The 922,746-nt window shown below is 73.2% G+C and carries 762 protein-coding genes, 12 tRNA genes, 9 pseudogenes and 4 riboswitches (2 of these 787 only partly in view); of the genes and pseudogenes, 485 read left to right on the top strand and 298 right to left on the bottom strand.

Features of this window, described 5'->3' with window-relative positions:
- The 3 genes from OG689_RS19105 to OG689_RS19095 all read right to left on the bottom strand — a co-directional run.
- Positions 1 to 442, bottom strand: partial view of a trypsin-like peptidase domain-containing protein gene (locus tag OG689_RS19105; protein WP_266321922.1) — the start only. 770 nt of this gene lie to the left of the window's left edge; 442 of the gene's 1,212 nt are visible here — the first part of the coding sequence; the start codon lies at positions 440 to 442; its stop codon lies beyond the left edge, outside the window.
- 101 nt (positions 443 to 543) lie between these two features.
- Complete coding sequence (locus OG689_RS19100; protein WP_266321921.1) at positions 544 to 1,587, bottom strand: LacI family DNA-binding transcriptional regulator; 1,044 nt, start codon at positions 1,585 to 1,587, stop codon at positions 544 to 546.
- Between the two features lie 134 nt (positions 1,588 to 1,721).
- Positions 1,722 to 2,453: a response regulator transcription factor gene (locus OG689_RS19095; RefSeq protein ID WP_266321920.1), complete on the bottom strand. Its 732-nt coding sequence runs from the start codon at positions 2,451 to 2,453 to the stop codon at positions 1,722 to 1,724.
- A gap of 726 nt (positions 2,454 to 3,179) precedes the next feature.
- On the opposite strand from OG689_RS19095, the gene OG689_RS19090 reads away from it, so the two are divergent.
- The 6 genes from OG689_RS19090 to OG689_RS19070 all read left to right on the top strand — a co-directional run bounded on the left by OG689_RS19090 (position 3,180) and on the right by OG689_RS19070 (position 7,281).
- Positions 3,180 to 3,488: a MoaD/ThiS family protein gene (locus tag OG689_RS19090; RefSeq protein ID WP_073926626.1), complete on the top strand. Its 309-nt coding sequence runs from the start codon at positions 3,180 to 3,182 to the stop codon at positions 3,486 to 3,488.
- Positions 3,489 to 3,493: 5 nt separating this feature from the next.
- Entirely contained in the window at positions 3,494 to 4,720 is a 1,227-nt protein-coding gene (locus OG689_RS19085) for a hypothetical protein (RefSeq protein WP_266321919.1), read from the top strand.
- Positions 4,721 to 4,847: 127 nt separating this feature from the next.
- Complete coding sequence (locus tag OG689_RS19080) at positions 4,848 to 5,561, top strand: DUF2993 domain-containing protein (protein ID WP_266321918.1); 714 nt, start codon at positions 4,848 to 4,850, stop codon at positions 5,559 to 5,561.
- 246 nt (positions 5,562 to 5,807) lie between these two features.
- A complete protein-coding gene (locus OG689_RS45045; protein ID WP_353652343.1) occupies positions 5,808 to 5,888 on the top strand; it encodes an Ms5788A family Cys-rich leader peptide in 81 nt (26 codons plus the stop codon).
- Positions 5,889 to 6,105: 217 nt separating this feature from the next.
- Positions 6,106 to 6,939, top strand: coding sequence for a sulfurtransferase (locus tag OG689_RS19075; protein WP_266321917.1), 834 nt, complete (start codon positions 6,106 to 6,108; stop codon positions 6,937 to 6,939).
- A gap of 51 nt (positions 6,940 to 6,990) precedes the next feature.
- Positions 6,991 to 7,281, top strand: coding sequence for a DUF1416 domain-containing protein (locus OG689_RS19070; protein ID WP_073926623.1), 291 nt, complete (start codon positions 6,991 to 6,993; stop codon positions 7,279 to 7,281).
- A gap of 90 nt (positions 7,282 to 7,371) precedes the next feature.
- On the opposite strand, the gene OG689_RS19065 is transcribed toward OG689_RS19070, so the two are convergent.
- On the bottom strand, positions 7,372 to 7,602 hold the full coding sequence (locus OG689_RS19065; RefSeq protein ID WP_266321914.1) for a DUF397 domain-containing protein: 231 nt from the start codon (positions 7,600 to 7,602) through the stop codon (positions 7,372 to 7,374).
- Complete coding sequence (locus OG689_RS19060; RefSeq protein WP_266321912.1) at positions 7,599 to 8,465, bottom strand: helix-turn-helix transcriptional regulator; 867 nt, start codon at positions 8,463 to 8,465, stop codon at positions 7,599 to 7,601. The genes OG689_RS19065 and OG689_RS19060 overlap by 4 nt, the downstream gene beginning before the upstream one ends.
- A 274-nt stretch (positions 8,466 to 8,739) precedes the next feature.
- Between OG689_RS19060 and OG689_RS19055 the strand changes: the two genes are divergently transcribed.
- Genes OG689_RS19055 through OG689_RS19045 form a run of 3 tightly spaced genes read left to right on the top strand, consistent with a single transcriptional unit; the run spans position 8,740 to position 9,735 of the window.
- Positions 8,740 to 9,207, top strand: coding sequence for an ATP-binding protein (locus OG689_RS19055; protein ID WP_266321910.1), 468 nt, complete (start codon positions 8,740 to 8,742; stop codon positions 9,205 to 9,207).
- Positions 9,204 to 9,431 (top strand): hypothetical protein, encoded by a 228-nt coding sequence (locus OG689_RS19050; protein WP_266321908.1) that lies wholly within the window; start codon positions 9,204 to 9,206, stop codon positions 9,429 to 9,431. The genes OG689_RS19055 and OG689_RS19050 overlap by 4 nt, the downstream gene beginning before the upstream one ends.
- 31 nt (positions 9,432 to 9,462) lie before the next feature.
- Positions 9,463 to 9,735: a DUF3099 domain-containing protein gene (locus OG689_RS19045; RefSeq protein WP_266321906.1), complete on the top strand. Its 273-nt coding sequence runs from the start codon at positions 9,463 to 9,465 to the stop codon at positions 9,733 to 9,735.
- Between the two features lie 36 nt (positions 9,736 to 9,771).
- On the opposite strand, the gene OG689_RS19040 is transcribed toward OG689_RS19045, so the two are convergent.
- Complete coding sequence (locus OG689_RS19040; protein ID WP_073926621.1) at positions 9,772 to 10,134, bottom strand: DsrE family protein; 363 nt, start codon at positions 10,132 to 10,134, stop codon at positions 9,772 to 9,774.
- Between the two features lie 289 nt (positions 10,135 to 10,423).
- Here OG689_RS19040 and OG689_RS19035 point away from each other — a divergent pair, with 289 nt between their 5' ends.
- The 3 genes from OG689_RS19035 to OG689_RS19025 all read left to right on the top strand — a co-directional run bounded on the left by OG689_RS19035 (position 10,424) and on the right by OG689_RS19025 (position 12,589).
- A complete protein-coding gene (locus OG689_RS19035) occupies positions 10,424 to 11,008 on the top strand; it encodes an FABP family protein (RefSeq protein WP_266327265.1) in 585 nt (194 codons plus the stop codon).
- Between the two features lie 121 nt (positions 11,009 to 11,129).
- Positions 11,130 to 11,594 (top strand): Fur family transcriptional regulator, encoded by a 465-nt coding sequence (locus OG689_RS19030; RefSeq protein WP_191290569.1) that lies wholly within the window; start codon positions 11,130 to 11,132, stop codon positions 11,592 to 11,594.
- 32 nt (positions 11,595 to 11,626) lie between these two features.
- Positions 11,627 to 12,589: a glycine cleavage T C-terminal barrel domain-containing protein gene (locus OG689_RS19025; RefSeq protein WP_266321902.1), complete on the top strand. Its 963-nt coding sequence runs from the start codon at positions 11,627 to 11,629 to the stop codon at positions 12,587 to 12,589.
- A gap of 13 nt (positions 12,590 to 12,602) precedes the next feature.
- Here the strand turns inward: OG689_RS19025 and dtd are convergent, their stop codons facing one another.
- The gene (gene dtd / locus OG689_RS19020; protein ID WP_266321900.1) at positions 12,603 to 13,049 is read right to left on the bottom strand and encodes a D-aminoacyl-tRNA deacylase; all 447 of its coding nucleotides are present in this window, start codon (positions 13,047 to 13,049) and stop codon (positions 12,603 to 12,605) included.
- Between the two features lie 440 nt (positions 13,050 to 13,489).
- On the opposite strand from dtd, the gene OG689_RS19015 reads away from it, so the two are divergent.
- From OG689_RS19015 to OG689_RS19005, 3 genes are all read left to right on the top strand, one after another.
- Positions 13,490 to 14,356: a hypothetical protein gene (locus OG689_RS19015; protein ID WP_266321899.1), complete on the top strand. Its 867-nt coding sequence runs from the start codon at positions 13,490 to 13,492 to the stop codon at positions 14,354 to 14,356.
- Positions 14,357 to 14,425: 69 nt separating this feature from the next.
- A complete protein-coding gene (locus tag OG689_RS19010) occupies positions 14,426 to 15,385 on the top strand; it encodes an asparaginase (RefSeq protein WP_266321897.1) in 960 nt (319 codons plus the stop codon).
- Positions 15,386 to 15,524: 139 nt separating this feature from the next.
- The gene (locus tag OG689_RS19005) at positions 15,525 to 15,740 is read left to right on the top strand and encodes a dodecin (RefSeq protein WP_266321895.1); all 216 of its coding nucleotides are present in this window, start codon (positions 15,525 to 15,527) and stop codon (positions 15,738 to 15,740) included.
- A gap of 88 nt (positions 15,741 to 15,828) precedes the next feature.
- Here the strand turns inward: OG689_RS19005 and OG689_RS19000 are convergent, their stop codons facing one another.
- Genes OG689_RS19000 through OG689_RS18990 form a run of 3 tightly spaced genes read right to left on the bottom strand, consistent with a single transcriptional unit; the run spans position 15,829 to position 18,676 of the window.
- On the bottom strand, positions 15,829 to 16,644 hold the full coding sequence (locus OG689_RS19000; protein ID WP_266321893.1) for a heme ABC transporter ATP-binding protein: 816 nt from the start codon (positions 16,642 to 16,644) through the stop codon (positions 15,829 to 15,831).
- Positions 16,641 to 17,732 carry an iron ABC transporter permease gene (locus OG689_RS18995; RefSeq protein ID WP_266321891.1) on the bottom strand — a complete coding sequence of 364 codons (1,092 nt, stop codon included), beginning with the start codon at positions 17,730 to 17,732 and terminating at the stop codon, positions 16,641 to 16,643. The genes OG689_RS19000 and OG689_RS18995 overlap by 4 nt, the downstream gene beginning before the upstream one ends.
- Entirely contained in the window at positions 17,729 to 18,676 is a 948-nt protein-coding gene (locus tag OG689_RS18990) for an ABC transporter substrate-binding protein (protein WP_266327263.1), read from the bottom strand. The genes OG689_RS18995 and OG689_RS18990 overlap by 4 nt, the downstream gene beginning before the upstream one ends.
- Positions 18,677 to 18,911: 235 nt before the next feature.
- Here OG689_RS18990 and OG689_RS18985 point away from each other — a divergent pair, with 235 nt between their 5' ends.
- Positions 18,912 to 20,486: an HtaA domain-containing protein gene (locus tag OG689_RS18985; protein ID WP_266321889.1), complete on the top strand. Its 1,575-nt coding sequence runs from the start codon at positions 18,912 to 18,914 to the stop codon at positions 20,484 to 20,486.
- Positions 20,487 to 20,528: 42 nt separating this feature from the next.
- Positions 20,529 to 22,136 (top strand): HtaA domain-containing protein, encoded by a 1,608-nt coding sequence (locus tag OG689_RS18980; protein WP_266321887.1) that lies wholly within the window; start codon positions 20,529 to 20,531, stop codon positions 22,134 to 22,136.
- A gap of 263 nt (positions 22,137 to 22,399) precedes the next feature.
- On the opposite strand, the gene OG689_RS18975 is transcribed toward OG689_RS18980, so the two are convergent.
- Both OG689_RS18975 and OG689_RS18970 read right to left on the bottom strand, forming a co-directional pair.
- Positions 22,400 to 23,071, bottom strand: a complete 672-nt coding sequence (locus tag OG689_RS18975; RefSeq protein ID WP_266321886.1) for a biliverdin-producing heme oxygenase — start codon at positions 23,069 to 23,071, stop codon at positions 22,400 to 22,402.
- A 295-nt stretch (positions 23,072 to 23,366) separates the two neighbouring features.
- Positions 23,367 to 23,858: an inorganic diphosphatase gene (locus tag OG689_RS18970; RefSeq protein ID WP_073926608.1), complete on the bottom strand. Its 492-nt coding sequence runs from the start codon at positions 23,856 to 23,858 to the stop codon at positions 23,367 to 23,369.
- A 76-nt stretch (positions 23,859 to 23,934) separates the two neighbouring features.
- Here OG689_RS18970 and dacB point away from each other — a divergent pair, with 76 nt between their 5' ends.
- From dacB to folE, 6 genes are all read left to right on the top strand, one after another.
- Positions 23,935 to 25,545 carry a D-alanyl-D-alanine carboxypeptidase/D-alanyl-D-alanine-endopeptidase gene (gene dacB, locus OG689_RS18965; RefSeq protein ID WP_266321883.1) on the top strand — a complete coding sequence of 537 codons (1,611 nt, stop codon included), beginning with the start codon at positions 23,935 to 23,937 and terminating at the stop codon, positions 25,543 to 25,545.
- 218 nt (positions 25,546 to 25,763) lie between these two features.
- Complete coding sequence (locus OG689_RS18960; RefSeq protein ID WP_266321881.1) at positions 25,764 to 26,942, top strand: zinc-dependent metalloprotease; 1,179 nt, start codon at positions 25,764 to 25,766, stop codon at positions 26,940 to 26,942.
- A 331-nt stretch (positions 26,943 to 27,273) separates the two neighbouring features.
- Complete coding sequence (tilS, locus tag OG689_RS18955) at positions 27,274 to 28,410, top strand: tRNA lysidine(34) synthetase TilS (protein WP_266321879.1); 1,137 nt, start codon at positions 27,274 to 27,276, stop codon at positions 28,408 to 28,410.
- Between the two features lie 73 nt (positions 28,411 to 28,483).
- Positions 28,484 to 29,038: a hypoxanthine phosphoribosyltransferase gene (gene hpt / locus OG689_RS18950; RefSeq protein ID WP_073926604.1), complete on the top strand. Its 555-nt coding sequence runs from the start codon at positions 28,484 to 28,486 to the stop codon at positions 29,036 to 29,038.
- A 226-nt stretch (positions 29,039 to 29,264) separates the two neighbouring features.
- Positions 29,265 to 31,322: an ATP-dependent zinc metalloprotease FtsH gene (gene ftsH, locus OG689_RS18945; protein ID WP_266321876.1), complete on the top strand. Its 2,058-nt coding sequence runs from the start codon at positions 29,265 to 29,267 to the stop codon at positions 31,320 to 31,322.
- Positions 31,323 to 31,449: 127 nt separating this feature from the next.
- Complete coding sequence (gene folE, locus OG689_RS18940; protein ID WP_266321874.1) at positions 31,450 to 32,055, top strand: GTP cyclohydrolase I FolE; 606 nt, start codon at positions 31,450 to 31,452, stop codon at positions 32,053 to 32,055.
- Positions 32,056 to 32,127: 72 nt separating this feature from the next.
- Here folE and OG689_RS18935 read toward each other — a convergent pair whose 3' ends face one another.
- Complete coding sequence (locus OG689_RS18935) at positions 32,128 to 32,913, bottom strand: ferritin-like domain-containing protein (RefSeq protein ID WP_266321872.1); 786 nt, start codon at positions 32,911 to 32,913, stop codon at positions 32,128 to 32,130.
- 196 nt (positions 32,914 to 33,109) lie between these two features.
- Positions 33,110 to 34,291 (bottom strand): alpha/beta hydrolase-fold protein, encoded by a 1,182-nt coding sequence (locus OG689_RS18930; protein ID WP_266321870.1) that lies wholly within the window; start codon positions 34,289 to 34,291, stop codon positions 33,110 to 33,112.
- 374 nt (positions 34,292 to 34,665) lie between these two features.
- Between OG689_RS18930 and OG689_RS18925 the strand changes: the two genes are divergently transcribed.
- The 7 genes from OG689_RS18925 to OG689_RS18895 all read left to right on the top strand — a co-directional run bounded on the left by OG689_RS18925 (position 34,666) and on the right by OG689_RS18895 (position 41,308).
- A complete protein-coding gene (locus OG689_RS18925; protein WP_266321869.1) occupies positions 34,666 to 36,516 on the top strand; it encodes a phosphatidylglycerol lysyltransferase domain-containing protein in 1,851 nt (616 codons plus the stop codon).
- A gap of 70 nt (positions 36,517 to 36,586) precedes the next feature.
- Positions 36,587 to 37,459, top strand: a complete 873-nt coding sequence (gene folP, locus OG689_RS18920) for a dihydropteroate synthase (RefSeq protein ID WP_266321868.1) — start codon at positions 36,587 to 36,589, stop codon at positions 37,457 to 37,459.
- 39 nt (positions 37,460 to 37,498) lie between these two features.
- Positions 37,499 to 37,981, top strand: coding sequence for a nuclear transport factor 2 family protein (locus OG689_RS18915; RefSeq protein ID WP_266321866.1), 483 nt, complete (start codon positions 37,499 to 37,501; stop codon positions 37,979 to 37,981).
- 220 nt (positions 37,982 to 38,201) lie between these two features.
- Entirely contained in the window at positions 38,202 to 38,561 is a 360-nt protein-coding gene (folB, locus tag OG689_RS18910) for a dihydroneopterin aldolase (protein WP_266327261.1), read from the top strand.
- A gap of 42 nt (positions 38,562 to 38,603) precedes the next feature.
- Positions 38,604 to 39,203: a 2-amino-4-hydroxy-6-hydroxymethyldihydropteridine diphosphokinase gene (gene folK, locus OG689_RS18905; RefSeq protein ID WP_266321864.1), complete on the top strand. Its 600-nt coding sequence runs from the start codon at positions 38,604 to 38,606 to the stop codon at positions 39,201 to 39,203.
- 213 nt (positions 39,204 to 39,416) lie between these two features.
- A complete protein-coding gene (locus tag OG689_RS18900; protein ID WP_266321862.1) occupies positions 39,417 to 39,905 on the top strand; it encodes a DUF3180 domain-containing protein in 489 nt (162 codons plus the stop codon).
- A 128-nt stretch (positions 39,906 to 40,033) separates the two neighbouring features.
- Positions 40,034 to 41,308: a hypothetical protein gene (locus OG689_RS18895; protein WP_266321860.1), complete on the top strand. Its 1,275-nt coding sequence runs from the start codon at positions 40,034 to 40,036 to the stop codon at positions 41,306 to 41,308.
- Positions 41,309 to 41,403: 95 nt separating this feature from the next.
- Here the strand turns inward: OG689_RS18895 and OG689_RS18890 are convergent, their stop codons facing one another.
- Positions 41,404 to 41,979: a TerD family protein gene (locus OG689_RS18890; RefSeq protein WP_266321858.1), complete on the bottom strand. Its 576-nt coding sequence runs from the start codon at positions 41,977 to 41,979 to the stop codon at positions 41,404 to 41,406.
- Positions 41,980 to 42,166: 187 nt separating this feature from the next.
- Positions 42,167 to 42,664 (bottom strand): hypothetical protein, encoded by a 498-nt coding sequence (locus OG689_RS18885; RefSeq protein ID WP_266321857.1) that lies wholly within the window; start codon positions 42,662 to 42,664, stop codon positions 42,167 to 42,169.
- A 125-nt stretch (positions 42,665 to 42,789) separates the two neighbouring features.
- Between OG689_RS18885 and arfB the strand changes: the two genes are divergently transcribed.
- Positions 42,790 to 43,221: an alternative ribosome rescue aminoacyl-tRNA hydrolase ArfB gene (gene arfB, locus OG689_RS18880; protein ID WP_266321856.1), complete on the top strand. Its 432-nt coding sequence runs from the start codon at positions 42,790 to 42,792 to the stop codon at positions 43,219 to 43,221.
- A gap of 59 nt (positions 43,222 to 43,280) precedes the next feature.
- On the opposite strand, the gene OG689_RS18875 is transcribed toward arfB, so the two are convergent.
- The gene (locus OG689_RS18875; protein WP_266321855.1) at positions 43,281 to 43,817 is read right to left on the bottom strand and encodes a flavin reductase family protein; all 537 of its coding nucleotides are present in this window, start codon (positions 43,815 to 43,817) and stop codon (positions 43,281 to 43,283) included.
- A gap of 399 nt (positions 43,818 to 44,216) precedes the next feature.
- On the opposite strand from OG689_RS18875, the gene OG689_RS18870 reads away from it, so the two are divergent.
- Both OG689_RS18870 and OG689_RS18865 read left to right on the top strand, forming a co-directional pair.
- Positions 44,217 to 46,061, top strand: a complete 1,845-nt coding sequence (locus OG689_RS18870; RefSeq protein WP_266321853.1) for a diguanylate cyclase — start codon at positions 44,217 to 44,219, stop codon at positions 46,059 to 46,061.
- A gap of 185 nt (positions 46,062 to 46,246) precedes the next feature.
- On the top strand, positions 46,247 to 47,206 hold the full coding sequence (locus tag OG689_RS18865) for a carbohydrate-binding protein (RefSeq protein ID WP_266321851.1): 960 nt from the start codon (positions 46,247 to 46,249) through the stop codon (positions 47,204 to 47,206).
- A 70-nt stretch (positions 47,207 to 47,276) separates the two neighbouring features.
- Here the strand turns inward: OG689_RS18865 and nagA are convergent, their stop codons facing one another.
- Positions 47,277 to 48,476, bottom strand: a complete 1,200-nt coding sequence (gene nagA, locus OG689_RS18860) for an N-acetylglucosamine-6-phosphate deacetylase (RefSeq protein ID WP_266321850.1) — start codon at positions 48,474 to 48,476, stop codon at positions 47,277 to 47,279.
- A gap of 151 nt (positions 48,477 to 48,627) precedes the next feature.
- On the bottom strand, positions 48,628 to 49,584 hold the full coding sequence (locus OG689_RS18855; protein WP_266321849.1) for an ROK family protein: 957 nt from the start codon (positions 49,582 to 49,584) through the stop codon (positions 48,628 to 48,630).
- Between the two features lie 323 nt (positions 49,585 to 49,907).
- On the opposite strand from OG689_RS18855, the gene OG689_RS18850 reads away from it, so the two are divergent.
- Together OG689_RS18850 and OG689_RS18845 are read left to right on the top strand one after the other, a co-directional pair.
- Positions 49,908 to 50,702: a DeoR/GlpR family DNA-binding transcription regulator gene (locus OG689_RS18850; protein WP_266321847.1), complete on the top strand. Its 795-nt coding sequence runs from the start codon at positions 49,908 to 49,910 to the stop codon at positions 50,700 to 50,702.
- A 189-nt stretch (positions 50,703 to 50,891) separates the two neighbouring features.
- Entirely contained in the window at positions 50,892 to 52,160 is a 1,269-nt protein-coding gene (locus OG689_RS18845; protein ID WP_266321845.1) for an extracellular solute-binding protein, read from the top strand.
- A 137-nt stretch (positions 52,161 to 52,297) separates the two neighbouring features.
- Here the strand turns inward: OG689_RS18845 and OG689_RS18840 are convergent, their stop codons facing one another.
- Entirely contained in the window at positions 52,298 to 52,645 is a 348-nt protein-coding gene (locus OG689_RS18840) for a cupin domain-containing protein (RefSeq protein WP_266321843.1), read from the bottom strand.
- A gap of 123 nt (positions 52,646 to 52,768) precedes the next feature.
- Here OG689_RS18840 and OG689_RS18835 point away from each other — a divergent pair, with 123 nt between their 5' ends.
- Complete coding sequence (locus tag OG689_RS18835) at positions 52,769 to 52,996, top strand: DUF3263 domain-containing protein (protein WP_266321841.1); 228 nt, start codon at positions 52,769 to 52,771, stop codon at positions 52,994 to 52,996.
- A 77-nt stretch (positions 52,997 to 53,073) separates the two neighbouring features.
- Positions 53,074 to 53,952, top strand: coding sequence for a trehalose-phosphatase (gene otsB / locus OG689_RS18830; protein ID WP_266321839.1), 879 nt, complete (start codon positions 53,074 to 53,076; stop codon positions 53,950 to 53,952).
- On the opposite strand, the gene OG689_RS18825 is transcribed toward otsB, so the two are convergent.
- Positions 53,936 to 55,405: a trehalose-6-phosphate synthase gene (locus OG689_RS18825; RefSeq protein ID WP_266321837.1), complete on the bottom strand. Its 1,470-nt coding sequence runs from the start codon at positions 55,403 to 55,405 to the stop codon at positions 53,936 to 53,938. The genes otsB and OG689_RS18825 overlap by 17 nt on opposite strands.
- Before the next feature lie 49 nt (positions 55,406 to 55,454).
- Positions 55,455 to 56,486 carry a glucosyl-3-phosphoglycerate synthase gene (locus OG689_RS18820; protein ID WP_266321836.1) on the bottom strand — a complete coding sequence of 344 codons (1,032 nt, stop codon included), beginning with the start codon at positions 56,484 to 56,486 and terminating at the stop codon, positions 55,455 to 55,457.
- Between the two features lie 180 nt (positions 56,487 to 56,666).
- A riboswitch (SAM riboswitch) is annotated at positions 56,667 to 56,800 on the top strand.
- Between the two features lie 17 nt (positions 56,801 to 56,817).
- Here OG689_RS18820 and thrC (OG689_RS18815) point away from each other — a divergent pair.
- From thrC (OG689_RS18815) to OG689_RS18795, 5 genes are all read left to right on the top strand, one after another.
- Complete coding sequence (thrC, locus tag OG689_RS18815) at positions 56,818 to 58,119, top strand: threonine synthase (protein WP_266321834.1); 1,302 nt, start codon at positions 56,818 to 56,820, stop codon at positions 58,117 to 58,119.
- Positions 58,120 to 58,149: 30 nt separating this feature from the next.
- Positions 58,150 to 58,428 carry a MoaD/ThiS family protein gene (locus OG689_RS18810; RefSeq protein ID WP_073924017.1) on the top strand — a complete coding sequence of 93 codons (279 nt, stop codon included), beginning with the start codon at positions 58,150 to 58,152 and terminating at the stop codon, positions 58,426 to 58,428.
- 613 nt (positions 58,429 to 59,041) lie between these two features.
- On the top strand, positions 59,042 to 59,245 hold the full coding sequence (locus tag OG689_RS18805; protein ID WP_030289665.1) for a cold-shock protein: 204 nt from the start codon (positions 59,042 to 59,044) through the stop codon (positions 59,243 to 59,245).
- Between the two features lie 393 nt (positions 59,246 to 59,638).
- The gene (gene groL, locus OG689_RS18800) at positions 59,639 to 61,261 is read left to right on the top strand and encodes a chaperonin GroEL (RefSeq protein ID WP_073924018.1); all 1,623 of its coding nucleotides are present in this window, start codon (positions 59,639 to 59,641) and stop codon (positions 61,259 to 61,261) included.
- A 158-nt stretch (positions 61,262 to 61,419) separates the two neighbouring features.
- Positions 61,420 to 61,776: a hypothetical protein gene (locus OG689_RS18795; RefSeq protein WP_266321831.1), complete on the top strand. Its 357-nt coding sequence runs from the start codon at positions 61,420 to 61,422 to the stop codon at positions 61,774 to 61,776.
- Between the two features lie 55 nt (positions 61,777 to 61,831).
- Here OG689_RS18795 and OG689_RS18790 read toward each other — a convergent pair whose 3' ends face one another.
- A complete protein-coding gene (locus OG689_RS18790) occupies positions 61,832 to 62,467 on the bottom strand; it encodes an HD domain-containing protein (RefSeq protein WP_266321830.1) in 636 nt (211 codons plus the stop codon).
- 122 nt (positions 62,468 to 62,589) lie between these two features.
- On the opposite strand from OG689_RS18790, the gene OG689_RS18785 reads away from it, so the two are divergent.
- From OG689_RS18785 to OG689_RS18775, 3 genes are all read left to right on the top strand, one after another.
- Complete coding sequence (locus OG689_RS18785) at positions 62,590 to 62,937, top strand: PadR family transcriptional regulator (RefSeq protein ID WP_266321828.1); 348 nt, start codon at positions 62,590 to 62,592, stop codon at positions 62,935 to 62,937.
- Positions 62,934 to 63,875, top strand: a complete 942-nt coding sequence (locus OG689_RS18780) for a hypothetical protein (RefSeq protein WP_266321826.1) — start codon at positions 62,934 to 62,936, stop codon at positions 63,873 to 63,875. The genes OG689_RS18785 and OG689_RS18780 overlap by 4 nt, the downstream gene beginning before the upstream one ends.
- A gap of 112 nt (positions 63,876 to 63,987) precedes the next feature.
- Entirely contained in the window at positions 63,988 to 64,674 is a 687-nt protein-coding gene (locus OG689_RS18775) for a copper homeostasis protein CutC (protein WP_266321824.1), read from the top strand.
- Positions 64,675 to 64,756: 82 nt separating this feature from the next.
- Here OG689_RS18775 and OG689_RS18770 read toward each other — a convergent pair whose 3' ends face one another.
- Positions 64,757 to 66,826: an ATP-binding domain-containing protein gene (locus OG689_RS18770; protein ID WP_266321822.1), complete on the bottom strand. Its 2,070-nt coding sequence runs from the start codon at positions 66,824 to 66,826 to the stop codon at positions 64,757 to 64,759.
- A gap of 298 nt (positions 66,827 to 67,124) precedes the next feature.
- Between OG689_RS18770 and OG689_RS18765 the strand changes: the two genes are divergently transcribed.
- Positions 67,125 to 67,337, top strand: a complete 213-nt coding sequence (locus OG689_RS18765) for a hypothetical protein (protein WP_266321820.1) — start codon at positions 67,125 to 67,127, stop codon at positions 67,335 to 67,337.
- A gap of 82 nt (positions 67,338 to 67,419) precedes the next feature.
- On the opposite strand, the gene OG689_RS18760 is transcribed toward OG689_RS18765, so the two are convergent.
- Together OG689_RS18760 and OG689_RS18755 are read right to left on the bottom strand one after the other, a co-directional pair.
- Positions 67,420 to 69,057 (bottom strand): DNA repair helicase XPB, encoded by a 1,638-nt coding sequence (locus OG689_RS18760; protein WP_190212794.1) that lies wholly within the window; start codon positions 69,055 to 69,057, stop codon positions 67,420 to 67,422.
- Positions 69,058 to 69,257: 200 nt separating this feature from the next.
- Positions 69,258 to 69,689 (bottom strand): hypothetical protein, encoded by a 432-nt coding sequence (locus tag OG689_RS18755; protein ID WP_266321817.1) that lies wholly within the window; start codon positions 69,687 to 69,689, stop codon positions 69,258 to 69,260.
- A gap of 513 nt (positions 69,690 to 70,202) precedes the next feature.
- Between OG689_RS18755 and OG689_RS18750 the strand changes: the two are divergent.
- Both OG689_RS18750 and OG689_RS18745 read left to right on the top strand, forming a co-directional pair.
- Positions 70,203 to 70,886 (top strand): annotated as a pseudogene (locus tag OG689_RS18750) (ice-binding family protein); the annotation flags it as partial.
- A gap of 1,721 nt (positions 70,887 to 72,607) precedes the next feature.
- Complete coding sequence (locus OG689_RS18745) at positions 72,608 to 72,874, top strand: hypothetical protein (protein WP_073924028.1); 267 nt, start codon at positions 72,608 to 72,610, stop codon at positions 72,872 to 72,874.
- Between the two features lie 45 nt (positions 72,875 to 72,919).
- Here the strand turns inward: OG689_RS18745 and OG689_RS18740 are convergent, their stop codons facing one another.
- The gene (locus OG689_RS18740; protein WP_266321814.1) at positions 72,920 to 73,318 is read right to left on the bottom strand and encodes a hypothetical protein; all 399 of its coding nucleotides are present in this window, start codon (positions 73,316 to 73,318) and stop codon (positions 72,920 to 72,922) included.
- A 115-nt stretch (positions 73,319 to 73,433) separates the two neighbouring features.
- Positions 73,434 to 75,980 carry a helicase C-terminal domain-containing protein gene (locus OG689_RS18735; protein ID WP_266321812.1) on the bottom strand — a complete coding sequence of 849 codons (2,547 nt, stop codon included), beginning with the start codon at positions 75,978 to 75,980 and terminating at the stop codon, positions 73,434 to 73,436.
- Positions 75,981 to 76,114: 134 nt separating this feature from the next.
- Between OG689_RS18735 and OG689_RS18730 the strand changes: the two genes are divergently transcribed.
- The gene (locus tag OG689_RS18730; protein ID WP_266321810.1) at positions 76,115 to 76,990 is read left to right on the top strand and encodes a hypothetical protein; all 876 of its coding nucleotides are present in this window, start codon (positions 76,115 to 76,117) and stop codon (positions 76,988 to 76,990) included.
- Positions 76,991 to 77,084: 94 nt separating this feature from the next.
- Here OG689_RS18730 and OG689_RS18725 read toward each other — a convergent pair whose 3' ends face one another.
- The 3 genes from OG689_RS18725 to OG689_RS18715 all read right to left on the bottom strand — a co-directional run bounded on the left by OG689_RS18725 (position 77,085) and on the right by OG689_RS18715 (position 78,731).
- Positions 77,085 to 77,519: a hypothetical protein gene (locus OG689_RS18725; protein ID WP_266321808.1), complete on the bottom strand. Its 435-nt coding sequence runs from the start codon at positions 77,517 to 77,519 to the stop codon at positions 77,085 to 77,087.
- Between the two features lie 152 nt (positions 77,520 to 77,671).
- Complete coding sequence (locus tag OG689_RS18720) at positions 77,672 to 77,875, bottom strand: DUF397 domain-containing protein (RefSeq protein ID WP_266321806.1); 204 nt, start codon at positions 77,873 to 77,875, stop codon at positions 77,672 to 77,674.
- Positions 77,868 to 78,731 carry a helix-turn-helix transcriptional regulator gene (locus tag OG689_RS18715; protein WP_266321804.1) on the bottom strand — a complete coding sequence of 288 codons (864 nt, stop codon included), beginning with the start codon at positions 78,729 to 78,731 and terminating at the stop codon, positions 77,868 to 77,870. Before OG689_RS18715 ends, OG689_RS18720 begins: the two co-directional genes overlap by 8 nt.
- A gap of 283 nt (positions 78,732 to 79,014) precedes the next feature.
- Between OG689_RS18715 and OG689_RS18710 the strand changes: the two genes are divergently transcribed.
- Genes OG689_RS18710 through OG689_RS18700 form a run of 3 tightly spaced genes read left to right on the top strand, consistent with a single transcriptional unit; the run spans position 79,015 to position 80,025 of the window.
- Positions 79,015 to 79,419, top strand: a complete 405-nt coding sequence (locus tag OG689_RS18710) for an ATP-binding protein (protein ID WP_266321802.1) — start codon at positions 79,015 to 79,017, stop codon at positions 79,417 to 79,419.
- A gap of 49 nt (positions 79,420 to 79,468) precedes the next feature.
- Positions 79,469 to 79,708, top strand: a complete 240-nt coding sequence (locus OG689_RS18705) for a hypothetical protein (protein WP_266321800.1) — start codon at positions 79,469 to 79,471, stop codon at positions 79,706 to 79,708.
- Positions 79,705 to 80,025 (top strand): hypothetical protein, encoded by a 321-nt coding sequence (locus OG689_RS18700; protein WP_266321798.1) that lies wholly within the window; start codon positions 79,705 to 79,707, stop codon positions 80,023 to 80,025. Before OG689_RS18705 ends, OG689_RS18700 begins: the two co-directional genes overlap by 4 nt.
- Positions 80,026 to 80,114: 89 nt before the next feature.
- Here the strand turns inward: OG689_RS18700 and OG689_RS18695 are convergent, their stop codons facing one another.
- The 6 genes from OG689_RS18695 to OG689_RS18670 form a co-directional block, all read right to left on the bottom strand.
- Positions 80,115 to 80,744, bottom strand: a complete 630-nt coding sequence (locus tag OG689_RS18695) for a hypothetical protein (RefSeq protein ID WP_266321796.1) — start codon at positions 80,742 to 80,744, stop codon at positions 80,115 to 80,117.
- Positions 80,741 to 82,165: an AAA family ATPase gene (locus OG689_RS18690; protein ID WP_266321795.1), complete on the bottom strand. Its 1,425-nt coding sequence runs from the start codon at positions 82,163 to 82,165 to the stop codon at positions 80,741 to 80,743. Before OG689_RS18690 ends, OG689_RS18695 begins: the two co-directional genes overlap by 4 nt.
- Positions 82,166 to 82,275: 110 nt before the next feature.
- Positions 82,276 to 83,178 carry an iron-siderophore ABC transporter substrate-binding protein gene (locus OG689_RS18685; RefSeq protein ID WP_266321794.1) on the bottom strand — a complete coding sequence of 301 codons (903 nt, stop codon included), beginning with the start codon at positions 83,176 to 83,178 and terminating at the stop codon, positions 82,276 to 82,278.
- Between the two features lie 48 nt (positions 83,179 to 83,226).
- Complete coding sequence (locus OG689_RS18680; RefSeq protein ID WP_266321792.1) at positions 83,227 to 84,078, bottom strand: ABC transporter ATP-binding protein; 852 nt, start codon at positions 84,076 to 84,078, stop codon at positions 83,227 to 83,229.
- Positions 84,078 to 85,127: an iron ABC transporter permease gene (locus OG689_RS18675; protein ID WP_266321790.1), complete on the bottom strand. Its 1,050-nt coding sequence runs from the start codon at positions 85,125 to 85,127 to the stop codon at positions 84,078 to 84,080. Before OG689_RS18675 ends, OG689_RS18680 begins: the two co-directional genes overlap by 1 nt.
- The gene (locus OG689_RS18670; protein WP_266321788.1) at positions 85,124 to 86,152 is read right to left on the bottom strand and encodes an iron ABC transporter permease; all 1,029 of its coding nucleotides are present in this window, start codon (positions 86,150 to 86,152) and stop codon (positions 85,124 to 85,126) included. The genes OG689_RS18675 and OG689_RS18670 overlap by 4 nt, the downstream gene beginning before the upstream one ends.
- Before the next feature lie 182 nt (positions 86,153 to 86,334).
- Here OG689_RS18670 and OG689_RS18665 point away from each other — a divergent pair, with 182 nt between their 5' ends.
- Positions 86,335 to 87,033 (top strand): HAD family hydrolase, encoded by a 699-nt coding sequence (locus OG689_RS18665; protein ID WP_266321786.1) that lies wholly within the window; start codon positions 86,335 to 86,337, stop codon positions 87,031 to 87,033.
- Between the two features lie 42 nt (positions 87,034 to 87,075).
- Here the strand turns inward: OG689_RS18665 and OG689_RS18660 are convergent, their stop codons facing one another.
- A complete protein-coding gene (locus tag OG689_RS18660) occupies positions 87,076 to 87,312 on the bottom strand; it encodes a hypothetical protein (RefSeq protein ID WP_266321783.1) in 237 nt (78 codons plus the stop codon).
- A 535-nt stretch (positions 87,313 to 87,847) separates the two neighbouring features.
- On the opposite strand from OG689_RS18660, the gene OG689_RS18655 reads away from it, so the two are divergent.
- Positions 87,848 to 88,231 carry a cold-shock protein gene (locus tag OG689_RS18655; RefSeq protein ID WP_073924044.1) on the top strand — a complete coding sequence of 128 codons (384 nt, stop codon included), beginning with the start codon at positions 87,848 to 87,850 and terminating at the stop codon, positions 88,229 to 88,231.
- Positions 88,232 to 88,258: 27 nt separating this feature from the next.
- Here OG689_RS18655 and OG689_RS18650 read toward each other — a convergent pair whose 3' ends face one another.
- The 4 genes from OG689_RS18650 to OG689_RS18635 form a co-directional block, all read right to left on the bottom strand.
- Positions 88,259 to 89,104: a 1,4-dihydroxy-6-naphthoate synthase gene (locus tag OG689_RS18650; protein WP_266321781.1), complete on the bottom strand. Its 846-nt coding sequence runs from the start codon at positions 89,102 to 89,104 to the stop codon at positions 88,259 to 88,261.
- The gene (locus tag OG689_RS18645) at positions 89,097 to 89,864 is read right to left on the bottom strand and encodes a futalosine hydrolase (RefSeq protein ID WP_266321779.1); all 768 of its coding nucleotides are present in this window, start codon (positions 89,862 to 89,864) and stop codon (positions 89,097 to 89,099) included. Before OG689_RS18645 ends, OG689_RS18650 begins: the two co-directional genes overlap by 8 nt.
- A gap of 11 nt (positions 89,865 to 89,875) precedes the next feature.
- Positions 89,876 to 90,400, bottom strand: coding sequence for a hypothetical protein (locus OG689_RS18640; protein ID WP_266321777.1), 525 nt, complete (start codon positions 90,398 to 90,400; stop codon positions 89,876 to 89,878).
- Positions 90,401 to 90,517: 117 nt separating this feature from the next.
- Positions 90,518 to 91,831: an MFS transporter gene (locus OG689_RS18635; protein ID WP_266327259.1), complete on the bottom strand. Its 1,314-nt coding sequence runs from the start codon at positions 91,829 to 91,831 to the stop codon at positions 90,518 to 90,520.
- Between the two features lie 713 nt (positions 91,832 to 92,544).
- Here OG689_RS18635 and OG689_RS18630 point away from each other — a divergent pair.
- Both OG689_RS18630 and OG689_RS18625 read left to right on the top strand, forming a co-directional pair.
- A complete protein-coding gene (locus tag OG689_RS18630) occupies positions 92,545 to 93,426 on the top strand; it encodes a DUF3027 domain-containing protein (protein ID WP_266327257.1) in 882 nt (293 codons plus the stop codon).
- A 503-nt stretch (positions 93,427 to 93,929) separates the two neighbouring features.
- On the top strand, positions 93,930 to 97,262 hold the full coding sequence (locus OG689_RS18625) for a sacsin N-terminal ATP-binding-like domain-containing protein (protein ID WP_266321775.1): 3,333 nt from the start codon (positions 93,930 to 93,932) through the stop codon (positions 97,260 to 97,262).
- Positions 97,263 to 97,675: 413 nt separating this feature from the next.
- Here the strand turns inward: OG689_RS18625 and OG689_RS18620 are convergent, their stop codons facing one another.
- Positions 97,676 to 100,219: an HAD-IC family P-type ATPase gene (locus tag OG689_RS18620; RefSeq protein ID WP_266321773.1), complete on the bottom strand. Its 2,544-nt coding sequence runs from the start codon at positions 100,217 to 100,219 to the stop codon at positions 97,676 to 97,678.
- Positions 100,220 to 100,447: 228 nt separating this feature from the next.
- A complete protein-coding gene (locus OG689_RS18615; protein ID WP_266321772.1) occupies positions 100,448 to 100,759 on the bottom strand; it encodes a DUF2530 domain-containing protein in 312 nt (103 codons plus the stop codon).
- A gap of 267 nt (positions 100,760 to 101,026) precedes the next feature.
- On the opposite strand from OG689_RS18615, the gene OG689_RS18610 reads away from it, so the two are divergent.
- Both OG689_RS18610 and sigJ read left to right on the top strand, forming a co-directional pair.
- On the top strand, positions 101,027 to 102,484 hold the full coding sequence (locus OG689_RS18610; RefSeq protein WP_266321770.1) for an NCS2 family permease: 1,458 nt from the start codon (positions 101,027 to 101,029) through the stop codon (positions 102,482 to 102,484).
- Between the two features lie 216 nt (positions 102,485 to 102,700).
- Entirely contained in the window at positions 102,701 to 103,585 is an 885-nt protein-coding gene (sigJ, locus tag OG689_RS18605) for an RNA polymerase sigma factor SigJ (protein ID WP_266321768.1), read from the top strand.
- 80 nt (positions 103,586 to 103,665) lie between these two features.
- Here the strand turns inward: sigJ and OG689_RS18600 are convergent, their stop codons facing one another.
- The gene (locus tag OG689_RS18600; protein ID WP_266321767.1) at positions 103,666 to 104,430 is read right to left on the bottom strand and encodes a CDP-alcohol phosphatidyltransferase family protein; all 765 of its coding nucleotides are present in this window, start codon (positions 104,428 to 104,430) and stop codon (positions 103,666 to 103,668) included.
- A 287-nt stretch (positions 104,431 to 104,717) separates the two neighbouring features.
- Between OG689_RS18600 and OG689_RS18595 the strand changes: the two genes are divergently transcribed.
- Positions 104,718 to 105,641 carry a DUF4231 domain-containing protein gene (locus OG689_RS18595; protein ID WP_266321766.1) on the top strand — a complete coding sequence of 308 codons (924 nt, stop codon included), beginning with the start codon at positions 104,718 to 104,720 and terminating at the stop codon, positions 105,639 to 105,641.
- Positions 105,642 to 105,981: 340 nt separating this feature from the next.
- Complete coding sequence (locus OG689_RS18590; RefSeq protein WP_266321764.1) at positions 105,982 to 107,694, top strand: enoyl-CoA hydratase-related protein; 1,713 nt, start codon at positions 105,982 to 105,984, stop codon at positions 107,692 to 107,694.
- A gap of 138 nt (positions 107,695 to 107,832) precedes the next feature.
- Here the strand turns inward: OG689_RS18590 and OG689_RS18585 are convergent, their stop codons facing one another.
- On the bottom strand, positions 107,833 to 108,645 hold the full coding sequence (locus tag OG689_RS18585; RefSeq protein WP_266321762.1) for an MHYT domain-containing protein: 813 nt from the start codon (positions 108,643 to 108,645) through the stop codon (positions 107,833 to 107,835).
- A 424-nt stretch (positions 108,646 to 109,069) separates the two neighbouring features.
- Complete coding sequence (locus tag OG689_RS18580; protein ID WP_229912815.1) at positions 109,070 to 109,468, bottom strand: VOC family protein; 399 nt, start codon at positions 109,466 to 109,468, stop codon at positions 109,070 to 109,072.
- Between the two features lie 316 nt (positions 109,469 to 109,784).
- Here OG689_RS18580 and OG689_RS18575 point away from each other — a divergent pair, with 316 nt between their 5' ends.
- Together OG689_RS18575 and OG689_RS18570 are read left to right on the top strand one after the other, a co-directional pair.
- Positions 109,785 to 110,219, top strand: a complete 435-nt coding sequence (locus OG689_RS18575) for a MarR family winged helix-turn-helix transcriptional regulator (RefSeq protein ID WP_073924059.1) — start codon at positions 109,785 to 109,787, stop codon at positions 110,217 to 110,219.
- Positions 110,220 to 110,378: 159 nt separating this feature from the next.
- Positions 110,379 to 111,965 carry an MFS transporter gene (locus tag OG689_RS18570; protein WP_266321756.1) on the top strand — a complete coding sequence of 529 codons (1,587 nt, stop codon included), beginning with the start codon at positions 110,379 to 110,381 and terminating at the stop codon, positions 111,963 to 111,965.
- Positions 111,966 to 112,070: 105 nt separating this feature from the next.
- Here the strand turns inward: OG689_RS18570 and OG689_RS18565 are convergent, their stop codons facing one another.
- Positions 112,071 to 112,586, bottom strand: a complete 516-nt coding sequence (locus tag OG689_RS18565) for a GNAT family N-acetyltransferase (protein WP_266321754.1) — start codon at positions 112,584 to 112,586, stop codon at positions 112,071 to 112,073.
- A 44-nt stretch (positions 112,587 to 112,630) separates the two neighbouring features.
- Between OG689_RS18565 and thpR the strand changes: the two genes are divergently transcribed.
- Positions 112,631 to 113,263: an RNA 2',3'-cyclic phosphodiesterase gene (gene thpR / locus OG689_RS18560; RefSeq protein ID WP_266321752.1), complete on the top strand. Its 633-nt coding sequence runs from the start codon at positions 112,631 to 112,633 to the stop codon at positions 113,261 to 113,263.
- On the opposite strand, the gene OG689_RS18555 is transcribed toward thpR, so the two are convergent.
- The 3 genes from OG689_RS18555 to OG689_RS18545 all read right to left on the bottom strand — a co-directional run bounded on the left by OG689_RS18555 (position 113,260) and on the right by OG689_RS18545 (position 116,108).
- Complete coding sequence (locus OG689_RS18555; protein ID WP_266321750.1) at positions 113,260 to 113,382, bottom strand: hypothetical protein; 123 nt, start codon at positions 113,380 to 113,382, stop codon at positions 113,260 to 113,262. The genes thpR and OG689_RS18555 overlap by 4 nt on opposite strands.
- Positions 113,383 to 113,690: 308 nt before the next feature.
- Complete coding sequence (serC, locus tag OG689_RS18550; protein WP_266321749.1) at positions 113,691 to 114,809, bottom strand: phosphoserine transaminase; 1,119 nt, start codon at positions 114,807 to 114,809, stop codon at positions 113,691 to 113,693.
- A gap of 198 nt (positions 114,810 to 115,007) precedes the next feature.
- Complete coding sequence (locus OG689_RS18545) at positions 115,008 to 116,108, bottom strand: citrate synthase 2 (RefSeq protein ID WP_266321748.1); 1,101 nt, start codon at positions 116,106 to 116,108, stop codon at positions 115,008 to 115,010.
- A 385-nt stretch (positions 116,109 to 116,493) separates the two neighbouring features.
- Between OG689_RS18545 and pdxH the strand changes: the two genes are divergently transcribed.
- The 11 genes from pdxH to OG689_RS18490 all read left to right on the top strand — a co-directional run bounded on the left by pdxH (position 116,494) and on the right by OG689_RS18490 (position 134,953).
- Positions 116,494 to 117,117 carry a pyridoxamine 5'-phosphate oxidase gene (pdxH, locus tag OG689_RS18540; protein ID WP_266327255.1) on the top strand — a complete coding sequence of 208 codons (624 nt, stop codon included), beginning with the start codon at positions 116,494 to 116,496 and terminating at the stop codon, positions 117,115 to 117,117.
- Between the two features lie 378 nt (positions 117,118 to 117,495).
- On the top strand, positions 117,496 to 118,812 hold the full coding sequence (locus OG689_RS18535; protein WP_266321746.1) for a TIR-like protein FxsC: 1,317 nt from the start codon (positions 117,496 to 117,498) through the stop codon (positions 118,810 to 118,812).
- Complete coding sequence (gene fxsT, locus OG689_RS18530) at positions 118,809 to 122,897, top strand: FxSxx-COOH system tetratricopeptide repeat protein (RefSeq protein WP_266321744.1); 4,089 nt, start codon at positions 118,809 to 118,811, stop codon at positions 122,895 to 122,897. Before OG689_RS18535 ends, fxsT (OG689_RS18530) begins: the two co-directional genes overlap by 4 nt.
- A 225-nt stretch (positions 122,898 to 123,122) precedes the next feature.
- A complete protein-coding gene (locus OG689_RS18525) occupies positions 123,123 to 123,305 on the top strand; it encodes a hypothetical protein (protein ID WP_266321742.1) in 183 nt (60 codons plus the stop codon).
- A 41-nt stretch (positions 123,306 to 123,346) separates the two neighbouring features.
- Complete coding sequence (locus OG689_RS18520) at positions 123,347 to 125,779, top strand: FxsB family cyclophane-forming radical SAM/SPASM peptide maturase (RefSeq protein ID WP_266321740.1); 2,433 nt, start codon at positions 123,347 to 123,349, stop codon at positions 125,777 to 125,779.
- A 217-nt stretch (positions 125,780 to 125,996) separates the two neighbouring features.
- Positions 125,997 to 126,758: an AAC(3) family N-acetyltransferase gene (locus OG689_RS18515; protein ID WP_266321739.1), complete on the top strand. Its 762-nt coding sequence runs from the start codon at positions 125,997 to 125,999 to the stop codon at positions 126,756 to 126,758.
- Positions 126,759 to 126,946: 188 nt separating this feature from the next.
- On the top strand, positions 126,947 to 128,320 hold the full coding sequence (locus OG689_RS18510; protein ID WP_266321738.1) for a TIR-like protein FxsC: 1,374 nt from the start codon (positions 126,947 to 126,949) through the stop codon (positions 128,318 to 128,320).
- A 125-nt stretch (positions 128,321 to 128,445) separates the two neighbouring features.
- Positions 128,446 to 132,300, top strand: a complete 3,855-nt coding sequence (fxsT, locus tag OG689_RS18505; RefSeq protein WP_323189383.1) for an FxSxx-COOH system tetratricopeptide repeat protein — start codon at positions 128,446 to 128,448, stop codon at positions 132,298 to 132,300.
- 61 nt (positions 132,301 to 132,361) lie between these two features.
- Positions 132,362 to 133,333 (top strand): D-glycerate dehydrogenase, encoded by a 972-nt coding sequence (locus OG689_RS18500; protein ID WP_266321736.1) that lies wholly within the window; start codon positions 132,362 to 132,364, stop codon positions 133,331 to 133,333.
- Positions 133,334 to 133,608: 275 nt separating this feature from the next.
- Positions 133,609 to 133,953: a hypothetical protein gene (locus tag OG689_RS18495; protein ID WP_266321735.1), complete on the top strand. Its 345-nt coding sequence runs from the start codon at positions 133,609 to 133,611 to the stop codon at positions 133,951 to 133,953.
- Position 133,954: 1 nt separating this feature from the next.
- Positions 133,955 to 134,953: a tyrosinase family protein gene (locus OG689_RS18490; RefSeq protein WP_266321733.1), complete on the top strand. Its 999-nt coding sequence runs from the start codon at positions 133,955 to 133,957 to the stop codon at positions 134,951 to 134,953.
- Between the two features lie 55 nt (positions 134,954 to 135,008).
- Here OG689_RS18490 and OG689_RS18485 read toward each other — a convergent pair whose 3' ends face one another.
- From OG689_RS18485 to OG689_RS18475, 3 genes are all read right to left on the bottom strand, one after another.
- The gene (locus tag OG689_RS18485) at positions 135,009 to 135,875 is read right to left on the bottom strand and encodes an alpha/beta fold hydrolase (protein ID WP_266321731.1); all 867 of its coding nucleotides are present in this window, start codon (positions 135,873 to 135,875) and stop codon (positions 135,009 to 135,011) included.
- Positions 135,876 to 135,961: 86 nt separating this feature from the next.
- On the bottom strand, positions 135,962 to 136,882 hold the full coding sequence (locus OG689_RS18480) for a DUF4231 domain-containing protein (protein WP_266321730.1): 921 nt from the start codon (positions 136,880 to 136,882) through the stop codon (positions 135,962 to 135,964).
- A 143-nt stretch (positions 136,883 to 137,025) separates the two neighbouring features.
- Positions 137,026 to 137,775, bottom strand: coding sequence for an SIS domain-containing protein (locus OG689_RS18475; protein ID WP_266321728.1), 750 nt, complete (start codon positions 137,773 to 137,775; stop codon positions 137,026 to 137,028).
- 220 nt (positions 137,776 to 137,995) lie between these two features.
- Between OG689_RS18475 and OG689_RS18470 the strand changes: the two genes are divergently transcribed.
- Entirely contained in the window at positions 137,996 to 138,688 is a 693-nt protein-coding gene (locus tag OG689_RS18470) for a metal-dependent transcriptional regulator (RefSeq protein ID WP_266321726.1), read from the top strand.
- A gap of 606 nt (positions 138,689 to 139,294) precedes the next feature.
- Here OG689_RS18470 and OG689_RS18465 read toward each other — a convergent pair.
- On the bottom strand, positions 139,295 to 140,011 hold the full coding sequence (locus tag OG689_RS18465; RefSeq protein ID WP_266321724.1) for a bifunctional DNA primase/polymerase: 717 nt from the start codon (positions 140,009 to 140,011) through the stop codon (positions 139,295 to 139,297).
- Between the two features lie 307 nt (positions 140,012 to 140,318).
- On the opposite strand from OG689_RS18465, the gene OG689_RS18460 reads away from it, so the two are divergent.
- The gene (locus tag OG689_RS18460; protein ID WP_191290669.1) at positions 140,319 to 141,695 is read left to right on the top strand and encodes a transcriptional regulator; all 1,377 of its coding nucleotides are present in this window, start codon (positions 140,319 to 140,321) and stop codon (positions 141,693 to 141,695) included.
- Positions 141,696 to 142,219: 524 nt separating this feature from the next.
- On the top strand, positions 142,220 to 143,371 hold the full coding sequence (locus tag OG689_RS18455; RefSeq protein ID WP_266321722.1) for a hypothetical protein: 1,152 nt from the start codon (positions 142,220 to 142,222) through the stop codon (positions 143,369 to 143,371).
- 166 nt (positions 143,372 to 143,537) lie between these two features.
- Here the strand turns inward: OG689_RS18455 and OG689_RS18450 are convergent, their stop codons facing one another.
- Positions 143,538 to 144,890 (bottom strand): ABC transporter substrate-binding protein, encoded by a 1,353-nt coding sequence (locus OG689_RS18450; protein WP_266321720.1) that lies wholly within the window; start codon positions 144,888 to 144,890, stop codon positions 143,538 to 143,540.
- 244 nt (positions 144,891 to 145,134) lie between these two features.
- Here OG689_RS18450 and OG689_RS18445 point away from each other — a divergent pair, with 244 nt between their 5' ends.
- Both OG689_RS18445 and purU read left to right on the top strand, forming a co-directional pair.
- Positions 145,135 to 145,578 carry a hypothetical protein gene (locus OG689_RS18445; protein WP_266321718.1) on the top strand — a complete coding sequence of 148 codons (444 nt, stop codon included), beginning with the start codon at positions 145,135 to 145,137 and terminating at the stop codon, positions 145,576 to 145,578.
- A 187-nt stretch (positions 145,579 to 145,765) separates the two neighbouring features.
- Complete coding sequence (gene purU, locus OG689_RS18440) at positions 145,766 to 146,632, top strand: formyltetrahydrofolate deformylase (RefSeq protein ID WP_073924083.1); 867 nt, start codon at positions 145,766 to 145,768, stop codon at positions 146,630 to 146,632.
- Positions 146,633 to 146,743: 111 nt separating this feature from the next.
- Here the strand turns inward: purU and OG689_RS18435 are convergent, their stop codons facing one another.
- The 3 genes and pseudogenes from OG689_RS18435 to OG689_RS18425 all read right to left on the bottom strand — a co-directional run.
- The gene (locus OG689_RS18435) at positions 146,744 to 148,009 is read right to left on the bottom strand and encodes a zf-HC2 domain-containing protein (RefSeq protein ID WP_266327254.1); all 1,266 of its coding nucleotides are present in this window, start codon (positions 148,007 to 148,009) and stop codon (positions 146,744 to 146,746) included.
- Positions 148,006 to 148,314, bottom strand: a complete 309-nt coding sequence (locus OG689_RS18430; RefSeq protein WP_266327253.1) for a sigma factor-like helix-turn-helix DNA-binding protein — start codon at positions 148,312 to 148,314, stop codon at positions 148,006 to 148,008. Before OG689_RS18430 ends, OG689_RS18435 begins: the two co-directional genes overlap by 4 nt.
- A gap of 202 nt (positions 148,315 to 148,516) precedes the next feature.
- Positions 148,517 to 148,795: pseudogene (locus OG689_RS18425) on the bottom strand (sigma factor); the annotation flags it as partial.
- Between the two features lie 566 nt (positions 148,796 to 149,361).
- Here OG689_RS18425 and OG689_RS18420 point away from each other — a divergent pair.
- Entirely contained in the window at positions 149,362 to 149,892 is a 531-nt protein-coding gene (locus OG689_RS18420; RefSeq protein WP_266321716.1) for an ATP-binding protein, read from the top strand.
- 511 nt (positions 149,893 to 150,403) lie between these two features.
- Here the strand turns inward: OG689_RS18420 and OG689_RS18415 are convergent.
- Positions 150,404 to 151,411, bottom strand: a complete 1,008-nt coding sequence (locus OG689_RS18415; RefSeq protein ID WP_266321715.1) for a helix-turn-helix domain-containing protein — start codon at positions 151,409 to 151,411, stop codon at positions 150,404 to 150,406.
- Positions 151,412 to 151,717: 306 nt separating this feature from the next.
- Between OG689_RS18415 and OG689_RS18410 the strand changes: the two genes are divergently transcribed.
- From OG689_RS18410 to OG689_RS18395, 4 genes are all read left to right on the top strand, one after another.
- Entirely contained in the window at positions 151,718 to 152,956 is a 1,239-nt protein-coding gene (locus OG689_RS18410) for an MFS transporter (protein ID WP_266327251.1), read from the top strand.
- Between the two features lie 102 nt (positions 152,957 to 153,058).
- A complete protein-coding gene (locus OG689_RS18405) occupies positions 153,059 to 153,592 on the top strand; it encodes a GNAT family N-acetyltransferase (protein ID WP_266321713.1) in 534 nt (177 codons plus the stop codon).
- 106 nt (positions 153,593 to 153,698) lie between these two features.
- Complete coding sequence (locus OG689_RS18400) at positions 153,699 to 154,139, top strand: DUF4229 domain-containing protein (protein WP_266321711.1); 441 nt, start codon at positions 153,699 to 153,701, stop codon at positions 154,137 to 154,139.
- 77 nt (positions 154,140 to 154,216) lie between these two features.
- Positions 154,217 to 155,188 carry a LacI family DNA-binding transcriptional regulator gene (locus tag OG689_RS18395; protein WP_266321709.1) on the top strand — a complete coding sequence of 324 codons (972 nt, stop codon included), beginning with the start codon at positions 154,217 to 154,219 and terminating at the stop codon, positions 155,186 to 155,188.
- Positions 155,189 to 155,233: 45 nt separating this feature from the next.
- On the opposite strand, the gene OG689_RS18390 is transcribed toward OG689_RS18395, so the two are convergent.
- Together OG689_RS18390 and OG689_RS18385 are read right to left on the bottom strand one after the other, a co-directional pair.
- Positions 155,234 to 157,483 (bottom strand): transglycosylase domain-containing protein, encoded by a 2,250-nt coding sequence (locus OG689_RS18390; RefSeq protein ID WP_266321707.1) that lies wholly within the window; start codon positions 157,481 to 157,483, stop codon positions 155,234 to 155,236.
- Positions 157,484 to 157,653: 170 nt separating this feature from the next.
- Positions 157,654 to 158,859, bottom strand: coding sequence for an MFS transporter (locus OG689_RS18385; protein ID WP_266321705.1), 1,206 nt, complete (start codon positions 158,857 to 158,859; stop codon positions 157,654 to 157,656).
- Positions 158,860 to 159,257: 398 nt separating this feature from the next.
- Here OG689_RS18385 and OG689_RS18380 point away from each other — a divergent pair, with 398 nt between their 5' ends.
- Positions 159,258 to 160,601 carry a dicarboxylate/amino acid:cation symporter gene (locus OG689_RS18380; protein WP_266321703.1) on the top strand — a complete coding sequence of 448 codons (1,344 nt, stop codon included), beginning with the start codon at positions 159,258 to 159,260 and terminating at the stop codon, positions 160,599 to 160,601.
- 242 nt (positions 160,602 to 160,843) lie between these two features.
- Here OG689_RS18380 and OG689_RS18375 read toward each other — a convergent pair whose 3' ends face one another.
- The gene (locus OG689_RS18375) at positions 160,844 to 161,047 is read right to left on the bottom strand and encodes a cold-shock protein (protein WP_057227626.1); all 204 of its coding nucleotides are present in this window, start codon (positions 161,045 to 161,047) and stop codon (positions 160,844 to 160,846) included.
- A gap of 321 nt (positions 161,048 to 161,368) precedes the next feature.
- Between OG689_RS18375 and OG689_RS18370 the strand changes: the two genes are divergently transcribed.
- The 9 genes from OG689_RS18370 to OG689_RS18330 all read left to right on the top strand — a co-directional run bounded on the left by OG689_RS18370 (position 161,369) and on the right by OG689_RS18330 (position 170,990).
- Positions 161,369 to 162,262 carry a menaquinone biosynthesis protein gene (locus tag OG689_RS18370; RefSeq protein WP_266321695.1) on the top strand — a complete coding sequence of 298 codons (894 nt, stop codon included), beginning with the start codon at positions 161,369 to 161,371 and terminating at the stop codon, positions 162,260 to 162,262.
- Positions 162,263 to 162,447: 185 nt separating this feature from the next.
- On the top strand, positions 162,448 to 164,193 hold the full coding sequence (locus OG689_RS18365; protein WP_266321693.1) for a serine/threonine-protein kinase: 1,746 nt from the start codon (positions 162,448 to 162,450) through the stop codon (positions 164,191 to 164,193).
- Positions 164,194 to 164,307: 114 nt separating this feature from the next.
- Entirely contained in the window at positions 164,308 to 165,528 is a 1,221-nt protein-coding gene (gene mqnC / locus OG689_RS18360) for a cyclic dehypoxanthinyl futalosine synthase (RefSeq protein ID WP_266321691.1), read from the top strand.
- 15 nt (positions 165,529 to 165,543) lie between these two features.
- Positions 165,544 to 166,173, top strand: a complete 630-nt coding sequence (locus tag OG689_RS18355) for a hypothetical protein (protein ID WP_266321690.1) — start codon at positions 165,544 to 165,546, stop codon at positions 166,171 to 166,173.
- A 345-nt stretch (positions 166,174 to 166,518) separates the two neighbouring features.
- Positions 166,519 to 167,112, top strand: a complete 594-nt coding sequence (locus OG689_RS18350; protein ID WP_266321688.1) for a hypothetical protein — start codon at positions 166,519 to 166,521, stop codon at positions 167,110 to 167,112.
- Positions 167,113 to 167,213: 101 nt separating this feature from the next.
- The gene (locus OG689_RS18345; protein ID WP_266321687.1) at positions 167,214 to 167,906 is read left to right on the top strand and encodes a demethylmenaquinone methyltransferase; all 693 of its coding nucleotides are present in this window, start codon (positions 167,214 to 167,216) and stop codon (positions 167,904 to 167,906) included.
- A 169-nt stretch (positions 167,907 to 168,075) separates the two neighbouring features.
- Entirely contained in the window at positions 168,076 to 169,365 is a 1,290-nt protein-coding gene (locus OG689_RS18340) for a geranylgeranyl reductase family protein (protein ID WP_266327249.1), read from the top strand.
- A 132-nt stretch (positions 169,366 to 169,497) separates the two neighbouring features.
- Complete coding sequence (locus OG689_RS18335) at positions 169,498 to 170,064, top strand: hypothetical protein (protein WP_266321685.1); 567 nt, start codon at positions 169,498 to 169,500, stop codon at positions 170,062 to 170,064.
- A gap of 107 nt (positions 170,065 to 170,171) precedes the next feature.
- Entirely contained in the window at positions 170,172 to 170,990 is an 819-nt protein-coding gene (locus OG689_RS18330) for a transglutaminase family protein (RefSeq protein WP_266321683.1), read from the top strand.
- A 23-nt stretch (positions 170,991 to 171,013) separates the two neighbouring features.
- Here the strand turns inward: OG689_RS18330 and OG689_RS18325 are convergent, their stop codons facing one another.
- The 4 genes from OG689_RS18325 to OG689_RS18310 all read right to left on the bottom strand — a co-directional run bounded on the left by OG689_RS18325 (position 171,014) and on the right by OG689_RS18310 (position 174,464).
- Positions 171,014 to 171,223 (bottom strand): DUF397 domain-containing protein, encoded by a 210-nt coding sequence (locus OG689_RS18325; RefSeq protein ID WP_266321681.1) that lies wholly within the window; start codon positions 171,221 to 171,223, stop codon positions 171,014 to 171,016.
- 188 nt (positions 171,224 to 171,411) lie between these two features.
- The gene (locus tag OG689_RS18320) at positions 171,412 to 172,050 is read right to left on the bottom strand and encodes a GNAT family N-acetyltransferase (protein WP_266321679.1); all 639 of its coding nucleotides are present in this window, start codon (positions 172,048 to 172,050) and stop codon (positions 171,412 to 171,414) included.
- Positions 172,051 to 172,203: 153 nt separating this feature from the next.
- Positions 172,204 to 172,593 carry a hypothetical protein gene (locus OG689_RS18315; RefSeq protein WP_266321677.1) on the bottom strand — a complete coding sequence of 130 codons (390 nt, stop codon included), beginning with the start codon at positions 172,591 to 172,593 and terminating at the stop codon, positions 172,204 to 172,206.
- Between the two features lie 341 nt (positions 172,594 to 172,934).
- Positions 172,935 to 174,464 carry an MFS transporter gene (locus OG689_RS18310; protein ID WP_266321675.1) on the bottom strand — a complete coding sequence of 510 codons (1,530 nt, stop codon included), beginning with the start codon at positions 174,462 to 174,464 and terminating at the stop codon, positions 172,935 to 172,937.
- Between the two features lie 136 nt (positions 174,465 to 174,600).
- On the opposite strand from OG689_RS18310, the gene OG689_RS18305 reads away from it, so the two are divergent.
- A complete protein-coding gene (locus tag OG689_RS18305) occupies positions 174,601 to 175,626 on the top strand; it encodes an AsnC family transcriptional regulator (RefSeq protein ID WP_266321673.1) in 1,026 nt (341 codons plus the stop codon).
- A 246-nt stretch (positions 175,627 to 175,872) separates the two neighbouring features.
- Positions 175,873 to 178,662, top strand: a complete 2,790-nt coding sequence (locus tag OG689_RS18300; RefSeq protein WP_266321671.1) for a PKD domain-containing protein — start codon at positions 175,873 to 175,875, stop codon at positions 178,660 to 178,662.
- Positions 178,663 to 178,744: 82 nt separating this feature from the next.
- On the opposite strand, the gene OG689_RS18295 is transcribed toward OG689_RS18300, so the two are convergent.
- Positions 178,745 to 179,443, bottom strand: coding sequence for a peptidylprolyl isomerase (locus OG689_RS18295; RefSeq protein WP_266321670.1), 699 nt, complete (start codon positions 179,441 to 179,443; stop codon positions 178,745 to 178,747).
- A gap of 135 nt (positions 179,444 to 179,578) precedes the next feature.
- On the opposite strand from OG689_RS18295, the gene OG689_RS18290 reads away from it, so the two are divergent.
- Positions 179,579 to 180,142, top strand: a complete 564-nt coding sequence (locus OG689_RS18290) for a GNAT family N-acetyltransferase (RefSeq protein ID WP_266321668.1) — start codon at positions 179,579 to 179,581, stop codon at positions 180,140 to 180,142.
- Between the two features lie 24 nt (positions 180,143 to 180,166).
- Here OG689_RS18290 and OG689_RS18285 read toward each other — a convergent pair whose 3' ends face one another.
- A complete protein-coding gene (locus OG689_RS18285; RefSeq protein WP_266321666.1) occupies positions 180,167 to 180,904 on the bottom strand; it encodes a DUF2278 family protein in 738 nt (245 codons plus the stop codon).
- 265 nt (positions 180,905 to 181,169) lie between these two features.
- Here OG689_RS18285 and OG689_RS18280 point away from each other — a divergent pair, with 265 nt between their 5' ends.
- From OG689_RS18280 to OG689_RS18190, 19 genes are all read left to right on the top strand, one after another.
- Positions 181,170 to 182,138, top strand: a complete 969-nt coding sequence (locus tag OG689_RS18280; RefSeq protein ID WP_266321664.1) for a DMT family transporter — start codon at positions 181,170 to 181,172, stop codon at positions 182,136 to 182,138.
- Positions 182,139 to 182,772: 634 nt separating this feature from the next.
- Complete coding sequence (locus OG689_RS18275) at positions 182,773 to 183,132, top strand: NADH-quinone oxidoreductase subunit A (protein WP_095873518.1); 360 nt, start codon at positions 182,773 to 182,775, stop codon at positions 183,130 to 183,132.
- 57 nt (positions 183,133 to 183,189) lie between these two features.
- Positions 183,190 to 183,744, top strand: coding sequence for an NADH-quinone oxidoreductase subunit B family protein (locus OG689_RS18270; protein ID WP_073924110.1), 555 nt, complete (start codon positions 183,190 to 183,192; stop codon positions 183,742 to 183,744).
- The gene (locus tag OG689_RS18265; protein ID WP_266321659.1) at positions 183,741 to 184,481 is read left to right on the top strand and encodes an NADH-quinone oxidoreductase subunit C; all 741 of its coding nucleotides are present in this window, start codon (positions 183,741 to 183,743) and stop codon (positions 184,479 to 184,481) included. The genes OG689_RS18270 and OG689_RS18265 overlap by 4 nt, the downstream gene beginning before the upstream one ends.
- Positions 184,481 to 185,809: an NADH-quinone oxidoreductase subunit D gene (locus OG689_RS18260; protein ID WP_266321658.1), complete on the top strand. Its 1,329-nt coding sequence runs from the start codon at positions 184,481 to 184,483 to the stop codon at positions 185,807 to 185,809. Before OG689_RS18265 ends, OG689_RS18260 begins: the two co-directional genes overlap by 1 nt.
- A gap of 32 nt (positions 185,810 to 185,841) precedes the next feature.
- The gene (gene nuoE, locus OG689_RS18255; protein WP_266327247.1) at positions 185,842 to 186,561 is read left to right on the top strand and encodes an NADH-quinone oxidoreductase subunit NuoE; all 720 of its coding nucleotides are present in this window, start codon (positions 185,842 to 185,844) and stop codon (positions 186,559 to 186,561) included.
- Positions 186,561 to 187,922, top strand: a complete 1,362-nt coding sequence (nuoF, locus tag OG689_RS18250; RefSeq protein WP_266321657.1) for an NADH-quinone oxidoreductase subunit NuoF — start codon at positions 186,561 to 186,563, stop codon at positions 187,920 to 187,922. The genes nuoE and nuoF overlap by 1 nt, the downstream gene beginning before the upstream one ends.
- Positions 187,919 to 190,420 (top strand): NADH-quinone oxidoreductase subunit G, encoded by a 2,502-nt coding sequence (locus OG689_RS18245; RefSeq protein ID WP_266321655.1) that lies wholly within the window; start codon positions 187,919 to 187,921, stop codon positions 190,418 to 190,420. The genes nuoF and OG689_RS18245 overlap by 4 nt, the downstream gene beginning before the upstream one ends.
- Entirely contained in the window at positions 190,417 to 191,757 is a 1,341-nt protein-coding gene (nuoH, locus tag OG689_RS18240) for an NADH-quinone oxidoreductase subunit NuoH (protein ID WP_266321653.1), read from the top strand. The genes OG689_RS18245 and nuoH overlap by 4 nt, the downstream gene beginning before the upstream one ends.
- A gap of 6 nt (positions 191,758 to 191,763) precedes the next feature.
- Entirely contained in the window at positions 191,764 to 192,354 is a 591-nt protein-coding gene (nuoI, locus tag OG689_RS18235) for an NADH-quinone oxidoreductase subunit NuoI (protein ID WP_266321652.1), read from the top strand.
- Positions 192,351 to 193,244, top strand: a complete 894-nt coding sequence (locus OG689_RS18230; RefSeq protein WP_266321651.1) for an NADH-quinone oxidoreductase subunit J — start codon at positions 192,351 to 192,353, stop codon at positions 193,242 to 193,244. The genes nuoI and OG689_RS18230 overlap by 4 nt, the downstream gene beginning before the upstream one ends.
- The gene (gene nuoK, locus OG689_RS18225) at positions 193,241 to 193,540 is read left to right on the top strand and encodes an NADH-quinone oxidoreductase subunit NuoK (protein ID WP_073924119.1); all 300 of its coding nucleotides are present in this window, start codon (positions 193,241 to 193,243) and stop codon (positions 193,538 to 193,540) included. The genes OG689_RS18230 and nuoK overlap by 4 nt, the downstream gene beginning before the upstream one ends.
- A gap of 14 nt (positions 193,541 to 193,554) precedes the next feature.
- Positions 193,555 to 195,468, top strand: a complete 1,914-nt coding sequence (nuoL, locus tag OG689_RS18220; protein WP_266321646.1) for an NADH-quinone oxidoreductase subunit L — start codon at positions 193,555 to 193,557, stop codon at positions 195,466 to 195,468.
- A gap of 43 nt (positions 195,469 to 195,511) precedes the next feature.
- Positions 195,512 to 197,143 carry an NADH-quinone oxidoreductase subunit M gene (locus tag OG689_RS18215; protein WP_266321644.1) on the top strand — a complete coding sequence of 544 codons (1,632 nt, stop codon included), beginning with the start codon at positions 195,512 to 195,514 and terminating at the stop codon, positions 197,141 to 197,143.
- Complete coding sequence (gene nuoN, locus OG689_RS18210; protein ID WP_266321643.1) at positions 197,143 to 198,774, top strand: NADH-quinone oxidoreductase subunit NuoN; 1,632 nt, start codon at positions 197,143 to 197,145, stop codon at positions 198,772 to 198,774. The genes OG689_RS18215 and nuoN overlap by 1 nt, the downstream gene beginning before the upstream one ends.
- 217 nt (positions 198,775 to 198,991) lie before the next feature.
- Complete coding sequence (locus OG689_RS18205) at positions 198,992 to 200,002, top strand: polyprenyl synthetase family protein (RefSeq protein WP_266321641.1); 1,011 nt, start codon at positions 198,992 to 198,994, stop codon at positions 200,000 to 200,002.
- A 125-nt stretch (positions 200,003 to 200,127) separates the two neighbouring features.
- Positions 200,128 to 200,790 carry a response regulator transcription factor gene (locus OG689_RS18200; protein ID WP_266321639.1) on the top strand — a complete coding sequence of 221 codons (663 nt, stop codon included), beginning with the start codon at positions 200,128 to 200,130 and terminating at the stop codon, positions 200,788 to 200,790.
- 255 nt (positions 200,791 to 201,045) lie between these two features.
- Positions 201,046 to 203,043, top strand: a complete 1,998-nt coding sequence (locus tag OG689_RS18195) for a 2-oxoacid:acceptor oxidoreductase subunit alpha (RefSeq protein ID WP_266321637.1) — start codon at positions 201,046 to 201,048, stop codon at positions 203,041 to 203,043.
- Positions 203,036 to 204,115, top strand: coding sequence for a 2-oxoacid:ferredoxin oxidoreductase subunit beta (locus OG689_RS18190; RefSeq protein ID WP_266321636.1), 1,080 nt, complete (start codon positions 203,036 to 203,038; stop codon positions 204,113 to 204,115). The genes OG689_RS18195 and OG689_RS18190 overlap by 8 nt, the downstream gene beginning before the upstream one ends.
- Before the next feature lie 34 nt (positions 204,116 to 204,149).
- Here OG689_RS18190 and OG689_RS18185 read toward each other — a convergent pair whose 3' ends face one another.
- Both OG689_RS18185 and OG689_RS18180 read right to left on the bottom strand, forming a co-directional pair.
- Complete coding sequence (locus OG689_RS18185; RefSeq protein WP_266321634.1) at positions 204,150 to 204,620, bottom strand: DUF5701 family protein; 471 nt, start codon at positions 204,618 to 204,620, stop codon at positions 204,150 to 204,152.
- A gap of 99 nt (positions 204,621 to 204,719) precedes the next feature.
- Positions 204,720 to 205,112, bottom strand: coding sequence for a helix-turn-helix domain-containing protein (locus tag OG689_RS18180; RefSeq protein ID WP_266321632.1), 393 nt, complete (start codon positions 205,110 to 205,112; stop codon positions 204,720 to 204,722).
- A 112-nt stretch (positions 205,113 to 205,224) separates the two neighbouring features.
- Between OG689_RS18180 and OG689_RS18175 the strand changes: the two genes are divergently transcribed.
- Positions 205,225 to 206,079: an NAD(P)H-binding protein gene (locus OG689_RS18175; protein ID WP_266321630.1), complete on the top strand. Its 855-nt coding sequence runs from the start codon at positions 205,225 to 205,227 to the stop codon at positions 206,077 to 206,079.
- Between the two features lie 109 nt (positions 206,080 to 206,188).
- On the top strand, positions 206,189 to 207,166 hold the full coding sequence (gene rarD, locus OG689_RS18170) for an EamA family transporter RarD (protein ID WP_266321628.1): 978 nt from the start codon (positions 206,189 to 206,191) through the stop codon (positions 207,164 to 207,166).
- Between the two features lie 42 nt (positions 207,167 to 207,208).
- Here rarD and OG689_RS18165 read toward each other — a convergent pair whose 3' ends face one another.
- Genes OG689_RS18165 through OG689_RS18155 form a run of 3 tightly spaced genes read right to left on the bottom strand, consistent with a single transcriptional unit; the run spans position 207,209 to position 210,439 of the window.
- The gene (locus OG689_RS18165; protein ID WP_266321627.1) at positions 207,209 to 208,117 is read right to left on the bottom strand and encodes an ABC transporter permease subunit; all 909 of its coding nucleotides are present in this window, start codon (positions 208,115 to 208,117) and stop codon (positions 207,209 to 207,211) included.
- On the bottom strand, positions 208,104 to 209,189 hold the full coding sequence (locus OG689_RS18160; RefSeq protein WP_266321626.1) for an ABC transporter ATP-binding protein: 1,086 nt from the start codon (positions 209,187 to 209,189) through the stop codon (positions 208,104 to 208,106). The genes OG689_RS18165 and OG689_RS18160 overlap by 14 nt, the downstream gene beginning before the upstream one ends.
- Positions 209,189 to 210,439 (bottom strand): DUF2092 domain-containing protein, encoded by a 1,251-nt coding sequence (locus tag OG689_RS18155; RefSeq protein ID WP_266321625.1) that lies wholly within the window; start codon positions 210,437 to 210,439, stop codon positions 209,189 to 209,191. Before OG689_RS18155 ends, OG689_RS18160 begins: the two co-directional genes overlap by 1 nt.
- Before the next feature lie 193 nt (positions 210,440 to 210,632).
- On the opposite strand from OG689_RS18155, the gene OG689_RS18150 reads away from it, so the two are divergent.
- Complete coding sequence (locus OG689_RS18150) at positions 210,633 to 213,221, top strand: bifunctional FO biosynthesis protein CofGH (RefSeq protein WP_266321624.1); 2,589 nt, start codon at positions 210,633 to 210,635, stop codon at positions 213,219 to 213,221.
- Positions 213,222 to 213,317: 96 nt separating this feature from the next.
- Here the strand turns inward: OG689_RS18150 and OG689_RS18145 are convergent, their stop codons facing one another.
- Positions 213,318 to 214,436, bottom strand: a complete 1,119-nt coding sequence (locus OG689_RS18145; protein ID WP_266321622.1) for a tyrosine-protein phosphatase — start codon at positions 214,434 to 214,436, stop codon at positions 213,318 to 213,320.
- A 245-nt stretch (positions 214,437 to 214,681) separates the two neighbouring features.
- Here OG689_RS18145 and OG689_RS18140 point away from each other — a divergent pair, with 245 nt between their 5' ends.
- The gene (locus OG689_RS18140) at positions 214,682 to 215,797 is read left to right on the top strand and encodes an ADP-ribosylglycohydrolase family protein (protein WP_266321620.1); all 1,116 of its coding nucleotides are present in this window, start codon (positions 214,682 to 214,684) and stop codon (positions 215,795 to 215,797) included.
- Between the two features lie 109 nt (positions 215,798 to 215,906).
- Here OG689_RS18140 and OG689_RS18135 read toward each other — a convergent pair whose 3' ends face one another.
- The 3 genes from OG689_RS18135 to OG689_RS18125 all read right to left on the bottom strand — a co-directional run bounded on the left by OG689_RS18135 (position 215,907) and on the right by OG689_RS18125 (position 218,032).
- Entirely contained in the window at positions 215,907 to 216,116 is a 210-nt protein-coding gene (locus tag OG689_RS18135; protein WP_266321618.1) for a DUF397 domain-containing protein, read from the bottom strand.
- Positions 216,113 to 216,970, bottom strand: a complete 858-nt coding sequence (locus OG689_RS18130; protein WP_266321616.1) for a helix-turn-helix transcriptional regulator — start codon at positions 216,968 to 216,970, stop codon at positions 216,113 to 216,115. The genes OG689_RS18135 and OG689_RS18130 overlap by 4 nt, the downstream gene beginning before the upstream one ends.
- A 336-nt stretch (positions 216,971 to 217,306) precedes the next feature.
- Positions 217,307 to 218,032, bottom strand: coding sequence for a GPP34 family phosphoprotein (locus OG689_RS18125; RefSeq protein ID WP_266321614.1), 726 nt, complete (start codon positions 218,030 to 218,032; stop codon positions 217,307 to 217,309).
- A gap of 300 nt (positions 218,033 to 218,332) precedes the next feature.
- On the opposite strand from OG689_RS18125, the gene OG689_RS18120 reads away from it, so the two are divergent.
- On the top strand, positions 218,333 to 220,867 hold the full coding sequence (locus tag OG689_RS18120) for a hypothetical protein (protein WP_266321613.1): 2,535 nt from the start codon (positions 218,333 to 218,335) through the stop codon (positions 220,865 to 220,867).
- Between the two features lie 362 nt (positions 220,868 to 221,229).
- Here the strand turns inward: OG689_RS18120 and OG689_RS18115 are convergent, their stop codons facing one another.
- From OG689_RS18115 to OG689_RS18105, 3 genes are all read right to left on the bottom strand, one after another.
- Entirely contained in the window at positions 221,230 to 222,738 is a 1,509-nt protein-coding gene (locus OG689_RS18115) for a glycosyltransferase family 39 protein (protein WP_266321611.1), read from the bottom strand.
- A gap of 440 nt (positions 222,739 to 223,178) precedes the next feature.
- Positions 223,179 to 224,315: a LysR family transcriptional regulator gene (locus OG689_RS18110; RefSeq protein ID WP_266321609.1), complete on the bottom strand. Its 1,137-nt coding sequence runs from the start codon at positions 224,313 to 224,315 to the stop codon at positions 223,179 to 223,181.
- A 118-nt stretch (positions 224,316 to 224,433) separates the two neighbouring features.
- Positions 224,434 to 224,979, bottom strand: coding sequence for a carboxymuconolactone decarboxylase family protein (locus OG689_RS18105; RefSeq protein WP_266321608.1), 546 nt, complete (start codon positions 224,977 to 224,979; stop codon positions 224,434 to 224,436).
- A 123-nt stretch (positions 224,980 to 225,102) separates the two neighbouring features.
- Between OG689_RS18105 and OG689_RS18100 the strand changes: the two genes are divergently transcribed.
- Positions 225,103 to 225,708: a TetR/AcrR family transcriptional regulator gene (locus tag OG689_RS18100; RefSeq protein ID WP_266321606.1), complete on the top strand. Its 606-nt coding sequence runs from the start codon at positions 225,103 to 225,105 to the stop codon at positions 225,706 to 225,708.
- Between the two features lie 117 nt (positions 225,709 to 225,825).
- Here the strand turns inward: OG689_RS18100 and OG689_RS18095 are convergent, their stop codons facing one another.
- The 6 genes from OG689_RS18095 to OG689_RS18070 all read right to left on the bottom strand — a co-directional run bounded on the left by OG689_RS18095 (position 225,826) and on the right by OG689_RS18070 (position 230,294).
- Complete coding sequence (locus OG689_RS18095) at positions 225,826 to 226,398, bottom strand: HPP family protein (protein WP_266321604.1); 573 nt, start codon at positions 226,396 to 226,398, stop codon at positions 225,826 to 225,828.
- Between the two features lie 597 nt (positions 226,399 to 226,995).
- Positions 226,996 to 227,068, bottom strand: a tRNA-Arg gene (locus OG689_RS18090).
- 503 nt (positions 227,069 to 227,571) lie between these two features.
- A complete protein-coding gene (locus OG689_RS18085) occupies positions 227,572 to 227,766 on the bottom strand; it encodes a hypothetical protein (protein ID WP_266321602.1) in 195 nt (64 codons plus the stop codon).
- Positions 227,767 to 227,856: 90 nt separating this feature from the next.
- Entirely contained in the window at positions 227,857 to 228,390 is a 534-nt protein-coding gene (locus OG689_RS18080) for a GNAT family N-acetyltransferase (RefSeq protein WP_266321600.1), read from the bottom strand.
- Positions 228,391 to 228,481: 91 nt separating this feature from the next.
- Positions 228,482 to 229,396, bottom strand: a complete 915-nt coding sequence (locus OG689_RS18075; protein ID WP_266321599.1) for a carbon-nitrogen hydrolase family protein — start codon at positions 229,394 to 229,396, stop codon at positions 228,482 to 228,484.
- Between the two features lie 133 nt (positions 229,397 to 229,529).
- The gene (locus OG689_RS18070) at positions 229,530 to 230,294 is read right to left on the bottom strand and encodes a phosphatase PAP2 family protein (protein WP_266321597.1); all 765 of its coding nucleotides are present in this window, start codon (positions 230,292 to 230,294) and stop codon (positions 229,530 to 229,532) included.
- Positions 230,295 to 230,763: 469 nt separating this feature from the next.
- Between OG689_RS18070 and OG689_RS18065 the strand changes: the two genes are divergently transcribed.
- Together OG689_RS18065 and OG689_RS18060 are read left to right on the top strand one after the other, a co-directional pair.
- Positions 230,764 to 231,735, top strand: coding sequence for a sigma-70 family RNA polymerase sigma factor (locus OG689_RS18065; protein ID WP_266321595.1), 972 nt, complete (start codon positions 230,764 to 230,766; stop codon positions 231,733 to 231,735).
- A gap of 279 nt (positions 231,736 to 232,014) precedes the next feature.
- Positions 232,015 to 232,308 carry a hypothetical protein gene (locus tag OG689_RS18060; RefSeq protein WP_266327785.1) on the top strand — a complete coding sequence of 98 codons (294 nt, stop codon included), beginning with the start codon at positions 232,015 to 232,017 and terminating at the stop codon, positions 232,306 to 232,308.
- A 12-nt stretch (positions 232,309 to 232,320) separates the two neighbouring features.
- Here the strand turns inward: OG689_RS18060 and OG689_RS18055 are convergent, their stop codons facing one another.
- The 4 genes from OG689_RS18055 to OG689_RS18040 all read right to left on the bottom strand — a co-directional run bounded on the left by OG689_RS18055 (position 232,321) and on the right by OG689_RS18040 (position 237,124).
- Positions 232,321 to 232,776: a hypothetical protein gene (locus tag OG689_RS18055; protein ID WP_266321593.1), complete on the bottom strand. Its 456-nt coding sequence runs from the start codon at positions 232,774 to 232,776 to the stop codon at positions 232,321 to 232,323.
- A gap of 482 nt (positions 232,777 to 233,258) precedes the next feature.
- A complete protein-coding gene (locus OG689_RS18050; protein ID WP_266321592.1) occupies positions 233,259 to 233,600 on the bottom strand; it encodes an FmdB family zinc ribbon protein in 342 nt (113 codons plus the stop codon).
- A gap of 249 nt (positions 233,601 to 233,849) precedes the next feature.
- A complete protein-coding gene (locus tag OG689_RS18045; RefSeq protein WP_266321590.1) occupies positions 233,850 to 235,229 on the bottom strand; it encodes an MFS transporter in 1,380 nt (459 codons plus the stop codon).
- A gap of 410 nt (positions 235,230 to 235,639) precedes the next feature.
- Positions 235,640 to 237,124, bottom strand: a complete 1,485-nt coding sequence (locus tag OG689_RS18040; RefSeq protein WP_266321588.1) for a potassium/proton antiporter — start codon at positions 237,122 to 237,124, stop codon at positions 235,640 to 235,642.
- A 511-nt stretch (positions 237,125 to 237,635) separates the two neighbouring features.
- On the opposite strand from OG689_RS18040, the gene OG689_RS18035 reads away from it, so the two are divergent.
- Positions 237,636 to 240,356, top strand: coding sequence for a penicillin acylase family protein (locus OG689_RS18035; protein WP_266321586.1), 2,721 nt, complete (start codon positions 237,636 to 237,638; stop codon positions 240,354 to 240,356).
- Positions 240,357 to 240,380: 24 nt separating this feature from the next.
- Here OG689_RS18035 and OG689_RS18030 read toward each other — a convergent pair whose 3' ends face one another.
- Positions 240,381 to 240,992 carry a 5-formyltetrahydrofolate cyclo-ligase gene (locus tag OG689_RS18030; protein WP_266321584.1) on the bottom strand — a complete coding sequence of 204 codons (612 nt, stop codon included), beginning with the start codon at positions 240,990 to 240,992 and terminating at the stop codon, positions 240,381 to 240,383.
- Positions 240,993 to 241,054: 62 nt separating this feature from the next.
- On the opposite strand from OG689_RS18030, the gene OG689_RS18025 reads away from it, so the two are divergent.
- The 8 genes from OG689_RS18025 (at position 241,055) to OG689_RS17990 (ending at position 247,959) form a co-directional block, all read left to right on the top strand.
- Complete coding sequence (locus OG689_RS18025) at positions 241,055 to 242,041, top strand: GGDEF domain-containing protein (protein ID WP_266321583.1); 987 nt, start codon at positions 241,055 to 241,057, stop codon at positions 242,039 to 242,041.
- A gap of 53 nt (positions 242,042 to 242,094) precedes the next feature.
- Positions 242,095 to 243,012, top strand: a complete 918-nt coding sequence (gene galU / locus OG689_RS18020; protein ID WP_266321581.1) for a UTP--glucose-1-phosphate uridylyltransferase GalU — start codon at positions 242,095 to 242,097, stop codon at positions 243,010 to 243,012.
- A 112-nt stretch (positions 243,013 to 243,124) separates the two neighbouring features.
- Entirely contained in the window at positions 243,125 to 244,387 is a 1,263-nt protein-coding gene (gene glp / locus OG689_RS18015; protein ID WP_266327245.1) for a gephyrin-like molybdotransferase Glp, read from the top strand.
- Positions 244,388 to 244,649: 262 nt separating this feature from the next.
- Complete coding sequence (gene moaC, locus OG689_RS18010; protein WP_266327243.1) at positions 244,650 to 245,105, top strand: cyclic pyranopterin monophosphate synthase MoaC; 456 nt, start codon at positions 244,650 to 244,652, stop codon at positions 245,103 to 245,105.
- On the top strand, positions 245,102 to 245,686 hold the full coding sequence (locus OG689_RS18005; RefSeq protein ID WP_266321580.1) for a MogA/MoaB family molybdenum cofactor biosynthesis protein: 585 nt from the start codon (positions 245,102 to 245,104) through the stop codon (positions 245,684 to 245,686). Before moaC ends, OG689_RS18005 begins: the two co-directional genes overlap by 4 nt.
- Positions 245,683 to 246,309, top strand: coding sequence for a GNAT family N-acetyltransferase (locus tag OG689_RS18000; protein ID WP_266327241.1), 627 nt, complete (start codon positions 245,683 to 245,685; stop codon positions 246,307 to 246,309). The genes OG689_RS18005 and OG689_RS18000 overlap by 4 nt, the downstream gene beginning before the upstream one ends.
- Before the next feature lie 150 nt (positions 246,310 to 246,459).
- Positions 246,460 to 247,794 (top strand): gephyrin-like molybdotransferase receptor GlpR, encoded by a 1,335-nt coding sequence (gene glpR, locus OG689_RS17995; protein ID WP_266321578.1) that lies wholly within the window; start codon positions 246,460 to 246,462, stop codon positions 247,792 to 247,794.
- A 91-nt stretch (positions 247,795 to 247,885) separates the two neighbouring features.
- Positions 247,886 to 247,959, top strand: a tRNA-Ala gene (locus OG689_RS17990).
- 260 nt (positions 247,960 to 248,219) lie between these two features.
- On the opposite strand, the gene OG689_RS17985 is transcribed toward OG689_RS17990, so the two are convergent.
- Both OG689_RS17985 and OG689_RS17980 read right to left on the bottom strand, forming a co-directional pair.
- Positions 248,220 to 250,013: a hypothetical protein gene (locus OG689_RS17985; RefSeq protein WP_266321577.1), complete on the bottom strand. Its 1,794-nt coding sequence runs from the start codon at positions 250,011 to 250,013 to the stop codon at positions 248,220 to 248,222.
- Positions 250,010 to 250,936, bottom strand: a complete 927-nt coding sequence (locus OG689_RS17980) for a hypothetical protein (RefSeq protein WP_266321576.1) — start codon at positions 250,934 to 250,936, stop codon at positions 250,010 to 250,012. The genes OG689_RS17985 and OG689_RS17980 overlap by 4 nt, the downstream gene beginning before the upstream one ends.
- Positions 250,937 to 251,008: 72 nt before the next feature.
- Between OG689_RS17980 and OG689_RS17975 the strand changes: the two genes are divergently transcribed.
- The gene (locus tag OG689_RS17975) at positions 251,009 to 251,368 is read left to right on the top strand and encodes a helix-turn-helix transcriptional regulator (protein ID WP_266327239.1); all 360 of its coding nucleotides are present in this window, start codon (positions 251,009 to 251,011) and stop codon (positions 251,366 to 251,368) included.
- A 163-nt stretch (positions 251,369 to 251,531) separates the two neighbouring features.
- Here the strand turns inward: OG689_RS17975 and OG689_RS17970 are convergent, their stop codons facing one another.
- Both OG689_RS17970 and OG689_RS44825 read right to left on the bottom strand, forming a co-directional pair.
- Positions 251,532 to 252,146 (bottom strand): hypothetical protein, encoded by a 615-nt coding sequence (locus tag OG689_RS17970; RefSeq protein WP_266321574.1) that lies wholly within the window; start codon positions 252,144 to 252,146, stop codon positions 251,532 to 251,534.
- Positions 252,147 to 252,448: 302 nt separating this feature from the next.
- Positions 252,449 to 253,276, bottom strand: a complete 828-nt coding sequence (locus OG689_RS44825; protein ID WP_323189307.1) for a DUF4240 domain-containing protein — start codon at positions 253,274 to 253,276, stop codon at positions 252,449 to 252,451.
- Positions 253,277 to 253,972: 696 nt separating this feature from the next.
- On the opposite strand from OG689_RS44825, the gene OG689_RS17955 reads away from it, so the two are divergent.
- Positions 253,973 to 257,965, top strand: a complete 3,993-nt coding sequence (locus tag OG689_RS17955) for a hypothetical protein (RefSeq protein WP_266321572.1) — start codon at positions 253,973 to 253,975, stop codon at positions 257,963 to 257,965.
- 139 nt (positions 257,966 to 258,104) lie between these two features.
- Here the strand turns inward: OG689_RS17955 and OG689_RS17950 are convergent, their stop codons facing one another.
- Positions 258,105 to 258,602, bottom strand: coding sequence for a MarR family transcriptional regulator (locus OG689_RS17950; RefSeq protein WP_266321571.1), 498 nt, complete (start codon positions 258,600 to 258,602; stop codon positions 258,105 to 258,107).
- 45 nt (positions 258,603 to 258,647) lie between these two features.
- Between OG689_RS17950 and OG689_RS17945 the strand changes: the two genes are divergently transcribed.
- The 6 genes and pseudogenes from OG689_RS17945 to OG689_RS17920 all read left to right on the top strand — a co-directional run.
- Positions 258,648 to 259,634, top strand: coding sequence for an EamA family transporter (locus OG689_RS17945; RefSeq protein WP_266321570.1), 987 nt, complete (start codon positions 258,648 to 258,650; stop codon positions 259,632 to 259,634).
- Between the two features lie 67 nt (positions 259,635 to 259,701).
- On the top strand, positions 259,702 to 260,340 hold the full coding sequence (locus OG689_RS17940; RefSeq protein ID WP_266321568.1) for an NAD(P)H-binding protein: 639 nt from the start codon (positions 259,702 to 259,704) through the stop codon (positions 260,338 to 260,340).
- Positions 260,341 to 260,620: 280 nt separating this feature from the next.
- Positions 260,621 to 261,532, top strand: a complete 912-nt coding sequence (locus OG689_RS17935) for an LAETG motif-containing sortase-dependent surface protein (protein WP_266321567.1) — start codon at positions 260,621 to 260,623, stop codon at positions 261,530 to 261,532.
- A 138-nt stretch (positions 261,533 to 261,670) separates the two neighbouring features.
- A pseudogene (locus tag OG689_RS17930) lies at positions 261,671 to 262,444 on the top strand (IS30 family transposase); the annotation flags it as partial.
- A 671-nt stretch (positions 262,445 to 263,115) separates the two neighbouring features.
- On the top strand, positions 263,116 to 264,927 hold the full coding sequence (gene ltrA / locus OG689_RS17925) for a group II intron reverse transcriptase/maturase (protein WP_323189265.1): 1,812 nt from the start codon (positions 263,116 to 263,118) through the stop codon (positions 264,925 to 264,927).
- A 73-nt stretch (positions 264,928 to 265,000) separates the two neighbouring features.
- Positions 265,001 to 265,441 (top strand): annotated as a pseudogene (locus OG689_RS17920) (IS30 family transposase); the annotation flags it as partial.
- A gap of 2 nt (positions 265,442 to 265,443) precedes the next feature.
- On the opposite strand, the gene OG689_RS17915 reads toward OG689_RS17920, so the two are convergent.
- The 3 genes from OG689_RS17915 to OG689_RS17905 form a co-directional block, all read right to left on the bottom strand.
- Positions 265,444 to 266,175, bottom strand: coding sequence for a hypothetical protein (locus tag OG689_RS17915; protein ID WP_266321565.1), 732 nt, complete (start codon positions 266,173 to 266,175; stop codon positions 265,444 to 265,446).
- Between the two features lie 255 nt (positions 266,176 to 266,430).
- Positions 266,431 to 267,357 (bottom strand): peptidase, encoded by a 927-nt coding sequence (locus OG689_RS17910; RefSeq protein ID WP_266321563.1) that lies wholly within the window; start codon positions 267,355 to 267,357, stop codon positions 266,431 to 266,433.
- A 2-nt stretch (positions 267,358 to 267,359) separates the two neighbouring features.
- Positions 267,360 to 268,685: a VWA domain-containing protein gene (locus tag OG689_RS17905; RefSeq protein WP_266321561.1), complete on the bottom strand. Its 1,326-nt coding sequence runs from the start codon at positions 268,683 to 268,685 to the stop codon at positions 267,360 to 267,362.
- A 109-nt stretch (positions 268,686 to 268,794) separates the two neighbouring features.
- Between OG689_RS17905 and OG689_RS17900 the strand changes: the two genes are divergently transcribed.
- The 7 genes from OG689_RS17900 to OG689_RS17870 all read left to right on the top strand — a co-directional run bounded on the left by OG689_RS17900 (position 268,795) and on the right by OG689_RS17870 (position 277,431).
- Positions 268,795 to 269,730, top strand: a complete 936-nt coding sequence (locus OG689_RS17900; RefSeq protein WP_266321559.1) for an ATP-binding cassette domain-containing protein — start codon at positions 268,795 to 268,797, stop codon at positions 269,728 to 269,730.
- A complete protein-coding gene (locus OG689_RS17895; protein ID WP_266321557.1) occupies positions 269,727 to 270,500 on the top strand; it encodes an ABC transporter in 774 nt (257 codons plus the stop codon). Before OG689_RS17900 ends, OG689_RS17895 begins: the two co-directional genes overlap by 4 nt.
- Before the next feature lie 84 nt (positions 270,501 to 270,584).
- Complete coding sequence (locus OG689_RS17890; RefSeq protein ID WP_266321555.1) at positions 270,585 to 271,091, top strand: DUF1269 domain-containing protein; 507 nt, start codon at positions 270,585 to 270,587, stop codon at positions 271,089 to 271,091.
- Between the two features lie 136 nt (positions 271,092 to 271,227).
- Entirely contained in the window at positions 271,228 to 272,580 is a 1,353-nt protein-coding gene (locus OG689_RS17885) for an FtsW/RodA/SpoVE family cell cycle protein (protein WP_266321553.1), read from the top strand.
- A complete protein-coding gene (locus OG689_RS17880) occupies positions 272,580 to 274,097 on the top strand; it encodes a penicillin-binding transpeptidase domain-containing protein (protein WP_266321551.1) in 1,518 nt (505 codons plus the stop codon). Before OG689_RS17885 ends, OG689_RS17880 begins: the two co-directional genes overlap by 1 nt.
- A 237-nt stretch (positions 274,098 to 274,334) precedes the next feature.
- Positions 274,335 to 275,819, top strand: coding sequence for an amino acid permease (locus tag OG689_RS17875; protein ID WP_266321550.1), 1,485 nt, complete (start codon positions 274,335 to 274,337; stop codon positions 275,817 to 275,819).
- Positions 275,820 to 275,991: 172 nt separating this feature from the next.
- Positions 275,992 to 277,431: a glycosyltransferase 87 family protein gene (locus tag OG689_RS17870; protein WP_266321548.1), complete on the top strand. Its 1,440-nt coding sequence runs from the start codon at positions 275,992 to 275,994 to the stop codon at positions 277,429 to 277,431.
- A 93-nt stretch (positions 277,432 to 277,524) separates the two neighbouring features.
- Here OG689_RS17870 and OG689_RS17865 read toward each other — a convergent pair whose 3' ends face one another.
- Complete coding sequence (locus OG689_RS17865) at positions 277,525 to 279,258, bottom strand: penicillin-binding transpeptidase domain-containing protein (protein ID WP_266321546.1); 1,734 nt, start codon at positions 279,256 to 279,258, stop codon at positions 277,525 to 277,527.
- 155 nt (positions 279,259 to 279,413) lie between these two features.
- On the bottom strand, positions 279,414 to 281,195 hold the full coding sequence (locus OG689_RS17860; RefSeq protein WP_266327235.1) for a phospholipid carrier-dependent glycosyltransferase: 1,782 nt from the start codon (positions 281,193 to 281,195) through the stop codon (positions 279,414 to 279,416).
- A 213-nt stretch (positions 281,196 to 281,408) separates the two neighbouring features.
- Here OG689_RS17860 and rsmI point away from each other — a divergent pair, with 213 nt between their 5' ends.
- The 8 genes from rsmI to OG689_RS17820 all read left to right on the top strand — a co-directional run bounded on the left by rsmI (position 281,409) and on the right by OG689_RS17820 (position 291,690).
- Positions 281,409 to 282,266, top strand: coding sequence for a 16S rRNA (cytidine(1402)-2'-O)-methyltransferase (rsmI, locus tag OG689_RS17855; protein WP_266321544.1), 858 nt, complete (start codon positions 281,409 to 281,411; stop codon positions 282,264 to 282,266).
- 213 nt (positions 282,267 to 282,479) lie between these two features.
- On the top strand, positions 282,480 to 282,905 hold the full coding sequence (locus OG689_RS17850) for a hypothetical protein (RefSeq protein ID WP_266321543.1): 426 nt from the start codon (positions 282,480 to 282,482) through the stop codon (positions 282,903 to 282,905).
- Positions 282,906 to 283,117: 212 nt separating this feature from the next.
- Complete coding sequence (gene metG / locus OG689_RS17845) at positions 283,118 to 284,737, top strand: methionine--tRNA ligase (RefSeq protein WP_266321542.1); 1,620 nt, start codon at positions 283,118 to 283,120, stop codon at positions 284,735 to 284,737.
- Positions 284,737 to 285,615, top strand: coding sequence for a TatD family hydrolase (locus tag OG689_RS17840; protein ID WP_266321541.1), 879 nt, complete (start codon positions 284,737 to 284,739; stop codon positions 285,613 to 285,615). Before metG ends, OG689_RS17840 begins: the two co-directional genes overlap by 1 nt.
- 137 nt (positions 285,616 to 285,752) lie before the next feature.
- The gene (locus OG689_RS17835) at positions 285,753 to 287,864 is read left to right on the top strand and encodes a serine/threonine-protein kinase (protein ID WP_266321540.1); all 2,112 of its coding nucleotides are present in this window, start codon (positions 285,753 to 285,755) and stop codon (positions 287,862 to 287,864) included.
- 104 nt (positions 287,865 to 287,968) lie between these two features.
- The gene (gene rsmA, locus OG689_RS17830; RefSeq protein ID WP_266321539.1) at positions 287,969 to 288,868 is read left to right on the top strand and encodes a 16S rRNA (adenine(1518)-N(6)/adenine(1519)-N(6))-dimethyltransferase RsmA; all 900 of its coding nucleotides are present in this window, start codon (positions 287,969 to 287,971) and stop codon (positions 288,866 to 288,868) included.
- The gene (locus tag OG689_RS17825; RefSeq protein ID WP_266321537.1) at positions 288,865 to 289,794 is read left to right on the top strand and encodes a 4-(cytidine 5'-diphospho)-2-C-methyl-D-erythritol kinase; all 930 of its coding nucleotides are present in this window, start codon (positions 288,865 to 288,867) and stop codon (positions 289,792 to 289,794) included. Before rsmA ends, OG689_RS17825 begins: the two co-directional genes overlap by 4 nt.
- 102 nt (positions 289,795 to 289,896) lie before the next feature.
- Complete coding sequence (locus OG689_RS17820; RefSeq protein ID WP_266321536.1) at positions 289,897 to 291,690, top strand: ABC-F family ATP-binding cassette domain-containing protein; 1,794 nt, start codon at positions 289,897 to 289,899, stop codon at positions 291,688 to 291,690.
- Positions 291,691 to 291,778: 88 nt separating this feature from the next.
- Here OG689_RS17820 and OG689_RS17815 read toward each other — a convergent pair whose 3' ends face one another.
- Positions 291,779 to 293,740: an FUSC family protein gene (locus tag OG689_RS17815; RefSeq protein ID WP_266321534.1), complete on the bottom strand. Its 1,962-nt coding sequence runs from the start codon at positions 293,738 to 293,740 to the stop codon at positions 291,779 to 291,781.
- A gap of 633 nt (positions 293,741 to 294,373) precedes the next feature.
- Between OG689_RS17815 and OG689_RS17810 the strand changes: the two genes are divergently transcribed.
- The 5 genes from OG689_RS17810 (at position 294,374) to OG689_RS17790 (ending at position 300,936) form a co-directional block, all read left to right on the top strand.
- Entirely contained in the window at positions 294,374 to 294,937 is a 564-nt protein-coding gene (locus OG689_RS17810) for a hypothetical protein (RefSeq protein ID WP_266321533.1), read from the top strand.
- Positions 294,938 to 294,971: 34 nt separating this feature from the next.
- Positions 294,972 to 296,654: a WXG100 family type VII secretion target gene (locus OG689_RS17805; RefSeq protein WP_266321531.1), complete on the top strand. Its 1,683-nt coding sequence runs from the start codon at positions 294,972 to 294,974 to the stop codon at positions 296,652 to 296,654.
- Positions 296,655 to 296,690: 36 nt separating this feature from the next.
- On the top strand, positions 296,691 to 298,271 hold the full coding sequence (mycP, locus tag OG689_RS17800) for a type VII secretion-associated serine protease mycosin (protein WP_266321530.1): 1,581 nt from the start codon (positions 296,691 to 296,693) through the stop codon (positions 298,269 to 298,271).
- Positions 298,272 to 298,370: 99 nt separating this feature from the next.
- Complete coding sequence (locus OG689_RS17795) at positions 298,371 to 298,793, top strand: hypothetical protein (protein WP_266321528.1); 423 nt, start codon at positions 298,371 to 298,373, stop codon at positions 298,791 to 298,793.
- 277 nt (positions 298,794 to 299,070) lie between these two features.
- Positions 299,071 to 300,936 (top strand): ATP-binding protein, encoded by a 1,866-nt coding sequence (locus OG689_RS17790; protein WP_266321527.1) that lies wholly within the window; start codon positions 299,071 to 299,073, stop codon positions 300,934 to 300,936.
- A gap of 358 nt (positions 300,937 to 301,294) precedes the next feature.
- Here OG689_RS17790 and OG689_RS17785 read toward each other — a convergent pair whose 3' ends face one another.
- Complete coding sequence (locus OG689_RS17785; protein WP_266321525.1) at positions 301,295 to 301,906, bottom strand: flavodoxin family protein; 612 nt, start codon at positions 301,904 to 301,906, stop codon at positions 301,295 to 301,297.
- Positions 301,907 to 302,043: 137 nt separating this feature from the next.
- Between OG689_RS17785 and OG689_RS17780 the strand changes: the two genes are divergently transcribed.
- The 5 genes from OG689_RS17780 (at position 302,044) to OG689_RS17760 (ending at position 306,353) form a co-directional block, all read left to right on the top strand.
- On the top strand, positions 302,044 to 302,622 hold the full coding sequence (locus OG689_RS17780) for a helix-turn-helix domain-containing protein (protein WP_266321523.1): 579 nt from the start codon (positions 302,044 to 302,046) through the stop codon (positions 302,620 to 302,622).
- A 69-nt stretch (positions 302,623 to 302,691) separates the two neighbouring features.
- Positions 302,692 to 302,764, top strand: a tRNA-Thr gene (locus tag OG689_RS17775).
- A 217-nt stretch (positions 302,765 to 302,981) separates the two neighbouring features.
- Positions 302,982 to 303,650, top strand: a complete 669-nt coding sequence (locus OG689_RS17770) for a LuxR C-terminal-related transcriptional regulator (RefSeq protein ID WP_266321522.1) — start codon at positions 302,982 to 302,984, stop codon at positions 303,648 to 303,650.
- Between the two features lie 472 nt (positions 303,651 to 304,122).
- On the top strand, positions 304,123 to 305,097 hold the full coding sequence (gene galE, locus OG689_RS17765) for a UDP-glucose 4-epimerase GalE (RefSeq protein WP_266321520.1): 975 nt from the start codon (positions 304,123 to 304,125) through the stop codon (positions 305,095 to 305,097).
- Between the two features lie 215 nt (positions 305,098 to 305,312).
- A complete protein-coding gene (locus tag OG689_RS17760; protein WP_266321518.1) occupies positions 305,313 to 306,353 on the top strand; it encodes a LuxR C-terminal-related transcriptional regulator in 1,041 nt (346 codons plus the stop codon).
- Positions 306,354 to 306,487: 134 nt separating this feature from the next.
- Here OG689_RS17760 and OG689_RS17755 read toward each other — a convergent pair whose 3' ends face one another.
- Entirely contained in the window at positions 306,488 to 306,985 is a 498-nt protein-coding gene (locus OG689_RS17755; RefSeq protein ID WP_073924928.1) for a MarR family winged helix-turn-helix transcriptional regulator, read from the bottom strand.
- 110 nt (positions 306,986 to 307,095) lie between these two features.
- Here OG689_RS17755 and OG689_RS17750 point away from each other — a divergent pair, with 110 nt between their 5' ends.
- On the top strand, positions 307,096 to 307,917 hold the full coding sequence (locus OG689_RS17750) for a methyltransferase domain-containing protein (protein WP_266321516.1): 822 nt from the start codon (positions 307,096 to 307,098) through the stop codon (positions 307,915 to 307,917).
- A gap of 47 nt (positions 307,918 to 307,964) precedes the next feature.
- Here OG689_RS17750 and OG689_RS17745 read toward each other — a convergent pair whose 3' ends face one another.
- Together OG689_RS17745 and OG689_RS17740 are read right to left on the bottom strand one after the other, a co-directional pair.
- Entirely contained in the window at positions 307,965 to 308,693 is a 729-nt protein-coding gene (locus tag OG689_RS17745; RefSeq protein WP_266321514.1) for a TetR/AcrR family transcriptional regulator, read from the bottom strand.
- Between the two features lie 26 nt (positions 308,694 to 308,719).
- On the bottom strand, positions 308,720 to 309,685 hold the full coding sequence (locus tag OG689_RS17740; RefSeq protein ID WP_266321512.1) for a fatty acid desaturase: 966 nt from the start codon (positions 309,683 to 309,685) through the stop codon (positions 308,720 to 308,722).
- Positions 309,686 to 309,873: 188 nt separating this feature from the next.
- Between OG689_RS17740 and OG689_RS17735 the strand changes: the two genes are divergently transcribed.
- From OG689_RS17735 to OG689_RS17705, 7 genes are all read left to right on the top strand, one after another.
- On the top strand, positions 309,874 to 310,563 hold the full coding sequence (locus tag OG689_RS17735; protein WP_266321510.1) for a hypothetical protein: 690 nt from the start codon (positions 309,874 to 309,876) through the stop codon (positions 310,561 to 310,563).
- Positions 310,564 to 310,576: 13 nt separating this feature from the next.
- A tRNA-Gln gene (locus tag OG689_RS17730) sits at positions 310,577 to 310,651 on the top strand.
- A gap of 141 nt (positions 310,652 to 310,792) precedes the next feature.
- Complete coding sequence (gene glmU / locus OG689_RS17725) at positions 310,793 to 312,268, top strand: bifunctional UDP-N-acetylglucosamine diphosphorylase/glucosamine-1-phosphate N-acetyltransferase GlmU (RefSeq protein WP_266321508.1); 1,476 nt, start codon at positions 310,793 to 310,795, stop codon at positions 312,266 to 312,268.
- A gap of 203 nt (positions 312,269 to 312,471) precedes the next feature.
- On the top strand, positions 312,472 to 313,449 hold the full coding sequence (locus OG689_RS17720) for a ribose-phosphate diphosphokinase (RefSeq protein ID WP_266321506.1): 978 nt from the start codon (positions 312,472 to 312,474) through the stop codon (positions 313,447 to 313,449).
- 357 nt (positions 313,450 to 313,806) lie between these two features.
- A complete protein-coding gene (locus OG689_RS17715; RefSeq protein ID WP_266321505.1) occupies positions 313,807 to 314,400 on the top strand; it encodes a 50S ribosomal protein L25/general stress protein Ctc in 594 nt (197 codons plus the stop codon).
- Between the two features lie 108 nt (positions 314,401 to 314,508).
- Positions 314,509 to 315,090, top strand: coding sequence for an aminoacyl-tRNA hydrolase (pth, locus tag OG689_RS17710; protein ID WP_266321504.1), 582 nt, complete (start codon positions 314,509 to 314,511; stop codon positions 315,088 to 315,090).
- 250 nt (positions 315,091 to 315,340) lie between these two features.
- Positions 315,341 to 315,661 (top strand): hypothetical protein, encoded by a 321-nt coding sequence (locus OG689_RS17705; protein WP_266321503.1) that lies wholly within the window; start codon positions 315,341 to 315,343, stop codon positions 315,659 to 315,661.
- 243 nt (positions 315,662 to 315,904) lie between these two features.
- Here the strand turns inward: OG689_RS17705 and ppc are convergent, their stop codons facing one another.
- Complete coding sequence (ppc, locus tag OG689_RS17700; protein ID WP_266327233.1) at positions 315,905 to 318,658, bottom strand: phosphoenolpyruvate carboxylase; 2,754 nt, start codon at positions 318,656 to 318,658, stop codon at positions 315,905 to 315,907.
- A gap of 347 nt (positions 318,659 to 319,005) precedes the next feature.
- On the opposite strand from ppc, the gene OG689_RS17695 reads away from it, so the two are divergent.
- On the top strand, positions 319,006 to 320,298 hold the full coding sequence (locus OG689_RS17695) for a histidine kinase (protein WP_266321502.1): 1,293 nt from the start codon (positions 319,006 to 319,008) through the stop codon (positions 320,296 to 320,298).
- Positions 320,299 to 320,367: 69 nt separating this feature from the next.
- Here OG689_RS17695 and OG689_RS17690 read toward each other — a convergent pair whose 3' ends face one another.
- Positions 320,368 to 320,865 carry an SUKH-3 domain-containing protein gene (locus OG689_RS17690; protein ID WP_266327231.1) on the bottom strand — a complete coding sequence of 166 codons (498 nt, stop codon included), beginning with the start codon at positions 320,863 to 320,865 and terminating at the stop codon, positions 320,368 to 320,370.
- A gap of 77 nt (positions 320,866 to 320,942) precedes the next feature.
- Positions 320,943 to 321,410, bottom strand: coding sequence for a YwqJ-related putative deaminase (locus OG689_RS17685; RefSeq protein WP_266321501.1), 468 nt, complete (start codon positions 321,408 to 321,410; stop codon positions 320,943 to 320,945).
- Between the two features lie 739 nt (positions 321,411 to 322,149).
- Between OG689_RS17685 and OG689_RS17680 the strand changes: the two genes are divergently transcribed.
- The 3 genes from OG689_RS17680 (at position 322,150) to OG689_RS17670 (ending at position 327,445) form a co-directional block, all read left to right on the top strand.
- Entirely contained in the window at positions 322,150 to 323,151 is a 1,002-nt protein-coding gene (locus tag OG689_RS17680) for an SMI1/KNR4 family protein (protein ID WP_266321500.1), read from the top strand.
- 63 nt (positions 323,152 to 323,214) lie between these two features.
- Entirely contained in the window at positions 323,215 to 325,656 is a 2,442-nt protein-coding gene (locus OG689_RS17675) for an SUKH-4 family immunity protein (protein WP_266321499.1), read from the top strand.
- Between the two features lie 199 nt (positions 325,657 to 325,855).
- On the top strand, positions 325,856 to 327,445 hold the full coding sequence (locus OG689_RS17670; RefSeq protein WP_266321497.1) for a hypothetical protein: 1,590 nt from the start codon (positions 325,856 to 325,858) through the stop codon (positions 327,443 to 327,445).
- Between the two features lie 84 nt (positions 327,446 to 327,529).
- Here OG689_RS17670 and OG689_RS17665 read toward each other — a convergent pair whose 3' ends face one another.
- Complete coding sequence (locus OG689_RS17665; protein ID WP_266321495.1) at positions 327,530 to 328,933, bottom strand: nucleotide sugar dehydrogenase; 1,404 nt, start codon at positions 328,931 to 328,933, stop codon at positions 327,530 to 327,532.
- A 647-nt stretch (positions 328,934 to 329,580) separates the two neighbouring features.
- Here OG689_RS17665 and mfd point away from each other — a divergent pair.
- Positions 329,581 to 333,237: a transcription-repair coupling factor gene (mfd, locus tag OG689_RS17660; RefSeq protein WP_266321494.1), complete on the top strand. Its 3,657-nt coding sequence runs from the start codon at positions 329,581 to 329,583 to the stop codon at positions 333,235 to 333,237.
- A 144-nt stretch (positions 333,238 to 333,381) separates the two neighbouring features.
- Here mfd and OG689_RS17655 read toward each other — a convergent pair whose 3' ends face one another.
- Entirely contained in the window at positions 333,382 to 334,119 is a 738-nt protein-coding gene (locus OG689_RS17655; protein ID WP_266321492.1) for an SDR family oxidoreductase, read from the bottom strand.
- Positions 334,120 to 334,211: 92 nt separating this feature from the next.
- Between OG689_RS17655 and OG689_RS17650 the strand changes: the two genes are divergently transcribed.
- Positions 334,212 to 335,108 (top strand): LysR family transcriptional regulator, encoded by an 897-nt coding sequence (locus OG689_RS17650; protein ID WP_266321491.1) that lies wholly within the window; start codon positions 334,212 to 334,214, stop codon positions 335,106 to 335,108.
- A gap of 76 nt (positions 335,109 to 335,184) precedes the next feature.
- Here OG689_RS17650 and OG689_RS17645 read toward each other — a convergent pair whose 3' ends face one another.
- Both OG689_RS17645 and OG689_RS17640 read right to left on the bottom strand, forming a co-directional pair.
- Positions 335,185 to 335,388 (bottom strand): DUF397 domain-containing protein, encoded by a 204-nt coding sequence (locus OG689_RS17645; protein WP_266321490.1) that lies wholly within the window; start codon positions 335,386 to 335,388, stop codon positions 335,185 to 335,187.
- A gap of 12 nt (positions 335,389 to 335,400) precedes the next feature.
- Complete coding sequence (locus tag OG689_RS17640) at positions 335,401 to 336,252, bottom strand: helix-turn-helix transcriptional regulator (protein WP_266321488.1); 852 nt, start codon at positions 336,250 to 336,252, stop codon at positions 335,401 to 335,403.
- Between the two features lie 236 nt (positions 336,253 to 336,488).
- On the opposite strand from OG689_RS17640, the gene OG689_RS17635 reads away from it, so the two are divergent.
- From OG689_RS17635 to OG689_RS17625, 3 genes are all read left to right on the top strand, one after another.
- Positions 336,489 to 336,926, top strand: a complete 438-nt coding sequence (locus tag OG689_RS17635) for an ATP-binding protein (protein ID WP_266321486.1) — start codon at positions 336,489 to 336,491, stop codon at positions 336,924 to 336,926.
- A gap of 80 nt (positions 336,927 to 337,006) precedes the next feature.
- A complete protein-coding gene (locus OG689_RS17630; protein WP_266321485.1) occupies positions 337,007 to 337,804 on the top strand; it encodes a hypothetical protein in 798 nt (265 codons plus the stop codon).
- Between the two features lie 34 nt (positions 337,805 to 337,838).
- On the top strand, positions 337,839 to 338,642 hold the full coding sequence (locus OG689_RS17625) for a DUF5984 family protein (RefSeq protein WP_266321483.1): 804 nt from the start codon (positions 337,839 to 337,841) through the stop codon (positions 338,640 to 338,642).
- A gap of 107 nt (positions 338,643 to 338,749) precedes the next feature.
- On the opposite strand, the gene OG689_RS17620 is transcribed toward OG689_RS17625, so the two are convergent.
- Positions 338,750 to 340,090, bottom strand: a complete 1,341-nt coding sequence (locus tag OG689_RS17620) for a DUF4157 domain-containing protein (protein ID WP_266321482.1) — start codon at positions 340,088 to 340,090, stop codon at positions 338,750 to 338,752.
- Between the two features lie 142 nt (positions 340,091 to 340,232).
- Positions 340,233 to 340,835 (bottom strand): DUF4352 domain-containing protein, encoded by a 603-nt coding sequence (locus OG689_RS17615; RefSeq protein WP_266321480.1) that lies wholly within the window; start codon positions 340,833 to 340,835, stop codon positions 340,233 to 340,235.
- A 287-nt stretch (positions 340,836 to 341,122) separates the two neighbouring features.
- Here OG689_RS17615 and OG689_RS17610 point away from each other — a divergent pair, with 287 nt between their 5' ends.
- The 5 genes from OG689_RS17610 to OG689_RS17590 all read left to right on the top strand — a co-directional run bounded on the left by OG689_RS17610 (position 341,123) and on the right by OG689_RS17590 (position 348,153).
- Positions 341,123 to 343,351, top strand: a complete 2,229-nt coding sequence (locus tag OG689_RS17610; protein WP_266321479.1) for an N-6 DNA methylase — start codon at positions 341,123 to 341,125, stop codon at positions 343,349 to 343,351.
- Between the two features lie 144 nt (positions 343,352 to 343,495).
- Positions 343,496 to 344,179, top strand: a complete 684-nt coding sequence (locus OG689_RS17605) for a hypothetical protein (RefSeq protein WP_266321477.1) — start codon at positions 343,496 to 343,498, stop codon at positions 344,177 to 344,179.
- The gene (locus OG689_RS17600) at positions 344,176 to 346,113 is read left to right on the top strand and encodes a serine/threonine-protein kinase (RefSeq protein ID WP_266321475.1); all 1,938 of its coding nucleotides are present in this window, start codon (positions 344,176 to 344,178) and stop codon (positions 346,111 to 346,113) included. The genes OG689_RS17605 and OG689_RS17600 overlap by 4 nt, the downstream gene beginning before the upstream one ends.
- Positions 346,114 to 346,399: 286 nt before the next feature.
- Positions 346,400 to 347,023 (top strand): hypothetical protein, encoded by a 624-nt coding sequence (locus OG689_RS17595; protein WP_266321473.1) that lies wholly within the window; start codon positions 346,400 to 346,402, stop codon positions 347,021 to 347,023.
- A gap of 188 nt (positions 347,024 to 347,211) precedes the next feature.
- A complete protein-coding gene (locus OG689_RS17590) occupies positions 347,212 to 348,153 on the top strand; it encodes a MazG family protein (RefSeq protein ID WP_266327229.1) in 942 nt (313 codons plus the stop codon).
- Between the two features lie 108 nt (positions 348,154 to 348,261).
- Here the strand turns inward: OG689_RS17590 and OG689_RS17585 are convergent, their stop codons facing one another.
- A complete protein-coding gene (locus tag OG689_RS17585; protein ID WP_266321471.1) occupies positions 348,262 to 348,705 on the bottom strand; it encodes an SDR family NAD(P)-dependent oxidoreductase in 444 nt (147 codons plus the stop codon).
- Positions 348,706 to 348,852: 147 nt separating this feature from the next.
- On the opposite strand from OG689_RS17585, the gene OG689_RS17580 reads away from it, so the two are divergent.
- From OG689_RS17580 to OG689_RS17545, 7 genes are all read left to right on the top strand, one after another.
- On the top strand, positions 348,853 to 350,106 hold the full coding sequence (locus tag OG689_RS17580; protein ID WP_266321469.1) for a cytochrome P450: 1,254 nt from the start codon (positions 348,853 to 348,855) through the stop codon (positions 350,104 to 350,106).
- Positions 350,107 to 350,336: 230 nt separating this feature from the next.
- Positions 350,337 to 350,508, top strand: a riboswitch (cyclic di-AMP (ydaO/yuaA leader).
- Between the two features lie 5 nt (positions 350,509 to 350,513).
- Complete coding sequence (locus OG689_RS44820) at positions 350,514 to 351,446, top strand: transglycosylase family protein (RefSeq protein WP_323189306.1); 933 nt, start codon at positions 350,514 to 350,516, stop codon at positions 351,444 to 351,446.
- Between the two features lie 245 nt (positions 351,447 to 351,691).
- Complete coding sequence (gene eno, locus OG689_RS17565) at positions 351,692 to 352,978, top strand: phosphopyruvate hydratase (protein ID WP_266321467.1); 1,287 nt, start codon at positions 351,692 to 351,694, stop codon at positions 352,976 to 352,978.
- Positions 352,979 to 353,122: 144 nt separating this feature from the next.
- Positions 353,123 to 353,605, top strand: coding sequence for a septum formation initiator family protein (locus tag OG689_RS17560; protein ID WP_266321465.1), 483 nt, complete (start codon positions 353,123 to 353,125; stop codon positions 353,603 to 353,605).
- Positions 353,595 to 354,260 carry a DUF501 domain-containing protein gene (locus tag OG689_RS17555; protein ID WP_266321463.1) on the top strand — a complete coding sequence of 222 codons (666 nt, stop codon included), beginning with the start codon at positions 353,595 to 353,597 and terminating at the stop codon, positions 354,258 to 354,260. Before OG689_RS17560 ends, OG689_RS17555 begins: the two co-directional genes overlap by 11 nt.
- A complete protein-coding gene (locus tag OG689_RS17550; RefSeq protein ID WP_266321462.1) occupies positions 354,257 to 355,201 on the top strand; it encodes a Ppx/GppA phosphatase family protein in 945 nt (314 codons plus the stop codon). The genes OG689_RS17555 and OG689_RS17550 overlap by 4 nt, the downstream gene beginning before the upstream one ends.
- Before the next feature lie 522 nt (positions 355,202 to 355,723).
- Positions 355,724 to 357,091, top strand: a complete 1,368-nt coding sequence (locus OG689_RS17545; RefSeq protein ID WP_266321460.1) for an NAD(P)/FAD-dependent oxidoreductase — start codon at positions 355,724 to 355,726, stop codon at positions 357,089 to 357,091.
- A gap of 401 nt (positions 357,092 to 357,492) precedes the next feature.
- Here OG689_RS17545 and OG689_RS17540 read toward each other — a convergent pair whose 3' ends face one another.
- On the bottom strand, positions 357,493 to 360,054 hold the full coding sequence (locus tag OG689_RS17540; protein WP_266321459.1) for an FtsX-like permease family protein: 2,562 nt from the start codon (positions 360,052 to 360,054) through the stop codon (positions 357,493 to 357,495).
- Between the two features lie 60 nt (positions 360,055 to 360,114).
- The gene (locus OG689_RS17535; RefSeq protein WP_266321458.1) at positions 360,115 to 360,888 is read right to left on the bottom strand and encodes an ABC transporter ATP-binding protein; all 774 of its coding nucleotides are present in this window, start codon (positions 360,886 to 360,888) and stop codon (positions 360,115 to 360,117) included.
- A gap of 337 nt (positions 360,889 to 361,225) precedes the next feature.
- Here OG689_RS17535 and OG689_RS17530 point away from each other — a divergent pair.
- The 3 genes from OG689_RS17530 (at position 361,226) to OG689_RS17520 (ending at position 362,926) form a co-directional block, all read left to right on the top strand.
- Positions 361,226 to 361,310 (top strand) — tRNA-Leu (locus tag OG689_RS17530).
- A gap of 140 nt (positions 361,311 to 361,450) precedes the next feature.
- Complete coding sequence (locus tag OG689_RS17525; protein WP_266321456.1) at positions 361,451 to 362,374, top strand: Bax inhibitor-1/YccA family protein; 924 nt, start codon at positions 361,451 to 361,453, stop codon at positions 362,372 to 362,374.
- Between the two features lie 162 nt (positions 362,375 to 362,536).
- On the top strand, positions 362,537 to 362,926 hold the full coding sequence (locus OG689_RS17520; protein WP_266321455.1) for a hypothetical protein: 390 nt from the start codon (positions 362,537 to 362,539) through the stop codon (positions 362,924 to 362,926).
- A gap of 209 nt (positions 362,927 to 363,135) precedes the next feature.
- Here the strand turns inward: OG689_RS17520 and OG689_RS17515 are convergent, their stop codons facing one another.
- From OG689_RS17515 to OG689_RS17505, 3 genes are all read right to left on the bottom strand, one after another.
- Positions 363,136 to 364,083 carry a hypothetical protein gene (locus OG689_RS17515; RefSeq protein ID WP_266321454.1) on the bottom strand — a complete coding sequence of 316 codons (948 nt, stop codon included), beginning with the start codon at positions 364,081 to 364,083 and terminating at the stop codon, positions 363,136 to 363,138.
- A gap of 287 nt (positions 364,084 to 364,370) precedes the next feature.
- Positions 364,371 to 365,591 carry an acetyl-CoA C-acetyltransferase gene (locus OG689_RS17510; protein WP_266321453.1) on the bottom strand — a complete coding sequence of 407 codons (1,221 nt, stop codon included), beginning with the start codon at positions 365,589 to 365,591 and terminating at the stop codon, positions 364,371 to 364,373.
- A 96-nt stretch (positions 365,592 to 365,687) separates the two neighbouring features.
- A complete protein-coding gene (locus OG689_RS17505) occupies positions 365,688 to 366,854 on the bottom strand; it encodes an SGNH/GDSL hydrolase family protein (protein ID WP_266321452.1) in 1,167 nt (388 codons plus the stop codon).
- Between the two features lie 166 nt (positions 366,855 to 367,020).
- Between OG689_RS17505 and OG689_RS17500 the strand changes: the two genes are divergently transcribed.
- The 5 genes from OG689_RS17500 to OG689_RS17480 all read left to right on the top strand — a co-directional run bounded on the left by OG689_RS17500 (position 367,021) and on the right by OG689_RS17480 (position 372,386).
- Positions 367,021 to 368,421, top strand: a complete 1,401-nt coding sequence (locus OG689_RS17500; protein ID WP_266321450.1) for a cystathionine beta-synthase — start codon at positions 367,021 to 367,023, stop codon at positions 368,419 to 368,421.
- A gap of 566 nt (positions 368,422 to 368,987) precedes the next feature.
- Positions 368,988 to 369,332 (top strand): hypothetical protein, encoded by a 345-nt coding sequence (locus OG689_RS17495; protein WP_266321449.1) that lies wholly within the window; start codon positions 368,988 to 368,990, stop codon positions 369,330 to 369,332.
- Positions 369,333 to 369,542: 210 nt separating this feature from the next.
- On the top strand, positions 369,543 to 370,835 hold the full coding sequence (locus OG689_RS17490) for an Ig-like domain-containing protein (protein WP_266321448.1): 1,293 nt from the start codon (positions 369,543 to 369,545) through the stop codon (positions 370,833 to 370,835).
- Between the two features lie 76 nt (positions 370,836 to 370,911).
- Complete coding sequence (locus OG689_RS17485) at positions 370,912 to 371,847, top strand: MerR family transcriptional regulator (RefSeq protein ID WP_266321447.1); 936 nt, start codon at positions 370,912 to 370,914, stop codon at positions 371,845 to 371,847.
- 47 nt (positions 371,848 to 371,894) lie between these two features.
- Positions 371,895 to 372,386 carry a DUF1203 domain-containing protein gene (locus tag OG689_RS17480; protein WP_266321445.1) on the top strand — a complete coding sequence of 164 codons (492 nt, stop codon included), beginning with the start codon at positions 371,895 to 371,897 and terminating at the stop codon, positions 372,384 to 372,386.
- 66 nt (positions 372,387 to 372,452) lie between these two features.
- On the opposite strand, the gene OG689_RS17475 is transcribed toward OG689_RS17480, so the two are convergent.
- Together OG689_RS17475 and msrA are read right to left on the bottom strand one after the other, a co-directional pair.
- Positions 372,453 to 372,815, bottom strand: a complete 363-nt coding sequence (locus OG689_RS17475; protein ID WP_266321443.1) for a cupin domain-containing protein — start codon at positions 372,813 to 372,815, stop codon at positions 372,453 to 372,455.
- A gap of 317 nt (positions 372,816 to 373,132) precedes the next feature.
- Positions 373,133 to 373,798: a peptide-methionine (S)-S-oxide reductase MsrA gene (gene msrA / locus OG689_RS17470; protein ID WP_266321441.1), complete on the bottom strand. Its 666-nt coding sequence runs from the start codon at positions 373,796 to 373,798 to the stop codon at positions 373,133 to 373,135.
- Between the two features lie 200 nt (positions 373,799 to 373,998).
- Between msrA and OG689_RS17465 the strand changes: the two genes are divergently transcribed.
- Positions 373,999 to 375,156, top strand: coding sequence for a cystathionine gamma-synthase (locus OG689_RS17465; RefSeq protein WP_266321439.1), 1,158 nt, complete (start codon positions 373,999 to 374,001; stop codon positions 375,154 to 375,156).
- Positions 375,157 to 375,268: 112 nt separating this feature from the next.
- Here OG689_RS17465 and OG689_RS17460 read toward each other — a convergent pair whose 3' ends face one another.
- Positions 375,269 to 375,760, bottom strand: coding sequence for a MarR family transcriptional regulator (locus OG689_RS17460; RefSeq protein WP_266321437.1), 492 nt, complete (start codon positions 375,758 to 375,760; stop codon positions 375,269 to 375,271).
- 214 nt (positions 375,761 to 375,974) lie between these two features.
- On the opposite strand from OG689_RS17460, the gene ilvA reads away from it, so the two are divergent.
- The 3 genes from ilvA to OG689_RS17445 all read left to right on the top strand — a co-directional run bounded on the left by ilvA (position 375,975) and on the right by OG689_RS17445 (position 379,491).
- A complete protein-coding gene (ilvA, locus tag OG689_RS17455; RefSeq protein WP_266321436.1) occupies positions 375,975 to 377,186 on the top strand; it encodes a threonine ammonia-lyase in 1,212 nt (403 codons plus the stop codon).
- A 408-nt stretch (positions 377,187 to 377,594) separates the two neighbouring features.
- Entirely contained in the window at positions 377,595 to 378,632 is a 1,038-nt protein-coding gene (locus OG689_RS17450; protein ID WP_266321435.1) for an ATP-binding cassette domain-containing protein, read from the top strand.
- 1 nt (position 378,633) lies between these two features.
- Positions 378,634 to 379,491 (top strand): ABC transporter permease, encoded by an 858-nt coding sequence (locus tag OG689_RS17445; protein ID WP_266321434.1) that lies wholly within the window; start codon positions 378,634 to 378,636, stop codon positions 379,489 to 379,491.
- Positions 379,492 to 379,626: 135 nt separating this feature from the next.
- On the opposite strand, the gene greA is transcribed toward OG689_RS17445, so the two are convergent.
- On the bottom strand, positions 379,627 to 380,121 hold the full coding sequence (gene greA, locus OG689_RS17440; RefSeq protein WP_266321433.1) for a transcription elongation factor GreA: 495 nt from the start codon (positions 380,119 to 380,121) through the stop codon (positions 379,627 to 379,629).
- A 330-nt stretch (positions 380,122 to 380,451) separates the two neighbouring features.
- On the bottom strand, positions 380,452 to 380,865 hold the full coding sequence (locus tag OG689_RS17435; protein WP_266321431.1) for a DUF4307 domain-containing protein: 414 nt from the start codon (positions 380,863 to 380,865) through the stop codon (positions 380,452 to 380,454).
- 226 nt (positions 380,866 to 381,091) lie between these two features.
- Here OG689_RS17435 and mca point away from each other — a divergent pair, with 226 nt between their 5' ends.
- Positions 381,092 to 381,988, top strand: a complete 897-nt coding sequence (gene mca, locus OG689_RS17430; protein ID WP_266321429.1) for a mycothiol conjugate amidase Mca — start codon at positions 381,092 to 381,094, stop codon at positions 381,986 to 381,988.
- 66 nt (positions 381,989 to 382,054) lie between these two features.
- Complete coding sequence (locus tag OG689_RS17425; RefSeq protein WP_266321427.1) at positions 382,055 to 382,246, top strand: hypothetical protein; 192 nt, start codon at positions 382,055 to 382,057, stop codon at positions 382,244 to 382,246.
- A 128-nt stretch (positions 382,247 to 382,374) separates the two neighbouring features.
- On the opposite strand, the gene OG689_RS17420 is transcribed toward OG689_RS17425, so the two are convergent.
- Both OG689_RS17420 and OG689_RS17415 read right to left on the bottom strand, forming a co-directional pair.
- The gene (locus tag OG689_RS17420; protein WP_266321425.1) at positions 382,375 to 383,775 is read right to left on the bottom strand and encodes an MFS transporter; all 1,401 of its coding nucleotides are present in this window, start codon (positions 383,773 to 383,775) and stop codon (positions 382,375 to 382,377) included.
- Positions 383,772 to 385,202, bottom strand: a complete 1,431-nt coding sequence (locus tag OG689_RS17415) for an FAD-binding oxidoreductase (RefSeq protein WP_266321423.1) — start codon at positions 385,200 to 385,202, stop codon at positions 383,772 to 383,774. The genes OG689_RS17420 and OG689_RS17415 overlap by 4 nt, the downstream gene beginning before the upstream one ends.
- Before the next feature lie 250 nt (positions 385,203 to 385,452).
- On the opposite strand from OG689_RS17415, the gene OG689_RS17410 reads away from it, so the two are divergent.
- Positions 385,453 to 386,595, top strand: a complete 1,143-nt coding sequence (locus tag OG689_RS17410; RefSeq protein WP_266321422.1) for a helix-turn-helix transcriptional regulator — start codon at positions 385,453 to 385,455, stop codon at positions 386,593 to 386,595.
- A 136-nt stretch (positions 386,596 to 386,731) separates the two neighbouring features.
- Positions 386,732 to 386,888 (top strand): annotated as a pseudogene (locus OG689_RS17405) (DUF255 domain-containing protein); the annotation flags it as partial.
- A gap of 33 nt (positions 386,889 to 386,921) precedes the next feature.
- Here the strand turns inward: OG689_RS17405 and OG689_RS17400 are convergent.
- Positions 386,922 to 387,170 (bottom strand): annotated as a pseudogene (locus tag OG689_RS17400) (DNA-binding protein); the annotation flags it as partial.
- A gap of 144 nt (positions 387,171 to 387,314) precedes the next feature.
- On the opposite strand from OG689_RS17400, the gene OG689_RS17395 reads away from it, so the two are divergent.
- Both OG689_RS17395 and OG689_RS17390 read left to right on the top strand, forming a co-directional pair.
- Positions 387,315 to 389,363: a thioredoxin domain-containing protein gene (locus OG689_RS17395; RefSeq protein WP_266321421.1), complete on the top strand. Its 2,049-nt coding sequence runs from the start codon at positions 387,315 to 387,317 to the stop codon at positions 389,361 to 389,363.
- A gap of 43 nt (positions 389,364 to 389,406) precedes the next feature.
- A complete protein-coding gene (locus OG689_RS17390) occupies positions 389,407 to 390,324 on the top strand; it encodes a GNAT family N-acetyltransferase (protein WP_266321419.1) in 918 nt (305 codons plus the stop codon).
- A 58-nt stretch (positions 390,325 to 390,382) separates the two neighbouring features.
- Here the strand turns inward: OG689_RS17390 and OG689_RS17385 are convergent, their stop codons facing one another.
- Positions 390,383 to 391,330, bottom strand: a complete 948-nt coding sequence (locus tag OG689_RS17385; protein ID WP_266321417.1) for a hypothetical protein — start codon at positions 391,328 to 391,330, stop codon at positions 390,383 to 390,385.
- Between the two features lie 291 nt (positions 391,331 to 391,621).
- On the opposite strand from OG689_RS17385, the gene OG689_RS17380 reads away from it, so the two are divergent.
- Positions 391,622 to 392,281 (top strand): papain-like cysteine protease family protein, encoded by a 660-nt coding sequence (locus tag OG689_RS17380; protein WP_266321416.1) that lies wholly within the window; start codon positions 391,622 to 391,624, stop codon positions 392,279 to 392,281.
- Between the two features lie 8 nt (positions 392,282 to 392,289).
- Positions 392,290 to 393,156: a hypothetical protein gene (locus OG689_RS17375; RefSeq protein WP_266321414.1), complete on the top strand. Its 867-nt coding sequence runs from the start codon at positions 392,290 to 392,292 to the stop codon at positions 393,154 to 393,156.
- A 763-nt stretch (positions 393,157 to 393,919) separates the two neighbouring features.
- Here the strand turns inward: OG689_RS17375 and OG689_RS17370 are convergent.
- Positions 393,920 to 394,609, bottom strand: coding sequence for a hemolysin III family protein (locus tag OG689_RS17370; RefSeq protein WP_266321412.1), 690 nt, complete (start codon positions 394,607 to 394,609; stop codon positions 393,920 to 393,922).
- A 269-nt stretch (positions 394,610 to 394,878) separates the two neighbouring features.
- Here OG689_RS17370 and OG689_RS17365 point away from each other — a divergent pair, with 269 nt between their 5' ends.
- Positions 394,879 to 396,720, top strand: coding sequence for a phosphoenolpyruvate carboxykinase (GTP) (locus OG689_RS17365; RefSeq protein WP_266321410.1), 1,842 nt, complete (start codon positions 394,879 to 394,881; stop codon positions 396,718 to 396,720).
- Between the two features lie 208 nt (positions 396,721 to 396,928).
- Here OG689_RS17365 and OG689_RS17360 read toward each other — a convergent pair whose 3' ends face one another.
- Both OG689_RS17360 and OG689_RS17355 read right to left on the bottom strand, forming a co-directional pair.
- The gene (locus tag OG689_RS17360) at positions 396,929 to 398,143 is read right to left on the bottom strand and encodes a pyridoxal phosphate-dependent aminotransferase (RefSeq protein WP_266321408.1); all 1,215 of its coding nucleotides are present in this window, start codon (positions 398,141 to 398,143) and stop codon (positions 396,929 to 396,931) included.
- A 169-nt stretch (positions 398,144 to 398,312) separates the two neighbouring features.
- Positions 398,313 to 399,014 (bottom strand): hypothetical protein, encoded by a 702-nt coding sequence (locus tag OG689_RS17355; protein ID WP_266321406.1) that lies wholly within the window; start codon positions 399,012 to 399,014, stop codon positions 398,313 to 398,315.
- Between the two features lie 140 nt (positions 399,015 to 399,154).
- On the opposite strand from OG689_RS17355, the gene OG689_RS17350 reads away from it, so the two are divergent.
- Entirely contained in the window at positions 399,155 to 399,874 is a 720-nt protein-coding gene (locus OG689_RS17350) for a prepilin peptidase (protein ID WP_266321405.1), read from the top strand.
- A gap of 206 nt (positions 399,875 to 400,080) precedes the next feature.
- On the opposite strand, the gene OG689_RS17345 is transcribed toward OG689_RS17350, so the two are convergent.
- Entirely contained in the window at positions 400,081 to 401,682 is a 1,602-nt protein-coding gene (locus OG689_RS17345) for a glycosyl hydrolase family 18 protein (RefSeq protein ID WP_266321404.1), read from the bottom strand.
- Between the two features lie 380 nt (positions 401,683 to 402,062).
- Between OG689_RS17345 and OG689_RS17340 the strand changes: the two genes are divergently transcribed.
- The 4 genes from OG689_RS17340 to OG689_RS17325 all read left to right on the top strand — a co-directional run bounded on the left by OG689_RS17340 (position 402,063) and on the right by OG689_RS17325 (position 407,699).
- Positions 402,063 to 402,857 carry an isoprenyl transferase gene (locus tag OG689_RS17340; protein WP_073925253.1) on the top strand — a complete coding sequence of 265 codons (795 nt, stop codon included), beginning with the start codon at positions 402,063 to 402,065 and terminating at the stop codon, positions 402,855 to 402,857.
- Positions 402,858 to 403,154: 297 nt separating this feature from the next.
- Positions 403,155 to 404,489, top strand: coding sequence for a PhoH family protein (locus OG689_RS17335; RefSeq protein ID WP_266321402.1), 1,335 nt, complete (start codon positions 403,155 to 403,157; stop codon positions 404,487 to 404,489).
- 541 nt (positions 404,490 to 405,030) lie between these two features.
- Positions 405,031 to 405,750, top strand: coding sequence for a transglycosylase SLT domain-containing protein (locus tag OG689_RS17330; protein ID WP_266321400.1), 720 nt, complete (start codon positions 405,031 to 405,033; stop codon positions 405,748 to 405,750).
- A 542-nt stretch (positions 405,751 to 406,292) separates the two neighbouring features.
- Positions 406,293 to 407,699, top strand: a complete 1,407-nt coding sequence (locus tag OG689_RS17325; RefSeq protein ID WP_266321398.1) for an AI-2E family transporter — start codon at positions 406,293 to 406,295, stop codon at positions 407,697 to 407,699.
- A 125-nt stretch (positions 407,700 to 407,824) separates the two neighbouring features.
- Here the strand turns inward: OG689_RS17325 and OG689_RS17320 are convergent, their stop codons facing one another.
- The 3 genes from OG689_RS17320 to OG689_RS17310 all read right to left on the bottom strand — a co-directional run bounded on the left by OG689_RS17320 (position 407,825) and on the right by OG689_RS17310 (position 409,485).
- Positions 407,825 to 408,271, bottom strand: coding sequence for a type VII secretion target (locus tag OG689_RS17320; protein ID WP_266321396.1), 447 nt, complete (start codon positions 408,269 to 408,271; stop codon positions 407,825 to 407,827).
- Between the two features lie 116 nt (positions 408,272 to 408,387).
- The gene (locus OG689_RS17315) at positions 408,388 to 408,930 is read right to left on the bottom strand and encodes an alkyl hydroperoxide reductase (protein WP_190214530.1); all 543 of its coding nucleotides are present in this window, start codon (positions 408,928 to 408,930) and stop codon (positions 408,388 to 408,390) included.
- A gap of 3 nt (positions 408,931 to 408,933) precedes the next feature.
- Positions 408,934 to 409,485: a peroxiredoxin gene (locus OG689_RS17310; RefSeq protein WP_266321395.1), complete on the bottom strand. Its 552-nt coding sequence runs from the start codon at positions 409,483 to 409,485 to the stop codon at positions 408,934 to 408,936.
- Positions 409,486 to 409,684: 199 nt separating this feature from the next.
- Here OG689_RS17310 and OG689_RS17305 point away from each other — a divergent pair, with 199 nt between their 5' ends.
- Complete coding sequence (locus OG689_RS17305; RefSeq protein WP_266321394.1) at positions 409,685 to 410,650, top strand: LysR substrate-binding domain-containing protein; 966 nt, start codon at positions 409,685 to 409,687, stop codon at positions 410,648 to 410,650.
- Between the two features lie 169 nt (positions 410,651 to 410,819).
- On the opposite strand, the gene OG689_RS17300 is transcribed toward OG689_RS17305, so the two are convergent.
- On the bottom strand, positions 410,820 to 411,320 hold the full coding sequence (locus OG689_RS17300; RefSeq protein ID WP_266321393.1) for an SgcJ/EcaC family oxidoreductase: 501 nt from the start codon (positions 411,318 to 411,320) through the stop codon (positions 410,820 to 410,822).
- Positions 411,321 to 411,409: 89 nt separating this feature from the next.
- On the opposite strand from OG689_RS17300, the gene OG689_RS17295 reads away from it, so the two are divergent.
- Positions 411,410 to 411,886 (top strand): MarR family transcriptional regulator, encoded by a 477-nt coding sequence (locus tag OG689_RS17295; protein WP_266321392.1) that lies wholly within the window; start codon positions 411,410 to 411,412, stop codon positions 411,884 to 411,886.
- Between the two features lie 121 nt (positions 411,887 to 412,007).
- Here OG689_RS17295 and OG689_RS17290 read toward each other — a convergent pair whose 3' ends face one another.
- From OG689_RS17290 to OG689_RS17280, 3 genes are all read right to left on the bottom strand, one after another.
- Positions 412,008 to 413,906, bottom strand: coding sequence for an ATP-binding SpoIIE family protein phosphatase (locus tag OG689_RS17290; protein ID WP_266321391.1), 1,899 nt, complete (start codon positions 413,904 to 413,906; stop codon positions 412,008 to 412,010).
- Between the two features lie 77 nt (positions 413,907 to 413,983).
- Positions 413,984 to 414,667 (bottom strand): class I SAM-dependent methyltransferase, encoded by a 684-nt coding sequence (locus OG689_RS17285; protein WP_266327226.1) that lies wholly within the window; start codon positions 414,665 to 414,667, stop codon positions 413,984 to 413,986.
- Between the two features lie 708 nt (positions 414,668 to 415,375).
- Positions 415,376 to 418,354 (bottom strand): AfsR/SARP family transcriptional regulator, encoded by a 2,979-nt coding sequence (locus tag OG689_RS17280; RefSeq protein ID WP_266321390.1) that lies wholly within the window; start codon positions 418,352 to 418,354, stop codon positions 415,376 to 415,378.
- A gap of 216 nt (positions 418,355 to 418,570) precedes the next feature.
- Here OG689_RS17280 and OG689_RS17275 point away from each other — a divergent pair, with 216 nt between their 5' ends.
- A complete protein-coding gene (locus OG689_RS17275) occupies positions 418,571 to 418,792 on the top strand; it encodes a hypothetical protein (RefSeq protein WP_199881700.1) in 222 nt (73 codons plus the stop codon).
- Between the two features lie 111 nt (positions 418,793 to 418,903).
- Here OG689_RS17275 and OG689_RS17270 read toward each other — a convergent pair whose 3' ends face one another.
- Positions 418,904 to 420,592 carry a fumarate hydratase gene (locus OG689_RS17270; protein ID WP_266321388.1) on the bottom strand — a complete coding sequence of 563 codons (1,689 nt, stop codon included), beginning with the start codon at positions 420,590 to 420,592 and terminating at the stop codon, positions 418,904 to 418,906.
- Between the two features lie 223 nt (positions 420,593 to 420,815).
- Here OG689_RS17270 and OG689_RS17265 point away from each other — a divergent pair, with 223 nt between their 5' ends.
- Together OG689_RS17265 and OG689_RS17260 are read left to right on the top strand one after the other, a co-directional pair.
- Complete coding sequence (locus OG689_RS17265) at positions 420,816 to 421,493, top strand: DUF1707 domain-containing protein (RefSeq protein ID WP_266327224.1); 678 nt, start codon at positions 420,816 to 420,818, stop codon at positions 421,491 to 421,493.
- 443 nt (positions 421,494 to 421,936) lie between these two features.
- Positions 421,937 to 422,290 carry a WhiB family transcriptional regulator gene (locus OG689_RS17260; protein WP_266327222.1) on the top strand — a complete coding sequence of 118 codons (354 nt, stop codon included), beginning with the start codon at positions 421,937 to 421,939 and terminating at the stop codon, positions 422,288 to 422,290.
- A gap of 213 nt (positions 422,291 to 422,503) precedes the next feature.
- Here the strand turns inward: OG689_RS17260 and glpX are convergent, their stop codons facing one another.
- Positions 422,504 to 423,559 carry a class II fructose-bisphosphatase gene (glpX, locus tag OG689_RS17255; protein ID WP_073926308.1) on the bottom strand — a complete coding sequence of 352 codons (1,056 nt, stop codon included), beginning with the start codon at positions 423,557 to 423,559 and terminating at the stop codon, positions 422,504 to 422,506.
- Between the two features lie 214 nt (positions 423,560 to 423,773).
- On the opposite strand from glpX, the gene OG689_RS17250 reads away from it, so the two are divergent.
- On the top strand, positions 423,774 to 424,307 hold the full coding sequence (locus OG689_RS17250) for a DUF4245 domain-containing protein (RefSeq protein ID WP_266321386.1): 534 nt from the start codon (positions 423,774 to 423,776) through the stop codon (positions 424,305 to 424,307).
- Positions 424,308 to 424,408: 101 nt separating this feature from the next.
- Here the strand turns inward: OG689_RS17250 and OG689_RS17245 are convergent, their stop codons facing one another.
- The 4 genes from OG689_RS17245 to OG689_RS17230 all read right to left on the bottom strand — a co-directional run bounded on the left by OG689_RS17245 (position 424,409) and on the right by OG689_RS17230 (position 428,128).
- Positions 424,409 to 425,020, bottom strand: a complete 612-nt coding sequence (locus OG689_RS17245) for a malonic semialdehyde reductase (protein ID WP_266321384.1) — start codon at positions 425,018 to 425,020, stop codon at positions 424,409 to 424,411.
- A gap of 146 nt (positions 425,021 to 425,166) precedes the next feature.
- A complete protein-coding gene (locus OG689_RS17240; protein WP_266321383.1) occupies positions 425,167 to 425,421 on the bottom strand; it encodes an exodeoxyribonuclease VII small subunit in 255 nt (84 codons plus the stop codon).
- Between the two features lie 129 nt (positions 425,422 to 425,550).
- On the bottom strand, positions 425,551 to 426,765 hold the full coding sequence (gene xseA / locus OG689_RS17235) for an exodeoxyribonuclease VII large subunit (protein WP_266321381.1): 1,215 nt from the start codon (positions 426,763 to 426,765) through the stop codon (positions 425,551 to 425,553).
- A 10-nt stretch (positions 426,766 to 426,775) separates the two neighbouring features.
- Positions 426,776 to 428,128 (bottom strand): APC family permease, encoded by a 1,353-nt coding sequence (locus tag OG689_RS17230; protein ID WP_266321380.1) that lies wholly within the window; start codon positions 428,126 to 428,128, stop codon positions 426,776 to 426,778.
- 79 nt (positions 428,129 to 428,207) lie between these two features.
- Here OG689_RS17230 and OG689_RS17225 point away from each other — a divergent pair, with 79 nt between their 5' ends.
- Both OG689_RS17225 and ppgK read left to right on the top strand, forming a co-directional pair.
- Positions 428,208 to 429,191 carry a 4-hydroxy-3-methylbut-2-enyl diphosphate reductase gene (locus OG689_RS17225; RefSeq protein WP_266321379.1) on the top strand — a complete coding sequence of 328 codons (984 nt, stop codon included), beginning with the start codon at positions 428,208 to 428,210 and terminating at the stop codon, positions 429,189 to 429,191.
- Between the two features lie 160 nt (positions 429,192 to 429,351).
- The gene (gene ppgK / locus OG689_RS17220; protein ID WP_266321378.1) at positions 429,352 to 430,098 is read left to right on the top strand and encodes a polyphosphate--glucose phosphotransferase; all 747 of its coding nucleotides are present in this window, start codon (positions 429,352 to 429,354) and stop codon (positions 430,096 to 430,098) included.
- Positions 430,099 to 430,262: 164 nt separating this feature from the next.
- Here ppgK and OG689_RS17215 read toward each other — a convergent pair whose 3' ends face one another.
- Positions 430,263 to 430,883, bottom strand: coding sequence for a DUF6542 domain-containing protein (locus tag OG689_RS17215; protein ID WP_266321377.1), 621 nt, complete (start codon positions 430,881 to 430,883; stop codon positions 430,263 to 430,265).
- A gap of 119 nt (positions 430,884 to 431,002) precedes the next feature.
- On the opposite strand from OG689_RS17215, the gene OG689_RS17210 reads away from it, so the two are divergent.
- On the top strand, positions 431,003 to 431,386 hold the full coding sequence (locus tag OG689_RS17210) for a glyoxalase (protein WP_266321376.1): 384 nt from the start codon (positions 431,003 to 431,005) through the stop codon (positions 431,384 to 431,386).
- A gap of 76 nt (positions 431,387 to 431,462) precedes the next feature.
- Positions 431,463 to 432,536, top strand: a complete 1,074-nt coding sequence (gene ychF, locus OG689_RS17205) for a redox-regulated ATPase YchF (protein WP_266321375.1) — start codon at positions 431,463 to 431,465, stop codon at positions 432,534 to 432,536.
- 390 nt (positions 432,537 to 432,926) lie between these two features.
- Here ychF and cutA read toward each other — a convergent pair whose 3' ends face one another.
- The gene (gene cutA, locus OG689_RS17200) at positions 432,927 to 433,250 is read right to left on the bottom strand and encodes a divalent-cation tolerance protein CutA (protein WP_266321374.1); all 324 of its coding nucleotides are present in this window, start codon (positions 433,248 to 433,250) and stop codon (positions 432,927 to 432,929) included.
- Between the two features lie 354 nt (positions 433,251 to 433,604).
- Here cutA and OG689_RS17195 point away from each other — a divergent pair, with 354 nt between their 5' ends.
- Positions 433,605 to 436,463, top strand: a complete 2,859-nt coding sequence (locus OG689_RS17195; RefSeq protein WP_266321372.1) for an SCO7613 C-terminal domain-containing membrane protein — start codon at positions 433,605 to 433,607, stop codon at positions 436,461 to 436,463.
- Between the two features lie 43 nt (positions 436,464 to 436,506).
- On the opposite strand, the gene OG689_RS17190 is transcribed toward OG689_RS17195, so the two are convergent.
- Genes OG689_RS17190 through OG689_RS44810 form a run of 3 tightly spaced genes read right to left on the bottom strand, consistent with a single transcriptional unit; the run spans position 436,507 to position 438,361 of the window.
- Positions 436,507 to 437,166, bottom strand: a complete 660-nt coding sequence (locus OG689_RS17190; protein ID WP_266321370.1) for an HAD-IA family hydrolase — start codon at positions 437,164 to 437,166, stop codon at positions 436,507 to 436,509.
- Between the two features lie 50 nt (positions 437,167 to 437,216).
- Positions 437,217 to 437,678, bottom strand: a complete 462-nt coding sequence (locus OG689_RS44815; RefSeq protein WP_323189305.1) for a dCMP deaminase — start codon at positions 437,676 to 437,678, stop codon at positions 437,217 to 437,219.
- On the bottom strand, positions 437,675 to 438,361 hold the full coding sequence (locus OG689_RS44810; protein ID WP_323189304.1) for a RibD family protein: 687 nt from the start codon (positions 438,359 to 438,361) through the stop codon (positions 437,675 to 437,677). The genes OG689_RS44815 and OG689_RS44810 overlap by 4 nt, the downstream gene beginning before the upstream one ends.
- Before the next feature lie 334 nt (positions 438,362 to 438,695).
- On the opposite strand from OG689_RS44810, the gene OG689_RS17180 reads away from it, so the two are divergent.
- Positions 438,696 to 440,042, top strand: a complete 1,347-nt coding sequence (locus tag OG689_RS17180; protein ID WP_266327220.1) for a DUF3616 domain-containing protein — start codon at positions 438,696 to 438,698, stop codon at positions 440,040 to 440,042.
- A gap of 108 nt (positions 440,043 to 440,150) precedes the next feature.
- Here the strand turns inward: OG689_RS17180 and OG689_RS17175 are convergent, their stop codons facing one another.
- Positions 440,151 to 440,738 carry a pyridoxamine 5'-phosphate oxidase family protein gene (locus OG689_RS17175; protein WP_266321368.1) on the bottom strand — a complete coding sequence of 196 codons (588 nt, stop codon included), beginning with the start codon at positions 440,736 to 440,738 and terminating at the stop codon, positions 440,151 to 440,153.
- A gap of 145 nt (positions 440,739 to 440,883) precedes the next feature.
- On the opposite strand from OG689_RS17175, the gene OG689_RS17170 reads away from it, so the two are divergent.
- The 24 genes and pseudogenes from OG689_RS17170 to OG689_RS17055 all read left to right on the top strand — a co-directional run bounded on the left by OG689_RS17170 (position 440,884) and on the right by OG689_RS17055 (position 473,774).
- Positions 440,884 to 441,696, top strand: coding sequence for a methyltransferase domain-containing protein (locus tag OG689_RS17170; RefSeq protein WP_266321366.1), 813 nt, complete (start codon positions 440,884 to 440,886; stop codon positions 441,694 to 441,696).
- Positions 441,697 to 441,824: 128 nt separating this feature from the next.
- Entirely contained in the window at positions 441,825 to 443,300 is a 1,476-nt protein-coding gene (locus OG689_RS17165; protein ID WP_266321365.1) for a DUF4190 domain-containing protein, read from the top strand.
- A 204-nt stretch (positions 443,301 to 443,504) separates the two neighbouring features.
- On the top strand, positions 443,505 to 443,657 hold the full coding sequence (locus tag OG689_RS17160; RefSeq protein ID WP_266321364.1) for an SPOR domain-containing protein: 153 nt from the start codon (positions 443,505 to 443,507) through the stop codon (positions 443,655 to 443,657).
- 10 nt (positions 443,658 to 443,667) lie between these two features.
- The gene (locus OG689_RS17155; protein ID WP_266321363.1) at positions 443,668 to 444,063 is read left to right on the top strand and encodes an NUDIX domain-containing protein; all 396 of its coding nucleotides are present in this window, start codon (positions 443,668 to 443,670) and stop codon (positions 444,061 to 444,063) included.
- Between the two features lie 437 nt (positions 444,064 to 444,500).
- Positions 444,501 to 447,203 carry a SpoIIE family protein phosphatase gene (locus tag OG689_RS17150; protein WP_266321362.1) on the top strand — a complete coding sequence of 901 codons (2,703 nt, stop codon included), beginning with the start codon at positions 444,501 to 444,503 and terminating at the stop codon, positions 447,201 to 447,203.
- Between the two features lie 299 nt (positions 447,204 to 447,502).
- Positions 447,503 to 449,986 (top strand): SpoIIE family protein phosphatase, encoded by a 2,484-nt coding sequence (locus tag OG689_RS17145; RefSeq protein WP_266327218.1) that lies wholly within the window; start codon positions 447,503 to 447,505, stop codon positions 449,984 to 449,986.
- Positions 449,987 to 450,153: 167 nt separating this feature from the next.
- Positions 450,154 to 452,019 carry an ABC transporter family substrate-binding protein gene (locus OG689_RS17140; RefSeq protein WP_266321361.1) on the top strand — a complete coding sequence of 622 codons (1,866 nt, stop codon included), beginning with the start codon at positions 450,154 to 450,156 and terminating at the stop codon, positions 452,017 to 452,019.
- Between the two features lie 86 nt (positions 452,020 to 452,105).
- Positions 452,106 to 452,686, top strand: a pseudogene (locus OG689_RS17135) (Uma2 family endonuclease).
- Between the two features lie 294 nt (positions 452,687 to 452,980).
- Positions 452,981 to 454,849, top strand: a complete 1,869-nt coding sequence (gene typA, locus OG689_RS17130) for a translational GTPase TypA (protein WP_266321360.1) — start codon at positions 452,981 to 452,983, stop codon at positions 454,847 to 454,849.
- Between the two features lie 676 nt (positions 454,850 to 455,525).
- Positions 455,526 to 457,157: an ABC transporter substrate-binding protein gene (locus tag OG689_RS17125; RefSeq protein WP_266321359.1), complete on the top strand. Its 1,632-nt coding sequence runs from the start codon at positions 455,526 to 455,528 to the stop codon at positions 457,155 to 457,157.
- 143 nt (positions 457,158 to 457,300) lie between these two features.
- Entirely contained in the window at positions 457,301 to 458,227 is a 927-nt protein-coding gene (locus tag OG689_RS17120; protein WP_266321358.1) for an ABC transporter permease, read from the top strand.
- Positions 458,220 to 459,158 (top strand): ABC transporter permease, encoded by a 939-nt coding sequence (locus OG689_RS17115; RefSeq protein WP_266321356.1) that lies wholly within the window; start codon positions 458,220 to 458,222, stop codon positions 459,156 to 459,158. Before OG689_RS17120 ends, OG689_RS17115 begins: the two co-directional genes overlap by 8 nt.
- 16 nt (positions 459,159 to 459,174) lie before the next feature.
- Positions 459,175 to 460,230, top strand: coding sequence for an ABC transporter ATP-binding protein (locus tag OG689_RS17110; RefSeq protein ID WP_266321355.1), 1,056 nt, complete (start codon positions 459,175 to 459,177; stop codon positions 460,228 to 460,230).
- Positions 460,223 to 461,239 (top strand): dipeptide ABC transporter ATP-binding protein, encoded by a 1,017-nt coding sequence (locus OG689_RS17105; RefSeq protein ID WP_266321354.1) that lies wholly within the window; start codon positions 460,223 to 460,225, stop codon positions 461,237 to 461,239. Before OG689_RS17110 ends, OG689_RS17105 begins: the two co-directional genes overlap by 8 nt.
- A 199-nt stretch (positions 461,240 to 461,438) precedes the next feature.
- A complete protein-coding gene (locus OG689_RS17100) occupies positions 461,439 to 463,061 on the top strand; it encodes an ABC transporter substrate-binding protein (protein ID WP_266321352.1) in 1,623 nt (540 codons plus the stop codon).
- A gap of 136 nt (positions 463,062 to 463,197) precedes the next feature.
- Complete coding sequence (locus OG689_RS17095; protein WP_266321350.1) at positions 463,198 to 464,124, top strand: ABC transporter permease; 927 nt, start codon at positions 463,198 to 463,200, stop codon at positions 464,122 to 464,124.
- Complete coding sequence (locus OG689_RS17090) at positions 464,117 to 465,115, top strand: ABC transporter permease (RefSeq protein WP_266321348.1); 999 nt, start codon at positions 464,117 to 464,119, stop codon at positions 465,113 to 465,115. The genes OG689_RS17095 and OG689_RS17090 overlap by 8 nt, the downstream gene beginning before the upstream one ends.
- A gap of 14 nt (positions 465,116 to 465,129) precedes the next feature.
- The gene (locus OG689_RS17085; protein ID WP_266321346.1) at positions 465,130 to 466,188 is read left to right on the top strand and encodes an ABC transporter ATP-binding protein; all 1,059 of its coding nucleotides are present in this window, start codon (positions 465,130 to 465,132) and stop codon (positions 466,186 to 466,188) included.
- Positions 466,172 to 467,500, top strand: a complete 1,329-nt coding sequence (locus tag OG689_RS17080) for a dipeptide ABC transporter ATP-binding protein (protein ID WP_266321345.1) — start codon at positions 466,172 to 466,174, stop codon at positions 467,498 to 467,500. Before OG689_RS17085 ends, OG689_RS17080 begins: the two co-directional genes overlap by 17 nt.
- A 417-nt stretch (positions 467,501 to 467,917) precedes the next feature.
- A complete protein-coding gene (locus tag OG689_RS17075; RefSeq protein ID WP_266321344.1) occupies positions 467,918 to 469,564 on the top strand; it encodes an ABC transporter substrate-binding protein in 1,647 nt (548 codons plus the stop codon).
- A 92-nt stretch (positions 469,565 to 469,656) separates the two neighbouring features.
- Positions 469,657 to 470,601, top strand: a complete 945-nt coding sequence (locus OG689_RS17070; RefSeq protein WP_266321343.1) for an ABC transporter permease — start codon at positions 469,657 to 469,659, stop codon at positions 470,599 to 470,601.
- Complete coding sequence (locus OG689_RS17065) at positions 470,594 to 471,628, top strand: ABC transporter permease (RefSeq protein ID WP_266321342.1); 1,035 nt, start codon at positions 470,594 to 470,596, stop codon at positions 471,626 to 471,628. The genes OG689_RS17070 and OG689_RS17065 overlap by 8 nt, the downstream gene beginning before the upstream one ends.
- 96 nt (positions 471,629 to 471,724) lie before the next feature.
- On the top strand, positions 471,725 to 472,762 hold the full coding sequence (locus OG689_RS17060; RefSeq protein ID WP_266327216.1) for an ABC transporter ATP-binding protein: 1,038 nt from the start codon (positions 471,725 to 471,727) through the stop codon (positions 472,760 to 472,762).
- A complete protein-coding gene (locus tag OG689_RS17055) occupies positions 472,755 to 473,774 on the top strand; it encodes a dipeptide ABC transporter ATP-binding protein (protein WP_266321341.1) in 1,020 nt (339 codons plus the stop codon). The genes OG689_RS17060 and OG689_RS17055 overlap by 8 nt, the downstream gene beginning before the upstream one ends.
- A gap of 185 nt (positions 473,775 to 473,959) precedes the next feature.
- On the opposite strand, the gene OG689_RS17050 is transcribed toward OG689_RS17055, so the two are convergent.
- The 9 genes from OG689_RS17050 to OG689_RS17010 form a co-directional block, all read right to left on the bottom strand.
- Positions 473,960 to 475,066 carry a dipeptide ABC transporter ATP-binding protein gene (locus tag OG689_RS17050; protein ID WP_266321339.1) on the bottom strand — a complete coding sequence of 369 codons (1,107 nt, stop codon included), beginning with the start codon at positions 475,064 to 475,066 and terminating at the stop codon, positions 473,960 to 473,962.
- Between the two features lie 19 nt (positions 475,067 to 475,085).
- Positions 475,086 to 476,153 carry an ABC transporter ATP-binding protein gene (locus OG689_RS17045; protein WP_266321337.1) on the bottom strand — a complete coding sequence of 356 codons (1,068 nt, stop codon included), beginning with the start codon at positions 476,151 to 476,153 and terminating at the stop codon, positions 475,086 to 475,088.
- A 49-nt stretch (positions 476,154 to 476,202) separates the two neighbouring features.
- On the bottom strand, positions 476,203 to 477,183 hold the full coding sequence (locus OG689_RS17040) for an ABC transporter permease (protein ID WP_266321335.1): 981 nt from the start codon (positions 477,181 to 477,183) through the stop codon (positions 476,203 to 476,205).
- 175 nt (positions 477,184 to 477,358) lie between these two features.
- Entirely contained in the window at positions 477,359 to 479,131 is a 1,773-nt protein-coding gene (locus OG689_RS17035; protein WP_266321334.1) for an ABC transporter substrate-binding protein, read from the bottom strand.
- A 110-nt stretch (positions 479,132 to 479,241) separates the two neighbouring features.
- The gene (locus OG689_RS17030) at positions 479,242 to 480,270 is read right to left on the bottom strand and encodes an ABC transporter permease (RefSeq protein WP_190209570.1); all 1,029 of its coding nucleotides are present in this window, start codon (positions 480,268 to 480,270) and stop codon (positions 479,242 to 479,244) included.
- Positions 480,271 to 480,775: 505 nt separating this feature from the next.
- The gene (locus tag OG689_RS17025; protein WP_266321333.1) at positions 480,776 to 483,151 is read right to left on the bottom strand and encodes a peptidoglycan binding domain-containing protein; all 2,376 of its coding nucleotides are present in this window, start codon (positions 483,149 to 483,151) and stop codon (positions 480,776 to 480,778) included.
- Between the two features lie 351 nt (positions 483,152 to 483,502).
- Entirely contained in the window at positions 483,503 to 483,979 is a 477-nt protein-coding gene (locus OG689_RS17020; protein WP_266321332.1) for a DUF6113 family protein, read from the bottom strand.
- Entirely contained in the window at positions 483,976 to 484,923 is a 948-nt protein-coding gene (gene mshB, locus OG689_RS17015; RefSeq protein WP_266321330.1) for an N-acetyl-1-D-myo-inositol-2-amino-2-deoxy-alpha-D-glucopyranoside deacetylase, read from the bottom strand. The genes OG689_RS17020 and mshB overlap by 4 nt, the downstream gene beginning before the upstream one ends.
- Before the next feature lie 47 nt (positions 484,924 to 484,970).
- Positions 484,971 to 485,165, bottom strand: a complete 195-nt coding sequence (locus OG689_RS17010) for a DUF2304 family protein (protein ID WP_073926270.1) — start codon at positions 485,163 to 485,165, stop codon at positions 484,971 to 484,973.
- Positions 485,166 to 485,482: 317 nt separating this feature from the next.
- On the opposite strand from OG689_RS17010, the gene OG689_RS17005 reads away from it, so the two are divergent.
- From OG689_RS17005 to OG689_RS16985, 5 genes are all read left to right on the top strand, one after another.
- Positions 485,483 to 487,636 carry an alpha/beta fold hydrolase gene (locus tag OG689_RS17005; protein ID WP_266321328.1) on the top strand — a complete coding sequence of 718 codons (2,154 nt, stop codon included), beginning with the start codon at positions 485,483 to 485,485 and terminating at the stop codon, positions 487,634 to 487,636.
- Positions 487,637 to 487,797: 161 nt separating this feature from the next.
- Entirely contained in the window at positions 487,798 to 488,811 is a 1,014-nt protein-coding gene (locus tag OG689_RS17000; RefSeq protein ID WP_266321326.1) for an ABC transporter ATP-binding protein, read from the top strand.
- Complete coding sequence (locus tag OG689_RS16995; protein ID WP_266321325.1) at positions 488,808 to 489,530, top strand: ABC transporter permease; 723 nt, start codon at positions 488,808 to 488,810, stop codon at positions 489,528 to 489,530. Before OG689_RS17000 ends, OG689_RS16995 begins: the two co-directional genes overlap by 4 nt.
- Positions 489,531 to 489,538: 8 nt before the next feature.
- Positions 489,539 to 490,786 (top strand): sensor histidine kinase, encoded by a 1,248-nt coding sequence (locus tag OG689_RS16990; RefSeq protein WP_266321324.1) that lies wholly within the window; start codon positions 489,539 to 489,541, stop codon positions 490,784 to 490,786.
- A 57-nt stretch (positions 490,787 to 490,843) separates the two neighbouring features.
- Positions 490,844 to 491,476 carry a response regulator transcription factor gene (locus OG689_RS16985; RefSeq protein WP_266321323.1) on the top strand — a complete coding sequence of 211 codons (633 nt, stop codon included), beginning with the start codon at positions 490,844 to 490,846 and terminating at the stop codon, positions 491,474 to 491,476.
- 360 nt (positions 491,477 to 491,836) lie between these two features.
- On the opposite strand, the gene OG689_RS16980 is transcribed toward OG689_RS16985, so the two are convergent.
- Positions 491,837 to 492,715 (bottom strand): transglutaminase-like domain-containing protein, encoded by an 879-nt coding sequence (locus OG689_RS16980; protein ID WP_266321322.1) that lies wholly within the window; start codon positions 492,713 to 492,715, stop codon positions 491,837 to 491,839.
- A 39-nt stretch (positions 492,716 to 492,754) separates the two neighbouring features.
- Complete coding sequence (locus OG689_RS16975) at positions 492,755 to 493,660, bottom strand: GNAT family N-acetyltransferase (RefSeq protein ID WP_323189303.1); 906 nt, start codon at positions 493,658 to 493,660, stop codon at positions 492,755 to 492,757.
- 262 nt (positions 493,661 to 493,922) lie between these two features.
- On the opposite strand from OG689_RS16975, the gene fdxA reads away from it, so the two are divergent.
- Together fdxA and dapC are read left to right on the top strand one after the other, a co-directional pair.
- Positions 493,923 to 494,249, top strand: a complete 327-nt coding sequence (gene fdxA / locus OG689_RS16970) for a ferredoxin (RefSeq protein WP_030061559.1) — start codon at positions 493,923 to 493,925, stop codon at positions 494,247 to 494,249.
- Positions 494,250 to 494,329: 80 nt separating this feature from the next.
- Positions 494,330 to 495,427 (top strand): succinyldiaminopimelate transaminase, encoded by a 1,098-nt coding sequence (gene dapC / locus OG689_RS16965; RefSeq protein ID WP_266327214.1) that lies wholly within the window; start codon positions 494,330 to 494,332, stop codon positions 495,425 to 495,427.
- A gap of 112 nt (positions 495,428 to 495,539) precedes the next feature.
- Here dapC and OG689_RS16960 read toward each other — a convergent pair whose 3' ends face one another.
- Together OG689_RS16960 and OG689_RS16955 are read right to left on the bottom strand one after the other, a co-directional pair.
- Complete coding sequence (locus tag OG689_RS16960; RefSeq protein ID WP_266321320.1) at positions 495,540 to 496,280, bottom strand: hypothetical protein; 741 nt, start codon at positions 496,278 to 496,280, stop codon at positions 495,540 to 495,542.
- Positions 496,281 to 496,632: 352 nt separating this feature from the next.
- Complete coding sequence (locus tag OG689_RS16955) at positions 496,633 to 497,652, bottom strand: hypothetical protein (RefSeq protein ID WP_266321319.1); 1,020 nt, start codon at positions 497,650 to 497,652, stop codon at positions 496,633 to 496,635.
- A gap of 138 nt (positions 497,653 to 497,790) precedes the next feature.
- Here OG689_RS16955 and dapE point away from each other — a divergent pair, with 138 nt between their 5' ends.
- Both dapE and OG689_RS16945 read left to right on the top strand, forming a co-directional pair.
- Positions 497,791 to 498,864: a succinyl-diaminopimelate desuccinylase gene (dapE, locus tag OG689_RS16950; protein WP_266321318.1), complete on the top strand. Its 1,074-nt coding sequence runs from the start codon at positions 497,791 to 497,793 to the stop codon at positions 498,862 to 498,864.
- Positions 498,865 to 499,009: 145 nt separating this feature from the next.
- Positions 499,010 to 499,819 (top strand): TIGR00730 family Rossman fold protein, encoded by an 810-nt coding sequence (locus tag OG689_RS16945; RefSeq protein WP_073926260.1) that lies wholly within the window; start codon positions 499,010 to 499,012, stop codon positions 499,817 to 499,819.
- Between the two features lie 333 nt (positions 499,820 to 500,152).
- On the opposite strand, the gene folP (OG689_RS16940) is transcribed toward OG689_RS16945, so the two are convergent.
- A complete protein-coding gene (gene folP, locus OG689_RS16940) occupies positions 500,153 to 500,965 on the bottom strand; it encodes a dihydropteroate synthase (RefSeq protein WP_073926382.1) in 813 nt (270 codons plus the stop codon).
- Positions 500,966 to 501,139: 174 nt separating this feature from the next.
- On the opposite strand from folP (OG689_RS16940), the gene OG689_RS16935 reads away from it, so the two are divergent.
- Positions 501,140 to 501,583, top strand: coding sequence for a DivIVA domain-containing protein (locus OG689_RS16935; RefSeq protein ID WP_266321317.1), 444 nt, complete (start codon positions 501,140 to 501,142; stop codon positions 501,581 to 501,583).
- Positions 501,580 to 502,164, top strand: a complete 585-nt coding sequence (locus OG689_RS16930; protein ID WP_323189302.1) for a DNA-3-methyladenine glycosylase I — start codon at positions 501,580 to 501,582, stop codon at positions 502,162 to 502,164. The genes OG689_RS16935 and OG689_RS16930 overlap by 4 nt, the downstream gene beginning before the upstream one ends.
- A gap of 164 nt (positions 502,165 to 502,328) precedes the next feature.
- Here the strand turns inward: OG689_RS16930 and OG689_RS16925 are convergent, their stop codons facing one another.
- Positions 502,329 to 503,129 carry an enoyl-CoA hydratase-related protein gene (locus OG689_RS16925; protein ID WP_266321316.1) on the bottom strand — a complete coding sequence of 267 codons (801 nt, stop codon included), beginning with the start codon at positions 503,127 to 503,129 and terminating at the stop codon, positions 502,329 to 502,331.
- Positions 503,130 to 503,438: 309 nt separating this feature from the next.
- Between OG689_RS16925 and OG689_RS16920 the strand changes: the two genes are divergently transcribed.
- Positions 503,439 to 503,606: a DUF3117 domain-containing protein gene (locus tag OG689_RS16920; protein ID WP_014137929.1), complete on the top strand. Its 168-nt coding sequence runs from the start codon at positions 503,439 to 503,441 to the stop codon at positions 503,604 to 503,606.
- 124 nt (positions 503,607 to 503,730) lie between these two features.
- Here OG689_RS16920 and OG689_RS16915 read toward each other — a convergent pair whose 3' ends face one another.
- A complete protein-coding gene (locus tag OG689_RS16915) occupies positions 503,731 to 504,363 on the bottom strand; it encodes an O-methyltransferase (RefSeq protein ID WP_266327210.1) in 633 nt (210 codons plus the stop codon).
- Between the two features lie 335 nt (positions 504,364 to 504,698).
- On the opposite strand from OG689_RS16915, the gene sigE reads away from it, so the two are divergent.
- The 4 genes from sigE to OG689_RS16895 all read left to right on the top strand — a co-directional run bounded on the left by sigE (position 504,699) and on the right by OG689_RS16895 (position 507,994).
- Positions 504,699 to 505,415 carry an RNA polymerase sigma factor SigE gene (sigE, locus tag OG689_RS16910; protein WP_266327208.1) on the top strand — a complete coding sequence of 239 codons (717 nt, stop codon included), beginning with the start codon at positions 504,699 to 504,701 and terminating at the stop codon, positions 505,413 to 505,415.
- Positions 505,412 to 506,530, top strand: coding sequence for a zf-HC2 domain-containing protein (locus tag OG689_RS16905; protein WP_266321308.1), 1,119 nt, complete (start codon positions 505,412 to 505,414; stop codon positions 506,528 to 506,530). The genes sigE and OG689_RS16905 overlap by 4 nt, the downstream gene beginning before the upstream one ends.
- A 114-nt stretch (positions 506,531 to 506,644) precedes the next feature.
- A complete protein-coding gene (locus OG689_RS16900; RefSeq protein WP_266321307.1) occupies positions 506,645 to 507,085 on the top strand; it encodes a sec-independent translocase in 441 nt (146 codons plus the stop codon).
- A gap of 390 nt (positions 507,086 to 507,475) precedes the next feature.
- On the top strand, positions 507,476 to 507,994 hold the full coding sequence (locus tag OG689_RS16895) for a hypothetical protein (protein WP_266327207.1): 519 nt from the start codon (positions 507,476 to 507,478) through the stop codon (positions 507,992 to 507,994).
- Positions 507,995 to 508,103: 109 nt separating this feature from the next.
- Here OG689_RS16895 and OG689_RS16890 read toward each other — a convergent pair whose 3' ends face one another.
- The 4 genes from OG689_RS16890 to OG689_RS16875 form a co-directional block, all read right to left on the bottom strand.
- Positions 508,104 to 509,264, bottom strand: a complete 1,161-nt coding sequence (locus OG689_RS16890) for an Mrp/NBP35 family ATP-binding protein (protein WP_266321306.1) — start codon at positions 509,262 to 509,264, stop codon at positions 508,104 to 508,106.
- A 57-nt stretch (positions 509,265 to 509,321) separates the two neighbouring features.
- Positions 509,322 to 509,843, bottom strand: coding sequence for a DUF1003 domain-containing protein (locus OG689_RS16885; protein WP_266327205.1), 522 nt, complete (start codon positions 509,841 to 509,843; stop codon positions 509,322 to 509,324).
- A 100-nt stretch (positions 509,844 to 509,943) separates the two neighbouring features.
- Positions 509,944 to 511,281 carry a CBS domain-containing protein gene (locus OG689_RS16880; protein ID WP_266321305.1) on the bottom strand — a complete coding sequence of 446 codons (1,338 nt, stop codon included), beginning with the start codon at positions 511,279 to 511,281 and terminating at the stop codon, positions 509,944 to 509,946.
- Between the two features lie 231 nt (positions 511,282 to 511,512).
- The gene (locus OG689_RS16875; RefSeq protein WP_266321304.1) at positions 511,513 to 512,073 is read right to left on the bottom strand and encodes a hypothetical protein; all 561 of its coding nucleotides are present in this window, start codon (positions 512,071 to 512,073) and stop codon (positions 511,513 to 511,515) included.
- 234 nt (positions 512,074 to 512,307) lie between these two features.
- Here OG689_RS16875 and OG689_RS16870 point away from each other — a divergent pair, with 234 nt between their 5' ends.
- Complete coding sequence (locus tag OG689_RS16870; protein WP_266327203.1) at positions 512,308 to 513,168, top strand: DMT family transporter; 861 nt, start codon at positions 512,308 to 512,310, stop codon at positions 513,166 to 513,168.
- Between the two features lie 95 nt (positions 513,169 to 513,263).
- On the opposite strand, the gene corA is transcribed toward OG689_RS16870, so the two are convergent.
- Positions 513,264 to 514,397 (bottom strand): magnesium/cobalt transporter CorA, encoded by a 1,134-nt coding sequence (gene corA / locus OG689_RS16865; protein ID WP_266321303.1) that lies wholly within the window; start codon positions 514,395 to 514,397, stop codon positions 513,264 to 513,266.
- A 420-nt stretch (positions 514,398 to 514,817) separates the two neighbouring features.
- On the opposite strand from corA, the gene OG689_RS16860 reads away from it, so the two are divergent.
- On the top strand, positions 514,818 to 515,465 hold the full coding sequence (locus OG689_RS16860; protein ID WP_266321302.1) for a suppressor of fused domain protein: 648 nt from the start codon (positions 514,818 to 514,820) through the stop codon (positions 515,463 to 515,465).
- A 31-nt stretch (positions 515,466 to 515,496) separates the two neighbouring features.
- On the opposite strand, the gene OG689_RS16855 is transcribed toward OG689_RS16860, so the two are convergent.
- From OG689_RS16855 to OG689_RS16830, 6 genes are all read right to left on the bottom strand, one after another.
- A complete protein-coding gene (locus tag OG689_RS16855; RefSeq protein ID WP_266321301.1) occupies positions 515,497 to 516,111 on the bottom strand; it encodes a MarC family protein in 615 nt (204 codons plus the stop codon).
- Positions 516,112 to 516,267: 156 nt separating this feature from the next.
- Positions 516,268 to 517,128, bottom strand: a complete 861-nt coding sequence (locus OG689_RS16850) for a PHP domain-containing protein (RefSeq protein ID WP_266321300.1) — start codon at positions 517,126 to 517,128, stop codon at positions 516,268 to 516,270.
- Between the two features lie 144 nt (positions 517,129 to 517,272).
- Positions 517,273 to 517,911 (bottom strand): DUF6758 family protein, encoded by a 639-nt coding sequence (locus OG689_RS16845; RefSeq protein ID WP_266321298.1) that lies wholly within the window; start codon positions 517,909 to 517,911, stop codon positions 517,273 to 517,275.
- A gap of 302 nt (positions 517,912 to 518,213) precedes the next feature.
- A complete protein-coding gene (locus OG689_RS16840) occupies positions 518,214 to 518,360 on the bottom strand; it encodes a hypothetical protein (protein ID WP_190209534.1) in 147 nt (48 codons plus the stop codon).
- Between the two features lie 427 nt (positions 518,361 to 518,787).
- Positions 518,788 to 519,654: an alpha/beta fold hydrolase gene (locus tag OG689_RS16835; protein ID WP_266321297.1), complete on the bottom strand. Its 867-nt coding sequence runs from the start codon at positions 519,652 to 519,654 to the stop codon at positions 518,788 to 518,790.
- 289 nt (positions 519,655 to 519,943) lie between these two features.
- The gene (locus tag OG689_RS16830; RefSeq protein ID WP_323189301.1) at positions 519,944 to 521,590 is read right to left on the bottom strand and encodes a DEAD/DEAH box helicase; all 1,647 of its coding nucleotides are present in this window, start codon (positions 521,588 to 521,590) and stop codon (positions 519,944 to 519,946) included.
- A gap of 794 nt (positions 521,591 to 522,384) precedes the next feature.
- On the opposite strand from OG689_RS16830, the gene OG689_RS16825 reads away from it, so the two are divergent.
- Positions 522,385 to 523,113 (top strand): ferritin-like fold-containing protein, encoded by a 729-nt coding sequence (locus OG689_RS16825; protein WP_266321295.1) that lies wholly within the window; start codon positions 522,385 to 522,387, stop codon positions 523,111 to 523,113.
- A 70-nt stretch (positions 523,114 to 523,183) separates the two neighbouring features.
- On the opposite strand, the gene OG689_RS16820 is transcribed toward OG689_RS16825, so the two are convergent.
- The 3 genes from OG689_RS16820 to OG689_RS16810 form a co-directional block, all read right to left on the bottom strand.
- A complete protein-coding gene (locus OG689_RS16820) occupies positions 523,184 to 523,495 on the bottom strand; it encodes a hypothetical protein (protein WP_266321293.1) in 312 nt (103 codons plus the stop codon).
- Between the two features lie 179 nt (positions 523,496 to 523,674).
- Positions 523,675 to 523,902 carry a DUF3107 domain-containing protein gene (locus OG689_RS16815; RefSeq protein WP_073926244.1) on the bottom strand — a complete coding sequence of 76 codons (228 nt, stop codon included), beginning with the start codon at positions 523,900 to 523,902 and terminating at the stop codon, positions 523,675 to 523,677.
- Positions 523,903 to 524,039: 137 nt separating this feature from the next.
- Entirely contained in the window at positions 524,040 to 524,708 is a 669-nt protein-coding gene (locus OG689_RS16810) for a TetR/AcrR family transcriptional regulator (RefSeq protein ID WP_266321290.1), read from the bottom strand.
- Positions 524,709 to 524,929: 221 nt separating this feature from the next.
- Here OG689_RS16810 and OG689_RS16805 point away from each other — a divergent pair, with 221 nt between their 5' ends.
- The 5 genes from OG689_RS16805 (at position 524,930) to moeZ (ending at position 532,258) form a co-directional block, all read left to right on the top strand.
- Positions 524,930 to 525,997, top strand: a complete 1,068-nt coding sequence (locus OG689_RS16805; protein WP_266321289.1) for an alpha/beta fold hydrolase — start codon at positions 524,930 to 524,932, stop codon at positions 525,995 to 525,997.
- 318 nt (positions 525,998 to 526,315) lie between these two features.
- Positions 526,316 to 527,962 (top strand): DUF3492 domain-containing protein, encoded by a 1,647-nt coding sequence (locus tag OG689_RS16800; protein WP_266321288.1) that lies wholly within the window; start codon positions 526,316 to 526,318, stop codon positions 527,960 to 527,962.
- Positions 527,963 to 528,195: 233 nt separating this feature from the next.
- Positions 528,196 to 529,440, top strand: a complete 1,245-nt coding sequence (locus OG689_RS16795) for a hypothetical protein (RefSeq protein ID WP_266321287.1) — start codon at positions 528,196 to 528,198, stop codon at positions 529,438 to 529,440.
- A gap of 296 nt (positions 529,441 to 529,736) precedes the next feature.
- Complete coding sequence (locus tag OG689_RS16790; RefSeq protein ID WP_266321286.1) at positions 529,737 to 530,750, top strand: NAD-dependent epimerase/dehydratase family protein; 1,014 nt, start codon at positions 529,737 to 529,739, stop codon at positions 530,748 to 530,750.
- A 329-nt stretch (positions 530,751 to 531,079) separates the two neighbouring features.
- The gene (gene moeZ / locus OG689_RS16785) at positions 531,080 to 532,258 is read left to right on the top strand and encodes an adenylyltransferase/sulfurtransferase MoeZ (RefSeq protein ID WP_266321285.1); all 1,179 of its coding nucleotides are present in this window, start codon (positions 531,080 to 531,082) and stop codon (positions 532,256 to 532,258) included.
- Positions 532,259 to 532,395: 137 nt separating this feature from the next.
- On the opposite strand, the gene OG689_RS16780 is transcribed toward moeZ, so the two are convergent.
- A complete protein-coding gene (locus tag OG689_RS16780; RefSeq protein ID WP_266321284.1) occupies positions 532,396 to 535,206 on the bottom strand; it encodes a lysylphosphatidylglycerol synthase transmembrane domain-containing protein in 2,811 nt (936 codons plus the stop codon).
- Between the two features lie 143 nt (positions 535,207 to 535,349).
- Here OG689_RS16780 and OG689_RS16775 point away from each other — a divergent pair, with 143 nt between their 5' ends.
- From OG689_RS16775 to OG689_RS16760, 4 genes are all read left to right on the top strand, one after another.
- Positions 535,350 to 535,721 (top strand): MGMT family protein, encoded by a 372-nt coding sequence (locus tag OG689_RS16775; RefSeq protein ID WP_323189300.1) that lies wholly within the window; start codon positions 535,350 to 535,352, stop codon positions 535,719 to 535,721.
- A 300-nt stretch (positions 535,722 to 536,021) separates the two neighbouring features.
- The gene (locus OG689_RS16770) at positions 536,022 to 539,600 is read left to right on the top strand and encodes an ATP-dependent DNA helicase (RefSeq protein ID WP_266321282.1); all 3,579 of its coding nucleotides are present in this window, start codon (positions 536,022 to 536,024) and stop codon (positions 539,598 to 539,600) included.
- Between the two features lie 100 nt (positions 539,601 to 539,700).
- Positions 539,701 to 542,934 (top strand): ATP-dependent DNA helicase, encoded by a 3,234-nt coding sequence (locus OG689_RS16765; RefSeq protein WP_266321280.1) that lies wholly within the window; start codon positions 539,701 to 539,703, stop codon positions 542,932 to 542,934.
- 191 nt (positions 542,935 to 543,125) lie between these two features.
- Positions 543,126 to 544,310, top strand: a complete 1,185-nt coding sequence (locus tag OG689_RS16760; RefSeq protein WP_266321278.1) for a PP2C family protein-serine/threonine phosphatase — start codon at positions 543,126 to 543,128, stop codon at positions 544,308 to 544,310.
- Between the two features lie 30 nt (positions 544,311 to 544,340).
- On the opposite strand, the gene OG689_RS16755 is transcribed toward OG689_RS16760, so the two are convergent.
- A complete protein-coding gene (locus OG689_RS16755) occupies positions 544,341 to 545,309 on the bottom strand; it encodes an endonuclease/exonuclease/phosphatase family protein (protein ID WP_266321276.1) in 969 nt (322 codons plus the stop codon).
- A gap of 180 nt (positions 545,310 to 545,489) precedes the next feature.
- Here OG689_RS16755 and OG689_RS16750 point away from each other — a divergent pair, with 180 nt between their 5' ends.
- The 6 genes from OG689_RS16750 to OG689_RS16725 all read left to right on the top strand — a co-directional run bounded on the left by OG689_RS16750 (position 545,490) and on the right by OG689_RS16725 (position 554,070).
- Positions 545,490 to 546,140 (top strand): PadR family transcriptional regulator, encoded by a 651-nt coding sequence (locus OG689_RS16750; protein ID WP_266321274.1) that lies wholly within the window; start codon positions 545,490 to 545,492, stop codon positions 546,138 to 546,140.
- Between the two features lie 344 nt (positions 546,141 to 546,484).
- On the top strand, positions 546,485 to 547,255 hold the full coding sequence (locus OG689_RS16745) for an ABC transporter ATP-binding protein (RefSeq protein ID WP_266321272.1): 771 nt from the start codon (positions 546,485 to 546,487) through the stop codon (positions 547,253 to 547,255).
- On the top strand, positions 547,252 to 550,299 hold the full coding sequence (locus tag OG689_RS16740; RefSeq protein ID WP_266321270.1) for an FtsX-like permease family protein: 3,048 nt from the start codon (positions 547,252 to 547,254) through the stop codon (positions 550,297 to 550,299). The genes OG689_RS16745 and OG689_RS16740 overlap by 4 nt, the downstream gene beginning before the upstream one ends.
- Before the next feature lie 135 nt (positions 550,300 to 550,434).
- The gene (locus tag OG689_RS16735) at positions 550,435 to 551,847 is read left to right on the top strand and encodes a dipeptidase (RefSeq protein WP_266321268.1); all 1,413 of its coding nucleotides are present in this window, start codon (positions 550,435 to 550,437) and stop codon (positions 551,845 to 551,847) included.
- 38 nt (positions 551,848 to 551,885) lie between these two features.
- On the top strand, positions 551,886 to 552,827 hold the full coding sequence (nudC, locus tag OG689_RS16730) for an NAD(+) diphosphatase (protein WP_266321266.1): 942 nt from the start codon (positions 551,886 to 551,888) through the stop codon (positions 552,825 to 552,827).
- 373 nt (positions 552,828 to 553,200) lie between these two features.
- Positions 553,201 to 554,070 (top strand): GntR family transcriptional regulator, encoded by an 870-nt coding sequence (locus tag OG689_RS16725; protein WP_266321264.1) that lies wholly within the window; start codon positions 553,201 to 553,203, stop codon positions 554,068 to 554,070.
- Positions 554,071 to 554,193: 123 nt separating this feature from the next.
- Here the strand turns inward: OG689_RS16725 and OG689_RS16720 are convergent, their stop codons facing one another.
- The gene (locus OG689_RS16720) at positions 554,194 to 554,451 is read right to left on the bottom strand and encodes a mycoredoxin (RefSeq protein WP_266321263.1); all 258 of its coding nucleotides are present in this window, start codon (positions 554,449 to 554,451) and stop codon (positions 554,194 to 554,196) included.
- Positions 554,452 to 554,695: 244 nt separating this feature from the next.
- Here OG689_RS16720 and OG689_RS16715 point away from each other — a divergent pair, with 244 nt between their 5' ends.
- From OG689_RS16715 to OG689_RS16700, 4 genes and pseudogenes are all read left to right on the top strand, one after another.
- Positions 554,696 to 556,945 (top strand): ATP-dependent DNA helicase UvrD2, encoded by a 2,250-nt coding sequence (locus OG689_RS16715; RefSeq protein WP_266321262.1) that lies wholly within the window; start codon positions 554,696 to 554,698, stop codon positions 556,943 to 556,945.
- A gap of 264 nt (positions 556,946 to 557,209) precedes the next feature.
- Positions 557,210 to 557,653: a hypothetical protein gene (locus OG689_RS16710; protein WP_266321260.1), complete on the top strand. Its 444-nt coding sequence runs from the start codon at positions 557,210 to 557,212 to the stop codon at positions 557,651 to 557,653.
- A gap of 267 nt (positions 557,654 to 557,920) precedes the next feature.
- Positions 557,921 to 558,190: pseudogene (locus tag OG689_RS16705) on the top strand (WhiB family transcriptional regulator); the annotation flags it as partial.
- Positions 558,187 to 558,585, top strand: a complete 399-nt coding sequence (locus OG689_RS16700; protein WP_266321257.1) for a hypothetical protein — start codon at positions 558,187 to 558,189, stop codon at positions 558,583 to 558,585. The pseudogene OG689_RS16705 and the gene OG689_RS16700, both read left to right, overlap by 4 nt.
- Before the next feature lie 103 nt (positions 558,586 to 558,688).
- Here the strand turns inward: OG689_RS16700 and OG689_RS16695 are convergent, their stop codons facing one another.
- Positions 558,689 to 560,059 (bottom strand): AarF/ABC1/UbiB kinase family protein, encoded by a 1,371-nt coding sequence (locus OG689_RS16695; protein ID WP_266321255.1) that lies wholly within the window; start codon positions 560,057 to 560,059, stop codon positions 558,689 to 558,691.
- Between the two features lie 412 nt (positions 560,060 to 560,471).
- Positions 560,472 to 561,563, bottom strand: a complete 1,092-nt coding sequence (locus OG689_RS16690) for a ThiF family adenylyltransferase (protein ID WP_266321254.1) — start codon at positions 561,561 to 561,563, stop codon at positions 560,472 to 560,474.
- A gap of 460 nt (positions 561,564 to 562,023) precedes the next feature.
- Here OG689_RS16690 and OG689_RS16685 point away from each other — a divergent pair, with 460 nt between their 5' ends.
- The 4 genes from OG689_RS16685 to OG689_RS16670 all read left to right on the top strand — a co-directional run bounded on the left by OG689_RS16685 (position 562,024) and on the right by OG689_RS16670 (position 565,590).
- Entirely contained in the window at positions 562,024 to 562,689 is a 666-nt protein-coding gene (locus OG689_RS16685) for a M48 family metallopeptidase (protein WP_266327201.1), read from the top strand.
- A 121-nt stretch (positions 562,690 to 562,810) separates the two neighbouring features.
- Entirely contained in the window at positions 562,811 to 564,166 is a 1,356-nt protein-coding gene (locus OG689_RS16680) for a TerD family protein (protein ID WP_266321252.1), read from the top strand.
- A gap of 35 nt (positions 564,167 to 564,201) precedes the next feature.
- Positions 564,202 to 564,894: an AIM24 family protein gene (locus tag OG689_RS16675; protein ID WP_191289424.1), complete on the top strand. Its 693-nt coding sequence runs from the start codon at positions 564,202 to 564,204 to the stop codon at positions 564,892 to 564,894.
- A gap of 12 nt (positions 564,895 to 564,906) precedes the next feature.
- A complete protein-coding gene (locus tag OG689_RS16670; RefSeq protein ID WP_266321250.1) occupies positions 564,907 to 565,590 on the top strand; it encodes an AIM24 family protein in 684 nt (227 codons plus the stop codon).
- A 114-nt stretch (positions 565,591 to 565,704) separates the two neighbouring features.
- Here the strand turns inward: OG689_RS16670 and OG689_RS16665 are convergent, their stop codons facing one another.
- Complete coding sequence (locus OG689_RS16665; protein ID WP_266321249.1) at positions 565,705 to 566,292, bottom strand: NUDIX domain-containing protein; 588 nt, start codon at positions 566,290 to 566,292, stop codon at positions 565,705 to 565,707.
- A complete protein-coding gene (locus OG689_RS16660) occupies positions 566,289 to 567,833 on the bottom strand; it encodes a zinc-dependent metalloprotease (RefSeq protein ID WP_266327199.1) in 1,545 nt (514 codons plus the stop codon). Before OG689_RS16660 ends, OG689_RS16665 begins: the two co-directional genes overlap by 4 nt.
- Positions 567,834 to 568,144: 311 nt before the next feature.
- On the opposite strand from OG689_RS16660, the gene OG689_RS16655 reads away from it, so the two are divergent.
- From OG689_RS16655 to OG689_RS16640, 4 genes are all read left to right on the top strand, one after another.
- Positions 568,145 to 569,194, top strand: a complete 1,050-nt coding sequence (locus OG689_RS16655; protein WP_266327197.1) for an NAD-dependent epimerase/dehydratase family protein — start codon at positions 568,145 to 568,147, stop codon at positions 569,192 to 569,194.
- Between the two features lie 319 nt (positions 569,195 to 569,513).
- Positions 569,514 to 569,954, top strand: coding sequence for a molybdenum cofactor biosynthesis protein MoaE (locus OG689_RS16650; RefSeq protein ID WP_266321248.1), 441 nt, complete (start codon positions 569,514 to 569,516; stop codon positions 569,952 to 569,954).
- A gap of 258 nt (positions 569,955 to 570,212) precedes the next feature.
- Complete coding sequence (locus OG689_RS16645; RefSeq protein WP_266321246.1) at positions 570,213 to 570,389, top strand: hypothetical protein; 177 nt, start codon at positions 570,213 to 570,215, stop codon at positions 570,387 to 570,389.
- Positions 570,390 to 570,431: 42 nt separating this feature from the next.
- The gene (locus OG689_RS16640) at positions 570,432 to 571,514 is read left to right on the top strand and encodes a PDZ domain-containing protein (protein WP_266321244.1); all 1,083 of its coding nucleotides are present in this window, start codon (positions 570,432 to 570,434) and stop codon (positions 571,512 to 571,514) included.
- A gap of 156 nt (positions 571,515 to 571,670) precedes the next feature.
- Here OG689_RS16640 and OG689_RS16635 read toward each other — a convergent pair whose 3' ends face one another.
- The gene (locus OG689_RS16635) at positions 571,671 to 572,234 is read right to left on the bottom strand and encodes a PPA1309 family protein (protein WP_266321243.1); all 564 of its coding nucleotides are present in this window, start codon (positions 572,232 to 572,234) and stop codon (positions 571,671 to 571,673) included.
- Positions 572,235 to 572,428: 194 nt separating this feature from the next.
- On the opposite strand from OG689_RS16635, the gene OG689_RS16630 reads away from it, so the two are divergent.
- The 3 genes from OG689_RS16630 (at position 572,429) to OG689_RS16620 (ending at position 578,042) form a co-directional block, all read left to right on the top strand.
- Entirely contained in the window at positions 572,429 to 575,392 is a 2,964-nt protein-coding gene (locus OG689_RS16630; RefSeq protein ID WP_266327195.1) for a UPF0182 family protein, read from the top strand.
- Between the two features lie 111 nt (positions 575,393 to 575,503).
- Positions 575,504 to 575,577 (top strand) — tRNA-Met (locus OG689_RS16625).
- Between the two features lie 479 nt (positions 575,578 to 576,056).
- On the top strand, positions 576,057 to 578,042 hold the full coding sequence (locus OG689_RS16620; RefSeq protein ID WP_266321241.1) for a sel1 repeat family protein: 1,986 nt from the start codon (positions 576,057 to 576,059) through the stop codon (positions 578,040 to 578,042).
- A gap of 160 nt (positions 578,043 to 578,202) precedes the next feature.
- Here the strand turns inward: OG689_RS16620 and OG689_RS16615 are convergent, their stop codons facing one another.
- Positions 578,203 to 578,613: a Fur family transcriptional regulator gene (locus OG689_RS16615; protein ID WP_266321239.1), complete on the bottom strand. Its 411-nt coding sequence runs from the start codon at positions 578,611 to 578,613 to the stop codon at positions 578,203 to 578,205.
- A gap of 124 nt (positions 578,614 to 578,737) precedes the next feature.
- Here OG689_RS16615 and OG689_RS16610 point away from each other — a divergent pair, with 124 nt between their 5' ends.
- The gene (locus OG689_RS16610; RefSeq protein ID WP_266321238.1) at positions 578,738 to 580,216 is read left to right on the top strand and encodes a catalase; all 1,479 of its coding nucleotides are present in this window, start codon (positions 578,738 to 578,740) and stop codon (positions 580,214 to 580,216) included.
- Between the two features lie 119 nt (positions 580,217 to 580,335).
- Here OG689_RS16610 and OG689_RS16605 read toward each other — a convergent pair whose 3' ends face one another.
- The 7 genes from OG689_RS16605 to OG689_RS16575 all read right to left on the bottom strand — a co-directional run bounded on the left by OG689_RS16605 (position 580,336) and on the right by OG689_RS16575 (position 587,480).
- Entirely contained in the window at positions 580,336 to 580,695 is a 360-nt protein-coding gene (locus OG689_RS16605; RefSeq protein WP_266321236.1) for a DUF742 domain-containing protein, read from the bottom strand.
- Positions 580,692 to 582,608 (bottom strand): ATP-binding protein, encoded by a 1,917-nt coding sequence (locus OG689_RS16600; RefSeq protein ID WP_266321235.1) that lies wholly within the window; start codon positions 582,606 to 582,608, stop codon positions 580,692 to 580,694. Before OG689_RS16600 ends, OG689_RS16605 begins: the two co-directional genes overlap by 4 nt.
- Positions 582,609 to 582,871: 263 nt before the next feature.
- A complete protein-coding gene (gene hisN / locus OG689_RS16595) occupies positions 582,872 to 583,669 on the bottom strand; it encodes a histidinol-phosphatase (RefSeq protein WP_266321233.1) in 798 nt (265 codons plus the stop codon).
- 103 nt (positions 583,670 to 583,772) lie between these two features.
- Entirely contained in the window at positions 583,773 to 584,096 is a 324-nt protein-coding gene (locus OG689_RS16590; RefSeq protein WP_266321232.1) for a multidrug efflux SMR transporter, read from the bottom strand.
- 210 nt (positions 584,097 to 584,306) lie between these two features.
- Positions 584,307 to 585,362, bottom strand: a complete 1,056-nt coding sequence (rsgA, locus tag OG689_RS16585; RefSeq protein ID WP_266321230.1) for a ribosome small subunit-dependent GTPase A — start codon at positions 585,360 to 585,362, stop codon at positions 584,307 to 584,309.
- Between the two features lie 16 nt (positions 585,363 to 585,378).
- Entirely contained in the window at positions 585,379 to 586,710 is a 1,332-nt protein-coding gene (gene aroA / locus OG689_RS16580) for a 3-phosphoshikimate 1-carboxyvinyltransferase (protein WP_266321228.1), read from the bottom strand.
- A 41-nt stretch (positions 586,711 to 586,751) separates the two neighbouring features.
- A complete protein-coding gene (locus OG689_RS16575) occupies positions 586,752 to 587,480 on the bottom strand; it encodes a M50 family metallopeptidase (protein WP_266321226.1) in 729 nt (242 codons plus the stop codon).
- Between the two features lie 186 nt (positions 587,481 to 587,666).
- Between OG689_RS16575 and OG689_RS16570 the strand changes: the two genes are divergently transcribed.
- From OG689_RS16570 to def, 8 genes are all read left to right on the top strand, one after another.
- Positions 587,667 to 588,419 (top strand): SOS response-associated peptidase, encoded by a 753-nt coding sequence (locus OG689_RS16570; protein ID WP_266321224.1) that lies wholly within the window; start codon positions 587,667 to 587,669, stop codon positions 588,417 to 588,419.
- A 180-nt stretch (positions 588,420 to 588,599) separates the two neighbouring features.
- Complete coding sequence (locus tag OG689_RS16565; protein WP_266321222.1) at positions 588,600 to 589,259, top strand: alpha/beta family hydrolase; 660 nt, start codon at positions 588,600 to 588,602, stop codon at positions 589,257 to 589,259.
- A 350-nt stretch (positions 589,260 to 589,609) separates the two neighbouring features.
- The gene (locus OG689_RS16560; RefSeq protein WP_079198137.1) at positions 589,610 to 590,353 is read left to right on the top strand and encodes a sigma-70 family RNA polymerase sigma factor; all 744 of its coding nucleotides are present in this window, start codon (positions 589,610 to 589,612) and stop codon (positions 590,351 to 590,353) included.
- Complete coding sequence (rsrA, locus tag OG689_RS16555; protein WP_266321220.1) at positions 590,350 to 590,739, top strand: mycothiol system anti-sigma-R factor; 390 nt, start codon at positions 590,350 to 590,352, stop codon at positions 590,737 to 590,739. Before OG689_RS16560 ends, rsrA begins: the two co-directional genes overlap by 4 nt.
- 310 nt (positions 590,740 to 591,049) lie before the next feature.
- Positions 591,050 to 592,798 (top strand): HD-GYP domain-containing protein, encoded by a 1,749-nt coding sequence (locus tag OG689_RS16550; protein ID WP_266321219.1) that lies wholly within the window; start codon positions 591,050 to 591,052, stop codon positions 592,796 to 592,798.
- A 218-nt stretch (positions 592,799 to 593,016) separates the two neighbouring features.
- On the top strand, positions 593,017 to 594,324 hold the full coding sequence (locus tag OG689_RS16545; RefSeq protein WP_266321217.1) for an HD domain-containing phosphohydrolase: 1,308 nt from the start codon (positions 593,017 to 593,019) through the stop codon (positions 594,322 to 594,324).
- Positions 594,325 to 594,572: 248 nt separating this feature from the next.
- Positions 594,573 to 595,562, top strand: a complete 990-nt coding sequence (locus OG689_RS16540; protein WP_266321215.1) for a hypothetical protein — start codon at positions 594,573 to 594,575, stop codon at positions 595,560 to 595,562.
- 168 nt (positions 595,563 to 595,730) lie between these two features.
- Entirely contained in the window at positions 595,731 to 596,369 is a 639-nt protein-coding gene (def, locus tag OG689_RS16535; protein ID WP_266321213.1) for a peptide deformylase, read from the top strand.
- A gap of 143 nt (positions 596,370 to 596,512) precedes the next feature.
- Here def and OG689_RS16530 read toward each other — a convergent pair whose 3' ends face one another.
- Positions 596,513 to 597,508, bottom strand: coding sequence for a ribonucleotide-diphosphate reductase subunit beta (locus OG689_RS16530; protein WP_266327193.1), 996 nt, complete (start codon positions 597,506 to 597,508; stop codon positions 596,513 to 596,515).
- A 44-nt stretch (positions 597,509 to 597,552) separates the two neighbouring features.
- Positions 597,553 to 599,970, bottom strand: a complete 2,418-nt coding sequence (locus OG689_RS16525; RefSeq protein WP_266327191.1) for a ribonucleoside-diphosphate reductase subunit alpha — start codon at positions 599,968 to 599,970, stop codon at positions 597,553 to 597,555.
- A gap of 184 nt (positions 599,971 to 600,154) precedes the next feature.
- Positions 600,155 to 600,312, bottom strand: a riboswitch (cobalamin riboswitch).
- Positions 600,313 to 600,452: 140 nt separating this feature from the next.
- Here OG689_RS16525 and OG689_RS16520 point away from each other — a divergent pair.
- The 5 genes from OG689_RS16520 (at position 600,453) to OG689_RS16500 (ending at position 608,919) form a co-directional block, all read left to right on the top strand.
- Positions 600,453 to 601,481 carry a hypothetical protein gene (locus tag OG689_RS16520; RefSeq protein ID WP_266321211.1) on the top strand — a complete coding sequence of 343 codons (1,029 nt, stop codon included), beginning with the start codon at positions 600,453 to 600,455 and terminating at the stop codon, positions 601,479 to 601,481.
- Between the two features lie 502 nt (positions 601,482 to 601,983).
- On the top strand, positions 601,984 to 603,441 hold the full coding sequence (locus tag OG689_RS16515) for a glycosyltransferase family 2 protein (RefSeq protein WP_266327189.1): 1,458 nt from the start codon (positions 601,984 to 601,986) through the stop codon (positions 603,439 to 603,441).
- Entirely contained in the window at positions 603,438 to 604,502 is a 1,065-nt protein-coding gene (locus OG689_RS16510) for a glycosyl hydrolase (RefSeq protein ID WP_266321209.1), read from the top strand. Before OG689_RS16515 ends, OG689_RS16510 begins: the two co-directional genes overlap by 4 nt.
- Positions 604,502 to 606,901 carry a glycosyltransferase family 39 protein gene (locus OG689_RS16505; protein WP_266321207.1) on the top strand — a complete coding sequence of 800 codons (2,400 nt, stop codon included), beginning with the start codon at positions 604,502 to 604,504 and terminating at the stop codon, positions 606,899 to 606,901. The genes OG689_RS16510 and OG689_RS16505 overlap by 1 nt, the downstream gene beginning before the upstream one ends.
- Positions 606,902 to 607,254: 353 nt before the next feature.
- Positions 607,255 to 608,919, top strand: coding sequence for a glycosyltransferase family 39 protein (locus OG689_RS16500; protein ID WP_266321205.1), 1,665 nt, complete (start codon positions 607,255 to 607,257; stop codon positions 608,917 to 608,919).
- 75 nt (positions 608,920 to 608,994) lie between these two features.
- Here OG689_RS16500 and OG689_RS16495 read toward each other — a convergent pair whose 3' ends face one another.
- Positions 608,995 to 609,489, bottom strand: coding sequence for a GNAT family N-acetyltransferase (locus tag OG689_RS16495; RefSeq protein WP_266321203.1), 495 nt, complete (start codon positions 609,487 to 609,489; stop codon positions 608,995 to 608,997).
- Between the two features lie 337 nt (positions 609,490 to 609,826).
- Here OG689_RS16495 and OG689_RS16490 point away from each other — a divergent pair, with 337 nt between their 5' ends.
- Positions 609,827 to 610,801: a helix-turn-helix domain-containing protein gene (locus tag OG689_RS16490; RefSeq protein ID WP_266321202.1), complete on the top strand. Its 975-nt coding sequence runs from the start codon at positions 609,827 to 609,829 to the stop codon at positions 610,799 to 610,801.
- A gap of 70 nt (positions 610,802 to 610,871) precedes the next feature.
- Here OG689_RS16490 and OG689_RS16485 read toward each other — a convergent pair whose 3' ends face one another.
- From OG689_RS16485 to OG689_RS16470, 4 genes are all read right to left on the bottom strand, one after another.
- On the bottom strand, positions 610,872 to 611,624 hold the full coding sequence (locus OG689_RS16485) for a histidine phosphatase family protein (RefSeq protein WP_266321200.1): 753 nt from the start codon (positions 611,622 to 611,624) through the stop codon (positions 610,872 to 610,874).
- A 116-nt stretch (positions 611,625 to 611,740) separates the two neighbouring features.
- On the bottom strand, positions 611,741 to 613,357 hold the full coding sequence (gene mctP / locus OG689_RS16480) for a monocarboxylate uptake permease MctP (protein WP_266321199.1): 1,617 nt from the start codon (positions 613,355 to 613,357) through the stop codon (positions 611,741 to 611,743).
- Positions 613,354 to 613,647: a DUF3311 domain-containing protein gene (locus OG689_RS16475; protein WP_266321198.1), complete on the bottom strand. Its 294-nt coding sequence runs from the start codon at positions 613,645 to 613,647 to the stop codon at positions 613,354 to 613,356. The genes mctP and OG689_RS16475 overlap by 4 nt, the downstream gene beginning before the upstream one ends.
- 393 nt (positions 613,648 to 614,040) lie before the next feature.
- Positions 614,041 to 614,829 carry a GntR family transcriptional regulator gene (locus OG689_RS16470; RefSeq protein ID WP_266321196.1) on the bottom strand — a complete coding sequence of 263 codons (789 nt, stop codon included), beginning with the start codon at positions 614,827 to 614,829 and terminating at the stop codon, positions 614,041 to 614,043.
- Between the two features lie 335 nt (positions 614,830 to 615,164).
- Between OG689_RS16470 and OG689_RS16465 the strand changes: the two genes are divergently transcribed.
- From OG689_RS16465 to OG689_RS16435, 7 genes are all read left to right on the top strand, one after another.
- On the top strand, positions 615,165 to 616,433 hold the full coding sequence (locus tag OG689_RS16465; RefSeq protein ID WP_266321195.1) for an extracellular solute-binding protein: 1,269 nt from the start codon (positions 615,165 to 615,167) through the stop codon (positions 616,431 to 616,433).
- Positions 616,434 to 616,579: 146 nt separating this feature from the next.
- Entirely contained in the window at positions 616,580 to 617,545 is a 966-nt protein-coding gene (locus tag OG689_RS16460) for a carbohydrate ABC transporter permease (protein WP_266321194.1), read from the top strand.
- The gene (locus tag OG689_RS16455; protein WP_266321193.1) at positions 617,542 to 618,369 is read left to right on the top strand and encodes a carbohydrate ABC transporter permease; all 828 of its coding nucleotides are present in this window, start codon (positions 617,542 to 617,544) and stop codon (positions 618,367 to 618,369) included. The genes OG689_RS16460 and OG689_RS16455 overlap by 4 nt, the downstream gene beginning before the upstream one ends.
- A gap of 5 nt (positions 618,370 to 618,374) precedes the next feature.
- The gene (locus tag OG689_RS16450; protein WP_266321191.1) at positions 618,375 to 619,928 is read left to right on the top strand and encodes a glycoside hydrolase family 3 protein; all 1,554 of its coding nucleotides are present in this window, start codon (positions 618,375 to 618,377) and stop codon (positions 619,926 to 619,928) included.
- Between the two features lie 386 nt (positions 619,929 to 620,314).
- The gene (locus OG689_RS16445; RefSeq protein WP_266321190.1) at positions 620,315 to 621,625 is read left to right on the top strand and encodes an extracellular solute-binding protein; all 1,311 of its coding nucleotides are present in this window, start codon (positions 620,315 to 620,317) and stop codon (positions 621,623 to 621,625) included.
- Positions 621,626 to 621,848: 223 nt separating this feature from the next.
- The gene (locus tag OG689_RS16440) at positions 621,849 to 622,910 is read left to right on the top strand and encodes an SIS domain-containing protein (protein ID WP_266321188.1); all 1,062 of its coding nucleotides are present in this window, start codon (positions 621,849 to 621,851) and stop codon (positions 622,908 to 622,910) included.
- Positions 622,911 to 623,292: 382 nt separating this feature from the next.
- The gene (locus tag OG689_RS16435; RefSeq protein ID WP_266321186.1) at positions 623,293 to 624,813 is read left to right on the top strand and encodes a PAS domain-containing sensor histidine kinase; all 1,521 of its coding nucleotides are present in this window, start codon (positions 623,293 to 623,295) and stop codon (positions 624,811 to 624,813) included.
- A gap of 458 nt (positions 624,814 to 625,271) precedes the next feature.
- On the opposite strand, the gene OG689_RS16430 is transcribed toward OG689_RS16435, so the two are convergent.
- A complete protein-coding gene (locus OG689_RS16430) occupies positions 625,272 to 625,523 on the bottom strand; it encodes a WhiB family transcriptional regulator (protein ID WP_014138019.1) in 252 nt (83 codons plus the stop codon).
- Positions 625,524 to 625,895: 372 nt separating this feature from the next.
- Complete coding sequence (locus tag OG689_RS16425; protein WP_266321184.1) at positions 625,896 to 626,867, bottom strand: diacylglycerol kinase family protein; 972 nt, start codon at positions 626,865 to 626,867, stop codon at positions 625,896 to 625,898.
- A gap of 50 nt (positions 626,868 to 626,917) precedes the next feature.
- On the opposite strand from OG689_RS16425, the gene OG689_RS16420 reads away from it, so the two are divergent.
- Positions 626,918 to 627,343, top strand: a complete 426-nt coding sequence (locus OG689_RS16420; RefSeq protein ID WP_266321182.1) for a hypothetical protein — start codon at positions 626,918 to 626,920, stop codon at positions 627,341 to 627,343.
- Positions 627,344 to 627,430: 87 nt separating this feature from the next.
- Here OG689_RS16420 and OG689_RS16415 read toward each other — a convergent pair whose 3' ends face one another.
- The 5 genes from OG689_RS16415 to sodN form a co-directional block, all read right to left on the bottom strand.
- Positions 627,431 to 628,558 carry an RNA polymerase sigma factor SigF gene (locus OG689_RS16415; RefSeq protein ID WP_266321180.1) on the bottom strand — a complete coding sequence of 376 codons (1,128 nt, stop codon included), beginning with the start codon at positions 628,556 to 628,558 and terminating at the stop codon, positions 627,431 to 627,433.
- A gap of 174 nt (positions 628,559 to 628,732) precedes the next feature.
- Positions 628,733 to 629,146, bottom strand: a complete 414-nt coding sequence (locus OG689_RS16410) for an anti-sigma regulatory factor (protein ID WP_266321178.1) — start codon at positions 629,144 to 629,146, stop codon at positions 628,733 to 628,735.
- A gap of 313 nt (positions 629,147 to 629,459) precedes the next feature.
- The gene (locus OG689_RS16405) at positions 629,460 to 629,936 is read right to left on the bottom strand and encodes a GNAT family N-acetyltransferase (RefSeq protein ID WP_266321176.1); all 477 of its coding nucleotides are present in this window, start codon (positions 629,934 to 629,936) and stop codon (positions 629,460 to 629,462) included.
- Positions 629,937 to 630,002: 66 nt separating this feature from the next.
- Positions 630,003 to 630,377, bottom strand: a complete 375-nt coding sequence (locus tag OG689_RS16400; protein ID WP_266321174.1) for a nuclear transport factor 2 family protein — start codon at positions 630,375 to 630,377, stop codon at positions 630,003 to 630,005.
- A gap of 987 nt (positions 630,378 to 631,364) precedes the next feature.
- Positions 631,365 to 631,760: a superoxide dismutase, Ni gene (gene sodN, locus OG689_RS16395; protein ID WP_266321172.1), complete on the bottom strand. Its 396-nt coding sequence runs from the start codon at positions 631,758 to 631,760 to the stop codon at positions 631,365 to 631,367.
- Positions 631,761 to 631,944: 184 nt separating this feature from the next.
- On the opposite strand from sodN, the gene sodX reads away from it, so the two are divergent.
- Positions 631,945 to 632,385 carry a nickel-type superoxide dismutase maturation protease gene (gene sodX / locus OG689_RS16390; protein ID WP_266327187.1) on the top strand — a complete coding sequence of 147 codons (441 nt, stop codon included), beginning with the start codon at positions 631,945 to 631,947 and terminating at the stop codon, positions 632,383 to 632,385.
- 50 nt (positions 632,386 to 632,435) lie between these two features.
- Here sodX and OG689_RS16385 read toward each other — a convergent pair whose 3' ends face one another.
- The 5 genes from OG689_RS16385 to OG689_RS16365 all read right to left on the bottom strand — a co-directional run bounded on the left by OG689_RS16385 (position 632,436) and on the right by OG689_RS16365 (position 637,315).
- Positions 632,436 to 633,023, bottom strand: a complete 588-nt coding sequence (locus OG689_RS16385) for a CGNR zinc finger domain-containing protein (RefSeq protein WP_266321159.1) — start codon at positions 633,021 to 633,023, stop codon at positions 632,436 to 632,438.
- A 134-nt stretch (positions 633,024 to 633,157) separates the two neighbouring features.
- Positions 633,158 to 633,958: an amino acid ABC transporter ATP-binding protein gene (locus OG689_RS16380; protein WP_323189299.1), complete on the bottom strand. Its 801-nt coding sequence runs from the start codon at positions 633,956 to 633,958 to the stop codon at positions 633,158 to 633,160.
- A complete protein-coding gene (locus OG689_RS16375) occupies positions 633,955 to 634,944 on the bottom strand; it encodes an amino acid ABC transporter permease (RefSeq protein WP_266321157.1) in 990 nt (329 codons plus the stop codon). The genes OG689_RS16380 and OG689_RS16375 overlap by 4 nt, the downstream gene beginning before the upstream one ends.
- A 46-nt stretch (positions 634,945 to 634,990) precedes the next feature.
- Positions 634,991 to 635,929 carry an ABC transporter substrate-binding protein gene (locus tag OG689_RS16370; protein WP_266321155.1) on the bottom strand — a complete coding sequence of 313 codons (939 nt, stop codon included), beginning with the start codon at positions 635,927 to 635,929 and terminating at the stop codon, positions 634,991 to 634,993.
- Between the two features lie 453 nt (positions 635,930 to 636,382).
- A complete protein-coding gene (locus OG689_RS16365; RefSeq protein WP_266321154.1) occupies positions 636,383 to 637,315 on the bottom strand; it encodes an ABC transporter substrate-binding protein in 933 nt (310 codons plus the stop codon).
- A 578-nt stretch (positions 637,316 to 637,893) separates the two neighbouring features.
- Between OG689_RS16365 and OG689_RS16360 the strand changes: the two genes are divergently transcribed.
- A complete protein-coding gene (locus tag OG689_RS16360) occupies positions 637,894 to 639,090 on the top strand; it encodes an NADP-dependent malic enzyme (RefSeq protein WP_323189298.1) in 1,197 nt (398 codons plus the stop codon).
- 119 nt (positions 639,091 to 639,209) lie between these two features.
- Positions 639,210 to 640,172: a zinc-binding dehydrogenase gene (locus tag OG689_RS16355; RefSeq protein WP_266321152.1), complete on the top strand. Its 963-nt coding sequence runs from the start codon at positions 639,210 to 639,212 to the stop codon at positions 640,170 to 640,172.
- Positions 640,173 to 640,315: 143 nt separating this feature from the next.
- On the opposite strand, the gene OG689_RS16350 is transcribed toward OG689_RS16355, so the two are convergent.
- The 7 genes from OG689_RS16350 to OG689_RS16320 form a co-directional block, all read right to left on the bottom strand.
- Positions 640,316 to 641,374 carry a PadR family transcriptional regulator gene (locus tag OG689_RS16350; RefSeq protein ID WP_266321150.1) on the bottom strand — a complete coding sequence of 353 codons (1,059 nt, stop codon included), beginning with the start codon at positions 641,372 to 641,374 and terminating at the stop codon, positions 640,316 to 640,318.
- A gap of 1 nt (position 641,375) precedes the next feature.
- Positions 641,376 to 642,272, bottom strand: a complete 897-nt coding sequence (locus tag OG689_RS16345; RefSeq protein ID WP_266321148.1) for a DUF4097 family beta strand repeat-containing protein — start codon at positions 642,270 to 642,272, stop codon at positions 641,376 to 641,378.
- Positions 642,273 to 642,565: 293 nt separating this feature from the next.
- Positions 642,566 to 642,745 carry a DUF6104 family protein gene (locus tag OG689_RS16340; RefSeq protein WP_073926358.1) on the bottom strand — a complete coding sequence of 60 codons (180 nt, stop codon included), beginning with the start codon at positions 642,743 to 642,745 and terminating at the stop codon, positions 642,566 to 642,568.
- 78 nt (positions 642,746 to 642,823) lie between these two features.
- Entirely contained in the window at positions 642,824 to 644,779 is a 1,956-nt protein-coding gene (locus OG689_RS16335; protein WP_266321145.1) for a serine/threonine-protein kinase, read from the bottom strand.
- A 223-nt stretch (positions 644,780 to 645,002) separates the two neighbouring features.
- On the bottom strand, positions 645,003 to 648,758 hold the full coding sequence (locus OG689_RS16330; protein ID WP_266321143.1) for a multifunctional oxoglutarate decarboxylase/oxoglutarate dehydrogenase thiamine pyrophosphate-binding subunit/dihydrolipoyllysine-residue succinyltransferase subunit: 3,756 nt from the start codon (positions 648,756 to 648,758) through the stop codon (positions 645,003 to 645,005).
- Between the two features lie 339 nt (positions 648,759 to 649,097).
- Positions 649,098 to 650,228, bottom strand: a complete 1,131-nt coding sequence (locus OG689_RS16325) for a HAMP domain-containing sensor histidine kinase (protein ID WP_266321141.1) — start codon at positions 650,226 to 650,228, stop codon at positions 649,098 to 649,100.
- An 89-nt stretch (positions 650,229 to 650,317) separates the two neighbouring features.
- Positions 650,318 to 651,052: a response regulator transcription factor gene (locus OG689_RS16320; RefSeq protein ID WP_190209456.1), complete on the bottom strand. Its 735-nt coding sequence runs from the start codon at positions 651,050 to 651,052 to the stop codon at positions 650,318 to 650,320.
- Positions 651,053 to 651,556: 504 nt separating this feature from the next.
- On the opposite strand from OG689_RS16320, the gene OG689_RS16315 reads away from it, so the two are divergent.
- The 5 genes from OG689_RS16315 to OG689_RS16295 all read left to right on the top strand — a co-directional run bounded on the left by OG689_RS16315 (position 651,557) and on the right by OG689_RS16295 (position 658,660).
- Positions 651,557 to 652,399, top strand: coding sequence for a rhomboid-like protein (locus tag OG689_RS16315; RefSeq protein ID WP_266321140.1), 843 nt, complete (start codon positions 651,557 to 651,559; stop codon positions 652,397 to 652,399).
- Between the two features lie 159 nt (positions 652,400 to 652,558).
- Complete coding sequence (gene lon, locus OG689_RS16310; protein ID WP_266321139.1) at positions 652,559 to 654,952, top strand: endopeptidase La; 2,394 nt, start codon at positions 652,559 to 652,561, stop codon at positions 654,950 to 654,952.
- A 331-nt stretch (positions 654,953 to 655,283) separates the two neighbouring features.
- On the top strand, positions 655,284 to 656,750 hold the full coding sequence (locus OG689_RS16305) for a hypothetical protein (RefSeq protein ID WP_266321138.1): 1,467 nt from the start codon (positions 655,284 to 655,286) through the stop codon (positions 656,748 to 656,750).
- A gap of 135 nt (positions 656,751 to 656,885) precedes the next feature.
- The gene (locus tag OG689_RS16300) at positions 656,886 to 657,413 is read left to right on the top strand and encodes a GtrA family protein (RefSeq protein WP_266321136.1); all 528 of its coding nucleotides are present in this window, start codon (positions 656,886 to 656,888) and stop codon (positions 657,411 to 657,413) included.
- A 14-nt stretch (positions 657,414 to 657,427) separates the two neighbouring features.
- Positions 657,428 to 658,660: an ROK family protein gene (locus OG689_RS16295; protein ID WP_266321135.1), complete on the top strand. Its 1,233-nt coding sequence runs from the start codon at positions 657,428 to 657,430 to the stop codon at positions 658,658 to 658,660.
- A 143-nt stretch (positions 658,661 to 658,803) separates the two neighbouring features.
- Here the strand turns inward: OG689_RS16295 and OG689_RS16290 are convergent, their stop codons facing one another.
- Positions 658,804 to 659,859: a DUF3533 domain-containing protein gene (locus OG689_RS16290; protein WP_323189297.1), complete on the bottom strand. Its 1,056-nt coding sequence runs from the start codon at positions 659,857 to 659,859 to the stop codon at positions 658,804 to 658,806.
- A gap of 99 nt (positions 659,860 to 659,958) precedes the next feature.
- Between OG689_RS16290 and OG689_RS16285 the strand changes: the two genes are divergently transcribed.
- A complete protein-coding gene (locus tag OG689_RS16285) occupies positions 659,959 to 660,408 on the top strand; it encodes a MarR family transcriptional regulator (protein WP_266321131.1) in 450 nt (149 codons plus the stop codon).
- 254 nt (positions 660,409 to 660,662) lie between these two features.
- Complete coding sequence (locus OG689_RS16280; RefSeq protein WP_266321130.1) at positions 660,663 to 662,219, top strand: MDR family MFS transporter; 1,557 nt, start codon at positions 660,663 to 660,665, stop codon at positions 662,217 to 662,219.
- A 379-nt stretch (positions 662,220 to 662,598) separates the two neighbouring features.
- Here the strand turns inward: OG689_RS16280 and OG689_RS16275 are convergent, their stop codons facing one another.
- Positions 662,599 to 662,844 carry a hypothetical protein gene (locus OG689_RS16275; protein WP_266321128.1) on the bottom strand — a complete coding sequence of 82 codons (246 nt, stop codon included), beginning with the start codon at positions 662,842 to 662,844 and terminating at the stop codon, positions 662,599 to 662,601.
- 11 nt (positions 662,845 to 662,855) lie between these two features.
- Entirely contained in the window at positions 662,856 to 664,028 is a 1,173-nt protein-coding gene (locus OG689_RS16270; RefSeq protein WP_266321127.1) for an inorganic phosphate transporter, read from the bottom strand.
- Positions 664,029 to 664,413: 385 nt separating this feature from the next.
- Between OG689_RS16270 and OG689_RS16265 the strand changes: the two genes are divergently transcribed.
- A complete protein-coding gene (locus OG689_RS16265; protein WP_266321125.1) occupies positions 664,414 to 665,976 on the top strand; it encodes an NlpC/P60 family protein in 1,563 nt (520 codons plus the stop codon).
- Positions 665,977 to 666,045: 69 nt separating this feature from the next.
- On the opposite strand, the gene OG689_RS16260 is transcribed toward OG689_RS16265, so the two are convergent.
- A complete protein-coding gene (locus tag OG689_RS16260; RefSeq protein WP_266321123.1) occupies positions 666,046 to 668,349 on the bottom strand; it encodes an FdhF/YdeP family oxidoreductase in 2,304 nt (767 codons plus the stop codon).
- 317 nt (positions 668,350 to 668,666) lie between these two features.
- On the opposite strand from OG689_RS16260, the gene OG689_RS16255 reads away from it, so the two are divergent.
- A complete protein-coding gene (locus OG689_RS16255; protein WP_266321121.1) occupies positions 668,667 to 669,545 on the top strand; it encodes a hypothetical protein in 879 nt (292 codons plus the stop codon).
- A 37-nt stretch (positions 669,546 to 669,582) separates the two neighbouring features.
- Here the strand turns inward: OG689_RS16255 and OG689_RS16250 are convergent, their stop codons facing one another.
- Both OG689_RS16250 and OG689_RS16245 read right to left on the bottom strand, forming a co-directional pair.
- Positions 669,583 to 671,544 carry an FAD/NAD(P)-binding protein gene (locus OG689_RS16250; RefSeq protein ID WP_266321120.1) on the bottom strand — a complete coding sequence of 654 codons (1,962 nt, stop codon included), beginning with the start codon at positions 671,542 to 671,544 and terminating at the stop codon, positions 669,583 to 669,585.
- A complete protein-coding gene (locus OG689_RS16245; protein WP_266321118.1) occupies positions 671,541 to 672,617 on the bottom strand; it encodes an amino acid ABC transporter permease in 1,077 nt (358 codons plus the stop codon). The genes OG689_RS16250 and OG689_RS16245 overlap by 4 nt, the downstream gene beginning before the upstream one ends.
- 815 nt (positions 672,618 to 673,432) lie before the next feature.
- On the opposite strand from OG689_RS16245, the gene OG689_RS16240 reads away from it, so the two are divergent.
- The 5 genes from OG689_RS16240 (at position 673,433) to OG689_RS16220 (ending at position 678,508) form a co-directional block, all read left to right on the top strand.
- Positions 673,433 to 674,599, top strand: a complete 1,167-nt coding sequence (locus OG689_RS16240; RefSeq protein ID WP_266321116.1) for an LLM class flavin-dependent oxidoreductase — start codon at positions 673,433 to 673,435, stop codon at positions 674,597 to 674,599.
- Positions 674,600 to 674,722: 123 nt separating this feature from the next.
- Positions 674,723 to 675,667 (top strand): ABC transporter substrate-binding protein, encoded by a 945-nt coding sequence (locus OG689_RS16235; protein ID WP_266321114.1) that lies wholly within the window; start codon positions 674,723 to 674,725, stop codon positions 675,665 to 675,667.
- Positions 675,668 to 675,698: 31 nt separating this feature from the next.
- Positions 675,699 to 676,784, top strand: a complete 1,086-nt coding sequence (locus OG689_RS16230) for an amino acid ABC transporter permease (protein WP_266321113.1) — start codon at positions 675,699 to 675,701, stop codon at positions 676,782 to 676,784.
- The gene (locus tag OG689_RS16225; protein WP_323189296.1) at positions 676,781 to 677,557 is read left to right on the top strand and encodes an amino acid ABC transporter ATP-binding protein; all 777 of its coding nucleotides are present in this window, start codon (positions 676,781 to 676,783) and stop codon (positions 677,555 to 677,557) included. The genes OG689_RS16230 and OG689_RS16225 overlap by 4 nt, the downstream gene beginning before the upstream one ends.
- A 57-nt stretch (positions 677,558 to 677,614) precedes the next feature.
- A complete protein-coding gene (locus OG689_RS16220) occupies positions 677,615 to 678,508 on the top strand; it encodes an IS982 family transposase (protein WP_266321112.1) in 894 nt (297 codons plus the stop codon).
- Positions 678,509 to 678,529: 21 nt separating this feature from the next.
- Here the strand turns inward: OG689_RS16220 and OG689_RS16215 are convergent, their stop codons facing one another.
- On the bottom strand, positions 678,530 to 678,916 hold the full coding sequence (locus tag OG689_RS16215; RefSeq protein WP_266321110.1) for a hypothetical protein: 387 nt from the start codon (positions 678,914 to 678,916) through the stop codon (positions 678,530 to 678,532).
- Between the two features lie 152 nt (positions 678,917 to 679,068).
- Between OG689_RS16215 and OG689_RS16210 the strand changes: the two genes are divergently transcribed.
- On the top strand, positions 679,069 to 680,058 hold the full coding sequence (locus OG689_RS16210) for an ABC transporter substrate-binding protein (RefSeq protein ID WP_266321108.1): 990 nt from the start codon (positions 679,069 to 679,071) through the stop codon (positions 680,056 to 680,058).
- A gap of 120 nt (positions 680,059 to 680,178) precedes the next feature.
- The gene (locus OG689_RS16205) at positions 680,179 to 681,447 is read left to right on the top strand and encodes a serine/threonine-protein kinase (protein WP_266321106.1); all 1,269 of its coding nucleotides are present in this window, start codon (positions 680,179 to 680,181) and stop codon (positions 681,445 to 681,447) included.
- Between the two features lie 33 nt (positions 681,448 to 681,480).
- On the opposite strand, the gene OG689_RS16200 is transcribed toward OG689_RS16205, so the two are convergent.
- From OG689_RS16200 to OG689_RS16180, 5 genes are all read right to left on the bottom strand, one after another.
- Positions 681,481 to 682,326, bottom strand: a complete 846-nt coding sequence (locus tag OG689_RS16200; protein WP_266327179.1) for an STM4011 family radical SAM protein — start codon at positions 682,324 to 682,326, stop codon at positions 681,481 to 681,483.
- 92 nt (positions 682,327 to 682,418) lie between these two features.
- The gene (locus OG689_RS16195) at positions 682,419 to 683,768 is read right to left on the bottom strand and encodes an STM4012 family radical SAM protein (protein ID WP_266321104.1); all 1,350 of its coding nucleotides are present in this window, start codon (positions 683,766 to 683,768) and stop codon (positions 682,419 to 682,421) included.
- A complete protein-coding gene (locus OG689_RS16190) occupies positions 683,765 to 684,613 on the bottom strand; it encodes an STM4013/SEN3800 family hydrolase (protein WP_266327177.1) in 849 nt (282 codons plus the stop codon). The genes OG689_RS16195 and OG689_RS16190 overlap by 4 nt, the downstream gene beginning before the upstream one ends.
- Before the next feature lie 47 nt (positions 684,614 to 684,660).
- Complete coding sequence (locus tag OG689_RS16185) at positions 684,661 to 685,926, bottom strand: STM4014 family protein (RefSeq protein ID WP_266321102.1); 1,266 nt, start codon at positions 685,924 to 685,926, stop codon at positions 684,661 to 684,663.
- Between the two features lie 40 nt (positions 685,927 to 685,966).
- Positions 685,967 to 686,929 carry an STM4015 family protein gene (locus OG689_RS16180; protein WP_266321100.1) on the bottom strand — a complete coding sequence of 321 codons (963 nt, stop codon included), beginning with the start codon at positions 686,927 to 686,929 and terminating at the stop codon, positions 685,967 to 685,969.
- A gap of 170 nt (positions 686,930 to 687,099) precedes the next feature.
- On the opposite strand from OG689_RS16180, the gene OG689_RS16175 reads away from it, so the two are divergent.
- The 3 genes and pseudogenes from OG689_RS16175 (at position 687,100) to OG689_RS16165 (ending at position 689,917) form a co-directional block, all read left to right on the top strand.
- Positions 687,100 to 687,426 (top strand): hypothetical protein, encoded by a 327-nt coding sequence (locus OG689_RS16175; protein ID WP_266321099.1) that lies wholly within the window; start codon positions 687,100 to 687,102, stop codon positions 687,424 to 687,426.
- Positions 687,427 to 687,745: 319 nt separating this feature from the next.
- Positions 687,746 to 688,794: pseudogene (locus tag OG689_RS16170) on the top strand (DUF6745 domain-containing protein).
- A gap of 271 nt (positions 688,795 to 689,065) precedes the next feature.
- The gene (locus OG689_RS16165) at positions 689,066 to 689,917 is read left to right on the top strand and encodes a fumarylacetoacetate hydrolase family protein (protein WP_266321097.1); all 852 of its coding nucleotides are present in this window, start codon (positions 689,066 to 689,068) and stop codon (positions 689,915 to 689,917) included.
- Between the two features lie 300 nt (positions 689,918 to 690,217).
- Here OG689_RS16165 and OG689_RS16160 read toward each other — a convergent pair whose 3' ends face one another.
- Entirely contained in the window at positions 690,218 to 690,976 is a 759-nt protein-coding gene (locus OG689_RS16160) for a TetR/AcrR family transcriptional regulator (RefSeq protein WP_266321095.1), read from the bottom strand.
- 161 nt (positions 690,977 to 691,137) lie between these two features.
- Between OG689_RS16160 and OG689_RS16155 the strand changes: the two genes are divergently transcribed.
- From OG689_RS16155 to OG689_RS16130, 6 genes are all read left to right on the top strand, one after another.
- On the top strand, positions 691,138 to 692,850 hold the full coding sequence (locus OG689_RS16155; RefSeq protein WP_266321094.1) for a DUF885 domain-containing protein: 1,713 nt from the start codon (positions 691,138 to 691,140) through the stop codon (positions 692,848 to 692,850).
- Positions 692,851 to 693,087: 237 nt separating this feature from the next.
- The gene (locus OG689_RS16150) at positions 693,088 to 694,749 is read left to right on the top strand and encodes an MFS transporter (RefSeq protein ID WP_266321092.1); all 1,662 of its coding nucleotides are present in this window, start codon (positions 693,088 to 693,090) and stop codon (positions 694,747 to 694,749) included.
- A gap of 211 nt (positions 694,750 to 694,960) precedes the next feature.
- Positions 694,961 to 695,878: a carbohydrate kinase family protein gene (locus OG689_RS16145; RefSeq protein ID WP_266321090.1), complete on the top strand. Its 918-nt coding sequence runs from the start codon at positions 694,961 to 694,963 to the stop codon at positions 695,876 to 695,878.
- 144 nt (positions 695,879 to 696,022) lie between these two features.
- Complete coding sequence (locus tag OG689_RS16140) at positions 696,023 to 696,994, top strand: serine protease (protein ID WP_266321088.1); 972 nt, start codon at positions 696,023 to 696,025, stop codon at positions 696,992 to 696,994.
- A 234-nt stretch (positions 696,995 to 697,228) separates the two neighbouring features.
- Positions 697,229 to 697,384: a hypothetical protein gene (locus OG689_RS16135; protein ID WP_266321086.1), complete on the top strand. Its 156-nt coding sequence runs from the start codon at positions 697,229 to 697,231 to the stop codon at positions 697,382 to 697,384.
- 92 nt (positions 697,385 to 697,476) lie between these two features.
- On the top strand, positions 697,477 to 697,887 hold the full coding sequence (locus tag OG689_RS16130; RefSeq protein ID WP_266321084.1) for a PPOX class F420-dependent oxidoreductase: 411 nt from the start codon (positions 697,477 to 697,479) through the stop codon (positions 697,885 to 697,887).
- 142 nt (positions 697,888 to 698,029) lie between these two features.
- Here OG689_RS16130 and OG689_RS16125 read toward each other — a convergent pair whose 3' ends face one another.
- From OG689_RS16125 to OG689_RS16115, 3 genes are all read right to left on the bottom strand, one after another.
- Entirely contained in the window at positions 698,030 to 698,857 is an 828-nt protein-coding gene (locus OG689_RS16125; RefSeq protein WP_266321083.1) for a hypothetical protein, read from the bottom strand.
- A 373-nt stretch (positions 698,858 to 699,230) separates the two neighbouring features.
- Entirely contained in the window at positions 699,231 to 699,545 is a 315-nt protein-coding gene (locus OG689_RS16120; RefSeq protein ID WP_266321081.1) for a hypothetical protein, read from the bottom strand.
- Between the two features lie 509 nt (positions 699,546 to 700,054).
- Positions 700,055 to 700,126 (bottom strand) — tRNA-Arg (locus tag OG689_RS16115).
- 163 nt (positions 700,127 to 700,289) lie between these two features.
- Here OG689_RS16115 and OG689_RS16110 point away from each other — a divergent pair.
- The 27 genes from OG689_RS16110 (at position 700,290) to OG689_RS15980 (ending at position 729,332) form a co-directional block, all read left to right on the top strand.
- Positions 700,290 to 700,883 carry a response regulator gene (locus OG689_RS16110; RefSeq protein ID WP_266321079.1) on the top strand — a complete coding sequence of 198 codons (594 nt, stop codon included), beginning with the start codon at positions 700,290 to 700,292 and terminating at the stop codon, positions 700,881 to 700,883.
- 141 nt (positions 700,884 to 701,024) lie between these two features.
- Positions 701,025 to 702,686 carry an arginine--tRNA ligase gene (gene argS / locus OG689_RS16105; protein WP_266321077.1) on the top strand — a complete coding sequence of 554 codons (1,662 nt, stop codon included), beginning with the start codon at positions 701,025 to 701,027 and terminating at the stop codon, positions 702,684 to 702,686.
- 134 nt (positions 702,687 to 702,820) lie between these two features.
- Positions 702,821 to 704,212, top strand: coding sequence for a diaminopimelate decarboxylase (gene lysA, locus OG689_RS16100; protein ID WP_266321075.1), 1,392 nt, complete (start codon positions 702,821 to 702,823; stop codon positions 704,210 to 704,212).
- A gap of 132 nt (positions 704,213 to 704,344) precedes the next feature.
- The gene (locus OG689_RS16095; protein ID WP_266321073.1) at positions 704,345 to 705,637 is read left to right on the top strand and encodes a homoserine dehydrogenase; all 1,293 of its coding nucleotides are present in this window, start codon (positions 704,345 to 704,347) and stop codon (positions 705,635 to 705,637) included.
- Between the two features lie 8 nt (positions 705,638 to 705,645).
- The gene (gene thrC / locus OG689_RS16090) at positions 705,646 to 706,734 is read left to right on the top strand and encodes a threonine synthase (RefSeq protein WP_266321071.1); all 1,089 of its coding nucleotides are present in this window, start codon (positions 705,646 to 705,648) and stop codon (positions 706,732 to 706,734) included.
- A 423-nt stretch (positions 706,735 to 707,157) separates the two neighbouring features.
- On the top strand, positions 707,158 to 708,075 hold the full coding sequence (gene thrB, locus OG689_RS16085; protein WP_266321069.1) for a homoserine kinase: 918 nt from the start codon (positions 707,158 to 707,160) through the stop codon (positions 708,073 to 708,075).
- Positions 708,076 to 708,679: 604 nt separating this feature from the next.
- A complete protein-coding gene (gene rho, locus OG689_RS16080) occupies positions 708,680 to 710,821 on the top strand; it encodes a transcription termination factor Rho (RefSeq protein WP_266321068.1) in 2,142 nt (713 codons plus the stop codon).
- A gap of 190 nt (positions 710,822 to 711,011) precedes the next feature.
- Positions 711,012 to 712,205 carry an LCP family protein gene (locus tag OG689_RS16075; protein ID WP_266321067.1) on the top strand — a complete coding sequence of 398 codons (1,194 nt, stop codon included), beginning with the start codon at positions 711,012 to 711,014 and terminating at the stop codon, positions 712,203 to 712,205.
- Between the two features lie 147 nt (positions 712,206 to 712,352).
- The gene (rpmE, locus tag OG689_RS16070; RefSeq protein WP_266321066.1) at positions 712,353 to 712,577 is read left to right on the top strand and encodes a 50S ribosomal protein L31; all 225 of its coding nucleotides are present in this window, start codon (positions 712,353 to 712,355) and stop codon (positions 712,575 to 712,577) included.
- 147 nt (positions 712,578 to 712,724) lie between these two features.
- A complete protein-coding gene (gene prfA, locus OG689_RS16065) occupies positions 712,725 to 713,801 on the top strand; it encodes a peptide chain release factor 1 (protein WP_266321065.1) in 1,077 nt (358 codons plus the stop codon).
- A gap of 52 nt (positions 713,802 to 713,853) precedes the next feature.
- Complete coding sequence (gene prmC, locus OG689_RS16060; protein WP_073926126.1) at positions 713,854 to 714,720, top strand: peptide chain release factor N(5)-glutamine methyltransferase; 867 nt, start codon at positions 713,854 to 713,856, stop codon at positions 714,718 to 714,720.
- A gap of 136 nt (positions 714,721 to 714,856) precedes the next feature.
- Positions 714,857 to 715,504: an L-threonylcarbamoyladenylate synthase gene (locus tag OG689_RS16055; protein WP_266321063.1), complete on the top strand. Its 648-nt coding sequence runs from the start codon at positions 714,857 to 714,859 to the stop codon at positions 715,502 to 715,504.
- 29 nt (positions 715,505 to 715,533) lie between these two features.
- Positions 715,534 to 716,175, top strand: a complete 642-nt coding sequence (locus tag OG689_RS16050; RefSeq protein WP_073926347.1) for a protein-tyrosine-phosphatase — start codon at positions 715,534 to 715,536, stop codon at positions 716,173 to 716,175.
- A 158-nt stretch (positions 716,176 to 716,333) separates the two neighbouring features.
- On the top strand, positions 716,334 to 717,719 hold the full coding sequence (gene glyA, locus OG689_RS16045; RefSeq protein WP_266321061.1) for a serine hydroxymethyltransferase: 1,386 nt from the start codon (positions 716,334 to 716,336) through the stop codon (positions 717,717 to 717,719).
- Positions 717,720 to 717,912: 193 nt separating this feature from the next.
- Positions 717,913 to 719,379, top strand: a complete 1,467-nt coding sequence (locus OG689_RS16040) for an MraY family glycosyltransferase (protein WP_266321059.1) — start codon at positions 717,913 to 717,915, stop codon at positions 719,377 to 719,379.
- 301 nt (positions 719,380 to 719,680) lie between these two features.
- A complete protein-coding gene (locus tag OG689_RS16035; RefSeq protein ID WP_266321057.1) occupies positions 719,681 to 720,124 on the top strand; it encodes a hypothetical protein in 444 nt (147 codons plus the stop codon).
- A gap of 282 nt (positions 720,125 to 720,406) precedes the next feature.
- On the top strand, positions 720,407 to 721,228 hold the full coding sequence (gene atpB, locus OG689_RS16030; protein WP_266321056.1) for a F0F1 ATP synthase subunit A: 822 nt from the start codon (positions 720,407 to 720,409) through the stop codon (positions 721,226 to 721,228).
- Positions 721,229 to 721,307: 79 nt separating this feature from the next.
- Complete coding sequence (gene atpE / locus OG689_RS16025) at positions 721,308 to 721,544, top strand: ATP synthase F0 subunit C (RefSeq protein WP_266321055.1); 237 nt, start codon at positions 721,308 to 721,310, stop codon at positions 721,542 to 721,544.
- 36 nt (positions 721,545 to 721,580) lie between these two features.
- Positions 721,581 to 722,138, top strand: coding sequence for a F0F1 ATP synthase subunit B (locus tag OG689_RS16020; RefSeq protein WP_266321053.1), 558 nt, complete (start codon positions 721,581 to 721,583; stop codon positions 722,136 to 722,138).
- Positions 722,135 to 722,950: a F0F1 ATP synthase subunit delta gene (locus OG689_RS16015; protein ID WP_266321051.1), complete on the top strand. Its 816-nt coding sequence runs from the start codon at positions 722,135 to 722,137 to the stop codon at positions 722,948 to 722,950. Before OG689_RS16020 ends, OG689_RS16015 begins: the two co-directional genes overlap by 4 nt.
- A 226-nt stretch (positions 722,951 to 723,176) precedes the next feature.
- The gene (gene atpA / locus OG689_RS16010) at positions 723,177 to 724,751 is read left to right on the top strand and encodes a F0F1 ATP synthase subunit alpha (RefSeq protein ID WP_266321049.1); all 1,575 of its coding nucleotides are present in this window, start codon (positions 723,177 to 723,179) and stop codon (positions 724,749 to 724,751) included.
- Positions 724,752 to 724,783: 32 nt separating this feature from the next.
- Positions 724,784 to 725,698: a F0F1 ATP synthase subunit gamma gene (locus tag OG689_RS16005; RefSeq protein ID WP_266321047.1), complete on the top strand. Its 915-nt coding sequence runs from the start codon at positions 724,784 to 724,786 to the stop codon at positions 725,696 to 725,698.
- A gap of 3 nt (positions 725,699 to 725,701) precedes the next feature.
- On the top strand, positions 725,702 to 727,144 hold the full coding sequence (gene atpD / locus OG689_RS16000) for a F0F1 ATP synthase subunit beta (RefSeq protein ID WP_190209410.1): 1,443 nt from the start codon (positions 725,702 to 725,704) through the stop codon (positions 727,142 to 727,144).
- A 188-nt stretch (positions 727,145 to 727,332) separates the two neighbouring features.
- Entirely contained in the window at positions 727,333 to 727,713 is a 381-nt protein-coding gene (locus tag OG689_RS15995) for a F0F1 ATP synthase subunit epsilon (protein ID WP_190209409.1), read from the top strand.
- A 129-nt stretch (positions 727,714 to 727,842) separates the two neighbouring features.
- Positions 727,843 to 728,343 carry a DUF2550 domain-containing protein gene (locus tag OG689_RS15990; RefSeq protein ID WP_073926115.1) on the top strand — a complete coding sequence of 167 codons (501 nt, stop codon included), beginning with the start codon at positions 727,843 to 727,845 and terminating at the stop codon, positions 728,341 to 728,343.
- Positions 728,344 to 728,571: 228 nt separating this feature from the next.
- Positions 728,572 to 728,745 carry a hypothetical protein gene (locus tag OG689_RS15985; RefSeq protein WP_266321043.1) on the top strand — a complete coding sequence of 58 codons (174 nt, stop codon included), beginning with the start codon at positions 728,572 to 728,574 and terminating at the stop codon, positions 728,743 to 728,745.
- Between the two features lie 14 nt (positions 728,746 to 728,759).
- On the top strand, positions 728,760 to 729,332 hold the full coding sequence (locus OG689_RS15980) for a cob(I)yrinic acid a,c-diamide adenosyltransferase (RefSeq protein ID WP_266321040.1): 573 nt from the start codon (positions 728,760 to 728,762) through the stop codon (positions 729,330 to 729,332).
- A gap of 19 nt (positions 729,333 to 729,351) precedes the next feature.
- On the opposite strand, the gene OG689_RS15975 is transcribed toward OG689_RS15980, so the two are convergent.
- Positions 729,352 to 729,885, bottom strand: coding sequence for a hypothetical protein (locus tag OG689_RS15975; protein ID WP_266321038.1), 534 nt, complete (start codon positions 729,883 to 729,885; stop codon positions 729,352 to 729,354).
- 158 nt (positions 729,886 to 730,043) lie between these two features.
- Between OG689_RS15975 and OG689_RS15970 the strand changes: the two genes are divergently transcribed.
- Entirely contained in the window at positions 730,044 to 731,258 is a 1,215-nt protein-coding gene (locus OG689_RS15970; protein WP_266321036.1) for a histidine kinase, read from the top strand.
- A complete protein-coding gene (locus tag OG689_RS15965) occupies positions 731,255 to 731,908 on the top strand; it encodes a response regulator transcription factor (RefSeq protein ID WP_266321034.1) in 654 nt (217 codons plus the stop codon). The genes OG689_RS15970 and OG689_RS15965 overlap by 4 nt, the downstream gene beginning before the upstream one ends.
- Positions 731,909 to 731,954: 46 nt before the next feature.
- Here the strand turns inward: OG689_RS15965 and OG689_RS15960 are convergent, their stop codons facing one another.
- On the bottom strand, positions 731,955 to 732,260 hold the full coding sequence (locus tag OG689_RS15960) for a hypothetical protein (RefSeq protein WP_266321033.1): 306 nt from the start codon (positions 732,258 to 732,260) through the stop codon (positions 731,955 to 731,957).
- 215 nt (positions 732,261 to 732,475) lie between these two features.
- Between OG689_RS15960 and OG689_RS15955 the strand changes: the two genes are divergently transcribed.
- From OG689_RS15955 to OG689_RS15945, 3 genes are all read left to right on the top strand, one after another.
- On the top strand, positions 732,476 to 733,345 hold the full coding sequence (locus OG689_RS15955; RefSeq protein ID WP_266321031.1) for a 3-hydroxyacyl-CoA dehydrogenase family protein: 870 nt from the start codon (positions 732,476 to 732,478) through the stop codon (positions 733,343 to 733,345).
- 477 nt (positions 733,346 to 733,822) lie between these two features.
- Entirely contained in the window at positions 733,823 to 734,194 is a 372-nt protein-coding gene (locus tag OG689_RS15950) for an STAS domain-containing protein (protein WP_266321029.1), read from the top strand.
- Positions 734,195 to 734,636: 442 nt separating this feature from the next.
- Positions 734,637 to 736,871, top strand: coding sequence for an ATP-binding protein (locus tag OG689_RS15945; protein ID WP_266321027.1), 2,235 nt, complete (start codon positions 734,637 to 734,639; stop codon positions 736,869 to 736,871).
- 11 nt (positions 736,872 to 736,882) lie between these two features.
- Here OG689_RS15945 and nucS read toward each other — a convergent pair whose 3' ends face one another.
- Positions 736,883 to 737,542, bottom strand: coding sequence for an endonuclease NucS (gene nucS / locus OG689_RS15940; protein ID WP_266321025.1), 660 nt, complete (start codon positions 737,540 to 737,542; stop codon positions 736,883 to 736,885).
- A gap of 758 nt (positions 737,543 to 738,300) precedes the next feature.
- On the opposite strand from nucS, the gene OG689_RS15935 reads away from it, so the two are divergent.
- The gene (locus OG689_RS15935; protein WP_266321023.1) at positions 738,301 to 738,693 is read left to right on the top strand and encodes an SCO5389 family protein; all 393 of its coding nucleotides are present in this window, start codon (positions 738,301 to 738,303) and stop codon (positions 738,691 to 738,693) included.
- Positions 738,694 to 738,797: 104 nt separating this feature from the next.
- Here the strand turns inward: OG689_RS15935 and OG689_RS15930 are convergent, their stop codons facing one another.
- Entirely contained in the window at positions 738,798 to 739,979 is a 1,182-nt protein-coding gene (locus OG689_RS15930) for an LLM class flavin-dependent oxidoreductase (protein ID WP_266327174.1), read from the bottom strand.
- 416 nt (positions 739,980 to 740,395) lie between these two features.
- On the opposite strand from OG689_RS15930, the gene OG689_RS15925 reads away from it, so the two are divergent.
- Positions 740,396 to 740,692, top strand: coding sequence for an ATP/GTP-binding protein (locus OG689_RS15925; RefSeq protein ID WP_266327172.1), 297 nt, complete (start codon positions 740,396 to 740,398; stop codon positions 740,690 to 740,692).
- A 48-nt stretch (positions 740,693 to 740,740) separates the two neighbouring features.
- Here the strand turns inward: OG689_RS15925 and OG689_RS15920 are convergent, their stop codons facing one another.
- Complete coding sequence (locus OG689_RS15920; protein WP_266321021.1) at positions 740,741 to 741,508, bottom strand: ABC transporter permease subunit; 768 nt, start codon at positions 741,506 to 741,508, stop codon at positions 740,741 to 740,743.
- A gap of 1 nt (position 741,509) precedes the next feature.
- Positions 741,510 to 742,568, bottom strand: a complete 1,059-nt coding sequence (locus OG689_RS15915; RefSeq protein ID WP_266321020.1) for an ABC transporter ATP-binding protein — start codon at positions 742,566 to 742,568, stop codon at positions 741,510 to 741,512.
- 91 nt (positions 742,569 to 742,659) lie between these two features.
- On the opposite strand from OG689_RS15915, the gene OG689_RS15910 reads away from it, so the two are divergent.
- Both OG689_RS15910 and OG689_RS15905 read left to right on the top strand, forming a co-directional pair.
- Positions 742,660 to 743,454, top strand: coding sequence for an alpha/beta fold hydrolase (locus OG689_RS15910; protein WP_266321018.1), 795 nt, complete (start codon positions 742,660 to 742,662; stop codon positions 743,452 to 743,454).
- A 68-nt stretch (positions 743,455 to 743,522) separates the two neighbouring features.
- On the top strand, positions 743,523 to 743,903 hold the full coding sequence (locus tag OG689_RS15905; protein ID WP_266321016.1) for a hypothetical protein: 381 nt from the start codon (positions 743,523 to 743,525) through the stop codon (positions 743,901 to 743,903).
- 162 nt (positions 743,904 to 744,065) lie between these two features.
- On the opposite strand, the gene OG689_RS15900 is transcribed toward OG689_RS15905, so the two are convergent.
- From OG689_RS15900 to mce, 3 genes are all read right to left on the bottom strand, one after another.
- A complete protein-coding gene (locus OG689_RS15900) occupies positions 744,066 to 744,995 on the bottom strand; it encodes a cellulose-binding protein (RefSeq protein WP_073926101.1) in 930 nt (309 codons plus the stop codon).
- Positions 744,996 to 745,102: 107 nt separating this feature from the next.
- On the bottom strand, positions 745,103 to 749,572 hold the full coding sequence (locus tag OG689_RS15895) for a hypothetical protein (RefSeq protein ID WP_266321014.1): 4,470 nt from the start codon (positions 749,570 to 749,572) through the stop codon (positions 745,103 to 745,105).
- 649 nt (positions 749,573 to 750,221) lie between these two features.
- Positions 750,222 to 750,653: a methylmalonyl-CoA epimerase gene (gene mce / locus OG689_RS15890; protein WP_266321013.1), complete on the bottom strand. Its 432-nt coding sequence runs from the start codon at positions 750,651 to 750,653 to the stop codon at positions 750,222 to 750,224.
- Between the two features lie 309 nt (positions 750,654 to 750,962).
- Here mce and OG689_RS15885 point away from each other — a divergent pair, with 309 nt between their 5' ends.
- On the top strand, positions 750,963 to 752,171 hold the full coding sequence (locus OG689_RS15885; protein ID WP_266321011.1) for an acetyl-CoA C-acetyltransferase: 1,209 nt from the start codon (positions 750,963 to 750,965) through the stop codon (positions 752,169 to 752,171).
- A 139-nt stretch (positions 752,172 to 752,310) separates the two neighbouring features.
- Complete coding sequence (gene meaB, locus OG689_RS15880; protein ID WP_266321009.1) at positions 752,311 to 753,267, top strand: methylmalonyl Co-A mutase-associated GTPase MeaB; 957 nt, start codon at positions 752,311 to 752,313, stop codon at positions 753,265 to 753,267.
- 375 nt (positions 753,268 to 753,642) lie between these two features.
- Here meaB and OG689_RS15875 read toward each other — a convergent pair whose 3' ends face one another.
- The 5 genes from OG689_RS15875 to OG689_RS15855 all read right to left on the bottom strand — a co-directional run bounded on the left by OG689_RS15875 (position 753,643) and on the right by OG689_RS15855 (position 757,450).
- A complete protein-coding gene (locus OG689_RS15875) occupies positions 753,643 to 754,167 on the bottom strand; it encodes a MarR family transcriptional regulator (protein ID WP_266321007.1) in 525 nt (174 codons plus the stop codon).
- 39 nt (positions 754,168 to 754,206) lie between these two features.
- Positions 754,207 to 755,022 carry an AIM24 family protein gene (locus tag OG689_RS15870; RefSeq protein WP_266327170.1) on the bottom strand — a complete coding sequence of 272 codons (816 nt, stop codon included), beginning with the start codon at positions 755,020 to 755,022 and terminating at the stop codon, positions 754,207 to 754,209.
- Between the two features lie 257 nt (positions 755,023 to 755,279).
- Positions 755,280 to 755,930 carry an AIM24 family protein gene (locus OG689_RS15865; RefSeq protein WP_266321006.1) on the bottom strand — a complete coding sequence of 217 codons (651 nt, stop codon included), beginning with the start codon at positions 755,928 to 755,930 and terminating at the stop codon, positions 755,280 to 755,282.
- Complete coding sequence (locus tag OG689_RS15860) at positions 755,930 to 756,568, bottom strand: AIM24 family protein (protein ID WP_073926094.1); 639 nt, start codon at positions 756,566 to 756,568, stop codon at positions 755,930 to 755,932. Before OG689_RS15860 ends, OG689_RS15865 begins: the two co-directional genes overlap by 1 nt.
- Before the next feature lie 93 nt (positions 756,569 to 756,661).
- Positions 756,662 to 757,450, bottom strand: a complete 789-nt coding sequence (locus OG689_RS15855; RefSeq protein WP_266321004.1) for a DUF2127 domain-containing protein — start codon at positions 757,448 to 757,450, stop codon at positions 756,662 to 756,664.
- 289 nt (positions 757,451 to 757,739) lie between these two features.
- Here OG689_RS15855 and OG689_RS15850 point away from each other — a divergent pair, with 289 nt between their 5' ends.
- Positions 757,740 to 758,078, top strand: coding sequence for a DUF3817 domain-containing protein (locus OG689_RS15850; protein ID WP_266321002.1), 339 nt, complete (start codon positions 757,740 to 757,742; stop codon positions 758,076 to 758,078).
- 69 nt (positions 758,079 to 758,147) lie between these two features.
- Here the strand turns inward: OG689_RS15850 and OG689_RS15845 are convergent, their stop codons facing one another.
- Positions 758,148 to 759,785, bottom strand: coding sequence for a M4 family metallopeptidase (locus OG689_RS15845; RefSeq protein WP_266321000.1), 1,638 nt, complete (start codon positions 759,783 to 759,785; stop codon positions 758,148 to 758,150).
- Between the two features lie 483 nt (positions 759,786 to 760,268).
- On the opposite strand from OG689_RS15845, the gene OG689_RS15840 reads away from it, so the two are divergent.
- The 3 genes from OG689_RS15840 (at position 760,269) to OG689_RS15830 (ending at position 763,297) form a co-directional block, all read left to right on the top strand.
- Positions 760,269 to 760,796, top strand: a complete 528-nt coding sequence (locus OG689_RS15840) for a MarR family transcriptional regulator (RefSeq protein WP_266320998.1) — start codon at positions 760,269 to 760,271, stop codon at positions 760,794 to 760,796.
- Positions 760,797 to 760,955: 159 nt separating this feature from the next.
- Positions 760,956 to 761,294: a DUF3817 domain-containing protein gene (locus OG689_RS15835; RefSeq protein ID WP_266320996.1), complete on the top strand. Its 339-nt coding sequence runs from the start codon at positions 760,956 to 760,958 to the stop codon at positions 761,292 to 761,294.
- Between the two features lie 287 nt (positions 761,295 to 761,581).
- Positions 761,582 to 763,297 (top strand): methylmalonyl-CoA mutase family protein, encoded by a 1,716-nt coding sequence (locus OG689_RS15830; protein WP_266320994.1) that lies wholly within the window; start codon positions 761,582 to 761,584, stop codon positions 763,295 to 763,297.
- Between the two features lie 166 nt (positions 763,298 to 763,463).
- On the opposite strand, the gene OG689_RS15825 is transcribed toward OG689_RS15830, so the two are convergent.
- Positions 763,464 to 764,033, bottom strand: a complete 570-nt coding sequence (locus OG689_RS15825; RefSeq protein WP_266327168.1) for a TetR/AcrR family transcriptional regulator — start codon at positions 764,031 to 764,033, stop codon at positions 763,464 to 763,466.
- A 689-nt stretch (positions 764,034 to 764,722) separates the two neighbouring features.
- Between OG689_RS15825 and OG689_RS15820 the strand changes: the two genes are divergently transcribed.
- The 4 genes from OG689_RS15820 (at position 764,723) to OG689_RS15805 (ending at position 769,209) form a co-directional block, all read left to right on the top strand.
- A complete protein-coding gene (locus tag OG689_RS15820; protein WP_266320992.1) occupies positions 764,723 to 765,718 on the top strand; it encodes a tetratricopeptide repeat protein in 996 nt (331 codons plus the stop codon).
- Between the two features lie 707 nt (positions 765,719 to 766,425).
- Positions 766,426 to 767,088, top strand: coding sequence for a DUF6230 family protein (locus tag OG689_RS15815; RefSeq protein WP_266320990.1), 663 nt, complete (start codon positions 766,426 to 766,428; stop codon positions 767,086 to 767,088).
- A gap of 133 nt (positions 767,089 to 767,221) precedes the next feature.
- Positions 767,222 to 767,818 carry a DUF6114 domain-containing protein gene (locus OG689_RS15810; protein WP_266320989.1) on the top strand — a complete coding sequence of 199 codons (597 nt, stop codon included), beginning with the start codon at positions 767,222 to 767,224 and terminating at the stop codon, positions 767,816 to 767,818.
- A complete protein-coding gene (locus OG689_RS15805) occupies positions 767,815 to 769,209 on the top strand; it encodes a hypothetical protein (protein WP_266320988.1) in 1,395 nt (464 codons plus the stop codon). Before OG689_RS15810 ends, OG689_RS15805 begins: the two co-directional genes overlap by 4 nt.
- A gap of 247 nt (positions 769,210 to 769,456) precedes the next feature.
- On the opposite strand, the gene pyk is transcribed toward OG689_RS15805, so the two are convergent.
- The 3 genes from pyk to pta all read right to left on the bottom strand — a co-directional run bounded on the left by pyk (position 769,457) and on the right by pta (position 774,401).
- On the bottom strand, positions 769,457 to 770,887 hold the full coding sequence (pyk, locus tag OG689_RS15800; protein WP_266320986.1) for a pyruvate kinase: 1,431 nt from the start codon (positions 770,885 to 770,887) through the stop codon (positions 769,457 to 769,459).
- A gap of 107 nt (positions 770,888 to 770,994) precedes the next feature.
- Positions 770,995 to 772,221, bottom strand: coding sequence for an acetate kinase (locus OG689_RS15795; RefSeq protein ID WP_266320985.1), 1,227 nt, complete (start codon positions 772,219 to 772,221; stop codon positions 770,995 to 770,997).
- Positions 772,218 to 774,401, bottom strand: a complete 2,184-nt coding sequence (pta, locus tag OG689_RS15790) for a phosphate acetyltransferase (protein WP_266320983.1) — start codon at positions 774,399 to 774,401, stop codon at positions 772,218 to 772,220. Before pta ends, OG689_RS15795 begins: the two co-directional genes overlap by 4 nt.
- Before the next feature lie 202 nt (positions 774,402 to 774,603).
- On the opposite strand from pta, the gene OG689_RS15785 reads away from it, so the two are divergent.
- Both OG689_RS15785 and OG689_RS15780 read left to right on the top strand, forming a co-directional pair.
- Complete coding sequence (locus OG689_RS15785; RefSeq protein ID WP_266320981.1) at positions 774,604 to 774,894, top strand: DUF1778 domain-containing protein; 291 nt, start codon at positions 774,604 to 774,606, stop codon at positions 774,892 to 774,894.
- Positions 774,891 to 775,310, top strand: coding sequence for a hypothetical protein (locus OG689_RS15780; protein ID WP_266320980.1), 420 nt, complete (start codon positions 774,891 to 774,893; stop codon positions 775,308 to 775,310). Before OG689_RS15785 ends, OG689_RS15780 begins: the two co-directional genes overlap by 4 nt.
- Before the next feature lie 32 nt (positions 775,311 to 775,342).
- Here the strand turns inward: OG689_RS15780 and glgB are convergent, their stop codons facing one another.
- The 4 genes from glgB to OG689_RS15760 all read right to left on the bottom strand — a co-directional run bounded on the left by glgB (position 775,343) and on the right by OG689_RS15760 (position 783,353).
- Entirely contained in the window at positions 775,343 to 777,832 is a 2,490-nt protein-coding gene (glgB, locus tag OG689_RS15775) for a 1,4-alpha-glucan branching enzyme (RefSeq protein ID WP_266320979.1), read from the bottom strand.
- 111 nt (positions 777,833 to 777,943) lie between these two features.
- A complete protein-coding gene (locus OG689_RS15770) occupies positions 777,944 to 779,332 on the bottom strand; it encodes a phosphotransferase (protein ID WP_266320978.1) in 1,389 nt (462 codons plus the stop codon).
- A gap of 338 nt (positions 779,333 to 779,670) precedes the next feature.
- The gene (gene treS, locus OG689_RS15765; protein WP_266320977.1) at positions 779,671 to 781,401 is read right to left on the bottom strand and encodes a maltose alpha-D-glucosyltransferase; all 1,731 of its coding nucleotides are present in this window, start codon (positions 781,399 to 781,401) and stop codon (positions 779,671 to 779,673) included.
- On the bottom strand, positions 781,398 to 783,353 hold the full coding sequence (locus OG689_RS15760; RefSeq protein WP_266327166.1) for an alpha-1,4-glucan--maltose-1-phosphate maltosyltransferase: 1,956 nt from the start codon (positions 783,351 to 783,353) through the stop codon (positions 781,398 to 781,400). The genes treS and OG689_RS15760 overlap by 4 nt, the downstream gene beginning before the upstream one ends.
- A gap of 1,024 nt (positions 783,354 to 784,377) precedes the next feature.
- On the opposite strand from OG689_RS15760, the gene glgP reads away from it, so the two are divergent.
- The gene (glgP, locus tag OG689_RS15755; RefSeq protein WP_266320976.1) at positions 784,378 to 787,071 is read left to right on the top strand and encodes an alpha-glucan family phosphorylase; all 2,694 of its coding nucleotides are present in this window, start codon (positions 784,378 to 784,380) and stop codon (positions 787,069 to 787,071) included.
- Between the two features lie 117 nt (positions 787,072 to 787,188).
- Here glgP and OG689_RS15750 read toward each other — a convergent pair whose 3' ends face one another.
- From OG689_RS15750 to glgX, 3 genes are all read right to left on the bottom strand, one after another.
- Positions 787,189 to 789,060 carry an ABC transporter ATP-binding protein gene (locus OG689_RS15750; protein WP_266320975.1) on the bottom strand — a complete coding sequence of 624 codons (1,872 nt, stop codon included), beginning with the start codon at positions 789,058 to 789,060 and terminating at the stop codon, positions 787,189 to 787,191.
- Positions 789,057 to 790,967, bottom strand: a complete 1,911-nt coding sequence (locus OG689_RS15745; protein WP_266320974.1) for an ABC transporter ATP-binding protein — start codon at positions 790,965 to 790,967, stop codon at positions 789,057 to 789,059. Before OG689_RS15745 ends, OG689_RS15750 begins: the two co-directional genes overlap by 4 nt.
- Positions 790,968 to 791,212: 245 nt before the next feature.
- Positions 791,213 to 793,492 (bottom strand): glycogen debranching protein GlgX, encoded by a 2,280-nt coding sequence (glgX, locus tag OG689_RS15740; RefSeq protein WP_266320973.1) that lies wholly within the window; start codon positions 793,490 to 793,492, stop codon positions 791,213 to 791,215.
- A 305-nt stretch (positions 793,493 to 793,797) separates the two neighbouring features.
- Here glgX and OG689_RS15735 point away from each other — a divergent pair, with 305 nt between their 5' ends.
- The 7 genes from OG689_RS15735 (at position 793,798) to OG689_RS15705 (ending at position 801,902) form a co-directional block, all read left to right on the top strand.
- Complete coding sequence (locus tag OG689_RS15735) at positions 793,798 to 795,198, top strand: Ig-like domain-containing protein (protein ID WP_266320972.1); 1,401 nt, start codon at positions 793,798 to 793,800, stop codon at positions 795,196 to 795,198.
- 244 nt (positions 795,199 to 795,442) lie between these two features.
- On the top strand, positions 795,443 to 796,630 hold the full coding sequence (locus OG689_RS15730) for an Ig-like domain-containing protein (RefSeq protein WP_266327164.1): 1,188 nt from the start codon (positions 795,443 to 795,445) through the stop codon (positions 796,628 to 796,630).
- 248 nt (positions 796,631 to 796,878) lie between these two features.
- Positions 796,879 to 798,135, top strand: coding sequence for an Ig-like domain-containing protein (locus OG689_RS15725; RefSeq protein WP_266320971.1), 1,257 nt, complete (start codon positions 796,879 to 796,881; stop codon positions 798,133 to 798,135).
- Positions 798,136 to 798,425: 290 nt separating this feature from the next.
- A complete protein-coding gene (locus OG689_RS15720; RefSeq protein WP_266320970.1) occupies positions 798,426 to 798,821 on the top strand; it encodes an ATP-binding protein in 396 nt (131 codons plus the stop codon).
- A 551-nt stretch (positions 798,822 to 799,372) separates the two neighbouring features.
- Positions 799,373 to 799,678: a hypothetical protein gene (locus OG689_RS15715; RefSeq protein ID WP_266320968.1), complete on the top strand. Its 306-nt coding sequence runs from the start codon at positions 799,373 to 799,375 to the stop codon at positions 799,676 to 799,678.
- A complete protein-coding gene (locus tag OG689_RS15710; protein WP_266320967.1) occupies positions 799,675 to 801,318 on the top strand; it encodes an alpha/beta hydrolase in 1,644 nt (547 codons plus the stop codon). The genes OG689_RS15715 and OG689_RS15710 overlap by 4 nt, the downstream gene beginning before the upstream one ends.
- A gap of 131 nt (positions 801,319 to 801,449) precedes the next feature.
- Positions 801,450 to 801,902 carry a hypothetical protein gene (locus tag OG689_RS15705; protein WP_266320966.1) on the top strand — a complete coding sequence of 151 codons (453 nt, stop codon included), beginning with the start codon at positions 801,450 to 801,452 and terminating at the stop codon, positions 801,900 to 801,902.
- A gap of 197 nt (positions 801,903 to 802,099) precedes the next feature.
- Here OG689_RS15705 and OG689_RS15700 read toward each other — a convergent pair whose 3' ends face one another.
- A complete protein-coding gene (locus OG689_RS15700) occupies positions 802,100 to 802,429 on the bottom strand; it encodes a hypothetical protein (protein WP_266320965.1) in 330 nt (109 codons plus the stop codon).
- Positions 802,426 to 802,896 (bottom strand): ATP-binding protein, encoded by a 471-nt coding sequence (locus OG689_RS15695; RefSeq protein WP_266320964.1) that lies wholly within the window; start codon positions 802,894 to 802,896, stop codon positions 802,426 to 802,428. Before OG689_RS15695 ends, OG689_RS15700 begins: the two co-directional genes overlap by 4 nt.
- Before the next feature lie 238 nt (positions 802,897 to 803,134).
- Here OG689_RS15695 and OG689_RS15690 point away from each other — a divergent pair, with 238 nt between their 5' ends.
- Positions 803,135 to 803,992: a helix-turn-helix transcriptional regulator gene (locus tag OG689_RS15690; protein WP_266320963.1), complete on the top strand. Its 858-nt coding sequence runs from the start codon at positions 803,135 to 803,137 to the stop codon at positions 803,990 to 803,992.
- Between the two features lie 29 nt (positions 803,993 to 804,021).
- Positions 804,022 to 804,231 (top strand): DUF397 domain-containing protein, encoded by a 210-nt coding sequence (locus OG689_RS15685; RefSeq protein WP_266320962.1) that lies wholly within the window; start codon positions 804,022 to 804,024, stop codon positions 804,229 to 804,231.
- 93 nt (positions 804,232 to 804,324) lie between these two features.
- Here OG689_RS15685 and OG689_RS15680 read toward each other — a convergent pair whose 3' ends face one another.
- The 4 genes from OG689_RS15680 to gcvT all read right to left on the bottom strand — a co-directional run bounded on the left by OG689_RS15680 (position 804,325) and on the right by gcvT (position 808,959).
- On the bottom strand, positions 804,325 to 805,707 hold the full coding sequence (locus OG689_RS15680) for an L-serine ammonia-lyase (RefSeq protein ID WP_266320960.1): 1,383 nt from the start codon (positions 805,705 to 805,707) through the stop codon (positions 804,325 to 804,327).
- A 176-nt stretch (positions 805,708 to 805,883) separates the two neighbouring features.
- The gene (glyA, locus tag OG689_RS15675; RefSeq protein ID WP_266320958.1) at positions 805,884 to 807,152 is read right to left on the bottom strand and encodes a serine hydroxymethyltransferase; all 1,269 of its coding nucleotides are present in this window, start codon (positions 807,150 to 807,152) and stop codon (positions 805,884 to 805,886) included.
- Between the two features lie 130 nt (positions 807,153 to 807,282).
- Positions 807,283 to 807,660 (bottom strand): glycine cleavage system protein GcvH, encoded by a 378-nt coding sequence (gene gcvH / locus OG689_RS15670; protein WP_266320956.1) that lies wholly within the window; start codon positions 807,658 to 807,660, stop codon positions 807,283 to 807,285.
- Positions 807,661 to 807,837: 177 nt separating this feature from the next.
- Positions 807,838 to 808,959 (bottom strand): glycine cleavage system aminomethyltransferase GcvT, encoded by a 1,122-nt coding sequence (gene gcvT, locus OG689_RS15665; RefSeq protein ID WP_266320954.1) that lies wholly within the window; start codon positions 808,957 to 808,959, stop codon positions 807,838 to 807,840.
- 209 nt (positions 808,960 to 809,168) lie between these two features.
- Positions 809,169 to 809,270, bottom strand: a riboswitch (glycine riboswitch).
- Between the two features lie 377 nt (positions 809,271 to 809,647).
- Here gcvT and OG689_RS15660 point away from each other — a divergent pair.
- The 7 genes from OG689_RS15660 to OG689_RS15630 all read left to right on the top strand — a co-directional run bounded on the left by OG689_RS15660 (position 809,648) and on the right by OG689_RS15630 (position 818,220).
- Positions 809,648 to 810,445: an enhanced serine sensitivity protein SseB gene (locus tag OG689_RS15660; RefSeq protein WP_266320952.1), complete on the top strand. Its 798-nt coding sequence runs from the start codon at positions 809,648 to 809,650 to the stop codon at positions 810,443 to 810,445.
- Positions 810,446 to 810,773: 328 nt separating this feature from the next.
- Positions 810,774 to 811,544, top strand: a complete 771-nt coding sequence (locus OG689_RS15655; protein WP_229912628.1) for an enhanced serine sensitivity protein SseB C-terminal domain-containing protein — start codon at positions 810,774 to 810,776, stop codon at positions 811,542 to 811,544.
- A 538-nt stretch (positions 811,545 to 812,082) separates the two neighbouring features.
- Positions 812,083 to 813,081, top strand: a complete 999-nt coding sequence (locus tag OG689_RS15650; protein ID WP_266320950.1) for an ABC transporter permease — start codon at positions 812,083 to 812,085, stop codon at positions 813,079 to 813,081.
- 89 nt (positions 813,082 to 813,170) lie between these two features.
- A complete protein-coding gene (locus OG689_RS15645) occupies positions 813,171 to 814,937 on the top strand; it encodes an ABC transporter substrate-binding protein (protein ID WP_266320948.1) in 1,767 nt (588 codons plus the stop codon).
- 118 nt (positions 814,938 to 815,055) lie between these two features.
- A complete protein-coding gene (locus OG689_RS15640; RefSeq protein ID WP_266320947.1) occupies positions 815,056 to 816,054 on the top strand; it encodes an ABC transporter permease in 999 nt (332 codons plus the stop codon).
- Positions 816,051 to 817,133, top strand: a complete 1,083-nt coding sequence (locus tag OG689_RS15635) for an ABC transporter ATP-binding protein (RefSeq protein WP_266320946.1) — start codon at positions 816,051 to 816,053, stop codon at positions 817,131 to 817,133. The genes OG689_RS15640 and OG689_RS15635 overlap by 4 nt, the downstream gene beginning before the upstream one ends.
- 28 nt (positions 817,134 to 817,161) lie before the next feature.
- Positions 817,162 to 818,220 carry a dipeptide ABC transporter ATP-binding protein gene (locus OG689_RS15630; RefSeq protein ID WP_266320945.1) on the top strand — a complete coding sequence of 353 codons (1,059 nt, stop codon included), beginning with the start codon at positions 817,162 to 817,164 and terminating at the stop codon, positions 818,218 to 818,220.
- Positions 818,221 to 818,318: 98 nt separating this feature from the next.
- Here the strand turns inward: OG689_RS15630 and OG689_RS15625 are convergent, their stop codons facing one another.
- A complete protein-coding gene (locus tag OG689_RS15625; RefSeq protein ID WP_266320944.1) occupies positions 818,319 to 818,672 on the bottom strand; it encodes a VOC family protein in 354 nt (117 codons plus the stop codon).
- 119 nt (positions 818,673 to 818,791) lie between these two features.
- Here OG689_RS15625 and OG689_RS15620 point away from each other — a divergent pair, with 119 nt between their 5' ends.
- Positions 818,792 to 819,481: a trimeric intracellular cation channel family protein gene (locus OG689_RS15620; RefSeq protein WP_266320943.1), complete on the top strand. Its 690-nt coding sequence runs from the start codon at positions 818,792 to 818,794 to the stop codon at positions 819,479 to 819,481.
- Here OG689_RS15620 and OG689_RS15615 read toward each other — a convergent pair.
- Complete coding sequence (locus tag OG689_RS15615) at positions 819,417 to 820,265, bottom strand: IclR family transcriptional regulator (protein WP_266320942.1); 849 nt, start codon at positions 820,263 to 820,265, stop codon at positions 819,417 to 819,419. The genes OG689_RS15620 and OG689_RS15615 overlap by 65 nt on opposite strands.
- A gap of 287 nt (positions 820,266 to 820,552) precedes the next feature.
- On the opposite strand from OG689_RS15615, the gene OG689_RS15610 reads away from it, so the two are divergent.
- From OG689_RS15610 to OG689_RS15515, 20 genes are all read left to right on the top strand, one after another.
- The gene (locus OG689_RS15610; protein ID WP_266320941.1) at positions 820,553 to 821,737 is read left to right on the top strand and encodes a cysteine desulfurase family protein; all 1,185 of its coding nucleotides are present in this window, start codon (positions 820,553 to 820,555) and stop codon (positions 821,735 to 821,737) included.
- Between the two features lie 196 nt (positions 821,738 to 821,933).
- The gene (mnmA, locus tag OG689_RS15605) at positions 821,934 to 823,088 is read left to right on the top strand and encodes a tRNA 2-thiouridine(34) synthase MnmA (RefSeq protein ID WP_266320940.1); all 1,155 of its coding nucleotides are present in this window, start codon (positions 821,934 to 821,936) and stop codon (positions 823,086 to 823,088) included.
- 92 nt (positions 823,089 to 823,180) lie between these two features.
- A complete protein-coding gene (locus OG689_RS15600; protein WP_266320939.1) occupies positions 823,181 to 823,711 on the top strand; it encodes a TIGR00730 family Rossman fold protein in 531 nt (176 codons plus the stop codon).
- 13 nt (positions 823,712 to 823,724) lie between these two features.
- Entirely contained in the window at positions 823,725 to 824,414 is a 690-nt protein-coding gene (locus OG689_RS15595; RefSeq protein WP_266320938.1) for an SDR family oxidoreductase, read from the top strand.
- Between the two features lie 100 nt (positions 824,415 to 824,514).
- Positions 824,515 to 825,597, top strand: coding sequence for a methionine synthase (locus tag OG689_RS15590; RefSeq protein WP_266320936.1), 1,083 nt, complete (start codon positions 824,515 to 824,517; stop codon positions 825,595 to 825,597).
- 18 nt (positions 825,598 to 825,615) lie between these two features.
- Positions 825,616 to 828,045: an NAD-dependent DNA ligase LigA gene (gene ligA / locus OG689_RS15585; RefSeq protein ID WP_266320935.1), complete on the top strand. Its 2,430-nt coding sequence runs from the start codon at positions 825,616 to 825,618 to the stop codon at positions 828,043 to 828,045.
- Positions 828,046 to 828,342: 297 nt separating this feature from the next.
- The gene (locus OG689_RS15580) at positions 828,343 to 830,121 is read left to right on the top strand and encodes a bifunctional diguanylate cyclase/phosphodiesterase (RefSeq protein WP_266320933.1); all 1,779 of its coding nucleotides are present in this window, start codon (positions 828,343 to 828,345) and stop codon (positions 830,119 to 830,121) included.
- 160 nt (positions 830,122 to 830,281) lie between these two features.
- Positions 830,282 to 830,578: an Asp-tRNA(Asn)/Glu-tRNA(Gln) amidotransferase subunit GatC gene (gatC, locus tag OG689_RS15575; protein ID WP_073926050.1), complete on the top strand. Its 297-nt coding sequence runs from the start codon at positions 830,282 to 830,284 to the stop codon at positions 830,576 to 830,578.
- A gap of 5 nt (positions 830,579 to 830,583) precedes the next feature.
- Positions 830,584 to 832,077 carry an Asp-tRNA(Asn)/Glu-tRNA(Gln) amidotransferase subunit GatA gene (gene gatA, locus OG689_RS15570; protein ID WP_266320931.1) on the top strand — a complete coding sequence of 498 codons (1,494 nt, stop codon included), beginning with the start codon at positions 830,584 to 830,586 and terminating at the stop codon, positions 832,075 to 832,077.
- Positions 832,074 to 832,313 (top strand): hypothetical protein, encoded by a 240-nt coding sequence (locus OG689_RS15565; RefSeq protein ID WP_266320929.1) that lies wholly within the window; start codon positions 832,074 to 832,076, stop codon positions 832,311 to 832,313. Before gatA ends, OG689_RS15565 begins: the two co-directional genes overlap by 4 nt.
- Before the next feature lie 78 nt (positions 832,314 to 832,391).
- Positions 832,392 to 833,903 carry an Asp-tRNA(Asn)/Glu-tRNA(Gln) amidotransferase subunit GatB gene (gene gatB / locus OG689_RS15560; RefSeq protein ID WP_266320928.1) on the top strand — a complete coding sequence of 504 codons (1,512 nt, stop codon included), beginning with the start codon at positions 832,392 to 832,394 and terminating at the stop codon, positions 833,901 to 833,903.
- Positions 833,904 to 834,148: 245 nt separating this feature from the next.
- Entirely contained in the window at positions 834,149 to 834,367 is a 219-nt protein-coding gene (locus tag OG689_RS15555) for a hypothetical protein (protein ID WP_266320927.1), read from the top strand.
- 143 nt (positions 834,368 to 834,510) lie between these two features.
- Positions 834,511 to 837,624 carry a helix-turn-helix transcriptional regulator gene (locus OG689_RS15550; RefSeq protein ID WP_266320926.1) on the top strand — a complete coding sequence of 1,038 codons (3,114 nt, stop codon included), beginning with the start codon at positions 834,511 to 834,513 and terminating at the stop codon, positions 837,622 to 837,624.
- A 533-nt stretch (positions 837,625 to 838,157) separates the two neighbouring features.
- Positions 838,158 to 841,106 carry an EAL domain-containing protein gene (locus tag OG689_RS15545; protein ID WP_266327161.1) on the top strand — a complete coding sequence of 983 codons (2,949 nt, stop codon included), beginning with the start codon at positions 838,158 to 838,160 and terminating at the stop codon, positions 841,104 to 841,106.
- A gap of 337 nt (positions 841,107 to 841,443) precedes the next feature.
- Positions 841,444 to 843,297: an acetolactate synthase large subunit gene (locus tag OG689_RS15540; RefSeq protein ID WP_266320925.1), complete on the top strand. Its 1,854-nt coding sequence runs from the start codon at positions 841,444 to 841,446 to the stop codon at positions 843,295 to 843,297.
- 33 nt (positions 843,298 to 843,330) lie between these two features.
- A complete protein-coding gene (gene ilvN / locus OG689_RS15535) occupies positions 843,331 to 843,855 on the top strand; it encodes an acetolactate synthase small subunit (protein WP_266320924.1) in 525 nt (174 codons plus the stop codon).
- 129 nt (positions 843,856 to 843,984) lie between these two features.
- Positions 843,985 to 844,983: a ketol-acid reductoisomerase gene (ilvC, locus tag OG689_RS15530; protein ID WP_073926043.1), complete on the top strand. Its 999-nt coding sequence runs from the start codon at positions 843,985 to 843,987 to the stop codon at positions 844,981 to 844,983.
- 302 nt (positions 844,984 to 845,285) lie between these two features.
- Positions 845,286 to 846,872, top strand: a complete 1,587-nt coding sequence (gene serA, locus OG689_RS15525; protein ID WP_266327159.1) for a phosphoglycerate dehydrogenase — start codon at positions 845,286 to 845,288, stop codon at positions 846,870 to 846,872.
- Positions 846,873 to 847,254: 382 nt separating this feature from the next.
- Positions 847,255 to 847,428, top strand: coding sequence for a hypothetical protein (locus OG689_RS15520; RefSeq protein WP_266320923.1), 174 nt, complete (start codon positions 847,255 to 847,257; stop codon positions 847,426 to 847,428).
- A 203-nt stretch (positions 847,429 to 847,631) separates the two neighbouring features.
- On the top strand, positions 847,632 to 851,012 hold the full coding sequence (locus OG689_RS15515; RefSeq protein WP_266320921.1) for a S8 family serine peptidase: 3,381 nt from the start codon (positions 847,632 to 847,634) through the stop codon (positions 851,010 to 851,012).
- Between the two features lie 73 nt (positions 851,013 to 851,085).
- On the opposite strand, the gene OG689_RS15510 is transcribed toward OG689_RS15515, so the two are convergent.
- Entirely contained in the window at positions 851,086 to 853,650 is a 2,565-nt protein-coding gene (locus tag OG689_RS15510) for a YfhO family protein (protein ID WP_266320920.1), read from the bottom strand.
- Between the two features lie 164 nt (positions 853,651 to 853,814).
- Between OG689_RS15510 and OG689_RS15505 the strand changes: the two genes are divergently transcribed.
- The 4 genes from OG689_RS15505 to cimA all read left to right on the top strand — a co-directional run bounded on the left by OG689_RS15505 (position 853,815) and on the right by cimA (position 858,946).
- Entirely contained in the window at positions 853,815 to 854,378 is a 564-nt protein-coding gene (locus OG689_RS15505; protein WP_266320919.1) for a Uma2 family endonuclease, read from the top strand.
- 88 nt (positions 854,379 to 854,466) lie between these two features.
- Positions 854,467 to 855,504 carry a 3-isopropylmalate dehydrogenase gene (locus tag OG689_RS15500; RefSeq protein ID WP_266320917.1) on the top strand — a complete coding sequence of 346 codons (1,038 nt, stop codon included), beginning with the start codon at positions 854,467 to 854,469 and terminating at the stop codon, positions 855,502 to 855,504.
- Positions 855,505 to 855,657: 153 nt separating this feature from the next.
- Entirely contained in the window at positions 855,658 to 856,770 is a 1,113-nt protein-coding gene (locus tag OG689_RS15495; RefSeq protein ID WP_266320915.1) for a branched-chain amino acid aminotransferase, read from the top strand.
- A gap of 550 nt (positions 856,771 to 857,320) precedes the next feature.
- A complete protein-coding gene (gene cimA, locus OG689_RS15490; protein WP_266320913.1) occupies positions 857,321 to 858,946 on the top strand; it encodes a citramalate synthase in 1,626 nt (541 codons plus the stop codon).
- A 118-nt stretch (positions 858,947 to 859,064) separates the two neighbouring features.
- On the opposite strand, the gene OG689_RS15485 is transcribed toward cimA, so the two are convergent.
- From OG689_RS15485 to OG689_RS15450, 8 genes are all read right to left on the bottom strand, one after another.
- Positions 859,065 to 859,649: an ATP/GTP-binding protein gene (locus tag OG689_RS15485; protein WP_073926033.1), complete on the bottom strand. Its 585-nt coding sequence runs from the start codon at positions 859,647 to 859,649 to the stop codon at positions 859,065 to 859,067.
- A complete protein-coding gene (locus OG689_RS15480; protein WP_266320912.1) occupies positions 859,630 to 860,316 on the bottom strand; it encodes a DUF742 domain-containing protein in 687 nt (228 codons plus the stop codon). The genes OG689_RS15485 and OG689_RS15480 overlap by 20 nt, the downstream gene beginning before the upstream one ends.
- A gap of 160 nt (positions 860,317 to 860,476) precedes the next feature.
- Positions 860,477 to 860,890, bottom strand: a complete 414-nt coding sequence (locus OG689_RS15475; protein ID WP_073926035.1) for a roadblock/LC7 domain-containing protein — start codon at positions 860,888 to 860,890, stop codon at positions 860,477 to 860,479.
- Between the two features lie 10 nt (positions 860,891 to 860,900).
- A complete protein-coding gene (locus tag OG689_RS15470; protein ID WP_266320910.1) occupies positions 860,901 to 864,404 on the bottom strand; it encodes a nitrate- and nitrite sensing domain-containing protein in 3,504 nt (1,167 codons plus the stop codon).
- Positions 864,405 to 864,766: 362 nt separating this feature from the next.
- The gene (locus OG689_RS15465) at positions 864,767 to 865,351 is read right to left on the bottom strand and encodes an ATP/GTP-binding protein (RefSeq protein WP_073926033.1); all 585 of its coding nucleotides are present in this window, start codon (positions 865,349 to 865,351) and stop codon (positions 864,767 to 864,769) included.
- Positions 865,332 to 865,754, bottom strand: coding sequence for a DUF742 domain-containing protein (locus OG689_RS15460; protein WP_073926032.1), 423 nt, complete (start codon positions 865,752 to 865,754; stop codon positions 865,332 to 865,334). The genes OG689_RS15465 and OG689_RS15460 overlap by 20 nt, the downstream gene beginning before the upstream one ends.
- Before the next feature lie 156 nt (positions 865,755 to 865,910).
- Positions 865,911 to 866,324: a roadblock/LC7 domain-containing protein gene (locus tag OG689_RS15455; protein WP_073926031.1), complete on the bottom strand. Its 414-nt coding sequence runs from the start codon at positions 866,322 to 866,324 to the stop codon at positions 865,911 to 865,913.
- Between the two features lie 10 nt (positions 866,325 to 866,334).
- A complete protein-coding gene (locus tag OG689_RS15450) occupies positions 866,335 to 870,009 on the bottom strand; it encodes a sensor histidine kinase (RefSeq protein ID WP_266320907.1) in 3,675 nt (1,224 codons plus the stop codon).
- A gap of 688 nt (positions 870,010 to 870,697) precedes the next feature.
- Here OG689_RS15450 and OG689_RS15445 point away from each other — a divergent pair.
- From OG689_RS15445 to OG689_RS15410, 8 genes are all read left to right on the top strand, one after another.
- On the top strand, positions 870,698 to 870,922 hold the full coding sequence (locus tag OG689_RS15445) for a hypothetical protein (protein WP_266320906.1): 225 nt from the start codon (positions 870,698 to 870,700) through the stop codon (positions 870,920 to 870,922).
- Between the two features lie 347 nt (positions 870,923 to 871,269).
- Positions 871,270 to 872,046 carry a fumarylacetoacetate hydrolase family protein gene (locus OG689_RS15440; RefSeq protein ID WP_323189295.1) on the top strand — a complete coding sequence of 259 codons (777 nt, stop codon included), beginning with the start codon at positions 871,270 to 871,272 and terminating at the stop codon, positions 872,044 to 872,046.
- A complete protein-coding gene (gene gltX, locus OG689_RS15435) occupies positions 872,039 to 873,550 on the top strand; it encodes a glutamate--tRNA ligase (protein WP_266320903.1) in 1,512 nt (503 codons plus the stop codon). The genes OG689_RS15440 and gltX overlap by 8 nt, the downstream gene beginning before the upstream one ends.
- A 249-nt stretch (positions 873,551 to 873,799) precedes the next feature.
- Positions 873,800 to 873,871: transfer RNA gene (locus OG689_RS15430), tRNA-Gln, on the top strand.
- 27 nt (positions 873,872 to 873,898) lie between these two features.
- Positions 873,899 to 873,971, top strand: a tRNA-Glu gene (locus OG689_RS15425).
- A gap of 61 nt (positions 873,972 to 874,032) precedes the next feature.
- Positions 874,033 to 874,108 (top strand) — tRNA-Glu (locus tag OG689_RS15420).
- 70 nt (positions 874,109 to 874,178) lie between these two features.
- A tRNA-Glu gene (locus OG689_RS15415) sits at positions 874,179 to 874,254 on the top strand.
- A 44-nt stretch (positions 874,255 to 874,298) separates the two neighbouring features.
- Positions 874,299 to 874,373 (top strand) — tRNA-Gln (locus OG689_RS15410).
- Between the two features lie 477 nt (positions 874,374 to 874,850).
- Here OG689_RS15410 and ndgR read toward each other — a convergent pair.
- Positions 874,851 to 875,564 (bottom strand): IclR family transcriptional regulator NdgR, encoded by a 714-nt coding sequence (ndgR, locus tag OG689_RS15405; protein WP_266320902.1) that lies wholly within the window; start codon positions 875,562 to 875,564, stop codon positions 874,851 to 874,853.
- 231 nt (positions 875,565 to 875,795) lie between these two features.
- On the opposite strand from ndgR, the gene leuC reads away from it, so the two are divergent.
- From leuC to OG689_RS15385, 4 genes are all read left to right on the top strand, one after another.
- Positions 875,796 to 877,217 (top strand): 3-isopropylmalate dehydratase large subunit, encoded by a 1,422-nt coding sequence (leuC, locus tag OG689_RS15400; RefSeq protein ID WP_266320901.1) that lies wholly within the window; start codon positions 875,796 to 875,798, stop codon positions 877,215 to 877,217.
- Between the two features lie 5 nt (positions 877,218 to 877,222).
- The gene (leuD, locus tag OG689_RS15395; protein ID WP_266320899.1) at positions 877,223 to 877,819 is read left to right on the top strand and encodes a 3-isopropylmalate dehydratase small subunit; all 597 of its coding nucleotides are present in this window, start codon (positions 877,223 to 877,225) and stop codon (positions 877,817 to 877,819) included.
- 271 nt (positions 877,820 to 878,090) lie between these two features.
- Entirely contained in the window at positions 878,091 to 878,318 is a 228-nt protein-coding gene (locus OG689_RS15390) for a hypothetical protein (protein WP_073926024.1), read from the top strand.
- A gap of 133 nt (positions 878,319 to 878,451) precedes the next feature.
- Entirely contained in the window at positions 878,452 to 879,162 is a 711-nt protein-coding gene (locus OG689_RS15385; protein ID WP_266320897.1) for an HU family DNA-binding protein, read from the top strand.
- Positions 879,163 to 879,370: 208 nt separating this feature from the next.
- Here OG689_RS15385 and OG689_RS15380 read toward each other — a convergent pair whose 3' ends face one another.
- Positions 879,371 to 880,132 (bottom strand): GntR family transcriptional regulator, encoded by a 762-nt coding sequence (locus OG689_RS15380; RefSeq protein ID WP_266320895.1) that lies wholly within the window; start codon positions 880,130 to 880,132, stop codon positions 879,371 to 879,373.
- A gap of 137 nt (positions 880,133 to 880,269) precedes the next feature.
- Here OG689_RS15380 and OG689_RS15375 point away from each other — a divergent pair, with 137 nt between their 5' ends.
- Both OG689_RS15375 and OG689_RS15370 read left to right on the top strand, forming a co-directional pair.
- Positions 880,270 to 880,521, top strand: coding sequence for a hypothetical protein (locus tag OG689_RS15375; protein ID WP_266320893.1), 252 nt, complete (start codon positions 880,270 to 880,272; stop codon positions 880,519 to 880,521).
- Positions 880,518 to 880,838, top strand: a complete 321-nt coding sequence (locus OG689_RS15370) for a hypothetical protein (protein WP_266320891.1) — start codon at positions 880,518 to 880,520, stop codon at positions 880,836 to 880,838. Before OG689_RS15375 ends, OG689_RS15370 begins: the two co-directional genes overlap by 4 nt.
- A gap of 139 nt (positions 880,839 to 880,977) precedes the next feature.
- Here the strand turns inward: OG689_RS15370 and OG689_RS15365 are convergent, their stop codons facing one another.
- Together OG689_RS15365 and cofC are read right to left on the bottom strand one after the other, a co-directional pair.
- A complete protein-coding gene (locus tag OG689_RS15365) occupies positions 880,978 to 881,196 on the bottom strand; it encodes a hypothetical protein (protein ID WP_266320890.1) in 219 nt (72 codons plus the stop codon).
- A gap of 160 nt (positions 881,197 to 881,356) precedes the next feature.
- Positions 881,357 to 882,034: a 2-phospho-L-lactate guanylyltransferase gene (cofC, locus tag OG689_RS15360; protein WP_266320888.1), complete on the bottom strand. Its 678-nt coding sequence runs from the start codon at positions 882,032 to 882,034 to the stop codon at positions 881,357 to 881,359.
- Positions 882,035 to 882,265: 231 nt separating this feature from the next.
- On the opposite strand from cofC, the gene OG689_RS15355 reads away from it, so the two are divergent.
- The 3 genes from OG689_RS15355 to OG689_RS15345 all read left to right on the top strand — a co-directional run bounded on the left by OG689_RS15355 (position 882,266) and on the right by OG689_RS15345 (position 885,386).
- On the top strand, positions 882,266 to 883,132 hold the full coding sequence (locus OG689_RS15355; protein WP_266320886.1) for a lysophospholipid acyltransferase family protein: 867 nt from the start codon (positions 882,266 to 882,268) through the stop codon (positions 883,130 to 883,132).
- Positions 883,129 to 884,130: an NAD(P)H-dependent glycerol-3-phosphate dehydrogenase gene (locus OG689_RS15350; protein WP_266320884.1), complete on the top strand. Its 1,002-nt coding sequence runs from the start codon at positions 883,129 to 883,131 to the stop codon at positions 884,128 to 884,130. Before OG689_RS15355 ends, OG689_RS15350 begins: the two co-directional genes overlap by 4 nt.
- A gap of 104 nt (positions 884,131 to 884,234) precedes the next feature.
- Positions 884,235 to 885,386: a D-alanine--D-alanine ligase family protein gene (locus OG689_RS15345; RefSeq protein WP_266320883.1), complete on the top strand. Its 1,152-nt coding sequence runs from the start codon at positions 884,235 to 884,237 to the stop codon at positions 885,384 to 885,386.
- Between the two features lie 67 nt (positions 885,387 to 885,453).
- Here OG689_RS15345 and OG689_RS15340 read toward each other — a convergent pair whose 3' ends face one another.
- Positions 885,454 to 886,008 carry a DUF3515 domain-containing protein gene (locus OG689_RS15340; RefSeq protein ID WP_266320881.1) on the bottom strand — a complete coding sequence of 185 codons (555 nt, stop codon included), beginning with the start codon at positions 886,006 to 886,008 and terminating at the stop codon, positions 885,454 to 885,456.
- Positions 886,009 to 886,056: 48 nt separating this feature from the next.
- The gene (locus OG689_RS15335; RefSeq protein WP_073926015.1) at positions 886,057 to 886,290 is read right to left on the bottom strand and encodes an Lrp/AsnC family transcriptional regulator; all 234 of its coding nucleotides are present in this window, start codon (positions 886,288 to 886,290) and stop codon (positions 886,057 to 886,059) included.
- Between the two features lie 242 nt (positions 886,291 to 886,532).
- On the opposite strand from OG689_RS15335, the gene OG689_RS15330 reads away from it, so the two are divergent.
- The 3 genes from OG689_RS15330 (at position 886,533) to thiD (ending at position 889,630) form a co-directional block, all read left to right on the top strand.
- Positions 886,533 to 887,498, top strand: coding sequence for a thiamine-phosphate kinase (locus tag OG689_RS15330; RefSeq protein WP_073926014.1), 966 nt, complete (start codon positions 886,533 to 886,535; stop codon positions 887,496 to 887,498).
- Between the two features lie 187 nt (positions 887,499 to 887,685).
- Complete coding sequence (locus OG689_RS15325) at positions 887,686 to 888,711, top strand: 6-phosphofructokinase (RefSeq protein WP_266320880.1); 1,026 nt, start codon at positions 887,686 to 887,688, stop codon at positions 888,709 to 888,711.
- A gap of 97 nt (positions 888,712 to 888,808) precedes the next feature.
- Complete coding sequence (thiD, locus tag OG689_RS15320) at positions 888,809 to 889,630, top strand: bifunctional hydroxymethylpyrimidine kinase/phosphomethylpyrimidine kinase (RefSeq protein ID WP_266320878.1); 822 nt, start codon at positions 888,809 to 888,811, stop codon at positions 889,628 to 889,630.
- Positions 889,631 to 889,873: 243 nt separating this feature from the next.
- Here thiD and rpmB read toward each other — a convergent pair whose 3' ends face one another.
- On the bottom strand, positions 889,874 to 890,059 hold the full coding sequence (rpmB, locus tag OG689_RS15315; protein ID WP_014138233.1) for a 50S ribosomal protein L28: 186 nt from the start codon (positions 890,057 to 890,059) through the stop codon (positions 889,874 to 889,876).
- A 355-nt stretch (positions 890,060 to 890,414) separates the two neighbouring features.
- On the opposite strand from rpmB, the gene OG689_RS15310 reads away from it, so the two are divergent.
- The 9 genes from OG689_RS15310 to mutM all read left to right on the top strand — a co-directional run bounded on the left by OG689_RS15310 (position 890,415) and on the right by mutM (position 899,818).
- Positions 890,415 to 892,079, top strand: coding sequence for a DAK2 domain-containing protein (locus OG689_RS15310; RefSeq protein ID WP_266320873.1), 1,665 nt, complete (start codon positions 890,415 to 890,417; stop codon positions 892,077 to 892,079).
- A gap of 94 nt (positions 892,080 to 892,173) precedes the next feature.
- The gene (gene recG / locus OG689_RS15305) at positions 892,174 to 894,396 is read left to right on the top strand and encodes an ATP-dependent DNA helicase RecG (protein ID WP_266320871.1); all 2,223 of its coding nucleotides are present in this window, start codon (positions 892,174 to 892,176) and stop codon (positions 894,394 to 894,396) included.
- 110 nt (positions 894,397 to 894,506) lie between these two features.
- Entirely contained in the window at positions 894,507 to 895,091 is a 585-nt protein-coding gene (gene rsmD / locus OG689_RS15300; RefSeq protein WP_266320869.1) for a 16S rRNA (guanine(966)-N(2))-methyltransferase RsmD, read from the top strand.
- A gap of 46 nt (positions 895,092 to 895,137) precedes the next feature.
- Positions 895,138 to 895,626, top strand: coding sequence for a pantetheine-phosphate adenylyltransferase (coaD, locus tag OG689_RS15295; RefSeq protein ID WP_266320867.1), 489 nt, complete (start codon positions 895,138 to 895,140; stop codon positions 895,624 to 895,626).
- Between the two features lie 185 nt (positions 895,627 to 895,811).
- Positions 895,812 to 897,059 (top strand): ATP synthase F0 subunit B, encoded by a 1,248-nt coding sequence (locus OG689_RS15290; protein WP_266320865.1) that lies wholly within the window; start codon positions 895,812 to 895,814, stop codon positions 897,057 to 897,059.
- A 201-nt stretch (positions 897,060 to 897,260) separates the two neighbouring features.
- Entirely contained in the window at positions 897,261 to 897,908 is a 648-nt protein-coding gene (locus tag OG689_RS15285) for a DUF177 domain-containing protein (RefSeq protein ID WP_266320864.1), read from the top strand.
- 2 nt (positions 897,909 to 897,910) lie between these two features.
- On the top strand, positions 897,911 to 898,084 hold the full coding sequence (gene rpmF / locus OG689_RS15280; protein ID WP_030056747.1) for a 50S ribosomal protein L32: 174 nt from the start codon (positions 897,911 to 897,913) through the stop codon (positions 898,082 to 898,084).
- A 20-nt stretch (positions 898,085 to 898,104) separates the two neighbouring features.
- The gene (gene rnc / locus OG689_RS15275; protein ID WP_266320862.1) at positions 898,105 to 898,881 is read left to right on the top strand and encodes a ribonuclease III; all 777 of its coding nucleotides are present in this window, start codon (positions 898,105 to 898,107) and stop codon (positions 898,879 to 898,881) included.
- 55 nt (positions 898,882 to 898,936) lie between these two features.
- On the top strand, positions 898,937 to 899,818 hold the full coding sequence (mutM, locus tag OG689_RS15270; protein ID WP_266320861.1) for a bifunctional DNA-formamidopyrimidine glycosylase/DNA-(apurinic or apyrimidinic site) lyase: 882 nt from the start codon (positions 898,937 to 898,939) through the stop codon (positions 899,816 to 899,818).
- 91 nt (positions 899,819 to 899,909) lie between these two features.
- Here the strand turns inward: mutM and OG689_RS15265 are convergent, their stop codons facing one another.
- Entirely contained in the window at positions 899,910 to 900,827 is a 918-nt protein-coding gene (locus tag OG689_RS15265) for a hypothetical protein (protein ID WP_266320859.1), read from the bottom strand.
- A 260-nt stretch (positions 900,828 to 901,087) separates the two neighbouring features.
- On the opposite strand from OG689_RS15265, the gene OG689_RS15260 reads away from it, so the two are divergent.
- Positions 901,088 to 902,422 carry a hypothetical protein gene (locus OG689_RS15260; protein ID WP_266320857.1) on the top strand — a complete coding sequence of 445 codons (1,335 nt, stop codon included), beginning with the start codon at positions 901,088 to 901,090 and terminating at the stop codon, positions 902,420 to 902,422.
- Positions 902,423 to 902,494: 72 nt separating this feature from the next.
- Here OG689_RS15260 and OG689_RS15255 read toward each other — a convergent pair whose 3' ends face one another.
- Positions 902,495 to 903,382: a CAP domain-containing protein gene (locus OG689_RS15255; RefSeq protein ID WP_266320856.1), complete on the bottom strand. Its 888-nt coding sequence runs from the start codon at positions 903,380 to 903,382 to the stop codon at positions 902,495 to 902,497.
- Between the two features lie 150 nt (positions 903,383 to 903,532).
- On the opposite strand from OG689_RS15255, the gene OG689_RS15250 reads away from it, so the two are divergent.
- The 4 genes from OG689_RS15250 to ftsY all read left to right on the top strand — a co-directional run bounded on the left by OG689_RS15250 (position 903,533) and on the right by ftsY (position 910,031).
- Positions 903,533 to 903,826, top strand: coding sequence for an acylphosphatase (locus OG689_RS15250; RefSeq protein WP_266320855.1), 294 nt, complete (start codon positions 903,533 to 903,535; stop codon positions 903,824 to 903,826).
- Between the two features lie 470 nt (positions 903,827 to 904,296).
- On the top strand, positions 904,297 to 904,500 hold the full coding sequence (locus OG689_RS15245) for a hypothetical protein (RefSeq protein WP_073925999.1): 204 nt from the start codon (positions 904,297 to 904,299) through the stop codon (positions 904,498 to 904,500).
- 215 nt (positions 904,501 to 904,715) lie between these two features.
- Positions 904,716 to 908,384: a chromosome segregation protein SMC gene (smc, locus tag OG689_RS15240; RefSeq protein ID WP_266320853.1), complete on the top strand. Its 3,669-nt coding sequence runs from the start codon at positions 904,716 to 904,718 to the stop codon at positions 908,382 to 908,384.
- 450 nt (positions 908,385 to 908,834) lie between these two features.
- Positions 908,835 to 910,031 (top strand): signal recognition particle-docking protein FtsY, encoded by a 1,197-nt coding sequence (gene ftsY, locus OG689_RS15235; RefSeq protein ID WP_266320851.1) that lies wholly within the window; start codon positions 908,835 to 908,837, stop codon positions 910,029 to 910,031.
- Between the two features lie 244 nt (positions 910,032 to 910,275).
- On the opposite strand, the gene OG689_RS15230 is transcribed toward ftsY, so the two are convergent.
- Complete coding sequence (locus tag OG689_RS15230) at positions 910,276 to 910,935, bottom strand: bifunctional DNA primase/polymerase (RefSeq protein ID WP_266320849.1); 660 nt, start codon at positions 910,933 to 910,935, stop codon at positions 910,276 to 910,278.
- 701 nt (positions 910,936 to 911,636) lie between these two features.
- On the opposite strand from OG689_RS15230, the gene OG689_RS15225 reads away from it, so the two are divergent.
- From OG689_RS15225 to OG689_RS15210, 4 genes are all read left to right on the top strand, one after another.
- Positions 911,637 to 913,091, top strand: coding sequence for a hypothetical protein (locus tag OG689_RS15225; protein WP_266320848.1), 1,455 nt, complete (start codon positions 911,637 to 911,639; stop codon positions 913,089 to 913,091).
- Between the two features lie 505 nt (positions 913,092 to 913,596).
- Positions 913,597 to 914,937, top strand: a complete 1,341-nt coding sequence (locus OG689_RS15220) for an ammonium transporter (RefSeq protein WP_266320847.1) — start codon at positions 913,597 to 913,599, stop codon at positions 914,935 to 914,937.
- Entirely contained in the window at positions 914,937 to 915,275 is a 339-nt protein-coding gene (locus tag OG689_RS15215) for a P-II family nitrogen regulator (RefSeq protein WP_073925993.1), read from the top strand. Before OG689_RS15220 ends, OG689_RS15215 begins: the two co-directional genes overlap by 1 nt.
- A gap of 106 nt (positions 915,276 to 915,381) precedes the next feature.
- Positions 915,382 to 917,838, top strand: a complete 2,457-nt coding sequence (locus OG689_RS15210; protein ID WP_266320845.1) for a [protein-PII] uridylyltransferase — start codon at positions 915,382 to 915,384, stop codon at positions 917,836 to 917,838.
- Between the two features lie 121 nt (positions 917,839 to 917,959).
- On the opposite strand, the gene OG689_RS15205 is transcribed toward OG689_RS15210, so the two are convergent.
- The 3 genes from OG689_RS15205 to OG689_RS15195 all read right to left on the bottom strand — a co-directional run.
- The gene (locus OG689_RS15205) at positions 917,960 to 918,250 is read right to left on the bottom strand and encodes a CPCC family cysteine-rich protein (protein ID WP_266320843.1); all 291 of its coding nucleotides are present in this window, start codon (positions 918,248 to 918,250) and stop codon (positions 917,960 to 917,962) included.
- Positions 918,251 to 918,443: 193 nt separating this feature from the next.
- On the bottom strand, positions 918,444 to 919,697 hold the full coding sequence (locus OG689_RS15200) for a pentapeptide repeat-containing protein (protein WP_266320842.1): 1,254 nt from the start codon (positions 919,695 to 919,697) through the stop codon (positions 918,444 to 918,446).
- Positions 919,698 to 919,713: 16 nt separating this feature from the next.
- Positions 919,714 to 922,746: the 3' portion of a putative T7SS-secreted protein gene (locus tag OG689_RS15195; RefSeq protein WP_266320841.1), read on the bottom strand. 1,779 nt of this gene lie beyond the right edge of the window; only the last 3,033 of its 4,812 coding nucleotides appear in the window; the start codon falls outside the window, past its right edge; it ends in the stop codon at positions 919,714 to 919,716.

Raw genomic sequence — 922,746 nt, 5'->3', positions numbered from 1 at the left:
GGCTGGCGATGGTCGCCGACGAGGAGGAGGAGCCGGTGCGCTCCCCGACGGCTATCGCGCCACCGGTGACTCCGCCGAGGACGGCGGCGACGGCCGCGACGGCGGTGACGAGTGCGAGCCGCCCGCGCAGCAGGCCGCGCCGGGCGTGGCTGCCGGAGGGCGGGGGTGTCCCGGGCGAGGCCGTGCCGTCCCAGGGGGTGCCGGGCGGCGGCGCCGGCGGGCCGTCGAAGGCGCCGCCGGAGTGGTCCTCGACGTGGCCGTGGGAGACGACGGTGCCCTCGACGACCTGCGGCCGGCTCTCGGGCCACCCGCCGCCCGCGGGGTACGCGGTGCTCTCCGTGGCGGGCGTGATGGGCGGCTGCCCGGGCATCGGCGGGGTCCAGCCCGCGTAGCCGTGCGAAGGGGTGCCGCCGGTCTCGGTGCTGCGCTGCTGGTCGCTCATGTGACCAACGTCCGCCCGCCGGATGAAGGTTTGATGAGAGGCGGCTCAGAACGGCCAGAGAAGCCCGTTGACTTCTCATAAAGGCTGGTCAGGCCACGAAGTTACGCCTTCTCGGGTGTTCCGCAGCCGCACGAGCGGCGAACGACCAGGCGGGAGGGGAACTTGCGGACCCGCTCGGTGTCCGAGCCGGGCACCATCAGCGAGTCGTCGAGGACGAGCTCGACGGCGGCCCGGGCCATCGCGTCGCGGTCGGAGGCGACGGTGGTCAGCGGCGGGTCGGCGAGGGCGGCCTCGGGGACGTCGTCGAAGCCGGCCACCGCGAGGTCCTCGGGGACCCGCAGGCCGACCTCGCGGGCGGCCCGCAGGACGCCGATCGCCTGGTCGTCGGTGGAGCAGAAGATGGCCGGCGGCCGCTGGGGGGAGCGCAGCAACCGCACCGCGACCTCGTACGCGCCGTAGCGGTGGAAGGGCGCGTCGATCAGGTGCTGGGCGGTGGGCAGGCCGTGCGCGTCCATCGCCCGCTGCCAGCCCTCGACGTGGTCGATGACCGGGTCGCCGGGGGCGGGGGACTCGACCGGGCCGCCGAAGCAGGCCACGTACGGGGCCTGGTGCACCTCCAGCAGGTGGCGGACGGCCAGCTCGGCGCCGCCGACGTCGTCGGTGACCACCGCGACGTCGTCGATCGCCTCGGGGCGGCGGTGCAGCAGCACCACCTTGGCGCCCTCCATGGCGGCGAACTCCTCGGCGGCGCGCTGCGAGGGGCCCTGGCTGACCAGGATCAGGCCGGAGACCCGCATCCCGAGGAAGGCGCGGACGTAGTGCACCTCGCGGTCGTCCACGTAGTCGGAGTTGCCGATCAGCACGAGCTTGCCGCGGTCCGAGGCGGCGCGTTCCACGGCGTGCGCCATCTCGGCGAAGAACGGCTGGCGGGCGTCGGGGACGACCATGCCGATCAGGTTGGTGCGGCGGGAGGCCATCGCCTGGGCGACGCTGTTCGGCCGGTAGCCGAGCTGCTCGATCGCCGCGAGCACCTTCTCCTTGGTCGCGGGCGCGACAGGGCGCGGCCCGTTGTTGATGACGTAGCTGACGACCGCGGTCGAGGTCCCAGCCAGTCGGGCTACATCGTCGCGCGTCACTTTGGCCACGTGCGGAGTCTACGCGGGTGGCGTCCCCCAGGCACGGGGGGTGCGGCCTACCGGCGGGTACCTTCGCGCGGCCGACGGCGCGGCCCCCGGTGGTTTCCGGACAAGCCGGGCGGGGAGGCCCGCCCGGCTCGTGGTCAGGCCTCCAGCGCGGCCGTGGAGCGCTGCTCCAGGCCGGGGCGTTCGCCCTTGTCCGGCTTCTCGGGCACCACGAAGCGGTAGCCGACGTTGCGGACGGTGCCGATCAGCTGCTCGTGCTCCACGCCGAGCTTGGCGCGCAGGCGCCGGACGTGGACGTCCACGGTCCGGGTGCCGCCGAAGTAGTCGTAGCCCCAGACCTCCTGCAGCAGCTGCGCCCGGGTGAAGACCCGGCCGGGGTGCTGCGCGAGGTACTTGAGGAGCTCGAACTCCTTGAAGGTCAGGTCGAGGACCCGGCCCTTGAGCTTGGCGGAGTAGGTCGCCTCGTCGACGGAGAGGTCGCCGTTGCGGATCTCCATCGGGCTGTCGTCGGAGACCACCTGGAGCCGGCCCATGGCGAGCCGCAGCCGGGCCTCGACCTCGGCCGGTCCGGCGGTGTCGAGCAGGACGTCGTCGATGCCCCACTCGGCGGTGACGGCGGCCAGGCCGCCCTCGGTGACGACGAGGATGAGCGGGCTGCCGATGCCGGTGGAGCGCAGCAGCTGGCAGAGGCTGCGGATCTGCGGCAGGTCCCGTCGGCCGTCGACGAGTATGACGTCGGCGTTCGGGGTGTCGACCAGGGCCGATCCTTCGGCCGGTGCCACCCGGACGGTGTGCAGCAGCAGGCCCAGCGCGGGCAGTACCTCAGCGGAGGGCTGCAGCGCGTTGGTGAGAAGAAGAAGAGAACTCATACCCGGTAGTCCCCTTTCCGGGTCGTCGCGGTCGCGTTGCGGCTGCCGCCACAGCCGGATGGCGCATGTGCAGGGAGGTTTCCGTACGCCGCGCGCCCCGGGTTGGGGGGTGCCGGGCGACGGGTGGGAGCGGGAGCGTTCGCCAGGGTCGATCCGGAGGATTCGCCGGCGTGCACGGCGCTACGGGGCGTGCGCCAGGAGTCCCGCAACCCCTGATGCTCCGTTTCTGCCCTGCTCATCCCGCGAACCTTCCGGTCTGTTCCGGTCCGGGCGGCGGCCCGGTGCCGGTTCCGACGCCCCGTCCGACGGCTCGCACATCGTTGTGCGGCTGCGGCGGGGCGGTCCTGCGAGTCCGGCGGGGGTGGGCCGTCGGCACTCGCAGACGCGTCCGTACTGGCGTTCTGAAAGCACAAAAGGACCCGGGGGCGACTCTGCCCGGATCCCTTACGCCACGAGAATAGCCGACCACGTCCCGCATCGGGAGGCCCCGGGAGAGCCTGTTCCGCCACTTCGGGCAACGGGCGGGTGACTCCGGCCACAGCCGGGAGCCCGCCCGGGAGGGGGCCGGCCAGGGCGATTGCCGCTCGGGCCGGCGGACAGGCCATCATGGAAAGGACATCGGCCGCACCGCACGCGTACACCCTTTCGGGTGGGTGACAGGCCGGCCCCGACGGGGACCGGGGCCGGGACGACCGAACCGTTCGAGCACCACGAGGAGGGGTTGCCATGGCTGCGACCACCGAGCCCGCCAGCGGCCCGGTCCCGACCGGGACACCGGTCGGCGGGACGATCCGCTACTGGGCGGCCGCGAAGGCGGCGGCCCAGGTGGCCGAGGAGCCCTACCGGGCCGCGACCCTGGCCGAGGCGCTGGCCGGCGTCCGGCAGCGGCACGCCGACCTGCCCCGTCTGATCCAGGTGCTCGGGCACAGCTCCTTCCTGGTGGACGGCGCTCCGGTGGGCGGCCGCGACCATGCGTCCGTCGCCCTGACCGAGGGCGGCACCGTCGAGGTTCTCCCCCCGTTCGCGGGCGGGTGAGCGGCGTGAGCGAGGCCTACCCCAACGGCACCCCCCAGCAGCAGCCGGCCCCGCAGGGCCGGCCGGAGCAGCAGCCGCCGACCGCCGAGCAGGTGTACGGGCAGCAGGCGTACCCGCAGCAGCAGTACGGCCAGCAGCCGTACCAGCAGCCCGGGCCGTACCAGCAGCCCGGGCCGTACCAGCAGCAGGCGGAGCCGTACGCCCAGCCGGGCCAGTACGAGCAGGGCCAGTACGAGCAGCAGTACGCCCCGCCCCACGAGCAGCCCCACGAGCAGCCCTACCGGCAGCCCCACGAGCAGCCCTACGCCGGGCCGGCCGAGCCGCCGCAGGCGTCGTACCCGCAGCCGCCGGCCGTCGAGCATGTGTACGGGCAGCAGCAGCCGTACCCGCAACAGCAGCAGGTGCTGCAGCACGCCGGGCAGCCGTTCCAGCAGCCGCTGCCGCACCCGTTCCCCGCCGCGCCGCCGGCGGGTCCCCTGGTGCCGCCGCAGTCCGGGGCGCCCGCAGCCGGGGCGCCGCTGCGGACCGGGTCCCCGATCATCGAGCCGGGTCTGCAGCCCGCGCTGATCACGGCCGGGGTGGCGGCGCTGCTGGCCGGCGGTGCAGCGCTGGGCAGTGTCCCGCTGGCGCTGACGGTGGTGCTGCTCCAGGTGCTGACCGCAGCCGGGTGGTTCCGGCTGAACGGCATGTGGCCGGCCCGGCAGGGCATCGCGCTGGCGGCGCTGGCCGGTTTCACCGCCGACGCGGCGGTGCTGCTGGCGCACGGGGACGCCAAGGCGGCCGCCGTGGTCGGCACGCTCGGCGGGTTCTTCCTGCTGGTGCTGGTGCTGCAGACGTTCCGCCCGTCCGACCCGGCGGAGCGGTTCTACGCGTTGACCGTGCTCGGGTCGGCGACCGTGGTGACGGTGCTGTGCGCTGCCCTGCTGTTCGCGCAGTGGGTGCCGGCCGCGATGGCCGCCGTGGCGCTGGCGACCGTGCTGGCGGCGCTGCCGCTGCCGGCGCCGAAGGTGGTAGCGCCGGTGTTGGGGCTGCTGGTCGCCGCCGGTTTCGGACTGCTGGTCGGCGCGCCCGCCGCGTTGGGGGCGCTCGCCGGTGTCGGCGCGCTGGTCGGGCGCCGGGTGGCCGCGTACGACTGGCCGTCCCGGTTCGTGCACATGACGGCGGGCGTGGCGCTGCCGCTGGCGGTGGCCTCGCCGCTGGTGTGGATCGGCAGCCGGCTGCTCGCGGGGTGACCGCCCCGGGGCCCCGGGCGGGGCGTCCCGTCCGGGGCCGGTGCGGAACCATGGCACCCGGCCGTACGTCCGTATGGCCGTACGTCCGAGTGGCCGTGGGTCCGTGGCGGGTGGAGGGGGAGCGACGATGCGTGGCTGGCTGAAGCTGACGATCGGGCTGGTGGTGGTCTCGGGCCTGCTGGTGGGCGCGGACCGGATCGCCGTCGGCGTGGCCGAGGACGAGGCCGCCGACCAGCTGGTCAAGAGCGGCCGGCTGAGCCAGCGCCCGCAGGTGTCGATCGAGGGCTTCCCGTTCCTCACCCAGGTGCTGTCGATGAAGCTGGACGACGTCCGGCTCTCGGCGGAGGACCTCGTCGTCGGGGACGGCCGGCAGCAGGTCGCCCTGCACTCCTTCAAGGCGAAGCTGTCGGGCGTCGCGGTGAGCGACAGCTTCACCGACGCCACCGTGGCCGAGGGCAGCGGCGACGGCCTGATCACCTACGCGGACCTCTCCAAGCTGCTGCCCGAGGCCTCCAAGCTGGTGCCCGGCGCGAGCAGGGTCATTCCCGGCGGCACCCGGCTCTCGCTCTCCTACGGCGGGCCGGGCAAGGTCAAGGCCTCGCTGGGCCCGATGGCGGTCGGCGAGGGCGCCGTGCACAGCGACGGCAGCACCGTCACGGCGGACGGATTCCAGCTCAGCGGCGTCGCCTCGATGCTGAACGGGGTCACCAACCAGGCGATCGGTCCGATGAGCTTCACGCTGGACAACCTGCCGGCCGGGTTGAAGCTGGGCAGTGCGGTGCCGCAGCCCGACGGCCTGCGGCTGACCTTCACCGGCACCCGGCTCAAGCTGATCGGCTGAGCCGCCGCCTTTCGGGGCCGCTCCTTCCGTACGGTCACCCATGCTGTTCCCCGTACCGCTCCGCGAGACGCGCTGTCCAAGGCAGCCACGCGGAGCGGTTTTGTTTGTCCCCGTGAGCGGTTCGGAACGGCCCTCGCGCGGCCTCGGTAGGCCATGGAAGCCTCAAATCTCAGGATTCGAACTAATTCGTCTCAGCATTCGACACGCTAATGACATCAGGGGTCCCGTGTCCCTAGCATCGTCTGCATGAAGCGACAGACGGACCTCACGAAGCGGCGGGCGGTAGACCTGTGCCGCGTGTCCGCCTGTCTGTGTCGAATGCGCTAACTGGGCGGTCTTGTCGGGCAGTTCCCGCCCGTCGCCCCTCTCCGGTGACCTGGCCCGGCACAATGACGCCGGCCGTCCCCCTTCGCACCCCGCAGTCCAGAGTCCGGTACGACCTGCCCGTCGTTCTGTCCCACTATTCGGACAAGAATTCGGACCGGTCGGGTCGGGCCGCCCCGAACCACCTTCCGCAAACCGCCCTCGGATGGAGATCATCACCATGAGCCGCAGTGACGTCCTGGTAGACGCCGACTGGGTCCAGGCCCACCTGGACGACCCGAAGGTTGTCATCGTCGAGGTCGACGAGGACACCACCGCGTACGAGAAGAACCACATCCGCAACGCCGTTCGGATCGACTGGACGAAGGACCTGCAGGACCCGGTCCGTCGTGACTTCGTCGACCAGGAAGCCTTCGAGAAGCTCCTCTCGGCCAAGGGCATCGCGAACGACGACACCGTCGTCTTCTACGGCGGCAACAACAACTGGTTCGCCTCGTACGCCTTCTGGTACTTCAAGCTCTACGGTCACGGTGACGCCCGTCTGCTCGACGGCGGCCGCAAGAAGTGGGAGCTCGACTCCCGCGACCTGGTCGCCGAGGTGCCGGTCCGCGCCGCCACCGACTACAAGGCCAAGGCCCAGGACACCTCGATCCGCGCCTTCCGCGACGACGTCCTCGCCGCGATCGGCACCCTGAACCTGGTCGACGTCCGTTCGCCCGACGAGTTCTCCGGCCGCCTGCTCGCCCCGGCCCACCTCCCGCAGGAGCAGTCGCAGCGCCCGGGCCACGTCCCGACCGCCGCGAACATCCCGTGGGCGAAGAACGCCAACGACGACGGCACCTTCAAGAGCGACGACGAGCTGCGCGCGCTCTACCAGGCCGAGGGCGTGGACCTGGACAAGGACACCATCGCCTACTGCCGTATCGGCGAGCGCTCCGCGCTCACCTGGTTCGTGCTGCACCAGCTGCTCGGCCAGACCAACGTCAAGAACTACGACGGCTCCTGGACCGAGTACGGCAGCCTCGTCGGCGTGCCGATCGAGCTCGGTAACTGAGCACCGGCCCCACCAGCAGTGCCCTCTTCTGGGCTGTAAGGAGAATCAGACATGTGTGGTGCGAAGGCCGGCGGCCCGGACCTGGCAGGAGTTGACGTGGCAAACGAGACGATCATCCAGGGTTCGGTGACCCGCGACGGAGAGCCGGTCAACGGCTATGTCCGTCTGCTCGACGAGGGCGGCGAGTTCACCGCCGAGGTTCCGACCTCGGCCACCGGGCAGTTCCGCTTCTTCGCCCGCCCGGGCAAGTGGACGCTGCGCGCGCTCGTCCCCGGCGCGACCGTCGACCGCGTGGTGGTCGCCTCCCAGGGCGCCTTCACCGAGGTCGCGATCGCGGTCTGAGACCGCTGAACCGCCCGAGGGCCCTCCCCGTCCGGCAACCGCCGGACGGGGAGGGCCCTCGCCGTGCTTGGCGCTGCGGCGCGCGGCCGTTCAGGCGGCGGGGAGCTCGCCGGCCTTGACCGCGTCGACGAAGGCGCTCCAGGCGTTGGCGGTGAAGACGAGCGGGGCGCCGTGGGGGTCCTTCGAGTCCCGGACGGGGACGAGGGCGGGGTAGCCGTCGGCGACCTCGATGCACTCGCTGTTGCTCTCGCCGCCGCTGTGGGTCGACTTCCGCCAGCACGCTGTCGACAGATCGGGGCGATGTGCCTGGGACCGGCTCACTGGTTGCTCTCCTTGATGGACGTGATCAATCGCCTGGATTCGACCGGCGAGAGCGCCTTCGTGCGGGCGTTGTTCCAGAGCGCCTGGTAGGTCTCGACCTCCGGTGACCTTTCCAGCCAGGTGGAACCGGTGGGAGTGTCCAGCAGGACGAGATCGAGGGCGCCTGTGGCTGGGAATCGCAGGATGACGTACGGCCCGGCCATGCTGGCGTGAGCGCCGGCGCTGAAGGGGATCACCTGCACGGTGACGTTGGGGCGCTCGGACATCAGCTCAAGATGAGTGAGTTGGTCGCGCATGACGTCCGGCCCACCGACCTGTTGGCGAAGAACGGCCTCGGACAGGACGGTCCAGATCTGGAGCGGCTCGTCGGCGGTGAGTCTTTCCTGCCGGGCGAGGCGTACGGAAGTGAACTGTTCGATCTCCTCCGGCCGTGTCCATCCGTGGCTGGCCACCGCGAGTGCGCGGGTGTAGCTGGGGAGCTGCAGCAGTGCCGGGATTCGCTGGCTCTGGAAGGTGTGCACGGCTGAAGCGACCGCTTCGAGCGAGATGTAGTCGCGGTACGTCTCGCCGATGATGTTCCCGTACTCGTTCCACCAGCCCGAGCGCCGACGTTGGTTGGCGGAGCGGGCGAGGTCGGAGAACCGGGCGATGGCGTCTGCGTCCTCGGCGCCGTACAGCCGGAGCATGGCTGCCAGGTCGGGCGACCGGAGGGCCACGCGGCCGTTCTCGATCCGCGAGATCTTGCCCTTGGTGCAGTCGAGGACTTCGGCGACCTCCGAGGTCGACAGTCCGGAGGCTTCGCGCAGGCTGCGCAGTTCTTCGCCGAGTTGACGGCCGAGCACGGTGGAGGCTCCGGCGGGCATCCGAGGAAGTGTCATCCGGCCCCCTTCGAGTCACCGTCAGTTTGCACCCTGGCACGCTGGTTGGGCAACGAAGATCCAGGTTCACCCTTTGTTTTGGAAACGTTGCTGATGATCTACGAAACCCGTCATGCTACGTGCAGTAGTCGGATGGGTCGCCTGAGTGATTGGCGCGAGGTCCGTTGCCCGGGCATCCCTTTGCCCGTTCCGGCCCGTGTCGCAGGCGTGGCACCGGGCCGCCCATCGGTGATCACCCGTACCGGGAGGTGGCTTCATCATGTGCGTTGCCAGGAGCAGGGAAGAGTTCGAGCGGATGCCCGTCGCGCAGGCCGGCGCGGTGTGGACCTTCACGTGTCACCCGGAGTCGGCGTCCAGGGCGCGCCAGGTCCTCCGGGCGTACCTGCTGGTCTGGGGCGGCGAACAGTACGGGGACGACGGGGAGTTGGTGCTCGGCGAGCTGTTCGCCAATGCGGTCGGCCATGCCCGTTCTGCCGCTGGCGACGGCCGGATCCGGCTGCATCTGGACCTGTCCGCGCGGGGCCTGCTGATCGAGGTGTCGGACGCCGACGGGCAGCGCCACCCGGTGCCCTGTCGACGGCACGAACTGGCCGACGGCGGCAGAGGGCTGGCGATCGTGGCGGCGCTGGCCCGGTGGGGCTGGCGGCCGGCCGGGCCGGGATCGGGCAAGACCGTCTGGGCGCTGCTGCCCGCGCCGCTGCCCGGCCCGGCCGGAGCGGCCCGGTGAACGGCCGTCCCGTCCTCGTCCCGGTGTTCGTACCCCGTAGTACGGACGAGCTGGTCGGCGCGCTGCGCGGCTACCTGCGGTGGGTGGTGCTGAACGGCGGACCGTACGAGGGGCACCAGGCGCTCACCCTGCTGATCGACCGGGTGGACGGAGCCGCCGTCCGGGTCGCGGTCGAGATCGACGCGTCCGCGACCCCCTCGGCCGCGGCGGCGCCGGGCTGCTGACCGGACGGGCGTCCGGTCGTACCGTGGAGGGGTGCAGGCACACCGGCGGCATGTCCGCTACTTCGTGATGATGGGCGTCTGCCTGGCGCTGTTCGTCCTGGCCTGGGGAGTGGTGCGCTTCGTGTCCGTCCCGGCGGCGATCGCCATGTGCGTCGTCGCGATGGTGATCCCGCCGGCCGCCGCCGTCTTCGCGAACAAGCGCGACCCGGAGGACGACTGGTGGAACGACCCGCGCTGGGACGACCCGAAGTGGGACGACCCGGGGCACGGCCGCGACACGCCCGACCACGAACAGCGTCCGTAGCGGGCGGCGGGCCTGGGTGGCCGGGTGCGGACCAGGTCAGTAGACGAGCGCCTGCACGCCGTCCGCCATGATCTCGCTGACGAAGACCTGGGCGCCGGCGATCCGCACCCCTTCGACGGTGTCCTTCTGTTCGATGCCGCGCCGCGCCGCGCACTGGGTGCAGAGGGTGACCGAACCGGCCGCCAGGATCGACTCCAGCAGGTCCGGCAGGGGCGCCGCGTGCGGCAGCTCGAACTCCGCCGCGCGGCCCGGCAGCGCGAACCAGGAGGACTCCCCGGTGAGCCAGAGCGACACCTCCACACCGCTCGCGACGGCGACCGCCGCCACCGTGAACGCCTGCGAGCAGCGCTCGGGCGCGTCCGCTCCCGCCGTGACCTTGATGACCAGCTTCTTCGCCATGCCGACACCCTAGGCCTTGTCCCGGCGGCGACGTGGTGGGCCTCACCGAGACCGCCCCGGGGGCGGCGGATAGACTCGCGGGGTCGTATCCGTGCTGTCGCCACATGTCACCGCAATGGGAGCGCCCCGTGTCCGGTCTGGAAATCTTCTTCGACTCCCTGCTGGCCCTGATGGCCGTGCTGATCACCTGGTTCGCCATCTTCTCCGTGATGAAGCTCTACCAGGGCCAGCGCTGACCTCTCTGCCGTACGGTTGACGAGTCCCCACACCGCCGACAGTGACCAGGAACATGATCGAGATCCCCTCTGACCTCCACAAGGACGTCGTTCCGCTCGCCTTCCTCCTCGGTACCTGGGAAGGCGCGGGAGTCTTCGACTTCCCCGGCGCCGAGAAGTGCAACTTCGGCCAGGAGATCGTCTTCCGGCACGACGGCCGCCCCTTCCTGGAGTTCCGCTCCCGTACCTGGGTGCTGGACAACGAGGGTGAGAAGGTCCGGCCGCTGGAGAACGAGCACTCCTTCTGGCGGATCACCAGCAACCCGCACGGCGCCGGCGGCGCCCGCGGGGTCGAGATCTCCTCGGTCCGCGACGACGGCACCGTGGAGATCTGGTACGGCGAGCTGGCCGACGGCAAGCCGCAGGTCGAGGTGAGCACCGACGCGGTCGCCCGCATCGAGGGCTCGGCCCCGTACTCGGGCGGCAAGCGCCTGTACGGCTTCGTCAAGGAGGAGCTGCTCTGGGTCGGCGAGAAGGCCGCCCCCGAGGTGCCGCTGCGCCCGTACATGTCGGCGCAGCTGAAGAAGGTGCTGAGCCCGGCGCAGCTGATCAAGGACATCAACGACCTGCCGGACGACGGCATCGCGTTCTTCCGCTGACCGCACCGGCCGGACCCGGCGGGACGGGCCGGACGGGCGGGACGGGCGTACCGAGGTAGGGACCGATCGGTGATCGGTCCCTACACTTGTCCCAGGACCTCTATCTGGCAGGGACAGCACCGTGGCGGACACCGGCACCACCGACTGGCAGCTCTCCGGCGACTGGAAGGCCGACCTGCGTGAGCGCGGGTACCGGCTGACCCCGCAGCGACAGCTGGTGCTGGAGGCCGTCGACGTGCTCGACCACGCCACCCCGGACGCGATCCTCGCCCATGTCCGGCTGACCGCCAGCGGCGTCAACATCTCCACCGTCTACCGGACGCTGGAGCTGCTGGAGGAGCTCGGCCTGGTCTCCCACGCGCACCTGGGCCACGGCGCGCCGACGTACCACCTGGCGGGCCGCCACCACCATCTGCACCTGGTCTGCCGGGACTGCGACAAAGTCACCGAGACCGACACCGCGATCGCCGCGCCGCTGATCGACAGCCTGCGCGCCAAGCACGGTTTCGACACCGACCTGAAGCACTTCGCCATCTTCGGCCGCTGCGCCGACTGCACCGCCAAGCTGCCCGGGGCGCAGTCGTAAGGTGCCCGGCGGGCAGTCGTAAGCTGACCGGTATGAAGAGCCCGCTGCTTTCGCTGCCCGGTGCCGTCCCCGCCGAGGGAACCGACGAGGGCGTCGCCGCCCACTACGGCGACATCTTCCGCGAGCAACGGAACCTGGCGCGGGGCACCGGCTTCGTCGACCTGTCGCACCGGGGCGTGCTGACCGTGACCGGCGACGACCGGCTGAGCTGGCTGCACCTGCTGCTCACCCAGCACGTGAGCGCGCTCGCGCCGCAGCAGGCCACCGAGGCGCTGGTGCTCTCCCCGAACGGCCACGTCGAGCACGCCCTCTACCTGGTCGACGACGGCGCCACCACCTGGGCGCACGTCGAGCCGGGCACCCAGCAGGCGCTGATCGCCTACCTGGAGAGCATGAAGTTCTTCTACCGGGTGGAGGTCGCCGACGCGACCGCCGACTTCGCGGTCGTCCACCTGCCGGCCGGGTCCACCGCGTCCGCCGAGGGCGCCGCCGCGGTGCGTGAACTCTCCTACGGCCGGGACTTGTTCCTGCCGCGCGCGGAGCTGGCGGCGCTGACCGCCGGGTACGGTCCGGCGGCCGGGGTGTGGGCGTACGAGGCGCTGCGGATCGAGGGGCACCGGCCGCGGCTGGGCTTCGAGACGGACCACCGGACCATCCCGCACGAGGTCGACTGGCTGTCCACCGCCGTCCACCTGAACAAGGGCTGCTACCGGGGGCAGGAGACCGTCGCCCGGGTGCACAACCTGGGCCGTCCGCCCCGCCGGCTGGTCTTCCTGCACCTGGACGGGACCGAGGAGGTGCTGCCGCCGCACGGGACGGAGGTGCATCTGGCCTCGGACCCGCAGGGGCGGTCGCTGGGCATCGTGACCTCCTCGGCGCGCCACCACGAGCTGGGCCCGATCGCGCTGGCCGTGGTCAAGCGCAACGTGCCGGTGGACGCCCCGCTGCTGGCCGGCACGGTGGCGGCCGGCCAGGAGGTCGTGGTCCCGCAGTAGCGCGGGGCCGCGCTCAGATCTCCACGAGGACGGTGAACGGGCCGTCGTTGACCAGGGCCACCCGCATGTCCGCGCCGAACCGCCCGGTCTCGACCTTGGCGCCGAGCGCCCGCAGCTGGGCGACCACCTCGTCGACCAGCGGTTCGGCGACCGGGCCGGGCGCGGCGGCGTTCCAGGTCGGGCGGCGGCCCTTGCGCGCGTCGCCGTAGAGGGTGAACTGGCTGATCACCAGCAGCGGCGCCGCCAGGTCGGAGCAGGAGGCCTCGACGCCGCCGGAGTCGGGCGGCCCCTCCAGGATCCGCAGCGTCCAGAGCTTGCGGGCCAGCTGGGCGGCCTTCTCGGGGGTGTCCTCGTGGGTGACGCCGACCAGGACGCACAGGCCCGGGCCCTCGATCGATCCGACGGTCTCGCCGGCCACGGTCACCCTGGCCTCGGTCACTCGCTGCACCACTGCTCGCATGGGCCCATTCTGCCGGAGGCGCGGGAACGCTCAGCAGGCGCGTGGTGGCCTGGCGCGCGCCGGGTGGTGTGCGTGCGCGCCCCCTTTGCTGTCGATCTCTCAGCTGAATGCGCTGGTCGTATCAGCCACCCCTGTTCGCCAGGGGGCCGTTCGGGTGGCCGGGCGGTGCGCGGGCGCCGGGCGGGGTGGCACGCTGGTGTTCGGTAGGACGGCCCGGGGCGCCACGGCTCGCCGCGACGGGCCGGTTCGGTCGGGCGGTCGAGCCAGTCGGGCAGCCGTTCTGGTGGTGTCGCCCCGGAGAGTGGCACCGGCGTCCGGCCGGAACTCTCGGGGGCGCCCGCGCGTGCTGGCAGACAGCACGCCAGGGACGGGACCGAACACGTGGCACACGAGAAGTGGCGCGAGCGGGCGGGATCAGGACAACGGCAGGTGGTTGGTTGATGGACGCGAGCAGCGCGGTGCACGGTCGGTCCGGGGCGGCGCCGGGTGGCGCGCCGGACGGGGACCCCTCTGGGCAGCCGGCCCCCGGACCGCACGACGCCGGACCGCACGACGCCGGACCGTACGACGCCGACCGGCCGGCCGCCGGGCCGCCGGCGCCCGGACTCCGAACACCCGGCCCGGACGGACCGGCCGGTCCCGCCGCTCCGGACGCACCATCCGTTCGGAACGTCCCGGACGGACCGCCCGCATCGCCCGCATCGGCCGTACCGGCGGCACCGAATGCACCGGCCGTACCGGCCGTACCGGACGTCCCGAACGCCCCCGCCGCCCCGGGCCTGCTCGGCGGCCTCGGCCTGGAGGAGCTGCGGATCCTGCGGCGCGACGCCCAGGAGCAGGAGGCGGACCTCTCCTACCTCCGCCGCCTGCTGCACGGCCGGATGGACATCCTCCGGGCCGAACTCGACGGCCGCCCGGCGGCCGGACTGCTCGCCACCGCCCTCGGCGGGGCGGGCGGGGACGCCGGGGCCCTGCTGGACCGCCTGCCGGCCATCCTCACCGACGCGCCCTCCACGGTGCGCAGCTCGGCCCGGCACGTCACGCTGGGCCCGCCGCGCGGGGAGCAGTACCAGGTGGAGGCGGACGCCCTGATGGGTGACGTCCGGCTGGCGGATCTGGCCGCGCACCCCGCCGAGGACCTGCTCGCCGCGCTGGAGCGGCTGCGGGCGCACGAGCGCGAGGTGTCCGGGCGGCGGCAGATCCTGCAGCGCACGGCCGACGACTGCAGCGGCGAGATCACCCGCAGGTACCGTGAGGGTGAAGCACGGGTCGACGACCTGCTCACGGGTGGTTCCCTGGCCGAGTGACGGGCCGTGGTGGAGGGCGCCCGGGGGCGGCGGCGCCCGGCCACCCTCACCCGGAAGGCACCCACCCTCATGTCGCAGTCTGCCCCCCTCGCCGTCCTCGCCGAGGTCATACGCTCCGGCTTCACCGAGGGCCGGCACCACGGCTCGCTGGTGCTGCTCGCCGCGGACGGCTCGGTGGAGTACGCGCTCGGCTCGCCCGACGCCCCGGTCTTCCCGCGTTCCTGTGCCAAGCCGTTCCAGGCCGTCGCCACCCTGCGGGCCGGGCTGGAGCTCGACGGCGAGCTGCTCGCGCTGGCCGCCTCCAGCCATTCCGCGGAGGCCTTCCACCGGGACGGGGTGCGCCGGATCCTGGCCTCCGCGGGCCTGGACGAGAGCGCCCTGCGGACCCCGGCCGACCTGCCGCTGGACGAGACCGAGGCCGAGCTGCACCTGCGGGCCGGCGGCGAGCGGGCGCCGATCCTGATGGACTGCTCCGGCAAGCACGCCGGCTGGCTGGCCGCCTGCGTGGCCAACGGCTGGGACACCGAGAGCTACCTGGACCCCGCCCACCCGATCCAGCGGCTGGCCCGGGAGGCCCTGGAGGAGGGCACCGGCGGCCCGGCCGCGCACGCCGGTGTGGACGGGTGCGGCGCCCCGCTGCTGGCCGTCCCGCTGACGGCCCTGGCCCGCGCCTACCGCTCGCTGGTGCTGGCCGCCCCCGGGACGGCGCAGCGCCGGGTCGCCGACGCGATGCGGGCCCACCCGGATTACGTCGGCGGCACCCGGCGCGCGGACACCTGGCTGATGCGGGCGGTGCCGGGCGCGCTGTCGAAGATGGGCGCCGAGGCCGTCCAGGTGGTGGCGCTGGCCGACGGCCGGGCCCTGGCCTTCAAGATCGACGACGGTGCGGAGCGGGCCCGCGGCCCGGTCCTGGCGGCGGCGCTGCGCCGACTGGGTGTCACCACCGCGGACGGCACCGTGGAGCGGATCGGTGAGGCCCCGCTGCTGGGTGGCGGCGTGCCGGTGGGCGAGATCCGCGCGCTGGTCTGACCGGGCCCTTTGGGCGTGCGGACGGCCGCGCCAGGGTGCACGGTGGACGGTGGGTCGTCGCCCACCGTCCCGGCCCGCACCCCAGCCCTGTGCACCCAGCACACCGTGCCCACCCACCGCGCACCTCACGGAGGCCGTCATGAGCGACCACATCTACCGCGTCACCGAGATCGTCGGATCGTCGACCGAGGGGATCGACCAGGCGATCCGCAACGGCGTCGACCGGGCCGGCCGCACGCTTCGCAATCTCGACTGGTTCGAGGTGGCGCAGATCCGTGGGCACATCGAGGACGGGCACGTGGCGCACTACCAGGTCGGCCTCAAGGTCGGCTTCCGGCTGGACGACGAGGGCTGAGCCCACCCCGAGGGCCCCGTGGCCGCCCGCGCAACCGCGGGCGGCCACCCGTACGGCCGGGTACGGGCACCGCTCCCGGCTCACCCGCTCACCCGCGGACCGGTAGCACCAGCGGGCTGCCGGTCCGCGGGTGCGCCAGCACCTCCACCGGGTGGCCGTACACCTCGCTGAGCAGCGGCCCGCGCAGCACCTCGGCCACCGGGCCGTCCGCCACCGTCGCCCCGTCGGCGAGCAGGACCACCCGGTCCGCGTACGCCGCCGCCAGCGACAGGTCGTGCAGCACCACCACGACGGCATCCCCGGCGGCGGCCCGCTCTCGGGCCACCCGCAGGACCAGCTCCTGGTGGCGCAGGTCGAGTGCGGCCGTCGGCTCGTCCAGCAGCAGCAGCGGTGCGCGCTGGGCGAGCACCCGGGCCAGCGCGACCCGGGCCCGCTCGCCGCCGGACAGCGCGGTGAACGGGCGCCCGGCGAACCGCGTGCAGTCGGTGGCCGCCATCGCCTGGGCCACCGCCGAGTCGTCCTGCGCGGCCGCCGCGGTGCCGGACCACGGGGCCCGGCCCATCCGCACCACCTCGCCCGCCGCGAACGGGAAGGACAGCGCCGAGGACTGCGGCAGGAGCGCCCGGTGCAGGGCCAGTTCGGCCGTCCGGTAGGAGTCCGGCGGCCGCCCGCGCAGCAGGACCGTGCCGGCGGCCGGCGGCAGGTCGCCGGCCAGCACGGACAGCAGGGTGGACTTGCCGGCGCCGTTCGGCCCGAGCAGGGCCAGTACCTCGCCGGCCCGGACGGACAGGTCCACCCCGGACAGCAGATCGCGGCCGCCGAGGGTCAGCCGGACGCCCTGGGCGCTGAGCAACTCCTCGCCGGGGTAGGGGAGTTCGGGGATCTGTCGGGTACGCAGCCTCATGCCCAGCCGCCCTGCTTGGTCCGGGTCCGGCGCAGCAGCCAGAAGAAGAACGGGCTGCCGATCAGCGCGGTCAGCCCACCGAGCGGCAGTTCGGCGGGCTGGGCGAGGGTGCGGGCCGCGAGGTCGCCGGCCACCAGCACCAGGGCGCCGCCGAGCGCGCTCCCGGGCAGCAGGAAGCGGTGGCCGGGGCCGGCCGCCATCCGCAGCAGGTGTGGGACGACCAGGCCGACGAAGCCGATGATGCCGCTGACCGCGACGGCCGCGGCGGTGAGCAGCGCGACCACGGTGATCAGCACCAGCCGCATCCGCTCGACGTCCACGCCGAGGTGGCGGGCCGGGCGCTCGCCGAGGGCCAGCAGGTCCAGCTTGCGGGCGTACGCGGGGGCCGCGGCCAGCCCGATCAGCGCGAACGGCAGCACGCCGAGCACCTTGCCCCAGGTGGCCTGGGAGAGCGAGCCGAGCTGCCAGAAGGTGACCTGGTTGATCGCGGCGCTGTCGGCGGTGAACAGGAAGATACCGATCAGCGCACCGCAGAAGGCGTTCACCGCGACTCCGGTCAGCACCAGCGTGACCACCTCGGTGCGCCCGCCCGAGCGGGACATCGCGTACACCGCGAAGACCGTCAACAGGCCGGTGGCGAAGGCGAAGACGGTGATCGTCCAACTGCCGAGCGAGTCCAGGCCGAGCACGATGCAGCCGACCGCGCCGACCGCGCCGCCGGAGGAGACCCCGATCACGCCGGGCTCGGCCAGCGGGTTGCCGAACATGCCCTGCATCAGGGCGCCCGCGCAGCCCAGCGAGGCGCCGACCAGCAGCGCCAGCACCACCCGGGGCAGCCGGACGTTCCACAGCACGGACTCCGGCACCCGGTCGAGCGGGTGGCCGCCGAGGCCCAGCCGGTGGCCGGCCGAGGCGAGGATGTCGCCGGTCGGGATCCGGTACGCGCCGACGCCCGCCGCGAGCAGGGCAGCGAGCAGCAGGGCGGCGGCGAGGCCCGTGGTGATCAGCGCGGTCCGGCTGCGACGCGGGCCCGCCGCAGGCGGCGTGCTGGTGGCCGACTCTACGGAGGTGGTGGCGGCGGCTGTCACCGGGCGGCCTCGCCGGTGCCCGCGTACAGCTGCGCGGTGATGCTGCGCAGCACCTCCGGGGTGCGGGGGCCGTAGCTGAGCAGCTTGCCGTCCTCGACCGAGACGATCCGGCGGTCCAGGCCGGCCGGAGTCTGCGCGACGCCCGGGAGCTTCAGCAGGCCGTCCACCCCGCCGACCGACTCCAGGCCCTTGCTCATCACCAGGATCGCGTCCGGTGCGGCCTTGACCAGGGCTTCGCTGGTGAGCGGGGTGAAGTCGCCGGTCAGCCCGGCGGCCTTGCCGGCGTCCTCGCCGCCGACGGCCTCGATCAGCGAGCCGGCGCCGGAGTCGGCGCCGCCGAGCAGGAAGACCGAGGCGCTGCCGCGCAGGTAGAGGAAGGCGACCTTGGGCCGGCGGGCGGCCGGCTTGAGCTCGCCCTCGGCCTGCCGGAGCCGCTCGTCGGTACGGGCTTTCAACTGCGCGCCGGCGGCGGGGACTCCGAGCGCCGCGGCGACGGTGTCGATCCGCGGGCCGATGTCGGCGAGCTGCTTGGCGTCGTCCAGGACGAGCAGCGGGACGCCGGCGGCGCGGATCTGCTCCACCGCCTCGGCCGGGCCGGTGGAGCGGTCCGCGAGGACGACGGTGGGGTGCAGCGAGAGCACGCCCTCGGCCGAGACGTCGTGCGCCTGGGTGATCACCGGGAGGGCGGCGGCCTGCTGGAAGGTGGTGGAGACGTCCCGGGCGACCACCCGGGGGCCGAGGCCCAGGCTGAAGACCAGCTCGGCCAGGCTGCCGTTCAGCGGGACGATCCGATCGGCGCTGGCCACCGTGACCGCCCGGCCGTCGGCCGAGGCGGCGGTGGCCGGCAGCAGCGGGACGGGCGGCGGGCTCAGCGGTTCGACGACGTCCGGGGCGGCGGAGGGGCCGGCCGCGGCCGGGGAGCCGGCGGCGCCTTGGCAGCCCACGGCCGTGAGCAGCAGGGCTGCGGCGATCAGCAGGCCGGCGGGCCGCCGCACCGCCCGGTGTCCGATGGTCCTGCTCAACTGCGGCCCCTTCGATGGCTGTTGGCGCCGGGGTACCGCTGGGGGCAGGGGTGACCTGCGGCGCTCTTGACTCTTATATTAGGTTAGCCTTACCTAGCTTTCGCAAGGGGGGCGATTGCGCCGACCCCTTCCCCGCCATGCCGAGGAGCGCCCAGTCATGCCCGTGCCGCGACGGCTCCGCCGAATCGCCGCCACCCTGGTGGCCGCCCTCGCCGCCCTGCTGGCAGTGTCGCTGCTGCCGTTCCAGGCGGCCGCGGCCGAGGGCCGGGTCTCCGGCGGGCGGCTCGACTGGGGGATCAAACAGTCCTTCCTGACGTACGTCACCGGGCCCATCGCCAAGGGGAGTTGGAGCCTGACCGGCGGTGCGGCCACGGTCGGCGGGAGCGGCTTCCGGTTCCACTCCGCCGCCGGCACGTACGACCCGGAGACCGGTGCCCTGAGCGCCGCCTTCTCCGGCGGGGTCCGGTTCACCGGCCATCAGGAGAACGGTGTGAACGCGCTCGACATGAGCGTCGGCCGGCTCACCCTGCGGGCCGGCGCCGGCGGCGACGCCGGGCTCTACGCCGACATCAGCAGCAAGTCCAAGGACACCGGGAAGGTCACCGCCGTCGGCCAGGCCCGGCTCGCCGACCTCTCGCTCGCCGGACTCGACCTGCGCGGCGCCGCCGGCACCCTGACGCTCAGCAACGTGCCCGCCACCCTGACCGGCGCCGGGGCGAGCGCCTTCGGCGGCTTCTACGCCGCCGGCACCGCCCTCGACCCGCTCACCCTCTCGGTCAACCTCCCGCCGGCGGCGAAGGATTCGCCGCCGGTCGCCGAGAAGCCCGCCGCCGCCGAGCCGGCCGGGACCCCTGCGGCCCCCGTCACCGGCGCGCCGGCCGGGGAGAGCCTGGCCCCGGCCGCCCCGGCCGCCCCGGCCGCCCCGGCCGCCCCGGCCGCCCCGGCGCGCGCCGAGTTCACCGCGGGCGCGCTCGACTGGGGCGTCCGCCGGACCTTCCGCGACTACGTCACCGGCTCGATCGCCCAGGGCGGCTGGCAGGTCACCGGCGGAGCGGCGGACGGCGGGGCGTTCTTCCGCTGGACCCCGGCCAGGGGCGGCTGCGACCCGGCGACCGGAGCCCTCACCGCCGCCTTCGCCGGCAGCGTGCACTTCACCGGCCTGAAGACCGGTGAAACCTACGGCTTGGACCTCGTCCTCGCCAACCCCGCCGTCACCGTCGCCGACGGCCACGGCAGGCTCACCGCCGACGTCTCGGGCCGGACGCCGGACGGCGCCGTCCAGCAGGCGCCCGGCGTCGAGCTGGCCACCTTCGAGGCGGCCGACCTCAAGCCCGAGGCCGGCCTGCTCAAGGGCGTCGAACTCCCGCTCAGGCTCAGCGAGTCGGGCGCGAGGACGTTCGGCGGCCTGTACCCCGCCGGCACCGCGATGGACCCGCTGAGCTTCGCCGTCGCGCTCGACCCGGCGGCCGTCCTGCCCCCGCTGCCGGACATCGGCAGCGCCCCGGCCGCGGCGCCCACCCCGGCCGCCGCCGGCCCCGCTCCGGCCGCCGCACCCGTCGCCGCCGAGGCCGGCCAGGGGGCCGGGTGGCCGGTCGTGGCGATCGTCGGCGCCCTGTTGGCCCTCACCCTCGCCACGGCCGGGGGATTGCTCGCCCGCCGCCGCCGCACGGCCGCCGCCGGGCCCGCCACCACCCCCGCAACCACCGACGAGGACGCCCGGCCCACCGCCTGACGTGTCGTCATATTCCCGTCCTCACAAGGAGCGTTCGAAGCCATGCCGCGTACCACTGCCAAGCGCCCCGGTCGGCGCAACCGCACCTCCCTGGCGGCCCTCGGTGCTGCGACCGCCGGCCTCGCCCTGGCCGCCCTCGGCGCCCCCGCGCTCGCGTTCGGCGCGGGCCCCACCGAGGTCACGTACGACACCGGTTCGCTCGACTGGGGCGTCAAGCAGAGCTTCCGCAGCTACGTGACCGGCCCGGCCGGCCAGGGCAGCATCGAGCTGACCGGCGGGGCGACCCGCAACGCCGACGGGACCTTCCGTTTCGGCTTCGGCAGCGCCCGCTACGACCTCACCTCGCACACCCTGTCCGCCGCGTTCACCGGCGGCGTGCGCTTCCTCGCCCACGAGGGCCAGTTGGACGTCGGGCTGAGCGACCTGAAGCTCACCACCTCGGGCACCACCGGCACCCTGACGGCCGACACCGCCGCCAAGGAGCAGGTCGGCGCCCCGCAGGCCACCGAGCGCCAGGACGTCCCGCTGGCCACCTTCACGGTCGGCCGCGACACCACGACGGGCGCCGCGACCGCGGCCAGGCTGACCGAGGAGGGCGCCAAGGTCTTCGCCGGCTTCTACCCGGCTGGCTCCGACCTGGACCCGCTGTCGCTGCTGCTGGCCCAGACCCCGGCCCCGTCGCCCTCGCCCTCCACGCCGGCCTCCCCGTCCGCCTCGGCCTCGCCGTCGGTCACGGGTTCGCCGGGCGCGACCGCATCGCCGACCGCCACCGGCTCCCCGTCCGCCACCGGTTCGCCGACCGCGACGGGCTCCCCCTCGGCCACCGGTTCGCCGTCGGCCACGGGCTCGCCGGGCGCGACCGCATCGCCGACCGCCACCGCCACCGCCCCCGCGACCGGTGAACTCGCCGTCGTGGAAGGCCGCCTGGACTGGACGGTCAAGGAGAGCTTCCGCAGGTACCTGGCCGGCCCGGTGGCCAACGGCAAGGTGGAGTTCGGCGCCGGCGCGGCCGACTACCGCTTCGGCGGCGCCACCGGGACGTACAACACCGGCACCCACGCGGTCTCGGCCGGCTTCGCCGGGTCGGTGCGCTTCCTCGGGCACCCCGCGGGCGGCGGGTACGCGCTGGACACCACCCGCGACCACTTCGGCCTGCGGATCGACCAGGACGGCGCCTTCCTCACCGCCGACGTCGACGCCAAGTCCCCGGACGGGAGGACGTCCGTGCTGACCGGCGCCCGGATCGCGAAGCTCGACCTCTCCAGGGCGGCCCTCGACCCCGTCGGCGGCCTGGTCACGCTGACCGCCGTACCCGCCACGCTGACCGCCGAGGGCGTGCCGGCCTTCGGCAACTACCCCGCGGGTGAGGCCCTGGACGCGGTCACCGTCTTGCTGGCCTTCGACAAGAGCGCCCAGCTCCCGACCGGCCCCGGCACCGGCTCGACCGGTACCGGCAGCACCGGGGCCGGCGCCGGCAGTGGTACCGGCACGGGTGCCTCGGTGACCAGCACCGGCTTCGGCGCCACGCTGGCCTCCACGGGCTCCGACACCCCGGTGGTGCCGATGCTCGCGACGGCCGCCGGCCTGCTCCTCGCCGGCGGCAGCGCTACCGTGCTGGTCCGCCGCCGCACCGGGGCGACCGAGGCCTGACCCCCTCTTCGTACCCGCCGGGCCACCGCCCGGCCCGGCGGGTCCGCCCCGGCGCCACGGTCCGGCGCCGGAGCCACGGCGTCGGCCCCCGGTGAGCAGCTGCTCGCCGGGGGCCGACGTTTCGTCCGGTGCCCGGTGCCCGGTGCCCGGTGCCCGGTGCCCGGTGCCCGGTGCCCGGTGCCCGGTGCCCGGTGCCCGGTGTCCTGTGCCCGGCTCGGGCCGGGCCGGGCTCGGGGCCGGGCCGGGCGGTGGTGCCGGGCCGGTCAGGCGCTCAGCGGGTAACGGGCGTCCAGGTCACGGAAGATGGCGCCGTTGAGGGTGAAGGCCCGCTTGCACTCCTCGACCACCCGGCGGCGCTCGATCTCGTCCAGGGCGAGCCCGGCGGCGTCCAGCTTGGCCCGGTAGTCGCGCTTGAAGGCCGCGGGGTTGGCGACGTCCTCGAAGACGTAGAAGTGCACGCCGTCGCCCTTGCGCTCGAAGCCCCAGGTCTTCTCGGCGATGCCGCGGATGATCTGGCCGCCGGAGAGGTCGCCGAGGTAGCGGGTGTAGTGGTGGGCGAGGTAGCCGGCGGGCCAGGTGGCGGCGAGCTCCTCGACCCGGGCGACGTAGGCGGCGGTGGCGGGCAGCGGCTCCAGGCCGGTGCGCCAGTCGGGGCCGCGCAGGTGCCGCAGGTCGCGCTCGATGGCGGCGGTCCGCAGCAGGGCGGGGTCGATGAACGGGCCGGCCACCGGGTGGTCCGCGAGTTCGGCGTTGCGGCCCTCCAGTGCGCGGTAGACGAACCAGAGCTGGCCGGTCAGGTCGGCGTAGGCCTCGACGCCGAGCCGCCCGCCGAGCAGATGGCTCATGAAGGAGGACTGCTCGGCCGCCTCGTGTTCCTCGCTGCTGGCGGTGCGGAGCACGGTGGAGAACGGGGTGGGCTGCTCGGGGCTGGGCACGTGGGCCTCCAGTGGTCGGGAACAGTCCGATTGTTGTGGTTAGCCTTACCTAAGTCAATGTCGTTCCGACAGTCTGTCGGCAAACGTTCCGACACCTCGTCGGTAAAACCGTGCCCAGGACGCCCCGCCGCCAAGCGCGGTCGAGGGCCCGAGCATCGGAGGGCCCCGCCGGTCCGCCGCGCGAGCGGTCGGCAGGCGGGGTACGGCAGCAGCGGGTACGGCAAAGGCCGGGGTGCACGGATCGCTCCGCCCACCCCGGCCCCACGGCTCGCGTACGAGACCGGGCGTCCGCGGCTCAGTGGCCGCCGGAGTCCGCCAGGCGCTTGATCGACGCGGTGACCTCGGCCTCGGCCTCGGCGCGGCCGACCCAGTCGGCGCCCTCGACGGACTTGCCGGGCTCCAGGTCCTTGTAGACCTCGAAGAAGTGCTGGATCTCCAGGCGGTCGAACTCCGACACGTGGTGGATGTCCTTGAGGTGCTCCCAGCGCGGGTCCGTCGCCGGGACGCAGAGCAGCTTGTCGTCGCCGCCGGCCTCGTCCGTCATCTTGAACATGCCGATGGCGCGGCACTTGATGAGGCAGCCGGGGAAGGTCGGCTCGTCCAGGATGACCAGGGCGTCCAGCGGGTCGCCGTCGTCCGCGAGGGTGCCCTCGACGTAGCCGTAGTCGGCCGGGTAACGGGTCGAGGTGAAGAGCATCCGGTCGAGGCGAAGGCGACCGGTCTCGTGGTCGACCTCGTACTTGTTCCGCGAGCCCTTCGGGATCTCGATCAGGACGTCGAACTCCACGCGTTCCTCCAAGGTAGGGACTGACAGAATCCAAGTGTCTCCTACGGGAGTGAGTGCTCAGGAAAGGGGCCGGTCGGTGGGAGCAGGTACGGGGGCGGGGCGTCGGCACGGTGTCGCGACGGCGCGGTTGCTGGGGGCGGCGCTGCTGACCGGCGGCGTGGTGCTGGGCGGGGGCGGGGCGTACGCCGCGCCGTCCCCCTCGCCGAGCGCGCACGGCACGGGGCACGACGACGGACACGGCGGCAAGGGCGACGGGCACGGCGGCCGCCGCGGGGACGACCGGACGCCCTCGCCCGGTGCGTCCTCCACGTCGGCCAGGCCCGCCGGCAACCCCGGCGGCGCCCCCGCGGGCACGCCGGCCGGGGTCGCCGGCTCGGCGGCCCCGGCGAAGGCCCGCAAGCCAGGCCCGCCGCCGGCCGGCCTGGTGCTGCAGCCGGCGGACGGCGCCGCGGTCGGCATCCCCACCGCGGCCGGCCTGCGGCAGGCGCTCGCCGGAGTCCTGCAGGACAAGTCGCTGGGCACCGTCACCTTCGCCGTCGCGGACGCCACCAGCGGCCAGATCCTCTACGGCGCCGGGGAGAACACCCCCGCGACACCCGCCTCGACCACCAAGCTGGCGACCTCGCTGGCGGCCCTGACGCTGATCCCGGCCGACACCCGGATCGCCACCAAGGTGGTCGCGGGCGCCGGCCCCGCCGACATCACCCTGGTGGGTGGCGGCGACCCGACCCTCACCGCGCTGCCCGCCGACCAGGTGCAGATCGACGGCGCCCCGGCCGACGCCGACTCCGCGCCCGCCTCGTTGGAGCTGCTCGCCGCGCGCACGGCCGCCGCCCTCACCGCGGCCGGCACCAGCACCGTCCGGCTCGGCTACGACGTCTCGCTGTACACCGGCAGCCCGCAGCACGCCGACTACGACGCGACCAACATCCCGCTGATGACCTCGCTGATGGTGGACGAGGCCAAGGCGGACCCGCGCAGCCGCGAGGAGGCGCCGGCGCGGGTGGCCGACCCGGCGGGCCAGGCCGCCGAGCAGTTCGCCGCGCTGCTGAAGGCCCACGGCATCACCGTGGAGGGCAAGGCCAAGCAGACCGCGCCGGCCGCCCCGGCCGGGGCGGCGGTGCTCGCCCAGGTGACCTCGCCGACCGTCGCCCGGCTGGTCGAGCGGCTGCTCACCACCTCCGACAACACCCTGGCCGAGGCGATCGCCCGGCAGGTGGCGCTGGCCGCGCACAAGCCGGCCGGCTTCGACGGCGCGGCCACCGCCGTCACCGAGACGCTGTCCGGGCTGGGCGTCCAGCAGACCGGGGTGGTCCTGCACGACGGCAGCGGGCTGCACGCGGGCAACACCATCCCGCCCGCGGTGCTGGTCCAGCTGCTGGGCCTGGCCTCCTCCCCGGACCATCCGGAGCTGCGGCCGGTGCTGACCGGCCTGCCGGTCGCGGGCTTCACCGGCACGCTGGGCAAGCGCTTCGGCGCGGGCTCGGGGGCGGCGGAGGCCGCCGGCCTGGTCCGGGCCAAGACCGGCACCCGGAGCGGGGTGAACACGCTGGCCGGCACCGTGGTGGACGCCGACGGCCGGCTGCTCTCCTTCGCCGTGATGACCAGGACCACCGCCGCCGCGGACACCGCCCGGGCCGCGATGGACCGGATCGTCGCCCGGTTGGCGGCCTGCGGCTGCCACTGAGAGCCGCCTGGGGCGGCCGTCCGGGCGGGGGCCGCCGCCGGGCCGGCCGCCCGGACCGCGTTGTCGTCGGTCGCCGCGGCTCCGCCGTTGCTCCTTCCTCCGCCTCGCCGGACTCGGCCCGCACGCCGCTCCTTCATCCGCCCACCGCGGACCGGTCGCTCTTAGCACGTCGGCGCATGCGACTCCCCCCGGTGCGGCGGAGCACGTACGGTGAGGGCATGACGAGCGCGAGCGGCGGTGCTGACATGGTCGACTGGAATCTCGCGGTCGCGACTGCGACCAGGCTGGTCCGGCCGGGCCCGGAGGTGACCCGGGCACAGGCGGCCGAGGTGGTGGCCGAGTTGCGCCGGCACGCGCTGGAGGCCGAGGAGCACGTCCGGGAATTCACCGGCATGCGCTCCAGCAGCCTGACCGCGGCGACCGCGACCCCGGTGCTGATCGTGGACCGGCCGGGCTGGGTGCGGGCGAACGTGGCGGGCTTCCGCACCATCGTCCAGCCGCTGGTGGAGAAGCTGCAGGCGCGCCGCTCGACCTCGGCCGCCGCGGGCGTCTTCGGCACGGTGGGGGAGAAGGCCACCGGCATCGAGGTGGGCGCCCTGCTGGCCTTCCTGTCGGCCAAGGTGCTCGGGCAGTACGAGACCTTCGCGCCGGCCGAGCCCTCGGTGGAGACCCCGGACAGCCCGGCGGCGCTCTTCGACAAGCCCCGGCTCGGCCCGGCCGGCCCGGGTCCGGGCCGGCTGCTGCTGGTGGCGCCGAACATCGTCCAGGTGGAGCGCGAGCTGGAGGTGAACCCGGCGGACTTCCGGCTCTGGGTCTGCCTGCACGAGGAGACCCACCGGACCCAGTTCACCGCCGTGCCCTGGCTGCGCGACCACATCCAGTCCGAGGTGCAGTCCTTCCTCGCCGAGACGGACGTGGACCCGGGCGCGCTGCTGGAGCGGGTACGGGAGGCGGCCGGGTCGGTCGGCGGCGGCCTGACCGGGCTCGGCACCCGCGGCGACGGCTCGCCGTCGGCAGGGCTGCTGGAGGTCGTCCAGTCGCCCGCCCAGCGTGAGATCCTCGGCCGGCTGACGGCCGTGATGTCGCTGCTGGAGGGCCATGCGGACGTGGTGATGGACGGCGTCGGCCCGGCCGTGGTGCCGAGCGTGGCCGAGATCCGCGAGAAGTTCCAGCAGCGCCGGGACCGCGGGGCGAACCGGCTCGACCTGGTGCTGCGCCGGCTGCTGGGGATGGACGCCAAGCTGCGGCAGTACCAGGACGGCGCGGTCTTCGTGCGCGGGGTGGTGGACCGGATCGGGATGGACGGCTTCAACCGGGTCTGGACCTCGCCGAACACGCTCCCCACCAAGGAGGAGATCCACAATCCGGCGGCCTGGGTGGCCCGGGTCGGTCGCTGACCCGATCGCCGGCGGCACAGCCGGCCCCACGGCCGGTACTGCGGCCGGCCCCACGGCCGGTCGGGCGGCCGGCCCGACAGTCGTCCGGGCGGCGCCCCGTCGTGGCCGGACGCGCTCGCACGAGTGGTCCAATCGTGCAGACGGCGGGTGGAGATACGTTTCTTCATTCACCCGTACGTGGGACGGTGGTCGTACTGGTGGCGCGGGTGGCGTAGCCGGCGGCTCATTTCTGCCACCATCTGTGAGCGCCCGGTAACAAGGCGCTCACAGTCGCGCGGTTCCCCGCCGCGTCCCGTCGCCGTCTGTCCCCTCCGCCAAGGAGTGCTCTGCCGTGGGCCCACACCCCGCCGTCGCCGCGATACGCCTGGCCGTACGCCGCACGCTCGCCGACCTCGCCGCCGAGGCCGGAACCACCTTCACCGCACCGGCCCGTGCCCCGCACGGACGCCCGGGCGGCGCCCTGGTCAACGCCGGCGCGAACACCGGCGCCGCCACCACGCTGATCGGCAACGCCCACCGTCACCCGTCCGGGCTGCCCCGCACGCCCGCCGCCCCCGGCTCCCCGCTGGTCCTGGTCGCGGTCAGCGGCGGCGCGGACTCCATGGCGCTGGCCACCGCCACCGCCTTCGAAGCCCCCAAGCTCGGCCTGCGGGTCGGCGCCGTCACGGTCGACCACGGCCTGCAGGCCGGCTCGGCCGAGCGGGCCGCGCTGGTCGCCGAGCGGCTGCGCTCGCTCGGCCTGGACCCGGTCGAGGCGGTGCCCGTCCGGGTCGGCCGCCAGGGCGGGCCGGAAGCCGCCGCCCGGGACGCCCGCTACGCGGCGCTGGACGCGGCCGCCGAACGCCACCAGGCGCTCGCCGTCCTGCTCGGCCACACCCGCGACGACCAGGCCGAGACCGTCCTGCTCGGCCTGGCCCGGGGCTCCGGCTCCCGCTCGCTGGCCGGCATGCCCGCCCACAAGGGCCGCTACCGCCGGCCGCTGCTCGAACTCGACCGGGCCGCGACCCGGCAGGCCTGCACCGCCCAGGCCATCCCGGTCTGGGACGACCCGCACAACTGTGACCCTGCCTACACCCGCTCCCGGGTGCGGCACGAGGTGCTCCCGGTGCTGGAGAAGCACCTGGGCGGCGGGGTGGTCGAGGCGCTCGCCCGGACCGCCCGGCTGTTCCGCGACGACGCCGACGCGCTCGACCAGTGGGCGGCCCTCGCCGAACGCGACCTCCGTACGGGCGAAGGGGCGCTGGACGTCCCGAAGCTCGCCGAACTGCCTCCGGCGGTACGCCGCCGGGTGCTCCGCCGGGCCGCGCTGCGGGCGGGCTGCCCGGCCGGCGACCTGTTCGCCCGGCACCTCGAAACGGTCGACCTGCTGGTCACCGGCTGGCGCGGCCAGGGACCCCTGCACCTACCCGGCGGCGTCGAGGCCACCCGCAGGTGTGGCACGCTGGTCTTCCGGCGACAGGGCGACTGACGGGCAGGCATGGCCCCGGGGCAGCCTGGCCGCCGCCGACACAGACCCCCGAACGCTTGAGGACGTATCCCCGGTGGACGACAAGGACATGGGCGCCGACCTGGCGAAGGTGCTCATCAGCAAGGACGAGATCGACGCCAAGCTCCTGGAGCTGGCCGAGCGGATCGACCGGGACTACGCCGGACGTGATCTGCTGATCGTCGGCGTCCTCAAGGGTGCGGTGATGGTCATGGCCGACCTCGCCCGCGCGCTGCACTCCCAGGTGACGATGGACTGGATGGCCGTCTCCTCGTACGGGATGGGCACCAAGTCCTCCGGCGTGGTGCGTATCCTCAAGGACCTCGACACCGACATCGCCGGCCGGGACGTCCTGATCGTCGAGGACATCATCGACTCCGGCCTGACGCTGTCCTGGCTGCTCGGCAACCTGGGCTCGCGCCGCCCGGCCTCCCTGGAGGTCTGCACGCTGCTGCGCAAGCCCGACGCGGCCAAGGTCGAGATCGACGTCAAGTACGTCGGCTTCGACATCCCCAACGAGTTCGTGGTCGGTTACGGCCTGGACTACGCGGAGAAGCTGCGCAACCTGCCGTTCATCGGCACCCTGGCCCCGCACGTCTACGGCGGCTGACACCCCGTTCGGACGACGGGCGGGAACAGTACGCCGTTCCCGCCCGTTGGGTCGGGGGACAAGAAAACAGGTCGTACCGCCGTGCTCCCGCCTAGAGGGGGACGGACTGCGGTACGGTCCAATAAAACCGCTCTTCACATGAGCACAGACCCGGATGCGCCGGCGGCCAACGGCCGCACTGCGCCGTTGAGTGGCAGGAGGGACGGGGCGGCAACGCCCCGCATGGATGGACGTCAAGCGATACTTCCGTGCGCCGATCATGTGGATCGTGCTGGCCGTCCTCGCCGTCATTGTGCTGATGCAGGTCGTTTCGGACTCGAACGGCTACAAGACGGTGGACACCGGGCAGGTCGTCGCGGCGATCAATGCCGGCGAGGTCAAATCGGCGCAGATCACCACTGGTGATTCGAATACTGTCAAGATCCAGCTGAAGGACGGCGCGACGCTCCCGACTTCCGGGACGGGCAAGACGCCTTCGGGCAGCAAGTTCCAGGCCTCCTACATCGGGGACCAGGGCAAGGACATCGCGGCGCGGCTGCAGACGCAGATCGACGACAAGGATGCCAACACCCTGCCCGAGGGCTACACCATCAGCCCCGAGAAGCAGAGCACCTTCGTCAGCCTGCTGCTGTCGATGCTGCCGATCGTCATCATCGTGCTGGTCTTCCTCTTCCTGATGAACCAGATGCAGGGTGGCGGCTCGCGGGTCATGCAGTTCGGCAAGTCCAAGGCCAAGCTGCTGACCAAGGACACCCCCAAGACGACCTTCGCGGACGTCGCCGGTGCGGACGAGGCGGTGGAGGAGCTCCACGAGATCAAGGAGTTCCTGCAGGAGCCGGCCAAGTTCCAGGCCGTCGGCGCCAAGATCCCCAAGGGTGTGCTGCTCTACGGCCCGCCCGGGACCGGCAAGACCCTGCTCGCCCGCGCGGTCGCGGGTGAGGCCGGCGTGCCGTTCTACTCGATCTCCGGCTCCGACTTCGTCGAGATGTTCGTGGGTGTCGGCGCGAGCCGGGTCCGCGACCTCTTCGAGCAGGCCAAGGCGAACGCCCCGGCGATCGTCTTCGTCGACGAGATCGACGCCGTCGGCCGGCACCGTGGTGCGGGTCTCGGCGGCGGCCACGACGAGCGCGAGCAGACTCTCAACCAGCTGCTGGTCGAGATGGACGGCTTCGACGTCAAGGGCGGCGTCATCCTGATCGCGGCCACCAACCGCCCGGACATCCTGGACCCGGCGCTGCTGCGCCCGGGCCGCTTCGACCGGCAGATCGCGGTCGAGCGCCCGGACCTGCAGGGCCGGCTGGACATCCTCAAGGTGCACCAGAAGGGCAAGCCGGTCGCTCCGGACGTCGACCTCAAGGCCGTCGCCAAGCGCACCCCCGGCTTCACCGGTGCCGACCTGGCGAACGTGCTCAACGAGGCAGCGCTGCTGACGGCCCGCTCCGACAAGAAGCTGGTCGACAACTTCACCCTCGACGAGGCGATCGACCGGGTCGTGGCCGGCCCGCAGAAGCGGACCCGGATCATGTCCGAGAAGGAGAAGAAGATCACCGCGTACCACGAGGGCGGTCACGCCCTGGTCGCGGCGGCCTCCCCCAACGCGGACCCGGTCCACAAGATCACCATCCTGTCCCGCGGGCGGGCCCTCGGCTACACCATGGTGCTGCCGGAGGAGGACAAGTACTCCACCACCCGCAACGAGATGCTCGACCAGCTCGCGTACATGCTGGGCGGGCGCGCGGCGGAGGAGCTGGTCTTCCACGACCCGACCACCGGCGCCTCGAACGACATCGAGAAGGCCACGGCCACCGCCCGCGCGATGGTCACGCAGTACGGCATGACCGAGCGGCTGGGTGCGATCAAGTTCGGTTCGAGCGAGTCCGAGCCGTTCCTGGGCCGTGAGATGGGCCACCAGCGCGACTACTCGGAAGAGGTCGCCGGGCTGGTCGACGAAGAGGTCAAGAAGCTCATCGAGAACGCGCACAACGAGGCCTGGGAGATCCTGGTCGAGAACCGCGACGTGCTCGACAACCTGGTCCTGGAGCTCCTGGAGAAGGAGACCCTCAACAAGGAGCAGATCGCCGAGATCTTCGCGCCGATCGTCAAGCGCCCGGCCCGGCCGGCCTGGACGGGCTCGTCCCGTCGCACGCCGTCCACCCGTCCGCCGGTGCAGTCCCCGAAGGAGCTGGCGCTCACCAACGGCGCCGCCGCCCTGACGGAGGCCGCCCCTGTGGTGGACACCGTGAAGGTGCCGCCCGTTCCCGGCGACGCCCCCGCGGAGGGCTGAGCCGCACAGCAGGACGGAATGGATGCCGCGCCACCGGGGTTTGTACCCTGGAGGCGCGGCATCCGTCGTACCCGGCCATGCCGCGATCGTTGTACCCATCCGCCATCCACGAACGAGCGAGGCCTGCATGATCGACCCGGTCACCTTCGACGGTCCGTCCAACGTCGGGGTCTTCGACCAGAAGCGGGCCGAGAACGCCGTCCGGGAGCTCCTGCTGGCCGTGGGGGAGGACCCGGACCGCGAGGGGCTCCTGGAGACCCCGGCCCGGGTGGCCCGCGCCTACAAGGAGATATTCGCCGGTCTCTGGCAGGAGCCGGAGGAAGTCCTCACCACCACCTTCGACCTCGGCCACGACGAGATGGTGCTGGTCAAGGACATCGAGCTGACCTCGGTCTGCGAGCACCACCTGGTGCCGTTCCGCGGTGTCGCGCACGTCGGGTACATCCCGTCGGCCAGCGGCAAGATCACCGGCCTGTCCAAGCTGGCCCGGCTGGTGGACGTCTACGCCCGCCGCCCGCAGGTGCAGGAGCGGCTCACCAGCCAGGTCGCCGACGCGCTGATGCGGATCCTGGAGCCGCGCGGGGCGATCGTCGTCGTCGAGTGCGAGCACATGTGCATGTCGATGCGGGGCATCCGCAAGCCCGGCGCCAAGACGATCACGTCCTGCGTGCGCGGCCAGCTGCGCGACCCCGCGACCCGCGCCGAGGCGATGAGCCTGATCATCGGGCGCTAGCGGCCACGCCGGCACCCGGGTCACCGCTCGCCCCGGCCACCGCTCGCCGCCCCGGCACCGGCCGGTGCCGGCTCAGTGCGGCAGCTCGGCGTGCGGCGGGGCCGGGGTCCCCAGCGCGTTGCGGCGCGCGGGCATCCGCAGCCGCACCATCCGCCGCCACCCGAGGGTGGCCTCGTACAGGTAGAGGCCGTAGAGGCCGGCGGCCAGCAGCACCCGCCGGGGGAGGGGCCAGCCGAGGATCCGGCCCATCGCGGCCATCACGGTGAGGCCGACGTCCCGGTGGGTGCGGATCTCGCCCTTGGCGATGTGCTCCAGGGTGTGCCGGATGTACGGGCCGTGGCCGGCGGCGGACAGCCGGAGCAGCTCCTCGTGGCAGTACGCGAGGTGGTTGTCCTCGTCCGCGGAGATCATCTGCATCGCCCGGCCCAGGTCCGGGTTGTCCTGGTAGGCCTTCATCAGCTGACGCATCTGCTCCGAGGCACGCTGCTCGGTGACCCGGCTGTGCGCCAGGTAGGTGATGATCTCCCGCTCGGCCAGCGGCACGTCGGACTTCAGCCGTTCGTGGGCCAGGCCGATGCCCTGGCGCTCCAGCAGCATGCAGTAGTCGGCCCTCGGCGGCACCGGCACCTTGTCGAGCCCGCGCTTGTGCAGCAGCTGGGTGAAGATCCGGCCGTGCTTGCGCTCGTCGGCGCCGTGCCGGGCGATCTTGGGGGCCAGCACCGGATCCTGCGCCAGCGAGTGGATCCGCTCGTTCTCCCAGCCGCCCTGGTCCTCGCCCCCGGCGGCGATGCTGCAGAACAGCTGGTACGCCTCGTCGTTCAGGTAGATCTCGTTGAAGAGAGATCGGGTGGTCAGCACAATGCCTCCTGTACGGGCCCGACGTACGTCCGGCGGACGGTCCTGATGCGTTCCCCCGGCGGGGGTGACGGTTGCGGCGGGTGGGGCGGGATTCACCCGGTCGCGTGAAGTCCGGCGGCGGGCGGGCCCGGCCGGTCGCGGGTTCGCCGGCCGTTCCACCGCCCGGCGTACGGGCTCCCACCGCCGGCCGGCGGGGTCACTGGCGGGGCTCACGGTCCTGCGGGGTCGCCAGGTGGTCGCTCATCCACTCCAGCGAGGCGGGCAGCTCGCGCCGCCAGCTGTCGAAGTTGTGGCCGCCGTCGTCGAGGAAGAGCGAGTCGACCTTCAGCTCGGGGTGGGCGGCCGAGGCCTGCTGGGCGACGCCGAGGAAGGTCTGGGTGGCGGCGTAGTCCTCCTCCTTCCGGGTGCTCACCAGCAGCAGCGAGACGTCCGGGACGGGCAGGTTGTTCAGCCGCCAGGTGAGGTCGCTGTGGTTGAGCAGGGTGCGGTCGCCGCCGAACAGGTTGCCTCCGGTCGAGTAGTCCTCGGGCACCGCGAAGTCGGCGTGCAGTCCGGCCGCGCTGCCGAAGACGTCGGAGTAGCGCATGGTCAGCCGCAGTGCGCAGCCGCCGCCGGTGGAGTAGCCGAAGATCCCCCAGGAGGAGGCCTCGCGTCCGAGCCGGTAGGTGGAGCGCAGCGCGGCCGGGACGTCCTTGGCGAACCAGGTCTCGGTCTGCGGTCCGTTCGGCACGTTGACGCATTCGGTGTTGCGGGGCTCCGCGACCGTCGGCCGGGCCATCACGATCACGGTGGGGGCCATCTGCCCGGTCCGCTGGAGCTCCCAGGCGGTCTGCGGCAGGCGCAGTTCGGACAGCAGGTGCAGGGCGGTGCCGGGGTAGCCGGCCAGGGCGACGAGGACAGGGAAGCGCACCCGGGCGTACTTCGGGTTGAAGTACTCGGGCGGAAGGTAGATGAACATCTGGTCGGACAGGCCGGACTCCTTGCCCGTCACCCGGATCGACTCGACCTTGCCGACCTCCTCCGGGGTCCCCTTCGGGAGGTCGGTGACGCCCTCCAGGCCGCCCTCGGAGCTCGGGGTCACCAGGGCCTCGGTGGCCGGTACGGCACTCTTGGGATGCCCGGAGGCGGTCAGCGACAGCGCCGCGCCGCCCGGGTGGAGCAGGCCGTCCCAGGAGGTGTAGAAGCCGAACGAGTTGTTCACCGACACCGCGAGCACGGCCAGCACCGTGGCCTGAGTGACTGTCAGCAGGGCGATCCGGCCGAGCATCGGGAGCGGGCGCTGCCTGGCCAGCCGGGGCCAGAGCCAGAGGGTCAGGAGCAGCGACAGGGAGCCCGCCGCGAGCAGCGTGTTCACCAGTGCATCGCTGGTCAGTTCCATCCCGTCGCCTTCCGGTGGATCACTGTCGGTTCAGGATTCATCGTGTGACAGGGCGTCAGATCGGGCCATCGGGGCTAGGCTGACCGGGCAGCGGGCCGCGGTGCGAAGACGGTCGCGGTGGCTGCAACCGACGCCCTGCAACGCGGCGTCCACCGTACGTACCGCGTGCGCGCGCAGCCCTGAGCGCCGCGCGGCGCCAAGGGCAGTCCCCACCCATGGCCCAACCGACGCGCGGGAGCGGAAGCGGGTTTTACCTCCGTTTTTCCGTCATTTGGTGCGCGCATTGTGTGATTGAGGAAATGACATGAAGGTCCATCACAAGTCCCCCTCCCGGGGGATCGGACAGCGCCCCGAAGCCTCTACGCTGAGCACCCATGAGCGTTCCCGTGTCCGTTGAGCCGCCGCCGCCCCCGCCGCCCCGCCGCAGCGGGTTCCAGACGCTTCGTACCCAAGCGGCCTCCGTGCCGCGGGCCTGGCTGCCCGGCGCGGTCGGGTACGCCTGTCTGCTGATCGGACTGCTCGACGTCGCGAGCGCGGTGTTCCCCAAGCTCCGCCGGACCCGGATGCACTCCTTCGCCGGGCAGCTGCCCGGTGGGACGACCACCCTCGCCGCCGTCGGCACCCTGATGGTCGGCCTGCTGCTGGTGCTGCTCGCGCACGCCCTGCGCCGGCGCAAGCAGCGCGCCTGGCGGGCCGTCTGCGTCCTGCTGCCGATCGGCGCCGCCCTGCACATCCTGCGCTGGCACCAGGTCGGCCCCGCGGTCGTCTCGCTGGTGCTGCTCGCGGTGATGCTGGTGCACCGCGGTGAGTTCTACGCCAAGGCCGACCCGCGCACCCGCTGGCGGGCCGTCGCCAACCTGATCGTCATGGGCGCCGTCAGCATGCTGCTCGGCCTGCTGATCGTCAGCGTCCGCTGGAAGGCCGAGATCCACGACCCGAGCATGCTGGACCGCCTCCAGCACGTGGTCTACGGGCTGTTCGGGTTCGAAGGGCCGATCGACTACAACTCCGACCGGATCTCCGACCTGGTCGCCTACCTGCTCGGCGCGCTCGGCCTGCTCACCGCCGGCACCACCACGTACCTCGCGCTGCGCCCGGAGAAGCCCGAACCCGAGCTGACCGCCGAGGACGAGGAGAAGGTCCGGGCGCTGCTCGCCCGGCACGGCGATCGGGACTCGCTCGGCTACTTCGCCCTGCGCCGGGACAAGAGCGTGCTCTTCTCGCCGACCGGCAAGGCCGCGATCTCCTACCGGGTGGTCTCCGGCGTGATGCTCGCCTCCGGCGACCCGGTCGGCGACGTCGAGGCCTGGCCCGGCGCGATCAAGGTCTTCATGGCCGAGGCCCGCGAGCACGCCTGGGTGCCGGCCGTGATGGGCTGCAGCGAGACCGGCGGCGAGGTCTGGACCCGCGAGGCGGGCCTGGACGCGCTGGAGCTCGGCGACGAGGCGATCGTCGACGCCACCACCTTCTCGCTCGCCGGGCGCGCCATGCGCAACGTCCGCCAGATGGTCAAGCGGATCGAGCGCAACGGGTACTCGTGCAAGGTCCGCCGGGTCTCCGAGCTCGACCCGGAGGAGAAGTTCCGGATCGCCGAGGCCGCCGCCCGCTGGCGCGGCACCGACACCGAGCGCGGCTTCTCGATGGCCCTGGGCCGCTTCGGCGACCCGGGCGACGACGACTGCGTGGTCGTGACCGCCCACAAGGCGCCCGAGGAGGACGGCCTCGGGGACACCCCCGAGGACGACCTGAAGGCCGTCCTGCACTTCGTCCCGTGGGGGCCGGACGGCATCTCGCTGGAGCTGATGCGCCGCGACCGGGCCGCCGACCCCGGCCTCAACGAGCTGCTGATCGTGGCCGCCCTGCAGGCCGTCCCCGCCTTGGGCGTGCGCCGGGTCTCGCTGAACTTCGCGATGTTCCGCTCCGCGCTGGCCCGCGGGGAGCGGATCGGGGCCGGCCCGGTGCTGCGGGCCTGGCGCGGGCTGCTGGTCTTCTCCTCGCGCTGGTTCCAGATCGAGTCGCTGTACAAGTTCAACGCCAAGTTCCAGCCCGCCTGGGAGCCGCGCTTCCTGGTCTACCCGCAGACCAGGGACCTGCCCCGGATCGGCTTCGCGGCGATGCAGGCGGAGGCCTTCATCACCCTCGGCATGCCGAAGTTCGGCCGCAAGCGCCAGCGCCAGGGCCTGATGCCCGCCCCGGCCCGCCCGCAGGTGACCGAGGCGGCCTGAGCGCCGTCCGCCCGCGAGCCGGGCTCCTCCCGACCACCGGTCGGGAGGAGCCCGGCTCGATAATGGGGGCATGAACAACCCGCGCTCCCGCTCCCTGCCGGCCGGCCTTCCGGACCTCGACCGCTGCGCCGTGATGGGCGTGGTCAACGTGACCCCCGACTCCTTCTCGGACGGCGGCCTGTGGCACGACCCGGCGCGCGCCATCGCCCACGGGCTCGCACTGCGGGCCAAGGGCGCGGACCTGGTCGACGTCGGCGGCGAGTCCACCCGTCCGGGCGCCCGGCGGGTGACCGAGAAGGAGGAGCTGGAGCGGGTCCTGCCGGTGGTCCGGGAGCTCGCCGGGGCCGGCGTGGTGGTCAGCATCGACACCATGCGGGCGAGCGTCGCCGAACAGGCGGTCGCGGCCGGCGCCCGGCTGGTCAACGACGTCTCCGGCGGCCTCGCCGACCCGGAGATGGCCGCGGTGGTCGCCGCCACCGGCGCGCCCTTCGTGGTGATGCACTGGCGCGGCCAGTCCGCCGACATGGAGCGCCTCGCGGTGTACGGGGACGTGGTCGCCGACGTGGTCGCGGAGCTGACCGGGCGGATGGAGGCGCTGCTGGCGGCCGGTGTCCAGGAGCAGCAGCTGATCCTCGACCCCGGTCTCGGCTTCGCCAAGACCACCGAGCACAACTGGGCCCTGCTCGGCCGACTGGACGCCCTCACCGCCCTGGGCAGGCCGGTGCTGGTGGCCGCTTCGCGCAAGCGGTTCCTGGGTACGCTGCTGGCCAACCCGGAAACCGGGGAGCTGCGCCCGGCCCGGGAGCGCGACGACGCGACCGCCGCGGTGTCGGTACTGTCGGCCGGTGCCGGCGCCTGGGCGGTCCGGGTGCACGACGTGGCCGGGACGGCGGACGCCGTGCGGGTGGTCGCGGCCTGGCAGCGCGCGGCCCGGCAGGGGTGAGGGCCATGAATGGGAGGGTCTGTGGCAGGTGACGGCAGGTTGAGCGGCGGAACATCGGACCAGCAGGCGGCGGAGGCCGACCGGGACGCCGTCCTGGCGGCGAACCAGGCGCTGTACGAGGCGCTGGAGAACGGTGACCTGGAGGCGGTCGAGCAGGCCTGGCTCGGGGCCGGGGAGGCCGACGACAAGGGCGGCGTGGTGTGCGTGCACCCCGGCTGGCCGGTCCTGCGCGGCCGGGCCCAGGTCACCAGGTCCTACATGCTGATCATGATGAACACGGAGTACATCCAGTTCTTCCTGACCGATGTGGAGGCCGAGGTGCAGGGCGATGTGGCCCTTGTCACCTGCACCGAGAACATCCTGTCCGGCGGCGAGGCGGAGGAGGAGGGCGAGCTGGGTCCGCTGGTCGGGGGCAAGGTCGTCTCCACCAACCTGTTCCGGCGCACCGGCGACGGCTGGAAGCTCTGGTCGCACCACGGTTCACCCGTGCTGACCAGCGGGGACGACGAGGAAGAGGACTGACCCCGGCAGGCCTCGCGGTTGTGCTCCGGGAATCCCGGGACCGGCACCGAACGTTCACGTCAATCGCCACAGTGGCGTGCGTGACGCCGTGCCGTGCCGGGTAGGACGGTCTGGCGTTGTCCGTGCTCGCAGGTAGATTCGAAGACCGGCGGGCGACGATGCCCGCCTTCGCCCTGCCCAGGCAGGGCGGCCCGTCCGACTGGGAGCAGTGATTCGTTTGCTGGACCGCGTCACCCTTCGGGGTCTGCGTGCCCGGGGCCACCACGGCGTCTTCGAGCGTGAGCGCGTCGAGGGCCAGACCTTCGTGGTCGACCTCGTGCTGTTCCTGGACACCCGTCCGGCCGCGTCCGGCGACGACCTCACCCGCACGGCCCACTACGGCGTGATCGCCGAGGAGGTCACCGCGGTCATCGCGGGCGAGCCCGTCGACCTGATCGAGACGCTTGCGCAGCGCATCGCCGACCAGTGCCTCAAGCACGAACCGGTCGAGGAGGTCGAGGTGACCGTGCACAAGCCCGACGCCCCGATCACCGTGCCGTTCGACGACGTCACCGTCACCATCCACCGGGGCCGCGCATGACCTGCGCGCCTAGTCCCGCCGCCCAGCCGCAGAGGGAATCCGATGAGCACCAGTGACCCGACCGCCTCGCCGACCACGTTCGACCTGGAGCGCAGGGTCGACTCGGCGGACACCACCCTGCACAACCCGCGCTACGCCGTGATCGCCCTCGGCAGCAACCTCGGCAACCGGCTGGAGACCCTCCAGGGGGCCGTGGACGCCCTCGCCGACACCCCCGGGCTGCGCATCAAGGCCGTCTCCGCCGTCTACGAGACGGAGGCCCTCGGCGGCCCCGAGGAGCAGCCGAACTACTACAACGCGGTGGTCGTGCTCCGCACCACCCTGCCGCCGCACTCCCTGCTGGAGCGGGGCAACGCGGTCGAGGACGCCTTCGGCCGGGTCCGCACCGTCCGCTGGGGCCCGCGCACGCTGGACGTCGACATCCTCGCGTACGAGGGCGTCACCAGCGACGACCCCGAGCTGCTGCTGCCGCACCCGCGCTCGCACGAGCGGGCCTTCGTGCTCGCCCCGTGGTTGGACGCCGACCCCAAGGCGGAGCTGCCGGGCCTGGGCCTGGTCGCCGACCTGCTCGACGACCTCGGCGGGGAGGACTCCCAGGGCGTCCGCCGGCGCGACGACATCAACCTGCGGCTGCCCGAGTAGGACACCGCCCTCCGGCCGCGGCGGACAGGCGTCCGCCCGGCCGGGACCGGCGTGCCGCGACGGCCGGCTTCGGCCCGGCAGGAACTAGGGAGGGCTCCCGGCCGTACGAGTAGGTGTCCGCACGGCCGGGCCCGATACGGTGGCCTGGCGCCGCCGCCGCGCCCCCCGGTGCGGCCGCCCCTCTCTCCGGCATCCGGGAAGGACCTCGTCCGAGTGAAGCTGCTCCGCATCCGTCTGCTGGCCGCCATCACCGCTGTCACGACGGCGCTGTCCTGGGCCGGTGCCAGGTTGTGGGCCTCGTTGGACACCCTGCCCGGCGTACCCGCGGCGGCGCCCCTGGTCCTGGCGGCGGTCGCGGTGGTGCTGCTGGCCACCGCGATCTCGCTGCGCTCCCGGCTGAAGGCGGCCCGCGAGCGGCAGCCCGGCGCCAAGGGCGTCGACCCGCTGGGCGCCGCCCGGGCCCTGGTCCTGGGGCAGGCGAGCGCACTGGTCTCGGCCGTCGTGACCGGGGTCTACGCCGGGATGGGCATCGAGCTGCTGACCGAGCTGGACGTCGCCGCCCGCCGGGCGCAGGCGGTCACCGCGGGCTTCGCGGTGCTCGCCGGGGTGGCCGTGATGGCGGCCGCGCTCTGGCTGCAGCACATCTGCCGGCTGCCCGAGGATCACGACGATCCGACCGCCCGGGCGGCCTCGCCGCGCTGACGGGTGCCCCGCCGGCCGCCCCGCGCGGTGCCCCGCCGCGGTGTCCGCGGGGCCCGGGTGGAGGCCCGTGCCGCCGTTAACGGCACCCTGGGCTGACACGGCCCCAATTCGCACGCTAGTTTCTTGGCATGTCTCGCGGACGTCATCGTCATTCCTCCGTCCTCGGCCGGGCCGTTCCCCCCACCGCCGCCGCCGTTCTCGTCGTGGCCGCCGTGACCGCACTGGTATTCAGTCAGGACCCGCTCCTGGTCAGGTCGGTGGGCGTGGCCGCCGTGCTCGCCGCACTGGGGATCGCGCTCCTGCTGCGCCAGCGCGACCGCGCGGCCCGGGCCGCCGCCGACGTGGCCGCCGCCCAACGACTGCGGGCGGAGGAGCGGTTCGAGGAACAGCTCGCCGAGACCGAGTACGCGGCCGAGGTCGCCGAGGAGCGGGCCACCCGCTTCGGGCGCCGGCTGACGGCGGAGAAGTCCCGGCTGGCCAAGGCCGAGACCGAGATCGCCCGGCTGCTGCGCGAGCGCGCCGTGGCCGTGGCCGAGCAGGCCCTCAAGGAGGCCGAGGCGACCCAGCGGGCCCTCGCCGCGGCCCGCCCCAAGTACCCGGCCAGCCCGGCCGCCTACGTCCGCGCCGCGTCCGTCCTGCGGCACCTGGAGCGGCGGGCGGCGGCCGCCGAGGCCCAGCGCGAGCGCGCGGAGCGGGCGCGGCCCGTACTGCGGGCGCGCAGCCTGCCCGCCGCGCCCGCGCCCACGCCGGCCGTGCCCGCCCCCTCGCTGGCCCGCACGCTCGCTGCCGCCGCGGCGGCAGCCGCTCCGGCGCCCTCGCCGGTGGTGCCCGCGCAGCCCGTTCCGGAGGCCGCTGTGCCTGCCGTGCAGCCCGCGCGGGGCCCGGAGGAGGCCCAGGCCGCACCGGCCGCCGAACGGCCCGCCACGGGCGTCCGGGCGGTCGGGGCGGCGCCCGTCCGGCCGGTGCTCACCGCGACCGTGGAGCAGCTGGGCGGCGCTCCGACGACGGCGGTCGTCCGCGCCGAGCGCCAGCGGCCGCGCACCCCGCAGGCCGGGGCCGGCCGGGGCCAGAACTTCAGCTTCTTCGGCCGCGGCGGCGCGGCCGTGCGCGCAGCGGCCCCGGCGCCGGCCGTGGGCAGCGTCTCCGAGCTGGGCGACCGGACCGACCTGGCGGACGTGCTGGGGGACGAGGCGATCGCCGCGGGCGCCGGCTTCGGCACCCGGCCGGCGACCGGCGGGGAGGCGCCCGCCGAGGTGACCGCCGCCGACGCCACGGCCGCCGAGGCGGCCGGCACCGGCGACGGGCGGCAGGCCGCGGACGGGCGCCGGCCCGGGGTGGTCGACCTGTCGGCGGAGGACGAGACGGAGTACATCGAGCTGCCGGAGCTGCGCGCCAGTCGCTGAGCCCGGGACGTGAGACGCCGGAGGCCCGGCCCCCCAGGAAACCTCTGGGGGGCCGGGCCTCCGGCGTGCCGGCCCCGATCCGGGCCGGAGCCGGGTCAGAGCTGGACGCCGAAGTCCTGGGCGATCCCGGCCAGGCCGGAGGCGTAGCCCTGGCCGACGGCGCGGAACTTCCACTCGGCGCCGTTGCGGTAGAGCTCGCCGAAGATCATGGCGGTCTCGGTGGCCGCGTCCTCGGAGAGGTCGTAGCGGGCGATCTCGGCGCCGCCGGCCGCGTTGAGCACGCGGATGTAGGCGTTGCGGACCTGGCCGAAGCTCTGCGAGCGGGCCACCGCGTCGTAGATCGAGACCGGGAAGGTGATCTTCGTGGCCTCGGCGGGCAGGCCCGCGAGGTTGACGTTGATCGCCTCGTCGTCGCCCGCGCCCTCGCCGGTGCGGTTGTCACCGGTGTGCACCACGGTGCTGTCCGGGGTGCTGGTGTTGTTGAAGAACACGAAGTGGCTGTTGGACAGGACCTTGCCGTCCGCGTTCAGCACGATCGCGCTGGCGTCCAGGTCGAATTCCGCGCCGGTCGTGGTCCGGACGTCCCAGCCGAGGCCGACGGTGACCGCGGACAGGCCGGGGGCCTCCTTGGTCAGCGAGACGTTGCCACCCTTGGAGAGGCTCACTGGCATGGTGATTGCTGTCCCTTCGTTGCTTTGCCGGAGATAACGCGAGAGTAGCGGGGCTTGGTTCCGCAGCCGGGCTTCTAAATTCTTCTGGTCGAATGAAGTTTGAGCAATGGGCAGATCAATCACCGGTGTCGGAGGCCGGTCGCGCCGGTTCGGCCGGGCGATTTCCTTCGTGCCCGGGCGGTTCTCCTCAGACCCGCGGGAAGCGCCCCTGGACGGTCCAGATGTTCGGATTGTCGGCCAGTTCGGGGTGCATGTCGAAGAGGTCGGCGAGGGTGTCCTGGAGAAAGTCCCTGGCCTCGCGTCGCAACTCGGAGTGCCGGACCACCACCGGTGCCTGGTCGGGCAGCCAGGTCGCGCCGACCTCCACCCAGTTGAAGCGGCGGGCGAACCGGAGCAGTTCGGTGTTCTGGGTGAAGTCCAGGTCGGCGCTCTGCACCCGGGCGGCCCGGTTCCCGTCGGGGTCGCGGTCCAGTTCCTCGGCGATGTCGCAGAGCGCCCAGGCGAAGTCGAGCACCGGCACCCATCCCCAGGCTGTGGACAACTCCCCGTCGTCGGCGTCGAGGAAGACGTCGCCGCAGAACAGGTCGTACCGCAGGGTCCGCACGGATGCGTTGCGGTAGTCCGTCTGCGGGGGGTCGGGGAAGCGGTTGGACAGGGAGTAGCCGAGCTCGATCACGTACGCCATTGTCGGGGCTGCGGAGGGCTGTGGATAACCCGGTGGCCGTCGGCCCCGGCCCGGGGCGTCCGGCGCGGTCCGGCCGGCCGGATAACCGGGTGACCACGGGCCGCCGGGCGCGGGATGATGGCCCCATGCCTGAGCCCATCCGCGTACGGGGATCGGTGGTCGTCCCCGACGCCGAGCTCGTCTGGCGCTTCTCCCGCTCCTCCGGCCCCGGAGGACAGCACGTCAACACCTCGGACACCCAGGTCGAGCTGCGCTACGACCTGGCGGCCTCGACGGTCCTGCCCGAGGTGTGGAAGCAGCGCGCCCTGGAGCGGCTCGCGAGCCGGCTGGTGGACGGCAGGGTGCTGGTGGTGAAGGCTTCCGAGCACCGCTCGCAGTGGCGCAACCGGGAGGTCGCGGCCGCCCGGCTGGCCTCGCTGCTGGGGGAGGCCACCGCCCCGCCGCCGAAGACCCGGCGGGCGACGAAGCCCAGCAAGGGCATGGTCGAGCGGCGGCTGTTCAACAAACGGCACCGCTCCGAGCTGAAGCAGGGCCGGCGCTCGCAGCGCGGCGAGTAGGCCCGCGCCGTCCCGGCCGTACCGGTCTGCGGCCGTGCGGCGCGGTCGCGGCCGGGGTCTCAGCCGAGCCGGCGGTAGCCGCCCCGGAAGTACAGCAGTGGGTTGCCGCCGGGGTCGGGCACGCGTGCCTCCAGGACCCGGCCGAGCAGCAGCGTGTGGTCGCCGGCGGCTATCCGCTGCTCGGTGCGGCACTCGACGGTGGCCAGCGCCCGGTCGACCAGCGGCGCGCCGCTGAGCGGGCCGCGCCGGTGCGGGGTGTCCGCGAACAGCAGCCGGTCGCTGAGCCGGCCCTTCATGGCGAAGCGCGAGCCGAGGGTCTTGTGCTCCTCGCCGAGCAGCGAGACGGCCCAGGTGTCGACCCGGGAGAGCACCTCGTCCATCCGGGAGTCCTCACGGACCGAGATCAGCACGAGCGGCGGTTCCAGGGACACGGAGAGGAACGACGTCGCGGTCATGCCGACGTCCTCGCCGTTGGCCCCTTCCTCGGGGTCGTGGACGGTCACCAGCGTCACGCCGGCGGCGAGCTGGGACAGGGCGGCCCGGAACTCGTCGGGCGTCGCGAGGGGGGCAGCGGCGGGCTGCGGGGACGAGTACACGTACCGCACGGTAGCCGCCGGCCGGCCGCGGCGGCATCGGGCCCTGGTCGTAGGACCATCGGCCCGGGCCCCGCCGGACGACGGCGGATCGGGACCGGCGGGGCGGCGCGTTCACCCCCAGGGGTGAACGGGAGGGCCTGCCGGCCGCCGGGGGGCTTCAGGGGCCGGGCCGGGCGACCGACCATCTGAAAGGTCGCGAAAGGTCGCGATGTAGGGATATGTCCGGTTATTGGGCGGATGAACTGAATAAGGGCGCATAACTATCGTGTGATTTGGGTCACAAGTGGCAGCCTATTGCTGACCGAGAGTGCCGATCGTTGTGCTCCCTGTGATTCAGTTCTTCTGGCAATCGGACGATAACCAATCAAGAACTATCCGAAGCAGCCGGGGAGCCCCCGCATGGAAGCCGAGTCGGAGCCGTACGTCCGCCTGGCGACCCTCCGCACCTTGCACCGGGTCGTGGCGGACCTCAATGCTGCCCGCAGCCTGGCGGGCACCTTGCAGGCCGTGGTCGAGGGCGCGGTGCACGGGCTCGGCTTCGACGCGGCCGCGGTGAGCCTGGTGCGCCCCGACGGGGACCTGGTGGTGGCGGCCGTCTGGGAGCTGGAGGAGAGCGCCCTCGGCGGTCCGGCCGTGCTGCTCGGCCAGGTCGGCTCCCGGGAGTCCTGGGACCGCCTGCTCGGCGTCAGCGACCACTGGGGCACCCTGCGCTTCCTGCCGCACGACCGCGGCTGGGCCGTCGGCAGCGACATCCCGCGCTGGACCGGCGACGGCCCGCTGCCCGTCTACACCAACGACTGGCACCCCAGCGACGGCCTGCTCGCCCCGATGTACAGCGCCGGCGGCGACCTCCTCGGCGTCCTGTCGGTCGACCGCCCGCGCAGCGGGAAGCGGCCCGGCGCCTGGACCCGCGAGGCACTGGAGATGTTCTCCCTGCAGGCCTCCATCGCGATCGGCAACGCCCGCCTGCGGGCCGAGATGCAGCGCGCGCTGGCCCGGCTGGAGAAGGAGCAGCAGGCGCTGAGAGCCAGCGAGGAGAGCTTCCGGCAGGCCTTCGAGTACGCGCCCAGCGGGATGGCCATCACCGAGCTGCACGGCGTCGGCCGGGGCCAGCTGACCCGGGTCAACGACGCGCTCTGCCGGCTGCTCGGCCGCCCCCGCGCGGTGCTGCGCCAACAGAGCTTCGCCGACCTGGTGCACCCCGAGGATCGCGGCCTGCTGGAGCGCACCAGCGCCGAGAGCGGCCGCGCCGAGCTGCGGCTGTCCCGGCGGGACGGCGGCTACCAGTGGGTCTGCCTGCGCAACTCGGTGGTCGCCGACGCGGCCGAGGGACCGAGCTTCCTGCTGACCCACGTCGAGGACATCGAGGAACGCAAGCGGCACGAGTTCCAGCTGGCCCACCGGGCCAGCCACGACGCGCTGACCGGCCTGCCCAACGGCGCCGAGCTGAAGGCCCGGCTCGGCCGCCGGCTGTGCGGCCTCCCGCAGGCGCCGGTCGGCCCGCCCGCGCACGGCGCGCCGGCCTACAGCGGCGCGGGCGCGATCGAGCCGGGGTACGCCGGGGTGGCCGGCGCCGGCTCCTACAGCGCGCACACCGCCTTCGACGGCCTGGAGGGCCTCGGCGCCGGCCCCGCGCCGGCCCACGGCTACGGGCTGCCCGAGAGCCAGGGCCACCACGGCCGCGGGGAGCACGCGGCGGGCCGGCCCGGCGGCCGCGGCGTGGCGCCGGACCACGCGCACGCGGTGGTGCCGGCCGACCAGGGCTCCTCCGGCGACCTGTGGAGCGGGGCGCTGCGCCCCGGGGCCGCGGCGGCCGGGGACAAGGGCCTGGCGGTGCTCTTCTGCGACCTGGACGGCTTCAAGTCGATCAACGACCGGTTCGGCCACAACGCCGGCGACGCAGTGCTGGTCGAGGTGGCCCGCCGGCTGCAGCAGGTCGTCCGGGAGGGTGACACGGTGGCGCGGCTGGGCGGCGACGAGTTCGTGGTGCTCGCGGACGGCATCGGGCGCGAGGAGGCCAAGGACCTGTCCAACCGGCTCCGGACGGCGATCATCCCGCCGATGCGGATCGACGGCCGGGCGATGCGGGTCGGGGTCAGCCTCGGGATCGGCTGGGCGGGCTGCGGGATGAGCATCGAAGAGGTGCTGCACACCGCCGACGAGCGGATGTACGACGAGAAGCGGGCCCGCGGCGGCGCCGTCCGGGGAGCCCGCGGGGAGCGCTCGCACCGCAGGGCGGGCTGAGCACGGGGCGGGTGTCGCGGGAGGGGCCGTGGGGTGTGCCCGGACGGCCCGGTCGCGGCAGGGGTCGGCGACCGCCCCGCCGGGGGCTTTTCCCCGGGTCACGCGAGGCAGGTAGGGTTCCCGGGTACGAGCGTCCAACTTTGCGCGTACGGCGTGCCTGCCGTGCGAGGCACTGCGATGGGGAGTTGACCACCGTGACGAGCGCCGGCAACAACGGATTGCCCGAGGGTCCCGACAGCGGTGCCCCGCAGGACGACGACCCGTTCGGCTACCTCTACCGGCCGGCGGAGGGCGCCCCCGCCCAGCAGGGCCAGCAGAGCGGCCAGCAGCCGGGTGTCCCGCGCACGTCGTACAACCGGCCGGTCGAGGTCGGCCGCACCCAGTACGGCCAGCCCGCCCACCGGCCGCAGCCCCAGCCCCGCCAGCAGCCCGAACCGGGCCCGCAGGGGCAGTACCAGGGCGGCCGGCCGCCGCACGGCGAGCTCCCCACCCAGCAGAACCGGTACGCCGAGCGCTCCCGCCCGCAGCCGGGCGAGGAACGCCCGAGCGGTGGGCGCAGCAAGGGCGCCGTGATCGGCGCGGTGGCCGTGGTCGCCGCGATCGCGGTCGGCGCCGGTATCGCGCTGTCCTCCGGCGATCCCGGGGACACCAAGGCCACGGGCGGGCAGACCAGCGCTCCGGCGTCCCCGACCGCCACCTCCGCCGGGTCGGCGAGCGCCTCGCCGACCGCCGCCGCCACCGTGGCCGGCCCGACCACCGCGGACGCCGCCCAGCTCCAGGGCCAGAACGCCCCGCTGGCCAACGCCGTGAAGGGCGCGAAGTCCGCGGACGGCAGCTACCTGACGCTGCAGCCGGGCTCCTCGGTGACCTGGAAGGGCGAGGTGCCGACGGCGGGCACCTACAAGTTCCTGGTGCGCTTCAACAACGCGGGCTCCGACCTCAAGGGGACGGTGAACGTCAACGGCAAGGACCGTGACGGCGGGCTGGACTTCAAGAACTACGCGCCGGGCAACGACGCGACGCAGTCCTGGTACAGCACCTACATCCTGCCGCAGCTGACGGCCGGGCCGAACACGATCACGGTGTCCGCCCCGGCCGGGGGCACGGTCCTGGTCGACCAGATCACGGTCTCCCCGAGCAGCTGAACCTGCAGCCGGCTGAACCGCAGACCTGCGGATCTGCTGACCGGCAGATCGGCAGACCCGCTGAACCGGCTCAGCCGGTGCCGACCGCGGTGAAGCGGTCGGCACCGGAGACCCATGCGCCGCGGCGCATCACCGCGACCAGCTGGTAGCTCTCGGAGTCGAGCACGACCAGGTCGGCGCTCTTGCCGGTCTCCAGCGAGCCGATGGAGTCGGCGAGGCCGAGCAGGCGGGCGGGGACGGTGGAGAGCGACTCGACGGCCTGGTTGAGGCTGAGGCCGTTGAGGGTGACCGAGCGGCGGAAGGCGACGTCCAGGGTGAGGGTGGAGCCCGCGATGGAGCCGCCCTCGACCAGCCGGGCGACGCCGTCCTCGACGCGGACCTGCAGCGGGCCGAGCGGGTAGAGGCCGTCGCCCATGCCGGCCGCGCCCATGGCGTCGGTGATCAGCGCGACCCGGGAGGCGCCGGCGGTGCCGTAGGCGAGGTCCAGCACCGAGGGGTGCAGGTGGATGCCGTCGTTGATGAGTTCGACGGTGACGCGTTCGTCCTCCAGGAGGGCGACGATGGGGCCGGGTGCGCGGTGCTGGATGCCGGGCATCGCGTTGAACAGGTGGGTGGCGACGGTGGCGCCGGCCTCGATGGCTTCGAGGGTCTTGGCGTAGTCGGAGTCGGTGTGGCCGACGGCGGCGATGACGCCGAGGTCGGCGAGCATCCGGACGGATTCGAGTCCGCCGGGCAGCTCGGGGGCGAGGGTGACCATCTTGGCGTGGCCGCGGGCGGCGTCGACCAGTTTGCGCACGAGTGCGGGGTCGGGGTCGCGGAGCAGGTCGGGGCGGTGGGCGCCGCACCGGTTGTGGGAGATGAAGGGGCCCTCGAAGTGGACGCCGGCGAGGATGCCGTCCTCGACGAGTTCGGAGAGGACGGCGGCCTGGCGGCAGACTTCGTCGATCTCGCCGGTGACGGTGCTGGCGACGGTGGTGGTGGTGCCGTGGGTCAGGTGGGTGCGGGCGGCGGTGAGGGCCTCCTCGGCGATGCCGGAGGCGTAGGAGCCGCCGCCGCCGCCGTGCACGTGCAGGTCGACGAAGCCGGGGACGACGGTGTGGCCCGTCAGGTCCAGGTCGCCCGGCTGCCGGTCGCCGCCGAAGGCCGACAGGGTCGTCCCCTTGACGGTGAGCCGGCCGTCCTCGACGACGCCGCCGGGCAGGACCAGTCGGGCACCGGCCAGTGCGGCACCCCGCGGCAGAGCCGCCGATTCGTTCCGCGCGGCAGTCACGCGGTCACCTCCATTAGTCGGGACTTCAGATCCCTGTGTTCGAATGCGCGAAGCGCCGTGCTGCCGCTGCCGGCCCGCCCGGGAGCGGGCCGCGGAGCCCCGCCGCCGGGGGGCGCCGCGGGCGTGTCCGGGACCCCTCCCACGCGCGGTCTCACGCGCGGGTGGAGGGAGGGGTGGCCGAGAGCAGGTCCCAGGCGAGGAGGCCGGCGCCGAGGGAGGCCGCCGTGTCCTTGAGCATGGCCGGGACGACCACCGGGGGCATCTGGAAGGTCAGCCGCTCGGTCACCGCCGCGCGGAGCGGGGCGAAGAGCGTGTCGCCGGCCTCGGCCAGTCCGCCGCCGACGATCACGGTGGACGGGTCGAGCAGGCTCTGGGCCAGCACGATGCCGTCGGCGAGGGCGTCGACCGCGAGCTGCCAGACCTCGACGGCGCGCTTGTCCCCGGCGTCCACGGCGTCGGCGCAGGCCGCGGCGTCGGCCTGCGGGTCGCCGCTGGCGGCGGCCCAGGCCCGGGAGACGGCGGAGGCCGACGCGAGGGTCTCCAGACACCCCCGGGCGCCGCAGCCGCAGGCGGGGCCGCCGGGCCGGACCACCACGTGACCGATCTCGCCGCCGTAGCCGTGCGCGCCGGCCTCGATCCGTCCGCCGATGCCGATGGCGCCGGCGATGCCGGTGCCGAGCGCGATGAACAGAAAGCGGTCGACGCCGCGGCCGGCGCCGAGCCGGCCCTCGGCCAATCCGCCGGAGCGGACGTCGTGGCCGAGGGCGACCGGCATGGGGGTGCCGTCCTTCCCGGCCAGGCGCTCGCCGAGAAGCCTGCGCAGCGGTAGGTCGCGCCAACCGAGGTTGGCGGAGAACACCGCGATCCCGTTCTTCTCGTCGAGCGTCCCCGGGACGGCGACGCCCGCGGCGAGGGGGTCGCTGCCGAATCGGCCGCGCCCCTCGTCCGCCAGGTCGGCGGCGAAGTCGAGGATGGCGGTGACCACGGCGTCCGTGCCGTGCTCCCGCCCGGTCGGTCGGCGTGCTTCGAACAGCACGGAGCCGTCCTGGGCGAGCAGCGCGGCCTTCATGCCGGTGCCGCCTACATCGAGTGCGATGACGTGCTTCACGGTGGACAGTTTCCTTGGTCAGGTCGGAGAGGTCTAGTCCAGTTGGGCTATTGGTCAGCCCCTGGACCAGTGAGATTTGTCGCTCTGCGGGCAGCTCGGGTGATTTGTGGTGAGTTGCACGGCACCTGGTCGTACCCCCGCGAACCTCTGTGTACCCCCGCGAACACCGTCGAGCCCCCCCGTGAGCCCCCGCGTCCCGGCGGCCGCCCGGGGTTGCCCGGGAGTCCGCACGGCAGGACAGGTCCGGCCGGCGGCGGAATGTGCGAGGCTGACCCCGCCCGCGTGATCGCGCGCGGCACGGGACGGAGGAGGGGCTGCGGCGCGTGTCCAGGTACGAGCGGTGGAACTCACTGTTGGAGCTGCTGGCGGAGCACGGCCGGCTGGACGTCGAGGAGGCCGCGCAGACGCTGGACGTCTCGGCCGCCACCATCCGCCGTGACCTCGACGAGCTGGCCCGCCAGCAGATGGTCACCCGGACACGGGGCGGCGCCGTGGCGCACAACGTCTCCTACGACCTGCCGCTGCGCTACAAGACCGCCCGGCACGCCGGCGCCAAGCAGCGGATCGGCGCGGCCGCCGCCGCCCTGATCGCCCCCGGCGAGGTGGTCGGTCTCAACGGCGGGACGACCACCACCGAGGTGGCCCGGGCCCTGGCGGTGCGGCCCGAACTGGTCGAGCGCGCGGAGGGAGCGCCGGGCCGGCTGCTGACCATCGTCACCAACGCCTTGAACATCGCCAACGAGTTGACGGTCCGTCCGCAGGTGAAGATCGTCGTCACCGGCGGGGTGGCCCGGCCGCAGTCCTACGAGCTGATCGGCCCGCTGGCCAACGCCGTCCTGGACGAACTGACCCTCGACGTCACGGTGTTGGGCGTCGACGCGGTTGACGTGGTGCACGGTGCGACCGCCCATCACGAGGGTGAGGCGAGCGTCAACCGGCTGCTGGCCGAGCGGGCCCGCCGGGTGGTGGTGGTCGCCGACTCCTCCAAGCTCGGTCGCCGGGTCTTCGCCCGGATCTGCGGACTGGACCGGATCTCCACCCTGGTCACCGACACCGAGGTGGACGAGGAGCTGGCCGCCGCCTTCACGGAGGCCGGCGTACAGGTGATCACGGCCTGAACGCGGCGAGATGACCATTCGAACCCCGAACGGACGGACGGGTGTTCTGTCCCGAATCACCTGATTGCCATTGCGCGTGCTGCAACGTGATCCGGCACTTCGATAACTACCTCCGTGAGGTCTGGACCTCCGGGAGTCCGCTTTGGGAGTGTTACCGCCAATCTCCCCCCAAGAAGGCGGTACATCGCAGTGAACAGGCGTGCCCACGGGTCCCTCCGGCTGATCGGTTCGGCGGTCGTCGGCGCGCTGCTGCTGACCGGCTGCGGCGGGGCCTCGGGCTCCGACGTGACGCTGAAGCTGGTCGCTGCCGACTACGGCGACGACGAGGCGACCAGTTCCCGGCCCTACTGGGAGGATCTGGCCCGGCGCTTCGAGGCCGCCAACCCCAAGATCAAGGTCAAGGTCGAGGTGGTGAGCTGGAACGACATCGACAAGCGGGTCGCCGAGCTGATCAGGAGCGGCTCCTCGCCCGACCTCGTGCAGACCGGCGGCTTCGCCGACCAGGTCGCGGCCAAGCGGCTCTACCCCGCCGCCGACGTGCTCTCGATGGAGACCCAGGCCAACATCAGCGAGGGCTTCGCCCACGCCGGGCAGGTGCTCGGCACCCAGTACGGCATCCCCTTCGTCTCCTCCTCGCGGGTGTTCTTCTACAACAAGACGATCTTTCAGAAGGCGGGCATCACCGCGCCGCCGGCCACCTGGTCCGAGCTCAAGGCGGACGCCGACAAGATCAAGGCCAAGGTGCCGGGGGTGACCCCGTACGCGCTGCCGCTCGGGCCCGAGGAGGCCCAGGGCGAGTCGATGATGTGGGCGATGAGCGGCGGCGGCGCGCTCTCCGACGACGTCGGCAACTACAGCATCGACAGTCCGCAGAACCTCGCCACCTTCGGCTGGCTGCGCTCCAACCTGGTCGAGGCCCATCTGACCTACCCCGACCCCGGCACGGTCGACCGCAAGACCGCCTTCAACGACTTCGCGACCGGCAAGGTGGCGATGCTCAACGGCCACCCCTCGCTGCTGGGCAAGGCCACCGCCGCGAAGATCGACTTCGGTACGGCGGCCATCCCGCGCAAGGACGGCGTGGGGAAGACCGGCACCCTCGGGGTGGCCGACTGGATGATGGCGTTCAAGGCGAACGGTCACAAGCTGGAGATCAAGCAGCTCCTCAACTTCGTGTACGCGAAGCAGAACACGCTCGCGTTCGACGAGAAGTACAACCTGCTGCCGGTCACCCAGGACACGCTGGCGGAGATGAGCAGCAACGGGAAGCACGAGGACCTCAAGCAGTTCCTCGCGGTGCTGCCGAACGCCAGCTTCTACCCGCTCGGCGACCCCGCCTGGGAGCAGGTCAGCAGCAAGATCAAGAAGGAGATCGCGCAGGCGGTCACCGGCGACGCCAAGCAGGTGCTGGGCGGCCTGCAGGAGGCGGCGGTCGCGGAGGCCAAGCGGGTCCGCTGACCACGGCGGCCGGCCCGGGCCCCGGGATCGGGGTCCGGGCCGGCCGGTCGGTCTGCGCCGGTCGGTCCGCGCCGGTCGGTCTGCGCCGGCGTTCCGTGCGGGCTCCATGCGGTCGGACGCGGGATCAGGCGCGGGGATCAGGCGAGAGTCAGGGCGTACGCCTTGCGGAGCGTCTCGTGCACCGTCCAGGTGGTCCGGTCGCCGGCGTGCAGCACCGCGGCGTCGCCGGGGCCCACCTCCAGCGTCGGGCCGCCCTCGAAGGCGATGGTGGCCCGGCCGCTGAGCACCACGAAGAGCTCGTCGGCCTCGGTGTCGGTGACCACCCCCGGGGTGATCTGCCAGATCCCGCGCAGCTGGCGGCCGTCCTCGGACTCCCAGAGCACCCTTCCGGACACCTCGGGGGTGCCGGAGACGATCTGGGCGGGGTCGAGCGGGTCGGGTTCGAGCTCGGCGCTCGGGATGTGCACGGCGAAGCTGTCGGTCATGCCCCGACGCTAACCCGGCCGCGCCCGCCGACGGGGGCGCCACAGTGTGTCGGACCGCCGGGGGAGAATGACACCTCGTAGGGCCCGGACGGGGCCCGGCCGACGGATGCGGAGGTGGCGGCGGTGCCCGAACTCGGAGCGCGCGACCTGGCCGTCCTGGCCCTGGAGGCCAGGCCCTGGCGGACGGCCGGCGCCAAGGAGCGGGCGATCCGCGAGGAGCTCGGCCTGTCGAGCACCCGCTACTACCAGCTGCTGAACGCCCTGCTCGACCGCCCGGAGGCGCTCGCCCGCGACCCGCTGCTGGTCAACCGGCTGCGCCGGATCCGCGAGCGCAAGCGCGAGGCGCGCTGACCGTCCCCGGCGGCCCGCCCTGGGAGCGCCCGCGCGCGGCGCGGTGTGCCGCGCGGGGCCCTGGGTAGGGTCGGGGCATGGCCATCATCGAGTTGCCGGAGCCGGTTACCGCTGCTGGACGCGAGGGGCTGGCGGCGCTGCTCGCCGACCCCGGCGGGGCCGTCGCGGCCTTCGACTTCGACGGGACGCTGGCCCCGATCGTCCCCGACCCCGCCGCCGCCCGCGCCCACCCCCGGGCGGCCGCCGCCCTGACGGCCCTGGCGCCGCTGGTGGGATCGCTGGTGGTGGTGACCGGCCGGCCGGCGGCGCTGGCGGTCGAGTACGGCGACCTCGCGCGGGTGCCCGGTCTGGTCGTGCTGGGCCAGTACGGCGTGGAGCGCTGGGACGCCGGCAGCGGCGAGGTACGGGCGCCCGCGCCGCACCCGGGCGTGGCGCAGGTCCGGGAGCTGCTGCCGGGCCGGCTGGAGTCGCTGGGCGCCGGCGCCGGCACCTGGGTGGAGGACAAGGGCCGGGCGCTGGCCGTGCACACCCGCCGGGCGGACGCCCCCGAAGAGGTCCTGGAGCTGCTCCGGGAGCCGATGGCCGCGCTGGCCGCCGAGCACGGGCTGATGGTGGAGCCCGGCCGGCTGGTGCTGGAGCTGCGCCCGCCGGGCGTCGACAAGGGCGCGGCGCTGAGCGCCTTCCTGCGCGAGCGGGCCGCCCGCGGCGTCCTGTACGCCGGGGACGACCTGGGCGACCTGGCGGCCTTCGCGGCGGTGGAGAAGGGCCGTACCGAGGGGGTGCCGGGCCTGCTGGTCTGCAGCGGCGCGGTCGGCGACGCCCCCGTGCGCGCCCTCGCCGACCGGGCGGACCTGGTCGTCCCGGGCCCGGCCGGCGTGGTGGCACTGCTGGAGGCGCTGGTGGAGCGGCTGTCGGCCGGTCGGCCGGGCGGCCCGGGGGTCAGCCCAGCGCGGTGAGCTGGTCGAGGAACCACTGCTGCGGCGGCAGCGCGGTGGCCGCCGCGGCCAGCCGCTTGGTGCGCTCGGTGCGCTCGGCGGCGGGCATGGTGAGGGCGCTGTGCAGGGCCTCGGCGGTGGCGATCACGTCGTACGGGTTGACGGCGACGGCGTCCTCGCCGAGTTCGGCGAAGGCGCCGGCCTCCCGGGAGAGCACCAGCGCGCAGCCCGCGTCGGACACCACCGGGACCTCCTTGGCGACCAGGTTCATGCCGTCCCGGATCGGGTTGACCAGCGCCACGTCGGCCAGCCGGTAGGCCGCCAGCGACCGCGGGAAGTCGTCGTTGACGTGCAGGATCAGCGGCTGCCAGTCCTCGGTGCCGAACTCCTCGTTGATCTCGCCGGCGATCCGCTCCACCGAGGCCGTGTACGCGCGGTACTCGGCCAGGTCGGTCCGCGAGGGGTAGGCGAAGGCGACGTGGACGACCCGGTCGTGCCACTCGGGGCGGGTCCGCAGCAGGTGCCGGTAGGCCAGCAGCCCGCGGACGATGTTCTTGCTCAGCTCGGTGCGGTCCACCCGGACGATCGTGCGGCGCTCGCCCACGGCCTCCCGCAGGGCGGCCAGCCGCTCCTCGACGTCGGGGCGGTGCGAGCGCTCGCGCAGGAAGTCGGCGTCGGCGCCCAGCGCGTGCACGCCCAGTGCGGTGGTGCGCCCGGCGTGGGTGACGGTGAGCGCCTCGCGGTCGACCTCGGCGCCGAGCACGTCCGCGCAGCAGTCCGCGAAGGCGAGCGCCCATCGGCGGGTCAGGAAGCCGGCCCGGTCGGCGCCCAGGATGCCGGTCAGCACCGCCTCGGCGACGTCGTCCGGCAGCATCCGGTAGTAGTCCGGCGGTGCCCACGGGGTGTGCGAGAAGTGGCCGATCCGCAGGTCGGGGCGGCGGGCCCGGAGCAGTGCGGGCACCAGCGACAGGTGGTAGTCCTGCACCAGCACGGCGGCGCCATGGGCGGCCTCGGCGGCGAGCGCGTCGGCGAAGGCGGCGTTGTAGGTCTCGTAGGCCTGCCACTCGGTGCGGAAGCCCGCGTCGAAGGCGGGCTCGGTCGGGGTGGCGTAGAGCAGGTGGTGGACGAACCACAGGGTGGAGTTGGCCACCCCGTTGTAGGCCCGGGCGAAGGTCTCGGGGTCGATGTCCAGCATCCGGACGGCCTGTCCTCCGACCTCGTGCCCGGCGCGGTCCAGCCTGCCGTCCGGGGCCTGTCGGGCCGCCTCCCGGTCGGCCTCGCCGAGCGCCGCGCAGACCCAGACCGCGGACGGGTCGTCGATGGCGGAGAGCCCGGAGACCAGGCCGCCGCCGCCCCGGCGCAGGGCCAGGGTGCCGTCCTCCTGGTGGCTGAAGGACACCGGACCACGATTGGAGGCCACCAGGACGGGGGCGCTGCCGGTCGGACTCGAACGTGCCGTCGTGAGATCGCCCATGATGGGAACCTTGCCGGGGTCCGGCACCGCCAAACTTCCTGGAGACGGGCTAGTACCCGCTGTGACGGCTCACATACTCGGGGACGGTGTGCATCGGCGGCCGCTCCAGCGCGCCGACCGGGTGGGTGCGGGCGGTGAAGCCCGCGCCGGTCCGGGTGAACTGGGTCAGCAGCGGGTGCACCAGGTCGGCGGAGGCCTTGAGCCGGTGGGTGCGGTCCAGCCGCTCCAGGGCGGTGCGGTAGATGGTCGCGGCCATCCGGCCGAGCGCCTGGCTGTCCTGGTGGCGGTGGTGGCGCACCCCCACGTCCACCTGGGCGAGCGCGTCCAGGCCGGCCGTCTCCAGGGCGTCCACCAGCAGGCCGAGCTCCACGCCGTAGCCGGTGGGGAACGGCAGCCGCTCCAGCAGCGAGCGGCGGGCCGCGTACTCGCCGCCCAGCGGCTGGACGAAACCGGCGAGTTCCGGCCAGTGCAGGTTGAGCAGCGGGCGGGCGACCAGCTCGGTGACCCGGCCGCCGCCGACCGGGTCGATGGTGGCGTCCCCGTCGGCGCCGGCCCCCGGCAGCTCGTACGGCCGGTCGTACATCGCCTTGACCAGCTGGATGCCCGGATCGGTCAGCAGCGGGCCGACGATGCCCGAGACGAAGGCCGGGTCGAACTCGCGCAGGTCGGCGTCCACGAAGCAGACGATCTCGCCGGAGGTGGCCAGCAGGGAGCGCCAGAGCACCTCGCCCTTGCCGGGCTCGGCGGGCAACCGGGGCAGTATCGCGTCCCGGTGCACGACCCGCGCGCCGGCCTCGGCGGCCACCTCGGCGGTGCGGTCCGCCGAGCCCGAGTCGACCACCACCAGTTCGTCGACCAGCGGCAGACGCTCCATCAGCTCCCGGCGGATCACCGAGACGATGGCTCCGACGGTCGACTCCTCGTCCAGGGCGGGCAGCACCACGCTGATCGTCCCGGCCGGGCCGGCCGCCTCCTTGGCGGCGAGCAGGCTGTGCACCGGTCGGTCGGCCGCGCTCCAGGACCGGCGGCGCAGCCAGGACGCCACCTCCGGGAGAAGCGCGGGGGGCAGCTCGGCAGGCACGGCACACTCCTTGCTGGGGCGCCTCGGCGGCGCGGGTCGGGTGAGGCGGTTCCACTCGCCGGGGCATCTCGCTTGGCGGACGGACCGCTTGGCGGTTGACGCCTTCGGATACAGTCTTCGTACAGCGCATAGACCTTCGCACGCCGGGGTTGCCCGCTGCGCAGGACCACAACTTCACAGAGCTCATCCAGAGGGACTGAGGGAACGGCCCGTCGACGTCCCGGCAACCTTCTCGCACGGCAGCTTCGGCGACTGTGGCGGGACAGGTGCCAATTCCGTCCTGTGGCGCGCCCGCGTCATGGGGAAGATGAGGAGAGAGGCCTCCGCCATCATGGCTACCACCGCGACCACCGCTCCCGGCGCCGCAGACGTGACCGCTTCCGTCGACCTCGGCCCCGCCACCGCACTGTCCTGTCGGGAGTGCGGCACCCGGTTCCCGCTCGGCCCGAGCTTCGCGTGCCTGGAGTGTTTCGGCCCGCTGGAGATCGCGTACGACTTCGGTTCCGCCGAGGCGGCCGACCTGCGCAAGCGGATCGAGGCCGGCCCGGCGTCGATCTGGCGCTACGCCCCGCTGCTGCCCGTCCCCGCGGACGTCGCCTCCAAGCCCAATCTGAACCCGGGCTGGACCCCGCTGGTGAAGGCCGACAACCTGGGCCGCGAGCTGGGTTTCACCGCCCAGCTGCACGTCAAGGACGACTCGGGCAACCCGACCCACTCCTTCAAGGACCGCGTGGTGGCCTGCGCCATCGAGGCGGCCCGCGCGTTCGGTTTCACCACCCTCTCCTGCTCCTCGACCGGCAACCTGGCCGGTGCGGTGGGCGCGGCGGCCGCCCGGGCCGGTTTCAAGTCCTGCGTGTTCATCCCGCACGACCTGGAGCAGGGCAAGATCGTCATGGCCGGGGTGTACGGCGGCGAGCTGGTCGGCATCGAGGGCAACTACGACGACGTGAACCGCTTCTGCTCGGAGCTGATCGGCGACCCGGCCGGCGAGGGCTGGGGCTTCGTCAACGTCAACCTGCGGCCGTACTACGGCGAGGGCTCCAAGACCCTGGCCTACGAGATCTGCGAGCAGCTGGGCTGGCGCCTGCCGGAGCAGATCGTGATCCCGATCGCCTCGGGCTCCCAGCTCACCAAGATCGACAAGGGTCTGCAGGAGCTGATCAAGCTCGGCCTGGTCGAGGACCGGCCCTACCGGATCTTCGGCGCCCAGGCGGAGGGCTGCTCCCCGGTCTCCGCCGCCTTCAAGGCGGGCCGGGACGTGATCCGCCCGGTCAAGCCGGACACCATCGCCAAGTCGCTGGCCATCGGCAACCCGGCGGACGGCCCGTACGTGCTGGACATCGCCCGCCGCACCGGCGGCGCCGTCGAGGATGTCACGGACGCCGAGGTGGTCGAGGCGATCAAGCTGCTGGCCCGCACCGAGGGCATCTTCGCGGAGACCGCCGGCGGGGTGACCATCGGCGTGCTCAAGAAGCTGGTCGAGACCGGGCAGCTGGACCCGGCGAAGGAGACCGTCGCGATCAACACCGGCGACGGCCTCAAGACCCTGGACGCGGTGGCCGATGCCGGTCTGACCGCGACCATCCGCCCGACGCTGGAGTCCTTCCGGTCGGCCGGTCTCGCGTCCGCCTGATCCCCCCACCCCGCTAGGAGAGCCACCGCCATGAGCGCCAACGTCCGCATCCCGACCATCCTGCGCACCTACACCGGCGGCGCCGCCGAGGTGGCAGCCGAGGGCGCGACCCTCGCCGAGGTCATCGCCGACCTGGAGAAGAACCACGCCGGCATCGCCGCCCGGGTGCTCGACGACACGGGCAAGCTGCGCCGCTTCGTCAACATCTACGTGAACGACGACGACGTGCGCTTCGCCGAGGGCCTGGCGACCGAGATCAAGGACGGCGCCAGCGTCTCGATCATCCCCGCGGTGGCCGGCGGCTGCTGAGCCCGATCGGCCGCGCGCCGAGCCCGCCCGGGTCGCCCGGGCGGGGTCCCGCACCCACGAGCCGCCTTCACGTCCGGAATTCCATTTTCCGGTCGGGGAGGCGGCTCGCCGCACTTGGGTGGGAATTCGGCCGCCCGCGGCGGAGTAAAGTGTGCGACAGCCGATGATCGGGCCCCCTCCCCCGCCGGCGGATCTCCGCCCCCGCGGGCGCCCCGTACGACCTTGCCAGCTCGGCCACTGAGACCGGCGCTTGTGTCGTGCCTGTGAAACATGTCAGGCAGGTGTCAGAATTCCTGCTGCGATTTGCGCAATTCGTCCGGTATGCCCGGCGTGAAATGCCGAATTTCTCCACATTCATCCTGGACTGCCCCCCGCCGAGTGCTGTGAATTCCCAGCAGTGGGGCCTGTTGCAGAGGGCGTTGATACGGATACATTCAGCCGCGGTCGACGCATTCACCCGCTCGAAGGGCCACCGTCCGGTGGCTCGGGAACGGGCGACTGCGGCGTGCACGGCTGCGCTCAGGGGGGGTTCCCCGGGCCGGCCTCTAACCAGACCCGGGCCCGCGACCTGCGGGATCCGTGAAGGGCCAGCACAGCACTAGGGGAGTTCGGAATGGCTCAGGGCACCGTCAAGTGGTTCAACGCGGAGAAGGGCTACGGCTTCATCGCGGTCGACGGTGGTGCGGACGTGTTCGTCCACTACAGCGCGATCCAGATGGACGGCTACCGCACCCTCGAGGAGGGCCAGCGGGTCGAGTTCGAGATCTCCCAGGGACAGAAGGGCCCGCAGGCGGACATGGTCCGCGCGGCGGTCTGACCTTTCCGGACCCCGGAGCCTCGGCTCGGCCCACGGGCTGGTGATCCGCTTCGACCGGCGGGCCCGTACGACTCACGTCGTGCGGGCCCGCCGGCATGTCCGGCCCCGGCGGCGCGGACCGGATGGTGCGTACCGGAGCCGTCGGTGCCGGTCCGGCCCCCCGGGAGTGCTGCGGGAGGGGGGACGCGACCGGCCGGATCCTCGACGGGGCTTGCACTCGCCATGCCGGAGTGCTAATCATTGGCGTTAGCACTCACAGCTTGAGAGTGACAACGGACCGGGTCGGTGAGGCCCCCGGGAGCGGTAGGGGAAAGGACCCCCGCACACCAGGGCCGTCCGTCGCGGGCACCTTCCGGTCCGAGCATTCACCGCCGTCTCGGAGGACCACTTCACATGGCAAAGATCATCGCGTTTGACGAGGAAGCTCGCCGCGGCCTTGAGCGCGGGATGAACCAGCTTGCCGACGCTGTCAAGGTGACGCTCGGCCCCAAGGGCCGCAACGTCGTCCTTGAGAAGAAGTGGGGCGCCCCCACGATCACCAACGACGGTGTCTCCATCGCCAAGGAGATCGAGCTCGAGGACCCCTACGAGAAGATCGGTGCCGAGCTCGTCAAGGAGGTCGCCAAGAAGACGGACGACGTCGCTGGCGACGGCACCACCACCGCCACCGTCCTGGCCCAGGCCCTGGTCAAGGAAGGCCTGCGCAACGTTGCCGCCGGTGCCAACCCGATGGCCCTGAAGCGCGGTATCGAGAAGGCCGTCAAGGCCGTCTCCGACCAGCTGCTCGCCCAGGCCAAGGACGTGGAGACCAAGGAGCAGATCGCCTCCACCGCCTCCATCTCCGCCGCCGACACCCAGATCGGCGAGCTCATCGCCGAGGCGATGGACAAGGTCGGCAAGGAAGGCGTCATCACCGTCGAGGAGAGCAACACCTTCGGTCTTGAGCTCGAGCTCACCGAGGGCATGCGCTTCGACAAGGGCTACATCTCGGCGTACTTCGCCACCGACCTGGAGCGGATGGAGGCCTCGTTCGAGGACCCCTACATCCTGATCGCCAACTCCAAGATCGGCTCGGTCAAGGACCTCCTCCCGCTGCTGGAGAAGGTCATGCAGAGCGGCAAGCCGCTGGTCATCATCGCCGAGGACGTCGAGGGCGAGGCCCTGTCGACCCTGGTCGTGAACAAGATCCGTGGCACCTTCAAGTCCGTCGCCGTCAAGGCCCCGGGCTTCGGTGACCGCCGCAAGGCCATGCTCGGCGACATCGCCATCCTCACCGGTGGCACCGTCATCTCCGAGGAGGTCGGCCTCAAGCTGGAGAACGCCGGCGTCGACCTGCTGGGCACCGCCCGCAAGGTGGTCATCACCAAGGACGAGACCACCATCGTCGACGGTGGCGGCGACAGCGACCAGGTCGCCGGTCGGGTCAACCAGATCCGCGCCGAGATCGAGAACAGCGACTCGGACTACGACCGCGAGAAGCTCCAGGAGCGCCTCGCCAAGCTGGCCGGCGGCGTGGCCGTCATCAAGGCCGGCGCGGCGACCGAGGTGGAGCTCAAGGAGCGCAAGCACCGCATCGAGGACGCCGTCCGCAACGCGAAGGCCGCCGTCGAGGAGGGCATCGTCGCCGGTGGTGGCGTCGCGCTGCTGCAGGCCGGTGTCGCGTTCGACAAGCTGGAGCTGGAGGGCGACGAGGCCACCGGTGCCAACATCGTCCGCGTGGCGCTGGAGGCCCCGATCAAGCAGATCGCGGTCAACGCCGGCCTCGAGGGCGGTGTCGTGGTGGAGAAGGTGCGCAACCTCCCCGCCGGTCACGGTCTGAACGCCGCCACCAACGAGTACGTCGACCTCATCGCCGCGGGCATCATCGACCCGGCGAAGGTCACCCGCTCGGCGCTGCAGAACGCCGCCTCCATCGCGGCGCTCTTCCTCACCACCGAGGCCGTCATCGCCGACAAGCCCGAGAAGGCCGGTGCCCCCGCGGGCGGCGGCATGCCGGGTGGCGACATGGACTTCTGATCCTTCCGAGGGTCAGTCGGTTCTGATCGCGAGGGCGGTCCCCTTCGGGGGGCCGCCCTCGCGGCGTTCCCCGGCGCTGCCCGGCGTTCCCCGGCGCTGCCCGGCGTTCGCCGTCCGCCCGGCGCCGGGGCGAGCGGCCGGTGCGGGACAATGGGCGGATGTCCAGCCCTGAAATCGAAGCAGCCCTGCACAGCGCGAGGGCGCTGATCCTCGCCGACCTCAGCGCCCGGGACGTGGCGGAAGCCGCCGTCGTCTCGCTGGTCGAGGACGCCGTCACGCACCGCCGGTGGTGGCTGGAGCAGTGGCCGGACGGCACCGGGTTCGTGCTCGGGCTGGTCGCCCAGGACGTCCAGGACGCGCTGCTGGAGGCCTACGGCCGCTGGCCGCTCTGCTCGGCCTGCGCACTGGACGGGGACCCGCACGCGCTGAGCGTGGAGCCCGAGCTGGGGCCCGACCCGCACTGGGTGTGCGGCAAGGAGGCCGCTGTGGTCGCGCCGGTCGGGCAGCTGGGCTGATCGCCTCCGGGCCCCTTCCGGCCGGGCCCGCCCGCCTGGTGCCGCGCCCGGCCGCTCAGCCTTCCAGCCGCCCGAGCTCCGCGGCCAGGTTCGCCCGGGCGGCCGCGTCGAAGCGCTCCAGGGCGGCCGGGGTCCGGTAGAGCGCCGGCAGCGCGAGCAGCCCGCGCAGAATCTCCGCGCGCCCGGCCCGGAAGGCCTCGTCCGGCACGAAGGCGTACTCCTCCCGGACGGCGGCCGCGTAGGCGGCGTACGCCTCGGGCGGGCCGCCGAGGACGGCCAGGTCGGCGTCGCAGAGCACCTCGCCGTCCCGGTCGCCGGGCTCGGGGTGGTGGGTGACGGTGAGCCGGACCAGCCGGGCGACCTCGGCCACCTGCCGCTCGGGCAGCCCGGCCTCGGCCAGCGCCCGGACGGCGAGGGCCGCACTGCGTTCCTCGTTCTCGGAGCGGTCCGGCTTGTAGACGGCGTCGTGGAACCAGGCCGCCAGCCGGACGGTGTCCGGGTCGTCGGCGTGCCCGGCGAGGGTGTCGATGTGGTCCAGCACGGCCCGCAGGTGCTCGGTGGTGTGGTACCTGCGCTGCGGCTCGGCCCAGCGCCGCAGCAGCTCGCGCCCGTAGGGCTCGGGGTCGACGCCCGCGCCGCAGCGGCGCAGCAGGGCGGACCAGCGGTCGGTGAGGGTTTCGGGCGACGGCATGGGGACATTGTGGCGTGGCGGCCGGCCGGGCCGTCGGGCGCCCCGGCGGGCCGCGCCGGGGGAGCGGCCCGGCTACTGATTCCAGTGGACAGCATATGTAGTTCGCCGATATATATAGACCCATGACAGAACGCTCCATGCAGGAGCCGACGCTGCTTCTGCTCACTGCTCTCGCCGATGCCCCCAGGCACGGCTACGCGCTCATCCAGGAGATCGCCGCGATCTCCGGCGGCCGGGTCCGGATGCGCACCGGCACGCTCTACGGCGCCCTCGACCGGCTGCTCCAGCAAGGCCTGATCAGGGTCGAGAGCGAGGCGGTCGTGGACGGCCGGGCCCGCCGCACCTACGCGCTCGCCGACGCCGGCCGCACCGCGCTCGCCGCCGAGGCCGACCGGCTGCGCGCGGTGGTCGCGGAGGCGGACCGCCGGCTGACCGTCATCCGTCCGAGGATCAAGGGGGCCTTCGCATGACCATCTCCGACACGGTGCTGCGGGCCGCACTGCGGCTCTACCCGGCCGGCTACCGCCGCGAGCGCGGCGAGGAGCTGGCCGACGTCTTCACCGACTCCACCGCCGGCGCGGGGCGCACGGCGACCCTGCGGGAGGCCTTCGACCTGGGCGCCTACGGGCTGCGGCTGCGCACCGGGCTGACCTCCGCCGGGCTGCCCGGCCGGGCGCTGGCCATGGTCGCGCCGTTCGCGGTCGGTGCGGCGGCCGGCCACGCGGGGCTGGTCCTGGTGATCACGGCCTTCGAGGGGCTGCCCGACCCCCGCGCCGGCGGCGGGACGTGGCTGCTGCTGACCCTGCTCTCGGTGCTGCCGGTGGTGGCGGTGCTGGGCGTGCTGTTCGGCAGCTGGAAGCCGGCCCGGATGCTGGCGGTGCCGGCCGTCGTCGTGGCGCCGGTCGCGCTGGTGCTCGGGTACTGGGCGGCCACCCGGGAGATGCCGAACCTCTCGCTGCTCGCCAGGATGTCGGCCTTCTCGGTGCCGGCCGCGCTCTGGGGGCTCAGCGTGCCGGCCGCGCCGGTGGACCTGCTGGGCCGGGTGACCTGGGGCCGGCGCCTGCTCGTCCTGGCGGGATTCCTGTTCGGCGTGGTGCAGAGCGTGCTGCCGGGCCGGGCCTACTTCGGGACGGCCGGCGTCGTCGCGCCGCTTCCGCTGCTGGCGGCGGCGGTGGCCGTGGTGGCGTTCGTCGGGGTCCGGCGCGGGCAGGTGCTGCCGCTCGCGCTGCTGGTCGCGTTGGCGCCGTCGGCGCTGGGGATCTTCGCCGTCGCGGCGGGCGACGCCCTGGGGACGGGCGGGATCATGCTGCCGTTCGCGCTGCTGGTGGCGGCGGGGGTGGTCGTCGTCCTGCGGCTGACCCGGCCGAAGGGGCCGGGGGCGGGGGGTCCGCGGCCGGTGGCGGAGTGAGGGGCCCGCGGCCGGTGGCCGAGTAAGGGGCGGCACCCGTCCCGGGGGGAGTGGCGGATCCGTCGCGGCGGGGGGCTCGCCGCCGGGCGGGGTGATGTGGCAGGCTACCGATATGTCTAGACCAATCTTCGAAGTCATCGCGCTGACCGCCCAGGATGCCCAGGCCGCCGAAGCCGGCGGAGCCGACCGGCTCGAACTGGTCACGGACATGGCCGCCGACGGGCTGACCCCCTCGGTGGAGGACTTCGCCAAGATCCGCGCCGCCGTGGACCTGCCGCTGCGGGTCATGCTGCGGATCCAGGACGGCTTCGCGCCCGGCGGATTGGACGAACTGCTGGCCCGCGCCGCCGAGCTGCGCGCCGAGGGCGCGGACGAGTTCGTGTTCGGCTTCCTGGCCGCCGACGGCAGCGTCGACCTGGCCGCCACCGAGGCGGTGGCCGAGGCCGTCGCGGGCTGCCGCTGGACCTTCCACCGGGCGCTCGACCACAGCGCCGACCGGGCCGCCGTCAGGGCCGCCGTCGGCGCCCTGCCTGGCCTGGACACCTTCCTCACCTCCGGCGCGCCCGCCGGGGTCGACGCGGGCCGGGAGCTCCTCGCCGCCGAACTCGCCCGGGCCGGCGAGCCCGGCTACGCCCAGCGGATCCTGATCGGCGGCGGCCTGCGCGCCGAGCACGTGCCCGGTCTGCGGGCGGCCGGCTTCGACGCGTTCCACGTCGGCGGCGCCGTCCGGGTCGCCGGCTGGGACTCCCCGGTGGACCCGGCCAGGGTCGCCGAGTGGCGGGCCCTGATCGACGCCTGACCAGCACCGGCGCTCCCCGTACGCGAGGCGGGCCGGGCGCTGTCGGAGAGGGGCGGCCGGCACGTCGGCCGCCCCTGCGGCGTCAGCCCACGGCTGCCGGTACGGCCGCCAACTGCTCCGGCAGCGGCTGCGAGTGCAGCACCGTCAGGCCGGAGACGGCACGGGTCAGCGCCACGTACAGCCGGCGCAGGCCGGTCCGCTCGTCCGGCTCGCCGGCGACCACGGCGGCGGGCTCGTCCAGCACCACGTAGTCGTACTCCAGACCCTTGGCGAGCGAGGCGGGGACGAGCGTCAGCCGGGCCGTCGAGGTGGTCTCGGTGCCGGGCACCAGGTGGCCGAGGCCGGCCGCGTCCAGCGCCTCGGCCAGGGCCGGGATCCGGGCGTCGGCCGCGATCAGGCCGGTCGAGCCCTCGTGGGCGAGCGCCTCGCGGCAGGCCGCGACCACGGCGGCGTCGAGGTCGTCCTCGACCCGGTCGACGGTCAGCGAGCCGGGTGCGTCACGCACCGAGGTGGCCGGCGCCAGGCCGGGCGCGATCGCGGGCAGCAGCCGGGAGGCGTACGCGATCACCTCCTCGGGGACGCGGAAGCCCTTGGTGAGCTCCTCGATGTGGGCCCCGGGCTTGCCCAGGTGGTGCAGGGCCTGCGGCCAGTCGGCGGTGGCCCACGGGGTGGTGCCCTGGGCGATGTCCCCGAGGACGGTGGCCGAGCCGGTGCTGCAGCGGCGCCCGACCGCCCGGTACTGCATGGGGGAGAGGTCCTGGGCCTCGTCCAGCACGACATGGCCGAGCGAGGCGGTGCGCTGCACTAGGTCGGTCGCCTCGTCGACCAGGACGGCGTCCGCCGGCGTCCAGGGGGCGGTCTTCACCGAACGGCCGGGCTTGGCCCGGAGCACCGCGCGCTGCTCCTCCTCGTCCAGGAGGCCGTCCGCGCAGGCGGCCAGGAACTCCGGCTCGTTGACCAGCCGGTGCACCAGCTTCGCCGGGTCCACCGGCGGCCAGCAGGCCTTCACCACGGCCTTGACCTGGGCGTTCCTTGCCACGGCGTCCTGCACCCGGTCGTCCGGGGCCTCGCCGCCCTGCTCCATCTTGAGCAGCACGGCGTGCGCGATCCGCTGCGGCATGGCCTCCCGCGCCGCGCCGTAGCGGATGTCGCGGGCCTTCAGCTCCTCGACGATCCCGGTGAGCTCGTGCACCGGCACCCGCCAGCGGCGCGAGCCGCGCACCACCACGCACGGCTCGGTGGGCAGGGCGATCCCGGCGCGGACGGCCCGGCGCAGCACCTCGGCCATCCGGGCGTCGCCCTTCAGCCTGGCGGCCTCGGGGTCGTCCTCGGCTCGCACCTCCACGTGCGCCACCAGCTGCTGCACGGTGGACTGCGCCACCGCCAGCTCGCCGAGCGCCGGGAGCACCTGCTCGATGTACGAGAGGAAGGCGTCGTTGGGGCCGATCACCAGGGTGCCGGTGCGGGCCAGCCGCTCGCGGTGCGCGTACAGCAGGTAGGCGACCCGGTGCAGGCCGACGGCGGTCTTCCCGGTGCCGGGGGCGCCCTGGACGCAGACGGTGCCACCGACGTCGGCCCGGACGATCTCGTCCTGCTCGGGCTGGATGGTGGCCACGATGTCCCGCATCGGGCCGACGCGCGGCTTCTCGATCTCGGCGGCCAGCAGCGCCGAGGCGGCGTCGGTCTCCGCCGGGTCGGTCAGGTGCTCGTCCTCGTACGCGGTCAGCTCGCCGCCGGTGTAGCCGAAGCGGCGGCGGCGCTCGACGTCCTGCGGGTCGGTCCGGCTGGCGCGGTAGAACGGCTGCGAGACGGGGGCCCGCCAGTCGATCACCATCGGGTCGCCGGCCGCGTCGTGCACGTGCCGGCGGCCGATGTAGAAGCTCTCGCCGGTGGCGCCCTCGGCCAGCTCTTCGCTGATCGCGTGCAGGTAGTCCAGGCGGCCGAAGAACAGCGGGGTGTGGGCGAGGTCGGCCAGCGCGGCGATCCTGGCCTCGATCTGCTTGTTCAGGACGATCGCGGTGACCCAGGTGCCGGTCACGTCGGTGGTGTCCAGCGATTCGACGTCCTCGCGCATCACGCGCAGGGCGGTGCGGGAGGCGGCGAGGTGGTCGCGCTCGCGCTGGAGGGGGTCGGTGGAGGAGGTGGCGGGCACAGCGGACCTTCCCGGCTGACCCGTAGGGGGCAGCGGACTCGTGAAGCGCACGTGTGGGGGACAGCCGGCCGGTTACCAAGCGGCAGGCGCCTCCCCCGGCTGCCTGCGCAAGTCAGCGGGCACCACGGTTCGGGAGGGGGCAGACGAAGAATCCTAGACCCGCCGGCCTCAGGGTGCTAACCGAATAAACCCCGGTCGTCCCTGAGATCCCCGTACACCTGGAGGACGACCGAAGTCCTGCCGGAGAGGGCCTTCCGGGTGATGCGCCGGGGGTGTCCGAAAACCTACCGTTGATGGCATGAGCACCGGTCACGGAACGGCGCCCCGGGCAGCGGCCAAGGCCCCCCGGGCGCGCACAGCCAGAAGCAACAGGACCACGCCCGGCGGCGCGACGGCGGCCGGGCCCGGACGCCGCCGCAACCCGCTGGCGCGGGCCGTGCGCAACGTCGGCATCGCGCTCGACACCGTCGCCCGGGTGACGCTGCTGGGCCGCGACGGCGTCCGGTACTGAACCCCGTCCGTCCCGAACCTCGTCCGTCCCGAACCCCGTCCGTCCCGAACAGCGCCGCCCCGGGCCGCCGCGATCCCCTCGGTTACAGCACGTCGTCCGCGTCGATGATGCGGTACGCGTAGCCCTGCTCGGCCAGGAAGCGCTGGCGGTGGGCCGCGAAGTCCTGGTCCACGGTGTCCCGGGCCACCACCGAGTAGAAGTGGGCCGAGTGGCCGTCCGCCTTCGGCCGCAGGACGCGCCCGAGCCGCTGGGCCTCCTCCTGGCGGGAGCCGAAGGTCCCGGAGACCTGGATGGCGACGGTCGCCTCCGGCAGGTCGATCGAGAAGTTGGCGACCTTGGAGACCACCAGGACGCTGATCTCCTTGGTGCGGAACGCCTCGAAGAGCTTCTCGCGCTGGGCGTTGCTGGTCTCGCCCTTGATGACGGGGGCGTCCAGCACCTCGCCCAGCTCGTCGAGCTGGTCGATGTACTGGCCGATGATCAGCGTCTGGTCCTTCTCGTGCTTCTTGACCAGCGCCTCCACCACCCGCCGCTTGGTCGCGGTGGTGGCGCAGAACCGGTACCGCTCCTCCGGCTCGGCGGTGGCGTACGAGAGGCGCTCCGAGTCGGTCAGCGTCACCCGGACCTCGCAGCAGTCGGCGGGCGCGATGTAGCCCTGCGCCTCGATCTCCTTCCACGGCGCGTCGAACCGCTTCGGGCCGATCAGCGAGAACACGTCGCCCTCGCGGCCGTCCTCGCGCACCAGGGTCGCGGTCAGGCCGAGCCGGCGGCGGGCCTGCAGGTCGGCGGTGAACTTGAAGACCGGCGCGGGCAGCAGGTGCACCTCGTCGTAGACCACCAGGCCCCAGTTGCGGGCGTCGAACAGTTCCAGGTGCGCGTAGGTGCCCTTCCGCTTGGTCGTCATCACCTGGTAGGTGGCGATGGTGACCGGGCGGATCTCCTTGCGGGTGCCGCTGTACTCGCCGATCTCGTCCTCGGTCAGCGTGGTGCGCTTGACCAGCTCGTGCTTCCACTGGCGGGCCGAGACGGTGTTGGTGACCAGGATCAGCGTGGTCGACTTGGCCTCGGCCATCGCCGCCGCGCCGACCAGCGTCTTGCCGGCGCCGCAGGGCAGCACGACCACGCCGGAGCCGCCGTGCCAGAAGCCCTCGACGGCCTGCTGCTGGTACGGGCGCAGCGTCCAGCCGTCCTGCTCCAGCTCGATCGGGTGCGCCTCGCCGTCCACGTACCCGGCGAAGTCCTCGGCCGGCCAGCCGAGTTTGAGCAGCACCTGCTTGATCTGGCCGCGCTCGGAGGGGTGCACCACGACGGTGTCCGGGTCGACCCGGGCGCCGACCAGCGGGATGATCTTCTTCGAGCGCAGCACCTCCTCCAGCACCGGGCGGTCGGTGGTGGTGAGCACCAGGCCGTGGGTGGGGTGCTTGCTGAGCTTCAGCCGCCCGTAGCGGGCCATGGTGTCGGCGATGTCCACCAGCAGGGCGTGCGGGACGGGGTAGCGCGAGTAGTTCACCAGGGCGTCGACGACCTGCTCGGCGTCGTGCCCGGCGGCGCGCGCGTTCCACAGGCCGAGCGGGGTGACCCGGTAGGTGTGGACGTGCTCGGGCGCGCGCTCCAGCTCCGCGAACGGGGCGATCACCCGGCGGCAGTCGGCGGCCTTGGGGTGGTCGATCTCCAGCAGGAGCGTTTTGTCGCTTTGGACGATCAGCGGTCCGTCGTTCACGCGGGGAGGCCCTCCGTCGGTTCGGCTGCTCCGGCCGGTTCGGTGCAGACCCTCCAGTGTCGCGCACTCCGGTGGATGCCCGCCCCGCCGGTGACCTCGCCCACGGTGTCGGCCGTAGCAGCTGGGGGAGACGTCGGTCGCTGTCACCGGGAGCCCCTACGCCCGTGGGACAGCGACCGACGCTCTCACGGGTCGGTGGCTCAGAGTCCGAGGATCTCCCGGATGAGGCCGAGCTTGCGATCCGGGGACAGGTCGTTGGGGCGGTCGGCGAGCAGCCCGTTCAGCACGGTGGGGACGTCGGAGCCGTCGGGCGCCTGGATGGCGTCGATGACCTGGGACCGGAGGCCCCCGTCCCGGAGGAACACCCACAGCTCGTGCTCCTTGCGCGGTTCGCTGTTCTCCCTGGGCGACAGCCGCCAGGCCGGAAACCAGCCGAGCCCCTCCGCGATCAGGGTCTCGGCCACTTCGTCCAGGACGTACTTGCCGAGTCTCCGGTAGCCGAGTTCATCGCGCAGGTCGCCGAGTGTGACTCTGAGCAGGCCGCCGGCGAGGCGGCAGCGCTCGGCCACGGTCCCGGCATTGCCTTCGATCGGCGCGAGCACCCCGCCCTGCGCATTCGTTGGGTTGTTCATATTCGGACCAACGAATCACGTCCACCGGGCGATACGTTTTTTCACCACCCTGGGCGCATCCGAGGGGAGGATCGGTGCGGCTGAGGCGTTGGTGGCAGCGGGCCGTGGCGGCCAGGTCGACGGGCTCCACCGCAGACGATGCCGGGTTCCGCAGGCATGGCCGGATCAGACGGAGCCGACCGGAGCCGAACCGTCGGCCGTATACGTAGCTTGAGTGCGTAGACAAACGACACGCCGGGACAAAGGCAGAAATGCCCGATCGGCTTCAGTATGTCACCCCTTTGCATCTTTATGATTCTTTCCTTTCTATGTTGTTGTTGCACGGTGTATTGAGTTGGTGACGGTGCATCACCACCCCTGGTGGGCTAACACTCTGTGGTCCTCCCCGGGGAGACGCCCGTGGCGCCCTGGCGTCCGTACGAGGGCTTGTGGTCCGACCAGAACCCACCATCAGCGCTCCGGCGCCCTCTTCCGGGTGACGGAGCTCAAGGCGACAAGAAAGGGTCCTGTCCTATGGCAGTCGATGCCATTCCGCTCGCCCCACCGGGGAGAGGGCGTAGCCGCTCTCGACTCACAGGGGCGCTTGTCCTGCTGTCCGGATTGACGTTGCTGGCGACGGCCGGTCTGGTCCCGGGCCCCGCCCACGCAGCAGCGGCACCGGTGACGCTGGGGACCGACACCAGCTACGCGGTGCTGGGCGCCACTACGGTCACCAACACCAACCCCAGCGTGATCAACGGCGACCTGGGGCTCAGCCCGGGCACCAGCGTGACGGGCTTTCCGCCCGGGATCGTGAACGGGGTCCAGCACGTCAACGACGCCCAGGCCGCACAGGCTCAGTCCGACCTGGTCATCGCCTACAACGACGCCGCAGGCCGGGCCCCCACGGCCAGCCTGACGTCTCCGGGCGACATCGGCGGACTGACGCTGACGCCCGGCGTCTACAAGGCCACGTCGTCGCTGAACCTCACCGGGACCGTCACCCTGGACGCCCTGGGCGATCCCAGCGCCGTCTTCATCTTCCAGATCGCCTCCACCCTGATCACGGCCCCGTCGAGCGTCGTGAGCCTGGTCAACGGGGCGCAGGCCTGCAATGTGTTCTGGCAGGTGGGCAGCTCCGCCACCATCGACGTCAACTCCTTTTTCAAGGGCAACATCCTGGCCCTCGCGTCCATCACGGTGAACCACGCGGCGGTGATCGAAGGGCGGGCCCTGGCACGTACGGGAGCCGTCACGCTGGACGACAACACCATCACGAGGGCGGCCTGCACCGTCGGCCCGCCCGGACCGAGTGGCCCGCCCGGACCGAGCGGGCCGGCGGGCCCGAGTGGTCCTGCCGGTCCGAGTGGTCCTGCCGGTCCGAGCGGTCCTGCCGGCCCCGGTGGGCCTGCTGGTGCTCCTGGCGCGGCTGGGTCTCCGGGCGCCCCGGGTGCTCCGGGCCCCAACGGTGCTTCCGGCGTGGCCGGTGCTCCGGGTGCTCCGGGTGCTCCGGGCCCCAACGGTGCCCCGGGCGCTCCGGGTGTTCCCGGTGCTCCGGGCCCCAACGGCGCTCCGGGTGCTCCTGGCGCGGCTGGGTCTCCGGGTGCTCCGGGTGCTCCGGGCCCCAACGGTGCTCCGGGTGCTCCTGGCGCGGCTGGGTCTCCGGGCGCTCCGGGTGCTCCGGGCCCCAACGGTGCTCCGGGTGCTCCGGGTGCCAATGGCTCGCCGGGCGCTAACGGTCTCCCCGGTGCCAATGGTTCGCCGGGCGCCAATGGCCTGCCCGGCGCTAACGGCTCGCCGGGTGCCAACGGTTCGCCGGGCGCTCCGGGTGCTAACGGTCTCCCCGGTGCCAATGGTTCGCCGGGTGCTAACGGCTCGCCGGGTGCCAACGGTTCGCCGGGTGCCAACGGTTCGCCTGGCGCTCCGGGTGCTAACGGTCTCCCCGGTGCCAATGGCTCGCCGGGTGCTAGCGGCCTGCCCGGCGCTAACGGCTCGCCGGGTGCCAACGGTTCGCCGGGTGCCAACGGCCTGCCAGGTGCCAATGGTTCGCCTGGTGCCAACGGTTCGCCTGGTGCCAACGGCCTCCCCGGAGCTAATGGCTCCCCGGGTGCCAACGGCCTGCCCGGTGCTAACGGTTCGCCGGGTGCCAACGGTTCGCCGGGCGCTCCGGGTGCTAATGGTTCGCCGGGTGCTAACGGCCTGCCCGGCGCTAACGGCTCCCCGGGTGCCAATGGTTCGCCCGGTGCACCCGGGCCTGCGGGCCCGGCCGGCCCCGCTGGTCCGGCAGGCCCGGCAGGCCCGGCAGGCCCGCCCCAGTCTCCAGGCGGTCATGGTGACCAGGTGTACGGCGGCCCGGTGCAGGGCGGCCCGGTGCAAGGTGATCACGGGAACGGCCAAGGCGACCACGGCAGCGTGCCGGGCGGTCACGAGGAGGCCGGTCCTGTTCAACAGCCGCAGGGGTCGGATCAGGCACTCGCCGCCACCGGCTCGGACGGATCGATCGGCATCATGGTCGGCTCGGCGGCCGCCATCGCCCTGGGAGGTGTACTCGTCTTCCTCATGAGGCGAAGCGGACGAGCCGCCGCCCGCCGACGGCACTAACCCCACGGCAGGGGACACCGGTGGCGAGGCCAGGGGCCCGTTGAGGGTCGTTGTCAGCAATCGGTCTTCACCGGTCGCGGCGCGCCGGAGGACTCACAACGACGGCCGCGGGACTGGCCGGAGCCGATCGTGACCACCCGGAACGCCTGACGACGCATGGCACCGGCCCGCGCCCCTTGGGACGCGGGCCGGTGCAGTCGTTGAGGCCGACTGCGGCGTTGACGCCCCTTGGGTTCGGCCGCGTCGGCTGGTCCGGCGCAGACCCTCCGGTGTCGCGCACTCCGGTGAATGCCCGCGGCGCCGGTGACCTCCGACCCGTCGGGGTCGTTGGGCAGCGCATGAACACGTCCAAGCGCGCCCTCCTCGCCCTCACCCTCGCCGGTGCCGCCCTCTCCGCCGCCGCCGGCTCCGCCCACGCCGTCGACGAGCAGCAGGCCTCCGAGCTGAGCAAGTCCGCGATGCCGGACATCAGCAAGGCCGGCGGGCCGCTTGGCCAGGTCGGCTCCGGCGCCGCGCTCACCATGGCCGGCCTGCTCGGCGGAGTGCCGGTGGGACCGGACTCGATCGGCAAGCTGGCCGACGGGGCGATGAAGGCCAAGGGCTGATCCACCGGGCGGATCGGGGCCCGTCCCGGTGGGACGGGCCGGGGGTTACTTCCACTCCCAGAACTTCGCGACGCCCTTCCCGCTGCCGTCGGTGTCGTACTCGAACACGCCGACCGCGGAGTTGAGCCGGGCGAACCGCTCCGACGAGGTGTCGAAGAAGATCGCGCCCCGCCAGCTCATCGCACCCGGCGCGGTGCCGGTGAACCGGCCGATGCCGTTGCCGTGCCAGACCACCACGTCGCCGTCCGCGGTCATGGTCACGCCCTGGCCCTCACCTACCAGGACGCCGTTGGCGTCCATCGTGGACTCGTAGGTCGCGATCTCGGTGGTCGCGACGCCCAGGAGCTCCCCTTCGGCCTCGTAGGAGACCTCGACATCGCCGCCGGGGAGAACCCGCTTCGCGGTCTCCCGGCTGTGCACCTCGCCCAATTGGTCGCCGAGCATCATGACTCCCTTCCCGGATCCCCCCGGTACCCCGTCCTTCCGGACTACGCCGGGGCGGGGGCGACGTCAACCGGGGGAGACGCCGCGCGGTCCGGGAGATGCGGGGCGGCCGGGCTCAGGCGGTGTCCTCCAGCTCGGCGACGCCGGTGATCCGGTGCAGGGCGAAGGTCCGCAGCTCGTCCGAGTGGTGGTCGAAGGCCGTGACGAAGCCGCCCTCCACCTTCACCGGGTCGATCACCCGCTGGGAGGCCAGGCCCTCGGCGTTGATGTAGCCGATCCACATCCGCTCGCCGAGCAGCACCGCCGTCTGCAGCGCGGCCAGCGTGTCCGCCGCCTGCGAGCGGGGCAGCTGCCGGGTGTCGGTGCGGGCCGGGCCGTCCTGGTGCGGGGTGGCGGCCGGGCCGGTGACGGTCTCCCGGCGGACGGCGGTGGCCGCCCGGTCGCCGGCCCGGACGGCCTTGACCGCCGCGCCGAGCAGCGCGTCGTCCGGGACGGGCGGGCCGTCCGGCACGGGGGTGGGCGCGGTGCGCGGCGGGGTGCGGTGGCTGCCCGGGCGGGAGATCAGCACGTCGCCCTCGGCCGACTCGGCGGCCGGCGCGTAGCCCATCTGGCGCAGGGCGGTCAGCAGCGCCTCGGGGCCCGCCTGGGCGGCCAGCACGGTGGGTGCCAGCAGCCGCAGCCGCAGGTCGGCGGAGCGGCGGTCGGCCAGCACCTCGGCGAGCAGCGCCGGGTCGTCGCAGCGCAGGTACGAGGAGGCGGCGCCGACCCGCAGCACGCCGTGCCGGCGGGCCACGTCGTCGACCAGGTAGCTGAGCGGCTGCGGGACGGGCGTGCGGGAGTGCTGCTCCAGGAAGGCGTGCAGGTCGGCGGCGCTGCGCCCGGCGTCCAGGGCCCGCCGGACGGACTCGGTGGTGAAGCGGTAGACCGTCGCGCCGCCCTTGGACTCCACGTCGGCGCAGAGGGCGAGGGCCTGGGCGAGCGGGGCGAGCAGCGGGCCCGGGGCGATGGCGGTGAGGTCCGGCTGGAGGATCACGTGGTCCAGCGGGCGGGGGAGCAGCGGGGCCAGCACGGCGGCCGCGTCCCGGCCCTCCAGCAGGGCGCGGGCCTGCGAGGACAGGGCGCCGCGGCCGGTGACGCCGAGCTGCTCGGCCTCGGTGAGGGTCCAGTCGGTGAGTTCGTCGCGCAGGTCGCGGCCCTCGGCGGTGGCCGGGCCGCCGCGCAGCGGGCGGTGCCAGCGCATGGCGGGGAGCAGGCCTTCGGCGGTGGAGGTGGAGCCCGGCGGCAGGCCGGCCAGCGCGGTGAGGGCGGCGCGGCGCACGGTCGGCGCCAGGGTGCGGTCGAGTTCGGGGCCGAGCGCGGCCCGGGCCTTGCCCTTGCCGTCCGGGGTGCCGGTGAGGGCGGCGACCCGGGTGCCGGCGAGCCAGGTGCGGGCGAGCAGGGCCCAGCGCTCGGCGGTGGGCTGCTGGAGCCAGGTGTCGTAGGCGGGGGTCGGGGCCCAGCGTTCGTCGGCCTCGCCGTCGGGGGCCAGCAGCCCGGCGCCGTAGGCGAGTTCCAGCCAGAACGCGGTGACCGGCTCGCTGCTGTCGAGGGCCTGCGCGGCGCGCTTGAGGTCGCGGACGCCGACGCCGCCGGCCCGCAGGGTGGCGGGCGGCTGCAGGCCCCAGAGGTCCAGCAGCTCCTCGACGGTGGTCACGGCGGTGTGGGCCTGGCCGGCCGCCGCGCTGTCCACAGCCTGTGGATCGCGGACGGCGGGCCCCGCGAGCGCCGCCGGCGGGACGGGCTCCACGCTGCGGTGGCTGCGGCCGCCGCGCAGGTGCAGGGCCAGCTCGCGGGGCAGCACGACGCTGCCGGGCGAGGAGGGCAGCAGCAGGCCGCGGGCGATCAGCCACTCGACGGGGCTGCGGGCGTCCTCGGCGGTGACCGGCCGGGTGGCGTCCGGGACGGTGCCGTTGGGCGGCCCCCAGACCAGCCGGTCCAGCAGGCGCAGCGAGGGCTCCGGCGCCTGGTCGAGCAGTGCGGCGCAGCGCTTGCGGTCGGCCAGCAGGGCGGCCAGCGCCGCCACGGCGGTGACCGGGTCGGGGGTCGGCGGCAGTCCGGCCGAGGCCAGCAACTGCTGGAGCCGGGCCGGTGACATCCCGACGGTGGCCTCGGCGAGGGTCGGCCCGAGGCCGGTCCGGCCGGGGTTGGCGGCGCTGGGCGCCAGCGCCTCGCGGGCCGCGATCACCAGGTGCAGCGCCGTGTCGGGGCCCCAGAGCAGGGCCCGCTCGCGCAGGGTGGCCAGGGCGCCGGGGAGGGCTTCGGTGACGGCGGCGCGTTCGGCCGGGCCGAGCGGGGTGGCGCCGGGGTGGGGCCTGACCCGGGCCGGACCGGTGAGCAGGTTCCGTACGGCGGTCAGCGGGCTGCCGTCGGGGAGGGCGGCCAGGGCCTCGGCGGCCTGCAGGGTGAAGCGGTCCAGGCGCTCCAGGGCGCGCAGGGCGGAGGCCCGGGAGGAGAGCCGGGCGGAAAGCTGGGTGAGGTCGCCCGGCACCGGGTTGAGCAGGTCGGGACGGGACCGGAGCAGGGCGGCGAGGGCCACGTCGGGGCGGCTGCGGAGCTCCTCGGCGAGGGTGCGCGGGCCTGCGGCGGCGGCTCCGGGGCGTTGTTCGCCCTGCTGTGCGGTCATCCGGCCTAGGTTAGTCGGCTTCGGGCGGGGGTGGCGGCGTCGGGAGCCCGGGGTCTTGGCGGGTGGTGGTGGGAGGCGCCGGGTGGGTAGCGTCGCGGTGGGCGGGATCAGGCGGGTGACCGGGGTGGTGGGCGATGGTGGACGGCGAGTGGTGGCGGCTGAACGGGCCGCGGCGGGGCGACGGTGGCGAGCGGGCGCCGGAGGGGCCGGAGGAGCCGGTCGAGGGCGTGTACCTGCCGCCGGCCGCTGCCGTCCCGGCTCCCGCGCCCCCGGCGGATCCACCGGCCGCGCGGGTGCCCTCGCCGCCGTCGTCCTCGCCGTCACCCTCGTCACCCTCATCGCCGCCCTCGCCGGCGTCCGCCGGTCCGTCGGCCCGCCGGGGCGGGGTGCAGTGGCAGGCCGGCGGTGGGTTCGCCGACTGGGACGCCGTGCACATCGACTTCTCGGCCGTCGACGAGCCCGAGGCCGCGACCGTGCCGGAACCCCGGGACGGCGACGCGGCACCGGGCGCGGCCGGTGCGGCTGCGGCGAAGGACGGCGCGGCGGGGAAGGCGAGCGGGGAGCAGGCGACTGCCGCGCCCCCGGCCGGCCGGGGGCGCGCCGCACGCAAGGCGGCCAAGGAGCAGGCGGCCCAGGACGGCACCGCACCGGCCGCCCGACCCGGCCTGATGGCCGGCCGCCGGCCGGCACCGCTGCTGCTGCTCGCCTCGGCCCTGCTGGTGGGCGGCGCGGTGACCAGGACGGTGCTGGTGATGCTGGTGGGCTGGGCGCTGGCCTACCTCTCCCGCGGACTCGGGGACCGCAGCCGGAAGTTCGCCGTGCTGGGGATCCCGTTGCTGGCCGTCACCGGGCTGGTGCTCTGGTTCTGGGGCCGGGGCCAGGGAAAGTGGGGCCCGGCCCTGCAACCGGGCGAGCAACTCTGGGGCGCGGCGCCGGGGGTGCTGAGGCTGGCGGCGGTCCTCTCCGCCGCGTACCTGCTGGTGGTGACGATGCGGCGGCGCGGGCAGTGAGCGATCCGGCCCCCGGCGGTGCGGACGACGGGCGGCACCGCCGGCCTGGCCGGTGATGCCGCCCTGGCCCTGGCGGAGGGGGTACGGGTGAGTCCTACTCGTGGAACTGGAAGCGCCACGCCTGGTTGAGCTGCCCCGGCTCCAACGGCCGCAGCGCCGTCATCGGGGGGAAGATCCGGAGCAGGCTGAGGTCCACCGCCAGCTCGACGCCGTCGACCGGGCCGCCGGGGACGACGACATGGAAGGTGAACGGCTCGGCGGACTGCCGGAGCTGCCACTCGGTGGCCTGCGAGGAGCCGCGGAGCATCTTGTTGATCTCGGGCACGCCGTCGAAGCTGAGGTACGTCTCGTGCCGCAGGTTCTTGATGGTGACGTTGCCGTTGGAGAGGCCCTCGACGTGCCACTCCTGCTCACCGGGCTGACCGGTCGGCGGCAGGACGACGGCGGGGGCCTTCGAGTCCTGGAGCGTCAGCAACTGCTCGCCGCGCTTGGCGATTCCGTAGGGGCCGTTGGGGATCGGTGCTGCCATGAAAGCTGTCTCCTCGGGTGGGGAAGTCGTCGGTGCACTGCTCCGGCCGGAGCGCACACGGACGATCCTTGCGGTGAGACGTCTGTAGGCGTGACGGACTCGCCCGGCGGTCGCCCGATCGGGTGACGGGCCGCGGCGGTGGGCCGCTGTGATCAGGCGCCGAAGTCGGCGTGGTGGTCGAACTCGCCAGCCTTGACGCCCTGGAGGAACTTGGCGAACTTGGCGCGGGTGGTGCGGACGACTATGTCGCCGTCGTCGGACTCGCGGAGTTCGATCACCCCCTCGACGGTGCGGACCTCCACGCAGTCATTGTTCGCACCGGAGTAGCTGGATTTCTGCCACTCGGAGCTACCCATGTTCGCGTCCCATTTCCTTCTGGATCGATCGGATGAAGTCCCGGGACTCCTCCTCGGGCAGAGCGGTCGACGCCATCTGGGCGAGGATGGCTCGGAACCTCGCCATATGGGCCGGTGCGTCGAAAAGTTGGCAGCCCGGCCCGGTATCAGTCTGGGCGGTGTCCAACTCCGGCACGGGGCCTTCGGCGAAGGTGAAGTTCTCGATCGGGCTGGGGACGGCGTCGATGGCGAACGGCACCACGCGCAGCGAGATGGTCGGCCGCTCCGAATCCTCGATGAGGGCATCGAGCTGTTCGGTGAGCACCTTCGGCCCGCTGAACTGCATCCGCAGAGCTGCCTCGTGGATGAAGGCGGAGTAATGGATTCGCCCGGACCTGACGACTCGCTGTCGCTGCATCCTGAAGGCCGTCCGGAGGTCGACCTCATGTCGGGGCAAGGGCGGGAATGCATGGCCGAACACGGCAGATGCGTAGGCGCCGGTCTGCAGCAGGCCTGGAACGAACGTGATCGTGTAGGTGGCGAGCCTGCGCGCGTGCCCTTCGAGCTCCGCGACCTCGACGAAGTCCGTGGCGAGGGTGTCGCGGTACTCCTCCCACCAGCCGGGCTTTTCGCGGGCGGTGATGATGTCGGCCAGGGCGTTGATCAACGGCTCGTTGACGCACATGCACGTTGCGGCGATCGTCCGCAGACGCTCCACGCTGATGCCGATCTTCCCCGACTCCATCTGTGTCACCTGGGCGGGGTTCATCCCGACGGCGCGGCCGAGCTGACTGCCTCCGAAGCCTGCCTGCTCGCGCATCCTTCGCAGCTCCGAGCCCAGCCTGCGCTGACGGAGTGTGGGGTTCGTCCGGGCCATGGGTTCCTTCCGGGGCAAGGGTGGCCCCAGTCTGCCGCGTTGGCCGGACGGCGGTCCATCTGAGGCGGAATTACCACGAACGGGGGAACATCTCCGATCCATGGAAAATTTACCATGAACGTGCGATACGGTCATTTTGGTTGATCAGACGGATCGTCAGTAACGCTTGATCCCATGGCAGTAGGCGCCTGCTGCCCGCACCGAAGAGCAGCCATGTCCGGCCTGGCTCACGGTGACGAACCCGCCGACGCGTACCTCACCCCATTCCGCACGGAGGTCTCCCATGCGTGCCCGAAACTTGCCCGAACCGCCACTGCCGCCCCGGTCGCCCGAGCCGCCCGACTGGTCGGCCGCCCGCGAGGAACTTCGGGAGGCGATGACCCTGGCCGGGTGGCCGCCCGACGCGGTCCAGGACGCCGACCTCGCCCTCTGCGAGCTGTACGTCAACGCCTGGAAGCACGGGGGCAGTCCGGCCCCGGTCGTGGTGGTGGTCGTGCTGGCCGACCGCACCCTGCGGGTCTCCGTCTCCGACGACAGCCCGGAACTCCCCGAGGAGCGGCCCTGTTCCGACCCGTACGAGCTGTCCGGCCGGGGCCTCCACCTGGTCCGCAGCCTCACCCACCGCTTCGGCGCCGCGCCCCGGAAGGCCGGCAAGTGCATCTGGTTCGAGCTGGATGCCGCCGCATGACCGACCGACACCGCCCTGTCCCTCCCCGCCGCGCGGACCGAGGTGGACCATGGGGGTCCTGATCCCGCTGGTGCCGCAGGGGCCGCAGGTGGCCCGAACCACCGTGCCCTACCTGACCGTCGAGCGCGTTCCGGACGCGGCCGTCCAACTCCGCTGCGCCGTCGATCTCGACATCAGCCTGGGGCCCGGTGAGCAGCTCGCCCTCCCGCTCACCCGCGACCAGGCCGAGGAACTCCTCCAGGCCCTCGCCGCCCATCTCGGCACCCGCGTCATCCGGCTGCACCGATGAGGAGCGGGACGGCCAGTTTCCTGATCGGTGCGGCCCTGGTCACCCTCCTGGCGCTCGCACTCGTCACGGTGGCCCTCGGCGTCCTCGCGACGCTGCGCGCCCCGTACCCCGACGAATCCCCGGCCGCCCCGCCGCCCCCGATCACCCGCCACGGCCGCTGGGAGCTGCGCCGACTCCCCGACGGCAGCAGCGAGTACGCCTGGATCGCCCGCCAGGCGGGCCATTTCGGCCCCGAGACCCGCGCTCCCGAGACCGCCGTCCCCGCCGCCCGGCCCCGGCCCGGTCGCCACCGCAAGCACCAGGGAATACCCGGCTGACCGCGAACGCGGGTGGCGCCGGGCCCGGTGGCCCCTGGCCCGCCCCGGCCAGGGGGTCGGAGGCAGCCCGTCCCCGTGGAGGGTTGGTGCTACGGCCGGTTCGTGAGAGCGTCGGTGAGATCGGCGACGAACCGGCACCAGGACGGAACCTGGCCCACCGGCCCGTTCTGGTCGAGCAGTTCGAAGAGCCGGTGGCGATTGCGGGGGAATCGCTTCTGGAGTTCGGCCAGGCGGCGCCCCTTGGCTCCGCTCGCCACCGCCAGGGTGTCCTTCAACTGCTGTTTGGGGTCGGGGATCCGCTCGACCGTCGACGGGCGGGGCAGTTGCAGGCCCATCCGCCCGTTCGGATTGCCGGCCACCTGCCGGATCGACTGCTCGTCCAGGAGCAGCCACGCCTCCAGCATCCGGACCGGAACGACCGGCATGTGAGCGAGTCCGGGCCACTCGGCGCGCACGGCGGCGGCGATCTCGTCCCGTCTGTCCTGGTCCGGACCGCGATCGGCATCACGCTGCAGGACGGCCAGGTCGTACGAGTCACTGAGTCCTCGGACCGCCCGCAACTTGTCAGCCACGCTGTGGCCGACCGCCGGAGTGATCCAGTCGAGGGCGGGCGAACTGACCGCGACGGGCACGTCGAGTTCCGCTGCGATCCTCTCGATGTGCGGCACCAGCCCCTCGTCGCTGGAGCCTTCGCCCAGGAAGAGAACACGCAGTGTCACGCGAAGCTCCCCGCGATGGTGAGCTGGGCGCCTGGGGGAGTCTCCAGGTACGGCAGGATGTCCCCCTTCGTCACGTACTCCGCGGACTCCCGCGCCCGCCAGGTGCCGGCGAGCGGTCGCAGTCGCAGCCGACGGGTGATCTTTCCGTCCGGGCCTCTGACGGCGGAGGTGTCGGCGAACAGCAGGTCCGCAGGGTCCACGAGTTGGACGACTCCGGGGGAGTGGGTGTTGATCAGCACCTGCCGGAAGGGGTTCTCCGGCCCGGGCCCCTCGTCCGCGTCCACGGCGAGGTCCCGGACCAGTTCGACCATGGCGGGGAGGTTGGCGGGATGGATCCCGTTCTCCGGCTCCTCCATGCAGACCAGCCCGCGTACTTCGGGGTCTTCGAGCAGCACGCAGAGCGCGAGGAAGCGAAGGGTGCCCTCGGACAGGCTCCGGGCGGGAAGGATCATGCCGTCGATCTCGTGCAGGCGGATGGTGAGGAGCTCCCGTACGTCGTCCTCCTGGACGTCCAGGGTGCGCACCTGGAGACCCGAGAGGTCGGACAGGCGCCCGGCGACCCGCGCGTACACCCGGGCCGGATCCTGCTCCTCCGCCGGGCCGTGCAGGGCGATACGGAACAGCGCACCGGGAAGGTGAAGCCCGTTGGAGCCGATGGAGCGCGGATCCGTGTACTGGTCGGAGCTCCGCAGGGCCGAAGGCTCAAGGGCGAGTCGCCGCCAGGACTGCATCTCCCGTCGGGCGGCCAGGATGGTCGGGTCGTCGCTGGAGGTGACGGTCGAGACCACGGTGGCGCGCGCCCGGGAGGCGGCGGCGGGCCGGGGCTGGCCGCGACTGCCCCCGTCCTGGTGGATCCGGATGATCGGGTCGCCGGCCTCCAGGGAGGTCGAGATGAAGGAGGTGCCGTACCGCTTGCTCCTGATCATCGGGTCCCGGAACCGGGGCTTGCTGTGGGGGAAGCGCAGGCGGGCGGGAGCGTCGCCCTTGCGGATGTAGCCGAGGCTTTCGTGCAGCAGGGCCAGCCGGCCGATCTTCTCGGCGCCGGCGGGCGGCTGGTACCCGAGTTCCAGCTCGTACCGGAGGAAGGAGGAGGTCGGCGGTTCGGAGAGCCGCCCGAAGTCGTCCTCCGTCGGCTCCGGTGCCACGATCATCTCGGCGGCGAACCGCATCCGGTGCCCCCCGGACGCGTAGCCGTTCCAGAACAGGTCCCGAGCGTCGCCGTGGCGTTCGCCGTGAGTCCCCCGTACCTCCTGGGCCGCCTCCATCAACGAACGGTCGGCCAGCAGGCTCAGGAACTGGATGGCGTCGAAGACATTCGACTTGCCGGTGCCGTTCGCGCCCGCGATGCAGGTGAAGGGGCCCAGCTCGACGGCCAGGTCGAGAAGGTTCTTGAACCCGTCGACCTCAAGCCGTGTGAGCATCTGTCCTCCAGCGTGCAACCGGGCCGCCCGGCGCGGTCAGGGTTCCAGTGCAGGATATGCCGAGGAGTCAGCCGTCGTGGACGGTACTCGACCGCTCCGGCGCGTGCCGGTCACGCCCCCAGCAGGTGCTGCAGCTCGTCCAGGACGGCGTTGGCGCCGGTGTAGCCGATGCCCTGGAACCACAGCTGGTCGGAGACCGGGAAGGCGCGGTGGGCCTTGACCGCGGCGAGCGCCTGCCAGCCGGGGCTCGCCAGGGTCGCGGTGGCGCCGGCCGCCTCGGGGTCGCCGTAGACGGCGTAGAGCAGGACGTCGCCGTCGGCCCGGGCGATCTGGTCGGCCGGGATCTCGACCGCGAACTGGGCGGCGTTCTGCTGGTCGGGCCGGGCCAGCTGGACGTCGTCGAGCAGGGTGGCGAGGAAGTTCTGCCGGGCGTACAGCCGGATCGGGGCGTTCTCGACGAAGCGGACCAGGCTGATCCGTCGCCCGGCCTGGCCGAGCGCCTGGGCGACCTGGCCGGCGTGCCGCTGGTAGGCGGCGGTCACCGCGTCGGCGGCGGCCTGCCGGCCGAGCGCCTGGGCGTGCTGCTGGAAGTTGGCCTTCCAGGGGTGGCCGGTGGCCGGGGTGAGGACGGTCGGCGCGATCCGGCTCAGGGTCTCGAAGTGGGCGGCGTCCCGGACCTGGTTGCCGAGGATGAGATCCGGCTTCAGACGCCGGATCACCGCGGTGTCGGGGGAGCCGATCTCTCCGACGACGGTGATCCCGGCGAGTCGGGAGGCGGGCCAGTAGTCGGGCAGGCCGCCGTCCGCCGGGGCCCGGGCGGCGCCGACCGGGGTGATGCCGAGGGTCATCGCCGAGTCGAGTTCGGCGGTGTCGAGGGTGACCACGCGCGGGCCGGCCGGCGGCGGGGTGTCGGTGGCGCTGTCGGTGGTCGGCGTGCCGGGGCCGGCGCAGGCGCCGAGGGCTGCTCCGCCGAGCCCGGTGAACAGGGCCCGGCGGGTGATCTGAGGCGGCATCGGGACCTCTCGGACATGGTCGACGGTTCGTCGATTATGTCCGGAATGTCACCGTGCTTCGGTCTTTCCCGCCCAGGGCGCGCCCGGCACCACCAGCGGTGTTCCGGTGACCGGGTCCGGGACGACCACCGATTCCAGGCCGAAGACCTCGCGGACCAGCTCGGCGGTGACGATCTCGGTCGGCGGGCCCTGCGCGACGATCCGCCCGCCGCGCATCGCGACCAGGTGGTCGGCGTACCGGGCGGCCTGGTTGAGGTCGTGCAGCACGGCGACCACCGTCCGGCCCTTCTCCACGTTCAGCCGCCGGACCAGGTCCAGCACCTCCACCTGGTGGGCGATGTCCAGGAAGGTGGTCGGCTCGTCCAGCAGCAGGATGTCGGTGCCCTGGGCGAGGGCCATCGCGATCCAGGCCCGCTGGCGCTGCCCGCCGGACAGCTCGTCCACGCTGCGGTCCGCCAGCTCGGTGGTGGAGGTGCGCAGCAGCGCCTCGGTGACCGCCTCCTCGTCCTCGGCCGACCACTGCTGCCACCAGCTCTGGTGCGGCTGGCGCCCGCGCGAGACCAGGTCGGCGACCGAGATGCCCTCGGGGGCCACCGGCGACTGCGGCAGCAGGCCGATCCGCCGGGCGATCTGCCTGGTGGGGATCCGGGCCAGCTCGGCGCCGTCCAGCAGGACGGCTCCGCGGGCCGGCTTCAGCAGCCGCCCGAGGGCCCGCAGCAGGGTGGACTTGCCGCAGGCGTTCGGGCCGACGATGACGGTGACCCGCCCGTCGGGGACGGTCAGGTCCAGCCCTTCGACGACCGTCCGGGCCTCGTAGGCGAGGGTCAGCCCGCGGGCCTCCAGGCGGTCGGCGGTCGTGGTGCGCGGGGTCCGCGTGTCCGGTGTGTTCTGCGCGGTCATCAGGAGCCTCCACGGCGGGATCGGAGCAGCAGCCACATCAGGTACGGCGCGCCGACCAGGCCGGTGACCACACCGACCGGCAGTTCGACGGGCGCGAGCATCCGGCGGGCCAGCAGGTCGGCGAGGACGACCACCACCGCCCCGGTGAGGGCCGAGCAGAGCAGCGGGATCTGCGCCGACCGGGCCAGCCGGACGGCGATCTGCGGAGCCATCAGCGCGACGAAGTCCACCGGCCCGGTGGCGCCCGCCGCGCAGGAGGCCAGCACGATGCCGAGCAGCGCCATGCCGGCCCGGGTGCGGTTCAGCCGCAGGCCGAGGCCGACCGCGCTGGCGTCGTCGAAGGAGATGCTGCGCTGGGCCCGGGCCGCCCAGAGCGCCACCGGCAGGGCCGCCAGCAGCACCCAGGACAGCCAGCCGGACTGGGCCTGGCCGGCGCCGTTCAGGCTGCCGGTCATCCAGACCTTCGCCTGCTGGGCCTGCAGGCCGTCGCCCTTGGTCAGGAAGACGGTGGTGAGCGAGGACAGCGCGACGCTGATCCCGATGCCGATCAGCACGAAGCGCTGCGCGTGCAGGCCGCCGCGCCAGGCCAGCGAATACACCAGCAGCCCGGCGAGCAGCCCGCCGCCGACCGCCGCGTACGGCACCTGGCCGGTGGAGCCGACCACCCCGTACGCCAGCAGGCCCACCACCAGGGCGGCCGCGCCGTGCGAGACGCCGACGACGTCCGGGCTGGCCAGCGGGTTGCGGGCGACGGTCTGGATCAGCGCGCCGGCCAGCCCGAGGGCCAGGCCCACCAGCAGCCCGACCTGCACCCGGGGCAGCCGGAACTCGCCGACCACCAGCTCGTGCGGGCTGGGGCGGCCGGTGACGACCTTGAGCACCTCGGCCGGCGACACGGTGGACTCGCCCAGGCAGAGCGAGGCGACCACGGCGGCGGCGAGCAGCAGCAGCAGGCCGCAGGCGGCCAGCGCCGAGCGCCGGTGCAGCAGGAAGGACGCCGGGCCGGCCCGCAGCACGCGGTAGCCGGCGGGCACGACGGCGGCGCTCACGCGGCCACCACCTTGCGGCGACGGACCAGCACGACCAGGACGGGGACGCCGACCAGGGCGGTCATCACCCCGGCGGGCACCTCGGACGGCGGGAAGAGCACCCGGCCCAGGGCGTCCGCGAGCAGCAGCAGCGCGGGCCCGAGCACGGCGGAGAGGGTGAGCACCCAGCGGTGGTCGGCGCCGACCAGGGCGCGGGCCGCGTGCGGCACGGCCAGGCCGACGAAGGCGATCGGACCGGCGGCGGCGACCGCCGAGCCGGTCAGCACGGTCGCGCCGAGCGCGCCGGTGGCCCGGACCAGTCCCGTCTTCGCCCCGAGGCCCTTGGCGGTGTCCTCGCCGAGCGCCAGCGCGTCCAGGCCGCGGGCGACCGCGAACACCAGCAGCAGGCCGACCAGCAGGAAGGGCATCAGCTGCCAGGCGACGTCGGCGGTCCGCCCGGAGAGCGAGCCGACCTGCCAGAATCGGAACTGGTCCATGGTGGCGGAGTCGGTGGTGAGCACCAGGGTGTTGAGCGAGGCGATGAAGGCGGACATCGCGGCCCCGGCCAGGGCCAGCTTGACCGGCGTCGCGCCGCCCCGGCCGCGCCCGGCCAGGGTGTGCACCAGCACGGCGGCCAGCGCCGCGCCGGCGAAGCCGAACCAGACGTACCCGGTGAGCGAGCCCACCCCGAAGGCGGAGATCGCGACCACCACGCCGGCCGCCGCGCCCTGGCTGACGCCGAGGATGCCGGGGTCGGCGATCGGGTTGCGGGTGATGCCCTGCATCACGGTGCCTGCCAGCCCGAGCGCCGCGCCGACCGCCAGGCCGACCACGGTGCGCGGCACCCGCAGCTCGCGGACGACCACGGCGTCGGTGGTGTCCCCGCCGTGCAGCAGGGCGGCGACGGTCTCGCCGAGCGGGATGCCGCGGCTGCCGACGGTCAGGCTCAGCAGCACGGCGGCGGCCAGCACGGCCAGCGCGGCGGCGAGCCAGAGTATGCGCCGGCGCAGCAGCCGCAGCCTGCCGGGCGCGGTGGTCTCGGTCATGGGTCCCTTCCTGCTCCTCCCCGGGGCTTCGTCCAGGGGCTTCCCCGGCGACCGGCCGGGGTGGCCCCGCCCGGGCGTGGGGCTCGGGGGAGAGGGACCGCGAACAGCTTAGGCAACGCTAAGTTCCGGGTCGGCAACGGGGCAGATCCGGCCCCCGAGCAGCTGTGGATTAGCCTGGCGGCATGCCCTCGACGCCCGCCGCAGCCCCTGCCGCCAGCCCTGCCGTGAGCCCTGCGGTGACGCCCGCCACCGCCGCCGCGGCGCCGCCCGCGCGCCCGCTGACCGTCGGGTTCGACCTCGACATGACGCTGCTGGACACCCGGCCCGGCATCAAGGCCACCTACCAGGCGCTGTCGGCCGAGACCGGCACATACGTCGACGGCGACCTGGTGACCACCCGGCTCGGCCCGCCGCTGACCCACGAGCTGCGCAACTGGTTCCCGGAGGCGGACGTACCGGCCGTCGCCGACCGCTACCGGGAGCTGTACCGGGAGCTGGCCTTCGCCCCGACGGTGGCGCTGCCCGGCGCCCACGCGGCGATCGAGGCGGTCCGCGCGGCCGGCGGCCGGGTCGCCGTGATCACCGGGAAGTACGAGCCGAACGCCCTGCTGCACCTGGAGCACGCGGCCCTGCACGCCGACGTGCTGGTCGGCGACCTCTGGGCGGAGAGCAAGGGCGACGCGCTGCGCGAGCACGGCGCCACCGTGTACGTCGGGGACCACCTGGGCGACGTCCGCGGCGCGATCCGGGCCGGGGCGGTGGCGGTCGGCGTGGCCACCGGCCCGTACACGGCGGAGGAACTGCTGGCGGCCGGCGCCGACGTGGTGCTGGCGGACCTCACGGAGTTCCCCGGCTGGCTGGCCGGGCACCTCGGCCGGTAGCCGCCGGTAGCGCCCTGAAGGGCCGCCGGGAGGGCCGGCCCGTCAGTCGGTCGCGGCGGCCCGGCGGCGCTGGGAGCGGGCCGAGCTGAGCATCCCCACCAGGGCCAGCAGGAAGCCGAGCGGCATCAGCATGCTGAGCCAGTACGCGGCGGTCGGCAGCGGCGTCAGGTCGAAGAACAGCGGGACGAAGGTCACCAGGGTGGAGACCGCCCCCAGCGCGAAGACGATCGCGCCCACCCGGACGTAACGGTCGCCACGGTCGGCGGGCTGGCTGCTCACTGGTGCGCTCCTCGGACGGGACGTGGTGTTCCGCCCCAGTCTCGCAGAGCGGCCGGGGCGCCCCGGCGGCACCCGGGGCGGGCCGCGCCGGACGCCGGGAAGCGGCGCGGGGAGAGGCCCGTCACGTTGCGCAGTTTCACGGGCGCTGGGAGTTTTGATCGCTGCTGGGCGGGGGTATGCAGCCACTGCACGGGGCGCGTCAGGTGTGCCCCGCTTTCCGGCCGGGGGTGTGAGCCAGTGGACAGCGCCATGTCGCGGTCCGGCCAGGCCGGGCCCGGTCCGGCCCCGTCCGCCAGATTCGCGTCGGGGCCCGCGGTACGAGAACGGGCCCACGCCGCGGACCCGAGGCCGTGACAGACCGTTAGTCTGCTCCGGCGGGGCGCCGGACGCGGGTTGCGCGCGGTACGGGCCGATCCCGGCCCGCCGTCACCCGGAGCCGTCCGCAGCGATCACCCAGACTGTTCGTCCAGAGCCATCCACCCAGGTATCCCCGGCGCGCCGGGGTCCTTCACACCCACCCCGAGGACTGTTCGAGATGCCCACCGGCCAGGTCAAGTGGTTCAACGAGACGAAGGGCTACGGCTTCCTGTCGCGCGACGACGGCGGCGAGGTCTTCGTCCACACCAAGGCGCTGCCCACCGGTGTCACCGTGCTCAAGCCGGGCCAGCGGGTGGAGTTCGGCGTGGTCGCCGGCCACCGCGGCGACCAGGCGATGTCCGTCACGCTGCTGGAGGCGCTGCCGTCGGTGGCCGCCGCCCAGCGCAAGAGCGCCGACGACATGGCGCCGATCGTCCAGGACCTCATCACCACCCTGGACGCGGTGCTCCCGGGCCTCCAGCACGGGCGCTACCCGGCGAAGCCGACCGGCCAGAAGCTGGCGGCGCTGCTGCGCGCGGTCGCCGACCAGTTCGACGTCTGACCGCCGGTCCGGCGGCCGACCCGGGGCTCAGAACTCCAGCGCACCCGGGCCCAGCGGGGGGACGAGTCCCTCGGCGGCGGCCCGGGTGAGCAGCCCGCGCACGGCGGCGTAGCCCTCCTCGCCGAGGTCCGCGGTGAACTCGTTGACGTACAGCCCGATGTGCTGGTCGGCGACGGCCGGGTCCATCTCCTGGGAGTGCGCCAGCACGTACCCGCGGCTGGCGGAAGGATCCGCCCAGGCCTGCCGGACGGACGCCCGGACGGTCTCCGAGATCTCCCGCAGCCGCTGCGCGCCGAGCGAGCGGCGGGCGACGATCGCGCCGAGCGGGATCGGCAGGCCGGTCTCCTGCTCCCAGGCCTCGCCCATGTCGGCGAGCTTGCGCAGGCCGTAGCCCTGGTAGGTGAAGCGGGCCTCGTGGATCACCAGGCCGGCGTCCACCCGGCCGTCCCGCACGGCGGGCATGATCTCGTCGAACGGCAGCACCACGACCTCGCCGAGCCCGCCCGGCACCGCCCGCGCGGCCCAGAGCCGGAACAGCAGGTAGGCCGTGGAGCGCTCGGACGGTACCGCGACGCTCTTGCCACTCAGGTCGTCCGGCGCCTCCGGGCGGGTGAGCACCAGCGGGCCGCAGCCCCGTCCCAGCGCCCCGCCGCAGGGCAGCAGCGCGTACTCGTCCAGCACCCAGGGCAGCGCGCCGTAGCTGATCTTCAGCACGTCGAGCTCTCCGCGCGCGGCCAGGCCGTTGGTGATGTCGATGTCCGCGAAGGTCACCTCGGGCGCGTCCGCGCCGGGCACCAGGCCGTGCGCCCAGGCGTGGAAGACGAAAGTGTCGTTCGGGCACGGGGAGTAGGCGATACGCAGGGGCTCAGCCACGGTGGACCTCCTTGAGCAGCTCCGGGTACGGCAGGGCGGCGAACACCCCGGCCAGCGCGGCCAGCGCCTCGCCGATCCGCCAGGCCGAGCGGTCGCGCGGGCCCACCGCGTTGGAGACGGTACGGACCTCCAACACCGGCAGGCCGTGCCGGGCGGCGGCCTCGGCCACGCCGAAGCCCTCCATCGCCTCGGCGGCCGCGCCGGGGTGCCGGGCGGCCAGCTCCTCGGCCCGCCCGGCACTGCCGGTGACGGTCGAGACGGTGAGCACGGCGCCGGTGGCGACGGCCAGGCCGGCGGCCCGCAGCGCCTCGGCGGCCGCCCGGGCGGCGGCCGGCGGCGGGGCGTGCCGGACGGTGCCGAAGCCCAGCGCCGTGACGTCGGCGAAGCCCTCGGGCGTCTCGGCGCCCAGGTCGGCGGCGACGATCGCGTCCGCGACCACCACCGAGCCGATCGGGGCGTGCGGCGCGAAGCCGCCGGCGATCCCGGCCGAGACCACCAGGTCGTAGCGGTGCAGCGCGAGGGCGGTGGCGGCGCCGGCGGCGGCCGCGGCGGGCCCCACCCCGGCGGCCAGCACGTCGACCCCGGTACCGGCCCGCACCGCGCGGTGCAGGACGCCCCCGGGCAGTGGCAGTGGCAGCGGCCGGGCGTCGTCACCGAGGCCCCGCAGCACCGCCTCGGCCTCGGCGGGTACCGCGACCACGACGAGCAGCCGGGCCTGCGGGAGGCCCGGCTGCTCGGTGTCGCTCGTTCGGGTGGTCACCGAGGGCGCGGTCAGGCGTCCTTGGTCGTCAGCTGGAAGTACCAGACGGCGTAGATGTCCTGGGTCTTCGGGTCCGACTGGACCACAGTCAGCAGGGTCTTGCCGGTCGCCGAGAGCGCCGTCGAGGCGGGCACCGAGCCGGACCAGGTCTGGCCGGTGCCGGCGGTCGCCAGGCTGAACTGGCCCTGCTGGCCGCCGTTGGTGAAGGCGAACCAGCCCTTGTCGGCGACCTCCGGGGTCACGCCGACGCCGATCCGGTCGCTGGCGACCACGTCGGAGGACGGGATCTTGCCGTCGGCCAGGGCCTCCTTGGCCTTGGTCTGGCAGTCCGCCTGCTCGTTCTCCGTCATGGCGGTGCCGGTGCCGCCGCAGAACGGGCGGTCGATCTCCTGCGAGGAGCGGCCGACGGTCACGGTGACGCGATTGTCACTGGGCTTGTCCTGACCGGTCGCGTACGCGATGGACCCGCCGACCGTGCCGGCGCCGATCACGACGACGGCGCCGACTGCGGCGATGACACGGGTGCTGAGGCTCATGGCAGAGAGGCTACCGGGCTTTGCCGATCACGCTACGCCGGGGTCGGCCACCGCGTGTTGTCCCGCCGCCCCGGCCGTCGCGGGCCGGCCCGGGCACCCACGCGGCAGCGGGCCCGCTCAGGCCACCTTGGCGGTCGCCGGCCGGCGCCGCAGCCCGACCCTGAACAGTGCCCGGACGGTCCACAGCAGCATCAGGCCGACCACGCCCGTGGCCACCCACAGGCCCAGCGCGCCGTCCAGCGGCAGGGTGATACCGAGCGCGCCGCCGGCCACCCAGCTCAGCTGGAGCAGGGTCTCCGAACGGGCGAACGCGGAGGTCCGGACGGCCTCCGGGACGTCCCGCTGGATCAGCGCGTCCAGCGCCAGCTTGCCCAGCGAGGCCGCCATCCCGGCCGCCCCGGCGACCACCACGACCGTCAGCACCCCGTACCAGAGCGCGGCGGCGCCGGCCGCCAGCGTGGCCACCAGCAGCATCGCGGTGACGATCGCCTCCGACCGCCGGGTGCGCAGCCAGGAGCCCAGCACCGAGCCGAGGGCGTTGCCGGCGCCGGCCGCCACCGCCACCAGGCCCAGCGCGACGGTCGGCTGCAGTCCGCCGATCGGGTCGTCCCGGAGCAGGAAGGCCAGGAACATCACCAGGAAGCCCACCAGCCAGCGGAGCGTGGCCACCGCTCGCAGGGCGAGGATCACCGACGGGCCGACCGTGCGCAGGGTGGCCTTGGGCGGCTGGGCCGGCGGCGGGTGCAGGTGCAGGTGGCCGTGCGGCTGGTCGTCCGCGTGCAGGACGGCCCGCTGCTCGCCCTTCGCCGAGTCCACCTTGTGCGGCAGGTGGAAGGCCATCAGGGTGCCGACCACGAACACCAGGAAGGCTCCGCGCAGCGGCCAGCCCGGGCCGATCAGGTGCAGCCCCGCGCCGATCGGCGCGCCGACGAAGGTGGCCAGCAGCCCCGCCAGGGTGACCCGGGAGTTCGCCTTCACCAGGGAGAGCCGGCTCGGCAGCAGCCGGGGCACCACGACGCTGCGCACGACCCCGTACGCCTTGGACGCCACCAGGACGCCGAGCGCCTCCGGGTACAGCGCGATGCCGCCGTCGACCACGGTGCCCGCCATCGTCCAGGCCAGCACGGCGCGGGCCAGCATCGAGGTGGCCATGGCGGCCCGGCGGCCGTGCGGCAGCCGGTCCAGCAGCGGGCCGATCACCGGGGCCAGCAGGGCGAACGGCGCCATGGTGATCAGCAGGTAGAGCGCGACCCGGCCGCGGGCCTCGCCGGTGGGCACCGAGAAGAAGATCGTGGACGCCAGCGCGATGGTGATCAGCATGTCGCCGAAGGAGTTCAGCGCGTGCAGCTCGATCAGTTTGGCGAGCCCCGACTCGCCGGCGCCCTCGGCCGAGGTGGCCTTGCGGATCCGGCGGCCGGTGCCGTGCACCACCCGGCCGGTCCGCAGTCCGGCGGCGGAGGCGCCGCGGACCAGGAAGTTGCGGGTGTCGGAGAGTTCGTCCTCGTCGCGGTCGAAGCCGGGCCCGGCCGCCGCCCCGGCCGCCCCGGCCGCGCTCTCGGAACCCGCGCCCTCGGCACCCGAGCCGTCCGCACCGATGCCCTCGGCGGCCGGTCGATCCGCTCGATCCGCGCCCGCGCTGTCGGTACCCGCGCCGACCGACGGCGGATCGCCCGCCGGCTGCGGCTCGTCGCCGTCCGCAGGGAGGACCTGGGGCTGTTGTCGCGGCACGGCGGCCGACTCGTCGGGGCTGCCGGCCTGCGAGGCGTGCCGTGCGTGCTGCGACGGGTCTTCTTCCGCCACATAGGCCATCCTGCCCGAGAAACCCGGCCGGGACGAGGGATTGGGCTTCGTTCGGCGCGGCCCGCGCACCCGCCCGGGTGTCCGACGGCCGGACGGCTCGGGCCCCGGGCTGTCCCCGGTGGCTGACCGACGGGTAGCCTGCCCTGAGCGTCACCACCCTGGGCGTCACCACACGTACCGCAGGGCCGCCGAGGGGGGAACCGGGCGAGGCGAGCGGCGCGGTCGGTACCCGGAGGGGCTCGCGGTCGCGCAGAATGGACGAGAGAACCCGAGCCGCGACGGAACAGGCAACACGCCGTAGGCAACAGAAGAACTGGGAGAGAATCGACGCCGTGAGTGCTGCGATGCGAAGCCGTACCCCCGATCGGCTCTGTGCCGAGGCCGTCGAACTCGCCCGGCAGGCAGCGGCCGAGGCGGTCGGAGCGGAAACCGTGGGGGCACACCTCGGCGCCCAGGCGGACGCCGAGCGGGTCGTCACCCACACCTTCGAGTGTCTGGACGCCGCCTACCGGGGCTGGCACTGGGCCGTCACCGTGGCCCGCGCCCCGCGCGCCAAGAACGTCACCCTGGACGAGGTCGTCCTGCTGCCCGGCGACGACGCCGTCCTCGCCCCGCAGTGGGTGCCGTGGAGCGAGCGGCTGCGCCCCGGGGACATGGGCCCCGGCGACCTGCTGCCCACCGACGCCGACGACCTGCGCCTGGAGCCGGGCTGGACGGGCGAGGACGAGCCCGCGCCCAACTCGGTCGCGGCCCTCGCCGACGCCGACGACCTGGAGATCACCGACCCGAGCATCCAGCCCGCCCCCGCGCGGGCCCGGATCGGCGCGATCGCCGAGGAGCTGGGCCTGGGCCGCCCCCGGGTGCTCTCCCGGCTCGGCCTGCACCTGGCCGCCGACCGCTGGGAGCAGGCCCACGGCCCGCAGACCCCGATGGCGCAGGCCGCTCCGGCGTCCTGCAACAGCTGCGGGTTCCTGATCCCGATCGGCGGCTCGCTGGGCCAGGCCTTCGGTGTCTGCGGCAACGAGTTCGGCCCGGCGGACGGGCAGATCGTGTCCTTCGCGTACGGCTGCGGCGGACATTCCGAGGCCGCGGTCATCCCGGCGCCGCCGGCGCCGTCCGAGCTGATCCTCGACGAACTGGTCATCGAGCCGCTCCAGCTCCACCCGGACCGCACCAGCGGCTCGGTCGAGCCCGACGCCCCCGCCGAGGAGCTCGGTCACTCCTGATCGGTCAGACCGGATCGGCCACTTCCGAGCGGCCGGTCCGGACCGGCCTTTCCTGAGCGAACCGGCCCTCCCGGGCACCATCACCCCCGAGGCCGCCGGGGGCCGTCACGGCCCCCGGCGGCCTCCGGGCTGTCCGCCCCCGGTCCGGCCCCCGCTCCGTTCCGCGCGCGTCCCGTCCGGGGCACGTCACCGTCCCGAGCACGCTGCCGCCCGGCGACCGCCTGGCGGAGGATCAACTCCCGTCGGCGCCGCGGTGCGGGCCCGCCCTGGCCCCGCCGTACGAGTACGGTCCGTACCCTCGCCGACACACGGTGGAACCCCTGCGGGCGGTGCCCGCGCGGTGACCGGAGCGGCCCCGGGGCGAGGGTCCGGAGCACCGCCGGGGCACCCCGCCGGGTGACCGCCCGGGCCCGGCCGCCGCCCCTGGTCCGCCGCCCGGTCCGGCGCAGGGAAGAATGCCCTCGTACGAAGGACGAAGTACAGGGCGGCGGAAGGCAGGTCCAGTGGAGCCTCGCATCATCGGCAGCGGTTCGGACGAGCAGGCCGCGGACCCGTTCGGCACCACGGCGCTGCGGCGGCGGGTGCTGGACGCCTGGGCGGCCTCGCCGGCCCGGTTCCGGGAAGACGCCAACGCCGAGGAGGAGCTGGCGCTCGGCGGCTACCGCGACCGGCTGGTGGTCGAGCTGGCGCAGAACGCCGCCGACGCGGCAGCCCGGGCCGGCAGCACCCCCGGGCGGCTGCGGCTGACCCTGCAGGGCGGCGTGCTCGCCGCCGCCAACACCGGCGCGCCGCTGGACGCCGCGGCGGTGGAGTCGCTCTCCACCCTGCGCGCCTCCTCCAAGCGCGCCGACGGCACGCCGACCGTCGGCCGGTTCGGCGTCGGCTTCGCCGCCGTGCTCGCCGTCACCGACGAGCCGGCCGTGCTCGGCGCCGCCGGCGGCGTGCGCTGGTCGCTGGCCGAGGCGCACGCGCTCGCCGGGGCCGAGCCCGCGCTCGCCGAGGAGCTGCGCCGCCGCGACGGCCATGTGCCGCTGCTCCGGCTGCCGTTCGCGGCCGAGGGCGAGGCCCCCGCCGACTACGACACGGTCGTGGTGCTGCCGCTGCGCGACGCCGCCGCCGAGGACCTCGCCCGCCGTCTGCTCACCGAGATCGACGACGCCCTGCTGCTCACCCTGCCGGGCCTCGCCGAGATCGTCGTCGAGACCCCGGACGGCCTGCGCACCCTGACCCGTTCGGCCGGCGAGCAGCTGCCCGAAGGCTCCCCCGGCGTCCCGCCGGGCGGCGCCCCCACCGTCGTCACCCTCACCGACGAGACCGGCGGGCAGCGCACCAGCACCACCTGGCAGCTCGCCGGCGCGTCCGGCACCCTCACCGCCGACCTGCTCGCCGACCGCCCCACCGAGGAGCGGGCCCGCCCGTACTGGACGGTGACCTGGGCCGTCCCGGTCAGCGCCACCGGCGCCCCGCAGTCGCTGCGCACCACCCCCGTGGTGCACGCCCCGACCCCCAGCGACGAGCCGCTCGGCGTACCCGCGCTGCTGATCGCCTCGTACCCGCTGGACCCGACCCGCCGGCACGTCGCGCCCGGCCCGCTCACCGACTTCCTCACCGAGCGCGCCGCCGACACCTACGCCGAACTGCTCCGCGCCCGGGGCGGCGACCTCGGCTCGCTCGGCCTGGTGCCCGGTCCGCTCGGCCAGGGCGCGCTCGACAACGCCGTCCGCGCGGCGGTGCTCGGCCGGCTGCCCGGCATCCCCTTCCTGCCGCACCCCGCGCCGGTCGAGGAGGGCACCCCCGCGCTGCGCCCCCGGGACGCCACGCTGCTGGAGGGCGCCGACACCTCGGTGGTCGAGGCCCTCGCGCCGATCTTCCCCGGCCTGCTGCCGGCCGGGCTGGAGCGCCGCAGCGAACTGCGGGTGCTGAACGTCCGCCGGATCCCGCTCGCCGAGGTGGTCGACCAGCTCGGCGGCCTGGAGCGGGAGCCCGCCTGGTGGCGCAACCTGTACGCGGCGCTGGCCGCCGCCGACCCGGAGTCGCTGGGCGCGCTGCCCGTCCCGCTCGCCGACGGCCGGACGGTGACCGGCCCGCGCCGTGTCCTGCTGCCCTCCGACGCCGCCGACTGGGCCGCCTACCCGGGCTACCCCGACACGCTGGCCGAGGCGCTCGCCCTGCTCGACCTGCGCCTCGCCCACCCGGAGGCCGCGCACCCGCTGCTGGCCAAGCTGGGCGCCGGCACCGCCACCCCCGCCGGGGTGCTGGACACGCCCGAGGTGCGGGCCGCCGTGGCCCGCTCCTACGACCTCGCCGAGGACGACCTGGACGCCGCCGTGGACCTGGCGGACGCCGTCCTGGCACTGGTCAAGGCCGCCGGCACGACCCCCGGCGAGCACCCCTGGCTGTCCCGTCTGGCCCTGCTGGACGACGAGGGCGAGGCCAGCCGGGCCGGCGAGCTGGTGCTGCCGGACAGTCCGCTGGCCGAGCTGGCCCGCGAGGACGACGCCGGCTACCCGGACGAGGACCTGCTGGAGCGCTGGGGCCCGGAGGTGCTGGCCGCCGTCGGCGTGCTCAGCGCCTTCGTGCTGGTCCGCGCCGAGGACGTCCCGCTCGACCCGGACGACCTGGAGCGGCTCGACCCGACCGTCCCCGCCGACCGCGCCGCCGGCGGCGCCCCCACCGGCCTGATCGACGAGGCCCCGGACGGCCTCGCCGAGTGGTGCGAGGACGCGCTCGAAGCCCTGCACGCCGACGACGACGGCGAACTGGGCGTACCGCCGGTCGCCGCCGAACTGCTCGCCGTCCGCGACCTGGACCTGGTGGACGACCGGGCCTGGCCCGAGGCGCTCGCCCTGCTGGCCCGGCCGCCCTACCGGGAGGCCGTGGTCAACCCGGTGCGCACACTGCTGCCGGACGGCGGCTACGTCGACCTGCCGCCCTACACCGCCTGGTGGCTGCGGGACCACCCGGTGCTGGACGGCCGGGAGCCCGCCGGCCTGCGCGCGGCCGGCGCCGACCCGCTGCTGCGCGGCCTCTACGACGAGGCCAGGACCACCCTGGACGAGCAGTTCCTGCACGCCCTCGGGGTCCGCACCACGCTCGCCGCGCTGCTGGCGGAGCCGCACGGCCCGGACGAGCTGCTGGACCGCCTCACCGACCCGGCCTCGATCGTCGGCCACCGCCAGCTGCACGGCATCCACAGCGCCCTGGCCGGGGTGGACCCCGAGCGGATCGAGCCGCTGGACGTGGTCCGCGCGGTGCCGCCGATGGACCCGGAGACCGGCCGCCGCCCGGCCGGCACCGTCCTGGTGGACGCCACCGAGGCGGTCGTCGCCGACGCCCCCGACCTGGTCCAGCTGCTCCACCCCTACCCGCTGCTGCCGGTCGCCCCGGCGCTGGCCGCCGCGCTGGCCGAGCGGCTGCACGTCTCGCTGGCCAGCGAGGTGGCCGGCGGGCGGGTGCTCTCCGAGGGCACCCTGCACCGGGTCCCCGCCGTGGTCCGGGAGCTGCTGCCCGGCTGCCCGGTCGCCTACGAGGAGCACGAGGAGCTGCTGGTGGTCGGCCCCGACGGCGAGGAGGCCGGCGTCGACTGGCGCTGGGACACCTCGGCCGAGACCCCGGAGGCGCCGTACGACCCCGAGACGGCCGAGGAGGCCGACGAGGACGACGAGTTCGAGGTGCCGCCGGTCCCCGGCCTGCTGCACGCGGCCACCCCGGAGGGGCTGGCCGCCGGACTCGCCTGGTCGGTCGGTCAGTGGCACCGCCGCTTCGAGGTGCTGGCCGCCCTCGCCGAGCCGGACCGCGCCTACGAGCTGTCGGCCGCCCGGGACTTCGAGGGCTGATGCCGGGCGCGCCCGGTCGGGCGGTGCCTACGGGCGCCGGTCGGCCGGGGGCGCCGGCCGCTGCCGGCCGCGGATCAGGCAGCCGGCCTGGAAGCGGCTCCTGGCGCGGATCCTCGACAACCTCGCCGGGCCGGCCTTCCCCTTCCCTGGCGCGCAGTTGCGCGGCGGCCGGGACGTGCGGTCATCGCGGTCGGGCCGGCCTCCCGTCCGACCCTGACCCGCGGCCGGATCGCGGACGACTACGCCGACACCGGCCGGGTCGGCCGGCTTCCGGATGCACACGCTCGGGCACTCCTTCCTGCCGCCGGCGACGCACACGGGCGGCCTCCGGGCGCACGGGATCGGCCGGCTGATCAGCCGTACGGTCGAGGACAAGCTGATCGAGCCGGTGGCCGTCGCGCAGACCCGGTACGTCAGGCGCTCTCCTGTCCGCGCCCGACGTACCGCCACACCACTTCCAGCGCCACCCCGGCGATCATCGCGATCGCGACCCCCACCCACGGGTCGCGGGTGCCGGCCAGCGAGAGCTGGAAGAAGTCCGAGAGCCACGGCACCAGCAGGACCAGCGCGAACGCCCCGCCCATCGCGGCGATCAGCAGCAGCCGCCACCAGTTGTAGGGCCGGGCGACGATCGCCAGCACCCAGATCGCCACCAGGAACAGCGTCAGGGTGGCCACGCTGGTGTCCGCCTCCAGGTCGGTGGTGTGGTTGGCGCGGGCCAGCGCGTACGCGGTGAAGGTCGCGGTGCCCGCGATCAGCCCGCCGGGCACGGCCAGACGCAGCACCCGCCGCACGAAGCCCCGCCGGGCCCGCTCGTTGTTGGGGGCCAGCGCCAGGAAGAAGGCCGGCACGCCGATGGTCAGGGTGGAGAGCACCGTGGAGTGCCGGGGCAGGAACGGGTACGGCGAGTGGGTGCAGATCACCAGGATCGCCAGCAGCACCGAGTAGACCGTCTTCACCAGGAAGAGGGTCGCCACCCGCTCGATGTTGCCGATCACCCGGCGGCCCTCGGCGACCACCGAGGGCAGGGTGGCGAAACTGTCGTCCAGCAGCACGATCTGCGCGACCGCCCGGGTCGCCTCGCTGCCCGAGCCCATCGCCACGCCGATGTCGGCGTCCTTGAGGGCGAGCACGTCGTTGACGCCGTCGCCGGTCATCGCGACGGTGTGCCCGCGCGCCTGCAGGGCGCCGACCAGTTCCCGCTTCTGCTGCGGGGTGACCCGGCCGAAGACGGACGTCCGGTCGGCGGTGTCGGCCAGCTCCTCGGGATCGGTGGGCAGCGTCCGGGCGTCCACCGGGTGCTCCGCGCCGGGCAGGCCCAGGTTGGCGGCCACCGCGCCGACCGCGACGGCCGCGTCGCCGGAGATCACTTTTGCCCGGACCTGCTGGCTCTCGAAGTAGCGCAGGGTGTCGGCCGCGTCGTCGCGCAGCCGCTGCTCCAGCACCACCAGCGCGAGCGGCCGCAGGCCAGCGGCCGGGTCGGGAGCGTCCAGCGGGACGAGGGTCCGGCCGAGCAGCAGCACCCGCAGGCCCTTGGAGCCGAGCTCGTCGACCTCGGCGAGCGCCGGGTGCCCCTCGGCCAGCAGGACGTCGGGCGCGCCGAGCAGCCAGCTGGCCTCGGCGCCCTGCGGTTCCAGCAGCTGCACCCCGCTCCACTTGCGGGCCGAGGAGAACGGCATCGCCTCGATCACCCGCCACTCGCCGTCGGACCCGGCGGCGCTGCCGTACGCGTCGATGATGGCCTGCATGCTGGGGTTCGGCCGGGCGTCCGCCCCGGCCAGCACGCCGAGTGCGGTGCGCAGCACGGCCGGGTCCACCGGCCCGCCGGCGCCGCCCGTGCCCGGCGGGCCCTCCGTCCCGGGGACTTCGTCCGCCCCGGGCCCGCCGCCGGCCCATGAGCCGCCGTCATTCCGCCCGTGCCCGGGCAGCGGCCGCAGCTCGACCACGTCCATGCCGCCCTCGGTGAGGGTGCCGGTCTTGTCCAGACAGACGGTGTCGACCCGGGCCAGCCCCTCGATCGCGGGCAGCTCCTGCACCAGGCACTGCTTGCGGCCGAGCCGCACCACGCCGATCGCGAAGGCCACCGAGGTCAGCAGCACCAGCCCCTCGGGCACCATCGGCACGATCCCGGCAACCATCCGGCGGACCGCCTCGCGCCAGTCGCTGCCCTCCACCGCGAGCTGGCTGATGATCAGGCCGATCGCGGTGGGGATCAGCAGCCAGGTGATGAACTTCAGGATGCTGTCGATGCCGCTGCGCAGCTCCGAGCTGACCAGGGTGAACCGGCTGGCCTCCTCGGCGAGCTGGGCGGCGTACGCCTCGCGGCCGACCCGGGTGGCACGGAAGGCGCCGGCGCCGGCCACCACGAAGCTGCCCGACATCACCTGGGCGCCGGGCTGCTTGAGGACGGGGTCGGGCTCGCCGGTCAGCAGCGACTCGTCGATCTCCAGGCCGTCCGCCTCGGTCACCTCGCCGTCGACGATCACCTTGTCGCCGATGCCGAGCAGCACGGTGTCGTCCAGCACGAGCCCGGCGACCGCCACCTGTTCGACCCGGCCGTCCCGGCGGACCTGCGGCTTGGCCTCGCCGATCAGCGCGAGGCCGTCCAGGGTCCGCTTGGCGCGCATCTCCTGGATGATCCCGATCGCCGTGTTGGCCACGATGACCAGCCCGAAGAGACCGTCCTGGATCGGTCCGACCACCAGGATGATGGCGAACATGACGCCGATGATCGCGTTGAACCGGGTGAAGACGTTCGCCCGGACGATCTCCTTCACCGAACGGCTGGACCGGACCGGCACGTCGTTGACGGCACCGCGGGCGACCCGCTCGGCGACCTCGGCCGCGGTCAGCCCGCCGCGCCGGCCGGGGACGAGCCCGAGCGGATGGGCGCCGGGGGCGGAGTCCGGTGTGTCGCCGCTCCCGTTGTCGGCCGTGTCTTCCGCGGGGTGCGTCATGGCACCGACTTTACGGGCGCGTTATGTCCGGTGCGTGGTGGTAAAGACTGATTCGGGCCGACCGGGTGGCCGGCGTCCGGCGCCCGCTCGGCGGCTCCCGTCCGGCGGGTCCCACGGCCGGTCGCGGCTGCCGTCACGGCTCCCGGGCGGCTCCGACACGGGCCGATCGGGGGCGTGGGTCGGGTCGGCCGGCCGCCCGGGCGCCCGCCCGGTCAGCCGCCCGCCCGGTCAGCCGTTGGTCGGGCTCTGGCCGTTCGTCTCGCGCTCCGGGCCGTCGGCGGTCGTGGCGTCGGCGGCGGCCGCGCGGTCGCGGGCGATGGCCGCCCGCCGGGCCCGGCAGTACCAGAGGCCGATCAGGCCCAGGCCGGCGCCGGCCAGGCAGATCCACTGCCAGTCGCCGCGCCCCTGGCTGGCGAGCGTGCTGTGGAAGGGGAGCAGCGCCAGGAAGGCGACGAACCACAAGACCGTGCCGCCGCCGACGATGGCGACGTCGTTCGCCTCCAGGGGCGGGGGGGAGGGGCGCAGCGCGGTCTTCGGCATGGGCCCTAGAGTACGGCGGGCGTGGCGGTGGTGTGCAGCGCCCACACGGCAGAGGATGATCGGAGGAGTGGCAGGGCCGACCGAACCAGGTCCGTCGGATGTGCGTTCTACGCGCGAAGATAGCGCGTGCACGACCAAGGTCCTCATACTTGGATCTCCGGCCGGCCCCGGCGTGTCGCCTTGACCACCCCCAGGTCCGCCCGGATCGCCCGGCCGCCGATGCTCGGGTGCACACCCTCTCCTCCGCCCCCACCCGAGGATGCACGTATGCCAGTGGCCCAGCCGACCACCGAGTCGCCCGAGCCTTCCCCGACGACGCCGACCCCCTCCGGCGCGCTCGACCGTTTCTTCAAGATCTCCGAGCGGGGCTCCAGCCTCGGCCGCGAGGTCCGGGGCGGTGTCGCCACCTTCTTCACGATGGCGTACATCCTGGTCCTGAACCCGATCATCCTGTCGAGCGCCGTCGACATGAACGGGCAGCACCTCGACAGCGCCCAGCTGGTCACCGCGACCGCCCTCACCGCGGCGCTGACCACCCTGCTGATGGGCGTGATCGGCAACGTCCCGATCGCCCTGGCCGCCGGTCTCGGCGTCAACACCATCGTCGCCCTCCAGCTCGCCCCCAGGATGACCTGGCCGGACGCGATGGGCATGGTCGTCCTGGCCGGCTTCGCGATCATGCTGCTGGTCGCCACCGGGCTCCGCGAGCGGGTCATGAACGCCGTGCCGCTCGGCCTGCGCAAGGCCATCGCCATCGGTATCGGCCTCTTCATCGTGCTGGTCGGCCTGGTCGACTCCGGCTTCGTCAGCCGGATCCCGGACGCCGCCCACACCACCGTCCCGCTGCAGCTCGGCAGCAACGGCCACCTCAACGGCTGGCCCGTGCTGGTCTTCGTCCTCGGCCTGCTGCTGACCCTCGTCCTGCTGGTCCGCAAGGTGCCCGGCGCGATCCTGATCAGCATCGTGGTGATGACCGGCGTCGCCCTGGTGATCGACAAGCTCGCCGACATCCCCGCGATGAGCTGGGGCCTGACCGTCCCCGCCTGGCCGGGCAACCCGGTCGCCGCACCCGACTTCGGGCTGGTCGGCGAGGTCAGCCTGTTCGGCGGCTTCGGCAAGGTCGGCGTCCTCACCGGCATCCTGTTCGTCTTCACCGTCCTGATGAGCTGCTTCTTCGACGCGATGGGCACCATCCTCGGCGTCGCCGACGAGGCGCACCTGCTGGACCGCAACGGCGACCTGCCGGGCATCAACAAGATCCTGATGGTCGACGGCATCGCCACCGCCGCCGGCGGCGCCACCTCCGCCTCCGCCAACACCTGCTTCGTCGAGTCCACCGCCGGCGTCGGCGAGGGAGCCCGCACCGGCTTCGCCTCGATCGTCACCGGCGGCCTCTTCGCCGTGGCCCTGTTCCTCACCCCGCTGGCCACCATGGTCCCCGCCCAGGCCGCCACCCCGGCGCTGGTCACGGTCGGCTTCCTGATCCTCGCGAACTCCATCCGCGAGATCGACTGGAGCGACTACACCATCGCCATCCCGGCCTTCCTCACCATGGTGATGATGCCGTTCACCTACTCCATCACCAACGGCCTGGGCATCGGCTTCATCACCTTCTGCGTGCTGCGGGTGGCCGTCGGCCGGGGCCGTGAGGTCCCGGTGGCGATGTACGGCGTGGCGGCGGTCTTCGCCTTCTACTACCTGATGCCGGCCCTCGGGCTGCTCTGACCCACCCCGCCGCGCCCGGGCCGCCCCGGCGCCCGGCCGGAACCCAGGACGGGCCCCACCGCGTGTGCGCAGCGGTGGGGCCCGTCCTGCGTCCGGGGCCCGTCCGGGTCCTGCGGCCGGGGCCACCCGGCGACCGGGCAAGTGCGCGAACTCCCGGTCGTCGCCGACCTTCCGGTGATCTACTGCAAGGACCCTCAGGCGGAAGGAACGCGACAGGTGGACGAGAGCGACGTGCTGGCCGGCCGGTTCGAGGAGCACCGGTCGCATCTGCGGGCGGTGGCCTACCGGATGCTCGGCTCCCTCGGCGAGGCCGACGACGCCGTCCAGGAGACCTGGCTGCGGCTCGCCCGGACCGACGTGTCCGAGGTGCAGAACCTGGGCGGCTGGCTGACCACGGTGGTGGCGCGGATCTGTCTGAGCGGACTGCGCCGTCGTGCGCAGCGCCGCGAGGACCCGCTGGAGGTGCGGATGCCGGATCCGATCGTCGACCGTGCGGACGTGGTGGACCCGGAGCACGAGGTGCTGCTGGCCGACTCGGTCGGGCTGGCCCTGCTGGTGGTGCTGGACTCGCTGACGCCGGCCGAGCGGATCGCCTTCGTGCTGCACGACATGTTCGCCGTGCCCTTCGACGAGATCGCCCCGATGATCGAGAAGTCGTCGGCCGCGACCAGGCAGCTCGCTAGCCGGGCCCGCCGCCGGGTGCAGGGGCAGGCCCCCGCGCCGGATCCCGACCGGGCCCGGCAGCGCGAGGTGGTCGCCGCGTTCTTCGCCGCCTCCCGGGACGGCGACTTCGACGCGCTGGTCGCGGTGCTCGACCCGGACGTGGTGCTGCGGTCGGACGGCGGCGCGCTCGGGGCCCGCCGGACGGTGGTGCTGGGCGGCGCGCGGACGGTGGCCTCGCAGGCGCTCACGTTCCGGAAGCTGTCCCCGTACGTCCGCCCGGCGCTGATCAACGGGGTGGCCGGGGTGGTGGTGGCCACGGCCGGCCGGGCGATGTCCGTGATGGCGTTCACCGTCACCGGCGGGCGGATCGTGGCCATCGACGTGATCGCGGACCCGGACCGGCTCGGCAAGCTCGACCTCGCGGGCCTGGAAGCCTGAGGCCGTACACCCACCGGAACGCCGCCGGGCCCCGCAGCAGCGGGGCCCGGCGGTGGTCGGGCCCGGGGGCCCGTACGGCGTTACTTCTTGAGTCGCGAGGAGGCGACGATCGAGACGATGTGCGCCGGGACCAGCACCCACACGATCGCGGTGACGGCCGCGACGGCGATCTTCGTGGCCGTCAGGTCGCCGAGCGCGAGGTCGACCAGCGCCGCCACGAGCAGCAGCAGGGTGCACTCGATCCCGTTGCAGAGGCGGTGGATCCCCACGGCCGAGGCGAGCCGGCGGACCCGGGCCAGGCCGGAGGAGCGCGGGACGACCGAGGCGTCGGTGGCCTTCGCCAGGCCGCTGTCGGCCCGGGCCACGTGGACCAGGTCGGAGGAGGCCTTGAGGATCAGGACGCCGATCGCCGCGGCCAGGCCGGCCACCAGGTAGGGGCCGAGGTGCAGCGAGGAGGCCCGGCAGCCCATGCCGATCATCACGGCGGCGTCCGCGAGGTAGGCGCCGAGGCGGTCCAGGTAGACGCCGAGCGGGCTGTACTGCTTGCGCCACCTGGCGACCTCGCCGTCCACGCAGTCCAGCAGCAGGTAGAGCTGCATGAACAGCACGGACAGCACCGCCCCGCCCGGCCCGGGGACCAGCAGGGCGGCCCCGGAGAGCACGCCCGCCACGACCATCACGCCGGTGATCTGGTTCGGCGACCAGCGGGTGTCGAGCAGGAGGCGGGTGATCCGCAGTGAGACGGAGCGCATGTAGAGGCGGCCGGCCCAGTGCTCCGCCCGGCTGTCGAGCTTGCCGGGCGGGTGGACGACCGCGCGAAGTTCTTCGAGTTGGACCCTGGTCATGCTGTCTCCGTGGCTGGCTCGGGCGCACCCGTGCGGCTGATTCGGCCGGGTGTGCGATCACACGCAAGCGCACCGGGCGGCGTGAGCGCAACCGAGAGCGACCGGCCGGCGGCGGGCGGGCCCGCCGCAGGTCGGGCCGGTGCCGGGGCGGCGCGCTCGCCGGCGGTCGGCCCAGGCGGCGCGGCGCCGCCGCCAGGCCCTCGGCGCCGATCTCCAACCAAGGTTCTGTGTAGCCCAGTTGGTGGTGGGCATACTGCCTGGACGGGAGACGGGGAGGGGCTTTCGCGATGGTCCAAGAGGATCCACCGGGAACGGACGAGGCGCGGCTGCTGCCGGAGCCGTTCTGGACGGCGGACAAGGCGTCGCTGCAGGGGCAGCGGCAGACACTGCGCTGGTACCGGGGGCAGATCGTGATGCTGGTGGTCGCGGCGGTGGTGAGCACCGTGCCGGGGCCCAGCCACCGCGGGGACGCGGACGTCACGCCGCTGTTCTCGGTCGCGGCGTTCCTGGCGGCCGGCTACTTCTGGTTCCGGCTGCGCCAGAGCAACCCGCAGGGGCGCTGGTACGAGGCACGGGCGGCGGCCGAGTCGGTGAAGACGCTGACGTGGAAGTACACGGTGCGGGCCCGGCCGTTCGACGGGCCGGCGGACTCCGCCGAGGTGGAGCGCGGCTACCTGCTGCAGGTCGCCGACGTGCTGAAGGCCTTCGAGGACCCCTCCGTGGTCCCGCCGGGGACGGTGCCCGAGATCACCCCGGAGATGCGCCGGGTACGGGCGGCCGGGCTGACCGAGCGTCGCACCCTGTACCTGCGGGCCCGGGTGGAGGGCCAGCGGACCTGGTACCGGGCCCGGGCGGACGCCTGCGAGTCGCAGTCGGTGTCCTGGGGGCTGGCCACCGCCGCGCTGATCATCGTCGGCGGGGCGGCGGCGGTGGCGCAGGCGATGGGCGCGCTGCCGGTGCACATCTTCGGGGCCTGTTCGGCGGCGGCCGCGTCGGTGATCGCCTGGACCCAGCTGAAGCAGCTCCGGCCGCTGGCCTCCGCGTACCAGCTGGCCGCCCGTGAGCTGGAGAACGTCGGGAACCAGCTCTCCGACCTGGACCTGAAGCTCCCGGACGCCGAGACCCACTGGGCCGCGCTGGCGGCCGAGGCCGAGGACGCGGTCTCCCGCGAGCACACCACCTGGCGGGCCCGGCGGGCCTTCCCGCGCTGAGTCGACGCCCCCCACGGGGCCGGCTCGGTGCGGAAGGCCCGCCGTCCGGTGGCGGTACGGGGGAGATTCGGCAGGCGGCGCGGGTGTTTGGTCGTGCCCGTGTGCAGGGTGCGTGAGAGTCGGGCGAGGGTGTACTTCCGGCCACCCTTGCGTGTGCATGCCCATGGTTGGATCGGGGCGGTCGGGCCCGGAACCACCGGGATGCCCCGACCCGTGCCGGGGGGCATGGCCGTTCACGGGCCTCGCCACCGGCCTCCGCCGTGGCGGGCACCGTGCGCACCCACCGGCCGGCCCCTCACGCGACCGCGACAGCATCTCAGGTACCTGGCCGGAGGGCACCTTGCGCATTCTTCTGATCGCCAGCGCGTTCAACAGCCTGACCCAGCGCCTCCACACCGAACTACGCGAGCGCGGCCACACGGTGGCCGTCGAGCTGGCCCTGGGCGACGACGCGGTGCGCGCGGCCGTCGCCCGGACCGACCCCGACCTGATCGTCTGCCCGATGCTCACCAGGGCCGTTCCGCAGGACGTCTGGTCGACCAGGACCGTCCTGATCGTGCACCCCGGGCCCAAGGGCGACCGGGGCCCGTCCTCGCTCGACTGGGCGATCCACGAGGACGCCGAGGAGTGGGGCGTCACCGTCCTGCAGGCCGTCGAGGAGATGGACGCCGGCGACATCTGGGCGTCCGTGGACTTCGCCGTCGAGCGCTGCGGAAAGAGCGAGCTGTACCGCGGCGAGGTCGCCGACGCGGCCGTCGACGCCGTCCTGCTGGCCGTGCAGCGCCACGCGGGCGGGCTGTTCACCCCCGACCCGCTGGACTACGACCGCCCGGACGTCCGGGGACGCCTGCGGCCCTACCACGCCCAGGAGTTCCGCCGGATCGACTGGACCACCGACGACACCGCCACCGTGCTGCGCAAACTGCGCTCCGCCGACTCGCAGCCCGGCGTCCTGGACGAGATGTACGGCCGGGAGTACTTCCTGCACGGGGGCCACCCCGAGGACCGGCTGCGCGGCTCCAGGCCCGGCGCCGTGATCGCCACCCGGGACGGCGCGATCTGCCGGGCCACCACCGACGGCGCGGTCTGGATCCCGCAACTGCGTCCGCGCCGCACCCCGGGCGGCCCGGCCACCTACAAGCTGCCCGCCGCGACGGTGCTCCGCGACCACCTGACGGCCGTCCGCGAGGTGCCGGTGAGCCCGGCCGACGCGGCCGGCCGGGAGACCTGGTCGGAGATCCGCTACCGGGAGGAGGGCGACGCCGGATTCCTCGAATTCGCCTTCGCCGGGGGCGCGATGAGCACGGACCAGTGCCGCCGGCTGCTGGTGGCCTACCAGGAGGCGGCCGAGCGGCCCACCTCGGTGCTGGTCCTCGGCGCCGCCCGGGACTTCTTCTCCAACGGCATCCACCTCAACGTGATCGAGGCCGCGCCGTTCCCCGCGCTGGAGTCCTGGGACAACATCAACGCGATGGACGACCTGGTCGAGGCGGTGCTCACCACCACCGACAAGATCACCGTCTCGGCGCTGGCCGGCAACGCGGCGGCGGGCGGGCTGATGCTGGCCGTCGCCGCCGACGAGGTCTGGTGCCGCGACTCGGCCGTGCTCAACCCGCACTACCGGCTGATGGGCCTGCACGGCTCCGAGTACTGGACGTACACCCTGCCGCGCCGGGTCGGCGCCGAGCAGGCCGACCGGCTGACCTCGGCCGCGCTGCCGGTCGGCGCCGCCGAGGCCGCCCGGCTGGGCCTGGTCGACCGGACGGCCGGCGGGGACGCGGCCGGGTTCCGCCGCTGGGTGCTCGGGGAGGCCACCGCGATGGCCGGCTCGGCCGAACTGACCGGGCGGCTGGTGGAGAAGAAGCGCCGCCGGGCCGAGGACGAGGAGGCCAAGCCGCTCGCCGGGTACCGGGCCGAGGAACTGCGGGAGATGCACCGCAACTTCTACGGCCGCGGCGAGGCGTACCACGAGCTGCGCCGCGCCTTCGTGCACAAGGTCTGCCCGGTGCGGACGCCCGAGCACCTGACCGGACTCGTCGGCCGGGAGTCCTGACCGGCCGGACTCCCGGCCCTGCTCCGGTTTCCGACCCGGGGTCGGGCGGCCGGGGCCGGCCGGACGAGGGTCCTCCTGACGACAGGCCGCCGCCCCCGCCGGGACTTCACGTCCCGCCGGGGGCGGCGGCCTGCCCGCTCAGCGGCCGGCGGCCGCCCGCTGCCTCGGCACCAGGCGCGGCGCCGGACCGGCGATCACGGGCTGCGCCGGGCGCGAGCGGCCCGCGGCGCCGGGCTTGCTGGGCGCCGCCGCGAAGGCCAGCGCGCTGAAGAACACGTAGCAGCCCAGGCCGACGGCCAGCGGGAAGACGAACTGCAGGGCCAGCACGCCGCCGTGGGACTCCTTGGCGCCGCTGAGGTGCACCGAGACGGCCGCCATGCCGGTGTAGTGCATCGCGCAGACCGCGACGCCCATCACCGGGGCCGCGGCCAGCACCGCGAGGGTGCCCTTGATGTTCAGCGCGGCCCAGAGCGCCGCCGTCGCGGCCAGCACGGCGATCACCACGGACGCGCCCACGGTGGCCTGGTGGTAGGCGATGTGGCCGGGCACCTCGACCGCGGCCATGCCCATGTAGTGCATGGCCGCCACGCCCAGGCCGGTGGCCGTGCCGCCGACCAGCAGCGACCCGGTCCGGTTCCGGCTGTAGCCGACCACGAAGATGCCGAGGCCGACCACCGCGATCGCGACGATCAGGCTGAGCACGGTGAGCGGCACGTCGTAGCGGATCTCGACGCCGGCGACGGAGAAGCCCAGCATCGCGATGAAGTGCATGGACCAGATGCCGGCGCCCAGCGACATCGACGCGAACAGCAGCCAGTTGGCCTTGGTGCGCCCCTCGGAGAGCAGCGCCCAGCGGGTGCCGCGCAGGGCGACGAAGGCTCCCAGACAGGCGGTGAAGTACGAGAGGGCCGGTGTCACCCAGCCGTAGACGGCATGGTGGATCTCACCCAAGAGGATCTCCCTGGACGGAATGGGGAGCAGCGGTCTGCCAGGTCTCGGGCGGCCGGGCCGGCGGGTGAGAGGACGCTCGGCAGGTGCGTCAAGCGTGGAGGGAGGCGCGGGGTTCGCGCGAGCGGGCCGGGCCCGGGCGGGGAGCCTGGCTGCGGTGCCCCTGACAAGAGGGACAGTAGCCACTACCGATGGGTCGCACAACGGCCCTGTTCGGGGAGAAACGCCTGGTCAGAGGGTTCCTTCACGGGAGGATCAAGATGTCGGCACCAAGCTCTGACGCCGCCTCCGCAGCGCCCCCGTCCGATCCGGACGGGGGCGGGTGATCGCGGGGAGGCCGTGCGGAGGCCTCGCGGAGGTCCCACGGAGGCTTCGCGCCGGGCCCTTCGCCGGCGGCCGGGCTGGTGGTCGCGGTCGATGGGTGCGGTCAGCGGTCCAGCGGCGCGAGCCCGAAGGGGTGGCCGGCCGGGTCGATCAGCACCTTGAGCTGCCGGCCGTGCTGGTACGCGGGTTCGGTGGCGCCGAGGGCGATCGCCCGGTCGGTGGCGTCGGTGAGGTCGTCGACGTAGAAGTCGAGGTGGAAGTGCTTGCTGCCGTCCGGGTTTCCGGGTGGCGGCGGTTCGTACCCCTCGACCCGGCCGAAGGCCAGCGGGGTGCCGCCCTCGGGGTTGTCCAGGATCGCGAAGCGGTCGTCGACGTGCCGGGGCTCCCAGCCGAGCAGTCCGCCGTAGAAGGCGGCCAGCGCGGCCGGGTCGGCGCAGTCGATGGTGACCATGGCGAGGCGGGCGAAGCCGTCGGCGTTCTGCTCGGACGGGAGGTCGGACATGCGATCGGCCCTTCTCTGCTGGCTCGGGTCTCTGCCGGCCCGGTGGTGCTGACGGGACTGGTGGTGCCGGTGGTGCCCTGTGCCGCGGTCGTCGAGTACCCCTGGTGTCCCTCCAGCATCTCGTGCGGTGTCCCGTTCGGCGCTGCCAAGCTGCCCGTTCCGGCCCGGCGTGTCTCCCCGGGCCCTCCGTGGCGGGGACGGATGCCGTCCGGTGCCGGGCCCTCGCGGCCGGGCCGGGGCCCTGGTGACAGAGGGTGTGCGTGGGACGTGCGGTAACCAATTTTCCTTAGCGAGAGTAATGACATAGTCTAAGGACATGCCCGAAACCTCCGAGCAGGACCTCGCGGCGATCAGCCAGCTGCGGTCGTCCACCATGCGCCTGGCCCGCCGACTGCGACACCAGCGGGTCGAGGAGTCACTGAGCCCCACCGAGATGGGGGTGCTCGGCACCCTCGCCCGCTGCGGCCAGGCCACACCCGGCGAGCTGGCCCGGCGTGAGCACGTCCAGCCGCCGTCCATGACCAGGATCGTCGCGATGCTGGAGGAGAAGGGCCTGGTACGGCGGGAGCCGCACCCGGAGGACCGCCGCCAGGTGGTCGTCAGCAGTACCGAGCAGGCCGAGACGATCCTCGCCGAGAGCCGGCGCCGCCGGAACGCCTGGCTCGCCGAGCTGGCCGAAGGGCTGAGCGAGGAGGAGTGGGCCGTCCTGCGGGAGGCCGCACCGGTGCTCTACAAGCTCGCGCACCTCTGACCACGGCGGAGCGCGGCGGGCCGCCCGCCCGCGACACCGGCACCACCCGCACGAGCGCACGAGCGCAGGACCGCAGGACCGCACCAAAGGCACCGCCCACCGCACCACCACGCCCTGCCCGCACCGCAGAAGGAGTACCGCATCACCGCAGCACCGATCATGCACACCAGTAGCGCGACGGCAGCCCAGCCGGTCGTCGTGCGCCGAGGGGAGACCACAGTGACACCGCCGGCCGCAGCCGCCGCCGCCATCCGTACCGACGACCCGAGCACCGACCCGGCGGCATCCGCCGCCGCCCCCGCCGAGAGCCACGCGCCCACCCCCACGGGCCTGCCGGGCACCGGCGACGACGACCCCGAGGAACGCACCGCGGCGGCCTCCCCCGCCGCGTCGGACCCGGGCCGTGCAGGCCCGGCCGCCGGCCCCACGGGTGCGCAGTTCACCCGCCCCGGCGGGATGTTCTCCTCCTTGCGGGTCCGCAACTACCGCTACTTCTTCCTGGGACAGGTCGTCTCCAACACGGGGACGTGGATGCAGCGGATCGCCCAGGACTGGCTGGTCCTCAGCCTCACCGGCAGCCCGCTGGCCGTCGGGATCACCACCGCCATGCAGTTCCTGCCGATGCTCCTGCTGGGCCTGTTCGGCGGCGTCCTCGCCGACCGGATGCCCAAGCGCCGGCTGCTGATCGCCACTCAGGGCGCGATGGGCCTGCTCGCCGCGGGCCTCGCCGCGATGACCATCGGCGGCGTCGTGACGCCGACTTTCGTCTACGCCTTCGCCCTGCTGCTCGGCCTGGTGACCGTCGTCGACAACCCGACCCGGCAGGCCTTCGTCTCCGAGATGGTCGGCCCGAAGGACCTCGCCAACGCGGTCAGCCTGAACGCCGCCAACTTCCAGACCGCCCGGCTGGTCGGCCCCGCCGTGGCCGGCCTGCTGATCGCGGCCGTCGGCAGCGGCTGGGCCTTCGCCGTCAACGCGCTGTCCTTCGCCGCCGTGATCGGCGGACTGCTGGCGATGCGGACCTCCGAGCTGCGCCCGACCGCGCCGATCGCCCGCGAGAAGGGCCAGCTCCGCGAGGGGCTGCGGTATGTCAAGGAGCGCCCGGAGCTGCTCTGGCCGATGGTGCTGGCCGGCTTCATCGGCACCTTCGGCTTCAACTTCCCGACGCTGCTGTCCGGTTTCGCGTACGACACCTTCAAGGTCGGCGCCGGGCAGTACGGGCTGCTGAACACCGCGATGGCGGTCGGCTCGCTGGCCGGCGCGCTGCTCGCGGCCCGGCGCGGCGCGCCCCGGCTGCGCCGGCTGGTCGCGGCGGCCCTCGGCTTCGGTGTGCTGGAGGTACTGGCCGCGTTCGCCCCCGGCTACTGGACCTTCGCCCTGCTGCTGACCCTGATCGGGATCTTCGGTCTGAGCTTCAACACCTCGGTCAACTCGATGCTGCAGCTGGCCACCGACCCCGCCATGCGGGGCCGGGTGATGGGCCTGCTGGTGCTGGTCTTCACCGGCGGCACCCCGATCGGCGCACCGGTGGTCGGCTGGGTCACCGATGTGTACGGTCCCCGGCTGGGCCTGCTCGCCTGCGGCGCGGTGTCCGCGCTGGCGGCCCTGGTGGTCGGTCTGGTGCTGGCCCGCAGCGCCGACCTGCGGGTGCGGTTCGACCTGCACCCCGGTCGCGGCGGCCGGGTGGTGGCCTTCGTGCCGCGTACCGCCGCCCGCGCGAAGTCGGAGCTGGCCGCCGCCTGCTGACGGTCCGCCGCCCCGGCGGTCCGGCCCGGTTGACCGTCCGGGCCGGGCGGCCGGGGCGTGATGCCGTCCGGCCCCGCTCCCGGCGGGTCGGCGGACGGCGGTCGGTCAGAGCCGGATCTCCAGGATCTGGCCCGGCCACGGCCCGGCCGGCTGCTCGACCTCGAAGGCCTCCGTCTCGGTGAAGCCCAGGGCGCGGTACTGGCCCACCAGCCGCCGGTCGTCGCCCGCGTAGCAGTCCACCCGGAGCAGGCCGATGCCCCGCCGCCGGGCCTCCTCCAGGGCGTCCGCGATCAGCGCGGCGCCGATGCCGGAGCCCGAGCGGGCCCGGTCGGTCACCAGGTTGCGGACGTACAGCTCGCGTTCGGCGACCGGGGTGGCGTACCCGGGCGGGACTTCGGCCAGCACGCAGGCACCCACCGTCCTGCCCTCGGCGTCCTCGGCGATCCGGACCAGATGGTCGCGGGCGTAGTCGTGGATCCGTTGCACCGCGGCCGGGCGGGCGGACCACGGTCGGTCGCCCCACTGGCCGGTGCGGCCCCGGGCGGTGAGCCAGGCGATGGCGGAGTCGAGCAGGTCGATGATGGCGGCCGCGTCCTCGGGCCCACCGGTGCGGATCTTCATAGAACCCTTCTAGTCCGGCGCGGCCCGCGGGGGAAGATGGCCCCATGAGGCTCTTTGTGGCGGTGCTGCCGCCGGTGGAAGCGGTGCAGGAGCTGGTCGACGCCGTCGCGCCGCTGCGGGAGCTGCCGGGCGCGGACCGGCTGCGCTGGACGGGCGTCGACGGCTGGCACCTCACGCTGGCCTTCCTGGGCGAGGTGCCGGCCGAGCGGCTCCCCGAGCTGGAGGGCGCGCTCGCCGCGGCCGTCGAGGGCAACGGCGCGCACCGGTTGCGGCTGGCCGGCGCCGGCCGGTTCGGCGACAAGGTGTTCTGGGCCGGTGTGGAGGGCGAGACCTGGGCGCTGCGCCGGCTCGCCGAGGCGGTCACCGGGGCGGCGGCCGGGCTGCTCGGTGAGGGGGACGCCTTCCGCTTCCACCCGCACCTGACGCTGGCCCGGGCCGGGTCGGCGCACGGGCGGCGCCGGGCGGTGCGGCGGCACGCGGTGGGGGAGCTGGAGGGACTCGAAGCGGCGCTGGCGCAGTTCCGCGGCGTCGAGTGGGAGGCTGCCGAGGTGCACCTGATGAAGAGCGAGCTGGACGGCGGATTCGCGCACTACGAGAGCGTGCGCAGCTGGCCGTTGGCCCGCTGGGCGCGGGGCTCGGGCGAGGGCGGCGGGGCCTCGGAGCGCGCCTCCGGCTAGGTCGGGCTGTTGTTGCCGACGTTGCTGCTGCCGGTCACGGCGGTGCGGACGTGGGCACCGGCGCGGGCCGGGCGAGACGTGGTGGGCTTCCTGGCGTCCGACGACGCCTGCTGGGTCACCGGGCAGGATCCGGAGGCGTCCGGGGGCTCGATGCCTGGCGTCCGGGCGCCGGCCGGGCGGCCCGCACGCCGCACCGCGCCGGGCCGGGAGTACGCTCGTTGACCGTGGACCCCAAGACTCGCATGCGTATCGTGACCGGCGCCCTGGTGCTGCTGCTGGCCGTCGTGGTGATCAGCTCGCTGGTCACCAGGTAGCGCCGGCCGGGCCGGCGGAACAGCACGAAGGACCGGCGGAACAGCACAAAGGGAAGGGCCACCGCCCGCGGGCGGTGGCCCTTCCCTTCAGCTTGCGAGCTCGCGACCCGGGGTCAGAGCTGGCCGACGACGTGGTCGATGCAGGCGGTGAGCGCCTCGACGTCCGCCGGGTCGATCGCCGGGAACATCGCGATGCGCAGCTGGTTGCGGCCCAGCTTGCGGTACGGCTCGGTGTCGACGATGCCGTTGGCACGCAGTGCCTTGGCGATCGCGGCGGCGTCGATCGACTCGTCGAAGTCGATCGTGCCGACCACCTGCGAGCGCTCGGCCGGGTTGACCACGAACGGCTGCGCGAAGGAGGACTTCTCGGCCCAGGTGTACAGGCGGGACGAGGAATCAGCCGTACGGGCGACTGCCCAGTCGAGGCCGCCGTTGCCGTTCAGCCACTCCAGCTGGTCGGCCAGCAGGAACAGCGTCGAGATCGACGGGGTGTTGTACGTCTGGTCCTTCGACGAGTTGTCGATGGCCGTCGGCAGGTCGAAGAACGGCGGGATGTAGCGGCCGGAGGCGGCGATCTCGGCGGCACGCTCCAGGGCGGCCGGGGAGAAGGACGCCAGCCAGAGGCCGCCCTCGGAGGCGAAGGACTTCTGCGGCGCGAAGTAGTAGACGTCCGTCTCGGTGATGTCCACCGGCAGGCCGCCGGCGCCCGAGGTCGCGTCGACCAGCACCAGGGAGCCCTCGTCGCCGCCGACCGGGCGGTTGATCGGCATCGCGACGCCGGTCGAGGTCTCGTTGTGGGTGAGCGCGTAGACGTCCACGCCCGCCTCGGCGACCGACAGCGGGTGGGTGCCCGGCTCCGTCTTGATCACCGACGGGTCGGCCAGCCACGGGGCGGCCTTCACCGAGGAGGCGAACTTGGAGGAGAACTCGCCGAAGTTCAGGTGCTGCGACTTCTCGCGCACCAGGCCGAATGCCGCGATGTCCCAGAAGGCGGTGGAGCCGCCGTTGCCGAGCACCACCTCGTACCCCTCGGGGAGGGAGAAGAGGCTGCTCACGCCCTCGCGCACACGCTTCACCAGGTCCTTGACAGGAGCCTGGCGGTGCGAGGTGCCGAGCAGGGCGGAGCCGGTCGCGGCGAGGGCACTGAGGGCCTCGGGGCGCACCTTGGACGGGCCGCAGCCGAAACGGCCGTCTGCGGGCTTGATGTCAGCGGGGATCTGGATCTGGGCCACAGGCGCAGCCTACTGGCTCGGATTGCGGAGTTGTTACGGTCGTCCGCCCGCTGAGATGTGATCTTTGCGGCGAAGGGCCTGCGCCGCAGCGCGAACGGGCCCGGGGAGCATCGCTCCCCGGGCCCGCCCGGCGTGTCGGCGGGGCGGCGGCCGCCCGCGCCCGAAGGCGCCGGCCGCGGCCGCCGCCCGGTGGGTCCGTCAGTGCGCGATCGAGCCGTAGCCCTCGACCTCGCGCGGGCTGCGCGGGGCGGGGCCGATGTAGCGGGCGGCCGGGCGGACCAGGCGGCCGGTGCGCTTCTGCTCCAGGATGTGCGCCGACCAGCCGGCCGTCCGGGCACAGGTGAACATCGAGGTGAACATGTGCGCGGGGACCTCGGCGAAGTCCAGCATGATCGCGGCCCAGAACTCCACGTTGGTGGCCAGCACGCGGTCGGGGCGGCGGTTGTGCAGCTCCTCCAGCGCGGCCTTCTCCAGCGCCTCGGCGATCTCGAAGCGCGGCGCGCCGAGCTCCTTGGCGGTGCGCCGCAGCACGCGGGCACGCGGGTCCTCGGCGCGGTAGACGCGGTGGCCGAAGCCCATCAGGCGCTCGCCCTTGTCCAGCGCCTGCTTGACCCAGGCGGTGGCGTCGCCGGTGCGCTCGATCTCCTCGATCATGCCGAGCACGCGGGACGGCGCGCCGCCGTGCAGCGGGCCGGACATCGCGCCGACCGCGCCCGACAGGGCGGCCGCGACGTCGGCGCCGGTGGAGGCGATGACGCGGGCGGTGAAGGTGGAGGCGTTCATGCCGTGCTCGGCGGCGGACGTCCAGTAGGCGTCGATGGCCTTGACGTGCTTCGGGTCGGGCTCGCCGCGCCAGCGGATCATGAAGCGCTCGACGACCGTCTCGGCCTTGTCGATCTCGCTCTGCGGCACCATCGGCAGACCCTGGCCGCGGGCGGACTGCGCCACGTACGACAGGGCCATCACGGCGGCGCGGGCGAGGTCGTCACGGGCCTGCTCGGCGGAGATGTCCAGCAGCGGCTTGAGGCCCCAGACCGGCGCCAGCATGGCCAGCGCGGACTGCACGTCGACGCGGATGTCGCCGGAGTGCACCGGGATCGGGAAGGGCTCGGCGGCGGGCAGGCCGGGGTTGAACTTGCCGTCCACCAGCAGGCCCCACACGTGGCCGAAGGAGACGTGGCCGACCAGCTCGTCGATGTCGACGCCGCGGTACCGCAGGGCGCCGCCTTCCCGGTCGGGCTCGGCGATCTCGCTCTCGAAAGCGACGACTCCCTCAAGCCCGGGTACGAAGTCGGACATGCGACGGCTCCTTCAGTTCTGCGATCGGCGGCGGCCGTGGTGGGGCAGCACGCCAGTGACCGATGGTGGTTGGCACTCGGTGCCAGCGTCTCAGGCACCGGGTGCATTGCGCCATACACCACCGAGGTGATGTTTCCCGAAGGCCGCCCCGATGGCGCTCGTTCTTGGTCCGGACGACCGGTGCGGCCGTGATTCCTGCGGAACCAACCGGTCCGATCCGGACATTCCCCCGGAGGACGGGCGGTGAAGCGGTGGCGAGACACCTTATCTCCCACCGGGGTTTGTCCGGACGTAGCAGTGCTCGTTGCTTGTCGTACGGGATGATGTTGCCGTGCAGACCCCGGAAAGCGACCACCCCACGCCCCCGAGCCCGGATCTCGCCGCGATGCGCGAGCACTACGCCCACGAGGGCCTGGCCGAGGCGGACCTCGCCGACGACCCGGTGACCCAGTTCACCCGCTGGTTCCACGAAGCGGGCCGGGCCGGGGCGGCCGAGCCCAACGCGATGGTGCTGTCCACCGCGGACGCCGAGGGCCGGCCCAGCTCGCGGACGGTCCTGCTGAAGGGCTACGACCGGCGCGGATTCGTCTTTTACACGAACTACGGCTCCCGCAAGGGGGCGGAGATCGCCGCCAACCCGTACGCCGCGCTGCTCTTCCCGTGGATCACGCTGGCCCGCCAGGTGATCGTCCAGGGCCGGGTGGAGAAGGTCGGCCGGGACGAGACCGCCGCGTACTTCCGCACCCGCCCGCACGGCTCCCAGCTGGGCGCCTGGGCCAGCGAGCAGTCCAGCCCGGTCGACGGACGCGAGGTGCTGGAGCAGCGGTACGCCGAACTGGAACGCCGCTACCCCGAGGGCGAGGGCGTCCCCGTGCCGCCCTTCTGGGGCGGCTACCGGGTCGTCCCGGAGGTCGTGGAGTTCTGGCAGGGCCGCGCGAACCGGCTGCACGACCGGCTGCGGTACGTCGCCGAGAGCGCCGGCTGGCGGGTGGAGCGGCTCTGCCCGTGAGGGGAGGCGGCGAGGAGCCCCGCCGTCGGCAGCCGAGCCGTTGTCAGGAGCGCTCGTCAGGTGGACGGCGGATGCCCACCTTCGACGACCTGGCCCCCGACCCCGCCGTGCTCCGGGGCCGCTCCGCTCCTCGCCGCCCGGTCGGCCTGCCGCGCCGCCGTCGGCCGACCTGCCCGTGCTGGTGCGGCGGGCGGTGCGGGCCCCGGCTGCTCCCGCCGTGCCGGTGGGTGAGGTTCCAGTCCTCGATCTGACCGCTCCGGCCCGAGGGTTGTCCTCCTTTCATCACACTGCCCGTCAACTGCCCGCTACATTTGGACGAGTTGGCGAAGACCCGGGGTGGCGGAGCGGAGGTCGCGCCGGACGGGCCCTGGGGGTGCGGTGCGGCCGTATTTTTTCTTCAGCTACGCGCGGCGGGACCATGAGACGGGCCGGGCCTTCGTCGACCAGTTCTTCACCGACCTCCGTGACGAGCTGGCCCGGATCGAGCCCGCCGCGGGGCCGGGCGAACTGGCCTACCGGGACACCGAGTCGCTGCGCCTGGGGGACGACTGGGAACGGCAGCTGTCCCGGATGCTCGGCGCCAGCCGCGCCATGGTGGCGCTCTACTCCCCGGAGTACTTCGCCAGCCTGTACTGCGGCAAGGAGTGGACGGCCTTCCACGACCGGATGCGCCGGCACGAGGACGAGAGTGGTGAGTCCGTCCCCGCTCTGATACCGGTGCTCTGGGCGCCGCCCCCGGAGGGACTGCCGCCGGAGGTCAAGAAGATCCAGTACGTCCAGCGGGACATGGGCGAGACCTATGCCCGGGCGGGCCTGCGGGACCTGCTCCGCACGGATCCGCACGGGCCCGAGTACACCCGGGTGGTGCAGGTCGTCGCCGAGCGGGTGCGGGACGTGGCCGGGCGCCCCGTCGGCGAGTCGCGGGAGCTGGACCTGGCGACGGTGCGCGGCTGCTTCCCGGCCTCCGCCCCGGTGGCCGGGGCACCCGCCACGACCGGCCTGGTCCGGCTGTTCGTCGCCGCGGGCCGGGCCGGCCAGGACGTCCCGGCGCCGCCCGACGACGGGCCGAGGGGCGGGTGGTACGGCGCCCGGCCGTGGGACTGGGCGCCCTACCACCCGCCCACCCGGCCCTCGCTGGTGGTGCGGGCCCAGCGGGCGATCACCCAGGCCGGGCACAGCACCACACTCGACGAGATCGGCCCCGATCTCGGCGCCCGCCTGGACCGCGCCCGCGAGGACAACCAGGTCAGTGTGCTGCTGGTGGACCCGTGGGCCGCCGGCGCGGGAGCGTACCGGCAGACGCTGAGCCACTTCGACGGCCGGAACCATCCGGTCACCGGAGTGCTGGTGCCGACCGGGACCGACGACCCGCCCGAGGGCCCGGCGTACACCCGGCTGTGGGCCGGCGTGCGCCAGGTCTTCCCCCGCAACTGGCTGCACCGCACCGGACCCGAACCGCTGTTCAGGGTCCGCGTGTCCCGGGAACGCTTCGAGGACGAGCTCCTCACCATGGTGACCGTCGCCCAGAACAAGCTGCTGGACGACGAGGCCACCGATCCGGCCGGTGTCAGGGCGGCCTTCGGGCTGGGGCCCGGCGGCCCGGCGATGCCCGGCCTGGCCGCTGCGGCCTGGCCACCCGCCGACCGCGCCGCCGCGCCGGCGGGCCCGTCGCACGAGGGAGACACCGAACGATGACCGCCGAGCCCGTCGCCCTGCCGACCGCCGAGCCCGCGACCCTGTCGGCGTCCGGTACCGGATCGGTCGCCACCTTCTACTCGTACAAGGGCGGTACCGGCCGCACCATGGCTCTGGCCAACGTCGGCTGGATCCTGGCGAGCCAGGGCATGCGGGTCCTGCTGGTCGACTGGGACCTGGAGGCGCCCGGGCTGCACCGCTACTTCCATCCGCTCCTGATCGATCCGGAACTGCACGCCACCGACGGGCTGATCGACCTGCTGCGGGCCTACGTGGGCCAAGCCCTGCCGGGGCCGGACGACGCACCGGCGCTGGGCCCCCGGCGGTGGCTCGCCGAAACGGGACGGCTGGATTCCTACGTCTGCGGCCTCGCCCTGGATCTTCCGGCCGGCGGCCGGCTCGACCTGATGCCGGCCGGGCGGCAGAACGCCGCCTATTCGGCGGCCGTCACCAGTTTCAACTGGCGCAGCTTCTACAACCGGAGCGACATCCGGGGCGCCGAGTTCCTGTATGCGCTGCGGGAGCAGTGGACCCGCTCCTACGACTATGTGCTGATCGACAGTCGGACCGGCGTCAGCGACACCTCCGGCATCTGCACCGTGCTCATGCCGGACACGGTGGTCGACTGCTTCACCCTGGGTGCCCAGAGCATCCGCGGCGGTGTCGACGCGGCCCGCGCCATCGTGAACGCCGAGGAGCGCGACATCCGGGTGCTGCCCGTGCCGATGCGGGTCGAGGGTTCCGAGCGGGCCGGCCTCCAGGCCGGTCGTGACCTCGCCCACGATTCCTTCGCCCCCTACCTCGACCGCTGGTTGAGCCCGGACCGCCGCGGCGAGTACTGGCGGGACGTGGAGGTGCCGTACCGGCCCTTCTACGCCTACGAGGAGATCCCCGCCACCGTGGTGGAACGGCCGCAGCAGGGATACGGCCTGCTGGGCGCGTTCGAGCGGCTGGCGGCCTGGCTCACCGACGGTCGGGTCCGCGCCCTGGACCCCGTTCCCGAGCGGGCCCGCCACCGGCTGTACGCGGCCTACCTGCGCACCGACCGGTCCAGGTCCCGGCAGGTGTACGTCAGTTACGCGCCCGGGGAGCGCGTCTGGGCGGAGTGGGCCGCCGCCGAACTGGCCGGCTTCGGCTACCTCGCCTCGCTGCACAGTGCCGCCGAGCCGCTCGACGACGCCGTCCCGTCCGACGCCGTCCCCTCCGATGCCGACGTGCAGGAGGCCGACGTTCCGGAGGCCGCCGGGCCCGCGGCCGGCGACGGCCGGGTGCTGGCCCTGCTGTCGCCCGAGTACAGCGCGCTGCCCCGGGCCGGCGAGCTCTGGCGCCGGCTGCCCCCGGCCGGCCACGACGGCGGACCGGAGCGGCTGCTGGCCCTGCGGATCGGGCCGGCGGCCGGCCGGCCCGCCGCGCCGTTCGCCGGGCGCGACGTCCCCGATCTGATCCGCACCTCCGCCGAGGAAGCGCGGTCGCAGCTCTTCGAGCTGCTCGGCCCGGCGCCCGGGGCCGGACGCTGGCTCGACGGCGCCGACGAGCCGGCGCCCGACCCCGTCCGGTTCCCGGGGTACCGGCCGTCGGTCCAGGGCATCCCGCCGCGCAACGCCGCCTTCACCGGCCGCGACCGGATCCTCGAAGTCCTGAGGGACCGCTTCGACGCGGGCCCGGCCGCCGTGCCCGTCCAAGTCCTGCACGGGCTCGGCGGGGTGGGGAAGTCGCAGACCGCCGCCGAGTACGCGCACCGGTTCGGCGGCGGCTACGACGTGGTGTGGTGGGTGTCCGCCGACGACCCGGCCGGGATCCCGCAGCGGCTTGCCGAGCTCGCCCCCGGCCTGGGTCTGCGGAGCGGCGACGACGTCGGGCGCACCGCCACCGCGGTACTGGACGCGCTGCGCCTGGGCCGGCCGTACCGGCGCTGGCTGCTGGTCTACGACAACGCGGAGGACCCCGAGTCCCTGGCGCCCTGGCTTCCGGCGGGCAGCCTCGGCGGCCACGTGATCGTCACCTCCCGCAACCGGAACTGGGCCGGGCATGCCGGGCGGGCCGAGATCGACGTCTTCGCCCGCGAGGAGAGCGTCCGACTGCTCTCGCGGACGGCGGGTGTCCGGAGCGACGAGGGGCAGCGCATCGCTGAACTGCTCGGCGACCTGCCGCTCGCCGTCGGCCAGGCCGCGGCCTGGCTCCGGGAGACCCCGATGCCGGCGGCGACCTACCTGGAGCTGCTGGAGGAGACGCTCACCGAACTGCTGGACCGGACCGGACCGGGGCCGGACCACTACCCGCACTCGACGGCCGCCACCCTGCGGATCGCCGTGCAGGACCTGGCCAGGGCGAACACTCCCGCCGCGCGGATGCTGGAAACCTGCGCCTTCTTCGGTCCGGACGCCATCCCGGCCAGGCTGCTCTACAGCCGGCCCGTCATCGGGACGCTGGGTCTGCCCGAGAGCGCCCGCCACGACCTGCTCACGATCGGGGAGCTCCTGCGCGCGGTGAACCGCTTCGGGCTGGCCCGGTTCGACCAGGCCGCCGGGACCATCGACGTGCACCGGCTCGTCCGGGCCGTGCTGCACGACCAGGTGGACGAGGCGGACGGGGCCGTGATCCGCGCCGCCGTGCACAGCGCGCTCGCGGCCGACGCCCCGGACGACCCGGACACCCCCGCCAACTGGCCGCGCTACGCCGAACTCCTGCCGCACCTGTGGCCCTCCGGAGCGGTCGACAGCCCCGACCCGCGGGTGCGGCGCTGGATCGTCGACTCCGTCCGCGCCCAGTGGCAGCGAGGCCTGCACGCCTCCGGCCGGGACCTCGCCGAACGGATTCTGGAGCGCTGGCGCCGGGACGCCACCGCAGCGGGCACGGAGCCCACCGGGAAGGCCGTGGGGGACGACGCCTGGATCCTGCAGCTGCGCACCCAGCTCGGCAACATCCAGCGCTCCCAGGGCGCCCTGCTGGAGGCCTACGAGACCGATCTGGACGTGCTGGAACGGTTGCGCGCCACGGTCGGGCCCGGCCATCTGCACACCCTGGCCGTGGCCGGCAGCCTCGGCGGCGACCTGCGCCTGCTCGGTCGCTACCGGGAGGCCCGTGACCTCGACGAACGTACCCTGGCCACCGCGCGGAACACCCTCGGGCCCGAGCATCCGCGCACCCTCATGATCGCCAACAACCTGGCCATCTCCGAATTCCTCGCGGGGGACCTGCCCGCCGCGCTCCGGCGCCACCGGCTGGCCCACCAGGTCCAGCAGGAGGTCCTCGGGGCCCGGCACCCCTACACCCTCTCCTCGGCCGCCAACTACGGCTGCGACCTGCGGGAGGCCGGCCGGCTCCAGGAGGCCCTCGACGTGCTGGAGGCGACCGTCCGCAGCTTCCGGGAGACCATCGGCGACGACCATCGCGAGACCCTCCGCACCCGCCGGCACCTCGGTGTCACGCTGCGCCGGCTCGGCCGCGGCCGGGAGGCCCTGCGGGGCGACGAGGACGTCCACCGGCGCTGCCTCGACCTCAGCGGTGCCCGGCACCCGGACACCGCCGCCGCGGCCGTCAGTCTCGCGGGTGACGTCGCGGCGCTGGGTGACACCGACCGCGCCGTCCGGTTGTGCGAGGACGCACTCGCCTACTACCGCGACGGCTTCGGCGAACTGCACCCCACCACGCTGGCCGTCACCGGGAACCTTGCCGCACTGCTGCGCCGGGCCGGGCGCACCGCGGAGGCAGGCGCGCTGTCCGAAGGCGCCCTCGAACACCTGCGCCCGCAACTGGGCGACCGGCATCCCTACGTCCTGGTGACGACGGCGAACCGGGCCAACCACCTGGTGGCGGCCGGTGCGGGCGAGGCCGCGGCGGCGCTGGAGGAACGGGCCGTCCCGCTGCTGGCCGAGGTCCTCGGTGCGGACCACCACGACACCGTCGCCGCCACGTCCAACCTGGCGCTGTCCCTGGCCGCCCGGGGCGAGGGCGACCGGGCCGCGCGGCTGACGGCGGACAGCCTCCGTCGGGCCCGGCAGACGCTGGGTGCGACCCATCCGATCACGGCGGCGGTCGAGGCGGGGGAACGACTGGACTTCGACATCGACCCGCCGTGGGTGTGAGGGGGCGGGGCGGGGGAACGACTTCCGTGCGCCACGCCGGTGCCCTTGTGCGACCGCCAGGAGAGTGAACTTTCGGCGAGAATCCGCAGTCCGGGCCGGTATCGGCCGAAGCAGTGCCAGGAACAGTACGGCGATGGCTGTGCGGGCCGGATACGCTTCTTGTGGACCGGGTGGTATACCCGGCATCCTGCTCTCTCTAACCCCCTTCGTGGAAGAGATTCGAACATGACACCCGCACTGGACACCAGGCCCAGCAGTGAACTGATCGACCGTCAGGCGACTGACCGGCCGACTCTGGCCGATCTGGCCTCACTCGGCGCGGAGGAGCTGTCCGCCCGGCTCCGACGCGCCCTGCCTGGTTCCGATTCAGGGCTGGTGCCGGTGGCGGCATTCAATTCCTCCATCTGATCAGTCAGTAATTCAGAGGCTCCGGCTGAATCCGGTAGACAATGGACAGAATTCCACTGCCTTTCACGCAATTCGTGGTGAAGGTGCACAGTCGATGTGATCTTGCCTGCGACCATTGCTATGTCTACGAACATGCGGACACGAGCTGGCGCACGCGTCCGAAGGTCATCGGCGACGAGGTGCTGGCCGGAGCCGCCGGCAGGGTCGGCGAGCACGCGGCCGCCCATCGGTTGACCGCCGTCCGGGTCGTCCTGCACGGGGGGGAACCCTTGCTCGCCGGCCCGGACCGGCTCCGCCGCGCAGCCGAGGCCTTCCGGTCGGCCCTGCCCCCCGGCTGCGCCCTCGACCTGCGGATCCACACCAACGGCGTGCTGCTCGACCGTGCCTTCTGCAAGCTGTTCGACGAGGTGGGGGTCAAGGTCGGCATCTCGTTGGACGGAGATCGCGCGGCCAACGACCGGCACCGGCGGTACGCCGACGGCCGCAGCAGTCACCCCCAGGTCCTGCGGGCGGTGGGACTGCTGCGCGAGCCGGAGTTCCGGCACCTGTTCGCCGGGCTGCTGTGCACGATCGACGTCGAGAACGATCCGGTCGCGGTCTATCGCGCACTGGCCGAGCTCGAACCCCCCGCGGTCGACTTCCTGTTGCCCCATGCCACCTGGCAGCAGCCCCCGAAGCGCCCGGCCGACGGGGGGGAAACCCCTTACGCGGATTGGCTGTTGAACGTCTACGACCAGTGGGAGGCGGCCGGCCGGCCGTTCGCCGTCCGCACCTTCGACTCGGTGCACCGCACCCTGCGCGGCCTGTCCAGCCTCACCGAGTCGCTGGGCCTGGACCCCGCCGACGTGGTGGTGCTGGAGACCGACGGCAGCTTCGAGCAGGCCGACAGCCTCAAGACCGCCTTCGACGGCGCGCCCGCCACCGGTATGGACGTCTTCACCCACGACCTCGACCAGGTCGCCCGCCACCCGGGAATGGCCCGACGACAGTCCGGCCTCGCGGGCCTCAGCGCCACCTGCCGCTCCTGCCCCGTCGTCCGGTCCTGCGGCGGCGGCCTCTACGCGCACCGCTACCGCGCCGACGCCCAGGGCGGCGGCTTCGACAATCCCTCCGTCTACTGCGGGGACCTCTTGACGCTCATCAGCGGTGTCGCCGACCGCGGCGGCCCGGAACCCATCCCTCGCGTACCGGCCCAGGCCGCCGAGCCCGTGGGGCCGCCCGCCCTGACCGACCGGCACCTGGGCGAGTTGGCCCGCGGCCACGGCGGCGCGGAGACCGTCGGAGCCCTGGCCCGCTCACAACTCGCCGTCACCCGGGCGATGCTGGCCGCGGTGCGGAGCAGCTCCGGCCTGCGCAGCTCGGCCGCGTGGGACGTGCTGTCGGCCCTGGACGCGGCCGCGCCCGCCGCCCTGGACGCCGTGCTCGGCCACCCGTACGTCCGGGCGTGGGCGGCCCGGCGACTCGCGGGCGACCCCGCCGCAGGGCTCGGGCCGATGGCGGAACTGGCCGCCGCGGCGGCCGTGCGGGCCAAGGCCGACGCGACGCTGGTGGTGCCCGTCCGCGGCGGCGCGCTGCACCTGCCGACCCTGGGCCGACTCATGGCGGCCGACGGCGAGGCCCGGGTCACCGGGACGCCGGAGGGCTTCACCGTCCGGACGGCCGACGGCGGCGTCGTGACGGTGACCGGCCGGGACGCCGCCGGGGGACGCTGGCAGCCGGTCCGCCGGATCCGGCTCGCCGACGGCTGGACGGTGGCGCTGGAGGACACCGATCCGCAGCGCGACAGCCACCAGTGGCCGGTCGAGGACCGTCTCGCCGATCCCGAACTGCACGGCTGGACAGGTGCCCTGCGTGAGGCCTGGGAACTGCTCGGCCGGGACCTGCCCGACTACGCGGCCGGCATCCGGGCGGGCCTGAGCACCGTCACCCCGCTGCGGGCGGGGCCGGCCGGGCGGGACGTCAGCGCCGCCGCCCGGCAGGCCTTCGGCGCGGTCGGGATCGCCCGGCCCGCCACCGCGCCGGTCCTCGGACTGCTCCTCGCCCACGAGTTCCAGCACGTCAAACTGGGTGCCGTGCTCGACCTCATGGACCTCTACGACCCGTCGGACACCGCGCTGTACCACGCCCCGTGGCGGCCCGACCCGCGGCCGATCGAGGGCCTGCTGCAGGGCACGTACGCCCATCTGGCGGTGACCGAGTTCTGGGGCACCAGGACGCTCGCCTACGACGGCCTGCCGGGGGGGACGGCGGACCACACCCGGGCGCAGTTCGCACTCTGGCGGCGGTACACCTCGGAGGCGGTCGAGCGGCTGGCCGGCTCCGGTTCGCTCACCGCCCTCGGGATGCGGTTCGCGGACGGAATGCGGGAGTCCGTGCGGCCGTGGCTGGAGATGCGGCTGCCGGACGCGGCCGAGGACGCCGCCGGGCGGGCGCGGCGGGCGGCGGCGCCGGAGAGGACGGTGGCCGGTAGTTGACCGATCGTCACATTCCGTCTGTATCCTCGCCTGCGACCCGTCGTAGCCCCGGAACGACCGGGGCCCACCAATCCCGGGAACCGTCATCCTCACCGAATCCCGTACCGGCACCGCCGCCGGCGCCCTGAGCCCCTCCGCCGGCCCCGGGCGGCCGGACCAGCCGCCGACCACGCCCCTCACCCGGGCCGAACTCGCCGGGCACTTCACCGACCTCGGTGTGCGCCCGGGCGAAGTGCTGCTGGTCCAGGCCTCGTTGCGCAGTCTCGGGCCGGTCGAGGGCGGCGCCGCCACGGTCGTCGACGCCCTGCTGGACGCGCTCGGCGGGCCGGAGCTGGGCACCTTGGTCGCCTACACCGCGACCCCGGAGAACTCCTCCACCTCCCGGTTGGCCGCCACCCTGACAGCGGGCTGGTCCGCCGAGCGGATCGCCGAATGGCGCGCCAAAATGCCCCCGTTCGATCCGGCGACCACCCGCAGTTCGCCGACCATGGGCAGGCTCTCCGAGGAGGTTCGCCGCCGCCCGGAGGCCCTGCGCAGCAATCACCCGCAGACCTCCTTCGCGGCCGTCGGCGAGCGGGCGAAGGAGATCACGGAGGTGCACGAGCTCGCCTGCCACCTCGGCCGCGAGTCGCCGCTCGGGCGGCTGTTCGAGATCGGGGCCCGGGCGCTCACCATCGGGGTGCCGCTGGACCGGTTCACCGTCTTCCACCTGGCGGACCTGCGGATGCCGGACCTGCCGACGCGCCACTACGGGTGCGTGGTGAAGGACGGCGACGGCAGCCGGTGGGTCCACTTCGACGCGCCCTTCCTGGACGACCTGCACTTCGCCGAGCTGGGCAAGGACGTCCTGCGCGAGGCGCGGGGGATCAAGGAGGCGGTGGTGGGTCGGGCGCACTGCCGACTGGTGCCGATCCGCGAGTCGGTGGAACTCGCGGTGCGCAGTCTGCGCCGCGGCCGCGGACTGCCCGCGGAGGAGTGAAAGCCGCCGGTGGGCGGGCCGTCCGCACGGCCGGGACGGTCCCCCGCAAGGCCCGTACGCCTGCGATCGTCCGGGACATGACGAGCGATCAACCCCGTTGCGCTATTCCATTGGAGTGCAAGTCGTTCTTACACTGAAGCCCCCGTGCGTGTGGGGACCGGTGGTGGACGGGCCAGGGGGAGGCGCGTGTGTACGACCCTGGGGGCTGGGACGAGGACGCGTCCCGTCCTTACTTCTTCCTCAGCTACGCCCATACGCCGAAGGCCGGCGCGCGCGGCGCCGGGGACCCGAACCACTGGGTCCGCCAGCTCTACCGTGACCTGTGCGAGGCGGTGCTGCAGCTCACCGCGCTGCCGGCCGGGGCCCCGGTCGGGTTCATGGACGAGAGCATGCACCAGGGCGAGCTGTGGGCCGACCGGCTCTCGCAGGAGCTGGCCGCCTGCCGGGTGTTCGTGCCGCTGTACTCGCCGCGCTACTTCAGCAGTCTCGCCTGCGGGCAGGAGTGGCACTCGTTCACCCAGCGGCCGGTCTACCCCGCCAACCGCGACTCGGAGCGGACCAGCGGCGTCGTCCCGGTGCTCTGGGTGGCGATGGGCCAGTACAAGCTGCCCGAGGTGGCCAGCCAACTCCAGTTCAACCACGCCAGTTTCGGGCCCGACTACGCGGCCGAGGGCCTGTACGCGCTGATGAAGCTCAGCTACTTCCGGTCGGCCTACGAGCTGGCCGTGCACCGGCTGGCCCGGCGGATCGTCGAGGTCGCCGAGGACACCGTGATCCCGGTCGGGCGCAAGCTCGACTTCCAGGCCCAGCCGAGCGCGTTCAACGTGGTGGCGCCCACCAAGCAGCTGCGGATCTCGGTGCTCTCGTACCACCGGGCGGAGCTGCCGCCGGGCCGCAACGCCGACTACTACGGCGCCCGGCGCACCGACTGGCACCCGTACCGGCCGGCCGCCGAGCGGCCGCTGGCCGAGCACGCGGTGCGGCTGGCGAAGCAGTTGGGGTTCCAGCCGAGCGTGCACGAGTTCGACGAGGAGGTCGAGGAGCTGACCGGCGGCGGGCAGCCCAGCGCCCCCGGCCTGCTGCTGCTCGACCGCTGGGCGCTGCGGGACGAGCACCGCCGGGAGCTGGTCCGCCGGTTCGACCGCAGCAACACCGGCTGGGTCGGCGTGCTGGAGCCGTGGAACCAGGACGACCCCGACTGTGTCGAGCACGAGGGCCCGATGGGCGAACTCAGCGACCAGGCCCTGCGGCTCACCCACCGGGTGGCCCGCCCCAGCTTCCAGGGCCTGGCCGCCGGGCCGACCGGGCTCGCCAGCCTGGAGGACTTCGACGACGCCCTGCCCAGGGCGGCGATGAAGGCCAAGTACGCCTTCGAGGACCGGACCAGAACGGGGGCGGGCGACACCGCCACGCCCCGGCCCAGCCTGCGTGACGCGTTCCGCGGCGGGCGCGGACGCGAAGCGGCGGGCCTCGTACCGCCGCAGACGGACGACGACCACCCAGCCAGCGCCGAAGGCGACAGCCCGCACGACGGGGCCGAGCCCGGGGGAGGATACGCATGAGCGAGAGCCGGACCAGGAACCTCCGGGTGGCGGGCCGTGAGGCAGCGCCCAGGCCGCAGGCGGAGGAGGACCGCAACGGCCGGATCGTCACCTTCTACTCGTACAAGGGCGGCACCGGCCGGACGATGGCGCTCGCCAACACCGCCTGGATCCTGGCCGCCAACGGTTTCCGGGTGCTCACCGTCGACTGGGACCTGGAGGCGCCGGGCCTCGCCAAGTTCTTCCACCCGTTCATCGACCAGGCGGTGCTGGCCGGCACCACCGGCATGATGGACCTGATCGCCGAGTACCGGGAGGAGGCCCTGCGGCCGGTCGAGCACGCCCCCGACTGGCATCTCGACTTCGCCCGGGTGCACCCGCACGCCCTCTCGCTGGCGTGGCCGCTGTTCCCCAGCGGCGGCAGCCTCGACTTCCTCTCGGCCGGGCAGTTCAACCGGGACTACTCGGAGGCGGTCGGCCGCCTGGACTGGGACATCTTCTACGACCGGTTCGACGGCGGGCAGTTCTTCGACGCGCTCCGCGCCGACATGCGCAAGCGCTACGACTACGTCCTGATCGACAGCCGGACGGGCCTGTCGGACATCGCCGAGATCTGCACCGTGCAGATGCCCGACGACCTGGTGGTCTGCTTCACCCTCAGCGACCAGTCGATCGACGGCGCCTCCCGGATCGCCCAGCACATCCATGACCGCTACCGCGACCGCGGCATCCGGATCCTGCCGGTGCCGATGCGCATCGACGAGGGCGAGAAGGAGAAGGCGGACGCCGGCCGGGCGCTGGCCCGGATCCGCTTCGACGGCCTGCCCGCCGGCCTCGGCGGCGACGAACTCGCCCACTACTGGGGCTCGGTGGAGATCCCGTACCGGCCGTTCTACGCGTACGAGGAGATCCTCGCCACCTTCGGCGACCAGGGCGGCAGCCCCACCTCGATGCTGGCCGCCTGCGAGCGGCTCACCGGCATGCTCACCGAGGGCCGGGCCAGCTCGCTGCCGCCGGTCGACGAGGAGGTCCGGCTGCGGTACGTGGACGCCTTCACCCGGCGCCGTCCGTCCGTGCCCGCCGACCTCTACCTGTCCTACGTGCCCGAGGACCGGATGTGGGCCGACTGGATCGAGTCGGTCCTCAGCCGGGCCGGGTTCCGGGTCCTGCCACGGGACTTGAGCGCCGGCTCGGACCCCCGGCACGAGACCGAGCGGGGCATCGACGCGGCGTACCGCACCGTCGCCGTGCTCTCGCCCGCCTACCTGCGCTCGCCGCAGGCCCGGGCGCTCTGGGAGTCCGTGGTCAGCTCCGACCCCTCCGGCACCCGGCGCCAGCTGGTGCCGGTCCGGGTCGGCGACGTGCGCCTCACCGCGCCGTTCAGCAACCGCAACCCGGTCGACCTGGTCGGCCGCGACGAGGCGCAGTCCGTGCAGACCCTGCTGCGGGCGCTCGGCCGCGGCGAGATCCCGCTGGAGGAGGCCTCCGGCACCGGCCCGCGGTTCCCCGGCAGCAAGCCGCAGGTCTGGGACGTCCCGCCGCGCAACCCCTCCTTCACCGGCCGGGCCACCGTGCTGGAGCAGCTGCGCAACCAGCTGCGCGGCGGGATGGCCGCGGTACTGCCCACCCCGCAGACCCTGTACGGCCTCGGCGGTGTCGGCAAGACCCAGGTGGCGCTGGAGTACGCGCACCGCTTCATGTCCGACTACGACCTGGTCTGGTGGATCGACGCCGAGCAGACCGAACTGGTCGCCCCGGCGCTGGCCGAACTGGCCCGCCGGCTGGGCCTGCGGGTCGGCGACTCGGTCACCGAGGCGGCCGAGGCGGCCCGCGAGGCGCTCCGGCGCGGCACCCCGACCTCGCGCTGGCTGCTGATCTTCGACAACGCGGACGAGCCGTCCGAGATCCGCCGGTTCTTCCCCGGCGGCTCCGGCCACATCCTGGTCACCTCCCGCAACCAGGCCTGGTCCGGCCACGCCGAGGCGCTGGAGGTGGACGTCTTCACCCGCGGCGAGAGCATCGAGCACCTCTGCCGCCGGGCCCGCGGGCTGTCCCGGACCGACGCCGACCGGGTCGCGGACGCAGTCGGCGACCTGCCGCTCGCGGTCGAGGTCGCGGCCGCCTGGCTGGACACCACCGGCACGCCCGTCGACACCTACGTCTCCCAGCTGCAGGCGGAGGCCGCCCGCGCCCTGGCGGTGGCCCGGCCGACCGACTACCCGACGCCGGTCGGCGCGACCTGGAACGTGTCGATCGCCCGGCTGCGGGTGCAGTCCCCGGCGGCGGTACGGCTGTTGCAGCTCTGCGCGTTCTTCGCGCCGGAGCCGATCTCGATGAACCTCTTCTACAGCGACCAGATGATCCGCGCGCTGGTGAAGTACGACGAGGACCTCAACGACAAGTTCATGCTGGGCAAGGTCATCCAGGCGATCGGGCGGTACGCGCTGGCCAAGGTCGACGCCGGCAGCAACAGCTTCCAGGTGCACCGGCTCGTCCAGGCGGTGATCCGCTCCGAGATGTCCCCGGACGACCAGGAGATCGCGGTGCACGAGGTGCACCGCATCCTGACCGGCGCCCGGCCCGTCCTCGGAGACACCGACGACCCGGCCAACTGGCCCGCGTTCGACGAGATCTGGCCGCACCTCACGCCCTCCAAGGCGCACAACTGCGACGAGCCGGACACCCGGCAGCTGCTCATCGACCGGGTCCGTTACCTCTGGAAGCGCGGTGAGCTGGAGCGCGCCCGCGACCTCGGCCACGCCCTGGACGAGGCCTGGACCGGCAAGCTCGGCGAGGACGACCGGCAGACCCTGCTGCTGCGCTTCCAGCTCGCCAACGTGCTCCGCTCCCAGGGGTCGTACGCCGAAGCGCTGGCGCTGGACGAGTCCACGCTGGCCCGCCAGCGGCGGCTGCTCGGGGAGCACCACCCGTACACGCTGATGACGGCCGGCTCGCTCGGGGCGGACCGCCGAGCCCTCGGGCTGTTCCAGTCCGCGCTCGACATGGACCGCGAAATCCTGGAGCAGTTCCGGGAGTTGTTCGGCGACGAGCACCCGCGCACGCTCTCGATGGCGAACAACCTGGCGATCGACTACCGGCTGGTCGGCGACAGCGAGGCCGCCCGCGACCTCGACCAGGAGACCCTGGACCGCCGCACCTCGGTCCTCGGCCCCAAGCACCCCTACACCCTCTCCACCAAGTCCGCGCTCGCCCGCGACCTGCGCGAACTCGGGGACTACAAGGGCTCGGCGGAACTCGCCCGCGAGGTCATGAACGACCTCATGGACGTCCTCGAACCCGACCTGCCGGAGAACCTGCGCAACGCCAAGTCGCTCGCCGTCTCGCTGCGCAAGGCCGGCAACCTGGCCGAGGCCCGCCGGATCACCAAGGAGACGTACGAGCGCTACCTGGAGCGCTACGGGGCCGACGCTCCCGACGCGCTGGCCTGCGCCCTCAACCTGGCCGCCGACTACAGCGCGTCCGGCGACAAGGAGGCCGCCCGCGACCTCGCCGTCACCGTCTACGACGGCCACCGGCGGCTGTTCGGCGCCGAGCACCCCTTCACCCTCGCCTGCGCCAACAACCTGGGCATCTACCTTCGAGGCAGCGGCGACGTCCAGGCGGCGATCGCCCGCGGCCGGGACACCGTCGAGGCGCTGCACCGGACGGTCGGCGGCGAGCACCCGTTCACCCTCAGCGCGATGATCAACCTGGCCAACGCCTACGGCGACGACGGCCAGTACGACCAGGCCGAGGCGCTGGAGCGCGCCGCCCACACCGGGCTCTGCAACCGCTACAGCTCCCGCCACCCCGACGCCGTCGCCTGCGAGGCCAACCTCGCGGTCACCCTGCGCGGCGCCGGCCGGCACACCCAGGCCGCCGAACTGCGGGCCCGGGCGGTCGCCGAACTGATCCGCCAGCTCGGCGAGGAGCACCCCAACACGGTCTCCGCCCGGGGCTGGAAGCGGATCAACCGCGACCTCGAACCGCAGCCCGTCTGAGCCGCCACGAGCCGGGTGCGCCCCGCCCGTCAGGCCCGCCGCGGGGTACGCTGCGGGCCTGATGAGCGACACGCACCTGCCTCCCGTCCTGGTCACCCGCCGGCTCGCCCCGGGGGTGACCGAGCGGCTCGCGCCGTCCTGCGGCGTCACCCTGCACGACGACGTCCGGCCGATGGAGCGGGCCGCGCTGCTGACGGCCGTGCACGGCCGGGCAGCCGTGATCACCACCCTGGACGACGTGGTGGACGACGAGTTCCTGGACGCGGCCGGGCCGTCGCTGCGGATCGTCGCCAACCACGCGGTGGGCACCCACAACATCGACCTGGCCGCCTGCGCCGCGCGCGGCGTGCCGGTCAGCAACACCCCCGGCGTGCTCACCGCGGCCACCGCCGACATGGCCTGGGCCCTGCTGCTGGCCGCCACCCGGCGGCTCGGCGAGGGCGAGCGGCTGCTGCGCTCGGGGCAGCCCTGGGCCTGGGCGCCGACCTTCCTGCTCGGCATGGAGCTGGCCGGCGCCCCGCTGGGCATCCTCGGGATGGGCCGGATCGGGCAGGCGGTGGCCCGCCGGGCCGCCGCCTTCGACATGCCCGTCAGCTACCACAACCGCACCCGGCTCCCGGCGGAGTCCGAGGGTGGCTCCCGCTGGCTGCCGCTGGACGAACTGCTGGCCGGGTCCGCCGTCCTGGTGGTCACCTGCCCGCTGTCGGCCGGCACCCGCCACCTGCTGGACGCCCGACGCCTCGCCCTGCTGCCGGCCGGCGCGGTGGTGGTCAGCATGACGGCCGGTGTGGTCGACGAGCGGGCGCTGGCGGCCGCCCTGGAGTCCGGCGCGCTGTCGGCCGCCGCGGTCGACAACTTCGAGCACGAGCCGGCCGTGCCGGCGGAGCTGCTGGCGCAGGAGCGGGCCGTCCTGGCGCCGCACCTCGGCAGCGCGACCGTCCGCACCCGGCAGGCGATGGGCGGCCTGGCCGTGGACAACGTCCTCGCGGTGCTGGCGGGCGGGGCGCCCCTGACGCCGGTCCTGACGCGCTGACGCCGGGTCACCCGCAGGTGGGCCCGGAGCCGCGGTGACGCCGAACCGCAGCGACCCCTGACGCACCCGCGCGAGTCCCGCCACCCCGTCGGGCGACGGGCCGCCCACCGGTCACCGTGCGTCCAACTGCGCTGCTCCGGACGGCCTGTTCGTCGCGCTGCGTGGCCGGCGGGCCGCTCCGGCTGCGGGGCGGGGCCGTCGGCGGGATGGTGGGAGGTGGACGGCGTCCGCAGTCCGGCGGCGCGCCGCAGCCGCGACCTTCCCGGGATGCAGACATGGATCCGACCATCACTTCGGCAGACCTGACCGCCGCCGCCGACCCGGAGACGTTCGGGAGATACCTCGCGAGCCTGGCGCCCCCGCCCGGCCACATGGGTATGGACCATCACGCCGGCCACTCGACCTCCGTGCGCACGGCGGAGTTCGAGGGCCATCAGATCAAGATCGTCACCAGCTACGAGGTCACCGTGGACGGCCGTCCGCTGGCGGCCGGGCTCGACGTGGACGACGACGGGATGCTGTCCTGCCACGGCCTGCCCGCCTACCAGTTCCGCTCGGCGCTGGACACCGTCCGGGAGCTGGTCCGCAAGTTCCCGCGACACTTCCGGAAGGACCACTGAGATGTCTGTCGTCCGGAGGAACATCCTCACCGACGCGGCCGCGCGGGACGACTTCGTCGAGGGCGTCCTCGCCCTCAAGCAGGAGCCGACCGCGTTCACCACCGAGCAGCTCGGCGTCCCCGGGACCCCCGCCCCGGTCCACACCTACGACCAGTTCGTGATCTGGCACTGCTGGACGATGATGACCCCGATCCCGCCCGGGGGGAACCCGCGGATCCGCAACGCCGCCCACCGCGGCCCCATCTTCCTGCCCTGGCACCGGGTGATGCTCGGTCTGCTGGAGACGAAGATCCAGAACATCCTGGGCAAACCCGACTTCGCCCTCCCCTACTGGGACTGGTCTGCCGACGGCGACCTGGGATCGCCCACCGACGCCCTGGTGTTCACCGAGGACTACCTGGGTGGGGACGGCGACCCGGTCGCGGACGGGAGGTTCGCCTTCCATCCCGGGGACCCGGCGACCTTCGCCGTCCGGATCGAGAGCGACCCCGGCGGGATGCCCGTCCAGGCCGACCCCGTACGCGGTCTGGTCCGGGCCTTCGCCCAGGACTGGCCCACGCTTCCGACCGGCGCGGAGGTCAAGAACGCCCTGGCCCACACGCCGCCGGCCGGTGCCGACCCGGTCGACCGGTACGACACCCTGGCCTTCAACGCCTCCTCGGAAGGCTTCCGCAACCTGCTCGAAGGCTGGATCCCGAAGGACCCGGCCCGGCCGGTCCACATGCACAACCAGGTCCATGTCTGGATCAGCGGCGACATGGCACCCGGCACCTCCCCCAACGACCCGGTGTTCTTCCTGCACCACTGCAACGTGGACCGGATCTGGGAGGGCTGGATGAACCGCTTCGGCCGGATCTACGCACCCGGCATGGACCTCCCGGCGGCCGTCTACGAGGGCGAGCGGATCGGCGACGCGATCGTCTCCCCGCTCGGGGCCTCCGCGACGCCGGGGTCCGTGCTCGACATCTCGGCGGTCTACACCTACGACGTGCTGCCGTAGGCACCCGTGGCGGCCGCGCGTTCCGTCCGGCGGCCGCCCGGCCAGGGGCGGCCACTCAGCCGGCCGCCCACTTCATCGCGGCCGTCATCACCCGCAGCGCGCCGAAGTGCGCGGCGCCCGGCTCCAGGATCAGGGTGGCGTCGGGGATCCGGTCGGCCAGCCAGCGGGAGTGCTCGACCGGCGAGAACTGGTCGTCCGCGCCGTGCCAGAGCCAGGTGGGTACGGCGATGTCGCCGACCTTGAACCCCCAGTCGGCGGTGAACGCCAGCACGTCGTCGATCCAGCCGTCCGCGTTGTGCCGGAACGCCTCGCGGAAGTTGCTCTGCAGCATCCGGCGGATCCCCGCGTCGGCGACCACGATCCGGTCGGTGGCGGGCAGTTCCGGCGCCAGTCCCTTGAGCAGCCGGATCGGGTCGTCCTTGATCTGGCGGGACCTGAACTCCATGCTGTCGGCGATCCGGTGGTGCCCGCGCTCGGCCTCCTGGTAGGCGTGCACGTTGGACGCCGTCATGCCCGCGTACCAGTCGAGGCCGGAGGCGGCCCGGGGAGCCAGGCTGACCAGTGCGGCGGCCCGGCGCACCCGGCCGGGCAGCAGCGCGGCGCAGGCCAGCGCGTGCGGGCCGCCGCCGGAGCGGCCGAGCACGGCGAACTCGGCCAGCCCGAACTCGTCCGCGATCGTCCGCACGTCCACGGCCGCCGCCGCGACCGGCCGGCCGGGCAGCCGGTCGGAGTCGCCGTAGCCGGGCCGGTCGAAGGCGATCAGTCGCACGCCGAGGCGGTACAGCACGGTGCTGCGCGGCGCCGGTCCGAACCGGCTGCCGGGGGTGCCGTGCAGCAGGAACACCGGGCGCCCTCGCGGGTCGCCGTAGGTCTCGACCGCCAGTGCGCGGCCGTCCGCCGCCTTCACCACGCGTGAAGCCACGCGGATCCTCCCGTTGTCGGGGTCATGGGGTTCGCCCGTCCGGTGCGGGCCGGGGCCGGCCCGTGCGGGGCGGTGCGGGGCGGTGCTCAGTGCTCGTGGCCGCGCACCTCCCGGCGGGCCTGCCAGGTGGTGTGCTCGCGGGAGACCGCGTCCTCCGCGTCCCGGGCCAGCCGGGCCCAGAGCTCCTCGGCGTCCGGCGAGCGCACGTCCAGCTGGGTCAGCTGGCGCCGGATCAGTTCCAGTTCGTCGGCGGCCAGCGCGTACGCGGCGGCCAGCGGCCGGTACTGCCGCAGCTGGGCCCAGGCCGCGACCGAGGCCGCGACCGCCGAGACGGTGCCCAGCGCGTCGTAGTCGAAGCCGCCCAGCGCCCGCAGCACGGCGAGGACCAGGCCGAGCGCCGGCAGCACGATGCCCAGCACGCCCGTCCAGAAGCCGGCCCGGGCGCAGCGGCGGGCCTTGGTGGCGTACCAGTCGTGCTGGACCTTCACCCGCTCCTGCAGGTACACCTCGCGGCGTACGCTCAGCGGTTGCTCGCGCAGGCCCCGCATCGCCTCGGTGACCTCGGCGGTGGCCCCGCCGCGCACCGCGCGGCTGTCCCGGAAGGCCTGCAGCACCCGGGCCAGCTGGAAGCGGTAGAGGCCCTCGGCGTCCGGCAGGGTGGTGGGCGGCGGCTGGTAGGCGTCGGCCCGGACGGCGAACTTCCAGGCGAGCGTCTTGACCGATTCGGCGGCGGCCCGGCCCTCGTACCAGAGGCCCTGCGGGTTCTGCCGGCCGGAGATCACCGCGAAGCAGATCGCGCCCAGGTACGCGGCCGCCGCCGGCCAGGCCCACACCGGGCCGTCGGCGGAGCCGGTGGCGGCGGCCACGACGAGCAGGATCAGCTCCCAGCGGGACAGCGCCACCGAGCGCCGCTGCCCCTGCTGGGAGGCGGAGTCGGCGGCCCAGAACAGCTCGGGCAGCAGCTCGTCCTCCCGGACCCGCCCCATCGAACCCGCCCCCGTCGCCATGCTCGGCCCCCACCCGTCGCCCAGGTCGCAGGGCTGTCCTGCCCCGGCCCGCCGACCGGTACGCCTGCCTCCGGGCCGGTATGGCCAAGAAGCCCCGAAGGTTGTCTCAGACCGGCCCGGGCGCCCGGCCACCGGCGGGTCGCTCAGAAGGTGTAGAAGATCCGGTCCGCGTTGTCCGCCATCAGCTTGGCGTTCCACTCCGTCCCGCCGTCGACGTTGCCGGAACGGAACAGCGGCGGCTCGATGCCCCGCTCCGCCAGCCGGCCGACCGCCGACGCGACCACGGCCTGCATCAGCGCGCTGGTGACGATGGTGGAGACCGGCCCGAAGGTGGTCGCCGCACCGGGGTGGGTGAGCTCGCCGTCGCCGACCGCGATCTTGTTGTCCAGCACCACGTCGCAGTGGTCCTTCAGGTACGTGCCGGAGGGGTGCTGGGAGCTCACCTCCGCCGGGTAGGCCAGCGAGGTCAGGCCGATCACCCGGATGCCCCGGGAGCGGGCGTGCGCGGCCAGCTCGACCGGCATCACCTGGCGGCCGGAGAGCGAGATGACGAACAGCAGGTCGCCGGCCCGGGCCGGGGTGTGGTCCAGGGTGGTGGTGGCCAGGCCGGAGACCCGCTCCAGGGCGCTGGCGAGCGGGGCCGGGCGCACCGTGACGCCGGCCATCCCGGGGACGTCCAGCAGGTTCACCGGGACGAGTCCGCCCGCCCGGTAGACCACATCCTGGGCAGCCAGTGAAGAATGTCCGGCGCCGTAGGTGAAGACCCGCTGCCCGCCGGCGAGGGCGTCCGCGAGCAGTTCCGCGGCGCGCTCGATGTTCCCGGCCTCCTCGGCCCGGACCCGCTGCAGGTGGCCGATCGCGGCGTCGAAGTACTGTCCGACCAGGTCACTCATCGGGGCCTGCGCTCTCTGCCGGGTCGGGGCGCCCGGCCGCTGGGGCGGCCGGGTGGTCCAGACCGCCAGTGGAGAAAGCTACGGCGAGCACCGTGGTGCCTGGAGCGTGCGGCTGTCAACAGGAACGAAAAGGGCCCGGCAACACCACCGGCTGGATCCGGTTGCCATCCCGGTAGGTCAGAATTGGCGGTGAGGACACCGAGGAACGGAGCCAGCGGCGATGTCTGGGCTGATCGACACGACCGAGATGTACCTTCGCACCATTCTGGAGCTGGAGGAAGAAGGCATCACCCCGATGCGCGCCCGGATCGCCGAGCGTCTGGAGCAGAGCGGCCCCACCGTCAGCCAGACCGTCGGCCGGATGGAGCGTGACGGCCTGCTGCAGGTCGCCGGCGACCGGCACCTCGAACTCACCGAGGAGGGCCGCCGGCTCGCCGTGCGGGTGATGCGCAAGCACCGCATCGCCGAGTGCCTGCTGGTCGACGTGATCGGCCTGGAGTGGGAGCAGGTGCACGAGGAGGCCTGTCGCTGGGAGCACGTGATGAGCGAGACGGTCGAGCGCAAGGTGCTCGCCATGCTCGGCCACCCCACGCAGTCCCCGTACGGCAACCCGATCCCCGGGCTCGACGAGCTGGGCGACACCAAGGCGGAGGGGGAGGGCTTCGACGCCGCCCTGGTCACCCTGGACGCGCTCCAGCCCGGTGACGGCGGGGCCAGCGTGGTCGTCCGCCGGATCGGCGAGCCGATCCAGACCGACGGCGACCTGATGCGTACGCTGCGCCGCGCGGGCATCCGCCCCGGCGCGACCGTGCAGGTGGCCACCGGCCCCGGCGGCGTCCGGGTGGGCACCGGCGAGGACGCGGCGGAGCTGGGCAGGGAGATCGCCGCGCACGTGTTCGTGGCGCTGGCCTGACCCCCGGGGCGGCCCGCTTCGGCGGCGGCCGGGGAGAAGAGTTGCGAGGGCCCGGTACGTCCCCACGTACCGGGCCCTCGCGTTCCCACCCCGTCCCTCCCTGCCCCCTGGTCCCGCCCCGTCCCCCCACTTCGTGCCACCTGGCCACCCCGAGCCCGGCCGGTGCCACGCCCCCCGCTCCCTCCCTGTCCCCGCCCTGTTCCCCTCCGGGCCTCCCGGCCCCTCCCCGATCGCCGCGCCCGGCTTCCCCGTCCGAGCGCCCCTCCCGGCAGTTCCCCGCTCACCGCTTCCCCGTGCGGTCTTCCGCTCCTCGGCCCTGTCCCCGGCCCCGCTGCTCCCTTCCGTCCGGCGGCGTCCCCTCTCGGAGGAAATCCTCCCCTCGGCAGATCTTGGCAATCCTTGAGCGTTGTCACTCGTACGAGGGGCTTTCGCCGTTGACCAGCGGGTACACCGGTCCTTTATCCGGACATGCGTCTGACGGGCCCTGTCCCCGGTGGGGGGCAAGGCCCGTCAGTCGCGCGCGGGGTGTCGCGCGTCGCACACCCTCACCCGATAGGCGTAGGGCGGCCGTTCGAGGGGGCGCCGGACAGCACCCGGACGGGTGACTCAGGAGTGCTGGTGCACCGCCGTCCGGCCCTGCCGGGCCGCCACCGCGGGGGCCTCGCGGCCGCAGGCGTAGGCCAGCGGGTTGATCAGCTCGGCGGCGTCCGGCAGCAGCCACCGGTTGGTGGAGGACGGCGGCCGGGCCCACTGGGCGAAGCTGTAAGGGCCCACCCGGGAGGGCGGGGCCACGATCCAGTCGCCCTCGCCGCGCGCCACCAGGTCGAGCCGGCCGGGCGCCCAGCCCAGCCTGCGGAGCATCTCGGGGAGCTTGGCCAGCACGCCGGGCAGCACCAGGAAGAGCAGCCGCCGACCGACCTGACCGGACGCGGCGGGCACCGCGACCACCGGGCCGAGCTGCAGGCCCATCCGCTCCATCCGGGCCAGCGCCAGGCAGCCGGCCACCTCCGGCACGTCCAGCACGTCGAAGGAGCGCCCGGTCGGCAGCAGGATCGAGGCCTGCGGGGTCTCCGTCCACCACCGGCGCACCACACCCGGGCCCGCGCTGGCCTTGCCGCGCCAGTCGTCGCCGACCGGGTGCGCGCCCGGGGCTCCGCAGCCGAGGTCGCCGCACGAGCAGCGGGCCGGTCCGTCGCCGTCGATCAGCCAGGCGCCGGGGGCGACCTCCCAGTGGCGTTCCTCGGCGTAGCTGACGGCTTCGATGAGCAGGGCGGGCAGCTCGCTGTCGCTGCTCCGCCCGGGGGCTCCTGGGGTGTCTTCCACGCGCTGCTCAACTACCGTCCGTGAGGCTGGTTACGGCCCGACGGGAGGCGGTGTGCCCGTGGGGCGCAATGTCACCCGAACCGGTGAGTGCTCCCCGCCGGAGCAGGGGCGGGCCGGGCGCAGTGGGGGCGCACGGGGGCATTCTCCCGGGCGCGCGGGGGGTGAGGACCGTCACCGTGGGTATCCCGCTGGCGTTGCTGATCGCTAACCTGGTGTCAGATTCCTTGGACGGTCGGACAGTCGGCAACAGATCAGCAGAATCGTCGTCCGCCGGCCGGGACCGGAGGGCGTTGGGGAGGCGAAGCCCATGGCCGCGAGACCACTTGTCGCACGACAGCCCAACGAGCGCCTGCAGCAACTCATCCAGGAGGCGAGCTGCTCGAACGCGGGCCTCGCCCGCAGGGTGAACCTGTGCGGCGCCGAGCACGGCCTCGACCTGCGGTACGACAAGACCTCGGTCGCCCGCTGGCTGCGTGGCCAGCAACCGCGCGGCCAGGCACCGGCGGTGATCGCCGAGGCGATCGGCCGCAAACTCGGCCGGGGGGTCTCGGTCGAGGAGATCGGGATGGCCGACGGCAAGAACCTCAGCTCCGGCATCGGGCTGCAGTTCTCGGCCACCCTCAGCGGCGCCCTGGAGCAGGTCTGCGAGTTGTGGCGCAGCGACGTCGGCCGGCGGGACTTCCTGACCGGCGCGGCCGTGGCCGCCTCGGCCCTGGTCGAGCCCAGCCGGGACTGGCTGATCACCCCGCCCGACCCGGTGGTCGCCCGCAGCGGCGCCGTCCGGGTCGGCCCCTCCGACGTCGCGGCGATCAAGGCCACCACGCAGATGCTGGTGGACCTCGACCACCGCTTCGGCAGCGGTCATGTCCGTCCGGTCGTCGTGCACTACCTCAACAGTGTCGTCTCCGGCCTGCTCAGCGGCGGGTACCGGGACGAGACCGGCCGGCAGCTGTTCGCGGCGGTCGCCCGGCTGACCGAACTGGCCGGCTACATGGCGGTCGACACCGGGCAGCCCGGTCTCGCCCAGCGCTACTACATCCAGGCGCTGCGGCTGGCCCAGGCCGCCGACGACCGCGGCTACGGCGGGTACGTGCTGGCCGCCTCGATGAGCCACCTCGCGGCGACCCTCGGCAACCCCCGGGAGATCGCCCAACTCGCCCGCGCCGCACAGGAGGGGGCCCGCTCGGTCGCCACCCCGACCGCGATGGCGATGTTCTACGCGGCCGAGGCGCGCGGCCACGCCCTGCTGGGGGACGCCCGCGCCTGCGAGGCGGTGGCGGCCAAGGCGCTGGCCGCGATGGAGCGCCGCAACCCCGAGGACGACCCGGACTGGATCGTCCACTTCGACGACGCCTACCTCGCCGACGAACTGGCGCACTGTCACCGGGACCTGGAGCAGGCCGGCCAGGCCGAGAAGTACGCCCGCCGGGCACTCGACCTGCACCCGCCGACCCGGGTGCGCCGCCGCGCGGTGGACCTCGTCCTGCTGGCCACCGCCCAGTTGCAGCAGCGCGAGGTCGAACGGGCCTGCGAGACGGGCACCCAGGCCGTCCGGCTGCTCAGCGGGCTGCGTTCCAACCGGGGCGTGGAGTACCTGGACGAGTTCCGGCGCCGGCTGGAGCCGTACCGGGAGCAGCGGGTGGTCCGCGAGTTCCAGGCCAGGGCGGAGGCGGAGGCGGCCTGACACCGGCCCGGGGCCGGGGGCGTGGCCGCCGGCCCGGGCGCGGTCCGGTCCGGCCTCTCGCGCCCCGGCCTGCCCGGCGCCGTTCGCCCGCCCTGCGCGGCCTGTGCCGGCCTGCCGTGTGCCGGCCCGCCCTGCGCCGGTCCGTCGTGCCCGGGCCCGCCCGACCCTCGTCCGCCCGCTGCAGGCCCGTCCGGCGCCGGGCGGGACACTGCTCGGTCCTGCCCGGCAGCGGGCAGGAGAGGGCCGTTCGCGCTGCTCGCCGCCGCTGCCGGCCGCCCGGATCCGGGCAAGCGGCACTCCGCATGGTCACCCGTGACGGTGAACCGGTACCGTGGGCGCGACGTTCACGGGCAATTGACGCCCAGGAGAACCGCCCAGATGTGGTCCGCCGTCAACGAGGGCGCGGAACAACCGAGGAAGGCCCGGGTGCGCGTACGGGAGACAGGGGACGGGTGGCCGCCGGCCACTCGATCGCTGTCGGCTGTCCCGGCGGGCCCGGTGTCACGCACAGGTGAGGAATCGCGTTGAACCAGCGCCGCTCGTATCCCAACTCCGGTGACTTCAATCTGGATGACCTCTTCCGGCCGGAGCCCGGCCAGCAGCAGGGGCAGCCGGATCAGCAGCAGGGCCAGCTGCCCGGTCAGCAGCAGGGTCAGCCCGGCCTGCCGTCCCAGCCCGGACAGCCCGAGTACCTGGGCGGCGGCCCGGGCCAGCCCGCGCCGGCCCCCGGCGGCAGCTGGGGCGGCCAGCAGCAGTACGCGCCCCCGCAGGCGGCCGCCCCGGCGCCCGAGACCCAGTACCTGCCGCCGTACCCCACCGCCGACCCGCAGGGCGGCGGCTACCCCGCCCAGGGCGGCCCGCAGGGCTACCCGCCCCCGCCGCAGGCCGCCTACGGCTCCGCCGACCAGGGCTACGCCCCGGCGGACCACGGCTACCAGCAGCCCGGGTACCCGGCGGCCGCGCCGGCCTCGCCCGGCTACGCGGCGCAGGCCGACACGACCTTCACGCCCGCCCGCTCCTCGGCCGGCGCCGGCGGTCGGCGGCCGTCCTCCAAGCTGATCATCGGGGGTGTGGTGGCAGGCTGCGCCGCCGCCGGGATCCTGGTCGCCGTGCTGGTGAGCAACGGCGACTCCACCGACAACGGCCGGCAGAACCCGGGTACGCCGGTGGCGGCGGGCAGCAGCGCCGCCGGCAGCGGCAGCGCCGGGGCGACCGCGGGCGCGATGAGCGCGGCGGCCAAGGAGCAGGCCAAGGGGCTCTCCGACCTGCTGGGCACCGCCAACGACAGCCGCCAGGCGGTGATCGGGGCGGTCGCCTCCGTGCAGAAGTGCGACAAGCTCCCCGAGTCGCAGCAGGCGCTGACCGCCGCGGCCGGCCAGCGCAGGGATCTCAAGACCAAGCTGGCGGCGCTGAAGACGGACCAGCTGCCCACCGGTCCGCAGCTGGTCGAGCAGCTCAACCAGGCCTGGGAGGCGTCGGCCACCGCCGACACGGAGTACGCGGCCTGGGCCGGCGACGCCCAGGCGGGCTGTGACCCGAAGAAGGACAACGCGCACTACAAGGCGGCGGTGGCGGCCAGCGGCACGGCCACCACGGCCAAGAAGCAGGCCTCGGCGCTGTGGAACGCGATCGCCGGCCAGGCCGGCCTGGCCACCAAGAGCGACGGGGACCTCTAGGGCTCGCGTGCGGCCCCCTCGGCGGGCCCGTGCCCGGCCGCCCTGGCCGGGCGGCGGGGTGGCGGGGCCGCGCCTGTCACGGGCCCGGGCCGTGCCCGGAACGGGAAGGCGGGCCGGGCCCCACCGGCCCGGCCCGCCTTCGTGCACCGCACCCCGCGGTCGGCTGCTACGGCTTCTTGCCCCCGGTCAGCACCCAGCGCACGTCCACGAAGCCGGGCTGCTGGAGGGTGAGCCGTCCGGAGCTCGCCTGCTGGTAGGTGACCCAGGTGTTCACCAGCCGCGGCGACTCCGCGCTGGCCAGCATGTTGGTGGCGCCCCAGGCCAGTGGCGGGGTCAGGCCGACGGTGTCGATCGGGTCGCCGCTGTCCAGCACCGCGGTCAGCGCCTTGGTGTTGATCGGGCGGCCGGCCGCCCTGAGCCGCTCGCCGACCTGGCGCAGCACCTCGTACGCGACCCAGGTGGTCTGCACGCCGGAGTCGGCGACGTCGACCATCTTGCCGTCGGCGGAGTTGGCCCGGATCACCGAGCGCAGTGCGTCCCAGACGCCCGAGGACTCCGGCGGGTACCAGCCGGCGACGTACGCGCCGGCCAGCGGGCCGCTGTCGCCACCGGTGGAGTCGACCACCGACTGCTGGACGCTGCCGATCACCGAGGCGAGCCTGGTGTTCTTCGGGCCGAGGCGGCGGTAGGAGTCGAGCAGGTTGCCGGTCGGCTCGGTGCCCAGGGCGACGGTCACGCAGTTGCCGGCGTCGTCCTTGCCGATGGCCTTGCGGGCGACCTCGGTGTAGTCGCTGGACTTCTCCGGTGCCTTGACGTCGACCAGCTTGACGCCGGCCGGCTTGAGCGCGTTGGCGAGGTAGCCCAGCAGGCTGTCGCCGGCCGGGGTGTCCGGGCGGACCAGGGCGACCGAGCGGCAGCCGCTGTCGACCAGCTGGCGGCCGCTGCCGGCGATCAGCGCCGGCATGCCGCCCGCCACGGGGTAGGACAGCGGGCTGCTGAACTCGGCGCCGGAGAGGCCGTAGCCGCCGAGGTACGGGATGCCGGCCCGCTCCAGGGTGGTCATGAAGCTCTCGCCGAACTGGCTGTACGAGCCGACCACGGCGATCGCCTTGGCGTCCACCGCCTGCTGGGCGCACTTGGCGGCGCCGGCGGCCTCGTTGTGCTCGTTGCAGGTCAGCACCCGCACCCGGTGGCCGCCCAGGCCGCCCTTGGCGTTGATGTCGCGGCCGACGGCCTCGGCCAGGGCCGTCATGCCGGGCCGGTCGGTGGACCCGGTGCCGGACGGCGCCCAGGTCATCACGGTGAGTTCGGCGCCGCCGGTCGATGCGTCGGCCGGGCCGCCGCAGGCCGAGGCGGCGAACAGTGCCGGCAGCATGGCCACCGCCATGGCTGTGCTCACCACGGTCCGGCGGCCTGGGGAGCGCCGTCCGGGTCGGCCCGCCGCGTCGTCACGGCGCCCGGCCGGCTGCTGCTCTCCCGCCGACTGCTGGTCCTCGGGCGATGCGGTCTGCCTGAACATGGCTTTCCCTCCCTGGGCAACCCTGTTGCTCACTGGCACCAGCCAAGCCGCCATGCCACAAGCACAGAGGGCAGAAAAGCGAACGGACGGCCAACGCGGGCGGAACACCGGGTGGGGGAGGTCGGGGACGCGTGTAGAACGCGAACGGTGGGGGAACGTACGATCACTCCCCATGTCCGCCAGCACAGATTCTTCGTATCGGTCTGCCCGAAACCCTTCTCGTCCGGGGCACCGCTCCAGCACGATGGGCGGCATGCCGCTCAACGACCTGCCCTGGTGGCGCTGGCGCGCCCGACTGCGCTCGGCGCTGCACATGCTGTCCGACCCCGCCTTCCAGCAGGAGACCTGGCTGGCCGGCCGGGACGGCTTCGGCGACGTGACCGATGCCGTGTACCGCCTGGTGGAGGACACCTGGCTGGACCGCTGGTCCGCCGAGAAGTACGTCGGCACGATCTTCCGTGACTCCGGCGAGGCCGCCGTGGTGGACGTCGCGGTGCTGCGGGTGGTGCGGATCCTGCACCAGGTGGGCGCGGACGCGCCGGTCTCCGACTACCTGGCGCACCACGGCTGGCCGGAGGCGATCCGGGCCTGCCGCGAGGCCCATGTGCGGCTGGCGCAGAACGACGGCGACGACCCGGACGCGGCCCCGCGTTCGCTGGAGGTCCTGCGCATCATGACGCAGGTCTGACCGGCTGCTCGCCCACGCCCGGGCCCGTACGGGTCCGGGCCGGGCCGGCCCGGTCGCGGTCGTCCCCGGCCGTCCCGTGCCGCTGCGGCCGGGCGTCCCGCAGTTCGGGCAGCGCGGCGAGCACTGTCCGGAATATGACACGCTTGACCGTCCACGCCGAACGATCTTCAGGACAGGACCCCCCACCGTGGAACAGCAGACGGCCAGCGCCCAGTACGTCCTCACGCTGTCCTGCCCGGACAAGCAGGGGATCGTGCACGCGGTCTCCAGCTACCTCTTCATGACCGGCTGCAACATCATCGACAGCCAGCAGTTCGGCGACGGGGACAGCGGGCTGTTCTTCATGCGGGTGCACTTCTCCGCGGAGGAGCCGGTCACGGTCGACAAGCTGCGGGCCAGCTTCGCCGCCATCGGCGCCTCGTTCCGGATGGACTGGCGGATCCACCCCAGCGCGGAGCGGATGCGGATCGTCCTGATGGTCAGCAAGTTCGGCCACTGCCTGAACGACCTGCTGTTCCGCACCAGCATCGGCGCGCTGCCGGTGGAGATCGCCGCGGTGGTCTCCAACCACGGCGACTTCGAGGAGCTCACCGAGTCGTACGGGATCCCCTTCGTGCACATCCCGGTCACCCGGGACACCAAGGCGGACGCCGAGCGGCAGCTGCTGGACCTGGTGGAGCGGGAGAACGTCGACCTGGTCGTGCTGGCCCGCTACATGCAGGTGCTCTCTGACGACCTGTGCAAGGCGCTCTCCGGCCGGGTCATCAACATCCACCACTCCTTCCTGCCGAGCTTCAAGGGCGCCAAGCCGTACCACCAGGCGCACACCCGGGGCGTGAAGCTGATCGGCGCCACCGCGCACTACGTCACGGCGGACCTGGACGAGGGCCCGATCATCGAGCAGGAGGTGGCCCGGGTCACCCACGACGTGACGCCGGACCAGCTGGTCGCGCTCGGTCGGGACGTCGAGTGCCAGGCGCTGGCGCGGGCCGTGAAGTGGCACAGCGAGCACCGGGTGCTGCTCAACGGGACGCGCACCGTCGTCTTCACCTGAGCGACCTGAGCGACCTGAGCGACCTGAGCCACCCGCGCCGCCTGAGCCGCCTGAGGCCCGTGAGCCCGCGGCCCCGGCCGGCCGGGCCAGCCGGGCCGGCCGGCGGTCCCGTCAGGGCCGGGACAGCAGGGGCGCGGCGCGCAGCACCTCGCGGATCGCGGCCCGGTCGCCGTGCTCGCCGACCGGCAGCCGGTCCGGGTCGCGGTGGGCGGCGGCCAGCTGGCAGAACTCCAGGCCGTCCAGCACCATCGCGGCGACCGGCTCGGTGGTCCGCCCGTACCCGGCCCGGTTGCCCGGCGGGGCGGGCCCGTCCAGCGGGATCAGCCACTCGCCGGCCGCCGGGCCGTCGATCACCAGCCTGAGCAGCCGGGCCGGCCGGTCACCGCCCGGGCCGGGGCCGGGGCCGTGGCCCGGGTGACCGGTGGGGCCGGGCCGCCCGGCGCGGCGCAGCGCGGCCACCGCCTCGGGGAGCATCCGGGCGGCCAGGTCGATCATCTGCCGCAGGTGCGGCGGAGCCGGCGGCGCGTACGGGTAGGCGACCGCGCGGGCCACGTCCTCGCCGTGCACGTAGCACTCGAAGGCCCGGTCGACGAAGGCGTCCCGGAGCGGCAGGGCGGCGAACCCGTAGTCGACCGGGACGTTGCCCCCGGGCGCCAGCGCGGCGCTCCGGACCAGGGCGTGGGTCTGCCGGCGCCACCGCGTACGGACGGACTCGGGGGAGCAGCCGGCCTGGGCGGCGGCCAGCCGTTCGCTGCGGTCGACGATCCCGCTGAACGGCGAGGCGCCCTGCCGGGGGACCCGCGTCGCCGGCTGCCCGGCCTGGGCCGGTATCCGGGGTGCGGCGGGGGCGGCGGCCGGGCCGGGGGCGGCAACCGGTGCGCCGGGGTCCGGGCCGGCCGGGACCGGATCGGGGAGGCCGAGGGCCAGCGCCAGGTAGCCGTCCACCGCCGCCAGGTGGCTGAGCACCTCGGCCGGCCGGAGCCGGTCGGTGCCGCCGTGCCAGGGGAGTTCGACGATCTCCTGCCACTCCTCGGGGCCGAGGTCGCGCAGCAGCGCGTCGAGCTTGGCGGTCTCGGCGCCGTACGGCGCGCCCCAGGCGGGGACGGGGAGTTCGGCCGGACGCCGGGCCAGGCACCAGTCGAGCACCTGCTGGCGCAGCGCGCCGGACGGGTCGAGCGGCTCGTCGGCGGAGAGCCACCCGGCGGCGTCCCGCAGCCGGGTGCCCTCCTCGGCGCAGTCGGGGCAGAGCCGCAGGTGCCGTTCCAGCCCGGCGGCCTCGCGGCGCGGGCAGGCGCCCAGCGCCCAGGCACCGAGCAGGGAGCGCAGGTCCTCGTGCTGCTGCTCGGTGAGCGGTCCGGCGGTCGGGTCGGCGCTCACGACAGGCTCCCTGCGGGGGCGCCGGCGCCCGCGGTGGCGGTGCCCGCCGCCGGGGGAGCGGGCGCCGCGCCGCCCCGGGTGCCGTCCGCGCCGTCGCCGCCGTCCTCGTCCCGCACCTCGGTCAGTTCGGTGGCGAGCAGTTGCAGGCCGAGCCGCATCCGCTGCTTGGCGACCTGCTCGCTGATGCCGAGCCGGTGGGCCGTCTCCTGGTAGGTCCGGCCGTCGTAGTAGGTCGCGGTGATGGTCTCGCGCAGCGGGTGGGGGAGGGAGTCCACCACGTACTGCACGCGGGCGGCGGTCGCCACGGCGCGGATCTCCTCGTCCAGCGTGCCGCCCCGGGGGCTTTCCCCCGGGCCGCTCCCGGGGGGTCCGGTCCCGTCGGGGCCGGTTCCGTCCGTTGCGTCCGTTGCGTGCTCCGCCGGGCCGTCCGACCGGCTGCGGCTGAACCGGATCGCGGCCCTCGGGGTGCCGGCCTGGGGACACGCCGAGGGCCGCGATCCGGTTCAGCCGCAGCCGGTCGACCGCCCGGCGGTGCGTCAGGGCGCCGAGCCAGGAGCGCAGCGAGCCCTCGCCGGGGTCGAAGGCCTCCGGGTGGGTCCACAGATGGGCGAAGACTTCCCGGGTGAGCTGCTCGGCGGCGGCCTGGTCGGCCAGTATCCGGCCCGCCAGGCCGTGCACCAGCGGGGCGAGTTGGTCGTAGAGCTCGCCCAGCGCCGTCTCCTCGCCCCGGGCCAGGCGTCGTTGGAGTCGTTCGTCCCAGGAGGGTGTGTGTCCGGGGGTGGTCATCGGCACGCCCCTCCCGGCACGGTCCGGGCCGGCTGCCGCCGGCCTGCTGCTCCCAAGGTAGCCCTTGGGCCTCGCGGTCCGGGCGGAAATCCTCCGAAGGGGGTCGAAGAGCTGTCGGTCCGTCAGCACATCCGGTCCGTGCACGATGTCTTCGCGCGGGGCGCTGTTCGAAGGCGCGTGGACATATGTAGGAAGGGTGGTTCCAGAGTGGCGGCCGTGGTGTCCCGGGAATGGGCGGGTAGTTTCGCTACCCTCGTCCCCAGCGGGTCCGGCAGGGTCGTGGGCGGGCGCCCGGCCGGTCATCGGCGCGAGCGTCGCCAGAGTGAACGGGACAGTATGCACTGCCCTGTCCCCCGATCGTTGGAATATGCCCGAAGCGCTTGCTGCGGCCGAACCGCCGGATCATCCTGAGGCGTATTCGTGCCGCAGCCAGTACGTGACGGACAGGGTTGTGCGACGGACGAGAGCGCGGGGCTGCCCGGCCGCAGGGGCGGGCGGCCCGGGCCGGCCGACCGAACCGGCCCGATCGAAACGACGGTCGAACTGCGAGTGCGGGTGGTGGAGCGGTGCAGGTACTTCAAGTGCAACTGGCGGTGCAGGCGGACCCCGCCGAGGTCGGCCGGGCTCGCAGGTGGGTGCGCTCGCGGCTGCTGAACCAGGGAGTGGACCCGGACGCGCCGATCGCCGAGACGCTGGTGCTGGTCGTCTCCGAACTGGTCACCAACGCGGTGGTGCACACCGGGTGTCCGGCCGTGCTGAGGCTGCTGATGCCGGTGGACTCCACCGCCGCCCCGGGGCCGGCCGCCGCCGGCGGTGCCCGGCTGTTCGCGATGGTCGGCCCGTTGCGGGTCGAGGTCGCCGACGCCAGCCAGGTGGCGCCCGCGCCCCGGCACGCGGGCGACGACGAGGACGCCACCAACGGCCGGGGCCTGGAGCTGGTCGAGCTGCTCTGCGACCGCTGGGGCTGGTACCCGGACGGCTCGGGCAAGCGGGTCTGGTGCGAGATCGACGCCGCGGCCACCGCCGTCCGGCCGATGGCGGGCGGCCTGGACGCGCCGCTGCACGACTCGCTCGACCGGGTGCCGGCGGCGCCCTGAGACCGGCCCCGGCACCGTCCTGACGCAGGGCCTCCCGTGGGCCCTGACGCAGGGCCTGCCGCGGGCCCTGGCGCGGTGCCTGGCACGGGCCCTGACGCAGGTGCCGACACCGGCGTCGGCCGGATGCCGGTATCCGTCCGGTTCTGGCGGCCCGCTCGCCGGATACGGCCGAAAGACAACGCAACCATTCCGAATTTCGGACAACCCATTGACGTGAAGTATTCAGCTGATCACTCTTGGGTGCAGTTCTCCGTTGCGAGGGGACGTCGAGGAACCGCCGACCATCACCGCGGCACTGCTGTCCAGGGGGAACTCAGCAGGCGGGCCGTGCGGTGCCGGTTGCGCGAAAGCGCCTCGGCGAGTGCGGAGGGCTCGGCGCGGGTTCAGGGCCCGTGCGTCGCCGTTGGACGGCGGTCGGCCGTGCCGTGCTCGGGGTGCGCACGGCGCGCCGCCGTCCAACCCGCGGCCGGCACCCGCCCGCGTCTCCGCGGGACGCCCCGGAGCCGACCGCTCAGGCCGGGCGGGGGCGTTCCACCTCGCGGAAGGTCCGCCGGTAGGCGCTGGGTGCCACGTCCAGCCGCCCGCGCAGCTGCAGCCGCAGTGAGGCGGCCGTCCCGAACCCGGACTCCCGCGCCACCTGGTCGATCGTCAGGTCGGTCCCTTCCAGCAGCTGCCGGGCCCGCTCGGTGCGCTGCAGCGTCAGCCACTGGCCGGGGCTGCTCCCGGTCTCCTCGCGGAACCGGCGGGTGAAGGTGCGTACGCTCGTCCCGGCCCGGGCGGCGAGCTCGCGCAGCGCCAGCGGCTCGTCGAGGTGCTCCAGGGCCCAGGCCCGGACGGCCGCGGTGCCGGGCCCGGCCGTCCCGGTCACCGGCCGGGGCAGCTCGACGTACTGCTTCTGGCCACCCTCGCGCCACGGCGGCACGATGCAGGTGCGGGCGACGGCGTTGGCCACCGCGCTGCCGTGGTCGCGCCGGACCAGGTGCAGGCAGAGGTCGACCCCGGCCGCCACCCCGCCGGAGGTGAGCACGTCCCCGTCGTCGGTGAACAGCACGTCGGGGTCCAGCCGGACCTCGGGGAACAGGGCCGCGAAGTGCGCGGTGTGCCGCCAGTGCGTGGTCGCCGGACGGCCGTCCAGCAGCCCGGCCGCGGCCAGGACGAACGCGCCGGTGCAGATCGACACCAGCCGTGTCCCCGGCCGGAGCCGGGCGAGGGCGGCGGCCGTGTCGGGCACCGGTCCCCCCGTCGCGTAGGCCTCGGCGAGGGCGGTCGCGGCCGGGACCACCACGGTGTCGGCGTGCTCCAGGAGTTCGGGGCCGTGGTCGACGCTGATCCGGAAGTCGGAGCTGGTCGCGACCGGGCCGCCGTCCAGCGTGCAGGTGGCCACCTGGTAGAGCGGGGTGCCGTCCGGGGCCTTGGCGGACTCGAAGATCCGCGAGGGGATGGCGAGCTCGAAGGCGATCACGCGGTCCAGGGCCAGCACCGCCACCCGGTGCGGGGCCCCACGGTGTGCGGCGCTCATGCCGGTCTCCCCTCGTCGAGACTCCCGATGCTGCCACACGGGTGCGGACGTCGCTGGCCCGATCCTGACGAAACATGGCAGTCAGGCCACTCGTAGGGGTCGGCCGACTTCGGGACACTCGGCTCTGTGACCGAACCGACCACCCGCCCCGCCGCCGAGCCCGCCCCCGCCGACCGTGTCCCCGTCGTCCCTGTCGTCCCCGCCGCCGCTTCCGCCGCTCCCGCCGGTCCGGCCTCCACCCTCCCCGGCCCCGTCCCCGCCCCCGGCCGCGACCTCCGCCGGGCGTCCCGGCCGCACTACGCCTGGGTGGTCGCGGGCGTGGCCCTGCTGGTCCTGGTCGGCTCGGCCGGGTTCCGCTCCACCCCCGGCCTGATGATGGACGCGCTGAACGGCGAGTTCGGCTGGTCGCACGCGACCATCGCGAGCGCCGTCTCGGTCAACCTCACCCTGTACGGCCTGACCGCGCCGTTCGCCGCCGCGCTGATGGACCGCTTCGGCGTCCGGCTGGTGGTGGTCTGCGCGCTGCTGACCATCTCGACCGGCGCCGGGCTGACCATCCTGATGACGCAGAGCTGGCAGCTCATCCTCTGCTGGGGCGTGCTGGTCGGCCTCGGCAGCGGGTCGATGGCCGGCGCCTTCGCCACCACGGTCTCCGGTCGCTGGTTCCAGGCCCGGCAGGGGCTGGTCACCGGGGTGCTGACGGCCGGCGGCGCCGCGGGGAACCTGATCTTCATGCCGCTGCTGGCCGCGCTCGTCGAGCAGCACGGCTGGCGGACCGCCGTGGTGGTGGTCTCGCTGGCGTCCACCGCGGTTGCCGTCCCCGTGCTGCTGCTGATGCGCGAGCGCCCGGCCGACATCGGCCTGCTCCCGTACGGGGCGACCGAGGCCCCGCCCGCGCCGGTGACGCAGGGCAGCGCGCTGGCCCGGTCGTTGCGGGTGCTGCGGGAGGCCGCCCGCAGCAAGGCGTTCTGGCTGCTCGCCGGCTCCTTCGCGATCTGCGGCGCGACCACCGCCGGCCTGGTCGGCACCCACTTCATCCCGGCCGCGCACGACCACGGCATGCCGGTCACCACGGCGGCGGGCCTGCTGGCCATGGTCGGGGTCTTCGACGTGGTGGGCACGATCGCCAGCGGCTGGTTCACCGACCGCTTCGACTCCCGGAAGCTGCTGGTCGCGTACTACGCGCTGCGCGGGATCTCGCTGCTGTTCCTGCCGCAACTGTTCGCCGGCTCCCTGAAGCCGCCGATCCTGGCCTTCGTGATCTTCTACGGCCTGGACTGGGTGGCCACCGTGCCGCCGACCGTCGCGCTCTGCCGCCAGCACTTCGGGGCGGACGCGCCGATCGTCTTCGGCTGGGTGCTGGCCGCGCACCAGATCGGTGCCGCGGCGGTGGCGGGCCTGGCGGGCCTGTCCCGCGACGCGTTCGGCAACTACGACCTGGCCTGGTACGCGGCCGGCGGGCTCTGCGCGGTGGCGGTGCTGCTCTGCCTGGCACTGCGCCGGCGCCCGGCTGCGCCGGTGGTCCCGGTGGTGGCGCCGGCCTGACCGGTGGGCCCTCGGGGGCCGGCCGGGCGGGGCGGGCGCCCGGCCGCCACGGGCGCGTGCCCGTCACCTGCCCTTCACGGTGGGCTCATAGGATCAGTGTCCATGACGCTGAGTTTCACCCTCGACCCCGATCTCACCCCCGAACTGCGGGACGGCATCGTCCGGCTGTGGGCGGACGTCACCAACGCCGGCGGGGCCGTCGGCTTCGTCCCGCCGGTCACCCCGGACGACGTCCTGGCCACCGCCGAGAAGCAGTTCGCCGGGGCCGGGGCCGGGGCCGACGGCCCGGACCGCCTGCTGGTCGCCCACGACCGCGGGACCGGCCGGATCGCCGGGCTGCTCTTCTTCGAGTCGATGCGCTTCCCGCTGATGGAGCACTGGCGGATGCTCAAGCGGGTCATGGTGCACCCCGACTTCCAGGGCCGCGGGTACGGCGTCGAGCTGATGAGCGAGGCCGAGCGGACCGCCCGCGGCTGGGGACTGGCCGGCCTGCGGCTGACCGCCCGCGGCGGACTCGGACTGGAGGCCTTCTACCGGCGCTGCGGCTACCAGGAGGTGGGGCGGGTGCCCGGCGCGATCCGGGTCGCCCCCGGCGACGACCGCGACGACATCACCTTCTGGCGCGACCTGGCCTGACCCGCCCCGGGCCGGGAGCGGGGCGGGGCCGTACCCCGCCCGCCCGGCGCGGCATGCTTCACTGGGAGACCGGACCGGACCCACCCGTGCAGTAAGGATGTCCCTCGTGAGCAGCAAGCCGCTGAGCAGCCAGCCGCAGAGCAGCCAGCCGCAGAGCAGCCAGTCGCCGAGCAGCCCGCCGTCGGACGGCACCGCGCCGATCGGTCCCCCGCCGATCAGCACCGCGCACGCCACGCTCCGCTACACCTCGATGCGGGCCAGCATCTTCCTCGGCTGCCTGCTGCTCGCCCTGCTGCTGGGCCACTTCGGGGTCATCCCGGTCGCCGGCGCGTCCGGCTACGTCTTCCTCGTACTGCTCGCGGCCCTGGTCTCGGCGCCGCTGAGCTACGTCCTGCTCAGCAAGCAGCGGGACCAGATGTCGGCGCAGATCGCCGACAAGGTGAGCGGCCGGCTGCGCAGCAGGACCGCCGACCGCATCGCCGCCCAGAACGCCGAGGAGGACGCCGCCGACGACGCGGCGCGCTCGGCGTCCGCCGCTCAGAACTGACCGCTCCCGTGCCCCCGGACGGGACTCCGCAGGCGGGCCGGCCCGGGCCGGCGCCGCGCCGCCCGACCGGGCGGGACGTGGCCCGGCTGGCCGGCGTCTCCCAGGCCACCGTCTCGCTGGTGTTCTCCGGTTCGCAGGCCGGCCACCGGGTGTCGGAGGCGACCCGGGAGCGGGTCCGGGCGGCCGCCCGCGGGCTCGGCTACCGGCCGCAGGCCGCCGGGCGCCAGCTGCGGCTCGGCCGCAGCGGGATGATCCTGCTCGCCGTCCCGAACATCCTCGGGCCGTTCTTCGGCCGGGTGCTGATGGGCGTGCACGAGGAGGCCGGCCGGCACGGGCTGGCCGTGGTGGTCAGCTCCGGCTGGGGCAGCGCCACCCTCGCCGAGGCCGCCACCACCAGCCGCTTCGACGGCCTGCTGATCTGCTCGCCGGACGACAGCCAACTCGGTGAGCTGCCCGCCGACACCCCCGTGGTCTTCCTGGACGCCGACCCGGGCACCGACCCCGCCCGGCCGACCGTCGAACTGGACGTCGCCGGCGGCATGCGGGACGCCGTCGGCCACCTCGCCGGGCTCGGCCACCGCCGGATCGGCCACCTGCGCTCGATCCACTCCGCGTACACCTTCCGGGTCCGCCAGCAGGCTTTCGAGCGGGCCGCCGAGGAGCTCGGGCTGGAGGTGCTGGAGCTGGGCGTCAGCCTCAACCTGGGCCAGCCGGCGGCCCGCGCCGCCGCCCACGAGCTGCTGAGCCGGGCCGACCGTCCGCGCGCGGTGATCTGCGACGACGACGTGGTGGCCTCGGGCGTCTACCAGGCGGCGGCCGAACTGGGGCTGCGGATCCCGGCGGACGTCTCGGTGGTGGGCATCGACAACATCCCGGTGGCGGGCCTGCTCGCGCCGCCGCTGACCACGGTCGACCTGCCCGGCGAGGAGCTCGGCCGGGTCGGCCTGGCCGCGCTGGCCGGGCTGCTGCGGGGCGAGCCGGTCAGGCCGATGGCCGCCCTGGCCACCGGCCTGGTCCTCCGCTCGTCCACCGCTCCCGCCGGGGCCTGATCCGGCCCGTCCCCGAACCACCCGGTGACGATCCGGCCGGCCGGGCTACGGCTGGTCGGTCGGCTTCCCCGTCCCGCGCGGCCGGCGTTGCGTGGCCCCGGGGGAGGGCGTCCCGTCGGTGGCCCCCGGGCTCGCCGCGGGGCCGGTGGTGGACTTGGGATCGGTCCGCGGCGGCGGGTCGGGGATGTAGATCATGTTCAGCGGCTCCTTGGGGGTGCCGTGCAGGGCCTGGTTCATGGCGTCCCGCCAGATCGGTCCGGGGCCGGTGGCGCCGAACACCTCCCGGGTGAACTCCCCGTTGATGGTGATGTTGCGCATCTCGACGCCGCCGGCCGGGCCGCCGAGCCAGACGGCGGTGGCGAGCTGCGGGGTGTAGCCGTCGAACCAGGCGGCCTTCTTCTGGTCCGAGGTGCCGGTCTTGCCGGCGATCTGCCGCCGGTCGGTCAGACCGAGGTCGGCGCCCGTGCCCTTCTCGGTCACACCGTTCAGGACGGTGGTGAGGGTGTCGGCGGTCAGCTGCGAGATCACCTGGTTGCACGAGGCGGGCGGCACCGGGACGTCCCGGCCGTCCACCCGGGTGATCTTGTTGATCGAGAGCGGGGTGCAGTAGACGCCGCGGGCGGCGAAGGTCGCGTAGACGTTCGCCATGGTCAGCGGGCTGACCTCCTCCACGCCCAGCGCCATCGCGGGGACCTCCTCCAGCGGCTTGCCGCTGGCCTTGGCGCCGATGCCGAGCTTGTTGGCCATCTGCTTGACCGGGCAGAGCCCGATCTCCTGCTCCATCTGCACGAAGTAGGTGTTGACCGACAGGGCCATCGCCTCCTTCAGCTGGTACGGGCCGAACTCCTTGGCCGACTCGTTGGGCACGCTGCGTTCCTTGCCGGTGGCGAGGTTCTTCCAGGTGCCGTCGCAGGTCTTCATGGTCGGGTAGTCGATGCGGTTCGGCGCCGGGTACGACTGGGTCGCCGGGAGCCCCGCCTCCAGGGCCGCCGCCGCGACGACCGGCTTGAAGGTCGACCCGGGCTGGAACCCGTTGCCGCCGCCCATCGCCGCGTCGACGTTGTAGTTCACGACGGTCTCGTTCTTGTTCGGGTCCAGCCCGTACGGGCGGGTCTGCGCCATCGCCAGGATCTTGCCGGTGCCCGGCTCGATCATGGTCGCGGCGGCCGAGACGCTGTCGGTGACCTTCACGTTGCCGCTCACGGCGTCCTGCGCGGCGGCCTGCTTGTCCGGGTCGAGGGTGGTGTAGATGTTCAGGCCGCCCTGGTCCCAGAACTTCTTGCGCTCGGCCGCGTTCTTGCCGAAGGCCGGGTCCTGCTTCACCACGTGCCGGATGTAGTCGCAGAAGAAGCCCATCCCGGCGTTGGCGGTGATGCAGCCGTTGCGCGGCGGGTGGTAGGCCAGCCCGAGCGGGGCGGCCTTGGCGTCCTTGGCCTGCTCCGCGGTGATGTGCTTGTTCTCCAGCAGCTTGTCGATCACCACGTCGCGGCGCTTCTGCGCCGCCTGCGGGTGCAGCTTCGGGTCGTACTGCGAGGGGTTCTGCACCAGACCGGCCAGGGTGGCCGCCTCGGGGACGGTGAGGTCCTTGTTGCTCTTGCTGAAGTAGCGCTGGGAGGCGGCCTCGACACCGTAGGCGCCGTTCCCGTAGTAGGTGATGTTGAGGTAGTTGGTGAGGATCTGGTCCTTGGTCAGGTCCTCCTCCAGCTTGATGGCGTACTTCAGCTCCTGGATCTTGCGGCCCAGGGTCTTTCGCTGCGCCTCCCGGACGGCCGCCACGTCGTCGCCGGCCTTCTCGACGTTGACGTTCTTCACGTACTGCTGGGTCAGCGTGGACGCGCCCTGCACGGTGGCGCCGCTCTCGGCGTTCTTGCTGGCCGCGCGGAGCACGCCCTTGAGGTCCACCGCGCCGTGCTCGTAGAACCGGGCGTCCTCGATGTCGACCTGGGCCCGGCGCATGATCGGGGCCATCTGTTCGGCCGTCAGCACCGTCCGGTCGCGCTCGTAGACCTTGGCTATCAGGCCGCCCTTGGCGTCGAAGATCTGGGTCGCCTGGGAGAGGGCCGGGGTCTTGAACTCGTCGGGGATGCTGTCGAAACTGTCGGCGGTGCTCTTGGCCGTGAGGCCGAGCGCGCCGACGGCGGGCAGCGCCATGCCGGCCAGCAGCACGCCGGACAGCACGCTGACCGTCAGGAAGGTCGCTCCGTGGCGGGCCGAGCGGAGCGCCGCGTGTCCGCGGCCTGCTCTGAGTCGTGGGGTCTCGGAGGAGTCGGGCCTCGGGGGGCGCGTCGGTGCCATGCCCGAACACTATGTCCACGCGTGCCGCACACGGGGACAAGTGTTCGCACACGGCTGTCACAAAGCTGCGACAACTTCACCTGCTCAACCATCATCCCCGGCCGTACCGGTGACGGCACCTCACGGTGCCCGCCGGGCAGCCCTGCCCCGGCCCGCGGGACGGCCCGGGCTCAGCCCACCGGGACGGGCCGCGCGAGCACCGGCGCGGGCGCCGGCCGGAACCAGCCCCGGGCGCCGAACAGCAGCAGCCCGCCGAGCCCGATCCCGCCGACGGCGCAGAGCGCGACCGCCCGCAGCGAGGTGTCCACCAGTGCCCCCGAGACCGCGTAGCCGAGCGCGTTGCCGGTCGCGAAGAGGGTGATCAGCCAGGCGAAGGCCTCGGTGACCGTGCCGGCCGGCGCCAGTTCCGCGATCAGCACGAAGGCGGCCGCCAGCAGCGGGGCCAGTCCGATGCCGGAGAGCAGCGCCAGCGCGCAGAACGCCGCCGGGCCGGGGAGCAGCAGCAGCGGCAGGTAGGCGGCGGCCATCCCGAGGGCCATCACCCAGGTCCGGGTGGCGGTGCCGCTGCGCCACTTGACCGCGCCGTACACCAGCGCGCCGGCCAGCCCTCCGACGGCGGCCAGGGCGAGCAGCGTGCCCGCGCCGCCGGGGACGCCGCTGTGCTGCTCGGCGTACGCGATGAAGAGCACGTTCTGCGAGCCGACCGTCCAGCCGGCGCCGGCCAGGCCGATCAGGAGCAGGACCAGGCCCGGCGAGCGCAGCGGGCCGAGCAGCCCGGCGGACTGCGCGCGCGGCGGGGCCTGCCAGGCGCGGGCGGGCGCCGCGGTGGCGACCACCAGGGCGCCGGCCAGGCCGAGCCCGGCGGCGGTCCAGAGGGCGGTGACCGGGCTGAAGGCGGCGGCGATGCCGGCCACCGCGAGCGGTCCGGCGACGTAGAGGATCTGCTGGGCGGCGGAGTCGAAGGCGTACGCGGTGTCCAGCTGCTCCTCGTCGACCACGGCGGGCCACAGGGCGCGCAGGCACGGCTCCAGCGGGGGCATGGCGAGGCCGGCGACGGCGGCGCCGACGGTGGCGGCGACGGGGGAACCCGGGGCGAGGGCGAGCAGGGCGTACCCGAGCCCGGCGACCACGGCGGCGCTGAGCAGCACCCGGGGCTGTCCGGTGCGGTCGACGATCCGGCCGAGGACGGGCCCGCCGACGGCGGCGGCGATCGCGTACGCGGCGGTGGCCAGGCCGATCCGGCCGTACGGGGCGCCGGCGTCGCGCAGGGCGAGGGCGATCACGAGGGCGGTCATGCCGGCCGGGAGGCGCCCGAGCAGGGTGCCGAGCAGGAGTCGGGTGACGTGCGGGGCACGGAGCAGGGCGAGGTAGCCCATGGGGGCGGGTCTCCGGTGGGCAGGGGGCAGTAGGACAGTCCTCAAAGTTATACGTATAACCGGACGGGGTCAATCGAGCGGTCGAGGGTGGATGTGATGGGGCGTCAGCTTGGTTCGTGCCCGCATCTCAAACATGTGCTTTGAACATCTCAAAGCTTTACTGCTAACGTTCCGCTCATGACCACCACAGGCGCACCCCGAATGCAGGGCCAGGGCTCGATGCCCGCGGCCGGCATGCGCCTGTCCGGTGCTGTGGACGGCCCGCGCGCCTGTCGCGCCGGCAGCTGTATCTAGGCGGCACGCCCCGAGGCACCTCCCCGAGGTGCCGGCTCCGCGCCGTGCCGCCTCCCCGTCTCCCCCTCCCCGTTCAGCACTCCCTCTCCCGGAGCCGCACCGCCATGTCCGCAGCGCCCGACGTCACCGCGTCGCCCTCCCTGCTCTCCCGAGTCCGGACGACCCCCTTCTGGGTCCAGATCGTCGCCGGCCTCGTGCTCGGCGTCGCCCTCGGCTACCTCGCCCGGACCGCCGACATCTCCTGGCTGGCCACCACCCTGGAGACCATCGGCCGGATCTTCGTCCAGCTGCTCAAGCTGGCCGTCCCGCCGCTCGTCTTCACCGCGATCGTGGTGAGCGTCGCCAACCTGCGCAACGTCACCAACGCCGCCCGGCTGGCCGGCCGCACCCTGCTCTGGTTCCTGATCACCTCGCTGATCGCCGTCGCGATCGGCCTGGGCCTGGGCCTGCTCACCAACCCCGGCCAGGGCACCGACCTCTCCACCGAGGGCCTGAAGGCGCCCAAGTCCTCCGGCACCTGGGTCGACTTCCTGACCGGGATCGTCCCGACCAACATCGTCACCTCCTTCACCGAGGTGAACGTCCTGCAGATCGTCTTCCTGGCGGTCGTGGTCGGCGCCGCGATCATCAAGCTCGGCGACAAGGCCGCCCCGGTCCTCAAGCTCAACGAGACCGTCCTGGAGCTCACCCAGACCGCCCTGTGGTGGGTCATCCGGCTCTCCCCGCTCGGCACCCTCGGCCTGATCGGCAAGTCCGTCGCCAAGTACGGCTGGGACCTGCTGAAGCCCTTCGCCACCCTCACCGTGGACGTCTACGTCGGCTGCGCCCTGGTGCTGTTCGTGGTCTACTCCCTGCTCCTGAAGTTCGTCGGCGGCCTCAACCCGCTCAACTTCTTCAAGGGCGCCTGGCCCGCCATCCAGCTGGCCTTCGTCTCCCGCTCCTCGGTCGGCACCCTGCCGGTCACCCGCCGCGTCACCGAGCGCCTCGGCGTCCCGAGCGACTACGCCAGCTTCGCCGTCCCGTTCGGGGCGACCACCAAGATGGACGGTTGCGCCGCGATCTACCCCTCGCTGGCCGCGATCTTCGTCGCCCAGGTCTACGGCATCCACCTCGGCATCGGTGACTACCTGCTGATCGCCTTCGTCTCGGTGATCGGCTCCGCCGCCACCGCCGGTCTGACCGGCGCCATCGTGATGCTGACCCTGACCCTCTCCACCCTGGGCCTGCCCCTGGAGGGCGTCGGTCTGCTGCTGGCCATCGACCCGATCCTGGACATGGTCAGGACCGCCACGAACGTGGCCGGTCAGGCGGTCGTGCCGATCCTGGTGGCGGCCCGCGAGAAGACCCTCGACCTGGTGGCCTACAACAACCCGACCGGCGACCTGTACGACGAGACCCCGGTCTCCGTCCCGGCCCAGGCCGGCGAGAAGGTGCCCGCCGCGGCCTGACCGGCCCCGGCGCCCCGCCCGTCACGGCCCGCGAGCCCGTTCCCCACCGGGGAGCGGGCTCGCGGGCCGTCGGCCGTCCGGGGCGCCGTCCGGGGCGCTGTCCGGGCAAGAGGCAGGGGGCCCGCCGCGTCCAGGACGTGGCGAGCCCCCTTGGGTGCTGCTCGTTGTGCTCATGGTGGCGGCAGTGAGGGCCACCGTCGGACCCAGTCGGGTCCCGAGCGATCAGATCATCATGAGGATGGTCAGATAGCGGTGACGTTCTCCGCCTGCGGGCCCTTCGGGCCCTGAGTGACGTCGAAGCTGACCGCCTGGTTCTCCTCCAGCGAGCGGAAACCGTTCGCGTTGATGGCGGAGTAGTGGACGAAGACGTCGGGGCCGCCGCCCTCCTGGGCGATGAAGCCGAAGCCCTTCTCAGCGTTGAACCACTTGACGGTTCCCTGAGCCATGCCGTTCTCCTTGCGAGGGACGTATTGGGTGCCACACCGCGTGGCACCCGGTCCGCTGCGCTGATCGCCCCGCCTCCGGAGTGGGTCCGGAGTTTTTCGATATTGCTGAAAAACTACAAAAAGCCCGCGGTTACATGCTCCGCAGGCTTCAAGTACTGCAAGGGGAATCAAACTGCAACTGAGGGCAACGCTAGCACGCAGGCGTGGTGGCGACCAGGGGTGACTCGAGGTGCGGACAGGGCGTGTCGGGCGGCCGGTGAAGGCTCCGGGGAGCCCCGGGCATACCCTGCGGGGAGAGTACGAACGGCAGAGGAGCGAGCAGTGGCAGTGCGGGATGGGAGTGCCCCGGCAACGCCGGCTACGCCGGTCAGGCCCCGGGTCGGACATATTCAGTTCCTGAACTGCCTGCCCCTCTACTGGGGCCTGGCGCGGACCGGCAACCTGCTCGATCTGGACCTCACCAAGGACACCCCGGAGAAGCTCAGCGACCTGCTGGTGGCCGGCTCGCTGGACGTCGGCCCGATCACCTGCGTCGAGTACCTCCGGCACGCGGACGAACTGGTGGTGCTGCCCGACATCGCGGTCGGCAGCGACGGGCCGGTGATGTCCTGCGTGATCGTGAGCAAGGTGCCGCTCGCCGAGCTGGACGGCCGCAAGGTCGCGCTCGGCTCCACCAGCCGCACCTCGGTCCGGCTGGCCCAGCTGCTGCTGGCGGAGCGCGAGGGCGTCCGGCCCGAGTACTTCAGCAGCCCGCCGGACCTGGACGCGATGCTCGCCCGGGCCGACGCCGCCGTCCTGATCGGCGACCCCGCGCTGCGGGCCTCGCTGGAGCAGGCGCCCTCGCAGGGGCTGGCGGTGCACGACCTCGGCGAGATGTGGAAGGAGTGGACCGGCCTGCCCTTCGTCTTCGCGGTGTGGGCGGCCCGCCGGGACTTCGTGGAGAGCCGGCCGGAGGCGGTCGCCGCCGTCCACCGGGCCTTCCTGGAGTCCCGCGACCTCTCGCTGGCCGAGGCCGGCCAGGTCGCCGAGCAGGCGGCCCGCTGGGAGGAGTTCGACGCCGAGCTGCTGGAGCGCTACTTCACCGAGGCCCTCGACTACTCGCTCGGCGAGCGCCAGCTCGCGGGCATCGCCGAGTTCGCCCGCCGGGTCGGCCACGACAGCGGCTTCGCCCCCGACGTCGCGGTCCGCCTGCTGGAGCCCGTCCCCACCGCCTGAACCTCCCGCCGCCCGCCTCCCGCCGCCCGCCGCCCGCCGCCCGCCGCCCGCCGCCCGCCGCCCGCCGCCCCCGCCCCGCCGGCCCGTGCCCGCCGGACGGCCCCGGCCGTGCCGCCGGCGACGGCACGGGGCCCCGCCACCGGTACCGTCGTGCTGTCGGCCGGCCGTTGAGGGGAGCGCGGGGGATGGAACCACTGGGATCTGACGATCCGGCACGGATCGGCGAGTACCGGCTGCTGCGGCGGCTCGGCGCCGGCGGCATGGGCCGGGTCTACCTGGGTCGCACCGCCGGCGGCCGGACGGTGGCCGTCAAGGTGGTGCGCGGCGAGCTGGCCGAGGACCCGGAGTTCCGCGCCCGGTTCCGCCAGGAGGTCGCGGCGGCCCGGCTGGTCGGCGGCGCCTGGACGGCCCCCGTGCTGGACGCCGACACCGAGGGCGCCCACCCCTGGGTCGCCACCGGCTACGTCGCGGGCCCGGCGCTCGGCGCCGCCGTCCGGGACTTCGGCCCGCTGCCCGCGGCGGCCGTCCGGGCGATGGGCGCCGGCCTGGCCGAGGCGCTGGCGCACGTCCACGCCCAGGGACTGGTGCACCGGGACGTCAAACCGTCGAACGTGCTGCTCACGCTGGACGGGCCGCGCCTGATCGACTTCGGTATCGCCCGGGCGCTGGACGCCGCGGCCGGGCTCACCCAGTCCGGCTTCGTGGTCGGCTCGCCCGGCTACATGTCGCCCGAACAGGCCCGGGGCGCGGTGGCTGGTCCGCCCAGCGACGTCTTCTCGCTCGGTGCGGTGCTCGCGTACGCGGCCACCGGCGCGGCGCCGTTCGGCGACGGGGTGAGCGCGGCCGTCCTGCTCTACCGGGTGCTGCACGAGGAGCCCGAGCTGGGCGGGCTCGACGCCGGGCTGCACGCGATCGTCCGGGACTGCCTGGCCAAGGACCCGGCGGTCCGGCCGTCCCCCGAGCGGCTCCGCGAGCTGCTGGCGGGCGTCGGGGGCGGCACCGTCCGGCTGCGGCAGGCGGCCTGGCTGCCGCCGGCGGTGGCGGAGGCCGTCGGACGGAGTGCGGTCGAGCTGCTGGAGCTGGACTCCGAGGCGCCGGCCGGAGCCGCGCCGGCGGCCGGCCCGGTACCGGTGGACGCGCTGCCGACGGACCACCGGCCGGCCGACACGCCGCCAGGAGTCGTGCCGCCGGCTCCCGCACAGCCGGGCGCCGTACCGGCGGGGGCCGTGCCGGGGGCGGCACCGACGGGCGACGGGACGGGCACCGGACCGTCCGCGGACCGGCCCGCCGACGGGAAGGCCAGGCGGACGGCGCTGCTGGTGGCCCTCGCCGTGCTGGCCGCACCGCTGCTGGTCTACGGCGGCATCAAGCTCCGCGACGCCACGGACGGCGGCACCCCCCTGGGCGACGGGACGCCCACCACGACCACCCGGGTGACCACCGGCGTCACCTCCTTCACCACCAGCTGGTCGACCTCCTGGACCAGCGGGCCGAGCCCCTCTGCCCCGGCCGGCAGCCTGCCGCCGCCCTCGTCGGGCGGCCCCTCCGCGGGCAGCCCGGCCCCCGGCGGGCCGAGCGCCGTGCCGGCGAGCTTCCTGGGCGGCTGGGAGGGGGAGATCACCACCAAGATCGTCCCGCTGCCCAGCACCTTCCGGGTCGAGTTCGTGGCCGGCGCGGTCGGCCAGGTGGTCGCCCGCACCAGCAACGCCTCGCACTTCAGCAGCACCGTCTGCCGCGGCAACGGCACCCTGGTGTCGGCCGAACCCCGCACGCTGGTGATCCAGGAGGCCCCCGCCGAGAACACCCCGGAGTGCACCGGACAGCCCGAGCGGCAGACCTACACCCTCGCCGCGGACGGCCGCCTGCACCTGGAGGTGACCGGCGCCGCGATGGGCTCCGACCCGTCCGGCGACCTGTCGCACAAGGGCTGACAGGGCGCCGGAAACCTCTGGCGTAGGCTGGTCGGGTCGTCCCCGGTGCGGTGCAGTACCGCGCCTTCCAGCAGTACTGCAGCGCAGTACCACCGAGAGAGAGAAGGCCGCCAGGTGTCCGAGCTCGCAGCGATCCTCGACGCGCCCAGCACCGACCTGCAGGCCGTCCTCGACCGGGCGGCCGCCGGCGGCAGGATCAGCCCCGAGGAGGCCTTGGCGCTGTACCGCTCGGCGCCGCTGCACGCGCTGGGCTCGGCGGCCGACGCCGTCCGCCGCCGCCGCTACGCCGGTACCGAGCACATCGCGACGTACATCATCGAACGCAACATCAACTACACCAACGTCTGTGTGACGGCGTGCAAGTTCTGCGCCTTCTACGTGGCGCCCAAGAGCGACAAGGGCTGGTCCCGCGACCTCGACGAGATCCTGCGCCGCTGCGCGGAGACGGTCGAGCTGGGCGGCACCCAGATCATGTTCCAGGGCGGCCACCACCCGGACTACGGCGTCGAGTACTACGAGACGGCGTTCGCCGCCATCAAGGCGGACTTCCCGCAGCTGGTGATCCACTCGCTGGGCGCCTCCGAGGTCGAGCACATGGCCCGGATCTCGAAGGTCTCCGTGGAGGAGGCCATCACCCGGATCCACCGGGCGGGCCTGGACTCCTTCGCCGGCGCCGGTGCCGAGCTGCTGCCCGAGCGGCCGCGCAAGGCGATCGCCCCGCTCAAGGAGTCCGGCGAGCGCTGGCTGGAGATTATGGAGACCTCCCACAAGCTGGGTGTCGAGTCCACCTCCACCATGCTGATGGGCACCGGCGAGACCAACGCCGAGCGGATCGAGCACCTGCGGATGATCCGGGACGTGCAGGACCGCACGGGCGGCTTCCGGGCCTTCATCCCGTACACCTACCAGCCGCAGAACAACCACCTCAAGGGCTCCACCCAGGCCACCGTCTTCGAGTACCTCCGGATGATCGCCATCGCCCGGCTCTTCCTCGACAACGTGGCCCACATCCAGGGCTCGTGGCTGACCACGGGCAAGGAGGCCGGCCAGCTGTCGCTGCACTACGGCGCCGACGACCTGGGCTCGGTCATGCTGGAGGAGAACGTCGTCTCGGCGGCCGGTGCCAAGCACCGCTCCAACCTCACCGAGCTGATCCACCTGATCCGGGCCGCCGACCGCACCCCCGCGCAGCGCTCCACCACGTACGAGCACCTGCGGGTGCTGGACGACCCGGCGAACGACCCGGTGGACCCGCGGGTCGCCTCGCACATCGCCTCCACCGCGATCGAGGGCGGCACGGCGCACCCCGAGCTGAAGATCCTCTCCAGCAACTGACCCGGACCCGTACCGATGCTGACCCTGCACCGGGCCACCCTGCTGCTGCCCGCCCCGGCGGACCTCACCGCCCCGCCGATCGCCGACGGGGCGGTGGTGGTGCAGGGCGACCGGATCGCGGGCCTCGGCCCGTACCGGGAGCTGGCCGCCGCCTTCCCGGCCGCCCGCACCCGGGAGTGGGGCGGGCTGCTGACGCCCGGTCTGCGCAACCTGTACGGCCACTGGCTGCTGGAGTGCGCCTACCACCCGGACCCGCGCGAGGAGATCGGCAGTGAGCCGCTGCACGGTCCGGAGCTGGCGCGGCTGGGCCTGGACGACGTCCGGTGGGGCGCCAGCGCCCGGCGCGGGCTGCAGCGGATGCTCGGGCACGGCGTCACGGCGGTGGCCGGCCCGTTCGAACGCGCCTCGGTGCGGACCGCGGTCACCCGGTCGGGCCTGCTGGCCCTGCCGGGTGACGGTGCGCGGGGCCCGCTGGACCCGCTCGGAGCCGAGTCCGGACTCCCGCTCGCCGAGGCCGCCCACGGCTCGCTGACGATCGGTGGGCGAGCCGATCTCACCTTGCTGGAGCTCGACGCCGACGGAAGTCGGACGGGCGGCTGCCTCGCCACCGTGCTGGCCGGCCGGCTGCTGCACCGGCGCCGCTGAGCCCCGCCGCCCGGTCGTCCCGACCCCTGCCGCCCGGCCGTCCCGACCGGGTGTCCCGGCCCGGGCCGTGGGGTGCCGGGCGGGGCACTGTCGCAGGTGCCGGGTGCGGGCCGCCGTCGAAAGCCCCGCAGAATCCTCCGAGAACCTTCGCAATCCGGCCGGAACCTTCGCGAACGCCCTAACTCCGCTGCGGGCCGGAGCCTCTGATTCCTCCTTCGCCGTGACCTGAGGGCCCGCCAGCGGATACGATCCCGGACAGCTCACTCCGTACCCTCACCACACCACCCGGCCCCGGGTGGCAGGGGCCCGTCCCAGGCCCCGTTCAGGCAAGCCAGGACAGGAACCATGCGACCCGCGACCGTCCTCCCGCCGCGTTCCCCGCGGTTGGGCCGTGGTTGGTATCTCGCGGCGGTGCTCAGCGCCGTGCTGGCCGTCGGCATGTGCCTGCTCGGCTGGCGCCAGGCCGAACAGGCCGACCGGATCGGCGCCAACCCGGTCCAGGTGCAGGGCACGGTCACCCAGCTCTCCACCGGCAGCGGCTCCTACAGTTCGGTCACCTACCGGGCCGGCGGCCAGCAGCACACCGCCGCCGCCCTGCCGTTGCAGGACTCCGTCGCGGTCGGCGACTCCGTCTGCCTGGAGCACGCCGCCGACGACCCGGCCGCCGTCCGCCTCTGCGGCGACACCTACCCGCAGCCGGCCGGCGTCGGACTGGCCCGCGCCAGCGTGCCGGTCGCCGTGGTGCTGTTCCTGCTCTGCGTCCTGCGGATCGTCCGCCACCGCCGGGCCCGGGCCGCCCAGGCCGCCCGCTTCGGCGGCGGCCGGGTCCGCACCACGGTCGCCTTCGCGACCGAGGCGCTGGCCGACGGCATGCCGGCGATAACCCACGGCAAGCGCTCCCGGCGCCGCCGCAAGGGCGGCCGGCGGGCCCTGCACTGAGCCCCGGCAGGCCCGGCGCCGACCGGCCCCCGCCGGGGCGGCCGGGCGCCGCGGGGCGACCCCTGGCCAGGCCTGTCGGCGGGAGGGTGAACAATGGGTGCGTGACCCGAGCCTCTCTGGACAAGCAGCCGCACGAAGTCGCCGCGATGTTCGACGACGTCGCGGCCAAGTACGACCGTACGAACGATGTGCTCTCGCTCGGCCAGGCCCGCGCCTGGCGGCGGGCGGTGGCCGAGGCCGTCGGCGCCGAGCGGGGCGACACCATCCTCGACCTCGGGGCCGGCACCGGTACCTCCTCGCTGCCGTTCCTGGAGTCCGGCGCCAGGGTCGTGCCCTGCGACTTCTCCGTCGGGATGCTCAGCGAGGGCAAGCGCCGCCACCCCGAACTGCCGCTCACCGCCGGCGACGCCACCAGGCTGCCGTTCGCGGACGCTTCCTTCGACGCCGTGACGATCTCCTTCGCGCTGCGCAACGTGCAGGACACCGGCGCGGCGCTGAGCGAGATGCAGCGGGTCACCAAGCCCGGCGGAAAGATCGTCATCTGCGAGTTCTCCACCCCGACCTGGACGCCCTTCCGGACGGTCTACACCGAGTACCTGATGCGGGCGCTGCCGCCGGTCGCCACCGCGGTCAGCAGCAACCCGGACGCGTACGTCTACCTCGCCGAGTCGATCCGCGCCTGGCCCGACCAGCCCGGGCTGGCCACCCTGCTGCAGGAGGCCGGCTGGTCGAAGGTCGCCTGGCGCAACCTCACCGGTGGCATCGTGGCGCTGCACCGGGGCTTCAAGGCCTGAGGCCCGGCCCTTTCCGGCGCGGCGGGAACGATCCGGCGCGGCGGGAACGATCCGGCGCCGCCCTCCGGACCCCACCGGAGGGCGGCAACTAGACTGCGAGGGCCAGGCAGCCCGAGCCACCGTCGCAGTTCCCAGGAGAGTGCCCGCCGTGACCGACACCGCAGCCGATCTGACGAAGCCGGACAGCCCCGTGGAGAGCACGGCGGACGTCATCGTGGTCGGCGCCGGGCCGGCAGGCTCCACCACCGCGTACTACCTGGCCCAGGCCGGCCTGGACGTCCTGCTGCTGGAGAAGACCGAGTTCCCGCGCGAGAAGGTCTGCGGCGACGGCCTCACCCCACGCGCCACCAAGCAGCTCGTCGACATGGGCATCGACGTCTCCACCGACAACGGCTGGCTGCACAACAAGGGCCTGCGGATCATCGGCGGCGGCGTCCGGCTGGAGCTGGACTGGCCCGAGCTGTCGTCGTTCCCCGACTACGGCCTGGTCCGCAAGCGGGCCGACTTCGACGAGCTGCTGGTCCGTCAGGCCGAGAAGGCCGGCGCCCGGCTCTACGAGCGCTGCAACGTCAGCGGGCCGGTCCTGGACGAGCGCACCGGCCGGATCGTCGGCGTCACCGCCAAGCTCGGCGAGGACAAGCGCGCCGCCACCTTCCGCGCCCCGCTGGTGGTCGCCGCCGACGGCAACTCCACCCGGCTCTCCCTCGCGATGGGCCTGCACCGCCGCGAGGACCGCCCGATGGGCGTCGCCTACCGGACGTACTTCACCTCGCCCCGCCACGACGACGACTACCTGGAGTCGTGGCTGGAGCTGTGGGACACCCGCAACGGCGGCAAGCAGCAGCTGCCCGGCTACGGCTGGGTCTTCGGCATGGGCGACGGCACCTCCAACGTCGGCCTCGGCATTCTCAACTCCTCGCCCGCCTTCGGTGAGCTGGACTGGCGCGAGGTGCTCAAGGCCTGGTGCGCCGGCATGCCGGAGGAGTGGGGCTACACGCCGGAGAACATGACCGACCCGATCCGCGGCGCCGCCCTCCCGATGGCCTTCAACCGGCAGCCGCACTACACCCGCGGCCTGCTGCTGGTCGGCGACGCCGGCGGCATGGTCAACCCGTTCAACGGCGAGGGCATCGCCTATGCGATGGAATCCGGCCAGCTCGCCGCCGGCGTCATCGCCCAGGCCCACGCCCGCCTCACCCCGGCCGGCCGCGAGCGCGCCCTGGAGGCCTACCCCCGCGTCCTCAAGGACGTCTACGGCGGCTACTACACGCTCGGCCGGGCCTTCGTGAAGCTGATCGGCAACCCGAAGATCATGCAGCTCGCCACCCAGCGCGGCCTGACCCACCCGATGCTGATGAAGTTCACCCTCAAGATGCTCGCCAACCTGACGGACCCGCAGGGCGGCGACGCGATGGACCGCATCATCAACGGCCTGGCGAAGGTCGCGCCGAACGCCTGACGACGGGCCCGGGTGCCGCTGCCGGTCGGCGGCGGCACCTCCGGGCAAGGCCGGTGGCGGCACCTCCGGGCATGGCCGGGCAGGGTCGGGCGGGGCTTGGCAGCGGGTCGGGTACCGGGCAGACTCGCCCGGATGGAGGCGATACCGCTCGACCACGGGGACATCCGGTGGGTCTTCCCGGACGCCGGCCAGCAGCAACTCGCCGCGTTCCGGCCGATTCTGGCCGCGGTGGACGCCCGGATCAGGCTGTTGGCCGCCCGGTTGGGTACGGAGCCGGGCGGAACCGCCGACGAGCACGGCGGGGCGACCGGAGGCGGGCTGTGGTTCCGCCGGGTGGAGGGGATCCACCTCGCCGGTGTCTTCGGCCGGGTCGGGACGCCCGCGCTCTCCTGGACGGTGGGGCTGTACGTCCCGCGCCGCTGCAGCTGGGACATCACCCCCGGGCCGCCGTGGGAGGTCCACGCCGAGGTTCTGGCCGACTGCGGGCGCGACGACTGCCGCAGCGACCACTCGGAGGAGATGGACGGCTGGATCCACGAGTCCCCGTCGGACGCGGTCGCCGGCCTGCTGGAGGCCGCCGACTGGCTCCTCGCCCGGCAGGCGGACGGGACGGGGGCCAGGGTCGGGGCGCACCACGATCGGACCGGGGACGGGGACGGCAGGCCGCCCGGTGAGGTCCACAGGGACACCGCCGGCTGAGCGGCCGCACCGGCCGGCGGATCTCCGATGTGGTTGAACGTGTTCAATTTTCCTGTCATGGTAGGTGTCGCCAAGCACAGCGGACGCTGGACGAAAGGTCGTCGGCCATGACGAGCTCGCTTCTCCGACCGCGGGGCCGCTCGCGCGCCCTGACCACCGACCGGGCCGAATCCGCCGGGCGCGCGGTGACCGGGAGCACGGCGCCCACGCGGATCCTCGACCTGCGGCACCCGCTCATCGCCGAACTGGCCCGCCGCATCGAGATGCCCACGGCCCCCGGGGTCACCGCCGGCCCGGCCGGGCAGCTGGCGGCCCTGCGCCGGGCCCACCGCCTGATCGCCACCGCCGTCCGCCCGGTGTACTCCGTGCAGGACGAACGGCCGGCCTCCAAGGTGCTCCGCCTCGGGCGCGGCTCCTGCAGCCAGCGGCTGGCCGTACTGGAGTCCGTCGCCCGGGCCGCCGGAGTGCCCACCCGGGTCCGCGGCCTGCTGGTGGACGGCGTCTTCTGGCACCCGCGCTTCCCCCGGCTGCACCAGCTCGTCCCGGACCGGATCCTGCTGGCCTGGCCCGAGTTCCACCTGCCCGGCCTGTCGCCGCTCGGCCACCCCACCGCGCCCTGGCTGCCCGTCTCCGAACTCTTCGGCGGCCTCGACGAACTCGGCGAGCGACCCGGCGGCCGCTTCACCAACTCCGGCGCCGAGACCCTCTTCGACGCACTCGCCAGGACGGCCGTCGACTGGGACGGCGCAACCGCCTGCCCGGCCGCCGGCCCCGGCTCGACCTGCGACCTCTCCGCCTACGTCCTCGCCGACCTCGGCCACCACGACTCCCGCGACGACCTCTTCGCCCGCCACGGCCAGGCCCTCTGCGGGGCGGCCCGCCTGATCGCCGAACCCGTGCTGGGCCGATGGTCGGCGGGGGCCTGATCCGGTACGGCGCTGAGGCCGGATCAGCCGGCGTCGTCGCAGAAGTGGTCGAACTCGCCGCGCTTGACCCCTTCGAGCCAGAGCGCGAACTTCTTCGGTGTGGTGACGACCACGGACCCTGGATCGTCCGACTCCCGGATCTCGATCATCCCGTCAGCGTTCTGTGCGACCTCGACCGAGTTCCCACCGTCCTGGGTACTGCTCGACGACTTCTGCCAGCGTTGCTCCAGCATCTCTACCTTCCCAGTTCCAGGCTGTGCTTGACGTGTTGCACCACGCCCCAGGAGTCCCGGGCCGAGTCCGGTTGCGCGGATTTGCCTGCATTGCCCGGCGGAGGCGCCAGTTTGCGTGGGGGGAAGAGGGTGTGGTGTCACCTCGTCGTGGCACGCGACTGAGGCCCGGTGGGCGTGCGGGCCGGCCCTCAGTCGCTCGCGGCCCGGTAGATGAAGCCCGCGAGCGGCGCCCGGACGGTCCACCCCAGCGACTCGTACAGGGCGCGGCCCTCGATCGTGGCGCCGAGGATGCCGGTGCCGGCGCCCTGGTCGAGGGCGGTGTTGCCGAGGCTGCGCATCACCACCGTGCCCAGGCCCCGGCGCTGGTGGGCGGGCTCGGTCTCCACCTGGTCGACGACGGCGCTGGCGCCGGTGGGGGCGATCTGGCCGCGGGCGGCGAGGGAGCCGTCGGGGGCGAGGATCCGGACCCGGGTGACGCCCTGGGCGGTGTCGCTGCTGAGGGTGTAGCCGTCGGGTGCGTGGACGGGGGCCGGGCGGAGGTCGGCGGCCATCAGGAAGCCGGGGATGTCCTCGGCCCAGTCCTGGGGGGAGAGGTGGGGGGCTATCGTCCCCGGTTCGACGAAGGCCTTGATCCAGGTGGTGGGGGCGGTGATGGCCCTGGCCAGTTCGCGGACGGTGTTCGCGTCGGTGTCGAACAGGACGTGCCTGGTCACCTGCTTGGGGTGGCCGACCTCGATCCGCAGGCCCCAGGGTTCCGCGACCGGTGCGGCCGTCGCCCGGGAGGCGACCCAGCCCGCCACCCATGCCCGTGCCAGTTCCGACGCCATCCCGATCACCTCATGTAATAGGCCAGAAACGTATTGGCAGCTTACATCGCGGGGGGCGGGCTGGGGTATGGAAAGGGGAGAAGGGCTCCGCCCCCGAGCGGGTTGAGGCGCGATCCGCTCCGGCCTCCGGCCTGCGGGTGGCCGGGCCGGCCGTCAGGCGACCGTGGGCCAGGAGGGCGGCGAGGACCGGTACCAGGACGCGACACAGGTGCCGTCCGCGCCGGGGCGGGGCGGGTTGGTGGCTCTGATCCGTACGGTGTGGGCCTCGGTGCCGAGGAAGGCGAGGGTGCGGGTCTCGCCTGTCCTGATCAGGTGCTGCGCTATCCGGCGGCGGCCGGCCGGGGAGAGGAACTCCCGGAACGTCGCCTGGTCCTGTGCGGAGAGGGGGAGGTCGCGCAGCGACCGGCCCAGGGCGTCGAGTGCGAGGTCGAGCCGGGGGTAGGTGGCCGCTCTGGTCAGACCCTTGATCTCGACGGTGGCGAGGCCGATGTAGTCCTTCGGCTGACGGTCGGCCAGGGGGCTGTCGGGATCACTGAAGGGCATGGTGGTGCACTACCTCGCATCGGGGCGCCGGGGCGGCTTCATGGGCCCACGCTAGCGCTGCGACTGCCGGGGGTCACGGGTGGTATTGCGTGAGATGTGTCGGAATCCGGCCCATTGCTCTCCAGGTCCGGTCGTCCGGCGGGGGCAACTCTGCTTCCTGTCGGCCGCCATGACCGTCGCGCAGGTACGAGGTGGGTCCGGGGGACGGCCTGGTCGGCGGCCCGTGCCGCCGGAATCCCGGGGGGCGTCGGCGCGGTGGCGCGCACCCCGGAACGGAACGGCCCGAGGGGGCGTGAGCAACCGCTCACGCCCCCTCGGGCTTCGTCCTCCCGCCCGGCGACCTACAGCTGCACGCCCTCCCGTGCCGCCGTGGCCTGCGCCGGTACCCCGGCGGTGGCGCGGGCGGGCGGCGTCGACGGGGTGCGGACCAGCAGCAGCACGGCCACCCCGCCCAGCAGGCCCAGCACGCCCGACACCAGGAAGGTGTCCCGCAGGCCGTCCGCGAAGGCCGCGTGCACCAGGTGCGCGGACTGCGGCGCCCGGGCGATCACGCCGGCGGCCCCGCCGCCGGTCAGCGCGTCCGCGACGCCCTGCGGATCGGCCACCGTGTGCGAGGACCGGATCGAGTCCAGCAGCCCGGCCTGGAAGACCGCGCCGAGGACGGCGATGCCCAGCGCGTTGCCCAGCTGGCGGGCGGTGTTCAGGGCGCCGCCCGCCATCCCGGCCCGGGCCGGCGGCACCGCGGCCATCGCGGCGGCGGCCATCGCCGGGGTCGCCAGCCCGACGCCCGCGCCGGTCACGGCCAGGCCGGCCGCCAGCGCCGCCCAGGTCGAGCCCGCGCCGATCACCATCTGCAGCAGCGCGCCGACGCCGATCAGCAGCAGCCCGCCGCCGATGGTCAGCCGGGGCGACGCGCCGTGCAGCTTCTTGCCGGCGATCGCGGCCGCCACGAAGGCCACCACGCTCATCGGCAGCATCGCCAGACCGGCCGTGACCGGGCCCATGCCGCGGACGGTCTGCAGCCAGAGCGAGGAGTACACCAGGTAGGAGAAGGCCGCGACGGAGAGCAGCAGGCCGCCCGTCATGATGCCGACGAAGGCCGGGCTGCGGAACAGCGCGAGGTCCAGCATCGGGCGGCTGCTGCGCAGTTCGGCGACGACGAAGGCGAGCAGCGACAGCGCGCCGATCGCGAACAGGCCGAGCGTGGTGGTGGAGGTCCAGCCGTTGTCGCCGACCCGGATCAGCGCGTACGTCAGGGCGCCGGCGAAGAGCGTGAAGGTGACCATGCCCGGCAGGTCGACGCCGCTCGCCCGCGGGTTGCGGGACTCCTTCACCACCCGCAGGGTGACCAGCACCGCCAGCACGCTGACCGGCAGGTTGACGTAGAAGATCCAGCGCCAGTCGAGGTGCTCGGTGAGCAGGCCGCCCAGCACCGGGCCGGCCGCCGCCGCGGCGCCGTTGACCGCGCCCCAGACACCGAACGCGATGCCCCGGTCCTTGCCCTGGTAGGCGCCGCTGAGCAGGGCCATCGTGGTGGCGAACATCGCGGCGCCGCCCACGCCCTGCAGCCCGCGGAAGGTGATCAGCATGGCCGGCCCGGTGGCCAGGCCGCAGGCCAGCGAGGCCAGCGCGAACAGGCCGAGACCGGCCAGGTACACCTTGCGGCGCCCGATCAGGTCGGCGAGCGAGCCGGCTCCCAGCAGCAGGGCGGCCAGCGCCAGCGCGTAGACGTCCATCACCCACTGCAGGTCGGCGAAGGTGGTATGCAGGCTGGTGGCCATGTCCGGCAGGGCGACGGTCACGATGGTGACGTCCACCAGCAGCATGAACGCACCCAGGCAGACCGCTGTCAGCGGTAGCCACTTACGCATCGGGGTCTCCTCGGTGATCGCGCCGGGCACCCCTGCCCGACTGCTCCGAAGATGGCATCGGCTGCGCGGATCTATCCATCCAGCCCGCCCCGTCCGGTGGATTCCGACGCCGGACCGCGCTGCGATGATGGAAACCATGAAGAACGAGGAGCCCGTCGTCGGCCTGGACGACCTCGACCGGGCGATCGTCCAGGCCCTGATGGTGGACGGCCGGGCCGCCTTCAGCCGGATCGCCGAGGTGCTGGGCGTCTCCGACCAGACGGTGATCCGCCGCTACCGGCGGCTGCGCACCGCCGGGGTGCTGCGGGTGCTGGGGCTGCCGGTCGGCCACCGGGTCGGCCTGTACGAGTCCTGGCTGCGGATCCAGTGCACCCCCGACGCGGCCGTCGCGGTCGCCGACGCGCTGGCCCGCCGCCCGGACATCGCCTGGGTGACGCTGGTGGCGGGTGGCACCGAGATCCACTGCATCACCAGGGCCAGGACCAAGCAGGACCGCGACTCCCTGCTGCTGCAGAAGCTCCCCGGCACCCGCCGGGTCACCGGGATCTCCGCGTACAGCATCCTGCGGACGTACGTCGGCGGCCCCCGGCGCTGGGGCGGGGTGGACGTCCTGACGGCCGAGCAGCTCGCCGCGCTGGAGCGCCCGGCGCCCCCCGAGCAGGGCGGCCGGATCGAGCTGGACGAGGCGGAGCTGGCGATGCTCGGGGTGCTGGGCACCGACGGCCGGGCCGGCTACCCGGAGCTGGCCCGGGCGGCCGGGCTCTCCGAGTCGACCGCCCGCCGCCGGCTGGACCAGCTGCGGGACGTCGGCGCGATCTACTTCGACGTGGAGGTGGACGCGGCGCTGTTCGGCTTCCGCACCCAGGCGCTGCTGCTCGCCACCGTCGCCCCGGCCGACCTGGCCACCGTGGGCGCCGCGCTCGACAGCCACCCCGAGGTGCCCTTCGCGGCCGCCATCACCGGGGCGGCCAACCTGCTGGCGGTCGTGATCTGCCAGGACAACGAGGCGCTGTACGAGTACCTCACCGAGCGGATCGGCGCGCTCCCGCAGGTGCGCCAGGTGGAGCTGATCACGGTGATCCGGACGGTGAAGCGGGCCGGGATGCTGGTGGACGGCTCCCGCCTGGTCGACCCGCCCGGACCCGGCCGTCCGGAGGTCTGAGGGGTCGGCGGACCGGGCGTCACCGACCTTCCGGGTCCGGGGAGTTCGGGCTCGACAGCGGTGCCGAACCAGTGATCGAATACGCTTCGGATCTTCGCATCATCACCTGATCCCCCCGATCTCTCCGCCGGTGCCGACACCCGCCCCCTCCCCAGCCCGGCCGCCCCGGCCGTGTGCCGGCACCCGGGGGCGGGTCGGTCGCGCCGAGACGGCCGGAGTCCACTTCCCTTCAGGAGGAAGCACCCCGTGCGCCTACATCCCGCCGTCGGCCTCACCGTCGCGGCCCTCACGGCCGTGCTCGGCCTACCCGTCCCGGCGGCGGCCGCCGACGTGACCACCCTGTACGTCCGGACGGGCCCGGGCTGCTCGGACGGTGGAGTGGGTACCAGCGCCGTCCCCTACTGCACCATCGGCGCGGCCGCCGCGGTCGTCGAGCCGGGCCAGACCGTGCTGATCGCCGCGGGCCGGTACGCGGAGCAGCTGAACATCTCCCGCTCCGGGACGCCAGGACACCCGATCACCTTTCTGGGCGACTACCCGAGCCGGCCCGGCAATCTGCCCCAGGTCGTGGTCGGCACCTCGGTGCCCGGCGCCACGATCGCCGTGAACGGGGTCCACGACGTCGTCCTCGGCGGCATGCGGCTGCGGCCCAACCAGGGCGGCGTGGCCGTGACCGACTCCTCGGCGATCACGGTGGACCGGATGTTCGTCTCCGGTCCGGAGAACGCGCCGATCACCACCCCCGCGGTGGCGCTCTCCGGCGCGACCAGTGATGTCACCATCAGCCGGAACAGCTTCGTCTGCACGGGCGGCGTCGCCGTCGGAGCGGGCGTCCGGCGGGCGCTGGTGACGACCAACGAGATCGACGGCTCCGCCGAGGCGGCGATCCGGGTGACCGACGCACCCGGTACCGCCGTCACCCACAACACGTTGTCCGGCAACCGCGGGCCCGGCATCGTGCTGGCCGGCGACTCCGGCGACGCGGTGGTCAAGAACAACGTGCTTACCTCGAACGGCGCGGACGCGGCCTGGTCCGGCCTGGAGCTGTCGGCGTCGGAGGCCTCGACCCGGGGCACCGGGGCCGACTACAACTCCGTCCACCAGAGCGGACAGGCCGCGTACGAGTGGGCGGGCACGCGCCACACCCTCGCGGCCTTCCCCGCCGCCACCGGCCAGGGAGTCCACGACACCGACGTCACGGTCGCCTTCCCCGGCACGCACAGCACGTACAGCCCGCTCTACGAAGGGTCCCCGGCGATCGACTCGGCCGATCCGTCGGCCCCCGGAGCACTCGGCACCGACCTGCTCGGGCGTCCGGCCGTTGACGACCCGAAGGCCGCGAACACCGGACCTCAGGGCGGCGTCCGTGACCGGGGTGCGTACGAGTTCCAGGGCATCTGGTCGGTCCGGGTCCGGCCGGACCTCGACCAGGGCCCCTACCCGCTGACCGTCGACACCACGGTCGACACCGACGACTCCTGGGGCACGACCCTCACCTACACCTACGACTTCGGTGACGGCACCCCGCAGGTGGTCAGCACCGACCCGCGGGTGGCGCACACCTTCACCGCCAAGGGCGACTACTCGTTCCTCGTGACCGTCACCGACGCCCTCGGCCGACGGCTGACCAGCATCCCCGCCTCCGAGGGCGGGGACGGGGCCAGGATCAGTGTCCGAGACCCCGGCCCGCTGCTTCCGGCCCTGACCGTCGCGGCGCCCGGGCCGAATCCGCAGCGCGGCTTCGACGCGACCGGCAGCACCTCCCCGTGGAAGGTCACGAAGTACACGCTCGACCCGGGCGACGGGACGCCGGCCGTCAGCCAGGACCACGGGAGCTTCGACCACGTCTACACCGCGGCGGGCACGTACACCGCCACCCTGACGGTGACGGACCAGGCCGGGCGGACGGCGAGCACCACGGCGGCCGTCACCACCGGGTACACCCCGGCGGGATTCGTGCCCGTCGCACCGCACCGCCTGCTGGACACCCGGGAGCCCATGATGGGCCGTCCGTGGCCGCTGGGCCCCGGTGAGAGCCGGGTGATCGGGATGAACGCCCCGGCGGGCGCCACCGCCGGCGTCATCAACGTCACGGCCACCAACGCCGGCACCGACACCCACATCGACGTCCGGCCTTGGCAGGGGAAGCCGACCGGGACCTCCAACCTGAACGTCGGCCCCGGGCAGACCGTCGCCAACCTGGTGACCGTCCCGCTCGACAGCAACGGCGGTTACTTCGAGGTCAGCAACAACGCCGGCGCCGTGGACGTGATCATCGACTTCTTCGGCTACTACAAGCCGGACGCCGCCGACCGGTTCACCCCGCTGACGCCGGTCCGGCTGCTCGACACCCGCCAGGGTGCCGGGGCCAAGGTCGGGCCCGCCTCCTCGGTCTCGCTGCAGGTCACCGGCGCCGGTGGTGTCCCGGCCGGCGCGCACGCGGTGGTCCTCAACGTGACCGCGACCGAACCGACCGACACCGGCTACCTCGCGGTCCGCCCGAGCGGCCAGGACGGCCGGCCGAGCACCTCGAACCTGAACTTCCGTCCGGGGCAGACCGTCCCGAACCAGGTGATCGTGCCGCTCGGCCCGGACGGCGCGGTGACCGTCTTCAACAACTCGGGCGCCACCCACGTCATCGCGGACGTCGCCGGGTACTACAGCTCCGACGGCAGGGGTCTGTTCACCCCGGTCGCACCCGTGCGGCTGCAGGACACCCGAACCGCCGGCGGTCCGGTGCCGGCCTACGGCAGCAGGTCCGTCCAGGTGGGCGGCGCGGCGGGCGTTCCCGCCGACGTCGTCGCCGGGGTGTTCAACCTCACCGTGACCGGCGCGGGCGCCGACGGCCATGTCATCGGCCATCCGGACGGCTCGGCCGTCCCGGGCACCAGCAGCGTCAACTTCACCGCCGGGGGCACCGCCTCCGACCACGCGCAGCTGCCGCTCGGCGCGAACGGGCGGCTCGACCTGGTCAATCGGTCCGCCGGCGGCGTGCAGCTGATCACCGACCTGTTCGGGTACTTCACCAACGCCTGACCTGCGCCCCGAAGGACCGTCCCCGCGAACGCGCCTCGCGGGGACGGTCCTTCGGGGCGCCCGGTGCGTGCGGCCCCGGCGGTCAGCGGTTGCCGATCCGTACCCGCTTGAAGTCCACCGGCAGGGTGGGGAAGCCGTCGCCCGGGCCGTTCTGGTCGTCCTCGCCGCCGGCCGCGATCCGCTGCAGGACGTCCATCCCGCCGGTCACCCGGCCGAAGGGGGTGTAGGCGGGGGAGAGCTTGGTGTCCTTCCAGACGAAGAAGAACTGGCTGCCGTTGGTGTTCGGCCCGGCGTTGGCCATCGCCACCGTGCCGGCCGGGTAGGTGGCGCCGTCCAGGTTCTCGTCCGGGAAGGAGTAGCCGGGCCCGCCACTGCCGGTGCCGGTCGGGTCGCCGCACTGCAGCACCCACAGGCGCTGGGTGGTCAGCCGGTGGCAGTGGGTGCGGTCGAAGTAGTCGTGCTCGGCGAGGAAGCGGAACGAGAAGGTGGTGCAGGGGGCCTTGTCGGTCAGGGCCTGGAAGGTGATGGTGCCCTGCGAGGTCTTCAGCGTGGCGGTGTAGGGCTTGGCGGCCTTCTTGGCGTCGAAGACCGGGATGCCCTTGAAGTTGTCGGCCGGGACGGCCGGGGTGTACGTGCAGGTGACGGCGGGCGCGGGGCCCTGGTCCGGGGTCTCGGCGGCGGCGCCGGTGGTCACGGCCAGTGGGAGGATGGTCGCTGCGACGAGCAGCGCCCAGTGTTTGCGCTTCACGTGACGGGCCTTCCTGGACGGAATGGTTGTCATGGCTGCATCATCCATGCCCGCCCCGGGCCCTGTCATGCGACCCCCTCCGGTACCGTTCCCCGACCGCCGCCCGACCCGCCGCCGCGGCGGCAAATCCCTTGGACAGCGCAAGCCTTGGCCTGGTCCGATGGTGCGATGACCTCATTCTGGACCGGGAAGCGCGTCCGCCTGCGCGGAATCGAACCCGAGGACTGGCAGACCTTCCAACGGTTCGACGACCACTCCGAGCACCAGCGGTCGGTGGACGCGATCCACCCGCCCCGCTCGGCCGAGTGCTACCGGGCCTGGACGGCCGAACGCACCACCGCCACCCCCCTCGACAACCGGTTCCAACTGGCCGTCGAGGAGCTGCGCAGCGGCGAACTGGTCGGCGCGCTGTCCACCGACGCCACCGACCTGCGGGCCGGCCGCTTCCGCTACGGCATCGGCATCGGGGCCGACCACCACCGCCGGGGGTACGCCGCCGACGCCGTCGTCCTGCTGCTCCGGTTCATGTTCGGGGAGCGGCGCTTCCACAAGTGCGAGGCCGGTGTCTACGCCTTCAACGACGCCTCGCTCGCCCTGCACCGCCGGCTCGGCTTCACCGAGGAGGGCCGGCTGCGCGACCACGAGTACTTCGCCGGCCGACACCACGACCTGGTGGTGATGGGGATGACCGCCCAGGAGTTCGCCCAGCGGCACCCGTTCGAGGAGCTCTGAGCGCCGGGCGGTCCCCGGGCGGGTTCAGGGCAGCTTCGGGTTCCCGTGCTCGTCGGTCGAGAGCGTCTGGGTGTTGAACTTCAGCTGCCAGACGACGATCCGGCCGTCCGGATGCTCGCAGACCACCGCGCCGTCCTGCCAGATCCCGTTGGCGGCGTAGTGGTCGCCGGGCGGGTCGCCCTGGTTCTGGTGCACGTCGTGGACCCCGAGCCCCTGGTCGAAGGCCTGCCCGAACACGTAGATCCGGCTCGCGGCGCGCAGGTGCGGCTCCAGCACGTCCAGCGCGTTGTCGCCGTTGCTCGCGATCCAGGGGAAGAACCGGATGCCGATCCCGCGCCCGGCCAGCCAGCCGCCGATCAGGTCCACCAGGTCGGGGCCGAAGGCGGGCGCGCCGATCGCCGGCCGCTGGAGGGTGCGGGCGAGCGCCCGGCCCGCCGTCCTGGCCCGGACCACCCAGAGCCGGTTGCGCAGCTGCGGGCTGCGGGCGTAGTCCAGCGCCCCCGAGCCGGGGTTCGAGTCCAGCGGGTGGAACCCGTCCGGCAGCGCCCGGACGGTCGCCAGGTCGGCGGCGCGCAGATCGTCCACCAGCCGGTAGCTGACCCCGGTGACGGCCGGGGCGTCCACGTCCAGCGCCGCCTCGTACACCCCCTGGGGCGTGTTCAGCCGGACGTGGCCGTGGTACCAGTGCCCGTACTCGTGGGACGGGTCCCGGTGGAACTCGTCGAACGTCCCGATGGTCACGCCGTAGTGCGCCAGCGGCATGTCTCTCCTCCTCGGCGGCCGAAATGATCACAGCAGCCCCCAGAGTTCCGCCCCCGGGCCCGCACCGCCAGCCACCGAACGGGTGCCGTCCGGCCGGGGCCGGGCCCGCGCCGCTGCCGGCCGGGCCTCCGCGGCCGGGCGAACTCGCTGGTCGGCGAGGTCCGGATGCGGCAGGATGGCGAGCTCGCTCCTCGCGCACGAGATGCCGTCCGCCGACGCACGGGATCCGTCCTGCCGACCCGTACGCCCCGGAGGGACCTCACCCATGCGCACCTCCTCGCCCCTCGTCAGGGACCTGCCCGTCCTGCTCGTCGCCGTGGTCTGGGGGTCGAGCTTCCTCGCGGTGAAGCAGGTCGCCGAACCGGACACCGTGATCGCCATGCTGGTGGTCCGCTTCGGACTGGTGCTGCCCGTGCTGGGCCTGGTCGCCCGTCGCGCCCTGCGCGGGCTCGGCCCGCGGGAGTGGCTCGGCGGCGGGCTGCTCGGGCTGATCCTCGGCGGTGTCTTCCTGCTGGAGACGTACGGCGCGGTGCACACCTCGGCCACCAACGCCGGTCTGGTGATCAGCCTGACCATGATCTTCACCCCGCTCGCGGAGAGCGCCGTCGGGCGCACCCGGCTGCCCCGGGCGTTCCTGGCGGCCGCCGCGCTCTCGCTGCTCGGCGTCGCGCTGCTGACCGGCGACGGCGGGTTCCGGGCGCCGTCCGGCGGCGACCTGCTGGTGCTCGGCGCCGCCGTGGTCCGGACGGTGCACGTGCTCACCATGTCGCGGATGAAGGCCGTCGAGGGGACCGAGTCGCTCGCCCTCACCTGGGTCCAACTCGCCGCGGCCACTGTGGTGTTCGCGGTCGCCGCGCCGTTCGCCGGGCCCTCGCCCTGGTCGGTGGCGGCCTCCTGGGGCGCGGTCCAGTGGGCCTGGCTGCTGCACCTGGCGGTGTTCTGCACGCTGTTCGCGTTCTTCGTCCAGATGTGGGCGGTCCGGGCGACCTCGCCGTCCCGGGTCAGCCTGCTGCTCGGCACCGAACCGCTCTGGGCCGCCGTCTTCGGCATCACCGTGGCGGGTGACCGCTTCGGGCTGCTCGCCCTCGGCGGGGTGGTGCTGATCCTGGCCGGCACCGAGTGGGGCCGCCGGGCGATCACCCCGGCGGCCGCGCCCGCGGCCGCTCCGGGCCCCGCACCCGAGCCCGAGTCCGAGCCGGTGCCCGAGTCCGGGCGCCTGTCGCAGCCGGCCTGAGCGGGCGCCGTCGGGCCCGTCCGCGAACCCCGCCCCTGAGCCGTCCCCACCCCTGCCGCGACCCGCGCCGAGCGGTCCCCACTCCTGCCGCGGACCCGTCCGCGAGCCTGCCCCCAGCCCTGCCCCCCGCCCTGCCGCGAGCCCTGCCGCGAGCCCTGCCGCGAACCCCGCCCCGGACCTCTCCCCGCGTCCGCCCCGGCGGGGTTCGCGCGCTTGTGAACGAAAGGTCAAGCGGGTGTTCGGAGGCGTCCACCCTGGAGGGTGAGTTCATATAACACGTCAACCTTGCGCCTAGAAATTTGCGGTGAGCGAGGCACAGTTGATATAGGAGCGCGGCTCTGACCAGCCAGTTCATAGATGAATGCGACTGGTTGTGACCATTTGGCGGCTTTGGGTTGATGAATAGCGACTTGATGCCATTGGGTGCCATTCACGAGGTGGCGTAGATCACAAAGATCGTCCCGAACTGCGTGTCGCAGATCACAAGCCGACGGGCATAGGATGCGCTCGATCCTGGCTTTGTGAACTGCCTCACATGAGGTGGATCTCAGAAGTTGGATCACGGGTTCACCCCAGCGTGACCCGTCGGTTCCGATCTGCAGTCAACGACGACTGGACGGAGGGAGCGGGGGCTATGAATGCCTACGCGCCGATCCTCGTACTCGGTGCCATCGCGGCGGCGTTCGCGGTCGGTTCCGTCGTGATGGCCTCACTCACCGGCCCGAAGCGCTACAACCGGGCCAAGTTGGAGGCGTACGAGTGCGGTATCGAACCGACCCCGCAGCCCTTGGGCGGCGGCCGGTTCCCGATCAAGTACTACCTGACGGCGATGCTCTTCATCGTCTTCGACATCGAGATCGTCTTCCTCTACCCCTGGGCGGTCAGCTTCGACGCCCTGGGGATCTTCGGGCTGGTCGAGATGCTCCTGTTCATCGCCACCGTCTTCGTCGCGTACGCCTACGTATGGCGCCGCGGCGGTCTGGAGTGGGACTGACCTCTGCTTGTGAACGCGAGGACAAACCACCGGACTTGAGAGACTGAGAGGGATCTGATGGGAATCGAGGAGAAGCTGCCGAGCGGCTTTCTGCTCACCAGCGTGGAGACCGCCGCGGGGTGGGTGCGCAAGTCGTCGCTGTTCCCGGCCACCTTCGGGCTCGCCTGCTGCGCGATCGAGATGATGACCACCGGCGCCGGCCGCTACGACCTGGCCCGGTTCGGCATGGAGGTCTTCCGGGGCTCGCCCCGGCAGGCCGATCTGATGATCGTGGCCGGGCGGGTGAGCCAGAAGATGGCGCCGGTGCTGCGCCAGGTCTACGACCAGATGGCCAATCCCAAGTGGGTCATCTCGATGGGGGTCTGCGCCTCGTCGGGCGGCATGTTCAACAACTACGCGATCGTCCAGGGCGTGGACCACATCGTCCCGGTGGACATCTACCTGCCGGGCTGTCCGCCCCGGCCGGAGATGCTGATGGACGCGATCCTGAAGCTCCACGACAAGATCCAGCACGAGCCGCTCGGCGTGAACAAGCGCCGCGCCGAGGAGCTGGGCGAGGCCCTCGCCCTGCAGGCCACCCCGGTCAGCGAGATGCGGGGGCTGCTGCGATGACGGACCGGAACGGCACCGGGAACGGCGGCGCCGGCGGCAACGGCACCGCCGTCCCCGCCACCCGCAAGGAGATCCCGCTGGAGGTGGTCGGCCGGCGCCAGGGCATGTTCGGTGCCCAGGGCAGCGGCGACACCTCCGGCTTCGGCGGCCTCGCCGCCCCGATCGCGCTGCCGCCGGCCAGCGTCCGCCCGTACGGCGGCTGGTTCGACGAGGTGGCCGACGAGCTGGAGGGCGCGCTGGAGGAGCAGGGCCTCGACCCGGCCGACGTGATCGACAAGATCGTCGTCGACCGGGGCGAACTGACCTTCCACGTCGACCGCGAACACCTGCTGCGCACGGCCCGCACACTGCGTGACGACCCCGCGCTGCGCTTCGAGCTCTGCCTCGGCGTGAGCGGTGTGCACTACCCGTCCGACACCGGACGGGAGCTGCACGCGGTCTACCACCTGCGCTCGCTCACCCACGGCCGGCTGATCCGGGTCGAGGTCACCGCGCCCGACGCCGACCCGCACATCCCGTCCGTGGTGAGCGTCTACCCGACGAACGACTGGCACGAGCGCGAGGCGTACGACTTCTTCGGCCTGGTCTTCGACGGCCACCCGGCGCTCACCCGGATCATGATGCCGGACGACTGGCTGGGCCACCCGCAGCGCAAGGACTACCCGCTCGGCGGCATCCCCGTCGAGTACAAGGGCGCCCAGATCCCGGCGCCCGACCAGCGGAGGTCGTACTCCTGATGACCACTCACTACGAAGAAGCAGGTGCCCGGGAGACCACCGAGGGGCGGGTCTTCACCGTCACCGGTGGTGACTGGGGCGAGGTGGTGGAGGCCGTCGGCCGGGCCGACGACGAGCGCATCATCGTCAACATGGGCCCCCAGCACCCGTCCACCCACGGCGTGCTGCGGCTGATCTTGGAGATCGACGGCGAGACCGTGACGGAGGCCCGCTGCGGCATCGGCTACCTCCACACCGGCATCGAGAAGAACATGGAGTTCAGGAACTGGGTCCAGGGCACCACCTTCGTGACCCGGATGGACTACCTGACCCCGCTGTTCAACGAGACCGCGTACTGCCTGGCGGTCGAGAAGCTGCTCGGCATCACCGACCAGATCCCGGACCGGGCCACCGTCATCCGGGTGCTGATGATGGAGCTCAACCGGATCTCCTCGCACCTGGTGTGCCTCGCCACCGGCGGCATGGAGATCGGCTCCACCACCCTGATGATCTACGGGTTCCGGGACCGCGAACTCATCCTGGACATCTTCGAGCTGGTCACCGGCCTGCGGATGAACCACGCGTACGTCCGCCCCGGCGGCCTCGCCCAGGACCTCCCGCCCGGCGCCGTCGACCAGGTCCGCGAGGCGGTGAAGCTGCTCCGCTCGCGGATGCACGAGTACGACAAGCTGGCCACCGGCAACCCGGTGTTCAAGGCCCGGCTGGTCGACGTCGGCTTCCTCGACCTGGCCGGCTGCCTGGCCCTCGGCGCCACCGGCCCGATCCTGCGCGCCACCGGCCTGCCGAACGACCTGCGCAAGTCCGACCCGTACTGCGGCTACGAGGACTACGACTTCGACGTGGCGGTCGCCGACACCGCCGACTCCTACGGCCGGTTCCTGATCCGGCTGGAGGAGATGCGCCAGTCGCTGCGGATCGTCGAGCAGTGCCTGGACCGGCTCCAGCCCGGCCCGGTGATGGTGGCCGACAAGAAGATCGCCTGGCCGGCCCAACTGGCCGTCGGGGCGGACGGGATGGGCAACTCGCTCGACCACATCCGGAAGATCATGGGCACCTCGATGGAGGCCCTGATCCACCACTTCAAGCTGGTCACCGAGGGCTTCCGGGTCCCGGTGGGGCAGGCGTACGCGGCGGTCGAGTCCCCGAAGGGCGAACTCGGGGTGCACGTGGTGAGCGACGGCGGCACGCGGCCCTACCGCGTCCACTTCCGCGACCCCTCGTTCACCAACCTGCAGTCGATGGCGGCGATGTGCGAGGGCGGCCAGGTCGCCGACGTGATCGTCGCGGTGGCCGGGATCGACCCGGTGATGGGAGGCGTGGACCGTTGAGTGCCGATTCACCGACCGGCGTCGGGCTCGGAATGCCGGCCCTGCCGGCCAAGCCGTACCCGGCGGACGTCCTGGCCAGGCTGGCCGAGGACGCGAAGGAGCTGATCGGGCGCTACCCGGTGGCCCGCTCCGCGCTGCTCCCGCTGCTGCACCTGGTGCAGGCCGAGGAGGGCTGCGTCACGCCCACCGGGATCCGCTTCTGCGCCGAGCAGTTGGAGCTGACCACCGCCGAGGTCACCGCCGTCGCCACCTTCTACACCATGTACCGGCGCAAGCCCGCCGGTAAGTACCACGTGGGCGTCTGCACCAACACGCTCTGCGCGGTGCTGGGCGGCGACCAGATCTTCGACGAACTCCAGCAGCACCTGGGGATCAAGAACAACGAGACCACCGCCGACGGCGACGTCTCGATCGAGCACATCGAGTGCAACGCGGCCTGCGACTACGCGCCCGTGGTGATGGTCAACTGGGAGTTCTTCGACAACCAGACCCCCGACAGCGCCCGGCAGCTCGTCGACGACCTGCGCGCCGGCGCCGAGGTGCAGCCCACCCGGGGCGCCAAGCTCTGCTCCTTCAAGGAGAGTTCGCGGATCCTGGCGGGCTTCCCCGACGAGCGCCCCGGCGTCGTCGACGCCTCCGGCGCGGGCGGCGCCCCCTCGCTCGCGGGCCTGCGACTGGCCAAGGGCGAGGCACTGCCCGGCACGGCGGGGACGAAGGTCGTCTCGCCCCGGCACGAAGGGACGGAAGCGTGATGACCTCCGCAGAGCCGGCCGAAAAGCTGCTCACCCCCGTACTGTCCGCCTCCTGGGACGACGACCGACCCTGGACACTTGACACCTACCGCCGGCACGCCGGGTACGAGGGCCTGCAGGCCGCCCTCGCGATGCCGGCGGACGACGTGATCGCCCTGGTCAAGGACGCCGGCCTGCGCGGCCGCGGCGGCGCGGGCTTCCCCACCGGCCTGAAGTGGCAGTTCATCCCGCAGAACGACGGCAAGCCGCACTACCTGGTGGTCAACGCCGACGAGTCCGAGCCGGGCACCTGCAAGGACATCCCGCTGCTCTTCGCCAACCCGCACTCGCTGATCGAAGGCATGATCATCGCCTCGTACGCGATCCGCTGCGACCACGCCTTCATCTACCTGCGCGGCGAGGTCGTCCCGGTGCTGCGCCGGCTGCAGGCCGCCGTCGCCGAGGCGTACGAGGCCGGCTACCTCGGCAAGAACATCCTCGGCTCCGGGATCGACCTCGACATCACCGTCCACGCGGGCGCCGGGGCGTACATCTGCGGCGAGGAGACGGCGCTGCTCGACTCGCTGGAGGGCCGCCGCGGCCAACCCCGGCTGCGCCCGCCGTTCCCGGCCATCGCCGGCCTGTACGCCTGCCCGACGGTGGTGAACAACGTCGAGTCGATCGCCTCGGTGCCGCCGATCCTGGCCCGCGGCAAGGAGTGGTTCAAGTCGCTGGGGACGGAGAAGTCCCCCGGCTTCACCCTCTACTCGCTGTCCGGGCACGTCACCAACCCGGGCCAGTACGAGGCCCCGCTCGGCGTCACGCTGCGCCAGCTGCTGGACATCAGCGGCGGCGTGCGGGCCGGGCACCGGCTCAAGTTCTGGACCCCGGGCGGCTCCTCCACCCCGATGTTCACCGACGAGCACCTCGACGTCCCCCTCGACTACGAGGGTGTCGGCGCGGCCGGCTCGATGCTGGGCACCAAGGCGCTGCAGGTCTTCGACGAGACCACCTGCGTGGTCCGGGCGGTCACCCGCTGGACGGAGTTCTACGCCCACGAGTCCTGCGGCAAGTGCACCCCCTGCCGTGAGGGGACGTACTGGCTGGTCCAGCTGCTCCGCCGGATCGAGGCGGGCCAGGGCTCCGCCGGAGACCTGGAGAAGCTGCTCGACATCGCCGACAACATCAACGGCAAGTCCTTCTGCGCGCTCGGTGACGGCGCGGCCAGCCCGATCGTCTCCTCGCTGCAGCACTTCCGGTCCGAGTACGAGCAGCACCTCACCGAGCGCCGCTGCCCGTTCGACCCGGCGGCCTCCACCGTCTGGGCCGACGCGCACCGCAACGGCCACCAGTCCGCCACCGAAAGGGAGGTGCACGCATGACCATCACCGAGCCATCCACCTCCAAGGCGGCGGTGGAGCTGGTCACGCTCACCATCGACGGCGTCGAGGTCCAGGTCCCCAAGGGGACGCTGGTCATCCGCGCCGCCGAGCAGATCGGCACCCAGATCCCGCGCTTCTGCGACCACCCGCTGCTCGCCCCGGCCGGCGCCTGCCGGCAGTGCATCGTGGAGGTCGAGGGCCAGCGCAAGCCGGTCGCCTCCTGCACCATCCCGGTCGCCGAGGGCATGGTGGTCCGCACCCAGGTCTCCTCGCCGGTCGCCGAGAAGGCGCAGCGCGGCGTGATGGAGCTGCTGCTGATCAACCACCCGCTGGACTGCCCGGTCTGCGACAAGGGCGGCGAGTGTCCGCTGCAGAACCAGGCGATGTCCACCGGCGGCGCCGACTCCCGCTTCGACGGCATGAAGCGGACCTACCAGAAGCCGGTGCCGATCAGCAGCCAGGTGCTGCTGGACCGCGAGCGCTGCGTGCTCTGCGCCCGCTGCACCCGGTTCTCCCAGGAGATCGCCGGCGACCCGTTCATCGACCTGATCGAGCGCGGCGCGCTCCAGCAGGTCGGCACCGGCGAGGGCGACGACTTCCAGTCGTACTACTCCGGCAACACCATCCAGATCTGCCCGGTCGGCGCCCTCACCTCGGCCGCCTACCGGTTCCGGTCGCGGCCCTTCGACCTGGTCTCCTCGCCGAGTGTCTGCGAGCACTGCTCGTCCGGCTGCGCGCAGCGCACCGACCACCGGCGCGGCAAGGTGCTGCGGCGCCTCGCCGGCGAGGACCCGGCGGTGAACGAGGAGTGGAACTGCGACAAGGGCCGCTTCGCGTTCCGCTACGCGCAGCAGCGCGACCGGCTCAGCACCCCGCTGGTCCGCGACGCGGACAGCGGCGAGCTCGTCCCCGCGTCCTGGCCGGAGGCGCTGGCCGCGGCGGCGGCCGGGCTCTCCGGTGCCCGTACAGGCGTGCTGGCCGGCGGCCGGGTGACGGTCGAGGACGCGTACGGCTACGGGAAGTTCGCCCGGGTCGTGCTCGGCACCAACGACGTGGACTTCCGGGCCCGCCCGCACAGCGGCGAGGAGGCGGACTTCCTGACCGCCGCCGTCGCCGGTCGGGGCGTGGACCTGGACGGCGAGGGCCTGACGTACGAGGACCTGGAGGCCGCTTCGGCGGTGCTGCTCGCGGGCTTCGAGCCCGAGGAGGAGTCGCCGATCGTCTTCCTGCGGCTGCGCAAGGCCAACCGGGCCCGCGGTCTCAAGATCTTCTCGGTCGCCGACCACGCCTCCCGCGGGCTCGCCAAGCTGCACGGCGCGCTGCTGCCGGCCGCGCCCGGCACCGAGGCCGAGTGGCTGTCGGCGCTGGCCGCCGACGAGGCGCTCGGCGACGACGCCGGCCGCGCGGCCGTCCTGCTCCGGGAGCCCGGCGCGGTGATCCTGGTCGGCGAGCGGCTGGCCGCCATGCCCGGCGCGCTCACCGCTGCCCTGCGCCTGGCGCACACCACCGGCGCCCGGCTCGCGTGGATCCCGCGCCGGGCGGGGGAGCGCGGCGCCGTCGAGGCGGGTGCGCTGCCCGGGCTGCTGCCCGGCGGGCGGCCGGCCACGGCGGCGGCCGCCCGCGCGGAGACCGCCGCCGCCTGGGGCGTCGCCGAGCTGCCGGCCCGGCTGGGCCGGGACACCGACCAGATCCTCGCGGCCGCCGCGCACGGCGACCTGGACGCGCTGGTGGTCGGTGGCTTCGACCCGTCCGACCTGGCCGACCCGGCGCTGGCCGACGAGGCGCTCGCCCGGGTGCCGTTCCTGGTCTCGCTGGAACTGCGGCCCTCGGCCGTCACCGCGCACGCGGACGTGGTGCTGCCGGTGGCCGCGGTCGCCGAGAAGGCGGGCACCTTCCTGGACTGGGAGGGCCGGGTCCGGATGTTCGAGCCGGCCCTCAAGCCGGACCAGCAGATGGGCCGCCACCTGTACTCGGACGTCCGGGTGCTGAGCATGCTGGCCGACGCGCTCGGCCATCGGCTCGGCCTGCCGGACGTCCGGGCCGCCCGGCTGGAGCTGGACCGGTTCGCCCCCTGGACGGGCGAGCGCCCGGCCGCTCCCGCCGCGCACCCCACCCCGCTGCCCCGCCCGGCCACCGGCCAGGCGGTCCTGGCGGGCTGGCGGCAGTTGCTGGACAACGGCTCGCTGCAGGAGGGCGACACCCACCTGGCGGGCACCCGGCACCCGGCCGTCGCCCGGCTCTCGCCGGCCACCGCCGAGGAGATCGGCGCCACCGGGGGCCTGCGGCTCACTGGCCCGGCCGGCTCGGTGGTCCTGCCGCTGGAGATCACCAAGGAGATCCCGGACCGCACGGTCTGGATCCCGCTCAACTCCACCCCCGGCGGCGCCCACCGGGCGCTCGGCACCACGGTCGGCCACCTGGTCACCGTCGCCGCGGCCGAGCTGCCGGCCCCCGTGGCGGCGGCACCCGCCGGAGCCGAAACGGAGGAGGCCCGATGAATCACCTCGCCGCCTACGAGACCCTGGGCTTCTTCGGCCGCGACCCCTGGTGGCTGGTCCTGCTCAAGGCCGTCTTCGTGTTCGCCTTCCTGGTCGGGACGGTGCTGATCGCCATCGTCTGGGAGCGCAAGGTGGTGGCCTGGATGCAGTTGCGCATCGGGCCCAACCGGCACGGCCCCTGGGGCCTGCTGCAGTCCCTCGCGGACGGCATCAAGCTGGCCCTGAAGGAGGACCTGGTCGTCACCGGGGCCGACAAGGTGGTCTACATCCTGGCGCCGATCGTCTGCGCGATCCCGGCGTTCATGGCTTTCGCGGTGATCCCGTTCGGCCCGGCCGGCAACGAGATCTCGATCTTCGGCACCCGGACCCCGATGCAGCTGACGGACTTCCCCGTGGCGCTGCTCTACATCCTGGCGACCGCCTCGATCGGGATCTACGGCATCGTGCTGGCCGGCTGGTCCTCCGGGTCGACGTACCCGCTGCTCGGCGGCATCCGCTCGGCCGCGCAGATGGTCAGCTACGAGATCGCGATGGGCCTGTCCTTCGCGGCGGTGTTCATCTACTCCGGGTCGATGTCCACCTCGGAGATCGTCGCCTCCCAGCAGCCGACCTGGTTCGCGGTGCTGCTGCCGGTCTCGTTCATCGTCTACATCATCGCGATGGTCGGCGAGACCAACCGGGCGCCGTTCGACCTCCCGGAGGCCGAGGGCGAGCTGGTCGGCGGCTTCAACACCGAGTACAGCTCGCTGAAGTTCGCGATGTTCATGCTGGCGGAGTACGTCAACATGGTCACCGTCTCGGCGGTCGCCTCGACGCTCTTCCTCGGCGGCTGGCGGGCTCCCTGGCCGGTCTCGGTCTTCTGGGAGGGCGCCAACCACGGCTGGTGGCCGATGCTCTGGATCACGCTGAAGATCCAGTTGCTGCTGTTCTTCTTCATCTGGCTCCGCGGCACCCTGCCCCGGCTGCGCTACGACCAGTTCATGAAGCTGGGCTGGAAGGTCCTGATCCCGGTCTCGCTGGTCTGGCTGGTGATGGTCGCCAGCGTCCGGGCCCTGCGCAACGAGGGCTACGGCTTCGGCGAGGTGGTGCTGTACGTCGGTGCCCCGATCGGCGCCCTGCTGCTGCTCGCCCTGCTGCGGGACGTCCTGCGCCGCAAGCCGGAGCCGGACGGCGACGAGGGCCGCCCGGCGAACGGCGGGGCCTTCGACCCGATGGCCGACGGCTACCCCGTGCCGCCGCTGCCCGGGCAGCAGTTGCCGCCCGTACCGCGCCGGCGCAGCCGGGCCCCGCAACTCCAGGACGCGCTGAACGGCGCCAACCATTCCGAAGGGAGCTGAACCGAGATGTCGGACGATAGCGAGAAGTCATCGATCCTGGGACCGGCCGCAGGCTTCGGCGTGACCTTCCAGGCCATGTTCAAGAAGCGGCTCACCGAGCAGTACCCGGAGCAGAAGAAGCCCACCGCGCCCCGGTTCCACGGCCGCCACCAGCTGAACCGGCACCCGGACGGCCTGGAGAAGTGCGTCGGCTGCGAGCTGTGCGCCTGGGCCTGTCCGGCCGACGCCATCTACGTGGAGGGCGCCGACAACACCGACGAGGAGCGCTACTCGCCGGGTGAGCGCTACGGCGCGGTCTACCAGATCAACTACGCCCGCTGCATCCTCTGCGGGCTCTGCATCGAGGCCTGCCCGACCCGGGCGCTGACCATGACCAACGAGTACGAGCTGGCGGACTCCTCCCGCAAGGACCTGATCTTCACCAAGGAGCAGCTCCTGGTCGGCCTCACCGAAGGAATGGTCGACTCGCCGCACGAGATCTACCCGGGCACCGACGAGGGCGCGTACTACCGCGGCGAGATCACCGCCGCCGCGCCCGGTACGGAGCGCCAGGTCCCCGCGTCGCGCCGCAAGCTCGACGAGGAGGTGGCCGGGTGAACGCCCTCGCCCTGACCGGGGCCACCTCCACCGGTGAGGCGGTCCAGTTCTGGATCCTCGCCGTGATCGCGGTCGGCGGCGCGCTCGGCATGCTGCTGATGCGCAAGGCCGTGCACAGCGCGCTCTGCCTGGCCGCCACGATGATCGCGCTGGCGGTCTGTTACATGGCCGAGGGCGCGGTGTTCCTGGGTGTCGTGCAGATCGTCGTCTACACCGGCGCGATCATGATGCTCTTCCTGTTCGTGATGATGCTGGTCGGCGTCACCTCCGAGGACTCCCTCAAGGAGCAGCTGAAGGGCCAGCGGTTCGCCGCCGTGTTCTGCGGCCTCGGGTTCGGGGTGCTGCTGATCGCCGGCATCGCCAACGCCAAGCTCGACCACTTCACCGGCCTGGCCGACGCCAACGCCGAGGGCAATGTGCAGGGCCTGGCGCGGCTGATCTTCACCAAGTACGTCTGGGCCTTCGAGGTCACCGGCGCGCTGCTGATCACCGCCGCGATCGGCGCCATGGTGCTCACCCACCGCGAGCACGTGAAGGCGCCGAGCACCCAGCGCGAGCTGGCCGCCCAGCGGGTCAAGGACAACGTCCAGGTGCCGCCGATGCCGGCCCCCGGCGTGTACGCCCGGCACAACGCGGTCGACGTCCCGGGCCTGCTGCCGGACGGCTCGATCGCCGAGGACTCGGTGATGGCGACCCTGCGCGAGCGGGGCCAGATCCGGGACGTCAGCCAGGAGATGCTGCAGCGGATGGCCGAACTGGAGGAGACCACCGCCGACTGGCTCGGCCGGCCGTCCTCCGCCCGGCCGCCGGTGGCGCCGCCCGAGCAGCGCCGGGCGCTGCAGAAGGTACCGACCGCCAAGTCCCCGTCCGCAGAGGAGGGTTCGGAGTGAACCCCGTCAACTACCTCTACCTGGCCGGCCTGTTGTTCACCATCGGGGCCAGCGGGGTGCTGATCCGGCGCAACGCGATCGTGCTCTTCATGTGCGTCGAGCTGATGCTGAACGCCTCGAACCTGGCCCTGGTCACCTTCTCCCGGTTGCACGGCAACCTGGACGGCCAGATCATCGCGTTCTTCACCATGGTGGTCGCGGCGGCCGAGGTCGTCGTCGGCCTCGCCATCATCGTGTCCATCTTCCGGACCAGGCACTCGGCTTCGGTCGATGACAGCAACCTGATGAAGCTGTAGGCGGAGGGCCCACGGTGAACTCTCTCATTCCGCTGCTCGTGGCGGCTCCGCTGGCGGGCGCCGCCCTGCTGCTGCTCGGCGGGCGCCGGCTCGACCGCTTCGGCCACTGGCTGGCCACCGCCTTCGCCGCGCTCTCCTTCGGCTTCGGCCTGGCGCTCTTCGCGTCCATGCTGGGCCGGGAGACCGCCGAACGGCAGGTCGACGTCAACCTGTTCAGCTGGATCCCGGTGAACGGCTTCCAGGCCGACATGGGGTTCCAGCTCGACCAGCTCTCGATCACCTTCGTCCTGCTGATCACCGGCGTCGGCACCCTGATCCACCTGTACTCGGTGGGCTACATGGCGCATGACGAGCGCCGGCGGCGGTTCTTCGCCTACCTGAACCTGTTCCTGGCGGCGATGCTGCTGCTGGTGCTGGCGGACAACTACCTGCTGCTGTACGTCGGCTGGGAGGGCGTGGGCCTCGCCTCGTACCTGCTGATCGGCTTCTGGCAGCACAAGCCCAGCGCCGCGACGGCCGCCAAGAAGGCCTTCCTGGTCAACCGGGTCGGCGACATGGGCCTGTCGATCGCGATCATGCTGATGTTCGCGGAGTTCGGCAGCTTCGCCTTCGGCCCGCTGCTCGGCTCGGAGGGCACGGCCGGCGCGGTCGGCCAGGCGAGCGAGGGCAAGCTGACCGCGATCGGGCTGATGCTGCTGCTCGCCGCCTGCGGCAAGTCCGCCCAGGTACCGCTGCAGTCCTGGCTCGGGGACGCGATGGAGGGCCCGACCCCGGTCTCGGCCCTGATCCACGCGGCCACCATGGTCACCGCCGGCGTCTACCTGATCACCCGGTCCGCCTCGATCTTCAACCTGGCGCCGGACGCCCAGACCGCCGTGGTGGTGGTCGGCGCGGTCACGCTGATCTTCGGGGCGATCGTCGGTTGCGCCAAGGACGACATCAAGAAGGCGCTGGCCGGCTCGACCATGTCGCAGATCGGCTACATGATCCTCGCGGCGGGCCTGGGCCCGATCGGCTACGTCTACGCGATCATGCTCCTGGTCACCCACGGCTTCTTCAAGGCCGGGCTGTTCCTCGGCGCCGGATCGGTCATGCACGGCATGAACGACGAGGTGAACATGCGGCACTACGGCGGCCTGCGCAAGTACATGCCGGTCACCTTCGTCACCTTCGGCCTCGGCTACCTGGCGATCATCGGGTTCCCCGGCCTGTCCGGCTTCTTCTCCAAGGACAAGATCATCGAGGCGGCCTTCGCCAAGGGCGGCACCGAGGGCTGGATCCTCGGCGGCGTCACGCTGCTCGGCGCCGCGATCACCGCGTTCTACATGACCCGGGTGATGCTCCTGACCTTCTTCGGCGAGAAGCGCTGGCAGCCGGACGCCGAGGGCAACGAGCCGCACCCGCACGAGTCCCCGAAGAGCATGACGATCCCGATGATCGTGCTGGCCTTCGGATCGGTCTTCGCCGGCGGCCTGTTCACCCTCAACAGCTCCTTCCTGCACTGGCTGGAGCCGGTCACCGGCCACGCGGAGGGCGACTCCCCGCTGTCCCCGCTGACCGTCACGCTGATCACCACGCTCTGCATGCTGGCCGGCATCGCGGTCTCCTACCTGATGTACGGGCGCTCGCCGGTGCCGGTCGTCCCGCCGGTCGGCTCGGCCCTCACCCGCGCCGCCCGCCGCGACCTGCTCCAGGACGACTTCAACCACGCCGTCCTGGTCCGGCCCGGCTCCGCGCTCGCGGCGGCCCTCGTCTACTTCGACAGCAGGGGCCTGGACGGCTTCGTGAACGGCCTGGCCGCCACCATCGGCGGCGTCTCCAGCCGCCTGCGCCGGATCCAGAACGGCTACGTCCGCTCGTACGCGCTCTCCATGTTCGGCGGCACGCTGGTGCTGGTCGCCACCACTCTCCTGATGAGGTCGGTCTGATGGTCGTGACTCGCCCCTACCCCACACGTCAGGAGGTCCGGCCATGAGCTACCTGCTGACCGCCACCTGCGCCGTCCCGGCGGCCGGCGCGGTGCTCACCGCCGCGCTGCCCGCGGGGACGGACGACGGCCGCCGGCGCGTCACCAAGATCGTCGCGCTGGTGGTCTCACTGGCCACGCTGGCCCTCGCCGCCCTGGTCGCGGTGCGCTTCGAACCGGGCGGCGCCCGGTACCAGCTCACCGAGTCGTACAGCTGGATCAGGTCCTTCGGCATCACCTTCTCGCTCGGCGCCGACGGCATCGGCACCGTGCTGGTGCTGCTCACCGCGGTCCTCGTGCCGGTGGTGCTGCTCGCCTCCTGGCACGACGCGGACCCGGAGCGCGTCCCGGACGGCACGGTCGACCCCAACACCTTCGAGGGGCGTCGCCGCACCCAGGCCTTCTTCGCGCTGATCCTGGCCGTCGAGGCGATGGTCCTGGTGTCCTTCCTGGCCACCGACGTCTTCGTGTTCTACGTGTTCTTCGAAGCCATGCTGATCCCGATGTACTTCCTGATCGGCGGCTTCGGCGACCGCGCCGGCGGCCCCGAGTCGGCCCGTCAGCGCAGCTACGCCGCGGTGAAGTTCCTGCTCTACAACCTGCTCGGCGGGCTGGTCATGCTGGCCGCGGTGATCGGGCTGTACGTGATCGCGCAGGACCAGGGCTTCGCCACCTTCGACCTGCCGACCCTCACCGGCGCCATCGCCGACGGCAAGCTGGTCGTCAACCCCACCGCCGAGAAGGCGCTCTTCCTGGGCTTCTTCTTCGCCTTCGCGGTGAAGGCGCCGCTGTGGCCGCTGCACACCTGGCTGCCGAACGCGATGGGGGAGTCGACCGCCGGAACGGCCGTGCTGATCACCGCCGTCGTCGACAAGGTCGGCACCTTCGCGATGCTCCGCTTCTGCCTCGGCCTGTTCCCCGACGCCTCCAAGACCTTCGCCCCGGCGATCCTGGTCCTGGCGCTGATCGGGATCATGTACGGCGCGCTGCTGGCCGTCGGCCAGAAGGACATCAAGCGGCTGATCGCCTACGCGTCGATCTCGCACTTCGGCTTCATCATCATGGGCATCTTCGCGATGACCAGCCAGGGGCAGAGCGGCGCGACCCTCTACATGGTCAACCACGGCATCTCCACCGCCGCGCTGATGCTGGTCGCCGGCTTCCTGATCTCCCGGCGCGGCTCGCGGCTGATCGCCGACTACGGCGGCGTGCAGAAGGTCGCCCCGGTGCTGGCCGGATCGTTCCTGATCGGCGGCCTGGCGACGCTGTCGCTGCCGGGCCTGGCGCCGTTCGTCAGCGAGTTCCTGGTCCTGGTCGGCACGTTCACCCGCTACCCGGTGATCGGCATCATCGCCACCTTCGGCATCGTGCTGGCCGCGCTGTACGTCCTGGTGCTCTACCAGCGCACCATGACCGGCCCGGTGAAGGACTCCGTGCGCGGCATGCACGACCTCAAGGTGCGCGAACTGGCCGTGGTGGCGCCGCTGGTGGCGCTCACCATCCTGCTGGGCGTCTACCCGAAGCCGCTCACCGACATCGTCAACCCGGCGGTGGACGCCACCCTCTCCCAGGTCCACGAGACCGACCCGGCGCCGGCCCACCCGGTGGCCGCCACCCCAGGAGGTGAGCAGAAGTGATGAGTCATTGGCTCGCCGCCGCCGGCGGCAACAGCGCGAGCATCCCCGCGCCGCACGTCGAGTACGGGCAGCTCTCCCCGATGCTGGTGGTCTTCGGCGCCGCCGTCGCCGGGATCCTCGCCGAGGCCTTCCTGCCCCGGCGGGCCCGGTACTGGGCGCAGGTCACCATCGCCCTGCTCGGCCTGGCCGGTGCCTTCACCGCGGTGATCGTGCTCGCCTCGCAGGGCTACGGCAGCACCAAGGTCGACCTGCTGGCGATGGGCGCGGTCGCGCTGGACGGGCCCGCGCTGTTCCTGCAGGGCGTGATCCTGCTGGTCGCCGTGGTCGCGGTGCTCACCTACGCGGAGCGCCGGCTGGAGCCGAAGGCCGGCGGGGTCCCGGTGGACGCCTTCGTCGCCCAGGCCTCCGCCACCCCCGGTGGCGAGCAGGAGCGCGCCGCCGTCCGGGCCGGCTTCGCCAGCACCGAGGTCTTCCCGCTCACCCTGTTCGCGGTCGGCGGCATGCTGCTGTTCCCGGCCGCCAACGACCTGCTGACCATGTTCGTGGCGCTGGAGGTCTTCTCCCTCCCGCTGTACCTGCTCTGCGCGCTCGCCCGGCGCCGCCGGCTGCTCTCCCAGGAGGCGGCCGTCAAGTACTTCCTGCTGGGGGCGTTCGCCTCGGCGTTCTTCCTGTTCGGCACCGCCCTGCTGTACGGCTACGCGGGCAGCGTCCGGCTCGGCGACATCGCCGACGTCATCTCGGGCGAGGCCCCGGCCACCCAGGCGCTGCTCAGCACCACCCAGAACGACGCGCTGCTGCTGATCGGCCTGGCGCTGCTCTCGGTCGGCCTGCTGTTCAAGGTCGGCGCGGTGCCGTTCCACTCCTGGACCCCGGACGTCTACCAGGGCGCCCCGACGCCGGTCACCGGCTTCATGGCGGCGGCGACCAAGGTGGCCGCGTTCGGCGCCCTGATGCGGCTGTTCTACGTGGCCTTCCCCGGCCTGCGCTGGGACTGGCGCCCGGTGATGTGGGGCGTCGCGATCCTCACCATGGTGGTCGGCGCGGTGCTGGCCGTCACCCAGCAGGACGTGAAGCGGCTGCTCGCCTACTCCTCGATCGCGCACGCCGGCTTCATCCTCACCGGCGTGATCGCCACCAACAAGCAGGGCCTGGGCGCGGTGCTCTTCTACCTGCTGGCGTACTCCTTCGTGACGCTCGGCGCCTTCGCGGTCGTCACGCTGGTGCGCGACTCGCGCGGCGAGGCCACCCACCTCTCCAGCTGGGCCGGCCTCGGGCGGCGCTCGCCGCTGCTGGCGGCGGTCTTCGCGCTGTTCCTGCTGGCCTTCGCCGGCATCCCGCTCACCTCGGGCTTCACCGGGAAGTTCGCGGTCTTCCAGGCCGCGGCGGCGGGCGGCGCCACGCCGTTGGTCATCGTGGGTGTGCTGAGCTCCGCGGTGGCGGCGTTCTTCTACATCAGGGTCATCGTGCTGATGTTCTTCTCCGACCCGCAGCCGGGCGGCCCGACGGTGGCCGTGCCCAGCGCGTTCACGGCGACCGCCATCGGTGTCGGCGTCCTGGTCACCCTGGGTCTGGGGCTGCTCCCGCAGTACTTCCTGGACCTCGCGTCGAAGGTCTCGCCGTTCGTCAGGTAGCTGCTTCGCCGCCGGGGTCCGGGCCGCGCCGACCGGCGCGGCCCGGACCCCGCGCTCTTCCCGCCCGTGCCGTCCGGCCCGGGCCCGGTCGGCCCGACCATGACAGACCCGCACGCCCGTGCAGTGATCCACTCTTGACCGGATACCCTGCCTGTATGGCCAGCGGCGGCACTCAGGGACCAGGCCGCTAGATCGACCAGGGACAGGAGTGGTCTTCGTGACCGTCGTGGGACCCTTCGGGCTCAGCGTGCAGGACCGCGATCTGACCCGCGACGTCCAGACCGGCATGGACGCGGTGGAAGCCGCCCTCGCCGAGACCGTCAAGAGCGACGTCTCCTTCATCACCATCACCGCCAGCCACCTCATCGAGGCGGGCGGCAAGCGCTTCCGCCCGCTGCTGGTGATGCTCGCCGCCCAGTTCGGCGACCCGTACGCCCCCGGCGTGGTGCCCGCCGCCGTGGTGGTCGAGCTGACCCACCTGGCGACGCTCTACCACGACGACGTGATGGACGAGGCGCCCGTCCGGCGCGGCGCCCCCAGCGCCAACTCCCGCTGGGACAACTCCGTCGCCATCCTCACCGGCGACTTCCTCTTCTCCCGCGCCTCCCAGGTGCTGGCCGACCTCGGCCCGGAGGCCGTCCGGCTGCAGGCCGACGCCTTCGAGCGGCTGGTCACCGGCCAGATCCTGGAGACGGCCGGCCCCGGGCCCGACGACGACCCGCTGCGGCACTACCTCGACGTGATCGCCGGCAAGACCGGCTCGCTGATCGCCGTCTCCGGCCGCTTCGGCGCGCTGATGTCCGGCGCCGAGCCGTGGGTGGTCGACATCCTGACCCAGTACGGCGAGCGGATGGGCACCGCCTTCCAGCTGGCCGACGACGTGCTCGACATCGCCAGCGACGGCCACGAGTCCGGCAAGACCCCCGGCACCGACCTGCGCGAGGGCGTCCCGACGCTGCCGATCCTGCTGCTGCAGCAGATGCCGGCGGACCAGGACGACCCGGCCGACGCCCGGCTGCGCGAGCTGCTGAAGCTCGACCTCGCCGACGACGACCTGCACGCCGAGGCACTGCGGCTGCTGCGCAAGCACCCGGCCCTGGAGTGCGCCCGCCGCGAGACGCTGCGCTACGCCGAGGAGGCCCGCGCGCTGCTCGACCCGCTGCCCGAGTGCCCGGCGAAGGCCGCCCTGCAGGGGCTCTGCGACGCGGTGGCCATCCGCACCATGTGAGGCCGTTCCGCACCGCCCCGGTGGGGCGGCGCGGGCCCTGGCCGCGGCCGTTCCCGGTTCGGGCCCGGTGCCCACGCCGATAGGGAAGACTGACCCCGTCAGTCCAACCCAGCCGGAAGGCCACCATGCTTCGCGTCGTCATCGCCGAGGACTCCGTACTGCTGCGGGAGGGCCTGACCCGGTTGCTCACCGACCGCGGCCTGGAGGTCGTCGCCGGTGTCGGGGACGGCGAGGCGCTGCTGAAGACGATCCACGACCTGGCCACCGACGACGCCCTGCCGGACGTGGTCGTCGCCGACGTGCGGATGCCCCCGACGCACACCGACGAGGGCGTCCGGGCCTGTGTGACCCTGCGCGGCCTGTACCCGTCGGTGGGGGTGCTGGTGCTTTCCCAGTACGTCGAGGAGCGCTACGCCTCCGAGCTGCTGGCGGGCTCCACCCGAGGGGTGGGCTACCTGCTGAAGGACCGGGTCGCCGAGGTCCGCGAGTTCGTCGACGCGGTGGTCCGGGTGGCCGGCGGCGGCACGGCGCTGGACCCGGAGGTGGTGCAGCAGCTGCTCAGCCGCAGCCGCAAGGGCGACGTGCTGGCCGGCCTCACGCCCCGGGAGCGGGAGGTGCTGGGCCTGATGGCCGAGGGCCGGACCAACGCGGCGGTGGCCAAGCAGCTGGTGGTCTCGGACGGCGCGGTGGAGAAGCACGTCAGCAACATCTTCCTCAAGCTGGGCCTGGCACAGAGCTCCGAGGACCACCGCCGGGTGCTCGCGGTGCTCACCTATCTGAACTCCTGACCGGCCCCGGCCCGCGCTTTCCGGCCCCGGCCTGCGCTTTCCGGCCCCGCCGCCCGCCCGGGCGGCGCCCCCGACCGGATTCCGGGCGGGGGGTATGGCGGAACTGACCCGAGGCGTTGTCGTAGGTATGGAAATAAGACACCGGTATGCAGTTTTTCGCCGCACGTCGAAGTTCCGGCCTACGGATTACCCGCGCGCATAGGATGCGAAGGGTGCACCAGGCGGACGGGGCACACGGCTCACGCCCGCGGCTGGATGCCCACGAGGAGGTCCGCCGCAGTGACCAGCCAGGTCGATCAGTCGGAGGCAGTGGACGGCTCGGACAGCCCCGACAGCGAGTCGGGTCCGGTGCCGCCGGGAGGAATGCAGCCCAGGCGTGTCAAGCCGGTCAGACGATTGGACCGGGTGATCATCCGCTTCGCGGGTGACTCGGGTGACGGGATGCAGCTGACGGGGGACCGGTTCACGTCGGAGACGGCGTCGTTCGGTAACGATCTGTCGACGTTGCCGAATTTTCCGGCGGAGATCCGGGCGCCTGCGGGGACGTTGCCGGGTGTGTCGAGCTTTCAGTTGCATTTCGCGGATCATGACATTTTGACGCCGGGGGACGCGCCGAATGTGTTGGTGGCGATGAATCCGGCGGCGTTGAAGGCGAATGTGGGGGATCTGCCGCGGGGTGCGGAGATCATTGTGAACACGGACGAGTTCACGAAGCGGGCGTTGGCGAAGGTGGGGTGGGCGGTGGATCCGTTGGGGGACGGGTCGTTGGAGGCGTATCACCTGCATCGGGTGCCGTTGACGACGTTGACGTTGGAGGCGTTGAAGGACAGCGGGCTGGCGCGGAAGGACGCGGAGCGGGCGAAGAACATGTTCGCGCTGGGTCTGTTGTCGTGGATGTATCACCGGCCGACGGCGGGGACGGAGGCTTTTCTGCGGTCGAAGTTCGCGAAGAAGCCGTTGATCGCGGAGGCGAATGTCCGGGCGTTCCGGGCGGGGTGGAATTTCGGGGAGACGACGGAGGATTTCGCGGTTTCGTACGAGATCGCGCCGGCGGCGTTGCCGGCGGGGCGGTACCGGAACATTTCGGGGAATCTGGCGTTGTCGTACGGGTTGATCGCGGCGGGGGTGCGGTCGGGGTTGCCGTTGTTCCTGGGGTCGTACCCGATCACGCCGGCGTCGGATATTTTGCACGAGTTGTCGCGGCACAAGAATTTCGGTGTGCGGACTTTTCAGGCGGAGGACGAGATCGCGGGGGTGGGGGCGGCGCTGGGGGCGGCGTTCGGTGGTGCGTTGGGGGTGACGACGACGTCGGGTCCCGGGGTGGCGTTGAAGTCGGAGGCGATCGGGTTGGCGGTGTCGTTGGAGCTGCCGTTGCTGGTGGTGGACATCCAGCGTGGTGGTCCCTCGACGGGGTTGCCGACGAAGACGGAGCAGGCGGATCTGTTGCAGGCGATGTTCGGGCGTAACGGTGAGGCGCCGGTGCCGGTGGTGGCGCCGGCGACGCCGGCGGAGTGTTTCGACGCGGCCCTGGAGGCGGCGCGGATCGCGGTGCGGTACCGGACGCCGGTGTTCCTGCTGTCGGACGGGTATCTGGCGAACGGGTCGGAGCCGTGGCGGATCCCGGAGGTCGGGGAGTTGCCGGGGATCGATCCGGACTTCGCGTCGGGGCCCAACCATGAGTTGGAGGACGGGTCGCGGGTGTTCTGGCCGTACAAGCGGGATCCGTTGACGTTGGCGCGGCCGTGGGCGGTGCCGGGGACGGCGGGGTTGGAGCACCGGATCGGCGGGATCGAGAAGCAGGACGGGACGGGCAGCATCTCCTACGATCCGGCGAATCACGATCTGATGGTGCGCACCCGTCAGGCGAAGGTCGACGGGATCGAGGTGCCGCCGTTGGTGGTGGACGATCCGGACGGCGTGGCCCGGGTCCTGGTGCTGGGGTGGGGTTCGACGTTCGGGCCGATCGCGGCGGCGGTGCGGCGGGTGCGGGCGGAGGGTGGCCGGGTCGCGCAGGCGCACCTGCGCAACCTGAACCCCTTCCCCGCCAACCTCGGGGCGGTCCTCGAGGGCTACGACCGGGTGATCGTGCCGGAGATGAACCTGGGGCAACTCGCCATGCTGCTGCGGGCCAGGTACCTCGTCGACGCGCAGCCCTTCACGCAGGTCAACGGGATGCCCTTCAAGGCGGCACAGTTGGCGGACATGCTGTTCGCGACGATCGGGACGCTGGACGGGGATGAGAGCGATGACTGAGGGTCTGTCCGGCGGTCTGCCCGAGGGGTTGCGGTCGCTGAGTCTGGTGCCGCGGGCCGAAGGGCCGCAGAGTGCGCGGGATTTCAAGACGGATCAGGAGGTGCGGTGGTGTCCGGGGTGCGGGGACTACGCGATCCTGGCGGCGGTGCAGGGGTTCATGCCGGAGTTGGGGATCCGGCGGGAGAACACGGTGTTCGTCTCCGGCATCGGGTGTTCGTCGCGGTTCCCGTACTACATGAACACCTACGGGATGCATTCGATCCACGGGCGGGCGCCGGCGATCGCCACGGGGTTGGCGACGTCGCGGCAGGACCTGTCGGTGTGGGTGGTGACGGGTGACGGTGACGCGTTGTCGATCGGCGGCAACCATCTGATCCACGCGCTGCGGCGGAACGTGAACCTGAAGATCCTGCTGTTCAACAACCGGATCTACGGGCTGACGAAGGGTCAGTACTCGCCGACCAGCGAGGTCGGGAAGATCACCAAGTCGACGCCGATGGGCTCGCTGGACGCGCCGTTCAACCCGCTCTCGCTGGCGATCGGCGCGGAGGCGACCTTCGTGGCCCGCACCATCGACTCCGACCGCCAGCACCTCACCTCGGTGCTGCGGGCGGCGGCCGAGCACGAGGGCACCGCCCTGGTGGAGATCTACCAGAACTGCAACATCTTCAACGACGGCGCCTTCGAAGTCCTCAAGGAGCCGGGGACCCGCGACGAGGCGTTGATCCGGCTGGAGCACGGCCGCCCGGTGCGCTTCGGCACCGACGGCGCCCAGGGCGTCTTCCGCGACCCCGCCACCGGCGAACTCCACGTCGCACCGGTGACACCCGACAACGAGAACGCCGTCCTGGTCCACGACGCCCACGCACCGGGCCCCTCCACCGCCTTCGCCCTCTCCCGCATCGCCGACGCCGACACCCTCCACCACACCCCCATCGGGGTGCTGCGCAGCGTCGAGCGGCCGGTCTACGACGTGCTGATGGCCGAGCAGCTGGCCACCGCCACCGCCCGGCAGGGGCCCGGCGACCTCGCCACCCTCCTCGCCGGCACCGACACCTGGACGGTGGACTGAGCGAGCGGGACGACGGTGTCCCACCGGAACCCACTCAGGTGGGGCACCGTCGGTTCCCGCCCGTGTCCGCAGTCATCTCACGACACGGCGCCGGCGCGGCCACCGGCGGAGGCCATGTCGAGCCAGGTGTGCGGCCCTCCCAGCACCAGCCGAGCTTCGGCGCGCCCTGGCTGATCCGGAGCGCCGGCACCCGGCGGTCGCCGCAGCGCGCGGCGCCCAGCGAGAAGCAGGTGTTCTTGGCCAGCGCCCGGGGGTGGAGGGTGACGAAGGCGATGCCCTCCTCCATGGTCAGCAGGCTGCGGCCGCGTCCGGCCACGGTGGCCATGGCGTCCTTGGGGACCACGCCGCAGAACTCCTCGCCGCGGTCGGCGTCGAGCAGCAGGTGGACCGGCCCGTAGGGCAGGCCCAGCCCTTCGACCGGGACGAACCGCTCGATCTCCCCCTCCGGGTAGTGGCGGTCGATGATGCCGGCCTTGGCCTTGCCGTCCAGCGTGGTCAGCGGCACGGTCCGTTCCACCGGAGCTGGCTCACGGGTGACCACCAGCCGGAGCCCCCGGGTCGGACCGGGCCTGAGGGCGGCCCGGGGTCGGCAGCCGTCCCGGGGTCAGCGGGGCTTGGCGTCGTACCGCGTGCGGGCCTGCTGGACGGCGGGAACCTGCCGCTCGGACCAGTGCGCCAGGGTGGAGACCAGCTCGGCGGCCTCCTCGCCCAGCGGGGTGAGGCTGTAGTCGACCCGGGGCGGGATCACCGGGTGCGCCTCGCGCAGCACGAAGCCGTCGCGCTCCAGGGTCTGCAGGGTCTGGGCGAGCATCTTCTCGCTCACTCCGGACACCCGCCGGCGCAGCTCGCTGAAGCGGTAGCCGCGCTCGCTCAGCGCCGCCAGCACGAGCACGCCCCAGCGGCTGGTGACGTGCTCCAGCACGCCCCGGGACGGACACATCCGGTCGTAGACGTCGGGGGCCCGGTCGAGCGGCGAGGCCTCGGTGATCACCTTCATGCCATTACCTCCACATCAGTACCCTACTTCAAAGTGCGTACTTTCGAATAGTTAGTGCAGTGCCTAGGGTGAGTTTCGAAGCCAACGGACCTTCCCACCCCAGGAGCACCGCATGATCGTCGTCACCGCCGCCACCGGACAGCTCGGCCGCCTCGTGGTCGAGGGACTGCTGGAGAAGGTCCCCGCCACCGAGATCGCGGTCGCGGTGCGCTCGCCCGAGAAGGCCGCCGACTGGGCGGCCCGCGGTGTCGACGTCCGGATCGCCGACTACAGCCGGCCCGAGACCCTGGCCGCCGCCTTCCACGCGGGCGACAAGGTGCTGCTGATCTCGGGCAGCGAGGTCGGGCAGCGCGTCCCGCAGCACCTCGCGGTGGTGGCCGCGGCCAAGGCCGCCGGCGTCGCGCTGCTCGCCTACACCGGAGTGCTCGGCGGCGACGAGGCCGGGTTCCGGCTCGCCGACGAGCACAAGGCGACCGAGGCCGCGATCCGCGCCTGCGGCCTGCCGTTCGTGCTGCTGCGCAACGGCTGGTACACCGACAACTACACCGCCGACCTGGCGGGCACCGTGGAGCGCGGCGGCCCGGTCGGCAGCAGCGGTCAGGGCCGGGTGGCCTCCGCCGCCCGCCGGGACTACGCCGACGCGGCCGTGGCCGTGCTCACCGGCGAGGGCCACGAGGGCCGGGTGTACGAGCTGGCCGGCGACACGGCCTGGAGCTTCGAGGAGTTCGCGGCGGAGCTGGCCGAGCAGACCGGCCGCCCGGTGGCCTTCCGCAACGTGACGGCCGACGAGCACCTCCAGGTGCTGCTCGGCGCCGGCCTGCCGTCGGCCTTCGCCGAGATCCTGGTGGACGTGGACGCCGGGATCGCCCGGGGCGAGCTGGCCCGCTCCAACGGCGACCTGGCCCGGCTGATCGGCCGTCCGACCACCCCGCTCGCGGAGACCGTGAAGGCCGCGCTGGCCCGCTGACCTGACCTCCCCAAGCGTGTCATGACCAAAATGCGAATACGGAGATGACATCCTGCCTTCCGCCCGCTACCGTCGGCTCGACACCCGTGCGCGCGGAGGGCAGGCCGTCATGCCAGAGACATCCCCACAGGAGGCCACCCGAGGCCTCTGGTTCGGAGTCGCCTCGTACGGGATGTGGGGGCTCTTCCCCCTGTTCTGGCCCCTGCTGGAACCCAGCACGGCCGACGACATCCTGGTCAACCGGATGGTCTGGTCGCTGTTCGCCGTCGTCCTGATGCTGCTGGCGCAACGTCACTGGGGCTGGATCCGGCCGCTGCTGCGCCAGCCCCGCAGGCTCGCCATGTCGGCCGCGGCGGCGGCCCTGGTCTCGGTCAACTGGGGCGTCTACATCTGGGGCGTCAACAGCGGGCACGTTGTCGAGACCAGCCTCGGCTACTTCATCAACCCGCTGGTCACCATCGCCTTCGGTGTCCTGCTGCTGCACGAGCGGCTGCGAACGGCCCAGTGGGCGGCGGTCGGCATCGGCGCCCTCGCGGTGGCCGTCCTGACGGTCGGCTACGGCCGGCTGCCGTGGATCGCGCTCACCCTGGCGTTCTCCTTCGCCGTCTACGGGCTGCTGAAGAAGAAGGTCGCGCTCAGCGGGCTGGAGAGCCTCGCCGTCGAGAGCGCCTTCATGTTCCCCTTCGCCCTCGGTTACCTGATCTACCTCGCCGCCCGCGGCCAGGGCACCTTCGGCCACACCGTCCCCGGCTCGTACGGGTGGGGCCACTCCGGCCTGCTGGTGCTGAGCGGCCTGATCACCGCCGTCCCGCTGCTCTGCTTCGGCGCCGCGGCGGTCCGGGTGCCGCTGACCGTGCTCGGCCTGCTGCAGTACCTGGCGCCGGTGTTCCAGTTCCTGATCGGCATCGCGGTGTTCCACGAGACCATGGCGCCCGCCCGCTGGGCCGGGTTCGCCCTGGTCTGGGGCGCCCTCGCGCTGCTCACCTGGGACGCGCTGCGCCGGCTGCGCGCGGACCGGGTCACCGGCCTGCCGCCCGTCGCCGTCACCGGCCTGGAGCAGGCCACCGCCCCGGCCGCCACCCGCTGAGGGCGGCGGCCGGCGGGGGCGCCGGCGGTGCTTGTGCCCCGCTCAGGAGGTGATGTCCCGGCTCGTGAAGCGGGACCACGCCGCCGAGCCGAACACGGCGACGTAGAAGGCCTGCAGCCCGAGGTTCTTCAGCACGCCGTCCCAGTACATCGGCTCCCGGAGCAGGTCCCCGAAGGTCAGCCAGTGGTGGGTGAAGAGGAACGGCTGAACGGCGTGCAACTGCGGGAAGCTGTCCAGGATCTGCACGGTGATCACCAGGCCTACCGTGCTCGCCATCGCCGCGATCCCACTGCCGGTCAGCGTCGAGATGAACAGGCCGATCGCCACCAGGCCGGCCAGTGAGCAGGCCACCACCCCGACCACCAGGACGGCCCGCAGCAGCGCCTCGCCGAAGCTGATGGTGTCGCCGGAGATCAGCGTCACCTCGCCGAGCGGGAAGAGCGCGGCGCCGGTCGCCAGCGCGGACAGCCCGACGGTGGCCGTCGCGGCCAGGCAGAACGCCAGCCCCGCGGTGAACTTGGCGACCAACAGCCTGGTCCGCCCGGCCGGCGCGACCAGCAGGTAGCGCAAGGTCCCGGTTGCCGCCTCGCCCGCGATCGAGTCGCCCGCCACCACACCGACGGTCATCGGCAGGAAGACCGGCAGTGCCACGGCCAGCGCCGTGAACACCAGGAACAGGCCGTTCTGGGTCACCTGCGCGACGAAGGCCGGCCCCTGCCCGCCCTGCGCGCCGCCGGTCTCGATCCGGACCACCGTGCCGATCAGCACCGGCAGCACCGCCATGATGCCCAGCAGCGCGATCGTCCTGGTCCGGCGGAAGGTCAGCGACAGCTCGCTGCGCACCAGCGCCAGGCTGCCCGCCGCCGTCCGCGGCTGGCGCCCGCCCGCCGCCGGGGCCACCCCGGCGGCCCGGCCCGGCCCGGCCTCCGCCACCGTCTCAACCCGCGACATCGAAGCCCTCCCCGGTCATCGCCACGAAGGCGTCCTCCAACGTGCCCCGCTCCAGGCCGAAGCCCCGCACCCGCACCCCGGCCTCCACCAGCGCCGCGCAGAGCTTGGGCAGCGTGTCCTCGGCGGCGTTGCCGGCCTCGGCGTCCACCCGGCCCTCGGAGACGACCGCGCCGCTCAGCCCGTGGGCGGCCAGCACCTCGGCGGCCGCCGCGGTGTCGTCCGTACGGACCACCAGCCGGCCCTGGGCACGGGCCGCCAGCTCGGCGACGGTGCCCTGCACCACCAGTCGGCCGCGCGACATCACCGCGGCGTGCGTGCAGACCTGCTCGATCTCGTCCAGCAGGTGCGAGGAGAGGAACACCGTGGTGCCCTCCGCCGCGACCTCCCGGATCAGTGACCGGATCTCCCGCATGCCCTGCGGGTCCAGGCCGTTGGTCGGCTCGTCCAGCACCAGCAGCTCGCGCGGCTGCAGCAGGGCCGCGGCCAGGCCCAGGCGCTGCTTCATCCCGAGGGAGTACGCGCGGGCCTTCTTGCCGGCCGCCGCCGTCAGCCCGACCCGGTCCAGCGCCTCCCGGACCCGCTGGTCCCGGGTGCGCGGGTCCGCGGTCGGGTCGGCCGCGTCGTAGCGCGCGAGGTTGTCGCGCCCGGACAGGAAGCCGTAGAGCGCGGGCCCCTCGATCAGGGCGCCGACCCGGGGCAGCACGCCGCCCACCGACTGCGGCATGGCCTCGCCGAGCACCGTCGCCCGCCCGGAGGTCGGCGCGATCAGGCCCATCAGCATCCGGATCGTGGTGGTCTTCCCGGAGCCGTTGGGACCGAGGAACCCGAAGACGCTGCCCCGGGGCACCGTCAGGTCGAGGCCGTCCACCGCGAGCTGGCCACCACGGAAGCGTTTGGTCAGGCCGGTGGTGCTGATCACGTGGTCGGCGGCCGGGCCCGCGGCCGGAGCGGACACGGCGGCCGGAGCGGACACGGCGGGGGGAGCGGAAGCGGCGGAGGAGGCGACCACGGGGGCCGGACGCGCATCCGCGGTCCGGCCCCCGGTCGGCTCCGTGGAGGGAGCCTGGGTCATCACTTCACTCCGGCCGCACTCTGCAGGACCGGCAGCGTCACCGCGCCGGCGAACACCCGGCCGTCATCGGTGACCAGCGCGTTCAGCACCTTGGTGCTGATCAGCGAGCCGCCCTTGACCGGCTTGCCGAGCGCCCGGGCCAGCGACTGGACGCTCTGCCCGGCGACCTCGGAACCGTGCCGGCCCGCCGCCTCGGCCGGGATCTCCCCAGCGGGCAGCTTGAGGCTGACCACCGTCGTCCAGCCCTCGCCGATCACGTTCAGGGAGTCCTTGGCGGCCCTGGCCTCCTCGGCACCCCGGCCGGCGTCGGCCGCACCGGCGCCCGGCTGCCCGCCGGCCTTCGGCTCGCCCGCCTTCTGCTCGACGACCTTCGCCCCCTTCGGCAGGCTGAACTCGAAGGTCTTGGCGTCCGGCTTGGCGAAGGAGACGTCACTGAAGTGCGCGTCGAACACCGTGGCGCCGCCGGTGGCCTTCACCACCACGGCCAGCGGCACGCCGGTGCCGGCGTCGACGGCGATCCGGACCTCGCCCAGCGTCGAGCCGGACTGCGTCGGCTTCACGCTCAGCTGGTACGCCTTGCGGTCGGCCACCGTGGCCGTGCCGTCCACCGTGACCGAGGTGGTGCCCGCGCCGAGGGCCAGGAACTGCCGGGCCGCCTCCTGCGGCGTGACCGGCACACCGGCCGGCAGGCCGGGCGTCGGCGCCCGGTGCCCGTCGCCCTGCGGGAGCGCCAGGTGGACGGCCTCGTTGGAGGCGCTGTCCCAGGCCCACACCTGGTCGCCGCTGCGCACCAGCTCGTACCCGGCGAGCTGCTCGATCAGGCCGACCCGCTGGTGGTCCGGCCCGTCCACCGCGACCCGCAGCGTGTGCTCCCCGCCGAGCAGGCCCACCAGCTTGGACTCCGGCGCCGGCGCCGACGGGTCGAAGCCCTGCGCGCCGCCGCCCTGGCCGCCGGTGTCGAGGCCGCCGACCGCGCCGAGCAGCTGGGCCGGCGCCCCCAGGTCGGCGCTGATCCGCACCGTCCCGGACATGGTCTGCGTCTCGGTGCCGAGCGCCTTCGCCACCAGCTGCTCCGCCGTCAGGGCCGGCAGCTCCGGCGAGCGTCCGTCGGCGAGCGCGGGCACCAGGCCGATGCCGGCGGCGACCGTACCGGCCACCACCACCGGCACCAGGATCCGTACCGCGGTGCGCCGCCCGGAGCGGTACGGCGCGCCGTCCTCCCCGTTCGCCGTCGTCGTGTGGTCCGTCATCACGTTCAACCCCTCCGTAGCCCGTGGCGGATCGCCCCTTCCTGCTCCATTAGACGCCTCGGCCGGCCATCGGGCATCGCTCCGCAGGGCCAGATCCGCATACATCTCACGGACCATCGGACGGCGGACGTGACCCTGATCCCACCTCAGGGTCACGTCCTCCCGAGGTCGAATGCTGGCGTATCGTCGCGGCATGGACGCAACCGAGGCCTCCCCCGGCACACCCGGCCCGACCAGCAACGGAATGCGGCGGGCGCTGCGCCGGGCACGGGACGGCGTGGCGCTCGACGCGGCCGAGGCCGCGGTGCTGCTGCAGGCCCGCGGGGACGACCTGCGCGACCTCTGCGCCAGCGCGGCCCGGGTCCGCGACGCGGGCCTGGAGGCGGCGGGCCGTCCGGGCGTCGTCACCTATTCCAAGAAGGTGTTCATCCCGCTCACCCGGCTCTGCCGGGACAAGTGCCACTACTGCACCTTCGTCACGGTGCCGGGCAAGCTCCGCCGGGCCGGGCACGGCATGTACCTCTCGCCGGACGAGGTGCTGGAGATCGCCCGTCAGGGCGCGGCGCTGGGCTGCAAGGAGGCCCTCTTCACGCTGGGCGACCGCCCCGAGGACCGCTGGCCCGAGGCCCGCGAGTGGCTGGACGCGCACGGCTACGACGACACCCTCGCGTACGTGCGGGCGATGGCGATCCGGGTGCTGGAGGAGACCGGCCTGCTGCCGCACCTCAACCCGGGCGTGCTCACCTGGACGGACTTCCAGCGGCTGAAGCCGGTCGCCCCGTCGATGGGCATGATGCTGGAGACCACCGCGACCCGGCTCTGGTCCGAGCCCGGCGGCCCGCACTTCGGCTCGCCCGACAAGGAGCCGGCGGTACGGCTGCGGGTGCTGGAGGACGCCGGGCGCAGCGCCGTCCCCTTCACCACCGGCGTGCTGATCGGGATCGGCGAGACGTACGAGGAGCGGGCCGACGCGCTGTTCGCGATCCGGCGCACCGCCCGGCAGTACCACGCGATCCAGGAAGTGATCGTGCAGAACTTCCGGGCCAAGCCGGACACCGCGATGCGCGCGATGCCGGACGCCGAGCTGGAGGAGCTGGCCGCCGCCATCGCCGTCACCCGGCTGGTGCTCGGCCCCTCGGCGCGGATCCAGGCGCCGCCGAACCTCGTTGACTCCGAATTCGCGCTGATCATCGGCGCGGGGATCGACGACTGGGGCGGCGTCTCGCCACTGACGCCCGACCACGTCAACCCCGAGCGCCCGTGGCCGCACATCGAGGACCTCGCCGCCCGCACCGCCGAGTCCGGCTTCGAGCTGCGCGAGCGCCTCACCGTGTACCCCGAGTACCTGCTGCGCGGCGAGCCCTGGTTGGACCCGCGGATCCTGCCGCACGTGAACGCGCTCGCCGACCCGGTCACCGGCCTGGCCCGGGAGGGCGCGATGCCGGCCGGCCTGCCCTGGCAGGAGCCCGAGGACCTGCCCGCCTCGTACGGACGGACCGACCTGCACCGCACCATCGACACCGAGGGCCGCACCGGCGACCGCCGGGCCGACTTCGAGGACGTGTACGGGGACTGGGACGCGCTGCGCGAGCAGGTCGCCGGCGCGGCCCCCGAGCGGCTGAGCGGCGACGTCCGCGAGGCGCTGGCGGTGGCCGCGGACGACCCGACCAGGCTCACCGACGACCAGGCCCTCGCGCTGCTGCACGCGGACGGCCCGGCACTGGACGCGCTCTGCCGGATCGCCGACGACGTCCGCAGGGACGCGGTCGGCGACACCGTCACCTACTGCGTCACCCGGAACATCAACTTCACCAACGTCTGCTACACCGGCTGCCGGTTCTGCGCCTTCGCCCAGCGCCGTACCGACGCCGACGCCTACACCCTCTCGCTGGAGCAGGTCGCCGACCGCGCCGCGCAGGCCTGGGACGTGGGCGCCACCGAGGTCTGCATGCAGGGCGGCATCCACCCCGACCTGCCGGGCACCGCGTACTTCGACATCGCCCGGGCGGTGAAGGCCCGGGTGCCGGGGATGCATGTGCACGCGTTCTCCCCGATGGAGGTCGTCAACGGCGCCACCCGGACCGGCCTCTCCATCCGGGACTGGCTCCAGCAGGCCAAGGAGTCCGGCCTGGACAGCATCCCCGGGACGGCCGCCGAGATCCTCGACGACGACGTCCGCTGGGTGCTGACCAAGGGCAAGCTGCCGGCCGCCACCTGGGTCGAGGTGGTCACCACCGCGCACGAGCTGGGCATCCGCTCCTCGTCGACGATGATGTACGGCCATGTGGACACCCCGGCGCACTGGCTGGGCCACCTGCGGGTGCTGGCCGGGATCCAGCAGCGCACCGGCGGGTTCACCGAGTTCGTGACCCTGCCGTTCATCCACACCAACGCGCCGGTCTACCTGGCCGGCATCGCCCGGCCGGGCCCGACCGCCCGGGACAACCGGGTGGTGGTCGCGATGGCCCGGCTGCTGCTGCACACCCACATCCCCAACATCCAGACCAGCTGGGTGAAGCTGGGCGCGGAGGGCGCCGCCGAGATGCTGCGCTCGGGCGCCAACGACCTCGGCGGCACGCTGATGGAGGAGACCATCTCGCGGATGGCCGGGTCGGCGTACGGCAGTTACAAGTCCGTCCGGGACCTGGAGGCGATCGCCGAGGCCGCCGGGCGACCGCACCGCCAGCGCACCACCACCTACGGCGAGGTGCCCGCCGAGCGCCGCGGGGCGGCGCTGGCCTCGGACGGCCACCTGCCGGCGCTGCTGCCGGTGCTGGAGTAGGGGCCCGGCGGGGCGCCGGCCGCCGCACCGGCGGGCGGGGGACGGGCCGTCGCCCCGCCCGGGCCGCCGGGCGGGGCCGGCCCTGTCCTGCCGTCCTCAGCCCACCAGCAGCTGGCTGCGCAGGTCGCGCAGGTCGCGGTCGTCCAGGCCGAGGCCGGACCTGAGGTAGGCGTCGAAGGAGCCGAACTTCTGCCGCACCTCGTCGAAGCCGGCGTTCAGGTACTCCGGCCGGACGTCCAGCAGCGGCTTGTAGATCGCCTGGTAGGCGGGCGGCAGCTGGGCCAGGGTGGCGGCGTTCTCGGCGGCCCGGTAGGTGTTGCTGGCCAGGTAGTCGGCCTCGACCGTGGCGCGCGGCACGCCGAGGGCGGTGAGCAGCGCGGCGGAGGCCCAGCCGGTGCGGTCCTTGCCGGCGGTGCAGTGGAAGAGCACGCCCTGGTCGTCGCGCTCCACCAGGGAGTTGAGCACGGTCCGGTAGGCGGCCTCGGCGCTGTCGGCGGAGACCATGGTGCGCTCGGCGTCGATCATCACCTGGACGGCGGCCTGCGGGCTGGTCACGTTGAACGCGCCGGTGTCGGCGACGCCCAGGACGTTGGCAGCGACCACGGTGGCGCCGGCCGGGACGCGGTCGGGCGCGGCCTTCTGCTCGGCGGGGGTGCGCAGGTCGAAGACCTCCTGGACGCCGAGGCGGCGCAGCTTGGCGAGGTCCGCGTCGGTGAGCCTGCTGAGGTCGCCGGAGCGGTAGACGACGCCCATCCGGACCCAGCTGCCGTCGGTGGTGCGGTAGCCGCCCGCGTCCCGGAAGTTGGGCGCCGAGGCGAGGTGCAGCGAGCGGTCGGCGACGATCAGCGACTCGCCGTGGTCCGGGACGAGCTCGAAGAACCAGCGGTCGGCCGAGGCCAGGCCGGTGACGGTCACGGTGGCGGAGCCGGCGGCCTTGGCGACGGGCCTGCGGTGGCGGATGTCCTCCTGGTCGGTGCCGGCGTAGACCGTCACGTCGCGGGTGCCGGGCGCGGTCCAGGTCAGGGTGAAGCTGCCGTCGGCCTGCTGGACGGCGCTCGCCGCGGTGAAGGGGACGGCGTGCCGGGCGGCCGTCCGCGAGGCGGCGGGGGCCTCCTGGGGGCCCGGGGCGGCGGCGAGGGCCAGCGCGGGGGTGCCGAGGGTCAGCGCGCCGGTGAGGGCCAGCGCGGTGGTCAGGCGGGTGCGGGTGGTGGTCATGATCGGGACGCTAGGCAGTGCCGGGTGGTGACCCGTGGCCGCCGGATGGCGCGGCGGCAACAGTTTGTTGAAGAGCTGCTGTGCGGGGGAACCGGTCAACCCGCCGAACAATTCGAATACAGTGCGGGGGCGCGCGAACCGTCGTCGGGCGCGGTTGCCCCAACCTCCGGCTTGGGAGTGCCTCCCGGGCCGAGGGCCGGGAGAGGGTGCTCCCGCGACCTCTGGACGAAAGGTTCCGACTCGTGATGCCACTGTGGTCACGCGCGCAGCAGCAGGATTTCCGGAGCCGGGTGCGCGGCTGCCTGCTCGGCGGGGCGATCGGTGACGCGCTCGGGGCCGGCATCGAGTTCGAGTCGCTGGAGAAGATCCAGGCCGTGCACGGCCCGCAGGGGGTGACGGGGTACGTCCCCGCCTACGGCCGGACCGGTGCGATAACCGACGACACCCAGATGTCCCTGTTCACCGTGGACGGCCTGATCCGGGCCCACATCCGCCGCGACAGCGGCGGCTGGCACCCGCCCACCGACGTCCACCTGGCCTATCTGCGGTGGGCCGCCACCCAGCGCGACTGGGGGCCGGACGAGCGGCGCCCGGATCTCGGCTGGCTCGGCCGCGAGGAGTGGCTGTACGCCCAGCGGGCGCCCGGCCAGGCCTGCCTGTCCGGACTCTCCGGCCCCCAGGCGGACCGCCTGGGCACCCTGGACGCGCCCAAGAACCCGCACTCCAAGGGCTGCGGCACGGTGATGCGGGCCGCGCCCTTCGGGCTGCTCACCTCATGGGAGCCGGGGCTGGTCTTCCAGCTCGCGGTGGAGTGCTCGGTGCTGACGCACGGCCACCCCACCGGCTACCTCTCGGCGGGCGCGCTGGCGGTCATCGTCCACACGGTGGCCCGCGGCGGCACCCTGGAGGAGGGCGTGCACCTCGCGCTGGCGCTCCTCTCCGAGCGCCCGTCGCACGAGGAGACCACGGCGGCGCTGCGGGGCGCCCTGGACGCCGTCCGGGCCGGCGAGCCGTCCGCGGAGCGGGTGGAGGCGCTCGGCGAGGGCTGGGTGGCCGAGGAGGCGCTGGCGATCGGCGTCTACTGCGCGCTGGTGGCGTACGACGTGAAGTCCGGCCTGCTGCTCGCGGTCAACCATTCGGGGGACAGCGACTCCACCGGTGCGATCTGCGGCAACCTGCTCGGCGCGCTGCACGGGGACACCGCACTGCCGCCGGAGCTGCTGGCCGCGCTGGAGGGCCGGGGGACGATTCTGGAGCTCGCGGACGACTTCGTGCTGGAGCTGATGCACGGGCCGGAACTGCACGGCCAGGACGCAGGGGAGGGGACGGCCTGGGCGGTGCGCTACCCGGTGGTCCGCTGACCGGGGGCGTACTCGGGGGCGGGGGCGGGGCGCCGGGACCGTGGGTGCCCGCCGCCGGACGACGGCGGGCACCGGTGCGGGCGGGACTGTGACAACAAGTGAGGGCGGGTCAGATCTCGCCGAACGATCCCGAGCCGGCCGCGGTGGCGAACGAGGCCCAGGCCTCCTTGGAGAAGTGCAGCTGCGGACCGTGCGGGTCCTTGGAGTCGCGTACCGCGACGGCGGCCGCGCTCGGCACGGCGATCTCCACACAGGCACCGTTGCCGCCACTGTGGCTGCTCTTGCGCCAGGTGAGACCGTTCTCGAACTTGGTGGTCATGGTTGGTACCCCTCTGCGATCTTGGCTATCAGTGACCGGCTCTCCGCGACACTCAGGGCTGCGGCCCTCAGGTGGTCGTACAGTCCGGTATAGCGGCGCACGTCGGCGTCCTTCTCCAGGTAGAGGTCGCTTGTCACCCCTTCGAAGTAGACAACCGTCGAATCCGCGGACTCGGGGAACTCCATGAGGGAGAATGTCCCGGTCATGCCGGGGTGGGCGCCGTGCCTGAACGGGATCACCTGCAGATTGATGTTGGAGCGGGCGCTCAGCTCGAGCAGCTGGTTCAGCTGGCGGTACATCACCTCCGAGCCACCGACCTCGCGGCGCAGCACCGCCTCGTCTATCACCGCCCAGAGGCTGCCCAGCTGGTTCTCGCCGTAGATCCGGCTCTGCCGCTTGAGGCGCACCTCCACCCGCCGTGACACGGCCGTGGCGTCGGTGTCCGGCTGGGTGCCCTGCACCACGGCCTCGGCGTACGCCTGGGTCTGCAGCAGTCCCGGTACGAAGGACGACTCGTAGGCCCGGATCGAGGAGGCCTCCGCCTCCAGGCCGATGTAGACGCTGTAGGGGATGTCGCTGAACTCGTGCCACCAGCCGCGCTGCCGGGACTCCCTGGCCATCTCCATCAGCCCGGCGCGGATCCGCTCGTCGTCGACGTTGTAGACGTCGCAGAGGTCCCTGACGTCCCGTTGACTGATGCTGCGGCGGCCGTTCTCCAGGCGGCTGATCTTGGACTGGGAGACCATCAGTCGACCGGCCACCTCCTCCGCCGTCATTCCCAGGGTCTCGCGCAGGCGCCGCAGTTCGGCGCCGAGCCTTCGGCGGCGCACTGTGGGATTGATGCTCGCGGACACATCGACCTCCGGCCGGGCCTCTGGTGCTCGTTGGACCGGCAATCCTCGGAACAGTGTGGAAATTGGTACCAACCCCCCTGACTTGGAGCAGCATGCCACCTTGGATCGGGTCGGCGCCGGGGAATCGCAGGAGCGCAGTAGAACAGATCATCGGAAAAGCGCTTCGGCGAGACGGCGACCGTCCCTGAGTGGTAGGAGCGACACTACGGCTGGGTACGGCAGAGGGGCGGCCACCCGGCGACTTCCGTGCCGGGCGACCGCCCCTCGATACCTGCTGGTTGCTCACTCGCGATTATCGGCGCGCGCCGCTCGCCACGCGCCGTCCGGACCGTCGGCTCACCGGGCACCGACCCGGGTGGGTACGGCCCGGCCGCCGGGCTGCCGGCTGCCGGGCACCGGCGCGGCACCCGGCTGGGCGTTGTTACGGCCCTGCTGGGACGGAAGGCCGTTCTGCACGTCCATCACGGCGTGCGCGACCATCCCACCGAGCGGGTCGTAACGGATCAGGTCGCGCAGTCGCGACCGCGACGACCTGCCCTCGTTGCCCGGGTAGAGATGCTTGCCGAGGCCCACGGCGTGGGCCAGTGCGGCCAGTGCGGCCGTCCTCGGGTCCGGCGGCACACCGGTGCGGATCGACGTGTCGAGACGCTGCTTGATGGCGGCGTTCGAGCAGTCGTCCGACGCCTGGTAGCGCGTCGTCGGAAGAACCCCGCACACCTGTCCCGGCACCGCAGTCACCATGCCGCACCGTTCAAGGTGCGCCAGGTAGGTCTGCCGTAGCCCCAGCCGGGGCCCGCCGATCCAGTGCGCAGCACGTACCGGACTGCCACGACGGCGCAGCAGTTCCAGGGCGTGGTCCAGAGTGGGGTCACCGGTCGGTCGTGGCAGCACCACGGCGATCCGGTCCCCATCCGGGACTATCCGTCCGGCCAGGGACAGCTCGACGAGCTGTGCCCCGGCGAGTCCGAGGTCGAGGGTCTGCGGCTGCGCCGTGGTACCCGTGGTCGGGTCCAGTGCGAGCAACAAGAGTTCCTCGGGAATTGTTCTGCGGCTCTTGCCCATCCAAGCCTCCCCGCGTGGATGAATGACAGAGTGACGCCTCTCACACGGCCTTGTCGAGTACGCCTCCGAATCGTGACCTTGCGCCACGGGGCGGGAACCAGCGGTGCCAAGGCGGGCGTCTGAACACCGGACGGGCCTGGGAACGGCCGGACGACCGCAATAACCGCCGGTCGGACGGGGTGTGGGTGGCCGAATCGGCCGTCGCGTGGCGGAGACTGTACAGGTACTTGGGGCGGGGCGGCGGCTTCCCGAATTCGGGTCGGCCGGTGCCCCGCCAGGCGTATGAGGAGGCTGGGTTACGTGGGTGAGTCCCCCGACAGATTGCTGCGCGACGGGGAGCGGGAGCAGGAGCGGGAGACCCCGCAGGCCCGGCCGAAGACCGGCGCTGCCGGCACGGACGGTGCTGCTGGTGCGGACGGTGCTGCCGGGACCTCCGGTGCGGTCGAGGCTGCCGACACGCAGGCCGCCCGGCCGGCGGACGCGGCCCGGGACGCCGGCGCCGCGGTGCCGGCGGGCCCGACCGTACAGCTGCGCCTGCCCGCGGACGTGTCGGCCGGTGCGGCCGGTGCCACCGGCGCGGCCGGTTCGGCGGGTGCCGCCGGAGCGGGGGCCGGCGGGTCGTCCACCGGGTCCACGGCCGCCACCGCGACCGCCGGAGCACGCACCGGGGCCACGGCCCTGGCGGCCGGCCAGGGCGCCGGTACGGACGAGGGCCCGGACGGCGGTACGGACGAGGGCCCGGACGGCGGTTCGGACGGTGCCGAGGAACCCCCGTCCGCCGTACCGGCCGACCTGACGCTCGAACTGACCGTCCCGGCGCCGGACGCCCCGCCGGCCAAGGCCGGTCCCACCGTGCAGCTGCGTGTCCGCGAAGTGGACAACCGGACCACCGCCCTGCGCCTGCCGGCGGACAACGCGACCACCGCGCTGCGCCTGCCCGGCGCGGTGCTGCGCCCGGCCGCGGCCGTCGACGCCGACAGGAGCGCTGGTGACAAGCCCGTCGCCGAGCCCGCCGAGCGCGACGGCGAGGAGCCGGCCGCCGAGCCCGCCGTCGTCGGCGCCGCCGCGGCCGAGGCGGCGGCGCGACCGGCCGCGGTCGATCCGCGTCTCGCCATCCGGGACGGCATGGTCGCCGGCAGCCGCCCGCCCGGCCCGGCCGGGAAGTCCGCGAGCGCCGGACGTACCGCCGCACCGGAAGCCGATCCGGGCGCCGATCCGGAAGCCGAATCGGGTGCCGAACCGGGCACCGAGCCCGCTGCCGGACGTACCGTCGAACTGGCCGCCGCGCCCTCCCCCGACCTCGTCCGGACCGAGAAACTGGAGAAGCCGCCGTCGCTGCGCGCCACCCGGCCCGAGGCCCCGGTCGGCGGCCGGGTGCCGGAGCCCCCCGCGCCCTCCCCCCTCCCGGACCCCGAGCCGCAGCCCGAGCCCGAGCCGCTGCCGGCTCCCGGGCCGAGCCCCCGGCCGGCGCCCGGGCCGAGTCCCGAGCCCCTCCCGGCCCCCGAGCCGCGGCCGCTGCCCACCCCCGAGCCGCTGCCCACGCCCGAGCCGCTCCCGCTGCCGGAGACCACCTCCGAGGCGATGCAGGTGCTGGCCGCGCTCAGCGCCCGTCCGGTCTCCCCGCTGCGCCGGGCGCTGAAGCGGATCACCATCTGGACGGTCTTCCTGTCCCTGGTGCTCGGTGTCGTGGTGGCGGCCCAGCTGCTGCGCCCGCTGCCGCGGCCGACGGTCGGGCTCAGTGTGGCCACCACCTTCTCCTTCACCGGAAGCCCGCTGGACATGCCCTGGCCGGCCAAGGGCCAGTCGGCGGCCTCGGTGGTCGGTGTCGGCGACATGGGCAGCTCGGGCCCGGAGACGCCGGCCTCGATCGCCAGCGTCACCAAGGTGATGAACGCCTACCTGATCCTGCGCGACCACCCGCTGAAGAAGGGTGAGACCGGCCCCAAGCTCACCGTCGACAAGCAGGCCGCCCAGGAGTCCAGCGACGCCGACCAGTCCAAGATCACCCTCACCGAGGGCCAGCAGCTCACCCAGTACGAGGCGCTGGAGATGCTGATGCTGCCGTCGGCGAACAACGTGGCCCGACTGCTGGCCCGTTGGGACTCCGGCACGGAGGAGGCCTTCGTCCGGAAGATGAACGAGGCGGCCGCCGGCTTCGGCATGACCAACACCAGCTACGTCGACCCGGCCGGGTTCAACGCGGACACCAAGAGCACCGCGAAGGACCAGCTGAAGCTCGCCGAGCAGGTCATGAAGAACGAGATCTTCCGGCAGGTCGTCGCCGAGCCGGACACCAACTTCAACGGGCAGAAGGTGTTCAACACCAACATCCTGCTCTCCCCGAAGAACGGCATCATCGGCGTCAAGACCGGCTCCAGCACCCCGGCCGGCGGCTGCCTGATGTGGGCGGCCGTCAAGGACATCGGCGGTGTCCGGCGGATGATCCTCGGGGTCACCCTGGGCCAGCCGGGCACGGCCACCGAGGGCATCCTGAAGGCCGTCCAGACGGTGAGCGCCAAGCAGATCGCGGCGGCGCAGGGGGCCCTCACCGGGCAGACCCTGGCCAAGCAGGGCGACGTCGTCGGGTTCGTGGACGACGGCCTCGGCGGCAAGGTCCCGGTGGTGGCCACCAAGGACGTCACCGTGGCGGGCTGGGACGGCATCACCGCCACCCTGGCGCTGGAGCCGGCCACGGTCGGACACACCGCCAAGGCCGGCACCCAGGTCGGCGTGCTCAGGGCCGGCGTGGGCGAGGGCAGGGTCGAGGTCCCGGTGGCCCTGAAGTCGGACCTGGCCCCGCCGTCGATCCTCGCGCGGCTGACCCACCTGCTCTGACCCACCTGCTCCGATCCACCTGCTCGGATCCACCTGCTCCGGCGCACGCGCTCACGCGCAGGGCCGACCCGGCTGCCGCACCGAGCCGCAGCCTCCTCCCGCCCGACCGCACCGCGGTCGGGCGGGAGCTCTGTGTCGGGCCTCCGCCGCACCTCCGACCGTCCTCGGCGACGGCACCCCGGCAACCCTGCGGGGCCGCCGCAGCGAGGCGGCAGGAGGTGGGAAGGAGGTGGGCAGGAGGCTGGACGAAGCAGCCGTCCCGCGCCTGCCGGCGTGCCGGCAACGAGGACGGGACGGACGGTTGCCACCGTCCGTCCCGTCCTCGTTCCGCGCTCCGGGTGGTTGCGCCAGGCCTCGCGCGGTCAGCCCTTGCGCTCCAGCAGGGACACCGTGAGCCCCCGCATCTGCTTGACCTCGGTGGGCCGGTACTGCGCGAGCAGCGCGTTCGCCTGGTCGCCCGGCAGGCTGTGCAGCGGGTCCGCGGCGCCCTCGAAGGTCACCACCCAGATCCGGCCGCTCGGGCCCAGGCACTCGGCGGCCACCGGGCACTCGGCCGGGAAGAGGTCCTCGGCCTGGGCCGCCGTGTTCTGCAGGAAGACCGGGTACGGGTGGAGGTTGCGCGGCAGGTAGAAGTCGACGCCGGGCCCGATCATCGCCCAGTTCTTCTGGCCGTGCGGGGCGACCATGCCGTCCCCGGGACGGAAGCCGGCCGCTATCACCGCGGCGGCGCTCCGGTAGTCGTCGTCCCACTCGTGCGAGAACGCGCCGCGCAGCACCCGCTGCTGCGGCAGGGCCAGCACCGCCGGGACGGCGACCAGGGCGAGCGCCAGCACCGCGCAGACCCTGGCGGGCGCCCAGCGCCGCGCGGTCGCGTACAGCGCGCCGACCCCGCCGCCGGCCAGCGAGGCCCAGGCCGGCAGGGTGAAGAGCAGGTAGCGGTCGATGAAGTAGGAGGTCTCGCCGAGCGAGACTGCCCAGACCCCGACCACCGGCACCACGGCGAGCAGCAGCAGCTGGAGTGCCGGGATCCGCCGTCCGGACCACAGCAGGGTGGCCAGCGCCAGCGCCCCGAACACGTGGTAGACGTCCGCCGAGGCGAACAGCTGCTTGCCGAAGGCCCGCAACGCGTAAACGGTCGGGGTGGGGATCCAGCCGAGCTGGCGGTCGGACTGGCTGCTGCCCAACTGCATCAGCGGCACCACCGGCGCCAGCGCGGCCGCCACCGCCAGCGGGTAGTGCCAGAGCAGCCGCAGGTCCAACGCGGCCCGGGTGCGCCACAGGTGCAGCAGCACCAGCGCCAGCTGTCCGCCCACCGTACTGAGCGAGATCAGGTGGGCACCCCCCGCCAGCGCCAGGCAGGCGCTGAAGGCGGCCCACCGGCCGAGGCCGGGCCGGTCGAGCGCCCGCAGCAGCAGCCAGGTGGCGGCCGCCACCGCGCAGGTGACCAGCGCGTACGAGCGGGCCTCCTGGGCGTACCGGGAGATGCTGGGGACGACCGCCAGGAGCAGCCCGCCCGCCAGGCCCGCCACCCGGCTGTCGAACATCCGTCGCGCGGTGAGCGCGGAGAAGGCCGCGGCGCCGGCCATGGCGAGCACGGACGGCAGTCGCAGGGCGACGGTCGAGTCGCCGACGACGGCGGTCCAGCCGTGCATCAGGACGTAGTAGACGCCGTTGCTGGCGTCGACGTGGTCCAGCATCCGCAGCAGGTCGCCGAGGCTACGGGTGGACGCGGTCCAGGTGGACACCTCGTCCCGCCACAGGCCCGGGGTGGTCATCCGGTAGCCGCCGATGCAGAGCGCGACCAGCGCGGGCCATATCCACACATTGCCCGTCAGCCGGGAAACGGTTCGGGCGGGCGCGGATGGCGTCATGGAGCGGAGCCTCGTGCTGGAAGGGAGCGTCATGAGGAAGCACCGGGCCGACAGGCGACCGGAACGGCTCCCAGGCTACTGGAGATGAGCGCTGACGATTCATCCGGTTTCCTGAAAATGATCGCCCCGGTACCGTCCGCGCGACGGGTCCGTCCCGGTACCCGTGCGGGCTGCGGCGGACGGCGCCCGTGACCGTGTGCCGAGCGGTCCGGCGATGTCACCCACGGTGACGGCCAGCCGGTCGGCCCCGGCCGCCGGGCCGGGCTTCCGGGCCCTGCCCGGGGCGGTGGCCGGCAGCGGTGCGCACCGCGTCCGCGACCGTGTCCGGGTCGGGGACGGCGTACCGGGGACGCGGCGGCACCGGCTGCCGGCCGGTCCTGGGAGGTGGGGCCGCCGCGCCGGCGGGGCGGGCCCGGGGGGCACCACCGGTGGTCGGAACCTCAGGCGGCACCGGCCGGGGCCGCGGCACCGGCCTGGCTCCCGAGGGTGTCGGCGAGGGCCAGCCGGAGTGCCTCGGCCAGCGCCTCCCGGGGGCCCTCACGCAGGCCGCCCGCCCGGCCGGAGGCCAGCACCACGGACCAGCGCATCCGCGGTACGCCGGGCACCCTGAGCAGCCCGCCGCGGTAGCCGTCGCCGTCGCCGGCTACGGCCGGACCGGTCGGGAGCATGGCGCAGCCGAGACCCGCCCGCACGCCGGCGCCCGCCCCGTCGGCCGAGGCGGCCTCCAGGCACTCCGGGGTCACGCCGTACCGCAGGCGCAGGTACTCCGGCAGCCAACGCTGGGAGGGGCAGTCGAGATCCGTCACCACCGTCCGGTCAGGGGTCCACGCGGCCGCCCGGCCCGCCCGCTGCGGTCGGCCTCGTCCCTCCGGGCGTCCCGGGCGTCCTGGCTGTCCCGGGCGTCCTAGGCTCTCCGGCGGTCCAGGCCGGAGGCCGGCCGGGCGGTGCGGGCCGGCGCCGGTCACCGCGGCGAACTCCAGCTCCTGGAGGACGGTCGCCGAGAGGTCCCCGCGCGCCGGGCGGCCGTCGCCGTCGCCGGGCGCAACGGTCGCGCCGTTCACCTCGTTCATGCCGGGCATCCCGTTCATGCCGCTCATCCCGTTCACCCCGTTCACGCCGTTCTTACCGGAGAGCAGCAGCGCGGCGTCCAGGGTGCCGGCCCGTAGCGCGGCGGGGATCTCACGGCTGCCGACCGTCCGCAGTCCGATCCGCCGACCGGGGAGCAGCAGGCGGGCGAAGTGGGCCGTCCGGGCCAGCAGTTCGGCCTGGACGAGGGTCGGCGCCAGGCCCAGTGTCAGCCGGGGAGCGGTGGCCGCCGGGCCGCGCAGCGCCTCCTCCATCTCGCCCACCAGGCCGAGGAGTTGCTGTGCGTAGCCGCGCAGGGTGGCGCCGGCCGGGGTGAGCCGGACCCCGGCCGGGAGCCGTTCGAAAACCGGTTCGCCGACCTGCTTCTCCAGCGCCCGCATCTGGGCGGTGACACTGGACTGGGAGTAGCCCAGCCGGCGGGCGGCCGCCGTGAACGACCCGCTCCGGACCACCGCGCAGAAGGTGCGCAAGGTCCTGGCGTCGATGTCCATGTCGCCGTTCCTCCCGACCGGTGTGCCGCCCTGGCCTGTCTGGTCCTGCCCTGTCCCGTGCTGCCCGCGGCGGCCCGTCCCGAGTCGCCGCGCCGGTGCCGCGCTGCCACCTCACGGGCTACCCGGCGACGTGCGCGTCGACCAGCGGGAAGTCCAGGTCCGGCTCGGCCAGGTGGTTGAAGTAGTTCGAGAGCACGTTGAGGGCGATGTGGGCGACGATCTCGGTCAGTTCGGCGTCGGTGACGCCGGCCCGGCGGGCCTCGGCGACGGCCTCGTCGGTGACCCGGCCACCGGTGGCCATGATCTCGCCGGTGATCCGCAGGACCTGGTTCATGTGCGGGTCCGCGTCGGCGCCCTGCCGGGTCAGCAGCAGTTCGTCCGAGGTCATGCCGACCTTGCCGCCGCGCATGCTGTGCGCCGACACGCAGTAGGTGCAGCCGTTGCGCTGGGCGATGAAGAGCGCGAGCTGCTCGCGCCGGCGGGTGTCGAAGCTGCCGCCGACCAAGGCGTCGCGCAGGGCCAGGTAGCCGCGCAGGGCGGCCGGCCCGTTGGCCATGGCCGCGTACAGATTGGGCACCCGGCCGAGTTGCTTCCGGGTGTCCTCGATCAGCTCGCGCTGCTCCCCGGTGGCGGTGTCGGTGGTGAGCTGGGGCATCCGGGACATGGGGTCGCTCCTCGGCCTACGGCTGAAATGGAACCGATCGGTACCAAGCAGGACGGTACTGATCGGTTCCGTCTTAAGTCAACGGCCCGTCGACAATTCAGTACCGAGTGGTACCGTTTTTGGATGCCGACCAATGCCAGGGAGCGACTCCTCATCGCCGCCGAACGCCTCTTCTACGAGGAGGGCATCCGCGCCGTCGGGGTCGAACGAATCCTGGCCGAGTCCGAGGTCGGACGGGCGTCCTTCTACCGCCACTTCCCGAGCAAGGACGACCTGGTGGTCGAGATGCTCCGACGCCGCGACGCCAACTGGCGGGCCTGGCTCGCGCGGACGGTCGCCGCCAGCACCCTCGACCCGGAACAGCTCCCGCTCGCCCTCTTCGACGGGCTGGCCGAACGCTTCGAGGCGGCCGACTTCCGCGGCTGCGCCTTCATCAACACCATGATCGAGGAGGCCGACCGGAGCAGCCCGGCCCACCACGTGGCCGCGGAGCACAAGGAGAAGGTGATCGCGTACCTCGACCAGCTGCTCGTCGACGGCGGCTACCGCGACCATGCGACGCTGGCGCGCCAGTTCGCCCTGCTCGGGGACGGCGCGATCGTCGCCGCCCTGCGCGAGGGCGGCACCGAGCCCGCCCCGCGGGCCCGCGCCGTCGCGGCCGCGCTGCTCCGGGCGGCTGACCGCGAGCCGCAGCCACAGTCGGAGCCGCAGCCGCAGCCGCAGCCCTAGGAGCGGGCGCGGCGGCCCTCGGGACCGCTCACCGCCTCGGGACCGCCCACCGCCTCGGGACCGCCCACCGCCTCGGGACCACTCACCGCCTCGGGACCGCCGGCGCCTCGGCTGCCGTCACCACCACCGGGCCGGGTACCTCCCGATCGCTCCGATCCGTGCCGCAGCGGCCCCGACGAGCACGATCAGCACACTGCCCAGCACCAGCAGCGGCAGGAACCGCACCGGCGCCGGATGCTGGACGACCACCAGGACAGCGGTGGCCGCCGCCGGCGCGTGCACCGCCCGCAGCAGCCCCATCAGACCGGCCGACAGGCCGGCGGCCACCGCCGCGACCCAGAGCGAGCGGCCGAACAGGGCGCCTGCCGTCAGGCCCACCACCGCCGAGACGCCTTGGCCGAGCAGTACGGCGCGCGGCTGCGCCGGCGGCAGGGCGGGGGAGGCGCAGACGATCATCGCGGTGGCGGCCAGCGGGGCGATCATCAGCAGCAGGCCGCTCGCCTGCCCGAGGACGACCAGCACCAGCAGCGCCACGGTGGTCGTGACGGCGCCCAGAGCCGTCGCCCACAACGTGGGCGCGGGCGGCGGGGTCGGCGGGGTCGGCGCGGTCAGTGCGGTCAGTGCGGGCGGTGGGGCAGGTGCGTCGGCAGGCCGTGCCGGTGCGGGCGGCCTGCTGCTGGAACGGCTCACGGCGGACTCTCCTGTCGGGTGGATCGCCGGGTGGATCGCCGGGTGGGTTCCCGGGCGGACGGGCAGGCGGACCGCACAGCGGTGCGCAGCGCCGCCCCGCTGTCCCGCCGCGCCCGCCTCCCGGGGCGGTTGCCCGGACTCGGGACGATAGGGCCCGGAGCGGTCCGCCGGCGTCCCGGCGGACGCCCGGAGCCACGACGGGGGACGGTCGTGGGGCCGCAGGGAAGGACGTACGCGCAGGTCAAAGGGCTGGTGGGCGCCAGCCGGTCGATCGCTTTCCCCGGTCGAGGCCATGCGATGAGCCGATGGCACGAGCGGTGGTCCGCTCGCACCGGCGGGCGGGTGAAGGGGTGGGGACGAACCTCGGGGGCATCGGCCGGCCCGCCGTACCGCGGGGGCCTCCCTCTCGCCCGGCCGTTCGGTGAGCCGCGGTCAGCCACACCGCTCCACACCCAGATTGGTGCCGGTGCCGCTGTCCGGCCGGGCCTGCGATCGGCTGTCGCCGGGCCTGCTGTCCCGTCCGGGAACCACGAAGAGCCGGTCCCGGGTATCACCCGTGAGCCGGCCCATGGTCCTGCGGTGCGCTCGCGCGCGCTGTGCCCCAGGCAGGATTCGAACCTGCGACACCGGCTTTAGGAGAGCCGTGCTCTATCCCCTGAGCTACTGAGGCGGGGTGTCTCGCGGGCCTCGCCGTACCCCGGGGGGCTTGCTCGGCGCGGACCGACAGACGTGCTGGTCGGCCGGCGCGGCGTTGCGCCCGGTGGTGCCGTGGAGGGCGTCCGTCCGAGTGCGCAGCGGGGTGGCCTGCTGACCCCTGACAGACTAGCGGATGGTGCCTGCGGAGATCGCCCCAGTTCCGTTCATTGCGGTGCGGGCGTTCCGGTCGGGGTCCGGACACCGGCCGGCGGGCGCGCGGCCGGGCGGACGGGCGCGCGGGGTACCGGCGGCGTCCGTGGGTCGGCGGGGCGTGGGGGCGGGGCCGCGGTCGGAGGAGTGTCCGGACGAGGCAGCGCGCGTAGGCCCGGCGGGGCGGCGCTGTGGAGTTGTGACACAGGATCAGTCCCGTTGTCTCCCGGTTCGTGCGGTGTGTCCGGTGGTCGGGCCGGGTCCTTCAAGACCGGGTGCCGGACCGGGACATGGCTTCGGGCGTCCGGCCGCATCGGGGCCGGATGCCTACCGGCGCGGCCAGGGGGCGCGGCTGACCAGGGTGGTCCACTCGTTGTCGGGGCGTCCGGGGACGGATCGCCCGGCGCTGGTCCACCGGTGCACCAGTTCGTCGAAGATCGGCTCGTCCGGCTCGTCCGGGTGCAGAACCGTTTCGTCGTCGGCGAGGGTGGGCGGTCGCCATTGCGCAGGTATCACTCTCATGGTCCATCAACGGATTTCGGCGCCGGGAGGTTACCGGGCAGGCGCCGGGCGGACCGGGCTCCCCGCCGTGGCGGTGGTTCGGCGGGACCTTCAGGAGGGCGGGTCGCCGGGGCCGGGGAGCTCGTCCGCGAGCAGGTCCATCAGCAGGTTGTCGTGCCAGCTGCCGTCCGGACCGCGCTCGTAGCGGCGCATGACGCCCACCGGCCTGAACCCGACCTTGGTGTAGCTGCGGATGGCCGCCGCGTTGTCGGCGGCCGGGTCGATCACCACCCGGTGGTGCCCGTGCTCGGTGAAGAGGTGCCGGGCCAGGGTGCGGACGGCGTCCGTGCCCAGGCCACGGCCGTGCACCTCGGGGCCGAGGAAGATGTCGATGCTGGCGTGCCGGTAGTCCGGCTCGTCCTCCGCCGACCACTGGATCGCGCCGACCACCAGGCCCTGGTGCAGCACCACGAACGTGTGGGTGCCCGGGTCGGCGAGGTCCTCGGCGATCTCCGCGGGCAGATCGGGACCGCCGCGCCACCACCGGCGGACCTCGGGCGTGGCGCGGATGCCGGCGAGCGCGGGGACGTCGGCGGTGGTGGCCGGGCGCAGGGTGACCAGGGCGCCGTGCAGTGAGCTCCGCATGAGCCGGAGCGTAGCCCGGGCCCGCCGGTCCAGGGCCGCGACGCACGGCCGTCGGGCGCGGTCGCGCCCGGCGGCTCGGTGGCGGGGCGGTTCAGCCCAGGCGGTGCAGCAGGCGCCCGCCGGCAGCGGGGCCGGTGCGGAAGGCGGGGTTGCTGCGGAAGTCGTGGAGCAGCGGCTCGGACTGCCGGGTGGCGCTCAGGACGGCCGGGTCGAGATCGGCCAGGACGAGTTCGCGCGCGTCCGGGCCGGCCTCGGCGAGCAGGCGGCCGTCGGGGCTCCAGACGGCGCTGGCACCGCACGTGTTCCAGCCACCCGTCTGCCCGATGTGGTTCGACAGGACGGCGTAGACGGTGTTGTCGAGGGCGCGAGCGGGGAACCACGTCCGGGACTCGTGGTGGCCGTGGCCGACGCTGAAGAGCGCGCCGACCAGGTACGCGTGGCAGCCGTCCAGCGCGGCGGCCCGGGCGTGCTCGGCGAAACCGGAGTCGTAGCAGATGCCCAGACCGAGCCGCCAGCCGTCCAGTTCGAGGGTGCAGCCGGTGGTGCCCGGACGATAGATCTCGGATTCGGACTTGAAGAGGTACTGCTTGTCGTACCGGGTGACCAACTCCCCGTCGGGGCCGACGACCAGGGCGGAGACGCGCAGCTCGCCCGCTTCGTCGCGCACTGCGGCGCCGACCACCGCGGTCACGGCGCTCTCGCGGCAGGCATCGGTGATCGGGGCCAGCCGGGGGTCGACGGGCTGGACGGCGTGCCGCAGCGGGTCGGCGGTGATGAGGGCGGGTTCGTAGCCGGAGAGGAACTTCTCGGCGAAGAGCACCAGCCGGGCGCCGGCCGCGGCGGCTTCGCGGATCAGGGCGGCTGCCGTCGCGGCGTTGGTGGGGATGTCACCCGCCACGACCGGGGCCTGCACGGTGGCGATCCGCAGCACGGTGCTGGGAAGTCCGCCGGCGAGGGGGTGCTCGGCAGGGCGCGGGAGGTGGTCTGCGGTGGCTGTCGACGACATGCCAGAACGCTAGCCGAGAGTCGCCCGGGCGCCCCGGCCGGGGTTTGCGGGGCTCGGCCCGGACGGCGCTCGCTGCGTCCCTGCCCCCGCCTCCGTCCTCTGCCCCTGATCCCCTCGTGGCTCTTCCGGCCGGTCAGCCCTCCCGGCCCGGTGCGGACGTCTCGCCCGCCAGGACGCGCTGCACCCGGGGGCGGGTGCGCCAGTTGACCCGCCGGACGTCGCGGGCGAGGTCGCCCGGGCGCCAGAGCTCGACGGTGACGGTCACCGCGCCCAGGATCACCCCGGCGGCCAGCCAACCGGCCAGTACGTCGCTCGGCCAGTGCACGCCGAGGACGATCCTGGTCCAACCGACCGCGAGGATCGCCACGGCCGCCGCGCCGGTGGCAGCCGCGCGGCCGGCCCGGTTCGCGTGCGGGCGGATCAGCCAGACCAGGATCACGCAGGTGATCGCGGACGCCATCGCGTGCCCGGACGGGAAGGCCGGGCCGGTGTCGTGGGCGACCGGGTCGCCGAAGTGCGGGCGCGGGCGGCCGACGACCAGACCGAGCACCCGCAGGGCGGCCCAACCGATCAGCGCCTGGGCCGCCGCCCAGGCGGCCAGCACCCGGGCACCGATCAGCCAGAGCCAGACGGCCGCCAGCCCCAGCAGGGTCCGCATGGTGACCGTGCCGCCGATGTTGCTGAGGGTCTGCACGGCGGCGGTCCAGGCGGTGTGGTCGCGGGCGTAGCCGTGCTCGCCGTCGGTCCAGGCCCGGTCGAGCCGGACCAGCGGCCCCCAGTGCGCCTCGACCAGGGCGAACAGCACCGCGAAGAGCGCGGCGCAGCAGGCCGACACCGCCCCGTACCGCAGCAGATGGCGGTTCGGGGCAGCTGAGGGCGTGCCTTTGGTCAGGTGCATGGCTGACACATTCCCAGCGGGTCGTGCCGATCCGGCGGTGGACGCATAGCGATTCGGCATCTTTTGTGCGGAGAAGCTGGGCGCGGGTTCCCGGGCGGGGCTCTCGGTTTTTTCGGTGCGAGTACGGAGCACCGGGTGGGGAGTTCGGGGGTCGGGAACGCGAAGGGGGGTTCCGGGGGTTCATGTTGCGGAGGGCGCGAACCGCGGATCGAATGGATGTTCCATCAATGGGCGGCGAATCGCCGGGTCGGCCGGGATCTGGCACCCGCCGTGTCGTTCCGCTCACCCTCCGCTCAAAGCCGGGGTGAAAATCGGCAGGATACTGCATCGGGCGAAGAATCTGAGCGACATGGGAATGTTGTCCGGATTCTGTGCGTTGGATCGTTACGTGTGAGCCCCGAAGAGGGCCCGCATTCTTGCCCTTGCGGGCAGGCAGGCAGACCTCGGCAACATCAGCAAGGGAGCAAGCATGGCCACCCGTGCCGTCGTTCGCGACAGGGCCGACCGGACTCGCGCGGCCCGCCCGACCAACTTCGAAGCCGACCGTGACCTGGTCGGGATGTACCTCGACGAGATCGCCAGGACGCCCCTGCTCGATGCCGCCGAGGAGGTCGAGCTGTCGCTGCGGATCGAGGCCGGCGTCTACGCCCAGCACCTGCTGGAGCAGGGCACGCTCCCCGAGGGCGCCGAGCGCGAGGAGCTGGAGGCGATAGCCGAGGACGCGGAACGCGCCAAGGACGTCTTCATCCGCTCCAATCTCCGGCTGGTCGTGGCGGTGGCCCGGCGCTACCCCCGCAGTGGCCTGCCCCTGCTCGACCTGATCCAGGAGGGCAACGCCGGCCTGGTCAGGGCGGTCGAGAAGTTCGACTACGCCAAGGGCTTCAAGTTCTCCACCTATGCGACGTGGTGGATCCGGCAGGCGATCACCCGCTCGATCGCCGACCAGTCCCGCACCATCCGGCTGCCCGTGCACCTGGTCGAGGAGCTCGGCCGGATCCGCCGGGTGCAGCGCGAGAAGGCCAAGGAGCTGGGCCGTGAGCCCGAGCCGTCCGAGATCGCCGCGGAGCTCGACACCACCGAGACCCGGATCAAGGACGTGCTCGACTGGGCGCGCGACCCGGTCAGTCTGAACATGTCCGTCGACGACGAGGGCGAGACCCAGTTCGGCGACCTCGTCGAGGACACCGGCGCGACCTCGCCCGAGGATGCGGTGATGGTGATGCTCCGCCGTGAGGAGCTGGACGGTCTGATCGGGCGCCTGGACGACCGCACCGCGTCGATCATCCGGTCCCGCTACGGCATGGAGGACGGCCGCGAGCGGACCCTCACCGAGGTCGGCAAGCAGCACGGGCTCACCCGCGAGCGGATCCGGCAGATCGAGAAGCACGCGCTGGCCGAGCTGAAGAAGATCGCCGACCACGCGGGCTTCGAGGCCGCCTGACCTTCACGGCCGGACGAGCCGTACGGACCCCGGTGCGGGCGTAAGCCCACGCCGGGGTTCCGGCGTGCGTGGGCGCGGTCGAGCGCGGACAGCGTGCGGGAGTACCGGCGGACGGGGCGGGTCAGGGCAGGTGGATCGGAGCGGGTGGATTTTCGGGGTGGGCGGGCTGCTGGGGGGCGGGCGGGGTCGAAGGAGGTCCGGGCCGGGCGGCGCGGCTCGTAGGCTGGTGACGGATCGGCCCGAGCGGTCGGGCCGGTCGCAACGGCTGGAGGTAGGGCGATGGGCGAGCAGCATCCGGGTCGGCCCGGTGACGGGGAGCAGGACGGGGCGGATCGGTCCGCGTCCGGTCGCGCGGAGGCGGTGACGGTCGTGGGCGGGTCGGAGGCCGCCGAGGCGGCGGGCCGGGGGTCGGTCGTGGCGGGCAAGGCCAAGCTGGTCTTCGGTGACCCGTTGGAGCAGCAGTCCGGGGACGATACCGATCGTGGTTGGGGTGAGCGGCCGGGAGCCGGCGAGAGCGCCGGACGGGGCCTGGACTGGTACCTCAGTCAGCGGCCCCCGCACCACGGCGGCTGAGCCCTGGCCGGCTCAAGGGGTCTGTGGTGCTCCCCCGCCAGGCGTGCAGCGCGGCGCCGCGGCCGGCTCGTGAGCGGCTGCCGCGGTCGAGGCGGCAGCGGGAGGTGGCGGGCCCGGGCGCAGTGGTCCGGCGGCGAGTGCCGTGGCGGCGGCGAGCAGGCCGGCGGCGAGCACGCCCGGCCGGTGGCGTACGGCCTGCTGGAGCCGGTGCCGCCCGCTCCCGCCGCGCCGGATGGGTGCGAACTCCGGCACCGCCCGGCGCGGCGGCACCGCGGGCGCGGCGGCCGGGACGGTACGCCGGGCGGAGGCCCGGTGCCGCGCGCCGCCGGGCGACGCCGCCGGCACGGCGCAGGATGGCGGCGCGACGGGCCGGGCGTACGCGGGCGGGGCCGGCGGCTGGCCGTACGCGGGCGGGGACACCGGGCGGGCGCAGGTGGACGGGAGCAGGGGCCGGGTGGGGTGGGTCATGACGGGCACCGCCTCGGGTGGGGAGCTACTCGGGTGGGGGCTGGGAGCGGCGCGGCCGGACCTGCCGGCGGCGGGCCGGTACCGCGCTCACCGGCGTCGGGCCGGTGGTGCGTGCTCAGCCTGCGACCACCGGGCCGGTGGCGGAATCCCCGTCCGGTTTCCTGTGGACAACCCGGGGCTGTGGATAACTTCGTTCACCCGCAAGGGTGAGAGTCAGAGCCGCGACCGGTCCCAGGGCCACGAGACGCCTGACCGGTACCCAGGGCCACCACCAGACGCCCGACCGGTTCCCAAGGCCACCACCAGACGCCCGACCCGTTCCCAAGGCCACCGGTACCCAAGGCCACCGGCATCCCCGGCGGCCGACCCCGGAGGCGGTCATGCGAAAGGCCTGGTGCCACCGCACAGAGCGGTGACACCAGGCCCTTCGAAGTCCGTTCCGGTCCTGACCGGCGCGCGAGCGGCGCTGCCGGCCGCCCGGTTCAGCTCGCCGAGGCGCTGCCGGTCGACTTGGCCGCGGCCGGAGCCGGGGTCGTGGAGGTGCTGGAGCCACCGGTGGAGGAGCCGCTGGTGGACGAGCCACCCGTGGACGAGCCGCTGCCGGCGGTGGCGGCGGACGAAGCCCCGCCGACCGAGCTGCTGGAGGACGAGCGGCTGTCCGTCCGGTAGAAGCCGGAGCCCTTGAAGACCACACCCACGGCCGAGAAGACCTTGCGGAGCCGTCCCTGGCAGTCGGGGCACGTGGTCAGCGCGTCGTCGGTGAACTTCTGCACCGCCTCCAGGCCGTTGCCGCACTCGGTGCACTGGTACTGGTACGTGGGCACTTGACTTCCTCCTGCACTTCCCCCTGGCACTCTCGCCTGATGAGTGCTAACGACGGTCAATGATGCGGCATTCCGCCTGATCAGTCCAGCGCCGCAGGTGTGAGATACCCCCACCGGCGGGCCCGGACGGCCGGACGGGCGGGTACGGACGATCGCCCGACCCCGAGCCGTCGCCGCGCGAGGCCGGTCGGCCGCCGCTGCGGCGACCGCTCCGACAGCCGCGTCCCGGCGTGTCCGCCCGGCCCGGCCTCAGCCCTTCGCGGCCCCCACCAGCTGCGCCGTGGCACCGCTCTTCGCCAGGGTTCGGACCGGCGTGCCGGAGCCCGCCGCGCCCGCACCCGCGAAGGTCGAGGGGACGAGCACGTCCGCAGCCTCCGAGGGTACGGCGGTGCGCGCCGCGCCCGCCGTCGGCGCGACGAGCAGCCGCCGCAGCAGGGCCAGGGCCAGCAGTCCGAGGCCGGCGCCGGCCACCGGCACCAGGAACCCGGCCGACGGGCCGTGGCCGTCGATCAGCCGGCCCGCGACGGTCGAGCCGGCGGCGAGGCCGAGGCCGATCGCGCCGGTCAGCCAGGTGAAGGCCTCGGTCTTGGCACCGTCCGGGACGAGGGTCTCGACCAGCGTGTAGCCGGTGATCAGGGTCGGGGCGATGGCGAGTCCGCAGACCAGCCCGGCGAGCGCGAGAGCGGTCAGGTTGGGCATCGCCCAGAGGGTGGAGCAGCCGAGGACCAGCAGCGCGTAGCTGCCGAGCATCCGCCGGCGGGCCGAGCTGCGCCAGGCGACCATGCCGTAGAGCACGCCGGCCAGCATCGAGCCGCCGGCGAAGACGCCGTACACGATGCCGCTGGCGCCGGGGCGTCCGGCGGCCTCGGCGAAGGCGGTCACCGAGACCTGCATGGCGCCGAAGACGGTGCCGACGCCGAGGAACGCACCGGCCAGCAGCCGGACCCCGGGCGAGGCGAGCGCGGAGACCCGCCGGGCGCCGGCCACCTGCGGGTGGCGGGCCGGCGCGGTGCCGCGCTGCGCGGCGAAGGCGAGCCCGCCGAGGACGGTCAGGGTGGCTTCGGCGACGAGTCCGGCGGCGGGGGTGACCCCGGTGGCGACGGCGGTGGCCAGCACCGGGCCGACCACGAAGGTGAACTCGTCCGTCACGGACTCGAAGGCGAAGGCGGTGTTGAGGGTGCCGGGGGAGGAGTCGGCCAGCTTGGTGACCCAGCGGGCCCGGACCATCGCGCCGATCTGCGGCACGCTGGCGCCGGCCGGGGCGGCGGCGAGGAAGAGCGTCCAGACCGGGGCGTGGCCGAGGGCCAGCGCGATCAGCGCACCGACCGAGACGGCGTGCACCAGCACGCTCGGCAGCAGGACGGCGGACTGGCCGTAGCGGTCGGCGAGGCGGCCGGTCTGCGGGCCGACGAAGGCCTGGGCGACGGCGGAGACCGCCGCGACGGCGCCGGCCGTCCCGTACGAGCCGTGGGTGTCGAGGACCAGCAGCACGATGCCCAGGCTGAGCATCGCGTAGGGCAGGCGGGCGGCGAAGGCGGGTACCAGGAACCTGCGGGCTCCCGGGGTACGCAGCAGCGTGCCGTACCCGACTCGGGCGGGGGCGTTGTCGAGCGTTCGGCGGGCCGTCACGTTCGGTTCTTCCTGCTGCCTGGTAGCGCGGCAGGGGTATGGGTGGCCCCGACGGCGCCGAGAGTCGTCCTCTCGCGCGTCGACCGGGGTAGATACCGGGCCCGGCGGTGGGTGCTGCGGGCCGCGGCCGCCGAGCGGTCGCGCCAACTCTGCTTCAGGCAGATGTTGCGGATGTATCAGTCGTTGTTCGCGTTCTTATACGCGCGTAGACACGCGTATTCCTCCACAGTACAGGCTCCGAGGCAACTCGTCCTGTCGAATCAAGGTGAACGCTCGGTGACACGGTGGAATTCCACCGCCCGCCGGCCCGCCTGTCCGCCCTCGTCGGTGCCTGCCCGTGTCGGCGAAAGCCCGCCCGCCGCTCGTGGTCCGCCGCCACCCGCCGCCCTGCGGGCCGGGCCGGGCGGGGCCTACCGCCCGTTGAGCCAGCCGGCCAGCTTCCCGCCCTTGTCGACCGCCCGCAGGCGCTTCTCGGCGGCCTCGCCGACGGCGTCCGTGGTGACCACCAGCAGCTCGTCCCCGCCGCGCAGCACGGTGGTCTTGTCGGGCACGAAGCTGCTGCCCTCCCGCACCACGAGGGTCACCGCGGCCCCGGCGGGAAGTCGCAGCTCGCCGACCTCCACCCCGGACATCCGGGAGCCGGCCGAGAGGGCCACCGACAGCAGCTGCCCGTGCAGCTTCTCCAGCGGGGCGGACTCGATGCCGAGGTCCTGGCCCATCGCGCCTTCGGAGATCTTCAGCCACTTGGCGACCCACGGCAGGGTCGGCCCCTGGATCAGGGTGAAGACCACGACCAGGATGAAGACGATGTTGAAGATCTCCTGGGCCCGGGGGGCCCCGGACACCAGCGGGATGGTGGCCAGCACGATCGGCACCGCCCCGCGCAGCCCGGCCCAGCTCAGCAGCGCCTGCTCGCGCAGCGGGAGCTTGAACGGGGTGAGCGTCAGCAGTACCGACAGGGGGCGGGCGAGCAGGACCAGCACGCTGCCGATGACCAGCGCGGGGACGACCGCCGAGCCCATGCTGGCGGGGGTGCAGAGCAGCCCGAGCAGGACGAACATGCCGATCTGCCCGATCCAGGCCAGTCCGTCCGCGAAGCCGCGGACGGCGGGTCCGTGCGGCAGCTTGGCGTTGCCCAGGATGACCGCGCTGACGTAGACGGCCAGGAAGCCCGAGCCGTGCAGCAGGGCGCCGCCCGCGTACGCGAGGACGATCAGGGCGAGCACGGCGATCGGGTAGAGGCCGGAGGACGGCAGGGCGACGTGCTTGATCGCGTAGGCGCCGAGCTTGCCGATCGCGAGGCCGACCGCGGCGCCGATGGCCAGCTCGGCGACGATGGTGCCGGTCAGCACGTACCAGGAGTCCGCCTCGCCGGTGGTGGCGAACGCGACGACCAGGATGACCACGGGGGCGTCGTTGAAGCCCGACTCGGCCTCCAGCAGGCCGGTCAGCCGGTGCGGGAGCGGGACCATCCGCAGGACGGAGAAGACAGCGGCGGCGTCGGTCGAGGAGACGATCGCGCCGAGCAGCAGGGCGGCCCGCCAGTCCAGGCCGACCAGGTAGTGCGCGCCGGCCGCGGTGACGAAGACGCTGATCGCGACGCCGAAGGTGGCCAGGACGACTGCGGCCGGCATCACCGGTCTGACCTCGCGCCAGCTGGTCTTGAGGCCGCCCTCGGCGAGGATGACCACCAGGGCCGCGTAGCCGAGCACCTGGGTGAGCTCGGCGTTGTTGAAGGTGATGCCCAGGCCGTTCTGGCCGAGTGCCACCCCGATGCCGAGGTAGATCAGCAGGCTGGGAAGTCCGGAGCGGGTGGAGATGCGCACGGCGACCACCGCGACCAGCAGGATCGCGGAGAACTCGAGCAGGAAGTGGTTCAGGTGGTCAACAGTCACGCAGGGGCACCTCGGGCAGCGGGCGGACGGGGTGGCTGACGGATCGTCACACGGATCGTTACTCAGTCTAACATTTTACCCGCTCTTTAGGTTGAAATTCTCCCTGCTCAGAGTCCTGCCGGCGGTCCTGCCCACGGCCCGGTCCGCGGCCTGCCCACGGCCCGGTCCGCGGCCTGCCCACGGCCCGGTCCGCAGTCCTGCCCAGGGCCCTTCCCGCAGTCCCGCCCGGGCCCGGCCGCGGTCCGCGCACGGTCCGGGGCCGGGTCGGACAGCTCTCGGGTCCACCCCGGCACCCTGCCGGACCCGCCCGGGAACCGCCTTCGAACCCGCTGCGGGAGCCCCCGGGAGGGCCTTGGATCCAACGGTGGGCGTCCCCCGTGCACGGCCGCCACTTGAGTCGGCCTAATGTGGTGACCTGTCACGGCCGCAACCCGAGACCTGCCCGCCCGTCGCCCACCGTCACCCTCCAAGGACGCCCTCCGGGCGACAACGTTTGATGCCAAGGACCCAGATGCCCCGCTCGAAGAAGTTCCGGCGCGCCCGTCTGATCGTGCTCGCGCTGGCCGTGCTCCTGGTGGCCGGAGTCGGATACGGCGGCTACCGGGGGGTGGCCGCGGTCCGCGCGTCCTTCCCGGACGTCAACGGCAGCGTCAAGGTGCCGGGGCTCTCCGCGCCGGTGGACGTCGAACGGGACGCCAACGGCATCCCCCAGCTCTACGCCGACACCCCCGTCGACCTCTTCCGCGCCCAGGGCTACGTGCAGGCCCAGGACCGCTTCTGGGAGATGGACGTCCGACGGCACATCACCGCCGGACGGCTCTCCGAGATGTTCGGCGCCGGCCAGGTCGAGACGGACACCTTCCTGCGGACCATGGGCTGGCGCCAGGTCGCGCAGAAGGAGTACGACTCCCTGCTGGAGCCGGAGACCAAGAAGTACCTGGACGCCTACGCGGACGGCGTGAACTCCTGGCTCGCCGAGCACCCGGGCGGCGAGAGCGCCTCCCTGGAGTACGCCCTGCTCGGTGTCGCCAACGCCGACTACAAGCCCGAGAAGTGGACGCCGGTCGACTCGGTGGCCTGGCTCAAGGCGATGGCCTGGAACCTCTCCGGCAACCTGCAGGAGGAGATCGACCGCTCCCTGCTCAGCCAGGACTTCAGCGCCGACAAGATCGCCCAGCTCTACCCGGACTACCCGTACGCCCGCAACGGCACCATCGTGAAGACCGGCACCGTCAGCGGCGACACCTACAAGCCGGCCGACGGCTCCACCCCGCCGCCCGCCGCCCCGGCCGCCCCCACGGCCCAGGGCGCGGTCACCACCCAGGCCCTGCTCAAGGACGTCTCCGACCGGATCGACGCCATGCCGCAGCTGCTCGGCCGGCAGGGCCAGGGCATCGGCTCCAACTCGTGGGTGGTGGCCGGCGGCCACACGACCACCGGCAAGCCGCTGCTCGCCAACGACCCGCACCTCGGCCCGGGCATGCCCTCCGTCTGGTACCAGATGGGGCTGCACTGCCGCGCGGTCTCGGCCGCCTGCGCCTACGACACCGCCGGGTTCACCTTCGCCGGCATGCCGGGCGTGGTGATCGGCCACAACAACAACATCTCCTGGGGCTTCACCAACCTCGGCGCCGACGTGACCGACCTCTTCCTGGAGAAGGTCACCGCGCCCGACAGCTACCAGGTGGACGGCAAGGAGGTGAAGTTCGAGCTGCGCAAGGAGACCATCAAGGTCGCCGGCGGCGAGGACCGCACCATCACCGTCCGCACCACCCAGAGCGGCGCGCCGCTGATCTCCGACGCCAGCTCCGAGCAGCGCAAGGTCGGCACCTACGCCCCCAACGGCAACGCCGCCCCCGACCGCGGCACCACCGGCTACGGCGTCGCCCTGCAGTGGACGGCGCTCACCCCCGGCAAGACCATGGACGCGGTCTTCAAGCTGGACCGCGCCACCGGCTGGGACGACTTCCGCGGCGCGGCCAAGGACTTCGCCGTCCCCGCGCAGAACCTCGTCTACGCCGACACCAAGAACAACATCGGCTACCAGGCGCCCGGCAACATCCCGGTCCGCGGCGCCGGCGACGGCAGCTACCCCTCGCTCGGCTGGGACTCCGCGTACGGCTGGAAGGGCTCGATCCCCTTCAACACCCTGCCCTACAGCTTCAACCCGGCGGCCGGCTACATCGTCACCGCCAACCAGGCCGTGGTCGACCCGTCGTACAAGCCCCTGCTGACCAAGGACTGGGAGTACGGCACCCGGGCCAAGGAGATCACCGACCAGATCGAGTCCAAGCTGAAGAACGGCGGCAAGATCTCCCCGGACGACATGCAGTCCGTCCAGCTGGACAACACCAGCGTGATGGCCCAGACGCTCGTCCCGCTGCTGCTCAAGGTGCAGATCGACGACCCGTACGTGCGTGAGGCCCAGGACCTGCTCAAGGACTGGAACTTCCACCAGGACGCCGACTCGGCGGCCGCCGCCTACTACAACAGCGTCTGGCGCCAGCTGCTCAGCCTCGCCTTCGGCCAGAAGTTCCCGGCCGGCCTGCGGGCCGAGGACAACTGCCTGCTCGTGCACGCGCCGACCGACCCGACCAAGCCGGACACCACCACCACGATCGTCACCGAGTGCGGCACCCGGGACCCGGGCAAGGCCCAGCCCGACGGCGGCGACCGCTGGACGGAGGTCGTCCGCCAGCAGCTCACCCAGCCCGACGGCGACTGGTGGACCTACATCGACGCCGACCACCACGAGCAGAAGGGCATGAACAACCTGCTCGCGGAGGCCATGAAGGACGCCCGCCAGGACCTCACCTCCCGGCTCGGCAAGGACATCTCCACCTGGAGCTGGGGCCGCCTGCACACGCTGACCCTGCGCGAGCAGACGATGGGCACCGACGACTCGTCGATCGCCTCCGGCCTGGTCCACAAGATGCTCAACCGCGGCCCGTACGAGCTGTCCGGCGGCACCGCCGCGGTCGACGCGGCCGGCTGGAACGCGGCGGCCGGCTACGAGGTGGACTGGATCCCCTCGATGCGCATGGTGGTCGACCTGAGCGACTTCGACGCCTCGCACTGGATCAACGTCGGCGGCGCCTCCGGCCACGCCTTCCACCAGAACTACAACGACCAGACCGCCCTCTGGGTCAAGGGCCGGCTGCTGCCCTGGGCCTACTCCAAGGACGCGGTCGCCAAGGCGACCAGGAACAAGCTGGTGCTCACCACCGGCTGACCGCCGACGCCGCAGACGCCCCCGTCACCCCTTCGGGCCGCCACCGCCCGCCCGCCCGCGCGGGCCCAGCCGGTGCACCCCCGAGGGGGTGACGGCCGCGTCCACCGGCAGGTCGTGCGGCTCGGCCGGGACGCTGTCCAGCAGCTCGCCCTCGTACAGCAGGGTGGCCAGCAGCGGGTGCGCCCCGGCCCGGGCCAGCCGGGCCAGCACCCGGTCGTAACTGCCGCCGCCGCGGCCCAGCCGCAGGCCGTGCCGGTCCACCGCCAGACCCGGCAGCAGCACCACCGACGCCGCCGTCACCGCGTCCGGGCCCAGCCGCGGCCCGGTCGGCTCCAGCAGCCCGCGGGTCGCCGGGGCCAGCGCGTCCGGGCCCTCGTACCGGGCCCAGTCCAGGTCGTTGTCGGCCAGCAGGACGGGCAGCAGCACCCGCACCCCGCGCTCCGCCAGCGCGTCCAGCAGCGGCCCGGTACCCGGCTCGGCGCCCACCGAGACGTACGCGGCCACGGTCTGCCCGGGCTCGGCCAGCCCCGCCGCGTGGCCCGCCAGCGCGGCCGCCGCCGCCTCCCGTGAGCGCGCCGAGCCGGCCCGCCGCTCGGCGAGCAACCGTGTCCTCAGTTCCGCCTTCTCGTTGTGCAAGGGATCCTCCACAGCTCTGTGCCCGGTGACGGTCAGAGCCTGACATGCGGAAGGCGCCCCCGATGTCCACCGCGTTACTGGTCCAGGCCATGGCCGTACTGAGCGTTCCGGCGCTCGCCGGCGCCACCCTGCTGGGGGTCCGGCTGCGCCGGGGCGACTCCGGCACGGCCCTGCGCGAGGCGGGCCTGCGCGGGCGGATCACCGAGCTGGAGGAGCGCTGCGCCGAGCTGGAGCGCACCGCCTCCTGCGACCCGCTCACCGGGGCGTGGAACTACCGGCACCTGCAGCTCACCCTCGGCCGGGAGATCGAGCGGGCCCGCCGCGCCGACCAGCGCGCCGACCGGCTGGACCAGCCGCACCCGCTGGCCGTGCTGATGCTGGAGATCTCCGGCTTCGACGCGATCATCGCCGAGCAGGGCCGGGGCCGCGGCAACGCCATGCTGCGCGACCTCGTCCAGCGGCTGGGCATGGAGATCCGCCGCTCGGACACCCTCGGCCGGTACGGCGGCCAGGAGTTCCTGGTGCTGCTGCCCGACACCGGCGTCGAGGGCGCCGTGCAGGTCGCCGAGCGGCTGGTCTGGTCGGTGCGCCGGCACCGCCTGCTGGACTGGTCCTCCGGCCCCCGCGAGCCGCGCCCCGTCGACGGCAACGGCCTGACCGCCGCCGTCGGCATCGCCGTCCTGCCCCGGGACGGCGCCCACGCCGCCCTGCTGCTGCGGGCCGCCGACCGGGCGCTCACCGAGGCCAAGCAGGCCGGCGGCGACTGCTGGCGCGGGGCGAGCCCGCCGCGCCCCGCGGTGGAGTCCCCGGTGTCCGGCGCCCCCGCGGCCCGGACCGCCGCCGAGGCCCCCGGGCAGGACCGGCGCGGTCGCCCGGCGGCCGGGGAACCCTCGCCGGACGGTCCTGGGCACCCCCGCCCGGAGGCGGTGCACGACCGGTCGTCCGATCCGGGTAGCCTGTCGCCCAGTAACGGAGAGGGGACCCTCACCCCCGCCGTCGATCCGGCCCCGCCGAGTGCTGTCGCCGCAGGCCGCGACCGTTGTTCATAGCGGCTTCATCCTGCTCACAGCCCGGTCTAAACACGCCTTAGTAAGGTAAACGAATGACGACGACCTCCCGCACTCCTGTGACCAAGGCCGTGGTGCCCGCAGCCGGTCTGGGGACCCGGTTCCTGCCCGCCACCAAGGCCACGCCGAAGGAGATGCTGCCGGTCGTGGACAAGCCAGCCATCCAGTACGTCGTGGAGGAGGCCTCCGCGGCCGGCCTCTCCGACATACTGATGGTGACCGGCCGCAACAAGCGCGCCCTCGAGGACCACTTCGACCGCGCGTACGAGCTGGAGGAGCTGCTCGTCCGCAAGGGCGACCAGGACCGCCTGCGCCGGGTCCGCGAGTCGGTCGAGCTGGCCAACATGCACTACGTCCGCCAGGGGGACCCGAAGGGTCTCGGGCACGCCGTCCTGGTCGCCGAGCAGCACGTCGCCGGCCAGCCGTTCGCCGTCCTGCTCGGCGACGACCTGATCGACCCGCGCGACCCGCTGCTCTCCCGCATGATCGAGGTCCAGCAGGAACTCGGCGGGTCCGTGGTCGCGCTGATGGAGGTGCTGCCCTCGCAGATCCACCTCTACGGCTGCGCCGCGGTCAAGGCCAACGGCTTCGGCGACGACGTCTTCCGGGTGACCGACCTGGTCGAGAAGCCGGAGACCGCAGACGCGCCCTCCAACTACGCCGTGATCGGCCGCTACATCCTGGACCCGGCGGTCTTCGACGTCCTGCGGGACACCCCGCCCGGCCGCGGCGGCGAGATCCAGCTGACCGACGCCCTGCGCGTGCTCGCCGGCCACGACGAGGACGCCGGCGGCCCGGTGCACGGCGTGCTCTTCAAGGGCCGCCGCTACGACACCGGCGACCGTGCGGACTACCTGCGCGCTATCGTCCGACTGGCGTCCGAGCGCGAGGACCTCGGCCCGGAATTCCGTTCCTGGCTGAAGGAGTTCGTCCGCGACGAGATGCAGGACTGAACCGACGACTGAGAGCGAGAGAGCGATGACCGGGCCCACGGAGCGCAGCACCGACCCCGCAGCCTGCTGCGACGGCACCGCGGACCAGGCATCGCCCGTCCCCGCCCCCAGGATGTGGACGGTCGACGAACACCTCGCCGACGTCCTGTCGGGCGTCACCGCGCTGCCCGCGATCGAACTGCAGCTGCTCGACGCCCAGGGCTGCCGGCTCGACGAGGACGTGGTCGCCACCGGTGACCTGCCGCCCTTCGACAACAGCTCGATGGACGGCTACGCGGTCCGGACTGCCGACACGGCCGGCGCCACGGGGGAGTACCCCTCGGTGCTGGCCGTGGTCGGCGACATCGCGGCCGGCGCCGGGGAACTGCCCAAGGTGGGCCCCGGCCAGGCCGCCCGGATCATGACCGGCGCCCCGATGCCCCCCGGCGCCGAGGCCGTCGCACCGGTCGAGTGGACCGACGGCGGCACCGGCACCGGCCGCGCCGCCGAGGCGATGACCGCGCCGGTCGAGGACGAGGAGGTCCGGGTGCTGCGCCCGGTCCCGGCCGCCGCCCACATCCGCCGCCGGGGCAGCGACATCGCCACCGGGGACCGGATCCTCGACGCCGGCACCCTGCTCGGGCCCACCCAGCTCGGCCTGCTCGCGGCGGTCGGCCGGGGCAGCGTGCGGGTCCGCCCGCGCCCGCGCGTGGTGGTCCTCTCCACCGGCAGCGAGCTGGTCCAGCCCGGCGAGCCGATCGGCCCCGGGCAGATCTCCGACTCCAACAGCTTCACCCTCACCGCCGCGGCCCGGGACGCCGGCGCCATCGCCTACCGCGTCGGCGGCGTGCCCGACGACGCGGCGGTGCTGCGGGCCGTCCTGGAGGACCAGCTCGGCCGGGCGGACCTCATCGTCACCAGCGGCGGCGTCAGCGTCGGCGCCTACGACGTGGTCAAGGAGGCGCTCCAGGGCGGCGAGGGAGCCGGCAGCGTGGACTTCCGGAAGCTGCGGATGCAGCCCGGCAAGCCGCAGGGCTTCGGCCTGATCGGCGGCCCGGCCGGTGTCCCCCTGCTGGCGCTGCCCGGCAACCCGGTCAGCTCCTACATCTCCTTCGAGCTGTTCGTCCGCCCGGTCATCCGGACCATGCTCGGCGCCCCCGACGTGCACCGCCCGGTGGTCCGTGCGGTCTGCCCGGTCGAGCTGCGCTCGCCCGCCGGCCGCCGGCAGTTCCTGCGCGGCCGGTACACCCCGGACGGCCGGGTGGAGCCGGTCGGCGGCGAGGGCTCGCACCTGGTCGGCGCGCTGGCCCGGGCGAACTGCCTGATCACCGTCCCCGAGGACGTCACCGTGCTCGCGGCCGGCACCGAGGTCGACGTCGTCCTGCTGACCGCCTGACCGCCTGACCGCCTGACCGCTTGACAGGCACTGGCGCCGGGGCCGCTCCGGGACGTACGCCCTCGGCCGGGCGCTCCGGCAGCCGGTGGCGGTGCCCGCGGCGACCGGGCGACAACATCGCCCAGCCGTCGGCCCGTCCCACCCGGCGGGCGGCCCTGGGGGTACGGTAGCGCGGTATTCGACCCGTCCTCCTGGAGCACCCGTGACGACCACACCACCCGGCGACCGCCTCACCCACGTCGACGACAGCGGCGCGGCCCGCATGGTCGACGTCTCCGAGAAGGCGACCACCGTGCGGACGGCGGTCGCCGCCGGACGGGTACGGGTCTCCCCCCGGGTCGTCGAACTGCTGCGCGGCGAGGGCGTGCCCAAGGGGGACGCCCTCGCGGTGGCCCGGATCGCCGGGATCATGGGGGCGAAGAAGACCCCCGAGCTGATCCCGCTCTGCCACCCGATCGCGATCTCCGGCGTCAAGGTCGACCTCACCGTCACCGACGAGGCGGTCGAGATCACCGCCACCGTGAGGACCGCCGACCGCACCGGCGTCGAGATGGAGGCCCTCACCGCCGTGGCGGTCGCCGGGCTCGCCGTCATCGACATGGTCAAGGCCGTCGACAAGGGCGCCAGCGTCGAGCACGTCCGGGTGCTCAGCAAGACCGGCGGCAAGAGCGGCGACTGGCACTCCGACGAACAGCCCGCCCCGGCGAGCGCCTCATGAGGGCGCTCGCCGTCACCGTGTCCAACCGCGCCTCGGCCGGTGTGTACGAGGACAAGGGCGGCCCGCTGCTGGTGGCCGGCCTGCGCGCGATGGGCTTCGAGACGGACGGCCCGCGGGTCGTGCCCGACGGTGACCCGGTCGAGGCCGTCCTGCGGGAGGCCGTCGCGGCCGGCTACGACGTGGTGCTGACCACCGGCGGCACCGGCATCTCGCCGATGGACCTCACCCCCGAGATGACCGCCCGGGTCCTCGACCGGCAGATCCCCGGCATCCCCGAGGCCGTCCGGGCCCACGGGCGGGAGAAGGTCCCCACCTCGGCGCTGTCCCGGGGCCTCGCGGGCCTGGCCGGACGCACCCTGATCGTCAACCTGCCGGGTTCCACCGGCGGCGTGAAGGACGGGCTGGCCGTCCTGGCACCGCTGCTCCCGCACGCCGTCGACCAGCTCGCCGGCGGCGACCACCCGCGCCCCGACGCCGCCGGCGCATCCGGCGCGGGCACCGCCGCCTCGCACTCCTCGGACGCGTCCGGTGTCCGGCACGGGTCCGGTACGTCCGGCGCCGCGGACGGGAGCGCGCACTGAACGCCGGCTGGCCGGTCGAACTCCACGAGGGGGACGTCACGCTGCGCCCGATCAGGGCGCGTGACCAGCGGGACTGGCAGGAGGTCAGCCGTCGTAACCGGGACTGGCTGCGGCGCTGGGAGGCGACCGTCCCGCCGTCCCCGGCCGGGCGGCCCGCCGGACCGCGCCCCACCTACCGGCAGATGGTGCGCTACCTGCGCGGGGAGGCCTCGGCCGGGCGGATGCTGCCCTTCGTGGTGCTCCACCAGGGGCAGCTGGCCGGCCAGCTGACCGTGGGCGGCATCACCTGGGGCTCGATGTGCTCGGCGAATGTCGGCTACTGGATCGACGAGGCGGTCGCCGGGCGGGGCATCATGCCGACGGCGGTGGCGCTTTCGGTGGAGCACTGTTTCGAGGTGCTGGGGCTGCACCGGATCGAGGTGTGCATCAGGCCGGAGAACATGCCGAGCCGCCGGGTGGTGGAAAAGCTCGGGTTCCGCTCGGAGGGAATGCGCCCCCGGTATCTCCACATCGACGGGGACTGGCGGGACCACCTGGTCTACGTGCTGACCGCCGAGGAGGTTCCGGAGGGCATGCTGGAGCGCTGGCGGGCGATCAGGTCCGGCCGCGAAGCTGGGAATTGAATATATGTTCGAAAATAATATCGATATGGCATCGCCGCCCCGACGGACGGGCACAAATACCGGCAAAATAGTCGGAGAATCAGCTTGATCACACGACACGCCGTGCCAAATTGCTGCCAGGCCTTCCCCGACGCCCGTACGGTGTGAAACGTGAGCAGTAGCGGCCTTATCTACGCGGTCATCGTAGGGGCCTGGGCCGCCTATCTGGTGCCGATGTGGCTCCGCAGGCAGGACGAGCTCAACGAGGCGCGCCCGACGGAACGCTTCAGTACCGCCATCCGCCTGCTGGCCGGGCGTTCGGCGATGGAGCGGCGGGCATCCCGGGTCCTTGGCGACGACGTGCGCGACGACCGGAGCACGGACGACCGGAGCGGCGACGACCTGGGCGCCGACGGGCGGTCCGGCGACGGGACGAACGACGGGACGCCCGACGGCGACGAGCTGATCGCCGACGGACGGTCCGACGGCGCGCGGTCCGACGACGAACGGCCCGAGGACGACCGGGCGCCCGGCGACCGGCCCGCCCCCGGCGACCGGCCCGCCCCCGGCGACCGGGCGGTCTCCGGCATGCCCGCGAGCCGCCCCTCGGCACCCGAGGGGCACGCCCCCCGGAGCCCCGAGCGGCCCGAGCGGGCACCCGAGCGGTCCGAGCGCGGGTCCGGGCGGACGTCCGAGCGCAGGCTCGGGGCCGAGCGCCGGGCCCGGCTGCTGGCCCGCCGGCGCCGGATGGTCACCGTGCTCTTCCTGGCCTTCGCGCTGGGGGCGATCGCCGCGGCGGTCCTCGGGCTGGCCTTCCTCTGGGCCCCGGCCGTGCCGGCCGCCCTCCTGACCTTCTACATCGGCCACCTGCGCAAGCTGGAACGCCAGCGCTTCGAGGTCAAGCTCGACCGGGACCGCGCGGCGCAGGCGGCCGAACGCCTGCGGCAGCGGGAGAACCGGCGGGCCGAGACCGGCCGCCCCGACGCCGGCCGCCCCGACGCCGGGCGCCAGGAGCACGGACAACGGGAGCAGGCGCAGCGCGAGCACCGGCCCCCCGTCGGCGCCCGCGCCGACGAGGCCCGGCCGGAGCGCCCGGCGGACTCCCCCCGGGAGGCCCCGCACGACGCGGCGCACGCCGCCGACCGCGGCCGCCCGCACCTGCGGATCGCCGCCGACCCGGCGCCCCACGACGTCCGGCCGGCCACGGCGGCCTCCGCCCTGGTCGAGGCGACCGACCACGAGGAGTGGGTGGACGGCATCCGCGAGCGCGGCGCGGCCGGCCCCGACTCCTGGGAGCCCGTCCCCGTCCCGCTGCCGACCTACGTCACCGCGCCGGTCGCCCCCCGGGTCACCCGCGGCCTCGACCTCGGCTCCCCCGGCACCTGGACCGCCGGCCGCCCGGCCGAGCCCCGCAGCACCCCGCTCTTCGACCAGTACGCCGAACCGCCGGCCGCCGCACCCGCCGAGGACGGCTACGACACCCGCCCCCGGGCCGCCAACGAATGACCCCGACCGGAGCGCCCCACGCCTCACCAGGGCGCTCCGGCCGGAGGTGGTCACGAGCCACCTCCGAAAGGTGCTAAAGTTTCTTCTCGTTGGGGCTGTGGCGCAGTCCGGTAGCGCACCTCGTTCGCATCGAGGGGGTCAGGGGTTCGAATCCCCTCAGCTCCACCCAACGACTGTTCACGAGTTAGCTCGGGAATGGTTGACGAGATCCCGTCCGATCCATGTGATCGGGCGGGATCTCTGCGTTGTGCGGGCTTGTTCGAGGCGGTGACCGAACCCGGCAGGCCCTGGCGTGTGGCATTCGGTGGTCTGCGGCGGCGGTTCGGGGGTGGTCCGAGGTGCGGGAGGCAGGCCGGGGCTGCCGCTGGGCCAGTGACCAACGGCGACCGGGGCTCGGACTCTTCAGGACACGGGTGGACGTCTCGTCAGCCTGGGGGTGGGGGAAGTCCGTTGGTGGTGAGCGGGATGGGCGTGAGCCCGTCGTAGTCCTGACCCCGGCCGGCCTCGATGGGTTCGGCGCTGCTGGTGCGGGTCCAGTCGTGCAGGATCTGCAGGTTGATCATGAGGATCATCAGGGCGAGCAGGAGGCTCTGGGCGACGCGGCCGTGGGCGAGGCGCTTCTTGGGGTCGGCGATATCGATGCGGTGGCCCTTGGCCCGGCCGTTCAGGCCCTCGTTGTGCGCCCGGATGGGCTTGTAGGCGTCGCGCCAGTCAGGGCTGAGGTAGTGGCGATCCTGACGGAACTTGTCGAGTTTCCCCAGGTCACCGGGGTGGACGGTGATCGTCGGCTTGCGGCAGATCCTCGGCAGCTCGTTCTTGTTCGCTGGCCGCAGGCGCTCGGCGGGGCTGATCTGGATGCTCGGCTTGGCGGAGGGGTGGGCCGCGGTGGAGCGCGCGTTGGTGAGGTCGACGACGGCGGGGGCGCCGGCCTCGGGCCGGTGCAGGCGGTTGAAGCGCGCGCAGGTCACCGAGGGGGAAGGGCCGGCGGCGGGGCACTGCAGGCGGATGGTCCCGTGCTGGTCGGGGCCCTGCTTGCGCTTGAGGAAGAAGGGCTCGCGCTTCGCGAGACGCTGTTCGAGCTTCTGGTCGAGGTCGCGGACGGCCTTGTCCTCCAGACCGGTGGTCGCGTTCGCGAGCGCGTCCGGGATGCCGGGGCAGGCGAGGGTGCCGTCGATGAGGAGTGCGCCGAGGTGGGTGCCCTGGACGCCGCGCTGGTCCTGCTTGTAGTCGAGGGCGAGCTGGTAGCCCAGGCGGCGGGCTGGCTGCTGGAAGTGCTCGGACTTCTGGTCGGTGTAGGCACGGTCGGCGGCCAGCAGCCCGACGGGCAGACCGAGCGGGGCCAAGGTGGTGAGAGCGTGGACGGCGTTGGGCCCGACGCGCTTGCCGGGAGTGTCCAGGACGGCCCCGAGGGCGAGTTGGGGGTGCTTGCTGGCCCGCTCCCCGGCGTGGGGGTGGCCGGCGGGGTGGCGTCGGCTGGCGGCGACCAGCAGGGTTGCGCTGTGGCCGAAGACGCCTTCGGTGGCGCCACCGCTGAAGTGCCACCCGGCGGTCAGTTCGACGGAGGCGAGGTCACGCCGGTCGCTGGGCGGGTGGTGCCAGGCGGGGACGGCGGTGGTGTCGGCGCCGATGTCGCCGCGCCAGCTCTTGAAGAGGCCGCGGCGTTGGGCGAGTCGGACGGTGACCAGCACCATGCGGTCGCTGATCTCCTGCAGCAGGGCCCGGCGCCGAAGGTGTTCCGGGTCGTCGTCCTCCCAGGCGGCGGCGTGGGCGGCGGCCTCGGCGAGGGGGAGCCTTCGCCGGCGGTCGGCGCGGGAGGGGTCGAGGGCCGTGGTCAGTCGGTCGAAGGAACGGGAGAGACGACGGGAGAACGCGACGCGTGCCCACGGGTCGCCCCGGTCGACGTCGGGGACGTGGAGCCATCCTCGGGCGGTGGGGCTGAGCTGGTCGAGCAGGATTCGGGAGGCATCGGCCAGGCACGCATTCTGGTGGTGGTGCAGGGACAGCAGAAGGCCGACCAGCACGGTGCGGACCGGCAGGCCGCCCGGTCCCGGACGGCCCGCCAGTTCGGTGTCGATGAGGTCGAGGACGCCGGAGCGGTGGAGCAGGAAGTCGAGCTGGCCGACCTTGGAGTCCGCTATCTGCGCGGGTGCATCGCTGACCGGCCGGGGCCGGCAGTGCCTGATCTTCTCCGGGTTCCGCCAGGCGCGCGGGACGGTCATGCCGAGCGGCCCCGCAGGAGCCGGACCGCGGTGGCGTCGTCGAGTGGGGGGACGAGGTGCTGGTAGCGGGCGAGGGAGGCGGCGGAGGCGAGCCCGGCCGCCCTGGCGATCAGGGCATGGTCGATGCGGTCGGTCATCAGCTCGACGATCCAGCCGGCCCGCAGCCTGCCGACCGACACCGGAGGGAGGCCGCCGGACGGCTGATGCAGCAGGGACCAGGAGCCGATGAGGTTCTTCGCGTAGGGAGTCGTGCGACGGGGCCGGAAGAGGTAGTGGCCGCCCGCCAGGTCGGCGAGCTCGGCCAGTACCTCCTCCCACTGGGCACGGGCGACCAGCGGGGAGCGCTCGATGCCGGTATGGACGAGTGGATGCCCCGGTCCGGGGCGCCGCAGATCCAGGCCTCTGGTGGCGGCGACCTCCCGGGGCATCAGCCCGCAACCGGCCCCGAGCGCCAGCAACGCGAGCGCGTCGGTCCGCTGCTGCCCCCGAAGCCGCGAGGCCCAGTGCCGCAGTCCCGCCAGCTCGTCTTTGCTGTAGGGGTCGTGGGGATTGGCTGGGGCGTGCAGCTTCGGAGGGACGGGCTCGCCCCGGTCCGCCCAGGCCAGCGCGTCACGCACCCTCCTCAGCCAGCTGCGATAGGTCTTCACCGAGTTCGGGGTGAGGGAACCCACACGGGACAGGACGAAGGCGTCGATGACCTCGCCCCGCAACCAGAGGTCCGGATCACGCGGCAGGCCGCTCGCCTCAGCCCAGAGGGCCAGGCCGGCGGTGGCGTGCAGAAGCCGTTCGACGTCGTAGGGCACGGCCGTGACCGTCGCTGCGACGATCGACCGCACCAGCGGTGCGACATCGTCCCAGCCCGGCGGTGCCTCACGGGGCCGGTAGCGAGTGATCTTCGCGGAAGTGTCTGGATCAAGTGCCACGTTCCACGAATACCGGCTGGTCAAGCAGCCGTCCGGGGATTGATCCACTTCAATGGACAGGATGGTGTGAACATGGTCGGCGGAAGCGCCCGCGTGCGCCCCCCTAGGGATCTGACCGGGGATCCGGAAGCCTGGCCCCATCTGGCCAGCGCCGATGTCGGGGCGGAAGCCGTCCGGGAGGTCTCCCGCCGCCTCGCCGACGCCCTCGCCGAGCAGGGAACGAGCCTGCGTCAGACCGCAGCCGCATCCGGCGTCAACCGGCAGGCGATCGCCGACCTCCTGGCCGGCCGGTCCTGGCCGGACATCGCGACCGTCGCCCGCCTGGAGCACTTCCTCGCCGTGCCGTTGTATCCGCACCGCGGCGGAACGCGCATCGCGCATGGTGAACGGCCTTTCCGTCCCCGCGACGCTGTCCCGGGGACGACGAAATAGGCCACGCGCCCCCCGAGGCCAGTGAGCTTCCTCTACTCTCGGGGGTGCGTGAACCACTTGATATGGGGCCACGTGAAGGTTCCGATCCGGGAGCAACCCCGCCGGAGCCGGTTCCCTCCTCCCTGCCAGGGGAGGGGGGAACACCTCTATGAAGGGCGCGTCGTCAGGCGGCCCCCTCCGCGTGCGGGCCCTCGGGACGGGCGATGGCGAACACGCCGACCGGACCCTCGACGACCCTGCCGGTCTTCACCAGCCGCTTGCAGGTCGAGCGGGTCGTCTCCTTCACAACCCGGCCCTCGGCGCCACTCACCGGCCGGCCCAGGGCCTCGGTGATATCCCTGACGCCCAGCGGACGCCCGGATGTGGCCAGAATCTGCAGGATCGCCTGCATCACCTCTCCGGACTTCACCGCTGAGGCAGCCTGGCCATCGCCGGGGACGGGTGACTTCCGGCGGGCGGCCACCTGGTCCGTGCCGGCCTGCCGGCCCGGCCGATCCGCTGGCCCGGCCTCGTCATCCTGAGCTGCCTTCGCCGAACCTGTTGCACTCGGCTCGCGGTCCTGCGCGGAACCCGCATCGCGGCCGGCGATCTCAGCGAGGGCCTCGGCGAGCTGGTCCCGGGCACTGTCAGCTTTAACCAACTCGACACGCAAAGAAGCGAGTTCGGCTTCCAGATCCGCCTGCCGCCGCCGCAGTCGCTCGCTCTTGGCCGTGTAGAAGTCAACGGCGGTCCGAAGCCCCGGGGCCGCAGCAGCCTCATCCGCTCCCACGGAACCCATGCGCCCTCCCGAGATGTCCTGACACACCAGTGCAACCGCAGACATCGTAGGGAATGCCAGACGTGTCAGGCAGGCAAACGCCCAACCACGTCTGGCACTTGGACTTGAAACGCGTCAGGCAACCCTTGGGCCGAGGGGGGAGACGGAGCAGACGGGCGAGTGGCTGGCGTGACTGGTGCCTGCGCGAGGCCGTCAGACCTCAGGCACAGCAGCTGGTCATCTATTCTGAGCTCCTGTTGCCCGGTCGACAGTCCCCTTCCGCCTGCCCGCGAGGTGATCACCGGCTCTGCGGCGGACGGTGCTCAGCCACGGAGCTCGGGCCAACCGTCCTTGTTCGAGCAGGACTCGTGGTCGTAGCGGGTCAGGCGGTCCCACTCCGTCCCGGTCACCTGCTCGAACGCCTCCTCGTGCACGTAGAGCAACTGCTCGCACTGCCGCGCCGTGAACGGTGCGAACCGCTCGGGATCGTAGAACACGCCCTCGTATGCGTCGCGGCCCGCAGCCACCACTGCGGCGCGTGTGTAGAGGAAGTGGTCGCTCGACTGCGGGAACGGCGAGCCGTCGGGCAGCACCGCCCCGAAGATCGGCAGGGTCCCGAACTGTTCCTGGTCCAAGCGGTAGAGTGCTTCGGAGAGACGCTCGCCGAAGCCGATGATCTGGCTCACCGGCTCGCACGAGAGAAGCTTGGTCAGGCGGGCGCAGCCCTCTTCGAGGTCCTGGCAGGTCTCGATGCCGGTGTCACCGCCGAGAACCTCGATGAGCTGCCAGAACCGCTCCCAGGTCATGATCGGGAGGCCGGGGTCGACGCCGTTGTTCAGTGGTGTCCTCGAATCGTTCACGACGTGATCACTGTCATCGTCCCCGTCGTCGAACGGCTCGTCGCTCCACCGGAACCAGGAATGACCGTCCTGGATATGGAGCAGGAACTCGGCCACGGGGCCCGAGGGCGAGACCAAGGACAGGGCCTTCGTGATCTCCCCGTAGACGCCCTCGAAGCCCTCCCAGTCCTCCGCGTCGGCCAGTGCCCCTGACCGGGCGAACAGCGGCTCAAACGCGGCGAAGGCCGGACCTGCGATGAAGCGCCCGCGAAGCCATGGAAAGTCGGTTTCCTCGATCACGATCTCGCCCACCGGCTCATCCTGGCCTACCAGACGCCAGACCTGGCCCTCGAAACCCATCGCACTCAGCCCCCGCAACCCGTTGCCGCCCTCTTCTGCTCGGCAGCATGGCATCCGGCTCTGACAGCCGACTCGGGAAACGATCACCAAGTAAACGGGAAGCGATCTTCAAGGACCCCGCCTGCTGCTGGTCAGCCCCACTCGTGAACACCCCACCCAACGACCACGAGAGTGGTCACGAGATCCCGTCCGATCCCTGTGATCGGGCGGGATCTTTGCGTTGTGAGGATGTTTCCGGACTGTCGGAGCCGGGGCGGCCGGGCGGCAGCCGGACTGCCCGTCAGGCGTGCGTCGGGGGCGGCCCGCCGGGGTGAGCAGGGGAATTGGGGCCGCGCCGAAGGAGGTCGGCGGATCTGCACGAAATCCTCTCGACTACTGCGAGGAGTCATGACAATCTCTCGCAGGCCGGACTGCCCGCCGGCTGTGACAGGCGGTCCGGACGTCGTCCTCGACTTCGTGGCCGCGGGCTCGCCGGCTTCCGTTCCTCGTCGCCGGCGCGGCCGCGCGGCCGCGATCGGCCGGAACCCGCCTGCTCGACAACGTCCGTGGTGGTCACGGGACATCGGGTCTGTCCAAGCCTGGGGGGATTGCATGAACTTTTTGCCGATCGGTGGAACACCACGCAGAAGGCGGGGGAGCGGAGGCGGGGTGCTGGCCTCGGCCGCGCTGCTGCTGACCGTCCTGGCCTCGCTCGTCGGCCAGGCCGGCGTCGCCCAGGCCGCACCGGCCCGGCCCGCCGCCGCGAGTTCCCCGCAGGCGGCCGCCGGCGCCCCGGCCGCGAGCCCGGACGCCGCCGCCCCGGCCGGGACCTCGGAGGAGCCCCCGCCACCCGCGCCGAAGGCGGCGGCGCAGCCCGCGCCCAGGACGGACCCGAAGGCCGACCACGAGGCCGCCGCCCGCTCCGTCGGGCAGAGCGCCCCGAGCTCCGCCTGTCCGGCGGCGCTGGAGCCCGACACGGTCGTAGCCTGCTCGGTCGAGCCGTACCAGACCGTCTCCTTCGCCCTGACCCTGCCGCAGCAGAAGGACCTCGTCCTCCTCCAGGTCGTCGCGGCCCAGGGCTACTTCTCGCCCAAGCTCGTCGCGCCCGACGGTACGACCGTGACCTGCGAGAACACCCTCGGCGCCGGCTACGGGTACGGAGTGCTCCGCTGCGCCACCGGCCAGGCGGGGGTGTACGCGCTGCAGGTCCGGGACAACAGCGGCCAGCAGACCGCGTTCTCGGCCTCGTACGTCCCGCTGCTCACCTCGCCGGCCTGCAAGGCGGTGACCGCCGCCGACCGCAAGCTCGGCGCCCCGACCGTGTTCCACGGCTCGCTGCCGGCCGGCTCGGCGGGTGACTGCTACACGCTGGACCTCGCCGCGGGCGACGTGCTGCGCGGCTACGCCTCCACCTACCAGGTGGTCCAGGCCGTCTACGACGCCACCGGCAAGGAGCTCTGCACCTCGCAGCGCGATCCGAGCAGCGGTCTCGACTGCGCGCTCACGGGGACCGCTCCGTTCCGGGTGACGATCCAGCAGTCCTCGGGCACCGCCCAGGAGTACGGCTTCACCGCGGCCCGGCTGTCCCGGCCTGAGGGCTGCGCGGTGGTGGACCCACAGGCGTTCGGCGCCTCCCCGGACGTGACCGGCACGGCGCGCTGCCGCGTCCTGCGGGCTCCGCAGGCCGCCCGGTACACCTTCGCCCCGGTGGGGGCGGCCGCCACCCCCTACGGCGGGCTGTTCTCCGCGGACGGCACCGTCCTGCTCGCCACCTGCGGCGCCGGCGCCTGCGACCTGACCCCCGGTGACTACGTCTGGGTGGTCGAGGCGCGGAACACCGAGGCCGGTGCGTTCGGCATGGCCTTCCACTCGGCCAAGGAGACCAGGGGCTGCGTCGCCGCCGGCGACAGCGGCCTGGTGTCCGGTCCGGTGGCCGGTACCTTCGGCGGGCCCGGGCAGCAGCTCTGCCTGACCCTGCCCACCGCCTCCGGCAACGGCCTCTACCTGCTGAACCGTCCGCCGGCCGGCGGCACCTCGGTCGGCGTCGTGGTCCAGGACGCGGCCGGCACCCAGCAGTGCGACAGCAACGGGGCCTCGTACGCGGTCTGCAAGCTGACCGGTACGGCGCCGTTCCGTGCGGTGCTGAGCGGTACCGCGGCCGAGGCGTACCAGCTGGTGGTGCACCGGACCGGTGAGGCCGCCGGTTGCGGCGCCTGGCCGCAGTCCGCGTTCGGCGGCTCCTGGGGTGCGGAGGTCCCGCTGACCCAGGCCGTGCAGCAGGCCTGCCTGAGCCTGCCCGCCGACCGGCACTCCGCCGCCGAGATGCTCGACTACGCGAACCTCAGGAACCAGGTGAACGCCTCGGTCCAGCTGGTCGACCCCGCGGGGACCACGGTCTGCTCGACCGCGGGCGGCTCCACCACCACCTGCGTCCTCGCCGCCGGGGTCCCCTACACCGCGATGCTGGTGGGGACGGGCTGGGAGGACACCTACAAGCTGGTCCGGCGCGACATCTCGCAGACCGCGACCTGCCCGGCTCCGGCCTCGACGACGCTCGGCGGCCGGTCCACCCCGCTGGACCTGACCTCGGCCCTGGACGCCCGCTGCATCCGGGTCGGCGGGGCCACCACCGACAAGTTCTGGCTGAGCTCGCGGACCCTCGGGTCCCGCTACGACCCCTCCACGCTGCTGATGGCCGTCGACGCCGACGGCAAGGTCCTCTGCCGGCAGTGGGGAGTCTCCTGCCGGGTCACCGGCTCGACCTCCTACGTCGTCGTGGTGGTCGCCGCCGGCTACACGGACAAGCCCATCCACACCGACGTCGACACCTGGAAGGTCGGCACCGGGGCCGGCTGGGCACCGGAGTGCACCGCCCACCGGATCTCGGTCGACGGCTTCCCGCTGCGCAGCGGGGTGCTCGACGAGTCCTCCACCGGCTACTGCGCGGTGATCGACGTGGTGCCCTCGCAGGCCTTCACGGTGGTCGGCACCAGTAGCGTCACCGGCCCCGAGACCCCCAACCTGAGCCTGCTGAGCGGCCCCAAGTGGGGTGACAACTCCTATCTCGGTTACCAGTGCCTTGGTTCGTACGGCACCTTCGGCACCCGGTGCCAGACCATCGGAGGCTCCGACGCCGGCCAGGCCGTGCTGCTGCTGAGCGCGGCCAAGACGGCCACCCCGGTCGAGTACAGCATGCAGGGCCTCTGCGACACCGGGTGCACCCGGCCGCCGAGCCAGCTGCCGGCCGCGATCAGCCCCGCCACCGGCGCGGCCGGGACGCGGACGCAGGCCGTGGTGCGGGGCTCCGGGCTCACCCTGGGCACCAAGGTGAGGCTGGTCCGCAGCGACACCGGGTCCGGCACGCAGCCGGTCATGACCCCGCTCTCGGTGACCCCCGACGGCACCGCGCTCACCGTCCTGGTCGACACCAACGGGCTGGAGCCGGGCGGGTACGACGTGGTGCTCGAGGGCATCGGGTACAGCGGCGGGGTGCCCTCCCCGGGCTACCTGCCCAAGGCGTACACGGTCACGGCCGCCACGGCCGCGGTGAAGAGCCGCTTCGTCCCGGTGACCCCGGCCCGGTTCCTGGACACCCGGGACGGGACCGGTGCCACCAGGCAGCGGGTCGGACCGGGCGGCGTGCTGACGCTGCAGGTGGCCGGCGTGAAGGAGGTTCCGGCGACCGGGGTGAGCGCGATCGTGATGAACGTGACGGCGGTGAACCCCTCGCAGGCCGGCCATGTGGACGTCTACCCGAACGGGCAGCCGGTGCCGAACGTGTCGAACCTCAACTTCGCGGCCGGGCAGATCGTCCCGAACCTGGTGACCGTCCCGGTCGTGAACGGGAAGGTGGACCTGCGCAACTCCTCGGGGTCCGTCGACCTGATCGCCGACGTCACCGGCTACTACACCGACGCGGCCACCGGTTCCGCGCTGACGCCGATCACTCCGTCCCGGTTCCTGGACACCCGGGACGGCACCGGCGCCCCGCAGCAGCGGGTCGGTCCGGGCGGAGTGGTGACGCTGCAGGTGGCGGGTGTGAAGGGGATCCCGGCCGAGGGCGTGAAGGCGGTCGTGATGAACGTGACGGCCGTGCACCCGACCGAGGCCGGCCATGTGACGGTCTACCCGAACGGGCAGCCGCTGCCGAACGTGTCGAACCTCAACTTCACGGCCGGGCAGATCGTCCCGAACCTGGTGACCGTCCCGGTCGTGAACGGGAAGGTGGACCTGCGCAACTCCGGTGGCTCGGTCGACCTGATCGCCGATGTCACCGGCTACTACTCCGCCACCGGCTCGACCTTCTCCTCGGCGGCGCCGGTACGGCTGCTCGACACCCGCTACGGCGCCGGCGCCCGGGCCGGGAAGGTGGGTTCGGACGGCATCGTCAGCCTGCCCGTGGCCGGGGTCGAGGGCGTGCCCGCGACCGGGGTGACGGCGGTGGTGCTGAACGTCACCGTGACCGCGCCCAGCCAGGAGAGCCACCTGACCGTGTATCCGCACGGCGGGGCCCGTCCGGGCGTGTCGAACCTCAACTTCACGGCCGGGCAGACCGTCTCCAACCTGGTGGTGGTCCCGGTGGTCGACGGCCGGGTGACCATCTCCAACAACTGGGGGGACGCGGACGTGATCGCCGACCTGAACGGCTGGTTCGAGGCCTGACCCGGAGCACGACCCCAGCCGCTGCCGCGCCGCCCGGAACCCCGGGGGCGCGGCAGCGGCCTTTTCGTGCCCCGCGCCGCCCTTTCATGTCCGGCGGCGGCCTTTCGCGCCCCGTGCCGACCGGGGCCCCGTCGGCGGATCAGCCCGACGAGTCGCCCAGCGACGCCAGCAGGTCGCGCAGGGTTTCGGCGAGGTCGTCGCGCCGGGAGGGGGTGAGGCCGGCGAGCAGACGGTGCTCGGTGGCGACGTGGTCGGGCAGGGCCTGGTCGATCAGGGTGTGGCCGGCGGCGGTGAGGGCGACGTGCACCACCCGGCCGTCCGACTCGCTGGGGGTGCGGGTGACCAGGCCGCGGGCCTCCAGGCGGTCCAGCCGCTGGGTGATGGCGCCGGAGGTGACCATGGCGGTCCGCATCAGCTCGGCGGGGGTCAGCCGGTAGGGCGGTCCGCTGCGCCGGAGGGTGGCGAGGACGTCGAAGGACGCGGGGTCGAGGCCGTGCTCGGCGAAGGTGCGGCGCAGGTCGGCCTCGATCAGCCGGGTGAGCCGCTTGAGGCGTCCGATCACCGCCATCGGTGACACGTCGAGGTCGGGGCGCTCCAGGCGCCACTGCTCAAGGAGCTTGTCCACGTGATCCGTCACGGCTCCAGTCTAGCCAATCTCTTAGCGGTGAGTTACTTTGTCTTAGTGCTAAGGAATCGGATCGGAATCATCCTGGTGACCGCGCTGGCGCCCGCCGTCTGGGGCACCACCTACCTCGTCACCACCGAACTGCTGCCGCCCGGCCGCCCGCTGCTCGCCGGGGTGGCCCGGGCCCTGCCGGCCGGACTGCTGCTCGTCCTGCTCACCAGGCGGCTGCCGAAGGGCATCTGGTGGCTGCGCGCCCTGGTGCTCGGGGCGCTCAACATCGGGGCCTTCTTCGCCCTGCTCTTCGTCGCCGCCTACCGGCTGCCGGGCGGGGTCGCCGCGACCGTCGGCGCCGTCCAGCCGCTGCTCGTCGCCGGGCTCGCGACCGGCCTGCTGGGCGAACGGCTCACCCTGCGGACCGTCCTGTCGGCCGTCGCCGGAGTCGCCGGGGTCAGCCTGCTGGTGCTGCGCGCCGACGCCCGCCTCGACGGACTCGGGGTCGCCGCGGCACTCGGCGGCGCCGTCGTGATGGCCGCCGGGGTCGTCCTCAGCAAGCGCTGGGTGTCGCCCGCGCCGCTGCTCGCCACCACCGGCTGGCAGCTGGTGGCCGGCGGACTGCTGCTGCTCCCGGTCGCTCTGTTCGTGGAGGGGCCGCCGCCCGCCGACCTGACCGCCCGGAACCTGCTCGGGTACGGCTACCTGACGATCGTCGGCGCCGCCGTCGCCTACGCGCTCTGGTTCCGCGGCATCCGCGCGCTGACACCCACCAGCGTCACCTTCCTGGGGCTGCTGAGCCCGGTGGTGGCCACCCTGCTGGGCTGGCTCGCGCTCGGTCAGGACCTCACCCCGGCCCAGGGGCTGGGCGGCGCGATCGTGCTCGGCGCGCTGGTCACGGCCCAGCTCCGGCGTCCGGACCGGCGGCTCGCGGCCGCCGCGGGTGCCGCCGCTGCCGGGCCGGGTGCGACCCGGCCGGGCGCCGCGGGGGAGCGCCCGGCCGGTGGTGCCGGGACGGCCGGGCCGTCGCGCACCGGCAGCCGGGCCGGCTGACCACGGAGGCCGGGCCGTCCCGGTCCGCAAGGTCGAATCCGAACGTCGTACGAAGGAGCTGACAGGTATGCGCATCACCGTGTTCGGAGCAGCCGGGAACGTGGGGAGCCGCGTGGTGGCCGAGGCGCTGTCCCGCGGGCACGAGGTGACCGCCGTGGTCCGGGACGCCGCCCGCTTCGCGGAGCTGGACCCGGCCGCCCTCGCGCGGACCGGCGACGCGGGGGAGGCCGAGGACGTGGTCCGGCTGAGCAAGGATCAGGACGTCGTCATCAGCGCGACCCGGCCGGCGCCCGGCCGGGAGGGGGAGTTCGCCGCGACCACCCGCGGGCTGCTGGCCGGCCTCGCCCGGACCGGCGTCCGCCTGCTGGTGGTCGGCGGGGCGGGCAGCCTGACCGTGCCCGGTACCGGCGGTGCGCTGGTGACCGACGACCCGGGCTTCCCCGCCGACCGGCGGCCGATCGCCGAGGCCTGCGGCGAGCAACTGGCGGTCTGCCGGGCGGACCGGGCGGTGGACTGGGCTTACCTCAGCCCGGCCGCGCTGCTGGAGCCGGGTGTGCGCACCGGCGGCTACCGGCTGGGCGCCGACGAGTTGCTCGTCGACGCCCGGGGCACGTCGGCGATCTCGATGGAGGACCTCGCGGTGGCCCTGCTGGACGAGGCCGAACGGCCGCGCCACCACCGGGCCAGGTTCACCGTCGGGTACTGACCGCCGAGCCGTCGAACGGCCCCGGCCGACCCCCGGTGACGGGCCCGCAGGCCGGCCGCGCGGTGCCGGCCGGCGGCCGCCCGGCCGGGAGGAGTGGCGGCGTCAGATCCCCTACGTGTACGGCCGACCTGAGGTGACCTGCGGTCGGCCGCCCGGCGGGGAACCCAGCCGTGGGCGGCCCGGTTCGCTCGTGTACTGTCACCCCTTCGCACCACTAAGCTCCCGGCCGTGTTACCCCGCACCGGGACCAGGCGATCACCGCTTGAAGGAGCATCCCCCCGTGTACCGATCACTTCGCAGGTCGCTGCCGGCGCTGGCCGCTGTCGGCATAGCAGTAACCTCCCCCGTCGTTCTCGCCGGCACCGCGCAGGCCACCGCCCACGGTTCGCACTGCGACTCGGTCAGCGTGCAGTACTCCGTCGACAACGGCGCGCACTGGAAGGAGGACGGCCGGCTGTCCGAGCCGTCCACCAAGATCCAGGTCCGTCTCGACCCCAAGTCCAAGCCCGCCGAGGGCTGTGAGTACAAGGTCTCGCTGGCCTCGTACAACACCGAGGGCCCGACCTGGGCCAAGTCCGGCACCCAGACCTTCCTCGGCTGGGACACCACGGTGCTCAGCGGCGACAAGCGTCAGGCCACCCTGGACGTCAGCAAGTACGCGCCGACCTGCTTCGGGCAGATCGACCTGTACGGCACCGACAAGAAGCACGACGGTGTCAGCGCGCCGCTGCCGAAGTACCCGAACGCGGTCTTCCCGAAGGACCTGATCACGGCGTGGAACGGCGGCAAGCCGTGCAAGCCCACCCCGACCACCAGCCCCACCGCCACGGTCACGCCGTCGACCTCGCCGTCGCCGACCGCCACCGTGTCGCCGACCGCCACGGTCACCCCGACCACCAGCGCCAGCCCGTCGGCCTCGGTCTCGCCGTCGGCCACCCCCACCACCTCGGCCACGCCGACCACCTCGGCGACCCCGAGCACGTCGTCCTCGGCCCCGGCGCCGGTGCCCACCGACGCGGGCCCGGTCGGTAGCCCGACCGTCGCGCCGGTCTCCACCACGCCGTCCGAGAACCTCGCCAGCACCGGTGGCAACAGCTCGCAGACCATCGCCATCTCGGCCGGTGGCGCCGCGCTGCTCGCGCTGGGTGGTGGCGCGGTGTTCCTCAGCCGCCGCCGCGCCCGCCGCAGCTGACGCCGTGCCCGCCCGGGGTCCCGGGCGGGCAGCGTCCGTCGGGCCGGCCTGAACGGGCCGGCCCGACGGACGGAAGGGCCCGGCCGGAGAATCCTTAGGTTCTAGCGGTCGTCGCAACACCCCAGTTCAGGGGATGCGATGACCTTCGAGATCCGTGAGATCCGAAGCCCTCAGGGGCGGCGGAAGCTGGCCGCCGAGCGGGCTGCATACTTCCAGCTCATGAAGCGGGGTGCGAGCAACAACGAGGCCTGCCGGATCGTCGGAGTCAACCCGAAGACCGGCAGGCGCTGGCGCAACGGCCGCAACCCGTCCGGCCGCAACAAGGTGGCACCCCCGGCTCGCCCGGCGGTGCCACCTTCCGCATCCTCCCGGTTCCTGGCTGAGGCCGAACGGATCTACATCGCCGACCGGCTGCGGGAGAAGGCTTCCGTGAGGGCGATCGCTGCTGAACTCGGCCGCAGTCCCTCGACGGTCAGCCGGGAGATCCGCCGCAATCGCCACCCGGAAAACTGCCAGTACCGGCCGCACGCCGCGCAGGCGCGCGCGGACTCCCGCCGCCCTCGGCCGAAGCTGACCAAGCTCGACCAGAATCACGAGCTGCGAGCATTCATCCAGGACCGTCTGGACAAGCGGTGGAGCCCTGAGCAGATCTGCCAGGCTCTGCGCAGGCACTTCCCCGAGCGGCCGGAGATGCATGTGGTTCACGAGACGGTCTACCAGGCCCTCTACGTCCAAGGCCGCGGCGAACTCCGCCGTGAGCTGACCCGCGTGCTGCGAACCGGCAGGGCGACGCGAAAGCCCCGCCGCCAGGCCCAGCAGCGCAGGCCCCGCTTCGTGGACCCCATGGTCATGATCAGTGAGCGGCCGGCCGAGGCCGAGGACCGTGCCGTTCCCGGCCACTGGGAGGGCGACCGTGCGACACGAAGCTGCACGAGTTTGAGTGGACTGACCGATTGGAGGGGCGGCTGATGAGGCCGTAATTGCAGTCACGGGTCCGTGTCCGTATGACCCGTCCCCACCCTTGACGTGCGATGCCGGTAACGGCGTGGTGCGAAGCTCAGGGGAAAGCCCAAGGACTTCCGTTCCATCCGGAAGTTACCGGCAAGGGGAAGACCGGACGGGTGAACGCAAGTGAACTCTCGTTGATGCCTCGTGATCCCAAGCCCCGCCGATGGAAAGCACCAGCGGGGTGCATGGCTGGCCGCTGAGAAGCGGCAGGCGCTGGCCGGTAGAGGTCACTCCGGCCAGGTGGACACCGCCGCCTCGGGGTAAAGAGAGCACCCACCCCGGTCGTATCTCACTCGTGTGGAACGTGGAAACCCCGTTGGGGTCCGAGCCTGCGTGGCTCGGTCGGCCGACCGTGAGGAAGGCTCAACTCCCCAGCGGGAACAGGATGGCCCAAGAAGCCAATGCCGGAAGCCGAAAGGAAACGGGAACCCGGGGCAGCATGATCGGCCTCTCCGTCGATCGCCTCGCATAACCGTCCGGATACAGGCTGCTGCCTGGACCCGAAAGGGTGCTGACGTGGGCCGGGTGAGCCTGTGCGGACTCACTGGACGAAGACGACGGAACCGAGGGACAAGTTGGACACCAACACGGATGCGGACGGAGCGGTCCAGACCGTCCCGGCTGCTGCCGCGACGGTGAACGGACCTGAGGGCGAAGGCCTGGACTGGGCGTCGGTCAACTGGCGCCGCGCCGAGGAGGACGTACGGCGTCTGCGGCAGAGAATCTTCACGGCATCGCAGGCAGGGGACCTGAAGAAGGTCCGCAACTTGCAGAAGCTGATGCTCCGGTCCCGTTCGAACACGCTCTTGAGTGTGCGGCGGGTCACGGAGATCAACGCAGGACGCGCGACGGCGGGAGTCGACGGGAAGGTGGTACTGCTTCCCCAGTCGAAGGCCGCGCTGGCCCACTGGGTCCAGCACCGGGCCCGACCCTGGACTCCCCAGCCCGTCAAGCGGGTGTTCATCCCGAAACCAGGGACCACGAAGAAGCGCGGCCTCGGGATTCCCGTGATCGTCGACCGGTGCCTTCAAGCTGTGGCACTGGGCGCACTGGAACCCGAGTGGGAAGCGCGGTTCGAGCCGAAGTCGTACGGCTTCCGGCCCGGCCGCGGCTGTCACGACGCGATCGGGGCCATCTACTCCACGCTCAACGGGAAGAACCCGCAGCGTGTGTGGGTGCTCGACGCGGACCTGACGGCGGCGTTCGACCGTATCGACCACGCCCGGCTGATGGCCGCGCTCGGCACCTTCCCCGCCCGGGGACTGGTCCGGCAGTGGCTGAAGGCCGGGGTCGTGGACAAAGGTCGGTTCGCCCCGACCGAGGAGGGAACTCCGCAGGGCGGGGTGATCAGCCCGTTGCTCTTCAACGTGGCCCTGCACGGGATGGAGGAAGCCGCAGGGGTCCGCTACTTCACCGCCGGCCGAGACGCCGGCAGTGCGCAGAGCGGAAGCCCCGTGCTGGTGCGGTACGCAGACGACTTTGTCGCGATATGCACCAGCCGTGAGCAGGCCGAACTGGTCAAGGAACGGCTGGCCGCATGGCTGACGCCCAGAGGACTCGCCTTCCACGAGGACAAGACACGCATCGTCCACGCGGAGAGCGGGTTCGACTTCCTGGGGTTCAACGTCCGCCGGTATCACGGCAAACTGCTGATCAAGCCGAGCACAGCGGCGCAACGACGGATCCGGGAACAGCTGCACGCCGAGATGTTGGCCCTGCGAGGGGCCAACGCTGCGGCCGTGCTCAAGAAGATCAACCCCATCGTGCGGGGCTGGTCGGCCTACTACCGGACGGTGGTGTCCAGCGAGGTCTTCACGGCGCTGGACAACTACATGTGGACGCTCGCCTACAAGTGGGCCAAGCACAGCCACCCGAACAAGCCGAAGCACTGGGTCTCCAGCAAGTACTTCGGCCGGTTCAACAAGTCCAGGAAGGACCGGTGGGTGTTCGGCGACCGCGACAGCGGCGCCTACCTACTCAAGTTCTCCTGGACGAAGATCGTCCGGCACCAGTTGGTCAAGGGCAGGGCGTCTCCGGATGACCCTGCCCTGGAGCCGTACTGGGCCGAGCGGCGCCGCAAGGGACCACCTCTGCCGGTGGACGGTATGACCATGCGCCTGCTTCAGGCCCAGCACGGTCGCTGCCCAGCCTGCGGAGGGCTCCTGCTGCACGCCGACCACCCGCCGCGAAGCCCCCAGGAGTGGGAGACGTGGCGGGCCGTCATCAGGAAGGCGATCTCCAAGCAGTACGTCGCGTTCCTGGGCGGGAGCACGCCGGGCGATCAACGAATCCGTCTCCTCCACACCCAGTGTCAACGGCGGAACGGAGCCGCCGAGCCGACACGTCCCGCACCTTCGCCTGCCCGCGAGCCCACGGGGCTTGCTTGAGCCGTGTGCGGTGAAAGCTGCTTGCACGGTTCTGAGGGGGCCGGGGTCCCAGTAATGGGCCCCGGCTACCCGACTGATCATCGGAAAGGACAACGCCTCGGCCATCGGCACCCTGGTGGAGCGCACCACCCGCTACGTGATGCTCCTGCACCTGCCTGCCGGCCGTGGCGCGGAACATGTCCGCGACGCCCTCCAAGAAGCGGTGCAGACTCTGCCGCCCCATCTGACGAGGTCCCTGACCTGGGATCAGGGCGCGGAGATGGCCGCCCATCACGCCTTCACCGTCGCCACCGATATCCCGGTGTACTTCTGCGATCCGGCCAGCCCCTGGCAGCGCGGCTCCAACGAGAACACCAACGGCCTGCTGCGGCAGTACTTCCCCAAGGGCACCAGCCTGGCCGGCCACAGCAGCGAACATCTGGCCGCCGTCGCCGCCGAACTCAACGGCAGGCCCCGCAAGACGCTCGACTGGGAGACCCCGGCCGAGCGTCTGCAGAAGCTACTCGTGGCTTGAGCCTAGAAATCAGGGCGTGCTCGGAGCGCCGCGAGGGCGGCGGGCGCCCGGTCGGGCTTCAACGACCAGCCGGGCATCCCACCCCAGGCGATGGACAAGCGCAGGTACTCGACCAGCGTGATGCCCGGACGGCCTTCGACCCCCCGAATGACCGGGTCGGCTGTCGCCTCGGGGAGAAGGATGTCGTGGGTCGACCCGCTGATGTTGGCTTTGTGCAGTTCGTCCGGGGCGAACTCGAACAGGAATCCTGGTTCCACCAGCTCGGGACAATCCCGCAGCCGCTCACGATGCTCGCCCCAGCAGTAGCGCAGGTGCTCCACGTCGGGCAGCACCAGCGGATCCGGGTACAGACCCGCGACGTCGTACTGGTCCCCTGCCGCCCAGGTCAGGTCCACGGCGGGACAATCCCCGGCGAACAACACCCTGCCGACATGGCGAAGACAGGCGTCGAGCGCGAACGGCAGAGTGCCGACCTCTCCTGCCAGCGCCGCCAACTCGGCGTGGTCCGCCGGGGTCGGCGGCTTGAGCATGTCCAACTCGGCGATCGGGACCAGACCGAGTTCCACCAGCGCACTACCGAGGCGGGTGACATGACGATGGACCCTGCGCATCGTCTCCGCCGCGACGGCCGCGCAGTCCTCGGACAGGTCATCGGGAATCGGCCCAAGGCGGCGCATGTCAGCCCATACGCCCTCGTGGTCACCGGCGACGTAGCGCTGTTCGAAGGAGCTCATCAGCGAAGCCTGCCGGACGCGTGACTCACGCTGCAAGCCGTCTGTCGCATCCCGCAGTGTTCGACGTGGCGGAAGGCCGGAAACCCGCTGACCTGTGGGTCCGGCTCTGGCGCAGGCATCTGCCTGCACCAGAGCCGGACCCTGTCGCTAGACTCCACGGCCTACGGCCACGTGTTGCGACGACCCCTGGAATCCGCCCTTCTCCGGCCGGGCCCTTCGCTGTGCTCCCGCCCTGTTCCCCCGTGGGGGACGCGGTCAGCGCTGTCCGGAGCCCGGGTACTGGCCGGGCTGCGGCGCCTGGCTGGGCCCCTGCGGCTGGGCCTGCGGCGGGACGGCGCCGTACCGGGCCGGGCGGCGCCCGCGCGGGTGGCGGGTGAGCGTGTAGCCCGCGACGCCGGCCAGGGCGGCCAGCGCGCCGCCGGCGACCGTCCAGAACCAGCGGCTGTTCCAGCCGGAGAACCAGCCGGTGTACCAGTGCGACTCGGGCTCGACCGGGGCCGCCGCCCGGGCGCCGGCGGCCGGCACGGCGGTGCTGCCCGGGGCCGCGGTGGCACCGGCGTTGACCGGCGGCACCAGCGGCGCCTTCAGCGAGCCGCCCTCGGGCTGGGCGTCGTCCTGGCCGCCCTTGGTGGCGATGTGCAGCTGGACTGAGGCCGCGAGGCCCAGGTCCTGCTGCGGCGCGTCGGCCACCGAGAGCCGGACGTAGTAGGTGCCCGGCAGCGGGTCGCCGGACCACGGCTCGGCCCAGGAGCGGACCTGGCGCAGCGTGCAGCCGAGCGCGAGCGAGGCCGCGGCGGCCTCGCCGGTCGCGTTCTGGGTGCCCGCGGTGCAGGACTGGCGGCGGCGCAGGCCGTCGAAGACCTCCACACTCCACGTCTGCGGGCCGTGCCGGTCGGCGGCCGCGGCCAGCGCCACGTTCAGCGAGACGGTGGGCGTCTGGCCCTCGGACGCGGCGAACGCCCAGTAGAGGTAGTCACCGGTGGACGCGGACACCTTGGCGTCCTGGCCGGGGGCCAGCGTGGTCGCGGTCAGGAAGGTGGTCCCGACCTTGCTGCTGGGCGCCGTGCTGCTCGCCGACGGCGAGGGGGACGGCGAGGCGGCCGAGGCGGCGGGGGCCGCCAGCGGCACCAGCACCGGGGCCAGGGCGAGGGCGGCGAGCGAGGTCCTGAGAAGGGTACGCATGGTCAGTTCTCCCGCCAGACAGCGATGCGCCAGCGTGCGATCCAGCCGAAGAGCAGGCCGGTCAGCAGGCCGGCGAGGGTCAGCACCAGCAGCAGGATCCAGCCGTGGCCGAGTCCCATCGCCGGGCCGTCCGGGGCCGGGGAGGCCGCCGCCAGGTCGACGGTCAGCTCCAGCGGCAGTCCGGGATCGGCCGCCACCCCCGGCTGCGGGGCGAGCGAGTTGCTGATCACCAGGCAGACGTCCGTCCGGGCGGCGCCGCTCGGCGAGGCCGAGGCGGAGGCGGTCGGCGAGGCGGAGGTCATCGAGGCCGACCAGCGCAGGCCGGTGGAGGCCACGTCGGTACGGCCGCTGCCCGCGTCGGTGCCGCGGACGAGCTCCTGGCCCGCGGTGCTGGTCGCCTGCAGCAGCACGCCGTAGTCGCGGGCCACCGCCCGGTCGACGGAGACGCTGACCGAGGCGCGCAGCTCCTGCCCGGCCTGCACCGGCACCCGGTAGACCCGGTGCTCGGAGAACTTCTCCCGGTCGCTGTAGACACCGGGGGTCAGCACCGGCGCGGTCGCGCAGGTGTCGGTGCCGGCGGTCTTGGTCGGGGTCACGGTGTAGGTGTCCACCGAGCGGTCGACCAGCTGCTTCACCTTGTCGGTGAGCTGCTCCTGGGTCCGGACGTCGGTGTAGGTGCCGCCGGTGGCGTTGGCGATGCAGAGCAGCTGCTGGCGGGTCTTGTCGTCGTGCGCCAGGCCGAGCGTGTCGACCACCAGGTGGATGCCCTGGGCGGCGAGTTCACGGGCCACGTCGCACGGGTCCGGCGGGGCGCAGGAGTCCTCGCCGTCGGTGATCAGCACCACCCGGCGGGTGGTCTCGCCCTTGCCGAGGTCCTGGGCGGCGCCGCGCAGGGCGAGGCCGATCGGGGTCCAGCCGGTGGGCCGCAGGGTGGCGACGGCGGTCTTCGCCTCCACCTTGTTCGTCCTGCCCACCGGGAAGAGCTGCTTGGTGTCCAGGCAGCCCTGCGCCTTGTCGTCGCCGGGGTAGTTGGCGCCGAGGGTGCGGATGCCGAAGTCGGTTTCCGCGGGCAGGGCGTCGATCACCTCGTTCAGCGATTGCTGGGCCACCGAGATGCGGCTCTTCCCCTCGATGTCGGCGGCCCGCATGGAGCCGCTGACGTCCAGGACGAGGTCGACCTTGGGGGCCTCCCCGGTGGCCTTGGCGGTGGCGCCGCCTGATGGTTCGTCGGCATGGGCGGGCAGGCCGCTGAGCAGCGCACCGCCCGCTATCGCGAGAGCGGCCAACAGGCTGCCGAGCCTGGCCGTCGGTCGTCGGTCGGTAGTCACCCGGCGAATCCTAGGGATCATCAGTTCGCGATGGCCAACGCGGGGCCGCCCTGACGCCCTCCGAACACGGCGCGAACTACCCTGCCGAGCAAAGGGATGGGAGCGGTGGATGCGGCTGGACGGTGTCGGCAAGCGCTACGGCCGAGGCGGGCGGTGGGTCCTGCGGGGGGCCGACCTGGCCCTGGAACCGGGCGCGCTGGTGCGGATCGAGGGGCCCAACGGCAGCGGCAAGTCCACCCTGCTGAAGCTGGCCGCCGGGATCGAACGGCCCAGCGAGGGGCGGGTGCGGTCGCCCGGGCGGCGGGCGTACGTGCCCGAGCGGTTCCCGCCCGCGCTGCCCTTCGACGCCCGCGGCTACCTGGCCGCGCTCGGCCGGGTGCACGGACTGCCGGCGGCCGAGGCCCGGCGGCGGGCGGACGGCTGGCTGGAGCGCCTGGGTGTCACCGCCCAGGCGGACACCCCGCTGAGCCGCCTCTCCAAGGGCACCTGTCAGAAGGTCGCGGTGGCGCAGGCCCTGCTCGCGGAGGCGGACCTGCTGCTTCTGGACGAGGCGTGGACCGGCCTGGACCAGCCGGCCAGGTCCCTGCTCGACGAGGCCGCCGCCGAACGGGCCGCGCTCGGTGGTGTCGTCCTCTTCGTCGACCACGACCCCGACCGGCTCGCCGGCCTGGCCACCGACGGCTACCGGGTGGGCGAGGACGGCGCGCTGCACCACGTGGCGCCCACCTCGGCCGCCGCGGGCGCGGCGCCGGGCCCGCTGGTCGAGATCGACGCGGACTCCCCGGACGGTCCGCTGGCCGGGCTGCTGCCCGCCCGACTGCCCGGGGACCCGGTCCGCGCCCCGTCGGCGGGTACGGCGGTGCGCCTCACCGTCCGGGCCGGGCAGTCGGACGCCCTGCTGCGCCGGCTGCTCACCGGCCGGCCCGCCGTCCGGGTGCTGGCCGTCCGCCGACTGGCGGAGCCGGTGGCTGCGCCGGCCGTGGCACCCACCGTGGTGTCGGCAGCGGAGCCGCTCGTGGAGCCGGTCGTGGAGCCGGCCCCGTGAGGGCGCTGATCCGCTATCAGGCGGAACTGCTGCTGCGCTCGTACGGCTGGCTGCCGCCCTTCCTGGCATACGCGCTGCTGATGGTGATCGGCGTCTCGATCGGGGATCCGCTGCTCGGCAGTCAGGCGGTCGGCGCGGCGGTGCTGCTGCCGGTCACCGCCTGGCTGGTACGGGTGGCGGTGACGGCCGAGCCGGCCGCCTCACGGGCCTGTCTGGCGGCGGCGGCCACCGGCCCCCGGGTGCACTTGGCGGCGCTGCTCTCGGCGCTCTCGGCGGGCCTGCTGCTGGCGGCCGGCGGGACGTTCGCGCTGCTGACGGCGAGCGGGCCGGTCAGCAACCCCAAGGCGCCGCCGGCGCCGGTGGGGGAGGCCGTGCCGGCCGGCTTCCTGGCCTCCGTGGTGTGCGTCCTGCTGGGGGTGGCGGTCGGCGCGCTCTGCAACCGGCCGGTGCTGCTGCGCGGGCAGTACGGGATCCCGCTGGCGTTGGCGGCGGCGACGCTGGTGCTGGTGGCGCCGCCGTCGCCGGCGAGGCGGCCGTCCGGGAGCTGGTGGACGCCTCCCGCTCGGGGCGGGTGGGGTACCCGTGGGCGGCGCTGGCGGTGGCCGCGGTGCTGCTGTCGGTGGCCGCGGCGGGGGCCTGCGGGCTGGCGGGGCGCCGTACGGAATGACCGGTCGGCGGTCGGGGCGGGAGCGGGGCCGGGTGCCGGGAGGCGTCGGCAAAAACGTGACACACCGGCACTAAAGGAAATAAATATGGCTATTGCTCGCTAGGGTGACGCGCAAGGCCAGGGGCGCCGCCGTACCGGCTGCCCCGTGCCCGGCCGGCACGCTCGACGAGTTGGAAGGACCTCCCCCGTGAGCAACCTGTTCGCGATCGCCTACCCGGATGTCGCCACCGCCCAGGCGGTCCGCAGCGAGGCCCTCGGCCTGCAGAAGCAGAAGCTGATCGACCTGGAGGACGTGGTCGTGGTGGAGCGCCGCGACGACGGCAAGATCAAGCTCCACCAGGCGGTGAGCACCACGGGTGCGGGCGCGGCCTCCGGCGCGCTCTGGGGCGGGGTGATCGGCCTGCTCTTCTTCATGCCCTTCCTCGGCGCGGCGATCGGCGGCGCCACCGGCGCGGCCGTCGGCGCCTCCACCGACATCGGGGTGGACGACAACTTCATGCGCAACGTCGGCCAGAAGCTCCAGCCGGGCAGCGCGGCCCTGTTCCTGCTGGTCCGGACGGCGACCGCCGACAAGGTCGTCCCGGCGCTGGCCCAGTACGGCGGCGAGATCATCCAGACCTCGCTGTCCGACGAGGCGGAGGAGCACCTGAAGACCGCCATGAAGTCCGCGCAGGCGCACACCGCGGACGTCTGAGGCTCCTCCCGCGGCTCCCCGGGGGCGGACGGGCGGCGGCCCGCCCGCCCCCGGGGCCGTCCGTCCGGCGTTCCGGGCCCGGGCCCGGGCGCCCCGCCTGCCCGACCCACCCCGACGAGCCCCGACAGGACGGTCCGTGGCGACCCCATCCGCCGTGGCGCGGTCGAGCTCCCGGCCCCGGCCGGTGCGCACCCGCCGCAACACCGAGCTCGCCCTGGTGCTGGCCGCCGTCCTGATCGCCGTGCTCGGCTACATCGAGGTCGGCGTCGACATCGACGGCTCGGTGCCCTCCGGCGCCGCCGGCTACGGCGCGGCGCTCGGCGTCCTCGCCCTGCTGGCGCACGGCGTGATCCGCTGGCGGGCGCCGTACGCGGACCCGCTGCTGCTGCCGATCGCGATCCTGCTGAACGGCGTCGGGCTGGTCGTCATCTACCGGCTCGACCGGGCGACCCCGCGCAGCGAGGCCGCCCCCACCCAGCTGCTCTGGTCGACCCTCGGGGTGGCGCTGTTCATCGCGGTGGTGCTGTTCCTGCGCGACCACAAGCGGCTGCAGCGCTACGCCTACAGCGGCGCGCTGGTGGCGCTGGTCCTGCTGGTGCTGCCGGTGCTCTTCCCGCCGGTGTACGGCTCGCGGATCTGGATCACCATCGGCCCGCTCTCCTTCCAGCCGGGGGAGTTCGCCAAGATCCTGCTGGCGGTGTTCTTCGCCGCGTACCTGGCCGTCCACCGGGACGCGCTGGCCCTGACCGGCCGCCGGATCTGGGGGGTGCAGCTGCCGGTCGGCCGGGTGCTCGGGCCGGTGCTGCTGATCTGGGCCGCCTTCGTGGGCGTCCTGGTGCTGGAGACGGACCTCGGCACCTCGCTGCTCTTCTTCGGCCTCTTCGTGGTGATGCTCTACGTGGCCACCGCGCGCAGCGGCTGGATCGCCATCGGACTGCTGCTGGCGGCGGTCGGGGCGGCCGGCGTCGGCTGGCTCTCGCCGCACGTGCACAGCCGGGTCACCGACTGGCTCGACCCGCTCGGTTCGATCGCGGCCGGTCGGGGCGCCAACCAGATCGCCCAGTCGCTGTTCGCCTTCGCCTGGGGCGGGCTGCTCGGCACCGGCCTCGGCAACGGGCACTCGATCCTGATCGGCTTCGCCGCGAAGTCGGACTTCATCCTCGCCACCATCGGCGAGGAGCTCGGCCTGACCGGCCTGATCGCGATGTTCCTGCTGTACGCGCTGCTGGTCTCGCGGGGCTTCCGGACGGGCATCGCGCTCACCGACCCGTTCGGCCGGCTGCTGGCGATCGGGCTGGCCGCGATCGTCGGCATCCAGGTCTTCGTGGTGGCCGGCGGCGTTCTCGACCTGATCCCGCTGACCGGTATGACGCTGCCCTTCATCGCGCAGGGCGGCTCCTCGGTGGTGACCAACTGGATCATCGTCGCGCTGCTGGTGCGGATGAGCGACGTGGCCCGGCGCCCCGCGCCGCGGCCGGAGGAGGCCTGATGCCGCGCCGGAGCAGGACGGGCGCCTCGGCGGGCGGTCCGCAGGGCCTGCCGGGCATCTCCACCACCGGGCGCCGGGCGGGCATCTTCTGCGTGCTGCTGATCGTGGCGCTGGCCGCCCAGGCCACCCGGGTGCAGGTCTTCCAGGCGAAGCGGCTCAACCACAACCCCGCCAACCAGCGCCTGACGGTGGAGCGCTACAGCCAGCCCCGCGGCAACATCCTGGTCGGCCACGACACCGTGACCGGCTCCGTCCCCACCGGCGGCCGCTACGACTACCGGCGGACGTACACGGACGGCCCCCTGTACGCCGCGGTCACCGGCTACTCCTCGCAGACCTACGGCAACACCCAGCTGGAGGGCACCGAGGACGACGTCCTCTCCGGCACCGACCCCCGGCTGGCCGGCTGGGCGCTGTGGGACGCGATCGCCCGCAAGCAGAGCCCCGGCGGCGACGTCTACACCACCATCGACCGGGCCGCCCAGCAGGCCGCGACGAAGGGCCTGGGCAGCCAGAAGGGCGCCGTCGCCGCGATCGAGCCCGCCACCGGCCGCATCCTGGCGCTGGCCAGCACCCCCAGCTACGACCCCGGGTCGTTCGCCGGCACCTCCGCCGCCGACCAGCAGGCCTGGGACAAGCTGCAGGCCGACACCAACCAGCCGATGCTCAACCGGGCGCTGCGGCAGATCTACCCGCCGGGCTCCACCTTCAAGGTGGTCACCGCGGCGGCGGCGCTGGCCGCCGGCACGGTGACCGACATCAACGCGCCGACCGGCGCCCCGTACCCGTACGTGCTGCCGGGGACGACGACGCCGCTGGTCAACGACACCGCCGCGTGCAACCGGCCGAACCTCTCGCTGGACACCGCGATGATCTACTCCTGCAACAGCGTGCTCGGCTACCTCGGGGTGCGCACCGGGCTGGACACGATGCTCTCGACGGCCCGGGACTTCGGCTTCAACGACGCCAAGCTGGACATCCCGTTCCGGGCGGCGCGATCCAACTTCGACACCGAGATGAACGAGTCGCAGCTCGCGCTCTCGTCGATCGGGCAGTTCGACACCGCCGCCACCCCGCTGGTGATGGCGATGGTCGCGGCCGGCGTCGCCAACAACGGCACGGTGATGTATCCACAGCTTGTGGACAGGCTGACCCGCAGCGACGGCACGGCCGTGCAGGTGATGGAGCCCCGGACGTACAAGCAGGCCCTCACCCCGGCCGTCGCCGCCCAGGTCCAGCAGCTGATGACCGACGTGGTGGAGAAGGGCACCGGCACCAACGCGAAGATCCGCGGCGCCACCGTCGGCGGCAAGACCGGTACCGCCCAGCAGGGCGTGGACAACAGCGGCACCCCGTACGCCTGGTTCATCTCCTGGGCCAAGCCCGCCGGCTCCGACCAGGTGCCCCCGGTGGCCGTCGCCGTGGTGATCGCCGACAGCGACGCCACCGACGTCACCGGCGGCGGCCTGGCCGCCCCGATCGCCCGTTCGGTGATGCAGGCGGTGCTCGGCGGCTGAGGAGGCCGAGACCCCCTACCGCCCGGTACGGCGGTGCGCCGTCTGCGGAGTGTCCGGTTTGTGCTGACATATTCGACGAATCGTCCAATGCGACGGCTCGGACTGTTCGATTGCGACACTGGTGCATTCGCGGGGTACTGTCCCATCTTTGTTCGGTTGGTCCCCGATGGCACCCCACAGCCCCTCGGGTGACCGGCGGCACGGAACACCCTCTCCCCGCCCAGAAGGATCCACGTTTTGGCCAGCACCACCACCCTCGGCGAACGACTTCTCAGGCGGAAGCCCGTCGCCACCCTGATCGCGGAGAGCGAGGGCCGGGACGCGCTCCCGGCCGGCGCACCGGCCGAAGGCGGACGCTCCGGCATCCACCTGAAGCGGACGATCGGGCTCTGGCAGCTCTCCGCTATCGGCATCGGGGCGACCGTCGGCACCGGCATCTTCTTCGTCCTGAGCAGCGCGGTGCCCGACGCCGGGCCCGCCGTCATCCTGTCGTTCGTCCTGGCGGCGGTCACCGCGGGCCTCACCGCACTGTGCTACGCCGAGATGGCCTCCGCCATCCCCGCCTCCGGCTCCTCCTACTCCTACGCCTACGCCACCCTCGGCGAGGGCGTGGCCTTCGGCGTCGGCGTCTGCCTGCTGCTGGAGTACGGCGTCTCCGCCTCGGCGATCGCGGTCAGCTGGGGCGAGTACCTGAACAAGTTCCTCGACCTGGCCTTCGGCGTGCGGATACCGGAGTTCCTGGCCTCGGCCCCCGGCCACGGCGGCTACTTCAACCTCCCCGCCGTGATCCTGGTGGGGATGGTCTGCTTCCTGCTGGTGCGCGGCGTGAGCGAGTCCGCCAAGGTCAACGCGACCATGGTGGGCATCAAGATCTTCATCCTGCTGCTGTTCGTGGTGATCGGCCTGACCGGGTTCCGCTCCGGCAACCTGAGCGACTTCATGCCCTTCGGTGCGAGCGGCGTCCAGCTGGCCGCCTCCAGCATCTTCTTCTCCTTCATCGGCCTGGACGCCGTGTCCACCGCCGGCGAGGAGGTCAAGAACCCGCGCCGCACCCTCCCGCTGGCGATCATCATCTCGCTGGTCGTGGTGACCCTGCTGTACATCGGCGTGGCGATCGCCGCCCTCGGCGCCCAGCACTGGAGCCGCTTCGACGGCCAGGAGGCCGGCCTCGCGCAGATCCTGCAGGACATCACCGGCCAGACCTGGCCGGCCATGATGTTCGCCTTCGGCGCGATCATCTCGATCTTCAGCGTCACCCTCGTGGTGATCTACGGCCAGACCCGGATCCTCTACTCCATGGGCCGCGACGGCATGCTGCCCAAGAAGTTCGCCGAGCTCTCCCCGCGCACCGGCACCCCGGTCTGGAACACCCTGGTGGTCGGCACCGCCGTCGCCGCACTGGCCGCCTTCGTACCGCTGGACATCCTCACCGACCTCACCAGCCTCGGCACCCTGGTCGCCTTCTCGGTCGTCTCGATCGGCGTGATCGTGCTGCGCCGGACCCAGCCCGCCCTGGCCCGCGGCTTCAAGGTGCCCGGCTACCCGGTCACCCCGCTGCTCAGCGTCGGATTCTGCGCCTACCTGATCTACGGGCTCGACCCGAAGGTCTACCTTTTCGCCGGAGCGGCCCTCGCCGTCGCCGCCGCCGTCTACTTCGGCTACAGCGCCCAACACTCCAGGCTGAACCAGGCCGCGGAACCCGAGCTCAGCAAGGTCGGCTGACCGGCCCGCCGATGCGGACCTCCGGCGGCCGGGAACTGCCCGTCCGCGCAGGTCAGCGCGGGGCCGCCGCCCCCCGGAAACGGCCGGCGGCCCCGCGCGTCCCGCAGAGACACCCCGAAGCCCGTACGCCAACATCGCGACACGGCGCGCTCCCCGCGCCTAACCTTCCCTCATGGTGAGCACCCGCATGCCCGGCCAGCCCCGCAGCCGCGGGCGCCTCACCGGCCGCCGCAGCACGCAGGCCCACCCGGCCACGGCCCCGGCCGCGCCGGGGGCCCAGCCGCGCGCCGCGCGCCGGCCCGGCCCGCGCCGCGGCACCCGGGTCTTCCCGCGCCAGCGCGGCGACGGCCCCGGCCCCGCCGGCCGGGCCGAGCTGGCCGGCCCCGCCCGGCTCGCCGCCATGCGCCGCGTGCAGCTGCTGGGCTGCGCCGTCGCCGCGGTCTGGGCGGCGGCCTTCCCGGTCGTCTCCGACCTCGCGAACCAGCGGCTCTGGGGCACCGTGGCCGCGCCCGCCTACCTGCTGGCCGGAGTGCTCTGCGCGACCCTGCCGCGCCGGTTCGCCGCCCGGGCCGCGGCCGGGGTCGCGGTGCTCGGCGCCGTCCTGCTGCCGCTGGCCCTGCTCGCGCTGCAGGGCCGCCACCAGTCCGAGGTGATGGTGGTCGAGCGCTCGGCCCGGCTGCTGCTCAGCACCGGCAGCCCCTACCTGCCCCACCCCGTGGTCGTCAGCGACTACAACCCGTACCTGCCGGCCATGGCCCTGTTCGGCCTGCCGCGCACCCTGCTGGGCAACTCCGACCCGCTGACCGAGGTGCTCGGCGACGCCCGGATCTGGTTCGCCCTCACCTTCCTGGGCTGCCTGCTGGCCTGCTGGCGGCTGCTGCGCCCGACCCGGGACCGCGGGCCGGTGCTGCCGCTGGCCGTGCTGACCGCCTCGCCGCTGATCGCCCTGGCGCTGGTGGTGGGCGGCGTCGACCTGCCCCTGATCGGGGTCTGCTGCCTGGCGATGGCGCTCGCCGAGCGGGACCGCACCTTCGCCACCGGGCTGGTGCTCGCCCTCGCCTGCAGCCTGAAGTGGACGGCCTGGCCGGCCCTTCCGGTGGCGGTGCTGCTGATCTGGCGGCTGTACGGGCGCAGGCCCGCCCTCCGGGCCGGCCTGACGGCGGCCGGCGCCGCGCTGGCCGTCGTCCTGCCGGTCGCGCTGTCCGAGCCGGCGACCCTGCGCGAGCAGGTGGTCCGGTTCCCGCTGGGCCTCACCGCGATCCACACCCCGGCCGGCAGTCCGCTGCCGGGCAAGATACTGGCCGGGTTCGGCCCGACCGGGCACACCGTCTCACTGGCCCTGCTGACGCTCGGCGGCGCCGCGGTCGCCATCTGGCTGCTGGCCCGCCCGCCGGTGTCCGCCATCGCCGCCGCCGATCTGCTGGCGGCCGGTCTGGCGATAGCGTTCACGCTCGCCCCCGCCGGGCGCTTCGGGTACCTGGCGCTGCCGGCCGTGCTGGTGATCTGGCCCCGGCTGGCCGCCCAGCGCTGGAAGGCCCGCCGGCCGGTGCCCTGCTTGCTCAGCCTGCCGGTGAGTCAGGCGGAAGGCGTCCGGGCCGGGGCCCAGGCCTGACGAAGGCCGAGGGGGCGGGCCCAGGTCCGCAGAACGCCGAAGGGGCGGGTACGGGAGGATCCCGTACCCGCCCCCTCTCGTGCGGGGCGCGGATCAGCCGCCGTTGCCGACCGCCAGCACGGCCGCCGAGGCCGGGCCGGCCGCGTCGACGCCGTGGCCGCCGCCCTCGACCATGGCGGCGACCGCCAGATTGTCGCGGTAGGCGGTGAACCAGCTGTCGGTGGCCTGGCCGGCGGCGCGCTCGGCGGTGCCGGTCTTGCCGCCGATGTCACCCTTCAGGCCGCCCATCGGGCCGGCGGCGGTGCCGCTGTGCGCGGTGGCCGCCATCAGGGCGCGCAGTTTGGTCAGGGTGTCGGGGGAGAGCTTGCCGGGCGCCTCGATCTGCGGGAGCCCCTCGATCAGGATCGGCTGCTTGAAGACGCCGCCCTTGACGGTGGCGGCGACCGAGGCCATCGCCAGCGGGTTCATCTTGATCTTGCCCTGGCCGTAGTACTCGTCGGCCGTCTCGTCCGGGTTCTGCCCGGCACCGGGGATGACGGCGTCGACGTTGGGCACGCCGACCTTCCAGGGGGTGCCGAACCCGAAGACCTTGGCGCCGAGGTCGGCCAGGTCGCCGGACTTCAGCTTGGCCTTGCCCTCGATCACGAACGCGGTGTTGCAGGAGTTCGTGAAGTCGTCCTTGAGGGTGTACTCGGGGTGCGGCTCCTCGAAGTCGTTCTTGATGGTGTGCCCGGCCGCGGTGGTCGCGGGGCACGGCATCGGGGACTCGGGGCTGAGCCCGCCCTCCAGCAGCGCCGCCGCGGTGATCACCTTCATCGTGGAGCCGGGCGCGGTGGCACCCAGGAAGGCGGTGTTGAAGCCGGTCGCCGGGGCGTTGGCGGCGGCCAGGATCTTGCCGGTGGTGGGCTCGATCGCGACCAGCGCGGCCTTCCGCTTGCCGCCCTGCGACTGGTCCAGGACGGCCTTCTCGGCGGCGGCCTGGAGCGCGCCGTCGATGGTCAGCTTCAGCGGCTTGCCGGGCTTGGGCGCGGTGATGGTGAAGAGGTTCTCCGGGGTGCCCTTGCCGGAGGCGTCCAGGATCACCACGCCGTTGCCCGCGTCGGCCGGGTCGCCCGCGATGTTGGCCTTCGGGATGCCCGCCAGCATGCTGGTCAGCGAGGCGTACCCGGCCAGCGACTTGCCGTTGCGGTCGGTCATGTTGGACGGCGGCGCGAAGATCGGCTGCGCGGTGATCGTCTCGCCCTCGGCCAGGTGCGGGTGGATCACCGTCGGCGCCCAGTGCACGGAGGCCGTGCCGTCGCTCATCTTGACAACGCCGAGGAAGCCGTCGTAACTCCAGGTGCTGGTGGTGCCCGCGAACTCGGCCTTGGCCTTGAAGGCCATCATCACCTGCCCGGCCGGCGGCGGGGTGGCGGTGGAGGCGGGAGAGGCGGCGGCGCTCGCCGAGGCGGTGGCCTTCGGGGCCGCCGAGGGGGAGGCGCTGGTGGCGGCCGCGACGGCCGCCGCGGTGGCCGGGCCGCTGGTGGCCAGCGTCATCGCGCTCGGCTTGACCTTGTCCTTGAACGCGGTCAGCGCGGTGGTCGCGGCCTGCGGGTCGTCGGTGAGCTTGCCGGCCGCCTCCAGGTCGCCCGAGGCCCAGGCGTCGAGGAACGCCTTGCTCCCGCTCGCGGCCAGCTCTGCTGAGGGCGGCTCGGCGACCACCGTGCGGGCCTTGGGGGCCTTCGGGTCGTCGGAGGGGCCCACGAGGCTGTAGGCGCCGTAGCCCGCTCCGCCGATCATCGCGACGGAAACGCCGGTGATAATGCCGATCTTCGCGCCTCTGCGCATGGTGCTGGTCCCCCAAGGGTCTGGCGACTGGCGGGCGTCCGGGTGTGGCGGACGCACGTTCGGGGACCAGCCTAGGCCGGTCCGATCCGTGCGCTCACGAAACGTGGGGGTCTCGTGATGCATCCGGTACCTGTCGCGGCGGTGGTGCCGCCGCGTCAGATCCAGCTGGTGAACCACATCCGGGCACGCCAGTCGTCCATCGGTATCGTCTGTCCCGTATAGAGGGGATAGAAGTACAAAAAGTTCCATACAACGGCGAGAAGGAGTGCGCCGGCCGCCGTCGAGCCGATGATCCGGCGGTCCTGCGAGGCCCCGGCGGGGCCGATCATCACCCCGACCATCATCGTCACCGCGAGCACCAGGAACGGCACGAAGGCGACCGCGTAGAACAGGAAGATGGTCCGCTGCTGGTAGGCGAACCACGGCAGGTAGCCGGCGGCCAGCCCGCAGAGCAGCGCCCCGGCCCGCCAGTCCCGCCGCACCGCCCAGCGGTACAGGCAGTAGACCAGCGCCACCACGCCGGCCCACCACAGCAGCGGCGTGCCGATGCCGAGCACCTCGCGCGCGCACTCGTTCACCTGGCAGCCGCTCTGGCCGAGCTTGGGCGACTCGTAGAAGTAGGACACCGGCCGGCCCAGCACCAGCCAGCTCCACGGGTTGGACTGGTAGGTGTGGGGGCTGGTCAGGTGGGTGTGGAAGTCGTACACCGTCGAGTGGTAGTGCCAGAGGCTGCGCAGCGCGTCGGGCACCCAGGTCAGGTCGACCTGGAACGGCATCTTCACCCGGCCGAGGACCGGCAGCGGCAGGTACTCGGGGGAGAGGCCGGCGCGGTGCGCCGCCCAGTCCCGGCCGTAGCCGCCCTGCCCGGGGGCGCTGCTGCTGGCGAACCAGCCGGCGAAGGAGGAGATGTAGACGACCACCGAGGTCAGCACGATCGAGCAGAAGGCCGGTACCGCGTCCCGCAGCAGCGTCCACAGGTAGGGCCGGGCGGCGCCGGCCAGCCGGCGGGAGCCGGCGTCCCACAGGACGGTCAGCAGCCCGAAGGCGAGCGCGACGTAGAGGCCGCTCCACTTGGTGGCGCAGGTCAGGCCGACACAGACGCCGGCCGCGATCCGGTACGGACGCCAGCCGAGGTTCATCCGGCGGGCGAGCACGGCGTCGGGGGCGTCGCCGAGCCGGCGGGCGATCAGGCCGCGGGTGCGGTCGCGGTCCAGCAGCAGGAAGCCGAAGGCCGCCAGGATCCAGAACATCACCACGAGGTCCAGCAGGGCGACCCGGCTCATCACGAAGTGCAGCCCGTCCACGGCCAGCAGCAGCCCGGCCACGCAGCCCAGCAGCGTGGAGCGGAACAGCCGGCGGCCGATCCTGGCGATCATCAGGATCGACAGGGTGCCCAGCAGCGCCATCGCGGCCCGCCAGCCGAACGGGTTCATCCCGAAGACGTACTCGCCCAGACCTATGATCCACTTGCCTACCGGCGGGTGGACCACGTACGCCGCGTCCAGCCGGTACGGGATGCCCTGCGGCGAGGCCATGATCGCCTCGTTGGCGCCGTCCGCCCAGTTGCTCTCGTAGCCGAGGTGCCAGAGCGTGTACGCGTCCTTGGCGTAGTACGTCTCGTCGAAGACGATCGCGTTCGGGGTGCCGAGCCCGGTGAAGCGCAGCACTCCGCCGAACAGCGCCACCGACAGCGGCCCCAGCCAGCCCGCCCAGCGGCACAGCCAGGCCCAGAGCCGCGCCGGCGGGAAGATCCCCAGTCGGTTCAGCACCAGCGGCGGCCCGCCGGCCGACGGCATCGGCGGCACCAGCCGCTCGGCGAGCGGGGTCCGCTCGGGCGGGCGGTGGCCGAAACGTTCCAGCGTGCGGCGCCAGGACGGCGGCCGGGCGCCGGGCGGGCCGTCCCCGGGGCCGTCCGCGCCCTCGCGCGGGGCCGGCAGGGCGGGGGACGGCTGGCCCGTCCGGCCCAGCACGTCGACGCCACCCGGCGGGGTGTGGTCTGTACCAGTAGGCGCGCCAGTCGCCGTGTCGCCGTTCACCCGCACATCGTAGGGGCGGTGCCCGGCACCGCGGCGGCTCCCTCCGAAGCTGCCCGGTTCGTCCGGAAAGGCCACCCGCACCGCGGCGTCCCGAAGCCTGCGAGGATGGGGCCCGTGACAGGCGTACTGGTTTTGGCAGGCACCCCCATCGGCGACGTCTCGGACGCCCCGCCCCGGCTCGTCAACGAGCTGGCCACGGCGGACGTGATCGCGGCCGAGGACACCCGGCGGCTGCGCCGGCTCACCCAGGCCCTCGGGGTCACCCCGGCCGGGCGGGTGCTCTCCTACTTCGAGGGCAACGAGGTCGGTCGCACCCCCGAACTGGTCGAGGCGTTGCTCGGTGGCGCCCGCGTGCTGCTGGTGACCGACGCCGGCATGCCCTCGGTCTCCGACCCCGGCTACCGGCTGGTCGCCGCCGCCGTCGAGGCCCAGGTGAAGGTCACCGCCGTGCCCGGGCCGTCCGCGGTGCTCACCGCGCTCGCGCTCTCCGGCCTGCCGGTCGACCGGTTCACCTTCGAGGGCTTCCTGCCCCGCAAGGCCGGCGACCGCGCCCGCCGGCTCGCGGAGGTCGCCGCCGAGCCCCGCACCATGGTCTTCTTCGAGGCCCCGCACCGGATCGCCGAGGCCCTCACCGCGATGGCCGAGGCCTTCGGAGCTGACCGGCCGGCCGCCGTCTGCCGCGAGCTGACCAAGACCTACGAGGAGGTCAAGCGCGGCCCGATCGGCGAGCTGGCGACCTGGGCCGCCGAGGGCGTCCGCGGCGAGATCACCGTGGTGGTCGCCGGCGCCCCGCCGGCCGGACCGGCCGAGCTCACCCCCGAGGAGCTGGCCCGCCGGGTGGCCGTCCGGGAGGAGGCCGGGGAGCGCCGCAAGGAGGCCATCGCCGCCGTCGCGCTGGAGCTGAAACTGCCCAAGCGGGAGGTCTTCGACGCCGTGGTGGCGGCGAAGAACGAGGCTGCCGGGACCCGCTGAGAATGGGGGTGCCACTGGGGCCACAGGCGCGTACCTTGGAGAAAAGGCCCTGGTAAACGCCCGATGATCTGAAGCTTTGGCCCGGACTTCGTACAGGGATTCCCAATACGGGTCCAAGTCTCGACAAGCCGGGCATCGACCGGGGCGTCCCGGGCATCCACCGGTATGAAAGACCCGAACCGGGCGAGGGCCCGGCGGGCGCTGGGAGACGCGATGAGCGACACAATCGGCAGCCCCCTCGGTGGCAACGCACTGAGCGATCTCGGCCTGACCAGCCGACCGCCCACCCCGGTCGAGACCGTCCGGGAGGCCTACTCCTTCGCCTGCCTGAGCTGCGGGTACGGCTGGGAGCAGGCGTACGAGATCGAGCACCACGTGGCCCGGGACGGCCACATCGTGTTCGAGTACCACGCCAACGGGGTCCGGGTGCCGTCGCCGCTGCTGAAGCCCACCTGCCCCGGCTGCGGCGGACACACGGTGCGGATCATGCGGGCGGGCCGGGTGGCCGGTACCGAGCGGTCCTTCCACCACGCCCCCGGCTTCGGGGCGCACGCCGAACCGGCCGGCCCCACCCGTCCCCCCATGAAGGAGACGCCGCGCGGACGCCTGGCCGGCTTCTGGGCCTGGTTGCGCGGCTGATCGACCCCGGGGCGGGACGGACGGCGTCCGGGCGGGCCGACCGCCGTCGGTCCGCGGCCGTGCGGGGCTGACCCGCACCGCCGCACGGCCGGGCCCGCGGCCCGGCCGTGACGTCCTGACGCGCGTCGGCCCGCGCCCCGCCGCGCCCGCGGCCGCCGGCCGCCGGGAATCGGGTCGAGGACGGCCCCCGCGCGCGACTAAGCTTTCCGACCATGGCGGCCACAGCAGACCACAGCACCACCGGGGCCCAGACCCCGGCGTACTACGTTTCCACCCCGATCTACTACGTCAACGATCGCCCCCACCTGGGCCACGCGTACACCACCGTGGCGGGCGACGTCCTCACCCGCTGGCACCGCCAGCGCGGCGAGAAGGTGTGGTACCTGACCGGTACCGACGAACACGGACAGAAGATCATGCGGACGGCCGACGCCAACGGCGTCACCCCGCAGGAGTGGTGCGACAAGCTGGTCGAGGAGGCGTGGAAGCCGCTCTGGCAGCACCTGAACATCGCCAACGACGACTTCATCCGCACCACCCAGCAGCGCCACACCGACCGCGTCCAGGAGTTCGTCCAGGACCTCTTCGACAAGGGCGAGATCTACAAGGGCGGCTACTCCGGCCCGTACTGCGTCGGCTGCGAGGAGTACAAGCTCCAGGCCGAACTGCTCGACGGCGCCACCGAGGACGAGAAGCTCTGCCCGATCCACAAGAAGCCGGTCGAGTGGCTGGAGGAGGAGAACTACTTCTTCCGCCTCTCCGCCTACGGCCCGAAGCTGCTGGAGTTCTACGCCGAGAACCCCGGCTTCATCGCCCCGGAGTCGGCCCGCAACGAGGTGCTGCGCTTCGTCGAGCAGGGCCTGCAGGACCTCTCCATCTCCCGCTCCACCTTCAACTGGGGCGTCCCCCTGCCCTGGGACGAGAAGCACGTCCTGTACGTCTGGGTCGACGCGCTGCAGAACTACATCACCGCCGCCGGCTACGGCAGCGACCCCGAGCGCTTCGCCGAGCTGTGGCCCGCCTCCGTCCACCTGGTCGGCAAGGACATCCTGCGCTTCCACGCGGTGATCTGGCCCGCGATGCTGATGGCCGCCGGGCTGCCACTGCCCAAGCGGGTCGTCGCCAACGGCTGGCTGATGGTCGGCGGCGAGAAGATGAGCAAGTCCAACCTCACCGGCATCGCGCCGCAGGACCTCACCTCGCACTTCGGCGTGGACGCCTACCGCTACTACTTCCTGCGGGCCATCCCGTTCGGCACCGACGGCTCGTTCTCCTGGGAGGACTTCTCCGCCCGGTACACCTCCGAACTGGCCAACGACTTCGGCAACCTCGCCTCCCGGGTCGCCGCCATGGTCGGCAAGTACTTCGACGGCGCGCTGCCCGCTGCCACCGCCGCCGGCCCCGCCGAGCAGGCCGTCGCGGACGGCCTCGCGGCCGCCGTGAAGACCGCCGACCAGAAGATCGGCGAGGACCTCGACTTCGCCGGCGGCCTCGCCGCGATCTTCGAGTTCGTCAAGCAGGTCAACGGCTACATCAGCGACCAGGAGCCCTGGAAGGTCGCCAAGGACGACTCCGAGGAGGGCCGGGCACGCCTGGCGACCATCCTCTACACGGCCGCCGAGTCGCTGCGCGCCACCGCCGTCCTGCTCAACCCGGTGATGCCGGTGACCGCCGAGAAGCTGTGGGACTCGCTCGGCGCCGAGGCGGGCCTCGGCGCGCTCGCCGCGCAGAGCGTCGTCTCCGCCGCCGACTGGGGCCGACTGCCGGCCGGCTCCACCGTCACCAAGGGCGAGATCCTGTTCCCCCGCCTGGAAGAGAAGCCCGCAGTCTGATGGCCCGCAAAGACGACGACCGGTCGACCCCGCCGCCCCCGCCCGCCCCGCTGGCGGTGGCGGTGGCCGACTCGCACACCCACCTGGACATGCAGTCCGGCACCCCGGCCGAGGGCCTCGCGAAGGCCGCCGCCGTCGGGGTCGCCACCGTCGTCCAGGTGGGCTGCGACGTGGCCGGCTCGCGCTGGGCGGCGGAGCTCGCCGCCGAGTTCGAGCAGGTCCACGCGGCCGTCGCCCTGCACCCCAACGAGGCGCCCCGGATCTTCCTCGGCGACCCTGACAACTGGTCCGGGCAGCAGCGCCCGGCCGGCGGGGCCGCCGCGCTGGACGCCGCGCTCGCCGAGATCGACGCGCTCGCCGCCCTGCCGCAGGTCAGGGCGGTCGGCGAGACCGGCCTCGACTACTTCCGCACCGGCCCCGAAGGCGTGGACATCCAGCAGGAGTCCTTCCGCCGGCACATCGAGATCGCCAAGCGGCACGGCAAGGCCCTGGTCATCCACGACCGGGACGCCCACGAGGACGTCGTCCGGGTGCTGCTGGAGGAGGGCGCCCCCGAGCGCACCGTCTTCCACTGCTACTCCGGCGACGCCGCGATGGCCAAGATCTGCGCCGAGCACGGCTGGTACCTCTCGTTCGCCGGCCCGGTCACCTTCAAGGCCAATCAGCCGCTGCGGGACGCCCTGCTCGCCACCCCGCTGGAGCGCGTCCTGGTCGAGACCGACGCGCCCTTCCTCACCCCGCACCCCTACCGCGGCCGCCCCAACGCGCCGTACCTCATCCCGGTCACCGTCCGCTCGATGGCGGCCACCCTCGGCCTGCACGAGGACGAGCTGTCCACCGCCATCGCGGCGAACACGGCCCGGGCCTTCGGGTACTGACCCGGCCGGGCGGCCCCCCGGGGCCGCCCGGGGACCGGTCACGGCTTGGGGTATCTCGTCAACGGAGCCGCGCACACCTGGAACACTGACCGTCGGCACGAGTGCGGGACGGCGGGGCGGCGAGTCAGGGGGTAGGGGTGGGGCGAGTCATCGGGGGCCGGTACGAGCTGGGCGCTCTGCTGGGCCGGGGTGGCATGGGGGAGGTCTGGGCGGCCACCGACCTGCTGATCGGGCGGCCGGTCGCGGTGAAGACCCTCCCGCAGTACCACTCCGAGGCGGCGCCCCAGGAGGTCGAGTCCTTCTTCCGGGAGGCCCGTACCGTCGGCAGCCTCAGCCACCGGGGGATCGTCACCGTCCACGACGTGGGGCAGGACACCGGCGGCACCCTGTACCTCGTCATGGAGCTCATCCCCGGCCGGGACCTGGGCCGCGTCCTCAAGGACGGTCTGCCGGAGATCGCCACGGCCGTCGGCTGGACCGCCCAGGTCGCCGACGCCCTGGCCGCCGCCCACGCCAGCAACGTCCTGCACCGCGACCTCAAGCCCGCCAACCTGATGCTGGTGCCCGGGGGCGCCGTCAAGATCCTCGACTTCGGCATCGCCCGGTACACCGCCGCCACCGGTGCCCAGGCCAGCCGCGTCATCGGCACCGTCGCCTACATGCCGCCCGAACGCCTGCGCGGCAAGGTCGGCGACGCCCGCGGCGACCTCTACTCCCTCGGCTGCCTGCTGCACGAACTCCTGACCGGCACACCGCCGTTCGGCGCCGGCGAGGTCGCGGCCCTGCTGTTCGCCCACCTCGACCGGACCCCCGAACCACCCGGCGCCACCCGCCCCGGCGTCCCCGCCGCGCTGGACGGACTCGTCCTCGACCTCCTCGCCAAGGACCCAGCCCGGCGACCGCCCAGCGCCATGGAGGTCGCCGGCCGCCTGACCGGCATCGCCGCGGCGCTCGCCGCCGCCGCCCGGGCCGTCCGCCCCACGACACCCGGCGTCCGCCTGACCGCCGTCCGGGCCGCCGCACCCACGAGCGCCGGGCAGCTGACCGCAGTCCTTCCCGCCGTCGCCGCCGAGGGGCCGCAGAGCCTCGGCGGTGCCCGCGTCCGCGCCGGGCACGGCCCCGGAGCGCGTCCGGCGACCACGGACGGCGCCCACCCGGCCCTCAGCCGGTCCGTGGCCGAACTGACCGCCCTGGCCGCCGAACTGGCCGACCAGAAGCGCTACCGGGAAGCCGTGGCGGTGGCGGTCGAGGCGGTGGGAGCGTCCAGACGGCTGGCCGACGCCGATCCCGGCTCCCACGAGGCCGACCTCGCCCGAAGACTCCACAACCTCGGCGGCTACCTGGGACGGTCGGGCAACTGGGCAGGGGCCCTGGAAGCACTGGGGGAGGCGGTGGACCTCTGGCGGGGCCTGGTGCCGGCCGATCCCGCCACCCACCTGCCCGGCCTCGCGGCCACCCTGTCCGCCCTCGGCACGACCCTCGGGTGGCTCGGACGCCGGGAGGAGTCCCTGGACGTCCTGCGGGAGGCGGTCGACCAGTGGCGGGCCCTCACCCAGGCCGACCCGGGCACCCACGAAGGCGCCCTGGCCCGCGTGCTGTACATCCTCGGCGACACCCTGGGAGAACTGGGCCGGTGGGAAGAGGCCCTCGTCCCGCTGCGGGAGGCCGTGGAACTGCGCCGCGAGCTGGCCCTCGCCGACCCCGCGACCTTCGAGCCCGGCCTCGCCACCGCGCTCTACCTGATCGGCTTCATCCTGGGAGAACTGGGACACCGGGAGGAAGCCCTCGGCCCGCTGCGCGAAGTGGTGGAACTGCGCCGCCGACTGGACCGCACCGGCCCCCTCGCCCCCGAGCCCGGTCTGGCCCGCACCCTGGCCTCGCTCGGGGACGCCCTGAAGGACCTGGGGCGCTGGGAGGAATCCCTCGCCCCGCTGCGGGAGGCGGTGGAACTGCGCCGCCGACTGGCCCTCGCCGACCCCGACACCCGCGAACCCGGACTCGCCCGCACCCTCTACTCCCTCGGCAACACCCTGCGGGAGCTGGAGCGCTGGGACGAATCCCTGGCACCGCTGCTGGAGGCCGAGAAGATCGTCCGCAGGCTGGCCCTGACCGACCCCGCGACCTACGAACCCCGCCTCCCCGCCACCCTCCTCGCCCGGGGCTTCAGCCTCGGCCGGCTCGGCCGGCGGGAGGAACAACTGCTGCTCTTCCGCGAGGCCGAGGAGATCACACGCCGGTGGACGCTCTAGGACCGTCCGACGAACGGCGCCGCCTGCCCGGCCGAACCGCCGGACAAGGCCCGGACGACCGGCAGGTGCCGCCCGGCCACCCGCCCCGCCCGTATCCTTGCCGGGTGAGCACCACCGACCCCACCCCTGACAGCTTCCTCCTCGGCGCCTCCGACATCCGGGAGCTGGCCGCCGCCCTCGGCGTCAAGCCCACCAAGCAGCGCGGGCAGAACTTCGTCATCGACGGCAACACCGTACGGCGGATCGTCCGGGCCGCCGACGTGACGGGCGAGGACGCGGTGGTCGAGGTCGGACCCGGCCTCGGCTCGCTCACCCTGGCGCTGCTGGAGGTCGCCTCCCACGTCACCGCCGTCGAGATCGACCCGCTGCTCGCCGCGCACCTGCCGACCACCATCGCCTCCCGGATGCCCGCCCGGGCCAAGGACTTCGACCTGGTGCTCAGCGACGCCATGGACGTCACCGAACTGCCCGGCCCGCCGCCCACCGCGCTGGTCGCCAACCTCCCGTACAACGTCGCCGTCCCCGTCCTGCTGCACATGCTGGCGACCTTCCCCAGCATCGAGCGGACCCTGGTGATGGTGCAGTCCGAGGTCGCCGACCGGCTCGCCGCCAAACCCGGCAACAAGGTCTACGGCGTCCCCTCGGTCAAGGCCAACTGGTACGCCGACGTGAAGCGCTCCGGCGCCATCGGCCGCAACGTCTTCTGGCCCGCACCCAACGTCGACTCCGGCCTGGTCTCGCTGATCCGCCGCGACCCGCCGCGGACCACCGCCACCCGCAAGGAGGTGTTCGCGGTCGTCGACGCCGCGTTCGCCCAGCGCCGCAAGACCCTGCGCGCCGCCCTGGCCGGCTGGGCCGGCTCCCCCGCCGCCGCCGAACAGGCCCTCGCCGGCGCCGGCATCGACCACAAGCTGCGCGGCGAGATGCTCACCGTCGAGCAGTTCGCCGCCATCGCCGAGCACAAGCCCGCAGCCGAGCACCAGCCCGCAGGGGAAGCCCAGTGAGTGTGACCGTACGAGTCCCCGCCAAGGTCAACGTCCAGCTGGGCGTCGGCGGCCTGCGGAGCGACGGGTTCCACGACCTCGCCAACGTCTTCTTCGCCGTCGCCCTCGGCGACGAGGTCACCGCCACCGCCACCGCCCCCGGCGCCGGCACCACCCTCACCTGCACCGGCCCCGACGCCGACCAGGTCCCGCTGGACGACAGCAACCTCGCCGCCCGCGCCGCCCGGCTGCTCGCCGCCCACCACGGCATCGCCGCCGACGTCCACCTGCACATCGCCAAGGACATCCCGGTCGCCGGCGGCATGGCCGGCGGCAGCGCCGACGGCGCCGCCGCCCTCGTCGCCTGCGACGCCCTCTGGGCCCTCGGCACCCCGCGGGACACCCTGCTCGCCCTCGCCGCCGAACTCGGCTCCGACGTCCCGTTCGCCCTGCTCGGCGGCGTCGCCCTCGGCCGCGGCCGCGGCGAGATCCTCCAGGCCCTGCCCGTCACCGGCACCTTCCACTGGGTCTTCGCCGTCGCCGACGGCGGCCTCTCCACCCCCGCCGTCTTCCACGAGTGCGACCGCCTCCGCGAAGAAGCCGGCACCGGCTCCACCGACACCGACGTCCCCACCCCCGACGCCGACCCCGCCCTGCTCGCCGCCCTCGCCGACGGCGACCCCGCCGCCCTCGCCGCCGCCCTCACCAACGACCTGCAGAGCGCCGCCCTCTCACTGCGCCCGACGCTGGCCGCCACCCTCACCGCCGGCACCGAAGCCGGCGCCATCGGCGCCCTGGTCTCCGGCTCCGGCCCCACCTGCGCCTTCCTCACCAAGGACGCCGAAGCCGCCGAGGCCGTCGCCGCCGCCCTCACCGCCTCCGGCACCTGCCGCACCGCCCGCGCCACCCACGGCCCCGTCCCCGGCGCCGCCGTCCGCACCGGCTGAACCGGGCCCGGGCGGACGCCGGACCGGCGCGCGCCCCGGCCCCACTACTCTTGGGAGACCGGGGCATCCCCCGGCCCAGCCGATCCCAGGAGCGCAGCACACGTGGCCGTCAACCTCGCCACCATCGAGTCCGTCACGAAGGTCTACGGCACCCGGGCCCTTCTCGACGGGGTCAGCCTCGGCGTCAGCGAGGGGGACCGCATCGGGGTCGTCGGCCGCAACGGTGACGGCAAGACCACCCTCATCCGGATGCTCGCCAAGCTGGAGGAGCCCGACGGCGGCCGGATCACCCACGCCGGCGGCGTCGAGATGGCCGTCCTCACCCAGCACGACTCGCTCGACCCCGAGGCCACCATCCGCCACGAGGTGATCGCCGACCGCGAGGACCACGAGTGGCTCGGCGACTCCCGGATCCGCGACATCATCGAAGGCCTCTTCGGCGGCCTCGACCTGCCCGGCTTCGGCCAGGGCCTGGACACCGTCATCGGCCCGCTCTCCGGCGGTGAGCGCCGCCGTATCGCACTCGCCAAGCTGCTGCTCGGCGAACCCGACCTGATCGTCCTCGACGAGCCCACCAACCACCTCGACGTCGAGGGCATCGCCTGGCTCGCCAGGCACCTGCAGAACCGCCGCTCCGCACTCGTCTGCGTCACCCACGACCGGTGGTTCCTCGACCAGGTCTCCACCCGGATGTGGGACGTCCAGCACGGCGAGGTGCACGAGTACGAGGGCGGCTACTCCGACTACGTCTTCGCCCGCGCCGAGCGCTCCCGGATCGAGGCCACCGAGGAGTCCAAGCGGCAGAACCTCGCCCGCAAGGAACTCGCCTGGCTGCGCCGCGGCGCCCCCGCCCGGACCTCCAAGCCCCGCTACCGGATCGAGGCCGCCAACGCCCTGATCGCCGACGTCCCCGAGCCCCGCGACAAGAGCGAACTGATGAAGTTCGCCAACGCGCGCCTCGGCCGCACGGTCTTCGAACTGGAGAACGTCACCGTCAAGGCCGGCCCCAAGCTGCTGCTGGAGAACCTCACCTGGAACCTCGGCCCCGGCGAGCGGATCGGCCTGCTCGGCGTCAACGGCGCCGGCAAGACCTCACTGCTGCGCGCCATGCGCGACGCGTACGCCTCCGAGGGCGACGTCCAGCCCGCCTCCGGCGTGATCAAGGTCGGCAAGACCGTCCGCCTCGCCTACCTCTCCCAGGAGGTCGCCGAGCTCGACCCGGCGATGCGGGTGCTGCAGGCCGTCGAGCAGATCCGCAGCCGGGTCGACCTCGGCAAGGGCCGCGAGATGAGCGCCGGCCAGCTCTGCGAGCAGTTCGGCTTCGGCAAGGACAAGCAGTGGACGCCCGTCGGCGACATCTCCGGCGGTGAGCGCCGCCGCCTGCAGCTGCTGCGCCTGCTGATGGACGAGCCCAACGTGCTCTTCCTCGACGAGCCCACCAACGACCTCGACATCGAGACCCTCAACCAGCTGGAGGACCTCCTCGACGGCTGGCCCGGCTCGATGGTCGTGATCAGCCACGACCGGTTCTTCATCGAGCGCACCACCGACACCGTGCACGCCATGCTCGGCGACCAGCAGCTGCGGATGCTCCCCAACGGCGTCGACGAGTACCTGGAGCGCCGGGCGAAGATCGCCGCCACAGCGGCCTCCGCCGTTCCCGGCGCCGCCCCGGCCAAGCCGGTCGGCGACACCCGGGCGGCGAAGAAGGAACTGCAGCGGATCGAGCGGCAGATCGCCAAGCTCGACCAGCAGGAGGCCAAGCTGCACAGCCAGCTCGCCGAGCACGCCGCCGACTTCGGCAAGGTCGCCGACCTGGACACCAAGCTCCGCGCCGTCCGCGAGGAGAAGGAGGAGCTGGAGCTCGCCTGGATGGAGCTGGCCGAACAGATCTGACCCGGGCCGGCACCGCAGATCCAAGCTGCGCCGCTCTCCCCGCGTCCCCCGGTGGGACCGCTGGTACCGGTGGGACCGCTGGGATCGTTCAGGGGCGTAGCAGCGTCTCCAGTTCGTCCGCCGCACGGCCCAGCGCACTGCGCGCCGGGTCGTGCGGCCCGGTCGGGCGGTCGGCCGGCCGGGTCGGCGGGCGGTGCGTCCGGGCCGCCGAGGCCAGGTCCTCCAAGGCCCGCCGGACCCGCTCCACCTCGGCCGGCTCGGGCACCTGCCCGCCGTACCGGATCTGCGCCGCGTACGCCGCCAGCCCGCCGCCGATCCGCTCCAGGGCCGCCGTCGCCGGCAGCCACTGCTCGGCCAGCCGGCCCGTCGGCGGCGGCTCCGCCAGCCCGTTCCGGACCTCCTGCCGGGCGTCGGCCAGCGCCCGGTACGCCCTGCGCCGCAGCCACACCTCGGCCACCGGCTCCGCGCCGGACCCGGCGACCGAGGCCAGGTAGGCGCGCAGCGCACCGGTCGCGTCCACCAGCAGCGGCTCGATCCGGTGCCGGGTCCGCTCGGGCCACAGCAGATATCCGAGGACCAGCACGATCGCGCTGGCCAGCACGGTGTCCAGGACCCGCGGCGCGATGTCCGAGGCGCCGCTCTGCCCGCCCAGCTGCAGCAGCACCAGCGCCATCGGCGTCATCACCACGGTGTTCAGCCCGTAGTGCACCACCGTCGCGTACGGCAGCAGCGCCACGCAGAGCGCCGCGATCACCGTCAGCCACCACCGGTCGGTGGTCAGCGAGAGGAGCGCCGCCGTCACCGCCACCCCCAGCACGGTGCCCACCGAACGGCTGACCGCCCGCAGGAACACCGAGCCGAGATCGGGCTTCAGGACGAAGGCGACGGTCATCGGCACCCAGTAGCTCCGGTCCAGCGGCAGCCAGGCGGTCGCGGTCTGCGCCACCGCGACGCACAGCGCCACCCGCAGGCCGTACCGGACCGAGCCGCGCGACAGCAGCCGGACCCGCATCCGCCACGGGTCCGGCGGCGGGGCCGGAGCGGTGACCAGCGCCGCGTCCCGGCCCGCCACCGTGCCGGCCGCCGAGCGCAGCGCCGCGTCCAGGGCCCGCCGGGCCGGCGTGTCGGGCCGCCAGTCGGGCACCGCCACCTCGCCGCCGCCGCGTTCCACCGCCCGGGCCAGCGCCCCCGGCACGGCGGCCACCTCCGCCGGCACCCCGCGCCAGGCCCACAGCAGGCCGGTGGCCGCCTCGGTGGCGGCCAGCCCCGCCTCGTACATCCGGCGCAGCCGCAGCCCGCGCGCGGACTCGCGGCCCCGGGCGGGCGGCAGCAGATCCTGCAACTGGTTCAGCCGGGCCGTCAGCACCTGCCGGGACTTCGCGCCCTGCGGGGTGCCCAGGTCGGCCAGGGTCGCGCCGAGCGCGTCGTACGCGGCGGCCAGCGCCCGGTTGCGCGGGTCGGCGTGCGGGCGGCGGCGCCGTGCCAGGTGCGGCAGGCCGAGCAGGAAGACCAGCGCGCCGCCGGCCAGCACCATCAGCGCGCCGGCCCACCACGGGCGGGCCGTCGGCATGCCGCTGCCGAGGGACGCCGACACCAGCAGCAGCAGCCCGGCCGCCGAACCGCGCGGGCCGGTCGCGCTGAGCGCCCCGGAGGCGAACGCGACGGCGGTGAGCACCAGACCGGCCGTCAGGTGGCCGCCGCCGGAATCCTTCAGGGCGGAGCCGATCAGCATCCCGAGGGCCGAGAAGAGGATGGCGCCGGCGATCCGCGGCGCCCGCAGCCGGGCCGGTTCCACCCGGTCGTTCATGGTCGCGTGCATCGCGCCGAGGGCGGCGAAGATCCCGAGGTCCAGCCGGTCCAGCAGCAGCCCGGCGGCCAGCGGCACGGCCATCCCGACGGCGGCCCGGAGCATCAGCACGAGCGGCAGCGGCGGCCAGGTGGTCCGGGCGGCCCGGGCCCACCAGGCGGTCGTCCGGGGAGGCGCCGGGGCGCCGGCCGGGGGGTGCGGGTGGGGGTGTCCGGTCCGGCTGGGCGGCCGTTCGACTGACACGCGATCACGTCCGATCCGCTGCGATGGCCGTTCCTGGTGCGCCGGGAGGGCCAGGGGTCGCTGCTGTGCGACATTGCGCGGCAGAAGAGGTCGTACCGGACGGAACCGGTCGGCCCAGTCTATCGCGCCGGGCCTGCGCGGGGCCCGGGCCGGGGCCGTTTCGGGCGTGCGTCGGGGCTGCTTCGGGCGTGCGTCGTGACCGGGGCGCGGCTTGGGGCGTGGCTGGGGTCGGACGGGGTTCCGGGCGTTCCGCGGACGGGCTGCGGCGTCCTGCGGGTGTCGGGTCCGAGTAGTGCGGTCGTGGCGGGCGCGCCGGGACGGCCCCTCGGTGGCCTCGGTCCGTCCCGGTCTCCGGGGGCCTGGCCGGGCTCCTCCGACGGCTGCCGTGCGGGGAAAGCATGTTGACGATGCATCGGTCCGACGGAACTGTACGTGTCAAGTTCGTACCGATCTCGCCCGGCCACGACAAGGCCCCTGCCGCACCGACGGAGGGGGTGGATACGATTGACCGTGGCGACGGCCGGCCCGACCGGTCGTACGCCGAGAAGCTGTACCGGACTTCGTAGGTGATGGTGTGTTGCGGTGTGGCAGCCGAGGGGCTGCCCGCACGCGGGGGAGAGGTGGATTGCTGTGGTGAACCTTGCTGCAGACGGTGGCGGCGGCACTCCGTCGGCGGATGCGATCGGCTGGGCGGTCGGCGGCGTTGCCGCCGCCGCCATGGGCGCTGCCCAGCTGGTCGCTACGTACGGGGCGCAGAGCGTCCGGATGGAACTGGAAACCCTGGTCACGTTCAAGAAGCGGGCGGAGGAACTGCTGCAGGCCCTCAGCTCCTCGCCGGCGGCGGCGTCCCAGCTGTCCCAGCTTCAGCTGAACCAGGGGAACCTCGGAGAGGGCTTCGCCGAGTCGGCGGACCTCATGACGGCGTACAACCGGACGTTCAACGGCCTGCAGGAACTCGTCAAGGGCCTGGCCGTCCAGATCGAGGGCATGACGTCCGCGCTCGCCAAGACGGCCGCCAACTACGGGGCCACCGAGGAGGAGCAGGCGAACACGATCAACACGGTCGCCCGGCAGGCGGAGTCCTACACCGGCGTGAGCGTCCCGAACGTGTCCGCCGCGGCATCCAGCCGGCCGAGCGCCCCGTCCGCCCCCAGCACCCCGGCTCCGGCCACGGGTGCGGGCGCCGGGGGTTACTGATGGCCGGGCGGTTCACTGACACGGGGAGCAAGTGATGGCAGGCGGTACCAACTTCGAGAGCATCGATCACGCCAAGCTCAAGGCCATGATCGCCAACTCGGACCCGGCGAAGGTCTCCGAGCGCGGCAACCAGATCTCCAGCGCGGCGAAGGCCCTGGAGGAGATCAGCAAGGTGCTCGCGGCCCACCTCGGCCAGCTGGACTGGGAGGGTGCGGCGGCGGACGCCTTCAAGCAGTTCGCCACCAAGGTCCACCGGACCGCGGGCGAGATCAGCGAGGCCTCGCGCGTCACCGGCCAGGTCGTCGAGCAGGTCGGCCAGGCGCTCGCCAGCGCCAAGCACGGCATCCCCGAGGTGCCCAAGGCGGACATGGCGGCGGTCAGCAAGCACAAGGACCAGCCGACCGGCCTGGTCAAGGGCGCCGGCGCGGCCGCCGGCGGCCTCTTCGGCCCCGTCGGCAGCCTGTTCGGCGCGACCGCGGCGGACAAGGCCGCCAACATGGTCGACTCCGACTGGGTCACCGACGCGGAGGCGCAGGCCGCCCAGAAGCGGGTCGTCGCGGCGCACCAGGAAGCCATCCACGAGATGGAGAAGCTGGCGCAGACGTACCAGATGGCGGCTTCGCAGCTGAACGCGCTGTCGATGCCGGAGACCCCGAAGCCGCCGCCGGGCAGCGTTGACGGCGGTGAGAATGTTCCGGTCGACCCCAGTGGCGGAGGTTCCGGGACTGGCACCGGCTCGGGCGGTGGTGGCGGCAGGGGCTCCGGCAGCGGTGGCGGTGGGGGCGGCAGCATCCCCGGCGGCGGCGGCGGCGGTGGGGGCGGTGGGGGCGGTGGCGGTGGTGGCTGGGTTCCTGGTACCCCGCCGCGTCCCACACCCCCCGGACACATCGACCCCACCCCCGTTCCGGTGCCGCTGCCAGGGGATCGCCCGCCCGGGACGCTCCCCTGGACAAACGACCCCGGCACCGACCTCAACAGCATCCCCGGACCGCCCAGGACCGGCCAGCCCGGGGGGACGATCCCCGTGACGCCGCTGCCCGGCGGTGGCGGCGGGACGATCCCCGGTGGCGGCACCGGCACCATCCCCGGCGGCGGCGCCGGCTGGGTTCCCGGCGGTATCCCCGGCGGTGGCGGCGGCGGCTTCATCCCGGGCAAGGGAGGTGCCGGCGGTGGCGGTGGCGGCGGCAAGATCGGCGGCGCGGGCAGCATCCCCGGCCGCGGCGGATCCGGAACGGTCGGCGCCGGCGGCGCGGGCGGTACCGGTGGCCGTAGTGGCACGGGCGGCGCCGGTACGACCGGTGGCAACGTCTTCGGTGCCAAGGAGGCGCAGGCCGGACGCGCCGGGACCCCTGGCGGTATGGGCGGCGGTATGGGTGGCGGCATGGGCGGCGCCGGCGGCGGTTCCGCCGGCGGCCGTGGCCGTGGCCTGACCTCGACGGCCGGCGGAACGGTCGGCGGCCGCAAGGGCCCCGGTGCCGGTGGGGAGTTCACCCCGGGCGGCAGCGGCCTGCGCAACCGCGCGGGTGCCGCGGGCGGCGCCGGTGGCGCGGCCGGGGGTGCCTCGGGTGCCCGTGGCGGGCAGGGCGGGATGATGGGCGGCCAGGGCGGCGCCGGTCGCAGCGAGCGCGAGCGCCGCAATCGTGCCGACTACCTGCACGAGGACGAAGAGACCTGGACCAACGGAACCCCGCAGAGCAATCCCGGCGTGATTGAGTAAGGCCGGACCACCTGCCCGGCCACGGGAATCGACCCCGTGGCCGGGCAGATCCGTCCCGGGGCCCACCGGCCCCGGGACCACGGGGAGATCGACGAGGGAGATGTGATGCGGCGGACGGACGCGGGAACGCGGGGGCGGCGGCTCGCCGCGGCCTTGCTGGCTGCGGGTGCGGTGGTGGGCCTGGTGGCCACCCCGGCCGCCGCGGTCGACTCGATCCGGGACCAGCAGTGGCACCTGGACGCCATGAAGGCCCCTGAGATGTGGCAGACCACCAAGGGCGCGGGCGTCACCGTCGCGGTGATCGACAGCGGGTTCAAGCTGGACCACCCGGACCTGGTGGGGCAGTTCCTGCCGGGCAAGGACTTCAGCGGCCTTCCGGGTGGGGTTGGTGACGACAAGGAAGGCCACGGAACCGGCATCGCCGGAATCATCGCCGGAACCGGCAAGGGCCTGGGTGGGAAGGGTGCCTTCGGACTGGCTCCGGGTGTCAAGATCCTTCCCTTGAAGATCAAGAACAGTGGAAACTCGGGGGCAACTGTCACCAATACGGAGTTTCTCAAGGAGATCGACCAGGCCATCGTCTACGCGGCGGACCAAGATGCCAAGGTCATCAACATCTCTCAGGCCGGCGCGGCGTCCGGGTTCTCCGAAGCGGACATCTCCGGCCTCAAGGCAGCCGTGGCCCACGCGAGTTCCAAGGGATCCATGGTCATCGCCGGTGCTGGGAACAGTGCCCAGGACGGAAACCCCGTGATGTATCCGGCGGCACTGCCCACGATCGTCGCCGCAGCCGCGACCGACCGCAACGGCGTGGTGACCGACGAGTCCGAGCGTGGCAGCCAGATCGATCTCGCTGCGCCGGGTAAGGACATCTACCGACCCTGTACCGGCCCCTCGGGCTACTGCAAGTCCCACGGCACGTCCGACGCCACCGCCATCGTCTCCGCCTCCGCCGCGCTGCTCTGGTCGGTCCACCCGGACTGGAGTCCGAACCAGATCCTGCGCGTCCTGATCAACACCGCGGGCAAGCCGCAGGACGGCTCGGCCCGTACCGACCTGATCGGCTACGGCACCGTCCGGCCCCGGATCGCGCTCAGTACCCCGGGCGACCCGGGTCCGGCCAATGTGAGTCCGCTGATCGGCCAGATGGAGGGCGAGGCCACCCCGGCCCCGTCGGCCACCGCGCCCGCGACGGGACAGGCGACGCCCGCACCGTCCGCATCGGGCACCCCCGGCGAGGGCAGCGAGCCGGTCGACCTCCCCGTCACCGGCCAGGCCGCCGAGAGCGACTCCGGCAACCTGCCGCTGGTCATCGGCGGTTCGGCGGCAGCTCTGGCGGTGATCGCCGTTGTGGTGGTGCTGCTGATGCGCCGCCGCCGTGCCGGATCCGCTGCCGCCCCGCAGCCCACGCCCGCCGGTGCCCCGTACGGTGGCCAGCTTCCGCCGCAGGGCGGCCCGGGCGCCCCGGGTGGCGCTCCCACGGCCCCGTACGGCCAGGCCGCGCCGCCGCAGTACAGCCCGCCGGCCGGGCCGCCGCAGTACGGGACCCCGCCCCCGCCCCCGCCGCAGTACGGGCCGCCGGCCGATCCGCCGGCGAACAACCCGTACGCCCGGTAACGCCCGGTAACGCCCGGGTACCGGACACGGGACCACCAGGACCACCAGGACCGGCAGCGCGAGCCCGCGCTGTCGGTCCTCGCCGTTAGCCTCCGGGGAATGGACGACACCCGAGCACGGCCCGCCCGCCCGACCGCGCACTGGCGCCGGCACCGGGCGGAGGAGGCCGCCGAGCTGGCCGCCGGCACGCTCGACCCGACGGAGGCGTACCTGGCGGAGCTGTTTCCCGACACGATGCTGGCGGCCACCGACGTCGTGCTGGCGGCGTTCGAGGAGGAGGCGGCGGCCTGGGGCGCGGCTCCGGCCGACGCGCGGGTCCTCGGCGCTGTCGAGCGGGTGGTGCTGGCGCTCAACGCCGTCAACGAGGAGCACGACGGTGCCGCGTACGAGACCGACGAGCGGGAGCGGCTCTGCGCGTACATCGACGAGGTGCTGATCGCGGCCGGCGTGGAGGTCGGGGCTCTGGCGGCCCGCCAGGGCCTGGGGCGGCACGAGATCACGGACGCCTGGCGCGACTGGTAGCCGTCCCGCCTCCCCGCCCCGCGGCCCCGCAGCGGTGCGGGCGCGACCGCCCCCGGCCCCGCTGTCCGTCGGGGCGGCCGGCTGCCACTACGCTGGTCGGCGGACAGATCAGGTCACGGTCCGTCAGGTGCGTCCAGGGCCGGTCCGGTTCCGTGGGGCGGGCCGGGCGCCACGGGGGCCTGGCCACGGGGGTCCACGGGAAGGCCGGCAGCGCATGGCCCGGGCGCGCCCGGTCCGACGCCGCGATGGCCCCCATCGCGACGAGGGAGAAGCCCGCATGACCGGCCCGACCACCCCCCGCCACCAGCCGCACCCGCACCTCGGCGGCCGGGCGGAGGCCCTTCGCGCACTGGCCGCCTGGCATGCGGCCGGCCCGGGGGAGCCCAAGGTGCTCCTGCTGACCGGGGATCCGGGCAGTGGCCGGTCGCGGCTGGTCGGCGGGTTCCTGATGCTCTGCGACCCGGTCTTCCGCCGCCGGATCGACCTCACCGTCCTCGACCCGGCCACCGTGCCGTCGGCGACCGGGCCCGGCCCGCTGGTGTTCGGCGCCGCCGGCCTCACCCCGGACCAGCTGCTGCTGCGTCTCGCGGACGTGCTGGCGCCCGGGGCCCGGCTCACCGCGGAGGTCTACGAGCAGCTCGCCGCACTCGACGAGGGCAACCCGGTGACCATCGTGGTGCCGGACGTGGACCGGGTCGGTGTGCTGCGGGTGCGCGACGAGGCCGTCCGGGCGACCCGCGCGGTGCTCAGCCCGCTGGCGCAGTCCCCGGGCGTCCGGCTGCTCGCCGACCTGCCCCGCGCACAGGCGTACTGGCTCGCCGACCAGCTGCCCCCGGACCAGGTGCGGGTGATCGACCTGGACGAGGCGCCCTGGGCCGACGCGCCCGGGCTGGCCCTGCAGGCGGCCCACACGCTCGGCGGCGGGCTCCCGTTCGCGCCGTCCGCGCGGGAGGTCGAGCGGCTCGCCGCCGGCCTCGCCGGGACGGCCGGCAACGCCCTGGTGGTCCGGTTGGCGGCCTCGTCAATGCGGGTCACCCCCGGGGGCGGTCCGCCGAAGCTGCCCCGGAGCGTCGGCGAGGCGCTGGACCTGCACGCCGAGCGCTGCGGCACCCACGAGCTGACGCTCCGGCGGCTGCTGACACCGCTCGCGCTGGCCCGGGACGGGGCCGTGCTGCCGTTGCCGCTGTGGGCGCGGCTCGCCTCCGCCGTGGCCGGCCGCGACCTCTCCCGCACCCTGCTGGAGGGGCAGACCCTGCTGGCGCCGTTCTTCGAACTCGTCGAGCCGGGCCAGCCCGGCCGGACGGAGCCGGACGACGGGCAGCCCGCCGTCCGGCTGGTGCACCCCGCCGTCGGCGCCGAACTGCGCGAGCGCCTCGGCACCGCCGCGCTGGAGGCCCATCGGCGGATCACCGGGGTCCTGCTCGAGGACGTTCCCGCCGGCGGCCCGCAGCGCTGGGCGGGCGTCGCCCCCTACGTCCGCGAGCAGCTGACCGCACACGCCCTGGAGGCGGGCCGGCTGCCCGAACTGCTCGCCGACCCGGGATTCCTGGTGCACACCCCGCAGGTGCTGCTGCGCGCCGCCGTGGAGCACCTCGCCCGTACCGGCGCGGAGCTGCCGCCGGTGGCGCGGACCTGGCTGCGGCTGGCCCCGCAGTTCACCCGAGCCGAACTCCACCCGGCCCAGCGGGCGGGCCTGCTCGACTACGCCTGCCACCAGGACGGCCTGCCGGGCCTGGACCTCGGCCCCGGCCTGCCGTGGCGCACGCTCTGGTGGCAGCCGCTGCCCGAGATCACGGCGGTGACGGCCGCGTACGGCCCGGACGGCGCGCCCGCGGTGGTGGCGGCCCTGCCGACGGCGGAGGGCAGCACCCTGGTGGGCTTCGACGCGGCCACCGGTACGCCGCTCCCGCAGGCCGAGCGACTGGCCCGGCCGGGGGAGGAGCAGCGTGCGGCGGCCCGCTTCGCACTCAGCTCGGGCGCCGACCAGGTCCGGGTCTGGGGCGGTTCGGCGCAGGAGCCGGTGACCTCCCTGGCCCTGCCGCCGGGTTCGCTGGTGGCCGCGGACATCACCCCGGACGGGATCCTGCTGCTGGCCGACCCGTTCGGCCTCGCCGCGCTCCGCGTGACGGCCCCCGGGGCCTGACCGGGCATCGGGCCGGACCTCGGGCCGGACCTCGGGCCGGACCTCAAGCCGGACCGCGCGCCGAGCGGTACCGGTGCTCCCCGGCCCACCGGGCTCCCCGGCCCACCGCGCTCCCCGGCCCACCGGGCTCCCGGACGTACCGCGCCCGGACGATCTGCGCCCCCGGACGATCCGCGCCCGGACGATCTGCGCAACGCGCCGCCGCGGCCGGGCGGGACGCACCGAGCCGCCGGGCCCGTACCTCGTACGGGCCCGGCGGCGAGAAGCAGTCGCGGCGACCGACCGGACCGACCGGACCGACCGACCGACCGGACCGGCCGGCGGCCGCCCAGGCACCCGGGCCGTGCCCGGGGGCACCTCAGGCCGCGAGGGCGGCCCGTCCGGCCAGCACGACGGCGGTGTGCCGCGCGACCCGCTCGCCCAGGTGCTCGGCGGTCGCGATGTCGGCCTTGTGCACCGCCTCCGGCCCGCCGTCCGACGGCGTGGACGCGGCCGCGCCGTTGGAGAAGCCCAGCCGGTTGAGGTCGAACTCGCTCGCGGTGGACGCGTTCCAGCCCGGCTTCAGACCGAGGTTGACCCAGTGCATGCCGTGCTGGGCGGCCAGCGTCTGCAGGAAGCCCAGCGTGCCGGCCTTGTCGCCGCTCTTGGACGCCGAGTTGGTGAAGCCGGCCGCCACCTTGTCGTTCCACGCGCTCGCGAACCAGCGCTTGCTGCTGGCCTCGCCGAACACGTGGAAGGCGCCGGAGGCCGTGCCCATGTAGGTCGGCGAGCCGAAGACGATCGCGTCGGCGTCGTCCAGCTGAGCCCACTGCTCGTCGGTGATGGTGTCCACGGCGACGGTCACGACCGTGGCGCCCGCGGCGCCGGCGCCCCGGGCGACGGCCTCGGCCAGGACGGCGGTGTGGCCGTATCCGGAGTGGAAGGCGATGGCGACGGTCGGCCGGACGGCGGCGGGGCTGGTGGTGGTCATGGCGAAGCGACTCCTGGGTCGGAGGGGGAGGCAGTACGGGGACCGGCGGGGTCACCCCGCTCGGCGGTCTCCAATATAGACCAGGTCTCTATTGGTTACCAAGGCTGGATCGGAGACCGGCGGGCTACCCTGGTCCCATGACCATCCAGGAGCGGACGCCGACCCCCGCCCGACCGGGCCGCACACAGGAATCCACCCCGGCCCACCCGCCGCTGCCGGCCCACGGCAAGGGGCAGGCCCACAGCAAGGGGCAAGTTGGGCAGAACGACGAGCAGTGCCAGAGCGAGGAGCAGGAACTCGACGTCTTCGGGCGCTTCTGCCCCAGTCGCGGCATGTTCGCCGAACTCGCCGACAAATGGTCACTCCTGATCCTGATGAGCCTCGGCAAACTCGGCGAGCAACGCTTCTCCGAACTCCAGCGGGCCGTCGGCGGCGTCAGCCGCAAGATGCTCACCCAATCGCTGCGCACCCTCGAACGGCACGGCCTGATCAGCCGCACCGTCCACCCGCAGACCCCGCCCCGCGTCGTCTACGGCCTCCTCCCGCGCGGACGCGAGCTCGCCGACCTGGTCGCACCGCTCGGCCGCTGGACCGAACTCAACACCCCCGCGATGCTCGTCGCCTGCGAAGAGTTCGACACCTCCCACGACACCTCCCACGACGACGCCCACGACGACGCCGACGACCCCGCGCGGCACCCCCACCGCACCGCCTGAACCTGCCACGGCCACCGATTTCACTTTCCGGCCGACCACCCTGTACTGTCTTCCTTGTTCGACCGGTTCGCCCCTATAGCTCAGTCGGTAGAGCGTCTCCATGGTAAGGAGAAGGTCTGCGGTTCGATTCCGCATGGGGGCTCGGAAAAGAAGGACCCTCGCCAACGGCGAGGGTCCTTCTTCGCGTTCCGGACGCTACCGTGGAGCACCCGCACGAAGCACCCGCACGGTGCACCCTGGCGGATCGCGTACGGAATGCGCTCTGATGGTGCGTCATGCGCGGCCCGTCCGACCGAGCGGCCCCGCCCGGCCGGGCAACGGGCGCGACGGGCACCGCCGGACGGGACAAGGAGGGCACCGTGGGTGTTCGGCTCGTAGTGGTCGACGACCACCGACTGCTGGCCGAAGCACTGGCCACCGCCCTCCAGCTCCGCGGACACCGCCTGCTCGCCGTCGGCTCACCCGCCGGCGCCGCCTTCGACCTGCTCGCCGGCCGCCGACCCGAGGTCTGCCTGCTCGGCATCGCCGGCCCCGGCGAGCCCGGCGCCTTCGACGTCGTCCGGCGGATCCGCCGCGAACGGCCCGAGATCGCCGTGATCGTCCTCGGCCCCCTCGGCGAACTACGCGGCGTCGCCGCCGCCTTCGCCGCCGGCGCGGCCGGCTACGTCCGCAGCGACGAACGCATCGACGTCGTCGAACGAGCCGTCGCCCGGGTCCGCGGCGGCGAAGCCGCCGTCACCGCCGACCTGCTCCGCGGCGCCTTCGACCAACTGCTGCGCCCGACCGCCGATCCGGACGACGAGGCCCTGCGGCTGCTGCGCTCGCTGACCCGGCGTGAGATCCAGGTGCTGGTACGGATCGCGGAGGGCGAGGACACCCAGGCGATCGCCGCCGGAATGGGGATCGCCGCCAGCACCGCCCGCACCCATGTGCAGCGCGTCCTGACCAAGCTCGGCGCGCGGACCAGGCTGGAGGCGGCCGCGGTGGCGGCCCGCACCGGACTGCTGGAGCGGATGACCGGCGGCTGACCGGCCCCGAACGGCGGGCACCGCGGCCGCTCGGCGGCGCCCCGGGCGTCCAAGGCCCCGGCCCACGGACCGGCCCCGCCCTCCCGGCGCGGCCCACACCTCCCAGGGCCCACGGCCTCCCACCGCCCCGTGCCGCCCGCCGTCTCCTGCCGCCCGCTGTCTCCTGCCTCCCGCGGCGCACCGCGCGCCGCCCGAGGCTTCACCCGCTGCGCCGCTTGGTCCGGATCTGCCCAGGATCGTCCTGGTACCTCCGCAGATTTCCCGGCGCTCTGAATGTTGTCTGATGATGATAAATGTTTCATTATGTTTGATGTAGGGCGATCCCCGGCCCGGCTCCCGGGCAACCGGAGCCGCCGGGAATCCGTCGTACGGTAGGGCCCAAGTTCCTCGCCAGGGCGCGATCCGGCCTGGCGAAGCGTTCATCACCGGTCCGTCGCCCCGGGCGCGGACCGCCTGCGGGAGGTCACAGCACATGAGTAAGTACCTGGTCACCGGTGGCGCCGGCTACGTGGGCAGCGTGGTGGCCGCCCACCTGCTGGAGGCGGGCCACCAGGTCACCGTCCTGGACGACCTCTCCACCGGCTTCCGCGAGGGCGTACCCGCCGGTGCGGACTTCGTCCGGGGCCGCATCCAGGACGCCGCCGACGTGCTGGACTCCTCCTACGAGGGCGTGCTGCACTTCGCCGCCTCCTCCCAGGTCGGCGAGTCCGTGCAGGACCCGGAGAAGTACTGGCGCAACAACGTGGCGGGCTCGCTGGAGCTGGTCTCCGCGATGCGCAAGGCCGGCGTCCGCAAGCTGGTCTTCTCCTCGACCGCCGCCGTCTACGGCGAGCCCGAGAGCGTCCCGATCGCCGAGACCGCCCGGACCTCCCCGACCAGCACCTACGGCGCCACCAAGCTCGCCGTCGACCACCTGATCACCAGTGAGGCCGTCGCCCACGGCCTGGCCGCCGTCTCGCTGCGCTACTTCAACGTGGCCGGTGCCTACGGCAGCTACGGCGAGCGGCACGACCCCGAGTCGCACCTCATCCCGCTGGTCTTCCAGGCCGCCCTCGGGCAGCGCCCGCACATCGCCGTCTACGGGGACGACTACCCGACCCCGGACGGCACCTGCATCCGCGACTACATCCACGTCGCCGACCTGGCCGAGGCGCACCTGCTCGCGCTCGGCGCCGCCAGGTCCGGCGAGCACCTGATCTGCAACCTCGGCAACGGCAGCGGCTTCTCCGTCCGCGAGGTCATCGAGTCCGTCCGCCGGGTCACCGGCCGCGAGATCCCGGTGGTCACCTCCGAGCGCCGCCCGGGCGACCCGGCCGTCCTGGTGGCCTCCGCCCGTCGCGCCCACGAATCGCTCGGCTGGACCCCGCGCCGCCCGGAGCTCGACGAGATCGTCGCCGACGCCTGGCGCTTCACCGTGGAGCGGGCCGCCGGGCAGCAGGCGGACTGACCCCGCCGACCGACCCCGCCGGCACCCCACCGCCGGGCACCGGGCCGCGGCCGGGCACCCCGCACCGTCGGGCCCGGGCCGCGGCCCCGGCCGCCGAATGCCCAATTCCCCCTCTCCGGGCGAAACTTCACCGAACCCCCACCAGGTCGCCCCCTACCCCGTACGCTGATTGCGCCACCGGGTGGGGGCAGCGCCCTGGCAGGGGGGAGTGACAAGTGGGACGGATCCGCGTCCTGGTGGTCGACGACCACCGCATCTTCGCCGAGGCCCTGGCCGCGGCTCTGGCCGCCGAGAGCGACATCGAGGTCGGCGCCGCGGGAAGCGCGGGCGCGGCCGAACGAGCACTGGAACGCGCGGCCCGCGAGGGCCGCGCGTTCGACGTCGTCCTCGTCGACGCCGACCTCGGTACCGGGTCGTCGCCCCCGGCCGTCCGCCGGCCGGCCCAGATCCCCTTCGAGCCGCCCGCCCCGGCGCAGCCAGGAACCGCGCAGCCCGGCCCAGTACAGCCCGGCCCAGCACAGCCCGGCCTCGTACCGCCGCCGGCGGCCCCCGTCCTGCCCGTCCTGCCCGGCGTGCCCCCGCCCCGCCGCCCCGCCCACTCCGGCGCCGCCCCGCCCCCGGGCGCCGGCAGCACGGCGCCGCCGCCCGCCGCACCCCGGGCCGCCGAGCCATCGGCATCCGCCGAAGCCCCCCGCCGCCCCACCGAGAGCGGTACTCCGCCCCCCGACGGCATCACTCTGCTGGCCCGCGCCCGCCGCAACCACCCCGGTCTGCGCGCCGTCGTCCTCGCCGAGACGGACGACCCCCGCCGGGCCGCCCGCGCCCTGCACGCCGGAGCCTGCGGCTGGGTCGCCAAGGACAGCTCCCTGGCCCGCCTCACCGCCGTCGTCCGCGGCGCCCTGCGTGACGAGACCCATCTCCCGCCCGCCCTGCTCACCGGGGTCATCCGGGAGCTCACCACGGCCCGGCGCGACCGCACCGAGAGCGAGCGCCTGGTCGACAGTCTCACCCCTCGCGAGAAGCAGATCCTGCGCTGCATGGTCGCCGGACTCGGCCGGCAGGCCGTCGCCGAACGGCTCTACCTCTCCCCGCACACCGTCCGCACCCACATGCAGAACGTGCTCGGCAAGCTCGGTGTGCACTCCACCCTCGCCGCGGTGGCGGTCGCCCGCCGGGCCGGCGTCAGCCCCCCGGACCCGGGCACCCATCCCGCCCCGCCGCCGGTCGGCTCGACCCCCGCACCGGGCACGGGCTGAAACACCCAGGTGGTGCCCGGGCGCCGACGGGTTCCGGGCCGCACGCTGCCGGGGCTCAGGTTCGCGGGGTGGGCCGGGCCACCGGGGAAGGGCCGCCGGCACAAGGCCGTCGGGGGAGGGCCGCCGGGGAGGGGTTAGCCGGGGACGTTGTCGAAGGGGGCGACCAACTGGCGCAGCAGTCCCGCCAGCTCGCCCTGCTGGCCGGCCGACAGTTCGGCGAGCAGGGCCCGCTCGTGCGCGAGCAGGCCGGCCAGGGCCTGGTCGGCGCGGTCGCGGCCGTCGTCGGTCAGGCGGACCAGCACGCCGCGGCGGTCGTCCGGGTCGGGGAGGCGCTTGACCAGGCCCTTGCCGGTGAGGCGGTCGATCCGGTTGGTCATCGTCCCGGAGGTCACCAGGGTCTGCGTGAGCAGTTGCCCGGGGGAGAGCTGGTACGGCGACCCGGCCCGCCGAAGGGCCGTCAGGACGTCGAACTCCCAGGGCTCCAGGCCGTGCTCGGCGAAGGCGGTGCGGCGGGCGCGGTCCAGGTGCCGGGCGAGCCGGCTGACCCGGCTGAGCACCTCAAGTGGTTCCACGTCGAGGTCGGGGCGCTCACGGCGCCATGCTGCGACCAGGCGGTCGACCTCGTCCTCCATGACGATCAGTGTATCGGGGGTTGTGTCGATGTGAAGTCTCTTGACGTCGAGAAATGTTAAGCGCATGCTGCCGATGGATATCTTGATATCGAGATACTTGTGAGGACATCATGACCACCACGCACTGGGACCCCGCGCAGTACCTCAGGTTCGCCGACGAACGAACCAGGCCCCTGCACGACCTGCTCGCCCGCGTCCACACCCTCCCCGAACCCCGCACCCCCACCGTCCTCGACATCGGCTGCGGCCCCGGCAACTCCACCGCCGTCCTGCGCCGACGCTGGCCCCACGCCCACCTCACCGGCATCGACAACTCCCCCGACATGCTCACCACCGCCCGCACCCAGGGCGAACCCCACGCCCGCTACCTCCTCGCCGACGCCCGCACCTACGACCCCGCCCCCGACCACCCCGACCTCATCGTCAGCAACGCCACCCTGCAATGGCTGAACCCCGACCCCACCGGGCCCACCACCCAGCACGGCCACCTGTACCTGCTCCCGACCTGGACCGCCGCCCTCCGCCCCGGCGGCACCCTCGCCTTCCAGGTCCCCGGCAACTTCGACGCCCCCAGCCACACCCTGCTCACCGAACTCCGCCGCACCCCCCGCTGGCAACGTCTCCTCGGCCGCGAGGCCACCCGCGCCGGCGTCCACACCCCCGCCGAGTACCTCGACACCCTCACCGGCGCCGACTGCACCGCCGACGTCTGGGAAACCACCTACAGCACCCTGCTCAGCGGCCCCGACCCCGTCCTCGAATGGGTCAAGGGCACCGCCCTGCGCCCCGTCCTCAGCCGGCTCACCGACCCCGCCGACCGGACGGCCTTCCTCGCCGAGTACGGCGCCCTCCTGCGCGAGGCCTACCCCCCAGCCCCGCACGGCACGGTCTTCCCGTTCCGCCGGATCTTCGCCGTCGCCGTCCGGAACTGACTCCGCCGGAACCGAGTCGGGGCGACCGGCACCCACCCGGGCGCCGCTCAGGTCTTCCGGTCACCCACCAGCTTCGGATGCCGCTCCATACCCTCCAGGCCGTGCCAGGCCAGATTCACCAGATGCGCCGCGACCTCAGCCTTCCCCGGCTTACGCACCTCCAGCCACCACTGCCCCGTCAGCGCCACCATCCCCACCAACATCTGCGAATACATCGGCGCCAACCGCGCATCGAACCCCCGGGCCTTGAACTCCAGCCCCAGAATGTCCTCCACCTGCGTCGCGATGTCACTGATCAACGACGCGAACGTCCCCGTCGACTGCGCCACCGGCGAATCCCGCACCAGGATCTTGAAACCGTCCGTCGACGTGTCGATGTAATCCATCAACGCGAACGCCGCCTGCTCCAGCAGCTCCCGCGAATGCCCCCCGGTCAACGCCCCCGTCACCATGTCCAGCAACAGCTGCATCTCGCGGTCGACCACCACCGCGTACAGCCCCTCCTTGCCCCCGAAGTGCTCGTACACCACCGGCTTCGACACCCCGGCCCGCTCGGCGATCTCCTCCACCGACGTCCCGTCGTACCCCCGCTCGGCGAACACGGAGCGCCCGATGTCGAGCAGCTGCTCACGGCGCTGCTTGCCGGTCATCCGGACCCGGCCGCCGCGCGGCCGGGCCGCCGGGGCAGCGGCACGCCGACCGGGCGAGGCACCCGTCGCGGCCCCCGTCCGCGAAGTCCGCCGGCCGTCCGCGCTGTCTCCGTTGCTCCCGTTCACCCCTACATCATGCTGCAGCCGACGGGTCATGCGGCGCGGCGGGCGGCGATCCGCTCCGCGTCCGGCCAGCGGACGTCCCGTGCCCAGCCGGCCTGCTCGAACCACCGGATCAACCGGGCGGACGAGTCGATCTGCCCGCGCAGCACACCGTGCCGGGCCGAGGTCGGGTCCGCGTGGTGCAGGTTGTGCCAGGACTCCCCGCACGAGAGCACCGCCAGCCACCACACGTTGCCCGAGCGGTCCCGCGACTTGAACGGCCGGTCCCCGATCGCGTGGCAGATGGAGTTGATCGACCAGGTCACGTGGTGCAGGAGCGCGACCCGCACCAGCGAGCCCCAGAAGAACGCCGTCAGCGCCCCCTGCCAGGACATCGTGACCAGCCCGCCCACCAGCGGCGGAATCAGCATCGAGATCAGCGTCCAGAGCCAGAACAGCCGCGAGATCGCCCTTATGGCCGGGTCGGCGATGAGGTCCGGCGCGTACTTCGCCTGCGGGGTCTGCTCCTCGTCGAAGAGCCAGCCCATGTGCGCCCACCACAGGCCCTTCAGCAGGGCCGGGACGCTCTCGCCGTAGCGCCAGGGCGAGTGCGGGTCGCCCTCCTTGTCGCTGTAGCGGTGGTGCTTGCGGTGGTCCGCCACCCAGCGCACCAGCGGCCCCTCGATCGCCAGGCTCCCCGCCACCGCCAGGGCCAGGCGCAGCGCCCGGTTCGCCTTGAAGGCACCGTGGGTGAAGTAGCGGTGGAAACCGATGGTGATCCCGTGGCAGGCCACGAAGTACATGACCGTCGCGATCGTGAGATCGAGCCAGCCCAGACCCCAGCCCCAGGCCACCGGCACGGCGGCCAGCAGAGCCACGAACGGCACGGCGATGAACAACGCGAGCGTGATCCGCTCGGCCGCTCCCTGCTTCTCACCGCCGCGGGTGGCGGAGATCAGCTGCTGGGGCGAGGGGTCGGGCGGCGAGGTGCGTTCTTGGCCGGCCTGGACAGTCATGGGGCATCCCTAGAGGGAGGGGGAGGGGAGCCTACGTAGGCGTAACCTACGGCATCGTAGGTTGACGGGCACCTCCAAGGGAAGTGCGCCGCGAGTGATCCCAACAGGGCTTTAGCGTTTTCACCCGAACGGATGGTCGACCCCGAAACCCGCCAGTAGCCCCACCAGGGGTCGCCAGACTCACCGCCATGAGAGCCAGGACCGAACACCGCGAAACCGCCCGCCGCCTGCGCGCCGAGGGCCGCACGTACGACGAGATCCAGGCTGCGCCGGGGGTCTCGAAGAGTTCCATATCGCTCTGGGTGCGGGACGTTCCGGTGCCGAACGCGGACGGGATACGCCGGGACCGCATGCGCCGTGCGGCCGAGACCCGCTGGGGGCCGGTTCGATCCCAGCGGGACGAGGAGCGCAGGGCGACCAAGGCAGCCGCCGCGGCGGAGATCGGGCCGTTGAGTGATCGCGACCTCTTCCTGGTCGGCATCGCCCTGTACTGGGCGGAGGGGAGCAAGGACAAGCCCTACGACCGCCGGGAGAGCGCCGCCTTCATCAACAGTGACCCCGACGTGGTGTCGGTGTACCTGTCCTGGCTGCGTCTGCTCGGGTTCGGCGAGGAGCGGTGGCGGCTGCGTGTGTCAATCCACGAAAGCGCCGACGTCGCAGCCGCAGAGCTGTTCTGGGCGGGGTTGGCCGAGGTGCCGGTGGAGCGGCTCAGCCGCTCCACGCTCAAGCGCCACAATCCCACGACGGTCCGAAAGAACGTCGGTGACAATTACCGCGGGTGCCTCGTCGTCAGTGTGCTCGACAGTGCCGACCTCTATCGCAGGATCGAGGGGTGGTGGTCCCGCATAGTGGTGGAGACGGCGCGGCGAAAGCCGTAGGGTGTGCTTGCCATCCCCGGTTGCTCTGCTGGCATGGGCGCCCAGACTTTGAATCTGGTGGTCGTAGGTTCGATTCCTGCCCGGGGAGCCCTAACCCCTTCGTGTGTGCATCGCGAGCAGGCCGTTTCCGCCCCCCGGTTATCCTCGTAGCGCCGAGGCACGGACGTGCGCTTTCGCTGAGCCTCAGGCTGTTCTGCCCTCTCTGCGAACCGACCGAGGAGCCTCCAGCGTGAGTGCCAATTCCCCTGCCGCTGTCATCGTGCTCGCCGCCGGCGGCGGGACGAGGATGAAGTCGAACAGCCTGCCGAAGGTGCTGCACGAGGTGTGCGGACGGTCCCTGGTGGGCCATGCGGTGGCTGCCGCGCAGGAGTTGGGCCCGGAGCAGCTGGTCGTCGTGGTGGGCCACATGCGCGAGAAGGTGGAGGCGCACCTGGCGGCGGGGTACCCGGCGGCGCGTTCGGTGGTGCAGGTGGAGCAGAAGGGCACCGGCCACGCGGTGCGGACGGCGCTGGAGGCGCTGGCGGAGTCGGGTGTGGAGCTGGACGGCACCGTGGTGGTGACGACCGGGGACGCTCCGCTGCTGACGGGGTCGACGCTGTCGTCGCTGGTGGGGGCACACGAGGAGCAGGGCAACGGGGTGACCGTGCTGACGGCGGTGGTGCCGGACGCGTTCGGTTACGGGCGGATCCTGCGGGACGACGTGGACGGCGCGGTCGCGTCGATCGTCGAGGAGAAGGACGCGACGGACGCGCAGCGGGCGATCGCGGAGATCAACTCGGGGGTGTACGCGTTCGACGCGAAGCTGCTGGCGGAGGCGTTGGGGCGGGTGACGACGGACAACGTGCAGGGTGAGGAGTACCTCACGGACACGTTGGAGATCCTGCGGACCGGGGGTCACCGGGTGGGTGCGGTGGTGGCGGGTGATTTCCGGGACATTCTGGGGATCAACGACCGGGTGCAGTTGGCGCAGGCGCGTCGGCTGCTGAACGACCGCCTGGTGGAGCGGGCGATGCGGGCGGGTGTGACGGTGGTGGATCCGGCGTCGACGTGGCTGGATGTGCAGGTGAGTTACGAGCCGGACGCGGTGGTGCTGCCGAACACGCAGTTGCAGGGTTCGACGCATCTGGGTGAGGGGTGCGAGGTGGGTCCGAACTCGACGCTGAAGGACACCCGGGTGGGTGCGGGGGCGCATGTGAGCAACACCACGGCGGATCGTGCGGTGGTGGGTGAGGCGGCGTCGGTGGGGCCGTACGCGTATCTCCGTCCGGGGGCGGTGCTGGCCCGCAAGGCGAAGGTCGGGACGTACGTGGAGATCAAGAATTCGGAGCTGGGTGAGGGTGCGAAGGTGCCGCACCTGTCGTACATCGGGGACACCACGATCGGTGAGGGCACCAACGTCGGTGCGGCTTCGGTGACGGTGAACTACGACGGGGTGAACAAGCACCGGACGGTCATCGGGGCCCACTGCCGTACGGGTTCGGACAACATGTTCATCGCGCCGGTGACGATCGGGGACGGTGCCTACACGGCGGCGGGTTCGGTGATCACGAGCGATGTGCCGGCGGGTGCGTTGGGGGTGAGCCGGGCGCAGCAGCGGAACATTCCGGGTTGGGTGGAGCGGAAGCGTCCGGGGACGTCGTCGGCGGAGGCGGCTGCGGCGGCGGGCGCTGCGGGTGCTGGGGTTGATGGGGTGGCCGGGGTCTGACGGGGCTGGTCGGGGGGTCCGAGGGCTGGTACCGGAGCGGACGCTTATCGCTCGGGCGCGTAACCTGGAGGTCATACGTGCGCCATTGGGCTTTCGGCCTGTGCTGGGGCGTACCGCCAATCCCCGACCTTCATCGCTTCAGGTGGTTGCCTGCCCGCGGTGCGGCGGGTTCATGTGCGTAAGCAACACGAGGAGACGGTGCAGTGAGCGGGATCACGACGTCGGGTGAGAAGAAGCTGAAGCTCTTCTCCGGCCGTGCCCACCCTGAGCTGGCGAAGGAGGTGGCCGCGTCGTTGGGCACCGAGCTCGTCCCGACGAAGGCGCTGGACTTCGCCAATGGTGAGATCTACGTGCGGTTCCTGGATTCGGCGCGTGGTGCGGACTGCTTCGTGATGCAGAGCCACACGGCTCCCATCAATCAGTGGATCATGGAGCAGTTGATCATGATCGATGCGCTGAAGCGGGCTTCGGCGCGCAGCATCACCGCGATCCTGCCGTTCTACGGGTATGCCCGGCAGGACAAGAAGCACCTGGGCCGGGAGCCGATCTCGGCGCGTCTGGTGGCGGACCTGCTGGCTGCGGCGGGTGCGGACCGGATCATGGCGGTGGATCTGCACACCGCGCAGATCCAGGGCTTCTTCTCCGGGCCGGTGGATCATCTGTTCGCGCTGCCGCTGCTGGCGGACTACGTGGGCGAGAAGGTGGACCGCTCGAAGCTGACCATCGTGTCGCCGGACGCGGGCCGGGTGAAGGTGGCGGACCAGTGGTCGGACCGTCTGGGTGCGCCGTTGGCGATCATCCACAAGCGTCGTGACATGACGCAGGCGAACACGATCCTGTCGGCCGAGGTCGTCGGTGACGTCAAGGACCGGGTCTGTGTGCTGGTCGACGACATGATCGACACGGCGGGCACGATCTGTGCGGCGGCGGACGCGCTGTTCGAGAACGGTGCGGCGGACGTGATCGTGGCGGCGACGCACGGTGTGCTGTCGGGTCCGGCGGCGGACCGGCTGAAGAACTCGCGGGTGAGCGAGTTCGTGTTCACGAACACGCTGCCGACGCCGGGCGAGATCCAGCTGGACAAGATCACCACGCTGTCGATCGCGCCGTCGATCGCGGCCGCGATCCGCGAGGTGTTCGAGGACGGTTCGGTGACGAGCCTCTTCGAGGGCGTGCACTGATTCTTCGGGTCCGGGTGCCTGCCGGCGCCCCGGCGGTGAGCCGTCGGGTGTGCGTGGGTGGGCGTTGACGATCTGTTCGGCGGCGGTCCTGGTCCCTTCGGGGCCGGGGCCGCTGTCGATTTCACGGTTGACTGCCGGTGCGGTTAGACTCGTGAGACTGCTCGGCGAGGGATGTCGTGTGCCTGTTCTGCGGGTGTGCGCTCCGTGATCGACGCGCTGCTCAGGCCGGTTCTGCCGGTTCCTGGCAGAGGTCGTAGGCCGCCGAGTGACCCCCAAACGTACTTGTGGGTGTGGTCCCGGCGGTTTTTTCGCGTTGCCTGCACCCCCGCGCCAGTTCTTATTCCGAGGAGTGCAGTCGTGTCCGAGATCCGCCTTGACGCCGAGACCCGTACCGAGTTCGGCAAGGGTGCCGCCCGTCGTGCCCGTCGCGCCGGCTTCGTCCCCGGTGTCGTCTACGGCCACGGCCACGCCCCGGTGCACCTGAACCTGCCGAGCCACGCGCTGATGATGGCGCTGAAGACCCCGAACGCCCTGCTGGTCGTGCCGATCGAGGGCAAGGACGAGTTCGTCCTCCCGAAGGCCGTGCAGCGTGAGGCCATCAAGCGCACCATCGAGCACGTCGACCTGCTGCTGGTGAAGCGCGGCGAGAAGGTCACCGTCGAGATCCCGGTCATCGCCGAGGGCGAGCTGGCCCCCGGTGGCAACCTGCTCGAGCACGTTCTGAACTCCCTGCCGGTCGAGGCCGAGGCCACCCACCTGCCCGAGTCCGTGACCGTCTCGGTCGAGGGCCTGGAGGCCGGTGCCTCGATCACCGCCGGTGACATCGCGCTGCCGAAGGGCACCACGCTGGCCGTCGAGGCCGACACCGTCGTCCTCCAGGTCATCGGCGCCCAGGCCTCGCAGGCCGACGCCGACGCCGAGGCCGCCGAGGCCGTGGCCGCCGAGGCCTGAGCCTCACCCCCTGCTTGAGACCGCTGCCCCGGCCCTCCGCCGCCATGGAGGGCCGGGGCAGCGGTGTGTCCGGGATGATGTGCTGGACGGCACGTTGAGGAGCGGTTGATGAGCGACGACGAGTACACAGGGCCCTGGCTGGTGGCCGGTCTGGGCAACCCGGGGGAGGGCTACGCCCGCAACCGGCACAACATCGGGTTCATGGTGGCGGACCTGTTGGCGCAGCGGATGGGTGCGAAGTTCAAGGCGCACAAGAGCCGGGCGCAGGTCGCGGAGGGGCGGCTGGCGGGGCAGCGGGTGGTGCTGGCGAAGCCGATGACGTTCATGAACCTGTCGGGTGGTCCGGTGACCGGGCTGCGGGATTTCTACAAGGCGCCGACGTCGTCGATCGTGGCGGTCCACGACGAGCTGGACATCGACTACGCGACCCTGCGGTTGAAGCTGGGTGGTGGTGACAACGGGCACAACGGGCTGAAGTCGATGACGAAGTCGCTGGGGCCGGGGTACTACCGGGTGCGGTGCGGGGTGGGTCGGCCGCCGGGGCGGATGGAGGTCGCGGACTTCGTGCTGAAGGACTTCTCGGCGGCGGAGCGCAAGGAGCTGGACTGGTTCGTGGACCGGGCCGCCGACGCGGTGGAGGCGTTGGTGTCGGAGGGGCTGGAGCGGGCGCAGGCGAACTACAACTCCTGACCGGGTGTCATTCCACCGGTGCCGGCGGCGGGGTGGGCGTCGCGGTGGCCGGTGGTCCGGCCGGTTCGTTCCGGCTGCCGGTGTGTCGGGCGCGGGTCGGTGCGGGTGCTCCGCGGTGGGCCGGGGCGTCCCGTGCGGGGTACGCAACGGTGTTACAACGCTTGGCCGTGCTCGTCCGGTCCGGCGTGGGACGCGTGGGGCGGATCGGATACGGTCGGTCGAGTACGCGATGGGGTCTGGGGAGTGCTCGATGCGGAGTTTGCGGCGGGTGCGGCGGTTGCGTCGCACGCGGGTGGTACGGCTGGCGAGGCTCGGCCGGCGGGTCGGTACGGCGGGCGCGGTGGGGGTGCTGATCTCGATGGCCGGCCCGGCCCACGCGGAGGGCTCGGAGCCCGGTACGGGGGTGGCTTCCTCCCCGGCGCCGGCCTCGGCGGAGTTCGCGCCGGTGCTGAGCGACTCGGTCGGCGGGGACGCGGGCCTGGTCGCGGTGGGCGGCGGCCTGGTGGTGGTGGCCGGGGGTGCGGCGCTGTGGCTGAAGCGCCGCCGTTCAGGGGTGCTGGAGCAGCACTGAACCGGTGACCGGTCGCGGTGCCCGGTGAGCGGCCGTGGTGCCGCCCGCCCGGCGTGGCGTGGCGTGGCGTGGTGAGGTGGACGTACGGCCGTGGGCCGGTTTCCGGGTGACCGGGGCCGGCCCGGTGTGTTGTCCGGGGCCTTGGGGGTTCGCCGGGGGCCGGCCGGGCGGGCCCCCGGACGGCAGCGCGCCCGCCGGCGGGGTGCCGGCGGGCGCGATACGTGCGGTCGTGCGCGGGTGCGGTCAGCCGGTGTTGCGCAGGCCGGCCGCGATCCCGTTGACGGTGAGCAGTAGCGCGCGGGCGCGCAGCGGGTCCTCGGGGCGTCCCTGGGCGACGAGTTCGCGCTGGCGGCGCAGCAGGGCGACCTGGAGGTAGGAGATCGGGTCGAGGTAGGCGTCGCGGACGGCGAAGGTCTGCTTCAGCACCTCGTTGTGCTCCAGGAGTTCGCTCTCGCCGGTGAGGCGCAGCACCTCCTTGAGGGTGAGCTCGTGCTCGGCGACGATCTGGTCGAAGACGTGGTGCAGTTCGGCGGGGACGAGCTGCTCGACGTAGTGGCGGGCGATCCGCAGGTCGGTCTTGGCCAGCGTCATGGCGACGTTGGACAGGAAGTTCTGGAAGAAGTGCCACTGGCCGTGCATCTCGTCCAGGACGTCGCCGAGGCCGGCCGCGCGGGCGGCGGCGAGGCCGGAGCCGACGCCGTACCAGCCGGGGACGATCTGGCGGGACTGGGTCCAGCCGAAGACCCAGGGGATGGCGCGCAGGCCGTCGAGGCCGGCGCCGGAGTCGGGGCGGCGGGAGGGGCGGGAGCCGAGGTGCAGGGAGGCGAGCTGGTCGACGGGGGTGGCCGCGAAGAAGTACTTCGGGAGGTCCTCCTGCTCGACGAGGGCGCGGTAGGAGTCGTGGGCGGCCTGGGAGACCTGGTCCATGGCGGCGTCCCAGCGGGCCAGTTCCTCGGGGGCCTGGCGGGGCGCGGTGTGCAGGGCGGAGGCGGCGAGGGTGGCGGAGATGGTGAGTTCGAGGTTCTCGCGGGCCAGTGAGGGCAGCAGGTACTTGTCGGAGATCACCTCGCCCTGCTCGGTGACCTTGATCTCGCCTTCGAGGGTGCCCCAGGGCTGGGCGAGGATCGCCTCGTGGGAGGGGCCGCCGCCGCGGCCGACGGTGCCGCCGCGGCCGTGGAAGAGGCGCAGTCGGATGCCGTAGCGGTGGGCGACGTCGCGCAGCCGGCGCTGGGCGCGGTGGATCTCCCACTGGGAGGTGGTGATGCCGCCGAACTTGGAGGAGTCGGAGTAGCCGAGCATGACCTCCTGGATGTCGCCGCGCAGGGAGACGAGCAGCCGGTAGGAGGGGTCGGAGAGCATCTCGTCCAGGATGCGGTCGGCTTCCTGGAGTTCGTCGGTGGTCTCCAGCAGCGGGACGATGCCGATCTTGGCGATGCCGGCGTGCAGGTCGATCAGGCCGGCCTCGCGGGCGAGGACGGTGGCGGCGAAGACGTCGTCGGCGCCCTGGCACATCGAGATGATGTAGCTCTCGACGATCTCGTCGCCGAAGCGCTCGAAGCCTTCGCGGATGGTGTTGAAGACGCCGAGGGTCTTGGTGCCGGCTGCGTCGAGCGGGGCGGGGGTGGGGGCGAGCGGGCGGCGCGAGCGGAGTTCCTTGGCGAGCAGCTTCTGGCGGTACTCGCGGGGCATGTCGGCGTAGCGCCAGGCCTCTTCGCCGAGCCGGTCGAAGAGCTGGCCGAGGGCGTGGTGGTGGGCCTCGGCGTGCTCGCGGACGTCCATGGTGGCGAGCTGGAGGCCGAAGGCCTCGATGGTGCGGATGGCGCGGGCGAGGCGGCCGTCGGCGATGAGTTCGCCGCGGTGGCTGCGCAGCGAGTCCTGGATGAGCCGCAGGTCGGCGACGAGGTCGCGGGTGCCGCGGTAGTCGCGGCCTTCGACGTGCGGGGTGCCGTGGGCGAGGCGCTCGCGGGTGTTCTCCAGCTTGAGGCGCACGCAGGTGGCCTTGAGCCGGTAGGGCTCCTCGGCGTTCATCCGCTTGTAGCGGGGGCTGAGCTCGGGGAGCAGGTGGAGGTCGTTGTTGAGGGAGGCGAGGAGTTCGACGGAGGCGCCGGCGAGCCGCTCGGAGGTGGAGAGGGAGTTGCGCAGGTCGTCGACGGCGGCGAGGGCGTCCTTGATGCCGTACTCGTGCTGCAGGTTGAGGACGTCCCAGGTGACCTGCGGGGTGACGTTGGGGTTGCCGTCGCGGTCGCCGCCGATCCAGGTGCCGAAGGTCAGCGGCCGGACGCCCTCGGGGAGGGTGAGGCCGACCCGGGCGAGCTCCTCGTGGAGTTCTTCGAGGACCTCGGGGACGGCGTCGCGGTACAGCTCGTCCAGGTAGTAGACGGCGTTGCGGGCCTCGTCGGTGGGCTCGGGGCGGGCGATGCGCAGCTCGTCGGTCTGCCAGAGCAGGTCGATGACCTCGGCGAGGCGGCGGTCGGCCTGGCGCTTGGCGGAGGAGTGCCGGGCGGGGTCGGTGGTGGAGAGGCCCGAGGCGACGTGCTCGCGGTGGATGCGCTCCAGCAGCTCGCCGATCCGGCGGAGCTTGTTGAGGACGCTGCGGCGGGCGGCCTCGGTGGGGTGTGCGGTGAAGACCGGGCGTACGGCCAGGTGGGCGAGGGTGTCCTCGAGGTGCTTGGGGTCGGCCTCGGCGAGCTGGTCGGCGGTCTGGGCGAGCAGCGAGCCCTCGCGGGCGCGGCGGGTCGCGAACTCGCGGCCGCGGTGCACCTGCTCGGTGACGTTGGCGAGGTGGAAGTAGGTGGAGAAGGCGCGGACGAGCTTGCCCGCGGTTTCCAGGTCGATGTCGGAGAGGAGTTCGGCGGTCGCCTCGCCGTCGGTGCGGCTGAGCAGGCGGACCTGCTCGACCAGGCCCAGCAGCTGCGGGCCCTCCTGACGGACGAGCGTCTCGCCGAGCAGGTCGCCGAGGCGGCGGATGTCCGCGCGCAGGGCTGCGTTGTCTGCGATCGGACCTGCGGCGGCGTTGGGACTGTCCGCCGGGGTGGGGACCGGAGCGGTCACGGCTGGCTCCCTGTGGTGGTGGGGTTCGGCAACGGCTCTTGTCACCTGGGTGACGGTGACGCGTGCGGACCGCGCTGTCCGACGCGACCAGCATAGGTGGGTGGGTGGCTCGCGTCCGAGAGGTGGCCGGATCGCGGACACGTCCGGTCGTTCGGGGCGGTCGGCGGTGAGAGGTCTGGACCACTTGGCGGGGGTCGGCGAGGCCCGGCGGGGGGCGCGAGGACAGCCGCAGGGACGGTCGCGGACGGGGAATCCGATGGGGCCGGATCGCCCCAGCGCCTAGGCTGTCAGGTATGAGTAACCCGCCTGGGGAGGCAGCGCCGCCGGTCCGGCCGCTGTGGTGGTGGAAACGGCGCCGTAGCGCGTTCCTGGACATCGGGCTGGCCGTGCTGGCCGGCCTGGAATGCGCATTCGGGGCGTACCAGTTCGTCGGCAACCGGCTGGGGATGGGCCTGCCGCTCGCGGTCCTGGCCGTGGTGCTCGGGGTGCTGGCGGGGGCGTCGCTGGTGGTGCGCCGGCGCTGGCCGGCGGTGCCGGTGCTGATGGCGCTGCTGTTCCTGCCGGGGCTGTCCGGCGTGATCCTGCTGATGGTGTCGCTGTACACGCTGGCGGCGACCTGGGAGTGGCCCTCGCGGCGCCGGCGGGTGGTGGCCCTGTCGGGGCTGGCGTTCGTCGAGTCGGTGGGGATGGTGCTGACGGCGATGCTCGCCCCCGGCACCTCGGCGCCCTCGCCGGAGGTGGGCGGGCCGCCGCTGTGGGGCCTGGTCCTGCTGGCGGTGCTGGTCGGGGTGGCGTTGACGGTTCCTCCGGTGGTCACCGGGCTGTACGTGGGGGCGAAGCGGCGGCTGGTGGAGTCGCTGAAGGACCGTGCGCACGGGCTGGAGACCGAGCTGGACCTGCTGGCCGAGCAGGCGCAGGAGCGGGCCCGCCGGGCGCGGCTGGAGGAGCGCACCCGGATCGCCCGGGAGATGCACGACGTGGTCGCGCACCGGGTGTCCCTGATGGTGGTGCACGCCGGTGCGCTGGAGCGGATCGTGGCGAAGGATCCGCAGAAGGCGGCGCAGAGCGCCAAGCTGGTGGCGGAGGTCGGCCGGCAGGCGCTGGACGAGCTGCGGGAGATCCTCGGGGTGCTGCGGATGGCCGAGGAGCCGGGCGCCGGGTCCGGCGAGCAGGCGGACGGGCTGGCCGGGCTGCCGGGCCTGGTCGACCAGTCGAAGGCGGCCGGGATGACCGTCACCTTCACGGTCAGCGGGGCGCGCCGCCCGTTCAGCACCGAGGCGGAGCGGACGGCCTTCCGGGTGGTCCAGGAGGGGCTGACCAACGCGCACAAGCACGCGGGCGGGGCGCTGGTGGCGGTGCTGCTGGCGTACGTGCCGAACGGGGTCCGGGTGGCGGTGGTGAACGGCTGCCCGGCGGCGGGGGAGCGGGTGGGCCTGCCGAGCGGGGGCAACGGGCTGGTCGGGATGCGCGAGCGGGTGGTGGCGCTGGGCGGCACCTTCCGGGCCGGGCCGGAGTGCGACGGCGGTTTCCGGGTCGAGGCGGTGTTGCCCTCGCGGCTGGCACTGCAGAGCGAGCGGCTGGGCTGAGCGGGCGCCGGGCCGTGCGGGCGGTCGAGCCGGCCCGGTGCCCGGGGCCCGATGCCCGGGGCGGCCGGGTCAGGCCGGCGGCGGACCGGTGCGCAGGCGCTCGGGGACGGTGCCGAGCAGCAGGGTGCTGACCGCCTGGTCGACGCCCTCGCCGAGGAACCACTCGCCGGTGTGGTCCAGGCTGTAGACCCGGCCCGCCTCGTCGATGGCGAGCAGCGCCCGGCCGTACATCTCCTCGCCGAGCGGGGCGAGCTTGGTGTCCAGGGCGCGGCCGAGGTCGGCCAGGGTGCGCGGCTGGTGCAGGCCGCAGAGCGGGTCGAGCAGGAACGGCGTGCGGGCCAGTTCGCGTCCGGCGCCGGACGGTTCGAAGTGCAGGCCGCCGAACTCGGCCCAGGCCTCCACCGCCGCCGGGAACACCGAGTGCCGTACGCCGTGCGCATCGCCGGGGGCGCCGTACCCGGCGAGGGCGTCGGCCCACTCCTCGGCCTGCTGGATCTGCCAGCGGCCGGGGTGCCAGCCGGCCTGCTTGAGCTCGGCGGCGACGTCGGCGGGAAAGCGCGGCCGCAGCCGGGCGGGGGTCTGACTGAGCGGGTTCAGAGCGTGCTCCAGCGATCGGGGACAGGGGTCGTGCGGCGGGGCGGCGGTCAGGCGCCGGGGGGCCCGACGGCGACGCTCTGGACGTTCAGGTGTTCCAGCAGCGGCTCGCAGGACCGGCACGGCGGCGCGTGGGTGCCGTGCGAGGGGTCGTGCTCCTCCCGGATCCGGACGGTGGTCAGCCGGGCGCCCTTGAGGGACTTGCGGGCCTCGCCCAGGCTGAGCGGTTTGCGGGCGGCGCGCTTGGAGCGGCCGGCGTCCACCGTGGTCAGGTGCTGGGAGAGCAGGACGGCCTCCGGGCAGTGCCCGGTGAACCGCTCCCGGTGCTCGATCGGCAGGGCGTCCAGGAAGTCGCCGACCAGCGGGTGCAGGCCGGGTCGGTGCTCGGTCTTGTCGCCGGCGAGGGTGAGCACCTCGCCGCCGCGCAGCGAGAGGGCGGCCGCGACGGCGGGCAGCAGGCTGTCGCGGAGGTGGCGCAGCAGGGGGGCGCCGGCCGGGGTGGTCTCCTCGACGGTCATACGGCCTCCTCCTTCTGCGTGGCGTCCGCTCCGGTCGCCGCTCGGTCCGTCCGGGCCGGTGGTCCGGTTGTCCGTCCGTCCGGTCCGTCCGTCCGGGCTACCGGCGGGTAGTGCCCTGGCGTGGGCCTACGGCGGTTCGGACCGGCTTCGGCCCGGGCCCAAGCCTGTCAAACGCCACTGTCAGTCGGTCACCCGGGGTGTTGGGCCGGGGAGAGAAGGATGGGGCATCGGCGGCCCGGAACGCGGGAGGCGGGGCCGGTGCACACGCGGTGGGGGCCGGATCTGCACGCTGTCCTCACGAATCGGGCCCGGATCGGCCCTGGACAGGCCCGGATCGGCGCTGGACCGGCGCTGGACCGGCTTCGTACCGGCCCCGGTCGAGCGGATCCCGGCAGGTGGCGGCGGGTGGGCCGTGCGACGGCCGGCGACCGGGACGCCGGGCGCCGGGGCGGCCGGGCGGGCACCGGTCGCGGCCGGCAACTCCGCGGCCCGAAAGCGCTGTTGGGGCAGTCTCTGGCGGGGCGGCGCGGTGCCGGGCAGGGGGCCCGGCGAGGGCGTACCCGCGGCGGCCGGGCGATGCGGCGGCCCCGCCGGGCGGCCGGGCGGCCGGGGGCGGGGCGTGGCACCCCGTCGGCCGCTGCGGCCTGCTCGGACGAACCTCCAGGCGGGGCGACCGTGCTCCGGGCCGACCCCCTACCCTGGTGTCCAGCAATCGGCTTCAGTAGGTGGGGGCTCCCAGATGACGACAGGTCGGCCCGGCACCGCCGCCGCGCCCAACGGGGCGTACGCGGGCCAGGTGGTGCAGTTCCCGGACCCGGTACGGGCGCAGAGGCATCCCGCCGGGGTCCGGGTGGACGAGTACGGGTACCCGGACTTCAGTGCGTACGCCGCGGCCGCCGCCGAGGTCGCCGACCCGCCGGACGGCTTCGGGGTCGACGAGCTGAGACTGACCGACTTCGTCTCGGCGAACGCCGCGCTGTTCACCCAGGGCCACGAGCTCTGGGCCGACCTGGACACCGCCGTCGCCACCCCGCCCGGCTGGACCTGGCACCACGCCGTCGGGCGGGCCGCCCCGGGCTGGCGCCGGATGGAGCTCGTCCCGGTCGAGGTGAAGGCGCTGCTGCGGCACCACGGCGGGCTGGCCCGCTCCACCGCCGACCACGGCCGGCGCGGCACCCGCCCGCTCCAGGAGCACCGCCCGGTGCACTTCTCGCTGGCCAAGGACGGCGGCGACCCGCTGAGCGTCCCGGAGGACCTGGTCCAGCGGGCGGAGGAGCGGCTGGGGTACCGGCTGCCCGGCGCCTACCGCAACTTCCTCAAGGTGGCCGGCGGCCGCACGCCGGCCGGCGTCGCGCTCGACACCGAGTACGGACTGCTGCTCGACCAGCCGTTCCTGACGCTCAGTGAGGAGTACGGGGTCGACGACCTCGTCTACGCCAACAAGTGCCTGCGGGACCACCTGACCAAGGACTACCTCGCGATCGCGTACGTCCAGGGCGGCCTGCTGGCGATCAAGGTCCGTGGCGAGGGCACCGGCTCGGTCTGGGCCTGCCTCTACGACGACGCCCGGGACGCCGGCGGTCCGGAGGCGCCGGAGGACCGGGTGGCGCGGCTGCTGCTGCCCTGCGGGGACGACTTCGACGCGTTCCTGCTCCGGCTGGCCGGCAGCCCGCCGGAGCTGGAGACGGTCGCGGAGCTGATGGTGGACGGCGGGTTCGCCCGGGCCGTCCCGGTGCGCTGAGATGCGCGGCGGGCGGCGGGCGGGGCAGGCAACAGATGGTGAGCGGACAGGGGTGAACCGGGCGTGGTGACGTACGCGCAGGCGCAGGCGGTCGCGGACGACTGGATCAATGGCGGGGTGCCGCGCTCGCAGCAGCGCGAGGTACGGGTCCGGGAGTTCGACCTGGGCTTCGTGTGCTGGTCGGTGGACCCGGCCGAGGGCCCGGCGGGCGACGGCGGCGAGGTACGGCTGGTGATCGCCCGGGACACCGGGGCGAGCACCCTGTGGCCGGCCCTGCCGGTGAACGAGGTCGTCCGGCAGTACGAGGAGGTCTACGGACGGCCCGTGGGGGCGAACCCGGCGGGTGCCGCCCGACCGGCCCCGGGTCCGGTCGAGGCGACCTCGTTCCTGCTCAGCCCGCCGCAGTGGCTGCAGGAGGCCGGCGCGGCGGCGATCGCGGCGGAGGCCGCGCGGCTCGGCGCGCCCGCACCGGCCGCCCAGCAACCGGCCCCGGCCCCGGCACCGGCCCCGACACCCGCCGCCCCGCCCGCGCCCGAGCCGGAGTTCGCCGGCGGGTACGGCCAGGGCGCCGGGCCCGCCGTCCTCAGCACGCCGCCCGCCTCCGACCGCCCGGCCGGGGATGCGCCGACCATGCTCGCCCCGCCGTCCGGCCGGGACGCGCCCGCGCCGCCCGCCGGCGGCGAGGCCGCCACCGTGCTGCTGCCCGAGGGGATGCCCGCCGGCCCCCCGGCGCCGCCCGGTGCCACACCGCCGTTCCCGGCCCAGCAGCAGGCCGCCGACGGGTACGCGCCGACCGTGCTCGCCCCGCCCGGCGGCCCGCCGGGCCTGGCCGGGCTGCCCGGCGCGCCCGGCACCCCGCAGCCCCCGGTCGACCACGCCGCCACGATGCTGGCGCCCCCGGAGGGCCTGCCCGGCGCTCCGGGCGTGCCCGGTCCGCCCGTGGTCGGCCCCGGCGTCGACCACGCGCCGACCATGCTGGCCTCGCCCGACGCGGCGCCCGGCCTGATGGGCCTGCCCGGCGCCCCCGCGGCCCCCGGCCCGGCCGGCCTCGGCCGGTCCGGTTCCAGCGCCCCGCCGCCCCCGCCGCCCGCCGACCTGCGCGGCGGCGCCGGGCCCGCCCAGGGCGGTGCCGGCCGCGGTGCGAGCGCCCCGCCGCCGCCTCCGCCGGGCGGACTGCGCCAGTCCCCCGGCGTCGCTCCGGCGGCCGGCGGCCTCGGCCGATCCGGTTCCAGCGCCCCGCCGCCGCCCCCGCCGCCCGGGCTGCGCGGCGCCGACGGCCCGCCCGCGCCGGCCCCCGCCGCCGCGCCGCCCGGCGCCCCGGGCGGTCCGGCCGCAGGTGTCGCGTACGAGCGGACCCAGCTGGCCCACGCGGTCGAGCTGCCCGGCGGCCCCGGCACGCCGCGCCCGGCCGTGCCGCCGGCCGGCTACGGCTACCCGGGCGCCGGTGCGCCCGGGGCCGCGGGCCCGGCCGTCGCGCCCGCCGTGGTGCCGCCGCCCGCCCCCGGCCCGCAGGGCCCGCCGGTGCCCCCCGGGGTCCCGGTGGTCGGCCCCGGCTACTTCGCCGCGCTCAGCTACCGGGCCCCCGACGGCTCGGAGCAGAAGCTGCTGCAGCGCAGCGAGCCGGGCACGCCGCACCCGGAGTGGAAGATCCTCCAGGAGCTGCGCCGGCTGAACGTCCCGCCGGAGCAGGTGCTGGAGCTGTACACCGAGCTGGAGTCCTGCGACCTGCCGGGCGGCTACTGCGCGCGGATGATCCGGGCGTCCTGGCCGAACGTGCGGCTGACCCACACCGCCGGCTACGGGCGGGACCAGCAGGCCCGGCAGGCCGGGATGTCCCACCTGCTGGACCATCTGGACGAGCTGCACCAGCTGGCCTCCGCCCCGCAGCGCCCGCGCCCCGTCCGGGCGCCGCTGCCGGCGCCGGGCAGTGTGCCGCCGCTGCCGCCGCTCCCGCCGCAGCAGCTGGCGGCGGAGCTGGGCCAGGCCTTCGGGCCGGCCGTGTTCCGCTTCGAGCAGCGCGCGGTCTCCCGCCAGGGGGTGCCGGAGCCGGTCGCGCAGACCCTGATGTGGGCCGGTCTGCCGCGGGACTTCGGGCCGTTCTTCTGGGCCCAGGCGCAGGAGGGCCGCCCGATCCCGACGCTGGCCGAGCTGGCCGCCGAGCGGGGCGTCCAGGGCGGGCCGGACTTCGGCGGCTACCTCGTTCTCGGCAACGACTACGGGCGCCAGCTGTGCGTGCAGTACGGCACGGCGGCCGTGGTGGCGGTGGACCTGGAGGGCGGCGGGGAGCCGCCGCGCTTCGTGAACACCGGCGTGCCGGAGTTCGTCCGTTCGCTCGCCCTGCTGGGCCGGATGTGGCGGCTGCGGTACTCGCTCACCCCGGACCAGGCGGGCCGCTGGACCACCGACTTCCAGACCCAGCTGGCCGCGGTCGACCCGGCGGCGCTGCAGTCGGCGGACACCTGGTGGGCGGTTCTTCTCGAACAGTTCTGGGACGGTCTGCTCTAGCGGATCGCCGCAGGTGACGGGGGCGTACCGGCCTCGGGTACGGCCCCCGTCCGTGTCGGCACGGCGGTGCCTCGTTGGGGTTTCGCCACGATCTGCGCAAAATAGGTCAAGAGGACGGTCGTACCCGCCCGCTCCTCGCCACGCATCGATTCGTCCCGGCCCTGGGCTCCGCAGCCCGTGATCACGAGGGGAAGAGCCCATGAGCGACGCCGTCTCCCAGTACGGCTTCACCGTTGGCCGGCGTGGCTACGCGCCCGAACAGGTCGACCGGTCGCTGGTCGCGTTGACCGCCCAGCGGGACGCCGCCTGGGAGCGGTTGAGCGTGCTCGGCGCCGGCCTGCGGGAGATGGAGAAGCGGCTCGCCGACATCCAGCAGGCCGCCGAGAACGCGCCGGAGCCCGACTACAGCGTGCTCAGCGAGCAGGCCGCCGGGCTGGCCGCCGGGGCCGAGGCCGAGGCGCTGGCGGTCCGCGAGGCCGCGGAGCGCTTCGCCGAGGACACCCGGGACGAGGTCTACGAGGCCGGCCAGGCGCTGGCCCGGGCCGCCGAGGAGTACGCGGCCGCCCTGCGCGCCGAGTCCGACCAGGCCGCCCGGCGCAGCGAGGAGCGCACCCGGGCCGAGGCCGAGAAGCTGCGCGGCGAGGCGGACCGCGACGCCCGCGGCGTTCGGGACGCCGCCACCGCGCACGCCGCCAAGGTGCGGGTGGCCGCCGCCGAGGCCTCCGAGCAGGCCGAGGCGGCCCTGGCCGACCTGCGCCGCAGCGCGGACGAGATGTTCGCCGCCGCGGTGGTGAAGGCCGACGCCGAGGACGCCAAGATCACCATGACCGCGGAGCGCCGGCTCAAGGAGGCCGAGCAGTTCCGCGAGACGGTGCTCAGCCAGATCAAGCAGTCGGACGCCGAGGCCCAGGCCAAGGCGGACCAGCTGATCGACCGGGCCCGCCGGGAGGCGGAGCGGGTCAACGCGATCAGCGAGCAGGAGCAGTCGGAGTTCGAGACCCGCTACGAAGTGGTCCAGCAGCACCTCGACCACATCAAGGGCACCCTGGCCTCGCTGACCGGCGCGGCCGTCGGTGCCGTGGAGCCCGAGCCGGAGCCCGGCCCGCAGGTCGCCGCGGTGCCCGCGGCCGACGCGGCGGCGGGCGAGGACGCGGTCGTGGCCGAGCCCGTCGTGGTGGGGGGCACCGTCCAGCTGCGGTCGGTGGCCCGCCCGGCGGCCCGTCCGGTGGACTCCGAGGCGGACACCGGGGAGATCGTGCTGACCGTCGACGCGCCTCCGGCGGCCGAGGACGCCCGGGAGGCGGGATTCCCGGCGGCCGTCCCCGCGACCGCCCCGGCCCCGGTGCAGGCGGCCGTCCCCGCGCCCGGCGGCGGTCAGTCCGTGCCGGGCGACGCGGCCACCGAGGTGCTCCCGGTGACGCCCGCCGAGCCCGGTTTCGTGCCCGGCCGGGTCGCTCCGGCCGCCTCCGCCGACGCCTTCGCGGACGCTCCCGCCGTGGGGCCGGCGCCCGATTCGGTGGTGCCGCCGAAGCCGGCCGCCGCGCCGTCGGCCGGTGTGTCGTCGAGCGGTGTGCCGTCGAGCGGTGCCGCGCCGGCCGGTGCCGGGTCGGGCGATGCCGGGTCGGGCGGATCGGCGCCGGGTGCTGCCGCGCCCGCCGCTGCCGCCTCCGCCGGCGCGCCGCCGGCCGGTGGTGAGGAGGTCGCGACCCGGATCATTCCGAAGATCGTGATCGTGGACGACGGCTCCGACTACGCGACGCCCCACACGGTCGTTCCCCGCCGCAAGTGACCGCGGCCGGCGGCTGACCGCCGTCCGGCCGCCGGCCGTGACCACGTCCGCCCGGGCCGCCGGCCCGCTCGACCGGGCGTCCGGTCAGAGCACCTCGACCGTGGCGCCGGCCGGCCGCCGGCGGCAGTCCAGGACGTACCGGGCGTGCGTGGTCACGGCCGGGAGGTCGAACTCCGGGTGCTCGGTGAGCAGGACGACCGCGTCCGCCGCGGCCAGTTCCCCGGGTGTCGCCGCCACCCGGGGGACGGCCCCGGACGGGCCTGCGTCCGGCTGCTGCCCGGCCGCCGGCCGACGGGGGAGCACCGGCTCCGGCAGGCCCGGCCCGGCCACCGCGTACGGGTCGCCTGCCGCGTACGGCTCGCCTGCCGCGCAGGGGTCGTCCGCCGCATACGGGTCGTCCGCCGCGTACGGGTCGGTCACCGCGTCCGGGTCGGCCGCCCGGACCTCGGCGCCCGCCCGGGTGAGCAGCTCGACGATCCGGGCGACCGGCGTCACCCCGGCGTCCCCGGCGCTCCCCCCGTCCGCCGCGCCGAACAGCAGGATGCGCGCGCCCCGCACCGGCCGCCCCCGCTCCGCCAGTGCCGCGGTGAGCCGGCGCACCACGTAGTCGGGCATCCGGCCGTTCACCTCGTTGGCCAGCTCCACCAGGCGGAAGGACTGGCCGAGCGCCCGTTCCGCCCGCCAGGGCAGGAAACCGGGGTCGATCGGCAGGCAGGGCCCGCCCGCCCCGGGCCCCGGGGTGGGGCGCAGGTGGCCGAAGGGCCTGGTGGCGGCCGCGTCGATCGCCTCCCGGAGGTCCAGCCCCAGGTCGTGGGCGAACATCGCCAGCTCGTTGACCAGCGCGGTGTTCACCTGCCGAAAGCCGCACTCCAGCAGTTGGGTGAGCTCCGCCTGGCAGCAGGAGGAGACCGGGACGGTCCGCTCCACCAGCCGGCGGTAGAAGGCGTCGACCGCGGCCAGCGCCGCCGGACCGAGGCCCGACACCACCTTCGGGGTGTTCTCCAGCCGCCGGGCGGGATCGCCCTGGTCGATCCGGCCGGGGCTGCAGCCGAGGTGGAAGTCCCGGCCGGCGGTCAGCCCGGAGCCCTCCTCCAGCAGCGGGGCAAGCAGTTCCTCGGTCGTCCCGGGGTAGCTGGTCGACTCCAGCACCACTGTCGCGCCCGGGCGCAGGTGCCGGGCCAGCAGGCGCGCGGACGACTCGACCAGCGAGAGGTCGGGGGCCCCGTCGCGCAGCGGGACCGGCACGGTGATCAGCGCGACCTCGAAGCCCTCGACGTCGGCCGGGTCCGTCGACGGCCGGTAGGCGCCGCTCTCCAGCAGCGGTCGCAGCCGGGCGGCCGGGACGTCCTCGACGCAGGACCCGCCCGCGGTCAGCCGCTTGATCCGGCCCTCGTCCACGTCGTACCCGACGACCCGGTGCCCCACCTCGGCCGCGCGGACCGCCAGTGGCAGTCCCACCCGGCCCTGGCCTGCGACGACCACCCGCACGGCGGACCACCCCCTCCCTCGCGGGCCGCCGTCCCGGCGGCCCCGGCGCGGCCCCACCGCGTCCTGGACATCAGGGTAGGGAGCGGGCCAGGACCGCGTGGGCTTTCCGGTGTTCGCGCGGGAGCGGCCAGCACGTGCGGGGCAGTCCCGCAGCAGGGCGACGGGGCGACAGCTCAGCGGGGCGACCGGGCGGCGGGGCCCCGGAACGCGAAGAGGCCGAGACCCGTGGCGCCCTCCAGGAAAGGGCGCCACGGTTCCCGGCGCTTGGGCGGGCGCCCCCACCCAGGGTCGCCCGGCCGCGCAGTCCGACCCCCATCGGGCTGCGTCCGTGTCCGCTGCAGCCATCCCCCACGGTTGGGTGCGGCGGGCACATTCACCATGCTGCGCGATCTCCATGGACGGCCAGTGACAGGAGTATGTCCACTTCGTGGCATTCATTCGCGGTGTCCGCCCGCATGCGTACGGGATGTTCATCCACGGCATTCCGGGCCGCACCGGACGCGGCACGACCGGTGCGCCGCGTCAGCGTCCGCGCCGCGGCGTAGGCTGGACACCCCCGGCCGCTCGGCGCGCCGGGCCGTTCGCGTTGCCCCGCCGGACCTCCGGCGCCCGGGCACTCCAGCTACGGGACGAAGAAGAGACTCCACATGAGCCTGACCGGACTGCTCGATGTCGTCGCGCGGGACGCCGCCCTCGCCGAGGCCATCGAGGCCGCCACCGCCACCGGCGCCTCGGCGGGCGCCCGCCAGCACCTCGACCTGGTCGGCCCGCCCGCCGCCCGGCCGTTCGCCGTCGCCGCCCTGGCCAGGGCGCTGGCCTCGCGGGCCGACGGGGAACGCGGCCGCCCGGTGCTGGCGGTGACCGCGACCGGCCGGGAGGCCGAGGACCTCGCCGCCTCGCTGCGCTCGCTGCTGCCCGCCGACGCCGTGGCCGAGTTCCCCGCTTGGGAGACGCTGCCGCACGAGCGCCTCTCGCCGCGATCGGACACCGTCGGCCGCCGGCTCGCGGTGCTGCGCCGGATCGTCCACCCGCGCGCGGACGATCCGGCGGCCGGGCCGGTCCAGGTGATCGTGGCACCCGTCCGCTCGGTGCTGCAGCCGCAGGTGAAGGGCCTGGCCGAGCTGGAGCCGGTGGCGCTGCTGCGGGGGCAGACGCACGACCTGGGGACGATCGCCCGGGGGCTCGCGGCCGCCGCCTACTCCCGGGTCGAACTGGTCGAGAAGCGCGGTGAGTTCGCCGTCCGCGGCGGCATCCTGGACGTCTTCCCGCCGACCGAGGAGCACCCGCTGCGGGTGGAGTTCTGGGGCGACGAGGTGGAGGAGATCCGCTACTTCAAGGTCGCCGACCAGCGCTCCCTGGAGATCGCCGAGCACGGCCTGTGGGCGCCGCCCTGCCGGGAGCTGCTGCTGACCGACGCGGTGCGGGCCCGGGCCGCCGAACTGGCCGAGGCGCATCCGGAGCTGCGCGAGATCCTCGACAAGATCGCTCAGGGCATCGCGGTCGAGGGCATGGAGTCGCTGGCACCCGTGCTGGTCGACGACATGGAGCTGCTGCTGGACGTCCTGCCGGCCGGCAGCGTCACCGTGGTCTGCGACCCGGAGCGGGTCCGGACCAGGGCCGCCGACCTGGTGGCGACCAGTCAGGAGTTCCTGCACGCCTCCTGGGTGGCCGCCGCCTCCGGCGGGGACCGCCCGATCGACGTCGAGGCGATCGACGTGTCGGCCGCCTCGCTCTGGTCGCTGGCCGACGTCCGCGAGCACGCGGCCGGCATCGGCCTGCCCTGGTGGTCGGTCAGCCCGTTCGCCACCAGCGACTCCTCGGTCGGCTCGGTGCTGGCCCGCGGCGGAGCCGCTGATGAGTACAGCGACACGAACACGCTGACCCTCGGCATGCACGCCGTGGAGGCCTACCGGGGCGACACCGCCCGCGCGATCGCCGACGCCAAGGAGCGGCTGGCCGCCGACTGGCGGGTCGTCATGGTGACCGAGGGCCACGGCCCGGCCTCCCGGCTCGCCGAGGTGCTCGGCAACGAGGGCATCCCGGCCCGCCTGGTCGCCGACCTCGCCGAGGCGCCGACCCGGGACGTCGTGTACGTCTCCTGCGGCTCGATCGAGCACGGCTTCGTCGACGAGACGCTGAAGCTCACCGTCATCACCGAGACCGACCTGTCCGGCCAGAAGTCCTCCACCAAGGACATGCGCCGGATGCCCTCGCGGCGCCGCAACGCCATCGACCCGCTGGCGCTGGCCGCCGGCGACTACGTCGTCCACGAGGCGCACGGCGTCGGCAAGTACGTCGAGATGGTGCAGCGCACCGTCCAGGGCGCGACCCGCGAGTACCTGGTGCTGGAGTACGCCCCCGCCAAGCGCGGCCACCCCGGCGACCGGCTGTTCGTGCCGACCGACCAGCTCGACCAGGTCACCAAGTACGTCGGCGGCGAGGCCCCCACCCTGCACCGGCTCGGCGGCGCGGACTGGGCGAAGACCAAGCAGAAGGCCAAGAAGGCCGTCCGCGAGATCGCCGGCGACCTGATCAAGCTCTACTCGGCGCGGATGGCGGCGCCCGGCCACACCTTCGGCCCGGACACCCCCTGGCAGCGCGAGCTGGAGGACGCCTTCCCGTACGCGGAGACGCCCGACCAGCTGACCACCATCGCCGAGGTCAAGTCGGACATGGAGAAGTCCGTCCCGATGGACCGGCTGATCTGCGGCGACGTCGGCTACGGCAAGACCGAGATCGCGGTGCGGGCCGCCTTCAAGGCCGTCCAGGACGGCAAGCAGGTGGCGGTGCTGGTGCCCACCACGCTGCTGGTCCAGCAGCACTTCTCGACCTTCGCCGAGCGCTACGCGAACTTCCCCGTCACGGTGAAGGCACTGTCGCGGTTCCAGAGCGACTCCGAGGCGAAGGCCGTCCTGGAGGGCCTGTTCGCGGGCTCGGTGGACGTCGTCATCGGCACCCACCGGCTGTTCTCCTCCGAGACCAGGTTCAAGGACCTCGGCCTGGTGATCGTCGACGAGGAGCAGCGCTTCGGTGTGGAGCACAAGGAGCAGCTGAAGAAGCTGCGCGCCAACGTGGACGTGCTGACCATGTCGGCCACCCCGATCCCGCGCACCCTGGAGATGGCCGTCACCGGCATCCGGGAGATGTCCACCATCACCACCCCGCCGGAGGAGCGCCACCCGGTGCTGACCTTCGTCGGCCCGTACGACGAGAAGCAGATCTCGGCCGCCGTCCGGCGTGAACTCCTGCGCGAGGGCCAGGTGTTCTACATCCACAACCGGGTCGAGTCGATCGACAAGGCGGCCGCCCGGCTGAAGGAGCTCGTGCCCGAGGCGCGGATCGCCACCGCCCACGGGCAGATGGGGGAGAACCTGCTGGAGAAGGTCGTCGTCGACTTCTGGGAGAAGGAATTCGACGTCCTGGTGGCCACCACCATCGTCGAGTCCGGCATCGACATCTCCAACGCCAACACCCTGATCGTCGAGCGCGGCGACACCTTCGGCCTCTCCCAGCTGCACCAGCTGCGCGGCCGGGTCGGCCGTGGCCGCGAGCGCGGCTACGCCTACATGCTGTACCCGCCGGAGAAGCCGCTCACCGAGACCGCCCACGAGCGGCTCGCCACCATCGCCCAGCACACCGAGATGGGCGCCGGCATGTACGTCGCCATGAAGGACCTGGAGATCCGCGGCGCCGGCAACCTGCTCGGCGGCGAGCAGTCCGGCCACATCGCCGGGGTCGGCTTCGACCTCTACATGCGGATGGTCGGTGAGGCCGTCGCCGAGTTCCGCGAGTCGCTGGCCAACGGCGGCGCGGCGCCGGAGGAGGAGCCGCTCGACGTCAAGATCGAGCTGCCCGTCGACGCCCACGTCCCGCACGACTACGCCCCCGGCGAGCGGCTGCGCCTGCAGGCCTACCGCTCGATCGCGGCGGTCAACTCCGAGGACGACATCGTCCACGTCCGCGAGGAACTCACCGACCGCTACGGCAAGTTGCCGGAGGCCGTGGAGAACCTGCTGCTGGTCGCCGCGCTGCGGCTGTACGCGCGGCGCTGCGGCATCAGCGACATCACCCTGCAGGGCGCCAACGTCCGCTTCGGCCCGGTCGACCTGCGCGAGTCCCAGGAGTTGCGCCTCAATCGGCTCTACCCGCGCAGCCAGGTGAAGGCCACCGCCCAGCAGATCCTGGTACCCCGCCCGTCCACCGGCCGGATCGGCGGCAAGCCGCTGGTCGGCCGCGAACTCCTCACCTGGTGCAGCGAGTTCCTGTCCGCCATGTTCGACGACCTGGCGGGAAGCAAGCGCTGACCACCACGCCCACGGGCCCGCCCCTCCGCCGTGTGCGGGGAGGGGCGGGCCCGTGGGGGTTCCGGGGTGCGGGAGCGGGGTCGTCGCTCCTGGATCACGGGCGGGCCCATGCCGAGGCAGGGGGAATCCGCGGCGGGTTGGTGATCACCAGGGGACGACGCCGTCGTCCTCGAAGAAGGAACCGGTCGGGCCGCCGTCGGGGAGGGTGGCGAGCCGGATCGGGGTGGCCGCCCCCTGTGCGGGGGTGCGGGGTCCGTGGAAGCCGGTGAAGTCGGTCGCGACCAGGCCCGGGCAGGCGGCGTTGATGAGGATGCCGGTACCGGCGAACTGTCGGGCGTACTGCAGGGTGAGGGCGTTGAGAAAGGACTTCGACGGTGCGTAGGCCGCCATGACGGGGCCGACCTCGATGTCCGGGTCCGCCTGTCGGGTCAGGGAGCCGACGCTGCTGGAGACGTTGACGATGCGGGGGGAGGCGGAGCGCCGCAGCAGTGGCAGCATCGCGTTGGTGACCCGGACGACGCCGATGACGTTGGTGTCCACGACGGTGCGGACCACGTCCAGGTCGAGCGTGGTCGGCTCCTGCAGCCATCCCGGGCCCATCTCGCCCGGGATGCCGGCGTTGTTGACCAGGGCGTCCAGGCGTCCGGCCAGTCGTTCGACCAGTTCCGCGGCGGCGGTGACGCTGCGGTCGTCGGTCACGTCCAGCGGTACCCCGAACGCGTCCACGCCGGCGGCGCGCAGTTTGGCGACTGCGGCTTCGCGTCGGGTCGCGTCGCGGGCTCCCACCCCGACGCGGTAGCCGAGGCTGCCCAGTCCGGCCGCGATCTCGTAGCCGATGCCCTTGTTCGCGCCGGTCACCAGCGCGATGTTTGTTTCGCTCATGCCGATGATGTTGGCCCGTGGGCGGGTGGTGCGGCCAACACCGTTACGGTGCCCTGTCATACCCCACGGGTATCACCGCGTATGCTGCGGCCGTGGACACCCTGGAGACCCGCGAGTTGAGGTACTTCGTCGCTGTGGCCGAGGAGTTGCACTTCGGGCGCGCCGCCGAGTGCCTCGGCATGGCCCAGCCGCCGCTGTCGCGGGCGATCCAGCAGCTCGAACGACGCCTGGGGGTCAGTCTGCTGGAGCGCAACCGCCGTGGTGTCCGCCTGACCGGTGCCGGGGAGATGCTGTTGCGGGAGGGCCGGGCGGCTCTCGACGCGGCCGCTGCCGCCGTCCGCCGCACCCGGCGCGCCGGGGGTGCCGGGGGTGCCGACAGTCCTGGCGGCCCCCGAGGTCGGCTGGTCCTCGCGGTGAAGGCCGCCGCGTCCCACGACCTGCTGCGGAAGCTCCTCGACGCCTACGCGGCCGAGCCCGACAGCGCCGAGATCGAGGTACTCCCGTGCGGCCTCTGCGAGCAGGAGGAGCTGCTGCGCGACGGACGCGCCGATGTCGCGCTCATGCACACCCCGTGGAACTCCCTCACCGGGTTCGACAGCGAGGCGCTGGAGGCCGAGGGGCAGGTCGCCCTCCTGCCTGCCGGGCACCCCCTCGCCGCCCGCGAGACCTTGTCCCTGGCCGAAGTCAGGGACATCCCCGGTCTGCCGCTCGCCCGCTGGCCCACCCGCGGCACCTACGCACCCGGCCCCGGCCCCGAGATCCAGAACCAGACGCAACTGGCCCAGCTGATCGCCCTCGGACGCACCGTGGCGGTCGTCCCCGAATCCGCCCGCTCCTGGCTGTGGGCCGAGCACGCGGCCGTTCCCTTGGCCGACGCACCTTCCGTCGTGACCCACATCGCCTGGCCCGCGCACAGCCGCTCCCTCGCGCTGGCCGGCCTGGTCCGTACGGCCGCACGGCTATGGCCGGGGCAGAACGCGGAACAGTGAGAATCTCGGTGGGGCATCGACCAAAGCCTTGCGCGCTCTGCAGGCCCTGGCGGGGCAACGGGGAGGGGCCTGGGGGTCAGTCGACGAGGTGGTCGAACTCGCCGGCCTTGACGCCGAGGATGAAGGCGCGGAGCTTGGCGGGGGTGGTGGTGACGACGACGGCGGGGTCGTCGCTCTCGCGGAGCAGGATTCGGCCGTCGGTGGCGGCCAGTTCTATGCACTCGGTGCCGTCCCCGTTGCCGGAGAAGCTCGACTTCTGCCAGTTGGCCTGCTCATGCATCTCGTGTTCCCTTCAGAGATCCTTGATGACACGGGAGATGAAGTCGCGTGTCTCCGTGGGCCCGAGCGAGGAACTCTCCACCTTGGAATAGAGGCTGCGGTATCTCTTGAGTTGCGCCTCCGCGTCCAAGAACACGCCCTTCAGAGGGGTGTCGAGGTGCACTGTGTCCAACTGGGGCACGGGTCCGGTCAAGTAATACATGGGCCAACTGGTACCGGCGAAATCATTGGCGGCAAAGGGGATGACACGGATCTCAACGGCTGGCCGCTCGGACATGGCCAGCAGGAAGGTCAGCTGTTCGCGAGTCGTTGACGTCCCACCCACCCTCATGCGCAGTGCGGCCTCGTGGATTACGGCACGTACTGAGGGGGCTGGACAGCGGTCCAGCATCACGCGTCGTTGCACCCGGTAGGCGACCTTGGCCTCCAGGTCGGCGGGCGGCAGCTCCGGGACGGTGTAGCCGAACACCGCTCGCGCATGGGCTTCCGTCTGCATGATGCCGGGGATGTCCGCGATCCTGACCGTGCGTACGGCCTGGGCGTGATACTCGGCCTCGGCCAGATCGAGGAAGCCGCGGGAGAGGACATCCCGGTATTCCTCCCACCAGCCGCGAACCCGTTCCGTCGCCATGTTCACGAGTGCGTCGATCAGTGCGGCGTCGTCCGATCCGCAGTGGGCGGCGAACCGGCGGATCCGTGCCTCGCTGACGCTGGCCCGTCCGGCCTCGAAGTGGGACGCCTTCGCCTGGTCCACGCCCAGTAGTTGGCCTGCTTCGCGGGTTGTCAGGCCGGCCCGCTCGCGCAGCTTCCGCAGTTCGGCGCCAAGCCGTTCCTGCCGGGCGGTGGGGGTGTTTCTCAGGGGCATGGGTGCCCTCCTCCGTGCTCGCCCAAGTCTGTCGCGGGCCCAGTCATGGGTCCACACACGTTCGGGTGACATTCGTGATGGCGCTTGTAGGGAGTCATAAATGACCCCTACTTTGAGTATCGCATCGACCGCCCAGCGTGACGGCCGTAAGTCGGAAGTGCATCGCCCCGGCCTGCCCGGGGGCGCCAACGCCACCGCCCGACGTCATGTCACCATCCCTGTACGGAGGCCCCCTTATGACGATTGACGTTGCCTCGGACCGCCCCGAACCGTTCTGGTTCCCCCACTCCTGCACGATCCTGCTGCCGGCCGCCGCGATCGCGCCCAAGATCTGCCGGGACTTCGTCACGACCGTGCTGGACCTGATCGGGTTCGGGTACCTCGCCGAGCGGGCCGCGCTGTGCACCTCGGAGCTGGTCACCAATGCCCATCGGTACGCGGGCGGGCTGGTCCATCTCCAGTTCACGGCCGACCGGACGCGGGTCCGGGTCTCGGTCTACGACAGCAGTCCGGAGCGCCCGAGGCTCCGCCTCGCCACGGACGACCAGCTCGGCGGGCGGGGGCTCGGGCTGGTCGACGCACTGGCCGACAACTGGGGGGTCACCGACTCGCGTCCGGGCTTGCCCGACAAAGGGGTCTGGTTCGAGCTGCACACCTTGCGCGCGGTGGCGTAGCCGGGGCGGCCGGCCGGGGTCGGGGGGACTCGGGTCGGCCCGTGCGGGGTGTGTCGGACCCCGGTGCGAGACTTCCGCCCATGAACTTCGCCGATCTCGGTCTCGACCAGTGGCGGTCGTACGACCTCCCCACCGCGCGCCGCCTCGCCCGGCAGGTGGCGGACCGCGCGGGCGGGCGGGTGAGTGCGCTGGAGACCGTCGAGCATCTCGGTGCCCCGCTGCACCGGGTGCGGATCGAGCGGGACGGGCAGGAGTTCGCCCTGGTGCCCGGCGGCACGGTCGCGCTCGGGTTCGACCTCGACGCCTGGCGGCCGACACCCGGGCAGGTGGCCGACTACCAGGACAGCCTGGAGCAGGGCTTCGGCTACGGCGCCGACCTGCGGGCCCATCTCGCCCAACTGCTCTCGCCACGCCGGAGGGCCACCGTGGCCACCGTGCTGATGGCCGTGGAGGACGAGAACCTGACCGAGTCGCCCGTGGACATGCCCGCCGTGCTCGCGAAGCGCGGACTGCGGATGCCGACCTCCGACGAGTGGGAGCACGCCTGCGGCGCCGGCGCGGGCACGCTGTTCCGGTGGGGGGACGAATGCCCGCTCGACCGCACCCCCTACGAGGACGCCTCGGGGCCCCAGCAGGGGCTGAACGCCTTCGGCCTGCACATCGGGTACGACGTCTACCGGACGGAACTGACCAGTGACGTCACCGCCGTCCATGGCGGGGACGGCGGTGAGTCGGTGTGCGGCGGCTACGGCTGCCTGCTGGCCTGGCTGCCGTTGGCCACCGCCAACCGCAACCCGTTCATGGCCGAGTTCGTCCACGGCCCGGACGGCGAGGGGATCTGCGAGGACTTCTCCACCCGCCCGGTGTTCGCTCTCTGAAGCCGGTGTCACCGAACGGGAAGGGGGAGGGCGGTTGAGCGGCCGGCTGCGGTTCCGGTTCGAGCTGCGGGCACTGGCGGACGTCGGCCCTTGGGGCGGCGAGCGGAACCCCGATCTGCACTGGTTCGCGCTGACCCAGGGCTGCTACTGGATCGAGTTGGGCGGCCAGGAGCTGCTGCGGTACTCGGAGCGGACCCTGCGGCGGTGGCGCGACGAGGCGGGCGGCGACGTCCGCCCGTACGCCGACTACTTCGTGGTCCGGATCTGGGAGGACGTGCTGGAGATCCTGGCGGACGTGCTGGAGCCGGTGCCGCCGGACCTGGTCACCTTCGTGTCGAGCGATCTCGCCGGCCATCCGCTCTGGGACGAGGACGACCTCACCCACGAGGCCGAGGCGGCCTCCGACTGGCACGGGCGCCGGTCGATGTACATGGGCCCGCTGGTCAACGCCCCGCAGATGCGCTGGTGGCGGACGGTCGACGACGATGGCGACCGGATCACCGTCAGCTGGTCGCACGAGCCCGGCCACCGGATCGAGTTCGCGGCCTCGCCGGCCGGTCGTCTCGTCCTGCCGACCGGCGACTACCTGGCCGCCGTCGCCGAGTTGGACGGCGCGCTCCTGGCGGCGATGGAGCAGCGCGTCGCGGCGCTGGAGGCCTCCGGCCCGCCGTCCGGCGTGGAACTGGACCTGGAGCATCTCCGCCACGAGCACCGGGACCGGGCCGCCTGGCTGGAGCGGGCCCGTGCCCGTACCCCTGCCACCGACTGGCCCGCGGTGCGGGCCGGGGCCCGGGAGTTCCTCGCGGCCGGGCCGGCCCTCCCGCCGGCGGAGGCCTGACGGTTGGGCCTGCCGAAGTCGGTGCGCCGGGTGTCCCCGCCCGTGACGGCCGGTCGGCGGATCCTCCCCCGGCCGGCGCCCGGCCGGCGCCCGGCCGGTCGCTTGCGTCACTCCGGCGCAGGCCCAGGAGTCTCATCGCCATCCGGTTGCGCCTCCGGTTGCGCAGCCGGGCGCTTGATCTGCTTCGCGGCGACGATGGCCAGATGGACGTCGTTGGCAGCGGTGATGAGTCCGGTGAAGAGGTTCCGCATCGCGGTTTCGGTTTCGGTGACCCAGGCGCTGAATTCGCGTTGGGTCTTGTTGCTCGATCCCAACTCCGTGGCCTTGTTGCTCTGGGCGGTGGTGTCCTTGATGGTTCCGATGAGTCCGGCATCGAGCCCGCGAAGTGCCGTGTCGGTCCAGGTGCGGTTCGCGCAACCGCGGACCGCGGCGGTCACCGAACCGCAGAAATCCGAGTAGGACTGGGAGTTGGCGTCGCCGTCCGGGCCCTTGGCGCCGCCTGTCATGGCGGAGCGGAACCTGGTGTTGTCGCGGAGGCGACCGGCGGCGGTGGTCAACCCGGCCAGGGCGGCCAGTGATTGATCTGCCGTCTGCCTGGCCGTAGTGGCGGCCGCATGGGCTGCTGGGGTACTGGAGTACGAGTCCAGGTGATCGAACTCGCGGTCGAGAAGTGCTACGAGCGCCTCCCGCAGTCTGTCGACAAGGGCGTTGAGCGCGTTGAAGATGTGCTCGCCCTGCTTGGAGGCCGCCCCTCCGGTCGAGCTGCCTTCGCCGTTGTTCCTGACCCGTTGGAGAGTTCCGGATGCGCCCGACCGTTGGAGCGGCGCCCCTTCCGTTTCCGCGCGCTGAGCCGGGGCCGCGTCCGACATCGCCCGGGTGGCGTTCGCCTCGGCCTCGCGCTCGAAGCGGTCGGTGGGGTCGCTGACGCGCAGGCCGGAGCCGTTGTCGCTGCCGGCCACCGGCCCCTGGCGTTGCTGGATCACGTGGGTCAGCTCGTGGGCCAGGGTGTGGGAGTCGCCGCCCCCGTCCCCGATGACGATGTGGTTGCCGGATGTGTAGGCCCGGGCGCCGACCTCGGCGGCGGACGCCCGGGCGGCGCTGTCGGTGTGCACGCGTACGTCGGAGAAGTCGGCGCCGAGCCGGGACTCCATCTCCTGCCGCCGGGGTGCGGCCAGGGCCTGGCCAGGCGTACCCAGCACCTCGTGCACGGCGGAGCGCTGGAGCGAGGGCTGCTCCGCCTGGTCGTGGCCGCAGCCGGACCCGTGCTGGTGCTGGGCCCGCTGGACGAGCAGGCCCACCGCGCGGTTACCGACGCTGCGTTGGAGGGCGAGGGCCGCCGGCCCGGTCAGCGGGCCCGGTTCGGTCCGGGTGGGGGCCGGGGCTGCGGGGCGCACCGGTGCGGGGCTCCGCCGCGGCTCGGGACTCTTCCCGTGGTCGGGGGTGTGCATGGCGGGCTGAGGCCCCTCTCTGGTGGGACTGGGGGGACCTTCCACAGGTACACGCTGCCGCGGCCGGCCGGGAACGGCCGGGTGGGCAGCGATGCACGGTCGAAGGGGCAGTCCTGCGGGGGACCGGCGGGCGGGTGCGGCCTCAGCCGATCTTCCACTGGCCGGTCTGGTCGGCGAAGCCGGCGTCCAGGCCGAACTGGATCTTGTCGAGCTTGGCGTCCTTCGGGACCTCGAAGGTGATGAAGCCCTTGCCCGTCTCGCCGGGGGCGATGTTGGTGGGGGTCTGGAAGCTGGGCCCGGCGGTGGTGTCGGTGAAGCTCGGGCCGTAGGACTGGCCCTGGGCGTCCACCACCTTGGCGGCGCCGAGCGGGGCGTCGCTGTAGGCCTTGGTGCCGGTGGCCTTGATCTGGAACTGCACCGCGACCCAGCGCTTCCCGTCGGCGGGCTTGAGGTACTCGTCGCCGCTCTCGGCGTTGTCGACCACCTTCACCGCCGTGACGTCGGCGGTGTTGCTCTTCTCCATGCCCTTGAGCGCGATGGTGTCGCCGACCTTGGCGGCCGCGGGCGCCTTGGCCGCGCCCTGGTCGGCCGGCTTCGCGCCGTCGGCGGCCGGGGCGGCGGCCGTCTGCTTGGGGGTGGTCGAGACGGAGGCGCCCGAGGTGCAGGCGGTGGCGCTCAGGGTGACCAGGGCGGCGCCGAGCAGGAGGGCGGCGGAGCGGCGGCGGGCGGTGGCGGTGAAGGACATGGCGGGCTCTCCCGATCGGTGAGGTGGGCGCTCCCCCTGCGGCGGCTGCCGCCGGAAGCGATGGGTAGATCACACCACCAGCTGTGAACGATGTCAACGGCATTTCAGCAAACCTCTCTGTTCACGTGTGAACAGACCCCGGTGTTCACGCTGGCTATGCTGTGTGGTCACACCGGCCGCAGGCCCGGGGCCGCACCCGTACCTGCACCCGCGCGCCCGTACCTGTACGCGCACGCCGCACCTGCACCCGCGCACCCGCCCCCGCACGCCGCACCGAAGGAGCCCCCATGCCGGACCGCCCCGAGGTGACCGCGGTGGAGATCGCCAGACTCGCCGGAGTGGGCCGGGCCGCCGTCAGCAACTGGCGTCGGCGCCACCCGGACTTCCCGCAGCCGGTCGGCGGCACCGACGCCAGCCCGACCTTCGCCCTGGCGGCGGTCGAGAGCTGGCTGCAGGGCCAGGGCAAGATCGCCGAACTCCCGGTCCTGGAACGCGCCTGGCGCCGGCTGGAGACCCTCCGCGACCCGGCCGGCCACCCCGCCGCCCCCCTCGTCCCGGCCGGCGCGTTCCTCCTCCTGCTGCACCGCGAGCCCGAGACCTGGCCCGCCCTCGCCGCGGAGCCCGACACCCGCCTCGCCACCGCCCTGCCCAGGGCGCTCGCCCGGGTCGCCGCCCTGACCTTCGGCATCGACGGCGCCGCCCAGCTGGGCCTGCCCGGCCTGCTCGGCAGCACCTACCTGGACCTCGTCCGGCTGCTCGCCGACCTCGCCCGGCCCGCCGGCGGCCCGGCCGCCGACCCGCAGGCCGCCGGACCGGCGGCCGACGCCCCCGCCGGCCCGGCCGCCGCGTTCGAGCGACTGCTCACCCGGCACGCCGAGGCCAACACCCGCCAACTCAGCCCCACCCCGCCCGAGGCGGCCGGCCTGCTGGCCGCCGTCGCCGGGCCCCTGCTCAGCGTCCCGGGCGCCACCGCGTTCGACCCGGCCGTCGGGCTGGGCGCCGTCCTGCTGGCCCTGCCGCCCGAGGTCGCCCGCTACGGGCAGGACCTCGACCCGGTGTCGGCCGCACTCGCGCTGCTCCGGCTCGCTCTGCACACCCCGGCCACCGACCCCGGCCCGCTCCCGCTGGACCTGCGGGCCGGCGACTCGCTGCGCGCCGACGCGCACCCCGGCCTCGCCGTGGACGCGGTGCTCTGCCAGCCCCCGTACAACGAACGCGACTGGGGGCACGACGAGCTGCAGTACGACTCCCGCTGGCCCGCCGGGCAGCTGCCGCCGCGCGGCGAGTCCGAGCTCGCCTGGGTGCTGCACTGCCTGTCGCACACCCGCCCCGGCGGCCTCACGGCCCTGCTGCTGCCGCCCACCGTCGCCTCCCGGCGGGCCGGCCGCCGGGTCCGCGCCGAACTGCTGCGCTCCGGCACGCTGCGCGCCGTGATCGCCCTGCCCGCCGGCGCCGCCCCGCCGTACGGGGTGCCGCTGCACCTGTGGGTGCTGCGCCGCCCGGCGCCCGGCGACGACTTCCGGCAGGTGCTGCTGCTCGACGCGGCCCCGCCCCAGGCCGCCGGCGAGGGCGGCCGCGACCGGGTCGACTGGCCCGAGCTGCGGGCCACCGTGACGGCGTCCTGGCAGGCCTTCGACGAAGCCGCCGCCACCGGCCGGCCGGTGCCCGCCGACCGGCCGGGCACCCACCGGGTGATGGCCGCGATCGACCTGCTGGACGACGAGACCGACCTCTCGCCCGCCCGGCACGTCCCGCCGGCCGCCCCCGCCGGTGACGCCCCGGCCCTCGCCCACCTGCGCGGACGGCTGACCGAACTGCTCGCCGGGCTCACCGAGCAGGACGCCGCGTTGCCCGAGGCCGGCGCCGCCCGGCAGCCGGGCCACCCGCCGGCCGTCGTCACCGTCGGCGAACTGATCCGCAGCGGCGCGCTGCAGGTCGTCTCCTCCGGGCCGGGCGCGCCCGGCCGGCCCGCCGGTCACGGCGCCGAAGGCGTCCCGCTGCTGACGGACCAGGACCTGATCGCCGGCACTGCGCCCACCGCCGTGACCGACTCCGCCGCCGTGACCGACACCGCCGCCGTGACCGACCCCGGAGCCCCGGACGCCCCCGTCCTCACCCGGGCCGGCGACGTCCTGGTCCCTGCCCTCGGCGGAGGCGTCGCCCGGGTGGTGCTGGCCGGCGGCCCGCTGGAGGGCGTCGCCCTCGGCCGGCAGCTGCACCTGCTGCGGCCCGACCCGGCTCTGGTCGACCCCGAGTTCCTGGCCGGCCAGCTGCGCTCCACCGCGCTGACCCGCCGCGCCGCCAGCCACGCCTCCACCACCGCCCGCCTCGACATCCGCCGGGTCGAGCTGCCGAGGCTCCCCCCGGACCGGCAGCGCGTCCTCGGCGCCGCCTTCGCCCGGGTCGCGGCCTTCGACACCGCCCTGCACCGGGCGGCGGCCCTCGGCCGCACCCTCGCCCAGGGCCTGACGGACGGTCTGGCGGACGGCACCCTGGAACTGCCCGCGGGGGAGTGACGGGGAGCGGCGGCCACCGCGCGGCTCCGGCCGGCGCGGGCCGGCGGCGCCGGAAGCCCACCGGCGTGTCGGCCCGAGGGGTAGCGTGTGCGGGGGCTCGTAGCCGGCCCCGTGAACCGCCGTCACCACCGTTCAGGAGCGCACATGGCAGGGCACTACCCGGGCCCGTTCGGACCGCCGGCCGGCGCTCCCGCACCCGGTGGTGCGGACCAGCGGCCCCCGGGCCGGTTCGGGGTGCCGGGCCGGGTGCTCTGCTGCCTGGCGCCGCTGCTGACCGTCGGCCTCCTCGGAGTCGTCCCCTCGCTGCTCCTGGCGGTGCGGCGCAAGCGGGTGTTCGACGTGATCGGTGCGGTGCTGTTCTGCCTGGTCTTCGTGGTCTTCCTGGTCAGCATCGCGCTCGCGGGGGGATCGAAGAGCCCGAACACCGCCGACACCACCGGCACCGTCGCGATGGTGCTGCTCTGGCTCGGCGCGCCCCTGCACTACCTGGCGATGGACCGCCGGCCGCTGTGGCCGGCACCGGTCCTCGCCGTGCCGGCGCCGTACTACCAGCCGGCCCCGCCCGTTCAGCCGGTCCAGCCCGCCTGGTATCCGCCGCCCCCGGTCGCACCTCTGCCCATGACGGGGGTGCCCGCGCCGACGGCCGAGGCCGACCCGTACGCCCTGGTGGCCCGGTACCACGCCCCGCCGGCCGCCGGAACACCGGTCGCCGGAGCACCGGCCGCCGTCGAACCGCAGCCCGCGGCGCCCGCCCCGGCCCGTACCGGCGACGACCTCCAGCAGCTCGGCGAGCTGCTGCGCCGGCAGTCCCGCGAAGGCCGGCCGTGACCGCACCGAGAGTGATCGGCGGCCGCTACCGGCTCGCGGAGAAGATCGGCCACGGCGGCATGGGCCAGGTCTGGGCGGCGTACGACGAGCGGCTGGACCGCCGGGTCGCCGTCAAGCTGCTGCACACCGACCACCTCCTCCCCGCCGGCACCACCGAACCGCACCGCCGGAGCCGGGGCGAGGAACTGCGCCGCCGCTTCCTGCGGGAGTGCCGGATCACCGCCGCGCTCGACCACCCGGGCCTGGTCACCGTCTTCGACGCGGGCGAGGACGACGGCGAGCTCCACCTGGTGATGCAGCGCGTCCCCGGGCTGAGCCTGGCCGACCTGATCGCCGAGGAGGCGCCCTTCCCGATCGGGCACGCGACGGCCGTCGCCGCCCAGCTCTGCGCCGCGCTGGCCGTCGTGCACGCCGTCCCGGTGGTGCACCGGGACATCAAGCCCAGCAACGTGATGGTCCGTGAGGACGGCCGGGTCGTGCTGCTCGACCTCGGCATCGCCACCGCCGTGGAGGCCGACGCCACCCGGCTCACCCTCACCGGCGTCCCGATCGGCAGCCCCGCCTACATGGCACCCGAACAGGCCCTCGCCGCCACCGCCGACGCTCGCAGCGACCTGTACGCCCTCGGCTGCCTGCTGCACGAGATGCTCTGCGGCGAGGAGCCGTTCCGCGCGCCCACCGCCCTCGGGGTGCTGCGCCGCCACGTGGACGAGCCGCCCGTACCGCTGCGCGAGCTGCGCCCCGAGGTGCCCGCGCCGCTGGAGGCGCTGGTCCTGGACCTGCTCGCCAAGCAGCCCGCCGACCGCCCGGCGGACGCCCAGCAGGTGTACGCGCGGCTGCTGCCGATGCTCCCGCCGGCGGCCGGTCCGCAGCCCCAGCCGCCGTACGGTCCGGTGCCCGACCCCACCCGCCCGTTCCGCTACCCGGGCCACCCGCGGCCGGCGCCCGTCCCGGTCGGGCCGCCGGTGGCCGTCCTGCCACCGGCGACAGCGCGGCCCGCCGCGGCCGGAGCGGTCCCCGGGCAGTCCGTCCCCGCCCGGCAACCGGACCCGCCGGGCCGGCCCGGCGCCGCCTCCCCGGGGCGTACCGAGCCCCGGCCGCTGATGATGACGGCGCTGCCCGGCGCGCCCGCCCGGGACCAGTACCCCTCGCCCGCCGGACCGCAGCCGTGGCCGCCGGCCGCCCAGGGCCCGTCCGTACCCGGTCCCCCCGCCCAGGGCCCGGTGGCGCAGCCCCCGGCCGTCGGGGACCTCGCCGAGGCCTGTGCGGACCTGTCCGACCTGGTCGCCGCGAAGCGCCACGCCGAGGTCATCGACCTGGCCGCCCGGCTGCTGCCGCGGGCCCGGGCCGAGCAGGGCGACGGCGCGCCGCTCGTCCACACCATCCGGACCATCTACGCCCGGACCCTGCTGCACGAACGCCGGTTCCGGGACGCCCTGCCCGAGTACCTGCTGCTGGCCGCCACCGCGGAGGGCGGACCGCACGGCGCGCAGGGCCTGGACCACCGCCACCGGGCGGCCGACTGCCTGGAGCAGCTCGGCGAGCCCGCGCAGGCGCTGGCCGAGTACCAGGCGCTGCTCGCGGCCCGGTCGGCCCGGCTCGACGCGGGCCTCGACCCCGGCCCCGAGCGGGTCCACGACCTGCGCGAGCGGATCGGACTGCTGCTCGCCGCCGCCGGCGACCCGGACAACGCCTGGCAGTGGCTGCTCCAGCTGCTCCTCGACCGCGAACGCCTGCTCGGCCCGCACCACCCGGACGTCCGCCGCCTGCGGCAGAGCCTCGACCAGCTCCAGCAGCACCGCCGGACGGGCAACCCGCCCGCCGCCCCCGCCCCCGGCCCGGTGCCCGCGCCCGCGACCCCGCCGGCGACGGACCCCCGCTCGGCGGGCTGGCCCACGCCGGCCCCCGGCAACCCGTACGCGACCGGGCGCTGACCGGCCGGACCCGCGACGGGCCGGGTTCGCCCGTTCGGAGCAGGGTCCCCGACGGCGGGCACCGGTCGCCCTACGCTCGGGGCACGTCCGGCGCTCCGGGCGCATCCGCCCCGCGCGGGCGCGCCGACGCGCGCCCGAGCGCCCGGGCAGTCCGCCCGCGCGCCGAGCGCTCCTTGCCCGCGGCACCGCGCGCGCCGGCACCGCGCCCGTACGCGCCGCGCCGTGCGCACGGTCGGTCCGCACCGCCCTTCCGCACCCCGCCGCACCCTCTGGGGAGGCTCCCGCAATGAACCGCCTGGCCACCTTCCGGCGCGCCGTCGCCCCCGCCGCCCGGGCGCTGCCCGCGGCCGTGGCCGGCCTCGGCGTGCTGCTGCTCTGCTCCTGCGGCGGGCCCGTGCAGGCGGGCGCCGCGGCCGTGCTGGACGGCGAGCGGATAAGCCTGACGGCGGTGCAGGAGCGGGTGGCCGAGCTGCGCACGGTCACGGCGGCCTCGCCCGGTGACGCCGAGGCGGGCGCCGAGGGACTGGCGCGCCGGGCGGTCACCCAGCTGGTGCTGGACGCCCTGGTGTCCCGGGCGCTGGCCGACCGCGGGCTGAGCGTCGGCGCCGGCGAGGCGGCGGCGGCCCGCGCGGCGGACCAGGCCTGGGCGGGCGGCGCGGCGCAGCTGGAACAACTGCTGGCCGCCCGGGGCGTCCCCGCGACCGAGGTCGACCGGTACTACCTCCAGCAGGTGGGCATCCGCCGGCTGGCCGCCGCCCGGGGGCAGGACGCCGGGACGGAGGCCGGGGACACCGAGGTCCGCCGGGCACTGGCCGAGGCGGCGGACGCCCTGCACGTCCGGGTCAATCCCCGGTACGGCAGCTGGGACGCGCAGCGGGTCGTGCTCACACCGGACCGGCCCGACAGCTGAAGCCGGCCCGACCGCCCGGCCGGGGCGCCCGCCGGGTCCGGGTGCTCGCCCGGCCCGGCCGCCGTCCACGGCCCGGCAGCCGTGCCCGGGGCCCGGGCACGGACCGGTAGGTTCGGAGGGTGACCACGTCTACGGCAGCCCCGAAGCTGATCCTGCTCACCACCACCCACCGGGTCGCCCCCGGTCTGATGTCCTGGCCGGCCTGGGAAGCCCTGCGCGGCGCGGGCCTGGTGCTGGCGGCGGACCCGGCGCACCCGCAGCTGCCCGCCGTCCGCCAGGCGGGTGTCCAGGTGGAGATCGTCGAGCGTGGCACCGCCCCCGCGCTGGCCCGCCGGCTGTCCGCCGGGCCCGAGCGGGTCACCGTCTGGCTGGGCAGCCCCGACGGCGACCCGGGCCTGACCGACGCGCTCGCCCGGCTCGCGGTCGAGGAGGCCGGGTCGGTGCCCGAGATCGAGCTGCTGCCCGGCTCCTACGACCTGCCGGGCGCGCGGCTGCTCGACCTGGCCTCGGTGATGGACCGGCTGCGGTCGCCCGGCGGCTGCCCGTGGGACGCCGAGCAGACCCATGCCTCGCTGGTGAAGTACCTGGTGGAGGAGGCCTTCGAGCTGGTCGAGGCGATCGAGGAGGGCGACCGCGAGACACTGCGCGAGGAGCTCGGGGACGTCCTGCTGCAGGTGTTCTTCCACTCGCGGATCGCGGAGGAGCACTCCGAGGACCCGTTCTCCATCGACGACGTCGCGGGCGACATCGTCGAGAAGCTGATGTACCGCCACCCGCACGTCTTCGGCGACGTCGAGGCCGAGGGGACGGCCGCGGTCGAGGCGAACTGGGAGCAGCTGAAGGCGGCCGAGAAGCAGCGCGAGTCCGTCCTGGACGGTGTGCCGGCCGGCCTGCCGGCACTGGCGTACGCGGCGAAGCTGGTCTCCCGGGTACGTCGCGCGGGCTTCACCGCCGTGCCGGACGCCCCGTACGAGCTGCCGGCGGAGCTGACCGCGGAGTCGGCGGGCCGGCTGCTGCTCGCGGTGGCGCAGCGGGCGCACGACGCCGGCGTGGACGTGGACGCCGCGCTCCGGGCGAGTGCCCGCGGCTACCGCCGGGAGGTCCGGGCGGCGGAGGGCCTGGCGGACTGAGCCGGGCCGCCCGGGCTCTGCGCCGGGCACGCGGGCGGCCGGCCGGGGTCGGACGGAGCGCGGCCGACGGCGCGAGGTCGGGTGGCGCGGGGTCGGACGGGTCCGGCGTCAGCCGCGCTCGGTGCCCGCGGCGGTGCCGGTGAGCGCTTGGTCGTCCGCGGGCCGGCGCTGCGGCGGGACGACCTCGCTGATCGCCTCGCCGACGAGGGCGAGCAGTTCGGCGAGCCGGTCGAGGTGGCCGGGCAGCTCGGCCGGCGAGACGATCCGCTCGCCGTCGGGCCCGGCGACGCAGAACAGGTCGATCGGGCCGAGGTGCTTCTCCGCGGTGTCGACCAGGGCGGCCACGTCGCTGGGGCGGTGGATGTCGCCGCACACCCCGACCACCGGGCAGCCGGGGCGGTCCAGTTCGGCGGCGAGGTCCTCGGCCCGGTTGGGGTGCTGGTCGGCGATGAGCACCCCGGCGGCGCCGGCGGCCGTGAAACGGCGGGCCAGATCGGCTCCCGAACCGCCGTCCAGTACCGCGATGACCACCACTGCCCCGGCTACCCGCATGGGTGCGCTCCTCCCTGTGGGCGACACCGCACCGGCGCCCACCAAAGACATGTCGGAGGATCCTAGGCACGTCACGACCCTCTGCGACAGGGATTACCCATCAGGTGACCAGGCTCACGCCTGCCGGCCACCGGATACCGTCAGGTCATGCCGGATCAGCCGAACCCCGCCCAGCCTCCCCTCTTCACGTGGGAGTTCGCCGCCGACCCCTACCCCGCGTACGCGTGGCTGCGCGAGCACTCCCCGGTGCACCGCACCACACTGCCGAGCGGCGTGGACGCCTGGCTGGTCACCCGGTACGCGGAGGCCCGGCAGGCGCTGGCCGACGGGCGGCTCTCGAAGAACCCGGCGAACCACAGCGAGCAGGCGCACCGCACCGGGCGGGTGGGGATCCCCGGTGAGCGCAGCGCCGACCTGATGACACACCTGCTGAACATCGACCCGCCGGACCACACCAGGTTGCGGCGGCTGGTCTCGAAGGCGTTCACACCGCGCCGGGTGGCGGAGTTCGAGCCCAGGGTGCAGCAGCTGACCGACCGGCTGATCGACTCCTTCGCCGGGCGCGGCTCGGCCGACCTGATCCACGAGTTCGCCTTCCCACTCCCCATCTACGCGATCTGCGACCTGCTCGGCGTCCCGCCCGAGGACCAGGACGACTTCCGGGACTGGGCGGGCATGATGATCCGGCACGGCGGCGGCCCGCGCGGCGGGGTGGCCCGCGCGGTGAAGAAGATGCGGTCCTACCTGCTGGAGCTGATCCACCGCAAGCGGGCCGACCTGGGCGACGACCTGATCTCCGGGTTGATCCGGGCCGGTGACCACGGGGAGCACCTCACCGAGAACGAGGCCGCCGCGATGGCCTTCATCCTGCTGTTCGCGGGCTTCGAGACCACCGTCAACCTGATCGGCAACGGCTTCTACGCGCTGCTGCGCCACCCCGAGCAGCGCGCGCTGCTGCAGGACTCGGTGGCGGCGGGGGAGAGCGCGCTGCTGGCCACCGCGGTGGAGGAACTGCTGCGTTACGACGGCCCGGTGGAGCTGGCCACCTGGCGGTTCGCGACCCGTCCGCTGACCATCGGCGGGGTGGACATCCCGGTCGGCGACCCGGTCCTGGTGGTGCTGGCGGCGGCGGACCGCGATCCGGCACGTTTCGCGGACGAGAACACCCTCGACATCGCCCGCAAGGACAATCCGCACCTCGGTTTCGGCCACGGGATCCACTACTGCATCGGCGCGCCGCTGGCCCGGCTGGAGGGCCAGGCCGCACTGGCCACGCTGCTCACCAGGCTGCCTGATCTGCGGCTTGCGGCGGAACCGGAGGAACTTCGCTGGCGCGGTGGGCTGATCATGCGTGGACTTCGTGAACTCCCGGTCGAATTCACCCCGGCGAAGGCGCTCTGACCGGCCCGGTCACGCTGACGGCGTGTCGGACAGACTCGCTCACGGGCGCTCAGAACATGCATCAATGCGGACATTTAGGCGTGGTTTGTAAACGATCCGCCGACTGTCGTAATTTCCGTGTGATGTATGCGATATGAGCTTGTGATTGATGTGAGGATCTGTCTACTCTCCCTGGTGTTCGCAGCTGCGAACACCCGTGCGCGGAACGCCGAGTCCTGCCCGCCGCGCTGCCGGGAAACCGACCAGACCCTTGGGCAGGGGCGGGGGACCCAGGATTTTCTGCCGTTCCCCACGGCTTGGGGTGAAGCCGCATCAGGTGGAAGAAGGATTCCGCCCGAGGCGGCCGGGCCACCTCCCGGTCCGAACCCGACAGCTCACCTCGCAGGCGTGCGGAGAGGGACTTGTCCATGCTGTTCGTTGGTAACGGTCGTCACCGTCGTCGTACCCAGACCGAGAAGGCCATCGCCGTGGCCGGCGTCGCCGGCGTCGGGCTCGCGATGCCGCTCCTCGCCGCCACCGGCGCCCACGCGGCCCCCGTGTCCGTCTGGGACAAGGTCGCCCAGTGCGAGAGCGGCGGGAACTGGAGCATCAACACCGGCAACGGGTACTACGGCGGACTCCAGTTCAGCCAGAGCACCTGGAAGGCCTTCGGCGGCGGCCAGTACGCCCCGCAGGCGCACAAGGCCAGCAAGGGTCAGCAGATCGCCGTCGCGGAGAAGGTCCTCTCCTCGCAGGGCCCGGGCGCCTGGCCGGTCTGCTCGGTCAAGGCCGGCCTGACGAAGGGCGGCGCCTCCGCCCAGGTCGACACCGCGGACGCCGCCCCGCAGAGCGCCTCGCAGGACACCGGCACCAGGAGCGCGCAGCCCGCCCCCACCACCGCCAAGCCCGCCAAGCCGGCGCAGTCGAAGCCGGCCCGGGCCACCCGGGCGAAGGTCTCGACGGACGACCAGGGCGCCTCGTCCGGTCGCGGCGAGGCCCAGGACCCGGACTTCTCCGGCCGCACCGGCTGGGACGCCGCCAACAAGGTCTTCTGGTACCAGGTCGACGGCGGCTGGCACTGGACGAGCCACCAGAACGTCTACGAGCGCCACGCGGGCGACGACGCGTCCGAGACCCGCACCGCCCCCACGGCCGAGCCCGCCGCACCGGCCGCGCAGGTCACCCCCGCCGCCGCGACGACCGGGCGGGCCTACACCGTGCAGCCCGGCGACACCCTGGGCGGGATCGCCGGCAGCCAGGACGTGGCCGGCGGCTGGGGCGCGCTGTACGACGGCAACCGCTCCGTGGTGGGCGGCGACCCGAACCTCATCCTGCCGGGCCAGGTCCTGAACCTCGGCTGAGCACGGCGCGCGGGGTCGTGCCGTCCGGTGCGGCCCCCTTCGCCCGCTTTCGCCCCGCTCTGGGTGCATCCCGTGGGGCATCCAGGTGAACTACCGGTGGGTAGCCCGGCCACACGCTGAGACGGGACCCAGGCCGACGTGGCCGGGAGAGCCCGTGCGGTTAGGCTCTGGTCGTAACGACTCCGCAATCGTCCGCAGGACTCCACAACGGTCCGCGGATACCTGCTTCCGCTAGGAGATGCCTCGTGCCGTCCATTGATGTCGTCGTAGCCCGTGAGATTCTCGACTCGCGTGGCAACCCCACGGTCGAGGTCGAGGTCGGCCTCGACGACGGCAGCACCGGCCGTGCCGCTGTCCCGTCCGGCGCCTCCACCGGTGCCTTCGAGGCACTTGAGCTGCGCGACGGCGACAAGAACCGCTACTTCGGCAAGGGCGTGGAGAAGGCCGTCCTGGCCGTCATCGAGCAGATCGGCCCGGAGCTCGTCGGCTACGACGCCACCGAGCAGCGCCTGATCGACCAGGCCATGCTCGACCTGGACGCCACCCCCGACAAGTCCTCGCTCGGCGCCAACGCCATCCTCGGCGTCTCGCTCGCCGTGGCCCACGCCGCCTCCGAGGCCTCGGACCTGCCGCTGTTCCGCTACCTCGGCGGCCCGAACGCGCACGTCCTGCCCGTCCCGATGATGAACATCCTCAACGGTGGCTCGCACGCGGACTCCAACGTCGACATCCAGGAGTTCATGATCGCTCCGATCGGCGCGGAGTCCTTCTCCGAGGCCGTGCGCTGGGGCGTCGAGGTCTACCACACGCTCAAGGGCGTGCTGAAGGAGCGCGGCCTCTCCACCGGTCTGGGCGACGAGGGCGGCTTCGCCCCCAACCTGGACAGCAACCGCGAGGCGCTCGACCTCATCGTCGAGGCCATCAAGAAGGCCGGCTACGTGCCCGGCAAGGACGTCGCCCTGGCGCTGGACGTCGCCGCCTCCGAGTTCTACAAGGACGGCGCCTACCAGTTCGAGGGCAAGGGCCTCTCCTCGGCCGAGCTCATCGACTACTACGCCGAGCTGGTCGCCTCGTACCCGCTGGTCTCCATCGAGGACCCGCTGGACGAGCAGGACTGGGACGGCTGGAAGGCCATGACCGTCAAGCTCGGCGACAAGGTCCAGCTGGTCGGCGACGACCTGTTCGTCACCAACCCGGTGCGCCTCGCCAAGGGCATCGAGACCGGCACCGCCAACGCGCTGCTGGTGAAGGTCAACCAGATCGGCTCGCTCACCGAGACCCTGGACGCCGTCGAGCTGGCCCAGCGCAACGGCTACCGCTGCATGATGTCGCACCGCTCCGGCGAGACCGAGGACGTCACCATCGCCGACCTCGCCGTCGCCACCAACTGCGGCCAGATCAAGACCGGCGCCCCGGCCCGCTCCGAGCGCGTCGCCAAGTACAACCAGCTGCTGCGCATCGAGGAGATCCTCGACGACGCCGCCGAGTACGCCGGCCGGGGTGCCTTCCCGCGCTTCAAGTACGAGGCCTGACCTCGCCACGAGGGCTGACGCCCTCGGCGAGAGCTGTCCGCCCCGAGTACGGGGGCGGACACACAGCCGCTGCACCGGTGCCCCGGCTCTCACCCCGTAGGGTGGGGGCCGGGGCACCGGCGCGACCAGGAGGGGTAACGGGAGATGGCAGGCTGGAAGATTCCGGGCTTCGCGGCGCGCCCGCGATTCACCAGCCGGGCGACCGTGCTCGTCCTGGTGCTCTGCTCCCTGGTGGCGATCCTCGCCTACCCCACCCGCCAGTTCATCTCCCAGCGCTCGGAGATCTCCGCCCAGCGCGCCAGGGCCGAACACGCCAGACAGCAGGTCGAGCAGCTCCGCCGGGAGAAGGCCCGCTGGCAGGACCCGGAGTTCGTCAAGGCCCAGGCCCGGGCCCGGCTGCACTACGCGATGCCGGGGGAGACCCCGTTCATCTCGGTGGACCCGGCCGCCGGCGCCGCCAAGTCCTCCTCGGCCGGCGCCGGCGCCGCCGGCCCGGCGAAGGCCGCCAAGCCCTGGTACGCGAGCGTCTGGGACTCCGTGGACGCCGCCGACACGGCCGCCCTGGCCCCGCCCGCCGCCGCCCCCGCCCCTGCCCCCGCTAGAGACAGCTCTCCCCATGACCACTGAGAACACCCCTTCCGCCTCCGACGCCACCCCCGGTGCGGCCGTCGCGGACACCGACGTCGCCGCGATCGCCGCCCAGCTCGGCCGGGTCCCGCGCGGTCTGCGCGGCGTCGCCCACCGCTGCCCGTGCGGCAACCCGGACGTCGTCGAGACGGCCCCCCGCCTCGCGGACGGCACGCCGTTCCCGACCCTCTACTACCTGACCTGCCCCAAGGCCGCCTCGCTGATCGGCACCCTGGAGGCGGACGGCGTGATGAAGGAGCAGACGGCCCGGCTCGCCGAGGACCCGGAGCTGGCCACCGCCTACCGGAAGGCGCACGAGGACTACATCGCCCGCCGGGACGCGATCGAGGTGCTGGAGAACTTCCCGAGCGCCGGCGGCATGCCCGACCGGGTGAAGTGCCTGCACGTGCTGGTCGGTCACTCGCTGGCGGCCGGCCCCGGCGTCAACCCGCTCGGCGACGAGGCGATCGGGATGCTGGAGGACTGGTGGGCCAAGGGCCCGTGCGTCTCCGCGGCCGAGGTGGCCGAGAGCGCGGCCCGGGTCGCCGAGCAGCGCGCCACCGCCGAGGACCACGCGGCCGTGATCGCCGCCAAGGAGCAGCTGGCCGCCGAGCGGGCCGCGAAGAAGCGCGCGGCCGAGGAGGAGGGCGCATGAGCACCACCAGGGTGGCCGCGATCGACTGCGGCACCAACTCGATCCGGCTGCTGGTCGCCGACCTCGACCCGGAGACCGGCGAGATCACCGACCTCGACCGCCGGATGGTCATCAACCGGCTCGGCCAAGGCGTCGACCGGACCGGCCGGCTCGCCCCGGAGGCGCTGGAGCGGACCTTCGCGGCCTGCCGCGAGTACGCCGAGGTGATCAGCTCGTACGGGGTCGCGCCGGACCGGATCCGGTTCGTGGCGACCAGCGCCTCGCGCGACGCCGAGAACAGCGACGAGTACACCAAGGGCGTCCGGGACATCCTGGGCGTGGCCCCCGAGGTGGTCAGCGGGGACGAGGAGGCGCGGCTCTCCTTCGTCGGCGCGACCAAGGAGTTGACCGGCGGTCAGTTCCCCTCGCCCTACCTGGTCTTCGACCTGGGCGGCGGCTCCACCGAGTTCGTGCTGGGCACGGACGACGTGCAGGCGGCCCGCTCGGTGGACGTCGGCTGCGTCCGGCTGACCGAGCGGCACTTCGCCGGCGCCGAGCTGCCCACGCTGGGGCAGATCTCCGCCGCCAAGGCGCACATCCGGGGCGAGCTGGACAAGGCCGCCGAGGACGTCCCGCTGACCGGCGCGGCCACCCTGGTCGGCCTGGCCGGCACCGTCACCACGGTGTCCGCGATCGCGCTGGACCTGCCCGAGTACGACTCGGAGCGGATCCACCACTCGCGGATCTCGCGCGACCAGGTCGCGGAGATCGCCGGCCGGCTGCTGGCCTCCACGCACGCCGAGCGCGCGGCCATCCCCGCCATGCACCCGGGGCGGGTCGACGTGATCGCGGCCGGCGCGCTGGAGCTGCTGGAGATCATGGGGCGGACGGGCGCCGCCGAGGTGGTCGTCAGCGAGCACGACATCCTGGACGGCATCGCCTGGAGCGTCGTCCAGGCCTGACCGTCGGCCCGGCCCGGCCGGCCGGAGCGCGTCCCGCTCCGGCCGGCCGGTGCCTCGGCCCGGTCCGGCCGGCAGGCCCTGTCGGCCCCGCCCGCCCCTTGCGGGGCTTACGTTTTCGGCCCCGGAGTGCCCGATCGGCGCCCGGGGCCGCGCCGCGCGCGGGGCCCGGCGAGAAAGTTCGTGAATTTCTTCACATGGCGATCCGCGCTTTCGGGGCACTGAGAGGTCCACTACGTCCGATATGTGGGACCGAAGGTCGTCCGCAGGCGCAGACCGCTGGTTCGCAGGTCGTCTCGCGCTCCGGCGGTGGAATCGCAATCGGGAGCGGGGAACCCAAGCGCCGCACGGATCGTTGCTGCTCACGCGGGTTGATCGAACGATTGTGCTCACAGGCAACTGCTGTTACGAGTGAGTAGAAGCCCCGCCCCGCCTCAAGTGGCCGCGTAGTGTAGCACGGGGTGTCCAGACCCCTGTGACGGGCCTCACGAAGGGCGCCTCGGACGGTGCTGGATACTTTCGGATATGAGCACCACGGAGCGTCCTCGCATCCTCATTGTCGGCGGTGGTTACGTCGGCCTGTATGCCGCGATGCGCATCCTCAAGAAGATGCGCTACGGGGAGGCGACCGTCACGGTCGTCGACCCGCGGTCGTACATGACGTACCTGCCCTTCCTCCCCGAGGCGGCCGGCGGCAACGTCGCGCCTCGCAACCTCGTCGCGCCGCTGCGCAGCGCCCTCAAGAACGCGGAGGTGCTCACCGGTCACGTGACCGGTGTGGACCACGCGCGCAAGGTCGCCACCATCGCGCCGCCGGCCGGCGGGACCTACGAGCTGCCCTTCGACTACCTCGTCGTGGCCACCGGCTCGGTCTCCCGTACCTTCCCGATCCCCGGCCTGGCCGAGCACGGCATCGGCATGAAGACGGTCGAAGAGGCGATCAGCCTCCGGAACCACGTCATGGCGCAGCTGGACAAGGCCGAGTCCACCACGGACCCGGACGTCCGTCGCAAGGCCCTCACCTTCGTGGTCATCGGCGGCGGCTTCGCCGGCGTCGAGACCATCGCCGAGGTCGAGGACATGGCGCGGGACGCGGCGAAGATCTACAAGACCGTCAGCCGCGACGACATGCGCTTCATCCTGGTGGAGGCGGCCAACCGCATCCTCCCGGAGATGGGCCCGGACCTCGGTCTGTGGACCAAGGAGAAGCTCGAAGAGCGCAACATCGAGATCTACATCGAGACCTCGATGGACTCCTGCGTCGACCAGCACGTCGTGCTGAAGAACGGCGTCGAGGCCGACGCCTCCACCATCGTGTGGACGGCCGGCGTCAAGCCCAACCCGATCCTGAACAACTTCGGCCTGCCGCTCGGCCCCCGTGGCCACGTCGACACCGCGCCGACCCTTCAGGTCCAGGGCTTCGACTACGTCTGGGCCGCCGGCGACAACGCCCAGGTGCCGGACCTCGCCGTCGGCGAGGGCGCCTGGTGCCCGCCGAACGCGCAGCACGCCGTCCGTCAGGCGATCGTCCTCGGTGACAACGTGATCTCGGGCATGCGGGGCTTCCCGCAGGCCACGTACAAGCACAAGAACCTCGGTGCGGTGGCCGGTCTCGGCCTGCACAAGGGCGTGGCGATCCTCTTCGGCAAGTACAAGCTGAAGGGCCGTCCGGCCTGGTGGTTCCACCGCCTGTACCACGGCAGCCGGGTACCGACCATGAACCGCAAGGTCCGGGTCTTCACCGACTGGACCCTCGCGATGTTCCTCAAGCGCGAGACCGTCGGCCTCGCCGAGATGGAGAAGCCGTTCGAGGCCTTCCAGGAGGCGACCGCGCCGGCCCCCAAGCCGGTCGAGGCCAAGCCCGTCGAGAAGGAACTCGCCACCAGCAAGTAACGACCCGGCCCGGGTGTGGGAGCGCCCGGGTATGTGTCGGAGGCCCTCCGCCCGGCAGTGTCGCCGGACCACGACCTCCGTGGTGCTCAGCCGGCCGTGCGACCGGGCGGAGTACAGCAGTAGCGAGACGGACCGATGTGAGAAGGACCCCGCCGCCCCTCCCTCAGGGGCCATGGCGGGGTCCTTCTCGCATGTCCGCCGCCCGGACGCCGTGGGGCGCCGCGCGGTGGCGGGCGGCCCGGAGCCCGGACGTCCCGAGGTGTTGCGGGCCCGGCGGCTCGCAGGCCCGGGCGCGTGCCCCGGTACGAACGGGGAGGACCCCGCCCGGCCCCTCCAGGGGCCGGACGAGGTCCTCCGCGTCGCGCTGTCCGGTGCTCGGGCGGCTCCCCGCCCCGCCCGGCTCAGTCGGTCTTGATGCTGTCCAGGATGTCCAGCTTGGACGCCCGGCGGGCCGGCCAGAACGCCGCCACCAGGCCGACCAGCCCGGCCAGCGCCAGGAAGAGCGCCATCCGGTCGTACGGGACGACCGTGGTCAGCCCGGCGATGTTGGACTTCAGGGTGCCGTTGACCGCCCAGGCCATGAAGCAGCCGAGCAGGACACCCACCAGGGCGCCGAAGACCGAGATCACCACGGACTCCAGACGGACCATCCGCTTGATGCCGGTGCGGTCCAGGCCGATCGCCCGCAGCATCCCGATCTCGCGCTTGCGCTCGAAGACCGACATGGCCAGCGTGTTGATGACACCCAGGATCGCGACGATCACGGACATCGCCAGCAGGCCGTACATCATGTTCAGCGCGAAGGTGATGATCTGGCTGAACTGGTCCCGGACGTCCTGCTTGGTCTTCACCTCGATCACCGGGTTGGAGCCGGTGGAGTCCTTCAGGGCCTGCTTCAGCGAACCGCTCTCGCCGCCCGCCCCCTTCACCAGCACATCGGTGATGTACGGGTCCGGGTCGTGCTTGGCGATCTCGGCGTTGTCCAGGACCACCGGGCTGAGCATCTCGTTCTTCTCGAAGACGCCGCCGACCTTGTAGGTGCCCTTGGTGTCGTCCGGCCAGGTCACCGCGACGCTGCTGCCGGGCACCAGGGCCTTGCTCTTGGCGACGTCGGAGTCCACCAGGATCTCGCCCTTGCCGAGGCCCGCACCGGAGCCGGCGGTGAAGGTCAGCGACAGCAGCTGGTCGGCGCTCCCGGCGTCGATGCCGGTGATCGCCCTGGTGCGGTCGTCGAGCTGCCAGTAGACCGCGGTCAGCGCCGACGAGGCGGTCACCCCGGAGGTCTTCGCGATCTCCGCCGGGACCTGCGGGGACAGTGCCATGCCGTTGGCCATGGCGACGTTGTAGTCCGCCTTCATCGCGCTGGTGACGGCCTTGTCGACCGCTCCGCCGACCGAGGCACCGAGCACGGTCAGGGCGCTGACCAGGGTCAGGCCGATGGTGAGGGCCGCCGCGGTGGCGGCGGTGCGGCGCGGGTTGCGCACCGCGTTCTGCCGCGCCAGCTTGCCGGGGGTGCCGAACAGCTTGCCGAGCACCGGCCCGACCAGCGCGATCACGGGGCGGGACAGCAGCGGCAGCAGGACGAAGACACCGATCAGCGCGAGCGCGGCGCCGACGCCGACCGGGACCCGGCCGGAGTCGTTGCCGGTGGAGGCGCCGTAGGCCACCAGGGCCAGGCCGCCGCCGGCCAGGACCGAGCCGATCGCGTTGCGGATCACCAGGCTCTTCTGGGTGCTGGGCTGGTCGCCGCTGCTCATCGCGGCCACCGGGGCGATCCGCGCGGCCCGGACGGCCGGCAGCAGCGCGGAGAGCACCGTCACCAGGACGCCGACCAGCAGTGCCACCGCGATCGTGAGGGGCGCGATCACCAGCGGGCCCGAGGGCATCCCGGTGCCGATGGCACCGATCAGCACCTGCATGCCGGCACCGATCCCGATGCCGGCGACCAGGCCGGCCACCGAGGAGACGGCGCCGATCACCAGCGCCTCGACCAGCACCGAGCGGGTGACCTGCCTGCGGCTGGCGCCGACCGCGCGCAGCAGGGCCAGCTCCTTGGTGCGCTGGGCGATCAGCATGGTGAAGGTGTTGGCGATGATGAAGATGCCGACGAAGAGCGAGATCGCGGCGAAGACCAGCAGCATGGTCTTCATGCCGTCGGTGCCGGAGGCGATCATCTTCGCCTGCTCGTCCTTCAGCTCCTGGCCGGTCTCGACCCGGAACCGGTCGCCGTCGGCCGGGATCGTCGGGCGGACCGCGTCCACCAGCGCCGTCTCGGCGGTGCCGGGCTTGGCCGTCACCACGATGCTGCTGTACTGACCGGGGGTCACCAGCAGCTGCTGGGCGGTGGCGCGGTCGAAGAGGGTCAGGGTGCCGCCGGAGACGACCTGGGGGTCGTCGGTGGTGAAGATGCCGGTCAGGGTGGCGTCCACGACCGGGCCGTTGGTGGCCACCCGGACGGTGTCGCCGACCTTGTAGCCGCCCTTGTCGGCCGTCCCCCGGTCGAGGGCGACCTCCTTGGCCGCCTTCGGGCCGCGGCCCTCGGCGATCGGGTAGCGGCTGTCCTTGCCGTCCGCGCCGGGGGCGTAGTTGGCGCCGCTCGCGTTCCAGGCCTGGCCGATCAGGTTGCCCTTCTTGTCGGCCACGCCGGTGAAGCCGTCGACCACGCCGCGGGCGGCGGCGGCGCCGGGCAGCGCGGCGATCTGCTGGAGGGTGGCGTCGGTCAGCGCGGCCGTACCGCGCTCGCTCTTCTCCCGGGCGCGGGCCTCGTTGCCGGCGGCGGAGTCGGTGACCCGGACGGAGATGTCCGAGAAGCTCTTGGCGTAGCTGTTGGACATGGCCTTGCCGAACGTGTCGGAGAAGACCATGGTGCCGGCCACGAAGGCCGTGCCCAGCATGACGGCCAGCGCCGTCATCAGCAGGCGGCCCTTGTGGGCCAGCACGTTGCGCAGTGCGGTGCGATACATGGATGCGTCCAGGGTGAAGGAGTCGGTACGGGCGGCCGGGGGCGGTGGTCCGCCGGCCCGTCAGCTCGTACGGCCCTTGGCGTCGAACCGGCGCATCCGGTCCAGCACGCTGTCGGCGGTCGGGGAGAGCAGCTCGTCGACGATCCGGCCGTCGGCGAGGAAGACCACGCGGTCGGCGTAGGCGGCGGCCACCGGGTCGTGAGTGACCATCACCACGGTCTGGCCCAGCTCACGAACCGAGTTGCGCAGGAAGGAGAGGATCTCCGCGCCGGAGCGGGAGTCGAGGTTTCCGGTGGGCTCGTCGGCGAAGATGATGTCGGGCTTGCTCGCCAGGGCGCGGGCGCAGGCGACCCGCTGCTGCTGGCCGCCCGAGAGCTGGGAGGGGCGGTGCGAGAGGCGATCGGAGAGGCCGACCGTATCGACCACGCGGTCCAGCCACTGCTGGTCGGCCTTCCGGCCGGCGATGTCCATCGGGAGGGTGATGTTCTCCAGCGCGGTCAGCGTCGGCAGCAGGTTGAAGGCCTGGAAGATGAAGCCGATGTGGTCGCGGCGCAGCTGGGTCAGCTGCTTGTCCTTCAGGCCGACCAGCTCGGTGTCGCCGATCATCGAGGAGCCGGAGGAGACGGTGTCCAGCCCGGCCATGCAGTGCATCAGGGTGGACTTGCCGGATCCGGACGGGCCCATGATCGCGGTGTACTCGCCCTGCGGGAAGACGACGCTGACGTTGTCGAGCGCGACCACCCTGGTCTCGCCCTCCCCGTAGACCTTGTTGAGGCCGGTGGCGCGGGCGGCCGCCTGGCCGGTGCGGACGGCGGTTGCGGTCGTCGTGGTCACGGGGAACTCCTTGGGGAACGAGGGGGTGGTGGGAGGGCAGGGCACGGGCCCGGGCCGTACCTCCATGGTCCTTCACGTGATCATGGTTCTACGTCGATCCGGGGAACGGTTGGCCCTACCGCCGCTGGGCGTACTTCCAGGTCGGCCGCCTCATCCTGCGGTATGACACGGACCCTGAGGACGGCCGCTGGCCGGATCACTCGCCTGCCGTGGCCGGATCGCGAACAGTTCGTCAGATGGCAAGGAAACATGACAAATTCCCTGGCTGCGAACATGCGAAAGAGGGATCTGGACGACTAGGCTCAGGGCGTGGCCCGCACGGTGCGGAGCGGTTCACGCCCGGATGGTGGAACGCAGACACGGGCAGCTTAAAACTGCTTGGCCGCGAGGCCGTGCCGGTTCGAGTCCGGCTCCGGGCACCACACTCGGATCGCGGGGGGCGTCCGGCGCCGGCCCCCCGCGACGCCCCGCGGATTTCCTCCTGGAGGCGTACCCACCAGACTTTGCCAAGCCATTACCCTTGACCTGTGGGCAGCGCCGTGCCGCCCCGGAGGGAATGAGCATGAGAAGCAGCAACCCGGTCTTCTCGCGGGAGGGGTCCTTCACCCGCGACTCCGGATACGCGGGTTTCGGCACCACGCAGCAGGCGCCGCAGGCCGGCGGCCAGCACGCCGGCAGCCCTTACGCCGGCAACCCTTACGCCAACAACCCCTACGGCAACAACCCGTACGCCCAGCAGCAGCCGCAGCAGGCCTACGGCCAGCCCCCGCTGACCGACGACCAGCTGGCCCAGATGTACCAGGCCCCCTCGGCCGGCCCGCTGGCCACCGGGCGGATGACGCTGGACGACGTGGTCGCCCGGACGGCCATGACGCTGCTCACCCTCGTCGCGGCCGGCGCCGTGGCGTGGTTCGTGCTGCCGACCGCCAACTACGGCTTCGCGATCGCCGCCGCCTTCGCGGCCTTCGTGGTCGGCATGGTCATCACCTTCCGGCGCAGCGTCAGCCCGCCGCTGATCCTGGCCTACGCCGGCCTGGAGGGCTTCTTCCTCGGCGCCATCACCAAGGTGTTCAACACCGTCTGGCCGGGCATCGCCATCCAGGCCGTGCTGGGCACGGCGGTGGTCTTCGCCGCGATGCTGGTCGCCTACAAGAGCGGTCGGATCCGGGTCACCCCCCGCTACACGCGGATCGGCCTGACCATCGCGATGGCCTTCGTCGGCCTGCTGCTGATCAACATGATCGCCTCGTTCCTCGGCGCGGACATGGGTCTGCGCTCCGGACCGCTCGGGATCGCGGTCGGCCTGATCGGCATCGCCCTCGGCGCGTTCTTCCTGTCGCTGGACTTCGCCGAGATCGAGGAGGCCATCCGGCGGGGCGCGCCCCAGCAGGAAGCCTGGCGGGCGGCCTTCGGGCTCACCCTGTCACTCGTGTGGATCTACATCGAGATGCTGCGCCTGATCGCGATCCTGCGCGGCGACGACTAGGCCTTGCCGGACAGGGCCTGGCACCGCCCGGCGGGGCGCGACCCCCGCCGTGCCCCCGGGCCGGCCGCCTGACGGCCGGCCCGGACACCGACGGACCCCGGAGCCCACGCTCCGGGGTCCGTCGGCGTACAGGGGCCTGCGGGGCGCCGCTAGGCTCGCGGTATGCCCGAACCGACACTCCTGATCGAAGCCGTCGACCGCCTGGCGGATCGTTTCCGCGCGATGCCGCAGAGCCGGCTGCTCGCCGCCGTCCCGGGGCACGTCTCCCGGGCGACGGCCGGGCTGGCACTGGCCCGGACGCTGGCGGCCGTCGCGCAGGCGCTGGAGGGCCGGCAGCCGCAGCCCTTCCCGGACGCCGGGGCGTTCGCGGCGGGCGACCAGCTGGCGGTCGCCGGGCACGATCTCGCGGCCGCGGTGGCCGTCGCCGGGGGCGACCCGGTGGTGCTGCCGGTGTCGCTCGGGGCCCTGCCGGCCGGCGGGCCGGCCGACCCCGCCGCGGTGCTGGGCGAGGCCCTCGCGGCCGTCGCCGCCACCGCCGGGCTCTGCGCCTGAGTCCGAATGTCCGCGCCCGGCGCCCGGGCGCGCGGCCGATCGCCGAGCCGCACCCGGGGGCGGGGTGGGGGCGGGGTGGGCGCGGGCCGCGGCCCCGACGGGTCGGCGCCCGGAACGCACCGGCGCCCGGGCGGGCACCGGGCGCCCGGAACGGCAGAAGGCCGGGCCGAGGCGTAACCCCGAGACCCGGCCGGCCTTCTGGTACCGCGTCAGATGCTGGCGACCACCCGGTCGGCCAGGACGTAGACCGTCTCCTCGTCGGTGGAGAAGGTCAGCGAGTACGAGCCGGAGAAGCGGGAGCCGCCCAGCAGCCGGACGTCCTCGCCGGCCCGCACGGCGTCGATCAGCCGGTAGGCCGCCTCGCGGTCGCCGGGGGCCACGCAGAGGGTGGTGCCGTCGGCGAAGCCGTACACGTCCAGGGTGCCGAGCGGGCCGGGCCGGACGTCGGTGAGGGCGACACCCTCGTCGGCGAGGGCGGTCAGCCGGGTGTCGGTCCACTCGCGGGACGGTGCCTGGCTGGGTACGAAGTCCGGGTGGGAGGGGTGCCGGCGCGGGTCCGGGGCGGTGGCCGGCTCGGCCTCGACGGCGGGCTCGGTGTCGAGCAGCCCGGCCTCCAGGCCGGTGGCCAGCAGATCGGCCTCCCGGCGGGCCTTGGCGTCGCCGCCGGCCTCACCGGCCGCGATCCCGGCCGGGTGGCCGGGGTGGCTCGGGTGGCCGGGGCGCATCGCGGCGCCGCCCGCCGCCGTGCCGCCGGCGTCGCCCTCGTTGATGAGCTCCTCCAGTGCGGAGCGCAGGGCCTCGCCGAATTCCGGGTCCATGGTGCCCGCGTTGTCGGCGGCCTCCAGCGGGCCGGTGGGACGCGGGAAGAACAGCGGCCACTCGCCGCCGGCGCCGCCCGGGGTGTCGAACAGCGGCGCGTCCTCGGCCGCGCGGGCCTCCTGCTCGGCCCAGAACGCCCGGGCCTCGGTGATCTCCCGCTCGCGGTCGGCGGCCAGCGCCTCGGTGACGGCCCGGCGTATCGCGGCCTCGTCGACGGGGGTTTCGGCGGTGGCGGTGGAACGTGCGGCCAGGTGGCGGGAGATGCCGCGGAGATGGATCAGCACGGAGGTCGACACGGCGATGAGGATCAACAGCAGAACGGTGTAGACGGCGCTCACGGAACGTACTCCTAGGGAGGAGTGGAACGGGGTTACGCCTCCACACTGCCGCATGGGAGCGAGTTACTGCAGAGGCAGATGTCCGATATGTCCGTGACTTTCGTACTTGTCCTCAAATTGTTAGGTAACGCCGTTCTACGCAGCGGAGTTGATCCACTTCGGAGTGTCGATTTTCGGATCGGATCGGAGCAGATCGAGGGCCGGATCACGGTCAGAATGTGATCCGGCCCTCAATTACTCTGCGTCATGGCGAATGGGTGAACCACCCGGCCCCGCAGGGGTGTTTCTCAGCTGAGGCGCTCGATGACCATGGCCATGCCCTGGCCGCCGCCGACGCACATGGTCTCCAGACCGAACTGCTTGTCGTGCCACTGGAGCGAGTTGATCAGCGTGGTGGTGAGGCGGGCGCCGGTCATGCCGAAGGGGTGGCCGACGGCGATCGCGCCGCCGTTGACGTTGAGGCGGTCGATGTCGACGCCCAGGTCGCGGTAGGAGGGGATGACCTGGGCGGCGAAGGCCTCGTTGATCTCGACCAGGTCGATGTCGCCGATGGTCAGGCCGGCCCGGCGCAGGGCCTGCCGGGAGGCCTCGACCGGGCCGTAGCCCATGATCTCGGGGGACAGAGCGCTGACGCCGGTGGAGACCACCCGGGCGAGCGGGGTGATGCCCAGCTCGCGGGCCTTGGTGTCGGACATGATCACCAGGGCGGCGGCGCCGTCGTTGAGCGGGCAGCAGTTGCCGGCGGTCACGGTGCCGTCGGGGCGGAAGACCGGCTTGAGGCCGGAGACGGCGTCCAGGGTGACGCCGGCGCGCGGGCCGTCGTCGGTGGAGACGACGGTGCCGTCGGGGGTGGTGACCGGGGTGATCTCGCGGGCCCAGAAGCCGGAGGCGATGGCGGCCTCGGCGAGGTTCTGCGAGCGGACGCCGAACTCGTCCTGGTCGGCGCGGGTGATGCCCTTGAGGGCGGCGAGGTTCTCGGCGGTCTGGCCCATCGCGATGTAGGCGTCGGGGACCAGGCCGTCGGCGCGCGGGTCGTGCCACTCGCCGCCGCCCTCCTCCGCGCGCCTGGCGGTCCGGGCCAGCGCGTCGTCGAAGAAGGGGTTGAGGGTGCCGGGGATGCCGTCGGAGGTGCCGTTGACGCTGCGCGAGACGGTCTCGACACCGGCGGAGATGAAGACGTCGCCCTCGCCCGCCTTGATGGCGTGCAGTGCCATCCGGGTGGTCTGCAGGGAGGACGAGCAGTAGCGGGTGATGGTGGCGCCGGGCAGGTAGTCCATGCCCATCTGGACGGCCACGATGCGGGCCAGGTTGTGGCCCTGCTCGCCGCCGGGCAGGCCGCAGCCGAGCATCAGGTCGTCGATGTCGCGGGGGTCCAGCTGGGGCACCTTGGCCAGCGCGGTGGCGATGATGTGGGCGGTCAGGTCGTCCGGGCGGACGTCCTTGAGCGAGCCCTTGAACGCCCGGCCGATCGGCGAACGGGCTGCGCTGACGATGACGGCTTCGGGCATGACGGGCTCCTCGTTGAGTGACCTTCGGCTACCTGGTGTCCGGGCGGCCGGCCGGGCCGGGGTGGACACCCGGGAGGAAAGTTACCGCTTAGTAGCTCAGGCGTCACCTGCCCTCACGTGTGAGTTGGCCGACGCCGTACCCGCCTCCCGGGGTGGGGTCGCCGCGGGCTGCCCGTCCGGCCCGGCCGGGGCGGACCCGCCCGGCTCCGGCGCGTCCTGCTCCGGCCCGTCCGGCGCCCCCGCGGGCGCCCCCGCGGGCGCGCCCGGGTCCGGCAGGCCGAGCCGCAGCCGGTGCCGGATCAGGGCCCAGCGCCGGGCGCCGCCGTCCGGTCCGACCGCCTCGACCTCGGCGCCGGACTGCCCGGCCGCCGCCGCGGCGGCGACCGCCACCGGCAGCACCGCCTCGCCCTCCAGCGGTCCGTCCTCGCCCGGTCCGTCCTCCACCGGCCACAGGTCCACGGCGGCGCAGAGCGAGGGCAGCATCGCCATCGCCGCGGTCGCGTACCCCTGCGCCGAGGGGTGGTAGCGGTCGGAGGCGAACATCTCCGGGCGGGCGGCGAACTCGGGGCCGAGCAGCGAGCCCAGCGAGACGGTCCGCCCGCCGGCCTGCACCACCGCGATGGTCTGCGCCGCCGCCAGCTGCCGGCTGAGCCGCCGGGCCACCCAGCGCAGCGGGGGCCGGACGGGCTTGATCGTCCCCAGGTCCGGGCAGGTGCCGACCACCACCTGGCAGCCGGCCGCCTGCAGCATCTCGACCGCCTCGCCGAGCTGGCGCACGCACTGCGCGGCCGGACTGTGCCGGGTCACGTCGTTGGCGCCCACCATGATCACCGCGAGGTCGGGGCGGTGCGGCAGCGCCAGCTCGGCCTGCCGGGCCAGGTCCGCGGAGCGGGCGCCGGACTTCGCCACGTTCAGCAGTCGCACCCGCCGCTCGGCCACCGACGCCAGCCCGGCCGCCAGCAGCGCGCCGGGCGTCTCCCGCCCGCGGAGCACGCCGAGGCCGGCGGCCGTCGAGTCGCCGAGGAAGGCCAGGGTGAGCGGGGGGACGTCCCCGCCGGGTTCGGCGAAGGCCTCCCCGTACACCCCGTCGGCCTTGGGCGGGTCGCCGTCCAGGATCCCGACGGCCCGGACCGCCAGCTTGCTCTCGGTCAGGAGGATTCCGACCAGTCCCACCCCGAGCAGACCGAGCCCGCCCCCGCCGTACGCCGCCGCCGTGGCGATCCGCCGGGCCACCCGGGCCCGCGACTGTGTCGCGCCTGGCATCCGGTCCCCCCTTCGCGTCCTTGCGTCGCCCCCGACGGGGCCGTTCCAGTGTCTGTGTACCCCTGGTACCCGTCCTGGCGGCGCGCTATCGGTGAGCGTGGGCCATCCGTGGCCATAGTCTTTGAAGTACCGAAATCTTGCAGGGCCACAGACCGGGAGGACCCCCGTGCGGTACCACAACTCGATCATCGATCTGGTCGGCAACACGCCACTGGTCAAGCTGAACAAGGTCACCGACGGGATCAGCGCGACGGTGCTGGCGAAGGTCGAGTACTTCAACCCCGGCGGTTCGGTCAAGGACCGGATCGCGATGCGCATGATCGAGGCCGCCGAGGCCTCCGGCGCGCTCAAGCCCGGCGGGACGATCGTCGAGCCGACCTCCGGCAACACCGGTGTGGGTCTGGCGATCGTGGCGCAGCAGAAGGGCTACCACTGCATCTTCGTCTGTCCGGACAAGGTCTCCACCGACAAGATCAACACCCTCCGCGCGTACGGCGCCGAGGTCGTGGTCTGCCCGACCGCCGTCGCGCCGGAGCACCCGGACTCGTACTACAACGTCTCCGACCGCCTGGTCCGGGAGACCCCGAACGCCTGGAAGCCGGACCAGTACTCCAACCCCGACAACCCGGCCTCCCACTACTACTCCACCGGCCCCGAGCTGTGGGAGCAGACCGACGGGAAGATCACCCACTTCGTGGCGGGCGTCGGCACCGGCGGCACCATCTCCGGCACCGGCAACTACCTGAAGGAGGCGTCCGGCGGCAAGGTCAAGGTGATCGGCGCCGACCCGGAGGGCTCCGTCTACTCGGGTGGCACCGGCCGGCCGTACCTGGTCGAGGGCGTCGGTGAGGACTTCTGGCCGACCGCCTACGACCGCAGCGTCGCCGACGGGATCGTGGCGGTCTCCGACAAGGACTCCTTCCAGATGACCCGCCGCCTGGCCAAGGAGGAGGGCCTGCTGGTCGGCGGCTCCTGCGGGATGGCCGTGGTGGCCGCGCTGGAGGTCGCCCGCGGGCTCGGCCCGGACGACGTGGTCGTGGTGCTGCTGCCGGACGGCGGCCGTGGCTACCTCTCCAAGATCTTCAACGACGACTGGATGGCCGACTACGGCTTCCTGCCGTCCGCCACCGACGAGGCGTCCATCGGCGAGGTGCTGGCCCGCAAGGACGCCATCGAGCACGAGGGCATCCCGCAGTTCGTCCACATGCACCCCAGCGAGACGGTCGCCGAGGCCGTCCGGGTGCTCCAGGAGTACGGCGTCTCGCAGATGCCGGTGGTCTCCCCGGGCGCCGGGCACCCGGACATCATGGCGGGCGAGGTGATCGGCTCGGTGGCGGAGAAGCTGCTGCTGGAGGGTCTCTTCGCGAAGGAGATCGACCTCGGCGACAAGCTGGAGAAGGTCATGTCCAAGCCGCTGCCGGTGGTCGGCTCGGGCGAGACGGTGACCAGCCTGATGACGGTGCTGGAGAAGGCCGACGCGGCCGTGGTGCTGGTGGAGGGCAAGCCGCAGGGCATCGTCACCCGCCAGGACCTGCTGGGCTTCCTCACCAGCCGCACCGCGCACTGAGCCCTGCCGCCGTGTGCCGATCCGCCGTGCGATGTGCACCGTGCGGCTCGCGCCCCGGCGGACCGCCGCCCCGCTCCCGACCGGCCCGCCCTGTCGGCCCGCTGATCCGGGATCAGGGGCGGCGGTCCGCCGGGGCCGTGAAACTTCGTCCACCCCGTGAAGTGGTACACCGGCGTCACCTGCGCGCAGCATCCGGTTAACAACGGTCGGGCATCGTATTGGTCAACGGCAAGATGCCGAAGCGAGATGACAGCAACCGCCGGGAGCGGCTCCCCGGCAACCGCGGTCATCTGGGACACGTCGGTCGGCCCTGACCCGGCCCGCCGTGTCTGCCCGTGGGGGACGCCGTCGTCCCGCCCCTGTCCGGTACTGCCGGATCAACAGGGTGCGGCGGCTCCCACGGCACCCAACCGCGCCGAAAGGCGCGTCTCCGCGGCTCCCGGGTGGGGGAGCCCCGGCGGAGGCGAGACGGCCGGTCCCTCTTCGGAGGGGCCGGCCTTCCCGTGTTCCGGGACGGGTGCGCCGCCCGCGCCCGCGCGGCCCGGTGTTCCCGTAACCTCGCACGCATGACCAGCACTGAACTGACCGGCCAGGACGCCCCGCGCTACGTCCGGCTCAGCATCGAGCTCATCGCGGAGATCACCGATGAGCAGGCCCTGAAGACCGCCGCCCTGGCCCAGGTGGAGAATGACGAGTACCTCGACGACGAGGAGCGGACGCAGTCCGTCGAGGCCATCGAGGTGGACCCGTCGGGTTCGCTCGCCCACTTCATCGACCCGGTCGCGCTGCTCGGCGACATCCCCGGGGTCGAGCTCGCCTCGGCCACCTGGGAGTCCGTGCAGACCGAGTTCGACCCGGAGGGGGAGGGCTGGGACGAGTACACGGTGGAGGAGCCCGCGTCCTCGGAGTGACTCCGGACACGCTTCGCCGCAGCGGGAAAGCCGCTGAGCTGCTGTGACGACCGCCCGGCCTGTGACTGCACAGGTCGGGCGGTTTGTCCATGTTTGGCATGAAGATAAGTGTTCTCATACGATCTCTTCCCGTTGGCGGTGCAACCGCGGAAGGACAGAACGCCTTTCTATCCGTAATGCCCCGAAGGTGAGCAGCAGGGAGACGACGACGTGACGGCACGCGAGCGACGAAACCGGCCCACCGAAGGCACCACCGAAGGCACCTGGACCCGCCGCGGCGTGCTCGCCGGGCTGCTCGGGGCACCCGTCCTGCTGATCGCCGCCTGCAACGACACCAAGAACACCGGCGCGGGCAGCGGCACGGGCGCCGCAGGCGGGCCCACCGGCGGCGCGAGCGCCACCGGCAGTGCGAGCAACTCGCCGAAGACCTCCGTCGCGAAGATCACCGTGCTGCCCGCCGACGAGGCCGCCAACGCCAGCTTCACCGAGCCGGTCAAGGTCACCGTCACCGCCGGCACCCTCGGTTCCGTCCGGCTCGCCGACTCCGCCGGCCAGGCCGTCGAGGGCAAGCTCTCCGCCGACTCCACCAGCTGGACCTCCACCGGCACGCTCACCAGCGGCACCAAGTACACCGTCGCGGTCGCCGCCACCGACGGCGACGGGCTGGAGTCGGACGCCAACACCACCTTCACCACGACCACCCCCGCCAACACCTTCGTCGGGTACTTCACCCCCGAGAACGGCTCGGTGGTCGGCGTCGGCATGCCCGTCTCGATCAACTTCAACAAGCCGATCACCGACCGCGCGGCCGTCCAGCAGGCGATAACGGTGACGGCCCAGCCGGGGGTCGAGATAGTCGGGCACTGGTTCTCCAGCACCCGCCTCGACTTCCGGCCCGCGGACTACTGGGCGGCCGGCACCAAGGTCACCCTCAAGCTCCGCCTCAAGGACGTCGAGGGCGCCAAGGGGTACTACGGCACCCAGTCGAAGGACGTCCGCTTCACCGTCGGCCGCAGCCGGACCAGCGTCGTCGACCTGGCCGCCAAGACCCTCACCGTCACCACCGACGGGCAGGTCAGCGCCACCTACCCGATCTCGGGCGGCTCCCCGGAGCACAAGACCTGGGGCGGGAAGATGGTCATATCCGAGCAGTTCCAGCAGACCAAGATGGACTCCACCACGGTCGGCCTCGGCGACGAGTACAACATCCCCGACGTGCCGCACGCCCAGCGCCTCACCACCTCGGGCACCTTCATCCACGGCAACTACTGGTCCCCCGCGTCGATCTTCGGCAGCCAGAACACCAGCCACGGCTGCGTCGGCCTGCAGGACGCCAAGGGCGGCGAGGACCCGTCCACCAACGGCTACGCGTTCTACAAGAGCTCGATGGTCGGCGACGTGGTCGAGGTCGTGAACTCCGGCGACAAGACGGTCGAACCGTCCAACGGCCTCAACGGCTGGAACATGACCTGGGCGGCCTGGAAGGCCGGCAGCGCGGTCTGAGCCGTTCCCCCCTCCCGGGGGCACTTCGCGCCCCAGACTTGAGTCTCCAGCGACTGGAAGGCCCAAGGTGGCGGACATGGACGGCGACACCCTGCACACCATCGGCGAACTGGCCGCCCTGACCGGGCTGCCGGTCAGGACCATCCGGTTCTGGTCCGACGAGGGCGTGGTGCCGCCGACCGACCGTACACCCGCCGGCTACCGGCTCTACGACCGTGACGCGCGAGCTCGTCTGGACCTCGTCCGGACCCTGCGCGAACTCGGTGTCGACCTCGCGACCGTCCAGCGGCTGCTGGCCCGCGAGACCACCGTCGCCGAGGTCGCCGCCATGCACGCGCAGGCCCTGGACACGCAGATCCGCACCCTGCGGCTGCGCCGGGCCGTGCTGCGGTCCGCGGCCGGACGCGGGTCCACCCCGGAGGAGTTGGAACTCGTGAACAGGCTCGCAAGGCTCTCCGGCCAGGAACGCCGCCGACTGGTCCGGGACTTCGTCGACCAGGCCTTCGACGGCCTCGACGTCGGCCCCGAGTTCGCCGCCAAGATGCGCGCCGCACTGCCGGACCTCCCCGAGGAGCCCAGCGACGAGCAGTCCGACGCCTGGATCGAACTCGGCGAACTCGTCCAGGACCAGGACTTCCGGGCCGCCGTGCGCCGGATGGCCGCCTATCAGGATCGGGAACGCGCGGCCGGCGCCCGCACCGGCACCGACGAGGACGGCAGGCTCGTCATGACCGTCCTGGCGCGGACCACCGAGGCCCGCGAGGCGGGCGTCGCGCCCGACTCCGCCGCGGCCCGGCCGGTCGTCGACGAGCTGGCGGCGGCCTTCGCCGACCTCTTCGCCCGCCCCGACGAGCCGCCGTTCCGGGCCTGGCTGCTGGAGCGGCTGGAGACCGGCAACGACCCCCGCACCGAGCGCTACTGGCACCTGATCGCGGTCGTCAACGGCGACCCCGTCCCGCCCGCGCTCGGCCCCGCCTTCGACTGGCTGATCGCCGGCCTGCGAGCGCGATGACCGAATCCCGCCGGTGACGGCGGCCGGGATCGCGCAGGCTGGCAGGCATGACGACGACAGCCGCACCAGCCCCGCAGGTCAGGCCGATCGACCCGGCGGCGCTCCGGCGCCTGCGCGAGCGGGACGACGCGGGGCGCCCGCCCGTCCTCTCCGTCGACGAGGAGGGCGGGGCCCCGCTGCGCTGCTGCCTCACCCGGGCCAGGCCCGGCGAGCGGATCGCCCTGCTCAGCTACGCGCCGCTCCGGCGCTGGGCGGAGGAGACCGGGGCCGAACCTGGCCCCTACGACGAGGTCGGCCCGGTCTTCGTTCACGCGCAAGCCTGCCCCGGCGCGGGCTCCGCCTGGCCGGCGGGCTTCCACGGCTCCGAGCGGGTGCTGCGTGCCTACGACCGCCGGGGCCACATCCTGGGCGGCACGGTCGTCACCCCCGACACCGCCGAGACCGCGGCCCGCGGGCTGCTGGCCGACCCCGAGGTCGCGCTGGTACACGTGCGGGCGCTGGAGTTCGGCTGCTTCCTGCACGAGGTCCGGCGGGGCTGAGCCGACCGGCCCCGCACCGGGCCCGGCGGCGAGGCCTACGGGGCCTACGGGGTGTGCGGGGCGTACTCAGCGCTTGGCGTAGTCGGTGAACCCCTGCCAGTCCAGCACGACGCAGGCTTCGTCCCCGAGGACCCAGGCGTCATGGCCGGGCGGGCAGATCATGACGTCGCCGGGCCCGAACTCGGCCTCCTCGCCGTCGTCCATGACGATCTTCATGCGGCCGGAGACGACGTAGCCCATGTGCGAGGCCTGACAGGTGTCCGTCCCGGCGAGCGGCTTGATGTGCTTGGTCCACCGCCACCCGGGCTCGAAGACCCCGCGCCCCACCGCGCCGGCTTCGAGGTTGACGAGTGCCACGTGCCCCATGCCCCCGTCGAAGGGCCGGACCTCCTCGGGGGAGTCGAGGCTCATACGGATCAGTCCGGACATGGCTGCTCCTCTGCCGAGGGCGGGTGACCGCGTCCGTCCGGCGGTCTCCGGGACCGCCCTGCTGGTCATTTCAGTCTGCGCCCGCTCGCGGGGGCTGTCACCGCGGCCCGGCCGGCAGGCGGTGGCTCCCGGGGTGTCCCGGTGTTGCAGCGGGACGGCCGGAATCCGGGCCGCACCCGGGCCCGGGGGCCCGGGAGCGTGAAGCGCTGCCCGGACCCCTGCCGGCCGAGTGCCCGCAGCCCGGTGACCGCAGCCGTGGGGCGACGCCGTCGCGCGGCATCGCCCGGTACGGCTCCCTGCCCGTCGGGCCCTACGGCTCAGCCCTCCGTGCGGGCCACCCCGATCGGGCAACTCGCGCCCGTGCCGCCCAGACCGCAGTAGCCGTTCGGGTTCTTGGCGTCGGACAGGTACTGCTGGTGGTACGGCTCCGCCGGGTAGAACGGGCCCGCCGGGGCGATCTCGGTGGTGATCGGACCCAGGCCGATGGCGGACAGGGCGGGCTGGAAGGCGTCCCGGGTGGCTTCGGCGGCGGCCGCCTGGGCGGGGGAGTGGGTGTAGACCGCGGAGCGGTACTGGGTGCCGACGTCGTTGCCCTGGCGGTTGCCCTGGGTCGGGTCGTGGGCCTCCCAGAAGGTCTTCAGCAGCGTCTCGTACGGGAGGACGGCGGGGTCGTGGACCACCCGGACGGCCTCGGTGTGGCCCGTCCGGCCGCTGCACACCTCCTCATACGTCGGGTTCTCGGTGTGGCCGCCCTGGTAGCCGACCAGGGTCGTCCACACGCCGGGCAGCTTCCAGAAGGTGCGCTCGGCGCCCCAGAAACAGCCCAGGCCGAAGTCGGCGACCTCCAGACCGGCCGGGTACGGGCCGGTGAGCGGGTTGCCGAGGACGGTGTGCGGCTGGGTGAGGGTGAACGGCGCGGCCGCCCGGCCGGGCAGCGCCTGCTCGGCGGAGACGAGCTCGGTCTTGTGGCGGTTGAACAGCACGGCCTGCTCCAGCTGTCGAGGGACGGGTTGCAGTGACTGCAACGCGCCGCAGGCGCGGCGGATTCCGGTGGCCCCGCGGCCCGTCGGCGGCCGCCGCGGGCGCGGGGCCACCGCGGAGCGCGGAGGTCCGGTACCGGGGGCGGCGTCGGCCCTCTCGCTTCGACCGGACTTCGCACCATTCGCCCACTACCCTCGGTGCTATGACCGAGCACCAGCTTCCCCACGGCTTCGAGACCCTTGCCATCCACGCGGGTCAGGAAGCAGACCCCCAGACCGGGGCCGTCGTCACGCCGATCTACCAGGTGTCCACCTACAAGCAGGACGGGGTGGGCGGCCTCCGGGGCGGGTACGAGTACAGCCGATCCGCCAACCCGACCCGCACCGCGCTGGAGGAGTGCCTCGCCGCGCTGGAGGGGGGCAGCCGAGGGCTGGCCTTCGCCTCCGGCCTCGCCGCCGAGGACACCCTGCTGCGCACCGTCCTCAAGCCGGGCGACCACATCGTCATCCCGAACGACGCCTACGGCGGCACCTTCCGGCTGTTCGCCAAGGTGCTGACCCGCTGGGGCGTCGAGTTCTCGGTGGCCAACACCCAGGACCTGTCGACCGTCCGGGACGCGCTGCGCCCCAACACCCGCGCGGTCTGGGTGGAGACCCCGTCCAACCCGCTGCTGGGCATCACCGACCTCGCGGCGCTGGCCGAGATCGCGCACGCCGCGGGCGCGCTGCTGGTGGTGGACAACACCTTCGCCAGCCCCTACCTGCAGCAGCCGATCGCGCTGGGCGCGGACGTCGTGGTGCACTCGACCACCAAGTACATGGGCGGCCACTCGGACGTGGTCGGCGGCGCGCTGGTGGCGGCCGAGGCCGGGCTGGGCGAGGAGATCGCCTACCACCAGAACGCGATGGGCGCCGTGGCCGGCCCGTTCGACTCCTGGCTGGTGCTGCGCGGCATCAAGACCCTGGGTGTCCGGATGGACCGGCACAGCTCCAACGCCGAGAAGATCGCCGACCTGCTGACCCGGCACCCGAAGGTCAGTCACGTGCTGTACCCGGGCCTGGCCGAGCACCCGGGCCACGACATCGCCGCCAAGCAGATGAAGGCCTTCGGCGGCATGGTCTCCTTCCGGCTCAAGGACGGCGAGCAGGCGGCCGTCGACGTGTGCAACCGCGCGCAGCTGTTCACCCTCGGCGAGTCGCTGGGCGGCGTCGAGTCGCTGATCGAGCACCCGGGCCGGATGACCCACGCCTCGGTGGCGGGCTCGGCCCTGGAGGTGCCTTCGGACCTGGTCCGGGTCTCGGTGGGCATCGAGTCGATCGACGACCTGCTGGCCGACCTCCAGCAGGCGCTCGGCCAGTAGGCCGCTCCCGGCCGGGCCCGGCCGGACGCCGTCCCCCGCTCCGGCGGGGAGCCGCCACCGGCCGGGGCCCGTCACGTCCCCGGCGTCCACCGCCCGGCCGGGCCGCAGCCCGTCACGGCCCGGCCGGGTCGTTCTCCGGCCCGGCCGCGTACGACTCCAGGCTGCCGTTGAAGCGGGCCAGCAGGGCGCAGAACGCCCGCTGCTCGTCGGCCGGCCAGCCGTCCAGCAGACGGCGGATCAACTCCTCGCGTCCCGATCTGACTTCGGCCAGCCGGTCGGCGCCGAGCGGGGTGAGGGCGAGCCGCACGGCGCGTCGGTCGGCCGGGTCCCGTACCCGGCCGACCAGGGCCGCCTCGACCAGCGGGGCGACCTGCCGGGTGACGGTCGACGAGTCGATGCCCAGGCAGTCGGCCAGGGTCTTGATGTTGGCCGGCCCGTGCCGCTCCAGGCGGTCGAGCAGCAGATAGGCGGCGCGGTCCAGCGCCCCGACCCCGTCGGAGGTCCGGACCTGCTCCAGCCGGCGGGCGAAGACCGCCACCTGGTACTGCAGTTGGGTGTGTACGGGGTCGGTACGGGGGGTGGCCCTGGGCGAGGTCGTCGTCATCGCGGCTCACGATCGGTGTGCGGTGAGGGAGGCTCGGCCGGCCGGTGCGCGGTGGGCTGGCCGGTAAGCGCTGCGGGTGCGGCGCGGACGCCGCTCCTCCGTCCGCCCACCAGGCGCCGGTCGGTCTCGGGACCAGCAGCGTACGCGGGCGGGCCCGCGCCGGGAACCGTGCGTGCGTCCCCGACGGCGGGCCGCGCGGCCGTACGCTGGCGGCATGCAGAGCTGGCCGATCACCATCGACGATGTCCGCGGCGCCCAGAAGATGCTCGCCGGGGTCGCCCGGGTCACCACGATGGAGGGCAGCCGGTACCTCTCGGGGCTGGTCGGCGCCCCCGTCCGGCTGAAGTGCGAGAACCTGCAGCGCACCGGGTCGTTCAAGCTGCGCGGCGCCTACGTCCGGATCGCCGGGCTCTCGCCGGTGGAGCGGGCGGGCGGGGTGGTGGCGGCGAGCGCCGGCAACCACGCGCAGGGGGTGGCGCTGGCCGCCTCGCTGCTGGGGGTGCACTCGACGGTGTTCATGCCGCTGCCGGCCCCGCTGCCTAAGGTCGCGGCGACCCGTGACTACGGCGCCGAGGTCCGGCTGCACGGCGCGAACGTGGACGAGGCGCTGCAGGCCGCGCAGCGGTACGCGGAGACCACCGGCGCGGTCTTCATCCACCCGTTCGACCACTGGGACGTCATCACCGGCCAGGCCACCGTGGGGCTGGAGATCCTGGAGCAGTGCCCGGAGGTGCGGACCATCCTGGTCGGGGTGGGCGGCGGCGGCCTGCTGGCCGGGATCGCGGCGGCGGTCAAGCCGCTGCGGCCGGACGTGAAGGTGATCGGCGTCCAGGCGGCGGGCGCGGCCGCCTACCCGCCCTCGCTGGCGGCGGGCCGCCCGATGTCGCTGGAGCACGTGGCCACGATGGCCGACGGGATCATGGTCGGCCGCCCGGGGGACATCCCCTTCGAGGTGATCAACACCCTGGCGGACGGCATCCGCACCGTCTCCGAGGACTCGCTCTCCCGGGCCCTGCTGCTGAGCCTGGAGCGGCTGAAACTGGTGGTGGAGCCGGCCGGCGCCAGCCCGGTCGCGGCGCTGCTGGAGCAGCCGGAGTCGTTCGAGGGCCCGGTGGTGGCGGTGCTCTCCGGCGGGAACATCGACCCGCAGCTGATGCAGCGGGTGCTGCGGCACGGGCTGGCGGTGGCCGGCCGCTACCTGTCGCTGCGGGTGCGGCTGACCGACCGGCCCGGCTCGCTGGCGGACCTGCTCGGGGTGCTCACCCGGGTGGACGCCAACGTCCTGGACGTGGCTCATGTGCGGATCGACCCGCGGCTGGGGCTGACCGAGGTCGAGGTGGACCTGCACCTGGAGACCAAGGGGCCCGAGCACTGCGCCCTGGTGGTGAGCGAGCTGCGGGACGCGAGGTACGTCGTCTCGCACTGACGGCGGGCGGGGGCTGCGGGGCCGCTGCCCGCAGGCCTTCCCGATCATCTTCCCGGAGCCCTTCCCGCGGACTTTCCGGGCCCTTTCGGCGGGCCCGTCCGGGCCGCGCGGCTGCCGTCCGGGCGGCCGGGCCCCGGTTGTCGGTGGTGCCTGCCAGGATGGCGGAGACCTGAACCTTGACGCGATATATCGCAAGCTGCCATTCTCGCGATGTATCGCGTTTCCGCCGATCGCATGTGCGAACGCATGCATGAAGGCGGGGCGGCTCGGGTAGCCCTATGTGGGCACAAATTGGGGCAAATGCTCCCAAGTCTTGAGAATCCCGCCGTCCTCGCGACCGGCACGCCCCAACAGCGCGCCGGAACAGCACCGCCCGACGCTTCCAGTCAGAGGAGATGAAGCAGGCCCATGGCGCCAGCCATCCAAGCCGAGAACCTGGTGAAGACCTTCGGTGACGTACGAGCCCTGGACGGCGTCAGCCTCGACGTCCCCGAGGGCACGGTGCTCGGACTGCTCGGCCCGAACGGCGCCGGCAAGACCACCACCGTCCGCGTCCTCACCACCCTGCTCCGCCCCGACTCCGGCCACGCCGTGGTCGCCGGGGTCGACGTGCTCAAGCACCCCAACAAGGTCCGCAGCCTGATCGGGCTCTCCGGCCAGTACGCCGCCGTCGACGAATACCTGACGGGCCGTGAGAACCTCCAGATGGTCGGCGAGCTCTACCAGATGAGCGTTCGGGACGCCAAGGCCCGCGCGCTGGAACTGCTGGAGTGGTTCAACCTCACCGAGGCCGCCGACCGCATCGCCAAGACCTACTCCGGCGGCATGCGGCGCCGGCTCGACCTCGCGGCCGCGCTGGTCGTCCGCCCGCCGGTGATGTTCCTCGACGAGCCCACCACCGGGCTGGACCCGCGCAACCGCCTGGCCCTCTGGGAGGTCATCGAGACCCTGGTCGAGCAGGGCACCACGCTGCTGCTCACCACCCAGTACCTGGAGGAGGCCGACCGCCTCGCCCACGACATCGCGGTGGTCGACCACGGCAAGGTGATCGCCCGCGGCACCGCCGACCAGCTCAAGGCGCAGATCGGCGGCGAGCGGGTCGAGGTGGTCGTGCACCGGCGCGACCAGGTGAGCGAGGCCCTCGAGGCCCTCTCCCCCTACGCCAAGGGCGACCCGGCGGTCGAGAAGAACACCCGCCGGATCACCGTCCCGGTCAGCGGCGGCGCCAAGGTGCTGGCCGACGTGATCCGCGAGCTGGACACCCGCGCGATCGAGATCGACGACATCGGCCTGCGCCGGCCGACCCTGGACGACGTCTTCCTCTCCCTCACCGGCCACGCCACCCTGGCGGAGGACGCCGAGAACGGCGGAGGCACGGACGGCGGGGCGGACGCCGAGCGGCGCGGCCGGGACAAGCAGGCCGTCGCGGCCGGGAAGGACGCCTGAGATGACGACGGTCACCGAACACGCCATCGGCGGCGCCGTTCCCAAGCAGCGGCACGGCGTGGCCGCCACCCTGCACGACTCCTGGGTGGTCGCCAAGCGCAACCTGCGCCGGATGACCCGGATCCCGGAGATCGTGGTCTTCGGTCTGATGCAGCCGGTGATGTTCGTGCTGCTGTTCTCGTTCGTGATGGGCGGGGCGATCCAGATCCCCGGCGCCGAGGCCAGCTCGGACACGTACACCCAGTTCCTGATGGCCGGCATCTTCGCCCAGACCGTGACCTTCGCGGTGGCCGGCGCCTCGGCCGGCATCGCGGAGGACATGACCAAGGGGCTGGTGGACCGCTTCCGGTCGCTGCCGATGGCCCGCTCGGCCGTCCTGGTCGGCCGGACCCTCGCGGACCTCGTCCAGACGGCGTTCACGCTGCTGGTGCTGGCCCTGGTGGCCTTCGGGGTCGGCTGGCGCATCCACGAGGGCTTCCCGAAGGCGCTCGCCGCGTTCGCGCTGCTGCTCCTGCTCGGCTACGCCTTCTCCTGGATCGGTGCGCTGATCGGCCTGTCGGTGCGCAGTCCGGAGGCGGCCACCTCGGCCGGCCTGATCTGGCTGTTCCCGCTGACCTTCATCTCCAACGCGTTCGTGCCGATCAGCAGCATGCCGGGCTGGCTCCAGCCGATCGCCTACTGGAACCCGTTCAGCGCGACCGTGCAGGCCTGCCGCGACCTGTTCGGCAACCAGGTCGGGCCGGTGGACGACGTCTGGCCGATGCAGCACGCGACGCTGGTCTCGGTCGTCTGGTCGCTGATCATCATGGTCGTCTTCTCCTGGCTGTCCGTGCGCAAGTACCGCTCCGCGGTCGGCTGACCGGCCGCGCCGCGCCCGACGCGCCGAGGGCGGCCGTGGAGAAGACTCCACGGCCGCCCTCGGCGGTGCTGCCGGTCCGCTGCCACGCTCAGGCGCCGCTCGTCGTGCGGTGCCCGGCGACGTGCGCGGGGGGTGTCAGCCGGTGTACGGCTTGACCTCCATGATCCGGACCGAGGCCTTCTTGCCGTTCGGCAGCTCGTAGGTGGCGTCGGCGCCGACCTTCTTGCCGTCGATGGCGCGGCCCAGCGGGGACTGCGGCGAGTAGATGTCCAGGTCGCCGGCCGCCTCGCGGGAGCCGAGCAGGAAGACCATGGTGTCCTCCGGGTCGCCGTCGAAGGCCACGGTCACGACCATGCCGGGGGCCACCACGCCGGTGTCGGTGGGGGCCTCGCCGACCTTGGCGCGCTCCAGGAGCTGGGTGAGCTGGCGTACCCGCAGTTCGCCCTTGCCCTGCTCCTCCTTGGCCGCGTGGTAGCCGGCGTTCTCCTTGAGGTCACCCTCTTCGCGTGCCGCCTCGATCTTCTGGGCGATCTCGACACGCCAGGGGCCGGTCAGGTTCTCCAGCTCGGCCTTGAGCTGGTCATAGCCGGACTGAGTGAGCCAGGTCACGTTTTCGCTGGTCTGGGTCACGGGTGCTCCTCGTAGGTACTGGGCGGTGCCGGGGGGACAGGGTCGTCGGCACGGGGTGGTGGTGGTGATATCGGTCTTAACTACAAAGCAACGCCCACTCCCGTACCATCCGGCGCGGAAGGGGCGAAACCCCGAGCCTAACAATTTCCGTCACCGGGCGGGAGGGGCATTGGCGCGCTGTTGACCACAAGGTTGCGCGAAGGTGACCAGGGCCGCTGGACGGATTCCCGCTCCCCCGATCGAATATGCGCCCGATCGGGTGAGTTTCAAAGAAGCCCGGGCCGCAGGGCCGGAAGAGCGGGCCGGCGGGGACTCGGCGTGCCCCGGGACCTACTTGGCCGGGGTGCAGCCGAGCAGCTGGGCGGTGGTGCCCCGGGCGGTGGTCCGCAGGGTCAGCACGGCGTCGTAGTCGCTGCCGGCCGCCGGCACCGGGAAGTCGCTCTGGCCGACCACCGTGCCGTCCGCGGCCTGCGAGCGGACCGTGCAGGCCCCGGCGGTGCCGTTGTTCTTGCTCACCTGCAGGTGGATCTGCATCTCGGAGTCCGAGACGGCCTGGAAGGTCGGCACCAGGCCGTTCATGGCCGTCTCACGCAGCAGGTACGAGACGCCGAACCAGGTGACCAGACCCAGCAGCACGACCGCGCAGGCCGCGCCGACCGCCTTCAGCCTGCGGTCCGCCTCACGGTCGCCGGTACGGCCGTAGCGGCCCGCGGGCGGCTGCGCGGTGGTGGTGCCGACCTTCATGCTGGCTCAGTCCTCTCGGGGGAGGGGCCCGCCGGGGTGGTGCGGGGAATGTAAGGCTCCTCCAGTCCGTCACTATAGGAGGGGCACGCCCGCGGCCGGTCCAGCGGGGGCGGGGGGCCTGTCGCGCCGATACCCGTCGGCGGTGGGTCCCGCGATGGTGCGGCCCCGGAAACTGCGCGGCCCGGACGGTGGGCGGCCCAGAATATTGGTGGAAGGAAACCAGGCGTTGACTGAGCAGTTGCGACTGATGGCGGTGCACGCCCACCCGGACGACGAGTCCAGCAAGGGTGCCGCCTCCATGGCGATGTACGTCGAACAGGGGGTCGACGTGCTCGTTGCCACCTGCACCGGCGGTGAGCGCGGGTCGGTCCTCAACCCCAAGCTGCAGGGGGACCCGTTCGTCGAGGAGAACATCCACGAGGTGCGCCGCAAGGAGATGGACGCGGCGCGCGAGATCCTCGGGGTCAGGCAGGCCTGGCTGGGCTTCGTCGACTCGGGTCTGCCCGAGGGCGACCCGCTGCCGCCGCTGCCCGAGGGCTGCTTCGCGCTCCAGGAGGTGGCCGACGCGGCCGAGCCGCTGGTGCGGCTGATCCGTGAGTTCAAGCCGCAGGTGATCACCACCTACGACGAGAACGGCGGCTACCCGCACCCCGACCACATCATGACCCACAAGATCACCATGCTGGCCTTCGACGCCGCCGGGGACCCGGACGCCTACCCGGAGTCCGGCGAGCCGTGGCAGCCGCTGAAGCTCTACTACAACCACGGCTTCCCGATGGGCCGGATCCGGGCGCTGCACGCCTACCTCACCGAGAACGGCCACGAGTCGCCCTACGGCGAGTGGATCGAGGGCTGGGAGAAGAGCGGCCGCAAGGAGCGCGAGATCACCACCCGGGTGGAGTGCGGGGACTGGTTCGAGACCCGGGACCGCGCGCTGATCGCCCACGCCACCCAGATCGACCCGGACGGGCCGTGGTTCCGCGTCCCGCTGGACGTCCAGCGGGAGGTCTGGTCGACCGAGGACTACGAGCTGGCCCGCTCCCTGATCGACACCGATCTGCCCGAGGACGACCTCTTCGCCGGTCTGCGCACCCGCAGCCTGGCCGCCGAGCCGGGCAACTGACCGGCCGGCTCCGACACGCACCACCCCGGTGACCCGGCCCCGAGCGGGCCGGGTCACCATGGAGAGATGAGCACCCCCGTGAACCTCACCGACCTGGCCACCGGGCTCGCCCTGGACGAGACCAAGGTGACCCCCGGCCTGCTGGGCTTCGTGGTCTTCGCCGCGCTCGCGGTCGCCACCTGGTTCCTGGTGAAGTCGATGAACAAGCAGTTCAAGCGCGTGAACTTCGTCGAGGAGCCGGACGCTCCCAAGGAGTGACCCGCGCCGGCCCGCGTGCGAGGCCCCGGTGCACACGAGTGCGGGGCGGGACCTGATCAGGTCCGGCCCCGCACGTCCGTCACCGGGCCGCTCGGCCCCAGGTGCAGCCGGTGGAGAGGACGTCGGTGTCAGGCCTGCTCCGGCTGCGCGGCGCTGCCGTCGAGCGCCAGGGCGACGAGGGCGGCCACCAGGGGCAGCACGGCGACCAGGCCCAGGGCGCCGGTCAGCGCCATCGACCTGGACAGTGCCCCGGCCGCCGCCGAACCGACCGCGCCGCCGACGAAGAAGGTCAGGTTCAGCAGGCCCATCGCCCCGCCGCGCTGCGCCGGGGGGATCCGGGCCGACATCAGACCCGTCGTCACCACCTGCGTCACGGCGAAGGCGGCGAAGCCCAGCGAGGCACCGGCCACCAGCAGGATCGCCCCGCCGCCGTAGACCCCGGCGACTGCCAGCAGCGCGGCCGAGGCCGCCGCGGCGCCCGCCAGCAGCCGGCTGCCACCGCTGCCGGAGATCCGGCCGGCCGCCCGGGAGAGCACCGCGCCGATCACGGCGCCGGGGAGCAGCGCGAAGCCGACGGTGAGCACGCTCCAGCCGTAGGTCTTCACCAGCACCTGCGGCACGGCGTACATGGCGGCGAACAGGCCGCCGTACACGCCCACGCCGACGGCGGCGGACAGCAGGAACAGCCGGTCGCCGGCCAGCGACTTCGGGACGAAGCCGGTCGGCAGACCGCGCACCCGCAGGGCGAGCGCGCCCGCGCCCAGCACCACCAGCAGGGCGGTGACCAGCACCACCGGGGTGGAGAGCGACAGGGTGGGGGACTGGATCAGCACCAGCAGGGCCGCCGCGGTGAGGGTGAGCAGAGCGGCGCCGGCGACGTCGACCGGCTTGCGCGAGCCGGGCCGGGTGGCTAGACGCAGGCAGAACGGGACGGCGAGCAGCGACAGCACGGGCAGCACGACGGTCAGCCGCCAGCTCAGCCACTGGGTGATGACGCCGCCCATCAGGGTCGCGCCGGCGGAGAAGGCGGCCATCGTCGCGCCGAACCCGGCCAGCACCTTGGGCCGGCTCGCCGGGTCGCGGGAGGCGGCGAGGGTCAGCGCGCCGGAGGTCATCGCCCCGGATCCGGCGGCCAGGACGAAGCGTCCCGCCACCAGGGCGCCGAGGTTGGTCGCGGAGACGCAGATGCCGGTGCCCAGCAGCAGGACCACCGAGCCCGCGAGCAGCGTGGTGCGTACCCCGAGGGAGTCGCCGAGCCGGCCGAACAGGGCGGTGCCGATACCGAGGGCGAGGGCGTGGACGGTCAGGACCCAGGCGGTGGCCGCCGGGGTGGTGTGGAGCGCGGCGGTGACCTTGGGGAGGGCCACACCGGCCGCGGTGACGCCGAAGACAGCGGGTCCGAACAGGGCGCCGAGGCGTAGTCCGGTGGAGCGGGCGCCGATGGCGCGGGCCGCCGGAGCGGTGAGAGTGATCGGAGCGGCAGCCTCGGACTTTTGCTGCTGCTGCCGCACGGCGGGGTCGGTGGTCACTGGGAGAGTCCTTCGCCGGGCACGATGTTGTGGTTGAAGCGGAAGAGGTTCCGCGGGTCGTACACGGCCTTGAGGTCCGCCAGCCGGCGGTACGTCTCGGTGTCGTAGCAGGCCCGCACCTGGTCGGCGCCGGTGGTGGCCGGGCCGCCCAGGAAGTTGAGGTACCGGCCGCCGGTTCCCCACGGGGCCAGGCCGTCCAGCACCTCGCTGTCGGCGACCTCGGCGGCCGCCGGGTCCGCGGGTACGGCGGGGGTGAGGGTCGACAGGGTGAAGGCGCCGTCCCGGTTGCCGACCGCGTTGGGAACGGCCGGGGGGCGGCCGAGCGCCCCGCCGAGGTGGCGCAGTTCCACCATCAGCTCGCCGCAGCCGGAGCCGGGGCCGGCCAGGGCCAGCAGCCGGGTCACCGCCTGGTGGTCCAGCTCCCGCAGCACGATCGAGCGCTCGTGGTACGGCAGCGGATGGGTCGGGTCCCGGTGGATTTCCTGGACGGCGGTGTAGGGCATGTCGCCGACGGTGTCGAGGACGGGCGGCGCGACCGTCCGCAGCGGCCTGATCAACTGCTCGCCCTCGGCGGCGGAGCCCTGGAAGGCGATCCGGACGTGCGCCACCAGCCGGCCCCGCAGCAGCGCCGGCACCACCGGCAGGTCGGGGAGCCGCAGCAGGGCCACCGAGGAGGTCATCTCCTCCGGCAGGTCCCTGGTCCAGGCCCGCCAGGTGTGCAGGACGTCGCCGCTGTCCTCCCCGTCGTAGAACAGGCCGCCCCCGTAGAGCCGGGTCACCGGGACGAGCTCGAACTCCATCGCGGTGACGACCCCGAAGTTGCCCTTGCCGCCGCGCAACGCCCAGAACAGCGAGGCGTTCTGATCCCGCGTCACCACGCGCAGATCGCCGTCGGCGCCGACCACCTCCAGTCGGGTGACGTGGTCCGCGGCGTAGCCGTACTTGCGGGCCAGCAGGCCGAGGCCGCCGCCGAGGGTGTAGCCGACCGCGCCGACCAGGTGAGAGGAGCCGTTGAGCGGGGCCAGGCCGTGGGCAGCCGCGGAGCGGATGACCTTGTGCCACGGGGTCCCGGCCTCCACCCGGGCGAGCCGGGCGATCGGGTCCACCGCGACGCCGTCCATCCGCCGGACGGAGATCAGCAGGCCGCCGTCGGCCGGGGCGCTGATGCCGTGCCCGGTCGACCGGACGGTCACCGGCAGGTCGTGCCGGGCGGCGAAGCGGACCGCCGCCCGCACGTCCGCCGCGCCCTCGGCGACGACGACCAGGGCCGGGCGATGGGCGGCGACGAGGTTGAACCCCGCGCACTCGGTGGTGAAACCCTCGTCGCCCGGCGACAGCACCGCGCCGCGTACGGCACGGGCCAGTTTCCGCGCCACCCCGGCCGGTGCCGAGCGGAATTCGACCTGACCTTCCTGTGCAATCCCCACAGTTCTTCCCCTTCGAGCGATGTGCCGTACCTTCCACCTGGATCCTTCGCTCCGGCGGTGGCACAACCCATCCCTTGAACGGGGGGAGTCTGCGGGGGCCGGATCCCTCGACCAAGGGGGCCGGAAGGGCCGGTGCGGGATTCGCGGGCGGGCGGGCGCGGGCGGTGCGGGCCGCCCGGTGTCCGTGGTGGCCGGCCGCCCCCTCACTCGGGGGATGGCGGGCCCGCCCCCGGGGCGGGAGGATCGCCGCGTGAGCAAAGCAACCACCTCCCGGCTGATGGCCGGCCGTGACGAGCTGCTCGACAGCGCCTTACGGGCCCCGGACGCGCTCGCCATGTTCGGTGAGGCCTCGCGTCACCTGCGCCGACTCGTTCCTTACGACGCCGCCGTGTGGCGGGCCACCGACCCGGTCACCGGGCTGATGACCGCGCCGATCCGCGCCGAGAACCTCGACGACGAGGGCTGCGCGGTCTACTGGGGCTGCGAGTTGTTCACCGAGAGTGTGAACCTGTTCAGAGACCTGGCCCGCGCCGAGGTACCGGTCGCCGGCCTGCGCGAGAGCACCGGCGACCTGCCCGGCCGCAGCGTGGTCTACCACGACTTCATGCGCCCCCGCGGGCTCGACGACGAGCTGCGCGCCGTGCTGCGCATCGGCGGTCGCCCGCGTGGCCACATCAGCCTGTTCCGTTCCAAGGGCCGGGCGTCGTTCGGGCGGGCCGAGGCCCGGCTCGTCGAGAGCCTGGTCGGCCCGCTGGCCCGGCGGCTGCGCTCGTACGACCAGCCGGTCGTGGAAGTCCTGCCGGAGCGCCCGCCGGGCGCTCAGCACGGGCCCGGCCTGCTGCTCTTCGACGCCCTGGGCACCTTGATCTCCGTCAACGACGACGCCCGCCAGCACCTGGAGGACCTCCCGGCCGGGCCGTCCACGGACACCGGACTGGACATCAAGGTCCCGGCCTGGATCAGCAGTACGGCCGCCCAGGCCCGGGCGATCGCGCAGGACCGCGGCCGGGGCACCGCCCGGGTGCGTGCCCGGACCAGGTCCGGGCGCTGGCTGGTCTGCCACGCCTCCTGCCTGCGGGAGGCGGGCGGGGTGCTCGGCGCCTCGGCGGTCGTGATCGAACCGGCCAAGGCCTCCGAGATCGTGCCGCTGATCGTGGACGCCTACGAACTCTCCGAACGGGAGCTGCAGATCACCCAGTTCATCGCCCGTGGTCTGCCGACCGGGGAGATCGCCAAGCAGCTCTTCCTGTCCCCGCACACCGTGCGCGACCACGTGAAGGCGGTGTTCGAGAAGGTCGGCGTCTCCAGCCGGGGCGAACTCGTCGGCCGGCTCTTCACCGATCACTACGCGCCGGTGGCCGAGCAGCGGATCGTCCGGGTCACCGACGGCTGACGCGGCGCCGCCCGCAACGTCACCGGCCCGTGGCACTGGTCCAGGCGCCGGCCCGGACCGCGTACGCCCTGCACCGGGCGTCTCGCTCCGCCGGGTCCGGCGGCCTCCCGACGCCGGGATGCGCGAGGAGGGAGGTATGCCGAATCGTCTCGCTGACGCGACCTCGCCGTACCTGCTCCAGCACGCCGACAACCCGGTGGACTGGCGGCTGGGGCCCCGAGGCGTTCGAGGAGGCCCGGGGCCGGGGCGTGCCCGTGCTGCTCTCGGTCGGCTACGCGGCCTGTCACTGGTGCCGGTGAACTGGCAGACCCAGTAGTCGGCGGTGCTCACACTTCTCTGATGATCACGCGCTTCCCGCAGAGCTTCGACCAGTCGTCTCGGCCGGAGGTCAGGACGATCACGGGGGCCGGGAGGCGGAGCGCGAGCGCGGCGACGAGAGCGTCGATCGCGTACTGGTGCCCGTGCAGCCCGCCGGCGTCCCGGAGCAGCGCCGCCGCGGTCAGGGAGCCCTCCTGGCTGACCGGTTCCACCCGCAGCCGGGAGAGCACCCACTTCAAGCGCGCCAGATCGGTCTTCTCCTCGGCGGCGACCGTCATCATGATCGGCGGCTACCTCGGGAACGGGTTCCGGGGCATCGAGCACATCGCGAACGCACAGCGGGCGCACGGGGTCGTCGTTTCGACAGCTGTCCCTCTCCCCGCCATGAGTAGGGTGGCAGCGTGAATCGTCTCGCTGATGCGACCTCGCCGTACCTGCTCCAGCACGCCGACAACCCGGTGGACTGGTGGCCCTGGGGCCCCGAGGCGTTCGAGGAGGCCCGGCGCCGGGGCGTGCCCGTGCTGCTCTCGGTCGGCTACGCGGCCTGCCACTGGTGCCATGTGATGGCCCATGAGTCCTTCGAGGACGAGAAGGTCGCCGCGTACGCCAACGAGCACTTCGTCGCGGTGAAGGTCGACCGCGAGGAGCGGCCGGACGTCGACGCCGTCTACATGGAGGCCGTGCAGGCCGCGACCGGCCAGGGCGGCTGGCCGATGACGGTCTTCCTGACGCCGGACAAGGACCCGTTCTACTTCGGCACGTACTTCCCGCCCGAGCCCCGGCACGGGATGCCGGGCTTCCGGCAGGTGCTGGAGGGCGTCGACGCCGCCTGGCGCGAGCGCCGCGAGGAGGTCGGCGAGGTCGCCGCCCGGATCAGGGCGGACCTGGCCGAGCGGGCCGCCGTCTACACGGTGGGCGCCGGCGTCCACCAGCCGCCCGGGGAGGCCGACCTGCACCAGGCGCTGGTCGGGCTCAGCCGCAGCTTCGACCCCCGGTGCGGCGGCTTCGGCGGGGCGCCCAAGTTCCCGCCGTCCATGACGGTCGAGTTCCTGCTCCGCCACCACGCCCGCACCGGATCCGAGGTGGCGCTGGAGATGGCCGCCCGGACCTGCGAGGCGATGGCCCGCGGCGGTATCCACGACCAGCTCGGCGGCGGCTTCGCCCGGTACTCGGTGGACGCCGAGTGGGTGGTGCCGCACTTCGAGAAGATGCTGTACGACAACGCCCTGCTGCTGCGGACCTACCTGCACCTGTGGCGCGCCACCGGCGACGCCCTGGCCCGTCGGGTGGCGCTGGGCACCGCCGACTTCCTGCTGCGCGAACTGCGCACCCCGGAGGGCGGGTTCGCCTCCGCGCTGGACGCCGACAGCCTGGACCCGGCCAGCGGGAAGTCCGTCGAGGGCGCCTACTACGCCTGGACCCCGGAGCAACTGACCGAGGTGCTCGGCCCCGAGGACGGCGCCACGGCCGCGGAACTCTTCGCCGTCACCCCGGAGGGGACGTTCGAGCACGGCACCTCGGTGCTCCAGCTGCCCGCCGACCCGGCCGACCCGGAGGCCTACGAGCGGATCCGGGCCAGGCTGCTCGCGGCCCGTTCCCTGCGGCCCGCGCCGGCCCGGGACGACAAGGTGGTCGCCGCCTGGAACGGCCTGGCGATCGCCGCCCTGGCCGAGGCCGGCGCCCTGCTGGAGCGGCCGGACCTGGTGGAGGCCGCCGAGGCCGCCGCGGACCTGCTGATCGAGGTCCACCTGCTGCCCGACGGCCGGCTGCTGCGCACCTCCCGCGACGGCCGCGGCAACGGCCGCAACGCCGGCGTCCTGGAGGACTACGCGGACACCGCCGAGGGCTTCCTCGCCCTGTTCGCCGTCACCGGCGACAGCGCCTGGCTGGACCTGGCGGGCGTGCTGCTGGACACCGTGCTGGCGCACTTCGTCGACCGGGCTTCGGGCGCCCTGTACGACACGGCGGACGACGCGGAGGAGCTGATCCGCCGCCCGCAGGACCCGACCGACAACGCCACCCCGTCCGGCTGGACGGCCGCGGCCAACGCGCTGCTGACGTACGCCGCCTACACCGGCTCCGAGACCCACCGGACGGCGGCCGAGCGGGCGCTCGCCATCGTCGGCGCGCTGGCCTCGCGGGCCCCGCGCTTCATCGGCTGGGGCCTGGCCGCCGCCGAGGCCTGGACGGACGGGCCGCGCGAGGTCGCCGTCATCGGCCCGGCGGGCGACCCGGCCACCGCCCTGCTGCACCGTACGGCGCTGCTCGCCACCGCCCCCGGCGCGGTGGTCGCCCTCGGTGAACCCGGGCCGACCGACGTACCGCTGCTGGTCGACCGCCCGCTGGTCGGCGGCGCCCCCGCCGCTTACGTCTGCCGGCACTTCACCTGCGACGCGCCGACGGCGGACGCGGCCGTGCTGGCCGAGCGGCTGGGGGGCAGGACCGGCTGAGAAATGGCTCGTGCGGGGGCGGACCGCCGCGGGAGGATGGGGCATGGCCTGGACGCTGAGCACCTCCCTGGACGACTTCCGGACGCAGGCGGGCGGCTTCCTCGCCGCGCACCCGGTGGAGAACACCGTCCTGCTGTCGGTCGCGGCCCGGCTCGCCACCGACGGCCTTGGCGCCTACGGCGAGCAACCGCCGCGCTTCGGCTGGTGGCGGCCCGTGGAGGGCGGCCCGGTGGAGGGCGCGTACCTGCAGACGCCGCCGTACCACCCCCGGCTCGGCCTGATGCCCGCGGCGGCGGGGGCCGCGCTGGCCCGGGCGTTCGCCGAGTCCGGGGCGTTCGAGGCCGGGGCGCTGGGGTCCGGGGCGCTGGGGTCCGGTGTGCTGGGGGTCGGGGCCGGCCGGGCCCTCGGCGGTGTCGGTGGCGGGAAGGCCGCGGTGCGGCAGTTCGCCGCGGCCTGGTGCGCGGCCACCGGCCGCGCGTCCGCCGTCCAGGTCGACGAGCGACTCCACCGGCTGGCGGAGCTGGTGCCGCCGAGCCCGGCGCCGACCGGCCTGGCCCGAGCTGCCAGGGCGGCCGAACGGGAGCTGCTGATCGGCTGGTTCGAGGACTTCGGAGCGGAGATCGCGGCGGACTTCCACGCCGGCCCGGAGGCGGTCGACCGGCGGATCGCGGACGGCACCCTGCACGTCTGGGAGGACGGCGGCCGCCCGGTCGCCGTCGCCGGACGCAGTCCGGTGGTCGCGGGCATGTCCCGGATCGGCCCGGTCTTCACCCCGCCTGCGCTGCGCGGCCGGGGCTATGGGGGCGCGGTCACCGCGGCGGCCTCCGCGTACGCCCTCGCCGAGGGCGCCGGCGAAGTGCTGCTCTACACCGACCTGGCCAATCCCACCAGCAACTCGATCTACCGCAAGCTCGGGTACCGGCCGGTCGAGGACTGCCTGGCGGTAGCCTTCCACGACTGAACCGCCTTGCCGGAGCGCCGAGTTCGCACCTCGGCCCGGCCGCCCGGCCTGCTCCCCGTCAGTCCCAGTCCCAGTGCACACCCAGCAGGCAGGGGCGCAGGCCGGACGCGAACAGGTGCACGCAACGATGCCCGTCGAGCGTCAACTCCTCCTCCTCGTAGGGCTGTTCGCCGGGGGAGTGGCAGGCGAAGCGATGGCAGCGGACGGGCAGGGCGGCCGGGTCGAAGCTGACCTGAAGGACGTACTGCCCGGTGCCGGAGTTGAAGCCCCGGACGTACTCCCGCCCCGGCTCCGCGGCCGGTGCGTCGTCGAAGCCGTAGCCGAGCAGGTGGGTGTCGCCCGCCCGCAGCCGGCGGTCCAGCAGCAGCTCCACCACCAGCAGGTTGGCCGTCTGGTCCCGCCGGATCCGGCCGGGCCGGCAGTTCTCCTCGGCGCGGACGGTCACCCGGGAGATGTCGCAGCCCGGGTCGCCCTGGTAGAGGGCGAGATAGCGGTCGACGCCGTCCCGGTGCGCGCGGACGGCGTGCAGCGAGTCGCGGCGCCACAGTTGGCGGTCCGGGCCGAGCCGGACCCGCTCGATGTGGGTGATGGTGTGCAGGCCGCTGTCGGGCGGGCCGGGGAGGGCGGCGAGCAGGTCGTCGACCGCGGCGGCCGGGGCGATCAGGTCACGGTACGGGAGCAGCGCGGGCACGGCCGAGGGGTCGGCGGCCCCGGGCAGGGTGGCCCGGCGGGGGCCGAGCAGCCGGGTCAGCGAGTGCGCCGGGAGCTCCAGCAGCTCCTCCAACGCCCGTACCGCACGGAGCGATTCGGGTCTCTCCGGGCGTCTTCTGCCCTGCTGCCAGTAGCTGAGGGTGGTGAGTCCGACCTGGATACCGCGCTGGGCGAGGTGCTCGCGCACCCGGTGCAGGGCGAGGCCCCGGGCGGTGATGGCCGTGCGCAGGGCGAGGTGGAACGGCCCGGTGCGCAGCGCGGTGGTGAGGTCGGGGGGTGTGCCGGTCCGCTGCATGTCCACTCCTGGGGGCGGCTGGTCTGCTGGTCGGCTCGCGGGCGCGGGCAGCGGTGGTGTCCGGCCGGGGCGTGAATATTCACACGTGGCGGCCCGGGTTGTCACCGGCCGGGGCGTGCCGGGCCGGGGAGGGCGCCGGGCCGTTCACACCCGGGCGGGGCCGTTCACACCTGGGCCCCGGGCCGTCCGGCGGCCGTTGACCGCCCGGTGTCAATGGGCCGATGCTTCCCACCAGCGTCCGGACGCGCCCCCCACACCTTCTCCTCTGCGGATGCAAGGAGGCCTTCCCCCATGGCAGTTCATCGGATACGGCTACGCCGTACGGTCGCCGCGCTCGCGCTCGGCGTGCTGGCCCCGGCGCTCACGGCCGCGGCCACCACCCCGGCCCTGGCCGCGGCGCCGGCCACCGGCCACCCCCTCGCCCAGGTGCGGCCCGCCGCCGCGCCGGGTGCCACGGCCGACCTGGCCGGCACCTCGAAGAAGCTCAACATCACCATGCAGCAGCAGCAGAACACCAACTGGTGCTGGGCGGCGAGCGGCAACACCATCGCCACCTGGTTCGGCTACTCCTACAGCCAGAACCAGTTCTGCAACGCCGCCTTCGGCCGACCGATCAACTCCAGCTGCCCCAACAGCCAGGCCACGCTGGGTGATGTGCAGAACGGCCTCAGCTGGATCGGCATCAACCCCGGCTCCTACGTGACGGGTTACCTGCGCTACAGCACCGTGCAGACCGAGGTGAACGCCAACCGCCCGGTCGAGACCCGCATCCAGTGGAGCTCGGGCGGCGGCCACATGCACGTGCTGTACGGGTTCGACACGGCCAGCAACTGGGTCTACTGGGGCGACCCGTGGCCGTCCAACAACCGCTACAACTGGGCCGACTACTCGTACTACGTGAGCAACGGCTCGTTCTCCTGGACCCACTCCCTGTACCGGATCGGCGCGTGAGGGGCGACATGACCGACATCAGGAAAGCCGTCGTCCGCGACCTCGCCGCGAAGGCCGCCGGGGTGACCGCCGTGCTCGCGCTCGGCTTCGCCCTGGCGCCGGGCGCGCAGGCAGCCGGGGCTCCCGCGTCCGGGGCCGGCGCGCCCGCGCCGGTCGCCGCGGCCGAGCTGGCGCAGGCCCGCGCGGCGGCGCAGAGCCCGGCGGTGCTCGACAAGCTGGGGCACTTCTTCGCCCGCCAGGGCGTCCCTCCCACCGGGCAGTCGGCGCCGGGCGCGGCCGAGGAGGCGCGGGCGGCGGTCGCGGCCGCGCCTCGGCTGGCCGGTGACACCTACGCCGTCTACACCCTCGACCGCGATTTCGTGGCCGGTACGCCGGGCGTGCCGGTCGCCAAGGCGGAGTTCGCGGCCAGCAGGGCCGTCTCGGCGGACGGCCAGGTCGCCTCGGTCTGGACGGTCCGTGAGGCCGGCGGCTGGCGGGTGGTGAACGTCGCCTCCGGCGGGGACGAGAGCGACTACCCGGCGCTGGCCGCGAGCGGCGGCGGCGGGACGGCGTTCCGCGAGCCGCAGATCAACGCCTGGTACGTGCTGCGCGAGGGCCGGGTGCTGCCGCTGGACGACGAGGCCCGGCGGTCGGTCGGCGCCGGCGGAATCGAACTGGCGGCGTACCAGAAGCTGGTGCACCAGCGGTACGGCGACAAGCTGCCCGGGTCGGCCTACGACCGGGCAGGGGAGGGCGGCGGCTACCGGCCGGACGCCGCCGCCCCGACGACGAGCGGCGGCGGCAGCACCCTGCCGGCTGCCGCGGCGGCCGCGGCCCTGGGCGTCACCGCGCTCATGGGTGCGGGCCTGGCACTGCGGCGGAGGCTGCACGGGTAGCGCCTGCGGTGCGGTGGGAGCGGCGGATCCGGTACGTCACGGGGTCCGCCGCTTCGCCGTGTCCGGAGCGGGTACCCGGAGCGGGAGAGCCCGGAGCCGGAGCCCGGAGCCGGAGTCCGGAGTCGGGGTCCGGCACGGGAGCCCGGAGCGGGTGGCCGGCCGGGGAGGCCGTTTCCGGGGACGCCTGGCGGCAGGCGCCCCCGGGCCGGCCCGACCCGTGGCCGTTCGAGGGCGTTACGGCAGCCCGCGGTCGCTGTGCGTAAACCGTCGCATTCCGTGACCGGTATGCTAAATCGCGGTCAAGCACAGGAAATTGACGAAGCGTTGACCCCCCGTTAGCCGTCCCGACCGGCCCTAGGATCACTGTCGGTAGATAGAATGTGGCAATCGGTCAATGGCGACCGGGAACTGCCGGGAGCAGAGAAGGGGTGGGGCGGCAGGAGCCGACCACGAGCCTGCGGGGAAGGGAATGCCGATGCCGACGAAGGGTTCGACGGGGGCACAGGTGTGGGGGCCGGTCGTCGTGGTGGCGGCCGCGCTGGCCGTGGTGGCGGCCTACCTGATCAACGGGGCGGCGCTGGTGCTCGGTGTGGCCGGTGTCGAGGCGTTGCTGGTGATGGTGCACGTGGCGCGGCGCTTCCGCCTTGCGCACCTGCCACGCGGTGCGGCCCCGCGGGGGGCGGCGCGGCCGCCGGCGGCGCACTGCGAGCGCTGCCGGCGGGCCCAGGAGGCGTTGGACGCCCGGGCGGCGCGCCGTACCGGGTCAGCCGGCCACCGTGTAGGCCACCAGCGAGACGCCTACGTACTGGCAGATGAAGGCACCCAGCGTGAAGGCGTGGAAGACCTCGTGGAACCCGAACCACTGCGGTGACGGGTTCGGCCGCTTGAGCCCGTAGACCACGCCGCCGAGGCTGTAGAGGACACCACCGACGATCATGAGGGTGATCACCGCGGCGCCGCCGGTGCGGATCATGTCGGGCAGGAAGAAGACCGCGGCCCAGCCGAGCGCCAGGTAGCAGGGCGTGTAGAGCCAGCGCGGGGCGCCGACCCAGAAGACCCGGAACGCTATTCCCGCGAGCGCTCCGCCCCAGACCAGCCAGAGCAGCGTCTGCTGCCGGCCGCCGTCCAGCAGCAGGATGGTGAACGGGGTGTACGAGCCCGCGATGATCAGGAAGATGTTCGCGTGGTCGAGGCGCCGCAGCACGGCGTCGCCGCGCGGGCCCCAGGTGAAGCGGTGGTAGACCGCGCTGACGCCGAACAGCAGCCAGGCGCTCACCGAGTAGATCGCGCACGCGATCTTCGCCGAGGTCGATCCGGCGAGGCAGATCAGCACGATTCCGGCGGCCACCGAGGCCGGGAACATCCCGGCGTGCAGCCACCCGCGCCACTTGGGTTTGACCTCAGCGATGAATGCCTCGAGGGCGGTGCTCTGATCCGCAGTCATGCGCGACATGCTACCTACGGGTCCGTAGGTTACTGAATCGTAGGTAGTGGCGGGTGTCACTCTTGGACGTTTTGGAGTAATCAGGGGTGGCACCCGACGGTTCAAGGAGGGACGCCACTGCCGGATTACCAACCAGTAATCTGCCAGTTAGGAGTAAAAATCGCGTCAAACTCGCCAAGGTGCCGTGTTCAGCCCCGAATGGCGGAGCTACGCTGCAAGCACCCTCAAACCCCCCGCTACGCCGTCTCGGTGCCGAGACGGCGTGAAACGGAGCGATCGTGTCGTACGAGAACTCTGCTCTCAGCGCATCCGCGCCCACCCGCCACAAGCGTCTGCTGGCCTGGGTGAGCGAGATCGCGGAGCTCACCCAGCCCGACCGCATCGAGTGGTGCGACGGCTCGGAGGAGGAGAACCAGCGCCTCGCCGACCTGCTGGTGGCTCAGGGCACCTTCAAGAAGCTCAACCAGGAGAAGCGGCCGAACTCCTACTACGCGGCCTCCGACCCCACGGACGTGGCCCGCGTCGAGGACCGCACCTACATCTGCTCCGAGCAGGAGAAGGACGCCGGCCCGACCAACAACTGGAAGGCGCCCGCCGAGATGCGGGAGGTCTTCCAGGGCGAGAACGGCCTGTTCAAGGGCGCGATGAAGGGCCGCACCATGTACGTGGTGCCCTTCTCGATGGGCCCCGTCGGCTCCCCGCTGGCCGCGTACGGCGTCGAGATCACCGACTCCGCCTACGTCGCCGTGTCGATGCGCGTGATGACCCGCATGGGCCAGGCCGTGATCGACCAGCTCGGCGAGGACGGCGACTTCGTCAAGGCCGTGCACACCGTCGGCGCCCCGCTGGCCGAGGGCCAGGCGGACGTCCCGTGGCCGTGCAGCAGCACCAAGTACATCTCGCACTTCCCCGAGACCCGCGAGATCTGGTCCTTCGGCTCCGGCTACGGCGGCAACGCCCTGCTCGGCAAGAAGTGCTACGCGCTGCGCATCGCCTCCACCATGGCGCGCGACGAGGGCTGGCTGGCCGAGCACATGCTCGTCCTCAAGCTCACCCCGCCGGCGGGCCCCTCGGGCGAGGCGGAGCCGAAGTACGTCGCCGCGGCCTTCCCGTCCGCCTGCGGCAAGACCAACCTCGCGATGCTCCAGCCCACCATCCCGGGCTGGAAGGTCGAGACGATCGGCGACGACATCGCCTGGATGCGCTTCGGCGCGGACGGCCGGCTCTACGCCATCAACCCCGAGGCCGGCTTCTTCGGCGTCGCGCCCGGCACCGGCGTGGACACCAACGCCAACGCCATCGAGACGCTGTGGGGCAACACCGTCTACACCAACGTCGCGCTCACCGACGACGGCGACGTGTGGTGGGAGGGCCTCACCGAGGAGCCCCCGGCGCACCTCACCGACTGGCGCGGCAACGACTGGACCCCGGAGTCCGGCACCCCGGCCGCCCACCCGAACGCCCGCTTCGCCGTCCCGGCCGCGCAGTGCCCGACGATCGCCCCGGAGTGGGAGGACCCGGCGGGCGTGCCGATCTCGGCCATCCTGTTCGGCGGCCGCCGCGCCACCGCCGTCCCGCTGGTCACCGAGTCGTTCGACTGGCAGCACGGCGTCTTCCTGGGCGCGAACATCGCCTCGGAGAAGACCGCCGCCGCCGAGGGCACGGTCGGCGAGCTGCGCCGCGACCCGTTCGCGATGCTGCCGTTCTGCGGCTACAACATGGGCGACTACTTCGGCCACTGGCTGAAGCTGGGCGCGCAGGCCGACGCCTCGAAGCTCCCGAAGATCTACTACGTGAACTGGTTCCGCAAGAACAGCGCGGGCAAGTTCGTGTGGCCGGGCTACGGCGAGAACAGCCGGGTCCTGAAGTGGATCGTCGAGCGGCTGGACGGCACCGGCGAGGGCGTCGAGACCCCGATCGGCGTGCTGCCGACCCAGGAGGCCTTCGACCTGTCCGGTCTGGAGCTGTCGCAGGACGACCGCGACCTGCTCTTCACCGTGGACGCCGACATCTGGCGCCAGGAGGCCGCGCTCGTCCCGGCCCACCTGGAGCTGTTCGGCGAGCACACCCCCACCGAGCTGTGGGACGAGTACCGGGCCCTGGTCAAGCGCCTGGGCTGACCGCCTGCGGCCGGCCGGCGGAACACGCCGGCCGGCCCCTACGGCCGGAGCCCCGGCCGGACGAACCCGCCGCCCGAACGGGCCGGGGGATCGTCCGGATCGGGTCTCCGGCCGTAGGCATGTCCCGGCCCGGTCGGGCGGCGGGGCGCTCGTGCCGACGGGCTCCGCGGTCCGTGCCGGGTGGTCCGTCCGTGCCGGGTGGGGCCCGCTACGGCTGGGCGTACCCGCTGAGGAAGTCGCCGATCCGGGTCACCGCGTCGGTGATCTCCTCGGCCCTGGGCAGCGTGACCAGGCGGAAGTGGTCCGGCTCCGGCCAGTTGAAACCGGTGCCCTGGACCAGCAGGATCTGCTGCGAGCGCAGCAGGTCCAGCACCATCTGAGCGTCGTCCTTGATCTTGTAGACGTTCGGGTCCAGCCGCGGGAACGCGTACAGCGCGCCCTTCGGCTTGACGCAGCTGACGCCCGGGATCTCGTTCAGCAGCTTGTACGCCGCGTCGCGCGACTCCAGCAGCCGGCCGCCCGGCAGGATCAGGTCCTTGATCGACTGCCGCCCGCCGAGCGCCGCGGCCACCGCGTGCTGGGCCGGCATGTTGGCGCAGAGCCGCATCGAGGCCAGCACGGTGAGGCCCTCGATGTAGCTGCCCGCCCGCTGCCGGTCGCCGGAGAGCACCATCCAGCCGGAGCGGAAGCCCGCCACCCGGTAGGCCTTGGAGAGTCCGTTGAAGGTGACGCAGAAGAGGTCCGGCGCCAGGGTGGCCAGCGGGATGTGCTCGACGCCGTCATAGAGGATCTTGTCGTAGATCTCGTCCGCGTAGATCACCAGCTGGTGGCGGCGGGCGATCTCGACGATTCCTTCCAGGATCTCGCGCGGGTACACAGCACCGGTCGGGTTGTTCGGGTTGATCACCACGATCGCCCGGGTGCGGTCGGTGACCTTGGACTCGATGTCCACCAGGTCCGGGTACCACTCCGCCTGCTCGTCGCAGCGGTAGTGCACGGCCGTTCCGCCGGCCAGGCTGACCGAGGCCGTCCACAGCGGGTAGTCCGGCGCGGGGACGAGCACCTCGTCGCCGTCGTCCAGCAGGGCGGTCATCGCGAGCTGGATCAGCTCCGAGACGCCGTTGCCGAGGAAGACGTCCTCGACGGTGAACCCGTGCAGGCCGCGCTCCTCGTAGTGCATGACCACGGCTCGGCGGGCGGAGAGCAGGCCCTTGGAATCCCCGTAGCCGTGCGCGGTGGAGAGGTTGCGCAGGATGTCCTGGAGGATCTCCGGGGGAGCCTCGAAACCGAAGAGCGCGGGGTTGCCCGTGTTCAGCTTGAGGATGCGATGGCCCTGGTCCTCCAGTCGCATCGCCTCGTCGAGCACCGGGCCGCGGATGTCGTAGCAGACATTGGCGAGCTTGCTGGACTGGATGACCTGCATGCCTGCTTACTTTACGGGTCCGGGGCCCGCGTACGGGCGTGTCGTCTGCCACGTGGACGCGCCGCCCCGCCGGAGGCGTCCCGGCGGGCCGGCCGGGCGCGGCGGCCGTCCCTGGAGGAGAGGGGCCGGCCGCCGCGCCGGTCGGGGCGTCAGGCCCGCGTGGCCGGACTCAGCCGAGCTTCCAGATCAGCGGCTTGGTGTCCATGATCGAGCCGTAGACGAGGAACTTCGGTACGGCGTTGGTCGGCACGAGGTAGATCCCGCAGGACTTCCGGGTCTGGCCGTCCGCCAGCGGCGCGGGCTTCTCGCCGGCCGCGCAGGCCGCGATCGACTTGGTGGTGCCGGCCTGGAAGATCGCGTCGCCGCTCTCCGCGGTCTTCACCGTGACGCGCTGCATGAAGTAGTCGTCGGCCACCGTGGCACCCGAGCGGTTGGTGTACGACACGGTGATGTAGTACGGCGTCTTGCCGTTGGTGTCGCCCGCGGCGAGCTTCAGCGGGGCCAGGTCGGCGATGTTGCCCTTGACCGTACTGACCGGCGCCAGGTCGGCCTTGCTCTTGCCGGTGTAGGTGCCGGTGGCGGTCGGGCCGAGCGGACTGGCGTAGCTGCCGCTGCCCCCGCCGCTGCCACCCGGGGCGCTCGCCGCCGCGCTCGGCCCGCCGCTCGCGCCGCCGTTCGAACCCCCGCCGTTCGAACCGCCGGTGCTGCCGTCGGTCGGCGTCCCGCCCGGGGCGTCGCCGCCCGCGGTGGCGGTCGGCGCCGCGCCGTCGGCGCCCGGGGCGACCGGGTCGTTGCCGTTGTCCGGGCCGCAGCCGGTCAGCAGCAGGGCCAGCGCCGCGGCCGGAACGGCCGCGCGCAGGATGGTGTGCATGGGCTTCAAAACATCCCCCGTCAATGGTGTGGCATGGAAAGCACCAGACTCTAACCGAGCCCGCGAAGTGCCCGGACCGACAGGCCCGGGTATACGGGCCGGGGGACTTGACGGTCCGGGAGAGCGAGACGGGGGTGGCCGTGAACGGTCCGATGCTGGGTGCGGTGGCCGGACTGGCGGCGGCGCCGCTGCTCCGGGCGGTGGTGGTCCGGCACGCCGTACCGACGGCCGAGGACCCGCTGCGGACGGCCTGTTCGGCGTGCGGTCGGCCGGTCCGGGCGCTGTCGCCGACCGGCCGGTGCCGCGGGTGCGGCGGGCGGCTCGGCCCGGGCGCGGGCCTGGTCGAACTGGCCGCGGGGGGTGCGGCGGGCCTCGCGCTGGCGGCCGCCGCGCCGGTGGAGGGGCTGCTGCTGCTCTGGGCGGTGCTGTGCGGGGTGCCGCTCGGCTTCGTGGACGGCGCGGTGCGGCGGCTGCCGGACCGGGTGACCGGGTGCCTCGGGGGCGGCGTCGCGCTGCTGCTGGTGCCGGCGGCGCTGGCGGACGGACACCCCGGGGTGCTGCTGCGCTGCCTGCTGGTGGCGCTGGTGGCCGGCGCGCTGTTCGAGCTGCCGGCCTGGTTCGGACTGATCGGCCTCGGTGACGCCAAACTGGCGCTCGGCCTCGGGGCACTGCTCGGCTTCTACGGGTGGGGCCCGGCGTTCGTCGCGCTCTTCCTGGCCTCCGCGCTGGGGGCGCTGTGGGGCACCGGCCGGGCGGTCGCGGAGCTGGTCCGGCGCCGCCCGGTGCGCGGGCTGGAGATCCCCTACGGCCCGTTCATGCTGCTGGGTACGCTCGGCGCCGTCCTGCTGGCCCAGCGCTGACCGCTCCGCGCGCCCGTCCGGCCGCTGCGGTCCGTGCCCCGGCCCCGCCGTGGGGTCCTGCCGCTCCGGCCCTTGCCCCGGCCCCCGTCGTGGGGTCCGCCCGCTCCGGCCCGAACGCGGTCGGGGCCCGCCGCACCTGGTCGGTGCGGCGGGCCCCGCCGTGGGCGCGCGTACTCCACCCTCAAGGAGCGGCGCGCCGGGGAGAGTTACGGCATGTTGTGGACGTAGCTGCCCACGTTGTTGGAGAAGTCGTTGTTGTTGGCCGCGTCCCAGTTGGTGGACCAGGTCATGACGCCGCGGATGGTCGGCCACTTGGCCGGCGGGACGAAGCTGCCGCAGTGGTTGCCGGTGGCCAGGCAGTCCAGCGCGTTGTTGACGACGGTGGAGGAGACGTAGCCGCTGCCCGCGCCCTTGGTGGACGCCGGGACGCCGATGCCGACCTGGTCGGGCCGCAGGCCGCCCTGGATGTGGGTGCAGATCTGGGCGGTGATGAAGTCGATGCTGCCCTGGTTGTAGACCTTGCCGTCGCAGCCGTTCATGCCGCCCGAGTTGTAGAACTGGGTGTTGACGACGGTCAGGATGTCCTTGACGTTCAGCGCCAGCTGGAAGTAGTTGCCGGCGGTGCTGTACATCCCGATGGTCTCGGGGGCCATGGTCAGGATGAAGCCGGAGCCGACCTTGCCCGCCAGGGTGTGCAGCGACTGCGCCATGTAGGTGGCGTCGACGCCGTTCTCCAGGTCGATGTCGACCCCGTCGAACCCGTACTGCTGGATCAGCGCGTACGCGTTGTTGGCGAAGGTGGTCGCGGCGGCGGAGTTGGCGACGCTGATCGCGCCGTTCTGCCCGCCGACCGAGAGGACGACCTTCTTGCCGGCCGCGCGCTTGGCGGCGATGTCGGCCTTGAAGTCGGCGTCGGTGTAGCCGCCGAGCGCGGTGGAGAGCTTCGGGTCGAGGGTGAAGCTGATCCCGCCGGGCGTGGTGGTGGCGTCGGCGAAGGACACCGCGATGATGTCGTACGCGCTCTGGACGTCACGCAGGCGCTGGACGGTGGCGCCGTTGTCGAAGTTCTGCCAGTAGCCGGTCACCGCGTGCTTGGGCAGCCCGGTGGCGGGCTGGGTGGGCGTCGCCGTCGCGGTGGGCGTGGCGGTCGGGGAGGCGGTGGCCGTGGGGGTGGCGGTCGGCGACTTGGTGGCCGTCGGGGAGCTGGTGGCCGTCGGCGAGCTGGTCGCGGTGGGCGTGGCGGTCGGGGTGACCGTCGGGCTCGGCGAGGCGGTGCCGGCCGGGCCGGTCAGGGTGATGTCGTCGGCGCCGTAGGTGGCCTGGCCGTACCAGCCGTGCACGTAGAGCGTGACGGTGTTGGTGGTGGCGCCGGTGGTGAAGGTGGTGCTGAGCTGGTTCCAGGTGCTCTGGTTCGACCAGGTGCTCGGGTCGGTGCCGCCGGTGCCGCTGGCGCCGAGGTAGACGTACGGGCCCTGGACCCAACCGCTCAGCGTGTAGCTGGTGTTGGGGAGCACGGAGACGGTCTGGCGGCACTCGGCGGTGTCGCCGGCGCCCGGGGTCGCCTTGAGCGCGCCGGTGCCGGAGTGGACCGGGGTGCTGACCGCGCTCGTGGCGCCGACACAGCTCCAGCCGGTCAGACCGTTCTCGAAGCCGCCGTTGGTCGCCACGTTGCCGACGGCGGCGCTGGCGCCGCCCGCGAACAGGGCCAGGCCGGTGCCGGCCAGCGCGAGGGCCGTGGTGCCGGCCGCGAGGGCGGGCAGGGTGCTTCGCCGGCGCTTGTGCGCGGGCTGGTTCAGCGTACGGGCCATGCTGTCGACGCTCCTGTGGGAGGAGGGAGCGGCCGCCGCGGTGGGGGGCGCGGCGGCCGCGTTGTGGGGGAGGGAAGGTCCGCAGGACTGGTGTGGGGGAAGGGCGGCGTCGGTGGTGCGCTCGCCCTTGGACACACAAGCTGGACTAGACCAATGGGGGTCGTCAAGCATCCGGAACCCGCCTTACGGATCCCTTAAGGAAGCGGAGACCATTCCGTATCCGACCGGGTTCACCGGCCGCCCGGCCGCCGTACACCTGGCGCTACCGGACCGTAACCGGACCGGGACCTGCGGCTTTACCGAGTGGCACCGTGCGGGAGTAGGCTGCGCGCGGGGGTTGTACGCACCCCAAGGGAATGAGCACGGAGGGGCCGGAAGCCATGGGTCTGCGCGATGTCGTCGAACGCACGCCGGGTCTGCGCACCCTGCTGGACGGTATGTACGGCCTGTACGGCCGCCGGGTCGAGGTGCACCTCGCCCGTACGCCCCACCACATCGGCGTGATCCTCGACGGGAACCGGCGCTGGGCCAAGGCCACCGGCGGCACCACCGCGTACGGCCACCAGCGCGGCGCGGACAAGATCAGTGAGTTCCTGGGCTGGTGCGACGAGACCCACGTCAAGGTCGTCACCCTGTGGATGCTCTCCACCGACAACCTCTCCCGGCCCGCCGAGGAGCTCGTCCCGCTGCTCGGGATCATCGAGGACGCCGTCACCGGCCTCGCCGACGCCCGCCGCTGGAAGGTCAACCCGGTCGGCGCCCTCGACCTGCTCCCGCAGCACACCGCCGACGTCCTCAAGCGCGCCGCCCAGGACACCGCCCACATCGACGGGATCACGGTCAACGTGGCGGTCGGCTACGGCGGCCGGCACGAGATCGCCGACGCCGTCCGCTCGCTGCTCCAGGAGCACGCCGGCCGCGGCACCTCGATCGAGGAGCTGGCCGAGGTGCTGGACGTCGAGCACATCGCCGAGCACCTCTACACCAAGGGCCAGCCCGACCCGGACCTGGTGATCCGCACGTCCGGCGAGCAGCGGCTGTCCGGCTTCCTGCTCTGGCAGAGCGCCCACAGCGAGTTCTACTTCTGCGAGGCGTACTGGCCGGCCTTCCGCAAGGTCGACTTCCTGCGGGCGCTGCGCGACTTCCAGCAGCGCAACCGGCGCCTCGGGCTCTGACCCGCCCGCGCCGCCCGGCCGCCCGCGCGGACCCGCCCCGGCCGGCCGATGGCCGGGCCGGCGCGACAGCCGCCGCCGGGCTCGTCGGGAGCTGACAGCCCGTGGGGCTTCCGAAGGGCTGACGTACCCGCCGCCGGTGCGGGCAAACGTTCACCAGGAATGATCCGTCAGTTCTTCCCGGCGCGAATGCACCACCCCTCGCCTGGGAATACTCGGATCAGACCGGTACCTGGGCCACCGGGGCCACGGGGGCCGGTATGCCGCGGGTGACGCAGGGTCATCCGCCCTGGAGGCCTAGTGGTCAGTTCCAAGAGCCGCCGGACACCAGACCGGCGCACGTACGTTCTCGACACCAGCGTGCTCCTGGCAGACCCTCTCGCCATGACGCGCTTCGAGGAGCACGAGGTCGTCCTGCCGGTGGTGGTGGTCACCGAGCTGGAGGCCAAGCGCCACCACCCCGAGCTGGGCTACTTCGCCCGCCAGGCACTGCGCCTGCTCGACGACTACCGGATCCGGCACGGCCGCCTCGACGAGCCGATCCCGGTGGGCGAACTCGGCGGCACCATCCGGGTGGAACTCAACCACTCCGACACGTCGATACTGCCCGCCGGCTACCGCATCGGCGGCGGCGAGGCGGACACCCGCATCCTCGCCGTCGCCCGCAACCTCCAGGCCGAGGGCTACGACGTCACCGTCGTCTCCAAAGACCTCCCGCTGCGCATCAAAGCCAGCTCGGTCGGCCTGCTCGCCGAGGAGTACCGCGCCGAACTCGCCTCCACCTCCGGCTGGACCGGCATGTCCGAACTCCACGTCTCCGGCGACCAGGTCGACGCCCTCTTCGGCGCCGGCCACGACCACACCGTCGAGGTCGACGGCGTCGACGAGCTCCCCGTCCACACCGGACTCGTCCTCACCTCCGAGCGCGGCAAGGCCCTGGGCCGCGTCGCCGGCGACGGCCGCGTCCGCCTCGTGCGAGGCGACCGCGAAGCCTTCGGCCTGCGCGGACGCAGCGCCGAACAACGCGTCGCCCTCGACCTGCTCCTCGACCCCGACGTCGGCATCGTCTCCATGGGCGGACGCGCCGGCACCGGCAAGTCCGCCCTCGCCCTGTGCGCCGGACTCGAAGCCGTCCTGGAACGCCAGCAGCACCGCAAGGTGATGGTCTTCCGACCGCTCTACGCCGTCGGCGGCCAGGAACTCGGCTACCTCCCCGGCTCCGAGTCCGAGAAGATGAGCCCCTGGGCCCAGGCCGTCTTCGACACCCTCTCCGCCGTCACCACCCCCGACGTCATCGAGGAAGTCATCTCCCGCGGCATGCTGGAGGTCCTCCCCCTCACCCACATCCGCGGCCGCTCCCTGCACGACGCCTTCGTGATCGTCGACGAGGCCCAGTCGCTGGAACGCAACGTGCTGCTCACGGTCCTCTCCCGGATCGGCCAGGGCTCCCGCGTCGTCCTCACCCACGACGTCGCCCAACGCGACAACCTCAGAGTCGGCCGCCACGACGGCGTCGTCGCCGTCGTCGAGAAGCTGAAGGGCCACCCGCTGTTCGCCCACATCACCCTCACCCGCTCCGAACGCTCCCCGATCGCCGCCCTGGTCACCGAGATGCTGGAGGACATCCAGCCCTAGGCCGGCCGGTCCGGTGCGGCCCGGGACCTGGGCCGGGTCCTGGGCCGGGTCCTGGGCCGGAGCAGCATCGGGCAAATCGGATGTAGCGGGTCATAGGTGGTCAATTCGCATGGTGGAGCCCGCCCTTGAGAGGGCGGGCTCCACGTTTGTCATCACATCGGATCGCCCGCTGTCCGCCGAACGGCGAAATTTCTCGCCCCGGAGGATTGTGAGATGCGCCACGCAGACGGGAATTGCGCCGGAGATGCCCGGTGCGGCATGGTGAGTTCCCTGTCAGGCCCCGCGTACGGCACGACAGGGCCCCTTCACCGGGGTCCGCGTCACCCAGACGGTGACGATGTGTGCGAAGTGCCCGCCAACTCCGGTCGGTGGGAGGACAACTGAAAACCTGAGCCGTACGCCGCCCGATTCACACGTCCAGCCGACCACCATCGGCCGGGCGCCGGGCCAGCACCTCCCGTGACCAGCTCGGCGGAGGACAGTGCCAAGGGGCATGTTGCGCCCGTACGGTCACGCGTGGGCGATGCTGGAAGGAAACCATGTGACTCGGATCTCGGTCCGGGGAGTCGCTGTGGCCTCCGCCACCGTCGTCACCGCTGTCGGTGCCGTCGCGGGTGTGGCCTCGGGCAGCGAGGGCAAGGCCGTGCAGACGGTCGATGTCGCAGGCGCGACCCTGCTTGCCGACGTCCCCTCAGGCGCCCAGGCGCAGACCATAAGCGACAACTTCAGCCACCAGGCCTCCGCCCAGCAGGCCTCCGCCGACGCTGCTGCCAAGAAGGCCGCGGAGGAAGCCGCGCGCCAGAAGGCCGCTGCCGACGCCCAGGCCAAGGCGGACGCGGAGAAGGCCGCCGCCCAGGCCGCCCAGGCCGCCGACGAGAAGCGCAAGGCCGACGAGGCCGCTGCGAACCGCTCCAAGGCGCGCTCGACGATGGCCGCGGTCGAGAACTCGGCCCCGCCGGTCTCGGTCAGCCCGGGTTCGGTGCAGGAGCTCGCCCAGCAGATCATCGGCAACGACACGCAGTTCCAGTGTTTCAGCCAGATCGTGAAGCGCGAGAGCGGCTGGAACTACACGGCCACCAACGCGAGCTCCGGCGCGTACGGCCTGGTCCAGGCGCTGCCCGGCAGCAAGATGGCCTCGGCCGGCGCCGACTGGCGCACCAACCCCGCGACGCAGATCAAGTGGGGTCTCGGCTACATGAACAGCCGCTACGGCAGCCCTTGCGGCGCCTGGTCGTTCTGGCAGTCGCACCACTGGTACTAGGCCACTGGTACCCGGCACCGGTCCCCGGTGCCAGGAGTCGCCCGGCAGTGCGTGCCGGTCGGCCCCGATGCTGTCCGGCAAGGCCCCCGACCGTACGGTCGGGGGCCTTGCCGTGTCCCGGCGCTCCATGGTGCGAGGACCGTCCGTCGGGCGGGCCGCCCCGCCCGGGCTGCGCTGACCAGTGCGCGCGGACGGTGCGGTCCTGGGTGCGGACGCGGGGCGCGGGAAGGGGTCCTGGTAGCTTCCCGCACCGGCCGGTCCGCCGGCGGTTGGTCCGACGGACCACTCCGGCCCCCGGCTCGGCCGCGGTCCGAAGTGCTCCTTCGTTCGGGTACCTCCCCTGCCCTCGGGTACCTGAAACCACCCCTTTCGATGGGTTTGTGACGATTGCCTCGCGCGCCGGCCGACCGGTCCGGCCACCAACTCACCGGCCACCCGGACCCGCCGGCCGCCGGGCAGGTAGCGTCTTCACCACGGCCGTGGCGACACCCACGGCGTACCGCCAGGGACGGCGGTCCGACGGGGAGCGGTGGTAGGTCGAGATGGCACGGGGCGGAAAAGCATTCACGGCGGCGGCCACCGGGCTGGCGCTGGTCGCCCGCGCGGCCGCCGGCATCGAGCGCCGCCGGCGCGCGGCGATCGCCGCCGAACCGGCCGCGCCCGCCGCCCTCATGGCAGCCCCGGCCGTGCACGACGAGCAGATCCCCCCGCCCCGGCGCCCGGCGGCCGAGGCACCGCCGGAGCCCTACCTGCCCAGCCACGGCGCCTTCGGGCGCGAGGTGCACCCCGGCCGCCCCGCCACCCCGGCCGAGGCCGTCCCGTGGGGCCTGCGGGTGGCCGCCGAGTCGACCTGGCGGCTGCTGCTGCTCGGGGCCGCACTGTACGTCGTCTTCCGGGTCGTCGACATGCTGCGCCTGGTCGCTTTCGCGGTGCTCGCCTCGCTGCTGATCTCCGCCCTGCTGGAGCCCACCGTCTCCTGGCTGCGCCGGCGCGGGGTGCCGCGCTCGTTGGCGGCCGCCGGCACCTTCCTCAGCGGCCTGGCCGGCATCGGCCTGGTCGGCTGGTTCGTGGTCTGGCAGGTGACCACCAACCTCCCGTCGGTCACCGTCCGGGTCCAGGACGGCGTCGACAAACTGCGGGACTGGCTCGTCACCGGGCCGCTGCACCTGACCCAGCAGCAGATCAACGACTTCGCGAAGCAGATCACCACCGCGATCAACGCCAACTCGGAGCAGATCACCTCCGCGGGGATCACCGGCGCGCAGATCGCGGTCGAGGTGCTGACCGCCATGCTGCTCGCCTTCTTCACCACCTTCTTCCTGCTGTACGACGGTGAGAAGATCTGGGGCTGGGCGCTGCGCGGCCTGCCCCGCCACTCGCGCTACGCGATGGCCGGCGCCGGCCCCAAGGCCTGGGCGACGCTCACCGCGTACGTCCGGGGCACCGTCTGCGTGGCCTTCATCGACGCGGTCTGCATCGGTATCGGCATCGAGCTGCTGGGTGTCCCGCTGGCCCTGCCGCTGGCGGTGATCATCTTCCTGGGGGCGTTCGTCCCGCTGGTCGGGGCACTGGTCACCGGCACCATCGCGGTGCTGATCGCGGCGGTCACCGAGGGCCCGTTCACCGCGCTGATGGTGCTGGTGGTGCTGGTGGCCGTGCAGCAGCTGGAGGGACACATCCTGCAGCCGCTGATCCTCGGCCGCGCCGTCCGGGTCCACCCGCTCGGCGTGGTGCTCGGTGTCGCGGCCGGCTCGATCGTCGGCGGCATCGGCGGCGCCATCGTCGCTGTCCCGCTGATCGCCGTCACCAACACCGTGGTCACCCACCTGCGCCGCCGCAACGAGGCCGGCCAGGAGGTCTTCGTCGCCCTGGAGGCGGCCCGCGAAGCGGCGGCCCGTACGGTGGGGGCAGCCGGCGGCGGGAGCACCGCCGAGGTCGACGCCGTCTGAGTCGCGGCGCCGGCGATCTTCGTTCGCACCGGCCACCACCGCGCGCCCTGCGGGAGCATCACGCGGGCGCTCGGTGGTGGCCGGCAGCGGTCACAGCCCGGAAGGCGGTCCCGGGGCCGGCCTCCTCACCCGGACCAGTAGGGGTCGCTCAGGGTGTTGCGCAAGGCCACCGAACCGACCACGTCGGGGGGCGGCGAGCCGAAGGGATCCTTGGGGTAATCCTTCGGGGTCCGGACGCTTGTGTTGGCATTCTGGTAATCCTCTGCAGAATGGATCAGGTTCTGGCCCTGTTGGTTCATCTCTGTATGCAGGTTGTCCAGCAGACTGCGCCATGCATCCGTGCAGTCGTTCAGCGCGGCGGTGGTCTGCAGGCCGTGGATCTGTCCTTCGGTCCGGTCGGAGGAGGCAAGGACCTCTTCGGTCTCCCCCGGAATCCGATCAGCGGTCTCTTGCACGGCTTTTCCGGCGGCTCGAAGCTCGTCCGGATGGACGCGGAAGCCCCCGCTTCCCCCCGTGTCAGGCACAGCCTGGTTCTCCTGTTCGGATGGATGGCTCCGTGCGTGCTCCGTCATGATGACGGCACAGGCTGTGACGCCGGGGCGGTGCGGCTGGTTCCCGTGCGGACGGCTGCGAACACCGAAGGGCCCGCCGGTTCGGCGGGCCCTTCGGTGTTGCTGTCGGCGGTGCGTCAGGCGGTGACGCCCGCGAGGACGGCCTCGGAATCGAGAGTCGCGGCGACGCCCTGGAGGATGGCGGCGATCTTCATCGAGGCCTGGATCACCTCGCGCTCGACGCCGTGCTTGCGGAGCACGGCCTCGTGCGAGTCGAGGCACTGGCCGCAGCCGTTGATCGCGGAGACCGCGAAGCACCAGAGCTCGAAGTCGGCCTTCTCGACGCCCGGGGTGCCGATGATGTTCATCCGCAGGCCGGCCCGCATGCTGCTGTACTCCTTGTCGGAGAGCAGGTGCAGCGTCCGGTAGTAGACGTTGTTCATCCCCATCACCGCGGCCGCGCCCTTGGCGGCGTTGTACGCCGCCGGGGTGAGGTTGGCCTTGGCCTCGGGCTCCAGCTCGCGCAGGACGGAGGGGCTGCGGGTGGCCATGGCGCAGGCCAGCACGGTGCCCCAGAGCTGCTGGGCGGGGAGGTCGGAGTTGCCTATGACCGCGCTCAGGTTGAGCTTGAGGTCCTTGGCGTACTCGGGGAGTGCCGCCTTCAGGTCGTCGAGGGCCATGGGTCAGCCCGCCAGCAGCTGGTCGGCTTCCAGGGTGGCCTCGCCCTTGTTCCAGTTGCACGGGCACAGCTCGTCGGTCTGCAGGGCGTCCAGCACCCGCAGGACCTCCTTGGGGTTACGGCCGACGGAGCCGGCGGTCACCATGACGAACTGGATCTCGTTGTTCGGGTCCACGATGAACACCGCGCGCTGGGCGGTGCCGTCCGCGCCCTCGACGCCGCACGCCTGCATCAGCTCGTGCTTGATGTCGGCCAGCATCGGGAAGGGCAGGTCGCGCAGGTCCTTGTGGTCCTTGCGCCAGGCGTGGTGGACGAACTCGGAGTCGCCGGAGACGCCGAGGATCTGGGCGTCACGGTCGGCGAACTCCTCGTTCAGCTTGCCGAACGCGGCGATCTCGGTCGGGCAGACGAAGGTGAAGTCCATCGGCCAGAAGAAGACGATCTTCCACTTGCCCTCGTAGGTCTTGTGGTTGATCTCGGCGAACGCGTTCGCGGCGTCGAGGTCGACGCAGGCGTTGAGTTCGAACTCGGGGAACTTGTCACCGATCGTGAGCACGTTCACTTCTCCTGGGTGTGGGATGTGAGGGTTTCTGCCCGTATTGCCTATGATTCGACAGCTTCCGGGCGTGATCCACAGTGACACGACGGGCACTGATCGCGGAAATAGCTAGACTCGATTCATCTGATCGGAGAGAGCTATCAATACCCAACAGCCCAACCCCCGCCGGGAGCGGGCGCGCAAACCCGACAGCGGTGTGGCGAGCGGCACAGCGGGCAGCGCCCCGCGCGGACCCCGCACACCTACGGTCGCCCAGCTCAGGGCCTTCGCGGCGGTCGCCGAGCACCGCCACTTCCGGGACGCCGCGGCGGCCAGCGGCACCAGCCAGCCGGCCCTGTCCGGGGCGGTCGCCGCGCTGGAGGAGGCCCTGGGCGCGCAGCTCGTGGAGCGTACGACCCGCAAGGTCATCATCACCCCACTGGGCGAGCGTGTCCTGGATCACGCGCGCCGGGTGCTGTCCTCCCTGCACGCCCTCACCGAGGAGGTCGAGGCGGCCCGCCGCCCGTTCACCGGACCGCTGCACCTCGGCGTCATCCCGACCGTCGCGCCCTACCTGCTGCCCGCCCTGCTCCGGCTGGTCCGCACCAGCTACCCCGACCTCGAACTGCACGTCCACGAGGAGCGCACCCCCTCGCTGCTGGACGGGCTGGCGGCCGGCCGGCTGGACGTCCTGCTGCTCGCACTGCCCTCCGGCGGCAGCTCGCCCACTCGGGACATCCCGCTCTTCGACGAGGACTTCGTCCTGGTCACCCCGCCCGGGCACCCGCTGGCCGGCCGGGCCGACGTGCCGCGTGACGTCCTGCTCGACCTGGACGTCCTGCTGCTGGAGGAGGGCCACTGCCTGCGGGACCAGGCCCTGGACATCTGCCGGCAGACCGGGGCCGACCTCCCGCAGGGCGGCAGCACCCGGGCCGCGGGCCTCTCCACCCTGGTCCAGCTGGTCGCGGGCGGCCTCGGCGTGACGCTGCTGCCGGCCACCGCCCTGGACGTCGAGGCGGGCCGGACCGACCGGCTGGCCTCCGTCCGCTTCGCCGCCCCGGCCCCCGGCCGGCGGATCGGCCTCGCCACCCGCCCGGGCTCCGCCCGCACCGCCGAGTACGACCGCTTCGCGGCCACCCTGCGGGACGCCCTGCGGGAGCTGCCCGTCCGGATCGTCGAGTAGCCGGTCGGTCGGTCGGTCGGCCGTCCGGCAGCCGGCTGCCGGACGAAGCGGTGAGTCCGGCTCCGGCAGGAGCGTCGTCGGATGTGCCCGATGTGCGCGGACGGAATCCGCGGCGATCCGCGATCCGCGATCCGCGATCCGGTCCGGGGTGGGGCGGTCCGGGGCGGGGTCAGCGTGCGGCGGACGGAGCGGCGGGCCGGGTGGCGGGCTGGAACCGGAAGGAGAGGGCTTCCAGCAGGGCGTTGCGCCTGGTCTTCTGGACGGCGGCGATCCGCCAGCGCCCGTCGGCCTCCCGGACGACCGTGTAGGTCGCCACCTTGCCCGGCTTCCTCTCCTTCTTCCTCGGCTGTCCCTTCCGGACGTCGCCGCGGGTGAGGACGACGGCGGTGTCGGCTCCGTGGCGCCGGATCGCGATGATCTCGGTGGTCAGCCGGCTGCCCTTGAGGAAGCCGTCGAACAGCGCCTGGTGGGCGCGGCCGATCTCGCGGCCGCCGGTGTAGACCGTCCCGACGTAGGTCACGTCGGTGGCGTCGGCGGTGAACAGTTCGCCGTAGGCGGCGCCGTCCCCGCGGTTCCAGGCGTCGCAGGACTGTTCCAGCAGGGCCCGGACGGCGGCGAGGTCGGCCTGGGCCGAGGCGGTGGGGCCGGGGTTCTCCGCGGTGATGCTCATGATGCGACCTCCATGGTAGCTTCCTGGGAGAAGTTACTGCTCTGAGGATTTCTCTTCCTCAAAGAAGAGATTAGGAAGCGGGGAAGACCGTGTCAACTGATCAGCCGGGCCTGCCGTCGGACGCGAGCCGGATCTACCGCCGGTATCTGAGCGCGGTGATGCTGCACGGCCACGCGGGGGCCCGGGCGTGCGACCTGGGAGCGACCGACCTGTACGCGCTGAACATCCTGGAGCTGTCGGGGGCGATGACCCCCGGTGAACTGGCCACCCGCACCGGGCTGACCACCGGCCCGACGACCAGGCTCATCGACCGGCTGGAGCAGGCCGGTTACGTCCGCCGGACGCCGTCGCCCGACGACCGCCGCAAGGTCATCGTCGAGCCGGTCGGCAGGCCCGCGGCCCTGGACGAGGTCATGGCGCCCGCCAGGCAGCGGATCGGAAACGTCTTCGGCCGCTACTCGCCCGAGCAACTGGACGTCCTCTTCGACTACTTCGCCCAGGCCACCCGTGCCTACCAGGAGGCGGCCGGGGACCTGCGGGCGGGCGGCGGCACCCCGGCCCGGTGAACGGACGCGAACCGTCGGCCGGGTCGTACGGGCCCACGGAACGGCCCGGACCACGACCACCCGGATTGCGTGTGCCCGGTCCGTGCTCGGTCCGTGCCCGGCCGGGCGGCCACGGACCGGCCTACGGCAGCCGCTGCTCGAACCAGACGACCTTGCCCGCGCCCAGCCGGGTCGCCCCCCAGCGGTCCGCGCACCGGGCGACTATCTGCAGGCCCCGGCCGCGCTCCTCGTCCGGCGCGGCCCGGCGCCGCCGGGGCAGCAGCGGGCTGTCGTCGCCGACCTCGCAGCGCAGCCGCGACGTGCGGACCAGGCTGAGCGTCACCGGGCGGGTCGCGTGCTGGACGGCGTTGGTGACCAGCTCGCTCACCATCAGCTCGGTCGACTCGGTGAGATGCTCCAACCCCCAGCGGCGCAGCGTGTGCGCGGCCAGCCGGCGGGCCCGGCCGGGGGTCTCGTGCCGGGGCTGCAGGTACCAGTGCGCGACGTCCTCGGCCGGGATGCCGTCGAAGGAGGCCGCGAGCAGCGCGATGTCGTCGCCGCGGTCGCCCGACGGCAGGATCCGCAGGGCGTCCTGGCACAGGTGCTCCGGAGAGTGCCGGTGCGAGGTGGCCAGCCGGGCCCGGAGCAGCTCCAGGCCGATGCTGATCGGGCGGCGGCGGGTCTCCACCAGGCCGTCGGTGAACAGCAGCAGCGCGGAGCCCGGCGGGGCCGGGAGCTCCACCGAGGAGAAGTCGACGCCGCCGACCCCGATCGGCGCGCCGGACGGCAGGTCCAGCAGCTCGGCGCGGCCGTCCGGCTGGACCAGCACCGGCGGGACATGGCCGGCGTTGGCCAGCACCACCCGGTTGGCGATCGGGTCGTAGACCGCGTACACGCAGGTGGCCAAGTGTTGTTCACGGCCCAGGCGTTGGGCTTGCTCGTCGAGGTGGTACAGCACCTCGTGCGGGGGCAGGTCCAGGGCCGCCAGGGTCTGCGCGCTGGTCCGCAACTGGCCCATGATGGCGGCCGAGGTGAGCGAGTGGCCCATCACGTCGCCGACGATCAGGGCCACCCGGTTGCCCGGCAGCGGCACCGCGTCGTACCAGTCGCCGCCGACCTGCGCGCCGCGCTCGCCCGGCAGGTAGCGGTGCGCCAGCCGGACGCCGTGCGGCTGCGGCAGGTGGGTGGGCAGCATGCTGCGCTGCAGTTCGTCGGCGATCTCCCACTCGCGGGAGTAGCGCAGCGCGGTGTCGACGGCGAGTCCGGCCTGGGTGGCCAGATGGGAGGCGGTGGCGGTGTCGGCCGCGTCGAAGCGGCCGTGCTCCCGGCCGTCGGCGGGACCGTCGAAGGCGGCCGGGCCGGTCGAGGCGGCGGAGGCGGCAGCGCCGCCGGCGGTGAGGCCGGCGGGCCCGGTCGGCCCGGGCCCCTCGGGAGCGCCGGCCACCCCCTTCGGCGGGCGGCGGATCAGCACCAGCAGGCCCAGCACCGCCTTGCGCCCGCGCAGCGGCAGGGCCAGCACCGAGGTGCCCGCCGCCAGCCGTCCGGCCGTCCGGGAGCCGTACAACTCCCGCAGCAGCGGGCGGATCCGGGCGTCCGAGTGGGTGCCGAGCACCGCCGGCTCGACCGGGTCGCGGCTGAGCATCGCCCGGCAGAGCGCGCCGTCCGGCGGGACGGGCGTGCTGGGGCCGGCGCCGGAGCGGCGGCCGAGCCGGGTGCCCTGGCTGTGGTGGATGCGCAGCCGGGTCGGGCAGCCCGGGTCGCGTTCGACGTTGGGGAGCGGCTCGCGCAGGTGGACCACGGCGGCGTCGGCCAGCGCGGGGACCAGCACCCGGCACAGGTTGCGCAGGGTGGAGGCGAGGTCCAGGGCGCTGTTGATCCGGCGGGTGGCGGCGTCCAGGTAGGCGAGCCGTTCGGCCACCGGACCGGCGACGCCGTCGGTCTCCTCGCCGTCGTTCGGGTCGGCGCCGCCGCCGGGGGGCGGGCGGCGCTGCGCCGGCACGGCAGGTGGCTGCCCGGTCTCGGGCTTGAGCTGGTCGCGCACGGCTGCCTGTCCTGGGGGGTAGTGGGAGGAATCGGGTCCGGGGGCCGCGCCGGCCGGGTGCGGTGGCCGGCGCCGGCTCAGCCGACGCGCCGACAGCGCAGGAACAGCTGCTCCTCCGGCGGCAGTGAGGTGCTGGCCGGCGCGTACGGCAGCCCGAACTGCTCCTCGACGGCGAACCCCGCGCCGGTGAGCACCCGTTCGAGGTCCTCGCGCAGGTAGCCGGTGATTCTCAGTGTGGTGCCGAGGAACGGCAGGGCGGCATGGTCGAGATCGGCCTCCACCATGCCCAGGGCCAGCAGGCCGCCGGGGCGCAGCAGCCGGCGGATCCGCCGCAGCACGGCGGGGACTTCGTCCTGCGGCAGCAGGATCAGCGAGAAGAACGCCGTCGCGGCCGCGAACCGGCCGGCCCCGGCCGGGCCCAGGGCGGGCAGGTCCCAGGCGGTGTCGGCTCGCTCGGTCGCCAGGTCGTACATGTCGATCCGGTGGTAGACGGCCTGCGGGACGGTGGCGCGGGCCAGTGCCAGCATCCCGTCGGACAGGTCGACGCCGGTGACCCGCAGGCCGCCGGCCAGCAGATGGCCGGCGGTCGGCTCGCCCGTCCCGCAGCCGACGTCCAGCACCTCGGCGCCGGCCTCCAGCTCGCCCAGCAGCCACTCGCCGCAGGCCAGCTGGCCGCCCTTGGCCGGGAAGGCCTCGTTGTAGCCGGTGCCGATGCTGTCGAAGGCGACGGCCTGCAGGGCCCGTACGCCCCGGCGCCGCAGCGCGTCGGCGGTACCGGGGGCGGCGGTGACAGGTGCGGTACCGGGAGCGGTGATGGCGGGTGCGGTGGCGGGTACGGGGGAGCCGGAGGCACAAGGGACGGCGGCGGGCCGCGACGCGCACGGCAGGGCGGCGGCCGACGCGCCGGAGGGCGTCGGATCGGAGATCTGTCCGGTCGTCACGATTGCGAGGCACCCTTCCACCCTGGCCGCCGGTCGGCAGTACGAGGCCGGGCGCCGCCTTCGCCGGCACCGTACTTCCTCGCCGGCCTACTGCCGGTGGCGGTCTGTCACGCTCCCTGCGTCACTCCGTGCTGCCTGGCCGGCCGTGGTCCGGCCGTGCCCGGTGCGCTCCTGACTGCCTGTTGTATGCACTGATGCTTGAGAATATGCGTGATCACTACGCCGTGGGGCCCCTTTTTGGCCAACCCGTGGCCGAGGGGCCGATACCACCCGGGCGACGGCAGCGTGCAGAAGCAGTACGGGGTGGTGCGGATCGCGGCCGCACGCCGCATGGCGCGCCCGGCCACCGCCTCCCACCTGCGGTTTCCCACGCCGACGCGGCGTTTATCGAACGTCAATCAGCGGGGTGCACAGTGGGATCCAGCGCCGGGGAAGCGTCGACGGTGTTCCCGCAGCCGGGGGGCTGCGGGGGCACCGCACACGCGACCGGGGGGAGAGCCCTCCTGTCGGGGGACGGGGGGTGGAGGGCTACGGCGCAGGGGGAGAGGAAGGCTCGGTGTGCTGCTGCTGTCGGGAGACGAGGTCCAGCACGGGGGAGGCCTCAGGCACACCGAGCCGGGTGAAGATCGCGTACGCCTCCTGCAGACACGCCAGCCCGCGGGCGGGCTGCGCGAGCTGGAGCAGCGCCTCGCCGAGGGCGGCGTTGGCCAGGCCCTGGCAGTAGGCGGAGTCCATCTCCTGCGCGATCGCCAGCGACTCCTCGGCCGCCTCGGCCGCCGCCGGCACCTGCCGGTCGGCGAGCAGGCTGCTGGCGAGGCGGGTCAGCGTGTAGGCCTCGCGCAGCCGGTTCTGCTGGGACTGGTAGAGCTGATGGGCCTCGCGCAGGTGGACGGCGGCTCCGCCGGGGTCGCCGGTGGAGAGCAGCACGACGCCGAGCTGGTACACCGTGTCGGCCAGGCACGGGGCGTTGCCGGAGGTGCGCGCCGTCGCGACAGCCTCGTGGACGGACCGGACCGCCTCCACGGTCTGCCCGACGTCCAGCTGGGCGCGCGCGATGTTGCCGAGCAGCCGGGCCTCACCGCTCGGCGCCCCGATCACCCGGCTGATCGCCAGCGCCTGCCCGAAGAACGGCAGGGCCTCGGCAGGCCGGTTCGCGATGCTGAGCATGATGCCGAGGAGGTTCGCGACCATGGACCGCAGCATCGTGACGTCGTTCTCGCCCTGAAGGCTCAGGCTCTCCCGCAGGGAGACCTCGGCATTGTGGAACTCGCTGGTCAGATGCTGCAGGAAGCCCTGGGCGAAGCGCACCCGGGCGAGCGCGGCGGTGTCACCGTGCGCCTTGGCCTCGACGTAGGCCGTCTCCAGGATCTGCCGGATGCGCTGGCCGTGGGTCGGGTCCTCGACCATGCTGTTCAGCACGATCAGCAGGTCCACGGCCGGCCGCAGCATCCCGGACGGCGCCCGGACGGCTGCCTCGACGGTGCTCAGCAGCAGCGTTGTCTCGGCCCTCAGCCAGAGTTGAGCGGCCGGCCCGGTGCTGAAGCCGATCCCTTCGGAGACCAGCTCGTTCAGGGGCTCCGGCAGGAGGTCCTCGGGCTCGATGGCCTGCGCCGCGTTCAGCAGGGTGGCGAGCAGCAGGTCGAGGAGCCGCAGGACGGCGGACTGCTGCTGCTCGACGTCGGCCAGCTTCTCGTTCTGCTGCTGTGCGTAGAGCCGCAGCAGATCGTGGTAGCGATAGCGCCCGGGGGAGTAGCACTCCAGCATGTTGGCCTCGACCAGGGCCTCCGCCAACGCCTCGGCGCGGCCCTCGTCGAGTCCCAGCAGTGCGGCCACCGCGCTCAGCGGCAGATCGGGGGCGTCCACCAGGGACAGCAGACGGAAGGCGCGGGCCTCCTCGGGGCGCAGCTGTCCGTACCCGAGCCCGATGGTGGTTTCCACCGCCAGGTTGCCGAGCTGCAGCTCGGCCAGCCGCCGCCGCTGGTCCGCTAAGCGGCGGGCCAGGTCGGACACGCTCCAGCGGGGCCGGCTGGCCAGCCGGGCGGCGGCGATGCGTACGGCGAGCGGGAGGAACCCGCACGCCTTCACCACCGCCAGGGACGCGTCGGGCTCCGCGGCGACCCGCTGCTCGCCCACGATGGCGGAGAACAGGCCGAGCGCCTCCTCGGGGCTGAGTTCCTCCACATCGACCAGGTGGGCACCGGGAATTCCGGCCAGCCGGGAGCGGCTGGTGGCCAGCACCGCGCAACCGGACACCCCGGGGATCAGCGGCGTCAGTTGCTGGGCGTCCTGGGCGTTGTCCAGCAGGATGAGCATCCGCCGGTTGGCGAGGATCGAGCGGTAGAGCGCGGCGCGCTGCTCCAGCGAGTCCGGGGTCTCCGTGACGCCCAGGGAGTAGAGGAAGTCGCCCAGGACCACGGCCGGGTCGGCCGGCGACGCCCCGGCGCCGCGCAGATCGACGTACAACTGGCCGTCGGGGAAGGCACTTCGCACGCTGTGGGCCACGTGCACGGCGAGCGTGGTCTTGCCCACGCCGCCGATGCCGGCGAGCGAGGTGACCACCACGGCCTGACCCGCCGCGCTGCGGAGCACTTCACGGAGCTCACTGACGAGCTCGGAGCGGCCGCTGAAGTCCGATACGTCGGCCGGGAGTTGCGCCGGCGGGGTGAAGGCAGGCGCGTCGTCCCGGTCGGCGGGCCGGGCCTCGGACTCCGGCGAGGGCATCAGGGCGGGGTCGGCCGAGAGGATGCGCGAGTGCATCAGGGCCAGGCCGGTGCCCGGCTCCACGCCGAGTTCCTCGATGAGCAGCTTGCGGGTGTCGGAGTAGACGCCGAGGGACTCCGCCTGCCGTCCGCAGCGGTAGAGCGCCAGCATCAGCAGTTCGCGGATCCGCTCACGCAGCGGGTGTTCGGCTGCGAGGGAGCTCAACTCCGACACGATCTCCGAGTGCAGGCCGATGTCCAGGGCCGACGCGCAGCGCTCCTCCCACGCGGTGACGTGGCGTTCGGCCAGGCGCAGCCGTTGGGCGTCGGCGTACGGGCCGGGGACGCCGGCCAGCGGGCGGCCCCGCCACAGGGCGAGTGCGGAGACCAGCAGCCGGTGCACCTCGTGGGTCCGGCCGGCGGTGCGGGCGCCCATCGCTTCGGCGAAGCCGGCGTCGAAGGCCGAGAGGTCGAGCGCGGACGAGGGGATCCGCAGGGCGTACCCGTCGCTGACGGAGACGAGCAGCGCGGCGGGTGCCCGGGTCTCCCGGTCCGGCTCGATGACGGTCCGCAGGCGGGAGATGTAGGTGCGCAGTGCCGCCACGGCCTGCGGAGGGGGCCGGTCGCCCCAGAGTCCGTCGACGAGGTCCTGGGTGGTGACGGGCCTGCTGCGCTGGAGGAGCAGTGCGGTGAGGACGGCTTGCTGCTGGGGCGATCCCAGGGACAACGCCTGTTCGCCACGCCAGGCTTGAACCGGGCCGAGCACCTGGAAGCGCAGCGCTGAGTGCGGCGTCTCCCGAAGCTCCATGTACTCCCCCGATGTGGCTTCTGGTGGTTCCCGCGTTGGGCGCTCGCCTGTCCGTAGTAGCTACGCCAGTTTAGGTGGAGGGGCGCAATCGGTGGACTGGAGCACCAGCGGCACGATGTTTATAAGACATTTAACGGCCCCTACGATACTTGCCCGGGCGCCCGGACCATCAGTTCGGGCGCACTGAGATCTGATGACCCGAAAGGCGGCCCGTTCATGGCCACTAACGAGAGCACGACGCCGGAGCCTCAGGCCACGCCGGAGCAGGAGGCAGCCGCCACGCAGCCGGTGACCGAATACGTCCCTCCGGCCGTCGAGGTCGAGCCCGGGCTGGACGACCTGTTCGGCGGGGAGCCCGTCGCCGAGCCGGTGCCGGCCGAGGGTGACAAGTCCGGCGAGGTCTTCGAGCCCCTCGGTGCGATCACCAGCCGTCCGTAGCAGGACCGCGGGGCAGGGTGCCCCGCGTCCGGCACCGAACGCCGCCGCGCCGGACTCCAGGAGTCCGGCGCGGCGGCGTTCCGGCGCCGTGGGCCGCACGAGCCGGCCGGGCTACTCCGCCGAGCGCACCCGCAGGTTGGTGATCAGCGGGCCCTCGGTGGTCTCGCGGAAGAAGTCGTTGCCCTTGTCGTCGACCACGACGAAGGCGGGGAAGTCCTCGACCTCGATGCGCCAGACGGCCTCCATGCCGAGCTCCGCGTACTCCAGGACCTCGACCTTCTTGATGCAGTCCTGGGCGAGGCGGGCAGCCGGGCCGCCGATGGAGCCCAGGTAGAAGCCGCCGTGCTTGGCGCAGGCGTCGGTGACCTGCTTGGAGCGGTTGCCCTTGGCGAGCATGACCATCGAGCCGCCGGCGGCCTGGAACTGGTCGACGTAGGAGTCCATCCGGCCGGCGGTGGTGGGGCCGAAGGAGCCGGAGGCGAAGCCCTCGGGGGTCTTGGCGGGGCCCGCGTAGTAGACCGGGTGGTCCTGGAGGTACTTGGGCATGCCCTCGCCGGCGTCCAGCCGCTCCTTGATCTTGGCGTGCGCGATGTCGCGGGCGACCACGAGCGTGCCGCTGAGCGAAAGGCGGGTCTTCACCGGGTACTTGGAGAGTTCGTTGCGGATGGCGGACATCGGCTGGTCGAGGTCGATCCGCACCACGTCGTCGGCGCCCCCGGCGGAGCCGCTGACCAGCAGGGCCTCGTCGGTGGTGTCCGGCAGGTACTTCGCCGGGTCGGTCTCCAGCTGCTCCAGGAAGACGCCCTCGGCGGTGATCTTGCCGAGCGCCTGGCGGTCGGCGGAGCAGGAGACGGCCATCGCGACCGGCAGCGAGGCGCCGTGCCGCGGCAGGCGGATGACGCGGACGTCGTGGCAGAAGTACTTGCCGCCGAACTGGGCGCCGATGCCGATCTTCTGGGTGAGCTCGGTGACCTTGGCCTCCAGCTCCAGGTCGCGGAAGCCGTGGCCGGCGGCGGAGCCGGTGGTGGGCAGCTCGTCCAGGTAGTGGGCCGAGGCGTACTTGGCGGTCTTCAGCGCGAACTCGGCGCTGGTGCCGCCGACCACGATCGCCAGGTGGTACGGCGGGCAGGCCGCGGTGCCGAGCGAACGGATCTTCTGCTCCAGGAAGTTCAGCATCGAGGCCTCGTTGAGGATGGCCTTGGTCTCCTGGTACAGGTACGACTTGTTGGCGCTGCCGCCGCCCTTCGCCATGAACAGGAACTTGTACGCGTCGCCGTCGGTGGCGTACAGCTCGATCTGGGCGGGCAGGTTGCTGCCGGTGTTCTTCTCGTCCCACATGGTCAGCGGGGCCATCTGCGAGTACCGCAGGTTGAGCTTGGTGTACGCGTCGAAGACGCCGCCGGCGATGGCGGCCTCGTCGCGGCCCTCGGTGAGCACGTTCTGGCCGCGCTTGCCCATGACGATCGCGGTGCCGGTGTCCTGGCACATCGGCAGGATGCCGCCGGCCGAGATGTTGACGTTCTTCAGCAGGTCCAGCGCGACGAAGCGGTCGTTGGGGCTGGCCTCGGGGTCGTCCAGGATGCGGCGCAGCTGGGCGAGGTGCGCGGGGCGCAGGTAGTGCGAGATGTCGTGCATCGCCTCGGCGGTGAGCAGCCGCAGGGCCTCGGGCTCGACCTTGAGGAAGCGGCGGCCGCCGGCCTCGAAGGTGGAGACGCCCTCGGAGGTGATCTTGCGGTAGGGGGTGGGGTCCGCACCGAGGGGGAGCAGGTCGGTGTAGTCGAACTCTGGCGTGGGAGCCATGGGGGCGGTCCTTAGGGTGATCCGGCTGCGGCGGCGAAGCACCCTCAAGGGTAGGCGGCGGCGGAACGGCGCACGCGCACAGGTCTGCCTGCGTGACCGGAGTCACGGGAAACCGGGGGAACTGTCGTTCGGGTAGGGCCGCGGTGACTAGTCTTTCCCCGTGGACAACTCGCCGTCGCAGGACGACCAGCCGCAGGACGACCAGGGGCACGCGCCCGTACCGATGACCAAGCCCGAGCCCGCGCGCGCACCCGCGCGGACCGACCACGGCGCCCCTGTGGCGGAGGCCGACATGCGGGCCTCGGACGCCGACCGCGAGCGGGTCGCCGAGCTCCTCCGGGACGCCTACGCGGAGGGCCGGCTGAACGTCGAGGAGCACGCCGAGCGGATCGAGGCGGCGTACGGGGCGAAGACCCTGGGCGAGCTGGCGCCGCTGACCCGGGACCTGCCCGCGCACGGGTCGATCTCCTTCGAGAAGTCCCCGCAGGGCGCCCCGGTGCCGCCGCGGCCGCCGGCCCGGCAGGAGGCGCCGACGATGCTGGCGGTCTTCGGCGGGGCCTCCCGGAAGGGCCGCTGGCGGGTGGGCTCGCACCTGCGCGCGGTCGCGGTGTTCGGCGGGATCGAGATCGACCTGACGGACGCGGTGTTCGAATCGCCCGAGGTGGTGATCGAGGTGGCCGCGGTGTTCGGCGGGGTCGAGATCAAGGTGCCGGAGAACGTCAGCCTGCACGGCGGCGGGGTGGGCATCTTCGGCGGTTTCGACGTGAAGGAGCAGACGGCTGCCGACCCGTACGCGCCGGTGGTGCGGGTGAAGGGCGCCGCGGTGTTCGGCGGCTGCGAGGCCAAGCCGCGCAAGGGCAAGAAGCTCAAGGAGTGGGTGCGCAAGCAGCTCGGCACCTGAGCCCGACGGACGCCGGGCATCCGGCGGCGAGCGTCCGGCAACGGGTGGCGGGCGACGGGCGTCCGGCAACGGGTGGCGGGCGAAGGGCGCCGGGCGGCGAGCGGCGGACGAGGAGCGGGCGGGGCCGGGACGGGGGCGACAGGCGCGGCGGTACGCAGCCGCCGCCGTCCGCCCCGCCGCCCGCACTCTCCGTCAACTCCCGGGCAGGCACTCGGCATTGCCTTGAGTGCACTCCGTAGTCGGTTGCGTGCGGTGTGCATGAATCCGGATGGGGCGGGGTAGTTCCTCACGCACATCGTTTCTTGTACGGCTGTGACACCGGAGGCGGCCTGAGCCGGCCCCGGGGGGTGTGGCACGGGGCAGCCGGGCAGGGACGCGAGCCTTCCCCCGAGACTGAGCCTCGTCAGGAGTACGCCGTGCTGCATCCGATCGAGTCCCGCACCATTCGTCCTGTCGCCGCCGCGCCGCAGCCGTCGCCGTCGCCCTCGCACGACGAGGACAATCCCTGGCACACGGGCGCCGCCTGCTGCCGGGACGAGGCGGGTCTGTTCTTCGCGCCGTCCAAGGAGCCGACGGCGGCCCGGCTGGCCCGTGAGGAGCAGGCGAAGCGGGTCTGTGCCCGCTGCCCCGTCCTGCTGGAGTGCCGGGAGCACGCACTGGTCCAGCCGGAGCCGTACGGGGTGTGGGGCGGCCTGACGGCCGCCGAGCGCCGGGTGGTACTGGCCCGCCGTCGCCGCCGGGACGTGGAGCTCCGCGAGGCCGCCCGGGTGCCCGCCACCCGCCGGATAGCGGGCTGAGCGGGACCGCCCGGCGGGGCCGGGCCCGGAGCGAGGCGGTCGGGGCGCAGCGGCCGCGGGGTCGGACGGGGAGGGGTCGAAGACCGGTACGGAGACGGCAGCGGCCTCGGCGGAGGGGGACTCCGCCGAGGCCGCTGCTCACGTTCTGTCAGGACTCTCGTCCCGGTCCGGACTGCGGTCCGTGACCCTCGGACGCCGACGGCGCCCGTCCGGTCAGTTCGCGCGGTCGAAGTCGATCGCGCTGTAGGCCCGCAGCTTCGAGAGCTTGTGGGTGGAGTGGATCTCCCGGATGGTGCCGCTCTTGGAGCGCATCACCAGCGAGCTGGTGGTGGCGGTCTCCTGGCGGTAGTGCACGCCGCGCAGCAGTTCGCCGTCGGTGATGCCGGTCGCCACGAAGAACACGTTCTCGCCGCTGACCAGGTCGTTCGTGGTGAGCACCCGGTCCAGGTCGTGCCCGGCGTCGAGGGCCTTCTGCCGCTCGGCGTCGTCCTTGGGCCACAGCCGGCCCTGGATGACCCCGCCCATGCACTTCATCGCGCAGGCCGCGATGATGCCCTCGGGGGTGCCGCCGATCCCCAGCAGCAGGTCGACGCCGGTGCCCTCGCGAGCGGTCATGATGGCGCCGGCCACGTCGCCGTCCGAGATGAACTTGATCCGGGCGCCGGCCTCGCGGACCTGGCGGACCAGGTCGTCGTGGCGGGGGCGGTCCAGGATCATCACGGTGACGTCCTCGACGGCGCTGCCCTTGGCCTTGGCGACCCGGCGGATGTTGACGGCCGGCGGGGCGGTGATGTCGACGAACTCGGCGGCCTCGGGGCCGGCCACGAGCTTGTCCATGTAGAAGACGGCGCTCGGGTCGAACATGGTGCCGCGGTCGGCGACGGCCAGGACGGCGACGGCGTTGGCCATGCCCTTGGCGGTCAGGGTGGTCCCGTCGACAGGGTCCACCGCGACGTCGCACTCGGCGCCGGTGCCGTCGCCGACCCGCTCGCCGTTGTAGAGCATCGGGGCCTCGTCCTTCTCGCCCTCCCCGATGACGACGATGCCGTTCATCGAGACGGTGGAGACGAGGGTGCGCATGGCCTTGACCGCGGCGCCGTCGGCGCCGTTCTTGTCGCCGCGGCCGACCCAGCGGCCGGCCGCCATGGCGGCGGCCTCCGTGACCCGGACGAGTTCGAGCGCGAGGTTGCGGTCGGGGGCCTCGGGGGCCACCTCGAGGGACTGCGGGAGGGTGTTCGGGAAGTTGCTGTGTACCGCGTGCGTGGTCATCGTCGATACCTCTCTGTACGCGACGGCCGGTAAGCGCCCGACTACTGCCCGGTCGAACGCCGTGGTGAGGGTGCTGCGATCGTATCTTCCTGCCGGAGCACTGTCTGTGGCGCGGGTCCCCGCTGGGCTCGGTCCGGGTCGGTATGTCCCTGTTCACCCGTTCGCGGGTACCCCGGGTGCGGGGGCCCCGGGCGCGATGGGTCACCATGTGGGGATGGCAGGGAAGAGCAGCATGAGGGGCCGGCAGACGGTACGGGACATGGTCCTGTCGATGGTGGCCATCGGTGGTGTGGTCGCGGTCGGGTACGCGTTCATGCCGCATTCCGAGGGCGACGGCGTGCATCCGGTCGAGTACCGCGCCGCCGCGTCCTCCGCCAAGCGGGACGCGCCGTTCCCGCTGCTGTCGCCGGAGGGGCTGCCGGAGAAGTGGAAGGCCACCTCGGTCGAGTACCGGGACGGCAGCCGGGCCGGCAACAACGGCCACAACACCTGGCACCTGGGCTTCGTGACCCCGTCCGGCCAGTACGCGGCCGTCGAGCAGAGCGACGCGCCGCGCGCGGACGTGCTGGCGGCGGCGGTGGCCGGCGGCGAGGCGGACGGCAGCACGACGGTGGACGGCACGAGCTGGGACAAGGTCCAGGGCCGCAAGGCCCGTGCGCTGGCCGTCCGGAGCGGCAACGCGACCACGCTGGTGACCGGCACCGCCTCGTACGAGGAGCTGGCGGAGCTGGCCGACGCGCTGAAGTGAGCCCGGTCCCGGCGGGCCGTACGCGCCGGAGGGCCCCGGCCGGTCGCTTGAGTTCGACCGGCCGGGGCCCTCTGCTGCGTCCGCCCCGGGGCGGGCGGGGATCAGACGGTGGTGACGACCTCGTCGTAGGCGAGGCGCGGGGAGCGCGGGAACCAGGCGTCCTCGGCCGGCTTGCCGATGTTGACCACGGCCAGCACCGAGTGGTCGCCGTCGCCGAAGAACTCCTTGTTCAGGCCGTCGGCGTCGTAGCCGGTCATCGGGCCCGCGGCGAAGCCGGCGGCGCGCACGCCGATGATGAAGTAGGCGGCCTGCAGGGCGCCGTTGAGCTGGGCGGAGGACTCACGCACCGGGCGCTCGGAGAAGAACATGTCCTTCGCCTGCGGGAAGTGCGGGAGCTGCGAGGGCAGCTCCTCGTGGAACTCGTTGTCGGCGGCCAGGATGGCGACCAGCGGGGCGCTCGCGGTCTTGGGCTTGTTGCCGTCCGCCATGTGCTTGACCAGGCGCTCGCGACCCTCGGCTGAGCGGACCAGGACGATGCGCAGCGGCTGCTGGTTGAATGCGGTCGGGCCGAACTTCACCAGGTCGTAGACGGCCTGGATCTGCTCGTCGCTGACCGGCTCGTCGGTGAAGGTGTTGGCCGTGCGGGCCTCGCGGAAGAGGAGGTCCTGGGCGGCGGCGTCGAGCACCAGGGCGTCGTTGGCGGCAGTCGTCATGCTTGTGCACCTCATGCTGAGCGGTTGGAAGGTCGGCCGGCGAGCCGATCACCGCTTCACAACATGAGTGAACATTCAACTGTTCCCTGGGGTGATGTGATCCGCGTCACTCCGGCCCCCGGTCGCCCTAGGTGTCCGTCCTCCGGTCACCCTCGGTCGGCCGCCTCCTCGGCGGCCAGCGCCGCGTCGAGCCTGGCCCGGGCACCGTCCAGCCAACGCTGGCAGACCTTCGCCAGCTGCTCCCCGCGCTCCCAGAGCGCCAGCGACTCCTCCAGGGACGTCCCGCCGGTCTCCAACTGCCGGACGACCTCCAGCAGCGCGTCCCGGGCGTGCTCGTACCCGAGGGCGTCGTCGGGGGTCGGCGGCTGCGCGCTCTCCTGCTGGTTCTCCTGGTCTGCCATGGGGCCAGCCTAGGGGGCGGGGCCGACAGAACGACCGCCGCGACAGGCGTCCGGGCGGACGAGGGGCACGGAGGCGGCCCGCGGCGCACCCGCCGTCCGCCCCGGGCGGGCGCGTCGCCCGGTGGGGTCTCACCCCTCCGGGTCGACCGTCACCCCGAAGCCGCCGGCCGCCACCCGGGCGTGCAGCGCGTCGCCCGCCGCGACCTGGGCGGGATCGGTCACCACCGTGCCGTCCGCCCGCTGCAGCACGGCGTACCCGCGCTCCAGCGTCGCGGCCGGCGAGAGCGCGACCACCCGGGCCAGGGTGTGCCCGAGGTCCGACTCGGCGGCGTCCAGCCGGTGGCCGAGGGTGCGCCGGGCGCGCTCCAGCATGGCCGTCACCTCGTGCGTGCGCCCGTCCAGCATCCGCTGCGGCGCAGCCAGCACCGGGCGGCTGCGCACGCCGTCCAGACCGTGCTGCTCGCGCTCGACCCGGCCGGTGACCTGGCGCCGGGCCCGGTCGCGCAGCTGGCGGACCTTGACCAGCTCCTCGCCGACGTCCGGCACCACCCGCTTGGCGGCGTCGGTGGGGGTCGAGGCCCGCAGGTCGGCGACGAAGTCCAGCAGCGGCTGGTCGGGCTCGTGCCCGATCGCGCTCACCACCGGCGTCCGGGCGGCCGCGACCAGCCGCACCAGCTGCTCGTCCGAGAACGGCAGCAGGTCCTCCACGCTGCCGCCGCCCCGGGCCACGATGATCACGTCCACCTCGGGGTGCTCGTCCAGCGCCCGGACCGCCGCCGACACCTGCGCCACCGCGGCCGCGCCCTGCACCGGGACGTTGCGGACCTCGAAGCGGACGGCCGGCCAGCGCCGCCTGGCGTTCTCCAGGACGTCCCGCTCGGCCGCCGAACCCCGGCCGGTCACCAGGCCGACGCACTGCGGCAGGAACGGCAGCGGGCGCTTGCGGTCGGCGGCGAACAGGCCCTCGGCGGCGAGCTTGCGCTTGAGCTGCTCCAGCCGGGCGAGCAGCTCGCCGAGCCCGACCGGCCGGATCTCGTTCGCCCGCAACGACAGCGTGCCGCGCGCGCCGTACCACTCGGGCTTGGCGTGCACGACGATCCGCGAGCCCTCCTGCACCACGTCCGCGACCTGCTCGAAGACGGCCCGGAAGCAGGTGACGGTCAGCGAGACGTCGCGCTCCGGGTCGCGCAGGGTCAGGAACACCACGCCCGCGCCGGGGCGGCGGCTCAGCTGGGTGATCTGGCCCTCGACCCAGACCGCGCCGAGCCGTTCGATCCAGCCGCCGATCAGCGCGGATACCTTGCCGACCGGGATCGGGGCTTCGGGTGAGCTGGTGTTGGCCATACCGACGAGGCTAGCGCCGCCCGCCGACAGCGGTCCGGTCCTGGACGAACAGCACCGCGAGCCCGACGGCCAGCCACACCGCGCCCACCCACTGGGCGGTGTGCGCGGCCGCCACGATCACCGCCACCGTCACCGCGATGCCGAGCGCCGGCACGACCAGGTGCCGCAGCCGGTCCCGGGAGCCGTGCCGGACGGTGTACCAGCCGATCACCGACGCGTGCAGCAGCACGAACGCGGTCAGCGCGCCGATGTCGACCACCGAGGTCAGCTGGTCCAGCCCGTCGTCGCGGCGGGCCGCCCAGACCGCCGCGACCAGCGTGACCGTCGCCGCCGTCAGCAGGGCGAGCCGCGGCACTCCCGTACGGTCGTCCACCGAGCCCAGCGCGCGCGGCAGCCGGCCCTCGCGGCCCATCGCGAACAGCAGCCGGCCGGCCGCGGCCTGCCCGGCCAGCGCCGCGAAGGCGGCGCCGATCGCCTTGCTGACCGCGACCAGGGTGTGCAGCCAGGGCGCGATCGCGGTGTCCACCGTCCGGTAGAAGGCCGCGCCCTGGGCCGCCGGGTCGGCCGCCAACTGCTGCGGGGAGTCCGGCTCCAGCAGGGCCGCCAGGTAGGTCTGGGCGACGAACAGCAGCCCGGCCAGCACCAGGCACCACAGCACCGCCCTGGCGACCGCGGCCGAGGCGCCCACCGCCTCCTCCACGAAGGAGGCGATCGCGTCGAAGCCCAGGAACGACAGCACGGCCACGCTGACCGCGGAGAGCACCGCCGTGAGGGAGAAGCCCCCGACCCCGGTCAGCGGCGAGAGCCAGTCCCGGGCCGCGCCGTCGCGCACCAGCACCACCACGGCCGCCACCAGGAACACCGCCAGCACCGCGATCTCCATCGCCAGCACCGCGAAGCCCACCACGGCCGCGGTCCGCACGCCGGCCAGGTTCAGCCCGGTGGTGACCAGCACCGCCAGCGTCGTCCACACCCACCGGGAGACGTCCGGCACCAGCGAGTTCAGCGCGATGCCGGAGAACAGGTACGCCACCGCCGGGATCAGCAGGTAGTCCAGCATCGCCATCCAGCCCGCGACGAACCCCGGCCCCTCACCGAGCCCGGCCCGCGCGTAGGCGAACACCGATCCGGTCCGCGGCACCGCGCGCACCATCTGGGCGTACGAGAAGGCGGTGAACCCCATCGCGACCGTCGCCGCCAGGTAGACCGCGGCGACCGCGCCGTGGCTCTTCGCGTCCAGCACCCCGAACACGCCGACCGGCGCCATCGGGGCGATGAACAGCAGGCCGTACACCATGAGGTCGCGCACGCCCAGGGTGCGCCGCAGTCCGCCGGGCCCGACCTTCTCGCCGCTGGTGTCCATGAACTCCACATTTGAGCATTCCGGTCACCTTCGGCCCGGTACGTGGCGCCCGTCGGCGCGGCCCGGTGGCGCCCGTACCATGGGAGCCATGTCCACCACTGCTCAGCGCCGCGTCCTGCTCGCCGCCCCCCGGGGCTACTGCGCGGGTGTCGACCGCGCCGTCATCGCCGTGGAGAAGGCCCTTGAGCAGTACGGGGCACCGATCTACGTCCGCAAGCAGATCGTCCACAACAAGTACGTCGTGCAGACCCTGGAGAAGCAGGGCGCGATCTTCGTCGACGAGACGGAGGAGGTGCCCGAGGGCTCGATCGTGGTCTTCTCCGCGCACGGCGTCGCGCCGTCCGTCCACGACGAGGCGAAGGCCGGCAAGCTCGCCACCGTCGACGCGACCTGCCCGCTGGTGACCAAGGTCCACAAGGAGGCCGTCCGGTTCGCCGAGGAGGACTACGACATCCTGCTGGTGGGCCACGAGGGTCACGAGGAGGTCGTCGGCACCATGGGCGAGGCCCCGGACCGGATCCACCTGGTGGACGGCGCCGAGGACGTCGCCAACGTCACCGTGCGTGACGAGAGCAAGGTCGTCTGGCTCTCCCAGACCACGCTGTCGGTCGACGAGACGATGGCCACCGTCGGCGAGCTGAAGAAGCGCTTCCCGCTGCTGGTCAGCCCGCCCAGCGACGACATCTGCTACGCCACCCAGAACCGCCAGGTCGCCGTCAAGCAGATGGCGCCCGACGTCGACCTGCTGATCGTGGTCGGCTCCAAGAACTCCTCCAACTCGGTGCGCCTGGTCGAGGTCGGCCTGGAGTACGGCGCCAAGGCCGCCCACCTGGTGGACTTCGCCGACGAGATCGAGGAGTCCTGGCTGGAGGGCGTCACCACGGTGGGCCTCACCAGCGGCGCCTCGGTGCCCGAGATCCTGGTCGACGGCGTGCTGGCCTACCTCGCCGAGCGCGGCTACGCCGACGTCTCGATCGTGAAGACCGCCGAGGAGCACCTGATCTTCTCGCTGCCCAAGGAGCTCCGCCGCGACCTGCGCGCCGAGGCCGCCGGCAAGCTCTGACCCGAACCCCGTCCGACGCCCGGGAGCCCTGCGGGGCCCCGGGCGTCGTGCTGCCCGTCCGCGGGTATCAGCAGGCGGGGCCGACCGGCCTCTCGTACGTTGGTGCCGGAACGGCCTTCCGTACGGTTGTGCACAGGCCTGTGGACAGAAGGGACGACGCATGACGGCGAACGTATTCGGCGTGGACATCGGCGGTTCCGGTATCAAGGGCGCCCCGGTGGACCTACGGCGCGGAGTGCTGGCCGAGGAGCGCCACAAGGTGCTGACCCCGCGCCCGGCCTCGCCGGAGGCCGTCGTCGCCGCGGTCTGCGAGGTGGTCCGGCACTTCGGCCACCAGGGCCCGGTCGGGCTGACCTTCCCCGGCGTGGTGGTCGGCGGCCACACCCGGACGGCAGCCAACGTGGACAAGGGCTGGATCGGCCTCGACGCCGAAGGCCTCTTCCGGGAGGCCCTCGACCTGCCCGCCACCCTGCTGAACGACGCGGACGCGGCCGGCCTGGCCGAGACCGCCCACGGCGCGGGCAAGGCCCGTGACGGCGTGGTGCTGGTGCTCACCTTCGGCACCGGCATCGGCAGCGCGCTCTTCGTGGACGGCGTCCTGGTGCCCAACACCGAGCTCGGCCACCTGGAGCTGCGCGGCAAGGACGCCGAGCGCCGGGCCTCCTCGGCCGCCAAGGAGCGGCACGAGCTGACCTGGGAGCAGTGGTCGGTCCGGGTCGACGAGTACCTGGACCTGGTGGAGGGCCTGTTCTCGCCGCAACTGGTCATCATCGGCGGCGGGGTCAGCCGCAAGCACGAGAAGTTCCTGCCGCTGCTGAAGAAGCGCGAGGCGGAGGTCGTCCCGGCGGAGCTGCGCAACGACGCGGGCATCGTGGGCGCGGCGATGGCGGCGGCCAAGGCGAGCTGACCGGGCGGTTGGCCGGCCGGGTGCCGGCGGGGCCCGGGAGCGGCGCCGTCGCGGGCCCCGTCCGGCCCTGGCGGCGCTCCCGGCCCTGGCGGCGGCCCCGGCCCGGGGATCCGCTCCTGGCGCTCGCGGCCCGCCCGGTGGAGCCGCCGGACGGGCCGGGCCGGTCAGCGGCTGCGCTGGATCCGGCGCTGCGCCACGAAGCGGGCCAGCACGATCGCCGCGGCCAGCCCCGTCCCGCCGAACAACCACCCGGCCCGCAGCGCCAGCCCGGTCGCCAGCGCCACCACCTGGGCGGTCACCCCGGAACTGGACACCGGCCCGAGCAGCAGCAGCGCCGCCGCGAACGCGATCGGCCCGGAGATCGGCGCGGCCAGCAGATCGGCCGGGCGCACCCGGACCGCCAGCTGGAAGCAGACCACCAGATAGGCGACCCCGAACAGCACCCCGAGGCCACCGAAGAGCATCCGGTCGACGCCGGCCGCCAGCACGGTGCCGGCCACCGCCAGCACCCCGGTGCCCACTGCCGTCAGCCGGGCCGGCCGGCCGCTGCGCGGCCGCTCGCGGCCGGCCCGGCCGCCCAGCGGCAGCCGAAGTCTCAGCCCGGTGCCGGACGCCGGGCGGGCGCCGTCCCGGCCCGCCGAGGCCGCCCGCAGCCGGGGCCGGTCCGGCCCTTCGGCGGCGGCCCGCTCGGGGGCCCGGCCGGGGCCCGGTACGGCGGCCCCGGCGCCGCCGTTCGGCGGTCGGCGTCGAGGCCCTGGCGGCTGGGTACGGATGCTCTGCTCCACCTGCCCAACGTACGGTCCGATCAACGCCACACTGTGTAATGGGTGATCGGGAGCTTGCTCCGTGTCTCCGTCCGGCGCAGTCGTATGATGGTCCGTCATCGTGCGTACGGGGAGGAACCATGACGGCGGACTTCGGCTTCGAGCGGCTCCACCACGTACAGCTCGACATGCCGGCCGGTGCCGAGGACCGGTGCCGGGCGTTCTGGGTGGGCGTGCTCGGTATGACCGAGCTCGAGAAGCCGCCGGTGCTGGCGGCCCGCGGCGGCTGCTGGTTCCGCGGCGGCGGCGTCGAGGTCCACCTCGGGGTGGTGGCCGACTTCACCCCGTCCGCCAAGGGGCACCCCGGCATCCTGGTGAGCGGCCTGGACGGCCTGGCCGCCCGGCTCGCCGCCCACGGCCACCAGGTCGTCCGGGACGGGAACTTCCCCGGGTACCGGCGCTTCCATTCGACGGACGCGCTCGGCAACCGCCTGGAGTTCCTGGAGCCCGAGCCGGTCGGCTGAGCGCCAGCCCGTAGACTGGGGGATCGGCCCGTACGGTGGCCGCTCCACTCCCTCCGAGCCCACGGGACTGCGCTTCATGTCGCTCACGATCGGAATCGTCGGCCTGCCGAACGTCGGCAAGTCGACCCTGTTCAACGCCCTGACCAAGAACGACGTGCTGGCGGCCAACTACCCGTTCGCCACCATCGAGCCCAACGTCGGCGTCGTCGGCGTCCCGGACACCCGGCTGAACAAGCTCGCCGAGATCTTCGGCTCGCAGCGGATCCTGCCGGCCACCGTCGACTTCGTGGACATCGCGGGCATCGTCCGCGGCGCCTCCGTGGGTGAGGGCCTGGGCAACAAGTTCCTCGCGAACATCCGTGAGTCCGACGCGATCTGCCAGGTCATCCGCGCCTTCGTCGACCCCGACGTGGTGCACGTGGACGGCAAGGTCTCGCCGAAGGACGACATCGAGACCATCAACACCGAGCTGATCCTCGCGGACCTCCAGTCCATCGAGAAGGTGCTGCCCCGCCTCCAGAAGGAGTCGCGCCTGAAGAAGGAGTCGGCCGCAACGCTGGCCGCCGCCGAGGCCGCCCAGAAGATCCTGGAGGAGGGCCGGACCCTCTTCGAGGCCGGCTTCGACTCCTCCTCGGTCCGCGAGCTGCACCTGCTCACCACCAAGCCGTTCCTCTACGTCTTCAACGTCGACGAGGACGAGCTCACCGACGAGGAGTTCAAGGACGCCCAGCGCGCCCTGGTCGCCCCCGCCGAGGCGATCTTCCTCAACGCGAAGATCGAGTCCGAGCTGATCGGCATGGACGAGGACGAGGCGCTGGAGCTGCTCCAGTCGATGGGCCAGGAGGAGACCGGAATGGCCACCCTCGGCCGCGTCGGCTACGAGACCCTCGGCCTGCAGAGCTACCTCACCGCCGGCCCCAAGGAGACCCGGGCCTGGACGATCAAGAAGGGCGCCACCGCCCCCGAGGCCGCCGGTGTGATCCACACCGACTTCCAGAAGGGCTTCATCAAGGCGGAGATCATCTCCTTCGACGACCTCGTCGAGTGCGGCTCGATCGCCGAGGCCCGCAGCAAGGGCAAGGCCCGCATCGAGGGCAAGGAGTACGTCATGCAGGACGGCGACGTGGTGGAGTTCCGCTTCAATGTGTGATCAAGCTGTTACTGCATGTTGTCTGAGTTGACAAGTGTGCAGGTCGGAGAGGGTCGGACTCCATGAGGTCCGGCCCTCTCCTCATTTCCGTGCTGACTTGGTGCTGGCGTGTGGGAGTCTGCATCGCCGTCGATCCACCCGGGAGAATCAATGTTCCAGTGATCGCCCGCCGGACGCGAGCCGGTCGTCATCGTCCCCCTGGAGGACTCACGGTCGTCCGTGACGGCGTTCGACACCTCGGCATGCCGGCGCGGGATTCCGAGCAGGTCATCGGCTTCATGGCCACCCTCCTCCTGAGTACAGGAAGGTGTACGTCTGTGGATGTGGGTCCGGCCGGGGCCCTGCCGCGCGGTGCCCGCCGCCCGGCCTGCCCGTGGCGCGCCTCCCCGCTCAGCCGGCCGTCTCGGTGCGCACCCAGTCGAGGTAGTCGGGGCTGCCGGCGAGGAGCGGGACGGCGATGATCTCCGGGGTGTCGTAGGTGTGGTGGGCGGTGACGAACGCCGCGAGCGGGTCGAAGAGTTCGGCGCGGGTCTTGAAGTCGATCCGCCATTCGGGGTCGGTCCGCAGCGTGCCCTCCCAGCGGTAGACCGAGGCGACGGTGGAGACCTGGGCGCAGGCGGCCAGTCGTTCGCCGACCACGGCGGCGGCCAGTGCGCGGGCCTTGTCCTCGGCGTCGTGAGTGGTGGTGGCCACGATGAACTCGGGGGTCGTCATGAGGGGAGCGTAGGGGTCGGCGTGGCGGGCGGGGGCGCGACAGGGGGCGTGCGGGGAGCTCGCGAGCCTCGGCGGAGTTGGTGTAGAACATGCCAATGTTGCTGCGCCATAACATAATTGATGGATCGTCAGATTTCATCATCTGATGGGGGCAGCGCGGCGGCCGCACGCCGCCGAAGGAGCCTGGCGCGTCGATGATATGACTCCCGGCCGTTCGGATGGAGGGTCCTGACACGACCGGTCGGGCCGGCGTCCGGTTCTTCGCCCGGTTCTTCGCCCCCCCCGACCGTACCCGAGCCTGGATTGAGTACCCGTACTCATGTGCGGTGCCCGCCCGGCCGGGACACTCTGGGCATGACCAGCACTCCGCCCACCGGTCCCGCCGCGCCCGGCCAGGTCCCGGCCTGCCCCGACTGCGGGGCGCCGTTCGAGACCGAGCGGCCCGCCCGCTGCGGCCGGTGCCGGCTCCCGCTGGACGGCCCGGCCGCCGCCGCACTCTGGCAGGTGACGCTGGCGCTGCAGGGCGTCGAGGCGCAGCGACTGGTGCTGCTCCGGCAGCGGGACGACCTGCTGACCGGGCTCCGAGCCCGCCGGGACGAGCCGGAGGGCGCCCGTGGCCCGGTGCCACCGGTGCCCTCGTGGGGGCCGCCCCCGCCCGGGGCGGTGCCCGTGGCCGGGCGGCCCGAGGTGTCCGGGCGGTCCGCGCAGACCGTGCTGCTGGTGCTCGGCGGTCTGCTGGTGACCGTCGCCGCGCTGGTCTTCACCGTGGTCAGCTGGGGCCACCTGGGGATCGGCGGGCGCGCCGCCGTCCTCGCCGTGCTGACCGGCTGCGCGCTCGCGCTGCCCGTGCGGCTGCGGCGCCGGGGCCTGTCCGCCACGGCGGAGACCTCGGCCGCCGTCGGGCTGGCGCTGGTGCTGCTCGACCTCTTCGCCGCGCGCGCCGCCGACCTGGCCGGGCTGGGCGGCACCGACGCGTCCGGCTACTGGGCGGTGGCCACCGCGCTGACCGGCGCGGGCGCGGCCGCGTACGGGTGGGCGCTGCGCCTGCGGATGCCGCTCGCCGCGGGGTTCCTGCTCGGGCGGCTGCCTGGACTGCTCGCCGTCCAGGCCTTCGGGCTGGGCGGGGTCAACGCCGTCGCCACCGCGATGGTGGCGACCGCCGCCGTGGACCACGCGGTGCTGCGGGCGGTGGCCGGGCTCGGCGGGCCGGCCGGAGCCCCGCAGACCCCCGCCGGCGGTCCGGCGGGCGCCGGCCCGGCCCCCGCCGCATCGGGCGGGGCGCCGCAGAAGGCCATCGGCCCGACGGCGCTGCTGCCGGCCGCCGGCCTGTTCGCCGCCCTGTGGGGCGGGCTGGGCGCCTTCCTCGCCGGGCAGGCCTCCCTCTCGGCCGCCCTGCTGCCCGCAGTCACGGGCGCGGCGGCGGACGAACGGCTGGCCACCACCGGCTGGGCCTGGCTGCCGCTCGGCGGGTTCGCCGCGCTCACCGTGGTGCTGACGCTGCGCCGGCCGATGTCCGGTCACCTCGTCCTTCCGCTCGCCGCCCGCAGGTTCGCGGCCTCGCTGGCGGGGACGGCGCTGCTGGTGGCGGCCGGCGGAACGATCGCCGTGCCGCTCGCCCGGGACTGGGCCGCGATCGCGTACGCGCTGCCGGCCGCGCTGCTCGCCGTCGCGACGGGCGCCCTGCTGCGCCGGGGGACGGACCGCGCGCAGGCCGGGCCGGCGGCCGCCGGGACCTCCGGCGCGGCGCTGCCGCTCGGCATGTTCCTCGCGGCGGCGTTCACCCTGGTGGTCAGCTCGACCGCGTCGCTCGGCGGGATCGTGCCCGCCGTGTTCGCGCCGCTCGGCCACGTCCCGGCGGCCTGGGCGGGCGGCCCGTCACCCTCCTGGGAGTGGTCCGTCGCGCCGGCCGCGGTCGCCGGGCTCTGGCTGCTTCTCCTGGTCCTCGCCGCGCTCACCGCGTTGCGCCTCACCGGGGGCGCGCTCGGGGTCGGTTCGGCCGGTCCAGCCGCCGCGGCCGCCACCGCCGGCTCAGGTCTTCCTCGCTCCGCCCCGGCCATCACCCGTCCGGTCGGGCTCCTCGGCGCGGCCACCGCGCTGGTGGGCGTGCCCGCCCTGGCCCTGCTGCCGGTGACACTCGGAGCCGGGTACGGCGCCGCCGTCGCGGTGGCGGCCGGTCTCGCCGTGCTGGCGGCGGGGTACGCGGTGCTGCGCCCGGCCGCTCCGGCCGGCCGGACGGCCCTGGCCACGGCCGCCGTGCTCGCGCTGCTGTGGGCGCCGGCCGACCGCGCGGCGACCATCGCCGTCCTCGCCGTCCTGGTGGTGCTCTCGACCGCGTTGACCGTCCGGGCGTCCGCGTCCGTGACTTCGGCCGCGTCCTCGTCCGCCGGCGCCGTCCCCGCACCCCGGGCCGCCGTCCCGGCCGCCTGCGCCGTCCTGGCGGCGGGTGCCGAGGCCGCGGCCGTCGCCGCCACGGCGGGGCTGGACCTGCCCGCCGTGATGCTGGCCGTGCTCGGGGTGGCGATCGCCTCCGCCGCCGTCGCGGCCCGGACGGCCGGCGTCGTGTCCCGCGCCGTGGAGGGCGCCGGCTACCTGCTCGGTGCCGTCGCGCTGCTGCTGACGGTCGGTGAGCCGGGCCGCCTGTCCTTCGCGCTGGCGGTGGCCGGCACCGCGTTGCTCGGCGTCGCCCTGCGGCCGGATCGGCGCCGGGCGGCCTCGGTCGCCGCGACCGGGCTGCTGATCGGCTCCTCCTGGATCCGGCTGGCCCTCTCGGGGGTGGGCACGCCGGAGGCGTACACCCTCACCGTGGCCGTGGCGGCCCTGGTGATCGGGGTGCTGCACCGACGGCGGTTCCCCGAGGCCGGGTCCTGGACGGCCTACGGTCCCGGCCTCGGCCTCGGGCTGCTGCCCAGCCTGCTGGCGGTGTGGGCGGACGGGGGCTGGCTGCGGCCGCTGCTGCTGGGTGCGGCGGCACTGGTGGTGACCGTCCTGGGCGGGCGGCTGCGGCTGCGCTGCCCGCTGCTGCTGGGCGGGGGGACGCTGCTTCTGGTCGCCGTGCACGAGCTGGCGCCGGCCGTGGTCCAGGTGTTCGGCCTGCTGCCGCGCTGGGTGCCGCTGGCCCTCGCGGGCCTGCTGCTGCTGGTGCTGGGGGCGACGTACGAGCAGCGGCTGCGGGACGCCCGCCGCCTGCGGGCTTCGCTGGGCCGGTTGCAGTGAACCCGCGGCCGGGTCGCGATCCGGCCGGTCCGGTCGGATCGGGTCAGCCGACCCGGACGGTCAGCCTGCCGTCGGCGTCGGCGGTCACCTCGACCTGCTCCAGCGAGTCCGCCTGGACGGTCGGGTGGTGGGCGGCGGCCCGGGGGCCGATGCCTACCACCTGCATGCCGGCGGCGAGGGCGGCGGCGATGCCGGCCTCGGAGTCCTCGAAGGCCAGGCAGTCCGCGGGGGCGAAGCCGAGGGCGGCGGCGCCCTTGAGGAAGCCCTCGGGGTCGGGCTTGCTGGCGCCGACGGACTCGGCGGTGACCAGGACGGGCGGCAGCGGCAGCGCGGCCGCGCCCATCCGGACCCGCGCCAGGCCGTCGTCGGCGGAGGTCACCAACGCGTGCGGGAGGCCGGCCAGCGAGGCGAGGAAGGCGGGGGCGCCGGGGACGGGCACGACGCCGTCGGTGTCGGCGGTCTCCTCGGCCAGCATCAGCCGGTTCTCCTCGATGTTCTGCTCCATCGGGCGGTCGGGCAGCAGGATCGCCATCGAGAGGTGGCCCTGGCGGCCGTGCACGACGCGCATCGCGGCGTCGCCGTCCAGGCCCTGCCGGGCGGCCCAGCGGCGCCAGCAGCGTTCGACGACGGCGTCGGAGTTGACCAGGGTCCCGTCCATGTCCAGCAGGAGGGCTCGGGCGGACAGCTCGGTGATGACGGGCACGGCGGGGCTCCTCGTACGGCTGATGTTTGTATCGTAATGATACAAACAATTCAGCCGATCAGATGCGCGTTCACCGCCCGGGCCGCCGCCGCCAGCTCCGGCAGCTCCACGACCTCGATCCCGGCCGCCTCCAGCAGGGCCGTGCCCTGGCAGCCGGTGACGAACAGGTCCGGCTCGCGCCAGGCCACCACCACCCGGGCGACGCCCGCCGCGATCAGCAGCTGCGAGCAGGTCAGCGGCCGGGAGGCACGCTGCCCGCAGGGTTCGAGCGAGCTGTAGACCGTCGCGCCGAGCAGCCGCGGGTCCCCGGCGGGGAGCTTGGCGAGGGCGGACTCCTCGGCGTGCACGAGCGGGTCGCCCTCCCGGCTCCACCCCTCGCTGACGGTCGCACCGTCCGCGCCGACCACCACCGCGCCCACCGAGAACGCCGTTCCGGACGGCGGGCACCGCTTCGACAGCTCGACGGCCCGGCCGAGCAGGGCGAGATCGACGGCTCGCTGGTCAGCGGTCACGGTGCGGGCTCCTTCGGGGCGTACCTGAGCAGGACGACATCACCCACCGTACGTGCCTCCAGCAGTCGCATCCGCCGGGTCGGCCCGCCCGGGAACGCCGCCGGGTGCACGAACCGCGGCGCCGCGGCCTGGCCGACCAGCAGCGGGGCGATCACCAGCTGCAGCTCGTCGGCGAGACCCTGGGCGAGGAACTGGGTGTGCACGCCGCCGCCGCCCTCCACCATCAGCCGCCGCACCCCCCGCGCGCCCAGATCGTCCAGCACCGCGCCCAGCCCGACCTCGGCGCCCAGCGCGACCACCTCCGCCAGGCCGTCCAGAGTCGGGCGCAGCCGCCCGGCCCCGGCCTGCGTCGTGTACGCGACCTTGTCGCCGCCGGTGTGCCAGAACCGCAGACCGGCGTCCAGGGCGCCGCTCGCACTCAGCGTCACCTTCAGCGGGTGCGCGGGCCGCCCCGCCGCGACCCTGGCGGCCCGCCGGGCCGGGTCGTTGACGAGCAGCCGGGGGTTGTCGGCGCGCAGGGTGTTGCCGCCGACCAGGATCGCGTCACTGTCGGCCCGCTGCGCGTCGACCCGGTCGAAGTCGGCCGCGTTGGAGAGCAGCAGCCGTTCGGGCGAGGCGTCGTCGAGGTGCCCGTCCAGCGACATCGCGGCGCTCAGCAGGACGTACGGGCGGGGTGGGGCCATGGGTGCGGGATCCCTTCATCTGCGGTGCACCGCCAACGGTACGGCCGCCCCCGGGCGGTCACCCACCGCCGGTCCGCCCGGCCCCGGCCGCCGCGGTGGCCGCCGCGACCTGACCGCCCACCGGTACCCGGGGCCCGCGCGGGCACCGGACAGCGGTAGGTCCCCACCGGGCGCCACCGGCGGAAGGACGGTGTTCGCCCGCCGGTCCGATGTTGTAGGGGCGGCGTTCGCCCGGGGACCTCAGCCTGGTCCGGACCTCGCACCGCCCCGCCGTAGAAGGGCCCCACCAGTGTCGTACCCGCGCCGTCCGCTCGGTCTCGCCGCCGCGCTCACCCTGGCCGCCGCACTGCCCGCCGTCGCCGTCCCCGCCGCCCCCGCCCTGGCGGCGTCCTACGGAACCCCCACCATCTCGCTGTCGGCCGGCTACCTCTCCGGCGCGGTGGGTGCGACCGGTGACCCGACCGTCACCGTCACGATCGCGCAGAGCGGCGCGGACGTCTCCGCGCTGACGGTCGCCGCCTCGGCCAGCACCAGGACCTCGGTCGCCAGGACCACGGACGTCACCGTCGCCGGCGCCACCGGCAGCCGCACCCTCAACGTCGCGGCCCGGGGCGTCGGTTACACCGACCTGACGATCAAGGTCACCGGCCTCGGCGGCAAGACCGCCACCAAGACGCTGCACTACGCGGCCTCGGCGGCCGTCCAGCACTCCGCCGACGCCCGCTACCTGACCGGCTCCAGCGACGCCTCGGCGGCCGTGGACGCGGGCAACGGCTACATCGTGGTGGCGGACGACGAGTCCAACGTGCTGCGCCTGTACGACCGCAACGCCTCCGGCGCCCCGGTCAGGACCTGGGACTTCACCTCCGCGCTCGGTGTCTCCAAGGAGATCGACATCGAGGGCGCCACCCGGGTCGGCAACACCATCTACTGGACGGGCTCGCTGGGCAACAACAAGGACGGCGAGATCAAGGCCGACCGCCGCACCGTCTTCACCACCGACGTCACCGGCTCCGGCGCCACCACCCAGCTCACCCTGGGCGGCAAGTACACCGGCCTGCGCGACGATCTGATCAACTGGGACAAGGCCAACGGCAACCACTACGGCTTCGCGGCCGGTGCCGCCGCCGGCGAGATCCCCAAGCAGATCGACGGCTTCAACGTCGAGGGCCTGGAGTTCGCCCCGGGCAGCTCCACCACCGCGTTCGTCGGGTTCCGCGCCCCGCTGACGCCGGCCGTCACCAACGGCAAGGCGCTGCTGGTGCCGGTCACCAACTTCAACCAGCTGCCCGGCGGTTCGGTGCACGCGACCTTCGGTACGCCGATCGAGCTGAACCTGGGCGGCCTGTCCGTCCGGGACATCCGCCGCAACGCGGCCGGCCAGTACCTGATCGTGGCCGGCTCCTGGGCCGCGGACGACAACACCGACCCGTACGCGCTCTACCGCTGGGACGGCCTGGCCACCACCGCCCCGGTCAAGCTGCTCGACCTGCCGACGACGGACGCCGGCGGCTGGGAGGCCGTGGTGGACGTCCCCGACCTGACCGTGTCCGGCGCCCGGGTGCAGCTCATCACGGACGACGGCTCCGCCGACCTGTACAACGACGGCACCGAGGCCAAGGACCTGACCCACCCCGAGTGGAAGAAGTCCCGCTCGACCTGGTTCACCGTCGCCCCGTAGTCGTCGGGCCCGCGTTCACCGGGGCCCGCGGCCGCCGAAGTGCCGCAGCCCCCGCCGGAGTGGGTCCGGCGGGGGCTGCGGCCTGCCCCGCGCCGTCCGGCGGGCCGGTCAGACCGCCGGACGCGGGGGCAGCGGCAGTGGCAGGGCGGGCATGCCGTCGATGCTGGTGCCGACGTAGTCCTTGCCCTCGCAGTAGACGGCGAACTCGGGGTCGGTCTTGCGGTCGAAGAAGTCCGCGTGCAGGCTGCGGTCCTCGCGGTACTCCATCAGCGGGACGGCGAAGCCGCAGGAGTCGCTCACCCGCTCGGCGTGCACCAGCACGATCGCCCGCAGGGCGCTGCCGTCGGCCTCCGGGTCGAAGCGGCCGACCAGTCCGGCGAACCGCGGGTCGTCGCGGAAGACGGCCTCGCCGCGCCCGTGCACCCGCACCACGGTGGGCGGCCCGGTGAAGGCGCACCACATCAGGGTGATCCGCCCGTTCTCCCGCAGATGGGCGATGGTCTCCGCGGTACTGCCGCCGAAGTCCAGGTAGGCCAGAGTGAGTTCGTCGATGACGACCAGGGTGCCGGAGCGCCCCTTGGGGGAGACGTTGACATGGCCGTCGTCCGCCAGCGGGGCGGTCGCGGCGAAGAAGACCGGCTGGCTCTCGATGAAAGCGCGCAGCCGTCCGTCGATCCGTTCGTAGGTCTTTCCCATGCCCCGATTCTCCGGCAGGAGGGCCGCCCGGGGGCAGTGCATCTTCCGATCGTCTCTTATGTTGAGATCAATATTCTCATTGGGCGAGACGCGGAGTAGCGTCGGAACGGCCGGAGAACGGTCCGGCCCGATCCGAGGGGGCGTCATGACCGAGCATCAGAACACCTACACCCACGGCCATCAGGAGTCCGTGCTGCGTTCGCACCGGTCCCGGTCGGCCGCCAACTCGGCGGCCTATCTGCTGCCGTCGCTGCGCCCGGGCCAGGCCCTGCTGGACGTCGGCTGCGGGCCCGGCACGATCACCGCCGACCTCGCCGAACTGGTCGGCCCCGGCGGGCGGGTGGTCGCGGTGGACAGTTCGGCCGAGGTGCTGGAGCAGGCCGCGGCGTTCGTCGCGGCGCGCGGGCTGGACAACGTGGTGTTCGAGGTCGCCGACGTCCACCGACTGCGCTTCGAGGACGGCGAGTTCGACGTGGTGCACGCCCACCAGGTGCTGCAGCACGTGGCCGACCCGGTCGCCGCGCTGCGCGAGATGCGCCGGGTCACGGTGCCCGGCGGCACGGTGGCGGCCAGGGACGCCGACTACGCGGCGATGACCTGGTACCCCCGGCCGGCCGGGATGGACGACTGGGCCGACCTGTACCAGCGCGTCTCGCGGGCCAACGGCGGCGAGCCCGACGCCGGGCGCCGCCTGCTGTCCTGGGCCAGGGCGGCGGGCTTCACCGAGATCGAGGCGGGTTCCTCCACCTGGACGTACGCGACGCCCGACCAGCGGGAGTGGTGGGGCGGCATGTGGGCGGACCGCATCCTGAAGTCGGCGATCGCCGGGACGGCCCTGGCCGAGGGCTTCGCCGGGCAGGCCGATCTGGAGCGGATCTCGGCGGCCTGGCGCAGCTGGGCTGCGGCCGAGGACGGCTGGTTCGCGGTGCTGCACGGGGAGGTGCTGGCCCGGGCGTGAGGCGCCCCGGCCGGGCGTGACGGGCCCGTGAAGGATCGGTGAGCTGGTCCGATAGAGTCGCGCGTCGGTCAGTCGTCGAACTGGTGCCCGCCAGTGGCGGGCCGGGGGAGCTCAAGGTGTCGCCGAACATGTCGAAGGCCGAGCCGGGCTCCCCGGAGGACGGCCCCGCCGACCCTGCCGCCCCCGCGCCCACGGCCGCGGTACCGCAGGACGAGGCACCGCAGGTCGAGTCGTCGCCGGTGAGGCCGGCTCCGATCGGGACACCGCAGGACGAGGCGCCGCCCGCCGCCGGCATCCCGGCCCCCGCCGGTCCGCCGCCCGGGGCACTCCGGCCGGACGAGCAGTTCCCGCCCGCCGCCCCCGAACCCTTCGACCCGTGGGCACCGCCCGGCGCCGCGGAGGCCGCCGCCCTGCTCGCCGCCGGCCAGGCCGGCCCGGCCGTCCCGCCGCCCGCCGGCTGGGGCGCGCCGCCGGCCGGTCGGACTGCGCCGCCGGCCGGCTGGGCCCCGCCGGCCACCGGCTGGGGTGCGGTCACGCCGGGCGCCGTTTCCGGGTACCAGGGGATGTACGCGTACCCGCCGCGGCCCACCAACGGATTGGCGATCGGTTCGCTGGTCACCGCGCTGACCTGCATGTCTCCGGTCGCCCTGGTGCTCGGGGTGATCGCCTTGGTGCAGATCCACAAGCGGCAGGAGCGCGGTCGCGGCATGGCGGTGGCCGGGGTGGTGCTGGCCGTTCTCGGCCTGCTGCTCGGTGCGTTGGCCGTCCTCGGCGTGGCGTCCGAGGACGCGGACGGCGCTCTGCCGATCCGCCCGGCCGGTCCGCCCGGCTCGGTCACCTGGGACAAGGTCGCCAAGGGCGACTGCTACAACCCGGCGCCGGGCAGCGGTGACGCGGGCCGGCAGGTGTCCTGGGTGACCAAGGTGCCGTGCTCGCTCCCGCACCACTCCGAGGCGGCCGGCACCGCACCGATCGCCGCGGCCGAGGGCGGCGGCTACCCGGGCGAGGACAAGATCCTCAAGACGGCCGACACGCTCTGCAAGCCGGTCTTCGACAGCTACGTCCTGGACGACTGGGCCGTCCCGGACGGCGTCGGTCTGAGCTACATGTACCCGACCCGGGGGAGCTGGCGGGCCTCCGGCGGCTCGTTGATCTGCGTCCTCGAGGACGTCGACGTGCCGCACAAGGGCTCCCTGCGGACCGACCGCACCACCCTGACGGCCGCCCAACTCGCCTACCTGGAGGCGGTGAAGCCGCTCAACGCCGCGGCCGAGGACATCCCGGAGGACGAGGTCGCGGACGCTCCGGCGGACTACCGGGCGTGGGCGGCGACGATGGCCACGGCGACCCGGCAGGAGGGCGAGAAGCTGGCCGTGATCGCCTGGCCGGAGGGGGCCAAGGCTCCGGGCGAGGCGATGGTGGCCAGCAAGCCGGCGGCCGTGGAGGCCTGGCACGCGGTGACGACCGCGCGGGACGGCGCGGACCTGACCCGGGCGCTGCAGCGGGCGAAGGCGCTGCTGCGGGACTCCGTCGGCGAGGCGAAGGCCGTCCGCGCGGCCCTGGGCCTGTCCACCGGGGAACACCCCGGCGACCTCCAGGTCTGACCGGCCGCACCGGCCGCACCGCCCGCACCACAGGGCCCGCGGCGGACGGACGAGCCCTGGCAGGTCCGTCCGGCCCCCGCCCGTCGCGGCCTTACGCACTGTTAACCCGTCCCGTACTTGCCGGTAGCGGACGGCCTCTAGCGTCGAGGGCAGGGCCGGCCCGGCTCGACCCCCACGCGGGCCGGGCCCGCTACCCTCGCCCGCATGGGGACGTACCGGGTGATGCGGCAGGACGACAACGGCAATCGATACCTGGTCGCGGGCGGCCTGGGCCGGGCGGAGGCCGAGCGGCTCGCCGCCGAGTTCGAGGCCCGCGGCCACAAGCAGCTGTACTGGGTGGAGTCCGAGGGCGCATAGGGTCGGGGCCATGGAGATCCGGATCGTCGTCGGCGGCGCACTCGTCCACCGGGGCCGGGTGCTGGCGGCCCGGCGCAGCGCGCCGCCCGAGGTCGCCGGGCGCTGGGAGTTCCCGGGTGGGAAGGCCGAGCCCGGCGAGTCCGAGGAGCAGGCGCTGGAGCGCGAGCTGCTGGAGGAACTGGGCGTCAGGGCCAAGGCGTTGGAAGCGCTGCCGGGCAGCTGGACGGTGCGGGCCGGCCTGGAGCTGCGGTTCTGGGCGGCCGAGTTGGTGTCCGGCGAGCCGCAGCCCCTGGAGGACCACTCCGAACTGCGCTGGCTGGGCCCGGGCGAACTGGGCGACGTCGAGTGGCTGGAGCACGACCGTGAGGTCCTGCCGCACGTGGCCCGCCTCCTGGCCCGCGACTGATCCGTGCGGGCCGCCTCCGGCCCGCCCACGGCCCGTGGCGGCCCCTCGCGGGCCGCGCCGTCCCGTCCGGTCGCGCCGCGCCCCGACCAGGCCCGACCGCGCCCGACCGCCCCGCCCCGCCGGCCGGGGCCCGCGGCACGGCCCCGTCACGGCACCACCCACGGCGGCCCGGGTAGGCCAATCGGAAACCACCGGCCACCCGCCGGGATAGCCGTGGTTTCCGCTGGGTATGTCACTGTTCGGCAGCATTCGTCACCATCGGTGAGCCGGCCGTTCCGGCGGATCCGGTCGTGACCTGGGATCGGCCACGACATTCCGCGCCCGGCACCCCGCCGGGGCGCGCAGTCCGAGAGGCGGAGGCCCCGTCGGTGTCGAGTACGGGTAATGGCGAGGGAGAACGACGAGCCCAGGGCCTTCCCCGACGGGGGCCGCGGCGCGTGGCCCCCACCGGCCTGGGTCCACTGCGCCGCGCGCAGGCGGGTGGCGCGGCGGCGAGGGCCCGGCTGCGCTCCGGCACCCGGGCGGCGGGCCCGGCCGCCCGCCGCCGCGAGGCCGAGGCCGGCCCCCGCGTCACGCTGCCGCTGGTCCATCCGGGGCCCCCGACGGTGGGCACCCGGGGCGGCCCGGGGCTGGCGTTCCCCGACACCGGGCCGCCGGAGGACGGGCCGCCGACGCGGACCGGGGGCAGCCTCTTCGACGTGGTGAAGGTGGCCATCGCGATCCTGGACACCTCCGCCCGGGTGGTGCTGTGGAGCCCGGCCGCGGAGGAACTGCTCGGCTGGCCGAGCGAGCTGCTGGTGGGCCGCCGGATCGACGACCTGCTGGGCGACGAGGAGCAGGTCGTCCGGACCAGGGCGGCGATCCAGGCGACCCTGCGCAGCGGCGGCTGGCACGGGCTGACCGAGATCCGCCACCGGGACGGCCCGGCGGTCGCCGTCGAGGCCCGGATCTCGCTGCTGGTGGACGGTGACGGCACCCCGTTCCTCCAGGTGGCGTTGGCCGAGGCGCGGGCCCTGCAGGCCGTCGAGCGGGACCTCGCGGTGCGCGACGCCCTGTTCGAGCAGTCACCGCTGGGCATCGCGGTGCTCGACACCGACCTGCGCTACACCGCGGTCAACCAGACGCTGGCCGACATGAACGGCGTCCCGATCGAGGAGCACACCGGCCGGACCACCGGCGAGACCCTGCCCGAGCGGGCCGCGGACGAGATCACCGCCATCCAGCGGCAGGTGCTGGCCACCGGTGAGCCGGTGATCGACGTCACCCTGGCCTCGCCGGTGACGGCCCGCGCCGGGTTCCGCTCGATCTCCTACAGCCGGATGACCGACCGGGCGGGCCGGGTGCTCGGCATCTCCGGCACCGTGATGGACGTGACCGAGCGCTACCGGGCGGTGGCCAAGGTCGAGCACGCCCGCCGCCGGTTGTCACTGCTGAACGAGTTCGGCTCCCGGGTCGGCGACCTGCTGGACGCCTCCCGGATCGCCCAGGAGCTGGCGAGCGCGGTGGTGCCCCGGCTGACCGACCACGCGGCGGTGATCCTGCTGCAGGCCGTCGCGCACGGGGACGACCTGCCCCGGCACGGCCACGACCGCCGCACCTCGCTGCTCCAGCTCGGCACGGCCTCGGTCCAGGACGGCCCCGAGGTGGAGGTGATGCTCCGCCGGGGGGCCAGGATCACCTTCGCGGAGGACTCGGCCTGCGGCCGGGTGCTGCGCACCGGCGTGCCCGAGCTGCTGTCCGGCGCGGACGAGCTGGCCGACGTCACCTATCCGGCCGACCCGAAGATGCAGGCCGCCCAGGACCTCGGGGTGCACTCGATGCTGGTGGTGCCGCTGCGGGCCCGCGGCATCGTGATCGGCCTGCTGCTGGTCAGCCGGGCCGGCTACCGCGAGGGCTTCGACCGCGACGACCTCGCCTTCACCGTGGAGCTGGCCGACCGGGCCGGCAGTTCCCTGGACAACGCCCGGCTGTACGCCCGGGAGCGCACCGCGGCGCTCACCCTGCAGCGCACCCTGCTGCCGCAGCAGGTCCCGCAGCCGACCGGGGTGGAGGTCGCCTACCGGTACGTGCCGGGCAGCAGCGGCACCGAGGTCGGCGGTGACTGGTTCGACGTCATCCCGCTGCCCGGCGACCGCACCGCGCTGGTGGTCGGCGACGTGATGGGCCACGGTCTGCGGGCCGCCGCCACGATGGGCCGGCTGCGGACGGCGGTGCGCACCCTGGCGGGCCTGGACCTGCCGCCGGACGTCCTGCTGCGGCACGTCCACGAGCTGACCGACGACCTCGCCCAGAGCCCGGACGAGGCGCTGCTGGCGACCTGCATCTACGCCGTCTTCGACCCGGCGACGGCCCGGCTGGTGGTCGCCAAGGCCGGGCACATCCCGCCGGTGCTGATCGTCCCGAGGGAGGCCGCCGAGGAGCCGACCCGCACGGGCGGCCCGCTGCCCGGCGGTGTCGGCCGGGTGCTGGAGCTGCCGTCCGGGGCGCCGCTCGGGGTCGGTGGGGTGCCCTTCGAATCGGTCGAGCTGAAGATCCCCGAGGGCAGCCTGCTGGCGCTCTGCACCGACGGTCTGGTGGAGTCCCGCGACAAGGACCTCGACGTGGGCCTCGGCCGGCTGCTGACCGTCCTGGAGGAGCCGTACGCCTCGATCCAGCAGGCCTGCGAGGCGGTGCTGGGCACCATGGAGCAGGGCCGGGAGCCGGACGACGTCGCGCTGCTGCTGGCCCGGCTCGGCCACGGGCAGGCCGGTACCCCGACGGCGGGCTGGACGCTGCCGGCCGAGCCGACCGCGGTCGCCCGGGCCCGCCGGCTGGTCCGCGCCACCCTGGCGGAATGGGGCGTGGAGGAGCTCACCGACACGGCCGAGTTGTTGGTCAGCGAACTGGTCACCAATTCCGTCCGCTACGCGAGCGCGCCGATCGGCGTCCGCCTGACGCTGGGAAACACCCTGCTGGTCGAGATCTCCGACCCGCTGCCCGACCCGCCCCGGGAGCGGCACGCCGCCGAGGCCGACGAGGGCGGCCGGGGGCTGGAGCTCGTCCGCCGGCTGGCCCTGCGCTGGGGGGCGCGGGCCGAAGGAATCGGCAAGGTCGTCTGGTTCGAACAGGCGCTCCCGGGTATGGAGCCGGACGAGAGGTGACGCGAGTAGATCGGGACATGACATGGCGTACGGCGGTCCGAGGGGGCGCGCACGACAGCAGGGGGCGTGGGCGTGGCATTGTGGTTGCGCGGGCGGCCGGACAAAAACCTTCGCCCGATCTGATGTTGTGATGTTGAGGGCGTGTGCGCTCACCCCTCGATGATGAATACTCGGTCTTCTCGACATCCGGACGGTCGCGGGTTGGAGGGGTCGGTCCGTTGAACAGCACCCCGGCGCGGAGCGCGCCGAGCAGCAGCGGTCATGTCGCCGTGCCCGGACAGTCCACGGCTCCCGGCGGACTGCCGAGGCCCGCACCGGCGAGCCTGGCCCGCTGGGGACACGGCCAACCCGGATCGATCTACGACTACATCCGGGTCGCCACCTTCGCGATCGGCCCGGACGGCCGGATCAGCCAGTGGAGCGACCGCGCCGCCGAGTTCTTCGGCCTGCCCGCCGGCGAGGCGGTCGGCGCCGACCCGATCACCACCTTCGTGCCCCGCGAGCTCTGGGCCCGCGGCCGGGCCAGGCTGGAGAGCATCCTCCGCGGCGAGGAATGGGTCGGCACCGCCCCCTACCGGGACGCCACCGGCGCCGAGAGCCTCGCCGAGCTGTACCTGATGCCCGACAGCGCGCTGCCCGCCACCGGCGCGACCTGCCTGGCCGTCGACCTCGGCCGGCTGCGCCGGATCGAGACCGACCTCGCGGCCTCCGAGGCCGTCTTCGGGCAGACCCCGACCGGATTCGTGCTCTTCGACGCCCGGCTGCGCCTGCAGCGCGTCAACGACGCCTTCGCCTCCGGCGTCGGCCTCGGGCCGGCCGACCTGGAGGGCCTCACCCCGTTCGACCTCTTCCCGCCCTCCGAGGCCGACCGCCTGGCCGCCGCCCTGCGCAAGGTGCTGGAGAGCGGCGAGCCCGTCTTCGACCTGCGCTTCCACGCCCCCGCGGTGGAGGGGAACCGCCTCTGGGCCATCTCGCTCTACCGCCTCGACGGCGGCGGCGGGCAGCCGATGGGCGTCGCCGGGCAGGTCTCCGACGTCACCAGCCGTCATGTCGCCGAGCGTGAGGCCGACGGCGTCCGGCGCAACCTCGCGCTGCTCAACGAGGCCAGCGCGCACATCGGCTCCACCCTCGACCTGGAGACCACCGCCAAGGAACTGCTGGACGTTGTCGTCCCGCCGTTCTGCGACCTGGCCACGGTCGACCTCTACACCGCCCTGCTGACCGGTGAGAACGCCCCCCGGGCGGGCCGGCCGGGCGAGCCGGTGCTCACCGACGGCTGCGGCGAGCTGCGCCGGGTCGCCGTCTCCAGCGTGGTCGGCGGCGCCTCCTCGGTGCTCGGCTCGGTCGCCGGGTTCCCGGTGGCCGAGGCCGGCGGCACGCTCTGTTACCCGCGCCGCTCCCCGCACGCCCGGGCCCTGCGCACCGGCCGCAGCGTCGCCCCCGAGCCGGGGCCCGACCCGCTGCTGCGCTCCACCCTGATCGTCCCGCTGGTCGCCCGGGACCAGGTCCTCGGCCTGGTCCAGCTGTCCCGCGCGATCGGCAGCGAGCCCTTCGACGCCCGGGACGTCGCGATCGCCGAGGAGCTGGTCGCCCGCGCCGCCGTCTGCATCGACAACGCCCGGCTGTACCGCCGCGAGCACGAGCGCGCGCTGATCCTGCAGCGCAGCCTGCTGCCCCCGGGCAACCCGGCCGCCAGCGGCCTGGAGATCGCCTGCCGCTACCTGCCCAGCAACAACAACACCGAGGTCGGCGGCGACTGGTTCGACATCATCCCGCTGCCCGGCAACCGCACCGCCCTGGTGATCGGCGACGTGATGGGCCGCGGCCTGCGGGCCGCCGTCGCGATGGGCCAGCTGCGCACCGCGGTACGGACCCTCGCGATGCTCGACCTGGACCCGGCCGAGGTGCTCACCGCCCTGGACGAGATCGCCCGCGGGCTCGGCGACGACTCCGCCCCGGCGGCCGGCACCACCCCGTACGGCCGGCTCACCTCGCCCGCCGACGAGGAGGCCCGCGAGGTCTACCTGGCCACCTGCGTGTACGCGGTCTTCGACGCCGTCACCAGGCGCTGCGTGTTCGCCAACGCCGGCCACCTGCCACCGGTCCTGCTCAGCCCCGGCGAGAGCGCCCGGATGCTCGACGTCCCGCCCGGCCTGCCGCTGGGCGTCGGCGGCGAGCCCTTCGAGGAGGTCGAGCTGACTCTCCCGGACGGCGCCCTGCTCGGCCTGTACACCGACGGCCTGGTCGAGTCCCGCAAGCACCAGCTGGACGAGGGCCTGCGCGCCTTCCGGCAGGCGCTGTCGGCCGGCGCCAAGAGCCTGGAGGACCTCTGCGACCACGTCCTCGGCGAGCTGAACCCGCACCACGGCGAGGACGACATCGCCCTGCTGATGGCAAAGGTGCACGCATTCCCCGAGGACGCCGTCGGCGACTGGCGCCTGCCGCCCGAGCCGACCTCGGTCGCCAAGGCCCGCGAGCGGGCCTGCAGCTGGCTGCTGGCCCGCGGCCTGGACGAACTCGTCGACACCACCGAGCTGCTGGTCAGCGAGCTGGTCACGAACGCCCTGCGGCACGGCCGGGGCGACATCCGGCTGCGGCTGCTGCGCGACCGGACGGTGGTCTGCGAGGTCTGGGACGACGGCTACGCGCAGCCCCGCCAGCGCCGCGCCCAGGAGACCGACGAGGGCGGCCGCGGCCTGCAGCTGGTCAGTCTGCTGGCCGAGCGCTGGGGCAGCCGCCGAACGCCCAAGGGCAAGATCGTCTGGTTCGAGCTGAGCCCCTGACCGGCGCGGCGGCCCTCCGGCCGCCCCTCGCCGGGTGCCCGGCTGTCCGCCACGCGGGTGCTTCGGCGCGGTCGTCCGCCGTGTCGGGCCCACGCCCGGTACGCCGTCGCGTTGAGTGGTGACCCACCCCGGTCCTCGGGTCACCCGACCAGCCGACGGAGCCGAGCATGCGCGCCCGCCAAGTCACCGCCGCAGCCGCCGCGCTGCTCCTCGCCGCCGTGCTGGCGGGCTGTTCGGACGACCCGGCGCCGGCCGCCGCGGCGGCCTCCGACGTCAGCGCCGCCGACCGGGCCCAGGTCCGCGAGGGGGGCACCCTGCGCTGGGCCGTCGACGCCGTCCCCGCGACGCTGAACGTGTACCAGCCCGCGGCCACCGCCGACTCCGAGCTGCTCGCCCGGGCCGTGCTGCCCTCGCTGTTCCGCTTCGACGAGCACGCCCGCCCCACCGCCGACCCGGACTACCTGCTCTCCGCCGAGTCCACCCCGGTCGGGCAGTCCCCGCAGGTCGTCACGTATCGGCTCAACCCGAAGGCGGTCTGGAGCGACGGCACCCCGATCTCGGTCGCCGACTTCACCGCCCAGCGCAGCGCCCTGGCCGGCGCCAACCCGGCCTACCAGGCGGCCCGCCCGGCCGGGTACGACACGATCGACTCGATCACCCAGGGCGCCGACGCCACCGAGGTGAAGGTCACCTTCAAGCAGCCGTACGGGCAGTGGCGGGCGCTGTTCGGCCCGCTCTACCCGGCCTCGGCCACCGGCTCCCCGGAGGCGTTCAACCAGCCGCTCGCCGGGGACTTCCACACCTCCGGCGGACCGTTCCTGCTCGCCGACTACGACCGGACGGCGGGCCGGGCGGCGCTGGTCCGCAACCCGAAGTGGTGGGGCGACGCGCCGAAGGCCGAGCGGATCGACTTCCTCGCCACCCCCGCGTCCGCCCGGCTGGACGCCCTCGACCAGGGCAAGCTCGACATCGCCACCCTCACCGACGCGGTCGACCGGGCCGGCGGCTCGGAGCCCGCGGTCACCCAGGCCGCGGCCACCACGCCGGCGGCGGCCGAGCCCGCCACCGCGCCGTCCTCGTCCGCGGCGTCGTCCTCGTCCGCGGCGTCGTCCGCCTCCGCGGCGTCGGCCGCCGCCGCGCCGCCCGACTCGGCCGGGGTCGCGCTGGCCGTGGCCTCCGCGCAGGCGCTCAAGCGGGCCGAGTCCCTGCCCGGCCTCTCCCTGCACCGGGCGGCCGCCCCCGCGCTCACCGAACTCACCCTCAACGCTTCCCGGGCGCCGCTGACCGACCCGGCCGTCCGCCGCGCGCTGGCCCGGGCCGTCGACCGCCGCAAGATCGCCGACGCCGCCCTCACCCCGCTCGGCCTGCCCGCCACCCCGCTCGGCAACCACCTGCTGGCAGTCGGCCAGGAGGGCTACCAGGACAACAGCGCGGCGGCCGGGGACGCCCCGGCGACCCGGCTGCTGGACGAGGCCGGCTGGAAGAACGCGGGCTCCGGCACCCGGTCCAAGGACGGCAAGGAGCTCAGCCTCACCCTGCTGCTGCCCGAAGGATCGGCCACCGCCCGCCGCACGGCCGAGGCGCTGACCGCCGACCTGGCCGGCTCCGGCATCGCGCTGCACTCCAGGGCCGTCCCCGTCGACACCTTCGTCAGCGGCCCGCTGGCCTCGGGCGACTTCGACCTCGCCCTGTTCTCCTGGCCCGCCACGGCCTCCCCGGCCACCGACGAGCGGGCCGTGTACGCCAAGCCGCAGCCCGGCCCGGACGGCGCCCCGCGGCTCGGCTCCAACTACGCCCGGACCGGCACCGCGGAGATCGACCTCCTCTTCGACCGGGCCGCCGCCGAACTCGACCCGGCCGCCGAGCGCTCGCTGCTCCAGCAGGCCGACGCCAGGATCTGGGAGCTGGGCCACTCCGTCCCGCTCTACCAGCGCCCCGACCTGGTCGCCGTCCGCAACGGCGTGGCCGGCGCGGGAGCGTACGGCTTCGCCCGGCCGCGCTACCAGGACCTCGGATTCCTGGCCACGACCTGACCGATCCGCACGACATGGTGAACCCGGACGGAAGTCGTGGCACTACGCTGTGTACCAGGGCCAGACGTCCGTCCATGGGCGCGACGATGACTCGCGAGAAAATGCCGGACCGGGCCGTTCCGCCGGGGGGCGGCTTCACCGCCGAAGACCTCGACCGGCTCCCCGACCTGCCTCCGCACACGGAGCTGATCGACGGGAGCCTGGTACTCGTGAGCCCTCAGCGTGACTTTCACAGCGTCGCTGTCGACCTGCTCATGGGGCGGGCTTGAGAGTGACTGCCCCAGGGTTCCTGCGGGTGCGCCGGGAGATGACGGTCACCCTCGGCCCGCGCCAGCGCCCCGAGCCCGACCTGATGGTGGTCAAGGCCTCCGCTGTCACCGGCCCCGAGCGGACGAGCTTCCGACCCGCCGACGTCCTGCTGGCCGTCGAGGTGGTCTCCCCGGACTCGGAGGAGCGCGACCGCGAGCGCAAGCCGGACCTGTACGCCGGCGCCGGGATCCCGCACTTCTGGCTGGTCGAGCGCGAGGGCGGCCGCCCCGTGGTGCACGTCTACGAACTGGACGCCCCGACCCGCGAGTACCTCGCCGTCGGCATCCACCGGGAGCGGCTGAAGCTCGCGCTGCCGTTCGCGATCGACATCGACCTGACCGCCATCGACCAGCTCTGACCGCCGTCCGAGGACGGCCTCCGGAGGGGCCCCGGGTGTGTCCGCGGGCCCCTCCGGCACGGTCACGACCGTGCCGGGTGACCGATCACACCCCCGCTCCGGAGCCGGGGGCAAGTGGCCGTTTCGGCCCAGCTGGGTGGTTCCCAGTACCATAGGAGAAAGCCGTGGCGTGTCTGCCCGGCGGGTGGACCGGTAGTAGCAGGCGGAACGGGCGGCGGCGATCAACAGGGATCGCAGGTCGGCGGTCACGCAGCCGGGCGCCGTAACCCACGACTCCGGGAGAATCCGCTCCGCATGCCCACGCGCAATGACATCCGCAACGTTGCCATCGTCGCCCACGTCGACCACGGCAAGACCACGCTGGTCGACGCCATGCTGAAGCAGGCCGGCGCCTTCGCCGCCCACCAGCACCTCGACGACCGAATGATGGACTCCAACGACCTGGAGCGCGAGAAGGGCATCACCATTCTCGCGAAGAACACCGCCGTCAAGTACCACCCGAAGGAGGGTGGCGCGCCGATCACGATCAACATCATCGACACCCCGGGCCACGCCGACTTCGGTGGCGAGGTCGAGCGCGGCCTGTCGATGGTCGACGCGGTCGTCCTCCTGGTCGACGCCTCGGAGGGTCCGCTGCCGCAGACCCGCTTCGTGCTCCGCAAGGCCCTGACCGCCAAGCTCCCGGTCATCCTCTGCATCAACAAGACCGACCGTCCGGACTCCCGGATCGACGAGGTCATCAACGAGACCTACGACCTCTTCCTGGACCTCGACGCCACCGAGGAGCAGATCGAGTTCCCGATCGTCTACGCCTGTGCGCGTGACGGCGTCGCCTCGATGACCAAGCCGGAGAACGGCACCGTGCCGGCCGACAGCGACTCGCTGGAGCCGTTCTTCTCCACCATCCTGGAGCACGTCCCGGCCCCGGTCTACGACGAGGACGCCCCGCTCCAGGCGCACGTCACCAACCTGGACGCCGACAACTTCCTCGGCCGCATCGCGCTCTGCCGCGTCGAGCAGGGCGAGCTGCGCAAGGGCCAGCAGGTCGCGTGGATCAAGCGGGACGGCTCGATCCAGCAGGTCAAGATCACCGAGCTGCTGATGACCGAGGCGCTCACCCGCAAGCCGGCCGAGGTGGCCGGCCCCGGCGACATCTGCGCCGTCGCGGGCATCCCGGACATCATGATCGGCGAGACCCTGGCCGACATCGAGAACCCGATCGCGCTGCCGCTGATCACGGTCGACGAGCCGGCCATCTCGATGGTCATCGGCACCAACACCTCGCCGCTGGTCGGCAAGGGCGGCAAGGGCCACAAGGTCACGGCCCGCATGGTGAAGGACCGCCTGGACCGTGAGCTGATCGGTAACGTCTCGCTCCGCGTGCTGCCGACCGAGCGTCCGGACGCCTGGGAGGTCCAGGGCCGTGGCGAGCTGGCGCTGGCCATCCTGGTCGAGACCATGCGCCGGGAGCTCTTCGAGCTGACCGTCGGCAAGCCGCAGGTCGTCACCAAGGTCATCAACGGCAAGACCCACGAGCCGGTCGAGCGGATGACCATCGACAGCCCCGAGGAGTACCTCGGCGCGATCACCCAGCTGATGGCGACCCGCAAGGGCCGCATGGAGACCATGACGAACCACGGCTCCGGCTGGGTCCGCATGGAGTTCATCGTCCCGTCGCGCGGCCTGATCGGCTTCCGCACCCAGTTCCTGACGGACACCCGCGGCACCGGCATCGCGCACTCCATCTTCGAGGGCCACGAGCCGTGGTTCGGCGAGCTCCGGATGCGCAACAACGGTTCGCTGGTCGCCGACCGCGCGGGCGTCGTGACGCCGTTCGCGATGATGGGCATCCAGGAGCGCGGCACGCTCTTCGTCGAGCCCACCACCGAGGTGTACGAGGGCATGATCGTCGGCGAGAACTCGCGCCAGGACGACATGGACATCAACATCACCAAGGAGAAGAAGCTCACCAACATGCGTGCGGCCTCCTCCGACACCACCGAGAACCTGGTGCCGCCGCGCAAGCTCTCGCTGGAGCAGTCGCTGGAGTTCTGCCGCGAGGACGAGTGCATCGAGGTGACCCCGGAGACCGTGCGTATCCGCAAGGTCGTCCTGGACCAGAAGGAGCGCGGCCGTACGGCCTCGCGCGCCAAGAAGAACTGACGCCCGCTCCGGCGTGCTGACGCTCGCCGCGGTGTCCTGACACCGCGACCGTAGCGCCGTCCGGCCGCCGTCCCGCCTCCCGAGAGGGAGGAGGGACGGCGGCCGTTTTTCGTGCCCGCAGGTGGCCCCGAGAGGCCCCGCCGGGGGCGTCCGTCGCCTTTCCGGGCACCTCGGGCAGCCCGGTCGGATCGTCCACGGACGGATCGGGCCGCCGATAGTGCCATGGCCGCGTCAATTCGTGCTTTGCGCCCCCCCGGGGCGCCGGCGAAGGGCGGCGTTAACCGCAGTCCCGACTGTTAAGTGAACGGTGTCTGTTAACGGAGCGCTGTCGACGCGCGTAGCGCCTCCGAGGCCCCTATCACGCCCGAATGTCCGCTGAGCGAACGTGACAATCCGTCATACATGACAACTGTCCGTTTAATACCTGTCTGGCTATGTCTCATATGTCCGATTTTCGAAACTTACCGACCGTTCATGTGACCTAATTGAGATCCGCATTCGTCGCTTTCGTCTCCCTGTGTGACGGATAGTGGGTGCAGTCAGGCTCGGGCAAGGGTTACGCGCAGGGGTGCGCGCCGAACCTCGAGCGAGGAAGCACCGCCGGTCAGGCGCTGTTGCCGGCCACTCCCCCCGGTGCTCTCCACGTTTGCAAACACGGATTTCAGGAGGCACACCGATGCGCGGTGCCAGCCAGGCCAAGTGGGTCGTCGCAGCTGTTGCTGTTGCCCTCGCCGCAACTGCTTGCGGCAGCGGTTCGTCCAGCGGTGGTAGCTCCGACAGCGCCGTCAACGCTCAGGGCGTCTTCAGCTACCAGAGCGCCGAGCCGCAGAACCCGCTCCAGCCGGCCAACGCCATGGAGAACCAGGGCGGCCGCATCGTGAAGCAGCTCTTCATGGGCCTCGTCGACTACGACCCGGCCTCGGGCGCTCTGCGCAACCAGGTGGCCGACAAGATCGAGACCACTGACGCCAAGAACTACACCGTCACCCTGAAGTCCGGCTGGACCTTCCACGACGGCACCCCGGTGACCGCGAAGTCCTTCGTCGACTCCTGGAACTGGTCGGCCAACACCAAGAACAACCAGATCAACTCCGACTGGTTCTCCGACATCGCCGGCTACGACGCGGTGCACCCGGAGAAGGGTGACCCGACCGCCGACGCGATGTCCGGCCTCAAGGTCGTCGACGACACCCACTTCACCATCGAGCTGACCGGCCCGGTCTCGTACTTCCAGTACAAGCTCGGCTACTCGGCCTTCTTCCCGCTGCCCACCGGCTTCTTCGCGGACCCGGCCGGCTACGGCCAGAAGCCGGTCGGCAACGGCCCCTACAAGTTCGTCTCGTGGGAGCACAACAAGGCGATCACCCTGGCCGCGAACGACAAGTACGCGGGCACGGACAAGCCGAAGAACGGCGGCATCGTCTTCAAGAACTACTCGTCCGGCGAGGCGGCCTACAAGGACCTCACCTCGGACACCCTGGACGTGCTGGACCAGGTCGACCCGACCGACCTGGCCTCCTACAAGACCGACCTCGGCAACCGCGCGGTCGACCAGGCCCAGGGCGCCATCCAGAACATCTCGTTCGCGCTGTACCAGGGTGACTGGGCCGGCGTCGACAAGGCCAAGGTCCGCCAGGGCCTGTCGATGGCGATCGACCGCGACACCATCACCAAGACCGTGCTGAACGGCTCGCGTCAGCCCGCCGACAGCTGGGTCGCCCCGGGCGTCATGGGCTACAAGGCCGGCGCCTGCGGCGACGCCTGCAAGTTCGACCCGACCAAGGCCAAGGAGCTCATCCAGGCCGGCGGCGGCGTGCCGAACAACAAGATCACCATCATCTACAACTCCGACGGTGGTCACAAGGAGTGGGTCGACGCGGTCTGCAACTCGATCCGCCAGTCGACCGGTGTCGAGTGCCTCGGTGACCCGAAGCCCGACTTCAAGACCTCGCGCGACATCATCCGCAAGAAGGCCGTGCCGAGCATGATGCGCACCGGCTGGGTCCAGGACTACCCCCTGAACGCCAACTTCCTGCGTGACGTCTACGGCACCGGCGCCTCCGCGAACGACGCCGGCTACTCCAGCCCGGAGTTCGACAAGCTCGCCGAGGCCGCCGACCAGGCCACCTCGGTCGAGAAGACCGCGGACCTCTACCAGCAGGCCGAGGCCGTCCTGGCCAAGGACATGCCGGCCATCCCGCTCTGGTACTACAAGACCAACTCCGGCTGGTCCAACAACGTCCAGAACGTGAAGTTCGACTCCTTCGGCAACCCGGTCTTCACCGGCGTCGAGGTCAAGCAGAAGTAGTTCAGCCCGGCACCGCACGGCTGAACAGGTAGCGGCCGGTGCCCGTCCCATCCCCACAAGGGCAGGACTGGCACCGGCCGTTGGCACGCCGACTCACCTCTGACCCGGGATGACGGCCCGTCAGAGAACAACATGGAGGAACGATGGGGCGCTTTGTCGCGAGGCGACTGCTCCAAATGATCCCGGTCTTCCTGGGCACGGTGACACTCATCTTCCTGATGGTGCACAAGCTCCCCGGAGACCCGGTCAGCGCGATGTGGGGCGACAAGGCGCCGGACCCGGTTCAGCTCGCCGCTCTCAAACACCGGTTGGGCCTCGACGAGCCCTGGTACATGCAGTACATCCACTACATGGGCGACCTCTTCACCGGCAACTTCGGTGAGACCATGTCGGGCCGCAAGGTCCTCGACGTGATCACCGAGGCCATGCCGGTGACCATCCGGCTCGCGCTGATGGCCTTCGCCATCGAGATCGTGCTCGGTGTGGCCATCGGTCTCTTCTCCGGCCTGCGCCGGGGCAAGGCCTTCGACAAGGGCACCCTGGTCGTGACCCTGCTGCTGATCTCGATCCCGGTGCCGGTGCTCGGCTTCGTCTTCCAGACGGTGTTCGCCACCAACCTGGGCTGGGTCACCCCGACGGTCCAGGACTCCATGAACCTGAGCCAGTTGCTGCTGCCCGCGTTCGTGCTCGGCTCGCTGTCGCTGGCCTACGTCGCGCGGCTGACCCGTACCTCGATCGTGGAGAACGTCCGGTCCGACTACATGCGTACGGCGATCGCCAAGGGTCTGCCCAAGCGCCGGGTGATCGGTACCCACCTGCTGCGCAACTCGCTGATCCCGGTCGTCACCTTCCTGGGCACCGACCTGGGCGCCCTGATGGGCGGCGCGATCGTCACCGAGGGCATCTTCAACGTCAAGGGCGTCGGCAACGCGCTCTACCACGCGATCAACCTCAAGGAGGGCGGCACGGTCTCCGGCTTCGTCGTCGTCCTGGTGCTCGTGTACCTGGCCGCCAGCCTGCTCGTCGACCTGCTCTACGCGGTCCTGGACCCGAGGATCCGTTATGCCTGACCTGATCCAGAAGACCGCCGACATCCCCGCGCAGCGCGCGGGCGGACCGGCGGAGCCCAAGCCCGAGAAGGCCCGCAGCCTCGGCTCGGACGCCTGGCAGGAACTGCGCCGCAAGCCGATCTTCGTGATCTCGGCCCTGCTGATCCTGCTGCTGATCGTGATCGCCATCGCGCCCGGCCTGTTCACCTCGGTGGACCCGCGCGCAGGCGACCTGCGCAACCACTTCCTGACCAAGCCGAACTACAGCCACCTCTTCCAGGCGGACTGGTTCGGCTACGACGGCCAGGGCCGGTCCATCTACGCCCGGGTGATCTACGGCGCCCGCGCCTCGGTCGTGGTCGGCATCTGCGTCACCGCCGGTGTGACCGTCATCGGCGGATTCACGGGCATGATGGCCGGCTACTTCGGCGGCTGGGTCGACACGATCCTGTCCCGCGTCACCGACATCTTCTTCGGCATCCCGCTGCTGCTCGGCGCCCTGGTGATCCTCAACGCCTTCACCTCGCGCACGATCTGGAGCGTCGTCTTCGCCCTGGTCGCCCTCGGCTGGACGCAGATGACCCGCGTGATGCGCGGCTCGGTCATCACGGTCAAGCAGGCCGACTACGTGACGGCCGCCAAGGCCCTGGGCGCGAGCACCTCGCGGATCCTGGTCAAGCACATCCTGCCGAACGCGATCGCCCCGGTGATCGTGGTCGCGACCATCGCGCTCGGCGGCTACATCGCCACCGAGGCGACGCTGAGCTTCCTCGGCATCGGTCTGCAGGACCCGACCATCTCCTGGGGCATCGACATCAACTCGGCCCAGAAGGTCATCCGCACCGCCCCGTTCGCGCTCTTCTTCCCCGCCGGCATGCTGAGCCTGACCGTTCTGGCCTTCATCATGCTCGGCGACGCGGTGCGCGACGCCCTCGACCCGAAGCTGCGCTGAGAGAGGCGGACGCATCATGACCACCGTCATAGACCCGAAGGTCGCCCCCGAGAGCGGGCGCCTCACCCCCGGCACCCCGCTGCTGGAGGTCAAGGACCTGCACGTCGAGTTCGTGACCCGGGACGGCATCGCCAAGGCCGTCAACGGCGTGAACTACTCCGTCGCGGCCGGCGAGACCCTCGCCGTCCTGGGCGAGTCGGGTTCCGGCAAGTCCGTCACGGCGCAGACCATCATGGGCATCCTGGACATGCCGCCCGGCAGGATCACCTCCGGTGAGATCCTCTTCCGCGGCCAGGACATGCTCAAGATGAGCAACGAGGAGCGCCGCAAGCTGCGTGGCCGGAAGATCGCGATGATCTTCCAGGACGCGCTGTCCTCGCTGAACCCGGTGCTGAGCGTCGGCTACCAGCTGGGTGAGATGTTCCGGGTGCACCAGGGCGCCTCCCGCAAGGAGGCGAAGGCGAAGGCCATCGACTTGATGGACCGCGTCCGGATCCCCGCCGCGAAGCAGCGGGTGGGGGACTACCCGCACCAGTTCTCCGGCGGTATGCGTCAGCGGATCATGATCGCGATGGCGCTGGCCCTGGAGCCGGACCTGATCATCGCGGACGAGCCCACCACGGCCCTGGACGTCACCGTCCAGGCCCAGGTGATGGACCTGCTGGCGGAGCTGCAGGCCGAGTTCAACATGGGTCTGATCCTGATCACCCATGACCTCGGCGTGGTCGCCGACGTCGCGGACAAGATCGCCGTCATGTACGCCGGCCGGATCGTGGAGACCGCCCCGGTGCACGAGCTGTACGCCAACCCGGCGCACCCGTACACCAAGGGCCTGCTGCGCTCGATCCCGCGCCTGGACCAGAAGGGCCAGGAGCTCTACGCGATCAAGGGCCTGCCCCCGAACCTGCTCAAGGTCCCGGCCGGCTGCGCGTTCAACCCGCGCTGCGACGTGGCCACCGACCTGTGCCGCACCGAGATCCCGGCGCTGCACCAGGTGATGGACAAGAACGACGCCGAGATCGCCGGTCGCAAGAGCGCCTGCCACCTCTGGAAGGAGACCCTCCATGGCTGAGCCCATCCTGGAGGTCAAGGACCTGGTCAAGCACTACCCGCTGTCCCAGGGCATCCTCTTCAAGAAGCAGGTCGGCGCGGTCAAGGCGGTCGACGGCATCAGCTTCGAGCTGATGCAGGGTGAGACGCTCGGCATCGTCGGCGAGTCGGGCTGCGGCAAGTCGACGCTCGCCAAGGTGCTGATGAACCTGGAGCAGGCCACTTCCGGCCAGGTCCTGTTCAAGGGCGAGGACATCTCCCGGCTCTCCGGCCAGGCCCTGAAGGCCGTCCGCCGCAACATCCAGATGGTCTTCCAGGACCCGTACACCTCGCTGAACCCCCGCATGACGGTGGGCGACATCATCGGGGAGCCGTACGAGATCCACCCGGAGGTGGCGCCGAAGGGCGACCGCCGCAAGGCCGTCCAGGACCTGCTGGACGTCGTGGGTCTGAACCCGGAGTACATCAACCGGTACCCGCACCAGTTCTCCGGCGGTCAGCGCCAGCGCATCGGCATCGCCCGCGGCCTGGCGCTCAAGCCCGAGGTGATCATCTGCGACGAGCCGGTCTCCGCGCTGGACGTCTCCGTCCAGGCCCAGGTGATCAACCTGCTGGAGCAGCTGCAGACCGAGTTCAACCTGTCGTACATGTTCATCGCGCACGACCTCTCCATCGTCCGGCACATCTCCGACCGGGTCGGCGTGATGTACCTCGGCAAGATGGTCGAGATCGGTACGGACGAGCAGATCTACGACCACGCCACGCACCCGTACACCCAGGCGCTGCTCTCCGCCGTGCCGGTGCCGGACCCGACCGGCCGGGAGAACCGCGAGCGGATCATCCTCTCCGGGGACATCCCCTCCCCGGCGAACCCGCCGTCCGGCTGCCGGTTCCGCACCCGCTGCTGGAAGGCCGAGGAGCGCTGCGCCACCGAGGTGCCGCTGCTGGCCGTGCCCGAGCTGCTGAAGGGCCCGGCGGCGCACGACTCCGCCTGCCACTTCGCCGAGGTCGTGGCGCCGGTCGCCGCCTGACCCGGCTCTTTCCCGAAGGACCCGCAGCCTCGTGCTGCGGGTCCTTCGGCCTTTCCGGGCCGGTTCGGCCGTCCGGCGCCCCGGGTGGCCCCCTGCCGGTGGCGCGGCGCACCCATCCGGCGGTATCCGGGTCGCGCCGCCGAAAGGGCGCGCTTCTCATGGGGTGTGATGCGACAAGACACCCTGAGGAGGGACCTCCATGCCCGAAGCCACCCGCGTTCGATGGGTCCTCGCCGCTGCGACTTCGGTGGCCCTGGTGGCCAGCGGGTGTGGCAGTAGCGGGGGAGGCGGCAGCAGCTCGTCGGATGCCAGCAAGACCTTCAGCTACCAGAGCAGCGAGCCGCAGAACCCGCTCCAGCCCGCGAACGCGAACGAGGCGGGTGGCGGTCGCATCATCCAGAACCTCTTCAAGGGCCTGGTCGACTACGACCCGAGCAACGCGACGCTGCGGATGCAGGTGGCCGACTCGATCGACACCAGTGACTCGCAGACCTTCAACGTGACGCTGAAGTCCGGCTGGACCTTCCACGACGGTACGCCGGTCAAGTCGAGCAACTTCGTCAACGCCTGGAACTGGGCCGCGACGACCACCAACAACCAGATCAACAGCTCGTGGTTCTCCGACATCCAGGGCTACAAGGACGTCCACCCCGAGAGCGGTGCGCCGACCACCACGACCATGTCCGGGCTGACCGTCACCGACGACACGCACTTCACCATCAAGCTGACCACCAAGGTGTCGTACTTCGAGTACAAGCTCGGCTACATCGCCTTCTCGCCGCTGCCCGACAGCTTCTACAGCGACCCGGCCGGCTTCGGCCAGAAGCCGGTCGGCAACGGCCCGTACCAGTTCGTCAGCTGGGACCACAACGCGCAGGTCGTCACGAAGTCGTACCCCAACTACAAAGGGGTGGACCCGGCGAAGAACGGCGGCATCGTCTTCAAGATGTACACCACCGCCGAGGCCGCGTACGCGGACCTGCAGTCCAACAACCTGGACGTGATGGACCAGGTGCCGCCGTCCGCGCTGGCGACGTACAAGAACGACCTCGGCGACCGGGCGATCGACTCCCCGCAGGGCGCGATCCAGAACATCGGCTTCCCGTTGTACCAGCCCGACTGGGCGGGGCCGGAGAAGGCGAAGGTGCGCCAGGGCCTGTCGATGGCGATCGACCGGGCCACCATCACCAAGACGGTGCTGCAGGGTTCGCGTGCCCCCGCCTCCGCCTGGGTCGCCGAGGGCGTCGAGGGCTACAAGCAGGGCAACTGCGGGAACTTCTGCAACTTCGACCCGGCCCAGGCGAAGCAGCTGATCACCGAGGGCGGCGGGGTCCCCGGGAACAAGCTGACGATCACCTACAACGCGGACGGCGGCCACAAGGAGTGGGTCGACGCCGTCTGCAACTCGATCCGCCAGAACACCGGGGTGGACTGCGTCGGCGACCCGAAGGTCGACTTCAAGACCGCCCGCGCGGCGATCACCGGCCACACGGTCACCGGCGCCTTCCGCACCGGCTGGGTGCAGGACTACCCGCTGAACGCGAACTTCCTGGCCGACGTCTACCGCACCGGCGCCGCCTCCAACGACTTCGGCTACAGCAGCCCCGAGTTCGACAAGCTGTCCACCCAGGCGGACCAGGCCGACAGCATCCAGGCCTCGGCCACCGGTTACCAGCAGGCCGAGGCGGTGCTCCAGCAGGACATGCCGGCCATCCCGCTCTGGTACTACCGCACCAACTCGGGCTACTCCACCAACGTCCAGAACGTCACGTTCGACTCCTTCGGCAACCCGGCCTGGACCCAGGTCGAGGTCAAGGGCTGATCCTCCCGCGGCCACCCGCCCCCGGCAGGCCCGGGGAGCGGGCCCGCGGGGCAGGAGGGGCCCCATCCCCGCCGGCCCCGTCCTCCCCGCACGGAGGGCGGGGCCCGGGCACTCAGTCCTCTAGGAAGGAGGCGCGATGGGCAGCTACGTACTCAGGCGAGTGCTGCAGATGATCCCGGTGTTCTTCGGCTCGACTCTGCTGATCTTCCTGATGGTCTACTCCCTGCCGGGCGACCCGATCGTGGCGCTCTTCGGCGACAAGGCCGCCGATCCGGCCCAGGTGGCGGCCCTCAGGCAGAAGTACTACCTGGACCAGCCGATCTGGAAGCAGTACCTGCACTACATGGGCAACCTGTTCCAGGGCGACTTCGGGACGAGCTTCACCGGCCGCCCGGTGTCCGAGATCATGGCGGACGCGTTCCCCGTGACCATCCGGCTCGCGCTGATGGCCTTCGTCTTCGAGCTGGTCGTCGGCCTGACGCTCGGCGTGCTCTCGGGCCTGCGCCGCGGGAGCGTCGTCGACACCGCGGTGCTGATCCTCACCCTGGTCGTCATCTCGATCCCGGTCTTCGTGCTGGCCTACATCGCGCAGACCATCTTCGCGACCAATCTGGGCTGGGTCACCCCGACCGTCCAGGACTCCACCGACCTCTCCCAACTCATCCTGCCCGCCATCGTCCTGGGATCGTTGTCACTGGCGTTCGTCGCCCGGCTCACCCGGACGTCCATCGGCGAGAACCTCCGGGCCGACTACATCCGCACGGCCACCGCCAAGGGCCTGCCCCGGCGCACCATCATCACCCGCCACCTGCTGCGCAACTCGCTGATCCCGGTGGTCACCTTCCTCGGGACCGACCTCGGGGCGCTGATGGGCGGTGCGATCGTCACCGAGGGCATCTTCAACGTGCAGGGCATCGGCAACGTCCTGTACCGGGCGATCAACCAGAAGGAAGGGCCCACCGTGGTCGGCATCGTGACCGTCCTGGTGATCGTCTACCTGGTCGCCAGCCTGCTCGTCGACCTGCTGTACGCGGTCCTGGACCCGAGGATCCGTTATGCCTGACATCCACGACGAGAGCGGGTTCGAGCCCCACCCGAAGCCCGGTGTCGACCACCTGGACTACGCGGGCGAGCAGGGCCGGGTGGTCGAAGAGGACACGCTGATCGAGCGGGACCCGGCCAAGCGCGAGGAGGCCCGCAGTCTCTGGGGCCATGCCTGGCGGGACCTGCGGACCCGGCCGATCTTCCTGATCTCGGTGGTGCTGATCCTGCTGCTGGTGATCATGGCCATCTTCCCCTGGGCGTTCACCGACACCAACCCGCGCGCCTCCGACCTGGTCAACGACTATCTCAAGCGGCCGGACTGGACGGACTTCTTCGGCGCGGGCTGGTTCGGCTACGACGGGCAGGGCCGGAGCATCTACGCCCGGGTGATCTACGGGGCTCGCGCGTCCATCACGGTCGGCATCTGCGTCACCGCCCTGGTCACCCTCCTCGGAGGGCTGACCGGCATGCTCGCCGGCTACTTCGGTGGCTGGGCCGACGCGGTGATCTCCCGGATCACCGACATCTTCTTCGGCATCCCGCTGCTGCTCGGCGCGCTGGTGCTGCTGGGCGCCTTCTCCGCCCGCACGGTGTGGAGCGTGGTCATCGCGCTGGCCGTCCTGGGCTGGACCCAGATCGCGAGGGTGATGCGCGGCGCGGTGCTGACGGTCAAGCAGGCCGACTACGTGATGGCGGGCAAGGCGCTCGGGGCCGGCACCGGCCGGTTGATGCTCCGGCACATCCTGCCGAACGCCGTGGCGCCGGTGATCGTGGTCGCGACGATCGCGCTCGGCGGCTACATCGCCGTCGAGGCGACGCTGAGCTTCCTCGGCATCGGTCTGCAGGAGCCCACCATCTCCTGGGGCATCGACATCTCCTCGGCGCAGAAGGTGATCCGCACCGCCCCGTACGTGATGTTCTTCCCGGCGGCCGCGCTGTCGATCACCGTGCTGGCCTTCATCATGCTGGGCGACGCGGTCCGCGACGCCCTCGACCCGAAGCTGCGCTGAGCGAGGGGACGATCGTGACCACTGCCGTCGACACCACCAAGAGCGCCCGGCAGGCTCCCTACGACGGGCCGCTGCTCGACGTCCGGGACCTGCACGTGGAGTTCGTCACCCGGGAGGGCGTCGCCCGCGCCGTCAACGGGGTCAACTACAGCGTCAGCGCGGGCGAGACGCTGGCCGTGCTGGGGGAGTCCGGGTCGGGCAAGTCGGTGACCGCGCAGGCGATCATGGGCATCCTGGACATGCCGCCGGCCCGGATCCCCAAGGGCGAGATCCGCTACCGCGGTCAGGACATGCTGACCATGGGCAAGGAGGAGCGGCGCAAGATCCGCGGCCAGAAGATCGCGATGATCTTCCAGGACGCGCTCTCCTCGCTGAACCCGGTACTGACCGTCGGGTTCCAGCTCGGCGAGATGTTCCGTGCCCACACCGGCGCCTCCCGCAAGGAGGCGAAGGCGAAGGCCATCGACTTGATGGACCGCGTCCGGATCCCCGCCGCGAAGGAACGGGTGGGGGACTACCCGCACCAGTTCTCGGGCGGTATGCGCCAGCGGATCATGATCGCGATGGCGCTGGCCCTGGAGCCGGACCTGATCATCGCGGACGAGCCCACCACGGCCCTGGACGTCACCGTCCAGGCCCAGGTGATGGACCTGCTGGCGGAGCTGCAGGCCGAGTACCACATGGGGCTGATCCTGATCACCCACGACCTCGGCGTGGTCGCCGACGTCGCGGACAAGATCGCCGTCATGTACGCCGGCCGGATCGTCGAGACCGCCCCGGTGCACGAGCTCTACGCCAGCCCCGCCCACCCGTACACCAGGGGCCTGCTGGACTCGATCCCGCGCCTGGACCAGAAGGGCCAGGAGCTCTATGCCATCAAGGGCCTGCCACCCAACCTGCTGCGGATCCCCCCGGGCTGCGCGTTCAACCCGCGCTGCCCCCGGGCCCAGGACATCTGCCGCAGCGAGGTGCCGGAGCTGTTCCAGGTCACCGAGGACGACGGCACCGAGCAGCCCGGCCGGGGCAGCGCCTGCTTCTTCTGGAAGGAGACCCTCCATGGCTCACGGAGCTAGCGCGCTGGGCAGCGCGGCCGCGCCGGAGGAGATCGCGTTCGACAAGCCCGTCCGACGGGGCGAGCCGATCCTCGAAATCCGGGACCTGGTCAAGCACTTCCCGCTCACCAAGGGCATCCTGTTCAAGAAGCAGGTCGGCGCGGTGAAGGCGGTCGACGGCATCAGCTTCGACCTGGTCCAGGGTGAGACGCTCGGCATCGTCGGCGAGTCCGGCTGCGGCAAGTCCACGCTGGCGAAGGTGCTGATGAACCTGGAGCCGGCCACCGCCGGTTCGGTGCGGTTCAAGGGGGAGGAGATCTCACATCTCTCCGGGGCCGGGCTGAAGGCCGTGCGCCGGAACATCCAGATGGTCTTCCAGGACCCGTACACCTCGCTGAACCCCCGGATGACGGTGGGCGACATCATCGGGGAGCCGTACGAGATCCACCCGGAGGTGGCGCCGAAGGGGGACCGCCGCAAGGCCGTCCAGGACCTGCTGGACGTGGTCGGGCTCAACCCGGAGTACATCAACCGGTACCCGCACCAGTTCTCCGGCGGTCAGCGCCAGCGCATCGGCATCGCCCGCGGCCTGGCGCTCAAGCCCGAGGTGATCATCTGCGACGAGCCGGTCTCCGCGCTGGACGTCTCCGTCCAGGCGCAGGTGATCAACCTGCTGGAGCAGCTGCAGACCGAGTTCAACCTGTCGTACATGTTCATCGCGCACGACCTCTCCATCGTCCGGCACATCTCCGACCGGGTCGGCGTGATGTACCTCGGCAAGATGGTCGAGATCGGGAGCGACCTGGAGATCTACGACCACGCGACGCACCCGTACACCCAGGCGCTGCTCTCCGCGGTCCCGGTGCCGGACCCGAGCGCGCGGGAGGACCGGGACCGGATCGTCCTCACCGGCGATGTGCCCTCGCCGGCCAACCCGCCGTCGGGCTGCCGGTTCCGCACCCGCTGCTGGAAGGCCCAGGAGCGCTGCGCGACCGAACTGCCGCTGCTGGCCGCGCCGTCCTGGCTCGGGGGGCTCGCGAAGCACGAGTCGGCTTGTCATTTCGCGGCGGAGCGCGAGGTTGAGCAGAGTGCGGCGGAGCGCGGGGTCGACCGGGGTGCGGCGGAGCGCGGGGTTGAGCAGAGTGCGGCGGAGCGCGGGGTCGACCGGGGTGCGGGCGGCCCCGCAACCGGTGACACGGTTCCCGGCACCCCCGGCACGCCCGGCACGCCCGGCACGCCCGGCACCCCCGGCACGCCCGGTACGCCCGGCGCCCCCGGAGGCCCGGAGGCCGGCCCCGGTGGCGGGCAAACCGGGTTGGCACCACCGGACTGAGTTCTTCGAAGCGGTGAACACAGGGCGCGTCCTCCTCGGAGGGCGCGCCCTGCGGCCTGTGCTGGGAGAACTCCCGAATGCTGGTCCGGACTCCGAGGGGCTTTTGGATATTACGCCGCGTAATGTGCCGAATTCCGGTGTCTGTCGTCCGATATTCGGAAGGCGGAAGAAATTGTTCCGCGTGTGATATGGCGGAATTTGGCGAGCATTGTCACGACTTGGTCTGAGCATGTAACTGAAAAGAGATGTAAGGGCGATTCCGCCGGAGGGTCCGGGTGATCGATAGTTGCTCTGCGCGTGTCAGTGGTCACACCATCAACTCGGTGGTTCGGCGCTGACGTTGATTCCCCATGCCCGGCACACCGAGTGGCGTGGGTGCTGTTTCGTTCGTAAGCCCCTAAAACGAGGAGCAGTTGAATGAGGCTCACCAAGACCATGCGCTGGACCGCCCTGGCGGCGTGCACCGCGCTTGCGATCTCCGCCTGCAGCACCAGTGGTGGCAAGTCTGCGACGGATCAGGCGAGTGGTGGGTCGGGCAAGAAGGGCGGCTCCATCAGTGTCGAACTGGGTGAGCCCCAGCACGGGTTGGTCCCGCAGAACACTGCCGAGTCCGAGGGCTCCGAGGTGCTCAACGCGCTGTTCTCCGGCCTGGTCGAGTACGACAACGACACCAGCGTGCCGAAGCTGCGCGTGGCCGAGTCGATCGAATCGCCGGATGCCACGACCTGGACGATCAAGCTGAAGGACGGCTACACCTTCCACAACGGTGAGAAGGTTACCGCGAAATCCTTCGTGGACGCCTGGAATTACGGGGCGAACCAGGACAACGCCCAGGAGGCGCTGCCCTTCTTCGACAAGATCCTCGGCTCCGACGAGCTGGCCCCCGGCAAGGGCAAGACGCCCGCCACCAAGGAACTCAAGGGCCTGAAGGTGGTCGACGACAAGACCTTCACGGTCACCCTCAAGGCGCCGTTCTCCCAGTTCAAGACGATGCTGGGCTACAACGCGTTCTTCCCGCTGCCGACCGCCTTCTTCACCGACCCGAAGGCCTTCGACGACGCCCCGATCGGCAACGGCCCCTTCCAGATGGACGGGAAGTGGGAGCACAACAAGCAGATCAAGGTGAAGCGGTACGAGAACTTCCCGGCCGCCGAGGGCAAGGCGAAGCTGGACACCGTCACCTTCAAGATCTACGAGAAGCTGGAGACGGCGTACAACGACCTGCGCGCCGACACCATCCAGATCACCGACAAGCTTCCGGTCTCCGCGATGGCCACCGTGGCGAGCGAGTTCGGCGACCGGTACATCTACAAGCCGGAGTCCGGGGTCGGCTACATCGGCTTCCCGATCGCCACCAACCCGGCGTTCGCCAACGCGGACGTCCGCAAGGCGATCTCGATGGCGATCGACCGCGAGTCGATCACCAAGACCATCTTCAGCGGCACCCGCAAGCCGGCCGACGACTTCATCAGCCCGATCATCCCGGGGTACCGCAAGGGCGCCCTCGGTGACGTGGCCAAGTACGACCCGGCGAAGGCCAAGGCGCTCTTCACGCAGGCCGGCGGCCTGCCCGGCAACACGATGGAGATCGGCTACAACGCCGACGGCGGCCACAAGGAGTGGATCGAGGCGGTCGGCAACCAGCTGAAGGCCAACCTCGGCGTCGAGGTCACCTACAAGCCGTTCGAGAAGTTCGGCGCGATCCTCACCGCGCTGGGCGACAAGGCCTACAGCGGCGCCTTCCGGATGGCCTGGTCGATGGACTACCCGTCGGCGGAGAACTACCTGCGGCCGATCTTCTCCAAGGTCGCGATCGACAACGGCTCCAACTACGGCGGTTACGTCAACGAGGAGTTCGAGGCGCTGCTGGCCAAGGCCGACAGTGCGAAGACGGACGAGGAGAGCCTGAAGCTGTACCAGCAGGCCGACGACGTCCTGATCAAGGACGTCCCGTACATCCCGATCTACACGTACATGTCCTCCGCGGCGTACACCAAGACGGTCAAGAACGTGAAGGTCAACGCCCAGGGTCAGATGGACCTGGCCAACGTCGAACTGGCCTGACCGACATCCAGCTGACGGCACGCCCCGACGGGTGGCGCGGGGGACCCCCGCGCCACCCTTCGCGGCCGTGCCCCTAGCCACGAGGAGGCCCCGTGGGCCGCTATGTGGTCCGCCGGATCATCCAGGCCATACCTGTGATCCTCGGCGCGACGTTCCTGATCTACGCACTGGTCTTCCTGCTGCCTGGCGATCCCATTACGGCACTGGCCGGTGAGAAACGCGCCGATCCGACGGTCGTGGCGGTGCTCCAGGAGCGCTACCACCTGAACGACCCGTTCTTCGTGCAGTACTGGTACTACCTGTCGCACCTGTTCACCGGCGACTTCGGCGAGGACTACCGGGGCAACGCGGTGGTGGACGTGATGTCCGCGGCGTTCCCCTACACCATCAACCTCGCCCTGACGGCGCTGGGCATCGAGATGGCCGTGGGTGTCACGGCCGGTGTGGCCGCCGCCCTGAAGCGCGGCCGCTTCATCGACAACGTCGTCATGATCTCCACCCTGATGGTCATCTCGATCCCGGTCTTCGTCATCGGCTTCGTGCTGCAACTGGTGCTCGGGGTCAAGCTCAAGACCGACTACGGCATCGACTTCTTCCCGGTCTCCTTCAACGAGGAGGCGGGGTTCCGGTCCTACCTGATGCCGGCCTACGTGCTGGCGTCGACCTCGCTGGCGTATGTCGCCCGGCTCACCCGGGCCAGCCTGATCGAGGTCATGCGGGCCGACTACGTCCGCACCGCGGTGGCCAAGGGGCTCAGCCCGTTCCGGGTGGTGGTCCGGCACGGGCTGCGCAACGCGCTGATCCCGATCGTCACCTTCCTGGGCATGGATCTGGGCGGGCTGATGGGCGGTGCGGTGATCACCGAGGGCATCTTCAACATCCCCGGCGTCGGACACCAGCTCTTCCAGTCCGTCTACCTGCGGGAGCGGACCATCGTGGTCGGCATCGTGAGCGCCCTGGTGCTGGTCTACCTGTTCGCCAACCTGGTGGTCGACCTGCTGTACGCCGTCCTGGACCCGAGGATCCGCTATGAGTGAGCCGACGAAGAGCGACGACCTGGTCGTCCCCGCCGCGAAGCCGGCCGACCCCGTGAGCCTCCCGGAGCAGGCCGTCGGCGAGCCGTCCGCGGCCGGCGCCCCGAGCCCGGTCGCGACCGTCACCGAGGCCCCGCCGAAGGCCGGGAAGGCCCCTCGGAAGGCCGACACCGAGCGGGTCGCCAGCCTCTGGACGGACGCCTGGTACGACCTGCGCCGCAACCCGCTGTTCCTGATCGGCGCCCTGCTGGTGGTGTTCATGGTGGCGCTGGCGATCGCGCCGCAGCTGTTCACCGGCAAGGATCCGCAGTCGGCCGGCTTCTGCCAGCTCGCCGACTCGCTGAAGCGGCCCGGTGCCGACCACTGGTTCGGCTTCGACGTGCAGGGCTGCGACGTCTACACCCGGACGGTCTGGGGCGCCCGGAACTCGATCGTCGTCGGCATGCTCACCACGACGCTGGTCGTCCTGGTGGGTGGCGCGCTGGGACTGCTGGCGGGCTGGGTCGGCGGATTCTGGGACAGCCTGCTGTCCCGGGTCACCGAGATCTTCTTCGCCATCCCGCTGCTGCTCGGCGGCATGCTGATCATGGCGAACTTCCAGAAGGGGAACGCCTTCACGGTCTCGATGGTGATGGCGGTGCTCGGCTGGCCGCAGATCTACCGGCTGATGCGTTCGGCGGTGCTGTCCAACAAGCACAACGACTACGTCGTCGCGGCCAAGGCCCTCGGCGCCGGCACCACGCGCATCCTCGGCCGGCACATCCTGCCCAACGCGGTGGCGCCCGTCATCGTGGTCTCCACCATCAACCTCGGTGTGTACATCGGGGCCGAGGCCGCGCTGTCGTACCTGGGGATCGGCATCCAGTCCCCGGCGATCTCCTGGGGTCTGATGATCAGTGACGCGCAGGCCCGGTTCCTGACCGCGCCGCACGTGCTGCTCTTCCCGGCCGTGGTGCTGAGCATCACCGTGCTGGCGTTCATCATGCTCGGCGACGCGGTGCGCGACGCCCTCGACCCGAAGCTGCGCTGAGGAGGGCCGCGGGCTATGACCGCAGTGCCGAACTATTCGAAGCCGTCAAGGCTGTCGACGCTGTCGAAGAACAGCAGCACCCCCGAGGCCGGCCTGATGGAGGTGACCGGCGGGCGGGAGAACCTGGTGCCGGGCACCCCGTTGCTGGAGGTCGACGACCTGCACATCGAGTTCCACACCCGGGACGGCATCGCCAAGGCCGTGAACGGCGTCAGCTACTCGGTCTCGGCCGGTGAGACGCTGGCCGTCCTCGGCGAGTCCGGTTCGGGCAAGTCGGTGACCGCGCAGGCGATCATGGGCATCCTGGACATGCCACCCGGCAAGATCACCGCGGGTGAGATCCGGTTCCGGGGCGAGGACATGCTCCGGATGAGTCCCAAGGACCGGCGGGCCATCCGTGGCCGGAAGATCGCGATGATCTTCCAGGACGCGCTGTCCGCGCTGAACCCGGTGCTGAGTGTGGGTTACCAGCTGGGTGAGATGTTCCGGGTGCACCAGGGCGCCTCCCGCAAGGAGGCGAAGGCCAAGGCGATCGAGCTGATGGACCGGGTGCGCATCCCGGCCGCCAAGCAGCGGGTGGGCGACTACCCGCACCAGTTCTCGGGCGGCATGCGTCAGCGCATCATGATCGCGATGGCGCTGGCCCTGGAGCCGGACCTGATCATCGCGGACGAGCCCACCACCGCGCTGGACGTCACCGTCCAGGCCCAGGTGATGGACCTGCTCGCGGAGCTGCAGGCCGAGTTCAACATGGGTCTGATCCTGATCACCCACGACCTGGGCGTGGTCGCCGACGTCGCGGACAAGATCGCCGTGATGTACGCGGGCCGGATCGTGGAGACGGCGCCGGTGCACGAGCTGTACGCCAACCCGGCGCACCCGTACACCAAGGGCCTGCTCCGCTCGATCCCGCGCCTGGACCAGAAGGGCCAGGACCTCTACGCCATCAAGGGCCTGCCCCCGAACCTGCTCAAGGTCCCGACCGGCTGCGCGTTCAACCCGCGCTGCGAGCGGGCGACGGACCTCTGCCGCAGCGAACTGCCCCAGCTGGTACCGGTGCTGGACGCGGAGGGCGGGGACCTCCCGGGCCGTCGCAGCGCCTGCCACTTCTGGAAGGAGACCCTCCATGGCTGAGCCCATCCTGGAGGTCAAGGGCCTGGTCAAGCACTACCCGCTGACCCAGGGCATCCTGTTCAAGAGCGTGGTCGGCGCGGTCAAGGCGGTCGACGGGATCTCCTTCGACCTCCACCGCGGTGAGACGCTCGGCATCGTGGGCGAATCGGGCTGCGGCAAGTCCACGCTGGCCAAGGTCCTGATGAACCTGGAGCGGGCCACGGCCGGCCAGGTGCTGTTCAAGGGCGAGGACATCTCCCGGCTGTCCGGCCAGGCCCTGAAGGCCGTCCGTCGCAACATCCAGATGGTCTTCCAGGACCCGTACACCTCGCTGAACCCCCGGATGACCGTGGGCGACATCATCGGTGAACCCTTCGAGATCCACCCGGAGGTGGCGCCGAAGGGCGACCGCCGCAAGGCCGTCCAGGACCTGCTGGACGTGGTCGGGCTCAACCCGGAGTACATCAACCGGTACCCGCACCAGTTCTCCGGCGGCCAGCGTCAACGCATCGGCATCGCCCGGGGGCTGGCGCTCAAGCCGGAGATCATCATCTGCGACGAGCCGGTCTCGGCGCTGGACGTCTCCGTCCAGGCGCAGGTCATCAACCTGCTGGAGCAGCTCCAGACCGAGTTCGACCTGTCGTACATGTTCATCGCGCACGACCTCTCCATCGTCCGGCACATCTCCGACCGGGTCGGCGTGATGTACCTCGGCAAGATGGTCGAGATCGGGACCGAGGAGCAGATCTACTCCTTCCCGACCCACCCGTACACCCAGGCGCTGCTCTCGGCGGTGCCGGTGCCGGACCCGACCGGCCGGGAGAACCGCGAGCGGATCCTGCTCAGCGGCGATCTGCCCTCGCCGGCCAACCCGCCGTCGGGCTGCCGGTTCCGCACCCGCTGCTGGAAGGCCGAGGAGCGCTGCGCCACCGAGGAGCCGCTGCTGGCCGCGCCGGAGCTGCTGAAGGGCCCGGCGGCGCACGACTCCGCCTGCCACTTCGCGCAGGTCCATGACGTGGTGGGGGCCGGCTGACCGGACGGGTGGGGAAGGAGAGGGCCGCGGCCGCCGTCGGGCGACCGCGGCCCTCTCGCGTCCGCCGCCGGCGCCCCGTCAGGGCGCCGGGCGCCGGGGCACCGGACCGCGGGAACGGCCGAGGCCCGGGGGACAACCCCCGGGCCTCGGTTCAGGTCGTACGTGTGCCGGCCGGCGCCGTCGGGTCAGACCAGCCCGCCCTCGCGCTGGCCCGGCAGGAGGTCCGTGGCGGCCTTCGCGGACACCTCGGCGGTGCTGGGGCCCTCCGGGAAGTGGCAGGCCGTCAGGTGGCTGTCCAGGCTGCCGGAGAGCTGCACCAGCGGCGGCTCCTCGGTGGCGCACTTGTCCTGGGCCTTCCAGCAGCGGGTGCGGAAGCGGCAGCCGGACGGCGGGTTGATCGGCGAGGGCACGTCGCCGGTCAGCCGGATCCGCTCGCGGTGGTCGTCCGGGTCGGCCTCGGGGACGGCCGAGAGCAGCGCGTGGGTGTACGGGTGCCGGGGGCTCTCGTACAGCGACTTGCGGTCGGCGATCTCGACGATCTTGCCGAGGTACATCACCGCGACCCGCTGCGAGAAGTGCCGGACGATCGAGAGGTCGTGCGCGATGAACAGGAACGCGATGCCGAGGTCCTTCTGCAGCTGCTGCAGCAGGTTGACCACCTGGGCCTGGATCGACACGTCCAGCGCGGAGACCGGCTCGTCGGCGACGATCAGCTTGGGGCTCAGCGAGAGCGCGCGGGCGACGCCGATGCGCTGGCGCTGGCCGCCGGAGAACTCGTGCGGAAACCGGTTGTAGTGCTCCGGGTTGAGGCCGACCGTCTCCAGCAGCTCCTGGACCCGGCGCTGGATGCCGCCGGCCGGCTTGATGCCGTTGATCTCCATCGGGGCGCCGATGATGGCGCCGACGGTGTGCCGGGGGTTCAGCGAGGAGTACGGGTCCTGGAAGATCATCTGGATCTCGGACCGGACCGGCGCCAGGGCCTTGCGGGAGGCGTGGGTGATGTCCTGGCCGGCGTACCGGATCGAGCCGCCGGTCGGCTCCAGCAGCCGGGTGACCAGGCGGCCGGTGGTGGACTTGCCGCAGCCGGACTCGCCGACCAGGCCGACCGACTCGTTGGCGTGCACCGTCAGGTCGACGCCGTCGACCGCGTGCACCGAGCCGATCCGGCGCTTGAAGATGAACCCGCCGTTGACGGGGAAGTGCTTCTGCAGACCGGTCATCTGCAGCAGCGGCTCACCGGCCGGGCCGGCGGGGGAGCCTTCGGGCTTGCCGAGGGTCAGTTGGTCGCTCATGGTCTCTTGCCCGTCCCGTTCAGCCGAGCCGCGGCTGGATCTGGTTGATGAAGATGTCCTGCTGCCGCTCCAGGGTGAGGTGGCAGGCCGTGGCGTGCCCGGTGGCGGGCGTCAGCAGCGGGCGCTCGGTGGAGCACTTCCCGCCGACGGCCTGCTCCTGGTGGTCGCAACGCGGGTTGAAGGGGCAGCCCTTGGGCATGTTGATCAGGCTCGGCGGGGTGCCGCGCACCGGGCGGAGCGGTACGTCCAGCGGGCCGCCGAGGCTGGGCATCGAGGACAGCAGGCCCCAGGTGTAGGGGTGCTGGGGGGCCTTGAGGACCTCGCGGACCGTGCCGCGCTCCACGGCCCGGCCGGCGTACATCACCATCACGTCGTGCGCGGTGCGGGCGATCACGCCGAGGTCGTGGGTGATCATGATGATCGCGGTGCCGAGCTCCTGCTGGAGGTCCTTCAGCAGGTCGAGGATCTGCGCCTGGACGGTGACGTCCAAAGCGGTGGTCGGCTCGTCGGCGATCAGCAGGTCGGGGTCGCAGACCAGCGACATGGCGATCATCGCGCGCTGGCGCATACCGCCGGAGAACTGGTGCGGGTAGTCGTCGACCCGCATGTTGGGCTGCGGGATGCCGACCCGGGTGAGCATCTCGACGGCCCGCACGCGGGCCTCCTTCTTGCTCGCGCCGGTGTGCTTGCTGTACGTCTCGCCGATCTGGCGGCCGATCGTGTAGTACGGCGAGAGGGCGGTCAGCGGATCCTGGAAGATCATGGCCATCTTCTTGCCGCGCAGGTGCTCCAGCTCGCGGTCGGTGCGGCCGACCAGCTCCTCACCGTCCAGCTTGATGGACCCGGTGATCTCGGTGGCCTTGCGGTGGTGCAGCCCGAGGATGGCCAGGTTGGTCACCGACTTGCCGGAGCCGGACTCGCCGACGATGCCGAGGGTGGAGCCCTTCTCCAGATCGAAGGAGAGGCCGTCGACCGCCTTGACGACGCCGTCCTCGGTCCTGAAGCGCACCTGGAGGTCGTCGACGGAGAGGAACGGCCCGGACTCGCTCCGGTCGGTCGAGGCCTGGGGCTGGGCCTGGGTGGTCACGGGCGGACTCCTCGGTGGGTCGTGCGGCGCGCGGCGGGGTTCACGGTGCTCATGCCAGTCGGATTCGGGGGTCGATGAGGGCGTACGCGGCGTCCACGACGATGTTGAAGAGGACGATCAGACCTGCGGCGACCAGCACCACGGCCATCAGCATCGGCAGGTCGTTGTCGACCACCGCGTCGATGGACAGCCGGCCGATGCCGTGCAGGTTGAAGGTGGTCTCGGTGATGATCGCGCCACCGAGCAGCGAGCCGAGGTCGATGCCCAGGATGGTGATGATCTGGCCGAGCGAGCCGCGCCAGGCGTACCGCATGAAGACGGTCCGGCCGGGCATGCCCTTGGCGCGGGCGGTGCGGACGTGGTCCTCGGAGAGCTGCTCGATCATCGACGAGCGCGTCATCCGGGTGTAGTTCGCGGTGAAGATCAGGGCGAGCACGATCCACGGGAGCAGCAGGCCGCTGAACCAGGCCGCCGGGTCCTCGGTGATGGAGCCGTCGTGGGGCTCGGGCAGGAGACCGGTCTGGCGGACGAGGAAGTACATCGCCAGGGTGCCGATGAAGTAGATCTGCATCGAGGAGAAGGTCAGCGAGATGGCGCTGGCCGACTTGTCGAGGAGGCTGCCCTGCTTGTGCGCGGCGAGCATGCCGGCGCCGACGCCCAGCACCAGGAAGACCACGGCCGCGCCGAGGGTCAGCGAGATGGTGGTGGGGAAGCGGTCCAGGATGGTCGCGAGGACGGGCTCGTGGTTGGCGAACGAGTACCCGAGGCAGGGGGCCGCGCAGTCGCCCCAGGCGGGGTAGGTGCGGCCGACGAACAGTGCCACGAACCAGTGCCAGTACTGCAGCGGCAGCGCCTCGTGCATCCCCAGGTTGGTCCGGACGGTCTCCAGGTCCGTGGGGGAGCAGATCTTGCCGCAGAACGACCGGGCCGGGTCGGCCGGTACGGCGTAGAAGAGGCAGAAGGTGATGGCGCTGATGATCAATAGGATCGCGCCCGCACCTAGCATCCGGCGCACAAGGAAGCGGAACATGGGAGCGGGATCTCCTGATCGGGTGTCACAGCCGGGCTGAGCAGGGGCGGTCGGCGGCCGGCAGCTGGGGTGGCTGGGTACGGGGCGCCATCCGGTCGGGTCCGGTCGGGTGGCGGCGGTGTCCGCCGCCCGGTCGGGGCGGCGGACACCTGGTACTACCGGTGGTGCGGGGGGACTACTGCTTCACGAAGACCTTGTTCGGGCTGATGATCTGGCCCAGCGGGTCGTACTCCGTGCCGCCGATCTTGGTGCCGTGCAGCATGTAGAACTTGTTGATGATGCCGGGGATGGCCGGAGCCTTCTCCAGGATCTTCTTGTCCAGCGCGCCCCAGGCCTTGTTCTGCTCGGCCGAGTCGGAGAGGGCCATGATCCGGTCGATCTCGGCGTTGACCTCGGGGTCGTTGAAGTTCGAGTAGTTGTTGGCACCGTCGGCGATCGTGCGACCGTCGAACAGCACCGGCAGGACGGTGGCACCGGTCGGCCAGTCGGCGCCCCAGCCGCCCCAGAAGACGTCGATCTCCTTGTCGACCTTGCCGATCTCGTCGTACCAGGTCTTGGTGTCGATCGGCTTCATGACGACGTCGAAGCCGGACTTCTTCAGCGCCGCCTCGATGACGACCGAGACCTGCTGCTGCTTCGGCGTGTTGTTGTACGCGTAGACGATCTTCTGGTTCTCGGCGCCGGCCTCCTTGAGGAGGGCCTTCGACTTCTCCGGGTCGCCCTCGGGCTTGGCGATCTTGCCCCAGACGTCGCTCTCCTGGTAGCCGGCGACGGTCGGGTTCAGCAGCGAGCGCGCGAAGTCACCGGTGTCCGGGCCGCCCTCGGTCTGGCGGATCTGCGCCAGCGGCCAGGCCTGGACGAGCGCCTCGCGGACCTTCTGGTTGGTGATCCGCTTGTTGTTGATCCAGTAGTAGTCGGCGTACGGGCTGTTGCCCTTGACCAGGCGGTCCTTCAGGGTCGGGTCGTTCAGGACCTTCTGCAGGCGGTCGCCGGCGACGCTGGCGTAGAACGACATGGTCGTCTGGTCCTCGCCCTTGTCGGCGGCGAGCAGCTTGTCGGTGGCCGGGATCGCCTGGAAGCCGAACTCGAAGTTCCACTTGTCCGGGTAGGCGTTGCGGATCGGGTCCGTCTTCGCGTCCCAGTTGGTGTTGCGCTCCAGCGTCAGGGTCTTGTCGGTGACCCGCTCGACGATCTTGTACGGGCCGCTGGAGAGCGGCTTCTTGTCGTACTCCTCCTTGGTGTCACCCTTCTCGGAGACGACACCGTAGGTGGTCATGGCCAGCGCGTAGTTGAAGTCGGCGTGCGGCTTCGCGAACTTGAAGACGATGGTCTTCGGGTCCTGCGCGATGACGTTGTCCAGGTGCTTGCCGCCGTAGGGGCCCTCGTAGGCCTTGCGGTAGTCCTGGTCGGTCAGCCACTGCTGGACGTAGGTCGCGCCCTGGGTGATGAACGGGGCGAAGGTGCGCTCCATGCTGTGCTTGACGTCGGCGGAGGTGATGGCCTCGCCGTTCTCCCACTTGACGCCGTCCTTCAGGGTGAAGGTCCAGGTCTTGCCGCCGTCGGAGGGGGTGCCCGCGTCGGTGGCCAGGTCGCCGACCAGCGTGACCTTGCTGCCCTCCTGCTTGTAGCCGGTCAGGCCGCGGGTGATCAGCTGGGAGAAGTTCGAGCCGGTGTTGCTGTACACCTGGGCCGGGTCGAGGTGCTCGAAGTCGTCGCGCTCGATGTCCTTGACCGTGCCGCCGGCCTTGGCGCCCTCGACGGCCTTCGCCGGACCCTGCGAGTCGGCTGCGGTGCCGACGCTGACCTGGGCCTTGTCGGAGAGCTGCCCCTTCTTGCCGGAGTCGGCGCTCTTCGAGCCACCGCCGCCGCCGCTGCTGCAGGCCGTGAGGGTGAGGGTGCCGACGGCGAGTACCGCGGCCGCGGCCCGGAGGGTCTTGCGAGAAATCATGTCGTCCTGCCTGTTCGGTAACCGGCTGGTGGGCACGGAGGCACGGCGGACTGCCGAAGCCTGCGCTGAATGATCGATGTGAGGGTGTGCGGCGCCTTGGCGACGGTGCGTCAGCGCTTGGTCTTCGGGTCGAGTGCGTCCCGGACCGAGTCCCCGAGCAGGTTGAAGGCGAGCACGAAGATCACCATCGAGAGGCCGGGGAAGATCAGATAGGTGATGTCGTCGCCGTAGATCTCGGTGCCGCGCTGGATCATGCGGCCCCAGTCCGGGGTCGGCTCGATGATGCCGACGCCGAGGAAGGACAGGGCGGCCTCGGCGGTGACGAGGGCGGGCAGGGAGAGCGTCGCCTGGATGAGGATCGGGGTCCCCAGGTTCGGCATGATCTCCTTGAAGATGATCCGCATCGGGGAGGCGCCGGTGACCTTGGCGGCCTCGACGAACTCCCGCTCGCGCAGCGAGAGCACCGAGCCGCGCAGCAGCCGGGCCAGGCCCGCCCAGCCGAACACCACCAGCACGACGACCAGGACGAAGGCCCGGGCCCAGGAGGGGATGCTCTCGTCCGGGCGGTAGAAGGCCGCGAACACCACCGGCATGAAGGCGATGAAGAACAGGGTGGACGGGAAGGACATCAGCACGTCGATGGTCCGGCCCACGAGGTAGTCGAACTTGCCGCCCAGGTAGCCGGCCGCGACACCGATCGCGGCGCCGATGGCGGTGCTCAGCACGGTCGCGGCGAGGGCGATCAGCAGCGAGGTGCGGATGCCGTACACCAGCTGGGTGAAGACGTCGCGGCCGAGCGAGGGCTCCAGGCCGAACCAGTACTCGCCGCTCATGCCGCCGTTGGGCGCGATCGGGAAGCCGTAGTCGTTGAGCAGGCCGCTCTGGTCCTGGCCGTACAGCGTGTACGGGTCCTTGCCGTAGATCGCGGAGATCAGCGGTGCGGTGAGCGCGACCAGGACGAAGAACAGCACGACGAGGGCGGAGATCACACCGGTGCGGTCGCGCCGGAACCGGCGCCAGGCGATGGTGCGGGGCGAGAGCCCCTGGAACGCCTTCGCCGGCGCGGCGCCGGCGGCATCAGGGGTGGCCGGCGAGACGACTGTCTCGGACTCGGCCGACGCCTTAGTGGGGTTGGTCATGGTGGTGGAGCTCCCGCCCGGGATGTAGCGGCCGCAAGAAGTTGGTTGAACGGACTCTGGCAAGCCGTTTATCGAACGTCAAGGGGTCGGAAGTTCACGGAAGCGACATTTCCACTTCGTCCTGCAAGATCCATCAGGTCGTTGTCAAAGGGGACTTGACGCCATGTCCGGCGCGCGGGCGTACAGGGGCAAATATGGACAATAGCTGTTCACACATCCGTAACGCGGGCGCGGTTAAGCGCTGTGCGGACAGTGTGACGGTGGCTGAATAACAGCTGAAGTACAGTGAATACCTCGGACTTTTCGGACGTACCGGGACGTACTCATCCGTCCGTTTATCGGACGCTCCTGGCGAATTCCCGCCACTGGCGGTAAGTGCACGCCTTATCGGCCGCCACCATGACACTGGGTGAGCGAAATGGTGTCACTGCGTAGCCGCGGCGCGCCAAAGCGAGGAGCCGGGGCCCCGATCGGGGCCCCGGCTCTCACTGTGCATGACGATACGTCAGGTAGTGGTGAACTTGAAGGTGCGGTCCTTGTCGCCCGTCTTGTCCAGGACGGAGGTGATGCCGTCCGCCACGTCCTGCGCGGTGATCGGCGCCAGGGCGCCGGCCTTGCGGGCCTTCAGCTTGTCGAAGATGCCGCCGATCGCGCCGCCCAGCTGGTCGTAGTCCCACTTGGGCACGATGTTGCCGGAGGCGTCCGGGGCCAGCGTGAGCGCCTTGGCGGCCGTCGCCTTGCCGAAGTCGAACTTCTTGGTACCCGCCGTGACGTGCACGAGGCCGTTCAGCACGGACTTGCCCAGGCTGTCGGCGGCGGCCTGCAGCGCCTGCGGGGAGATCTTCGGCTGCGCGGCGGCGACCGTCAGGTTGATCGGGGTCTCCGGCTTGCCCGCGGCGCGGTCCCGGTAGGCCTGCTCGACCTGGTCGACGGCCGTGGTGGAGTCCACGGCCTGACCGGCCTTGCCGGGCACCACGACGACCTCGCCGGCCTCGGTGAACTTGACGTAGCCCTCCTGCAGCCCCTGGCCGGAGCTGGCGGCCAGCGCGTCCAGCGCGGCCTTGAGCTTGGCGCGGTCGACCTTGACCAGCGGCGGGACGGCCTTTTCGCCGCCCTTCAGCGAGTTGATCACGTCGACCGGGCTGTAGCTGTGCTGGGTCAGCCCGTCCACCGTGCCGGTGGTGTCGAAGCTCAGCCCGGCGGCGGTCGGGTCGAGGTCGAGCGTCTGCTCACCGATCTTCAGCTTGACCGGCTGCTGGCCGGCCTTGCCGACGGTGTCCTCCAGCTGGTGGATCGCCTGGTCACGGCTGCTGCCGCCGATGTCGGTGCCGAGCACCACGGTGCCCTTGGGCACGTCCGCCTGGTTGAGCATCAGTCCGGTGCCGTACGCGGCGGCGCCGGCGAAGAGCAGGAAGCCGATGCCGTACACGACCAGCTTCGAGGCCTTGCCGCGGCGCTTGGGCGGTGCGGCCTTGGGCGCGGGCTTGTCGGTGGCCTTGTCGGCCGGCTTCTCGCCGGCGGGGGCGGCCGGGGTCGGCGCCGGGCGGCCGCCGGCGGGGGCACCGGGGCCGGGGCGGCCGGAGCCGTCCGCGTACGGGGCGCCCGCCGGGAAGGGCTGCTCGGAGCCGAACGCCGCGCCCTGGTCGAACGGGCGGCCCGGCGCGGCCGGGGCGAACGGGTCCGGGGCCCCGGCGGGACCGCCGGGGAAGCGGCCGTTGGGAGCGGCGGTGGCGAACGGGTCCGCTCCGGCTCCCTGGTGGCCGGCGGCGAACGGGTCGGCGCCCATGCCGCCCGGGGCCGGGGTGTACGGGCCGGAGCGGGGCAGGCCGGACTGCGGCAGGCCGGGTATGGCGGCGGGCGGGGCCTCGTCGCGGATCGGCTCGAAGCCGCCGATCGCGGTGTCCTCCTGCGCGGGCCGGCCGGCCGGCCCGCCCTGCTGCCGGCCGGTGTCCTGCGGGCGCGGCCGGTTCGGCATCGGGTCGCCGGCGCCGGGCCCGAAGGGGTCCGTCGCGCCGGGGGCCCCCTGTCCGCCCGCGAACGGGTCGGTGGCGAAGGGGTCGGTGGCGAACGGGTCCGCGGCGAAGGGATCGGCGGGCATGCCGTCGTCGAACGGGTTGCCGGCGCCGTCCGGGCCGGCCGTGTTCGCGAACGGCGAGGCGGGTGCGCCGGTGGGCGGCGGGCCCGGGGTCGGGCGCTGGCCGTTCGGGCGGCCCGGCTCGCCCCGGCCGGGGCCGGAGCGTCCGGACTCGCCGCGGGGGGCGCCCGGGCGGCCCGCGTCGGATCGGGGACCGTTCGGGCGGCCGGGCTCGGTGGCGCGGGGTTCCGCGGGCCGGCCGGGGGCGGCCGCGGGGGCGCCGGCGGTGACCGGGGCGGGGGCCGGGTCGGCGGCGCCCCTCTTCTGCCGGGGCCGGAACCACTCGCCGGTCGACTCCGCCTCCGACTGGCCGGCCGGCTCGCCGGTCTGCCACTCGGGCGGGAGGTTCGGCGGGGTGGCCGTCCTGGCGCTGCCGTCCATCACCCCGAGCACGGGGGAGGAGGGGGCGGCCGAGCGGTGCCGGGGCCCGGGCGGCTCGGGGGCCTCGGCGGGCGCCGCCTCCGGCGCGTCCTCGTTCTTGACTGCGCTACGGACCACCACCGGCGGGATCGGGCGCGAGCCGGGGATGTTGATCCGGACCCGGGTGGTCAGCGTCGTCTCGGTCTTCGGGGCGTCGCCGCCGCCCTCGGCCGGCTTTGATCCGGCCGTGTCGGACTGGCCCGGGCCCGTCCGGTCGGCGCCGCCCGGCAGGCCAGGCGTGCCGTACGGCGGGGTGCCCGAAGGGTAGGCGTCCGGTCCCGTGCGCCGGGGCGTCGGGTAGGCGTTGTCAGATTCGCGGCTGCTCAATGCTGCTCTGCTCCGGGTTCGCGGTCGCTGCCGTGGGGCGCGACCGCGGGTTGTGGGGTGCCCGTCCGTCCGTCCGGCGGATGCCACCGGGCGATGGACCGGGACAACGTCCCCTCCGACACCAGCTTCTTTCGTCTTGGCTGATTCTCTCCCGCCGGTCCCGCCCGGCAGTGGTCGGGGGCGGGGGCGGCTTGTTGCGGCACCACCATACTGGGAAGAACTGAGCGGCGAACTGCTTCGGATAGAACCTGATACGTCCGGTTCCTCCGGTATGAGACTACGGTCGCGCGGTCCTGACTGCTCGTCGTGAGGATCGTGTACGGACACGCTACCGGCGGGCCCCGGCAGAGGTCAGCGGCGTGGTCCCGGCACCCCGAGAAAGCCCCCCGACCGGGTGGGCAGGGTGGCGCAGATCACCCCGAGGACCGAGCCCGCGAACAGGTAGGCGTACGAGGAGAGGCTCGGCCAGAGCACGTAGTCGCCCTCGGGGCGAGGCACCATCAGCACCATCAGGGCGAGGAACCAGCCGGCCAGCGGCATGCCCGCGCCGAGCTTGGTACCGGTCACCCGCAGGCCGCCGTAGAACACCGCGCCGGTGGCGGCCAGGGCCAGCAGCAGGCCGACGGGCGTCCACAAGGTCTGCACGAAGCTTCCGCAGAGCGAGACCAGTGCGCCGAGCACGAACAGCAGGACGTACGCGACGACCCGGCCGGCCGTCGGAGGCTGCGACTCGGCCAGCCGCTCGGCCCGGGTGCCGAGCAGCCGGGCCGGCAGCGAGGGGCGGCGGGGGGTGGCGGCGGGGGCCGGGGCCGGGGCGCGCTCGATCATCGGGCGGTCTCCTCGGTGACGGGGGCGGTGGAGCGGGAGTCCGAGCCGGGGGCGTCGTCGCCGGCGTCGGTGTCCAGGCCCGCGAAGAGATCGGTCTCCGGCCGGCCGGGGCCGGCCTCGCCGCGGACCAACTGGTAGTACTCGGCCGCGATCAGCGGCTGGCCCAGGTCGTTGCTCAGCGCGAAGAACTCCCCCGCGACGGTGATCTGGGTGGCGTGCGCGGCCATCGCCGCCGCCTTCCGGTCGGCGTACCCCGCGCCGTCCAGCACCGTGGTGACCAGCTCGTCGTCCACCACGCCGGGTACGTCGGAGGGCCGCGCCACACCGGGGAAGGGCGCCTTCGCCGCCGTCTCGGCCAGGCCGCGCTCCAGGACCGACCGCGGCATCCGGTTCCAGTACACCTTGGCGATCCGCCAGGCCGGGCCGAGCTCGGGGCGGAACAGCGGGTCGGCGGCCAGCTCGTACGCCCGCATCGCCACCCGGTGCGCCTGGATGTGGTCGGGGTGCCCGTAACCGCCGTTCTCGTCGTAGGTCACCAGCACCTGCGGCCGGACCTCGCGGACCACCGCCACCAGGTACCCGGCGGCCTCGTCGAGGTCGGCCCGCCAGAAGCAGTTCGGGACGTCGTTGTCGGGCACGCCCATCATCCCTGAGTCGCGGTAGCGCCCCTCGCCGCCGAGGAAGCGGAAATCGGCGACGCCGGACGCACGCATCGCGTGGGCCAGCTCGCCGATCCGGTACGGGCCGAGGGCGTCCTCCTGGTCCGCCGTCAGACGGGCCAGTTCGGGCGGGATCACCTCGCCGCCCTCGCCGAGGGTGCAGGTCACCAGGGTGACCCGGGCGCCCTCGGCGGCATAGCGTGCCATCGTCGCGCCGTTGCCGATCGACTCGTCGTCGGGGTGGGCGTGCACCAGGAGCAGGCGGCGGCCGGGATTCGCGGTCATGGGGAGCAGCCTAACCACCGCCCGGCCCGGCGCCGGGCGGGGCACGGTCAGAGCTTCAGGCCGTTGATCATCCCGGCGAGATTGCTGGTGACCTCACTGATCGAGGGCGCGATCGAACTGGACGCCAGATAGAAGCCGAGCAGTGCGCAGATGATCGCGTGCGCCAGCTTCAGATTGGACCGGCGGATCAGCACCACCACGATGACCAGCATCAGCATGACGGCGGAGATGGACAAAGCCATGACGGCTCACACCCCTTCTCGGGTGCGCCACACCTGGGGGAGGGTGGCGGTCGGGACCGTGCGGGACAAGCGGATCGGGTGGGCCGGGCCCGGGACGGGGCCTGACGATCACTCGATGGATCAAGTCATACCCGACGGGTGAGCACCGCGTTACGCACCGTGAGTCGACATCACCCGGGGCACAGGGGCTCCAGCGGGGCGCACGGGCCGGTGGGAAGGGGTGCGGGCGCCCTCCGGGGCTTCTTCACGGCGATGCGCCGAACGAGTGATCACAATGAGCCGGGCGGCGGCGCCGGAAGGTCGTAGGGTCTGGTGCCATGACCTCCGATACCCCTGCGGACACCTTCCCCCGGCAGTACGCGCGGACCCTGCGCTACACCGTCGGAGCCCCCCGGTCCTTCGCCGTCGCACCCGACGGCTCCAGGGTCGTCTTCCTGCGCTCCCGGTCGGGCAGCGACCGGGCGAACCTGCTCTGGACCCTCGACACCGCCACCGGCCGGGAGCAGATCGCCGCCGACCCCGTCGCCCTGCTCGGCGGCGGCGAGGAGGACCTCTCCCCGGCCGAGCGGGCCCGCCGCGAGCGCAGCCGCGAAGGCTCCGCCGGCATCGTCGGCTACGCCCTGGACGGCGCCGGCCGGCTCGCCGCCTTCGCCCTCTCCGGACGGCTGTTCGTCACCGACCTCAGCACCGGCAGCGCCCGCGAACTGCCCGCCGAGGGCCCGCTGCTCGACCCCCGTCCCTCGCCCGACGGCGCCTACGTCGCGTACGCCACCACCGGCGGCGAGCTGCGGCTGACCCGGACCGACGGCAGCGCCGACTGGGCCTTCGCCCAGCCCGACGGCCCCGGCCTGACCTGGGGCCAGGCCGAGTTCATCGCCCAGGAGGAGATGAGCCGGGACCGCGGCTACTGGTGGTCGCCGGAGAGCGACCGGCTGCTGGTCGAGCGGGCCGACGACAGCCCCGTGGCGCGCTGGTGGATCGCGGACCCGGCCAACCCGGCCAGCGCACCGGCCGAGATCGCCTACCCGGCGGCCGGCACCGACAACGCCGAGGTCGGCCTCTGGGTGCTCGGCCTCGACGGCACCCGGGTCGAGGTCGACTGGGACCAGGAGGCCTTCCCCTACCTGGCGCGGGTGCACTGGTCGGCAGGCGGGCCGCCGCTGCTCCTCGTCCAGGCCCGGGACCAGCGCAGCCAGCAGATCCTCGGCGTCGACGTCGAGACCGGCGCCACCACCACGCTGCACGCCGAGCAGGACGAGGCCTGGCTGGAGGCCTTCGGCGGCGTACCGGCCTGGACCCCGGACGGGAAGCTGGTCCGGATCACCGACGAGGGCGGCGCCCGGGCGCTGGTGGTCGGCGACCACACCGTCACCGGTCCGGACCTGCACGTCCGCTCGGTCCTCGCGATCACCGAGGAGGAGGTGTTCTTCACCGCCTCCGGCGGCGCCGCCGAGACCGACCCCGAGCCCGGCTGGGTCGCGGTGGGCCGGATCTCGCAGGACGGCAAGCGGCTCTCCTGGGAGTCGGCCAACGGCGAGCCGTTCACCTCCGTCACCACCGCGGTGCACGCGGCCGGCGTCACCGTCCGCTCGACCGCCGAGCACGGCCGCCCCGGCGCCGTCGTCCAGGTCGGCCGCGACCTGCCCGAGGGCGTCGTGGTCGACGAGATCGCCGTCATCGACTCGTACGCCGAGACCCCGGTGATCACCGCCCGCCCGGTGTTCCGCTTCGCGGGCGAGCGGCGCATCCCGGCCGCCGTCTTCCTGCCCACCGGCTACGACCGCGAACGGGACGGCCTGCTGCCCGTCCTGATGGACCCGTACGGCGGCCCGCACGGGCAGCGCGTCGTCCAGGCCCACAACCCGCACCTGAACTCCCAGTGGTTCGCCGACCAGGGCTTCGCCGTGATCGTCGCCGACGGGCGCGGCACCCCCGGGCGCAGCCCCCAGTGGGAGAAGTCGATCGCCTTCGACTTCGCCGGCGCCACCCTGGACGACCAGGTCGACGCCCTGGCGGCGCTCGCCGAGGAGTTCCCGCTGGACCTCGGCCGGGTCGCGATCCGGGGCTGGTCCTACGGCGGCTACCTGGCCGCACTCGCCGTGCTGCGCCGCCCGGACGTCTTCCACGCGGCCGTCGCCGGGGCCCCCGTCGCCGACTGGGAGCTCTACGACACCCACTACACCGAGCGCTACCTCGGCCACCCCGCCGAGCGCCCCGAGGTGTACGAGGCGAACTCGCTGACCGGCCACGCGGCCGGCCTGGAGCGGCCGCTGATGATGATCCACGGGCTGGCGGACGACAACGTGGTGGCCGCGCACACCCTGCGGCTCTCCTCCGCGCTGCTCGCGGCCGGCCGCCCGCACACCGTGCTGCCGCTCTCCGGAGTCACCCACATGACCCCGCAGGAGGAGGTCGCGGAGAACCTGCTGCTGCTCCAGGTCGACTTCATCAGGCGCGCGCTGGCGGGCTGACCGGACACTTCCCGGGTGGCGGGCGGCACCGCCCGCCATCACGGGCCATGACATCCGTCATACCGAGGACACGACGGCGCACACTGCCGCCGTGCACCCCCTGAGCGGGACTCTTGCCGGTGTGGGGCCGAGGGGCGGCCCGCCAGGAGAGGACCGGACGGATGAGCAGCGGGACGGAACTGAACGGGGGCGGTGAGGTCGCCGCCTTCCGGCAGGTCAGCAAGAGCTACGGCCGGGTCAGGGCGGTGAACGGCCTCGACCTGGTGCTGCGCCCCGGCGAGACGGTGGCGCTGCTCGGCCCGAACGGGGCCGGCAAGTCCAGCAGCCTCGACCTGCTGCTCGGCCTGCGCGAACCCGACCGGGGCAGCGTCTCGCTGTTCGGCGGCACCCCGCGGGCGGCCGTGCAGGCCGGCCGGGTCGGCGCGATGCTGCAGAGCGGCGGCCTGATGAGCGACGTCAAGGTGCGCGAGCTGGTGAAGTTCGCCTGCGCCGTCCACCCGCGCGGGCGCGGCGTCGAGGAGGTGCTGCGCGACGCCGGGATCACCGAGATCGCCGAGCGCAAGGTCGACAAGCTCTCCGGCGGCCAGGAGCAGCGGGTGCGCTTCGCCCTCGCGATCGCCGGCGCCGCCGACCTGATCGTGCTGGACGAGCCCACCACCGGCATGGACGTCTCCGTCCGGCAGGCCTTCTGGGCCAGCATGCGGGCCCAGGCCGACGCCGGGCGGACGGTGCTCTTCGCCACCCACTACCTGGAGGAGGCGGACACGGTCGCCGACCGGGTGCTCGTGCTGCACCGGGGGCGGCTGATCGCCGACGGCACCTCCGCCGAGATCAAGGCCAAGGCGGGCGCCCGCCGGATCAGCTTCGAACTGCACACCGCCGACGGCCCCTTCGACGAGCAGTCGCTGCGCGCGCTGCCCGGGATGGTGGCGCTGGACGTCACCGCCCGGATCGAGGGCGTCCGGACCGTCCGGATCCGCAGCACCGACGCCGACGCGGACGTCGCCGCCCTCTACCGGGCCGGCCTGTTCCCGCGCGGCCTGGAGGTCACCGGCCTGGGGCTGGAGCAGGCCTTCCTGACCATCACCGGTGCCCAGGACACCGAGGACGCCGAGGACACCGACGACGCCTGGGGCGCCGGGACCACCGAGACCGTGAAGGAGAGCGTGCGATGACCACCCTGATCCAGCTGGAGATCCTGCGCACGCTGCGCAACAAGCGGTACCTGATGTTCACGGTGCTCTACCCGGCCCTGCTCTACGTCTTCTTCATCAGCGCCTACAGCGGCGGCAACATCGCCGGCGGGATACCCGCCAAGTCGTACTTCATGGTGTCGATGGCCACCTTCGGCGCCGTCGGCGCGGTGCTCACCGGCAGCGCTCAGCGGATCTCGCTGGAGCGCAAGAGCGGCTGGACCCGGCAGCTGCGGCTGACCGCCCTGCCCGGGCGGGCGTACACCGTCGGCAAGATCGCCGCCTGCGCGGTCACCACGCTGCCGGCCATCGCGGTGGTGTTCGCGATCGGCGCCGTCGAGGGCGTCCGGCTGGGCGCCGCGCAGTGGCTCGGGCTCGGCCTGGCACTGTGGCTCGGCAGCTTCGTCTTCGCCGCCCTCGGCGTGGCCCTCGGGTACGCCGCGCAGCCGGACGCGGTGCAGCCGATGGTGATGATCGTCTACATGCTGATGGCGCTGTTCGGCGGCACCTGGTTCCCGGTGAGCGAGTCGCTGAAGACCTTCGCCCGCTTCAACCCGGTCTACCTGTACAACCAGTTGGCGTCCTTCACCCAGCCCGGCCACGCGCTGGACACGGTGGCGGTGGCCGGGCTGGCGGGCTTCCTCGCGCTCTTCGTGGCAGCGGCGGCCTACCTGTACCGCCAGGACGCCAAGCAGGCATGATGGCGCTCATGTCCACCTCGCTCCCGGCCCGCCACCCCGACGACCGCGACCAGGGCGACCAGGGGCACGCCTCCTACGGCAACCTCCCCGGCGCCGCCGTGCAGAACCGGCGCCAACTCGTGGTCAAGCTGGCCTGGATGTCGCTCTGGATGGTCTACCTGGTGTACCCGGTCAAGGACTTGACCGGCGGCACGCACGGTACGGCGGCCACCGTCGCGGGCTGGGTGGCACTCGCGGTCTTCCTGGCCGCCTACCTCGCCCTGGTGGCCTTCCGCTCGACCAGGCCGGACGGCTGGCGTGGCAAGTACCCGTTCGTGGCGGCGATGCTGGTGCTGGCCGTGGCCACCTCCGTCGGACTCGGCGAGGCCTGGCTGACCCTGTTCACCTACGCCTCGGTCTGCGTCGCGGTGGTGCTGCCGCCGCGGCTCGGCCTGCGCGGGGTGGGCGCAACCACGGTGCTGGCGCTCGTCGTCGCCCTGCTCACCCGGGCCGACCCGGACACCCTGGTCGCGATCATCCTGCCCTGCTTCCTCGGCGGCCTCGCGATGACCGGCCTGCAGCGGCTGATCGCCACCATGCAGGAGCTGCGCGAGGCCCGGGCCGCCGTCGCGCACCTGGCGGCCTCGGAGGAGCGGCTGCGCCTGGCCCGTGACCTGCACGACCTGCTGGGCCACTCGCTGTCGCTGATCACGCTCAAGAGCGAACTGGCCGGCCGCTTCATGGACCAGGACAAGCAGGAGGCGGCGCGGGCGCAGGTGGCCGACATCGAGTCGGTGGCCCGGCAGTCCCTGGTGGACGTCCGGGAGGCGGTCAGCGGCTTCCGCCGGCCCACCCTGCCGGTCGAACTGGCGGCCGCCCGGACGGCGTTGGCCGCCGCCCAGGTCACCCTGGAGGCCGCCCCCTCGGTGCTCGACGGCTGGCCGGGACTGGGCCCGGAGGAGTCCGGGGTGCTGGCCTGGGCCCTGCGCGAAGCCGTCACCAACGTGGTGCGGCACGGCGAGGGCGCCACCGTCTGCACGGTCAGCGCGGACCGGACCTGGGAGGGCGACGGCGAGCGCTACGCCGTCCTGGAGATCACCGACAACGGTCGTGGGCCCGGCAAGTCCGGCCCGGGGAACGGCCTTTCCGGCCTGGAGGAGCGGCTCGCGCTGGTCGGCGGGCGGCTGGAGACCGGCCCGGGCGCCCGCGGACAGGGCTTCCGGCTGCGGGCGCTGGTGCCGCTGCGGACGGTCTCCGAGCCTGCGCCGCCGGCCTGAGGGGCCAGGGCGCAGCTCGCCCACGGCAGCCGGCACCGACCGGTCTAAGGTCGTCGCATGAGTGAGAATCAGACCGGCGGGCAGTCCGTGCGCGTGCTCCTCGCCGAGGACCAGGGGATGGTCCGGGAGGCGCTGGCCGCACTGCTCGGACTGGAGGGGGACATCGACGTCGTCGCGCAGGTCGCGCGCGGCGACGAGGTGGTGGACGCGGCGGTCGCGCACGAGGTGCAGGTCGCCGTGCTGGACATCGAGATGCCGGGCATGACCGGCATCGAGGCGGCGGCGCTGCTGCGCGCCCGGCGCCCGCAGACGAAGATCGTGATCGCGACCACCTTCGGCCGCCCGGGCTACCTGCGCCGCGCGATGGAGGCCGGCGCCGACGCCTTCCTGGTGAAGGACGCCCCGGCCGCCGAGCTCGCCGAGGCGATCCGCCGGGTGCTGCGCGGCGAGCGGGTGATCGACCCGGCCCTGGCCGCTGCCGCCCTGGCCGAGGGCGCCAACCCGCTCACCGTCCGGGAGCGGGACGTCCTCGCCGCCGCCGCGGACGGCGCGGTGAACGCCGAGATCGCCGGCCGCCTGCACCTGTCGGAGGGGACGGTCCGCAACTACCTCTCGATGGCGATCCAGAAGACCGACGCCCGCAACCGCGCGGAGGCAGTCCGCATCGCCCGGGAGAAGGGCTGGCTCTGACCCCACCCGGGCCGAACACCCCGACCCGCAAACGGTGACCTGCGGGAGGCCGGCCCCGCGTTCGGGTCACCCCGCAGATCGTTGACCGGCGGGAGGCCACGGCCGCGAGCGAGCCGAAGGGGCGCGCCGGTGCCGGTGTCCGCACCCCGTGCAAGGGCGACCCCGCAGGTTTGTGACCTGCGGGGGGCCGGCCCCACGTTCGGGTCACCCCGCAGGTTTGTGACCTGCGGGAGGGCAGGCCCGCGAGCGACCCGAAGGGGCGCGCCGGTGCCGTAAGGGAGGAGCGCGGGAGGGAGCGGAGCGACCGACGAAGCGACGACCGTCGGCACCGGATCGAAGCGCCCCGGAGGCGAGCCGAGCCTAATTCAACCTGTGCCGGGCCGCCCGGGCGTCCTGGCGGACCCGGGTGGCGGTGTCCGGGTCGAAGGCGTCCAGGATCTGCGCGTAGGAGTCCATCTCGGCCGCCCCGGCCAGGAAGTCGCCGGTACGGACGAGCAGTTCGGCGCGTTCCAGTCGCAACTGGGCCGGATGGCGGGGGAGCAGCAGCGAGAGTTCGGTGGCCCACAGCTGGGTGCGGGCGTGCTCGGGGCGGTCCGCGGCCCAGTTCCGGATGTTGCCGAGCACCCGCAGGACGATGTCCAGCGGCTGCGCGGGGGTGAGGAGTTCGGGGGAGAAGGCGTGCCCGGCGCGGTGCGCCAGCCGGGCCGCGTCGTCCAGGTCGAGCAGTCGGCCGCCGTGGAACGGGTCGGCCAGCACATAGTCCTCGCCGCCCGCCGGGCCGCCGACGGCGACGATGAAGTGGCCGGGCAGCGCGACGCCGTGGACGGTCAGGCCGGCCCGGGCGGCGACCGCGCTCCACACCAGCGCCAGCATGATCGGCAGTCCGCGCCGGCGCCGCAGCACCTCGGGCAGCAGCGAGGACTCCAGTCGGCGGTAGTCGGACTGCCGGCCGTGGAACCGCTCCCGCCCGCCGAGCACGGCGGCGAGCAGTGCCGCCGTGGCCTCCGGGGTGCCCGGCGCCCGTTCGGCGACCGCCTGGCGTACCGCGGCGGCGTGCCGCTCGATCGCGGCCTGGCAGGCCGCCAGCAGCGCGTCCAGGGTCGGTGGTTCCTCGGCGTCCCGGTTGAACGGGTGCGGGCCCAGGGTGTGTTCGGCGGCGGCGAGCAGGCAGAGCAGCACCGGGTCGGGGTGCTCGGCCCGGGCCGCGGTTCGGAAGCGTGCTCTGCTCTGCTCGGTCACGGTGGCTGCGACGGCTTTCGTGGTGAAGGCTGCTGACGGTTACCGCTGGGGAAGGCGGGCGTAGTGGTAAGTGTGACTGGTCGTGAAGCCGAGTCCGTCATAGAGCGTGATCGCACCACTGTTCTCGGCCTCGACCTGCAGGTACCCGCCGGTGGCGCCCTCCTCCGCGGCGCGGGCGGCCAGCACCGCCATCAGCGCGGTGGCCAGCCCGGACCTGCGGGCGTGCGGGGCGACCTCGACGGCGCCGAAGCAGGCCCAGTCGCCGTCGACCACGCAGCGGCCGATGGCCAGCGGGGTGTCGCCGGGGCCGGGGACGGTCGCGAACCAGACGGACGGACCGCCGTGGACGACCTGCCGGGCGGCCGCCTCGACCGCGGGGTCGCCGGTCACCCGGCGGTAGAGCGACATCCAGTCCGGGCCGGCGGTGCGCGACAGCCGCACCTTGCGCCAGCCTTCGGTGGAGGGCGCTCCCGGGGATCCCCGGCCGGCGCGGGCAAGGGCGGCGAGCGGTGCGGTGCGCACCAGGGTGGGGGAGTACGCGGCGCCGAGCCGGTCCAGCTCGGTCGTCAGGTCCGCCGGGGAGCCGGGCGTGGTGACCTCGAACCAGGCGGGAAGTCCGCGCTCGTCGTACCACCGCCGGACGGCCTCCAGGGCCTGCGGCAGCGGCAGCCCGGGGTCGCCGAGCGCCTGGACGGAATTGGCCCGGCGGGTGAAGCCGGCGGAGGCGCGCAGGGTCCATTCGCCGAGCTGCTGCTGCTCGACGGCGGGCCAGCCGCGGGCGGCGATCCGCTGCAGTTCGACGGGGCCGGCGGCGGGCAGCGGGGCGCGGCGGGCCGGGAACGGCGGTACGGTCTTGCCCGCGACCAGGACGTTCTCCGGAAAGGTGACCGGCGCGCCGCTTCGAGGGGTCACGGTGAGCCCGGCATCGTCCCAGGATGTGAGCACACCGATCACATCGCGGAACACCGGCCTGTCGTCCACGAACTCCGAAAGGCGCCGTGCCGAGACGCGTCGTCCCACGTCAGAGCGGTCTATCCGGACCTCCGGCCGGCCTTCGGCCGAACCTCCACCCGCCATCTGGGCACCTCCTGTGCATTTGCGGTCCCTGACCCGCGATACTAGGGGCGGGCATCGACGACACGCGCTCACCCGCGCACGCGAGCAATACAGTTTGGGGCGGCCAGCCCTTCCGAGGAGGAACGACAGCGTGACCTACGTCATCGCGCAGCCTTGTGTCGACGTCAAGGACAAGGCGTGCATCGAAGAGTGCCCGGTCGACTGCATCTACGAGGGCGAGCGGTCCCTCTACATCCACCCGGATGAGTGTGTCGACTGCGGTGCCTGCGAGCCGGTGTGCCCGGTCGAGGCGATTTTCTACGAGGACGACACTCCCGAGGAGTGGAAGGACTACTACAAGGCGAACGTCGAGTTCTTCGACGACCTCGGTTCGCCCGGTGGTGCTTCGAAGCTCGGCCTGATCGAGCGCGACCACCCGTTCATCGCCGCTCTGCCGCCGCAGAACGCCGACCACTGATCGGTGGCAGCTGAGCTGTGAGCAGTAACGACACGAGCGCGCCGCTCCCGGGTCACTCCGGGGCGGCGCGCCGCCCGTTCATGAAGAACAAGCTGTCGGACCTTCTGCCGGAGTTCCCCTGGGACCGGCTGGAGCCGTACAAGAAGACCGCGCTCGCCCACCCCGGCGGGATCTGCGACTTCTCGGTCGGCACCCCGGTGGACCCGGTCCCCGAGGTGATCCAGAAGGCGCTGGCCGCCTCCTCCGACACGCCCGGCTATCCGACCGTCTGGGGCCCGCTGGAGCTGCGCGAGACGATCGCCGGCTGGCTGCGCCGCCGGGTCGGCGCCGAGATCGGCCCGCAGGCCGTGCTGCCGACCGTCGGCTCCAAGGAGCTGGTGGCCTGGCTGCCGACCCAGCTCGGGCTCGGCCCCGGCGACCAGGTCGCCTACCCGCGGCTGGCCTACCCCACGTACGAGGTCGGTGCCCGGCTCTGCGGCGCGGAGCCGGTCGAGTACGAATCGGTGGACGAGCTGGACCCGGCAAGGGTCCGGCTGCTCTGGCTGAACTCGCCGTCCAACCCGACCGGCCGGGTCCTCGGCGCGGACGAGCTGCGCACCGCAGTGGCCTGGGCCCGGGAGCACGGGGCGCTGCTGGTCAGCGACGAGTGCTACCTGGAGCTGGGCTGGGAGGCCGAGCCGGTCTCCGTGCTGCACCCGGAGATCTGCGGCGACGGGCACGAGGGCCTGCTCACCGTGCACTCGCTGTCCAAGCGGTCCAACCTGGCCGGCTACCGCGCCTCCTTCGTGGCGGGCGACCCGGTGGTGGTGCGGGAGCTGCTGGAGATCCGCAAGCACGGCGGCATGATCGTGCCGGCGCCGGTGCAGGCGGCCACCGCGGCCGCGCTGGCCGACGACGCGCACGTGGCCGAGCAGCGCGGGCGCTACGCGGCCCGCCGGGCGGCCCTGCGCGGGGCGCTGGAGGCGTACGGGTTCCGGATCGAGCACTCCGAGGCCAGCCTGTACCTGTGGGCGACCCAGGACCGGCCCTGCTGGGAGACGGTGGCGGAGCTCGCCGCCCTGGGCGTCCTGGTGGCGCCCGGGGACTTCTACGGGCCGGCCGGCGAGCGGTTCGTCCGGGTCGCGTTCACGGCGACCGACGAGCGGGTGGCGGCGGCCGTGGAGCGGCTGCGCGGCTGACCCGGTCGTCCTGGCGGGACATGCAACGGCGAGGGGGCCGGGAGCGATCGCTCCCGGCCCCCTCGCCGTGCTGTCGGGGCGTCGTGCACCCCGTGCGTACCGACCGGACAGGTCAGCCGAGGCCGCCGCCGCCGATGCCGCCGAGCAGGCCGCTGACCGGGCCGAGCGCGCCGGTCAGGCTGCCGAGCGGCGAGCTGCTGCCGAGGTCCGGCACACCGCCGAGGCGGTTGGCCGCGCCGTGCTCGCCGAGGCCGAGCAGGTCCGCGCCGGGCAGGGCCTTGGTGAGGCCGCTGGTGGGCAGGGAGCTGGTGGGCAGCGCGCCGGTGAGGGTGTCCGCGCCGGGGACGCTGTTGGCGAGGCCGCCGGCGCCGGGCAGGCTCTGGGTCACGGCGGTGGTCTGCCCGAGGCCGCCGACCGGGGCCTCGGCGCTGCGGCCGGTGGCGGCGTGACCGAGCTTGCCGGCCAGCGCGGGGGCGACCTGGCTCGCCACACCGGACAGGGCGCCGGTGGTGGCGGCGGTCTTGTCGACCGGGGCGGTCAGCGAGCCGGTCTTCTCGTTCGCCTCGGGCAGGGTGTCGGCGACGATGTTGCCGGTGGCGTCGGCGGTGGCCGGCACGCCCGCGGCGACGGTGGCGGCGCCGGTGGTGCCGGCGGCGTGGCCGAGCTCGTGGGTGGTGTGCTGGAGGGTGGAGCCCGCGTCCGGCGAGGCCAGCTGCGTCAGGGGCGCGCCCAGGTCGGTCCTCGGAACCAGGTCGGCGGCGGCGGATGCGGACCCTGCAGCGACCAGAGGGGTGGCGCCGGCCGCGACGAGCAGCGCGGCCTGGGCGATCCGGCGCTTGAGGGGGAGAGACATGGTGCTCCTAAGAGGTGTGGGTGAATCCCGTCCGCCGGGCGGACGTGCTGATTACCGCTTGAGGAGCGAGAAGGTTTCGGGGCCGCAATGCAAAGAGTCACTAAAGATCACATCATCGCTATTCCGGCATTCGGGGCATTCCGCCTGCCGTGGCGGCGGGTGAAGAATCGTCACTTCCCTTGCCGTGCCAGCTGTGTCGGCCGTCGTCCGGACGCCGACGCGCCCCCGGGTGGGCCTGCCCGCAGGAGTGGTACCCCATCTGCGGGGTTGACCGGAATCACCCGGACGGCGGGGGCTCGATCGCCCGTGCGTCAACCCGTCGCGCGCCCCGTCCCGGCCGTCCCGGGCGGGATCAGCTCTTCGCGGTGTTCGCGGCCAGCGAGACCAGCACCAGGCTGGTCGAGGTGCCCGAGGCCTGCGGCTTCCAGCCGTCCGCGGACTTGGCCATCCGCCAGATCTTCCCGTCGTAGGCGACCGTCCTGATGCCCAGCTGCTGGGCGTGCGTCACCGCCCAGTGCGCCACCTCCCAGCCGTTCTGCCGGGCCGCGTCCGGGCCGGACTCGGTGCTGGCGGAGGGCTCGGGCGTCAGCGCGACCGCGTTCTCCGCGCCCTTGATGCTGGAGGAGTAGCCGCCGGCCGCGGTCACCGTCCGGCCGAACTCGCGGCGCACCCGGTCGGTCAGCTGCTGGGTCCGGTCGGGGGCGGCGGGCGCGGCGGGGGAGGCGGCGTCCCCGGCGGCGGCCACCGTCGGGGCGGGGGTCTCCGGCTCCGCGAACTCGTGCACCACGCAGTTCACCGAGGCGGCCTCCCGGCCCGTCAGCGCCGAGGCCAGCATCGTCGCCTTGGTCTCGTGCTTGGCGTACGCCTGCGGGTACCCGCTCTTCTGGACCTGCTGGGCCGCGTCGGTCAGCGGCAGGCGGGTGTAGCCGGGCACCTTCACCAGGCCGTCCAGGAATTTGTTGGTGGCGTACACCGGGTCGCTGATCTGGTCGACCGTCCCCCAGCCCTGGGAGGGCCGCTGCTGGAACAGGCCGACCGAGTCGCGGTCGCCGCCCGCCAGGTTGTGGATCTTGGACTCCTGCATCGCGGTCGCCAGCGCGATGGTCACCGCCCGGTCCGGGAGTCCGCGCGCGTGCGCCACCGCGGTGATCGTCGCGGCGTTGGCGGCCTGCGGGATCTCCAGCGTCCCCTCACCGGCCGGGGTCTTCACCGAACAGCCCTCGGCGACGATCTTTCCGTGGTTCAGCCAGTAGAGCGCCCCGGCCGCGATCGCGCCGAGCACCACCAGGGCGATCAGCACCTTCAGCAGCGGCGCGCCTCGACGGCGGGCAGCCCTGCCACCGCTCTGCCCGTCATCAGTCTTCCTGGCCACCGCCACCCCTCTCGCCCGTCGGTCGTCCCGACACCGTACCCACTCGGACGGGTGTGCGTAGTACATGGTTGCGCCCGCGGCCCGGCCCGGGCGGGGCGGCAGCCTCCCAGGTGGGGGCCGCCGATACGCTTGTCGACCATGAGCAGCCCGAACACGCCCCTGGACCTCACCCTCGACGGCGGCACGCTGACCGCGCGGCTGGTCGACTTCCCGTCCGTCAGCGGTGACGAGCAGGCGCTCGCCGACGCCGTCGAGGCCGCGCTGCGGGAGTACCCGCACCTGACCGTCGACCGGTACGGCAACAACGTCGTCGCCCGGACGAACCTGGGCCGGGCCGAGCGGGTGCTGCTCGCCGGACACCTGGACACCGTGCCGATCGCCGACAACCTGCCCAGCCAGGTGGAGGGCGACCTCCTCTACGGCTGCGGCACGTCCGACATGAAGTCCGGGGTCGCCGTCCAGCTGCGGCTGGCCGCCACCCTGCCCGAGCCCAACCGCGACCTCACCTTCGTGTTCTACGACTGCGAGGAGATCGAGGCCTCCCGCAACGGCCTGGGACACCTCGCCGCCCAGCGGCCCGACTGGCTGGCGGCCGACTTCGCCGTCCTGCTGGAGCCGAGCGGCGCCATGGTCGAGGGCGGCTGCCAGGGCACCCTGCGCGTCCAGGTCCGGCTCACCGGCGTCCGCGCCCACGCCGCCCGCAGCTGGCTCGGCGACAACGCGATCCACCACGCCGCCGAGGTGCTCGGCCGGCTCGCCGCGTACGAACCGCGCCTGGTGGAGATCGACGGCCTGGAGTACCACGAGGGCCTGAACGCCGTCCGGATCGACGGCGGGGTGGCCGGCAACGTCATCCCCGACGAGTGCGTGGTGACCGTCAACTTCCGCTACGCGCCGGACCGCGACGAGGCCGGCGCCGAGGCCCACGTGCGCGAGGTCTTCGCCGGCTTCGACGTCACCGTGACCGACTCGGCGCCCGGCGCCCTGCCCGGCCTCGGTCAGCCCGCCGCGCAGGCCTTCCTGGCCGCCACCGGCGGCACCGCCCGCGCCAAGTTCGGCTGGACCGACGTCGCCCGCTTCAGCGCCCTGGGCGTCCCCGCCGTCAACTACGGCCCCGGCGACCCGAACCTCGCCCACAAGCGGGAGGAGCACTGCTCGCTCACCGCCATCGCGGAGGTGGAGGCGCGGCTCGCCGCCTGGCTGAGCGCCTGACCGCCCGAGTACCTGAGCGTCCGGCCGCCGGCCCCGGCCGGCGGCCGCGCGGCTCCCGGGTGGCCGCCCGGACGCCACCTGCCGTCCCCGTACCGACCCTCCGCCGTTCCCCCGAAACGGGGGGTGACAGGCGTAGGGTTTCGTCATGACAGGCACAGGAGACGAGAAGCACTACGGGCACGGCCCGGAGCAGGTCGGCGCGCCGGGGCGGAAGAAGGCCTGGCCGGAGAAGCAGAAGGGCCCGGTGCTGGTCCGCCGGGACCAGGTCGGCACCAGCACCACCGACCAGCGGCTGCTGGACACCACCGGCCCCACCGACTGGCTGCACACCGACCCCTGGCGGGTCTGGCGGATCACCTCCGAGTTCGTCGAAGGCTTCGGCGCGCTGGCCGAACTCCCCGCCGCGATCAGCGTCTTCGGCTCCGCCCGGACGCCGGTCGACTCCCCCGAGTACGCGGCCGGCGTGGCCATCGGCCGGGCCCTGGCCGAGGCCGGCTACGCGGTCATCACCGGCGGCGGCCCGGGGGCGATGGAGGCGGCCAACCGCGGCGCCTCGGAGGCCGGCGGCCTGAGCGTGGGCCTCGGCATCGAGCTGCCCTTCGAGCAGGGCCTGAACGAGTTCGTCGACCTCGGGCTGAACTTCCGGTACTTCTTCGTCCGCAAGACGATGTTCGTGAAGTACGCCCAGGGCTTCGTCGTCCTGCCGGGCGGCCTGGGCACCCTCGACGAACTCTTCGAGGCGCTGACGCTGGTGCAGACGAAGAAGGTCACCCGGTTCCCGGTGGTGCTGTTCGGCAGCGCCTACTGGGGCGGACTCTTCGAGTGGCTGAAGAACACCCTGGTCGCCGAGGGCAAGGCCTCCCCGAAGGACCTGGAGCTGTTCCACATCACCGACGACATCGACGAGGTCATGAAGATCCTCGCCGAGACCCGCCGCCCCGACCACGAGATCTGACCGGCGACCGGGCCCCGAGGCCCGGCCCCGGGAGCCCGGCCCGGCCTTCTCACAGGCCGGCTCCCGGGCCACCCCGGCCACCTGACTCGGGAGGGACCCCTCCCGCCACTCGTGCGCCCTGCCCTGTGCCACCACCACGCGCGCGCCCTGACCTGCGGAAGGCCACAACTGCGAGCGAGCCGAAGGGGCGCGCCGGTGCCGAAAGGGAGGGAGCGAGGAAGGGAGCGAAGCGGCCGCGGGAGCGATGACCGTCGGTACCGGATCAAAGCGCCCCGGAGGCGAGCCGAGCCCCAACAAGAGGAGCGCCCCGGAGGCGAGCCGAGCCTCAACAGGTCAGGCCAGCCCCCGCCGGGCGACCGCCGGCGGCCGGCTCCCCCTGATCGAGGCGACCATGTCCAGCACCTGCCGGGTCTCCGCGACCTGGTGGGCGCGGTAGATCCGGGCGCCGAGCCAGGCGGAGACGGCGGTGGTGGCGAGGGTGCCGAGCAGCCGTTCGTCCACCGGCCGGTCCAGGGTCTCGCCGACGAAGTCCTTGTTGGAGAGCGATACCAGGACGGGGAACCCGGTGGCGGTCATCTCGGGCAGCCGCCGGGTGGCCTCCAGCGAGTGCCGGGTGTTCTTGCCGAAGTCGTGGCCGGGGTCGATGATCAGCGCGTCCCGGCGGACGCCGAGGGCGGCGGCGCGTTCGGCCAGGCCGACGGTGACGTCGAGGATGTCGGCCATCACGTCCTCGTACCCCACCCGGTGCGGGCGGGTTCGGGGTTCGGCGCCGCCGGCGTGGGTGCAGACCAGTCCGGCGTCGAAGCGGGCGGCGACCGCGGCGAGTTCGGGGTCGACCCCGCCCCAGGCGTCGTTCAGCAGGTCCGCGCCGACCTCGCAGACGGCCTCCCCGACCTCGTGCCGCCAGGTGTCCACGCTGATCACGGCCTCGGGGTGGCGCTTGCGGAGCTCCGCCACGAAGGGGACGGTGCGGCGCAGTTCCTCCTCGACGGTGACCTCGTCGCCGGGGCCGGCCTTGACCCCGCCGATGTCGAGGATCGCCGCGCCCTCGGCCACCGCGCGGTCGGCGGCGGCGAACGCGGCCTCGTCCGCGAAGGTGGCTCCCCGGTCGAAGAAGGAGTCCGGGGTGCGGTTGACGATGGCCATGATCACCAGCTCGTCGTCGCCGAATTCACGCGGTCCCAGGCGCAGTGCCACCGATGTCTCCTCCACAGCTGCTGCGGGTGCGATGATGGCCCCCGGCCTACTCGGGGACCATGCTCGCACTTTGTAGGGGTCGGCACGCTTGGCGGGGCCGATCGGACGTCTGGAGGACAGCTCGTGTTCTGGGTGATCGTGGTGGCGATGGCCGTGGTGGTCGGCGGCGCCGCGCTGGTGGCGCTGGGCGGTGGCGGTTCGCTGCCGGAGGCGGTGCAGGACCGGCTTGCCGCGCGGCTCCCGCAGGACCGGCCGTTGAGCCGCAGTGACGTGGACGAGATCCGGCTGCCGATGGCGGTGCGCGGCTACCGGATGGACGAGGTGGACGACGTGCTCGACCGGCTCGGTGCCGAGCTCGCCTACCGGGATTCGCGGATCGCGGAGCTGGAGGCCGCCGCCGCGCTGCGGGGCGCGGTCGAGGCCGGCCCGGACGCCGAACCCGGCGTCGAGCCGCTGCCGGGCCTGGAGGAGTTCGCCAAGGTGGTGGCCCCGGCCACCTCGCTGGAGAAGACCTCGCAGCCGGCGGCCGGCGGTCCGGCGTCGGACGAGCCGCTGGCGGATCGTTGAGCGGCACGCTGGCGGGCCCGGACGGCCTGCTGCGCTGTGCCTGGGGCGAGTCGGCCCAGGACTACCGGGAATACCACGACACGGAGTGGGGACGCCCGGTCCGGGGCGACGACGCGCTCTTCGAGCGGGTCTGTCTGGAGGCGTTCCAGTCCGGGCTGTCCTGGATCACCATCCTGCGCCGCCGGGAGGGGTTCCGGGCCGCCTTCGCGGGCTTCGAGATCGCGAAGGTGGCGGAGTTCGGCCCGGCCGACGTGGAAACGCTGCTGCAGGACACCGGCATCATCCGCAACCGGGCGAAGATCGAGGCCTCGATCGCCAACGCCAAGGTCGCCCGCGCCCTGGACGGCGGGCTGGACGCGCTGATCTGGGGCTTCGCCGGCGATCCGGACCGGCCGGCGCCGCGGACCCTGGCCGAGGTGCCGGCCGTGACGCCGGAGTCGACGGCGCTGGCGAAGGCGCTGAAGAAGGAAGGCTTCCGCTTCGTCGGTCCGACCACGGCGTACGCGCTGATGCAGGCCTGCGGACTGGTGAACGACCACCTGGCGGACTGTCACGTCCGGACCGGCACCGGCAAGCCGTAGCCGCGCGGGCCGGCCACGGCGCCGCTCTTCGGTCGGCCCGGTGTCGACACCGACGCCTGCCCGGACGACCCGGGCCCGGACGACGCCTGCCACGCCGACATCTGCCACGCCGACATCTGCCCGGGCGGCGGCGGCCCGGGCAGGGGCCCGGACCGCCGCCGGTCTCAACGGCCCAGGTAGACCGGCGTCTGCTTGGCGACGAACGCGTCGACCGCGATCCGGTGGTCCGCGCTGGCGCCGGCCAGGGTCTGCAGCTCGTCCTCCTTGTCGAGGAGCTCGTCCAGCGAGTGCGAGGCGCCGTACGCCAGCGACTCCTTGATCGCGCCGTAGGCGACCGTCGGCCCCTCGGCCAGCTGCTTGGCGAACGCCCGGGCGGTGGCCTGGAGTTCGGCCGCGGGCACGACCTTGTTGGCCAGGCCCAGCTGCAGCGCCTCGGGGGCCTTGACCGTCCGGGGCAGCATCAGCAGTTCGGTCGCCCGGGCGTGTCCCACCAGCCGGGGGAGGGTCCACGACGCGCCCGAGTCGCTGGTCAGCGCCACGCCGGCGAACGAGGTGTTGAAGCCCGCCGAGTCGGCCACGATCCGGAAGTCGCAGGCGAAGGCGAGCGACGCGCCCGCGCCGGCCGCCACGCCGCCGACCGCCGCGACGGTCGGCTTGCGCATCCCGGCCAGCGCGCGGACCAGCGGGTTGTAGTGCTCGGCCACCGTCCGCAGCGCCCCCTCGCCGGTCTCCTCGGCCCGCTTGAGCAGGCCCAGGTGCTCCTTGAGGTCCTGGCCGACGCAGAAGGCCTTGTCGCCGGCGCCGGTGAGCAGTACGGCCCGGACGGCCGGGTCCTCGGCCACGGCGGCGACGGTGTCCCGCAGGGCCACCTTGGTGGGGGTGTCCAGCGCGTTCATCGCGTCCGGTCGGTTGATGGTGACGACGGCGAGGCCACCGTCCAGCTCGTACAGCACGGAGTCGGACATGAGGGTGTGGGCTCCCAGCTTTTGGTGGGTGGGTGGTGGTGCGGGTCGTGTGTGTCAGGATGCCGGAGCCGGCGGCCGCCTGGGGAGTGTGAGGTATCGCACCTTTCCCGGGTACCGGTATTGCCGTCCTCGTGGGGCTTCTGGCACGAAATCTCCCGGTATCGGCGGGTCCGGCCACGGTTGTGCTGGGAGTGATGTTGGTCATCAGGCCACCGCATGCGGGATAATGGCTTCCGATCAATGCGTTCGATACCGGCGGTGGACGGACAACCGGTACGTAGCTGCGCGGTTGCAGGAAGGGGAACGAGCATGGCGGCCATGAAGCCGCGGACGGGTGACGGCCCGCTCGAGGTCACCAAAGAGGGGCGGGGCATCATCATGCGCGTTCCGCTGGAAGGCGGCGGACGCCTGGTGGTGGAACTCACGCCGGACGAGGCCGACGCCCTGGGCGAGGCCCTGAAGAAGGCTTGCGGCTGACCGCAGCGGGTGTTCCCCTCATCTCCTTGAGATGTGCACGGAGCCCGGGCCGACACACCGTCGGCCCGGGCTCCCTGGCGTCCGCGGACGCCCGCCCGGCGGCGCCCGCCCCACCCCGGGCGGGTCAGCGTTTGACCGCGCAGAGCAGCCCGTCGCTGACCGGCAGCAGGGCGGGCAGCAGGTCCTCGCTCTCCCGGACGTCCCGGACCAGCTCGCGGACGGCATGGGTCTGCGCGTCCCGGTGGGAGGGCTCGGCGAGCCGGCCCTCCTGGAAGACGCCCTCGAAGCAGACCATGCCGCCAGGGCGCAGCAGGCGCAACGATTCTGCAAGGTAGGACTGCGATTCGGCCGGGTCGCCGTCGCAGAAGACCAGGTCGTACTGGCCGTCCGCGAGGCGTGGCAGCACGTCCAGGGCGCGCCCGGGGATGAACCGGGCCCGATTGGCCGCGAAGCCGGCCGCGAGGTACGCCTCCCGCGCGAACTGCTGGCGGACCGGCTCGGAGTCGACGGTCGTCAGCACCCCGTCCGGCCGCATGCCGCGCAGCAGGTAGACCCCGGACACGCCCGTCCCGGTGCCGATCTCGGCCACCGCCTTGGCGTCGAGCGCGGCGGCCAGCAGTCGCAGGCACGCCCCGCCGCTCGGCCCGATCGCGCGGATGCCCGTCCGTGCGGACTGGGCCCTGGCGTAGGTCAGGACGGCGTCCTCATCCACGTAGGTGTCCGCGAGGGCCGCGTGCGCTGACCCGAACTCGGTGATGGCTGCCTCTTTCGGAGCGCCGGGTGCCGGCCCTGTGCCGACCGGATGTCGATATTTCCTGGCACAGATTACTGGCCGCCCGGGAACCGCGTCCGGCGGCGGGCCGTTGGTGAAGTCGGGAACGGGCGATGGGAGTACGTACCGAACGGCCGACAACGCACGGCAGGGGTGCTCGACCAGGGGTTGAGCACTTTTATCCGGATCTGACGGGTGAGGTGGATATGGTGGTGGCCCTGCTGGGCAGAAGAGCCGACCGAGGAGGTGTGGCCGAGGGCGACGTCCCTGTGCGGCGGCACCACCGCGGCACCACGTCGGCCCGTACGCCGGAGCCCGTGATGAACCAGCCTGCGCACTCCCCCCTGGACAAGCCGGCCGACGGCACCGCCGAGGCCCCCGTTGCTCTGGCGACCTTCGCCGAGGGCCCCGACGCGCAGGTCTGGACCCCTCCCTCCTGGGAGGAGATCGTCGAGGCGCACAGCGCCCGCGTCTACCGGCTCGCCTACCGCCTGACGGGCAACCAGCACGACGCCGAGGACCTCACCCAGGAGGTCTTCGTCCGGGTCTTCCGTTCGCTCTCCACCTACACCCCGGGCACCTTCGAGGGGTGGCTCCACCGGATCACCACCAACCTCTTCCTGGACATGGTGCGCCGACGCCAGCGGATCCGCTTCGACGCCCTGGGCGACGACGCCGCCGAGCGGCTGCCGAGCCGTGAGCCGAGCCCGGCCCAGCACTTCAGCGACACCCACTTCGACGCCGACGTCCAGCAGGCGCTCGACACCCTCGCCCCTGAGTTCCGCGCCGCCGTGGTGCTGTGCGACATCGAGGGCCTCTCCTACGAGGAGATCGCGGCCACCCTCGGCGTCAAGCTCGGCACCGTGCGCAGCCGCATCCACCGCGGCCGCTCGCACCTGCGCGCCGCGCTCAAGCACCGCGCCCCCGGCTCCGCCCCCGGGCGCGAGCGCCGCGGCGGTTCCGACGAGCCGGTGGCGGTCGGTGCGGTCGGCGGTGACGCGGGCGCCACCGACCGGCGTGGACGGAGGCGGTCGTGAGTGCTGTCGGCCGGTCCGGTCCGCACGAGTCGTCCGGCAGGGCGCCGTCCCGCCGCGGCGGCTGGGCGCAGCTGGGGCGGCGCGGTGGCGCCGATCCCGAGCCGGCGGCGGCGCCGCGGGTACCCGTCGGACCGGAGAGCGGGCTGCTCCCGGTCGCGGTCCGCAGCAGCGCCGAAGCCCCCGCGGAGGAGCACCATCTCGGTGAGCGGCTCTCGTCCTTCGTGGACGGCGAGCTCGGCCACGACTCGCGCGACCGCGTCCAGGCCCACCTGGCGACCTGCCCGCAGTGCCTGGCCGAGGCCGACGCCGGCCGCGCGGTCAAACACCTGCTGACCCACACCGGCACTCCCGCACCCTCCTCGACGCTGATGGCCCGGCTGCTCGCGGTCGGCGCCCTCGGCGAGCAGCAGGACGACGACGGGGCGCAGGGCCGGCGCGACGACAACGACCGCGACGACCGCTCGGACGACGGCCGGGGCGGACCCGGCGGCGGCCTGGCGGCCGTCACCGGCACGCTCGGCGGCAGCCGGCTCAACGGCGGCTCGTTCGGGCGGGGCGCGGGCGCCCCGTTCGGTGCCGGCGCGCTCGGCGCGGACGCCCCGTTGCCCGGGGTGGACCCCAGAGCCTTCGGCCGGGGATCCGTGCTGCGCCCCCTGATGGGCCGGCGCGGCCCGCAGACGGGCTCGGGCGGACCGCTGGCGGCCGCCGGGCCGGGGACGCCCACCGCGGCCGCCACCGAGCCCTCCGGGGCCTCCGGGCGCCCGGTGCAGCCGCGGGCCCGCCGCTTCGTCTTCGCGGCCGCCGCGGCCGGCGCCTTCTCGGTCGCCGCGGTCACCCTGGGCGGGGTCGGCGGGCTGCCCGCCCCGGCGGGCGACGACCGGCCCGGTACGGCGGTCACCCCGGCGCGCGGCCCGGTCGGCGGAGCTCCGGTGCCGATGAGCGGACAGGTCCCGGTCGACTTCCCGGTGCTGCCGGTGGCGGCGACCCGTACCGCGGCCGTGCCCGGCGACTCGGGCCGGCTCCCGGTCAGCGGCAGCCCCTACGGCGGGGCGCCGTACAGCGGCGGGTTCCACGGCGACGGACCGTACGGGGACGGGTCCGGCCGGCCGCGCTGACCTCACCTGCGGCGATCGGTGGGACTTCACCACGGCTTCATCACTTCGAGGCCCCGGTACCGGCCGACGGCCATTACCCTGTAGGGACGCCGTCCGGACAGTGTGGGAGCTTGCGTGTTCACAGACATAGGCACACTTGAACTCCTGACCTTGGTCATCATGGCCATCGTGATCTTCGGCCCGGACAAGCTCCCCAAGCTGATCCAGGACACGATGGGCTTCATCCGGAAGGTCCGCTCCTTCGCCGACAGCGCGAAGGAGGACATCCGCAGCGAGCTCGGCCCGGACTTCAAGGACTTCGAGTTCGAGGACCTGCACCCCAAGACCTTCGTCCGCAAGCAGCTCATGGGCGGCACCGAGGACCCGCTGGGCTTCAAGGAGATCCGCGACAGCCTCGACATCAAGTCGGTCCTGGACGACCGGCCCTCCCCGTCGGTGAACGGCCGGTCGGGCTCGGTGAGCATGGAGAAGACCGGGCCCGTGGAGTCGGCGGCCGCCGCCGGCGCGCCGCTCGCCGCCGGTGAGCGCCCCCCGTTCGACCTGGACGCGACCTGATCCTCGGCCCGCCGCCGACCGATCCACGACGCGCCAACGCCCCGCCCGGCCGGTCGGCTGAGCGGGGCGCCGGCATGTCCGCCGCTATTGTGCTGATTGTCTCCGTCGCGCGGACCGGCCGTTTCCGGGCCGTTTCCGGCCCGGCGGGGACGCCGTGGAGCGCCGTCATCGGAGCGCACCGCGGCAGGGAACAGGCGTTGAGGAGGCCCGGGGATGGACGCGACGAGTCATGCGGTGGGAACGGCGACGGCCGGCGGACCGGAGGCCGGCGCGGCCTCCGGCGCCGTACCGGGCGGCCGGGCCCGCCCGGTGGACCCGCTGCTGGCGTACCGGGCGGCGGACTTCCCCTGGTACGGGCTGGACGAGGGTTGGACCGGCCGCCGCTGGCTGATGCAGGCCGGCTCCGGCGTGCGGGCCGGCCAGAGCGCCGGCGTCGACTACGGCACCCTCGGTCACGGCGAGGAGCCCGCCAAGCAGCACGAGGCCCGGGACGTCCGCCGCTTCGCCGTGGTGGTCACGGTGGCCCGCCGGGACGTGCGCCGCAGCGCCGACAACACCGGCACCCTGGAGGCCACCTCGGCCTCCTCCGCCGCCTGGCTGGCCGGCTCCGGCCTGCTGGCCGCCACCTGGCCCGGCCAGCTGGACCGCGCCCTGCGCCAGGACTGGATGGACCAGCAGACCGCCCTCGCCTGGGACCTCGCCGACGACCTGGAGGGCCCCGGCTGGTCCGCCCTCAGCCTCCCGGTCAACGGCCTCCCGCAGCCCTTCCGCTACCGCGAGTCCGAGTACGGCTGGGTGCTGGCCGGCGAGGCCCCCGGCGTCCTGCTGGGCGCCTACGGCCGGGGCGTCAGCGCGTACGGCGTCGGCTTCTCGACCGTCCCCGACCTCACGACGTACACCCGCCCGTAGCGCGCGGCCCCGGCCGCCCGGGGGCGCGGGCCGGGCGACGCGCCGCTCGCACGACGGCGAAGGACGGGGCGGTGTGTCACCGCCCCGCCCTTCGTGCCGTCGGACGGCGTCAGAACTTGTTCTTCGGCGTGAGCCCCAGCGAGAGCCCGGACAGGCCGCGCTGGCGGCCGCCCAGCTTGCCGGCGATGGTGCGCAGGGCGGCGCCGGCCGGGGAGTCGGGGGCCGCGAGGACGACCGGGGTGCCGTCGTCGCCACCCTCGCGCAGGCGGACGTCGATCGGGATCGAGCCGAGGACGGGGACGCTCGCGCCGACCGAGCGGGTCAGCGCGTCGGCGACGGTCTGGCCGCCGCCGGTGCCGAAGACGTCGATCATCTCGTCGCAGTGCGGGCACGGCATGCCGGACATGTTCTCGATCACGCCGACGATCTTCTGGTGGGTCTGCAGCGCGATGGTGCCGGCCCGCTCGGCGACCTCGGCGGCGGCCATCTGCGGGGTGGTGACGATCAGGATCTCGGCGTTGGGCACCAGCTGGGCCACCGAGATCGCGATGTCGCCGGTGCCCGGCGGCAGGTCGAGCAACAGGACGTCCAGGTCGCCCCAGTACACGTCCGCCAGGAACTGCTGGAGCGCGCGGTGCAGCATCGGGCCGCGCCACACCACAGGGGTGTTGCCCGGGGTGAACATGCCGATCGAGATGACCTTCACGCCGTGCGAGGACGGCGGCATGATCATGTCCTGGACCTGGGTGGGCCGGCCCTCGACGCCCAGCATGCGCGGCACGCTGTGGCCGTAGATGTCGGCGTCCACCACCGCGACCTTGAGGCCGTCGGCGGCCATCGCGGCGGCCAGGTTGACCGTCACGGAGGACTTGCCGACGCCGCCCTTGCCGGACGCGACCGCGTACACCCGGGTCAGGGTGCCCGGCTTGGCGAACGGGATCTCCCGCTCGGGGGCGCCGCCGCGCAGCAGGGTGGAGAGTTCCTTGCGCTGCTCGTCGCTCATCACGTCGAGTTCGACCTCGACGGTGGTCACGCCGGGGACGGCGGCGACCGCCTCGGTCACCCGGGTGGTGATGGTCTCGCGCATCGGACAGCCGGAGACGGTCAGGTAGACCGCGACGCGCACCGCGCCGTCCTCGGCGATCTCGACCGATTTCACCATGCCGATCTCGGTGATCGGTCGGTTGATCTCCGGGTCGTTCACGGTTGCCAGCGCCGCCCGTACGGACTCGTCCGTGACGCCGGCCGCAACCTCTGTCTCGTTGGCCATGCCTTGATGGTACGGCGCGCGGTGGTGCGGCCCGACTCGCCGGTAGCGTGCCACCGGTCACAGCAGTTCGGAGGGTTCCCGGCGCTCGTCGATCTCCTTGAGCAGCGACTGCAGCTCGGAGCGGATGAAGTCGCGGGTGGCGACCTCGCCGAGGCCCTGGCGCAGGGCGGCCACCTCGCGGGTCAGGTACTCGGTGTCGGCGATGTTGCGCTCGCTGCGGGCCCGGTCCTGCTCCATGTTGACGCGGTCGCGGTCGTCCTGGCGGTTCTGCGCCAGCAGGATCAGCGGCGCCGCGTAGGAGGCCTGCAGCGAGAGCATCAGGGTGAGGAAGATGAACGGGTAGTCGTCGAAGCGCCAGGCGACCGGCCCGACGGTGTTCCAGCCGACCCAGACGATGACCACCACCGTCATCCAGACGATGAACCGGCCGGTGCCGAGGAAGCGGGCGATCCGCTCGGAGAGCTTGCCGAACGCCTCGGGGTCGTACGCGGGCAGGCTGATCAGGCCGGGCCGGGTGGTCCGCGGCTGGTCCAGCCGGGTGCGCGCGGTGCCGCTGCTGCCGCTCTCGGTGCGCTGCATCCGGCTGCCTTCGCGGGCGCGCTTCTCGCGCAGCTGGCGCAGGTGCCGGAGCTCGCCCTGGAGGCGCTGGCGCGGCGTGTCCTCCCGCCGCCCCTTGCGGTCAGCGTCCACCGGTGGCCTGCCTCTCGTGGACCCGGTCGCCGTACGTCCCGTTGTCGTGGGCGCCGCCGTACGGGCCGTCGCCGTCGGGGGAGTGCAGGGCGGCGTCGCGCCAGTCGTCCGGCAGCAGGTGGTCCAGCACGTCGTCGACGGTGACGGCGCCCAGCAGGTGGTCAGCCTCGTCGACCACCGGGGCGGCGACCATGTTGTACGTCGCCAGGTAGCTGGTGATGAGGGACAGCGGGGTGTCCGGCGGCAGCGGGTCCAGGTCGTCGTCCACCAGCGAGCCGACCAGGGTGTACGGGGGCTCGCGCAGCAGCCGCTGGAAGTGCACGGTGCCCAGGTACTTGCCGGTCGGGGTCTCGCTGGGCGCCCGGCAGACGAAGACCTGCGCGGCCAGGGCCGGCTTGTTGTCGGCGATCCGTACCAGCGCGAGGGCCTCGGCGACGGTGGCGTCCGGCTCCAGCACGATCGGCTCGGTGGTCATCAGACCGCCGGCGGTGTTCTCCTCGTACGTCAGCAGCCGGCGCACCGGGGCGGCCTCGTCCGGCTCCATCAGCTGGAGCAGCCGCTCGGCCTCGTCACCGGGCAGTTCGGAGAGCAGGTCGGCGGCGTCGTCCGGGTCCATCGCCTCCAGCACGTCGGCGGCCCGCTCGTCCTTCAGCTTGCCGATGATCTCGACCTGGTCGTCCTCCGGGAGCTCCTCCAGGACGTCGGCCAGCCGCTCGTCGTCGAGCGCGGCGGCCACCTCGGCGCGGCGCTTGGCGGACAGGTGGTGCATCACGTTGGCGAGGTCGGCCGGCCGGAGCTGGTCGAAGGTGGCGAGCAGGTTGGCGGCGCCCTGGTCCTCCTCGGCGAGCGAGAAGCCGGTGACGTCGTGCCAGTCCAGGGTGAGGGTCTCGCCCTTGGCCTTGCGCAGCCGGCTCGGCCGGCCGATCTGGACGAAGACCTTGCTGATCTCCCACTCGCGGACCCGGGTCTGCACCATCGCCACGTCCAGGACGGTGACCTCCTCCTCGGTCCTGGTGCGCACCACGCGGCGGTCCAGCAGTTCGGCGAGGACGAGGGTCTCGGAGGGGCGCTGCTCGAAGCGGCGCATGTTGATCACGCCGGTGGTGAGCACCTGGCCGGACTCCAGGCTGGTGATCCGGGTCATCGGCAGGAAGATCCGGCGCCGGCCGACCACCTCGACGACCAGCCCGAGCACCCGGGGCGGCCGTCCGCCGATCCGCAGCGAGACCACCACGTCCCGGACCCGGCCGACCTGGTCGGCGTTGGGGTCGAAGACCGCCACGCCCGAGAGGTGGGAGATGAAGACCCGGCTGCCTGCCCCTGCCATGGCTCCTCGACTCCCTCGCTGCCCGTACGGCGCCCGCCCTGACGCTCGCGGCCAAGGCTACCCGGGCGGGCGGGGCGCAGCCCGCCGAGGCACGGCCCGGCGGTGACGGCGCGGCGACGGGCGGGTTGCGGGGGCGGGGTGCCGGCGGGCGGGCGGCGGTGGGCAGGTGTCCGGGGCGGCGTCCGGCCGGTGGTGACGGCGCGCCACGCCGGGGCGGCGGCCCGGTGGCGGTCAGCGCCCCCGGCGCCTGAGCAGCAGCTTGGGCAGGCCGGCCGGCACGGGCAGCCGGGTGGTGACGGGCGAGGGCATCGGCGCGGCCGCCAGCGAGCCCTCCGGCATCGAGCCGGGCTGCTCGGTGAGTTGCCGTCCTTCGGCGCCGGCCGGCTCCAGCCGCAGCACCCGGCACTCGCGGGCCCAGCGGTCGGCGATGGTGTCGGTGTCGGGGGCGTTCAGCCGCTTGCCCTTGAGCTCCTCGACCGCGCCGAGCCAGGCCTCGCTGCCGGGGGCGAGTTCGCCGACCCGGGCGGTCCAGCCGGTGAGCCGGCCCCACTTGTCCTTGCTGCGGACGGTCACCTCGGCGGCGCCGCCGGCGGTGAGCCCGTGCAGCGGCTGCTCGGCGCCGTCGCCGACCACGACCACCGCGCCGTCGTACCAGGCGTGCCACAGGGCCCGGCTCTGCTGCTGCCCGTCGGCGCGGACCCAGAGCAGCCCGGACTTCTTCGCGGCCTCCTCCAGGAGGGCCCGGTCCAGGAAGTCGGCGGCGGTCGCGGCGGCGGCAGGCGTGCGGTCCATGGCGGACAGCGTACGGCCTGGTGCCCACCGGGTGTCTCAGCGGTCAGGACGACAGTTCCGTCCGGTGGAAAGGGGCCTTACCTTGGTGACGTCCGGCGAACCGCCGGCCCCCGTCACCCGCGACCACCCGCCGCGTGGTGCGACCACCAGAGGAGAGCCGTGCCAGCCGTCCGGTCCGACGCCGCCGACACCGCCGTTCCCGTCACCACCGGCACCGCGCCGGCCCGGCCCGCCCTGCCCAGGACCGACCTGCTGCTGCTCGCCGTCTCCATCGGCGGCATCTCCCTCTCCGCCCCGCTGATCAGCGCCACCGCCGCGCCCGCCCTGGCGATCGCGCTCTGGCGCAACGTGATGTCGGTCGGCCTGCTGGGCCCGTACGCGCTGCTGCGCCACCGGGCCGAGCTGCGGGGGATCGGCCGCCGGGCCCTGCTGCTCGCGACGGCGGCCGGGGCACTGCTGGCGGTGCACTTCGCGCTCTGGATGCCCAGCCTGCGGATGACCTCGGTCGCTTCGGCGACGGCGTTGGTGACCACCACGCCGCTCTGGACGATCCTGCTGATGCGGGTGTTCGGGGTCCGCGCGCCACGCCTGGTGTGGGCGGGCATGTGCGTGGCCTTCGCCGGTGTCCTGGTGCTCACCGGCGTCGACCTGTCGCTCTCCCCGCGGGCGCTGCTCGGTGACGCGCTGGCGCTGGGGGCGGGCCTGGCCGCGGCCGGGTACGTGCTGCTGGGCGCGGAGGTCCGCAAGAGCGTCAGTACGACGGCGTACACGCTGGTCTGCTACGCGACCACGTCCGTCGTCCTGCTGGCGATCTGCCTGGTGGCGGGGACCCCGCTGGCCGGCTGGTCGGGCGGGGTGTGGTGGCAGATCGTGGCGCTGATGGTCAGTGCGCAGCTGCTCGGCCACTCGCTGAGCAACCGGGTGGTGAGCACCCTCGGCCCGTCCGTGACGTCCACCGCGATCCTGCTGGAGACGCCGGGCGCCGCGCTGATCGCGGCCCTCTGGCTGGGCCAGTGGCCGCCGGTGGCGGCCTACCCGGCGGTCGCGCTGATCCTGCTGGGGCTGGTCCTGGTGGCCCGCGGCGGCCGCCGCTGAGCCGCCCGTACGGTCCGGGCCGCCGGCGCCGCGCGGGACACCCGGGCGCGGCGGGCCCGCGTCCGGCGGCGGACGGTGGCGCCCCGTCGGTCGGGTTACAGCCAGCCGTTGCGGCGAAAGCCCCGGTACATCCCGACACAGATGGTCGCCACGCCGAGCAGCACCATCGGATAGCCGTACTTGTGGTGCAGCTCGGGCATGTAGTCGAAGTTCATCCCGTACACGCCGGTGATCATGGTGGGCACGGCGAAGATGGCCGCCCAGGCGGTGATCTTGCGCATGTCCTCGTTCTGCGCGACCGACACCTGCGCCAGGTTGGCCTGGAGCAGCGAGTTCAGCAGTTCGTCGAAGCCGTGCACCTGCTCGGTCACCCGGGCCAGGTGGTCGGCGACGTCCCGGAAGTACTTCTGGATGTCCGGGTCGACCAGCCGCTGGAGCGGCTCGGAGAGCTGCTGCATCGGCCGCAGCAGCGGGGTCACCGCGCGCTTGAACTCCAGCACCTCGCGCTTGAGCTGGTAGACCCGGCCGACGTCGGTGCCCTTGCCGCCCTTGTTGGCGAAGACGTCGAACTCGATCTCGTCCACGTCGCTCTGCAGCCGGTTGGCGACCTCCAGGTAGTTGTCCACCACGTGGTCGGCGATCGCGTGCAGCACCGCGGACGGGCCCTTGGCCAGCAGCGCGGTGCCGTCCGCGCTGTCGACGTCCTGCTCCATCCGCCGCCGCAGCTCCTGCAGCGAGCTGTGCCCGCCGTGCCGGACGGTGATCACGAAGTCCTGGCCGGCGAAGACCATCAGCTCCCCGGTGTCGACCACCTCGCTGGTCGGGGTGAGCTGGTCGTGCTCGACGTAGCGGATGGTCTTGAACACGGCGAACAGCACGTCGTCGTAGCGCTCGACCTTGGGGCGCTGGTGCGCGTGCACCGCGTCCTCGACGGCCAGCGGGTGCAGGCCGAAGCGCTGCGCGATGCCCTCGAACTCGGCCTCGGTCGGCTCGTGCAGTCCGATCCAGCTGAACGAACCCGGGGTGCCCTGGAGCTGCTTGGCGGCCTTGACCCGGCGGGCGGCCTCGCGGGGGCTGCAGCTCTCGCCGTGCCGCTTGCCGTCCTGGTAGACCGCACAGTCGACGACCGCCGAGGGCGACTGGCCGGGGTGGATCGAGTCGTACGCGTCGTCGCCCGGGCGGCGGCGGTGCGGGCGGACGGCGGCGCGCAGGTTGTTGATCATCGACATGGCAGGCTCCTTGGGCAGGAGCCGTCGCACGGCGGCACGTCGGAGGGGCCGTGGTGCGGCGGCGAGGAACACCGATGGAATCCGGTGCCTGCGGTCGGCCCTCGGCCTTGCTGGGGCGCGATGCGGGACGACGAGGCTCCGGGGAGGGTGCTCTCCCGGCCCGATGTGACGCCGCCTCAGTCACCTCGGCAGACGCAGCTGTTTCAGCTGGAGAGGTGAGGGGTACGGGGAAGGCGTCCGGGCCGGGTAGAGCTGCCGGTACTGCATGGTCGGCTGGTATCCACCGCAACCACCTCCTTCACGCCGCTGCCCCGGGCGACAGAAGTCCCCGGTGGTCAGCTGCTCACATTAACAGCTGACGGGGCCCCGCCGCTGGGGTGTTCACGGGCCGGTCGCCGGGCGCGGGTTACGCTCACCGGCATGGCGCACGACTTCCCGCTCTTCGGCGATCCGTCCAGTGATCCGCACGGCCCCGGCCGGCACACCCGCGAGGCCGTGCTGGCCGCCGTCGAGGCCCGGCTGCTGACCACCTTCGGCGAACCGAGCGGCCGGGCGGCGGTGACCTTCCTCGGCACCGACCGGATCGAGGTGCTGCGCTTCGGCCCGGACGCCGAGGGGCTGGTCCGCTACGCCACGCTGGGGATGGCCGCGACGCCGATGGCGGACCCGACCGCGACGGTCGCCGACCCGGTGCGCGGGCCCCGCGCGGAGCTGGTGCTGACCGTCCGGGGCGGGCGCGACGACGTCCTCAGGACGCTGGCCACCTTCGCGGCGACGCCGCAGGTGGAGGGTCTGGTGGTGGCGCCCGGCGGCTCGCTGGACCTCGGCTCCCCGCTCTGGGCGGGCGCGCCGTTCACCTCGGTGCTGGCCGCCGAGCCGGGCGGGCTGGTGCCGGACCTGGAGCTCGACGAGCCGGCCGACCCGGTGCGGTTCCTGCCGCTGCTGCCGATGACGCCCAACGAGGCCGGCTGGAAGCGGGTGCACGGCGCGGCCGCCCTGGAGGAGCTCTGGCTGCGGCACGGGACCGACCTGCGGGACCCGCTGCGCCGCGCCGTCCCGCTGGACTGAACCCCCCTCAGGCCGGCCGTCCCCGCGCGGTTCAGCCCTGTTCGGCGATGAACCCGAAGACACCGTCGGCGGTCAGCTGGACGGCGATCGCGGAGAGCAGCAGGCCCGACAGTCGAGTGATCAACACCACACCGCCCTCCTTGATGACGGTGATGATGAGCAGCGAGAAGCGCATCGTCAGCCACATCACGACGTGCATCACGACGATGGCGCACCACACCGCGAGCTCCTGCGCGCCGGTGTCCGCGGCCTGGACGGCCAGGATGACGGCGACGATCGCGCCGGGGCCGGCCAGCAGCGGCGTGCCGAGCGGGACGAGGGCGACGTTCACCTCCTTGGTCTGCGTCGGCTCCTCGATCTTGCCGGTCAGCAGGTCGAGGGCGATCAGCAGCAGCAGGATGCCGCCGGACACCTGCAGCGCCGGGACGGAGACGTGCAGGTAGTCCAGGATCTGCCGGCCGAACAGGCCGAAGGCGGTGATCACGCCGAGCGCCACGGCGGCGGCCTGCCAGGCCATCCGGCGGCGGACCTTGTGGGCCCGGCCGGAGGTCAGCGCCAGGAAGATCGGGATGGTGCCCGGCGGGTCCATGATCACGAAGAGGGTGACGAACAGCGACCCGAACGTCGTGACGTCGAAGAAGCTCATGCCCGAATTGTCCGGTTGTGGAACGCCCGTTGCCCCCGCGAACCCTGACGGCGCGCGGGTGGACTTTCGTGCGGGCGCGTGGAGGCGCGGGCGGGCGGGCGCCGTCCGGGTGCGCCGACAGGCTGCGCCGGCGCGAGCCACGGACCGGGCCGGTCGTCAGGCGCCGATCGGCGCGGCCCCCGTCGCCTGCGCCAGCAGCGCCTCGTAGACCTCCGGGTCGGTGGTGTGCTCGCCGAGTCGGACCGTCTTGCGGCTGCCGTGGTAGTCGCTGGAGCCGGTGGTGAGCAGGCCCAGGTCGGCGGCCAGGCCGCGCAGATGGGCGCGGGTCTCCTCGTCGTGGTCCATGTGGTCCACCTCCAGCGCCGCCAGCCCCGCCGCCGCGAGTCCGGCGATGGTCGCGTCGGAGACCGTCCGCCCGCGCTTGACCGCGCCCGGGTGGGCGAAGACCGGCACCCCGCCGGCCGCCCGGACCAGCCGGACCGCCTCGACCGGATCGGTCTCGTGCTTGCGGACGTCGGCGCGGCCGCCGTTGGCCAGCCAGTCGGCGGTGAAGGCGTCCGAGACGGTCGCCACCACGCCCGCCTCCACCAGCGCGCTGGCGATGTGCGGGCGGCCCACCGAGCCGGTGCCCGCGATCCGCTCCACCTGCTCCCAGCTGATCGGCGCGCCCAGCTCCCGGCAGCGCTCGACCACCGCCCGGCCGCGCCGGAACCGGTCGGTGCGGACCAGCTCGCGCTCCTGCGCGAAGGCCGGCTCGGCCGGGTCGAACAGGTAGGCCAGCAGGTGCAGGCTGATGCCGTCGGTGTGGCAGGACAGCTCGGCGCCCGGCACCAGGGTCAGGCCGCTGCCGGCCGGCAGCGCGCGCACCGCCGCGGTGGCCGCGGCATGGCCGGAGACGGTGTCGTGGTCGGTCAGCGCCACCACGTCCAGGCCCGCCGCGACGGCGGCGGCCACCAGCTCGGCCGGGCTGTCGGTGCCGTCGGAGGCGTTGCTGTGGGCGTGCAGATCGATGCGCACGGGTGTCAGGGCTCCTGGGGGTCGACGCTCGCCGGGTCCGCCTCAGGATAGTCAGGGCCCGCCGTTCGCCGACCGCGGTCGGCGACCGCCCGGAGCGTCCGGGGCGTCCGGCCCCGGGCGCCGCCCCGTCGGGAGCGGCCGCCGTCAGCCCAGCAGGCGCGGGGTGAGCGCCCCGCAGGGCAGCAGGTCCAGCTCTGCGCCGGCCTCCCGCAGGTCGGTGAGCACCAGTTCGTCGTACATCACCAGGGCCGACTGCTCGGGCCAGGCGATCGCCCACAGCCAGAGGCCGCGGGCCTCGCCGGCGAACACCGCGCGGTCGGGCGGGGCGTCGGGCACGTGGAACATCGGGGTCGGCCGTCCGGCCGCCAGCAGCTTGGCGTCGGCGGGTTTGTACAGCGAGACGGAGTCGCCCGGGTCGGGGCCCGGCAGCCCGGCGTAGCGTGCGCCGAGACCGACGCCCAGCTCCTCGGCCACCAGCACCAGCTCGCCGAATCCGCCGAGCGGGGCGGGCCCGGCGCAGGCGACGGCGGTGGCCCGGGCGCCCGAAAGGTCGTCACCGACGTGCGCGATCCCGGTGTAGAGCCAGCCGACCGGCAGTGGCCAGGGCAGCCAGACGGGCACCTGCGAGCGGGCCACGGCCACGCCCAGTGCCTCCACGCTCGGGGGCAGTACGGGCTGCATCGGGTGCACCGCTCCGTGCCGGTCGCACTGCCAGGTGTCTGAGAACAGACCGGGGGCGCGGACCCGACCGGCGCACCTCGGGCAGCTTGGCTCGCCCCTCATAGCCGACAACGCTCCTCCCTCCAGACCGCCGCGTCAAGGACGATCACCCGTACGGAGTGCGTCGCGTCATCTGCCGGTGCGTCGGCCACCCGCGCCGGCGGGCCGTGCGGGCGGTCCCGGCTAGGGGATGTCCAGCGACGGGCGGCGGCAAACGTCACGGGCCCGCCCCGGAACACACTGACGCCCCGTCATCGACTGTGCGGTGACAGGGCGTCAGTGGGGTATCGGAACGTCGGACGCGGGCGCTTCGCAGGTGTCCGGGGCGGACTCCGGACCCCCGGCCGGGGCTGCGCCGGGCGGCGTCAGATGGTCTTGCACGGGCGGATGAGCAGACGCTCACCGGTCCGGGCCGCAGCCTGGACCAGCTCGTTCACGGTCTCGGCGTCGGCAATCAGCCGGTCGGTGGCGGCACCCTGGGCGTCGTCCAGTCGGAGAATTTCGAAGCGCATGGGCCTCTCCTTTCCTGGCCCCGGTGACCGGGGCGGTTGTGGCTGAGTCGGGATCAGCCCTTTGAGGGTCTGTGGCGTCGTTCGTTCGGCGGTCTGCTGCTGCAAGCGTGCCCCCCTGGTCGCCGGGACTGCCGGCACCTCATGGACCACTGTGGCGCGGTGCTGATTCCGGGTGGTTGCCCGCCCGTGAAGTCCCGGTTTCGGCTGACTGGCGTGGATCGGCGCAGTCGTACGGCCGGTCGTCGGTTCAACAGGCTGTCGTCGGGTTCAACAGGCTCGGGACGGTCGAAGATTCCCGGACAGACTCAAATATTACCGGAACTAACGAATTCTGTCCCGCGAGAAATCCCGGAACCGTCCGGGAGGTGTGCGTCCGCCCACCTCCCGGACCTGCCCCGGCCCTCGGCCGGGGGTGTATCCGTGCAGGTCAGGACCAGAACTGCGCCAGTGCCGCGGCGGTACGAGCCGGCTGCTCGGCGTTCGGGGAGTGCCCGGCGTCGTCGATGATCACGCGGCGGGCCCCGAGCCGCAGCGCCATCCGGGACTGCTCCTCCACCGGCCACGCGTAGTCCCGCACGCCGGAGAGCACCAGCTTGGGCAGCCCGGGGGTGGCGGCCGCCAGCTCGTCCGCCCGGTCCGGGCCGGAGATCAGGTGCCCGCCGGTGGTGATCAGCGCCTGCGGGACGTTGGCCAGCCACCGCTCGTGCAGGAACCGCGCCACGTCGGGGGCCGGACGGCGGGCCGGGTCGCCGCTGCCCTCCTCCATCTGCTGCAGGATCTGCCAGATGGACTCCAGGTCCATCGTCTGCAGCGCGTCCACCAGCAGCTTGGTGCGGGCGGCCTCGGAGGGGTCGATCGCCGCGGGGCCGGTCGAGAGCAGCGTCAGCGAGCTCCAGGGCGGCGGCCCGTCGGCGCCCAGCAGGGCCTCCCGGACCACCAGGCCGCCGAAGGAGTGGCCCAGCAGGTGCAGCGGGCCCGCGCCGTCCAGCAGGGCGCCCAGCGCCCGGACGTCGGCGCCCAGGGCCGCGACGGCGTACGCCGCGGGGTCGTCCGGACCGCCGCTCTGGTACTGGCCGCGCTGGTCCACCGCCACCACCCGGTAGCCCGCCTCGGCGAGCGGCTCCAGGAGGGCGACGAAGTCCTCCTTGCTCCCGGTGAAACCGGGCACCAGCAGGGCCGTCCCCAGCGGAGCGCCGGCCGGGTCGGCCCACAGGGCGGCGAACTCCCCGCGCGCGGTGGTCAGCCGCAGCGAGCGCGCGCAGCCGGGCAGGGTCAGGAACGGCGGGGTGCTCATCGTGCGGTCTCCTCCAGGGCGGGGCCGGTCGCAGTACCTTCCGAGCCTAGCCACCGGGCCCGGCGGCCAGGCCGCACCGACGCGGCCGTGGCGCTGCGGCGGGCGGGCGGCTGGGCCGGACGGAGCAGCGGGGCCCGCCGGGCCGGGCATCGGGTCGACGGGGTGCCGGGGCGCCCGGCGGCGTCGCCGGGTCACGTCGTAGGGGCCCGCCGGCGCCCGGGAACGGCCGGGGCGGGCCGGCCCTTGGGGGCCGACCCGCCCCGGTGTGCGGATCCCGGTGGGTGCCGGATCAGACCGCCGGGGCGGCCTCGCCGCCGGCGGCCGGGCGGCGGGTGCGGGTGCGGCGGCGCGGGGCGGCCTCACCCTCCGTCTTGTCGGCGGCCTTGGACTCGGCCTTCGGCTCGGCCTTGGCGGGCGCCTCGGCGCCGGCCTCGGTCACCGCGGCGGCCGTGCCCTCACCGGCGGCGGCGCTGCGCGGGCGGCGACGACGACGGCGCGGGGCGCCCTCGCCCTCGGCCGCGGCGTCGGCGGTCGCGGGGGCGACGGCCTCGACCACGGCGCCGTCGGCCACCGCGTCGGCCGAGGTCGTGCCACCGCGGGTGCGGCGACGCTCACGGGTCTTGCGGGCGGGCTTCTCCTCGGCCACCTCGGCGGCCGGAGCCGCCGGGCCGCGGCCGGAGCCGGAGCCGCCGGCGGGCTTGCCGCCCCGGGTCCGGCCGCCGGCCGAACGGGAGCCGCGGCCGCCGGTCTCGCCGAGGTCCTCGACCTCCTCGGCGCCCAGGCCGGCCCGGGTCCGCTCGGCGCGCGGCAGCACGCCGGTGGTCCCGGGGGCGATCTTCAGCAGCTCGTAGAGGTGCGGGGAGGTGGAGTAGGTCTCCTCCGGCTCCGGGAACTTCAGGTCCAGCGCCTTGTTGATCAGCTGCCAGCGCGGGATGTCGTCCCAGTCCACCAGCGTCACGGCGGTGCCGGAGGCGCCGGCCCGGCCGGTGCGGCCGATCCGGTGGAGGTAGGTCTTCTCGTCCTCGGGGCACTGGTAGTTGATGACGTGGGTGACGCCCTCGACGTCGATGCCGCGGGCGGCGACGTCGGTGCAGACCAGGACGTCGACCTTGCCGCCGCGGAAGGCCCGCAGGGCCTGCTCGCGGGCGCCCTGGCCGAGGTCGCCGTGGACGGCGCCGGCGGCGAAGCCGCGCTGGGTCAGCTGGTCGGAGACGTCGGCGGCGGTGCGCTTGGTGCGGCAGAAGATCATCGCCAGCCCGCGGCCCTCGGACTGCAGGATCCGCGAGACCATCTCGACCTTGTCCAGCGAGTGGGCCCGGAAGATGTGCTGGGTGGTGTTGGCCACGGTGTGGCCGGTGTCGTCCGGCGCGGCGGCCCGGATGTGGGTCGGCTGGCTCATGTAGCGGCGGGCGAGGCTGATGACCTGGCCCGGCATGGTGGCCGAGAACAGCAGGGTCTGCCGCTTCGCCGGCAGCATGGTGAGGATCTTCTCGACGTCGGGCAGGAAGCCCAGGTCGAGCATCTCGTCCGCCTCGTCCAGGACGAGGGCGCGGACCTTCGAGAGGTCGAGCTTGCGCTGGCCGGCGAGGTCCAGCAGGCGGCCGGGGGTGCCGACGATGATGTCGACGCCCTTCTTCAGCGCCTCGACCTGCGGCTCGTACGCCCGGCCGCCGTAGATGGCGAGCACGCGGACGTTACGGACCTTGCCGGCGGTCTGCAGGTCGTTGGTGACCTGCGTGCACAGCTCGCGGGTCGGGACCACGATCAGCGCCTGCGGGCTGTCGCAGAGCTGCTCCTCGGTCGCCCGGCCGGCGTCGACGTCGGCGCGCACGACGACCCGCTCGATCAGCGGCAGGCCGAAGCCCAGGGTCTTGCCGGTGCCGGTCTTGGCCTGGCCGATGACGTCGTGGCCGGTCAGGGCGACCGGAAGGGTCATCTCCTGGATCGGGAAGGGGTGGATGATGCCGACGGCCTCCAGGGCCTCGGCGGTCTCCGGGAGGATTCCGAGCTCACGGAACGTGGTCTTCGTGGGTTCAGCGGTGGTGGACAGGGTGCTGCCTCTTCCATGTGGGGGGCCGAGAGCGAGAGGGCGGCGGGCAGCCGCGCGGCTGCGGGCGGGCCGGATCGGCCCGAATACAGCTGCGTCGGACGCACAACCGCGCCGGTCCCTGCGGCCGGCCGAGGTCGGACGGCCCGTGAAGGCGCGTCGCCCGGCGGCGTGGGGGAGGATTTCCCGTGAGGGAACCCGGCGCGGGACCTGCACCGTGGGGGCGCGGTCCGCGGCGGCCCTCGCTCGGCCACTGATGCGGTGCCAAGGCTTGAGGTCCAAGCCAAGGTCGGAGCCGATCGGCTCTCCGACCGGGCATCCGCGTACGTGAGCGCCCGGCATCCGGGCGGGACGTGTCCGGCAAGGACGACATCCGTTCGGAGCGGGCTCGCCCGGTCCGCCGGAAGCGGCGGAACCATGCGAGCACTACGGGCCTCCCTACCACCATACAGTCACGCGACGACTCGAACACGTGACGCGGGTGACACGGCCGCCGGGGCCGCCGGCCGCCGCGCCCGGCCGGGGATCCCGTCGCCCGCGCCGCGGTCGGCCGCCGGGCCGGTGCCGCGGCCCGGATCCCGGCCCCGACCGGGGCGACGCCGCCGGCCGCCGGGGCGGACCCGCCGACCGGCACAGCGCCGGCTTCCGTGCGCCTTCAGCCGGGCGGGCTAAGGTGGCGAGCCATGGAGACCCAAGGTGAGACCCAGGACGTCGGGGCCGGTTCGATCGGTGACTGGGCCAGTCGCTCGGCCGACCCGGGGTACCGGGCGGCGGTGGTGGATCTGCTCGGCGCCCTCGCGTACGGCGAGCTGAGCGCCTTCGAGCGGTTGGCCGAGGACGCCAAGTTCGCGCCCGGCCTGGCCGACAAGGCCGCGCTGGCCCGGATGGCCTCCGCCGAGTTCCAGCACTACCAGCTGCTGCACGACCGCCTCGCCGCGGTCGGCGCGGACCCGGACGAGGCGATGACCCCCTTCGTCGAGCCGCTGGAGGGCTTCCACCGGCTGACCGCGCCGTCCGACTGGCTGGAGGGCCTGGTCAAGGCGTACGTCGGGGACGCCATCGCGACCGACTTCTACCGCGAGGTGGCCGTCCGGCTGGACGACGACACCCGCGACCTGGTGCTGGGTGTGATGGCCGACACGGGCCACGCCCAGTTCGCCGTCGACAAGGTCCGCCAGGCCATCGCGGAGAACCCGCGGGTGGGCGGCCGGCTGGCGCTCTGGGGCCGGCGGCTGATGGGCGAGGCGCTCAGCCAGGCCCAGCGGGTGGTGGCCGAGCGGGACGCGCTGTCGAACCTGCTGGTCGGCGGCGCGCAGGTGCAGGGCTTCGACCTGGTCGAGGTCGGCAAGATGTTCAACCGGATCACCGAGGCGCACACCAAGCGGATGGCCGCGCTGGGGCTGGCCTCCTGACCCCGTTCTCCTGAGACCGGCCTCCGGACCGCCGGGACGGTCGCCCGGCGGTCCGCCGGCCGTCAGCCGCTCACGCGGGCCGTCGCCGGCCCGCGTGCCGGCCGGCGCCGTCGCGGTGCGCACCGGCCCGGCGGCCCGCCGGTTCGGGCCGGGCGAGCACCGAGACCAGCAGGGCCGAGCCGGTCGCCGAGATCGCCAGCACCAGGGCCGACAGTGCCCCGCCCAGGGCGTAGTGCGCGATCACCCCGCTGACCAGCGCCGCCACCACGGCGGTACCGAGGGTCAGGGCGCGCGAGGGCGGGAAGTACTCCGGGTGCCAGGCCAGCGCGAAGGCGCCGACCAGCAGGCCGATCAGGACGAAGGCGACCGGTTCGACGAGCAAGAGCTGCCTCCTGGGATCGCGGTGTGCGGCTGCCCGTGCCCGTACCCGGAAGCGAACGGCCGCACACACCCGGCGCCCGTACCGGTGCGGGCCCACCACCGGGGCCCGCACCGGTGCCCCGGCCGGGAACGCACCGGTGCCCCGCCCCTCGACGAGGGACGGGGCACCGGTGGACCGTCTCAGGCGGTGCCGAAACCGACCTTGCGGACGGTCGGCTCGCCGATCTCCACGTACGCCAGGCGCTCGGCCGGGACGATGACGCGGCGGCCGTGCTCGTCGGTCAGCGTGAGGAGCTTCGAGGTGCCCTCCAGCGCCTTCGCGACCGCGCTCTCGACCTCATCGGCAGTCTGCGGGCTCTCGAGAACGATCTCTCGGGGCGCGTTCTGCACGCCGATCTTGACCTCCACGGCTTCCGTCCCTCCGGGGTTGCAGCCATCCACGCGCGGGAGCCGGACCGCCCTGGAACAGGCGTTCGTGGCCACCGCGCCGTACAGCCTCACCATAGAGCACGAGCTGCGCGCTGAGGTGAAGGTCAGGAGATCGCCTACTCGGCAGCGGACTCGGCGCCGCCCTCCGCGCCCGGCTCGCCCGGGTGCATCGGGAAGCCCTTGAGCCCCCGCCAGGCCAGGCTGGCGACCAGGCGCACGGCCTCGTCGTGCGGGATCTCCCGGCCCTGCGAGAGCCAGTAGCGGGCGGTGATCTGGGCCAGCCCGCAGACGCCGGCCGCGAGCAGCTTGGCCTCCGCCTCGGGCAGGTCGGTGTCCTCGGCGATGACCTGGCTGACCAGGGTCGCGCTCAGGTCGGCGGCCCGGTCGACCCGCTCGCGCACGGCCGGCTCGTTGGTCAGGTCCGACTCGAAGACCAGCCGGAACGCGCCGGACTCGCTGGCGACGTAGTGGAAGTACGCCTCCATCGTCGCGGCCACCCGCTGCTTGTTGTCGGTCGTCGCCGACAGCGCGGTCCGGGTCGCCTCCACCAGAGCGTCGCAGTGCTTGTCGAGCAGCGCGAGGTAGAGCTCCAGCTTCCCGGGGAAGTGCTGGTACAGCACCGGCTTGCTGACCCCGGCGCGGTCGGCGATGTCGTCCATGGCCGCAGCGTGGTAGCCCTGGGCGACGAACACCTCCTGGGCAGCGCCGAGCAGTTGTTCACGGCGGGCGCTTCGCGGCAGGCGGGCACCGCGCGGGCGCTCCTGCGCCTCCTGGATGGCCGTCACGGCGCTCCTCACTTCACGGGATCTACAGCACGGGCAAGGTGACTGATTCTACTTTTGGGTAACCACATCCGCGCCGGGTGGAGCCGATAAAAGCACGGAACCCCCTTGTCGGGAGCCCACAATACGGGCGTGACCAAGGCTGTTGGCAGCGGTGCGGTCCCGGAACGGTACCTTCCCGAGGCCTGGGATTTCCTTCCCGGGGCTCACTACCATCGTCCTCCATGAGCGCTGAGCAGCAGGTGGAGCCGATGGCCGAGGGCGGGACGCGTGCGGGCGCGGAGATCCGGACGGTCGAGATCCCCGGGGCGGTACTGGCCGTGAGCGGGCCGGTGGAGACCGGGCCGCGAGGTGGCGCGCAGCTGCCGCCGGCGCTGTTCGTGCACGGGCTCGGCGGCGCGTCCGACAACTGGACCGAGCTGATGGACGAGCTCTCCGACCTGGTCGCCGGCGAAGCCGTGGACCTGCCCGGCTTCGGCCGCTCGGCCCCGCCCGCGGACGGCAACCTGTCGCTGTCCGGGCACGTCAGGGCCGTGATCGGGTACCTGGAGGCGTCCGGCCGGGGCCCGGTGCACCTGTTCGGCAACTCGCTCGGCGGCGCCGTCGCCGTCCGTCTCGCCGCCCTGCGGCCCGACCTGGTGCTCAGCCTGACACTGATCTCCCCGGCGCTGCCCGAGCTGCCGCCGCAGCGCACCGCCTGGCCGACCGGCCTGCTCGCGGTGCCCGGGGTGCCCGCCCTGATGCGGCGGATGCCGGCGAACGGTCGCAGCGTCGAGGACGCCACCGAGGGCCTGCTGCGGCTGGTGTACGGCGACGTCGCCTCGGTGTCGGAGGCCCGGCGGGCCGCCGCCGTCGCCGAGTACCGCCGCCGGACGGGACTGCCGTACGCGATGCAGGTGCTGGTCGGCTCGGCCCGCGGGATCGTCTCGGCGTACACCGAGCGCGGCGAGCAGTCGCTGTGGCGGCAGGCGGAGCAGGTCCGGGTGCCGGTGCTGCTGGTGTACGGGCTCAAGGACAAGCTGGTCTCGTACCGCTCGGCCCGGCGGGCCTGTGCCGCCTTCGTCGACGCCCGGCTGCTGGTGCTGCCGGAGTCGGGGCACGTGGCGATGATGGAGTTCCCGGCGCAGGTGGCCCGGGCCGTCCGCGAGCTGCTCGCGCAGGTGCCCCCGGGCCCGGCGGCAGCCACCGGCGAGCGGGCCGGACTCCTCGACGGGGTCGCCGTCGGGGACGTGGCCGGGGCCGGGGAGGCCGACGGGGCCGCCGACGGGGGCGTGGAAAACGTGGGCTCCTAACGCCCCGGATCAGGGTTGGTCACGCCCGTTCACTCGTTCAGGTGGCAACCGGGCAGGCGGCCGATGGATTGTCGGCGGTCCGTCCTACCTTTTTGATGTCGGACCGAACAGGTGTGGGGGAGCAGCAGCCGCCGGGGTGCCCGAAGGGGCGGCTGCGAGAGGGGGGCCCGGCGGGCCGGCGTGCGGCCTGTCGGGCGGCACGTCCGGGCCGCCCATGAGCGGTGCCCCTCCGGGACGGCGGTGTCGCCGGCCGATCCGGCTCCTCAGCTCCTCGACTGCTGAAGCAATCCGTTGATCCGCTCTGCTCTGGAGGTCTTCGTGCGCATCGCACTGCTCACCGAGGGCGCCCGGCCGTACGCACAGCGTGGCGGCCCGGGCTGGAGTGCCCGGCTGGCCGAGGGCCTGCGCGAGCACGAGTTCGAGCTGTACGTGCTGGCCGGCCCGGCCGGCCGGGGCACGGCGGGCGACGGGCCGGGCGGCGTCCAGGGGCGCTTCGACGCCGTGCACGAACTGCCGATGTGGGGCGTGCGGCCCGCCGGGCGCGGGCCCGTCGCCCTGCGCCGGCGGCAGTACCAGCGGGCGTACGAGCAGCTGGTCCGGGCCCTGGTGATGCCGCGCGAGCGCGGCTCCTTCGGCCCCGGCCTGTACCGGCTGGCCGAGCTGGCCCGGGCGGACGGCGGCCTGCCCGCCTTCCTCGCCTCCGGGCAGGCCCAGCGGGTCCTGGAGCGCGCCTGGAGATCGCCCGGCGCCGACACCGCGGCCGGACAGCCGATGGTCAGGGACGTCCTGGTCGCCGCCGACCTGCTGGAGCAGTGCCTGCGGCCGCTGTCCGCGCCCTGGTACGGCACCGGGCCCGGCGGCCTCGGCGCCGCGGACGTCTGCCACGTGATCGGCACCGGCCCCGCGGCCCTGCCCGCGCTCGCCGCGAAGCAGCTGCACGGGGTGCCGTTCGTGGTCACCGAACACGGCCTGCACCTGCGCGAGCAGTACGCCGGCTACCGCGAGGCGCCCTACCGCTGGCCGGTCCGCGCCCTGCTGCTCACCTTCTTCCGGCTGCTCACCGAGGAGACCTACCGGCAGGCCGCCCTCCTCACCCCGGGCAGCGCCCACGACCAGCAGTGGCAGCGCCGGGTCGGCGCCGACCCGGCCCGCACCAGGGTCGTCCACGAGGGCACCCCGGCGGTGGCCCGGCCGGCCGCCGGCCCGGAGCCGACGGCGCCCACGGTGGTGTGGGTCGGCCCGCTGGAGCCCGGGCGCGACCCTGCCCTGATGCTGCACGCCTTCGCCCGGATCCACGCGGAGCTGCCCGCGGCCCGGCTGCTGATCCACGGCGAGGAGGCCGCGCCGGACTACCTCGCGCACTGCGAGGCGCTGGCCGGGCGGCTCGGCCTGACCGGGTCGGTGGAGTTCGCCGGCCGGCCGGCCTCCGCCGCCGAGGCCTGGCGCAGCGGCACGGTGGTGGTCTTCACGGCACTGGTCCAGCGGGGCCCGCTGCTGCTCGCGGACGCGATGCTGAGCGGCCGCGCGGTGGTCTCGACCGACACCGGGGTGGCCCGTGAGGTGGTCGGGCCGACCGGCCTCCTGGTGCCGCCGAGGGATCCGCAGGCACTGGCAGGCGCCTGCCTGGCCCTGTTGAGGGACGAGGAACGCCGCTCGCGCCTGGGGCTCTCGGGCAGGCTGCGCGCGCAGGAACGCTTCGCCGTGGAGCCGGTGGTCACCGCCTTCCGCGACATCTACCTGGAGCTGGTCTCGAACTGGCCGGCCTATCCGGACGGCCGGAGCGGCGCCTCGGGGCAGCGGCTGCGGCCGTTCGCCCGGCCGGCCGAGTACTGGATGGCCGCCGGGCCGGCAGGCCGCGCCCCGGCCGCCGACGGGACGGGCGGCGGGCAGCGGCCGACCCGGAGCGAGGCCGGGACCGGCGCCGAGCCGGAGGCCAAGCCGGAAGCGTTGGCGGAGGTGGTCTGATGGCCGGCCGGGATCCAGCGCGCGGGGCCACCCCGGCGGCGGCCCGCCGGGCACCGGCCGGGCGGGTGCCCGGTGTCCGGCGCCCGGGCCGGTACCTGCCGGACGGCCCGTCGTCGGACGGATTGCCTGCGGGCGGTCCGTTATCGGGCGGTCCGTTATCGGGCGGCCCGCTGCCGGGCGGGCCGCCGGCCGGGGAGTCGTCGCCGGTCGGGACGCCGTCGGGCCTGGTGCCCGTGGACGCGCTCGGCCCCGGGGAGGACGATCCGGAGCCGGCCGGATCGCGGGGCGCGGTCGGCGACCCGGTACGTGAACTGATGGCGCGCCACCGCGCCCTGTGCGAGCAGGCGGTCGACCCGCTGGAGATCGCGGCGGTCCTGGAGGAGGCCGGCCTCGGCCCGGGCGCGGCGGCCCGCTACCGGCACGCGGACGTCTTCTCGCTGGCCGAGGAGTTGTACGCCCGGGTGCCGCGCCGCCCGCCCGATCCGGGGGCCGCCGAGCCGGGGGAGTCCTGGCGGCGGCGCTCCGGCGCGGCTCTGTGGACGGCCCTGGCCTCGGCGCTTCCCTGCGCGGCCCTGGCGGCCGTCCGGGGCGCACGCCCGGGACCGCCGGGGGCCCTCGGCCTGCTGGCGGTGCTGGCGGCGGGCGGCTGGCTGGCGGCCGCCGCCGTGCACGCGCTGACCGGGTCGGGGTCGGCCGTGCATCCGGCGACCGGCTCCGGGCCGAACGCCGGCCCGGAGACCGGGCATCCCGAGGCCCCCGAGCGACCGGAACAGCTGGCGGGCCGGCCCGGCCCGTGGAGCGTCAGCCCGTGGAGCGCCGGTCCGGCGCGGCCCGGACGGCGGCGCCCGCGGCCGGCCGTGCTCGGCTACGGCCTGGCGGCCGCCGCCACCCTGCTGCTGCCCCTCGCGGCCGGGGCCGGCCCGGCCCAGGCCGCGATGGTGGTCGCGGCCGGGGCGGCGCTGGGTGCGGCCGAGTGGTCCGCCCGCTGGTTCCGGCACGTCGGCCGGATACACCTGCGGACGGCCGCCACGATCACCGACTTCCGCTCCCGGCTGCGCCCGGTGCTGCCGGTGGCGGTCGGCCTGCACCTGGCGGTGCTGGCCGTGCTGACCTTCGCCGCCCTCGCGGTGCTCACCGCCGTCGCGCCCCGGCCCGGCCCGCCGGGCGGCGGGCTGCTGCACGCCGTGGCGCACCGCGCGGACGCGGTCCAGTGGGCGGCCCAGGGCGGCCAGGGGCTGCTCCTCCTGCTCGCCGTGCTGCTGCTGCACTGCGGCCGGGCCGGAGCGGCGGCCGCCGCCCTCGCGGCGGGCTCCGCCGGGGCGACCTTGCTGCTGCTCCAAGTCCGGCCGGGCCTCGGCTGGCCGTTGCTCGCGGAGCACGGCCCGGCCGGTGCGCTGCTGCTCGGCAGCGGGCCCGCCGTGGCCGTGCTGCTGCCGTACGCCTGGGTGGTGCTGGGACGGCCGGGCTCGTACCGCTGAGCCGGCCAGGTGCCGGCCGGCAGTCGCTGCGGGCAGCTGCTGCCGGGAGCCCGCGGGGCGTGCCGCCGTCCGGACGGACGGGCTGCCCGAGGGCCGGGTCCGTCCGCCGCGGCGAGCGGTGGTCGTTTGCTTCCCGCGGGGCCGGTGGTCACGGCCCGCCGGGCCGGTACGCGTCCGGCCCCGGGTCCGAGGGCGCACTGCTGTGGCTCCCGCAGACCCATCCTGATCTCACTTCCGAATTTTTATCTGATCCGCCAGGTCGTCCAAGACCTTGCTTCGTGGAAGGACGCCCCCCGATGAGGGTGCTGCTGCTGGGCGCCGACGGCTTTATCGGCCGTCGGGTCACCGATCGTCTGCTCGTGGACCAGGAGTTGCAGGTGACGGTGCTCGGCCGGCGTGACTCCGCCGACATCCGCTTCGACCTGACCACGGGGAGCCCGGGTGCGCTGGCCAGGTTCCTCGACGCGGTGGCTCCGCAGGTGGTGATCAACTGCGCCGGGGCGACCTACGGCAGCTCCCGGGTGCTGATCAGGTCGAACACGCTGGCCGTCGCCACCGTCTGCGAGGCGATCCGGCGCAGCCGGGAGCCGGCCCGGCTGGTCCATGTCGGCTCGGCCGCCGAGTACGGTCCGGTGCCGGGCGGGATCCCGATCGCGGAGAGCGCCGAGCCGCGCCCGGTCGGCCCGTACGGGGTGTCCAAGCTCGCCGGGACGGAGCTGGTGCTGGCCTCCGGGCTGGACGCCACCGTGCTGCGGGTCTTCGACGTGGTGGGCCCGGGCGCGCCCACGGCCTCCCTCTTCGGTCGGCTCTCGGAGGGGCTGCGCCGGGCGCTGGAGCGGGACGAGTCGGTGGTGCGGATGCCGGACCTGTCCGGATACCGGGATTTCGTCGACGTCCGGGACGTCGCGCGGGCGATCCAGTCGGCGGCGGTCTCGGCGGCCACCGGCGTGATCAACATCGGCAGCGGGCACGCCGTCCGGGCCAGGGACGCCGCCCAGATGCTGGTCCGGACGGCCGGGTTCGAGGGCACGGTGGCCGAGGAGAGCCGGCCGGCGCTGCTTCCGGCGCAGTCGGCGGGCGCCGCCGACCATCTGCTGCACCCGTTGGCGCACCACCTGGCCGGCCACCGTACGGCGGAGTCCCGCGCCGCCGAGGGCCGGTCGGTCGACGGACGCTCGCCGGCCGCGGAGCCGGTGCCGTGGCGGCAGGCGGACGTCCGGACGGCCAGGGACCGTCTCGGCTGGCGGACACAGGTTCCGCTGGAGGAGTCGCTGGGCGACATCTGGCTGGAGACCGCCTGCCGGGTCTGAGCCTGTTCCGTGGCTGTTCCGTGGCTGCTCCGGGGCAGGCCCGGGGTGGGGCTGGGCAGGTCGCGGGCCCCCGCCCCGGCCCGGCCCCCGGGCCCCCGACGGTCGGGGGCCCGGGCCGGCGGCGCTCCGGGCCCACGGCCGGTAGGTCCGCGGACGGCCGGCCGGGGGCGGGTCCCACGATCCGGTGCGCACCGTCTCGCCCATCGGACGAGCTGTCTCGGAATACAGAGGTGGCATGACACTGTTGGCCTAGCAATGCCACCGTTCGACGGCGCCGGATCCATCCGGGCGGCGCGGCCGAACCTGAACTGACGACCATCGGAGTCACCGTGTCGCTGCCACCCCTGGTCGAGCCGGCCGCCGAGCTCACCGTCGACGAGGTCCGCAGGTACTCCCGCCACCTGATCATCCCCGACGTGGGCATGGCCGGGCAGAAGCGGCTGAAGAACGCCAAGGTGCTGTGTGTCGGCGCCGGCGGCCTCGGATCCCCCGCGCTGATGTACCTGGCCGCGGCCGGTGTGGGCACGCTCGGCATCGTCGAGTTCGACGTCGTCGACGAGTCCAACCTGCAGCGCCAGATCATCCACGGTCAGTCCGACATCGGCCGTTCCAAGGGTGAGTCCGCGCGGGAGTCCGTGCTGGAGATCAACCCCTACGTCAACGTGATCCTCCACGAGGACCGCCTCGACAACTCCAACGTGATGGAGATCTTCTCCGGCTACGACCTGATCGTGGACGGCACCGACAACTTCGCCACCCGCTACCTGGTGAACGACGCCGCGGTGCTGCTCGGCAAGCCGTACGTCTGGGGCTCGATCTACCGCTTCGACGGCCAGGCCAGCGTGTTCTGGGCCGAGCACGGCCCCTGCTACCGCTGCCTCTACCCGGAGGCCCCGCCGGCCGGCATGGTCCCGTCCTGCTCCGAGGGCGGCGTGCTGGGCGTGCTCTGCGCCTCCATCGGCTCGATCCAGGTCACCGAGGCGATCAAGCTGCTCGCCGGTGTCGGCGAGCCGCTGGTCGGCCGGCTGATGATCTACGACGCCCTGGAGATGAACTACCGCCAGGTCAAGGTCCGCAAGGACCCGGACTGCGCGCTCTGCGGTGAGAACCCCACCGTCACCGAGCTGATCGACTACGAGGCCTTCTGCGGCGTCGTGTCGGACGAGGCCCAGGCCGCCGCCGCGGGCTCGACCATCACCTCGAAGCAGCTCAAGCAGTGGCAGGACGACAAGGAGGACATCCTCCTGATCGACGTCCGCGAGCCCGGCGAGTACGAGATCGTCAACATCCCCGGCGCGGTGCTGATCCCGAAGAACGAGTTCCTCATGGGCAACGCCCTGGAGACGCTCCCGCAGGACAAGAAGATCGTGCTGCACTGCAAGTCGGGCGTCCGCTCGGCCGAGGTGCTGGCCGTGCTGAAGTCCGCGGGCTTCTCGGACGCCGTCCACCTCGGTGGCGGCATCCTCGGCTGGGTCAGCCAGATCGAGCCGCACAAGCCGGCCTACTAGGCCCCTGCGACCCCGGCCGGGGTCAGGCTCCGCGAAGGTCCGGAGGGGCCGCCGCCTCCTGAAGCTTCAGGAGGCGGCGGCCCCTCCGCGTTGCCCGGCGCCGCCGCGGCGGGGCCGGTACCCGCTGGGGGCCCTGGCTAGAGCGAGCCCTTGCGCTGCAGGACGTTGTAGGCGATCCAGCCCGGCAGCACCGGCAGCCAGAAGGTCAGCGCCCGGTAGAGGAAGACGGCCGGGGTGGCCACCGCCGGCGGGACCCCGGCCACCGTCAGCGCACCGATCAGCGCGAACTCCACCGGGCCGATCCCGCCCGGGGTGGGAATGGCGGACCCGGCCGCGTTGGCGGTCAGGAACACCACGGCCACCGCGGAGAAGCTGATGTCCCCGCCGAAGGCCTGCACCGAGGCGTCCAGGCAGGCGGTGAAGCTCATGGTCAGCAGCAGGATGCCGCCGAAGCCGGTGAGCAGCTTGGTCGGGGTCTGCATCAGGTCGAGCATCCGCGGGACGACCCCGAAGAACAGCGAGCGGACCCTGGTCACCACGAAGCGCCGCAGCGGGCCGACGGCGGCCACCACCAGGGCCAGCACGGCGGCCGCCAGCACACCGATGATGACCGCGCGGGAGGCGCTGAGGTCGCCGTTGGTCTGGCTGCCGGTGATCAGACCGAAGCTGAACAGCAGCAGCAGGTGCCCGGCCAGGCCGGCCAGCTGGGAGGCGCCGACGCTCGCCACCGCCTGGCCCGGCCGGATGCCGGACTTCTGCAGGTAGCGGGTGTTCAGCGCGATGCCGCCGATCGCGGCGGGCGCCACCAGTTTCACGAAGGAGCCGGCGACCTGGGCCGCGACCGTCCGCCGGAACGGCAGCCGCTCGGGTACGAAGCCGGTCAGGCTCATCGAGGCGGCGATGTAGCTGAAGGCGGCGGCCGCCAGGGCCAGCGCCGCCCAGGCCCAGTTCATCTGGGAGAGCTTGAGCTGCGCGGGCTTGATGGTGGTCAGCGCCAGGTAGGCGGCGAAGGTGAGCGCGATGACCATGATCAGGGTCTTCGGCTTCAGCCGCTCCAGCTTGGCCGGCTCCATCGGTGCCTCGGGGGCGATCTGCAGAATCTGCCCGCGGATCCGGCTGAGGAGGTCCTCGCCGGCCACCGCGATGTCCTCCTCGGCCTGCTGCTGGGTGCGCTCCCCGGCGGCGACCTGCTCCAGGGCGCGGGCCTGGGCGGCGGCCTTGCGCTCCTTGCTGAGGCGCTTGAGGTCGACCCGGGTGGAGCGGCTCATGCCGACCGGCTGGAGCAGCGGCAGCGCGGCCGCCACCCGCTCCGGCCCGAGCACGTGGTTGGCGACGCTGACCGCCCGCTCCGGGCCGATCCGCAGAGCGAAGGTGGTGACCAGCTGGGCGACGTCGATGCGCAGGGTCAGGTCGCTCGCCGCGATGTCGCCGCCGGAGAGGTTGACCAGGCAGGCCGTCTTGTCGTCCACCACCAGCAGCGACTCGCCGGTGAGCCGGCGGTGGGCGATCCGGCGCTCGTGCAGGGCGGCGACCGACTCCCAGAGGGAGGCCATCACCTGGTCGGTGATCTCCTCGTCCGCCAGGTCGTCCAGCGGCCGGCCCTCGACGTTCTCGTAGACCAGGATGGCGGCGTCCGGCCCGAGCTCGGAGGTGGCCACCAACTGGGGGGCCTGGGCACCGGAGGCGGCCGCCGCGTACGCGATCAGCGCCTCCTGCTCCAGGGCCTGGCGCAGCGACTGCGGGCTGCGCCGGACGGCCACCGAGCGCAGCCGCAGCCGGCGCCAGGCGCGGTAGAAGAAGCCCGAGGCCTGCTGCTCCCGGTCGACGATGTGCACGTCCAGCGGGGGGCCGGTCTGCTGGGTCACGTGGTAGCGGCGGGTGCCGCCGGGGGCGTCGGGGGCCCGGTGCGCGCTGGCCGGGGTGAAGCCGACCTTGCGCAGGCCGATCATCAGGTGCTGGCCGGTCGGGCGGATGTTCGGCGAGCCGATCGCGTAGAGCGTGCCGTAGGCGACGGACCAGCCGATCAGGACGGTCAGCAGCAGCGAGAGCGGTGTGGTGTAACCGCTGATCAGCTCGGTGGCGCCGCTGAGGATGACCACCACCCACAGGGCCACCCGCCAGCGCGGGCGGCTCGACATGCCGACCGCCGTCATATAGGCGATGACCGGTGCGAGGTAGCCGTGCACCGGGTCGGTGAGGGTGCCCGCGCTGTCGGTCGGCAGCCGGGTCAGTGCGTCCCGGATGGTCTCCGAGGCGCCCTCGGCCACCCACCAGTCGATGCCGAGCGACACCCCGTACGCGAGGACGGAGGCGAGCACGCCGTCGGCGACCCGCAGGCCGTCGCGTTTGATCAGGCGCTCCACCGCGAAGGCCAGCGGGACGGCCAGCACCGCGACGCTGGAGACCAGCCCGGCGATGGTGGACAGGACGGGGGAGATCCGCTCCGCGTTGGAGCTGATGTCGATCTCGATCCCGCTGGTGGTCGAGGTCGCGACGCTGGCCAGGACGAACAGTGCGACGATCCCGAACACGCCGGCCAGGAAGCGGATCAGGTCGGAGGGGCGGTGGGCGCGGGCGGCCAGCAGCGGCTCGTCGACGTCCAGGTGGGGGGCTTCGTCGAGCGGGTCGGTCAGCGGGCCCTGGGCACCCTGCTTCGGCTCCTGCTCCGGCTCCGGCCGGGGTTCGGGCTCGGGGAGCGGCTGGGTGGGCTCCGCCTCCAGGTCCGGCAGTTCGATCGGCGGCGGGAGGTCGGCCGGCCCGGGTTCGGGCACCGCCGGCGAGGGCACCGCGGCGCCGGCGGATTTCGGCGGCCGCGGGGTCTTGAACCGACCGTCCTTGATCAGGGACACTTCCGGCGTGGCGGCCGACCCGTCGCCGTGGCCTGCGGACATGTCGGCGGCGGACTCGTCGGAGTCCTCGTCCACGCCCACGTCTGCCGTCCCCGTCATCTGGTCTTGTCCTCGTATCACGACTCACCGCCCCGAAGATGGTGGCATGCCGTGGCGTCCGGCGCTGGACAGGGGCCGGATCGGGCGCGGCGAATACCCCTCACGAGGCCCGCGAATCGCCCGGATGGGGAAGAATGCCGCAGATGACGGACAGCGGGAGGCACGACGGCGAGGGCGCGCTGCCCCCGTTCGCGGAGTTGGTCCTCGATCTTACCGAGCGGATCCCGCCGGGCCGGGTGATGACCTACGGGGACGTCGCCGAGTACCTGGGCGAGGGCGGCCCCCGGCAGGTCGGCCGGGTGATGGCGCTGTACGGCGGCGCGGTGCCGTGGTGGCGGGTGATCCGCGCGGACGGCGCCCTGCTGCCCGGCCACGAGCAGCGCGCGCTGGCCCGCTACCGGGAGGAGGGGACCCCGCTGCGCAGCACCGCCGGGCGGGGGCCGGCCCGGGGGTCGCGGGCGGCCGAGGACCTGCCCAGGGTCGATCTGAAGCTGGCCCGCTGGGACGGGCGGTAGGACGACAGCGACGAGGGCCACGACGGAGAGTCTTCGCCCCGTCGCGCCCCGGCATTCGTGTGACCAGGCGCACCCGCCGGCCAGTGCGCCCCCACCTTCGGCGAACCGGGTGCGTGGTCGGGAATGACGGGGCAGGATCGTAGGCTCGATACGGGCGGGCCCCCGGCGGGCCCGTCCCGCTGTCGCCCGCGGGCAGGACCGGCCGGCCCCCGACGGCCGACCGCACCGTGCCCGCAGGCCCGCCGCCGCTTGATCCGCAGCCCGACCGCAGCCCGACCGCAGCCCGACCCCAGGACGTTCGTGACCTCCCCCTACCGTTTGGTGCGCAGCCCGCTCGCGCAGCCCGCCCCGCCTGTGCTGGACCCGTACCAGCAGGCGGTGGTCGAGCATGCCGGCGGCCCGCTGCTGGTGCTCGCGGGGCCGGGGACGGGCAAGACCACCACCCTGGTCGAGGCGGTCGCCCGGCGGATCGAGCAGGGCACCGACCCCGACCGGATCCTGGTGCTGACCTTCAGTCGCAAGGCCGCCATGGAACTCCGCGACCGGATGTCCGCCCGGATCGGCGCCGCCGCGGCCGCCCCGCAGGCGACCGTGCCGGCGGCACGGCAGGCACCCGAGGCCGCCGGCCCCCAGGCTGCGCAGGAGCCTGTGCTCCGGTCGCCGCAGGACCCTGTGCTCCGGTCGCCGCAGGCGTCTGCGCTCCGGTCGCCGCAGGCGACCACGTTCCACTCCTTCTGCTACGCCCTCCTCCGCTCCCACCAGGACCCCGAGGCCTACGCGGAGCCGCTGCGCCTGCTCTCCGGCCCCGAGCAGGACGTGATGGTCCGCGAGCTGCTGGCCGGCGGCGCCGAGGACGCCCGGCTCGGCGCCGGCCGGATCAGCTGGCCGCTTGACCTGCGGGCCTGCCTGACCACCCGCGGCTTCGCCGACGAGGTCCGTGCCGTGCTCGCCCGCAGCCGTGAGCTCGGTCTCGGCGAGGCCGAGCTGAAGCGCTTCGCGGACGGGGTGCAGCGCCCGGACTGGGCCGCAGCCGCCCACTTCCTGGCCGACTACCTGGACGTCCTGGACCTGCGCGGCGTGCTCGACTACGCCGAGCTGGTGCACCGGGCGGTCCTGCTCGCCGAGCGCCCCGAGGTGGGGGACGAGCTGCGCCGGCGCTACGACGTGGTGTTCGTCGACGAGTACCAGGACACCGACCCGTCCCAGGTGCGGCTGCTGCGGCAGCTGGCGGGCGGCGGCCGCGACCTGGTCGCGGTCGGCGACCCGGACCAGTCGATCTACGCCTTCCGCGGCGCCGACATCAACGGCATCCTCGACTTCCCGCAGGCCTTCCCGAAGGCCGACGGCGACCCGGCCGACGTCCTGGTGCTGCGGGTCTCCCGGCGCTCCGGCGCGGTGCTGCTGGCCGCCTCCCGGGAGCTGGCCCGCCGGATGCCGATGGGCCGGCTGCCCGCCGACAAGCTCGCCCAGCACCGGGCCCTGCTGCCCTCCCGCGAGGGCGGCCGGGTGGAGGTGTACACCTACGCCACCCCCGGCACCGAGCTGGACAGCGTCGCCGACCTGCTGCGCCGCGCGCACCTGGAGGACGGCGTGCCGTGGGGCGAGATGGCGGTGCTGGTCCGGGCCGGCGGCCGCTCGATCCCCGGGGTCCGGCGGGCCCTGAGCGCGGCCGGCGTACCGCTGGAGATCGACGGTGACGATGTGCCGCTGCGCGAGGAGCCGGCGGTGACGCCGCTGCTGCTCGCCCTGCGGGTCTGCGCGGAGCAGGCGGCCCTGGACCGGCCCGGCCGCCGGTTCCCCGACGCGGTCGAGGCCGTGGAAGAGCCCGCGGACGGCCCCGCGGACGGCCCCGCGGACGCGGAGGAGGACGGGCGGGGGCCCGCCGCCGACGGTCCGCTCACCGCCGACCTCGCCCGCACCCTGCTCACCGGCCCGCTCGGCGGCATGGACGGCTCCGACCTGCGCCGGCTCGGCCGCGCCCTGCGTGAGGAGGAGCGGCAGGTGCTGCGCCAGGCCGAGCGGGCCGGGCAGGACGGACCGGACGGGCAGGGCGCGCCCGTCCGCCCGGCGGGCGCCACCGTCCGCTCCGCCGAGGAGCTGATCCGCGAGGCACTGGCCGAGCCCGAGCGCCTGGTCGCGATGGACCCCTCGTACGCCCGGCGGGCCCGCGACCTCGGCATGCTGCTGCGCAAGGTCCGCGAGCTGCTGGCCGGCGGCGGCACCGCCAAGGAGGCGCTCTGGGCGCTCTGGGACGGCAGCCGCCGCTGGCGGGAGCGGCTGGAGCGCGCCGCCCTGCGCGGCGGCGCCGGCGGTCGCAACGCCGACCGCGACCTGGACGCGCTCTGCGCCCTGTTCGAGACCGCCGCCCGCGCCGAGGAGCAGGTCACCGGCCACCGCAGCGCCCTCGACCTGCTCGCCGAGCTGGAGGCGCAGGACATCGCCGCCGACACGCTGACCGTCCGCGCGGTGCGGCCCGACGCCGTCCGGCTGATGACGGCACACCGGTCCAAGGGCCTGGAGTGGCGGGTGGTCGTGGTGGCCGGCGTCCAGGACGGCCTCTGGCCCGACCTGCGCCGCCGCGGCTCGCTGCTGGAGGCCGACCGGATCGGCCGCGACGGCCTCGCCGAGCCGCTCTCCCCGGCCGCCCTGCTCGGCGAGGAGCGCCGGCTCTTCTACGTGGCCGCGACCAGGGCCAAGGAGCGGCTGATCGTCACCGCCGTCAAGGCGCCCGCCGAGGACGGCGACGAACCGTCCCGGTTCCTGCGCGAGCTGTACCGCGAGGAGCTGGACCCCAGGACCGGCCGGGTGCTGCGCCGCACCCCGCAGGTCGTGGTGGAGGACATCACCCACCGCCCGCGCCGCCCGCTGTCGGTGCCCGCGCTGGTCGCCGAACTGCGCGCGGTGACCGTCGACCCGCACCGCTCCCCGGAGCTGCGCCGGGCCGCCGCCGAGCGGCTCGCCAGGCTGGCCGCCGCGGCCGACGAGGACGGCCTGCCGCTGGTGCCGGTGGCGCACCCCGACCGCTGGTGGGGCCTGGACGACGCCACCGCCGCCCCTGACCCGCTGCGCCGGCCCGACGTACCGGTGCGGCTCTCCGGCAGCGGCCTGGAGCAGCTGGAGAACTGCTCCCTGCAGTGGTTCCTGGACAAGGAGGTCCAGGCGCGCACCACCAGCTCCGCCGCCCAGGGCTTCGGCAACGTGGTGCACGCGCTCACCGACGAGGTCGGCTCCGGCCGCACCCCCGCCGACCTCGCCGTGCTGATGGAGCGGCTGGACACGGTCTGGGACGCGCTCGCCTTCGACGCCCCCTGGAAGTCCCACCAGGAGAAGCACGAGGCCCGGGCCGCCCTGGAGCGCTTCCTGAACTGGCACGTCCTGGAGCGCGGCCGCAGTACGGTCGCCACCGAGCACGGCTTCGACGTCACCCTGGACGTGGGCGGCATCGCGGTGCAGATCCGCGGCTCGATGGACCGGGTCGAGAAGGACGCCGCCGGGCGCGCGTACGTCGTCGACTTCAAGACCGGCAAGCAGATCCCCACCGAGAAGTCGCTGCCCGAGCACAAGCAGCTCGCCGTCTACCAGCTGGCGGTGCGGGCGGGCGCGCTGAACGAGCTGCCCGGCTTCGAGACGGGCGTGCCGATGCCCGGCGGCGCCGAGCTGGTGCACCTGCGGGCGGCCGACAAGGCCCTGCCGGACGGTCCCAAGGTCCAGCAGCAGGCGCCCCCGGACGGCGAACCGTGGATCGAGAACCTGCTGGCCGACGCCGCCGGCCGGGTCCTCGCCGAACGCTTCGTGCCCGCCACCGGCACCGGCTGCGACCGCTGCTCCTTCCGCCGCAGCTGCTCGGCGCAGCGGGACGGCGCGCAGCTGATCGAGTAGCCGGGCCGGGGCGGCCCGCATCCGGCCGGGTCACCCGCCCTCGGCGGGCGGGGCCCGGCGGGCGGCGCCCGCTGTCCGTGGCGCCGGTTAGCGTGGGGGGGTGAATGCCGTGCTCGACCACCCCGACCAGCTCAAGGAGCTGCTCGGCATCCCCTTCAACCCGGAGCAGATGCGGGCCCTCGGCGCGCCGCTGGAGCCGGCCGTGATCGTGGCCGGCGCGGGTTCCGGCAAGACCACGGTGATGGCGGCCCGGGTGGTCTGGCTGGTCGGTTCGGGCGCGGTCCGGCCGGAGGAGGTGCTCGGTCTCACCTTCACCAACAAGGCGGCCGGCGAGCTGTCCGAGCGGGTCCGGACGGCCCTGTACAGCGCCCGCATCCTGGAGCCGGACGAGGTCGGCGGCCCCGGCGAGGAGCCGCTGGGACTGCCCGAGATCTCCACGTACCACGCGTTCGCCGGGCGGCTGCTCAAGGAGCACGGGCTGCGGATCGGCATCGAGCCGGAGGTCCGGCTGCTCGCCGACGCCACCCGGTTCCAGCTGGCCGCCAAGGTGCTGCGCGCCGAGCGCGGCCCGTTCCCATCGCTGACCGGCACCTTCTCCGCGCTGGTCGCCGACCTGATCGCACTGGACGGCGAGCTGGCCGAGCACCTCACCGAACCCGAGGAGCTGCGTGCCTGGGACGCCGCGCTGCTCGACACCCTGGCCGGGGTCAGGCTCACCAACGACGACCTGCGGGCCGTGCCGGTGGCCGCCCGGGCCCGGCAGGAGCTGCTGCGGCTGGTCGAGGAGTACCGGCGCCGCAAGCGCTCCGCCGGCCTGATGGACTTCGGCGACCAGATAGCCGCCGCCGCCCGGCTCGCCCAGCAGCGGCCCGAGGTGGGGGCGGTGCTGCGCGGGCAGTACAAGGTGGTCCTGCTCGACGAGTACCAGGACACCTCGGTGGCCCAGCGCCTGATGCTGGCCGGGCTCTTCGGCCGCGGGCCCGGGAGCGTCCCCGGCGAGGGCGGCCACCCGGTCACCGCGGTCGGCGACCCCTGCCAGGCGATCTACGGCTGGCGCGGCGCCTCGGTGGCGAACCTGGACGACTTCCCCGTGCACTTCCCCCGGCGCGACGGCGCCCCCGCCGCCCGCTACTCGCTCAGCGAGAACCGCCGCAGCGGAGGCCGGCTGCTGGCCTTCGCCAACGAGCTGGCCGCGCCGCTGCGGGCCATGCACGAGGGGGTCGAGGCGCTGCGCCCCGCGCCCGGCGCCGATCAGGACGGCTTCGTCCGGGCGGCGCTGCTGCCCACCCACGCCGAGGAGATCGACTGGCTGGCGGACTCCGTCGCCCACCTGGTGCGCACCGGCACCGCGCCGGGGCGGATCGCGGTGCTCTGCCGGGGCGGGGCGGCCTTCCCCGACATCCATGCCGCGCTGGTGGCGCGCGAGGTCCCGGTGGAGGTGGTGGGCCTCGGCGGGCTGCTGCAACTGCCGGAGGTCGCCGACCTGGTCGCGGTCTGCGAGGTGCTGCAGGACCCGACGGCCAACGCCGCGCTGGTCCGGCTGCTGATCGGCCCGCGCTGGCGGATCGGCCCGCGCGATCTGGCGCTGCTCGGGCGCCGCGCGGCCGACCTGGTCCGCACCGCCCGCCCGGCGGGGGTGGACGCGCTGGCGGCGGCCGTCGCCGACACCGATCCGACCGAGGTGGTCTCGCTGGCCGACGCGCTGGAGACCTTCCTGGACGCCGAACAGCCCGACGACCTGGCGTTCTCGCCCGAGGCGCGGGTCCGCTTCGCCCGCCTCGCCCGGGAGGTCCGCGAGCTGCGCCGCTCGCTGGCCGACCCGCTGATGGACGTCCTGCACCGGGTGCTGACCGTCACCGGCCTGGAGGTGGAGCTCGCCGCGTCGCCGCTGGCGCTGGCCGCCCGGCGCCGCGAGACGCTGCACGCCTTCCTGGACGTCGCGGCCGGCTTCGCCGACCTCGACGGGGACCCTGGTCTCGCGGCCTTCCTGGGGTTCCTGCGGGCTGCCCAGGAGTACGAGCGCGGCCTGGACAGCAGCCTGCCCGGCGGCGAGGACACCGTGAAGGTGCTCACCGCCCACAAGTCCAAGGGGCTGGAGTGGGACGTGGTCGCGGTGCCCGGACTGGTCAAGGGCAGCTTCCCGTCCTCGACCGCCCGCGAGCGCTGGACCAGCACCAAGCGGGTGCTGCCGCACGCGCTGCGCGGGGACGCCGCCACCCTGCCCGACGTCCGGGGCGACTGGACCGGCCGGACCATGACCGCCTTCAAGAACGCCATGTCGGCGCATGCCGCGACCGAGGAACTGCGCCTGGGCTACGTGGCGTTCACCCGCCCGCGGAGCCTGCTGCTGGCCTCCGGGCACTGGTGGGGGCCGAGCCAGAAGCGGCCGCGCGGCCCCTCCGAGTTCCTGCTGGACGTCCGCGCGCACTGCGAGCGGCCGGGCAACGGCGAGATCGAGCACTGGGCCGAGGCGCCGCCCAAGGACGCCGAGAACCCGGCGCTGGCCGACGCGGTGGAGCGGCCCTGGCCGCTGCCGCTCGACCCGGACGCGCAGCACGCCCGGCGCCGGGTCGCCGACGTGGTGCGCCGCCGGCTCGCCGGGCAGCCGCCGCCCGGGCCCGAGCGGATGGCCGTCGAGGACCAGCGCCGTACCGACTCCTGGGACCGCGACCTGGACGCCCTGCTGGGCGAGTTGGAACGCTCCCGGCGCAGCGTCCGCGACGTGCCGCTGCCCGCGGCCCTGTCCGCCACCCAGCTGATGCGGCTGGCCGCCGACCCGGACGGCTTCGCCCGGGACCTCGCCCGCCCGATGCCCCGGCCGCCGCAGCCGGCCGCCCGCCGCGGGACGCGCTTCCACGCCTGGGTGCAGGCGAGGATCGAGCCGCTGCTGCTGGTCGAGCCGGACGCCCTGCCGGGCACGGACGACGACGGCATCGAGGACGAACGCGACCTGGAGCTGCTCAAGGAGGCGTTCCTGCGCACCCCGTACGCGCACCGGACCCCGCACCGGGTCGAGGCGCCGTTCCAGCTGGTGCTGGCGGGCCGGGTGGTGCGCGGCCGGATCGACGCGGTGTACCGCACTGATGACAGTGAGTCAGGAGCGGCGGGAGCGTCACGCTACGAAGTGGTGGACTGGAAGACCAATCGGGAGGAGACTGCCGACCCGTTGCAACTGGCGGTCTACCGGGTGGCCTGGGCCGAACAGGCCGGTGTCCCGCCGGAGCAGGTCACGGCTTCGTTCCTGTACGTCCGCAGCGGTCGGATCGAACAACCGGCAGGACTTCCTGGTCGAAAAGAGTTGGAACGGCTCCTGATCGGGAACAGTGAAGAATGAGTCACAGAGAGCTTCCAAGTCGTCACGCGATCACGCGAAACCTGTGCTCCATGCGCGTTTCGCGCCTATTGTGGGGTCGGTAACCGGTCACCTCGTACTCCGGCCGCCAGCAAGGCCCCTTCCTCCTGACCCTCAGTCATCACCGCAGGCAACCCTCGGGGCGCCCGCACCTTCTGCTGGAGAGACCGAAGTTGAGCGCGACCGGATGGATCAGAGAGCGCTTCGCGGGGCCGACCCCGGGGGCCGCTCCGGGCGGTACCGGCACCTGGCCGAGGACGGCACTCGCGCTGCCGTTCATCGGCATGGCGCTGGTGGTCGCCCTCAACTACTTCACCGACACCGGGGTGACGGTCGAACCGGCCCTCACCGCAGTCCCCGCGCTGGCCGCCGTGGTCAGTCGCCGCACCTGGTACCCGCTGCTGATCGGGCTCTGCACCGAGGCGGCGGCCTTCCTGATGGCCCTCTCCAGCGACTCGCTCGGGGAGTCCGTGCACAGCGCCACCGTCTTCGCCATCGTCCTGGTCGCCGCCATCGGCTGGGTCAGCGCCACCCTGCGCCTGCGTCAGGAGAAGGCCCTGGCCGACGCCCAGCTGGTGGCCGAGGTCGCCCGCCGGGTGCTGCTGCGGCCGGTCCCGGACCGGGTCGGCAGCGTCCGGGCGGCCGTGCACTACGCGGCCGCCGCCGCGCAGGCCCGGATCGGTGGCGACCTCTACGAGCTGGTCAACACCCGGCACGGCGTCCGGGCGGTGGTCGGCGACGTCCGCGGCAAGGGTCTGAACGCGGTCGAGACCGCCGCCGCCGTGCTCGGCGCCTTCCGGGAGGCCGCGCACCAGGAGCCCGCGCTGGACAAGGTGGCCGGCTGGCTGGCCGTCAGCCTCGACCGGGCCCTGCACGAGAACGACCACACCGGGGTGGAGGAGGAGTTCGTCACACTCGTGCTGATCGGGGTCGGGCCGGACGGCACCGCGGAGATCGCCAACTGCGGACACCCCTCGCCGCTGCTGCTGCGGGAGGGCGAGGGCGTCCGGGTGCTGGGGCTGGACGAGACCGTCCCGCCGCTCGGCGTCCTCGACCCGGCGGACGTCTGCCCGCCGGTGCAGCGGGTCCGGCTGAGCCCCGGCGACCGGGTCCTGCTCTTCACCGACGGCGTGGTCGAGGCCCGGGACCGCGCCGGCGCCTTCTACCCGCTCGCCGAGCGCCTGCCGGCGCACGCCCTGGGCCACCCGGCCGAGGTGCTGCACCGGGTGCACGAGGACGTGGTCCGCCATGTCGGCCGGCAGCTCGGCGACGACGCCGCGATGCTCCTGCTGCAGTACGACCCGCTCACCCCCGCCACGGTGCTGCCGCACCAGAACGGCCAGTTGACGCACTACTAGACGGACGGCCAGGAGGGCCCGGACGGGGCCTCAGAGCCCGACCTCCACCACCAGCGGCCGGTGGTCGGAGACCGCGGTGCGCGGCGCCAGGGAGGCCCCGACGGCGCCGCGCGGCACCCCGACGGCGAGCACGTGGTCGAACTGCACGGCCGGCCGGTGCGAGGGGTAGGTGGGGATCCTGGCCAGGTCGTGCCAGCCCTGCAGCCGGGCCCGCGGCTCGCGCACCCGGCGTCGGCGCGGCTCCGCGAGGGCCGCCCCGGCCCGGCGGGCGGCCCGCAGCTCGCGCATCCGGCGCGGGCCGGAGCGTTCCAGCGCGGTGGCCCCGCCGAGCACGGTGCGGGGCACCGCGCCGATCAGGTTGAAGTCCCCCAGCACCAGGTAGGGCTGCGGCAGGTCGGCGATCCACCTGCGGATGCCGGCCAGCTGGGCCATGTTCCAGCCCGGCACGAAGGACAGGTGCGCGGCGACCACGGTGAACGGTCCGCGCTCGCCCTCCAGTACGGCGGCCAGCGCCGCCCGCGGCTCGTCCGGCACGGGGGTGAGCCCGCGCCGGCCGGCCACCCGCAGCGGCAGACCGAACGGCGCCGGCGCGAACCGGCGGGCCCGCCAGTGGTGCACCGGCAGCCGGGTGAGCAGCGCCGTGCCGTACGAGGGCAGGTCGGTGGCGGTGCCGACCTCGGTGGGGCCGTACACCTGCAGGCCGCTGACCGTGCGGTCCTGCACCCAGCCGGCCACCGGCGCCGGGTGGCCGTGCAGGGCGGCGGCGAAGCGCCAGTCGGCGGCGCCCATCGCCTTGGCGGCGACGGCGGCCTGGTCGATCAGGCCGGACCGCTCCTGGTGGCGGTCCACCTCCTGGATCGCCAGCACGTCGGCGTCCAGGCCGGCGATCGCCTCGGCGAGCGGGTCGCCGGCCGCGGACGGGAGGTCCAGCGGGCTGCCGTCGGGGGCCAGCGGCTGACCGTGCAACAGGTTGAAGGTGGCGATGCGCAACTGGCTCACACCGCACGACGCTACCGGGTCGGCGCGCCGGGCCGGGAATCGGCGGGCGACGGGAGGGCGATCGGCCGGCGACGAGCCGGGGGCGGGCCGGCGGCGGGGACGTGCGGGACGTGCGGGCGGCGGGGAGAGGGCGCGGGCGCGGCTTGAGTGCGAAGGGCATACCGGGTATACATACTCGGTATGTCCATTCGTCACGGTCTGCTGGCCCTGCTCGACCAAGGCCCCCGCTACGGCTACCAGCTGCGCGCCGAGTTCGAGGCCCGTACCGGATCGACCTGGCCGCTCAACGTCGGGCAGGTCTACACCACGCTCGGACGTCTGGAACGCGACGGCCTGGTGGTACCCGCCGGAGAGGACGAGGAGGGCCACCAGTTCTACGCCGTCACCGAGGAGGGACGCGCGGAACTGCGCAACTGGTTCGACACCCCGGTGCCCCGGACCAACCCGCCCCGCGACGAACTGGCGATCAAGCTGGCCATGGCGGTGACCGTCCCGGGGGTGGACGTGCCCGCCGTCGTCCAGAGCCAGCGTCGGCACAGCATCAAGGCACTCCAGGACTACACCCGCCTCAAGGGCCGCGCACTGGCCGGCGAGAGCGGGCCGAAGGCCGGCCGTGACGACGGCTCCGACCTCGCCTGGCTGCTCGTCCTCGACCAGCTGATCTTCCAGGCCGAGGCCGAGGTGCGCTGGCTCGACCACTGCGAGACCCGCCTCGCCCAGCACGCCGAGGCCCGCGCCGCGCGGCCGGCGCCCGACGAACCCCGCACCGGGCCGGAGCCGGCCAAGGAGGCCCCGCCGGCCCGCACCGGTCGACGGGTCTTCAGAGGCTGACCCCGCCCCACCCCGAACCGACACCACCGCCCGGACCGACACCGGGACCGACACCACCACCGGACCGGCCACCGGTGCCCCGGCCCTGCCTCCGGGCGCCCCGACCGCGACCGCCGCGCCGGGCACCGGCCGCCCGCGCACCGGGCCGAGCCCGTCGCCCTTCCGCCCGCCCGCCGGGCCGCCCCGACCTCCGCCGACCTGCCGCCCCGCCGCGGCCCGCGGAGCCGACCGGCGCCCGCGGCCACCCGACGTCACGAGCCGCGGCCCGGCCACACCTGGCCGGCGCGCTCCCACCGGCTCGAACCCGAGCCCGTACCCACAGCCCGACCCACGAGGGGGAAACAGTGAGCGATCCGACCAGGAACACGACGGGAGCGGTGCTCCACCTGGACCACGTCACCCGGGTGCACGGGCAGGGGGCCTCCGAGGTCCAGGCCCTGCGCGGGGTCGACCTCAAGGTGCACCCCGGCGAGTTCGTCGCCGTGATGGGGCCCTCCGGCTCCGGCAAGTCCACCCTGCTCACCCTGGCCGGCGGCCTGGACACCCCGACCGGCGGCCAGGTGCTGGTCGAGGGCGTCGCCCTCGGCGGGCTCTCCCGCAAGGACCTCGCCCGGGTGCGCCGCCGCTCCATCGGCTACGTCTTCCAGGACTACAACCTGATACCCGCGCTGACCGCCGCCGAGAACATCTCGCTGCCCCGCGAACTGGACGGCGTCTCCGGCCGGGCGGCCCGCCGCGAGGCGCTCGCCGCCCTGGAGGAGCTCGGCATCCCGGAGCTCGCCGACCGCTTCCCCGACGACATGTCCGGCGGCCAGCAGCAGCGGGTCGCGATCGCCCGCGCGCTGATCGGCGACCGCCGCCTCGTCCTCGCCGACGAGCCCACCGGCGCCCTCGACTCCACCACCGGCGAGTCGGTGCTCAGTGTGCTGCGGGCCCGCTGCGACGCCGGCGCCGCCGCCATGATGGTCACCCACGAGGCCCGGCACGCCGCCTGGGCCGACCGCGTGGTCTTCCTGCGGGACGGCCGGATGGTCGACGAGAGCGTCAGCCAGGACGCCGCCAGCCTGCTGGTCTCCGCCGCGACCAACAGCGTGAAGGGCCCGGTGCAAGAGTGAAGCTCACCGCCTGGCGGGTGGCCCTGCGCATCGCCCGCCGCGACGCCCTGCGCGCCAAGGGCCGCAGCGCCCTGGTCGTCGCGATGGTCGCCCTGCCCGTCCTCGGCGTGGCCGGGGCCGACATCGTCTTTCGCAGCAGCCAGCTGGACCCGGTGGAGCAGGTGGTCCGCACCATGGGCCGGGCCGACGCCGAGATCCGGCTGTCCGGCGCCGGCACGACGGTGCTCCAGGCGCCCGACCCCCGCGACGGCAGCTCGTCGGACGGACCGGAGCAGGGCAAGCAGCCCACCGCGGAGCAGAAGCGCAGTCTGGAGACCCTGCCCGCCACCCTGGTCCGCGAGCTGCTGCCGGCCGGCAGCACCTTGATCCCGGTCACCGAAGGCCCGTTCACCTCCACCACCAGCGCCGAGGGCCTGCTCCAGGTGCAGACCGGCGAGGCCGACCTGGCCGACCCGGTCTGGCGGGGCCGGGTCACCGTGCTGGAGGGCCGGGTGCCCGCCGCCTCCCACGAGATCGCGGCGACCCGCGACTTCCTGGACCGCGCGCACCTGAAGATCGGCGACCGCACCAGCCCGCGCGGGCTGGAACAGACGCCGTACACCATCACCGCCGCCGTCGAGTACCCGGGCGAGCTGCACAGCGCCGTCCTGATCGGCCGCCCCGGCGAGCTGGTGGCACCGCTGGCCGCCGTGCCCGGCACCCGCCAGAACACCAGGAGCGGCGCCGTCGAGCCGGACCAGCACTGGTTGGTGAAGCTGCCGCAGGGCGCGGTGCTCGACTGGCCGAAGGTCATGGAGCTCAACAAGTACGGCTTCACGGCCGCCTCGCGCAGCGTCCTGCTGGACCAGCCGCCCCGCTCCGAGGTGCCCTACTACGTCGAGCTGGACCGGCGCGGCGCCGGCTCGGGCAACTACTTCGACCGGACGGCCGTGGTCATCCTGGCCACCGTCGCGGGCATGGCACTGCTGGAGATCGTGCTGCTCGCGGGCCCCGCCTTCGCCGTCGGGGCCAGGCGCTCCCGGCGGCAGCTCGGCCTGCTCGCGGCCGGCGGCGGTGAGCGCGCGCACATCCGCTCGGTGGTGCTGGGCGGCGGTGTCGTCCTCGGCGTCACCGGCGCCGCGGCCGGTCTGGTGGTCGCCGTCGGCCTGGTCGCCGCGCTGCGCCCGTGGGCGGAGCAGTACGCCGGGGAGCGTTTCGGGCACTTCGACCTCCAACCGCTCGACCTGCTCGGGGTGATGGGCATCGGGCTGGTCACCGGGCTGCTCGCCGCGGTCGTGCCGGCCGTCCAGGCCTCCCGGCAGGACGTGGTCTCGGCGCTCACCGGCCGCGGCTCGGTCAAGCCGCCGAGCAAGCGGCTGGCGGCGCTCGGCCTGCTGATGCTGGCGGGCGGCGCCGCGCTGGCCCTGCTCGGATCGACGGCCGGCGTCGGCAGCCGCAGCCTGGCCGTGCTCGGCGGCTCGATGATCGCCGAACTCGGCATGGTCGCCCTCGCCCCGATGCTGGTCGGCCTCTTCGGCCGGCTCGGCGGCCGGCTGCCGCTCGGGCCGCGGCTCGCGCTGCGCGACTCGGTGCGCCACCGCGGCCGGACCGCGCCCGCCGTGGCCGCCGTGATGGCGGCGGTGGCCGGGTCGGTGGCGGTCGGCGTCTACTCGGCGAGCAGCGACGAGCAGAACCGGCGGGAGTACGTCGCCTCGGCGCCGGCCGGGGCGGTCACGCTGGCCGGCGGCTGGGGGCCGGCCGGCGACGGCAAGCTGCTGCCCCAGCTGCGGACGGCCGTCGACCACAACCTCGGCGCGCTCGGGCCGCGGGCCGACGTCCAGCGGGTCAACTACATGGGCGACTGCCAGGCGGCCATGAAGGGCGGCTGCGGCAACGTCGACGTGTCGACGCCCAAGGAGCGCCGCTGCCCGGCCGACGACCTCTACGCGGCGCCCGCGAGCACGCCGGAGCAGTTCCGGGAACTGCGCAAGGACCCGCGCTGCAAGCAGGACGCCACGAGCTTCCGGGGCGGGGCGTTCGGGTCGCTCCAGGTGGGTGACAGCACGCTGCTGCACAACTACTTCGGGATCCACGAACAGGCCGCCGAGCAGGCCCTGGCGGCGGGCAAGGCGCTGGTCTTCGACCCGAAGTACCTCAAGGACGGCAAGATCACGCTGGATCTGACCGAGCCGTACCAGGACGAGTCGGCCGGCCCGTCCGCGGCGCCGTCGTCCGCGGCTCCGTCGGCCACGCAGTCCCCGGGCGCGACCCCGTCGGCGGGCCCGTCCACGTCCGTGTCGCCGTCCGCGTCCGCGTCCGCGTCCGCGTCCTCGTCCGCCGCGCCCGCGGCCGGCCTGCCGATCGCCGGCCGGCCGACCGACGGCGGGGGCCCCTCGCACCGGCCGGCCGTCCACCAGGTCACCGTGGACGCCGTGCTGGTGACCGTGCCGCTGCCGGTCACCTGGAGCCGGGCCGTGATCGCTCCGCAGGTGGTCCAGCGGCTCGGCCTGACCAGCACCGACGCCGGCTCGGTCTGGCTCCCGGAGAAGCGGCCGGGCGACGCGTCCGAGCAGAAGACCCTGGCCGCCGTGGACCGGATCAGCGAGGGCGTCCAGTTCGAGGTCGAGCGCGGCTACCGGGCCCAGGGCGACCTGGCCACCCTGGCGCTCACCGGGTTCGCCGCACTGGTCGCGCTCGGCGCGGCCGGCATCGCCACCGGCCTGGCGGCGGCCGACTCCCAACGTGACCTCACCACGCTGGCGGCGGTCGGCGCGGCCCCGCGGATCCGCCGGACGCTCTCCGGCTTCCAGTGCGGGGTGATCGCGGCGATGGGCGCGGTGCTGGGGACGATCTGCGGGGTGGTGCCCGCGGTGGCCCTGCGCAAGGTGGAGGGGGTGGCCACCCCGTACCCGGGGATGGGCCCGGAGGAGGCCGTCGACCGGACGGTGGTGGTCTTCCCGTGGATGACCATGGGAATCACCCTGGTGGTGCTGCCGCTCGTCGCGGTGGCGCTGGCCGCGCTGCTGACCCGCTCCCGGATCGCCCTGCTGCGGACCAGCGGCTGAGCGACCCCGCCCGCACCGCCTCCGTCACCTCCCCGCCGTCCGCGGCCGGGAGGTGACGGAGGTTACAGGCCCCGCGCCGCCCAGCGAGCGGACGGCCGGGGCGAGCACCCGCACGGGCGAACTAAAGTCGTCCGTATGACGAGAACTCCGGACAGCGTCGTCCGTACCTTCATCGAGCAGCACGAGAGCGCCTTCCTGGCGGATCTCGCCGACTGGCTCGCCATTCCGTCCGTCTCCGCCGACCCGGGCCGCTCCGGCGAGGTCCGCCGCTCCGCCGAGTGGCTGGTGGACAAGCTGCGGGAGACCGGCTTCCCGGTGGCGGAGGTCTGGGAGACCGACGGCCTGCCGGCGGTGTTCGCCGAGTGGCCGTCCGGGGACTCGTCCGCGCCCACCGTTCTCGTCTACGGCCACCACGACGTCCAGCCCGCCGCCAAGGAGGACGGCTGGGCGACCGAGCCGTTCACCCCGACCGTGGTCGGCCGCCGGCTGTTCGCCCGCGGCGCCGCCGACGACAAGGGTCAGGTCTTCTTCCACACCCTGGGGGTGCGCGCGCACCTGGCCGCGACCGGCCGCACCGCGCCCGCCGTCAACCTCAAGCTGCTGATCGAGGGCGAGGAGGAGTCCGGCTCGCCGCACTTCGCCGACCTGGTCCGGCGGGAGGCGGGGCGCCTCGCCTCGGACGTGGTGATCATCTCGGACACCGGGATGTGGTCCGAGGACACCCCGACCGTCTGCACCGGCATGCGCGGCCTGGCCGACGCCCAGATCGACCTGTTCGGGCCGGACACCGACATCCACTCCGGCTCCTTCGGCGGAGCCGTCCCGAACCCGGCCTCGGTCGCCGCCGAGCTGGCGGCCGCGCTGCACGACGCGGACCGCCGGGTGGACGTCCCGGGCTTCTACGACGGCATCGTCGAGCTGACCGACCGTGAGCGCGAGCTCTTCGCCGAGCTGCCCTTCGACGAGGCGCAGTGGCTGCGGGTCGCCAGGTCGTACGGGACGCAGGGCGAGGCCGGCTACAGCACCCTGGAGCGGGTCTGGGCCCGGCCGACCGCCGAGGTGAACGGCATCTGGGGCGGTTACACCGGCCCCGGCGGAAAGACCGTCGTGCCGGCCTCGGCGCACCTCAAGCTCTCCTTCCGGCTGGTCGCCGGACAGGAGATCGAGAAGATCCGCGAGGCCGTCCGGGCGTGGGTGGCGGCCCGGGTGCCCGACGGCATCCGGTACGAGCTGGTCTTCCCCGGCGCGACCCGGCCCTGCCTGACCCCCTTGGACCACCCGGCGCTGCAGTCCACCGTCCGGGCGATGGGGCGGGCCTTCGAGAAGAAGATCCTCTTCACCCGCGAGGGCGGTTCCGGGCCGGCCGCCGACCTGCAGGACGTGCTCGGCGCGCCGGTGCTCTTCCTCGGCATCTCGGTGCCCTCGGACGGCTGGCACTCCGTCAACGAGAAGGTCGAGCTGGACCTGCTGCGCAAGGGTGTGGAGGCCACCGCCTACCTGTGGGGCGACCTGGCGGAGACCTGGCGGCCGGGCGGCGAGAGCGAGTGACGGACCTGACGATTCTTCACGTGGGGATGGAACCTTAAGTGAGCACCGTGCCTGAGACCGAACGTCCGAAGGCCCTCGCCCTGGCCAGGGCCGGTGTCGACCGTGCCGCGCAGCACCGGGTCGACGAGCCCTGGCTCGCGGCGGCCTGGAGCCACCCCACCACCAAGGTGCTGCCGATCGCCGGCGGCGAGGCCTTCGTGGTGGACACCGAGGAGGGCACCGAGCTGGTGCTGCTGCCCTCCTTCGAGGCGCCGCAGAACGGCGACCGCTACTTCCTCGGCACCGACGACGACGGCGTCTCCTACTTCGCGCTGACCGGCGAGACCCTGCCGGGCCGCCTCGACGGCGACGCCCGGCCGGCCGGACTGCGCGAGGTGGGGGCGATGCTCTCCGACCGCGACGCCGGGCTGCTGGTGCACGCGGTCGCGCTGGAGCACTGGCACCGCCTGCACAGCTTCTGCTCGCGCTGCGGCCACCCGACCGAGAAGGCCGGGGCCGGTCACCTGCGGCGCTGCACCTCCTGCGCGGCGGAGCACTACCCGCGCACCGACCCGGCGGTGATCATGATGATCACCGACGAGCAGGACCGCTGCCTGCTGGGCCGGCAGGCGATCTGGCCGGAGGGCCGCTGGTCGACCCTGGCCGGTTTCGTCGAGCCCGGCGAGTCGATCGAGGCGGCGGTCGCCCGGGAGGTCTTCGAGGAGGCGGGTGTCCGGGTCGCCGAGGTCTCGTACGTGGCGAGCCAGCCGTGGCCGTTCCCGAGCAGCCTGATGCTGGGCTTCATGGGGAAGGCCGATCCGGCCGGCACCGCGATCACGGTGGACGGCGAGGAGCTGGCCGAGGCGCGCTGGGTCTCCCGCGAGGAGCTGCGGGCCGGCATGGCGTCGGGGGAGATCCTGCCGCCGTCGGGGATCTCGATCGCCCGGCACCTGGTCGAGCTCTGGTACGGCGAGCCGCTCCCGGCGGCCGCGCGCTGGTAGTCACGACCCGCCGGCAGCGGCGGCGGTATCGCGCCTTCGGTTGTCCACGAAGGGGCGCATGATTGGAAATAGGGGCGCGTGGCTATGGCCAGAGCGCCCCTATTTCCTGCCCGCTTTCCGGGCCGGCGGGGAAGGGCCGCCGCCCGGTCCGGCCGGTCCGGGGTACGGCACAGGTCACCGCCCCGCCGCCGCTGCCCCGGCCCACACCGGCCGGGACACCGGAAATGCCGGCGCAATCACCCCGGCGGTGTTCCGGAGGCCGTCCGACCGGTTCTGCCCGGCCCGGCCGGGAGCAATCGGGGAATCCTCCGGATCGGCCGGTTCCGGCGGGTTCGGCTGAAATCGACGAAGCCCGATCGCTACATTCACTTGGGTGACAATCCCACGGGGCAGTGCCCAATCCCCCAAGTACCAGAGGCTCGCGGCGGACCTGCGCCGCCGGATCGCCGCCGGCGAGTTCACCGCCGACGACCCCCTGCCGGTCGAGGGCGAGCTGGAGAAGCAGTACGGGGTGGCCCGCAACACCGTCCGGCTGGCGGTGGACGTGCTGGTCAACGAGGGCCGGCTGGTCCGGCTCCAGGGCAAGGGCACCTACCTGCGGGAGCACCCCGTGCTGGACCACCGCGCGTACGGGCCCAGCCTGCTGCCCGGGCAGCGGGACTGCCTGGCCGCGCCCACCGACATCTACACGAAAGAGGCCGTCGAGGCGGGCCGGGAGTTGACGTCCGACTTCGAGATGCTGATCGTCCGGGCCCGGGTGGACATCGCCGAACGGCTCGGACTGCGGCCGGGCGAGGCGATCGTGGTGCGCCGCCAGCTGCGGATGCTGGACCGGGAGCCCTACTCGATCGAGGAGAGCCACTACCGCGCCGGACTGGCCGCCGGCACCCCGCTGATGGAGCCCGACCAGGTCGAGGGCGGGGACGAGGCGGTGCTCGCCGCGCTCGGCCGCACCGAGATCGGCGCGGTGGACCACATGGTCGCGCGGATGCCCGGGCCGGAGGAGGCCCAGTGGTTCCAGGGCGGCCCCGGGGTGCCCCTGGTGGTGCAGACCCGGGTCACCTACGACCGGCGCGGGCCGGTCCGGGTGATCGAGACGCGCTACTCGGCGGACCGCTGCCGGCTGGTCTACGGCATCGGCGACCTCGGGGCGCGGACCACGCTGCCCGCGCCGGCCACGCCGGTCGACACCGCCCGGACGGAGCTGCGCGCGGCCGACAGCGTCCGCGCGGACGTCTCCTGACCCCGCCCTGAGGGAGGGCGCCGCCGACGGCCGGGCACGAGCCCCGCGCAGGGGCGAGCCCGGGCGGACGGGTGGGGGCCCCGCGGTCAGGGACCGCGGGGCCCCCACCCGTCCGGGAGCGGCTCAGCCCGCCAGCGCGGCCTGGACCTGACGCAGGCTCGGGTTGGTCATCACGATCTGCTCGCCACCGCCGGCCGGGGTCACCAGCACCGTCGGGACCACCTGGTTGCCGTTGTTCACCGACTCGACGAAGGTCGCCGACGCCGGGTCGTCCTCGATGTTGATCTCGGTGTAGCCGATCCCCTCGCGCTGCAGCTGGCCCTTGAGCCGGGTGCAGTACCCGCACCAGGTCGTGCTGTACATCGTGACGCTGCCGGACATCGGTGGGGTCTCCTTCGGGAGGGGGCGTGCGGTCTCCGGAGTGAACGCACGGCACGACTCGGTCATTCCGCGTGCGCCGGGCGTGACCGCGAGTACGCGCGCCGGGCGGCGAAGGGATCATCCTCCGGTCGTACCAGGTCTGTGGACAACTTTCCGCCGCTGTCACCCCGCCCTGCCAGGATGTCCGGACCGTTCGCACCCGCGACCGGCCGTAAGCCCCCGCCGGGCTGAGAGGATGGACTGCATGCAGGAAGACCTCTTGAGCGGCAGCCCGTACGACGACGACCGCCCGGCCCCCGTCGGCGCCGACGCCGTGCTGGCCGGGCTCGACCCGGAGCAGCGGGCCGTCGCCACCGCCCTGCACGGCCCGGTCTGCGTCCTGGCCGGCGCCGGGACGGGCAAGACCCGGGCCATCACCCACCGGATCGCCTACGGCGTGCGCAGCGGCGTCTACCAGCCGCAGCAGGTGCTCGCCGTCACCTTCACCGCCCGCGCCGCCGGCGAGATGCGCGGCCGGCTGCGCGAGCTCGGCGCCGAGGGCGTCCAGGCCCGGACCTTCCACTCGGCCGCGCTGCGCCAGCTCCAGTACTTCTGGCCGCGCGCGATCGGCGGCGTGGTGCCCCGGCTGCTGGAGCGCAAGGTCCAGCTGGTCGCGGAGGCGGCCGGGCGCTGCGGCCTGCGGGTCCAGCGCACCGAGCTGCGCGACCTCACCGGCGAGATCGAGTGGGCCAAGGTCACCCAGATCGTCCCCGACGACTACGCGGCCGCCGTCCTCAAGGCCGGCCGCGAGGCCCCGCGCGACCCGGCCGAGATCGCCCGGGTCTACGCCACCTACGAGCAGACCAAGCGCGAGCGGGACGTCATGGACTTCGAGGACGTCCTGCTGCTGACCGCCGCGATCCTGGAGGAGCGCCCGGAGATCGCCGACCGGGTCCGCGCCCAGTACCGGCACTTCACGGTGGACGAGTACCAGGACGTCTCCCCGCTCCAGCAGCGCCTGCTCGACCAGTGGACCGGCCCGGGCGCCAGTCTCTGCGTGGTCGGCGACGCCAGCCAGACCATCTACTCCTTCACCGGCGCCACCCCCGACTACCTGCTGAACTTCCGCACCCGCCACCCCGAGGCCACGGTGGTGAAGCTGGTCCGCGACTACCGCTCCACCCCGCAGGTGGTGCACCTCGCCAACGGCCTGCTGGCCCAGGCCAAGGGCCAGGCCGCCCAGCACCGGCTGGAACTGGTCTCGCAGCGCGAGGCCGGCCCGGAGCCGGTCTACGTGGAGTACGCGGACGAGCCCACCGAGGCCGAGAGCACCGCGCACCGGATCAAGGACCTGCTGGCCCTGCCCGCCGAGCGCGGCGGCTGCCGGGCCAGCGAGATCGCGGTGCTGTTCCGTACCAACGGCATGTCCGAGGTCTACGAGCAGGCGCTGGCCGACCTCGGCATCTCGTACCAGCTGAAGGGCGCCGAGCGGTTCTTCGAGCGGCCCGAGGTCCGGGAGGCCGGGGTCCTGCTGAAGGGCGCCGCCCGGGCCGGCTCCGACCCGCTCACCGCCGACGCACCCGACCTGGCCTCGCAGGTCCGCGCGGTGCTGGCCACCCGGGGCTTCACCGCGACCCCGCCGGGCGGCTCCGGCGCGGTCCGCGAGCGCTGGGAGTCGCTGGCCGCGCTGGTCCGGCTCGCCGAGGAGTTCGAGGCGGCCCGGCACAAGGCCGGCGAGAGCGGCGACCTGAGCGCCTACGTGGCCGAGCTGGACGCCCGGGCGGCCGCCCAGCACGCCCCGGCGGTCGAAGGTGTCACCCTGGCCTCGCTGCACGCCGCCAAGGGCCTGGAATGGGACGCCGTCTTCCTGGTCGGCCTCACCGAGGGCACCATGCCGATCATCTACGCCAAGACCGACGAGCAGGTGGAGGAGGAGCGCCGGCTGCTCTACGTGGGGGTCACCCGGGCCCGGCGCAACCTCTCCCTCTCCTGGTCCCTCTCCCGGTCCCCGGGCGGCCGGGCCAGCCGCAAGCCCACCCGGTTCCTGGACGGGCTGCGCCCCGGTTCGGGCGCGCCCGGCTCGCGCTCCGGCGCCCGGGGCGGGCGCGGTGGTGTCGAGTTCGGCGAGGGGCGCCCGGCGGCCCGCAAGGCGCGCGGTCCGGTCAAGTGCCGCGTCTGCGACCGCACCCTGACCGAGGCCGTCGAGCGCAAGCTGCGCCGCTGCGAGAGCTGCCCGTCCTCGATGGACGAGGCCCTGTTCGAGCGGCTGCGCGAATGGCGGGCCGGCCAGGCCAGGAAGCAGGGCGCGCCGGCCTACGTGGTCTTCACCGACGCCACCCTGATGGCCATCGCCGAGGACGTGCCCGCCAACGAGCGCGAGCTGGCCGTCATCTCGGGCGTGGGCGCCATGAAGCTGGACAAGTACGGGGCCGCCGTGCTCTCGTTGTGTGCGGGGGAAGAGCCCGAGGCAGACTCGGAAGAGGCTCCGGACGACACGTCGGACGAGCCGGCCTGAGCCGCTTGCGGCGGGCACTTCAAAACTCGCCGGAAAAATAGTTTGCGCGCCGTGCATGGAGCGCAATAGCCTGCCGGAGCGGTCAAGGGGACGAGACCGCGAGCCGTACGGGGTCACTCCTGAAACGGCCTTCCCCTGCGTGTCACGCGTATCACCGCGCGTCACCACAAGCCTTGCCGAGAAGAAGCTTCACCGAGACAGACATCCGAACAGCCGGAGCCCGGGGAACTGGGCACCGCGAGACGCCGAGAGGAGGCGAAGACAGTGGAAACCAAGACGATGATCACCAAACTGACTGGCCAGACCGTCACCGCTGCCTCCCTGTGCGTTGCCCCCGAGCGGGCTCTTGCCTCGCTTGCCGCGGCCGGTCTGGGTCTCGACACCACCGTTGTCTCCGTCGTGCCCGTTGTCAGTGCCCTTGGGAACACTGGCGGCAGCACGGGAGCCGGCGCCGTCGAGACGGGTCTGTCCCGTGACTGGGCGATGGACGCCATGTCCCGCGAACTGCGTGACGAGCGACCGACCCAGGCACCGAAGGCAGCAGTAGCAGCCGCCAAGCATGGCGACTATGCGCAGGTCATCGGTGCCGGAATCACCCAGAAGCAGAACGAGCAGCTGATCAACCAGGCCAAGGCCGCCTTTATCGGCGCCTCGGTCATCCGGAGCAGGGCCTTCCGCGGGCCTGAACCCTGGAGAGAACGCACCTGAGTCAGCATCAGGTCGGCACCCTCCAGGGCCGCGGAACCCGTACACCGGGATCCGCGGCCCTTCTGTTTTGTCCGGTACGTAAGACCACCCAGGCCCCCCGGGGCCTCCGGTTCGGCCCCACCAGCCAGCTGAACCGGACCCACTGAAAAGACGAGGAAGACGCCCACAGTGTCCACGGTCATCACACCGCCCCTCCCGTCCGTACCGACGACAGACCAGATCACCAAGGCCGACCAGGCCGACCCCCCGGAGGTATCTCTCATGCAGCTCACCGCGATCGACGACGCCGAGGCCCTGGGCCTTCCCATCCCGTGCCGCGCCTTCGACCCGGAGGTCTTCTTCGCCGAGACCCCGGCGGACGTCGAGTACGCGAAGTCCCTCTGTGGGACCTGCCCGGTCAAGGAGGCCTGCCTGGCCGGTGCGCTGGAGCGTCGCGAGCCGTGGGGCGTCTGGGGCGGCGAGCTCTTCGTCCAGGGTGTCGTCGTGGCCCGGAAGCGTCCCCGTGGCCGTCCGCGCAAGACCGAGGCCGTCGCGTGAACCCCGCGCTCGGTGCCGAGGCCGTCCGCCGGGGAGAGCAGCCCCCGCTGGACAGCGCCCTGCGCCACTCCGTACGCCTCGCCGCCGCCAAGGCGGACGCAGCCCGCAGCATCCCCTTTCCGAGCCCGCACCACGAGCAGGACCACCACATGACCGCCGCCGCCGTCGATCCCACCGTCCGCGCAGAGCAGACCACCGAACTTCAGATCCAGAACAGGACCCTTGAGATGCAACTCCTCCACGAATCCCTGGCTCGTGCCCATATGCAGGAACGCCTCCAGGAAGCCGAGCACGAACGCCTCGGCCTACGGGTCGTCAGGGCCCAGAAGCTCATGCGGAAGGCCGAGCGGGCCTCCCTGCGGGCCCGCAAGGCCCTGGCCCTCGCGGTGATGTGACCGCAGGCCCGTAGCGTTCCACCCCGTCATGCCGATGGCCGCTCCCCCGAACGAGGGGGAGCGGCCATCGCCGTGCGCGCCGGCCGTCGGGCCGGACGGCGGGTCAGCGCTTCTTCAGCACGTCCGCGGTGGTGCCCGGCGCCGTCGCCGGGGCGAAGCCGGGCAGCCACTCCAGCATCTCGGCACGGAACGGCGCGTTGGCACCGAGCTGGCAGAGCACCCCGATGGTGCTCAGCGTCACCCGGTGGATCAGCAGGTACGAGGGCGGCAGGTTGAGTTGCTTGCCGAGGTTGTAGGCGGGGGAGCGCGGGTCGGCGATCCGGGCCGCCTGGGAGCGCATCCAGGCCCGGGTGAAGTGGAAGGTCTCCACGGTGGCCGGCTCGATGATCGGCAGCAGGTAGTCCAGCACCGCGTCCGGGTCGAGCCGGATCGAGGGCTTGACGAAGCCCTCCTCGCTGAGCATGTCCAGCACGCCCGCGGCGTCGCCGGCCAGCGCCATCCGCAGCGAGTCCCCGATCGGGGAGGGCAGGCCGCCGGGCAGGCGGTCGACGGTGCCGAAGTCGAGCACCCCGAGCCGCCAGGTGTCGGCCGGGCCGTCGTCCTTGAGCAGCCGGAAGTTGCCCGGGTGCGGGTCGGCGTGCAGCAGGCCGGTGCGGGACGGCCCGGCGAACAGGAAGCGGGCGAGCAGGTGGCCGGCCCGGTCGCGCTCCTCCTGGGTGCCGCCCGCGATCACCTCGGCGAGCGGGGTGCCGCCCATCCATTCGGTGACCAGGACCTGGTCGGCCTGGGCCACCACTCCGGGGACGACGATGTCCGGGTCGCCGGCGAACTCCGCCGCGTGCCGGCCCTGGGCCTGCGCCTCCAGCTCGTAGTCGAGCTCCTCGGCGACCCGCTCGCGCAGTTCGGTGATCAGCGGCTTGATGTCGAGCCCGGGGATGAGCGGGCCGAGCAGCCAGGCCACCCGGCTCAGTTGGGCGAGGTCCGCGAGCAGCGCCTCGCCGGCGCCGGGGTACTGGACCTTGACCGCGACCTCGCGGCCGTCGTGCCAGACCGCCCGGTGGACCTGCCCGATCGAGGCGGCGGCGGCCGGCTTGTCGTCGAAGCTCCGGAATCTCTCCCGCCAGTCCTTGCCGAGCCGCTCGGCGAGTGCGGTGTGCACCTTGGCGGCGGGCATCGGCGGCGCGGCGTCCTGAAGCTTCGTCAGGGCGGCCCGGTAGGGCCCGGCGACCTCCTCGGGCAGCGCGGCCTCGAAGACGGACAGCACCTGCCCGAACTTCATCGCCCCGCCTTTCAGCTCGCCAAGAACCTTGAAGAGCTGGTCGGCGGTGGCCTGCTGGAGTTCGGCGGTCACCACCTCGGCGGAGCGACCGCCGATCCGCCTGCCCAGGCCCAGCGTGGCCCGGCCGGCCATCCCCAGCGGCAGAGCTGCGAGCTTTGCCGTACGGGTCATTGCCTTGCGCGGAAGATCGCTCACCCGGGCCTCCCAGTCAGACGCCCCCGGCGGCCTTCGCGAGCTGCGGGGCCTGAGGGACGGCGGTCACTACGCCATTGTGCCCGCTCGGCGGGCGGGCCCGGCCGAATTGTGGATAGTGCGGGAGCGCTGACAGTACGGCACCGGCGGGCACCGCTCCGGGCCGGGTGGCGGGCCCGGAGGCCCGGCGCGCCGCGGCGGGCGGGTGGCCGTCGGCGTCGGGCCCGGACGGGTCGACCCGTCGGCCTCCGGGCGCCACCCGCCGGGCGCGCGGGCTCCCGGCCGGGGCCGTCGGCTGCCGGGCCGGCTCGGCGGGCGGCTGTTCCGGCCCCGGCCGGCCCGCGGCTGCTCCGGACCCGGCTCGTGGCGCTTCGGACCGGCCCGCCGTCGCTCCGGTCGGGGACCGGCCGCCGGTTCAGCGGTGCGCGGCCGGCTGCCAGAGGCAGCCGCAGTCGGGATGGCTCGGCAGGCGCAGCCGGCGGGCGAAGCCGTCGGCGGCCGAGATCTCGCACCAGCCGTCCACGCTGGGAGGGCGGGCGCCGTCGACGTGCAACTGGACGTGCAGGGCCGCCAGCCCGGCCACCGCGGTGGCGAGGGCGCTGTCGCAGGCGGGGGTGCGGGGCCGCCCGGGGCCGTCCTCGGCGAGCTGGGCGAGCAGCCGGGGCCAGGCGGCGTCCTCGTCGGTGCGGCCGAGGGCCAGGCAGCCGCCGCAGGCCGAGGCACCGGGCAGCACCAGGGGGCCGACCACCCCGAGGTGCTCCACGACGCCCACGTAGAGGTGCGGCACGCCGGCTCGCATCAGCCGCCGGGCCTCGACCGCGCCGCCGGCGAAGCCCCCGCTGCCGTCGCGAGGCGCCAGCACCACGAGCGCGGGCGGCGGGCCGCCGGCCCGGTCCCCGCGCGGGTGCCCGGCCGGCCGGCGGCCGGTGGCCCGGTCGACGGCGGCGCGGGCGGCGCTGGTCCGCAGCCGGCCGGCCTCGGTGGGCGGCAGGCCGGCGGGGGAGCAGTCCGCGGGGGTGACCCGGCCGGTGTCCAGCACGGTGACGGTCCCGATCCCGCCGGCCGCCAGGACGGCGGCGATCGCGCCGCCGACCCGGCCGGCTCCGCGCACCTCGACCCGGGCGCCGGCCCGGCCGCCCAGGACGGCCGGGCCGGCCCCGGGCTCGGGGTGCACCAGGGAGAGCGAGGCGAGGTCGGGGCCGAGCAGGTCGCGGTGCGGCTGCGGGTAGCGGGCCAGCGCCTCCCGGTCGGCCGCGGCGTCGTCGAGCAGGCCGGCCTTCTCCAGCGAGTCGAGGAGTTCGCCGGTCTGGTCCCGGCCGAGTCCGAGCCGTTCGCCGGCGTCCAGCAGATCCGGCCGCTCCCGGCTGCCGTCGAGCAGGCCGAGGAAGGAGCAGAAGGGCGCGTCGGCCTGTTCGACGACTCCGGCGTGGCGGTGGACGCTGCCGAACTGCAGGGTCTCGGTGTCCCGCCAGGTGCGGGAGAGGGCGGGCTTGAGCACCGGGCGCATGAGGTGTGCCTCCAGGTCGGATCCGGACAGCCGGCCGGGTCGGCGGCCGGCCCGGCCGCGTCGCGGCGGTGCTCCCCGACGAGGGGAGCTGCCCGCAGGATGCCGGATCGGCGGCGGGTCGCGCTCGGGGTTGTCCACAGCTCCGGGCCTATGATCGCAGGATTGCTTCGCATGCCCTGTGGATAACTTTCCGGTCCGTCCCGGCTCACGGTGATGTCATCCCCCGTAGGCCTTTCGTTCGCGATCACTCCATGAAACATTTCGGCCAAGGCACCGGGACTTCTGTCAGGGGTACCAGGTAACGTCGTCTGCCATGGCGGCCGAACGGGAACCCCATCCCCCGGCGTCGCGCAGGCGTGCCCGTGCAGCGTCCGGGTCGGGTGTCGCGGCGCCGAGCACGCGTGGGCGCCCGGAGCCGGCGGATTCCGTCGCCCCCTCGCAGCGCCGGCCGCCCGGGCAGCTGCAGGCCCAGCCGCCCGCGCAGCTCCAGCACCAGCCGCCCGCGCAGCACCAGCCCTCGGCCCAGGGATCCCGGCCGGACCAGTCGGCCGACCGCTCCCAGGTGGAGGTCCGTCGCAGCGCCCGGCGCAGCCGCACGGTCTCCGCCTACCGCGAGGGTGACCGCACCGTCGTCCTGATCCCGGCCCGGATGTCGGTCGCCGAGGAGCAGCGCTGGGTGGCCCAGATGCTCGACAAGCTGGCCGCCCAGGAGAGCCGCCGGGTGCTCGGCGACGACGCCCTGTCGACCCGGGCGCACGAGCTGTCCGCCGCCTACCTGGGTGGTCGGGCCCGGCCGCTGCAGGTCCGCTGGGTGACCAACCAGAACTCGCGCTGGGGCTCCTGCACGCCCAGCGAGCGGACCATCCGGCTCTCGCACCGGCTGCAGGGCATGCCCGAGTACGTCGTCGACTACGTGCTGTTGCACGAGCTGGCGCACCTGCTGGTCCCCGACCACGGTCCGGGGTTCTGGGCTCTGCTGGAGGCCTACCCGCGGACCGAGCGGGCCCGCGGGTACTTGGAGGGCGTGGCGTCGGCGGCCCGGCTGCCGCACATCCCCGGCGCCCGGGGCGACCGCCCGGCCGGGGCCCCGGCCCGCGAGCCGGCGCCCGACGAGTCCTGCGGGTAGTGCGCCCGCCGCACCGCGGCCGGGCCCGGAAAGCCGTGGGCCGGGCCTGCTGCCGACCGACCTCCCTGGGATAGGGTCACCGGAATCAGGCCGGCACACAGGGAGGGGCGTTCTCAGCGCCATGACCAGAGAACTCGCCAAGGCGTCCCGGATCCGGATCGGTGACCTCACTCCGGTGACCGACCTCTACCTGGGTGTCCGGCTGACCGCGCCCGGCCTGACGTTCGACATCAGCTGCTTCGGTCTGGACGCCGAGGAGCGGCTGAGCGACGACCGGTACTTCGTCTTCTTCAACCAGCCGGCCAGCCCCGAGAACGCGGTGCGGCTGCTGGGCGCCCAGCAGGACGACACCGAGTCCTTCCAGCTGGACCTGTCGGCGGTGCCGGAGAGCATCCACAAGCTCAGCCTGACCGCGACCATCGACGGTGACGGCCGGATGTCGCAGGTGAGCTCGGGCCACGTCCGGATCGTCGCGGGCGGCGCCGAGGTCGGCCGGTACTCCTTCACCGGCGCCGAGTTCAGCACCGAGCGCGCGGTGATGCTGGCCGACGTCTACCGGCGCGGCGGGGAGTGGCGGTTCGCCGCGGTCGGGCAGGGCTTCGACGGCGGGCTGCAGGCGCTGCTGGAGAACTTCGGCGGCGAGGTCCTGGAGGACGACCCGGCCCCCGCACCCGCCGTACCCGCACCCGAACCAGCACCCGCCGCACCCGCCGCGCCGACCCCCGCTCCGGTGCCGGCGCCCGTCGCCACCGTCCCCGTCGCCCCGCCGGCCACCGTGCAGATCCCGGCCCAGTCGCAGGCACCCGCCCAGGCCCCCGGCGTGAAGATCTCGCTGACCAAGTACGCCGAACTCCCCGAGCAGACCGGCTGGCTCAAGCAGAACGACAACCTGGTCCGCTTCACCCTCACCAAGGGCCAGGACGTGCTCGCCCTGCAGGGCAGCATGGTCGCCTACCAGGGCAAGGCGGACTTCGCCCACGAGAGCTCGGGTGTGCTCCGCAAGCTGACCGCCAACCTGACGGGCCAGCAGCTGAAGCTGATGCGGGTCTCCGGCGAGGGCCAGGTCTTCCTCGCGGACGAGGCGAGCCACCTGCACGTGGTCCGGCTGGAGGGCGACTCGTTCTGCGTCAGCTCGGACCGGGTACTGGCCTTCGACGCCGGCCTGGAGCACGAGGTGCGGCGGATCGAGGGCGAGGGGCTGCCGGGCGGCGGCTTCTTCACCCTCCAGTTCGGCGGACACGGCACGGTGGTGGTGAAGACCAACGGCATCCCGGTGGTGCTGCCGGTCACCCCGGCGCCGGAGACGTACGCGGACGTGCACGCCCTGGTGGCCTGGTCGAAGGGGTCCCAGGTGATCACCACGGCGCCGGTGCGGATCAGGCGCTCGGCCTACGCGGGCCACGCCGCGGAGTCGTACAGCCTGCAGTTCAGGGGCGGCCCCGGCAACTTCGTGGTCGTCCAGCCGTTCGAGGTCTGAGAGCCGGACGCGTCCGGGAGAGGTAGGCGGGTTCCATGCAGAGGCAGACGCTCTCGGGCACGTACCTGGAGGGGTACCTGGAGTCCCCGGTGACGGCCAGGATGAGCAACCACGGCGCCGCGATGTGCAAGGTCGCGGTGACGACGGGCCAGGACGTCCTGGCGAAGCCGGGCGCGATGGTCGCGTACGACGGGTTCCTGCAGTACGAGGCGGTCTCGCAGACCTTCCGGCGGGCGCTGGGGGAGTGGGCCTCGGGTGAGCGCAGCCCGCTGCTGCGATGGTCCGGGGACGGCACGCTCTACCTCGCCGACTTCGGTGCCGACGTGCTCAACCTGCAGCTCGACAACGAGTCGCTGTCCGTCAACGGCTCGCACCTGCTGGCCATGGACGCCGGGCTGACCTGCGTGGTCGAGAAGGTGAAGGGCCCGGCGATGCTGGCCGGCACCGGGCTGTTCAACGTGACGGTGTCCGGCAGCGGCTGGGTTTCCGTCACCTCCCGGGGCGTACCGGTGGTGCTGGACTGCGCCGAGGCCGAGACCTTCGTCGACCCGGACGCGCTGGTCGCCTGGACCACCGGCCTGGAGATCAAGACCCGGCGCACCGTCAAGGTCGGCGCGCTGATCGGCCGCGGCAGCGGCGAGGCCCTGCAGCTGGGCTTCAAGGGCTCGGGCTTCGTCGTCGTCCAGCCCAGCGAGGACACCTCCGACCGACTCAAGATCCGCGGCTGAGGAGCGACCACCGTGCAGAGCCCCCTTCTCGACCACGCCGCCCTGACCGGCACCGAGCGCTACTCCCTGCAGAACCCGCAGATGCTGCGGGTGGTGCTGGACGGCGGCCCGGCCGACGTGCTGGCCCGCAGTGGCGCGATGGTCGCCCACACCGGCCGGGTCCAGTTCACCGGCTGGACGCCGCCGGGCCGCCGCAACCGTGCCAACGTCGCACCCACCGAGCTGGACCTGATGCGGTGCAGCGGCGCCGGCACGGTCTACCTCGCCAACCTCGCGCAGCACCTGCACATCCTCGACCTGCGGCGGGACCGGCTGACGGTGAACAGCACCTACGTGCTGGCGATGGACACCACGATCACCTGGCAGGTCGTCGGCATCGAGGGCGGTGAGCGGATCGCCGGGGTGGGCACCCGCAGTCTGGAGCTGACCGGCAGCGGCCGGCTGGTGCTGATGACCTCCGGCCAGCCGCTGGTGATGCGGGTCGAGCCGGGCCGGTACGTGTACGCGGACGCCGACGCGGTGGTCGGCTGGTCCTCGGCGCTTGAGGTGCAGCTCCAGGCGCAGAGCAGCAACACCGAGGCCTGGCGGCGGCGCGGCACGGCCACCGAGGGCTGGGAGATGGCCTTCACCGGCAGCGGCTTCGTCCTGGTGCAGCCGAGCGAGCTGCTCGCCCCGCAGCGGGTGCCGATGCGCTGACCGGCCGCCGGCCGCAGGGGCGCGCGGCTGCGGACATGACGAAGGGGGCCCGGTCACCCGGGCCCCCTTCGTCGTGTGCGGGTGCGGCCGGTCGGCCCGGCCCGGCAGCGGAGGTCAGCCGGTCAGCGTCCTGGCCCGGGCGACCAGCGTGCGCAGCGAGTCGTCGGTCGGTTCGGGCAGCCCGTCGTACTCGAACCAGCGCAGGTCCAGCGACTCCTCGCTGATCAGCGCCTCGGCGCCGGGTCGGGCCAGCGCGATGTACTGGACGTCCAGGTGGGTGTTCTCCGGGCGGTCCTTGCCGGTGCAGCGCACCTGGTGCCGGTCGAGCAGCACCGGGACGGGCGCGCCGTCGGCCGTGAGCAGGGTGAGGTCGGGGATGCCGGACTCCTCGGTGGCCTCGCGCAGCGCGGCCGCCGCGAGGGTCGGGTCGCCCGGCTCGCAGTGGCCGCCCATCTGCAGCCAGATGCCGACCTTGGGGTGCAGGGTCAGCAGCACCCGGCCGGCGGCCGGGTCGACGACCAGGGCGCTGGCCGTGAGGTGGGCCGGGAGGCAGGCCCGGAACATTCCGTCGGCGTTGCCGGCCAGGTGGGCCAGGTAGTCGCGTCGGAGCCGGTCCTGGCCGGCGTCGGCGGTCCGCCACCCCTCCAGGGTGCGCACGGCGTCGCTGTGCAGCGCCGTCGCGCTCGTCTCGGTGACCGTCATGCGGTGGGCTCGCCCTTCCCGTCCTCGTCGGTGCCGCGCGGCTCGTCGGTGCCCTTCGGGCCGCCCGCGGCGTCCCCGGTGCCGCCCTTGCCGGCGGCCGCCTCGCCGAGCAGCTTGTCGAGCGCGTCGAAGTCGAAGCCGCCCTCGGCGTCGTCGGCGGAGCCGCGGTGCACGAAGCCGTCCGGGTCGTCGAGGTCGGCGGCGGTCGGCAGCATGTCGGGGTGCTGCCAGAGGGCGTCGCGGCCCTCGACGCCCCGGGCGTCGGCGAGGGTGGCCCACAGCCGGGAGGCGTCCCGGAGCCGGCGCGGGCGCAGCTCCAGGCCGACCAGCGTGGCGAAGGTCTGTTCGGCGGGGCCGCCGGCGGCCCGGCGCCGCCGGACGGTCTCGCGCAGCGCGCCGGCCTGCGGCAGGTGCGGCTGGGCGGCGCTGTGCACGACCGCGTCCACCCAGCCCTCGACCAGCGCGAGCGCCGTCTCCAGGCGGGCCAGCGCGGCCTTCTGCTCGGGGGTGTCCTCGGGCTGCAGCAGGCCGCCGGCGAGGGCTTCCTGCAGGGCCTCGGGGTTGCTCGGGTCGAGCTGGCCGGCCAGCTCCTCCAACCGGGAGGTGTCGACCTTGATGCCGCGCGCGTACGCCTCGACGGCGCCGAACAGGTGCGCCCGCAGCCACGGCACGTGCGCGAAGAGGCGCTGGTGGGCGGCCTCGCGCAGGGCCAGGTAGAGGCGTACCTCGTCGGCCGGCACGTTCAGGCCCTCACCGAACTCGGCGACGTTCTGCGGCAGCAGCGCGGCCTTGCCGGCCGGGGCCAGCGGGAGGCCGACGTCGGTGGAGCCGACCACCTCGGCGGCCAGCGCGCCGAGCGCCTGGCCGATCTGGGTGCCGAACATGGCGCCGCCCATCGAGCGCATCACGCCCATCAGCGGGCCGGCCATGGCCTGCATCTCCTCGGGCAGGACGCCGCCCATGGCGTTGCCGACCCGCTCGGCGACCGGGTCGACCAGGTCCTTCCAGACCGGCAGGGTCGCCTCGATCCACTCCGCGCGGCTCCAGGCCACGGCGGTGCCGGCACCGGAGGGGAACTCGGTGGCGGAGTCCAGCCAGAGGTCGGCGAGCCGGACGGCCTCGGCGACGGCCGAGCGCTCGGCGGCGCTGACCGAGCGGTCCTTACTTGTCGCCCTGCGGCGATCGCCCTCGACGGGCTCGGCGACCACGGTCTGCCGGGCGATGTCCTTGGCGAGCTCCCAGTTCACCGGGCCGCCGTCGAAGGACAGCATCTGCCCGAGCTGCTGGAAGGCCGCGCCGAGGTCGTTCGGGTCGAGGCCGCCGAGCATGGCGCCGAAGGGGTTGTCCGCGCCGTTGCCGCCGGGCGCGCCCATGCCGAAGAGCGCCCCCAGGGGGTTGCCGGGCCCGAAACCGAAGGGCATCTGCGGGGTGGCGCCCGCGTCGGGGCCGCCCTGCTCGGAGTTCTCGGACTTGTCGCGCTTGGCCTTGCCGTCCTCGGGCTCCTCGGGCGGAACGCCGAATCCGAAGGGGAGGTCGCTCACGGGTTCCTCGATCTGGTCGGCCGTCACGCGGATGGTGTGGCGGGGAAGTCTGCAGGCCCGGGGCGGTGGAAGGAGTCGGAACTCACAGCCGGTGAGCGGCTCCCGCACGGACCGGCCCGCGCGGGGTGCACCGCCGGGCCTTCGCCTCGGGCAGGATGGACCGTACGTAACACTCGTACGTACGCACATAAGCTAACCGTGGAGGATGGCCGGTGAGTTCCCCGCCTTCGGACGTTCGCTCTGGGCTGACCGGAGGTGAGGACGACCCACGCACCACGGCGTCGCCGCCTCCAGCCTACGGCGGCAAGCCGCTGACCGTGGCGGTCACCGGTGCCGCCGGTGTGCTCGGCGAACGGGTCGCGGCCCGGCTGGTGGCCTCGCCCGGCGTCCGCAAGGTGCTGGCCGTCGACGACCGGCGCGGCGAGGTGCCGGGCGTGCAGTGGCGCGTCCTGGACGTCCGCGACCCGGCGGTGGCCGAGCGCCTGGCCGGGGTGGACGTGGTCGTCCACCTGGCGATGGACCTGGGGATGGAGACCGACCCGCGCGCCCGGAGCGCGTACAACGTGCGGGGCGCGCAGACGGTGCTGACCGCCTCCGCGGCCGCCGGTGTGGGCCGGGTGGTGCTCTGCACCTCCGCGATGGTCTACGGGGCGCTGCCGGACAACGAGGTGCCGCTCGCCGAGGACTCCGAGCTGCGGGCCACCGAGGAGGCCTCGCTGGTCGGCGACCTGCTGGAGATCGAGCGCCTGGCCCGCCGGGCCCCGCGCGCCCACCCCGGCCTGCAGGTCACCGTGCTGCGTCCGGCCGTGGTGGTGGGACCGGGCGTCGACACCGTGCTGACCAGGCACTTCGAGGCGCCCCGACTGCTGGTGGTGGCCGGTTCGCGGCCCTGCTGGCAGTTCTGCCACGTGGACGACCTGGCGGCAGCACTGGAGTACGCCGCGCTCGGCCTGGTCGAGGGCGAGGTGACGGTCGGCTGCGACGGCTGGCTGGAGCAGGAGGACGTCGAGAAGCTCTCCGGCATCCGGCGGATGGAGCTGCCGGCCGCGCTGGCGCTCGGCACCGCCGCCCGGCTGCACCGGCTGGGCCTGACCCCGGCCCCGGCGGGGGACCTCGCCTACACGATGTACCCCTGGGTGGTGTCCGGCAGCCGGCTGCACGAGGCGGGCTGGCGCCCGGCCCACTCCAACGAGCAGGTGCTGGCCGAGCTGCTGGCGCAGGTCGCCGGCAAGCACGCGGTGGCCGGTCGGCGGCTCGGCGGCAAGGAGGCCGCCACCAGCCTGGGCGCGGCGGGTGCCACGGTGGCCCTGGTCGGTACGGCGGCGCTGGTGCGCCGGGCGCGCAAGCGGCGCCGCTTCTGAGGCGGTCCGCCGACGGCCCGCGCCGCTCGCCGGCAGCTCCGCGCCCGTGGCTCGACGCCCCCGGCGGCGGTTGCGCCCGTCCGGCCGGCGGTCCGCCCGTGGCCGCCCGGTGCCGGCGGTCCTCGTCCCGGAGTGCCGACCGCGTGGTGTGCGTGTGGTGTGCGCGTGGTGGCCGCCCGCGGCCGTCGGCCCGCGGTCCTTGGCGCCGGAGTCCCGCCCGTCCGCCGAAATCCCGGATGTTTCTCACGATGCGAAAGTTCACAATCGTGATGCGGAAGCCCCTTGCCCAGGCCCGGCCGGGATGAGGAATCATGGGGGCATGTCCGAGAACCACGACCCCATCCGCCTGCTCGCGATCCGCGACACCCCGCTCTCCCTCGACGAGGTGTACGAGGCGGTCGGGGACGACGCGGCCGGCGGGACCACCGTCTTCGTCGGGACGGTCCGTGACCACGACGGCGGCAAGTCGGTCGCCGCGCTGGAGTACAGCTGCCACCCGACCGCCGAGCAGGAGATGCGCCGGATCGCCGAGAAGGTCGTCGCGGACTTCCCCGTCCGGGCGCTCGCCGCGGTGCACCGGATCGGCCGGCTGGAGATCACCGACAAGGCCGTGATCGTCGCCGTCTCCTGCGCCCACCGGGGCGAGGCCTTCGCGGCCGCCCGCCGCCTGATCGACGATCTCAAGCACGAGGTGCCGATCTGGAAGCACCAGGTCTTCTCCGACGGCGAGGAGGAGTGGGTCGGCGCCGGCTCCTGCTGAGCGCCCGGCCCGCCGGCTCCCCCCAGTGGCACCGCCCTGCCCTTCGGGTACCCGCCTCACCCGTCCGCCGGCCCGGGGCGTTACCCGCCTCACCCGTTCGGCCGCGCTCCCGGAGGGGCCCGGAGGCCCCTGCGCGGTGCTGTGGGCGGGTTGTCGGTGCCGTAACCCGGATGGCGCCAAGCCCGTTGTTCGTGTGGGTGGTTAATCTGCTCATAGACACGACGAGCTGGGAGTTCGGATATGGGTGCGCTCGCCTGGTTGATCATTCCCGCGGTCGCCGCGGTGCTTGCGTCGATGTGGGCGCTCTGGGCGGCCCGGGCCCCCAAATCCGCCGGTGATCCGGCCTCGCTGGCCGAGCACCAGCGCTTCCTGGCGGCGATGGAACGCACCACGGCGGCGCCCGGCGCGGCCCCCACGGAACGCCTGGGCCGGTAGCCCGGCGGGCGCCCGGCCACCGGCGTCCCGTACTGTCGAGCCATGCCACGCCGCTCTGCGACGATGCTCGCCGCCACCCTGCTGCTGATAGCCCTGCTCTGCGTCTCCGTGCTCATGAAGGTGCCGTACACGGAGATGAGCCCCGGGCCGACGTACAACACGCTCGGTGTGCAGGACAAGACGGGCCGGCCGGTGATCACCATCACCGGCCACGAGTCGTACCCGACCACCGGCCACCTCAACATGACGACCGTCCAGGTGACCGGCGCGAAGTACGAGCCGAGCCTGGTCTCGGCGGTGGTCGGCTGGCTGCGCGGCGACGTCCTGGTGGTGCCGCACGAGAACGTCTACCCGCCCGGGCAGACCGACAAGGAAGCGCAGCAGCAGAACGCCGAGGAGTTCGCCTCCTCCGAGGACAGCGCCAAGACGGCCGCGCTGAGCGAGCTCGGCATCCCGATGGGCAGCGAGGTGATCGTGGCCTCGGTGGTGGCCGGCGGACCCTCGGACGGCAAGCTGCACGCGGGCGACCGGATCGTCTCGGTGGACGGCACCGTGGTGACCGCGGAGGACCAGGTCGCCAAGCTGGTCACCAAGCACAAGCCCGGCGAGAACGTGGTCTTCACCGTCGTCCCGCGCGGCAAGGACAGCACGGCGCCGGACCAGGGGCAGCCGACCGACGTCACCGTCACCACGGCCAAGGCCTCCGACGGGGACCGGGCGATCGTCGGGATCGGCCCCGACACCAAGCACACGTACCCGTTCCAGATCGACATCGGCCTGCAGGACGTGGGCGGGCCCAGCGCCGGGCTGATGTTCTCGCTCGGGATCATCGACAAGCTGACCCCCGAGGACCTGACCGCCGGCAAGTTCGTGGCCGGCACCGGCACGATCACCGACGACGGCAAGGTCGGGCCGATCGGCGGCATCGCGATGAAGCTGATCGCCGCCCGCGACGCCGGCGCGCAGTACTTCTTCACCCCGGCCGACAACTGTGCCGAGGCCGCCGGGGCCACCCCGAGCGGGCTCACCCTGGTCAAGGCGGAGACCCTGGACGGCGCGCTGAAGTCGCTGGAGCAGGTCCGCTCCGGGCAGACCGCGGCGCTGCCCTCCTGCGGCAAGGGCTGAGCCGCCGGGCGCAGCCGCCCGGGCCGGCGGAGCGCAGCGCCGCGCCGGGCGGCCGCGAGGAGTCCGCACGGCCGCCCGGCGCGGGTCAGGCACAGGCGGGGTGAAGCCCGGGCACGCCAGGCGCAGGCCACCGGGTAAGGCTCGGGCCCGGGCGGCTCAGGCGAAGGTGGCCAGCAGTGCGTCGGTCAGGCCCGGCACCAGGTCGGGGCCGGTCAGCACCTCGCGCGCGACGTCCTTGGAGCGCAGCCGCAGCGCCGTCTCACGCTTGCCGTCGCGCAGCACGGCGGCGGTGATCCGCACCTCCTCGCGCTTGGGGTGGTTCGCCACCCACTCGGCGAGCTGGGCCTCGGTGGCGTTCTTCGGGCGGCTCTGCTCGGCGCCCGGCGGGAGCATCAGGCGCTCGACCACCAGCGCGCAGCCGGCGATCATGTCGGGCCAGGCGATCGTCCCGAGGAACTTGTCCAGCTCCATGCCGGCCGGCAGCTCGTCCTGCTCGATCGGGGTGAGGCCGGGCTCGTCGGAGGCCGCCAGGCCGAGCTGCTTGGCCAGCTTGGGGTCGGCCTTGCGCAGCTGGGCGCTGTCCACCAGGGCGAAGAGCCGGGCCGGGAGGTCCCAGCCGAGAGTGGAGGCGTACTCGTCGATCTCCAGCGCGGCCCTGGTCAGCGGGGTGGCGGCGGGGAGGCTGGAGACGTCGGACGGGGTGTTGGAAGCATCGGACATGCCTCAATCCTCACACGAGGCGGGCTGCCCCGGTGCCCGGCGCTCCCGGCCCGGCGGCGGCCCCGGGCCCCGGCCCGGGGAACCGGTACCGAACCGACAGCAAAGCCTGGGAACTCAGGTAAAGACTGATTAAGTTGCATGGAGGACCGAACGATTCGAGACGACACAGCCGAGGTGCCACCGTGGTGTTCCAGATGCCCGACCGCTCAGGACCGGGCTTCCGGCCGAGAGTCGGCCCGCCCTCACGGCGCACCCGGGTGCTCCTGCTGACGGTGGGCGTGCTCGCGGTGCTGTTCCTGCTGTTCGTCATGTTCGCCGGGTTCTGGACGGACTGGCTCTGGTTCAAGTCCGTCAGCTACTCCTCGGTCTTCACCACCCAGCTCTGGACCAAGGTCGGGCTGTTCGCCGTCGTGGGCCTGCTGGTGGCGCTGTTCGTCGGCGCCAACATCTGGCTGGCCCACCGGCTGCGCCCGCCGCTGTCCGCGATGTCGGTCGAGCAGCAGAGCCTGGACCGCTACCGGTCCGGGATCGCCCCGTTCAAGCGCTGGGCGCTGATCGGCGTCACGCTGGTGGTCGGCCTGATCGCCGGCGCCGCCGCCTCCGGCCAGTGGCGGACCTGGCTGCTGTTCACCAACGGCACCTCCTTCGGGGTCAAGGACAGCCAGTTCAACCTGGACGTCTCCTTCTACGCCTTCGAGCTGCCGTTCTACGAGTTCATGCTCGGCTTCGCCTTCAGCGCGGTGATCGTCGCGCTGCTGGCCTCGGTCCTGGTGCACTACCTGTACGGCGGCCTGCGGCTGCAGGGCCCCGGCCGGCGCGCCAGCGTCGGTGCCCAGGGGCACCTGGCCGTGCTGCTCGGTGTCTTCGTCCTGCTCAAGGCGGCGGCCTACTGGCTGGACCGGTACGCGCTGGCGGTCAAGACCGGCTCCTACAAGGGCGTGGACGGCTGGACCGGCCTGCGCTACGTGGACGCCAACGCCTTCCTGCCGGCCAAGACCATCCTGTTCTTCGTCGCGGTCATCTGCGCCGTGATGTTCTTCCTGACCCCGCTGCGCCGCACCTGGGTGCCGGCCCTGATCGGCTTCGGCCTGATGGCGCTCTCGGCGGTGCTGATCGGCGGCGTCTACCCGGCGATCGTCCAGCAGTTCCAGGTCAAGCCGAACGAGCAGGCCAAGGAGACGCCGTACATCCAGAAGAACATCGACGCCACCAGGCAGGCGTACGGCATCGCGGACAGCCAGACCCAGCCGTACACGCCGAAGGCCAGCACCACCGCGGACGCCCTGAAGCCGGACGCGCAGACCATCGCGGACATCCGGCTGCTGGACCCGAACGTGGTCTCGCCGACCTTCCAGTCGATCGAGCAGCAGCGCTCGTACTACGCCTTCCCGAGCACCCTGGACGTCGACCGCTACGGCAACGGTGCCGGTGCCCAGGACACCGTGATCGGCCTGCGTGAGCTGGACCTCAGCGGCGTCCAGGGCGACAAGCGGAACTGGATCAACGACCACTTCAAGTTCACCCACGGCTACGGCGCGGTCGCGGCCAAGGGCAACCAGGTCAACGACAAGGGCCAGCCGGTCTTCACCGAGTCCAGTCTGCCGGCCACCGGTTCGCTGGGCGAGTACCAGCAGCGGATCTACTACGGCGAGAAGACCGGCACCTACTCGATCGTCGGCGGCTCCAACCAGGAGATCGACTACACCACCGACACCGGGGACAAGCTCTACCAGTACACCGGTGGCAGCGGCGTCTCGCTGGACAACCCGTTCACCCGGGCCGCGTACGCGGTGAAGTTCGCCGAGCCGCAGATCCTCTACGCGGGCGCCATCACCGACGGCGCCAAGGTGATCTACGACCGCACCCCCAAGGAGCGGGTCGAGAAGGTCGCGCCCTGGCTGTCCATCGACGCCGACCCGTACCCGGTGGTGCAGGACGGCAAGCTGGTCTGGGTGCTCGACGGCTACACCACCTCGGACGGCTACCCGTTCGCCTCGAAGACCACCCTGGGCGCGGTCACCAAGGACTCGCTGACCAACCAGCGCGGTGAGCTGCTCACCGCGGCCAACAAGGTCAACTACATCCGCAACTCGGTCAAGGCCACCGTGGACGCGTACACCGGCGAGGTGACGCTCTACCAGTGGGACGACGCCGACCCGGTGCTGAAGACCTGGATGAAGGCCTTCCCGGACACCGTCAAGCCCCGCACGGACATCCCCAGCACGCTGATGCCGCACCTGCGCTACCCGCAGGACATGTTCAAGGTGCAGCGCGAGCTGCTCGGCCAGTACCACGTGACGGACGCCGGCTCGTTCTTCAACGGCACCGACATCTGGCAGATCCCGGTCGACCCGACCAGCGACACCAAGCAGGTCCAGCCGCCGTACTACCTGACCGTCCGGATGCCCGACCCGGCCGTGACCGCGGCGAGCTTCTCGCTGACCACCACCTTCGTGCCCAGCGGGCGGGAGAACCTGGCGGCCTTCATGGCGGTCAGCGCGGACCCGGGCCCCGAGTACGGCAAGATCCGCATCCTCAAGGTGCCGGGCGACAGCAAGACCCTCGGGCCGAACCTCGTCCAGTCCCAGTTCAACTCCCGGCCCGAGGTCGCCAACCAGCTGACGCTGCTGAAGAGCGGCGGGGACTCCGACCTGGAGTACGGCAACCTGCTCACCCTGCCGGTCGGCGGCGGGCTGCTGAACGTCGAGCCGGTCTACGTCAAGGGCCGCGGCGCCAAGTACCCGGTGCTGCAGAAGGTGCTCGCGGTGTACGGCAACGACAACGTGGCGTTCGAGAACACCCTGGAGGAGGCGCTGAAGAAGGTCTTCGCCGGTGTCTCCACCGGGACGACCACGCCGCCGGCCACCACGCCGACGACGCCCACCACGCCGACGAGCCCCACCACGCCGCCCGCCGCGGGCAGCAACGACCCGGTGGTGCAGAAGGCGCTGCAGGACGCCCAGAAGGCGATCACCGACAGCCAGGAGGCGCTGAAGGCCGGTGACTGGGTCAAGTACGGCCAGGCCCAGAAGGCTCTGCAGGACGCGGTGAGCGCGGCGATCGCGGCCGAGCAGAAGGCGGGTACGCCCGCCGGTTCGCCCTCCCCGGCCGCCACCCCCTCCGCGGCCGCGACCCCCTCGCCGGGGGCCACCCCGTAAGGTCCGGCCCGGCCGCGCGAACGCGCGCGACCGGGCCGTGAACCGCGCCGGGCCGCCCGCCCGGCGCGGTTCACGGCCCCGTCCGTGATCGTGATAGAGTTCAACTACCGACGCGGGGTGGAGCAGCTCGGTAGCTCGCTGGGCTCATAACCCAGAGGTCGCAGGTTCAAATCCTGTCCCCGCTACAAAGGCCGAAGGCCCGGAGGATCTTTCCTCCGGGCCTTCGGTGTTGTGCGGCCGGAAGGGTGGCCGCCCGGGGGTGTCCTGGCCGGGCTTGGTCCCGGTGGCGGCGGCTTCGGTACCATCTAGCGTTGCTCGCCCGATCCGTACCGGTCGGCCGGGCGGGGAGATCTGTCCGGGTGTCGCCAAGGGTGCCGACCATCGCCGGCTGCCGGTGCGGCCCCTCTGCCGTTCGGTGGCGAACACTCACCATCGGGGCCCTGGTGGGGGTTTGTGAGGCTGAAGTGTCGGGAAATCGACAAAGCACTGAAGCAATCCCGCCGGCTTCGGCCCGCACCACCAAAATTGGCCGGGGCAGGTGTACGCGGGTTGCGGGTGATGCGACGATGGAGCACATGGGGTACGGGGCGCGGCTGTTGACCGGCCGTCGGCTCCGATCTGCCCCCGGCAGATGCCGCGACACTCTGGGGGAGCGGGAGTCGGCATGAAGCTGATCGGAAAGAACGGACCAGGGAGCAAGCCCGTCACGGCCGAACCGGACACCGAGGGCTGGGCGCAGAGCCCGGACCCGGAGGGCGCGGAAGGCCTGCCGGGCGCCCTGCCGGCCCAGCGCACCAGCGGCCTGGCGGATCGCCGGCCGTCGGCCGGCTACGGCCCCGACAGCCTGGTCCACGTCTCCGCCCAGCAGTTCGCCGCCGGTGTCGGCCCGTACACCGGGCGCCCGGACGCGCCCGTCGGCGAGGACCCGGACCAGGACGGCGCGGGCCTCGACGGCGCCACCTTCGAGCGCGCCCTCGCCGCCCGCGAGCAGGCCGCGCTGGAGGGCCGCCACCGGCAGGCCGCCGACGAGGGCGACACCGACGCCGCCAGCCGGCTCGGCGCCCTGCTGCTGCGCCGCGGCGACCTGGAGGACGCCGAACCGTACCTGCGCGCCGCCGCCGCGGCCGGGGTGCGCGCCGCAGCCAACAACCTCGGCGTCCTGCTGCACCAGCAGGGCCACCGGGCCGAGGCCGCGCAGTGGTGGCGGCAGGCCGCCGTGGCCGGCAGCGCGCCCGCCGCCCACGCGCTCGGCCTGCAGCTGCGCGACCAGGGCGAGGAGGAGGCCGCCGAGTACTGGCTGCACTTCGCCGCCGACCACGGGCACCCGCTGGGGGCGTACGCGCTGGGCGACCTGATGGAGCACCGGCGCGACGTGCGCGCCGAGCGCTGGTTCAAGGTGTCCGCCGACGCGGGCCACCGGGAGGCCGCCTACCGCCTCGCCCGGATGCGCGAGGCGGCCGGAGACAAGGACACCGCCGAGACCTGGTACCGCACCGCCGCCGCCCGCAGCCACGCCCGCGCCTCGCTGCGCCTGGGCGTGCTGCTGGAGGAGCGCGCCCAGGGCGACCCGGCGCTGATGGAGGAGGCGGCGCGCTGGTACCGCCAGTCCGCGCAGAACGGCGAGCCCCGGGCGGCCTGCGCGCTGGGCTTCCTGATGCGGGACGCCGGCGACCTCACCGCCGCCGCCGAGTGGTGGCAGGAGGCGGCCGAGGCCGGCGACGGCAACGCCGCCAACGCGCTCGGCGCCCTGCACGCGGGCCGCGGCGAGGCCGCCGTCGCCGAGCACTGGTACCGCGCGGCGCTGGACGCCGGCGACCAGAACGGCGCCTTCAACCTCGGGCTGCTCTGCGCCGGCGCCGGCCGCGACCAGCAGGCCGAGCAGTGGTACCGGCGGGCGGCCTACGCCGGCCACCGGGAGGCCTGCAACGCGCTGGCCGTCGTGCTGCTGCAGCGCGGCGACGAGTCGGGGGCCGAGCCGTGGTTCTCCAAGGCGGCCGAGGCGGGCAGCGTGGACGGCGCCTTCAACCTCGGCGTGCTGCACGCCGGGCGCGGGGAGCAGCAGCAGGCGCACGAGTGGTACGCGCGCGCCGCCGCGGAGGGCCACGGCGAGGCCGCCCTCCAGCTGGCCGTCGCCCAGGAGCAGCGCGGCAACCTGCCGGGCGCCCTGGAGCGCTACCGCCAGGCGGCCGGCGGCGGTTCGGCCGAGGGCTGCTTCCGGCTGGCCTCGCTGCTGGACCGGCGCGGCGACGCCGACACCGAGGCCGAGCACTGGTACGCGGTCGCGGCCGACGCCGGCCACCGCCGGGCGCAGGTCAGGATGGGCGTGCGGGCCGCCGAGCGCGGCGCGCTGGAGATCGCGGAGAGCTGGTACCGCCGGGCGGCGGAGGCCGGCAGCCGCAGCGCGGCCTTCAACCTGGGCCTGCTGCTGGCCCGTCAGGACAGCGAGGCCGAGGCGATGCTCTGGTACACCCGGGCGGCGGACGCCGGCCACGGGCGGGCCGCGCTGCGCCTGGCGCTGCTGGCGCTGCGGCGCGGGGAGCCGGTGCAGGCCGAGAACTGGTGCCGGCGGGCGGCCGACTACGGCCCGGCCGAGGTGGCCGAGCGGGCCGGCCGGCTGCTGGGGGCGCTGCACGCCGAACTGAGCGCCTGAGCACGGGGGCCCGTATCCGCCGCGACCGCGCGCCGGGCGGGCCTTTTCGCCGCGCCGGAGCTCCGTCCCCCGCCGGGGCGTGGACCCGTGGACGGGGGTCCGGCCGTTCCGGGCCGGGGCGTCGGTGCGGGGGCCGCCGGGTGCCCGGGCGGGCAGCCGGCTAGCGACAGTCGGGGCAGAGCCCGCGGTAGGTGACCTCGGCGCCCGAGAGGGTGAAGCCGAAGCGCTGGTCGGCCGGGAGCGCGGCGACCGGGTCGCCCAGCGGGTGGACGTCGCGGATGGCGCCGCAGCCCGAGCAGATCAGGTGCTGGTGCGCGTGGTGGGCGTTGGGGTCGTACCGCTTGGCGCGCCCGTCGGTGGCGACCTCCAGGACCTCGCCCAGGGTCACCAGTTCGCCGAGCGTGTTGTAGACGGTCGCCCGGGAGATCTCGGGCAGTCGGGAGACGGCGCGGGCGTGCACCTCGTCGGCGGTCAGGTGGACGTGGTCGCCGTCGAGCACCTCGGCCACGACCCGCCGCTGTGCGGTCAGGCGCCAGCCGCGCATCCGAAGTCGTTCCAGCAGGTCACTCATGCGGCCAGGGTAGCAAGCACCGTCTTCCTTCGGAACAGCTCCGGACTTGGGATCAGTATTGACTTGGACAAAGTCCAAGCTAGGCTGAAGCCCCTCACGACCGGACGACGCGGAGGTCTCCCCGATGACTGCCCAGGACGAGCTGCGGCCCACGCTGACCACGGAGGCGGGCGCGCCCGTGGCCGACAACCAGAACACCGAGACCGCAGGCACCGGCGGTCCGGCGCTGATACAGGACCAGCTCCTCTTCGAGAAGCTCGCGCACTTCAACCGCGAGCGCATCCCGGAGCGCGTGGTGCACGCCCGCGGCGCCGCCGCCTACGGCACCTTCACGGTGACCGGCGACGTGACCGCCTACACCCGGGCGGCGTTCCTGTCCGAGGTGGGCAAGGAGACCGAGACCTTCCTGCGCTTCTCCACCGTGGCCGGCAACCTCGGCTCGGCCGACGCCGTCCGCGACCCGCGCGGCTTCGCGCTGAAGTTCTACACCGAGGACGGCAACTACGACCTCGTCGGGAACAACACCCCGGTGTTCTTCATCAAGGACGCCATCAAGTTCCCGGACTTCATCCACACCCAGAAGCGGGACCCGTACACCGGCTCCCAGGAGGCCGACAACGTCTGGGACTTCTGGGGCCTCTCGCCCGAGGCGACCCACCAGGTCACCTGGCTCTTCGGCGACCGCGGCATCCCCGCCTCCTACCGCCACCTGGACGGCTTCGGCTCGCACACCTACCAGTGGCAGAACGAGGCCGGCGAGCACTTCTGGGTGAAGTACCACTTCAAGACCGACCAGGGCATCAAGAACCTCACCAGCGAGGAGGCGGCCGTCCTCGCGGGCACCGACCCCGACTCGCACCAGCGCGACCTGCGCGAGTCGATCGAGCGCGGCGAGTTCCCGAGCTGGACGGTCAGCGTCCAGATCATGCCGGCCGCCGACGCCGCGACGTACCGCTTCAACCCCTTCGACCTCACCAAGGTCTGGCCGCACGCGGACTACCCGCTGGTCGAGTTCGGCACGCTGGAGCTCAACCGCAACCCGGACAACGTCTTCGCCGAGGTCGAGCAGTCGATCTTCTCGCCGTCGCACTTCGTGCCCGGCATCGGCCCGTCCCCGGACAAGATGCTGCAGGGCCGCCTGTTCGCCTACGCGGACGCCCACCGCTACCGGGTCGGGATCAACGCCGACCACCTGCCGGTGAACCGCCCGCACGCCACCGAGGCGCTCACCAACAGCCGGGACGGCCACCTCTACGACGGCCGCCACGGCCGTCGCAAGAACTACGAGCCGAACACCTTCGGCGGCCCGGTCCAGACCGGCCGCCCGCTCTGGGCCGCGACCGCCGTCACCGGCACGACCGGCAACCACGAGGCGCCCTCGCACCGCGAGGACGACGACTTCGTGCAGGCCGGCAACCTCTACCGGCTCTTCGGCGAGGACGAGAAGGCCCGGCTGATCGACAACCTGGCCGGCTTCATCGCCAAGGTCTCCGCCGACCGCGACGACATCGTCGAGCGGGCGGTCGAGAACTTCCGCAAGGCCGACGCCGACTACGGCCGACGCCTGGAGACGGCCGTCCGCGAGCTGCGCAAGCAGCCGTAGCGGCCCCACGAACAGCGGGCCCCGGAACCAGTTGCCCACCCACTGGTCCGGGGCCCGCACCCATGAGGGGCCCGCACCCTTGAGGGGGCGGCGTCGGGGGCGCGGCCCCGCAGGGCGGTTCAGAGCCGGAGCAGACCGTCCCTGATCCGCTCCAGCAGCGCCACCGACGGGTTGCCGGCCAGGTGGACCCGTACGTACCGCTCGGCCGCCAGGTCGGCCACCAGCACCCGGGCGACGCCGACCGGCACCGGCAGCAGGGCGGCCAGCTCGGCCACCGAGCGCGGGTACTGGCAGAGCTCGACGATCCGGTGCCGCTCGAAGCCGAGCGGCGCGCTCAGCGCCGCCGGCGCCGCCGAGACCAGCGTCTCCAGCCTCAGTTCCCCGGTGACCGGGCGGGTCCGCCCGGCGGTGACCACGAACGGGCGGACCACCTCCCCGGTCTCGTACTCCCCGGCCCCGAACTCCTCGCCGCCCCTCACCGCGCCTCGCTCGGCTGCAACTGCTGCGGCGACTGCGGGGCGGACGCCAGCAGGCCGCCCGGCAGCAGGACCGTCGCCGTCACCCCGCGCACCGGCGACGGCGTCAGCCGGACCCGGGCGCCGAGCCGGACGGCGAGCCGGCCGACCACGTAGTGGCCGAGCAGCCCCGTGCTGCCCACCAGGAAACTCTCCTCGCCGCCCAGCCGGGCGTTGGCCCGCTCCAGCTCGGCCTCGGTCATCCCGGCGCCGTGGTCCACCACGGCCACCAGGTAGCCGGCCCCGCCGAGCCGGGCGTAGACCTCGACGTCGGTGTCGGGCGCCGAGGCGGCGAGCGCGTTCTCGATCAGCTCGGCCAGCAGGTGGGCCACCTCGGCCACCGCGGCGCCGTCCAGCTGCGCCTCGTCCACCTGGCGCAGGACCACCCGGCGGTAGTCCTCCACCTCCCCGAGGGCCGCCCGGACGACGTCGCCGGTGCCCACCGGCCGGGCCCAGCGGCGCGGGCTGCGCTCGCCGGCCAGCACCAGGACGCTCTCCGCGTTGCGCCGCATCCGGGTCGCCAGGTGGTCCAGCTCGAACAGGTTGGCCAGCACCCCCGGGTCGTGCTCCTCGCGCTCCAGGGCGGACAGGAAGCCCAGCTGACGGCTGACCAGGGCCTGGTTGCGGCGGCCCAGGTTGGCCAGCGAGCCGGTGCTGTTGCGCTGCAGGACACTCTGCTCGACGGCGAGCCGCAGCGCCGTCGCCGACACCCGGTCGAGCGCCTCGGCGACCTCCGCCAGCTCCTGGGCCCGGCCGGCCCCGACCGGGGCGGGCAGGGCGGCCAGGTCGTCCAGGTCCTGCCCGGGCCCCGCGTCGCGGATCCGGCCCACCGCCTCGGGGAGCACCCGGTCGGCCAGGTCGGCGGCCCCGGCGGCCAGCGCGGCCAGCGGGCGGGTGATCGAGCGGGTCGCGGCCAGGCCGAGCAGCACGGCGCCGAGCACGGCGGTCACCGCCAGCAGGACGTCCAGCAGCAGCGCCCGCAACGCGTCCGAGCGCAGCTCCGCCGCCCGCTCCCGGCTCTCCGCGGCGGCGCCGCTCTGGACCTGCTGCAGGTCGTCCACCAGGGTGCTGGCCGCCCGCCACCAGTCGGCGGGCAGCACCGGCAGGTGCTCGGCGGCGAAGCCGGCCAGCGCCTGCTGCTCCATCCCGGCGACGGTGACCGCGGCCGGGGTGCGCAGCGCGGCGTCCAGCGCGTCGGTGCGGGCCGCGGTGGCGGTGCGCGGCACCTGGGCCACGGCGGCACCGCGCACCGCCATGATGCGGACGAAGGAGGGGTAGTCGGCCCCCTTGAAGGAGCCGGTGGCGAGCACCCCGTTCAGGGTGCCGCGCTCCAGGGCGGTCGCCTCGGTGGCCTCGCACAGGGCCCGCAGGGTGGCGAGCGAGGCCTGCAGCCGGTCGTCGCCGGAGGCGCCGAGGCCGTCGAAGGCGGCCGAGGTCAGCCCGGTGACGGCGGTGGTGAAGAAGCCGAGCGCCTCGGCGCGGGTGGCGGTGCCGGTGTCGGCCCGCCCCCGCAGGGCGGCCAGCTGGCCGAGGCCGGTGAGCGCGGAGCGGACGGCGGCGGCGCCGGGCGGGCCGGCCGCCAGTCGCTGGTCCAGCGCCCGGCGGGCCTGGTCGGCGGCGGCGCGGCCGCCGCCGAGCTGGGCCCGGAAGCTCTCGTCGCCGCCGAGCAGCCCGGCGGTCAGGCCGCGTTCGCGCTGCAGCTGGTGGACCAGTTCCTGGGTGGCGACGGTCAGCGCGACCTGGTCGTCGGTCCGGCCGGCCGCGGTGAAGCGGGTGGCCTGTCCGGCCGTGCCGAGCGCGGCGAGGACCACCAGCGCGCCGGTGGGCAGCGCGAGCAACAGGGCCAGTCGGTGACGGATGGTGCGGACGGTACGCACGTGGGGAGCCCCCTGGGCGAGCGGCCCGGCGTGGGTGGGCGTCCGGGGAGTGGGGCGCGGCCCGGGAGCCGGCGCCTTGGCCCGTCGAAGCGTAGGGGGTGGGGATTGCCGCGGAGTTGCACCGAACTCAGCGTCGGCCTGGTGCACTTGATGGGCAGTCGGCAATCCGCCGGACCAGCGGCGGAAACACTGCCGTCGTACACCGGCCGGGCCCGGGCGAGCCGGGGCGGAGCGGGGCCGCCCCGGCGGCCGGGCCGGTCCGCTCAGACGCTGAGCCGGCGCAGCGCCTCGTCGTGCAGGATGCCGTTGGAGGCCACCGCGTCCGCGCCGCCGGGGCCGGGCACGCCGTCCAGGCCGGTGAAGCGGCCGCCCGCCTCCTGCACCACGATGCAGGGCGCGGCCATGTCCCAGAGGCTGAGCTCGGGTTCGGCGGCGATGTCCACCGAGCCCTCGGCGACCATCATGTACGACCAGAAGTCCCCGTAGGCGCGGGTGCGCCAGCAGGCGCGGGTGAGGTCCAGGAACGGGTCGAGGCGGCCGCGCTCCTCCCAGCCGCTGAGCGAGGAGTAGGAGAAGGAGGCGTCCGCCAGCCGGGAGACGCCGGAGACGTGGATCCGGGAGGCCTTGGCCAGGCTGCGCCCGGCGTAGGCGCCGAGGCCCTCGGCGGCCCACCAGCGGCGGTTCAGCGCGGGGGCCGAGACCATGCCGACGACCGGGCGCTCCTCGCCGTCGGCGCCGGTCTCCAGCAGGGCGATCAGGCTGGCCCAGACCGGGACGCCGCGGATGTAGTTCTTGGTGCCGTCGATCGGGTCGATCACCCAGCGGCGCGGGCCCGAGCCCTGCATGCCGAACTCCTCGCCGAACACCGCGTCGCGCGGGCGGGCCCGCTGGAGCACGCCCCGGACCAGCTCCTCGGCGGCCTTGTCGGCGTCGCTGACCGGGGTCAGGTCCGGCTTGGTCTCGATCTTGAGGTCGAGCGCCCGGAAGCGGTCCAGGGTGATCGAGTCGGCCGAGTCGGCGAGGACGTGGGCGAGGCGGAGATCGTCGTGGTAGTCGGCCATGGGCGAAACAGTAGCGAGGTGCCCGGCATCCCGACAGTCGGGCCCGGTCGTCGGACAACCGTGTCGGGGGACGGCCGGGCCGGGCGCCGGAGGGCCGGGCGGGTCAGTGTCCGCTGCCGCTGAGCTGCAGGCCGACCACGCCGGCGATGACCAGGCTGATCGAGACCAGCTTGAGGGTGGAGGAGGACTCGTCGAGGAAGACCATGCCGTAGATCGCGGTGCCGGCCGCGCCGATGCCGGTCCAGACCGCGTAGGCGCTGCCCACCGGCAGGCTCTTGAGGGAGAGGGTGAGCAGGCCGAAGCTGCCGAGGGCGAAGGCGCAGAAACCGATGGTGGGCCAGAGCTTGGTGAAGCCCTCACTGAGTTTCAGGTTGATCGCGAAACCTGTCTCCAGCAGGCCGGCGAGGATCACCAAGGCCCATGCCATCGCGCTGACTCCCTGTCGATCGACGGGTCGGGCCGATGCGGCCGACTTTCCTATGATCACCAGAGCGGGCCACTCCGACACCTCGCGGCGCACCGCAATCCGGGCCGGGATCGCCCCCGGCCGGCTGCCGGGCAGCCGGGTGCCGGAGCGCTCCGCGGCCCGGCGGCCTGATCGGCCTGCCGGGCGCCGGAGCCGCCGGGTGACCGCGGGTCAGTCGCCGTCCCGGGTGTCCTTGGAGGAGAGCAGCCGCCGCAGCGAGTACAGCCGGGCCTGCTCGGCGTGGCCGTCCGTGACCCAGGCGTCCAGCGCGCAGTCCTTCTCGTCGTGACTGCAGGCCCGCGGGCAGTCCACCGTGCCCGGCTCCAGGTCGGGGAAGGCGTGGATCACCCGGGACGGGTCGATGTGCGAGAGCCCGAAGGAACGGAAGCCCGGCGTGTCGATCACCCAGCCCGGGTCCAGCGCCTTCTTCGAGCCAGGCTTCACCCCGGGGGGCGGCGGCAGCCGCAGGGCCAGCGCGGAGACGGTGGTGTGCCGGCCGCGGCCGGTCACCGCGTTGACCACGCCGGTGCTCCGCTGGTGCAGCGGGACGAGGGCGTTCACCAGGGTGGTCTTGCCCACCCCGGAATGGCCGATGAACACCGTCGACCGCCCGCGCAGGTGGGCGCGGACCGCCTCGGCGCCCGCGGTCTCCAGCTCGTCCCGCCTGGTCACCACATAGGTGATGCCGAGCGGGGCGTACGACTCCAGCAGCGGTTCGGCCGGCGCCAGGTCGGACTTGGTGAGTACCAGGATCGGCTCCATGCCCGCGTCGTAGGCCGCCACCAGGCAGCGGTCGATCAACCGGGGCCGGGGCTCCGGGTCGGCCAGCGCGGTGACGATGGCCAGCTGCTGGGCGTTGGCGACCACGATCCGCTCGTACGGGTCGTCGTCGTCGGCGGTCCGCCGCAGCACCGAGGTGCGCTCCTCCACCCGGACGATCCGGGCCAGGGTGTCCGGCTCGCCGGAGAGGTCACCGACGATGTTCACGACGTCGCCGACCACCACGCCCTTGCGGCCCAGCTCGCGGGCCTTCATCGCGACGATCTCGCGCTCGTTCTTCGTCCCCGCGTCGACCAGGCAGGTCAGCCTGCCGCGGTCGACGGTGAGGATCATCCCTTCGGCGGCGTCGTCGTGCGTGGGGCGGATCCGGGTCCGTGGCCGGGAGCCCTTGCGGCCCGGGCGGTTGCGGATGTCGTCCTCGTCGGCGTCCTTGCCGTAGCGGCGCATGTGCTCAAGTCTCCGCTCAGGCCCTCGCCGCCGCCCCTGCGAGGAGGTCCGACCACATCTGCGGGAAGTCCGGCAGGGTCTTCGCGGTGGTGGCGATGTTCTCCACCTCCACCCCCTCGACGGCCAGGCCGACCACGGCGGCGGCGGTGGCCAGCCGGTGGTCCTCGTAGGTGTGGAAGACACCGCTGTGCAGGGGGCGCGGGCGGATCCGCAGGCCGTCCTCGGTCTCGGTGACGTCGCCGCCGAGGTCGTTCAGCTCCTTGGCGAGCGCGGCCAGCCGGTCGGTCTCGTGCAGGCGCAGGTGGGCGATGCCGTAGAGGTGGGACTCGGAGTCGGCCAGCGCCGCCACCGCCGCGATCACCGGGGTCAGCTCGCCCACGTCGTGCAGGTCGGCCTCGATGCCGCGGATCCGGCCGGTGCCGGTGAACTCCAGGCCCTCGTCGGTGAAGCGGTAGCTGCCGCCCATCTGCGTGTAGATCTCGCGCAGCTGGTCGCCCGGCTGGGTGGTGTGGGCCGGCCAGTCTCGGACGGTCACCCGGCCGGCGGTGACCAGTGCGGCGGCGAAGAACGGCGCCGCGTTGGAGAGGTCCGGCTCGACCACCAGGTCACGGCCGAGCAGAGCGCCGGGGGTGACCCGCCAGATGTCCTTCTCGCCGCCGTCCTCGGGGGCGTCCACCTGGACGCCGGCGAGGCGCAGCATCTCCACGGTCATCCGGATGTGCGGCAGCGAGGGCACCGGGCCGCCGACGTGCCGCACCTCCACGCCCTGGTTGTAGCGGGCGCCGGAGAGCAGCAGCGCGGACACGAACTGGGAGGAGGACGAGGCGTCCAGCTCGACCGGCCCGCCGTCCAGCGCGCCCGAGCCGTGCACGGTCAGCGGGAACGAGCCGCGCCCGCCGTCGTCGATCCGGGCGCCCAGCGCGCGCAGGGCGTTGATCACGCCGTGCTGGGGGCGCTCGTAGGAGCGCGGGTCGCCGTCGAAGTGCACCGGGCCGTCGGCCAGCACCGCGAGCGGCGGCAGGAAGCGCATCACGGTGCCGGCGTTGCCGACGTCGACCCGGGCCGGGCCGCGCAGCACGGGCGCCGGGATGACCCGCCAGGCCTCGCCGCCGCCGCTGCCGCCGGTCGCGTTGTTGACCGTCTCCTCGATGCCGACGCCGAGCGCCCGCAGGCCGTCGGCCATCAGCTGGGAGTCGCGGCTGCGCAGCGGGCGGCGGACCCAGCCGGGCTCGCCGGCCAGCGCGGCCAGCAGCAGCGCTCGGTTGGTGACTGACTTGGAGCCGGGGATGGTCACGGTCGCGTCAACGGCGGTGGTCGCGACGGGGGCAGGCCACAGGGTCTCGGTCATAGGGGCAAGTTTAGGGGCCGTACGGGGGAGGGCCCTCGCGCCTACCCGAATGGTGGGACGGGGCCGACCAGCCAGCTGCCGCCCAGGCCCAGGCAGGCGAGGGCCACCACAAGGAAGACGGTCACCCAGACGAGCGCGGCGACGCCGGTCAGCCGGGCCAGCTGGTCCGCGTCCGAGTCCCGCGCGCCGCCGTGCCGGCGCTTGCGCTGCAGCTCGGCGACCGGGCGCACCCCGCCGAGCAGCAGGAACCAGATGCCCAGGTAGGCGAAGGCGCCCTGCAGCTCACTGCTGCCGTACCAGGAGACCAGGAAGAACGCGGCGCCGGTGGCCACCACCGAGAGCAGCCCGAAGGCGTTCCTGATCATGATCAGCAGGCCGGCCAGCAGGGCGATCGAGATCCACAGCAGCGCGGTGATGTGGCCGGCCGCCAGCAGCGCGGCGCCGCCGAGGCCCAGCAGCGAGGGCGCGGTGTAGCCGGCCGCGGCGGTGAGGATCATGCCGGGGCCGGTGGGCTTCCCGGAGGAGACGGTCAGGCCCGAGGTGTCCGAGTGCAGCCGGATGCCGGAGAGCCGGCGGCCGGTGAGGAGCGCGGTCAGGCCGTGGCCGCCCTCGTGCGCGATCGTCACGACGTTGCGGGTGATCCGCCAGACCGGGTGCGGCAGCACGGCGAGCAGGGCGAGGCCGGCGCTGCCGAGCGCGATCCACTGCGGCGGGGCGGGCTGGGTGCCGAGGACGCGGTCCCACACCTCGGCGATGCTGTGTCCGTCCATGCCTGCGGGTCTCGCCTCCGGTCGTGCTTGTTGCGGGCGCCGCCCGGCTCGGTGCCGGGGGCCCGGGGTCGGTCGCCGCCCCGTCGAGGTGGCAGCCTCCCATGCCAGGACGGTGCCCCGGTAGCCGTCGGTTCTGATCCGTGGATGAGGAAGTGGTGAAAGCGGCCCGCGTGGCAAGCTGACGGCATGTGCGGTCGCTTCGCCTCCACCAACAAGCCCGAGGACCTGGTCGAGATCTTCGGCGTCGAGCAGTGGGATCCCGCCGAGACGCTGGCCCCCAGTTGGAACGTCCCGCCGACCCGGCCCGCCTTCGCGGTGCTGGAGCGGCTGCCCAAGGGCGGTACGCGGCCGGTTCGCCAGCTGCGGGTGCTGCGCTGGGGGCTGGTGCCGGCCTGGGCGAAGTCCCCGGAGGCGGCGGTGAAGATGATCAACGCCAGGGCGGAGACGATCCACGAGAAGCCCTCCTACCGGCAGGCCTTCGCCTCCCGGCGCTGCATAGTCCCGGTCGACGGCTACTTCGAGTGGCAGACCCTCCCCGGCGGCGGCAGCCGGCCGCCCAAGCAGCCGTACTTCGTCAGCCGCGCGGACGGCGGGGTGCTGGCGCTGGCCGGGGTCTACGAGTTCTGGCGCGACCGCTCGCACCCCGCCGACCACCCCGAGGCCTGGCTGGTGACCTGCAGCATCGTCACCACCGCCGCCGAGGAGACGCTGGCCCCGATCCACGAGCGGATGCCGCTGTTCCTCGACCCGGCCGCCTTCGACGACTGGCTCGACCCCCGCCTGAGCGACCCGGACGAGCTGCTCCCGCTGCTCGTCCCGCCGCCGCCGGGCGCGCTGCTCGCGGCGCCGGTGGGGGCCGCCGTCGGCAGCATCCGCAACGACGGGCCGGAGCTGGTCCGGCCGCTGGACGCCGAGGAACTGGTCACCACGTTGTTCTGAGGCGTACAGAGGCCGGTCGTGCCGCGGACCCGTCCTGCGGTTGCCCGGCCGGCCGCTCAGGGAACTCGGCCGCCCCTCCTCCCGCTCTGTTTACACCCCCGCTCTGCCCACACCCCCGCTCTGCCCACACCCCCGCTCTCCCCGCCCAGTCGGGCCGACCCCGGTACGGAGCCCCGAGCCATGCAGACCACCGACCCCGTCCTCGTCCCCACCCCTGCCGGCGACGCCCGGATCACCTACGCCCCGGCCCGCGGCGCCGCGAAGGCGCTGCTCGCCCTCGGCCACGGCGCCGGCGGCGGGATCGAGGCCCGCGACCTGCAGGCGCTGGCCGCCGCCCTGCCGCCGCTGGGGATCACCGTCGCCCTCGTCGAGCAGCCCTGGCGGGTGGCCGGCAAGCGGCTCGCCCCGGCACCGAAGACCCTGGACGCCGGCTGGCTCCCGGTCGCGCGGGCGCTGGCGGAGCACGGCCTGCCGGTGGTGGCCGGCGGCCGCAGCGCCGGCGCCCGGGTCGCCTGCCGGACGGGAGTGGCGACCGGCGCCGTCGGCGTCCTGGCGCTGGCCTTCCCGCTGCACCCGCCGGGCAGGCCGGAGAAGAGCCGGGCCGGGGAACTGCTGGAGTGCGGGCTGCCGGCCCTGGTGGTGCAGAGCGTGGCGGACCCCTTCGGCGGGCCGGCCGAGTTCCCCGAGCTGGCGGCCGGGCAGCGGCTGGTGGCGATTCCGTACGGCAGCCACGGCTTCGACGTGCCCAAGCGGGCGCCGACGGGGCAGGCCGAGGTGCTGGAGATGATCACCGACGCGGTGGGCGGGTGGGTTCTCGGGCTGGTCGGCGCACCCTCCTGAGCCCGGCCCGGGCGGGGCCCGCAGCCCGGCCTGGGCGGGAGCCGCAGCCTCCCGGGCGGGGCCCGGAGCGGTGCGCCGGTGGACCTCCGGGGCCGACCGGCGGGGTGGCCGGCCCCCTGGGAATGCGGGCGGGAGCGGCATGGTTGTCACCCTCGTCAGCTTCAGTCCCGGTGGAAAGGCAAGTGCAGATGGGTTCGATCGTGTGCCCCGAGCGGCCTGACGAGCGCGCGGTCGAGAACGGCTTCGTCCCGTCCTGGTCCGAGTGGCTTGTCGCGGGCGAGAAGCCCGTCAGCCCGATATCCTCCATTTCGGGACGGCCCACCGTGGGCCATGCCCGCTATGCCGAGGAGGTGGGTCCGGTCGTCGGGACCGAGCACGAGGCCGATCCGGGTACGGACCCGCGCGAGGGCGTGCCCACAGGTGAGGCGCTCACCGGCGAGGAGCTGGCCGAGGCGATCGGTGAGGACACCTTCCGGGTGTCCGCGGAGGAGAGCGAGGAGGCCCGGCGGGAGCGCTTCGAGCGCGACGCCCTGGGCTACCTGGATCCCATGTACTCGGCGGCGCTGCGGATGACCCGCAACCCCGCCGACGCGGAGGATCTGCTCCAGGAGGCGTTCGCCAAGGCGTACGCGTCCTTCCACCAGTTCCGTGAGGGCACCAACCTCAAGGCCTGGCTGTACCGCATCCTCACCAACACGTTCATCAACTCGTACCGCAAGAAGCAGCGTGAGCCCCAGCGCACGGCGGCCGAGGAGATCGAGGACTGGCAGCTCGCCCGGGCCGAGTCGCACATGTCGACCGGCCTGCGTTCGGCGGAGACCCAGGCACTCGACCACCTCCCCGACAGCGATGTGAAGGACGCCCTCCAGGCCATCCCGGAGGAGTTCCGCATCGCCGTCTATCTCGCCGATGTCGAGGGGTTTGCGTACAAGGAGATCGCGGACATCATGGGTACACCCATCGGTACGGTGATGTCCCGGCTGCACCGTGGCCGCCGTCAGCTGCGCGGCATGCTGGAGGACTACGCCCGTGAGCGCGGGCTCGTCCCCGCCGGCACCGGGGCAGGGCAGGAAGCGAAGGGCTCGGGCTCATGAGCTGCGGCGATCCGCACGACACCGAGTGTGGCGAGGTCCTCGACCACCTCTACGAATTCCTCGACAACGAGATGGCCGAGGGCGACTGCGCCAAGCTGCGCGTGCACTTCGACGAGTGCTCGCCGTGCCTGGAGAAGTACGGCCTCGAACAGGCCATCAAGGCACTGATCAAGCGCTCCTGCGGCTGTGACGACACCCCCGCGGACCTCCGCGGCAAGGTGCTGGCGCGGATCGACTCGATCCGCGCCGGGCAGCGCCCGGGCGAGGCCCTCGTGGTGACGGTCGAGACGACCGTCGAGGTGACGGCCGAGTCCGCCGCCGCCACCGCCCGCGAGTCCCGCTCGGCGCCCTACGCGGCCGCCGAGGCGAGCGGCGCGGGGGAGTGACCGGCCGCCGGCCTCGCTGACGCACCCCGCGTCGGCCGGCCGGCACCTGCCCGCGGCGCGGCCTGACCGGCCCGGGTGCGGCGACGCCGGGCTGCGATCCGGCCGTGTGCAGGACCGGGCGGAGTACAGGACCGGGCGGAGTGCACGCCCCGGCCAGGAGTACGCCGAGGGCGGGACCGCGCGCGTACGGACTCGTCGCACGCCACGGCCCAGCAGGGCACCAGCGGTTCCGAAGGCCCCGGGAGCACGCTCCCGGGGCCTTCGGCCTGCCCCGACGGCGAACCCCTGACCACCCGTTTCACTCGTTCGGGTGAGTTGGAGCTGCGCCAGCAGGGCCATTCCGCGATCATGCGTCCCCACGTCGGGGCGGAGGCCTATCCTCCTGACGACACCCGCCGCCGCGCCACCCGACGCGTCGAGGGCGGCGTGGACCAGGACGGCGGGGGAGGCCGGGATCGCTACCGACAACGTTGGCCCGGCCCTGCCGGCCGGAGCCGCCCGCTACCTCGTCGCCCTGCCCGCCCTCGCCCTGCCGCTGGTCGCGTACTGCTGCGCCCTGCCGCTGCTGCCCGCCGGCGCGGCCGTGCTGCCCCGCTGGCTCGGCGCCCCGGTCGACTGGCCCAAGGTCGGGCTGCTGGCCTTCCTGCACGCCTGCTGGGAGTCGGTCGCCCAGGGCCTGCCCACGCCCTGCCTGCAGATGCTCCTGCGCACCCGGGCCCGGCTGCTGGGCCGCCGACCCCCGCAGGGACGCGCCCCCGCCCGGCCCGGCGCCTACACCTTCTTCCCGGTGCTCTTCGCCGGGCTGCTGATGCTGCCGCCCGCCGCCGCCGCCCTGGTCGCCGTACCGGCCGCGCTCGCCGCCGGCGCCGCCCCGCCCGGCGCCGCGCGCCGGTGCTGGAACGCCGCCCAGCTGGCCCTCTCCGCCTTCGCCGCCGCCGGCGTCTTCCACCTGCTGGCCGGGCCCAGGCTGCTGCTCGGCTCACGCTTCCCCGGGGCGCTGCTGCCCGCCTTCGCCGCCGTCGCGGTCTTCTGCCTGGTCAACAGCGCGCTGGTGGGCGGCATGCTGGCGCTGGCCGAACGCCGGCCGCCGGCCGTCCTGCTGCGCGGCGCGACCGCCGCGATCGGCCTGCCCGTCCTGGTGCACGCGGCCGGCGCCCTGATGGTCGCCGTGCTCTGGCAGGGACCGTACGGCGCCTTCGCGGCGCTGCTCGCCCTGCTGCCGCTCACCATCTCGGCCTGGGTACTGGCCCAGGGCCACCGCGAGCGGGACACCCACCAGGCGACCGTACAGGCCCTGGTGCAGGCCGTCGAGATCAAGGACGCGTACACCCGCGGGCACAGCGAACGGGTCGGCCGGGCCGCCGTGCTGATCGCCCGCCAGCTGGGGATGGAGCCCGAGCGGCTGCGCACCCTGCGCTTCGCCGGCATCCTGCACGACGTCGGCAAGCTGGGGGTCGCCACCGAGCTGCTGCGCCGCAACGGCCCGCTGACCGAGGAGGAGCGCCGGGCGGTCGAGGTCCACCCGGTGTACGGGTACGAGCTGGTCCGCGGCATCGCCTTCCTCGGCGAGGCGCACGCCGGCATCCTGCACCACCACGAGCGGATGGACGGCCGGGGCTACCCGAACGGCCTGGTCGGGGACGGGATCCCCGAGTTCGCCCGGATCATCTCGGTCGCGGACGCCTTCGACTCGATGACCTCCACCCGCTCCTACCGGCGCGGGCGCCCGGTGGCCGAGGCGGTCACCGAGCTGGAGCGCTGTGCGGGCAGCCAGTTCGACCCGGTGATGGTGCGGGCCCTGGTCGTCGCGGTCGGCGAGCACGGCTGGCAGCCCGCGCTGCCCCCGCCCGGCGGCTGGACCGGCGAGGTCCCGGACATCCCGCTCGGCGTGCCCGAACCGGCCCGCGGCGCGCCGCCCCGTCTCCCGGCGCAGGCCGACGGGCCGGCGCGGGGCGACCGACCGACACGGGCTGCGTGGCCGGCGCGGGGCGGAACCAGCACGGGAACGGACGCGGGAACGGACGCGGGATCCAGCACACCGCCGGCCGGGCCGGCATGAGCCGCCGACGCGGCCCGGTCCGTCGGGCGGAGCGCCGGGTGCCCCGCCCGGCGTCCGGCGCGCGGTCGCACCCGGCGGAGCAGCCGGCACCCGGGACGGCGGCACCCCGGGCATCGGCGGAGGTCAGGGCAGCGGCGGAGGTCAGGACATCGGCGGAGCGCAGGGCAGCGGCCGGCCGGGCGCCCCGCCGGGCGCGCGCGGCCGGCGCCGTGCCCGCGGTGCTGCACACCGCCGCCGGGGCGCTGCTGGTCGCGGCCGTCGCCGCCACGGCGGCCGCCGGCGTGACCCAGCCCGTGGTGGCCGTCGCCTTCCTCACCCTGATCGCGGTCGGCGAATGCGTCCGGATCACCCTGCCGGGGGACCGCGAGCAGGCCCCGATCGGGGCCGCCGCCGCCCTCGCGTACGCCCTGCTGGGGCCGCTGCGCGGCCTGCCGACCACCCACGGGGTGCTGCAGGTGGTCGCCGTCGCCGGCGCGGGCAGCCTGCTCGCCGCCGCGGCGCCGGCCCTCTCCCGGGCCCTGCCGGGGACCTGCGGCCGGGCCCTGCGGCGCCGGCGCGGACGGCCCTGGGCCGACCCCGTCCGGCGGGACACCGCGGCCCGCCGGCTGCTCACCGTGGGGTTCGCGGCCGCCGTCTTCCAGCCGCTGTACAACGGCGGGACGCTCGACCGCCTGCCCTCGTCCGGGCCCGCGTACGGGGTGTTCCTGGCCGCGGTGGCCGCCCTGGCGGCGCTCTGCGACGCGACGCTCGCCGCCGCCCTGCACCGGGCCCGCACCGGCCTGCGGTTCCCGGCCGCGCTGGAGGACGAGCTGCGCTCGCTGCCGGGGATCGGCTCGGCCATCGTGGCCACCGGGATGCTGGTCAGCCTGGCGGCCGGCGAGATCGGCCTCTGGGCGCTGCCGGTGTTCTGCGCCCCGCTGCTGCTCGCCCAGGTCTCGTTCCGCCGGGCGGCGGCCATCCGGGCCACCACCGGCCAGACCATCGCCGCCCTGGCCCGGGCCACCGAGGTGGCCGGCTACACCCCGCCCGGCCACGCCCGCCGGGTCGCCGACACGGCCTGCGCGCTCGGCCGTGAGCTGGGCCTGGGCACCCGGGAGCTCGCCCTGCTGGAGTACGCCGCGCTGATGCACGACGTCGGGCAGCTCTCCCTGGTCGAGCCCGTCCCGGACGGCGCCACGGCCCTGCTGCCCGCGGCCGAGCAGCAGCGGATCGCCCGCCTGGGCAGCGAGGTGATCCGCCGCACCGGGGTGCCGCCCCGGGTCGCCGAGCAGGTCGCCCGGCTGGCCGACCCCTGCCGCCGGCCGGACGGCGGGTACGACCGTTCGCTGCCGCTGTCCGCCCGGATCATCCGGGTCGCCAACGCCCACGACGACCTGCTCACCGCCGCCCGGGGCCGCGGCCTGTCCGATCCGGCCGGCCGCCTGGAGGCCCTGGAGGCGCTCCGGCTGGAACGCGGCCGGGCGTACGACCCCCGGGTGGTCGAGGCACTGGCGCGGATGGGCGGCCGGGCCCGCGAACCCGGCTGAACCGGGCGGCGGGGAGCGCGGCCCCTGGTGACCGTGGTTGGATGCGGTCGTAGCGTGGAACACCCGATCCGGGGCACGGGGTTCACATCGAGGGTTCACGCCGCAGGGCTTGCGGTCCGGGGCCCGCGGTGCGGGACTTGCGGTGCGGGACCTGCGGCCCGGCAACCGAGCGGGGCAGCAGGCATCAGGACTCAGCAGGGCTGAGCGTGACCAGCGGGACTCAGCGGACGACAACGGCAGGGACGAACGTGAGGATCTTCCACCGGACACGGCACCGGCCGTCGGCCACCTGGCGGCAGACGACCGACCGGGCCTTCACGCTGATCGGCGACGGCCGGTACGAGGACGCCGGAGCGCTGCTCGTGATGGCCGCCGACCTGGAGCCGTGGCTCTCCGACTCCTGGTTCAACCTGGCGCTGCTGCACAAGTTCCGCCGGGACTGGGAGCAGGCGAGAGCCGCCGGCCTGCGCGCCGTCGCCCTGCTCGACCGCGAGCACGGGGCCGCCGACTGGTGGAACCTCGGCATCACCGCCACCGCCCTGCAGGACTGGCCGCTGGCCCACCGCGCCTGGCAGGCGTACGGGCTGAAGCTCCCCGGCCGGGCGGGTACGCCCACCGACGGCCCGGTCAGCCTGGACCTCGGCACCACCCCGGTGCGGCTCTCCCCCGAGGGCGAGTCCGAGGTGGTCTGGGGCCGCCGGCTCGACCCGGCCCGGATCGAGGTGCTCTCCATCCCGCTGCCGTCCTCCGGCCGCCGCTGGGGCGAGGTGGTGCTGCACGACGGCGCCCCGCACGGCGAGCGGGTCGCGGACGGCGCGGCCTACCCGGTCTTCGACGAGATCGAACTCTGGGCGCCGTCCCCCGTGCCGACGTACGTGGTGCTGCTGCACGCCGCCACGACCGGTGACCGGGACGCCCTGGAGCGGCTGGTCGCCGACGCCGGCTACGCGGCCGAGGACTGGACGTCCTCCGTCCGGCTGCTCTGCCGGGCCTGTTCGGAGAGCCGGATGCCCGCCGACGACGGCCGCACCGCCCACCACGATCCGCACGACGACGGCGACGCCGCCCACCCCGGGCACCTGAGCCACCTGAGCCAGGGGGCCGGCGGGCTGGCCTGGCTGGCCGAGCGGGAGTGCGGCATCGCGGCCCCCGCCGGGCTGGTCCGTTCCCTGCTCGACCGCTGGGTGGCGGCGAACCCGGGCGGCCGGGCCTACCGCGACCTCGAAGAGGTCTGCTAGGGCCCGGTCCGGCCGCGCCTGTCCCCGGGGCGCCCGGGGGAGAGCGGTCGTCGACCCCGGAAGTCCCGCGGGAGCGGTCGTCGACCCCGGAAGTAAGGGACCGGCGGCCTGCGGGGGCCGTACCCTTGAGCGGACACCTCGGCAGACCCATGGGAAGCGGAAGAATCGATGGCGGAGCAGCACGACCACACCCACGAGCACGACCACGAGCACGGCGAGGCGCCGGCCGCCCCGCTGAAGGTGGTCGGTGAGGAGCCGGACCTCTCCAAGGGCACCGCCCGCCCGATCACCGTGGTCGGCAACCCCGTCCTGCACCACGAGTGCAAGGACGTCGTCGCCTTCGACGCCGGCCTCTCCGAGCTGATCGACGACATGTTCGTCTCGATGTACGCGGCCGAGGGCGTCGGCCTGGCGGCCAACCAGATCGGCGTCGACACCAAGGTCTTCGTCTACGACTGCCCGGACGACGAGGGTGTGCGCCACATCGGCCACGTCGTCAACCCGGTGCTGGAGGAGCTCCCGGCCGGCCGCCGGGTGCTGGACGACAGCAACGAGGGCTGCCTGTCCGTCCCCACCGCCTACGCCGAGCTGGCCCGCCCCGACTTCGCGGCGGTCACCGGCCAGGACAAGGACGGCAACCCGATCCGGGTCGAGGGCACCGGCTTCTTCGCCCGCTGCCTGCAGCACGAGACCGACCACCTGTACGGCCAGCTGTACATCGACCGGCTCTCCAAGCGCGACCGCAAGGACGCGCTCAAGCAGATGGCCGAGGGGACGCCCAAGTACGCCACGGTCCCCAACGACTGACGGTCCGGCACCGGCAGGACACGCTCCGGCACCGGCGCGACGCCGAGGGGCCCGGTACCGCGGATCTCCGCGGTACCGGGCCCCTCGGCGTCACCGGGAGTGCCCGCCGGGCGTCGCCGCCGGCGGTCCTCCCGGAGGTGTCGCTAGAAGTCGTCGTCGAAGGCGACCGTGCCCTCCACGGCGACCTGGTACGCGGAGACCCGGCGCTCGAAGAAGTTGGTCAGCTCCTGGACGTTCTGCAGCTCCATGAACCCGAACGGGTTGCTGGAGCCGTAGCGGACCGGCATGCCGAGGCGCGCGAGGCGCTGGTCGGCGACGGCCTGCAGGTACTCCCGCATCGACTCGGTGTTCATGCCCGGCAGGCCCTCGCCGCACAGGTCACGGGCGAACTGGAGCTCGGCCTCGACGGCCTCCTCCAGCATCTCGGTGACCTGCTTGGCCATCTGGTCGTCGAAGAGGTCCGGCTCCTCCTGGCGGACGGTGTCCACCACGGAGAACGCGAAGTCCATGTGCATGGACTCGTCGCGGAACACCCAGTTGGTGCCGGTGGCCAGGCCGTGCAGCAGGCCGCGGCTGCGGAACCAGTACACGTAGGCGAAGGCGCCGTAGAAGAACAGGCCCTCGACGCAGGCCGCGAAGCAGATCAGGTTCAGCAGGAACGCGCGCCGGTCGTCCTTGGTCTGCAGCGAGTCCAGGTGGTCGACGGCGTTCATGTACTTGAAGCAGAACTGCGCCTTCTGGTGGATGGAGGGGATGTTCTCCACCGCGTCGAAGGCCGCCGCGCGGTCGTCCGGGTCGGGCAGGTAGGTGTCGAGCAGCGTCAGGTAGAACTGGACGTGCACGGCCTCCTCGAACAGCTGCCGCGACAGGTAGAGCCGGGCCTCGGGCGAGTTGATGTGCTTGTAGAGGCTCAGCACCACGTTGTTGGCGACGATCGAGTCACCGGTCGCGAAGAAGGCGACCAGCCGGCCGATCATGTGCCGCTCGCCCTCGCTGAGCTTGGCGAGGTCGGCGACGTCGGAGTGCAGGTCCACCTCCTCCACGGTCCAGGTGTTCTTGATCGCGTCCCGGTACCGGTCGTAGAACGACGGGTAGCGCATCGGACGCAGCGTCAGCTCGAAGCCGGGGTCGAGGAGCATCTTCTCGCGGCCGGGCGCGTCGAAGTCGGTCTCCGGGGTGGTGCTCACTGGCAGGCCTCGCAGGACTCGGGGTTCTCCAGGGAGCAGGCGAGCGCCGCCTCCTCCTCCGGGGTGAGGGTGGACGTCGGCGCGGCGACCGCCACCGGCACCGGGGCGGCCGCGCGGGCGGCGCCGGCGGCGGCCTGGGCGATCCGGGTGGCCGGGCGCGAACGCAGGTAGTACGTGGTCTTCAGGCCGACCTTCCAGGCGTACGCGTACATCGAGCTGAGCTTGCCGATGGTGGGCGCGGCCATGAAGAGGTTCAGCGACTGGCTCTGGTCGATGTACGGCTGCCGGGCGGCGGCCAGGTCGATCAGCGCGCGCTGCGGGAGCTCCCAGGCGGTGCGGTACAGCGAGCGGACCTCGGCGGGCAGCCAGTTGAGGTCCTGCACGGAGCCGTTGGCCTCGCGCAGCGCGTCGCGGGTCTGCGCGTCCCAGACGCCGAGCTCCTTCAGCTCGCGGACCAGGTACGGGTTGACCTGGAGGAACTCGCCGGAGAGGGTCTCGCGCTTGAACAGGTTGGACACCTGCGGCTCGATGCACTCGTACACGCCGGCGATCGACGCGATGGTCGCGGTCGGGGCGATCGCCAGGAGCAGGGAGTTGCGCAGGCCGGTGGTGGCGATCCGGGCGCGCAGCGCGTCCCAGCGCTCGGTCCACTGCGGGGTGGTCCCGAAGTGGTCGATGTGCAGCTGGCCGCGGGCGGCGCGGGTCTCGGCGTACGCCTCGTGCCGGCCCAGCTGCTCGGCCAGCTCGCTGGAGCGCTCGTAGGCGACCAGCATGATCCGCTCGGAGATCAGCGTGGAGAGCTGCTTGGCCTCGGCGGAGTCGAAGTCCAGGCGGAGCTGGAAGAAGACGTCCTGCAGGCCCATCACGCCGAGGCCCACCGGGCGCCAGCGGGAGTTGGAGGTGCCGGCCTCGGGGGTCGGGTAGAAGTTGATGTCCACCACGCGGTCGAGGAAGGTGACAGCCGTGCGGACGGTCGAGTCCAGCCGGTCCCAGTCCATCGCGCTCACGAGGTCGGCGGGGGTGGCGCCGGGGGCCACGTGGGCGCCCAGGTTGACCGAGCCGAGGTTGCAGACCGCGGTCTCGGAGTCGTCCGTGACCTCCAGGATCTCCGTGCAGAGGTTGGAGGAGTGGACGGTCCGGCCGGGGAGGGCGGTCTGGTTGGCGGCCCGGTTGGAGGCGTCCTTGAAGGTCATCCAGCCGTTGCCGGTCTGCGCCAGGGTGCGCATCATCCGGGCGTACAGGGTCTGCGCGGGGATGGTGCGCACGGCCTTGCCGGCCGCCTCGGCCTTCAGGTACGCCTCGTCGAAGTCGGCGCCCCACAGGTCGACCAGCTCGGGGACGTCGGCGGGGGAGAACAGCGACCAGTCGCCGCCGGCGTTGACCCGGCGCATGAACTCGTCCGGGATCCAGTGGGCGAGGTTCAGGTTGTGCGTGCGGCGGGCCTCCTCACCGGTGTTGTCGCGCAGCTCCAGGAACTCCTCGATGTCCGCGTGCCAGGTCTCCAGGTAGACGCAGGCCGCGCCCTTGCGCCGGCCGCCCTGGTTGACCGCCGCCACCGAGGAGTCCAGGGTGCGCAGGAACGGCACGATGCCGTTGGACTTGCCGTTGGTGCCGCGGATCAGCGAGCCACGCGAGCGGATCCGGCTGTAGGACAGGCCGATGCCGCCGGCGTGCTTGGAGAGCCGGGCGATCTGCGCGTAGCGCGAGTAGATCGAGTCCAGGTTGTCCAGCGGCGAGTCCAGCAGGTAGCAGGAGGACATCTGCGGGTGCTTGGTGCCGGAGTTGAACAGCGTCGGCGAGGACGGCAGGTAGGAGAGCGCGCTCATCAGCGCGTACAGCTCGGAGACCTCGCGGACCGACTGCTCGTCGTCACCGACCGCCAGGCCACTGGCGACGCGGAGCAGGAAGTGCTGCGGGGTCTCGATCACCTTGCGGGTGATCGGGTGGCGCAGCAGGTACCGGGACTGCACGGTGCGCAGACCGAAGTACTCGAAGCGGTCGTCGCCCTTCTGGTCGATCAGGGCGTCCAGCGCGTCGGCGTGCTTGGCCACGAACGCGGCGGTGGTGTCGCCGATCAGGCCCTCGGCGTGGCCGACGGTGATCGAGGCGGAGAAGGACACGGCGCCCTGGCCGACGGCCTCGTCCTGGATCTCCAGGGCGAGCAGTCGGGCGGCGAGCTTCGAGTACTGGGGGTCCTCGGCGATCATCGACGCGGCGGCCTCGACGGCCAGCCCGCGCAGCTCCGCGAAGTCGGAGCCGGCGTGCCGGCCGCGCAGGGCGGCGGCGGCGACGTGGCCGGGGTCGACCTGGGGGAGGTCGACGCTGCGGTCGGTCAGCAGCCGAAGAAGCGCTCCACCGGGGTCGGACACCGTCGGGTCGGACGGGACGGCGGGGCTGGAACCCTGGGCGGGCAGGGTGGCTGAGGCAGCGATGGTCAAGGCGCTTCTCTCCTGGCGGCGGCGGTCGGCGAGGGGGCTGCCGGGCCGTATGGGCGCAGGGGAGCGCAGCGCGGAACACCTCACGGCGCGCGCGAACCACCCCCCGGCCCACCCGCGAGGCCCGGACGAAACTGCTGTGCTGCATGGCGACTGCGGGGAAGCCCTGTGGCACACCGTCGGCAGGTCATCGGACTCGCGTGGCCCGGTCGGGCAGCCCGCTCACCGCTGCGGGGCAGTCCCGGACTTCCACCGGGTTCCCCTGCGTTCGACAGCAGGAGTGAGCATACATCTAGTGGCGCCAGCCCGATGAAGCACCACATGTTGTGCACTGTGGCGTGTCGGGTGGCTACTCGTCGGCTCACGGAGGAGGCCCGGGAACGGGCGCCGGGCCCGGATTTGGGAACGGATTGATTACCGGATGGGCCTGCCGCGCACACCATGCTTTACGATCTCGCCTCATGAGCGAGGGAACGGGCGTACCGTCCGACTGGACGCGTCAGCCCGCACAGCCGGTCCAGGGTCAGCAGCCGGGGACGCCGGGGCAGCCGCCGCAGGGGCAGCAGCCCGTGCCGCCGGCCGCCGGCGGTTTCGGCCCGCCCCCGGTGCCGTACAGCCAGCCCGCGCAGCAGCTTCCGCCGCAGGGCCAGCCGGTCCCGCCGCCGATCCCGCAGCAGCACCAGCCGCAGCAGCCGTTCGTGCCCCAGCCGGGCCCGCAGCAGGCGCCGCCGCATTGGCAGCCCGCGCCGCAGCCCTTCCAGGGCGAGCCGAACTGGACCCAGCTGGCCGACCAGCACGAGAACGAGTCCCGTAAGCGCCGCCGGCTGTGGATCGGTGGCGCGCTGCTGGCCGTGGTGCTCGTCGGCGGCGTGGTGGCGGCCGGTGTGGTGATCTCCGGTCAGGGCGGTGGCAACAAGCCGAACCCCAAGCCGGCCGCGTCCACCGGCCTGCCGCTGGAGCAGGCGCTGCCGCTGATCTCGGACGCCTCGACGGACAAGGCGCCGGTCGACGCCGCGACGCTCTTCCCCGACCAGACCCGCACCATCGACGGCAAGGTCTGGACCCGGATGGTCACCGGTTCGACCTCCCCCTGCTCCAAGGGGACCACCGGCGGGCTCGGGCTCGCCCTCGGCGACGACGCCTGCCGCTCGCTGGTCCGCGCGACCTACGTGTCCGGGGAGAGCGCCGTCACGGTCGGCATCGCGGTCTTCGACAACAAGGCCGGCGCCGACAAGGCCCTCGGCCGGCACGCGGGCCTCGTCCAGGGTCTGTCCGGCCCGGGCGTCGCCACCTTCTGCGTCACCGACAAGTCGGGCTGCACGGAGACGCACGCCGCGGTGGGCCGGTTCGGGTACTTCACCGTCGCCGGTTCGCTCAAGCAGACTCCCGACCAGGCCGATCCGGCGGCGACCGCGGCGGCGAGCCCCCTTGCGGACCGCGCCAAGGAGGTCCTGCTGGGCCGGGCCAAGCCGGCGGCCACCGCCGGCTGAGCGGGTCCGGGCCCGGGGGCGTCCGGGCGACGGGTGGCGGCGGGCGGCCTGATGCCGGCCCGGCGCCGGCCGCCCGACGCCCATGGGCCGGCGCCGACGGGGGCGGGTCGAAGGCCGCCGGTGACCGGCGGGTCGTGGCGGACGGCCCGTGCCGGGCCCGTGGCGGGCCGTCCGTGACAGGCCGTCCGGGGTGCGGTTGAAGGGCCGTTCGTATCGGACCCTTCCTGATGACCTGTTCGCGACGGGCTGTAACAGTCCGCGAACGTGCGTCCGATAAGGTGTGGTGCCCCGGGGGACAGTTGCTGCTTGGTCAGTTCGCTCCGGCATGCGGAACGCAGCTACCAGGAGGTATCGCGCGGTGAGCACCGCGACCAGTGCGCCCAGCAGAAGACGCAAGTCGTCCGGCCGGCGCCGGAACGCGTCGGAGCCCGTTTCGGGCCTGCTGCTCCCGGCACCGCCGAACGCCCAGGAGAAGTACAACTACACCGTCCGCAACCAGTGGGTGCTGACGCTCTGCTCGGTGATCAGCTTCGTCTGCCTGGTGATCAGCCAGGTCGAGCTCTTCCGGGTCGGCTCGTGGTTCTGGCTCTGCGTGCCGTTCCTCGTGTTCACCGTCGTGTACTACCTGGTCTCCCTGCGGGTGAACAGTTTCACGCCGAACTTCGACATCAAGGAGCACCGCCGGCTGGTCCGCAAGTGGACCCCGGCCGAGTACCCGACCGTCGACGTCTTCCTGCCGGTCTGCGGCGAGCCGATCGAGACCCTGCACAACACCTGGACGCATGTCCGCAAGCTCGCCGAGCACTACCCCGGCCTGGTCATGCCGTACGTCCTGGACGACGCGGCCAGCCCGGCGGTCGAGGCGATGGCCGCGGACTTCGGGTTCCGCTACGGCGTCCGGGAGAACCGCGGCTGGTTCAAGAAGGCGGGTAACCTGCACTACGGGTTCGACCGCTCGGACGGCGAGTACATCCTGATCCTGGATGCCGACTTCGCCCCCCGCCACGACCTGCTGGACGAAGTCCTGCCGTACATGGACCGGGACCCGAAGCTGGGCATCGTCCAGTCGCCCCAGTTCTTCCGCGTCCTCGACTCGCAGAACTGGATCGAGCGCGGCGCGGGCGCCATCCAGGAGCTGTTCTACCGCTCGGTGCAGGTCGCCCGGCAGCGCAACAACGGCGCGATCTGCGTCGGCAGCTGCGCCGTGTACCGGCGCGAGGCGCTGGCCGAGAACGGCGGCACCACCCTGATCGCGCACTCCGAGGACGTGCACACCGGCTTCGACCTGCGCGGTCTCGGCTGGGACCTGCAGTACATCCCGGTCGCGCTCTCCACCGGCGTCTGCCCGGACACCGCGGGGGCCTTCCAGAACCAGCAGTACCGCTGGTGCATGGGCTCGATGTCCCTGCTGACCAGCAAGAAATTCTGGCAGGCGAAGCTCGGCTTCACCACCCGGCTCTGCTACGTCTCCGGGTTCCTCTACTACATGCACACCGCGCTGATGACCTTCGCGCTGCCGATGCTGCCGATCATGCTGCTCGTCCTGCAGCCGCGGCTGCTGGAGGTCAGGCACCTGGTGCTGGTCATCCCCAGCCTGGTCTACGCGACCGTCATCTTCCCGCTGTGGCACCGGGCGCCCTACCGCCTGGAGGCCTGGGCCGGCCGGATGATGTACGGCTGGTCGCACTTCTTCGCCATCTGGGACCTCGTCCGGGGCCGTCAGATGGGCTGGCAGCCGACCGGCTCCAACGGCGCGAAGAAGGACAAGCAGCGGCGCTTCTGGTGGGGCGTCATCTTCTGGAGCGGCGGGACGGCCGTGGTCTGGGTGGGCGCCGCGGTCTACCGGATGTTCACCATGCACCCGCCGGACTTCGCCCTGGTGCTCTCCTCCGGCCTGTTCTACGCCGTGACCGTCGGCCGAATACTCATCCAGCCCCGATCCCAGGACGCATTGGCATGACAGACAGCAACACCCGCCCGGGGTCCCGGCTCCCGGTGGTGGTCCGCCTGATCGCGGTCGCCGCCCTGGTCCTCCCGCTGGCGGCCTGCGACCTGCTGGGCGAGAAGAACGTCGGCCCCACCCCGTCCGCGGCGGCCGCCTCCGTCGCGGACCCCGGGGCGACCGGCGCGGCCCCGGCACCGGCCGAGGTCGCGGCCACCGGCCTGCCGTACGACGTCCGCCCGCTGCTCAAGCCGGCGAAGAAGTACCTCGGGATCGCCGCCGACGGCGCGCCGCTGTCGATGGCCACGGTGGACGAGTTCTCGGCCAAGGCCGGCAAGAAGCCCAACATGATCGAGTTCTACTCGGGCTGGGGCGACGAGTACGACTCGAAGGGCGCCCGCAACGCCTGGGACAGCGGCGCCCTGCCGTACATCGCCTGGGAGCCGTTCACCGTCAGCCTCGCGGACATCGCGGCCGGCAAGAGCGACGACTACGTCAAGCGGTACGCGGCGGGTATCCGCAACGCCAACATCCCGGTGGCGATCAGCTTCGCGCACGAGTTCAACGGCGGCTGGTACGAGTGGGGCACCAAGCACGCCACCGCGGCCGACTTCGTGGCGGCGTACCAGCACCTGCACGACGTGTTCGCCCAGCTCGGCGTCGGCCAGGTGATCTGGGTGTGGAGCCCGAACAGCATCAACCCGATGCCGGCCGTGGCCCTCAAGCCCTACTACCCCGGCGACACCTACGTCGACTGGGTGGGGATCGTGGCGTACTACACCCACCTCGAGGCCGGCACCTTCGACACCCTCTACACCCCGACGCTGACCCAGATCCGCACCTTCACCCAGAAGCCCTGGCTGATCGCCGAGACCGGCTCCGAGCCCGGCGCGCGCAAGCCCGCCGACATCGCCAACCTCGCCGCGAACGTGATCAAGCGCCCGGACTGCCTCGGGTTCATCTGGTTCAACATCAACAAGGAGACGAACTGGCGGATCGACAGCGATCCGCAGGCGCTCTCCTCCTTCAAGCAGGCGGTCTCCGACGGCCGCTACGGATTCGATGTGAAGAGTCCCTGATGACCTCCTCCCCTCCGCACAGCGGCCGCCGCCGGCGCGGGAACCCCGATCAGAGCCTCGCCGCCGACCGGCCCGGGGCCGAGGAGCCCTTGATCGAGGAGCCGGTCCGCCGGCCCGATCCCGGGGGCTCCTGGTTCCAGGCCCAGCGGCCGACGGCCACCGGGCCGGGCCCGCACGACGACGGTACGTACGACGACGGCCGGCACGACGCACCTTCGGGCGACGCGTCCTTCGGCGGCAGGCCGTCCGGCGATCCGCTCTTCGGGGACGCGCCCTTCGGCGGTGCGCCCTCCGGCGACCCGTCCTTCGGCGGTGCGCGCTTCGGCGACGGCCGGGCCGGCCACGGCCCTCGTCACGAGGACCCGTACCAGGGCGGCCGGCGCCAGGACGGGCGGTACGAGGGGGACGGGAGCCACGAGGACGCGCTCTACGAGCCCGGGGTGTACACCGACGGGCCGTACCGGGCCGAGCCGTTCGAGCCGGCGCCGTACGAGGCCGCCGGGGCGGGGGCCGTCCGGCCCGGGGATTCCCTGAGCGGCGGTTCCCTGAGCGGGGACGCCCTGAACGGGGACGCCCTGAACGGGGAGGCGCCGAACGGGGACGGCCGGTCCGGACGTCCGGGGCCGGCTGCCGGGCGCTCGCGCCGGGCCGCGGCCCGCGCGGCCAGGGCGGAGGAGGCCCGGACCGGCGGTGCCCGGACCGGCGGTGCCCGGACCGACGGGGCCAGGACGGACGAGTTCCCGGCCGAGGCGCACCCGGCGGCCGCCGAGGAGGCGCCCGAGGAACCCGGCCCGAGCGGGCACCCCGAGGAGGTGCCGGCCCTGGCCGACGTCCCGGCGCAGCGGGACCGCCGGGACACCCCCGGCTACACCCTCGCGCCGGTGCCCGAGGCCAGCTGGTCGCTGGACCCGGGCCGGCGCCGCTCCTGGGTCAGCCGCGCCCTGCTGCTGGCCATCCTCGGACTGCAGGCAGCCCTGTCCGTCCGGCTGTCCAACACCGCCTTCCAGGACGAGGCGCTGTACATGTACGCGGGGCACGCGGAGCTCTCGCACCTGCTGTACGGCACCGCGCTGCCGAAGGACTACAACAGCTACTTCTCCGGCTCCCCGATGCTCTACCCGATCGTCGCGGCCGTGGTCGAGAACCACTTCGCCATGGTCGGCGTCCGGGTGTTCAGCCTGCTCTGCATGCTCGGGGCCACCGCGCTGCTCTACAGCTTCAGCCGGCGGCTGTTCAACGAGCGGGTGGCGCTCGGCGCGGCGGCGATGTTCGCCGTCACCCAGTCGACCGTGGTACTCGGCTTCTTCGCCACCTACGACGCCCCGGCCGTGCTGCTGCTGGCGCTGGCGATCTGGATCGTGGTCCGCACCGACCGGGCGCCGGCGGGCGTGGTGATGCTCGCCGCGCCGGTGGCGGTGCTGGCCGTCGGACTGAAGTACGCCTCGGCGCTGTACCTGCCCAGCCTGGTCCTGCTCGCCGTCCTCACCGGGATCCGCAACAAGGCCCGGCAGCCGCTGCTGCGCGGCCTGCTGCTGGCGGGCGCGGCGGGCGGACTGCTCTGGGCCGGGCTGACCTTCACCGATGTGCTCAGCGGTGTCCAGGCGACCACCACCGCCCGCGCCCACGGCACCGAGAAGGCCACCGAACTGCTGCGGCAGTCCGGCGAGTTCGGCGGCCTGATGTTCCTCACCGCCTGCGGCGGCGCGATCGCCTACGCGATGCGCGGCCGGATGAACGAATCGCCGCTGGCCCTGGCGCTGACCGGCCCCGGCCGCAAGCGCCGGATCATGCTCGGCCTGCTGCTCACCGGCACCGCGCTGCTCGCCCCCGCCTACCAGATCCACCTGCACACCTCGGTGGCGCTCTACAAGCACATCGGCTTCGGGCTGCTGTTCGCCGCCCCGATCGCCGGCATCGGCATGGCCCGGCTGATCGGCCCGCACTTCCGGCACCCGCAACTGGGCATCCTGCTCTGGGTGGTGATGCTCTCGCTGGGTCTGTCGCAGTCGCAGTGGCGGTTCAACACCTGGCCCGACTCCAGCAAGATGGTCGCGGTGCTGCGCCAGCACGTGGACGCCAACGGGCGCTACCTCGCCTCGGCGGACAACGTGCCGGTCTACTACCTGCGCGATCTGACCTTGCAGAGCCAGTGGACCTCGACGTACGGCATCGGCTACGTCGACAAGGACGGCAAGCTGCATTCGGCGGAGGACGGCTACCGCGCCGCCATCGCGGACGGCTGGTTCGACCTGATCGTGCTCGACGGGGTCGCCACCCCGGAGACCGACCGGGTCGTCGCCGAGGCCGTGGCGCAGAGCCCGCACTACCGGCTGCTGGGCCGTCTGCCCTTCACCCACGTCGGGGGGACGGGCTACTACCGGATCTGGGTGAAACAGTAGAGATGACGACCCCCACCAACGTGGCGGACTCGTCCGCGGCCTGGCCGCCCCGGCCGGACACCCCGCCCGGGACCGCCACCCCGCCGACCCCCGCCGCACCATCGGCCCCGGCCGCAACCCCGGCCCCCGCCGCACCGCCCGTGGCCGCCGCACCGCCGGCGGCCGCGCCGCTCGTGCCGGGGCCGGTCGCCCCGGCCGCGCCTGCGGCGCCGCCTGCTCCGGCCGCCGTCGTGCCCGCACCCGCACCGGTCGCGCCTGTGCAGTCCCCCGGGACACCCCCACCGGTCCCGCCGGCCGCCCCGGTCCCGGCCGCTCCGGCCGCGCCCGTCGCGGTCGCACCGCCGGTTCCCGTCGTGGCACCCGTCCCGGTCGCGGCACCGGTCCGGCAGTTCCCGGCCCCGCCGCCGGGCGGGCCCGCCCCGATCCCGTCGGCGCCGGCCCGCCCCCTGGACCTGCCCGAGGCGGGGGAGCCGGCCCGGGACCGCCGGGTGGCGCTGGCCGTCGCCCTGCCGCCCGCGCTGCTCACGCTGGTGCTCTGCCTGTACGGGATCCAGCAGCGCCAGCTCTGGCGGGACGAGCACGCGAGCTGGTGGGCCGCCACCCTGTCCTGGGGGGACCTGGGCGCGCTGACCTCCAACATGGATCTGGTGCTGGCGCCGTACTACGTGCTGCTGCACCTGTGGGTCTCGGTGTTCGGGGACTCCGAGGCCGCGTTGCGGATCCCCTCCGCCCTCGCCATGGCCGGCGCCGCCGCGATGGTGGCCCTGCTCGGCCGCAGGCTGCTGACGCCCCGGCTGGGCGCCCTCGGCGGGCTGCTGTTCGCGGTCTGCCCCAGCATCACCTGGTACGGGCAGGACGCCCGTCCGTACGCCTTCGCGGTGCTGGCCGCCGCCGGCAGCACCCTGCTGCTGACCAGGATCGTCGAGCGTCCGACCCGCCCGGCCGCGCCGGTGCCCGGCGGACGCCCGCCGGCGCTCTGGAAGGACCCGGCGGTGCTCGCCTGGGCGGGCTACGGCGCCACCGTGGTCGGGATGGGGCTGACCCACCTGGTGACCCTGATGATCCTGCCGGGGCACCTGCTGCTGGTCGTCCAGAAGGCCCGCCGCTCCCGGGAGGGGAACGCCCGCTGGGTGCTGCCGGTGCGCTGGGCGGTCGCGATGGCCGGGGCGGTGCTGCTGCTCAGCCCGCTGCTGCTGCTGGGTGCGGGGCAGAGCGGGCAGATCGCCTGGAACGACCGGGACTGGGGCGACCTCGGCCAGCTCCTCACCGACCTGGCCGGTTCGGCCGGGCTCGGCTGGACGCTGCTGCTGGCGGGCGTGATCGGCGCGGTGAGCCTGCTGGTGCTGCGTCAGCCGGTGGGCCTGCTGGCCTGCTGGGCGGTGGTGCCGGTGCTCGTCACCGTGCTGACGGCCCACTGGCTGCATCTCTTCCTGGCCCGGTACCTGCTCTTCACGGTGCCCGCCTGGACGCTGCTCGCCGCCGCCGTGGTGGGCCGGCTGCCCGGCCTGGTGTCGCAGCTGACCGCCTCGCACACGCCGCCGCGCTGGGTGGTCGGGCCGATCCCGCTGGTGGTGGCGTTCGCGGTGGTCGCGGTGGTGGCCTGGCCGTCCCAGTCCGAGGTCCGCGACGACCTGCCGGGGGAGATGGACGCCCGGGCGGCGGCCCGGGTGATCAGTGCCGGGCTGCGGCCGGGGGACGGTGTGATCTTCGACCCGAGCAGCTCGATGCGGCGCGCCCTGGCGTACGAGTTGCGCGGCCTGCCGGCCCCCAAGGACACCCTGCTCGGCGTCACCCCGCAGGAGGCCGGCAGCTTCGGCGCCCTGGAGTGCGAGGAGCCGGCCAGGTGCATGGCCGGGGTCCAGCGGATCTGGCTGCTGGCCGGGGCCGCCGACAAGCGGCCGTACGGCGGGGTCTCCGACAAGGTGGCCAAGGAGCTCAAGCAGTTCCACACGGTGAGCACCGAGAAGGTGCCGAACCTGCGGCTGGTGCTGCTGGAGCGGAACAAGGCCAAGGGCTGAGCCGGCGGCCGGGGCGCCACGCCCCGGCCGTCCGCCCCGGACCGCCGGTGTCGGCCGGATCCGGGGCGGACGGTCTCAGAACGTCATCGAGTAGACCATCAGCACGATGCCCGGCCGGACCTCCCAGTCCCGCTCGGGGGCCCGCCGGAAGCCCAGCCGCTCGTACAGGCGGTGCGCCGAGGTCATCGACGGGCGGGTGGAGAAGGCCATCCCGGTCAGGCCGAGCTCGCGGCTGCGGGTGATCGCGGCCCGCACCAGGGCCTCGCCCGCCCCCCGGCCGCGGGCGGCGCCGCCGACCGCGAGCATCCGGATCTCGCCCTCGTGCGGGCCGGCGATGTCGGCGAATTCGCTGCCGCCGGCCGCGAAGGTCACGCAGCCGAGCAGCCGTCCGTCGGCCGGATCGACCGCGACGAGGAGTTCGGCCTGTTCGAAGCGGGGGCGGGCGTCCAGGAGCTGTGCGGCGTAGGGGCCGTCGGCCGGGCTGTGGCCGTCGCCGACGAAGGCTTCGTGGGTGACGGCGCCGACGGCTTCGAGGTCGGCAGGAACGGCGCGGCGGATGACGAGGTCCATGGCCCCAGTCTGCCCGAAGGCCGGTCGGAGGCGGCGGGCAGGCCGTCCTGTAGTCGGTCGCCGGGCGCCGGTTCGTGCGGGTAGCCGCCGGGCCGGTGCCAGTTGTCGCGTCCGTGCCCGCCGTTCCGGTCGAGGTCCCGGCCGACCAGCACACCCAGCAGGCCGAAGCCGCCGACGGCGGCGATGAGGGCGAGTGCGTTCGTGAGCGTCGAGGAGTCCATGTCTTCACTTTCGTGGGCGCGGCGCTCCGCCACGAGTGGCAGGAATGCCCGATCGCATCGAAATACTGCCAGCAGATCCCTGGTGCTCCCGGAGCCCGGGCGGCATCCTGGACGGCATGCTGAGCAATGTGGTGGCCGTGGTGCTGGAGGAGGTCCACCCCTTCGAACTCGGGGTGGCCTGCGAGGTGTTCGGCCTGGACCGGAGCGGCGACGGCCTGCCGGTGTACGAGTTCGCGCTGGCCGGCGAGCGCACCGGGCCGCACCGCACCCACGCCGGCTTCAGCGTCGACGTCCCGTACGGCCCCGAGCGGCTGGCCGGCGCCGACCTGGTGATCGTCACCGCGACCGGCCTGCGCGACTCGTACCCGCCGGCCCTCGTCGAGGCGCTGCGGGCGGCCGTCGAGGGCGGCGCCCGGGTGCTCTCCATCTGCAGCGGCGCCTTCCTGCTCGGCGAGGCCGGGTTGCTGGACGGCCGCCGCTCCACCACCCACTGGCGGCACGCCGTCGAGCTGGCCCGCCGCCACCCGCACACCACCGTCGAGCCGGACGTGCTCTACGTGGACGAGGACCCGGTGATCACCTCGGCCGGCACCGCCGCCGGCATCGACGCCTGCCTGCACCTGGTCCGCCGGCTGCAGGGCGCCGAGGTCGCCCGGGGGATCGCCCGCCGGATGGTGGTCGCCCCGCACCGGGAGGGCGGCCAGGCGCAGTTCGTCGCCCGGCCGCTGCCCGAGGAGGACGGCGCCTCGCTCGGCGGGCTGCTCGACCGGATGCGCCACCAGCTCGACCGGGAGTGGACGGTGGACCAGCTGGCGGCGCGCGCCCACATGTCCCCGCGGACCTTCGCCCGCCGGTTCCAGCAGGAGACCGGCACCACCCCGCACCGCTGGCTGACCGGGCAGCGGGTGCTGTTGGCCCAGCGGCTGCTGGAGGGAACGGACGAGCCGGTGGACTCGATCGCCGCCCGCTGCGGCTTCGGCAACGGCGCGACCCTGCGCCACCACTTCGGCCGCCGGCTGGGCACCACCCCGCTGGCCTACCGCCGGACCTTCGCCGGCGGCTGGCAGGGGGAGCCGGAGCTGCGGATCTGACCGGTCGGGGCGGGCCCGCGGGCGCCGGGCCCGCCCCGGCGGTTCGGGCGCCGCTGCCGGCCCGGGCGGTTCAGGCGCCCGGTTCCAGGTGCCCGGTGGTGTTCCACCGCTCGGGCCGCAGCCGTTCGCCGTCGGTGCGCCAGACACTGGCCGAGCAGTTGGCGACCTGCTCCACCTCCAGCAGCTGCTGCTCGGTGAGCCGGTCCAGCACGTGCCGCAGCATCAGCACGGTGCAGTCGTGCGCCACCACCAGGACGGGGTTGCCGTCCTCCTGCTCGCAGAGGTCGCGCAGGCAGCTGCGGACCCGCAGGGCGACGTCGGACCAGGACTCCCCGCCGGGCGGCCGGTAGTACAGCTCGCCCATCTTCCGCCGCCGGGCCGCCTCCTCCGGGTGCTTGGCCTCGATGGCCGCCGCGGGCAGCATCTCCAGGATGCCCAGCTCGCGGTCCCGGAGCCGTTCGTCGTAGCGGACGGCCAGCGAGATCGGCACCGCGCCGAGCCCGGCGGCCTGGGCGAGCGCGATGCGGGCGGTCTCGGCGGTCCGGACGTACGGCGAGCACCAGACGCTGCGCGGGCGGTCGCCGGCGGGCAGGCCGGCCCACCAGCGGCCGAGCGCTTGGGCCTGCTGCTGGCCGTGCATGGAGAGCGGGATGTCGGCGTCCCGGCAGTTGATCGGCACGCTCAGCGCGCCCGCCGCCTCGGCGAGCTGGAACTCCACGTTCGCGGTGGACTCCCCGTGCCGGGTGGCGATCAGCACGGACGGCAGCCGCAGCCCGGGTGTGCTCCGGTGCTGGCCGTTGAGGGTGGTGCCGAGTTCTGCCATGTCCGGTCTCCCCGTTGTCGTCGAATCCTCCGACAGCCGTTCATACATATGATCGCGCCGTCACCTCCAGTGTTCACGGAGGTGACGGCGCGATCACAGGGCGCGCGCAGCGCGAATCAATGCGCCGCTGCGGGCACCGGCGCGTGCTGCGCCTTCGGATCGCCGGCCTCGGCGCCGTAGTCGTCCGGGTCGGTCTCGTCGGTGCCCACCGGGGCCTTCAGGGCCCGCAGCACCAGGGTCAGCAGCACGGCCACCGCCAGGTTCAGCAGGAACGCGGTCAGGCCGATGTAGCCGATCTCGCCGATCACCGGGATGTTCGCCGCGCTGCCGCCGAAGTGCTTGGTGGCGGGACTGGCGATGCCGTACGCCTGCCAGGTGCCGTAGACCATGCCGGCCGCCCAGCCGGCGAACAGCGCCCAGTGGTGGAACCAGCGGGTGAACAGGCCGCCGACGATCGAGACGAAGGTCTGCAGGATCCACAGGCCGCCGAGCAGCTGCAGGTTGATCGCCGCCTGCTTGTCCATGGTGAGGACGAAGGCCAGCGCCCCGACCTTCACCAGCAGCGAGGCGAGCTTGGCCACCCTGGTCTCGTCCGCCGCGGTGGCGTCCGGGCGGATGAACTCCTTGTAGACGTTGCGGGTGAACAGGTTGGCCGCCGCGATCGACATGATCGCCGCCGGCACGAGCGCGCCGATCCCGATCGCCGCGAAGGCCACCCCGGTGAACCAGTCCGGGAACATGTTCTCGAACAGCTGGGGCACCGAGAGCTGCGCGTTGAAGCCCTTCACCCCGCTGCCCACCCCGGCCGCGATGGCCATGAAGCCGAGCAGCGCCAGCAGGCCCAGCATCAGCGAGTAGGCCGGCATGATCGCCATGTTCCGGCGCACGGTGTTGCGTGACTTGGAGGCCAGCACGCCGGTCACCGAGTGCGGGTACATGAACAGGGCCAGCGCCGAGCCCAGGGCCAGCGTGGCGTACGTCCACTGCTTGTTCTCGGCGAGGATCAGCGACCCGGGCGACTTGGGCGTGCTGAACTTCTGCGCGGCGGTGTCGAAGATGTGGCCGTAGCCGCCGAGCCGCATCGGGATGTAGATCACCGCGACGATGATCACGATGTAGATCAGGGCGTCCTTGACGAAGGCGATCAGCGCCGGCGCCCGGAGCCCGGAGGAGTAGGTGTAGGCGGCCAGCACGCCGAAGGCGATGAACAGCGGCAGGTCCTTCACGAACCAGTTGCTGCCCGCCCCGCCGCCGACGCCCAGCACGTCCAGCACCGCCTGGATGCCGACCAGCTGGAGCGCGATGTACGGCATGGTGGCCAGGATGCCGGTCAGCGCCACCACCAGGGAGAGCGCCTTGGAGCCGTACCGGCCGCGGACGAAGTCCGCCGGGGTGACGTACCCGTGCACCCGGGAGACCGACCACAGCCGCGGCAGGAAGAGGAAGACCAGCGGGTACGCGATGATCGTGTACGGCACCGCGAAGAAGCCGGCCGCGCCGGTGGCGTACACCGCCGCGGGGACGGCGACGAAGGTGTACGCGGTGTAGAGGTCGCCGCCGAGCAGGAACCAGGTCACCCAGGTGCCGAAGTTGCGGCCGCCGAGCCCCCACTCGTCCAGGTGCAGGGCGTTGTCCGCCTTGCGCCAGCGCGAGGCCATGAAGCCCATCACGGTGACCAGCAGGAAGAACAGGACGAAGACCGCCAGGGCGGTCACGTTGACGCCGTCGTTCATCGCTTCCCACCTGCCCGGGCGGCCTTGCGGGCCTTCTCGTCACGGTTGACGAGCAGGTAGGCGGCGAAGGTGAAGACGGCCGAGGCCGGCACCCACAGCAGCTGGTACCAGTAGAAGAACGGCACGCCGCCGGCCTCCGGGTCGGCCTTGGTGTACGAGGCCACCCAGAGCATGGCGACCACCGGTACGGCGAGGCTGAGCCCGGCCAGGACCCGCTCGGGGGTCACGGCGGGCAGGGGCGCGGGTGGCGGCCCGGGCAGTGGTTCGGGTACTTCGAGATCTGCGGACATCTACGGCTCCGGCTGAAGAGGTGTCACCTCGTCGGCGCCGCAGTCCCGGGCGCGTGGGCACCCAGAACCCGCCGAGCAGCACCACTGGTGATCGGCAGTCACTACAGCTGCGGAATGTAGAGCACGGGGTGACGTATGTCACCCGATTCACGGAACTCCCCCACTATCGGTGTCCGTGCGGGCGCGCCTTGGCACCGCATGCCCGGTTCGTGCACCCTCGGTGAGCCGGGGTCGGGCACCCGGCCGGTCGGTCCGGTCGGCGTGCCGGCTCCGTACGCCGGAAACGCACCGGCGCGCGGACCGTGGGACGGTCCGCGCGCCGGGAGTACTTGCCTGGGGGAGTACCTGCCTGGGGGAGTGCCCACCGCCGCCGGGGCCCGGCGGCGGTGGCGGCTACTCCGGTCGCTGCAGGCGGGTGATGAACTTGTACCGGTCGCCGCGGTAGATCGACCGGACCCACTCCACCGGGGCGCCCTCGGCGTCGAAGGAGTGCCGGGAGAGCTGGAGCATCGGCAGGCCGAGGTCGGAGCCGAGCAGGCCGGCCTCGCGCGGGTTGGCCAGCGTGGTCTCGATGGTCTCCTCGGCCTCGGCCACGGTGACCCCGTACACCTCGCGCAGCGCGGTGTAGAGCGAGTTGTGCTTGACCAGGTTCCGGCGCAGGGCCGGGAAGCGCTTGGCGGACAGATGGGCGACCTCGATCGCCATCGGGTCGCCGTTGGCCAGCCGCAGGCGCTCGATCCGCAGCACCCGGCCGCCGGGCTTGATGTCCAGCAGCGGGGCGAGCCGGTCGTCCGCGGTGATGTAGCCGACCTCGATCAGCCGGGAGGTGGGCTCCAGGCCCTGGGCCCGCATGTCCTCGGTGTACGAGGTGAGCTGCAGGGCCTGGGCGACCTTGGGCTTGGCGACGAAGGTCCCCTTGCCCTGGATGCGCTCCAGGCGTCCCTCGACCACCAGCTCCTGCAGGGCCTGCCGGACGGTGGTCCGGGAGGTGTCGAACTGTGCCGCGAGGGCCCGCTCGGGGGGCACCGGGGTGCCGGCCGGCTGGGTCTCGGTGAGCTGGAGCAGGTGCCGCTTGAGGCCGTAGTACTTGGGAACCCGGGCGCCCGCGGGGGAGGGCTGCACCGCGAGGCCCTTCACCTGGGGGTCGTTCACCTGGGCTGTGCTGCCCCCGTCGCTGGTCATCGGCCGTATCTCCTGCTCCTCGCGGAACCGCACCGGCCCCGCCACCTTGTTCAACGGCACACATCGTTGCATGTATGCCCGGGGAACGAATACCTCATCACACGATGAACGATGAGCGGTGTCGGCTTGATAACAGGTGGTCCGGATTGGTCCGAGGACCGTTGACACGCCCATTGGTCTAGGCCAAGCTCCAGGCAGTTGGTCTACACCACTGCAGGCCAGCAGCTATGAATCCCAACCCGTCCCATGGGTCCGCGGCACCATTCCTACCGCTTTGTGTGGGTCTGCCGTTGCCACCGATGGGGGGAAACCCTGGCATCCCTCAGGAGGATGGCGTGAAGCGTCAGCTCATCGCGGCGGTCGGCGTCGCAGCAATGGTCGTCGGTCTGGCGGCCTGTGGCTCCGACGGCAAGAAGGCCGATGACGCGGCCAAGCCGAAGGACTACAACGGCAAGACCCTGACCGCGTGGTTCATGGACGGTTCTGCGCCGCAGGCATGGCAGGACGGCATCAAGGCGGACTTCGAGAAGGAGTTCCCGGGCGCCAAGCTCAACATCCAGGTCCAGAAGTGGGACGGCATCGGCCCGAAGGTCACCACCGCGCTCTCCGAGGGCTCGGTCGACGTCCTGGAGCTGGGCAACACCCAGACGGCCGGCTACGCCGCCACCGGTGGCCTCGTCGACCTCACCAAGGACAAGGCGACCCTGGGCGGCAACGACTGGGCCGCCAACCTGAACGAGTCCTCGGTGCTGGACGGCAAGCAGTACGCCGCCCCGTGGTACTTCACCAACCGCTCCGTGATCTACAACAAGGAGCTGTGGACCAAGGCCGGCATCGCCGCCCCGCCGAAGACCCTGGACGAGTACGTCGCCGACCTTGAGAAGCTCAAGGCCACCCCGGGCGTCGCCCAGGCCATCTACCTGCCGGGCCAGGAGTGGTACACCTACTTCGGCCTGATCACCAGCGAGGGTGGCAAGCTCGTCAAGAAGGACGGCGACAAGTACGTCGGCAACCTGTCCTCCCCCGAGGCGAAGGCCGCGTTCGCGACCTACCAGAAGCTCGCCGCCTTCTCCAGCGCCCCGAAGGACAAGGACGAGGCCAACCCGCAGCAGATGACGCTCTTCCCCAAGGGTGACATCGCCTCGATGATCGGCCTCGGCTGGGAGGCCCCGGCGGCCAAGGACATGACCGCCGACAAGTGGGGCGTCTTCCCGCTCCCGGGCAAGACCGCCGACAAGCCGTCCGGCGTGTTCCTCGGTGGCTCCAACCTGGCCGTCGCCCAGGCGAGCAAGAACCAGGACCTGGCCAAGGGCTTCCTGAAGATCGCCCTCTCGGACAAGTTCGAGGGCCAGATGGCCGCCGCCGGCCTGATCCCGAACAAGGCCTCGCTGAACAGCCAGGTCGTCGGCGACTTCGCGAAGGCGGCCCTGGCGGCCTCCGCCAACGGTGCCACCACCCCGAACATCGCTGCCTGGGCCGGGGTCGAGAACAACCCGAACCCGATCAAGGAGTTCATGACCGCCGTGCTCCAGGGTGGCGACTACGACGCCACGGCCAAGAAGTACGACGAGGAGATCACCAAGCGCCTCGCGGCGAAGCAGTAACACTGAGCGGCGTCGCTCACCGGCCCCCCGCGGGCCGGTGAGCGGCGCCGCCTACCCGTCGTGGCCAGGTTGGTAAGGAAGAGAGAACGATGGCTGTGCATTCGGAGCGGGTGCAGACACGGTCCCCGGAATCAGGGAAGGCTGACATGGCCGCCACTGAGCAGATCGCCCCGCCCACCGCGGGCGGCACCCCCACGAACGGCAGACCTACGGCCGGTCCGCGCCTGCTGACCCGCATCGCGCCGTACCTGCTGCTGCTGCCGGCCGTCGCGGCCACCCTGTTCCTGCTGGGCTGGCCCCTGCTGAAGACGTTTCTGATCTCGTTCCAGAACCTCAACAGCCGCCAGCTCGTCCAGCACCTCACCGAGTGGAACGGCTTCGAGAACTACACGGAGCAGCTGACCAGCGCGGAGTTCTGGCACACCACCGGCCGCTCGGTCGCGTTCACCGCCGGCACCGTCGTCCTGATCATGGTCGGCGGGACCCTGGTCGGCCTGCTGCTGAACCGGCTCGGCAAGTGGATGCGGTTCCTGCTCTCGGTCGGCCTGCTGCTGGCCTGGGCGATGCCGATCGTCGCCCAGACCACCGTCTACACCTGGCTCTTCGACCAGAAGTACGGCGTCGTGAACTGGGGCCTGGACAAGCTCGGCTTCCACGGGATGCTCGACTACAACTGGTTCAGCGGCCAGTACTCGGCGTTCTTCGTGATCATCCTGCTGATCGTGTGGGGCTCGATCCCGTTCGTCGCCTTCAACATGTACGCGGGCCTGACCACCATCCCGACGGAGCTCTACGAGGCCGCCCGGATGGACGGCGCCGGCGCGTTCAAGATCTTCGGCTCGGTGATCTACCCCAGCCTGAAGCCGTTCTTCCTCGCCACGACCTTCCTTGAGGTCATCTGGGTGTTCAAGTGCTTCACCCAGGTCTACGTCCTCAACTTCGGCGGGCCGCAGCGCCTGACCGAGACCCTCCCCGTGTACGCCTTCATCGAGGGCATCAGCAACAACCACTACGGCAGCGGGGCGGCGATCGCCGTGCTGACCATCCTGATCCTCGGCGTCCTGATGGCGTACTACTTCCGGATCATTCTGAAGCAGGAGGACGAGCTGTGAGGCGCTCGATCATCGGACGCAGCTGGCCCAACATCATCGCGGTCGTCCTCTTCGTCTTCTTCATCTTCCCGGTCTACTGGATGGTCTCCACGGCCTTCAAGCAGAACACGGACATCATCAGCAAGACCCCGGTCCTCGTCCCGCTGAACGGCACCCTGGAGCACTTCGACCGGGCCGTGCACGCCGACGGCTTCTGGACGATGGTCGGCAACAGCTTCATCGTGACGGTCGGCGCGGTGCTCGCCTCGCTGGTGATCGCCACCCTGGCGTCCTTCGCCATCGCCCGGATGAAGTTCCGCGGCCGCAAGAGCTTCGTGCTGGTGATCATGGCGGCCCAGATGGCGCCCTGGGAGGTCATGACGATCTCCGTCTACCTGATCGCCCGCGACAACGACATGCTGAACAGCCTGCTCCCGCTGACCATCTTCTACATGATGATGGTGCTGCCCTTCACGATCTGGACGCTGCGCGGCTTCATCGCCGCGGTGCCGAAGGAGCTGGAGGAGTCCGCGATGGTGGACGGCTGCACCCGGGTCCAGGCCTTCGTCAAGGTGGTCTTCCCGCTGCTCGCCCCCGGTCTGATGTCGACCTCGCTGTTCGGATTCATCACCGCGTGGAACGAGTTCCCGCTGGTCCTGATCCTCAACAAGCAGAGCGGCCAGACCCTGCCGCTCTGGCTGACCGGATTCCGCAGCGCCTTCGGCGACGACTGGGGCGCGACCATGGCGGCCTCCTCGCTGTTCGCGATCCCGGTCCTGATCCTGTTCGTCTTCCTGCAGCGCAAGGCCGTCGGCGGGATGACCGCCGGCGCCGTGAAGGGCTGACGACCGTGAGCATCCTGATCCCCAGCGGCACGGTCAACGACCAGCTGCACCGCGACGCCCTCGCCGTGCTCCAGCCCGGCTTCGTGGGCACCACGCCGCCCGACTGGATCCGCCGGCACCTGGCGGCGGGCCTCGGCTCGGTCGCCCTGTTCGGGCGCAACGTCACGGACCCCGCCCAGCTGGCCGAGCTCACCGCCGCCCTGCGCGCGGAGAACCCGGACATCCTGGTCGCCATCGACGAGGAGGGCGGCGACGTCACCCGCCTGGAGACTGGCTCCGGCTCGTCCTGGCCGGGCAACCTCGCGCTCGGCGCCGTCGACGACCCGGCGCTGACCCGGGACGTCGCCCGCGAGCTCGGCCGCGCGCTGGCCGCCTGCGGTGTGAACTACAACTGGGCGCCGTCCGCGGACGTGAACTCCAACCCGGGCAACCCGGTGATCGGCGTCCGTTCCTTCGGCGCCGACCCCGAGCTCTGCGCGCGGCACACCGCCGCCTGGGTCGAGGGCCTGCAGTCGGTGGGCGTGGCGGCCTGCGCCAAGCACTTCCCCGGCCACGGCGACACCGCCGTCGACTCGCACCACGGCCTGCCCGTGGTCGACGTGGACGTCGACCTGCTGCGCTCGCGCGACCTGGTCCCGTTCAAGGCGGCGATCGCGGCCGGTGCCAAGGCCGTGATGACGGCCCACATCATGGTCCCGGTGCTCGACCCGAGCCTGCCGGCCACCCTGAGCAAGGCCGTGCTCAGCGGCCTGCTGCGGGCCCGGCCGCAGGACGGCGGGCTCGGGTACGACGGCCTGATCGTCACCGACGCGATCGAGATGGGTGCCATCGCGGACACCTACGGCACCTCCGAGGGCACCCTGCTGGCCCTGGAGGCCGGCGCGGACGCGATCTGCGTCGGCGGCGAGCACGCCGACGAGGAGACCGTCCTGCAGCTGCACGACGCCATCGTGGCGGCGGTGCGCTCCGGCCGGCTCTCCGAGGAGCGCCTGGCCGACGCCGCGGACCGGGTCCGCAGGCTCGGCAGCTGGGCCCGGATCGAGGCCCAGGGCGAGCGCCGCGAGCCGGACCTGTCGATCGGCCTGCAGGCCGCCCGGCGGGCCCTGCGGGTGGTCCGGGCGCCCGGGCGCCCGGTGGCCCCGGTGACGGACCGTCCGTACGTCGCCTCGTTCTCCCCGCAGGCGAACGTGGCGGTCGGCGACGAGACCCCGTGGGGCGTGGCGGGCATGCTCGCCGCACGGCTGCCCGGCACCCGGACGGAGAACTTCGGCCCGGCCGACGCCACGCCCGAGCAGCTGGACGCGCTGGTCGCCAGGGTGCTCGCGGGCGCCCAGGACCGTCGGCTGGTGCTGATGGTCCGTGACACCCACCGCCACGACTGGATGTCGGCCGCACTGCACCGGCTGGTGACGGCCCGTCCGGACGCGCTGGTGGTGGAGATGGGGGTGCCGCAGGCCGCTCCGGTCGGAGCGCTGCACATCGCCACCCACGGCGCCGCGCGGGTCTGCGGACTCGCTGCGGTGGAGGTGCTCACCGGCCAGCCGCAGACCGCGAGCTGACGAAACGTCTCATTCAGGCCAGGGGCCGTCGGAGGATTCCTCCGACGGCCCCTGGTCCGTTTTCGGCGGTGTGTGACGTTCCTCCCACCTTGGCATGACGGTGTTCCCTCAAGTGAGCCTTAAGGCTGCCTTAAGTTCTACTTATGGTGATGGGGTGACGACGGAGGGCAACGGCTCACAACAGGTCTGCAACGGCAGGTTGCAGTAGGCCATTTGAGCGTTGACACCCGGAGTGGTCTAGGCCAAGCTCCAGGAATCTGGTCTGAACCAATCCTGACCGGATGTGGTATTGACCCTCCCAGGCTCCGCGCTGCCCACCTCGGTGATCCCGGTGGCTCGAACACGCCGTCGGTGGGCACATTTTTTTGCACCCTCGGGAGGATGACGTGAAGCGTCAGCTCATGGCGATGTTCGGGATCGCGGCGCTCGCCGCTTCGGTCGCGGGATGCGGTTCGGGGGCCAGGTCCGCGCAGGACGGGGCCACCAAGGCGGCGGACCCCAAGGAGATGACCGGGACCGTCACGGTCTGGCTGATGAACGACGCCCAGACCAGCTGGCCGGAGCTGGTGCAGCGGGTCAACGACGACTTCGCCGCCAAGTACCCGAAGGTCACCCTGAAGCTGGCCTACCAGGAGTGGACCCAGAAGGTCGCCAAGCTGGACGGCGCGCTGGAGGCCGGCGCCGCGCCCGACGTGGTCGAGCTCGGCAACACCGAGACCATGAAGTACATCCTCAACGGCTCGCTCGCCCCGGTCGACAAGGCCAGCTTCGACAACGCCGACAACTGGATCCGCGGCCTGGTCAACACCTGCACCTACCAGGACAAGCTGTTCTGCGTGCCGTACTACGCCGGCGCCCGCGTCGGCATCTACAACGCGGCGATGTTCCAGCAGGCCACCGGCGCCGCGGAACTCCCGCAGAACGAGGACGAGCTGCGCGCCGCGCTCGACAAGGTCCAGGACAAGAACAAGGCCGACAAGACCTTCTCCGCGCTCTACCTGCCCGGCCCGTACTGGTACGCGGCCATGAGCTACGTCGCCGCGTACGGCGGTGCCATCGCCCGCTTCGACAGCGCCGGCAACTGGCACGGGACGCTCAACGACCCCAAGTCCCAGCAGGGCGTCCAGCACTTCGTCGACCTGGTGCAGAAGTACAACCACAACGACCTGACGGTCAACGAGAGCGGCCAGGCCACCGTGCTGGCCCGCAAGCGCGCCGCCGTGCTCTACGGCAACGGCTGGGAGGCCGGCAGCGCCGTCGCCCCGGTCACCGGCGACCCGACCCTCAAGGACGCGGTCAAGGTGGCGACCATGCCCGGCCCGGGCGGCAAGCCGCTGCCCTCCTTCATCGGCGGCTCCGACCTGGCCGTCACCGCGAAGTCGCCGGTCCGGGACCTCGCCGCGGACTGGATCCGGATGTTCACCAGCACCAAGTCCGAGCAGTTCCTCGCGGACAAGGACATCCTGCCGAACAACCTGAGCCAGCTGGAGCCGCTGAAGAGCAAGCCCGCCACGGCGGCCGCGGCCAACGCCGTGCCGGACGCGTGGTTCACCCCGCTGGCGCCGGGCTGGGGGGCGATCGAGAAGCAGAACGTGCTGGTCAACATGCTGAACTCGATCCTCAAGGGCAAGTCGGTGGACCAGGCCACCAAGGAGGCCGACGCCCTGATCAACCAGCTGATCAACAACCCGGCCTGACCCGCCGCCCCGCCGGCCCCGCCGCCCCGCCGCCCCGCCGGCCCCGCCGCCCCGCCGGGAGCGCCGTCCGTGACCACGGACGGCGCTCCCGGCTGCGCCGGCCGCGGGCGCCCCCGTAGGATTGCAGCGCAATCACCGCAGCGAGTGTGCGGACTCGCCGCCGTAGAGGTCCCCGCCGGGCAGCCGCCCGAAGGGGTTGAACCATCTCATCGGAGGCATCCAGATGTCCGACCCGCAGACCCTCTCAGCCGTCCCCGGCCGGATCATGGCGGCGGAGATGGCCGAGCAGCCGGCCGTCCTGCAACGCATCCTCGACGAGGGCGCCCCCAAGATCCGCGAGATCGCCGCCGAGATCGCGTCCCGCAACCCGCGCTTCGTCCTGCTGACCGCCCGCGGCACGTCCGACAACGCCGCGCTGTACGCGAAGTACCTGATCGAGATCCTGCTGGGCAAGCCCGCCGGCCTCACCTCGATGTCCACCACCACCGCCTACGGCGCCAAGCCGGACCTCACGGACGTCCTGGTCGTCACCGTCAGCCAGTCCGGCGGTTCGCCCGACCTGGTCGCCTCCACCAAGGCGGCCCGTGAGGCCGGCGCCATCACGCTGGCCGTGACCAACAACGCGGCGTCCCCGCTCGCCGAGGTCTCCGAGTTCCACATCGACGTGCTGGCCGGGCCGGAGAAGGCGCTGCCGGCCACCAAGACCTACACCGCCGAACTGCTCGCGCTGTACCTGCTGGTCGAGGGCCTGCGCGGCGGGGACGGCGCGGCCGCCAAGGCGCTGCCAGCTCTGGCCGCCGGCATCCTGGCCAGGCAGGCCGAGGTCAAGGCGCTGGCCGAGCGCTACCGGTTCGCCCAGCGCCTGGTCATCACCTCGCGGGGCTACGGTTACCCGACGGCCCGCGAGGCGGCCCTCAAGCTGATGGAGACCACCTACATCCCGGCCTCGCCGTTCTCCGGCGCGGACCTTCTGCACGGCCCGCTGGCGATGGTGGACAACGTCTCCCCGGTCATCGCGATCGTGCCGGAGGGCAAGGGCGGGGAGGCCCTGCAGCCGGTCCTGGACCGGCTGCGCGGCCGCGGCGCGGACCTGGTGGTGATCGGCCAGCAGAACCAGGTCGACGCCGCCTCCGCGGGCTTCGCGCTGCCCGCCGGCGTCCCCGAGGAGGTCCAGACGATCCTGGAGATCCTGCCGCTGCAGCTGCTGGCCTACGAGGTCACCATCGCCCGGGGCCAGGACCCGGACGCCCCGCGCGCCCTGGCGAAGGTCACCGAGACCCACTGACGCCCGGCCGTACGCCGAAGCGCCCGTCCACAGCCTGTGGACGGGCGCTTCGGCGTGGGCGGCGGGGCCGTGCCCGGGCCCGGAAAGCACTACGGGCCACGGCGCCGACACGGGACCCTCAACCCATGCGGCACCGCAGCCCGGAGCTGTCGTCGGACGCCGGTTTCGATCGAGAACTGTGCGGGGTCCTCGTTCGGCGATGTCCGACCGAGGAGCGGCCGCGCGCGGTCAGGGCAGTTTGCGCGGGGGCCTCTCCTTGGTGCTTCTTCATTGTGGACTAGACCAATCTGGCTTGTCCAGAGCGGGCCCGCAATTGGTCTGGACAACCCGGGCGGGGCCTCCGGCCGGGCCCGGCGGCGGCGCTGCGACTACGCTCGGCCCTGTGCCCTCGCTGAATGAACTCGTCCGCCGCCACACCACCCTGACCGGTGCCGATGTGGAGTGGCTCCACATGCTGGTCTCGGAGTGGCAGCTGCTCTCCGACCTCTCCTTCGCCGACCTGGTGCTCTGGATCCCCACCTGGGACGGCATCCGGTACGTCTCGGTGGCCCAGATGCGGCCCAACACCGGCCCGACCTCCTACCAGGACGACATGGTCGGGCACCTGGTGCCGCGCGGCCGGCGCCCGCTGCTGGACGCCGCCTTCGACGAGGGCCGGATCGTCCGCGAGGGGGACCCGGAGTGGCGCGAGGAAGTGCCGGTGCGGGTCGAGTCGATCCCCGTCCGGCGCGAGGGCAAGGTGCTGGGGGTGATCGCCCGCAACACCAACCTGCTGACCGTCCGCACGCCCAGCCGGCTGGAGCTCACCTACCTGCAGAGCGCCTCCGACCTGGCCCAGATGATCGCGGCCGGCTCGTTCCCCTACCCGGGCGTCGAGCAGACCGACATGGACGCGGCGCCCCGGGTCGGCGACGGCCTGATCAGGCTGGACGCGGACGGCGTCGTCACCTACGCCAGCCCCAACGCGCTCTCCGCGTACCACCGGCTCGGACTGACCACCGACCTGGTGGGCAGTCACCTGGGTCGCAGCACCGCCGAGCTGGCGCCGCCCTCGCGTGGAGCCGTGCACGAGGCGCTGGTGAAGCTGGCCAGCGGGTGGGCGCCCCGGCAGACCGAGGTGGAGGCACAGGGGGGAGTGGTCACCCTGCGGGCCATCCCGCTCAAGCCCAAGGGGGTGCTCACCGGCTCGCTGGTGCTGGCCCGGGACGTCACCGAGCTGCGCCGGCGCGACCGGGAGCTGATGACCAAGGACGCCACCATCCGGGAGATCCACCACCGGGTGAAGAACAACCTGCAGACGGTCGCGGCGCTGCTGCGGCTGCAGTCCCGCCGGATGGATTCGGAGTCCGGGCGGGCCGCGCTGGACGAGGCGGTGCGCCGGGTCGGTTCGATCGCGATCGTGCACGAGACGCTCTCGCAGACGCTGGACGAGCAGGTCGCCTTCGACGAGATCGCCGACCGGGTGCTGGCGATGGTCATGGAGCTGTCCCAGGACGGCCGGGTGGCGACCCGTCGCAGCGGCAGCTTCGGCATCCTGTCCGCCGAGGTCGCGACCCCGCTGGCGATGGTGCTGACCGAGCTGCTGCAGAACGCGCTGGAGCACGCCTTCGGCGGCAAGGATGCCGGGAACCTGGAGGTGAGCGCCCTGCGCGGGCGGGCGCCGGCCACCGGGATGGGCTGGTCGGACAGCTGGAACGGCGGGGCGAAGCCGGAGGAGTACCTGCTGATCACGGTGCAGGACGACGGCCGGGGGATGCCCGAGGGGTTCGATCCGCAGCAGGCGGGCAATCTGGGCCTGCAGATCGTCCGGACGCTGGCGACCGGCGAGCTGGGCGGCACCTTCGACATGGTGGCGGCGCCGGACGGCGGTACGAAGGTGGTGCTGGAGATCCCGGTCCGCTGACCGGTCGGCCCGCCGCCTCGGGGCGGCGCGGCAGGTAGGCCCAACGGTGGGCCGGGGCAGGGAAGTTGGGGGCGCGCGCAGCTGTTGCGGGCGCCCCTCGCGCCGGACGGGCGCCCGGGTCGGGGGCACCGCAGAGACAAAAACGAGGCCCTGTCGACCGGGGGGGGTGGGTCGACAGGGCCTCTCAACCCGTTCCGGCCGTCGGGGGGAGTCGGCCGGAACGGGGGCTCTGGGTGATGCGACGATCACCGACGCATTGCGCACGGTGAGCGCCCTAGGCCCACAATATTGCTCTCAGTGAGCAGTATCAAGTACCTGGGCCGCTCGGCGTCGCGGAACCTCACCGGAGTGCGGCCCCTCATACGGAAGGCTTCGCCAGAAGAGGCAGGGAAGCCCTTGATCATGGGTTGATCGGGTCGTGCGGCCGCCGGGTGGCCCGACGGCTGATGGTGCTTCGATCAGGCGGTGCGGGCGCGGTTGCGGGCTGCGCGGCGCTTCATCGCGCGACGCTCGTCCTCGCTCATACCGCCCCAGACGCCGGCGTCCTGGCCGGTCTCAAGAGCCCACTGCAGGCACTGCTCCATGACGGGACAGCGGCGGCACACGGCCTTGGCTTCCTCGATCTGCAGCAGAGCAGGACCGGTGTTCCCGATCGGGAAGAACAGCTCCGGGTCCTCTTCGCGGCAGACAGCGCGGTGGCGCCAGTCCATGCTCGTCCAACTCCTCCTGCCGGCGGGCGGTGGCCCGGGCCGGCGCAATCGATGGGCTTGTGAATGTGAACGCTTTCACGAATCCCGCAACAGCAAAAGGGACCAAAGGCCCATCGGGCCCGGGTGGTCTGTGCTGGGGTGGGGTTCGGGTGATTCAGGGGAAGCGCCCCGGCCGCGTCCGTCAGGCTCTGACGTTGTTGCCGTTGCGATGCGTCCCGATCGCCATGTAGAGGTTCGCAAACCTCGGGCCCGGATACAACCCCCTTCGGACAGGAATTTTTGATTCTTCGGTGTCGCCTAGCTCACAGCCCGTACTTCTATGGAGTGAAGGGGGCTTGTGCGTTCGAGAAGAAGGGCGAAACCCTCTTCTGGTCACACAATCACACGCAGTGCCCGCCGAACGCCTGTGAAACTGACGCGACTCCTGTCTCCAAGGTGGTCCCCGTCGACCTGAAACGGGGCCGGTTCCTGTGAAACCAAGGTGAAGTGCCGGACGTCGTGATAGGAGACGGCGTGCTTGCCCAGCGGCCCCGCCGCCTGCGCGTCGTCCTTCGAAGGCGTGTGTGACCGCAGGATCTGACGGACCGTTCGAGCGGTACCGAACGCCGTCATCCGGGTGATGCCGAAAACGTCCAAGTCCGTGTCGAAGGAAGCGAGCGGGGAGGGATACACCGGACGGTTCCCGAGAAAGGTCCACGGCGAGGTGTTGCTGACTATCGTCAGCACCAGGCCCGGGGTCGGTGCCCGGCCCGGAATCTCAAGGGTCACCTGGCCCGCCCGGCGATGTTCACGCTCGGTGACGTAGTGCCGTAGTGCCTGCCCGACGTAGAGCGCGTGGGTCGACTTGCGCCCCGCCCTGCGCTGCTCCTCCACCCGGCCCACCACGCCGGCGTCGAAGCCCAGCCCCGCGGTGAAGGTGAACCAGCGGTCCGGCAGGCCCTCGGTCATCGCCTTGCCCAGTCCGACCGGGCGCTCCCGGCGCTGGTCCAGGGCGTCCAGCAGCACACCGGTGGCCTCCACCGGGTGGTTGGGCAGCCCCAGGGCGCGGGCGAACACGTTGGTGCTGCCGCCGGGTACCACCGCGAGCCGCGGCACCCGCTCGCCCGGGCCGTGCGCCAGGAGGCCGTTCACCACCTCGTTGACCGTGCCGTCGCCGCCCAGGGCCACCACGAGGTCCACCGCGCCGTCGTCGGCCGCCTGCCGGGCCAGGTCGCGGGCATGCCCCCGGTACTGGGTGTGGGCGACCTCCAGCTTGAGGTCGCTGCGCAGCGCATGGGTGAGGACATCCCTGGTGCGGGCACTGGTGGTGGTCGCCTTCGGATTCACGACCAGGAGAGCGCGCATGGGCCCAGCCTACGGGTCGGTACGCGGAGGGCGGCGGCTACCCTGCTTGAGTGACCGCAGAAACCGCCGGCCGGACGCCCGCCACCGCCACCCGCCCCACCTCGCTGCTCGTCGGCGCGGCGATCGCCGCCCTGCAGGGTGCGGCCCTGGCCGTCTGGGGCGGCTACGACATGATCGCCGCGCTGGTGGGCGACCCGATCGACCGCGGGCTGAGCGTCTTCGGCGGCTTCGTGATCCTGCTGCTCGGCGTGATGCCGCTGCTGGCCGCCCGGGGTCTGCTGAAGCTCCGCAGCTGGGGCCGCAGCCCCGCGGTGCTGACCAGCTCGATCTGCCTGCCGGTGGCGTACTACATGTGGCAGACCGGCGGCGTGATGTCGGTCCTGGCGGTGGTGGTGGCGCTGCTCGGCATCGTCGGCATCGGCTCGCTGCTGAACCCGACCGTGACCGCCGTGCTGTACCCGCCGCGGGAGAGCTGAGCGGCCCGGCAAGGGCCGGCAGCAGGGCAGGAGACGCCGAACGCCGGCACACCCGAGGGTGTGCCGGCGTTCGGCGTCCGCGGGGCGCTACTCCTCCACGAGGAGCTTCTCCCGCAGCTGTGCCAAGGTCCGGGCGAGCAGCCGGGACACGTGCATCTGGGAGATGCCGACCTCGGTGGCGATCTGCGACTGGGTCATGTTCCGGAAGAACCTCAGGACGAGGATCTTCTGTTCGCGGGGCGGGAGTTGGGCGAGCAGCGGCTTGAGCGACTCCCGGTACTCGACGCCCTCCAGCGCCTCGTCGGTCGTCCCCAGGGTGTCCGCCACGGCCGGCGACTCGTCGTCGCTGTCCGGGACGTCCAGCGAGAGCGTGCTGTACGCGTTGGCGGACTCCAGGCCCTCCAGCACGTCCTCCTCGGAGATCCCGAGGTGCTCCGCCAGCTCGTGCACCGTGGGGGAGCGCCCGTGCCGCTGCGAGAGCTCGCTGGTCGCCGTGGTCAGCGACAGCCGCAGCTCCTGGAGCCGGCGCGGGACCCGGACGGCCCAGCCCTTGTCGCGGAAGTGCCGCTTGATCTCGCCCACGATGGTCGGCGTCGCGTAGGTGGAGAACTCCACGCCGCGCTCGTGGTCGAAGCGGTCCACCGACTTGATCAGGCCGATGGTGGCGACCTGGGTGAGGTCGTCCAGCGGCTCGCCGCGGTTGCGGAAGCGCCGGGCCAGGTGCTCCACCAGCGGGATGTGCATCCGGACCAGCTGGTTGCGCAGCTCCACCCGCTCGGCGGAGCCCTCGGGCAGTGCGGACAGCCGTACGAACAGCGCCCGGGCGGCCTCCCGGTCCGGGGCGCCGGACCGGTGCGGGGTCGGCTGCGCCGGCACGGCGGCACGCACCGCGGTGCCGGTCGCCTCGGCCGGGTCGGCGTCGGTGACGTCCGTGGTGTCCTCGGCCGGCAGCGCGGCCGCCGTTTCGGCCGACGGCTCGGCCGCGGGCTCGGTCGACGGCGGCGGCGTCGACGGATCGGACGTCGGCTCGGTCGGCTGGCTCATCCGGTGGGCGTCCTTCGGGTGCGCGTCGTCGTGGGTGGCGAGGCCGGGAACGCTCGCCTGGGGCGGTAGGGCCCGTCCGGCCGTCGCGAGGGCGCCGGCCTCCGCGCCGGCAGCCGTTTCGGCGGAGCCGGCCGTTCGCCGGTCGGTACCCGTACGGTCCAGATCACTCACGGCCATTCCCCCGTTCCGTTCCGGGAGCGCCGGAGCCGCGGTCGCGGCCCCGGAGTCATCTCGTTGGTCGTACCGCGCTGGGCGGTACCGGGAGCCGTACGCGCGGCCCGGGTGCGGCGCCGGGCGTACGGCCCTTGCTCGGTGGTGCGTGCGCCGCGCTCCCGCGCGGCGCCGCTACGGCTGGGCCGGGGATCCACCGCGCTTCTTGTGCAGGCTGATCGACACCGTCTTGTCGTCGCCGACCGAGGAGTCCACCTCGCCGGCCAGCGCGGAGAGCACCGTCCAGGCGAAGGTGTCCCGCTCGGGGGCCCGGCCGTCGGTGGTCGGTGCCGAGACCGTGACCCTGAGCGAGTCGCCGACCAGCCGGAACTCGCAGGACAGGACCGAACCCGGCACCGCCTGCTGGAGCAGGATGGCGCAGGCCTCGTCCACCGCGATCCGGAGATCCTCGATCTCGTCCAGGGTGAAGTCCAGCCGGGCCGCGAGGCCCGCCGTTGCTGTTCGCAGCACCGAGAGGTAGGCCCCCGCCGCGGGCAGCCGGACTTCCACGAAGTCCTTCACTCCGGGCTCGCCGTCGATCTGGGACACCCTCACCTCCTGGGTGACGCGCTGTGCTTCCGGCCCCGAGGCCGCGGCACTGTCTGTTGCTTGGCTCAACTGCTTCGCCCCAACTGTCCAGAGGGGTGGTGCGGTACGTACCGGTTCATACCCCGGTAGGGGTGGCCGGACGCCGCGCATCCGCCCGAGACGTTACCGCGATCAGTGGGCGGATGTCGCGATCCTTGACCGTCGTCACGGGAACGAGCGACTCCGGAACCAAGGGTCACTCATGGTAAGCCCTCGCGACGCAGGGTGGCAGGGGTTGACGCCACCCGGTTTCGGGCGGACCGGCGGCGGCCGGTCAGCGGCGGCCGGCCGCCGCCAGGGCCTCGTCGGTCAGCCGGTAGACGGTCCAGCCGTCCATCGGCACCGCTCCGAGCGACTTGTAGAAGTTGATCGACGGCTCGTTCCAGTCGAGCACCGACCACTCCACCCGCGAGTAGCCGCGCTCCACCGCGATCCGGGCCAGCTCCAGCAGCAGGGCCTTGCCGTGCCCGCCGCCCCGGGCCGCCGGGCTGACGTACAGGTCCTCCAGGTAGATGCCGTGGGTGCCGCGCCAGGTGGAGAAGTTGAGGAACCACAGGGCGAAGCCGACCGGCTCACCGGTGCTGTCGTCCTCGGCGATCAGGCCGAACAGTGCCGGGTTCGCGCCGAACAGCGCCTCACGCAGCTGCTCCTCGGTCGCCTGCGCCTCGGGCAGGGCCTTCTCGTAGTCCGCGAGCTCGCGGATCATGGCGTGGATGACCGGGACATCGGTTATGGCGGCGGTACGGATCATGTTGTCGAGGGTACTCAAAGCGCCGGCCGGGCGGGATGTGCCGATCCGGCGGGGCCTGCGGGCGGCTCACTCCTGCTCGTCCCAGGCCTGGATGGACGTCTGGTCGACGATCCGGCCGTCCCGGAGGTCGGCGACCGAGGTGCAGAGCACCCTGACCCCGTCCGGGTACAGGCAGGACTCCATGAAGGCCAGGTGGTCGCCCTGGACCACGACCTGCTCCAGTTTGTGGGTCATCTCCCGGCCGTAGACGTCGGCCAGCATGGCGCTGATCTCCGACCGGCCGTGCATGACCAGGGGGTGGCTCGGCTGGGTCTTGTGGTCGACCATCCGAAGCTCGGCGTCGTCCGCGTACAGCGCGAGCAACGTGTCCGCGTCCCGGTGCTCGATGCCCTCGCGAAGCGCTGTGGTGTCGAAGGCGGTCGGTGCCGCCGTGGTGCCCATGGTGTCGCTCCTCCGGTTGATTCCAGTGGTACCAACGAGCCTACGCCCGGGACTTCGACCGGGCCTCACCGTGCGCGGACAGGCGTCCGCCGGAGCGACGGCGGCCGGGGCGGGGCCCGGCGGCGGCGTGCGCCCGCCACCTGGCGACGATCTTCCTCGGTGCTGTGGAACCGGCGCGCGGCGCACCTCGCCACCGTCGCGGCGGGACCCGCCCGGTCGTCGCGGCAGGACCTGCCCGGTCGTCGCGGCGAGCCCCGGGTGCCGGGTACGACGCCTTGGGCCCGGAGCGCCCGTGCCGGCGGCCCAAGAGCCCCGCCGGTACGGGAGAGGGCCCGTGCACGGGCGGGCCAGATCATCCGGGCCCCCGTCGGCCCCTCCCGGGGCATCGTCCGGGCTCCGACCGCCGGCACGGCGAGTGGTCCGGCCCTCCGGTACGACAAGGTGGCCCGGGCCACGAAGGGGATCACAAGCCGATCTTGGAGTAGAGGTGGAACCTCCAGCCCGGGCCGGTGCCTGCGCGCACCCGGGCAGGAGTCGAAGGCCAACGTTTCCACCGGGGTGACCAGCTGATCGAACGTCACATTCGTCCCGCGCCGGTCCAGCGGGACCAGTAGGGATCTTCGGCCGGTGGCTGCGGATCGACGGGGCTGCCCGTGGGAACACCGTCCGGTCGGCTGCAGGAAGAGCGGTGGACATCCGGACCGAGGTACGCCTGAAGGGTCGTCCGGCCGTCGGGGCCGATCTCCAGGACGAGTTCACTGCCGTCCTCGGTGGTGGCCCGTACCGACGTGGGGGTGGCGGCCCGGACGCCGGCTGTCCGGTGGCCGAGCTGTTTCCAGCGGCTCCCGACCTGGTTGGCCTGCGAAGCCCGTCGAACAGGCGCCTCGGCCGGTGCGCCTGAGTACACGTACTCAAGTTCCGGGCACCACGGAGCCCCCCGCTCGTCGGGCGAGCGGGGGGCTCCGTGGCGCGGGGTCCGATCAGGCGTCAGGCCTGCTTGGTCTCCCAGAAGATCTTGTCGACCTCGGCGATGAGGTCCAGCAGGGCCTGGCCGGTGGCCGGGTCCGTCGACGCCTTGGTGGCCGAGGCGGCCTTCAGGGTGTCGTTGATGAGCTGGTGCAGCTGCGGGTACTTCTCGAAGTGCGGGGCCTTGAAGTAGTCGCTCCAGAGCACCGAGATGTGGTGCTTGACGGCCTCGGCGCGCTGCTCCTTGATGATGATGGCGCGAGCGCGGAAGTGCGCGTCCTCGTTGGCCAGGTACTTCTCCTGGGTGGCCTTCACGGACTCGGCCTCGATCCGGGCCTGGGCCGGGTCGTAAACGCCGCAGGGCAGGTCGCAGTGGGCCTGGGCGGTGGCGCGAGGTGCAAACAGACGAGAGAACATGGGAGTCCTTCCTTAGATCGTCTTCCCGCGGCTGAGATTACCCCGCCGGAGGGCGGCTTTCGCGGTGGCCCCGGGGGCCTAGGGCCAAAGGCGGAGCCTGAACCGGTCGATTTCGGACACGGGCGGGCGAGGCCCGGTGCGGGACACTGGACGCGGTGAACCCGAGGAGGTAGGCGTGGGGCCGATGGAGGAGCCGGCGGGTGGTGTGCCGGGTGGCGGTCTGCTGCCGTTCGGCGTGGTCGACGTGGCAGGGCCGTCGATGGTGCCGACGCTGTACGACGGGGACCTGGTGGTGGTCCGGTACGGGGCACGGATCAGGCCGGGGGCGGTGGTGCTCTTCCGGCACCCGCTGCAGCAGGACCTGCGCCTGGTGAAGCGCGCCGACGGACGGCGGCTGGGCGGCTGGTGGCTGCTCTCGGACAACCGTCCGGTGGACAGTGACAGCCGTCAGTTCGGTGCGGTGCCGGACGAGTTGGTGCTCGGCCGGGTGCTGCTGCGGGTGCGTCCCGGGCCGGCCTGGCTGGCGCCGGCGCGGTGGCTGGAGCGGGCGCTGCTGGCCGGGCCGCTGGCCCGGGTGCCGGGGCTGGCCCGGCGGTTCGGGGTCTGGCTGAGCCCGGAGCTGTAGCCGCCGTGGCCGATGGCCCGCGGTGGCGGGCGTGGGCCGGCGCGGCCCGCTCAGGCCTGGGCGGCCGTCGCCTCCAGGGCCTCCTGGCGCTTGCGGGCCCGGTACGCGGCGACGTTGGCGCGGGTGGCGCAGCGGTCGGAGCAGTAGCGGCGCGAGCGGTTGGTGGAGGTGTCCAGGTAGGAGTTGCGGCAGGGTGCGGCCTGGCAGATGCCGAGCCGGTCGGCGCCGAGCTCGGTCAGGTGGATGGCCAGGCCCATGCAGGCCACCGCGGTGTAGTTGGCGGCTGCGGTGGGCGCGTTGTCGGCGAGGTGCAGGTGCCAGCGCGGGCGGCCGTTCTCGTCCAGGTAGTCGTGCCCGGAGACCAGCGGGCTGACCGGGTACTCGATCATCAGGCTGTTCAGCAGGTCGACGCCGCGTACCTCGTCGCCCTCGGCGGCGGCCTCGAAGACCCCGCGCAGCCTGGTCCGGGCGGCCCGCAGCCGGGGCAGGTCGGACTCGTCGGCGAGCGAGGCGGCCCGGGACGGGCTGCCGAACAGGCTCCGTACGGCGTCCACCGACGTCAGCTGGTCGGTGCCGCGCCAGGGCTGCTCGCTGTTGACGAGCCGGACGGCGAAGTCGGCGTACGAGGCGAGCTCCACGGTGGTCCTTCCAGGGCCGGTAACGGGTGAGCTGGCTCCAGCCTATTACTTTCGGGGGCAACGCGACGGCGCCCGGCAGGATGGACCTGCCGGGCGCCGGACGCCCTGGGCCGGGGCGGTGCCCCGGTGGAGGGTCAGAGCACCTTGGAGAGGAACGCCCTGGTCCGCTCGTGCTGCGGGTTGGTGAGCACCTCGCGCGGGTTGCCGGACTCGACGACCACGCCGCCGTCCATGAAGACCAGCGCGTCGCCGACCTCGCGGGCGAAGCCCATCTCGTGGGTGACGACGATCATCGTCATGCCCTCCTCGGCCAGGCCGCGCATGACGTCCAGGACGTCGCCGACCAGCTCGGGGTCGAGCGCGGAGGTGGGCTCGTCGAAGAGCATCAGCTTCGGCTTCATCGCCAGCGCACGGGCGATCGCCACCCGCTGCTGCTGGCCGCCGGAGAGCTGGGACGGGTAGTTCTTGGCCTTGTCGGCCAGTCCGACCCGCTCCAGCAGGGCCATCGCCCGCTCCCGGGCATCGCCCCTGCTCTCGCCCTTGACCTGGACCGGCGCCTCGATGACGTTCTCGATCGCGGTCATGTGCGGGAACAGGTTGAAGCGCTGGAAGACCATGCCGATGTCCCGGCGCTTCATGGCGACCTCGCGGTCCTTGAGCTCGTAGAGCTTGTCGCCCTTCTGGCGGTAGCCCACCAGCTCGCCGTCCACCCAGAGGCGTCCGCCGTTGACCTTCTCCAGGTGGTTGATGCACCGCAGGAAGGTCGACTTGCCCGAGCCGGACGGCCCGACCAGGCAGAACACCTCGCCCTGCTTGACCTCCAGGTCGATGCCCTTGAGCACCTCGACCAGGCCGTACGACTTGTGGACGGCCTCGGCCTTCACCATCGGGCCGGCGGGCACGGTCTCGGCGGGGGTCTTCGTCAGATCGGTCATGCCGCACCTCCGCCTTCGCCGCCGCCGCCGTGGACGCCCGCGTTCGCAGGCTTCGCGGCCGGTGCCGACTTCATACCCCGGAACAGTCCGCTCATCCGCTGCAGCGGTGTCGGCGGCAGCGAGCGGTTGGAACCGCGGGCGTAGTGCCGCTCGATGTAGTACTGGCCCACGGTGAGGATCGAGGTGAGGAACAGGTACCAGAGGCTGACCACGATCAGCAGCGGGATGCTCTGGAAGTTGCGCGAGTAGATGTTCTGTCCGGCCCGGAAGAGTTCTTCCAGGGCGATGACGCTGACCAGGGAGGTGGTCTTCAGCATCGAGATGGTCTCGTTGCCGGTCGGCGGGATGATCACTCGCATGGCCTGCGGCAGGATGATCCGGCGCATCGCGTCGAACCGGTTCATGCCCAGGGCCTGGGACGCTTCCAGCTGCCCCTCGTCCACCGACTGGATGCCGCCGCGGACGATCTCCGCCATGTAGGCGGCCTCGTTCAGGCCGAGGCCCAGCAGGGCGGCGACGAAGGTCGGGATCAGGACGTTGGTCTGCTCCGACCAGAACGCCGGGCCGAACGGGATGCCGATCGACAGCTCGGCCCAGAGCACGCCGAGGAAGTTCCAGAACACCAGCTGGACGAGCACCGGTGTCCCGCGGAACACCCAGATGTAGACCCAGGCCGTGCCGGAGAGCAGCGGGTTCGGCGAGAGCCGCATCACCGCGAGCAGGATGCCGCCGACCACGCCCATCACCATGGCGAGCGCGGTCAGCTCCAGCGTGACCACCAGGCCGTGCAGGATGCGGTCGTCGAAGAGGTAGTGCCCGACGAGATCCCACTTGAAGGCGGGGACGGTCACGATGGCGTGGATCAGCATGGCCGTGAGCAGCAGGATGACTGCGGCTCCGACCCAGCGTCCGGGGTGGCGGACCGGGACGGCCTTGATGACATCAGGCCGTCCCGGGGCAGCCGGCCCCTTGTGGAGAGAGTTCACTTTGTGGCCTCAGAACGGGGTCGCTGTGGAACGAGGACGGCGAGGGTCAGCTGGTGGCACCGTTGAGCTGAGCCTTGTCGATCGCGCCGGCGTCGACACCCCACTTCTGCAGGATCTCCTTGTACGTGCCGTCGTCCATCAGCGCCTGGACGGCCTTCTGGACGGCCGGGGTGAGCGCCGAGCCCTTGGCGAGCGCGATGCCGTACGGCGCGGAGTCGGTGGTGGCACCGAGCTTCTCCAGCTGGCCGCCGGTCTGCTTGAGGGCGTAGTCGATGACCGGGGAGTCCGCCATCATGACCTGGTCGCGGCCGGAGACGACGGCGTTGGTGACGTCCGTCTGCAGGTCGAACTTGTCGCCGTCGTTCGGGACGGTCGGCTTGCCGGCCTTCACGCACGCCGGGTTGATGACGTCGACGATCGCGTCCGCCTGGGTGGTGCCGGTCTGGACGGCGATCTTCTTGCCGCAGAGGTCGTCGGCGGAGATCTTGTCCGGGTTGCCCTTCTTGACCGCGGAGGCGGTGCCCGCGGTGAAGTAGGTGACCATGTCGACGGTCTGCTCGCGCTCCTTGGTGTCCGTGAAGGAGCTCATGCCGAGCTGGTACTTGTTCGCGCCGATGCCCGGGATGATCGCGGTGAAGCCGGCGTTCTGGACCTCGGCCTTGAGGCCGAGCTTCGCGGCGATGGCGTTGGCCAGGTCGACGTCCATGCCGACGATGGTGCCCTTGTCGTCCTGGAACTCGTTCGGGGCGTAGGAGGCGTCGGAGCCGACGACCAGCTTGCCGCCCGACTTGATGTCGGCCGGGACGAGTGCCGCCAGGGCGGGGTCGGCCGTGACGGCCTTGACCGTGGCGCCCGCGCTCGCACCGGTGGAGCCGGAGCCCGAGGTGGAGTCGCTGCTGCTGCCGCAGGCGGTCAGGGCGAGCGTGGCGGAGGCGAGGACGGCGCAGGCCGCGAGAAGGCGGGTGCGCGGGGTACGAGCGGTCATGAGGGGGGTCTCCTCCTGATGGAGAGGTCGGGCGGAGTGCGCCGTCGGGGGTACGGCACACCGGGGGCCGGCTGTCCGTACTGCGCTGTACGGGCTGCGCTCGTCGTACGGGCCGAGCCGGTGGTGCGAGAGGTCTGCAGGTGGTGCCGGGTACTGATCCGCCACCCTCCGCCGAGGTGGACGTCGACCGAACCGCCTCGACCAGTGGCCGGCTCGATCCGAGTTGATGGGAATCCTGTCATCAGATGACGGCCAGGATGCCCTCATCCAGATCAAAATCGGATAACGAGGGGTCCTGGTGTCCGCTATTCGGACGAATACCGCGTCCCTGTCACCCTGTGTATAAGTATGCAGATCTGTTCGCGCCCGGCCTGGCGACCCGCCCGTGCCCGCTGCACTGCCCCCCACGCGGCCGGATCGCCGGCGTCCCTCCTCACCCCGGGTGACCCAGGGTCACAGCCCCCCGTTGACCGCCGCCGCCTGCGCGGCACCCGCGGTGACGTTCCACTTCGCGAGGATCTTGTCGTACTCGCCGCTGCGGATCAGCTGGTCCAGCCCCTTCGCCACCGCGTCGCGCAGCGCCGTGTCGCTCTTGTTCACCGCGATCCCGTACGGGCTGGACTGCGACTGCGCGCCCGTCACCTCGAACCGGTTCCCGTCGTCGGTGGTCTTGGCCGCGTACGCCGCCACCGGGAAGTCGTTGAAACCGGCCACCGCCGTGCCGGCCGCCACCTCGGCGAGGGCCTGGCTGTCGCTGTCGAAGCGGTGCACCTGCAGCGGCTTGCCCTGCCGGCCGCAGGCGGCGACCTGGCGGCCGATGATCTCGTCCTGGGTGGTGCCACGCTGCACCGCGACCGTGCGGCCGCAGAGGTCGTCCAGCGTCCGGATCCCCTTCGGGTTGCCCTTCTGCACGATGATCGAGGTGCCGGCGATGAAGTAGTCCACGAAGTCGACGCCCGGCTGTCCGGTCGGCTTGCCGTCCTCGCCGAGCGCGTCACGGCGCTGCGGCGTGTCGCTGATCGCGGACATCGCCACGTCGAACTGCTTGCCGTTGAGGCCCGGTATCAGCTTGTCGAACGGCGTGTCGACGATCTCGATCCGCAGGTCGAGGACCTTTCCGAGCGCGTTGGCCAGATCCGGGTCCAGACCGTCCGGCTTGCCGTCCGCGCCGCGGAACTCCACCGGCGCGTAGTTCAGGTCCGAGCCGATCCGCAGCACCCCGGCGGTGCGCTGGGCCTTGGGGACGGAGGCCTTCACCTCGTCGGCGGCGCTCTTCGGGGCGTCCGAGCTGCCGCAGCCGGTGAGCAGCAGGGCCGAGGCGGTGGTCAGGGCGGCGGCGGCCGGCAGGGCCCGGCGGCCGGGGAGCAGGCAGGAGAGGTGGTGCAAGGTGGTGCTCCTCTGTGGGGCGAGGTGGTGCGACCGGCATCCGCGAGGGAGCGGAAGTGACCAGAAAGGGGGAGTCTCCCATCCCGCCCTGATGTGGCGGGCGGCGGGTGTGTCAGAATCTGGTATCGGGTGACCCCCGATCCCGAACACAGGCCGCCGGGTCGCGACAGACCCGGGGTGCGAAGGAACGGAAGCCGAGTACGGCGGCTCCGTATCCCGAACACCAGCTCCCCTCCGTGTCTGCGTTCACTCCTGCGGGTGTGCGTGTTCCTTCCTCCTTGCCGCCGCCGGGCCCGGGTACTTCCGAAACCCGGCCTGTCAAGTGACCGGCAATGGGATGAAGAGCACGTGACGAGGACGAAAAGGCATAGGTGCGATGCCTTCGTCCGACCTACGCTCGGCCCGGAAGCACAGCGCAGACAACTAGACCCAAAACCCTCACCCCGAGGGCGCCGCCCGACGGCAGCGCCCCGACCCCGCTCCGGGTCCGCTTCGGCGTACCCGGTTTCCAGTTTCCCTGGACGGTGTCGTCCGCCCGTCGGACCGCGCTCTCGCTGATCAATGACGAAGAGGTCATCGTGGCAGCGGAGATCATCCACCCCAACACCCAGGACACCGTCGACCCCGTCGACGCCGTTTTCGCGCTCCACCGCGGCGGCAAGATGGAGGTCAGGGCAACGGTGCCGGTGCGCGACGCGGACGATCTGTCCCTCGCCTACACCCCGGGTGTCGCCCGGGTCTGCACGGCCATCGCGGAGCAGCCCGAGCTGGTCAACGACTACACCTGGAAGTCCAACGTGGTCGCGGTCGTCACCGACGGCACCGCGGTGCTCGGGCTCGGCGACATCGGCCCCGAGGCCTCGCTCCCCGTGATGGAGGGCAAGGCCATCCTGTTCAAGCAGTTCGGCGGCGTCGACGCCGTGCCGATCGCGCTGGCCTGCACCGACGTGGACGAGATCGTCGAGACCGTGGTCCGGATGGCGCCCTCCTTCGGCGGCGTCAACCTGGAGGACATCTCCGCCCCCCGCTGCTTCGAGATCGAGCGCCGGCTCCAGGACGCCCTGGACATCCCGATCTTCCACGACGACCAGCACGGCACCGCGATCGTCTCCACCGCCGCCCTGTGGAACGCCGCCAAGGTGACCGGCCGCGAGATCGGCGACCTGCGGGCCGTCATCTCCGGCGCCGGCGCGGCCGGCATCGCCATCGCCAAGATGCTGGTGGCCGCCGGCATCGGCGACGTCTCCGTCTGCGACCGCCGCGGCGTCGTCCACGAGGGCCGGGGCGACCTGACCGACGTCAAGGCCGAGATCGCCGCCGTCACCAACAGGGCCGGTCTCAAGGGCTCGCTCGCCGACGCGCTGAACGGCGCCGACGTCTTCATCGGCGTCTCCGGCGGCACCGTGCCTGAGGAGGCCGTCGCCACCATGGCGAAGGGCTGCTTCATCTTCGCGATGGCCAACCCCACCCCGGAGATCCACCCGGAGGTCGCGCACAAGTACGCCGCCGTGGTCGCCACCGGCCGCAGCGACTTCCCGAACCAGATCAACAACGTGCTGGCCTTCCCCGGCATCTTCGCCGGCGCGCTCCAGGTGCGGGCCACCCGGATCACCGAGGGCATGAAGCTGGCCGCCGCCCAGGCGCTGGCCGGCGTCGTCGCCGACGAGCTGACGGCGCAGAAGGTCATCCCGTCGCCGTTCGACGAGCGGGTCGCCCCGGCCGTCACCAAGGCGGTGGCCGAGGCCGCCCGGCGCGAGGGCGTCGCCCGCCGCTAGGCCGCTCCGGCCGACGGCCGGCAGCGCCGGTAGCAGCTTTCGAGGGCCCGGGACACGCGGTGGAGGTCACACCGTCGCGTGGTTCCGGGCCTCGGCCGTCCGGCGCTATCGTCCGTGGCATGTTCGCTGCCTACGCCGCACGTATCGATGCCGACGACCCGCTGAGCGGACTGGAGGTCGGCGAACTCCCCGAGCCGCAGGCCCGGCCCGGCTGGAGCGTGGTGACGGTCCGTGCCGCCACCCTCAACCACCACGACCTGTGGTCGCTGCGCGGGGTCGGACTGCCCGCCGAGCGGCTGCCGATGATCCTCGGCTGCGACGCCGCCGGTGTCGACGAGGACGGCAACGAGGTGGTCATCCACTCCGTGATCGGCCAGAGCGGCCACGGGGTCGGGCCGGCCGAACCGCGCTCCATCCTGACCGAGCGCTACCAGGGGACCTTCGCGCAGAAGGTGGCCGTACCCACCTGGAACCTGCTGCCCAAGCCCGCCGAGCTCTCCTTCGCCGAGGCGGCCTGCCTGCCCACCGCCTGGCTGACGGCGTACCGGATGCTCTTCACCAACGCGGGCGTGCGCCCCGGCGACACCGTGCTGGTGCAGGGTGCCGGCGGCGGTGTCTCGACCGCCCTGGTGGTGCTCGGCAAGGCCGCCGGCCTGCGGGTCTGGGTCACCGGCCGGGACGAGGCCAAGCGCGCCCGGGCGGTCGAGCTGGGCGCCGACGCGGCGTTCGAGAGCGGCGCCCGGCTGCCCGAGCGGGTGGACGCGGTGATGGAGACGGTCGGCGCCGCCACCTGGTCGCACTCCGTCAAGTCGCTGCGCCCGGGCGGGACGATCGTCATCTCGGGGGCCACCTCGGGGGCCAACCCCAAGGCCACCGAGCTCAACCGGATCTTCTTCCTGGAGCTCAAGGTGGTCGGCTCCACCATGGGGACCAAGGAGGAGCTGGCCGGGCTGCTGGCGCTCTGCGCCAACTCCGGTGTCCGGCCGGTGATCGACTCGGTGCTGCCGCTGGCCGATGCCCGGGACGGCTTCGCCCGGCTCGCCAAGGGCGACGTCTTCGGCAAGATCGTTCTGACGCCGTGAGGTGCTGAGGCGTTGAGCGGCTGAGGCGCTGACGCTGTGAGGCGTTGAGGCGCCGACGCCGTGGGGCCGTGACGACGTGACGCGGCGGAAGCCGGCCGGGCCCGGCACCCCGAGGGGAGTGCCGGGCCCGGTGCCGCGGACGGTCAGCCCAGCAGCCGGCGCAGCCGATCGGCGGCCGCCGCCAGCGCGCCGCGCGAGCCCTCCAGCTGGGCCGCCGTCACCCCGCTGTCCCGGGCGGCGTCCCTGACCTGGTCGCGGAACCGGTCGAGCAGCCGCTCCAGCTCGCGCGCCGGATCGCCGGCGGGGTCGGTCACCGTCCAGCCGGGGAGGTCGACCGGAGTCGTCGCGGTGTCGCCGTCGGCGTCCTCCTTGTCGAGATCGATCCGGGTCACCCGGATCCCCTCGGCCGCCGCCGGACCGCCCGCCGGGGCGTCGTTCGTCGGGTGGCCCCACTTGGCGGCGTCCGCCAGGCCGGCCAGACCCTTCGTCAGCTCCGCCAGGCCCTCGGCCAGGCCGGTCGGCCAGTCCCCGCGGGCGGCGTGCTCGCGGACCTGCTGCTCGACCCGGCGCTTGATCCGCAGCGCCTCCTGCTGGGCCGCGGTGCGGGCGGCCCGGGACTGCTCGCGCAGCCGGCGGGCCTCCTCCTCGGCGGCCTTCGCCTTGGCCTTGGCCGCCTTCTCCTGCTCCTTGGCGCGCTTGGCCTGGTCCTTGGCCTGCGCCTTGAACTGCGCGAACTCCTCCTTGGCCCGCTGCCAGCTCTCCTTGTCGCCCCACGGCCCGGCCCAAGGGTCCCCGCCGGTCGGCGGCTCGGCCCGGGGGGCCTGCTTGGCCGCGCCCCACAGCTCCTCGCGCAGGTCCTTGGCGCTGTCCCGGACGTCCTCGCGGATCGCGCCGGCCAGCTGGGCCACCGAGTCCCGGATCTCGACCTCCAGCTCGGCGATCTCGCCCTGGCGGGACGCCAGCTCGGCCTGGCCGGCCTCGGTCAGCCGGTAGACCTTGCGGCCGCCCTCGGTGCTGTGGGTGACCAGGCCCTCCTGCTCCAGCTTGGCGAGCCGGGGGTACACCGTGCCGGCGGAGGGCGCGTACAGGCCCTCGAAGCGCTCCTCCAGCAGGCGGATCACCTCGTAGCCGTGCCGGGGAGCCTCGTCCAGCAGCTTGAGCAGGTAGAGGCGCAGGCGGCCGTGGCCGAAGACGGGGGTCATGTCAGGCCTCCTTGGTGAGGTCGGGGCCCGCCGGCAGCTCCTTGACGACGACCGGGCCCTCGTCCTCGGTGTCGGGGCGGTGCAGCACCGTGACGGCGCCGGAGACGGTGGTCACCTGCAGGCTGCCCTTGCCGTCGCCGAGCTGGCCGGAGAGCTTCTTGGCCCCCCAGGTGCCGTTGACCTTGAGCTGCTCGAAGGTGCTGGACACGTCGCCGCTGTTGGTGCCGGCCTCGACCTTCGCGTCGGCGAGCGAGGGCAGCCGTACGCCGACCGCGCCGCTGACCGTGTTGACCTTGATGTCGGACGGGGTCTCCACGTCCAGGTCGAGGGTGACGGCGCCGCTGACGGAGTTGGCGGAGAGCCGGTCGGCGGTGCCGGCCACCACGGTGATCCCGCCGGAGACGGTCTTCACCTTGAGCTCGCCGGAGACGGACTGGGCATCGACGTCCCCCGAGACGGAGTTGGCCTCGGTGCGGCCGGAGAGGCCGACCAGGGTGGTGGCGCCGCTGGCGCCGTGCACGGCGACGTGGCCGGACACGCCGGAGACGGTGCTGTCCGCGGAGACGGTGCCGATCTTCACCTCGGAGCCGGCCGGGACGGCCAGCGAGACCACGGCCCGGCGCTTCTTGCGCAGCGAGCTGAAGAGCTCCTTGACGGACTGGACGGACTTCACGGCCTCGCCGAGCTCGCCCCAGTTGAGGTTCTTGTAGGTCACCGTGAGCACCCCGTTCTCCAGGGTGACGTGCAGCGGCTCGCCCTCCAGCTCGGTGACCTCCAGCCGGGCGGGGCCCTCGGCGGCGACGACGTTCACGGCCCCGTCGATGATCCGCACGTGCAGGGTGCCGACCGGCTCGTCGATGGTGATCCTGTCAGGTTCGCTGACCGTCCACTGGCTCATGGTGTGCCGCCTCCCGTTACGATTCGCGATGTATCGCGTTCCCTTGTTGAACACGATATATCGCGTGCGGGGGAAGTCAAGCACGCCTCGGGGAAGCCAGGGTGGGGTCAGGGACGGCGTCAGGGAGACGTCCGGGACGGGCCCGGGAACCGATCGGGGAGGCCCCGGGAAGGACCCGACCCGCGCGCTGTCCGAGTGTCCGGCGGCATGCGAAGGGCCCGGGAGGCGATCGCCTCCCGGGCCCTTCGTCCCGGTCGTGGCCGGGACGGTGGCACCTGCGCGTGCTGTGGCGCCTACTCGTCGTCCTCGTCGTCGAGCCGGGCCAGCCAGGTGGCCAGCCGCTCGACCGGGATCTCGAAGTCGGGGTTGAGGTCGACGAACTCGCGCAGGCGCTCGGCCAGCCACTCGAAGGTGACCTCCTCGTCGCCACGCCGGCTCGCCAGCTCCTCGATGCCACGGTCGGTGAAGTACACGGTGCGCTCCGGTCCGGTGGGATTTTCGACCAGGTCAGGATAGACCGGGCCGGCCTGCCGCCGGCCCGGTCCCACCGGTCAGCCGTCGTTGCGGAAGTAGGTGATCGAGAGCTTGGTCGCGCCGGTGTGGTTGCCCTGGGTCAGCACCTTGGCGACCACGATGCTGCCGCTGGCGCGGTGGCGCATGCAGAAGATCCGGCCGGGCGGCAGCGCGTCGTAGCGCAGCGCGCCGGTCGGCTGCCGGTCGATGGCCGCCGAGCACTGCTCCGGGCTCAGCTGCGCGTCCAGCGAGACGAAGGCGTCGGCGCCGTTCCACTGGAACTCGCTGGAGCCGGTCTGCAGCTCCCAGGACGGGTTGGCGGAGGAGTTCACCACCTTGCCCTCGGCCAGGTCGTAGCCGTAGCTGTAGTCGGGGGTGCCCAGCTCGCGGTCCTGGTAGACCGCGGTGTAGACGGCCGCCCCGCGGGGTGTGCTCGCGGTGGCGGACGGCGACTTGGACGAGGCGGCCGAGGCGCTCTTCGACGGCGAGGGGCTGTCGCCGGCCACCGGGGCCAGCGAGACGGACTGGGTGGGGGCGGCCTGGGGGCTGCTCGGGTCGGCGGCCGGCGAGTTGGTGGCACCGCCCGCGACGGCGCCCTTGGCCTTGTTGTCGTCGAGCTTCTTCACAAGCACCACGCCGCCGGCGGTTCCGCCGACGGCCATCACCAGGGCGACGGTGAGCAGGACCTTCCACGAGACGCCCTTGCGACGGGGCTCCGGCGCGGCCGGCGTGCCGTCCGTGACGACCGGGCCGGGCGGCGGGGTGTCGAACGAGGGCTGCTGGTGCAGCTGCATGGTGGGCGGCGAGGACAGCACCGGCCCGGTCGGCGCCTCGTTGGCCGGCTGCGGGACGCCGTACGAGCCGAGCGGCGGCGGCACGAAGCCCGCCTGCGGGGGCTGCGGCTGCTGGTGGGGGTGCGGCTGGGGCGCCATGGCCGGGGGCGGCCCGAAGCCCGGCGCGGTCGCCGGCGGCGGCGGGGGGAAGGACGGCGCGGTGGCCGGCGGTCCGAGGACGGGGGCGGTGGCCGGGGGCACCGGCAGCGGGGTCGGCGGGGTCTTCGGCAGGTCCGAGCGGCGGGTGATCTCGGTGTTGATCTGCTTGGGCAGCCAGTCGTCGGCGAAGCGCAGCTGGCCGCCGACCGTCGGGTGGTTGCGGGCGATCTCGATGATCTCGGCCGGCCTGGGGCGGTCCTCGGGGTTCTTGGCCAGGCAGCGCAGCAGCAGCTCGCGCAGGTCGGCGGGGACACCGTCCAGCTCCGGCGGCTCGTGCACCACCCGGTACAGCACCGCCGTCTCCGGGCCCTCGCCGAACGGTGGGATGCCGCCCGCGACGTACGCGGCCAGCGCGCCGAGCGCGAAGACGTCGGTGGCGGGGGTGACCGCCCGGCCCTGGGCCTGCTCGGGCGCCATGAAGGCGGGGGAGCCGATCCGGAACCCGGTGCCGGTCAGCGCGGTGGCGTCGGCGGCCCGGGCGATGCCGAAGTCGATCACCCGCGGACCGTCGCCGGCCACCAGCACGTTGGCGGGCTTGAGGTCGCGGTGCACCACCTCGACGCTGTGGATCGCCTGCAGCGCCTCCGCGATGCCGCCCATCAGCAGCAGGACGGTCCGCACCGGCAGCGCGCCGTGCTCGCGGATCACCTGCTGCAGCGACGGGCCCGGCACGTACGCGGTGACCAGCCACGGGGCGTCGGCGTCCACCCCGGAGTCGATCACCTGGGCGGTGTACAGCCCGTGGATGCGCTGGGCGTTGGTGACCTCCTGCGCGAAGCGGCGCCGGAACTCCACGTCCTCGGCGAACTCCGGGCGGACCACCTTCAGCGCGACCGGCCGGCCGCCCGGTGTGTAGGACAGGTAGACCCGGCCCATCCCGCCCGCCCCCAGCCGCGCGAACAGGCGGTAGCCGCCGACCTCGCGCGGGTCCTCGGGCAGCAGCGGCTGGAAGATCGGTGGGAGCGGCGGGACGACGGAGTCCCGGGGAGTGTCGGCGGTCATACGGGTGTCCCCCTGGTACGAGCGTTGAGCTTTCGGCCGCCTCCTGGCGTGTGACGGGCACGCGGGCGGCGGTGTGACCGCCATAACCTATCGACCCGTCAGGCCGCACCCCAAGCCGTCGGCCATTTGGTTGCACAGCTGCGACTTTGACGAGATGTCGGGGAACGCCGAAGGCCCGGCGCCCGCACGGGAGTGCGAGTGCCGGGCCTTCGGCCGACGGACGTCAGAGGGTGAAGATCTCCTCCAGCAGCGCCTGCTGCTCGGCGCCGTGCCGCTTGGCCGAGCCGACCGCCGGGGCGGACGAGGCGGTGCGCGCCACGCGGCGCAGGCGGGCGCCGCCCGCGCTGCGGCCGACGACGACCTGCAGGTGGTCGACCAGGTTCATCGCGATGAACGGCCAGGCACCCTGGTTGGCCGGCTCCTCCTGCGCCCAGATGAACTGGACGTCCTCGCCGTACCGGCCCAGCTCCTCCTGGAGCTCGGCCACCGGCAGCGGGTAGAGCCGCTCGACCCGGACGATCGCGGTGTCGGTGACCCCGCGCTCGGTGCGGGCCGCCGCCACGTCGTAGTAGAACTTGCCCGCCGTGATGACCACCTTGCGGACGTTGGCCGGGTCGACGGTGGTGTCACCGATGACCGGGCGGAACGAGCCGGAGGTGAACTCCTCGGTGGCACTCGCCGCGGCCTTCAGACGCAGCATCGACTTCGGGGTGAAGACGATCAGCGGCTTGTGGTGCGGGTTGTGCGCCTGCCAGCGCAGCAGGTGGAAGTAGTTCGACGGCAGGGTCGGCATCGCGACCGTCATGTTGTTCTGCGCGCACAGCGCGAGGAAGCGCTCCGGGCGGGCGGACGAGTGGTCCGGGCCCTGGCCCTCGTAGCCGTGCGGCAGCAGCAGGGTGACGCCGGAGTGCTGGCCCCACTTCTGCTCGGCGGAGGCGATGTACTCGTCCACGATGGTCTGCGCGCCGTTGACGAAGTCACCGAACTGCGCCTCCCACATGACCAGCGCGTTCGGCCTGGTCAGCGAGTAGCCGTACTCGAAGCCCATCGCCGCGTACTCCGACAGCAGGCTGTCGTAGACGGTGTAGCGGGCCTGGTCCTCGGTCAGGTACAGCAGCGGGGTGTAGTCCTCGCCGGTGACCCGGTCGATCAGCACCGCGTGGCGCTGACCGAAGGTGCCGCGGCGGCTGTCCTGGCCGGCCAGTCGGACGGGGTGGCCCTCCATCAGCAGCGAGCCGATGGCGAGGGTCTCGCCCATGGCCCAGTCGATGGTGTTGTCCTCGACCGAGGCCGCGCGCCGCTGCAGCTGGGGCAGCAGGCGCGGGTGGACGGTCAGCCAGTCCGGCAGGTTGACCTGCGAGGCGGCGATCCGCTTGACCATCTCCTGGGAGATGCCGGTCTGGATGTTGACCGGGAAGTCGGCCTGCGGCTTGCCGCCGGCCGCCGAGACCGGCGTCTGCGCGGCGTCGCGGACCTCGGAGAAGACCTTCTCCAGCTGGCCCTGGAAGTCCTGGAGCGCCTGCTCCGCCTCTTCCATGGTGATGTCGCCCCGGCCGATCAGGCCCTCGGTGTAGAGCTTGCGCACCGAGCGCTTGGCGTCGATCAGGTCGTACATCAGCGGCTGGGTGAACGACGGGTTGTCGGCCTCGTTGTGACCGCGGCGGCGGTAGCAGATGAGGTCGATCACGACGTCCTTGTGGAACTCCTGACGGAACTCGAAGGCGAGGCGCGCGACGCGGACCACGGCCTCCGGGTCGTCACCGTTCACATGGAAGATCGGGGCCTCGATCATCCGGGCCACGTCGGTGCAGTACATCGAGGAGCGCGAGGACGCCGGGGCGGCGGTGAAGCCGACCTGGTTGTTCACCACGACGTGCACGGTGCCGCCGGTGCGGTAGCCGCGCAGCTGCGACATGTTCAGCGTCTCCGCGACCACGCCCTGGCCCGCGAAGGCCGCGTCGCCGTGGATCTGGATCGGCAGCACCGGGAAGGACGTGCCGGCCAGGTCGAGGACGTCCTGCTTGGCGCGGGCGATGCCCTCGACGACCGGGTCGACCGTCTCCAGGTGGGAGGGGTTCGCGGCCAGCGAGACCTTGATGGTCTCCCCGTCCAGGCCGGTGAAGGTGCCCTCGGAGCCCAGGTGGTACTTGACGTCGCCGGAGCCGTGCATCGACTTCGGGTCGAGGTTGCCCTCGAACTCGCCGAAGATCTTGCCGTACGGCTTGCCGACGATGTTGGCCAGCACGTTGAGGCGGCCGCGGTGGGCCATGCCGATCACGGCCTCGTCGAGGCGGTGCTCGGCGGCGGCGTCGATGGTGGCGTCCAGCAGCGGGATGAGCGACTCGCCGCCCTCCAGCGAGAAGCGCTTCTGGCCGACGTACTTCGTCTGCAGGAAGGTCTCGAAGGCCTCGGCCGAGTTCAGCCGGCGCAGGATGCGCAGCTGCTCCTCGCGCTCCGGCTTGGTGTACGGCTTCTCCAGGCGCTGCTGCAGCCACTTGCGCTGCTTCGGGTCCTGGATGTGCATGTACTCGATGCCGACGGTGCGGCAGTACGAGGCGCGCAGCAGGCCGAGGATGTCGCGGAGCTTCATCATCTTCTGGCCGCCGAAGCCGCCGACGGCGAACTCGCGCTCCAGGTCCCACAGGGTCAGCCCGTGCTCCACGACATCCAGGTCGGGGTGCTTGCGCTGCTTGTACTCCAGCGGGTCGGTGTCGGCCATCAGGTGACCGCGGACCCGGTAGGAGTGGATCAGCTCCATGACGCGCGCGGTCTTGTTGACCTCGTCGTCGTGGGTGGCGGCGACGTCGGTCGCCCAGCGGACCGGCTCGTACGGGATCCGCAGCGACTCGAAGATCTCGTCGTAGAAGCCGTGCTCACCCAGCAGGAGCTGGTGGATGGTGCGCAGGAACTCGCCGGACGCCGCGCCCTGGATGACCCGGTGGTCGTAGGTCGAGGTGAGCGTCATGATCTTGGAGATGCCCAGCTTGGCCAGGGTGTCCGGGGACGAGCCCTGGAACTCGGCCGGGTACTCCATCGCGCCGACGCCGACGATGGTGCCCTGGTTCTGCATCAGGCGCGGCACGGAGTGCACGGTGCCGATGCCGCCCGGGTTGGTCAGCGAGACCGTGACACCGGTGAAGTCGTCCATCGTGAGCTTGTTGGCGCGAGCCCGGCGGACGATGTCCTCGTAGGCCTGCCAGAAGCCGAAGAAGTCGAGGGTCTCGGCCTTCTTGATGGCCGCGACCACGAGCTGGCGGTCGCCGTTGGGCTTCACCAGGTCGATCGCCAGGCCCAGGTTCACGTGGTCGGGCTTCACCAGGAACGGCTTGCCGTCCTTGACCTGGTAGCTGTGGTTCATGCCCGGGCTGGCCTTGACGGCCTGCACCAGGGCGTAACCGATCAGGTGCGTGAAGGAGACCTTGCCGCCGCGGGCGCGCTGCAGGTGGTTGTTGATGACAATGCGGTTGTCGATCAGCAGCTTGGCGGGCACGGCGCGCACGGAGGTCGCGGTCGGCACCTCCAGCGAGGCGTCCATGTTCGTGGCGACGGCCTTCGCCGGGCCGCGCAGCGGGACCAGCTCGGGGCCCGTGGTGGCGGCCGGGGCCGCGGCCGGGGCGGCGGCCTTGGGGGCCGGCGGAGCGGCCGGTGCTGCGGCCAGCGGCGCGGGAGCCTGCTGCACGGGCGCCGGAGCGGCCGGGGCAGCGGGCGCGGGCGCCGCCGGAACGGCAGCAGGGGCAGGGGCGGCAACGGGGGTCGGCGTGGGGCCGACCTGGGTCGCGGCCTGGGTCACTGGAGTCACCTCGGTACCGGGCTTGTAGTCGGCGAAAAAGTCCCACCAGGCTCGGTCGACCGAGTTGGGATCCTGGAGGTACTGCTGGTAGATCTCGTCGACGAGCCACTCATTGGGGCCGAAGCCCGAGGGCTCCGTCGTAGTGCGTGGGGCCGAGCTGTTGGGGGTTTCAGGGGACTGTGGCGACACGGCGGCAACCGCCCTCTTCCGCTTCCTTTTGGGATGGTTGGACAGCGGGGATTAAGGCTACGCCCCTGACCAGTGATCGCGTAGTCCCAACAGCCCAGGCGTCACCCAGATCACAGTCATGACCTGCAATTTGGCCGAAAAAGTGCGTTAGAAGTTCCATGGTCAGGGGAAGCGATCGGTTCCGATCAGTGGTCTTACCCCAGTAAAACCGGACAAACCCAGGTCGTACGGCTGTCCGCATGGCGGACAGCCGTACGAGCCCGGAGGCTCGGTCCCGATTGTGTGACAGTTGTCCCGCTCGCTCCCGTGCGGGAGCCGGCCGGCCCGGTCGGGCGCGCGCTAGCGCTGCCCGGGCAGGCGGACCTCGATCCGGCAGCCGCGGGCGGCCTCCGCCACCTCGATCTGTCCGCCGTGCAGGTCCACGGCCCAGCGCGCGATCGCCAGGCCCAGCCCGGTGCCGCCGTCGCTGCCCGGCCCCTGCGCGGTGGCGGCGCCGCTGCGGCTGAACCGCTCGAAGACCCGGCCGCGGTCCTGCAGCGGGATGCCGGGCCCTTCGTCCTCGACCTCCAGGAGCAGGCCGCCCGGGTCCGTCGACGGCCGGGCCCGGACCGTCACGGTGCCGCCGGGCGGGGAGTGCTTGCAGGCGTTGTCGACCAGGTTGGCGACCACCTGGTGGAGCCGCTCAGGGTCGGCCACGCCGGTCAGCCCGGACGGCTGCACCTCCAGCGCCAGCCGGACGTCGCCGCGGCGGGAGAACGCCCCGCCGGCCGTCGCACCGTCCACGGTGACCCCGCGCAGCACGCCGTCCAGGAAGGTCCGCACCTCGAACGGGCGGGCGTCCAGCGGCACCACGCCGCCGTCCAGCTTGGAAAGGTCCAGCAGGTGGGTGACCAGTCGGCCGAGGCGTTCGGTCTGCTCCAGGGCCGCACCCAGGGTGGCCGGGTTGGGCTGCACCACGCCGTCGACCACGTTCTCCAGGACGGCGCGCAGCGCGGCGATCGGCGTGCGCAGCTCGTGCGAGACGTTGGCGACCAGCTCGCGGCGGTGGCGGTCGGAGGCCTCCAGGTCGGCGGCCATCTGGTTGAAGGTCGCGGCCAGCTCGCCGATCTCGTCGCGGGAGGACACCTCGACCCGGCGGCTGTAGTCGCCGCCGGCCATCTCGCGGGCGGCGAGTGTCATGTCGCGCAGCGGGGCGGTCAGCCCGTGCGCGAGGAACTGCATGAAGAGCAGGGAGGCGATCATCGAGAAGATCATGATGATCCGGATCTGGGTCTCGGACCGGATCGCGACCACGACCATGCCGCTGGCCAGGAAGACCGAGACGATCACGAGCAGCGCGAGCTTGCCCTTGATCGAGCGCACCGGGTCCAGCGGGCGGATGTCGGCCCAGACGCGGCGCGCCGCCCGGGCGGCCAGTGTCGGCGGCCGGGTGGTGTCGGTGTCCCCGTTGCGTTGCTGTGGAAAGGTCATGAGTCCCCTGACTGATCCCCGCGAGCCCCCCGTGTCCGTGCACGGCGTGGGCCCCCCGGAGGCCCAGCCGCTGGTTGTTCGTCCGGCCGTCAGGCGGCCGGTGCCTCCAGCGCGTACCCCACGCCGTGGACGGTGCGGATCCAGCTCGCGCCGATCTTGCGGCGCAGGGCCTTCACGTGGCTGTCGACGGTGCGGGTCCCGGAGGCGTCCGTCCAGTCCCAGACCTCGGCGAGCAGCTGTTCGCGGGTGAGCACCGCGCGCGGCTGGGCCGCCAGGCAGGCGAGCAGGTCGAACTCGGTCGGCGTCAGGTGGACGTCGCCCGAGGCCAGCCGGACCCGGCGCTGGACGTGGTCGATCTCCAGCTCGCCGAAGCGCAGGCTGCCGAGCGTCGGTGTCCTGGCCGCCTGCTGGGCGCGCTCCACGCGGCGCAGCAGCACGTTGACCCGGGCCGCCAGCTCGCGCATCGAGAACGGCTTGGTCATGTAGTCGTCCGCGCCGACCCCGAGGCCGACCAGCAGGTCGGTCTCGTCGTCGCGGGCGGTCAGCATCAGCACCGGGACCGGGCGCTGTGCCTGGATCCGGCGGCACACCTCCAGGCCGTCGAAGCCGGGCAGCATGATGTCGAGCACGACGAGGTCCGGCTGCCAGGTGTGGAAGCCGTCGACGGCGCCCGGGCCGTCGTGGGCCACGGCGACCTTGAAGCCCTCCGCGCCCAGCCGGGCCGCGATCGACTCGGCGATCGTCGGCTCGTCCTCAACCACCAGCACTCTGCGCTGGCTGCTCACCGCGTTGCTGGTGTTGTTGTCCTGCTGAATTTCTGTCACGGTCACGCCACCGCCCCCAGGGCTGCGGGCCGGCCGTCGGTAGGACGGCGGGCTCCGCTCGTAGTCTTGTTCCGTCGTGGACTGTGCCGGGTCCGCCGTCCCCGCAGGTACGGACAGGTTCGCAGGTGTGGACCGCTCACCCTTTCCGCACACCGCAGAGTACGGACAGCGGGCGGTTCCCGGCAGATGGACCAGGCACTTTTTGGTCCGCGGGCCTACCCGCGGACCTGGTTCCGACCCGGTCCGGAGTTGGCACGGGCCGATACCTTACCCGCCCAGAATTTCCCCCGTAACGGTGCGTATGCACCCAAGGTGATGACAGACTCCCTCCGAGGCACCGCTACTCGTGCGTAAACAGAGGGTTGGTCCGGACCATCTCGGGCAGCTGTCGCACGGTGCGCGTTCGATCTTCACATCCTGTTCCCAGCGAACACTCAGATCCTCGACGTAACGTGAGCACGACAAGTGTGGCAGGGATGCCGGCCGGCCCGGAAGGGAGGTGCGTTGGCAGGCGCACGACGGGAGCCCCTCGCTCTCGGACCGCCCTACGGCGGACTGCGGCTCGGGCTGCGCGCGGGCCTGGCGGCCTGGGTGCTCCGGCGGATCCCCACGCCCCGGCGCACCCCCTTCACGCTGGCCTTTCTCGCCGCCCTGGCCACCACCACGGTCTTTTCCCGGCTGGCCGATCCGGAGCTGGTCCGCCACCTCCAGGAGCTGTCAAGCACGGACGGCCACAACCTGCTGCGCCACCCGCTGCGGGCGCTGCTGCTCAGCGGGCTCTGGGTGGCCGGCCCGGTCTGGATGCCGTACCTGTGGGCCTTCGCCTTCACCGTGGCCCCGCTGGAGCGCCGGGTCGGCCCGGCCCGGGCGGCCGGGGTGTTCGCCGCCGGGCACGTACTGGCGACCCTGCTGTCGCAGGGCGTGGTGGCGACCGCCGTCCGCACCGGGCGACTGGGCCCCGACGCGCTGGACACCCTCGACATCGGCGTCAGTTACGGGGTGCTGGCCAGCCTGGGGGCGGTCGCGGCCCTGCTCCCGCGGCCCGGGCGACTGCTGGTGCTGGTCGGGGCGGGGCTGCTGGTCGCCGACCAGGTCGCCACCGATCAGGACCTCGTCACCGGGGTGGGCCACCCCGCCGCGCTGCTTCTGGGCGTGCTCCTCGGGTACCGCCTGCGGCGCCGGACCCGCCCGCCCCGTCGGGCCCGCGGCTCGCGCCCGGCCGGGGAGCGGCCGCGCGCGGACACCGCCCGCGGACGGGCCGTGCTCGACCGGGCGTGGACCGACGTCGCCGCGCGCCGCTCGGCTCCGGCTCCCACCGTTCCGGTCGGTCCTTCCGCCCCGCCCTGACCGTCCCCGTGCCCGGCCCCGACGGTCGCGGGGCCGTTTGACAGGCCCTCCGACCGGGGCGCTTTCCCCTTTCGCTGCTGGCGAACAAAAGGCGGGGAACAACTGGCGCACGCCAAACCTTAGTCAGGTCAGCTCAACTTCACTGACTGGGGAGAGATCATGGCATCGACGTCCACACCGCTCACCCTGCCCGTCCTGCCGCTCGACGACGACGTCGTGCTGCCGGGCATGGTCGTCCCGCTGGACCTGTCGGACACCGAGGTGCGCGCCGCCGTCGAGGCCGCCAGGTCGGCGGCCGTCGGCACCCAGAAGCCCCAGGTCCTGCTGGTCCCGCGGGTGGACGGCTCGTACGCGGCCGCCGGCACCCTCGCCACCGTCGAGCAGGTCGGCCGGCTCGCCGACGGCGACCCGGCGGCCCTGGTCCGGGCCGTGCGCCGGATCAGGATCGGCGTCGGCACCACCGGCCCCGGCGCCGCGCTCTGGGTGGAGACCACCCCGTTCCGCGAATCCGCCGTGCCGACCCCGCTCACCGGCCGGGCCGCCGAGCTGGCCAAGGAGTACAAGGCCGTCTCCACCCAGTGGCTGCGCAAGCGCGGCGCCTGGCAGATCGTCGACCGGGTGGCGCAGATCGAGGGCGTCGGCGAGCTGGCCGACAACATCGGCTACGCGCCGTTCGCCACCGCCGAACAGAAGCTCAAGGTGCTGCTGGAGGCCGACCAGGTGGCCCGTCTGGAGTACGCGCTCACCCTGCTGCGCGAGCACCTCGCGGAGGAGGAGGTCAACGACACCATCCGCAAGGACGTCGAGGAGGGCGTCGCCAAGCAGCAGAAGGAGTTCCTGCTCCGGCGCCAGCTGGAGGCGGTCCGCAAGGAGCTGGCCGAGCTGAACGGCGACCCGGCGGACGAGGAGGGCGACTACCGCGCCCGGGTCGAGGCCGCCGACCTGCCCGAGAAGGTCCGCGAGGCGGCCCTCAAGGAGGTGGACAAGCTGGAGCGCTCCTCCGACCAGTCCCCCGAGGGCAGCTGGATCCGCACCTGGCTGGACACCGTCCTGGAGCTGCCCTGGAACGAGCGCTCCGAGGACGCCTACGACATCGCCGGCGCCCGGGCGGTGCTGGACGCCGACCACGCCGGCCTCGCCGACGTGAAGGACCGCATCGTCGAGTACCTGGCCGTCCGCAAGCGCCGGGCCGACCAGGGCCTGGGGCAGATCGGGGGCCGGCGCGGCGGAGCGGTGCTGGCCCTGGTCGGCCCGCCCGGGGTCGGTAAGACCTCGCTCGGCGAGTCGGTGGCCCGCGCGATGGGCCGCGACTTCGTCCGGGTGGCGCTCGGCGGAGTCCGGGACGAGGCCGAGATCCGCGGCCACCGGCGCACCTACGTGGGCGCGCTGCCCGGCCGGATCGTCCGGGCGATCAAGGAGGCCGGCTCGATGAACCCGGTCGTCCTGCTCGACGAGATCGACAAGGTCGGCTCCGACTACCGGGGCGACCCGGCCGCCGCCCTGCTCGAAGTCCTCGACCCGGCGCAGAACCACACCTTCCGCGACCACTACCTGGAGGTCGAGCTCGACCTCTCCGACGTGGTCTTCCTGGCCACCGCCAACGTGCTGGAGGCCATCCCCGAGCCGCTGCTCGACCGGATGGAGCTGGTGCGCCTGGACGGCTACACCGAGGACGAGAAGGTCGTCATCGCCCGGGACCACCTGCTCCCGCGCCAGCTGGAGAAGGCCGGCCTCACCGGCGAGGAGGTCTCGGTCGCCGAGGAGGCGCTGCGGCTGCTCGCCGGGGAGTACACCCGGGAGGCCGGCGTACGGAACCTGGAGCGCGCGATCGCCCGGGTGCTGCGGAAGGTGGCCGCGCAGAGCGAGCTCGGCGAGCGCGAGCTGCCGGTCGCGATCGGCAGCGGCGACCTGCGGGCCCTGATCGGGCGCCCGCACCACACCCCGGAGGCGGCCCAGGAGCCGGCCGAGCGGCGTACCGCCGTTCCCGGGGTGGCGACCGGGCTCGCGGTCACCGGCGCGGGCGGCGACGTCCTCTACATCGAGGCCTCGCTCGCCGACGCCGAGACCGGCGGCACCGGTCTGACCCTCACCGGGCAGCTGGGCGACGTGATGAAGGAGTCGGCGCACATCGCGCTCTCCTACCTGCGTTCGCGCGGCGCCGAGCTGGAGCTGCCGGTCACCTCGCTGCGGGACCGCGGCGTGCACCTGCACGTACCGGCCGGGGCCGTGCCCAAGGACGGGCCGAGTGCGGGCATCACCATGACGACGGCGCTGGCCTCGCTGCTCTCCGGCCGCAAGGTCCGCAACGACGTGGCGATGACCGGTGAGGTCTCGCTCACCGGGCGGGTGCTGCCGATCGGCGGGGTGAAGCAGAAGCTGCTCGCCGCCGACCGGGCCGGGGTCACCATGGTGATCATTCCCAAGCGCAACGAGCCGGACCTCGACGACGTCCCGGCCGAGGTGCTGGAGCGGCTGACCGTCCACCCGGTGGCGGACGTCCGGGAGGTGCTGGCGCTGGCCCTGGAGCCGGCCGAGGTGCTGGTCGCCGCGTAGCCGGCGGGCGGGTCGGGGTGCGCCCGGCGGGACATGACGTCCCGTCGGGCGCGTCCGCGTAGTGGGACGCCCTTGTGAGACGTCTCGTCAGTACTCCAGCATGGGATCCATGGATCGCCACGCCCACCTGAGCCGTCGACTCGACGTCGACCTGGCCCACGCGTGTTCCGCGATCTGTCGCCGCGCAGCCTGACCAGCGCGGTGACCCCGCCCGGCCGTGTCCGGGTCCTTCCCTGTCCGAGGCTCCCCAGGTTCCGGTGAGCGTCCGGGCGGCGTGCACCGCTGTCCACCCTCTCCGGAGGGGCCCACCACGACCCAGGACGGGACACCCATGCGCCTCGCGCTGCCCGCACGCGCCGCCGTACTCTCCGCCGCCACCCTGCTGGCCCTGCTCCCCGCCGGTCCGGCCGGCGCCGCACCCACCGTCGCCCCGGCCACCGACGGCCGGTTCGGGCCGCTGTCGCCCGCCAACCCCTGGGCCGGTCCGCCCGGCACCGCCACCATGCACGGGGACACCGGATCCTCCGACGCCACCCCGCTGCCCGGGCCCGCGGCCGGGCCGCTCTCCTCGGACCGGATCGCCCTGCAGTCCGCCTGCCCGACGATCCTGGTCGGCTCGGACGGCTACCCGGTCGCGCTCTGCACCACCATCTTCGGGCTCACCCCGACCGTCCACCTGCTCGACCCGGCCGACGGCGGATCGCTCGCCGAGCTGCCGCTCGCCAAGGGCTCCCTGCTCGGCGGCGTCTACGCCTACCTGGACAACCTGGACCGCCTGGTCGCCGTCGACGGCAACCGCGACCTGCTGCGGATCGGCCACCGGCGCGACCGGGCCGGCCGGTGGGAGCTGTACGTCGACAGCAGGCTCCCGCTGGCCGGGGCGGTACCGGCCGGGGACGCCGTCACCGGGATCTCGCCGGACTGGCAGGGCCGGGTCTGGTTCGCCACCGGCGGCGGCGTGGTCGGCACCGCCGACGACCGCACCGGCGCGGTCCACGCCCTGGCCCTCCCCGCCGGCGAGCGGATCGCCAACAGCATCTCCACCGCCCCGGCCGGCACCGCCGTCGCCACCACCCACGCCACCTACCTGCTCACCGCGGACGCCGACGGCGCCCCCGCGGTCGCCTGGCGCCGCCCGTACGACCGGGGCCCGGGCCGCAAGCCCGGCCAGCTCAGCTGGGGCACCGGCTCCACCCCGACCTTCTTCGGGCCGCGTACCGGCACCGAGTACGTCACCGTCGTGGACAACGCCGCACCGACCGTGAACCTGCTGGTCCACCGGGCCGACACCGGCGCACCGGTCTGCTCGGTGCCGGTGCTCAGGGCCGGCGGCAGCGGCAGCGAGAACTCCCCGGTCGCGGTGGGCAACGCCGTGTTCGTCGCCAGCACCTACGGCTACCCGTACCCCAAGCTGCCGGAGGACGCCGGCCCGAGCGTGCCCTCCGACGGCGCCTTCCGCGGCGGGCTCAGCCGGGTCGACGTCCGGGCCGACGGCTCGGGCTGCGACCTGGTCTGGGACACCAAGGTGCGCTCCGCCGCCGTCCCCCGGCTGTCCACCGCCGACGGGCTGATCCACACCGTGCTGCGCAACCCCGTGATCCCCGGCACCGACGCGACCTCGGTGGTGGACCCCTACTACTACGCCGAGGTCGACCCGGCGACCGGCGCGGTGGTGCGCACCAAGTACACCGGCGCCGGATTCGTCTTCGACACCCTGCAGATGGTCGGTTCCATCGCGCCCGGCGGGGTGGTCTACCAGGGCACCACCACCGGGGTGCTCCGGATCACGGGGGAGTGAACATCGGAACGGGGGAGTGACCGTCGGACCGGGCCCGGGCGGGCAGGAGCGGACCGGGGGCGCCCGGTCCCGGCCGTGAGCCGGACCGGGTGCTCGGATGCCGGCTCGGGCCGGGCACCGTGGGAGACTGCGAGGATGCCGTCCCCCACCCAGCGCGCCCTGGCCCGAGTCCCGGCCCGGATCCGCCCGCTTCTGGTGAAGCACCGCAAGCTGGTGAAGTTCCTGCTGGTCGGAAGCACCTGCTTCGTCCTGACCATGGTGGTGAACCTCTCGCTGAAGCTCACCGTGCTCCAGCACAAGCCGGTCGTGGCGCTCACCGTCGCGACCGTCGTCGCCACCGTCGTCTCCTACGTGCTGAACCGGCAGTGGTCCTTCCGGGCGAACGGCAAGCAGCGCGAGGCCGTCCTGTTCTTCGTCGTCAGCGCGGTGGCGGTGCTGGTCAACGACGTGCCGCTGATCGTCTCCCGCTACCTGCTCGACCTGCGTGAGCCGGACGTCAGCTCCTTCACCCAGGAGGCCGCCGACTTCCTCAGCGGCATGGTCGTCGGCACCCTGCTGGCCATGGTGTTCCGCTACTGGGCGATGCAGCGCTGGGTCTTCGTGCACCTGGCCGACCCCGCGGCGGCCCCGCAGGAGCGGCCCGCGCGGGTCCCGCAGGCCTGAGAGGGGCGAGAGCGATGCGTGAGACGGACCCCAGACAGGCCGGGCCGGCCAGCCAGCAGGGCATGCGCCGGGCCAACCTGGCCCTCGTCCTCGGACAGATCGCCCAGGGCCCGCGCTCCCGGGCCGAGGTCGCCGCGGCCACCGGGCTGACCCGGGCCGCGGTCTCCTCCCTGGCCGAGGAACTGCTCACCGCCGGGCTGCTCACCGAGGCCGGCCCCGCCATGCCCAGCGGCAAGGTCGGCCGGCCGGGCACCGCGCTGGGCCTGGCCCCGGACGGACCCGGCGGCCTCGGCGCCGAGATCGGCGTCCAGCACCTGGCCGCCTGCGTGGTCGACCTGCGCGGGGAGGTCCGCAGCTGGCACCGGATGGAGATCCGCAACCAGGGCCGCCCGCCCGCCGCCGTCTTCGCCGACCTCGCCGGACTCCTCCACCGCGCGGCCGAGGATTCCGGGCTGCGGCCCGCCGGGCTCGCCCTCGCCGTCCCCGGGCTCGTCGGCGCGGCCGAGGGGATGGTCGAGCGGGCCGCGAACCTCGGCTGGGTCGGCCTGCCGGCCGCCGCCGAACTGCGCCTCGCCCTGCGCGCGGCCGGCGCGGGCGAGCTCTCCGCCCTGCCGATCGAGGTCGACAACGAGGCCAACCTGGGCGGGCTGGCGGAACTCTGGCTCGGCGGGCGGCCCGGCGACTTCGTCCACCTGTCCGCCGAGGCCGGCATCGGCTCCGCGATCCTGGTCGGCGGTCGGCTGCTGCGCGGGGCGCGCGGCTTCGCCGGCGAGCTGGGCCACGTACCCGTGCGCCCGGACGGACCGCCGTGCGCCTGCGGCGCCCGCGGCTGCCTGGAGCAGTACGCGGGCGAGGCGGCGGTGCTGCGGGCGGCCGGCCTGGAGGACGTCCGGGGCGACTGGGTCGCGCTGCTCGCCGGTCGGGCGGCGGCCGGGGACGAGACCGTGCGGGCCGCGCTGGCCGGGGCCGGCGCGGCGCTCGGCATCGCGGCCACCGGCGCGGTGAACCTGCTGGACCCGGCGGAGCTGGTGCTCGGCGGCGGTTACACCGAGCTGGCGCCCTGGCTGCTCCCCGCGATGCGGGCCGAGCTGGCCGCCCGGGTGACCGTCCGACCGTGGTCGGACGACTGGCTGACGGTCTCCGCACTCGGCCGCCGGGGCCCGCTGCTGGGCGCGGCCGTCGGCGTCGTCCGGGCGATCGTCGCCGACCCGGGACGCTTCGCCGGCCGGGGGAGCGACTCCGTCTGAGCGGCCGGGCCGGACCGGAAGGGCCGGCTCCCCGGACGGACGGACCGCTTGACCTGAAAGCCGGGACCGGACGGGCCGGCTGACCCGCCGGACGGATCCGACGGGCCGTCCGGTCCGGCGCCGGCCGGGGTGGCCGGGGCCGCTCAAACCGGGGCCGGTTCCTGCTCCTGGCCGGGCGTCCGCTGCTCCTCGCGCCCCGGCCGGAAGGACACCGCGAGCAGCGTGACGGCCACGCCCACCACCGCCCAGGCCACCAGCACCATCAGCGGTACGACGATCCCGGTCGCGTCGAAGTAGGCGATCGAGCGGGCCACGTCGGTGCCCGCGCCGTTCGGGATCCAGGCGCCGATCGCCCGCCAGAAGGCCGGCATCAGCGGCGGAGGGAAGACCCCGCCCGCACTCGGGTTGCCGAGCACCACGAAGACCAGCACCGCCAGCCCGATGCCGACGATGCCGAACAGGCACTGCAGGGCCATGGTGAACGCGCCGACCGCGAACACCACCAGGCTGCCGAGGCCCAGCAGCCCCCAGGTGGAACCGGGCAGCGCGTCCAGCACCGGGCCGACGATCAGCGCGCCGCCGATGCCGGCGGCGACCGAGTAGAGCGCCAGGGTGCCCAGCCGGATCACCGCGCGTCCGGTGCTGGCCGGCCGGGAGCCGGCGCTGATGCCGAGGATCGAGGCGACCAGGTAACCGCCGACGCACCAACCGATCACCAGGTAGAAGGAGGAGAGGCCCTCGGCGTCCCCCGGCGCGAGCGGCACCACGTCCTGGACGACGACCGTACGGCCCTGGCCCTTCGCGATGCCGGTGGCGATCTCCTCGGCGGCCCGCGCGGCGGCCGGGCCGCGGGCGTCGGCGACCAGCAGGGTGTCCTGGGTGCCCGCCGGGTCGAAGACCAGGGCAGCGTAGATCTTCTGATCCTTGATCAGGGCGGTCGCCTCGGCCGGGTCGGCCACCGTCCCCGCCTTCACCGCGTCGTCCGGCACCGCCTCCAGCGCGGCGACCAGCTTCGGCTGCACCTCGGGCGGGGCGACCACCGAGATCGAGAGCTGATGCGGGCTCGGGTGATGCAGGGCACCGACGTACGACACGATGAAGCCCAGCTGGAGCAGGAGGACGGCGATCACCAGCAGTGCTGCGCGAGGGGTCACCGCGTCCTTGAACTCCGCGACGAACCCCTGCCCGGAGGCGGCCATCGACATCTCCTCACTTTTAGGTACCAATCGGATACTTCGTACCATCAGCTACTTGCCTGCCCGCCAATCCCGCGCCGATGCCTGCGGGATACTGGCCCGGTGAGTGACGAGCAGGCTCTGCTGTCGGTGGAGCGGGAGATTGCGCTGCTGTTCCGGCGGGGCCGGGCCAAGGTGGCGGAGCTGTCCCGCCAGGTGCACCCGGAGCTGGAGGGCATGGCGTACAGCATGCTCGGCTTCGTCGAGCAGGCCGGCCGGGTGCGGCTGACCGACATCGGCGCGCACTTCTCGGTCGGCAAGGCCACCGTCAGCCGGCAGATCAAGGCGCTGGAGGAGATCGGCCTGGTTGCCCGGGAGGCCGACCCGCTGGACCGCCGGGCGTCGCTGGTCTCGCTCACCGAGGACGGCGCGGAGCGCTATCTGCGGGTCCGCAACTCCCGGACTGGACGGTTCCGCGAACTGCTGGCGACCTGGCCGCAGGACGACGTGCTGCGCTTCGCCGACCTGCTGGAGCGGTTCAACGAGCTGACCGGCGAGTCGCTGGAGGACTGAGCCGGGGCCACACGACTGTGCTGCGTGCAGTCGTGCAGTCGTGCGGGTTGCCGGGTTTCGCTGTCGCGGGCGGCGGGCCCGTCGCGGTTCAGGGCTCAGGGTTCAGGGTTCAGGGTTCAGGTGGGGATGAACCATCGGTGCGGCCCATGGCCGGCCGAGGATTTTACTTAGGCTTGAATAAAGTTGCCCGAGTCAACCATTCATCCTATGGTTGCTCAAGGCAACGAATTTCGCGTCAAAGTCGAAGGACCCCGATGACCGTCACCACCCCCGTTCCGACCGGAGCCGCCACCGACGACGATGCCCCGATGACCCACCGCCAGGTCCTCGAAGCCCTCTCCGGGCTGCTGCTCGGGCTCTTCGTCGCGGTGCTCTCCTCGACGGTCGTCTCCAACGCCCTGCCGCGGATCCTCACCGACCTGCACGGCGGCGAGTCCGCCTACACCTGGGTGATCACCGCCGCCCTGCTCTCGCTGACGGCCTCCACCCCGATCTGGGGCAAGCTCTCCGACCTGGTCAGCAAGAAGCTGCTGGTCCAGATCGCCCTGGTGATCTACATCGTCTCCTCGGCACTCGCCGGGCTCTCCCAGAACACCGCCGAGCTGATCGCCTGCCGGATCCTGCAGGGGATAGGCGCCGGCGGCGTCACCGCGCTGGCCCAGATCTGCCTGGCCGCGATGGTCCCGCCGCGCCAGCGAGGACGCTACAGCGGCTACTTCGGTGCCGTCTTCGCCCTCGCCACCATCGGCGGCCCGCTGATCGGCGGCGTCATCGTCGACACCGACTGGCTCGGCTGGCGCTGGTGCTTCTACGTCGGCATCCCGTTCTCGCTGGTCGCCATCCTCGTCCTGCAGCGGACCCTGAGGCTGCCGGTGGTCCGGCGCAAGGCGAAGATCGACTACCTCGGTGCCACCGTCATCACCGGCGCCGTCAGCCTGCTGATGATCTGGATCACGCTGGCCGGGAAGAACTACGCCTGGCTCTCCTGGCAGACCCTGGCCATGGTCGGCGGCGGCCTGCTGCTCGGCGCGCTCGCCGTGCTGGTCGAGGGCCGCGCCGCCGAGCCGATCATCCCGCTCTCGCTCTTCCGGCACCGCACCGTCACCCTGGCCGCGATCGCCAGCGTGCTGGTCGGCGTCGGGATGTACGGCGCGACGACCTTCCTCAGCCAGTACTTCCAGCTCGCCCGCGAGAAGTCCCCCACCGCGGCCGGCCTGATGACGCTGCCGATGATCCTCGGCCTGGCCGTCTCCTCCACCGTCGCCGGCAAGCTGATCACCCGGTACGGGAAGTGGAAGGCCTACCTGGTCGTCGGGACGTTCCTGCTGGCCGTCGGTTTCGGCCTGCTCGGCACCGTCCGGGACGACACCGGCTACGGCGCGCTCTCCCTCTACATGGTGCTGACCGGCATCGGCCTCGGCCTCACCATGCAGAACCTCGTCCTCGCGGTGCAGAACACCGTGCCGCGGGAGGAGCTCGGCGCCGCCAGCTCGGCGGTCACCTTCTTCCGCACCATGGGCGGTGCGATGGGGGTCTCGGCCCTCGGCGCGCTGATGACCAACCGGGTCGGGCACTACCTGACCGAGAACCTGGCCGCGGCCGGCGTCCCGGCCGGGCACGCCGGCGCGGCCGGCGGCGGCGAGATCCCGGACCTGCACGCGCTGCCCGCGCCGGTCGTCCCGCTGGTGACCGACGCGTTCGGGCACGGCGTCGGTGTGGTGTTCCTGGTCGCGGCGCCGTTCGCGCTGCTGGCCTTCCTGGTGGTGCTCTTCATCCGGGAGATTCCGCTGCGCGGCGGCCCGCAGAGCTGAGACCCGCGCCCCCGGGGCCGGTCGTGGAGAGATCCGCGGCCGGCCCTTCGCCGTACGCCGAGGCGGCGGCGGGCCCCGCTGCCGGGATGGCCCCGCGGGGCGGCCGGGGGTCCGGGAGCGGGCCGCCGGCGGCCGCCGACGGGTCGTACGGCGGGGCCGGAAGCCCGTGGACGCCACCGGCGCGAGATCCCCGTACGGCCGTGGACGCCACCGGCCGGGGAGCCCCGTACGGCCGTGGACCCCCGGCCCCGGGAGCGCGAGAGGTCCCGGAAGACCCACCGGCCGGGGAGCCCCGTTTCGGTCGGGGACGCCACCGCCCCCGGGAACGCCGAACGGCCGGGGCGGATGACCGCCCCGGCCGTTCGGCGTACGGGTGTGACTACCCGGCGATCAGTGACAGTCCGTAGACCACCACCGCCGCGCAGGCGGCGAAGCAGGCCGTGGCGCCGGCGAGCGCCGCGTTGGCCCGGCCGGTGCCCTGGCCGCCGGAGCCGCCGGCGGCCTCCAGGACGGCCTCCCGGCGGGACAGGGCCAGGATGCCGAGGGCGAAGACCGTCACCACGGCGACGGTGATGCCGAAGCTGATGCCGGCGGTCTGGGCCAGCGCGTTCCACTTGATGTTCATGGCGTTGCTCCTCAGGCCGCGACGGTGGTCTGGACGGGCGCGGGGGCCGCCGGGGTGGGCACCGGGGTGACCTCGACCGCCGCGGCGTCGTGGACGTTGCCGGCGTGCACCGGCTGGCGGCGGGAGACCAGGTACATCGCGCCCGAGCCGGCCACCAGGGCCGCACCGACCACGACGACGCCCCAGGTGCCCTGGTCGGCGACGAAGGCGGCCAGGCCGGCCACCGAGGCGGCGGCGGGCAGGGTCAGGCCCCACGTGTAGACCATCCGGCGGGCCATGCTCCAGTTGAGCTCACGCTTCGGGCCGCCGAGGCCGGCGCCCATGATGCCGCCGGAGCAGACCTGGGTGGTGGAGAGGCCGTAGCCCATGTGCGACGAGGTCAGGATGACCGCGGCGGCCGCCGTCTCGGAGGAGAAGCCCTGCGGCGGCTGGATGTCGGCCAGGCCCTTGCCCATCGAGCGGATGATCCGCCAGCCGCCCATGTAGGTGCCGAGTGCGATGGCCGCGCCGGCGCCGACGATCACCCAGGTGGGGGGCAGTGCGCCCTTGGGCAGGGCGCCGACCGAGACCAGCGTCAGGGTGATGATGCCCATGGTCTTCTGCGCGTCGTTGGTGCCGTGCGCCAGCGAGATCAGCGAGGAGGAGGCGATCTGGCCGGTCTTGAAGGCCTTGGTGGTGGTCTTCTCGTTGCCCCGGCGGGTGATCGCGTACGCCAGCTTGGTGGCGCCCCAGGCGGCCAGGCCGGCCACGATCGGGGAGGCCACGGCCGGGATGAGGATCTTGGTGACGACGGTGTTGAAGTTCACGCCGTTGAAGCCGACACCGACGATGGTGGCGCCGATCAGCCCGCCGTACAGGGCGTGCGAGGAGCTCGACGGGAGGCCTCTGAGCCAGGTCAGCAGGTTCCACAGGATCGCGCCGACGAGGGCGGCGAAGATGATCGACGGGTGGATGCCCGCCTTCTCGTTGACGATGCCACCCGAGATGGTGGTGGCCACCTTCACGGACAGGAACGCGCCCGCGAAGTTGAGGACCGCCGCGATGGTGACCGCGACCTTGGGTCGCAGGGCACCGGTGGCGATGGAGGTGGCCATCGCGTTGGCGGTGTCGTGGAACCCGTTGGTGAAGTCGAAGGCGAGCGCCGTGATGATCACGACGGCTACCAGGAACGAGATGTGTTCCATACCCAAACAATCGTCGTAGTTGTCGCACTGACGTTGGTGTCACGGGCGACCGTAGGGATGGTGGATGAACGGAAGGTGAACAGGGTCGGGCATCGTGGTTCCTGGGATGTCCGGGAGGTTGCGGAGATCCCGTGAAAGTGTGGAGGGAGTGTCAGCGGCCCCCCATTTTGAGCGGATCGTGCCGCTTCGTGGTGGTTTGCTGAGATCTGGGTCACAGTCTCTGAAGAATTCATCAATATGTACGGGCACCGTCTGTCTCGGCCGGGGCCGCCATGACAGGATTCGGCAGAGATCCGGAGGCCGAACCGAAGAGCTGCCGGAGGGGGAGGGCGGGCCGATGGGCGGGGCTTTGTGGCGCACCGAGTCGAGTGCGATGAGGCCGTGGGTGCGGGCCGCACTCAGGTGCGGAGCCGTGCTGGCGGTGGCCGCCCTGTCGCTGCCCTTCGCGACCCAGGCCGCGTTCGCCGCGCCGGAGCCCTCCGCGAGCCCCTCGGCCAACACCATCACCGTCTCGCCGGGCGCCGACCCGCTCGCCGACGCCAAGGCCACCCTCGGCCCGCTGCTCGACCAGCTGCACCTGCTGTACGGCAACGCCGAGGCGGCCACCGAGCAGTACAACGGCACCGTCGCCCGGCTCACCGAGCAGCAGGCCACCGTGACCGACCTGCGCGGCCGGGTGGAGCGCCAGCAGAAGGCGGTGGACGCCGGCACCGACGTGGCCGCCCAGCTCGCGGCCGCGCAGTACCGCAACGGCAGCGCCTCCGCGTACGCCGAACTGCTGCTCGCCGAGGACCCCTACGAGGCGGTCACGATCGCCGAACTGCTCGCCGAGGCCAGCCGCTCGCAGTCGTCCTTCCTGGACCACCTCAAGGCGGACCGCGCCGCGCTGGACGAGCTGCAGAAGCAGGCCGAGGCGGCGCTCAAGGACTCGCAGGCACTGGCCGTCCAGCAGGACGCCGCCAAGGCCACCGTCGCCACCCAGCTCGCCGAGGTCGAGAAGCTGGTCACCTCGCTGACCGGCGCGCAGCGCACCGAGCTGGCCGCGCTGGAGAAGGCCCAGGCCGACCAGTCCCAGCTGGCCTTCCTCGCCTCCGGCGCGCTCGGCAAGGGTGAGCGGACGCCCTCGCAGGCCGGCCGCGCGGCGGTGGCGTACGCGCTGGCGCAGCTCGGCAAGCCCTACGTGTGGGGCGGGGCCGGACCGGACGTCTTCGACTGCTCGGGGCTGACCTCGCAGGCCTGGCTGCACGCGGGCCGGCCGGTGCCGCGCACCAGCCAGGAGCAGTGGGCCCAGCTCCAGCACGTGCCGCTGAACCAGCTGCGCCCGGGCGACCTGGTCGTCTACTACGCCGGTGCCACCCACATCGCCCTGTACATCGGCGGCGGCCTGGTGGTGCAGGCACCGCGTCCCGGCGCGGTCATCAAGGTGTCGCCGATCGGGTCGATGCCGATCCTCGGCGCCGTCCGCCCCGACCCGGAGACGGCGCCCGACGACCAGGGCGGCGTCTGGAAGGTGCCGGACCTGCCCGCGGGCTGGGACACCGCCACCCCGATCGCACCGTCCCCGCCGGCGACCCTGCCGCCCGTGGTGCCCGCGCCGGGCGCCACCACGCCGCCCGTCACGCCCCCGGCCACGGACGGGCCGACGACCTCGCCGACCGCCCCCGCCACCGGGACGCCGAGCGGGACGCCGTCCGGCTCCGGCACCCCGACCGTCCCGGGCACGCCGTCGGGCACCGGTACCCCGTCCGGGACGGGCACCCCCTCCGGCACCGGCAGCCCGTCCGGCACCGGCACGCCGTCCACGGCCACGCCGGACCCGTCCGCGACCGCGCCGTCCGCCCCGGGCTCCGCCGCGTCCTCCGCGGGCACCGCGGCGACCTCGGCGGTGCCGTCCTCGGCCTCGGCGAAGCCGGAGTCCGCCTCGGCCTCCGCCTCCGGCGTGCGCTGAGCCCGCACCCCGACTCCCGGCCGCACCCCTCGGCCGCACCCCACGAGGGGTGCGGCCGGGCCCCGCGGGTCAGGCCCGGGCGAGGCCGCTGTCGGGCTCGAAACGCACCACGACCGCCTTCGAGGTCGGGGTGTTGCTGATGTCGGCGGTCGAGTCCAGCGGCACCAGCACGTTGGTCTCCGGGTAGTAGGCGGCCGCGCCGCCCAGGGCCACCGGGTAGTGCACCACCATGAAGTGCGGGGCCCGGCGCTCGACGCCGTCCCGCCACTCGCTCACCAGGTCGACGTAGCTCCCCTCGGCCAGGCCCAGCGCGGCGGCGTCGGCCGGGTTCACCAGCACCACCCGGCGCCCGCCGGTGATGCCGCGGTAGCGGTCGTCCAGGCCGTAGATCGTGGTGTTGTACTGGTCGTGCGAGCGCAGGGTCTGCAGCAGCAGGCGGCCCGGCGGCACCTCGGGCGCGGTCAGCGGGTTGACGCTGAAGTTGGCCATCCCGGTGGAGGTGGGGAACGAGCGGCTGTCGCGCGGGCCGTGCGGCAGCGTGAAGCCGCCGGGGCGGCGGACCTTCTCGTTGAAGTCCTCGAAGCCGGGCACGACCCGGGCGATCCGGTCCCGGACGCTGTCGTAGTCGTCCGCGAAGTCCTCCCACGGCGTACTGTCCTGCGGGCCGAGGGTGGCGCGGGCCAGCCGGCAGACGATCGCCACCTCGGAGAGCAGCCCCCGGGCCGGCGGCCGCAGCCCGCCGCGCGAGGAGTGCACCATGCCCATCGAGTCCTCGACGCTGACGAACTGCGCGCCCTTGGCGGTGACGTCCCGGTCGGTGCGGCCGAGGGTCGGCAGGATCAGGGCGCGGGCGCCGGTGACCACGTGCGAGCGGTTCAGCTTGGTCGAGACGTGCACGGTGAGCCGGCAGCGGCGCATCGCGGCCTCGGTCACGTCGGTGTCCGGGGTGGCCGCGACGAAGTTGCCGCCCATCGCGAAGAACACCCGCACCCGGCCGTCGCGCATCGCCCGTATGGTGTCCACCGCGTCGAAGCCGTGCTCGCGCGGCGGCTCGAAGGCGAACTCCTTGCCCAGTGCGTCCAGGAAGGCCTCGGACGGGCGCTCGAAGATGCCCATCGTCCGGTCGCCCTGCACGTTGCTGTGCCCGCGCACCGGGCAGACCCCGGCCCCGGGGCGGCCGATGTTGCCGCGCAGCAGCAGGAAGTTGACCACCTCGCGGATGGTCGGCACGGAGTGCTTGTGCTGGGTGAGGCCCATCGCCCAGCAGACGATGATCTTCCGGGAGGAGAGCACCATCGAGGCGAGCTCCTCGATCTGCTCGTACGGCAGACCGGTGGCGGCGAGCACCGCCTCGCGGTCGGTGGTGCGGGCGTCGGCCGCCCATTCCTCGAAGCCCAGGCAGTGCCGCTCGACGAACTCGTGGTCCAGCACGTTCCCGTGCTTGTCCTCGGCGGCCAGCAGCAGCTGGTTGACGGCCCGGAACAGCGCCAGGTCGCCGCCGAGCCGGATCTGCAGGAACAGGTCGGTCAGCTTGGTGCCGTGGCCGGCCAGTCCGCGCGCGTTCTGCGGGTTCTTGAACCGCTCCAGGCCGGCCTCGGGCAGCGGGTTCACGCTGACGATCTTGGCGCCGGCCCGCTTGGCCCGCTCCAGGGCGGAGAGCATCCGGGGGTGGTTGGTGCCCGGGTTCTGGCCCGCCACGATGATCAGGTCGGCCTGGTGGAGGTCCTTCAGGCTGACACTGCCCTTGCCCACGCCCAGCGTCTCCACCAGCGCCGAGCCGGAGGACTCGTGGCACATGTTGGAGCAGTCCGGCAGGTTGTTGGTGCCCAGCCGGCGGGCGAACAGCTGGTAGGCGAAGGCTGCCTCGTTGCTGGTCCGGCCCGAGGTGTAGAAGGCGGCGCCGTCCGGGGTGTCCAGCGCCCGCAGCTCCTCGGCGACCGTCGCGAACGCCCGCTCCCAGGAGACCGGCACGTAGTGCGAGGCGCCTTCGTCCAGCAGCATCGGCTCGGTGAGGCGGCCCTGCTGGCCGAGCCAGTACCCGGAGCGCTCCGCCAGCTCCGCGACCGGGTGCGCGGCGAAGAACTCGGCGGTGATCCGCCGCTCGGTGGCCTCCTCGGCGACCGCCTTGGCGCCGTTCTCGCAGAACTCGGCGGCGTGCGTCTTCCCCGGCTCGGGCCAGGCGCAGCCGGGGCAGTCGAAGCCGTCCGGCTGGTTGACCTTGCTGAGGGTGGCCAGGGTGCGCCTGGCGCCCATCTGCTCGTGGGCCATCCGCAGGCTGTGGCCCACGGCCGGCAGCCCCGCCGCGGCGTGCTGCGGGGCGGACACCTGCGGGGCGTCCTGGGCCGGGTCGCTCTGCGGGGCCTGCTTCGCCATGACTGGCACCTCCGGATCGTGCGGGCCGCGTCGTTGCCTGCCCTGGCTCCATCCTTCCACTCGTCCCGCCCGGCCGGTCCTGGAGGCGGTGCCCGGGGGAGCGGCCCGGTCCGGCCGGGCGGGGCGGCCGCCTGGAGCGGACGGGGCGCCCCGGGACAGAATGTGCGGTGCCGACCGACGCAGAGGAGCCGTGGACCATGCCGCTGAGCGGAACCGCACCGGAGCCCCCGGGGGCCTACGGACCCCCGCCGGCCGTCCCCCCGGCCCCGCCCGGACCGCCGCCCGCCCCGCCCGGTCCCGTTCCCACTCCGTCCGCGGTGCCCACTCCGTCCGCGGCGCCCGCCCCGCCCGCCGTGCCCAGGCCCGCCCCGCCGGCCGAGGACGTCCGGGCGGAGCTGCTGCGGCAGCGGGAGGCGGCGCGGCAGGTCGAGCCGGCCGCGGCGGCGGGACTGCTGGAGGGGACGGCCAGGGAGATGGTCGCCCGGCTCGGCCGGTACGACCGCGACACCCTCACCACCTGGCGCGAGCTGGCCTGGTACCGGGACGCGGCCGGTGACCCGGCCGGCGCCCTGCAGCTGCTGGAGCAGGTGGTCCCCGACCTGGTGCAGGCCCTCGGGCACGCCGACCCCGACACCCTGCAGGCCCGCTTCGAGCTGGCCGTGCTCATCGGCACGGCGGGCAACCCGCAGGGTGCCGCCCACCAGTTGCACGCCCTGATCCCGCAGTTGGCCGCCACGCTCGGCCCCTACGACGAGCGGGTGCTGAAGGCGCAGCACGACCTGGCGCTGCAGGTCGCCGACGCCGGGGACGTGGCCGGGGCGCTGAACCAGTTGAGGCTGCTGGTGCCGCTGGTGCAGCAGATGCTGGGGGAGGGGCATCCGCTGCTCGCCGAGGTCCGGCTGGACCTCGGCCGCTACGCGGAACTCTGGGGCCTGACCCCGGCCGGCCGCTCCACGGGGCTCGGCTGGGTGGAGGTGGTGGCGATGGTGCACCGGCTGCTGGTCTGGGACTTCGAGACCGACCGGGAGGCCGACGCCAGCCTGCGCGAACTGGAACGGCGGACCGGAGCACGGGACTTGATGGACCGGATCTTCCTCGCCCCGGAGCACCTGACGACCGAACAGGTGGCCGCGACGGCCTTCGGCGTGCCGGCGGCGGCCCCACCGACGATGCCGCCGCCGTTCGCCGGCTACTGAGGCCGACCGGCCTCGACCCCGCCGCCGGCGGCCGGCCCTAAGGCGCCGCCGCGACCGCCAGGTCGCCGGCCCCCTGCCGGGCGGCGGGGCCCGGCGGCGGGTCGGGCGCCGGCCCGGCCAGATCCCGCAGGATGGCGCGGGCGGCCGCGTCGTTCTGGCGGAAGCCGGGGGAGTCGGTGCGCGGCCGGGCGAAGGCGGCGGCCGCCCGCAGGCTGGTGTGCGGGCCGAGCGCGGTGCGCCGCGGGTGCGGGGCGCCGCCGAGCGCCGGGTCCAGGACGCGGCTGTCGGCCGGTGAGACGGTGAGCAGGCCCGAGCGGTGGGTGTGCTCCTCGTCGCCGACCACCTCCTCGGCGATCCGCCCGTCCCGGTGCAGTTGCCGCAGTACCGGGTCCCGGGTGCGGGCCAGGTCGTGCTTGGGGAGGTAGCCCTCGATCAGGGCGGTGGCGGTGACGGTGTGCCCGGGCACGGTCGGGCTGCTCGCCCGGAAGGTGCCGGTGGCCTCGTCCGCCTCGACCCTGATGCCGGCGCCCAGGAAGCGCACCACCCCGGCCTCGGAGAGCGCGAGCAACTGGCGCAGCCGGAATCCCGGCGGGCCGGAGGCGAGGTAGCTGAAGAAGCCGAACCACCACTCGTCCAGCTCCTCGCCCACCGAGCGGGCGGTGAGCCGCCCCGAGGCCATCACCCGGGGCAGCTGGCCGAAGAGCGAAAGCAGGGCGAGGAAGGCGCCGAGGTCGGCGCTGTGCGCGGGGTCGGCCCGGCGGTCGGCGTCGGCCCCGACGTACCCGCGCAGGTGCTGCTGGAGCTCCTCGGAGGAGTCGAGTTCGAGGCCCGCCAGCGGGTGGTCCAGGCGTTCGAAGTCCAGCCGGTCGGCGGGGTCGGGGACGGCGGCGGCGATCAGTCGGGCCAGTGTGGGCGAGTACCAGTCGAGCCGCTCGTAGGCGGCGAGGAAGTCCGCCCAGCGGACGGTGGTGCGCTCGGGGTGGGCGTGGAACAGCTCGTGGTAGTGCCCGAAGCCGATCTCCTTGGCCATCAACGGCCAGAAGTCCCTGCGCAGTTCGAGGCGGCCGGGGCGGGCCAGCACGCCGTCCACGGCGGCCCGGTCGAAGAAGCGGGGGAGCGGTGCGGGCGGGCCCTGCAGCCGGTAGTCGGTCTTCGAGTGGTACGGGACGCCACGCCGCGAGCCGACGTGGATCACCGGCTCCCGCCCGGACGGGCGGTAGACCAGGCCGTGGTCGCTCTCCTCGAAGCGCCCGCCCCGGCCCTCGGTGAGCATCGCCGTCAGGTCGACGAAGGCGAGGCCGAAGCCGCGCAGCACCAGGTGCTCGCCGGGGGCTATCGGCGACAGGTCGGCGTCGGCGGAGAAGGCCGGCGCGAGGTGGAACCGGCGGTGCCGGGCGGCGAACCGGGCCATCGGCGCATGGCGCGGGTCGGGGGCGGAGTCCAGGTGGCCGATGGTGAGGGCGACATGGTCGGCGCTCAGGGTGCGGTCGGTGAGCCGGACCAGCTGCGGTCCGTCGGCCGGGCCGGTCAGCTCCCGGGCGGTGTCGCGGTGCAGGGTCACCGTGACGTGCGGCGGCAGGTCGGCCACCGCGCGGCGCAGCACCCAGTCCAGATAGGCGCTCTGGGCCCGGCGGGTGGGGAAGTCGGTCGGCGCCAGGGTGCGCAGCTCCGCCCGGACGTCCGGGTCGTCGATCTCCCGGTGGGGTGCGAACTCGGAGCTGCGGGCGGCCCATTCGGCCAGTGACGGCCCCGGCCGGACCGGCCCCTCGATGGTCGACCGCTCGTCGGTGAACATCGTGACGTCCTCGGCCATGGAGTTCATCCGCAGCAGCGGCGACTGCTCGTGCCGCCAGATCCGGCCGGCGCCCGGCGGGTACGGGTCGACCAGGTGGATGTGCAAGGGCCGGTCGGGCGGCAGGAGTTCGGCGGCGTTGGCGGCGATGCGCTCCAGCAGTCCGGTGCCCCGCGGGCCGGCGCCGACGATCACCAGGGTGCTCACCGGGCCTCCCCGGTGGCCTCGACCCGCCGCTGCAGCCGACGCAGGCCGGCCCGGGCCCGCTGGAGCGGGGTCGGCGGCAGGCCCTCGCGGGTGGCGCCGCGGGCGTAGTGGCGCTCGACGTAGTACTGCCCGACGGACAGCACGGTGGTGACCACCAGGTACCAGATGGTGGCGACCACCAGCATCGGGACCACCTGGTACGTCTGGTTGTAGACCAGCTGCACCGAGTAGAGCAGGTCGGAGACGGCCAGCACGCTGACGATGCTGGTGCCCTTCAGGGCGCTGATCAGCATGTTCCCGGCGGTCGGCACGATCGAGCGCATGGCCTGCGGGATGACGATCCGGCGCAGCACCCGGCCGCGGCCGAGACCGAGCGCCTGCGCGGCCTCCAGCTGGCCACGGTCGACGGACAGGATGCCCCCGCGCACCACCTCGGCGGCGTAGGCGGCCTCCAGCAGGGTCAGCCCGATCACGGCGGTGAGGGTCGGGCCGAGCAGGTTGACGGTCCGGAAGGTGATGAACTCCGGGCCGAACGGGATGCCCAGCCCCAGGGTCGGGTAGAGCGCGCCGATGTTGAAGAAGAACAGCAGCTGGACCAGGGGCGGGGTGGAGCGGAAGAGCCAGATGTAGCCCCAGCCGAGGGTGCGGAGCACCGGGTTGGCGGCGAGCCGCATGGTGGCCAGCACGGTGCCGAGCACGAACCCGAGGGAGAGGGTGGCGGCGGTCAGCCAGAGCGTGAGGACGAGCCCGTCCAGCACCGAGGTGGAGGTGAAGTACGCGGCCACCACGTCCCATTGGAACGCCTTGTTGCGGACCACCGAGTTCAGCGCCATGGCGAGCAGCAGCAGCGCGGCCGCGGCGGACACCCACTGCCAGGGGCTCCGGCGGGCCACCACGGGGGCGTCGGCCAGGGGGTCGGCGGGGTCGGCGGGTGCAGCAGGGGCGCCGGCGGGAGTGGTGGCGAGGGGCTCGTGGCCGGCGGCGGGCCGGGTGCCCCGGGTCGGCGGGGCGGTCGGGCGCTTGCTGAGGGGTGGCGGTCCGGACGGGGGCAGGACGTCCTGCGGCGTGGCCATGAGGCGGGCTCCAGGCGGGAGGTGCGGGCAGGCGGGCGTCGTCACGTACTGCCGTCGCTCGTACCGCGTCCCTCAACGCGGCCGGCGTGCACTCACTCCGCCTGGATCGTACGTGTGCACGATCGGGCGGTGTCAAGGGCCGCGAATTGACGCTCCGTCAAAGCCCGTGCAGGAGAGGTCGGTCGGTGGGAATTTCGGCCGGGCCGCCCGCGTCCGTCGGTCGAGGTCCGCCCCGGGTCCGGTGGCGGCGCGGCCGCGGCCGCCCGGGGGGCGGGGAATGGACGGTGGTTGACGAAGTCCATCATTCACTGCTCAACTTGCCCCATGTACGCCGAGCAGCCCCTGGTCACCCGCGACCACATCGACTTCGGTCGGGTGTGGTCCGCGGCGTGTCGCGGCTGACCCGGCAGCGGGCCGTCTGACCGGCCCTTCTCCCTCTTCGGAGACCCCTCCCTCGGTGCCCCGACGCGGGCCGGGAAGCCGTCCGTAGCCGACGGTTCTCAAGGCGCACGCTGCCGCCTCCTCACTCCAGCCGTACCCCGTCACGCGTTGCCGCCTCCTCCTCCCCGGCCTTCCGTCCGCCTTCCGCCGTCCGGACGCCGGCCGGGTCCGCATCCGGGCCCGCCCCTGCTGCCCGCCGCCCCCCCACCACCCCCGCTCCCGCCTGCCCGAACGCGTCGCCGGCCCGGCCACGCGGCGCCCCGCCGTACCCGGAACCACCCGTACCGTCCGTGAACACCTTTGCGGCTCAAGGGCGCTGGGTTCGCGCACCGCCCCACCGCGGCCACCCCCGCGGAGAACGAAAGGTCAGCACCATGCCCGTCGAATTCCTCGGTATCGCAGCCACCGGAGACGGTTCGGAGACCACCGCCCGGACCACCGCCGCCTTCGACCGCGACTACACCCTGCGACTGGCCCGGGCCCACGAGGACAACGGCTGGGACCGCGTCCTGTTCGCCTACGCCGCCGGCGCCCCGGACCCGGCGCCCGCCGCCGCATACATCGCCGCCAGGCTCGACCGGCTGCAGATCCTGCTCGCCCACCGGCCGAACGTCTCCTACCCGACCTTCGCCGCCAAGACCTTCGCCACCCTCGACCGGATCAGCGACGGCCGGCTCACCGTGCACTTCATCACCGGCGGCAACGACCACGAGCAGCAGCGCGAGGGCGACTTCCTGACCAAGGACCAGCGCTACGACCGGACCCGCGAGTACATCCGGATCGTCAAGCGGGCCTGGACCAGCCGGGAGCCCTTCGACCACGAGGGCGAGTACTACCGCTTCAACGACTTCGTCTCCGACGTCCTCCCCGTCCAGCAGCCGCGCCCGGGCGTCTCCTTCGGCGGCAGCTCGCCCGCCGCCTACGCGGCCGGCGGGGCCGAGGCGGACGTCTACTGCCTCTGGGGCGAGCCGCTGGCGCAGACCGCCGAGCAGATCGAGACGGTGCGGGCCGCCGCCCGCGCCGCCGGGCGCACCGACCTGCCTCGGATCCAGGTCGCGTTCCGGCCCATCATCGCGCCGACCGAGGAACTCGCCTGGGAGAAGGCCTACCGGACGGTCGACGCGATCCAGGAGCGCCGGCGCTCCGGCGCGCTCGGCCGCCGGCAGCCGGCCGGCGCCACCGGCACCGCCCCGGCGCCGGAGAACACCGGCTCCCAGCGGCTGCTCGCCATCGCCGAGGCCGGCGAGCGCTACGACCGCGCGCTGTGGACGCCCACCGCCGCCGCCACCGGCGGGGCGGGCAACTCCAACGCGCTGGTCGGCACCCCGGAGACGGTCGCGCAAGCCCTGCTCGACTACTACGACCTGGGCGTCGACATCCTCTCCGCGCGCGGCTACGCCCTGCTCGACGACGCCGTCGACTTCGGCCGGTACGTCATCCCGATCGTCCGCGAGGAGGTGGCCAGGCGCGATGCCGAGCAGGCCGCCCGGCTGGCCCGGGCCGAGCGGGACCGGCACCAGCTGATCGCCGTGCAGGCGTGAGCGCCGCCGCCCGCGGCCCGGCCGCCGCCGCGGCGGGCCCGGTCCGCCGGCCGGCACCTCTGCGCACGACCTCCGCCGTACACCCCTCCTGATGTCCGGATCCCACCGAAAGGCGCCGTCCCTGTGAGAGCCACCAACCGCCGACGCGGCCTGCTCGCCGCCACCGCCCTGCTCCCGGTGCTGGCCCTGAGCGCCTGCGGCTCCGACCCGGCCGCCCCGGCGAAGCCGGCCGCCGCCGCCGGGGTCGCGCCCGGCCAGGACGTCGTCTCCGCGGTGGCCAAGGTCGACAGCATCGCCGCGCTGCTGCCGGAGGAGGTCCGCAAGGCGGGCACCCTCAAGGTCGGCAGCTCGACCGGCGCGCCGCCGAGCGCCTACTACCCGGACCAGGCGAACAGGAAGCCGGCCGGCATCGACATCGACTTCACCGACGCCGTCGGCAAGGTGCTCGGGGTCGCGGTCGAGCGCGAGGACGCGAAGTTCGAGACCATCCTGCCGGCGCTGGACAGCGGCAAGTACGACTTCGGCACCGGCAACTTCGGCGTCACCACGGCCCGTCTGAAGACCATCGACTTCGTCACCTACATCGACGACGGCCAGGGCTTCGCGGTCAAGAAGGACAACACCACCGTCCCGGCGGTGACCGAACTCGGCCAGCTCTGCGGCCTGACCGTCGGGGTCGGCGCCGGCACCACCTTCGAGACCACGCTGAACAGCAGGAAGAACGTCTGCTCCGACGCCGGCAGGAAGCCGTTCGAGGTGAAGGCCTTCTCCGACAACGGCGCCGTCCTCACCGGCCTGCAGCAGGGCCGGATCGACATCGTGATGTCGACCATCAACGGCCTGCGGTACCAGGCCGCCCAGGAGAGCGCCGGGACGAAGTTCCTCGGCGAGTTCCACCGGCTGGACGTCGGGTTCGCCTTCAAGAAGGGCTCGGCGCTGACACCCGCCTTCCAGGGCGCCGTCAACCAGCTGATCAAGGACGGCACGTACGACCGGATCCTGAAGAAGTGGGGCGTCACCGACTCCGCGATCAAGGAATCCCTGATCAGCCCGCCCGAGCACCCGTGATCCCGTGTCAGCGCTTCGGAGGAATCCCCCCATGACCGCCACCACCGGCACCGAGCCCGGCACCGGGACTGTCGCGGACCGCGATACGTCCGCGGAGCCCGCCGGCCCCGTGCCCGTCCTCGTCCGCAAGGAGCCGCCCGCCGCGGCCGGCCCGCCCGCCACCGGGTCACCGGACGATCCAGACAACCTGCGGATCGTCCCCGCCCGCCACCCCTGGCGCTGGGCGGCCGGCGTCGCCGCCCTCGTCGTCCTGGCCCAGTTCGCCCACGGCCTGGCCACCAACCCCGGCTGGGACTGGCCCACCTTCCGGGCCTTCTTCAGCACCACGACGATCCTGCGCTCCGTCTGGATCACCCTCCAACTGACCTTCTACGGAACGGTCCTGGGCTTCCTGCTGGGTGCCGGGGTGGCTGCCCTGCGGCTCTCCCGCAGCCCGATCCTGCAGACCATCGGCTGGGCGTACATCTGGGCCTTCCGGTCCATCCCGCTGATCGTCCAGCTGGTCTTCTGGTTCAACCTCTCCTACCTCTACAAGCGCCTCGGGGTGGGCATCCCGTTCGGGCCGACCGTGTGGTCCTTCGACACCGTCGGCGTCCTCGGCGCGATGGGCGCCGCCGTGCTCGGCCTCGCCCTGCACCAGGCCGCCTACGCCGCAGAGATCATCCGCGGCGGCATCATCGCCGTCGACGGCGGCCAGACGGAGGCGGCGTCCGCACTGGGCATCCCCCGGTTCCGGCAGGCCTGGCGGATCGTCCTGCCGCAGGCCATGCGGGGGATCCTGCCGGCCGCCGCCAACGAGGTCGTCTCGCTGTTCAAGGGCACCTCGATCGTCTACGTGATGGCGATCGGCGAACTCTTCTACCAGGTCCAGGTGGTCTACGGCCGCACCGGCCGGGTGGTGCCGCTGCTGATGGTCGCCACCGTCTGGTACATCCTGCTCAGCACCCTGCTCTCGGTCGGCCAGTACTACGTGGAGCGCCACTTCGCCCGGGGCGCGCGGCGCACCCCGCCGCCCACCCCGCTGCAGCGGGCCCGGGACTTCGTCCGCACCGTCCAGGCCACCCGGCGCACCCCGCCGGCCGGCCGCACCGCACCGTTCACCGGAGGCCGCTCATGACCACGACCACCACCGACGCCATGGTGCAGGTCCGGGGCGTGCACAAGCGCTTCGGCGCCCTGGAGGTGCTGCGCGGCGTCGACCTGCTCGTCCCGGCCGGGTCGGTGACGGTGGTGCTCGGGCCGTCCGGCTCGGGCAAGTCCACCCTGCTGCGCGCCATCAACCACCTGGAGAAGGTCGACCGCGGCTTCGTGGCGATCGACGGGGAGCTGATCGGCTACCGGCGCTCGGGCGGCAAACTGCACGAGCTGAAGGAGCGCGAAGTGCTGCGCCAGCGCACCGGCATCGGCTTCGTGTTCCAGAACTTCAACCTCTTCCCGCACCTGACGGTGCTGGAGAACATCGTCGAGGCGCCGGTGAGCGCGCTGCGGCAGCCGAAGGCCGAGGCCCGCCGGTCCGCGCTGGCGCTGCTCGCCCGGGTGGGCCTGTCGGACAAGGCGGACGCCTACCCGCGCCAGCTGTCCGGCGGCCAGCAGCAGCGGGTGGCGATCGCCCGGGCGCTCGCGCTGGAGCCGAAGGTGCTGCTGTTCGACGAGCCGACCTCGGCGCTGGACCCGGAGCTGGTCGGCGAGGTGCTCGACGTGATCAAGGACCTGGCACGCTCCGGCACCACCATGATCGTGGTGACGCACGAGATCGGCTTCGCCCGCGAGGTGGCCGACACGGTGGTCTTCATGGACGGCGGGCTCGTCGTCGAGCAGGGTCCGCCCGCCGCGGTGCTGGACGACCCGCAGCACGAGCGCACCCGTGCCTTCCTCTCCAAGGTCCTCTAGACGAGTAGATCCGAAGTTCGGGCCCGTCAAAGGGGCGAGGGTGTCCAAGATCCGTGTGTGACGACAGACCTGAACACCCTCTTGACCGCACTGTACGTGAAGATTGACGACGAGCTCGGAGGAACCCGATGCCTCGGCAGGCCGCCGTTGCTCAGCGACTCCGAACTCGTCTGCCTGGCGGTAGCGCAGGCCCTGCTCGGCTTCCGTTCCGAGGCCCGCTGGCTGCGCTACGCGAACAAGCACCTGTGGAGCATGTTCCCGTATCTGCCGCAGCGAGCGGGCTACAACAAGCGCCTCCGCGCGGCGCTCCCGCTGGTCAAACGCATGATCCGGGAACTCGCAATGGACAGCGACTTCTGGACCGACACCGTGTGGATCACCGACTCCACCCCGGTCCCGTGCGGGACCTCACGCCCGACCGTCCAGCGATCGAACCTGGCGGGCTGGGCCGGCTACGGCTACTGCGCCTCGCATTCCCGCTTCTTCTGGGGCCTGCGGCTGTACCTGGTCTGCACTCCGACCGGGATGCCGATCATGTGGGCACTGGCCAACCCGAAGATCGGTGAACGCGAAGTCCTCGCCGCGATGCTAGAGGTTGACGCCGGACTGGTCGCCGACCGCGCGGGCATCCTGCTGATCTCGGACAAGGGCTTCGCGTCCGTGCCCTTCGAGCAGGCCCTGGGCGAGCAGGGAATCCAACTGCTGAGGCCCTCGCGCAAGCGGGAGAAACAGCGGTTCGGGGAACCGATGCTCAAGAAGGTCCGCCAGCTGATCGAGTCGGTCAACGACACCCTCAAAGGCCAGCTCGACCTGGAGGAACACGGCGGGCGGACCTTCGAGGGCGTCGCCATCCGGGTCGCCCAGCGAATCCTGGCGATGGCAGCCGGGATCTGGCACAACAACAAGATCGGCGCACCGGTCACCCGGTCGCTCGTCGCCTACGACCATTGACCGCAGCAACCAACGGTCCATTCAACGGGTTGGCATGCCTCCGTGCGGGCTGTTGACCACCAACGGCAGCGACCCTTCAGCAAGGTAGAAGTGCCCGGGGAAGTAGTCGATGTGGAGGTGGCCGCCGTCCTCAGCGGAAGCCATGCCGCGCAGGTTTTCCGCGAGCACCGCCCTGCCGGCGGAGTCACCGCTGATCACAAGAAACCGCCGCCCGGAACCCAGATGGACAAGGACACCGGGGCCGGCAGTCTTCTTGACCTCGATCCCCGCCAGGGCGTCGCTGCCCGCTGAGGGCGTGGAGCTGAGCAGCCCCTCGCCCTCGGCCACCGCGGCCGCCAAACGGTTCAGTTCCTCTGCCGACGCCGTGAGATCCACTTCGCCGTTCACGGGATCGCAGATGAGTCTCACGCGGTCAGCACTCCTTCAAGATCAGACTCCCATGATGCCAGCCAGCTGCCAGACACCATCGGGCACTTCGGATCTACTCGTCTAGGCCGCGCCGAAGCCTGCCGCCGGATCCTGCTTTCTTCGAAGTTCGCACCCCCGTAAGGAGTTCCGCCATGTCCCTACCCCGTCGCGCCCTGCTGGCCGCCGCCCCGCTCGCCGCCGTCCTCACCCTGGCCGCCTGCGGCAGCTCCCCGGACACGGCCGCCGACCTCTCCGCGCCCAAGGGCGCCGCGACCGCGCCGGACGGATCCTCGGTGAACCTCACGCCGGAGCAGAACCGGGTCACCACGCCGAAGGTGGACGCCGTCGCGGCGCTCGTCCCGGAGGAGATCAGGAAGAAAGGCACCCTGACGGTCGTCGACTCGCTGGGCACCGTCCCGCCGCTGGACTTCTACGCCGACGACGACCGGACCGTGATCGGCGTGGAGCCCGACATCGCCGCCCTGGTCGGCAACGTCCTCGGCCTGAAGGTCGAGTTCAACCCCGTCTCCTGGGAGAACATCTTCGTCGGCCTGGACAGCGGCAAGTACGACGTGGGCATCAGCAACATCACCGTCACCGAGGCCCGCAAGGAGAAGTACGACTTCGCCACCTACCGGCTGGACATCCTCGGCTTCGAGGCGAAGAAGGGCGGCAGCTGGAAGGTCGCCGGGCCCAAGGACGTGGCCGGCCACACCATCGCGGTCACCTCGGGCACCAACCAGGAGAAGCTGCTGGTCTCCTGGAACGAGGAGAACGTCAAGGCCGGGCTGAAGCCGGTGGACATCAAGTACTACCAGAACTCCACCGACTACTACCTGGCGCTCTCCTCCGGCCGGATCGACGCCTACCTGGGCCCCAACCCGAGCGCGGCCTTCCACGCCGTCCAGACCGGGGAGACCGAGGTGATCGGGACCTACTCGGGTGGCGGCGCCGAGGTCCTGGGCAAGATCGCGGCGACCACCAGGAAGGACAACGGCCTGGTCAAGGCCCTCAACCAGGCCTTGGACGAGATCATCAAGAACGGCAGCTACGGGCAGGTGCTGAAGCGCTGGGGTCTGGAGAACGAGGGTGTGAAGGCCTCCGAGATCAACCCGCCCGGGCTGCCCAAGGTCAACCCCTAGGCCAGGGGTACGCGGGCCCGCGCACGCGGCGGGCGGCGGGTCGCGACCCGTCCGCCGCCCGCCGGGCCGCCCCACCGCTATCGTGAAACTCGTTCGAATCGGGCGGAGTTGGGGGCGGTCATGCAGGTCGGGGACGTACTGGACAGTCGCTACCGAATGGTGCGCAGGATCGGCCGGGGCGGCTTCGGGGTGGTCTGGGAGGCCTTCGACGCCAAGGTCGGACGCCCGGTGGCGGTGAAGGTGATCTCGGAGGAGCATGCCGCCGACGAGCGCGAGGTGCGGCGCTTCATCGCCGAGGCCCGGACCGTCGGCAACCTCCCGCACCCGCACATCGTGACCCTGTACGACCTGGGGGAGGTCCGGGACGGCGGCTTCGCCACCCACTACCTGGTGATGGAGCTGGTGCGGGGCCGCTCGCTGGCGGAGGTGCTCAAGGACGGCGTGCCGGCGCCGGGGCTCGCCCTGCGCTGGGCCGGGCAGGTCTGCGGCGCGCTGGACGCGGCCCACCGCGCGGGCGTGGTGCACCGCGACATCAAGCCCGAGAACATCATGATCACCGTCGACCACGAGGCCAAGGTCCTGGACTTCGGCATCGCCCGGCTGGAGACCCAGTCGGCCGGTCTCACCAGCACCGGAAGCGTGATCGGCAGCCCGCACTACCTCTCGCCCGAGCGGTGGTCCGGCGGGGTGGTGGACGGCCGGGCCGACCTGTACGCGCTCGGCTGCGTGCTCTACCAGCTCTGCTCCGGCGCGAAGCCGTTCCGGGCCGACAACGCGGTCGCCCTGATGTACCAGCACCTCAACGACACTCCGGCGGCGCCGCCCGGCGCCGGCCCCGAACTCGCCGCGCTGATCCTCCAACTGCTCGCCAAGGACCCGGCCGACCGGCCGGCCGACGCCGCCGAGGTCCGCCGCCGGCTGTCGGCGGTCGAGGCCGGCCCGACGCCGCCGGCCGCTCCGGCCGGCCCGAGTCCGGAGGAGCTCAGGGAACGGGCCGACCAGGCCTGGGCGCGCGGCGCCGACGGGGACGCCGTCGAGGCCGTCCGGCTGCTGCGCGGGGTGCTCCCCGAGTTCGCCAGGGTCTGCGGTCCGGCCGACCCGCGCACCCTGCGGACCTGCCACGACCTCGCGCTCTGGCTCGCCCGGTCCGGTGAACTGCTGCTCGCCGTCGACCTGTTGCGCGAGCTCGCGGAGCCGCCGGCCGGAGCGCCCGGGGCCGGCGCGGCGGGTGCGGAGGCCCGCGCCGACGCCGCCCGCGACCTGGCCCGCTGGGAGCGCGAACTCGCCCGCCGCGGCCCGGTCGGCGGCGCGGCGGCCGGGGGCCCGGTGGCCGGCGGTGCTTCCCTGACCCTCGGTACCGTCCTGCTCGGCGGCGCGCAGCAGCGCTGACCGGCCGGCGGCGGCCGGCCGCCGCGCGCCACCTCACCGGCCGTGCGGGATCCGCTCCAGCACGCCCTCGCCGAAGACCTCGTACAGCGGCAGCGTCTCCAGGTGGACGTACCCGATGTGGCAGTCGCAGACGGCCAGTTCGCAGGGCCGCGGGCCGAGCGCGGCGCGGTACGAGCCGTCGTACAGGTTGCCCAGCTCGGTGCGGACGAAGTGGCAGCGCCGCACCGTGCCCGCGCCGTCCACCGAGATCACCGTGCGGCCCGTGCGGCAGGGCTGCCCGGCGCTCGGGTGCGGGGTGCGGCTGTACGCGAAGAGCGGGTCGAGGTCGGTCCAGCGGGCCGCCTCCGGGTCGGTGTAGGTGCGCCCCTCGGCGGCGTTCACCCAGAGGTAGACCTCGGGCGGCAGCTCCGCGCGCAGCCGGCGGGCCGGCTCCAGGTGCTCGGGCTCGCCGACCACGCCCACGCTGTAGCGCACACCCAGCGCGGTGAGCTCCCGGCACTTCGCCAGGAACCGCTCGTGCGTCACCTCGCCCGGGTGGTACGTCGCCCAGAGGGCGAGGGTGCCGAGGTCGGCGCCGGCCAGCCAGTCGGTGCGGAAACTGAGGTTGGTCTGGATCGCCACCCGCCGCACGTGCGGCAGCCGGCTCAGCCGGGCCAGCGTCTCCCGGTACCAGGAGCGGACCAGGCCCTCGCCCCACGGGGTGAACAGCAGCGAGAGGGTGTCGCCGCGCTGCCCGGTGGCCCAGGCGGCGAACCTGTCCAGCGCGGCCCGGTCGGCGCGCAGTTGCTCCGGGGTGTCCCGCCGCTTGCCGAACGGGCAGTACGGGCAGTCGTAGTCGCAGGAGGCCAGCGGGCCCCGGTACAGGATCGTCAGGTCCAGCGGCGCGGGGGCGGGCGGGGGGAACGCGGGCAAGCCTTGGCCGGCCGGCGGGCGGAATACGGGCATGCCCAGGTCGGCGGGCGGGCGGCCGCTCACTTCGCCTCGTAGGCGGCCATCAGGTCGCGCACGGCGGGGGAGAAGAGGTCCGGGCCGACGGCGTCCGAGTGGGCCAGGCCCTCGGGGGTGAGCCGGAGCCGGCCGGGGGTGTCGGCGAGCCGGCCGGCCGCCCGCAGTGCGGCCAGCTCGGCGGCGAAGTCGTCCGCTGCGGCGGTGCCGAACCGCCGCCGGTAGTCGGCCAGGTCCAGGCCCTCGGCCTGCAGAAGCGACTGCACCAGGTGGCGCCGGCGGGCCTCCTCGCCGTCCATCCGGTGGCCGTACTCGGCGTGCCCGAAGTCGGTGGTGGAGACGTAGTCGTCGATGATCGAGCGGACCTGGGTGGCGTCCACCGCGTAGTCGAAGGAGTAGTGCAGGGCGGCGGTGTACGAGCGGGACCCGCAGCCCAGGCCCACCATGCCGTCGCTCTGGCAGCTGTACTCGTCGGTGCCGGCCTGCGGCGAACCGGCCCGGCGGAACATCCGCATCGAGACCTGCTGGTAGCCGTGCGCGAGCAGGTGGTCCCGGCCCGCGCGGTAGAGGGCGAGGCGCTGCTCGTCCCAGGCCCGCGAGCCGTGCTCGCCGGCGCGCCGGCCGAGGCCGGTCAGCGGGCGCACGTACAGCGGGTAGAGGTACAGCTCCTCGGGCTGCCAGGCCAGGGCGGCGTCCAGCGAGCGCAGCCAGCTCACGGGGGTCTGGCCCTCGATGCCGTAGATCAGGTCGATGTTGAGGACGGGGAAGCCGGCGGCGCGGATCCGGCCGAGCGCCGCCTCGACCGCGGCGCGCTTCTGCGGGCGGACGGCGGACTTCGCCTCCTCGTCCAGGAAGGACTGCACGCCCAGGCTGAGCCGGGTGGTGCCGCGGGCGGCGAGCACCTCCAGCCGGTCGGCGGTGGCGGTGTCGGGCGAGGCCTCCACCGAGAGCGGGATCGCCCGCAGGTCGGCGCCCATCCGCCGCTCGGCGATGTCGCACAGGCGCTCCAGCTCGGCGGCGCTCAGGTAGGTCGGGGTGCCGCCGCCGAAGGCCGCGAGGGCGAACCGGGCGCCCTCGTCCAGGGCTCCGCGCACCGCGTCGGCCTGCCGCTCCAGCGCGTCCAGGTAGGCGGTGGTGAGGCCTTCCGGGCCGCCGATCCGGGTGAACAGGTTGCAGAAGCCGCAGCGCACCTCGCAGAACGGTATGTGCAGGTAGAGCGAGAGCGCGTGCTGCGGCTCGCCGGCCCAGAGGTCGCGCAGCGCGGGCCGGTCCGGCAGCCGGCGGTACGCCGTCTTGTGCGGATAGGCGTAGACGTAGCTGCGGTACGGGGAGTCCGCCGACGGGGCGCCGGTCAGCAGCGGCAGCGTGGTGGTCATCGGGGCGGCGTCTCCTGGGCGGGGCCGGGCAGGTCCTGGGCGGGGCCGGGCAGGGTGAAGTGCGCGTACGGGACGGTCCAGACGACCTCGTGGCCGATCCGGTGCCCGGTGTACCCGTCCTCGCCGTACGCCGTGCCGTGGTCGGAGCAGACGACGGCGAAGCACGGCCGGCGCCGGCTCATCGCGGCGAACAGCCGCCCGATGTGCCGGTCGACGTACTCCAGGGCGGCGGCGTGGCTGGCCCGGCTGTCGCCGTGCTCCCGGGTGGCGCCGGGCAGGTGGAACCAGTTCGGCTGGTGCAGGGCGGCCACGTTGAGGAACAGGAAGAGCGGCTGCCCGGCGGGCTGCCCGGCCGCGACCTCCTCGGCGCGGGCCACCTGGGCCTCGAAGGAGACCGGCGAGGGCACGCCGAACTCCGGCTCCCAGTGGCTCTCCTGGAACATCCCCGGCAGTACCGAGCCGAGCGGGCCCTGCTTGTTGAAGAAGCCGACGCCGCCGATGCAGACCGTCCGGTACCCGGCCGCGGCCAGCGCGGACGGCAGGTCCGGGGTGTCGAACACCCAGGTGCGCGGTTCGGTGGTCTCGGAGCCCGCGAAGCGGGCGGCGAACAGCCGCGGGTGCGGGCCGTCAGGGCTGGCCGGGGTCGGCAGGAACCCCGCCAGGATGGCCTGGTGGGAGGCGTAGGTGAAGCTGCCGGGGGCGTGCCGGCGCTCCCAGCGCCCGCCCGGCAGGACGGCCGCCAGGTGCGGGATGCGGCCGGCCTCGGCGAGCTCCCGGGCGACGTCGAACCGGAGCGTGTCGAGGGTGACCAGCAGCAGGTCGTGACTGCCGACGATCTCGTTCATGTCGGGTGCCGGGGGCATGGCCGGGGCCGGGGGCGGGACAGCGTGGTTCACGGGGTGGCTCCATGGCCTGGGGGCGGGGCGACGGTACCGGTCCGGGCGCCGGTACGGGACGGGTCGGTACGGCGGGACGGGTCGGCGGCGGGGGAAGGTCCGGTGCTGCCGGCGGGGCCGGCGGCCGGGGTCGGGCGGGCCGGGCCGGCGAGTACGGCGGCGAGTTGGGCCGCGTAGGTGTCGAGCCCTTCGGCGGGGCCGCCGGGCAGGCCGGTCAGACCGGGCAACAGGTCGCCGAAGGCGTTCACCTCGCCGACCAGGTAGCGCCGCCAGTCGGCCCCGGGCAGCACGTCCACGCCGGCGGCCAGGGAGCCGGGGAAGCACCCGGCCGCCCACTCGGCGGTCTCCAGCAGGGTGGTCCAGTGCGGGCCGGCCGCCTCCCGGAGCAGCTCGGTGTCGCCCCGGGCGCCGCCGAGATGGAGGTTGGTCATCGGGCCGGTGCTGGTGCGCACCACCAGGTGGGTGGCCCGGCCGGCGACCACCACCACCCGCAGGTCGGCCGCCCGGCCGTGCTGGGCGGACTTCGGGATCCAGCGCTCCACGTGCAGGCCGTCCGGCGCCAGCCGGTCCACGATCGCGGCGATCCCGGCCTCCTCCTGGTAGCGGCGCACCCGCAGCGAGTTGTGCAGTTCGCCGCCCTGCCAGGACACCGAGGTGGTGACCGAGAGCCGCCCGCGCGGGCCGGACTCCAGGGCCAGCACCCCGGAGGCGGAGGAGCCGTGGGCGGGTTTGACGAAGACCCGGCGCATTCCCGCCGCCGCCAGCCGTTCCTTCAGGTCCGCCCAGCCGGTGACGGGCCCCGCCGACTGGTCGAGCGCCGGCGGGACGGGCACGCCCGCGCCGGCCAGCAGCCGGTGGGTGCGGCGCTTGTCGAACATCACGGCGATCTCGGCGGGCGCGGACAGCAGCCGGGCCCCGGGGGCGGCCCCGACCGCCCGGTCCACCCCCGCCAGCGCTGCGGTGAACCCGGCGTACCAGGCGGCGCTGCCCTCCACCCGGGTCGGCGCGTACCCCGGGCCGAGTGCGGCGCCGCGCAGCAGCCTGTCCACCGCCTCGTCCTCGCCGGGGGAGTCCACCCGCAGCAGGGTGCCCGGCTCGATCCGGTACTCGCCGCGCAGCACGTCCAACCAGGGCAGCACGGCGGGTTCGGGCAGCCCGGAGGCCCGGACGGCGGCGGCGAACAGCGCCACCCGCCGGTGGCCGGGGTTGCCCAGCACGGTGAGCCGCGGGGCGGTCGGGTCGGTCGGCGGGGCCGGTGTCATCGCTGTCGGTCGTCCGTCGGGGCTCGGGTGGGCTGCCGGGTCACTCGCCGTTGGCGACGTAGGGCCGGTCGTCGTCCAGGTCCTGCTGCTGGGAGAGGTCCAGTGCCGTGCCGGCCGCGCCCACGGTGTCCTTCAGGCGCTGCTGCATCTCCTCGGAGAGGTAGTGGTGGTGCAGGTCGAGCGCGGCGAGGTGGGTGAGCGGCTGGCCGGCCAGCAGGGCGGCCGCGCCCTGGTCGCTCAGCGTGCCGAGGGCCAGGCTGAGCTTCGACAGCTGGGCCACCACCGGTGCGCCGGCCAGGGCGGCGGCCAGCTGGTCGGTGAGGTCGCTGTTCTCCAGCCCGAGGTGGCGCAGTGCGGGCAGGCGGCCGCCGTCGAGCAGCGGTGCGAGGTCGTCGAGGGTGGTGTCCGCGCCGTACCACTCGGTGCCGAGCCAGAGTTCGAGCCGCTCCAGGGCGGGCAGCTCGCAGGCGCCGATCGCCTGGGAGACCGTGCCGGAGAGGCCGCCGGACTCGAAGCGCAGGGCGCGCAGGTGCTCGTGCCGCAGCGGCCGCAGGTACGGCGGCGCGACCTCGCCGTACGTCGAGTACGCGCCGCGGGCGACGAGCTCCTCCAGTCGCGGGTAGGCCTCCAGCAGCGGGGTGAGGTCGGCGGGCTGGATCCAGGAGATCTCGTTCTCCTCGTACGTCACCTCGCCGAGGAACAGGGCCCGCAGGGCGGGCAGCCGCTCGGCGCTGCGCACGATCAGCGCCAGCGACTCGGTGAGCGGGTCCATGGCGTCGTCGCCCCACCAGGAGCCGATCACCAGGGCCCGTACCGCGGTGCCGTCGACGGCGGTGAGGAAGGACTCCCACAGCTCCTCGAAGCTCCCGTCCCCGTCGTAGTCCAGGTGCAGGCGCCAGGCGACCTCGCCGGCGGCGGGCAGCGGCTTGCCGTCGGCGAGCGCGGCCTCCACGTTGAACACGGGCAGGCCGTGGAATTCCTCGATGTGCCGGCCGATCGCCATGGCGCGTCTCCTCGGGCTGGAAGGGGCTGACCCTTGTCTACCAGGTGCCGCCGACAGCGCTCGCGGGCGGTCCGCCCGGGCGTGGCCGGCGGCGCCCGGGGGCTCGTTGTCGGACCCCGCCCGTAGCGTCTGCCGTGTCGTCAAGAAGGCAGCGAGTGCGGGGAGGCGCCGTGTACCGGCAGGGTGATGTGCTGATCGTTCCGGTGGAGGAGGCGGCTGTCCCGCAGCGGGTGGCCGGCCTGCCCGGGCAGCCGCGGGACGCCCGGGGGCGGCTGGTGCTGGCCCTGGGCGAGGTGACCGGCCACGCGCACGCGGTGGTCGGGCCCGGCGAACTGCGCCGGGAGCCGGGCCCGTTCGCCACCGCCTGGCTGCACCTGCCGGAGGGCGGCCGGGTGGTGCACGAGGAGCACGCCGTGATCCCGCTGCCCAGGGGCTGGTACCGGGTGGTGCGCCAGCGCGAGTACCTGCCGGGCGCCGTCCGGGTCGTGGCCGACTGAGAGCGCCCGACAACAGGACACGTCGGTCCGAACCGCCCGCGCGGCGGCAGCCCACCCCCAGGACGCAGGAACCAGGAGCAGGACGATGACCCAGCAGACCGACCGGCCCGACCGGGCCCTCGCCGCCCCGCCGGCCGTCCTCCCGCCGGCCACCCGGCCGGCCGACCCCGCGACGGCCGACCCCGCCCGGGTGGCCGCCGACTGGCGCCGGGTCGCCGTCGCCACCGCGCCCGTCGCCGACGCCCCGCGGGACCGGGCCGCGGCGGAGCGGGCGGTACGGACGGCCTACCGGGCCGCCGGGCTCGCCGACCCGGCGGCCGTGGTCCGGCTGGACTCGCCGCTGCAGGCGCTCGCCGCCGCCCTGATCCTCGGCGGCGGCGCGCAGGCCGTACTGGCCGGCCCGGGCGCGGCGCAGGCGGCCCCGGTGTTCGCGGCCGCCCGTGAGCGGCTGGCCGCCGCCGGGGTGGCCGCGGTGCCGGGCGCGGCCGGGCCGAGCGTCCGCGAGCGGGTCCGCACGGCGCCCTGGGAGCGGGCCCGCCGGCAGGTGCGCGAGCGGCTCGGCGGGGCCGGCTGGGCCCGGCTCTGGGCGCTGACCGGCGGCGAGCTGTGGCCGCAGACCCAGGCTTTGACCGGGCGGATCGAGGGCGTGCTGACCGACCGGCTGGCCCCCGAGGCCGAGGAGGACGCGGACGGCCCGGTGCGGGCGCGGGCCGCCGCTGCCGTCCGCACCGTCCGGTCGGCCCTGCTGGACGCCGTGCTCGGGCAGCACGACGCGCCCTGGCTGTCGGCCTTCGACGCGGCCGGCCCCGGCTTCGACGGGGAGCTCGCCGACCTGGCGGGCCTCGCCGGCGTCGCCCGGCACGCCGGCTGGTGGTGGCCGTACGAGCGGGTCGCGCTGGTCGCCGCCCGCCCGACCACGCTGCACCGGGACGAGGCCGGCCGGCTGGACCGCGCGGACGGCCCCGCGCTCGCCTACCCCGACGGGTTCGCCCTGCACGCCTGGCGCGGCCTGCCGGTGCCCGAGGACTTCCTGGCCGGGCTGGACGGCCTGACCGCCGAGCGGATCCGCGAGGAGGAGAACGCCGAGCTGCGCCGCGTGATGCTGGAGCACTACGGCTACGACCGCTACCTCGCCGACTCGGGCGCCGAGCCGCTGCACCGCGACGAGACCGGCGTGCTCTGGCGGATCCAGCTGCCGGACGACGAGCCGGTGGTGATGGTCGAGGTGGTCAACTCGACGGCCGAGCCGGACGGCACCTTCCGGACGTACTGGCTGCGGGTGCCGCTGGCCACCCGGACGGACCGGGCGGCGTGGCCTGGACCTTCGGCGTCGCCGAGCAGGACTACCGTCCCGAGCGGGAGACCTGAGCCCGCCGCCGGGCCGGCCCAGGGCGACCGGGCCCGGTCGTCACGGCCGCCGTACGGCCCGGTCGTACCGGCCGCGCAAGGCCGGTCCGCGCTTGTCAACCGTACGGGCGACCTATTCGGGGCTCCGGGCACTTGGAGGAATTGATAGGAATTCGCCGACCCGAGCAGTCTGGTTCGCAGGTGGCAGCGGTTGATATACCTCGGATGCATAGACCGGGTGAGCTGTGCGGCCCGCCCGGTGAGATGCGATGAACCAGGTGGTGACGGTCATATGAAGCTCCTCCGTGTCGGCCTCCCCGGCGCTGAGCGCCCGGTCGTACTGGGCCCGGACGGCACCGCGTACGACCTCTCGGGCCGGACGCCCGACATCGACGGCGCGTTCCTCGCCGGGCTCGACCCCGCCGAGCTGGCCCGGGCGGTGGCCGCCGGCGCGCTGCCGGTGACCGACATCGCCGGGCAGCGGGTCGGTGCGCCGCTGGTGCGCCCGGGCAAGGTCGTCGGCATCGGTCTGAACTACCGCGACCACGCGGCCGAGGCGGGGGCGCAGATCCCGACCGAGCCGGTGGTGTTCCTCAAGCCGAGCAACACCGTGGTCGGCGCCTACGACGAGGTGCTGGTGCCGCGTGGCAGCGAGAAGACCGACTACGAGGCCGAGCTGGCCATCGTGATCGGCCGGACCGCCCGCTACCTGGAGACCCACCAGGACGCGGCGGCCGTGATCGCCGGCTACACGGTGGCCAACGACGTCACCGAGCGGGCCTTCCAGTTCGAGCGCGGCGGTCAGTGGGACAAGGGCAAGTCGGCGGAGACCTTCACACCGCTCGGTCCCTGGCTGGTCACCGCCGACGAGGTGGAGGACCCGCAGCGGTTCCCGGTGCGGACCTGGGTCAACGGCGACCTCCGGCAGAACGGCTCCACCGCCGAGATGATCTTCCCGGTGCTGGAGATCGTCCGCTACCTCACCCACTTCATGGTGCTGGAGCCCGGCGACGTGATCGTCACCGGCACCCCGGCCGGCGTCACCCTCGGGCACCCGGGGACGCCGTTCCTGCAGCCCGGCGACGTGGTCGAGATCGAGATCGACGGTCTCGGCCGCCAGCGGCAGGTGCTCGGCAAGGCCTGACCGTAAGGCCTGATCACAGGGTTCGACCGCAGGGCCTGATCACAGGGCTCGGTCACAGGGCCCGACCCGGGCCCGACGGCAAGGTCCTACCGCAAGGCCCGTTCTGCGACCCCGACCCCGGGCACGGGGGTCGGGGCCACCCTCCCCGCCGACCTACCCGCGTACCGACCGCCCGGCGTACCGACCACCCCGCGTACCGATCACCCCGCGTACCGACCGCCCGGCGTACCGATCACCCCGCGTACCGACCGCCCTGCCGGCCCGCCGCCCGACGTCTCAGGGCGACGCCGTCCCGCCCTGCTACACCGTCCCGGCCCGCGCCGACAGCAGCTCCTGCAGCCGCCCGGCCAGCGCCGCCGCCGGCCCGTCCGGCCGCTCCAGCGCGAGCAGTCCGCCCAGCACCTGCGCGGTCTGCGGATCGTGCAGCGCCGAGGCCGCGCTCATCGCCACGAACTGGTCCACCAGCCAGTCGCGCAGCTCCGCCGGCGGGATCTGCCGGCCCTCGTCCAGCCAGGTCAGCGACGCACCCTCGACCACCGAGATCCAGGACCGGACCAGCATCGCCACCCGCGGCCCGGCCTGCCGCACACCCAGGTGCCGCAGTGTCCGGCGCAGCGCCGCCCGCCGGACCTCGTCCACGATCGCCGAGGTCCGCGCCGTCTCCACCACCGAACCGCCGCGCAGCAGCGCCCCGTAGCCGGCATGGTGCTCGGCGACGAAGTCGAAGTAGTGGTCCAGCACGGTCGCCAGCTGCTGGGTCGGGGTGCCCTCCTTCGGCACCTTGAACCGGCTGATCAGCTCTTCCGCGGCACTGCGCAGCGCCGCCTCGTACAACTGCTGCTTGCCGCCCGCGAAGTAGCGGTAGACCAGCGGGCGCGAGGCGCCGGCGGCCTCGGCGACGTCGTCGAGGGTGACCTCCTCGGGCGGCCGGGAGGCGAACAGCTCCAGGGCGACGGCGATGAGTTGCTCGCGGCGCTGCTGCACCGGCAGCCGACGGTAGCCGGCGCGCCGGGGGCGGGCCTCGGCGGGGGACGGGTCTGGCGCGGAGCTGGCTTCCATGGCCGCCAGCGTAGTGGCGGACCGTCCGATCCGGCCCTGTCCGGAGGAGCCGGTTCCGGCATCCGGCACGCGCGGCCCGCACCGTGCCGAGTTGTGCTCCGGGGCGCCGGACGATGCCCCAAGAGGGTTGCATTCGGCCCCGGCTGCGACAGGATGTCCAGATGGTTGAAGAACTGATCAACTCTCACGAAGGCGGCACCACCCCCCGCCGCATCGCGGACTCCTATGTCCAGGCCCTCGCCGAGCTCGACCCGCTGACCGCGGTCTATCTCGGCCTCAACCCCGACGACGACAGGCTGCCGGACCTCTCCCCGGCCGGCGACCGCGAGATCGCCGAACTCGGCCGCCGCACGCTGGCCGAACTCGACGCCGCGGAGGCCGCCGGAGCCTCCCGCGACGAGGCCGAGCGCCGCTGCGCCCGGCTGCTGCGCGAGCGGCTGACGGCCGAACTCGCCGTCCATGAGGCGGGTGAGAACCTGCGGGCCGTGCGCAACCTCGGCTCGCCGGTGCACAACGTGCGGGAGGTCTTCACGTTGATGGCCACCGACACCGCGCAGGACTGGGAGCTCGTCGGCCGCCGGCTGGCCCGGGTGCCGGTGGCACTCGGCCAGTACCGGGAGACCCTGGAGGAGGGCGTCGCCCGCGGTCTCCTCTCGGGCCCCCGCCAGGTCACCACGGTGGTGGGCCAGTTCGGCGAATGGCTGGACCCGGCGACCCCCGGCGGCTGGTTCGGCGAGTTCGTCCGGGCGGCCCCGGAGGAGCAGCGGGCCACCCTGACCGGGATCGCGGTGGCGGCCGCCGACGCGCTGGCGACGCTGCGCGACTGGCTGCGCGACGTGTACGGCCCGGCCGCGGCCGCGGCGCCGGACACCGTCGGCCGTGAGCGGTACGCCCGCTGGGTCCGCTACTGGACGGGCTCCGACCTCGACCTGGACGAGGCGTACGGCTGGGCCTGGCAGCAGTTCCACGAGCTGGCGGCCCAGATGCGGGTCGAGGCGGAGAAGGTGCGGCCCGGTTCGACGCCGATGCAGGCGATGAAGTGGCTGGAGACCGACGGCCCGTCGATCAAGGGCGAGGAGGCGGCCCGCGAGTACCTCCAGGGGCTGATGGACCAGGCGATCACCGACCTCCAGGGCACCCACTTCGACCTGGCCGAGTCGGTCACCAGGGTCGAGTCCCGGCTGGCCCCGGCCGGCAGCGCCGCCGCTCCGTACTACACGGCGCCGTCGCTGGACTTCACCCGGCCGGGCCGGACCTGGCTGCCGACCCTGGGCCGGGAGGCCTTCCCGGTCTGGGACCTGGTCTCCACCTGGTACCACGAGGGCGTGCCGGGCCACCACCTGCAGCTCGCCCAGTGGAACTACGTCGCCGACCGGCTCTCGACCTACCAGGTCAGCCTGGGCGGGGTGAGCGCCAACCTGGAGGGCTGGGCGCTGTACGCCGAGCGTCTGATGGACGAGCTCGGCTACCTGACCGATCCCGGCCACCGGCTCGGCTACCTCAACGCCCAGATGATGCGGGCGCTGCGGGTGATCGTCGACATCGGTATGCACGTCGGCCTGGACTTCCCCGCCGACTCGCCGTTCAAGCCGGGCGAGCCGGTGCTGCCGGACGACGCCCGGGAGTTCTTCGGGCAGTACTGCGGGCTGCCGGCGGAATTCCTGGACAGCGAGCTGGTCCGCTACCTGGGCCTGCCGGGCCAGGCCATCGGCTACAAGCTCGGGGAGCGGGCCTGGCTGCGTGGGCGTGCGGCGGCGAAGGCGGCGCACGAGGCGCGCGGCGAGGCTTTCGACCTCAAGGCCTGGCACATGGCGGCGCTCTCCCAGGGCTCGCTGGGACTGGACGACCTGGTCGCCGAACTCACCGCGCTGTAGGCAGGGGCGGCTGGTGGGGGCCCTGCCGGGCTCCCACCAGGGGTCGGACCGGGCCTCTGGTCGTACCTCCCTGGTCCCGTGGTCCGGTCCCGGAGACGGAGGAGGGGTTTAGCCGAGCTGGGCCTTAAGTCCCATTTCGGTACATTTGGGTACATTTTTCCTTGCCAATCGGCCGTCCGAGAGTTTGCCTGGAAGACGACTGCGTGTCCTCTCCGAACCCTCCGGAAGGCTCTCCCAGTGTCTTCGCAACCTCCCCCCGGCGGTCGTACGGCGGACTCCCGCCGCTGGTGGGCGCTGGCCGTGATAGCCATCGCCCAGCTGATGATCGTCCTCGACATCACCATCGTGAACATCGCGCTCCCGTCGGCCCAGACCGACCTCGGCATCAGTGACGCGGACCGCCAGTGGGTCATCACGGCCTACACCCTGGCCTTCGGCGGGCTCCTGCTGCTCGGCGGCCGGCTCGGCGACCTCTTCGGCCGAAAACGGGTCTTCGTGATCGGCCTGCTGGGCTTCGCGGCGGCCTCCGCGCTCGGCGGCGGCGCCCAGGGCCCGACCATGCTCTTCGCGGCCCGCGCCCTCCAGGGCGCCTTCGGCGCACTGCTCGCGCCGTCCGCGCTGGGCCTGCTCTCGACCACCTTCTCCGATCCCAAGGAACGCAGTACGGCCTTCGGCATCTTCGGTGCCATCGCCGGCGGCGGCGCCGCGATCGGCCTGATCTCCGGCGGCCTGCTGACCGAGTACCTGAACTGGCGCTGGTGCCTGTTCGTCAACACCCCGATCGCCATCGTCACCGCGATCTCCGCCTTCTACCTCCTCACCCCTGACCACATCGCCAAGGGCCGCCGGGTGAAGCTGGACCTGCCGGGCGCCTTCCTGGGCTGCGGCGGCCTGCTCGCCATCGTGTACGGCACCTCCGAGGCCGTGACGCGCGGCTGGGGCGACTGGCTGGTGCTCGGCTCGCTGTGCCTGGGCGTCCTGATGCTGCTGCTCTTCGTGCTGGTGGAGAAGCGCACCCCGCACGCACTGCTGCCGCTGCACATCGTCGCCGAACGCAACCGTGGCGGCGGGGCCCTGTCGGTGGGCCTGGCCATGATCGGCATGTTCGGCGTGTTCCTGTTCCTCACCTACTACCTCCAGATCATCAAGGGGTACTCGCCGGTGATGACCGGCGTCGCGTTCCTGCCGATGACCGGAGCGATCGTGCTCAGCTCGACCGGCATCGCCGCACGACTGATGACCAGAGTGCCGTCGCGCAACCTGATCGCCTCCGGCCTGCTGCTGGCCGCCGGCGGCCTGGCGGTGCTGACCCAGATCACCGTCACCAGCGCCTACGTGGCCACCGTGCTGCCGGGCGAACTGCTGCTCGGCTTCGGCATGGGCCTGGTGTTCATGCCCTCGATGAGCCTGGCCACCCTGAACGTCGCACCCCGCGAGACGGGCGCGGCGGCGGCCACCATCAACTCGGCCCAGCAGGTGGGCGGCTCCTTCGGTACGGCACTGCTGAACACCATCGCGGCCAGCGTCACCGCGACCTACCTCGCCTCCCGGGTCGCCACGGACCCGCTGGTCCAGGCCCAGGGCGCGGTGCACGGATACGCCGTGGCCACGACGGTCGCGATGGTCATCCTGCTGGCGGCCGCCCTGATCGCGTTCCTGATGATCAACCACCGGCCGGCGCCGGGCGAGGCCACCGGCGGCGCCCCCTCCGAACCGGGTGCCGAGGCGGACGCCGAGGCGGCGGCCGGCCGGCAGCCGCAGCCGGACCCGCACGTCGCCCGGACGGCGAACCCGCAGGCGGCCCGGTCGCGCGCGGACTCCCCGGCGGCGGACTCCCCGGCGGCGGGCTCCCGACGGCCCGACACCCTGAACCCCGACCCGCTCAGATCGGAATCCTGAGATCCGGACCGACCGGCCGGGGCCTGCGGGCCCGGGGTGCGAGCCCCGGGCCCGCTCGGTGCGCCGGGCGCCGGCCCGAGCCGACCGCAGGAGATCGTCTGAAAGTTGCAGAAAGATATTGCACGCGCCTCGCCCGGCTGCTTGACTCCTGCTGCGGATCAGCCGCGTGCTCCGCCCGAGCACCCAGCCAACAGCCGAAGGGGCCACCACCGTGCCTGAGTTCGACCTGCTCGTCGTCGGCGGAACCGGCGTGGACACCATCGTCAGGGTCGACCGGCTGGAGGTCCCGGACGGCGATTCGGTGTACGCCCCGCCGATCCGCGACTACGTCGCCCACACCGGCAACGGCGTGGCCCTCGGCGCCCACGAGCTCGGGCTGCGCACCGCCTTCGTCGACTTCCTCGGCGACGACCCGCAGGCCGAGCTGATCCTGGCCGAGTACGCCCGCCGCGGCCTGCTCTTCGACCACCTGCTCTCCCCGCACGGCACTCCGCGCGCGGTCAACCTGGTGGACGCCGAGGGCCGGCGGTTCTCCTTCTACGACGGCCGCCACCCCGCCGACCTCCGGCTGCCGAGCGAGTTCTACCTGCCGTACCTCGAACGCAGCCGGCACGTGCACCTCTCCATCACCGGCCCCAACCGCGACATGTACGGGGACATCCGCAGGCTGGGCCTCACCAGCTCCACCGACCTGCACGACTGGGACGGCCACAACCCGCACCACCACCACTACGCGGTCAACTCCGACCTGGTCTTCCTGTCCGTCGCGGGCTGCCGGGGCCGCCACCAGGAGGTCATGCGGCGGATCCTCGCCGAGGGCCGGGCCCGGCTGGTCGTCGCCACCGACGGCGCCGACGGCTGCCACCTGCTGACGCGGGACGAGCCCGCGCTCGTCCGCCACTTCCCCGCCCTCCCGCCGGCCGCGCCGGTGGTCGACACCAACGGTGCCGGGGACGCCTTCGTGACCGGGTTCCTGCACGCCTGGTTCGACGGCCGGCCCGCCGAGGAAGCGGTGGTGAGCGGTGCCGTCGCCGGCGCGTACGCCTGCACGAGCGCCGGGACGCACACCGACTTCATCTCCGCGCAGGGCCTCGCCGAGGGCCTCGTAGGCGCCCTGAACGGCCGCTGACCGGCGGCTCTCCCGCGGGCGGCGGCCCGGGGCGGGAATTCTCATCGGACTCCCAGCACAGCATCACGGCCCTCCCAGCTCGGCCCTGCACAGTCGGACGGTAAGCGAACCGACGCAGGACCGGGGGCAGGAGTGGGGCACCGGATGGGACAGCACCGGGCCGGGCAGCACGCCCGCCGAAAGCCGCCGCGGCGGCGCATCCTGCGGCCGGCCCTGGCCACAGCCTGCGCCGCGCTGGCCGTCGCCGCCGTCCTGGCCGGCACCCACGCCCTGACCTCGCGCGCCACCGCCGCCGCCCCGCACGCCACCTCGGCGGACACCGAGCCCACCACTTCGGCCGGTCCGTCCACGGCGCTCGCCCCGGCGGCCGCGGCCACCACCCAGGACCCTCCCACCCCCCAGGAAGCGGCGTCCGGCTCCCCGACCCCGGCGGCCGTCCCCGTGGCCACCGCGACCGCGACGGTCAAGCGGGGCACCACCGCGGACGCCCCGGCGGACGCCGAATCCGCCAAGGTCGGCGCCCTGTTCAACGGTCCGGTCGCGGCCGGCGGGCACTTCTGCACCGCCAGCGTCGTCCACAGCCCCACCAGGAACCTGCTGCTCACCGCCGCCCACTGCCTCAGCAGCTCCGGCGACGTGACCTTCGCCCCCGGCTACCGCGACGGTTCGGCGCCGTACGGGAGCTGGAAGGTGACCGCCGTCCACACCACCACCGGCTGGGACCAGCACCGCGACCAGGACGAGGACTTCGCGATCCTGGAGGTCGCCGCCGACCAGGGCCGGGAGATCGAGGACGTGGTCGGCGCCCACCCGCTCGGCACCGGCGAGAGCTTCTCCGCCCAGGTCCGCCTCCTCGGCTACCCCAACGCCGGCGAGACGCCGCTCACCTGCGTCAACGCCACCAGCCGCGAGGACACCTACCAGCGCGCCATCGACTGCCCCGACTACACCGGCGGCACCAGCGGCGGCCCCTGGATCAGCACCGCCACCGGCGCCGTGATCGGGCTGATCGGCGGCTACCAGGAGGGCGGCGACACCCCGGACACCTCGTACAGCGCCCTTTTCGACCACACCATCACCGCCCTCTACGCCACGGCGGTCGCGGCGGCGGGCTGAGCGACCCGGCACGGGCGGCGGTCAGCGGGCGGTCAGTGGGCCCCGGAGCGGGGCAGCACTCGTCCTCGCTTCGGCCGTCCTGGCATCCGCCGCCGCGCTCGCCACCTCGGCCCGTCCGCCCGTAGGGCCCGGAGCCCCAGAACGGGGTGGAGGCCTACCGGCTGTCCGGCCGGATCGAGCTGGAGCAGGTCCGCACGATCGACCCGAAGGTCTGCAACTCCATGCGCTCCACCGGTGTCGCGTCCTTCGAACGACCTGTGGATCGATGCCGAGGGCCGCACCGTCCGCTTCGAGCAGTGGATCCAGAGCGCCCACGGTCCGGCCCACGACACCGTCGCCTTCAAGGACTTCGGCCCGGCCGAATCCTTCTCGGCCCCAGCCATGGACTGACCCGCATGACCGGCCCGGCTCCCGGAGCCGTTCGTCCGGATTTTGCGGAGATCGGCGGCCGGGCCCGGTCGACCACGATTAGGGTCGCGGTCATGACATCCCCGTTCAACGAAGCCGTACGCAAGCTCCTCGACGCGCCGCATTCCGCCGTGCTCGCCACCCTCAACCCGGACGGGGCCCCGCAGACCTCGGTCGTCTGGGTCGGACGGGAGGGGGACGAGGTGGTCGTATCCACCGCCGCCGGGCGCCGCAAGGAGAAGAACATCCGCCGCGACCCGCGGGTCAGCCTCACCGTCTACGACCGGGAGAACCCGGACGTCTACGCCGAGGTGCGCGGGACGGCGACGGTCGCCGAGGACGCCGGACGCCGGCTGGCCGTGGACCTCGCCGAGCAGTACGAGGGCCCGGGCGCCGGCCAGGAGTACCTCGACCTGCCGGCGGAGGTGGTCCGGCTGGTCATCCGGATCACGCCGACGCGCGTCCTCGGTAGCGCCACGGCCTGATCCGCGTCACGCCCGGCCCAGGCCCTGACCTCTTCAAGCCCGGCCCGATTCCACCCGTCCCGATGCAACCCGTCCCGATGCGACGGGGCCTGATCGGCGCCGGGGCGGCCGCGCCCCGACGCCTACGGCAACCGGTACGCGGTCAGGCGCACTTCGTCCCGCGGTCGACCAGCACCACGGCGCCGACCTTCTCGGCGGCTACGGTGAACTCGTACACCCAGCCCTGCGGCCCGCCGGCCGGCATCCGGTAGCGACCACTGCCGGCGAGTTCCAGGCCGCGGGCCCCGTAGGCCGTCCTGAGCTCGTCGACGGTGGAGCCGGCGCCGATCCCCTCGACCGTCCGGGCGCCCGCCGGGGCGACCAGCTCGTGCAGCCCGCCCTTGCCGAACGAGGCGCCGCCCGCGGCCGCGAAGGCCTTGTCCCGCTCCTCGCGCGCCGTCGCCACCCCGACCACGGCCTGGGCCGCGTCGGCCATCGCCCGGGCGGCCTCCGCCTGGCGGGCGGCGTCGTCCGCGGAGTCCCGGGCGGAGGCGCCGGGCCCCACCTTCCCGCTGTCCGCCTTCGCGGCGGCGGCGTCGGCCTTGGCGTCGAGGTCCTTGAACCTGGCCTCCGCCGCGGTCTCGGCTGCCATCCTGACCGGGTCGGGCGCGGGCCCGCCCGTGTAGGAGAAGTCGACGCAGCCGTCCAGCGTGGACACCGGGGCGGCCGCCAGCGCACCGCCGGCCAGCGCCGCCTCCTTGGCCGTGCCCGGGGCCAGCCCGCGGTACCCGGTGGCGCCGAAGACCTCCGGCGCCTTGCCGGCCGCCGACTTCCCTGAGCCGGCCGGCGCGGCCGCGCCCGCTGCGGCCGGCTCGGCGGCCGGACCGCCGGAGCAGGCCACCGCGCCCGCCCCGACCAGTGCCACCGCGAGACCCAGGCCGATCATCCGCCCGGCCCGGCCGCCGGACGTCCTCCCCGATGCTGCCTTCATTGCTGATTCCCCCCGCAGACGATCCGACGGGACGGCGCCTCGCCGCCCCACTTCAAGATCATTGTCCATGTCGGCGGCGCCGCCGCCTCGGTCGGGGCGTGTGAACAGGTGCACGGGACGGGTCACTTCGGCTCGGCGGTGATTCCACCCGGGCGCCCGTGAGCCCTCGGCGTCCCCACCGAGCCCGGACATGACGAAGGCCCTGCTTCGCGGCAACTCACCGCTTGGCTGGGCCTCTTCGGCGCTGGTGGTCACCCGGTGCGACCCGGGTGGACGCCCCTCGGCCGAAACCGGCGAACCGGCCGGCCGGTGCCTCCGGTCGACCGTGACCGCCCCCATCCGGAGCGGTGTCGCACGCGGACCCCCGGGTCCGTCACCTGGGTGACCGGTCGTCGCCGGCCGCCTTCACCACTCCGAGAACGGGCACCGTCAGAAAGCCGACCAGGATCGGCAGCTTCCACAGGCCCGGCACCGCCGATGTCATCGCCATCCCTGGCAACGCGATCAGGAACGACACCAGTGCCGTCGCCCACGCCCAGCCCCCGCCGGACTTCAGGCGCCACCAGGCCACCAGCCACAAGACCGCCACGAGCACCGACAGCCCGGCGTACAGCAGCGCCGCAAGTTGCGCCAGGGCAGGACCCACCAGGTCGTCCGCATCGAGGGCACCCGCCGGAGTGGTGTCCACCGCGGCGGCAGCCGTGCCGGCCCCGGCCGCCACGGCCAGCCAGTACCCGGCCTGTCCCCATGCCCATCGCCGTTCCGTCACTTCACCCCTCCAGCACTCGCGTCGCACCCTACCGCCCGGTGTAACGGCAAAGGGGCGGCCCGACCGCACCAGGACCGGTGGAGCACGGGGGAGCCCGACTCGCGGGCAGAGTGCATGCACGGAGCGTGCCCCACCCGGCGCCCCGAGGGCGGTGCGGCCTCATGGGTCGGGTCAGGTCGTCGACACCGGTTCTGGCCGGAGGGCCAAACCGTGGAGCCGCCCGTCCCCGGCCTCGGTGGGTCGATCGCGGTAGGCGGTTCCGCCTGCTCCATCCTCCGAGGCAGGACCCGGAAGCCGTGCGGCCGGCCGAACCACCGGACCCGTCCGGCACGTGAGAGAAGCAGAGCTCAGCCGATCCGGACATGACGAAGGCCCAGCTTCGCGGCAACTCACCGCTTGGCTGGGCCTCTTCAGCACTTCTCGCGAAGTGCCCCCGGTAGGATTCGAACCTACGCACCCGCCTCCGGAGGGCGGTGCTCTATCCCCTGAGCTACGGGGGCCTGCTCTTCGTCGCGACCTTGCTGCGACGTGGAGAACATTACCAGGCCGTCGGCTCTGTCCGTGCACGGGTTTTGACGGACGCGTCGGAACGGGTTCCGGCGGGGGTGACGGAAGTGCGGAAAGCCCGGACGGGGCGGTGGGCGCGCGGCTACCCTCGGTGAGGTGTCTGGAGTGTCCGGGCGGGTCCTCGTGGTGGACGACAGCGAGGTGATCCGCCAGCTGATCAGAGTCAACCTGGAGCTTGAGGGCTTCGAGGTGGTGACTGCCGCCGACGGCGCGGAGTGCCTCGAGGTGGTCCGCCGGGTGGACCCGGACGTGGTGACGCTCGACGTGATGATGCCGCGCCTGGACGGGTTGAAGACGGCGGCGCGGCTGCGCGCGGCGCCGCGCACCAGTCACCTGCCGATCGCGATAGTCAGCGCCTGCACGCCGGCGGATCTGGACCGGGGCGAGTCGGTGGGGGTGGACGGCTACCTGGGCAAGCCCTTCGACCCGGCGGACCTGGTGGCCCTGGTGCACCGGTTGATGGCGTTGCGCGCGGGCGGCGGCCGGACGTCCGGGTTCGCCTACGGTTTCGGCGCCGGGCCGGGCGCTCCGGGCGGCGGTGTCCCGGGGGTGCCGGGCCGTCCGGGTGCTCACGGTGTTCCGGCGCCGGGCGTTCCGGGTCCGGCCGCTCCGGGGCAGGGCGGTCCGGGCGTCGGCGGCCCGGTCGCGGGCCCCGGCGAATTCCGCTCTCAGCGAACAGAGCGGGGTTGACGGCCGCCACCGACGACGCCGCGAACCGCAACGGCCTGCCGGTCGGGTGCCGGTGGGGCGGGTGAGGCCCGGGCGGGCCCGGCGTCTCAACGGGTAAACCGGGTGGCGGGCGGGCACCCTCTCTCGCCTACGCTTGGCGTCGTGACACCCGCAGAGCTTTCCCAGGCAGTCCAGGCCGCAGTGCGCACCGCCGTCGAGGCGGGCGAGCTGACCGTCACCGTGCCCGAGCACGTGACCGTCGAGCGGCCCAAGAACAGGGACCACGGCGACTACGCCACCAACGTGGCCCTCCAGCTCGCGAAGCCGGCCGGCAAGCCGCCGCGAGCCGTCGCCGAACTGGTCGCCGCACGCCTGCGAGAGCTGCCCGGGGTCGCCAAGGTCGACATCGCCGGACCGGGCTTCCTGAACATCACCTTCGACGCCGCCACCCAGGGCGAGCTGGCCCGCACGATCGTCGAGGCGGGTACGGCGTACGGCCGCAACGAGGCGCTCAAGGGCCTGAAGATCAACCTGGAGTTCGTGTCGGCCAACCCGACCGGCCCGATCCACATCGGCGGCGTCCGCTGGGCGGCCGTCGGCGACTCGCTGGCCCGGGTGCTCAAGGCCACCGGCGCCGACGTCACCACCGAGTACTACCTCAACGACGCTGGCGTGCAGATCTCCAAGTTCGCCGCCTCGCTGCAGGCCGCTGCCAACGGCCGGCCCGCGCCCGAGGACGGCTACGTCGGCCAGTACATCGTGGAGATCGCCAAGGCCCTGGTGGCCGGGATCCCCGGCGTGCTCGACCTGCCGGTGGAGGAGCAGCTGGAGACCTTCCGGGTCGAGGGCCTCAAGCTGATGGTCGCCGAGATCCAGCGCTCGATGGCCGAGTTCGGCACGCACTTCGACACCTGGTTCTCCGAGAAGTCGCTGCACGACTCCGGCGCGGTGGAGAAGGCGATCGAGCGGCTGCGCGCCCAGGGCCACGTCTTCGACGAGGACGGCGCGATCTGGCTGCGCACCACCGACTTCGGCGACGACAAGGACCGCGTCCTGATCAAGGCCGACGGCGAGACCACCTACTTCGCGGCCGACGCGGCGTACTACCTGAGCAAGCGGGACCGCGGCAGCGAGGTCTCGGTCTACATGCTCGGCGCGGACCACCACGGCTACGTCAACCGGCTCAAGGCCATCGTGGCCTGCGCGGGCGACGACATGGACCGCAACATCGAGGTCAAGATCGGCCAGTTCGTCAAGATGCTGCGTGACGGTGAGGAGGTCCGCATGTCCAAGCGGGCCGGCAACATCATCACCATCGACGACGTGGTCGACTGGATCGGCGTGGACGCGGCCCGCTACACCCTGGCGCGCTCCTCCACCGACTCGACGATCACGCTCGACATCAACGTGCTGACCAGCCAGTCGAACGAGAACCCGGTCTACTACGTCCAGTACGCGCACACCCGGATGTGCGGCGTGGCGCGCAAGGCGAAGGAACTGGGCGTCGACAAGGGCTCGGCCGAGGACTTCAAACCCGAGTTGCTCGCCACCCAGTGGGAGAGCGACATGCTCGGCGCGCTCGGTGAGTTCCCGCGGATCCTCGCCAAGGCCGGCCAGACCCGCGAGCCGCACCACGTGGCGCGCTACCTGGAGGACGTGGCGGGTGTCTACCACCGCCTGTACGACAACTGCATGTTCCTGCCCAAGGGCGACGAGGAGATGACGGACACGCACCGTGCCCGGCTCTGGCTGGTGGAGGCCGCGCAGACGGTCGTCGCCAACGGCCTCACGCTGCTCGGCGTGACAGCCCCCGAGCGGATGTAACCGCCCCACGCGCAGACGGGGCGGTGACGGTCCTTCCGGGCCGTCGCCGCCCCTTTCCATAGATCCACCCGCTTCAGGACCCACCCGCTCCAGAGATCCGCCCACGCTCCAGCCGAGAACGTCAGGAAGAGGACATGAGCCGCTCCGCCCACCCCGCAGGCCCGCGCCACGGCGACGTGCTGCCCGAGGGTCACTACCAGGCCCCGCCGAGCGACCTGAACGCCCTCGACCCCAAGGTGTGGTCCCGGACGGTCGCGCGCGGCGAAGACGGCGTGGTGACCGTCGGCGGGCTGGACGTGAAGGCGCTGGCCGCCGAGTACGGCACCCCCGCGTACGTGCTGGACGAGGATGACTTCCGTACCCGGGCCCGGGCCTGGCGGGACGCCTTCGGCGCGGGCGCCGACGTCTACTACGCGGGCAAGGCGTTCCTCTCCAAGGCGATCGTGCGCTGGCTGCACGAGGAGGGGCTCAACCTCGACGTGTGCAGCCAGGGCGAGCTGGCGGTGGCGCTGGCCGCCGGGATGCCGGCGGAGCGGATCGCGCTGCACGGCAACAACAAGTCCGCGGACGAGCTGGAGCAGGCGGTCAAGGTCGGGGTCGGCCACATCGTGGTGGACTCCTACCAGGAGATCGACCGCCTGGCGGCCATCGCCGCAGGTCAGGGCGTGCGCCAGCCGGTGCTGATCCGGATCACGGTGGGCGTCGAGGCGCACACCCACGAGTTCATCGCGACCGCGCACGAGGACCAGAAGTTCGGCCTGTCGCTGTCCGGCGGCGCGGCCGCCGAGGCGGTCCGCCAGGTGCTCGCGCGGCCGAGTCTGGAGCTGCGCGGCATCCACTCGCACATCGGCTCGCAGATCTTCGACATGGCGGGCTTCGAGGTCGCCGCCCGCCGGGTGGTGGGGCTGCTCTCCGAGGTCCGCGACGAGCACGGGGTGGAGCTGCCGGAGATCGACCTCGGCGGCGGCCTCGGCATCGCCTACACCAGCGAGGACGACCCGCGTGAGCCCGCCGAGATCGCGGCCGCGCTGGCCGAGATCGTCCGCCGCGAGTGCGCCGCCGCGGACCTGCGGGCGCCGCGGCTGAGCGTCGAGCCGGGCCGGGCGATCGTCGGCCCGACGGCCTTCACGCTGTACGAGGTGGGCACGGTCAAGCCGCTGGAGGGCCTGCGGACGTACGTCAGCGTGGACGGCGGCATGTCGGACAACATCCGCACCGCGCTGTACGACGCCGAGTACTCCGTCGCCCTGGTGTCGCGGGTCAGCGACGCCGAGCCCATGCTGGTCCGGGTGGTGGGCAAGCACTGCGAGTCGGGCGACATCGTGGTCCGGGACGCGTTCCTGCCCGCCGACCTGGCGCCGGGCGACCTGGTGGCGGTGCCGGCCACCGGCGCGTACTGCCGCTCGATGGCCAGCAACTACAACCACGCCCTCAAGCCCCCCGTGGTCGCCGTCCGGGACGGCGCGGCCCGGGTCATCGTCCGGCGCGAGACGGAGGAGGATCTCCTGCGTCTCGATATCGGATGACGAAATTCTTGTCTCAGATCATGGAACGACCGTAGATCCCCGCGGAAAGTCCCGGAGACTGGTACGGACCGAAGGTCCGGCGACCGTCCGAAATGGGCGCCGGAATACACGAAGAATGCAGAGCGGAGTCGGATGATGCGTACGCGCCCGCTGAAGGTGGCGTTGCTGGGCTGTGGTGTGGTGGGCTCCGAGGTGGCGCGCATCATGACGACGGACGCCGCCGACCTCGCCGCGCGTATCGGCGCGCCGGTCGAGCTCGCCGGCATCGCCGTCCGCCGGGCCGGCCGGGCCCGGCCCGGGGTGCCCGAGCACCTGCTCACCACCGACGCCGAGGCCCTGGTGAACCGCGGCGACATCGACGTGGTGATCGAGGTCGTGGGCGGCATCGAGCCGTCCAAACACCTGATCCTGTCGGCGTTCCGGCAGGGCGCCTCGGTGGTCAGCGCCAACAAGGCGCTGCTCGCCCGGGACGGCGCCGAGCTGCACCGCGCCGCCGCCGAGGCCGGCGTGGACCTGTACTACGAGGCCGCGGTGGCCGGGGCGATCCCGCTGATCCGCCCGCTGCGCGAGTCCCTCGCGGGGGACCGCGTCAACCGGGTGCTCGGCATCGTCAACGGCACCACCAACTTCATCCTCGACAAGATGGACTCCACCGGCGCCGGCTACTCGGAGGCGCTGGAGGAGGCCACCGCGCTCGGCTACGCCGAGGCGGACCCGACGGCCGACGTCGAGGGCTTCGACGCCGCCGCCAAGGCCGCGATCCTGGCGGGCATCGCCTTCCACACCAAGGTCACCGCGGCCGACGTCTACCGCGAGGGCCTCACCGAGGTCACCGCCGCCGACATCGCCTCCGCCAAGCAGATGGGCTGCGTGGTCAAGCTGCTCGCGATCTGCGAGCGCTCGGCCGACGGCGAGTCGGTCACCGCCCGGGTCCACCCGGCGATGATCCCGCTGTCGCACCCGCTCGCCTCCGTCCGCGAGGCGTACAACGCGGTGTTCGTGGAGGCCCAGGCGGCCGGCCGGCTGATGTTCTACGGCCCGGGCGCCGGTGGCGCGCCGACCGCCTCCGCGGTGCTCGGCGACCTGGTCGCGGTCTGCCGCAACAAGGTCGCGGGTTCGACCGGCCCCGGCGACTCGGTGTACGCCCAGCTGCCGGCCATGCCGATGGACGAGGTCGTCACCCGCTACCACGTCAGCCTGGACGTGGACGACCGTGCGGGGGTGCTCGCCCAGGTGGCGTCCACCTTCGCCGAGCACGGCGTCTCCATCGACACCGTGCGCCAGCAGGGACGCGACGGCGACGCCTCGCTCGTCGTGGTCACCCACCGCGCCACCGACGCCGCGCTCTCGGCGACGGTCGACAAGCTCCGCGCGCTCGACAGCGTGCGGGGCGTGGCCAGCATCATGCGGGTTGAAGGGGAGTAGGAAGCACCATGAACGCAGTGATCGACAGAGCTGCGCACACCCACCAGTGGCGCGGCCTCATCGAGGAGTACCGCGACCGGCTGCCGGTGAGCGCCGCCACTCCGGTGGTCACCCTGCTGGAGGGCGGCACGCCGCTCGTCCCCGCGCAGGTGCTCTCCGAGCGCACGGGCTGCGAGGTCTACCTCAAGGTCGAGGGCGCCAACCCGACCGGGTCCTTCAAGGACCGCGGCATGACGATGGCGATCTCCAAGGCCAAGGAGGACGGCGCCCAGGCCGTCATCTGCGCCTCCACCGGCAACACCTCGGCCTCGGCCGCGGCGTACGCGGTGCGGGCCGGCATGGTGTCGGCGGTGCTGGTGCCGCAGGGCAAGATCGCGCTCGGCAAGATGGGCCAGGCGCTGGTGCACGGTGCGAAGATCCTTCAGGTGGACGGGAACTTCGACGACTGCCTCACCCTTGCGCGTGAACTGTCCGAGAAGTACCCGGTGGCGCTGGTCAACTCGGTGAACCCGGTGCGCATCGAGGGCCAGAAGACCGCCGCCTTCGAGATCGTGGACATGCTGGGTGACGCCCCGGACATCCACGTCCTGCCGGTCGGCAACGCGGGCAACATCACCGCGTACTGGAAGGGCTACCGCGAGTACGCCGCCGACGGGCTGTCCTCCCGGCTGCCGCGCATGTGGGGTTTCCAGGCGTCCGGTTCGGCCCCGATCGTGGACGGTCACCCGGTGCTCAAGCCGCAGACCATCGCCACCGCGATCCGGATCGGCAACCCGGCCTCCTGGGACTTCGCGATCGCCGCGCGGGACGAGTCGGGCGGCCTCATCGACAAGGTGACGGATCGTCAGATCCTTTCCGCGTACCGGTTGTTGGCCTCGCAGGAGGGCGTCTTCGTGGAGCCCGCCTCGGCGGCCAGTGTGGCCGGCCTGCTGGCGAAGGCGGAGGCCGGACTGGTCGACCCGGGCCAGCGGATCGTCTGCACCGTCACCGGCAACGGCCTGAAGGACCCGGACTGGGCGGTGGCCGGCGCGCCGCAGCCGCCGGTCGTCCCGATCGAGGCGGAGGCCGCCGCCCGCCGGCTCGGCCTGCTCGACTGACCGACGTCACCCGTGGGCCGACTCTTTCGGGGGTTGGCCCACCGGCGTTCCCGGGTGACACTTTTGTGTCATTTTCCGCGTCCTTTTCCCTGTCATTCCGGCATGCATTCCGGCCAGAACCGGCAACACACCGGATCGGTGGGCCGTGGGGTGTACCGCTGTGGAACTTCTCTTCGATACTCTGGAACCGGCCGTGTGGCACATGCCCCGGGCCCGGCCCGCCCCCAGGGCCGCGGCATCGACAGTGACCGCCCGCCCCCGCCGGGGCCCTGCGTGCAGAGCCCGCGTCGTCCCACCCGCCGCCCGCGTCCGCCCGGGCTGCCAGCCGCCCCCGCCGTCACCTTGCACCGACGCTCTCCCGGGCCCCGTCCAGGAGAGCCCCCGTCGCGCGACAGCGCCTAGTTCTTCAGGAGGGTCCAGCCGATGGCCGGTCCTGCGTTCCGTGCCGCCGCCGTCCGGGTCCGGGTGCCCGCCACCAGCGCCAACCTGGGCCCCGGCTTCGACGCCTTCGGACTCGCCCTGGGCCTCTACGACGACGTGGTCGTCCGGGTCGCCGACTCCGGTCTCTCGGTGGACATCGCCGGGGAGGGCGCCGACACCCTCGCCCGGGACGAGCGCCACCTGGTCGTCCGGTCGATGCGCGCCGCCTTCGAGCGCCTCGGCGGCCAGCCGCGCGGCCTCGAAGTGGTGTGCGCCAACCGGATACCGCACGGCCGCGGCCTGGGCTCCTCGTCCGCCGCGATCTGCGCGGGCATCGTCGCCGCCCGCGCCGTCACCATCGGCGGCCCGTCCGCCCTGGACGACGAGGCGCTGCTGGCCCTCGCCTCCGAGCTGGAGGGCCACCCCGACAACGTCGCCGCCTGTCTGCGCGGCGGGTTCACCATCGCCTGGACGGACGAGGACAGTGCCAAGGCCGTGAAGCTGGAGCCCGCCGCCCAGGTGGTGCCGGTGGTCTTCGTCCCGTCCACCGAGGTGCTCACCGAGACGGCCCGCGGCCTGCTCCCGAAGACCGTGCCGCTCGCCGACGCGGCCGCCAACGCGGGCCGCGCCGCGCTCCTCGTCGAGGCCCTGACCAGGCAGCCCGGCCTGCTGCTGGCCGCCACCGAGGACCGGCTGCACCAGGACTACCGGGCTTCGGCGATGCCCGACAGCGCCGGGCTGGTGGGCGCGCTGCGGGCGGAGGGCATCCCGGCCGTGATCTCCGGCGCCGGTCCCACCGTGCTCGCGTTCACCGACGCCGAGGGCGCCGACAAGCTCCTCGGCTTCGCCGGCCCGGGCTTCGCCGCCCACCGGCTCGAACTCGACCGCACGGGTGCCTCGGTACTCCCGCTCGACGTCTGAGACCGCCGCCGCCGCGGGTGCGCCGACCCGCGGCGCGGCCCGGCGGTACGGACACGATTGGCAAGCGCAAGGCTGGGGAATGTCTGAGGGGGTCGGTAGTGTTAACCTCATTGCTGCACCAGGTGCCCTCCGGGGCTCGGTGCGCCGCGTCCCGATCCCAGCGTTCCGCTTCCGCGGAATCAGGGCGATGCACGGGACCGCGATTCTCCGGGAGCCCGCCACAGCGCGTACGCAGCCTGCCTGCGCGATTGCGGCCGCATCCCGAAGCCGTGACGGCACCTGACTCCCACCCGCGGCCTCCAACCTGAGGCCCGGCCGGGCGGAACACGGGCGACCGTCTCGCAACGGGGGCCCGGGATTCGCAGGCAGTGGGCTCCTCCTGCTCCATGGCGGGCAAGGAGGGCGCGGGCCGGCACGAGACCGGTCCACCGCGCAGACCGAGCACCACCCGTGCTTCACACACCGCACCTCGCAGCTCTCTCCCGACTGGCACCTTCATTCGGGGGACCACAGCCTCGGGCCGACGCAGACGAGCGTCGGTCAGGACAGCACAACCGGTCGCCGAGCCAGACAGGCCGACGTCCGCTCCAGGGAAGGACCCTTAGTGAGCGACACCACCGATCTGATGGGCGCGCGCCCCGACGCCGAGGCGCCGGACGCAGCCGCGGCCCCCGCGGCTCCGGCACGACGCCGTCGCACCGCCGCCGCGGGCCTTGACGGTCTCGTCCTGGCCGAGCTTCAGAAGCTCGCCTCGACGCTGGGCATCAGTGGCACCGGGCGCCTGCGCAAGAGCCAGTTGATCGAGGCCATCAAGGAGAAGAGCGGCGGCGACCCGCTGCTCGCCGGCTCCGCGCCGGCCGCCCCGGCCGCCAAGCGCGCCGCCAAGGCCGCAGCGCCGGCCGAGGCCCCGGCCGCCGAGCCGGCCGAGAAGCCCGCCCGTCGCACCCGCGCCGCCGCCGCCCCGGCCGAGGCCCCGGCCGCCGAGCCGCAGACCCAGATCGACATCCCGGTCCAGGCCGCCGCCGAGACCACCGCGCCGGCCCGTGCCGAGCGCACCCGCCGCCGCGCCACCTCGGCCGCCGGCGCCCCGACCGCCGAGGAGGCCGCCGCCGCGTCGGTCGCCACCGAGGCCAAGCAGGCGGAGGCCAAGCAGGCCGAGACCCGCCAGGCGGACGTCAAGCAGGGCGAGACCCGTGCCTTCGACGGCCGCCAGGACGACGGTCGCAGCGAGAGCCGCCGCGACCGCCGTGACCGCCGCGACCGCCGCGAGGGCGGCGAGCGTCAGGACACCGCCGAGTCGCAGGCGGGCCAGGACGGTGACGGCCGCGAGTCGCGCCGTGACCGCCGCAACCGCCGGGACCGCGCCGAGCGCCAGGGCGGCCAGGCCCAGCCCCAGTCCGGCCAGCAGTCCGGCGCCCAGGGCGACAGCCAGCAGGGCCGGCAGACCCAGCAGGGCGGCGGCCAGCCGCAGGTCCAGCAGGGTGGCTACGACGACGACGAGTTCGGCGACGGACGGCGCGGCCGCCGCGGCCGCTACCGCGACCGCCGTGGCCGCGGCACCCGCCGTGACGGCTTCGACGTGGGCCAGCCCGACGTGCAGGTCAACGACGACGATGTGCTGATCCCCGTCGCGGGCATCCTGGACATCCTCGACAACTACGCCTTCGTGCGGACCTCCGGCTACCTGCCGGGCAGCAACGACGTCTACGTCTCGCTGGCCCAGGTCCGCAAGAACGGCCTGCGCAAGGGTGACGCGATCACCGGCGCCGTGCGCCAGCCCAAGGACGGCGAGCGCCGCGAGAAGTTCAACGCCATGGTGCGGCTGGACTCCGTCAACGGCATGGACCCGGAGAGCGGCCGCGGCCGTCCCGAGTTCGGCAAGCTGACCCCGCTGTACCCGCAGGAGCGCCTGCGCCTGGAGACCGACCCGGGCGTGCTGACCACCCGCATCATCGACCTGGTGTCGCCGATCGGCAAGGGCCAGCGCGGTCTGATCGTCGCCCCGCCGAAGACCGGCAAGACGATGATCATGCAGGCGATCGCCAACGCGATCACCCACAACAACCCCGAGTGCCACCTGATGGTCGTCCTGGTCGACGAGCGTCCGGAAGAGGTCACCGACATGCAGCGGTCGGTGAAGGGCGAGGTCATCTCCTCGACCTTCGACCGCCCGGCCGAGGACCACACCGTGGTCGCCGAGCTGGCCATCGAGCGCGCCAAGCGCCTGGTGGAGCTGGGCCACGACGTGGTGATCCTGCTGGACTCGATCACCCGCCTGGGCCGTGCCTACAACCTGGCGGCGCCGGCCTCCGGCCGCATCCTGTCCGGTGGTGTCGACTCGACCGCGCTCTACCCGCCGAAGAAGTTCTTCGGCGCCGCGCGCAACATCGAGAACGGCGGCTCGCTGACCATCCTCGCCACCGCGCTGGTGGAGACCGGCTCCCGGGCCGACGAGGTCGTCTTCGAGGAGTTCAAGGGCACCGGCAACATGGAGCTCAAGCTCGACCGCAAGCTCTCCGACAAGCGCATCTTCCCGGCCGTCGACGTCGACGCCTCCAGCACCCGCAAGGAGGAGATCCTGCTGGGCAAGGAGGAGCTGGCCGTCACCTGGAAGCTCCGCCGGGTGCTGCACGCGCTCGACTCGCAGCAGGCGATCGAGCTGCTGCTGGACAAGATGAAGCAGACCAAGAGCAACGCCGAGTTCCTGATGCAGATCGCCAAGACGACCCCCGGGTCCGGCGACTGACACCCGGTCGGGACCACCGGCAGCACCAACCCGAGCCCCGGGCCGCGCACGCGGTCCGGGGCTCGGGCGTTCCCGGGTCCGGTGCACCGGCCGCCGGTTCGGCCCGCTTCGCCTATGCTCGAACGGGTGGCCATATCGGCCATAAGAGGGAGATAAGGGAAAAATCGCCTAGTCTCGAGGACGGAACCGGATGGCCGATCACGAGAAGGGCCGCAGCCCCCGTCGCCGCGCCCTGCGGATCGCCGTCTGCGCCATGGTCGCCGTCGCGGTGATCGGCGCGGGGGTGGCCGGCTACGCGTACTGGAAGTTCAACGGCAACATCAAGAGCGTCGACATCGACGCCAGCCTGGGCACCGCCCGGCCGCCGGCCGCCACCGACGGCTCGTTCAACCTGCTGGTGCTCGGCTCGGACTCGCGGGCGGGCGGCAACGGCGCCCTGGCCGGCGGCGACACCGCCGACACCGCCCGCTCGGACACCGCCATGGTGGTGCACGTCAACCAGGACCACTCCGGCGCCCAGGTGGTGTCCATCCCGCGCGACACCCTGGTCGCCCGTCCCGCCTGCACGGACAAGACCGGCAGGACCGTGGCCGCCGTCCAGCGGGCGATGTTCAACAGCGCCTACGAGACCGGTGGCGCCGCCTGCGCCGTGAAGACCGCCGAGCAGCTCACCGGTCTGCGGATGAACCACTACGTCGAGATCGACTTCTCCGGCTTCGCGCACGTCATCGACTCCATAGGCGGGGTCACCGTGACGACCACGGTGGCCATCCACGACAAGGACAGCGGCCTCGACCTCGCGGCCGGCACCCACCACCTCGACGGCACCCAGGCCCTCGCCTTCGTGCGTACCAGGCACGGCGTGGGCAACGGCAGCGACCTGGGCCGGATAGAACTCCAGAAGCAGATGATGAAGTCCGTGCTGCAGCAGGTCGCCGGCATCGGACTGTTCTCCAACCCGGTGAAGCTCTGGTCCGTCGGGGACACCCTGACCAGCAGCATCACGACCGACTCGGACCTCGCCTCGGTGAACTCCCTGGTCGGTCTCGCGCAGTCGCTCAGGGGCATCGGCCCCGCGCAGCTCGCCATGGTCACCCTGCCGGTCGTGACGGCCCCCTCCGACCCCAACCGGGTGGTCTCCCAGCAGCCGCAGGCCGGCCAGCTGTGGGCGGCCCTGAAGACCGACCAGGCCGTCCCGCAGGCCGTGCTGGCGGTGCAGCCGGGCAATCCCGCCACCTCGCCCTCCGGGGCCGCCACACGGCCCTCAGGAGGCTCTCCCGCCACTGCTCCCGCCACTGCTCCCGCCGGTGTCCCGAGCGGCTCCCCGAGCGGCCTGCCCGGCGGCTCCGCGAGCGGCTCGGCGGCCGCCGCCGTAGGGCGCTGAGATCCGGCCCAGGGTGTCCGGAATATCCCCCGGAGGTTCCCGGTTTGGGAAGAAGCGGGCAGTCCTGGCAGACTGGTCCGTCGGTCCCGGTTCACGTGCGGCTGATCAGACGCCGACCCGGTGCCCTCCCGAACCTAGGAGAACCCCTTGAAGCCCAACGTTCACCCCACGTACGTGGTCACCTCCGTGACCTGCACCTGCGGCAACGAGTTCACCACCCGCTCGACCGAGACCAGTGGCGTCATTCGCGCCGAGGTCTGCTCGCAGTGCCACCCGTTCTACACCGGCAAGCAGAAGATCATGGACACCGGTGGCCGCGTCGCCCGCTTCGAGGCCCGCTTCGGCAAGGGCCACAGCGGCAAGACGGCCTAGCGCTCCCACGGCGCCGGTCTCCGGTGCCCCCGTCCAGCACGGGGGCACCGGGACCGGCGCCGTTCGCGTCCCACCGACGCACTGCCGCACCGCAGCACCGCCCGCGCAACGCAGCCACCGCAGACCGATCCGGAAGTAGGCCATCCCATGTTCGAGGCAGTCGAAGAGCTCCTCGTCGAGCACGCCGCCCTCGAGGAGCGGCTGGCCGACCCGTCCGTCCACGCGGACCAGGCGAACGCCCGCAAGCTCGCCAAGCGCTACGCCGAGCTCACCCCGATCACCGCCACCTACCGCGCCTGGCGCCAGGCCGGCGAGGACATCGAGGCGGCCCGCGAGTTCGCCGCCGAGGACCCTGACTTCATCGCCGAGATCAAGTCCGCGGAGGCCCGCCAGGCGGAGCTGACCGAGGACCTGCGCCTGCTTCTCGTCCCCCGGGACCCGAGCGACGAGAAGGACGTGATCCTGGAGATCAAGGCGGGTGAGGGCGGCGAGGAGTCCGCGCTGTTCGCCGGCGACCTGCTGCGGATGTACCTGCGCTTCGCGGAGCGGACCGGCTGGAAGACCGAGATCATCGACTCCAACGAGTCCGACCTCGGCGGCTACAAGGACGTCTCGGTGGCCGTGAAGACCAAGGGCACCATCGAGCCCGGCCAGGGCGTCTGGGCCCGTCTGAAGTACGAGGGCGGCGTGCACCGTGTGCAGCGCGTGCCGGCCACCGAGTCCCAGGGCCGGATCCACACCTCGGCGGCGGGCGTGCTGGTCACCCCTGAGGCCGAGGAGGTCGAGGTCGAGGTCCACGCCAACGACCTGCGGATCGACGTGTACCGCTCGTCGGGCCCCGGCGGCCAGTCCGTCAACACCACCGACTCGGCCGTCCGGATCACCCACCTGCCGACCGGTATCGTGGCCTCCTGCCAGAACGAGAAGAGCCAGCTCCAGAACAAGGAGTCGGCCATGCGTATCCTGCGCTCACGGCTGCTGGCCGCCGCGCAGGAGGCCGCCGAGCAGGAGGCCTCGGACGCGCGTCGTAGCCAGGTCCGCACCGTGGACCGCTCCGAGCGCATCCGGACGTACAACTACCCGGAGAACCGCATCTCGGACCACCGCACGGGCTTCAAGTCGTACAACCTGGACCAGGTCCTGGACGGCGAACTGAGCCCGGTGATCCAGTCGTGCGTGGACGCCGACGCGGCTGCCAAGCTCGCCTCGGCACAACAGAACTGAGCAACCCGGCCCGGAGTCGACCACCGGGCTGCGCCGGAAGGGGTACGTGCGGATGAACCTGCTGCTCGCCGAGGTGGCCCAGGCCACCCAGCGGTTGGCCGCGGCCGGCGTGCCGTCGCCGCGCTTCGACGCGGAGGAACTCGCCGCACACATCCACAACGTCAAGCGCAGCCAGCTGCACACCGTCCCGGACGCCGACTTCGACGCCCGCTACTGGGAGGCCATCTCCCGTCGCGAGGCGCGTGAGCCGCTCCAGCACATCACGGGCCGGGCCTTCTTCCGGTACCTGGAGCTGGAGGTCGGCCCCGGGGTGTTCGTGCCCCGGCCCGAGACCGAGACGGTCGTGGAGTGGGCCATAGACGCCGTCCGGGACATGGACGTCGCCGAGCCGCTGGTGGTCGACCTGTGCACCGGCTCCGGCGCGATCGCGCTGGCCCTGGCCCAGGAACTGCCGCGCTCCCAGGTGCACGCCTTCGAGCTGGACGAGGGCGCCATGCGCTACACCCGGCGCAACATCGCGGCCAGCTCGGACCGCGCCCGGGTCACCCTGCACGCCGGGGACGCCACCCGCGCCTTCGAGGACGACCGCTCCTGGGACGGCCGCTTCGACCTGGTGATCAGCAACCCGCCGTACATCCCGCTCACCGAGTGGGAGTACGTCGCGCCCGAGGCCCGCGACCACGACCCGCAGATGTCGCTGTTCTCCGGCGAGGACGGCCTGGACACCATCCGCGGCATCGAGCGGGTCGCCGCCCGGCTGCTGCGCCCCGGCGGCGCCGTCGTGATCGAGCACGCCGACACCCAGGGCGGCCAGGTGCCGTGGATCTTCAACGAGGAAGGCGGCTGGACGGACGCCGCCGACCACCGCGACCTCAACAACCGCCCGCGCTTCACCACGGCCCGGAAGGCGTCGCTGTGACCCTCGGGCACAGCGGCCGGCCGCAGCGCCGCGACCTGCCGCACCACCACGACCGGGCAGCACGGCGCCGCGCCCGGGGCGCCGCCGCGGACCCGGCCGTCAACGCCATGAGCCATCTCGGAAGGGGACCGCACCGATGAGCCGCCGCTACGACTGTGCCGACGCAGGGGACCGCGCCACCGGACTGCGCGAGGCCGCCTCGGCGATCCGCCGCGGTGAGATCGTCGTGCTGCCGACCGACACCCTCTACGGGGTCGGCGCGGACGCCTTCTCCCCGGAGGCCGTCGCCGCGCTGCTGGCCGCCAAGGGCCGCGGACGCAACATGCCGTCCCCCGTCCTGGTCGGCTCGCCGACCACGCTGCACGGTCTGGTCACCGACTTCTCCGAGCGGGCCTGGGAGCTGGTCGACGCCTTCTGGCCCGGCGGTCTCACCCTGGTCGCCAAGCACCAGCCCTCGCTGCGCTGGGACCTCGGCGAGACCCGGGGCACCGTCGCCGTCCGGATGCCGCTGCACCCGGTCGCGATCGAGCTGCTGAACGCCACCGGCCCGCTCGCCGTCTCCAGCGCCAACCGCACCGGCGGCCCGTCCCCGGCCACCTGCGACGAGGCCCAGGAGCAGCTCGGCGACGCCATCTCGGTGTACCTGGACGGCGGCCGGGCCGACCACGCCACCGCCTCCACCATCGTCGACGTCACGGGCAAGGTCCCGGTCCTGCTGCGGGCCGGCGCGATCAGCGCCGAGCAGCTGAGGGAGGTCGTCCCCGACCTGGAGGCCGGCAGTTGACGGCGACCTCCCTGCACGCGGGGCCCGGCATATCGCCGTACCTCAGCGTGGCGCCCCGCCCGCTCGACCACTTCCGGATCCTGTTCGTCTGCACCGGGAACATCTGCCGCTCGCCGATCGCCGAGCGGCTCACCCGGCGTGAGCTGGACACCCGGCTGAGCCCCCGGGTGGCCGGCCGGATCCTGGTGGAGAGCGCCGGTACGTGGGGCCACGAGGGCGCCCCGATGGAGGCGCACGCCGCCACCGTGCTGGACGAGTACGGGGCGGACAGCGGCGGCTTCACCGGTCGCGAGCTGCTGGACGAGCACGTGGTCGAGGCCGACCTGGTGCTCACCGCGACGCTGGACCACCGGGCCCAGGTGATCTCGATGGGCCACGCGGCCGGGCTGCGCACCTTCACCTTGAAGGAGTTCACCCGCCTGGTCCGCCGGATCGACCCGGGCACGCTGCCCGACCCCCGGCGCGGCGCCGACGTCACCGAGCGGGCCCGGGCGCTGGTCCGGGCGGCCGCCGCGCTGCGCGGCTGGCTGCTCGCGGCGACCCCGGAGTCGGACGAGGTGGACGATCCCTACGGCGCGCCGATCGGGATGTTCCGCAACTGCGGCGAGGAGATATTCCACGCCGTGGACCCGGTCGTCACAGCGCTGACCGGCGTCCAGGCGCCGCGCTGACGCCCCCGGGCACCACCCGCCGCGGGGGTCCTGCGCCCTGACGGGTGCACCCGCCTCGCGTCGGCAGGACGGCCGCGCGGGCCGGTCCTACGCTGGAGGAACCTCTCCCCCCGCCTTCGGCCGGGAGGTGCCCGCACCCGCAGCCCGGGAGTCCCGCCATGACCGTCACCGATGCCCCCACCGGTCGCTCCGAGAGCGGGCATTCCGACACCGCGCGCCACGACACCGCCCAGTCCGGTACCGCCCTTCGCGACACCGCGCACGGCGAACCCGCCCACCCCGACACCGGCGTGGGCGCCGCAGCCGGGGGATGGCAGCCCTCGCGGGCCCTGCGGCAGGCCGATCCGCAGCTGGCCGACCTGCTGGCCGCCGAGGCCGAGCGGCGGGCCGAGAGCGTGCAGCTGCTCGCCGGGGAGAACCTCACCAGTCCCGCCGTGCTGGCCGCGCTGGGCGGCCCGCTGATCGACAAGTACGCCGAGGGCTACCCGGGCCGGCGCCACCACACCGGCTGCACCCTCGCCGACGCCGCCGAGCTGCTGGCCGTCGACCGGGCCCGCGCGCTGTTCGCCGCCCCGCACGCCAACGTCCAGCCCCGGTCCGCCACTTCGGCGATGCTGGCGGCCTACGCGGCGCTGCTCAGGCCCGGCGACGTGGTGCTGTCGATGTCCCTGGAGCACGGCGGGCACCTCAGCTGCGGCTCGCGCGCCAACTTCTCCGGCCGGTGGTTCGAGTTCGTCGGCTACGGCGTCCGCGAGGACGACGGCCTGGTCGACCTGGACCAGGTCCGCGAACTGGCCCGCCGGCACCGCCCGAAGGCGATCATCGCGGGTGGCATCTCCTACCCCCGCCACCTGGACTGGGCGGCCTTCCGGGAGATCGCCGACGAGGTCGACGCCTACCTGATCGCCTCCGCCGCGCAGACCGTCGGCCTGGTCGCCGGGGGAGCGGCCCCGTCACCCGTCCCGTACGCGGACATCACCGTCGCCGCCACCCACAAGCTGCTCCGCGGCCCGCGCGGCGGTCTGCTGCTCTGCACCTCCGAGCTGGCCGACCGGGTGGACCGGGCGGTCTTCCCGTTCACCCAGGGCGGTGCGGCGATGAACGAGGTGGCCGGCAAGGCGGTGGCGTTCGCCGAGGCGGCCACCCCGGAGTACCGCGACTACACCCGCCGCACGGTCGCCGGCGCCCGCGCGCTGGCCGCCGCGCTGGCCGCGGCCGGGCTGCGCCCGACCACCGGCGGCACCGACACCCACCTGGTGACGGCGGACGTCTCCCCGCTCGGGGTGAGCGGCGCGGAGGCCGAGCGCCGGTGCGCCGCGGTGGGACTGATGCTGGGCAAGTGCGCCCTGCCCTACGACCCGGCGCCGGCCGCCGAGGGCTCCGGGATCCGGCTGGGCACCGGCGCGGTGACCGCGCAGGGGATGGGTGAGACGGAGCTCACCGAGATCGCCGCCCTGGTCGGACAGGTGCTCGAAGGTGGTCCGCAGGCCCGGATCGGGGCCCGGGTACGGGAGCTCGCCTGGCAGTTCGCCGGCCGGAGCTGAGCGCCGGATCCCGCTCCGTACCCGCCCGGGCGGGGCCTGAACAGGGATCCGTACCCGTCGAAGCGAACCGCGATGCACACGGACCGCGTCCAACTCAATAAGGTATGTGCCGTGGCGAAGCACCTCGAACCCCGGAAGAGCACGGGAGTACCTTCGGTATTCACCCGTCGGACTGTGACGCTGGAGGCGCGTGGTGCGTGAGTATCTGCTGGTGCTGTTCTGCACCGCGGCCGTCACCTATCTGCTGACCGGCCCCGTCCGTAAGTTCGCCATCCTGGCCGGCGCCATGCCGCCGGTCCGGGCCCGCGACGTGCACCGCGAGCCGACCCCCCGGCTCGGCGGCATCGCGATGTTCGGCGGACTCTGCGCGGGCGTCCTGGTCGCCTCCCAACTCGACAACCTGAGCAAGGCGTTCGTCGAGGGCTCGGACATCAGGGCGCTACTCTCCGGCGCCGGGATCATGTGGATCCTCGGTGTGCTGGACGACAAGTGGGGCGTCGACGCCCTGGTCAAGCTGGGCGGCCAGATGATCGCCGCGGGCGTGATGGTCTGGCAGGGCGTGACGGTGATCTCCCTGCCGCTGCCCGGCTACGGCGCGGTGGCCGTCGGCCCGACCCAGGGCATGGTCATCTCGGTCGCCCTGGTGGTGATCATGGTCAACGCGGTGAACTTCATCGACGGCCTGGACGGCCTCGCGGCCGGCATGGTCTGCATCGCCGCAGGCGCCTTCTTCCTGTACTCCTACCGGCTCTGGTACGGCTACACGATCACCGCCGCCGCGCCCGCCGTCCTGTTCAGCGCGCTGCTGATCGGCATGTGCCTGGGCTTCCTGCCGCACAACCTGCACCCGGCCCGGATCTTCATGGGCGACTCCGGCTCGATGATGCTCGGCCTGATGCTCGCCGTCTCGGCGATCTCCATCACCGGCCGGGTGGACCCCGACCTGCTGACCGACCGCACCGAGTCGCTGGCCGTCACCGTGCACACGCTGGTGCCCGTCTACATCCCGCTGCTGCTGCCGCTGACCGTCATCGCGCTGCCGCTGGCCGACCTGCTGCTCGCGGTGGTGCGCCGCACCTGGGCCGGGAAGTCGCCGTTCGCCGCCGACAAGCAGCACCTGCACCACCGGCTGCTGGAGGTCGGGCACTCGCACAGCCGGGCCGTGCTGATCATGTACTTCTGGGCCGCGCTGATCGCCTTCGGCACGGTGGCCTTCTCGGTCACCGACACCGGCCGGACCGTGGTGCTCACCATCGCCGGGTTCTGCCTGCTGGGCATCGTCGTGCTGCTGATCCCGCGGTTCCGCCCGCACGCCCCGCAGGCGGTGCAGGCCTTCGTGCCCCCGCGCTACCGCCGGGCCGGCGCGGACACCGGGCAGCAGCCGGCCACGGTCGGCACCGAAGCCGGCGAACAGGCGGCGGAACAGGCCGCGGAACCGACCGGGGCGAAGGCCGGAACGAAGCCGGCGAAGAAGGCGGCGGCGGCCGCGGGCCGGGCCGGTGGCCGGGCCGAGGAACGGGCCGCGGGCGAGGAGGTGCCCGGTGCGGCGCCGGCCATGGCGGAGCTCTCGGCGAAGGACAAGGAGCTGCTCGGACGGCTGGGTACCGGCGCTTCGGCGGTCGGCGGCCACGGGCGCGGACGGGGCTCGCGCGAGAGCTGACCGGCGCGTGTGATGGTGTGTCAATCTGCTTCACCCGTACGGCGGCACCGTTGGGCCGTCGGTGTGACAGGTACCACACATTCATGGTAAAGCTCTCATCAAATAGTTTGTGATACCGTTCACGAGTACCGAGAAACGCGCCGAAAGACCTGACAGGTGGAGGACTTCCGTCCCTGGTCGGGTCTCCCTCGACGGGCTCGCCGCCAAGCGGCCGGCCTGCGGCGATCCTTCCCGGTAGGTGCCACCCACCGCACTGTGCGCCCGTCCCCCGTTTCCCCGACATGCCGCCGGAGTTGCCGACATGCCGTCCCCCGACGCCCGGATCCTTCGCGGCGCCGCAATCCCCACTGCGGTCGCCGGAGCCATCGCCATGGCGATCTCGACCGTGGTCGTGGGTGGCAAAGGACTGCTCGGCGCCCTCTTCGCGACCCTGTTGGTGATGGCCTTCTTCAGCTCGGGCCAGGTCGCCCTCGATCGGCTGACCAGGAACAACCCGCAGATGATGATGGCTGCGGCGCTGCTGGTGTACACCACGCAGATCCTGCTGGTGGGCATCGTTCTCGCAGTGTTCAAGAACACGACGCTCTTCGACACCAAGGTCTTCGGCTTCACGCTGCTCGGCTGCGCTCTGATCTGGACGGGCTTCCAGGTGCGCGGCGCCATGAAGGCGAAGATGTTCTACGTCCAGCCCGACGCCTCCGAAAAGAAGGCCGACAAGCCTTCGGACTCGGGGCGTCAACAGTGACGAGGCTCCACCGTCCCCCCAACGAGGGGGGCGGTGTTTATGCCGCCCTGACGGACTGCTATCGTCCGTCGCAACAACGGACAACGGGAAGAGGCCTGGTCCATCCGCTCGGCGGACGGATCGCCCCCCGGATCCGCGCAGTCTTCGATGATCCCGCGGCGGTGCTCAGCACTACCGCGCCGGGTCGGCGAGAAACCCATCAAGTTCCAGTGCCGCACTGTGGCCGCAGGCCACGCCGACACACCGAGGTTGCCGTAATCATGCGTCACGACGAAGGAGTCCGTGGTGAGTGCTGTACTCACGTCCCTCGCCTCTGAGGGCAGCTGCCACTTCGGCGGGGACAACGGCTGCGGCTTCCCGGCCCCCGGCCTGAACGAGTTCGACTTCAAGCCGATCTTCACCGTCGGCGGCGTGGACTTCACCAAGCCCATGCTGCTGGCGCTGATCTGCGCTCTGCTGGTCGTCGTGTTCTTCTGGGCGGCGTTCGCCAAGCCGAAGCTCCTCCCGGGGAAGCTCCAGTTGGTCGGCGAGATCGGCTACGACTTCGTCAAGCGAAGCATCGTGCTGGAGACCATCGGCAAAAAGGGCGAGAAGTACGTCCCGATGATGGTCTCGATGTTCTTCTTCATCTGGATCATGAACATCATGTCCATCATTCCCTTCGCACAGTTCCCGGTGATGTCGCGCATCGCGTTCCCGGTCGGACTCGCGGCGGTCGTGTGGATCACGTACATGTCGCTCACGTTCAAGAAGCACGGCTTCGTGGGCGGAATGAAGAACCTCTGCTGGCCTTCCGGCATCCCCGGCTGGGTCATGTTCATCCTGGTGCCGATCGAGTTCTTCTCGAACATCATCGTGCGCCCCTTCACGCTCGCGGTCCGTGCCTTCGCGAACATGTTCGCCGGCCACCTGCTGATCGTGGTCTTCTCCGTGGCCTCCTGGTACCTGCTCAGCCCGACTCTCGGTGCGCTGTACGGCACGGTCTCCTTCGGGGTGACCGTCGGCCTCACCGGCTTCGAGCTGCTGGTCCAGTTCCTGCAGGCGTACATCTTCGTGATGCTGGCCAGCAGCTACATCGCCGGTGCCCTCGAAGAAGCGCACTGACCCTGTAGCACCCCCGTACCCCCCATTTCGTCCGGTGGCCAACCACCACCGGTTCTTCACCCCGCAAAGGACAGCTGATATGAGCATCCTCGCCGCTGGCGTCACCGGTTCCATCGCTTCCGTCGGCTACGGCCTCGCTGCGATCGGCCCCGGCATCGGTGTCGGTCTGATCTTCGGCAACGGTGTGCAGGCCATGGCCCGTCAGCCTGAGGCTGCCGGCCTGATCCGCTCCAACATGTTCATCGGCTTCGCGCTGACCGAGGCGCTCGCCCTCATCGGCATCGTCATGCCGTTCGTCTACGGCACCGGCGCCTAATTCCTGTCGTACGTCTTTTCGACGAAAGGTTCTGATATGAACCCCGAGGTCCTTATCGCGGCCGAGGAGAAGATGAACCCTCTCCTCCCCGCATGGCCCGAGGTCATCATCGGCCTGCTCTGCTTCTTCATCGTCTTCGGCCTTCTCGGCAAGAAGCTCCTGCCCAGCATCGAGAAGGTGCTGGCGGACCGCCGGGACGCCATCGAGGGCGGTATGGAGCGGGCCGAGATCGCTCAGCGCGAGGCTCAGGCTCTGCTTGAGCAGTACCGTGCCGAGCTCGCCGAGGCACGTCACGAGGCCGCTCGGATCACCGAGCAGGCGCGTGAGCAGGGTGCCGCCCTGGTCGCCGAGATGCGCGAGGAGGGCCAGCGTCAGCGCGAGTCCATCGTCGCCGCGGGCCACGCCCAGATCGAGGCGGACAAGAAGCAGGCGACGGCGGCTCTGCGTCACGACGTGGGTTCGCTCGCCTCGCAGCTTGCCTCCCGCATCGTCGGCGAGTCCCTGGAGGACTCCGCCCGGCAGAGTGGCGTGATCGACCGTTTCCTTGAGGACCTGGAGGCCAAGGCCGCCGCGTCCACGGCGGCTGCCAAGTGATCGGCGCAAGCCGTGAGGCCCTCGCCGCAGCGCGGAAGAACCTCGACAGCCTGACCGACTCCACCTCGGTGGACTCGGCCGAGCTGGCCGGGGAGCTCGCCGCCGTCACGGTCCTGCTGGACCGCGAGGTGTCGCTGCGCCGCGTCCTGACCGACCCCTCGCGGTCCGGTCAGGACAAGGCCGGGCTGGTCGGTTCGCTGTTCGCCGGCCAGGTCTCGGGCCAGACGATCGACCTGGTGTCGGGCCTCGCCCGCTCCCGCTGGTCGAGCGCGCGTGACCTGGTGGACGCCACCGAGGAGCTCGCCGCGTACGCCGAGGTCATCGCCGCCGACAAGGCCGGTGCCCTGGACGACGTCGAGGACGAGCTGTTCCGCTTCGGCCGGATCGTCAACGGCTCGCACGAGCTGCGCAGTGCGCTCACCGAGCCGAAGGCAGGTGCCGCCGCCAAGGCCGCGCTGGTCGTCAAGCTGCTCGGCGGCCGGGCCAACCCGGGCACCGTCCGGCTGGTCACCGGCCTGGTCGCGAACCCGCGTGGACGTAGCCTTGAGCAGGGCCTGGAGTCCTACTCGAAGCTCGCCGCCACCCGGCGCGGTCGCGTGGTGGCCGTGGTCACCAGCGCTGTGCCGCTGTCGGACAGCCAGCGGGAGCGCCTGTCGGGCGCCCTCGGCCGGCTGTACGGCCGCCAGGTCCACCTGAACATCGACGTCGACCCCGCGGTCCGCGGCGGTGTCCGGGTGCAGATCGGCGACGAGATCATCGACGGGACCGTGTCGAGCCGCCTCGAAGGCGCTCGCCAGGCGCTCGAAGGCTGAGCACCGAGCAACATCCGACCCTCGGTCGGGCGCCGGCCCCGCTTGGCGGGAGCCGGTAAATCGTACGGCCGGTTCGCAACGACCCGGCCGAGAGTCGACTGCGTCGTCCGGGGGGCAACCCCCGGACCCCGGGGCGGTACACACCGACCCGGGCCATGACGCGGAACATACTTGCGGCCCTCAATGGCGGGCCGAGGATCGCAAACTAGGAGAGCAGGGAAGCCTGATGGCGGAGCTTACGATCCGTCCGGAGGAAATCCGGGACGCGCTGGCCGACTTTGTCCAGTCGTACCAGCCGGACGCGGCCTCGCGTGAAGAGGTCGGCACGGTTACTGACGCAGCGGACGGTATCGCGCATGTCGAGGGTCTGCCCTCGGTCATGGCGAACGAGCTGCTCAGGTTCGAGGACGGCACGCTCGGCCTCGCGCTGAACCTCGACACCCGCGAGATCGGTGTCGTCATCCTCGGTGAGTTCTCGGGGATCGAGGAGGGCCAGACGGTGCACCGCACCGGCGAGGTCCTCTCCGTCCCGGTCGGCGAGGGCTACCTCGGCCGCGTCGTGGACCCGCTGGGCAACCCGATCGACGGCCTGGGCGACATCGCCTCCAGCGGCCGTCGTGCCCTGGAGCTGCAGGCCCCCGGCGTCATGGTCCGCAAGTCGGTGCACGAGCCGATGCAGACCGGCATCAAGGCCATCGACGCGATGACCCCGATCGGCCGCGGCCAGCGTCAGCTGATCATCGGCGACCGCCAGACCGGCAAGACCGCGGTGGCGATCGACACGATCATCAACCAGCGCGACAACTGGCGCTCCGGCGACCCGAAGAAGCAGGTCCGCTGCATCTACGTCGCCGTCGGCCAGAAGGGCTCGACCATCGCGTCGGTCCGTGGCGCCCTGGAGGAGGCCGGCGCGCTGGAGTACACCACGATCGTGGCTGCTCCCGCCTCCGACCCCGCGGGCTTCAAGTACCTCGCCCCGTACACCGGCTCGGCCATCGGCCAGGAGTGGATGTACGACGGCAAGCACGTCCTCATCATCTTCGACGACCTGTCGAAGCAGGCCGAGGCGTACCGCTCCGTGTCGCTGCTGCTCCGTCGTCCGCCGGGCCGCGAGGCCTACCCGGGTGACGTCTTCTACCTGCACTCCCGCCTGCTGGAGCGTTGCGCGAAGCTCTCGGACGAGCTGGGCGCGGGCTCGATGACCGGTCTGCCGATCATCGAGACCAAGGCCAACGACGTGTCGGCGTACATCCCGACCAACGTCATCTCGATCACCGACGGCCAGTGCTTCCTGGAGTCCGACCTGTTCAACGCCGGCATCCGCCCGGCCGTGAACGTCGGTATCTCGGTCTCCCGCGTCGGTGGCTCGGCCCAGATCAAGGCCATGAAGTCGGTCGCCGGCCGCCTGCGCCTGGACCTGGCCCAGTACCGCGAGCTGGAGGCGTTCGCCGCCTTCGGTTCCGACCTGGACCCGGCCTCCAAGGCCCAGCTGGAGCGCGGTGCGCGCATGGTCGAGCTGCTCAAGCAGGGCCAGTACCAGCCGTTCCCGGTCGAGGAGCAGGTCGTCTCCATCTGGGCCGGCACCACCGGCAAGCTGGACGACGTACCGGTCGCGGACATCCGCCGCTTCGAGCGCGAGTTCCTGGACCACCTGCGGACCTCCAAGAAGGACCTGCTGGCCGGCATCGTGGAGACCTCCAAGCTGGAGGACGGCACGATCAACGCGCTGACCGAGGCGATCAAGGCCTTCAAGCTGGGCTTCACCACCGCCGACGGCAAGCTCCTCGGCGAGCAGGCCTGAGTCCGGTAGCGAGGGAAAGGACGTAACGACCCATGGGAGCACAGCTTCGGGTCTACAAGCGCCGGATCCGCTCTGTCACCGCGACGAAGAAGATCACCAAGGCGATGGAGATGATCTCCGCGTCGCGCATCGTCAAGGCGCAGCGCGCGGTGGCCGCCTCCACTCCGTACGCCGATGAGCTGACCCGGGCGGTGACGGCGGTGGCCACCCGGTCCAACGCCAAGCACCCGCTCACCACCGAGAACCCGGCGGCGTCCCGCGCCGCGGTCCTGCTGATCACGGCGGACCGCGGTCTGGCCGGCGGCTACTCGACCAACGCCATCAAGCAGGCGACCGCTCTCTCCGAGCGGCTGCGGGCCGAGGGCAAGGATGTGGTGACGTACATCGTCGGCCGCAAGGGCGTCTCGTACTACAACTTCCGCCACCGTGAGGTCGCGGCAGCGTGGACGGGATTCTCCGACAAGCCGACGTACGGTGACGCGAAGACGGTGGCCGGCGAGCTGATCGAGGCGTTCACGGCGGAGAACGGCGGGGTGGACGAGCTCCACCTGGTCTCCACCAAGTTCGAGTCGATGCTCACCCAGACCGCCGTCGAGGCCCGGCTGCTGCCGCTGAAGCTGGACGAGGTCCAGCTCAGCGACGAGAAGCCGGCCAAGGCGGAGATCTTCCCGCTGTACGACTTCGAGCCGTCGGCCGAGGGCGTCCTCGACGCCCTGCTGCCGCGGTACGTCGAGAGCCGGATCTACAACGCACTGCTGCAGTCGGCCGCCTCGGAGCACGCCGCCCGGCGTCGTGCGATGAAGTCGGCGACCGACAACGCGGAAGAGCTCATCAAGGCGCTCACGCGGCTTGCCAACTCGGCCCGACAGGCCGAGATCACCCAGGAAATCAGCGAGATCATCGGCGGCGCCAACGCCCTCGCCGACGCTAACGCGGGGAGTGAATAAGACATGACCACCACTGTTGAGCCGACCACGGCGACGGGCCGCGTCGCGCGGGTCATCGGCCCGGTCGTCGACGTGGAGTTCCCCGTCGACGCGATTCCCAACATGTACAACGCGCTGAAGCTCGACGTGGAGACGTCGGACGGCGGCACGAAGACCCTGACGCTGGAGGTCGCGCAGCACCTCGGCGACGGCCTGGTCCGCGGCATCTCGATGCAGCAGACCGACGGCGTCGTGCGCGGCACGGTCGTGCGTGACACCGGCAGGGCCATCGAGGTCCCGGTCGGCCAGGTCACCAAGGGCAAGGTCTTCAACGCCCTCGGTGAGGTCCTGAACGTCGACAAGGACGAGTTCGAGTCCCAGGTCGAGGTCCGCTGGCCGATCCACCGCAAGGCCCCGGCCTTCAAGGACCTCGAGTCCAAGACCGAGATGTTCGAGACCGGTATCAAGGTCATCGACCTGCTCACCCCGTACGTCCAGGGTGGCAAGATCGGTCTGTTCGGTGGTGCCGGTGTCGGCAAGACCGTTCTGATCCAGGAAATGATCTACCGCGTCGCCGAGAACTTCGGTGGTGTGTCGGTGTTCGCCGGTGTCGGCGAGCGCACCCGTGAGGGCAACGACCTCATCCACGAGATGGTCGACTCGGGCGTTCTGGACAAGACCGCGCTGGTCTTCGGCCAGATGGACGAGCCGCCGGGCACCCGCCTGCGCGTCGCCCTGTCCGCCCTGACGATGGCGGAGTACTTCCGCGACGTCGAGCAGCAGGACGTTCTGCTCTTCATCGACAACATCTTCCGGTTCACCCAGGCCGGTTCCGAGGTGTCGACCCTGCTCGGCCGTATGCCCTCCGCGGTGGGCTACCAGCCGAACCTGGCCGACGAGATGGGCCTCCTGCAGGAGCGCATCACCTCGACCCGCGGTCACTCGATCACCTCGATGCAGGCGATCTACGTCCCCGCGGACGACCTGACCGACCCGGCGCCGGCCACCACCTTCGCCCACCTCGACGCGACGACGGTTCTCTCCCGTCCGATCTCCGAGAAGGGCATCTACCCGGCCGTCGACCCGCTGGACTCCACGTCCCGCATCCTGGACCCGCGCTACATCGCGCAGGACCACTACGACACGGCGCTCCGCATCAAGGGGATCCTGCAGAAGTACAAGGACCTCCAGGACATCATCGCGATCCTCGGCATCGACGAGCTGGGCGAGGAGGACAAGCTCACCGTCCACCGTGCCCGTCGGATCGAGCGCTTCCTCTCGCAGAACACCTACGTGGCGAAGCAGTTCACCGGTGTCGAGGGTTCGACCGTGCCGCTGTCGGAGACCATCGAGGCCTTCAACGCGATCGCGGACGGCAAGTACGACTCCGTCCCCGAGCAGGCCTTCTTCATGTGCGGTGGCATCGAGGACCTCGAGAAGAACGCCGCCGAGCTCGCGAAGAAGTAGTCGCGACCGGCCGGTAGCAGTTGAGTGACCGTGAGGGGTGGCCCCGAGCCCTGGGGACCACCCCTCACGGCGCACTCACTGTGATTCCGGTCATCTCCGTGCCGCCGGTTTCATCTCCGGGGCGCGGGCCCGTTATTCTTACCGAAACTCCCGAGTAATCGGGCGTTGCAAGAGCCTAGGAGCCCACGTTGGCTGAGCTGCACGTCGAGCTGGTCGCAGCCGACCGCAAGGTGTGGTCCGGTGCGGCCACCATCGTTGTCGCCCGTACGGCCTCCGGTGACACCGGCATCATGCCGGGCCACACCCCGGTGCTGAGCGTGCTGGAGTCCGGCCCGGTGACGATCCGGACCACCGACGGCAACGTCGTCGTGGCCGCCGTCCACGGCGGTTTCATCTCCTTCGCCGACAACAAGCTTTCTCTGCTCGCGGAGATCGCCGAGCTGGCGGACGAGATCGATGTCACCCGCGCGGAGCGCGCGCTCGAACTCGCCCAGGGCGAGAGCGACGCGCACGCCGAGCGACGCGCCGAGGTCCGCCTCGTCGCGGCAGGTCGCCGCAAGGCCGCCTGAACGTAGTCAGACCGACGGTCCCGGGGACGCGCGAGCGTGACCCCGGGACTGTCGTATCAGTTGGTAGGACAGCGCGGCCGCTCGTCACGGCCGATCCGGGGTACGCGGGTAGCGAGGAGGTCGGTGAGCATGGTCCTCGCCCTTGTGGTGTGCGCGGCGGTCGTGGCGTTCGGAGTGGCAGGCCTGGTGGCCTTCGCCGTACGTCGGCGGGTGATCCAGCGGGTCGGCGGAACGTTCGACTGCAGCTACCGGCTCAAAATGCCGGCCGACGCCTCCACGCAGCCCGACCTCGACGAGAACGGCAAACCCACCTCAGCCCCGGTTCCGCAGACCGACGGCAAGGGGTGGGTTTTTGGTATCGGCCGGTACAGCGGCGACTCCATCGAGTGGTTCCGGGTCTTCTCCTACGCCCCCCGCCCGCGCCGGGTCCTGCCGCGCCGCGAGATCGAGGTGCTCGGCCGCCGCTACCCCGAGGGCCAGGAGGAGCTCGCCCTGCTCTCCGGCTCCGTCGTCCTGCGCTGCCTGCACAACGGCGCCCCCCTCGAACTCGCCATGAGCGACGACGCCCTCACCGGCTTCCTCGCCTGGCTGGAGGCCGCCCCGCCCGGGCAGAGAGTCAACGTCGCGTAGCGACGAGACTGGGGGTCCCCCCGCCCGGAGGGTGGGGGAGTCGCGTAGCGACGAGACTGGGGGTCCCCCCGCCCGGAGGGTGGGGGAGTCGCGTAGCGACGAGACTCTCGGGTACGGGGGCACCTCCCGCCCGGAGGGTGCGGCGCGCCTGGCGTCTGCGGTGTTGGTTGTGCCATGGCATGGCGCCCGCCCACACTGTACGGAGGAGGTGTGTTCTCGATGACCGCTATGGCCCGTGAAGCAGATCTCGACCTCACCCTGCTCACAGACCCCGACCCGAAGACGGCGACGTACGAGGCCGGGATCCGCGTCCCGTACGGCACCGAGGTGACCGTCCCCGAGGGCCCGGCCAAGGGCTTTGTGATCGGCGTCGCAATCACGGGTGAGCCGCGCCGGGCCTGAGTAGTCTGCTGTCCATGGTCAACCTCACGCGTATCTACACCCGCACCGGCGACGACGGCACCACGGCGCTCGGCGACATGAGCCGCACCACCAAGACCGACCCCCGGCTGATCGCGTACGCGGACACCAACGAGGCGAACGCGGCGATCGGGGTGGCCATCGCGGCCGGCGGGCTGCCGGAGGACGTGTCGGCGGTGCTGACCCGGGTCCAGAACGACCTCTTCGACGTGGGCGCGGACCTCGCGACGCCGGTGGTCGAGGACCCGAAGTACCCGCCGTTGCGGGTGCTGCAGACCTACATCGACCGGCTGGAGGCGGACTGCGACCTCCACCTGGAGACGCTGGAGAAGCTCCGCAGCTTCATCCTGCCCGGCGGCACGGCCGGCGCCGCGTACCTGCACCTGGCCTGCACCGTGGTGCGGCGGGCCGAGCGGTCCACCTGGGCGGCGATCGAGGCGCACGGCGACAGCGTCAACCCGTTGACCGCGAAGTACCTCAACCGGCTCTCCGACCTGCTGTTCATCCTGGCGAGGTCCGCCAACAAGGAGCGCGGCGACGTGCTCTGGGTGCCCGGCGAGAACCGCTGACCCCGGTGCCGGGGCGGAACTACCGCGGCCGTTTCGGGAAGACCGTGTAGCTTGCCGCGACGATCAGGCTGATGCCCGTCACCCAGGCCGTCCGGGGGTACCAGGCGGTCAGTGCGCCGGACCGGGCCGGATCGTCCACCAGCAGGATCATCAGGCTGATCAGGGCGACGGTGATGCCGGCCGCCAGCAGGGTGCGCCGGAAGATCAGCCACTCGTGGGCGGCCCGCGCCCGGCCGTACCGGGGCGCGGCGGGCGGCTTCGGGCCGCCCGCGAAGCGGTGCGCGAACCGGCCGTCGGCCCAGGCGACCAGGGAGTGCCCGTAGGCGACCGTGAAGCCCACGTAGGCGGCCGCCAGGCCGTGCGAGGCCTGCGCGGTGGCGCCGCCGCGCAGGTCCAGCACGGTGGCGCCGAGGACGACCAGGTCGACCAGCGGCAGGCAGAGCAGCAGCGCCGCGCCGGCCCGGCGCCACCCGAGCAGGTAGCGGGCCGCCAGGCCCAGCGCGAGGACGACCCAGAACCCGGCCTCGCCGGCCAGGACGACGGTCACGATCATGGTGGTCCCCTCTCCTCGGTGGTCCGCCCTCCAGCCTGGTCGCCCAGGGCCGCCCGGTCGTCGTCGCCGGTGCGGAGCGGCCCCTGCATCCTTCGATGTACGGCGGATCGTCCTGGCGGTCCGCGCGCGGCGGCCCGCCGGGTGGTTGGGTGGACCCTGTGACCGGACTCAGCCTCACCCCGCGCCAGGAGGACCGCGCGATCGCCCTGGCCGGACTGCTCGGCGGCCTGGTGCTGATCGCCACCGGCGCCTACGACAACTCCGAGGCGATCCGGCCGTGGGTGGCGGTGCTGCCGCTCTGCGCGATGGCCGGACTGGAACTGCTCCGCCGGACCCATCCGGTGTGGACGGTCTGCCTGGGCGGCGGGGTCTTCGCCGCCAACATCTTCGCCGGGTCGGTGGTGGCCACCGTCATCATGTACACCGACCTGCTGTACGCGGCGGTGCTCTACGGGTCCAAGCGGATGGCGGCGATCCTGCACCTCACCGGCGCCGCCGCGACGCTGGTCCTGAGCAGCCTCACGGTGCTGTACGCCACGGTGTCAGCCGCGCTGCTGGTGGCGGTCTTCGCCGGGCTGGTCTTCATCGCGCCGGTCTGGACGGCGGACCTGCTGCGCCGGCACCGGGACGAGGCCGTGGCGGAGCGGCTGCGTGCGCAGCAGACCGCGCTGCTCTCCGAGATGGACCGGCGCGGCGCGGTGGTCGCCGAACGGGCCCGGATGGCGCGGGAGCTGCACGACGTCATCGCCAACCACCTCTCCGCCATCGCGATCCACGCGACCGGCGCGCAGTCCCTGGCCCGCCGTCAGCGCCGGCCGGAGGACGATCCGCTGGTGGAGGTGCTCGCGGTGATCCGGGAGAACAGTGTGCAGGGGCTGACCGAGATGCGCCGGATGATCGGCCTGCTGCGCTCCAGCGGTGGCGGCGAGGGCGAGGAGGAGACCTACACCGCGCCCGAACTCGACGCGGTGGACACCCTGCTGGAGAACGCGCGGGCGGCCGGCCAGGACGCCGGGCTGGTCTTCGAGGCGTCCGAGGAGGGCGAGCGAGGGCGGCTGGCGGTGCCGGTCGGGCTGGCCGCGTACCGGATCGTCCAGGAGTCGCTGACCAACGCGCTCAAGCACGCCGCGCCGGGGACCGTCCGGCTGCGGCTGACGTACCGGTCGGAGGACCTGGAGATCGAGGTGGACAGCCCGTACCGGGCGGGGGAGGGCCGGGTGCTGCCCGGGGCCCGGGCCGGGCTGGTCGGCATGCGGGAGCGGGCGGCGCTGCTGGGCGGGAGTTTCGAGGCGGGGGCGCGCGGCGGCCGGTGGCTGGTCCGCGCGGTGCTGCCGCGGGGTGTGGCGAGGGCGGAAGGGAAGGGCCGGGCATGACGATCCGGGTACTGGTGGCGGAGGACCAGGCGGCGGTGCGGGCCGCGCTGGTGATGATCCTGGGCGCGGAGCCGGGGCTGGAGGTGGTCGGTGAGGCGGGCGACGGCGAGCAGGCCGTGCGTCTCGCCCTGGAACTGCGGCCGGACGTGGTGCTGATGGACATCCAGATGCCCCGGTTGGACGGTGTCTCGGCGACCCGCCAGGTGGTGGCGGCGGGCGCCGCGCAGGTCCTGGTGCTGACCACCTTCGATCTCGACGAGTACGTCTACGGGGCGCTGCGGGCCGGCGCCGCGGGCTTCCTGCTGAAGGACCTGGAGGCGGACGCGCTGATCGAGGGGATCCGGACGGTGGCGCGCGGCGACGGCATGCTGGCGCCCTCCGTGACCAGGCGGCTGATCGGCACCTTCGCCCGCCCGGGACGCACGGTGGGGGCCGAGGCCAGGGCGGCGGTGGAGGCGCTGACACCGCGCGAGCGGGAGGTGCTCCGCTGCATCGGCGCCGGCCTGTCGAACGGTGAGATCGCGGACCGGCTGGTGATGGCGGAGGCGACCACCAAGACGCACGTCAGCCGGATCCTGGCCAAGCTGGAGCTGCGCAGCAGGGTCCAGGCGGCCATCCTGGCCCAGGACTTGGGCCTGATCGCGGGCTGAGTGCCCGCGGCCGCGGGCCGGCGGCGGCCGCCGGACCCGCCGCCGCTCAGCCGCGCCGCAGCAGGGCCCGGGCGGCCTCCGCGTCGGCCGGCCAGACCATCAGCCGGGGCCCTTCGGCGGTCCGTACCAGGGTGTGCCGCAGGCCGGCCGCGGCGAGCCGGGCGGCGAGCCGGCGGGCCTGCTCGGCGTCGGCCGGGTCGGCGACGGCCACCAGCAGTCCGTACTCGTCCGGCCCGCCCGTCCGGGGGCGGCGCTCGACCAGGGAGGACCCGCCGCCGTACGTCCAGCGCAGCAGCAGGATCAGCACCGCCATCACGGCGGCGGTTAGCAGCAGGAACGCCAGGCTCCGCACGATCGGTCCTTCCGCCGGTGCGCCCCGCCGGACGCAGATCACACCGGCCAATCTCACCATGGAGCCTGCCGGGACGTTAGAGTCCGGCGATGAGCGGCGCGGCTCCGGGGGGTGACCCCTGCCCAGGGCCGCCTTCAGGCACCGCCCTGAGCCGACCGCCCGACCAGCGGGCCCGGCGGCGGGGGCGGTCAAACGGCACCCCGGGAGACCCAGCCATGAGCAACGTACCCAGCAAGCAGATTGCCGTGATCGGCGCCGGACTGATGGGCGCCGGCATCGCGCAGGTCGCCGCTCAGGCCGGTCACCCGGTCGTGCTGCGGGACGTCACCGACGAGGCACTGCGGCGTGGGCTGGACGGCATCCGCGCCTCGTACGAGAAGTTCGTCTCCAAGGGGAAGCTCGACGCGGAGGCCGCCGAGGCGGCGCTCGGCCGGATCACCACCACCACCGACCTGGGTGCGGTCGCCGACGCCGACATCGTGGTGGAGGCGGTCTTCGAGCGCCTGGACGTCAAGGAAGGCGTGTTCCGGGAGCTCGACAAGATCGTCAAGGAGGGCGCGGTGCTGGCCTCCAACACCTCGGCCATCCCGATCACCCGGATCGCCGCCGCGACCGGGCGCCCCGAGTCCGTGGTCGGCGTGCACTTCTTCTCACCGGTACCGCTGATGAAGCTGGTCGAGCTGGTGCGCGGCTACAAGACCAGTGACGAGACGCTGGCCGTGGTCCGCGAGTTCGCCGAGGGGGTGGGCAAGGAGGTGGTCGTGGTCAACCGCGACGTGGCCGGCTTCGTCACCACCCGCCTGATCACCGCGCTGGTCGTCGAGGCCGCCAAGCTGTACGAGTCGGGCGTCGCCTCCGCCGAGGACATCGACACCGCCTGCCGGCTCGGCTTCGGCCACCCGATGGGCCCGCTGCAGACCGCCGACCTCACCGGCGTCGACATCCTGCTGCACGCCGCGCGCAACATCTACGAGGAGACCCAGGACGAGAAGTTCGCCGCGCCGGAGATCATGGCGCGGATGGTCACGGCGGGCGACCTCGGGCGCAAGAGCGGCCGCGGTTTCTACCCGTACGGGAGCAAGTGACGGCGGCCCCCGGAACAGGGGGCCGGCGACCGGCGGGCCGTGCGGATCGGACATCGTACGGCCCGCCCGCCCGGGGGCGGGTGAGTTTCCTCACGCAGGTGCCGCAGACGGGTGATTTGGGCGGTAATCGAGCGTAGGTATGGGGACTTACTGCGTATATTCCCTCGGACGAGTGAAGTTGGTTCAGGTCTGGGCCGCAGCAGCAACCTGCGGAGCTGGTTCACCGTCAGATGAGGGGGAGCCCCGGTGCGAGCGCCGGGGCCCGGGCTCCGGGCAGGTGCCCGCCCGGCCCGTCCGAAGGAATCCCTGCGGCACGGAACCCCGTAGCACGAAAAACCCTGTCGGACCCGGACCGGCCGCACCCAGGCCGGGGCGGCCCGACCGGCACGACAAGGCAACCTGCGGCCGGCAGCCCGTGGCGGGCGGCCGACGGCAGGCCGAGGCCCTCGGGCAGGCCTACGAGCGGAGGAGGAGAGCATGCGCATCATCGGTGACCACACCGCCCTGGCCCTCGAAGGCCACCTCGACGTGCGCAGCGCCGCCGACGCCAGGGTCCTGCTGCACCAGGCCGTCGACGGCGGGCAGGGCGACCTCGTGCTGGACCTCGGCCGACTGGAGTCCTGGGACGCCACCGGCCTCGGCGTCATCATGGGCACCCACCGCCGGGCCGGCCGGCTCGGTCGCCGGCTCGTCCTGCGGGCCGTCCCCGCGCAGTTGCAGCGCCTGTTGGTGGCCACCCGGCTGCACCGCATCCTGGCCGTCGAGGGCACGGTGTCGGACGTCCACGGCGCGACCCTGCCCGGGCTCGGCCCGGTGACGGGCCAGCCGGTCGTGGCCCCGCTGCTCTGACCGGCGGCGCCCTCGTCCGGGGCCCCCTGGCGGTGGCCCCGCCCCTCCGGGCCCACCGGTGGGCCACCTCGTACGCCTGCCCGGTCCGACGGTTCGGACCGACGCCCCGCCCCGGCCCCCCGGCCCCGCGGCCCCGCCGCCCGGTCACTTCCGCGACCCCGTCCTTCGCCCGGCCCCGCGGGCCGCTTCCAGGGGCCCTCGTACGGCGCTGAAGGCCCCCGTAGGGCCGCCGTCGCGTACATGTCGGGTGCGAACGGGCCAGCTCACAGGCAGCCCTGGCGCTCCCACGAGGGGCCCGCGCTGCACGGCAGGGCACGGATGTGCGAGAGTCTGCGGTCAGGAGACGGCCGCCGGGACCCAAAAGCCTGCCCGCGCAAGGCCGCTCGAACGTCGTCAACGCCCCGGCCCCGGGCCGGGCGGCCGAGCATGGGCGGAGCGATACGTGGGACAGCCAACCGGCGACTTTCGGCAGGAGGGCCTGCGCCCCCGTACCGGCGAACTCGTCTCCGGCGACCTGCTGGTGACCGTCGGCTCGACCGACGGCTCCGAGGCCCGGCCCTGCCCCGACGACTGGCGGCCCCGCCCGCGCCGGCTGGAGCGCGGCGGCCCGAGCCGGGCCACCCTCGGCCCCAGCCCCGCCGTCGGCCCGCTGGCCCTCGGCGCCGGCGCGGCCGACCTGCCGCTGCTGGACCGCGAGGCCGACATCGCCCAACTCCTCGGCAAGCTGGCCGAAGGCCGCTCGATACGCCTGGTCGGCCAGGCCGGCTCCGGGCGCAGCGCCCTGCTGTCCGCCGTCGCCGCGGCGGCCGGCGAGCTGGCACCCGACGGCGTCGTCCAGCTCTGCGGCCACCGTCGCACCGCCGCCGACCTCCTCCAGGCGCTCTTCTCCGCCACCCACCACGCCCCCGGCTTCCGCCCCGACCCGCAGCAGCTGGCCCGCCACCTCGCGACGGTCGGCGCCGTCGTGGTGGTGGACGAGGTCGAGTCCACCGGTGCGGAGTTGGAGGAACTGCTCGCGACCGCGCCCGACTGCGCCTTCCTGATCTCGGTCGCCCCCGACAGCGCCGCCCTGGCCCTGGACTCCCGGCTGGAGGACCACCTGGTCGCGGGGCTGTCCCGGGCCGCCTGCCTGGCCCTGACCGCCCGGCTGGCCGGCCGCGCCCTGGACGAGGCCGAGCGGGCCTGGGCCGTCGACCTCTGGTTCGAGTCCGAGGGCCTGCCGCTGCGCTTCGTCCAGGCGGCCGCCCTGCTGCGCCAGCGCGACGTCTCCGTGGACGCCCTGGTCGCCGCCGAGGAGGACCGCCGCGGGGTGTTCGGCGCGGTCGAGCACCCGGAGGTGGACGAGGACCCGGCGGTGCGTGAGGCCGAGCTGCGGCGCACCGTGGCGCTGCCGACGGTCGCCGAGAGCGCCGCGCCCGCCCTGCGGCTGGCGGAGGGACTCAGCGAGTCCGCCCAGGCCGTCCTGCGGCTCGCGGTGGCGCTCGGCGGCGAGTGTCCGACCGCGCCGCACCTGCCCGCGCTGATCGACGTCGGCCACGGCGAGAGCGCTCTGCACGAGCTCACCGACTGCGGCCTGGCGGTCTCCATCGGCGGCCACCACCGGCTCACCGCGGGCGCGTTGGAGCTGCTGGAGCCGCACTGGCCGGACGCGGGCAGCACCAACGGCGCCGCCACCCACTTCGCCTGGTGGGTGGGCCACAGTTCGGTCAGCATCGAGCAGGTCGCGGCCGAGGCCGAGGTGGTGATCGGCGCGATGCTCGCCGACCGCGCCGCCGGCCGCCCCGCCGCCGTGCTGCGGCTGGCCCGCGCGGCCGCCCCGGCGCTTGCCCTGGCGCTGCGCTGGGGGGCCTGGGAGCGGGCGCTGCAGCTGGGCCTGGAGGCCGCCCGCGCGGTCGGCTCGGGCCCGGACGAGGCCTGGTTCCACCACGAGCTGGGGGTGTACGCGCTCTGCCGGCGGACGCCCGAGCGCGCGGTGGCCGAGCTGGAGGCCGCGGTGGCCCTGCGGGTCGCACTCGGCGAGCAGCGCGGCGGCGCCGCGGGCCGCCGGATGCTTGACCTGCTGCGCGCCGACACCCAGGCGCTGACGGCCGGCGACGGGGACCTGCCGGTGGTCACCCGACGGCCCGTCATCCGGGCCATCGCGCAGGTGCCTTGGCGCTTCGGCATGATCCCGAAGGCCGGCGGCCGGGGCCGGACGGTCATCGCCGCCTCGGCGGCCGTGCTCGCGCTCGGCGTGCTCGGCACGGCGGTCGGCCTGAGCGTGGCCGGCCAGGACACCCCCAGGGGCGGTGCCACCCCGCACAACGGCGCTCCGGACCAGCCGGGCAGCCTGACCGGCAACTACACGATCCCCGCCCCGAGCGACTCGGCCTCCGACGCGGCCTCGCCCGCCGGCACCGACTCCCCGTCGCCGGAGGCCTCGGAGACCAGCGGCAGTCCGTCGCCCTCGGGCTCCGCGTCCGCCTCGCCCTCGCCGAAGAAGACGACGAAGTCGGCGAGCCCCAGCCCGAGCAGCACACCGGCCCCGGGGACGAGCCAGCCGCCGGTCGTGCCGCCGCCGGTGGTGCCGACGACCCAGCCGACGACCCAGCCGACGACCAGTCCCAGCAGTTCGCCCCCGGTGACGCCGACGACGAGCCCGAGTTCGAGCACGACAGCGGCCTCACCGCCCTCGTAGGGGCCCGCGGGTCAGAACAGCTTGAGCTTGTCGTCCTCGATGCCGCGCAGCTCGTCGTAGTCCAGCACCACGCAGCCGATGCCCCGGTCGGTGGCCAGGACGCGGGCCTGGGGCTTGATCTCCTGCGCGGCGAAGACACCCTTCACCGGGGCGAGCAGCGGGTCGCGGTTGAGCAGCTCCAGGTAGCGGGTGAGCTGCTCGACGCCGTCGATCTCGCCGCGCCGCTTGATCTCGACGGCGACGGTGGCACCGTCGGAGTCGCGGCAGAGGATGTCGACGGGGCCGATCGCGGTCGGGTACTCGCGGCGGATCAGTGCCCAGCCGCTGCCGAGCACCTCCATCCGGTCGGCGAGCAGCTCCTGGAGGTGGGCCTCGACCCCGTCCTTGACGAGTCCCGGGTCCACCCCGAGTTCGTGCGAGGAGTCGTGCAGCACCTCCTCCAGCGTGATGATCAGCTTTTCGCCGGCCTTGTTCACGACCGTCCAGGTGCCGTCCGCCTCCTTGAGGGAGCACGGTGGCGACATCCAGTTGAGCGGCTTGTAGGCGCGGTCGTCGGCATGAATGCTGACGCTGCCGTCGGCCTTGACCAGGATGAGCCTGGTGGCGGACGGCAGATGGGCGGAGAGCCGACCGGCATAGTCGACTGAGCAACGGGCAATTACGAGACGCACGGTCGACCACGCTAGCCCACCGGGGCCAGTTGATGCGATTCCGGTACGGCGGGGTGAAGAAACCGGGGGGACGGCGAACATGGAGGTTCGGCGGTCCGACCGGTTGCCCGCCGCACTCTGGCGCGCTTACCCACTGACGGCTACGGTGTGTGACTGAGCGCTTGCGGGACGAGTCGTCGACGGGGACGGAGACACGGGGATGGGGACACGGGATGCGAGATCCGGCCGAATCCGGCCAAACCTGCTTCGGCGGCGTGCGAATTCATAGGAAATCAGCGGATTCGCCTGTTCTGCGGGCCAATGGCTGACACGCTGTTCCGAGCGGCTGCCGCCCCCACCCGGCGGAGCCGACCAGGGGTGGCCCGGGTGGCCCGACATCGTTCGACCGTCGGCCAGCCGGTGCGTCGGACCAGCAGGTCGGGCCGACAGGCCGGTGTCCGCCCCACGTCACCGCAGGCTCTCATCGCATTCCCCCGGTGCAATTTCCGCACCACCTGCATTCACCGAACACCCTTGTCGCATTCGCCCCACCAGCCCCTGGCCCGATGATCGCGCACGACCGGCGATCGAAAGGGGCCCGGTGATCGCGCACCACCCGGCGATCCTCCAAGGACCACGATCGTGCACGAATCGGCGATCGGGAACAACGGGAACACCAGCACCACCCGAAGCACCAACCTGAGCAAGGCACGGCACCATCCGTACACACGCACCACCACCCGGGCGCCGCGCGCGGGTGGACCGCGAGAGGAGAACCCATGTCGCTCGACGTCTCACCGGCCCTCCTGGAGAAGGCCGAGCGGGGCGAGGTCGACGAGCGGGAATTCGTCGACTGCGTCCGCGTCTCCCTGCCGTACGCCTGGGAGTTGATCAGTTCGCTGGTCGCCCAGCTGAAGGTCGACGGCACCGACTTCGCAGACAACCACGTTCCGCCGCCCAGCGAGCAGGCCCGCGGGCAGCTGCTGCGCGCCCTCGCCAGTGACGCGATCCGAGGGGCCCTGCAACGGCACTTCGGCGTCCAGCTGGCCTTCCAGAACTGCCACCGGGTCGCGGTCTTCGCGCCGACGGAGAACAACGTGGCGCGCCACCAGCGCTTCACGTCCGTCCGGGAGCAGCTGCTCAACCAGTCCGACGAACTGCGGGACTGCTGACCCGTCGTCGAGCGGGCCGAACGACCCGGGCCACCCCGTTCCTGCTCCGGGCGCGCTGTGCGCGTCCTCGGAGGTGGGGCAGGGTGGCCCGGGCGTCCGCGCGTTCAGGACAGCTGCGGGAGCACCTCGGAGCCCAGCCGGGCGATGTTGTGCAGGGTGGCCTCGTGGTCCCCGCTGCCCTCAGTGAGCAGCGCGAAGCGCCGGATGCCGGTCCGCTCGGCGGTCGCGAGCAGCCGGTCCGCGCAGTGCCGGGGCGTGCCCACCGCGTGCAGGTCGCAGAGCAGCGCGGTGTACTCGTGCGGGTCGCGCATCTTGCGCTCGCGCCCGTCCACCGTGCGGTGCGCGCCGAGCCCGTACTCGAACCAGCCGGGCATCGAGCGCAGCAGGGTCGCCCGCGCCGCCGAGGGGCCGTCCTCGACCTGGGTCACGCCGGCCGCGACATGCTCCCCCCGGATCCGGGCGAGCCCCTCGTCGGAGCGGCCGCAGGCCCGCCAGGCGGCGCCGTACAGCGCGAGCATCTCCTGCTTGTCCTCGTCCCCCGAGTGCATGCCGAGCAGCATCGGCAGGCCCCGCTCGGCCGCCAGCCGGACGCCGCCGGGGGAGGTGCAGGCGACCACGAGCGGTGGGCCGGCCTGGGGCCGCTCACCGGCTCCCTCCGGAACCTGCCGAGGTTCGGCCGGCTCGGGCCGCAGCCCGTCCACCCGCTGCCGGGGCAGCCGGCCGGCCAGGCCCGGCACCACGGCCTGGCCCGGCTCCAGACCCAGCCAGGAGGACAGGCCGGGCCGCCGCGGCGGCTCGCCCGCCCGCGGCACCACGGCCACCTCGGGGAAGCTGAACTGCGGGCCGTCCGCGCCCACGGTGGCCTCGCGCAGCCAGCGCAGCAGGAGGTCCAGCCGTTCGGGGAACCCCTGCTCGTACGCGTCGAGACCGCTGCCGAAGACGTCCAGGTCGATCCACGGCCCGCCGCGCCCCACCCCGAGCGTGAACCGCCCGCCGGAGGTGAGGTGCAGCAGCGCGGCCTGCTCCCCGAGGGCCACCGGGTGCCGGGTGGAGAGCACGCTCACCGCCGTCCCGACGCCGATCCGGCGGGTGCGGCCGAGCAGCATCGCGGCGAGGGTCGCGGCGTCCGGGCAGACCCCGTAGGGGACGAAGTGGTGCTCGGCCAGCCAGACGGCGTCCAGGCCCGCGCGCTCGGCCGTGACGGTGGCGCCGACGGTGCGCTCCAGCACCTCGGCGTGGCTCTGGCCGGGGAACTGCGCGGACAGCAGGAAGGCGCCGACCCGCAGGGCCTCGGTGGCCGCCGGCCGGCCACCGCCGCTCTCGGCCAGCGGCACCGGTCCGCCCGGCAGCACCGCGGCCGGCCGGCCGGGCAGCGGCGAGGCCCCGGCGGGCGGGGCGGACGGCCGGACGCCGACGGTCGGGTGTGCCTCGGCGCGCGCGCTGGTCTTGGTCATGGGCAGCCTCCTGGGGGTCGCGCAGGGTCTGCGGGCCCCGCCTCGTCACCTCGTGAGTAACCCATGTCATGTGCCAATGGCACGCGGATTCACCTATTTCGCCGAAGATCGGGTGGATCTCACCGGAAACACCGGAGTGCCGGGTGAAGCCGTGGTAGGGCCACGGAGGACCGTGTGCGCCCCGTACCCTGGAAGGGTTTTCGAGCCCCTGCAGAGAGGTCGCCCACGTGTCTCCCCGCCGCAACCGGATCAGCAACGACGACCGTGAGGAGCCCGGTCCCGGGCCGCTCGGCGGGTCCCTGCGGCGGACCGAGAGCTACCAGGGCGAGGAGTGGGTGGTGCAGACGGTGGCCGGCACCGCCGGGCGCCACTACCGCTGCCCGGGCTGCGACCAGGAGATCCCGCCGGGGGTCGGGCACGTGGTGGCCTGGCCGGAGTTCGGGGCCGGGGTGGAGGACCGCCGGCACTGGCACCGCGCCTGCTGGGGGGCGCGCGAGCGGCGCAGCTCCAACATCCAGCGCGGGCGCGGCGCCCCGCGGTACTGAGGGGCGCCGCGCCCGCGGCCCGGTGGTGCGGCCCGCTGCCGCGGTGGGTCAGGCGTCCCGGTTCTTGAGCACCAGGGCGCCGCCGACCAGGGCCGCCAGCGTCCAGGCGAGGCAGATCAGGAAGCCCGCCCACGGCCCGTACGGCTGGCCGCTCTGCTCGTACACCAGGAGCATCCGGGAGCCCGCGTAGTCGGGGAAGTAGTGCGCCAGGGTCTTCACCTTCGGCACGGCCGAGAGGATCGGCGAGAGCAGGAAGAAGAACGGCACCAGCACCCCGAGGGCCAGGGTCTGGTTGTGCAGCATCGCGGTGACGCCGGCCGAGAAGAGGCAGAGCATCGTCAGGTAGAACGCCGCGCCGAACACCGCGCGCAGCACGTGCGGTTGGCCCAGGTCGGTGGAGTGGCCGCCGAGCAGCGCCTGGCCGAGGAAGAACGTGATGAAGGCCGTCACCAGGGCGACCGTGAAGGCCAGTGCGCCGAGCACCACGGCCTTGCCGGTGAGCAGCGTGCCGCGCTGCGGCACGGCGGCCAGGGTCACCCGGATCATTCCGGTGCTGTACTCGTTGCCGACCGCGAGCACGCCGAAGACGATGATGGCGAGTTCGCCGAGCAGGATGCCGGAGAACGCGGTGCCGGTGGCGTCGAAGGGCGTGCTGTCGCCCCGGGTGAACTCGTCGAAGTTGTTGTTGGTCAGCAGGGACAGCAGCGCGCCGAGGCCGGCGGTGACCGCGAAGGTCAGCGCCAGGGTCCAGATGGTCGAGCGGACGCTGCGGACCTTCGTCCACTCGGACCGCAGGACCGCGGGGAAGGACGCCATCTCAGTTCTCCTCCTCGGGCTTGGCGTTCGGGGCCTGGGGGCCGGTGCCGGGCGGTCCGCCCGGCGCCGCCCTGCCGGCCTGCCAGGAGGCGCCCCAGGCGCCCGTCGGCCCCGGCGCCTCGGCGGCGTCCGGGCCGCCGGGTTTCCGGGGGGCGGTGCCGCCGGCGTGGTACTCCACCGAGTCGGCGGTCATCTGCATGAAGGCCTCCTCCAGCGAGGCCTGCTGCGGGCTCAGTTCGTGCAGCACGACGCCGTTGGCGGCGGCCAGCTCGCCGAGCTTGGCGAGGTCGCCGTCGACCACCTCGTACGAGCCCTCGGGCCCGGCCTCGACCCGGACGCCCGCGCTGTCGAGGGCGTCCAGCAGCCGCTCGGGGTGCGGGGTGCGCAGCCGGACGGCCGTGCGGGAGTTCTGCCGGATGAACTCGGGCATCGAGAGGTCGGCGAGCAGCCGGCCCCGGCCGATCACCACCAGGTGGTCGGCGGTCAGGGCCATCTCGCTCATCAGGTGCGAGGAGACGAAGACCGTCCGGCCCTCGGCGGCGAGCCGCTTCATCAGGTTGCGGATCCAGAGGATGCCCTCGGGGTCGAGGCCGTTGACGGGCTCGTCGAACATCACGATCTCGGGGTCGCCCAGCAGCGCGGAGGCGATGCCCAGGCGCTGGCCCATCCCGAGCGAGAAGCCGCGCGAGCGCTTGCGGGCGACGGAGGCGAGGCCGACGAGGTCCAGCATCTCGTCGACCCTGGACTTCGGGATGCGGTTGCTCTGGGCCAGCCAGAGCAGGTGGTCGTAGGCGGTCCGGCCGGGGTGGACCGCCTTGGCCTCCAGCAGGGCGCCGATGTACTTCAGCGGCTCGCTGAGCCGGCCGTAGCGCTTGCCGTCGATGGTGACCGAGCCGCCGGTGGGCCGGTCCAGGTCGAGGATCATCCGCATGGTGGTGGACTTGCCGGCGCCGTTGGGGCCGAGGAACCCGGTCACCACGCCCTGGGGCACCTGGAAGCTCAGTCGGTCGACGGCGAGTGTGTCGCCGTACCGCTTCGTCAGCTCGTGCAACTCGATCATCGGTTCTCCCTCACTCTCCGTCAGATTACGACAATCCAGACATAAGGGCTCATCGGCCGCGCCCGCCCGGTGTGCCGCTACGGTGGGCGTCATGAACCGGCTCCCCACCGCAGTGGCCGTCCGTGAGAGCGGCACCGGCACCCCTCTCGTCCTGCTGCACGCCTTCCCGTTGGGCGCCTCGATGTGGAGCGCGCAACTGGACGCGCTGCCCGGCCTGAGCGGCGACGAGGCCCGCGTGCTGGCCCCCGACCAGCGCGGCTTCGGCCGTACCGAACTGGGCACCGACCAGCCCTCGCTGGACCTCGTCGCGGACGACGTCGCCCTGCTGCTGGACGCCGCCGGGATCGAGCGCGCGGTGCTCGGCGGGCTCTCCATGGGCGGCTACGTGGCGCTGGCCTTCGCCCGGCGCCACCCGGGCCGGCTCGCCGGGCTGCTGCTGGCCGACACCAAGGCCACCGCCGACACCGACGCGGCCCGCGCCAACCGCGAGCGGATCGCGGCCGCCGTCCTGGCCAGGGACAGCGTCCGGCTGCTGGCCGAGGAGCGGATGGAGGACACCCTGCTCGGGCCGGCCTCCGGCCACCTCGCCGAGCGGGTCCGAGGCATGATCGCCGAGGCCTCCCCGCAGGCCGTCGCCTGGGCCCAGCGCGCGATGGCCGCCCGGACCGACACCCTGGACGTGCTGCCCGGCCTCGACGTCCCGGCGGCCGTCGTGGTCGGCGCGGCGGACACCGTCACCCCGTTCGCCGAGGCCCGGCTGATGGCCGACGCGCTGCCGGACGCCGAACTGACCGTCATCCCCGACGCGGGCCACCTCAGCGCGATCGAGGCCCCCGAGGCCTTCAACACGGCCGTCCGCGCCCTGCTCGCCCGGGTGGACCGGTGAGCGGGGCCGGCCGGGGCGGGGAGCCGACGGGCGGCGAGGGCCGGAGCGGGGAGCGGAAGGGCGGCGGCATGCGGGACGGCGACAGCGGCGGAGCGGACGACAGAGCGGGCTCCGACGGGCCGGACCGGCCGGGAGCACCGGGGGACGAGGCCGCCACCTGGGACTTCTCCGCACTGGAGGTGTCCGGGCGGATGCCCGTCACCAACTGCGGCGACAAACTGACCGAGCTGACCCTCGAACCGCTCGGCGAGGACTACTGGCTCAAGCCCGGCGAGACCTTCATCGTCACCTCGTACGGCGACCACGGGCTCGGCCACCCCTTCGAGGTGCAGTACTGGCCCGACTCCGTCTCGGTCTGGTGCACCTCGTGGTTCGGGACGGTCTCGGACGACGACGGCAACCAGCTGAGCTGCGGCCACCAGCGCCCGGACGGCGCCTACCCGATCTGAGCGGCCGGACCGCGCACGGCCGGACCGCGCACGGCCGGACCGCGCACGGCCGGGCCCGTCCGGCCGTGCGACCGGGCCCCGCCGCCCGCGTCCACCGGGGAAAACGCGGCGGGCCCCCGCCCCGAAGGGTGAGGGCCCGCCGACGGTGCGTCGGCCGGTGCGTCAGCGCGACTGCTGGGCCGGCACGCCCAGCGTGTCGTCGGTCGGCAGCGTGGCGGCGGCCACGGCCGCGCCGGTCAGCGTGGCGAGCATCTCGCGCACGTTGGTCAGCTGCGCGTTGATGCTGTCGCGGCGGTTGGTGAGCGCCGCCAGCTCGCGCTCGGACTCGCTGCGGATCCGGTCGGCCTTGGCGTTGGCGTCGGCCACGATGTCCTCGGACTGGCGCTGGGCCGTCTCCACCGTCTGGCGGGCGCGGCGCTCGGCGTCGGTGCGCAGCTTCTCGGCCTCCAGGCGCAGCTGCTCCGCCCGGTGCTCGATCTCGGCGAGGCGCTTCTCGGCCTTGGCCTGGCGGGCCGCCAGGTCACGCTCGGACTGCTCGCGGCGCTTGGCCAGGTTGGTCTCGAACTCCAGCGCGGCCTGGGCGGCCTTGGTGCGGGTGTCCTCGAAGAGGGCGTCCGCCTCCTCGCGCTTGGTCGCCGCGTCCTTGTTCGCCTCGTTGCGCAGCTGCGCGCTGTCGCTCTTGGCCTTGTCGACGATCCGCAGACCCTCGTCCTCGGCCTTGGCCTTGCGGTCCTTGGCGTAGTTCTCCGCCTCGGTGCGCACCTGCTGCGAGGCAGCCTCGGCCAGCTCGCGGTGCTGCTCGGCCGCGCGGTGCGCCTCGTTGCGCAGGTCGGCGGCCTCCTCCTCGGCGAGACGGAGGATCTTCTCGACCCGGGCGCCGAGACCGGCGTACGAGGGCTCGGACTCGGTGACCGCGGCCTGGGCGCTCTGGGTCTCCAGGTGGAGCTCCTCGATGCGCTTCTCCAGGGCCCCGATGCGGGTCAGGGCGCTGTCACGGTCGGCCACCAGCTTGGTGATCCGCTCGTCGACCTGGGCACGCTCGTACCCACGGCGCACCAGGTCGAAGCCGTGAGGGGAGTGACTGTCGCTCATGGGATTTTGGGCTTCCTGTCGTCAAACCGCTGAGGTGGTTGAGGGAATCCTGACACGTTACCGGAGTGTCATCGGCGAAATGCCGATGCTTCGCGGACAATGACCGCTCAATCGGGTGGCGCGCCACCGGAGCGATTGCCACCCGAACGGGGAGCGCCCACCCCGGCGCCGGCCTTCGGCGCCGCCTCGCGGCCTCCGGAGCCGCTGTTCCTGCTGTTCGATCCCCCGTTGGCCGATCCCCCGCCGGCAGATCCGCCGGTGGCCGCCTGCGCGACCGGTGACGGTGCCTCAAAGGCCTCCAGGGCGGACAGCACGTCCTGCACCCTGGAGATCTCGGTGTTGATGTCCTTGCGGCGCCGGACCAGTTCGTCCAGCTCGCGCCGGCCCTCGTCGGTGACCCGCTCGGCCTCCGTCCGGGCCTCGGACCGCAGCCGCTCCGCCTCCTCGGCGGCCAGCGCGATCTGCTCGTCCGCGGTCTCGTCCGCCGCCCGGAGCCGCTTCTCGGCCTCGGCGGAGGCCGCCTCGATCCGGTCCTCGGCCTCGTCCTGGGCTTCCTTCAGCCTGGTCTGGGCCTTGGCGATCAGGGCCTCGGCCCGGTCGGTGGAGTCGGCGAGCTTCTGCTCGGCGCCCTTCAGCAGGCCCTCCGCCTTACGGACCGCCGAGATCCGGACCTTGCTCGCCTCCGCCGAGGCCTCGGACGCCAGCTCGGCGGCCCGCTCCTCGGCGGCGGCGACCAGTGCCGCCGCGCGCTCCTCGGCCTCGGCGACGGCCGCGACGGCCAGCTCCTCGGCCTCGGTCAGCTGCTCCTGGGCCGCCGTCACCAGCGCGTCCACCCGCTCGCCGGCCGACTTCATCGCCTGCGCGTTCTCCTTGCGGGCGCGCTCGTGCAGCGCCTCCACCTCGGAGTCGGTCCGCTCGCGCAGCTCCTCGGCCCGCTCGCGGATCGCGGTGGCGTCCCGGCGGGCCTCGGAGAGCAGGGCGTCCGCGTCGGCACGGGCCCGCTCGACCTCGGCCTGGCCGGCCGCCTCGCCGACCGCCACCAGGCGGTCGGACTCCTTGCGGGCCGCCGCGACCATCGCGTCGGCCTGCTCCTCGGCGGCCGCGGTGGTGGCCAGGGCGGTCGTCCGGGCGTCCTCGCCGAGCGACTCGGCGTCCGCGAAGGCCTTCTCCAGCACGGACTTCGCCCGCTCACGGGTGGACCGGTCGAACTGCTCGGCCTGGTCGCGGGTCTCGGTGTCGAACACCTCGGCGCGGGCCCGGGTCGAGCTGTCGTAGTCGTCCGCCAGCGAGCGGGTGGCCAGCGCGTACTCCTCGGCCTCGGCCCGCAGGCCGGCCGCGAGCTCCTCCGCCTCGGCGATGGTCGCGTCGGCCCGCTTCTCGGCCTCCGCGACCGTCCGTCGGGCGATCTCCTCGGCCTCGGCGCGCTGCCGCCCGGCCAGCTCCTGGGCGCCGCGCAGCTCGGCCTGCGCCTCGGCGCGCAGCCGCTCGTCGTAGGCCTGCGCCTCGGCCCGCAGCCGGCCCAGCTCGGCCTCGGCGGCCTCGCGGTCGGCCGTGACCTCCTGGGTGGTCCGCTCGCGCAGGTCCGCGGTCTCCCGGTCGGCCTTCGCGCGCAGCTCGGTGGTCTCGCGCTCCGCGCGCTCGCGCAGCTCGGCCGTCTCCCGGTCGGCGGTCCCGCGCAGCTCGGCGCTGTCGCGCTCGGCGCTCTCCCGCAGCTCGGCGCTCTCCAGCGCGGCCAGCTCCCGGGTCTCGGCGGCCTCCCGCTCGGCGGTCGCCCGCACCTCGGCGACCTGCTGCGAGGCGGCCTCGTGCATCCCCGCGACGGACTGGCGGACCTCGGCGGCCTCGTCCTCGGCGGCGGCGACCAGCTCCGCGGCGGTGCGCGCGGCCTCGGCGGCGGACTTCTCCGCCTCGGCGCGGGCCCGGTCCAGCTCGCTGCCGGCCTCGGCCCGCAGGGCCTCGGCGGCGGCCTGCGCCTCGGCGGCGAGCTCGGCGGCCCGCTCCCGGGCCTCGGCGAGCGCCCGCTCGGCCTCGGCGCGGGCGGTGTCCGCGGCGGCGGTCGCCTCGGCGGTCAGCGCCTCGGCCTGCTCCTTCGCCCGGACGAGCGCCTGCTCGGCCTGCTCGCGCAGCTTGCCGGAGGCGTCCTCGGCCTTGGTGAGCTGGGCGACGGCGGCGGTCCGGGCGGCCTCCAGGGCCTGCGCGGCCTCGGCCCGCAGCCGGGTGGCCTCGCTCTCGGCGGCCTCCCGGACGGCGGTGGCCTCGGCCTCGGTGCGCTCGGCCAGCTCGGCGGCGACGGCCTCGGCCTGCTCGTGCGCGGCCTGGGCGGCGGCCAGCTGCTCGGCGGTCAGCTCGCGCTCCCGCAGCAGCCCGGCGGCGGCGTCCTCGTACGCCTGACGGCTCTCCGCACGCAGCGCCTCGGCGGCGGCCTCGGCCTCGGCGCGCAGGGCGGCCAGCTCGGTGCCGGTCTCCGTCCGCAGCCGCTCGGCCTCGGCCTCCGCGGTGGCGGCGAGGGCCTGGGCGGCGGCCGCGGCCTCGGCTCGCACGGCCTCGGCGTCGGCGCTCGCGCCGCTGCGCACCCGCTCGTCGAACTCCGTCGCCTCCCGGCGCAGGTCGGCGGTCTCCCGCTCGGCCGCGGCGCGATTCTCGGCGGCGGCGGCCTTGGCCGCGGCGATCGCGTCCCGGTGCTGCTGCTCGGCGGCGGCGGCCAGCTTCTCGGCCTCGGCGCGGGCCCGGCTGAGCGTCTGCTCGGCCCGGCCCTGCATCTCGGCGGCCCGCTCCTTGGCCTGCCCGCGCAGCCGCTCGACCTCGTCGGCGGCGCCGGCCCGCAGGTCGTCCGCGTCGGTCTTGGCGCGGGTGAGCAGCTCCTCGGCGTTCTTCGCCGACTCCTCGATCTGCACCACGGCCTGCCGGCGGGCCTCGCCGCGTACCCGCTCGGCCTCGGCGGCGGCCTGGGAGCGCAGCTCCTCGGCCTCCGCGCGCAGCCGGGCGGCCTCGTCCTGCATCTGCTGCATCCGCTCGCGGATGCCGGCGGCGTCGTCCAGCGCGGCGTTCTGCGCCTGCTCGACGGAGGCCTGGGCCTGCTCGCGCAGCCGCTCGGCCTCGGCGACCGCCGCCGCCAGGATCCGCTCGGCCTCGGCGGCGGCCTCGCCGCGCGTGGTCTCGGCGTCCCGGTCGGCCCGGCCGAGCACCTCCTCGGCCGTCTTGGCGGCCTTGGCGAGGTGGACGGTGGCGTCCTTGGCTCCGGTGGCCCGGCCCTGCTCGTGGGCTTCGTTGCGGAGCTGCTCGGCGGTGGCCTCGGCCTGGGCGCGCAGGTCGGCCGCGTCCCGCTCGGCGTCGGCGCGCAGCTCGGCGATGGTGGCCTCGGCCTCCGCACGCAGCTGGCCCGCGACACTCTCGGCGGTGGCCCGCAGCCGCTCGCTCTCCTCGGCGGCGGCGGCCTTGGCGGCGTCGGCCTCGGCCTTGGCGTTGGCCGCCTCGGCCTTGATCCGCTCGGTCTCCTTGGTGGCGTTGGCGACCATCCGGGCGATCTCGGCGCGGGCGGTCTGCGAGCGCTGCTCGCTGGCGGCCTCGCCGCCGGCGACCAGCCGCTCCACGGCGGCCTCGGCGTCGGCCTGGAGCTGCTCGGCGGCCTCCTCGGCCCGGGCGCGCAGTTCGGCGGCTTCCTGGCGGGCCCGCTCGGCCTCGGCCAGGGCTTCGGCGCGCAGTCGCTCTATCTCGGCCTGGGCACGCGCGAGGGTCTCCTCGGCGCGGGCCTGGTCGGCGACGGCCTGCTCCTTGAGCCGGCCGATCTCGGCCTGGGCGGCGGCGAGCTGGTGCTCGGCGGCGGCCTGGGCGCCGGCCAGCTGCTGCTGGGCCTGGTTGGCGGCGGTGCCGCGCATCTCCTCGGCCTGGGCGTTGGCCTGCTGGGCGTGCTCGGAGGCGGCCCGCAGCAGGCGCTCGGCGTCGGTCTGGGCGCGCTGCAGGGCGGCCTCGGCGGCGGCCTGGGCCTCGCCGCGGGCGGCGTCCACGTCGGCGGCGGTCTGCGCGCGGGCCTGGTCGGCGAGGGCGGCGGCCTCGGCGCGGGCGGCGGCGACCAGCCGGTCGGCCTCGGCGCGGGACTCCTGGAGGAGGCGCTGGGCCTCCTGCTCGGTGCCGGCCCGGGTCTGCTCGGCCCAGGAGACGTTCTCGTTGACGTGGCGTTCGGCGCTGCGGCGCAGCTCGGCCAGTTCGGCGTCGAGCTGGCGGCGGCGGTCGGCGAGCTCGGCCTCCAGCCGCGCGGTGCGGTCGGCGGCCTCGGCCATCAGCCGCTGGGTGGCGGCCTGGGACTCGCGCAGCTGCCGCTCGGCGTCGGCGCGCAGCTGCTGGGCCTGCATCTCGGCGTTCCGCAGGAGCTGCTCGGCCTGGCCGGAGACGGAGTCGAAAGCGCGTGGCTGAGCGAGCTGCCGACGGGATTCGTGCAGCTTGGCCCGAAGCACCTCCACCTGGTAGGCGAGGTCCTCGGCATGCTCGACGGCCTTGTCCCGCTCCTTGCGAGTCCGATCCATGTCGGCCTCGAACTGGGAGAGGTGATCGTCAGCCTCGTAGCGGTCGTAGCCCCGCACTCCGCGGTCCCATCCATCTCCTGGTCGCGTCCTCGACCCGGCCGTCCGACGTCCCCGTACTGTCCGGGAGCCGGTGCGGCTGGTCCTTGCATCCGCGGCCGGTGGACGCCCCCTGACCTGCTGGGACCGCCCGCCACGGTCGGAGTCCTGGCCGGTGGTACGCGGTGTTTCCGCGCTCCCCCGTCCGGGTGGACTCCTGGGCGAACTCTTGCCTTGTGGAGAATGGTGACAGATCCGGACTGCGACTGTTGAGCCGTGCCCGCGTTGTGGACTCCCCTGGCGGCGCGAAAGACCGGCGTTCGACCGGCCTGACCCGCTTTCGGCCGTGCCCGTCGGACCTCTTCCTCCCCGAGGCCTTCGCGCACCTGGGCATTGTAGTGGTCGCGCACCTCGGGGGAATGGCCACGTAGGGGTTTTCGGGGCGGTTCCAGACATTACCGGCGGGTCACATCAGGTCCGGGGGCGTCCGGACGGTGCGGGACGGTCCGGACGGATCGTGCCCCGACCACCCCCGGGGCGGGCCCCCGGCGCGCACCTGCCGGGCCCCGGGCGTACCTGTCGGGCCCCGCCCGGGCCCCGGACGGAGCCCCGCCCGGGGCCTTCTTCGACGGCTCGCCCGATGCTTCGCCGGGCTTGACCGACGGCCCGGTCAGTGCTCCGTGCCGGCCGAGGTGACCAGCTCGGTGAGCACCCCGCCGCAGTCCTTCGGGTGCAGGAACGTGATCCGCGAGCCCATCGAGCCGATCCGCGGCTCGTCGTACAGCACCCGCACGCCCTTGCCGCGGATCCCGGCCGCGTCGCCGTCCACGTCGGCGGTGCCGAAGGCGATGTGGTGCACGCCCTCGCCGTTCTTGGCCAGCCACTTGGCGACCGTGGAGTCCTCCCGGGTGGGCTCCAGCAGCTGCAGGAAGGACGCGCCGCCGTCACCGGTGTCGTTGATCTTCAGCATCGCCTCGCGCACCCCCTGCTCCTCGTTGACCTCGCTGTGGAACACCTCGAAGCCGTACGTGGAGCGGTAGAACTCGACCGTCTTGTCGAGATCGAAGCAGGCGATGCCGATGTGGTCGATGCGGGTCAGCACTTCGGGCCTCCAGGGCTGGGGCGGACTGGGCCGCCGGACGGGATGCCCTCAGTGCAGCGCATCCGACCGGCGCACGCCAGGGTGGCCGGTGCGAGCCTGCTCACATCCGCACCGCCGCCCGCCGTGGCCCCCGGGCGGGGGCCCCGGGCGGGCCGTCCGCGCCGATTCACCCGGACCTCCCTGACACGGTGTTGACTGGACAGTGCCAGTGCGCCTGATCACACCGCCGCTCCGGTGACGGTGGGCTCCCGGCTCAGTACATTGAGCGCATCCTCACACCTGGCCACGACGTGCGAAGGGGCCCGTCCCATGACCAACACCACCTCTGTGATCGTCGCAGGCGCACGCACCCCGATGGGCCGGCTGCTCGGCTCGCTCAAGGGCTTCTCGGGCGCCGACCTCGGCGGCTTCGCGATCAAGGCCGCCGTGGAGCGGGCCGGCATCACCGGTGAGCAGGTCCAGTACGTGATCATGGGCCAGGTGCTGCAGGCCGGCGCCGGCCAGATCCCCGCCCGCCAGGCCGCCGTCAAGGCCGGCATCCCGATGAACGTCCCGGCGCTGACCATCAACAAGGTCTGCCTCTCCGGTCTCGACGCCATCGCGCTCGCCGACCAGCTGATCCGCGCCGGCGAGTTCGACATCGTGGTGGCCGGCGGCCAGGAGTCCATGACCAACGCCCCGCACGTGCTGCCGAAGTCCCGTGAGGGCTACAAGTACGGCGCGATCGAGATGCTCGACGCGATGGCCCACGACGGCCTGACCGACGCTTTCGAGAACATCCCGATGGGCGAGTCGACCGAGAAGCACAACACCCGCCTCGGCATCCCGCGCGACGTCCAGGACGAGATCGCCGCCCGCTCGCACCAGCGTGCCGCGGCCGCCCAGAAGAACGGCGTCTTCGACGCCGAGATCGTCCCGGTGGAGATCCCGCAGCGCAGGGGCGAGCCGGTCCTGTTCAGCCAGGACGAGGGCATCCGCGCCGAGACCACCGTCGAGAGCCTGGCCAAGCTGCGTCCGGCCTTCGTCAAGGACGGCACCATCACCGCCGGCACCTCCTCGCAGATCTCCGACGGCGCCGCCGCCGTGGTCGTGATGAGCAAGGCCAAGGCCGAGGAGCTGGGCCTGAGCTGGATCGCCGAGATCGGTGCCCACGGCAACGTGGCCGGCCCGGACAACTCGCTGCAGTCGCAGCCGTCCAACGCGATCCTGCACGCGGTCGCCAAGGAGGGCATCGAGGTCGCCGACCTCGACCTGATCGAGATCAACGAGGCCTTCGCCGCGGTCGCGCACCAGTCGATGAAGGACCTCGGCGTCACCGAGGAGAAGGTCAACGTCAACGGTGGCGCCATCGCGCTCGGCCACCCGATCGGCATGTCCGGCGCCCGGGTGGTGCTGCACCTGGCACTGGAGCTGCAGCGGCGCGGCGGCGGCACCGGCGCGGCCGCGCTGTGCGGCGGCGGCGGCCAGGGCGACGCCCTGATCGTCCGGGTCCCCGCCGGCCAGGGCCCGAAGGCCTGACGGGTCGCCGGAGTCTGACGTAGCCTCTGGGCTGCGAACCGCGAGCCCGCCCGAAGCGCCCACCGGCGCGGGGCGGCAGCGGTTCGCAGCCCACCCGTCTTCGGCGGCGAGAACCGCAGCCCGATCGAGGAGTGCCCTGATGGTCGATGTGCCGACACTGGTCGAGCAGGCCCGGGCGGGCCGCCCGCGCGCGGTGGCCCGGCTGATCTCGCTGGTCGAGAACGGCGCCCCGGAGCTGCGCGAGGTGATGGCCGCCCTCGCGCCGTACACCGGACAGGCCTTCACGGTCGGGCTGACCGGCTCGCCGGGCGTCGGCAAGTCCACCTCGACCTCGGCCCTGGTCTCGGCGTACCGCCGGCTCGGCAAGCGGGTCGGGGTGCTGGCCGTCGACCCGTCCTCGCCGTTCTCCGGCGGCGCGCTGCTCGGCGACCGGGTCCGGATGCAGGACCATGCCACCGACCCGGAGGTGTTCATCCGCTCGATGGCCACCCGCGGCCACCTCGGCGGACTCTCCTGGACGGCCCCGCAGGCCCTGCGGGTGCTGGACGCGGCCGGCTGCGAGGTGATCCTGGTCGAGACCGTCGGTGTCGGCCAGTCCGAGGTGGAGATCGCCGCCCAGGCGGACACCACCGTCGTGCTGCTGGCCCCGGGGATGGGCGACGGCATCCAGGCGGCCAAGGCCGGGATCCTGGAGATCGGCGACCTCTTCGTGGTGAACAAGGCCGACCGGGACGGCGCGGACGCCACCGCCCGCGAGCTCAACCACATGCTGGGTCTCGGCGAGACCCGCGAGCCGGGCGCCTGGCGGCCGCCGATCCTCAAGACGGTGGCGGCCCGCGGCGAGGGCGTGGACGAGGTGGTCGAGGCGCTGGAGAAGCACCGCGCCTGGCTGGAGGAGCACGGCGAACTGGCGGCCCGCCGGCGCCGCCGGGCCTCCGACGAGATCGAGGCGATCGCCCTGACCGCCCTGCGGGCCCGGATCGGGGATCTGCACGGGGACCGCCACCTGGACGCGCTGGCGGAGCGGGTCGCGGCCGGCGAGCTGGATCCGTACGGCGCCGCCGACCAGCTGGTCGCGGGCCTCACCGGGGCCTGACCGAGGCCCGGGCGGCCGGCTCGGTGCGCGCACCCGGCCGCCTCGCGGTGTCCCGATCACCTCGTTCCCGGCGCAGTGCCCCGGCATCGTGGGCGATGTGGAGGGCTTGTCACATCGACGGCGGAGGTGCCGCAGTGGGGATGATCGAGGTGGACGTGGACGACGCGGTCCCTGGGGAGGCCATGCGCCTGACGGGGACCACGGTGCTCGCGCCGACTGGGTGAGCTGGCGCAGGCGGCTGGAGGCGTCGGCGCATCTGTACCGGGTCGGTCTCGCGGCGGTTCGAGCCGTCCGAGCGGGTCTTCGCCGAACCGCGCGAGCGCGACGCCCGCGACGCGGCTGCCCTGACCCACCGGCCCGGCCCCGCGAGGAGGGTCAGGCCCGTCCGCGCAGGTCGCGCAGGTGTTCGGCGACCGGGCCCAGCGCGGCGTACATGGCGTCGAGCTGCTCGGGGGAGAAGTGGTCGATGAAGTGCCGGCGGACGCTCCGGACGTGGTCGGGGGCGACCTTCTGCATGGTCTCCCAGCCCGGTTCGGTGAGGTGGGCGTAGAGGCCGCGGCGGTCGCCCGGACACTCCTGGCGCAGCACCAGGCCGGCCGTCTCCATCCGGGTGATCTGGTGCGAGAGGCGGCTCTTGGACTGCAGGGTGGCGGTGGCGAGGTCGGTCATCCGCATCCGCCGCTCGGGGGCCTCGGAGAGCACGACCAGGATCTCGTAGTCGTTGATCGCCATGCCGTGCGGCTGGAGCTCGCGGCCGAGCTGGTAGTCGAGCAGCTTGCTGACCTCGAGGTGGGCACGCCAGAGCCGCTGCTCCCGGGCGGTGAGCCAGGGCGTCTCCTCCTCGGCGCTGGAGGAAGGCGAGGAGGAGACGTCGGCGGCATGAGGGGTCTGCGTGTCCATGGGGACAGCATAGCCCGATTGGTTAAATGTTGTACAAAATTAGAGACCGAACCGTCGTCCGAGGTCACCCAGGTTACCGAGGCCCGGGATGTTCACGTTCGGCAGCTGCTGCCCGCCGGCGTGACCGCCCGGCTGCTGCGGCACCCCGCCCATCGGGACACCCGCCTCCGCGTGCACCTGGCCCACCGAGCGGTCCGCCATCAGCGTCTCGGAGGACTGCAGCAGCACCTGGCCGGCGCCGATGAACTCGAACTGGTGCTCCTCGCCGGACGCCCCGCCCAGGCCGGTCAGCCGGCGCAGGCCGCCGATCAGCCCGTGCATGTAGGCCTCGTCGTAGTGGTGGCACGGCGCCGGGCAGTCCGCCCAGCCCACCAGCGCCTGCGGGTCGACCCGGATCGGCGGCTCGACGAAGTGCACCGGCCCGTTGGAGGCGGCCACGAACTTGCCGCTGCCGATCAGGGTCAGGAAGCCCGGGATGATCGACTGCTTCAGCTGCAGCGTCGGCTCGAAGGCCAGCAGGTTGCCGGAGCGGACGGTGAGGTTGCCGTTCTCCAGGTCGTACGAGTTGAGGTCGAAGGCCCGGTCGGCCAGCAGCATCTTGCCGCGGCCCTCGGCGACCACCCAGTCCGAGGCGTGCAGCGGCGAGTTGAAGTGCCGCCCGAGCATCCGGTCGACCGCGCCCGCGCCGACGCCCTTGAAGTTGATGTCGCCGTAGTAGGCGATCATCTTGCCCTTCTGCAGGAAGTACGACCCGTTCAGGTCGACCGAGAAGGCGTACGGGTTGACGTTGTCGTTGGCCGGCAGGCTGTGCACGTCGTGCACCACCGGGCCGGAGCCGTCCTGCCCCTTCGGCAGCGGTGCCTGGGCCCCGCCGAACTGCTCCTGCGCGTAGTTCTGCTGGGGCTGCTGCGGGTGCTGGGGCGGGTAGCCCTGCTGCGGGTAGCCCTGGGGCGGCGGCGGGGGGTACCCCTGCGGGGGCGGCGGCGGGTAGCCCTGCTGCGGGTAGCCCTGCGGGGGCGGCGCGTTGTACCCGGGCTGGGTCGGCTGGCCGTAGGGCGACTGCCCGTACGGGTCGGGCTGGCCGTACGGCGGCTGCTGGGGAGGGTAGGACATCAGAGCTTCTCCTCGCTCGCCTGCACGTACACCATGCCGTGGCCGGACAGCTCCAGCTGGAACGCCTCGCCCGAGCCGCGTCCGACCATGTCGCGCCAGCCCAGCGCGGTGGACAGCTTGTTGCGGACGTCGCCGCGGTGCGCGACGTACGCCTGCGGGTCGACGTGGACGGGCTGGTTGGGGGTGATCGGCAGCTCGATGACGCCGCCGTGCGCCATCACGGCGACCGAGCCGCGGCCGTCCAGCTTGGTGGTGAACAGGCCCTGGCCGGTGACCTGGCCGCGGACCATGCCCATCACCCCGCCCTGCTGGCCCATGAACATGGTGGACTGCTGGAGCGAGCCCTCGAAGGCCAGCAGGCGGTCCGCCTCCACGTAGAGGGTGTCGCCGGTCAGGTCGATCACGTGGATGTTGTGGCCGCCGTGGCCGAACATCACGCTGCCGTGGCCCTCGACCGTCATCAGCGGGGTGTCCTCGTTGGCCACCCGGCGCCCGATCATCGACATCACGCCGCCCTGGCCGCCGGTGAGGTTCGGGGTGAAGGTGACCTCGCCCCGGTAGGCGAGCATCGCGCCGCGCTGGCTGAAGACCCGCTGGCCGGGCACCATCTGTGCCTCGACCATCTTGTTGTTGATCTTCGTGAACGGCATCAGACGTCACCCCCGACGGTCAGCTTCTCGGACGGCTGGACGTAGACCAGGCCGTCGCCGGCGAACTCCACCTGCACGGCCTCGCCGCCGCCCTCGCCCATCAGCGTGGTCCAGCCCGCGCCGGACTTCAGGCTCCGGTTGAGATTGCCGGTGTGCGCGACGTACGCACCCGGGTCGACCCGCAGCGGCATCCCCTGGGAGACGCGCAGGATGATCGCCGGACCCTTGGAGGTCACGGCAGCCCAGCCGTGCCCCTCGACCTTGGTGGTGAACAGGCCGTTGCCGGACGAGATTCCGTTGAGGCCGGTGAAGCTGGTACCGGTGTGCAGGGTCGCCTCGGTGCACAGCAGGTTGTCCGACTCGACGTAGAGCGTCTCGCCGTTCAACCGCACCAGATTGATCTCGGTGGCCGCGTCGGCGAAGTAGCAGGTGCCCTGCCCCTTCGCCTCCATGACCACCATCTGCTCACCGGTCAGCCTGCGGGTGACCATGCCACGAAGGCCGTCACCGCCACCGGACAGTTTTTTGAAGGCGATCTGGCCGGTGTAAGCGACCATCGAGCCGTTCTTGGCCTTGACGGCGTCGCCCGTCATGTCGACGGCGAGCACCTTGGATCCTTGGAGTCGAAACTGTGCCACCGGCTGAATGTAGCGGGCGGGGGCACTCCCGTGGGAGTGGGCCGGGCGTTCTGGTACCCAGCTGCGACAAAACGGCGCCCCCGGCGCCCCGGCTCAGACGGCGGCCGTCGCCGCGCCGGGGACCGTCCCGGCCGCCTGCTCGACCTCCAGCAGCGAGGCCGAGTGCCGCTCCGCCTCGAACGCCACCACGCCTCCGCGCAGCCCGAACAGCCGCTTGGAGAGCAGGATCCAGAGCACCGCGAGGATGTTCAGCAGCAGCGTGCCGACCTTCAGCGCGGAGACGTGCTCGGTGAGCTCGTACACCTCCAGCGGCAGGAAGGCGGCGGTGGCCACCACCGTGAGGTACTCGGCCCAGCGCCGGCCCAGCCAGAGACCGACCGCCTCGACGATCTCCACCAGGGCGTAGACGACCAGGGCGAGGGCCACCACCAGCAGGGTCTTGTGCTCGTAGTCGAAGGTCTTGCGGATGGTGTCGACCACCGGGGAGTGTTCGAGGTCCCAGTGGAAGTGGTCGGTGACCGGCCGGAAGACGGTCAGGTTCTCGTCGAACAGCCGGCGCATCGAGTCCTGGCTGTTGGAGAACTTCCACACCGCCCAGGCGGCGAGCACGATCAGCAGTCCGCGCAGGAACCGCTCGACCGCGAGGAAGCGCAGGATGAAGAGGTCGCGCAGCGCCTTGCCGCGGGGGACGAGCGGGGCCTCGTCGGCGGGCCCGGAGCCGTGCGGCTCGCCGAGCGCGAAGTCGCCGCAGCGCAGGCAGCGCCAGGCGTCGCCGACCGCGGTGGCGGTGTGCAGGCGCCGGCGCAGCTCGGGTTCGGTGGGCGCGTAGGTGATGTGCCCGCGCCGTGAGCACGTCCGTCGGTTCCAGTCCGGCCTGAACATCTGGTGGTCCCCCGTATCGTCGCGGTCGGCCCTGTTCACAGGCCGTGCGGCAGCAGGATAGAGCGGTCCGGGGCAGGCCCGGTCCGGGTGGCCGGTTCTGTGGCGCGGCTGTGACGTCGGGCACGGCGGGGGTCCCCGGGCGCGGGCCGGGCGTAAGGCTCGGTGATAATGGACGCCGGGCTTGTGAGCCGATTCACAAGAACGGTTCGAAGGTGCCGGCTCGCGGGAGCCGGCCCGGCCGGCCCCGACCCTCGCGCCCCCGTCGCCCCGCAGCAATGAGGTATCGAACGTGAAGACCAGCAGCGCCGTCCACCGCCTGCGCCTTGTCTCCGGCCCCGAAGGCCTCTCCTTCATCCTGCTGATGATCTGCTCGGTGCTGAAGCGCACCACCAGCTTCAACGGGGTGCCGGTGATGGGGATGATCCACGGGATCCTCTTCATCCTCTACGTGGTCTTCCTGATCCTGGCCTGGCAGCAGCAGAAGTGGGACGTCAAGCGGGGCGCCCTGCTGTTCGTCCTCTCCGTCCTGCCGACCGGCGGATTCTTCGCCGAGCGGATGCTCGCCAAGGAGGAGCGCGGCGAGTACCCGCCCGCCCCCGCCACGGACCGCGAGCCCGCCGCCGCCTGAGACCCGCGGACGACATGACGGTGCCGGGCGCCTTCCGCAGGCGCCCGGCACCGTCCGTTCGGGGGAGCGTCAGCTGACGTTGACGCCGCTCCAGGCCGCCGCCACCGCGTTGTACTCGGTGGAGGTCGCGCCGTACAGGTCCTTCGCCGCGTTCAGGGTCGCCGTACGGGCGGCCTTGTAGTTGGTGGTGGAGGTCATGTAGACGGTCAGGGCCCGGTACCAGATCGCCGCGGCCTTGGTGCGGCCGATGCCGGTCAGGGTGGAGCCGTTGGACGTCGGGCTGTTGTAGCTGACGCCGTTGATGGTCTTCGCACCGCTGCCCTCGGACAGCAGGTAGAAGAAGTGGTTGGCGACACCGGACGAGTAGTGGACGTCCTTGTTGCCGACCGTGGAGGACCAGTAGTCGGCGGACCCGCCGTCCTTGGAGGGCTTGTCCATGTAGCGCAGCGGGGTGCCGTTCCCGTTGATGTTGATCTTCTCGCCGATGAGGTAGTCCGGCACGTCCGAGGGCAGGTTGGCGTACCACTCGACCATGGTGCCGAAGATGTCCGAGGTGGCCTCGTTGAGGCCGCCGGACTCACCCGAGTAGTTCAGGCCGGCGGTGGCCGCGGTGACGCCGTGGCTCATCTCGTGCCCGGCCACGTCCAGCGCGGTCAGCGGGTGGGTGTTGCTGGCGCCGTCGCCGTACGTCATGCAGAAGCAGGAGTCGTCCCAGAAGGCGTTCACGTAGTTGTTGCCGTAGTGGACCCGGCTGTACGCGCCGACACCGTTGTTCTTGATGCCGTTGCGGCCGAAGGTGTTCTTGTAGTAGTCCCAGGTCGCGGCCACGCCGTACTGGGCGTCCACGGCGGCCGACTGGCCGTTGGAGACGGTGCCGTCGCCCCAGGCGTTGTCGGCGTCGGTGTAGAGGGTCCCGGCGCCGGACGTCTTGTGCTTCAGGTCGGTGGTGTACTGGCCGCCGCGGGTGGCGTCCTTCAGCTGGTACGTCGAGCCGCTCTGCGTGGTGGTCAGGGCGACCGAGCCGACGAAGACGCCCTTGCCGGTGCCGCTCGCGGTCTGGATGTCCTCGTGGGTGGAGAGCACCTCGCCGCTGGCCGCGTCGGTGACCAGGGTCTGCCGGCTCGGGGTGCCGTCGGCCCGCATGCCCTCGACCACGGTCTGGTAGGCGAGGCGCGGGGCGCCGGACGCGGCCCAGACCACCAGCTTCGGGGCGCCGGCCCGGCCGACCTCCTGCAGCGGCTGCTCGTCCTTGTCGGCGGCGATGCCGACGGTGGCGGCCACGGCGCCGGAGGCCTGCGCGGCGGCCTTGTCGGCGGACAGGGCGGGGGTGAGGCTCGGCAGCGACAGCTGGCCGTCCACGGCCTTGTCGACCGAGGTCACCGAGCCGTCGACGCGCTGGTGCACGATCAGGTCTCCGCCGAGCACCGGCAGCCCGCCGAGGGTGCGCTCGTAGCGCAGGTGGCGGGCGCCGTCGGCGTCCACCACGGCGTCCTTGGCGACCAGCTGCTCCTGGCCGCCGAGCGCCAGCGCCTTGGCCAGCTGCACGGACTGGCCGTTCGCCAGGGCGATCAGGGTGGCGCGCTGCTGGGCGGCCTGGGCCTGCGGGGCGGGGACGGGGCCGGCCTGGGCCGAGGCGCTCACCTGGATGACGCCGGTGAGCAGGGCGGTGGCGGAGAGTACGGCGCCGGCTGCGAGCTTTCGCTTCACGTACGGATTCCTTCCGGGACAACCGCTTGTGCGCGGTCGCGCGCCGCGCTCCGGGGCACCGGGGTTAGTGCCGTGGGGCGGAACGGGCGCTGACGTGCTGCTCCGTGCGGTCACGCGGCAGCGGCCGCTGGGGTGGGCGGTGGCTGCCGTACGGGGCTGGCCAGAAGCATGACAATCCATGACGTGAAATGACAGGTCTTGCTCATCGATTGGCCACAGCTCGCCATGTCCGGTGCCGTTGTCCGACCGGTGGACAGGGCGCAACGCGCCCCCGGCCGGAGGTTTCGTCCCTGCTGACGGCCGGGTCGGCCGCGATCCGGCGAACATCCGCACTTCGCCGCGCGGTTGACGCCGGTTCACACCCTTGTAATGTCCTGGTATGTACCTGCGTGAGGGCTTGGCGAGATCCCGCCATCGCCCCGGGCTTGTCCACCATCAGGGACGCCTGGTACCCGCCCCCGTGCCCGCCGGTACGGTAAGGACGTGGCCAAGCCCCTCGCACTCGACTTCGACCCGATCGCCCGCGCCGACGAGCTGTGGACCAGCCGCTGGGGCGGTGTCCCCTCGATGGCGGCGATCACCTCGGTCATGCGCGCCCACCAGATCCTGCTCGCCAGGGTCGACGCCGTGCTCAAGCCGTACGGGCTGACCTTCGCCCGCTACGAGGCGCTGGTGCTGCTCACCTTCAGCCGGACCGGCGAGCTCTCGCTCTCCAAGATCGGCGAGCGGCTGATGGTGCACCCCACCAGCGTCACCAACACCGTCGACCGGCTGGAGCGCGCAGGCCTGGTCGCCCGCCGGCCCAACCCGCTGGACGGCCGCGGCGTGCTCGCCTCGATCACCGACCGCGGCCGCCAGGTCGTCGAGGAGGCGACCCGGGAGCTGGTGGCGATGGAGTTCGGCATGGAGGACTACGACGCCGACCAGTGCCGGCAGGTGTTCGACCTGCTCAGGCCGCTTCGGGTGTCGGCTGGCGACTTCCTCCCGGCCGAGGAGCAGGCCGACCGCTGACCTGCCCTGCCCGGTACGACGTCCCGGGGTGGGCCCGGCCGGTGGCCGCGCCACGGCGGGGGCGCGCGCGGGGCGGTGCCGGGCGGCCGCTACCCTCGGGGGAGCGGTGCGCAGATCCGGACGTACCAACCGATCTTGCCGAGCGAGGCGATGTAGGAAATGAAGGCGACCCCCCTGCTGGGCTGGTACCGGGCCCTGGCCGTGGCGACCGGCTGTGCGCTGCTGGTCTTCTGCGGCTTCATGGTGGCCAAGTACGGCTTCGGCTCGGCCGAGGAGATCACCACCTATGTGGCGATGCTCCACGGCTACCTCTACATCGGGTACTTCGTGGTCACGTTCATGCTCGGCCAGAAGCTCAAGTGGCCGCTGGGCCGGCTGGTCTTCACCCTGGCTGCCGGCTGCATCCCGTTCGCCTCCTTCGTGGCCGAGCGCCGGGTGGTCCGCGAGGCCGCCGAGCAGCCCGCGGTCGGCGCCGCGCAGCAGGCCGCCGGCGTCTGACCGGACCGCCCGGTCCGCATGCGTCGAGGGCGCTCCTCCCCCCAGTGCGGGGGAGGGGCGCCCTTTCGCATGCCCGCGCGGGGTTCGCGCCGAGGCCGAATTCGAGGCTGGAGTCGAGGCCGGTGCGGCCGGCGCCGGTGCCGGTTCCGGCCCGCCCAGGTGCCGACGGCAGCTCCCTGGCGTGGTGCCATCGACAATTACTAGGACATCCTAGTAAATTGTGAGGACGTCCTACCAGTTTTGCCGCCCCGACGCAGTGGCGGCCGTACGGAGCGGAGTTCGGCTCAATGGACGCCGAAGAGATCGAGCGCGGCAGACAGCGCTGGCAGCAGCGCTACGACAGCGCGCGCAAGCGCGACGCGGACTTCAGCACGCTCTCCGGCGACGAGGTCGCGCCGATGTACGGCCCGCCGCCCGGGCAGCCCGTCGAGGGCTTCGAGCGGATCGGCTGGCCGGGGGAGTACCCCTACACCCGGGGTCTGCACGCCACCGGCTACCGCGGCCGGACCTGGACCATCCGCCAGTTCGCCGGCTTCGGCAACGCCGAGCAGACCAACGAGCGCTACCGGATGATCCTGGAGGCCGGCGGCGGCGGCCTCTCCGTGGCCTTCGACATGCCGACCCTGATGGGGTACGACTCCGACGACGCCAAGTCGCTCGGCGAGGTCGGCCACTGCGGTGTCGCCATCGACTCGGCCGCCGACATGGAGGTGCTCTTCAAGGGCATCCCGCTCGGCGAGGTCACCACCTCGATGACCATCAGCGGCCCGGCCGTGCCGATCTTCTGCATGTACCTGGTCGCGGCCGAACGCCAGGGCGTCGACCCGGCGGTGCTCAACGGCACCCTGCAGACCGACATCTTCAAGGAGTACATCGCCCAGAAGGAGTGGCTCTTCGCGCCCGAGCCGCACCTGCGCCTGATCGGCGACCTGATGGCGTACTGCGCCGAGGGCATCCCCGCGTACAAGCCGCTGTCCGTCTCCGGCTACCACATCCGTGAGGCGGGGGCGACGGCCGCGCAGGAGCTGGCCTACACGCTGGCGGACGGCTTCGCGTACGTCGAGCTGGGCCTGTCGCGCGGGCTGGACGTGGACGTCTTCGCGCCCGGCCTGTCCTTCTTCTTCGACGCGCACCTGGACTTCTTCGAGGAGATCGCCAAGTTCCGCGCCGCCCGCCGGATCTGGGCCCGCTGGATGCGCGAGCGCTTCGGCGCGAAGACCGACAAGGCGCAGTGGCTGCGCTTCCACACCCAGACCGCCGGCGTCTCGCTGACCGCCCAGCAGCCGTACAACAACGTGGTCCGCACCGCGGTCGAGGCGCTCTCCGCCGTCCTCGGCGGCACCAACTCGCTGCACACCAACGCCCTGGACGAGACCCTGGCGCTGCCCTCCGAGCAGGCCGCCGAGATCGCCCTGCGCACCCAGCAGGTGCTGATGGAGGAGACCGGCGTCGCCAACGTGGCCGACCCGCTGGGCGGCTCCTGGTACGTCGAGGCGCTGACCGACCGGATCGAGGCGCAGGCGGAGGAGATCTTCGCCCAGATCCTGCGGAAGTCCGAGCAGGCGCACGGGGGCCGGGTGCTGGGCGCCGACGAGCACGAGATCGGCCCGATCACCACCGGCATCCTGCGCGGCATCGAGGACGGCTGGTTCACCGGCGAGATCGCCGAGGCCGCCTTCGCGTACCAGCAGGCGGTGGAGAAGGGGGACAAGCGCGTCGTCGGCGTCAACTGCCACCCCCGCAGCGTCACCCCCGAGCTGGAGATCCTCCGGGTCAGCCACGAGGTCGAGCGCGAGCAGGTACGGGTGCTGGGCGCCCGCCGGGCCGCGCGCGACGAGGCGGCCGTCAAGGCGGGGCTGGACGCGATGCTCGCCGCGGCCCGCTCCGGCGACTCGATGATCCCGCCGATGCTGGACGCCGTGCGGGCCGAGGCCACCCTCGGCGAGATCTGCAACCTGCTCCGCGAGGAGTGGGGCATCTACCGGGAGACCGCCAGGTTCTGACGCCTGGCTGCCGGGCGGCCGACCACCTGACCGGAACGCCGCCCGGTTCCTCGCCCCGGCCCGACCCGGGACGGCCCCACGGCCGTCCCGGGTTTCGGCGTGCCCGGTTCCGGGTGCGCCCGGCTGCCCGGACCCGGCGGGACGGGGCGCCGGGCGGCCGCACCGGTCAGGCCGGGCCGCCGCCGGCGAGGTGCGGGAAGGGCCCGAGCAGCAGCGTGGTGAAGCGGCGGATCCACTCCGGGGTCACCGGCTCGCCGCTGACCAGGATCCGGTGCTCGACGGTGCCGGCGACGGTGTCGAAGATGATGTCGATCTCCTCGGCCGCCGCCTCCTCGTCGAGGTCCGGGTCGAGCTCACCGCGCGCCTGGGCGTAGGCCCGGCCCTGGCGGACCAACTGCTTCTGCGGGTCGACGATGGCCTCACGGATCCGGCGGCGCAGCTGCGGGTCGCGGGTGCCCTCGGCGAACAGCGCCAGCAGGGCGGCCTGGGTCTCCGGCCGGGCCAGCAGCTCGGCGAACTCCCGCACCACGGCTTCGATGTCGGCCCGCAGGCTGCCCAGGTCGGCCAGCACCAGCTCGTCGAAGAGGGTGGCGACGGCGTCGACCACCAGCTCGTTCTTGGAGGGCCAGCGGCGGTACAGGGTGGTCTTGGCGACCCCGGCGCGGGTGGCGACGTGCCCCATGGTGAGCCCGCCCCAGCCGAGTTCGGCGAGGGTCTCGCGGGTGGCGTCCAGGATCGCGCGGTCGGCGGCGGCGCTGCGCGGCCGGCCCTTCGCCCGGGCGGCGCCCTCGGGGCCCGCGCCGTCCCGTCCTGCGCTCTCGCGTCCCGTGCTCCCGCCTCCGGCGCTCTCCCGTCCGGCATCCTCGCGTCCCGCGCCGTCCCGTCCGGTGTCCTGCGCCGCCGTGCCCTCCGCCGCCGTGGTCCCCGTCGCTCTCGCCGGTGCGGGGGCCTGCGCCGCGGAGCCCGCGGCATTCTCCCGGCCGGCGGCCGGCCGCGGGTCGACGGCGTCCTGGGCCACGGGGGTCTGGGCGGCGGACACCGGGCCTCCTTGCGTTCTACCAGTAAGTAACTTGGGTGGGGGACGTAACGGTAGCGACTGATCGTGCCCGATGGCAGCCGGGCGGGCCGCGAAAGTGGGGCAGCTCACGTCCCGCGTTGACGGGATGGGCTTGCGGCGGGGGGCCTCGGTGCAGTTACGCTACGACTCGTAGCGAAAGAGTGACGACCGAGCGCCATCGCTCCTCTGCCGGGGAGCCTCGTGGGACGAGACGGCGCGCGGTGCGGGTGGGGATCCGCACCGAAGGGTTCAGTTCCACCGGGGGAGAGGTGTTCCCGCCCGGGCGGTTCGGGCCACGCAGACCAGCGCGGCGCGACTTTCCCGGCGGATGGCGCCCGCCACCAGCACGGACGGGGGAGGATAGTGCCATGCAGCCACGGAATTCGCATCTGAACAGCTCCGCCCTGCGCGGCGCGGTCGACCTCGCCGCAGTGAAGGCAGCCGGCGAGGCTGCCCAGAAGGCCGAGCAGGCCAGGGCCGAGCGGGCCCGCCAGGCGGCGGCCGCCGAGGAGGCCGGGATCGCCCCGGCCGGCCCGGCCTACCCGCTCGTCATCGACGTCACCGAGGACACCTTCGAGGCCGAGGTCGTCCAGCTCTCGGGCGAGGTCCCGGTCGTCATCGACTTCCGGTCGGGCCGCAGCGCGCTCAGTGCGCAGCTCACCCCGGTCCTGGAGAGCCTGGCCGAGGAGTACGCCGGCCGGATCGTGCTGGCCCGGATCGACGTGGACGCCAGCCCGGTGATCGCCCAGCAGTTCGGACTGCAGGCCGTCCCGACCGTGATGGCCGTGGTGGCCGGGCAGCTGGTGCCGCTGTTCCAGGGCGCCGAGAGCGAGTCCAACATCCGTCAGGTGCTGGACCAGCTGATCATGGTGGCCGAGCAGCGTTTCGGCGTGGTCGGCGGCGCGGGCGCGGGTGCGCCCGCCGGCGGCGAGCAGCTTCCGTACGCCCCCGAGGACCCGGCGCTCGCGGCCGCGCACGACGCGCTGGACCGCGGCGACCTGGGCGGCGCGATCCAGGCCTATCAGAACGTGCTGCTGGACCAGCCCGGCAACACCGAGGCCAAACTGGGCCTGGCCCAGGCGCAGTTGCTGCGCCGGGTGGAGGCCTTCGACCCGCAGGCCGTCCGGACGGCCGCGGCCGCCGATCCCAAGGACGTCGCGGCCCAGCTGGACGCGGCCGACCTGGATCTGGTGGGCGGTCACGTCGAGGACGCCTTCGGTCGTCTGGTGGACACCGTCGGCCGGACTTCCGGGGAGGACCGTGACACGGCCCGGCTCCGGCTGCTGGAGCTCTTCGAGGTGATCGGCACCGACGATTCGCGGGTCACGGCGGCGCGTGGCGCGCTGGCCCGGGTGCTCTTCTGAGCCCTGCCGGCCCGCCCGGTCGCCGCGTGTCCTGGCACGGCGGGTGACCTGCGGTGTCGCTGGCGATTTGGCGACATTCCGGTCATCACTGCCGAGGTTTACCAAATCTTGACAACACCCCTGGACGGTCACCGATGGTGACCGTCCAGGGGTGTTTCCTCGGTGTTTCTGGGGGATTTCCTCGGCACGAATCCTTCATTTCGTCACACTGGGTGCACGGCGGGCCAAAACCATGATCAACGTCGCCTGTTGTTGGATTACCCGTCAGTAACGAACCTCTTGTGCTTCGCCCGGGATTCAAGCACGATCGGCGACGCCTGGTCCCCACACTTCACCTCCCGGCAGCCGGCCGGAGAAGCGGAGCACGGGATCCCCACCGGGCAAGCCGACGGCTCCGGCCGGCGGCGGGGAGGGCAGGGGGGTATCCGCGGTCCCACGGCGGTTCCTGTCCTTCGAAACGGCCGCGCAGCCCGCGCGGTCGCTGGTTGTCGCTCGGGGGTGATCGCCGATGTCGTCGGCCGTACCCGCCATCCCACAGGTGGCCGGTGCAGGACCGGGAGTGCCGTCACGGACGGCCGCGCCCGACTCCGACGGCACTCATGGCGCTCTCCGCTACCGAGGACGTAGCTCTCTCCCATCCCAGGCCACCGCCGGTGCGGCAAGCACCGGGAGGTGCCGGAGATGTACGTCCTAGAAGGAGGACTCGCATGTCCCAGACTTATGGCAAGACCCGCTGGAAGCGCTTCGCCCTGGTGATGCTCCCGAGCCTGGCGGCCACCGGCGCCATCGGTGTCGGCCTGGCGAACAGCGCCCTCGCCGCCTCGTTCAGCATCTCCGGCCAGAGCTTCAAGGTCACCGCCGAGGAGCTGCACGGCGAGAAGTTCGCCCAGTTCGGCACGATCGACGTGCAGAAGAACAACACCACCGTGCCGGTCGCGGTCTCCGCGTTCGACACCGCCACCATCAAGAAGATGTGCCAGTCGGTCGTCACCGACCCCAACATCATCCCGCTGCCGTTCAAGCTCCCGGTGATCACCCTGCGCCTGGAGGCCGGTGACAGCGCCGACCCGAAGAAGCAGGTCGTCGCCAGCAACCTGCTGATCGACCTGGACGAGCTGTACGCGGACGCCGAGTTCACCAACATCAACATCGGCCAGGACGCGTCCACCCTCACCGGCACGGCCACCAAGGACTGGAAGTCCGCCCTGGGCGGCACCAAGCCCACCGGTGGCGTCGGCTTCGCCCAGGCCGCCGACAAGGCCGACCTGTACAACGTGAAGCAGCGTGCCTGGGCCACCTCGGCCGGCAACTTCAAGCTGAACGGTCTGAGCCTCAAGCTCTACACCGACGGCGGCCACGAGTGCTACTGAGCCGATGACCGCGGGCGCGCCTGACGGCGCGGCCGGGTAGCAGGCCCGGCGGCCGGGAGCGGCGTTCAGACGCCGCTCCCGGCCGCATCACCGATTTTTCCTTACCTCGTTCACATCATCGAGGAGCTGCATCATGTCCAGCGCAACGGCCGACGCGTGGTCCGAAGGCGAGAACCTCTTCACCCGGTTGCGGCTGCGGTTCCGTAGCTGGCGCCGCACCCGGCCGTTCTGGGCCGGGCTACTGGCCATGATCGCCGGCATTCCGATCATGTACCTCCCCTACGCACACCTCTCCCTCGGCGGCATGACGGTGGCGATGTCCACCACGGCCGGCGCGGGATCCCTGATCATCGGCATCCTGCTGATCGTGCTCGGCCTCACCGCCTGGTACCAGCCGGCCGTCCGGGTCTTCGCCGGCGTGGCCACCACCCTGCTCACCCTGGTCTCCATCCCGGTCTCCAACCTGGCCGGCTTCGGCCTGGCACTGATCCCGGGCCTGGTCGGCGGCGGGCTGATGGTGTCCTGGGCGCCGCTGAAGGAGTGGGCCGCCGCCGATCTGCCGGCCGCCGGTGACGGCGCCGCCGACGAGGCAGCCGCCGGGTACGCCGCCGACGACACCGAGGCCGTGCCGGCCGTCGCCGAGCAGGCCACGGGCCCCAAGCACGCCGCCCCGGCCGCCGGTGCCGACATCCCCGCGCAGGCCGCCGGGGAACCGGAGGAGGCGCGGTGACCACGGAGGACCGCACCGAACCCGAGATCCCGGGCGGGCGTGCCCGGCACGCGGCCCCGCGGGTCTCGGCCCGCAGCCGGCTGCGCGGGCGGGCGCTCGCGATGGCCGCGGTGCCGACCGCGCTGCTGATGGGAGCCGTCTACACGCCCTCGATAGCCTCGGCCGACACCCCGGTCGGCAAGGCCTGCGCCAGCGCGCCGGACCTCGCCCCGTCCAGCCAGGCGCCGGAGCCCGCCCAGGACACCGTCCTGGAGGAGACGCCGGTCCCCAAGAACGAACTCACTCCGCTGCCCGGTCCGTCCCTGCCGGGGTCCGAGGAGCCCGGCGCGGTCACCGGCGGGACCCCCGCCCCGACCGCAGCCCCGGCGCCCTCCACGCCCGCCGCGCAGAGCCCCGCCGCCCAGGCCCCGGCCGCTCAGGCGCCCGCTGCCAAGAGCGGCACCGCCACCGGCGGCCAGGTGGTCGGTGCGGCGTACGTGGTGCCCGCCGCGGGCACCGCCGGCGCCCCGGTCGTGGCGCCCGCCGGCCTGATCGGCGACATCATCGGCGGGATCGGCGGGCTGCTCACCCCCGGCAAGGCGAGTCCTTCGCCGTCCGCCTCTCCCTCGCCCTCGGCGTCGCCCTCCGCGGCGGTGCCCGCGCCTGCCGGCTCCAAGGCGGCGGCCCCCGCGCAGCCCGCCGCCGGTACGGTCTCCGCCGCCCCGGCCCCGTCCCCGGACGCCACCGCGAAGCCCACCGCCAAGGCCACCGGCACCCCGAAGGCCACCACCGGCGCCAAGCCGGCGGCGAGCTCCCCGGCGGCCGCCGCGAGCACCTCGCCGAAGCCGACGGCCTCGCCGAGCGCCAACCCGAACTGCGCGGTCGACACCAGCTCGGTCGCCGCCCGTACCGCGGCCGGCGGCGACGTCGTCCCGGAGCAGAACTGGACCCTGCGCAGCAGCCGGCTGGGCCTGCACGGCGCGGTGTTCAACGGTGTCTACGACGTCCGGACTGTCGCCGGCACCAAGCGGGTGTTGAAGTTCACCGTGTCCAGCGTCGACATCGAGAACCTCGACATGTCGACCCTGCAGGGCAACGGCAAGACCTTCCACGTCAAGGGCGGCCCGGGCACCACCTCGACGATGCGCAACGGCCCGGTCACCATGTACGTCGAGCGGCTCTCCGGCCACCTGTCGAAGCTGCTCGGCCTGCCGATCCCGATCGACCTGGGGGAGATCACCCTCACCCCGGACACCCTGCCGCGCTGGCTCTGGGACCTGATCGGCGCGGTCCCGATCCCGCTCGACATCGAGCTCACCAAGGTCGAGGCCGTCCAGGCCGGCCAGTTCCGCGGCACGCTCAAGATCCCGGGCATGCACCTCTACAAGGACGACGAGCCCTACACCAACTGACGGGCCGTCCGCCCTGCGGCGTCCGTCCGGGGCATCCGCCCGTGGCGGGCCGCCCGGCACCGCCCACGCTCTCAGGCCCGACCGGCCCGCCCGGTCGGGCCTGCGGCGTGCCGCCCCGCGGCCGACCGGTGCGGGGCCCCCGGGGGCCTGGGGAGTGGTGGCAGCGGCCCCGGGGTGGGCCGGAGAACGCCGCAGGGCGGCTCCTCCGGCATCGGAGGGGCCGCCCTGCGGGCGTCGGGGCGGCGGATCAGCCGTCGCCGCGCGTGCCCAGGTGGTGCACCTGGACCATGTTGGTGTTGCCGGGGACGCCGGGGGGCGAACCGGCGGTGACGATCACGGTGTCGCCCTCGGTGAGGTCGCCCATGCTCAGCAGCTCGCGGTCGACCTGGAGCACCATCTCGTCGGTCGAGCCGACCTGCTCGGTCACGTGCGACTCGACGCCCCAGCTCAGGGTGAGCTGGTTGCGGGTGGCGGCGTCCGGGGTGAACGCGACCACCGGGATCGGCGAGCGGTAGCGCGACAGCCGGCGGGCCGTGTCACCGGACTTGGTGAAGGCGACCAGCGACTTGGCGTTGAGGAAGTCGCCCAGCTCGCACGCGGCGCGGGCGATCGAGCCGCCCTGGGTGCGCGGCTTGCGGCCCGGGTTCAGCGGCTGCAGGCCCTGCTCCAGGAGCTGCTCCTCGGCCGTCTCGGCGATCCGGCTCATGGTGCGCACGGTCTCGACCGGGAACTTGCCGACGCTCGACTCGGCGGACAGCATGACCGCGTCGGCGCCGTCCAGGATGGCGTTGGCGACGTCCGAGGCCTCGGCGCGGGTCGGGCGCGAGGCGTGGATCATCGACTCCATCATCTGGGTGGCGACGATGACCGGCTTCGCGTTGCGGCGGGCCAGGGTGATCAGCTGCTTCTGGACCAGCGGCACCCGCTCCAGCGGGTACTCGACGGCGAGGTCGCCACGGGCGACCATGATCGCGTCGAAGGCGAGGACGATCTCCTCCATGGCCTCGACGGCCTGCGGCTTCTCGATCTTGGCGATGACCGGCACCCGGATGCCGACCTCGTCCATCACCTTGTGCACGTCGTCGATGTCGGCGGCGTTGCGGACGAAGGACAGCGCGACCATGTCGACGCCCAGTTGCAGGGCGAAGCGCAGGTCGTCCTTGTCCTTCTCGGACAGGGCGGGGACGTTGACGGCCGCACCGGGAAGGTTGATGCCCTTGTTGTTCGAGAGCACGCCGCCCTCGACGACGACGGTCTTCACGCGGGGGCCGTCGACGCTGACGACCTCCAGTGCGATGACGCCGTCGTTGATCAGGACCGGGTCGCCGGGCTTCACGTCGCCGGGCAGGCCCTTGTAGGTGGTACCGCAGATGTGCTGGTCACCGGGGACGTCCTCGGTGGTGATGATGAACTCGTCGCCGTTGTCGACGGTCACCGGTCCGTTGGCGAAGGTGGCCAGACGGATCTTGGGGCCCTGCAGGTCGGCGAGGATGCCGATCGGCCGGCCGGTGTCCTCGGAGACCTGGCGGACCTTGTGGAACCGCTCCTCGTGGTCCGCGTGGTTACCGTGGCTCATGTTCAGACGGGCGACGTTCATGCCCGCCTCGACGATGGCCTTCAGCTGTTCGTAGGAGTCCGTCGCGGGACCCAGGGTGCAGACAATTTTCGCTCGGCGCATATGGGTCAGTCTATCCGTTCGTGTTATGGGGGCATTCGGCGCGAATCACCAGAAAACGCGGACGAAGCATTCCGAGGGGTGGGACGGCACGTGGACCGGCCGCCCGCTCAGCTCACCGTGCGGACCAGTGCGAAGGCCTGCCGGGCGATCTCCAGCTCCTCGTCGGTGGGCACCACGGCGACCGTCACCCGGGCTGCCCCCCCGGTGCGGAGGAATTCCGGGGAGATCACCCGGGCCCGGTCGGAGCGGATCGAGTTCAGCGCCGGGTCGACCGCGATGCCCAGTGCCTCCAGGCCGGCGGTGGCCGCCGCCCGCACCGGCGCCGCGTTCTCGCCGACACCCGCGGTGAACGCGATCGCGTCCACCCGGCCGAGCACCGCGTAGTAGGCGCCGATGTACTTGCGCAGCCGGTGGACGTACACCTCGAACGCCAGCCGGGCGTCCGGGTCGCCCTCCTCGGACCGGCGCAGGATCTCCCGCATGTCGTTGTCCCCGCACAGGCCGAGCAGGCCGCTGCGGCGGTTCAGCAGGTCGTCGATCTCGTCGACCGACAGTCCGCCGACCCGGTGCAGGTGGAACACCACGCCGGCGTCGACGTCGCCCGACCTGGTGCCCATCACCAGCCCCTCCAGCGGGGTGAGCCCCATCGAGGTCTCCACGCACCGCCCGCCCGCCACCGCCGAGGCGGAGCCGCCGTTGCCCAGGTGCAGCACGATCACGTTGACCTCGGCCGGGTCCTTGCCGAGCAGCCGGGCGGTGGCCCGCGAGACGTACTGGTGCGAGGTGCCGTGGAAGCCGTAGCGCCGCACCCGGTGCTCGTCCGCGACCTTCCGGTCGATCGCGTACCGGGCCGCGTGCTCGGGCATGCCGGTGTGGAAGGCGGTGTCGAAGACGGCCACCTGCGGCAGGTCGGGCCGCAGGGCCCGGGCCACCTCGATACCGGTGATGTTGGCCGGGTTGTGCAGCGGTGCGACCGGGATCAGCCGGCGGATCTCGGCCAGCACCTCGTCGGTGACCAGGGTCGGCTCGGTGAACCGGAGACCGCCGTGCACCACCCGGTGGCCGATCGCGGCGAGCTCCGGGGAGTCCAGGTCGAGGCCGTCCGCGGCCAGCTCCCCGGCGACGGCCTTCAGCGCGGCGCCGTGGTCGGGGAAGGCCTGCAGCGATTCACGCCGCTCTGCGCCGAGCGGGGTGTGCACCAGCCGGCCGGCCGGCTCGCCGATCCGCTCCACCAGGCCGGAGGCCATCCGGGAGCCGTCCAGCATGTCGATCAGCTGGTACTTCACCGAGGACGATCCCGCGTTCAGGACGAGGACCCGGGTGCCTTCGCTCAACTCTGCTGCGCTCCTTCGGGGCTGTCCGCGGGCACGGCGGCGCCCGCGGCTTCGGGGCCGCCGGCGGGCCGGCCGGTCTGCGACTGGATCGCGGTGATGGCCACGGTGTTGACGATGTCCTCGACCAGCGCGCCGCGCGAGAGGTCGTTGACCGGCTTGCGCAGGCCCTGCAGCACCGGGCCGACCGCCACCGCGCCGGCCGACCGCTGGACGGCCTTGTAGGTGTTGTTGCCGGTGTTCAGGTCGGGGAAGATCAGCACCGTCGCCCGCCCGGCCACCGCCGACCCCGGCAGTTTGGTGGCCGCGACATGGGCGTCCACCGCCGCGTCGTACTGGATCGGGCCCTCGACCAGGAGGTCCGGGCGCAGCGCGCGGACCAGCTCGGTGGCCTTGCGGACCTTGTCCACGTCCGCGCCCGAGCCGGAGGTGCCGGTGGAGTAGGAGAGCATCGCGACCCGCGGCTCGACGCCGAACTGGGCGGCCGTCTCGGCGGACTGCACGGCGATGTCGGCGAGCTGCTGGGCGTCCGGGTCGGGGTTGACCGCGCAGTCGCCGTACACCAGCACCTTGTCGGCGAGGCACATGAAGAAGACCGAGGAGACGATGGCGGCGCCCGGCGAGGTCTTGATCACCTCGAAGGCGGGCCGGATGGTAGCGGCGGTGGAGTGCACGGCGCCGGAGACCATGCCGTCGGCGATGCCCTCCTGGACCATCAGGGTGCCGAAGTACGAGACGTCGGTGACCACGTCCAGCGCGAGCTCCACCGTCATGCCCTTGTGGGCGCGGAGCCGGGTGTACAGCTCGGCGAACTGCTGGCGCAGCGGGCTGGTGGCCGGGTCGACGATCCGCAGCCGGGCGCGGTCCCCGGGGGCCTCGGCCGGCAGGTCCAGACCGAGCGAGGAGGCCTTGCGGCGGACCTCCTCCGGGTCGCCGAGCAGGGTGAGGTCGCAGATGTTGCGGCGCAGCAGCACCTCGGCGGCGCGCAGCACCCGCTCCTCGGTGCCCTCCGGCAGGACGACGTGCCGGCGGATCGATCGGGCCCGCTCCAGCAGCTCGTGCTCGAACATCATCGGGGTGACCCGCTCGGACCGGCTCAGCTCGATCCGCTTGGTCAACTCGGCGGTGTCGACGTGCAGTTCGAAGAGGCCGAGGGCGATCTCGGCCTTCCGTGGACCGGCCGCGTCGAGCCGGCCCTCCAGGTGGGTCAGCGCGGCGGCGGTGATCCAGCTGCCCTCCGGGACGACCGCCACCGGGGTGCCGGGGGCGAGCCGGGCGGCCAGTGCCATCACGTTCGGGCCGGGGTGCTGGCCGAGCGTCAGCAGGACGCCGGCGATCGGCGGGGCGCCGGCCGCGTGCGCTGCCAGCGAGCCGATCACCAGGTCGGCGCGGTCCCCGGGGGTGACCACCAGGGCGCCCTCGGTCAGCGCGGTGAGGAAGGTCGGCAGCATGGCGCCGCCGAAGACGAAGCCGCGGACGTCCCGGGCCAGGCCGGCGGCGTCGCCGAGCAGCAGTTCCGCGCCGGTCGCCTCGACCAGTTGGGCGACCGTCGGCGCGGCGAGGGCCGGCTCCTCGGGAATCACGTACGCCGGGATCGGCAGCTTCTCGGCCAGCGCCCGCAGGACCTCCTCCTTGGCGCCGGGGGCGACCCGGTTGGCGATCATCGCCAAGGTGGCGCAGCCCAGGTCGCGGTAGGCCCGGTAGGCGTTGCGCACCTCGGCGACGACGGCCTGCGGGTCCTGCGCGTGGCCGCCGACCACCGGGAGCACCGCGGCGCCGAACTCGTTGGCCAGGCGGGCGTTGAAGGCCAGCTCGTCGGGGATGTTGGTGTCGGCGAAGTCGGTGCCGAGGACCAGCACGGCCTGGCAGTCGCGCTCCAGCGCGCGGAACCGCTCGACCAGGGCGCCGACCAGTTCGTCCTGGCCCTGTGCGGCCTGCAGGGCGGCGGCGGCCTCGTACGTGAGGCCGTACATCTCGGTGGTGGGCAGATCCAGCCGGTACCGGCCGCGGAGCAGTTCGACCACGTGGTCGCTGCCGGCCTCGCCGGGCGCGTGCGCGTGCACCAGCGGGCGGAAGACGCCGACGCGGTCCACCTGGCGGGTGAGCAGTTCCATGACCCCCAGTTCGACGGCCTGCCGGCCGTCGCCCCGGTCGATCCCGGTCACGTACACGCTGCGCGCCACGTGGTTGCCTCCGTTCGGTGAGGAGCACTCCCGGCTCGTCCGCGGAGGGAGCTGACTCGACCATACCTTCGCATCCGGCTCGTGCGTTCTCCGGGCGAGCCGGGCCCGGGAGCCCGGCGTCAAGGGTCGGCGCAAGCCGTAGTGCGTCCCGCGCGTGGCGTAGTGCGGTGTATGCATGGCGAAGAAGCGATCTTCGATTTCGTTGGACGAGCAGGCAGACCGTCGGCTCAAGGCGGCCGCCGCGGCCGAGGGCGTCGACTTCTCGGCGTTCGTGGTCGCCGCCGCCCTGGAGCGCGCGGACCGGCTGGAGCGGACCGCTACGCACCGGGTGGCCTTCGAGGAGCGGGTGAAGCGGGTGCTCGCCGAGCGGGGTGAGGCGGTCGAGGTGGAGGGCGACTCCACCATCGGCGAGCCCACCGCGGAGGAGCGGGTCGAAGCCCGGCGGGCCAGGGCCCAGAGCTTCGTGGCCGGCACCCGCCGGGCGGTGGCGTGACCCGGCGGACGGCCAGCCGCTTCGCGGTCTACGACGCCGGAATGCTGATCGGCCTGGCGAAGCCGGGGGGTGCCCGCAGTTTGCACAAGACGCTGGTTGCCGAGGGGGTGGCCCCGGTCGTCCCCGGTCCGGTGTACGCGCAGGTGTGGCGCCCGGGGCGGACCGCCGCCACGGTCGGCCCGTTCCTCTCGCAGTGCGAGGTGTACACCGGTTACACGTTCGACGACTACCAGGCGGTCGCCAAGATTCTCGCGATCACCACTCCGCCCAAGGGCAAGCGCCTGGACGTCGTCGACGCCCTGGTCGTGGTCACAGCGGAGTTGTACCAGGCCGAGGAGATCATGACCTCGGACCCGGGCGACATCGCCGCGTACGCCGATGCCTACGGGTACGAGGTGCTGGTCACGCCCGTGTAGCGGCGGGGTCGCCGCCGCCACACGGGGTGCGGTCAGACCGGGCGCAGCCAGACCGTCGCCAGCGGCGGCAGGACGAGTTCGGCGCTGCGGTCCTGCCCGTTCCAGGAGACCTTCTCCGCCTTCACCGGGCTGGAGTTGGCGATGCCGCTGCCGCCGTACGCCTCCGCGTCGGTGTTCAGCACCTCCTCCCACAGCTGCTCGGCGCCGGCCAGGGTGGGCAGGCCGACCCGGTAGCCGTGCCGCACCACGGGGGAGAAGTTGCAGACGGCCACCAGCGGGGTGCCGTCGGCGGCGTACCGGACGAAGGAGAGCAGGTTGTCCTCGGCGGCGCCGCCGTCCAGCCAGCGGAAGCCGTCGGGGGTGGTGTCCTGCTCCCACAGGGCCGGCGCGTCCAGGTAGGCCCCGTTGAGGTCGCGCACCAGCTCGCGCACGCCCCGGTGCTCGGCGGCCGCCGGCCAGTCGTCGGCCAGTACCCACCACTGCGGTCCGTGCTCGTGGTCCCACTCGGCGCCCTGGGCGAACTCCTGTCCCATGAAGAGCAGTTGCTTGCCGGGGTGGGCCCACATGAAGCCCAGGTAGGCGCGGTGGTTGGCGCGCTGCTGCCACCAGTCGCCGGGCATCTTGGAGACCAGCGACTGCTTGCCGTGCACCACCTCGTCGTGCGAGATCGGCAGCACGTAGTTCTCCGAGTACGCGTACACCATCGAGAAGGTGATCTCGTTGTGGTGGTACTTGCGGTGCACCGGCTCCTTGGAGATGTAGACCAGCGAGTCGTGCATCCAGCCCATGTTCCACTTCAGGCCGAAGCCGAGGCCCCCGCTGTCGGTGGGGCGGGTGACGCCGTCCCAGGCGGTGGACTCCTCGGCGATGGTGATCACGCCGGGGCAGCGCCGGTAGACGGTGGCGTTCATCTCCTGCAGGAAGGCCGCGGCGTCCAGGTTCTCCCGGCCGCCGAACTGGTTCGGGGTCCAGGCGCCGCCCTCGCGGGAGTAGTCGAGGTAGAGCATCGAGGCGACGGCGTCCACCCGTAGGCCGTCGATGTGGAACTCCTCGCACCAGTACACCGCGTTGGCGACCAGGAAGTTGCGGACCTCGGTGCGGCCGTAGTCGAACTCCAGGGTGCCCCAGTCGGGGTGCTCGGCGCGCAGCGGGTCGGCGGGCTCGTACAGCGGCTCGCCGTCGAAGCGGGCCAGCGCGAAGTCGTCCTTGGGGAAGTGCGCGGGCACCCAGTCGACGATCACGCCGATCCCGTGCCGGTGCAGGGTGTCGACCAGGTGGCGGAAGTCGTCCGGGCCGCCGAGCCGGGCGGTCGGCGCGTAGAAGCCGGAGACCTGATAGCCCCAGGAGCCGCCGAAGGGGTGCTCCATCACCGGCATGAACTCCACGTGGGTGAAGTTCAGCTCCTTGAGGTAGCCGGGGAGTTCCTCGGCGATCTCGCGGTAGCTGGTGAGGTCGGGCCGCCAGGAGGCGAGGTGCAGTTCGTAGACCGACATCGGGGCGCGGTGGTGCACGGCCCGGGCGCGACGGTCCATCCAGTCGGCGTCCTGCCAGCTGTACGAGGAGGAGGTGACGACGGAGGCGGTGCCGGGCGGGCACTGGGTGGCCCGGGCCAGCGGGTCGGCCTTGTCGAGGGTGCGGCCGTCCCGGGTGCGGATCTCGTACTTGTACTGGGTGCCCTCGGCCAGGCCCGGCACGAACAGCTCCCAGATGCCGGAGGAGCCCAGCGAGCGCATCGGGTGGCCGGTGCCGTCCCAGTGGTTGAAGTCGCCGATCAGCCGGACGCCGGCCGCGTTGGGCGCCCAGACGGCGAAGGCGGTGCCGTCGACGCCGTCCACGGTGCGCAGGTGCGAGCCCAGCGCCCGCCAGAGCTGCTCGTGCCGGCCTTCGGAGATCAGGTGCAGGTCGAGTTCGCCGAGGGTCGGGCCGGCGCGGTAGCCGTCGTACTGCGGCAGCGGGCTGCCGCCGGGGTAGGTGACCAGCAGCCGGTGCTCGGCGAGGGTGGCGCGCTGCAGGCCGCTGCCCGGCAGCAGACCGGTGAACAGGCCGTTCTGCTGGTGGGTGAGTTCGGCCGGGCCCTGGCCGGTCTCCACCACCACCCGTTCGGCGAACGGGCGCAGGACGCGGATCGCGGTGCCGCCGTTGGTCGGGTGGGCGCCGAGCAGGGCGTGCGGGTCGTGGTGCGCACCGCCGACCAGCCGGTCGACCTCGGAGGGCGGCAGCGGGGCCTCCGGCAGCCGCAGCGCGCCCGCCTGGGCGGCATCCGCGGCGGAGGGGGCCGCACCGGCGGTCCGGCCGGGGGCGGGTGCGGTGGTGGAGGGTGCGGCGCCGGCCGGTGCGGCGCCCGCCCGGGCCGTGCGGGGCGCTGCGGTGCGGGGACGGGTGGCGCCCGGGGCCGGGGCGGGGTGCTCCGGCTCGGCCCGCTGGGGCACCACGGGCTCTCGCCTCGGTGAGTCCGTGCCCGCGAGGAAGGTCGCGGGCACGGCGGGGGTGGTGGTGCGGCCTGGCAGGTCGAGCGGAGTCACGACGGGGTCCTCCAGCGGGGTCGGTACGGCGGGGCGCGGATCCTGCGGACGGTCGGGGCGGACGAACGGGCGGAGGGTGCGGGCGGCCCGGCCGGGGACGGCCGGGCCGGGTCAGACGGTCAGGGCCAGCCGGTTGATGGCGGCGAGCGGGATCGGCAGCCAGCTGGGCCGGTGCCGGGCCTCGTACACCACCTCGTACACCGCCTTGTCGATCTCCAGCGCGCGCATCAGCTCCGGCGAGGCCGCCGGGTCGGTGCCGCCGCCGGCCGTGTACCCCGCGCAGTACGCGGTGCGGTTGCGGGCGGCCCAGGCCGCCGCCAGGTGGGCCAGCTCCGGGTCGACCGGGCCGCCGGCCAGCAGGTGCGCGGCGGCGTAGTCGAAGGAGCGCAGCATCGCGGCGACGTCCCGCAGGGCGGTCTGCGGCTCCCGGCGCTCGGCCACCGTCTTGGCGGGCTCGCCCTCGAAGTCCAGCAGCACCCAGCCCTGCGGGGTGCGCATCGCCTGGCCCAGGTGCAGGTCGCCGTGGATCCGCTGGACGGGCATGCCGTCCGGGTGGGCGTCCGCGAGCTGCTGGAAGGCGCTGCGCAGCGCGGAGCGGTAGCGCAGCAGGCCGGGGACGGCGGCGACGGCGCTGTCGAGCCGGTCGGCCATCGCGGTGGCCAGCTGTCTGGTCTGGGTGCGGTCCAGGCGTGCCACCGGCATCGAGCGGGCGAGCACCCGGTGCACCTCGGCGGTGGCCCGGCCGAGCCGGTGCGCCTCGATGGCGAAGTTGCCGGGGGACGGGTCGCCCTTGAGCCGGCCGACCTGGTCCAGGGCCAGCTCCCAGCCGTCCTCGGCGTCCGGCAGGTAGCGCTGGAGCAGGCCGAGGGTGGCCGGCTCGGCGCGCTCCAGCCGGCTCTCGAACCAGGCGGCGACCCGCGGGATGCGGGTGGAGCCGGCCCGCGAGAGGGCGAGCGAGAGTTCGAGGTCCGGGTTGGTGCCGGGGCTGATCCGGCGGAACAGCTTGAGGATCAGCGAGGTCCCGTAGATCACCGAGCTGTTGCTCTGTTCGGCGGTGCTGGCCCGGCCCGGCAGGTTGGCGGGCAGTCCGGGGCCGGGGGTGCGGCGGAAGGACAGCGAGCCGAACCGGTCGCCGGTCGCCAGGTGCTCCAGCAGCCGGCCGGTCAGCTCCGGGTCGTGCACCGCGTCGTAGAGCAGGGCGCCGTCGTAAGGCCCCTGGCTGAGCCGGCCCAGTACGGCGCCCGGGCCGATCCCGGCGGGCTCCTCCGAGCGGGTGCCGAGCAGCAGTTGGTAGATGTCCCCCTGCGGGGTGCCGCCGGCGGTCCCGTGCTCGACCCGCAGCAGCAGGTGCAGCAGTGAGGGATCGCCGACCTGCAGCGGGGTGCCGACCACCGGCGTGAGGCCGGTGATGGCGCGCCCCTTGCCGGCGTACCAGCGTTGGGTGGGGAGCCAATCGGTGATCAGCGGCAGCGCTGCCTGGATCAGCTCGCTGACTCCCAAGGCGGTTCTGCGTACCCCGGGGCTCCGCGCTCCGGCCGGCACGGCCGTGCCGGTGGGGGTGTCGCGGTGCACATGGGCTTGAGACCGGGAGGTTTCGGACATGACTCCCTTTCCCCGGAAGCGGGCCGACTGCCCGACGGGTCTGGCCGGGCCCGTCAGTCTTCCGGATTTCGGCTGCGCGGCGGCGACGGCACGCGAGCGGGGCTCGGGTGTCACGCCATAGTGTGGTGGGCCGTTGGGCTGTTCTCCGTACGCGGTGGTGCAGGCGCCTTCGGGGGGCGCGGGCGCGAACTCCCGCGCGCCCCGAAGCGCTTGGGCCCTGGGGCCCAGAGGGACCGTTACTGCAGACCCGTGGGCCGGGCCCCGTCGGGGCGGGGCGGCTTGCGGAGCTGGAACCAGTAGAAGCCGTGCCCCGCGAGGGTGAGCAGGTACGGCCACTCGCCGATCGAGGGGAAGCGCACCCCGCCGATCAGCTCGACCGGGTACCGGCCTCCGTACCGACGCAGGTCCAGCTCGGTCGGCTGCGCGAACCGCGAGAAGTTGTTCACGCACATGACCAGGTCGCCCTCGTACTCGCGCACGAAGGCCAGTACCGCGGGGTTGCTGGAGGGAAGCTCGGTGTAGGTGCCGAGGCCGAACGCCGGGTTGAGCTTGCGGATCTCGATCATGCGACGCGTCCAGTGCAGCAGCGAACTCGAACTGCTCTGCTGAGCTTCGACGTTGGTCACCTGATAGCCGTACACCGGGTCCATGATGGGCGGCAGACTGAGCCTGCCCGGGTCGGCGGAGGAGAAACCCGCGTTGCGGTCGGGCGTCCATTGCATCGGGGTCCGGACGCCGTCCCGGTCGCCCAGCCAGATGTTGTCGCCCATGCCGATCTCGTCCCCGTAGTACAGCACCGGGGAGCCGGGCAGCGACAGCAGCAGGGCCGTGAACAGCTCGATCTGGTTGCGGTCGTTCTCCAGCAGCGGCGCCAGGCGCCGGCGGATGCCCACGTTGGCGCGCATCCGCGGGTCCTTGGCGTACTCCGCGTACATGTAGTCGCGCTCCTCGTCGGTGACCATCTCCAGGGTCAGCTCGTCGTGGTTGCGCAGGAAGATGCCCCACTGGCAGCCGCCCGGGATGGTCGGCGTCTTGGCGAGGATCTCCGAGACCGGGTAGCGGGACTCCCGGCGCACGGCCATGAAGATCCGCGGCATCACCGGGAAGTGGAACGCCATGTGGCACTCGTCGCCGCCGGAGCCGAAGTCGCCGAAGTAGTCGACCACGTCCTCCGGCCACTGGTTGGCCTCGGCGAGCAGCACGGTGTCCGGGTAGTCCGCGTCGATCTCCTTGCGGACCCGGGCGAGGAACTCGTGGGTCTCCGGGAGGTTCTCGCAGTTGGTGCCCTCCCGGGCGAACAGGTACGGCACCGCGTCGAGCCGGAACCCGTCGATCCCGAGGTCCAGCCAGAACCGGAGCCCGGCGACCATCTCCTCCTGGACCCGGGGGTTGTCGTAGTTGAGGTCCGGCTGGTGGGAGAAGAACCGGTGCCAGAAGTACTGCTTGCGCACCGGGTCGTACGTCCAGTTGGAGGTCTCGGTGTCGACGAAGATGATCCGGGCGTCCGGGTACTGCTTGTCGTCGTCGGCCCACATGTAGAAGTCGCCGTACGGGCCGTCCGGGTCCTCCCGGGAGGCCTGGAACCACGGGTGCTGGTCGCTGGTGTGGTTCATCACGAAGTCGATGATCACGCGCATGCCGCGGGCGTGCGCGGCGTCCACGAACTCCATGAAGTCGGCCAGGTCGCCGAACTCGGGGAGCACCGACTTGTAGTCGGCCACGTCGTAGCCGCCGTCGCGCAGCGGGGAGGCGAAGAACGGCGGCAGCCAGAGGCAGTCCACGCCGAGCCACTGCAGGTAGTCGAGTTTGGACGTGAGCCCCTGGAGGTCGCCGACGCCGTCGCCGTTGCTGTCCTGGAAGGACCGCACGAGGACCTCGTAGAAAACCGCACGTTTGAACCACTCCGGGTCCAGGTCCTTCTTCGAGGTCTCGGCGAAGGTGTCGGGGACGGGCTCGTTCACTGTCACGCTGGGTTCCTCCGAACCGTGAGGAGGTGGGCCGGCTCCGCGGAGGGGTCGAGCCGGACGTAGTTGTGCCGGCCCCAGGTGAAGGCGGCGCCGGTGAGCTCGTCGTGCACGGTGTACGGGCCGTCGCCGTCGAGGGTGACGGTGGCCTCCTGGACGTGGTGCGGGTCCAGGTTGACCACGGTGATCACGCGGTCGGTGAGACCGTCCTCGGTGCTCGCGGTCTTGGAGAACGCCAGCACCTGCTCGTTGTCCGTCGGGTGGAACCGCAGGTCGCGCAGCTGCTGCAGGGCCGGGTGCCGCCGGCGGAGCCGGTTCAGCACGGTCAGCAGCGGGGCGAGGGAGTCGGCGCGGTTCCAGTCCCGCGGGCGCAGCTCGTACTTCTCCGAGTGCAGGTACTCCTCGGAGCCCGGCTCGGCCGGCTCGTTCTCGAACAGCTCGAAACCGGCGTACACGCCGTAGCTGGGGGACAGCGTGGCGGCCAGGACCGCCCGGACGGCGAAGGCGGCCCGGCCACCGGTCTGCAGGTGCTCCGGCAGGATGTCCGGGGTGTTCGCGAAGAAGTTGGGCCGCATGTAGGCGGCCGACTCCCCGGACAGCTCGGTGAGGTACTCGGTCAGCTCCTGCTTGGTGGTGCGCCAGGTGAAGTAGGTGTACGACTGGTGGAACCCGATCTTCCCCAGGGTGTGCATCATGGCCGGCCGGGTGAACGCCTCGGCGAGGAAGACCACGTCGGGGTCGGTGCGGGCGATCTCACCGAGCACCTTCTCCCAGAACACCACCGGCTTGGTGTGCGGGTTGTCGACCCGGAAGATCCGTACCCCGTGGCCCATCCAGAACCGCAGCAGCCGCAGGGTCTCCTTGACGATGCCGTCGAAGTCCTGGTCGAAGTTGACGGGGTAGATGTCCTGGTACTTCTTCGGGGGGTTCTCCGCGTACGCGACGGTGCCGTCGACGCGGTGGCTGAACCACTCCGGGTGCTTGTTCACCCAGGGGTGGTCGGGGGAGCACTGGAGGGCGAAGTCCAGGGCCACCTCCAGGTGCAGGGCGGTGGCCTCGGCGACGAAGTGGTCGAAGTCCTCGATGGTGCCGAGGTCCGGGTGGATCGCGTCGTGGCCGCCCTCCGGCGAGCCGATCGCCCAGGGGGAGCCGACGTCGTGCCGGCCGGCCGTCAGGGTGTTGTCCGGGCCCTTGCGGAAGGCTCGGCCGATCGGGTGCACGGGGGGCAGGTAGACCACGTCGAAGCCCATCGCGGCCACCGCCGGCAGGCGCTCGGCGGCGGTGCGCAGGGTGCCGGAGCGCGGCGGCTCGACGCCCGACGGGTCCACCACGGCGCCCTCGGAGCGGGGGAAGAACTCGTACCAGGAGCCGAACAGGGCGCGCTCGCGGTCGACCTGCAGCGGCATCGGGCGGGTCGAGGTGACGAGTTCCCGCAGCGGGTGACGGGTCAGCAGCTCGGTCACCTCGGGGGCCAGCGCGGCGGCCAGTCGGGACAGCGGCGGCAGGCCGGGATCGCGCAGCGCGTCCACGGCCGCCAGGACGTGCGAGCGGCCGTCCTTCTTCGGCACGCCCGCGGCGGCGCGCTCCAGCAGCTGCGCGCCCTCCTCCAGGACCAGCGCGGTGTCGAGGCCGGCCGGCAGCTTCACCGCGGCGGCCTTGCGCCAGGTGGCCACCGGGTCGCTCCAGGCCTCGACCAGGAAGGACCAGCGGCCCGGGGCGGTCGGCGTCACGCCCGCGCCCCAGCGGTCGGTGCCGGGGGCCAGTTCGCGCATCGGTGTCCAGGGGCCGCTGCGGCCGCGCGGGTCGCGCAGCACCACGTTGGCGTTGACCGCGTCGTGGCCCTCGCGGAACACGGTCGCGGTCACCTCGAAGGCCTCGCCTACCACCGCCTTGGCGGGTCGGCGGCCGGCGTCGACGAGGGGGCTGACGTCCAGGACGGGGATGCGGCCGATCACGGTGTCGCTCTCTGTCGTCTTACGGGCGGAGGTCTTCCGGGTGGTGGTCTTCCGGGGCGTGCTCCCGCTCGGCGCGGCGCTCCGGGCGGCCGCCCCGGTGGTGGTCCGCGCCGCCGCCCCGGCCGGGCCGGCCGCCGTGCCCGGGCCGGCAGCCGTACGGGTGGCGCGTTTGCGCGGGGCGGCGGGCCGGGCCTCGTCGGCCGCGGGTTCTCGGCCGGTGGCCGCCCGCTGGGGCCGGGACGCCGCGGCGGCCCGGGGTTTGGGCATCGCCGCGTCCGACGGGCCGTCGGATTCCGCCCGTTCGGCGGATTCCGCGAGCGCCGTGTCGAGTGTGTCGGCCACCGGTGTGGACTGGTCCCGCGTGTCGCCGTGCATGCCAAACTCCTGCCCGAGATCGGCGGCAGCTCCCGCCGGCCGGTCCGGGGCCAGGGGAGTACCGGGAGAACTGCTGGGTGGGGGGAGGTCGTGCCGCGACCGGAGCCTGCCCATGTCGCCGCACCCGGCAACCTGCCCGACTCCGGTCATGCCTGCGGCCGCGAGTCCGAGAGCCCGCGCGCGTCCCGGCGCGCGCCTCTCCGGGCGCGCCCCAGTGCGACCCAACCCACCCGTGAACGAGCGGAGGCAGCACGAGGACACGCAACGGAAACGCGGCTAGGGCCGAATGGGCTAAGGAAGGTGAGGGTTTGTCGAAGCGGAAGGATTCGGACGTGCTGCAGTCGGGGGGCGCCACCCGTCGCCGCACACCCCGCAGCATCAACGACCTTTGTTCATAGTGACACCGCCGACAAGACCTACGCAGCGGTAGTGCGACACTTTCGGACCACCCGAGGGGTATATCGGCCAGCGGAAATCAAGCTGTTCCACAGTGTTCACGCATTGGTGGTGCGGGACTTGGAAAAGTGCGCCCCGCGCGCCCCCCGCGCAGCCCAATGCGCTGAATGCGATCTCATCAATAGGCCGAACGGATCACCTAAACGTCAGGTGACACGCCATCAGAGCCAATGACGGGTCTACGCTTCACGCCGTGAAGGCAATCCGCAGATTCACCGTCCGCACCGTCCTGCCCGAACAACTCCAGCCGTTGCACGAGCTCGCGCTCAATCTGCGCTGGTCATGGCACTCGGAGACCAGAGACCTCTTCCGCTCCGTCGACCCCGAGGTCTGGGCCGCCACCGGGGAGGACCCGGTGCGCCTGCTCGGCGAGGTCCCGGCCGCCCGGCTCGCCGCCCTCGCCGCGGACCGGCGCTTCCTGCGCAGGCTCGGCGACCTCGCCGACGACCTGCGCGAATACCAGTCCGGCCCGCGCTGGTACCAGTCCGCCGAGGACGGCGTCGCGCTGCCCGCCGCGGTCGCCTACTTCTCCCCGGAGTACGGCATCGCCGCCGCGCTGCCGCAGTACTCCGGCGGCCTCGGCATCCTGGCCGGCGACCACCTGAAGTCCGCCAGCGACCTCGGCGTGCCGCTGATCGGCGTCGGCCTCTTCTACCGGCACGGCTACTTCCGCCAGTCGCTCAGCCGGGACGGCTGGCAGCAGGAGCGCTACCCCCTGCTCGACCCCGACGAACTCGCCGTCAGCCTGCTCCGCGAGGCGGACGGCGGCCCGGTGCGGATCGACCTCGCCCTGCCCGCCGGCCGCACCCTGGCCGCCCACGTCTGGAAGGCCCAGGTCGGGCGGGTCCCGCTGCTGCTGCTCGACTCCGACATCGAGGCCAACTCGCCCGCCGAGCGGGATGTGACGGACCGCCTCTACGGCGGTGGCAGTGAGCACCGGCTGCTCCAGGAGATGCTGCTGGGGATCGGCGGCGTCCGCGCCGTCCGCACCTACTGCCGCCTCACCGGCCACGCCGCGCCCGAGGTCTTCCACACCAACGAGGGCCACGCCGGCTTCCTCGGGGTGGAGCGGATCCGGGAGCTGGTCACCGCCGGCGAGAAGAGCGACGAGGGCGCCGACGGTCTGGACTTCGCCGCCGCTCTGGAGGCCGTCCGGGCCGGAACGCTCTTCACCACCCACACGCCGGTGCCGGCCGGCATCGACCGCTTCGACCGCGACCTGGTGGCCCGCCACTTCACCGGCGACGCGGCGCTGGCCGGCGTCCCGGTCGAGCGGGTGCTCGCGCTCGGCGCCGAGACCTGGCGCGGCGGCGACCCCAAGCTGTTCAACATGGCCGCCATGGGCCTGCGGCTGGCGCAGCGCGCCAACGGCGTCTCCACCCTGCACGGCGAGGTCAGCCGATCGATGTTCAACGGCCTCTGGCCGGGTTTCGACGCGGCCGAGGTGCCGATCGCCTCGGTCACCAACGGCGTGCACGCGCCGACCTGGATCGACCCGGCCGTGGTGCGGCTCGGCGCCGCCGAGATCGGCACCGAACGCGCCGAGGACGCCATGACCACCGGCGAGACCAAGCGTTGGACGGGCCTGGAGCGGATCGGCAACACCGAGATCTGGGAGCTGCGGCGCGCCCTGCGGGCCCAGCTCGTGGACGAGGCCCGGACGCGGGTGCGCACCTCCTGGCGCCAGCGCGGCGCCGGTGACGCCGAGCTCGGCTGGGTCGGCTCGGTGCTCGACCCGGACGTGCTGACCATCGGATTCGCCCGCCGGGTGCCCTCGTACAAGCGGCTCACCCTGATGCTGCGCGACCAGCAGCGGCTGCGCGCCCTGCTGCTGCACCCGACCAGGCCGGTGCAGATCGTGGTGGCCGGCAAGGCGCACCCGGCCGACGACGGCGGCAAGCGGCTGATCCAGCAGATGGTCGCCTTCGCCGACGACCCGGCGGTCCGGCACCGGATCGTCTTCCTGCCCGACTACGACATGGCGATGGCCCAGCGGCTCTACCCCGGCTGCGACGTCTGGCTGAACAACCCGCTGCGGCCGCTGGAGGCCTGCGGGACGTCCGGGATGAAGGCCGCCCTGAACGGCTGCCTGAACCTGTCCGTCCTCGACGGCTGGTGGGACGAGTGGTACGACGGCCAGAACGGCTGGGCGATCCCCACCGCCGACGGCGTCGGCAGCGTGCTGGACCCGGAGAGCGCCGAGGCCGAGCGCCGCGACGACATCGAGTCCGCCGCCCTGTACGACCTGATCGAGCACCAGGTGGCGGCGCGCTTCTACGACCGGGGCGCGGACGGGCTGCCGCACCGCTGGATCGCGATGGTCCGGCACACCCTGGTCACCCTCGGGCCCAAGGTGCTGGCCGGCCGGATGGTCCGGGAGTACGTGGAGCGGCTCTACACGCCGGCCGCGCTGGCCCAGCGCGAGCTGGCCGCCCCCGCGCCGGGGGGCGCCGGCTACGCCGGGGCCCGGGCGCTCGCCGAGTGGAAGGCCAGGGTCCGCCAGGCCTGGCCGGCCGTCCGGGTGGAGCACGTCGAGGCCGAGTGCCCGGACGAGGCGCAGGAGCTGGGCAGCGCGCTGTCCCTGCGGGTGCAGGTCTCGCTCGGCCCGCTGGAGCCGGCCGACGTCGAGGTCCAGGTGGTCTCCGGCCGGGTGGACGAGCGGGACGGCATCTCGGACGCCGCCCTGCTCGCGCTCAAGCCGGCCGGCGGCCCCGACATCGACGGCCGGACCCGCTACGAGGGCCAGCTGGAGCTCAGCCGGACCGGCCCCTTCGGCTACACCGTCCGGGTGCTGCCGGCCCACCCGCTGCTGGCCTCCCCGGCCGAGCTGGGCCTGGTGGCGCTGCCGGCGGAGTCGGCCGGGATGGACACCGGCCTGCTGCGCTGACCGCGTGCCGCGCGGCGGGCGCGGAGAGATACGACCGGAGGGCGCCGGGCCCCGTACAGGGCCCGGCGCCCTCCGGCGTGTCCGGTACGGCGGCGGCCTGCCCGCTGCGGGCCCGGCTCAGACCAGGCTGGCCCGCCAGGCCTGGTGCAGGTCGGCGAACCGGCCCGCGCCGCCGATCAGCTCGGCGGGGGTGCCGTCCTCGACGATCCGGCCCTGCTCCATCACCAGCACCCGGTCGGCGATCTCCACGGTGGAGAGCCGGTGGGCGATGATCACGGCCGTCCGGCCGGCCAGCACCGTCCGCATCGCGCGCTGCACGGCCTGCTCGCCCGGGACGTCCAGCGAGGAGGTCGCCTCGTCCAGGATCAGCACCGCCGGGTCGGCCAGCAGCGCCCGGGCGAAGGCGACCAGCTGCCGCTGGCCCGCCGAGATCCGGCCGCCGCGCTTGCGGACGTCGGTGTCGAAGCCCTCCGGCAGGGCGGCCACGAACTCGTACGCGCCGATCGCGCGGGCCGCCTGCTCGACCTCCTCGCGGGTGGCGCCCGGCTTGCCGATGGCGATGTTCTCGGCGACCGTCCCGGAGAACAGGAAGGACTCCTGGGTCACCATCACCACCCCGCGCCGCAGGTCGGCGGTGGACAGGTCGCGCAGGTCCACGCCGTCCAGGGTGATCCGGCCCTCGGTCGGGTCGTAGAACCGGGCGAGCAGCTTGGCCAGCGTCGACTTGCCCGCGCCGGTGGCGCCGACCACGGCGGTGGTCCGCCCGGCCGGCAGCACCAGATCGAAGGGCGGCAGCACCTCCTTGCCGGTCCGGTACGCGAAGCGGGTGCCGTGGAAGGCCACCTCCCGCCCGGTGCCGGAGCCGGTGCCGGCCGGCAGCGTGAGCGGGGTGGCCGGCTCGGCGACGGTCGGCTCGTGGGCGAGCAGGCCGGCGATCTTCTCCAGGGCGGCGGCCGCCGACTGGTAGCTGTTCAGGAACATCGCCAGCTGGTCGATCGGGTCGTACAGCCGGCGCAGGTACAGCACGAAGCCGGTGAGCACGCCGAGCTCCAGGCTGCCGTCGGTGACCAGGAACGCGCCCAGCACCACGACGCCGGTGACCCAGACGTTGGCGGTGGTCCTGGACAGGCCGACGAAGCGGGCCAGCTCGCGGAACCCCTCCGCCTGGGCGGTCGCCGACCGGCGGTTGAGGACCCCGAACGCGGCCTCGTTGGCGGCCTCCCGGCGGAAGGCCTGGACCGGGCGGATGCCGTTCATGGTCTCGGTGAACTTCACGATCAGGGTGGCCGTCGCGGTGCGCGAGCGCCGGTAGACCCGCAGCGAGCGGCGCCGGAAGGAGCGCGTGATCAGGTACAGCGGCAGGAAGGAGACCAGCGAGACCAGGCCGAGGCGCCAGTCCATCACCAGCAGCAGCACCGAGATGTAGAACACCGACAGGAAGACCGTCAGCAGCTCCTGCAGGCCCTCGGAGAGCAGCTCGCGCAGGGCGTCCACGTCGCTGGTGGCCCGGGAGGTGATCCGGCCCGAGGTGTAGCGCTCGTGGAAGTCCAGGCTGAGCCGCTGGGCGTGCCGGAAGATCCGGCCGCGCAGCTCCAGCAGGATGTCCTGGTTGATCCGGGCGCTCATCCGGATGAAGGCGCGCTGCAGCACGGTGCTCAGCGCGGCGCAGCCGAGGTACGCGCCGATCACGGCGATCAGCGGGCCGCTGTCGTGGTCGCGCAGCGCCGGGACGGCCCGGTCCATGGTGATGGCCACCAGCAGCGGGCCGGCCTGCAGCGCGGCCTGCTGGACCAGGATGACCAGCATGGCTCGGACGATCCGGGCCCGGTGCGGGCCGAGCAGCGCGGCCAGCAGGGTACGGGCCGCGCCGGGCGGGACGGGGATGTCCTCGTCGTCGGAGGGCGGCGGGAGCAGCTCGGCCTCGGGCGGGTCCGGTTGCTCCTCCGGGCCCGGGGCCTCCTCGGCCGGCCGGACGGTGGTGGTGCTCATCGGGCGGGGCTTCCTTCCAGCACGGGGGCGGCCTCGCCCGACATGAGTTCGCGGTAGACGGCGCAGGACTGCAGCAGCTCCTGGTGGGTGCCGACGGCGACGATCCGGCCGTCGGCCAGCACGGCCACCCGGTCGGCCAGCAGGACGGTGCTCGGCCGGTGCGCGACCACCAGCGCGGTGGTGGAGCCGAGCACCTCGCGCAGGGCCTGCTCGACCAGCGCCTCGGTGTGCACGTCCAGGGCGGAGAGCGGGTCGTCCAGCACCAGGAAGGCGGGGTCGCCGACCACGGCCCTCGCCAGTGCCAGCCGCTGCCGCTGACCGCCCGACAGGCTCAGGCCCTGCTCGCCGACCTGGGTCTCGCTGCCGGCCGGGAGCCGCTGCACGAATTCGGCCTGGGCGGTGTCGAGCGCCCGGCGCAGCTGCTCGGGGGAGGCGTCGGGGGCGCCCATGAGGACGTTCTCCCCGACCGAGGCGGAGAACAGGGTGGGCTCCTCGAAGGCCACCGAGACCAGCTCGCGCAGCCGGGCCCGGGGGATCTCCCGGATGTCCTGGCCGTCCAGGGTGATGGTGCCGCCGGTCGCCTCGTAGAGGCGGGGGAGCAGCGCGGTCAGCGTGGTCTTGCCGCTGCCGGTCGCGCCGACCAGGGCCATCGTCTCGCCGCGGCGGACGTGCAGGTCGATGCCGCACAGCAGGTCGGGGGTGTCGTCGGGGGCGTCGGGGTAGCGGAACCGGACGCCGGTGAGCCGGATGCCCTCGTCCGCGGTGGCGGTGGCGGTGGCGGTGGCGGTGAGCGTGGCGGCCGGGGCGGGGGCGCCGCCGTCCTCCGGCTCGTCCAGCACCTCGAAGTAGCGGTCGGTGGCGGTCGCCGCCTCGTTCGCGTACGCGAGCAGCCAGCCGAGCGACTCGACCGGCCAGCGCAGGGCGAGCGCGGTGGACAGGAAGGCCACCAGGGTGCCGGTGGTCAGCTCGTCCTGGGCGACCAGGTAGGCGCCGACGCCCAGCGCGCAGCCGAGCGCCAGCTCCGGCAGGCCGACGATGACGGCCCACAGGTTGGCCAGCAGGCCGGCCTTGTGCAGCTCGGTCTCGCGCAGCTCGTGGGTCTGGTTGCGGAAGCGCTCCGCCATCGTCCGGTGCCGGCCGAAGGCCTTGAGGATCCGGATGCCGAGGACGGACTCCTCGATCACGGTGGCGAGGTCGCCGGTCTGGTCCTGGGCGCGGCGGGCCGCGAGCGAGTAGCCGGACTCGAAGTGCCGGGTCAGCACGATCAGCGGCAGTGCGGGCAGCAGGGTGATCAGGGCGAGCCGCCGGTCGAGGACGAACATCACGGCCGTGCCGGCGGCGAACATCACCGAGTTGACGATCAGGAAGACCAGCGGGAAGGCCAGGAACAGCCGCATGGTGAACATGTCGGAGGTGGCCCGGGAGAGCAGCTGGCCGGAGGCCCAGCGGTCGTGGAAGGAGACCGGGAGCCGCTGGAGCTTGGCGTAGAGGTCGCCGCGCATGGCGGTCTCCAGCCCGGCCAGCGGGCCGGCCAGGACCACCCGTCTGGTGTAGAAGAGGCCGGCCTCGACCAGGCCGAGCAGCAGCAGCACGCCGGCGAGCGGCCAGAGCGCGGGCAGGTCGTGACGGGCGATCGGGCCGTCCACGATCCGGCCGAGCACCAGCGGTACGACCAGCACGCTGAGCATGGCGACGAGCGCCGCGCCGATCGAGGCGGCCAGCCGCCAGCGGATCACCCGGGCGTAGGGCCACAGGCGCAGCAGGGACCGGACCGTCGACCGGTGTACGGGCGCGGCGGCGGTGGTGCTGCGGGGAGGTGGTCCGGACCGCGGGGTGGGTGGGTCCGGGTCCTCCTGCTTCGGTCGGGGTGGCGACTGCGGCAGCGTGGACTCTTGGTTCTCGGCCATCGTGGTGAGGGTAAGTCGGTGCACGGTCATTTCTCACCAGGTTTTTTGCTCCTGTCGGCGAGAACCGGCCACCCGGCGGGTCGCGCCCGGCCGGCCCGGGGCCCGATGGGGGACCGCGCCCGGCGGGGCGGCAGGGCGGGGCAGCCCGACGGAGGCCCGCACCCGGCGGCCCCGGCCCGGCCGCGGCTGGCCGCCCACCTCAGGTGACTTCCTGCCTCAGGTGACCGCCTGCCTCCGCTGACCGGCTACCGCGGGTGGTCGCCGTTGGTGGAGGCCGCCGGGAGCAGGCGCATCAGGTGCAGCGAACGGGCCGGCAGCGGCAGCGCGACCGCCGCGGGGTAGCGGGTGGCGGGCGGCGCGGACTGGTCGGCCAGCGAGGTGTCCAGCACGCTCTCGTACCCGGTGGTCGGGGCGCCGCCGGGCAGGGTGAACGGCAGCTCGCGCGTCCCGGCGTTGAGCAGCAGCAGGAAGCTGTCGTCGCGCAGCGGCCGGCCGCGCTGGTCGCGCTCCGACATCGCGGCCCCGGAGAGCAGCATGCCGAGGCCGGTGGTGGGGGCGAACCAGTCCGCCTCGGTCATCTCCCGGCCCTCGGGGCCGAACCAGGCCAGGTCGGGCCGGCCGTCGGGGGTGGCCGCCCGGCCGGAGAAGAAGGCCCGCTGGCGCAGCACGGGGTGGTCGCGGCGCAGCCGGACGAGCCGGGCGGTGAGGTCGCGCAGGGAGCGCCAGCCGGGGTCGTCCAGCAGCGACCAGTCGAGCCAGCTGACCTCGTTGTCCTGGCAGTAGGCGTTGTTGTTGCCGCCCTGGGTGCGGCCCAGCTCGTCGCCGGCGGTGAGCATCGGGACGCCGGTGGAGAGCAGCAGGGTGGCGAGCAGGTTGCGCAGCTGGCGCCGGCGCAGTTCCTGGACGGCCGGGTCGTCCGTCCCGCCCTCGGCGCCGCAGTTCCAGGACCGGTTGTCGTTGGTGCCGTCCCGGTTGTCCTCGCCGTTGGCCTCGTTGTGCTTCCGGTGGTAGCTGACCAGGTCGCGCAGGGTGAAGCCGTCGTGGGCGGTGACGAAGTTGACGGAGGCGTAGGGGCGGCGGCCGCCGCGCTGGTAGAGGTCGGAGGAGCCGGAGAGCCGGTAGCCGAGTTCGCGGACGTCGGGGCGGGCGCCGCGCCAGAAGTCGCGGACGGTGTCGCGGTACTTGTCGTTCCACTCGGCCCAGAGCGGCGGGAACCCGCCGACCTGGTAGCCGCCGGCGCCGACGTCCCAGGGCTCGGCGATCAGCTTGACCCGGCTGAGCACCGGGTCCTGGGAGACGGCGGCGAGGAAGGGGTGGTGCATCTCGACGCCGTCGCTGCCCCGGGCGAGCGCGGCGGCGAGGTCGAAGCGGAACCCGTCCACGCCCATCTCGGTGACCCAGTAGCGCAGCGAGTCGGTGATCAGCCGGACGGTCTGCGGCTGGCGGGTGTCCAGGGTGTTGCCGCAGCCGGTGTAGTCGGCGTAGCCGCGCCGGCGGTTCAGCGGCAGGCGGTAGTAGCCGGCGTTGTCGATGCCGCGCAGCGAGAGGGTGGGGCCCAGCTCGCCGGCCTCGGCGGTGTGGTTGTAGACCACGTCGAGGATGACCTCGATGCCGGCCGCGTGCAGGGCGCGGACCATCCGCTTGAACTCGCCGACCTGCTGCCCGCGGCTGCCGGAGGACGAGTAGCCGGCGTGCGGTGCGAAGTAGCCGATGCTGTTGTAGCCCCAGTAGTTGGTGAGCCCGCGGGCCTGCAGGTGGTCCTCGCTGGCGTACTGGTGGACGGGCAGCAGTTCGACGGCGGTGACGCCGAGGCCGGTCAGGTGCTCGATCGCGGCGGGGTGGCCGAGCCCGGCGTAGGTGCCGCGCAGCTCGGGCGGCACGCCGGGGTGGCGCATGGTGAAGCCGCGGACGTGCACCTCGTAGAGCACCGTCTCGGCCCAGGGCGTCTTCGGCCGCTGGTCGTCGTACCAGTCGTCGTCGTCGTGCACGACCACGGCCTTGGGCACGTACGCGGCGGAGTCGCGGTTGTCCCGGACGGTGTCGGCGACCTCCCGTTCGGGCCAGTCGCGGACCGAGCCGCAGGTGGCGTCGTGGGCGGTGTAGTCGCCGTCGACGGCGCGGGCGTACGGGTCGAGCAGCAGTTTCGCCGGGTTCCAGCGGGCGCCGGTCCACGGGTCCCAGCGGCCGTGCACCCGGAAGCCGTAGCGGGTGCCGGGCAGCACGTCGGGCAGGTAGCCGTGCCAGGTCTGGAAGTTCTGCTCGGTCAGCCGGTGCCGGCTCTCCTGCCCGTCCTCGTCGAACAGGCAGAGGTCGACGGCTTCGGCGCCGGCCGCCCAGAGCGCGAAGTTGGTGCCCCGGGCGCCGTCGGGGCCGGTGCGGAAGCGGGCGCCGAGCGGCTGCCAGCTGCCCGGCCAGGGGGTGGCGGGGCCGGCGCCCGCGGGCGGTGCGGCGCGTGGCCCGGCCCGGCCCCGGTCGGCCGCGTCCTCCGGTCGTGCGCCTGGTCCCAGCTCCTGCCCTGCTGTCATGGCCGCACCCTCCCAGTACGGGGTGTCCCGTACCCCGTTCCACACTTGTTCCCTGATCGGATGCCGCTGTCACGTGGCGGATCATCTTGTGACGGACCGTGAACGATTCTGCCCCGGCACAGGCACCCGGACGGCGTAGGCCGTCCGCAGGGCTTCGTTCGTGTCCGGCCGGGGACGCGGTCGTTATGCCCGGTATCGAGCGGTTGGACCCTTACGCTGACAATCGGACGGTTGGTGAGGGTCCGTCGGCGGCCGCCTGCCGGACCGCGGCGAGCAGGCGGACCACGGACACAGCGGGAGGCCGGATGCGCCCCGGACTGCGGGTTTGGGCACGGCGGGCGGCGGCCTTCGGGCTGTGCCTGCTCACCGGCTGCGACGGGAGCGGGGTGCTGAGCGGCGGGGACGACCCGGCGCCACCGCCGCCGGCCTCCCGGCCGGCGATCCTGGTGACACCGGGCGACGGCAGCCGGGAGGTCGCCCCGGAGGGGCCGGTGAAGGTGACGGTCGCCCCCGGCGGGCGGCTGGAGTCCGTCCGGTTCCGGGACAACAAGGGCGCCGAGCTGCCCGGCACGCTCGCCGAGGACGGCGCGTCCTGGACGCCGGACGGCCTGCTGCCGCTCGGCGGCACCTTCTCGTTGGACGCCTCCGCGGTGGACCGCGACGGCGCCCGCGCCACCCGGCACAGCAAGTTCAGCACGATCGCGAAGGCGCGTACCTTCGTCGCCTTCTTCACGCCGGAGGACGGCAGCACGGTCGGCGTGGGGATGCCCGTCTCGCTGCGCTTCAGCCGTCCGATCGCGGACCGCGCGGCGGTGGAGCGGGCGGTGCGGGTCACCGCCGAGCCGGCCGTGCCGGTGGCCGCGCACTGGTTCGGCGACCAGCGGCTGGACTTCCGCCCGGAGCAGTACTGGGCGCCGGGGACGAAGGTCGGCCTGGCGCTGCGCTTCAAGGGCCTGCAGGGCGCGCCCGGCGAGCTGGGGACGCAGACCAAGGACGTCCGCTTCACCGTCGGCCGCTCCCAGGTCAGCGTGGTCGACCTGGACGAGCACACGCTCACCGTCCGCCAGGGCGGCAAGGTGGTGCGGCGGCTGAAGATCTCCGGCGGCACGCCCGAGCACAGCACCTATCTCGGCGCGATGGTCGTCTCGGAGAAGTTCAAGGTCACCCGGATGAACTCGCAGACCGTGGGGCTCGGCGACGAGTACGACATCAAGGACGTCCCGCACGCGATGCGGCTGACCACCTCCGGCACGTTCATCCACGGCAACTACTGGGCCGACCCGGAGGTCTTCGGCAACGACAACACCAGCCACGGCTGCATCGGCCTGGCCGACGCCAAGGGCGGCGGGGCGGCGGAGACCCCGGCGGGCTGGCTGTTCGAGCACACCCTCACCGGGGACGTGATCGAGGTCCGCGGCTCGGCGGGCGAGGCGGTGCCGCCGCACAACGGGCTGAACGGCTGGAACCTGCCCTGGGCGCAGTGGCTGGCCGGCAGCGCGCTCGTCCCGGGCGGCCCGGCGACGCCGGCGCCGTCCGTGTCGCCCTCGGGGTCCTCCGCAGCGGCGTCCTCCGCTGCGCCCGCCACGTCCGCCGGGGCGCGGCCGGCTCCCGGCGCGTCCGGTACGCCCGGTGTGTCCGGTACCCGGGGCGCGTCCGCTACGGCACGGGCGTCCGCGCCGCCCGCAGGCTCGCCGACGGTTCACTGAGGAAGCACGGCGCGGGCACCGGGCTCCCGCCGAAGATTCACTCATCGTGCCCGGTTATCCTGCTCCTCGCCCCCGGGGCCCGGTATCGAGAAGATCTGCTCCCGGTGCAACCCTTCCGGGCACCAGCGCGTGTATTCAGGGTGGATACCGGGAGGGGAGAGACCGAGTGAAGCCGGTTCAGGCGGACAACGCCGCTATACGTAGGACCAACCACCGAGGGCGCCGTGGCGCCGTGGCGGTGATGATGGGCGGTGTGCTGCTGCTGGGGGCCGCCTGCTCGTCGAACGGCGGCGGTGGCAGCACCGCCGGAGGGGGAAGCAACGACACGGCCGCGACCGGCGGCGCCACGGGCGGGGCGGCCGCGCCCTCGCAGGAGACCCCCAAGGTCTCCGCCGCGGTGCTGAACGTCGAGCCCAAGGACGGCGCCGTCGACGTCAACCCGACCAACGGCGTCAAGGTGGGCGTCACGGGCGGCAAGCTGACCGCGGTCGAGGTGACCGACAAGGACGGCAAGGCGGTGGCCGGCGCGATCACCCCGGACGGCCTCGGCTGGGCGCCCTCCGGCCCGCTGACCGTCGGCATGGCGTACAAGGTGAACGCGCAGGCGACCGACCCGGCCGGGCTGGTGTCCGCGTCGACGACCACCTTCACCACGCTGACGCCGGCGAAGACCGTCTCCACCAACGACAACATCGCCGACAACGCCACCTACGGCGTCGGCATGATCGTCTCGGTGAAGTTCAACAAGGCGATCAAGAACCAGGACGCCGTGGTCAACGGCATCACCTTCGTGGCCAGCGACGGCACCACCGTCAAGGGCCACTGGTTCGGCAGCCAGCGGCTGGACTTCCGCCCGGAGAAGTACTGGAACCCCGGCACCAAGGTGACGATCAAGTACCGCCTCAAGAACGTCGAGGTGGCGCCCGGCATCTACGGTGACGTGGACAAGGACGAGCCGTTCGTGATCGGCCGCTCGCAGGTCTCCACCGCGGACTCCGCCGCGCACCAGATGACCGTGGTGCGCGACGGCAAGTCGACCGTCCTGCCGGTGACGCTGGGCGACGCCAAGAACCCGTCCTGGAACGGCACCATGGTGATCTCCAGCAAGGAGAAGGTCACCCGGATGAACTCCCAGACCGTCGGCCTGGGCGCGGAGTACGACATCCAGGACGTCCCGCACGCGATGCGGCTGACCGACTCCGGCACCTTCGTGCACGGCAACTACTGGGCCAACCCGTTCGGCAAGAGCAACGCCAGCCACGGCTGCGTCTCCATGCAGGACGTCCAGGGCGGCAGCGACACCTCGGTGGCGGGCAAGTTCTTCAACGACTCGATGATCGGCGACCCGGTCACGATCAAGAACTCCACCAGCGCCACGGTGAAGCCGGACAACGGCCTCAGCGGCTGGACGATGGACTTCAAGAACTGGTAGTCCCGGTTCACGAGCGTCGACCCCGGTACCGCGACCGGGCCGGCCCCCCGCCGAGGGGGACCGGCCCGGTCGTCCGCGTTTCGGGCCGGGCCGCCCCGAGCCCACGAGGCCGTCGTCACCGGGTCGCGAGAGCCGCTCCTTCCTGCGGTAACGGTCCCTCGCCCCTCCGGTAACGGTCGGGAGACGGGCGCAACTTTTCCCGATCGGACGGCGTGTACTCAGCTGGGGATCAAGGGAGGGAGTCGGCCGTGGAGTCGATACGCAGGCCCGTCGGGCCGATACGCAGGGCAGCGGCCGCCGCGGTGCTGGGCGGTGTGCTGGTGCTGACCACCGCTTGCGGCGGAGGCGCCGGGGACGGCAAGCAGCCCCCCGCGGGGGCGGCGCTGGGCGGGGCCGGCGGAGCGGGCGGGGGTGCCTCGGCGCCGGCCGGCGCGAGGTCGGAGCAGCCGCAGCCGAAGGTCTCGGCGGCGGTGCTGGACATCACCCCGAAGAACGGTGCCGAGGGCGTGGCCCCGGGCGCGCTGCGGGTCTCGGTGGCGGGCGGGAAGCTCACCACCGTCAAGGTCACCGACAAGGACGGCCGGGAGATACCGGGGGCGGCCACCGCCGACGGCGCCGCCTGGACGCCCGCCGCGCCGCTGGCCGTCGGCACGGCGTACCGGGTCAGCGCGCAGGCGTCCGACGCGGCCGGGGTGCCGGCCACGGCGGAGAGCGGCTTCACCACGCTGACGCCGCAGAGCGAGGCGTCGCCCACCGACAACATCGCCGACGGCGAGACCTACGGGGTCGGGATGATCCTGTCGGTGGCCTTCGACAAGGACGTCAAGAACAAGGCCGAGGTGGCGAAGGGCATCACCTTCGAGACCGACAACGGCACCGTGGTCAAGGGCCACTGGTTCGGCGACCGCCGGCTGGACCTGCGCCCCGAGGCGTACTGGAAGCCCGGCACCAAGGTCACCGTGCACTACCGGCTGAAGAGCGTGGAGATCTCGCCCGGCGTCTACGGCGGGGTGGACCGCGACGAGCCGTTCACCGTCGGCCGCTCCCAGGTCTCCACCGTGGACGCGAACACCCATGAGATGACCGTGGTGCGCGACGGCCAGACCTCCGTCATCCCGATCACCTCCGGCTCGCCCGAGCACCCGACCTGGAACGGGACGATGGTGATCTCCGCCAAGGAGGGCGTGGTGAACATGCGCTCCAGCACCCTCCCGGGGATGACCGGTGAGCCGTACGACCTGATGGTGCCGCACTCGATGCGGCTCACCGACACCGGCACCTACGTGCACGGCAACTACTGGGGCCACTCCTTCGGCGAGGACAACACCAGCCACGGCTGCGTCGGCCTCCAGGACGTGAAGGGCGGCGGCGCCGGCACCGTGGCGGGGAAGTTCTACGACTCCTCGCTGGTCGGCGACGTGGTCACGGTGCAGAACTCCAAGCGCGGCCAGGTGGAGCCGGACAACGGCCTCAGCGGCTGGAACCTGCCCTGGGGTTCCTGGTAACGGACGGCGCGCACGACTGCCGGGTACCCCTCGCGGGGTGCCCGGCAGTGCCGTTTCGGACGGTTGCTGTCGGCATATGCCCTTCGAATAGTGATTGTTTGCTCATTGTCCGTACGCGGCCGCATGCGTTCCGCAATGATGGGCGCATGGCGGGATGGGGCGAAGCGGAACAGTCATCACATCCTGGGTCCGGTCTGCTGGGTGACGCATCGTCGGAGCACCGGCCCCTGGCGCTGGCAGCCCTGGAACGGCTCAGTCCGACAGAGCTGGAACAGGTGTATTTCGGCCGGATGTGCGAGCAGGACGGCTCCGACGAGGTGGTGCTGCCGTCGCGGCCCCAGTCGGCCTCGGTGGCCCGCCGGCTGGTCCTGGCCGTCCTGCAGTCCTGGGGCCTGCACCAACTGCTGGAAGCCGGCGAACTGCTGGCCGGCGAGCTGATCGCGAACGCCGTCCGCCACGCCGCCGGACGCACCGTCGGGCTCCAGGTGCAGCGCCGGTCGGGCTGGCTACGGGTGGAGGTCCGGGACTCCTCGCGGGCCCTGCCCTGCCGGATCGTCGCCGAGCCCGGCGGCGAGGCCGGCTACGGCCTCCAGCTGGTCGACGACCTCTCGGACCGCTGGGGCGCCGACCTGCTGCCCCGCGGCAAGGCCGTCTGGTTCGAGCTGAAGATCCGCGAACGCGGCTGACACCGTCGGCGGAAGTGTTCGCCCCGCCCCGGAAACACGCAGGGCCCCCGTCGCCGTGGTGCGGCGTGGAGGCCCGTGCAGGTCATCGCGCCGGTCAAGGGGGTGCATACCGCGCGATGCGGACGGCCGCGCCAGGTCGGGGACGGCCGTGGTTCGCGCCCGGGGCGTCGTCACGCCCCGGACTGCTTCGACTATCGCATGTGTCTCAGGATGTGAGCAAACCGGACAGCTTGGATTGGAAGGTTTGTAACCTAGTTCACCTTTGCTGCGTGCATGAATTCGTATTCATGCCTTTGAATGCTCCCCCTTGCTTGGGTGGTGATGCTGTACTCGATCACGTCTGGCGTGGGCCCTCCGCTGTGGTCAGGGCGGGAAGGGTGCTCGACGCCGGGGTCCACGCCTTCTCTGCCCGTTCGGGCGAGGGGTCTGTGTGGGCGGTGCCGCAGAAGGTGCGGGAACCGAAGTGGCACCCCCGGCGTGGGTGGTAGTGGAACGGATACCGTGAGCTATTCACATGATCGGATCGCTGTCCTCGGGGGAGGGGGCCTGCCGTGAGCGGGTTCGAAATGCGTACGGATGACATGAAGGCGGCGGCGAAGGCGGCGCGGGAGATCGGGGAGGACCTCGGCAAGCCGGTGGACGCCGCGATCAGGAGCGCCTCCACGGCCGCCGGTCAGATGACGGGTTGGTTCCTGGCCCGCAGTCTGGACCACCTGGCGGGAGGGTGGGTACAACCGCTCTCGGCCCTGCGGCAACTGTTGGCCGACACTGCGGCCAACCTGGACATTACCGTCGAGAACCACCAGTGGAACGACAAGGCGATTGCCGACAGTTGGAACGCGCAGGTGGCCCGGTGAGCGAGTTCTACTCCCTTCTGCTGAAGTTCGATCCGGCCGGCTTGCACGATGCCGCGAAGGGGTGGCGAGCCCTGGCCCACGCTGTGGAGGACTCTGGCTCCCGTCACCGGCGGCAGGTGAACGGGCTGCTGCGGAACTCCTGGAAGGGTGACGCGGCAAGTGCGGGCTTCGGGACGATGGAGCACACCGAGGAAATCCTGGACATCGTGAAGGTGGAGGCCGAGGCCGCCGCGCTCACGTTGGACACCGTCGCCGACCGCATGTACCAGGCGCAGACCAACCTCACGAACGCGGTACACCGCGCGCAGGACTGGGGCCTGAAGGTATCCCCGGACGGCATTGTCGATATGCCGGCCGAAGAGCCTGCCGAGCGCCACGACCCGGATGCGCAGGAAGTGCGCCGCAACCTGGCCGGTCTCAAAGGCCAGGCCCAGGAGCGGATCAATGCCGCTCTCAAGGCGGCGCAGGAGGCGGACCGGCAGGGAAGCAGCGCCCTTGACGAGCTGGATGCGAACATCCTCACCAGCCCCAAGCCCTTCGGTGCGACGGCCGAAACGGCGCGGGACGCGGCTGCTGTCATCAGGCAGCTCGGCCTGTCGTCCGACCCGTCCATCCCGGACGGCAAGGATCCCAACAGGTCCGCCGACTGGTGGAAGTCCCTGACCCCCGATCAGCAGCGTAGCTACCTGGCTCTGCATCCAACGGAGATCGGCCGCATGGACGGGCTGCCCTCCGCTGTACGTGACCAGGCCAACCGCCTGGTGCTGGAACAGAAGCTCGACGCACTCAACGAGGGCCACCCGAAGGACTTCGGGATCACCTACGACGAGTACAACGAGCGGGTCCGCGCACTGGAGACGATCAAGTCGAAGCTCGACGAGACCGACGGCAACCCGGATGAGCACAAGCTGTTCCTTCTCGGGATCGACCCCGACAAGCACAACGGCAGGGCGATCGTCTCCACCGGTAACCCCGACACGGCCGACCACACCGCGGTCTTCGTCCCCGGCACCGGTACGGTGCTCGCCGGTGTCCCGGGTCAGATCGACCACATCAAGGGGCTGCAGGCAGCGACCGAGCAGCAGGCCCAGGGCCAAAAGGTCGCGGTGGTCTCCTGGCTGGGGTACGAGACTCCCGAGTGGGGCAACGGTAGCGTCGGCACCACGTCGCGTGGGGATGACGGTGCCGAGGACATGCGCCGCTTCGCGGGCGGTGTCCGGGTAGCCCAGAGCGACGACCTCAAGGGCCATCACCTCACCTTTGTCGGGCACAGCTACGGCAGCTACGCCCTGGGTGCCGCAGCCCGCGACGGCGGGGGCCTGCACGCCGACGACATCATCGCTCTGGGCAGCCCCGGCATGGGCGTCGACAACGCCTCCAAGCTCAACATCGACCCCAAGCACGTTTGGATCGGATCGGCCCACGACGACTTCACCAAGTCGTTGGGAGGCCTCACCCTCGGACAGGGGCCCCACCTGGACGGCTGGGGCGGTCAGAACATCAAGATCGATACCGACGGTCACGACGGCTACTGGAACCCGGGTAGCGAGAGCATGACCAATCAAGCCCGGATCATCGCAGGGCGGCAGCCTTCAACGGTTTCCAAGGAGGGCTGGGACGGCATCGCTCCCCACCCGTGACCGGCGAGATGCAGGCAACCGCAGGAGATTGATCGATGACCCCGCTGTACGACCGTGCGACCAGGAATGCGAGCAGGACCTCCCGGAGCCTCCTGGCCGCAGCTGTCCTCGTCCTCACTCTTGGAGCATGCATGTCCGCCACCACTCCCGGCAAGGATGACCCTCTGCCGGTCAAGTCCAAGGCCGAGGCCCAGGCTTGGGCTCAGCAGATCACCCAGCACATGGCCGACAGTGCCGGCCTCCGGACCGATCCGTCCACGGCCAACCCTTTCTTCAACCACTGCACCGGGAAGAACGGCGAGAGTGCTCCCGACGACCGCTACTACCTCATGTACAGCATCTTCAGTGCAGTACCACTGGCCCAACACCCCGAAGTCATCCGCAAGATCCGTGACATGCTGCAGAAGGAAGGGCTCAGTATCAAGGGATACCGCGAAGCGATCGACGACAAGCCGGACGCCCTCGTCGATGCGTCCCACCCCACCAGCCGGTACTTTGTGACCGCTTCTACCGGCGGACGGGAGAACACCATCCTCCTGCAGATCATCACCCCGTGCCTCATGCCGCCTACGGAGGCGTCCTAGGACCGGGTGTCATTCGAGCTCCGGAGCCATGCCGGCGGTTCCGCAGGGGTGCGAGGGGCAGGGTGGGCCCGGGCGCAGCACGGTGGCACGGGGCGTCTGGTCCTCGTGCCGCAGGGTCGGGGTGGCTCGGCCGCCGGTGGGCGGCTGCTCTTCCCCGGCGCTGCGGCGTGACCGGCGGAGGCGGTTCGGCGGGCCGGTCACAGCATGGGATGCGTCGTCGGGCGCGGGCGGGCCTGATCGCCCCCGGCCGGGCGGATCAGGACGGAGTGCAGGCGGCCGTCCATCCGCAGGGTGAGGGTGAGCGACCCGTCCCTGACGAGGAACTCGTGGACCCGGGCGGCGGCCTCGCGCCGGGTGAGGAAGTACTCGAAGGCGTCGGACTGGTCGGCGCCGAGCGGGAGTTCGCGCAGCGAGCGCCAGAGGGCGGCGAGCGCGTCCGGGAGGTGCTGGAACCGGGCGGGGGCGGTCACGTCCTCGATCTCGACGATGACGGCGCCGGCGCCGGGCGGGCCGGGGCAGGAGGTCATGCGGCGCTCCTGCGGGTGGCGGTCGTGTCGGGGGTGGCGGCGATGCTGCACCAGACGGCCTTGCCGATGCCGCTCCTACGGGCCCGGCAACCCCACTGCTCCGACAGCTGGCGTACCAGCCACAGGCCCCGTCCGGATTCCTCGTCCGGCGCGGGCGGGTCGACGGCCGCGCCGGTGTCGAGGTGGTGGTCCCCGGGGTCGTGGACCTCGATCCGCAGCCGTCCGTCGGCGAGCGCGAAGTGGACCATGATCAGGCGGTCGGGCGGTACGTGAGCATGTTCGACCGCGTTCGTGACCAGCTCGCTGAGCAGCAACTCGCCCACCTCGACGTGGCGTTCGCCGCCGTCGTGCCGGGAGAGGAACGTACGCAGCAGTTGGCGGGCCGCTCCGGCGGATCTGCGGCGGGGTGGCAGCCAGCAGGTCTGTTCGGTGATGGCGGACGGGGTGGGGTGGAGGGTTTCGGGCATGGCGGAGCCCCTTTCGGGTGTGCTTGGGCGGACGGGCCCGGCGGCCCGGAACGGACATGGGGATGCCCGGTGCCTTGTCCTGTTCGACTACTGCGTGTCGACTGATGGACTACTCCGAGTAGCATGCATCCGCATGCGTGCAATGTGCAACCAGAACAGTTGCAACTGTGCAGATTGATCTCACTGTCTCCGATGCACCGTCAGGAGGCAGACTGGAGTTGTCGAGGGAGGAATGGGCATGACCGAGGAATCAAGGCCGACCGTGCGAGGCCGCCGCCTGGGCGCGGAGCTTCGTCGACTGCGGGAATCGTCGAACAGGACGACCGAAGACGCGGCCGGTGCTCTCAAGTGCTCGCGCGCAAAGATCAGCCGCATCGAAACCGGTGCGGTCGGCATTCGCCGACTGGACCTCGGCATCCTCTTGGACCTTTACGGGGTCAGCGAGGCAAGAAGCAGGGATGCCCTTGAGGAGTTGGCACGGGACAGCAAGAGGCGCGGCTGGTGGCACGACTACGGCGACACCATCCCGTCCGCCTACGCGGACTTCCTCGGGCTGGAAGGTGACGCCCGCTACATCCGGACGTGGCAACCCGTGGTTCTGCCAGGCCTCTTGCAGACAGAGCAGTACGCTCGTGCCCTGCTGGAAGCCAATCCCGCCGCCGTTCGACCGGAACGCATCGACCAACTCGTCAAGATCCGGATGGAGCGCAAGGAAGTTCTTGTGAAGCCCGAAGCGGCACGCTTCTGGGCCATCATCTGGGAGCCGGCCCTGCGCTGCCCGGTGGGCGGCAAGGAGGTGCAACGAGCGCAGCTCGACCACCTCGGTAAGGTCGCTGAGCTTCCCAATGTGACTCTTCAGGTCGTTCCGCTGGAGGTTGGAGCGACTGCGGGGGCTTGTGGGGCCTTCGTCATGTTCGGATTCAGCGACTCCCCGACCCCAGGCGCCGTATTTCTTGAGACGCTGACCAGCAGCCACTACCTGGAGCAGGAGGCGGAACTCGACGGCTATGGGCTCGTGTTCGAGTATCTGAGGTCAGCAGCACTGAACCCTGCTCAATCGCTGGATATGATCGCCGCCGTACGAGCGAAGGCATGAGCGCGAGATCGGACGAAGAGGGTGGGCACATGACCGTACCGAAGATCGCCGCTCTGGGCTGGTACAAGAGCAGCTACAGCGCGCAGGCGAACGACTGCGTCGAGACGGGCCGGATCGTGACCGGAGGGATGGCTGTCCGCGACTCCAAGAACCCTGAGGGCCCTGCACTGCTGTTCCCCGCCGAGGCCTGGTCGGCCTTCGTCGCCGGGGTCAAGGCGGGCGACCTCCCAGCCGTCTGACGGGCCTCACGCCCGTGGCGGGGCCCACCGGGGCGAACCGGTCGGCCCCGCCACGGGGGTGAGGCTGCTACCCGCCGCCGCTGCGGCAGCCGGTCAGCACTCGATGACGTTGACCGCGAGGCCGCCGCGCGAGGTCTCCTTGTACTTGACCTTCATGTCGGCGCCGGTCTCCTTCATGGTCTTGATCGCCTTGTCGAGGGAGACGTGGTGGCGGCCGTCGCCGCGCAGCGCCATCCGGGCCGCCGTGATCGCCTTGACGGAGGCCATGCCGTTGCGCTCGATGCAGGGGATCTGGACCAGGCCGCCGACCGGGTCGCAGGTGAGGCCGAGGTTGTGCTCGATGCCGATCTCGGCGGCGTTCTCCACCTGCTCGGGGGAGCCGCCCAGGACCTCGGCGAGGCCGCCGGCCGCCATCGAGCAGGCCGAGCCGACCTCGCCCTGGCAGCCGACCTCGGCGCCGGAGATCGAGGCGTTCTCCTTGAAGAGCATGCCGATCGCGCCCGCCGCGAGCAGGAAGCGGACGATGCCGTCCTCGTCCGCGCCGGGGATGAAGTTCAGGAAGTAGTGCAGGACGGCGGGGATGATGCCCGCCGCGCCGTTGGTCGGGGCGGTGACGACGCGCTGCCCGGAGGCGTTCTCCTCGTTCACCGCCATCGCGTAGAGGGTCACCCACTCCATCGCGTTGGCCGGCCCTATGCCCTCGGCCCGCAGGGCCCGGGCGCCCGAGGCGGCCCGGCGGCGGACCTTCAGGCCGCCCGGCAGGATGCCCTCGCGGGACATGCCGGCGGCGACGCACTCCTGCATCACCCGCCAGATCTCCAGCAGCCCGGTGCGGATCTCCGCCTCGCTGCGCCAGGCCTTCTCGTTCTCCAGCATCAGGCCGGAGATCGACAGCCCGGTCTCCCGGGTGAGGCGCAGCAGCTCCTCGCCGGTGCGGAAGGGGTAGCGCAGCACGGTGTCGTCCGGCTTGACGCGGTCCGCGCCGATGGCGTCCTCGTCGACCACGAAGCCGCCGCCGACCGAGTAGTAGGTCTTCTCCAGCACGGGCACGCCGTCGGCGTCGTACGCGGCCAGGGTCATCCCGTTGGCGTGGTACGGCAGCGAGCGGCGGCGGTGCAGGATCAGCTGGGTGTCGGTGTCGAAGGCGATCCGGTGGGCGTCGGCCAGGTCGTGGCCGAGCAGCCGCAGCTGCTTGGTCGCCTTGATCCGCTCGACGTCCAGGTCGGCCTGGTCGACGTCGACGGTGCGGGGCGAGTTGCCCTCCAGGCCCAGCAGGACGGCCTTGGGGGTGCCGTGGCCGTGGCCGGTGGCGCCGAGGGAGCCGAACAGTTCGGCCCGGACGGCGGCGGTCTGGGCCAGCAGCCCCTCGGACTTCAGGCGGCGGGCGAACATCCGGGCGGCCCGCATCGGGCCGACGGTGTGGGAACTCGACGGGCCGATGCCGATGGAGAAGAGGTCGAAGACGCTGATGGCCACGGGGGACGTCCTTGTCTGGTCTCGTGGAAGGACAAGCGGGTACACGCGTCGGGGCACCGCGCGCCACGTTCCAGTGTGCGCGGTGCCCCGGGGTTTCGGGAGGCCCGGCGGGTGTGTGCCGGGCCTCACGAGAGGTGAAGCGGGTCCTACAGGTTCGGGCCCTACAGGATCGGGTCCTACAGGTTCGGGTACAGCGGGTACTTCGCGGCCAGCGCGCTGACCCGGGCCTTCAGGGCGGTGGCCTTGGCCTCGTCGAAGGTCGGCAGCAGCGCCTCGGCGATGATGTCGGCGACCTCGCGGAAGTCCTCGGCCTGGAAGCCGCGGGTGGCGAGCGCCGGCGTGCCGATCCGCAGGCCGGAGGTGACCATCGGCGGACGCGGGTCGTTCGGGATCGCGTTGCGGTTGACGGTGATGCCGACCTCGTGCAGGCGGTCCTCGGCCTGCTGGCCGTCCAGCTCGCTGTTGCGCAGGTCGACCAGGACGAGGTGGACGTCGGTGCCGCCGGAGAGGACGGACACGCCGGCCTCGGTGGCGTCGGACTTCAGCAGGCGCTCGGCGAGGATCTTGGCGCCGGCCAGGGTGCGCTCCTGGCGCTCCTTGAACTCCTCGGAGGCGGCGACCTTGAACGCGACGGCCTTGGCGGCGATCACGTGCTCCAGCGGACCGCCCTGCTGGCCGGGGAAGACCGCGGAGTTGATCTTCTTGGCGTACTCGGCCTTGGAGAGGATCACGCCGCCGCGGGGGCCGCCGAGGGTCTTGTGGGTGGTGGTGGTCACCACGTCCGCGTACGGCACCGGGTTGGGGTGCAGGCCCGCGGCCACCAGGCCGGCGAAGTGCGCCATGTCGACCATCAGCAGCGCGCCGACCTCGTCCGCGATGCGGCGGAACTCGGCGAAGTCCAGCTGGCGCGGGTAGGCGGACCAGCCGGCGATGATCAGCTTGGGCTGGTGCTCCTTGGCGAGGCGCTCGACCTCGGCCATGTCGACCGTGTTGGTCTTCTCGTCCACGTGGTACGCGGCCACGTTGTAGAGCTTGCCGGAGAAGTTGATCTTCATGCCGTGGGTCAGGTGGCCGCCGTGCGCCAGGCTCAGGCCCAGGATGGTGTCGCCCGGCTGGATCAGCGCGAACATCGCCGCGGCGTTCGCCTGCGCGCCCGAGTGCGGCTGGACGTTGGCGTGCTCGGCGCCGAACAGCGCCTTCACCCGGTCGATGGCGATCTGCTCGGCCACGTCGACGTGCTCGCAGCCGCCGTAGTAGCGACGGCCGGGGTAGCCCTCGGCGTACTTGTTGGTCAGCACCGAGCCCTGGGCCTCCATGACCGCCACCGGGGCGAAGTTCTCGGAGGCGATCATTTCCAGGGTGGTCTGCTGACGGTGCAGCTCGGCGTCGACCGCGGCGGCGATCTCCGGGTCGAGAGCGTGCAGGGACTGGTTGAGAACAGTCATGGTGTGGTCTTCCCGTCATGGGGCAGCCGCGCGCAGCTCGTCGGCCGCGGGGACGGCCGGGCGGCGGGCGGGAGCGGGCAAGGGGCCGGGCGGGGGCGGCCGCCGCGCTGCGGCCGCCCCGTCGGGGGACTCAGCCGCCGGTGAGGGCGGTGTACTCGTCGGCGCTCAGCAGGTCCGCCGGCTCGCCGTCGAGCCGGACCTTGAACAGCCAGCCACCCTCGAAGGGGGCGGAGTTCACCAGGGCCGGCTCGTCGATGACGGCCTGGTTGACCTCGACGACCTCGCCGGTGGCGGGGGAGTACAGGTCGCTGACCGACTTGGTGGACTCAAGCTCGCCACAGGTCTCACCTGCGGTGACGGTTTCGCCGACCTCGGGCAGCTGCACGTAGACGATGTCACCGAGGGCGTCCGCCGCGTGGGCGGTGATGCCGATGGTCGAGACACCGCCCTCGGCGGCCGTCAGCCACTCGTGCTCCTTGCTGAACTGCAGGTGCTGGGGGTTGCTCATGGCGTCATTCTCCAGGATGGGAAGCAGTCGGTGGAAATGCGGGGTCGCCGGATCGGCCCGGCGGCCCGGACAAGGGTGACGGTGGGTGACCGCGCTCACCCGGGCGGGCATCCGCACCGGCGCCCGGCCACAGGGTTCGGCCGCGGTCCGCACCGCAGGGCCTTCAGCGGTGCGGTCTCAGCGGGCGCGCTTGTAGAACGGCAGCGCGACCACCTGGACGGGCTCGTGCTTGCCGCGCACGTCCACCGCGACGGTGCTGCCCGGCGCCGCGTGCTGGGCGTCCACGTACGCGATCGCGATCGGCTTGCCCAGCGTCGGGGACGGCGCACCCGAGGTGATCCGGCCGATCGGGGCGCCCTCGGCGTCCACCACCGCGTACTCGGCCCGCGGCACCCGCCGGCCCTCGGACACCAGGCCGACCAGCACCCGCGGCGGGTTGGTCTCCGCCTCGGCGGCCGCCTGCTCCAGCGCCTTGCGGCCGACGAACGCGCCGCCGTTGGTGGTCTTGTCGAAACGCACCACCCGGCCCAGGCCCGCGTCGAACGGGGTCAGGTCGGTGTTCAGCTCGTGCCCGTACAGCGGCATGCCCGCCTCCAGGCGCAGCGTGTCCCGGCAGGACAGGCCGCACGGGATCAGGCCGACGCCCTGCCCCGCCCCGGTCAGCGCGTTCCACAGGTGCTCGGCGTCGGCGGGGGCCGAGAAGATCTCGAAGCCGTCCTCGCCGGTGTAGCCGGTCCGGGCCAGCCAGACCTGCTTGCCGGCCACCGTCGCGGGCAGCAGCGCGTAGTACTTGAGACCCGGCAGGTCGGCGTCGGTGACGGAGGCCAGGATGCCGTTCGCCTCCGGGCCCTGCACGGCGATCAGCGCGTACGCGTCGCGGTCGTCGCGCACCACGGCGTCGAAGCCCTCGGCGCGGGCGGTCAGCGCGTCCAGCACCACCTGGGCGTTGGAGGCGTTCGCGACCACCATGTACTCGTCCTCGGCGGTCCGGTAGACGATCAGGTCGTCCAGGATGCCGCCGTCCTCGGCGCAGATCATGGTGTAGCGGGCGCGGAGCACGCCCAGCGCCGAGATGAAGCCGACCAGCGCGTGGTCCAGCAGCTCGCCGGCCTGCGGGCCCGACACGGTGATCTCACCCATGTGCGAGAGGTCGAACAGGCCGGCCTTCGTCCGGACGGCGAGGTGCTCCTCGCGCTCGCTGCCGTAGCGCAGCGGCATGTCCCAGCCGGCGAAGTCGGTCATGGTGGCGCCGAGGGCGCGGTGCAGCGCGTCGAGCGCGGTGAGACGGGGGGACGACATGGCCTGTACTCCTTGGGCTGGGCACTCAGGTGAGCGCACGCCGGACCGGTCCCGACGGGGACCCGACCTGCGCGCGGGCATGCGGCGGCTGGGTCTCCCCATCTGTCGTCACAACCTGAGAGCTTCACCGCGCGCTGCCCTGGGGACAGCATGGCGGCTTGCACCGTGGGTGGGCGCACGGCAGGGCCGTGTCCGCTTTCCAGATGTGCCTCGCCCGTGCGGTAGGGGTGCCTGAGAGATTCCGGGGAGGACTTGCTCCTTCGGCGCCGGCTGTACCCCAAGGGCACTCCGGACTCTCCCGCGCGGGTTCGAGCGGCCTGTATGGAGTTGGGCGCCCCGCCGAACGCGCACGAGGACGGGCACATCATGGCATAGGAAGCCCAACATTAGGCTCGGCTCACCTCCGGGGCGCTCCTTGTCCGGGCTCGGCTCACCTCCGGGGCGCTCCTGTCCGGTGCCGACGGTCGTCGCTCCCTCACGCCGGTCAGGGCTCCCGGGTTCGGGCGGTCCGCGTACGGGGCTTCGGGCGAGGGCCGGGCCGGGTTCCCGGCGGCTCGGGGGCTGTTCGTACGCGGGGCTCCCGGGCCGGTGGGGGGCGGCTTCTTCGTGGTCCTGTGCGCCCGGTCGGGCGGGGGTTCGGGCCGATAGGCTTGGCGGTCAGGCGAGAGATGGGGCGGTACAGGGGCGTATGGGTTACCCGGCGGAGGATGCGCAGGCGTGGGGCGGGCCGGGGGCGGCGCCGCCCGGGGGGAGCTGGCCGGCGAACGAGCTGGAGCAGGTGCTCACCGCCGCGCTGGGCGACCCGGGGGCCACGCCGCGGGTGATCGAGGTGCTGGCCCGCAGCCAGGTGTGGATCCCGCTGCCGGCCGGGGCCGACCCGCAGGGGCAGTCGCTGGACCTGCCGACGATCGAACTGGGCGGTGCGCCGTACGTCCCGGTGTTCTCCTCCCAGGAGCAGTTCCTGCAGCACGCCCCGGGGCTGGCCTTCGCGGTCGCCCCGGTGTGGGAGTTCGCGCGGGGGCTGCCGCTGGGCCTGGGGATCGCGGTCAACCCGGACGCGCCGGTGGGCATCCCGGTGCCGCCCGCGGGGGTGGCCGAGCTGCGGCGCGGGCCGCGGGAGGACCGCTGGGACGCCGCGCCGGACGCCGGGGCCGGCGGCCGGGTGGCGCTGCGGGAGCCGGCGCCGGAGGAGGAGCCGTTCGCCTTCCTGTCCGCGGCGGCCGCCGAACTGGGCGCGCTGCCGGGTGTGCTGACGGCGCGTCGGGCGCTGGCCAGCGTGGAGGGCGAGCCGACCGTCATGTTCGTCGGGGTCCAGCTCGATCCGGCCTGGCCGGCCGACGCGGGCGCGGTGAACGAGGCGCTCGGCCGGGCGCTGGGAACCGCGCCGCTGCCGGGCGGCGTCCACCTCGTGCTGCTCGACCTGGTGGACGACCCGGTGGTCGAGTGGCTGCTCGGCCGGGTACAGCCCTTCTACACAAGGATGTGACCGGCGGAGTTGGGGCACGTCGGCATGGCGACTGTCCGCAGCGCCCCATAGGCTGCGTCCGGACACCCCGGGACGGACACCCCTGCCACACCGGCGGCGGCAGACCAGGAAGAGGGCTCGAAGTGGGCGAGCGGGGCGAGCGCGCCGGCAGAAGGTGCGCGTTTCGCGTGGCGGCCATCGAGGTGGGCGTATGAACGCGGCAGCGGCCGGCGGCGGAGCACCGGGCCCGTGGGGCCCACCTCCCGCGGCACGCCCCGGCGGTGACCCGGGGGCGCTGGAACGCGCCCTGCGCGAGGTCGCGCCGGAGCGGTACGAGGCGTACGAGGGCATGCTGCGGGCGCTGGCCGAGGGCCAGGTCTGGATGCTGCTCTGGCACGGCTCCGCGGGCAGTCCCGACGCGCAGTACGGGAACATGGACGTCTCCGGGCACGGGTACGCGCCCGCGGTCACCTCGCCCGAGCAGCTGGCGTCCAGCGGCTGGGCGCGCGGGCACGAGGTGATCTCCGGGCAGGAGATCGCCGCCTCGCTGTACCGCACCCGCTGGGGCCTGTGGCTGAACCCGCACGCCCCCGGCGGCGGTGTCGGCATCCCGTGGGCGGACCTGCGGCGGATCGCGGCGGGCCTGGACCGGCTGCCGGCCGGGCCGTTGCACCTGAGCGAACCCCAGGTCCAGGCACCGCAGTTCTACGGGCTGCTGGAGCACCAGGCGCTGGAGGTGCGGGCCGTCCGGGCACTGCGCCGGGCATGGGTGCGTCCCGCCGTGGGTGAGCCGTACCTGGCGATCGGACTGGAACTGTACGACACCTCCCCGCCGGCCGTGGAGGCGGTCCGGGCGCTGATGCAGCGGGCGATCGCGGTGGCCCCGGAGGGGCTCGCGGTGTCGACGGTGGCGATGGGCGACGAGTACGACCCGGTGGCGATGTGGATGCGGGCCAACGCGCGCCCGTTCTTCGACCGCGAGGCGGCCGGCCGGCCGCCGGTGGCCCCGTACCCGGCCCAGGCGTACCCGCCGCAGGCCTCGTACCCGTACGGCACCCAGCCGCCGCCCGCGGGCCCGGGGTGGCCGCAGCAGCCGTGGCCGGGCTATCCGGGCCGCTGAGGTCCGCGTCCCGCAATTCCCGCCCTGTGCGGCCACGAAACATTCATTTCGCACCCGACCGGCCTGATGTCATGTCAGGCCGGTCGTGGCGTTTCCGGGGCATTCGGCTGCCACTTCTGTCATTGATCTTGACATGCATGTAACAGATATGTGAAGAAGCATATGCGGCCCCCGAGGCCGTGCATGCCGACAGATCACAGTTGGGCATCCTTCGGTTGTCAGGGCTGGCGCAAGCCCGGGGGAATGGCAGAGAGTTCTGCGCAATGCAGTGCTCACACCGGGCCCCACAAGGGCGAACGTGCACGCAGACCGCATGATCCGCGCGATGCCCATCCCGCGCGGAGCACTTGAGCACCTCCGTTCCGCTGTACTTCCGCAACGCCGTACCGCCGATCCGGCGACCAGCACCACCGCACCGTTGCAACACGCACCAGTAGCGCCACCCGCTCACGCAGTCCTGACCCGGACCGGGTCGGAACACCTCGCGCGACCGGGCACCGTGGGCCGGCCACCGTCGGCGAGGGGACCGAACTGACTCATGACCACACCCATCGACACCACCGGATCCGCCGGCCCGGCCGAGACCGGACCGGCACCCGCAGCGGCGCCGGTCAAGAAGATCGAAGGCCGTTCCCCGGGCAGAATCGCCTGGGACCGCCTCAAACGCGACAAGGTCGCCCTCGCGGGCGGCGTCGTGGTGATGCTGCTGATCCTGGTGGCGCTCTTCGCCCCGGTCCTCACCGCGCTGCTCGGCCACCCGGTCGACGAACCGCACCCGGACCAGATCAACCCCGAACTGGGCCTGCCCAACCATCCCTTCGGCGGGATGAGCAGCGACTTCCTGCTCGGCGTGGACCCGACCTTCGGCCGGGACGTCTTCAGCCGGATCGTCTACGGCGCCCGGATCTCGCTCGGGGTGGCCTTCTCCGCGGCGGCCCTCTCGCTGCTGATCGGCGTGGTGCTGGGCGTCGCGGCCGGCTACTTCGGCGGCTGGATCGACGCCGCGATCAGCCGGGTCATGGACATCCTGCTCGCCTTCCCGCAGCTGCTCTTCAGCATCGCGCTGGTCTCGGTGATGCCCCCATCCCTGCTGGGCGTGGACGGCAGCTTCCTGCGGATGGGCATCCTGGTCGTGGTCATCGGCTTCTTCGGCTGGCCCTACATCGGGCGCATCGTCCGAGGACAGGCCCTGTCGCTGCGCGAACGGGAGTTCGTCGACGCGGCCCGCAGCCTCGGCGCCGGCCCGGGCCACATCCTGCTGCGCGAGCTGCTCCCGAACCTGGTGGCCCCGATCCTCGTCTACACGACGCTGATCATCCCGACCAACATCCTCAGCGAGGCGGCGCTCAGCTTCCTCGGCGCGGGCGTCAAGCCGCCCACGCCCTCCTGGGGGCAGATGCTCTCCCAGGCCACCAAGATCTACCAGGTGGACCCGACCTACATGGTCGTCCCCGGTCTCGCGATCTTCATCACCGTGCTCGCCTTCAACCTCTTCGGCGACGGGCTGCGTGACGCGCTCGACCCCAAGGGCAACTGAGCCCCTTCAGACCCACCCCCCCACACCAGGGGACAGCACCCCCTCGGCGGACCGATCGGGCCCGCACATCTTCAGGAGGAACCGTACTCATGACGCGTAACCGGACGCTCGCCGCCGCTGCCCTGGTGGCCACGCTGGCGCTCACCGCGACCGCCTGCGGCGGCTCGAAGGGCGGCAGCAGCGACGCCAACAAGGGTGCAGAGGGCGGCTTCAACGCCGCGGTCGGCAAGGTGCTCAACCCTTCGGACAAGAAGGGCGGCACCATCAACCTGTGGACCAGCACGGACGCCGACTCCTGGGACCCGGGCCGCGCCTACTACGCCTCGGTGTGGAACTTCCAGCGCTACTACGCCCGCACGCTGCTGACGTACGACTCCAAGCCCGGCAAGGACGGCCTCACGCTCGTCCCCGACCTCGCGGCGGCCCAGCCCGAGATCGCGGCCGACGGCAAGACCTACACCTTCAAGCTGAAGTCCGGCGTGAAGTTCGAGGACGGCTCGCCGATCACCTCGAAGGACATCAAGTACGGCATCGAGCGGATCTTCGCCCAGGACGTCATCAGCGGCGGCCCGACCTACCTGATCAACTCCCTGGACCAGGGCCAGGACTACAAGGGCCCGTACACCGACGCGGACCCGAACAAGCTGGGCCTGAAGACGGTCGAGACCCCGGACGACACCACCATCGTCTTCAAGCTCGCGAAGCCGGACTCGTCCTTCCTCTACCTGCTCGCGATGGGCAGCGCCTCCCCGGTGCCGCAGAAGCTCGACACCGGCTCCAAGTACGGTGACAAGCCGGTCTCCTCGGGCCCGTACAAGTTCAAGTCGATCGAGCCCGGCAAGTCCGTCGAGCTGGTCCGCAACGAGAACTGGGACCAGGCCACCGACACCGTCCGCAAGGCGCTGCCGGACACCGTCAAGCTGACCATCACCACCAACTCCGACGACATGGACGCCCGCCTGCTCGACGGCTCGGCCGACATCGACTTCAGCCAGACCGGCCTCTCCCAGGCCGCCGGCGCCAAGGTCCTCACCGACCCGAAGCTCAAGGCCAACACCGACGACGCCTACAACGGCTTCATCCGCTACATCTCGGTGGTGCCGAAGGTCGCGCCGTTCGACAACGAGCACTGCCGCAAGGCCGTCCTCTACGCGGCCGACACCACCGCCCTGCAGACCGCCCGCGGCGGGTCGACGGCCGGCTCCACCTACGGCTCCATGCTGCCCCCGAACATCCTCGGCTCGGACGACTACGACCCGTTCGGCTTCACCAAGGGCAAGCCCAACGTGGAGAAGGCCAAGGAGGAGCTGAAGCTCTGCGGCAAGCCGGACGGCTTCAAGACCAACATCGCGGTCCGCGGCAACAAGGAGAAGGAAGTCAACTCCGCCGTCGCCCTGCAGAGCGCGCTGAAGGCCATCAACGTCGACGTCACCGTGGACCAGTACGACGGCAAGCTGATCGCCTCCGAGATCGGTTCGCCGAGCGTCGTCGCGACCAAGGGCTACGGCCTGATCGTGATGGGCTGGGCCGCCGACTACCCGAACGGCAGCGGCTACCTCCAGCCGCTCACCGACGGCCGGTTCATCACCCAGAACGGCAACAGCAACTACTCCGAGATCAACGACCCGGAGATCAACGGCTGGTTCGACGCCGCGACCGGCGAGACCGACCCGGCCAAGGCCGCCGAGCTCTACAAGAAGATCAACCACAAGGTGATCGACAGCGGCTACTACCTGCCGATCGTCGCGGACAAGGCGCTCAACTACCGCAACCCGCGCCTGACCAACGTCTACACCCAGGACGCCCTGGGCGGCGAGATCGACTTCCAGGCGCTCGGTGTCTCCGACGGCAAGTGACCTGCTCCACCCGCTCCCGTAGTTCGTACCGCTAGTCCGAAGGGCAGGTGAAGGCTTCGCCGGGCCGGCCGGGCCCCCCACAAGGGGACTCGGCCGGTCACCGGCGGCGCCGGCCGCAGTGCTCGTGTATCTCATCCGACGGCTCGTCAACGTCGTCGCCATGCTGCTGGTGGTCTCCGCGGTCACCTTCGGCATCTTCTTCATGGTGCCGAAAATCACCGGCAGCGACCCCGCACTGCTCTACGTGGGCAAGATCGCGGACAAGGCGGCGATCGAAGGCATCAGGCACAAGATGGGCCTGGACAAGTCGATCATCGAGCAGTACTTCCTGTTCCTGAAGGGCATCTTCGCCGGCCGGGACTACAGCACCGGGGTCGACGTCACCCACTGCTCGGCCCCCTGCCTCGGCTACTCCTTCAAGACCGAGCGCGCGGTCTGGCCGGTGCTGCTCGACCGCTTCGGCGTCACCGCCTCGCTCGCCTTCGGCGCGGCCGTGCTGTGGCTGGTCTTCGGCACCGCGACCGGAGTGGTCTCCGCGCTGCGCCGCCGCACCCTGCTCGACCGCTTCACGATGACCACCGCCCTGGCCGGCGTCTCGCTGCCGATCTACTTCACCGGCATGCTCGCCAGCGCGATCTTCGTCTACCAGCTCGGCTGGTTCCCGCACGACTACGTGGCCTTCACCGACGACCCGGTGGCCTGGTTCCAGAACCTGATGCTGCCGTGGATCACCCTGGCGTTCCTCTACGCCGCGACCTACGCCCGGCTCACCCGCGCCACCCTGCTGGACGTCCTCGGCGAGGACTACATCCGCACCGCCCGGGCCAAGGGCCTCGGCGAGCGGACGGTCATCGGCAAGCACGCGATGCGCTCCACCCTCACCCCGATCCTGACCGTCTTCGGCATGGACCTCGGCGGCCTGATCGGCGGCGCGGTGCTCACCGAGACCACCTTCAACTTCCGCGGGCTCGGTTACGAGGCGGTCGCCGCCATCAGCGCCAGCGACCTCCCGGTGATCATGGGCGTGACCCTCTTCGCGGGCTTCTTCATCATCCTGGCCAACCTGCTGGTTGACCTGCTGTACGCCGTTGTCGATCCTCGGGTGAGGCTGACATGAGCAAGACCCAGACCCAGACCCGGCTCCAGCAGGCGGCCGGCGCCCCCGAGGGCTTCCTCACCGTCCGCGACCTGCGGGTGCACTTCCCCACGGACGACGGCCTGGTGAAGTCCGTCGACGGCCTCAACTTCACGCTGGAGAAGGGCAAGACCCTCGGCATCGTCGGCGAGTCCGGCTCCGGCAAGTCCGTGACCTCGCTCTCGATCATGGGCCTGCACCGCACCGGCACCAAGCGCGGCGCACCGCAGATCTCCGGCGAGGTCTGGCTGGACGGCGAGGAGCTGATCGGCGCCGACCCCGACCGGGTCCGGAAGCTGCGCGGCCAGAAGATGGCCATGATCTTCCAGGACCCGCTCACCGCGATGCACCCCTACTACACGGTGGGCGCGCAGATCGTCGAGGGCTACCGGGCGCACCACCCCGGCGCGAGCAAGAAGGAAGCCCGCAAGCGGGCGATCGAGATGCTCGACCGGGTCGGCATCCCGCAGCCCGACAAGCGGGTCGACGCCTACCCGCACGAGTTCTCCGGCGGCATGCGCCAGCGCGCGATGATCGCCATGGCCCTGGTCAACGACCCGTCCCTGCTGATCGCCGACGAGCCCACCACCGCCCTGGACGTCACCGTCCAGGCGCAGATCCTGGACCTCATCCGCGACCTCCAGCAGGAGTTCGGCTCGGCCGTCATCATCATCACCCACGACCTCGGGGTGGTCGCCGAGCTCGCCGACGACATCCTGGTCATGTACGGCGGCAAGTGCATCGAGCGCGGCCCCGCCGACACCCTCTTCGAGAGCCCCGAACACCCCTACACCTGGGGTCTGCTGGGCTCGATGCCGCGACTGGACCGCGAGCTCCAGGAGCGGCTGGTCCCGGTCAAGGGCACCCCGCCCAGCCTGATCAACGTGCCCAGCGGCTGCGCCTTCCACCCGCGCTGCCCGTACGCCGGCAGCACCGGCGGACGCTCGACGACCGAGGTGCCGGTGCTCGCGGAGGCGGCCCCCGGCCACCACGCGGCCTGCCACATCCCGGCCGCCGAGCGGCACCGGATCTTCACCGACGAGATCGCGCCCCGGCTGTGAGCACGTACCACCCCTCAGGAGAGACCTCATGACGGACACTCAGGTAGCGGCGATCCCGTCACCGGCGCCCGCCTCCGACCGCGAACCGCTGCTCAGGGTCACCGGACTCACCAGGCACTTCCCGATCACCAAGGGCCTGCTGCGGCGCCAGTCCGGCGCCGTGCGCGCGGTCGACGGCATCGACTTCACCGTCAACGCGGGGGAGACCCTTGGCGTGGTCGGCGAGTCCGGCTGCGGCAAGTCCACGATGGGCCGGCTGGTCACCCGGCTCGACGAGCCGACCTCCGGCACCGTCGAGTTCGAGGGCACCGACATCACCCACCTGGGCACCGGGGCGATGCGGCCGCTGCGCCGCGACATCCAGATGATCTTCCAGGACCCGTACTCCTCGCTGAACCCGCGGCACACCGTCGGCACCATCGTCGGCGCGCCGTTCCGGCTGCAGAACGTGAAGAGCGAGGGCGGCACCAAGAAGGCCGTCCAGGAGCTGCTGGAGCTCTGCGGCCTCAGCCCCGAGCACTACAACCGGTACCCGCACGAGTTCTCCGGCGGCCAGCGCCAGCGCATCGGCATCGCCCGCGCGCTCGCCCTGCGGCCCAAGATGATCGTCGCGGACGAGCCGGTCTCGGCCCTGGACGTCTCCATCCAGGCCCAGGTGGTGAACCTGCTGGACGACCTCCAGAAGGAGCTCGGCCTCACCTACCTGATCATCGCGCACGACCTCTCGGTGGTCCGGCACGTCTCGGACCGGGTCGCGGTGATGTACCTCGGCAAGATCGTCGAGATCGCCGAGCGGGACTCCCTCTACAAGTCGCCGATGCACCCCTACACCACGGCCCTGATGTCGGCCGTCCCGGTGCCGGACCCGCGGCGCAAGGAGAACCGCGAGCGGATCCGCCTCACCGGCGACGTCCCCTCCCCGATCAACCCGCCGAGCGGCTGCCGCTTCCGGACCCGCTGCTGGAAGGCCCAGGACGTCTGCGCCTCCCAGGAGCCCCCGCTGGTCGCGCTCAAGACGGGCCACCAGGTCGCCTGCCACTTCCCGGAGAACACCCCGGAGCAGACGAAGACCCTGGCGGCCGGCTGAACGGACCCGCCCGGCGGTCTCCGGGCGTGGGAAGGCGGTGCGGCCCCGACCTCTCGGTCGGGGCCGCACCGCCGTTCCGTCCGGGGGCGCCGAGTGGTTCAGCGGCGGGCGCTCAGCACGCAGAACTCGTTGCCCTCCGGGTCGGCCAGCACCGTCCAGGACTGCTCGCCCTGGCCCACGTCGGCGAGCCGGGCACCGAGCGCCAGCAGCCGCTCCACCTCGGCGGCCTGCCCGGTGTCCGGGCGGAAGTCCAGGTGGAGCCGGTTCTTCACCACCCGGGGGTCGTCCACCCTGATGAAGAGCAGGCTCGGCAGCCGGTCCGGCGCGGAGCGGATCTCGTACTCGTCCGGATCGTCGTCGACGGTCACCCAGCCGAGCGCCTCGGCCCACCAGCGCCCCAGCTCCACCGGGTCCTTCGCGTCGACGACCACCTGTTCCCAGTTCAGTGTCATGGCACCACGCTAGGCGCTGCCGCCCCGGAGTGAGGGCCTTTGCCGGCCCGGCCGGGACCGCCGCCGGCCGCGAGGGCCTCCCGGCGAGCCGGCGGCCGATCCGGAGGCCCGCGGTCCGGATGGCGTCCGGCGCGGTGGAGACTGGTGCGGTGACCTCGCAGATCTTCCCCACCGACGTGCAGCAGACCCTGGACCTGGTCGGCATCTTCGTCTTCGCCTTGTCCGGCGGCCTGCTGGCCGTGCGCAAGAACATGGACATCTTCGGCATCTGCGTCCTGGCGGAGGTCACCGCGCTCGGCGGCGGGGTGATGCGCGACCTGGTGATCGGCGCGACGCCGGTGGCCGCGTTCAGCAACCTCGGGTACTTCTCCACCCCGCTGGCCGCCGGCCTGGTGGTGTTCTTCCTGCACCCGCAGGTGGAGCGGATCAACCGCAGCGTGCAGACCCTCGACGCGCTGGGGCTCGGCCTGTTCTGCGTCACCGGCACGGCGAAGGCGCACGACTACGGCCTCGGCTCGGTCGCCTCGGTGGCGCTCGGCATGGTCACCGCGGCCGGCGGCGGCGTGATGCGCGACGTGCTGGCGCAGGAGATCCCGTCGCTGCTGCGCTGGGACCGCGAGATCTACGCGGTGCCCGCGCTGATCGGCTCGGCGGCGACCGCCGTCCTGATCGCCGGCGACCACCTGACGGCGGCCACCGGCACGACCGCCGCGCTGACCGCCTTCCTGCTGCGGATGTTCGCGCTCAGGTTCGGCTGGCGGGCACCTCGTGCTTGGCACCGCAACGGTTCTCGCACCAGCGAGGAGTAGGCGAGCCGCCGTACGCCAGCGAGATCGCCTCGACCGTGCAGAGCAGCTCGGGCAGCAGCCGGGTGAGCACGGTGGCCGGGGCGACGTCGGCCGGGGCGGAGATGGCGCAGGCCGCGACGGCCCGCCCGCCGCTGCCGGAGATCGGCGCGGCCACGCTGGTCACCGCCTGCTTGTTCTCGCCGCGGTCCATCGCCCAGCCGAGCCGCCGGACGGCCGCCAGGTCGGCGAGGAGCTCCTCCGAGTGCTGCTGGTCGCCGTGCGGCGCCCCGGCGGCCGGCCGCCGCGTGGACCGGGCCTCGAACTCCCGGGTCACCGTCAGCGCCGTCAGCTGGTCCTCGGGCAGGTCGGCCAGCAGCACCCGGCCGAGCGCGGTCGCGCTGGCCGGCACCCGGCGTCCGATCCGGGACGCCGGGCCCAGCCAGGAGCCGGGGCTGACGGGGTATCGGCTCTCCACCTTGTCCAGGTAGACCACCTCGCCGCCCTCCAGGACCGCGAGGTGCACGGTGTGGCCGTACCGCTCGTTGAGGGAGGCCAGGTAGGGCGCCGCGACCTGGCGGACGTCGACCTCCTCCAGGGCCTGCTGGGCGAGCGAGATCAGCCGGCCGCCGAGCCGGTAGCGGTGGTCGGACTGCCGGTGCACGAAGCCGTGCGACTCCAGCGTGCGCAGCAGCCGCAGGGCGGTCGACTTGTGCACGTCGATGGAGCTCGCGGCCTGCTCCAGCGAGGCCGGGCCGTCGCCGAGCGAGGCCAGGATGGTCAGTGCGCGGTCGACCGACTGTGACATGGCGCCCCCCGGAGCGTCGTGCGGCTGGGTCCTGCTGAGGGTTCTGCGGGCCGGGCGGGCCGGCCGAAGGTCCTGGCCGGGTGCGGGGCCGCGGGTGTGCGGCCGGCAGGTCAGGACGGCTGTCCGGGCGTTCCTCCGCCGGGAGTTGGGCCCGTGGTCCGGCCGGTGGCCGTGGCCCGGCCCGTCCGATTCTCGGACGGCCCGGTGTGCTGCGCCAGGCTAACGACGCGTTGCAGAGGGTGCAATGGCCGAATCGTGACCCGGCGGCCCTCTACAATCGACGGGTTATGCCATACCTGGACCATGCGGCGACCACGCCGATGCTGCCCGAGGCGATCGCCGCGATGACGGCGCACCTCGGTGTCGTCGGCAACGCCTCCTCCCTGCACGCGGCCGGCCGGCGCGCCCGCCGCGTGGTCGAGGAGTCCCGGGAGTCGCTGGCGGAGGCGCTGGGCGCCCGGCCGAGCGAGATCGTCCTCACCGGTGGCGGCACCGAATCCGACAACCTCGCGGTGAAGGGCCTCTACTGGGCCCGCCGCGACGCCGACCCGGCCCGCACCCGGGTGCTGAGCAGCCCGGTCGAGCACCACGCGGTGCTGGACGCCGTCCACTGGCTCGCCGAGCACGAGGGCGCCCGGGTCGAGTACCTGCCGGTGGACGCCTACGGCCGGGTGCACCCGGCGGCGCTGCGCGAGGCGATCGAGGCCGACCCCGGCTCGGTGGCGCTGGTCACCGTGATGTGGGCCAACAACGAGGTCGGCACCGTCCAGCCGGTCGTCGAACTCGCGGCCGTCGCAAGCGAGTACGGCATCCCGATGCATGCCGACGCGGTGCAGGCGCTCGGTCAGGTGCCGGTCTCCTTCGCCGAGTCCGGGCTGACCGCGCTGACCGTCACCGGCCACAAGATCGGCGGCCCGTACGGGATCGGCGCGCTGCTGCTCTCCCGGGGTGCGACGCCCGTCCCGCTGCTGCACGGCGGCGGCCAGGAGCGGGACGTCCGCTCCGGCACCCTGGACGCCCCCGCCGCGGCCGGCTTCGCCGCCGCCGCCAAGGTCGCGGTCGGGCGCCGGGCCGAGCACGCCGCGGCCGTCGCCGCGCTGCGCGACGAACTGGTCGACGCGGTGCTCACCGCCGTGCCCGACGCCGTGCTGAACGGCGACCCGGCCGCCGCCGGCCGGCTGCCCGCCAACGCGCACTTCTCCTTCCCCGGCTGCGAGGGCGACGCCCTGCTGATGCTGCTGGACGCCCAGGGCATCGAGTGCTCCACCGGCTCGGCCTGCTCGGCCGGCGTGCCGCAGCCCAGCCACGTGCTGCTGGCGATGGGCGCGGACCCGTTGCTGGCCAGGGCCTCGCTGCGGTTCTCGCTCGGCCACACCTCCACCCGGGCGGACGTCGAGGCGCTCGCCGCGGCGATCGGTCCGGCCGTCCTGCGGGCCCGCAACGCCGGGGTCGCGGCGGCCGCCCGCCGCTGAGCCCCGGCCCCGCCGTCGAGCCTCTCCGCCCGGCCCCGCCGTCGAGCCTCTCCGCCCGGCCCCGCCGTCGAGCCCGCCGGGACGGTGCCCGGCGTGACGCCGGGCACACGGCGGCCGCCCGCCGCCGGGCCCGGGCCCGGCCCGCGGGTAATTGCCGTCGGGGCAGCGGGGGGCACCCCGTACTCTTGGAGGCATCATGACTGACTTCCCGGGTGCCCCCACTGGTCCGAGCCCGATCGACGCGGCAGGCGGCCGCCGCCTGCGCGTGCTGGCCGCGATGTCCGGCGGCGTCGACTCCGCCGTCGCCGCCGCCCGCGCCGCCGAGGCCGGCCACGAGGTGACCGGCGTGCACCTCGCGCTCTCCGCCAACCCGCAGTCCTTCCGGACCGGCGCGCGCGGCTGCTGCACGGTCGAGGACTCCCGGGACGCCCGCCGGGCCGCCGACGTGATCGGCATCCCGTTCTACGTCTGGGACCTCGCCGAGCGCTTCCGCGAGGACGTCATCGACGACTTCGTCGCCGAGTACGCCGCCGGCCGCACCCCCAACCCGTGCCTGCGCTGCAACGAGAAGATCAAGTTCGCGGCGCTGCTGGACAAGGCGATCGCGCTCGGCTTCGACGCCGTCTGCACCGGCCACTACGCCCGGATCGTCGACCTGCCCACCGGCGAGCGCGAGTTGCACCGCGCCGTCGACATGGCCAAGGACCAGAGCTACGTCCTCGGCGTGCTCGACGCCGATCAGCTCGCCCACTCGCTCTTCCCGCTCGGCGACACCACCAAGGACGTCATCCGCGAGGAGGCCGAGCGCCGGGGCCTGGCCGTCGCCAAGAAGCCCGACAGCCACGACATCTGCTTCATCGCCGACGGCGACACCCAGGGGTTCCTGGCCAAGCACCTCGGCACCGCCACCGGCGACATCGTCGACGCGGACGGCACCAAGCTCGGCGAGCACGACGGCGCGTACGGCTTCACCATCGGCCAGCGCAAGGGCCTGCGGATCGGGCGACCGGCCGCCGACGGCAAGCCGCGCTACGTACTGGACATCTCACCGGTGGACAACACCGTCACGGTCGGCCCGGTCGAGGGTCTGGACGTGCTGTCGCTCACCGCGATCCGCCCGCGCTGGTGCTCCGCCGTGCCCGCCGCCGACGGCCGCTACACCGCCCAGCTGCGGGCCCACGGCGAGGAGGTGCCGGTCAGCGCGGCCGTCGTCGACGGCGAGCTGCGGGTCGAGCTGGACACCCCCGCCCGGGGCATCGCCCCCGGCCAGGCCGTGGTGCTGTACGACGGCACCCGGGTGGTCGGCTCGGCCACCATCGCGTCCACCGGGCGGCGGGCCGTCAACGCCTGAGCCGTTCCGGCGCGGCCGCCTCGGAGCGCCGCCCGGTACGGCCCCGAACCACCATGATCGCGGCCCCGCGGCCGCGGCAGACCAGGGGAACCATGAACATCACCGTCTTCTGCTCCGCGTTCTCGCTCGACGAGCGCTACACCGAGCCCGCCGCCGAGTTCGCCCGGCTGCTCGGCGGCCGCGGCCACACCCTGGTCTGGGGCGGCTCGCACGCCGGGCTGATGGGCCTGCTCGCCGACGGCGTCAAGGAGGCCGGCGGCCGGCTGGTCGGCGTCTCGGTCGAGATGCTCGCCCACAAGGCCTACGAGGGCGCGGACGAGCTGGTCACCACCCGCGACCTGGCCGAGCGCAAGGCCCAGCTGCTGGAGCGGGCGGACGCCGTGGTGGTGCTGGTCGGCGGTCTCGGCACGCTGGACGAGGTCACCGAGGTGCTGGAGCTGAAGAAGCACGCGCTGCACGACAAGCCGGTCGTGGTGCTCGACACCGACGGCTTCTACGAGGGCCTGCGCCTGCAGCTGCGGCGGATGGACCAGGAGGGCTTCCTGCCCCGCCCGCTGGCCGACCTGATCACCTTCACCGCCGATCCGGCCGAGGTGTTCACCCACCTCGAAGCCCGCGCCTGAGAGGCTGTCGATCATGGGAAATCATCTGATCACCGGCGCCGGCTCCGGCATCGGCGCCGTCGTCGCCGAGCGGCTCGCCGAGCGCGGCGAGAACCTCTGGCTGTTCGCCCGCAACGCCCGGCGCGCCGCCGAACTGCGCGAGCGCTTCCCCACCGCCCGGACGCTGGTCGCCGACCTCGCCGAACCGGCCCGGCTCTCCTGGAGCCTCGGCCAGCAGGAACTCCCGGTCGAGATCGACTCCCTGCTGCACATCGCCGGTGTGGTCCAGCTCGGCGAGATCGGTGACCTCCCGGTCAAGGCCTGGCAGGAGCAGCTGAACGTCAACCTGGTCGCCCCGGCCGAGCTGACCCGGCTGGTGCTCCCCTCGGTGCGGCTGGTCCGCGGCCACGTGGTCTTCGTCAACTCCGGCGCCGGCCTGACCGCGCATGCCAACTGGGGCGGTTACGCGGCCAGCAAGTTCGGCCTGCGGGCGCTCGCCGACGCGCTGCGCGCCGAGGAGCACGGCAACGGCGTCCGGGTCACCTCGGTGTTCCCCGGCCGCACCGCCACCATGATGCAGGTCAAGGTGCACCAGCAGGAGGGCAAGGAGTACGAGCCCGAGCGCTGGATCGACCCCGAGTCGGTGGCCAGGGCCGTGCTGACCGCGCTCGACCTGCCGCGCGACGCCGAGATCACCGAGATCACCGTCCGCCCGGGCCGCTGAGGCCGCCCCGCCGGGGCCCCGGCCAGGGGCCCGGACGGCCCCGGCCGTAGCGGCCCGGCCGGTCGCCCCGCCGGGGCCCGGACGCCGTAGGCTTCGCGGAGTGAGCAGCGAAGACGCATCCCTCGACCCGCAGGCCTTCCCGGAGCTGTACGGCGCCGCCACCGGCGTCGGCTCGATGCCCGGCACCGACGCGCGGGAGGCCGCCAAGACCGCCGTCGGCGCCCTGGAGCACCTCCCCTTCCTGCCGGAACTGCCCGCCCGCGGGCCCGGCGCCGACATGATCGGGCGCGGGGCGGGCCTGCTGGTCGAGCTGTTCGCACAGACCGAGCCCAGCGGCTGGCGCTTCGCCGACCGCCCCGGGCGCGACACCCGGCGGGCCCACTCCTGGCTGGGCGAGGACCTGGACGCCCTGGAGGAGTTCACCCAGGGCCACCGGGGCGCGCTCAAGGTCCAGGCCGTGGGCCCCTGGACGCTGGCCGCCTCGATCGAACTGCGCAACGGCGAGAAGGCGCTCCGCGACCGCGGCGCCTGCCGGGGCATCGCCGACTCCCTCACCGAGGGCCTGCGCCGCCACCTGGAGGACGTCCGCCGCCGGGTGCCCGGCGCGCAGGTCGTCCTGCAGCTCGACGAGCCGTCGCTGCCCGCCGTGCTGGCCGGCGCGGTGAAGACCGCGAGCGGCTTCCAGCGGCTGCGCTCGGTCGACCGGCAGGTCGCCGAGGAGCTGCTGCGCGGGGTGATCTCCCGGCTGGACGTCCCGGTGGTGGTGCACTGCTGCGCCCCGCAGGTGCCGATCCCGCTGCTGCGCCGGGCGGGTGCGGCCGGAGTGTCGCTGGACTTCGCCTTCCTGACGGAGCGTGAGGACGAGGACCTCGGCGAGGCGATCGAGGCCGGCACCCGGATCCTGGCCGGGGTGGTGCCGTCCACCGAGCCGGCCGCCGTCCCCGCGCCGTCCGGCGCCCGCCCCCGGGCGGCCGCTCAATCAGCGGGAGTGTCAGACCCTGCCGGTAGTGTCCAGGGTGTCAGGACGTTGTGGCGCAGGCTCGGGCTGGCCCCGGAACTCCTGGGCCGCCGGGTGCTGGTGACACCGTCCTGCGGGCTGGCGGGGGCGAGCCCCGCGTACGCGCGCACCGCGCTGTCACACAGCGTGAGGGCGGCGCGGAGTCTGGTGGACAATCCGGAGTGAGACGGTAGGAGGCTTGCAGTGGTGGCTGTCGAGGGCTGGGAGGAGATCCCGCCGGAGGTGCGCAGGCGGCACGCCGAACTGGCGGCCGAGATCGAGGACCACCGCACCCGGTACTACGAGCAGGACGCACCCGTCGTCAGCGACGCCGAGTTCGACGCGCTGATGCGCGAGCTGGAGGCGGTCGAGCGGGAGCACCCGGCGCTGGTCACCCCCGACTCGCCCTCGCAGAAGGTCGGCGGCGGCGCCGCCGAGGGCTTCACCAAGGTCGAGCACCGGGAGCGGCTGCTCAGCCTGGACAACGCGATGGACGACGAGGAACTGTCCGCCTGGGCCGAGCGGGTGGCCCGCGAGCTGGACGGCCTCGACTACCACTACCTCTGCGAGCTCAAGGTCGACGGCCTGGCCGTCAACCTCACCTACGAGCACGGCCGGCTGGTGCTGGCCGCCACCCGCGGCACCGGCCGGGTCGGCGAGGACATCACCGCCAACGTCCGCACCATCAAGGAGATCCCGCACCAGCTCGCCGGCGACGACATCCCCGAGCTGGTCGAGATCCGCGGCGAGGTGTACCTCCCGACCGAGGCCTTCGCGGAGCTCAACGCCTCCTTCGCGGCGGAGAACGAGCGCCGCCGGCTGGACAACGAGGAGCGCGCGAAGGAGGGCAGGCGCCCGCACGCCCTGGTGAAGCTGTTCGCCAACCCGCGCAACGCCGCCGCCGGATCGCTGCGCCAGAAGGACCCGCTGGTCACCGCCTCGCGGCCGCTGCACATGGTGGTGCACGGCATCGGTGCCCGGGTCGGCTTCGACATCGACTGCCAGTCGCACGCCTACCGGCTGCTGGAGGGCTGGGGCCTGCCCACCGCCCGGCACAACCGGGTGGTCGGCACGCTGGAGGAGGTCCGGGCGTTCATCAAGCAGTACGGCGAGCAGCGGCACTCGGTCGAGCACGAGATCGACGGCGTGGTCGTCAAGGTGGACGAGATCGCCCTGCAGGGCCGGCTCGGCTCCACCTCCAAGTCGCCGCGCTGGGCGATCGCCTGGAAGTACCCGCCGGAGGAGGTCACCGCCAAGCTGGCCCGGATCCAGGTCGGCATCGGCCGCACCGGCCGCGCCACCCCCTTCGCGGTGCTCGCCGAGCCGGTGAAGGTGGCCGGCTCGATGGTCCAGTACGCGACGCTGCACAACCAGCAGGTGGTGAAGGCCAAGGGCGTACTGCTCGGCGACACGGTGGTGCTGCGCAAGGCGGGGGACGTCATCCCCGAGATCCTCGGCCCGGTGGAGGACCTGCGCGACGGCACCGAGCAGGAGTTCGTGATGCCCTCGCACTGCCACGAGTGCGGCACCGAACTGCGCCCGATGTCCGAGGGCGACATCGACCTGCGCTGCCCCAACGCCCGGTTCTGCCCGGCCCAGGTCCGGGAGCGGATCGCCTACCTGGGCGGCCGCGAGTCGCTGGACATCGACGGCCTCGGGTACGTCGCCGCGACGGCGCTCACCCAGCCGCTGGAGCCCGCCGAGGCGCCGGTCGGCAACGAGGGCGACATCTTCGGCCTGACGCTGGAGCAGCTCCTGCCGATCAAGGTCAAGGTCCGCGACCAGAAGTCCGGCATGCCCAAGCTGGACGACCGGACCGGCGAGGAGAAGGTCATGACCTTCTTCGCCAACCTGAAGGGCGAGCCCAAGAAGTCGGCCGCCCTGCTGCTGGAGAACCTCGACAAGGCCAAGGACCGCCCGCTCTGGCGGTACGTCAACGGCCTGTCGATCCGGCACGTCGGCCCGGTCGCCGCCCAGGCGCTGGCCGCCGAGTTCCGCGACCTGGACCGGATCTTCGCCGCCACCGAGGAGGAGCTGGCCGCCGCCGAGGGGGTCGGCCCGACCATCGCCCGGGCCATCCGCGAATGGTTCGAGGAGGACTGGCACCGGGAGATCCTGGAGAAGTGGCGGGCCGCCGGCGTGGTCTTCACCGAGGCCGCCGCCGAGGAGCGGGGCCCGCGCCCGCTGGAGGGCCTCACGCTGGTGGTCACCGGCACGCTGGCCGGCCACACCCGGGACGGCGCCAAGGAGGCGCTGACCTCGCGCGGGGCCAAGGTCACCGGATCGGTGTCGAAGAAGACCGACTTCGTGGTGGCCGGCGACAACCCCGGCTCCAAGTACGACAAGGCCGTCCAGCTGGGCCTGCCGGTGCTGGACGACGCCGGGTTCGCGGTCCTGCTGGAGAGCGGCCCGCAGGCGGCCCGCGCCCACCTCGGTCTGCCGGAGCCGGCGGAGACCCCCGAGCCCGCGGCGAAGCCGGCCGCCCGGCGCAGGGCCAAGGCGGCCGCGGCCGGGGAGGCCGAACCGGACGCGTCCGCGGAGGCGGCGCAGGCCGACGCCGGGGCGGGAGCGGACGCCGCCGACGCGCCGGTCGACGAGGCCGGCGAGGCGACCGGGCAGCCTGTCGCGGAGTGACCGGTACGGCCCGCCGCCGCCCTGAGGGGGCGTCATTTTTGCCTGGCAGCGGTGGCGGCGGGCATTCTGTCACTGTGCGCTTGCGCACATCTGTGCGGCATTCCCGGTTGCCCGAAAGTCTGCCCTTCCGGTGAGCCCCGGCTTACCCTGGTGGCCAACAGAGTGTCAGCAGGGGTGGGGGCACCGGCTGAGCCGGTCTCCGCGGGGTCGCTCCATGCCCGGCAGCTGCCGGCACCGGCGAGGTGCCTCACCGTAAGGCGGCCTGAAACGGGGCGGGCCCGACGGAGGACAGGGCTTATGGATCGTACGACCGGCGGTGCGCCCACACGCCCGCCGCAGGGGGTGGCGGGTGCGGTTCTGCTGCTCGGCGTGCTGCTGGCCGGGGCGGCGCCGCTGATCCCGCTGGCCGTCCTGGTCTACCGCTACGAACCCGAGCTGCTGCCGCTCTTCGCGGTGCCGCTGGCCGTCCTGGTCGCGGCCTGGCGGATCGCCCGGGACCGCGCGCGGGACCAACTCACCGACCCGCTCACCGATCTGCCCAACCGTCAGGCCCTGCTGCTGGCCACCCAGGAGGCGATCGCCGACCACGGCGACAACTACAGCGTCGGGCTGATCCTGCTGGACCTCGACCGGTTCCGCTCGCTCAACGACACCCTCGGGCACACCGCCGGCGACCGGCTGCTGGTGCACATCGCCCGCCGGCTGCACCGGGCGCTGCGCCCCGGCGCCCCGAGCGGCCTGGGCGGCGAGTCCGTCGACGACGCCTTCGCCGCCCTCTCGCCGCCCGAGCGCGACGGCAGCAGGCCGGTGGTGGCCCGGATGGGCGGCGACGAGTTCGCCGTCCTGATGCCCGGCATCGGCTGCCCGGACACCCTGGAGCGGGTCGCCAAGACGCTGATCGCCGAGCTGGCCGCGCCGATCCGGCTCGACGGACTGCTGCTCGTGCTGGAGGCCAGCGCCGGCGTCTGCGTCTACCCCGAGCACGCCCAGGACGCCGAGTCGTTGCTGCGCCGGGCGGACGTGGCGATGGGCCACGCCCAGCGCGGCCGCAGCGGCGTGGAGTGCTACGACGAGACCCAGGACGCCGACACGCCGTACCGGATCGGTCTGCTGGGCGATCTGCGCCGCGCCCTGGAGACCCGTGAGGTGCAGCTGCACTACCAGCCGAAGGTGGCCTTCGACGGCCGGGTGGTCGGCCTGGAGGCGCTGCTGCGTTGGGAGCGGCCGGGCCAGGGCCGGGTCTCGCCGGACGAGTTCGTCGGGCTGGCCGAGTCCAGCGGGCTGATGCCCCGGCTGACCGACTACGTGCTGGAGTCGGCGGTCGGCCAGCTCGCCCTGTGGCGGGGGCAGGGCCTTCAGGTCCAGGTCGCCGTCAACGTCTCGCCGCGCGACGTGCTCAACCCGGGCTTCGCCCAGCGGGTCGCCGGGCACCTCGTCCGGCACGGCGTGCCCGCCCACGCGCTGCAGCTGGAGATCACCGAGCGGCTGCTGCTGGACGACTCCCGGCTGGCCGCGGAAACCCTCGCCGAGCTGCGCGAGTACGGCGTCGGGATGTCGCTGGACGACTTCGGCACCGGGTACTCCTCACTGGTCAGGCTGCGCAGCCTGCCGGTCGGCGAGCTGAAGATAGACCGCTCCTTCGTCTCCCGGATGGTCGCCGACGACCATGACGCGGCGGTGGTGCGCTGCTCCGTCGAACTGGCCCACTCGCTGGGGCTGACCGTCGTCGCCGAGGGCGTCGAGGACGACGAGACCTGGGAGCGGCTGCACTCGATGGGGGTCGACGCCGTCCAGGGCTGGCTGGTGTCGGCGGCGCTGCCGGCCGAGCAGGCCACCGCGTGGCTGCGGGTGCACCGCACGGGCGCCCCGCCGGTCGAGCGGCTGGCGCCGCCGGCCGCGCTGCCCGCGGCGCTGCCGGCGCTGCCCCCGCAACTGGGCGCCGGCCTCTCCTCCGGGCTGGCGGCGGGCCTGTCCTCGGCGCTGCCGCCGAGCCGCTGGCAGCAGGTCGGTCAGCCCGTCCAGGCGGTGCAGGCCGAGATCGCCGCGGCCGTCCCGCCCCCGGCGAATCGGGCCTGACCCGGTTGGCGTCGCCGGTGGCCGGGCGGCGCCCCATAGGATGGGGCCCACAGACCACCAGGACGGTCGGGTCGGGCGGCGGTGCCGCCGGGCCGCGTCCGGCCGGGCGCCGTGTCGACACGGCTCCGGCTCCACCAGAACTCACTTTGAGGATCGCTGCATGCCTGGCATCACGCGCGAGGAGGTCGCCCACCTCGCCCGGCTGTCGCGTCTTGAGTTGCAGGCCGAAGAGCTGGACCACTTCGCCGAGCAGCTCGACGTGATCATCGGCGCGGTCGCCCGCGTTTCCGAGGTCGCCGGACAGGACGTCCCGCCGACCTCCCACCCGCTGCCGCTGACCAACGTCATGCGCGCGGACGAGGTGCGGCCGTCGCTCACCCCGGACGAGGCCCTGGCCGGCGCGCCGGCCGCCGAGGAGCAGCGTTTCCGCGTGCCGCAGATCCTGGGGGAGGACTAACACCCATGACCGACCTCATTCGTCACACCGCCGCCGAGACCGCCGCCGCGATCGCCCAGGGCGACGTCAGCGCCGTCGAGGTGGCCCAGGCGCACCTGGACCGCATCGACGCCGTCGACAAGAAGGTCAACGCCTTCCTGCACGTCGACACCGAGGGTGCGCTGAGCGCGGCCCGCGCGGTCGACGCGAAGCGCGCCAAGGGCGAGGAGCTCGGCCCGCTGGCCGGCGTCCCGCTCGCGCTCAAGGACGTCTTCACCACCAAGGGCGTCCCGACCACAGCCGGTTCCAAGATCCTCGAAGGCTGGGTGCCGCCGTACGACGCGACGCTGACCGGCCGTCTGAAGGACGCCGGCATCGTCATCCTCGGCAAGACCAACATGGACGAGTTCGCCATGGGGTCCTCCACCGAGAACAGCGCGTACGGCCCGACCGGCAACCCGTGGGACCTCTCCCGCATCCCCGGCGGCTCCGGCGGCGGCTCGGCCGCGGCCCTGGCCGCCTTCGAGGCGCCGCTCGCGATCGGCACCGACACCGGCGGCTCGATCCGCCAGCCCGGCGCCGTCACCGGCACCGTCGGCGTCAAGCCGACCTACGGCTCGGTCTCCCGCTACGGCCTGATCGCCTTCTCCTCCTCGCTGGACCAGGGCGGCCCGTGCGCCCGCACGGTGCTCGACACCGCGCTGCTGCACGAGGCCATCGCCGGGTACGACCCGCTGGACTCCACCTCGATCAACGCGCCGGTGCCGGCCGTGGTCGAGGCCGCGAAGCGGCGCGACGTGCGCGGCATGCGGATCGGCGTGGTCAAGGAGTTCGCCGGCGAGGGCTACCAGGCCGGCGTGATGCAGCGCTTCAACGAGTCGGTGGAGCTGCTGCGCGAGCTGGGCGCCGAGGTCGTCGAGGTCTCCTGCCCGTCCTTCACCCTGGCGATGCCGGCGTACTACCTGATCGCGCCGAGCGAGGCCTCCTCCAACCTGGCCCGCTTCGACGCGATGCGCTACGGCCTGCGGGTCGGCGACGACGGCACCCGCTCGGCCGAGGACGTCACCGCCCTCACCCGCGAGGCCGGCTTCGGCCCCGAGGTGAAGCGCCGCATCATCCTGGGCACGTACGCGCTCTCCTCGGGCTACTACGACGCCTACTACGGCTCGGCCCAGAAGGTCCGCACGCTCATCTCGCGGGACTTCGACGCGGCCTTCGCCGGCGTGGACGTGCTGGTCTCCCCGACCACCCCGACCACGGCCTTCCCGATCGGCGAGCGCGCCGACGACCCGCTGGCGATGTACCTGGCCGACCTGTGCACGATTCCGTCCAACCTGGCGGGCAACGCGGCCATGTCGCTGCCCTGCGGGCTCGCGCCGGAGGACAATCTCCCGGTCGGCCTGCAGATCATCGCACCCGCGATGGCGGACGACCGCCTGTACCGCGTGGGCGGCGCCGTCGAGGCCGCACTCAACGACAAGTGGGGGCACACCCTGCTGGAGGAGGCACCGGCACTGTGAGCAGCATCGCGAAGGCCAAGGGGTTCAAGCACTCGAAGCCCGGTCTCTGGCTCTCCCTCGGGACGACGGCGTTCGGCGCGATCTCGATCGCGAAGGACGTCCGGAAGGCCCAGGACGAGCGCGACAACCTGAAGCTGATCAACGCCGTGGTCGGCGCGCTGGCCCTGGTCACCGGCGCCGCGCTGCTGATCCGTGAGCTCAAGCAGCTCGGCGACGACGACGTACTGCTGGGCTGACAGCCCGCCCGGGTCCGGCTCCCGAACACCGGGGGCCGGGCCCGTACCTCCGAAGACATTTTTAGTGAAGGGGACGCTGTGAGCGTCAGTAACCTGGTCTCCTACGACGACGCACTCGCCTCCTACGACCCGGTGATGGGCCTTGAGGTCCACGTCGAGCTGGGTACCAAGACGAAGATGTTCTGCGGGTGCTCGACCGAGCTGGGCGCCGAGCCGAACAGCCAGGTCTGCCCGACCTGCCTCGGCCTGCCCGGCTCGCTGCCGGTGGTCAACGCGGTCGGCGTGGAGTCGGCCGTCAAGATCGGTCTGGCGCTGAACTGCGAGATCGCCGAGTGGTGCCGGTTCGCCCGGAAGAACTACTTCTACCCGGACATGCCGAAGAACTTCCAGACCTCGCAGTACGACGAGCCGATCGCCTTCAACGGCTACCTCGACGTGCAGCTGGAGGACGGCGAGATCTTCCGGGTCGAGATCGAGCGCGCCCACATGGAGGAGGACACCGGCAAGTCCTCGCACATCGGTGGCGCGACCGGCCGCATCCACGGCGCCTCGCACTCGCTGCTCGACTACAACCGGGCCGGCATCCCGCTGATCGAGATCGTCACCAAGCCGATCGAGGGCGCCGGCGTCCGGGCCCCCGAGGTCGCCAAGGCGTACGTCGCCGAGCTGCGCGAGCTGATCAAGGCGCTGGGCGTGTCCGAGGCCCGGATGGACAAGGGCCAGATGCGCTGCGACGTGAACCTGTCGCTGCGTCCGCACGGCCGGGAGAAGTTCGGCACCCGCTCGGAGACCAAGAACGTCAACTCGCTGCGCAGCGTCGAGCGGGCCGCCCGCTTCGAGATCATGCGGCACGCCACCGTCCTCACCGACGGCGGCACCATCGTCCAGGAGACCCGGCACTTCCACGAGGAGGACGGCTCCACCACGGCCGGCCGGATCAAGGACAACGCCGAGGACTACCGGTACTTCCCCGAGCCGGACCTCGTCCCGATCGCCCCGGCCCGCGACTGGGTCGAGGAGCTGCGCGCCGGGCTGCCCGAGCTGCCCCGGGTACGCCGTGCCCGCCTGCAGGGCGAGTGGGGCCTGTCGGACAAGGACATGCAGTCGGTGCTGAACGCCGGCGCCGTCCAGCCGATCCTGGAGACCATCGCCGCCGGCGCCCCCGCCGACCAGGCCCGCAAGTGGTGGATGGGCGAGCTGGCCCGCCGCGCCAACGAGACCGGCACCGACCTCGCCGAGCAGCCGATCACCCCGGCGCAGGTCGCCCGGGTCACCGCGCTGGTCGCCGAGGGCAAGCTCAACGACAAGCTGGCCCGCCAGGTCATCGAGGCCGTGCTGGCCGGCGAGGGCGAGCCGGACGAGGTCGTCGCCAAGCGCGGCCTGGCCGTCGTCTCGGACGACTCCGCGCTCGGCGCGGCGGTCGACCAGGCCATCGCCGACAACGCCGCCGTCGCCGACAAGATCCGTGACGGCAAGGTCGCCGCGGTCGGTGCACTGGTCGGCGCGGTCATGAAGGCCACCCGCGGCCAGGCCGACGCGGCCCGGGTGAAGGACCTCATCCTGGAGCGCCTCGGCGTGGAAGCGCCGTAGGCACCTTCCTAAGGCCCCCTTAGGCCGCGCCGCCACGGCGGGGCCCGAGGACGGGCCCGGGTAAGGCCCTGGAGCCCGTACGTACCCCGTTCCCCGGGGCGCGTACGGGCTCCCGGCGTGTCCGGGCCCTCGCGACTAAGGCACCGCGGGGCCGGAAGATGCGGCAGGCTGCCGATGTGGTGCACCCCTCTGGGGGAGGAGGCTCTTCCCAGGACGAAGAAGCGTCCGCAACCGAGGGGAACACCATGATCGAGTACGAGCTCATCCAGCAGCGGACCCGGGAACTCCAGGCCAACGCCGAGCGCGAGCGCCTGGTCCGGGCCGCCCGGGCGGGCGGGGCCGGCCGGCCCGAGGGCCTGCTCGGCCGCGTCGCCGGCGCGGTACGCCGCACCGCCGCCGCCCGGCCGCAGGCCGAGCCGCGGGCGGTCCGTCCGGCCCGCACGGCCCGCGCCGAAGGATGCTGACGGACCGGCACACACCGGGTGCCACCGCGCAGGACGAGGGGGAGGACGCCACCGGCGCCTCCCCCTCGGGCCGTCCGGCGACCGCCGGACCGGCCGCAATAACTACTCGGCCCGCCGCCGGGCCCTGTGGCATGCTCTGGCCCATGCAGCAGATATCGGTGAGTCCCGTCTTCGTCGGCCGTGACCCCGAGATCACCACTCTCATGGACGCGCTGCGCCGGGCCGGCGAGGGCCGCCCGCAGGCCGTGCTGATCGGCGGCGAGGCCGGCGTCGGCAAGACCCGGCTGCTGGAGGAGTTCCTCGACCAGGCCTGCGACGGCGGCCCGGGCCGGCCCGGCACCGTGGTCACCACCCTCGGCAGCTGCCCCGAGATCGGCGCCGAGGGCCTGCCGTACGCGCCGCTGGCCACCGCGCTGCGCCGGCTGCACCGCTCGCTGGGCCCCGAGCTGGAGGCCGCCGCCGCCGGGATGGAGGGCCATCTCGCCCGGCTGTTCCCCGACTTCGGCGAGCCCGACGGCGGACCCAACGACGAGCACGGCCGGGCCCACCTCTTCGAGCACACGGCGCGCCTCTTCGAGCGGCTCAGCGCGGACCGCACCCTGGTCCTCGCCGTGGAGGACCTGCACTGGTCCGACCGCTCGACCCGGGAGCTGCTCGCCTACCTGCTGCGCACCCTGCACCGCACCCGGGTCCTGATCGTCGCCACCTACCGCACCGACGACCTGCACCGCCGCCACCCGCTGCGGCCCTTCCTGGTCGAGCTGGAGCGGCTGCGCACCGTCCAGCGCCTGGAGCTGGAGCGCTTCGTCCGCGGCGAGGTGGCCGAGCAGTTGGCCGGCATCCTCGGCACCGCCGCCCCCGACCGGGAGCTGGTCGACCGGATCCACCGCCGCTCCGAGGGCAACCCCTTCTTCGTCGAGGAGCTCGCCACCTCGTTCCAGAGCGGCTGCTCGGCCGGGCTCACCGACTCCCTGCGCGACATCCTGCTGGTCCGGGTCGAGGCACTGCCGGAGGACACCCAACGGGTCGTCAGGATCGCCGCCGAGGGCGGCTCCTACGTCGAGCACGCGCTGCTCGCCGCCGTGCTGGACGACGGTGAGGAGGCGCTGATCGAGGCCCTGCGCACCGCCGTCGGCGCCAACATCCTGCGCCCGGACACCGACGGTGACGGCTACCGGTTCCGCCACGCCCTGGTCCGAGAGGCGGTCTCCGACGACCTGCTGCCCGGCGAGCGCCACCGGATCAACCGCCGCTACGCCACCGCGGTGGAGGAACAGCCCGCGCTGGTCGGCCCCGACGTCCGGCCGGCCCGGCTGGCCAACTACTGGTACCACGCGCACGACAGCGCCCGGGCGCTGCCGAGCGCCCTGGACGCCGCCCGGGCGGCCCGCCGCCGCAACGCCTTCGCCGAGCAACTGCGCATGCTGGAAAGGGCCCTGGAACTCTGGGACCAGGTCTCCGCCGAGGTGCTGCAGAACACCCTGCGCCCCTACGACTGGGCCGAGACCTACCCCCCATGCGGCTGCGCCCCGGGCACCCACGACGACACCTGCGAGCAGCTCCAGCTCGTCGACGTGCTGGCCGAGGCGGTGGTCGCCGCCCGCCGCAGCGGGGACCGCGACCGCGGCCTCAGCCTGGCCAAGCGGGCGCTGAAGCTGGTGGACGAGAACGCCGGACCGGCCCGCGCCGCCTGGTTCCGGATGTACCGCTCCCGGATGCTCGGCCACCTCAACCGGCCCGGCCACGACGAGGAGCTCGGGTACGCCCGCCGGCTGGTCGAGGGCCTGCCGCCGTCCGCGGTGCAGGCCGAGGTCCTGGCCCTGGACGCGGCCGCCGGGATGCTGAGCAACCCCACCCAGGAGCACATCGAGCTGGCCGAGCGGGCGGTGGAGATCGCCCGGCAGGTCGGCGCCTCCGACGTCGAGCAGCACGCCCTGATGACACTGGGCACCATGCGCAGCGAGCTCGGCAAGGACCCGGAGGCGGCCGTCGCGCTGCTGACCGAGGCGGTGGCCGCCACCAGGACGGCCGGCGCCTCCCCGGACCTGCTGCTGCGCGGGCTCAACAACCTGGCCAGCCTGCTGCACTCGCAGGGCCGCTCGCACGAGGCGGCGGAGTACGCCCGCGAGGGCCTGGAGGCCGCGGGCGGCACCGGGCTGCTGCGCAACACCGGCGCCATCCTCACCGGCAACCTGGCCGAGGCGCTGATCGCCACCGGGCGCCCGCAGGAGGCCGCCGAACTGCTGGAGGCCTCGGAGACCGGCCGCCCGACCGGCACCCACGCCGAGTTCCTGGACCGGCTGCGCGCCGATCTCGCGCTGATGCGCGGGGACGTCCGGGCCGCCGCCGGGCTGCTCGCCCAGGCCCGCGCCTCGCACCGGATCGGCCAGCTCCAGCACACCCTGCCGATCGCCGTCCTGGCGGTCGAGGTCGCCACCCGCACCGGGCAGCCGCTGACCGCCAGGGCCGAGCTGCTCGCGGTGCTGGACGGTGAACTCCCGGCCGGGGGAGAGGCGCTGCTGCTCCCGCTGCTGGCCCTGGCGGCCGGCGCCGAGGCCGACTCGCGCGGCCTGCCGGCGGCGGACCAGGATCGCCCGGCGGTGCTGGCCAGGATCGCCGCGGCCGCCGCCGGACTGACCCCCAAGGTGCCGCTGCACCTCGGCTGGGCCCGGCTGCTGGACGCCGAGCTCGCCCGTGCGCAGGGCTGCGACACGCCCGGGCACTGGGCGGCCGCGCTCGGTCCGCTGCGGCTGACCGGCCTGCCCTACCCGCTGGCGCTGGCCCTGCTCCGGGCGGCCGGGGCCGAGGCCGCCGCCGGGCACCGGGACGCGGCCGCCGGACTGCTCCGGGAGGCCGCCGAGCTGGCCGGCCGGCGGGGGGACCAGTTCCTGCTCGGCGAGATCCGTCACCTGGCGGACCGGGCCGGCCTCGACCGGGCCGCGATCGACGGCCCGGCGCACCCGGCGGCCGCCGGCGGCGCCGCCCCGGCCGGGTCGGACACGCCCGACATAGCGCCGCGGCCGGCCACCGCCGAGGCGCTCGGCCTCACCCCCCGTGAGCGGGACGTGCTCCGACTGCTCGCGCTCGGCCGGACCAACCGGCAGATCGCCGAGGAGCTGTTCATCTCCCCCAAGACCGCGAGCGTGCACGTGTCCAACATCCTGGCGAAGCTGGCCGTGACCGGGCGGGGCGAGGCCGCGGCGATGGCCCACCGGCTGCGGCTCTTCCCCGACACGCTGACGCCGGCGGCGCGCTGACGGCCGCCGGGAGCGCCGGGCGGCCGCCGTCGTGCTCCCGTGCGCGCCGCGTGAGCCCCCGGGCGGGCGCCGCCGCCGAACGGGGTGGATCCGCCCGGAGTAGGCCTGTTTCCCCACGCTTTGACCATTACTCTAAGTGGAGTGTGCGTGTCATTGAGTGACGGAAGTGGTGTAGTGTCCCGGGTGGGAACATCGGTGCGGCGCGGCGGTCCCAGGGCCGCCGGCACCCTGGGCCACCGCCCTGACGGGGTACCAGGTCACTGTGCGCGGCGGGTGGTCCATGGCCACACCGGTCGGCGGCGCGGCCCACGCCCGGATGCCGCCAGGCCCCGGGCCGGAGGGGGAGATGTCCAGTGAGCTCCACCGATGCGGTGCTGCCAGGGCCGGCCGGCTCCGACGCCCCCGAGGACGGTCCTCCCCCGGGCCCGCAACCGGCCCCCGGGCCGACGTACCCCTCCGCCGCCGCCCCGGACGCGCATCAGGCCGCGGGCCGCATCCCCGGTCCACGCCCGTCCGCCGAGTCCCCCCGGGCCCTGATCCGCGGACTGCTGCGCCACCCCCGGCTGCCCGGCGCCCTGCTGGCGGCGCTCTGCCTGGCGTACGCCCTGGGCGCCGCCGTCGGCTGGGGCTCGCCCGGGCTCGCCCTCTTCATGGGTGACTTCGGCCTCGCCGCCGCCGCCCTGGCCGCCACCCTCTCCTGCCTGGTGCACGGCTGCACCGTCGGCGGCCACCTGCGCCAGGCCTGGCTGCTGTTCGGCCTCTCCTCGGCCATGGTGGCCTTCGGCAACGGCACCTGGGGCTGGTACGAGGTGGTGCTGGGCACCACCCTCCCCGAGGACTCGCTCGCCGAGTACGCCTTCCTGCTCTTCGCCCCGCTCGCGATCACCGGTCTGCTGGTGCTCGCCCAGCGCCCCCGCACCGTCGCCGGCTGGGTCTACCTGGTGCTGGACGGCTGGCTGGTGGCCGGCTCGCTGTTCACGCTCAGCTGGAGCCTGGCACTCGGACGCACCGCCGAGGGGGAGACCGGCGACCCGCTGCGACTGGCCCTCGGCCTGGCCTACCCGGTGCTGGACATCCTGCTGGTCAGCCTGGTGGTCGGGCTGCGGTTCCGCAGCCGGGACGGCAACCGGGCGGCCGTGCACACCGCGATGGTGGGCCTGGCCCTCACCGTGGTCTGCGACGCCCTGTTCACCTCGCCCGAGCTGCGCAGCAGCTACCACTCCGGCGAACTCCTGGACGCCGGCTGGTTCGCCGGCAGCCTGCTGCTGGCCTGGGCCCCGTGGTCGCCGCGCCGGCGCCGGCCGAGCCGCGAGCACCCGTCGGCGGCCGGCGCCCCGCTGCGCCGGGTCTCCACCACCTTCAGCGCGCTCACCCCGTACGTCGCGGCGGCGGTCTGCACGGCGGGCATCCTGTACAACGCCCTCGGCGGCCACGCGCTGGACCGGGTGGTCGCCTCGGCGGCCTGCACGGTCGGGCTCGCGCTGATCCTGCGCCAGGGGGTGATGCTGCTGGACAACCTCTCGCTGGCGCAGGAACTCGCCCAGAAGGAGGCGCACTTCCGCTCCCTGGTGCAGGGCTCCAGCGACGTCATCATGATCGCCGGGGCGAACGGCGTGCTCTCCTACGTCAGCCCGGCGGCTCTGCGGGTCTACAACCGCGACCCGGCCGAGCTGGTCGGCGGGAACCTGCTCAACCTGGTCCACCCCGACGACGTGGACCGGGTGCTGCTGGAGGTCCGCCGGCTGCTGGTGAAGTGCCAGCACACCGCCCACCGCACCCCCGGGTCCCCCGAGCCCTCGGCTCGGGTCGAGTGCCGGATCCGCTCGGGCAGCGGCGAGTGGCTGCACGTGGAGTCGACCGTCAACCGCTACCGCGAGGGCCTGATCCTGAACAGCCGGGACGTCACGGAGCGGGTGATACTCCAGGCCCAGCTGCAGCACAACGCCTTCCACGACCCGCTCACCGACCTGCCCAACCGGGCCCTGTTCGCCCAACGGGTGCGGGCCGCGCTGGGCGAGCGCGGGGACGGCCGGCCGCGCACGGAACGGCCGGAGGACCGCGCCGCCGTCGCGGTGCTCTTCCTCGACCTGGACGGCTTCAAGGCGGTCAACGACACCGCCGGCCACCAGGTCGGCGACGAGCTCCTGGTGCAGGCGGCCCGGCGGCTGCAGAGCGTGGTGCGCTCCGGCGACACCGTGGCCCGCTTCGGCGGGGACGAGTTCGCCGCCCTGGTCTGCGGGCGGCTGGGGCGGGTCCAGGTGCAGGAGCTGGCCGAGCGGCTGCGCTCCGCGCTCTCCGAGCCTTACTGGATCGGCGGCGCCGAGCTGGGCGTCGCGGCCAGCATCGGCATCGCCTTCGCGGCGCAGTCCCGGGAGGCCGCCGCCGACCCGAAGGCCGCCACCGACGAGCTGATGCGCAACGCCGACCTGGCGATGTACCGGGCCAAGTCCGAGGGCAAGGGCCGGGTGGTGCTGTACTCGCCGGGCATGCGGGCCGACCTGGAACGCCGCAGCGAGCTGGAGGAGCGGCTGCGGGTCGCCGTCCGGGAGGGCGGCTTCACCCTGCTGCACCAGCCGGTGGTGGACCTCGCGACCGGCGCGGTGGCCGCGGTCGAGGCGCAGGCCCGCTGGCGCTCGGCGCAGGGCCTGCTGCTCACCCCGGCGGAGTTCCTGCGCAGCGCCGAGCAGGGCGACGGCGCCACCCGGTTCTCCCGCTGGCTGGTCCAGGAGGTGGTGGCCGCCGCCGCCCTGCGCGGGGCCGCCACGCAGCGTCCCCGGGCGGCGGCCGTCCCGGTGTCGGTACGGCTGTCCGCGGAGCGGCTCTGCGCCCCGGGGATGTACGAGACCATCGCGTCGGCGCTGCGGGACACCGGCCTGCCGGCCGCGCAGCTGGTCATCGAGGTGGCCAGGACCGGGCCGGACGAGACGGCGGACGAGCTGGGCCGGCGGCTGACCGCGCTGCGCCGGCTCGGGGTGTCCACCGCGATCGCGGGCTTCGGCGCCGGCGGCGGCTCGCTGGGCGCGTTCGCCCGGCTCCCGTTCGACTCGCTGAAGCTGGACCGCACCCTGGTCCAGGATCTCGCGGACTCGGCGCTCAGCCGCGCGCTGGCCGGCCACGCCCTGCGGCTCGGCCGGGACCTCGGCCTGGTCACCGCCGCCGAGGGGGTGGACCTGCCGCGCCAGGTGGTGGCGCTGCAGGAGCTGGGCTGCCGCCAGGGGCAGGGCACGGCCTTCGCGCAGCCGATGGACGAGCAGCGGCTGCGCCGGGCACTGGGGCGGCGGGTCTACCCGCTGCCCAGACCGCTGGGGGCGCTGTCGGCCCGCCGCGCGTACCTCGCCGCGGAGGCCCGTTCGGGTGGCCGGACGGAGCCCGGAGCGGGGCGTGTCGTACATCACCACGTGGCCTCCGACCTGCCGGAACGCCGATCGGTGGGTGGTCCGGGACATGGTCCGCATGGTGAGACCGCCGTCCCACCCGCTTGACACTCGACACCGCCCGGGAGGAAGGTCGTTGCCATGCGCACCCGAATTCTCGTACTTGGCGGGCGCGTCGGCTGAGCGGGCTGATACGCCCCGCTCGTGACAGACCGACGCGCCACCCCTCGCATGCCCTGGGCACGAGGGGTTTTTTGTTGCACTGACACCTGGTGAACCCAGCTGTCGAACACCGCAAGACCACTGACCATGAGGTCCGCACCTCCCGTTCCGGCGGGAACAGGCGGACGATTGAGGCAGAGCCGGCGACCGGCCCACCCAGGCATCCCTCTCCTCTGGGAGGGCACACCACCGGGGCCGGCAGAACCCGAGAAGAGACAGGCAGATGACTGAGCACGCCGCATCCCCCCGCCGTGGGGACACCCCGGCCGCCCACGCGCCGGGTCCCCAGCACGTCGTCGAGACCATGACCGGCGCGCAGTCGCTCATCCGCTCGCTGGAGGCCGTGGGCGCGGACACCGTCTTCGGGATCCCGGGCGGGGCCATCCTTCCGGCGTACGACCCGCTGATGGACTCGCAGAAGGTCCGTCACATCCTGGTCCGCCACGAGCAGGGCGCCGGGCACGCCGCCACCGGCTACGCGCAGGCCACGGGCCGGGTCGGCGTCTGCATGGCCACCTCGGGCCCCGGTGCGACCAACCTGGTCACCCCGATCGCCGACGCCTACATGGACTCCGTCCCGCTCGTCGCGATCACCGGCCAGGTCGCCTCCAAGGCGATCGGCACCGACGCCTTCCAGGAGGCGGACATCTGCGGCATCACGATGCCGATCACCAAGCACAACTTCCTGGTGACCGACCCGGCCGAGATCCCCCGGGTGATCGCCGAGGCCTTCCACATCGCCGCCACCGGCCGCCCCGGCCCGGTCCTGGTCGACATCGCCAAGGACGCGCTGCAGGCCACCACCACCTTCCGCTGGCCGGTGGAGACTTCGCTGCCCGGCTACCGTCCGGTCACCAAGCCGCACGCCAAGCAGATCCGCGAGGCCGCGCGGATGCTGGTCGGCGCGAAGAAGCCGGTGCTGTACGTCGGCGGCGGTGTGCTCAAGGCGAGCGCCACCGCGGAGCTGCGGATCCTCGCCGAGCTGACCGGCGCCCCGGTCGTCACCACCCTGATGGCGCTCGGTGCCTTCCCCGACAGCCACCCGCAGCACCTGGGCATGCCCGGCATGCACGGCAGCGTCCCGGCCGTCACCGCGCTGCAGAAGTCGGACCTGCTCTTCACCCTCGGCGCCCGCTTCGACGACCGGGTCACCGGCAAGCTGGACAGCTTCGCGCCGTACGCCAAGGTCGTCCACGCCGACATCGACCCGGCCGAGATCGGCAAGAACCGCCCGGCGGACGTGCCGATCGTCGGCGACGCCCGCGAGGTGCTGGCCGACCTCATCGTGGCCGTCCAGGCCGAGTTCGACGCCGGCCACAAGGCCGACTACGCCGACTGGTGGGTCAAGCTCAACGAGTGGAAGACCACCTACCCGCTGGGCTACGAGCCCGCTCCGGCCGGCGGGCTCGCCCCGCAGCAGGTCATCGAGCGGATCGGCCAGCTGGTCGGCTCGGACGCGATCTACGCGGCGGGCGTCGGCCAGCACCAGATGTGGGCCTCGCAGTTCATCAGCTACGAGAAGCCGGCCACCTGGCTGAACTCCGGCGGCGCGGGCACGATGGGGTACGCGGTCCCGGCCGCGATGGGCGCCAAGGCCGGCCGGCCGGAGGCCGCGGTCTGGGCCATCGACGGCGACGGCTGCTTCCAGATGACCAACCAGGAGCTGGTCACCTGCGCGCTGAACAACATCCCGATCAAGGTGGCCGTCATCAACAACGGCTCGCTGGGGATGGTCCGCCAGTGGCAGACCCTCTTCTACAACCAGCGCTACTCCAACACCGTCCTGCACGCGGGCCCGGAGCACGACGGCATCGCCGCACCGGCCCAGGGCACCCGGATCCCGGACTTCGTGCTGCTCTCCGAGGCGATGGGCTGCGTCGGCCTGCGCTGCGAGCGCCCGGAGGACCTGGACGCGGTGATCAAGCAGGCGATGGAGATCAACGACCGCCCGGTCGTGATCGACTTCATCGTGCACCAGGACGCCATGGTCTGGCCGATGGTCGCGGCCGGCACCAGCAACGACGAGATCCTCGCCGCCCGGGACGTGCGCCCGGACTTCGGCGACGACCTCGACTGACCCCCGACCACCAGAACCAGAGAGAGCTACGAAATGTCCAAGCACACCCTCTCCGTCCTGGTCGAGAACAAGCCCGGCGTGCTCGCCCGCATCGCCGCCCTGTTCTCCCGTCGGGGATTCAACATCGACTCCCTCGCGGTCGGCCCGACCGAGCACCCGGACATCTCCCGGATGACGATCGTGGTCAACGTCGAGGACCTCCCGCTGGAGCAGGTCACCAAGCAGCTCAACAAGCTGGTCAACGTGATAAAGATCGTCGAACTCGACCAGACCGCTGCGATCCAGCGCGAACTGGTCCTGGTGAAGGTCCGCGCCGACAACGACACCCGGTCGCAGATCGTCGAGATCGTCCAGCTGTTCCGCGCCAAGACGGTCGACGTGTCACCCGATGCGGTGACCATCGAGGCCACCGGCAGTTCCGACAAGCTGGAGGCGATGCTCCGGATGCTGGAGCCCTTCGGCATCAAGGAGCTCGTGCAGTCCGGCCTGGTGGCCATCGGGCGCGGCGCCCGTTCGATCACCGACCGCTCGCTGCGCGCCCTCGACCGCAGCGCGTAGTGACGGGCGGTCGCCCCGGCGACGCGACCCGTCTCACCACCTGAAGCAACGCCCCACACCCCCGCCGGGTCCACGTACCGTGGGTACCGCACCACCCGGCATCACCATCACGCAAGGAGATGTGCCCCCGTGGCCGAGCTGTTCTACGAAGACGACGCCGACCTGTCCATCATCCAGGGCCGCAAGGTCGCGGTCATCGGCTACGGCAGCCAGGGCCACGCCCACGCGCTGTCGCTGCGCGACTCGGGCGTGGACGTCCGTGTCGGCCTCCTGGAGGGCTCGAAGTCCCGCGCCAAGGCGGAGGAGGCCGGCCTGCGCGTCGTGTCGCCGTCCGAGGCCGCGGCCGAGGCCGACGTCATCATGATCCTGGTGCCGGACCCCATCCAGGGCGACGTGTACAAGGAGGCCATCGAGCCGAACCTGAAGGCGGGCGACGCCCTCTTCTTCGGCCACGGCCTCAACATCCGCTTCGGCTTCATCACCCCGCCGGCCGACGTCGACGTCTGCATGGTCGCCCCGAAGGGCCCGGGCCACCTGGTCCGCCGCCAGTACGTCGAGGGCCGCGGTGTCCCCGCGATCGTCGCCGTCGAGCAGGACGCCACCGGCAAGGGCTTCGACCTGGCGCTCTCGTACGCCAAGGGCATCGGCGCCACCAAGGCCGGCGTCATCAAGACCACCTTCACCGAGGAGACCGAGACCGACCTGTTCGGTGAGCAGGCCGTCCTCTGCGGTGGCACCGCCGCCCTGGTCAAGGCCGGTTTCGAGACCCTGGTCGAGGCCGGCTACCAGCCGGAGATCGCCTACTTCGAGTGCCTGCACGAGCTGAAGCTCATCGTCGACCTCATGTACGAGGGCGGCCTGGAGAAGATGCGCTGGTCCATCTCGGAGACCGCCGAGTGGGGCGACTACGTCACCGGCCCGCGCATCATCACCGCCGACACCAAGGCCGAGATGAAGAAGGTCCTCGCCGAGATCCAGGACGGCACCTTCGCCAACACCTGGATCGCCGAGTACAAGGCCGGTCTGCCGAAGTACAACGAGTACAAGAACGCCGACTCCGAGCACCTGCTGGAGACCACCGGCAAGAAGCTCCGCAAGCTCATGAGCTGGGTCAAGGAAGAGGCGTAGGCCTCCCGTCGCGCCCGGCGCACACCCCACGGGGGCGTGCGCCGGGCGCGACGTACAGCCGCGCCGGGGCAGGCCTGGGCCAGGCCTGCCCCGTCTGTACATCTGGTTGATCCCGTGCGAGTGATTTCGCCGTACGGGAGCAGCCCGGCCCCCCGCCCGTCGATACACTTCCGAGTGCGCGTCAGGCCCACAGCGTCGTGCGTCTATCTACGCGGCATGCCACCTTCCCCCGCTGGTCACGCCACCTTCGTGCCATGGACCGGGGAGAACCGGACAGTTAAGGACACACTGTCGTGAGCACTGTGACTTCCAAAAACGCCGTCGTACTGATCGCCGAAGAGCTGTCGCCCGCCACCGTTGACGCCCTCGGGCCGGACTTCGAGATCCGCCACTGCAACGGTGCGGACCGTACCGAGCTGCTGACCGCCATCGCCGACGTGGACGCGATCCTGATCCGCAGCGCCACCAAGGTGGACGCCGAGGCGCTGGCCGCGGCGAAGAAGCTGAAGGTCGTCGCCCGCGCCGGTGTCGGCCTGGACAACGTCGACGTCTCCGCCGCCACCAAGGCCGGCGTGATGGTCGTCAACGCGCCGACCTCCAACATCGTGACCGCGGCCGAGCTGGCCTGTGGCCTGCTGATCGCCAGCGCCCGGCACATCGCCCCCGCCAACGCCGCCCTCAAGCAGGGCGAGTGGAAGCGCAACAAGTACACCGGTGTCGAGCTCTCGGAGAAGGTGCTCGGCGTCGTCGGCCTCGGCCGGATCGGCGTGCTGGTCGCCCAGCGGATGTCCGCCTTCGGCATGAAGATCGTCGCCTACGACCCCTACATCCAGGCCGCCCGCGCGGCCCAGATGGGCGTCAAGCTGCTGACGCTGGAGGAGCTGCTGGAGGTGTCGGACTTCATCACCGTGCACCTTCCGAAGACCCCCGAGACCATCGGCCTGATCGGCGACGAGGCGCTGCACAAGGTCAAGCCGACCGTGCGCATCGTCAACGCGGCCCGCGGCGGCATCGTCGACGAGGCCGCGCTCGCCAGCGCCCTGCGCGACGGCCGGGTGGCCGGCGCCGGCCTGGACGTGTACGCCAAGGAGCCCTGCACCGACTCCCCGCTGTTCGCCTTCGACAACGTGGTCGCCACCCCGCACCTGGGCGCCTCCACCGACGAGGCGCAGGAGAAGGCCGGTATCGCGGTCGCCAAGTCGGTCCGCCTCGCGCTGGCCGGCGAGCTGGTACCCGACGCGGTCAACGTCCAGGGCGGCGTGATCGCCGAGGACGTGCGCCCGGGCCTGCCGCTCGCCGAGAAGCTCGGCCGGATCTTCACCGCGCTGGCCGGCGAGGTCGCCGTCCGCCTGGACGTCGAGGTCCGCGGCGAGATCACCCAGCACGATGTGAAGGTGCTCGAACTCTCCGCGCTCAAGGGTGTGTTCGAGGACGTCGTGGCCGAGACGGTCAGCTACGTCAACGCCCCGCTGTTCGCGCAGGAGCGCGGCGTCGAGGTCCGCCTGACGACCAGCAGCGAGAGCCCCGAGCACCGCAACGTCATCACCGTGCGCGGCACGCTCTCCGGCGGCGGCGAGATCGCCATCTCGGGCACCCTGTCCGGCCCGAAGCAGATCCAGAAGATCGTCGGCGTGGACGCCTTCGACGTGGACGTGGCGCTCACCGACCACATGGCGTTCTTCAAGTACGAGGACCGCCCCGGCGTGGTCGGCATCCTGGGCCGCCACCTCGGCGACGCGGGCATCAACATCGCGGGCATGCAGGTCGCCCGTGAGGGTGAGGGCGCGCTCGCCTCGATCACCGTCGACAGCCAGATCCCGCAGGAGGTCCTGTCGGCGATCGCGGCCGAGATCGGCGCCAAGTTCGCCCGCTCGGTCGACCTGCGCTGACCCCGGCGCCGGCCCTCCGGCCGGCAGCCCGCCGCGGCCCTCCCGTCCTCGTGACGGGAGGGCCGCGGCCGTTCCCGGGCCGTTCCCGGGCCGTTCCGGGGCCGTTCCCGGGCTCCCCGGCCCCGTGGTGCCCGGGGCCGTACGGGTGGCCGGGGCGGGTGCCGTCTCAGATAGTAGGAAATCCAAGTAGTTGTGCAGACAGCGACGGGTGGGGCGTCGTACCGTGAAAGAGCCATACGGTCAGCCACCCCTGGCTCCTACCTTCCGGTCAGGGCGCGTGGGCCCGTGTGTGCCGTACGCGCTACGGCAGGCGACCCCTGCTCGGCGTACCAACCCTCCCCACCCTCAGCACTTCCACGTGCACTGAACCGAGGAGCCCGGTATGCCCCCCACCGCAGACCTGCTCACCCACCGTGACCACCGCGCCGCCCAGGCGCCCGCCCGCCCGGCCACCCGTCGCCGGCGCCGGGTGGAGCCCGACCCCCAGGTCGCCGCCGCCCTGCAGCGGGCGCTGGACCGCCGCGACAACGGCGGCGAGACCGGCCACCTGGGGTAGCCCCGAGCCGCCCCCGCTCACCCGGATGGCCTGACGTCCTGTCACTCCGGAGAGTGCAAGTGGCCCCCGTACGAGGGAGGTTGCTCGCACTCCCCGGCGCGATGATCGTAATTTGAGGCCTCCGGAGGGGAGATCGACGTCCGCACGGGGCGGACGTCAGCGGCACGCGTGCGGATCAGACCCCCGCCGGGGGAGAGGGCCCAGTGCTCAAGCAATCCGTCCGCCGCCCGCTCAGCAGACTCGGCGTCGCGCTGGCCCTGATGGCGGGGCCGGTGGGCGTCCTCGGCGCCCATCCGGCGGCCCTGGCCGACACCGCACCCGTCGGCAGCACCGCGGCCGGCGGCGCGCCGGCCCGGGCCGCCGGGCCGCCGGCCGCCGGGCAGGTCACCGTCCTGCTGGAACTCGGCACCGAACCCGCCGCCCCCGCCTGGCAGCGCGCCGCCGCCGGGGCCAGGCGCGCCCTGCGCTCCCCCGAGGTGGTGCGCCAGGAGGCCGCCCGGGCCGGCGCGGGCCAGCGCCGGGAGGCCGTCCGGGCCCTGGACCGGCTGGCCGCCGACGTCCGCGCCGCCGTCCCCGAGGCCCACGAGCTCTACCGGACCGAGGCCCTGCTCACCGGTCTGGCCGTCACCGCGCCGGCCGGCCGGCTGCCCGCCCTGCGCGCCCTGCCCGGCGTCCGGGCCGCCCACCCGGTCGCCCGCAAGGAGCGGGTCAACGCCTACTCCGTTCCGCTCACCGGCGCGCCCGCGGTCTGGGCCGGGGTGCCCGGCGGCTCCGGCGACGCCGACCGCCCGAACACCGGCCAGGGCGTGCGGATCGGCATCATCGACAGCGGGATCGACTACACCCACGCCGACTTCGGCGGCCCCGGCACCGAGCAGGCCTTCCGGGCCGTGGACGGCGCCGCGCCCGCCCCGGCCGGCCTCTTCCCCAACCCGAAGGTCACCGGCGGCAAGGACCTGGTCGGCGACGACTACGACCCCGACCCCTCCTCCCCGACGTTCCAGCCGCAGCCGCACCCGGACGACAACCCGATCGACTGCGCCCTCAACGGCCACGGCACCCATGTGGCCGGTACCGCGGCCGGCCTCGGGGTGAGCGCCGACGGCCGCACCTACACCGGCCCCTACCTCCCGGGCCTGGACCCGGCGGGCTTCCGGGTCGGCCCGGGCGCCGCCCCCGGCGCGGAGCTGTACGCGATCCGGGTGTTCGGCTGCGACGGCTCCACCGACCAGCTCACCCAGGCCCTCGACCTGGCCGCCGACCCGGACGGCGACGGCGACCTCACCGACCGCCTGGACGTGGTCAACCTCTCGCTCGGCAGCCGCTTCGGCAACACCGACGACGCCGACTCGATCGCCGCCGACCGCCTCTCCGCCCTGGGCACCCTGGTGGTCGCCTCGGCCGGCAACGAGGGCGACGTCTACGGCATCGGCGGCAGCCCCGGCACGGCCCCCCGCGCGCTCACGGTGGCCGCCTCCGTCGACCCGCACAGCGACGCGGACGGCCTGCGGGTGCTCGCCCCCGCCGACCTGGCCGGCGTCGTCCCGGCCCACTGGAGCTCCCGCTACCAGGACTGGGCGGCCAAGGAGGTCAGCGGCGAACTCGCCGTGCCGGTCGACCAGTCGGACGGCTGCACGCCCTTCGACGAGAGCGACCGGGCCCGGCTGGCCGGGCGGATCGCGGTGCTCAGCTGGCAGACCAAGGACTCCGAGCGGGCCTGCGGGTCCGGCCCGCGGGCCGACCACGCGGCCGACGCCGGCGCCGTCGGCACGCTGTTCGCGGCCGTCGACGACCACCTCGCCGAGATCGCCGGCAACGACCGGATCCCGGCCGTGCTGCTCGCCCGTGCCGACGGCGAGCGGCTGCGCGCCGCTGCCGCCGAGGGCGCCGTCACCGTTCAGCTCGCCACCCCCGGCAACACCCTGCACGGCGTGGTCGCCCAGGAGCAGCCGCAGCGCACCGACACCCTCACCGACTTCACCTCGCGCGGCATCGGTGTCCCCGGCGTGGTCAAGCCCGACGTGGCGGCGCCCGGCGAGACCATCTGGTCGGCGAAGGCCGGCAGCGGCTCCGGCGGCATGCGCGAGGGCGGCACCTCGATGGCGGCCCCGCACGTGGCGGGCCTCGCCGCCCTGGTCCGCTCGGCGCACCCCGACCTGACCGTCGAGCAGGTCAAGGCCGCGCTGATGAACACCGCGACCGACACCTGGTCCGGCGACGAGCACAGCGGCCCGGTGTACGGGCCGGAGCGGACCGGCGCCGGGCGGGCCCGGGTCGACCTCGCCGTCCGCACGCCCGCCGTCGCGTACGCGGCGGGGGAGGGCGCCGTCGAGGGCGCGGTCGGGGTCTCCTTCGGCCCCGTACCGGTCGGCGGCCCGCTGGAGCTGACCCGCGAGGTCGAGGTCCGCAACGTCTCCGGCGCTCCGCTGACCTACCGGACCGGCTACCGGGCCGCCACCGAACTGCCCGGCGCGGCCTTCGGCCTGGCGCCCGAGCGGATCACCGTGCCGGCGGGCGGCGCCGCGCGGGTCACCGTCACCCTGCGCGTCCCCGGGGAGCTGGGCCGGATCCCGGACCCGACCGTCGACACCGCCCAGGCCGGCCACGCCCGCAGCTACCGGGGCGAGCTCTCCGGCCTGCTGCTGCTCACCCCCGACGGCCCGCAGGGGGCCGGCCCGGACGGCCCGCCGGAGCTGCGGGTGCCGCTGTTCGCCGCGCCCCGGGCCGCCTCCGACCTGAGCGCCGAGGTGCAGGCCCGGCTGCCGCGGACCGGCACCCTGCTGACCCTGGGCGGTACCGCCGCACCCGCCGCGACCGGCGGCCTGGTCAGCGCCTTCGCCCTGGCCGGCGAGGGGGAGCGCTGGCCGGACTGCCCGGCCGACGGGATCTGCGTCGACCGCCCGGGCGACCGGTCCGCCGACCTGCGGGCGGCCGGCGCCGCCACCGACGCGCCGGCCGTCGCCACCGGCCCGGATGACCAGCTCGGCCGGGGCATGCTCTACCTCGCCGCGAACTTCTGGGCCCCCGCCGTCACCCCGGTCGGCGTGCACGCCGCCCGGGCCTCGATCGACACCGACGGGGACGGCACCACCGACGTCCTGGTCTCCGCCGACCGGTTGCGCGGCAGCGACGTCCTGGTGGCCCGGGCGCTGGACGCGCGCACCGGCAAGGAGCTGGACGTCCAGCCGCTGAACGCCCGCTGGGGCGACACCGACACCGACCTGCTGGACAGCGACACCGTCGTGCTGCCGGTCCGGCTGTCCGTGCTGCCCGGGCTCCGGGAGGGTGCCTCGCAGATCCGCTACGGGCTCTGGACCGGCCCCGCCGCGCCCGGACTGCCCGATGCGGCCGAGGCGTACTCCTCGATCGGGCTGGACGGCGACCGGCCGACCGCCGTCCTCGACGTGCTGCACCCGGCGCTGGACGTCCGCAGCGGGATCGGCGGCCCGGCCGCCGCGCTGGCGCCGGAGCGGCCCGGCGCGGTGCTGGAGGTCCGCCGGGCGGCCGGTGACCGGACCGGGCTGCTGCTCGTCCACCACCTCAACACGGACGGGCGGCGGGCCCAGATCATCGGCCTCGGCTGAGCCGCGGCCTTCCGCCGGGGCCGGGGCCGGGGCGGAGCTGGTCCGGGCCGGCCGGACCGGGGGAGGCCCCGGCTCAGACCGGGGGCGGCGGTGCGGCCGGCCCGCCGCCCCCGGCCGCCGTCGCCCCGGCCCGCCGGGTCGCCCGGGCCGACCTGGCCGGCCGGCGGCGCGGCCAGTGGGTGGCCGCGACCAGCGCCACCACCCCGGCCGCGGCCAGTCCCACCACCAGTCCGGCCGCGAGCCCCGGCTGCCGGAACGAGCAGGTGAGGCGGGAGTCCCCGGGCTTCAGCGGCACACCGATCAGCCCCACCACGGACTGTGGCGCGGTGTACGGCCCGCCGCCCGCCGAGCAGGACCAGCCCCGGACGGCCGGCACCGACAGCACGGCGGTGCCGGCCGGACCGGCCGGGAGCACCGCGCCGAGACTGTGCCCGCCCGCCGTCACCACGGCGCCGCCGCCCGCCGCCAGCCGCGCCAGCGTCTCCTCCAGCGCGCCGGCCCGCAGGCAGCCCAGCGGCCTGGCCGGGATCTGGCCGGCGGCGGACGTCCGGAGCAGCACCTCCACCCGGCCGTCGGCCGGCACCGGGCCGAGCACCCGTACCCCCACCGCCGTGTACGGCTGCTCGCCGTCGCTGGTGAAGGTGCTGCCCAGCCCCGACACGGTGCCGTGGAACCAGAGGGGGTGGAAGTACGCCGTACTGCCCGGCGGGCAGCTCGCCGCCAGTACGGTGCCGGCCTGGCCCGGCGGGGTGGCCGGCACCGACCAGCCGCTGCTGCCGTGCGGTACCGCGGGCGGCCCGCCGGCCGGCGCGGGCTCGGGGACGTCGTAGAGCGCGCCGCCCAGCACGGTCTCCCGCCGGGTCCACACCGAGCCGGTGTCGCCCGGACCGGGCGGGCGCACGGTGACCAGTGCCGGGGCGGCGGCGCCCCGGACGGTGAAGCCGTTCGGGGCCGGGCCGTCCGCCAGGTAGCTGCGGACGCCGAACAGCGCCCGGCCGACCGGGTCGTCCGGGCTCAGGGTGTGCCGGCCGGAGCTGGTCCAGCCCGCGCCCAGGTCGTGCAGGGTCTGCGCGAGGGCGGCGGGCAGCTGGTCGGAGGCGTACCCGCCGCCCTGGCCGCCCAGCAGCAGCGGGTCGTTGGCGGTGAACGCGTGCGGACCGGGATCGGCTCGGCCGTCCGGCCAGTCGTCGGCCGCCCGCAGCGCCCGGTAGGCGGCCTCGGCCGGCGCCACGGCCACCTGCCGTCCGGACCCGCCGCCCGCCGAGTACGCCGACCAGACGGCGCCGCCCAGCACCCCCACGGTCAGCGCCACGGTGACCAGCCCGCTCGCCCGGGGCCGGTCGTGCAGCAGCTCCAGCGCCCACAGGGCGGCCAGCGCGGCGGCGCCGCTGGCCGCCGCCCGTAGCCAGTCCGGGGTGCGCAGCGCGTCCTGGCCGTGGACGAGCACCGCGAGCAGCAGCACCAGCCCGGCCCCGCCGAGCAGGGCGAGCGGCCCGGGCCGGTGCGAGAGCGAGACCCAGGCGGCCAGCACCAGCAGTCCGCTGACCACGAAGGCCGCCCGGTACGGGCCCGCCACCGGCAGGGCCAGCCCGTGCCAGCGCAGCACCTCGGGCCGCCAGAACAGGCTCAGCGCCGCCAGCGCGGGCAGCCCGCACCAGGCGATCCGCTCCCTGGGCCGCACCCGGGGGTTGAAGGGCAGGCTCGCCGCCAGCAGCAGCCCGAGCATTCCGACGGCGACGTCCGGCAACGGCGGCGCGGCCTGCCCGCCGGGCAGCAGCCGGGCGAGCTGGGCGAGCAGCCCCGGCGAGCCGTCGGTGGCGCTGAGCGGCCCGGGCTGGGCGTCCTGCGCGGCGGTGACGGCGACGAACAGCACCGGCGAGGAGACCAGCGCCCCGGCCACCGTCATGGTCACCGCCCGCCCGGTCACCCGGACCCAGGCCCGCAGGGCGGACCCCGGCAGCAGCGGGGCGGTGACCACCAGCCGGACCACCAGCACCAGTCCGGCGGTGAGGGTGGCCGCCACGGCGGTGTGCAGGCTGCCGGTCCAGGCCGCCGCCACGCAGACGGCGCCGGCCGCCCAGCGGCGCTCGCGCAGGCACCAGTCGGCCGCCAGCAGCAGCAGCGGCAGCGCCACCGGCCCCCACATCCACCCCGGGTTCGCCGCGCCGTCGTCCAGCACCCAGGCGCAGAGTGCGTACCCGACCGCGAGCAGCGCCCGCAGCCAGGGCGGCCCGGGGTGCAGCCGGCCCAGGGCGTGGGTCATCAGCGCGGCGGCGGCGGCGATGCTCAGCACGGTGACCAGGAGCACGGCCGTGCCGACGGCGGAGCGGGGGAAGAGCCCGACCAGCCAGGAGAAGGGGTTGAGCAGGTAGGCGGCGAGGTCGGGCAGGAACGGGGTGCCGTAGCCGCTGCCCCAGTTGAACAGCAGGTCGCCGGTGGTGTTGCCGTGCAGCAGGTCCCACAGGTGGGCGTGGAACGGGACGGCGACGTCCCGCAGGGCGGCGCCGGCGGGGGCGTGCGGACCGAACGGGTAGGTCCCGCGGGCGGCCGCCGCCAGGCAGTACGCGCCCGCCGCCAGCGCGGCGGCGACCCCGGCCGCGGCGGCCTCCCGGCGGCGAGGGGTGAAGGTCTCGCTCAACGCGCCGTGGTCCGTTCTGCGAGGAATGTCCAGGCCTGATCGGATCGAGCATAGGAGGCGGGGGCGCACGGCCGGGCCAGGCGCTCCCTCGTGGGAGTGGCTTCTTCCGGGTGCCCGCCCAGTAGCCTGGGAACACCCGCCAGACTCGCCGCGTGGGAGCAATCATGAGCGCCGAACCGTACCCCGACTGGATCCGCCCGCCGGTCGGCGGCTGGACCGCCGACGATCTCGACCGGCTGCCGGACCTCCCGCCGCACACGCAGCTGATCGACGGGAGCCTGGTTTTCGTGAGTCCTCAGACGAAGTTCCATGTGCGCACGATCCGCGCACTGGAGCAGGCGCTGCTGGCGGCCGTCCCGGCCGGCTGGGAGGTGTGGCGGGAGATGACGGTGAAGCTGAACGCCCGGAACCGGCCCGAGCCCGACCTGCTGGTGGTGGACGAGAGTTCGGACACCGGGTTCGACCAGACCTTCTTCCTTCCCGGCGACGTGCTGCTCGCCGTCGAGGTGGTCTCCGAGGAGTCCAAGGAGCGGGACCGCGACACCAAGCCCCGGAAGTACGCCGCCGCCGGCATCCCGCACTTCTGGCGGGTCGAGAGCGACGAAGGTCGCCCCGTGGTCTACGTGTACGAGCTGGACCCGGCCACCGGCGGGTACGGCGTGGCGGGGATCCACCACAAGGTGCTGAAGCTGGACCGCCCGTTCCCGGTGGACGTCGAACTCGGCTGACGGGCCGCCCACCTGTGCGGGCGACACGACGCGTCCGGATAGTGGACATCAGGTGTCAGCCCGTGGACGCCGGAGTAGGGTCCCCTACATGTCTCGCAGCCTTCGTCTCGCAGTGATCCCCGGTGACGGCATCGGCCAGGAAGTGGTGGCCGAAGGCCTCAAGGTCCTGGGTGCCGCCCTCCCCGCGGACGTCAAGGTGGAGGCGACCGAGTACGACCTCGGCGCCCGCCGCTACCACCGCACCGGGGAGACCCTCCCGGACAGCGTGCTGGAGGAGCTCAAGGGCCACGACGCGATCCTGCTGGGCGCCATCGGCGACCCGAGCGTCCCGTCCGGCGTCCTGGAGCGCGGGCTGCTGCTGAAGCTGCGCTTCGCCTTCGACCACCACATCAACCTCCGCCCGGGCAAGCTCTTCCCCGGTGTGAAGTCGCCGCTGGCCGGCGAGCCGGAGATCGACTTCGTCGTCGTCCGCGAGGGCACCGAGGGCCCGTACGTCGGCAACGGCGGCACCCTGCGCACCGGTACCGAGCACGAGGTGGCCACCGAGGTCAGCCTCAACACCGCGTACGGCATCGAGCGCGTGGTCCGCGACGCCTACCGCCGCGCCGACGCCCGCCCGCGCAAGAAGCTGACCCTCGTCCACAAGAACAACGTGCTGGTGCACGCCGGTCACCTGTGGACCCGGATCTTCCAGCAGGTCGGCCAGGAGTTCCCCGAGGTCACCACCGACTACCTGCACGTCGACGCCGCGACGATCTTCTTCGTCACCCAGCCCGAGCGCTTCGACGTGATCGTCACCGACAACCTGTTCGGTGACATCCTCACCGACCTGGCCGCGGCCGTCACCGGTGGCATCGGCCTGGCGGCGAGCGGCAACATCAACCCGTCCGGCGACTTCCCGTCGATGTTCGAGCCCGTGCACGGCTCGGCGCCGGACATCGCCGGCCAGGGCAAGGCCGACCCGACCGCCACCGTGCTGTCCGTCGCCATGCTGCTGGAGCACCTCGGCTTCACCGCCGAGGCCGCCAAGGTCGAGGCCGCCGTGGCCGCCGACCTGGCCGAGCGCGCCGGCGCCCGCTCCACCTCGCAGGTCGGCGACGCGCTCGTCGCCCGAGTATCCGGCTGACGGGCCGGAGCACCTCGCCAGCTGCATGCCAGCTGTTCGGCACGGCCCTCCAGATGCGACCATCAACAGTGGGCCGTGCCGTCGTGCGTTCGATCAGTCCGAATCACCGACGGGCAGGGCCCGGACCAACCCCACGGTGAAGGACAGACAGCCATGAGTACGCCCACCCAGGCGCCCATCACGTTCGACCTCAAGCCCTCCGCCCACCCGCTGGCCGACGCGGAGCGGGTGGCCCGGCTGGCCAATCCCGGTTTCGGCCGGGTCTTCACCGACCACATGGTGACCATCCGCTGGACCGAGGGCCGGGGCTGGCACGACGCCCAGCTGACGCCGTACGCGCCGCTGGAGATCGACCCGGCGAACATGACGCTGCACTACGGGCAGGCGATCTTCGAGGGCCTCAAGGCCTACCGTCAGGCCGACGGCTCCATCGCGACCTTCCGCCCGACCGCCAACGCCGAGCGCTTCCAGGCCTCCGCCCGCCGGCTCGCGATGCCCGAGCTGCCGGTCGAGGCCTTCGTCGAGGCCGTCGAGCTGCTCGTCCAGCAGGACCAGGCGTGGGTCCCGAGCGAGCCCGAGCAGAGCCTGTACCTGCGGCCGTTCATGTTCGCCACCGAGGTCGGCCTGGGTGTCCGGCCCGCGAACGAGTACCTCTTCATGATCATCGCCTCGCCGGCCGGCGCCTACTTCCCCGGCGGCGTCAAGCCCGTCTCCGTCTGGCTCTCCGAGGAGTACGTCCGGGCCGCCCCCGGCGGCACCGGCACCGCCAAGTGCGCGGGAAACTACGCCGCCTCGCTGATCGCCCAGGCCCAGGCCGCCGAGAAGGGCTGCGACCAGGTCGTCTGGCTCGACGCCGCCGAGCACCGGTGGATCGAGGAGATGGGCGGGATGAACCTGTACTTCGTCTTCGGCGAGGGCAAGGACGCGAAGATCGTCACTCCCGAGCTCTCCGGCGCGCTGCTCCCCGGCATCACCCGTGACTCGCTGCTCGCGATGGCCGCCGACCTCGGCTACGCCGTCGAGGAGCGCCGGATCTCCACCGACGAGTGGAAGCAGGGCAACGCCGACGGCACCCTGACCGAGGTCTTCGCCTGCGGCACCGCCGCGGTCATCACCCCGGTCGGCTCGGTCAAGTCGGCCCGCGCCGACTGGACGGTCGGCGCCGGCGAGCCCGGCCCGATCACCCTGGAGCTGCGCAAGGCGCTGCTCGCCGTCCAGGGCGGCCAGGCGCCGGACACCCACGGCTGGCTGCACAAGATCGTCTGACCCTCGTGCCGGGCGCCCCGCAGCGGCGGGGCGCCCGCGCCGAGTAGCCTCGACGCGTTCCGCTCGTTGAGTCGCCGGACGCACTGAGTCGGACGCACTGAGCCGGACGCGCTGAGCCGGCTGCACAGCCGGACGCTCCGGGCCGGACGCTCCGCGTCGGCGAGGAGTCCGTCCCGGATGGCGAGACACCGCAGCCGCATCCTGGATGCTGTGCCAGACTGCGAACGTGTCCTCGCTCGCGCTCATTATTAGCAGCAGGCGCGCCGGTCCACAGTGACCGCTCCGCAGTACCCCTTCGCGGAGCGACCTGGTGTCAGACCCGCGCGCAGACCTCTCGCACCCGCGAGGGGTCTTTTGTTTTGCCCCGCAGGCCCAACCCCCGGCCCGCAGGGCAGGATCCGGAGCCCCGGAGCCCCCACAAGGGGCTGTTCGGTCCTCCGGATGGTGCGCGGGCATGGTGGACAGTGGAGCCAGACATCCGGCAACAGCAGTTCCCCTCCCGCCCGGTTCCGGGCGGGAGGGGCCCAGCCCGAACGGAGAAACCAGGGCCATGACCGAGGCCAGCAGCGATTCCAACGACAGCTTCCACGTCTTCGACACCACCCTGCGCGACGGCGCGCAGCGCGAGGGCATCAACCTCACGGTGGCCGACAAGCTGAACATCGCCCGGTACCTGGACGAGTTCGGCGTCGGGTTCATCGAGGGCGGCTGGCCCGGTGCCAACCCCCGGGACACCGAGTTCTTCGCCCGCGCCGCCGCCGAGCTGGACCTCAAGCACGCACGGCTGGTCGCCTTCGGAGCCACCCGACGGGCCGGCGGCAGCGCCGCCGACGACCCGCAGTTGGCCGCCCTGGTCAACTCGGGCGCGCCGGTCGTCACCCTGGTCGCCAAGTCGCACGACCGACACGTCGAGCTGGCCCTGCGCACCACGCTGGACGAGAACCTGGCGATGGTCCGGGACAGCGTCTCGTTCCTGCGCTCGCAGGGCCGCCGGGTGTTCATCGACTGCGAGCACTTCTTCGACGGTTACAAGGCCAACCGCGACTACGCGCTCGCCGTGGTGCGTGCCGCCCACGAGGCCGGCGCCGACGTGGTGGTGCTCTGCGACACCAACGGCGGGATGCTGCCGGCCGGGGTGCACGAGATCGTCGCCGACGTGCTGGCCGTCACCGGGGCGCGGCTGGGCATCCACGCCCAGGACGACACCGGCTGCGCGGTCGCCAACTCGCTGGCGGCGGTGGACGCCGGCGCCACCCATGTGCAGTGCACCGCGAACGGCTACGGCGAGCGGGTCGGCAACGCCAACCTCTTCCCGGTGGTCGGCGCGCTGGAGATCAAGTACGGCATGAAGGTGCTGCCGGAGGGCCGGCTCGCCGAGATGACCCGGATCTCGCACGCCATCGCCGAGGTGGTGAACCTGGCGCCCTCCACCCACCAGCCGTACGTCGGCGTCTCGGCGTTCGCGCACAAGGCGGGCCTGCACGCCTCCGCGATCAAGGTGGACCCGGACCTCTACCAGCACATCGACCCCGAGCGGGTCGGCAACACCATGCGGATGCTGGTCTCCGACATGGCCGGCCGGGCCTCGGTCGAGCTGAAGGGCAAGGAGCTGGGCTACGACCTCTCCGCCGACCGCGACCTGGTCGGCCGGGTGGTGGCCAAGGTCAAGGAGCAGGAGAACCTCGGCTACACCTACGAGGCCGCGGACGCGTCCTTCGAGCTGCTGCTGCGCGACGAGGTGCGCGGCGGCCGGGAGCGCTTCTTCACCCTGGAGTCCTGGCGGACGATCAGCGAGCAGCAGGCCGGCAACGGGAACGGCGGGGGCGAGAGCGCCGGCAACGAGGCCACCGTGAAGCTCTGGGCGAAGGGCGAGCGCCGGATCGCGACCGGCGAGGGCAACGGCCCGGTCGACGCGCTGGACCGGGCCCTGCGGGCGGCGCTGGAAGGCATCTACCCGCAGCTCGCCAAGATGGAGCTGGTGGACTACAAGGTGCGCATCCTGGAGGGCCAGCACGGTACGGGCTCCAAGACCCGGGTGCTGATCGAGTCCACCGACGGCACCACGTCCTGGTCCACGGTGGGGGTCGCGGACAACGTGATCGCCGCTTCCTGGCGGGCACTTGAGGACGCCTACACCTACGGCCTGATCCGGGCGGGGCTCGACCCGCAGGAGTGAAACCGGCCGGGGGGTGCGGGCCGCGGCCGGCGCCCGGCCGGGCCGGTGGACGATCGGAAAGTGGCCCACGGACCGGGTAGGTCCGTGGGCCACGTCGCGTCCAGGCCGGGCCCGGTGCTCAGCGGAGTCGGGCGAGGAGGGCGTGTTCGACGAGGGTGATGAGGGCGCTTTTGGCGCTGTCGCGTCGGCGGGCGTCGAGGGCGATGACGGGGGTGTCGGGGCCGAGTTGGAGTGCTTCGCGGACTTCGTCGGGGGTGTGGGGCTGGTGTCCTTCGAAGCCGTTGAGTGCGACGACGAAGGGGAGTCCGCTGTTTTCGAAGTAGTCGAGTGCGGGGAAGCAGTCGGCGAGGCGGCGGGTGTCGACGAGGACGACGGCGCCGATGGCGCCGCGGACGAGGTCGTCCCACATGAACCAGAAGCGGTCCTGGCCGGGGGTGCCGAAGAGGTAGAGGATGAGGTCTTCGTCGAGGGTGATTCGGCCGAAGTCCATGGCGACGGTGGTGGTCGTCTTGCCTGCGGTGTGGGTGAGGTCGTCGATGCCGGCGCTGGCGCTGGTCATGACGGCTTCGGTGCGCAGGGGGTTGATCTCGGAGACGGCGCCGACGAGGGTGGTCTTGCCGACGCCGAAGCCGCCGGCGACGACGATCTTCGCGGAGGTGGTGGCGCGGGTCGCGGCGGCCGCGTTAGAGCTTGCGAAGTCCACTGAGGACCCTTTCGAGCAGCGTGACGTCGGGCTGGTTTCCGGATTCGCCGCCGGAAGCGGGCTGGTGGATGGCCACGAGGCCGGCCTCGGCGAGGTCGGCGACCAGGATGCGGGCCACTCCCAGGGGCAGGGAGAGCAGGGCCGACACCTCGGCGACGGACTTGACCTCCGTGCACAGGGAGCAGATCCGCTGGTGCTCGGGGAGCAGGGTGGCCAGGCGCTGCGGGTCGACGTTCGCGGAGACCAGCGCCTCCAGGGCGAGTTCGTACCGCGGCCGGGTGCGTCCGCCGGTCATCGCGAACGGACGGATCAGCGGACCGGAGTCCTCTTCGTCCTCGAACTCCTCGACGTGGCCGGGGGCTTCGGGCGCGGGGTAGGCGCCGGGCCGGCGCTCCCACGGCTGCTGGCCGTACTCCTGGCCGTACTGCCGCTGGTCGTACTGGCGTTCTTCCTGCGGGCGGCCGAACTGGTCCTGCTGGTACGGCTGCTGACCGTACTGCTGGCCGAACTGCTCCTGCTGGTACGACTGCTGACCGTACTCCGGGCCGGGCTGCTGGTGCCGGCCGTACTGCTGGCCGTGGCCGACGCCAGGGGCTCCGAAGGCGTCGTGGCCGGTGCCTGGGTACGGAACGCCGTACTGGCCGCTATGGTCGTCGGGCGGGTTCACGGATCCTCTCCTCACAAGGTGCGGCGGTGCGTTGCGAGCCCCGGACGAGTCCGGGGCCGGTGGTGCGAAGGCCGTACAACGTCCGAACCCGAGCCCGCTGAAGCGGGCCCGGGACGGGCGCAGAGGTGCTTCGAATACCAGGACGGTATCCGACGATCCGTCAGTGCAGGAGACTGCCCTGGAGTTCGGCGCGCAGTGCGGGGGTCAGGACGGCGCCGGCGCGGTCGACGAGGAGTGCCATCTCGTATCCGACGAGGCCGATGTCGGAGTCGGGGGAGGCGAGGACGGCGAGGGAGGATCCGTCGCTGACGGCCATCAGGAAGAGGAAGCCTCGTTCCATCTCGACGACGGTCTGGTTGACCTCGCCGCCCTCGAAGATGCGGGAGGCGCCGGACGTCAGCGAGGTGAGGCCGGATGCGACGGCGGCGAGCTGGTCGGCGCGGTCACGGGGAAAGCCTTCGGACATGGCGAGCAGAAGCCCGTCGGCGGAGACCACCACTGTGTGGGACACCCCGGGGGTGTTGTCCACGAAATTGGTGATCAGCCAGTTCAGGTTCTGTGCGGCCTGGCTCATCTGACTCAACTCAACGCTCCTGGTGGTTCGAGCCGCCGAAGAGATCGGTGCTGCGGTTCTGCTGTCCGTTGCCGGACCGGTCGGTCTGGTCGGGGTCGATCCGGAAGCTCCCGGTGTTGCCGGAGCCACTCGTCGCGCTGCGGCCCTGCTCCACGCCGCGGCGCAGGTTGGTGAGCCGGCCGCGGACCTCCTCCGGAGTGCGGGAGACCTGCGGGCCGTCCTGGGGGGTCGGCTTGGCGTTGCCGGCCACCAGGTTCTGCTTGGGCACCCGGCGCGGCAGCCCGGAGGGCGTCACGCCGCCGGCGGCGGGCTCGCGCAGCTGCTCGGCACGCTGCCAGTCGCCGTCGTTGGCGGACTGCCAGGCGGGGGTCGGCTGGCCGGTGGGGCCGGTCGGACCGTACCCGCCGAGCGCCGACACCTCGTGGCCGCGCGGCTCGGGAGCCTCGGTGGCCTCCTTGGCGCCGGTGAACCAGTTCGGCTTGTCGCCGGCGTCCTGGTCGCCGATCGCGCGGGCCCCGAGGCCGGCGCCACCGCCGGCCAGCTGCTGGCCCGGGCGGCGCTGCGGCAGCCCGGAGGCGAGCGTCGCGGCGGGCGCGGCCGGTGCGGCCGGCGGCAGGGCGGCGGGCTCCGGGGTGTACGGGTGGCCGGCGGCCTCCTCGCGGGCCTGCCGGACGTCGTCCAGGTAGGAGTCGCCGCGGTAGCCGTCGAACTCCTGCTGACCGTACTGGTCGTCCTGGCCGCCGTACTGCTGCCCGTAGCCGTCGCCCTGGTAGCCGCCGTCGTAGCCGGCCTCGGCGTACTGCTGGCCGTAACCCTGCTGGCCGTACTGGTCGCCCTGGAAGCCGTCGCCCTGGAAGGCGTCGTAGCCCCCGTCGCCGTAGGCCTGCCCGTTCTGCACCGGGCGGCCGTACGGGTCCTGGTCGTAACCCTGGGCGCCCTGGAAGGGCTCCTGGGCGTACGGAGCGGCGTACTCCTGCTGCTGGTAGTCGTCCGAGGACGTCCCGTAGGGCGCCTCCTCGATCTCGGCGTCCACCGGCTCGTCCGCGGCGGGGCCGGCCTCCAGGGCCGCGCGGCGGGCCTGGTCGATCCGCTGCTGCGAGCGCTGTACGGCCTCCAGGGCCGGGCTGAAGCCGCTGGCGCCGCCCCGGCCGGTCAGGTGGTCGTCGAAGCCGAGTTCGGCGGCGCTGCGGGCGCCCTGGAGCTCCGCGTTCCACGCCTCCTGGTCGGACTCCTGCTCGGCGAAGATCCGCGAGACGGTGAACTGCTCCTCGGGCTCCGCCGGGGCGTTCATCTCGGTCAGGTGCTGCGGGAGCATCACCAGCGAGGTGGTGCCCGCGGACTCGCCGGACGGACGCAGCTGGACCCGGATGTCGTGGCGCTGCGAGAGGCGGCCGACCACGAACAGGCCCATGCGGCGGGAGATGGTGGCGTCCACCGTGGGCGGCTCGGCCAGCTTCTCGTTGATCTCGGCGAAGTCCTCGGCGGTGAGGCCGATGCCCTTGTCGTGGATCTCGACCAGCACCCGGCCGTCCGGCAGGCGGGTGGCGTTGACCAGCACCCGGGTCTGCGGGCTGGAGAACGAGGTGGCGTTCTCCAGCAGCTCGGCGAGCAGGTGGACGAGGTCGGTCACGGCGGCGCCGACGACCTCGGCCTCGGGGATGCCGGCCAGCTCGACACGCTCGTACTGCTCCACCTCGGAGGAGGCGGCGCGGAGCACGTCGACCAGCGGCACCGGGGTGTTCCAGCGGCGGCCGGCCTCCTCGCCCGCGAGGACGAGCAGGTTCTCACCGTTGCGGCGCATACGGGTCGCGAGGTGGTCCAGCTTGAAGAGGTTCTCCAGCTGGTCCGGGTCGGCCTCGTTGTTCTCCAGGTCCGTGATCAGCGCCAGCTGGCGCTGGATGAGGCCCTGGCTGCGGCGCGACAGGTTGGTGAAGATCGCGTTGACGTTCCCTCGGAGCAGTGCCTGCTCGGCGGCCAGCGAGACCGCCTGCCGGTGCACCTGGTCGAAGGCGCGGGCGACCTCGCCGATCTCGTCCTTGCCGTGCAGCGGGATCGGGGAGACCGAGGTGTCCACGCGGTCCGGGTCGGTCTTGGAGAGCTTCTCGACCAGGTCCGGCAGGCGGTGGTTGGCGATCTCCAGCGCGGCGCTGTTCAGGGTGCGCATGCCGAGGATCATCGAGCGGGCGATGAACCCGGTGAGCAGACCGGCCAGGGCGAGTGCGGCGATCACGATGACCGAGTTGAGCAGGGCGTCGGTCTGGGCGCGGGACTTGAGGTTCCCGGCGTCGGCGACGACCTGGTCCAGCAGCTGGTTCTCGGTGGCCTGCAGGCTGGCCATGTGGGTGCTGGTGGCCTGCTCCCAGCGCTTGGGCTCCAGGCCCGCGGCGACGGCCTCGGCGATGGCCGCGTCGGCGGCGGCCTTGCCCTTGCTCTGGCCCTCGGCGGCGTTCTGGCTGTAGGCCATGCCGATGGCGAGCAGACCGGGGACGGTCGGCGCGGTGCCGTTGGGCATCCGCAGCGCGGCCCGCTCGTCGGCGTTGGCCTGGGTGACCAGCGCGTCGGCGTAGACCCGGGCGTCCTCGGGGGCGCTGCCGGTGTTGAACTCGGCGATCGAGACCTGCTCCAGCTTCGCGGAGACCAGGAGCTGCTGGATGAGCTCGGTGTTCTCGTAGCGGGTGGTGGAGCCGGCCTGGATGCCGACCAGCAGGTGCAGCATCAGCGCGCGCTGGGTCGAGGCGGAGGCCTTGGCCAGCGAGATGGCGTAGATCGCCCGGCCCTTGCTGGTGACGCTGGAGCTGCCGAAGCCGACCGAGTTGTCGTACGCCATCAGCGGCGCGATCAGGGTCGAGTAGGCGGCCTGGGTGGCGGTCGCGAAGAGCTCGGGCTTGTAGGCGTTGTCGCGCAGGTGGGGCAGCGAGACCAGGAGGCCCTGGAACGCCGCGTCGCGGTGTGCGAGCAGGGCGTCGTCGGAGATCTTGGCGTAGGCGTCCTTGTAACCCTTGAGCGCCGCGTCGGTCTTGGCCCGCAGTGCGGGGACCTTGCCCTCGGCGTCCTGGTTGAGCAGGAGCGGCGCCAGCGACTGGTCGCGCTCGTTCTCCAGGGCGTCGGCCAGCTTGGTGGCGGACCGGGCGAGCTCGGCGGTCTTCACCGCGCGGTCGGCCTTGACGTAGTCGTCGAACGACGAGTTGACGCGAAGGCCGCCGAAGACGAGGCCGATGACGACGGGGATCAGCAGGATCGCGATCAGGCGGGTGGGCACCCGCCAGTTGCGCGGGGCGAGGAACTCGTACCTCCCGCCGGACTCCTTGGCACTCTCCGGTTCGGACTCCGGCTTGGCACCCGGCTTGCGCTCGGAAGCGCCCGGCGCGGCCGCGGGCCCGGCGGGTCCGGCGTTCGGCCGGTCCTCCGTCGGGGTGAACGCGGAGAACCCGGTGGGCTCGGTCGCTCCACCGTTCGGCTCGCTCTGGCGGGGCTCGGAGCGCCGCTGCGGGGTGACTGGCTGCTTACGCCTCACTCGACAACAACCTCTCGGCCGACTGGCGGCCATGGATCAATTCACCGCTACCCCTGGCAGCGGCCCGGGGGCTGGGCGGAACTGCCGTAACAGTCTTCGGGGTAGCTGGAATTTCAGCACGTGCAGGGATTCGGGACAAACAGCTGTTGGTGACGGTTCGGTGCCGCTGGAATCGGACATTTGATGACAAGGTTGGACGAAGCGGAGCGATGCTGGCGCTGAGTGGCGCTGCCCGGCTACTGCAGGTCACTGTCGATCACCAAATGCCTACCGAACTGTTATCCATCCCTCATGTCCGGATGCCGAAATGCCCGCCCGCTGCCTCCGGGGCAGGTGGGCGGGCATCAGGGTGGTCGTCCGGCTCAGCGGAGTCGGGCGAGGAGGGCGTGTTCGACGAGGGTGATGAGGGCGCTTTTGGCGCTGTCGCGTCGGCGGGCGTCGAGGGCGATGACGGGGGTGTCGGGGCCGAGTTGGAGTGCTTCGCGGACTTCGTCGGGGGTGTGGGGCTGGTGTCCTTCGAAGCCGTTGAGTGCGACGACGAAGGGGAGTCCGCTGTTTTCGAAGTAGTCGAGTGCGGGGAAGCAGTCGGCGAGGCGGCGGGTGTCGACGAGGACGACGGCGCCGATGGCGCCGCGGACGAGGTCGTCCCACATGAACCAGAAGCGGTCCTGGCCGGGGGTGCCGAAGAGGTAGAGGATGAGGTCTTCGTCGAGGGTGATTCGGCCGAAGTCCATGGCGACGGTGGTGGTCGTCTTGCCTGCGGTGTGGGTGAGGTCGTCGATGCCGGCGCTGGCGCTGGTCATGACGGCTTCGGTGCGCAGGGGGTTGATCTCGGAGACGGCGCCGACGAGGGTGGTCTTGCCGACGCCGAAGCCGCCGGCGACGACGATCTTCGCGGAGGTGGTGGCGCGGGTCGCGGCGGCCGCGTTAGAGCTTGCGAAGTCCACTGAGGACCCTTTCGAGCAGCGTGACGTCGGGCGTTCCGCCCGACTCGCCCGCGGCGGCGGGCTGGTGGATGGCGACAAGACCGGCCTCGGCGAGGTCGGCCACGAGGATACGGGCCACCCCCAGCGGCACGCCGGCAAGTGCGGAGATCTCCGCGACGGACTTGACCTCGCGGCACAGGCCGACGATCCGGGCGTGCTCGGGGAGCAGCCCTCCGGTGCGCTCGGCGGACGGCGTGGTCGAGATCAGCGCCTCGATCGCCAGCTGGTACCGCGGCCGGGTGCGGCCGCCGGTCATCGCGTACGGACGGACCAGTGGCTGCTGCTCGTAGCCGTCGGACTGGCCACCGTAGCCGCTGCCGTACCCGGAGCCGTACGAGCCGGCGGGTGTCGGGGGCGGGGTCATCTGGGTCCTCCTTGCGCTGCAGCCGTCCGCAGCCGGTTCCAGCTGGGACGATGCTCAGCTGAGGCGGTGCCAGGGGCCCGGGGGCCGCTGACTGAGGGTGGGGACGCCGGGCCCGGTCGGGCCGGACCCGGCGTGGAGGTGGATGGTGACATCTGCTCAGTGCAGGAGACTGCCCTGGAGTTCGGCGCGCAGTGCGGGGGTCAGGACAGTGCCGGCGCGGTCGACGAGGAGTGCCATCTCGTATCCGACGAGGCCGATGTCGGAGTCGGGGGAGGCGAGGACGGCGAGGGAGGATCCGTCGCTGACGGCCATCAGGAAGAGGAAGCCTCGTTCCATCTCGACGACGGTCTGGTTGACCTCGCCGCCCTCGAAGATGCGGGAGGCGCCGGACGTCAGCGAGGTGAGGCCGGATGCGACGGCGGCGAGCTGGTCGGCGCGGTCACGGGGAAAGCCTTCGGACATGGCGAGCAGAAGCCCGTCGGCGGAGACCACCACTGTGTGGGACACCCCGGGGGTGTTGTCCACGAAATTGGTGATCAGCCAGTTCAGGTTCTGTGCGGCCTGGCTCATCTGACTCAACTCAACGCTCCTGATGATCTGCGCCGTTGCCGAAGCTCACGTTGCGGCCGGCCTCGTTGCCGTCCCCGCGGGACCCGAAACTATCGAATCCTGCCTGCTGAGCACCATGGCCGGGGCCCGCGGGATTGCCCTGGCCGCCGGTCTGCTCGGCCCCGGCGCGCCGGCCCTGCTGGATGCCGCGCCGCAGGTTGGTGAGCCGGCCGCGCACCTCCTCGGGAGCGCGGGAGACCTGCGGACCGGTCAGCGGGGCCTGCTCGGCGGTACCGGAGACCAGGTTGGCCTGCGGGGTCCGCCGGGGGAGGCCGGAGAGCGTGATGCCGTTGGTGGACGGCTCGCGGACCTGCTCGGCCCGGCGCCAGCGCTCGTCGTTGGCCGACGGGCGCCACGGGGCGTCGCCCTGGCCGGGCTGCTGGCCCTGCTGGGGCTGACCCTGCTGGGCCTGGGCCTGGGCCTGCGCGGCCTGCTGCTGGGCCTGGGCCTGCTGGGCCTGCTGACCCTGGGGGGCCTGCTGCCGCTGCTGCGGCTGGCCCTGCTGCTGGGCCTGGTACGGCGACCGGCTCGGTCCGGGCGGACCGTCGAAGCCGGGTGCGCTGGTACCGGGACGCTGCGGCTGGTACTGCCTGGCCCGGGCCTGCTGGTCGCCGGCGGGGCGGCCGTCCTCGCGGAACCAGCGGGAGTCGGCCTGCTCCTGACCCTGGCCGACGGCGCCGGCGGGCGCGGTCGGCAGGGCCATCGGCTCCGGCCGGAACTGCTGCTGGGCCTGCTGGGCGGCGGCCTGCTCCTGGCGGACCGGCTCCGGTCGGGCCGGGGTTGGCACGGCCGGCAGCACCGGCTCGACCAGACCGAGGCCGAGCGGGTCGCGCGGGTCGATCTCGCTGGCCTCGAACCGCGGGCGGGCGAACTGCGCCGTCGTCTCCTCGGGCGCGGGCTCGGCCTGTGCGTGCGGCGCGGGGGCCTGCTGGCCCTGGGCACCCTGCGGCAGCGGGCGCTGCGGCAGGCCCTGGCCGGGCCGGGGGCCCTGCGGGCCGCCCTGCTGCGGCAGGCGACGGGCCGGCGGCCCGTCCTGCCGACCGTCCGGGCGACCGCCGCGGGTGGGCTGGTCGGCCCAGCCGTGCTGCGGCTGCTCGGCCTGGCGGGGGCCGTTCTGGTCCGGGAGCTCGGCGCCGGGGCGCGGGCGCTCCTGGGCCGGGCGGCGGGCCTCGGGCTGCTGGCCCTGCTCGGGCTGCTGGCCGCGGCGGGGCAGCGGCGCACCGGGGCGCCCACCGGGGTTGCCCTGCTGCGGGCCGCCCTGCTGGTTGGCCTGCTGCTGGTTGCCCTGCTGGCCGGGACGGCCGGGGCCGCCCTGCTGCGGGGCACCGGTCGGCGGGTTCTGACGCAGCGACTGGCCGGCCTGGCGGGTCGGCAGGCCGCCGGGGGCGCCCGCGGGGGCACCGCCGGGACGGCCGCCGGGGCCGCCCTGGCCGAGCTGCGGACGGCTGCCGGGAGCGCCGCCCGGGGCACCGCCGGCCGGCCCCTGCGGGAGCGCGGCGGCCGGGCCCTGGCCGGGCATCTGGCGCTGGCGGGGGGTCGGTCCGACGCCGCGCGGCTGCTTGCTGGGACCGCCGGGGCGGCCGCCGCCGCGGCGGTCGGCGGAGTTGGTGACGTCCACCGGGAGCATGACGAGCGCGGTGGTGCCGCCCGAGTCGCTGGGACGGAGCTGGATCCGGATGCCGTGTCGCAGGGACAGGCGGCCGACCACGAACAGACCCATCCGGCGGGAGACGGAGACGTCCACCACGGGCGGGTTGGCGAGGCGCTCGTTGATGTCCGCGAGGTCGTCGGGGCTGAGGCCGATGCCGGTGTCGTGGATCTCGATCAGCACCCGGCCGTCGGGCAGGGCGTGACCGGTGACCCGGACGCGGGTCTGCGGGCTGGAGAACGACGTGGCGTTCTCCAGCAGCTCGGCGAGCAGGTGGACGAGGTCGTTGACGACCCGGCCGGCGACCTCGGCCGACGGCACGGAGGCGAGTTCGATGCGCTCGTACTGCTCCACCTCGGAGGCGGCGGCGCGGAGCACGTCGACCAGCGGGACGGGCCTGGTCCAGCGGCGGCCCGGGTCCTCGCCCGCGAGGACGAGGAGGTTTTCGCCGTTACGGCGCATGCGGGTCGCGAGGTGGTCGAGCTTGAAGAGGCTGGCGAGCTGGTCCGGGTCCGCCTCGCGGCTCTCCAGCTCGGAGATGAGCGACAGCTGGCGCTGGATGAGGCCCTGGCTGCGGCGCGAGAGGTTGGTGAACATCGCGTTGATGTTGCCTCGCAGGAGGGCCTGCTCGGCGGCGAGGCGGACGGCCTCGCTGTGCACCATGTCGAACGCGTGGGCCACGTGGCCGATCTCGTCCGTGGAGTCGACGCCGACGGGTTCGACGGTGACGTCGACGTCGTGCGGGTCGCTCTCGGAGAGGGTCTTGACCAGCTCGGGGAGGCGGCGCTCGGCGACGTCCTCGGCCGCGGTCTGCAGTCGGGTCAGCGAGCGCACCATCGAGCGGGCGATGACCGCGGCGCCGGCGATGGCGACGAGCAGCACGAGGGCGACCAGGGCACCGGTGATCAGGGCCTCGGTGTCGGCGGTGGACTGCAGGGCCTGGGCCTTGCCGTCCAGCTCCTCGATCAGCCGGCTCTCGATCCGGCGCTCCTGCGTGATCTTCGCGCTGGACTGGTCGTACCAGTCCTTGTAGCTCCGGCTCTCGGTCTGCTTGATACCGCTCTGCTGCAGGATCGAGCGTGAGTAGCGGTCGGCGTCGGCGATCAGCGAGTTGTAGCTGAGCTGCTCGCGGAGGCTGTCCAGCTCGTGGCTGGTGTAGATGCTGTTGAAGTTTCCGATGGCGTTGTCGTACGCGCCGCGCAGCCGGATACCGAAGGACTCGTCGCTCAGGCTGAGGTCGGGGCCCTTCTTGTTGGCGAGCGCGGCGCTGATCAGCGCGCGCTGCTGCGAGGTGACGTCCTTGGCCAGTGAGAACTGCTGCAGGGCACGGGTGGCGCGGACCAGGTCGCTGTTGTTGGACGCGAGCGCGATGTCCTGGGTGATGGACAGCAGGTCCTTGATGATCACGTCGTAGGACGTGATGGTGGCCTGGATGTTCTGGTCGTTGGTGTAGGCGTCGCGGCGCGCGTCGGCGACCGAGTTGAGGTCCTTGCGCACCTGCAGCAGCAGGGCCTTTCCGCCGGAGAGTTCGAGGTTCTCGAACTTGTCGGCGGAGGCGGTGAAGGTCCGGCTCAGGTCGTCGGTGTTCTTGCGCGAGGCCTCGACCTCGTCGTCGGCCTCCTGGCCGCCGCGGGTCCGCGGGCCGGCGCTGATGTCGCGCTCGGTCTGCAGGGCGTCGGCGAGGTTGGTGGCCTTCTTGGCCAGGTCGCTCAGGTTGGCCATCTGCGCGAGTTGCTGCGAGGCCTCCAACGAGGTCTGGATGCGCAGGCCACCGAGGACCAGCGCGACCATGACGGGGAGCGCGAGCAGGGCGATCAGGCGGGTCCGGATGCGCCAGTTGCGCATGGCGAGCCGGCTCAGACCGGTCGCCCGGCGCCTGGTCAGGGTGCTGCGGAGCTTCGCCCGCTTGGACTTCTGGTCGTCGTTCTCGATGGTGTCGGCGTTGCCCGGTTCGGCCTGGTTCCCGGCTGCCCGGTCACCCGGGCCGCCCTGGGGCACTGCCTGGTGGGGGGCTGCTGCGGGCTCTCGCGACTCGGGGTCGCCCGCGGCGCCGCTACCCCTCTTGAAACGTCCCTGCACTGGCGTCGCAACCTCTGGACCGGGCGTCCCGCCGCGTTGCCGCGGCCTGGACGGTGTCGAGTTTCCATCCGCACCCCGGCCGGTCCGGGAGAGCGGGTCTACCGGGGTGGACGGGTCCTTTCCCACGGTCCGTGGCATTCCAGCACAGCGGGGGGAGTCCAACAAGGGGCGCTGTGGAGCATCTCCGGGTACTACCCAGTGCGTGCGCCATTTCACAGACTGTGCGGTAACTGGACCGGAATACCGCCTTTTTCGGACACTCGCCCGATACATGTCAATCAGACCACTGATCAACAAGAGCCGCGAGGCTTCCCGTTCGCTCCGAAATGGGCGAAATGTCGGAATATCTTGTTGCGGCGATTTGCCCGCTATGGCGGAATAAATCTTCAATTTGTGAGCAAAATCACAGCCCAATGTGTAGCTTTGGTCACGGCGACTGTGGAAAGAGATCCTTAATCTTGCTCAGTCGGACGCGGGGGCGGTCGGCCTGGCCGAAATCCCCCGCCCGGCACTCCCCGCCCCGAAGAGTGCTGCCCCGAACAGTGCTCGTCCGAAACGTGCGGCCGCAGCCTCCTGGCCGGCCCCTCCTATCCCAAGGTGTGAAGCGATGTCCCAGCCGGCCAACAACGCCGACCCGTCCACGCTCGTCAGCCGTTCGACGGCGAACCCGCGCCGGACCACGCTGGCCTCGGTCGCGGACTTCGCCGAGCTGCCCGGCGCGCGCCGGCCCGAGGACGTCGTCACGTACTCCACCGAGCTCCCGACCAGCACCGCCAACCCGCGCCGCACGATCCTCCAGGTCGCTCCGGCCGTCGCAGTGCCGCAGGGCTGACGACCGCGGAGCACTCGGGGGCCGGCCCGCCCGCCGGCCCCCGGTGGCCCCGTCTCCGGAGGGCGCCGTCGTCGCACCGCCTGCGGCAACGGCGCCCTCCGGCGTGCGTGGCCCCTCGCGTCCGGTGCCGGCGGCGGCGCGGGCGCCTCCCGGTCGCGGCGCCCCGAAGGGACCTATGGGGCAAAGCGGGCGCCCGAAGGCTCACGCGATAGCCTGGGAGGCGATTGAGCGGGGCCGCGTCAGGCCGAGCGGCCCGCCAGCGCCCGGGCGCGCCCCGGGCGTCCGACGAAGCGAGGGGTAGCCCGACCGTGCGCATTGCCAGGTTTTCCGTCCGAGAAGGCCGAGCCGTGGAGGGCGGGCCCGCTGCCGGCAGCGTCTCCTTCGGCGTGGTCGAGGGTGATGCCTCCCAGCCGGACTCCCTGGTCCTGCACGCCATGGCCGGCCACCCCTTCGGCCAGCCGCAGCTGACCGGTGAGAGCTACCGCATGCAGGACGTGCGCCTGCTCACCCCGATGCTCCCCAACAAGATCGTCGCGGTCGGCCGCAACTACGTGGCGCACGCCGCCGAACTGGGCAACGACGTCCCCGACGTCCCGCTGACCTTCTTCAAGCCCTCCACCGCGGTGATCGGCCCGACCGAGTCCATCGCGTACCCGCCGTTCTCCTCGGACGTCCAGCACGAGGCCGAACTGGCGGTGGTCATCGGCCGGATGTGCCGCGAGGTCCCGCTGGACCGGGTCCCCGAGGTGATCTTCGGCTACACCTGCGCCAACGACGTGACCGCCCGCGACGTCCAGCAGCGCGAGGGCCAGTGGGCCCGCGCCAAGGGCTTCGACACCTCCTGCCCGCTCGGGCCGTGGATCGAGACCGAGCTGGACCCGGCGGACCTCGCGATCACCTGCACCGTCAACGGCGACCTGCGGCAGGCCGGCCGGACCTCCTTGATGGTCCGCTCGATCGCCGAACTGGTCGTCCACATCTCCGAGGCGATGACCCTGCTCCCGGGCGACGTCATCCTCACCGGCACCCCCGCGGGGGTCGGCCCCATCAACGTCGGCGACGAGGTCGCCGTCTCCATCGAAGGCATCGGCACTCTCACCAATAAGGTGATCAAGCGTGGCTAACGCAACCGCAGACCTGGACCCGACGGTCCGGGTCCGCTTCTGTCCGTCCCCGACCGGCAACCCGCACGTCGGCCTGGTCCGCACCGCCCTCTTCAACTGGGCCTTCGCCCGCCACCACGGCGGCACGCTGGTCTTCCGGATCGAGGACACCGACGCGGCCCGCGACTCCGAGGACTCCTACAACCAGCTGCTGGACGCCATGCGCTGGCTCGGCTTCGACTGGGACGAGGGCCCGGAGGTCGGCGGCCCGCACGAGCCGTACCGGCAGTCCCAGCGGATGGACATCTACGCGGACGTCGCCCGCCGCCTGCGCGAGGCCGGCCACGCGTACGAGTGCTACTGCAACACCGAGGAGCTGGACGCCCGCCGCGAGGCGGCCCGCGCGGCCGGCAAGCCCTCCGGCTACGACGGCCACTGCCGGAACCTGACGGACGACCAGGTGGCTGTCTACAAGCTGGAGGGCCGGCAGCCGATCCTGCGCTTCCGGATGCCCGACGGCACCATCACCTTCGACGACCTGGTCCGCGGCACGCTCAGCTTCGAGCCGGAGAACGTGCCGGACTACGGCATCGTCCGTGCCAACGGCGCCCCGCTGTACACCCTGGTCAACCCGGTGGACGACGCGCTGATGGGCATCACCCACGTGCTCCGCGGCGAGGACCTGCTGTCCTCCACCCCCCGCCAGATCGCGCTCTACGCGGCGCTCGCCGAGATCGGTGTCGGCAGCGGCGCCACCCCGCGCTTCGGCCACCTGCCGTACGTGATGGGCGAGGGCAACAAGAAGCTCTCCAAGCGCGACCCGCAGGCCTCGCTCAACCTGTACCGCGAGCGCGGCTTCCTGCCCGAGGGCCTGCTCAACTACCTGGCCCTGCTGGGCTGGTCGCTCTCCGCGGACGACGACCACTTCTCCATGGACGAGCTGGTGGCCGCCTTCGACATCGCGAAGGTGAACGCCAACCCGGCCCGCTTCGACCTGAAGAAGTGCGAGGCGATCAACGCCCGGCACCTGCGCGAGCTGGCCCCGGACGAGTTCGTCCGCCGGCTGGTCCCGTACCTGCAGGCGCCAGGCCTGCTGCCGGCCGAGCCGAGCGCCGAGCAGCTCGACCTGCTGGCGAAGGTGGCCCCGCTCACCCAGGAGCGGATGGTCGTCCTCGGCGAGATCGTCACCATGGCGGGCTTCCTCTTCGTGGCCCCGGCCGACTTCGCCCTGGACCCGGAGGACGCCGCCAAGGTCCTCACCCAGGACGCCCGTCCGGTGCTGGAGGCCAGCATCAAGGCCCTGGAGGCGCTCGGGGACTTCACCCCCGAGCCGATCCAGGCCGCACTGCGCGAGGCCCTGGTGGACGGCCTGGGCATCAAGCCCAAGTTCGCCTTCACGCCGCTGCGGGTGGCCGTCACCGGCCGCCGGGTCTCCCCGCCGCTCTTCGAGTCGATGGAGCTGCTCGGCCGCACCGAGACGCTGCGCCGGCTGGCGGCCGCCCTGGACGCCGTCCCGGCCGCCTGAGCACTCTCGGGCCGCCTCCCTGCGGGCGGGTGCCCGGCCGGCCGGCCGGGCACCCGCCCGCAGGGCGTTTTCGCAGCTCCCGAGGGTCGGCGGGTACCCCCTCGTGGTTATCGATTTTGGAGCCGCGCCCGGCATCGGGTAATGTTCTTTCTGCGCCGCCCGGGAGGGAACGGCGAGGGACCAGAAACCTCGTCAGCACCGAACCTCAGGCGCAACACCGAGCAAGGCCCCGTAGGGGTTGAACTCAGGTGGGGTATGGTGTAATTGGCAGCACGAGTGATTCTGGTTCATTTAGTCTAGGTTCGAGTCCTGGTACCCCAGCGCAGTACGAGCACCACAGCAGTACAAGCCCCCGTTGTGTAGCGGCCTAGCACGCTGCCCTCTCACGGCAGTAGCGCCGGTTCGAATCCGGTCGGGGGTACTGGTCCCGCAAGGGGCCGAGCAGGAACCTGAGCAGTACCCAGTAGTATCGAGCAGTACAAGCCCCCGTTGTGTAGCGGCCTAGCACGCTGCCCTCTCACGGCAGTAGCGCCGGTTCGAATCCGGTCGGGGGTACCAGATCCTTACCACTGTCACCATCCGGATGATGTGAAACCCCGGAGGCGGCGAAGTCGGGATCACTAAGTTTGCCCCCGTTGTGTAGCGGCCTAGCACGCTGCCCTCTCACGGCAGTAGCGCCGGTTCGAATCCGGTCGGGGGTACCAGAGCAGTAAGGCCGGTGGGCTCGCCCATCGGCTGAATGCTTTGTTGGGGTATGGTGTAATTGGCAGCACGAGTGATTCTGGTTCATTTAGTCTAGGTTCGAGTCCTGGTACCCCAGCCAGTTGTTCAGAAAGTCGCAGGCCCCGGTCACCGGGGCCTTTTTTGCGTCTACTGGGCTTTTCCACGCGGAATTCCCGCGGGGCTTTCCCGCGGTATTCGGCTGCGCCCCGCCGCGATTCGGCGCCGACCCGGCCGTCGCCCGGCGGCACCGGTCCCGACCTGGCCGGACGGCCCCGGGCCGGTCCGCCGGGCACGGACGGCGCGGGGTGCCCGCCGAATCGGCCGCCGGGTGTACGTCCGACCCTCGGACCGCGCGTCGGGACCGGCAGTGGCGGTCCCGGAATTCGGCCGGCGGGCCGAAAGTCCGGGCCGCGCCGGAGGCGGAGCGGCCCCGGAGCGGATCGGCACCGAGAACGGGTACCGGAAAGGACCGGCACCGGAACGGACCGGTACAGGAAACGGGTCCGCCCCCGGGAATCCCCGGGGGTGGACCCGTTTCCTGTCGTGACCGGCCACGGCTGCCCGCCGCGGCCTGTGCTCAGCTGCGTCGCAGGGCCTCGGTGAGCCGGTTGGCGGCCTCGATGATGGCCTGGGCGTGCATCCGGCCCGGGTGCCGGGTGAGGCGCTCGATGGGGCCGGAGACCGAGACGGCCGCCACCACGCGGTTGGAGGGCCCGCGGACGGGCGCGGAGACGGACGCCACGCCCGGCTCGCGCTCACCGATCGACTGGGCCCAGCCGCGGCGTCGTACGCCGCTCAGCGCGGTGGCGGTGAAGCGGGCGCCCTGGAGGCCCCGGTGCAGGCGCTCGGGCTCCTCCCAGGCCAGCAGGACCTGGGCGGCGGAGCCGGCCTTCATCGGCAGGGTGCTGCCGACCGGGACGGTGTCCCGCAGACCGGAGAGCCGCTCGGCGGCGGCTACGCAGATCCGCATCTCGCCCTGCCGGCGGTAGAGCTGTGCGCTCTCGCCGGTGACGTCGCGCAGGTGGGTCAGGACCGGGCCCGCGGTGGCGAGCAGCCGGTCCTCGCCCGCCGCGGCGGAGAGTTCGGAGAGTCGGGGGCCGAGGATGAACCGGCCCTGCATGTCCCTGGTGACCAGGCGGTGGTGTTCGAGTGCGACGGCGAGTCGGTGGGCGGTGGGCCGCGCCAAACCGGTGGCGGCGACCAGCCCCGCCAACGTGGCGGGGCCCGACTCCAGTGCGCTCAGCACCAGAGCGGCCTTGTCGAGAACGCCGACGCCGCTAGAGTTGTCCATGCCCTGATACTGCAGTCTCATTCCGCGAGACGCAAGTTCAATCTTCGAGGAAAAGCGCCACTCTTGAGGAAGCAGCCCGGAGGAAACCCCCGCCGACGCCGACAACAGCGGCGCGCAGGGGGACGACGAACCGGCGTGCAGGTTGCCCGGCGCGAGCCTCACCAGGGCGGCAATGGCAGTGACCTCGACCACACGAGAAGGCCGGCAGAGCGGCCGGCTGGAGGGAACCCGATGGGACGGACACTCGCAGAGAAGGTCTGGGACGACCACGTCGTCCGGCGCGCCGAGGGCGAGCCCGACCTGCTCTTCATCGATCTGCACCTGCTGCACGAGGTGACCAGCCCGCAGGCCTTCGACGGCCTCCGGCTGGCCGGTCGCAAGGTCCGCCGGACCGATCTCACGATCGCGACCGAGGACCACAACACCCCCACCCTCGACATTGACAAGCCCATCGCGGACCCGGTTTCCAAGGTGCAGCTGGAGACGCTGCGCCGCAACGCGGCCGAGTTCGGCGTCCGGATCCACTCCCTGGGCGACGTCGAGCAGGGCGTTGTCCACGTGGTGGGCCCCCAGCTGGGACTGACCCAGCCCGGTACCACCGTGGTCTGCGGCGACTCCCACACGTCCACCCACGGTGCGTTCGGCGCGCTGGCGTTCGGCATCGGCACCAGCCAGGTCGAGCACGTGCTGGCCACCCAGACGCTGCCGCTGGCCCCGTTCAGGACCATGGCGATCACCGTCGAGGGCGAGCTGCCCGACGGCGTCACCGCCAAGGACCTGATCCTGGCGATCATCACCAGGATCGGCACCGGCGGCGGCCAGGGCTACGTCCTGGAGTACCGCGGCTCCGCCATCCGCAGCCTCTCCATGGAGGCCCGGATGACCATCTGCAACATGTCCATCGAGGCGGGCGCGCGGGCCGGCATGATCGCCCCCGACCGGACCACCTTCGACTACCTGGAGGGGCGCCCGCACGCCCCCAAGGGCCAGGACTGGGACGACGCGGTCGCGTACTGGGAGACGCTCGGCACCGACGAGGACGCGGTCTTCGACCACGAGATCTTCATCGACGCCACCGAGCTGACCCCGTTCGTCACCTGGGGCACCAACCCGGGCCAGGGCGCCCCGCTCGGCGCCAACGTGCCGGACCCGGCCTCGTTCGCCGACCCGCAGGAGCGGGTCGCGGCCGAGAACGCGCTCAAGTACATGGGCCTGGAGGCCGGTACGCCGCTGCGCGAGGTCAAGGTCGACGCCGTCTTCGTCGGCTCCTGCACCAACGGCCGGATCGAGGACCTGCGCGCCGCTGCCGCCATCCTGGACGGCAACCGGATCGCCGACGGCGTGCGGATGCTGGTCGTCCCCGGCTCCGTCCGGGTCGCCCTGCAGGCCATCGAGGAGGGCCTGGACAAGGTCTTCACCGCCGCCGGCGCCGAATGGCGGCACGCGGGCTGCTCGATGTGCCTGGGCATGAACCCGGACCAGCTGGCGCCGGGCGAGCGCTGCGCCTCCACCTCGAACCGCAACTTCGAAGGCCGGCAGGGCAAGGGCGGACGCACCCACCTGGTCTCGCCGCAGGTCGCCGCCGCCACCGCACTGCTGGGCCGGCTGGCCGCACCTGCCGACCTCACGTCCGACATCACCGTGGAGGCCTGAGCCGCATGGAGAAGTTCACCACCCACACCGGCACGGCCGTTCCGCTGCGCCGCAGCAACGTCGACACCGACCAGATCATCCCGGCCCACTGGCTGAAGAAGGTCACCCGCAACGGTTTCGAGGACGGCCTCTTCGAAGCCTGGCGCAAGGACGAGTCGTTCATCCTCAACCAGCCCGAGCGCAGCGGCGCCACGGTGCTGGTGGCGGGTCCCGAGTTCGGCACCGGATCCTCCCGCGAGCACGCCGTCTGGGCGCTGCAGAACTACGGTTTCCACGCTGTCATCTCCTCGCGCTTCGCCGACATCTTCCGCGGCAACTCGCTGAAGAACGGCCTGCTCACGGTGCTGCTGCCGCAGGAGACCGTGGAGCGGCTGTGGGCCCTCACCGAGGCCGACCCGACCGCCGAGATCACGGTGGACCTGGAGACCCGCGAGGTGCGCGCCGAGGGCGTCACGGCGGCATTCGAGCTGGACGACAATGTCCGCTGGCGGCTGCTGAACGGCCTCGACGACATCAGCATCACCCTGCAGAACGAGGGTGACATCGCGGCCTTCGAGACCACCCGTCCGGCCTTCAAACCGCGTACCCTGCCGGTCGCCTGAGACCGCGCTTTCGGTGACCTTCCGCGATGGCCCGTCCCCCCTCGGGGGGGCGGGCCATCGCCGCGTCGCGGAGCCGACTTAGGGCCTGACGTGGGCTCCCGATAAACCCGCGCGCAGCACAACTCCGCGCAGATGGCACAATCAGTACATGCACCGGCACCATGAACCTCCGTACGCGGGGCGCGAACCCGCGTCGTCGGAGACCACGGGCCGGGGAGCCGAACGCCGAATTGACGATCGGCCGGACGACGACGGCACCTCGCCGGACGAGGTGCCGGACGACCCGGAAGTCGCAGCGCTCTTCGCGCTTGTGGCCGAGCGGTTGAAGCAAGCTCACGCCCGCGTGCATGCGCTGAACGTGTCTGCCGATGCAAAGACCGCTCTCACCCGTCAACTGCTGATCGTCACCGAGGCCGCCAAGCGCGATCTTCCGGAGGCGGCAAGGCGGTTGAGTCGCTTTGTCCAAGACCTCGACGAGGGGCCCCCGCCCGTCCGCTGAGGTCGCAGACGCGCAAATCCATTGCGACACTAGGGTGATTCGCGCGTTTGGTAATTGAAAGTCCGCAGATACATACCTAACGTGCGAATTGAACGGATGGAATCATCCGGCGCCCGTTTCTGAAGGGGAAGACGTGAACAAGGCTCAGCTTGTCGAAGCGGTGGCCGAGCAGCTGGGCGGTCGCAAGGCTGCCGCAGAGGCCGTCGACGCAGTGCTCGACACCATGGTGCGTGCCGTTGTCGCGGGTGACCGGGTCTCGGTCACCGGCTTCGGCACCTTCGAGAAGGTGGAGCGCTCCGCGCGCTTCGCCCGCAACCCGCAGACCGGCGAGAAGGTCAAGGTCAAGAAGACCTCGGTGCCTCGCTTCCGCCCCGGCCAGGGCTTCAAGGACCTGGTGAGCGGCAGCAAGAAGCTGCCGAAGGAGGGCCCGTCGGTCAAGAAGGCCCCCAAGGGTTCGCTCACCCCGGGCAAGTCCGGTACGACCGCCGCCGTCAAGCGTGCCGCCACCAAGCGCGCCGCGACCGCCGCCGCCGCTGCCCCGGCCGCGACCAAGAAGACGGCCGCGAAGAAGACGGCCACCACCACCGCCGCCGCCGCGAAGAAGACCACGGCGACCACGGCCAAGAAGGCGGCCGCGGTCAAGAAGACCACCACCGCCGCCGCGAAGAAGACCACGGCGACCACGGCCAAGAAGGCCGCCGCCGTCAAGAAGACCGCGGCCACCCCCGCCCCCGCGGCCAAGAAGACCACGACGGCCAAGAAGGCCACCACGGTCAAGAAGACCGCCCCGGCCAAGAAGACCACCACGCGCAAGACCACCGCGCGCAAGACCACCGCGAAGTAGTCCCTTCGCACGGTCCTCGGGCGACGACCCCCGCACGGGGTCGTGAGCCGTGGCGGCCCGCCCACTCGGAACTCCGGGTGGGGGGCCGCCACGGCTCTTTTGCGTGCCGTGCGTTCGGCGGTGGCCGGCGGGCCGGTGGGTCGGCCGGGCGATCCGGCCGGGGCGCTCGGCGCGGCGGTGGCCGGCCGGGCCGGTGGCGGGTGCGCCGTCAGCGGCGTTCGATCGGGAACTCGTACGCGATTTCCCACAGAGCGTCGGGAATGACGATGTCGGCGGTCTCGACCGCCCGGCCGTCCAGGTCGAAATAGGTCCGCTCGACCAGGGTGACCAGGTCGCCGGCCGAGATGCCGAGCAGGTGGGCCTGTTCGGTGGTGGCCCGGCCGGGGCGGGGGAGTTCGACCGCGAAATCGACCACCACGCCGATCGAGGCCATTCGCTCCACCACGCCCCGGCCCGCCAGCGGGCCGAATTCGGGCATCAGCACCGGCGTCCCGTCGGTGACGGCCATCGGCTCCCAGCTCTCCGCGAGCTGGGCGGGCCGGCCGTCGGCGAGGAATTCGTAGCAGGTCCGCACGGTGAGGTCGCCCGGGGCGATGTTCAGCCGGTGGGCGATGTGTTCGGACGCCGGGGTGCGGACATGACTGTTCGACTCCCAGCTGCCCGTTCGGCCCTGTTCGCGCAGCCGGGTGCGGAAGGGTGAATCCGCGTGCCGGTCGCTGAGCCGGGCGCGGACCATCCGGGAGCGCTCGGTGGGGGTTCTGACGTAGGTGCCGGATCCCGCCCGCCCTTCCAGCAGGCCTTCGGCGATCAGCCGTTCCTGCGCCCGCTGCAGGACGTTGGCGCCCACCCCGTAGGCCAGCGCGAGCTGCGCGCGGGAGGGCAGCCGCTCGCCGGGCGGCCATTCGCCCTCGGCGATGCGACGGCGCAGGTCGTCCGAGATCTGCAGGTACGGGGGCACCTCTGAGGGCATCTGGCTCTCCCGGCGGCAGGCTCCACCGCTGCCGGTTGCGGCAGGGCGGGTATTTCAGCGTTGACAATCTAATGCATCAGGTGGAATCTAATGCTTTAGATTCACAGTCTGTGACTGTCTGCTCTCGGGGAGAGTCGGTGCGTGCCCACACCAAGGCGTTTGACCTGGCAGTTCGTCTCGCCGAGGCGGCCGGCACCCGGGCCCGCGTCCGTTGCCGGCGGGAGGGCGGCTTCCTGGTGGAGGCGGCGGTACCCGGCGACCTGGGGGACGAGGCGCATCGCGCGGTGCTGGCCGTGCTGGCCGGGGCCGACCGCTACGGGCACCAGTACACCGACGCGGCCCAGGCCGTCTGGGCCGAACTCGACGAGGAGCGGGAGCAACCAGGGTGAAGAGCGGCGGGACCGACCGGGCCGGCGGCGCGGTGACGGTGGAGATCGAGGACATCGCCGAGCCGGCGACGTTCAGCAGGCTGCCGGACGCGGTGGCGGCACTCTGGGAGGCGCTGCGGGTGCTGCCGCTGGGCTGGACCCAGTACGAGGCGTACCGCCACTTCCTCGGCCCGGGCGCGGTCCGGCGGGTGGAGGAATCCATCGAGCGGGACGGCGAGTTGAGTCTGAGCTTCCGGCTGGCCGGACGGCTGCACCTGGTCCGGATCGCCCCGGCGCACCGGGCCGGGCCGACGGGCGGTTATGAGAGCCCGTCGTGAGGGCTCGTCGCGACGGTGGCCGTGAGCGGGCGGAGGCGGCCGTACGGCGGTGGTGGCTGCTGCTGCGGTGCGGGCAGCGGCGGAGGGGGCGCGGCGTGGCCGGCCCGGTCCGGCCCGGTCCGCCGAGGTCCCGACCGGCTCAGAGCATCGGGTCGGGGAAGGTCTGCAGGGTCACGAAGACCACCCGGCGGGCCTCGCCCTCGCCCTCGGTGCGGATCCGTACCCGCTGGCCCGGCCGCAGCAGCCGCAGGCCGCCGGCGTCGAACGCGGCGGTGTCGAACGGCACCGGGGTGCCGTCGTCGAGCAGCACGGAGCCCGCCCGGGTGTCGGGGTCGTAGGTGAACGCGGTGGCCTGCATGCGAGCAGCATATCGAGCCGCCCGGGGCGGGCGGCGGGGTGCGGCCGGTCCGGCGGCCCGTGGGTGGGGGGGCGCGTCCGGTGGGAGGACGTGCGGTCGGGAGGAAGGCCGGTCGGGAGGACGGCCGGGCGCCCGGGCGGGAGGTGCCCGCGACGGCGGGTCAGACCAGGGCCGCCGCGGCCGCCGCGGTGTACGGGCCCACCCCGAGGGCGAGGGCCTGGACGAAGTCCTCGCCGGTGTCCACGTCGCGGCGCACCGACGGCACGTCCGGCAAGGTGATCTCGTGCGCGCCGCCGGCCGCGTGCCGGGCCCGGGAGCCCCCGCCGAAGGCCGGCGCGAGTTGCGCGCCGGGGGCGCACGCCAGCAGGGTCGTGCCGACACCGGGGGAATCCGCGAGGAAGGCCCGGCCGCCGGTGGGTACGGCGCCCAGGACGCGGGCGAGTTCGGCCGGGCGCAGGGCGGGCAGGTCCGCCGAGAGAGCGGCCAACGGGGCGTCCGGCCCGATCCTGCGCGCGTACGCGGCGCCGTGCGCCAGCGCGGCGTTGAGGCCGCCGCCGGGCTCGTCCGCGACCACCACCGCCCCGAGCGCGGCGAGCCGCCGCCCGGCCAGCCGGTCGCCGGTCACCACCAGGACCCGGGACACGCCCGGGCAGGCGAGTGCCGCGGCGACGGTGTCGAGGGCGAACGACAGGGCCAGGTCGGCGCGGTGCGGCCCGGCGAACGGGGCGAGTCGGCTCTTGGCGAGCCCCAGCGGCTTGAGCGGGAGCACCAGCGACCACCCGTCGGTGGGTGCGGGGGGCGGGAGGGTGCCGTCGGGGCGTACCGTGTCCTGGGTCATCGGCGCCATTGTGGCGCCGGTCCCGGAACCCCCGCCAGGCCGCCTCGTCCGGGCTGACGTGCGATTGATCACGTGAGCCGGTCCGGTCCGGAGGGGTTGCTCGACAGCCGGTGAGCGGTCGCGCGAAACTGTTCCGCGCTCGGCCCCGAGCGCCGGACCCCCGGCCGGGGACACCGGGAGGCGACTGACCTGCGACACCCCACGTGTCGCACCGGATGAGGAGGACCTGGGGTGGCCCGCCGCTCGTACGCCGCTTTCGGCAACGCCGACTACGGCATCTGGTACCGCTTCGCGGCCGTGCTGGTGAAACCGGTGACGACCGCCCTGGTGAAGCCGGACTGGCGGGGTTGGGAGCACCTCCCGAAGGAGGGCGGCTTCCTCGCCGCGGTCAACCACAACTCGATCATCGACCCGGTGGTCTACGCGCACTGGCAGTACAACAGCGGGCGGCCGCCGCGGATACTGGGCAAGTCCTCGCTGTTCTCGGTGCCGTTCATCGGGTTCATGCTGCGCAAGACCGGCCAGATCCCGGTGTTCCGGGAGTCCACCGACGCCGCGCAGGCGTTCCGGGCGGCCATCGACGCCGTCAACAACGGCCAGTGCGTGCAGTTCTACCCCGAGGGCACCCTCACCCGGGACCCGGACCTCTGGCCGATGACCGGCAAGAGCGGGGTGGCGCGGGTGGCGCTGATGACCGGGGCGCCGGTCGTCCCGGTGGCGCACTGGGGCGCCCACGAGATCATCCCGCCGTACGGCCGGGCCACCGCGGGGCGCGGGAAGTTCAACCTCTTCCCCCGGCACACCGTGGTGGTGGCGGCCGGTCCGCCGGTGGACCTCAGCCGCTACCAGGGGCTCGAACTGACCCCGCAGGTGCTGCGCGACGCCACCGAGGACATCATGGTGGCGATCACCGAGGTGCTGGCCGGCATCCGCGGCGAGCAGCCGCCCGCCGAGCGCTACGACATGCGCACCGCCGCCCGGGCCCGCGCGGTCAAGGCCACCGCCGAGCGGCACCGGGCCGCCGACGGGCGGCCCCAGAGCCCGGCGGGCACCGGCACGGGTACCGACGACAGCACCACCGAGGAGAACAGCCAGTGACCCGTTGCGCGGTGTTCGGTACCGGATCGTGGGGCACCGCCTTCGCGATGATCCTCGCCGACGCGGGCTGCGAGGTGGCCCTGTGGGGCCGCCGGCAGGAGCTGGTCGACGCGGTCAACACGACGCACGAGAACCCGGACTACCTTCCGGGGGTCCGGCTGTCCGACGCGATCACGGCGACCACCGACCCGGCCGCCGCCCTGGCCGGCGCGGAGTTCGCGGTGCTGGCGGTGCCCTCCCAGACGCTGCGGCAGAACCTGGCCGCCTGGGCGCCGCTGCTGGAGCCCGGCACGGTGCTGGTCAGCCTGATGAAGGGCATCGAACTGGGCACCGCGAAGCGGATGAGCGAGGTCATCGCCGAGGTCGCGGGGGTGGGCCCGGAGCGGGTGGCGGTCGTCAGCGGCCCCAACCTGGCCCGTGAGATCGCCAACCGGCAGCCCGCCGCGACCGTGGTGGCCTGCAGCGACGAGGTGGTCGCCAAGCGGCTCCAGACGGCCTGCCACACGCCGTACTTCCGCCCGTACACCAACACCGACGTGGTCGGCTGCGAACTGGGCGGCGCGGTCAAGAACGTGATCGGCCTGGCGGTCGGCATGGCGGACGGGATGGGTCTGGGCGACAACACCAAGGCGACGCTGATCACCCGCGGCCTGGCCGAGACCACCCGGCTGGGGGCCGCGCTCGGCGCCGACCCGTACACCTTCGCCGGGCTCGCCGGGATGGGCGACCTGGTCGCGACCTGCTCCTCGCCGCTCTCGCGCAACCACACCTTCGGCACCAACCTGGGGCGCGGCATGACGCTGGCCGAGGCGGTGGCGGCGACCAGCCAGACCGCCGAGGGCGTCAAGTCCTGCGAGTCGGTGCTGGACCTGGCCAGGCGGACCGGGGTCGACATGCCGATCGTCGAGGCCGTGGTGGACGTGGTGCACAACGGACGCCCCACCCAGGAGGTCCTGGCGGCGCTGATGGCCCGCTCGGCCAAGCCCGAGCGCCGGTAGCGCCGGCGGGCCGCCGGCGCGGGCGGCCCCCGCGCCGGGGCTCGGGACACGGCCCCGGCGGGTAACACCGACGCAAAGGGTCGCACGGTAGTCTCATGGCCGATATGAGCATCGAACAGACCCCCCCGAACCAGTCCGCCGCCGCCACGAAGCCGCGGGTGGCGATCGTCTTCGGCGGGCGAAGCTCCGAGCACGCCATCTCGGTCTCCACCGCGGGCAGTGTGCTCAGGGCCATCGACCGCGACAAGTACGAGGTGCTGCCGATCGGCATCACCCACGAGGGCCGCTGGGCCCTGGTCAGCGACGACCCCGCCCGGATGGCCATCACCGACGGCAAGCTGCCGGACGTGGCCCAGGTGGCCGAGTCCGGCGAGGGTCAGGTCGCGCTGCCGATCGGCCCGGGCGCCCGCGAGGTGGTCTGGAACGAGCCGGGCGCCGTTCCCAAGGCCCTCGGCGAGGTCGACGTCGTCCTGCCGCTGCTGCACGGCCCATGGGGCGAGGACGGCACCCTGCAGGGCCTGCTGGAGCTCTCCGGCGTGCCGTACGTCGGCAACGGCGTGCTGGCCAGCGCGGTCGGCATGGACAAGGAGTTCACCAAGCGGATCCTCGCCTCGCACGGCATCGGCGTGGGCACCTACACGGTGGTCCGCCCGCGCGAGTGGGAGTCCGAGGCCGGCCGCGCCGCCGCCCGCGAGCGGGTCGCGGCGCTCGGCCTGCCGCTGTTCGTCAAGCCCTGCCGGGCCGGCTCCAGCATGGGCATCACCAAGGTCAAGGACCTCGCCGACCTCGACGCCGCGATCGACGAGGCGCGCCGGCACGACCCCAAGGTGATCGTCGAGGCCGGTGTCTCGGGCCGCGAGATCGAGTGCGCCGTACTGGAGTTCGAGGACGGGCCGCGGGCCAGCGTGCCCGCCGAGATCGTGGTCGGCGGCGGCTACGAGTTCTACGACTTCGAGGCCAAGTACATCGACTCCTCCGAGGTGCAGATCCCGGCCCGGCTGACCGAGTCGCAGACCGCCGAGATCCGCCGGCAGGCGGTCGCCGCGTTCGAGGCGCTCGGCTGCGAGGGCCTGGCCCGGGTCGACTTCTTCCTGCTGGACGACGGCGGCTGGATGGTCAACGAGATCAACACCATGCCCGGCTTCACGCCCATCTCGGCGTTCCCGAAGATGTGGGAGGCCAGCGGCCTGGCCTACCCGGAGCTGATCGACCGGCTGCTGACGGCTGCGCTGCGCCGCTCCACCGGCCTGCGCTAGGCCCGCCCGGGCAGCACACGCCACGGCTGTCGGGCCGGGCCCCGCACGGGGCCCGGCCCCACGGCCGTCAGGGCGCCGGCGAGGTGCTCGCGGCTCCCGGCAGCGGCTCGTTCCAGACCGGGACGCTCGCCTTCACGGCGTCGGAGAGGGTGGGGAGCGGGTCGGCGTAGCTGGGGTAGGCCCCGGCGGGGACGCTCACCTCGACGTTGGCCTCGCGCAGCGTGGTGGTGAACCGGTAGCCGCCCTCGCCGTCCGGCTCGTCGAACCACTGGACGCCGTTCACCTCGGGCGCGCTCTTCAGCGCCTGCGGGCCGTTGAGCGCGTCGGGGCGGGGCACTCCGCAGCGCAGCACCGTCCGCGGCGAGCTGCTCCAGATCACCACGTAGGGCGAGTCGGAGTGCTCACGGCCGTGGCCGGTCAGCCGCTGCGGCAGGGCGCGCGCGAGCGCCTCGCAGTACGGCACTTCCTTCGCCCTGGGCGTGGGCGTGACGGGCGCCGCCGGCGCCCCCCAGGTGCCGACCAGCAGGATCACGCAGCCGAGCAGCGCCACGGGTGCGGCCAGCCACCGGACGGGGGCCGGGAGGGCCTTGAGGGCGTGGGTCGCACGGGCGGCTCGGATCACCCGACGATGGTAGTGCGGCCCGCGGGCGGGCCGTCCCGGGGGAGCGGTCTACAGGTGGACCACCGGGCAGGTCAGCGTCCGGGTGATTCCCTCGACCTGCTGAACCTGGGCGACCACCATCCGCCCCAGGTCGTCGACGGTTTCCGCCTCGGCCCGGACGATCACGTCGTACGGGCCGGTGACGTCCTCGGCCTGCAGGACGCCCGGGATCTTGGCGATGGACTCGGCCACCGAGGTGGCCTTGCCCACCTCGGTCTGGACCAGGATGTACGCATGTACCACGAGGACCTCCAGGGCGGCTGGGTACGGAGATCGCCGCCGTGATCGCCCGTGGAGCGTGGTGGGGGTGGGTTCACCGGCAGTCTGATCACCACGCTACCGCGCTGCGGGCCGGGTGGGGGAGACCTCTGCACGGTCCGAGGGCGTACGCTGCGCGCTGGGGGCGCGCCCCGGCCGCAGGCCGCGGTGGGGCGTACGGCCGGCCGGACGCCGGCGAGATCCAGCACGACGTGAGAGGACGGCACATGCAGGGGACCGTGGGCGAGCTCGGCGAGTTCGGACTCATCAAGGAGCTGACCGCCAGGCTGCAGCCCACCCCGGCGGTCGACCTCGGTCCGGGCGACGACGCCGCCGTGGTCCGGGCGCCCGACGGCCGGGTGGTGGCCACCACCGACGTCCTGGTCGAGGGCCGGCACTTCCGCCGGGACTGGTCCACCGCGTACGACGTGGGCCGCAAGTCGGCGGCGCAGAACCTCGCCGACATCGCCGCGATGGGCGCCGTGCCGACCGCGATACTGCTCGGCCTGGTCGCGCCCGCCGACCTCCCCACCACCTGGGCCACCGAGCTGATGGACGGGCTGCGCGACGAGTGCCAGGTGGCGGGGGCGGCGGTGGTCGGCGGCGACGTGGTGCGCGGTGACACCATCACCCTGGCGATCACGGCGCTCGGGGACCTCCAGGGGCGCGCGCCCGTGGTCCGCTCCGGCGCGCAGGCCGGGGACGTGGTCGCGGTGACCGGGTGGCTCGGCTGGTCCGCGGCCGGCCTGACCGTCCTTCAGCGCGGCTTCCGCTCCCCGCGGGCCTTCGTCGAGGCGCACCGCCGGCCCGAGCCGCCGTACCACGCCGGCCCGGCCGCGGCCGAGCTCGGCGCCACCGCCATGATCGACGTCAGCGACGGGCTGGTCGCGGACCTCGGCCATGTCGCGAAGGCCAGCGGGGTCGACATCGACCTGCGGGCGGCGGACTTCGACATCCCGGCCCAGATGGCGGACATCGGCCAGGCGGTCGGCGTGGACCCGCTGGTCTGGGTGCTCTCCGGCGGGGAGGACCACGCGATCGTGGCGACCTTCCCCGCCGCCGCCCAACTGCCCGCCCGCTGGCGGGTGATCGGCGAGGTGGTTCGGGTGGCCGGCCCCTCGCGGGGCGGCCGGGTCACGGTGGACGGCGCGCCCTGGGACCGGGTCGGCGGTTGGGACCATTTCGCCGAGTGATCCCCCGAGTGGGCCGCGCCCGCCGGGGAAGGGGTCCGGGGCAGGGCGGAGCGCGTAGGCTGGCCGTCAAATGTCAGGCCCTGCCCGCTTTGTCCGGTACATGAGGACCAGGCGCGGGGCCGGCCGACGAACGGCATCCAACTACTCGGGGGCGTACGCGCCCATGGAGCGGGAGAGCTCAGCCACCATGCGAATCGGCGTCCTGACCAGCGGCGGCGACTGCCCCGGCCTCAACGCGGTGATCCGGTCCGTGGTGCACCGCGGCACCGACGTCCACGGTGACGAGATCATCGGCATCGAGGACGGATTCCTCGGCCTGATCGAGGGCCGCAGCCGGCCCGTCTCGCACGACGACGTCACCGGCCTGCTCACCCTCGGCGGCACCATCCTCGGCTCCGCCCGGGTCAAGCGGGAGCGGATCGACTGGGCCGTCCGGAACGCCCCGACGCTCGCCCGCAACCTCGGCATCGACGCCCTGATCGCGATCGGCGGCGAGGGCACGCTGACCGCCGCCAAGATGTTCAGCGAGGCCGGCCTGCCGGTGGTCGGGGTCCCCAAGACCATCGACAACGACATCGACGCCACCGACGTCACCTTCGGCTTCGACACCGCCGTCCACGTCGCCACCGAGGCCATCGACCGGCTGAAGACCACCGCCGAGTCGCACCAGCGGGTGATGGTGGTGGAGCTGATGGGCCGGCACACCGGCTGGATCACCCTCACCGCGGGCATGGCCGGCGGCGCCCACGGCATCCTGATCCCCGAGAAGCCCTTCGACATCGAGTCCATCGCCAGGATGGTCGAGGACCGCTTCGAGCGGGGCAAGAAGTTCGCCATCATCGCCGTCGCCGAGGGGGCCGCGCCGGCCGAGGGCACCATGCGCTTCGACCACGGCTCGGTCGACCAGTACGGGCACCAGACCTTCGGCGGCATCGGCACCCGGCTCGCCCACGAGCTGGAGGACCTGCTCGGCAAGGAGGCCCGCCCGGTCATCCTGGGCCACACCCAGCGCGGCGGCACGCCCACCGCCCGCGACCGGGTGCTCGCCACCCGCTTCGGCTGGCACGCCGTCGAAGCCGTCCACAAGGGCGCCTTCGGCCACTTCACCGCGCTGCGCCGGGGCGAGATCGAGCTGGTGCCGATCGCCGAGGCCGTCACCCGGCTGAAGACGGTCCCGGTGGACCGCTGGGCGGAGTCCGAAGCCATCCTCTGACCGGCGGCCGGCCCGAGCGGCCGGTTCGCCCGGTCCGGCCCGCCGGCTGCCGGACGGGCCCGCCACGCCGCAGGCCCTCCCGGGTAGGTTGTGGTCCATGGCTCTCCCGTCGCGCGGCCCCGTCGCCGCCCCTCCGCGTGTGCTCACCGTCGCCGGCTCCGACTCCGGCGGCGGCGCCGGAATCCAGGCCGACCTCAAGGCCATGCTCGCCCTCGGCGTGCACGGCATGAGCGTGATCACCGCCGTCACGGCGCAGAACTCGCTCGGCGTCCAGGGCTACTGGGAGCTGCCCGCCGAAGCCGTCCGGGCCCAGTTCCGCAGCGTCGTCGACGACATCGGGGTGCAGGCCGTGAAGACCGGCATGCTCGCCTCGATCGAGCTCGTCGAGACCGTCTCCGAACTGCTCACCGGCCTGGACGCGCCGGTGGTCGTCGACCCGGTCGGCGTCTCCAAGCACGGGGACGCGCTGCTCGCCGCCGAGGCCGTCAGCACCCTGAGGGACCGGCTGCTGCCGGTGGCCACCGTCGCCACGCCCAACCTGCACGAGGTGGCGCAGCTCACCGGGATCACCGTGCTGGGCCAGGGCGACATGGCGGACGCCGCGCGGGCCCTGCTGGACCTCGGCCCCCGCTGGGTGCTGGTCAAGGGCGGTCACCTGGAGGGCGAGGCGGCCGACCTGCTGTACGGCGGGCCGGGGGAGGAGCACTGGTACCGCGCGCCGCGCTACGACAACCGGCACACCCACGGCACCGGCTGCACGCTGGCCAGTGCCATCGCCGCCGAGCTCGCCAAGGGGCAGGAGATGCCCGAGGCGGTGGCCGCGGCCAAGGAGTACGTCACCGGGGCGATCGCGGCCGGCTTCGCGCTCGGCGCGGGCATCGGTCCGGTCGACCACGGCTGGCGGCTGCGCGGGGCCTGACCGGTCCGGAGTTCGTACCGGCGGCCGGGCGGGGGTCCGCCGCCCGGCCCCGGGGCCGGGCGGCGGCGCCGGGGCGGGCCGTGCACAGGCGCATCGGGACGCACGAACGCCGCCGGCCGGGGCGCAGGGCCGGGGCAGGCGGCGTTCATGGGCGGTCACCCGGCGGGGGCCGCCGGAAAACAGGAAGCCGATCCATCCGAGGAGGGATCGGCTTACTGGAGGACCGGCTTACCGGTCTGCGCGTCAGCGCGAGACCTTACCGGCCTTGATGCACGAGGTGCAGACGTTGAGCCGCTTCGGCGTCCGCCCGATCACAGCGCGCACCGTCTGAATGTTGGGGTTCCAACGACGAGGGGTGCGGCGGTGTGAGTGGGAGATGCTGTTGCCGAAGCCCGGCCCCTTGCCGCAGACGTCGCAGTTGGCAGCCACAGGAGTCACTCCAAGACTTCAGATCATTTACGTTCGAAAACCCCGGCTGAATCAACGGGCCACTCACGTGGACCGGACCGATTCAAAGGGTGAGCCTGGACTGTTCCAGGCAACCGGAAGAGCATACAACGCTTGCTCCCGTTCAACGAAACTACCACGTCCGGAGGGTTTACCCCGCCCCGGGCGCCGTCCGGCCCTCCCGCCGACCTGGGCGGCAAGGCCGCCCGAGGCCCGTCCGGCAGGGCTCCTGCCAGCCACGATCCCGGGCGGGCCCGGATAACCTGCCAGCATCGCCCCGCGCCGCCCGCCGTTCACCACCCACAGCCATGCGCGGCGTACACCCGGAGGAGACCTGGTGCTGCACACGCTCGACGCCCCGGCCGTGCGGACCTGGTGCCGGCTGGCCCTGCGCTCGCTCGGCCAGGCCCGCGAGGAGATCGACGCACTCAACGTCTACCCCGTACCGGACGGCGACACCGGCACCAACCTCTACCTGACCGTCGAATCGGCCGCCGCCGCGGTCGAGGACAGCTTCGCCGCCGCGGGCCGGGACGGCGCCCCCGACGCCGTCCCGGAGCTCGGCGACAGCGTGCGGGCGATGGCCCGGGGCGCCCTGCTCGGCGCCCGGGGCAACTCCGGCGTGATCCTCGCCCAGTGGCTGCGCGGCACGGCCGAGACCCTCGCCGCGGCCGGCGGCGGCGCCGAGCAGCTGCGTGCGGCCCTGCTGAAGGCTGCCGAATCCGCCTACCAGGCGGTCGCCGAACCGGTCGAGGGGACGCTGCTCACGGTGGCCGCCGCGGCCGCGCGGGAGGCCGACAAGGTCGGCGGCAGCCTCGCCCAGGTCGCCGACACCGCCTACCGGTCCGCCCGGCAGGCCCTGCTGCGCACCCCGCAGCAGCTCGCGGTGCTGGCCGACGCCGGGGTGGTCGACGCCGGCGGCCGCGGCCTGGTGGCCGTCCTCGGCGCGCTCGCCGACGCCGTCGCCGGCCACCACCCGATGGGCCCGGTGGCGCTCAGCCAGCCGCTGCCGCCGGTCGGCGCGGCGGTCCTGGCGGGCGACTGCGAGGGCCATGTCCGCCCGCCCGGCCCCGGTCACCCCGCCTTCGAGGTGATCTACCTGCTCGACGCCCCCGACGCCGAACTGCCCGTCCTGCGCGCCCGGCTCGCCGAGCTCGGCGACTCCCTGGTGGTCGGCGGCGGCGACGGACTGTGGAACGTCCATGTGCACGTGGACGACGCGGGCGCCGCCGTCGAGGCCGGCGTCCGGGCCGGCCGGCCGTACCGGATCCGGATCACGCACTTCGCCGAGGCCGCCGCCCGGGCCGGCGCCGCCGACCGTCGGGGCGAACGCGAGCCGCGGGCCCGGACGGTGCTCAGCGTGGTCAGCGGGGAGGGCCTCGCCGAACTCTGCGAACAGGCCGGCGCCGCCGTCCTGCACGCCGACCCGGACCGGCCGCCGGCCAGCGCCGAACTCGCCGAGGCGGTCCGCCGGGCCGGCGCCCGCGAGGTGATCCTGCTGCTCAACGACCCGGAGCTGCGGGCCGCCGCCGGCGCCGCCGCCGACCAGCTCCGCGAGGAGGGGGTGCGGATCGCCGTCCTGCCCACCCGCTCGCCGGTGCAGGGCCTGGCCGCCCTGGCGGTGCACGAGTCCTCCCGGCGCTTCGACGAGGACGTGGTCGCCATGACCTCGGCCGCCGGCGCCACCCGGTACGCCGAACTGGCCGTTGCCGAGGGGGAGTCCTGGACGATGGCCGGCGTCTGCCAGGCCGGCGACGTGCTCGGCCTGATCGACGGGGATGTCGCGGTGATCGGCGCCGACCTGGCCGGCACCGGGGAGACGGTACTCGCCCGGATGCTCGCGGCGGGCGGCGAACTGGTCACCCTGGTGCTCGGCGAGGGCGCCCCCCGGGGCCTCGCCGAGCAACTGGTGGCGCACGCCCGCCGGCAGCGTCCCGAGGTCGACGCGGTGGTCTTCGAGGGGGGCCAGGAGTGGGCGCCGCTGCTGATCGGGGTGGAGTGAGCCCGTGGGCGGGGTGGGGCGAACCCGCCCGCGGCGGCCTGGGCACCGGGTGAATGCGGCGCGCTGTCGGTGCCGTGGTGTCCAATAGGGCGTGATGGCCGATCTCACTCTCGACACGCCCCTGACCGCCGTGGTCGGCGACCGCACCGCGAAGGTGCTCGCCGACAGCCTCAAGCTGCGCACGGTCGGCGACCTGCTGCACCACTACCCGCGCCGGTACGCCGAACGCGGCCAGCTCACCAGCCTCGACGACCTGGAGATCGACGAGCACGTCACCGTGCTCGCCAGGATCGAGAAGGTGACCCTGATCCCGTTCAAGGGACGCAAGGGCGACCGGCTGGAGGTGGTGGTCACCGACGGGCGCGGGCGGCTCAGCCTGGTGTTCTTCAACCAGGGCTGGCGGCAGAAGGAGCTGCGGCCGGGCTCCCAGGGCCTGTTCGCCGGCAAGGTCGGCCAGTTCAACCGTACCCGCCAACTCGTCTCCCCCGACTATCAGTTGATGGACGAGGAGGCGGACACCTCGGCCGCCGCGGAGTTCGCCGGCCGGTTGATCCCGGTCTACCCGGCCAGCGCCAAGGCGCAGACCTGGACGGTCGGCCTGTGCGTGCGGACGGTCCTCGACACCCTCGCCGACGACGGCTGGAGCGGGGTCGGCGAGCCGCTGCCCGCCGAACTGCGCGAGAAGCACGGGCTGATCCCGCTCCCCGAGGCGCTCGAACTCATCCACCGCCCGCGCGGCCACGCCGACCGCGAGCGCGCCCAGAGCCGGCTGCGCTGGGACGAGGCGTTCGTGCTCCAGGTCGCGCTGGCCCAGCGCCGGGCGGCCGACTCCGCGCTGCCCGCGGTGCCCCGCCCGGAGCGGGCCGGCGGGCTGCTGGCGGCCTTCGACGCCCGGCTGCCCTTCACCCTCACCGACGGCCAGCAGAAGGTCTGCGGCGAGATCTTCGCCGACCTGGCCACCTCGCACCCGATGCACCGGCTGCTCCAGGGCGAGGTCGGCTCCGGCAAGACCCTGGTCGCGCTGCGCGCCATGCTCACCGTGGTCGACGCCGGCGGCCAGGCCGTCCTGCTCGCCCCCACCGAGGTGCTCGCCCAGCAGCACCACCGTTCGATCGTCGAGATGATGGGCGACCTCGCCGAGGGCGGCATGCTCGGCGGCGCCGACGTCGCCACCAAGGTGGTGCTGCTGACCGGCTCGATGGGCACCCCGGCCCGCCGCCAGACGCTGCTCGACATGGCCTGCGGCGACGCGGGCATCGCGATCGGCACCCATGCGCTGATCGAGGACAAGGTCCAGTTCCAGGACCTCGGCCTGGTCGTCGTCGACGAGCAGCACCGCTTCGGCGTCGAGCAGCGCGACGCCCTGCGCGCCAAGGGCGAACAGCCCCCGCACCTGCTGGTGATGACGGCCACCCCGATCCCGCGCACGGTCGCCATGACGGTCTTCGGCGACCTGGAGACCTCCGTGCTGGACCAGCTCCCGGCCGGCCGCTCGCCGATCTCCACCCATGTCGTGCCGGCCCTGGAGAAGCCCAACTTCCTGGCCCGCGCCTGGGAGCGGGTGCGCGAGGAGGTCGGCAAGGGCCACCAGGCGTACGTGGTCTGCCCGCGGATCGGCGACGAGGAGCCGGCCGACCCGAAGAAGAAGCGCAGGGCGATGCCCGACGACCCGGAGGACCTCGGCGCCGGCAGCGACGACCGGCGGCCCCCGCTGGCCGTGGTGGAGACCGCCGAGATGCTCGCCAAGGGGCCGCTGGCCGGCCTGCGGATCGAGATCCTGCACGGGCGGCTGCAGCCGGACGCCAAGGACGACGTGATGCGCCGCTTCGGGGCCGGCCAGGTCGACGTGCTGGTCGCCACTACCGTCATCGAGGTCGGCGTCAACGTTCCCAACTCCACCGCGATGGTCATCATGGACGCCGACCGGTTCGGCGTCTCCCAGCTCCACCAGCTGCGCGGCCGGGTCGGCCGGGGCAGCGCGCCGGGCCTGTGCCTGCTGGTCAGCGACATGCCCGGGGCCAGCCCGGCCCGCGCCCGCCTGGACGCGGTGGCCGGCACCCTGGACGGCTTCGAGCTCTCCCGGATCGACCTCGAACAGCGCCGGGAGGGCGACGTCCTGGGACAGGCCCAGTCCGGGGTGAAGTCCTCGCTCAAGGTGCTCTCGGTGCTGGAGGACGAGGAGGTCATCACGACCGCCCGGGCCGAGGCGGCCGCGCTGGTCGCCGTCGACCCCCGGCTGGAGGACCACCCGGACCTGCGCGCCGCGCTGGCCGGCCTGCTGGACGAGGACCGCGCGGAGTACCTGGAGAAGGGCTGACCGGTGCGGCCGGGGCCGCCGGGTGACGCATCAGCGGCGGAACCGCGCTTGAATGGGGGAGCCCCGCCGGCCGGCCGACGGGGCTCCGCCACGAAAGGACCCCCCACCCCATGACCCGCGTGATCGCCGGGACGGCCGGCGGCCGCCGCCTGGCCGTGCCGCCCGGCCGGAGCACCCGCCCGACCTCCGACAAGGCCCGCGAGGCCATGTTCTCCACCCTGGAGGCGCTGCGCGGCACCCTGCACGGGGCCCGGATGCTCGACCTGTTCGGCGGTTCGGGCGCGGTCGGCCTGGAGGCGCTGTCCCGCGGCGCGGAGCACGTCCTGCTGGTCGAGGCGGACGCCCAGGCCGCGAAGGTGATCCGGGAGAACGTACGGATCGTCAACCTGCCCGGCGCCGAGGTGCGGGCCGACCGGGCCGAGCGGGTGCTCGCCGGACGGGCCCCGGAGAGCGGCTACGACCTGGTCTTCCTCGACCCGCCGTACGCCGTCACGGACGACGAGGTGCGCGAGATGCTGATCACAATGAGCGCCGGGGGCTGGCTCGCGGAGGACGCACTCGTCACCGTGGAGCGCAGCACCAGGGGCGGTGGGTTCGGCTGGCCCGAGGGCTTCGAAGTGCTGCGCTCACGGCGGTACGGCGAAGGCACCCTCTGGTACGGTCGCGCCGCCGCCGAGACCCGGCAACACTCGTAGCCGGGCCACCACCCGCAGCACCGAACCCCACGAGGGAGCTCACGCCATGCGTCGCGCCGTCTGTCCCGGATCGTTCGACCCCATCACCAACGGTCACCTCGACATCATCGAGCGGGCCTCGAAGCTGTACGACGTGGTGCATGTCGCGGTGCTGATCAACCGGAACAAGCAGGGGCTGTTCACCGTCGAGGAGCGGATCGCGCTGATCGAGGAGACCTGCGGGCACTACGGCAACATCGAGGTGGAGTCGCACAGCGGCCTGCTGGTGGACTTCTGCCGCGACCGCGGGATCCCGGCCATCATCAAGGGGCTGCGGGCGGTCAGCGACTTCGACTACGAGCTGCAGATGGCGCAGATGAACCACGGTCTGACCGGTGTCGAGACGCTCTTCGTGCCCACCTCGCCGACCTACAGCTTCCTCTCCTCCAGCCTGGTCAAGGAGGTCGCCTCGTACGGCGGCGACGTCTCCCACCTGCTGCCTCAGGCGGTGCACGGCCGGCTGGTCGAGCGGATCGCGGAGCGCGCCGCGCAGTAGGCCCGGATGGTCCGTTTCTGCCGGTTCGTCACCAGCTGTCCCCCTCCCCGGCGGCCGGGCGGGCGCAGGCGTTGTGAGGTCCCGCCGCAGTGGCCGTACAGTCTGTATTCCTGCCCTGCGGTGAGGTGCACCGCGCCGGGCCTGCCTCCGCCGGACGTCGGCGGCACACGGAAAGACGAAGCCCCGTGGACGTGCAGAACAAGGTCGACCAGATCGTCGCGGCCGTCGAGAACGCCCGTGCGATGCCGATGTCGGCCTCCTGTGTGGTGAACCGTGCCGAGCTGGTCGGGCTGCTCCAGGACCTCCGCGCGGCCCTGCCCGCCGAGCTCGCGCACGCGCAGTCGGTGATGGCCGACCACGAGCAGGTGGTGGCCGACGCGGAGGCCGAGGCCGAGCGCATCATCCAGGGGGCGCACTCCGAGCGGGGGTCGCTCATCTCGGACACCGAGGTGGTCCGCCGGGCCCAGGCCGAGGCGGACCGCATCCTCGCCGAGGCCCGCGCCGAGGTGGAGACCAAGCGCGCCGAGGCCGACGACTACGTCGACAGCAAGCTGGCCAACTTCGAGGTGGTGCTCACCAAGACGCTCGGCGCGGTCGGCCGTGGCCGCACCAAGCTGCGCGGCGACTCCGGCGTCTTCGAGACGGACACCGACGGCGAGGGCGACGGCGAGGAGTTCCAGCCGCGGGTCAGCCCGAGCCCCGAGGTCGACGAGTACGTCGATGTGAAGCTCGCCACCCTGGAGACCGTCCTCAGCAAGACGCTGTCGGCCGTCGGCAAGGGCCGCGACAAGCTGCTCGGCAAGGCCCCGATCGACGACCTCGGCGCCTACCTGGCCGCCGCCGACCAGGCGCAGCAGCTCAAGGACCGCGCCGAGGCCGTGGCCGCCGGCTTCGCCGACAACTACGGCGACGGCACCGACGCCGACCAGGAGCCCTGGTACCGGGCCGACGTCCCGCAGCAGCAGAGCTGGCCCGAGCAGACCCCGGCCGCGGCGGGCTGGCAGGCCCCCGGCGAGGGCCAGTACGCGGCCGCCGCCCAGTACGGCGCGCCCGAGGGCACCCAGTACGCCGAGGTCTACGGGGGCGGCTTCGACCCCTCGGGCCAGGGCCAGCAGGACCCGTACGGCAACCAGTACGGCTACCAGCAGCAGCCCGGCTACCCCGGCCAGCAGCAGCCCCAGCAGGACGCCTGGGGCAACCCGGTGCCCGAGGCCGGCGGCTACCAGCAGCAGGGCGGCTACCCCGGGCAGGGCCAGGGCCCGCAGTACGACGCCTGGGGCAACCCGGTGCCGGCCGCGGGCGGCTACCCGCAGGGCGGCCAGCCGCAGCTGCCGCAGCAGGCCTCCGGACAGCAGCCCGGCCTGGACGAGACCAGCTTCTTCGACACCAGCATGATCGACATGACCAGGCTGCGGGAGCTCGGCGGCCGCTGACGTCGCCCGGCCGGCCCGGTACGGGCCGGCCGAAGGGCGTGAAGTTGGGCCTGGCCGGAGTGTCCGGTAGTCTGACCACTCCGGCCTGCTCGTGCCGGGGTAGTCCGGCTGCCCGCGCATCGTTGAGACGCGCAGCACCGCACGCCGTACGAACCACCCGCGCCACGCAGCACGCGTGCCGCCTCAGGAAGTCAGGACACCTTGAACCGCCTCGACCACCGCGACCCCCTCGTGTTCGACACGCACGAGCTCGGACGTCGCCCCGGATCGCTGCGCAAGGTGACCCGCACCCTGGAGGCCCCCGAGGGGCTGGGCATCATCGACGTGATCGGTGTGCCCGAGAAGAGCGAGATCGCGTTGGAGCTCCGTCTGGAGTCCGTGGTCGAGGGCGTCCTCGTCACGGGCACCGCCGAGGCCAAGGTCGAGGGCGAGTGCGTGCGCTGCCTGGAGCCGGTCGAGGACGGGATCGACGTCGAGTTCCAGGAGCTGTTCTACTACCCGGAGTCCGACGAGAAGGGGCGCGGCCGCATCCCCGCCGCCGCCGACGAGCTCGACGAGGACGACGACGAAGAGACTTACCGCTTGGAGGGCGATTACTTCGACCTCCAGCCGGTGCTGCGTGACGCGGTGGTGCTTGCACTGCCGCTGCAGCCGGTGTGCCAGGAAGACTGCCTGGGCCTGTGCTCCGAATGCGGAGCGCGCCTGAGTGACGACCCGGACCACCACCACGAGGCCGCCGACCCCCGGTGGGCGGCTCTGCAGGGACTCTCCGCCGCCCACGGCGACGAGGGTGACGGAATCAAGACCAGCGACACCCGTGAGGGTGGAGCCGAGAACCAGGAGAAGTAGCCGTGGCTGTTCCGAAGCGGAAGATGTCGCGCAGCAACACGCGCCACCGCCGGTCCAACTGGAAGGCCGTTGTCCCCGCCCTCGTGGCGTGCGACCGCTGCCACGAGCCGAAGCTGGGTCACATCGCGTGCCCGAGCTGCGGCACGTACAACCGTCGCCAGGTCCTCTCGGTCTGATCGGCGGGGTGCACGGATCGATGTCGGATAGCAACTCAACCCGCAAGCAGGCTTCTGCCAACGGAAGCAAGGGCGGCGGGCCGGCTTCGACCGAATACGACGTCCTGGAAGGGCGCCTCGGGTACACACTCGAGCGCGCCCTTCTGGTGCGTGCCCTGACCCACCGCAGCTACGCCTACGAGAACGGCGGGCTGCCCACCAACGAGCGCCTGGAGTTCCTCGGCGACTCGGTGCTGGGTCTGGTGGTGACGGACACCCTCTACCGCGTCCACCCGGACGTGCCCGAGGGAACGCTCGCCAAGCTTCGCGCCGCGGTGGTCAACTCCCGCGCGCTCGCGGAGGTCGGCCGGGGCCTCGAACTCGGTACCTTCATCCGGCTCGGCAAGGGCGAGGAGGGAACCGGTGGCCGTGACAAGTCGTCGATCCTCGCCGACACCGTCGAAGCCGTGATCGGTGCCGTCTACCTGGACCAGGGCCTGGAGGCGGCGACCGCCTTCGTCCACGGCCTGTTCGACCCGCTGATCGAGGAGTCCTCTCAGCTCGGGGCCGGACTGGACTGGAAGACCAGCCTTCAGGAGCTCACCGCGGCAGCCGGCATCGGCGTCCCCGAGTACGTCATCGAGGAATCCGGCCCGGACCACGAGAAGACCTTCACCGCCGCCGCCCGGGTGGCCGGTCAGGACTTCGGCAGCGGCGTCGGACGTTCGAAGAAGGAAGCCGAACAGAAGGCCGCCGAGAGCGCCTGGCGCGCGATCAAGGCCAAGTACGCGGACAGCCTCCCCGGCGACAAGGCCTGAGGCCGGCAGGGAGCAGCCCGCCTGCTCCCGGTGGTGGAACAGCGGAGGCGTCGAAGTGCCCGAACTTCCCGAGGTGGAGGTCGTCCGGCGCGGACTGGCCAACTGGGTGGCCGGCCGGACCGTCGAGGACGTCCAGGTGCTGCATGCGCGCGCCGTCCGCCGCCAGCCGGCCGGGGCCGCGGACTTCGCCGCCCGGCTGACCGGGACGACCCTCGGCTCCGCCCGGCGCCGGGGCAAGTACCTCTGGGTGCCGCTGCAGGGCGGCCGGGGCGCGGCCGGCGGCGGGTTCTCGCTGATCGGCCACCTCGGGATGAGCGGCCAGCTCCTCGTCCAGGACCCTTCGGTACCGGACGAGACCCACCTGCGGGTCCGGCTGCGGTTCACCGACGGCGGGCGCGAACTGCGCTTCGTCGACCAGCGGACCTTCGGCGGCCTCGCGGTCGAGGAGGCCGAGGACGGCGACCCCGAGGGCACGCCGCTCTCCATCGCGCACATCGCCCGTGACCCGCTCGACCCGCGCTTCGACGACGAGGCCTTCGTCACCGCGCTGCGCGCCAAGCGCACCACGGTCAAGCGGGCCCTGCTCCACCAGACGCTGATCAGCGGGGTCGGCAACATCTACGCCGACGAGGCGCTCTGGCGCGCCAAGCTGCACTACGACCGCCCCACCGCCGGCCTGACCCGTCCGCAGGGCGCGCTGCTGCTCGGGCACGCCCGCGAGGTGATGAACGCGGCCCTGGCGGTCGGCGGCACCAGCTTCGACAGCCTCTACGTCAACGTGAACGGCGAGAGCGGCTACTTCTCCCGCGACCTGGACGCCTACGGCCGCGAGGGCGAGCCCTGCGGCCGCTGCGGCACCCCGATCCGCCGGGCGGCCTGGATGAACCGTTCCAGCTACTTCTGCCCGCGCTGCCAGCGGATCCCCCGCCCGCGCTGAGCGGCGCCGGGGGTGGCAGCTGCTGCGGCGCAGCGCCACCTGCCCCGGGCGGGGCCCGGACCGGGAGCTGTCGGCCCCGGCCCGGACCGGCTCACTTCTTGGTCAGCTCGGCGGGCTGCGGGTCCTCGCTGAGGTCCTGTTCGCTCTGGCCGAAGTAGGCGACGCCGACGGCCGAGGTCACCGCCAGGACGAAGCCGATCGCGGCCAGCCAGCCGAGGCCGTCCCGCGAGGAGTCGCCGAGCCAGATCACGCCCACCACGCCCGGCACCACCGTCTCGCCGACCACCAGGGCGGCGGTCGCGCCGTTCACCGAGCCGATCTGCAGGGCGATGGTGTGCAGGTACATCCCGCCGAGACCGCCGATCAGGATCGCGTAGAGCGCGGGGTCGCTGAGCAGCGTGCCGAGGGCGAACGGGTCCAGCCCGTCCAGGATCCGCACACCCACGCCGAGCGCGCCGAACCCCAGACCCGAGAGCAGGCCGGCCACGATCGCGCCGCCCGCGCCGAGCCGGCGCACCACCAGGCTGCCGCCGGCGATCAGCACGACCGAGGCGCCCAACAGCCACCAGTGGAAGGACATCGCGACGTGGTGGCCGCCCTCCGGGCCGGCCGCCACCGCCAGCAGGATCAGCGCCGCGCAGAGTACCGCGATCGAGGCCCACTCCGGGCGCTTGAGCCGGATCCCCAGCAGCTTGATGCTCAGCAGCGCCGTGATCACCAGGTTGGCGCTGATGATGGTCTGGGACAGGAACAGCGGGAGCAGCCTGGCGGCCAGCGCGCCCAGCCCGAAGCCGATCAGGTCGAGCACCGTTCCGAGGATGAACTCCCAGGTCACGGCGGCCTTGGCGGTGGAGGTCAGGTTCGGTCCGCCGTGCTCGGTGACCCCGGCCATCCGGCCCTTGGCGGCGGCCTCCTCCCGTGCGGAGCGGCGGGAACCGACGGCCTGGAGAACGGAGCCGGTGCCGTAGCAGACCGAGGCTCCGACGGCGGTCACGAGGCCGAGGATCACCACATGCTCCGATCGGTGGGGAAGGCGCGTGAGCGCGAAGGGTGGCGGCAGGCACCACTATGCCCGCTCCGGGCGGTCCGGATGCGACCGCCCAGCGCGACAGACGTGCAGCGTGCGGCCGGGGTTCCCGATCACCGGGCCGAGCCGGCCGGGGAGCCGAGGATCATCCCCGAGGATGGCGCCGGACCCCGACGAAAGGCAGGGACGCCCGGCCGGCCGGCGGACCCTCCGGCGTCGCCGGGAGCGGTAGCGTCGAAGGCATGAGAACTTCCGCTCGACGCTCCCGGGCGGGCGCGCCCGCCGCCCTGCTGGCGGTGCTGCTCGGGCTGCTGCTCCTGCTGGCCCCGGCCGCCTCGGCCGCCGGCGGCCTGGACGCGGCGGCGTCGGCCCTGAAGCAGAACCAGGTGTACGTCGACCCGGCGATGACCGGCAGGTTCAGCCAGGCCCAGGCCGACGCGCTGGCCGCGAAGATCAAGGCCGCCGACAAGCCGATCTTCGTCGCGGTGCTCCCCGCCACCGACGAGTTCGCGTCGGCCGACCTGTTCACCGACCTCCGGACCAAGGTCGGCGTCGTCGGCACCTACGCGATCTGGCGCGGTGACCGGTTCGCCGCCCGCTCGGACCCGGCGGCGCTCTCCGGCGCGGCCGCCGGCCGGATCGCCGGCGCGGCCTTCCGCTCCCACCCGGACGACGTCGACGGCACCCTCACCGACTTCGTCGACCAGGCCTCCTCTCAGGTCAAGGGGCACGGGGTGGCCTCCGCCGGCAGCGGCCTGTCGGCCGCCGCGGTGGTCGTCCCGCTGGCGCTGCTGGCGCTGGCCGGCGGCGGGGTGTTCCTGCTGCTGCGACGCTCCAGGAAGCGCCAGGAGGAGCAGCGCCGGGCCGAGCTCGAGCAGCTGCGGGTGGTCGTGGACGAGGACATCACCGCCTTCGGGGAGGAGCTCGACCGGCTCGACTTCAGCCCCGGCGCGCCCGACGCGGACGACGAGCAGCGCACCGACTACGCGCATGCGCTGGACTGCTACGACCGGGCCAAGGGCACCATGGACGCGGCCACCGGCCCGGCGGACGTCCGGCCGGTCACCGAGACCCTGGAGGACGGCCGGTTCGCGCTCGCCACCCTGGCGGCCCGGCGCGGGAAGCTGCCGCTGCCCGAGCGCCGGCCGCCGTGCTTCTTCGACCCCCGGCACGGCCCGTCCGTGCGGGACGCCGACTGGGCGCCGGCCGGCGGGGCCGACCGGACCGTCCCGGTGTGCGCGGCGGACGCGGCCCGGCTGGAGGACGGCCGGGACCCGGACATCCGGACGGTGCCGACCGCCCAGGGCCCGCAGCCGTACTGGAACGCCGGGCCGGCCTACGGCCCGTGGGCGGGCGGCTACTTCGGCGGGTACGGCGGCGGTCTGCTGCCCGGCCTGCTGGTCGGCACCATGCTCGGCTCGGCGATGGGCGGCGGGCAGGCCTGGGCGGCCGACGGGGGCGGCTACCAGGGCGGTGACTCGTCCGGTGCCGATTTCGACCCCGGTGACTTCGGCGGGTTCGACGGTGGCGGCGGCGGGGACTTCGGTGGCGGCGGGGACTTCGGCGGCGGTTTCTGACCCGCGAGGGCGTGGGGCCGTCCGAGGCCGCACCGGGCGGCGGCGGGGGCCGCCCGCCGGATCAGAACCGGATCAGAAGCCGAAGTCCTGCGTCCACCAGGGGCCGCCGGAGCCGGTGTGGACACCCACGCCGAGCTTGGTGAACTGGCAGTTCAGGATGTTGGCGCGGTGGCCCGGGCTGTTCATCCAGGCGGTCATCACGGCCTCGGGGGTGGCCTGGCCGCGGGCGATGTTCTCGCCCCCGAGGTTGCTGATGCCGACGGCCTTGGCACGGTCCCACGGGGTGTGGCCGTCCGGGTCGGTGTGGTCGAAGAACCCGCGTGCGGCCATGTCGTCGCTGAAGGCCTTGGCGAGCGCGTCCAGGCGGGTGTCCGCGGTCACCGGCGCGCAGCCGGCCGCCTTGCGCTCGTCGTTCACCAGGGCGAGCACGGCGGCGGCGGGGTTGGCCGCCTTGGTGCTCGGGCTCGCGGTGGCGGTGGGCGTGGCCGTCGCGGTGGGGCTCGGCCTGGGCGCCGGCGTGGTGGCGGCCGGGCTGCTCGGCGCCGCGGTCGCGCCGGGGGCGCTCGCACTGGGCGAGGCGAGCGGCGAGCGGGCCTCGCCGCGGTCGGCGGCCGGGGAGGCGTCGTCCCGGGTCGGCCCGGCGCTCGGGGACGGCGCCGCGGTGTCCGCCGCACCGGTCGGGGAGGCACCGGGGGAGGAGTTGCCGGGCGTACCGGTGCCGCCGGGGGACAGCGCCTCCAGGGGCGCGTCACCGGCCACCACCGCGGCGTCGGGGGCCGGCAGGACGCCGCTCACCACACCGCCCGCGCCTGCGGCGAGCGCCGTGGCGCAGATCGCCAGCAGTCCGCCGGTACGGCGCCGGCGCTTCTGCTGGGCGGCCGCCCTGGCCTGTCGCCGGCCCGCGCGTCCGGCGGGCTGCTCGTCCTCGGCCGGTCGCGCGCCGCGTGCGTGTCGTGCCATCGCGCTGAACCCCTCCCGAAACTGTGAGCGATCGGTGAGGACTCTAGGGCATGGCGGCAGTGACAGGAGAGGAAGGGCGGAGAAGGAGAGGTGTGGGAGGGGTGAAACCGCCCGGGACGGTCACCCGGCGCTACGGATAGGCTCGCAACCATGCATGGTCGTGACAGCAACGAGCCCGTCCGGGCCACCGTCTGGGTGCGGGGCAGGGTGCAGCAGGTCGGCTTCCGCTGGTGGACCCGTGCCCGGGCGCTGGAGATCGGCCTGACCGGCTATGCGAGCAATCTCGGCGACGGCCGGGTGCAGGTGGTGGCCGAGGGGCTGCCGGCCGACTGCGAACAGCTCCTCGCACTGCTGCGCGGCCCGGACACGCCCGGCGCGGTCACCGGGGTCACGGAGATCTGGACGGTCACCGGCGAGGGCTACGACAGCTTCGCGATCCGCTGATCGCACCGGTCGGGAGATCGTACCGATCACTTGGGTCACCCGTCCGGAGCACGCCCTCAGCAGGCCGGAGGCCGAAGTTGCGGGTGCTTCGGCAACGGCCGGTGTCGTGCGGTTGCCATCTGGGCAGACTCGTGGTTGACTCCGCATCGAGCAGTGATCCACCGGAGGTCGGTGGGTCCGCCCCAGACCGCCCGCAGGGCCGCCCGGCGTGACAGTTCCGCCGTGCAGGTGACAGGGCCGTCGTAGCTTGCGGTGATCGTGTTGACCCGTTCCGTCTTTGGTGAGACGCTGGAAGCCCGCGCACACGACCGCGTTTTCCCGGTAGGCGCATGCCCCTGTGAGTCCAGCTCACAGTGGTTGTTCCGTAGTGCCCAGCCAGCACTGCCGGTGGCGCGACGCGCGTGCGTCTTCCCTTCCCCCTAGACCCATACCGCACAGGTTCGGTCACTCAGCGTGGAGGACCACTCATCATGGCAAAGGCGCTTCTCGGGTACGTCGGCGGCCCCGACCCGCGAATGCTCTCCGAGATGCGACGGCTTCAGCAGCGCGTCCAGGACCTGGAGTCCGAGCTCATTCGGATGCAGGCCGAGAACGACGCTCTGATCGCCGTCGCGGACGAGCACTCGCTGCTCAGCAGCATCGATCTGGATCAGCGCGAGCCGGCACTCACCTGATCATCGCCGTACCCTCGTCGATCGACGCTGTTGTGCACTGAGCTCCCGTAAGGGACGCAGCTTGCGAGGGACGCCCTGACCGGCGTCCCTTCGTCGTCCTCGACACCCTTTGCCGACCATGCTGCCCTCCTCCGCACGCCTGAAACCCTCCCCGCACCACAGCCGGATACAGTCGCAGACCGGGGGGTCGGGCGAGTGTGGAGGAGAGCCGGCGCGTGCACCTGAAGAGTCTGACCCTGCGCGGCTTCAAGTCCTTCGCCTCCGCCACCACCCTCCGCTTCGAACCCGGCATCACCTGCGTGGTCGGGCCGAACGGCTCCGGCAAGTCCAACGTGGTGGACGCGCTGTCCTGGGTGATGGGCGAGCAGGGCGCCAAATCCCTGCGCGGCGGCAAGATGGAGGACGTCATCTTCGCCGGGACCAGCGGGCGCAGCCCGCTCGGCCGGGCCGAGGTCAGCCTCACCATCGACAACACCGACGGCGCGCTGCCCATCGACTACACCGAGGTGACCATCACCCGGACGATGTTCCGCAACGGCGGCAGCGAGTACGCGCTCAACGGTGACACCTGCCGGCTGCTGGACATCCAGGAACTGCTCTCCGACTCCGGCATCGGCCGCGAGATGCACGTCATCGTCGGGCAGGGCCGGCTGGACTCCGTCCTGCAGGCCGACCCGACGGGCCGCCGGGCCTTCATCGAGGAGGCCGCCGGCGTCCTCAAACACCGCAAGCGCAAGGAGAAGGCGCTGCGCAAACTGGACGCGATGCAGGTCAACCTCAACCGCGTCCAGGACCTGGTCGCCGAACTGCGCCGCCAGCTGGGCCCGCTGGGACGCCAGGCGAAGATCGCCCGGCGGGCGGCCGGCATCCAGGCCGATCTGCGCGACGCCCGGCTGCGCCTGCTCGCGGACGACCTCACCGGCCTGCGGCGCGCCGTCGAGGCCGAGATCGCGGACGAACTCGCGCTGCGCCTGCGGCGCTCCACCGTCGAGCAGGAACTCGCCCGCGCCCTGCAGCGCGAGGCCGTGCTGGAGGCCCAGGTCGAGCAGCTGGGCCCGCGGCTGGAGGCCGCCCGGCAGACCTGGTACCAGCTCTCCGCGCTGACCGAACGGGCCAGGGGCACCATCGGCCTGGCCGAGGCCCGGGCCCGGCACGCCGAGGCGAGCGGGCAGGCCGAGGAGCGGCGCGGCCGCGACCCCCAGGAGCTGGAGCGCGAGGCCGAGCAGGTCCGGGAGGAGGAGGCCGCGCTCGCCGAGGCGCTGGAGGAGGCCCGCTACGCGCTGGCCGAGGCGGTCGAGACCCGCGCCGCGCTGGAACGCGAACTCGGCGAGGAGCAGCGCCGCCTGAAGGCGGCCGCGCGCGCCGTCGCGGATCGCCGCGAGGGCCTGGCCCGGCTGCAGGGGCAGACCGCCGCGGCCCGCTCCAGGGCCGCCGGCGCGGAGGCCGAGATCGGGCGGCTCGCCCAGGCCAGGGACGAGGCGCTCGTCCGGGCCGCGGCCGCCGACCAGGAGTTCCGCGAGCTCCAGGAGCAGGTCGACGAACTCGCCCGGGGCGACGAGGAGCTGGAGGACGCCCACCAGGAGGCCCGGGCCCGTCTCGCCGCGATCGACCGCGAGCTCGCGGACGCCCGGGAGACGGCGGGCGCCGCCGACCGTGAGCGGGCCGCGACCACCGCCCGCCGGGACGCGCTGGCCCTCGGCCTGCGGCGCAAGGACGGCAGCGGCGCCCTGCTCGCCGCCGGGGGAGGGGCGGTGGGGGTGCTCGGGCCGGCGGCCGCCCTGCTGAAGCCCGAACCGGGGTACGAGGTCGCGATCGCGGCCGCCCTCGGCGCCGCGGCGGACGCGATCGCCGTGGACGGGGTCGAGGCGGCCGTCCGGGCCCTGGACCTCCTGCGGGCCGAGGACGCCGGCCGGGCCGCCCTGCTGATCGCCGACCGGCCGGACCACCCCGGGCCGGACCAGCTGTCCGACGTCTCCCCGGACGTCCTCCCGGCCGAACTGCCGGCCGGCGCCCGCCGGGCCGCGGACCTGGTGACGGCGCCCCCCGGTCTGCGGCCGGCCGTCCGGCGGCTGCTGGCGGCCGCCGTGGTCGTCACCGGCCTCGACCAGGCCCGGCAACTCATCCAGGACCATCCGGAGTTGACGGCCTTCACCGTCGACGGCGACCAGCTCGGCGCCCGCTTCGCGCAGGGCGGCGCGGCCGGCGCGCCGAGCCTGCTGGAGACCCAGGCGGCCGTCGACGAGGCCGACCGGGCGATCGAGGAACTCACCGGCCGCTGCGCCCTGCTGGGCACGCGACTCGGTGACCTGACCACCCGGCGGGCCGGCGCCGCGGCCGAGGTGGAACAGCTCGCCCTCCGCGCACGGCAGGGCCAGAAGGAACGGGCCCAGGTCGCCGGCGCCCTCGGCCGGCTCGGCGGCCAGGCCAGAGCCGCCGCCGGCGAGGCCGAACGGCTCGCCGCGGCGGCCGCCCGGGCCGAGGAGGGGCTGGAGCAGGCCGCCGCTGCCGCGGAGGAACTCGCCGGGCGGCTGGCGACGGCCGAGCAGTCGGCCGAGGCGGACGACCATGAGCCCGACACCGACGAACAGGACCGGCTCGCCGAGGCGGCCGGCCAGGCCCGGCAGGCCGAACTGGAGACCCGGCTCGCCGTCCGCACCCACGAGGAGCGCGTCCGGGCCCTGGCCGGCCGGGCCGACCAGCTGGACCGCTCCGCCGGCGCCGAGCGGGAGGCCCGGGCCCGGGCCGCGGCCCGGCGGGAGCGGGCCCGGCACGAGTGCGCCGTGGCGGTCGCGGTCGCGGCCGGCACCCGGCAGCTGCTGGCCTGCCTGGAGATCTCGCTCGCCAGGGCCGCCGCCGAACGCGACGAGGCCGAGCAGGCCCGCGCCGCCCGGGAGAGCGAACTGCGCACCGGCCGCGAGCACGGCCGGGAACTCAAGGCCGAACTCGACAAGCTGGTCGACGCCGGCCACCGGGACGAGGTGCTCCGCGCCGAGAAGCGGCTGCGGATCGAGCAGCTGGAGGCCAAGGCCCTGGAGGAGTTCGGCATCGAGGCCGAGGAACTGCTCACCAGCCACGGGCCGGGCGTACCCGTGCCGCCCGGTGTCCCCGAGGAGGGGCAGGAGCCGGGGGAGCCCCGGCCGTACGTCCGGGCGGAGCAGGAGAAGCGGCTGCGGGCCGCCGAGCGCGCGTACCAGCAGCTGGGGAAGGTCAACCCGCTGGCGCTGGAGGAGTTCGCGGCCCTGGAGGAGCGCCACCAGTTCCTCGGCGAGCAGCTGGACGACCTCAAGCGCAGCCGGCGCGACCTGATGGAGATCGTCAAGGACGTGGACGCCAGGGTCGAGCAGCTGTTCACCGCCGCGTACCACGACACGGCCGCGCAGTTCGAGGGCGTCTTCTCCCGACTGTTCCCCGGCGGGGAGGGGCGGCTGGTGCTGACCGACCCCGACAACATGCTGACCACCGGCGTCGAGGTGGAGGCCCGCCCGCCGGGCAAGAAGGTCAAGCGGCTGTCGTTGCTCTCGGGCGGCGAGCGCTCCCTGACGGCCGTCGCCCTGCTGGTCTCGATCTTCAAGGCGCGGCCGAGCCCCTTCTACGTGATGGACGAGGTCGAGGCGGCGCTCGACGAGACCAACCTGCGGCGGCTGATCGCGATCATGGAGGAGCTGCGGGAGAGCTCCCAGCTCATCGTGATCACGCACCAGAAGCTCACCATGGAGTGCGCCGACGCGCTCTACGGCGTCACCATGAAGGGCGACGGCATCTCGCAGGTGATCAGCCAGCGGCTGCGGGCGGTCCCGCCTCCCGGCCGTGGGACCGGGGGAGAGCGCCACGAGCGGGGGGCCGCCGCGCCCCGGCCGGCCCGGGTGACGGCCGGGGAGTCCTGAGGCCGCCCCGGACGGGGCCGGTGATCGCCGGCCCCGGTGTCGACCGCGGTGGGCCCGGGGGAGCGGGGTGTCCGTCCGCGCGGAGACGGGCCCGTCGCTCCGGGGACGCGGAGCCGGGTGGGTACCGTCCGGAGCCCCCGCCCGCCGTGCGGGGACCGGGGGCCCGCCCGTGCTGGGCCCGCCGGGTGATCCACGAGCCGGCCCGGCCGCCGGGGCCGGGCATGTGCCGCTTCCAGGAGCCCGTCGCGGATACTGGGAGGGTTGTGACTCCTCCCCCTCGCCCGCGAGGGGGGCTGCGCACTCAGCCGCCCGACGAGGTCGGGCCGGCCGGCCACGACCGCCGCCGAGGGGCGGTGGTCAAGCAGTGAAGCGGCGGCGCTCCGGCCCGCCGGGCGAAGGATCACCAGCACTCCCGGCCTCACGGACGGGCACCCAGCGAAGGAGTTTGATGTGGAATTCGTGATCCTTGCCGTGGTCATCGCGGTGGCCGTCATCGGCACGATCGCGGGCCTCGTCGTCAGCGGGAGGCGACGCAAGGAGCTGCCGCCGCAGGCGTCGGCACCGGTCATCACGGCGCCGAAGGCCCCGGCCGAGCCCGAGCCCGAACCCCAGGTGGGGGACGAGGCGGCGCCACCGGTCGAGGTCCCGGTCCAGACCGTCGAGGAGGTCGAGCTCCCGCCGGTCGCCGAGATCGAGGCACCGCCGGCCCTCGAAGTCCCCGAGCCGACCGCCGGCCGCCTGGTCCGGCTGCGCTCGCGGCTCTCCCGCTCGCAGAACTCGCTCGGGAAGGGCCTGCTCACGCTGCTCTCCCGGGAGCGGCTCGACGAGGACACCTGGGAGGAGATCGAGGAGACCCTGCTGATTGCCGACGTCGGCGTGAAGCCCACCCAGGAGCTGGTCGACCGGCTGCGGACCCGGGTCAAGGTGCTCGGCACCCGCACGCCCGCCGAGCTGCGCGGCCTGCTCCAGGAGGAGCTGGTCCAGCTGATCGGCGCGGACACCGACCGCACCCTGCACACCGCCCGGCACGAGGACGGCCGCCCGGCCGTCGTCCTGGTGGTCGGCGTCAACGGGGTCGGCAAGACCACCACCTCCGGCAAGCTCGGCCGGGTCCTGGTGGCCGACGGCCGCAAGGTCGTCCTGGGCGCGGCCGACACCTTCCGGGCCGCGGCCGCCGACCAGCTGCAGACCTGGGGCGAGCGGGTCGGCGCACGGACCGTCCGCGGGCCCGAGGGCGGCGACCCGGCCTCGGTCGCGTTCGACGCCGTCAAGGAGGGCATCGCCGAGGGCGCCGACACCGTCCTGGTGGACACCGCGGGGCGGCTGCACACCAAGACCGGCCTGATGGACGAGCTGGGCAAGGTCAAGCGGGTCGTCGAGAAGCACGGCCCGGTCGACGAGGTGCTGCTCGTCCTGGACGCCACCACCGGCCAGAACGGCCTGGTGCAGGCCCGGGTCTTCGCCGAGGTGGTCGACATCACCGGCATCGTGCTGACCAAGCTGGACGGCACCGCCAAGGGCGGCATCGTGATCGCCGTCCAGCGCGAGCTGGGCGTCCCGGTCAAGCTGATCGGACTCGGCGAGGGCGCGGACGACCTGGCGCCCTTCGAGCCGGCCGCGTTCGTCGACGCGCTGATCGGCGACTGACCGAGCGGCGACCGACCGACGACCGACACCGCGGCGGCGCGGACGGCCCGGTGGGCCGGAGCGCCGCGGCAGGGGCCGCTTTCCCGGAGGACCGGGGGAGCGGCCCTTCGTCGTCCCCCGGGGGGGGCGGGGCGGGGGGTGCCGCCGCCGGGGCGCGGCCGGCCTCGTCAGGTCCGGAGCGGCTCCGGCAGTACGGCAGCTCCGGTGTTCGGGCGGGCCGGGCGGTGCGGGCGGTGCGGGCAGGTCAGGAGGCGAGCCAGGCGGGCTCGGAGCTGCGCTCGCGGCTGCGGTGGCAGGCGTACGCGAGCGTGCCGAGCAGCAGCCGGGCCTCCGGCGGACAGCCGGCGTTGTCCCGGGTGGGGCGGCGCAGCCAGCGGACCGGGCCGAGGCCGTCGAGGACGGTCGGGGGCGCGGCGACGTAGCCGCCCTCGCCGTGGCAGGCCAGGTCGAGCGCGGCGTCGTCCCAGCCCATCCGGTAGAGCAGGTCGGGCAGCCGGCGGGCGGCACCGGCCGCGACCAGGAACTGCAGGCGGCCGGTCGGCGGGGCCAGCACCGGGCCGACCTGGGTGCCCATCCGCTCCAGCCGGACCAGGGCCTGCAGGCCGGCCTGCTCGGGCACGTCCAGCACGTCGAAGGCCCGCCCGGTGGGGAGGAGGACGGCGCCCGCGGGGCCGGGGCGCCAGTCCGCCCGCGGCCCGTCCGCCCGCGGCCCGGCCGGGGGGGCCGGGATCGGGTGGCCCGGGGCGGGGGCGCCGGCGGCGACCGCCCAGCCCCAGCGTCCGGTGTACTCCGCCGCTGCCTGGAACGCCGCCGCCTGGAACGCGGTGGCGCGGGTGCGGCGCCGGGTACCGCGCGGTACGAGCCGCAGGTGTCCCAGCCGAAGATCGCCGAACAGGTTGTCCATGCCTCCCCCAACAGGTTCTCGTTGCCGGTGGTTACGGGATCGTGACGTCGTGTGGATCGTCCGATGTGGTGCGAGTGGTGCGGGGACGGCGCGCAGCGGTCGGCGTGCGCCCGTTCGTGCGGCGCGATCCCGGGGTCGCCTTGCGGCGGCCGGTGCGGATGCCGGATCGTCGGGGGCGAGCGCGCCCCCGAGGTGCACCGGGGCGGCAAACTCGCCTGGGGCTGCTGGTGATTGCCGTGCTGATCGGGATATCACGGGTGACTTGGCGGTCCGCATATGCCGGGCGGGCCGGAGTACCAGTGAAGCGTGTGCGGACTGCGCACAGTTCACTCGTGGGGGTGGCGAAAGGTGGCGTTTCCCCGGCGATGCTCCCCCGGATGGTCGAAAGAGCGTTACGTTCAGCTCGCCGAGCACGACGGGATGTCCGCTCCGGCCCCTCCGGGGGCGGGAGTTGGGAGTCCGGTGGCCGGCGCGAGGTGCTTGAACACCAGTACGACAGCGCATGAGCAGGACAATCGGACGAGCACGGCGGCACACCAGTACGACCGCACCGGGTGAGACAGCATCCGGTGCGGGAACAGCGGTACGAGCGAGCACCTCGGCGGTACGAACAGGTACGGCACGTCTAGGAATCGCCCGCGACCGTCGGGCATCACGAGCGGGGCCCCGTGGGCGGGGCCGGGCGGGATGGGGACGTTCCCATGGCAGAGAAGCAACCCAACGAGAAGCTGGCCTCGTGGTTCGGCCGAAGCGGCTGGTCCAAGGGCGAGTTGGCCCGGCAGGTCAACCGCCGGGCGCGCCAGATCGGCGCTCACCACGTCTCCACCGACACCTCACGGGTGCGTCGCTGGCTCGACGGTGAACAACCCCGCGAACCCATTCCGAAGATCATGTCCGAGCTCTTCTCCGAGCGTTTCGGCTCGGTGGTCTCGATCGAGGACCTCGGCCTGCGGGCGATCGTGCCCGTCTCCACCGTGGGCGGCGGCGTCGACCTGCCCTGGAGCGCCCCGCAGACCGTCCAGCTGATCAGCGAGTACTCGCGCAGCGACCTGATGCTCAACCGGCGCGGATTCCTGGGCACTTCGCTCGCCCTGACGGCCGGCGCCGCGCTGATCGAACCGATGCAGCGCTGGCTGACCCCCGGCCCCGGCGGAGCCCCCACCCCGATCCTGGCCGCCGCCAACGGCGGCGAGCCGTTCAGCGGCCGGCTGTCCGAGCCCGAACTGGAACTGCTGGAGCAGACCACGGTCATGTTCCGTCAGTGGGACGCCCAGAACGGCGGCGGCCTGCGCCGCAAGGCCGTGGTCGGCCAGCTGCACGAGGTCACCGACCTGCTGCAGGAGAGCTACCCCGAGCAGACCACCCGGCGGCTGTTCCGGCTCACCGCCGAACTCGCCCATCTCGCGGGCTGGATGTCCTACGACGTCGGCATGCACCCCAGCGCGCAGAAGTACTACGTGCTCGCGCTGCACGCCGCCAAGGAGGCCGGCGACCGCCCGTTCGGCGCGCTCATCCTCACCGACATGAGCCGGCAGATGATCCACCTCAACCGCGGCGAGGACGCCCTGGAGCTGATCCACCTCGCCCAGTACGGCAGCCGCGACACCGCCACCCCCAAGCAGCAGTCCCTGCTGTACGCGATGGAGGCCCGCGCCTACTCGACGATCGGCGAGGTCAACCGCTGCGCCCGGGCCGTCCGGCTGGCGGAGGACACCTTCACCGACATCCGTGAGGGCGACAACGACCCGGACTGGCTGAAGTTCTTCTCGGCCGCCGAGCTCAACGCCGAGAACGCGCACTCCTACCGCGACCTCGCCTACCACTCCAGCCGCAGCGACCTGTACGCCTCGATGGCCGCGCCGGTGATGGAGCGCGCGGTCGACCTGTTCCGCCAGGACGACGACCACGTCCGCTCGTACGCCTTCAACCTGGTCGGCATGGCCAGCGTCCACCTGCTGCAGAACGAGCCCGAGCAGGCCGCGGTGATGGCGGAGCAGGCGGTGGACATCGCCACCAAGGTGCGCTCGGAGCGGCTCAACACCCGGGTCCGCAAGACCTCGGAGGCGGCCAACCGCACCTTCAAGGGCGTGCCCGGGGTCAGTCGGCTGGCGGACCGGGTGATCCAGGAGATCCCGGAGTTCGCCTCGGCGGTCTGACCCGCCCGGGCCCGGCGCCGCCGGGCCCGCCCCGCTCGGGGCTGTCGAGTCCGGTGTCGTCCGCCCGGCCACGTCCCCCCGACCCGTCCGCCCCGGCCGACCCGTCCCCCCGACCCGCCCGCCCCGGCCGACCCGCCCGCCCGGCGCCGTTGCCCCGGGCGGGCGGGTCGCGTTCGGCACCGGTACGCGCCGCGACCGCAGAGTTCCGGCCATCGGGACTCGTCCCGAGCCCTGCGCCACCGGCCGTTCAAGCCCCGATCTCCACGGTCGGTGATCGTTTGGGTACTCCGGGTGCTGTGCGGCCGTACAGTAGCCCATCTTCTGTCATGGCACGGCCGTAGTTCACGTCGGTGTAACCCACGCGTTGACGTCGTCACGGGTGTGAAACACCGAGCCGCATCGGCCGAAACCGGACTTCGACACTCTCCTCTCATCGCCGACACCCCGGGTGGCACGGGACAGGTATCCCGCGGGTGGAGCGGCATTCATTTACGAGGAGACGCCGATGCCGGACGGCTTCAGCGCAGGCGATACCGCCTTTGTGCTCATCAGTGCGGCCCTGGTCATGTTGATGACCCCGGGCCTGGCCTTCTTCTACGGGGGCATGGTCAGGGTCAAGAGCACGCTCAACATGCTGGTCATGAGCTTCATCTCGCTGGCGATCGTCACCGTGCTCTGGGTGCTCTACGGCTACAGCCTGAGCTTCGGCCCCGACGCGGGTGCCGGCCTGATCGGCAACCTCGACTTCCTGGGGATGCAGGGCATCGGCCTGAACGACCTGACCGGCACCATCCCGGTCACCACCTTCGCGGTGTTCCAGCTGATGTTCGCGATCATCACCCCCGCGCTGATCAGCGGCGCGATCGCGGACCGGGCCAAGTTCGGCGCCTGGGCGCTGTTCATCGCCCTCTGGGTGACGCTGGTCTACTTCCCCGTCGCGCACTGGGTCTTCTTCTTCGACAAGGGCAACGGCGGCTGGCTCGGCGACCGCAACGGCGTGATCGACTTCGCCGGCGGTACCGCGGTGCACATCAACGCCGGTGTCGCGGGCCTCGCGCTCTGCCTGGTGCTCGGCAAGCGGGTCGGCTTCAAGCGTGACCCGATGCGCCCGCACAGCCTGCCGCTGGTGATGCTCGGCTCCGGCCTGCTGTGGTTCGGCTGGTTCGGCTTCAACGCCGGCTCCGCGCTGGCCGCCAACGGCGTCGCCTCGATGGCCCTGATCAACACCCAGATCGCCACCGCCGCCGCGGTGCTCGGCTGGCTGGTCTACGAGAAGCTCAAGCACGGCGCCTTCACCACCCTCGGTGCGGCCTCCGGTGCGGTCGCGGGCCTGGTCGCCATCACCCCGGCCTGTGGTTCGGTCAGCCCGCTCGGCTCGATCGCCATCGGCCTGATCGCCGGCGCGGCCTGCGCCGCCGCGATCAGCCTCAAGTACCGCTTCGGCTTCGACGACTCGCTCGACGTGGTCGGCGTGCACGCCATCGGTGGCGCCATCGGCTCCCTCCTGGTCGGCCTGTTCGCCACCGGCACCGTCGGCCAGACCGCCAAGGGCCTGTTCTACGGCGGCGGCTTCGACCAGCTCGGCAAGCAGGCGATGGGCGTGGCAGCGGTCGCCGTCTACTCCTTCGTGGTCTCCTGGCTGCTCGGCCAGGCGATCCACAAGACGATCGGCTTCCGGGTCACCGAGGACGTCGAGGTGGCCGGCATCGACCAGGCCGAGCACGCCGAGTCCGCGTACGACTTCAGCGCGATGGGCGCCAGCCTGTCCCGCGCCACCCCGGCCCCCGCCGGGAAGACCGAGAAGACCGCCGAGAAGACCGCCGAGAAGACCGAGGTTGGTGCCTGATGAAGCTCATCACCGCGATCATCAAGCCGCACCGGCTGGACGACGTGAAGGCCGCACTGCAGGCCTTCGGGGTGCACGGTCTGACCGTCACCGAGGCGAGTGGCTACGGCCGCCAGCGCGGCCACACCGAGGTCTACCGGGGCGCGGAGTACACCGTCGACCTGGTGCCGAAGGTCCGCATCGAGGTCCTCGTCGAGGACGACGACGCGGAGCAGCTGATCGACGTCCTGGTGAAGGCCGCCAGGACCGGCAAGATCGGCGACGGCAAGGTCTGGAGCGTCCCCGTCGAGACCGCCGTTCGGGTCCGTACCGGGGAGCGCGGGCCCGACGCCCTCTAACATTCACATCGATCACTCACGCGGACCTGCGGCCGGCTACCGGTCGCAGGTCCGCTGACGGCATATCAGGACCGTGCACCGCCGGACGACGGATGGGGATCCCGAAATGACCAGCGAAGCCAGCCCTCCCTCCTCACCCGCCGCCGGACCGGACGGGCCCGTCGCCTACGCGGACGCCCGGGCCCGGCTGCTCGCCGACCCCGACGCCTCGGGCAGCCGGCGCAGGACCGCCCTCGCCGGGCTCACCGACCGGTGGCTGACCGGCCTGCTCGCCGGGGCCGGCGCCCCGCCGGGGGTCGCACTGGTCGCCGTCGGCGGCTACGGGCGCGGCGAACTCTCGCCGCGCAGCGACCTCGACATCCTGCTGCTCCACGACGGCCCGGTCGACAGTGCGCTGCCCGAGCGCATCTGGTACCCGGTCTGGGACTCCGGCGCCGCCCTGGACCACTCGGTCCGCACCCTGGCCGAGGCCCGCACCGTCGCCGCCGAGGACCTCAAAGCCCAGCTCGGCCTGCTGGACGCCCGGCACATCGCCGGCGACGCCGCCCTCACCGCCTCGCTGCGCTCCGCCGTCCTCTCCGACTGGCGCGCCACCGCCTCCACCCGCCTCCCGGAGCTGCAGGAACTCGGCGCCGAGCGGGCCGAGCGGCACGGCGAACTCTCCTTCCTGCTGGAACCCGACCTCAAGGAGGCCAGGGGCGGCCTGCGCGACATCGTCGCGCTCAACGCGATCGCCGCCTCCTGGCTCGCCGACGCGCCCCGCGACGGCCTGGAGGCCGCCGCCCGCCGCCTCAGCGACGTCCGCGACGCGCTGCACCTGACCACCGGCCGGGCCACCGAACGGCTCAGCCTCCAGGACCAGGACCAGGTCGCCGCGACCCTCGGCGTGCTCGACGCGGACACCCTGCTGCGCCAGGTCTACGAAGCCGCCCGCACCATCACCTACGCCGGCGACGTCACCTGGCGGGCCGTCGACCGGGTGCTGGCCGCCCGCTCCTCCCGGGGCCGGCGCTCCTCCCGGCTGTCCTTCCCGTTCACCGGGACCGGACGCGGGTCCGGCGCGGTCGCCCGCGGCGCGGTGGACCGCAGACCGCTCGCCGAGGGCGTGGTCGAGCAGGACGGCGAGGCGGTCCTCGCCCAGGGCGCCCGCCCCGCCACCGACCCGGTGCTGCCGCTGCGCGCGGCCGCCGCGGCCGCCCAGGCCGGCCTGACCATCTCCTACGCGACCGTGCGGCGGCTGGCCGCCGAGACCAAGCCACTGCCGGTGCCCTGGCCGGACGAGGCCCGCGAGCAGCTCGTCACCCTGCTGGGCGCGGGCGAGGCCTGCATCCCGGTCTGGGAGGCGCTGGAGGCCGAGGGCCTGATCACCCGGCTGCTGCCGGACTGGGAGCGGGTCCGCTGCCGCCCGCAGCGCAACGCCGTGCACCGCTGGACGGTCGACCGGCACCTGGTCGAGACGGCGGTGAAGGCCGCCGCGATGACCCGCCGGGTGGCCCGCCCCGACCTGCTGCTGGTCGCCGCGCTGCTGCACGACCTCGGAAAGGGCTGGCCCGGCGACCACTCGGAGGCGGGCGAGGTGATCGTCCGCGACGTGGCCGTCCGGATGGGCTTCGACACGGCCGACACCGAGACCCTCGCGGTGCTGGTGCGCCACCACCTCACACTGGTCGACACCGCGACCCGGCGCGATCCCGACGACCCGGCCACCGTCGACCTGATCACCAAGGTGGTCGGCACCCTGCCCCACCTGGAGCTGCTGCACGCGCTGACCGAGGCGGACGCCACCGCGACCGGCCCGGCCGCCTGGAGCAGCTGGCGGGCCTCGCTGGTGGACGACCTGGTCGGTCGCGCGGCCGCCCAGCTCGCCGGCGGCTATCCCTTCCCGGCCGACGTCGAACCGACCGCCGAGGAGGAGCGCCTCGCCGTGGAGGCGGCCCGCACCGGGGGCCCGGCGCTGTCCCTGCACGCCCAGAGCAACCAGGACTCCTTCGCCACCGAGCCGATGGGCGTGGACCTCGTCCTGGCCATCCCGGACCGCCCCGGCCTGCTGGGCACGGTGGCCGGCGTCCTCGCCCTGCACCGGCTCACCGTCCGGGCCGCGAGCCTGCGCGAACTCGACCCGATCGGGATCGGGGCCGTCCTGCTGATCTCCTGGACGGTCACCGCCGAGTACGGCGAACTGCCCGAGGCCGCCCGGCTCCGGGCCGACCTGCGGCGCGCCCTGGAAGGCTCGCTGGACGTCGCCCGCAAGCTCGCCGAGCGCGACGCCGCGGCCCCCCGCCGGCGCGGCATCAGCACCCCGCCGCCGGTGGTCTCGGTCGCCCCCGGCGCCGCCTCCGCGACCGCCACCGTCCTGGAGGTCCGCGCGCACGACGCGCCCGGCCTGCTGCACCGGATCGGCCGCGCCCTGGACGACGCCGGGGTGCGGGTCCGCACCGCGCACATCTCCACCCTGGGCGCCGACGCCGTCGACGCCTTCTACGTCACCGACCCGGCCGGCCGGCCGCTGTCGGCGCAGCGCGCGGCGGAGGTGGCGGCCCGGATCCAGGCGGCACTGGGGTGACGGGCGCGGATCGGCGATCCGCCGCCGTCACGGGCCCGCTGCGGCCCCACGGCCGGCCGCCGCGGAGCCGGCAGCTCCCACCCGAACGGCGAGGCCGGCGACTGTCGGGGTTCGGCGGGGGTCACCGCCTGCCGTCGGGGAGTTCGGAGTCCACGGGCGGCCGGACCTGGTCCGACAGTCGCTCCTCGGACGCCCCGATCCTGCGGAAGTTCTCGCGTGCGTCCGTGAGGGAGACGCGGTTGGGGCCGCCGATGTACTCGTCCGCGTCCACGCCGTCCTGACCGGTGTCCTCCCATCCGCACACCTGGCAGATCTCGTACATCCCGCGAGCGCGGAGCGTCAGGTGGCCGCAGCACGGACAGCTGAAGCCCCTGGCGTCGGACGGCTCGCTACCGGGGTTCCGGGAGGTCATCCGGCGCCTGTTCCGGTCGAGTCGGTCGGTTTTCCCCGCAGCGCTCCGGGCGTCCTGGGCCCGGTGCGGTCCTGGTGCTCGACGCCCTTCGGATGTCCGGAGCTCGCGCCCGGGCTTGGGATGTCCGGAGCTCGCGCCCGGGTCGGACGCGGGGGAGGGTGGACGCGGGTGGGGGTCGCAGCCCTGGGGGGTGTCAGGCCGTCTCCTCCGGGCCGAATCCGAAGAAGGTGTCCACCGTGATCGAGCGGGCGAGAGCCCCGGGCGGCAGGCGGCAGTCCAGGAGGCTCGCGCCGGTGAAGTCGGTGTCGGTGAGCGACGCGCCCCGGAAGTCGCAGCCCTGGAGCGCGGCGCCGACGAACCGGGCCCGGTCGAGCCGGGCCTCGCGCAGCACGACCCGGCCCCGCACCCCGCTCAGATCGGCGTCGGAGAGGTCGGCGCCGCTGAAGTCCGCGTCGATCACCTTGGCCCTGCGCAGGTCGGCCCCGGTGAGGTCGGTGCCTCGGGCTGTCGCTTCGTGCAGGACGGCGCCGTGCAGGTCGGCGCCGGTCAGGTCGAGGCCGTCGAGCGGGGCGTTGCGCAGGTCGCGCTGCCCGAGGGCGGGGTCGAAGGTCTCCTCGGCGTACGGGAGGGCGGCGAGGGTGTCCTGCCAGGGGCCGCCGGTCCGGGCGATCCGCACCGCCTCCCGGAGGGCTTCGCGGCCCTCCGGGGTCTGCCAGCGGGCCCGCCGCTGCTCGGACGACGAGGTGGTGCCGATGCTGCCGTGGAGCGGGGGCAGCAGCGGCCTCCCGTCGTCCGCCCCGGGCTTCTCGGCCTCGGCCTCGGCCTCGTCCTTGTTCTCGTCCTCGTCCTCGTCCTCGGCTTCGGCGAAGGCGCCGAGCGAGGTCCCGACGGTGATCGCTCCGGTCAGGTCGGCTCCGGTCAGGTCGGCACCGTACAGATTGGCGCCGGTCAGATCGGTGCGCACCAGCGACGCTCCCCGCAGGTCGCCACCGACCAGGACGGCGTCGACGAGCCGTGCCCCGTCCAGGTGCGCATCGCGGAAGGTCGCCTGACCGGACGCCTCGCCGAGGTCGGCCCCGGAGAGGTCGGCGCCGGTGAAGTCCGCGTCGTCGAACCCGGCGCCGCGCAGGTCGGCCCCGGTGAGGTCGGTGCCTCGGGCTGTTGCTTCGTGCAGGACGGCGCCGTGCAGGTCGGCGCCGGTCAGGTCGAGGCCGTCGAGCGGGGCGTTGCGCAGGTCGCGCTGCCCGAGGGCGGGGTCGAAGGTCTCCTCGGCGTACGGGAGGGTGGCGAGGGTGTCCTGCCAGGGGCCGCCGGTCCGGGCGATCCGCACCGCCTCCCGGAGGGCTTCGCGGCCCTCCGGGGTCTGCCAGCGGGCCCGCCGCTGCTCGGACGACGAGGTGGGTCCGAACACGCCGTACAGATCGGGGAAGTCGGAGCTGCTGCTCACGGTCTGTGCCTTTCGGTCAGGACCCCGGGGGCCAGGCGTGGTAGGGAGGCGTGGTTCCGTGCCCGATTCCGTGGAGGAACCTGTTGAGCCTGCCCAACTGCCCCTCGGTGGCGGCCTGGTACTTCTTGAGGATCTGGACGTCCCGGTCGGTGAGCTCCTTGTTGAAGCGGAACTCGTCGTGGAGGGCCTTCTTGACGTTCAGCAGGCCGTCGCGAGCCTGCTGCAGGTCGCTGATGTGGGAGAAGGGCGTGCCGTCCGGCTTGCGGGCCACGACCTCGCCGGCCGCCTCGCGCCTGGCGGCATTGTAGTGGTTGTGGTTCGGGGTGCCGTTGATCTCGCCGATCGGGTCCTTCATCAGGTTGTGGAACTTCTCGATGGCGTCCTTGGCACGTTCCGTGAGCTTGCACGGGGCGAGACCGAAGGGGTCGGCCCAGGTGTGCGGATTCTGGATGTAGGCCTGGGGGTCGGGGGCGGCGGCGAGCCCGAGCGGATCGAGGGTCGCGTAGCGTGCCGTGATCGGGTCGTAGTAGCGGTGCAGGTTGTAGTGGAGGCGGGTCTCGGGGTCGTAGTACTGGCCCGGGAACCGCAGCGGCGTCGTGGTGCTGGCGCTGTCGCTGCGTTCGGTGGCACCCCAGAGGGTGGTTCTGGCCTGCCACGCCGGGCTGCCGTCGGGGTTGAGCAGGTGGGTGGGGGTGCCGATCAGGTCGGTGACGATGGTGAAGAAGCGGCGGTCGACGTCGGCCTGGGGGGCGTCGGGCAGCAGGATGTGCTCGGTCTGGGCCAGCGGACGGAGCCCCTCGTGGTCCCAGGTGAGGGTGTACGGCCCGGGGAGCGCGGGGCCGTGCGCGGTCTGTTCGGCGAGCGTGCTGCCGTCCCAGGTGAAGTCCGTCCACTCGGCGACGGTGACGCCGTCCTCGGCCAGGCGCTGTTTGGCGATCCGTCGGCCGAAGGGGTCGTACAGGTACTGCCAGCGGGTGCCGTCGGGGGTGGTGACGTCGGTGAGGCGGTCCTCGGCGTCCCAGGTGTAGCGCCAGGTGTTCGTCCGGCCGGAGAGGGTCACCTGGCGGCGGGCGGTGATCCGGCCCTGGGCGTCATGGTCGTACCGGATCCGGCCGGCGGTGCTGATCAGGGTGCCCTGGTAGGTGCGCGGGCCGCGGCCGCTGTCGTTGCGGCCGCCGGGCCACTGGGCGTCGGTGATGTTCCCGGCCGCGTCGTAGACGTACCGCTCGGTCCAGTCCGCGGCGTGGACGGCGGTCACCCGGCCGGCGGCGTCCAGGTCGAAGCTGCGGGTCCCGTCGTGCAGGTCGGAGATGCCGGTCAGGTTGCCGTCGGCGCGGTAGCTGTAGGCGCGGTGCTGCAGGGCGCGGGCGGACGAGGTGAGGGTCTGCGAGGTGAGCCGGTGGACACTGTCCCAGGTGTGGCTGAGGGTCAGGCCGGGGCCCAGCCGGCGACCGGTCTCGCGGCCGAGCGCGTCGTGCTCGAAGCCGACGACGTGGCCGGAGGCGGTCAAAGAGGCCGGGCTCCCCGCGGCGTCGTAACTCCACCTGCTCTCGGCGCCGGACGGGGTCCGGCGGCGGGAGCGCCGGCCGAGCGCGTCGTACTCGGACGCCAGGGTGCGGCCGTTGACGGTCTCCGCCATGACCTGCCCCAGCAGGTCGTATCGCCGGCTCAGGCTGACCGCGGGCCCGGTCGCACTCGTCAGCCGGCCGGCCCGGTCGTAGCCGTAGGTGGTCCGCCGGCCGGCGGCGTCCTTGACCGACAGGTTCCCCAGCAGGTCGTAGCTGTAGCCGACCGTCTCGCCCAGGCCGTTGGTCCGGCCGACGACCCGGCCGGCCGGGTCGTGGGTGTACCTGACGGTCCGCCCGTTGAAGTCGGTCTCGGCCGTGACCCGGCCGGCCGCGTCGTGCTCGTAGCTCCAGGACAGGCCCTGGGGACCGGTCACCCGGACGAGCCGCAGCTCCGCGTCGTGGGTGAAGGTGTGGCGGGCGCCGTCCGGACCGGTCCTGGCGGTCAGCAGGTCGAAGTGGGAGTACTCCATCGTCGTCACGGCGCCGCCGTGGTCGGTGTGCGTGAGGGTGTTGCCCTCGCCGTCGTACGTCCAGTGCTCGGCCGCGCCGTCCGGGGTGGTCCTGGAGGTGAGCAGACCCTCGACGGACCAGGTGTAACGGGTCGTGCCGCCGAGGGCGTCGGTGATCGCCGTGGGCCGGCCGAACGCGTCGTGCCGGTAGGCGGTCCGGCCGCCGAGCGGGTCCACGGTCTCCGTCAGGAGGCCGGCGGCGTTGCACCGGAGCGTCGAGACGTGGCCGAGGGCGTCGGTGATCTGCGAGAGGTTCCCGCTCGCGTCGAAACCGAAGCGGGTGGTGGCACCGGTCGGGTCGGTCAGCGCCGTGCGGTTGCCGGTCGCGTCGTACGACTGGCGCCAGGTGGTTCCGTCCGGCTCCATGACGGCCAGGGGCAGGTTCAGCTCGCTGTAGCCGACCACGGACTGCGTCCCGTCCGGGCGGGTGGCGGTCGTGGGGTTGCCTGATTCGTCGTAGGTGAGCGTCACGGCCGAGCCCAGCGGGTCGGTGACCGACAGTCGACGGCCGTGGGGGTCGTAGGTGTACCGGGTGGTGGCGCCCAGCGGGTCGGTCTCGGCGACGATCCGGCTCTCGCCGTCGATCAGGTAGCGCGTGGTGTGGCCGAGCGAGTCGGTGGCGGCCGTGATCCGGTGCCCGCTGCCGGGATCGCGCTGGTCGTAGTCGTAGTGGTACCGCAGGTGCCCCTCGGCGCCGCCCTGGTCGACGCAGCGGTCGAGGTGGTCGTACGCGTAGCCGTAGCGGGAGCCGTTGCGGTCGGTCCAGGCGGTCATCCGGCCCGCGGCGTCGTAGTCGAAGCGCTGCGGGAGGCCGGAGGAGTTGGTGACCCGGGTCAGGTGGCCGTCGGTGTAGCCGTACCGGACGATCTCGGCGTCGCCGCCGTCGGGCCCGGCCCCGGCGAGGTGCAGCGCGGTGATCCGGCCGCCCTCCACGGTGAGCTTCACGTGGTAGCCGCCGTGGTGGCGGATCGA

Source organism: Kitasatospora sp. NBC_00240, assembly GCF_026342405.1.
GTDB lineage: Bacteria > Actinomycetota > Actinomycetes > Streptomycetales > Streptomycetaceae > Kitasatospora.
This window is presented reverse-complemented; position numbering and strand designations above follow the sequence as displayed.

Excerpts from the sequence above, each read along its gene's own strand:
- OG689_RS16160 (WP_266321095.1), bottom strand. The coding sequence starts at position 690,976 with ATGGAAGCCAGCTCCGCGCCAGACCCGTCCCCCGCCGAGGCCCGCCCC.
- OG689_RS19075 (WP_266321917.1), top strand. The coding sequence starts at position 6,106 with ATGAGCCGCAGTGACGTCCTGGTAGACGCCGACTGGGTCCAGGCCCAC.
- OG689_RS15910 (WP_266321018.1), top strand. The coding sequence starts at position 742,660 with ATGAACCGGCTCCCCACCGCAGTGGCCGTCCGTGAGAGCGGCACCGGC.
- rsmD (WP_266320869.1), top strand. The coding sequence starts at position 894,507 with ATGACCCGCGTGATCGCCGGGACGGCCGGCGGCCGCCGCCTGGCCGTG.
- OG689_RS17740 (WP_266321512.1), bottom strand. The coding sequence starts at position 309,685 with ATGACTGTCCAGGCCGGCCAAGAACGCACCTCGCCGCCCGACCCCTCG.
- OG689_RS17850 (WP_266321543.1), top strand. The coding sequence starts at position 282,480 with ATGAGCGACACAATCGGCAGCCCCCTCGGTGGCAACGCACTGAGCGAT.
- lysA (WP_266321075.1), top strand. The coding sequence starts at position 702,821 with ATGAGCCGCTCCGCCCACCCCGCAGGCCCGCGCCACGGCGACGTGCTG.
- OG689_RS17670 (WP_266321497.1), top strand. The coding sequence starts at position 325,856 with ATGAGCGACGCCGTCTCCCAGTACGGCTTCACCGTTGGCCGGCGTGGC.
- OG689_RS17620 (WP_266321482.1), bottom strand. The coding sequence starts at position 340,090 with ATGCACACCCCCGACCACGGGAAGAGTCCCGAGCCGCGGCGGAGCCCC.
- OG689_RS18070 (WP_266321597.1), bottom strand. The coding sequence starts at position 230,294 with ATGCACCTGACCAAAGGCACGCCCTCAGCTGCCCCGAACCGCCATCTG.
- OG689_RS19090 (WP_073926626.1), top strand. The coding sequence starts at position 3,180 with ATGGCTGCGACCACCGAGCCCGCCAGCGGCCCGGTCCCGACCGGGACA.
- OG689_RS17685 (WP_266321501.1), bottom strand. The coding sequence starts at position 321,410 with ATGACCGTCGAGGAGACCACCCCGGCCGGCGCCCCCCTGCTGCGCCAC.
- OG689_RS17645 (WP_266321490.1), bottom strand. The coding sequence starts at position 335,388 with ATGCATGAGCAGGCCAACTGGCAGAAGTCGAGCTTCTCCGGCAACGGG.
- gatA (WP_266320931.1), top strand. The coding sequence starts at position 830,584 with ATGACCGACCTCATTCGTCACACCGCCGCCGAGACCGCCGCCGCGATC.
- OG689_RS16460 (WP_266321194.1), top strand. The coding sequence starts at position 616,580 with ATGGCCGCCACTGAGCAGATCGCCCCGCCCACCGCGGGCGGCACCCCC.
- OG689_RS15205 (WP_266320843.1), bottom strand. The coding sequence starts at position 918,250 with ATGACCTCCCGGAACCCCGGTAGCGAGCCGTCCGACGCCAGGGGCTTC.
- OG689_RS18980 (WP_266321887.1), top strand. The coding sequence starts at position 20,529 with ATGCCGCGTACCACTGCCAAGCGCCCCGGTCGGCGCAACCGCACCTCC.
- OG689_RS17340 (WP_073925253.1), top strand. The coding sequence starts at position 402,063 with ATGGGTCTGCGCGATGTCGTCGAACGCACGCCGGGTCTGCGCACCCTG.
- OG689_RS19060 (WP_266321912.1), bottom strand. The coding sequence starts at position 8,465 with ATGCCCGCCGGAGCCTCCACCGTGCTCGGCCGTCAACTCGGCGAAGAA.
- OG689_RS17170 (WP_266321366.1), top strand. The coding sequence starts at position 440,884 with ATGACCGAGCATCAGAACACCTACACCCACGGCCATCAGGAGTCCGTG.
- nuoF (WP_266321657.1), top strand. The coding sequence starts at position 186,561 with ATGACCTCCGCAGAGCCGGCCGAAAAGCTGCTCACCCCCGTACTGTCC.
- cimA (WP_266320913.1), top strand. The coding sequence starts at position 857,321 with ATGACCGAGGCCAGCAGCGATTCCAACGACAGCTTCCACGTCTTCGAC.
- OG689_RS15660 (WP_266320952.1), top strand. The coding sequence starts at position 809,648 with ATGGGTTACCCGGCGGAGGATGCGCAGGCGTGGGGCGGGCCGGGGGCG.
- OG689_RS17100 (WP_266321352.1), top strand. The coding sequence starts at position 461,439 with ATGCCCGAAGCCACCCGCGTTCGATGGGTCCTCGCCGCTGCGACTTCG.
- OG689_RS17695 (WP_266321502.1), top strand. The coding sequence starts at position 319,006 with ATGAGTAACCCGCCTGGGGAGGCAGCGCCGCCGGTCCGGCCGCTGTGG.
- xseA (WP_266321381.1), bottom strand. The coding sequence starts at position 426,765 with ATGGCCAACACCAGCTCACCCGAAGCCCCGATCCCGGTCGGCAAGGTA.
- OG689_RS18195 (WP_266321637.1), top strand. The coding sequence starts at position 201,046 with ATGCCCACGAGGAGGTCCGCCGCAGTGACCAGCCAGGTCGATCAGTCG.
- OG689_RS18840 (WP_266321843.1), bottom strand. The coding sequence starts at position 52,645 with ATGACCGACAGCTTCGCCGTGCACATCCCGAGCGCCGAGCTCGAACCC.
- nuoN (WP_266321643.1), top strand. The coding sequence starts at position 197,143 with ATGAGTCATTGGCTCGCCGCCGCCGGCGGCAACAGCGCGAGCATCCCC.
- OG689_RS16305 (WP_266321138.1), top strand. The coding sequence starts at position 655,284 with ATGCGCCTCGCGCTGCCCGCACGCGCCGCCGTACTCTCCGCCGCCACC.
- OG689_RS18355 (WP_266321690.1), top strand. The coding sequence starts at position 165,544 with ATGCTGACCCTGCACCGGGCCACCCTGCTGCTGCCCGCCCCGGCGGAC.
- OG689_RS18035 (WP_266321586.1), top strand. The coding sequence starts at position 237,636 with ATGCCCCGCTCGAAGAAGTTCCGGCGCGCCCGTCTGATCGTGCTCGCG.
- OG689_RS18260 (WP_266321658.1), top strand. The coding sequence starts at position 184,481 with ATGACCACTCACTACGAAGAAGCAGGTGCCCGGGAGACCACCGAGGGG.
- OG689_RS18525 (WP_266321742.1), top strand. The coding sequence starts at position 123,123 with ATGACACCCGCACTGGACACCAGGCCCAGCAGTGAACTGATCGACCGT.
- OG689_RS16650 (WP_266321248.1), top strand. The coding sequence starts at position 569,514 with ATGTCCGAGAACCACGACCCCATCCGCCTGCTCGCGATCCGCGACACC.
- OG689_RS16630 (WP_266327195.1), top strand. The coding sequence starts at position 572,429 with ATGCCCGACCGCTCAGGACCGGGCTTCCGGCCGAGAGTCGGCCCGCCC.
- OG689_RS15635 (WP_266320946.1), top strand. The coding sequence starts at position 816,051 with ATGAGCAAGACCCAGACCCAGACCCGGCTCCAGCAGGCGGCCGGCGCC.
- OG689_RS17840 (WP_266321541.1), top strand. The coding sequence starts at position 284,737 with ATGGCCCGCAAAGACGACGACCGGTCGACCCCGCCGCCCCCGCCCGCC.
- OG689_RS16190 (WP_266327177.1), bottom strand. The coding sequence starts at position 684,613 with ATGAACGAGATCGTCGGCAGTCACGACCTGCTGCTGGTCACCCTCGAC.
- OG689_RS16920 (WP_014137929.1), top strand. The coding sequence starts at position 503,439 with ATGGCGGCCATGAAGCCGCGGACGGGTGACGGCCCGCTCGAGGTCACC.
- OG689_RS17790 (WP_266321527.1), top strand. The coding sequence starts at position 299,071 with ATGACCGGCCCGACCACCCCCCGCCACCAGCCGCACCCGCACCTCGGC.
- rnc (WP_266320862.1), top strand. The coding sequence starts at position 898,105 with ATGTCGGATAGCAACTCAACCCGCAAGCAGGCTTCTGCCAACGGAAGC.
- OG689_RS17090 (WP_266321348.1), top strand. The coding sequence starts at position 464,117 with ATGCCTGACATCCACGACGAGAGCGGGTTCGAGCCCCACCCGAAGCCC.
- nuoE (WP_266327247.1), top strand. The coding sequence starts at position 185,842 with ATGCCGGCCCTGCCGGCCAAGCCGTACCCGGCGGACGTCCTGGCCAGG.
- lon (WP_266321139.1), top strand. The coding sequence starts at position 652,559 with ATGGCATCGACGTCCACACCGCTCACCCTGCCCGTCCTGCCGCTCGAC.
- OG689_RS17705 (WP_266321503.1), top strand. The coding sequence starts at position 315,341 with ATGCGGAGTTTGCGGCGGGTGCGGCGGTTGCGTCGCACGCGGGTGGTA.
- thrC (WP_266321071.1), top strand. The coding sequence starts at position 705,646 with ATGAACGCAGTGATCGACAGAGCTGCGCACACCCACCAGTGGCGCGGC.
- OG689_RS45045 (WP_353652343.1), top strand. The coding sequence starts at position 5,808 with ATGAAGCGACAGACGGACCTCACGAAGCGGCGGGCGGTAGACCTGTGC.
- OG689_RS17460 (WP_266321437.1), bottom strand. The coding sequence starts at position 375,760 with ATGACGACGACCTCGCCCAGGGCCACCCCCCGTACCGACCCCGTACAC.
- OG689_RS16780 (WP_266321284.1), bottom strand. The coding sequence starts at position 535,206 with ATGACGGGGACGGCAGACGTGGGCGTGGACGAGGACTCCGACGAGTCC.
- OG689_RS18775 (WP_266321824.1), top strand. The coding sequence starts at position 63,988 with ATGTCTAGACCAATCTTCGAAGTCATCGCGCTGACCGCCCAGGATGCC.
- OG689_RS17880 (WP_266321551.1), top strand. The coding sequence starts at position 272,580 with ATGCCGCGCCGGAGCAGGACGGGCGCCTCGGCGGGCGGTCCGCAGGGC.
- OG689_RS18145 (WP_266321622.1), bottom strand. The coding sequence starts at position 214,436 with ATGACCACCACCCGCACCCGCCTGACCACCGCGCTGGCCCTCACCGGC.
- OG689_RS17155 (WP_266321363.1), top strand. The coding sequence starts at position 443,668 with ATGGAGATCCGGATCGTCGTCGGCGGCGCACTCGTCCACCGGGGCCGG.
- glgX (WP_266320973.1), bottom strand. The coding sequence starts at position 793,492 with ATGACAGCAGGGCAGGAGCTGGGACCAGGCGCACGACCGGAGGACGCG.
- OG689_RS16210 (WP_266321108.1), top strand. The coding sequence starts at position 679,069 with ATGTCCCTACCCCGTCGCGCCCTGCTGGCCGCCGCCCCGCTCGCCGCC.
- OG689_RS18270 (WP_073924110.1), top strand. The coding sequence starts at position 183,190 with ATGGGAATCGAGGAGAAGCTGCCGAGCGGCTTTCTGCTCACCAGCGTG.
- OG689_RS15685 (WP_266320962.1), top strand. The coding sequence starts at position 804,022 with ATGACCGTACCGAAGATCGCCGCTCTGGGCTGGTACAAGAGCAGCTAC.
- OG689_RS15965 (WP_266321034.1), top strand. The coding sequence starts at position 731,255 with ATGACGATCCGGGTACTGGTGGCGGAGGACCAGGCGGCGGTGCGGGCC.
- OG689_RS18305 (WP_266321673.1), top strand. The coding sequence starts at position 174,601 with ATGAAGAACGAGGAGCCCGTCGTCGGCCTGGACGACCTCGACCGGGCG.
- OG689_RS17010 (WP_073926270.1), bottom strand. The coding sequence starts at position 485,165 with ATGGCTTTGTCCATCTCCGCCGTCATGCTGATGCTGGTCATCGTGGTG.
- OG689_RS15380 (WP_266320895.1), bottom strand. The coding sequence starts at position 880,132 with ATGCCCTCAGAGGTGCCCCCGTACCTGCAGATCTCGGACGACCTGCGC.
- OG689_RS15950 (WP_266321029.1), top strand. The coding sequence starts at position 733,823 with ATGCGCATCATCGGTGACCACACCGCCCTGGCCCTCGAAGGCCACCTC.
- OG689_RS15820 (WP_266320992.1), top strand. The coding sequence starts at position 764,723 with ATGCAGCCACGGAATTCGCATCTGAACAGCTCCGCCCTGCGCGGCGCG.
- OG689_RS18160 (WP_266321626.1), bottom strand. The coding sequence starts at position 209,189 with ATGACCCAGGCTCCCTCCACGGAGCCGACCGGGGGCCGGACCGCGGAT.
- OG689_RS18375 (WP_057227626.1), bottom strand. The coding sequence starts at position 161,047 with ATGGCTCAGGGAACCGTCAAGTGGTTCAACGCTGAGAAGGGCTTCGGC.
- OG689_RS18495 (WP_266321735.1), top strand. The coding sequence starts at position 133,609 with ATGGATCCGACCATCACTTCGGCAGACCTGACCGCCGCCGCCGACCCG.
- OG689_RS17375 (WP_266321414.1), top strand. The coding sequence starts at position 392,290 with ATGACCGACATCAGGAAAGCCGTCGTCCGCGACCTCGCCGCGAAGGCC.
- OG689_RS18055 (WP_266321593.1), bottom strand. The coding sequence starts at position 232,776 with ATGACCCACCCCACCCGGCCCCTGCTCCCGTCCACCTGCGCCCGCCCG.
- OG689_RS16715 (WP_266321262.1), top strand. The coding sequence starts at position 554,696 with ATGCAGGAAGACCTCTTGAGCGGCAGCCCGTACGACGACGACCGCCCG.
- OG689_RS18450 (WP_266321720.1), bottom strand. The coding sequence starts at position 144,890 with ATGTTCAGGCAGACCGCATCGCCCGAGGACCAGCAGTCGGCGGGAGAG.
- OG689_RS17120 (WP_266321358.1), top strand. The coding sequence starts at position 457,301 with ATGGGGCGCTTTGTCGCGAGGCGACTGCTCCAAATGATCCCGGTCTTC.
- OG689_RS18475 (WP_266321728.1), bottom strand. The coding sequence starts at position 137,775 with ATGAGTGACCTGGTCGGACAGTACTTCGACGCCGCGATCGGCCACCTG.
- OG689_RS17270 (WP_266321388.1), bottom strand. The coding sequence starts at position 420,592 with ATGGCTCCCACGCCAGAGTTCGACTACACCGACCTGCTCCCCCTCGGT.
- rarD (WP_266321628.1), top strand. The coding sequence starts at position 206,189 with ATGCCAGAGACATCCCCACAGGAGGCCACCCGAGGCCTCTGGTTCGGA.
- OG689_RS17505 (WP_266321452.1), bottom strand. The coding sequence starts at position 366,854 with ATGCCAGGCGCGACACAGTCGCGGGCCCGGGTGGCCCGGCGGATCGCC.
- OG689_RS18310 (WP_266321675.1), bottom strand. The coding sequence starts at position 174,464 with ATGCGTAAGTGGCTACCGCTGACAGCGGTCTGCCTGGGTGCGTTCATG.
- OG689_RS18190 (WP_266321636.1), top strand. The coding sequence starts at position 203,036 with ATGACTGAGGGTCTGTCCGGCGGTCTGCCCGAGGGGTTGCGGTCGCTG.
- OG689_RS17110 (WP_266321355.1), top strand. The coding sequence starts at position 459,175 with ATGACCACCGTCATAGACCCGAAGGTCGCCCCCGAGAGCGGGCGCCTC.
- OG689_RS17105 (WP_266321354.1), top strand. The coding sequence starts at position 460,223 with ATGGCTGAGCCCATCCTGGAGGTCAAGGACCTGGTCAAGCACTACCCG.
- OG689_RS16985 (WP_266321323.1), top strand. The coding sequence starts at position 490,844 with ATGAGTGAGAATCAGACCGGCGGGCAGTCCGTGCGCGTGCTCCTCGCC.
- leuC (WP_266320901.1), top strand. The coding sequence starts at position 875,796 with ATGGGACGGACACTCGCAGAGAAGGTCTGGGACGACCACGTCGTCCGG.
- OG689_RS15900 (WP_073926101.1), bottom strand. The coding sequence starts at position 744,995 with ATGAGCGACAGTCACTCCCCTCACGGCTTCGACCTGGTGCGCCGTGGG.
- OG689_RS16575 (WP_266321226.1), bottom strand. The coding sequence starts at position 587,480 with ATGGACGGACACAGCATCGCCGAGGTGTGGGACCGCGTCCTCGGCACC.
- OG689_RS18825 (WP_266321837.1), bottom strand. The coding sequence starts at position 55,405 with ATGGGCGATCTCACGACGGCACGTTCGAGTCCGACCGGCAGCGCCCCC.
- glpX (WP_073926308.1), bottom strand. The coding sequence starts at position 423,559 with ATGACCACGCACGCGGTACACAGCAACTTCCCGAACACCCTCCCGCAG.
- otsB (WP_266321839.1), top strand. The coding sequence starts at position 53,074 with ATGGCCATCATCGAGTTGCCGGAGCCGGTTACCGCTGCTGGACGCGAG.
- OG689_RS18610 (WP_266321770.1), top strand. The coding sequence starts at position 101,027 with ATGCCAGTGGCCCAGCCGACCACCGAGTCGCCCGAGCCTTCCCCGACG.
- OG689_RS18715 (WP_266321804.1), bottom strand. The coding sequence starts at position 78,731 with ATGGCCCGGACGAACCCCACACTCCGTCAGCGCAGGCTGGGCTCGGAG.
- atpE (WP_266321055.1), top strand. The coding sequence starts at position 721,308 with ATGAGCATCCTCGCCGCTGGCGTCACCGGTTCCATCGCTTCCGTCGGC.
- metG (WP_266321542.1), top strand. The coding sequence starts at position 283,118 with ATGGCGGCCACAGCAGACCACAGCACCACCGGGGCCCAGACCCCGGCG.
- OG689_RS18890 (WP_266321858.1), bottom strand. The coding sequence starts at position 41,979 with ATGCCAGTGAGCCTCTCCAAGGGTGGCAACGTCTCGCTGACCAAGGAG.
- OG689_RS16075 (WP_266321067.1), top strand. The coding sequence starts at position 711,012 with ATGGCCGATCACGAGAAGGGCCGCAGCCCCCGTCGCCGCGCCCTGCGG.
- OG689_RS15875 (WP_266321007.1), bottom strand. The coding sequence starts at position 754,167 with ATGGACACGCAGACCCCTCATGCCGCCGACGTCTCCTCCTCGCCTTCC.
- OG689_RS17975 (WP_266327239.1), top strand. The coding sequence starts at position 251,009 with ATGGTCGGCGGAAGCGCCCGCGTGCGCCCCCCTAGGGATCTGACCGGG.
- OG689_RS17915 (WP_266321565.1), bottom strand. The coding sequence starts at position 266,175 with ATGAGCTCCTTCGAACAGCGCTACGTCGCCGGTGACCACGAGGGCGTA.
- OG689_RS17805 (WP_266321531.1), top strand. The coding sequence starts at position 294,972 with ATGGCAGGCGGTACCAACTTCGAGAGCATCGATCACGCCAAGCTCAAG.
- OG689_RS15855 (WP_266321004.1), bottom strand. The coding sequence starts at position 757,450 with ATGTTCAGGCCGGACTGGAACCGACGGACGTGCTCACGGCGCGGGCAC.
- OG689_RS15650 (WP_266320950.1), top strand. The coding sequence starts at position 812,083 with ATGACCACACCCATCGACACCACCGGATCCGCCGGCCCGGCCGAGACC.
- OG689_RS15445 (WP_266320906.1), top strand. The coding sequence starts at position 870,698 with ATGTCCCAGCCGGCCAACAACGCCGACCCGTCCACGCTCGTCAGCCGT.
- OG689_RS18385 (WP_266321705.1), bottom strand. The coding sequence starts at position 158,859 with ATGGGCTACCTCGCCCTGCTCCGTGCCCCGCACGTCACCCGACTCCTG.
- OG689_RS17325 (WP_266321398.1), top strand. The coding sequence starts at position 406,293 with ATGGCACGGGGCGGAAAAGCATTCACGGCGGCGGCCACCGGGCTGGCG.
- OG689_RS15230 (WP_266320849.1), bottom strand. The coding sequence starts at position 910,935 with ATGGACAACCTGTTCGGCGATCTTCGGCTGGGACACCTGCGGCTCGTA.
- OG689_RS18350 (WP_266321688.1), top strand. The coding sequence starts at position 166,519 with ATGCGACCCGCGACCGTCCTCCCGCCGCGTTCCCCGCGGTTGGGCCGT.
- OG689_RS17520 (WP_266321455.1), top strand. The coding sequence starts at position 362,537 with ATGCCCGAACCGACACTCCTGATCGAAGCCGTCGACCGCCTGGCGGAT.
- OG689_RS15815 (WP_266320990.1), top strand. The coding sequence starts at position 766,426 with ATGTCCCAGACTTATGGCAAGACCCGCTGGAAGCGCTTCGCCCTGGTG.
- OG689_RS17315 (WP_190214530.1), bottom strand. The coding sequence starts at position 408,930 with ATGGCCCTCGACGACCTGAAGGCGGCACTCCCCGAGTACGCCAAGGAC.
- OG689_RS18595 (WP_266321766.1), top strand. The coding sequence starts at position 104,718 with ATGGTCCAAGAGGATCCACCGGGAACGGACGAGGCGCGGCTGCTGCCG.
- OG689_RS18290 (WP_266321668.1), top strand. The coding sequence starts at position 179,579 with ATGACCTCATTCTGGACCGGGAAGCGCGTCCGCCTGCGCGGAATCGAA.
- OG689_RS15500 (WP_266320917.1), top strand. The coding sequence starts at position 854,467 with ATGTCTCGCAGCCTTCGTCTCGCAGTGATCCCCGGTGACGGCATCGGC.
- OG689_RS18655 (WP_073924044.1), top strand. The coding sequence starts at position 87,848 with ATGCCCACCGGCCAGGTCAAGTGGTTCAACGAGACGAAGGGCTACGGC.
- OG689_RS17755 (WP_073924928.1), bottom strand. The coding sequence starts at position 306,985 with ATGGAGGACGAGGTCGACCGCCTGGTCGCAGCATGGCGCCGTGAGCGC.
- OG689_RS15555 (WP_266320927.1), top strand. The coding sequence starts at position 834,149 with ATGATCGAGTACGAGCTCATCCAGCAGCGGACCCGGGAACTCCAGGCC.
- OG689_RS17060 (WP_266327216.1), top strand. The coding sequence starts at position 471,725 with ATGGAGGTGACCGGCGGGCGGGAGAACCTGGTGCCGGGCACCCCGTTG.
- cutA (WP_266321374.1), bottom strand. The coding sequence starts at position 433,250 with ATGACGACCCCCGAGTTCATCGTGGCCACCACCACTCACGACGCCGAG.
- OG689_RS17075 (WP_266321344.1), top strand. The coding sequence starts at position 467,918 with ATGAGGCTCACCAAGACCATGCGCTGGACCGCCCTGGCGGCGTGCACC.
- OG689_RS15365 (WP_266320890.1), bottom strand. The coding sequence starts at position 881,196 with ATGCAGGCCACCGCGTTCACCTACGACCCCGACACCCGGGCGGGCTCC.
- OG689_RS18690 (WP_266321795.1), bottom strand. The coding sequence starts at position 82,165 with ATGCTCACACGGCTTGAGGTCGACGGGTTCAAGAACCTTCTCGACCTG.
- OG689_RS18480 (WP_266321730.1), bottom strand. The coding sequence starts at position 136,882 with ATGGCGACGGGGGCGGGTTCGATGGGGCGGGTCCGGGAGGACGAGCTG.
- mnmA (WP_266320940.1), top strand. The coding sequence starts at position 821,934 with ATGACTGACTTCCCGGGTGCCCCCACTGGTCCGAGCCCGATCGACGCG.
- OG689_RS16875 (WP_266321304.1), bottom strand. The coding sequence starts at position 512,073 with ATGGACCGCACGCCTGCCGCCGCCGCGACCGCCGCCGACTTCCTGGAC.
- OG689_RS17560 (WP_266321465.1), top strand. The coding sequence starts at position 353,123 with ATGGCAGGCTGGAAGATTCCGGGCTTCGCGGCGCGCCCGCGATTCACC.
- OG689_RS16380 (WP_323189299.1), bottom strand. The coding sequence starts at position 633,958 with ATGACCGATCTGACGAAGACCCCCGCCGAGACCGTGCCCGCCGGCCCG.
- rsrA (WP_266321220.1), top strand. The coding sequence starts at position 590,350 with ATGAGCTGCGGCGATCCGCACGACACCGAGTGTGGCGAGGTCCTCGAC.
- OG689_RS15505 (WP_266320919.1), top strand. The coding sequence starts at position 853,815 with ATGAGCGCCGAACCGTACCCCGACTGGATCCGCCCGCCGGTCGGCGGC.
- OG689_RS15225 (WP_266320848.1), top strand. The coding sequence starts at position 911,637 with ATGGCAGAGAAGCAACCCAACGAGAAGCTGGCCTCGTGGTTCGGCCGA.
- OG689_RS16530 (WP_266327193.1), bottom strand. The coding sequence starts at position 597,508 with ATGCTCCTCGACCCCGGCTTCGAGCTGACGCTGCGTCCGATGCGCTAC.
- OG689_RS17210 (WP_266321376.1), top strand. The coding sequence starts at position 431,003 with ATGACGGCGGACTTCGGCTTCGAGCGGCTCCACCACGTACAGCTCGAC.
- OG689_RS18700 (WP_266321798.1), top strand. The coding sequence starts at position 79,705 with ATGAGGAGCGGGACGGCCAGTTTCCTGATCGGTGCGGCCCTGGTCACC.
- OG689_RS17680 (WP_266321500.1), top strand. The coding sequence starts at position 322,150 with ATGACGACAGGTCGGCCCGGCACCGCCGCCGCGCCCAACGGGGCGTAC.
- OG689_RS18545 (WP_266321748.1), bottom strand. The coding sequence starts at position 116,108 with ATGTCCGACTTCGTACCCGGGCTTGAGGGAGTCGTCGCTTTCGAGAGC.
- OG689_RS17900 (WP_266321559.1), top strand. The coding sequence starts at position 268,795 with ATGCGGCTGGACGGTGTCGGCAAGCGCTACGGCCGAGGCGGGCGGTGG.
- OG689_RS17055 (WP_266321341.1), top strand. The coding sequence starts at position 472,755 with ATGGCTGAGCCCATCCTGGAGGTCAAGGGCCTGGTCAAGCACTACCCG.
- arfB (WP_266321856.1), top strand. The coding sequence starts at position 42,790 with ATGCCTGAGCCCATCCGCGTACGGGGATCGGTGGTCGTCCCCGACGCC.
- OG689_RS17510 (WP_266321453.1), bottom strand. The coding sequence starts at position 365,591 with ATGCCCGAAGCCGTCATCGTCAGCGCAGCCCGTTCGCCGATCGGCCGG.
- OG689_RS17000 (WP_266321326.1), top strand. The coding sequence starts at position 487,798 with ATGAGCAGCGGGACGGAACTGAACGGGGGCGGTGAGGTCGCCGCCTTC.
- OG689_RS15975 (WP_266321038.1), bottom strand. The coding sequence starts at position 729,885 with ATGATCGTGACCGTCGTCCTGGCCGGCGAGGCCGGGTTCTGGGTCGTC.
- OG689_RS16095 (WP_266321073.1), top strand. The coding sequence starts at position 704,345 with ATGATGCGTACGCGCCCGCTGAAGGTGGCGTTGCTGGGCTGTGGTGTG.
- galU (WP_266321581.1), top strand. The coding sequence starts at position 242,095 with ATGACGACGACCTCCCGCACTCCTGTGACCAAGGCCGTGGTGCCCGCA.
- OG689_RS16830 (WP_323189301.1), bottom strand. The coding sequence starts at position 521,590 with ATGACCCTTCCGGTCGCCCTGACCGGCCACGACGTCATCGGCCAGGCC.
- OG689_RS15220 (WP_266320847.1), top strand. The coding sequence starts at position 913,597 with ATGCCGGACGGCTTCAGCGCAGGCGATACCGCCTTTGTGCTCATCAGT.
- OG689_RS18155 (WP_266321625.1), bottom strand. The coding sequence starts at position 210,439 with ATGACGGACCACACGACGACGGCGAACGGGGAGGACGGCGCGCCGTAC.
- OG689_RS16280 (WP_266321130.1), top strand. The coding sequence starts at position 660,663 with ATGACCGTCACCACCCCCGTTCCGACCGGAGCCGCCACCGACGACGAT.
- OG689_RS15750 (WP_266320975.1), bottom strand. The coding sequence starts at position 789,060 with ATGAGCACCACCACCGTCCGGCCGGCCGAGGAGGCCCCGGGCCCGGAG.
- OG689_RS18705 (WP_266321800.1), top strand. The coding sequence starts at position 79,469 with ATGGGGGTCCTGATCCCGCTGGTGCCGCAGGGGCCGCAGGTGGCCCGA.
- OG689_RS17795 (WP_266321528.1), top strand. The coding sequence starts at position 298,371 with ATGGACGACACCCGAGCACGGCCCGCCCGCCCGACCGCGCACTGGCGC.
- OG689_RS17065 (WP_266321342.1), top strand. The coding sequence starts at position 470,594 with ATGAGTGAGCCGACGAAGAGCGACGACCTGGTCGTCCCCGCCGCGAAG.
- OG689_RS17910 (WP_266321563.1), bottom strand. The coding sequence starts at position 267,357 with ATGCGTACCCTTCTCAGGACCTCGCTCGCCGCCCTCGCCCTGGCCCCG.
- OG689_RS15620 (WP_266320943.1), top strand. The coding sequence starts at position 818,792 with ATGGCGTCCGGCGCGGTGGAGACTGGTGCGGTGACCTCGCAGATCTTC.
- OG689_RS18085 (WP_266321602.1), bottom strand. The coding sequence starts at position 227,766 with ATGAGAGTGATACCTGCGCAATGGCGACCGCCCACCCTCGCCGACGAC.
- OG689_RS15810 (WP_266320989.1), top strand. The coding sequence starts at position 767,222 with ATGTCCAGCGCAACGGCCGACGCGTGGTCCGAAGGCGAGAACCTCTTC.
- ftsH (WP_266321876.1), top strand. The coding sequence starts at position 29,265 with ATGGACGTCAAGCGATACTTCCGTGCGCCGATCATGTGGATCGTGCTG.
- OG689_RS15630 (WP_266320945.1), top strand. The coding sequence starts at position 817,162 with ATGACGGACACTCAGGTAGCGGCGATCCCGTCACCGGCGCCCGCCTCC.
- OG689_RS17160 (WP_266321364.1), top strand. The coding sequence starts at position 443,505 with ATGGGGACGTACCGGGTGATGCGGCAGGACGACAACGGCAATCGATAC.
- OG689_RS18665 (WP_266321786.1), top strand. The coding sequence starts at position 86,335 with ATGCCCTCGACGCCCGCCGCAGCCCCTGCCGCCAGCCCTGCCGTGAGC.
- OG689_RS18725 (WP_266321808.1), bottom strand. The coding sequence starts at position 77,519 with ATGGCAGCACCGATCCCCAACGGCCCCTACGGAATCGCCAAGCGCGGC.
- OG689_RS17735 (WP_266321510.1), top strand. The coding sequence starts at position 309,874 with ATGAGAGCCAGGACCGAACACCGCGAAACCGCCCGCCGCCTGCGCGCC.
- OG689_RS18100 (WP_266321606.1), top strand. The coding sequence starts at position 225,103 with ATGCCGACCAATGCCAGGGAGCGACTCCTCATCGCCGCCGAACGCCTC.
- OG689_RS17870 (WP_266321548.1), top strand. The coding sequence starts at position 275,992 with ATGGTGAGCACCCGCATGCCCGGCCAGCCCCGCAGCCGCGGGCGCCTC.
- folP (WP_073926382.1), bottom strand. The coding sequence starts at position 500,965 with ATGGCCATCGTCAACCGCACCCCGGACTCCTTCTTCGACCGGGGAGCC.
- OG689_RS15495 (WP_266320915.1), top strand. The coding sequence starts at position 855,658 with ATGAGTACGCCCACCCAGGCGCCCATCACGTTCGACCTCAAGCCCTCC.
- prfA (WP_266321065.1), top strand. The coding sequence starts at position 712,725 with ATGTTCGAGGCAGTCGAAGAGCTCCTCGTCGAGCACGCCGCCCTCGAG.
- OG689_RS17580 (WP_266321469.1), top strand. The coding sequence starts at position 348,853 with ATGCCGGATCAGCCGAACCCCGCCCAGCCTCCCCTCTTCACGTGGGAG.
- OG689_RS16155 (WP_266321094.1), top strand. The coding sequence starts at position 691,138 with ATGGTTGAAGAACTGATCAACTCTCACGAAGGCGGCACCACCCCCCGC.
- OG689_RS15260 (WP_266320857.1), top strand. The coding sequence starts at position 901,088 with ATGAGAACTTCCGCTCGACGCTCCCGGGCGGGCGCGCCCGCCGCCCTG.
- OG689_RS15455 (WP_073926031.1), bottom strand. The coding sequence starts at position 866,324 with ATGAGCCAGGCCGCACAGAACCTGAACTGGCTGATCACCAATTTCGTG.
- OG689_RS17540 (WP_266321459.1), bottom strand. The coding sequence starts at position 360,054 with ATGTATCGCACCGCACTGCGCAACGTGCTGGCCCACAAGGGCCGCCTG.
- OG689_RS18895 (WP_266321860.1), top strand. The coding sequence starts at position 40,034 with ATGTCTCGCGGACGTCATCGTCATTCCTCCGTCCTCGGCCGGGCCGTT.
- OG689_RS16370 (WP_266321155.1), bottom strand. The coding sequence starts at position 635,929 with ATGACCGCTCGTACCCCGCGCACCCGCCTTCTCGCGGCCTGCGCCGTC.
- OG689_RS15990 (WP_073926115.1), top strand. The coding sequence starts at position 727,843 with ATGGTCCTCGCCCTTGTGGTGTGCGCGGCGGTCGTGGCGTTCGGAGTG.
- OG689_RS16260 (WP_266321123.1), bottom strand. The coding sequence starts at position 668,349 with ATGGCGAAGCAGGCCCCGCAGAGCGACCCGGCCCAGGACGCCCCGCAG.
- OG689_RS17640 (WP_266321488.1), bottom strand. The coding sequence starts at position 336,252 with ATGCCCCTGAGAAACACCCCCACCGCCCGGCAGGAACGGCTTGGCGCC.
- OG689_RS15980 (WP_266321040.1), top strand. The coding sequence starts at position 728,760 with ATGGTCAACCTCACGCGTATCTACACCCGCACCGGCGACGACGGCACC.
- OG689_RS18685 (WP_266321794.1), bottom strand. The coding sequence starts at position 83,178 with ATGCCGCCTCAGATCACCCGCCGGGCCCTGTTCACCGGGCTCGGCGGA.
- OG689_RS18125 (WP_266321614.1), bottom strand. The coding sequence starts at position 218,032 with ATGGGCAAGAGCCGCAGAACAATTCCCGAGGAACTCTTGTTGCTCGCA.
- OG689_RS18640 (WP_266321777.1), bottom strand. The coding sequence starts at position 90,400 with ATGAGCCTCAGCACCCGTGTCATCGCCGCAGTCGGCGCCGTCGTCGTG.
- OG689_RS16960 (WP_266321320.1), bottom strand. The coding sequence starts at position 496,280 with ATGTCTCTCCCCCTCAAGCGCCGGATCGCCCAGGCCGCGCTGCTCGTC.
- OG689_RS18180 (WP_266321632.1), bottom strand. The coding sequence starts at position 205,112 with ATGAAGGTGATCACCGAGGCCTCGCCGCTCGACCGGGCCCCCGACGTC.
- ndgR (WP_266320902.1), bottom strand. The coding sequence starts at position 875,564 with ATGGACAACTCTAGCGGCGTCGGCGTTCTCGACAAGGCCGCTCTGGTG.
- OG689_RS18080 (WP_266321600.1), bottom strand. The coding sequence starts at position 228,390 with ATGCGGAGCTCACTGCACGGCGCCCTGGTCACCCTGCGCCCGGCCACC.
- OG689_RS16035 (WP_266321057.1), top strand. The coding sequence starts at position 719,681 with ATGCCGTCCCCCGACGCCCGGATCCTTCGCGGCGCCGCAATCCCCACT.
- OG689_RS15905 (WP_266321016.1), top strand. The coding sequence starts at position 743,523 with ATGCGGGACGGCGACAGCGGCGGAGCGGACGACAGAGCGGGCTCCGAC.
- OG689_RS16880 (WP_266321305.1), bottom strand. The coding sequence starts at position 511,281 with ATGGCAGGGGCAGGCAGCCGGGTCTTCATCTCCCACCTCTCGGGCGTG.
- OG689_RS15735 (WP_266320972.1), top strand. The coding sequence starts at position 793,798 with ATGCGCCCCGGACTGCGGGTTTGGGCACGGCGGGCGGCGGCCTTCGGG.
- OG689_RS16140 (WP_266321088.1), top strand. The coding sequence starts at position 696,023 with ATGGGACAGCACCGGGCCGGGCAGCACGCCCGCCGAAAGCCGCCGCGG.
- OG689_RS15580 (WP_266320933.1), top strand. The coding sequence starts at position 828,343 with ATGGATCGTACGACCGGCGGTGCGCCCACACGCCCGCCGCAGGGGGTG.
- OG689_RS16825 (WP_266321295.1), top strand. The coding sequence starts at position 522,385 with ATGGAGACCCAAGGTGAGACCCAGGACGTCGGGGCCGGTTCGATCGGT.
- OG689_RS18960 (WP_266321881.1), top strand. The coding sequence starts at position 25,764 with ATGACGAGCGCGAGCGGCGGTGCTGACATGGTCGACTGGAATCTCGCG.
- OG689_RS15695 (WP_266320964.1), bottom strand. The coding sequence starts at position 802,896 with ATGCCCGAAACCCTCCACCCCACCCCGTCCGCCATCACCGAACAGACC.
- OG689_RS19000 (WP_266321893.1), bottom strand. The coding sequence starts at position 16,644 with ATGAGGCTGCGTACCCGACAGATCCCCGAACTCCCCTACCCCGGCGAG.
- OG689_RS19070 (WP_073926623.1), top strand. The coding sequence starts at position 6,991 with ATGTGTGGTGCGAAGGCCGGCGGCCCGGACCTGGCAGGAGTTGACGTG.
- OG689_RS17865 (WP_266321546.1), bottom strand. The coding sequence starts at position 279,258 with ATGCGCAGAGGCGCGAAGATCGGCATTATCACCGGCGTTTCCGTCGCG.
- OG689_RS16300 (WP_266321136.1), top strand. The coding sequence starts at position 656,886 with ATGCCGTCCCCCACCCAGCGCGCCCTGGCCCGAGTCCCGGCCCGGATC.
- OG689_RS18600 (WP_266321767.1), bottom strand. The coding sequence starts at position 104,430 with ATGACCAGGGTCCAACTCGAAGAACTTCGCGCGGTCGTCCACCCGCCC.
- OG689_RS16945 (WP_073926260.1), top strand. The coding sequence starts at position 499,010 with ATGACAGGCACAGGAGACGAGAAGCACTACGGGCACGGCCCGGAGCAG.
- OG689_RS16860 (WP_266321302.1), top strand. The coding sequence starts at position 514,818 with ATGGCGCACGACTTCCCGCTCTTCGGCGATCCGTCCAGTGATCCGCAC.
- OG689_RS16270 (WP_266321127.1), bottom strand. The coding sequence starts at position 664,028 with ATGGAACACATCTCGTTCCTGGTAGCCGTCGTGATCATCACGGCGCTC.
- OG689_RS16355 (WP_266321152.1), top strand. The coding sequence starts at position 639,210 with ATGTTCGCTGCCTACGCCGCACGTATCGATGCCGACGACCCGCTGAGC.
- corA (WP_266321303.1), bottom strand. The coding sequence starts at position 514,397 with ATGTCGATGATCAACAACCTGCGCGCCGCCGTCCGCCCGCACCGCCGC.
- OG689_RS17630 (WP_266321485.1), top strand. The coding sequence starts at position 337,007 with ATGAACTTCGCCGATCTCGGTCTCGACCAGTGGCGGTCGTACGACCTC.
- OG689_RS16125 (WP_266321083.1), bottom strand. The coding sequence starts at position 698,857 with ATGAAGGCAGCATCGGGGAGGACGTCCGGCGGCCGGGCCGGGCGGATG.
- thpR (WP_266321752.1), top strand. The coding sequence starts at position 112,631 with ATGAGGCTCTTTGTGGCGGTGCTGCCGCCGGTGGAAGCGGTGCAGGAG.
- OG689_RS16245 (WP_266321118.1), bottom strand. The coding sequence starts at position 672,617 with ATGGCCACGCCGCAGGACGTCCTGCCCCCGTCCGGACCGCCACCCCTC.
- OG689_RS16690 (WP_266321254.1), bottom strand. The coding sequence starts at position 561,563 with ATGCGCCCGGTGCTCAAGCCCGCCCTCTCCCGCACCTGGCGGGACACC.
- OG689_RS15885 (WP_266321011.1), top strand. The coding sequence starts at position 750,963 with ATGACCAACACCACCTCTGTGATCGTCGCAGGCGCACGCACCCCGATG.
- OG689_RS16790 (WP_266321286.1), top strand. The coding sequence starts at position 529,737 with ATGAGGGTGCTGCTGCTGGGCGCCGACGGCTTTATCGGCCGTCGGGTC.
- dapC (WP_266327214.1), top strand. The coding sequence starts at position 494,330 with ATGAAGAACAAGCTGTCGGACCTTCTGCCGGAGTTCCCCTGGGACCGG.
- OG689_RS18390 (WP_266321707.1), bottom strand. The coding sequence starts at position 157,483 with ATGGCACCGACGCGCCCCCCGAGGCCCGACTCCTCCGAGACCCCACGA.
- OG689_RS18870 (WP_266321853.1), top strand. The coding sequence starts at position 44,217 with ATGGAAGCCGAGTCGGAGCCGTACGTCCGCCTGGCGACCCTCCGCACC.
- OG689_RS17605 (WP_266321477.1), top strand. The coding sequence starts at position 343,496 with ATGGCAGGGCACTACCCGGGCCCGTTCGGACCGCCGGCCGGCGCTCCC.
- OG689_RS17360 (WP_266321408.1), bottom strand. The coding sequence starts at position 398,143 with ATGCAGGTCATCCAGTCCAGCAAGCTCGCCAATGTCTGCTACGACATC.
- OG689_RS17165 (WP_266321365.1), top strand. The coding sequence starts at position 441,825 with ATGTCGAAGGCCGAGCCGGGCTCCCCGGAGGACGGCCCCGCCGACCCT.
- mfd (WP_266321494.1), top strand. The coding sequence starts at position 329,581 with ATGAGCCTGACCGGACTGCTCGATGTCGTCGCGCGGGACGCCGCCCTC.
- OG689_RS17230 (WP_266321380.1), bottom strand. The coding sequence starts at position 428,128 with ATGGACACCAGCGGCGAGAAGGTCGGGCCCGGCGGACTGCGGCGCACC.
- aroA (WP_266321228.1), bottom strand. The coding sequence starts at position 586,710 with ATGACCGAGACCCTGTGGCCTGCCCCCGTCGCGACCACCGCCGTTGAC.
- OG689_RS18730 (WP_266321810.1), top strand. The coding sequence starts at position 76,115 with ATGGTGGACGGCGAGTGGTGGCGGCTGAACGGGCCGCGGCGGGGCGAC.
- OG689_RS16520 (WP_266321211.1), top strand. The coding sequence starts at position 600,453 with ATGAGCGAGGGAACGGGCGTACCGTCCGACTGGACGCGTCAGCCCGCA.
- OG689_RS16995 (WP_266321325.1), top strand. The coding sequence starts at position 488,808 with ATGACCACCCTGATCCAGCTGGAGATCCTGCGCACGCTGCGCAACAAG.
- OG689_RS18745 (WP_073924028.1), top strand. The coding sequence starts at position 72,608 with ATGAACACGTCCAAGCGCGCCCTCCTCGCCCTCACCCTCGCCGGTGCC.
- OG689_RS18755 (WP_266321817.1), bottom strand. The coding sequence starts at position 69,689 with ATGAACAACCCAACGAATGCGCAGGGCGGGGTGCTCGCGCCGATCGAA.
- OG689_RS15730 (WP_266327164.1), top strand. The coding sequence starts at position 795,443 with ATGGGCGGTGTGCTGCTGCTGGGGGCCGCCTGCTCGTCGAACGGCGGC.
- OG689_RS16775 (WP_323189300.1), top strand. The coding sequence starts at position 535,350 with ATGACGGACAGCGGGAGGCACGACGGCGAGGGCGCGCTGCCCCCGTTC.
- OG689_RS16130 (WP_266321084.1), top strand. The coding sequence starts at position 697,477 with ATGACATCCCCGTTCAACGAAGCCGTACGCAAGCTCCTCGACGCGCCG.
- OG689_RS17115 (WP_266321356.1), top strand. The coding sequence starts at position 458,220 with ATGCCTGACCTGATCCAGAAGACCGCCGACATCCCCGCGCAGCGCGCG.
- OG689_RS18985 (WP_266321889.1), top strand. The coding sequence starts at position 18,912 with ATGCCCGTGCCGCGACGGCTCCGCCGAATCGCCGCCACCCTGGTGGCC.
- OG689_RS16470 (WP_266321196.1), bottom strand. The coding sequence starts at position 614,829 with ATGACCAGCGACGGGGGCAGCACAGCCCAGGTGAACGACCCCCAGGTG.
- OG689_RS18615 (WP_266321772.1), bottom strand. The coding sequence starts at position 100,759 with ATGCCGAAGACCGCGCTGCGCCCCTCCCCCCCGCCCCTGGAGGCGAAC.
- OG689_RS17225 (WP_266321379.1), top strand. The coding sequence starts at position 428,208 with ATGGGAGCCATGTCCACCACTGCTCAGCGCCGCGTCCTGCTCGCCGCC.
- OG689_RS44810 (WP_323189304.1), bottom strand. The coding sequence starts at position 438,361 with ATGGCCCCACCCCGCCCGTACGTCCTGCTGAGCGCCGCGATGTCGCTG.
- folP (WP_266321868.1), top strand. The coding sequence starts at position 36,587 with ATGAACAACCCGCGCTCCCGCTCCCTGCCGGCCGGCCTTCCGGACCTC.
- OG689_RS18315 (WP_266321677.1), bottom strand. The coding sequence starts at position 172,593 with ATGCCCTTCAGTGATCCCGACAGCCCCCTGGCCGACCGTCAGCCGAAG.
- OG689_RS17265 (WP_266327224.1), top strand. The coding sequence starts at position 420,816 with ATGACCAAGCCCGAGCCCGCGCGCGCACCCGCGCGGACCGACCACGGC.
- OG689_RS17370 (WP_266321412.1), bottom strand. The coding sequence starts at position 394,609 with ATGTCGCGCATGACTGCGGATCAGAGCACCGCCCTCGAGGCATTCATC.
- OG689_RS17970 (WP_266321574.1), bottom strand. The coding sequence starts at position 252,146 with ATGGGTTCCGTGGGAGCGGATGAGGCTGCTGCGGCCCCGGGGCTTCGG.
- OG689_RS15720 (WP_266320970.1), top strand. The coding sequence starts at position 798,426 with ATGTGCGAGCAGGACGGCTCCGACGAGGTGGTGCTGCCGTCGCGGCCC.
- OG689_RS17635 (WP_266321486.1), top strand. The coding sequence starts at position 336,489 with ATGACGATTGACGTTGCCTCGGACCGCCCCGAACCGTTCTGGTTCCCC.
- OG689_RS18720 (WP_266321806.1), bottom strand. The coding sequence starts at position 77,875 with ATGGGTAGCTCCGAGTGGCAGAAATCCAGCTACTCCGGTGCGAACAAT.
- OG689_RS16185 (WP_266321102.1), bottom strand. The coding sequence starts at position 685,926 with ATGACACCGGCCCCGCCGACCGACCCGACCGCCCCGCGGCTCACCGTG.
- OG689_RS19005 (WP_266321895.1), top strand. The coding sequence starts at position 15,525 with ATGAGCGACCACATCTACCGCGTCACCGAGATCGTCGGATCGTCGACC.
- OG689_RS18460 (WP_191290669.1), top strand. The coding sequence starts at position 140,319 with ATGGCCGCGAGACCACTTGTCGCACGACAGCCCAACGAGCGCCTGCAG.
- OG689_RS18280 (WP_266321664.1), top strand. The coding sequence starts at position 181,170 with ATGCGCACCTCCTCGCCCCTCGTCAGGGACCTGCCCGTCCTGCTCGTC.
- OG689_RS16735 (WP_266321268.1), top strand. The coding sequence starts at position 550,435 with ATGACGAGAACTCCGGACAGCGTCGTCCGTACCTTCATCGAGCAGCAC.
- OG689_RS15250 (WP_266320855.1), top strand. The coding sequence starts at position 903,533 with ATGCATGGTCGTGACAGCAACGAGCCCGTCCGGGCCACCGTCTGGGTG.
- hisN (WP_266321233.1), bottom strand. The coding sequence starts at position 583,669 with ATGGCCGACTACCACGACGATCTCCGCCTCGCCCACGTCCTCGCCGAC.
- OG689_RS18065 (WP_266321595.1), top strand. The coding sequence starts at position 230,764 with ATGGCCACCCGTGCCGTCGTTCGCGACAGGGCCGACCGGACTCGCGCG.
- OG689_RS16350 (WP_266321150.1), bottom strand. The coding sequence starts at position 641,374 with ATGACCCCCGTCTTCGGCCACGGCCGCCTGCGCCTCTACCTGCTCAAG.
- OG689_RS19035 (WP_266327265.1), top strand. The coding sequence starts at position 10,424 with ATGATCGAGATCCCCTCTGACCTCCACAAGGACGTCGTTCCGCTCGCC.
- OG689_RS17195 (WP_266321372.1), top strand. The coding sequence starts at position 433,605 with ATGACCAGCACTCCGCCCACCGGTCCCGCCGCGCCCGGCCAGGTCCCG.
- OG689_RS18790 (WP_266321830.1), bottom strand. The coding sequence starts at position 62,467 with ATGCCGTCGCCCGAAACCCTCACCGACCGCTGGTCCGCCCTGCTGCGC.
- OG689_RS19010 (WP_266321897.1), top strand. The coding sequence starts at position 14,426 with ATGTCGCAGTCTGCCCCCCTCGCCGTCCTCGCCGAGGTCATACGCTCC.
- OG689_RS16855 (WP_266321301.1), bottom strand. The coding sequence starts at position 516,111 with ATGAGCTTCTTCGACGTCACGACGTTCGGGTCGCTGTTCGTCACCCTC.
- OG689_RS18245 (WP_266321655.1), top strand. The coding sequence starts at position 187,919 with ATGACCATCACCGAGCCATCCACCTCCAAGGCGGCGGTGGAGCTGGTC.
- OG689_RS18320 (WP_266321679.1), bottom strand. The coding sequence starts at position 172,050 with ATGGCGTCGGAACTGGCACGGGCATGGGTGGCGGGCTGGGTCGCCTCC.
- OG689_RS17040 (WP_266321335.1), bottom strand. The coding sequence starts at position 477,183 with ATGTTCCGCTTCCTTGTGCGCCGGATGCTAGGTGCGGGCGCGATCCTA.
- OG689_RS17050 (WP_266321339.1), bottom strand. The coding sequence starts at position 475,066 with ATGAGCGACCAACTGACCCTCGGCAAGCCCGAAGGCTCCCCCGCCGGC.
- dtd (WP_266321900.1), bottom strand. The coding sequence starts at position 13,049 with ATGCGAGCAGTGGTGCAGCGAGTGACCGAGGCCAGGGTGACCGTGGCC.
- OG689_RS16665 (WP_266321249.1), bottom strand. The coding sequence starts at position 566,292 with ATGACGGTCACCGAGACGAGCGCGACGGCGCTGCACAGCGACGCCGTG.
- OG689_RS17450 (WP_266321435.1), top strand. The coding sequence starts at position 377,595 with ATGGCGCCAGCCATCCAAGCCGAGAACCTGGTGAAGACCTTCGGTGAC.
- OG689_RS18115 (WP_266321611.1), bottom strand. The coding sequence starts at position 222,738 with ATGACGCCATCCGCGCCCGCCCGAACCGTTTCCCGGCTGACGGGCAAT.
- mshB (WP_266321330.1), bottom strand. The coding sequence starts at position 484,923 with ATGACCGCGAATCCCGGCCGCCGCCTGCTCCTGGTGCACGCCCACCCC.
- OG689_RS18380 (WP_266321703.1), top strand. The coding sequence starts at position 159,258 with ATGTCCGCAGCGCCCGACGTCACCGCGTCGCCCTCCCTGCTCTCCCGA.
- galE (WP_266321520.1), top strand. The coding sequence starts at position 304,123 with ATGAGTAAGTACCTGGTCACCGGTGGCGCCGGCTACGTGGGCAGCGTG.
- OG689_RS16805 (WP_266321289.1), top strand. The coding sequence starts at position 524,930 with ATGAGCGCTGAGCAGCAGGTGGAGCCGATGGCCGAGGGCGGGACGCGT.
- OG689_RS16295 (WP_266321135.1), top strand. The coding sequence starts at position 657,428 with ATGCGTGAGACGGACCCCAGACAGGCCGGGCCGGCCAGCCAGCAGGGC.
- sigE (WP_266327208.1), top strand. The coding sequence starts at position 504,699 with ATGAACCAGCCTGCGCACTCCCCCCTGGACAAGCCGGCCGACGGCACC.
- pyk (WP_266320986.1), bottom strand. The coding sequence starts at position 770,887 with ATGCGCCGAGCGAAAATTGTCTGCACCCTGGGTCCCGCGACGGACTCC.
- OG689_RS18670 (WP_266321788.1), bottom strand. The coding sequence starts at position 86,152 with ATGACCGAGACCACCGCGCCCGGCAGGCTGCGGCTGCTGCGCCGGCGC.
- OG689_RS16225 (WP_323189296.1), top strand. The coding sequence starts at position 676,781 with ATGACCACGACCACCACCGACGCCATGGTGCAGGTCCGGGGCGTGCAC.
- glyA (WP_266320958.1), bottom strand. The coding sequence starts at position 807,152 with ATGACTGTTCTCAACCAGTCCCTGCACGCTCTCGACCCGGAGATCGCC.
- OG689_RS16400 (WP_266321174.1), bottom strand. The coding sequence starts at position 630,377 with ATGGGCACCACGGCGGCACCGACCGCCTTCGACACCACAGCGCTTCGC.
- leuD (WP_266320899.1), top strand. The coding sequence starts at position 877,223 with ATGGAGAAGTTCACCACCCACACCGGCACGGCCGTTCCGCTGCGCCGC.
- OG689_RS17250 (WP_266321386.1), top strand. The coding sequence starts at position 423,774 with ATGGCAGGGAAGAGCAGCATGAGGGGCCGGCAGACGGTACGGGACATG.
- OG689_RS18215 (WP_266321644.1), top strand. The coding sequence starts at position 195,512 with ATGAGCTACCTGCTGACCGCCACCTGCGCCGTCCCGGCGGCCGGCGCG.
- OG689_RS16020 (WP_266321053.1), top strand. The coding sequence starts at position 721,581 with ATGAACCCCGAGGTCCTTATCGCGGCCGAGGAGAAGATGAACCCTCTC.
- OG689_RS18445 (WP_266321718.1), top strand. The coding sequence starts at position 145,135 with ATGGGCGGCATGCCGCTCAACGACCTGCCCTGGTGGCGCTGGCGCGCC.
- OG689_RS15935 (WP_266321023.1), top strand. The coding sequence starts at position 738,301 with ATGTCGCTCGACGTCTCACCGGCCCTCCTGGAGAAGGCCGAGCGGGGC.
- thrC (WP_266321834.1), top strand. The coding sequence starts at position 56,818 with ATGGCTACCACCGCGACCACCGCTCCCGGCGCCGCAGACGTGACCGCT.
- OG689_RS15615 (WP_266320942.1), bottom strand. The coding sequence starts at position 820,265 with ATGTCACAGTCGGTCGACCGCGCACTGACCATCCTGGCCTCGCTCGGC.
- OG689_RS17435 (WP_266321431.1), bottom strand. The coding sequence starts at position 380,865 with ATGAAGGTCGGCACCACCACCGCGCAGCCGCCCGCGGGCCGCTACGGC.
- thrB (WP_266321069.1), top strand. The coding sequence starts at position 707,158 with ATGGCCGGTCCTGCGTTCCGTGCCGCCGCCGTCCGGGTCCGGGTGCCC.
- mctP (WP_266321199.1), bottom strand. The coding sequence starts at position 613,357 with ATGAACGACGGCGTCAACGTGACCGCCCTGGCGGTCTTCGTCCTGTTC.
- OG689_RS17545 (WP_266321460.1), top strand. The coding sequence starts at position 355,724 with ATGAGCACCACGGAGCGTCCTCGCATCCTCATTGTCGGCGGTGGTTAC.
- OG689_RS16405 (WP_266321176.1), bottom strand. The coding sequence starts at position 629,936 with ATGATCCGTACCGCCGCCATAACCGATGTCCCGGTCATCCACGCCATG.
- glyA (WP_266321061.1), top strand. The coding sequence starts at position 716,334 with ATGACCGTCACCGATGCCCCCACCGGTCGCTCCGAGAGCGGGCATTCC.
- OG689_RS16925 (WP_266321316.1), bottom strand. The coding sequence starts at position 503,129 with ATGTCCGACTCCGTGCTGTACGAGCTGGACGGTGGCCTCGCCGTCGTC.
- def (WP_266321213.1), top strand. The coding sequence starts at position 595,731 with ATGGCGGAGCAGCACGACCACACCCACGAGCACGACCACGAGCACGGC.
- OG689_RS18335 (WP_266321685.1), top strand. The coding sequence starts at position 169,498 with ATGGAGGCGATACCGCTCGACCACGGGGACATCCGGTGGGTCTTCCCG.
- OG689_RS15330 (WP_073926014.1), top strand. The coding sequence starts at position 886,533 with ATGCAGGGGACCGTGGGCGAGCTCGGCGAGTTCGGACTCATCAAGGAG.
- glp (WP_266327245.1), top strand. The coding sequence starts at position 243,125 with ATGTGGACGGTCGACGAACACCTCGCCGACGTCCTGTCGGGCGTCACC.
- OG689_RS17445 (WP_266321434.1), top strand. The coding sequence starts at position 378,634 with ATGACGACGGTCACCGAACACGCCATCGGCGGCGCCGTTCCCAAGCAG.
- OG689_RS17985 (WP_266321577.1), bottom strand. The coding sequence starts at position 250,013 with ATGACCGTCCCGCGCGCCTGGCGGAACCCGGAGAAGATCAGGCACTGC.
- OG689_RS15215 (WP_073925993.1), top strand. The coding sequence starts at position 914,937 with ATGAAGCTCATCACCGCGATCATCAAGCCGCACCGGCTGGACGACGTG.
- OG689_RS18680 (WP_266321792.1), bottom strand. The coding sequence starts at position 84,078 with ATGACCGCGCAGAACACACCGGACACGCGGACCCCGCGCACCACGACC.
- OG689_RS15835 (WP_266320996.1), top strand. The coding sequence starts at position 760,956 with ATGAAGGCGACCCCCCTGCTGGGCTGGTACCGGGCCCTGGCCGTGGCG.
- OG689_RS16615 (WP_266321239.1), bottom strand. The coding sequence starts at position 578,613 with ATGAGTGACCTGCTGGAACGACTTCGGATGCGCGGCTGGCGCCTGACC.
- OG689_RS15540 (WP_266320925.1), top strand. The coding sequence starts at position 841,444 with ATGACTGAGCACGCCGCATCCCCCCGCCGTGGGGACACCCCGGCCGCC.
- OG689_RS18470 (WP_266321726.1), top strand. The coding sequence starts at position 137,996 with ATGTCTGGGCTGATCGACACGACCGAGATGTACCTTCGCACCATTCTG.
- OG689_RS18620 (WP_266321773.1), bottom strand. The coding sequence starts at position 100,219 with ATGACGCACCCCGCGGAAGACACGGCCGACAACGGGAGCGGCGACACA.
- OG689_RS17475 (WP_266321443.1), bottom strand. The coding sequence starts at position 372,815 with ATGTCCGGACTGATCCGTATGAGCCTCGACTCCCCCGAGGAGGTCCGG.
- OG689_RS15625 (WP_266320944.1), bottom strand. The coding sequence starts at position 818,672 with ATGACACTGAACTGGGAACAGGTGGTCGTCGACGCGAAGGACCCGGTG.
- OG689_RS15600 (WP_266320939.1), top strand. The coding sequence starts at position 823,181 with ATGAACATCACCGTCTTCTGCTCCGCGTTCTCGCTCGACGAGCGCTAC.
- OG689_RS17035 (WP_266321334.1), bottom strand. The coding sequence starts at position 479,131 with ATGATTTCTCGCAAGACCCTCCGGGCCGCGGCCGCGGTACTCGCCGTC.
- OG689_RS16345 (WP_266321148.1), bottom strand. The coding sequence starts at position 642,272 with ATGAGCCAGTGGACGGTCAGCGAACCTGACAGGATCACCATCGACGAG.
- OG689_RS17300 (WP_266321393.1), bottom strand. The coding sequence starts at position 411,320 with ATGAGCATCACCGCGGAGAACCCCGGCCCCACCGCCTCGGCCCAGGCC.
- OG689_RS18175 (WP_266321630.1), top strand. The coding sequence starts at position 205,225 with ATGATCGTCGTCACCGCCGCCACCGGACAGCTCGGCCGCCTCGTGGTC.
- OG689_RS18150 (WP_266321624.1), top strand. The coding sequence starts at position 210,633 with ATGGACGCAACCGAGGCCTCCCCCGGCACACCCGGCCCGACCAGCAAC.
- OG689_RS16440 (WP_266321188.1), top strand. The coding sequence starts at position 621,849 with ATGTCCGACCCGCAGACCCTCTCAGCCGTCCCCGGCCGGATCATGGCG.
- OG689_RS18275 (WP_095873518.1), top strand. The coding sequence starts at position 182,773 with ATGAATGCCTACGCGCCGATCCTCGTACTCGGTGCCATCGCGGCGGCG.
- OG689_RS18780 (WP_266321826.1), top strand. The coding sequence starts at position 62,934 with ATGACCATCTCCGACACGGTGCTGCGGGCCGCACTGCGGCTCTACCCG.
- OG689_RS16750 (WP_266321274.1), top strand. The coding sequence starts at position 545,490 with ATGTCCATTCGTCACGGTCTGCTGGCCCTGCTCGACCAAGGCCCCCGC.
- OG689_RS19080 (WP_266321918.1), top strand. The coding sequence starts at position 4,848 with ATGCGTGGCTGGCTGAAGCTGACGATCGGGCTGGTGGTGGTCTCGGGC.
- OG689_RS15460 (WP_073926032.1), bottom strand. The coding sequence starts at position 865,754 with ATGACCCCGCCCCCGACACCCGCCGGCTCGTACGGCTCCGGGTACGGC.
- OG689_RS15865 (WP_266321006.1), bottom strand. The coding sequence starts at position 755,930 with ATGCCGTTCACGAAGATCAACAACAAGATGGTCGAGGCACAGATGGTG.
- OG689_RS18580 (WP_229912815.1), bottom strand. The coding sequence starts at position 109,468 with ATGTCCGACCTCCCGTCCGAGCAGAACGCCGACGGCTTCGCCCGCCTC.
- OG689_RS16840 (WP_190209534.1), bottom strand. The coding sequence starts at position 518,360 with ATGCGCTTCGAAATTCTCCGACTGGACGACGCCCAGGGTGCCGCCACC.
- gcvH (WP_266320956.1), bottom strand. The coding sequence starts at position 807,660 with ATGAGCAACCCCCAGCACCTGCAGTTCAGCAAGGAGCACGAGTGGCTG.
- OG689_RS17345 (WP_266321404.1), bottom strand. The coding sequence starts at position 401,682 with ATGGCCCGTACGCTGAACCAGCCCGCGCACAAGCGCCGGCGAAGCACC.
- OG689_RS16620 (WP_266321241.1), top strand. The coding sequence starts at position 576,057 with ATGAAGCTGATCGGAAAGAACGGACCAGGGAGCAAGCCCGTCACGGCC.
- nuoI (WP_266321652.1), top strand. The coding sequence starts at position 191,764 with ATGTCGGACGATAGCGAGAAGTCATCGATCCTGGGACCGGCCGCAGGC.
- OG689_RS16055 (WP_266321063.1), top strand. The coding sequence starts at position 714,857 with ATGAGCCGCCGCTACGACTGTGCCGACGCAGGGGACCGCGCCACCGGA.
- OG689_RS18575 (WP_073924059.1), top strand. The coding sequence starts at position 109,785 with ATGCCCGAAACCTCCGAGCAGGACCTCGCGGCGATCAGCCAGCTGCGG.
- OG689_RS16570 (WP_266321224.1), top strand. The coding sequence starts at position 587,667 with ATGTGCGGTCGCTTCGCCTCCACCAACAAGCCCGAGGACCTGGTCGAG.
- OG689_RS18885 (WP_266321857.1), bottom strand. The coding sequence starts at position 42,664 with ATGGCGTACGTGATCGAGCTCGGCTACTCCCTGTCCAACCGCTTCCCC.
- OG689_RS16610 (WP_266321238.1), top strand. The coding sequence starts at position 578,738 with ATGACTGCCCAGGACGAGCTGCGGCCCACGCTGACCACGGAGGCGGGC.
- OG689_RS18735 (WP_266321812.1), bottom strand. The coding sequence starts at position 75,980 with ATGACCGCACAGCAGGGCGAACAACGCCCCGGAGCCGCCGCCGCAGGC.
- OG689_RS18810 (WP_073924017.1), top strand. The coding sequence starts at position 58,150 with ATGAGCGCCAACGTCCGCATCCCGACCATCCTGCGCACCTACACCGGC.
- OG689_RS15915 (WP_266321020.1), bottom strand. The coding sequence starts at position 742,568 with ATGATCGAGTTGCACGAGCTGACGAAGCGGTACGGCGACACACTCGCC.
- OG689_RS16325 (WP_266321141.1), bottom strand. The coding sequence starts at position 650,228 with ATGACCTTTCCACAGCAACGCAACGGGGACACCGACACCACCCGGCCG.
- OG689_RS16240 (WP_266321116.1), top strand. The coding sequence starts at position 673,433 with ATGCCCGTCGAATTCCTCGGTATCGCAGCCACCGGAGACGGTTCGGAG.
- OG689_RS15475 (WP_073926035.1), bottom strand. The coding sequence starts at position 860,890 with ATGAGCCAGGCCGCACAGAACCTGAACTGGCTGATCACCAATTTCGTG.
- OG689_RS17280 (WP_266321390.1), bottom strand. The coding sequence starts at position 418,354 with ATGGAGCTTCGGGAGACGCCGCACTCAGCGCTGCGCTTCCAGGTGCTC.
- OG689_RS18365 (WP_266321693.1), top strand. The coding sequence starts at position 162,448 with ATGGAACCACTGGGATCTGACGATCCGGCACGGATCGGCGAGTACCGG.
- OG689_RS16510 (WP_266321209.1), top strand. The coding sequence starts at position 603,438 with ATGACAGACAGCAACACCCGCCCGGGGTCCCGGCTCCCGGTGGTGGTC.
- OG689_RS18925 (WP_266321869.1), top strand. The coding sequence starts at position 34,666 with ATGAGCGTTCCCGTGTCCGTTGAGCCGCCGCCGCCCCCGCCGCCCCGC.
- OG689_RS19015 (WP_266321899.1), top strand. The coding sequence starts at position 13,490 with ATGGACGCGAGCAGCGCGGTGCACGGTCGGTCCGGGGCGGCGCCGGGT.
- OG689_RS17550 (WP_266321462.1), top strand. The coding sequence starts at position 354,257 with ATGAGCACCACCAGGGTGGCCGCGATCGACTGCGGCACCAACTCGATC.
- OG689_RS16165 (WP_266321097.1), top strand. The coding sequence starts at position 689,066 with ATGAAGCTCCTCCGTGTCGGCCTCCCCGGCGCTGAGCGCCCGGTCGTA.
- OG689_RS17585 (WP_266321471.1), bottom strand. The coding sequence starts at position 348,705 with ATGCGGGTAGCCGGGGCAGTGGTGGTCATCGCGGTACTGGACGGCGGT.
- OG689_RS15550 (WP_266320926.1), top strand. The coding sequence starts at position 834,511 with ATGCAGCAGATATCGGTGAGTCCCGTCTTCGTCGGCCGTGACCCCGAG.
- OG689_RS16505 (WP_266321207.1), top strand. The coding sequence starts at position 604,502 with ATGACCTCCTCCCCTCCGCACAGCGGCCGCCGCCGGCGCGGGAACCCC.
- OG689_RS18165 (WP_266321627.1), bottom strand. The coding sequence starts at position 208,117 with ATGTCGCGGGTTGAGACGGTGGCGGAGGCCGGGCCGGGCCGGGCCGCC.
- gatC (WP_073926050.1), top strand. The coding sequence starts at position 830,282 with ATGCCTGGCATCACGCGCGAGGAGGTCGCCCACCTCGCCCGGCTGTCG.
- OG689_RS19040 (WP_073926621.1), bottom strand. The coding sequence starts at position 10,134 with ATGGCGAAGAAGCTGGTCATCAAGGTCACGGCGGGAGCGGACGCGCCC.
- recG (WP_266320871.1), top strand. The coding sequence starts at position 892,174 with ATGGCCGATCTCACTCTCGACACGCCCCTGACCGCCGTGGTCGGCGAC.
- atpA (WP_266321049.1), top strand. The coding sequence starts at position 723,177 with ATGGCGGAGCTTACGATCCGTCCGGAGGAAATCCGGGACGCGCTGGCC.
- OG689_RS18415 (WP_266321715.1), bottom strand. The coding sequence starts at position 151,411 with ATGAGCGCCGCACACCGTGGGGCCCCGCACCGGGTGGCGGTGCTGGCC.
- OG689_RS16425 (WP_266321184.1), bottom strand. The coding sequence starts at position 626,867 with ATGCGCGCTCTCCTGGTCGTGAATCCGAAGGCGACCACCACCAGTGCC.
- typA (WP_266321360.1), top strand. The coding sequence starts at position 452,981 with ATGCCCACGCGCAATGACATCCGCAACGTTGCCATCGTCGCCCACGTC.
- OG689_RS17080 (WP_266321345.1), top strand. The coding sequence starts at position 466,172 with ATGGCTCACGGAGCTAGCGCGCTGGGCAGCGCGGCCGCGCCGGAGGAG.
- pth (WP_266321504.1), top strand. The coding sequence starts at position 314,509 with ATGAGCGACGACGAGTACACAGGGCCCTGGCTGGTGGCCGGTCTGGGC.
- gcvT (WP_266320954.1), bottom strand. The coding sequence starts at position 808,959 with ATGTCGTCCCCCCGTCTCACCGCGCTCGACGCGCTGCACCGCGCCCTC.
- moaC (WP_266327243.1), top strand. The coding sequence starts at position 244,650 with ATGGTCGACGTCTCCGAGAAGGCGACCACCGTGCGGACGGCGGTCGCC.
- OG689_RS16335 (WP_266321145.1), bottom strand. The coding sequence starts at position 644,779 with ATGACCGCCGACACTCCCCGGGACTCCGTCGTCCCGCCGCTCCCACCG.
- fxsT (WP_266321744.1), top strand. The coding sequence starts at position 118,809 with ATGACCGCCGAGCCCGTCGCCCTGCCGACCGCCGAGCCCGCGACCCTG.
- dapE (WP_266321318.1), top strand. The coding sequence starts at position 497,791 with ATGAGCAGCCCGAACACGCCCCTGGACCTCACCCTCGACGGCGGCACG.
- OG689_RS18765 (WP_266321820.1), top strand. The coding sequence starts at position 67,125 with ATGAGCACCGGTCACGGAACGGCGCCCCGGGCAGCGGCCAAGGCCCCC.
- OG689_RS16890 (WP_266321306.1), bottom strand. The coding sequence starts at position 509,264 with ATGGCCAACGAGACAGAGGTTGCGGCCGGCGTCACGGACGAGTCCGTA.
- OG689_RS17555 (WP_266321463.1), top strand. The coding sequence starts at position 353,595 with ATGACCACTGAGAACACCCCTTCCGCCTCCGACGCCACCCCCGGTGCG.
- OG689_RS17125 (WP_266321359.1), top strand. The coding sequence starts at position 455,526 with ATGCGCGGTGCCAGCCAGGCCAAGTGGGTCGTCGCAGCTGTTGCTGTT.
- OG689_RS18135 (WP_266321618.1), bottom strand. The coding sequence starts at position 216,116 with ATGACCACCAAGTTCGAGAACGGTCTCACCTGGCGCAAGAGCAGCCAC.
- OG689_RS17425 (WP_266321427.1), top strand. The coding sequence starts at position 382,055 with ATGAGCACCCCCGTGAACCTCACCGACCTGGCCACCGGGCTCGCCCTG.
- OG689_RS16230 (WP_266321113.1), top strand. The coding sequence starts at position 675,699 with ATGACCGCCACCACCGGCACCGAGCCCGGCACCGGGACTGTCGCGGAC.
- OG689_RS17615 (WP_266321480.1), bottom strand. The coding sequence starts at position 340,835 with ATGTCCTTCACCGCCACCGCCCGCCGCCGCTCCGCCGCCCTCCTGCTC.
- OG689_RS18490 (WP_266321733.1), top strand. The coding sequence starts at position 133,955 with ATGTCTGTCGTCCGGAGGAACATCCTCACCGACGCGGCCGCGCGGGAC.
- OG689_RS15210 (WP_266320845.1), top strand. The coding sequence starts at position 915,382 with ATGACCAGCGAAGCCAGCCCTCCCTCCTCACCCGCCGCCGGACCGGAC.
- OG689_RS16565 (WP_266321222.1), top strand. The coding sequence starts at position 588,600 with ATGCAGACCACCGACCCCGTCCTCGTCCCCACCCCTGCCGGCGACGCC.
- OG689_RS16275 (WP_266321128.1), bottom strand. The coding sequence starts at position 662,844 with ATGAACATCAAGTGGAACGCGCTGGCCCAGACCGCCGGCATCAGCTTC.
- OG689_RS16485 (WP_266321200.1), bottom strand. The coding sequence starts at position 611,624 with ATGGCAGAACTCGGCACCACCCTCAACGGCCAGCACCGGAGCACACCC.
- OG689_RS17525 (WP_266321456.1), top strand. The coding sequence starts at position 361,451 with ATGAGAAGCAGCAACCCGGTCTTCTCGCGGGAGGGGTCCTTCACCCGC.
- fxsT (WP_323189383.1), top strand. The coding sequence starts at position 128,446 with ATGGCGCTCGCCAACACCGCCTGGATCCTGGCCGCCAACGGTTTCCGG.
- OG689_RS15645 (WP_266320948.1), top strand. The coding sequence starts at position 813,171 with ATGACGCGTAACCGGACGCTCGCCGCCGCTGCCCTGGTGGCCACGCTG.
- ilvA (WP_266321436.1), top strand. The coding sequence starts at position 375,975 with ATGCAGAGCTGGCCGATCACCATCGACGATGTCCGCGGCGCCCAGAAG.
- OG689_RS17240 (WP_266321383.1), bottom strand. The coding sequence starts at position 425,421 with ATGGCAGACCAGGAGAACCAGCAGGAGAGCGCGCAGCCGCCGACCCCC.
- OG689_RS16180 (WP_266321100.1), bottom strand. The coding sequence starts at position 686,929 with ATGGCGATCGGCCGGCACATCGAGGAATTCCACGGCCTGCCCGTGTTC.
- pdxH (WP_266327255.1), top strand. The coding sequence starts at position 116,494 with ATGCGCGAGCACTACGCCCACGAGGGCCTGGCCGAGGCGGACCTCGCC.
- OG689_RS16205 (WP_266321106.1), top strand. The coding sequence starts at position 680,179 with ATGCAGGTCGGGGACGTACTGGACAGTCGCTACCGAATGGTGCGCAGG.
- OG689_RS17940 (WP_266321568.1), top strand. The coding sequence starts at position 259,702 with ATGCGCATCACCGTGTTCGGAGCAGCCGGGAACGTGGGGAGCCGCGTG.
- OG689_RS15920 (WP_266321021.1), bottom strand. The coding sequence starts at position 741,508 with ATGGCGTCCTTCCCCGCGGTCCTGCGGTCCGAGTGGACGAAGGTCCGC.
- OG689_RS17245 (WP_266321384.1), bottom strand. The coding sequence starts at position 425,020 with ATGACGACTGCCGCCAACGACGCCCTGGTGCTCGACGCCGCCGCCCAG.
- OG689_RS18710 (WP_266321802.1), top strand. The coding sequence starts at position 79,015 with ATGCGTGCCCGAAACTTGCCCGAACCGCCACTGCCGCCCCGGTCGCCC.
- OG689_RS15955 (WP_266321031.1), top strand. The coding sequence starts at position 732,476 with ATGAGCAACGTACCCAGCAAGCAGATTGCCGTGATCGGCGCCGGACTG.
- OG689_RS18520 (WP_266321740.1), top strand. The coding sequence starts at position 123,347 with ATGGACAGAATTCCACTGCCTTTCACGCAATTCGTGGTGAAGGTGCAC.
- coaD (WP_266320867.1), top strand. The coding sequence starts at position 895,138 with ATGCGTCGCGCCGTCTGTCCCGGATCGTTCGACCCCATCACCAACGGT.
- OG689_RS18330 (WP_266321683.1), top strand. The coding sequence starts at position 170,172 with ATGACGAGCTCGCTTCTCCGACCGCGGGGCCGCTCGCGCGCCCTGACC.
- rsgA (WP_266321230.1), bottom strand. The coding sequence starts at position 585,362 with ATGCGCCGCTACGGCAAGGACGCCGACGAGGACGACATCCGCAACCGC.
- OG689_RS17780 (WP_266321523.1), top strand. The coding sequence starts at position 302,044 with ATGACCATCCAGGAGCGGACGCCGACCCCCGCCCGACCGGGCCGCACA.
- OG689_RS15700 (WP_266320965.1), bottom strand. The coding sequence starts at position 802,429 with ATGACCTCCTGCCCCGGCCCGCCCGGCGCCGGCGCCGTCATCGTCGAG.
- OG689_RS17465 (WP_266321439.1), top strand. The coding sequence starts at position 373,999 with ATGACCGAGCACCAGCTTCCCCACGGCTTCGAGACCCTTGCCATCCAC.
- OG689_RS17610 (WP_266321479.1), top strand. The coding sequence starts at position 341,123 with ATGCCGGACCGCCCCGAGGTGACCGCGGTGGAGATCGCCAGACTCGCC.
- OG689_RS16290 (WP_323189297.1), bottom strand. The coding sequence starts at position 659,859 with ATGGCCGCCTCCGGGCAGGGGTTCGTCGCGGAGTTCAAGGACGCGGTG.
- OG689_RS18405 (WP_266321713.1), top strand. The coding sequence starts at position 153,059 with ATGACGCTGAGTTTCACCCTCGACCCCGATCTCACCCCCGAACTGCGG.
- OG689_RS15705 (WP_266320966.1), top strand. The coding sequence starts at position 801,450 with ATGTCCGCCACCACTCCCGGCAAGGATGACCCTCTGCCGGTCAAGTCC.
- OG689_RS17030 (WP_190209570.1), bottom strand. The coding sequence starts at position 480,270 with ATGACCAACCCCACTAAGGCGTCGGCCGAGTCCGAGACAGTCGTCTCG.
- OG689_RS17320 (WP_266321396.1), bottom strand. The coding sequence starts at position 408,271 with ATGACGGAGCACGCACGGAGCCATCCATCCGAACAGGAGAACCAGGCT.
- OG689_RS17595 (WP_266321473.1), top strand. The coding sequence starts at position 346,400 with ATGAACCGCCTGGCCACCTTCCGGCGCGCCGTCGCCCCCGCCGCCCGG.
- OG689_RS18785 (WP_266321828.1), top strand. The coding sequence starts at position 62,590 with ATGACAGAACGCTCCATGCAGGAGCCGACGCTGCTTCTGCTCACTGCT.
- OG689_RS18570 (WP_266321756.1), top strand. The coding sequence starts at position 110,379 with ATGCACACCAGTAGCGCGACGGCAGCCCAGCCGGTCGTCGTGCGCCGA.
- OG689_RS15255 (WP_266320856.1), bottom strand. The coding sequence starts at position 903,382 with ATGGCACGACACGCACGCGGCGCGCGACCGGCCGAGGACGAGCAGCCC.
- OG689_RS17750 (WP_266321516.1), top strand. The coding sequence starts at position 307,096 with ATGACCACCACGCACTGGGACCCCGCGCAGTACCTCAGGTTCGCCGAC.
- OG689_RS18740 (WP_266321814.1), bottom strand. The coding sequence starts at position 73,318 with ATGCTCGGCGACCAATTGGGCGAGGTGCACAGCCGGGAGACCGCGAAG.
- atpD (WP_190209410.1), top strand. The coding sequence starts at position 725,702 with ATGACCACCACTGTTGAGCCGACCACGGCGACGGGCCGCGTCGCGCGG.
- OG689_RS17020 (WP_266321332.1), bottom strand. The coding sequence starts at position 483,979 with ATGATCGAGCGCGCCCCGGCCCCGGCCCCCGCCGCCACCCCCCGCCGC.
- OG689_RS18265 (WP_266321659.1), top strand. The coding sequence starts at position 183,741 with ATGACGGACCGGAACGGCACCGGGAACGGCGGCGCCGGCGGCAACGGC.
- OG689_RS16835 (WP_266321297.1), bottom strand. The coding sequence starts at position 519,654 with ATGAGCACCCCGCCGTTCCTGACCCTGCCCGGCTGCGCGCGCTCGCTG.
- OG689_RS16895 (WP_266327207.1), top strand. The coding sequence starts at position 507,476 with ATGCAGGCCGGCTCCGGCGTGCGGGCCGGCCAGAGCGCCGGCGTCGAC.
- OG689_RS17380 (WP_266321416.1), top strand. The coding sequence starts at position 391,622 with ATGGCAGTTCATCGGATACGGCTACGCCGTACGGTCGCCGCGCTCGCG.
- OG689_RS15595 (WP_266320938.1), top strand. The coding sequence starts at position 823,725 with ATGGGAAATCATCTGATCACCGGCGCCGGCTCCGGCATCGGCGCCGTC.
- OG689_RS15610 (WP_266320941.1), top strand. The coding sequence starts at position 820,553 with ATGCCATACCTGGACCATGCGGCGACCACGCCGATGCTGCCCGAGGCG.
- OG689_RS16990 (WP_266321324.1), top strand. The coding sequence starts at position 489,539 with ATGTCCACCTCGCTCCCGGCCCGCCACCCCGACGACCGCGACCAGGGC.
- OG689_RS18500 (WP_266321736.1), top strand. The coding sequence starts at position 132,362 with ATGAGCGACACGCACCTGCCTCCCGTCCTGGTCACCCGCCGGCTCGCC.
- OG689_RS15345 (WP_266320883.1), top strand. The coding sequence starts at position 884,235 with ATGAGCATCGAACAGACCCCCCCGAACCAGTCCGCCGCCGCCACGAAG.
- OG689_RS18025 (WP_266321583.1), top strand. The coding sequence starts at position 241,055 with ATGTCCACCGCGTTACTGGTCCAGGCCATGGCCGTACTGAGCGTTCCG.
- ilvN (WP_266320924.1), top strand. The coding sequence starts at position 843,331 with ATGTCCAAGCACACCCTCTCCGTCCTGGTCGAGAACAAGCCCGGCGTG.
- OG689_RS17480 (WP_266321445.1), top strand. The coding sequence starts at position 371,895 with ATGACGACGACAGCCGCACCAGCCCCGCAGGTCAGGCCGATCGACCCG.
- OG689_RS17175 (WP_266321368.1), bottom strand. The coding sequence starts at position 440,738 with ATGGGAAAGACCTACGAACGGATCGACGGACGGCTGCGCGCTTTCATC.
- OG689_RS16590 (WP_266321232.1), bottom strand. The coding sequence starts at position 584,096 with ATGGCATGGGCCTTGGTGATCCTCGCCGGCCTGCTGGAGACAGGTTTC.
- OG689_RS17390 (WP_266321419.1), top strand. The coding sequence starts at position 389,407 with ATGGCCTGGACGCTGAGCACCTCCCTGGACGACTTCCGGACGCAGGCG.
- OG689_RS16885 (WP_266327205.1), bottom strand. The coding sequence starts at position 509,843 with ATGCAGCGCACCGAGAGCGGCAGCAGCGGCACCGCGCGCACCCGGCTG.
- OG689_RS16680 (WP_266321252.1), top strand. The coding sequence starts at position 562,811 with ATGACCAGAGAACTCGCCAAGGCGTCCCGGATCCGGATCGGTGACCTC.
- thiD (WP_266320878.1), top strand. The coding sequence starts at position 888,809 with ATGGCTCTCCCGTCGCGCGGCCCCGTCGCCGCCCCTCCGCGTGTGCTC.
- nuoH (WP_266321653.1), top strand. The coding sequence starts at position 190,417 with ATGAATCACCTCGCCGCCTACGAGACCCTGGGCTTCTTCGGCCGCGAC.
- OG689_RS17005 (WP_266321328.1), top strand. The coding sequence starts at position 485,483 with ATGACCTCCGATACCCCTGCGGACACCTTCCCCCGGCAGTACGCGCGG.
- OG689_RS16490 (WP_266321202.1), top strand. The coding sequence starts at position 609,827 with ATGCTGAGCAATGTGGTGGCCGTGGTGCTGGAGGAGGTCCACCCCTTC.
- OG689_RS19055 (WP_266321910.1), top strand. The coding sequence starts at position 8,740 with ATGTGCGTTGCCAGGAGCAGGGAAGAGTTCGAGCGGATGCCCGTCGCG.
- OG689_RS18200 (WP_266321639.1), top strand. The coding sequence starts at position 200,128 with ATGCTTCGCGTCGTCATCGCCGAGGACTCCGTACTGCTGCGGGAGGGC.
- OG689_RS18630 (WP_266327257.1), top strand. The coding sequence starts at position 92,545 with ATGCGAAGCCGTACCCCCGATCGGCTCTGTGCCGAGGCCGTCGAACTC.
- OG689_RS19025 (WP_266321902.1), top strand. The coding sequence starts at position 11,627 with ATGAAGAGCCCGCTGCTTTCGCTGCCCGGTGCCGTCCCCGCCGAGGGA.
- OG689_RS17095 (WP_266321350.1), top strand. The coding sequence starts at position 463,198 with ATGGGCAGCTACGTACTCAGGCGAGTGCTGCAGATGATCCCGGTGTTC.
- OG689_RS18060 (WP_266327785.1), top strand. The coding sequence starts at position 232,015 with ATGGGCGAGCAGCATCCGGGTCGGCCCGGTGACGGGGAGCAGGACGGG.
- OG689_RS15520 (WP_266320923.1), top strand. The coding sequence starts at position 847,255 with ATGCCCCCCACCGCAGACCTGCTCACCCACCGTGACCACCGCGCCGCC.
- OG689_RS17485 (WP_266321447.1), top strand. The coding sequence starts at position 370,912 with ATGGACGGCGACACCCTGCACACCATCGGCGAACTGGCCGCCCTGACC.
- OG689_RS18105 (WP_266321608.1), bottom strand. The coding sequence starts at position 224,979 with ATGTCCCGGATGCCCCAGCTCACCACCGACACCGCCACCGGGGAGCAG.
- OG689_RS17655 (WP_266321492.1), bottom strand. The coding sequence starts at position 334,119 with ATGAGCGAAACAAACATCGCGCTGGTGACCGGCGCGAACAAGGGCATC.
- folK (WP_266321864.1), top strand. The coding sequence starts at position 38,604 with ATGAGCACCAGTGACCCGACCGCCTCGCCGACCACGTTCGACCTGGAG.
- OG689_RS16635 (WP_266321243.1), bottom strand. The coding sequence starts at position 572,234 with ATGTCCGATGCTTCCAACACCCCGTCCGACGTCTCCAGCCTCCCCGCC.
- cofC (WP_266320888.1), bottom strand. The coding sequence starts at position 882,034 with ATGACCCAGGACACGGTACGCCCCGACGGCACCCTCCCGCCCCCCGCA.
- OG689_RS17495 (WP_266321449.1), top strand. The coding sequence starts at position 368,988 with ATGACCAGCACTGAACTGACCGGCCAGGACGCCCCGCGCTACGTCCGG.
- OG689_RS15830 (WP_266320994.1), top strand. The coding sequence starts at position 761,582 with ATGGACGCCGAAGAGATCGAGCGCGGCAGACAGCGCTGGCAGCAGCGC.
- OG689_RS16845 (WP_266321298.1), bottom strand. The coding sequence starts at position 517,911 with ATGAGGGGCGAGCCAAGCTGCCCGAGGTGCGCCGGTCGGGTCCGCGCC.
- OG689_RS18930 (WP_266321870.1), bottom strand. The coding sequence starts at position 34,291 with ATGGAACTGACCAGCGATGCACTGGTGAACACGCTGCTCGCGGCGGGC.
- OG689_RS16005 (WP_266321047.1), top strand. The coding sequence starts at position 724,784 with ATGGGAGCACAGCTTCGGGTCTACAAGCGCCGGATCCGCTCTGTCACC.
- OG689_RS18005 (WP_266321580.1), top strand. The coding sequence starts at position 245,102 with ATGAGGGCGCTCGCCGTCACCGTGTCCAACCGCGCCTCGGCCGGTGTG.
- folE (WP_266321874.1), top strand. The coding sequence starts at position 31,450 with ATGATCGACCCGGTCACCTTCGACGGTCCGTCCAACGTCGGGGTCTTC.
- ppgK (WP_266321378.1), top strand. The coding sequence starts at position 429,352 with ATGACGGCGAACGTATTCGGCGTGGACATCGGCGGTTCCGGTATCAAG.
- OG689_RS16430 (WP_014138019.1), bottom strand. The coding sequence starts at position 625,523 with ATGGACTGGCGCCACCGCGCTGTCTGCCGCGAAGAGGACCCGGAGCTG.
- meaB (WP_266321009.1), top strand. The coding sequence starts at position 752,311 with ATGGTCGATGTGCCGACACTGGTCGAGCAGGCCCGGGCGGGCCGCCCG.
- OG689_RS18805 (WP_030289665.1), top strand. The coding sequence starts at position 59,042 with ATGGCTCAGGGCACCGTCAAGTGGTTCAACGCGGAGAAGGGCTACGGC.
- OG689_RS16720 (WP_266321263.1), bottom strand. The coding sequence starts at position 554,451 with ATGTCCGGCAGCGTCACGATGTACAGCACGACCTGGTGCGGGTACTGC.
- OG689_RS19095 (WP_266321920.1), bottom strand. The coding sequence starts at position 2,453 with ATGAGTTCTCTTCTTCTTCTCACCAACGCGCTGCAGCCCTCCGCTGAG.
- OG689_RS15985 (WP_266321043.1), top strand. The coding sequence starts at position 728,572 with ATGGCCCGTGAAGCAGATCTCGACCTCACCCTGCTCACAGACCCCGAC.
- OG689_RS15745 (WP_266320974.1), bottom strand. The coding sequence starts at position 790,967 with ATGGCCGAGAACCAAGAGTCCACGCTGCCGCAGTCGCCACCCCGACCG.
- OG689_RS15690 (WP_266320963.1), top strand. The coding sequence starts at position 803,135 with ATGACCGAGGAATCAAGGCCGACCGTGCGAGGCCGCCGCCTGGGCGCG.
- OG689_RS18285 (WP_266321666.1), bottom strand. The coding sequence starts at position 180,904 with ATGCCGCTGGCGCACTACGGCGTGACCATCGGGACGTTCGACGAGTTC.
- OG689_RS16195 (WP_266321104.1), bottom strand. The coding sequence starts at position 683,768 with ATGACCACCACGCTGCCGCTGCTGACCGGCGCCCCGTCGGCGGACTCC.
- OG689_RS18565 (WP_266321754.1), bottom strand. The coding sequence starts at position 112,586 with ATGAAGATCCGCACCGGTGGGCCCGAGGACGCGGCCGCCATCATCGAC.
- OG689_RS15325 (WP_266320880.1), top strand. The coding sequence starts at position 887,686 with ATGCGAATCGGCGTCCTGACCAGCGGCGGCGACTGCCCCGGCCTCAAC.
- OG689_RS15245 (WP_073925999.1), top strand. The coding sequence starts at position 904,297 with ATGGCAAAGGCGCTTCTCGGGTACGTCGGCGGCCCCGACCCGCGAATG.
- groL (WP_073924018.1), top strand. The coding sequence starts at position 59,639 with ATGGCAAAGATCATCGCGTTTGACGAGGAAGCTCGCCGCGGCCTTGAG.
- OG689_RS16475 (WP_266321198.1), bottom strand. The coding sequence starts at position 613,647 with ATGTCCGCAGATCTCGAAGTACCCGAACCACTGCCCGGGCCGCCACCC.
- OG689_RS16640 (WP_266321244.1), top strand. The coding sequence starts at position 570,432 with ATGCCACGCCGCTCTGCGACGATGCTCGCCGCCACCCTGCTGCTGATA.
- OG689_RS18140 (WP_266321620.1), top strand. The coding sequence starts at position 214,682 with ATGCCACTGTGGTCACGCGCGCAGCAGCAGGATTTCCGGAGCCGGGTG.
- sodX (WP_266327187.1), top strand. The coding sequence starts at position 631,945 with ATGGAGGAGCCGGCGGGTGGTGTGCCGGGTGGCGGTCTGCTGCCGTTC.
- OG689_RS18295 (WP_266321670.1), bottom strand. The coding sequence starts at position 179,443 with ATGACAACCATTCCGTCCAGGAAGGCCCGTCACGTGAAGCGCAAACAC.
- OG689_RS17275 (WP_199881700.1), top strand. The coding sequence starts at position 418,571 with ATGGCCACTAACGAGAGCACGACGCCGGAGCCTCAGGCCACGCCGGAG.
- sodN (WP_266321172.1), bottom strand. The coding sequence starts at position 631,760 with ATGTTCTCTCGTCTGTTTGCACCTCGCGCCACCGCCCAGGCCCACTGC.
- OG689_RS16675 (WP_191289424.1), top strand. The coding sequence starts at position 564,202 with ATGCAGAGGCAGACGCTCTCGGGCACGTACCTGGAGGGGTACCTGGAG.
- prmC (WP_073926126.1), top strand. The coding sequence starts at position 713,854 with ATGAACCTGCTGCTCGCCGAGGTGGCCCAGGCCACCCAGCGGTTGGCC.
- OG689_RS18075 (WP_266321599.1), bottom strand. The coding sequence starts at position 229,396 with ATGTCGTCGACAGCCACCGCAGACCACCTCCCGCGCCCTGCCGAGCAC.
- OG689_RS44820 (WP_323189306.1), top strand. The coding sequence starts at position 350,514 with ATGCTGTTCGTTGGTAACGGTCGTCACCGTCGTCGTACCCAGACCGAG.
- OG689_RS15655 (WP_229912628.1), top strand. The coding sequence starts at position 810,774 with ATGCTGCGGGCGCTGGCCGAGGGCCAGGTCTGGATGCTGCTCTGGCAC.
- OG689_RS18110 (WP_266321609.1), bottom strand. The coding sequence starts at position 224,315 with ATGGACATCGACGCCAGGACCTTGCGCACCTTCTGCGCGGTGGTCCGG.
- OG689_RS17785 (WP_266321525.1), bottom strand. The coding sequence starts at position 301,906 with ATGACCACCACCAGCCCCGCCGCCGTCCGGCCGACCGTCGCCATCGCC.
- OG689_RS18325 (WP_266321681.1), bottom strand. The coding sequence starts at position 171,223 with ATGCTGGAGCAACGCTGGCAGAAGTCGTCGAGCAGTACCCAGGACGGT.
- OG689_RS18795 (WP_266321831.1), top strand. The coding sequence starts at position 61,420 with ATGTCCAGCCCTGAAATCGAAGCAGCCCTGCACAGCGCGAGGGCGCTG.
- ychF (WP_266321375.1), top strand. The coding sequence starts at position 431,463 with ATGTCGCTCACGATCGGAATCGTCGGCCTGCCGAACGTCGGCAAGTCG.
- OG689_RS17355 (WP_266321406.1), bottom strand. The coding sequence starts at position 399,014 with ATGCACACCATCCTGCGCGCGGCCGTTCCGGCCGCGGCGCTGGCCCTG.
- OG689_RS17140 (WP_266321361.1), top strand. The coding sequence starts at position 450,154 with ATGCGCGCCCGCCAAGTCACCGCCGCAGCCGCCGCGCTGCTCCTCGCC.
- OG689_RS17590 (WP_266327229.1), top strand. The coding sequence starts at position 347,212 with ATGTCCTGGCCGGCCTGGGAAGCCCTGCGCGGCGCGGGCCTGGTGCTG.
- OG689_RS17385 (WP_266321417.1), bottom strand. The coding sequence starts at position 391,330 with ATGCAGCGGACCGGCACACCCCCCGACCTCACCACCGCGCTGCGCACC.
- OG689_RS16495 (WP_266321203.1), bottom strand. The coding sequence starts at position 609,489 with ATGGACCTCGTCATCCGCCGCGCCGTTCCTGCCGACCTCGAAGCCGTC.